We start from the raw sequence: 903,137 nt of genomic DNA, 5'->3' as shown, positions 1-903,137 counted from the left end.
GGGCTCGGGGAAACTGTATCTCGCGGCTTTTTGCAGGGGTCGCAATTGCTGACCCTGAAGTTTTCGCGCAGCCAGGAATTGCAGGCTGACGAGCTTGGCATCCAGTATTTGAATAAGGCCGGCTACGATCCGCGGGCTATGGCAACTGTGCTTCAGAGCCTTGCCGCACAAAATGCCCTTGATTCGTCACTCCAGGGCAACAACGCATCGGTTCCCGAGTGGGCATCGACGCACCCCGATCCCGCAAGCCGTGTGCAATCTGCCTTCGCCAAGGCAGGCCAGGCATCGGGGACCACTAATCGCGACACGTTTCTCACCCGGATCGACGGGATGATGTATGGCGACGACCCGTCGCAAGGTGTGATCGAGGGCCGGCAATACCTGCACCCCGAATTCCGCCTCGCGTTCACCGCGCCGAGCGGCTTCTACATGGTCAACGGCAGCCGCGCGGTTTCGATCAATGGCGAAAGCGGCAGCGGCCAGCTATCGACTGCGCCTTACAGTGGCAATCTCGACAGCTACGTGCGAACGGCTTTCAGCGCGCTTGCAGGTTCTGGTCAGGCGCTTGCTCCGGCAAGCATGCAGCGCAACACTGTCAACGGAATTCCCGCGATGTATGGCACGGCGCGGGTCACCAGCGGCGGAAGCCAGGTGGACGTGACGGTTTTTGCCTATGAATTCTCGCGGAGCCAGGCGTTCCATTTCGCCACCATTGCCCCGGCTGGCCGGGCGGCGACATTCACCCCCATGTACAATTCGATGCGGCGGATTTCGGCGTCGGAAGCCGCGGCCGTAGTGCCGCGCCGCATTGATGTGATCACGGTTCGACCGGGCGACACAGTCCGGACGCTGGCGAACCGCATGGCTTACACCACTGCGCAGGAACAGCGCTTACGTGTGCTGAACGGGCTTGGCTCATCAGATGTTGTGACCGCCGGCCAGAAGGTCAAGCTGGTGGTGAAGTAACCGAATCCCTGGCAGTTCATTCTAGATGAAGACACAAAAAAGGCGGCGGGGAATACCCCGCCGCCTCTCTTTGTTCGTTTGCGAACGGAGGGGATTAGCCCTTCATCTCATCCGAAACTTCGTTGAACGTGGCGCCCAGCTGATCGCCGAGGCCCTGCATTGCGGTGATCGCAGCAACGGCGATCAGAGCGGCGATCAGGCCGTATTCGATTGCGGTAGCGCCGTCTTCGTTGCGGATCAGCTTGTTGATGAACTTCATGTGTATTCTCCTGGTTTGGTCTTCGTTACCCGGCCCGACCGAAACATTCGATACGGACGATTTTGGAGATAAGACGAAGGAATTTACAAATCCCTAATGCCGCACCCTTTTTATGCCGAAGCTTCTATCATCTTTGAGGAAATGTCGTTCCACATCGCGATAGTCACGTCGCCGAAACCCTGAATCGCGCCAAGCATGGCGAGAAAGACCAGGGCCAATATCAGACCGTATTCGACCGCGGTGGCCCCCGAAGCGTCGCACTCCAGTTTATTCAGGAATTGGCCCAACTTCATCATTTCACTTGTCCTACGGTCTTAATTGCCACTAATTCGCCGCCAAACGTTAAGAAAAGGTTTCGAAGGGCCTTGCACATGGAAAATAATCCGACATGGATTCCGGTTGTAGCGCTCGCTTTGCCGGAAACGGATGGGCGCTGGTTGATGCATTATCGTAGCGAAGAAAAACAACATGGGGGCCTATGGGAATTCCCTGGCGGAAAGGTCGAACTTGGCGAGAGGCCCGCGATTGCACTGGTTCGCGAGATCGCCGAGGAATTAGGAATTGGCCTTAATGCCGTGTCGCTCAAACCCGCAGGTTTTGCGGAAAGTTCCAGTGAATGTGACAGCCCGCAGATTGTCATAATGCTTTACACTAGTGCGCCTTGGGACCTTAGCCAGCTCTCGCAACCGCGAGCATTGGAAGGTGGCGCGGTGGGTTGGTTCACCCCATCCGAGATCGAACTGCTTGCTAAGCCCCCGCTCGATGTAGTCCTGGCTCGCCAGCTGTTCGGACGGCCAGCGTGACAGCCAACCGGACAAGTTACCTCATTTAGGCGGATTGGGGGCCGATAGGGGATTGCCAAGCGCCGACGCCCCCCTTATGTGCCGCCCTCCATCAGCGCCCGTAGCTCAGCTGGATAGAGTACTTGACTACGAATCAAGGGGTCGGAGGTTCGAATCCTTCCGGGCGCACCAAAATCTGAAAGGCCATCCTGCAGGGGTGGCCTTTTCGTTTTGAGGTCCCGCGCGGCCTAGTTTCGGAACCGTGCAGGACTTGGGCTGTTGGACGTGTGACACCTTACATGGAGAACCACATTGGCCGATGCAGCGGATATTTTCGATCGCCTTAAGCAGGATCACGACAAGCACAGGGAGTTGCTCGACAAACTTGCGGAAACGCACGGTGAGACGGACGAGCGCAAGGAACTGTTCGAAAAATTCACTCTGGAAGTGAAATCGCACGCCTCAGCCGAAGAACAGGCACTGTATTCGACAATGCTCCGCAAGCCGCCGACTACCGACGAAACCCGTCATTCGGTTGCCGAGCATCACGAACTCGAAGAAGCCATGAACGATCTGGCGGCGACCGACATGTCTTCGAGCGCATGGATGGCCAAGTTCAAACAACTGGACCACGATTACCGGCATCACATTGAAGAAGAGGAAGACGATCACTTTCCAGACTTCGCGAAGCATCTTACAGCCGAAGACACCCGCTACATGCGCGAGGTCTTCGATCGTCGGAAAGAAGACGAATATGACGATGCAGAGGTAACACCCGAAGCAAAAGACGACGCCAAAGAGTAAGTGCCACACGGGGGAGGAAACATGCAGGGAGACGCCGATCAAGCCGATGCGGTCGAGGATACCTCGGTCGAACCGGGTGTGTGGCGCTATGTCCGGGCAAGCCGCGCGACGGTGATTGTCGATGCGGAAAACTATTTCATGCACATGCAGCAGGCAATGCTGGCGGCACGCCAGCGGATTCTGATGGTCGGCTGGGATTTCGACACCCGAATCCACCTAGCAAGAGGTCGGCGGTGGTTCCAAAAGGGGTCGGATCGCACTTACCCCTCGCGGCTCGGCAGTTTCATCCTGTGGTTGAACCGGCATCGCAGCGGACTGGAAATCCGCATCCTGAAATGGAGTTACGGGGCCTTCAAATTCTTTTCCCGCGGATCGATGCTGCTCGATCTCATGCGGTGGTGGCGGCATAAACGGATCGATTTCAAATTCGACACCCATCACCCGGTAGGCGGCAGCCATCACCAGAAGATAGTCGTGATCGACGATCATGTTGCGGTCTGCGGCGGTATCGACATGACTACCGACCGGTGGGACACGCGTGAACACCGCGAGGAAGACCGTCGGCGCAAACGACCGCGCGGCAAGGTTTATGGGCCCTGGCACGATGCCACCATGATGATCGAAGGTGAGGCTGCTGCCGCGCTGGGGGATCTCGCGCGTGACCGCTGGTCGCGAGCGAAGGGGCCCCGGCTCGAACCGATCACGGCGGACGCGAAGAAGGAAAGTGCCTGGCCCGATAAACTCGAGGCACAATTCAAGGACGTGGAACTCGGCATTGCCCGCACCCGCGCCGAATATGACGGTGACCCGGCAATCGACGAAATCGCCGAACTGTTCGAGCGGCAGATCGCTTCGGCCAAGGACTATATCTACGCCGAGAGCCAATATTTCACTTCGCGCCGCATCGGGCAGGCGATTTGCAAGCGCCTGACAGAAGAAAACCCGCCGGAAATACTTATTGTCCATGCCGAACACGCCGAGGGTTGGCTAGAACAGCAGGCCATGGACTATGCCCGCGCGGAGCTGATACGGACCTTAGGTCATCTTGATGAAGCAGGGCGATTTGGACTTTACGTCCCTTATACTGGCGAGACACCGATATACGTCCACGCCAAAATCATGATTATCGATGATCGCATCCTGCGGATCGGGTCCGCGAACATGAACAACCGTTCGATGGGTCTGGATAGCGAATGCGATGTTTTTGTAGATTGCGAACGACCCGGAAACGATCATTGCCGGGACGAGGTTGCACGATTGCGGCATTCGCTTTTGGCGGAGCATTGCGGACTGGAGGTCGATGAAGTGCCAGGTCTGCTTGCCCGGCATGGCAGCATGGGGGCAATGGTCCGGGAATTGGGGACCAGCCGGAACCGCACGTTGCGGCGGTTCGAACTGCCGGAATTGAACGGGGTGCAGGAAACTCTGGCCGAATCTAGTATCCTGGATCCGGAAACACCCGATGAACTGTTCGAACCTTACGCCCATGGCGGAATGTTCCAGCAACACAGCTTGCTCGGCAGGATCCGAGACAAGGTGAAGAAAAGGAAAAAATAAAGTGAGCAGTCTGGTGGGGCCCGATGAAGATGTGGAACGCGGCAAGGCGCCGGTTCCACAAAATGTCCAGGATGCGATCCGCACCCTGATCGAATGGACCGGCGACGATCCGGACCGCGAGGGGCTGCGCGACACCCCCAAGCGGGTCGCGCGGGCGTGGAAGGAATACTGCCAGGGTTACGGGGAAGACCCGGCAATCCACCTCAGCCGGGTGTTTGAGGAAGTCGGCGGGTATGACGAAGTTGTCCTGCTACGCGACATACCCTTCCAGTCGCACTGCGAACACCACATGGCGCCGATCATCGGCAAGGCCGCGATCGCATATCTGCCGCGCAATCACGTAGTTGGAATTTCAAAGCTGGCCCGGGTGCTCCACGGTTTTGCCAGGCGCCTGCAAATCCAGGAACGACTGACCGCCGAAGTGGCACAGTGCATCTGGGATAACCTGCAACCGCACGGCGTCGCGGTGGTGATCGAAGCCAGCCATGCCTGCATGACCGCCCGCGGAGTTCGCACTCCGGGTGTCGGGATGGTCACCAGCCGGCTGATGGGCTGCTTCCTCGAAGACCAGAGAAGCCGCAAGGAAGTGCTAAGCCTGATGGGATACTGACCCCGCCCGCGTCACGAGCGCATAGGGCAAGCAAAAGGGGCGGGCGACTGATGTCGCACCGCCCCTTTTTCTATTCGTCCTGGACTTTACAGCTGGCCGAGCAGGTGTTCCGCGGAACTGACCGAGAAATCACCCGGCGCTTCGACATTGATCTGTTCGACGATACCGTCGTTGACCACCATCGAATAGCGCTGGCTGCGAGTGCCCATGCCAAAACCGTTGAAGTCGGCATCGAGGCCAAGGGCAGAAGCGAACTCTCCATTGCCGTCGGCCAGCATGGAAATGTCGCCGGCATCGTTGGACTTGCTCCAGGCGCCGAGCACAAACGCATCGTTGACCGACGTGCAGGCGACTTCATCGACACCGGCGGCTTTCAACTCGTCCATCTTTTCGATGTAGCCGGGCAGATGCTTGGCTGAACACGTCGGCGTGAAGGCGCCAGGTACTGCGAACAGCGCGACTTTCTTGCCCGCGAAAAACTCGGAGGATTGGACCGCTTCGGGCCCTTCCGGAGTCGCTTTGACCAGCTTGATGTCGGGAAGCTTGTCGCCAACTGAGATTGCCATGGGGTAATATCCTTTCGTGAAAACTGCGTTCTGGCACAGATATAGGGCGCCTCGGTGGCGGAGCAATGACAACATCATATAAAGATCGCTTTATATTTGCTTCAGGGGCCCTTGATCGCTACATGCGCCCCCAGATTGCCGTGCGTCCGCAACGGCGTGAATGGACACTTTCCAGGAGAATCCCCGTGGCCGCCGACAACATCGATTACATCATCAAGGACATCTCGCTTGCCGATTACGGCCGTGCTGAAATCCGCATCGCTGAAACCGAAATGCCCGGCCTGATGGCGCTGCGTGAAGAATTCGGGAACAGCAAGCCGCTGGCCGGCGCGCGGATCACCGGTTCACTGCACATGACCATCCAGACCGCGGTCCTGATCGAGACCCTGACCGCGCTGGGCGCGGAAGTCCGCTGGGCAACCTGCAACATCTTCTCGACGCAGGACCATGCTGCTGCGGCAATCGCAGCTTCGGGTGTTCCGGTGTTTGCCATCAAGGGTGAAAGCCTGGCCGATTACTGGGATTACGTCGGCAAGATCTTCGATTGGTGGACCCATGCCGATCCGGACCAGACCGCCAACATCATTCTCGACGATGGCGGCGATGCCACCATGTTCGCGTTGTGGGGCGCACGCTTGGAAGCGGGTGAAACCATGCCCGATCCGCAGAACGCCGAAGAAATCGAAATGCAGCGCGCGCTCAAGGCTTATGTGGCCAAGAACCCGGGCTACCTGACCAAATCGGTGAACAACATTCGCGGTGTTTCGGAAGAAACCACCACCGGCGTCCACCGTCTTTATCAGATCGCCAAACAGGGCAAACTGCCGTTCCCGGCGATCAACGTGAACGACAGCGTGACCAAATCGAAGTTCGACAATCTGTATGGCTGCCGTGAAAGCCTGGTCGACGCGATCCGCCGCGCCACCGACGTGATGCTGTCCGGCAAGGTCGCCTGCGTTGCCGGTTTCGGCGATGTTGGCAAGGGTTCGGCCGCGTCGCTGCGCCAGGGCGGCGCCCGGGTGATGGTGACCGAAGTCGATCCGATCTGCGCGCTGCAGGCCGCCATGGAAGGCTATGAAGTCGTAACCATGGAAGAAGCAGTGAAGCGCTGCGACATCTTCGTTACCGCGACTGGAAACGAAGACGTGATCACCGCCGAACACATGAAGGCGATGAAGAACATGGCCATCGTCTGCAACATCGGCCACTTCGACAGCGAAATCCAGATTGGCGCGCTCGACAATTACGACTGGACGCAGATCAAGGAAGGGACCGACATGGTCACCTTCCCGGACGGTAAACAGATCTTGATTCTCGCCAAGGGGCGCCTGGTTAATCTTGGCTGTGCGACCGGCCACCCGAGCTTTGTGATGAGCGCCAGCTTCACCAACCAGGTCCTGGCGCAGATCGAACTGTTCCTGCGTAACGACCAGTACGAAAACGACGTCTATGTGCTGCCCAAGCATCTCGACGAAAAGGTTGCCGCGCTCCATCTTGAAAAGCTTGGCGTCAAGCTGACCCAGATGAGCAAGAAGCAGGCCGATTACATCGGTGTACCGCAGGAAGGCCCCTTCAAGCCGGACCACTACCGGTACTAAAACCGGGCCCTGAAAAACAGGCGGCTCCGTCATCCGGCGGGGCCGCCTTTTTCTTGTGTGCTTTTGTTGGTCACTACCCTCTTGCGGCCATTGCATCATGGCCCTGCGCAGCATAGCTGAAACCCCATGGAATTATCCGCCACCGCGCTGGCCCTGATCGGTCTCTTGCTCGCCGCCTGGACTGCGGGCGCGGCATGGGTGATGATTGCCGCAGGGTCCAAATCGAAACAGGCCGAACAAAGCCGAAAAGCCGCACGCCGGATGGCCCGGATGATCGACGAAGCGCCGGCCATCCCGCTGCTGGTCCGCGCTGACGGCCGGATCGAGGGGTCGGAACGTCTCGCGGGCTGGCTCGGCATCGACAAGCTGCCCCAGTATCTCAGCGAACTGTCGGGGGAACGCAAGGATGGCTCACTCGCCGGCCTTTCTCCGGAACAACTGGCTGATCTCACCCAAAAGGTGCGCCACACCCAGCGCACAGCCGCCCCGTTCCGGCTCTCGCTGACCACCGCCGGTTCGCACCGCAGCCTGGCCTTGCGCGGCTACCTTGCCGACCCCCAGATATCGCCGGGTGGGGCAGCGCTCATCTGGGTGTTCGACTTCAGCGAAAGCGAAGGCGAGTTGGCCCAGCTCCGTGAAGACGCTGCGCGCGCGAAGGGCGATTTCTCCGCGTTGGTCGGCCTGATCGAAGCGGCTCCGATCCCGATGTGGTTCCGTGGTCCGGACAGCCGGTTGCGGCTGGTCAACAAGGCCTACGTCAAGGCGGTCGGCGCGCCCAGCGCCGATGTTACGGTCGAAAAGCAGCTCGAGCTGGTCGAACCCGTCGACGGACTTACCGCCGCCCAGATCGCGGCTCAGGCGGCTGAGCAGAACCAGTCGATCGAACGGATCGTCGCCACCACGATTGACGGACAGCGGCGTAGCCTGCGGGTTAGCGACCTGCCGCTTGGCAATGACGGGGTGGCCGGATACGCCGTCGATATCGAGGAAATGGAAGAACAGGCGCGCAGTTTTCGCGCGTTTCGCGACGCCCAGCGCTCCATGCTCGACCAGCTTTCCATCGGTGTCGCCCAGTTCGACGCGGAACGCAAGCTCACCTTCGCCAACCAACCGTTCCGCAGGATTTTCGGAATTGCCCCCAGTACGGTCGTTGTCGGCACCAGTTTTGAGCGCCTGTTGAGCGAGGCGCGCGAGCAGGGCCGGACACCCGAGGTTCGTGATTTCCCTGCGTGGCGCAAGGAACATGTCGAATGGTTCACCAGCGACGAAGCGCAGGAGGAGGCCTGGCCCCTGTCGGGCGGCACCCATGTGCGCATGGTCGCCCAGCCAATGCCCGATGGCGGGCTGGTGCTTATCGCCGAAGACCGCACGGAGCAACTCGCCCTTTCGGCCACTCGCGACACGCTGCTGCGCACCCGAACGGCAATTTTCGACAGTCTGTTCGAAGCGCTGGCAGTTGTCGCGCCCAATGGTACTCTGCAATTGTGGAACCGCAGCTTTGCCGGTGTCTGGGCGCTCGACCCGGAAATGCTCGACGGGCATCCGAATGCGGAAAAGATGCTGGAGGCGATCGCGCCCAACCTCGCCCGGCCAAAGCAGGCAAGGGCGATCGGCGAAGTCATCCGCGCCGCCACGCTCGACCGCAAGCGGACCGCCGGGCGGGTCCTGATGTCCGACGGCCGGACCCTGGAATTTGCCGGTGTTCCGCTGCCCGACGGCAACGGCCTCCTGACCACGCTCGATATTACCGATTCGCAAAAAGCCGAAGACGCGCTGCGCCAGCGGGCGGAAGCGCTGGAGGAAGCCGATGCGGTGAAAACCCGCTTCCTCGCCAATATGTCGTATGAATTCCGCACGCCGCTGACGACCATCGGCGGGTTTGCCGAATTGCTCGAGGCGGGCGTTGCCGGCGCCCTGACCGAACAGGGCCAGGAATATGTCGCCGCTATCCTGAACTCCGTCGAGCGGCTGACAGAGCAAGTCGAAAACGTCCTCGATCTTTCGCAGAGCGAGGCTGGCTTGCTCCCGATCGCGAAGGAACGGATCGAACTGCTCCCGTTCGTGACCAAGATTGTCCGCGAGCGCGAACAAGCGATCACCGATGCCGGCCTGACCCTTGATCTACGCGGAGGCGCCGGGGGCAAGCTGGAAGCGGATGCCCGGCAGCTTGGCAGGGCGATCGGCCATTTGCTCGACAACGCCATCGCTGCCACGCCGAAAGGCGGCCGCATCCTGGTCGATGTCGGCAAACCGAAGGGCATCACGCGCATCGTGGTATCGGACAACGGCCCCGGGATGGCGAAGGATGAATTGTCCCGCGCTCTCGATGGCCTCCGCGCAAGCGCCGACGGTACCGGTCTCGAACGCCGCCAGGGGCTCGGCATTCCGCTCGCCCGGCAGTTGATCGAAGCGCACGGCGGGACGCTCGAAATCATCTCGCGCAAGGGGGCGGGGACCAGCGCCACCATCCTGATCCCGTGACGATCCGGTTGCCCGATCTTGCCGCAATGGAAGAATACGGCGTGCGGATCGCGGCGCAGTTGCGGGCGGGGGACGTGGTTGCCCTGTCCGGAAGCGTTGGCGCGGGCAAGACCACTCTGGCGCGGGCGATCATCTCGGCACTCGGTTACTCCGCGGAAGTGCCCTCGCCAACATTCACGATAATCGAAACTTATGACCCGCCTGCGGTCCGCCTGCCGCTGGTACATGCCGATTTCTACCGGCTGGAGCGGGCCGGGGAAATCGACGAGATAGGCCTCGACGATTACCGCACCGGTGCCGCTTTGCTGGCGGAATGGCCGGAAAACGCCGGCGGCTTCGAATCCGAGCCGGGATGTCTCGCAATTTCGCTCGAAGTTGCGGAGGAAGGCCGGATTGCGATTGCCCGCGGCGGTACCGATTGGCTAGGGCGGATGCCATGAGCGAACTCCTACCCGCCGGTATCGATTCCTTCCTCGAAAATGCGGGTTGGGGCGGCGCTGCGATCGACCCGATTCCAGGCGACGCGTCCTTCCGCCGCTATTTCCGCATCGTCGGCGACGACCGCCGCGCCATGCTGATGTTTGCCCCGCCGCCAGAGGAAGATCCTGCGCCATTCCTTCACGTGGCGGAATGGCTCAACGAAAACGCCATGCGCGCGCCAAAAATTTTCGCCGAAGATGCAGCGCGGGGCTGGGTTCTGATCGAGGATTTCGGCGACGACCGAATGCGTGACTGGCTCGATGCCAACCCGCAGGGCGAAACCGGCGCCTATACCGAGGCGGTCGATGCCTTGGCGCGGCTTCACGCCAAGCCCGCCGGACCGTTCGCGCCGTATGATATGGAAGTCTACTCGCGCGAGGCGGCACTTCTGACCGAATGGTATTGTCCGGCGATGCATATCGACGCCGACGGTGACAGTTTTCTGCAGGCCTGGAACGCGGCGCTCGCACCCCTGCTGGCGAAGCCTGAAGGTCAGGTGACGGTGCTGCGCGATTATCATGCGGAGAACATCATGCTGCTGGACCCTGACGCGTCGGGGCATGGCGCGCAGGGCCTGCTCGATTTCCAGGACGCGCTTGTCGGCCATCCCGCCTACGATCTGGTGTCTCTGCTCCAGGACGCCCGGCGCGATGTCTCTGCCGATCTGGAGCGGCGGATGCTGGACCATTATCTGGCGCAGACCGGCGCGGATGAGGATTTCCTGGCGGATTACGCGCGGCTCGGTGCCCAACGGAACGCCAAGATCGTGGGCATCTTTGCACGCCTATGGAGGCGTGACGGGAAACCGCGTTACCTTTCCTACATTCCGCGGGTGTGGGAAGCGCTTGAGCGTGATCTGCGGCATCCTGCGCTCGCCCCCGTGTCCACATGGTTCGATGCCAATATCCCGCGACCGGTGCGCGACAATTTCGGCGGGGAAATCGCATGAGCGCGGGCCATTCGAACGGTTTGGTCTCGGACACTGCGATGGTCATGGCCGCCGGGCTCGGCAAGCGCATGCGCCCGCTCACTGCGTCGCAGCCCAAGCCGCTCGTCCGTGTCGCGGGGAAGCCGCTGATCGATCACGCGCTGGACCGGATGGCCGATGCCGGAGTGACCAGGGCGATGGTCAATGTCCACTATCTGGCAGACGCTCTTGAAGCGCATCTGGGGGAACGTCGGAGTCCCGCAATCACTATTTCCGACGAACGCGGCCAACTGCTGGAAACCGGCGGCGGAATGGTGAAGGCGCAGGGCCTTCTGCCCGATCCGTTTTTCTGCCTCAACGCCGACAACATCTGGCTCGACGGGCCGCGCGATGCCTTCCACGACCTGTCGAACCGTTGGAACCCGGACGAGATGGATGCGCTGCTGTTGATGGTGCCCCACGCGCGGGCGCTTAATTTCAGGGGCAAGGGCGACTTCCAGATGGACCCGGTCGGGCGTCTCACGCGCCGCCGTTCTGGCCGGATCGCGCCCTTCATTTATACCGGCATCCAGATTGTCTCGCACCGGTTGCTGAGGGAACCGCCGGAAGGGCCGTTTTCGACTAACATCCTGTGGGAACGCGCGATCGAGGAAGGTCGCCTGTTCGGCACCAGTTTCACCGGCCAATGGTTCGAAGTCGGGACGCCGCAGGCAATCCGTCCGACCGAAGAAGCCCTGAAACGTGGCTGACGGCCCCCGGAACCAACCACCTCACGTCTATTCCATCGCGGCGCACCGCGGATTTGCGGATGCCCTGGTCGCCGGACTGGTCCCGCGATATGCGCAGGACGATGTCGGCCTGGTCCGGCTGACACTGCTGCTCCCCAGCACCCGTGCCGTTCGCACTGTCAGCGAGGCGTTCATCCGCCATTTCGGTGCCGCTGGATTGGGCGGAATGCTGATGCCGCGCATGGCCGTGGTGGGTGACCTCGATCTCGACGAGACGCTTGGCAGTTTGCTCGATCCGCTCGGCGCTGCCGATATTCCTCGCAGCGTGGATCCGACGCGCCGCTGGCTGCGGCTGGCTGAATTGCTGCGAGAGGAACTCGGCAAGGACGCACCGCGGGGCAGCGCGCTGCTCCGCATGGCCCGCGATGTTGCCTCCGCGATGGACCGGCTGCTGGTCGAGGATATCGGTCCGGAAGAACTTCTGGGCGAGAACGTCCTTGGTTTGCGGCCCGATCTCGCAGTCCACTGGCAGGACAGCCTGCGCACCTTCGCCCGGGTCCAGCTGCGTTGGCTTGCGGAACTGACGGCGGCCGGGGAACTGGACGCTGCCGCGCGCCGCAACCGCCTGTTCGATTTTGCCGCCCAGCGTTGGAAAGCGCAGCCGCCCGCCACTCCGATCGTCGCGGCCGGGGTCACCAGTGCGGCGCCGGCGCTTGCGCGGCTGCTGCGGGTGGTGTCGGAATTGCCACAAGGCGCGGTGATCCTGCCCGATCTCGACCTGGCGATGGCCGATGCGGTGTGGGCCGAGCTTGGCACCGCCGGCGCACCGGAACAGGCCGGCGATCCGCCGTTCACGCGCGGCGACGCCGTGACCCACCCGCAATATCATCTCAAGCTGTTGCTCAACCGGATGGGCATCGCGCGCGGTGAAGTTCGCCAATGGCACCGCAAGGGGCTGACTGCGGCTTCACCTGACCGGACATACGCGATTTCTTCGCTGTTCCTGCCGCCCGAAGCCAGCAAGGGCTGGGCGGACCTGGAAGCGGACAAGCGCCGCTTGTCCGGCGTCCGCCTGATGGAAACCGCGGGTCCCGAAGAAGAAGCACAGGCCATCGCGCTGCTGGTGCGTGAGGCGGTCGAGGAGCCGGCGAAGCGCGTCAATGTCATCACCCCGGACCGCGGGCTAGCCCGGCGTATCGTCCAGCATTTGCGGCGCTGGAACATCACTGCGGACGATTCCGCTGGCCGCCCGCTTAGTGATACGCCGGCGGGCCGCCTGTTCCTGCTGCTGGCAGAGGCCGCGTCGGAGAATGTTCCGCCAGTGCCGTTGATGGCGCTGCTCCAGCATCCGCTGGTGCATCTCGGGGAAGAACGGCGCGAATGGCTGGCCAATGTCCGCGCTCTGGAGCTTAAACTGCGCGGTCCGCGCCCGGCACCGGGACTTGCACCGCTGGCGCCGATAGCGGCCAAGGCAAAGGTCGAGGAGTGGTGGCACGGCGTCGAGGTGACCCTTGCGCCACTGGTGGCGGACCGGGGCGACCGGCCATTCGCGGACCGGCTCGACGCGCTGTCCGCCGCTGCGGAAAGTTTGTGCGGCGATGCGATCTGGTCGCGCGAAGATGGCCGTGCGCTGGCCTCGCTCATCGAAGAGCTCAGGCTCCATGCCCGCGATGTCGGCACCGTCATCGATCTGCGCGAACTGCACACGGTTCTGCAGGACGCTATGGAACTGGTCGCGGTCCGTCCGCCCTATGGCGGGCATCCACGGGTTGCCATCTACGGCCTGCTCGAATCGCGGATGAGCCGCGCGGACCTGGTGATTTGTGCCGGGCTAAACGAAGGCAGCTGGCCTGCCGCGCCCGCCCCCGACCCCTTGCTGGCTGCGCCCGTGCTGCGCGCGCTGGGCGTACCCGGCGCCGATTTCCGGATTGGCCTGTCAGCGCATGACCTCGCCGGAGCGCTCGGCGCACCGGAAGTCGTGCTAAGTAGGGCGCGGCGCGATACCGCCGGTCCGGCGATCCCTTCGCGCTTCCTGCTGCGGGTGCAGGCTTTGCTCGGCACCGACCTGCTTCCCCGGCACCAACTGACCCACATCAAGGACCTGGCCGCAGCGCTCGATTATGCCGAGCCGCCCAAGCTTTACGAACGCCCGCAGCCGCGGCCCTCGGCAGAGCAGCGGCGGGTGCAGATCAGCGTGACCGCACTCGACCGGCTGCGCTCCGACCCGTATCAGTTCTACGCCGCGAGCATCCTGCGCCTGTCGGAGCTGGAGCCACTCGATGCCGATCCGTCAGCCGCCTGGCGCGGAACTGCGGCGCACGAAATCCTTGAGCAATGGCACAAGAGTGGGCGTCCGATGCAGGAAGTCGCGGCGGAGGTGTTGCAGCAGATGAACGCGCATCCGTTGATGCGCGCGTTGTGGCGGCCCCGCCTGCTGGAGGCGCTTAAATGGGCCGAGCAGACAATCGCCGCATTCGACGGACGGACTCCCGTGCTGTTTGAAAAATCGGGCCGGATGGAAATCAAGGGCATCACCATCAAGGGCAAGGCGGACCGGATCGACGCGCTTGAAGACGGGGGGCTGGCGATAGTCGATTACAAGACCGGCAAATCGCCGAGCGGCCCACAGGTCGCGAAAGGATTTGCGCTGCAACTCGGGACGATCGGCTTGATCGCGGAGCGAGGCGGCTTTGAGGGCATCGAGGGCGAGGCGCGGAAATTCGAATATTGGTCGCTTAGCAGAAGGCCGAGTGGCGAAGAAGGTTTTGGCTACGTTGCAAGTCCGGTGAAGGACGGCGGAAAGCGGAACAAGATCGACCCGCTCGACTTCCTGCCGATGGCCGAGGATATGCTGCACGACGCGCTGGACCGCTGGATATTGGGCGACGAGCCGTTCATCGCTAGGCTCAATCCGGACGCGGTGAGCTACAACACATATGACCAGTTGATGCGGCTCGATGAATGGATGGGACGGGAAGAATGAGCGGCAAGACACTGGTCTATCCGCTCAGCGGCAACCAGGCGCAGGCGGTCGATCCGGCGGACAGTGTGTGGCTGTCTGCGTCCGCGGGCACCGGCAAGACCCAGGTCCTGTCCGCGAGGGTGCTGCGACTGCTGCTGAAGCCCGACGTCGATCCCGCGCAAATCCTGAGCCTGACTTTCACCAAGGCCGGTGCGGCTGAAATGGCCACCCGCGTCAACGAAGTTCTCGCCAGCTGGGTGCGGATGGACAGCACCGCGCTTGCCAGCGATCTCAAGGCGATCGGCGAAGGGGTGGACGAGGCGACCCTGTCGCGCGCACGGACCCTGTTCGCCAGTGTGCTCGACAGCCCCGGCGGGGGGCTCAGGATTGATACGATCCATGCTTTTTCGCAGTGGTTGCTGGCCGCGTTTCCGGCGGAAGCGGGGCTGACCCCCGGCACTCGCCCGATGGAAGACCGCGACCGCGACCTGCTGGCGCATGAAGTGCTGGCCGCGATGCTGGTAGATTGGGAAGAATGCCGCGAAGATGCGCTGATCGGCGCGCTCGAAATGCTGAGCATCCGGCTCGGCCCCGACGGCGTTCGCGCATGGCTGATGCGCTGCGCCGATGCGCGTGAGGCATGGTTCGGGCCTGGTAGCTGGCAGGAACCGTTGGAAGACAACGTGCGGCGAATGCTGGGGCTGGCTGCCGACACAGGTCCGGCCAGTCTGGCGGCGCTGTGCGGCGATAATGTTTTCGATGTCGGTGGACTCAGGCGCTGTTTGGCAACGCTCGAACTTTGGAAAGCAAAAACCGGGCAGGAAGGCGCGGAAGCTATCCGGCTTTGGTTATCCCTCGATCCACATGAGCGAGCGAAGAACGTCGAAGGCTTCTTCGGAACAATCTTGAACAAAGATGGGGTGGACAAAAAGGTCATTGCGAACCGTGATGCCGATTACTCAGAATATATGGAAGGCGTTCGCCAGTCCGTTCTGGCATTCCGAGAACATAAAACCCTTCTTGAGCTCGTCGATTTCCTGACCCCGGCGCTGCTGGTCGGGCGGCGTTTCGCGCTTCGGTGGGAAGAGGCGAAGGCCCGCGAGGGTTTCATCGATTTCGACGATCAGATCCGTCAGGCGGCGGCGCTGCTGTCAAAATCCGACCTTTCGGAATGGATACGCTATAAACTGGACCGGCGTTTCGATCACATCCTGATCGACGAAGCGCAGGACACTAACGAAGCGCAGTGGTCGATCATCACCGCATTGACGGGCGATTTCTTCACGGGGATGGGCCAGCGGGAGAACAAGCTGCGAACCATTTTCGTGGTCGGCGATTACAAGCAGGCGATCTTCGGTTTCCAAGGCACGAGCCCGAAGAATTTTTCGAGCAATCGTGATCGCTTCGCGCGGTTAATGGGGGAGGCGCGGGCCAATGCGTCCGAACTTCGCGAACCCACCAACGTTCGCGAATTGCTGAACATCGGCCTCGGTCGCTCTTACCGGACAGCGCAGCCGGTGCTCGATTTCGTCGACCGTGCGATCCAAGCCATCGGTCATGAGCAGTTCGGACTGTCGGAACAGCCGGAGCCGCACCGCGGTGACGCTCGGCCGGGTGAGGTGGTGTTGTGGAAACCGGTCGATGCGCAGCAAGGCGATGCGGCGGGCGATGACGATCCGGGGGAGGGGCCGGAGACGTGGGTCTCGGAACCCGAGCGCCGGATGGCTGACCGGATTGCTGCGCAAATCCGCCTCTGGCTGAAAGACGGATATCCGCTCGTCAAAGGTCACCCGAAAAATCCGGCGCGAAACGCGGGGCCGGGCGATATCATGGTGCTGGTACGCAAGCGGCGGGAATTGGCGGGGCTGATCGTGGCGCGGCTGTACGCGGCGGGTGTTCCGGTTGCCGGGGTGGACCGGCTGCGGCTCGGGGCGCCGCTGGCGGTCAAGGACCTGATGGCGGGATTACGCTTCGCGGTCCAACCGCTGGACGATCTCAGCCTTGCCAATTGGCTCGTTTCTCCACTGGGCGGATGGAGCCAGGATAATCTTCTCGAACATGGTCACCGGCCTAAAGGTACGAAGCTGTGGGACCATCTGCGCAGCAGCGAAGATCCTCTGGTTGCCGAAACTTGCGAGCGGCTGCGCGATCTGCTGCGGCTGGCGGACTATGAATTGCCGCAGGCATTGCTGCACTGGATGCTGACCGGTCCGTGGCAGGGACGGCGGCGGCTGATTGCGCGTCTGGGCCGCGACGCCAACGATCCGATCGACGAATTGCTCAACGCCGCGGCCAATTACGCCTCAGCGCATACCGCCAGCCTGCAAGGATTCATCCAGTGGTTCGACGCAGGTGAGGGCGAGCTGAAACGCGATGCGGGTGCCAGCGAAGGGCTGGTCCGAGTAATGACCGTTCACGGTTCGAAAGGATTGCAGGCCCCGCTCGTGATTTTGGCCGATGCCACGGGTAATCCCGACACGTCACTGGTTCGCAGCCTTTCGCTAAAGGAGGGTGATCGCGCCATCCCCCTCCCGCCGCTGCGCCGTGCGGAGGAAGTCGGGCCCATCGCAGCGGCCAAGCAATTGGCAGCGTCGAACGAACGGGAAGAACATTGGCGGCTGCTTTATGTCGCGATGACCCGTGCGGAAGAAGCGCTGTTTGTCGGCGGAGCGCTGGGCAAAAGAGAAGACGTCCCGGCGCCGGATAGCTGGTACGCGCGGCTCGAGCCCCTTTGCCTAGGCGACGCGGAACCCGATCCGGTGTGGGGTACCCGCAAGACATGTGGCAAACGGCCCGACCCGGTGTCCACGGACCGGACCGACATCACCGCTGCCCACGCCGAATTGCTGGGCTGGGCGGTGACGCCGATCGGACCGGAACCGCGGCCACCGCGCCCTCTCGCGCCATCGTCTGCCGGCGGTGAACAGGATGCCGACCCGCCGTTGCCGCCGGAGATCGCCCGCGATGCGGCACGGCGCGGGGTGCTGATCCACAGCCTGCTCGAACGGTTGCCCGATGTTGCTGCCGAAAATCGCGAGCAAGCTGCGCGGGCATGGCTGGCGCGCCAAGCCCGCGAATTGGCCGATCCCGTGCGGGAGGAGATGCTCCAGTCCGCGCTCACGGTTCTGGCAACGCCCGAATTTGCGGATATCTTCTCTCCTGCGGCTCTTGCGGAGGTGCCGCTGGCCGCCATTGTCGAGGGGCAGGTCATCGCAGGGACTGCCGACCGATTGCTGGTAACTGACGAAAGCGTGACCGTCATCGATTTCAAGACTGCCCGCCGCCCGCCTGCCGGTATCGATGATGTTCCGCGATCAACCTTGCAGCAGTTGGGCGCCTATGCTGCGGCGTTGGCCGAGATCTACCCGGGCAAGGCCGTCAACGTCGCGGTGCTTTATACCCAGACCCCGCTGCTTGTGCCGATCCCGGCGGACCTACTCGCGCAATACAAACCCCGGTTGGCCCCCGCGCAGGAAAGCTTTTCCGCTTCCCTGCTTGAGTGAAACGGCAGAGCACCTAAGTTACAGATAATCGATAAGGAGATACATCATGGCGACAATCAACGTCACCGACGACAGTTTCAAGGCCGACGTCCTCGAATCCAGCAAGCCCGTGCTGGTCGATTTCTGGGCCGAGTGGTGCGGCCCGTGCAAGATGATCGGACCGGCACTGGAAGAAATCAGCGACGAATTGGCCGACCAGGTGACGATCGCCAAGATGGACATCATGGAAAACACCGGCATTCCGGGTGAAATCGGGGTTCAGTCGATCCCGCTGATGGTGCTGTTCAAGGACGGCAAGGCCGTTGCCCAGAAACTTGGCGCTGCACCTAAGGGCCAACTCAAGAGCTGGCTCGAAGGCGAACTTTAAGCGGGGCTCGGCGGCATCCGGTCCAGCCGGGTTGCCAGTTCATCGAACAATTGCGGCGTGGCTGCACCGATAAGACCGGTGCGGCCATGTTCGTCTACGCGGTAGGGCGAACCGTCCATCCGGGCGACCTTGCCGCCAGCTTCGTTAAGCCACAACGCGCCCGCCGCATGATCCCACGGTAACGTCCGTTCGAAAATTGAAACGTCGTTGGCTCCAAGCGCGAGACGAGGATATTGCTCCGCGGCGCAGCGCGGGATGTCGACCATGGTGTAATGCGGCGCTATGTGGTCCTTAACCGCCTGACGCTTTTCCAGATCCATGAACTGCGTTGAGATGGCGGCCACCGGCATGGCGGCGTCGCTGGCTTGTGTCATGTGCCGTTCGCCATTGATGTACGCACCCTTTCCGCGGTGGGCGGTGCAGAGGCGGTCGGTCAAGGGGTCATAAATCCAGCCGGTATGTGCTTCTCCGTTCGACGCCATTGCAATCAGGACGCCGAACGGCGGCCGGCCATGGGCGAAATTGTTCGTCCCGTCGATCGGATCGACAATCCAGCAATCCCTGGAAAGTCGGTCGAACACCGATGGATCGGCATACGCCGCTTCCTCGCCGACAATCGGCAACCCCGGGATGATCCGTGCTAGCCCTTCCGCGAGCATCTCTTCGGATAAGCGGTCTGCGACCGTGACCAGATCGTCCGGGGACTTTTCCTCCACCTGATCTGAGGTAAGGCTCTGGTAATGCGGCAGGATGACCTTCTGCGACACCTCTCGCAGCAGCGTGTGGAGTTCCCCGTGAAAGGCGGTGATGTCGCTCACGAACGGTAATCCGCATTGATGTCGATGTAGCCGTGGGTCAGGTCGCAGGTCCACACCGTGGCGCGGCCCTGACCTAGGCCGAGATCGACTCCGATGGAGATTTCCTGTCCCTTCAGATGCGCGGCAATCGGGGCTTCGTCGTAGGAATCGACCGCGAGACCGGCCTGCGCGACCCATTTGTCGGCGAAGCGGATCGCCAGTCTGTCCCGGTCGGCCGGTTCCCCGGCCTTGCCGACGGCCATCACGACCCGGCCCCAATTGGCGTCTTCTCCCGCGATGGCCGTTTTGACCAACGGCGAATTGGCGATCGACATCCCGACAGTATGGGCGCTCGCATCGGAGACTGCCCCGGTTACTTCGATTTCGATGAACTTGCGGGCGCCTTCGCCGTCCCGCACGACCAGGTGTGCAAGTTGGCGGCAGACATCGTGGAGCGCGGCGGCAAATGCGTCCGCGCCGGCATCTTCGAAACTGGTCAGCGTTGCGTTGCCAGCCTTGCCCGTCGCGAATGCCAGCACCGTGTCACTGGTGGAGGTGTCGCTATCCACCGTGATGCAGGAAAAAGTCTGCACATTGCTGGCACTCAGCAGCTGCTGCAGGAATTCAGGGGCCACTGCAGCATCGGTGAATATATAGCCGAGCATGGTCGCCATATCGGGCGCGATCATGCCGCTGCCCTTGATGATCGCGGCAAGTTCGACCCGCTTGCCGCCGACCATCGCGGACGCTGTCGCCCCCTTTGCGAAGGTATCGGTCGTGGCGATGGTGTTGGCGGCATCTTCCCAGTTGCACGGTGCGGACTGCAGCGCGGCGGCGATCCCGGCCTGCGCCTTGTCCTTGGGCAGGGGCACCCCGATCACTCCGGTGGAGGAAACGAAAACCTCGCTCGGATCGCAGCCGAGATGGTCCGATACCTGCGCCATGATCTGTTCGACGGCCTCGCGCCCGCGATGTCCGGTAAAGGCGTTGGCGTTGCCCGCATTGACCACTAGCGCCCGCGCTGTGCCGGACTTGACCTGTTCGCGGCCCATTTCCACTTCGGTAGAGGGGCACGCGCTGCGAGTGAACACGCCCGCCACGCTGGTTCCTTCCGCCAGTTCGACATACGTCAGGTCGGCCCTGTCCCAATCCTTGTACCGCGCCCGCGCAGCGCGCAACGTGACGCCATCGATGGCGGGCATATCGGGAAAGGGCAGGGCGAGCGGAGAGCGGCTGAGGTCCATTCCGGTGCGTCTACTGCGGCAACGCTGCGACGTAAATCTGTTTGCGAGTGGACTAATTAACCCGGGCTCACTATGTGTAGCAGTAATGTTTCGCCGTCTTCTCACCTGCCTTGCGCTCATCACCGGCCTCGCGGCTGTGGGTGCGCCTGCCAACGCGGCGGTGTTCGATACACTGAGCGAACAGGTCAGCGGCACCGGAGCACCTTGCCAGCAGGGCAAGGTAACCCAATGCGACTGTGTGGTCCAACCGTCCACCAGTCCGTCCAAGGGTGGCCCGGTCAAAGTGTGCAAGGCACGCAAACCGATCGTGATCTTCATACCCACGATCCATTTCGGTGCCGACCGCGCCTACGAATAGAACCGGCGAATAGAGCCTGGCGAACACCACCAGGACTTCTCTCTGATTCCCGTGTGCCGCGCAGCTTAAACAAGCGCTTGCGGCCAATTTATCCAGACATATCAGGCCCGACAGGACCCATACCCATGCTCAAGACACTCGCGAAATCCGTATTCGGATCCTCGAACGATCGTTACGTCAAATCCATCGGCAAGATCGTCGACCAGGTAAATGCGCTCGAAGACCAGATCACCGCGCTGTCGGACGAGGAGTTGCAGGCGCAGACCGAGAAGTTCCGCGCGCAACTGGCCGACGGCAAGACACTCGCCGATATCATGCCGGAAGCCTTCGCCACCGTCCGGGAGGCATCTGTCCGCGTGCTCGGCATGCGGCACTTCGATGTCCAGCTGATCGGCGGCGTCGTGCTGCACCGCGGTGAGATCGCGGAAATGCGCACGGGTGAGGGCAAGACGCTGGTGGCGACGCTGGCGACCTATCTCAACGCGATCGAGGGCAAGGGCGTCCACGTCGTCACGGTCAACGATTACCTCGCCCGCCGCGACGCCGATTGGATGGGTCAGCTGTACACCTGGCTGGGCCTGACCGTCGGTGTGATCGTGCCCAATCTCGGCGAGTTCGAGCGGCGCGAGGCCTACGCCGCCGACATTACCTACGGCACCAACAACGAATTCGGATTCGATTATCTGCGCGATAACATGAAGCACGAGCGCGGCCAGATGGTCCAACGGCCGTTCAATTTCGCGATTGTCGATGAAGTGGATTCGATCCTGATCGACGAGGCCCGAACCCCGCTGATCATCTCCGGACCGACCGAAGACAAGACCGAGCTGTATGTTCAGATCGACGCCATCGTGAAGCAGATCGACCCCGATTTCTACGACGCGGACGAAAAGACCAAGAACATTTCGTGGACTGAAGACGGGACCGAGAAAGTCGAACAGATGCTGGCCGAGGCGGGCTTGCTCGAAAGCGACAATCTGTACGATGTGGTGAACACCCAGGTGGTCCATCACCTCGACCAGGCGCTCAAAGCGAACATCATGTTCAAGCGCGACACCGATTACATCATCAAGGACGACAAGGTCGTCATCATCGATGAATTTACCGGCCGGATGATGGACGGGCGCCGCTGGTCCAACGGCCTTCACCAGGCCGTCGAAGCCAAGGAAGGCATGAAGATCGAGCCGGAAAACCAGACGATGGCCTCGATCACCTTCCAGAATTATTTCCGCATGTATCCCAAGCTGTCCGGCATGACCGGCACCGCCGCCACCGAAGCAGGCGAGTTCTGGGAAATCTACAAGATGAACGTGGTCACCATCCCGACCAACGTTCCGGTCCTGCGGATCGACGAGGAAGACCAGTTCTTCAAGAACACCGAAGACAAGTTCAGGGCGATTGCCAAGGCGATCGCAGAGAAGGCGGAAATCGGCCAGCCGACCCTGGTGGGCACGGTTTCGATCGAGAAGTCGGAGCTGCTGTCGAAATTCCTCGATGATGAAGGCGTCAAGCACTCCGTCCTCAACGCGCGCTTTCACGAAAGCGAAGCGCATATCGTGGCGCAGGCCGGGCGTCTCGGTGCGGTTACCATCGCCACGAACATGGCGGGCCGCGGTACCGACATCCAGCTCGGCGGTAACGTCGAGTTTCGCGAGAATGACGAACTCGCCGGGATGCCCGAGGGGCCGGAACGCGACGCCGCGCTCGACAAGATAAAGGCCGAAGTGAAGGCTGAACGCCAAAAGGTGCTGGAAGCGGGCGGCCTGTTCGTGCTCGGCACGGAGCGTCACGAAAGCCGCCGGATCGACAACCAGCTGCGCGGCCGTTCGGGCCGTCAGGGCGACCCCGGCCTGTCTCGCTTCTACCTGTGCCTCGAAGACGATCTCCTGCGTATTTTCGGGCCCGACACTCTGTTCAGCCGGATGATGAATTCCAACCTGGAAGACGGCGAGGCAATCGGCTCGAAATGGCTCAGCAAGGCCATCGAGACGGCGCAGAAGAAGGTCGAGGCGCGCAATTACGACGTTCGCAAGCAGGTCGTCGAATACGATGACGTGATGAACGACCAGCGCAAGGTGATCTACGAACAGCGCGCCGAAATCATGGACAGCGAAACGGTTGACGAGGTGGTGGTCGATATGCGCCACGACACGGTCAACTCGATTGTCAGCACCGCATGCCCTCCCGGTTCCTACCCCGAACAGTGGGATATCGCGGGCCTGAAGGAGCGGACTGCCGAAGTGCTGGGGATTTCTCCGCCGATCGACAGCTGGCTCGAAGAAGACCATGTCGAGCCGGAGATGATCGAGGAGCGGCTTCGCACCGAAGTCGATGCGATCATGGAACAGAAGATGGCGGCGTCGGAGCCGGGCATCTGGCGCCGGGTCGAGAAGAGCATCCTGCTGGAACGGCTCGACTATCACTGGAAAGAACACCTCGCTACGCTGGATGCGCTGCGTCAGGTGGTGTTCCTGCGCGCCTATGCGCAGAAACAGCCGATCAACGAATACAAGCAGGAGGCGTTCGGCTTGTTCGAGCACATGCTGGATTCGCTGCGGATCGATATCACCAGTATCCTCCTCAAGAGCCAGCTGCGCATGGCACCTCCGCCGCAGGAGGCTTTGCCCGATCTGCCGGACTTCCTGACCGGGCATGTCGATCCGCTGAGCGGGCTCGACGATTCCGACGACAATGACGGGTCCGCCGGGCGCGAAGCCATGTTCGGATCCTTCGCTGGCTCTCCGCGAGCCGCGGCGGGTCCGGGTGGTTCGAACAAGGCAAATCCCTATGCTGAGAAGGATGTCAGCCGCAACGCGCCGTGCCCATGCGGATCCGGCAACAAATACAAGCATTGCCACGGCGCCGCGGCGTAAAGCCGCAGTCGCCTGCAATACATCAAGGGCCGGTTCAGCGCTGCTGAACCGGCCCTTGGATATTCCGTATCAGGAAAAGAGTGGCTCCCCGAGTTGGATTCGAACCAACGACCAAGTGATTAACAGTCACCTACTCTACCGCTGAGCTATCGGGGAACACGATCTCAGCCGCCCTTGCGGGCAGGAGTGCGCCTATATGCAGGGCGGATTCGTTTGGCAAGTGGATGCGGGCGCGACGGGTGAAAAAGTCTCGCCCGAATTCACACCATGAACTGTTCCGCGACGATCCTTTCGTCAAGCGAATGGCCGGGATCGAACAGTAGGGTGAGCTGGGATTCGCGCGCGATTTCCAGCGACACCTCGGCGATGTCGCGCAATTCTTTCTGGTCGGCGACGGCGGATACGGGTCGTTTGACCGAATCCAGCACCCGAAACGTGATGCGGCTGCGGTCGGGCAGGATCGCTCCACGCCAGCGCCGCGGCCGGAATGCGGAGATCGGTGTCAGGGCAAGCAATTGTGAATCCAGCGGCAGGATCGGCCCGTTGGCGGACAAATTGTAGGCGGTCGATCCGGCCGGCGTCGCCACCAGCACACCGTCGCAGACCAGTTCCCTGATCCGCACCTTGTCGTCGACGGTCACTTCCATCTTCGCGGTCTGTCGGGTTTCGCGCAGCAACGAGACCTCGTTGATGGCGCAGAACGTGTGATGCGCGCCGTCCTGCGTCACCGCTTCCATCCGGAGCGGCGCAATGGCGATCGACCGCGAGCGGTTTACGCGGGCGAGGAAATTGGCGCGGCTGCGCTGCTTGTTCATCAGGAAGCCGACAGTGCCGAGGTTCAGGCCGTAGGCCGGGATAACCCGCTCGTTGTCGAGCATGTGATGCAGGGTCTGCAGCATGAAGCCGTCTCCGCCCAGGACGACCACTGCCTCGGCATCCTCGATCGGGACCCAATCGATCAGGCCGCGCAGTTCCGCTTCTGCTTCGATTGCCCGTTCGGTGTCCGATGCGAGCAGGGCGAGGCGCGTGAAGTTGTGTCTGTCGATCAGAAGTCCGCTCCCCGGCGATCCGGCGCGATTGCCGTTGACGTTCCTATGGTCCGCTGTGCCATTTGGCAACGCATCTCACAATTCGCGGGCGTGCCCGGTGTTTCCGGTTAGGGCCGGAGCATGACCATTTCGCACCCACAGAAGCATACCTCGTCCGCGAGTCCGGTCCACGCTGGCCAGCGCGATCCGCTGACCGGCCTGGCCGACGCAGCAGCGGCACAGGTCCGGCTGAGCGAATGGCACGACCAGGCTGCGAAGGAGGGCTGTGCAGCACCGGTCCATGTCCTGTTGCTCGCGCTCGGCCGGTTCGATGCGGTCAATCTGGCTTACGGCGAGGCTGCGGGAGATGGCGCGCTGGTTACCGTGGCGCAGCGGATCGGCCACTTCGCGAACGATGAATTGGAAGATGGCGACTGGATTGCGGCGCGGATCGGCGGCGGGAAATTCCTGCTGGCGGTGCGCGAGGCGTGCAGCCGGGAACGGTGGCAATGGCTGGGCGAGGCGCTGGCCGACGCCGTGGCGCTGCCGATTGCCGGGCTGGGCGATGCCGGCACCCTGCGCCTGTGGCCGCGGGTCGCGCTGATGCGCGCGATGCCGGGCGAACGGCCGCAGGTGATTTTCGAGCGGGCGGGGGAAGCGCTGGACCGGGCGCAACATAGCCACGGCCAGCGGGTCCTTTGGGCCGATGGTAGCACCGCGCCGCGGGGCCGAACCGGTGCGCAACTTGAGGCCGACTTGCTCGGCGCGCTCGACCGGGAAGAGATCGAACTCGTTTATCAGCCGCAATACCGTCTGTTGCAATCAGCACCGGCCGGCGGCCTGCTGGTCGGGGCAGAGGCGCTGGCCCGCTGGCAGCATCCAATGCTTGGCCGGATTGGCGCCAGCGCGCTGTTCGCCATCGCCGAGCGGGCGGATCACGTTGCGCCTCTGTCGCGCCATATAGCCGAGCGGGCGCTGCGGGATGCTGCGCTTTGGCCGAAGGGAATGCGCCTGTCGCTCAACGTGACGCCAGCTGATCTCGCCGCCGCGAGTTTTGCCGCCGAATTGCAGGCAGTGGTCGCTTCGGCGGGGTTCTCGGCTGATCGGCTGACACTGGAAATCACCGAACATGTCTTGCTGGCCGATCTCGAACGGTCGGCTGCGATGCTCGGAAAATTACGAGCGGGCGGAATGCGGATCGCGCTCGATGATTTCGGCGCAGGGTTCTGCAATTTCCGCTATCTCCAGATACTTCCGCTCGATTACCTGAAGCTGGACCGCGCGATGGTCGAAGGGATTGCCGATGCCCCGCGGGACATGGCAGTGTTCCGCGCAATCGTCGCAATGGCCAAGGCGTTGTCGCTCCAGGTTATTGCCGAAGGGATCGAGACGGATGCTCAACGCGACCTGATCGCGGGCGAGGGCTGCGAATTCTATCAAGGTTTCATAGCTTCCCTGCCGATGCCCGCGGCGGAGTTCGCGGCACTAGCAAGGCGGTCGGCCTGACGCTCAGCGTTTCGCGGCCTTGCGAGCAATGCCGCTCAGACCCTTGGTCAGCTGAAACAGGCCATTGAGGCGCGAAATTGGATCGCTCCATGCGCGGTTGATCACCAGCTTCATGTCGGGCCGCAGCTTCGCGGTCTCGCCCAGTCGGTCGACATAGGACAGTAGGCCCATCGGGTCTGGGAAATCGTCCTTGTGGAACGTCACCAGCGTCCCGCGCGCGCCGACATCGATCTTGGAGATATTCGCGGTGATCGCCTGGTGCTTGATTTCGATCAGGCGGATAAGATTGCTGGTCGGCTGCGGCAGCGCTCCGAACCGGTCGATCATTTCCGCCGCCATCGCCTCGATCTCGGCCTTGTCGGCCGCGTTGTTTAGTCGGCGATACAGCGCCATCCGCACGGTCAGATCGGGCACGTAATCTTCCGGGATCATGATCGGCGCGTCGACGGTAATCTGCGGGCTGAGCTTGGCGGTGTCGCGTTCCAACCCGGTATCCCCGGCCTTTACCGCCATGATCGCGTCTTCCAGCATCGATTGGTACAATTCGAAGCCGACTTCCCGGATATGGCCGGATTGTTCGTCACCCAGCAAATTGCCCGCGCCGCGAATGTCGAGATCGTGGCTGGCGAGCTGGAACCCGGCACCCAGGCTGTCGAGATCGCCCAGCACTTTCAGGCGCTTTTCCGCGACTTCGGACAATTGCTGGTCACGCGGATGGGTCAGGTAAGCGTAGGCGCGCAGCTTCGAACGTCCCACACGGCCCCGTAGCTGGTACAATTGAGCGAGGCCGAAGCGGTCGGCGCGGTGGATGATGATGGTGTTGGCGGTCGGGATGTCTAGCCCGCTTTCCACGATCGTGGTCGACAGCAGAACTTCGTATTTGCGGTCGTAGAACGCGCCCATCCTCTCTTCGACCTCGGTCGGAGACATCTGGCCATGAGCGCTGATCGCCTTAACTTCGGGCACATGTTCGTGCAGCCATTCCTCGACCTGCGCCATATCGGCGATGCGCGGCACCACGATGAAGCTCTGGCCGCCGCGGTGATGTTCGCGCAGCAGGGCTTCGCGCATCACCATGTCGTCCCATTCCATCACATAGGTACGCACCGCCAACCGGTCTACCGGCGGGGTCTGGATCGTCGACAATTCGCGAAGTCCTGCCATCGCCATCTGCAGCGTGCGCGGGATTGGCGTGGCTGTCAGAGTCAGCACGTGGACGTCGGCGCGGAGCTGCTTGAGCTTTTCCTTGTGCGTGACGCCGAAGCGCTGCTCCTCGTCCACGATCACCAGCCCGAGGTCCTTGAACTGCGTCGACTTCGACAGGATCGCGTGCGTGCCGATGACCACGTCCATGGTGCCATCCTCAAGGCCCTTGCGGGTCTCGGTCGCTTCCTTGGTGGGGACGAGGCGGGACAGGCGACCGACCTTCAGCGGGAAACCGGCGAAGCGTTCAGCGAAGTTGGTGTAATGCTGGCGGGCGAGCAGCGTCGTCGGCGCAACTACCGCGACCTGCTGTCCGTTCATTGCGGCCACGAAGGCGGCGCGCAAGGCAACTTCGGTCTTGCCGAAGCCGACATCGCCGCACACCAGCCGGTCCATCGGCTTCCCGCTTTCGAGATCGCCCAGAACATCGGAAATCGCGCGGTCCTGATCGTCGGTTTCCTCCCACGGGAAACGGTCGACGAACTGATTGTAGGTTTGCTCGTCCGCGCTCAGCACCGGCGCCTTGCGGAGGGCGCGGGCGGCGGCGGTTCTCATCAGCTCGCCCGCAATTTCGCGGATCCGCTCCTTCATCCGCGAACTGCGGCGCTGCCATGCCTCGCCGCCGAGTTTGTCAAGCTGGACGAAGTCTTCCGAGGAGCCGTAGCGGGACAGGACCTCGAGGTTTTCGACCGGGATGTAGAGCTTGTCGCCCCCGGCGTATTCCAGCATCACGCAGTCATGCAGGCTCTTGCCCGCCGCGATCGGTTCCAGACCGAGATAGCGGCCGATGCCGTGGTCGCTGTGGACCACCAGGTCACCGGAGTTGAGGGCGGAAAGCTCGGCCAGGAATGCGTCGGCGTCCTTGCGTTTCTTCTTGCGGCGGACCAGCCGGTCACCGAGGATATCCTGCTCGGTCAGCAGTTCCATCTGGTCGTTGGCGAAGCCGCTTTCCAGCGGCAGTACCATAACCGCAGGTTTGCCTTTTGCCGCCAGACCGAGCGCTTCCTGCCAACTGCCGGCGAGCGCAGTTTCGCACCCGGCTTCCGACAGGATCGAGGCGATCCGTGCGCGGCTGCCGGTAGAATAGGTGGCGAGAAGGGGGCGCTTGCCGCCTTTGCCCAAGGCCTGCAGGTGCTGGGCGGCGGCGCTGTAGATGTTATCGCCGCGCGCCCGCTCTGGCGTGAAATCCCGCGCCGAGGTGAATCCGAAATCGACCACCGTCTCGCTTGGCGGTTCGGCAAAGATGCTGGTTTTGTGCACCGGCCACTGCTTGAGAAACGTCTCGTATTCCGGCCGCGTCAGATACAGGGCTTCTTCGGCAATAGGGCGGTAGCTGCCGGCCTTCTGGCCCGCCGCCGCCTGCCGCGACTGATGGTATTCGGTAATGTCAGACAGGCGTTCGTCACCGGCGGAGATCGCCGCGGTATCGATGATGATCTGATCGTCCTGCGACAGATGGTCGAACAGGGTCGCCAACTTCTCCTCGAAGAGGGGCAGCCAATGTTCCATCCCCGCCTGCCGCCGCCCTTCGCTGACGGCCTGGTAAAGCGGGTCGCCCGTCGCCGCCGCGCCGAACATCTCGCGATACCGGCCGCGGAACCGCTTGATCGTGTCATCGTCTAACAGCGCCTCGCTGGCGGGCAGCAGCAAATGTTCCTTGATCGTCCCGGTGCTCATCTGCGTGCCGGGATCGAACAGGCGCAGGCTTTCCAGTTCGTCGCCAAAGAAATCGAGCCGCAGTCCCTGTTCCAGACCGGACGGGAAGATATCGAAGATCGAGCCGCGAACGGCGAATTCGCCCGCGTCGATGACGGTATCGGTGCGGGAATAGCCCTGCCGCATCAGCAGGTGAGTCAGGCTGTCATGGCCGATCTCCGTACCGGGCTTGAACATCCGGACGGACTCACGAATGCGGAACGGTGTCAGCACCCGCTGCAGCACCGCGTTGACCGTGGTTACCAGCAATTGCGAACCGCGCTTGCCGCTTTGTAGGCTGTGCAGCGCGGAAAGTCTCCGCGCGCTGACCGACAGGGCGGGGCTGGCGCGATCGTAGGGCAGGCAGTCCCACGCAGGAAATTCGATGACTTCCAGTTCGGGAGCAAAGAAATGCGCCGTTTCCGCCACGCCGCGCATCGCCGCTTCGTCCGCTGCGATGAACACTGCGCGGCCTTTCGATGCTCGCGCCAGATCGGCCAGTACCAGCGGCTGTGCCCCGCGCGCGACGGAGGACAGGGTCAGCGATGTGTTCGCATCCAGCATGCGGGAAAGGTCTGGCATTACGTGGCTCAATCCGGGAGGTGGAAAAACGGGAAGCGTCAGCGGGGTATTTCGACGTAGTCCAGCCGCATCATCAATTCCATTTGCGGGCCGGCCATGTGCTCGGGTACGTCTTGCGTTTTCAACGCCCAGGCCATGATGTCGACGTCTTCTTCGTCCAACAGGGTCTCGAACCAAACCAGCTCGGTTTCGCCCCAGCCGCCGTGATACCGGTCGAAGAAGCCGCCGATCATGTAATCGGCTTCCCTCGTGCCCCGGTGCCAGCCGCGGAATTTGGCGCGGGCGAAACGGGTCTCAAGGGAGGATTTATCGGGCATGGAGCGCGGTTAGGGCACTCGCCATTATCGCGCAAGCGGCTATAGGAAGGCCATGCGCCCTGAAGCCCTCAATCCCCTGTTTGTCGAGACTGAGGCGCTGGAAGGTGTCGGGCCGAAACTCAGGAAGCCGCTTGAGAAACTCGGGCTGTCCCGGGTGCGCGATATCATCTTCCACCTGCCCGAACGCTTCGTTACCCGGCGCGCAATTGCCGACCTCGATGCGGGAAGCGAGGGCGAGCAGATCATCGTCGCGCTGACCCCGATCGAACATCGCAGTTCCAGTGGCCGCGGGCCGTACCGCGTGCTGGCTCAGGACGAGGCAGGAAATGTCTGCTCGCTGACCTATTTCGGGCGAGCGTCGTTCTCCGCCAAGAAACTGTTGCCAGTGGGGGAGAAGCGCTGGGTGGCTGGCAGGCTCGACCGGTATGGCGACATACTCCAGATCGTCCATCCCGACCATGTGGTCGAGGATGGCGGCGATACATTGGGGCGGCTGAGCGAACCGGTTTACCGCCTGTCCGAAGGGTTGACGCAGCCCAAGGTGGCGGGGCTGGTGGAGCAGGCTCTAGCCCGGTTGCCTGAAATGCCGGAATGGATCGAACGGGCCCAATTGGCGAAGGAAGGCTGGCCGGACTGGGCGGATGCCTTGCGCGCCGCCCACAAATCGGAGGATGCCGGGCCGCGTGACCGGCTCGCCTATGATGAATTGCTGGCCAACAGTCTGGCGCTGATGCTGGTGCGGGCGGACAACCGGGCGCGCAAGGGGCAACCGCTGCGGGGCGACGGATCGTACCGCGGCAAGCTGCAATTGCCATTTCCGCTCACCGGCGCACAGACCCGCTCGATCGCCGAGATCGAAGGCGATCTGCAGCAGGAAGCGCCCATGCTGCGGCTGCTGCAGGGTGATGTCGGCGCGGGGAAAACGGTGGTCGCGCTGGAAGCGATGCTGATCGCGGTGGAGGCGGGTGCGCAGGCGGCAATGCTGGCGCCCACTGAAATCCTGGCGCGGCAGCACTATGAAACGCTCCGCACCATGGCAGCGCCCACCGGAGCGCAAGTTGCACTGCTGACTGGCAGGGACAAAGGCCGCGCTCGGGAATCCATCCTGATGGGGCTGATGGATGGCAGCATCCAGATCGTGGTCGGCACCCATGCGATATTCCAGGACACGGTGAATTACCGCAACCTCGGCCTGGTGGTGATCGACGAGCAGCACCGTTTCGGGGTTGCCCAGCGGTTGATGCTGGCCAGCAAGGGTCGGCGCACACCGCATACGCTGGCGATGACCGCCACGCCGATCCCGCGCACGCTGACACTGGCGCAATATGGTGAGATGGATGTCAGCCGCCTCGACGAGATGCCTCCGGGCAGGCAGGCGATCGATACGCGGGTGGTGGCACAGGAACGGCTGCCCGACGTGGTCGAGGCGGTTGGGCGGCATGTTGCCTCCGGCCAGCAAGCCTATTGGGTTTGCCCGATGGTGCGCGACAACGAAACGGACGATATCGCCGCAGCGGAGGCACGCTACGCTTCCCTGCACGAACGGTTTGGCGAGGATGTCGTGCTGGTCCACGGCCAGCTCAAGCCCGAGATGAAGGACGCCGCGATGGAGCGGTTCGCCAGCGGCGCTGCGAAATTGCTGGTAGCGACAACCGTGATCGAGGTCGGGGTGGATGTTCCCGCATCAACCCTGATGGTAATCGAACAGGCGGAGCGGTTCGGCCTGGCACAATTGCACCAATTGCGCGGCCGGGTAGGGCGCGGATCGGAAAAATCGACCTGCCTGCTGCTGCGCGGTTCCACCATGTCCGAGACTGCGCGCGAACGTCTCGCCCTGATGCGCGAAACGCAGGACGGTTTCCTGTTGGCGGAGGAAGACCTGCGACTGCGCGGCGGAGGCGAACTGCTGGGAACCCGGCAGTCGGGCGACACCCCGTTCCGGGTGGCGACGCTGGAGCAGATTACCCGGCTGCTGCCGCTCGCCCATGACGATGCGCGCCTGCTGATGGAACGGGACGGGGGCCTGTCCGGCCCCCGCGGGGAAGCGGCACGAATGCTGCTGTATCTGTTCGACCGCGACTGGGGTGTCCAGATGCTGCGCGGAGGCTAGTCCCTGCCGGACAGAAATCTTGCCACCAGCGCTTCGGCGGCCGCGCTGACATCGGCCCAGGTGGTTTCGAAATCGTCCTGGTTGCCGTGGTAGGGATCGACAACATCCTGCCCTTCGCGTCCTTCGACCACGTCCAGCAGCAGCGCAATTTCGGCCGTCGTGTTTGCGGGCGCGCGGCGCCTGATGTCGGATAGGTTCGCTGCATCGAGGGCGAAGATGTGGGTGAAGCGGGTGTAATCCTGCCCCGAAATCTGTCGGCCCTGGTAATCCAGTATGTCGATCCCGTACCGCGCGGCAGTTGTGATGCTCCGCGGATCCGGCGCGCTGCCGACATGATAGGACGCGGTCCCGGCGGAATCGGCTACTGCTTCCATCCCGGCATTCGCGGCGGCCTTGCGAAACGCGGCCTCCGCCATGGGTGACCGGCAGATATTGCCGAGGCATACGAACAAAACAGATGGTACCTGCTTCACAAAGCGGCCTCATGTGCGCCGATCGCTTCCAGCAGGATTGCGCGGACGTCGACCTTCGCCTGCAGCCGCGCGCACAGTAGGGCAGTACCGCTGATCTTGCGCTGGATGAACAGGGTTTCGGTAGGCGGCAGATGCCAGCTCGACCGGTCGGCGGCGATGCCCATCCCTTCGTCCCGTAAGACCGGTACGAATGAACGGTCGCCGAAATCAAACGGTCCGGTACGGCGAAATTCTTCGATGATTACCCGGGTCATTGTTTCCACGCTCGGGCGGTGGCGCGTGATTGTCGCCTCGTTGATGAACCCGGCGTCCAGCGAAGCGGCGATTACGGCGTCCGCGTCGTCGTCGATCGCGGCTGTCAGAAGCCTGCGATAGGAGTTTGCCACCTCGGGCGCGACCGCGCGGGTGGCACCGAAATCGAGCAGGACGATCCGCCCGGTGTCCATTTGGTAGCGGTAATTGGCGAAATTGGGATCGGTCTGCATGACCCCGAATTCGAACAGTTCGCGGCAGACCAGAGTGATGATGCGCCGCGCCACATCGTTACGCAGTTCGTGCGATTCGGTTTCGAGGCTTTCGATCGGGACACCCTCCTCGAAGCTCATCGCCAGCACCCGGCCGCGCGTCAGCGCCATGTCGAGTTCCGGAACGACAAAGCCGTCCTCTCCTGCCAGCCGCTCGCGGTACAGTTGCATCTGTTCGCCTTCGCGGTGATAATCGGCTTCCTCGTGAAGCTGAATCTTCGCTTCGGCGAGCAGCGGACCAAGATCGAGCTGCGGCGGGATCATGGTCGACATCCTGAGCAGCGACGCGACATTGTCGACATCGGCATCGATGCTTTCCCGGATGCCCGGATACTGCACCTTGATCGCCAGCGTCCGCCCGTCATGCGTGACCGCGCGGTGTACCTGCCCGATGGAGGCTGCGGCAATCGGGCGGATCTGGAAATGTGCAAATTGCCCCCGCCAATCCGGACCCCATTCCGCCGCCAGCACCTTTTCCAGCTGGCGCGAGGGCATGAACGTCGCGCCGTCCCGCAGCGTCGCCATGATCGCGGCGAGTTCGGGCGGGAGCATATCGCCAGCATCCATCGAGATCATCTGCCCCAGCTTCATCGCCGCACCGCGCAGGTGGGATAGCCGGTCCGCCAGCCGCGCCGCGTTGCCGGGGGTCAGGATCATGTTCTGGAACTTGGGCCGCTCTCCGTTCAGCAGGCGCCGCGTGCCTTCCGCCATCATGCCCCCGGCGATACCGGTCGCGAGACGGCCGAAACCGGATAGGCGGGACAATCGAGAACTGGGAACCGCGGATTGCCGTGGTGATCGGGCGCGCGGGGGTTTGTCTTCATCTGACATAGGCTGCATATGGGCCATGCAGCGATAGGGGCAAGCGAATTGGATAACCAAATTCCGGAGAAGGCGCGCTGGCTGGGCTATGCCGGATTGCTGCCGCAGCTAATCGCGGTGGTCCTTGTCGTGCGCGGCGGGGAATGGGGCTGGATCGCGCTGGCGTGCAGCTTTGCCTATGCGTCGCTGATTTTCAGCTTTCTCGGCGGTGTCTGGTGGGGGCAAGCCCTGTCGGATCCGGCTGCTCCGCTCTGGGCGTTCATCGCCGCTATCCTGCCCAGCCTGCTGGCGCTCGCGTTGTTCATTCCGTGGACGTTGGGGTGGGACTGGCCGGGGCCGTCGCTCCTTTGGCTGGGCGTGTTTATCGGACTGTCGCCGCTGGTAGACCGGAAACTGGGAATGGGCGGCCCGGCGTGGGTGCGGCTGCGCTGGCAACTGTCGCTCGGTTTGGGCGGCCTTACGATGGTGCTGGCGATTCTCGCGCTTCAGCAACGTTGATCCGTGGAGGGAGAAAAATGGTCGGGAAGAGAGGATTCGAACCTCCGGCCCCCGCCTCCCGAAGACGGTGCTCTACCAGGCTGAGCTACTTCCCGACCGGAACCGCCCCGTATGATGTTTTCGGGACAAGGCGGCATGAACGCGGCGCTATAATCGTGCGGCGGCGGGGTGACAAGTCGCCATTTTCACGGCTAGGGATGTGCAGATGCTAGAGACGAAACCGCACCCCGAATGGCAATATCTCGACCTGATGCGGCGCATCTGGACCGAGGGGAGCGAGCGACGGGATCGCACCGGCGTGGGTACGCGGTCGATTTTCGGCGCGACGCTGCGGTACGATCTGTCCTGCGGACGAATGCCGCTGCTGACCACCAAGCGGGTCTATTGGAAAACCGCCACGCGCGAGATGCTGTGGTTCCTGACAGGGGACACGAATATTCGCGTCCTGTGCCAGCAAGGCGTGCAGATATGGACCGACTGGCCGCTCGACAAATATCGCCGGGAGACGGGCGAGGACATCAGCCGCGAGGAATTTTCGGACCGTATCGTCAAGAGCGCAGAATTTGCCAAGAAGTGGGGCGATCTCGGGCCGGTTTACGGCAAGCAATGGGTCGATTGGCCAACGTACGAACCGGTCGGTGAGGGTGCCTACCGTAAGGGTTCGGGGATCAACCAGGTCGCCCAGGTGATCGAATCGCTGCGGACGAACCCGGGCAGCCGGCGGCACATCATCGAAGGATGGAACGTGGCGGAAGTGGACCAGATGGCGCTGCCTCCGTGCCACAAGACATACCAGTTCCATGTCGCGGACGGGCGGCTCAATTGCGTACTTTACCAGCGCAGCTGCGATGTCGCGCTGGGCCTTCCGTTCAACCTGTGGTCGGCCGCGCTGCTGCAACGGATGATCGCCCAGCAGGTCGATCTCGATCCCGGCGAGTTCGTGTGGATGGGCGGTGATACGCATCTCTATCTCAATCACGCGTCCTTGGTGGAAGAACAGTTGTCTCGGGAACCGGCGGGCGCGCCGATACTTGAAATCATCGGACGGCCCGACACGATCTTCGACTACCGGATAGAGAACTTCGAAGTGCAGGATTACGCCCCGCAGGGTGCGCTGAAGGCACCGATCGCGGTATGATCCGGCCATCTTGACGCTCGAACCGTTTTGAAATAAAATAACACACGTCTGTAAGAATGCTTCATAATGTGGGAGAGAGCGATATGGCCGACAGGCCCGCAAATGGAACCGCGCAGGGCAGCAACAAGCCCGCGCTGTCGCTCCACGTTCCCGAACCCAAATACCGTCCCGGGGACGAAGTTGATTTCTCCCATATCGCGATCACCAAGCCCGGCGCGCAGCCCCGGCCCGACGAAGCGTGCGAGGCGTCCGAAACCGCGCCGCTGACGCTCGACCTCATTCGCGTACTCGGCGACGATAATCAGGCGCATGGCCCGTGGGACCCCAAGCTCGACGCCGATACGCTGCGCCAGATGCTCCACCATTTCGCCATGGTCCGTGCCTTCGATGCGCGGATGTATCGCGGCCAGCGGCAGGGCAAGACCAGCTTCTACATGAAGTGCACGGGCGAGGAAGCGACCTCGATTTCGGCGGCGATGGCGCTGGCTTCCGACGACATGGTTTTTCCCAGCTACCGCCAGCAGGGCATCCTGATCGCGCGCGGCTATCCGCTGGTCGAGATGATCAACCAGATCTATTCCAACCGCGGCGACAAGCTGAAGGGTCGCCAGCTCCCGATCATGTATTCCAGCCGCGAAAATTCGTTCTTCTCGATCAGCGGAAATCTGGCCACCCAGACCCCGCAAGCCGTTGGCTGGGCCATGGCCTCGGCGATCAAGGGCGACACCCGCATTGCCGCCACTTGGGTCGGCGAAGGATCGACGGCGGAGGGTGATTTCCATTCCGCCTGCACCTTCGCTGCAGTGTATAATGCACCGGTTATCATCAATGTTGTCAACAACCAGTGGGCCATCTCCAGCTTCTCCGGCTTTGCCGGTGCTGAGCGGACGACCTTCGCCGCCCGCGCGCTGGGTTACGGTATTGCCGGCCTGCGGGTTGACGGTAACGATCCGCTCGCCGTTTACGCCGCGGAGCGCTGGGCCGCCAACCGTGCCCGGTCCAACTCAGGTCCAACCCTGATCGAGCATTTCACGTACCGCGCGGAGGGACATTCGACCTCCGATGATCCCGGCGCGTACCGCTCCGCTCACGAGGGCGAGGAATGGCCGCTGGGCGATCCCGTAAACCGACTCAAGAAGCACCTGATCGAGCTGGGCGAATGGGACGAGGATCGCCACGCCGCAATGGACATCGCTTGCGCGGAAGAAGTCAAAGCCGCCACCAAGGAAGCCGAAAAGAACGGCATCCTGGGCCACGGCCTGCATCATCCGTTCCACACGATGTTCGAGGACGTGTTCGAAACACTGCCGTGGCATCTCGAAGAACAGGCAGCACAGGCGATTCATGAACGCGAAGTCAAATGGCCGGAGGGCAAGAAGCCATGAGCGCGCCCGAAACCACTAACGACGCGCCGGTAGTGACCGAAGATACGCGGCGCCTGAACATGATCGAAGCGATCAACGAAGCGCTTGCGATCATGCTCGAACGTGATCCGGACGTGATCATATTGGGCGAGGACGTCGGTTATTTCGGCGGCGTGTTCCGCGCAACGGCGGGTCTGCAGGAAAAATTCGGCAAGACCCGGGTGTTCGACACACCGATCTCCGAATGCGGCATTATCGGGGTGGCTGTCGGGATGGGCGCTTATGGCCTGCGTCCGGTGCCCGAAATCCAGTTTGCCGACTATATCTATCCCGGACTCGACCAGTTGGTATCCGAGGCGGCACGGCTGCGCTACCGCTCGGCGGGCGAATTCATCGCACCGATGACCGTGCGGTCTCCCTTCGGCGGCGGTATCTTCGGCGGGCAGACGCACAGCCAGAGCCCCGAAGCGTTGTTCACCCACGTGTCCGGCATCAAGACGGTGATCCCGTCGACCCCGCACGACGCCAAAGGCCTGCTGATCTCCGCTATTGAAGACAACGATCCGGTCATCTTCTTCGAACCCAAGCGAATCTACAACGGCCCGTTCACCGGCTTTTACGACAAGCCGGTCGAACCATGGAAGAAACACCGCGATAGCCAGGTGCCCGAAGGGTATTACAAGATACCGCTGGGCAAGGCACGGACCGTGCGCGAGGGCGAGGCGCTGACCGTGCTGGTCTACGGCACGATGGTCCATGTCGCGGAAGCTGTGTGCGAAGCCCGCGGCGTCGATGCAGAAATCATCGATTTGCGCACGCTTGTGCCGCTGGATATCGAGGCGATCGAGACCTCAGTCAAGAAAACCGGCCGCTGCCTGATCATTCACGAAGCGACGCGCACTTCCGGCTTCGGCGCGGAACTTTCCGCCTTGGTGACGGAGCGCTGTTTCTATCACCTCGAAGCGCCGGTCGACCGCGTAACTGGTTTCGACACCCCCTATCCGCACAGCCTCGAATGGGCGTATTTCCCGGGTCCCGTCCGCATCGGCGAGGCCATCGACAAGATCATGAGCGAGTAAGCGCAATGGCCCGTTTCACATTCAACCTGCCTGACATCGGTGAAGGCATTGCCGAGGCCGAGATCGTTGCTTGGCACGTGAAGGTCGGCGACCGGATCGAGGAAGACGACCAGATTGCCGACATGATGACCGACAAGGCGACGGTTGAAATGGAAAGCCCTGTTTCGGGCAAGGTGCTCGAAGTCGCGGGCGAGGCTGGCGATGTGATCGCGATCGGCTCGATGCTGGTGGTAATCGAAACCGATGGCGAAGTTTCCGAAGATGACGTGAGCGAAAACGACGTCGCCGAGCGCATCGAGGTCGAAAATCCCGACGCGTCGGATGCAGATGATGCGATTGCCGCCGTTGAAGGCAAGGAAGAACCGGAACCTGCGCCCGAGCCGGCGAAGGCCCCTAAAGCTGCTGCGAAGCCTACTCCGGCACCTTCCGCGCCACACGGTAGGCAGAAAGTCTTGGCGTCCCCCGCTGTGCGCCAGCGTGCGAAGGACCTCGGCATCGACCTGTCAGAAGTGAAGCCCGCAGCTGATGGCCGGGTTCGCCATGCCGATCTCGATGCGTTCCTGTCCTACAACGGTGCGAACGGCTTTGCTTCGGCTGGAACCCCACGCAAGGATGAGGAAATCAAGGTAATCGGCCTCCGGCGCCGGATTGCCGAGAACATGCAGGCCGCCAAACGCCATATCCCGCATTTCACCTATGTCGAGGAATGTGATGTCACCGAGCTGGAGCGGATGCGCGCGCAGCTGAACGACGGCCGTGGGCAAAAACCGAAACTGACGATGATGCCGCTGCTCATCGCGGCGATCTGCAAGACTATCCCCCAGTTTCCGATGATCAACGCGCGGTATGATGACGAGGCGAACGTCGTCACCCGCCACGGCAGCGTCCATCTCGGCATGGCTGCGCAAACCGATAACGGGCTGATGGTGCCGGTCATCCGCGGTGCCCAGTCGCAGAACCTGTGGCAGCTGGCGCGCGAAATCAGACGCCTCGCGGAAGCGGCGCGGGACGGTACGGCAAAGTCTTCAGAACTGTCCGGTTCGACGCTCACATTGACATCGCTCGGCCCGCTGGGCGGGGTGGCGACGACGCCGGTGATCAACCGGCCCGAGGTTGCGATCATCGGCCCCAACCGGATCGTCGAGCGCCCGATGTTCGTGCCTGATGGCATGGGCGGGGAGCGGCTGGAGAAACGCAAGCTGATGAATATCTCGATCAGCTGCGATCACCGCGTGGTCGATGGTTATGATGCCGCAAGCTTCGTTCAGGAGATCAAGAAACTGCTCGAATCGCCCGCATCGCTGCTGGCCGATTGAGCGGCGTTGCAGGCTATTTCGCGAGATCGAAAAAAGAGCGGTTTTTTGTCACTGTTCTGCGTTGACAGCACCAGCGCTCTCGCCTAGTTGCCCTGCTTCCCAAGCGGTTCAGACCGTTATGCGGGTGTAGCTCAGTTGGTTAGAGCGCCGGCCTGTCACGCCGGAGGTCGCGAGTTCAAGTCTCGTCACTCGCGCCATTGGGGCGCCTCATTTCACAATAGAAATATGGCGGCCAATGGCCATCGGAACGGGGTTTCAGCCCCAGCGGCCGGTTTCCATCCAGATCAGGAAATTCCGAAGCGGGAGCAACCATGCGACCCCGAGCACGAGGTAGATCACCGTCAGGAAGCCCACGTGCAATCCGGCAATCCACTGGCTCGCCCACATCACCGCCAGCGCATAGACCGCCAGTGCTGTCAGCAATCCGAGGATGCCGACCGGGATTCGCCATGTTGGTCTATCGCGCATTGAATGGTCCATAGATACGGGTGGGGGTGACGACCGCGTCCAGCCGCTTGTCGTGGGCTTCGGCAGGAAGATTGCCAATCAGCTGCATATCCCACCCCAGACCAACCGCGATGACGTCCGGTTGGGCCGCCAGCCAGCGGTCGTAATAGCCGCCGCCTTGCCCCAGCCGGTGGCCGTCCTCGGTAAAGGCTATCAGCGGCACGAACACGGTAGCAGGCGTTACGACTGGCGCATCCGCGCGCGGCTGCATCAAATCGTGCGGACCCGGTTCGAGATCGCTTTGCTCGAACGGGTCGGTGTGGGCGCAAAATTCCATTGCGCCTGCTTCGGCGCCGAGGCGGGGCAGGGCGAGCTGGTGGCCCGCCTCGAAGAAAAACCTGGCGTAACCTGCGGCCGGCGCTTCTGCATTTGCCGCGTGGTACAGGCCAACCACCGCATCGGCAGGGATCAGGTCCATCACCGGCTCGGGAGGGCGTTTGAACAACAGCGCCTGAATGCTGGCGGGCAGGCTGGCGACATGGTCGCGCCGCGCCTTGCGGAGTGCGGTTCGCAAGGCTGCTTTATTGGTCAATTTGCGCCTCGCGTGAAATAAAGTAGCGGAACCACCGTGGTCTTGCCTTGAGATCCTCTGACGCGAAAACGTCAGGTGGGCGCCATATGATCCGAAGCCCCGTGCGAAACGGTACTTCGGGCAGGGACAGCTCCCTAGGAATGCTTATAGCCTCAGGGATGTTCGTCGGCTCGTGCCGGGTAGCTCCGCCGAGACCTATTTAGTCCTTCGGAGCCTTGGTCTCAAGCTTATCCGCACAATTTTCGAGCAATTCGGCAAATCTTTCCAGCGCAGGTGCAAGCTCGGCACTGTCGGCGGGCCATCCTGCACCGGCTCCGGCAGGAGACGAGTCGCCCATTTCTTCAACCCGCGCGGCTAGCGAGTCGCGTTCATCCGCCATCTTTTGTCTCGACTTCTCGGCGCTAAGCACGGTCGTGCGCGCCTCGTGAAGTTCATCCGCCAGCAGGAGGGCGGCAAACAGCATGTTCTGCGAATCCGGCCCGGCCGGATTGCCCATCTGGGCGAATTTCTCATCGATCATCCCGCCCAAATTCGCGATGTGCGCTTCCTCGCCGTCCGCGCAGGAAACGGTATGGCGGCGACCGCCGATCATCAGGGTGACCTCGCTCACTGTTCCAACCCTTCGAGAAGATCATCCAGTTCTTTCAAACTGTTGGTCACTGCCTCTCGCAGGTTTTCATGGCGAGCGGCGAGGTCCGAAGTTACCTCCGGAGCATCGCCGATCCGCTCCGCCAGATCGGCAATCCGGCCCAGCGCGGATTCGATCCGCCTGGTTGCCTGTTCGATCCGTTCCTCGCTCATGCTGGTTAATTTACTTCAACTGTTCTTTTAACGCAAAGCTTTGCAACGTCCTGTTGATAAGCATCCTCGGCCAACAGGCCGACGCTTGCGATGAAGTGCAGGTTTGGGGATGCAAGGCGGCGCTGTCCTTGACCTTCAGCCACGTGTCCGCGAAGGGTTCGCGCGCTGGCTCATAGGCCGAATCGAGTGTCCGACTGGTCTGGCGATTGGCCCCTTCATGGGCCGATATCGGCGCGTTTCGCGCTGCTGAATTCAGGAGCCTGTCTATGAGCCTCGATGCATCCCGCCTTGCCCCCATGGCCAATGCCATTCGCGCTCTCTCGATGGACGCGGTGCAAGCCGCGAATTCCGGGCATCCCGGCATGCCGATGGGCATGGCCGACGTCGCGGCGGTGTTGTGGTCCGATTATCTGAAGTTCGATCCGGCTGATCCCCATTGGCCCGACCGCGACCGGTTCGTGCTGTCGGCGGGCCATGGTTCGATGCTGATTTACTCGCTGCTGCACCTGTCCGGCTATGCGCGTCCGACGATGGAAGACATCCGCAATTTCCGCCAGCTGAGCAGCCCTTGCGCGGGTCATCCGGAGAATTTCCTGCTGGACGGTGTCGAATGCACCACGGGTCCCCTTGGCCAGGGTCTCGCGATGGCTGTGGGCATGGCGATCGCGGAGCGTCACCTTAACACGCAGTTCGGCGATCTGGTCGATCATCACACCTGGGTGGTCGCGGGTGATGGCTGCCTGATGGAAGGGATCAACCACGAGGCGATCGGTCTTGCGGGGCACCTGAAGCTTGGCCGCATGATCGTGCTGTGGGACGACAACAACATCACCATCGACGGGGCGGCCGCCCTTTCCACCAGCGAAGATATCCCCGCCCGCTACCGCGCCACCGGATGGCACGTGGTCCACTGCGACGGGCACGATTACGCCGATATCCGCCGAGCGCTGGACGAGGCGGTAGCCGACGAGCGTCCGTCGCTGGTCGCCTGCAAGACGGTGATCGGCAAGGGAGCCCCGACCAAGCAGGGCACTTCCGCCACACATGGCGCACCTTTGGGTGCGGACGAAATCGCCGCCGCCCGCGAAGTATTGGGCTGGGATGCGGCACCGTTCGAGGTGCCGGATGACATTCTGGCGGACTGGCGCGCGACCGGTGACAGCGGCACGGCGTCACATTCGAAGTGGCGTCAGCGCCTTGAGGCGGACCCCGAGCGCAAAGACGCGTTCGAAAACTGGATGGCCGGGATTGCCGACCTCGCGGCGCCAGCCCTTGAAGAGCACATTGCCGAATTGGCGGCAGAGCCGAAGAATATCGCATCGCGCAAGGCGTCGGAAATGGCGCTCGGGGCGCTCACCGCCAAGCTGCCGCAATTGATCGGCGGATCGGCGGATCTGACGGGATCGAACAACACCAAGACACCCTCGACCGGTCCCTTGACGGCGGAGGATTATTCCGGCCGCTATCTGTATTACGGTATTCGCGAGTTTGGCATGGCCGCCGCAATGAACGGGATGATGCTTCACGGCGGAATTGTCCCCTACGGCGGTACCTTCCTGATCTTCAGCGATTATTGCCGCAACGCCATCCGTATGTCGGCGTTGCAGCAGGTCGGGGTGGTGTACGTAATGACCCACGATTCGATCGGCCTTGGCGAAGACGGCCCAACCCATCAGCCGGTCGAGCAGGTCATGAGCCTGCGCCTGATCCCGAACCTCAACGTCTATCGTCCGGCGGATGCCATCGAGACGGCGGAATGTTGGGCGCTGGCGTTGCAATCCCCGAGCACGCCCTCCGTCCTCGCACTATCCCGCCAGAACCTGGCGCCGGTTCGCGGCGAAGGGGACTCGGATTGGACTGCTGCCGCCAACCGCAGCGCGCGCGGCGCCTACCGCCTTCGTGCCGCCACGGAGGAGCGGCGGACGATCCTGATCGCGACCGGTTCGGAAGTGCAGCTGGCGATGGAAGTCGCTGACCAGTTGGAAGCACAAGGCGTGGGTGCTGACGTCATCTCGATGCCGTGCGCGGAATTGTTCGATGCGCAGGACGATGCGTACAAGGCAGACCTGCTGCCTGACGTCAGCCCGTCGGAAATACTGCGCGTGTCGATCGAGGCCGGGGTGACGATGGGCTGGGAACGCTATACCATGCTCAACGGTCTCAACATCGGCCTCGACCGGTTCGGCGCTTCTGCCCCCGCGGAAGATTTGTTCCAGCGTTTCGGTTTCACCGCGGATGCAATCGTTCCGCAGATACTCAACAAGATCAACGGCTAATCAGGAGTAATTGACATGGCGACCAAGGTTGCAATCAACGGTTTCGGACGCATCGGCCGGCTCGTTGCCCGGGCCATCCTCGAACGCAGCGACCATGACCTCGAACTGGTTGCGATCAACGACCTCGCCGATGCGCAGGCCAACGCGCTGCTGTTCCAGTACGATTCCACGCATGGCCGTTTCCCCGGTGAAGTGACGTCGGACGGCTCCAGCATCACCGTCAATGGCAAGCGGATCGCGGTGACCTCCGAACGCGAACCGGGCAAGCTGCCCCATGCCGACATGGGGATCGACCTGGTCCTGGAATGCACCGGCTTCTTCCAGTCGCATGAGGCTGCCCAGCCGCATCTTGATGCCGGTGCCAAGCGGGTGCTGATTTCCGCGCCGGCGAAGAATGTCTCCGCTACAATCGTTTACGGCGTAAACCACGACACATTGACGGCAGAAGACGTGATCGTTTCGAACGCCAGCTGCACCACCAACTGCCTCGCTCCGGTGGCCAAGGTGCTCAACGACACGGTCGGCATCGAGCGCGGCTTCATGACCACGATCCACAGCTACACCAACGACCAGCGGATGCTCGACCAGATGCACAGCGACATGCGCCGGGCCCGCGGCGGTGCGCAGAACATGATCCCGACCACCACCGGTGCCGCGCGCGCGGTCGGGCTGGTCCTGCCCGAACTGAACGGCAAGCTGGACGGCAGCTCCGTCCGTGTGCCGACGCCGAATGTCAGCCTGATCGACCTGGTGTTCACGCCCAAGCGCGATACCTCGGTGGAAGAACTGAACAACGCCCTGAAGGCCGCCTCCGAAGGCGCGATGAAGGGCGTGCTGTGCTATACCGACCAGCCGCTGGTCAGCAGCGACTTCAACCATTTCCCCGCCAGTTCCACAGTCGACAGCCTGGAAACCACGGTGATGGAAGGCAAGCTCGCCCGCGTGGTGTCGTGGTACGACAACGAATGGGGCTTCTCCAACCGCATGATCGACACGGCGGGCGTCATGGCCCGCCTGATCTAGGAACCGAACCCGATGGCAATGTTCAAGACACTCGATGATCTGGGTGACGTCACCGGTAATGTGGCGCTCGTCCGGGTCGACCTGAACATGCCGATGGATGGCGGTTCGGTAACCGACACGACCCGGGTGCAGGCTTCCGCGCCGACCATCCTGGAGCTGGCCGACGCCGGAGCGAAGGTGCTGCTGCTGGCGCATTTCGGCCGGCCCAAGGGCCAGCGCAATTCGACCATGTCGGTCAGCATGACGCTGGACGCGGTGGAGGACGTGCTCGGCCGCGAGGTGATGTTCATTCCCGAAGTGTACGGCCCGGTGGTTGAACAGAGTGTCGGGATCCTGCGCAGCGGCGACATCGCCATGCTCGAAAACACGCGCTTCTGGGCGGGTGAGGAGGCGAACGATGCGGAGTTCTCGGCAGCGATCGCGGCCAATGGCGATTTCTTCGTGAACGACGCATTCTCCGCGGCGCACCGGGCCCACGCCAGCACCGAAGGGCTGGCTCATTTGCTGCCATCCTACGCCGGACGGGCGATGGAGAAGGAACTGAAGGCTCTCGATGCGGCTCTGGGCAATCCGGAACATCCGGTGGCGGCTGTTGTTGGCGGAGCCAAGGTTTCGTCGAAGCTGGCGGTGTTGGAACATCTGGTGGGCCGGGTCGATCACCTGATCATTGGCGGGGGGATGGCCAACACCTTTCTAGCGGCGCGCGGAGTGGATGTCGGAAAATCTCTCTGCGAGCATGATTTGACTGACACCGCCAACGCGATCCTCGACGCAGCGGACCACGCTGGCTGCACGGTGCATCTGCCTTATGACGTCGTGGTCTCAAAGGAATTCGCCGCGGACCCAGCGAGCCTGCGGACATGCAATGTCCATGAAGTCGCCGCTGACGAGATGATCCTTGATGTCGGTCCGCAAGCTGTCGAAGCCTTGGCCGACGTGCTCAAGACCTGCCGCACTCTGGTTTGGAATGGCCCCATGGGTGCGTTCGAGACCCGTCCCTTCGATGAAGCGACTGTGGCGTTGGCCCGCACGGCGGCGGCGCTGACGAGCGAAGGATCGCTGGTCTCGGTCGCCGGGGGCGGCGACACCGTGGCGGCGCTCAATCACGCCGGAGTTGCCGCTGATTTCACTTATGTTTCAACCGCCGGGGGCGCTTTCCTCGAATGGATGGAAGGCAAGGAATTGCCCGGCGTGGCGGCGCTGCGCGCATGAGTGAGAATGAAGCGGTCGGTGCGAGCGGCGGCCTGATTACGGTAACCGAAGGCGAGTGGGCCGGGTGGTCCACCTGGCACAGCGATGCCTTCGAACAGCGCGCAGGACCGTTCTACGAGAAAGTCGACGAGGATGGCGAGGTCGTATGTGCCTTCCGCGCAGAACCTCGTCACATGAATGGAGCAGGGTTCATGCATGGCGGCTGCCTGATGACCTTCGCCGATTCGGCGTTGTTCAGCATCGCGGTCGCGGCGTTGGACGGCGGCCACGGCGTGACCATGCATCTGGCAGGCGACTTCCTCGATCCCGCCCGCGAAGGGCAGTTGATCGAGGCGCGCGGGGAAGTTGTCCGGGGCGGCGGCAAGACGATCTATGTGGTCGGCAAGGTGACCGCCGACGGTATCCCGGTGCTCAGCTTCAACGGGATCATTCGTAAAATCAGCCCGCGATAGGCTGGCAAACCGGTTAGCGGTAGTCGGGGTTGGGTGCGTCGAACCGGCGGCCTTCGCTCCATAGCTCCGTGGAATTGCCGTGCGCTGGTATGCCGCCAGCGTCCTTCAGCATTCGCGCAAAGTGCAGCATGTTCCAGGTTGCGAAGGTAGTGTTCCGCCGGGTGAAATCGTTGTCCATGCCGTGGGGCGGGCCGTCCTCGCGCTCATCGCCGAAGGATGGGCCGGGGCCCGCTTCGCCGATCCATCCTGCATCGGCCTGCGGAGGGATCGTGTAGCCAATATGCTGGAGCGAATAGAGCACACCCATGCCGACATGCTTGATGCCGTCTTCATTGCCAGTGACCATACAGCCGCCAACTTTGCCGTAGAAAATATACTGGCCCTTGTCATTGGTCTGGCCGGAGTGACCGTAAAGCCTTTCGATCACGCGCTGGCAGATCGAGGATTTCTCACCCAACCAGATCGGCGTTGCGAGGATGAGGATATCGGCGGCGTCGACTTTTTCCCAAAGCTTTGGCCAGTCGTCGCGGTCCCAGCCATGTTCGGTCATGTCCGGATAGACACCCGGAGCAAGGTCGAAGTCGGCTACCCGTACACGCTCGGCGTTCACCTTGTTCCGGTGGAGGATTGTTTCAACGATTCCCAGCAACTTGTCCGTATGCGAACCCTGAGGTGTCGGCTTGAGCGTGCAATTAAGGATTAGCGCTTTGAGGTCACTAAAATCGGTAGTGTTTTCATCGCAAAGCTTTTCCTGGGTTTCGTCGAGCATCGGTGTTCCTCCTTCGATCTATCGACGCAACGCACGGAAGGCCGGTTTGTCTCCAAATTGCCGGGCCGTAGGCGGTTGCAGTGCAGCAAACCGGTGGCTAAGGCCCGCGCACGCATTCGTATGCAGAAGATAGGGAATCGAACCGATGCACTCGCAGGAAATGACCGCCAAGATCGCCAACGGACACGGCTTCATCGCCGCTCTCGACCAAAGCGGCGGCTCCACCCCCAAGGCGCTCCGTGGCTACGGCGTCGACGATAGCGAGTGGTCCGGCGAGGACGAGATGTTCGGCAGGATTCATGATATGCGTTGCCGGATCGTCACTTCCCCCAGCTTCAACGGCGAGAAGGTGCTGGGCGCGATCCTGTTCGAGAAGACGATGGATGGCTGTGTTGCCGATGGCACTTCCGTCCCCGACGCCCTCAAATCGCGCGGCATTGTGCCGTTCCTGAAAGTGGACAAAGGCCTGGAAGACGAGGCGGACGGCGTCCAGCTGATGAAACCCAACCCGACGCTCGACGCGCTCCTGGAAAAGGGCAAGGCGGCCGGCATCTTCGGGACCAAGATGCGCTCGGTGATCCAGTCGGCTAATCCCACCGGGATCGCGGCGATCGTCGATCAGCAGTTCGAAGTTGGCCGCCAGATCCTGGGTCACGGTCTGATGCCGATCATCGAACCCGAAGTGAACATCAAGGCGGAAGACCGGGCGCAGTCAGAACAGCTGCTCCTGGCCGAAATCCTCCGCGCGCTGGAGGCGCTGCCCGAAGGAGAGCAAATTATGCTGAAACTTTCGCTGCCGGTCGAAGCCAATCTCTACAAGCCTCTCGTCGACCACCCCAAGGTCCTTCGCCTTGTCGCTCTATCAGGTGGTTTCAGCCGCGAAGAGGCGTGCGCGCATCTGGCCCGGAACAGCGGCATGATCGCCAGCTTCAGCCGCGCCCTGCTGGAAGAATTGCGGGCCGGAATGGACGACGCGGAATTCGATGCGTCGCTGGCATCAGCAATCGATGACATCCAGGCGGCTTCGGTCGCGGGATAACGGGCTTGGCGGCAGCGGCCGCGCGGGGTAAGTGCGCGCGATGTCCAACACCCTGACCCGCTGCCAGCTGTATCTGATTTCCCCGCTCGATGTCGGCGGAGATTTTCCCGCCCGTCTCGAACGCGCATTGTCCGCGCCGGAGGGCAAGAGCCCGATCACCGCGTTCCAGTTTCGCGTGAAGGGCATTGGCCAGCATGAAGCGGCCGATCTTGCGAAGCCGCTGCAGGAAATCTGCGCGGCGCATGAAGTGGCGTTTATCGTCAACGACGATGTGGCGCTCGCCAAGCGCCTCGGTGCCGACGGCGTCCACCTCGGACAGCAGGATGGTTCCGTTCGCGATGCGCGCGAGGAACTGGGGCGCGATGCGCAGATAGGTGTAACCTGTCACGGCAGCCGCCACCTGGCGATGGAAGCGGGTGAAAACGGCGCGGATTACGTCGCTTTCGGTGCGTTCTTCCCGAGCACTACCAAAGACTCCGGCCATACTGCTGACATTGAACTGATCGAATTCTGGAGTGAGTTGTTCGAAATCCCGAGCGTTGCGATTGGCGGGATCACCCCTGAAAATTGCGCGCCGATCATCGCCGCCGGTGTGGATTTCATCGCGGTCTCCGGTGCCGTCTGGAACGGCGACGAAGCGGCTGCGGTACGGGCGTTTACCGAGTGCATCCGGTCGGTCGAGGTTAATCGGCACCGGGACTGATTTCAGCGACTTATCACCATGCAATAGGCCAAGCCGAGGAACCCAATGGCCCGGCGAGGTGTTTCATTCCCTGATGATTGCTTCCGCCCGAGCGGGAGCGCGACACAGGGAAAATTCATGCGGAAAGTTATAATGTCAGCGTCGCTCCTGGCGCTCGCAGCCTGCGGCTTCAACGGAACAGATTCGAACTCGCAGGAAGCCGAGGTTGAAACAGCCGCGACGAACGATACCGATAACCTCGCCGACGAGATGGCTTCCCGTGACGACGCGTCAGGCAAAGAAACCTCCGATGACATGCCTGACAGTACCCAGCGCCCGGTGATGCAGGCGCAAGTAGTGCTCGACCGCCAAGGCTTCGGTCCGGGGGTTATCGACGGCAAGATGGGCATGTCGACCAAGAATGCGCTCAGCGGATTTCAAGAAGCAAGCGGGCTCGAAGTTACCGGCGAGTTGGACGAGGTCACGAAGCAGAAGCTGGCGCAGTGGGACAACATCTCGGCAACCCGCGTCGTTACAATTCCGGACAGCTGGTCCAGCGTTTCGTTCACGCCGGTGCCCGATAACCCTGCCAAGCAGGCCGAGATGGACCGCCTGGGTTATAATTCGCTCGACGAAAAGCTGGCCGAACGGTTCCACACGACGGTGGAGGTTCTGAAAAGCCTGAACCCGGGCGGCAAGCCCGCTGGGGCGGCAAATGCCGGTCCTTCGCCCGAGACTTCGTCATCGCAAAGCGCGGATACGAGTTCGAATGCGCCTACCAAGGCTGTTTTCTCGGTCGGCCAGCAAATCCGTGTGCCAAACATCGGCGCCGACCGTATCGTGCCCGGCGCGATCGAGAACGAGGGTTGGTCGAAGACCCTCGCTTCTCTCGGTGTCGGTAGCGAGCAGCCCGAAGCAAAACGAATTGTCGTCAGCAAATCGGAAGGCACGCTGAAGGTCTACGACGCGCAGGAAAAGCTGATAGGTCTGTTCACCGTGACAACCGGTTCCGAAAACGATCCGCTCCCGCTGGGCGACTGGAAGGTCAAAGGTGTCGCCTACAACCCGCCATTCGCTTACGATCCCGAATTGTTCTGGGACGTGCCCGACGACAACGCCAAGCAACAATTGCCGCCGGGACCCAACGGTCCGGTCGGAGTGGTCTGGATCGATCTGTCGAAGGAACATTACGGAATTCACGGCACGCCCGAACCGCAAACGATCGGCCGAACGCAGAGCCACGGCTGCGTGCGCCTGACCAACTGGGATGCAGCGAGGGTGGCAGGGATGGTCAGTCCGGGCACAACAGTGCTATTTGAAGCCTGACATGGCATCTTCCTGGATCGATCGCACGCTGACTATCGTCATCACGGCCACGATAACGTCTGCCGTCTGGATCGTCGCGGGCGGCACGTTGATGGAAATGTCCGACAGTGCAGGCCAACGCAATTCGACGCGTCCAGCGGACGCAGCTCCTAGTCCTGCAACAGTTCCCGAAGCTATCCTCGCACGTCCCACGGGCGAACCGACAGAGGGCAGTTCCCTGCTTGATCAAGGCGGAATAGTCCGGCCCGGGGCAGGGCGGAACAATGACCTGATGGTCCCGGTACTGAACGTCCGGCCGTCCGACCTGACCGATTCATTTACCGACGCACGCGGCGATACCACCAATTTGCATGAAGCGATCGACATCATGGCGCCGGAAGGGACGACAGTTGTCGCGGCCGCGCCCGGCACGATCGAGAAAATGTTTACATCGAAGGCGGGCGGAAAGACGCTCTACGTCCGCTCGGCTGATCGGCTGACAATCCATTATTATGCGCATCTGTCAGAATACGCACAAGGCCTGAGGGAAGGGCAGCGCATTCGCCGGGGGCAGCGGCTGGGCGGCGTCGGCAGTTCGGGCAACGCGTCGGAAGAAGCTCCGCACCTGCATTTCGCTATTCTGCGGACCACCGCGGATGCCGAATGGTGGGAGCCGGCAAACGCGATTAATCCCTACACGTTGCTTACCAAAAAATAGGAGGCAGACGGGTAAGCGTGGTTACCGCGCGAAACCCGACCTGACGCAGCGCACACGGCCCGGTTCACCCTTGTCGTCGATCCAGCGCAGGGAATCCGATCCGGTCCGTTCGAACTTCAGCCCCTTGAGCGGGCCGCGTGTGAACGTGACCCGCGTGCCGGTCAGCAAGTAAGTCCCGCTTCCCTGGTGGGTGCGATAGGTCGAGCCGTTGCCGATGGTGAAATTCCGGTCTTCCAGCGGGATCCACGCAGCACCGGCGGCATCACCGGGCAACGCGCAGCGGTATTGCCCTTGCGGCAGCGTGTCGAGCTTTCCGCCCGGCGCGGCGATTGCGGCGCTGCCAAGGCCGAGCACGGCAGCAAAAAGGGTCAGGATCAATCCGTTCATGGGCATCTTCATGCCGCCGGTTCCTAACAGTGCGGTACGTGACATGCCAGCTATCCTTGCCGCACAGGCAGACGTGGGTTAAGGGCGCGGCCACAATACGGGCACAGCGCCCGCATTTTACGAAAAACAAGGTTTACTGCTCATGAAAATCAGCGGCGTGGACATTCGTCCCGGCAACATCATCGAATACGAGACGGGTATCTGGAAAGTGGGCAAGATCCAGCATACCCAGCCCGGCAAGGGCGGGGCCTACATGCAGGTCGAAATGAAGAACCTGGTTGATGGCCGCAAGACCAACGTGCGCTATCGCAGCGCCGACACGGTCGAGAAGGTTCATCTGGACACCAAGGATTTCCAGTTCCTCTATGCGGAAGACGACAGCCTGATCTTCATGGACAAGGACAATTACGAGCAGATCACCTTGCCCAAGGACCTGCTTGGTGACGCCGCGGCGTTCCTGACCGACGGCATGGACGTGTCCCTCGAACTGTATGACGAAAAGCCGATCAGCGTTGCGCTGCCAAGCCAGGTCGAAGCAACCATCGTCGAAGCGGATGCCGTGGTGAAGGGGCAGACCGCATCCTCCAGCTATAAGCCCGCCGTGCTCGAAAACGGCGTGCGGGTGATGGTACCGCCGCATATCGAAAGCGGAACCCGCATCGTTGTCGATGTCTATGACCGCACCTATGTCGGCAAGGTTAGCTGAGCCGCCATGCAATTATCCGGTGTAATTCGAGTTATGGAACGTGCCGCCCGCAAGGCCGGCGCGCGTCTCCGACGTGATTTCGGCGAAGTCGAGCATCTGCAGGTAAGCCGCAAGGGACCCGCCGATTTCGTATCCAAGGCAGATCAGCGTTCCGAACGCATCCTGTATGACGAACTGCTGGCGGCGCGGCCTGACTGGGGCTTCGTGCTGGAAGAAGCGGGCGTCATCGAAGGCGATCCGGGCAAGCCGCGGTGGATCATCGATCCGCTCGATGGCACCAGCAATTTTCTCCACGGCATTCCCCATTTCGCGATCTCCATTGCGGCGCAGGAACCCAAGCTGGATGGCAGCGGCTGGGGCGATGTGTTCGCTGGCGTGGTCTATCAGCCGATCACCGACGAAACATTCTGGGCGGAAAAGACTCGCGGTTCCTGGCTGCAGGATGCGCGGCTCCGCGTATCATCCCGCCAGAGCCTGTCGGATTCGCTGATTGCGACCGGGATCCCGTATCAGGGCCATGGCAGTTTTTCCGAGTGGTCGAAGATCTTCGCTGCCGTCGGCCCGCAGGTTGCGGGTATCCGCCGGTTCGGCGCTGCCTCGCTCGATCTCGCGTGGCTGGCTCAGGGCCGGTATGACGGTTTCTGGGAAAGCGGTTTGAGCGACTGGGACACCGCTGCCGGTTGCCTGCTGGTGCGCGAAGCGGGCGGGTTCGTCAGCGACTACCGCGGGCGTAGCCTGCCCATCCATTCCGATCAGGTCGTAGCGGGGAATGACGTAATCCATTCCCGCCTGCACAAACTGGTCGCCGGCGCGCTGAAGGCGTGACGCGGAAAGCTTGAAGTCGCGGCGAAGCGGGGTTAAGCAGCCGCGCAGTCCGCAAAAGAGTGCCCCTGTGGTGGAATCGGTAGACGCGCTCGACTCAAAATCGAGTTCCTAACGGAGTGCCAGTTCGAGTCTGGCCAGGGGCACCATTTTCCTATTCCGATGATAGCATTGTCGGCACCCCGGGCGGGTGGATCGCTTTGCGCCCACCCCCGGTCTGTTTCCAGACTCAAGTACCCAAGTGCTTAATACTTCGAAGCGACAAGTTTTGGAGCGGCGAGTTCGAATGTACAAAACTGAACAGCTCATATTTCACGAATGTATCTCTGCGCGTCTTAATGGTTAATAAGCAAGCTTTCGCTATCGCTCGCGAGGTCTGCGGCAATTTGGTTGCTGCAAGTGCATTCGGGGGGATACGATGGCCAGTGTTGCGATAGCGCCGACAGTGACCGGCAAGCTCAAGAAGTTCCAGTTTGTCGCGGCGATCTTTGCCGGGTCTTTCTTGCTCTTCCTGGTTCAACCGATGATCGCGCGCATGGCTTTGCCGCGTCTCGGCGGAGCGCCTGCGGTCTGGAACTCGGCGATGCTCGTGTACCAGCTGCTACTGCTCGGTGGTTATTCTTACGCGCATTTCATCGGACGATTAGCGCCTCGAACGCAAGGCGCGTTGCAGATCGCCATCCTGGCCTCCGCCTCCCTGCTGCTGCCGATCGGTCTCATCAGCGGCAATCCTCCCGCAAATGCCAACGTCCTGCTGTGGGTGCCGTGGCTCCTGTTTATATCGATCGGACCGCTGTTCCTGGCCGTGTCGGCGCAAGCGCCGCTCATCCAACGATGGTTCGCATTGACAGGCCGTGGCGATCCTTATCCGCTCTATGCAGCGTCCAACCTAGGAAGCTTTGGCGGCCTGATAGCGTATCCACTGGTAGTCGAGCCTTTCCTTTCGGTCGGAGTCCAAAGCGTTATCTGGAGCGTAGGCTACGGCTTCGTCATACTGGTTACGCTCTGGTGCGTTTTCGCGCTACCGGCAAAAGCTCCGGTCGCTGCTACCACGTCCGAGACCTCGGCCCCGCCTCTGTCGGATGTCATTTTCTGGATTGCCTTGGCCGCAATACCTTCTGGCCTGATGCTCTCGACGACGCTTCATATCACGACTGACGTTGTTGCGATGCCGATGCTGTGGGTCATTCCCCTGGGTCTTTACCTGCTCAGCTTTTCGGTTGCTTTCATGTCCCAGCGCGGACCGGCTGGATGGATGGGCAAAGTGGCGCCGTTTGCGCTGCTGGCTGCTGTCGGTGCACTTTGGTTCGAAATCGGTCTCGTCGGCTCGCTAGCCGTGGCAACCCTCAATTTGTTCATTTTGTCGGTCGCTCTTCATGGAACGTTGTATGACCGCAGACCGTCCGTCACTCATCTTACGGCCTTTTATTTATGCATGGCGATCGGCGGAGCCCTTGGAGGAGTATTCAACGCGCTGATTGCGCCGTTGATTTTCGACTGGACCTACGAGCATCTGTTCTGGCTTGCGGCCGCTGCCTTCGCCATCTCCACGCGGAGCCCTTTCGCCCGTTTCGCAAGCATGTGGAAAGGTGATCGGACTGCCGCTTCGCTCACGCGCTGGGGCGTGCCCGTAGTGCTGCTGTTGTCGGTGGCGGGACAAGGGCTTGGCAGCCTGCCATTTCAGGGCGCAGAATGGGGGGGCATGGCGGCTATGACGCTGACGGCGCTCGCAATTGTCGCGATAGGAAATCGCGTTTTGTTCGCGGCAACAATCATCGCCCTGATGCTCAGCCTCGGCGGATGGGGCAAGCTGTCACAATCCGCTGAACCTGGTGCAATGTCGCGCAGCTTCTTTGGCGTGTACACGATAAACTCGAGCGACGATGGTGTTCGCAAGCTTGCTCACGGTACCACATTGCACGGCATACAGTTGCTGGGTTCGGAAGACAGGCAACGAACTCCCACAAGCTATTACGCTGCCGATTCCGGCGTAGGGCTAGCACTCGCCGCTGCGCCGCGCATTTTTGGCGAGAGTGCCCGCTTCGGCATCGTGGGCCTCGGAACCGGGACTGTCGCTTGCTATGCGAAGCCTGGACAGACATGGCAATATTTCGAGATCGACCCGCTCGTGGTGGAGATTGCCAAGGATCCGGATCAGTTTACCTTCCTGTCGAAGTGCAGTCCGGACGCTCAGATCACTGTTGGTGATGCTCGACTAACCCTCGCAGATGCGGCGCCAGCCTCGTTCGACTTCTTGGCAATCGACGCCTTCTCGTCCGATTCGATCCCGATGCACCTGCTCACGGAGGAAGCCTTCGCCACCTATCGGCGTGCGCTCAAATCCGATGGATTGCTGCTGGTGCATATCACCAATCGCCATCTGGACCTGGCTCCGGTCATAGCCTCCGCAGCGCGGGACGGTTGGGTCGCGCGATCCCGTTCATACTCACCCTCGGCCCGCGACACCGCGCTTCTTCAAGCGTTTAAATCTCACTGGATCGCCTTGTCGCCCAGTGCCAAGTCGATAACTTCACTGGAAACTCTCAGCGGGCCAGTGAAGTGGGAAAATCTTCAGGATGAACCGAATTTCACGCCATGGACCGACGATTACGGAAGCATTCTTCCTACGTTGAGAGCGCTGAAGTGAACCGGACGCGAATGATAGAACCGGTAGTCGGGGCATCGGGGATTGGAGAGGATGCAGCGGCGTCTAGCAGATCAGGCGACTAGCCCGTTGGTAGCGGTCCAGATGATGCTCTTCGGCCACTTCAGGCAAATCCAGGTTTTGCCATTTCGCGCCATTTTCCGCGGGCCGGTGCCCAAATCGCGCTTTGCCTCTGATGAAACCTGGCATGCCTGATTTCCAACCCATCATCTATTCTCCGTCCTGTGCTTTCGTCAGGCGGTATGCCATGTCTAAAGGACAACTTCGTGACGTTCGGTGTCAAAACCGGAATGTTTGGGCGAAGAAATCGCGAAAGATTGGTGATCTGCCCAGCCGCCGCATTGTTGGGCCGCTCACTCGGCCTGCGGCATTGTTTCGGGCCTCAGGTAAGTGAACATGTGGGCGATGTAGTCTGCTTTCCCGAGGTCGACGCCGCGGCTGCGCAGGATCGCGTAGGCGGTCATCACATGAAAATAGAATTGGGCGATTGCCCAGTCCCTCGCATATTGTTCGGCGGTCAGATCGAAGATCATCCCGTTCGGGATCGTGTGCGCGATTGTTTGGCGCGCGTCAGTGTCCGGGTCAACGTCAGGTAACGCCTGCAGGAACGTCAAGGCTTCGCCAATCCGCGTCTGCGCGTCTGCGATCGTGCCGGGGTTGTCGCCCGCGCCCCGGCCCTCGTCGAGCAGCACCTGGACGGCAGGAGGAAATTCCTTGTTTCGCAGTCGGGACACCCCCTCCAGCGCTTGTACGCAGGCGAAACGTATCTGGGTGGCCAAGGGGAACATGTCGGGGGCAAGTCGTGCTGCGGGCAGATCCGCGGCATCGCCGCCCTGCAACTGCGCTTCGGCCTTACGAAGCCAGGCGGACAATGCGGTCAGCATTTGGACATAGGTCGGCGCAAGCAGGTTTTCCGGTGACACGGCAGGTCCTTCGAAAAGATGGGGGGCTTGGTGGGCAATCGAGCAATACGGTAACCCGTTCGGCATTTCCAAACGAGCGCAATCGCAGATTCCTCACCAACTTTCCTGTCGCCAAACAATTTTGCCGAATTCGCTTGTGTTTAGTCCCGCGCTTTGGGATTCGGCCCGCCAGACGATGTTGAGCATTCCCTCCTTCCACGCGATTGCGGCCATGGCGGTGACGATTGCGATGTTCGTCGCCTTCGCTCGCGGCCGGATGACCACCGAAATCGTCTCGCTGCTGACCATCGCGGTAATTGCGATCGGGCTATACTTCTTCCCGCTGGAAGGGACCGGGCCGACCGACGGGCTGGCGCTCGCCTTTTCCGGCTTCGGGCATTACGCGCTGATCACGATTTGCGCGCTGATGATCATGGGGCGCGGACTGGTGGTGACCGGAGCGCTGGAACCGGCGGCACGGTTTCTCGAAAAAGTCTTCAAGATCAATCTCCAACTCGGCTTGTTGGTATCGTTGCTGCTGGCGTTCTTCCTGTCGATGATCATCAACGATACGCCGGTTCTGGTGCTGCTGCTGCCGATCTTCGTTGCGCTGGCGGCGAAAGGGGCGCTTCCGGCCTCGAAAACGCTGATTCCGCTCAACGCGGCGGTCCTTATCGGCGGGATGGCGACGACCATTGGCACCTCGACCAACCTGCTGGTGGTGTCCATTGCGGGCGATCTGGGAATGCCTCCGATGAGCGTGTTCCACTTCACGCCGATCGTGCTGACCGCTGCGCTGGTAGCTCTGCCGTACCTATGGCTGGTGATGCCGCGCCTGCTCGGCGATAACCGGGTTGCCAAGGATGGCGGTTTGCGGCGGTTCCATTCCCGCTTGCGGATTGGCGAGAACAGCCCGCTGATCGGGCAGGAGATCTCCGCGATCATCAGCAAATTGCCGGCAGATCTGGAATTCATCGATCCGCCCGCCGGTTCGCTAAAGCCGCAACAGCGGCTGCGCATATCGGGCACGCACGAGGCGCTGGAAGAAGCGATGAGGTCCCTGCAGGGGGAAGCGGCCCCTGCGTGGGTGCTGGCGCGCATCCGGCGTAACTCTTCTTCCGCGAAGGAAGACATCACTGTCGTGGAGATGGCAGTGACAGCCGATTCCCGGCTGATCCGGCGCACGCTCCCCACTTCGGGAATTGCCGACCTTTATGGTGTTGCAGTTCTCGGTATCCACCGCCCGCGCACCATCATGGGTGAAGAACGCGTAGACACCCCCGGGACCGACATCCGCATTGCCGAGGGCGACGTTCTGCTGGTGATGGGTCTCCAGGACGACCTGCAGGAGTTTGCCCGCAGCGACAGTCTGCTGATCCTCGACGGGGCCCGCGAATTGCCGCGCCGCTCGAAAGCGGTCCTGGCGGGAGCAATCATGGTCGGATCGGTCGGTACCGCGTCGATCGGCTTGTTCCCGATTGCGATTTCCGCGCTTGGCGGGGCGATCCTGATGTTCGTGACCGGTTGCGTAAAGTTCGACCGCGTCGGCCGCGCGCTGTCCGCGAAAGTTATCGTCTTGGTCGCCGCAAGTATCGCGGTCGGGCGGATCATCCTCGATAGTGGAGCCGCGGCGTGGCTCGGTGAAACGCTGTCTCTTGGCTTGCAGTTCTTGCCGCCGGCAATGGTGCTCGCAATGATCATGCTGTTCGTGACGCTGCTGACGAATTTCGCCTCCAACGCGACCGCGGCCACTGTGGGCACGCCGATTGCGTTCAACATCGCGCAGCAACTCGGCCTGCCGCCGGAGCCGCTGATCCTGGCGGTGCTGTTCGGCTGCAATTTGTGTTATGCCACGCCGATTGCCTATCAGACCAACATGCTGATCATGGCGGAGGGCAGTTACGAGTTTAAGGACTACATCCGCACCGGTGTGCCGCTGGTCCTGTTGATGACGACGACATTATCGATCCTGCTGGTGATTACATACGGAATGTAGCTCGGCGGGACGCAAGGGAGACTGAAATGCTGAAGAAGTTCCTGCTGCCCGCGATTGCCGCTGCCGCCCTGACCGCGCCGATGAGCGCGCAGGCCGATGAATTAAGCGATGCCGTCGCAGCGGACATGCCGCAGCTTATGGACCTTTACCGCGATCTTCACGCCAATCCGGAACTGAGTTTCGAAGAGGTCAAAACCTCCGCCAAGCTTGCCGAGCGAATGCGCGCCCTTGGTTTCGAAGTGACAGAAGGCGTGGGCAAGACCGGCGTTGTCGCGGTGATGCGCAACGGAGCGGGCCCCACGATCATGCTCCGCGCCGACATGGACGGCTTGCCGGTGACCGAACAGACCGGGCTGCCCTACGCCTCCAAAGCCGTCGCGGTTCCGGCTTCGGGCGTGGAGACCGGCGTGATGCACGCCTGCGGCCATGACACTCACATGGCCGCGTGGATCGGAACTGCGCAATTGCTGGCGGAGCGTAAGGGCGAATGGTCCGGCACGCTGGTGATGATCGGCCAGCCGGCGGAAGAAATCGGGCTCGGCGCGAAGGCGATGCTGGATGACGGGCTGTACACCCGCTTTCCCAAGCCCGAAGTGGTGTTGGCGTTTCACGATGCGGCGCAGTTTCCGGCCGGGATGATCGGCTATTCGCCCGGTTTCGCACTCGCCAATGTCGACAGCGTCGATGTCAGCGTGAAGGGCGTAGGCGGCCACGGTGCCTATCCGCATACCACCAAGGATCCGATCGTGCTTGCCAGCGCCATCGTGATGAAACTGCAGACGCTCGTGAGCCGCGAAAGCAGCCCGCTCGACCCGGCGGTGATCACGGTCGGCAGCTTCCATTCCGGCTTCAAGCACAACATCATTTCCGACGAGGCGAAATTGCAGCTGACCGTGCGGTCCTACAGCGACGAATCGCGCAAGCTGCTGCTCGACGGTATCCGGCGGGTCGCGATGGGTGAAGCCATGGCCGCGGGCATGCCGGAGGACCGGATGCCGGTGGTGACACTGGAGAAAGACTACACCCCCTCGACCTACAATTCGCCCGACTTTACCGAGGAGGTCATGGCCGGCTTCCGCGAACGGTTCGGCGAAGCACGCGTGATGAAAGTGCCCTCCGTCATGGGCGGCGAAGATTTCAGCCAGTACCTGCGCGCATCGCCCGACGATACCAAGTCGCTGATCTTCTGGGTCGGCGGCGTTCCGCAAGCGGAATTCGAGCGGGCGCAGGCTGGCGAAATCGCCTTGCCGTCACTCCACAGCCCCTATTGGGCACCCGACGCGGAAAAGCTGATCGCGACCGCGACCGAAGCCATGACTGCGGCGACGCTTGGTCTGATGGCGCCATCAGCCGGCCAGTAGTCTACCGTCTCGCAAAATAATGATGGCCGCCGGGGCGTTAACCCCGGCAGCCATCATCTCCTCCCCAGGAGAAGGGCCGCTGCCATGTTTGGCTAGCTGGCGCGGTTAACCGCTGTAATAGGTGCCGAGCCGGTGGTGCAGGGCATTGATCCGGGCGAGTTCCTCGCGGTCCTCGGTTGTGCGGGCGTGGCTGGCCAGCGCGGCGCGGAGGAGTTTGAAATCCGCGGTCGAAAACAAGGCGCGGGCGCGGGAGGGTTCCGAACTTGTGGGTTCCGGGCTTTTGGCTTCGGTATCGGACATTGATCTGTTCCTCGATCTCTCGCGATTGCGCTCAGGCAGCCGCGAATTGATTCATCGTATTGTGGGCGCCGCCAGCTTTCAGCGCCGCTTCGCCCGCAAAATACTCCTTGTGATCATCCCCGACGTCGGAGCCGGACATGTTCTGGTGCTTCACGCAGGCAATACCCTCGCGGATTTCCTTGCGCTGGACACCCTTAACATACCCCAGCATTCCCTGGTCACCGAAATATTCCTTCGCCAGATTGTCCGTGCTTAGCGCGGCCGTGTGATAGGTCGGCAGCGTTATCAGGTGGTGGAAGATACCGGCCCGCGCCGCCGCATCGCGCTGGAACGTGCGGATTTTTTCGTCGGCTGCGGCGGCGAGATCGGTCGCATCATAATCCACGCTCATCAACCGGTCCCGGTCATATGCGGACACGTCCTTTCCTTCGTTTTTCCAGGCATCGTAAACCTGCTGGCGGAAGTTGAGGGTCCAGTTGAAGCTGGGCGAGTTGTTGTAAACCAGCTTCGCGTTGGGAACGACTTCGCGGATGCGGTCGACCATGCCGGCGATCTGTTCGATATGCGGCTTCTCGGTTTCGATCCACAGCAGGTCCGCTCCGTTCTGGAGCGAGGTGATGCAATCGAGCACGCAGCGGTCTTCCCCGGTTCCGGCGCGGAACTGGAACAGGTTGGACGGCAGACGCTTGGGCCGTAGCAATTTGCCTTCACGGCTGAGGAAAACGTCGCCGTTCTGGATCGCGGCGGGGTCGATTTCCTCGCAATCGAGGAAGCTGTTGTACTGGTCCCCCAGATCGCCTTCTTCCTTCGTGACGGCGATCTGCTTGGTCAGGCCCGCACCCAACGAGTCGGTCCGGGCGACGATGATGCCGTCCTCGACGCCCATTTCCAGGAAGGCGTAGCGGATCGCGCGGATCTTCTGCAGGAAATCCTCGTGCGGAACAGTGACCTTGCCGTCCTGGTGGCCGCACTGCTTCTCGTCGGAAACCTGGTTTTCGATCTGCAAGGCGCAAGCGCCCGCCTCGATCATCTTCTTGGCCAGCAAGTAGGTTGCTTCCGCGTTGCCGAAACCGGCGTCGATATCGGCGATGATCGGCACGACATGCGTTTCGTAATTGTCGATTGCGAGTTCGATCCGCTTGGCTTCAACTTCGTCACCGGAGGCGCGCGCGGCGTCGAGATCGCGGAACATGCCGCCCAGTTCGCGGGCATCGGCCTGCTTCAGGAAGGTGTACAGTTCCTCGATCAATGCGGGAACGCTGGTCTTTTCGTGCATCGATTGGTCGGGCAGGGGACCGAATTCGCTCCTGAGCGCGGCGATCATCCAGCCTGACAGATACAGGTAACGTTGCTTCGTGCTGCCGAAATGCTTCTTGATCGAAATCATCTTCTGCTGCGCGATGAACCCGTGCCAGCAGCCGAGCGACTGCGTGTATTGCGCGGGATCGGCGTCATAGGCAGCCATATCCCGGCGCATGATCTTGGCGGTATATCGTGCGATGTCGAGGCCTGTGTGGAAGCGGTTCTGCAACTGCATCCGGGCCGCCGATTCGGCACTGATCGCATCCCACGGCGCGCCTGCGGCAGCGATGGTCTGGTTGAGCAGGTTGATTTTGCCCTGATAGGTCATTGGCGTGGCTCCTGAATTATTTTGCCCGGTCCAACCGGACGACATGGCCATCGTTATCTGCCGAGAACCCGCCGAATTACAGGAAAAACACAAATATTCTTGTCAGCGATGCCTTATTGAGCGATACGGCGATGTAAGATTGTAAAGTTATTTACAGGTGTCTCATGGCTGAAGGTCCACTCTTCGCAGGCTCTGCAATGCGCCGCCTCCGCAAGCGCGAAGGGCTGACGCAGGCTGCCATGGCGGCCCGGCTGTCCATTTCACCAAGCTATCTCAACCTGATCGAGCGCAACCAGCGCCCGCTGACGGCGCGCGTCCTGGTGCAACTGGTCGACCGGTTCGATTTCGATTCGGCAGCCTTGCGGGAAAACGAGTCGATTGGCGGGATCGACGGGTTGGCACGCCGACTTTCGGACGAACGCTTCGCCGATCTCGGGATCGATCGGGACGAAGTTGCCGAGTTCCTCGCAGCGGCACCGCAGGCCGCGGCCGCTTTTGCCCGGATGTTCGATAACGCTGGCGATGCCCGGGCCGAGGCGGACGAGCCGCTGCAGGCGACGCGGCGTGAAATCGAGCGGTGGCGCAACCACTTCGCCGATCTGGACAACGCGGCGGAGGCGCTGGCGGATGAGTTGCGAATTTCCCGCGCCGATATCGGCAGCGCGCTGGCGGAGCGTCTGCGCGACAAACATCAATTGTCCCTCCGCATCCTCCCGCAGGAGGTGATGATGACTTCCGTGCGGCGGCTCGACCTGCACGCGCGCCAGCTGCAGATATCGGAAATGCTCGACCCGCCCGCGCGGAATTTCCAGGTTGCGATGCAGGTCGCCCAACTTGAGCAACGCGAAGCAATCGAGAACCTCGCGGCCGCGGGACGGTTTACCGACGATGCCGCGCGGCAATTGTTTCAGCGGCATCTGATCAGCTATTTCGCGGCAGCGTTGGTGATGCCCTATTCGCGTTTCCTGCGGGCGTGCGAAGCTACCGGTTACGATCTGCAAGTCCTGATGCGGCGCTTTGGCGTCAGTCTGGAACAGCTTGCCCACCGGCTGACGACCTTGCAACGCGTCGGCCAGAGGGGGCTACCTTTCTTCATGGCCCGGGTGGACCGCGCGGGGCAGTTCTCGAAGCGGTTCACTGGCGCCAGCGGCACGAGCATACTCGAAGGCAGCGGGACCTGTCCGCTGTGGATCCCGCATTCGGCGTTCGAACGGGCAGGGCAGTATTGCCGCCAGCTTGTGCATTTGCCCGAAGCGGGAGCGGCGCCCGCGAGTTGGCTGACCATCGCCCGCACGGTGGAGGGCAGCTTTTTTGACGGAGTCACGCGCTTCGCAATCGTGCTCGGTTTGGAGGCGCGCCTGGCCGGGAATCTTGCCTTGTCACGCGGGCTGTCGCTGGATGAAGCCAATGCCCAGTTGATCGGACCCGGCTGTGCGTCCTGCCATATCCAGAACTGCCGCCAGCGCTCGCTTCCGCCTAGGGGCGCGAAGCTTTATTTCGAGCAATTGAGCCATACCGACGCCCCCTTCCAATTCGGCTAGGGTTACGGCCGGTAATGTACGAATTTCGGGAACTTAGCGGTGCTTGCTTCATTTGGGTTTCAAGTTGAGGGAGTACTATCATGACCGAAGAACGCACAACCCGTGTTGAAGAACCCGATGGTTCGACCCACACCACTACGACCGTGGTGACCGACCATCCCGGACGAAGCGGCGGTGGCAAAGGATTAATGTTCCTCATCGCGCTGGTAATGCTGACAGCGGTCGCTTTTCTGGTGTTCTCCCAGATGGGTGACGCGGAAATCGCCAAGGACAATGCCGTGGCCGGCGCCGCGAATGACGTTGGTAATGCGGCTCAGCAAGCCGGCGATGCGGTGCAGGATGTCGCCAACGACGTCACCAACGGCGAGTAACCTGAAATTAAGGTTCGTGTCTGGCGGAAATGCGCTGCAAAATTAGCGGTGTAAAGTTTACCGACATTTCATAACTGCGGCCTAATCCGGTGGTTCCAAAGAAGGAACTTCGGACGCAGATGGCATGATCCGCCTGTTCAAACACTATATTCCCAATGCAGTGATGCTGTTGGGACTGTTCGATCTGGGCTTGCTGTTCCTGGCCGGGGAACTGGCGTGGTTACTGCGCGCGTCGCAAATCGGTATTGATCCCGGTTCCATTGCCGAACGCGCCATGCCGCTTGTCGGTTTTGCGCTGATCGTCTGGATCGCGATGATTTCGGTCGGGCTTTATGGGGCCGAGGCTACCCGGTCGATGCGCTATGCCTGTGCCCGGCTGCTGGTCGCGGTCAGCCTCGGCATCATCGCGTTGTCGGTGATCGATTTCATCATGCCCGGTGCCACGTTCTGGCGATCGACGCTGATCTACGCGATGGTCTTGGCGATTGTCCTGGCAATATTGAACCGGCTCATCATCGGCGGTTTTCTGGGCACTTCGGCCTTTCGGCGCCGGGTCATGGTGCTCGGCGCTGGGTCGCGTGCGCAGCGGCTCAAGAAGCTCGCAGAACGGCCTGACAGCGGCTTCGTGATCGTATCCTACATCGGCATGAGCGAAAGCGAGACCGGTGTGCTGGAGGCCATCCCGCGCACTGCAATTCACGATCTCGGACGCTTCGTGGAAAACCTGGGTGCGAGCGAAGTGGTGTTGGCGTTGGAGGAACGCCGCAACGCGGTTCCGATGAAGGACTTGCTCCGGATCAAGACGATGGGCGTCCATGTCAACGATTTCAGCAGTTTCATGGAACGCGAGACGGGCCGGGTCGATCTCGATTCGGTCAACCCGAGCTGGCTGATTTTCTCCGACGGGTTCTCGTCCGGCCGGATGATTTCCAGCGCGGCCAAACGTGTGTTCGATATTGTTGCGAGTTCCATTCTGCTAGCGCTGACCCTGCCGATCATCATCGTGTTTGCAATACTGGTGAAGCTCGATAGCAAGGGTTCAGCCTTTTTCCGCCAGACCCGTGTCGGTCTGTACGGACAAAACTTTCCGGTCATCAAGCTTCGGTCAATGCGCATCGATGCGGAGAAGGACGGGGCGAAATGGGCGCAGCAGGATGACCCGAGGATCACCCGCGTGGGCAGGTTCATCCGCAAGGTCCGGATCGATGAACTGCCGCAAACCTGGAGCGTCCTCAAAGGGCACATGAGCTTCGTCGGCCCGCGGCCCGAGGTGCCCCAGTTCGTTGCCGACCTGGAAGATCACCTGCCATTCTACGCTGAACGGCACATGGTAAAGCCCGGAATCACCGGTTGGGCCCAGATCAATTATCCTTATGGCGCTTCGATCGAGGATTCGCGCCACAAGCTGGAATACGACCTCTATTACGCCAAGAACTACACGCCGTTTCTCGACCTGTTGATCCTGCTACAGACGTTGCGCGTGGTCCTGTGGCCGGAGGGCGCGCGGTGACTGGCGGGGCGTCCGATTTGTGGATGCTGGCAAGCTTCGCGCTGCATCTTGGCGGCGCGATCGTGTGCGCTGTCGCGGCGGCGTGGGTACTTCGCCGCGGGGACATCAAACGGCCGGACCGCCGCGCTACCGTTGCCTCGCTCTGTATCACCGCATTGTCATGCGGCTTGATCGCAGCGCTCGGCCCAGACGCTCCGATGGCGCAGGCATCCGAAAGCTTCCGCAATCTCGCGTGGATATTCGTCCTTTACCAATTGTTTGTCGCCGACGGGCGCGCCCGGAGCGTGGCCCCGATCCGTCCCGTCATCGCTGCTCTTACGTTCGTCGAGATACTCCAGCCGGTATTGTTGGTCCTCCAGTTGCGCTACGCGGTCACGTCCGACCTCGCTGTGCTTGCTTTCGAGGCGAGTGTCAGCTTCCGGATCATGGTTGCGGTCGGCGCGCTGGTGCTGCTGCACAACCTTTACGGCGGCGCATCACCGGCGACACGGCAGGCCTTTCGCTGGACAGCCATCGGCCTGGCGATGCTGTGGCTGTACGAACTGAATTATCAGACTACCGCCTATCTCAGCGGATCCCTGCCGACGGAACTTTCAGCGCTGCGCGGGCTCGTGTTTGCGGCGCTCGGCGCACTTGTCGCGGTGGGAGCCAGTCAGGCTGGCGGATCATTGATGCTGCGCCCGTCACGCAAGGTTACCTTTCAGACATTATCGTTGCTACTCATCGGCGGATACCTTGCGGTGATGGTGCTGATCTCTGAATCGATCGCGCTCCAGCGCGGGGACCTCGCGCGGTTTACCCAGGTCGCGTTCGTATTCGGGGCTTCGGTGTTCGCCGTCCTGTGGCTCCCTTCGAAACGTCTGCGCGGTTGGCTGCGGGTAACCATGGTCAAGCACCTTTTCCAGCATCGCTACGATTACCGGGTGGAGTGGCTGCGCTTTACCCAGACGCTGGGGCAGGGCGGGGAAAACTCACACTCGCTGTATGAACGGGTGATCCAGGCGTTGGCTGATATTACCGACAGCCCCTCGGGCTTGCTGCTGCTGCCGAACGAGCAGGGTTCGTATGAACTCGCGTCGCGCTGGCAATGGCGGAATATCGACGTGCCGGCAGAGGCAATGTCGGGACAGATGGCTTCACTGCTGGAAAGCGGTAGCTTCGTTGTCGATCTCGACGACGTCCGGCAAGGCGGCAACCGTTATGGCGAGGCGCCGCTGTTGCCGGACTGGCTGGCAGCAGAACCGGATGCGTGGGCACTGGTGCCCCTGCTGCATTTCGACCGGCTCACCGGCGTGGTGGTGCTCAGCCGACCGCTGGCACCGCGCAACCTCGACTGGGAGGATTTCGACCTGCTCCGAGTTGTAGGCCAACAACTCGCCAGCTATATTGCCGAACAGGCGGGACATCATGCGCTGATGGAATCCGCCCGGTTCGAAGAGTTCAACCGCCGCATTGCGTTTGTCATGCACGACATCAAGAACCTGGCCAGCCAGCTGACACTGCTAGCGCGCAATGCCGAGCGCCATGCGGAAAACCCCGAATTTCGCGCCGATATGCTGGTTACCTTGCGCAACAGCGCGGAAAAGTTGAACAGCCTTCTGGCCCGTTTGGGGCGTTACGGGGCGCACGGCAGCGACCGGCGCGAGCCGTTCGAACTGGCCAAAGTCGTCAAGACGGTGGCCGACCAGTATTCCAGCTTGCATCCGGTCCAGGTCATCCATGCCGACAGCTGCAAGGTTTTGGCCGATCCGGAGGCGCTGGAACAGGCGTTGATCCATCTCGTCCAGAACGCCGTCGATGCCAGCGATGAGCAGTTTCCGGTGATGCTTGATGTGTCGACCGACGGGGTGATGGGCCGGGTTGAAGTGATTGATTCCGGCTCCGGAATGAGTCCCGAATTCATCCGCAACGGGCTGTTCAAGCCCTTCGTCTCGTCCAAGAACGCCGGCTTCGGGATCGGCGCATTCGAGGCGCGGGAGCTGATCATGGCGATGGGCGGACGGCTCGACGTGGAATCCCGCGAAGGGCTCGGCACTCGCTTTGCCATCCAACTTCCGATCGCCGCTGCTGCGGACCTGCTCGCCCGTACCGAAACGCGTGCTGTAACCAATTCCAGAACCGAGGTTGCCTGATGGCTTTGCCAGACAAGAAGACATTGCCGAAACTGCTCATCGTGGAAGACGACGAAGGCCTGCAGGCACAGCTCAAATGGGCGTATGATGATTTCGACGTGACAATTGTCGGCAACCGGCAGGACGCGCTGGCCGCGCTCCGGGCGGAAGAACCGGCCGTGGTTACGTTGGACCTCGGATTGCCGCCCGATCCCGATGGCACAACCGAAGGGTTCGCGGTGCTCGACGCGATCATGGCCCTCAAACCGGATACGAAAGTCATCGTCGCTTCCGGCCACGGCGCGCGGGAAAGTGCGCTGCGGGCGATCGAGCACGGGGCATATGATTTCTACCAGAAGCCGATCGACATCGAGGCCCTCGGCCTGATCGTGAAGCGGGCCATGAACCTGCATGTGATCGAACAGGAGAACCGGCATCTTGCTTCCCAGGTCGGCGAGGACAAGACCGTGCTCGGCCGCCTGATCACCGCCGCGCCGGAAATGGTCAAGGTTGCCCGGACCATCGAGCGGGTGGCGAAAACCAATGTCTCGGTGATGCTGCTGGGGGCGAGCGGAACCGGCAAGGAATTGCTCGCCAAAGGCCTGCACGACGCGAGCGACCGTAGCGAAGGTTCCTTCGTGGCGATCAATTGCGCCGCAATCCCGGAAAACCTGCTCGAAAGCGAATTGTTCGGGCACGAAAAGGGTGCGTTCACTGGCGCGGTGAAAACCACGGAAGGCAAGATCGAACAGGCGCATGGCGGTACGCTGTTCCTCGACGAAGTGGGCGACATTCCTCTGCCGCTACAGGTCAAGCTGCTGCGGTTCCTGCAGGAACGCACCATCGAACGGATCGGCGGGCGTAAGGCGATCGAGGTCGACACGAGGATCGTGTGCGCGACGCACCAGGACCTGGAAGCGATGATTGGCGAAGCGCAGTTCCGGGAGGACCTGTTTTATCGCCTGGCAGAAATCGTGATCAAGATACCTTCCCTGGCCGAACGCGCGGGTGATCCCACTCTGTTGGCGAAAGCGTTCCTCAAGCGCTTCGCGGCGGAGATGAATCCGCAGGTTACGGGCTTCGCGAAGGACGCGCTGGCGGCGATCGATGGCTGGGGCTGGCCGGGAAATGTCCGCGAGCTTGAAAACCGGGTCAAGCGCGCGGTAATCATGGCGGACAGCAAGCTGGTCGGCGCGGAGGACCTCGATTTGCATGCAAACGGCGAGGAGGAGGGGCTTCCACTGAACCTCAAATCCGCGCGGGAGCAGTCGGACCGCAAGATCATTCGCCACGCGCTCGCCCGCAGCGAGGGCAACATCTCGAGCACTGCCAAAATGCTCGGGATCAGCCGGCCCACGCTGTACGACCTGCTCAAGCAGTATGACCTGCAAACCTGACGCGCGGCGGCTTCTGCGCAGTGCTGGCGGCGGAGTGGGAGCTATCCTGCTGACGTTGGCGGCCTGCGCGGAGCCGCCGCCGCCGGCGCCTCCGGTCGAACAGGCCCGGCAAGCGCTGGCCGCGCGGGATGGGCTGGGTGCGGAGATCATCCTGCGGGAAATGCTCGCCGAAGGGATTACCGAGCCGGAAGTCGCCGCCTACCTGGGCGAAGCGGAACTGCAGCAGGACCAACCCGAGGAAGCGCGCCGCTGGCTCGAACCGGAGGCATTCAGCCCTGACACCAGCGGGCTCGGTTTCCATATGCTCGGCCGTCTCCGGATGCGTGACGGAAACCTGCCGGAAGCGGGAAAAGCGTTCGATCGAGCGCTGGATTTCATCCCGGATAGCCCGGACCTGTGGGTCGATATCGGCCGCCTTCGCTACCTTGGCGGAGAGCAGAAGCAGGCCGTAGAGGCGAGCGTTCGCGCCGCCCAATTGGGGCCGGACAATGTGGCGGCGCTCCAGTTTCGGGCGCAGTTGGTACGTGACTCCGCCGGAATGGAAGCGGCCCTCCCTTGGTTCGAAGCGGCGTTGGCGCGCAATCCCGACAATCTAACATTGCTTGGCGATTACGCGGCGACCCTCGGGGATGCCGGGCAGCCGCGCGAAATGCTGGTGGTCGTCCGCCGGATGATCGAACTCGACGAAAGCAGTGCGCGGGCATTCTACCTTCAGGCGGTGCTCGCCGCGCGGGGCGGGCAATTCGACCTGGCACGCAGCCTCCTCGACCGCGCCGGTAGCCTTCAGCGCGAGACACCGGCCGCTATGCTGCTCTCGGCGATCGTCGATCTGGAAACCGGCAATTACGCCAGCGCCTCCCAAATGCTCGACCGGTTGGAGCGGATGCAGCCCGACAACGCGCGTATCCGCTTGCTGGCGGCGCGGTCGCTTGCACTTGGCGGAAATCACCGCGAACTGGTTTACCGCTTCGAAGATCGCGCGGCGGAGACGGGTGCATCGCCGTATCTGGCCACGCTGGTCGGCCGGTCGTACGAAGTGTTGGGCGAGCGAGGTGAGGCTGCCCGCTTTCTCGACCTTGCTGCGCGCGGCCCGATGACTGGATTGCATCCCCTGCCGTCCGAAACGAACCTCGACGTGGCGCGCACCCGCGGATTCCGGACAGGGCGCGATGCGGTTGCGCTGGTGCGCGGTCTGATCGGGGCCGGGCAATATGTCGCGGCGATTGAGGGTGCGGAAGCGTTCCTCCGAAGGGCTCCCGGATCCGGAGACGCCTTGGCGCTCGCCGGTGACACTTATCTATTGGCTGGACAGGGCGCGAAGGCCGCGGACTATTACGCTCAGGCTGCGGCGATCCGGCAATCCTGGCCGCTGACCCGGCGAATGGTCGCTGCCGAACTTGCCGCTGGGCGCCGACAATCCGGGCTGACATTGTTGGAATACCAGCTGGCGAATAATTCGGCGAACACCGCTGCTGCGCTGATGTTGGCCGAGGCCAAGCTGCTTGCGGGCGATGCGGCCAAGGCGGCCCGACTGCTCGACCTCGCCATTGCCAACGGGGCCCGGCGCGATCCGCAGGCATGGATGTTGCGCGCTCGGGCTGCGGTCGTGTTGGACGATCCGGGGACCGCGCGCGATGCCGCGACGCGTGCCTATTCGCTGCAACGGATGAACCCCGCGGCGACGGCCTTGCTGGCACGTATCCTCAAGGAAACAGGCGGCGATGAGGCGCAGATCCTGGCGCTGGACCAAAAGGCCGTCAAACTGCAAGCGCGCTAAGCGCTCGACAAGGCGCGGAATTCTGGGGCAGGGCGGCGGCGATGTTTTCCCGTATCGATCCGATGGTCCGCCTGCTGGTTCTGGCGACGCTGCTCGCCAGCGTGTTTCCCGCTATCGGGCCGTACCGCGACGGCGCGCAGGCCATCAGCAATGCGGCGGTTTTCCTGCTGTTCTTCCTCAACGGAATGCGCCTGTCACGAAGCGACGTGGCCAAGGGCATGGCGAACTGGCGGTATCTGTCGGTGCTAGCCCTGTGGTCCTTCGGTGCGCTGGCGCTGGTCGGGCTGGGGTTTGCCCGCACGATGGACGGACTGGTGCCGCCACTGGTGGCGCTGGGATTTCTCTATCTTGGGGTGCTGCCATCCACGGTGCAGTCGGCGACGGCGTATACCTCGATGGCGGGCGGCAACGTCGCGATTGCGGTGGTGGCGGCTGCGCTGCTCAATATGCTCGGCGTCTTCGTCAGCGTCCCGATATTTTCGGCACTCGGCGGCGGGGCGGAAGCGGAGCTGGGGACAAGCGGGCTGGTGAAGATATTCCTGGTCCTGATCCTGCCATTCGCGCTGGGCCAGGTCCTGCAATCACGCGGCGGAAGGTTCGTCCACGACCATCCGGTGATGATCCGCTGGATGGACCGCGCCGCCATTTCTATCGCCGTCTACGTCGCGTTTTCAGGCGCGGTCGAGCAAGGCATCTGGGGCCTGCTGGACGCGGCAAGCTGGGGCTGGCTGCTCGGTGGGCTGATCGCCATGCTGACGGTCGCTTACGGCGGCGCATGGCTGGTCGGCGGCGCGATGAGGCTCAACCGCGCAGACCGGACCGCATTCCTGTTCGGCGGCGCGCACAAGAGCGTCGCAATGGGCGCACCGCTTGCGCTGGTGCTGTTCCCGCCCGGAACTGCGGGCCTGATTTTGGTGCCGCTGCTGATTTACCACCTGCTGCAGCTGGTGGTGTCGGCGCCGCTGGCTAATCGTCTGCAAGCGTTACCGAAGTAGCCGTACCCTCGCGCCGGTTGTGGCGAATGGACCACCACAGCGACAGGCCGATCAGGGTTGCGCCGATCAGGCCGGTTATCGTTTCGGGGATATGGACCACCGCGGAAACCAGCATAATCGCGCCGAGTGCGATGATTGCCCAGAATGCGCCGTGTTCCAGATAGCGGTACTGCGCCAACGTGCCGGTGCGGACGAGGTGGATCGTCATGGAACGGACGAACATTGCCCCCACAGACAGGCCCAGCGCGATGATGATCATGTTGTTCGACAGCGCGAACGCACCGATGACCCCGTCAAAACTGAAGGAGGCGTCAAGCACTTCGAGGTACAAAAACCCGCCAAGGCCGGACCGGACCATCTCGCCGGCGGCCTTCTTGCGCGTTTCCCGCGCTTCGATGATCGCGCCAACCGCGTTAACCCCGATGAAGGTTACCAGACCAAGGACACCGGCGGTAAGGAAGGTCAAAGCGTCTTCTTCGGACAGCATGGTCGAAATGCCGTAGATCGCAGCCAACAGCAGACCGATTTCGACCGCCGGGACGCTGGAGAACCGGTTGATGAACCGCTCCACATTGGCGATCCAGTGCACATCCTTGTCGGCATCGAAAAAGAAGCTGAGCCCGACCATCGCAAGGAACGCACCGCCAAAACCGGCAATGCCGATATGCGCGCTGGACACGATCTGCTCGTATTCCTCGGGGTTGTTCAGCGAAAGCGTGACAGCTTCGACCGGGCCGAGATTTGCCGCAATCGCGACAATGGCGATCGGGAAGATGATGCGCATCCCGAAGACGGCGATGGCGATGCCCCAGATCAGGAAACGCTCCTGCCAGACTTCGTCCATCTCGCGCAGGACCGTCGCGTTGACCACCGCGTTGTCGAAGCTGAGCGAAATCTCCAGAATCGAAAGGACAAAAACGATCCACAGGATCTGGGCGGTTGCGGCGAAGCTGCCGGTGCTGCTCCATCCGTACCAACCGGCGGCCAGAAAGCAGGCGGCGGTGAAGACCAGGGAGAATTTGTAATAACGCAGGATCGTGCCCATCAGGGGAGCCTCTTCGATTTCAGGTTTGGGCAGTGCCGCAAATGTGTTCGTGGATGGCGAGGACTTGGTCAGTCCTTCGGTTGATACGTCTGTTCTTCGCCAGGAAAGCTGCGATTGCGCACTTCTTCGGCATACCGGGTCACGGTTTTCTGGATGATACCGGCAATATCCTCATACCGCTTCACGAAACGCGGCACGCGCTCGAACATGCCGAGCATATCCTCGGTGACCAGCACCTGCCCGTCGCAAAGGGCGGACGCGCCGATGCCGATCGTCGGGCAGGCGACCGACTTCGTGACGTCAATTGCAATCGGTTCGACCACGCCTTCGACCACGATAGCGAACGCGCCCGCATTATCGAGCGCCTTCGCATCGGACAGGATCTTTCCGGCTTCGCTATCAGTGCGGCCGCGCGCGCCGTATCCGCCGAGCACATTAACCGCCTGCGGGGTAAGCCCGACGTGGCCCATTACCGGAATTCCGCGTTGGTTGAGGAACGCGACGGTTTCCGCCATCGCTTCCCCGCCTTCCAGCTTTACCGCCGCCGCGCCGGTCTGCTTGAGCAGCAACGCCGCGCTCTCGAACGCTTGCTGCGGCGATGCTTCGTAGTAACCGAAGGGCATATCGATCACCACCACCGCGTGGTAGCTGCCGCGCACGACAGCAGCCCCGTGATTGGCCATCATCTCCATCGTGACCGGAATGGTCGATGGCAGTCCGTAAATGACCTGGCCGAGCGAATCTCCCACCAGCAGCAGGTCGCAGTGTTCGTCCAGCAACTGGGCTTGCCGCGCGGTGTATGCGGTCAGCATCACCAGAGGTTCTGCGGTGACCCCGTCCTGCTTTCGGGCGCGGATTTTCGGCACCGTCAGGCGCCGCATGGGCTGCGGCGTAGGGTTGGCGCGGCTGGTCGAGGTGTCGAGCTGGAAGGTGGTGGACATGGCGGCGGTTTAGCGGCGTCATCGGATAAACGCAAAGTCGATAAATTGGCCCGCCCCCTCGACGCCCGCGGGATTTCTCTGCACAAGCTGAGGCCGGAAAAGCGCACCTTGAAGATGCGTGCTCAGATAAACGGAGAATTTGCACGATGGTTGTCACTACCGGATCCGACGGAATTACCCCGCGCGATGGCTGGTCGTCGCGGACCGCCTTCATCCTCGCAGCGGTTGGTTCTGCGGTCGGGCTCGGCAATCTGGTTCGCTTTCCCGCGGAGGCCGGAGCTAATGGCGGCGGCGCGTTCGTGTTGTTCTACATCTTCTGCATCGTGCTGATCGGCTTGCCGGTGCTGTTGTCCGAAACCCTGATCGGACGCCACGGGCAGTCTTCCGCAACCGAAAGCGTGCGCCGGATGGCGGCGGAATCGAAAGCTTCCCGCTATTGGGAAGGGCTTGCGGGCCTCGGGGTGATATCGGCTTTCATGATCCTGGCGTTCTACTGCGTCATCGGCGGCTGGGTGCTGTACTATATCGGTGTTTTCGTGGGTGACCTGTTCACCAGCGGTGTGACCGGCGGCGCGCTGGCCGGAATGTCGGCGGAAGATATCAGCGCCATCTTCCCGGCGTTGCTGGAAAACGGCCTGCTGATGACCGTCCTGGACCTCGTGTTCGTGGTGATTACGGTCTATTTCGTCGCTCGCGGTGTTTCCGGAGGGATCGAGATTGCCGCGGTGTGGCTGATGCCCGCGTTTTTCATCCTGCTCTTGGGGATCACCATTTACGGCGCGTTCGGCGGGGCCTTTTCCGAAACGCTGACCTATCTGTTCACGGTCGATTTCACGAAGCTCACCCCGGACGTGATGCTTGCGGCGGTGGGACAGGCATTTTTCTCGCTTTCACTCGGCGTGGCCGGAATGATCACATACGGTTCCTACGTCGGGCGTGACGTCAATCTGGCGGGCACATCGGCGATCATTGCCTTTGCCGACACATCGGTCGCCCTGGTCGCGGGACTGTGCATTTTCCCGATCGTGTTCGCGGCGGGGCTTTCGTCGGAAGGCGGCCTTGGCCTGATGTTCGACACCTTGCCCCATGCGTTCCAATCCATGCCCGCTGGTTCGGTAATCGGCCTCGCGTTCTTCATCATGGTCGGTTTCGCGGCCCTGACGAGCTCGGTCGCGCTGATGGAAGTGCCCACCTCCTGGGCGATGGAAAAATTCAAGACACGCCGCATGCCGACGGCGATCGCGATTGCTACCCTTGCGGGGCTGCTTGGCGTAGCCTCGGCCTATTCTATGAATGCGCTGTCCGGTTTCCACCCGCTTGGCTTCATTCCGTTGTTCGAGGGCCTGGGGATCATGGACACGCTCGATTCCGTGACCGCTAAACTGTTCATGCCGATCGGAGCCATACTGACCGCAGTGTTCGTTGGCTGGATCGCCGACAAGCGCCTGATCAATGGGGAGAACGGGCTCGACGGCGGCCTTCACAAATTGTGGCTGTTCCTGGTCCGGTGGCTTTGCCCGGTGGTTTTGACCCTGATCGTGCTGTTCGGAATCTTCGGCTGAAGATTCCGGATTGCGGGCGTAACAAAACTGAATAAAAGCGCTGTGCAGACTGGCGGCGCGGGTAGTTCCCGGACCGAGTCTGGGGAATGCTGCCATCATGTTGATTGATCGCGTCAAACCGCTGAGCGCTATTCTGGCTGCAGCGGAGAAAAAGTCACTTCATCGTAGTCTCGGCTGGTTCCAATTGATGCTGTTCGGCATCGGTTGTGTGATCGGTACGGGCATTTTCGTTCTCACCGCTGCGGGGGCGCAGAAGGCAGGGCCGGGCTTAATGCTCGCCTTCGCCATAGCCGGTGCGATCTGTATCGTCGCGGCGCTGTGCTATGCCGAGATCGCCGCGATGATCCCGGTGTCGGGCTCGGCCTATACCTATACCTACGCCACCATGGGGGAGTTTCTCGCCTGGACCGTGGGTTGGGCGCTAATCCTCGAATACGCCGTGGCTGCCAGCGCGGTATCGGTCGGTTGGTCGGGCTATTTCAGCGGCACCATCCTGAGCGAATTTTTCGGGGTCAATTTGCCGCCGTGGCTGGCGGCCGGGCCGCTTGCACTTGGCGGTGCTCCGGGCGGATTGATCAACCTGCCGGCCTTGGTGATCGCGTTGCTGGTTACATGGCTGCTGATGATCGGGACGCGCGAATCGGCGGTGTTCAACGCGATCCTCGTGGCCATCAAGGTGACCGCGCTGACCGTGTTCATCTTCCTCACCATCCCGCAGGCGGAACTGGCGAACTTTAACCCGTTCCTGCCAGCCGGCGTGTTCGGAGGCCTGGGTTCGGGTGTCGGCGCGGTGGGCGCAGCGGCGACGATCTTCTTCGCCTATGTCGGGTTCGACGCGGTTTCCACCGCAGCGGAAGAAACCAAGGATCCGCAGCGCAACGTGCCGATCGGGCTGGTTGGGTCGCTATTGTTCTGCACCGTGTTCTATATCCTGGTCGCGGCCGGAGCTATCGGCACCATTGGCGGGCAGCCGATCATGGGACCGGGCGGCGTGCCGTTCCCTGCCGGGTCGGAGCAATTGGCGCTGCAATGCGCGATGCCGCAATATGCCCAGATGCTGGTCTGTTCGGACGAGGCGCTGGCCCATGTGCTGCGCGAGATCGGCTTCTCCAAGGTCGGTAACGCGCTTGGTATCGCGGCCTTCCTCGCCCTGCCATCGGTGATTCTGGTGCTGATCTTTGCCCAGACGCGCATCTTCTTCGTCATGAGCCGTGACGGGTTGCTGCCCGACGTCCTCAGCCGCGTGCATCCCAAGTGGAAAACGCCGCACATTGTGACCGCCATTACCGGCGTAGTGGTTGCCGTGGGCGCTGCTTTCTTCCCGGTCGGGCAGTTGGCCGATATCGCCAATGCCGGTACGCTGTATGCCTTCATGATGGTGGCAATTGCGGTGATGTTGCTGCGCAAGTCCGCTCCGGATGCGAAGCGAAGTTTCCGGACCCCGGCGCTGTGGTTTGTCGGACCTGCCACCATTGCGGGCTGTATTTTCCTGTTCGCCAATCTGCCGTTCGAGGCGATGCTGGTGCTGCCGGTGTGGGGCGTGATCGGACTGGTCGTCTATTTTGGTTACAGCCGCAGTCGCAGTCATCTCGGCAAGGGTGTCGTCGAAGTGGTGGACGAAATCGGCGGCGAGGAAACCATGGTTCCGATCGATCCGCGATAGGAACGTTCCGCAATAGTGCGATCATAAAAAAGGCCGCTTCCGTTATGGAAGCGGCCTTTTTGCTGTCGGTGTGCCCGGATCAGAGGGCGGTTTGGGTATGTTTTTCCTCGGCATCGTCATGGACGGTCATGCCCAGCGCCATCTTGGCGGTGTTGAGCAGGCCCATTTCGCCGTTCCACAATTCGGCGGCGCCCAGATCCATTCGCAGGAACAGGATGTCGGGATCGGTTTTTCCGCCGTCGTACCATGCCTCGACAAAATTGTTCCAGAACTGGTCGAAACGCTCCTGGCTGGTTTCCACCGACAGGTTGCCGTGGAATCGGGCGAACATTTCATGGCCCTTGCCTTCGAAGGTCGCGGTAGCCGGGCCCAGCTTGGCGAAACTGCTGTTCTTCTGGGTGTAGAACCAGATCGAACTGTTGGCGTCCTTGTCCAGCTGCGCCGTCATTGGAACCGCGGTCGAGGGTTCACCGTCGAGCTGAAGCATGATGAACGGCGAATCGGCCATGGACGTCCAGAACTTCTTTTTGAGCTCGTCGGCTTTTCCTGCGGAATATTTCATGGGTATCTCCTGATTAGGTGTCTGGTAGCTAGACGTTTCGCGCGCGGGTTTAGTTCCGTTGAAGAGGCCCGATTTCGTCGGAACAGGGACGGAACAGGTCCGGAACAACGATGAATTGCATATTGGGTAAAATGGGAACATAAGCGGAACAGACGAGTCGTTCCCTTATGCAAGCCGATGCCGATTCCCTTCCATGCCCGCCGTTATCCGGTGCGATTGCCGATTTGCCCGCCACGGTGCGCGGGGTGATGTCTGCGCGTGTTTCCGCCAAATGGACCCCGGGGCAGGGCCGGATCTACCACAGCGAAGTGTTTGCTTCAGGCCGCGACAGTAGCGGTGTTTGCGCGGCGCTGGCACTCGCGCAGGATGGGTTGCTCGCGCGAAAGCCGGCGCTGGGTGCTGCCCCGGCGCGGGTGCCCGAAATTTCCGACCAGCGTGCGATATTATGGGTGCAGGACCGCTCCTCGGTGCGGCTGACCGGGCGGCCCTATCGCCCCGGATTGCCAGCCGACCTGCGGCACCGGATCATCCATGTGGTCGCGGAAAAACCGGAAGATGTGCTGTTCGCGCTGGAAGAAGGGGTGCGGTGCCGCGATCTTGCCTGCGTGATCGGCGAAGTCACCGGCAACCCCAAGGCGCTGGGTTTCACCGCTTCGCGCCGGCTCAGTCTTGCAGCGGAACGGCACGGGGTGCCCCTGTGGCTCGTCAGGCTCGATGCTGATCACGACCTGTCCTCCGCCCGGATGCGGTGGGATGTCCGCGCCGCACCGTCCCCGCCGCCGCGGTGGAACGCCGACGCTCCGGGCAATCCTGCATGGCGGGCCCGATTGTTCCGTTCCCGCATGCATCCGCCGGGAGAATGGATCCTGCGCAGCGATCCCGCCGGACTTTCCGCCCAGAAACCAGCCGAAATACATCATGACAGCACCGCCCCCGCAGCCGCTAACGAATGCGACCCGAAACCAGCGCCGAATCCTGTCGATCTGGATCGCCCGACTGTCGGCCGATCGATGGCGGCTCTGTGAAGGGATTGCGCGGGGCGAAGGAGCCGACGCCGACCCGCTCGCGCTGATTACCGAGACCGCGCACGGCCCCCGGATCGACACCGCGAACGATGCCGGCCTTGCCGCCGGTGCGCGGGCGGGAATGATGTTGGCCGATGCCCGGACGCTGTGCCCCGATCTGGCAGTCAGGATATCCGATCCGGCTGGCGATCTCGATTTCCTGGAGAAACTGGCTGTGTGGGCGCAGCGGTGGGGCCCGTGGTCCGCGCTCGATCCGCCCGACGGCCTGCTGGTCGATATCACCGCCGTGGCGCATCTGTTTGGCGGGGAGGCAAGGTTGCTGGCCGATGTGGAGACGTGCTTTGCCCGGCGCGCCCTGGCCGTGCGGGTCGCCGCTGCGCCCACCGCCGGTGCGGCTTGGGCGCTTGCCCATTTCGGCCCCCGTGCGGCAATCCTGACCGGCGAGGATGACGCGCTGGAGCGCCTGTCCGGCCTGCCGGTGGCCGCGCTCCGGCTGGACGGCGATGTCCTTACCGTGCTCCGGCGGCTCGGCCTCAAGCGGCTTGGCGATATGACCGGCCGTTTCGGGGATACCAAGGGACGCGATGCGATCATGCGGCGGTTCCGCAACCGCCGTTCGCCCGCCGCCAATCCTTTGGTGCGGATGGACCAGCTCTTGGGCAAGGTTCCCGAACCGCTGCTGCCGGTCATCCCCCAGCGCATGCCGCTGGTCCAGCGCCGTCTGGCCGAACCGATCCGCCACCGCGAGCTGCTCGACCAGGTGCTGCACGATCTCGCTGCCGACATGGGCCGAGTACTGGAAGGAAGCGCGCAGGGTGCCCGCCGGTTGGAACTGGGGCTGTGGCGGGTGGACGGTGAAGTGGTGACCCGCCCACTTGAACTCAGCGCCGCCACCCGTGATCCGGCGCATATCTGCCGGTTGTTCGCTGCCAAGCTGGACGATGTCGACGCGGGTTTCGGGATCGAGACTATCCGCCTGCGCGCCAGCTGGGCCGAACCGCTCTCGCTTGAACAAAGCGATATCGAAAGCACCGCGGAAACGCACGGTACCTCGCTGTCCGCCTGTATCGACCGGCTGAGCGTTCGGCTCGGCCCGCGCGCGGTCCAGCGCCCTGTATCCCATGCCAGCCATATTCCTGAACGCGCGCAGCGGTGGCAACCTCCGTTGGAACCGGAACCAGCCTCCCAAGGAGAGTTAGCTTTCCATGCAAGACCGTTGAAATTGCTCGACAAGGCGGAATACATTTCCGTACTGTATGCGACCCCGGACGGCTTCCCCCGGCAGTTTCGCTGGCGGGGGAAAGTGCATGAAGTCGTCCGCGTGGAGGGCCCCGAACGTATCGCACCCGAATGGTGGCGCGAACGCTCGACCGTCCGCCTGCGCGATTACTACCGCATCGAAGACGGCGAAGGCCGCCGCTACTGGATCTACCGTCATGGCCTGATCGGCGATGGAAGAGGAGGGCTGCCCGATTGGTACCTGCAAGGCTTATGCGGGTGAGCATCGCTTTGTTCTTGCTGAAATTAGTAGCAGAACATATATAGAACAAATGTCGCAGCTCACCACCATCGAAAAGCTCGAAATCCTGGCCGATGCGGCGAAGTACGATGCGTCCTGCGCGTCGTCTGGCACGGCGAAGAAGAGCAGCCTTGGCGGGCCAAAAGGCAGGGGTGGTATCGGATCGACCGAGGGGATGGGAATCTGCCATGCTTATGCGCCCGATGGCCGGTGCATCTCGCTGCTGAAGGTACTGCTGACCAATCACTGCATTTTCGACTGCCATTACTGCATCAATCGCAAGAGCTCGAATGTGCGCCGCGCGCGGTTTACCCCTCAGGAGGTCGCAGACCTGACGCTCAGCTTCTATCGCCGCAATTATATCGAAGGGCTGTTCCTGTCCTCCGGCATCATCAAGAGTTCCAATCACACCATGGAACAATTGATAGAAGCGGCCCGTATCCTGCGGGAAGAACACGATTTTCGCGGCTACATCCACCTCAAGACCATCCCTGAGGCCGACCCCGAACTGGTTCATCAGGCGGGTCTTTACGCCGACCGGGTGTCGATCAATGTCGAATTGCCGACCGATGCCGGGCTGACTCGCCTCGCGCCGGACAAGAATGCCCGCCAGATCGAAGGCGCGATGAAGGGGGTGAAAAGTTCCATCATCGAGGCGAAGGACGCGAAGAAGCACTTCAAACACGCGCCGCGCTTTGCCCCGGCGGGCCAGTCCACCCAGATGATCGTGGGTGCGGACAGCGCGAACGATGCCGATATCGTGGGCAAAGCGAGCGTGCTGTATGGCAGTTTCGGGCTGCGGCGGGTCTATTATTCCGCTTTCAGCCCGATCCCCGATGCCAGCGCTGTGCTGCCGCTGAAACGCCCGCCGCTGATCCGCGAACACCGCCTGTACCAGTCCGACTGGCTGATGCGCTTCTACGGCTATTCTTCGGGCGAGGTGATGGCGGCCACGGGGGCGGACGGGATGCTGCCGCTCGATATCGATCCCAAGCTGGCCTGGGCGCTGAAATTCCGGGAGACTTTTCCGCTCGACGTCAACCGCGCCCCGCGCGAGATGCTGCTGCGGGTGCCGGGGCTGGGCGTCACGGCGGTGAACCGGATCATCGCCGCCCGCCGTCACCGCGTTCTCAGGCTGGAGGATATCGGCAAGCTGACGGTCTCGATTGCCAAGGTCCGGCCATTTATCTGCGCGCTGGACTGGCGGCCGACCGCGCTGACCGACCGCGCCGACCTGCGCAAGATGCTCGCACCCAAGCAGGAGCAACTGGAGCTGTTCGCCGCGTGAAACCGCTCGATTCTCCTACGCAGACCAGTAGCTATACCGTCATCATGCCCGCGCCGGATGATTTCGACTTCTGGCGGGAGACTGCCCGGGGGCTGGTGCAATGCGGTGTCTCGCCGGACCGGATTGCCTGGTCGGAGCCGGGCGGGGCGGGTGATCTGTTCTCCGGCAGTGGCGGGGATTTTCCGGTACCCCCTGCGAATGCGCCGCCGCCGCGCGCCAGCAAGCGCTTCCTGCAAGTTGCCCGGAATGCCGCGCTGCATTCCGATCCCGGGCGTTTCGCGTTGCTGTACCGCCTGCTGTGGCGGCTCCAGTCCAATCCGCGGCTGATGGAAGACAAGGCCGATGACGACGTCCGCCGGATCGAGGAACTGGACAAGAATGTCCGGCGTGACAGCCACAAGATGCACGCCTTCGTCCGGTTCCGCCTGGTTGAGGTGAATGAGCCCGGTGCCGCGCAAAGTGAAGATCACTACGTCGCCTGGTTTGAGCCCGATCACCATATCGTGCGCGCCAACGCCGGGTTCTTCATGCGCCGGTTCGCCAATATGAAATGGTCGATCCTGACTCCCCGAGGCTGCCTCCATTGGGACGGGGAGATCATGCGGGAAGGTCCCCCGGCGCAGCGCTCGGACGCGCCCGGCGATGACCCGGTCGAGGATTTGTGGCGCAAATATTATGCCTCCACCTTCAACCCCGCACGGCTGAAAATCGGCGCGATGCTGAAAGAAATGCCGCGGCGGTACTGGAAAAACATGCCCGAAACCGCGTTGATCCCCGAACTGATTGCGGGGGCGCAGGCAAGAGAAGCGAAGATGGTCACAGCGGGCGAACAGGATTTCGGTGAACGGCCAGAGACGCTGGCGGCGGTCGACCGTGCAATTCATGCGTGCCGCCGCTGCCCGATTGGCGAACTCGATAATCACGCGGTGATGGGGGAAGGGCCTGCGGACGCGGCGCTGATGATCGTCGGAGAACAGCCGGGGGATCAGGAGGATCTTTCCGGCAAGCCATTCGTGGGGCCGGCGGGGCAATTGCTCGACACGCACCTGCAGCGCGCGGGGATTGATCGCGGCGCGGCCTATGTCACCAACACGGTCAAGCATTTCAAATACGTGATGCGCGGCAAGCGGCGCCTGCACCAATCGCCCACGGCGAAGGAAATCGACATCTGCCGCTGGTGGATCGAAAGCGAACGCGCGCTGGTGAAACCCAAACTGGTGCTGGCGCTCGGGGCCAGCGCCGCGCGCGGGATGCTGGGCAAGACGGTCAGCATCTCCCGCGCGCGCGGCACTCCGCATCCCCTGGAGGATGGCAGCGAATTGTGGATCACCGCCCATCCGTCCTATCTGCTGCGCCTCGAAGGCGATGCGCAGCAGGAACAGACCCGCCTGTTCGAAGCCGATCTTGCAGCCGTGAGGGAGCGGCTCGCGGAGCTGACCGCGTGACATGCCGGAGGCAGCGCTCACCCCCGACAAACGGCGAATCGAACTCGACCCCGACTTGATCGCGCCGCCGCCGCGCGCGGAATTTGTCGAGCTGGGCCTGGTCAGCTGTTTCAGTTTCCTGCGCGGCGCCTCCGATGCGGTCGATCTGGTCTTGGCGGCGCGCAGCCTTGGGTACGATGCGCTGGGCATCGCCGATGCCAACAGCATGGCCGGCGTAGTGCGGCTGCATATGGAGGCGCAAACGCTCAAATTGCGGCCCGTTATCGGCTGCCGGATCGAAACGGTCGAGGGGCTGGCCTTCCTCGCCTATCCGCAGGACCGCGCAGCCTATGGACGGCTGTGCCGGCTGATCTCCGCTGGCCGAATGGCGACGCTGGAAGGCGAATGGCAGGTGAAGGGCGAATGCGACATTTCGCTCGGCATGCTGGCGGAGCACAGTGAGGGCGTGCAGTTGGTGCTGCTGCCACCGCGGGACCTGAGGCAGAATTTTACGATTGAAGTCGAGGACAATGTGATCCCCTTGCGCGGGGCAGAGATTCCCAGGGTGGTGCGGGAATTGCCGTTCGAAGCCACTGTCCCCCACTTGGTACGGCAATTGACCACGCTGCGCCATCTCGCCGCCAGCTACCTGTATGCAGGTGATGATATTGCCCGAATCGACCGCCTGGATGCGTTGGCCAAGGCAAACGGGCTGGCGCTCCTCGCCACCAACGATGTGCATTACGCAGCGCCGGACAAGCGCCCGCTGCAGGATGTGATGACCGCGATCCGGCACAAGACCACGGTTGATCGCGCCGGGCACCACCTGCACGGCAATGGCGAACGCCACCTCAAATCTCCGGGGCAGATGGCGGCGCTGTTTGCCCGCTGGCCGCATGCCATCCGCGCCGCGCGTGAAGTGGCCGATGCGTGCGATTTCAACCTTGAAGAACTGCGCTATGAATATCCGGAGGAGATTTACCCCAGCGGCAAGACCCCGCAGGAATATCTGGAGCAGCTAACCTGGGAGGGCGCAAAATGGCGTTATCCCAATGGCTTGCCCGGCAGTGTTGCTACCACGCTTGAGCGCGAGTTGGCCTTGATCGAGAAGCTCGACCTTGCGCGGTACTTTCTGACCATCAAGGATATTGTCGATTTCGCGCGGCATAAGGTGGATCCGCCGATCCTGTGCCAGGGGCGCGGCAGCGCGGCCAATTCCGCGGTGTGTTACTGCCTCGAGATTACCTCGGTCGATCCGGCCAAGCACGCGCTGCTGTTCGACCGGTTTATCTCCGAAGAACGCAAGGAGCCGCCCGATATCGATGTCGATTTCGAGCATGAGCGGCGCGAGGAAGTGATCCAGTATATCTACGAACGCTATGGCCGCCACCGCGCGGGCCTGTGCGCCACCGTGATCCACTACCGCCCGCGCATGGCGATCCGCGAAGTGGGCAAGGCGATGGGGCTGAGCGAGGATGTAACCAGCGCATTGGCCCGGACGGTGTGGGGCGGGCACGGACGCGAGATCGGCGAGGCACATGTCGCGGAAACCGGCATGAATCTGGACGATCCGCACTTGCGGCGGGTGCTCAAGCTGACCGAGCAAATGATTGGGATGCCGCGCCATTTATCCCAGCATGTCGGCGGTTTTATCCTGACCGAGAGCGCGCTTACCGAGACTGTGCCGATCGGCAACGGCGCGATGCCCGACCGGACCTTCATCGAATGGGACAAGGACGATATCGACGCGCTCGGCATCCTGAAGGTGGATGTGCTCGCGTTGGGAATGCTGACGTGTATCAGGAAATGCCTCGACCTGCTTGAAAAGCATCATGAAAGGCGGCTCGACCTGGCGACTGTGCCGCGGGAAGATCCGGAAACCTACGCGATGCTGCGCAAGGGCGATTCGCTTGGGGTGTTCCAGGTCGAAAGCCGCGCGCAGATGAACATGCTGCCCCGGCTGCGGCCACGGGAATTCTATGACCTGGTGATCCAGGTGGCGATTGTCCGCCCTGGGCCGATTCAGGGCGACATGGTCCATCCCTACCTCAAGCGGCGGCGGGGGGAGGAACGGGTCGAGATACCCGCACCCGGCGCGGCGCATGGCCCCCCGGACGAGCTTTCCAGCATTCTCGAGCGCACGCTGGGGGTGCCGATCTTCCAGGAACAGGCGATGAAGATTGCGCTCGATGCGGCGAAATTCTCCAGCCTCGAAGCGAACCGCCTGCGCAAGGCGATGGCAACCTTTCGCAGCCGGGGCATGGTGGATGAATTGCAGGACATGATGGTCGAGCGGATGGTCGACCGAGGGTACGACCGCGATTTCGCCCAGCGCTGTTTCAACCAGATCCGCGGGTTCGGTGAATACGGTTTCCCCGAAAGTCACGCCGCAAGCTTTGCGCATCTGGTCTATGTGTCGAGCTGGCTGAAATGCCATTTCCCCGCGGCTTTCGGTTGCGCGCTGCTCAATTCGCAGCCGATGGGGTTCTATGCCCCGGCCCAGATCGTGCGCGACGCGGCGGAGCACGGGGTCGAGGTGCTGCCGGTGGATGTGAACCATTCGGAATGGGACTGCACGCTGGAGGAAGTGGGCGCTTTGACCGGATATGAGCGGACGAGCGGCCGCCTCGACAAACACATCGCTCTGCGCCTCGGGCTGCGGCAGGTGGACGGGTTGCCCGAACATGTCGCGGCCAAGCTGGTGGCGGAGCGGGCGGAGGACGGTCCCTTTGCCGACGTTGCTAGCCTGCGGGACCGGGCTCGGCTGACCCCGGCGCATATCGAGCGGCTTGCCTCCGCCGATTGCTTCGGGTCGCTGGGATTGCCGCGGCGGCAAGCGCTGTGGGATGCCCGCAGCCTGGTGGCCGGGCCGGACCTGCCGCTGTTCAAATTCGCCGAAGAACGCGACGAAGGGGCGGAACGCGGGGCGATGCCGTTGCCGCAGATGCCCTTGTCCGAAGAAGTGGTGGCCGATTACCAGACGCAGCGGCTATCCCTGAAAGCGCATCCAATGGCGTTCCTGCGCGCCAGCCTAGGGGAGCGCAGCTTCGTGCGCGCCTGTGACCTGAGGGCCCGCAAGTTCCGCTCCATGGTGCAGGTGGCCGGCGTGGTGCTGATCCGCCAGCGTCCCGGCAGCGCCAAGGGAGTGTGCTTCATCACGCTGGAGGATGAGACCGGGGTGATAAACCTCGTCATCTGGCCGGATCTGATGAAGAAGCAGCGCCGGATCATCATGGGCGCGCGGTTGATGGAGGTGCGCGGGCGGGTGGAATATGACGACGAGGTGATCCATGTGATCGCGGCTCATCTGACGGATGCGACGCAGGATTTGCATGCCCTGTCGGACGACATGCTCAATTCGCCGGTCGCGCGCGGCGATCATGTGAACAATCCGCTTCCGGGTAAATTCAGCCCACGCGAGCATATCGACGCGCTGCCGGAACAGCTGGAACAGCCGCCAACGCGGGGCCATCCGCGTAACGCCCGCATTATTCCCCGGATCATTCCAAAGTCTCGCGACTTTCATTAGGGTGAAGGCTCCCCGCATCTCTCGCACGATTGGCCGGTTCAAGGGCGAACGACGGTTGATCGTGCTGCTGATCCTGGTCGCCATCGCCCTTGCCGGGCGCGGATGGCTGGCGGAAAACCCGCAGCATGATCCGTGGGCTCCGCTCGACCTGAACGATCCGCCAGGGTGGGCCACCGAGCGCAAACTGCTGGCTTTGCGGGACGATCCGCAAACCTGCCGCGATGTGCTGACCCGCAGCGATGTGGCCTTCACTTCGCTGGACCCGGCCGGACAGGACGAGTGCCGCAGGACCGACCGCACGGTCCTCGGCAATTTACCGCTATCGCCCGCTCCGCCGCCAACAACCTGTGCGGTAGGGGCGGGAGTGTATCTATGGCTGCGCGACGTCGCCCAGCCGGCTGCCGAAGAGATACTCGGCAGCCGGATTGCCCGCGTCGAGCATTACGGAGCCTATAGCTGCCGCCGCCTGTATGGCCGGTCGGACGGCCGCTGGAGCGAACATGCGACCGGAAACGCAATCGATATCGGCGGGTTCGTGTTGGAAGACGGGCGCCGGGTCACCGTGCTTGGCGATTGGGATGATAGTGGCGAAGGTCCTGAAGCCCGCTTTCTGAGCCAGGTACGCGACGGTGCGTGCGACCTGTATTCGACGGTGCTGTCACCCGAATACAACGAGGCGCACCGCGACCACTTTCATTTCGACCAGTCGCCGCGATACCGCGGCGTCTGTCGGTAATTCTCAGACCGCTTCCATCGCGTAGCCGGCGGAACGCACGGTGCGGATCGGATCCTTTGCCCCATCGACCTCGATTGCCTTGCGAAGGCGCCGGATATGGACATCCACGGTGCGCAGTTCGATATCGCTACCGGTCCCCCACACCCCGTCGAGCAGCTGGCCGCGGGAAAATACCCGCCCCGGGCTTTCCATAAAGAACTTGAGCAAGCGATACTCGGTCGGGCCAAGCTGCAGCGGGCGACCGCGGCGGCCGACCTTGTGCGCGACCGGGTCAAGGTGGATATCGCCGACTTCGATCGATTCCCCTGCCAATGCCGGTCGGATACGCCGCATGACGGCGGCCACGCGGGCGAGCAGTTCGCGCGGGCTGAACGGCTTGGTCAGGTAATCGTCCGCCCCGGTTTCCAGGCCGCGAATCCGGTCGTCCTCATTCTCGCGCGCGGTAAGCATGATGATCGGGACATGGGCGGTCTTCTTGTCGCGACGCAGGCGGCGACACACTTCGATGCCGCTGGTCCCCTCGATCATCCAGTCCAGGATGATGAGATCGGGAACGTCTTCCTCGGCGAGCAGGAGGGCTTCGTCTCCGTCCGAAGTGGTCCGGACATCGTAGCCTTCGTTCTCAAACCGAAACTCCAGCAATTCGGCCAGGGCCGGGTCGTCTTCTACCAATAAAAGTTTTGCGGCGGACATATTAGCGACTCGCTTCCGTTGACTGGAATACCCACGCACCGGAAATGTTACGTAATCACGACAACACTGTGACGCGCAATCCGCCGATGATGGTTCTAGCGATCGTCCGGTGGGTAATTGCCGGTGGCGGCGAAGTGAACCATTTCGGCGACATTGGTTGCGTGATCGCCGATCCGTTCTAGGTTGCGAGCCACGAACAGGATCTGCGCCGCACTAGAAATAGTCGCAGGATTTTCCATCATGTAACTGACAACGTTACGGAAAATGCTGTTGTAGAAGGCGTCGACCTTGTCGTCTGTGGCGATGACTTCGAGCGCCAGAACAGGGTCCCGCGCAGCATAGGCGGTCAGCACATCATGGACCATCTCGGCCGCGATATCGCCCATTGCGGGCAGCAGCGTGAGCGGTTCGAAATGTTTGCGGGCCTCGATCTTGCCCACGCGCTTCGCAATGTTCTTGGAATAATCGCCAATCCGTTCGACCACTCCGGCGATCTTGAGCGCGGCAATGACTTCACGCAGATCGTCGGCCATCGGCGCGCGCAGGGCGATGATCCGCACGGCCAGCTTGTCGACTTCGGATTCCAGCGCATCAATCTTCTTGTCGCGAACGACTACCCCGTCGGCGAGGTCTTCGTCGCCCTTGATCATCGCCTCGAGCGATTCCTGGATCGACAATTCGGCCAGACCACCCATTTCCGCGATCAGACCGCGCAAGCGGGTGATGTCTTCGTCAAATGCCTTGACCGTATGCTCTGCCATTACCCGTAACGTCCTGTGATGTAATCCTTGGTCCGCTCCTCGAGCGGATTGGTGAATATGTCAGAAGTACGACCATATTCCACCATTTTTCCCAAATGGAAGAATGCGGTGCGCTGGGAGACGCGGGCAGCCTGCTGCATGGAGTGAGTCACGATGACAATGGCATAACTACCGTTGAGTTCGTCGATCAGTTCCTCGATTTTCGCGGTCGCGATCGGATCGAGCGCCGAGCACGGTTCGTCCATCAGGATCACCTCGGGGTCAACGGCGATTGCCCGGGCGATACACAGGCGCTGCTGCTGGCCGCCGGACAGGGCCGTGCCGCTGTCTTCGAGGCGGTCCTTGACCTCGTTCCACAGCCCCGCACGGCGGAGCGATTTCTCGACCACTTCGTCCAGTTCCGTCTTGCCGCTGGCAAGGCCGTGAATCTTGGGGCCGTAAGCGATGTTGTCGTAGATCGATTTGGGGAAAGGGTTCGGTTTCTGGAACACCATGCCGACCCGCGCGCGCAACTGGACCACGTCCATCTTCGAGCGGTAGACATCCTCGCCGTCGAGCGTGATCGATCCTTCCACGCGCGCCGAAGGGATGGTGTCGTTCATCCGGTTGAGCGTGCGCAGGAACGTCGATTTGCCGCACCCGGAGGGGCCGATGAAAGCGGTCACGTATTTCGTCGGAATGTCGATCGACACTTCGTCGATCGCTTTCTTGTCGCCGTAATACACCGACACTTCCCGCGCGCTCATCTTGGCGTCGGTCTTTTCCAGGTTGGGATGGACTACAGTCACCACTTTTTCTCGAAACGGTTGCGCAGATAGATGGCGAGGCCATTCATCAGCAGGAGGAATACCAATAGCACAATAATCGCCGCAGATGTCCGTTCAACGAACCCGCGGTCGATTTCGTCCGACCACAGGAAAATCTGTACTGGCAGGACGGTGGCGGGCGAAGTGAACCCGTCAGGCGGGGTGGCGACGAAGGCGCGCATCCCGATCATCAGCAGCGGCGCCGTTTCCCCCAGCGCGCGGGCCATGCCGATGATCGTGCCTGTCAGAATGCCGGGCAGGGCGAGCGGCAACACGTGATGGAACACCACCTGGACCTTGGATGCGCCGATCGCGAGGGCACCGTCGCGGATCGACGGGGGCACCGCCTTGATCGCGTTCCGTCCGGAAATGACAATGACCGGCATGGTCATCAGGGCGAGGGTCATCCCGCCGATGAGCGGCGCGGACCGCATGTTGGGAAACAGCCAAAGGAACACCGCAAGGCCGAGCAGCCCGAAGATGATCGAGGGCACTGCGGCCAGATTGTTGATCGACACCTCGATCACGTCGGTCCAGCGGTTTTTGGGGGCGTATTCCTCTAGATAGAGTGCGGCCATGACCCCGATGGGAAAAGCCAGCAGCAGCGTCACGATCATCGTCAGCATGGAGCCTTTGAGCGCGCCCCAGATGCCGACTTCCTGCGGATCGGTGGCGTCGGCGCGTTCGAGGAAGCCGAGGTCGAGTTTCGTTTCCAGCTTGCCCTGCGCCGACAATTGCGCCGCGAGGGCCTTCATCTCGTCCGACCCTTCGCCGCTGAGACCTGCGGCGAGGTCTGGGCTGGCGGGGAGGGAGAAGGTCTCCTCCCGCTGCAGGATCGAAGGATCGTCGATAATCTCGTCCGCAACCTGGCGCCATGCGCTGGTGCTGATCTCAGCGCCGCCAGCTTCGCCCAGCTGCTGCTCGGCAAAATATTCGACAGTGGCGGGCAGGCCCTGCGCTTCCAGTACCTGGACCGCGCCGATCTGCGACAATGTGGTTTGATCCCCTGAAAGTCCTGCCTCGGTGAAGTCGATGGCGACGTTCATTTCCGCACGCTGGAAACCGCCAATCCCGTTGATGGTCATGGTGATCAGCAGAAAGGCGAGCACGGCGACCGAAAAAAGGATCGCGCCCAGACCGGCCAGCTTGAACCGCCGCTCCGCTGCGTAACGCTTCTTCAACCGCGCCTCGAAGGCGGGTGTGCGGGTGGGGGCGATACGCTCACTCATAAGCTTCGCGGAACCTCTTCACGACGCGCAGGGCGATGAAATTCAGGCCGAGGGTGACGACAAACAAGACGAATCCCAGGGCGAAGGCGGCGAGCGTGGCAGGATGGTCGAAACTGCCTTCGCCGGTCAGCATGGCGACGATCTGGAAAGTTACCGTTGTCATGGCTTCAAGCGGATTGCCAGTGAGATTGGCGGCAGCGCCTGCCGCCATCACCACGATCATGGTCTCGCCGATGGCGCGGCTGACGGCCAGCATGACGCCCGCGACGATGCCGGGAAGGGCGGCGGGCACCAGCACCCGGCGGATGGTTTCGGACCGGGTCGCGCCCATCGCCAGGCTGCCGTCACGCATGGCTTGCGGCACAGCGGCAATGGAATCGTCTGCCATGGAGGATACGAACGGAATGATCATCACCCCCATAACCAGGCCGGCGGCAAGCGCGCTTTCACTCGATGCATTGCTGATTCCGATCGCCTGCGCCCAGTCCCGGATCGCAGGGGCCACGGTCAGCGCGGCAAAGTAGCCGTAAACGACGGTCGGAACCCCGGCGAGGATTTCCAGCGCCGGCTTGACCCACGAACGCACGCGTGGATCGGCGTACTGCGTCAGGTAGATCGCACTCATCAGGCCCAGCGGTATCGCCACGATCATTGCGATGATCGCACCGATGTAGATGGTACCCCAGAACAGCGGTATGGCCCCGTAGCGCGAACCGTCGGGATTGTCCGGATTGCTCATCGGGTCGGGACCCCACTGGGTACCGAACAGGAAGTCTATCGGGCTGACCATGCCGAAAAAGCGCACAGTCTCGAACACCAGGCTGACCGCGATGCCCAGCGTGGTCAGGATTGCGACCAACGACGCGAGCAGCAGGATTACCATCACTGCCCGTTCGACCCGGGTCCGGGCAGCGAAGTCGGGCTTGACCCTCAGGAAGGACCAGACACCGGTGAGGAAGGCGATCACCAGCGTGCTCAGCACTCCGATGATGTTGTAGCGGGTGATCGCTTGCTTGTACGGCTCCACCAAGGCGGCCGCTTCTTCGTTGAATACGGCCCGCGCGCTGCCGCCGGCAACGGCGCGGGCCTCACTCATAATCGAATCGCGCTGGAAGCCGAACGCCGGCAATTCTGCCGCTGCGGGCGACGACAACACAGTCTGCGTAACCAGTTGCGGAGCGATTGCCGACCATAGCGCGATGAACATGACCACCGGGATCACGATCCACAGCGCCACGTACCACGCGTGATAGTTCGGCAATGCCGCAATTCGGCCGTTCACGGCGTCCCGCTTGAACGTCCACGCCCTGGCGCGGGCGGCAAGCCACCCGGCCAGACCCAGCCCGAAAGCCAATAACAGCAGAATTATCGGGGACATCAGTCAGACCTTATTTCAAGTCCGCGCCGCTCATGGTCCCGAATTCGGTAGCTGCCTTGGCGTTGGCCGCCCGCACGTCATCCGGCGAAGCTACCAAGCCGATCTGGGCTAGCGGGCCGTCTTTCGACCAGCTCTTGACCCATTCCGCCAGATATTCCGGCAGGCCGGGGATGGCTTGCAGATGGGCCTTCTTCACATAGATATACAGCGGCCGTGCGCCGGGATAGGCGAAGCTCGAGATGTTTTCGTAAGTCGGCTCGACGCCGTTCATCGAGAGGCCCTGGACCTTGTCGAGGTTCTTCTCGAGGTAGGAGTAGCCGAATATGCCGACAGCCTTGGGATTGTTCTCGATCTTCTGGACGATCAGATTGTCCTGTTCGCCTTGATCGACATAGGCGCCGTCGGACCGGACTTCGGTGCAGACCTGGGTGTGCAGGTCTTCGTCGCTGTCTTTCAGCGCCTTCATTTCCACGTTGCTGTCACAGCCGGGTTCCAAGACCAGTTCCTTCAGCGCGTCGCGCGTACCGGATGTGGAAGGCGGACCATAAACCAGAATTGGCTCCTGCGGCAGGGACGGGTCGACGTCGGACCACAATTTGGCGGTCTGTTCCTTGCCGTACGGCTTGGCGGCGATCGCTTCATAGATGATTTTCGGGGTCAGGTTCATGTCGATCCCGCCCTGCATGGACGCAAAGGCAATTCCGTCGAGCCCAACCTGAAGTTCGATGATGTCCTCCACGCCGTTGGCAACGCAGGTGTCGAATTCGGATTTCTTCATCCGGCGCGAAGCGTTGGCCATGTCGGGAGTGCTGGCACCAACCCCGGCGCAGAAAAGCTTGATCCCGCCGCCGGTCCCGGTCGATTCGATGATCGGCGAGGTCATGCCCGGGTTCGACTGGGTGAACGTCTCGGCAATTTTCTTCGCGAACGGATAGACGGTGGACGATCCCACCGCGCGGATCGAATCGCGGGTCGTGTCGCTGGTACCGCCGCAGGCGGAAAGCGTGGCGACGAGGGCCAGCGCAGGCAGCGCAAGGATTGTTCTGAATGACATAATTTGTTCCTGTTCCTGATGACCCCGACGGCGGAAAACTACATCAAGCTTCCCCGGCACCGTAGCTGTCTGGTCGCCGCATGTTCAAGTTATGTGACAAATTCATGTCAAATATTCTGCCGGTTCCCGAAACGCCGGAATTCGGACGGTCACTAAAGTCCCCTGACCAACCTCGCTGCTGATGTCGAGGCGGCCGCGGTGACGTTCCACGATATGCTTCACGATGGCGAGGCCGAGGCCGGTTCCGCCCGATGCGCGGCTTCGCCCAGGGTCGGTGCGATAGAACCGACGGGTGAGGTGGGGGATGTGTTCCGGGGCTATGCCGTCGCCGCGGTCCTGAACCGTCAGTTTCGCATCACCGTTGTCATCGTTGAGGAGGGATACAGTCACATTTTTATCTGCGTCGCCATATTTTAGCGCGTTATCGACGAGGTTGCGGACGAGTTGTTCCAATTGTCGCGCGTCCCCAAGCACCGTGACGTCATTCGGCAATTGGGCATCGATTCGGCCCATCCGGGCCTCGCCTGCCGCGTCGCGAGTGGCGGTCTCCACCAGTTTGCGCAGTTCGATCTTTTCTTCCGGTTCGTCGTATTTTTCTGCCTCGACCCTGGAAAGTGACATCAGGTCGCTGACCAGCCCTTGAAGCCGGTTCGCCTCGGAAAGAATCGTGGTGAGGAATTTCTTGCGGGTTGCGGGCGGAACCGCGGCTTCTTCGTCGCTCAGCGTTTCGACATAGCCGATGATCGAGGCCAGCGGGGTGCGCAGTTCGTGGCTGGCGTTGGCAACAAAATCGGTGTGCGCCCGGCTGACCTGCGCTTCGGAGGTCTGGTTGAGCAGTTCGACGACCGCGAACCGATCGTCCATTATCTGCCGGTTCATCTGCCAGATATCCTTGCGGCGGGCGAGGTTCTGGATCAGCGCGCTACCGGGCCGGTCCTGCATCATCAGGGCGATCGCCTCGGGGTGGCGGAACGCGACCCGCACATCCTGGCCGACGATATGCGATCCCAGCACCTTGCGCGCGGCTTCGTTGGCGATGGCCACGCGGTTGAGTTCGGTCATCAGCAGCGGGGTTGCGGAATGTTCGATCAGTTGCGTAATCGTGGCCTGGCTGAACGGGCTCTTCGGCGGCATCGCATTGGGCGGGGGCGGGTGGGACGAGACCAGGAACAGCGACCCGATCCACAGCAACCCGGCGCCGAGCACCAGCCACGGGTTGGTACCCACCAGACCCATCGCCAGACTTACGGCCACCGCGATGAAAATGCCCGGCCAGGGTACGTTGCGACCTTTGTCCATGGGAGGGGGCGTTAGCCTCAAAGGCGCAACGCCGCCACCACCAAATACCCGGAAATTCGGGAATCGGGCCGGAATACCAAGGTTGGAAAAGGGTGCTTCCGGCCATGCTGCCGGAACGATGCCACCAGAAATGGTGACCCCTACGGGAATCGAACCCGTGTTTCAGCCGTGAAAGGGCCGCGTCCTAACCGCTAGACGAAGGGGCCAAACCGATGGTGTGCCAAAGGTCAGGGCGCGCAATTAGGCAGGGTTCGCCTGCACGTCAAGGCGAGTTTTACCGAAATCCTGCTTCTTGCCGGAATTCCGCACAGGATCGGCGCGTTCAGTCTGCCCAGGCAGCGTCTTCGAGATGCAGTTCCGCTTGCGGGCGTGATGCCCAGTCGTCGATCTTGGCACGGCCGGCCAGCCATAACGATCGGCCGCGCGATCCGTGAAGGAGGGCCTGGCCCATATCGCTATCCACCGCCCGGAAAGCAATCGCCTTGAAGCTCTTCCCGTCCTGGCCCGCCGCGATCAACCGGACATGGTCGGTCCCGACGATATCGGCCTTGACCAGTCGCACCGGCCCGACCGCGATCCTCGGCCCCGGCCAGCCGATCCCGAACGGCCCCGCGCTGTCCATGGTTTCAACCAGTAGCGGCGTGAGACCACCGGGGGCGAGCGCCAGATCGAGCTGGATGACCTGTTTCGCCATCGCCAACCCCACCGCGCTGGCCAGCCGCTCGTCCAGCCAGTCGGCCAGTGCTTCCACCTGATCCCGGTCTATCGTCAGCCCGGCCGCCATGGCGTGTCCGCCGCCCGCCACCAGCAGGCCCTGTTCACGCGCCGCTATGATTGCCGCGCCGAGGTCCACCCCGGCGATTGATCGGCCAGAGCCTTTACCTTGCAGCTCTCCGTCACCATTCTCGACATCGAGCGCGATGACGAGCGCCGGTTTGCCGGTCTTTTCCTTGATTCGCCCGGCGACGATCCCGATCACCCCGGGGTGCCAGCCCTGTCCCGCCACCACGATCACCGAGCGGTTGTGCTGGCGGTCCAGTTGCAGTTCGGCCGCGTCTTGCACTTCGGCTTCGATGGCGCGGCGTTCTTCGTTCAGGATCGATAGCTGCGCGGCGATGCTCATGGCTTCGTCCGGGTCTTCGGTAGTCAGCAGCCGCACTCCGAGAGTCGATTCGCCAACCCGCCCGCCGGCGTTGATCCTGGGTCCAAGGGCAAAGCCGAGATCGCCGCAGGCGGGAGCGCGCTTCAGACGGCTTGCATCGATGAGCGCCGCCATCCCGACGTTATCCCGCCGCGCCATGACCTTGAGGCCCTGCGCGACGAATGCGCGGTTGAGCCCGTGAAGCGCCGCCACGTCGGCCACGGTGCCAAGCGCAACAAGGTCGAGCAGCGCCATCAGGTCGGGCTCGGCGCGGGTTTCGAAATAGCCATGCCCGCGCAATGTCCGCACGACCGCGATCGCGAGCAGGAACGCCACGCCGACTGCGGCCAGGTGACCATGCGACGCGCCTAGATCGCTCTCGTCGAGCCGGTTGGGGTTCACCATTGCAGCGACTTTTGGCAAATCAGGCGAACATTTGTGGTGATCGACCACGATCACGTCGACCCCTGCATCGTGTGCCAACGCCAGCGCGTCGTGCGCCATCGCGCCGCAATCGACCGTCACGATCAGGCTGCAGCCCTCCTGCGCCAATTGGACCAGCGCCTTTCCGCTCGGGCCGTAACCTTCGAGAAGCCGGTCGGGAATGTAATAGCGCGCGTCATGGCCGAGCATCCGCAGCAAGCGGATCATCAGCGCTGCGCTGGTCGCGCCGTCGACATCGTAATCGCCGTAGATGGTGGTGGATTCGCGGCCCAGGACCGCCTGCGCGATGCGCTCCGCCGCGGCATCCATGTCCTGGAAAGCGGATGGATCGGGCAGGAACCCGCGAAGCGTCGGCGTCCGCTGGCGTTCGACATCATCCGACTGGACGCCGCGCGATAGCAGCAACTGGGTGACGATGTCGTTTTCGAGCCCGGTTACTTCCTGGCGCACATCCATGTTGCCGCCGCGCCAATGCCACGCCTTGCCCGACAGCGAGCTGGTGACGCCAAAGACGGGGGACCTGGTTCGTGATGACATCTTCGGTCCGTAAAGGAATTGCACCGCTGCGCAAAGGGTCGGTGATTGACAATCGACAGCACGGGGCGACAATCGTCCTCATGGATATCCCGCACAAAACGCTGCTGATCGCCTGGCACAGCCGTACCGGCGCGAGCCGGGCAATGGCGCGCGCGGCGGCGGAAGGCGCGGGGCAACGCTCGCTCATCCTGTATGCGGACGATGTAACGCCAGACCATATCCTGGCCTGCGCGGCGTATCTGTTCGTGTGCCCGGAAAACCTGGCCACCATGAGCGGCCTGATGAAGGAAATGTTCGACCGCTGCTATTATCCGGTATTGGGCAGGATCGAGGGGCGGGCTTACGCGACAATAATCGCCGCCGGATCCGACGGGGAGGGTGCCGAGGCCCAGATCGACCGGATCGCCAAAGGGTGGCGCCTGCGCCGGATTGCAGAGCCGTTGATCGTCAATTTCAACGCGCAGACGCCCGAAACCATCCTTGCCGACAAGACCGTGGAAGCGGATCAGTTGGAACGCTGCCGCGAACTCGGAGCGGGGCTTGCCGAAGGATTGGTGCTTGGCATCTTTTAATTAACTGTACTGGAATGACGCATCCATAACGGATTAAACACTTTTTCGGGGACTCGACGGGCAAGACAAATGGGGCCAAGTAAACCATAGTATTTGCACCAGGGGACTAAAGACCATCGATCGTCGTATGGATATCGACCGGCTCGATCGAATTGGTGGCGTTCTCCTCCTTTTCGAGGGCGGCGAACGCCTTGATGCACAATCCGTGCATGAAATCGTGGACAAATTGGACAACGTCTCAATTAGTCTCGACCCGCGGGACAACCTCGACCGCCCCGAGACTCACGCAGGGTCGGGTCCGGCGCTGGAATGGCTTGAGTTGCTGATCGGCGGAATGACATTCGACCTGGTCGGCCTGGCACCTGGACGGTCGGTAAATGTGCCTGACATCCGGCACTGGGTCGATATGCCGGACGGCACCATCCAGACTGCGTTTGATTCGCTATTCCTGATGCCCGGACCGCATCTTGCCGGCGGCGCCAACACCATACCGGTCGTACGGACGCTGTTCGAGCTGGTCGCCCGGTTCGCCGCCGAAGCGCCGCCGCAACTCCGTACCATTTGCTGGCCGCCCGCAGCCATGGCGACAGCGCCTGATTTCTTCCGTGCCCATGCTGAAAACTGGCAGAATGGCGGGCCATTCCCGTCCCGGCTGCTCGCTGGCTACAAGCAAATGAGCGACGGTGGATTGCAATCCGAAGGGCTAGCCTTTTTCACCGGACAGGAAATTCGCATCGAACCCGATTCTGTGGGCGACTATCCCACCGCTACCCAATTAGCGGGCCGACTGGTGCAGCAACTCGCGCAGCACGGCCCGCTGACGCAGAGCGAGGAAGTGATTGCACCCGACGGCGGGCAAATGCGCCTGGTGCCTTCGGGGAACGGAAAATTCGTCCGAGTCTGGCGGAGCTGAACCGCTGACGCCTCAGGTTTTTGCGGCCAGATCCACGATTGCTTGCCGGTACTCGCGCTCCAGCTGGTCCACCCGGTCTGCCACGCTGTCGACCTTGTCGACCATTCCGACGCCCTGACCCGAACCCCAGATATCCTTCCATGCCTTGGCCTTGCTGTTGCCTCCGGAACCGAAGTTCATCGCACTGGGATCGCTGGTCGGAAGGTTTTCCGGGTCCAGACCGGCTTTTTCGATCGAGCCGCGTAAGTAGTTGCCGTGAACGCCGGTGAACAAATTGGTGTAGACGATGTCCGCCGCGTTGCTGTCGACGATTTCCTGCTTGTAGGCTTCGTCCGCATTGGCTTCCTTGGTCGCGATCCAGGGCGACCCGATGTAGGCGAAGTCGGCGCCCATTGCCTGTGCCGCAAGCACCGAACGGCCATGGGAGATCGAGCCTGATAGCGCCACCAGCCCGTCAAACCAGCTGCGGATTTCCTGCATCAGCGCGAAGGGGGATTGCACCCCTGCATGCCCGCCGGCACCGGCAGCGACGGGGATCAGGCCGTCGGCACCCTTCTCGATCGCCTTGTGAGCGAATTTGTCGTTGATGATGTCGTGCAGCACGATGCCGCCCCAGCTGTGAGCAGCGTCGAAGACTTCCTCCCTCGCGCCGAGCGAGGTGATCATCATCGGCACCTGCCACTTGCCGCACATCGCGATGTCTTCTTCCAAGCGATTGTTGCTGCGGTGGACGATCTGGTTGACCGCATAGGGCGCGGCGGGACGGTCGGGATTGTCGCGATTATGCGCCGCAAGTTCCTCGGTGATCTGATGCAGCCATTCGTCGAGCTGGGAAATCGGCCGGGCGTTGAGCGCGGGGAAGGATCCGACAATCCCCGCTTTGCACTGCGCGATAACCAGCTCCGGGCCGGATACGATGAACAACGGCGAACCGATGATGGGCAGGCGAAGGCGGTCGAAAGGGGCGGGTAACGCCATGGATTTCTCCGTTGCTGAATGAAACTCGTCTGCGGGCTTATGCGGCAAATGGCTGCTTGTCGATATGGCGCGGGAACATGGTGCGGCGGTGCATTTCGCGAGGCTCAGTCGAGCAAGTCCTCGATGCCGTAGAAACTCGCGGCGGTCCCTGCGTAAAGCGCGCGCTTTTCGTCCGCCGATGCGCCCGCGGTGATGCGTTTGAAGGCGTTCCACAAAACCGGATAGCTCGCGCCCCACCGGTCCACGGGATAGTTGCTTTCGAACATCGCCCGGGCAGGACCGAAGGATTCGATGCAGGTTTCGATATAGGGTTGCCACAATTCGGCAAGCGCCTGCGACCCGGTGCCGATGGCTGGTCCCTCTTCCGGCATCCGGCAAAATGCCATCGCGAGACCGCCGAGCTTGACGGAGACGTTGGGACATTCCGAAAGCCGCTCGATCGCCTTTTTCCAACGTTCGAAATGCTGTGGCAATTTGCCGCGGTAGGATGCGATGTTGAGAGGCGTACCGCAGTGATCGAGCACGATCGGCTGGTCGGGAAACTTGCGGGCAAGGGCGATCACATCCACCAGTTGCGGCTCCAGCACCCACGCGTCGAAGCTCAGCCCGTATGCGCCGAGATGCGCGAAGCCTTTCTGGAATTCGTCGCTTGCCAGCAGCCCTTCACGCGCGTGGAATGGCGGTCCGAGCGTCGCGGGATCGCTGTCCCACGCGCCGGAATGGCGGATGCCGCGGAACCGGCCGCCGCCTGCCGCGATCAGGCGTTCCAGCACCGGCGCCGCGGCATCGCCCAGCAGCATATCGGCATGCCCAACAATTGCCGCGCAGGCCCGCAGCGGGCCGTAAAGACCGCTCGCACTTTGCGCGGCCACCCCGTTGACGAATTCGACCTCACCGACCGGCTTGAAGGCTTCCTCCGCATCGGCCCGGTAGAATGCGCCGCATTCCATGAACACCGTGCCGACGATGTTGTGGCCGCTGGTGAGGTCGGCGTGCAATTGGTCGAACGCGTAATAGGGCGCGCCGGCGATTGTCTCGATAAACGCATGCCGGGGTTCCGGAAACATCGGAATCAGCGGCCTCAGGTCCCACAAATGATGATGTGGATCGATGATCGCGAGTTCAGGCTCGAGGATGTCTTCGGTCAATTGCGGTCTCCGTTACAGCGCCCGAACTACACCAAACCAGGCGGGCGCATAGCGAATAGACCAGGGTTCTAACCCGCGACTGCCGTATTCGCTGCGCTCAGCACGGCGCGGACACTGGCAGTGGCAATATCCTCGTCGATGCCGCAGCCCCAGATGGTCCGTCCATCGGCAGTCCGGCATTCGAGATAGGCGGCGGCATTCGCATCGGTGCCCGCGCCGAGCGCGTGCTCGGTGTAATCGGTCACTTCCAGTTCAACCCCGAAACTGTCGCGGATGGTGCTCATCACGCTGGAGATCAGGCCATTGCCGCGTCCACTAACGCTCTGGGCCTTGCCCGCGACCTCGATGGTGCCGGTGAACAAACGTGTGCCGTCAGCCGCGCGGCTTTCCTCGTAGTCGACGAGTTGGAAATGCTTGGCCTTGGTTTGCACATGGTAGGCCGCGCGAAACGCCTGCCAGATATCTGCGGCGTTCAGCTCGCGGCCCAGTTCGTCCGCCATCCGCTGCACATTCGGAGCGAAATCGGCCTGCATCTTCTTGGGCAGCTTGAGGCCCTGATCCTGTTCCAGAACCCACGCAAAGCCGCCTTTGCCGCTTTGTGAATTGACCCGGATAACCGCTTCGTAGCTGCGGCCCAGATCTGCCGGGTCGATTGGCAGGTAGGGCACGCGCCATGCCTCGTCATTCTGCGTTTCGCGTGCGGAAAAGCCCTTCTTGATCGCGTCCTGGTGGCTACCGGAAAAGGCCGTGAACACCAGTTCGCCGCCATAGGGGTGACGCTGGTGCACGGGGAGTTCATTGCAATATTCGACCGTTTCGATCACCCGGTCGATGTCCGAAAAATCAAGGCCGGGGTCGATCCCCTGCGTGTACATATTGAGGGCGACGGTCACGAGACAGCAATTGCCGGTCCGCTCGCCATTGCCGAACAGGCAACCTTCCACCCGGTCTGCGCCGGCCATCAGGCCCAGTTCGGCGGCCGCAACACCGGTGCCGCGGTCGTTATGGGTGTGCAAGCTGATCACCGCCGCGTCGCGGTTCGGCAAGTTACGACAGAAATACTCGATCTGGTCGGCGTAGATATTGGGCGTCGCTGCCTCAACCGTGGCGGGCAGGTTGAGGATGATCGGGCGTTCGCGCGTGGGTTGGAGCACGTCCATCACCGCCTCGCAAACCTCGATACTGAAATCCAGTTCGGCGGTCGAGAAAGTTTCCGGACTATACTGGAAATGCCATTCGGTACCCGGACGCGCGGCGGCTTCGTCGCGCATGATTTTCGCCCCGTCGACCGCGATCTGGCGCACTTCGTCCTTGCTCATGCGGAACACGATATCGCGCCATGCCGGGCTGACCGCGTTGTACATGTGGACCACCGCGGCATGCACTCCCTCGATACTGTCGAAGGACGTGCGGATCAAATCCTGCCGCGACTGGGTGAGGACCTGGACCATGACATCCGCCGGAATGCTGCCGGAATCGACCAGCCCGCGGATGAAGTCGAACTCGGTAGCGCCCGCGCTCGGGAAGCCGACTTCGATCTCCTTGACGCCAATATCCACCAGCAGGTCGAAGAACCGCCGCTTCTTGAGCGCATCCATCGGATCGACGATTGCCTGGTTGCCGTCCCGCAGGTCGGTCGACAGCCAGCGCGGCGGTACGGTAATCGTTCGCGACGGCCACTGCCGGTCGGGCAGGCTGATCGGAGCGAAAGGCGAATATTTACGCGAAGGTTCGCGAAGCATGGACATGGGAAGGTTCTCTGACGAAGGAAAATGTCGGGACGGAGCTACCCTTGGGCGACCCGGCGCGCCGCATCAGGCACCGCCGCACATCACGCCCAAGGGCGGATAAGTCGTAGTAGCAAGTCCCGCTGCATCGTCATGCTGCCGCTATGTGCAATTAAACGTCCGCTGTCCAGTCCGCGCGCGCAATTTTCTTCCCGGTTTGCGCGCGCGGAGTGGTGTCGGCGGATGCGTTACTGTTTTTCAAACGCCGCCGAGATATCGAGTTCGACCTCGTCCCCGACCATCGGAATACCGTAGCCGATACCGAACTCGGACCGCTTGATGGTGGTGCTGCCTTCGAAACCGATGGTTTCCTTGCGGTTCATCGGGTTGGCACCGGCGCCAGTGAATTCCGCGTTGATCGTGACCGGGCGGGTCACACCGTTAAGTGTCAGATCGCCCGTAATATCGGCGGTGGTATCACCGGTCCGGAGAACCTGAGTGGAAACGAACCGCGCCGGGGCCGGATCGGGACCGAAGAAATCCGGCGTGCCGCCCTCCTTGCCCGGGCGCAACAAATGATCGCGCAGACCTTCGCTCGCCACGGTGACCATGCCGATCGGGATCATGATTTCCAATTCGGCCGAAGACACATCGGCCGGATCCAGCTGCAGGGCACCTTCGACCGAACCAAACACTCCGAAATAATCGTTGAAACCGAAGTGGTTAACCCGCCAGCCGACAAGCGTATGTGCGGGATCGACGGCGTAAGTGCCGGCGGACACGCGTGATGCGTCCATGGCGCCGGGAACTTGTGCCGGTGCATTCTGGGCGGACAGGGTGGCCACACCGCCAAGGGCGAGGGCGGCGGCGAAAGCGGTCATCAGTTTTATGGTCTTCATCGGTTACTCCATACCTACTGCGGGGGGGCAAGTAGCGCCGATTGTTACCATAAACCTATCCGCAGCGGAAATCCCGGATGATACCGCCCGCGTCCATCATCACATTCAACCTGTTGTTGTTGAAGTCCTGCGTCTGTGCTTCGCCAGGCCGGATGAACCGGATTCCGCCGCGCGGCTGCGACTTTTCGGCGATCTGCAGACGAAGCGGCGCGCTGTCGGCTTGCCCGAGAAATTCCGCAGCCGCGGTGGCGCCGCAGGAACTGGACGATGGATCGGTCGGGGTGCGCGGCTCGACCGGCCCGGGCGCTGCGCCGGGCAACGGAGCGGCGACGTTGGGGGAGCCTTGCGGCGCGGGGCCTGTGGCCGCGGCGATCGGCGAGGTGCCATTTATTCGCGTAGCATATTCCTCGGCCGTTTCGGTTTGTTCCGCCGAGCCGCCGCAAGCAGCCAGCAGGGCGAAAACAGGGAGGGGGAGCAGGCAGAGGCGAGAAAATTTACGGTAGATTGTCGTCACAACAAAACTCCTCAAGATTCCTGCCCTGTCCGCTCCCCCGATGTCAGTATTATGACAATGGCCGCCAGACTAGTTCTTGGCCTTGTCGACCAGCTGGTTCTTGGCGATCCACGGCATCATGGCCCGCAATTCTGCGCCCACCTGTTCGATCTGGTGCGCAGCGGCAGCCTTGCGGCTCGCCTTGAGTTCCGGTTGCCCGGCGCGGTTGTCGAGTACGAAATCTTTCACGAACCGGCCCGCCTGGATGTCCTGGAGAACGCGCTTCATTTCCGCCTTGGTTTCGGCGGTGATGATCCGGGGGCCGGTCTTGATGTCGCCATATTCGGCGGTGTTGCTGATCGAATAGCGCATGTTGGCGATGCCGCCTTCATACAGCAGGTCGACGATCAGCTTGGTTTCGTGGAGGCATTCGAAATAGGCCATTTCGGGCGCGTACCCGGCTTCGACCAAGGTCTCGAAACCAGCCTGGATCAGATGGGTGATCCCGCCGCACAACACGGCCTGTTCACCGAACAGGTCGGTTTCGCATTCCTCTCGGAAGGTCGTCTCGATGATCCCGCTGCGGCCGCCGCCAACGGCGGAGGCATAGGACAGGGCAAGCGCGTGGGCGTAATTGTTGCCGCTAGTGCCTTCGGCTTCCTGCGCCACCGCGACCAGGCACGGCACGCCGCCGCCCTTTACATATTCGCTGCGAACGGTGTGGCCGGGACCCTTGGGGGCAACCATGAAGACGTCGAGATCGGGACGCGCCTCGATCAGGCCGAAATGCACATTGAGTCCGTGGGCGAAGGCCAGCGCCGCGCCGGATTTCATGTTTGCCGCCAGATCGTCCGCGTAAATCGCGGCCTGGTGTTCGTCCGGCGCGAGGACCATGATCACGTCGGCCCATTTCGCCGCATCGGCGTTGGACATGACCTTGAAGCCGGCCGCTTCCGCCTTCTTCGCGGTAGCCGAACCTTCACGCAGCGCGATGGCGATTTCGCCGACACCGCTGTCGCGCAGGTTCTGGGCATGGGCGTGGCCCTGGCTGCCATAACCGACGATGGCAATTTTCTTGCCCTTGATCAGGTCCTGGTCGGCATCGGCGTCGTAAAAAACTTTCATTATTTTCCCATTCTGGCGTCATCCCGGTCAGGACCGGAATCGTTGAGTGAAGTCCAATCCGGGCGGCTGCCCGAACTTGCGTAGGATATCAGAAAATTCAGGTCCCTTCGGCGCCGCGCATCATTCCGGCGATCCCGGTCCGGCCGACCTCGACCAGGCCGAGTTCGCGCATCAGGGCGATGAAGCTGTCGATCTTGTCCGGCGCGCCGGTCAATTCGAAGATAAAGCTGGAGGTCGTGGTGTCGACCACCTGCGCCCGGAAAACATCCGCCAGCCGCAACGCTTCGACCCGGTGCTCACCGGTTCCTGCGACCTTGATCAGCGCCAGCTCCCGCTCGACATGCTTGCCGGTTTCGGTGAGGTCGACGACGCGGTGTACCGAGACCAGCCGTTCCAGCTGTGCCCGGATCTGGTCGATCACCTGCGGCGGGCCCTGGGTCACGATGGTGATCCGGCTGACCGCATGGTTCTCGGAAATATCGGCGACGGTCAGGCTGTCGATATTATAGCCGCGCGCGGTGAACATGCCGGCGATCCGCGCAAGGATCCCCGCCTCGTTATCGACGGTCACGGTCAGGACGTGCCGCTCGGCTTCTGCCTGCTGGATTTTCATCAGACCAGTGCCTTCGCTTCATCGTCCATCGTGCCGCTGGCCTGATCGCCATGCATCAGCATCTCGGTATGAGCGGAACCGTTGGTGATCATCGGGTAGCAATTGGCGTCTTTCGACACCTGGCAATCGACGATTACCGGGCCGTCATGCGCCAACATCGCCTCGATCCCGGCGTCCAGACCCGCTTGTTCGGTAATGCGGATACCTTTCCAGCCATAGGCTTCGCCGAGCCTGACGAAGTCGGGCAGGCTGTCCGAATAACTGTTGGAATAGCGGCTCTCATAGGTCAGTTCCTGCCATTGGCGGACCATGCCCATATATTCGTTGTTGAGGATGAAAATCTTCACCGGCAAACGGTACTGGCTGGCCGTGCCGAGTTCCTGGATGTTCATCTGGATCGAGGCTTCACCGGCAATGTCGATTACCAGCGCATCCGGATTGCCCAATTGTGCGCCAATCGCAGCCGGCAGGCCGTAACCCATGGTGCCGAGACCGCCGCTGGTGAGCCATTTGTTGGGGCCGAAGAACCCGAAATACTGCGCTGCCCACATCTGGTGCTGGCCGACCTCGGTGGTGATGATCGGGTCACGGTCGCGGGTGAGGGCGAACAGCCGCTCGACCGCAAGTTGCGGCATGATCGTGCTCTTGCTTTCCGGATAGGCGAGACTTTCCCGGGCGCGCCAGCCGGCGATGCGGGCTTTCCATTCGCCAAGGTCGCGTGGCTTCCGGTCTTCCCAAGCCGAAATCAACTGTTCCAGCACCGTGGCGCAATCCCCCACGATGCCGAGTTCGACCGGAACGATCTTGTTGATCGAGGCGCGGTCGATATCGATGTGGATCTTGGTGGAGTTCGGCGAGAACGCATCGAGCCGTCCGGTAACCCGGTCATCGAACCGTGCGCCGACGCAGATCATCACGTCGCAGCGGTTCATTGCCATGTTGGCTTCGAAAGTGCCGTGCATCCCCAGCATGCCCAGCCAGTCGGGATGGTCCGCCGGAAACGCGCCAAGGCCCATGAGGGTGGATGTTACCGGAGCGCCGGTCAGGTCCTGCAACTGGCGCAGCAGCGCACTGGCCCGGGGTCCGGAATTGATGATGCCGCCGCCGGTGTAGAATACCGGTGCTTCGGCCTTGCTCATCAGTTCGATGGCTTGGGCGATCTGGTCGGGCTCGGCTACCGTCTGCGGCTGATAGCGGGAGGAGGCGAGGGCCGCTGGCTTCTCGCCCGACTCGGTCCCGAATTCCGCCTGTGCGATCTGCACGTCCTTGGGAATGTCGATCAGGACCGGACCGGGGCGGCCGGTGGTCGCGATGCGGAACGCCTCGGCAATCGTCGGTGCGAGTGCCGCGGGGTCTTTCACGAGGTAATTGTGCTTGGTGCAATGGCGAGTGATGCCGATCGTGTCGGCTTCCTGGAATGCATCCGTGCCGATCAGCGCGGTCGGCACCTGTCCGGTGATGATAACCAGCGGAATCGAATCCATGAAGGCGTCGGCGATGCCCGTGACCGCGTTGGTCGCGCCGGGACCGGAGGTGACCAGCACCACGCCGGGCTTGCCGGTGGAACGCGCGTACCCTTCCGCCGCATGCGCCGCGCCGGCTTCATGCCGCACGAGAATGTGGCGGATACGCTGATCGGCGAACAACTCGTCATAGATCGGCAGCACGGCTCCGCCGGGATAACCGAAGATAAACTCGACACCCTGCTGGACGAGACACTCGACCAGGATCGCCGCGCCGCTGCGCTCGCTATTTTTACTGTGGCCCGGTGCTGGGCTGGACATGATCTTCTCCAACGAATGTGGTCCGGAAGCACCCCTGACACAGGAGCAGAGACCGGACCAGTGATGGCGCACCTAAGGACACAAAAGTATTGTGTCAACCATAATTAGCGTAATATTCTTGCGAATAGAGCGGCAACTGAGTCATTATCCACTGTTGCCCGAGGCCACTCCGCCGGAGGTTGGTTGCGAAACCAGGTATATTGCCGTTTGGAATATTGGCGCGTTGCGAGTTGTCCGGCCGTGATAATGGCTTCTTCGCTGAGGTCACCCCGAAGCCACGAAGCAATTTCCCGGACCCCGATCGCTCGCATGACCGGCAGTGCCGGATCGAGATTGCGGGCTACCAGGGCCTCGACCTCCTCCGCCGCACCTGCCTCCAACATCGCCGCAAACCTGCTGTCACAGCGATCATACAGCACCGTTCTGTCCGGCAGCAGGATCAGCGGATGGAGGTCGATTGCGTCCCCGATTCCTCCGACTTGCTGCTGTTGCCAGTGATGGAGCGGTTTGCCGGTCGATCGGACCACCTCCAGCGCGCGTGCGGTGCGGCTGTTATCCGCCGGCGCCAGCTTCGCCGCGGCATGCGGGTCCTCGTCCAGCAAGACGCGGCGCGCCTCCGCTTGGGGCAGGGCGCGCACTTCTGCCCGGATATGCGGATCGATCTCAGGGATCGGGGCGATCCCGTCGAGCAGGGTCCGCAGATACAATCCAGTCCCGCCGACCAGGATTGGAACCCCGCCGTCGCGGTGCAGATCGGCAATTTCCCGCTTTGCCGCCTCCGCCCAGTTCCCCGCTGAACATGGCTCCGCGCCGTCCCATGTGCCGAACAGGCGGTGGTCGGTGCCGCGCATTTCCTCCTCGGAAGGGCGCGCGCTGAGTATCTGCAGGTCCCGGTAAACCTGCGCGCTGTCGGCGTTGATCACCGCTGCCTTGCGGCCCCGTTTGCCCAAGGCCAGCGCCAGCTCGACCGCCAGATCGCTCTTGCCGCTGGCGGTCGGCCCTGCAATGAGCGCCACCGGCGGAAGCTCTGCGGAGGTGCCGCCAGCAATATTTGTAGGAGATTCCCTGGTGCTCATCGCCCGCCTGATAGCAGACCCCAGCGCGCTGGAAACTCGCCTCGATGCAGCTGTGGACGCTTTGTCGGCGGCCGACATGCGGGTGGCCGTAGCGCGGATGCTGGATTTCTGCGGCGATGTGCTGGAAATCGCCCTGCCGGACGGTGATCCCGTGATCCTCCGCAAAATCCTTGACCAGCACTTCACGCCTTCCGACTTGCTGGTCTCGCAAGCGGAAATCCAGGTGCCGCATCTGTTCGTATCAGACATGGATTCCACCATGATCGGACAGGAATGCATCGACGAGCTGGCGGACTTCGCCGGCTTGAAGGAGCGCGTCTCCGACATCACCGAGCGCGCGATGCGAGGCGAACTGGATTTCGTGACGGCGCTGAACGAGCGGGTCGGCTTGCTCGACGGTTTGGGCGAGGACACCATCCGGCAATGCCTGGACGAGCGGATCACCGCGGTTCCGGGAGCGCGGACATTGGTGGCGACGTTGCAAGCGCGCGGGTGCCGCACCGTTCTGGTCACGGGGGGCTTTCACCATTTTGCCGATCCTGTGGCGGAGATGCTCGGGTTTGAACGGGTGGTCGGAAACCGGCTAGGCGTGGCGGATGGCAAGCTAACCGGTGGCCTCGACGGCTCGATTGTCGACAGTTCGGTGAAGGAAGCGGTGCTGCGCGGCGAGATGGACGAATTGGGCGACGGCGCGATCAGCCTTGCGACCGGTGACGGCGCGAACGACATCCCGATGCTGCAGGCCGCTAGTTACGGGATGGCCTACCGCGCCAAGCCCAAGGCTCGCGTCGCGGCCAACGGCTGGATCGACCGCGGCGACCTGACGGCGATACTCTCGCTGCTCGGCATCCCGGAAAGCGACTGGGTTAGCTGATCATCCGCTGGCGGACTTTGGTCTGGAAACGTTAATCAAGTGACGCTATATTGACATCATTGTCAGTAAGGGCCCGTGATGAACGCAACCACCTCTATCCAATCCGATGTTTCTGCGCAGCCCAATGACTTGGCGCGGGACGGGACGATTTTCCTCCATCCCGGCCGCGTTCCCCTGCGCACCCGGCCGCTGAAGGCGATCGGACACTGGAACGAGCTGATGAAGAACAAGGAGAATACCGAGGAGGTATTCCACATCTTCGAATGTTTCCCATCGGGCAATTTCTTGCCCCGCGCCCGGGAATTTACCCTGAGCGAAAAGGGGCAGGAAATTCGCGCTTCGGAACCTTACCTGCCCGATATTCTCGACGATCATGTGGCGCTGCGCAAATTGCCGGCGGGCACCGTCGCCCACGCCTATGTCGATTTCATGGAGCGGGAAGGGCTGTCCGCCGCCGGACTGGTCGCGGAACATGACCGCTTTCGCGGTGACCGCCCGCGTTTCGACGATCTGGTCGAATGGTTCTCAAACCGCCAGCGCGACGTCCATGACATGCTGCATGTACTGACCGGCTACGGCCGCGATGCGCTGGGCGAGCAATGCGTTCTCGCGTTCACCTACAGCCAGCAGCCGTCCTTCGCGCATCTGTTTATCGCTTATGCCGGCGGGCTCAATATCAAGAAGCAGGTCAAGACCAGCGCGCCGGTGTTCAAGGCCGTGACCGAGGCCAAGCGGCTCGGCAAGGCATGCCCGCGCGTGGTCGAAATGCCGATCCGCGAATTGCTTGCCACCCCGCTGGAACAGGCGCGGCGGGAAATGAACATCGGTCAGCCGGTCCACTACGCCGCCGCACACCGCGTATGGCAGAGCGAGGCGATCGATCCGTATGATTTGCTAGGGCAGGCGAAAGCGGCCTGAAGGTTACTAAAGCCAGCTGGCGATCTGGCTTAGCGGCTTTTTCCGTACCGCGTGTTCGGGGACGGTGGCATCCGGAGCGGGGTGGCCGACCACCACGATCATCAGCGGTTTTTCCTCCGCCGGGCGTCCGCAGATCTCTCGCAGGAACCCCATCGGTGACGGGGTATGCGTCAGCGTTGCCAAGCCAAGTTCATGAAGCGTCGCAATCAGCATCCCGCAGGCAATCCCGACGCTCTCGCTGACGTAGTAATTCTGCGTCTGCCCGTCGTCCTCGATTCCGCCCTTGCGCTGGGCGAAGCACACGATCAGCCATGGTGCTGTCTCGAGGAACGGCTTGTTTTCGTCGGTTCCAATCGGCGCCAGCGCATCGAGCCAGTCACCCGAAGCCTTGGGCTTTGCGCCTTCCGCACCGTAGAACTGCCGCTCCTCCGCCTCCGCCGCCTCGCGAATGGCGCGCTTGGTTTCGGGGCTGGAAATGGCAGTGAAATGCCACGGTTGGTGATTGGCACCATTGGGCGCAGTTCCGGCAGCAAGGATCGCAGACCCGATGATCTCGCGCGGGACGGGCTGGTCAGTGAAGGATCGGCAGGACCGACGGGTCTTGAGCCGTTCATACGCCGCCGCCGCGCGCGCGATGCGCTCCTCGTCAGTATAATCCGGCATCGCGGGGTAGGGACGATGTGCCTCGGTCATTATCCCTCACCTTTCCGCTGACAATGGATCAGCCTTCCATCCAGTCCCGGAAGAAGCTCTCATGAGCTTCGCGGAGGTCGGTGAGTGAGACGTTCCAGCCATCTGCCGTAATCTCGGCATCGGTCTGCGCGCTTCCAAGATGCTCGCAAGGTATTCCGGCCTGAGCAGCTAGGCTTAGGAGGGAGTTGTCCGCGCAGGCGACGATGTAGCAACCCTGATGTTCCGCGAACCAGTAACCCGCGTCCTGAACCCTGCCGAGTTTGATGCCGGTATCGGACGCCAAGGCCATCTCCGCGAGCGCAACCAATATTCCGCCGTCGCTCACGTCGTGAACCGCGCTGGCTTCACCTTCAGCAATAAGGGTGCGGATGAATTCTCCGGTCTTGCGTGCTTCGGCGAGATCGGTTGCGGGCGGACTGCCTTCCGTCCGGCCATGGACGACTTTTAGCCAGATCGATTGGCCCAGGTTGGAGGTGGCCTTGCCAACGCAGAACAATTCCATGTTCGGGGTCATTCTAGGCCTCATCATCGCGGAATAATCCTCGATGATCCCGACGCCGCCGATCGCGGGCGTAGGGAGAATTGCCGATCCGCCGCCGGTTGCCTTGCTTTCGTTATAGAGGCTGACGTTTCCGCTCACGATCGGGAAATCGAGCGCGCGGCAGGCGTCGCCCATGCCTTCTAGGCAACCGACGAATTGGGCCATGATCTCGGGGCGCTGTGGGTTGGCGAAATTCAGGCAGTTGGTGATCGCCAGCGGCCGCGCACCGACTGCGCAGAGGTTACGGTACGCCTCGGCTACCGCCTGCTTGCCACCTTCGTACGGGTCGGCATAGCAATAGCGCGGCGTGCAATCGGTGGTCATCGCCAGCGCCTTTCGCGTCCCGTGCACCCGCACTACGGCCGCATCGCCGCCGGTCTGCAGCGTGTCCGCGCCGACCTGGCTGTCATACTGCTCCGCAATCCACCTCCGGCTGGCAAGCGCGGGGCTGGCCATCAGCTTGAGCAAATCCGCACCGATGTCGGTGCTCTCGGGGATTTCTCCGAGTGGTTTGACCTGAGCCCACGCCTGGTATTCATCCTTCGTAGCGTAGGGACGCTGATATTCCGGCGCATCTTCGGCGAGCGGGCCGAGCGGGATGTCGCAAACCACTTCGCCGCCGAATTCGAGGACCATATGGCCGCCTTCGGTGACTTCGCCAATCACCGCGAAATCGAGCTCCCATTTGTGGAAGATCGCCTCTGCCATGGCTTCCTTGCCCGGCTTGAGCACCATCAGCATCCGTTCCTGGGATTCCGACAGCATCATCTCGTAAGGTGTCATGCCATCTTCGCGGCAGGGCACCTTGTTCATGTCGAGCCGGATGCCGACCTTGCCGTTGGTGGCCATTTCCACGCTGGAGGATGTCAGGCCGGCCGCGCCCATATCCTGGATCGCGACAATCGCGTCGGTCGCCATCAATTCGAGACACGCCTCGATCAGCAGTTTCTCGGTGAACGGATCGCCGACCTGCACCGTGGGGCGCTTGGCATCGGAATCGTCATCGAAATCGGCGCTTGCCATCGTCGCGCCGTGGATGCCGTCGCGGCCGGTCTTGCTGCCGACATAGACGATCGGATTGCCCACTCCGGTGGCAGCGCTGTAGAAAATCTTGTCCTGGTCCGCGACGCCTACGGTCATTGCGTTGACGAGGATGTTGCCGTCATAGGCGGGATCGAAATTGGTTTCGCCCCCGACGGTAGGCACGCCGACACAATTGCCATATCCGCCTATGCCCGCGACCACACCCTTGACCAGATGCTGCATCTTGGGGTGTTCGGGACGGCCGAATCGCAGCGCGTTGAGGTTCGCAATCGGCCGCGCGCCCATCGTGAATACATCGCGCAGGATACCGCCAACGCCCGTGGCCGCGCCCTGGTAGGGTTCGATGTAGGACGGGTGGTTGTGGCTTTCCATCTTGAAGATTGCCGCTTGGTTGTCGCCAATGTCGATCACGCCGGCGTTCTCGCCTGGGCCGCAGATTACCCACGGCGCTTCGGTCGGCAGCTGCTTCAGGTAGAAGCGCGAGGATTTATAGCTGCAATGTTCCGACCACATCACCGAGAATATGCCGAGTTCCAGCAAGTTGGGCTCGCGGCCCATCGCCGCCAGGACGCGGTCGTATTCTTCCAGGTTGAGGCCGTGAGCCTCGACGATCTCAGGGGTAATTTCCGACATGGCCTGCCCTTAGCGAGGGGGAGCGCGCGCCGCTAGCCCCGCAGGCGCTTGTGACGGCGGGTTGTCCCCACCCAGTAGGCAAAAAAAGTCACCACTCCGAATGTCGCCATGCCCGCTAGCAGAACCGCTGGCCCGATCGATGACGGTTGCGGTCCGAACCAGTTGGAAAATTGCAGGACCAGCAGCAGTCCCAGCAGGATCATCGGCGGCACAATCGGTCCGCGGGTCCGGCGCACATACCATGCGAAGGCGGCGATGGTTATGGCCAGTTCCAGAGGAATCGCGATCAACGGGTAATTCCACAGGCCGAGGCCCACTGGCGGCGGTGCTCCGGTGATCGTGAGGTCAGGGCGGTGGACGAGCAGGTCGACGAACCAGTGTGAAAGCACGACTGCGCCCGCAATCAGCGCTCCGGTGAAATTCTTCTGCCATACGAAGACAATCAGTGCGAAAGCCGCCGCCCAGATCGCGGTGCCCAGCAGGCTGTGGGTATACGGCATATGGTATAAATCCATCGAATTCATCGCCGTGATGCCCGGCACAACGCGCAATTTCTCCACACCTCCCATAGCCAGGATCGCGAACCCCCAATCGACCAACTGACCGGCGACGAACAGCGTGCCCAGCTTTGGCGCCTTGGGCGAGATGGCAGCGGCGGCGAACGCGGGTGCCCAATGCCCGATGAACACGGCCTAGAGCGCCTTCTGCACAACGAACGCGGCGATCGTCGCCGCGACACAGGTGGCGAACGCGCCCCACAGTATATCGGCAATCGTAACCTGCACCGGCCACACCTTCATCGTCGCCTGGTTGGTCAGATCATAGGTCGCATAACAAAGCGCGCCGAGCAGAGCCCCGTTCAGCGCGGTAATCCCCAACCCGCCGGAGAGGCCAGGTCGCACCGCGAACCACACTATTCCCGCGATGTAAGCAGCGTAGAAAACCAGCGCCGGAGCGATGCGGAAATTGTCTGCCAGCAGCTCGCCCAGATTGGGCCGGTAGAAATTGGGCCCCGCCCAGCGCAGCCAGATTGCATCTAGCACGCCGAACGATACGGCCGCTGCGACATAGGCGATAATCCACTTCATATTGGCCCCCCCTCGTGCGCTATTGCTCTGACACAACTTGACCTCGCCACGGGGCGCGGTCAATGCTCCATCGCCATGGCAGACAATACTCCCGATATTTCGGAAATGACCTTCGAAGCCGCGCTTGGTGCGCTGGAGGAGGTAGTACGGCGACTGGAAAGCGGCGAGGTTCCGCTCGACGAATCGATCAGCCTGTATGAACGCGGCGAGACCTTGCGCCAGCATTGCCAGGCGCGGCTAGATGCAGCGCAGGCCCGGATCGAGAAGATCGTGGCGGGTGCGGACGGCAAGCCCAGCGGAACCGCACCGTTCGACCCGGCCTCCTGAGGTGGATCTGGTGGTGACAGGGGGGGATATTCTTGCCGAAGGGCTGAACCGGATCCAGGCCGATGTCGACGAAACGTTCGACGCGTTGTTGCCGGTCCCGGAGGATACCCGCGCACGGCTGGTCGAAGCGATGCGCTATGCCGCGATCGGTGGCGGCAAACGCGTTCGCCCGCTGCTGCTGGCGGCAACCGCCGCCCTGTTCGGGGTTGACCGTCATGCCGCAGTGCGCGCGGGCTGCGCAGTCGAGGCGATCCATGTCTATTCGCTGATCCACGATGACCTTCCGTGCATGGACGATGACGATCTGCGCCACGGCAAGCCGACGCTCCACAAGCAGTTCGACGAGGCGACCGCGGTGCTTGCAGGCGATTCGCTGCATGCCCTCGCGTTCGAGATATTGTCGGATCACGCCACCAGTACCGATCCCTTCACCCGGTCCGAACTGATTGCCACGCTGGCCGGGGCGAGCGGCATGAACGGAATGGCGGGCGGCCAGATGATGGATATGGCTGCCGATCACCAGCAATACGACCTGCGCGCCATAACCCGGCTGCAACAACTCAAGACCGGTGCCTTGCTCGCCGCTTCGGTGGAGATGGGCGCGGTCCTGGGCAAGGTCTCAATCGAGGGGCGGGCGCATCTGCGCGCCTATGCCCGCGATATCGGGCTGGCGTTCCAGATTGCCGACGACCTTCTCGACCAGGAAGGGGACGAGACAAAGGCAGGCAAGGCGCTGCGCAAGGATGACGAGCAAGGCAAGCAAACCTTCGTTACACTGATGGGTGTGGAGGGCGCGCGCGACCAGGCGCATGCGTTGGTCGAGCAGGCTGTCGGACATCTCGCCGGACATGGGAAGGACGCGGCGCTGCTGTCCGCCCTTGCACGCTACATCGTCGAAAGGGACCGGTAATGGCCGCGGAACGGATTGGCATTTATCCCGGGACCTTCGACCCGATTACCCTGGGCCATGCGGATATCATCCGCCGCGGTGCAAAGCTGGTCGACAGGCTTATTATCGGGGTGACGACCAATCCTTCGAAGAACCCGATGTTCTCCCCCGACGAACGTATGGCGATGGTCGCGCGCGAAGTTGCGGACATGGGCATCGACAATGTCGAAGTGGTCGGCTTCAACGCCTTGCTGATGAAGTTCGCGCGCAAGCAGAATGCGGCGGTAATCGTCCGCGGACTGCGCGCGGTCGCCGACTTCGAATATGAGTACCAGATGGCGGGCATGAACCAGCAGATCGACGACGATATCGAAACCGTGTTCCTGATGGCCGATGTCTCCCTGCAACCGATCGCCTCAAAGCTGGTCAAGGAAATCGCCCTGTTCGGCGGTGATATCGCTCCGTTTGTAAGCGCCACGGTGCGCGATGACGTGGTCCGGCGGGTCGAGGGGCTGGGCCAATTGGGCGATTATTGATCATTCATTGAACCGACAGACGATGCCCGCTAGATGGACCCGCTAAACGGGCACCGGATAACGCCCCAGATTGACAGGATTATGATGTTTAAACGCCTGATCGCCGCCGGCGCGCTTGCCTCAATGGCATTTGTTCCGCTCTCCGTTTCCGCGCAGGACGCTCCTGAAGCGGCACCCGCCGAGACGACCGAGCAGGCCGAAGCCGCCGAAGCCGTGCCGGAAGTATTCCTGCCGATCAATTACGACGTGACCGAGGATCCGGAAAACATTCTCGTGCTGGACCTGTCGACAGGCGAGCGGGTAATGATCCGGCTGATGCCGCAGTGGACCCCTAATCATGTCGAGCGGGTCAAGACTTTGGCTCGCCAGGGATTTTACGACGGGGTGATCTTCCACCGCGTAATCGACGGGTTCATGGCGCAGACGGGTGATCCGACCGGTACCGGGCAGGGTGGGTCCGAGCTTCCCGACCTCGAAGAAGAATTCAACCGCATGCCACATCTTCGCGGCACCGTTTCGATGGCCCGTGCGCAAACCGAAGACAGCGCCAACAGCCAGTTCTTCATCACTTTCTACCCGCGGTTTTCGCTTGATCGGCGCTACACCAATTTCGGCCGGGTGATTTCAGGCATGGACGCGGTGGACAAGATCGCGCGCGGCGAACCGCCTGCAAATCCGACCCGCATCCTGCAGGCTTCGATTGCGGCCGACAACAAGGCTCCTCCGGTAGCGGCGCCTCCCGCGCCGGCGGCCGCAATCACGGCCGACATGCTGTCCGCACCGCAAAACTGATCGGCGCGCAATGCGCGTTGACCTGTTCGATTTCGAGCTTCCGCCAGAACGGATAGCCCTGCGTCCGGCGTTGCCGCGGCATTCCGCGAGGATGCTGGTGGCGAAGGGGACTGCCGGAATAGACGATCGGATTGTCAGCGACCTTGCGTCCATGCTCAATCGCGGCGACGTGCTGGTGTTCAACGACACCCGTGTCATTCCGGCCCAGCTGGAGGGAACCCGGGGCGAGGCGAAGATCGGGGCAACACTGCACAAGCGGATCGACTTGCGCCGCTGGCAGGCCTTCATCCGCAACGCCAAACGCCTGCGCGAAGGCGACCGTATCCAGTTCGCCAGCGATGTCGCCGCCATTGCGGAACAGCGCCACCCGGACGGCAGCTTTACCCTTGCTTTCGAAGGTGACGAGCCGGTCGAGACGCTGCTCCAGAGGGCTGGCCGGATGCCGCTCCCACCCTATATCGCGGGCAAGCGCCCGACCGACGAGCGCGACAAAAGCGATTACCAGACCATCTTCGCGCGAGAGGACGGTGCGGTCGCCGCGCCCACCGCTGCGCTGCATTTCACACCGGAATTGCTTGCTGCGCTCGACGATGCCGGAATTGTCCGCGAAATGCTGACGCTTCACGTCGGCGCTGGCACGTTCCTGCCGGTCAAGGCGGACGACACCGCCGACCACGCGATGCACGCCGAATGGGGCCGGATCGATTCCGAAACGGCAGACCGCCTGAACGCCGCGCGAGAATCGGGAAACCGGGTAATCGCAGTCGGTACGACCAGTCTGCGGCTGCTCGAAAGCGCTGCGGGGGAGGACAAGGTCATCCGCCCGTTCGCAGGTGATACCTCGATCTTCATTACACCGGGATACAAGTTCCGCGCGATCGACGGGCTGATGACCAATTTTCACCTTCCCAAATCGACCCTGTTCATGCTCGTCAGCGCGCTGATGGGGCTGGAGCGAATGCAGGAAATTTACGCGCATGCGGTCGCGGACGAATACCGGTTCTACAGTTACGGCGATTCCAGCCTGCTGATCCCGTAAGGCGCTTGCAATTCCGGCGCGCATCACCACTACTGAAGTGGTGAGCGAACCCATCCTTGAAATCGAGAATCTGACCAAGGTCTTTGCCGGCGGCTTCAAAGCCCTGGATTCGGTCGATCTGAAAATCTCCAAGGGCGAGATTTTCGCGCTCCTCGGTCCCAACGGCGCCGGCAAGACCACGCTGATCGGCGCGGTCTGCGGTCTCGTTCGGCCTACTTCAGGTACCATTCGCGCGTTCGGTGACGATCTTTCCGGCAACTGGCGGTCGGCCCGAGCGCGGATCGGGCTGGTGCCTCAAGAATTGTCGACCGACATGTTCGAGCCGGTGCGCCGCGCGGTGGCTTTTTCGCGCGGGCTGTTCGGCCGCCCGTCGGACCCTGCGCGGATCGAGGAAATCCTCAAGTCCCTTAGTCTTTGGGACAAGCGAGACGAGCAGATCCGGCGGCTGTCCGGCGGGATGAAGCGCCGGGTGCTGATTGCCAAGGCGCTGGCGCACGACCCCGAATTGCTCTTCCTCGACGAGCCCACCGCCGGCGTGGACGTGGAACTGCGCCGGGACATGTGGCGACTGATCGGGCGTCTGCGCGATCAGGGCGTGACCGTGATCCTCACCACTCACTACATCGAGGAAGCCGAGGAAATGGCCGACCGGGTGGGAATCATCCGCGGCGGCAAATTGCTGATGGTTGACGACAAGCAGTCCATGATGGCGCGGCTCGGACGGACCGAGGCGCATATCACGCTGGCGGCACCGCTCGCCGAACTGCCGCCTGAGATCGCGCGTTTCCCGGTCCATCTCGACAGCACCGGGCTCGATCTCTGCTACCGCGGCGGGGACGGGACCGGGCTCGGCAAGAAGGAAGTCGCCGACCTGACCAAGGCGCTGACCCGCGCGAATATTGACTATGTCGGTATCGAGATCAGCGATTCCACGCTCGAGGACATTTTTGTTGGCCTGGTGGAGGAACCCTCGTGATCGGCTTCAATATGCGCGCGGCCTGGGCCATTTATGTGCGCGAAGTCATGCGGGCGATGCGCACTGCGATGCAGTCGCTGCTTGCGCCGGTGCTCACCACGTCGCTCTATTTCATCGTGTTCGGCGCCGCGATCGGCGGCCGGATGGATTCGGTTGGCGGGGTGAATTACGGCGCATTTATCGTGCCCGGCCTGCTGCTGCTGACCTTGCTGAGCGAAAGCACCAGCAACGCGAGTTTCGGCATATACATGCCGCGGTTCACCGGCACGATCTACGAATTGCTGTCCGCACCGGTCGGGGTGGCGGAAACACTGGCGGGCTTCGTCGGAGCGGCGGTGACCAAATCGCTGATTCTCGCCTCGATCATCCTGCTTACCGCTACACTGTTCGTCGATTACCGGATCGAACATCCGATACTGGCCATAGGCTATATCATGATGGTCGCCAGCGCGTTCTCGTTGTTCGGGTTCATCCTTGGCATTTGGGCGGACAATTTCGAAAAGTTGAGCGTGGTCCCGCTGCTGTTCCTGATGCCGCTCACCTTCCTTGGCGGCACGTTCTATTCCATCGACATGTTACCCGATCCGTGGCGCAGCATCGCACTGGTCAATCCGATCGTCTATCTGGTGAACGGCCTGCGCTGGACCTTTTACGGCGCGTCCGACGTCAATATCTGGTTGTCGTTCGGGATCACCCTCGGGTTTCTGGCAGCCTGCGTGGCGGTCATCGCGTTCATCTTCAAGACCGGATGGCGGCTCAGGACGTAAACCAGCCCCAGATCAGCCGCCCCGTCAGCCCCAGCGAGGCGATGATCATCAGCGGCCGGATCACTTTCGCACCGTGCCGCATGGCGAAGTGCGATCCGAGATAGCCGCCGAGCATGGCCCCCGCAGCCATCGTCACGCCCAGTAGCCACACCACCTTGCCGCCGAGCGCAAAGACGATCACCGCCGCCCAATTGGTGGCGGCGTTGAACAGCTTGGTGTTGGCGGTCGCGCGGGTCAGCCCGTGCCCGCGCAGGCCGACCAGGCTCGCAGTGAAGAACTGGCCAGTACCGGGTCCGAAGAACCCGTCATACAGGCCGATCCCACCTGCCACCGGCGCGTAGCCCCGCCGGGTCAGGCGCTCATGCGCATCGACATCGGTCATTGCGGGGCTGAAGATCACGTAACCGGCCAGCAACAGCAGGAATACCGGGACGATATAGGTTAGCACGCCGGGTGATATCTGCTGTACCACCAGGGCGCCCCCCGCCGCACCGCCAAAGGCAAGTGCGACCAGCGGCAGATTCTCCCGCACCTGCACCAGACCGCCTCTCCAGTAGTTGCGGCAAGCCATGCTGGTGCCGAACACCGATTGCAGCTTGTTGGTGCCGAGCGCGAGGTGCGGCGGCATTCCAGTTGCGAGCAGCGCCGGCATCATCACCAGCCCGCCGCCGCCCGCGATCGAATCGACAAAGCCGGTGAATACCGCGACCGAAAACATGACCGGGAACAGCCACGCGGCGACTTCAAACGTTTCCAATATCCGCTGCCTTTCGGTGCCCGCCCAATGTTGCCATTTGCCCCCTGTGGCCGCTGCCGCTAAGGGCCGCAAGTCCATGACCGAAACTCGTCCCCCAAGGTTCCAGTTCACCATCGCCGCAACCGATGGCAAGGCGCGCACCGGCACGATCGCCATGCGCCGCGGAGAGATTCGCACGCCTGCCTTCATGCCCGTAGGAACCGCCGCGACGGTGAAGGCGATGAAGCCGGAAACGGTGCGCGCGACCGGCGCGGATATCATCCTCGGCAACACTTATCACCTGATGTTGCGGCCCGGTGCGGAGCGTGTGGCGCGCCTTGGCGGGCTGCACCGGTTCATGAACTGGCAGCGGCCAATCCTGACCGACAGCGGCGGCTATCAGGTGATGAGCCTGTCCGACCTTCGTAAGCTTACCGAGGAAGGGGTGGAGTTCCGCAGCCATCTCGACGGGTCGAAACATATGCTGACGCCGGAGCGCTCGATGGAAATCCAGCGCCTGCTCGGGTCGGACATCGTCATGGCGTTCGACGAATGTCCGCGTGCCGACCAGCCCCGCGAGGTGATCGAAGCGAGCATGGAAATGTCGATGCGGTGGGCGCAGCGCAGCCGCGACGCCTTCGACGCAGGCGGGGACCATGCCGCCGGTGCCGCACTGTTCGGTATCCAACAGGGAGCGCTGGACGAGGATCTGCGCCGCCGCTCTGCCGAGGCGCTGACCGCAATCGGGTTCGATGGCTATGCGATCGGCGGGCTGGCGGTTGGGGAAGGGCAGGAAGCAATGTTCGCCACCCTCGACTTCGCGCCGGGCCAGCTTCCATGCGACCGCCCGCGATACCTGATGGGCGTGGGCAAGCCCGACGACTTGGTCGGCGCGGTGGAGCGCGGGGTCGATATCTTCGACTGTGTGTTGCCGAGCCGGTCCGGCCGCAACGGACAGGCCTTCACCTGGAATGGTCCGATCAACCTGCGCAACGCCCGTTTTGCCGAGGACACCGATCCGCTTGACGACCGCTGTTCCTGCCCGACCTGCGCGACTTACACCCGCGCCTATGTGCACCATTTGGTGAAATCCGGCGAAATCCTCGGCGCGATGTTGATGACAGAGCACAACATTGCGTTCTACCAACAGCTGATGCAGGCCATGCGCGATGCGATCGCCGAAGGGCGATTTGCCGCATTTGCATCATCGTTTCGCAACGAATATCTCAAGAAAGCCGCTTGATGCCCAAATCGCCCGAGAATTGTGAAACCATGGATGACGTCCGCGAGGGGGTCGACCACGTCGACCGCGAGCTGATGGCGCTGTTCGCCCGGCGATTTGGATACATGGAAGCTGCCGCGCGGATCAAGCCGGAACGCGAGGCGGTCCGCGACGAACCACGCAAGGCCAAGGTCATCTCCGCCGCGATGGCTGACGCGAAGGAGCGCGGTCTGCCGGAAACGGTCATCGGCCAGATGTGGGAAGCGCTCGTCGAAGGCTCGATCGCCTACGAATTTGCCCGCTGGGACGATATCGATCGCTAAACCGGGCAGCGCTACCAAAATGCCAAACAAAAAGGGCGACCCCGCGGGACCGCCCTTTTGGTGTAATTTCGAAACCGATCAGCGCGAATAGAATTCGACGACCAGGTTTGGTTCCATCGTTACCGGATAAGGCACTTCATCCAGCTTCGGAATGCGGGTGAAGGTCACTTTGTCGTTGCCGTCGACAGCAACGTAATCGGGAATGTCACGTTCCGGCAGGCTCTGCGCTTCGATGACCAGCGCCATTTCCTTGGCCTTGTCGCCCAGGCTGATGACATCGCCCAGATCGCAGCGACGCGAAGCAACGTTGCACTTCACGCCGTTGACGCGGATGTGGCCGTGGCTGACGATCTGCCGCGCAGCGAAAATCGTCGGCGCGAACTTGGCGCGGTACACGATCATGTCGAGGCGGCGTTCCAGCAGGCCGATCAGGTTCTGGCCGGTATCACCCTTGATCCGGGCAGCTTCCTTGTAGGTGCTGCGGAACTGCTTCTCGGTCACGTCGCCGTAATAGCCCTTCAGCTTCTGCTTGGCGCGCAGCTGCAGGCCGAAGTCGGAGACCTTGCTCTTGCGGCGCTGACCGTGCTGGCCGGGGCCGTAGGAACGCTTGTTGACTGGGGAATTCGGACGACCCCAGATGTTTTCACCCATCCGGCGGTCAAGTTTGTACTTCGATGCCTTACGCTTCGACATGATTCATATCCAATTTGCTATCGCCGCCACCCGAACCGTTCGAGTGGCTGACGCTTGAACCCGGTTTCGCACCACCAGACCGAGTATGCCTGATGCGGCCGCCGCTTCACCGGGATGCGGAGCCAATTTACGAAGCGCGCCCATTAACAGGAATGGGGGTCAGGTCAAGTCCTGTAAGACCAGATCAGCGCGGTTTGCGGGCGAGAGTGGTGAGCACTCCGCGCATGGTTCTGACCTCGAGATGGTTCCAGCCTGCGCCTGTGAGCACGTTGCGCAGGTTGCGCCGGGTCATGTCCGCCCGGCTTTCTGGGAAGAAATAGTCCTTCGGTTCCAGCATCTGCTCGAAATGGGCAATCAACCCTTCCAGGTCTTCCTGCGGGGCGGGTGGCAGCTGATCGGTTACCGTCGGCTGTTCCAGCGTTTCGAATTTCGACCATTCGTAGGCGCACAGGATTACCGCTTGCGCGAGATTGAGCGACGAGAATTCCGGATTGATCGGAACGGTGAGGATCTTACGGGCGAGCGACACATCCTGGATATCCAGCCCGGACCTTTCCGCGCCGAACAGCAATGCACTGCGACCCGTTGCCACATGGATTTCGGCGGCCGCTTCCTCGGGCGAAACCACAGGCTTGGTATCGTTGCGCCGGCGAACTGTGGTGGCATAGACATGCGCGCAGTCCGCCACCGCCTCCGCCGTCGTTTCGAAAACCGCCGCTCGCTCGATCACGATATCCGCCCCGGCGGCCGACGGCCCTGCATCGGGGTTGGGCCAGCCATCCCGCGGCGCCACCAGCCTCAGTTCGGTCAGCCCGAAATTGAGCATCGCCCGCGCTGCCTTGCCGATATTTTCGCCCAATTGCGGGCGGACGAGCACGATGACCGGCGGCTTGGGAGCGCCTTCAGCTGTCTTTGGCATCTGCACCGACATCCTGAACGGCGCTGGCGAATTCCTCGAAATCGCGGGCTTCGCTGAAGTCTCGGTAAACGGAGGCGAAGCGGATGTAGGCGACGCTGTCGATCTGGCGTAGGCCGTCCATCACTAATTCGCCGATGCGGGAGGAAGCGACTTCGCTTTCGCCCGCAGTTTCGACCTGCCGCTGGATACCGGACACCAATTGATCGATACGTTCCTGCGAGACACCGCGTTTACGGCAGGCAAGCGTGACGGACTGTTCCAGCTTGCCGCGATCGAACCCCTGGCGGCGGTCCCCGCTTTTCACGACAGTCACTTCGCGTAATTGCACACGTTCGAAGGTGGTGAACCGCGCACCGCAACTGGCGCATTGGCGCCGCCGCCGGATGGAGGCGTTGTCCTCTGTCGGGCGGCTGTCCTTTACCTGGCTGTCTTCATTCGCGCAGAATGGGCAGCGCACTTACGGTCGCAATCGTTTGTAGAACATGTAACCCGCGCCCGCTGCAAGGCCGAGCGGCAGACTGACGATCGGCAGCAACGCGCCTGCAACCGCGCCGACAGCGGCGCCGGTCAGGACCGGCTTCATGGAGGGATGATGCATCCCTTCCTTGGCCATGCCGCTCAGTTCTGCCTTGGCGTCGGAAATGAAATCGTTTGGTTGGTCAGACATGGTTATCTCCCGGGATAGACTGGGAAGGCAGCGCACAATTCGCTTACCCGGCTGCGGACACTTTCTTCGACCTGGGCGTCACCCTCGGGGCCGTTTTTCGCAAGACCATCGACCACTTCTGCGATTAGTTTGCCGATGGTCCGGAATTCGTCGGTCCCGAAACCGCGCGTGGTGCCCGCTGGTGTGCCGAGGCGGATGCCGCTGGTCACAAACGGGCTTCTGCTATCGTAGGGAATCCCGTTTTTGTTGCAAGTCAGCCAAGCGCGATCGAGACCCTTTTCGGCATCCTTTCCGGTTACGTCCCGGGCGCTCAGGTCCACCAGCATCGAGTGGTTGTCGGTCCCGCCGGACACGATCCGCAGGCCGTTTTCCTCCAGCGAAGCCGCCAGCGCGCGGGCGTTATCGACCACCTGCTGGGCATAGACCTTGAAGTCGGGCCGCAGGGCTTCAAGGAAAGCGGTCGCCTTGGCCGCGACGACATGCATCAGCGGGCCGCCCTGCAGACCGGGGAAGACCGCCATATTGAGCGGCTTCGTTAGCGCCTCGTCGTTCCACAGGATGATCCCGGAACGCGGTCCGCGCAGGCTCTTGTGGGTGGTGCTGGTGACGATATGCGCATGCGGGAAGGGCGAGGGGTGTACGCCGCCCGCGACCAGCCCGGAAATATGCGACATGTCGCAAAGCAGGTAAGCGCCAACCTCGTCCGCGATGCTGCGGAAACGTGGGAAATCCCAGGTACGGGAATAGGCCGTGCCGCCGCAGATGATCAGTTTGGGCTGGCAGTCCTTCGCGATCCGCTCGACCTCGTCCATGTCGATCAGCTCATCGCCCTTGCGCACGCCGTAGGGCACCGGGTTGAACCATTTGCCGGACATGTTGACCGGCGAACCGTGCGTCAGATGACCGCCCGAATTGAGGTCCAGCCCCATGAAGGTATCGCCGGGACTGAGCAGCGCCAGGAACACCGCCTGGTTCATCTGGCTGCCCGAATTGGGCTGCACATTGGCGAAATCGCAGCCGAAGAGCTCCTTCGCCCGGTCGATCGCCAGCGTCTCCACCACGTCCGCATAATCGCAGCCACCGTAGTAACGCTTGCCCGGATAACCCTCGGCGTATTTGTTGGTGAACACCGAACCGGTCGCTTCGAGCACCGCCTTGCTGGCAATATTTTCCGACGCGATCAGCTCGATCTTGTCTTGTTGGCGCGCCAGTTCATGGTCAATTGCCGCGGCAATCTCGGGATCCGCTTGTTCCAGGCTGTCATGCCAGAAACGGCTCATGATCTTGGTTTCCTTGTTCATAGGTCAGTTTCCAGCGGTAAGTTTGGACAGTTTATCGACGCGGCGCCGGTGGCGCCCGGCGGTGTCATGGGCATCGGCGAATTCGGTCTCGAGGAAAGCGGTCACGCATGCCTTGGCCATGTCGATCCCGGTCAGGCGCGCGCCCATGGCGATGCAGTTCGCATCGTTGTGCTCGCGGGCAAGTGCGGCACTGAGAGGTTCGGACACCAGCGCGCAACGGACCGCCGGGTTGCGGTTGGCTGCGATCGAGATGCCTATGCCGGAACCGCACAGCGCGATCCCGCGCTCCGCCGTGCCATCCGCAACAACTTCGCCCAGCTTTCGGCCGTAATCGGGATAATCGACGCTCTCGCCCGGCTCAGGCCCGAGGTCGGCAATCTCATGACCTTCGTCGATCAGCCAGTCACGCAGCTCCGACTTGAGGTCGGTCGCAGCATGATCGGAAGCGATGGCGATTTTCATTGCAGGTCCATTTGGCTCGAGGTGAATCGGACGCGGTCCATATAGGGACTACTGCGCGATTTAGCCACCTAGGCTGGCGCTTATCCCCGCACTGCAAAAAAATGGCCGGACCTCAGTGGTCCGGCCAGAATTTACTGATCAAGGAAGCTGCGCATTTTGCGTGACCGGCTCGGGTGCTTGAGCTTCCTCAGCGCCTTCGCTTCGATCTGGCGAATACGTTCGCGAGTCACGCTGAATTGCTGGCCGACTTCTTCGAGAGTGTGGTCGGTGTTCATGCCGATCCCAAAGCGCATGCGCAGGACGCGTTCTTCGCGCGGGGTCAGAGATGCGAGCACTCGGGTGACGGTTTCCTTCAGGTTCGCCTGGATCGCCGCGTCCACGGGGATGATCGCGTTCTTGTCCTCGATGAAATCGCCCAGATGCGAATCTTCCTCGTCGCCGATCGGCGTTTCGAGGCTGATCGGTTCCTTGGCGATCTTCATCACCTTGCGCACTTTTTCGAGCGGCATGGACAGGCGTTCGGCCATTTCTTCCGGCGTCGGTTCGCGACCCTGTTCGTGCAGGAACTGGCGCGATGTGCGGACCAGCTTGTTGATCGTTTCGATCATGTGGACCGGAATGCGGATGGTCCGCGCCTGATCGGCGATCGAACGGGTGATCGCCTGCCGGATCCACCAGGTTGCATAGGTGCTGAATTTGTACCCGCGGCGGTATTCGAATTTGTCCACCGCCTTCATGAGGCCGATGTTGCCTTCCTGAATAAGATCAAGGAATTGCAGACCGCGGTTGGTATATTTCTTGGCGATCGAAATCACCAGTCGCAGGTTCGCCTCGACCATTTCCTTCTTGGCAATACGCGCTTCGCGCTCGCCCTTCTGGACCATGTTCACGATCCGGCGGAATTCATCCAGGCTCATGCCGGTGTTGGCGGCAATGTCGGCGATTTCCGCGCGGATGCGTTCGACGGCATCGGCTTCGTTTTCCGCGAAGGCCGCCCACTTCTTGTCCTTCTTGGCGTTGTCCTTCAGCCACTGATCGTCGAGCTCGTTGCCGATATAGGCTTTGAGGAAATCGATCCGCTTCACCTTGTGCCGTTCGGCAAGGCGCAGCATCTGGCCGCCCAGCGTGGTCAGCCGGCGGTTGAAGGCATAAAGGTTGTCGACCAGGAATTCGATCTTGGTTGCGTGGAACTGGACGCTTTCGACTTCTGCCGTCAGCTGTTCGCGCAGGTCCTCGTACTTCTTTTCCTTGGCCGCCGGATAATCCTCACCCGCGCCGAGGATGTCCACACGCTCAGCCTGCAGTTTCTCGAACTTCTTGAACAGGCTGGTGATGCGGGCGAAGGTTTCCAGCGCTTCGGGCTTCAGCGCGGCTTCCATCTGGGCGAGCGAGAGTGTGTTGTCCTCTTCTTCGTCGTCTTCGCGCTTCTTGGCGCGCCCTTCGCCGTCTTCATCGTCGTCATTGCCGTCGATGTCTTCTTCGTCCTCGTCCTCGTCATCGTCGCGGATCGTGGGGCCGGCGGTTTCCTCGCTTATTTCGCCGTCGTCATCGTCCTCACCGTCTTCCTGCATCTTGTCGACAGGTGGTTCCTTCGACAGCATGGCGTCGAGGTCGAGAATCTCGCGAAGCTGCATCTCTTCGTTGTTGAGCGCTTCGGACCAGTGAATGATCGCGTGGAAAGTGATCGGACTTTCGCACAGACCGATGATCATCGTGTCGCGGCCGGATTCGATCCGCTTCGCAATCGCGATTTCGCCTTCGCGGCTGAGCAATTCCACTGCGCCCATCTCGCGCAGGTACATCCGGACCGGATCGTCGGTCCGTTCGGTCGGGGCGGCCTTCTTGGCCGCCGCGCCGGTGGGCCGTGACGCCTTGTCGACGGAGCCGGAAATTTCTTCGACTTCGCTTTCAGGCTCGGCTTCGCCCTCGGCTTCTTCGTCGTTTTCGACGACGTTGACGCCCATTTCGGAAATCGCGGACATCACGTCCTCGATCTGCTCGGACGACATCTGGTCCTGCGGCAGGGCCTCGTTCAACTCGTCGTAAGTGACATACCCGCGCTTCCTCGCCTTGCTCAGGAGCTTCTTGATCGATGCCTCGTTGAGGTCGATCAGAGGTGCGTCTTCCTTGTCTGCCATAGAGTACCGTCAGTCCGTTTCTTTTCCATCGGCACTTGCAGGACCGGATGGTATATCTGAATCATGTGCGGCTGCACGCGCAGCCCGTTTGCCCGCCATCTGCCCTAATCGCGACTCGAATTCCAGCTTTCGTTTGAGCAGCCGCTGCTGCTCTGCGAAAGCGCCTTCGGGATCGGTCTCGAACCGCGCGGTTGCTGCCGCCAAGGCAGCTTCCAGCGCAGGCCTTTCGACCAGCAAGGAGATGGCTTCGGCCAGATCTTCACGTGCCGCTGTCGGATCGATGCCTTGTGAAAGAAAGGCGAAACGGGTGTTATCCGGCGGCGCTATTGTTCCGGCAGGAACTGATATGGGCGATTTGTCGCCATGTTCAAGCGTTTCGGCTGCCTCTATCAACATATCTATTGCCGGTGCCGCCCGTGGATCATGGGCCGCGAAGCGCCCGAGAGCCTCGGCATGGCGCATGACCTGATCGGGGAAACGGGCGAGGGCGGTGATGACCGCCGACAGCAATTCGTCCCGCGCGCCGCCTTCGGAAGTGCGCCGAAGTCGGTTCGAAGCATCCGGTGTGATGGTCGGGTTGACCGGTTTGAACGGTACCCCCCGCTTCCATTGCCCCGCAGGCCGGTGCGCACGGTGAGGGCGGGGCGGAAACGCAAAAGTAGAGAATTTCTCGAGCAATTCGCGTTTGTACAAGGCGCGGATATCCGTGTCCTGGACCGTATCGACATGGGCCAGGAGCCGCGCCTTCAGGCCCGCCTTGTCCTCCGGCGAATCCAGCGGCTGCAGGTCGCGCTCATAGGTCCACAACGTTTCAAGCAGGCTGGCGGGATTGGCGAGCAGGTCGTCGAGCGCCTTGCGCCCGTGTTTCTTCAGCAGATCATCGGGATCGAGCCCGGCGGGCAGGGTGACGATCGCCAGCGAATGCGCGGGCCGGAGCATAGGCAGCGCCCGCGTCGCCGCCCGCATCGCCGCGCGCTGTCCGGCGGCATCCCCGTCGAAACACAGGATCGGCCGTTCGACCAATCGCCACAACAATTCGATCTGGCTTTCTGTGAGCGCCGTGCCGAGTGGGGCCACCGCATCCTCAATCCCGGCCGCCGCCAAAGCAATCACGTCCATGTAGCCTTCGACCACCACTACCCTGCCGGTCTGGCGCGAGGCCGGGCCGGCTCGGTGGAGATTGTACAGCGTCCGGCCCTTGTCGAACAACGGCGTGTCGGGTGAGTTGAGATATTTCGGAGCCTTGGTGTCGACTTCGAGGATCCGCCCGCCAAACGCAATGACCCGCCCGCGCGCATCCTGGATCGGCAGCATCAACCGCGCGCGGAACCGGTCGTAGGGATCCTTGTCGTCGACCGAGATCCGCAGGCCGCCTTCGATCAGCATCGGTTCGCCGAACCGCTCCAGCGCCGCTTTCAGCGCCTGCCGCTCCGGCGGAGCGTAACCGAAGCCGAAACGCGTCACCGTGTGCGCGTCGAACCCGCGCGATTTGAGGTAGTCGCGCGCGCCGGTGCCTTCATCCGACTTCAGCCGCGCCTCGAACCATTCCTGCGCCGCCTGCATCACATCATGCAGCCCGGCGCGTTCCTCGGCCCGCTGGGCGGCGCGCGGATCGGCGGCGGGAACTTCCATGCCGGCCTCCGCCGCCAGTTCCTTCACCGCATCCATGAATTCCAGCCCGCGTTGGTCCGTCATCCACCGGATTGCATCGCCATGTGCACCGCAGCCGAAGCAGTGGTAAAACCCCTTCTGGTCTGAGACGGTGAAACTGGGCGATTTCTCGTCATGGAATGGGCAGCACGCCTTCCATTCATGTCCGGCCTTCTGCAACTTGGTCGTGCGCATGATCAGGCTGGACAAGGTTGTCCGCGCGCGCAGTTCGTCCAGCCATTGCGGTGATAGGGCCATCGCCGCCTATTGGGCGGAGATGGCCGCTATGACAAGTATCGCGATACGCACCTCAGGCGAGGTTATCCGCAGGCATTTGATGCGCCTTCCTTCGCCGCAGGATATGGCCCTGCGCCAATGGCTTCGGCGTAGTTGGCTTCGATCGCATATGCCTTTTCTGGGCCGGCAGGGGGCAGGGTGGATTGCCAATAGAATGTCAGCGGTTCCGCCTGGCCCCATTGGTTGCCGCCGTCGCCTGCGCTGACCGTCCAGGACAGTGCACCGTCCTTGCAACTGATCACGACGTCGGCCTTGGCCCCGATGGCCGACATTGCCTCGGCCTTGGAATATCCTGCAGCGCCGGTGAAGCCATGCGCCGGCATCACCATCCTGAACGCCGTCGCGCGTTCGATATCGGATGATGTGTTGCCCGTTCCGCTTCCTGTGCCGGGTTTGTTGTCCTCGCCGGGATATACGACGTGGACATAGGTGTAGAGTGTGCCCTCTGGCGCGGACTTGGGATCGCAGGGATCCATTCCCGCCGGGCAAGCCACGAAAGAGCGGATATCCGCAAAGTTGCCCTCGGCGTTGGACATTGCGCCGGTCACTTCGGGACCTTGCGGGCCAACAATTTTCGCGCCTAGCTGAAGGTCCATGAAATCGCCGGCATCAAGTGCTGCAGCCATCGCCGCCACTTCACCGTCGGTATCGGCAGAGTTGAGATCGGTAACCTCGTTATTGCTCGCGCCGTCAGAACACGCAGCCAGGGCCAGCGCCGATGCGAGGGCGAAAAGACCTACTCTATTGATCATGCAAAACTCTCCTTCACCAGCGCACTGGCCTTGCTCATGTCGAGCTCAGCGCCGTGGCGGGATTTAAGTTCCGCCATAACCCTTCCCATATCCTTAATGCTGGCCGCGCCGAGTTCGGCCTTGATCGCCTCGATCGCGGCGATTGTTTCGGCATCGCTCAGTTGCTGCGGCAGGAATTCCTCGATCACGGCCAGTTCGGACTTTTCCTGATCGGCGAGTTCGGTCCGGCCGCCGTCTTCGAACATGGTGATCGATTCGCGCCGCTGCTTGGCCATTTTCTGCAGCGTTTCGATGACCATCGCATCGTCGTCTGCCACCGGGCCCTTGGTGCGCAATTCGATGTCGCGATCCTTGATCTTGGCCTTGATGGAACGCAGCGCGGCGGTGCGGTCCTTGTCGCCCGCTTTCATGGCGAGAATCTGCTGGGCTTTGATCTGGTCGCGAAGCATGGGGTCATTTCCTGTGGATGATCGGGCATCTGCCCTGAATTTCCCCCATCTAACCGAACATTCGGCGCGGCGATAGCTTGACGCGGGGGCGATCGCGCCATAACGCCTAGGCCTTAGCAACATCGCCGGAAAAACCTTACTCGGAGCGCCCCCTATGGCCGACCCCGCCTTTACGTCTGCGCAACCCACCGGGGCGACGGGCTGTCTCGTTCTGGCAGACGGAACCGTGGTCTGGGGCATGGGCTTCGGCGCGGCGGGCGAGGCGGTGGGCGAAGTGTGCTTCAACACCGCGATGACCGGCTATCAGGAGATCCTGACCGATCCCAGCTACGCCGCGCAGATCGTCACTTTTACCTTCCCCCATATCGGCAATGTCGGCGCGAATACCGAGGACGTCGAAAGCGCGGTCGAAGGCGCGGTGGGCTGCATCGTGCGTGAGGAAATCACCCCGAGCAGCAACTTCCGCAGCACCCAGCAATTCGCCGAGTGGATGGCGGAAATCTGCAAGATCGGCATTTCCGGCGTGGATACCCGCGCCCTGACGCGCCGCATCCGTCTGTCCGGTGCGCCCAACGCTGTGATCGCCCATTCGCCGGACGGGGAGTTCGACCTGCCCGCTTTGCTGGAACGGGCGCGCTCATGGCCCGGGCTGGAGGGGATGGACCTCGCCCAGCGGGTCAGCCGCGAAAAGCAGCAGGCTTGGGAAGGCGGATCCTGGACGCTGGGAAGCGGCTACGGCAGTGCGGAGGGGGACAAGTTGCCCCACGTGGTGGCCATCGATTACGGGTCGAAGGACAACATCTTCCGCAATCTGGTCAAGGCCGGTGCGCGGGTGACGGTGGTTCCGGCCAAGGCCACACAGGATGAGGTCATGGCGCTGAAGCCGGACGGGGTGTTCCTCAGCAACGGCCCCGGCGATCCGGCGGCGACGGGCGTTTACGCGGTGCCGGTGATCAAGGCGCTCCTGGATGCGGACGTGCCGCTGTTCGGCATCTGCCTCGGCCACCAGATGCTTGCGCTCGCAACCGGCGCGAAGACCACCAAGATGCACCAGGGCCACCGCGGCGCGAACCATCCGGTCAAGCGGCTCGACAGCGGCGTGGTGGAGATCACCTCGATGAACCACGGCTTCGCAGTGGACGGCGCGACCCTGCCGGACAGCGTGGAGGAAACCCACGTGTCGTTGTTCGACGGCTCGAACTGCGGAATTTCGATCAAGGGCAAGAAGGCATTCGGGGTGCAGTATCACCCGGAAGCCAGCCCGGGGCCGCAGGATAGCTTCTACCTGTTCGAGCGGTTCGTGGGGATGTTGTCGTGAGCAATTTGCAGCTAATCACCTTAGTTGCCATTCTTGCAGGTCCAGTGTTGGCGGTGTTGGTTCAGCTGCTCGCAGAGCGAAGAAAGATAGTTCGTGAGCATCAAGCTGCGACGTTCCGACTGTTAGTAAGCACCCGGCATTTACCTTCCGACCCTACCTACTCAACCGCGATCAATATGACGCCCGTCGACTTCAATGGTGTCGGCTCCGTGATGGCAGCGCACCAAGGCTATATTGAAACTATAACGTATCAGGCGACACCAGAGAATGTCGTAGCCCATGAAAAGCAGATGATCTCAAAACAAACGAAGCTGATTTTCGAGATGGCTAAACACTTGGGTTACGATCTTTCGGAAACAGACATTCAAACAACTGCCTATGCGGCAGGAGGATTTGTGCAGCGAGACAATTTGATGTTGAGAGCATGGGAGGCTTGGCCAAGAATAGCCGAGGCTTTGGAATCACAGGTCGAACTTTCTGCACCCGAAGAAAAGAAAAAGCTTAGAAAGGGCGCGTCCTAGTATGCCCAAACGTACTGACATCTCCTCGATCCTCGTAATCGGCGCCGGCCCTATCGTTATCGGCCAGGCGTGCGAGTTCGATTATTCCGGCACGCAGGCGATCAAGGCGCTGAAGGAGGAGGGCTACCGCGTGGTCCTCGTAAATTCGAACCCCGCCACGATCATGACCGATCCCGACATGGCGGATGCGACCTATATCGAGCCGATCACGCCCGAAGTCGTCGCCAGGATTATCGAGAAGGAACGCCCCGATGCGGTGCTGCCCACGATGGGCGGGCAGACGGCGCTGAACTGCGCGCTTTCCCTCGAGAAAATGGGCGTGTTCAAGAAATACGGCGTCACCATGATCGGCGCCGATGCCGAAGCGATCGACAAGGCGGAAGACCGGCAGAAATTCCGGCTGGCGATGGACAGGATCGGCCTCGAAAGCGCGCGCAGCGGCATCGCGCATAATCTGGACGAGGCCATCGCGGTTCTCGAAACAACGGGTCTGCCCGCGATCATCCGCCCCAGCTTCACTCTTGGCGGCACCGGCGGCGGCATCGCCTATAACAAGGCGGAATTCGAGCGGATCGTGCGCGAAGGGCTCGACGCATCGCCAACCAGCGAAGTGCTGATCGAAGAATCGCTGCTCGGGTGGAAAGAATTCGAGATGGAAGTCGTGCGAGACCGCGCGGACAATTGCATCATCGTGTGCAGCATCGAAAATGTCGATCCGATGGGCGTCCACACGGGCGACAGCATCACGGTGGCGCCCGCGTTGACGCTGACCGACAAGGAATACCAGATCATGCGTTCGGCCAGCATCGCTGTGCTGCGCGAGATCGGCGTCGAAACGGGCGGGTCGAACGTGCAGTTCGCGGTCAATCCCGCCGATGGCCGGCTGATCGTGATCGAGATGAACCCGCGCGTCTCGCGCTCCTCGGCGCTCGCATCCAAGGCCACCGGTTTCCCCATCGCGCGGATCGCGGCCAAGCTGGCGGTCGGTTACACTTTGGACGAGCTTACCAACGAGATCACCGGCGCGACCCCGGCCAGTTTCGAGCCGACAATCGATTACGTGGTCACCAAGATTCCCCGCTTCGCGTTCGAGAAATTCAAGGGCGCCGAAAACAACCTGTCCACCGCGATGAAATCGGTCGGCGAAGTCATGGCGATTGGCCGCAGCTTCGCGGAATCCATGCAGAAAGCCCTGCGCGGGCTGGAAACCGGTCTCGACGGGTTCAACCGCGTGGTGGAACTGGAAGGCGTTAACCGCGACCTCCTGACCGCCGCGCTGTCCAAGCGCACGCCCGACCGTATCCTGCAGGTCGCGCAGGCGTTCCGCGAGGGCATGACCGTGGAGGAAATCCACGACATCACGTTCTACGATCCGTGGTTCCTGCGCCAGATCGAAGCAATCATCGCGGCGGAACATCAGATTTCGAATGACGGCCTCCCGAACGATGCCGCGGCTCTGCGCAAGCTCAAGGCCATGGGCTTTTCCGACAAGCGCCTGGCAACCCTTGCAGTCCGTTCCGTCGGTGTCGCAGGCGGTTTGGGCGAAACCCAGGCCCGCCGATCCGGTTTGCTCCACGACGCCCTGCGCGCAATGGCCGGGGCCACGTCCGAAGCCGAAGTGCGCGAACTCCGCCGCAAGCTGGGTGTCCATCCGGTGTTCAAGCGAATCGACAGCTGCGCCGCGGAATTCGAGGCGATCACGCCGTATATGTACTCCACCTACGAAGCCCCCAGCTTCGGGGAAGCGGAGAACGAAGCCAATCCGACCGACCGGCGCAAGATCGTCATCCTCGGCGGCGGGCCGAACCGGATCGGACAGGGCATCGAATTCGATTACTGTTGCTGCCACGCCTGTTTCGCGCTCGAGGAAGCCGGCTTCGAAACGATCATGATCAATTGCAATCCGGAAACGGTCTCGACCGATTACGACACCTCCGACCGCCTGTATTTCGAACCGCTGACGGCGGAAGACGTGCTGGAAATCCTCCGCGTCGAAATGTCCAATGGCGAGCTGGTTGGTGTGATCGTCCAATTCGGCGGGCAGACCCCGCTCAGCCTGGCGCAGGCGCTGGAGGACGAGGGCATCCCGATCCTCGGCACTTCGCCCGACGCCATAGATCTGGCCGAAGACCGAGAACGGTTCGCGCGGCTCGTCAACAAGCTGAAGCTGAAACAGCCGGACAACGGCATTGCGCGCAGCCGGGATGAAGCCCGCGCGGTGGCGGCGCGGATCGACTATCCGGTGCTGTTGCGCCCGTCCTATGTGCTCGGCGGGCGGGCGATGGAAATCGTCGACAGCGAAGCGCAGCTCGACAATTACATCGCCACCGCCGTGCTGGTGTCGGGGGACTCCCCGGTGCTGATCGATCAATATCTGCGCGACGCGATCGAATGCGACGTCGACGCCCTGTGTGACGGCGAGCAGGTAGAAGTTGCCGGCGTGATGCAGCATATCGAGGAAGCCGGTGTCCATTCGGGCGACAGCGCCTGCACCCTGCCGCCGTACAGCCTGCCGCCTGAAATCGTCGAAGAGATGGAGCGTCAGGCGAAGGAACTGGCGCTGGCACTAAATGTCGTCGGCCTGATGAACATCCAGTTCGCGGTCAAAGACGGCGAAGTGTATCTGATCGAAGTAAATCCGCGCGCCAGCCGGACCGTCCCCTTTGTCGCGAAGGCGATTGGACAGCCGGTGGCAAAAATCGCCGCGCGGGTGATGGCAGGCGAGAAGCTGGCGACGTTCCCGGCTTTCCGGCGCGATCTCGATTACATGGCGGTCAAGGAAGCGGTGTTCCCGTTTACCAAGTTCCCCGGTTCGGATCCTGTCCTGACTCCGGAAATGAAATCGACCGGTGAAGTCATGGGGATCGACCGCAATTTCGCGGCTGCGTTCTACAAATCGCAACTTGGAGCGGGGGTCGCCTTGCCTGAGAGCGGCGTTTTATTCGTCTCGGTGAAGGACAGCGACAAGCCCGTCATCGTTCCAGCCATCGCCGCGCTGATCGAGCACGGTTTCACGGTGATCGCCACCGGTGGGACCCAGCAGTACCTTGTCGAACAGGGGCTTCCGGTCGAACGCGTCCGGAAAGTCGCCGAGGGTCAGCCGCATATTGTCGATCGGATGATCGACGGGGATGTAGACCTGGTGTTCAACACTACCGAGGGTTGGCAGAGCCATATCGACAGCAAATCGATCCGTGCATCGGCGCTGACCAGCCGCATTCCGTACTATACCACGGCAGCGGCATCACTGGCTGCGGCACAGGCAATCGTCGCGATTAATGCAAGTCAACTTGAAGTCCGGTCATTGCAGGACTATTATAGCTGAAACAACCGCGCGTTTTCTCGACAATCAAGACGGCTTGCTGCCGCCTCAATGGGCCGGCAATCTCGATAATTGTCAGAAAATTCGCCTTAATTATGGAATGAGGTTTTCATGCAAAGTGTTCCGATGCTTGCAGAAGGTTACGAACGGCTGACGGCCGATCTCAAGGCGTACCGGGCCGAACGTCCGACTATTGTCGAAGCGATCGAGACCGCTCGGGCGCATGGCGATCTGTCTGAAAATGCAGAATATCACGCCGCGAAAGAGCGTCAGGGGCAGGTCGAAGCCTATATCGCCGACATCGAGAACAAGGTCAGCCGTGCCCAGATTATCGACCCGACCACGCTGTCGGGTGACCGCATCGTGTTTGGCGCGACCGTGACGCTACTCGACGAGGACGACAAGCCGATCAAGTATCAGATCGTGGGCGAGACCGAAGCCGACGCCAAGCGAGGCCGGATTTCGTACAATTCGCCGCTCGCCAAGGCGTTGATTGGCAAGAATGTCGGCGACGAGATCGAAGTTTCGGTCCCGTCGGGCGACAAGTTCTACCTCGTCGAGAAGATCGAATTCATCTGATATTGTAAGGGCCGGCCTTGCGGCCGGCCCTGATTTGCCCAAACGGCGTCGTTACTTGCCCTCTGCCTCGGGATCGAGCAGCTTGTGCAAGTGGACAATGACGTATTTCATTTCGGCATCGTCGACAGTTCGCTGCGCCTGCGTGCGCCAGGCGTCTTCGGCCTCCCCATAGCTGGGATAGACCCCAACCACGTGGACGCTATGCGGATCCTGGAACTCCAGCGAACGCGGGTCCTTAACGCGCCCTCCCATCACCAGATGCAGAAGCTGCTTGGGCTGGGGGGCGGATTCCGGGGATGGCATGGGATTTTTCTCGTTCTACCGGGGGAGGGACGGCTTGCCAGTTACGGATTTTCCCCGCCGGCGCAAGTCCGTTTCATCCGGTGTTTACGAAATGCGTGCCCGAATGTCGCGAGCTGCACGGCCCGCCTTTCGGCCGACGTTTCGCTTCAGGCTCGCTGCGCTATCGCTCGCTTTGGCGGCCCGGTGTGAAGCTTCGCGGCGGACGTTGCGAGCGCTGTCGCCCAGACTATCGCCGAGGTCTTCAAGCTTATCCTGACCGGTGCGTGCAGCGCTGCTTGCCGCGCCCATCAGGCTCGAGCCGTATGCGATGCCCATTTCCGCGGCGATCGCAGCCAAGGCGGTAGCACGGTCGCTAACCTGATGGCCCACCCGTTTCGTCAATCGGCGGCCCGGCCCGGGAATAATCGCGGCCAGCACCACGCCCAAGGCCAGTGCAGCGCCGACCGTCGCAATCGGATGTTCGCGTACGAACCCGGTTGCGGTGTCGCGGGCTTCGCGCGCGTAGTCGCCTAACGAGCGTTCTTCGAGGCGTGCTTCGCTTGCAGCAATCTTCTCGCGCAATTCTTCGCGCCGCTGCTCGTCCTTCGTGGCGGCTCCGTTTGCGGGGCCTGTGTCAGCGGTATCCATATGAATTCTCCATCAAAAATAAGTTTTTCGAGAACTATAGCGCCTGGGCGTCAGCTTGGTTCCGTGCGCCCATCCGCGCGGTCATTCTCGTCTTCAAGACCGTCATCATCGGTGAACAGGGCCATGATCGGATTGCGGGCGAACCACAGCAGGACCGCGCCGATCAAAGCCGCGAGTACGCCGCGATTGTTATCGGCCAGCTCCACCGCCTCTTCGAATATGTCGACAGCGCCTTCATTGATCCGGTCGACGATCCTCTCGCCAAAGCCCCTACCCGCAAGGTCGGCGCGCAGGTTCGCAACGTCGGCTTTGAGCAGGGCGAAGGCCGCGTTGCGAAGCAGACGGTCTTCCTTCAATTTGAGGCCTAGTTCTGTATTCATTCGCTCGCTTCTTTGTACGCTTCGGCCAACCGCGCGAAGCGGTTCTTCGCCTTGATGCCCAGAATTGCTCCAGCGACAAGCAGTACGCCCGCCACAACGGCCGTCGCGCCCCAAGCAGTGAGCAGAGGCGAGAGCGCGAAAATCAGTCCGACAACCAAAGCTATCAACGCGAGGTGAACCACGGCAAACGCGCAAATTCCGTACATGATACCGGATTTGCCGCGATCCGCGGCAAAGGCCAGCCGGGTCTTCTGAAACGCGAGCTCTGCCTCGATGTAAGTCTTGCCGTCGTCGATCAGGGCGACGATGTCGTCTGATAGTGATGCGTGGGAAGCAACAGTTTCGTCCGCAAAGTCATCCAGCGTTCCAGCCGCATCTTCCCGATGTTCGGGCATAAGATTATCCACCATTCGCTGCCCCTAGAATGCGAGTGGGGCCCGGATTACAACTCAAGCAGTATCCGGGCCGCATCACCATCAAGATCAGCCGCGCTTTCCGCGGAACAGGCGCGCGAACATGAAGCCAACCAGTGCGGCAATCCCGACGGCCGCAGCGGGGCTCTTACGCACGGCTTCGCGGGCGTCTTCGCCAAGTTCGTCAACCGACTTGGCATCGAGCTTTTCGGCGGTTTCCTGCAGGGTGCGCGATGCGCTCCGCGCATAATCACCGTATTTCGCGCCAAGCTTTTCGTCGATCGTACCGGCATTTTCCGACACGATCTTGCTCAGCGACGAGATTGCTTCGCTGGCTTTCGCCTTACCTTCGTAGGCGAGATCGTTCGCCTTGACCTTTGCGTCGGCCGCAAATTCGGATGCCTTGACCTTGGCATCGGCGCCGTATTCCTTTGCCTCGCCAACCAGGTCGGACGACTTGCCCTTGGCTTGGCTCCGGTAGGCCGTAGCACGATTTGCCGCTTCGGCCTTCAGGGCTGCAGCACCGGCCTTCGCTTCTTCCAGCGCGGCGTTGAAACGAGTCTTCGCTTCTGCGGTTCCGCTGGAAGCCGGAGTAGCCGTAGCGGTCATGGCCGCAGGCGCCGCAGGGGACGACTTCTTGGCTGCCGGTTTCGCTTTCGACGCTGGTTTCGGGGATTGCGGCTTTGGTGTGCTGGTCTGTGCCATGGTGTTTTCCTTTACCCTGAGTGGCGTAATTTATATCGTGAATCCAGAGCCAGACGAGTGGTTCGGATCGTTGGTGTTGCAACGCAACTTGCGCGGCTTTGTTCCGACGCATAAAGCGCCGTTGCGCCGTAACATTCAATATTTAAGCGGTGTATTAGTCAATTACAACAGCCCAAGCCGGAGCAATACACCACCATGACCGCAATCATCGATATCCATGGCCGCGAGATCCTCGATAGCCGGGGCAACCCGACGGTAGAAGTCGATGTATTACTTGAAGACGGCAGTTTCGGTCGGGCGGCGGTCCCATCGGGTGCCTCGACTGGTGCGCATGAGGCGGTCGAATTGCGCGACGGCGACGCGGGGCGCTATCTTGGCAAAGGCGTGACCAAGGCCGTGGCGGCAGTCAACGGCGAAATCGCTGACGCCCTGCTCGGTCTCGACGCGGAAGACCAGCGCGATCTCGACATGGTGATGATCGACCTGGACGGCACCGACAACAAGTCGCGCCTCGGGGCGAACGCTATTCTCGGTACCAGCATGGCGCTGGCGAAAGCGGCTGCAAACGCGCGCGGCATGCCGCTGTGGGCGTATGTCGGCGGGGTTTCGGCCCATGTATTGCCAGTGCCGATGATGAACATCATCAATGGCGGTGAACATGCCGACAATCCGATCGACATCCAGGAATTCATGATCATGCCGGTCGGTGCGGACAGCATTGCGGAAGCTGTGCGCTGGGGTTCCGAGATATTCCACACCTTGAAGAAGGGCCTGTCCGCGAAGGGGCTTGCCACCGCGGTCGGAGATGAAGGCGGCTTCGCGCCCGACCTGGCGAGCACTCGCGACGCGCTCGACTTCATTATGGCGTCGGTCGAACAGGCCGGGTTCAAGGCCGGCACCGATGTCGTTCTGGCGCTCGACTGCGCGGCATCCGAGTTCTTCAAGGACGGCAAATACGAGATTTCGGGCGAGGGCAAGTCGCTCTCACCTGATGAAATGGCAGCGTATCTTGCCAAGCTCTGCGAAGATTATCCGATCCGTTCCATCGAAGACGGCATGGACGAAGACGATTTTGCCGGATGGAAAGCGCTGACCGACAGTATTGGCGACAAGGTCCAGCTCGTCGGTGATGATTTGTTTGTCACCAATCCTGTGCGCTTGGCGATGGGAATTGGGCAGGGGCTGGCCAATTCCCTACTGGTCAAGGTCAACCAGATCGGCACGCTGAGCGAAACACTGGCAGCGGTCGATATGGCGCACCGCGCGGGGTACACTTCGGTTATGTCGCACCGTTCGGGCGAAACCGAGGACGCGACGATCGCCGACCTCGCCGTGGCGACCAACTGCGGACAGATCAAGACAGGTTCACTCGCCCGTTCCGACCGGTTGGCGAAGTACAATCAGCTAATCCGGATCGAGGAAGAGCTCGGTGCCAGTGCGCTGTACGCAGGGCAGGGCTGCTTCGGCCGCCTGGCGCGGTAAGAGGCACCGGACGGGGCGACTTAGCCGTATTTCGCCTGCAGGTCGAACATGGCGATAGCGGCCTTCGCCGCTTCGCCGCCCTTGTCCTTGCGCGTCTTGTCGGCGCGGGCGAGGGCTTGCTCCTCGTTTTCGACGGTCAGAATACCGTTCCCGATTGCGATTCCGTCCATCGTCAGCGCCATGATTCCGCGCGCGCTTTCACCCGCGACGATTTCGAAATGATAGGTTTCGCCGCGGATTACGACCCCGATTGCGACAAAGCCGTCATACTGGCTGCTCTCCGCGACGATGGCGATCGCACCGGGTATCTCCAGCGCGCCAGGCACCGTCAGCACTTCGGATTCGTGCCCGGCGGCCGCCAGCGCAGAGCGGGCACCATCGACCAGCATGTCATTGAGATGGTCGTAAAACCTGGCTTCGACGATGAGAAAACGCGCCATTTACTGCTCCTTTTGGTCGCGGGGCGATAGCTCGCCCGGACGCAATAGGAAAGGCCATTGGGCAAGTCCGTCAACCGGACCGCCGCCCAGGCCGCTAGTCTTCGTCTTCGCGGGCGAGTTTGTTGCGGATGAATTCGAACACCGGCCCGTAAATGGGGCGTTCGAACTGGACGCCGACGATATGATCTTTGCTCCACCGGACGGTCGCGATGATCGGTCCGATGGTTTCGATCTTGACGCTCATTTCGGTGCCCGCAGTCAGCCGGCCGAACCGGTCGTAGAACCGGCACCCGGTTTCGGAGATCTCGAAGATCGGGACGTGGCGCGCTACGCCGTTGCCGGTGCGGTAACGGCCCTGGACGGAGATATCGAACCGCGGCGTGCGCCGGGTTTCGTCCAGTACGTCCAACTGGTGCTGGGTGATCTTCTTCTGGATGGTCATCGGTACCCTCGGGAAGTAACGGCCTTTACTTCGCCAACGATAGCACCGCGGGGTTAAGCAATTGAAAAGACCGCTACGTGCCGGGGTGCATTGCCCATCGGGAGAGGTAAGTCGGATACCTAGGAAAAGTGGTGGACGCACTTGGGCTCGAACCAAGGACCCGCTGATTAAGAGAAATTTTGAAAGGGCGCGTTCCGGATGTTTCACCCCCGGAGCGCGCCCTTTTTTCGTCCTGTTTGATCCAGCTTTGTTCCATAGTATTTGGCAATTCCGGATACCTTAGGTATCGGTCGGCATGGCGAGCAAACTGACAGACTCCAAAATCCAAGGATTGAAGGCACCTGCGAAGGGCCAGCTCGAGTATAGTGACGCGGATGTTCCCGGCCTGCGGATCCGTATCGGCACTACGGGCGTAAAGACCTTCATCCTGCGGAAGCGGGTGACTGGTCGAATTCGAAATATAACGCTTGGCCGGTATGGCCCTCGCTTCGGGCTAGCAGATGCGCGTCGAAAGGCGCGGGCAATGATCAGCGATATCGAGGCGGGAAAGGGCGCGCCAATTCCAAAGGCGCGGCTGCAGGACGATGTCGAAACGGTCGCGGCGCTGGTGCCGGTTTATTTGAACAGCAAGGCGCAGCTGCGATCGCTGGACGAAATCAGGCGGATTATGCTCGGCTACGTGCTGCCGGTGCTTGGCGACCGGATGGCCGATACTGTGACGCGTGGCGACGTCACCCGACTAGTTGACGATATCGGCCGCAATTCTCCGGCGATGGCGCGCGCGGTTCATGCACAGCTGTCGGCATTTTATACCTGGGCAATGCCGCGCCTAGATCGCCTGACCGCGAATCCGTGCCGCGATGCCGGTCGACCCGCAAAGGGTAAATCGCGTGACCGGGTGCTGACCGATCTGGAACTGAAAGCGCTATGGAGGGTCGCCAGTTCCGAAGGTTCACCTTGGGGAACCGGTCTGCAACTGCTGATGCTGACTGGCGCGCGACGGGATGAACTATTTTCTGCGGAACGGTCAGAGTTCGATGTAGCTGCAAAGCTCTGGACTATCCCGCCGACCCGATCGAAGAACGGTGCGGCGCACCTGGTGCCGCTGTCGAAGATGTCACTGCAGGTGTTGAAGCAAATTCCGGAGGATGAGGATTCGGCGAAGCTTTATCCAGCTAGGAACAAGGCGACGAAAGCAGATAACGGGCCGAGCGGCTTTTCAAAAATGATGGTGCGAGTACGTTCGTCAGTAGATGCAGAGTTAGGCCGTGATGCTGGCGACCACTGGACCCTACATGACATCCGCAGAACTGTCGCAACCGGCCTGCAGCGACTAGGGGTGCGGTTCGAAGTGACCGAAGCGGTACTTAACCACGTGAGTGGATCCCGTGGCGGCATCGCTGGGGTCTATCAGCGGCATGATTGGAAAGTGGAAAAGACGGAAGCGCTCAATCTATGGGCTGGCCATTTGGCTAGAGTTATCGACAATTAGAAAACGCTTTGTGCACCAATTCAGACGAAAACAGACGCAAATCCAGCGTCACAATCTGTCAATCCTCCTGAGATTTTGTGCAGCAAATAATCGCCTAGGTTTGTGACGGAGTAGCCCCCTAATTCTACTGTCCTAAAAACAACTAAGGACAGCAAACATGAACACGACGATGCTCAAAATGCGGGCTGTGTGCAACAAGACCGGGCTTTCCCGGTCGAAGATTTATGAATTGCTCGGTGAGGGTGAGTTTCCCAAGCCAGTTCAAATTGGAAAGCGCGTGAACTTATGGCCTGACTGGCAGGTCGAGGCTTGGATTCAAGACCGTATCGCGGCCGTTTGATATGGCTTCCGGATTGGAAATAGTTGACCGCCTCTCGGCGGGGTTGGGGGCTCTGTCCATTGGCGCAGCCGGTGGTTAGAGTGGTAATCGATAATGACCTGGTGTTGCTTGTCAGACCGGGATCCTCGTTGGCTGCGAAAAAGCGGGTGTCCCGTCACGAACTTCTGCGACACGCAATCGATCGAATTATCAAAGCAAAGTGCGCGTCCACGCTGGAGTCGGCGGCGATCGCGCCATTCATCACTGAGCTTCATCAAGCGGGTGAGATCGAGGGCGCGCGGCACCGATCCAGCGCGTTGTACCAGCGCTATCGGAGTTGGGCTGATGCAAAGGGTTTGCCTCCCGTCTGCGTCAAAGGCTTCAGCAACGGGATGTTCGGACTAGGCTTCAGCAAGCTCCATTCGAACGGCATTCACTGGATCCCGCCGGGAACTAATGTGGTTCACCGCGCCCGCCGCCGCTCGGCCCGTCCCCGGCCCCCTGAGGTCAATATCGGGACTTCCGCAGTGGATGATCTCTTTGCTTACGTGTGGCGGGTAGAGGGTGGCCGGTGTGAGTAGGCTGAGCGTTGCGCCTTCCACCTTCCATTCAGGATTTAGCTGTTTGGACTGTCGCGCGGAAGGCCGAGAGCCGCAGTATTCTGCGGTTAATAGGTGTGCGCGGAAGGGCGGAAGGGAAATCACAGCTCTTCCGCTAAGGAAAAACAAAAATGTTTTTATGTGCGTAAGTTGGTCGATTTTCCCTTCCATCCTTCCATTCTTAAGCTTTATTCCCATAAATCAAGGGTTTACTTCCTTACGTTGCTACCTCCATTGCCGTTTATTGAAATGGAAGGTGGAAGGGTTTGCAGCGGGAGGGGGGAGGTCGAAAGTCTGTGAACCCGTTTGCCCCCAGACCACTGCCCCTCTCATTCGCGGATTTTTTAGGCACCTGACGAGTTTTCAGAAAAGATCGGTGCTGTGAGCGGGCGCAGGAGCATAGTCTGCGGCGGCGGCAGCGACGATGATATTCGGCTTGCAGATCGCTGCCCTGTGAGGCTGTGCGGAGCAAATGGCGCAGGGTCGCATGATGATCCTGCCTCTCCCGATATAGCCGCCAAAACCTCGGATTATTCGTGCATTGATTTCATTGATCTGCTCGGCGATCCGATTCCTCCCGGCCACGGAAAAAGAGGACGTCCCCGGCACATGCCGACTGTGGCGACCCGCGCCTTGGTAGCGCAGCTGCACGGCGAAGGAATCGCGCAACCGGCCATAGCGGCTGCGCTGCGGATCACGGGTCCGACGCTCCGGCTGAATTATCCCGTCGAATTACAATCGAAATCACAAGTCTGGCGCAGACGCGTCCAGGCAAACAGCGAAGGAGCTAAACGATGAGCAACGGACCTAATCCGGCTGAAGAGCATCAAGCCCACCTGGTGCAAAATGAGTTGATCGAGATGGTCAACCGGCTGCGGGCGGAGGGCATGTCTCGCCAAGTGATTTCAACAGGCCTCGCCATGGGCATCGCCGATACCGTGACCAGCTGGTCAGGCGCGCAGAGCGTGGCGCCCTGGTTCGCCCGACATGCCTGCCTGGTGCGAGACTTGCAGAAACCGGGGGATTGACAACCTCGCCAGATTCACTAATTGTTCCTCTTGCTGACGTCGCCAATATGACGCGCCAGCGACCAATGTTCCCGCGGATGCCGCGCACATTGATTGAGAAACAACTTCCGTTTCACAGTTGATAGGTGCGTCTGATGCATACCCGGGTTCTCCCTTTTGAAATCAAATCCATCGCCGATAGCGGCGCGATCGAGGGCATTATCTCCGCCTTCGGTGGCGTCGATACCTATGGCGATACAATCCAGCCCGGGGCTTACACCAAGTCGATCGCGAGCATAGCTCAAAGCGGGCGCAAGATGCCGGTGCTCTACCAGCATGATGCATCCCGACCGATCGGCGTCTGGACGGAACTGGTCGAACGTCCGCAAGGGTTGTTCGGCAAGGCCGACCTGGCGATGGACGTGGAGCTTGCGCGCGAGGCTCACGCCTTGGCGAAGATCGGCGCCCTGACCGGTATCAGCATCGGGTTCGACGTAGCGCCGGGAGGTTCCAAACAGGACGGAAACTTGCGGCTGCTGACCGAAATCAACCTGTGGGAGGCGTCCCTGGTGACGTTCCCTGCAGATCCCCAAGCGCGGGTGACTTCCATCAAGGAACTGCCCCGGGATGTGGACCAGGTGCGCGAATTCCTGCGCCAGCAGGGTTTTGCAAGTCGTGACGCGGCGGCGATGGCCGGAGCGTGGAAAGCGCGGCGCGAACAATCAAACAATCATGACGCGGCGGAAGCCGTTCTCCGGGGCGCAATCGCGCGTCTCGGCAATCTTTGAAGGGACGTAAAATGCCAGAGAATATTGAAGTTCTGCTGAAGTCGCACACCGATGCGGTCGAACAGAAAATGACCGAAACCGGGGCCCTCGTTACGGGGGTCGACTGCAGACTGAAAGATGTCGAACAGAAACTCGCCCGTGGCAGCTCGGGCGGCGGTAGTGGCGCAGAGCCCAGCTGGGGCCAACAGGTCGCCGAAAGTGAAGAAGTCAGGGGCATGTCGGAGGTCAAGACCAGTCAGCCTGCCCGCGTCCGAATTGAGGTCAAGGCAACCACCAGCGCAGCTGATAGTGGCGGTGCGTTGGCACCGGCGATGCGGGATCCATCGATCAATACGATCGCAGGACGTGTTCCGCGCATTCGCGACCTGTTGAACACGGTGAACACCAACAGCGGGTCGGTCGAATACGTCGAGCAGACTGCCCGCACGAATGCTGCCGCGCCGGTGGCGGAAGCCACGACCAAGCCGGAATCGAACTATACCTGGGAACTGGCAAACCTGCCGATGCGCACGATCGCGCATTGGACCAAGGCGAGCGTCCAGGTGCTGGACGATGCGCCGCAGCTGTCCAGCATCATCGATGGAGAGCTTCGCTACGGTCTGGCACTGGCAGAAGACCTGCAGCTGCTCAACGGCAGCGGTTCGGGTGCAAACCTTAACGGATTGATCACCAACAGCACGACTTACGATCCGGAGTTCGCGCCTTCCGGCGAGAACATGATCGACAAGATCGGACTGGCAATCCTGCAGGTCGGTCTCGCCGAGTTCCTGGCGAACGGCATTGTCATCCATCCTACGGACTGGATGCGGATGCGGATGCTGAAAGACGGGGATGGCAAATACATCCTCGGCGATCCGCAAGCACCAGTTCCGCCGAGCCTGTTCGGGTTGCCGGTGGTGCCGACCACAGCAATGACGGTCGACAAGTTCCTTGTCGGGGACTTCATGCGGGCTGCTACGCTGTACGATCGGCAGGCTCCGACTGTGGCGCTGTCGACCGAGGACGGTGACAATTTCGTCAAGAACATGGTCACGATCCGCTGCGAAAGCCGCCTCGGGCTGGCGATCAAGCAACCTCTCGCTCTCAGCTACGGTGATTTCGGCAACATCACCTGACCCGATAGGTGCCCGGCTTTGGGGTGAGCTGGGTCAAGGCCGCCGACGGTTCTTCATTGCCGTCGGCGGCCAACCTTTCCTCCGAGTGGAGTTTGAGAGATGACAATCAATGTAAATGTTACGAATGGTACGCGAACCTTTTCACTGGGCGAGAACACGCTCGAAGCCACACGGCAGGCTGGTCGGGCTGAACTGGCGGCAAGCGCTTCTGCAGCTGCGGGGAACTACTTCAGCAGCAAATTGCTGGGCGAAATCGGTACAATTGAAACCGAGTTCTTTTCCTACCCAGACGGTTCGGGCGGAGTAATCTATGCTGAGCGCACGGCAGATGGCGCGGGCGATGCAGGCGGGAATTCCCTAGTAATTGGCGCTCAAGCAACCAAGGCTTACGTTGACGCAATCGGAACCTTCTTTCAGGCTGGCGGCGGCGCGGTAGCGCGGAACCTGCAGGCCAAATTGCGCGACAGTGTCCACGTTCTCGACTTTCATGCAACCGGCACGGTCGGAGTTAGTGCAGCTGTTGACACCGCAGCGCTGAACGCGGCGCTAGATACCGGAAAGTCGGTTGAGGTCCCAGACGGAAACCTAAGCTATATTCCTTCCGGTAAAGCACTGGCATTCGGCCAATACATCATAGCCCGAAGTCCTCTGCTCTCCACAATTAACAAAGTGGAAAACGGCGACATGTTCACTGCAGCCGCGGGCTGCGGGATGATCAACGTTGGTCTTCAGGGCAATGGCACCGGCAGCGGAGGGGCTACCGGTCGCGGCTTGGTAATCCCCGCCGGTACCTCCAACATCAACCTGATCAACTGCAACTTCCTTGATATGCTTGGCTACTGTCTGGAAATCACTGCAGCCGGGGGCGGGTCGCAGCTCCGCATTATTGGCGGGCTTTTCAACCGGACCGACAGCAATGAGCCTGCAATGAAGCTCGGTGCCGGCGACGTTGCTGCGTCCCCGCGCTCGCTTATTGGGGTAGATTCAACCGGCGTCCTGGTCGACCTGACCGGCACCGACAATACGCTGGTAACCGGATGCTATACTCGCAACATCATTTTTGGCACCGCCAAGAAGGCGGTTATTTCCGGAACTCGGATTTCGACTATTGGTGAGACGCTTTCCATCACCGGTACGGATAATGCCATTGTCGGCTGTCCCGTCGCTGGGGACGTGGAGTTCGGCGCCGGGGCGTCTAACTGTCACTTCAAGGCTTCGCCAATTGCCAGCGGCTCGAGCTTTGCGGACGATAGCGGGAATTCAACCAACTCCACTGATTATGTATTTCGCGGGAGTGTCACGTATGACCCGCCATCCATCCCGCACGGCGGCGCTGACTCCACCACCGTGGCTTGCCCAGGTGCGAAACTTGGCATGTTCGCATCGGCATCATTCAGCATAAGTCTGGCGGGTGTAATTCTGGATGCATACGTGTCCGCAGCGGACACCGTCACAGTGCGGTTTCAGAACGAATCTGGCGGCACCATCAACCTCGTATCCGGAACATTGAAGGTCAGGGCGATAGCGTAAACTCGCCCAGCTTCGATGACCTTACCTTTCAAAGGAGTTTGAAACATGGCAACTCTATTGGGCAGCTTGCTCGTAAGTTTGGGCTTGGACACCGCGCAATATTCGAACGGCATTCGCAAATCGAAAACTGAGATGACCGGCCTGCAGAAGAATTTTGCAGCGGCTCGAAAGACTATGCAGCAGGTCGGCGCGACACTCAGTGGATTGGCGTTCCTGGGGGTAGCGAACAGGATTAAGGACATGAGCCGCGCTGCAATCGATGCGGCCGGTAACCTTGGCGAGGAAGCGATGGCGCTGGGCGTCACTACGACCGCTTTGCAGGAATTCCGCTACGCGGCCACGCAGGTCAATATCGAACAGAAGCAGATGGACGATGCCCTTGCGCAATTGACCAGGCGCTTGGGGGATGCTGCGCAAGGTGTGAAAGAGCCGCTGCTAGCGCTCGAGAAGCTAGGCATCGCAGTGCGCAACAGCAAAGGCGAAGTCATCGGTGCCGGAGAGGCTATGCCGCTGATCGCTGAGGGTCTTAAGAATGTTGGCAGTGATGCCGAACGCGCGGCCATCACGGTCGACCTGTTCGGGCGTTCGGGCCAGAAGCTCGCCGCTTTGCTTAGCGAAGGCGCGGCAGGCGTTGAACGGCTGACCGGCGCGGCGCATAAGTTGGGGATCGTCCTGTCCAGTGACGATATCGCGAAGGCCGATGAAGTGGCCGACAAGCTGGCCGCTTTGAATTATGTAATCGAAGCGCAGCAGAACAAGAAGCTGCTCGAAAATGCCGATTCGCTGCTGGTGTACGAACAGTCGGTCTCAGATTTGAAACTCTCACTGATCGATGCTTCTAGCACGATGCAGAATTGGGCGGATAATTTTGACGCTTTCAATGCCAAGCAGGCGGCGCAGGCAAGGCAAAACTGGAGCTTCGCCGGCAAGCTATTCGTCCAAGTGGTTGAGAAACTCGGCGAAGTCGTTGGCGGAATTCCGGACATGATGGCGCGCATGGTCAGGGCGTCTGTCGATTGGATGGGGAGACTCTACCAGGGTGTAAAAACGTGGATCGTAGACAAGCTGAGCGCAGTCTGGAACACGGTCAGCGCCAAGATCGAAACTGTAAAGCAAGCCTTCTATGGCCTGTATGATGCCGTGGTGGGCCACAGCTACATTCCGGACATGGTGGATGGCATCGCGGAGCAGATGGGTCGCTTGGACAAGGTGATGGTAGGCGTCGCGGAGAGGACCACGGCGGGCACCAAGGAAGCCTTCGCCAACATGGCGCGGGATGTGCGTTACCTCTTGGCCGACCTGTTTCCAGAAGCGGAGCAAATGCGCGGGTATCGCGATATGATCGCTGCGATCGATGCAATGGAAAAGCGCGGCCCTAATCACCCGGGCGGCGGCATGGACGAGGCAACGGCGATCGAGGCGCGCCGTCGCGCAATGGCGCGGCTGCGCGACGATGGCGGTATGGGCCCGGTAGCTTTGTCCGCTGGCCTTGCAGTCGGCGAAGATCCGCTGCGAACCAGCGAAGATATAGCTAGAAGCATAGATAAGCTCGAGCAGAAGCTTGGCCTGGCTGCGGACAAGACCAAGGCGCACACTGTCCGGATCGCGAAGAGCTTTGCCGACATGGCGCAGGATACCCTCGGAGCCCTGCAGAACATGACCAATTCTATCAAGGGTGGCGGCTTCCTTGATATCCTTGGTTCCGTGCTAGGCGTGTTCACGCAGCTGGGCAGCGTCGGAGCGTTCGGCAAAAGCATCCAGACCAACATCAACAAGGTGCCTGGCTACGCCAACGGCACCAGCTTTCATCCCGGCGGCATGGCCATCGTAGGCGAGCGCGGGCCGGAGCTGCTGAACTTGCCCCGCGGTTCGCAGGTGAGCAGCAATGACAATCTGAAGGCCATGATGGGCGGGGCTACTCGGATACAGGTAGAGGCCAGCCCATATTTCGACGTTCGGGTGAATGGTCAGATCCAGCAAGCCGCGCCATCGATCGCTAGCGCGGGCGCTCAAATGGGTAACAGCATGGCAACGCTACAGCGGAGCAGGAGGCTCGCATGATGAACGCGGTCGAAGTTTCATACGCATCTTTTAAACGCATCAGAGTTCGCTGGCCATGTGTCGGCAAAGTTCACAAATCCCGATATTATCGGCACTTCGCCTCAGCTGCGGGTTGTGCAGCCGGTATGGCGATCGGACTGAAATTGCCGATTGATGATAAAACCGAGCTGCTCACGCCCGAGAACTGGGCCGCCCTGGTCGAAGCGATCCGCGCGACGGATTGATTGACGGGTGAATCGGATTGTGCGAACCGGGTGCAGGCCGATCCGCTGCGCTAACAGCTGACCGGCCCTGACCGATAACCGTCTATTGTGGAGACGACTATGGCTTCCAGTCCATTACAGGCGCATCGCGCCAGCTTCAACCTTTCCAACGCTATCGCCGCCGGCACCTTTCCGAAACTGGAAACGCGCGACCAGGTAGAAGACATGATTGAGCAGCTGCTTGCAGTGCTCGATGCGGCGGACGGCGACCCCGACCACGAAGAAGACAACGTCGATTGCTGTGAAGCTTATGACGATCGGCCTTATTCGTTCGGAACGTTCGGCAACGATTGGTCCGTTGGTGATCCAGATGACGCCGAGAATTCCGACGGATGAGTAAAAGTTAGCCACTTTATCCACGCCGAATCGGGAATGTTTGGCTTCGCTATGCGCGCGTGATTCCCTATACAAGAAAAACCCCACCCAGTCGTGCGGACCGGGTGGGGCAATTGACTGGGGCGGGTAATGCCCACAGCCGAGGTAGAACCGTGCTATGATAATTCGCGCGAAATCGGTCAAGCTTTACCCGCTCCCAATTTTGGGAATACCTAATCATGACCACATTCGTTCTCACTTATGACCTTATAAAAAACAAGGACTACCCCACGCTTTGGGATGAGCTAGAAAAATTGGGAGCGCACCGCGCTCTAGATTCGTTTTGGCTGATCAGTGTGAAGAACTCTGCGAAAGAAGTGCACGCCCACTTTAAAAACTTTATCGATAAAGATGATAAGGTCTGGGTCTCCGAGTTGACCACGAACAACTGGTACACTGGGGCGAATGCCGGAACCAACGCTTGGATAAAGGCGAACGCACCAGCTCGCTAATGTCTCGCGCGCGCCATGGGGAGGGATTTAGAGAGATCACCCTCCTCATGGCCGCAAGAGCGCCCCGATACCTAGCTCGTTACCTTCGCCGTATCAGGTCTTCGAGATACCCGTGTAAGCCATTGAAAAATGGTGGACGCACTTGGGCTCGAACCAAGGACCCGCTGATTAAGAGTCAGCTGCTCTACCAACTGAGCTATGCGTCCATCTGCCGGGAATTGCGGCTTCTCCGAATCGCCGTGCGAGGCGGAGAGGCGCTGCATATAGCGCGTCTTTCCCTGATGAAAAGGACAAAGGTCCCGGCGGCGCTGATTTGATGTCGCGGACCCCGCGATCAGCTGATCAATCCCGACCGCGGGCTTTCGCGGTTCCAGCGGTTTATCATCATCAGGGTGCCGATACAGATCATGTTGGTCATCATCGAAGAACCCCCGTGGCTCATGAATGGCAGGGGGATGCCGACCACCGGTGCGAGGCCCATCACCATCATCAGATTGATCGCGACGTAGAAGAATATCGTCGCCACCATTCCCGACGCGAGCAGTTTGGAGAACCGGTCGTTCGAGCTTCGGGCTACCTTAAGGCCCCAGCGCAGGATCAGGCCGAAAATCACGATCACGACCAGACCGCCCAGCATGCCCCATTCTTCCGCCATGGTCGCAAAGACGAAATCGGTATGCGGTTCGGGCAGGTAGTTGAGGTGGCTCTGCGATCCTTCGTTGAATCCCTTGCCCGAAAGGCCGCCTGAACCGATGGCGATTTTCGACTGCATGATATGATAGCCTGCGCCCAACGGGTCGCTTTCAGGGTCAAGGAAGGTGGTCACCCGGCGTTGCTGGTATTCCTTCAATCCAAAGAAGAATGCGATCGGTGCAAGGACCGCCATGACCGCGCCAGCACCGACGAACCAGCGCATAGGCAGCCCGGCCAGGAACATTACCACCACGCCGCCAAATCCGATCGCGAGGGCCGTGCCGAGATCCGGCTGCATGAGGACCAGTGCCATTGGTACGAGGATCAAACCAGTCGGCGGAATCAGTGCGCGCCAGTCCACTATCATTCCGGCGGGCAGGGTGGAATAAAACCGCGCGATCACCAGCACGATGACGGGTTTCATCAACTCGGATGGCTGCAACACGATCGGCCCGATATTAAGCCACCGCTGGCTTCCACCGCCCATGCCGCCGATAGCCTCCACTGCGACCAGAAGCAGCAATACGAGAGCATAGGCTGGATACGTGACAAGTTGCACGATGTCCCGGCTGAACAGGACCATCACCGAGGCCATCGTGATGAATACGCCAAAGCGGACCAGGTGCGAAGCCGCGAACGGTTGCATTCCGCCGCCGCCGGCTGAGTAAAGTACCGCCGCGCCGAAACCGACAAGCACGAACAGCGGGATCAGCATTCCCCATGGCTGCCGGGCGATGGGCGCCGGGATTACCGAACTCATTCGGTCTGCCCTTGCGCGGAATCGACATTCTCTGACCGGTTGATAGCCGCGTCGGTTGCTTCTGCCGCCGGTTGGAGCGCGGCTGCGCGCGCCTCTGCATCAACCTTGTCGAAGATTTCTTCCTCGCGGCGCGGAACCGGTTCAACAGCTTCGCCGGCTTCCCGCGCGAAGGCGGCGTATTTTTTCTCCAGGCGTTGCTGCGCGGTACCGCCCCATTCCTTTTCCAGCGAGTAAAGCTGGTCGAGCCCCTTCTGGGGATCGAACAGGAACGTCATGACGTCACGCGCGATCGGGTATGCAGAGCCTGATCCGCCGCCGTGTTCGATTACAACCGCGCCAGCGTAGCGCGGATTGTCGAACGGCGCGAAGAAGATGAACAAGCCGTGGTCGCGGTATTTCCACGGACCGGAGCGGCCATCCGACTTGGACAGAGAGACCACCTGCGCGGTACCGGTCTTTCCGGCCATCAGAATATCATCGATCGGCAATTTCGCGCGTCCTGCGGTGCCCGGACCATTGACCACGTCGCTCATCGCCTTGCGGATCATGGCCTCGTGATCTTCCGAAATTCCCATCGACGGGAAGGACGGGGTCTTCGTGTCGTAGATCAGCCGCGGCATGACTTGCTTCGCCGACGCGAGGCGCGCCGCCATCACGGCCAACTGCAGCGGGTTGGCCAGCATGTAACCCTGTCCGATCGTGGCGTTGACGGTGTCGAAGGCTTGCCACGGACGCTCGTACTTCTTCAGCTTCCACTGCGGATCCGGGACTGTGCCATAGAACTGGCTTGCTACCGGCAGCGGGAATTCCTGACCCATGCCGTATCGGCGCGCCATCTCGGAAATCGGATTCATGCCGATCTGTTGGGCGAAGTGGTAGAAGTAGACGTCGCAGCTCTGGTAAATCGCCTTGGCCATGTCGACGCGGCCGTGACCACCCCGTTTCCAGCAGCGGAACACCCGGTTGCCCACCCGAAGCCCGCCGCTGCAATTGACCGAATCCGACGGGTCGAGCCCTTCCTTGAGGAACGCAGTGCTGACCATCGGTTTGACCGTGGAACCCGGAGGATACAGCCCCTTCAGGACCTTGTTGCGCAGCGGCACGCGCTCGTCGCTGCTCAACATGCCGTATTCCACGCGGCCGATGCCGTCAGAAAAGCTGTTGGGATCGAAGCTGGGCATGGACGCCATGCACAGGAGGTCACCGGTCAGGCAGTCCATTACCACGACCGAGCCGGATTCGAGTCCGAGCCGCCGCGCGGCATAATCCTGCAGTGGGCCATCGATAGTTAGCTTGATCGGTTTGCCCTGGACGTCTTCCCGCGTGTCGAGATCACGGACGATCCGGCCAGCGGCGGTTACCTCCACCCGCCGCGCGCCGGGTACCCCGCGCAAGTCCTGCTCGAACTGCTTTTCAAGGCCGTCCTTGCCGATCTTGTACCCGGGTGTGATCAGCAGCGGGTTGCGGTCGCTTTCGTATTCTTCCGCTGACGCCGGTCCGACATAGCCAATGAGATGGCCGACAGCCGGACCGGTCGGGTAGAAGCGAGAAAAACCGCGCTGCGGCACCACCCCCGTCAGTTCGGGCAGGCGCACGCTGACTGCGGCAAACTGCGAGAAGTCGAGGCCGCTCGACACTTCGATGGGCTGGAAACCGCGTGCCTTGGCGATCTTGTCCTTGAGGTCCTGCACCGCCGTCTGATCGAGCGCAAGCAGTTCGCCCAGGACGTTGACCGTACGATCGGGGTTGGCCAGCCGGTCGGGGATCAGGTCGACCCGGAAATCCGCGCGGTTGGATGCGAGGGGCGCCCCGTTCCGGTCCAGCACCCAGCCGCGGCGAGGGGGGATCAGCGACAAATTGACGCGGTTGCTTTCTGATTCCGTCGCGTATTTCTCGTTCTCGGCAATGGCGATGTAACCCATCCGGGCCGCCAGCAGCATGCCGACACCGCCGCCCACTCCGCCCATCACGAAGCTGCGCCGGTCAAAGGCATTCTTGAGTGTGGCCGAGCTGACGACGGGCCCGGAGCGCTTGCGAGCCATCGTCAAAACTTCCTGAAGCGGGTCAGGCGCAATCTGTCGAGACGGGCAATCATACGGGAGATAATGGGGAACAGCAGGACAGACAGCAAGAGCTGCGGCACCAGCGCCAGCAGCATCGGAAACGATCCATGCGCTCCGGACAGCAAGGTTGCAACCAGTAGGTAGACGATGATGATCAGTGCAGCGGTGAGCCAGTCCTGGACAAAGCCGTGCCAGGGGAAGCGGGCCTCCAGCGCTTCGATCGCGACCAGCGTCATCGACCATAGCAGGATCGCGCTACCGAAAGGAAAACCGCTGAACAGGTCGTCCCAGATGCCCAGCGGGAAGCCGGCCCAGATCGGGATAATGCCGGGCCGGATCAGCCGCCAGCCGATCAGGGCCATGAAGCCCATTGGCGGAACCAGGGGGACCGCGCTGGCAATGAACAGCATCGGCAGGACCGAGCCGAGCAGGATGCTGGCCAGCGGAATGCCATAGGCGAGAAGACTGGAATGACGGCGGTCTATGCGGCTGCCGAACTCGTCGCGCCGAACCGCTCCGCGATAGGCTGTCCTCATTCGCTCAGCTCTTCTTCGACCGGGGTCGCCGCGCCGCTGATGGCGTCGGGCTGCCAGATCGGATCGACGGAGACGAAATCGGTAGCCGCCGGATCGCTGATGATCCGTGCCAGGGCACCATCATTTGTCAGTTCGGACACTACTGCCACAGCGACCCCGGGCCGGTAATATCCGCCTGAACCGCTGGTCACGAAGACATCGCCAACCTCGAGCGGGTTGATGCCGAGATTGATCAGCCGGATACGCAGAAGTCCATCTCCGCGTCCTTCGGCGAGCGCGACGACGTTGTCCTGCGCGCGGCGGACCGGCAGCACGCTCTGGCTGTCCGTCAGAAGCAGGATTCGCGAAGAATTCCGCCCGACCTCGAGAACTCGCCCGACAACGCCGCGAGGGCCTCGGACCGGCATACCGGCGGTGACCCCGCGCGAAGAACCGGCACCGAGGTAGGCGAACCGGCGAGTGCTGGCTGCGGTCGAACCGACGATGCGGGACACGACCACCGGCTCCACTTCAGCTTCCTGCAAGGCCAGGAGCGCCTTGAGGCGCTTGTTTTCCTGCTCCACCGCTTCCGCTTCGGCCAGCCGGATGCGGGCGAGCTCCATCTCGCGCTTGAGTTCCGCATTCTGGCTGCCGGCGCGGTAATACCCAGTGATGCTTTCGATGAGGCCCCGACTGGTGGTGCGCGCTTCTGCGGACACTTCCCCGACCGGCGCAACGGCGTCCGCCGCGATCATGCGCGGACCGTTGAAGTTGGCCGGACGCCACAGCGACAGGCCAAGCAGGACCGCACCGACGAGCGCACCGATACCAGCCACTACATAGCCGGTGAAAATTCCGTATTGCGCCCTACGCGAAAAGCCGGGGCGCCGTTTGGAAGGCGGCGCCATGATTGTCCCTTCCTCAGGCGGTCATCAACACGCCGCGATAGATGGGATCTTCCATGGCGCGGCCAGTGCCGATTGCCACGCAAGAAAGCGGATCTTCCGCGATGCTCACCGGCAGGCCGGTTTCTTCGCGTAAATGTGCGTCTAGCCCGCTGATAAGCGCGCCGCCGCCGGTCAGGACGATACCCTGGTCAACGATGTCGGCCGCCAGTTCCGGGGCGGTATTTTCCAGCGCGATCCGGACACCCTCGACGATGGCGCCGATGGGTTCCGCCAGCGCTTCGGCCAGATGGCCCTGGTTGATGGTTATCTCCTTAGGCACGCCGTTGACGAGATCGCGGCCCTTGAGGGTGATGGTCAGACCGATGCCGTCTTCCGGCGGAACTGCGATGCCGTATTCCTTCTTGATGCGTTCTGCGGTGGATTCGCCGATCAGCAGATTATGGTGACGGCGAACATAGGACACGATTGCTTCGTCCATCTTGTCACCGCCGGTGCGGACCGAGGTGGTGTATGCCAAGCCGCGCAGCGATAGAACCGCGACTTCGGTAGTACCGCCGCCGATATCAACAACCATGGAACCGACCGGTTCGGTCACCGGCATGTCCGCGCCGATCGCGGCCGCCATCGGTTCGAGGATCAGGTAAACCTGGCTGGCACCGGCGTTGCTGGCCGCATCGCGGATCGCGCGGCGTTCGACCGAGGTGGAGCCCGAGGGAACGCAGATCACGATTTCCGGGTAACTGAACATGCTTTTCTTGCCGTGAACCTTGCGGATGAAATGCTCGATCATCTTTTCCGCAATTTCGATATCCGCGATAACCCCGTCACGCAGCGGGCGGATCGCTTCGATGCTGTCGGGGGTCTTGCCCATCATCATCTTCGCATCGTCGCCCACGGCCTTGACCTTGGTGATGCCGTTGAGCGTTTCGATCGCCACCACGGACGGCTCGTTCAAAACGATGCCGCGCCCTTCAACATAAACCAGCGTGTTCGCCGTGCCGAGGTCGATCGCCATGTTCTGCGACCCAAATTTGAAGAGGCGGGAGATGAAGCTCATTGCGAGGTTGAATCCATAAAATTTGCGGTGCTTCAGCGCAGCACTTGGCAGCCGTTGCGACCCGCTTATGACAGGGAGTGCGCTCCCCTTAACCAAACGCTAGGGAAAACACCAAAAATTTATGTTAACAGCCCACCGATTTTTTACCATCGGCCTCGAATTAGCGGCGCTTCACCGCTAGGTTCGATTTCTGATGCCGGAAATCCGCCGCCTCCCCGAATCCCTTGTCAATCGTATCGCTGCTGGAGAAGTGGTGGAGCGGCCCGCCGCTGCGCTCAAGGAACTGGTGGAAAACGCCATCGACTCCGGTGCCCGTCGTATCGCGGTTCAATTGGTTGACGGCGGCCTTGCCCGGATCGAGGTGACCGACGATGGCTGCGGGATGAGTCCGGCGGAAATGGCCCTTTCGCTCGAACGCCATGCTACTTCCAAATTGCCTGACGAAGCAATCGAGATGGTCGCGACGCTGGGCTTCCGGGGTGAGGCTTTGCCTTCCATTGCCAGCGTTGCACGTTTCACTTTGGAGAGCCGGCCACAAGGCGGGGAGCAGGGTTGGCGGCGGGTGGTCGACCATGGAGCGCTGGTGGAAGATGGACCCGCCGCACTGCCACCGGGCACCCGCGTCCGGGTCGAACAATTGTTCCACAAAGTACCGGCGCGGCGGAAATTTCTCCGTACCGCCCGTAGCGAATATGCCGCGTGCAAGGATGTGGTGCACCGCCTGGCAATGGCACGTCCCGATGTCGGTTTCACGCTCGATCATGGCGACCGGCGGATCCTCAGCCTGCAACCGGGTGAATCTGTCGCCACGAGGGTGGCAGGGATCATCGCCCGCGAACTGGCCAACAACGGTGTGGCGATCGAACTGGAGCGTCCCACGGCGGCCGGCCCGATGCGATTGACCGGCATCGCCGGCCTGCCGACTTACAACCGCGGGGTAGCCGACCACCAATATTTGTTCGTCAATGGCCGCCCGGTAAAAGACCGGCTGCTGACAGGGGCGGTGCGCGGGGCCTATTCCGATATGTTGGCGCGCGACCGGCATGCGGTGCTGGCGCTGTTTCTCACCCTGCCGCCGGAAGAAGTCGACGTTAACGTGCACCCGGCCAAGACCGAAGTCCGCTTTCGTGACGGGCAAGCGGTCCGCGGCTTTATTGTTTCCGGGCTGCGCCAAGCCTTGGCGACAGGGGACCGGCGCAGCGCACAGTCGCCCGATGTCGCGGCAATGGGCCGGTGGCAGTCGGAACCGCTGGCCGAACCCTCGCCCGCCCTGCGCTCGATGTTCGAAGGGCGCGACTGGTCTCCGCCTTCCACGGGACACCTCGCATCCCCGCGGCCCGAGTGGCGGGGGGCGCAGGGCGAGACACTGGCGGTTCCGATGGGCCGGGCGGAACAGGCAGAAGAACTGTCGCCGCAAGCTGCCGAATACCCGCTCGGCATTGCGCGAGGCCAGGTCGCCAACACCTATATCGTCGCAGAAGCGGCGGACGGGTTGGTGCTGGTCGACCAGCATGCCGCGCACGAACGCCTCGTGCTTGAACGCCTTCGTGCGGCAGGCGGTGAAGACGCCGTCAAACGCAGCCAGGCGTTGTTGCTGCCCGACGTCGTCGAAATGGAGGAAACCGCCTGTGACCGGCTCGAGGATGCGGCGGACAAACTCGCCGCACTGGGCTTGGTGATCGAGCGCTTTGGGCCCGGCGCCATGCTGGTCCGCGCGGTTCCCCAAGCGCTCGGCAAGAGCAATCCAGAAGCGCTGCTGCGCGACATCGACGATGATCTGGCCAAGCATGGCGAGGCGCTGCTGCTGGGCGAAAAACTCGATCTGGTGTTGGCCACGATGGCCTGCCACGGATCGGTCAGGGCAGGGCGCACCCTCTCGGTCGCGGAAATGAACGCTTTGCTCCGCGAGATGGAACGAACGCCCCGTTCGGGCCAGTGCAACCATGGCCGCCCGACCTGGGTCAAACTGTCGATGGGTGACGTCGAAAAACTGTTCGGGAGACACTGATGGAACGGCGTGCCACCTTTTTGGTATTTGTTACTGCGAGCCTCTTCGGGGCCTGCGCGGAGGAAGTGAACCCCGCCGAGCAGGCGCGGATAGATGCCGAGAAAATCGCGGCAGTCGAACGGGCCAACATCGTCCCTCCCGACCCTATTTCGCCGCAGCGGATCGACTTCCCCGATTATGAGGAAAACGATCTCTACGGTTCAGGCTGCGCCTTCGTCCCGAAGGGCACAGCGATGCATCCGATCGCGCTGACGCAGGGCGAAACGGCGTTCATGAAAATCGACGACAAGATGGTCCGCTTCGCCCCGGACAAGGGCAGCAAGCAGGGTCCATTCGGGACGTGGCAGAAATATGACGGCAAGGTCCATTCGGTCCGCCTGCTGGTTGCCCCCGGGGACGGTAAGGCGTCAGGCAGCGAAACTGTCGCCTATCCCGCGACGATCTCTATCCGTAACGGCCGTGACCAGATCGTCTATCAGGCGAGCGGCACCGCCCAGTGTGGGTTCTAGGCCCAGCTAATCCTCACTATCGCCGTGATCCCGGACGCGGATCAGGCCGTTGGAAACCATTTCGAGCACCACTTCGCCGTCTTGGTTGAAAGTCTGGCTTTTCGATTTGAAGATGCCCATTTCCGGGCGTGATTTGCTGCGCCGCTTTTCGAGGATTTCGCTGCGACAGGAGAGCGTATCGCCAGGATAGACCGGCTTCACCCAGCGCAGATGGTCGACGCCGGGCGAACCGAGCCCGGCCTGCTGGTGGATTTTCATGTCTTCGACCATCATCCGCATGGTCATCGCGCAGGTGTGCCACCCACTTGCCGAAAGCCGACCGAAATGAGTTTGTGCGGCGGCTTCGTCATCAAGATGGAACGGCTGCGGATCATAAGCTTCCGCGAATTTCATCACTTCGTCTCGGGTAACTTCGTAGTGCCCGAAGGTCTTGGACGATCCGACCATAATATCTTCGAAATACAGCATGCGAACTCCGCTAACCCGCCAGCGGTCAATAGGCCAGCATCCACAGGGCCATAGCGACCATCGCGAGATTCTCCGACAGGGAAACGAACCCGAGCGGAACGTTTCCGCTACCGCCGACGCACGCGCATTTGATCTCGCGCTTCTGGATCTGGACCGCATAGAATACCGAAACCGCTCCTATGGTCCCGATTGTCAGCGCCACGGGGATCGAAATCCACGGCAATACGCGTCCCGCCATCAGGATCGCAGCCAGCGCCTCAAGGTAGGGATAGGCGTAGGAATAGGGAACAAAGCGCTTGGCCAGCAGATCGTAACCGACGAACATGCTGGAGAATTTCTCGACATCCTGCAGCTTGAGCATCGCCAGCATCGCCATTGAAAACGCGATGAACCATTCCCCAGTCCGGATGGTCAGCGGCATTCCGTAAACGAACTGGCTGATCGACAGCGCCAGCGCTGCCGCGACGGCAAATACGGCCAGCACCGGCCGATAACTCGTGGCGTCCGGATCGGGCAGCGGATTGCCGAAATGACGGCGCAGTTCGGTGTAGCCGCCAATCCTGCGGTCCCCGATAAAGGTCTGCGGCGTCGTCTCAACGCCGTGTTCGCGCTTGAACGCATCTGTCTGTTCACGGGTGGTGAGGTGGTGATCCTCGACCGCGTACCCCTCGCGCTCGAGGAGCCACTTGGACTTCACCCCGTACGGACAGACATGCTTGTCCATCACCATCCGGTAAAGTTTCGCAGTTTCGCGCGTCTTGGAGGATGAAGTGCTCATACCACGTAAATATACCCCCCACGGGTATTTTCAAGGGACGGTCATGCCCGAAACGATGGGATCTTACCGCGTGTGTCCATGTCAGGAATGATCCGGTAACGCGCGAGGATGAAGCTGAAGATCCCGAACACCAGCAGGCCCGCAGCGACGAGGGTGAACACAAAACCTTCGCCCGAAAGCGAAGCCACAGCATCGCCCAGTGTCTTGATCTGATCGGTCCCGCTCGACATGAAGCCCGCCTTGACCAGCGACCAGCCAATGACAATGAACACCGCCGCGCGCGCCAAAAAGCCCGCGCCGCCAAGCCAGCGTGTGGAGTCCGGTGCCTGGGGACTGATACGGTTCATGAAGGAACCCGTGACGCCTTTTTTCGCCTGAGCGAACGCCGCAACAAAGAATAACAGGCCGAGAATGCCGAGCACGGCACCGCCGAGCGTCACCGACAGGATACCGGCCGCGGCGTCCTGCGCTCCATTTCCGCCGCTGCCAGAAGAAGTTGCAAATTTATATGCCGAAAATGCGAGTGCGAAATGACCGATAGCGCTGCCGGCGTGGCCGATACGCGTGCCCCAGCCGACTTTGTCAGAACCATGATTTTCGATGTCGAAGAAAGTCGAGGCTAGTCGGAACAATGCGTAGGCCGAAAGGCCCACCACCATCAGCCACAAGATCGCCATTCCGGCCGGAAACTCCTCGATCGCAATGAAGATGCCATCGGTACCTTGGGCGATCTTTCCAGCACTGGTCAGGGCGATTAGCCCGAGAACCGTATATAGGATTGCGCGGCTGAAATAGCCGACGCGCACGAGGGTTCGGAAATTCTCGGACTTGTCTATCATGTGGTCATTTCTCGCCTGTTGTTTGCCTTGCAACGGGCGTGGCGAGAAAAGGTGCCGAGATTTAGACGTTGAATTTGAAGTTCAGGATGTCTCCGTCCTGGACGAGGTATTCCTTGCCTTCCTGCCGCAGTTTGCCCGCATCGCGCGCACCGCTTTCGCCGCCGAGCGATACGAAATCCTCGAACGCGATGGTTTCCGCCTTGATGAAACCGCGCTCGAAATCGCTGTGGATCTCGCCCGCCGCCTGCGGAGCCTTCGCGCCCTTGGGGAATGTCCACGCGCGGGCTTCTTTCGGACCGGCCGTGAAATAGGTCTGCAGTCCAAGCAATTCGTAGCCCGCGCGGATCACGCGGGCGAGGCCGCTTTCCGACAGACCGAGTTCCGCGAGGAATTCGCCGCGATCTTCGGCGGGCATCGTCACGAGGTCCGCCTCGATGGCGGCGGATACGACCACCGACTGCGCGCCTTCGGTCTTGGCTTTCGCCGCGACTTGCTCGGACATCGCGTTGCCGGTAGCCGCGTCTTCCTCGGCGACGTTGCAAACATACAGCACCGGCTTCGCGGTCAGCAATTGCGCCTGCTCGAACACCCGTTCTTCCTCGATATCGGCGGGAACGGTCAGCCGTGCTGGCTTGCCTTCGCGCAGCAATTCGAGCGCCTGCCCCAGCACGCTGGCGAGGACCTTTGCTTCCTTGTCACCGGCCTTGGCTTTTTTCTCCGCTGCCGGAACGCGCTTTTCGAGGCTTTCGAGGTCCGACAACATCAGTTCCGTCTCGACCACTTCGGCATCGGACAGCGCATCGACCTTGTTCGCGACATGCTGGATATCGTCATCTTCGAAGCAGCGCAGCACGTGTACGATGGCATCGACTTCCCGGATATTGGCGAGGAACTGGTTGCCGAGGCCTTCGCCCTTGCTGGCGCCTTTGACGAGTCCCGCGATGTCGACGAACCCGAGCTGGGTTTCGATGATCTTCGCGCTTCCGGCTATCTTGGCGATCTGGTCAAGGCGCGCGTCAGGCACGGCGACCTGGCCGACGTTCGGCTCGATCGTGCAGAACGGGTAATTGGCCGCCTGCGCAGCCTGCGTCTCTGTGAGCGCATTGAAAAGGGTGGACTTGCCGACATTGGGCAGCCCGACGATCCCGCAACGGAAACCCATCGAAAACTCCGGAAGTAAGAACTGGAGCCGGCGCTTAGACCCGCGCGGCCCGCATTACCAGCCCGCTCGTCCATGGGCTACGTGTTGTGAACCGCCTTGATCCAGGGTCCGTAGGGCGTTTCGCCCAGCCAGCCGACCTGCACCCGCGCGCTGGTCTCGTTGATCGGCAGCTGCGGTTTACCGCCTGGATGGACCGCGCGGCGAAGTGGGCGGGTGCCCGGCGGCATCGAGGCAATCTCGGCGATCGCGTTCGGCACATCCATGGGATCGGCGCTGCGGCCGGAACCATCCTCGGTGCCCATCCGGGCGACCATCTCAGGATAGCCGCTCGTATGGATATCTTTCGCCCGGGTTTTCAAAGCGATGTTGTATGCGTTGCGGTTCTTCCAGACATCGGTCGGATAGCCGCCAGGCTGGATGATGGTGACTTCGATATTGTGGGGTACCAATTCATAGGCGAGCTGTTCGCCCAACGCTTCGACGGCGAATTTGGTCGCGGAATAATGGCCGCCCCCGGGGACGATCACGCGGCCGAGCTGGCTGGAGATCATGAATATCTGTCCCGATTTCTTTGCCCGCATACCGGGCAGCACCGCGCGAACCAGCCGGTGGTAGCCAAGCACGTTGGTGTCGAACGCCAGCTTGGTCGCTTCCATGTCCTGCACCTCGACCGGTCCGGTGATCCCGACCCCGGCGTTGTTGACCAGAATGTCCAGCGCCCCGCCATTGATCCGCTCGGCCTCGGCAACTCCGGCAGTTACCTGCGCATCGTCGGTAACGTCGATTTCGAGGACATGGATGTCGAGGCCATCGCGTTTCGCCAGCGCCTTTAACTCGTCTGCCTCAGGGCGGGGCAGACCGCGCATCGTTGCAAATACCTTCGCGCCAAGCCGCGCGTAATGTTCCGCCCCAAGCCGACCGAAGCCGGACGAACAGCCGGTGATGAGTACCGATTTGCCGGCCATGTCGGGCTTGGCGGATACGATGGTATCCTGCGCGGCGGAACTGGTTGCAGCGAGGGCGGTGGTAGCTGCCGCGCCGGCCAACAGGGTCCGGCGGTTGATCGAAAGAGGCTTGGTTGAAGGCATGAGCGGAATCTCCTTGATGCTTTCCGCAAGCGTACCAGATTATTCCTGCAAACGCAGCGCCACGTCGTTCATGAATCGCGCATCATCGCCTTTCGCCAGCCAGTCAGACTCGGAGCCAATGGCTGCCAGCGTGCTGATCAAATCGTCCTGTTCCGCCTTGGCATAGTTGCCCAGCACATATCCATGCACCCGGTCCTTGTGCCCCGGATGGCCGATCCCGATCCGGACCCTGCGGAAATCACTGCCCAAATGCTGGTCGATCGAACGCAGTCCGTTGTGTCCCGCATTGCCGCCGCCCTGCTTCACCTTGACCTTCATCGGTTCAAGGTCGAGTTCGTCATGGAAGACTGTCAAGGCATCCAGACCAAGCTTGTAGAACCGCATCGCTTCACCCACTGCGCGGCCGCTTTCATTCATGAACGTCGCGGGCTTCAGTAGGATGATCCGCTGCCCGCCGATCCGCCCGTCCTGCATCCAGCCGGAGAATTTCTTCTGCACCGGCCCGAATTCGTGCCTCCCGGCGATCACATCGACCGCCATGAAGCCGACATTGTGCCGGTGCATCGCATATTGCGGACCGGGATTTCCGAGGCCTACCCAAAGCTGCATTGGCTTCTCCTAGCCATGTTGGCTGCAAAACAAAACGCCGACCTTCCCATGGGAAGGCCGGCGTCCTGAAAACTTCGAAACTGGGAAGGTAGCGATTACTCGCCGGTATCTTCCTCACCAGCCTCTTCTTCCGCAGCGGAAACTTCAGCGGCTTCGTCAGCCTCGTCATCGGTGGCGCCATCCTGGCTCTTCAGTGCCGAAGGAGCAACGATGGTGGCAATGGTGAAGTCACGATCGGTGATCGCGCTGACGGAACCTTCCGGCAGTTCGACATTGCTGATGTGGATCGAATCGCCGACTTCCAGACCGGTAACGTCGATATGGATTTCGTCGGGGATCTTGTCGCTTTCGCAGACCAGTTCCAGATCGTGACGGACCACGTTGAGAACGCCGCCCTTCTTGAGGCCGGGGCTGGCTTCTTCGTTGATGAATACGACCGGGATGCTGACTTCGATCTTCGAATCCTTGGACAGGCGGAAGAAGTCGACGTGCAGTGGCTGGTCGTTGACCGGGTGAAAGGCAACATCCTTCGGCAGGGTGCGCACGGACTTGCCGCCGACTTCGATCATCACGATCGAGTTCATGAAGTGGCCGGTGCCGAGCTGACGGTTCAGTTCCTTGGCTTCGACGTGGATCGGGGCAGGATCTTCGCCGCCGCCATAGATGACAGCAGGTACTCGGCCTTCGCGACGCAGTGCACGGGAGGCTCCCTTGCCAGCCCGTTCGCGCGTCTCAGCCGGCAGGGTCAGAGCTTCGCTCATGGTAATTGCCTTTCGAAATGCATTATATGATCTTCCGTCTGCCAAGCCTCCAGGGATGACCTTGGCCGGAAGCGCGCGCCTTTACGGGGAAACCGCGGGATTGACAAGCAGGAATGGGCCTCGCGGCTTCGGACGTGATGAACGGGAGTGGTCGGAAAGCATCCCGGCCCGCCGGTCACTGTACGCGCGTGACGGTGTAACCCCGTTGCTCCATCAGGCTGGGCAGACCCTCGGGGCCGGCCATGTGGGCGGCGCCGACGGCGATCAGGGCGGGCGGTACGGCAGGTAGCAGCGCGTCCAACTGGTCCGCCCAATCCTCGTTCCGGCTGACCAGAAGGGCGGTGCGCAATTGCGGAGAGGACAGGAGGCCTGCGGAATTCTCGCGGGCCAGGCTGTCCATATCGCCGCTGCGCCAGATCTGGGCGAGTCTTGCGCTTTCTTCGGAAGTATCCCGCCCCTGCTTCACCACGGCGGCCAGCAAATCGCGCTGGTCGCTCTCGGGCAGCGTATCGAAAATGCCGAGTTGGCGGACCGCTCCTTCCAACTCGCGGACCGGACGGCCTTCGAACCGCCGCAGCAACGCTCGGTCGACACCGTTTTCCGGGTTTCCGCCGCGAACGCCCTGCGCCAGCATCAGCGCAGCCGCCCAGCTTTCGGTCGCGGTAAAGTCACTGTCGGAATACGAAGTCGCGGCCAGCATATCACGCAGCGCCGCCTGATCCCCGGCGGGCAATCTACGGGACAGTGGCGGCAACCCTTCGGTGCGCGCAAGCCGGGCAAACACATGCGAAATCGCCGCGCTGTCCTCCAGCGCGGCGATCTCTACAATCAACAGATCGGCATCGTCGACGGCGTCCGATATGAGTTCGGTTTCCCACGTCGTGCCGTCCGGAAGCGAATGGATGGTGCCGAACAGCCAGCCTTCCACCGTCCCGTCTGCCGAGGCGAGTTCCCACATGGCGGGAAGGGGGGCTGCCTGTTCGTCGGTTCGCTCACCTTCGCCAGCGGGCTTCTCTCCGCAGGCTGCGAGGCCCAGCGCACAGGCCAATGCCAGCGCAGCGGAGAGAAACGGCCGCATCTTCACTGGACCCGCGCAGTTTCAATTCCGCGCAATTCGAGCGCGTCCTGAACACTTTTGGCACCGGCCAGATGGCCCGCGCCAACCGCGATAAACACGGTACCCGGCGTGTCCAGACGGGTGTCGATCCACTCGGCCCAATTGGCGTTGCGTTGGTAAAGCAGGCGTTCGGCCAGCACCTGGTCGGTCAGCCCTTCGTTCATCAGTTCGGCCAGGCCGTCGGCATCGCCTTCCAGCCATTCGGCGATCATCTTGTCGAGCATGCCCTTGATGGTATCGACACCCTCGGCAGCCTGTACCAGGAATGCGATCTGGCTATCTAGCGGCAGCTGGTCGAACAGGGACATCTGGAATTCGATCGTTTCCAGTTCACCACGCGGCTTCGCTTCGCCGCCCTTGGTGGTCAGCACCGCCTCGACTCCGCTTTCCGGAGAATAGCCTTCCTTCATGATCGGCAGCATCGACAGCATCATGCTGGCATACCACGGTTCGAACCGGTCGAAGGTTTCCACCGGCATCCCGAGCTTGGTCATCGCCGCGTCGTAAGATGCGCGCTGCTTTTCATCCAGCATATCGCGCAGCTTCTGGTCGGCGGGCAGCATACCGGTGTTCATGATGATCGACTGCATGTCGGTGGCGGCGTCTGGCGTCATCATGATCTCGGTAACCAGGATGTCGGACGAAGCGAGCGCATCGGCGACGTTGCCTTTGAACCAATCGACGTCCTTGGGAAGCGCATGAACCGTGCCGAACAGGTAGATCGTGGTGTCCTCGTCGGCCACTTTCCACAGCGCCGGACCGCCCATCTCGACCTGTTCTGCCGGGACCTGCGCGGTCGGAACGGGCGTCGGCTTCTGCTGTTGGGCGAGGGCCGGGCCGGCGAACAAGATGGCGGTTCCGGTCAGCAGACCCGCGAGACGATGTGCGAACATTTTCATAAGATAACCTTTCTGAGAGGGGATATTTAGCGTGTCTGAATAAACCTGCGCGCGGTTCAAAAATATCTGCGGTACAGCCAGACCGCCGACCAGATGGTCGCCACGATCAGCAACACGATTATCGGGTCTTGTTCGGGAAGCACGCCGGCCCGGGTGGCGACCCACCAGCTTGGGACAATGAACAGATAAGCATGGCCAGCGACATTCGCGCCGTCAGTGTAGCTCGCCCGGTCATGCTCGTCCGTGCTACGCCACCACATCAGGGTAACTATCGGCGCGCAAATCACCCACAGGCCGATTGCGACCAGTGCGGGGAAAGCCGGAATCGGTCCGCTCGACAGCAGAGAGATGCCCTCCGGTTCATTATAGCCAAGCAGCAGGCCCAGCACCGCGCCGACCGCGACCAGCACGTAAATCAAGTTGCGTGACCGGCGGCTGCTGCGCGAGATCGGTTCCTTGGCATGTTTCGGCCAAACCCTTGCGGCAAGCACGGCCAGACCCGCGACCACCGACACCCAGGCAATCACTATGCCGAGCAGCACATCAGCCCGGTCGCCCCCGCCGGCATCGAGATAGCCTGACACGACACCGGCACCGAAGACGACCGCGAGCAGCGTCAATGCCATCAGTATGCTGCTGTAGAGCTTGCGGCTTGACAGATGGGCGGAGGTCATCTCGGTGTTGGCGTCCGCAAGTTCGGATTTAGGCTTCGTCATCGAATATCTCCTCGATGGGCATTTCAAAAAGTCGGGCGAGTCTGAAGGCCAGAGGAAGCGAGGGATCATGCCTGCCTGTCTCGATGGCGTTGACCGCCTGACGCGAGACATCCAGATGCATGGCCAGCTCTGCCTGACTCCAGTCGCGCATTGCGCGCAGGACTTTGAGGCGGTTTTTCACGGGCCTCAGGCAAGGCCCATGAGGAAAGCGCTGGCGATAAGGACCCAAAACACCGCGCTATCGTCGATCATGATCGCTTGGCGTCCGGGCTTTTTGCGTTCCATTTGCGCTCTCCTAATGGATGTAAGGTATGCCTGACTTTATGTCGCGATTCGCTGACTATGTCAAGACTACCTGACTAAAAGTCGTAACATCCTGTCATTTCACCGGGAAAGGCCCGCGCGGCATTGACCGGAAAACACCCATCCGCCAAAGCGCGGCGTAATGACACGAGACCCTGCAAACAGCTTTCAGGACATGATCCTCAGCCTCCATGATTTCTGGAGCGCCAACGGCTGCCTGATCCTGCAACCCTATGACATGCGCATGGGCGCGGGGACGTTCCACCCGGCGACCACGCTGCGTGCGCTCGGTCCCGAACCGTGGAACGCCGCCTTTGTCCAGCCCTGCCGCCGCCCGACCGATGGCCGTTACGGTGAAAATCCCAACCGCCTGCAGCATTATTACCAGTACCAGGTAATCCTTAAGCCCAGCCCGCCGGACTTGCAGGAACTTTACCTGAAAAGCCTGGAAGTGATCGGCATCGACCCGCTGAAACACGACATCCGCTTCGTCGAGGATGACTGGGAATCCCCGACCCTCGGCGCGTGGGGGCTGGGTTGGGAAGTCTGGTGCGACGGGATGGAAGTGACCCAGTTCACCTATTTTCAGCAGATGGGCGGCTATGATTGCAAGCCCGTCGCGGGCGAACTGACCTACGGGCTGGAACGGCTCGCGATGTATATCCAGGGTGTCGACAATGTGTACGACCTCGCGTTCAACCAGCACGGTGTTTCGTATGGCGAGGTGTTCCTCGAAAACGAAAAGCAGATGTCGACGTGGAACTTCGAAGTCGCCGAAACCGACGCGCTGTTCGACCTGTTCCGAAAGTCGGTGGCTGAATGCCAGAACTGCCTGACCGCGAAATTGCCGATCCCGGCCTATGAGCAGGCGATCGAAGCCAGTCACATCTTCAACCTGTTGCAGGCGCGCGGCGTAATCTCGGTACAGGAACGCGCCAGTTATATGGGTCAGGTCCGCGATCTCGCGCGCGGCTCATGCGAGGCTTACATGGCAAAGAATGCCGATGCCTGGGCGCAGAAATTCCCGGAGTGGAGCGCATGACCGACTTCCTCCTCGAACTGCGCTGTGAAGAAATTCCCGCGCGGATGCAGAAGGGCGCGCGCGCCGATCTGGAAAAGCTGTTCCGCGCCGAACTGGCAGCCGCCGGTGTGCAAGTGGGTGACGTCACCATCTGGTCCACCCCGCGCCGTCTTGCGCTGATTGCCCGCGGCCTGCCCACGCAGACCGAAGCGGTCAGCGAAGAAGCGAAAGGCCCGCCGGAGGGCGCCCCCGATCAGGCGATCGACGGTTTTTGCCGCAAGAACGGCGTGACCCGCGACCAGCTCGAACTGCGTGACGTCAAGGGCCGGCAGACTTGGTTCGCGGTGATCGAACAGCCCGGTCGCGCGGTTGTGGACGTGCTGGCACAGGCAGTTCCGGCCATTATCCGCGCCTTTCCGTGGCCCAAGTCGATGCGTTGGGGGACTGCCTCGATCAGCACCGAGAGCCTGAAATGGGTCCGCCCGCTGTCCGGCATCGTGGCGATCTTCGGCGACGACCTGGTGGAATGCGAAGTGGACGGCGTGACGTCAGCTTGCGCCACCATGGGTCACCGGTTCCACCACCCGGGGCAGATTACCATCGGCGGCGCGAACGACTATGCGGAAAAGCTGCGCGCTTGCCATGTTATCGTCGACCACGCGGAACGCGAAGCGATGATCCGCACCGGTGCAGCGAATGCCGCGGCCAGCGCCGGTCTCGACCTGGTGGAGGATGAAGGCCTCGTTGTTGAAAACGCTGGTCTGACCGAATGGCCGGTGCCGCTGCTCGGCCGGTTTGCAGAAGAATTTCTCGAGGTCCCGCCCGAAGTCATCCAGCTTACAGCGCGTGTGAACCAGAAATATTTCGTGTGTGAGCAGGATGGCAAGCTCGCTAACGCCTTCATCTGCACCGCCAACATCGAAGCCACCGACGGCGGGGAGGCGATTGTCGACGGTAACCGCAAGGTCCTCGCTGCACGCTTGTCCGACGCGCGGTTCTTCTGGGAAGTGGACCGGAAGAAAACCCTGGCGCAACACGCCGAGGGGCTGGAGCGGATCACTTTCCACGAGAAGCTGGGCACGGTTGCCGACAAGGTCGAACGGGTGGCGAAACTGGCCGAGTGGCTTGCTAGTGAAGGCATCGTGCCGAATTGCGATCCCGCTCTCGCGCGGCAGGCTGCCGAATTGTGCAAGGCCGACCTCGTCACCGAAATGGTCGGGGAATTCCCCGAACTGCAAGGCCTTATGGGCGGCTATTACGCCCGCGCCGAGAGCTTGCCCGATTCCGTAGCAGATGCCATCCGCGACCACTACAAGCCGGTCGGGCAGGGCGATAACGTGCCGACTGCGCCGGTGACTGTCGCTGTGAGCCTTGCGGATAAGTTGGATACGTTGGTCGCGTTTTTCGCGATTGAAGAGCGGCCTACTGGGTCGAAGGATCCGTTTGCGCTCAGACGTCAGACGCTTGCAATTGTTGCCCTCATTTTAGCAAACAACCTTCGTTTTTCGCTTGGTGCAGCAGTTGGCCGCCACGATTTTCTAGTAACACTAGATTCACCGCAAACAGGGACTGCGGCGCTTGATGCGCTTTTCGACTTCTTCGCCGACCGCCTCAAAGTCCAGCAGCGCGAAGCGGGCGTCAGGCACGATTTGATCGATGCGGTGTTTGCTTTGGGCGGCGAGGACGATCTTGTCCGGCTGCTGGCAAGGGTGAACGCATTGCAGAATTACGTCGAAACCGCCGAGGGTGCCAACTTGCTCGCCGCCTACAAGCGCGCGGCGAATATCCTCAAGAAGGAAGACTGGCACGGGATCGAGGGCGAGATCGCACATACCGGTGAGGAAGACCCGCTCGCGCTGGTCGACGATCCGGATATGAAAGCCGTAATCGAGGCCAAGATGGCCGAACGCCACGCCGGTCAGCTCTCCTACACCCCCGAACCCGCCGAACAGGCGTTGATCGACGCGTTGGCCGATGCCGAGCCTAGGGCGGCAGCAGCAATCGAGGCGGAGGATTTCTCCGCCGCGATGGCTGCACTCGCTTCGCTCCGGGCGCCGATTGATGCGTTTTTCGAGGAAGTCACGGTAAACGATCCCCAAGAAAACAAACGCACCGCACGGCTCGACCTGCTTGCGCGGTTCCGTGCTGCAGTGCACAACGTTGCGGATTTCTCCAAGATCGAAGGGTAGCGTTCGCGGACACGGCGGCACTGACAGCTATCCGAAATAGGAATGATGATGGTACAAACGGTCTACAGTTTCGGCGGCACGGATGCCTCGATCGATCCGCGAGCGAAAGACAAGACCATCACCGGGGGCAAGGGCGCAAACCTCGCCGAAATGGCCGAGATTGGCCTGCCGGTGCCGCCCGGTTTTACCATCACCACCGAAGAATGCGTCAAATATCTCGCGGGCGGTTCGGACTTTTCGGACCAGCTCCGCGCCGACGTTGCCTCGGCACTGCGGCAGGTGGAAGCCGCCGTGGGCAAGGATTTCGGCAGCAAGGACGATCCGCTGCTGGTCTCCGTGCGTTCCGGCGCGCGCGTTTCCATGCCCGGAATGATGGATACGGTCCTGAACCTGGGCCTTAACGATGACACCGTCGCGGGTCTCGCAGCGACGTCCGGCGACGAGCGTTTTGCCTGGGATTCCTACCGCCGGTTCATCCAGATGTATTCCGACGTGGTGCTCGGCGTGGATCATGGCCTGTTTGAAGAAGCGTTGGAAATCGCCAAGGAAGACAAGGGCTTCTATGCCGATACGGAGATGGAGGCTGAGGACTGGAAGGTACTCGTCGCGCAATACAAGAACATCGTAGAACAGGAACGCGGGCAGCCTTTCCCGCTAGACGTCCACGAACAATTGTGGGGCGCGATCGCCGCCGTGTTCGACAGCTGGGATGCCGACCGCGCGAAGGTCTATCGCCGGTTGAACGACATCCCTTCCGACTGGGGTACCGCGGTCAATGTGCAGGCCATGGTGTTCGGCAACATGGGCGATACCAGCGCGACCGGCGTCGCGTTTACTCGCAATCCGGCGACGGGCGAGAAAGCCTATTACGGCGAATATCTGATCAACGCGCAGGGTGAAGACGTGGTCGCGGGCATCCGCACGCCGCAGTATCTGACCCGGGACGCCCGCGAAGCCGCCGGGGCCAAGCCACTGAGCATGGAAGAAGCCATGCCCGACGCTTACGCAGAACTGGCGCAAGTGTTCGACCTGCTGGAACGGCATTACCGTGACATGCAGGACATCGAATTTACCGTCCAGCAGGGCAAGCTGTGGATGCTGCAGACCCGCAGCGGCAAGCGGACGGCACGGGCGGCGCTCAAGATGGCGGTCGAAATGGTCGGCGAAGGCCTGATCGACGAGCGCGAAGCGGTCCTGCGGATCGACCCGATGGCGCTGGACCAGTTGCTCCACCCGCGGCTCGATCCCGATGCACCGCGTACGGTGCTGACCACCGGCCTGCCGGCATCACCCGGCGCGGCAAGCGGCAAGATCGTACTCGATGCCGACACCGCGGAACAATTCGCGGCGCGCGGCGAAAAAGTAATCCTGGTGCGGGTGGAAACCAGCCCGGAGGACATTCACGGCATGCACGCCGCGCAGGGCATCCTGACCGCACGCGGCGGGATGACCAGCCACGCCGCCGTGGTGGCCCGCGGCATGGGGCGCCCCTGCGTCTCCGGCGCGTCGCAAGTGTCGATCGAAATGGGCGCGCGGACGCTGCGGATCGGCACCACCGAATTACGCGAAGGCGACCTGATCACGCTCGACGGGGCCAAGGGGCAGGTGATGGAAGGCCTGGTCGCGACGATCGAACCGGAACTCGTGGGCGATTTCGGCACCCTGATGGAATGGGCCGACCGCCACCGCCGGATGCGCGTACGAACCAATGCTGAAACGCCCGACGATTGCCGCATGGCGCGTCAGTTCGGCGCGGAAGGCATCGGACTTTGCCGGACGGAGCATATGTTCTTCGATGCCGGCCGGATCAGTGCCGTGCGCCAGATGATTCTGGCCGAAGACGAGAAGGGCCGCCGCAAGGCGCTCGCCAAGCTGCTGCCCGAACAGCGCGACGATTTCCGCCAGATATTCGAGGTGATGGTCGGGCTGCCATGCACCATCCGGCTGCTCGATCCGCCCTTGCATGAATTCCTGCCGACGGCCGACGCCGATTTCGCGGATCTGGCCGACGTGACAGGGCTCGGGGTCGATCATCTGAAACGGCGCGCGGCGGAACTGCATGAGTTCAACCCGATGCTAGGGCACCGCGGCTGCCGGCTCGGCATCACTTATCCCGAAATTTATGAAATGCAGGCGCGGGCAATTTTCGAGGCGGCGTGCGAAGTGGCGCAGGCTTCCGGCGAGGCTCCGGTGCCCGAAATCATGGTCCCGCTGGTCGCAACCCGCCGCGAGTTGGCGATCCTCAAGACCCTCATCGACCGGATGGCGCAGGAGGTATTCACCGATAAAGGTCGATCGATCGAATATCTGGTCGGCACCATGATCGAACTCCCGCGCGCCGCTCTCATGGCGGGCGAAATTGCGCAGGAGGCGCTGTTCTTTTCCTTCGGAACCAACGATTTGACCCAGACAACGCTCGGAGTTTCCCGCGACGATTCGGCCCGGTTCCTGGCGCCCTATGTGGAGAAGGGCATCTTTGCCCGCGACCCCTTCGTCAGCCTTGATATTGAAGGCGTGGGTCAATTGGTCCGGATGGCGTCGGAGCGCGGCCGCGAAACGAAGCCCGATATCAAGCTGGGCATCTGCGGCGAACATGGCGGGGATCCGGCGAGCATCGCGTTCTGCGAAGAAGTCGGTCTGGATTACGTCAGCGCCTCCCCCTACCGGGTGCCCATCGCCCGGCTGGCTGCCGCTCAGGCATCGCTTCGTTAGGACTTCCAACCAGTTAGGGTGAGTATCTCGAAGTTTTCGAGTACTCGCCCCTGATCGTCGGCACGGTCCATAAACGTCTTGCGGGCTGTCTCAAGCGCCGATTTCGTCAGCGGCGGAGTGTGTGAGGCCAGCACCGAAGTCAGGCCTTGAGTACGAAGATCAGCGATAAACTGATCGAAACTCCGGTAGCTGACACGAAGGGGCCGCGAATCAACTACTTGGCGAGCAAAGCCGCTACGTTGTAGAAGCTCCGCACCGGAACGGTTGTCGACCATCGGATGCATCCGCGATGCCGGCCGGTCACCATCGGCCGCGAACATCGCCTGCCTCAGGATCGGCAAACTGCCCGCGCCCACGAAACTGGCTAGCATCAGACCGCCCGGCGCCAGCGCATTACGCATATGGATCAGCGCTCCGGGCAAATCATTGACGGTGGCGAGGGATGACAGACTCACGATAAGGTCGAGAGGCGCAAACGGTAGCGGGCGTTCCTCGTCCAGTGACCCGGGTTCGGCGGCTATGATTTCCCGCCCGGGTTCGGCCAGACTTCGGGCCAGGATGCCCCGACGGTCGCCGATCAGCAGACAGCGGGCAGGCTCGTGGCGCATGAATGCCAGCCGCTCCAGCACGTCGTCGACCATGTCATCGAGGATGAACCGGGCGGCATCGGGGGCCTGAGACAAATGTTCCGCCCGGCGGGCAAGTGCGGCGCGGCGATCCGGGTCGAAAATACGGGGCGGGCTGCTTGGGGGCATCGCGCCGCTTTGCCGCGCTTGCCAGCAGGGCGCAAGCGCTGCAGAGCCGGTAGGATGTCACTGGGGTCGATCATAGCTGCTAATATCGCACAGACCACGGCGCCGATCGTCGACCTGATATATCCCCCGCGCTGTCCGTTGTGCGGGGGCATTATCGCGGGCCAGCAGGGCTTGTGCGGTGCGTGCTGGTCGGAGCTGCGGATCCCCGGAGAACCAAGTTGCGCGGCCTGCCAGCGCCCATTCGGCGGCGGCAGCGTGGTGATGGGCGCCTTGTGCGCGCCTTGCCTGTCCGACCCGCCGAAGCATGACGGAATCGCCGCCGGTACGCTTTACAATCCCGCCTCGCGCAAGCTGGTGCTGGCGTTCAAGCACGGCCGCCGGATCGCCATGGCCCCGATGCTCGCGCGTTTGATCGCGGCGAGGCTTCCGCCCATGGAAGGCGATGGGCTGATCATCCCCGTGCCTCTCCACCGCTGGCGGTTGTGGCATAGGGGATACAATCAGGCGGCTTTGCTTGGCGCAGAATTGGCGAGGCTGACGGGCGGGACCCTGCTCGTCGACGGTTTGGCCCGGACGAGGGCGACCCCATCGCTCGGCGGGCTGGGCAAAAAGGCGCGTGCGCGAACGCTGGCGGGCGCAATCGCCATACCGTCAGGAAAAGCGGCGCAGGTGAAGGGCGCGCGCATCATCCTGGTCGATGACGTACTGACCAGTGGCGCGACCAGCGATGCGTGCGTCAAGGTGCTGAAGAAGGCCGGCGCGGCGAAAGTGGTGGTCGCGTGCTTTGCGAGAGTGATGGACGAAGCGCTGGATTTGCGGTCCGACAACATAACGCCCGGGACCGATCCGGACCCGGGCGCCACGTGACGAATAATGCTGGATCCGCCTTTCGGTATGGTAATCATCCCCCCAGAAGATTACCCAGACCCAATCCCTCATCGTTTGGAGGCGCCATCGCCGAAGCGGGCTGCTTCTCCGTAGTCCCCTGAACCTGGCGCTCTACCGGCACCGCCGTTCGGTGGGTGGCTCACTCGAACCACGGGCGGTACATTCCATCAGAGCCATTAAGTTCAAAGTGCCTTGTGTGTATCAACTGGATTTTGCGATACGTCTGTTGTTATCCTGCAACATCTGATCGTGACGTCGTGACGCTGATATTTGCCGCCGGAAGGAACTCCCGTGACTGAAGTCAAAATTGAAAACGCAGACCGGGAAGCGGGGAAGGAGTTCATGCCGAAGTTTGATTCCAATGGCTTGCTGACGGCTGTTGTCACCAATGCTGAAACAAACACGGTCCTGATGGTGGCCATGATGGACCAACTTGCGATTGCCCGGACACGAGAAACGGGGATTGCCCATTTCCATTCCCGCTCCCGGGGCCGGCTGTGGATGAAGGGCGAGACCTCGGGGAACACGCTGACCGTCAAGCGCATACTCGTCGATTGTGATCAGGATGCGCTGATTCTCGAATGCGAGCCCGCCGGTCCGACGTGCCACACCGGCGCCTCCGATTGCTTCTACCGCGAGCTGGTCGATGAAGGCTTGAAACCGAAATCCGATTGACCTTTACGTAAAGGTTATGTAGGCGAGCGGCATGTCAAACGCAGCCCAAGCCAAACCAGTCCAGCCTGGTACCAACGAAGCAAGCCCCGCGCGCCATGCGGGTGCCCACCTGGAACGGCCCGACAAACTTTCTCGCGAGCAATTCAGTATTTCGGATCTGACGTCGGAGTTTGATTGCACCGCCCGTGCACTCAGGTTCTACGAGGACGAGGGTCTGGTCGCTCCGGCACGGGTCGGCCTGACCCGAGTTTATTCGAAGCGCGACCGCGCCCGGCTTGCATGGATCATGCGCGCCAAGAACGTCGGTTTTAGCCTGACGGAAATTCGTGAGATGATCGACCTCTACGATCTCGATGATGGCCGGGTGGAGCAGCGCCGCGTGACCATCGACCGGTGCCGCCGCCACGTGGCGAAGCTGAAAGCGCAGCGTGACGATATCGATTCGTCGATCAGCGAACTCACCGACTTCATCAAGCAGATCGAACGGCTCGATCTTGATCCGTCGGCGCCCTGATCCGTCCGATCGCCCTGACAACTTACCTTCGCAAAGGACACATCCATGCCCACCTACACCGCCCCGACGCGCGACACTCGCTTCATCGTCAACGAAATGCTCGACCTTGCCAGCTACGGCGATCTGCCCGGCTTCGAGAACGCGACTGCCGACATGATCGACACGGTCATTAACGAGGCGGGCAAGTTCTGTGCGGAAGTGCTGCACCCGCTTAACCAGGTCGGTGACCGTGAAGGCTGCACCCGCCACGCCGATGGCAGTGTCACCACCCCGACCGGCTTCAAGGAAGCCTTCGCCCAGTACCGCGAATCGGGTTGGGGCACGATTTCACAGCCGGAAACCTTTGGCGGGCAGGGCATGCCGCATGTGCTGGGCTTTGTGGTCGAAGAATTCATGGCGACGTCGAACCAGGCTTTCGCCATGTATCCCGGCCTCACTACCGGCGCGATTTCGGCGATTACCGCCAAAGGCTCGGATGAGCAGAAGGAAATGTACCTTCCCAAGATGATCTCCGGCGAATGGACCGGCACCATGAACCTGACCGAGCCGCATTGCGGCACCGATCTGGGCATGATCCGGACCAAGGCGGAGCCGCAGGCGGACGGGTCTTACGCCATCACCGGCACTAAGATTTTCATCTCCGCCGGTGAGCACGACATGTCGGAAAACATCATCCACCTGGTGCTCGCCAAGACCCCCGGCGCGCCCGACAGCTCCAAAGGCATCTCGCTGTTCATTGTGCCCAAGTTCCTCCCCGATGCGGACGGCAACCCCGGCAAGCGCAACGGCGTGATGTGCGGTTCGATCGAGGAAAAGATGGGCATTCACGGCAACTCGACCTGCCTGATGAACTATGACGGTGCGACTGGCTGGATGGTCGGTGAAGAGAACAAGGGCCTCGCCGCGATGTTCATCATGATGAATGCCGCCCGGCTTGGCGTTGGCATCCAAGGCCTCGCGCAGGCGGAGATTTCCTACCAGAACGCTGTGACGTACGCTCTCGACCGCCGTCAGGGCCGCGCCCTGACCGGCCCTGCGGAACCGCAGGCGCAGGCCGATCCGATCTTTGTCCACCCCGACGTCCGCCGGATGCTGATGGACGCCAAGGCGTTCACCGAAGGTATGCGGGCGCTGGCACTGTGGGGCGCGCTGCAGGTCGATCTGACGCACAAGGCCCTGACCGAGGAAGAACGCGAACAGGCTGACATGATACTCAGCCTGCTGACCCCGGTGATCAAGGGTTACGGAACCGACAAGGGTTATGACGTCGCCAACAACATGCAGCAGGTTTACGGCGGGCATGGTTACGTCGCCGAGTGGGGCATGGAGCAATTCGTCCGCGATTCGCGCATCGCGATGATCTATGAAGGCACCAACGGGGTGCAGGCGATGGATCTGTGCGGGCGCAAGCTGGCGCAGAAAGGCGGCGCGGCAATTCAGGCGTTCTTCAAGACGGTAGACGATGAGATCGCTTCCGCCAAGGAAGACGAAACGCTGAAGCCGATCGCCGAGGCGCTCGACAAGGCCCTGACGGACCAGAAGGCCGCGACGATGTGGTTCATGCAGCACGCGATGCAGAACCCCAATGACCTTGGCGCCGGTGCGCATCATTACATGCACATCATGGGGATCGTCACTCTTGGCTTGATGTGGCTGCGGATGGCGAAGGTCGCGGCTGCCAAACTGGCGCAGGGCACCGATGACGCGGCGTTCTACGAGGCGAAGCTTACCACGGCGCGTTATTATGCCGACCGGTTCATTCCGGATGCCGGTGCGCTCCGCCGGAAGATCGAAAGCGGAGCCGCTTCGATGATGGCGCTTGAAGCCGACGATTTCGCCACTGCGGCCTGAGTTCTGCGGTATTCGAATACAGGAAGGGCGCCCGCTTGCGTGGGCGCCCTTTCTTGTGTGATTGAAGTTGCGGCGTTCTACTCGGTCGGTAGGAAATCCGGCACCGAGAGATAGCGCTCTCCGGTGTCGTAATTGAACCCGAGGATCCGGGTTCCGGCTTCGAGGTCCGGAAGTTTGGCAGCAATCGCCGCCAGCGTGGCTCCGCTCGATATGCCGACCAGCAGACCCTCTTCCGATGCCGAACGCCGCGCCATTTCCTTGGCCTTTTCCGCATCAACCTGGATCGAGCCATCGATAGCCTTTGTGTGCAAGTTGCCCGGAATGAAGCCGGCACCGATACCCTGAATCGGATGCGGGCCGGGTTTGCCGCCGGAAATCACCGGAGAGAGCTCCGGCTCGACCGCATAGGCCTTCATCGATGGCCAGTGGCGCTTGAGTTCCTCCGCGCAGCCGGTCAGGTGACCGCCCGTGCCGACACCGGTGATCATCACATCGATCGGATCTTCGGCAAAATCGCGCAGGATTTCCTGCGAGGTGGTCGACACATGGACAGACACGTTCGCCGGGTTGTCGAATTGCTGGGGCATCCACGCGCCTTCGGTCTGTTCGACCAGCTCCTGTGCGCGTTCGATCGCGCCCTTCATGCCCTTCGCCTTGTCGGTCAGATCGAACTTGGCGCCGTAGGCGAGCATCAGCCGGCGGCGTTCGATCGACATCGATTCCGGCATGACCAACAGTAGGGTATACCCCTTCACGGCCGCGACCATTGCGAGGCCGACACCGGTGTTGCCGGAGGTCGGTTCGATGATCGTGCCGCCCGGTTTCAGGTCACCCGACTTCTCCGCCGCTTCGATCATCGACAGCGCGATACGGTCTTTGATCGATCCTCCGGGGTTGGCCCGCTCCGACTTGATCCAGACCTCGTGGTCCGGGAACATCCGGGACAAGCGGATGTGCGGCGTGTTGCCAATTGTGGCAAGAACGGAGTCGGCTTTCATGATTTCTCTCCCTGCGGCGTTGTCTCGGGTCCTGTATGTAGCAACTCGTCAGGCGGATCAAAGGTCCGGGTTGTTCGCAGTACGGGAAATATCCGGCTCCACAGCCCGACCGTGATGATCGCGCCAACGCCGCCGGTCACCACCGCCAGGACCGGCCCGATAAAGAACGCGAGAGTCCCTGAAAAGAAATCGCCGAACTCGTTCGATGCCGAAATCGTCATCAGCGATACCGAGGAAACCCGCCCGCGCTTGTCGTCGGGGGTGTGCAGCTGGATCAGCGACTGCCGGATATAGACCGAGAACATGTCCGCCGCGCCGACGATGAAAAGCATAGCCAGCGACAGCGGCATTGAAGTCGACACGCCGAAAATAATCGTCGCCACCCCGAATACCGCGACCGCCCACAGCATCTTGGGGCCGACATGCGTCTTGAGTGGGCGGAAGGAGAAATATAACGCTGTCAACGCCGCACCGACTGCCGGTGCGGCAGCAAGCTGGCTCAGGCCGGGGGCGCCGACCCCCAGCACGTCGCGGGCGTAGACGGGGAAAAGGGCGGTAGCGCCAGCGAGGAACACGGCGAACAGATCGAGAGTAATCGCGCCGAGTACCATCTTGTTGCGGACGACATATTGCAGCCCGTCGATGATCTGTCCGACCGGCCGCTGGGCGCCGAGGATGGGGCTCTTGGGGACCTCCCCGATCAAGCTCAGCGCGACAATTGCGACGGCGAACAGGCCGCCCGCGACCGCGTACGGCAAGGCAGGGGCGATGACATAGAAATAGCCGCCGATGGCCGGGCCGACGATCATCCCGACCTGCCAGGCGATCGAGGACAACGCGATCGCGTTGGGCAGGATTGCCTTGGGGACCAGATTTGGGGCGAGGGCGGACAGCGCTGGTCCGGCAAAGGCGCGGGCAATACCGAGCAGGACGGCGATGCCGAACAAACTCGCCAGAGTAATCATCCCGTACCAGGTTAACGCCGCCAGCAGTCCGGCGCAGATCATCTGCAGCCCTACCGTCATCTGGGCGACGGTCTTCCGGTTGAGCCGGTCCGCTGCCAGACCGGAGAAGGGCGTCAGGACAAACAGTGGCAGGAATTGCAGCAGTCCGATCAGGGCAAGCTGGCCAGACGATTCGCCCACGCTCATCCCGCTGTCGCGAGCGATGTTGTACGTCTGCCAGCCAATGATCAGCAGCATGGCATACTGGCCTAGCGTCATCGCCAGGCGAGACACCCAGTAAGCGCGGAAATTGGCAATGCGGAAAGGGGACGTCTGGTCGCTCACGCCGGGGCCATGGCAGGCCCGGACGACGAATCCAAGTGGTCAGTTGATGGGGCTCGATCCGACCCCGAGATTTGCCAGCCTAGCGGTTCTTGCGCAGGCGCGGGTTCGGCTGCAGCGTGTCGATGATCTGCATGAAGTCATCGAACCGGATGATCCGTTCGAACTGGAAACCTGCGCGGGTATCGCGCAGCCAGATCACATAGGCCTCGATCCGTCCGACAACCGGCAGCCGCACGATGACCCGGTCACCGCGTGCAAGCGTCTGCGCGTCGTCAACCATGAACCCATGCGCGGAAACGTTACTGATATGCAGCTTCATATCGCCGTGTTCGCGGTGCTCGGCGATCACCGGAAAGTCTACCGGATGACGCGTGGCCCTGCGCAGATCGGTTACTGATAGTTGTGCTCCGACAGTCAATGGACCTTGCCTTCCTTCGTTACTTCGAGGGACGGTTATGGAGCCAAAAGGCTGATATTTTGTAAAAGCCGATTGTCCTGAATTGGCACATTTTGGCGCATTTCCGCGAATTTCAGGCGGTCAGGATGGCGTGCTTCTTCTTTCCGAGGCTCAGCTTCCGGCTTTCCCCGGCAGGGATCGCCAACTGGAAAGTCGGGTCGGTAATAACCGCGTCGTCGACCTTCACGGCCCCCTCGGCAATCTTGCGCTTCGCCTCACCGTTCGACTGGGTAAACCCGACAGCGGTGCAGATCGCCGTGATCCCCATGCCCCCCGCGCCGAGCGACAGTGTTGGCAGGTCACCGCCAAGGCCGCCGCCGGCAAAGGTCGCCGACGCGGTATCCGCCGCTGCCTTTGCGGCCCCGCTCCCCCGCACCAGTCCGGTAACTTCGTTGGCCAGCACCACCTTGGCGTCGTTGATTGCGCTGCCTTCGAGGCATTCCAATGCGGCGATCTCATCGAGCGGCAGGTCGGTGAACAGTCGCAGGAACTTGCCGACATCGCGGTCGTCGACGTTGCGCCAGAACTGCCAGAAATCGTAATTCGGCAGTTGCGCTTCGTTCAGCCACACCGCGCCGGCTGCGGTCTTGCCCATCTTGGCGCCGTCTGCCGTCGTCAGCAATGGGGTGGTCAGGCCGAAAACCTCGACCCCGTCCATCCGCCGGGTCAGTTCGATCCCGTTGACGATATTGCCCCATTGGTCGCTGCCGCCCATCTGCAACCGGCACGCATAGCGCTGGGCCAATTCACGAAAATCATAGGCCTGCAGAATCATGTAATTGAATTCGAGGAACGTCAGCGGCTGTTCGCGCTCCAGACGCAATTTGACCGAATCGAACGTAAGCATCCGGTTGATAGTGAAATGCGGTCCGACGTCGCGCAGCAATTCCACGTAACCGAGCTTGCTCAACCATTCGTCATTATCCACCACAACCGCGTCGGTCGGGCCGTCACCGAAGAACAGCAGGTTTTCGAAAGCCTTCAGGATCGAGGCGATGTTCTGCTGGATCACGTCGGGCGTCAGCATCTGGCGGCTTTCGTCCTTGCCTGACGGATCTCCGACCTTGGTAGTGCCGCCGCCCATCACCACGATCGGCTTGTGACCGGCCTGCTGAAGGCGGCGTAGCATCATGATCTGCACCAGGCTGCCGACGTGCAGCGAAGGCGCGGTCGCGTCGAAGCCGATATATCCCGGAACGACCTGCTTCACGGCCAAGGAATCGAGGCACTTGGCATCGGTGGTCTGATGGATATAGCCACGCTCGGAAAGCAGGCGCATGAGGTCGGAGCGGAATTCGGTCATGGCCGCGCGGCTAGCACAGGGGATGCGGAATCGAAAAGCACCAACTTCTCCCCCATCCCGCGCATCCGCCACTGTCGGTGAGCGGGGTCACGGTGGGCATCCTGTCGCACGACCGCAACTGGCTCGGTCTGCGGTGGACGATCACCGGCGCGCAGGAGGTTATGGTGCCGCGATTCCGGAAGCGCGGCCGCGCCGACGGACTGTGGCAGACGACATGTTTCGAAATGTTCGTGAAGCCACCGGGCGTCCCGAATTATACCGAGTTCAACCTGTCGCCGTCCCGCCAGTGGGCCGCGTATGATTTCACGGACTACCGTGCCGGACCCATGGACCGTCCGGTTCCCCGGGATATGAGCGCCACCTACCGGCGGGGCGGAAACACAGCGATCTTCGACGGATATATTCCCGCAGCGGCGCTACCTGAATTACCCGCCGCCATGGCCCTGACCGCGGTGATCGAAGAAACCGGCGGCGTCAAAAGCTATTGGTCGCTGCGACATTCGGCCGCCGCGCCCGATTTCCACGATCCCGCTTGCTTCACCGCCCCGCTTACGGCACCGGAGAACCCATGAAATTCGGTATCGATCGCCTGCTCGCATCCCCTGAACTGCTTGCCGAACTATCCGGCCGGCGCGCCGCGCTGGTGGCGCACCCCGCGTCGGTGACGGCGGACCTCACGCACTCGCTGGACGCGCTGATCGGGGTGGGGGTCAATGTCTCCAGCGCGTTTGGTCCTCAGCACGGGCTAAAGGGGGACAAGCAGGATAATATGGTCGAGACCCGGGACGAGACCGACCCGTTTTACGGCATCCCGGTGTTCAGCCTGTATGGCGAGGTTCGCCGCCCGACTGGGCAGATGATGTCGAGTGCGGATGTGTTCCTGTTCGACCTCCAGGATCTCGGCTGCCGCATCTATACCTTTGTCACCACTCTCCTGTACCTGCTTGAAGAAGCAGACAAACATGGAAAGACTGTTTGGGTACTCGACCGCCCCAATCCTGCCGGACGCCCGGTGGAAGGAACCTTGCTGGTGCCGGGGCAGGAAAGTTTCGTCGGCGCGGGTCCGATGCCGATGCGGCACGGACTGACCATGGGCGAAATGGGCCATTGGTTCATCGGCCATCTCGGCCTCGACGTGGATTACCGGGTGATTGAGATGGAGGGCTGGAACCCGGATGGTCCGGGCTTCGGATGGCCGGAAAGCCGTGTTTGGATCAATCCGAGCCCCAACGCGGCTAATGTGAATATGGCCCGCGCTTATGCCGGTACCGTTATGTTGGAGGGCACAACGCTGAGCGAAGGCCGCGGGACCACCCGCCCGCTGGAAGTCCTGTTCGGTGCGCCCGACATAGACGCCGGTGCGGTGCACCGCGAGATGCGCCGGATCGCTCCCGAATGGCTCGTCGGCTGCAAACTGCGTGAGTGCCATTTCGAGCCGACCTTCCACAAACACGCAGGCTCGCTGTGCAACGCCTTGATGATCCACGCCGAAGGGCCGTTCTACGACCATTCCGCATTCCGGCCTTGGCGCCTGCAGGCACTCGCCTTCAAGGCAATTCGCAGCCTTTATCCCGACTATGATCTGTGGCGCGATTTCCCCTATGAATACGAGCTTGAGCGGCTCGCGATGGATGTGATCAACGGCGGTCCGTCGCTGCGCGAATGGGTGGACAACCCGGCGCTGGGGCCTGATGACCTCGAGGCTCTGGCGGGATCAGAAGAGCGAGGATGGCAAAATTCCGTGAGGTCACTGCTGCTCTATTGAAGCATTAGATCTCCGGGGTAGGGGCTACTTCCGTTCTACCCAGCCTTCCGGCTCAGTTCCCTCATGGCATCGTCCAGTCCATCGAGCGTCAGCGGATACATCCGGTCTTCGACCAGTTGCTTCAGCATCTTGGTCGATTGCGAGTAGTTCCACTGGTTTTCCGGTACCGGGTTCAGCCAAACCGTCGCGGGATAGGTGTTAGTCACCCGTTTCATCCATACGGCGCCGGATTCCTCGTTCATGTGTTCGACGCTGCCACCCTGGTGGGTGATTTCGTAAGGGCTCATCGCGGCATCGCCCACGAAGATGATCTTGTAGTCGTGGCCGTACTTGTGAAGGATGTCCCAGGTCTTGGTCCGCTCCGCCCAGCGGCGGCGGTTATCCTTCCACACGCCTTCATACAGGCAGTTGTGGAAATAGAAGAATTCCAGGTTTTTGAATTCGCTATTCGCCGCACTGAACAATTCTTCTACCGTCTTGATGAACGGGTCCATCGATCCGCCGACATCGAGGAACAGCAGCAACTTGACCGCATTGTGCCGTTCGGGGCGCATATGGATATCGAGCCAGCCCTGCTTCGCAGTGCCTTCGATCGTCGCGTCGAGATCCAGCTCATCCGCGGAACCTTCACGGGCGAAACGGCGCAATCGGCGTAGCGCCATCTTGATATTGCGGGTGCCGAGTTCGCGGGTGTTGTCGAGGTTCTTGAAGTCGCGCTTCTCCCACACCTTGATCGCCCGCTTGTGCTTGCTTTCGCCGCCGATCCGCACGCCTTCAGGATTGTAGCCGGAATTGCCGAACGGGCTGGTACCCCCGGTGCCGACCCATTTGTTGCCGCCCTGGTGCCGCTTTTCCTGTTCTTCGAGCCGCTTCTTGAGCGTCTCCATGATCTCATCCCAATCGCCGAGCGCCTTGATCGCTTCCATTTCTTCCGGCGACAGGAATTTTTCGGCAACGGCCTTCAGCCAATCCTCGGGCACGTCGACGGGGTCCTGGCCGTAGTCGCTGATGATGCCCTTGAAGACCTTGTTGAACACCTGATCGAACCGGTCGAGCAGGCCTTCGTCCTTCACGAACGTGGCGCGGCTGAGGTAATAGAACGCTTCGGGCGTCTGCTCGATGACATCCTTGTCCAGCGCTTCCAGCAGCGTCAGGTGTTCCTTGAAGGAAGCCTTGATCCCCGCGGCGCGCAGCTCGTCTACAAAATCGAAAAACATGGCCAGTCCCTAACCCGCCTCCGGCTCCGGCGCCAGAGGGGTGTTGGCGGCCGGCCGGTGTACCCGGTGCCCCGCCGAGACCAATACGAACGATATGTACATCAGCAGGTACCACGCGCCGAGTTTGCCGTAGGACACCATCGCCCAGCCATCGGCCTGGTCGGGATAGGTCCAGGCGCGCGCAAACGTTGCGATGTTCTCCGCCAGCCAGATGAACGCTGCCACCAGGAACCAGCCCAGCAGCAACGGCATCCACCGGTCACTTTGCCAAACACGAAAATAAACCCGCGTGCGCATGTGCAGCGCGCCAAGCACTGCAAACAGGGCCAGGCGAACGTCTACAAGGTAATGATGCGCGAAGAAATTGACGTAGATCGCCGCGGCCAAGGCGTAGGTCATCCATGGCGGCGGATAGGCGGTGTAGCGAAAATCGAAAATCCGCCATACCCGGGCAATGTAGCTGCCGACGGCGGCGTACATGAAGCCGGAAAATAGCGGAACATCGCCGATCCGCAGATAACTGGCCTCTGGATATTCCCACGAACCGGCATAGGTCTTGAACACTTCCATTACCGTGCCGACCACGTGGAATGCCAGGATAACCTTCGCCTCACTCAGGGTCTCCAAGCGGAAAAGCAGCATCGCGGCCTGTATCGCCAGTGCGGCCAAAGTCAGGAAATCGTATCGGGGCAACGCGGCGTCATCGGGGTAAAACAGGTGCGTGGCCATCAGCAGCGCCAGCATCAGCCCGCCAAACAGGCAGGCCCACGCCTGTTTGAAACCGAACAGCAGGAATTCGTAGATCCAGGAGGGCCAGCCGGGCGGGGGCGCAAATGTTTCCAGCCCCACACGAATCCCGGCAAAGCGGGTGGCCGCGGGGATAGTTTGGGAGGCGGTATTTGTCCGGAGCATTGGCATTTCCGCGCAGGTTGGTGGATCGCCGGCATACTAAGCACGAAAGCTCGCCAGGGCGGCAGCACAAAATGTTCGCCCAGATCAATCTTAAGGCGATCGTAACGATGATCCGGTTACTGCCGCTGCACACTGATCAAGGGTCGCAATCAATGAAGCATGACACTTTCGGCAACGTTCTTCCGGGATCGATCGACCTGATACCGGAAAGCTGCGGCGAAGTGACCGTCGGGTGTTCCGACGTGGCCGGGATCGTCCAGTCGGTGATCCAGTCTTCGGAAAAACTGCGGGCCGAACATGGCGCGTTGCAGGGCACCGTCGCCGAACTCGAAGCGGACCAGCGCAAGGTCTCCGAAGCCAGCGACGAAGCACGCCTGCTGTCCGAACGCGCGATCGAGCGGCTGGGGCAGGGGACGGAGATGATCCAGACCTCGCTCGGGCGCATTTCCGACCTGCTCGACCTGGTGGACACGCTGTCCCAGCATGTCACCGGTTTCGCCGCGGCAATGGAACAAGTGCGCCGCTGCGCGCAGGACATCGACCAGATTGCGGAAACGACCAACATTCTTGCGCTTAACGCCACCATCGAAGCCATGCGGGCCGGTGACGCAGGACGGACGTTCGCGGTGGTGGCCAGCGAGGTCAAAGGCCTCGCCAACGACACCCGCAAGGCGACCGAGGAAATCGGACGCACTATCGACGCGCTCGGCGGAGAAGCGGGACGCGTCATCGCCCAGATCGAAAGCGGGGCCGAGGCAAGCCGCGACGCGAAGAACTCGGTCGTCCAGATCGAACAGACGATCAACGGCGTTGCGGAACTGGTCGAGGAAGTGGACCGCCAGAACGATCAGATCGCGCGGTCGACCAGCACCATCAGCGGCCATGTGCACCGGGTGCAGGATGTGCTCGAGAGCTTCGATGCGGCGGCACGGCACAACGAAGACCAGCTGGAAACCGCACACCGACGGATGAACGAACTGGAACTGACTGCCAGCGAAATGTTCGACGGGATCGTGAAGGCCGGGCTCTCGCCCAAGGACAGCGAAATGGTCCTGCGTGCGCAAGCCGTGGCGAAAGAAATCGCCGAGCGGGCCGAATCCGCTCTGGCCGACGGGAAACTGTCGGAAAATGCCTTGTTCGACCAGAATTACCGCAGCGTCGCGGGCAGCAATCCGCTGCGCTATCGTACTGGCCTGAGCGACTGGGCTGACCAGAACTGGCGTCCGGTGCTCGACCGTATCTCAGCGCAAGGCGCACCGATCCGGATGTGTTCGCAGGCCGACATGAAGGGCTACCTGCCCACCCACGTCACCTCCCGATCGCGCCAACCTACCGGCGATCTCGCTCACGATACCGAATTTTGCCGCAACGGCCGGATCCTGTTCGACCCGCTCGACCAGAAGGCGAAGCGGAGCAATGCACCCTACATGATGGCGGTCTACCGGCAGGAAGGTGACGGCCAGCAGTATCAGGTGGTTCGCAACGTCTATGTGCCGCTGGTCATCAACGGACGGCGCTGGGGCGATTTCGAACTGGCCTATTCGTTCGAGGATTGATCCTCTGAGCTTGGTTGGCGCCTAACCGCCCTGACGGCGGGCCATGAAGGCAAGCCGTTCGAACAGCATCACGTCCTGCTCGTTTTTCAGCAGCGCGCCGTGCATCGGCGGGATCGCCTTGGCCGGATCGCGGTCCTGCAGAACTTCCAGCGGCATATCCTCGTTCAGCAGCAGCTTGAGCCAATCGAGCAGCTCCGATGTGCTGGGCTTCTTCTTGAGACCCGGAACTTCGCGGATTTCGTAGAAGATATCCATCGCCTTGGAGACGAGGATTTTCTGGATATCGGGGAAGTGAACGTCGATGATTTCCCGCATCGTGTCGCGGTCAGGAAACTTGATGTAATGGAAGAAACAGCGCCGGAGGAAGGCGTCCGGCAGTTCCTTTTCATTGTTCGAAGTGATGATCATGATCGGGCGATCCTTCGCCTCGATCCGCTCCTTCGTTTCATAAACGTCGAAGCTCATCCGGTCGAGTTCCTGCAGCAAATCGTTCGGAAACTCGATGTCGGCCTTGTCGATCTCGTCGATCAGCAGCACCGGCAGTTCAGGGCTGGTGAACGCCTCCCAAAGCTTGCCCTTTTTGATGTAGTTCGAAATGTCGTGGACCCGCTCTTCGCCGAGCTGGCCATCACGCAACCGCGCGACCGCGTCATATTCGTATAGGCCCTGCTGCGCCTTGGTGGTCGACTTGATATTCCATTCGATCAACGGTGCACCCATCGCCTTCGCGACTTCATGCGCCAGCACCGTCTTGCCGGTGCCGGGTTCACCCTTGACCAGCAGCGGGCGCCGCAGGGTCACCGCCGCGTTGACGGCTACTTTGAGATCTTCGGTCGCGATGTAGGATTGGGTGCCTTCAAAACGCCCTGCGGTCTGGTCAGTCATGAATTTTCCTGTGTCGTATCAAGTTTCGCACGGGTTAGGGCGGGTTTCCGTAAAGGGCAAGGGGAGGGCCGCGCGCAGCGCCGGGGCGGGACCGGGTGTCTGACCAGCGAATACGCTACCAGTCCCCGATACCGTAGCGGCAACCTGTTTTGGCGCATCACCTCCGGAGCGGAAGTATCCGTTGGGCAAGCATTTCGAAGTCGGTCGCCGTCACTTCGGCTGCGGGATTGTTCCAGCTCATCGCCAGGATGTACCATTTGTCGGCATCGTCTTGCAGCAGCCATGTCAGGTTGAGCACGCCGGGTTCCGATCCGCCCTTGTAGCCAACGTATTGCCACTCTTCACGCCGGGTCTTGGGCATTGCCTGGTTGACCGAAATGATCTTGCGGGCGGTGGGATCGGGCAGGTCCGCAATCCGTTGCATGAGCTTTCGCAGATCTTCCCCACTGGCGAACCACTCGACCGTATCGATTGCCGTCGGCTCGGTGAATCGCGGCGGAGATATCCGGTCCGGCCGGCCAACGACGTCATCCTCGAAATCGGCCAGTATCCTGCGTTTTCCATCCTCTCCGGCACCTACGTATTTGGCAAGGTTCTCTGGGCTTCCTTTCAGGCCGAACGTCTCCAGCGTGCTAAGGAAGGGCAGGGCGCGGGCCGGGTCGGAATGGCCGCTCTGGACCAGTTCCGCCTCGACGGCATCGCGCCCGACTGTATGGAGCAGGATGTCAGTCGCCGTGTTGTCGCTGATCGAGATCATCATCGTCGCCAGAGTGTGCAGGGTTACCGGCGATCCCTCGGGCCAGTTCTGCATCTGGCCGCTTGGAAGGGATTTGCGGTCGAGCGTGACCACGTCCGCCCAGCTGCGCTCCCCTGCCGCGACCTGGCGCGCCAACGCGGCGAGGATGTAGAGTTTGAAGGTGGACCCGATGGCCATCTGCCGGTCTGGATCGACCGACAGGATCGGATTGCTACCGCCCTCCAGCGGAGCATAGAGGACCGACACATCACCGGGCAGCGCTTCGATGTCCGCCGTGATTGCCGCGACCGAATCGTTAAGCGGCTGGATGTCGTTGAGCAACAATCCGATCACCTTGTTGTCGGGCGTCGAATCGAGTGTCAGGGGCCCCCGCACCAGTGCCTTTTCGAACCTTAGTGCGATGATGCCGCTGGTGCCGCTTTGCTCCTTTGCTTCCTCGAGGCCCGCCAGCGGCCCGAACTGCGCCTCCATCTGTGTCATCAGCGCCGTCAGCTGTTCGGCAGGCACGGCGGCAAGAAATCCAGCGGCGAACACATCGGCCGCAGGCATTTCGCCGCGCAGTACGGAAATGACGTCCTCCGAACGCTGCTGGAATACGGTCTCCGGCACTTGTACCTCCGTCTCCTGGGCGAATGCGGGCTGAATTGTGATGGCTGCGGCGGAAAGTGCCAGGGCGGTCATCAAGGTACGCATGAAGTAATCTCCCTTTGGGTCAACGAAAAGACTGAACTTTGCGGCTTCGGCAGGGGCTCATTCAAGGGCGTCGAGCCGATCGATTTCAGCTACGAGTTTGCGGGCTGCACGGTGGTTGAGCCAGCGAACTGCGCCAAACACCAGAACGACGAACATTGCAGACGGCGCGGTGCCCGCCAATGCCTTCAGCCAGCCTATTTCGCCGGCCACCTGCGCCGCAGCAGCTCCGAGAACCAGGACCATGCCCGGGACTAACGGCGCCAGATACCACGATGTGACGGAATTGAGCGCCTGCTTCTGACGCACCAGCTGCGCCCGCAGGTGGCTACGGCAGTCGAGTTCGGGCCGACGTTCGAGGTTCGACGCAATCCGCGTCAGGTTTGCAAGCACCACGATCACGCCGATGATCAGCACGATCCAGCCTGCGGACATCAGCAATGCACCGGCCGATGCGGTCAGCCATGCAACCCAGCCAAACGCCGCGATGCAGAACAGGCCGACGCCATATTCCAATGCGTTGCGGCGGCGGACAGTGGTTTCGAGACGCGAGGATTTCGCGGCGAACGTGCCGGGCAGGACAAACTGCGCATCCTGGCTCTGGTCGGTCCACTGCAGGAAGGGAGGGTTAGTCATGGGCAATTCCAACGGTTTGCGGTTCTTCGAAGGCCTTGGCGATCAACGCCTTGGCGCGGTGGGTGCGGACCGCCACGGCGTTGCTGTTCAGTCCGGTGATCTCGGCGATCTCCGCGCCAGTCTGCCCTTCCAGCCACAACAGGATCACTTGGGCATCGAGGGGCGCGACTTGGCGGAGCAATTCGTGCACCCGTGACATTGCGTGATTTTCGGCATGACCGCGCTCGGCGTCATGCGGCGCTGGCAGCGTTTCGATCTGGTCCAGCGGAATGGTTTTTGGCAGCCGGGTTGCGGCGCCGACATGATCGGCGGCGACGTTATGCGCGATCCGGTAAACCCAGGTGCTGAGTGAACACTGCCCTTCGAAGCGGGCGAAACTGCGCCACAGTTCGAAATGGATATCCTGCATCAGATCCGCAGCGCGATCGGGCTGGCGCTCCATCGCGTGGGCAAGCCGCGCGATCGCCGGCGCAAACTGGGCTTCGGCCTGGCGATAGAGGTGTTCCTGCTGTGCGGTCATGCCCCTTTAGTGGACCACGAGCGGAATTTCTTACAACGCGCCCGAAATTCCTCAAGCGTCGATCAAGTCCCGGTCGAGTTCGCCCGCCCGGTTCTGGATGAAATTGAACCGGTGTTCCGGGTTCCGGCCCATGAGTTGATCGACCAGTTCCTTCACCGCCGCACGCTGTTCGAATTCGGGTGGGATGGTAATACGGATCAGGTTGCGCGTAGCCGGGTCCATGGTGGTTTCGCGCAACTGGTTGGGGTTCATCTCCCCGAGCCCCTTGAACCGACCGACCTCGACCTTCTTGCCCTTGAACACGGTGTTTTCCAGCTCCGTCCGGTGAGCATCGTCGCGAGCGTAGCGGCTTTCCTTGCCGGCGGTCAGCCGGTAGAGCGGCGGCTGCGCCAAATACAGGTGCCCCTTGCGCACGAGGTCAGGCATTTCCTGGAAGAAGAACGTCATCAGCAGCGTGGCGATATGTGCGCCGTCGACATCGGCGTCGGTCATGATAACGATCCGGTCGTAGCGCAGGTTGTCTGCGTCGCAATCCTTGCGGGTGCCGCAGCCCAGCGCCAGCGTCAGGTCGGCGATTTCGCTGTTGGCCCGAATCTTGTCCATCGTCGCGCTCGCCACGTTGAGGATCTTCCCGCGGATGGGGAGGATCGCCTGCGTCTTGCGGTTGCGCGCCTGTTTCGCGCTGCCGCCCGCGGAATCGCCTTCGACGATGAACAGCTCGGTCTCGCCCTTGCCGTCGCCCGAACAATCTGTCAGCTTACCGGGCAGGCGCAGCTTCTTGGAATTGGTCGCGGTCTTGCGCTTGATGTCGCGTTCCTGCTTGCGGCGCAAGCGTTCGTCCATCCGTTCCATGACCTCGCCGAGCAGAGCCTTGCCGCGCTCCATGTTGTCGGAAAGGAAGTGATCGAAATGGTCGCGCATGGCGTTTTCCACCAGGCGGGCGGCTTCGGGGCTGGTGAGGCGGTCCTTCGTCTGGCTCTGGAACTGCGGGTCGCGGATGAACACCGACAGCATCATTTCGCCGCCGGTCATGACGTCGTCGGCGGTAATGTCCTTCGCCTTCTTCTGGCCGATCAGCTCGCCAAATGCGCGCAGCCCCTTGGTGAGCGCTCCGCGAAGTCCCTGTTCGTGGGTGCCGCCATCGGGCGTGGGCACGGTGTTGCAGTACCAGCTGAACGATCCGTCGGAATAAAGCGGCCATGCGATCGCCCATTCGGCGCGGCCCATGATGTCGCCCGCTTCGTTCGCAGGAAATTCCTGACTACCTGCGAAAGGCTGCGCTGTTACGCATTCGCGTCCACCAATCTGCTCCGCAAGATGGTCCGACAGCCCGCCGGGAAACTTGAAGGTCGCTTCGGCTGGCACATCGTCGCTGACGAGCGAGCCAGCGCATTTCCAGCGGATTTCGACCCCAGCGAACAAATACGCTTTCGACCGGGCAAGCTTGAACAGCCGCTTGGGCGTAAACTGCCGGTCTCCGAAAATTTCCGTGTCGGGGGTAAAGCTGACAGTGGTGCCCCGGCGGTTCGGTGTCGGCCCCAATTTCTCGATGGGACCAAGCGTCAGCCCGCGCGCGAAATTCTGCGCGTATAGCTGCCGGTCGCGCGCCACTTCCACCCGCGTATCGGACGACAGGGCATTGACGACGCTGACCCCGACGCCGTGCAGCCCGCCGCTGGTAGCATAGGCTTTGCCGGAAAACTTGCCGCCCGAATGGAGCGTCGAAAGGATCACTTCCAGCGTCGACTTGCCGGGGTATTTCGGGTGTTCTTCCACCGGGATACCGCGGCCGTTGTCCGACACGCTCAGCCGGTTGCCCTCCTCCAGCGAGACCTCGATCCGCGTAGCATGGCCGGCAACTGCCTCGTCCATCGCGTTGTCGATGACTTCGGCGGCGAGGTGATGCAGCGCGCGGTCGTCCGTCCCGCCGATATACATGCCCGGGCGGCGGCGAACGGGTTCCAGCCCTTCCAGCACCTCGATCGAGGAGGCGTTGTAATCGCCGCTGGAAGCGGGCGTACCGTCAAAAAGATCGTCAGTCATGGTCGCGGCTATAAGCGCCGCCGAGCGCCGCCGACAAGCAGCGCCTCGCGTTTATCGTCAGCCGCCGAAGGTGGTCGGCGCCGGCGATACCACCACAATATCCCCGTCGCGCACCTCGCGCACCTCCATCGACCGTTCGATCACGCCTGAACGCTGGAAGCGGAACGGACCGTCGAGCCCGAGAAAGCCGCCCGGATCACGCAACGCGGAAACCGGGAAACTGCGCCCAACGCGCCAGTCCTTGGCGACGTTGAGGGTCAGCAGGACCGCGTCGTAACCAAGGGTCGATATCCGGTAGGGCTGCGCCCCGAACCGAGTCTTGTAGCTGTCGGCAAAGCGTTTGAACCGTGCATCGGAAACCGCCGAGAACAGCGAACCCCGCAGCGCTGAAGTGCGCGTCAGTCCGGCATCCCCGCTCCACAATTCGGTGCCGAGCAGTAGCGCTTCGCCCCGGCCGCCGGGCTTGAGTTCGCCCGCTGCCAAGGCTGCGAGCCGCGATCCGTCCGCGATGAGCACGGTGTCGTAGCCGCCGCGCGCCTTCAGCCTCTGGGCCGCGCTGACAATCGAAGTATTGCCGCGGCTGTAACGTTCCGCCGCGACTACCCTGCCGCCGTTCGCCTGCACCGCGCTGTTGAGCGCCAGTTCGGCGCGCTGGCCGTATTCACCCTCGGGAATGATGGCCGCAAAGCTGGAGCGTCCGTTCTGCCGGGCATAATTGACAGTCCGGGTGATCGACTGGCCGGGTACGTGGCCCATCACGAAAGTATCGGCGGACGCCACGCTGACGTCGTTGGAAAAGGTGATCATCGGGACCTTTGCCGGCCGCGCTTCTGCGTTCACGGCGGGAACATTGTCCGCCATCAAGGGGCCGAGGATCAGCTTGTTGCCGTCAGCAACTGCGCGCGCGGCCGCGCTCCGCGCTCCGCTCGCGGTGTCGTAAGTGGTGATCCGCAGGTTCGACGCGTTGGTGTCGAGCAGCGCCATGTTGGCGGCGTTGGCAATCGCCGTGCCGACTGCGCCGTTGTCTCCGCTCATCGGCACCAGCAGTGCGATTCGGTGGCGCGTGTCGTCGCTCGGAAGCGCGGTTTCGCTCGGCATCGGGGTCGGACCGGTATCGGGCGCGGTGCTCGGTCCGGTCGTCTTCGGAACGATCTGGCAACCCGCCAGAACTACCGTTGCTGCCGTTACGATCAGTGCGCGCCGATCCAGTGTGATGCGCTTCATGCTTGCCGCTCCCTGCCATGCTGGTCCATGAGTGCCCGCGTGAACCGCGAACCCCAATCCGAACCCTTATCAGCCGGGCTGTATATAGTCGCAACCCCGATTGGCAATCTTGCAGACATAACAATGCGTGCAGTCGATGTTCTGGCGCGGTGTGACGGGATTGCGTGCGAGGATACGCGGGTTACCGGAAAGCTTCTCAAGCACCTGGGCGTCGCCAAACCCCTGTGGCGGTACAACGACCACAGCGAAGCGCGCGACCGTGCCCGACTGGTGGACCGGATGCGGACGGAGGCGGTGGTGCTGGTCAGCGACGCCGGAACGCCGCTTATTTCGGACCCGGGTTTCCGGCTTGTGCGCGATGCGCGGGACGCCGGGGTTGCCATCACCAGTCTGCCGGGCGCCTGCGCGCTCATTGCCGGGTTGACGCTGTCAGGCCTGCCCAACGACCGGTTTCTGTTCGCCGGCTTCCTGCCGGTCAAGGACAAGGCGCGGCACGATGCGCTAGCCGATGTCGCTAAGGTCGAGGCGACCCTTATATTCTACGAAACGGGTCCGCGTTTGGTGAAGTCCCTTGCCGCGATAGAGGCGATTCTTCCCGGCCGCGAAGTTTCTGTCGCCCGCGAACTGACCAAGCTGTTCGAGGAATGCCGGACCGGTACTCCCGACGAATTGGCCGCGCACTACACGGCGCATCCGCCGAAAGGCGAAATCGTGCTGTTGATCGCTCCGCCTGTGGAGGCAGTTTTCGATACCGTTGATGCCGATGCATTGCTGGTAGACGCGCTGACCACCATGAAAGCCAGCCAGGCGGCGGCGCAGGTCGCGAAGGTGACCGGGCTTGACCGGAAAGCGCTATATGCCCGCGCAATGGAACTGAAGGGGCAGTGAGACGCCAGCGGGCCGAAAGTGCCGGACGGGAGGGCGAGAGGCAGGCTGCGCTTTACCTTCAGCTTAAGGGCTGGCGGATTCTTGAGCGCCGCCGCAAGACCCCGCTTGGCGAGATCGATCTGATCGCAAAGCGGGGCCGCATGATTGCCTTCGTGGAAGTCAAATGGCGCAGAACCGCCGCCGAACTGGATCTGGCAATTGATGAATACCGTTTGCGCCGCGTGGCCGCTGCGGTCGGGGCGGTGGCTCACGAATATGCGACCAGCGGCGAAGATATCAGGATCGACGTGCTGCTCCTTGCGCCGCGGACCTTACCGCGCCACATCGTAAATGCCTGGCAGCCAAGATGTTGACACCCGTCGATCTGCCAACCCGACCCCAACGGCTAGCCAGTCGTTAATTCTCTGTCCGTGTGGAGCCCAGCCTCGACGCATGAATATCGAAGGTAGCGTGCCATGTCCTTGCGTGTAGCGGTCCAGATGGATCCCATCGAAACGATCAACATTACCGGTGATTCCAGTTTTGCCCTGATGCTTGCGGCGCAGGCCCGGGGTTACAGCGTCTGGCATTACGATGTGCGCACGCTCGCATGGGAAAACTCGAAGATCACCGCCTGGGCCGCGCCGGTCACGGTCCACAACGTCCCCGGCGATCACTTCACCAAGGGCGAATTGCGCAAGATCGACCTCGCAACCGATATTGACGTCATCCTCATGCGGCAGGATCCGCCGTTCGACCTCGGCTATATCACCGCCACCCTGATCCTCGAGCGGCTCGAAGGGCAGACGCTGGTGGTCAACGATCCAGCCAGCGTCCGTAACGCACCGGAAAAGATGTTCGTCCTCGATTACGCGCGCTTCATGCCGCCGACGCTGATCGCGCGAAAGATGGAAGATGTGCAGGCGTTCCATCAGGAACACGGAGCAGTGGTGGTCAAGCCGCTGCACGGAAACGGCGGCAAGGCAATTTTCAAGATCGACACCGACGGAACCAATCTTTCCGCGCTGTTCGAAGTGTTCAACCAGACCTGGCCCGAACCGCACATGGTCCAGCCGTTCATCCCCGAGGTCGCACTGGGGGACAAGCGCATTGTGCTGATCGACGGGGAATTTACGGGCGCGATCAACCGGAAGCCCGGCGAGGGCGAGTTCCGGTCCAACCTGGCGCAAGGTGGCTACGCGGAAAAAGCCGAGCTGACCGCCCGGGAAGAGGAAATCTGCGCCGCGATGGGGCCGGAACTGAAGAAGCGCGGGCTCGTTTTTGTCGGCATAGATGTGATCGGCGGAAAATGGCTTACGGAAATCAATGTGACATCGCCGACGGGGATCGTCGCAATCGACAAATTCAACGGGACCGACACTCCCGGACTGATCTGGAACGCAATCGAGCGGCGACTGGCCGCGGCGGGGTGAATTTCGCGCACGCAACCCGCCAATGATATCTTTCATCATCAACGCCATCGAACAGGCAGGCTACCTCGGTATCCTCGTCCTGATGGCGCTCGAGAACATTTTTCCCCCGATGCCCTCCGAAGTGATCATGGGGATCGGGGGCCTGCTGGTATCGCAGGGGAAGATGGAGTTCTGGCCCCTGCTGATTGCCGGGACAATCGGCTCCACGCTGGGAAATTATGCGTGGTATTGGGCCGGGGACACCTGGGGCTACGAACGGCTGCGGCCTTTCGTGGACCGGCGAGGCCGTTGGCTCACGGTGGAATGGCATGATGTGGAGCGCGCCAGCGCATTCTTCCTTCGGCGCGGGCAATGGACGGTGTTCTTCGCGCGCTTCCTGCCGCTTTTCCGCACGCTGATCTCCTTGCCCGCGGGCCTCGCGCATATGAACAAGGGGCGTTTCCTGCTGTATACCTTCTCCGGCGCGGCGATCTGGAACGTGCTCCTGATCAAGGCCGGGTCGATGTTAGCGGGAGCGGAAAATGTGCTCGGCTGGATTGTCGGCGGATTGATCGCGCTCACGCTCGGCGCGTATATCTGGCGAGTTATCCGGTGGAAGCCGCGTGCGGAGCGTTAAATTGCGGCCTAGCGGTCGGGCGTCAATCGCGTTCCCGTGGGTGGGCGCCCCGATAAGTCTCCAGCATCGCGGCGGCATCGACTTTGGTGTAGATCTGCGTGCTGCCGAGACTGGCATGACCGAGCAATTCCTGCAGGCTGCGCAGGTCCGCTCCGGCGCCAAGCAGATGTGTCGCGAAACTGTGCCGCAAGGCGTGCGGTGTCGCGGTAGACGGCAAGCCAAGGATCACGCGTGCCCGCGCCATCGATTTCTGGACCATGCCCTGGCTAAGCGGGCCGCCTTTTGCGCCTCGGAACAACGGTTCTGCCTTGCCGGCGGGCCACGGGGTCAGCCGGACATATTCCGCAACGGCCTCGGCCACCAGTGGGAGGATCGGCACCACCCGCTGCTTGCCGCCCTTGCCGGTGACGGACAGGGTCGGACCCAGAGGAACGTCGCCGCCTGTAAGGGACAGCGCCTCGGCAATTCGCAGGCCGCCGCCGTATAGCAATAGCAGTACCGCCCGGTCACGCGCGCCGATCCAGTCCTCGGCAGAACTGGAAGCCACCATCGCAGCCAGGTTTGTCGCCTCGTCGGGGGTCACCGGGCGGGGTAGGCCTTTCTTGACCCGCGGCCCGCGCAATCGCGGTGCGGCACTACCTTCCATTCCCGCCTGGTCGCGCGCGAACGCGATAAAGGCTTTCAGCGCCGACAATTCCCGCGCCGCCGAAGCATTTCCGAGGCCCTCCGCCCGGCGCGCTGCCAATTGCGAACGTAATCCGGCGCCCTCGATGGCCGCTGCCTGGCCCCAATCGCGAAGTCCTGCGTTCTCGACCAGTCGCTTCGCCGCTGCGACATAAGCACGGACGGTGTGCGGGGAGCGGCGGCGACTCTGCGCAAGATATTCACGCCACGGCTCGATCAAGGCGTCTTCCGGCTTGGGTGCCCCGGTCATGCCGCCACCAGTTCGCCGCTTACCAACTCACCGAGTAGCGCATCGAGCAGCGGCATTCCCGACGGGGTTACGCCAATTCTGTCGCCCCTCTGCCACACCAGCGACAAGTCGGTCAGCAGCCGCAGGCGGTCCGCATCGATCATGCTTGCGGCAGGCAGGCCAAACCGCGCGGACAGTCGGGCCAGGTCGACACCCTCTGCCAATCGCAATCCCATCAACAACGCTTCCGCTGCCTGTTCGCGCGATCCAAGCTCCCGGCTCTCGGATATCCGATTGCCCGCAGCGGAGACCGCGGCAAGGAAGTTTTCCGGTTTCTTGTGCCGCACGGTTGCAACTCCGCCGCGCCGGCCATGCGCGCCCGGTCCGATCCCGCAGTAATCGTGATAGCGCCAATAGGTCAGGTTATGTCGGCTTTGTTCGCCGGGCCGGGCATGGTTGCTGATTTCGTAAGCTGGAATGCCGGCCGCATCGGTGAGTTCACGGGTGAGGGCGAACAGGTCGGCTGCAGGATCGTCCTCCAGCGGCGCAAAAGCTCCGCAGCGGACGTCAGTTGCGAACCGCGTGCCCGGTTCGATAGTCAGCTGGTACAGCGATAAATGATCGGTGCCGAAGCCAAGAGCCCGCTCCAATTCGCCGCGCCAGTTCTCCACCGATTGGCCCGGCAGTGCATAGATCAGGTCGAAGCTGACCCGCCGGAACTGCTTCTGTGCCACTTCCAATGCGGCAAGACCTTCCTCGGCGCTGTGCAGTCGCCCGAGGAATTTGAGGGCTGCATTGTCCAGCGACTGGAGCCCGAGCGATACGCGGCCCACCCCGGCATCGGCCAGGTCGGCAAATTTCGAGGCTTCGACGGAGGAGGGGTTGGCCTCCAAGGTAATCTCTATTCCAGGGGCAAAACCCCATAGACGCTCGGCTTCTTCAAGCAGTGCACCCACCAGTGACGGCGGCATCAGTGACGGGGTGCCGCCGCCGAAAAAGATCGATTCGAGCGCCTCGCCCGATGCGAGTCCTGCCTCGTGACGCATGTCGGCGAGCAGCGCGGCCTGCCATGCTGCAACATCGACTCCGGCCCGGACGTGACTGTTGAAGTCACAATACGGGCACTTCTTGAGGCAGAAGGGCCAATGGATATATAACGCTCGGGCCATGTCTCTTTCAGCGCTTGTTAACAGCCCTGAGTCAAGGTCCCAGTCCATGACCAAGAACCAGATATTTGCGGTGCTGGGGAGCACGATCCTTGCGGCTGCGGCTGTGGCCGCACCGCTCACCGCGCAGTCGACAGGACCCTCGACCCAGTTCGGCGAACGGTTACTGCGTGCGCATAATGCGGAGCGTGTCCGCGTCGGCGCGGTTCCGCTGCAATGGAATGCAAAGCTGGCCGATGACGCGAAGGAATGGGCCGACCTCCTCGCCAAGCGGGGCCGGTTGGAACATGCCAGCTTCGAACAACGCGACAAGGCGGGCGAAAATCTGTGGATGGGAACGGCGGGCTATTATAGCGCCGAAACCATGATCGGCGGCTTCATCGACGAAAAGAAGAATTTCCGTCCGGGCAGGTTCCCAGACGTGTCCCGCACCGGGAAATGGCAGGATGTCGCGCATTATACTCAGATCATCTGGCACGACACCACGGAGGTCGGCTGCGCCGTGTCGCGCGATGCCGTCAACGATTACCTTGTGTGCCGCTATTTTCCGGTCGGAAACTGGATTGGCCAGCAAATTGGCTGACTAACCAAATTGCTCCGTCACCAGCTTGGCGAAAGCGTCCGCGCGGTGGCTGATACGGTGTTTTTCTTCGGGATCGAGTTCGGCGAATGTTATCTCGCTACCCCTCGGCACGAACACGGGATCATAGCCGAAACCCATCGTACCACGAGGGGGCCAGGTGAGGGACCCGTCGACCCGGCCCTCGTACACCGCTGTTTCCCCGTCAGGCCATGCCAGCGCCAGCACGCAGCTGAACCACGCATCGCGCGGAGTTTCGGGGCCGGCTTCGCACAACATCCCCTCGACCTTGCCCATCGCCATGTACCAGTCGCGACCGGGCTTGCCTTCGAACCATTGCCGCTCGGCCCAGTCGGCGGTGTAGACGCCCGGGCGGCCATCCAGCGCCGCAACAGACAGCCCGCTGTCATCGGCTAGCGAGACAATGCCCGATGCTTCCGCCGATGCGCGCGCCTTGATCAATGCGTTCTGGACGAAGGTGGTCCCGGTCTCCGCCGGTTCCGGCAAGCCTAATGAACCCGCCGACAGGCAGTTTACCCCGTACGGCCCAAGCAGGGCGGAGATTTCCTTCAGCTTGCCTGCATTATGGGTGGCGATTACCAAGGAACCGGAACCGAGGCGCTTCATGTTCGTGCCGCCTTACTTCACCGCGTCGAGCTGTGCGGCGAAGATGCCGTCACAACCGATTCGCGCGAGGCGTAGCAGGCGCAAAAGGCCTTCCTCGTCGTAAGTCGCACCTTCTGCCGTTGCCTGTACCTCGGCGATGTGGCCGCCGCTGATCAGGACAAAATTCGCGTCCGCATCGGCGTTGCTGTCTTCGTCGTAATCGAGATCGAGGACGGGCGTCCCCTTGTAGATGCCGCAGCTGATCGCCGCGACCTGCTTCTCGATCGGATCGACCTTGAGGTCGCCGCTCGCGATCAAACCGTTTACGGCCAGCTTCAGGGCGACCCATGCTCCGGAAATCGACGCGGTGCGGGTGCCGCCATCGGCCTGGATGACGTCACAATCGAGCGTGATCTGCCGTTCGCCGAGCTTCCGCAGATCTACCACGGAACGCAAGGAGCGTCCGATAAGTCGTTGGATTTCCTGCGTCCTGCCGCTCTGCTTGCCGCGTGCCGCTTCACGGCTGCCGCGGGTATGCGTGGCGCGGGGCAGCATCGAATATTCGCCCGTCACCCAACCTTCGCCCTTGCCGCGCATCCATGGCGGCACGTTCCGCTCGACACTGGCGGTGCACAGTACGCGGGTATCGCCGAAGCTGACGAGGCAGGAACCTTCGGCGTGCTTGGTAAAACCGGTCTCGATGGTGATGGCGCGCATTTCGTCGGGCGCGCGTCCTGAAGGTCGCATTATTGTTCCTTTGAAGATGATCTTGGGGCCGCGTTAGTCGCAAGAGGCTTGAGGCTGCAAGGGCAGTCGCTACATTGCGTCGATGTCGAACACCCCCGTGACCGAATTGACCGACCGCGCGCGCGAGATTTTCCGTCTCGTAGTGGAGGGGTTTATCTCCAGCGGGCAGCCGATGGGTTCGAAAGCGTTGGCGGGCGCGGGCCGGGTCAATCTGTCTCCGGCTTCGATTCGCTCGGTCCTCGCGGAACTCGAGATGCTCGGATTGCTCGCCGCGCCGCATACCAGTGCCGGGCGAATGCCGACCGAAACGGGGCTCCGCTTGTTCGTTGATGGCATGATGCAGGTTGCCGAGCCAACCCGGCAGGAACGCGCCGCGATCGAGAAGCGCCTCGGCGAACCCGGACCGATCGAGGCAGCGCTGGAACAGGCGAGCACGATCCTCTCGGACATTTCGGGCGCCGCCGGAATGGTCATGGTCCCGACCCGCGAACCACGTCTGGCGCAGATGAGCCTGGTGCCGCTATCGCCGACGCGGGCGTTGGCGGTGATGGTCGGCGAGGACGGCCAGATCGAAAACCGGATACTCGAATTGACCGAGCCCGCCGCCAGCAGTTCGCTGGAGCAGGCGAGCAACTACATCACCGCGCGCCTTGCCGGGCGAACCCTTGCCGAAGCCGCCGCCGCAATGACCGCCGAAATTAACTCGGGCCGTTCAGAACTCGATCTCGTGAGCCGCGACCTGGTTGAGCGGGGGCTAGCGGTATGGAGCGCCGATGCGTCAGCGCGGCCGGTGCTGATCATTCGCGGCCAGGCCAACTTGCTCGACGAGGCCGCGTTGGGCGACATCGAACGGGTTCGCTCATTGCTGGACGATCTTGAAAACAAGCAGTCGGTCGCCGAATTGCTCGAACGGGCAAGGAAAGCCGATGCGACCCGGATATTCATTGGGGCGGAAAACCGCCTGTTCGCACTCTCGGGTTCTTCCGTTATCGCGTCCCCGTACCGCGACCGCGAGGGAAAGGTGGTCGGAGTGCTGGGGGTGATAGGTCCGACGCGGTTGAATTACGCGCGCGTTGTCCCCATGGTTGATTTCACGGCCCAATCATTGGGCAAATTGATCGGTTAGCTGGAAAAACAAACGACATGGACAAGAAGAAACCGGAATCGCACGACGAGGCGGTGGCCGAAGAGTTGAAGGGTGTTCCCTCTGAATTTCTCGACGATGGCGAGAATGACGCAGAAGATGATGGCGCGGCGGGCGACGACGTCAGTCTGTCGGACGCGCTCAAGGAGTTGCGCGCCGATCTCGATGCCGCGAAGCAGGAAGTGCTTTACGCTCGCGCCGACACGCAGAATGTCCGCCGCCGGATGGAGAAGGACATCGCCGATGCCCGGGCCTACGCCGCGACCGGCTTTGCCCGCGATATCCTGTCGGTGTCCGACAATCTCTCGCGAGCCATCGATTCCGTGCCGCAGGAACTGCGCGACGACGACAAGTTCAAAGGCCTGGTTGCCGGGATCGAAGCGACGATGCGCGAACTCGACAAGGTTTTCGGGCAGCACGGGATTACCCGGATCGCATCAAAGGGCCTTCCGCTTGATCCGAACCAGCATCAGGCGATGCTGGAAATCCCGACAAACGAGCATGAGGCTGGTACCGTCGTGCAGGAAATGCAAGCCGGTTACATGATCAAGGACCGCTTGCTTCGTCCTGCGATGGTTGCTGTCGCAAAAAAGCCGGACTGACAATTAATTCGGAACAGCTTCAAGGTCTTGCCGTTAGATACTCCAACAGGGTTCTACGGAGAAAGACCATGAAAAACCGATTGATGATTGCCCCCGCGCTCGCGCTTTCCACACTGTCGCTGGGCGCTTGCGCCGAGAACTACGCCGCTGAAGGCGGGCTCGCCGGAGCGGCGGCTGGCGCTGGTGTTGCAGCAGTCACCGGCGGCGATATCGCAACCTATGCGCTGGCTGGCGCCGCCGCTGGCGGGCTGGCGGGCTACTTCGTCGACAAGAACGATGGCTGTGATGGTTATGGTCGCAACGGTTATCTCGACGATGACTGCTTCGGAACGCGCGGGTATCCAGCGGATCCACGTCGCTAACTCGCAAAATCAAATTTCCCCGGTAGCTCCGGGGAAATCCACTAGCATGGCGTAAGCGGCTTTGTCGGAAATACCGGATATCCGCCTTCCGTTTCGAAGCAGGAACGCGTGCTTGACGATTTCTGCTTGCTGTTCGATGCCATAGCGGTCGAGCGACCAACCGGGCTTCAGACTGTAGTCGTATCTGGACCAGGGCATGCGGTTCATCACGAGATACCATGATCCTTTGACCTGCGTCTGCCAGACATGGGTCATTTCGTGGATGAACAGCCCTTGCCGAATAAGGCTCTGCGCCGAAAAGTCGTCGCAATAGGCTGATCCGCCCGGGTGAAAATGCAGATGCCCGCGCGGTGCCATCACGGTTCGTTTGGGCTGGAACGGAAACCACTTGCGCCGGCGGATCAAGACCGGCGCATAGTCGATTGCATCACCAAAAACTGTTCGGGCAAGCGCAATCTCGCCCGGCGTAAGCGGCCGCTCCCCGCCAGCAGGGCAGGGGGCGACCGCTTGACTCACCGGTCTTCGCCAGCGCCGCGAATTTCAACCGGGAAGCTGATCTTGTCGCCGCCCGCGATGATGAAGGTCGCCTCGGTAGTTCCCCCGGCCTGCAATTCCGGCGAGACTCCCATGACCATGATGTGCTTCGCGCCGGGCTCGAATTTGACAACGTCGCCCTTTTTCATGACGATCGGCAGCATCTCCATCATCTCCATACCGCCATCCCATTCGCCCATCTCATGCATCACAGCGCTTTCCGCTCCGTCCACGGCTACGCGGTTCACGGCGACATTTTTGTCGCCTGCATAGTTCAGGTCGAGATAGATCGCGGCCGGCTGTCCTTCCACGGCATTCAGGACCATCCGTGCGTTCGTTACCGACAGGCCCGGCACCGCATCGGGTGCGGCCGTCTGCTCCGGCGCGCTTTCACCGCATGCACCAAGTGCCAATGTGGCGGTAGTCAGCGCTAGCGCTGCAAAAAACGTTTTCGTCATGCGATGTTCTCCCTGTCAATCGCGGCGGCGCATTGCCGCCGAAACATGGGCGGGGAGTAGCGGTGCCAATCCCTTGTGCCAACAAAAACCGCACCTATATCCCGCCCAGAGTATTCAAGCTTCGAACCTGAATTTCGGGTTTGCAAATCCGAGTTGCCAAGCTGCCTCGCCGTTTACGGGTGGCACACAGGTAACGTCCAAATATTGAACTAGATGGGGAAACCATGGCTAAAGTTATCGGTATCGATCTCGGTACAACCAATTCCTGCGTTGCTGTCATGGACGGCGGCAAACCCAAGGTAATCGAGAATTCCGAAGGTGCGCGCACAACACCTTCGATCGTTGCCTTCACGAAGGACAACGAGCGCCTGATCGGCCAGCCGGCCAAGCGCCAGGCAGTCACCAATCCCGACAACACGCTGTTTGCGATCAAGCGCCTGATCGGGCGCCGGTTCGATGATCCGATGACCAAGAAGGACATGGATCTCGTCCCCTACAACATCGTCAAAGGCAAGAACGGCGACGCATGGGTCGAAGCCTCGGGCGAGAAGTATTCGCCCAGCCAGGTTTCGGCGTTCATCCTGCAGAAAATGAAGGAAACCGCCGAAAGTTATCTAGGCGAGACCGTCACGCAGGCCGTCATCACGGTCCCCGCCTACTTCAACGACGCCCAGCGTCAGGCAACCAAGGACGCCGGCCAGATTGCCGGCTTGGAAGTGCTGCGCATCATCAACGAGCCGACCGCGGCTGCTCTCGCTTACGGAATGGACAAGGACGAAGGCAAGACCATCGCCGTCTATGACCTTGGCGGCGGCACCTTCGACGTGTCGGTGCTCGAAATCGGCGACGGCGTGTTCGAAGTGAAGTCGACCAATGGCGACACCTTCCTCGGCGGTGAAGATTTCGACAACGCGATCGTCGAATACCTGGCCGATGCCTTCAAGAAGAAGGAAAACATGGACCTGCGGACCGACAAGCTCGCCCTGCAGCGCCTGAAGGAAGCCGCGGAAAAGGCGAAGATCGAACTGTCCTCCGCACAGACCACCGAAGTGAACCTGCCGTTCATCACCGCCCGGATGGAAGGCGGATCGTCCACCCCGCTGCACCTGGTCGAAACGATCAGCCGTTCGCAGCTGGAAAAGATGGTTGGCGACCTGATCAAGAAGACCCTCGAACCGTGCAAGAAGGCACTGGCGGATGCCGGTGTCGACAAGGGCGGTATCGATGAAGTGATCCTCGTCGGCGGGATGACCCGCATGCCGCGCGTTCGCGAAATCGTGAAGGAATTCTTCGGCAAGGAACCGCACACCGGTGTAAACCCCGACGAAGTCGTCGCCATGGGTGCAGCGATTCAGGCTGGCGTGTTGCAGGGTGACGTCAAGGACGTGCTGCTGCTCGACGTGACACCATTGTCGCTCGGTATTGAAACGCTTGGCGGCGTGTTTACCCGCATGATCGACCGCAACACCACGATCCCGACCAAGAAGACGCAGACTTACTCGACTGCCGAGGACAATCAGCAGGCCGTGACGATCCGCGTGTTCCAGGGTGAACGCGAAATGGCGGCGGACAACAAGATGCTCGGCCAGTTCGACCTGCTCGGCATTCCGTCCGCACCGCGCGGTGTTCCGCAGATCGAGGTTACTTTCGACATCGATGCCAACGGCATCGTGAACGTCAGCGCCAAGGACAAGGGCACCGGCAAGGAGCAGCAGATCAAGATCCAGGCTTCCGGCGGGCTCACCGATGCGGATATCGACCAGATGGTCCAGGACGCGGAGAAATTCGCCGAAGAGGACAAGAAGCGCCGTGCCGGAGCCGAGGCTCGCAACCAGGCCGACAGCCTGGTGCACGCAACCGAGAAGCAGCTCGAAGAGCATGGCGACAAGATCGACGCCTCGCTCAAGGCTGACGTGGAGGCTGCACTGGCCGAGACCAAGTCTGCTCTCGAAGGCGACGATACGGATGCCATCGGCGCCAAGGCGCAGGCCCTGACCGAACTGGCAATGAAAATGGGCCAGTCGATCTACGAACAGGAACAGGCGAACGCCGGGTCGGAAGCTCCGGCAGGCGGCGAAGATGCCAAGCCTGAAGAAGAAGTGGTCGATGCCGAGTTTTCCGAAGTCGACGAAGACAAGAAAGACTGAGCCAGGTCTGACACAACCTATGCCGCCGTTCCCGCTTAGGCAGGAACGGCGGCCGAGGATGGAGGGGCTCTGAATGCCTTCGAGCACTATGGATTATTACGAACTCCTGGAAGTGAGCCGGGATGCGGACGACAAGGCGATCAAGTCCGCCTATCGCCGGATCGCGATGCAATGCCACCCCGATCGCAACCCGGGCTGCTCCGATTCCGAAGCCAAATTCAAATCCGTCAGCCAGGCCTATGATTGCCTGAAGGACCCGCAAAAACGCGCGGCGTATGACCGCTATGGCCACGAAGCCTTCCAGCAGGGCATGAACGGCGGACATGGCGGAGCCCAGCAGGGCGACTTCGGCGATATCGGCGATATCTTCGAGACGATTTTCGGCAGCGCATTCGGAGGCGGCGGAGGTGGCCGCCAGCAAGCGCGTCGCGGTGCCGACCTGCGTTACGACATGGAAATCGGGTTGGAAGACGCATTTCACGGCAAGAGCCGCGAAATCGAGATCGAGGTTTCTCAGACCTGCGCGACTTGTCAGGGTTCGGGAGCCACCCCCGGCACCGGTACGCGCGGATGTAATTTGTGCAAAGGCCACGGTAAGGTCCGGGCAAAGCAGGGTTTCTTTGTTGTCGAACGGCCATGTCCCAACTGTCACGGCCGCGGTGAAGTGATCGAAGACCCGTGCAAGGACTGCCGCGGCGAAGGTCGGCTCGATCTGCCGCAGTCGCTGCAGGTGGACATCCCTCCCGGGGTGGATACGGGCACCCGCATCCGCTTGTCGGGCAAGGGCGAAGCCGGTCCGCGCGGCGCGCCGCCAGGCGACCTCTACATCTTTCTCCATATCCGTCCGCACGGTGTGTTCCAGCGTGAAGGAACGACGCTGCTGACCCGGGTTCCGATCAGTTTCACCACTGCGGCACTGGGCGGATCGGTCGATATCCCAGATCTCGACGGACAGGTTAACACCATCGACATTCCCGCCGGAATCCAGTCCGGCAAGCAACTGCGCCAGCGCGGCGCCGGGATGCCGGTGCTTCAGGGGCGCGGCCGCGGCGATTTGGTGGTGGAAATCGCAGTTGAAACGCCAACCAAGCTGACCAAGGCGCAGAAGGAAATCCTCGAACAGTTTCGCGATACCGAAACGGGTGACGAGTGTCCTGAAAGCCGGAGCTTTTTCGCCAAGATGAAAGACGTCTTCTCGGGTTAGGATCACCGATTGCTACCCTCGCTGACGATCATCGACGATTTCCTGCTCGACCCCTGGGCCGCCCGGCGAGACGCGCTCTTTCTCGGGTATGATCCCGACCTGCAGAAGGGCAATTTCCCCGGTCTCAATTCCACCAGCGCGTTGCCGACCGCGGCGATCGACGCCAGTGTATCGCGCTTGCTTGGCATGGAAGTGAAGGGTGCGGCGGGCACCAACCACGGTCATTGCCGGGTCACCCGCAAGACCGACAAGGGGCGCAGCGGGGTGCATATAGATCCGGCGGCCTACTCGGGGATACTGTACCTGTCACGGCCCGAGGATTGCTCCGCGCCCAGCAGCGGGGGAACCGACTTTTACCGCCACAAGCGAACCGGATTGGAACGTGTCCCGCAGGACCCGCTAAGGATTGCAGATGCCGGTTACCGCGACATCAATCTGCTGGTCGATGACGTGGTGAACAAGGACACCAACTACCCCGCGAAATGGGAACGGGTGATGCAGGTGCCCCTCCGATTCAACCGGCTTATCCTGTTTTCACCGTGGCAATTCCACGCGGCCGCGCCGGGATTTGGAAAAGGACTGGAAGACGGACGGCTGGTAATGCTGTTGTTCTTTGACCGGGCTTAACGGCTAGATTCCCGCTGCCATCAATCGTCCGCGAAGTTCTGCAGAACTTCGCTGCGCAGGCCATCGACAAGATCCGGGCTCGCGGTAAGGCGGTCCTGTTCCTCGTCCAGCACGGCGAGGAAGGCCCGGCGCTTGAAATCACGGGCTTTGCTTTGGTCGATGGTATTTTCACTGGTCGAACAGATCAGGTCGATCAGCCGCTCCGCACCGTGAAGGCGGCCCCACAGATAATCGTTCTCGCGGTAGGCACGGCTGAAAAACGCCCCGAAATTGTATAGTTCGGTTCCGCGCAAAGTCGCCCGCGTTCCGCCATCGCGGATCGACAAGGCGTCATCTGGAGAAATCCGGTCGACCTTGATCGGGTCGAATTCGGTCAATCCTTCGTTGCGCAGCAGGGGCAGTGTGGCGATGTCGTAATAGGGAAACCCGAGATAGGTCAGCAGCATTCGTCGCCGCAGGTTCTTCGGCATCTGTTCGAGCGCAGCGGCGAGCATTTCTTCGGCCTGGTCGTCGACCTCGGGCAATAATCGGGCCTGACATAACCAGTCCAGCAATGCGCCGGGTTCGTCCATGACCCGCTCCGCCAGTTTCGCGAATCCTTCGCCTAGCTGCTTCGCGCCGCTCCGGGCGAAATACAGCGAGAGTATGTCGAAGATCGCTTTGCGTGCCTGTTCGAGGGCAGCGTCGGAAATATCCGGATCGGCTTCCCAGTCGCGCGCCAGGCGGCGTGATAGCAACCGCAGGCGGCGCACCCGAAAGCCGAGGTCGTGCGCACGAAAGAACGCAATTGCCTCGTCACTGGCGCCGCCGGCGGCGTCGATCAGGCTCGACAATCCGCCTTCTTCCAACGTGACGCGAAGCCGGTGCGCGATCGGCTGGACATCGCCGGACACCGGCCCCGGCGACGCATCGCGCACCAATTGCGCGAGATTGTCCACAATCCCCGCGAATTTTGTCTGTGCGTAGGAATGGAAGGCAAATCCCGCGCCTTCCGCAGCCGATTGCTGCGCCCGGTTTCGCCACGCCTTTAAACGCCGCGGCGTCGGCTTGTCGAAAAACAGCGTCCTGCCGAACAAGCGTTCGACATTGCGCTCGACCTCGGGCCGGAGCGCGTTGACGATGCTGCGCATCCGGTCCGCCTCGCGGGTTTGCTGGCCGAGCACCTCGAGATTGTCGCGGATCGGCTGCTGGCGGGGGATCGTCGACAACGAACCGAAGATCGCCTTGAAGAAACCGATTGGCCGGTCAAGTCGGTCTTCGGGCGTTCCGAACCCGTCGGGACTGGGATCGATATAGACGAACCGCCGGTCGACTTCGCGTTGGGAAGGTCGGCCATGCAAGGCCTGGATCGCCCCGCCGAAGGGCGCGTTGACCAGCACCGAACCATCGATCAACGCGACATGTGCGGTGCTGCCGGCCTTGACGTGGACAGGCATCACCCGGTCGAGAAACGCCTGCCGGCCTGTCCACTCCCGTTCCTTTCGCGCGGCCAGGTTGTCGATTTCTTCGACCTTCAGCGGCGGAAAGGCTCCGGGAAAGCTTGCGGTTGCGCGCGCGGCGAAGATCAATTCCAGTCGTTCCGCCAGATCGTGCCCGTTTTCAAACGGAACGGTGGCGGAAAAGTCGATCGGCATCCGGTGCTCGCTTTCCTGCACCAGCGCAGGACTGTTGAGCCGCAGAAGTTCGAGATAACCGTGGAAATCCGTCGCCGTTACGAACAGGTCGATGGGATGGCCGGGCGGCAGCAGCGGACTTTCAGGAGGAATTTCCGACATCGTTTCGAGCGCTTTGTTCAGCAGCGCCGAAAATCCTGCACCGGAGAACGGCGGTTCGAACCAGCGCCCTCGAATGAACCGCGAAACCTTTCGCCGGACCTCGCTGCGGGTTTCCGGCGCGACACTCTCCGATACCGCGTTGCCGGGTTGCTTAAGCAGCCACCATGCGATCGGTTGCGCCCAGAATTTGGCGAACTTCCACAAAGGGCGGGCGTCCGGGTCGAGCAGCTTCTCGACATCGGCCACGTCCAGCCACAGATCGGTTAGCGGTTCCAGCGACTGGCCCGAATGGATCGCCTGCGCGAGAAAGACTGCGTTGATCCCCCCTGCGCTTGCACCCGAAAGGATATCCGGCAGGACGCGTAGTTTCAGTTCGTGCGCGGTTTCGACATGTTCCAGCAAGTCGCGGTAGACACCCTGGACCCCATCGGCAGGCGGGGCGCCGTCGTGGAATGAACGGCTGGCGCGGGCCAGCTTCCAGATTTCCTTGGTCACGCCGTGCATGTAGATCGCCAGGCTGACGCCGCCATAGCACACCAGCGCAATCCTGAGTTCCTTCTGACGCATCACGTCCTTGTGACCGGCAATTTTGCGGATGGCAATTGCGTTCTATGTATGTTCCTACTATTGCACGACCATGGCCAAGACAAAGAAGCGTTACATCTGCCAGGCTTGCGGCTCCGTCTCGCACCGGTGGCAAGGCCAATGCGCCGATTGCGCGGAATGGAACACGCTTTCGGAAGACGTTCCGGCGACGGTGTTTTCCCTGAAGCACGATTTGTCGAGCGGCGGACGTTCGGTCAAGTTCGTGGCGCTCGACGCCCCGGGTGAGGTGTTGCAGCGCCGCCCGACCGGGCTCGCCGAATTCGACCGCGCGCTGGGCGGTGGGCTGGTTCCGGGTTCCGCAATCCTGATGGGCGGCGATCCGGGTATCGGAAAATCGACCTTGTTGCTGCAGGCGGTGGCGAAGATTGCCCGGGCCGGCGGCGCGACGGTCTATGTCAGCGGGGAAGAAGCTGCAGGCCAGGTCCGCCTCCGCGCATCGCGGCTAGGGCTGGCCGATGCACCGATCAAGTTGGCCGCAGCGACATCGGTGCGCGATATCCTCACCACGCTCAACGACATGGAACCACCGGCGCTGCTGGTAATCGATTCCATTCAGACGATGCATTCGGACACGATCGAGGGAGCGCCGGGGACGGTAAGCCAGGTGCGCGGATGCGCGTTCGAGCTCATCCGGTTTGCGAAGGAGCGCGGCACTGCCCTGGTGCTGGTGGGGCATGTAACGAAGGACGGGTCGATCGCCGGGCCGCGCGTGCTGGAACACATGGTCGATGTGGTGATGAGCTTCGAAGGGGAGCGCAGCCACCAGTACCGGATATTGCGGGCGATCAAGAACCGGTTCGGCGCGGTGGACGAGATTGGCGTATTCGCCATGGCCGGCGCAGGGCTGGAAGAAGTCTCCAACCCCTCGATGCTGTTCCTGTCGGGCAGGGAGGCGCCCCTGGCCGGGAGCTCGGTGTTCCCCGCGCTGGAGGGCACCCGTCCGGTGCTGGTCGAAATACAGGCGCTGATCGTGAGATTGCAGAGCGGGGCAACTCCGCGCCGGGCGGTGGTCGGGTGGGACAGCGGCCGCCTCGCGATGCTGCTGGCGGTGCTTGAATCGCGCTGCGGCCTGAATTTCAGTTCCGCGGAGGTTTACCTCAATGTCGCTGGAGGATACCGCCTGTCGGACCCGGCTGCGGACGTGGCGGTCGCTGCTGCCCTGGTATCGGCGCTCGCCGACAGACCGCTGCCATCCGGCAGCACGTGGTTCGGCGAGATTTCGCTGGCCGGGGAAATCCGCCCGGTAGCACATGCGGGACTCCGGCTGCGCGAATCAGCCAAATTGGGTTTCGACAAGGGATTCGGCCCTGTTGCATCAGGCACACAGGGCGAAAAAGGTAGCGGGGAAGCAGACAAAGTTGCCAAGAATTCACCTAGATTTAACTATCAAACGCTCTATCAACTCAGCAATCTCGTCGATCGAATAGTATCGACCGCATAATTCAGGCCTGAACGTATGACCGGATTTGATATCATCGTTCTGATTATCGTCGGCGTGGCTGCTGCTGGCGGCTTCTTGCGCGGGCTGGTTCAGGAAGTCTTGTCGGTCGCCGCCTGGATGCTCGCGGTGTTCGCGATTCATTATCTCCACACGCCATTGTATAGCTGGTTGGAACCCAAGATCGGGACTCCGTCAGGGGCCGCGGTTCTTGCTTTCGCTCTGCTGCTGTTGATCCCCTATGCCGGGATGAAGCTTATTGCCGGCCGGGCGGGGTCCGCCTCGCGCAATTCTGTCCTCGGGCCGATCGACCGGGTTCTGGGCTTCGGGTTCGGCGCGATCAAGGGCGGGATCATCGTGGTCCTGGCCTTCTCCCTACTGGTCCTGGGGTACGATACGGTCTGGGGTGTGGCCGGCCGGCCGACCTGGATCACCACTGCGCGCTCCTACACGCTGGTCGATGCCGGAGCGGAGGCGCTCGTCGAGATGATCGAAGGCAGGCGCGCCCAATTGCGCAGCGCCAACGATGCCGTGCCCGATTGATGACCGCGCAGACCCCGACAAAGCTTTACACTCCTGAACTTCTGGCACTGGCGGTAACTCTCGCAGGGTACCCACTCGATCCGGCGCTACCGCTAGCTGGCGAAGCGCGTTCACGGACATGCGGTAGCAGCGTAAAAATGGGTGTTTCGACCGACGGTGAAGGACGAATCTCCTCCCTCGGCATGCAGGTCACGGCGTGCGCTGTCGGTCAGGCGGCGGCCGCGACATTCGCTGCAGCCGCCGCGGGCCGTTCCAACGATGGTATTGCTGAGGCCTTAAAGCAGCTCGAACTGTGGCTGGCAGGCGCGGGCGATCTGCCAGGCTGGCCCGGAATGTCGGCTCTTGTGCCGGCCCTCGATCATCCCGGACGGCATGGTGCCATACTTTTGCCGTGGAAGGCCGCCGCTGACGCGCTTTGCAAGGCCGAACAAGCGGGCTAAAGCGGCGGGCTTGCAGGCTCCACGGAAACTGCGGGGCGGTTGGAATTCGGGGGAATGAAAGCACCATGAGCACTATTGCGGCCGAAGGTACCATGCCTGGAACAGACCACACCCCCACGGCCAAGGAAATCCGGCTGGTCATCGCGGCGTCCTCCGCCGGGACCGTGTTCGAATGGTATGACTTCTTCATTTACGGTACCCTGGCCTCGCTGATCGGCGCGGCGTTTTTTCCCTCGGACAACGAAACGCTCGAAATGCTGTTGGTGTGGGCCGGATTTGCGGTCGGCTTCGGGTTCCGTCCGCTCGGTGCGATCCTGTTCGGTTACCTGGGAGACCGGCTGGGACGCAAATACACGTTCCTGGTCACGGTGACGCTGATGGGGATCGCGACGGCGGGCGTCGGGCTCATTCCCAATGCCGCCACCATCGGGATTGCCGCGCCGATCATCGTGATCCTGCTTCGCGTATTGCAGGGTCTGGCCCTAGGCGGCGAATATGGCGGCGCGGCGATCTATGTAGCTGAGCATGCCCCGCCGGAAAAGCGCGGTTTCTACACAAGTTTCATCCAGGCCAGCGTCGCCGGCGGCTTTGTGCTCAGCATCGCGGTCGTCCTGACGTGCCGCTTCCTGATCTCGGAGGATGATTTCGCGGCATGGGGCTGGCGGGTGCCGTTCCTGCTGTCGATCATCCTTCTCGCCCTTTCGCTGTGGATGCGGCTGAAACTGTCGGAAAGTCCGGTTTTCCAGGCGATGAAGGAAGCGGGCGAAACAGCGGAAAACCCGTTTGTTGAAAGTTTCACCTATCCGGGCAATCCGAAGCGCATCTTTGTCGCCCTGTTCGGGGTTGCAGGTGTCCTGACCGTGATCTGGTATACGGCGTTCTTTTCGGGCCTGTCCTTCCTGCGCGGCCCGATGCGGATGAACGAGGGGCTGGTGGAAATCATCATGCTTATCGCGGGCTGTCTCTCGCTCGGCCTCTACCTTGTGGTGGGCAAATGGTCGGACCGGGTGGGCCGCAAGAAACCGATCATGATCGGAGCGGTGCTTACCCTGCTGCTGCTGTTCCCGATCTTCTGGGGCCTCGGCGCGCTCGCCAATCCAGGCCTCCGGGCAAGCGCCAACAGTGCTCCGGTTGTAGTCACCGGCATGGCCTGTGACTACAACCCGTTCGCCAGCGACCAGGCGACGGATTGCGGCAAGCTGCTGCAGGACCTGACCTCCCTGGGCATACCTTACACCGTCCGGCAGTTCGACGCGGTAACATCGGGGCCGAGCAGGACGCCGGTCAACCTGAATGTCGGCGCGGCGGAATATGACCTTTCGGAAGGTGTCGACCTCGGCGCCGCCGAACGTAAACCCTACGTCCAGAGCCTGCTTCAGGAACAGGGTTATAGCTTCGAACGCCAAACCCCGCCGCTACCGAACATCATCGGGATCATCGCATTGCTGATCTGCCTGGGCGGATTGTCGGCGCTGACCTACGGGTCGGTGGCGGCGCTGCTATGTGAGATGTTCCCGGCCCGTATCCGGTACAGCTCCATGTCGATCCCCTACCACATCGGAGCGGGCTATCTCGGCGGATTTCTGCCCCTGATTGCCGGGTATATCATCGCAACGACAGGCAATGCGTATGCCGGGCTCTGGTACACCTGGGCGATCGTGGCGTTCGGCATGCTGGTTGCGTGGTGGGGCGTACAGGGCGGTCCGCCCCGCGATTTCAGCGATAATGCCTGAATATCCGGCGCAGCTTCCCCCGCCATCATTGCGACTGCGGATCGATCATCGGGCGCTCGCCGAAAACTGGCAGGCGCTGAACCAACTTTCCGGTTCGGCGGTAGCGGGCGCAGCGGTCAAGGCCAACGCCTATGGGCTGGGCGTGGCAGAGGTGCTGCCCACCCTGGTCCAAGCTGGCGCGCGCAGTTTTTTCGTAGCGCATTGGAGCGAAGTTCCGGGCGTGATCGCCCACGCGCCGCCGCAATCGGTCTCGGTCCTGCACGGGCCCTTGAGCGAGGCTGACGCGTCTTTCGCGCGGCGGGCCGGTGTGAAGCCGGTGCTAAACAGCCTGCGTCAGGTTCGGCTATGGCGAGACAGCGGCGGCGGGATCTGCGACCTGATGATCGACACGGGCATTAACCGTCTTGGGCTATCGATGTCGGAAATCGGCGACCCGGCACTGCAGAACCTCGAAATCGACGTACTGATGTCGCATCTCGCATCGGCCGACGAGGATAGCGACCTCAACGCCGTGCAACTCGAGCGATTCAGACAAGCCGCCCAATCGATAAATGCAAGGAGGCTGAGCCTGGCGAACAGCGCCGGGATCGCACTCGGGCCGGACTACGCCTTCGACCTGACCCGCCCGGGCCTAGCGCTGTATGGCGGGGTCCCGCGGGCGGAATTGGCGGGAAGGATTGCGCAGGTCGCAGCGCCGCAAGCGGCGATCCTGCAGCGCCGTCTGCTCCAAGCGGGCGACTCGGTGGGCTACAATGCGGTTTTCACTGCACCGCGTCAGATGGAAGTAGGGGTCGTCTCGCTCGGCTATGCCGACGGTTTCCTACGCTGCTGGACTGGTAAGGGCGCGCTCAAATCGGGCAGCGCCAGCCTGCCGCTGCTGGGCAAGGTATCGATGGACATGGTCGTGATCGACCTTTCTGCTGCGCAGCATTTGCGCGAAGGCGACTGGGTCGAAATCCCGTACAACCTCCCAGAAGCCGCTCGAATCAGCGGCCTGTCGCAATACGAATTGTTGACCACTCTGGGGCCCAGATACCGGGCTTGAGAACTTTTCCGGCGAATATGTTGCACTGCACACACTGCAACTGCTATAAGTAGCCTTACAGTCATAAACAGGGTTCCTTCATGGCCAAGCGTGATCATAACGTCGGTGATGCCGTCATTATCAAGAAATACGCCAATCGGCGGCTTTATAATACCAGCTCGTCCAGCTACATAACGTTAGACGATCTGTCGAAAATGACTCGTGAGGGAACGGATTTCATAGTTCTTGATGCGAAAAGCGGCGATGACATTACGCATTCGATACTAACCCAGATCATTATGGAAGAAGAAGCGAGCGGTGAGCACATGCTTCCGGTCAGCTTTTTGCGTGACCTGATCGGGATGTACGGTAATTCGATGCAGTCGATGATGCCGCACTACCTTGAAGCGGCAATGGTCAACTTCCGCGAGAATCAGGCGAAATTGCATGAAGCACTGCGGACAAATATCGGCAACAACCCGCTGACGAAAATGGCGGAAACCAATATGGCGATGATGCGTGCCGCGACAAAGGCGTTCATGCCGGGCGCCTCCGAAGGGAAAGCAGTTGCCGATAGTTCGGCGGACGGAGGCGACAACTCGGAACTGAACGAACTCCGCCAGCAGATGGCTGCCATGCAGAAGAAGCTGGACGAACTCAGCAACTAAGCTGCGCGCTTGACGTTACGCGCTGCCGCATTAACAGTTTTGGCGCACGTTTTTCAGCTTAATCCTGAACGGAACTCCCTTGTCCAATATCCGTCACGCCTTGACCGCGCGCCGCGCAGATGACTTTGCCGCCTGGTATCAGGAGGTCATCTCCGCTGCCGATCTCGCCGAAGAATCCGGCGTTCGGGGCTGCATGGTCATCAAGCCGTGGGGTTACGGCATCTGGGAGCGCATCCAGCGTCTGATGGACGACCGGATCAAGGCGACCGGACACGACAATTGCTATTTCCCCATCTTCATCCCGCTATCCAATTTCGAGCGCGAGGCGGAGCATGTCGAAGGCTTTGCGAAGGAAATGGCGGTGGTCACCCATCACCGCCTTATCGCGGACGAAAATGGCAAGTTGATCCCTGACCCGGCTGCGAAGCTGGAAGAGCCGCTAGTGGTTCGCCCGACGTCGGAAACCATCATCGGTGACGCGATGGCGCGGTGGATCCAGAGCTGGCGCGACCTGCCGCTGCTGACCAACCAATGGGCCAACGTCGTGCGCTGGGAAATGCGCACCCGGATGTTCCTGCGCACCAGCGAATTTCTGTGGCAGGAAGGGCATACCGCGCATGAAAACGCGGCCGATGCCAAGGAACACACATTGCGGATGCTCGAGGTATACCGGGCCTGCGCCGAAGATGATCTGGCGATGCCGGTAATCGCGGGCGAGAAGCCTGAAAACGAGCGCTTTCCCGGTGCCGTCGAAACCTGGTCGATCGAAGCGATGATGCAGGACGGCAAGGCGCTGCAGGCCGGCACTTCGCATTATCTCGGGACCAATTTCGCGCAAGCTTCTGGCATCCAGTACCAAAACCGTGAAGGCGGGCAGCAATATTGCCACACGACCAGCTGGGGCACCTCCACCCGACTCATCGGCGGCGTGATCATGACGCATGGCGACGATGACGGCTTGCGCGTTCCGCCCGCAATCGCGCCCCATCAGGTGGTCATTCTTCCGATGCTGCGCGACAAGCCGGAAGACGAGGCGCTGCTGGCGTATTGCGAAGACCTGCGCGCGGCGATTGCGGGAACCTCGACACTCGGCGAAAAAACGCGGATCCTGCTGGACAAAAAGCCTGGCAAGGCAGCGGCCAAGCGGTGGGACTGGGTGCGTAAAGGTGCGCCAATTATCCTCGAGGTGGGCGGCCGCGACATGGAGAACGGGACTGTCAGCCTGCTCCGGCGGGATCGGTTGTGGGACGCCAATGGCAAGCCCGACTTTTCCGCACCGGCCGCGTCCGATGCAACCGGTTTGATCCCGGGACTGCTCGAAGAAATCCAGCAAGCGCTTTACAACGAGGCCGCGGCGCGGCGCGACGCGAACATTACGCGCGGCATCACCAGCCTGGACGAATTGTCGGCGTTTTACAGCGGCGATGCGAAGTACCCCGGATGGGCTGAGGTCCAATGGTCCAAACCGACCGGGGCGGCGCTCGATGCAGTGGTGGAAAAGCTCAAGGCCCTGAAGCTGACTGTCCGCAATGTGCCGATTGGTGCCGAACCCGTCTCGGGAACCTGCATTTTCACCGGCGAACCTGCGGCCGAACGGATCTATGTCGCCCGCGCCTATTAGGTAATCCTGTCTTGCCAAAGCCTTGGTAACAGGGACATACAGGGTAATGCAGAAAATTACCCTGGCCGGCGCCTCGCTTCTTGCTTCCCTTGCGTTTAGCGGACCAGTCGCGGCGCAGGATGGCGCCGCGAGCGAGGTTTCCGAGACCCGGCTTCGCGCGGATATCGATGCGCTCGTGGGCTTTGGCACCCGGCACACACTGTCGCTGCAGGACCACCCCACGAGAGGGATCGGGGCCGCGCGCAAATGGGGCGAGAGCGAATTCCGCAAGGCAAGCGCCGCTTGTGGGGGCTGCCTCGAGATCGTGTTGCCCGAACGCATGGTGGAAGGGCGGCGAATTCCCACACCGACCCGGCTCGTCAACGTGGTTGCGATCCAGCGGGGAACCGAACGGCCCAACGAAGTCACGATCGTGCAGGGCCATATCGACAGCCGTGTGTCGGACGTCTCCGATTTTGCCAGCGATGCGCCCGGCGCGAACGACGACGGTTCTGGTACCGCCTTGGTCGTCGAAGCTGCGCGGGTCCTGTCGGGCAAAAGCTACCCCACAACGATTGTCTACGCCTTGCTCTCGGGTGAGGAGCAGGGGCTATATGGCGGCCAGCTGCTCGCCGATTATGCCGCAGAACAGGGCTGGACAGTCAAGGCCGTGCTCAACAACGATATCGTCGGCGGAAGTTGCGGTTCGGACGGCTATTGCGATGACGGTCATGTCCGGGTGTTCTCGGAGGGGCCGCGCGCCGATCTGACTGATGAAATCCGGGCAGACCAACGGCGCAACGGCGGTGAGAACGACAGCCCGGGCCGTAATTTGTCGCGCTGGATCGACGCGTTGGCCGAAGAAAGCCCCAGCGGCCTCGATGTCCGCCAGATCTGGCGTACCGACCGGATGGGGAGGGGAGGGGATCAGATCCCGTTCCTCGAAAAGGGTTATCCGGCAATCCGTTTCTCGGTGGCCGTGGAGGATTACGATCACCAGCATCAGGACCTGCGGGTCGAGGACGGGGTTACGTATGGCGACACCGTGGACGAGATGGATTTCCCGTACCTCGCCAAGGTGACCCGCCTGAACATCCGTGCGCTGGACCGGTTGGCCCGCACCCCGATGCCGCCCGCCCCGGTGGCCGAGGCGGCGGTGCAGACCTTCACCTCGCTCAAATGGGAACCGGTGCCCGGCGCGGTCAATTATACGATCTGGAAGCGGCGAACCGACATGCCGAACTGGGAAGCCGAACCGGTGATCGAAAAAGTTGTCGCCACCAGCGCCAATCTGGAAGGCGTTCGCGGCGATGACTGGTTCTTCGGTGTCAGCGCGCATGGTCCCGATGGTTCCATGAGTCCGATTGCTAGCGCCGTTCCCGCAGGCGGATTCGCGCCGATCGCCGAGTAGCGACCGCAGGTTCGGCACGGTGACGCCGCTCGACACGAACCGTGCCAGCGAATAGGACCTTGGGATGAACAAACGCCCCCGCACAAATCAACCGACCGGCATGCCTACGCAGGCACAGGTAATCGAATTCATTCAGACCGCCGACGGAGCAGCCGGCAAGCGGGAGATCGCCAAGGCATTCGGCCTGAAGGGGCAAGAGAAAATCGCGCTCAAGAAATTGCTGCGCGACATGGCGGAAGAGGGCCTGATCGACGGCAAGAAAACGGCCTATCACCGGATGGGAGGCGTCCCGAAGGTCACGGTCCTGCGCGTGGTCGAAATCGAGGACGGCGAGCCGCTGGCCATTCCGGACAGCTGGCAGCCCGATGACGCCACGCCGCCGCCGCGCCTGCGCATAATCGAACCCAAGAAAGGCGGCGCGCGCCAGGCGGCGTTGGGGGTCGGAGACCGTATCCTGGCGCGGACGGAAGAGACCGGCGGCGGGTGGCGCGCACATGTCATGAAGAAACTGCCGGCCAAGACGGAAGGCATGATGGGCGTCGTCGAGATCGATGCCAACGGCAAGGCCTGGCTCGCACCGGTGGACAAGCGCGTGCGGCAATCGAGCCCGATCGCCGACCTTGGCGGTGCGGAGGCAGGCCAGTTGGTGATGACCGAGGCCGCCGGGAAATCGCAGCGCTCCGGCGTCAATGTGATCGAAGTCCTCGGGGACCCGCTGGCGCCGAAGAGCTTCAGCCTGATTGCCATTTCCAAGCATGGCATTCCCAACGTGTTCGGGCAGGACACGCTCGCCGAGGCCGAACTGGCGGCGAAATTGCCGGTCAGTGCCGAGACCCGCGAAGATCTCCGCCACCTGCCGATCGTCGCGATCGATCCCGCCGATGCGCGCGACCACGATGACGCGATCTGGGCAGAACCGGACGGGAAGGGCGGCTTCCGGGCCTTGGTGGCGATTGCCGACGTGTCCTATTACGTTCGCCCCGGCGGCCCACTCGACCGGGAGGCCCGCAAGCGCGGCAATTCGGTCTACTTCCCCGACCGCGTGGTCCCGATGCTGCCCGAAGTGCTCAGTGCCGACGTTTGCTCCCTGCGCCAGGGTGAGGACCGGGCGGCGATGGCTTGCCACATGGAAATCTCCGGTGACGGCAAGATCACCAGCTGGCGCTTTACCCGCGCGATTGTCCGGATCGACGAGGTGATCGCGTATGAAGATGCGCAGGAGCGGATCGACAGCGAAAAGGCCAAGGAAAACCTCGTCAATTTGTGGGAGTGCTGGAAAGTTCTCGCCGATGCCCGCGCCAAGCGCGATCCGCTCGAACTGGACCTGCCGGAACGGCGCGTAATGCTGAACGAGCAGGGCAAGATTACCGAAATCGCCATCCGCGAGCGGCTCGATGCACACCGCGTAGTCGAGGAGTTCATGATTTCTGCCAATGTCGCCGCAGCGAAAGCGCTGGAAAGCAAGACCGCTCCGGTCGTCTACCGGGTGCACGAGACTCCAAGCCGCGAGAAGTTGGTGGCGCTGCGTGAATATCTCGAAACCTTCGGCAAGAAGCTCGCGCTGGGGCAGGTCATCACGCCGTCGCTGTTCAACCGCATGTTGAAGGATGTCACCGACGAATCCGAAAAAGCGCAAGTGATGGAAGCGGTCCTCCGCAGCCAGACGCAGGCCTATTACGGTCCCAGCAACGCAGGCCATTTCGGGCTGTCGCTCGGCTCCTACGCGCATTTCACCTCACCGATCCGCCGTTACGCCGATCTGCTCGTTCACCGTTCGCTGGTCGATGCATTCAAGCTGGAACAGCCCAAGCCGAAAACGTCCCTTCCGCCGCTGTCCGGGCTGGTTGACCGCGACCGGGATGACCTGGCAAAGATCAGCGAAGCCATCAGCGGTACGGAGCGGCGAGCGATGGAGGCCGAGCGCGACACGATCGATCGCTATGTCGCCGCATGGCTCTCCGCCCGGGTGGGCGAGACATTCGAGACGCGCATAACCGGCGTGCAAAGCTTCGGTTTCTTCGCCACCATCGTCGGGCAGGGAGGGGATGGGCTGGTACCGGTTTCGACCCTGGGTTCGGATTACTACAATTACGACGAAGCAGCCCGCGCGCTGATCGGGGAACGGTCCGGTACCCGGTTCGATACCGGACAGAAACTCGAACTGACTCTCGCGGAAGCCAACCCCTTGACGGGTGCCTTGAAATTCCAGCTTCCGGAGACGGACGGCCAGAAGATTGAACCCCGCGGCAATCGTTCGGATTCAAAGCGATCGTTCAAGGGTAGCGGCAAGGGACCGGGCAACGGTTCCGGCGGGAAAGGTTCACAAGCCGGCAAATTCCGCACTGGCCCGCGCGGCCGCCCGGGCAACATCCGGCACCAGGGACGCAAGAAGAAATAACTCAGGCGGAACGCGCGGCGCGGCGCGTGCATTGGTTAGGGGAAGGAGAATTATATTGCTCACCCCAGGCCAGAAAGTACCCGACATCGACTTGCCTCTGACGATCCAGGCGCGGTTCGAACTTTCCAAACAAACACCCCAAAACTTCACCATGCTGGTGTTCTACCGCGGTAGTCACTGCCCGATCTGCCGGAGTTATCTGGAAGAAATCGGCGGGCGACTTGATGACTTTACCTCGCGCGGAATTTCTGTGTTCGCAATCTCGATGGATGACGAGAAGCGTGCACAAAAAGTCGACGAGGATTGGTCAACCGGCGACCTGCCGCTGGTTTACGATTTGTCGGAAGACGCCGCACGCGAATGGGGGCTCTATATCTCGGAGAAACGCGAAGGCAGCGAAGAGCCGGACACGTTTTCCGAACCCGGCCTGTTTATCCTGCGTCCCGACATGACGCTGTTTTTCGCAGTCACCCAGAGTGCGCCGTTTACGCGCCCGCCGCTGGACCAGTTGCTCGACGCGCTCGATTACGCGAAAAAGAACGATTACCCGGCGCGTGGCAGTCTGAGCTGACCTCAAGCAAGCCGGTCGATATCTTCCGCCGAAAACGATCCCGGGACGATGTACAGCGGGCAGGGCAGGGACCCGGCGTGAGCGGAGAAGTGCGTAATAAGCGGGTTGGAACCACCTTCGCTCGATGCGCCCAGAACAAGCGCCGCCACTTCGGGATGTTCGGCGAGATATTCCTTGATCACGGCCTGACCCGCACCAGTCTTGACCGCGATGGTCGGCATCTTGCCGCTTTCGGAAAAGAGACTTCCCGCCGCGCTGCTGGCCATGACTTCCGCCCGGTCGTACGCTTCCTGTTCGATTGTCGCCTGGACCCCGCCAAACGCGTTGAAATTCTGTTTGGCAACCAACGCCAGAATATGCACGGCCGCCCCACTGGCGGCTGCACGGCGAGACGCGAACCGCAGGGCCACCCGCGCCTCCTCCGTCTCGTCCATGATCACCAGATAGACGCGCATGAAACTCTCCCTTGCCGGACTATCCGATGAAAACGTATTCGGCGCAAGAACCTTGCCCGCTGGCGGCAAATTGGCCAGAGGTTGTCTGAAACATTAACAGGACTTGTCGTACACCCATGCCCACGCCCATCAAGATGCCCGCATTGTCCCCGACCATGGAAGAAGGCACGCTCGCGCGCTGGCTGGTGAAGGTGGGTGACAAGGTCAGTTCCGGCGATATCATGGCCGAGATCGAAACCGACAAGGCGACCATGGAATTCGAAGCTGTCGACGAGGGCACGATCGTCAGCATCGATGTCGATGAAGGTTCCGAAGGCGTTAAAGTCGGCACAGTTATCGCGACGCTGGCGGGCGAGGATGAAGATGCCTCGGACGCCCGCGTGCCCGCCAAACCCGCCGACACAGAACAGGACGAGCCCGAAGCGCCTGCACCTGCTCCAGCCTCTTCGGAAGACCAGATCCTGATTTCGCCATCGGCACGGAAAATCGCCGAAGAACGCGGTGTAGACCTATCTGGCGTCACCGGAACCGGCCCGAACGGCCGCATCGTGAAGGCCGATGTGGAAAATGCTCCAGCGGGCAAGCCGGCCGAGCCCGCGCCTGCCAAGTCTGCCGCGCAAACCCCGGCCCCAACTGCCAGCCCGGCCCCATCAGGAGACCGCATCATCGCCTCCCCGCTGGCCAAGCGGATAGCCGAACAGAAGGGCATCGACCTTGCCTCGCTTACCGGATCGGGTCCCAACGGGCGGATCATCAAGGCGGATGTGGACGGTGCCAAGGCGGGTGCCGCCGCTCCGAAATCTGCGTCCGAACCTGCAGCGGCACCGTCGCCAGCGCCGGCTACCGACACGAATGTTCCGGATTACGGCATTCCCTTCGAAGCGGAAAAGCTCAACAACATCCGCAAGACGATTGCGCGCCGCCTGACCGAAGCCAAGCAGACGATCCCGCATATCTACCTCACCCTCGATGTCCGGCTCGACGCTCTGCTCAAGTTGCGGAGCGAACTCAACGCCGCGCTCGAACCGCAGGGAATCAAGCTGTCGGTCAACGATTTACTGATCAAGGGGCTGGCGAAGGCACTGCAGCAGGTGCCATCCTGCAATGTCAGCTTCGCCGGTGACGTGCTGCGCAAATACAGCCGGACTGACATTTCTGTCGCCGTGGCGGCGCCATCCGGTCTGATCACTCCGATCATCGTCGATGCGGCAAACAAGTCGATCTCGGCGATTTCCATCGAGATGAAGGAATTGGCGGGCAAGGCACGCGACGGCAAGTTGCAGCCGCATGAATTCCAGGGCGGGACCGCCAGCCTGTCCAACCTCGGGATGTTCGGGATCAAGCAGTTCGATGCAGTTATCAACCCGCCTCAAGCCATGATCCTTGCGGTCGGTGCGGGGGAGAAGCGTCCGGCTGTTACCGACGGCGCGCTATCCATCGCCACGGTGATGAGTGCCACGGGCAGCTTTGATCACCGCGCCATCGACGGTGCGGACGGCGCGCAACTGATGCAGGCTTTCCAGCAGATCGTGGAGAATCCGCTGGGGCTGGTGGCCTGATACGATGCGAATTTCCGGTTGCTCATCCCTGCTGTTTCTGGCCTTAGCCGCCAGTCTTTCCGGCAGCCTGTCGGCCCACCCCGTCGAGGAACCTGTACGGGCTCCGATGGTCGGTCTTGAAGGCCCGGCGTCGGATGCATGCCCGGGTATCGGCCGCGTCAACGGTCTGGAGCCGCGCAAGGGTGATTTGCTGCGCGTGCGTGCGGAAGCTAACGAAGTCGCCGAAGTCACTGACGAGCTTGCCGTTTCGACGCTGGTTTGGCTGTGTGAAGCCGACGAGGATTGGCAGGGAATTGTCTATCCCAAGGGTGAATTCCAGGAACTGGGCGATTGCCGCGTCAGCAGCTCACTCGCCGAGCCCGAACCGTATGTAGGTCCTTGCCAGTTCGGCTGGGTGCAGGCGAAATACGTCGAACTGGTCGCCGGTTGACCGGCACGGTTTCCAATCGAAATACCAATCGGAGTAGCTATGGCTTCCCAATATGATGTGATCGTTCTTGGTTCGGGCCCCGGCGGGTATGTCGCGGCAATCCGCTGCGCGCAGCTGGGTCTCAAGACCGCCATCGTCGAGCGCGAGAACCTCGGCGGTATCTGCCTTAATTGGGGTTGCATACCGACCAAGGCACTGCTTCGCTCGGCGGAGATTTTTCACTACATGCAGCACGCCAAGGATTACGGGCTGGCGGCGAAAGAGATTACCGCTGATCTCGATGCGGTGGTCAAGCGTTCGCGCGGGGTGGCCAAGCAACTCAGCCAGGGCATCGCGCACCTGATGAAGAAGAACAAGATCACCGTCCACATGGGCGAGGGGACGCTGAAGGATGCGGCCACGCTGGAAGTAAAGGGCGACAAGGGCAGCGAAACACTCTCCGCCAAGCACGTCATCGTCGCGACCGGTGCCCGCGCCCGTGACCTTCCGTTCGCGCCTGCGGACGGCAAGCGTATCTGGACCTACCGCCACGCGATGGTTCCGCCTGAAATGCCGAGCAAGCTGCTGGTCATTGGGTCGGGCGCAATCGGCATCGAGTTTGCCAGCTTTTACAACGATATGGGCGCGGACGTTACCGTGGTCGAAATGCTCGACCGGATTGTCCCGGTGGAAGACGCCGAAGTTTCCGCGTTCCTGCAGAAATCCCTGACCAAGCAGGGCATGGATATCCGCACCGCGACCGGTTTGGAGGACCTCAAGGCATCGGATAAGGGCGTCACAGCCAAGATCAAGGGCAAGGACGGCAAGGTCACGACCGAGGAATTCAGTCACGCGATCGTCGCCATCGGGATCCAGCCCAATACGGAGAATATCGGGCTGGACGGGGCGGGGGTTACAATGGACCGCGGGTTCATCCAGATCGATGATTTTGGCCGTACCGGGACCAAGGGACTGTGGGCGATCGGTGATTGTGTTCCGGGACCTTGGCTGGCGCACAAGGCAAGCCACGAAGGTGTCACCACGGCCGAGGCAATTGCACAGGAATTGGGCAACAAGGACGTCCATCCTCATCCGCTTGACCGGAATTCGATTCCGGGTTGCACCTATTGCCACCCGCAAGTCGCCAGCGTCGGCTTAACGGAAGCCAAGGCGAAAGAAGCCGGTCACGAGGTGAAGGTGGGCAATTTTCCCTTCATCGGTAACGGCAAGGCCATCGCGCTCGGAGAGGCCGAAGGCTTCATCAAAACCGTATTCGACGCGAAAACTGGCGAGTTGCTTGGTGCTCACATGGTCGGCGCGGAAGTCACCGAACTGATCCAGGGGTATACCGTGGGCAAGGTTTTGGAGACGACCGAGATTGAGTTGATGGGTACTATCTTTCCCCACCCCACTCTTAGCGAAATGATGCATGAAAGCGTGCTTTCGGCTTACGGCCGGGCACTGCATATATAATTCATTTAGCACAATGAAAACCGGCCCGGGACAACTTAGTACCGGGCCGGCTAGATTTTGATTTCGTGAACAATCCCGAATTATTCGGGAGGGGTGTCACCCGCATCGGCTTCTTCAACATCGATTGTGGGAACTTCGACAGTTCTTTCTTCCGTCCCAACTTCGACATCTGCCGTATCGACATCATACTCCGGCATGTTTCCGCCCTCGACATTTACCTCGGGCATTTCACCTTCTTCGGTCTGGTCGACATCACAGGCGGCAAGTCCGAGCAGTGCTACGCTGGAAAGGGTCGTTATCAGAATCTTGCGCATAATCGTCTTCTCCATTTCAGCCCCAGAACGGTTGCCGGGATGAATTAGTTCCGAAAAGTAGAAACTCCGCGCTGAGATTGCAGGAGAAAAACGCAGTTCGGCGCAGAAATGCTTAGTCAATCCGCGCAAAATTGGCTGTACCGGGTGAAGCCGAGCGCTTCGGTGGCGAGTGCACATCCGGCTCATCGATGAGTTTCGCCAGAGCAATCGCCAAGCTAGAAAGCCGCTTCTGGTTGAGGCGATAATAAACCAGTTTGGCATCCTTGCGAGTTTCCACCAGATCGGCACTACGTAAAACCGCGAGCTGCTGCGAAAGCGACGGCTGCCCGACTTCCGCAACTTCTTCGATTTCACCGACATTGCGTTCCGCCCCGACCAGCGCTTGCAGGATGCGGTAACGAACCGGATGGCCAATGGCCTTGAATTCCTCGATCGGCGCCATTGTCATATTCGAGTTTCCTTACCCGCTTCCTCGAGGAACCAGGATGTCGCGTCTCCGGCGGAGAAAATTTCATCGATCTCGACCTTGGGTTGTCGCAGCAGCGAAGCGCCCGGCGCCCAGTTTGCCGGGGCAAGTGCACCGTGCTTGTCGACTGCCTTCAAGGCATCAAGCGTTCGCAGCATTTCGGGCACCGACCTTCCGACATTGGCCGGATAGCAGGTCATGGCCCGGATAATACCGTCCGGATCGATGAAGAACGTGGTGCGCACGGCACCGCTGTCATGGTCATCCGCGGAAACCATTCCATAAGCGCGACCGATCACCAGGGTAGGGTCTTCGAGGACGGGAAAGCGGACCTCCACGTCGAACCGGTCGCGGATCAGCCTCAGCCACGCGAAATGCGAAAACAGGCTGTCCACGGACAGGGCCATGAGAGCGCAATCCCGCGCCTCGAACTCGGCCGCGTCCTGCGCGAGCGCGACGAATTCCGTCGTGCAGACCGGCGTGAAATCCGCCGGGTGCGAAAACAGGATGAGCCACCGGCCGCGGTAGGCCGATAGCTGCACATTCCCTGCCGTGCTGCGGGCCGAAAAATTTGGGGCAACGTCACCAATTCGTAAACCGGTATGGGGCGCTAGTCTTGGTTCGGGTTCACTCATGGCGACCCTGTTATCACTTGACTCTAGAAATGCAATACATATACACAATTTATGAAAACGTATATCGGAGAGATGAGATGGCCAGTTTCGAACCGGGTATCAAAGCTGCTACCGGACAGATCGTAAGGGCGCTGGAAGACAAGAGCCTTCGTCCGTCGATCGCGGGCTTTTTCGACGAGGCGACCAACACCATCAGTTACGTGGTCCATGACCCCAAGACCGCAGAAGCCGCGATCATCGATTCGGTGCTCGACTATGAAGCGGCATCGGGCCGGACCTCCAACGGGTCGGCGGACCGTATTGCCGAGTATGTCACTTCAAAAGACCTGAAAGTCATGTGGCTGATAGAAACGCATGCGCATGCCGATCACATCTCGGCCGCACCGTACCTGCAGGAAAAACTTGGCGGAAAGCTGGCGATCGGACGCGAAATCATCCGGGTGCAGGAAGTGTTCGGCAAGCTGTTCAATGCCGGTACCGATTTCGAACGCGACGGATCGCAGTTCGACAAGCTTTTCGACGATGGAGAAACGTTCAATATCGGCCAGCTCGAAGGAATAGCGCTCCACGTCCCCGGGCATACCCCAGCCGATATGGCCTTCATTATCGGTGACGCGGCGTTCGTCGGCGATACGATCTTCATGCCCGATTTCGGCACGGCCCGTGCCGATTTCCCCGGGGGCGACGCACACCAGTTGTTCCAGTCGATCCGGCGCCTGCTGTCCCTGCCGAACGAAACACGGCTCTTCCTGTGCCATGATTACAAGGCGCCGGGACGCGATGACTATGCCTGGGAAACGACTGTGAAGCAGCAGCGGGAAGGCAATGTGCATGTCAAGGACGGCACGACCGAAGACGAATTCGTCGCCATGCGGACTGCCCGCGACAAAGATCTGCCGATGCCTAACCTGATCATGCCGAGTGTGCAGGTTAACATTCGCGGGGGCCGATTGCCGGCACCCGAAGACAACGGCGTCAGCTATATCAAGATACCGGTCAACGCGGTCTGAACGCCAGGCTTCGGGTTATCCGCGAAGGAAGCGGGTGATCGCCATGAACTGAATTCTGGAGAGTGCACTATGGCGATCACCGTCTCTCACGACATTGTTATCATTGGCGGCGGATCAGCAGGGATCGCAACGGCGTCCTCGCTCCTCAAGCGGCGCCCATCGCTCGACATCGCGGTCGTCGAACCGAGCGAGGATCATTATTACCAGCCCGGCTGGACGATGGTGGGCGGCGGCGTTTTCGAGGCGCCGGTGACCCGCCGTTCGACAGCAAGTGTGATGCCGAAGGCGGTGACATGGATCAGGCAGGCGGCGGCGACCTTCCAACCGGAGAACAACCAGGTCACTTTGGGTGACGGAACCAACATCAACTACAAGCTGTTGGTGGTCGCACCCGGTATCCGGCTGGCGTGGGAACAGATCGAGGGGCTCGAAGAGACGCTGGGCAAGAACGGCGTCACTTCGAATTACCGCTACGACCTGGCATCCTATACCTGGGAACTGGTCAGAAATTTGAAGTCCGGCCGCGCGATTTTCAGCCAGCCGCCGATGCCGATCAAATGTGCCGGTGCCCCGCAGAAGGCGATGTACCTGTCCTGCGACGTATGGAAGGACTCCGGCGTCCTTGGCAACATCGAGGTTGAGTTCCGCAACGCGGGCGGGGTTCTTTTCGGGGTCGAGGCCTATGTTCCCGCGCTGATGGAATATGTGGATCGTTACGGAATCCAGCTGAAGCTCGGCTCCCGCCTTGTCGCGGTTGACGGCGCTTCGAGGACTGCAACGTTCGAAACTGCCGAAGGCAAGGTGACGCGCGAATTCGACATGCTGCATGTCGTGCCGCCGCAGGTCGCTCCGCAATTTGTCGCGAACAGCCCGCTGGCCGCCGAGAGCGGCTTCGTCGACGTCGATCAGTTCACGATGCAGCATGTCCGGTATCCGAATATATTCGGCCTGGGCGACGCGGGTTCGATGCCCAACGCCAAGACAATGGCCGCTGTCCGCAAGCAGGCGCCGATCGTAGCGTGCAATGCGCTTGCCGTGCTGGACGGGAAACAACCGATGGCCGATTACGACGGCTACGGTTCCTGCCCTCTGACGGTCGAACGCGGGAAGATCATCCTTGCCGAATTCGGCTACGGGGGCAAATTGCTTCCGAGTTTTCCAACCTGGCTGATCGACGGGAGGCGGCCTGCGCGATTGTCGTGGCTGCTCAAGTCCGAAGTGCTGCCATGGGTATACTGGAACGGCATGCTCAGGGGCCATGAATGGCTGGCAAAGCCGAATGAACGGCGCGCGGCGTAATGCCTGCGGATTTGCCCGCGTCCGGCGCTTCGATCAGCGCCGGGGGCAAGAGCAGCAGCCTGCTCGCGCGATATCTGCCGATTACCGAGTGGGGGCGAACGTATAACCGCGCGGTCCTGGCCAACGATCTGGTGGCGGCGGTGATCGTCACCATCATGCTGATTCCACAGAGCCTGGCCTACGCGCTGCTGGCCGGACTTCCCCCGGTCGTCGGACTGTATGCCTCTATCCTGCCGCTGGTCGCCTACGCCATTTTCGGGACTAGCCGGACGCTGGCCGTCGGGCCGGTGGCTGTCGTGTCGCTGATGACCGCGTCGGCCGCCGGCGCGGTCGCGGCACAGGGTTCGCCGGAATATCTCGAAGCCGCGATTACCCTTGCTGCCCTGTCAGGCATCATGCTTGCCATCCTCGGGTTTCTGCGACTGGGGTTTCTCGCCAACCTGTTGTCACATCCGGTGATCAGCGGTTTCATCACCGCGAGCGGCCTGCTGATCGCGACCAGCCAGCTCAAGCATATCCTCGGCGTCGACGCGGGCGGTGACAACTGGCCGGATATGCTCGGGTCGCTTGCGGGGTCTATCGGGCAGGCTAATGTGGCGACGCTGGCGATCGGCATCCCGGCGACGTTGTTCCTGTTCTGGGTCCGCAAGGGCGCGAAACCGGCGCTGGTAGCCGTAGGCCTGAAGCCGCGCACTGCGGAACTGATCGTGAAGGCCGGACCGGTGGCCGCGGTGGCGCTGACAATCCTTGCGGTGCTGCTGTTCGATCTGGGGGCCAAGGGCGTCAACCTGGTGGGCGCCATTCCTTCGGGGTTGCCGCCGTTCGCTGTGCCCTCGACCGACCTCGCTCTGATCGAGAAGCTGTGGGTCCCGGCGCTGCTGATCTCGATCATCGGCTTCGTTGAGAGCGTATCCGTCGCCCAGACCCTGGCGGCCAAGCGCCGGCAACGGATCGCGCCCGATCAGGAACTGATCGGGCTAGGCGCGTCGAACATCGCGAGCGCCTTGTCGGGCGGTTACCCCGTCACGGGCGGGTTTGCCCGCTCGGTTGTGAATTTCGATGCCGGTGCGGAAACACCGGCGGCGGGCGCATATACTGCGGTAGGCATCGGGCTGGCGTCGCTGTTTCTCACCCCGCTGCTATTCAGCCTGCCGATCGCCACGTTGGCGGCGACCATCATCGTCGCCGTGCTGAGCCTCGTCGACCTCAAGACGCCCGGCCAGTTGTGGCGGTATTCCAAGGCTGACTTCGCGGCGCATATCGCAACGATCGGGATCACCTTGATGGCCGGGGTGGAGATGGGCGTGATCTCCGGGGTCGGGGTAGGGCTCATGCTGTATCTATGGCGCGCATCGCGGCCTCATGCAGCAATTGTCGGGCGCGTCCCCGAGACGGAACATTTCCGCAATGTCGACCGGCACGATGTCTTCACCGTCCCGCATGTCCTGTCGATCCGGATCGACGAAAGCCTGACCTATCTCAACGCGCGCTGGCTCGAAGAATACGTGCTGGAACGGGTGGCCGAACGCCCGGCACTTCGGCACATCATCCTCATGTGCAGCGCCGTGAACGAGATCGACGCGTCGGGCCTCGAAAGTCTCGAAGCTATCAATCACCGGCTTACCGATGCTCGTGTCGGGATGCACCTGTCGGAAGTAAAGGGCCCGGTAATGGACCGGCTCAAGCGCACCCGCTTTATCGATGAACTGAACGGGCGGGTCTTCCTGTCACAAAATCGCGCGTTTGCCGAATTGGCCAAAGACGACGGTCTTGGAACAGCTGCGCCGAACGACATGGCGCGCGGAATGATTTAACACCGTCGATAATGGTTATTCGGTTACTGTAATCGATTAAACGGATTGGACGCTTGGCTATGTTCGCACCTAGGTAAATCGAATCGATCGAAAGGAACCTGCGATGAGTTTGCATATCGGCGATACCGCCCCCGATTTCACCGTCGATACACAAGATGGAGTGATCAGCCTGCATGAATGGGCCGGTAGCAGTTGGGTGTTCTTCTTCAGCCACCCCGCGGATTTTACCCCTGTCTGCACAACAGAAATGGGACGTACGGCGCAACTCGCGGGTGAGTTCGAACGGCGGAACGTCAAGCCACTCGGGCTATCGACCGACATTGCGGAAGAACACCGCAAATGGATCAGGGACGTCAACGAGACCCAGCACACCACACTCGAATTTCCGATCGTGGCCGATGCGGACCTCGCGGTTGCCAGACTTTATGACATGATTCACCCGGATCAGAGTGAAACGGCGGCAGTCCGCTCCGTGTTCATCATTGATCCGGAAAAGAAAATCCGTCTGATGATGACTTATCCGATGAGCGTGGGCCGCAATTTCGACGAGATACTGCGCGTGATCGATGCACTCCAACTGAGCGACCGCAAACGCATCGCTACGCCGGCCGACTGGCAGGTGGGCAAAGCGGTTATTATCCCGCCGTCCATCAGCAACGAGGAAGCCAAGGCGCTTTTCCCCCAAGGCTGGACCGAACATCGACCCTATCTGCGCACCACGATGGTCGCGTGATTTAAGGTTGCGAAACTTTGCGGGGGCAAGGGTGCGTGAAGGAATATCCGGTGCAACGCGTTGCCCCCGTACCGCACCGGTGATACCCCCTCGCAGGTTCGAAAAATGCGGCCAACGCTTAATCTGACTGCTGCGAGCAGATCGGTGGCGGCAAGGCATAGCGGGTTGAATGACGAATAGGGAACGGAGCGCCCAGGCAGCAATTCATGTACTGTGCTTAGTTCATTCATTTCCACCCGCAGCATGCTCCTCGCCATCTTCATGTTGATGGCGGGTAACGGCGTGGTTGCTACTTTGGTCAGCTTCCGGCTGGAAAGCGCGGGAACGCGGGCCGGGATCATCGGGCTGGTCGCGACATGCTATTTCGTTGGCCTCACCATCGGTGCGCTTCGGGCCTTGCCGATCATCCAGCGCGTAGGACATATCCGTACTTTCGCAGCCGCGGTGTCTCTTCTGTCGGCTTCCACGCTGGCATATACCGTCGTTGAGGGCGCTGGGTTCTGGGCAGTGCTGCGCTTCACCGACGGGCTGTGCGTCGCCGCCGTATTCGTCTGCCTTGAAAGCTGGCTCAACGAACGGGCCGAGCCCAGCACGCGCGGTTCGATCCTCGCGTCTTACATGATTTCCCTTTATGCAGGTCAGGCGGTGGGGCAGTTCCTCCTGAACCTCGACAGTTCTGCCGCGGCAGCTTTCGTGGCATCGTCCCTGCTCGTTTCGCTATCCGTCCTTCCCATTGCGCTCACCCGTCTGGAAGAACCGGCAGTAGCGCGTCAGGCACCCCTTTCGATCCGCAGCCTTTACGCGGCATCGCCGCTGGGGGTGGTCGGGTGCGGCATGACCGGGCTGATGCTCGGCGCCTTCTATGGCCTGGGGGCCGTGTATGCACGCCGTATGGGACTGGAAATGTCGGACATCGCATTGTTCATGAGCGTGGTGATCGCCGGAGGCGTTGCGCTGCAGTGGCCGGTCGGGTGGCTTTCCGACCGGTTCGACCGGCGCATGGTCATCGTTGCAACCCTGCTGGGGGCGACGGCTGTCTGCGCCGGATTGGCATGGCTTACAGGCGCAGGCCCCCTGTTGCTGATACTCGGCGCGATCTTTGGCGGTCTTAGCTTTGCGCTCTATCCCCTGTGTGTGGCGCATACCAACGATCACCTGAGTGCGGACCAGCGGGTCAGCGCCAGCGGCGGTCTTGTGCTGACTTATTCGATTGGCGCAGCGGCGGGGCCCACTGCGGGTGCCGGAGTAATGATGGCCGCAGGCGAAGGTGGATTATTCCTGTACATCGGCACCTGCGCCTTGCTTACATTGGTTTTTGCGCTTTGGCGGCAGCTTCGCCGCGAGCCCGTACCGAGTGAATTGCAACAGCCCTACCAGATGCTGCCGCGCACCACGCCCGCCGCCGCAGAGCTCGGCCCGCTCCCCCGTTCGGATAGTTAACCGGCACACTTTCTTGCAACCGATCGCCATCTGCTGCGTTCACAGAGCAATGCCAGAACCACGCAGGAAAATACTTTGACCGATCCCGTCCTGGAGGAAGCCGCTCCTTTGGCGACCACTGCGCGAATTCAGGTCAACCCGCCGGTATTTTATATATCTGCCGGCCTTATCCTTCTGTTCGCTATCTTCGGTGTCGTCTTTGCAGAACCCGCAGCGGCGGTGTTTGCCCGTGTTCAGGCGTTTATCGTCGCGGATTTCGGCTGGTTCTATGTTGCTTCCGTAGCTGGCTTCCTGGTCTTTGTAATTTATCTCATGATCAGCCGGCATGGCGATGTGAAGCTCGGGCCTGACGATAGCGAGCCGGATTACAGTTACCTTTCCTGGTTTGCGATGCTGTTCAGCGCGGGGATGGGCATCGGTCTCGTATTTTTCGGAGTAGCGGAACCCATCCAGCACTACGCTGCGCCCCCAAGCGGTGAGGGCGGCACAATAGAAGCGGCACGGCAGGCAATGGTCCTGACGTTCCTCCATTGGGGCCTCCACGCTTGGGCGATCTACATCGTCGTGGGCCTTGCGCTGGCATATTTCGCGTTTCGCAGGGGGTTGCCCTTGGCACCGCGCTCGCCGCTCTATCCCCTGATCGGAAAGCGCATCTACGGACCAATCGGCCATGCGGTCGACATTTTCGCGGTTATCGGGACGATGTTCGGCGTGGCGACATCGCTAGGCCTGGGGGTCCTGCAGGTGAATGCGGGGTTCAATTATCTTTTAGGCATCCCGGTTTCGATTATTACGCAATTGCTGCTCATAGCGGGGATAACCGCCATCGCGACGCTGTCTGTTTTTCTTGGATTGGACCGGGGGGTGAAGCGACTTTCGGAACTCAACATCATCCTTGCCGTCTTGCTTCTCGGCTTCGTACTGTTCGCAGGCCCGACGATATTCCTGCTCGACGCGTACCTGCAGAACATCGGTGCTTACCTCGACTCGCTCGTCCAGCGCACGTTCCGCCTTTATGCCTACGAACCAAACCCTTGGCTTGGCGATTGGACGCTGTTCTACTGGGGATGGTGGATCGCGTGGTCCCCGTTCGTGGGTATGTTCATCGCCCGGATTTCTCGGGGCCGGACGATCCGCGAGTTCATCAGCGGCGTGCTGCTGGTGCCGGTGCTGTTCAGTTTCCTCTGGATGACCGTATTCGGCAACACCGCGATAGCGCTGGATATGAGCGGGGTAGCGCCGATCGCCAAAACCGCTCTCACCAATCTGCCCGTGGCGCTGTTCGAGACTCTGGCAGCGCTGCCATTCAGCGCTATCACCTCCTTCATCGCGACCCTGCTGGTGATTACCTTCTTTGTAACCTCGGCGGATTCGGGTGCGTTGGTCATGGACACGATCACTTCGGGCGGCGCTGAAAATCCGCCGGTCTGGCAACGGATTTTCTGGGCTGTATGTGCCGGGACCATTGCGGGCGTGCTGCTACTTGCCGGCGGCCTCCAGGCCCTGCAGACAGCCGCGATCGCCAGCGCCTTGCCATTCGCGGTGGTCATGATTTTCATCTGTGTCGGCCTGCTGCGTGCGCTGCAAATGGAAAAAGAGGGTTCGGCGATCGACCTCTCGAAAATCGAGCCTGCCGTTGCCGATCCTGACCTGAGCTGGCAGCAGCGTCTCGCCTCCTTGATGCATCATTTCAACGCTGCGCAGATTGCAAACTTCATCGGTGTCACTGCTCGGCCTGCGCTGGAAGCCGTCGCCGCACAAATGCGCGAGAACGGATTCTCACCGGCCATAACCGAGGGGCCTGACCGCCTCGACTTGAAGATACCCCATGGGGAGAGGGGCGAGTTCAACTACACGGTCCGTTCGAGAAGTTACCTTTCGCCCAGCTTCATGTGGGTAGAGCGGCCCAAGTCCGCTAGCGGGGAGCATCGTCACTTCCGCGCCATGGCGCACAGTTCAGAGGCCGATCAGCCGCATGATGTGACAGGGTTCACGCAAGACCAGCTCATCAACGATCTGCTCAATCGCTACGCCCGGTTCCGCCAGACCCGCCACATCACCGGACCCTCACCGGCATAGCCGTCGGGACCAGGACACGCTGTGAACGGGCTATTTTGCACTCAAGCCGGCTCCTCACGGCGCATCAGGATCGTTCCTGGATCACCTTGGCGAATACCGGCCCGGATAAATCGCTGAAAAGTCGTGGAAAACGGCTTTCTTTTAACTGCCCACCTAGAGCTAATTCTTGTCGGCTCGGACAAGCGGCAGCCGCGCACTTCCGAAATCGCAACCAGCACGGTTTCGCCTGCAACCTTCAAATTGGGTAGTAGACATCGAGTTGCATGGCATCCCCGGAACACTGGCGCCAACTTATGCAGTTGTGGCGTGAATGCGATGCCTCTCGGTCGAGAGCTCCGGCGCTTATCTTTGTTTCGAGCGAGTCCTAATCGGTCGGAAGCTTTTTTACTGGGCGAGGGCGCCATCGCGGCAACTGCGTGCTTGGGCGGCGCCGAGGCTCAACGCCACAGCTTCGGCAATCTTGATCCCATCCACCGCTGCAGAGAGAATGCCTCCGGCATAGCCAGCACCCTCGCCAGCAGGAAACAGCCCGACCGTGTTCAGGCTCTGAAAATCCTTGCCGCGGGTGAAGCGGATCGGTGATGAAGTTCGGGTTTCCACACCGGTCATCAACACATCGGGGTGATCGTAGCCTGGGATCTGCCGACCGAAAACGGGCAGTGCCTCACGCATCGCGGTCACTGCATATTCGGGCAGGCATTGCGCCAGATCCGTCATATGCACCCCGGGTTTGTAGGAAGGTGTTACCGAACCAAGCGCTACGGAGGGGCGTCCTGCGAGGAAGTCACCCAGCCTTTGTGCCGGCGCCTTGTAACTTGATCCGCCGGCAATGTAGGCCAACGATTCCCAATGGCGTTGCAGCGCGATCCCTGCGAGCGGATCGCCGGGAAAATCGCGCGCCGGATCAATCCCGACGACCATGCCGGAGTTAGCGTTGCGCTCATTCCGCGAATACTGGCTCATGCCGTTGGTGGCTACATGGCCTTCCTCCGATGTCGCAGCGACAACAGTGCCGCCAGGGCACATGCAGAAACTATAGACCGTCCGGTCATTCTTGCAGTGGTGCGAGATGTGATATTCGGCAGCACCAAGGATCGGATTGCCAGCTTCGATGTCGAACCGCGATCTGTCGATCCACGATTGCGGGTGTTCGATCCTGACTCCGATCGAAAACGGCTTGGCCTCGACGTGGACCCCGGCGGCATGGAGCATTGCGAATGTGTCGCGCGCGCTATGACCAATTGCGAGCACGACATGGTCCGCCTCAAGATACTCGCCGGTGCTCAAATGGACTCCGCGAACATAGCGATCACCATGGGCATCGGTCGTTATATCGATACCATCGACCCGGTTGGAAAACCGGTATTCGCCGCCGAGTGCCTCGATGCTCTTGCGTATACTCTCGACCATCGTCACCAGTCGGAACGTCCCGATATGAGGATGCGCTTCCGTGAGGATCTCGGGCGGTGCCCCGGCTTTTACGAATTCGGTCAGAACCTTGCGGTCGCGATTGTGTGGATCCTTGATCCGGCTGTAGAGCTTTCCATCGGAGAAAGTGCCGGCGCCGCCCTCGCCGAACTGGGCGTTTGATTCCGGATTGAGAACCCCCTTACGCCACAGCCCCCAGGTGTCCTTGGTCCGTTCGCGAACCACTTTCCCCCGATCGAGTATGATCGGGCGGAACCCCATCTGGGCGAGGATAAGGCCAGCGAAAAGCCCGCAGGGCCCTGCGCCGATGACAACTGGCCTCCTGGACGTGCCACCTTCGGGTACTTTGGCAATCAGGTGATAGCGGGGGTCCTGGGTGGGCCGGACCTTGCTATCCTTGCGAAAGCGCTTGAGCACCCCCGCTTCATCTTTCACATTCACGTCGACCGAATAGACGAGCAAGATGTTTGTTTTGTCGCGCGCATCATGGCCACGGCGCGACACGACATAGCGAACCAGATCGCGCGGGGTAATCTTCAGCCGCTTGCAAATTGCAGCAGGCAACGCCTCGTCCGGATGGTGGAGCGGCAGGGTCAGTTCGGTGATGCGCAACATTGCGCAGCACTAGAGAGTGATAGCGCAGAATGCCAATCGCTCATGTGCAGTCTACTTCGATCTCATCGCAGGACACCGGATCGGGTTCGCTCCAGCCTGAAGGTGAAGCCGGGTTCGGTGCCACACTGCCACCATTGCCAGGAAACAGCATTGAACAAGCTGAGATTTGCGAATCGCTTCATCGGCGGCGCTTCGGGTATACGGGGGCTACAAGATCCTCCGCCGCTAGCTGGCGCCAGCGATTGAACCGTTCCGATGTCAGCTTGCCGTCCGCGATCGAAGCTTGAACGGCGCAGCCAAGTTCGCTGGTATGCGCGCAGTTTGAGAAGCGACAGTCTTCCGCCGCCAAGACAAAGTCGTCGAAAACTTCCGCTATGCCGGCGCCTGCGTCGGACAACTGCAGTTCGCGCATGCCCGGTGTGTCGAGCAGCCAGCCGCCGTGATCGAGCCGGTGCATTTCGCGAACGGTGGTTGTGTGGCGTCCCGTATCGTCGCTTGCACGGATCGCCTGGGTGGCGATGCTATCCGAGCCGCGCAACGTATTGACGAGCGTAGATTTGCCTACGCCTGAGGAGCCCAGAAGCGCAACGGTCTTGCCTTTACCGCAATAGACCGCGAGGCGCGCTGCGCTGGCGGGGTTTCGGCCGTTGACAGTCTCGATACGCAATCCGGGTTCGATCGTGCGTGCCGCCGTCACAAATTTCTCAGGGGTTTCGGTAAGGTCGGCCTTGGTGAGAATTACGACCGGACAAACCCCGCTTCGCGCGCAAGCACCAGATAGCGCTCCAGCCGCGCGACGCTGAAATCCTGGTTGCAGGAGGCGACGAGAAACAGCGTATCGACATTGGCGGCGATCATCTGCTCCTTGCGTGGATCGCCCGGCGCACTTCGTTTGAACAGATTCATCCGTTGAAGAACGCGTATTGGCTGCAACGAGGCGTCATCGACCAGCAGCCAGTCGCCGACAGTCGGATGATTGTCAGAGCTCAAGGCTCCGGGAATATAGGGCGTGATCAAGTGCGTTACGCCAGCGCCAGTAACCGCGATCTTGCCGCGATGGACGGCCATCACCCGGACGGGATGGCATGGTTGCGCTTCCTCGTCTGAGACCTGCTCATGGAAAAAGGCATTCCATCCGAGCTCCTCCAATATTTCATCGGTCGATTTCATAGTGCGGCAGCAGCGTCCTTCTTTTCGTCCGATAAGCGGTTGCTCTAAATCAGACAACTGCTGGCCGTGCGGTAACAGGGTCCTTGGCCAGAACCTCCCGAGATTTATCAGGTTTGGTGCGCTACCAGCCGACCGGGCTCCATCGACGTGCGTCTGGTCGCAGAATGGCGATTGCGAGGGGGACTTGCTGCCTTCCTGCGCCACCATTCTTCAGTCGTCATGAAGAGGCGATATCGCCTGTGCTTTCATCTCAGCATAGGCCGCGTCACGAGCTTGAAGCGCCAGCGACCGGAGATATCGGCTGGCAGCTTTGTAGGTCAGGAACGGCATGCCATCGGCGAAGATCGGGACGGAACGCCCGTTGTAGATCCGGCGCAAGAGGCGAATCTGCGTCCGAGTTAACTTTGGATCGTCTTCGTCCGTTACAGTCATTCTCAACCCTGTAGAAGGCATCGCGCGAACTCACCGCTTCAACCACGCGGGCCGGTCGCACGAATGTCCGGGGCCAAAGGGAATATCACGACTATGAGCGATGTGATAAATTTACGGTGGATTGCGGAAGGCCGCGGAAAGCGGCGGAAAAGCACCTGGCGGAAGGGGTGGGATTCGAACCCACGGATACTTGCGCATCGCCGGTTTTCAAGACCGGTGCATTCGACCACTCTGCCACCCTTCCGCTCGGCAGTTGCCGCTAGCGTGCCGGAATCGATTTGTCATCCCGCCAATTGAGGCTGAAGCCGGCGGACTTGCTCCAAATCGGACGAACGACCGAAAAAACCATGAAAAGTCATTTGCGATTCATATCGTCTGTGACATCAGGTCTCCATGTTATTCAGAAGTATCTTCCTCGCTTGTGCTGCAATTGTCCTGGGCGTTCCTGCGGTGCCGACAGCGGTCCATAGCCAGGAGCTCTCCTTCGATGCCTATCTGCAGCTGCTGATCGCCCGGGCGCGGGCGGAGGGGGTCAGCGAGCCGACTATCCGCCGGATGACTTCCGGATTGACCCCGAACATGAGGGTTATCGAGCTGGATCAGGCCCAGCCCGGTACGCCGAGCGCCAGCGGCTACCCGCCGATCGCGCCTTATCTGGCCCGGCACGTCGACCGCGCGCGGATCAATGGCGGGCGCGACGCATTTGCCAGTTCGCGCTCGCTCACCAGAAGTATCGAGCAGCAATACGGCGTCCCCGGCGAAATCATCATCGCGATCTGGGGCCACGAAACCAATTACGGCAGCTACACCGGCGATTTCGATCTGTCCCGCTCATTGGCAACCCTCGCGTGGGAAGGCCGACGCCGGGACCTCTTCGCCACTGAATGGGTCGACCTGCTCAAGATTGCGGACCGCGGCTTTCCCCGTTCGACGATGGTCGGCAGTTGGGCCGGGGCCTTCGGCAATCCGCAATTCCTCCCAAGCGTTTACTTGCGCCTGGCTGTCGACGGGGACGGTGACGGGAACGCGGACATCTGGAACAGCCGCGCCGATACGCTGCATTCCATCGCCAATTATTTCCGTGACGCCGGCTGGCGCAGCGGACAGCCCTGGGGCGTACGGGCCTCAGTCCCTGCAAATCTCGACCGCGCAGCCATCGAAAGCAAGCTAACCTCGCCGGTCTGCCCGCGGGTGCATGAACGCCATAGCCAGTGGAAAACCGTGGCGGAATGGCGCAGCCTCGGTGTGCAGCCACAAAAATTCCTTGCCGATGACGTCATGGTATCGTTCTTCCAGCCCGATGGACCTGGAAATCCTGCGTGGCTCTTAACCGCAAATTATAGGGTTATCCTCGAATACAATTGCTCGAATTATTACGCCATGAGCGTGGGATTGCTTGCAGATGAGATTAACCCTTGAGACCATTCGTTCGACGATTTTCCGGGCGGCATTTTCGTTAGGCCTGATTGCCGCGCTGGGTGCCTGCGGGTCCGGCGCTGACGGTACATCCGCGCTTGCCTCGACCGGCAATGCCGCTCGCGAAGCAGGTACCGGACCGGCCGCCGATTATCCGGTGATCCTGGGCGAACCGTATTCGGTGGACGGTACGCTTTATACGCCGGTCGATACGATGAGCTATGACGAGGTAGGGTATGCCGCCGCAGATATGTCCGGCGGGACGGGCGTGACGGCCGCCCACAGGACCTTGCCGCTGCCGAGCTATGTTGAAATTACTTCCCTGGTAACGGGCAAGACGATTGTCGCGCGCGTCGAGCGGCGCGGGCCGATGACAAGCGAACGCTTGGTTGCCCTGTCGCCACAGGCGCAAACGCAATTAGGCAGCGAGGAGGGCGCCCCTGTTCGAGTTCGCCGGGTCAATCCGCCAGAAATCGAGCGCGCCAAATTGCGGCGGGGCGAAGCAGCGGCGGAACGGATGGAAACGCCGCAATCGCTGGTCTCGGTGCTCAAACGAAAGCTGCCGGAACGCGGTTCGGTGGACCTTGCGGCGGTGCCGGCGCCTGTGGAAGCCCCGGCAGAGATTCTGGCTGGGCCGGTAGCTGTAGAGATTCCTCCCTCGGTCGCAGCGGATTTGCCTGCAGCGCCAGAGAGCGGAGAAACGCTGCCGGCGGTTGTCGCCCCCGAAGATACCGCCGCCGAAAATGTTTCCCGACCGCAAGTACCAAGCCTCGCCGGCAAATTCGTCGTCCAGGCCGCGACTTTTTCGAGCAAGGCTGGGGCTGAAACCACCGCGTCCTCGCTTGGCGGCTTCGTCGAACCATCGGGCAAGTACTTCCGCGTCCGGGTCGGTCCGTTTCCAAGCCGTGGACAGGCCGATGCAGCGCTCGCCAAGGTGCGCGCGGCAGGGTATAGCGATGCCAGAGTAACAACTGCAGGCTGATCCGCCGGTTCAAACCCGGTGACGGGAACGAATTTGGCAAATTTTCTGAGAATTCTGGCATTGTCCGTGGTGACAGCGGCGGCCCCGCTGCTTGCCGTATCGCCGGCTGTCATGCCCGCGACCGTCGCGGCACCGGACGATCCCGGCGTCCCCGGCGCCGATCTCGCACCGATCGCCATATTGGTCGATCTAAATTCGGGCCAGGAGTTGATGGAACGCGATGCGGACCGGCGGTTCGTACCCGCGTCGATCACCAAGGTGATGACGCTTTTCGTCGCGTTCGAACTGATCGATGAAGGGAAGCTTTCGCCGACCAATATCTACACCGTCCGCCCGGAAACCTTCAAGGAATGGCACAACAAGGGCTCGCGCATGTTCCTGCCGCACGACGCCCGGGTCTCGGTTGACGAGTTGCTGATTGGGATTGCAGCGGTGTCGGCCAACGACGGGTCTATCGTGCTGGCAGAAGGTGCCGCTGGCTCGGTCGACAACTGGCTCGACCTGATGAACGCCAAGGCCCGCGAACTCGGCATGCAATCCAGCCATTTCGGCACCCCCAACGGCTGGATGGACGAGGGCCGAACCTACACCACAGCCCGCGACCTGGTCATTCTCGCAAGGGCGATCGTGACCCGTCATCCTTACAAATATGCCCGGTATTTCGGGCGCAACGGCTTTGTTTACAACGGTATTGCGCAGGACAACCACGATCCGATGATCGGCAGTGTCGAAGGCGCCGACGGGATGAAAACCGGCTTTACCAACGAGGCAGGTTACGGATTTCTCGGTACCGCGGTGCGGGGCGGGCGACGGCTGGTCATGGTCGTGGCGGCCAGCGACACGCACCAGCGCCGCAAACAGGCCGCTTACCAATTGATCGAATGGGGCTTTAGCCGGTTCGAGACCCGTCCGCTGTTCGCCGCGGGGTCGACTGTCGGAATGGCGGAAGTGCAAAACGGCATGGAGTCCGGTGTTCCGCTGGTTGCGCCGGCCAATATCAACGCGACCTTCCCGGTGGGCGGGTTGCAGCGCGACGTGAAGCTCACCATCCATTATGAGGGCCCGCTGCAAGCCCCGGTTCGTCAAGGTGAACGGATCGCCGAACTGGAGATCGAAGTCGCCGGACTTCCGCCTTCCCGAGTTCCACTGGTGACTGCCGTGGCGGTCGAAAAAGCGGGTGTGTGGCAGCGCTTTGTCAACGGGATTAGGGGCATATTCACATGACCCGCGGCCGGTTCATTGCGCTGGAAGGCGGGGAAGGGACGGGCAAATCGACCCAGGCCCGTCTGCTTGCCGACGCGCTGGCGGCGCTTGGACATTCTGTTACCGTGACCCGCGAACCCGGCGGAACCGAGGGTGCAGAAGCGATCCGCGCGCTGCTGCTCGCCCCGCCCGGCCGGGGATGGGGCCCGCGCGCAGAAGCCTTGCTGTTTGCCGCGGCGCGTTCCGATCATGTCGAAAAGCTGATCCGGCCTGCGTTGGATGCGGGGCAGTGGGTTGTCTGCGACCGATTCCTCGATTCGAGCCGCGCCTATCAGGGCGGCGCCGGCGGTTTGGGGGATGACACGATCATGGTGCTGCACGACATCGGCAGTGGGGGCCTGCTACCCGACATGACCGTACTTATCGACGTCGCTCCGGACACGGTAACGATGAGACTGGCCGCGCGAGACAAGGGTGTAGCGGATGCCATCGGCGGGCGCGGCGGCGAATACCATGCCAATGTCGCACATGCATTCCGGCGCTTCGCTGCCGCTGCGCCAGGCCGCTTCGTCACCGTCGACGGGGAGGGGACGCCGGAGGAAGTTCACCACCGGATCCTGGCGGCCCTCGCCCTGTTGCCGGACAATGCGGCATGAACCTGATCGGCCACGAACAGCCGTGGCGCGAATGGCGTGAGGCCATGGCGGGCGAACGGATGCACCACGCATGGCTGCTGACCGGCAAGAGGGGGCTGGGCAAAATGCAGTTCGCCATTGCTGCAGCGCGCGAACTGGTAGCGGAACCAGACGTCCACCAACCTGCCGGCGACCATCCCGATATCCACATCCTGACCCACCTTCCCAAGGACGATAAGGAGGAAAAGAAGAAGGCTGACGGCAAGCCGTTCGAACTCAAACGCAACATCGCCATCGCGCAGATCCGGTCGATGCAGCAGCGCTTGAACACCCGGCCAACTCTTGGCGAGCGGCGCGCGATAATCATCGATCCCGCGGACGATATGGAAAAAAGCGCCTCCAACGCACTGTTGAAAAGCCTTGAGGAGCCGCCGCGGGGTACGTTTTTCCTGCTGGTCGCACACCGTCCGGCACGATTGCTCCCCACGATCCGCTCACGTTGCCGGACGCTTCGTTTCCCGATTGTCGAAGATCCCGAGATGCGGGCGTTGCTGTCCCGCGAGGTACCCGAAGCCGGCCATGACGCGGTCGATGCAGCCATCGCCGCCGCCAACGGTTCACCCGGGGCGGCGCTCAATTTCATCACCGGCAACCTCGGACCGCTTAACACCATAATGCGCCGCATCGCGGTCGAAGGTGACCCCGACTTCATGCTGCGCGGCCAGTTGGCAGAGGCCATCGGCGGCCGGCCCGATCGCGCCCGCATCCAGGCGGCGCTGGACCTCGCGCGAGCAGTGATCGGGGCGCGGGCGCAGGATTGCCGACCCGAAGACATTCCGGTGCTCGCGGACGCGCACAGCCAGCTCGTGACCCTGACCGGGCAAGCGCCGACCTACAATTTCGACGCGGGATTGCTGGTAATGGAAATCGGCACCTTGCTTGCCTCCACCGCCCCCAGTAGGGACCGGGCCAATGCCTGATCCCTTCTACATAACCACCGCAATCTCCTATCCAAACGGCCGGCCGCATATCGGCCATGCTTACGAAGCGATTGCTGCCGACGTGATTGCCCGTTTCCAGCGGCTGCGGGGCCGTGAGGTCCGCTTCCAGACCGGCACCGATGAACATGGCCTCAAGATGCTCCGCAAAGCCGAGGAGCAAGGTCGTACCGCACGCGAACTGGCGGACGAGATGTCCGGTTATTTCAAGGATATGTGCGACGGTCTTGGCATCAGCTATGACCGGTTCATTCGCACCGTCGATGATGATCACCACCGCGCCAGCCAAGCCTTGTGGAAGGCAATGGAAGCCAATGGCGATCTGTACCTGGACCGCTACGAGGGCTGGTATTCCGTCCGCGACGAAGCTTTCTACGACGAAAGTGAGTTGGTCGGGGAAGGGGACGATAAGCTGTCCCCTCAAGGTACTCCGGTGGAATGGACGGTCGAAGAAAGCTGGTTCTTCCCGCTGTCAAACTATCAGGACAAATTGCTGGAATTGTTCGAGAACAACCCCGATTTCCTGCAGCCCGACAGTCGCCGCAATGAAATGATCGGCTTCGTGTCCGGCGGACTGCGCGACCTGTCCGTTTCCCGCACCAGCTTCGATTGGGGCGTGAAAGTACCGCATGCGGATGGCGGTGATGGCGGCCACGTGATGTATGTCTGGGTCGACGCGCTGACGAATTACCTCACCGGTCTCGGCTATCCTGACGATACCGAAATGATGCAGAAATTCTGGCCCGCAGACCTGCATCTCATCGGCAAGGACATCGTCCGGTTCCACGCAGTCTACTGGCCCGCATTCCTGATGAGCGCCGGCCTTCCTCTGCCGAAGCAGGTCTTCGGTCACGGTTTCCTGCTGAACCGCGGTGAGAAGGAATCCAAGTCACTTGGCAATGTGACTGACCCGATGACGCTGGCGGGCACGTTCGGCGTCGATACGCTGCGCTATTTCCTGATGCGCGAAGTCGCTTTCGGGCAGGACGGAAGCTATTCCCCCGAAGCGATCGTCACCCGCGCAAATGCCGAACTGGCTAATAGTTTCGGCAATCTGGCCCAGCGCAGTTTGTCGATGATCTTCAAGAACATGGACGGCGAACTCAAGGACGTTTCGACCAATTCAGCGGATGATGAACTTGAAGAATTGGTTCGCGTCGCCTGCACAGCCGAATTGCCGCGAGAGTTCGAAAAGCTGAATTTCTCGGTCGGTCTTGATGCCTGGATGCGTGCGGTCTTCGCCTGCAACCAGTATGTCGACGAGCAGGCACCGTGGGCGCTCCGCAAGGACGATCCCGCACGGATGCAAGCCGTGCTGATGACGTTGTTCCGCTGCGTCCGATCGCTCGCCATCGCCGTGCGCTGTGTTGTCCCGACATCGGCGGACCGGCTACTCGATCAGATGGGAATCGCCGCCGACGCGCGTGACTTCGCCGCACTCGACGACATTACGTGGTTTGCGGCAATGGCGGCCAGCGGCTTCCGGCTCGAGAAACCCGAAGGCATCTTTCCGAGACTGGACATGCCTGAAAGCGAGCCTGCATAAATGCTGATCGATAGCCATTGTCACCTGCAATACAAAGGTGTGGTCGAGGATCAACAAGGTGTGCTCCAGCGCGCGCGGGATGCGGGTGTCCAGGGCTTCCTCAACATTTCAACCAAGCAGAGCGAGTGGGATGACGTCATTGCCACGGCGGAACGCGAGCCCGATGTCTGGGCCAGCGTGGGTATTCATCCCCACGAAGCCGACGCCCATGCGGATCTGGGCGCGGACGCGTTGCGAGAGGCTACCAAGCACCCCCGCGTCATCGCAATCGGGGAAACCGGGCTCGATTATTATTACGATAAATCCGACCGCACGGTGCAGCAGGCGCTATTCCGGATGCATATCGGCATCGCACGCGAAACGGGGCTCCCGATCATTATCCACACCCGCGACGCGGAAGACGACACCGCCAGCATCCTGACCGAGGAAATGGAGCAGGGCGCATTCCCGGCGCTGATCCATTGTTTCACCGCTTCCGCGGACTTCGGCAAGAAGGTGCTTGATCTTGGTCTGACTATATCGCTTTCGGGCATCGTGACTTTCAAGAACGCCAAGGAACTTCAGGAAATCGCGGCACAAATTCCGCAAGACCGGTTGCTGGTCGAAACCGACAGTCCGTTTCTGGCGCCGGTTCCGCATCGCGGCAGGCCGTGCGAGCCGGCATTCGTCAGGAACACTGCCGAATTTGTTGCGGCCCTGCGCGGGGAAAGCCTGGAAACCTTGGCAGGAAACACGACGCGCAACTTCCATGCGCTGTTCACGAAAGCCGCCGCGTGAAGCTCGTAATGCTCGGTTCCGGTACCTCGACTGGCGTGCCGCGCATTGGCAACGACTGGGGTGATTGCGACCCCGAGGAACCGAAGAACCGCCGCACCCGCGTGTCGATCCTGGTCGAAAGCAATGACGGCAAGCGCCTGCTGGTGGATACCTCCACGGATCTTCGCCAGCAATTGCTCGCAAGCAATATCGACTGGATCGACGCGGTATTCTGGACCCACGACCATGCCGACCATTGCCATGGCATCGACGATCTGCGGCCGTTACGATACGGTCGAAGCGGCGCAATTCCGGGGTTTGCAGGTCAGGAAACCGTGCGCAGGCTTCGCCAGCGCTTCGATTATGTGTTCGCCGGCCAGCATGGTTATCCGACGATCGTAAACCTGGAAAATCTCGACAATGTACGGCTGTGCATGGGGTTCTCGGTGCGCTGGTGCATCATGCCGCATGGTCCGGCGAAGAGTACCGCTTTCCTGTTCGATGCAGACGGCTATTCAATCGGTTACGCGACAGACTTCAGCGAAATCACCTCTGAAATGGTGTCGCTATTCCAGGGATGTGATCTGCTGGTAACCGACTGTCTGAGGCGCGAACCGCATCCAACCCATGCTGATCTCGGGATGGCGCTCGATCTGGTCAAACGGACTGGAGCGAAACGTGCCGTTCTCAGCCATCTCGACAAAAGCATGGATTATGCCACTCTGTCGGCCGAGATCCCCGCCAATGTGCTGGTCGGTTATGACGGATTGGAGATCGAGTTGTGAACGAGTTCGACACAGTCCAGATCATTTCGCTGCTCGGTTTCCTTATCCTGGCCGGCAGCGCACTGGTCGGCCAGCGCCTCAATTGGAAAAAGGGCGCGGTCATGGCGCTGACGTGGGCAGGCATATTCGTGATGTGTTTCCTGTTCATCAGCCTGGTAACGCCGTGAGAGGGCATACCCAGCTCCATACCATCAAGATATTTAACATAATATATATTATCATTCCGACATTGAGGCCGAGATGAGTTCCAGCTTGGACCGCCTCCTCCGCATCATGGCGTCCTTGCGCGATCCCCAGAGCGGCTGCGATTGGGATTTGGCACAAACCTTCGAAACAATCGCGCCCTATACTATTGAAGAAGCCTACGAAGTTGCCGACGCGATCGGCCGCGGCGCGATGGACGAACTCCGTGACGAACTTGGCGATCTGTTGCTTCAAGTCGTGTTCCACGCGAGGATTGCCGAAGAAGCCGGACATTTCGCATTCGACGATGTGGCAGCAGCGATTAGCGACAAGATGGAATCCCGACACCCGCATATTTTTGGCAGTGAAACCGGGACGATGGGCGAAAAGCGCTGGGAATCCTTAAAGGCGGCCGAACGCGAAGCCAAAGGCGCAACAAGTTCGATGGACGGCGTTGCCCGTGCGCTCCCTGCGTTGCTGCGTGCCGAGAAGTTGCAGAAGCGCGCCGCCCGCGACGGTTTCGACTGGCCGGATACCACAGGTCCCGCCGCTAAAGTCGCCGAAGAGGCGCTTGAACTTGCCGAAGCACCTGCTGACAAACAAGCGGAAGAAGCCGGCGACTTGCTGTTCGCCGCGGTCAATCTCGTGCGCGCTTACGGAATTGCCCCGGAGGACGCTTTACGATCGGCTAACGACAAGTTTGAACGGCGCTACCGCGGGATGGAGGCCCTGGCGGATGATTTTGCCGCTCTTTCGCTCGACGAGCAGGAAGCCTTGTGGAACCGGGTCAAACAGTCCGAGCGTTGAGGCACGAAGAAACGGCATTCCCGCTCAAAGCTGGGCAAATCGTCCGAATTCCTTCGGCGACAGGCGGACTTCGAATTCACGAAGGGGGCCGTTGTCGCCCTCGCCCGCATCCTTCTCGGACATCACCTGGCCATGCGCATGGAGCCACGCGAGCTTCTGCCCTTCCCCAACCGGCAGCGTGATATGATAAATCCGCGAACTTGCAGTGAGCAACCGGTCGAGCGCGGCGATCAAATTGTCCATACCAGTGCCGTCAATTGCCGAGATCGGCACGATGTCGTCAGCCGCTGCCGCAATGTCGGCAAGATCGTCAGCCCGTTCGGGGTCCAGCAGGTCCCACTTGTTCCACGCTTCGATAATCGGGATCGGGCTCTCCTCGTCCTCGCCGCCCGTCACCCCGAGTTCGGCAAGCACTTCAAGCACTTGTGACTTCTGCGCCGCGGTGGCCGGGCTCGCGATGTCGCGCACGTGAACGATGACATCGGCCGCAGTTACTTCTTCCAGCGTAGCGCGAAATGCGGCGACCAACTGGGTCGGCAAATCCGAGATGAAGCCCACCGTGTCGGACAGGATGGCTTTTTCCACTCCCGGCAAGCGGATTGCCCGCATTGTCGGATCGAGCGTTGCGAACAGCAGATCTTCGGCCATGACGTCGGCATCGGTTAGCCGATTGAACAGCGTGGATTTGCCCGCGTTGGTATAACCGACAAGCGCAATCACCGGCCACGGCGCGCGATTGCGCCGTTCGCGGTGCAGCGCTCGCGTGCGGCGAACCTGTTCGAGTTCCTTGCGCAGGCGTGCCATCCTTTGGCGGATCATCCGGCGGTCGGCCTCGATCTGGGTTTCCCCGGGGCCGCCGAGGAAACCGAAGCCGCCGCGTTGCCGTTCGAGGTGGGTCCAGCTGCGCACCAACCGGCTTTGCTGGTAATCGAGATGCGCCAGCTCGACTTGCAGACGCCCTTCGGCAGTGGCGGCCCGCTCGCCAAAGATTTCCAGAATCAGCCCGGTCCGGTCGATCACCTTGCGCTTGAGCTTGTCTTCGAGATTGCGTTGCTGGATCGGCGACAGCGCGCCATCGACCACTACCAGCTCGGCCAGCTCAAGCTCGCATTTGTCGGCGATGGTCTGGACCTGTCCGGAACCGAACAGCGTATTGGGTTTGACGTCACGCACCGGTAGCACGAATGCTTCGGCCACCACGATCCCGATGGCGAGCGCCAGTCCGCACGCTTCCTCCAGCCGGGACGCGGCGTCCAGGTCGTGCTTGGCGCCTCGAATGTCGGGGCAGATAACGATCGCCCGCGCTCCGCGGGACACCTCGCCTAACAGGTCATCGGAAAAGCTCAGTCGTTGTCACCTTCCCAATCATCCGACAGATCAACATGCGTCGTCGGCTGAATGGTTGAAACCGCATGCTTGTAAGCCAACTGGACGAAACCGTCCCGCTCGAGCAGCATGCAAAAAAGATCATAAGCGGCAATGCGGCCCTGCAGCATCACCCCGTTTACGAGGAACATCGTAACCTGCGCCTCGGCTTCGCTCACGCGGGACAGGAATACATCCTGTAACAGGCGCTGCTTGCGCTGGTTGTCAGCGCTGTCGAACTGGCCGACGTCGATGGCCTGACCCGGCATCAAGGTTGAAACGGCGTGCTTGTAAACCAGCTGAGATTCGCCGTCGCGCCGGAGCAGGATCGAGAAATTATCAAACCAGGTGATGATGCCCTGCAGCTTGACGCCTTTGACCAAGAACATCGTCACCGGTGTCTTGTTTTTGCGCAGCAGGTTCAGGAACGCATCCTGCAGGCTGGTTTGCTTGCCCTTCTTCGCCGGATCGGTTGCCGCCTTGGGCGCAGGTTCCGGCTTCGGCCGGGCAGATAACGTACGTCCTTCTGACATTTTCTGTCACCTTTTTTTGGCGACCGCTTTCACGGTTCGCGATCTGGTCCACCTGCCTCTTAACGAGGATGGGGGCCGATAGTTTCACCCGATTATAACTCTAACGAGAAAATGTACGCAAATCTATTCGTAATGGCGAACCGAATTATGCAGTTCGAACCGGTTTCAGACCTTCCGTTCATCAGCGTTGCGCTCGCCCATACCCAGCAGCTTCAACTTACGGTGCAGGGCCGAGCGTTCCATGCCGATGAAGCTGGCCGTCTTGGAAATATTGCCCGAAAAACGTCGGATCTGGATGCTTAGATATTCTCGTTCGAAGCTTTCGCGCGCTTCCCTCAAGGGGATGCCCATCAGGGCCGAAATGCCGGTTGTGCCGCCCAGCTTGCTGCCAATCACTTCGCTGGGCAGCATGTCGGGCTCCACCGCGTCGAGCCGTTCGCGCGGGGTCAGGATCACCGTCCGCTCTACCACATTGCGCAGCTGGCGGACATTTCCCGGCCAGTCATAAGCTTGCAGCGCCGCCATCGATTCCTCGGTCAGGTCTGGGGCTACGATGCCCTGTTCCGCCGCATAGCGGGTAAAAAAATGGTCCGCCAGCGCAGGGATGTCGTCTCGCCGTTCAGCCAACGACGGGATCGAAATAGGCACTACATTCAGACGGTAGAACAGGTCTTCGCGGAAGTTCTTCTGTTCCATTTCGAACTGGAGGTCGCGCGAAGTGGATGAAACGACCCGCACGTCCACCCCGATCTGACGACTGCCGCCGACGCGGACGAAGCTCTGTTCCGTCAACACGCGCAGGATCCGCGCCTGGGTCGACAGGGGCATATCGGCTACCTCGTCGAGATACAGCGTCCCGCCATCGGCCAGTTCCAACAGCCCCGGCCGGACCAGCTTGCCATCGGCTTCCTCGCCGAACAATTCCTGTTCGAAGCGTTCCGGCGTTATCCGGGCGGAATTCACGATGACGAAGGCGCTCTCGCTGCGAGTGCTCCAACTATGCAGCAGGCGCGCGGCCACTTCCTTGCCCGCGCCCGCGGGTCCTGTAATCAACACCCGGCTTCCCGTGCCCGCCACCCGCTTCAGGGTTGCCCGGACCTGGTTGATGATGACCGAATTCCCGGTGAATTCCTCGCCGTGGGTAAAGCCCTGGCGCAGCCGGGTGTTCTCACGCCGGAGCCGCTCGGTTTCGGTCGCCCGGTCGACCAGCAGCAGCAAGCGTTCCGCTTCGAACGGCTTTTCGATGAAATCCATCGCCCCGCGGCTGACCGCGGATACAGCGGTGTCGATATTACCGTGTCCGGAGAAGATTATCACCGGCAATTCGGGTTCGCGCGCTTTGATCGCATCGAGCACTTCAAGCCCGTCCATCGCGCTGCCATGCAGCCACACGTCAAGCAGGACCAGACTGGGTCGGCGCTCGTCGATAGCCGCGAGCGCCGCCGTGCTGTCTGCCGCAGTGCGGCATTCGTAACCTTCATCACTGAGCACACCCGAAACGAGGTCGCGAATATCGCGTTCGTCATCAACTACGAGGATATCTAGCGCCATTGCGCATTTGCCTTTCCCTGGGTCATCCGGCGGTACCGCTGCCCAACATGCTTTGTGCCCCCGGATTGTTTCTCACTACCGCGATCGGGTTGCGGGCGAAGCGAAGCGTCACCTTGGTCCCGCCGCCTTCGGCAGCCGCGAAGGTCATGTCCCCGCCATGTTCCTCCACGATTTTGTTGACGATCGCCAGCCCAAGTCCGGTCCCCTTCTCACGAGTGGTGACATAGGGCTCGACAATGCTGTCCTGGTCGTGCGGCAATCCGACGCCGTTATCCTCGACGCTGACCATCAGGCCGCCGTCCGTCGCGGCGATCCTGACACGGATGGCACCGCGGTAGTCGGGTTCGGCGTTGCTGGCGCGCGCTTCCACCGCTTCGACCGCGTTTTTCATGACGTTGGTCATCGCCTGGCCTATCTGGTGACGGTCACAGGCGATCACGATCGGGCCTTCTTCCGCCATGTCGACGCTGAAATTGATGCCGGGATGCGCGACTTCCTGCAGGAACAGAGACTGCCGTACCAGGTCGACCGCGTTTTCTTCGCGGAAAACCGGCTTCGGGAGCCGTGCGAAGGACGAGAATTCATCGACCATGTTACGCAAAGCGCCGACCTGGCGAACGATCGTGTTGGTCAATTCATCGAACAACTCCCCGTCCAGCTCGATCTGCTTGCGGTAGCGCCGCTTGAGGCGCTCCGTTGCCAGCTGGATGGGCGTGAGCGGGTTCTTGATTTCATGCGCAATCCGGCGCGCGACGTCGGACCATGCCGCCTGCCGCTGGTCGAGCAGCTGCCGGGTGATATCCTCGAACGTGATCACCTGGCCTTCGGGCGCGGCGGCCACCTTCACCGCCAGCGTCAGCAGATCGCCGCCCTTGTTGTAATTGACGATCCCGCTTGGCAGGCCGGACGCGGCGAGCGCGGCTATCTGCGGCGACAAGGTTTCCAGCGGCAGTTGCAGCGGGGTCGGGCCGCGCTCCCCGAGCAGCAATTGCTGGGCGAGGCTGTTCATCAGCATAACCTGGCCATCGGGGCTGATCGAGATGATCCCGGCGGTGACCGATTCGAGCACCGTTTCCATGAACGCGCGCCGGGCATCGAGCTGGCTGTTGGCCCGCACCAGCGCATCGGTCTGCTGCTCGATCTGGGCGGTCATCCGGTTGAAGGCCCGGTTGAGCTGCCCGATCTCGTCATTGCCCGTCCGGCCGTCCACCCGGAGCGAGAAATTACCCGCGCCGACCTTTCTCGCGGCGCCGACCAGTTCGGTCAGCGGTTCGACCTGGCGGTCGGCGAAGCGCAGCGCGAACCACACCGCAACCATTACCAGGATGATCGAGACGAAGAACAGCGCAAGGTTGAAACGCAGCTGGAGCGCCCTCGCCCGGTTGGTCAGCAGCTCGTAGGCGGACGCGATGTTCTTGGCATTTTCGAAGGAGATGAACGACTGGGCCTCGGAATTCCGGGCGTTGTAGAGATATATCCCGCTGTCCCGGTCGATCGCGGACACCGCCTCGATCCGGGCAGGCCCGCCAATCACCACGACCGATTCGCCTCCGCGTACCCGTTCGAAAACATCGGACTGCAAGTTCTGCGGCTGGTTGTCAGCGGGAAGGTCGAACAGAGCAGCGGTGCGAAGGGTGCCGTCCGGCAATTCCTGCAAGATCGCCGACTCGTTCAGGTCGCGGCCCTGAGCTTGATATCTGTAAAAGTCCGCAAACCCGCTGTCGGCCAGTGTCCGCTGCTCCAGCCAGTACCGCATGTCACTGGCCATCGCGACCGTCTCGTTAGCGACTTCGAGCTGGTTCTGTTCGTAGTAATTTTCCGCCAGTGCGTTGGCGTTCTGCATCAACCCGCGGGAATCGTCCGAAAACCAGAAATCGACGCCCGACTGGAACAGGAAGGCGGCGAAACCCGCCACCAGCAAGGTCGGGATCGCCGCCACCATGGAAAAGAAGAACACCAGGCGGACGTGCAGCCGCGCGGTGCTGCCGGCGGCGCGCCGGATTGCCAATCGGCGGCCCACCAGCACGACCAGCGCGATTGCGGGGATCAAAGTCCCGATGAGCAACGACGCGACCTGTGCCGAGGGCAGCAATTGCCCGCCCTCCGGCGCGCTGCTGAAGCTGTAGTAGGTCGCGGCAACCATGCCGGCGAACGCAAGGCCGGCGATTATCTCGAGTATCATGTAGAAATTGGCGCGGCGTGACGCCACGACGAAGCGACGCATCCATCGGGGAGTCCGGCGTTGGATGGGAGGGGACGCGCTGTTCATCGTGGTATTGTTACAACGATAGTGTTGCATTTATGCAAGTCATTTTGCGTCCAACGGGGTAATGCATCCGATAAATGCTGGCGCCCCGCGCTCATCTTGCGGAAGAAAACCGCTCCGGATCGATGACCAGTTCCACCAGGCGCTTGCGCAGTGTGTTGCGATTGATCCCGAGAAGTTCCGCAGCGCGCAACTGGTTTCCGGCAGTCTGTCGCAGTGCGTGTTCAAACAGCGGCTTCTCAAAGGCAGCCAGCGATTGCTGGTACAGCTTTCCGCTCGCCTGACCGTGCACCGCCAGCCAATTGTCGAGCGCGGCGGCGAAGCTGTCATCCTCGGTAACGCTTCCCCGAACCCGCAACGCTTCGCCCAGGACAGCAGAAATTGTCTCCGTGTCGATCAATTCATCGCGCGCCATCAGCGCCAGGCGGTAGACGGTGTTCTGCAGTTCGCGAACATTGCCGCGCCATGGCTGACGTTCGAGCATGGCGATCGCGGCATCGTCCAATTGACGCATGGGCAGCCCTTCGTTTGCGGCCAACCGCAGGAAATGCCTTGCCAGTGCGCCGATATCGTCCACCCGGTCGCGCAGCGGCGGAAGCTGGATCGGGACGACGTTGAGCCGGTAAAATAAATCCTCCCGGAAAGTCCCTGCAGCAATCATCGGGTTAAGGTCGCGGTTGGTAGCAGCGATGATCCGCACGTCGACGGATATTTCCTGGCGTCCGCCAACGCGGCGGATCCGTCCCGATTGCAACGCCCTGAGCAGCCGGGTCTGGGCATCGGCGGGCATGTCGCCGATCTCGTCGAGAAACAGAGTGCCGCCGTTGGCTTGCTCGAACTTCCCGATCGCTTGGTTCACCGCACCCGTGAAAGCGCCCTTTTCGTGGCCGAAAAGCTCGCTTTCGATCAGTTCGCCCGGGATCGCGGCGGCGTTCACCGCGATGAAAGGCCCGGTCTTGCGGTGCCCTAGCTGATGGATCGCATCGGCCACCAGTTCCTTGCCGGTGCCGGATTCGCCGAGGATCAGGACCGTCAGGTCGTTGCGCAATACCCGGGTAATCATCCGGAAGACGCCCTGCATCGCCTGGCTTCTCCCGACCAGCGGCAGGCCTTCACCGGGTTCAACCGGCCCGTCGTCGCGGGTCGTGCGTACGCCGGTCGCCTGTTCCACTGCGCGGACCAGTTCGTCCAGATCAAACGGCTTGGGGAAATATTCAAAGGCGCCGGTGTCGCTCGCGCGGATGGCGGTATCGAGGGTATTCTGCGCGGACAAGATGATCACCGGCATCTCCGGATGGCTCGCGCGCACGTCAGCGAGGCCGTCGATCCCGTCGCCATCGGTGAGCATGACATCGGTGAGCATCGCGTCGAAGCGCTGTACCGACAGGTGGCGGTCCCGCCCTACAATGCTGTCGGAGGTGGTAACCTCGAAGCCTTCATCCTCAAGCGCGGCCGTAACCACGGTGGCGATGGCGCTGTCGTCTTCCACCAGAAGGATGTGTCCGCGCACGTTGGCCACCTCTATTTCGATACCGGTAGGTTGATCCGGAAATGGGTCTGCCCTGACCGGTCGTCCCGGCTGTACCCGATGCGGCCATCCATATCGGCGAGCAATTTCTTGACCAGCGCGAGGCCGAGGCCCTGCCCGCCCTTTTTCGCGGTGACGAAGGGTTCGAACATCCGGTCGGCGAGCTTGGGATCGACGCCGGGTCCATTGTCGATCACGGTTATTTCGATCGGCACCCGGACGGAGCGCCCAAGACGGATCGCGCTCATCGCAAGGCCGCTGACGAAGCGGGTCTTGACCGTGATTTCCCCGCTTTCCAGTCCCGAACACGCATCGCAAGCGTTGGACAGCAGGTTGATCATCACCTGTTCCAACGCATCCTGGCTGGCCAGGACTTTGGGCAGCGACGGATCGAATTCCTCGCTCAGGGTCACGTTCTGCGGAGCGCCCGCCCGCACGGTGGCCATGGCGTTTCGCACAGCTTCGTGGAGATTGAACGGTGCGACCGGGTCCGGCGTGTTGCTGCCGAGTTTCTGCATCCGGTCTACGAGCCGTGCGATCCGGTCAACCTCGTCGGAGATCATCGCGGCCAGCGGGCGATCCTTCTCGTCGACTCGCCGGGCCAGCAATTGTCCCGCGCCGCGAATCGCCGCCAGCGGGTTCTTGATTTCATGGGCCAGCACAGCCGGGGCGCCGAGGATGCTTTCCTTCTCGCCCTCACCCGAAACATCGTCCCGGCTGCCGTCCGAAAGTGACATCACCTTCCACCCGGGATGAGTTGGCATCGGCGAGACCGTCATGTTGAAACGCATGCGCTCGCCGCCGACAATTGCCGCGACACCCCGCGCAACCAATTGATGATCCTCGACCACCAACCGTTCCTGGACACCAACCGTCCCGAAATCGACAAGATCGGTAATCTTGATCCCGATCAGCCGCTTGCTGCTACGGCCCAGCAGCGCTTCCGCAGCCGGGTTTGCTTCCGCAATGCACAGGTCCCGGTCGAGCAGCAGGACCGAGAAGATCAGGCCAGCGAGCTGGGTGTGCGCGGGTGGGTGCGGCGCCGATTTGACAGGACGTCCGATGGACACCGGCGGTTCGATCACGCTGCGCGGCGGCGCATGAACGGAGTGTAGAACCGCTCGAGTTCCCCGATCACCTGGTTCGGGTCGTCCACGAAATTCACCTGGTTGCGGAACTCCGCGGACCCGTGCATCCCCTTGGTGTACCACCCCAGGTGCTTGCGCGCGACCTTAACGCCTACGTCCGTGCCGTAGAGGTCGAGCATCCCGCGGTAATGCTCGATCAGCACCGAAAATTGCTCGTCGTAATCGGGGCTTGGCAGCGCCTCTCCGGTCCGGAGCCAATGCATGACTTGCCCCAGCAGCCACGGTTTCCCGTAGGCGCCCCGCCCGATCATCACCCCGTCGGCACCGGACTGCTCCAGCGCAGCGGCAGTATCTTCTATCCCGCAGATGTCGCCGTTGACGATAACCGGGATGGACACCGCATCCTTGACCCTGCGGATAAAGCTCCAGTCGGCGGAACCCTTGTACATCTGGTTGCGCGTGCGGCCGTGGACGGTGATCATCTTGACCCCGATATCTTCGGCAATCCGGGCGAGCTCCGGCGCGTTGAGGCTGTCGTGGTCCCAGCCCATCCGCATCTTGACGGTAACCGGCACCGATACTGCCTTGACCGTGGCTTCCATCAGCTTGGTCGCCAGCGGAACTTCACGCATCAAGGCCGAACCGGCGAGCCCGTTGGTGACCTTGCGCACCGGACAGCCGAAGTTGATGTCGATGATCGCCGCACCACGGTCTGCGTTAAGCTTCGCCGCCTCGCCCATGGAGACTGGATCGCACCCGACCAACTGCATCGAGACCGGTTCCTCGATGCTGTGCCATGCGACCTTCTGCAGCGATTGGCGCGTTTCGCGGATCATCGCCTGGCTGGCGACCATCTCGGTCACGTTGAGGCCTGACCCGTAACGCCGCACCAACGCTCGGAATGGCAAGTCGGTAACTCCGGTCATCGGGGCGAGCACGACCGGACAGTCGATCGCGATCGGACCAATGTGGATCGGCTTGAGCGCCGGTGGGGATGGAAGGTTACTCATCGGAAACATGTGCCTAAAATTTGGGCAGCGCATAGTGCATTGCGGCATCGGGCGCAAGCCGCTAGCGCCCGATGCGATGACTGACGGTCCTATCCCCAACACGGCGGGCAAAGGCGGTTTCGCGGCGGTAATCGTTGCAGCCGGACAGGGCCTACGCGCGGGACAGCCCCTCCCCAAGCAATTCGCTGTCTGGCACGGTAAGCCCGTGCTGCGCCATTCGGTAGAAGCGCTGGCGGCGGCCGGCGCCCGGCTGATTGTCGTGGCGATTCCTGAAGATGCCGACGACGTCGCGGCGGCAGCGCTTTCGGGGATTGCCCATGTGCGGTTGGTGACCGGCGGCGATACACGGCAGGCCTCGGTCGCCAACGCCTTGGCTTCGCTGGAGGGCGAGGCGCCCGAGTTTGTCCTGATCCACGATGCCGCGCGTCCCCATATACCGGTGGATGTCATCGAACGGCTGCTCGGTGCTTTGACCGATTTTTCGGGCGCCATTCCGGTTCTTCCCGTTGTGGACAGTCTTTCGGTCGATGCGAATGGGTTGATGTCGGGCTCTGCAGATCGCGATCAATTGCGCCGCGTGCAGACCCCGCAAGCGTTCCGCTTTGCCGATATCCTGGCAGCCCACCGAGCCTGGAACGCCGATCACGCTGCAGGGGACGATGCGCAAGTCGCTGCGGCTTCGGGCTATGAAGTCGCCCATGTCACCGGGGACGAAGTGCTCAGGAAGCTCACATTTGCGGAGGATTTCATGACCGACCTGCCCGATATCCGTACCGGGATGGGCTACGACGTTCACCGGCTGGCCGCTGGCGAGGAATTGTGGCTCGGCGGATTGTTGATCGCGCATGACCGCGGCCTTGCCGGCCACAGCGATGCCGACGTGGCGCTACACGCCGTCGTCGATGCCCTGCTGGGCGCGATTGGTGAAGGCGATATCGGCCAGCATTTCCCGCCCAGCGATCCGCAGTGGAAGGGAGCCAACTCGGCCCAGTTCGTCGAACATGCGGCGCATCTCGTGGCGGCCGCCGGGTTCCGGATCAGCAATGTCGATTTGACGATTGTCTGCGAAGCGCCGAAGATCGGTCCACACCGCGCCGCCATGCGGCAGAAACTGGCAGAGCTTCTGGGCGTTGATACCAGCCGGGTTAATGTGAAGGCCACCACAACCGAAAAGTTGGGATTCGCCGGGCGTGAAGAAGGTATCGCCGCGCAGGCAATTGCAACTGTAGTGGCAACAGACAGGAAGTTCGAACGATGAAAAGCATGAAAACACTGGCATTCTCCAGCGCGCTGCTGGCGTTGACGGGATCACAGGTTGCGGCGGCGCAAACCACTGCGCCGGCATGTGTCCGCAAAGCCGATCTCGCCGATGCGGTGGTCTATGCCATGCCATCGGCCATCAATGCACTACAGGCCAAATGCGCGGCTTCCCTGCCGGCAAACGGATACCTCAAGAAACAAGGTGCGCAGCTGACGGCATCCTATACAGCCCGGCAGGCATCGGCATGGCCCGGTGCGCGCCGGTTCCTGCTTGGTTACGCCGCGACCGGCGCGAAGTCGGTCGACACCGAAATGCTGAACATGGTTTCATCCCTGCCCGCTGAATCGATGCGGCCATTCGTCGATGCGATGATCCAGCAGGAAATTTCGAAGAAAATTCCGCTCAAGGATTGCCGCAATATCGAACAGGGTGTGTCCATGCTGGCTCCATTGCCACCGGAAAACATGGGCGGGCTGGCGGTATTCCTGGCGCAGATAGTCGGCGTCAAACAACCGCCGATCTGCGAGAGCAGGCAGCCATGAGGCAATCCCTGCTTCCCAAGGAAATCGATGACCTCGCCCGGCGCGTTGTCGAGGAAAACGCCGCTGCGGGGCGAACCGTCACTATCGCCGAAAGCTGCACCGGCGGGTTGGTGGCCGCTGCGCTGACAGAGATTCCCGGCTCTTCGGCCGTCCTCGACCGGGGTTTCGTAACCTATTCCAACGAAGCAAAAACCGAGATGCTTGGCGTTTCAAGCGACATCATCGATACTTTCGGCGCGGTTTCGATCGCCTGTGTTTGGGCGATGGCCAACGGCGCACTCCAGCACAGCAACGCGGATGTCGCGGTCGCCATCAGCGGCGTGGCCGGACCGGGCGGCGGAACGGAAAAGAAGCCAGTCGGCACGGTCGTATTCGCGCGGGCAGTTCGCAACAGTACCGGCGATCCGGAAGGCGAGCTCAGGGTGTTTGACGGCAGTAGCCGCGCCGAAGTACGTTTTCAGGCGACCGTCTGCGCGCTGGAACTGCTGCTGCCGTAAAGCTCCCTCGCACGGTCTTCGAACGCAGCGACCATCTTGCGAAACGCACGGTCGCAATACTGGCCGGCCAGAGCCTCGAACATCCGGTTCTTGAACGTGAAATCAACCGCAAAATCGATCTTGCAACTGCCGTCCGGCAGCGGTTCGAAATGCCAGCGGTTATCGAGATCGCGGAGCGGACCGTCGACATATTGCACATCGATGAATTCGGGCCGCTGCTTGGTGATCCGGGATGTGAAACTCTCGCGTAGGCTCTTGAAACCCACGACCATGTCCGCGGTCATTTCCGTGTCGCTGTTCGACCGGACCCGCGTGGCGATTACCCACGGCAGGAATTCTTCATACCGCCCGACGTCCGCGACGAGGTCGAACATCTGTTCGCGGCTGTAGGGCAGCACTCGGGTTTCACGGATACCGGGCATCAGCCGATCTTCGTTTTTGCCAGCTTCGCCTCGCGCGCCGCGCGCATCTGGGCGAAATCATCGCCAGCGTGATAACTCGACCGGGTCAGCGGAGTGGACGCGACCTGCAGGAAGCCCTTCGCGCGCGCAATCGCGCCGAACGCATCGAAAGCCTTGGGGGTTACGAAATCTTCGACCTTGGCGTGCTTCGGGGTAGGCTGCAGATATTGGCCCATCGTCATGAAGTCGATGTCCGCAGTGCGCATGTCGTCCATCACCTGGTGGACTTCGAGCCGCTGTTCACCGAGCCCCAGCATGATCCCCGATTTTGTGAAGATCATCGGATCATGGTGCTTAACTTCTTCGAGCAGACGGAGCGATGCGTAATAACGCGCGCCGGGCCGGATCGTCGGATACAGGCGCGGTACCGTTTCTAGGTTATGGTTGTAAACATCTGGCCCGGCTTCACAAATCGCCTCGACAGCGGGGCGCATCTTGCCGCGGAAATCCGGCGTCAGGATTTCGATTGTGGTGTTCGGCGTCTCGCGACGCAGGGCCTGGATGACCTTGACGAACTGCCCTGCCCCGCCATCCGGCAGATCGTCGCGGTCGACCGAGGTGATCACGATATGCTCGAGCCCTAACTTCGCCGCGGCGGCGGCAGTATGTTCCGGCTCCAACGGATCGACGATGCGCGGCATGCCGGTCTTCACGTTGCAGAATGCACAAGCCCGCGTGCAGACATCGCCGAGAATCATGACGGTGGCGTGTTTCTTGGTCCAGCATTCACCGATATTCGGGCAGGCCGCTTCCTCGCACACGGTGTTGAGGTTGAGGTCGCGCATCAGCTTGCGGGTTTCGTGATATCCCTTGCTGACCGGTGCCTTCACCCGGATCCAGTCCGGCTTTCGCACGCGCAGCGGACGGTCTTCGGCAGGAGCGGCAACTTCGTTCGGAGCGGGGGAGAGATCGTTCATAGGGGCCATTTAGGCTCCCTGCCACCAAGCCGCAAGACACCGCGCCAATTCCGCGCCGCTACGGTATCCGATCAGCCGGTCCAACGGGATTGCATAGCGATTTGAACGCCGCTAGCAGCCCGACAGTCAGGAGCGCGCAGCCCGCGAATATGATCGGGGCGCGAGGCTCAACAACGGAGACCCATTGCCAATGTCTGATTTCGTCCATTTGCTCGACGGGTATCGCAGGTTCCGCAAGGATGGATATCCGAAGCAGCGCGAACGCTTCGATCATTTGGTCGCGCAGGGACAATCCCCCAAGTTCCTGATTATCGCCTGTTCCGACAGCCGCGTTGATCCCTCGCAGATATTCGACGTCGATCCCGGTGAGATCTTCGTGGTCCGCAATGTCGCCGCGCTGGTTCCCCCGTTCGAGACCACTCCCGGTCTCCACGGCGTATCGGCGGCGCTGGAATTCGCGGTCCAGGTGTTGAAGGTGGAGCACATCATAGTGATGGGCCACGGCATGTGCGGGGGAACGAAAGCGGCTCTGACGCAGGAAATGCTCGGGTCGGCACCCGGAGAAGGCGGGTTTATTTCCAGCTGGATCGGATTGCTGGATGAAGCGCGCGGCCCGGTCGCCGAGAAATACGGAACCGAAACGCGCGAGGCCGAGCGTGCGATGGAGCATGCGGCGGTTCAAGTCAGCCTTGCGAACCTACGGACGTTTCCCTGCGTCCGGCAGAAGGAACGTTCCGGCGAACTGACGCTGCACGGCAGCTTTTTCGCGATTTCGGAAGGCGTTCTTCATGTTCTCGACGAAGTGACCGGGGCGTTCAAACCGGCGGACTGATATCACTTGCGCAACCCGTTTGCCGCTGTATTTCGTTCCCCATGTCACATGAAACTCTGAAGAACATCGCCTTGCTGATCGATGCGGACAACGTCGATCCGCGGGGTATCGATCCCGTGCTGACCGTGATGGCGGAACTCGGCCAGGTCAACGTGCGCCGCGCCTATGGCAACTTTGCCAAGCAGGCCTTGGTAAACTGGGACACCATCACCAACAAGTTCGGCATCCGCCCGCAGCAGCAGTTCGACGTGTCGAAAGGCAAGAACGCGACCGACATGGCGATGACGATCGACGCCATCGACCTGCTCAACCAGGGCAAGGTCGACGGGTTCGGAATCATGACATCGGACAGCGATTTTACGCCATTGGTTACCCGGCTGCGGCAGGATGGAATCATCGTCTATGGCTTCGGCGGCACCAAAACACCGCAGGCGTTCCGTTCTGTCTGCACCCGCTTCATCGAGGTCGAGAAGCTGATTGCCGGAAATGCCCTGGACGAGATACCCAACGGCAAGTCCAAGCGCGAGAAGTCTACGCCGGTCGACAATGACCTGCTCGAGCTGATTGGCGCCGCCTACAAGGAAGCCAAACGGGATGATGCCGGGTTCGCAAAGCTGCAACAGGTTGGCCAGATCGCCGGGAACCGTTCCAGCTTCGATGTCCGCAACCATGGTTTCAAAAGCTTGTCCGAACTGTTCGAAGCGCTCGACAACTTCAAGGTGGAACGGCGCGACGACAAGCAGATCTACGTCAAGCGGCTACGCTGACCTGCATTTCGAGCCGGACGCACGAAAAAGGGGCGCGAACCGAAGTTCGCGCCCCTTTTTCTTTGAAGGTCGATAGGCGTTACATTGCCGCCGCGGTTTCAACCGGTGTCCCCGAAGCCTTCTGTTCGGCGTAGACCGACCAGAGCTTGGCGATGGGTTCACGGTTGCCGGTAACCTTGGCAAATGTCGCCTTGGCTTCCTCGGTCTTGCCCTGGTCGACCTGGGCAATCCCCAGACGGGTCAGGACACGCGGCATATCGGTGCCGGTCTTCCCCAGCGCAATCGTGTACATTTCCTCCGCCTGCGCAGCCTTGCCGTAGCTCAGGAAGGCGTCGCCGGCTGCAGCCGCGGTCACGGCAGTCGAACTGGCCTTGCGAGCATCACGCTCAAGCGCAGGCAGGTCGGCCTGGTCGGCGTTAAGCCGCGACTTGGCGGTGCTCAGGCTTTCGGCAATGAACACGTCGCTGGAATTAACGAGCCCGGCGGACGTACCCTGATCGACGGCTGCCACGACCTCGCCCGGCAGACGGCGGGCATCGGCAACTTCGATATAATCGACATAGTCACGCTCACTGCGCAGACTACCGGTCCGTTTTGCGAGACGCAAAAGATCGAGCGTTTCCTGCGCATCGAATTCATTAAAATTGCGCTGGATCGCGATGGCATCGCCCCAGCTATCCTTCGCCGGGAACATTTTCGCGTTCATGCGGGCAAAGGCACCCGCCGATTCCGCAAAATTGTTGTTGTAGGCGACGGTAATTCCACGCTTCAGCCAAACCGGATCGACTTCTTCGCCCGCGGCTACGCGCTTGTTGATCTCGTCCGCAAGATACTTCAGCCCTTCTTCATACATATCCTGACTGAAGTAGGTTTCGGCGATGATCGCCTGGGGATTGCTCGATGTCAGGCCCGCGTCGACTGCAGCCTGTAGCCGGGTGCGTGCGGTGGCCCAATCCTTTGCCTGGTACGCCAGCTGGCCGGCCGTGAAGTTGTAATCCGCGAGCGATTCGGCGGGCACCTTGCCGCTCTCGATCATCATGTCGAGACCCTTGCGCTGCATCGCCGTGTCGGTGCTGGTCCGGCCGAAGGAATACAGCATGTTCCCCGCTGCGAACTTGTCATCGGGTGTTTCGACCGCGGCCAGGACCGTGGGAATTCCCGCTGCGATGGCCGCGTTGTCTTTCGGTTCAGCCTGCAACAAGTCGTTGACCGGCGAGTAAGCAGCGACAAACGCCTTCGAATAATTGTTTTTCGGTGCCTCGTCCTTCTTGGATTTCTTCTGCGCAAATGCAGGAGCTTCGAGCGCAGTCACGCCGAGAACGCCGCCGCAAGCCAGGGCAATTCCCAATGCGACGGTGGATCCGGTGCGCTTGACGCGCGCGGTTCGATTGCGGGTGTAATTAAGCATCTGGGTATCTCCCGGGGGGTTGGATTAAACGGCGCTGTTGGGCCAGAAAAACGAACGGGGACCGCAGTAGTTCCGGCGTGTCCCCTATTGCAAACCTTTTGCATCCATCGGCCTGAACCGTGATTGAACACGCGATAAGACGCGGTGCCGGACCGCAAACGCGCCCAATACCAGACAAATGTGGAAAACCTGCCCGATTCCGGCCCACCTGGGCCTGTTTTAGTGGCGGTAACGGCTGTGATGGCCTATCTTGTCCACACGCGAAATACACCGCCCACATAGCCCTCTCACCCTCGCCTGATACGAGGATGCGATCGGGGCGGGCCCATAACGAAAAGAGTCCCCTTGAGCGACGATACTGAAACTCTCACCCCGCCGGTTCCCGCAGGCGAATACGCCCGGATCGACATCGTCGATGAAATGAAGACCAGCTATCTCGATTACGCGATGAGCGTGATCGTCAGCCGCGCATTGCCAGATGTGCGCGACGGGTTGAAGCCGGTTCACCGCCGTATCCTGTTCGCCAGCGACGAAGGCGGATTTGTAGCCGGACGTCCCTATCGCAAGAGCGCGAAGATCGTCGGCGACGTCATGGGCAATTATCACCCTCACGGCGACAGCGCGATCTACATGGCACTGGTCCGGATGACGCAGCATTGGTCGATGCGGGTGCCGTTGGTCGACGGACAGGGTAACTTCGGTTCGATGGATCCGGATATGCCGGCCTCCATGCGTTACACCGAAGCGCGACTGGCGAAAGTCGCGAACAGCCTGCTGGACGATCTCGACAAGGATACCGTCGATTTCGTCGAGAACTACGATGGCTCGCGTTCGGAACCGACAGTCCTTCCGGCCCGCTTCCCCAACCTGCTCGTCAACGGCGCCGGCGGTATCGCGGTCGGCATGGCGACCAATATCCCGCCGCATAACCTGGGCGAAGTGATTGACGGCTGTTTCGCCTATATGGACAATCCCGGGATCACCTCGGAAGAATTGTTCGAGATCATTCCGGGTCCGGATTTCCCGACCGCGCCGTTGATTCTCGGAAATGCCGGGGCGCGGGCTGCCTATACCACGGGCCATGGTTCGATCCTGCAGCGCTGTCGGCACGAGATCGAGACCAAGCGCGGCGACCGCGAATCGATCGTGCTCACCTCTATCCCGTATCAGGTCGGCAAGTCCGGGCTGGTCGAAAAACTTGCTGAAGCTGCCAAGGACAAGCGGATCGAAGGCGTTTCCGATATCCGCGACGAATCGAGCCGTATGGGCGTGCGGGTAGTGATCGACCTCAAGCGCGATGCTACCGCCGAGGTGGTGCTGAACCAGATCTGGCGGCATACCCCGGCCCAGTCCAGCTTCCCCGCCAACATGCTCGCCATCCGGGGCGGTCGTCCCGAAACGCTGATGCTGCGGGACTTCATCCAGGCGTTCATCACCTTCCGCGAAGAAGTGATCACCCGCCGGACCAAGTTCGAACTCAACAAGGCGCGCGAACGGGCGCACATCTTGCTTGGCCTGGTCGTGGCGGTGTCCAACCTCGACGAAGTTGTCGCGATCATCCGAGGATCGTCCAACCCGGTCGAAGCGCGCACGAAGTTGAGCGCGCGGGAATGGCCCATTGGCGAGATCGCGCAATACATCCAGTTGATCGAGGCGATCGAACCCGATGCCGACCAGACTGGCGGCACCTACCGCCTGTCCGAACGGCAGGTCCGCGCCATTCTCGAACTGCGCCTCCACCGCCTGACCGCACTGGGCCGTGACGAGATCGGCGACGAATTGAAACTCCTGTCCGATGCGATCGCCGGATATCTCGAGATTCTCGCCGACCGCGTAAAATTGTACCAGATCATGCGTGAGGAACTGCAGGAAATCCGCGATAATTTCGCCACCCCTCGGGTCGCGGAAATCGCTCCGGCATGGGACGGTCTCGACGATGAAGACCTGATCGCGCGCGACGAAATGGTCGTTACCGTAACGCTTGACGGTTATATCAAGCGCACCCCTCTGTCCGCTTTCCGCGCGCAGCATCGCGGCGGCAAGGGCCGCGCCGGGATGGCGACCAAGGATGAGGATGCGGTGAGCGAAATGTTCGTCACCAGCACCCACAACCCGGTGCTGTTCTTCTCGACTGCGGGCAAGGTTTACCGATTGAAGGTCTGGAAACTGCCCGAAGGCGGCCCGACCACGCGCGGCCGTCCGATCGTCAATTTGCTGCCGGCGCTGGCAGAGGGCGAAACGATCCGTACCGTGCTGCCCCTGCCTGAAGACGAAACGACCTGGGGGGCGCTCACGGTGGTGTTCGCGACAGCGCAGGGTAACGTTCGCCGCAACAGCATGGACAGCTTCGCCAACATTCCGAGCAACGGCAAATTCGCCATGCGCTTCGACGATGCAAGCGTCGACAAGCTGATCGGCGTGGCCCTTCTCGAAGCGGGCGACGACGTGCTGCTGGCCACCAAGATGGGCAAGGCCATCCGGTTCAGCGGGGAAGATGTTCGCGAATTCGTCAGCCGCACTTCCACCGGCGTGCGCGGCATGAAGTTCAAGGAGAAAGATGACGAGGTCGTCTCCCTATCCATCCTGCATGCCGGATCCGCCACCCCCGAAGAACGCGACGCCTACCTGCGGGTCGCGCCGTGGAAAGCGGACGAGAACGCGCCCGAACTTTCGCCCGAACACGCGCAGATGGCCGAGGCAGAGCAGTTCATCCTGACGGTCTGCGCCAACGGCTATGGCAAATTGTCGTCCGCCTACGAATACCGCAAGGCAGGCCGCGGCGGCATGGGCATCACCAATATCGACAACATCGCCCGCAACGGTCCGGTCGTCGCCAGCTTCACCGCGACCAAGGCCGACCAGTTGATGCTGGTGACCGACCAGGCCAAGCTCATCCGCATCGGGCTTCACACGTTGCGGGTCATCGGGCGGGCCAGCGCGGGCGTTAGGCTGTTCGACGTGGCGAAGGGCGAGACAATCGTCGGAGCTGTCCGCCTCGACGAAGTTGAAGCGCCGGAGAACGAGGCCGAAGAAGCGATCGTCGAGGAAATGATCGGCCGCGAAACAGAGCAGACCGTTCCGCCAACCACAATCGACCGTGATCAGGACATGGGCGAGGATCCCCCGGAATAATTCCCGGGGGCCTCGTGCCGGTCTCCGTCAGGCTCTGCCCGGATTGTTAACGCGGTCCCGTCGCAGGGCCTGGATAACGCCGGTCGCGATCAGGAACTGGCCGATATAATAGGTCGGCCAGACCAGCAGGCCGGGGACCGGACTCGCGGACCAAACCCCCATGCGCGCGAATATCAGCAGGTCCGAAATGACGAATAGCACCGCGCCAAGACCGACCCGGTAGCGCGGAAAGCTGCTCGTCCACGCCAGCCCTGCCATTCCGCCAACTACCAGCGCGTAGATCGCGATCTGCAGGGCATCGGCATTCCCCGCCACCAGCAGGCAGGCGATGAGCGGTGTCAGCAGCAACAGCGCGGCGGCAAACAGCGTCTGGCTGGGTGTCATCCCGGCCCGGCGGTGACGCAGGTAGAGCACCATCGCGGCGCAGTGGCTGGCGAAGAAGATCGCCCCGCCAACGGTATAATCGAGCTCCATGGCAATATCGCCGAGAGCAGCGAGACCCATCACCAGCGCGAGCAGCCGTCCATCAGTTCCGGCGTGGCGCCGCAACGCATAGACGGCGAGCAGCCCGACCCCCGCCCCCTTGACCAGCATCTGGGTCACCCCGGGTACCGGACCGTCTGCCATCAGATAATAGGCAATGGCCGCGGCGATGCTGAGAAGCAGGAATGGCCGGTGTTCGACTAGCGCGTGTCTGGACATTGAACCTCCTGGGCGTGCTTGGCGCGAGAACCGCCCCATGACAAGAACCGGGCGGCCCTGGCCCGGCGCAATCACCGCGCATTACAGCCAATGTCTTGCCCAGTCTCTAACCGGAAGAGCGCAGGGGCAGGAAATCCGAAATAAACCGCGCATTGGGTTTGCCCGATCGCCGACGAATGCCTACCTGATACGGATGAAGCACGATATCCACATCATCGGCGGCGGACTGGCCGGAAGCGAAGCGGCGTGGCAATTGGCGCAGCGCGGTTTCAAGGTGCGCCTGTCCGAAATGCGCGGCGGCGGCGGCACCACTCCGGCGCACAACACCGATGCACTGGCGGAAATGGTCTGCTCCAATTCGTTCCGATCCGACGATGACGAAAAGAACGCCGTCGGTCTGCTGCACCACGAAATGCGCCGGCTGGATTCGCTGGTGATGCGCGCGGCGGAGACTGCCCGTGTTCCCGCCGGAACCGCGCTGGCGGTGGACCGTGACATCTTTTCCGCCGCCGTCCAGCGCGCGCTCGACGAGCATCCTAATGTCACTGTTATCCGCGAACGGATCGATGCGCTGCCCGAAAGCGGACTGACCATCGTCGCGACGGGTCCCCTCACTGCCGCTTCTCTCGCGCAGAGTATCGGTGCAGCAACCGGACAGGACGCGCTCGCCTTCTTCGATGCAATCGCGCCGATCGTCCATCGCGACAGCATCGACATGGATATCTGCTGGTTTCAGTCGCGGTGGGACAAACCCAGTGCGGGCGGGGACGCGGATAGTGAAGGCAAGGACTACATCAACTGCGCGATGAACCGCGAAGAATATCTCGCGTTTCATCAGGGCCTGATCGACGGCGAGAAAACCACTTTCAAGGAATGGGAGGAGAACACCCCCTATTTCGAAGGCTGCATGCCGATCGAAGTAATGGCGGCGCGCGGGGTCGATACGTTGCGTTATGGCCCAATGAAGCCGGTCGGCCTGGATGACCCGCGCACTGCCTGCGAAGAATTTCCGCAAGGCCGGTGGCCCTATGCGGTGGTCCAGTTGCGGCAGGATAACAAGCTCGGCACCTTATGGAACATGGTCGGCTTCCAGACCAAGCTGAAGCACGCAGCACAAGTGGAACTGTTCCGTACCATTCCCGGCCTGCAGAACGCGGAATTCGCGCGCCTCGGCGGGTTGCACCGCAATACCTTCCTCAACGCACCGATGGTTCTTGACCGGGAACTGCGCCTGAAAGAAGCGCCGCATATCCGCTTCGCCGGACAGATTACCGGCTGCGAAGGTTATGTCGAAAGCGCAGCGGTTGGCCTCATGACCGGACTGATGACCGCAGCGGAAATCACCGGACAGCCGTGGCAAGCCCCTCCGCGCACCGCTGCCATGGGCGCTTTGCTGGCACACATTACGGGCGATGCGGAAGCCGAAACCTATCAGCCGATGAATATCAATTTCGGCCTGTTCCCGCCGCTTCACGATGTGAACAAGAAGTCCCGCAAGGAAGCGTATACTTCGCGCGGAAAAGCCGATTTCGGCGAATGGATGATGGCCAGCGAACTTGTGACCGCCTAACAGCGGCAGACCGGCTTCGCCGCCGGTTTGGGCCTGGTGGTGGCGAATTCTTCCGGAGTAAGTTCGCGGTGGCGATTCCTGTCCGCCCCGTCGAAGCGGGCCGCGGTCGCCACAGCCCACTCCTCGAAAGACAGCAAATTGTTGCCATCCTGGTCCAGCTTGCGGAACGCGTCGGTCGGGCTTGAGAGCATTTCGTTGCGGGAAATGATCCGGTCCCGGTTCTGGTCATAGCGGAAGAAGCGGCGCTGTTCGCGGGTCAGTTCGGTCGCTTCGGGCGGCGCTGGGCCGGTGATGTCACCGGCATCCGAAACGGGGATTTCCGCCTCGGACGGTTCTGCCGGAAGGGCCAGCGGTGGCGGCGCACCTTCTTCGACTTCCGCCCTGCCCTGCCACCAGAACATGCCCACGCCCACCAACACCAGCGCACATAGCGCGCCGAGAAAAATCCGGTTCATCCGCTAAAACCCCCTGCGACCCGGCCAGCATAGCTTACCTGCCCAACAAGCCAAGCCGCATCGCTGCCAGGATGTTGCGCCGGCCCTGCATCAGGGGAGTGCCGCCGGCCGCGAGCGAAGCGCGGGCAAGACCGTCAAGCACCAGCAGCGGCCGCATCGCGCGGGAAAGCCGCACCGGGTCCGTCCCAAGCTCCAGCCCGGTGGCGACAACTTCGGCTTTTTCGTCAAGGTCGGACGTCTTGGAGGCCAGATCGGCCAGCGCCCACCGTTTCGCGGCAAGCGTTACCGCGGTATCGTCGCCCGCACCGCCTGCAATCCGTGCAGCGGCGGCAAACGCAGCGGCGCGTCCGGCAGCGAAATTGTCCGCTGTGGCGGCCGGAAGCGGCGGCTCCGCGAGTAATTCTTCCCAGCCATCGACCAGCGCCCGCAAGCCCTTTTCCTCACCGGCCCAAACCTCGCCGATCGCGGCCAGCAGCGGTTCGCCTTTTGGACGGCTTTCGGGAGATTTCGCCAGCTCGTCGCGCCACCACGCCAACCGCATCTGGGCCAGTAACGGCTCGCGGATCGAACGAACGATATCCGCGAGGCGAAGGTCCAGCGCGAACAGGATCGACAGCGGCGGACGGGACGCGGCGTTGGCATAAGCCCACGCAAGGCGCTGTGCGTCGGGCAGGTCGGCGGGGTCGAAAAGCATCATGCCCGCCTTTCCGGAACCCGCAGGCCCGAAACCCGCAGACGCGCGTCAATCCTGATAGCAGACCTTCTTCGCCGCTTCGACAATCGCACCGCTGTTGAGCAAGGCGATCTTCTCCAGATTGGCGGCATACGGCAGCGGCACATCGACATTGCACACCCGAAGCACGGGCGCGTCGAGATGGTCGAACCCGTCTTCCATGCAAATCGAGATGATTTCCGAGGCGATCGAACAAGTCGGCCAGCCTTCTTCCGCTACGATCACGCGGTTGGTTTTCGCGAGGCTGTCGAGAACCGCCTGTTTATCCAGCGGGCGCAGCGTGCGCAGGTCGAGCACTTCGGCATCGATCCCTTCCTCGGCGAGCTTTTCGGCTGCTTCCAACGCCATGCCGACACCGATCGAATAGGACACGATCGTCACGTCGCTGCCTTCGCGTACGATCCGCGCCTTGCCGATCGGCAGCACGTGATCGTCCAGTTCCGGCAGTTCGAAGGACCGCCCGTAAACCAGTTCGTTCTCGAGGAAAACCACCGGGTCCTCGCAGCGGATTGCCGCCTTCATCAGGCCCTTCGCATCGGAGGAATCATACGGCGCGATCACGATCAAGCCCGGGACGCTCGCATACCACGGCCCGTAGTTCTGGCTGTGCTGCGCACCGACCCGGCTGGCCGCTCCATTCGGCCCGCGGAACACCACCGGACAGCGCATCTGCCCGCCCGACATGTAGTTCGTTTTCGCTGCAGAATTGATGATGTGGTCGATCGCCTGCATCGCGAAATTGAAGGTCATGAATTCGACGATCGGACGAAGGCCGCCCATCGCTGCGCCGGTGCCGATCCCGGCAAAACCGTATTCGGTGATCGGAGTGTCGATGACGCGCTTGGGGCCGAATTCGGCGAGCAGGCCCTGCGTTACCTTGTAGGCGCCCTGGTACTCCGCGACTTCTTCGCCCATCACGAACACGCGTTCGTCGCGGCGCATTTCCTCGGCCATCGCGTCGCGCAGTGCCTCGCGTACCGATACAGTCGCCATATTGGTGCCGCGCGGAACTTCGGGATCGCGCTGGGCCTTGGCTTTCACCGGCTTGGTGATCTCGGCCTCGCTCGGTTCGCGTCCGGCCCCCTTGCCTTCGCCAGCCTCGTCGTCCTTGTCCGATACTGTAGGTGACGGCGCCGGTGCCGCGGTCTCCGCATCATCGTCATCGTCATCGTCATCACCGGAGAGCATGGCAATGACCGTACCAACCGCGACGTTTTCGGTGCCTTCCTCGACGAGTATCTTGCCTACAGTGCCTTCGTCGATGGCTTCGAATTCCATCGTCGCCTTGTCGGTTTCGATTTCCGCCAGGATGTCGCCGGGGCCGACATGGTCGCCTTCCTTGACCAGCCATTTGGCCAGTGTGCCTTCCTCCATCGTCGGGGAAAGCGCGGGCATTTTCAGTTCGACAGCCATCAGTACGACTCCACCAGCACGTCGGTGTAGAGTTCGGCTGGATCCGGTTCGGGTGAGTTCTCGGCGAAGTCGGCGGCTTCGGCGACACGGGCACGAATGGCCTTGTCGATCGCCTTGATCTCGTCTTCGGTCTTGCCGCGTTCGGCGAGCTCTTTCTTGATCCGCTCGATCGGATCGTTGTGTTCGCGCTGGTCCTGCACTTCCTCGCGGGTGCGGTACTTCCCGGGATCGGACATCGAGTGGCCGCGATAGCGATAGGTGTTGAGTTCCATCAGCACCGGCCCCTTCCCTTCGCGCACATGGGCAAAGGCGATTTCGGCAGCGGCGCGCACTTCGAGCACGTCCATGCCGTTCACATCCATTCCGGGAATGCGGAAAGCGGTGCCGCGGCGGTAGAATTCGGTTTCGGCAGAGCTGCGCTTGACCGCAGTGCCCATGGCGTAGCCGTTGTTCTCGATCACGAACACGATCGGCAGGTTCCACAGCGCGGCCATGTTGAAGGTCTCGTAAACCTGACCTTGGTTCGCCGCACCATCGCCGAAATAGGCGAGGCACAACCCGCCGTCTTCGCGGTATTTGTGCGCCAGCGCCAACCCGCCGCCCAGCGGTACCTGCGCACCGACGATGCCGTGGCCACCGTAAAATCTGTGCTCGGTCGAGAACATATGCATCGACCCGCCCTTGCCTTTCGAGATTCCCGCCTGGCGGCCGGTCAACTCGGCCATGATCACATTCGGATCGATCCCATAGGCCAGCATGTGGCCATGATCGCGGTAGCCAGTGATGACGCTGTCGAGCCCTTCGGTAAGCGCGGATTGCAGGCCGACGGCGACGGCTTCCTGGCCGATGTAAAGATGACAGAAGCCGCCGATCAGGCCGAGACCGTAGAGCTGGCCGGCCCGTTCTTCGAACCGCCGGATGAGCAGCATCTGTTCGTAGAAGTGCAGCAATTGCTCGTCGCTCGCGTCGAACCGCTTGTTGTCCTCATGCGCCATCTGCAGGCTACGAAGCGCGAAATCCTCATCACTCTCAACTGACTTGCCGCGCGCCGGTTTGGCCGCGGGCTTCGAAGCCGCTTTGGGCGCGGGCTTTGCTGCGGTCTTCGGAGCGGGCTTTGATGCGGCTTTCGGGGCGGGTTTGGCCAATGCTGGGATCCTCAAACTGACGTGTTCTTGCGCTGCCGGGCGGCGAGCCCGCTACGCTGGATTATGCGGGAAGCTATGGCGCAACCGTGCGAACGGCGCAACGCCTATGCATACGAAATCCCGAAGGCTGGGAAAGGTTTCCCGCATGCCGGCATGCTGGCGGCCGACACACTGCGGGGGTTATTCCTCGTCGAGGATCAGGACCAGTTCGTCCTCGTGCACGACATTGAAATCGCGCCGCAGTCGTTCGCCGACCATGTCCGCATCCGCGTTCTCGGGATTGAGCAGGGCGACCTGGTTTTCCAGCGCGGCATGTTCCTGCTGCAGCTTTGCGATGTGGGACTGACGCTGCTCGAGCAATTGAAGGTTTTCGCTCCACGCCAACAGTCCACTAGGGCCCGCTATAGCCAGTCCGCCGATAAGCAGCAGCAGCGCCAGCGCGAGGCCGTGCGTCCACTTTTCCTTCGGCAAACTGATCTTGTGGGACTGGCGTGTCATTAACTCCCTAGAATCACAGTTGAAGGGCGTATTCAAGTGCTATTTGCACTGCAAGCCGAGGAACAGGTCAAGGTGGTGCTTTGACACGGCACCCGGTGATGGTGTATATAGTTTCCATTGTAACTAGTTTAGGATGATCCCATGGCTGACCTGTTCGAAAATCCCATTGGCCTCGACGGCTTCGAGTTCGTTGAATTCAGCGCGCCCGAGAAGGGCATGCTCGAACCGGTTTTCGAAGCGATGGGCTTCGCCATGGTCGCTCGCCACCGTTCGAAGGACGTACAGCTTTGGCGGCAGGGTGGGATCAACCTGATCGCCAATTACGAACCGAAGAGCCCCGCGGCCTACTTCGCTGCAGAACATGGTCCGTCGGCCTGCGGCATGGGTTTCCGCGTTCGCGACGCTCGCCACGCCTATGAAGCGGCGCTGGAGCGCGGCGCCGAGCCTGCCGAAACGCAGACCGGCCCGATGGAACTGCGCATCCCGGCGATCCGCGGCATCGGCCATTCACTGATCTATCTGATCGACCGCTATGCTGATGAACATCACGAAGGCCTGTCGATCTACGACATCGATTTCATCTACGAAGACGGGGCGGACAAATGGCCGGTCGGTGCCGGGATGAAGGTGATCGATCACCTTACGCACAATGTCTACGGCGGCCGGATGGCGCATTGGGCGAAGTTCTATGAGCGCATCTTCAACTTCCGTGAAATCCGTTATTTCGACATCAAGGGTGAATACACCGGCCTGACATCGAAAGCGATGACAGCCCCCGACGGCAAGATCCGCATTCCCTTGAACGAGGAAGGTGCTGGCGGCGGCGGCCAGATCGAGGAGTATCTCCGCCAGTATAACGGCGAAGGCATCCAGCATATCGCCCTGTCGAGCGAGAACCTTTACGCATCCTGGGACAAGCTGAAAGCCTTCGGCACCCCGTTCGCCAGCGCCCCGCCTGCGACCTATTACGAAATGCTCGAAGACCGCCTGCCGGGCCACGGCGAACCGGTCGAGGAACTGCGCAGCCGCGGTATCCTGCTCGATGGTTCGACCGAAAACAACGATCCGCGCCTGCTGCTGCAGATATTCGGGCAGACCACCATCGGCCCGGTCTTTTTCGAATTCATCCAGCGCAAGAAGGACGAAGGGTTCGGCGAAGGCAATTTCACCGCGCTGTTCAAGTCGATCGAGGCGGACCAGCTGAAGCGCGGCGCGCTCAAGACCGGCGAGAAGGAAACCGCACGATGACATCTAGCCAAAGCAAAATGGGTGAGCAGAACGAAATGAGCCATCCCATCAAACTCGGCGGCGTCCACCACGCTGCCTATCGCTGCAAGGATGCCAAGGAAACGGTCGAATGGTACGACCGGGTTCTGGGGATGGACTACACTTCGGCATTTTCGGAAGACACTGTGCCGTCCACCGGTGAACACGATCCCTACATGCATGTGTTCCTCGATGCGGGGAACGGCAATGTGCTGGCGTTTTTCGAACTTCCGACCCAGCCTGACATGGGCCGCGACGGCAACACGCCGGTGTGGGTCCAGCATCTCGCGTTCAAGGTCGGGTCGGAAGAAGAATTGCTCGCCGCCAAGCAGCATATCGAAAGCGAAGGCGTCGATGTCCTCGGGCCGACGCATCACGGCATCTTCAAATCGATCTATTTCTTCGATCCCAATGGCCACCGGATCGAGCTGGCGGCCGATATCGGAACGCCTGAACAATACGCCGAATTGAAGCGCGTCGCGATGCCGATGCTGGAAGAATGGAGCCGAACCAAGAAGGCTCCGCGTCACGCTGATTGGCTCCATTCCGCGAACGAATAACGCTGCATACCGTTGCCTCGGCTGGCCCGAATTCGGAACCAAAACCGGCGCGGACCCGTTGCGTAGCCAAACGGGGAGACCGGACAGCGTGAATTACGTCGATACCATAGTTGGCCAGCTGAACAGCATGGCCGAGAGTTTCTTTGCATCGCTGCCCAATCTGGCGATCGCGCTGGTCGTCCTCGTTATTACCTGGCTGGTTGCCAAGTTTGCTATCCGGATCGCCGATGCGCTGACGGGCAAGAGTAGCCTTCGCCCCAGCCTGCGGGCGCTGATCGAAACCCTCGTCAAACTCGGCATTTGGCTGGTCGGACTGATGCTGGCGATGGTGATCCTGCTCCCGGGTTTCACGCCCGCGAGTCTGATCGCCGGTCTCGGTATCGGCGCGGTCGCAATCGGTTTTGCATTTCAGGATATCTTCGAGAATTTCTTCGCCGGCGTGCTGATCATGCTGCGCGAGAAAATGCGCATCGGCGACATCATCGAATGCGAAGGCATAACCGGTAAGGTCGAGCACATCACCTTGCGCGAAACCTACGTCCGCAAACTGTCGGGCGAAGTGACGCTGGTTCCCAATTCGATCCTGTTCAAAAACCCGGTCGAAATCCTCACCGACGAAACACAGCGGCGGCATGACGTGGTCACCGGGGTATCGTACGACACCGACCTCGACCATGCTGCCTCCGTCATCCGCCAATCGGTCGAAGCAGTGGAAGGGATCGACGCGGCGAAAGGCATCGACATCTTTGCCAGCGAGTTCAATTCCAGTTCGGTCGATTTCACCGTCCGGTGGTGGGCGGGGTCAAAGCCGCGCGACATGTGGGAAAGCCGCGACGCGGTAATCCGCGCGATCAAGCGCGGCTTCGACGATGCCGGCATCGAAATCCCGTTCCCTTACGTGACCCACACGTTCAAGGAACCCGTGCCGATCAAGGGTTCATCCAGCGGCAGCGATTAAAGAAACTGCCATGCGAACAGGAACGACACTGCAAAGGATACAAGGGTTGCTGCAAACACCGGCACAAGGCCGCGCCAGCCTTCGGACAGCAGTTCCTCCAGCCGCGAGCGCATGGCCGTTGCGATCACCGCGAACAGCAGCAGTCCCTTCGACGCGACGAGGCCGTAATCCCGCACAACCTCCGGAAACGTCACTGCCGAATTGACCGCGACCAGCACGAAGAACGCGATAATAAACCACGGAAACGGCAGCTTTGCCCGGATGCCGCTTCCTGCGCGCTGGGCACTCCCGACCGCAATTCCGATCAGCGCCACCACGGGCGCGAGCAGTGCGACGCGGGTCAGCTTGACGATCGTCGCCACTTCGCCCGCCTCGCTCGAGAAGCTGAATCCTCCGCCAAGGGATTGGGCGACATCGTGGATGGCCGCCCCCATCAGGAACCCGGCCTGCCGGTCGGTGAAATCGAACATCTGCGCCAGCACCGGATAGATCGACATCGCAAGCGCGCTGGCCAGCGAAATCCCCACGAGCGTGAATGTGAATCGGTGCTGTTCGAGCCGGTCGCGCCCAATCACCGCATAGATCGCCAGCGCCGCGGAGGCTCCGCAGATTGCTGTTGCGCCCCCCGCCAGCAAGCCGACATAGCGGTCCTGCCCGACCGCCTTGCCCGCGGCCACACCGGCGAAAATCACGAGCGCCATGATCGAAACAAGGGCGGCAAACGGCAGCAATCCAAGATCGGTGATCTGCATCACCGTGATCTGCGTACCCAGCAGGACAATACCCCACCGTAGGAAACTGGTGCTGCAAACATCGAAGCCCGGCTTCACCCGGTCGTCCGCAGAAACGAAATTGAGCGCCAGACCGATCAACAGGCCGGCCAGGATCACCGGTAGCCCGTAATGTTCCGACATGAAACTGGCGGCCGCGGCGGCAATCGCGACGATGGCGACGCCGGGGAAGTAATCGGCCCACCGCCTTGGCACCGCGTCCGACAGTTCTTCGGCAAGCCAGATTTCGCCGTAGAGGTCGGCGCCTAGCGGGGATGCTGCGTTGGACGCGGAGCGGCGCTTCCGGTCAGCCACCAACCAGCGCCGTAATGTCCACAATCGGAGTCGCGTGCGTTTCGGCGAATTCGGCCATGTCTTCCACCCGCGCCATCGTGCCGTCGGACCGCAGGATGGCGCACAGTACGATGCCCTCGCCCAGACCGAATTGGCGGCACAACGCGGTACCCGCCTCCAGCGTGGACATGCGGGCCTCGACACCTCCAGGATCTGCAATCAGCGGGAATACATGGCCCGGACTGACCATGTCACCCGCGCGCGCGTCACTCGCCATTGCAACTGCGATCGTATGGGCGCGGTCATGGGCGGAGATACCGGTATCCACCCCGTGCTTCGCTTCGATCGAAACCCCGAAGGGCCGTCCGCTGTCCGCTGTTGTTCCACGGTTCTGCGGCGTAATTCCCAGTTCCGAAGCGCGTTCGCGGCTAAGCCCGAGACAGATCAGCCCCCGGCCGTGGCGGGCCATGAAATTGATCGCATCCGCCGTGACGCGGCTTGCCGCCATGGCGAAGTCGAGATCGCCTTCGCGAAGGGCATCGCCCGACAGGATGACGATCCCGCCAGCGGCCAGATGCTCGCCGATTGCGGCAAGCTCCGTCCCGCTGCTCACGTCAGCCTCCCCATTGCTCCGGAAACCTGCTGGCCGACAAGTTCAAGCTGGATCCGCGCCCCGGCATCCAGGATCCCGCCGTGCTCGTCGAAGGTTTCCGGTGTAGTCCGGATCGCCGCGCCAACCGGGGTCGGCCAGCCGCGCAGGGCGTGGGTGATCGTGCGCAGGGTCAGCAGCGTGCTCATCGCGGCTTGGTGGCCGAACGACGTCGCAATCAGGCCAACCGGACGGCCATGAAGATAGGGCCGCACGTCGGTCGACAAATCCTCGATATAATCGAGCGCGTTCTTGACCAGTCCCGAAATACTGCCGTGATAGCCAGGCGACGCGATCAGCACCCCGTCCGCTTCACGCAGGGCAGCGACCATTTCCTGGCCTGCTTCCTTGCTGTGGCCGGGACCGCCGTAGAACGGCAGCGAGCTCATATAGGCGCCGTCGAAATGGGTGATGCTGGCACCCGCTGCTTCCGCTGCGCGGCAGGCGATCGCGAGGACCTTCTCGGTCGAGGAACCGGGCCGCGGTGTTCCGCCCAAGGCTACGATGCTGGTCATGGACGGATCACTTTCTTCTCCAGGTTTTGACGAACGGCACGCTCATCTCGTGTGCCGCCCCTGCGCTCCAGTGGCAACCCGGCGGGGGCGCTTTCCTCAGGGTAAGCGCCCCCTTTTACCATAACTGGCGAGCGATCAGCGGATCTTGGCGCTGAGCGTCACCCCGAAGTAGCGATCCGCATCGCGCGGGATCTGGTAACGCTGGCCAGCGCCGACATTGAGCAAGGCGTAGCTTTTATCGGTGATGTTGCGGGCGTGGAGCGTCAACCGGTACAGATCGTCGGCTGTTCCGACGCCCAGACTGGCGTTCCAGATGCCATAGCTTTCCAGACCCGCACCCGGCGCTGCGCCAAGGTCTGAAAACTGGCTGCCGGTGTACGAATAGATTGTCGAGGCATAGACCTTGAACGCGTCCGAAACTTCCGTTTCGTAATCCGCGCCGATGTTCCAGCTCCATTTGGGAGCCAGCGGCAGACGGGTGCCGTTACGGGCATCCGGATCACCGGTCACCGGATTGGGATTGAATTCTCGCACCTTTGCATCGGCATAGGCGACGCTGCCGCGGAAGGTCAGCCCTTCGACCGGCGCCACGATGGTATCGATTTCGACGCCCTTGGTCCGTACCGTCCCGGCATTGGTCAGGTTGGTGATTGTCGTGCCGTTCAGCAGGATGAAGTTGTTGGCCTGGAACCCGTCATAGGTCGCCTGGTAGATAGCCGTGTTGACCTGGATCCGGCGGTCCCAGAATTGCGATTTCAGACCAATCTCGAACGCATCCGAGATTTCCTCGTCAATCGGTACGGCGTTGTTCGGTGCGGTGTGGTTGAAGAACACGTTGAAGGCCGGACCTTTGTATCCGCGCGTATAGCTGGCGTAGAGCAACAGATCCTCGGTCGGCTCGAACTGGACCGAGGCCTTGCCGGAGATGTTGTTGTTGGTGCTGCTGCCGGCCGACGTGTTGGTCCCGTTTCCTCCGCTGGCGATGGTTCCGCCCGCCGGGCTGCCCGATACGCCGGGACCTGACAACGGCAAGCCGGTCGCCGCGTTGACGCCGGGTGCGCGCGTATGGACGTATTCCAACTCGTCACGTGTCCAACGGAGGCCGCCCGTCAGGCTGAACTGATCGGTGAAGCGATAGGTCGCCTGGCCGAACAAGGCGTAGTTGGTGCTGTTCACATCACTCGCCGACGTAGCGGTCGGATAGGTGGTGTTGACCGGATCGTTGAGGTTGCACGGCGTCGCACCGCTCGGCGCAACCGGCAGGGTCGAGGTTGCGCAGACGATGTCCTCGCGGGTGAAATCCTGCCTGTTGTCGGAATGCCAATAGAACGCACCGACTTGATAGAAGAACGCTGCGGTCTGGTCCGAAGCCAGCCGGACTTCAGCGGAATACTGGCCTGTTTCGACAAAGCCGGTGTCGTGCAGCTCTGCGGTGCCGACGACTGCGCGCGGAAGGAAGTCTCCTTCGCGGATCTCTGTATTCTTCCAGTTCCGGTAACCCAGGATCACGCTCAGCGTGTGCGTGTCGAACACGTCGAGGTCGAGATTGCTGGTCAGGCTCCACTGCTTGTCTCTGGTCTCGGTGATCAGATTGTGATTGACCGTTCGTTGGTCGGTACCAAGCGCTACAGGGAAGCCGAGTTCGGCATCCAGTACCGCGCCGCGCGAGACGCCGGTAACATCGGCGCAGCAATCGTCATCGGCGCGGAAGTAATCGGCGATCAGCCGAAGGCGCGCGGTGTTACCCTCGTAATCGACGATCCCGCGGGCACCGTAATGTTCGTAACCGTTGACGTCTTCATCGAAGAAAATGTTGCGGATATTGCCGTCATAGCTGCCGTAGAAGCCGGTCATGCGGGCCGACCAGTCTTCGGAAAGCGGGCCGGAGACCGAGCCGCGAACGCGGTATTCGTCACCCTCGTAATACTCGGCGCGCAGATCAGCTTGGAGCGTCTCTGTGCCGCCCTTGGAGATGATGCTTACCAAGCCGGCGGAGGCGTTCTTGCCAAACAGCGTGCCCTGCGGTCCGCGCAGTATTTCCAGCCGGTCGATGTCCAGCAGGTCGGAGAACGCCTGACCCGAACGGCTCAGGACCACACCATCGACAACGGTGGACACACTGGGTTCGGCCGCGACCGAGAAGGTGATGGTGCCGACACCGCGCATGATGATCGCGCTGTTGGCGCTGGTGGTGCCCTTGCGGAAAGTTACGGAAGGCACCAGATCGCCTATGTTCTCAAGGCTGATTGTGCCGGTTTCGGCAAGCCGGTCGCCCGAAATTGCGGTTATCGCGATCGGCACGTCCTGAATGTTTTCTTCGACTTTCTGAGCGGTTACGACGATTTCTTCAACTTGCGCCAAGGCAGGTGCTGCCCCGCCGAAAGCCACAGCGGTAACACTCGCACCTAGCATCAAGCGGGCCGATGTGCGCCCGAACGCATTTATCTGAAGCATGATATTCCTCCCCGGTGGTCGGCCCTGCACGATTCGCCGCGCTTAAGCCTTTCAGGTCTAAACCTACCTGTTTGGTGTTATATGGCGATTGATCTGTCAAGCGGTGTCATATAGTCAGGCGGTCATCCGGTGCTAGCTGTTGCCATCGGATTACAGCTTCGAAAGGGCGGGTTGGTGAACGCGAGGTTTGTGGCAGTCGAGGGGGGATTTGACCTGATGTGGTCGGGCCGCGCCCTGCTGGCACATCGCCAAACCGTCGTTGGCGATCCCGCCCGAGCGGTCACTTGTGGAATGGGCGAGCCGACCGTCGAAATGCACCGCGGCAATTTTCGGATCGACGATCACTACACCCCCCTCCCCGTCGGGAACGCAATCGAAGTTTCAACAACCCGCGTCTCGTTAGGGGGCCGACCGGACACATCGCCCGACGTCGAACTTGAGATTCTCCAAACAGCAAGCGGGTTCGCGCTCGAGATCACCACCAACGATCCATCGTGCAACCGCCTCGCGCTCGAGATTTGCGCAGCGACTGATGAATCGATCTGGGGCGGAGGCGAGCAGATGAGCTACCTTCGCCTCAATGGCCGCCGCTATCCGATGTGGACCAGCGAACCGGGTGTAGGACGAGACAAGGCCCGCGAACTCACCCGGATCATGGACGAGGAGGGAATGGCCGGGGGCGATTTCTGGACCACCAACTATCCGCAGCCGACCTATATCTCGTCCGCCCTCTACGCCTGCCATCTCGACAGCACGGCGTGGTCGGCGCTCGATTTCAGCAACCCCGCGCGTCACCGGATCGAAGTCTGGGAAGGCCGCGCGAAACTGGAGTTTTTCTTCGCAGACAGTCTACCATCTTTGGTGGGCGCATTGTCCGATCGTTTCGGGCGCGCTGCCCCGTTGCCAGAATGGGTCGTCGAAGGCGCAATTGTCGGCCTCAAGAACGGCGAACAAAGCCTTACGCGGCTCGAGAAAATACGCGCTGCCGGCGCCGCCGTCTCCGCCTTGTGGTGCGAGGACTGGGTCGGAGTGCGCGAAACGTCTTTCGGGCGCCGGTTGTTCTGGGACTGGCGCTGGCGCAGCGACCGCTATCCAGACTTGCCGAACCAAATCGAGAGCCTGAACCGCGAAGGCATCCGCTTCCTGGGCTACGTTAACCCCTATCTGGCGGTTGATGGTGGCCAGTATGCCGAGGCTGCGGAGCTCGGCTACCTCGCGCTCCAATCCGAAGTGGACGCGCCCTACATCGTCGATTTCGGAGAATTCGACTGCGGCATTGTTGATTTTACCAACCCGCTGGCCGCCGAATGGTTCGCGGACCGGATAATCGGGCGGGAGATGCTCGATTTCGGTCTTTCGGGCTGGATGGCGGATTTCGGAGAATATTTGCCGACCGACCTACGCCTGCATGACGGCAGCGACCCGATGCTGGCCCACAATCTCTGGCCGGTCCTGTGGGCGGAAGTGAACGCGCGCGCGATTGCCTCCCGCGGCAAGACGGGCGACGCGACCTTCTTCATGCGGGCCGGATTTACCGGAGTGCAGGCGTATTGCCCGCTGCTGTGGGCGGGCGATCAATGCGTCGATTTCTCCCGCCATGACGGGATCGGCACGACCATCGTCGCGGCACTCTCGTCCGGGCTGCTCGGCAACTCTGCGAGCCATTCCGATCTTGGCGGCTACACCTCTCTGCACGGGCTGGTGCGGACGGCGGAATTGCTGATGCGCTGGGCCGAGCTGTCCGCGTTCACTCCGGTGATGCGCAGCCACGAAGGCAACCGCCCGGACGACAATCTGCAAGTGGATTCGACGCCGGAAATCCTCGCGCACTTCGCCGCGATGAGCCGCGTCCATGCCGGGTTGGCCCCCTACATGCGGCACCTGATCGCCGAAGCAGCGCGGAGCGGGCTGCCCTTGCAACGCCCGATGTTTCTGCACTACGCCGACCAGGTGGAATTTGCCGATTGCCAGGATCAATACCTACTCGGGCCCGACCTGCTGGTCGCGCCGGTTTTGGAGGAAGGTGCGCGCGAACGCACCGTGCTGATACCGCAGGACAGCGGCGATTGGGTCAACCTCTGGTCCGGCGAGCGCCTGGCCGGCGGCCGGCATGGTGTCGCCGCTCCGCTCGGTTCGCCGCCGGTTTTCATGCGCGCCGACAGCGCGTTCGCCGAGATCTTCGCCGCGCTCGTGCACAAGCGCGGATCCATATCGCCCGAAGGACCTTTGCCATGAGCCAGCGTAGCAATATCCGCGATGTCGCCAGCCTGGCCGGGGTTTCGGTCAAGACAGTCAGCCGCGTGCTCAACAACCATCCCTATGTCAGCGACGCGATGCGCAAGAAGGTTGACGATGCGATCAAGCAGCTGGATTTCCGGCCCAGCGTCGCCGCGCGAATACTGGCCGGGATCAACTCCGCCCAGATCGCGCTGATCTACGATAATCACAGCCCCTATTACATCGACCAGATCCAGTCCGGTTGCTGGCAGCGCTGCCACGAGGCGGGTGTCCGGCTGCTCGGGCAACCGGTCGATGTCGCGGACCCGGAAGTCGGCGATCAGGTGCGCGGGCTGGTTAGCGAAACCCATGTCGACGGGATCATCCTGTCGTCGCCCGTCACCGATTGTGACCCGGTACTGCGCACGCTGGAGCAGCTCGGCATACCCTTCGTCCGCATTTCTCCCGGTACCAACCATGCAATGACGTCGTCCGTTTTCATGGACGACGCGCAGGCGGCGGACGACATGACTACCCACTTGATCAACCTCGGCCATCGGCGGATCGCGTTCATCAAGGGCCACCCGAACCACATGGCGTCCGACGAGCGCCTGTTCGGGTATCGCCGCGCGCTCGACCGGGCCGGATTGCCCTTCGATCCGCAATGGATCGCCGACGGGGAATTCGATTTCGAAAGCGGGTTCGCGGCTTGCCAGATGTTCCTGTCGCTCGCGGACAAGCCGACCGCCATCTTCGCCAGTAACGACGACATGGCGGCAGGCGTGCAGGCCGCGGCGCATCAGGCGGGGCTCGATTTGCCGCGCGACCTGTCGGTTGCCGGGTTTGACGATACCACGCTCGCCCGGATGGTCTGGCCGCCGCTGACCACCATCCGCCAACCCACGTTCGAACTCGCCCGGACGGCCACCGAACTGCTGCTGACCGGGCAGACCCTGGTCCACCTCCGCTTGCAGCACGAGCTGATCGAGCGCGATTCGGTAGCTTCTCTCATTCCCGGCACGACTGCCGCAGACACCAGAACGGATCGACCAGTATCATGACCAACCTGCCCTCCCCGCCGCGCCTGCGCCCGTTGGGCAAGAGCGGTATCGAAGTTTCCGGCCTTGCATGGGGCATGTGGCGGTTCGCTGGTACACCCGATGAAGGCCTGCGTCTGATCGAGGCGGCGCTCGACAGCGGGATCAATTTCTTCGACACGGCCGATATCTACGGTTTCAACGGTACTGACGGTTTCGGCGATGCGGAAACGCTGTTGGGCCGTATCCTTAGCGCGAACCCTTCACTCCGCGGCAAGATGGTGCTGGCGTCCAAAGGCGGGATCATTCCCCCGCGGCCCTATGACAGCAGCGCGGGTTATTTGACCGCGGCCATCGATGCTTCGCTCGCCCGGCTCGGCACGGATGTGCTGGATTTATGGCAGGTTCACCGGCCCGACATCCTGACCCATCCGCACGAACTCGCCGAGACGCTGCACCGCGCCGTCAAGGCGGGCAAGGTCCGCGCGCTGGGTGTTTCGAACTATACCCTCCCCCAGATCAAGGCTCTGCAAAGCTTCCTCGACTTGCCGCTGGCGAGCACCCAACCCGAAATCTCGCCGCTATGCCTCGCCCCGGTCGAGAACGGCGAACTCGACATGGCGATGCAGCATAATCTGACGGTGATGGCATGGTCGCCGCTCGGCGGTGGGCGGATTGCCGATCCAGGCAGCGCTCGGGAACACGCGGTCGCCGCCGCGCTCGACACGGTGGCCGAGGCGCAGGGCGCAACCCGCACCGCTGCCGCCTACAGCTGGCTGATGGCGCATCCCGCCGGGATCATCCCGATTGTCGGAACCCAGAACCCCGGCCGCATCGCTGAAGCGGCAGCGGCCTATGACATCACATGGACGAGGAACGATTGGTACGACGTTCTGGTCGCCTCGCGCGGGGAGAATTTGCCATGACCAATTTTGTAGACAAACCCTGCGAAGTCAGCTGGTTCTCGGCCTTGTGCGACGACGACTACGAATTTCTCGGACAGCCCGACCCGATGCTCCAATCGAGCTGGGAGCACTGCCGCAACATCGCGCTGACCGCTGAAAAGGGCGGGTTCGACAACATCCTGCTTCCGTCCGGCTACCAATTGGGACTCGACACCACCGTCTTCGCCGCCGCAATCGCGCCGTATCTTCAGCGCATGCGGCTGCTGATGGCGGTGCGCATCGGCGAGGACTGGCCGCCGCAGCTGGCGCGGCGGATCGCCACGCTCGACCGGATTTTGGGCGGCCGGCTGACCGTCAACATTATCTCTTCCGACTTGCCGGGGCAGCAACTGGACAGCGAGCCGCGTTATGCCCGCACGGTCGAGGTGATGAAAATCCTCAAGACCATGCTGAACGGCGAGCACCTGTCCCATCACGGTGAATTCTACGACCTAGAACTCGACCCACCACGCATGACGACGCTGTCGGGCAAATGTCCGCCGCTCTATTTCGGCGGCCTCAGCCCCGCGGCCCGCGAAGCCGCCGCCGAGGCCGCCGATGTCTACCTGATGTGGCCGGACACGATGGACAAGGTTCGCGAAGTTGTCAGCGACCTGACCCGCAGGGCAGCGAACCATGGACGTACCCTCAAATTCGGCTACCGCGCCCATGTCATCGTGCGCGAGACCGAGGACGAAGCGAGGGCCTATGCGGCGCGGCTGCTTTCGAAGCTCGATGACCAAACTGGCGCGGCTATCCGCAACAAGTCACTCGACGCAGCCACCGCAGGCGTTGGGCGGCAGACGGAATTGCGCGAGGCAGCGGCCGATGATGGTTTCGTCGAGGACAATCTGTGGACCGGTATCGGCCGTGCACGGTCGGGCTGCGGCGCGGCGATTGTCGGCAATCCCGACCAGGTGCTGGCCAAGCTGCGCGCCTACCAGGCGGAAGGCATGGATGCGTTCATCCTGTCAGGCTATCCGCACGCCGCCGAATGCGACCTGTTCGCGCGGCACGTCCTGCCCCATCTAAATCATGGGCCGCTGGTACTGGATTGACTGAATTGTAAACGCCGCGTGTCGGCAAAAGGGAAGTTACTCTCTCTCCTCGTCACGCGCGATATCATCGCGAACATCCCGTGCGCTTTGCTCAGCCCGCCGATAGCCGGATCGACTGCCGCCGCGGACCCGTATCGTAGTCCAGACAATTGCGACAATCAGTAGTATCGGTCCGAGGATCGTTACGAGGCTCCAAAGCCAGCCCATAATTTTTCTCCTTTTGTTTTCAACCGAGTCCGTCCGAAGAAGTTCCGATTGCCACACGCAGAGTTGGCTGTGTATCGCCTGGGCAGTTCCAACCTGCCCATGCAGCCGAAGGCTGATCAAGATTGAAAATCAGGGCAGATGTTCGAAGTGCACTCCGGCCTTCGCTCGAACAAATGGTGCGCCCGACAGGATTTGAACCTGTGGCCCCCAGATTAGGAATCTGGTGCTCTATCCGGCTGAGCTACGGGCGCACTCGCAGCGTCGTTTAGAGTGGTCGCGGCGCGCTTGCAATCAGTTCACATCTTCCGGCGGTGCGATCGGGAATGGCAGCGGCGCGACAGAAATGCCTTCGTCGGCCAGTTCCTTGGCCTCCTTGATCGTGGCCTGTCCGTGGATCGTTGCGCTGTCGGCCTCGCCGTAATGCATCGCCCGCGATTTCTCGGCGAATTTATCCCCGACCCAAGTGCTGTCCTTGAGCGCCTTGGCCTGCGCTTTCGCGAGCGCCTTCATCGCTTTTACCACCTCGGGAGCCATTTCGGCATTCGACATCGGCCTCGGCGAGCTGGCGCTTGGAGCAGCCTCACTTCGGCGATTGCCCTTGGCCGGCACCGAGGGGGCCATCGGCGCTTTCGTTACATCCGGCGAACCGCATTCGGGACACGTCAGCATACCGTTCGCGCCCTGCGTGTCGAAGTCGGCGGTCGAGCCGAACCAGCCTTCGAATCGGTGTCCGGTTGTGCAGCAAAGGTCGAATACGATCATTGAATACGCGACTTGGACATTTCACGCCGGTTGGCAAGGCTCGGAAGCTGTTTGCGCACCTCACAGACGCGCGACAGGTCGATCTCGGCAAAGCCCAGCCCGGGTTGTTCGCCCATATCGAGCAGCACTTCGCCCCACGGATCGACAACCAGGCTGTGTCCGTACGTCCGGCGCCCATCCTCGTGTTCACCGACCTGGGCGGCGGCAACCACGAACGCGCTCGCTTCAATGGCCCGGGCGCGCTGCAGCACATGCCAATGCGCCCGGCCGGTGGGGACGGTGAAGGCAGCGGGGATGGCGATGATATCGCACGCCGCCTTGCCCAGCGCATCGAACAGCGCGGGAAACCGCAGGTCGTAACAGATGGTCAGGCCAAGCCGGCCGACCGGGGTTTCCGTGGTCACCACCGCGTCTCCGGCCTTGAACGCATTCGATTCCCGCCAACTTTCACCGCTGTCGAGATCAACATCGAACATGTGCATCTTGTCGTAGCGCGCGGCGATATGGCCATCGTCGTCGATCACCAGCGAACGGTTGGCCCAGGCCCCGCCCTCGCCAGCAACGGCGAGCGAACCGAGCGCAACCCACAGTCCATTTTCGCGGGCCGCATCGCGCACAGCGGCAAGCACCGGGTTTTCCGCTTCGGCGACGATCTTCGGACCGGCGCGCACGCGGTTCCGGTCGAGCAATCCGGACATTTCGGGAGTGAACAATATCTCCGCCCCGCCCGACTTTGCTGCGGCCACAGCGGCAACAATTGCCGCAGCATTTCGTGCGGGATCGATCCCGGTAGTCATCTGCAAAATTGCGGCGCGCGGCATCTCTTGAACCTGTCTATCCCAGCAATTCGTCAAGCTTGCCGCTAAGGTCGAGCGCGGTCAGTTCGTCCGATCCGCCAACGTACGTATCGCCTATGAAAATTTGCGGTACAGTCCGTGCATCCGGCGCGCGGGACAGCATCTCGTCTTTCTTCGGGCCGCCGAGGGTCACATCGTGTTCGTTGTACTCGGCGCCCTTGCGGTCGAGTAACTGCTTGGCGCGGAAACAGTATCCGCAGCCGAATTTGGTATAGATATCGATTTTGGGGGGAGTCATTCGGTTTCCTTTTTTGGGCACGCAGATTTTCTATGGAGGAAATCTTGCAAGGCCCGGGTCGGTTCCTATTTTAGTGTCACGCCTCGTGCGCCGCAATGGGTACGGGGTTTCGCCGACATGGTGCCGCATAAGCGGGCTGTGTCCAGTCAAATTGCTCAATGGAGAATTTGTAACGATGTCACGTCTTGATTTTACCCCCTACCGCCGTTCAACCGTAGGCTTCGACCGTTTGTTCGACCTGCTGGAGAGCCAAGCCCGCAACAGCGGCGGCGGTGACAATTACCCGCCCTTCAACATTCAGAAGCAGGGCGAAGACAATTACCGCATCACGCTCGCCGTGGCCGGCTTCAAGCCCGCCGATATCGACATAACCGCGCAGCAGAACCTGCTGGTCGTCCAAGGCAAGAAGCACGACGAAAGCGAAGTCGATGGCGAAATGCTTCATCTCGGGATAGCCAATCGCGGCTTCGAGCGCCGGTTTGAACTGGCCGATTTCGTGCGGGTGGAAAATGCCCGCCTGGAAGACGGCTTGCTCAACATCGACCTGGTACGCGAAGTGCCCGAAGCGATGAAACCCAAGAAGATAGCGGTTAACGGTCACACCAATCTCGAAATCGTCAAGACCGATGACGAAAGTCATGGCGCGATTGCGCAAGGCGATGCCAACGCAGCCTGAATAACGTTTTTTATTCGGGTGTTACGGCTCGCTCCTTAGGGAGCGGGCCGTTTTACTTTGTAAAGCCACGTGGCGTGGATTTGCCGACATGCGTCCGCAGGAATCAAGTGGGGGCGAATCACAAGGAAACGCCCCCGCAGCACCGGAGTGCTGCCATGTCCGGGTCTCATCGTCCGGGTCGCAGAAGACGATGAAGCCCGGGACAAGCTGAAAATTATCCCGCTCAAGCAATTCAACCGCGCCCCCAAGGGAATTACTTGCTGAAAGTATAATGCGGCAAAATAATGAAAAAAGAAAGAACAGAAATAGCTATGGTTAACCTGTGAAGGTTTCGTCCAGCTAGATTAGCCGGTTTGACTGAAAAATGCGCAGTCGTTCAACAGATTGTCTGCGCCCAACCGGGCGCACTGCTACGCTTTAGACAAGGCGTGACTGGTGTACCGCTGCAGCGATGAAACCGCTGAACAGCGGATGCGGATCAAACGGGCGCGACTTTAGTTCCGGGTGGAACTGGACACCAACGAACCATGGATGATCGGGCCGCTCGACAATTTCGGGCAACAATCCGTCCGGGGACATGCCGGAAAACACCAGGCCGTCGGATTCCAGGGCCTCGCGGTACGCGACGTTCACTTCGTAGCGGTGGCGATGGCGTTCGGAAATCTCGGTCGCGCCGCCGTAGATAGCGCTGACATGGCTGTTGCCCGCCAGTTTCGCGGGATAAGCGCCCAGCCGCATCGTGCCGCCAAGGTCACCGCCTGCTTCGCGTTGCTGCAAGCCTTCCTTGCTCATCCATTCGGTGATGATTCCGACCACCGGTTCGTCGGTGATGCCGAATTCGGTGGAGGAAGCGGCGCTGTGCCCTACGGCCCGCGCGCCTTCGATGCAGGCCATCTGCATACCCAGGCAGATCCCGAAGAACGGCACATTGCGTTCCCGGGCGAAGCGGACACTGGCGATCTTGCCCTCCGATCCGCGTTCGCCGAAGCCCCCTGGCACCAGGATCGCGTGAAGCGGTTCAAGCTGTGCGGTAATGTCGCCGTCGGCCTGCTCGAAAATTTCGGCGTCGATCCAGCGGATGTTGACCTTGACCCGATTGGCCAGCCCGCCGTGGATCAGCGCTTCGTTGAGGGATTTGTAGGCGTCCTGCAGACCGACATACTTGCCGACCACGCCGATCGTCACCTCGCCTTCGGGATGGAAATACCGGTCGGTCACATCGAGCCAGCGCGCGAGGTCCGGGTCCGGCGCATCGGTGATCCCGAAACTGCGCAGGACCTGCGTATCGAGGCCTTCCTCGTGATATTGCAGCGGTACCGAGTAAATCGACGGCGCGTCGAGCGCGGGAATGACCGCTTCGGGGCGAACGTTGCAGAACTGAGCAATCTTGTTGCGTTCGGTCTGCGGAATGAAATGCTCGCTGCGGCACAGCAGGATGTCCGGCTTGATCCCGAGACCGGCCAGTTCGCGCACCGAATGCTGCGTCGGCTTGGTCTTCAACTCGCCTGCCGCCGCGATGTAGGGCACCAGCGTGACATGGACGCTCAGTGTCTGCAGCGGCTCCAACTCGTTCCGCAGTTGCCGGATCGCTTCCATAAACGGCAGCGATTCGATGTCGCCCACGGTCCCGCCGATTTCGCAGAGCACGAAATCGAGGTCTTCGGTTTCAGCGAGGGCAAACTGCTTGATGGCGTCGGTGACATGGGGAATCACCTGCACGGTTGCGCCGAGATAATCGCCGCGGCGTTCGCGGGCGATGATCTTCTGGTAAATCCAGCCGCTGGTCACATTGTCCGATTGCCGCGCCGATACGCCGGTGAACCGCTCGTAATGGCCCAGGTCGAGATCGGTTTCGGCCCCGTCATCCGTCACATAGACTTCGCCATGCTGATACGGGCTCATAGTGCCCGGATCGACATTGAGATAAGGGTCGAACTTGCGAATACGGACTTTGTAGCCACGCGCCTGCAGCAACGCCGCGAGGCTTGCTGCCATCAGACCTTTGCCGAGCGAGGAAACCACGCCGCCGGTAATAAAAATGAACCGCGCCATGGGATTTGGGCCTTAAGGTTCCAAATGGAGTCGGGGCAAGCGAATTGCAGCGGCGAATTGCCGCAATCCACAGCTATGAACGAAATCGCGCGTTACTGGGTAACGTCTGCGAGCGGATCGGCGGGTGCCGGTTCGGGCTGACCGGGAGCGGTTTCGCCCGGACCAGTTGCAGTGCCGGTCGCCGCGCCCGGCTGTGCGCCAGCCTGTCCGGCAAGCGGATCGGGCTGGACCGGCACCGTCCGGTCGAGGGTCGAGGTGATGCCGCTACCCGTGGTGGTCTTCACTGCAACCGCGGCCATCACGATCGACAGGACCACGAAGGTGATCGCGAGCCATTTCGTGGCGCGGGTGAGAAAATCCGCTGCACCGCGCGCGCTCATCAGGCCGCCGGGGCTTCCGCCGCCGCCAATGCCGAGGCCGCCGCCTTCGGAGCGCTGCATCAGGATGACGCCGACCAATGCGGCGGCGACTATGGCCTGAAGGACGGTGAGGAATAGAAATAGGGACATGAAAATTGCTTCTCTAGATTGCTTGATTGGCCATGTAGTGCCCAGCGTCCACAAGGGCAAGCCGTGCTGACCCTGTCGCGGTCCTGCAGTTTATGTCAGTCAGGCGTCAGTCGGGCAAATCCGCCGCGGCCAGCACGATGCCGAGGAAACTTTCCGCAGTCAGGCTGGCGCCGCCAACCAGCGCGCCGCCGACTTCGTCGGCACCAAGCAACTCGGTAGCGTTGCCCGGATTGACCGATCCACCATACAGGATGCGCACCGCAGCGCTGGTTTCTTCGCCATAAAGCTCGACCAGCAGCGCACGGATTGCCCGGTGCATCGATCCGATGTCGTCGGCCGTTGGCGTCCGCCCGGTGCCGATTGCCCAGATCGGTTCGTAGGCGACCGTGAGCACTTCGCCGACGTTACCGGATATCTTGGGCATGGAAGCCTTGAGCTGGTCGATGACGAATTGTTCCGCTTCGCCGGCATCGCGGATTTCTTCCGATTCGCCGCAGCACAGGATGATCCTGAGGCCGGCATTCAGCGCAGCCGTGGCCTTTGCTTTCACCAGAGCGTCGTCTTCGCCGTGGGCCTGGCGGCGCTCACTATGGCCGAGGATCACGAATTTCGCGCCGGCATCCAGCACCATCGATGCGGACACGTCACCGGTGAACGCACCGTCTTCACCAGGATGACAATCCTGCGCCCCGACCCCGATCTGCTGGACTTCCTTGTGCACGGCATGGAGCAAGGTGAAAGGCGGCGCCAACGCGACCTCGACCTTCATCAGGCGCTGCGATGCGCGGTCGATGGCGCGCGCTTCGGACAGCATCGAACGCGTACCGTTCATTTTCCAATTACCGACGATATAGGGCCGCTCGGCCATATTGATTTCCTGAAAACTGATCTGGGGGAGTGATTGAAGGCAAGTCTGAGAAGTTTTCCAACCGGTTCAGGCGCCATATGGTGCCACCGGGACCGTCCGCCTAGTGCGAAGTTGCCTTCAGGTCAAAACACTTGCCGCCCTGTTGCGACAACACCGCAGGACGGATAAGGCGGGCCGAGAAATCACCACCTGCACCGGGCGGCGCGCTGCGCAAAGCCCATAATTGGATTCGCCCAGCACCATGATCAGTGTCTTCCGTAAATTTCTTTCGTCCAAAATCGGGATCGCGGTCGCGCTTGCCTTCCTTGCCCTGATTGCCTTCGCCTTTGCCGCGATGGACGTGTCCAGCAGCGGGACGTTCGGCGGCGTTGCCGGCGGTAACCGAGTGGCGGTGGTCGGCGGTGAGAAGATCGATTCGAGCGAGCTCAGCACGTCGGCAACTTCGGCGCTTGATTCGGCCCGGCAACAGAACCCGCTCATTTCGATGCCGGCATTCCTGCAGCAGGGTGGCCTCGAGGAAGTGCTCGATCAGCTGATCGACCGCTCCGCGATTGCAGGCTTCGCCCGGAAATACGGGCTGCGTGCGGGCGATAATCTGGTCAACAGCGAAATCATCGCGATCCCGGCGTTCCGCGGCGCAGACGGTAATTTCGACGAACAGGCCTACCGCCAGGCGCTGTCTACCCAGGGACTGACCGATTCGCTGGTGCGCAACGATCTCGCCGGCAGCCTGCTCGCAAAGCAGGTGCTTGTCCCCGCATCGTTCGGCGCCGTCATGCCGGACAAACTGGTCAGCCGCTACGCCGTGCTGCTCAAGGAAAACCGTCAAGGTTCGATCGGGCTGATCCCCAGCCTCGCTTTCGCTCCCGAAGCCGGACCGACCAACAACCAACTGCAGGCTTTCTATACGGCCAATCGCGGTGATTATATCCGTCCCGAACGGCGCGTGCTTCGTTACGCCACCTTTGACGTGAGTGCGATCGGCGAAGCTGCCGAGCCGACACAGGCCGAGATCGCGGCTCGCTACGAACGCGACCGCCAGAATTACGCCGCGAGCGAAGCGCGTAGCTTCAGTCAGTTGATCGTGCCGACCCAGCAGGCCGCGAACGCGATCCGGGCCCGTGTCCAGGGCGGCGGTTCGCTGGAAACTGCAGCCAGCGAAGCTGGTTTGGCGGTAGCCAAGCTTGGCCCGCTCGCCCGTCCGGCGATGGCCGCGCAGACCTCCTCCGCCGTCGCCGAAGCCGCCTTCGCTGCGGGCCAGGGCACACTTGCCGCCCCCGCCCGCAGCGGCCTTGGCTGGCATGTCATCCGGGTCGACAATGTCGAACGGACTGCTGGCCGAGGCCTGGCGCAGGCAACACCTGAAATCACCGAGACCCTGCGCGCCGAGAAGCGCCGCCTCGCCCTGTCCGATCTGACCGCCGACATCGAAGAACGCCTCGAAAGCGGCGAAGCGCTTGCCGAAGTGGCCCGCGAACTTGAACTGGAGGTGCAGACCACCAAGCCATTGCTTGGTACCGGCCAGGTTTATGGCAGCGAAAATGAAGGCGCCCCGCCAGTCCTCGCCCCCGCACTCAAGACCGCGTTCGCCATGGAAGAAGGCGAACCACAGCTTGCCGAAGTCGAGCGGGGCGAGACATTCCTGATGTTCGAAGTCAGCAATATAACGCCTTCCGCGGCCGCTCCATTAAGCGAAATCCGCGACGCCGTAGTCCAGGCATGGCGGCAGGCAGAAGGTTCCAAGGCGGCCAAAGCCGCTGCCGATCGGGTCCTGAAAAGGCTGGCCGGCGGAGCGACGCTGGCACAGGCGATGAGCCAGGAAGAGCGGCAACTGCCTCCGGTCGATGCCATCGCGATGTCGCGTGAGGAACTGTCGGCCCGCGGCCGGCAGGTGCCCGCACCGCTCGCATTGCTGTTCAGCATGGCGGAAGGCACGTCGAAGAAACTGGAAGGGCCGCAGAACGCTGGCTGGTTCGTGGTCGATCTCGACGATATCGAACCGGGCACAATCGCCAAGGATGATCCCGAATTCCAGCAGACGAAGCAGGAATTGGGCCAGCTGATCGCGCGCGAATATGCTGACCAGCTGCGTGTCGCGATGCGCGAGGAACTTGGTGTCGAACGCAACGCGGCCGCGATCGATGCGGTCCGCAAGCAGCTGTCCGGCGAAAATTGAACAATATCCGTTTGGCCGGAATTTCAACAGGCCATACTCAGACAGGAAACCCGGGATGATCGCGGCCGCCGGACATTTGCCCGAAAACTCGGACGATGCCATTGCCTCGCTCTCGGCGGGGCAACCGGCGCTGGTCTGGCGCAAGGTTGTCGCGGACACCGAAACGCCGGTCGGCGCGGCGCTCAAGCTGATCGAAGCCGGGCGCGGCGACTTCCTGCTCGAATCCGTCGAAGGAGGCGAGGTGCGCGGGCGCTACAGCCTGCTCGGCCTCGACCCGGACCTGGTGTTTCGCGCATCGGGCAATGCCGCTGAAATCAACCGCACATGGCAGACGGATCGTGAACTTTTCGAACCGTCGGCGGATGGCGCAATCGAGGCACTTCGCTCGCTGGTGGCGGAATGCCGCATCGACGTGCCTGCGGGCCTGCCCCCTGCCTTGGCCTGCCTCGTGGGGTATTTCGGCTACGAAACCATCGGTCTGGTCGAAAAACTCCCCCGCGCGCCGGACAATCCGCTCGACCTGCCCGACATGCTGTTCGTGCGCCCGACCTTGATCCTGGTGTTCGACGGGCTGACGCAGGAATTGTTCGCGATCGCCCCGCTGTGGGCCAGCGATTTCGATCCGGCGAAGTCCGTGGAAGCTGGCGGTGAACGCATCGACGAGGCGCTGCGCAGGCTGTCCCGGGCCGCTCCGGTTTCCGCGCCAACAGCCGACCTGCCGGACCTGGCGCTGTCGCCGGTGATGGCGGACGGCCAGTACCGCGAAATGGTCCTGCGGGCGAAAGATTATATCGAGGCGGGCGACATCTTCCAGGTGGTGTTGGCGCAGCGGTTTACCTGCCCGTTCCCGCTGCCTCCGCTGGCGCTCTACCGTGCGCTTCGCCGGGTCAATCCCTCGCCATTCCTCTACTTCCTCGACCTGCCGGGCTTTGCGGTTGTCGGGTCCAGCCCGGAAATCCTGGTTCGTGTCCGCGATGGGGAGGTGACGATCCGCCCGATCGCCGGGACCCGCCCGCGCGGAGCCAATGCGGCGGAAGACGATGCGGCAGAAGCCAGCCTGCTCGCCGATCCGAAGGAACGCGCTGAGCACCTGATGCTTCTCGACCTTGGCCGCAACGATGTCGGCCGGGTGGCGCAGCGCGGCACGGTCGAGGTGACCGCCAGCTACACCGTCGAACGCTACAGCCACGTGATGCACATCGTCAGCAACGTCGTCGGCCAGCTCGATCCCGCGCATGACGCACTCGACGCCATGTTTGCCGGTTTTCCTGCCGGAACCGTCAGCGGCGCGCCGAAAATCCGCGCCTGCGAAGTCATTGCCGAACTGGAACCCGAAACACGCGGAGCCTATGCTGGCGGCGTCGGCTATTTCGCACCGGACGGGTCGGTCGACAGCTGCATCGTCCTGCGTACCGCGGTGGTGAAGGACGGGATCATGCATGTTCAGGCGGGCGCCGGTATCGTCGCCGACAGCGATCCACTTTACGAACAGCGCGAATGCGAGGCCAAGGCCGGTGCGCTGATCGCCGCCGCGCGCGAAGCCGGTCGCATCGCTGCCGAGCCGGGCTTCGGCCAATGAAGCTCGCGGCAATATTGTCACGGGCTGCGATTTTGCCCGTCCTGCTCGCGGGCTGCGGCCCGGAACCCGAAGGCCAGCCGGTCATGCGAACCGAGATCGGCAGCGGAAAGGCGGATGTAGTCGCCGTCCCCATTGCGGAACCGACCGAACCGGCGATCGCTTCCGCTTGCACCAGCGTTACATTCGAAGACGTACCGCTGACGCATTGTATCGCCGATCCCGCGACGCACATGGTGTCGATGGACCTGGCGCCGGCTGGCGGCGCTCCCTACCGGAGCTTTGCGGCGTTGGCGGCGGCTCGATCAGCCGATGCGGCGCCGGTGGCCTTTGCGATGAACGGCGGGATGTATGACGGTGAAGGCAAGCCGATCGGTTATTATGTCGAAAATTCCGAGCGCCTGAAGGAACTCAGCCGCGCCGATGGGCCGGGAAATTTCCACCTAAAGCCCAACGGTGTGTTCTACGGCAGCGGCGGCAAGTGGCAGATCCGCACCGCCGACGATTTCTATGCGCAGGTCGGCGACCGTCCGCAATTCGGTACCCAGTCCGGGCCGATGCTGGTGATTGCCGGCAAACTGCATCCGGAAATCACCGAGGACGGCCCGTCCCGCATGATCCGCAACGGTGTCGGGGTGGGCCCGGATGGCCGCGCACATTTCGTGATTTCGGAAGGACCGCTGTCCTTCGGCAAGCTGGCCCGGTTCTATCGCGATGTGCTCAAGACGCCGAACGCGCTCTATCTCGACGGCAATGTGTCGTCGCTGTGGGATCCGGCGACAGGCCGGATGGACACCAGCGTTCCCATCGGTCCCTTGATCGTGGTGGAAAACAGGCAGAAAGCGCCGTCATGATTCTGGTGATCGACAATTACGACAGCTTCACCTTCAACCTGGTCCATTATCTGATGGAACTGGGCGCGGATGTGCGGGTGGAGCGCAACGACGCCTTGTCTGCGAGCGAAGCAGTGAAATCCGGCGCGCGCGGCATTCTCATCTCGCCCGGTCCCTGCACCCCGAACGAAGCGGGCATCAGCCTAGATCTCGTCGCCGCGTGCGCCGATGCAGGGATGCCGTTGCTGGGCGTGTGCCTGGGTCATCAGGCGATTGGCCAGCATTTCGGCGGCAAAGTCGTTCGCGGCGGCCTGATGCACGGCAAGACCTCCCCCGTCACCCACGACGGCTGCGGCGTATTCGCTGGCCTGCCCTCGCCCTTCATCGCTACCCGTTATCACTCGCTGATTGTCGAAGATGTTCCCGCCGCACTTCAGGTGAACGCCACCAGTGAAACCCCTGGACTGGACGGAACCGCGATCATGGGTTTTCGACATACGGAACTACCGATCCACGGTGTCCAGTTCCATCCAGAAAGCATCGCGACCGAACACGGCCACGCGCTGCTGGCGAATTTCATGGCGCTGTGCGGCCTTGAAGCGAAGGCCCTCGCATGACCGACCTCCCGTCCGCCGACCAACACTTATCCGAAGCTGAAGCCGAGCAGGTTTTCGGTACCATCCTCGACGGCGAAACCAGCGAAGAAGAAATTGCCCGGTTCCTGGTGCTGCTGTCCGAACGCAGTGAAACATCCGAGGAAATCGCCGGCGCCGCGCGCGCGCTAAGGGCCCGACTTATCCCGATAGCCGCACCGGAAAACGCCATCGACGTATGCGGCACCGGCGGTGATGGGCATCACACGCTGAACGTGTCCACTGCGGTCAGCTTGGTGGTTGCGGCGGCAGGGGTGCCGGTTGCCAAGCACGGCAACCGCGCTGCCTCCTCCAAATCCGGCGCAGCCGATACGCTCGAAGCCCTCGGGCTGGACATGGAAGCCGTCGGGCGAACGGCGGAAAGGACCCTTGCCGAAATCGGCATCTGCTTCCTGTTCGCCAAGAACCACCATCCGGCAATGGGCCGAATCCAGCCCATTCGCCAGAAACTGGGCATCCGGACGATTTTCAACCTGATGGGGCCGCTCTCCAACCCCGCCGGGGTCAAGCGCCAGCTCATCGGGATCGCGCGGCCCGCCTATGTGCCGATCTACGCTGCTGCCAAGGCGCGGCTGGGCACCGAACGGACGATGATCGTGTCGGGCGACGAAGGTCTCGATGAACTAAGCCTCGCGGGCGGGAACGAAGTGGCCGACGTGCGCGGCGACAGCTTCGAGATGAAGCGCGTCGACGCGCCTATGGCCGGGTTGGAACATGCCACGGTCCAGGCCATTCGCGGCGGCGACGCGGCGCATAACGCCAAGGCGCTGTTGGCGTTGCTGCAGGGCGTTCCCGGCCCCTACCGCGATGCGGTGATGTTCAACGCCGCCGGTGCGCTCATGGTGGCGGACGCGGCGAACGATTGGGCCGAAGGTGCCGCGATGGCGGCAGAGGCGCTGGATTCTGGCGCCGCGCAGACTTTGCTCGAACGCTGGATCGAGATGGCCCAATGAACAAGCTCGAGGAAATCTGCGGCGTCAAGCGCGGCGAAGTTGCGGTACGCAAGGCGGCGACGTCACTGTCTGCACTGGAAGAGCGCGCCCGTGGGCAGAGCGCGCCGCGCGGTTTTCGCAATGCTCTGGCCGCGAAGTCCGCCGATGGCTTTGGACTGATCGCGGAAATCAAGAAAGCTTCGCCCTCCAAAGGGTTGATACGCGAAGATTTTCGCCCGGCAGACCACGCGGTGGCCTATGAACAGGGCGGCGCGGCGTGCCTCTCGGTGCTTACCGATGCACCGTATTTCCAAGGTCACGAGGATTATCTTGTCGCGGCGCGGGCAGCGTGCACCTTGCCGGTCCTGCGCAAGGATTTCATGGTCGATATCTGGCAGGTCGCGGAAGCGCGCGCCATCGGGGCGGACGCGATCCTGATCATCGTGGCGGCGCTTGACGACATCCAGATGGCGGAGATCGAAGCCGCTGCAATGGAACACGGGATGGATGTACTGGTGGAAGTCCATGACGAAGCCGAAATGGAGCGCGCCGCGCGCCTTCAATCCCGCCTGATCGGGGTCAACAACCGCGATTTGAAGCGCTTCGTCACCGATTTGGGTGTTACCGAGCGGCTGGTCCCCCTTGCCCCCGAAGGCACTCTGCTGGTGGGGGAAAGCGGCATCGCCGACCATGCCGACTGCCTGCGGCTAGCCCGTAGCGGGGTCCGCACCTTCCTTGTCGGCGAAAGCCTGATGCGCGAAGATGACGTCGCGGCGGCAACGCGGAGACTGCTGGAGGGCTGATATGAGCAAGCTGACCCATCTCGACGAACAGGGCAACGCCCGGATGGTCGATGTCGGCGGCAAGCCAGTGACCCGTCGCACGGCAGTCGCTACCGGTCGTATAGCCATGTCCGCAGAGGCGTTATCGGCGATACGGGACGGCGAAGTTCCGAAAGGCGATGTGCTGGCAGCAGCGCGGATCGCGGGGATCATGGCGGCGAAAAAAGTCGGCGAACTGATCCCTCTCTGTCACCCCCTAGCACTGGATTCTGTCAGCATCGAATTCGCGTTCGACGATGGCGGCCTGCGGGCAACCGCCACTGCAACGCTGGACGGCAAGACGGGCGTGGAAATGGAAGCACTTACAGCCACTTCTGTTGCGCTCCTGACAATTTACGACATGGCCAAGGCGATCGACAAGGCCATGACCATCGCGGATATCCGCCTGCTGTCCAAAACCGGCGGGAAATCAGGCGACTGGCGCGCCCCGGCATGAACCCGCCGCTGCCGCTCGAACAAGCCCAGGCGAGGCTGCTGGCGTTGGCGGAACCTCTCGACATTGAAATCGTGCCGGTGGCGGCCAGCCTCGCACGGTACCTTGCCACCCCGCTGATTGCCGGCCGTAGCCAGCCCCCCGCAGATTTGTCAGCGATGGACGGTTACGCGATATCTGGCCAGGGTCCGTGGCGGATAATCGGCGAGAGCCGGGGCGGCGCACCATTTTCCGGCCCGGTTCGCAGCGGCGAGGCTGTCCGCATCTCGACCGGAGCCCTGCTCCCCGAGGGAAGTGACCGCGTGTTGATCCAGGAAAACGCCCTGTCTCAAGACAACGAATTGACGCTGACGTCAGATTTGCCCGCATACGGTCAGCACATCCGCCGCGCGGGTTTCGATTTCTCTTCCGGCGAAACGCTGCTCGGCGAGGGCAACTGGATCGGGGCGGGTCAGGTCGCGCTGATCCTCGCATCGGGCGCCGGCACCGTGCCCGTCCGCCGCAAACCGCGCGTTACCTTCATCGATTGCGGTGACGAACTTGCCGCCAGTCCCGCGCAGTGCCCGCCAGACCGTATTCCTGCCAGCAACGGTGCGATGCTGGCGGCATTGGCAGCGAACATTCCGTGCGAAACCCGATACATAGGCCCTGTCCCTGACAGACTCGATGCGCTTAGCGTTGCGCTCGAAACCGCCTGTGAAAGCGACCTGATCGTAACCAGCGGCGGGGCGTCAGTGGGCGATCATGACCTGATCCGGCCCGCGCTAGAGGCGTATGGAGCCCAAATCGACTTCTGGCGGGTGGCCATCAAACCGGGCAAGCCGCTGCTCGTGGCCCGGAAGGGGCCGCAGATTATTCTCGGCCTGCCGGGCAATCCGGTGTCGAGTTTCGCGACCGGCTTCCTGTTTATGTTACCACTGTTGCGGCATCTTTCCGGCGCTGCCGCCCCCTTGCCCCGCCAACATCTTTTCCACACGGGCACGGACCTTCCGGCGACCGGCCCGCGCCGCGAATTCCTCCGCGGATGTATCGCCGGTTCGACCGTCACCCCGCTCGAGGAACAGGATAGCAGCGCGCTTCTCGCTCTTGCCCGGGCGAACGCCCTGATCGAACGGCCCGAAAACAGCGGTGAGGTTAAAGCGGGAACGGATGTTCCGGTCTATCTGCTACAGAATGGCTGAATTGCTTGACTTGCTGAAATTGGTTGCCTAATTGTTCTGTATTCGTTCACCATAATTCGGAGAGCGGAACATTTCAGGCGGACGAAGGAGTTTTTCGCCATGCTGACTGCGAAACAGCACGAGCTTATCCGGTTCATCCAGGACCGGCTGGAAGAAACGGGGATTTCCCCTTCTTTCGAAGAAATGAAGGACGCGCTCGACCTCAAGAGCAAATCGGGCGTGCACCGCCTGATTTCCGCGCTCGAGGAACGCGGCTTCATCCGCCGCCTGCCCAACCGGGCGCGGGCGCTCGAAGTGTTGAAGCAGCCGGAAAATGCCACATCTGGCGGCGTCCGCTCCGCGTCCCCATCCTCGCTTCCGGACAATGTCGTTTCGCTGCAGCAGGCGTCACCGAAGCCGCGACATGAACCGGCCAATGACGTGATAGAGGTTCCCCTGCACGGTCGCATCGCCGCCGGTGCCCCAATCGAGGCGCTGGAAGGCCAGACCAGCCTGCCAGTTCCCGCCGCGCTGCTCGGCCCGGGCGAGCATTATGCGCTGGAAGTGTCCGGTGACTCAATGGTCGACGCGGGCATTTTCGATGGCGATTTTGCGCTGGTAAAACGTACCAATGTCGCCCGCGACGGCGAAATCGTGGTCGCGCTCGTCAATGACGAGGAAGCGACGCTGAAATATCTGCGCCGGGAAAACGGCATGATCCGCCTCGATCCGGCAAACCCCAGCCACGAACCGCAGATTTACCAACCGGCGCAGGTTCAGGTCCAAGGCAAGCTCGCGGGACTGCTGCGGCGCTACCACTGAGTTATCTACGCATAAATTGGTCGGCCGCATTCGTCGGTAACGGCCGGCTAGTTTGATTTCACCCCGAACGAATGGCGGCGTGCGACACCGTTTCAGCAACAGCGGATATCCCGGACACGGCAATAAATCCGCCGCTGAGCACGCTCCTTACATTGCCGGATACGCGCAATTCGTTGGGCAATTGGCCCGCATGAATGTCCGGCAGCTTTCGGGTACGAGGAATCTGTCTGGGAGCGACTTCTTCGTCGGCGAAATGCATGGCGCTGCCCTTAATCGGACCTGTCGGCTCTTGAGCGGGATCTACAGATACAGATGACGTCTGTGGTTCCGGACACGGCCAATCAGCAGCTATTCAGCAACATCTCCAGTGTCGAGGAGTTCGCGGCGCATGTTGGTGCGGATAGCTGCCATCTGGCTCTTGCCCAAGTTCCACACATTGAGCGCGTAGCGGGTCTTGATATAGGCCAGGTCCCAGTTGGTTAATGAGAGCGGGATCAAATCGCTATCGGCTGCCTCGACCACCCGCAGGACTGTGGGGACCCGGCTGCTCTCCATCTCGCGCGGTTCCGCCTCGGTCAGGCTGCGCATGACCGCATAATCGGCCAGCTGCTGGACGGTGAGGCCGGCAATCGCCTGCGTATCTATAAGCAGAACCGACATCGCAATCACCGGGCGGCTTGATGCCTCGAGCCGCGACATTGCGTAATACGCCGTGATGTACTGAACACCATCGTCAACGCCAACATCGACTGGAACGCCACCGCGGTCGACCCGGGCGAGCAACTTCCATGATCTCGCTGGCCCGTCCCGACCTTGGTGGATGATGGTTTCGCCATTGATCTCGGAGAAATATTCGGGATGCATCCGTCGGAACTGCGCGAGCATCGCATTCGGGTCCGCGGCGAAAAGCACCAGCGCGCTCGTGGCGCAATCACCATCGGCCGGTTCGACTCCCGCCGCGCGAGCAACTTCCATCATCCGGCGTGCGATCGCTGCGTCACGCGCTGGACCGAGGCCAACTACGCGCGGGCAGTAGTCACCCGGTCGGTAAAGCGCCATCGGCGATTGGGCTTCGCTGGTCGAGATCGCGGTCGCGAAATTGTTGATCTCGCGCTCCACCTCACGAAGTCCTGAAATAATGATCGGATCGTTTGCGGCGCTTTCGGATATGGAAGCGGGCTCTGGGACGGAAGATTGCGCCTGCAGCGCTGCCGGAGCGATAGCGAGCGCCGCATAGGCCACCAGAGCCAGTGGTAAGCGCGACAGGTTTGTGGCGGAATAGAGCATCGTAGAATAATTACGAAAACTGGCTGATAATACAACATAATTAAGACCGAGGTATCGGTGCGGCGGCTCAGTTCGGAAATCGCGCAGAAACCATGCAATTTTTTATTCAAAAGACGGTGGCCGATCTGACCGCCATACAAGCGGGCGGTGGGAACTTTGCCGCTGCAGCATAAGCAGACAACAATCAGAGAGGCCCGCCCCCGTCATGTCTTTGGGCCAAACCTCGCGGAACGCTCCGGTGCGGGCTGCCACCAACCATGTTCGCCCTGGCTTTCCGCGACGGTTTCGAACCGCTCATCTTCCAGGTAAATCGTCAGCCCGCCGGTTTGGCTCAACAGGTTCCGGTCGGCCTTGAGCCAGCGCGGGCGGCAACTGGACGGCAGATACCGGTCGGCAATCACGATGTCCGACCGGTCACACGCCGCCGCGAGGGCGCGTTCATCGACCATGTCGCGGCCCCGGGCCATCAGCACGTGCCACAGGCGCCCGCCGCGGGACAGCGTCACCACACAGAATTCCCGGCTGCACTCCGCGCCCGGCCATTCGGTCAGCGGTACGGGAGCGCCGCCCATTCCGGCCATTTCCAGCAAATTATCGCTTGCAAAGCTGCTTCGGCTGTCACGCAGAACGAGCAGCGCGTTGCCCTCCCCCGCGATCCCGACGTGACGCCCATCGCCCGAAATGAGCAGATCGGGTGCCGGCTTCAGCGCCATCAGAACCGCGGCCACCGCGGCGGGCGCCAATCCCAGCAAACGGACCTTGCCAGTCCACAGCGCGAGCCACAGGCCGCCTGTCAGGAACAGGGCGAACAGCGCGCCGCCCATTTCCGGAAGCAACTTGACCGCGCCGGGCCGGTCGGCGGTCCAGTGCGCTATCGCCAGCAGCATCTCGAGCGATTTGCCCGCCAGCCACCATGCGGGGGCGCCAAGCCCCACGCTGTCCATGGCCAGCGCGAGCGCGATCAGCGGCATGGACAGAAACGGGACCAGCGGGATCGCGATGACATTGGCAAAGGCGCCGTAAACGCCCGCCCGGTGGAAATGGAACATCACGATCGGCATCAGGGCAATCTCGATCACCATGCCGGTCACCAGCAGCATAATAGTGCGGCGGCCCATGCGGGACAGCCAGCTTTCCTCCCTCGGGGCGAGAAAGCCGCGCACCGGCGCACAATTGTGCAGCGCGACGATCGCCAGCACGGCGGCGAAGCTCATCTGGAAGCTCGGCCCGATCAGCGATTCCGGCCACAGCAGCAGTACGAACAGCGCTGCGGTCGCAACCATCCTCAGCGACAGTGGCTCGCGCCCGAGCGCCAGCGCAATCAGCACCAGCACCGCGCCGACACAGCTGCGCACGGTTGGGACCTCGGACCCGGTCAGCAACGTATAACCGACGCCCGCCAGCGCCCCGATCCCGGCGGCCAGAACCGGCAGGCGCACCCGCAGGGTCAGCCACGGCCACAGGGCCAGAAGCCGGATTGCCAGCAGGTACGCCGCGGCGATGACCGCACTGACGTGCAAGCCGCTGATCGACAGCAGGTGAGTGAGGCCGGAATCGCGCATGGCCTCCTCGTCCGCTTCGGAGATCCCGCCCCGGTCCCCGCTGGCGAAGGCCGCCGCGATCGACCCCGGCGACCCGCCCAGTTGCGCACGGACATGGCTTGCCAACCGGCGCTGCAACTTGGCTATGCTGCCGCCGGTCAATGCGGGCTCGATCACCTCGATGTCGCCCATCGCGGATCCGGTCGCGGCGTAGCCCTGGAACCATGCGCTGCGGGCGAAATTATACCCGCCGGGCAACATCGGCGGAGCCGGCGGCATCAGGCGGACGCGCAGGCGGATCACTGCCCCCTCGCCGATTTCCGGACCGATCAGGTTGCCGTCCCCCGTCTGCGGGACGTTCACGCGGATTTTCTGGGCAGTCCCGGTTCCGGCATCGCGCATGGCGAGTATCAGCCGCACCCGTTCCTGCGCCGGCTGTTCCTCACGCCCCAGCACCCGCGCTTCGATGCGTATGACCTGCGGGCGGTCCATCGGTTCCGCGCCGACCAGTTCCGAACGCGCCCAGACGACCGCAAGGCCGGCGGCAAAAACCAGCGCAGCCGCAGTCACCGCCAAGCGTAGTTCGGCGCGGTCGTCCCGCCCGCGCCATAGTGCCGTAGCGGCAATCACGGCGAGTATGGCCGCGCCGATCGCCGCGCTCCATTGCCACGGGTGGCCGAGGACAAACCATGATCCGATCCCCGCGGCGAAAAACACCGTCAGCCATGGTCCGCGGTCGAACCCGGCGGTACCCAGAAATCGGTCGAAAATGCCGCTAATACTGGACAAGTCGGCCCGGCTACGCCAAGTGCGCTGCACTGCAACATCATCGACTGGCGGCCCGCCCCCCATGGGTATCTCAGGAATGATCGGGCGGCCCATTAAACCATTGGAAGGAAACGCAACGGGATGGCAAGCACTAGCGACACGGTTGTCACGCGCTTTGCCCCTTCACCGACGGGTTTCCTGCATATCGGCGGCGCCCGCACCGCCTTGTTCAACTGGCTGTTCGCCCGCCATCACGGCGGAAAAGCCCTGCTCCGGATCGAGGATACCGACCAGAAGCGGTCGAACCAGGACGCGATCGATGCGATTTTCGACGGTTTGTCGTGGCTCGGGCTGGATTACGACGAGGAGCCGGTGCTCCAATCCGAACGCGCCGCACGCCATGCCGAAGTCGCCCACACCTTGCTGGCGCATGGGCATGCCTATCGCTGCTACGCCACGACCGAGGAACTGGAGGAAATGCGCGCCGCCCAGCGCGCAGCGAAGCAACCGCTTAGGTACGACGGCCGGTGGCGCGATCGGGATCCCGCCGATGCTCCCGAAGGTGCCCCTTATGTCGTCCGCCTGAAAACACCCGCGACGGGTGAGACTACGATCGAAGACCTTGTCCAAGGGCCTGTGACCGTGCGGAACGAGGAAGTGGACGATTACATCCTGCTGCGCGCGGACGGTACGCCGACCTACATGCTCGCCGTGGTGGTGGACGACCACGATATGGGTGTGACCCATATCATCCGCGGGGACGACCACCTGAACAACGCGTTCCGCCAGCTTCCGGTGCTGCGCGCGATGGACGCGATCGAAGGCGGCTGGCCCGATCCGATCTACGCGCATATTCCGCTGATCCACGGTTCCGACGGGGCAAAGCTGTCCAAGCGGCACGGCGCGCTCGGCGTCGAAAATTACCGCGACGACATGGGCATCCTGCCCGAAGCGATGTTCAATTACCTGCTCCGGCTGGGCTGGGGCCACGGCGACCGCGAGGAAATCACGCGCGATGAAGCGATTGAACTCTTCGACCTCGGCGGTGTCGGCAAGAGCCCGTCGCGGTTCGACATCAAGAAGCTCGACAACCTGAACGGGCATTACATCCGCGAGGCGGATGACGCACGGCTGGCGGAGCTGGTTGCGGCGAGGATCGGCCCTTCTGCGAACATCGCGCTGCTGACCGAGGCGATGCCGGTGCTGAAAACCCGGGCGCGCTCGATCATCGAACTTGCGGAGGGTGCGGCATTCCTGTTCGCTACCCGGCCGCTGGAGATGACGGACAAGGCCGCAGCGCTGCTGAACGACGAATCGCGAGCGCTTCTGGCGCAGATTTCCGCGCGTCTGGCCGCTGAAAATGACTGGACAATCGAGGCCCTGGAGGCCAATCTCAAGCAAATGGCCGAGGAACAGGGATTGGGTCTCGGCAAGCTCGCGCAGCCGATGCGTGCTGCGCTGACGGGGACGACGACATCGCCCGGAATTTTCGATGTGCTGGTCCTGCTTGGCCGGGAGGAGGCTCTTGCGCGGATTGACGCGCAGGCCGCACCCCGGGCCGCAACATAAAATCTGAAGGAGAATGAAATTGTCGGACAAACAGGCGAAACTGGAAATCGGCGGAAAATCCCTGGATTTCCCCGTTCTGGAGGGAAGCACCGGCCCCGATGTGGTCGATATCCGCAAACTCTACGCCCAGACCGGCGCCTTTACCTTCGATCCGGGTTTCACCTCCACCGCATCGTGTGAAAGCGCGCTGACCTTCATTGACGGCGAAGAAGGCGTCTTGCTGCACCGCGGTTATCCCATCGGCCAACTGGCAGAACATTCCAGCTTCATGGAAGTCAGCCACCTGCTCCTGAACGGCGAGCTTCCGACCAAGGACGAGCTGGACGATTTCACCTACACGATCACGCGGCACACCATGCTGCATGACCAGCTGCGCCAGTTCTACCAGGGCTTCCGCCGCGATGCGCACCCGATGGCGATCATGTGCGGTGTGGTTGGCGCGCTGTCCGCGTTCTATCACGACAGCACCGATATCGCCGATCCCGACCACCGGAAGATTTCCTCGCACCGCCTGATCGCCAAGATGCCGACAATCGCGGCCAACGCGTATAAATATTCCATCGGCCAGCCTTTCATGCATCCGGACAACTCGCTGTCCTACACCGGCAATTTCCTGCGCATGACCTTCGGGGTTCCGGCCGAGGAATACGAAGTAATCCCGGCGGTGGAAAAGGCGATGGACCGGATCTTCATCCTCCACGCCGACCACGAACAGAACGCTTCGACCTCGACTGTGCGCCTTGCCGGTTCTTCGGGTGCAAACCCGTTTGCGTGTGTCGCGGCGGGGATCGCGTGCCTGTGGGGACCCGCACATGGCGGCGCCAACGAAGCTGCGCTCAACATGCTGCGCGAAATCGGTACGCCGGACCGGATTCCGCATTACATCGAGCGGGCCAAGGACAAGAACGATCCGTTCCGCCTGATGGGTTTCGGCCACCGCGTGTACAAGAATTACGATCCGCGCGCGACGGTGATGCAGAAGACCGTGCGCGAGGTTTTCGACGCACTCAAGGTCACCGATCCGGTGTTCGAGACCGCCCTGCGGCTCGAGGAAATGGCGCTGAACGACCCGTATTTCGTCGAAAAGAAGCTGTTCCCCAACGTCGATTTCTATTCCGGCGTGATCCTGTCGGCGATCGGCTTCCCGACCACCATGTTCACCGCCTTGTTCGCCCTCGCCCGCACGGTTGGCTGGGTGGCGCAGTGGAACGAGATGATTTCGGATCCCGGCCAGAAAATCGGCCGCCCTCGCCAGCTGTACACCGGTCCGACCGAACGCGATTACATCCCGGTCGAACAGCGCTGAGAATTGCGCCGGGTGCCGTATTCAAGCGGCGCCCGGCAATTCCAGGATAAAGCGGGCGCCTTCGCCGGCGGTGCTCTCCACCGTCAGGTCGCCGCCCATCGCGCGGGCAATTCGCCGCGAGATATAAAGGCCCAGCCCTGACCCGCCGTCACCCGTCCGGCCAAGCCGCTCGAATTTTTCGAACACTACCGCCTGCTGTTCGGGAGTCAGGCCCGGCCCATCATCGGCGACGGTCACCAGGATGCGCTCGTCGGCGTGTGCGAGTTCGATCCGGACCTGCGAACCCGGCTCCGAATAGCGGACTGCATTACCCACCAGATTGAGCAGTATCTGGAGGACCCGGCGAAACTCCGCAGTCGCGATCAGGCCCTCGTCCTTTCCGGGCGCTACCAATTCGATCTCGCGCTCTTTCGCCCGCACGCCGAGGATTCCGACGGCGCGCTGCGCCACATCAGCCAGATCGATCTGGTCCGGAGCGGTGGTGAACTGATCCGACTCAACTATCTCGAGGTCGGAAAGATCGTCGATCAGCGCCAGAAGATGCTGCCCGGCGGACGCGATATCGGCAGCATAGGCGCTGTATTCTTCCGCAAGCGGACCGGCGAGCCGCGTGCGGATAGTTTCCGCATTGGCGATGATCCGTGCGATCGGCTGACGGAGCACCGGCGAAAGTTCGCGCCCGATCGAACTGCCAATGGAAAGCTCCCGCGGTATTGCGGCCACGGCTGGCGGCGGTGAATAGGGTGCTTGCGCGGTAAGGTAGAGCTCGAAACCCGCGCTCGCGACTTCCGGTTTTCCGAGCGGGAGCAAGGTCACATTCCATCGGCGATCCGACCCTTCGACCACACATTCGGCGCCGTCGAGCAGCCGCCAGTGCAAGGTCGCCGCGCCCGGGGGCATCGAACCAAGGCCCGGGAAATCGACGAAATCGCTCCAGGCCTGGGACTTGCTGCCGCGCAGCGCCCGCGCCAGATCGGCGAGATCCGGTGCGACGCTTTCTACCGACAGGATATGCTGCTGCGGGTCCAGCCGGGCAGAGAGTTCTGCCAGCGCGCGGTCGATCGCAAGCTTACGGGCCTCGTTTTCGGCAGCGTCTTCGGGCGGCAGCGGTGCGGACTGCCAATTGGCGATACGGATCAGGCAGCCGCCCTCATCGCCTCCTATGCCCTCAACTTCGCTGCCGAGGGGCGAGACTTCGACCCAGGCCCTGACCAGCTCGTCGCCGTCGATTGCCTGGATCATTCGCGCTAGCCGCAGGCCATATTTGCGCGACTTGCGCACCAGCGACAGCAGCTCGGGAATGGCTATGACCCCCGGTACATCACCCCCGCAGCGGTGCTGCAATTGGGCGAGCGGCTCCTGCGCCTCGACCAGCTTGTCATGCGCGTCGCTGCGGGCCTCAGCGATGAAGGGTTGTCCGGGCTTGTTCACAACCTAACCCGCCGTCCCTCGATAGCGGGCAGCGAGGATCGCAGCGGCACGCTCCGCCCGAAGCAGGCTGAACACGTCGGGCAAGGTCACATCGGGATGGATATGGAAAAACTGCTCTTCGATGGCCTTTGCCTCCATTCCCGCTGCGCGCAAGGTCAGCGCGAGGCGGGCCATCTGCCCTTCGTTGGTCGACAGTGCGGCAATATCCCGGTCCTGATCGGAAGCAAGTGCCAATGCCGAAATGAACGCCGCAGCGCCGGCATGATGGATCGACAGGGCGGCCATCACCCCGCTGCCGATGCCGGAAACCAGCCGCGACAGCAGCCCCAGCCGGCCGCCGCTTTCATCGAACGAGGCGCGCAGTTGCCGCTCAGCCGCCGCCACGGCGGATCCCATCTGGAAATCCTCCATGTGATTCCGCCAGTGCACCAGCACTTCGTGAAACAGTTCGCCCGGCAGTTCGTGGACCGGCAGTTCCATCCGCCGTTGGTGCTGGATGAACCGCGCCTGCGACGCTAACACGGTCATCGCCGATGCTGCGGTGTCTTCGTCGTCGGACGAAACAAGCGCCTGAAGCAAAGGCGACAGGACCGGATCTATCGCTCCCAGCTGCTCCAGCCGCACCGCGAGATCCCACTCCACCGCCAGCGCATGGCAATGGGTCAGCAGTGCCGGATAGCCAGCGAAACTGGCGGCCAGCGCATCGCGGTGTTCGCGGGCGAACGCGTCGGGATCCTCGGCGCCCGCGCTCTCGCCCTGCTTCACGAGCAATTGCCACGCGATATGCAGGACTATGCCCCTGACCCGCGCTACGATGGCGTCGGAAAAGAGCGTATCATCGTCATTCGCAAGCAAATGGCCAAGGATCGGGGCGACGGTATCAAGCACGGCATCGCCCTGCTCCAACGCCTCGCGGAGCAGTGCCTCTACCGGGGCCTCATCGGGCGGGGACACGGGACGATCAATCATGGACCCTGTCCTTAAACCGACATGGTTAAGTCTGCGTTAGCTTAGACCGGCTTACTTCGAACAATATTCCTACCAGGGCAATCAGCGCAAGTATCTGTGTTACAGAGATTATGTTGCCAAAATAGGCCGCGATGGCGAGAATGGCGGCGAGCAGGAATCGGTCTGCCAGAAGTATTTTCCAATTTCCGATAGGGAGCGCGCTGCCGACGCGCAGAACGAGAACGAGCGACGCGGCGGCCAGAACTCCGGTTGAATTGCCGGAAGGCGCGGCAAGCCCCGCCAGCGCAACAAGGATCACGTCGATGCCGGCTACCAAGCCCGCATAGGCCTTGCCAAATCTATCCCCCGCCTGCCTCCCGGCACCTTCCATCGCCTTCAGCGCGCCGCCGGTCCGCCCGGCAAAATATGCCCCGGCGAGCAGCGCCAGTCCCGCCACCGGCTCCCAGAACCAGCCTGAAAGCGCTGCTATCCCCGCCAGCACCGCTGCGCCGCCGAGTATCCCTCTGCCGCTCACCCTTCCATCGTTAGCCCGGCGCATCAAGGCGGTCGCCGCCCGGTCGGCCGCTGCCAGTGCTGGCGCGAAGAAAGGCGCGGGGCGCACGTGGCGGTCGAGCCACGCTTGCTCATACCGCGCCGCCTCATCTTCAGAACGCACCAACCCCCACTGGTGATCGGCCAGCGTACCTTCGGGCATGCTCACCGTGCGGGTCCCGGTTTGCAGGGCAATCCGCAGCAGGCTCGCGGTCGGATCGGCATCCGGCGGCAAATCGGCGAGCCGCTCCACCGCCGGTCCATAGACCATGAACAGGCCCGCCCACGCATGGTCACGGTCGATGCGCTCGAACCCGGCCGCGATGCCTTCTTCCGCTGGCAGGACGAGGACAGCGGTAAGTCCGCCCAAGAGGCTCTCGGCGAGCGTGCAATCGGGCAGCAGGCCGTCAGCGAACACCAGCAATTCGTCCGCCGCCCTGACCATCCCGGACAAGGCGCGAGTGCCGGAGAGGATCTGGAACTGCGCGCCCGATTTTTCCGCCAGATGCTGCAAGTCAATCAGGTCGCGCGAGAGACCCGGCGCGTGGCACGCGATCTTTTCGCAGCCCAGGGCTAGCGCGCATTCCAGCTGCCGCTGGACGACAGTTCGCCCCGCAACCGTTAGAAACGCGCGCGGATCACCGCCAGCGTCAGCCAGTGATTCCATCGTTGAAAGTAAGGCAACCCTCACGCGCAGGCTCCTGAATCGAGGAGCATGGGCTTTACGGCGCGCCCGCGCCGATGCCAACCCGAAGCGGAATTCGTGGGATCAGGCGGGTTGACCGGTAAAATCGGACAGGAATGCTTCCATCTTCCGGATGACTGTCGGCTCTCCGGGGGCGGAGGCCAAGGCTTCGTCCGCTAGAACGATAAGTTCAACCGCATGAAAACTGGCCGCAAGCCCCTTGAGGCGCATCGCCGCGACATCCCAATTCCCGTCACAACGCGAGCGCTTCAGCAGGTCGAGCTGGCGGGCCAGGCTGCCCGCAAACGCACCGCGCAATTCCGCCATCAGCACGGCGTCATCACCGGCCGCAGCCGCCAGATTGGCATCGAGAGCGCCGTTTTCATACAACATCACCAATAAATCTAGCGCAAGCTAAGTTAAGATAGGGTTTCACGCCGCGTCAAAAGTGTTACTTTCCCGCCATGAGCAATGGATCGAACATCCGGGTCGTGGGCCCAGAGCATACGTCAGAATCCCCGGCGGACACTTCCGCACCGGCCCCTGACGCCCCTCTCGAACTGGAGGAAGAAGCGTTCGACGAATGGGAAGAGGAGACACCCTCCCCCCGTTCTACCGCCTGGGTCGTGCCCGCCATCGCCCTCACTGCGATTGCCGGCTGGACCGTGTTTTACGGATGGACCTACCGCGCCGATATCCTATCCGGCGGCACCGCACGGCAATGGAGCGAGTGGATTATCGGATGGTCGGTTCCGGTCCTGCTGATCGTTTCGGTGTGGATACTGGCGCTGCGCAACAGCACCCGCGAGGCTGCCCGCTACGGCGAAATCGCCCGCAGCCTGTCGGGCGAATCGGTCGCGCTCGAACAGCGCCTATCGGTCATCAATCGCGAACTCAGCATCGCCCGGGACTTCCTTGGCTCCCAATCGCGCGAACTTGAATCGCTCGGCCGTTCCGCCGGTGAGCGCCTGTCGGGTCACGCCGACCATTTGCAAAGCCTGATCCATGACAACGGCGCGCAGGTCGTTGCCATCGCCGCGGTAAGCACCACCGCGCTCGAAAACATGGTCCGGCTGCGGGATGATTTGCCGGTAATCGCGAATTCGGCGCGCGATGTAACCAACAACATCGGCAACGCGGGCCGCACTGCCAACAACCAGATCGACGAACTCATCGCCGGCTTCGAACGGCTCAACGAATTCGGCCAGGCCACGCAGCGCGAAGTCGCCACCCTTCAGACCGCCATCAACGGCGCCCTTGCCGACTTCGAGGCGCAGGCTGCACAGATGGAAGCGGTCGCGCTCGGAAAATTCGATGCCTTGCGGTCGACCAACGAAGAATTCCGTGTGGAACTCGACAACAGCGAAGTGGAAGCGCTTTCGGCCTTGCGGCGCCGTGCGACTGCGCTGTCCGCGGAATTGGCCGGCGCCCGCACCGACCTGGAAGAACAGGAAGAAGGTGCGCTGGTTTCGCTCCGCTCGCGCGTTACGTCCCTGCGCGATGAAAGCAAGATCATCGGGCAGTCAGTGCGTGAAGGCGAAGAGCGCGCCATCGGCATCTGGAGCGCCCAGATCGAGGATATCCAGACCCGTCTTACCGATGCCGTCGAACGCATCTCGGCACTGGACGAAGCAGCCCTGACCGCCTCTCGCGCCAAGTTGCAGGAACTTGCCGACGAAGCCGAGCGGGTCGATGCGACGATGGCCGAGCGCAGCGCAGCGCTTCACGACCAGATCGAGCTGCGGCGTGCACAAATGGCGCAGGACGAACAGGAAGCCATCGAAGACCTTGGCACGCGCCTCGCGGGCCTCGACGAGACTATCTCGGCGCGCCGGGCGGAGCAGATCGAACAGTCCGAGCGGCTATCTGCCCACGGCACAGCCATTGCAGACCAACTGGCCGATTTCGAACGCAGGTTGCAGACGATTATCGCGCAAGGTTCCGAAACCGAAGTCGTCATTGGCAGCGGGGCGCAGGTCCTCGCGGAGAAGCTCGGCCAGAACCGCCAGCGGATCGACGAAACCACCGCCGCCATTGCCGGCCTGACCGAGGACACCGTCCGGCTGCTCGAATTGATCCAGGCCAGTTCGGACCACAGCCGCGACATCCTGCCATCTGCCATCGCCGATGCGAGCAGCAAGATCGCTTCGACCGAAGATCAGGTCGGGCGGATCAGCCTGCTGCTGGGAGAAGCGAGCCAGAAGGGCGCGGAACTCTCGGAATATGTCCTGTCAGCCAAGGATCATGGCCACGAGGCGCTCGACCGGATCGAGCGTTCGAGCGCGATGATTACCGAGGTCAACAGCGCCCACCTGGAAGAAATCGAACGCCTCGAGAAATCGCTGGCGGATCTTGGTACGCAGAGCTCCCGGCTGTCCGAAACTGCGCGGACGGAATTGCGGGACGCGATCAGCTTCCTGAAACAATCCGCGCGCGAAGCACTGGGCCAGATCGAAAGCGGGGCGGCTCTCAACGTCAAGCAATTGGCGGAACGTATTGGCGAAGAAAGCTCCGCCGCGATCGACAGCGCACTACGAGGCCGCACAAACGAAGCGGTGGCCGAACTCGAGGCGGCTGTAACCAAGGCGTCCAACGCCGGGCGGCAGGCAGCCACCAACCTGCGCGACCAGCTGGGCAAGGTTGACGAGCTCGCCGGCAATCTGGAAGCCCGCGTCAACCGAGCCCGCGAACGCGCGGAAGAACAGGTCGATCACGATTTCTCCCGCCGCGTTGCGCTGATTACCGAGAGCCTCAATTCCAATTCGATCGACATTTCCAAGGCATTGTCGAACGACGTCACGGACACCGCGTGGGCGTCCTACCTGCGCGGGGATCGGGGCATATTCACCCGCCGCGCCGTGCAGCTTCTCGACAGCACCGAGGCGCGCGATATTGCCGGGCTCTACAGCTCCGACACCGAATTCGCGGAGAACGTCAGCCGGTATATCCATGATTTCGAAGCAATGCTGCGGGTCCTGTTGTCCACCCGCGACGGGCACGCGCTAGGCGTCACCCTGCTAAGTTCGGACATGGGCAAATTGTATGTCGCGCTCGCGCAGGCAATCGAGCGACTGCGGACGTAACCTCGCGGCATGACCGGCCTTGTGGCCGGTCCAATTATGCCGGAGGCTTGAACAGGTTGATGTCGGAAGCTTCGATCCAGCCATAGTCGTAATTCAGGACGTAAATCGCGGTCAGCACCGCCGCGACCAGCGACGCGCGAAACGCCAGCCTTAGTGGCCGGAAATTCGCAGGCGCGCTGTCTGCCTGGCCGGGGATCTTCTCGAGCCCCAGTTCGTCATGCGTGCGGACGCCAAAGGGCAGCATTACAAAGGCGCACATTACCCAGACCAGCAGGTATATCGCGACAATCGAAGTCCACTGCACGGCGTCAGCCTCCCATCAGGATCACTTTGACCTGCGGCTTCTTGCCGCTCCACCGGGTCGCGGCGCGCCGGGTAGCAAGGCGCACTGCCTCGGTCAGCGAGCTACGATCCTTACGCGCTGCGCCCTTGAGGGCCCGCAAGGCCTTGACGATATCGGCGGACGCTTCGGTCACGAAATCCTCCTCGTCTTCGTCCAGCGGCATGCCGAGCAATTCGATATGCGGCTTCAGCTGGCTGTCGATCGCGACCACGATCACGCCGTCGCGGGCCATCCGGCGGCGCATGGCGATAGCCTCGCCATCTGCCGGGACGATGATGTCACCGTCCAGGACCAAACGTCCGGTGCGGACCTGGGCCAGCTTGCCCGGCTTGCCCGGGGCGAGCCGGATGATGTCGCCGTTCTTCTGGAAGATGTTGTGCGGAATGCCTGCAGCCTGCCCGACACGGACCTGTTCCTGCATGTGCTTGATCTCGCCGTGCACCGGCACCAGGATTTCGGGCCTGATCCACGAGTAGAGCGCTTCCAGTTCCGGCCGACCGGGGTGGCCGGAGACGTGGATCTCGCTCTGGCGGTCAGTGACCATCACGACGCCGCGTTCGGCCAGCTTGTTCTGGACTTGCCCGATGGCGACTTCGTTGCCAGGTATCTGGCGGCTGGAAAACAGCACCACATCGCCTTTTTGGAGGCTGATCTGGTGACTGTCATCGGCCACGCGAGCCAGCGCAGCGCGGGGTTCGCCCTGCCCGCCGGTGGCCATGATCAGGATTTCGCCGCGGGGTAGCCCCATCGCAGTCTGGAAATCGACCGTCTTGGGGAAATCCTGCAAGTAGCCGTTGTCCTGTGCGACTTCGATGATCCGGTCGAGCGAGCGGCCGGCGACGCATAATTTGCGCTTCGTTGCCTTCGCCACTTCGCCCAGCGTATGGAGCCGCGCGACATTCGAAGCAAAAGTGGTAACCATCACCCGCTTGCCCGCGTGCCGCTTCACTTCTTCCATCAGGCCGCGGTACACCCCCCCTTCCGAACCACTGGGTTCGGGATTGAAGACATTGGTGGAGTCGCAAACCAGCGCGAGGATACCGTCATCGCCGAGTTCGGTGAGTTCTTCTTCGGTCGTCGGATCGCCGACAATCGGTTCATCGTCCAGCTTCCAGTCGCCGGTATGGAAAATCCGCCCGTACGGGGTATCGATGATCAGGCCGTTGCCCTCTGCGATACTGTGCGCGAGGGGGACGTAGCTGACATCGAACGGTCCGACTGCAAAGCTGTCTGTCCCTTCGATCACATGAATCTTGATTTCACGCAGCAGCCCGGCTTCTTCCAGTTTGCGGCGGATCAAGTCGGCGGTGAACGGAGTAGCGTATAGCGGCACGCCCAGTTCTTCCGCGAAATAGGGGATGGCGCCGATGTGGTCTTCGTGACCGTGGGTCAGCACGATGCCGACCAGGTCCTTGACCCGGTCCTCGATAAATTCAAGGTCGGCAAACACCAGGTCGACGCCGGGATACTGATCGCCGGAGAAGGTCATGCCCAGGTCGACCATCAGCCATTTGCCGTCGCAGCCGTACAAGTTGACGTTCATGCCGATTTCGGCGGAACCGCCAAGCGCAAGGAACAGGAGTTCTTTTTCGGGGGTGAAATCCTTCTTCACTTGGACGCCCGATCTGCCAGGATTGCGAGGCCTTCCAGCGTGAGGTCGAAATCTACGCAGTCGAACACGTCGGTGTGCTTGTCGAACAGGATAGCGAGGCCGCCGGTGGCAACCACCTTCGCGGGTCGGCCGATTTCTTCACGCATTTTGGTAATTAATCCTTCCATCATCGCAACATAGCCCCAGAACACCCCGATGAGCATCTGGTCTTCGGTGTTGCGGCCGATCACACTGGTCGTTCGCGGAGCCTCGATGGCGATCCGCGGCAGTTTGGCGGTGTTGCCCACCAATGCATCGAGCGACAGGTTGATTCCCGGCGCGATGATGCCCCCCTTATACGCTCCGGTGAAATCCACCGCATCAAAAGTGGTCGCGGTACCGAAATCGATGATGATCAGGTCCCCATCGTAGCGCGCGTGGGCCGCAATCGCGTTCAGAGCGCGGTCGGCGCCAAGCGAACGGGGCTCGTCGACATCGACCGTGATGCCCCACGCCGCATCGCCTTCGCCAGCGATCATCGGGGTGACGCCGAAGTATTTTTCCCCCAGCACGGTCAGATTGTGGATCGCACGGGGGACCACCGAACCGATAATGAAGCGGTTCACTGCCTTGCGCTCGACCCCTTCCAGCGCCAGGAGCTGGGTCAGCCAGACCGCATATTCGTCACCCGTACGGCGCGGATCGGTGGCAATCCGCCAACGCGCCCGGACTGACTTGCCATCGAACAAGGCGAAGACCACGTTGGTATTTCCGACATCGGCGACGAGCAGCATGGGTAGTTCCTTCAGGCGAGCATGACATCGCCCGCGTGGATGGCACGGCTGGTGCCATCCGCCAAGCGCAGGCGGAGCGAACCGTCGGGCAGCAGGCCATCGAAAACGCCGCTGATGATCCCCTCGGTCTGTTCGTTTACTGTCAGCGCTGTGCCGGCGGGATGGGCAGCGCTTTCCCAACGGTTGATCAGCGGCTCCGTCCCGTAGGTCCGCCAGCGCTGCAATTCCTCGGCGAAGTACCCGGCCAGCGCCTGCGCGAACAGGTCACGATCGGGCGCAGGCCCGAATTTCGCCAACGCAAGCGTCTCGCGCCCGGGAACCTGCGGCGCCGCGGCGAGATTGACCCCGATACCGACGATGACGCTGTCCCCTTCCCGCTCCAGCAGGATACCGGCGAGCTTGGCTCCGGAAAACATCAGGTCGTTGGGCCATTTGAGGCGCAGCGGGACCGGATCGGGGCAATGCGGCAGGACGGCCTGGTAAACCGCCAGCCCCGCCACCAGTGCCAGGGTTGGCGTGAACGGGTCGCCGGGCTGCACATGCACCGCGGTCGAACCCATGAAGTTCCCGAGACCGTCGAACCATTCGCGGCCTTGCCGCCCGCGTCCGGCGCTCTGCCGGTCCGCCACCAGCCATTGCCCCTCGGCGATCCGTTCGCCCGCTTTCAATCGGGCGGAAAGATCACCGTTGGTCGATCCGGTGCTGGCAACAGTCTCGATCAAGCTGCGCGGGTTCAGACCACGGCGAACAGGGCTGCCGCAGCCCGGTCCGCCAACGCGCCCATGGGAATTGTCAGGAGATAGCCAAGCGGCGAAACGAAGATCGCGGTCACAGCCAGCACCGTCCAATGCGCCAGGTCATTCTTGCCCGTCACCACATTCGCAGGCTCGTCGAAATACATGATCTTGACGATCTTGAGGTAATAGAACGCACCGATCACGCTGGCGGCGATACCGATGGCGGCGAGCACCACCATGTCCGCCTCGACCGCGGCCTGGAAGACCACGAACTTCCCCCAGAAGCCGTAGAGCGGCGGAATGCCGGCAAGGCTGAGCATCATCGCGGCAAGGCACAGCGCGATCATCGGCTTGGCCCGCGAAAGGCCGGCGATATCGGCCATGTTCTCGACCTGGTTGCCGTCCTTGTCCCGCAGCATCAGCACCGCAACGAAACTGCCGAGCGACATGGCGACGTAAATTGCCAGATAGACCAGCATCGCGCTCGCTCCGGCAGCGGTGCCGGTGGCCAGGCCGATCAGGATAAACCCGACATTGTTGATAGAGGAATACGCCAACAGCCGCTTGATGTTGCTCTGCCCGATCGCGCCAAGTGCCCCCACCACGACGGACGCCAGCGCGGCGAAGATGATCACCTGCCGCCACGCATCCGCCTGATTGCCGAACGCGTCCAGCGTGATCCGCGCGGTCATCGCAATCGCGGCCACCTTTGGCGCAGTGGAGAAGAACGTCGTGACCGGGGTCGGCGCGCCTTCGTAAACGTCGGGCGTCCACATGTGGAACGGCACGGCGGAAATCTTGAAGGCAAGACCGGCGAGCACGAAGATCACCCCGAACAGCGCGCCGGTGCCCAGTGTTCCTTCGAACGCTGGCCGGATCGCCAGGTAGCTGGTGCTGCCGGAGAATCCGTAGACCAGGCTCATGCCGTACAGCAGGATGCCGCTGGCAAGTGCGCCGAGGACGAAATATTTGAGGCCGGCTTCGGCGGAACGATCATCGCTGCGGGTGAAGGACGCGAGGACGTAGGACGACAGGCTGCTCAGCTCCAGGCCGATATACAGCGTCATCAGGTCGGTCGCGGACACCATCATCCCCATACCGACAGACGCGAACACGACCAGCAGCGGGTATTCGGGCCGGTACTCGAGCCCCTTGTCGAAGAACCGCGGGGTCACGATCAGGCAGCCGATGCCCGCAAGATAGATGAGCAGTTTCGATACACTGCCGAACGCGTCCATCCGGTAGAGACCGCCGAACGCATCGCCGCCCTGCTCGAACGCCGGATTGATGAGGAAGGCCGCGGTGATGATCGAAGCCCCCACCAGCGCGCCGACGGCAAGAATGGTGCTGAGCCGGGCCGCCTTCTGGCCGCCCCATGCGGCAATCAAGGTCAGGATCAGACCGGATACGGACAGGAATACTTCCGGGCCGGTGAGATAAAGGGAGTTTGCGTAGTCCATCAGTGCGCCCCCTCGGCCGAGGCTCCGTCAGCCGCAGCACCGTGTTCGCCGGCGGCATGCGGCATGGCGTTGGCGGCTTCGCTGCGGGGCGATCCGGCCACCAGCTTTACGTCACCTTCGGGCGCGGAGCGGGCCAGCCTTGCGTCGAGCGCGGCGATGTCCTGCCGCATCGGGGCGAGGAAGCTTTCCGGATAGATACCCATCCACAGCACCGCCGCCGCAATCGGCCCAAGCATCAACCATTCGCGCACGCCAATGTCCTTCATAGCCGCCGCATCGGCGTTTCTCTGCACCCCGAACGCGACCCTGCGGTAGAGATAGAGCATGTAGCCCGCCCCGAGGATGATCCCGGTGGTGCACACCAGCGCGACAAGGCTGGAAACTTCGTAAATGCCGGTGAGCGACAGCAACTCCCCGACGAAACCACTGGTCCCGGGCAGACCGATGCTGGCCATGGTAAACAGCAGGAACAGCACCGCGTATTTCGGCATGTTGATGCTCAGCCCGCCGTAGCGGTCGATCTCGCGGGTGTGGAGCCTGTCGTAGATCACGCCCACGCAGAGGAACAGGGCGGCGGACACCAGGCCGTGGCTCAGCATCACGATCATGGATCCTTCGAGGCCCTGCACGTTGAAGCTGAACAGACCAACCGTCACGATCGCCATATGCGCGACCGAGCTGTAGGCGATCAGTTTCTTCATGTCGTTCTGCACCAGCGCGATCAGGCTGGTGATCACCACCGCCGCCATCGACAGGATGTAGATCAGCCACGCGAACTGCGCGGACGCTTCCGGGAACATCGGCAGGCTGAAGCGGATGAAACCGTAACCGCCCATCTTGAGCAGAACCCCGGCAAGGATCACCGAACCGGCGGTTGGCGCCTGGACGTGCGCGTCGGGCAGCCATGTATGAACCGGCCACATCGGCATCTTGACCGCGAAGCTGGCGAAGAACGCGAGCCACAGCCAGGTTTGCGCCTCTGCCGGGAAATCGTAGTTCATCAGCGTCGGGATGTCGGTGGTCCCGGCTTCGTTCGCCATCCACAGCATGGCGATCAGCATCAGCACCGAACCGAGCAGCGTATAGAGGAAGAACTTGTAGCTGGCGTAGATCCGGTTGGTCCCGCCCCAGATGCCGATGATCAGGTACATCGGGATCAGGCCAGCCTCGAAGAAAATGTAGAACAGGTACAGGTCCTGGGCCGAGAACACGCCGATCATCAGCAGTTCCATGACCAGGAACGCCGCCATGTATTCGCCGACGCGGGTGGTGATCGATTCCCAGCTCGCCAAAATACAGATCGGCATCAGGAAGACGCTCAGCACGATCAGCAGCAAGGCGATCCCGTCGATCCCGAGCGCATAGTTGAAGCCCGCGAACAGCGGCACGCTCTCGGTGAACTGCCACTGCGCCCCGCCGATATCGTAATTGACCCACAGCAGGATACCCAGTGCCAGGTTGATCAGCGTCGCGCCGAGCGCGATGCCGCGTGCGGCCTTCGCCTCGACGAACAGGCAGGCGAAAGCCGCAACCAGCGGAACCAGCAGCATTACGGAAAGGATGGGAAAACCGCCCATTACATCAGAACCCAGGTTACGGCGGCGATCAGGCCAAGCAGCATGATCAGCGCGTAGGATGTCAAATAGCCGGACTGGACGCGCTTCGCTGCGCCGGTGCCCTTGAGCACCAGCCACGCCGCGCCATTCGGGCCGAAGCGGTCGATGATACCTTCGTCGCCGATCTTCCACAGCTTGCGGCCGAACCAGAACGCCGGGCGCACGAAGATCAGGTCATACAGTTCGTCGAAGTACCATTTGTTGTAGACGAAGCGGTGTACGAGCCGGAACTGCTCCACGAACTTGCCCGGGATCGAGGTGTCGCGGATATAGGCCAGCCATGCGCCGAACAGGCCCAGCAGCATGACGATACTGGCGGTCAGCTTCACCCACAGCGGAACCGCGTGCATCGCGTGGATCAGGTTCTCGTTGTAATAGATCGATCCGCCCCAGAATTCCGCGCTGTCGAGGAATTGCGGGTTGAAAATGAAACCGGCGAAGACAGCGCCCAGCGTCAGCACACCGAGCGGTACCAGCATTGAAATCGGGCTTTCGTGCGGATGGTAACCCGCCGTTCCGTCACCCTGGTCTGCTGATGGCACCGCATGAACCGCATCATGTCCGGCATCTTCCTGCACCGGCGGGTTATGCGCTTCGGGATCGTCATGTCCATGATGGACCGCGTGCTGGATGTGCTCGCTCTCGGCCCAGCGCGGCTTGCCCCAGAAGGTGAGGAACATCAGGCGCCAGCTGTAGAAGCTGGTCAGCAGCGCCGCGAAGGCACCCATCCAGAAGGCGAATTGCCCCATTTCCGTCCCGCGCGCGAACGCCACTTCGAGGATCGCATCCTTGGAATGGAAACCCGCGAAACCGGCGTGCAGCCAGTAAATCCCGACCCCGGTAATCGCCAGCGTCCCGGCCAGCATCGCGAAGAAGGTGAGCGGGATACGCTTACGCAGACCGCCATAATACCGCATATCCTGTTCGTGGTGCATCGCATGGATCACGCTGCCCGCTCCGAGGAACAGTAGCGCCTTGAAGAAGGCGTGCGTGAACAGGTGGAACATCGCCGCACCATACGCGCCGACGCCTGCGGCGAAGAACATGTAGCCCAGCTGCGAACAGGTGGAATAGGCGATGACCCGCTTGATATCCCACTGGGTCGTGCCGATCGTGGCCGCGAAGATACAAGTCGCCGCGCCGACGAAGGTCACCATGCCCAGCGCGATTGGCGCGGTTTCGAACATGGGCGACAGGCGGCAGACCATGAACACGCCCGCGGTCACCATCGTGGCCGCGTGGATCAGCGCCGACACGGGCGTCGGGCCTTCCATCGCGTCGGGTAGCCAGGTGTGCAGGCCCAGCTGCGCCGACTTGCCCATCGCGCCGATGAACAGCAGGATGCACAGGATATCCATCGTCTGCATACGGTATCCGAGGAAACCGATGGTCGAACCGCTCATGGCCGGTGCCGCGGCGAGGATTTCCGGGATCGACACGGTACCGAACACCCAGAAAGTGCCGAAGATGCCGAGCATGAAACCGAGGTCGCCCACGCGGTTGACCACGAAGGCCTTGATCGCGGCGGCGTTTGCGCTCGGCTTACGAAACCAGAACCCGATCAGCAGGTAGGATGCGAGACCGACCCCTTCCCAGCCAAAGAACATCTGGACGAGGTTGTCGGCGGTCACCAGCATCAGCATGGCAAATGTGAACAGGCTGAGATAGGCAAAGAACCGCGGCTGGTCCGGGTCTTCGTCCATATAGCCCCAGCTATACAGGTGGACGAGCGCGGAAACGGTGGTGATCACTACCAGCATCACCGCGGTCAGCGTATCGACCCGCAGCGCCCAGTCGAAATCGAGGCTGCCCGATTGTACCCATTGCAGCACGGGCACGACGGTGGCTTGCGCGTCCCCGGCGATGAACCCGAGGAAGATCGGCCAGCTTAGCGCGCAGGATACAAACAGCGCCCCGGTGGTGATCAGCTTGACCGGAAGGTTGCCGAGCGCACGGTTGCCCAGCCCGCCGACGATGGCCGCCAGCAAGGGCAGGAATACGATGAGGAGAATGGAGTTCACTGCGGCCTAACCCTTCATCCGGTTGACATCGTCAACCGCAATCGTGCCGCGCTGGCGGAAATAGATCACCAGGATGGCGAGCCCGATAGCTGCCTCGCCCGCCGCGACGGTCAACACGAACATGGCAAAAATTTGCCCGGTCAAATCGCCGAGGAAGGCGCTGAAGGCGACCAGGTTGATGTTCACCGACAGCAGGATCAGTTCGATCGCCATCAGGATCACGATGATGTTCTTCCGGTTGAGGAAAATCCCCAGCACGCCGAGCACGAACAGCACCGCACTGACAACCAGGTAATGTTCGATGCCGATCACAGCTGGACTCCCTTGCCCACTTCGGGACGGGTATTGACGGTCGCGTCCTCCGGACGGCGGCGGTTCTGCTTGCCGATGTCCTGATGGCCGCGGTGGGCGGTTGCGCGTTCACGGTGGGTCAGCACGATGGCGCCGACCATCGCGACGAGCAGGATCAGGCCGGCCGCCTCGAACAGGAACAGGTAATCGCTGTACAGCAGCGCGCCGATGTTCTCGATATTGCTCCGGCCAAGCAGCGGCGCGGCGCTGCCGTCGGGTGTGCCCAGTTCGAGCACTCCGGCGCCGTAAGCCCCGATGCCGAGGATCAGTTCCGCCAGCAGGACCAACGCAATCGCGATCCCGAGCGGGAAATTCTTCATGAAACCGGCGCGCAGTTCGGCGAAGTCGATGTTCAGCATCATGACGACGAACAGGAACAGCACCGCGACCGCGCCGACATATACGATCACCAGCAGCATCGCGATGAACTCCGCGCCGACCAGCACCATCAGGCCTGCCGCGTTGAAGAAAGACACGATCAGCCACAACACCGAATGCACCGGATTGCGCGACATGATCGTCAGCGTTCCGGCGGCAATCAGCAGGACCGCAAACATGTAAAAGGCGATGGCCTGGATCATATCGTCACGGTCCCGTTAATGCGGCAAAACACGAAATCCCGCTCGCGTGGAGCGGAACCGGAATGCCCGGTGTCCTGTGTCTCGGCTTCGCTCGACACGAACGGATAGAAGATACCCCTGTTGGTCACGCGCGGCCCTTAACGATACGGTGCATCGGCTTCAAGGTTCGCGGCGATCGCCCGCTCCCACTTGTCCCCGTTGGCGAGCAATTTGGTCTTGTCGTAGAGCAATTCCTCGCGCGTTTCGGTCGCGTATTCGAAATTCGGCCCTTCGACGATGGCGTCCACCGGGCAGGCTTCCTGGCAGAATCCGCAGTAGATGCACTTGGTCATGTCGATGTCGTACCGCGTCGTCCGGCGGCTGCCGTCATCGCGCGGTTCGCTCTCGATGGTGATCGCCAGCGCAGGACAGACCGCCTCGCAGAGCTTGCAGGCGATGCAGCGTTCTTCGCCATTGGGATAGCGGCGCAGCGCGTGCTCACCGCGAAACCGCGGCGAGATCGGGTTCTTCTCGAACGGATAGTTGATCGTCACCTTCGGCTTGAAGAAATACTTCAAGGTCAGCGCATGTGCCTTAAGGAATTCCCACAGCGTGTAGGATTTGATGAGGTGCGTGAGGGTACTCATGAGGCCTTCAATTCCGATGCGGTCCGGCAATCGCCCATCAGGGCCTGATTACCGTCTTCGAGAAAAAGGATCGCGGCAGGGCGGCCATCAGTGATGACGTCCGTTACACCCAGACCAAGCTTGGCAGGCCTAGCGCTATTAACCCATTCGAGCTGCCCGCTTCCACCAAAACCGTTACTGCGTTCCGTCCTGAAACGAACCTGGCCAGCCAACTCCGCCGGATATTTGATATCCATCAGGTCCGAGTTCGGCGCGTCCCCTTCTGGCCGGTACAGGTAGACGTTGGTTGCTCGGGTCGATTCATCGGAGTAGCGACCAGGCGCCCGAAGCTGACATACGTCACTGGCTCCCAATGTCACCAAAGCTTCGCGCGTAGGCTCATCGTAAGATAGGTTCGTCTGCTCCCCATACCTCGTCAGCATCAGCCAGCCGCTGATCAGCACCACGAAGGCGAGGCTTAGCGGCAGGAATATCTTCCAGCCCAGACGCATCAGCTGGTCATAGCGGAAGCGCGGGACGGTCGCCCAGATCCAGCTGAACATGAAGAAGAACATGAAGGTCTTGGCGAACAGCCAGATCCAGCCTGGCACCAGGTACAGCGGTTCCCAGTCGAACGGCGGCAGCCACCCGCCGAAGAACAGGATCGCGTTCAGCATGCACATCAGCAGGATGTTGGCGTATTCGCCGAGCCAGAACAGCGCGAAGCTCATCGAGCTGTATTCGGTCTGGTAACCGGCGACGAGTTCGCTTTCCGCTTCCGTCAGATCGAACGGCGCGCGCGCGGTTTCCGCCAGGCTGGAGATGAAGAACAGCACCCACATGGGGAACATAAGCGGGTTGAACACGAAGGCGTTGACGAAGCCGAGCCCGTGGCCGCGCTGTGCTTCGATAATGCCGTTCAAATTGAATGTGCCCGCCCACAGGACCACGCAGATCAGGATGAACCCGATCGAAACTTCGTAGGAAATCATCTGCGCGGCGGCGCGCATGGCGGAAAAGAACGGGTATTTCGAATTGGACGCCCAGCCCGCGATGACCACGCCGTAAACGCTCAGCGAACTGATCGCGAGCACGTACAGCAAGCCGACGTTGATATCCGCCAGCACCGCGCCGGAATTGAACGGGATTACCGCCCACGCCGCCAGCGCGACAGTGAAGGTGAGGATCGGCGCGATCAGGAACAAGCCCTTGTTGGCCGCACTCGGGACGATGGTTTCCTGCAGGAACACCTTCAGACCGTCGGCGAAGCTCTGCAGCAGCCCGAACGGACCGACCACGTTGGGTCCGCGCCGCATCATGATCGCGGCCAAGACCTTGCGATCAACATAGATGACCATCGCGACGGCCAGCATCAGTGGCAGCGCGATCAGCAGGATGCCCGCGAAGGTCGCGACACCCCACGCCCATTCATAGGACATGCCCCAGCTTACGAAAGTATCGGTCATCAGCTGTTACCTCGCTCGAAGAGCCAGATATCCAATCGCCATACGATCGCTGCGCCAACGAATGGCGGGATCGCCATCGTTACGCCACCAATCACCAAGGCCAAAGCCCCGCCGGGGGCGCTTACAGGCCCAAATCCGAACAGCAGGAGCAGCGAAAACAAGAGGCTGCCGATGAAGATAGCTGCCGCAACCAAAAACAGGATCCGAGCAGCGTTGCGCATAATGTTGGGGTAGTTCATTCCGCCGCCTCCGCCAGGTCATCGCCGTGCAGCAGTTCAGCCGAACATTGCTGCATCACCGCACTTGCGCGGGCAATTGGGTTGGTCAGGTAGAAGTCCTTGATTGGATAGGTAATCACGCCGTCAGCCTTGGCCTTCGCGTCGCCCTTCGGCAGTGCACCGAGATCGGCCAGGCCTTCTTCACCCAATGCCGGTACCGCCGCAAACATCGCGCCCTGCAAGTCGGCAAAGCTGTCGAACCCGACCGACACACCCAGCGCATCGGCGAGCGCCCGCAGGATCGTCCAGTCTTCGCGCGCGTCGCCGGGGGCGAACACGGCTTTTTCAGCGTATTGCACGCGGCCTTCCGTGTTGACGTAAGTCCCGTCCTTTTCCGCATAGGACGCCGCGGGCAGGATGATATCCGCCGCATGCGCGCCCTTGTCGCCGTGGTGGCCGATATAGACCTTCAGCACGCCATCGAAGGCGGAATAATCCACCTCGTCCGCGCCGAGCGACAGCAGCACCTTGGGTTTCGCCGCGGCGATATCCGCGATGCCGCCCGCCTGCGCATAACCGAGCATCAACCCGCCCATCCGGCTTGCCGCCATATGGAGCACGTTGAACCCGTTCCAACCGTCGTTCACGAGGCCGAACTTGTCCGCGAACGCCAGCGCCGGGGCTAGCGCGCCCTTCGCCAGAGCCGCTCCGCCGAGGATGATCGCGGGACGTTCCGCACCCTTGAACGCATCGGACACGTCCTTGGGCAATTTGCCGAGCACGCCGACATCCTCGCCGAGGAAGGTCGCGGGATAGGTTGTTTCCCATTCGGGCCCGACCACGAACACCTTGGCCCCGTGCTTGACCGCCTTGCGGAGCCGCGCGTTGACCAGCGCCGCTTCCCAGCGGACGTGGCTGCCGACGATCAGGATGGCGTCGGCGGTCTCGATCCCGGCAAAGGTCGAATTGAACGCGACTGCGGCCATGTTGGACACGTCGTAATCCATGCCGGTCTGGCGGCCTTCGAGCAGTGTGCTGCCCATCGCGCCGAGCAGCGCCTTGGCCGCGAACATCGTCTCGCAATCGACCAGGTCACCGGCGATCGCGGCAATATTCTTGCCGGGCTTCGCGGCGGCGATAGCCTTGAACGCCTGGTCCCAGCTTGCTTCGGCAAGCTTGCCGGACTTGCGGATCCACACCTTGTCGAGACGGCGGCGGGTGAGGCCATCGACCATGTAGCGGCCCTTGTCCGACAGCCATTCCTCGTTCACGTCGTCGTTGATCCGCGGCAAGGCGCGCATCACTTCTCGGCCCCGGCTGTCGAGCCGGATGTTCGCGCCGACCGCGTCGGAGACGTCGATGCTGAGTGTTTTCTTCAGTTCCCACGGACGCGCTTCGAACGCGTAGGGGCGCGAGGTGAGCGCACCGACCGGGCACAGGTCGATTACGTTCGCGCTCAACTCGTGAGTCGCGGCGCGTTCGAGATAGGTGGTGATCTGCATGTCCTCGCCGCGGTACAGCGCGCCGATTTCGTCCACGCCGGCGATCTCTTCGGAGAAGCGCACGCAGCGGGTGCAATGGATGCAGCGGGTCATGATCGTCTTGATCAGCGGGCCCATGTTCTTCTCGGTGACCGCGCGCTTGTTCTCGCGTCCGTAACGCGAACCGCCGCGGCCATAGGCGACCGACTGGTCCTGCAAGTCACATTCGCCGCCCTGGTCGCAGATCGGGCAATCGAGCGGGTGGTTGATCAGCAGGAATTCCATCACCCCTTCACGCGCGGTCTTGACCATCGGCGTGTCGGTGCGGATTTCCTGCCCATCGGCAGCGGGCAGCGCGCACGACGCCTGCGGCTTCGGCGGCCCGGGCTTCACTTCCACCAGGCACATGCGGCAATTGCCGGCGATGCTCAGCCGTTCATGATAGCAGAACCGGGGAATTTCCTTCCCCGCCAGTTCGCACGCCTGCAGCACAGTCGCGCCTGCGGGAACCTCGATTTCCTGACCGTCTACGGTGACTTTAGGCATGGTTCAGCTTTCCTGTGCCGCCAGCAGGCGGTAACTGGCGGTTGCGAGCATAGAGCGCATGCCGAGAGGAGAAGCCTCGAAACCAGCCTCCTCTTTGAGGCAAAGCGATGCGATCGGGGTAAGCACCTTGGTTGCCGCGGTTTCTTCGGCGGAATTGATTTCACTGGCAAACATGCGGGCAACCAGATCGGGTGCCCCACGGATCATGCACATGGCCATCGCGTCCGTCCGCGAGTACGTGATTACATCAGGCTTCAGCGCCGCCATTGCAAGGCGTGCCAGAAGCGGATCCGGGCTCGCTTCAAGCAAGCTTTCGGCCAAAGCACCGGCGAACGGCAAAGTGCCCATGCGCATTTTCGAAAAGCGGGCATCACGGGCGCAACCCTCAGTGAACTTGCTGAGATTGGCCATACCATTACGATAACCGGAGCTCCGGAAATCCTGCTTTAGCAAGCGCGCGGCCTCGTCCGGGCGTTCTCGCGCCACGCAAGCAGCGTACTCCGCCAACTCCGTACGGGCTTCGGGCGTAACAGCCTCGTCGCGGCCCTGAGCGCTTCCTGCAGTTGCTAGCGTCGTCATAGCCGCTAGCGAGATCGCGGTTGAAAAGGAAAATCGCAAAACCGCACTCCCGTATCTGAAATTCTCCAGCATCATCCCGCCCCCTGCAGCGTCAGCGCTGCACGCGTAGCCAGAGCATAGGCGAGCCACAGGCGGAGGCTATCGCGGTCGAACGCCAGGTTCTGCCCCTCGAATGCGCATGGCCCCATCGTGGGTGCGAGCGCTTGCATCGTTTGCTGTTCCTGCTTGCTATCCACCTTGGTACGCAGGACCGCGTCGACTTCCATCGGCGCGGTCGCGGCCACGCAGCGGGCGAACTCGTCCACGATCACGTCGCCCTTGATATTTTCAGGGGCGGCCGCGATCCGGGCAACCACCTCTTCCTCGACGGGCATCGGGTTTGGTCCGGAAACGAACACCGCCGGAGCGCCGTCCTTGAACCGCCGCACATACCATCCTTCGGAGACGGAGCCCCGCATGTCGCGGTCATTGGTCAGCATGTTGCGGATGGCGCACCGGGTCTGGCTGTTCGGAGAGTAGGACACCGCTCTCCACCGCTCGTCGCTGGGATCGACCAGATAAGCCTCGATCTTGTCGCTCTTGAACGTCGCCAGGCAGTGACCGTAATGGTTCAGGGTCTCGCGGACGCCGCGGCCACGGTCATGCTTGGGACGCGTAAAGCGCGATCCGGTTTTCGTTTCCTGATCGTCCACAGCCTGTTCCGGCTCGTCTTCAGCCTGCGCCGCCGCCGGGACCGCTGCGATGGTCATGGTTGCCCCGGCCAGTGCCGAAGCGAGCGCGAAAAAGATCCCCGTTTTCATTCCGCAGCTTCCCGCGTCTCAGGCGCGAATTGCGCGTTGTGTTCGTGGATGCGCCGTTCGAGTTCCGGCCGGAAGTGCTTGATCAGGCCCTGGATCGGCCACGCGGCCGCATCGCCCAAGGCGCAGATTGTGTGGCCTTCGACCTGCTTGGTCACCTGGTACAGCATGTCGATTTCCTCGACCGCCGCATCGCCGGTGCGCAGGCGTTCCATCATCCGCCACATCCACCCGGTGCCTTCGCGGCAGGGGGTGCACTGGCCGCAGCTCTCGTGCTTGTAGAAATAGCTGATCCGGCTGATCGCGCGAACGATGTCGGTGGACTTGTCCATCACGATCACCGCAGCCGTGCCGAGGCCGGATCCGACGGCCTTCAGCCCGTCGAAATCCATCGGCGCGTCCATGATATCGGCTGCCGGGACCAGCGGGACGGACGAACCGCCGGGAATGACCGCCAGCAGATTGTCCCACCCGCCGCGAACGCCGCCGCAATGCTTCTCGATCAGTTCGCGGAAGGGAATGCTCATTTCCTCTTCGACGACGCAGGGCTTGTCCACGTGGCCGCTGATCTGGAACAGCTTGGTACCGTGATTGCCTTCCGCACCGAAGCTGGAGAACCATGACGCACCGCGCCGCAGGATCGTGGGGACCACCGCGATGCTTTCGACGTTGTTGACCGTGGTCGGGCAGCCATACAGGCCCGCGCCCGCCGGGAATGGCGGTTTGAGGCGCGGTTGGCCCTTCTTGCCTTCAAGGCTTTCGATCATCGCGGTTTCTTCGCCGCAAATATAGGCGCCCGCGCCGCGGTGCATGAAGACGTCGAAATCGTATCCGCTGCCGCTGGCGTTCTTGCCAATCAGTCCGGCGGAATACGCCTCGTCAATCGCGGCCTGCAGGGTCTGGGCCTCGCGGATATATTCGCCGCGGATGTAGATGTAGGCAGCGCGCGCGCGCATCGCGAAACCGGCAATCAGCGCGCCTTCGATCAGCTTGTGCGGATCGTGGCGGATGATCTCGCGGTCTTTGCACGAACCCGGCTCGGATTCGTCGGCGTTGATGACCAGGAAGGACGGGCGGCCATCCTTCGATTCCTTGGGCATGAACGACCATTTGAGACCGGTCGGGAAGCCCGCGCCGCCCCGTCCGCGCAGGCCCGATGCCTTCATCTCGTCGATGATGGCGTCGTTACCGCGCGCGATGATGTCTTTGGTGTTGTCCCAGTCACCGCGCTTCTGCGCAGCGGCAAGGTTCCACGGCTGGAAACCGTAGACATTGGTGAAGATGCGGTCCTTGTCCTGTAGGCTCACGACCCTGCTCCCCCCGACCTGCTACGGTTGAAAATTCCGAATCCGCCGAACAGGAAGCCGAGGATAGCCCAGACCACCCAGTCATCCCCGCTAAGGAACTTGAACACGGCCAAAGCCAGGAAAATGATCCCGACGACCGGCAGGCCTTTCTTGATGGGATCGCTCATCACCATTCCCCCCGGTAATCGTGGTTCTCGGTGACCATTTCTTTCAGCGTGGTCGGCCCGCCGGAAGGTTCGGAGGTGTGCCGACCCGGTTCCTGCGTGCCTTCTTCAGGTGTCCCGCCCGCCGCCAGCGCATCCAGCACGGCATCGAGGCGTTCGACCGTCAGATCTTCGTAATTGCCGTCGTTGATCTGGACCATCGGCGCGGTGGCGCAATTGCCCATGCATTCGACCTCGGTGAGGGTCCACAGTCCGTCGGCGGAGACCTTGCCCTTCTCCATGCCGCGGCCCTTGCAGGCGGCGATCAGCTCGTCCGAACCGCGCAGCATGCAGGGCGTGGTGCCGCACACTTGGACGTGGAATTTGCCCACCGGAACAAGGTTGTACATGAAATAGAAGGTCGCGACTTCGAGCACGCGGATCACCGGCATATCGAGATAGGCCGCGACATATTCGATCACCGGCATGGGCAACCAGCCCTGCGTATCGGTTTCCTCGCCCACCTGCCGCTGGGCCAGGTCGAGCAGCGGCATCACCGCCGATTTCTGGCGGCCCTCGGGATAGGACGCGATGAACTTGTCAGCCTTCGCAATGTTGGCTTCCGTGAACACGAAAGACCCCCAGCGCGCGCGCAGTTCCGGCGTATCGGGTGCGGTGTGACGATTAGCCATTATCCAATCCGCCGTTCTGTGCGTACTGTAGACATAAGTATTTGAGAAATTTTCTGATCATGCACATCCACAACTGCAGCAGTCCTCATTGCTGCGTGTGACGATGGACAACGCCATTGGATTCCAAAACGACTTGCAGAAATTTTTTCAACGGATTTAACTTTGCACCCGCTGAGAGCCGCGAGTTCCTTTGAGGTATCGTCATCCAACGGCGCTGCGAGCAGTGGTCCCAAATCTTCGCCGTTGATCACCGTCTTTGCGAACGACCGCGCGACACTTGTGCTGGATGACGGCGCCGCTGCCAGAAGCACGGGAGCAGCAGCAACGATAAACCAATACTTCATCACCGGTCACACTCCCCGAACACCACGTCGATCGCGCCAAGGATCGCGGTTGCATCGGGCAGCATGTGGCCCTTGCTCATGAAATCCATCGCCTGAAGATGGCTGAACGCGGTCGGGCGAATCTTGCAGCGGTAGGGTTTGTTCGACCCGTCCGACACCAGATAGACGCCGAATTCGCCTTTGGGGCTTTCGGTCGCAACGTAAACTTCGCCTGCCGGGACGTGGAAGCCCTCGGTGTAGAGTTTGAAGTGGTGGATCAGCGCTTCCATCGACTGCTTCATCTCGCCGCGCTTGGGCGGGACGATCTTGCGGTCGTCGCTCGCCACCGGGCCTTCCGGCATTTCGGCGAGGCACTGCTTGATGATCTTGGCGCTCTGATACACCTCGTTCACGCGGACCATGAACCGGTCGTAGCAATCGGAATTGGTGCCGACGGGGATCTCGAAATCCATCCGGTCATAGACATCGTAGGGCTGCGATTTGCGCAGGTCCCAAGGGATGCCCGCAGCGCGGATCATCGGGCCGGAGAAGCCCCAGGCAATCGCGTCCTGCTTGGACACCACCGCGATATCGACGTTGCGCTGCTTGAAGATACGGTTGCCGGTCACCAGGCTCATCGCGTCGCCGAACAATTCGGGCAGCCGCGTATCGACCCAGTCGCCGATGTCGGTCAGCAGTTTCAGCGGCACATCCTGATGCACGCCGCCGGGGCGGAACCACGCGGAATGCATCCGCGCACCCGACGCGCGTTCGAAGAAGTTCATGCAGTCTTCGCGCAGTTCGAACACCCAGAGGTTGGGCGTCATCGCGCCGACATCCATCACATGCGCGCCGATGTTGAGCATGTGGTTGGAAATGCGGGTCAGTTCGGCAAACAGCACGCGGAGATATTGCGCGCGGATCGGCACTTCCAGATTGAGCAGCTTCTCGATCGCCAGAACATAGGAATGTTCCATGCACAGCGGGCTGCAGTAATCGAGCCGGTCGAAGTATGGCAGCGCCTGCAGGTAGGTCTTGTGCTCGATCAGTTTTTCGGTGCCGCGGTGGAGCAGACCGACGTGCGGATCGATCCGTTCGATGATCTCGCCGTCGAGCTCCATCACCATCCGCAGCACCCCGTGCGCCGCCGGATGCTGGGGACCGAAATTGATCGTGTAGTTGGAGATCACCTCGTCGCCGGTGGTGGGCGACTGTTCAAGCTGCATGCTCACTTCTTGCCTCCCTTCGGCTCGGTTGCGGATTTGGTGTCGGTAGCCTTGCCCTTGCGCGGTTTGCGCGTCGGGCGGTCCTCGGTCGGCTTGGGCGCGTCAGGCGCCGCTGTTGGCACCGAGTCCTTGGCAGAAGGCTTTGCCGCTTCGATATTGGCTGCTTTTCCGGCGCCGGTGTCCGAGGTCTTTTCGGTGACCTTGGGGTCGTGGATTGGCGGCATGTCCGCCTTCTCGTCACCCGGAAGGACATACTCCGCGCCTTCCCAGGGCGACATGAAATCGAACTGCCGCAATTCCTGCGCCAGCTCGACCGGTTCGTACACCACCCGCTTTTCCTCCTCGGAATAACGCAGTTCGGTATAACCGGTGAGCGGGAAGTCCTTACGGAAAGGATGCCCTTCGAAACCGTAATCGGTGAGGATGCGGCGGAGGTCGGTGTTGCCCGCGAACAGCACCCCGTACATGTCGAACACTTCGCGCTCGAGCCAGCCGGCGTTAGGCCACAGCGTCGTGATCGTCGGCACCGGAGTGGCTTCGTCGGTGGTCACCTTGACCATTACCCGGTGGTTTTTGGTCAGGCTGAGCAGCATGTAAACGACTTCGAAGCGTTCGGCCCGCTGGGGGTAATCGACGCCGGCCATTTCCATCATCTGCTGGTAATCATGCTCGTCCCGGAGCAGCCGGAGCGCGTCTTCGATCCGGTCCCGCTTCACGGTGAACAGGATTTCGCCATGTTCCTCATGCGCGTCGAGCAGCATGTCGCCCAGCGCGGCGGACAGCGCGGCAGCAACGCCTTCGTTCGAGGTGATTTTCGGGGCGGAATGGAGAACAGCCATCTTAACGCTCTATCGTTCCGGACCGGCGGATCTTCCGCTGCAGTTGCATCACGCCGTACAGCAGCGCTTCGGCGGTTGGCGGGCACCCGGGGATATAGATATCCACCGGCACGATCCGGTCACAGCCGCGAACCACGGAATAGCTGTAATGGTAATAGCCGCCGCCATTGGCGCAGCTGCCCATCGAAATGACGTATTTCGGGTCCGACATCTGGTCGTAGACCTTGCGCAGCGCGGGGGCCATCTTGTTGCACAGCGTGCCGGCCACGATCATCACGTCCGACTGGCGCGGGCTGGCGCGCGGGACGACGCCGAAACGTTCCATGTCATAGCGCGGCATGTTGACGTGGATCATCTCCACCGCGCAGCAGGCGAGGCCGAACGTCATCCACCACAGCGAACCCGTGCGGGCCCACTGGAACAGGTCCTCGGTGCTGGTGACCAGGAAACCCTTGTCGTTCACTTCCGATTGCATTGCCCGGAAATAATCGGCGTCCGGCTGGAGCGTCGCACCGGGCTGGGCAGCGGCGGGCAACATTCCGTGCGGAGTGCTGGTATCTACTCCCATTCGAGAGCTCCTGTCTTCCAAGCGTAGGCGAAACCGATGATCAATTCGAACAGGAAGATCATCATCGTGACCCATCCGGCCCATCCGGTAAGGTCGAGGCTGACTGCCCACGGAAACAGGAACGCCGCCTCGAGGTCGAAAATGATAAACAGGATCGCGACGAGATAGAACCGCACGTCGAACTGGCTGCGAGAATCTTCGAACGCGGGAAAGCCGCATTCGTATTCGGTCAGCTTGTTGGCGGTCGGATTATGCGTACCGGTCAGGCGCGACACGCCCATCGGCAGGAATACGAACGCCGCCGACATTGCCAGCGCGATGGCCAGGAAAATCAGGATTGGCAAATATTGGCTTAGGTCGACCACGCTAATGCCTCGTTTGGGTGCCGGACGCCATTAGGGGCTGAATCGGCACGGATTACATGTATGGCGCGCCCTAGTCCCCTGCCCCCGATGGTGCAAGGGGTCGCGCCGGTAAAATCCTCCCCGAATGGACCCGTTCTGTTCAGGCTTTCCTGATCTGGGCCGCCAGCGTCTTGCTGATCTTCTTGCCGTAGGGCGGTTTCAGCCCGGCCAGACCCGCCACGTCGATCTTGCTCTGGCTGTAAACCGAGCGCGCGTGGCTGAATTCCCGAAAGCCTTCCGGCCCATGATAGGAGCCAATGCCCGAGGGGCCAACCCCGCCGAACGGCAAATCTTCCATGGAAATGTGAAAAATCACATCGTTGACGGTAACGCCGCCGGAAATCGTTTTCCGGAGCACCTGCTCGCGCTCGCCGCTGTCCTCACCGAAATAATACAGGCCGAGCGGGCGGTCGTTACGGTTGATGTGGTCGATCGCCTCGTCGATGCCGTGATACGTCATCACCGGCAGGACGGGGCCGAAGATTTCTTCCTGCATGGCGGTCATGTCCGCAGTTACGTTCCGCAGGATCGTCAGCGGCATCTTGCGCGAATTGGTATTGGAGAAATCCTCCTGCGCCGGATTGACCTCGACCACCTCCGCACCCTTGGTCCGGGCGTCTTCGACAAGGGCCTTCAGCCGGTCGAAATGACGGTCGGTCACGATCGAGGTGTAATCGTCGTTATCGAGCAGCGTCGGATACATCGTGCTGGCACTGCTGCGCACCGCGTCGACCGCTTCCTGCTCCTTGTCCTGCGGCACGATCATGTAATCGGGCGCGAGGCAGATCTGCCCGGCGTTCATCATCTTGCCCATCGCGATCCGCTCGCCCGCCTTGGCAAAATCGGCGCTGCGGCCGAGCACGACCGGCGATTTTCCGCCCAGTTCCAGCGTGACCGGCACAAGGTTGCGGCTGGCCGCCTCCATCACCTTGCGCCCGGTGGCGGTCGAACCGGTGAACACCAGATGGTCGAACGGCAGGAAGGAAAACGCCTGCGCCACCTCCGGGCTGCCAGTAATTACGGCGACTTCCTCGGCTGCGAAATATTCGGCAACGAGCTGCGCGGTGAGCTCGGAGGTCGCTTCGGTGAATTCACTCGGCTTGATCATCGCGCGGTTCCCCGCCGCCAGCACCTGCATCAACGGCCCGAGCGACAGATTGACCGGGAAATTCCACGGCGACATGATCCCGATCACGCCCTTTGGTTCGAACCGGAGTTGCGCCTTGGCTCCCAGCAGGCCGAGCGGGAACTGGACCTTGCGCTTTTCAGGCTTCGCCCATTTGTCCATGTGCTTGAGGCAGTATTTGCCGAAATTCACCGTCGAGGCGATATCGGTCAACATACTCATCGGCACGCTGCGGTTGCCGAAATCGGCGCTCATGGCCTTCGCCAGATCGTCGCCGTGATCGACCAACAGGGCAATCGCCCGCTTCACCCGGTCACGGCGCAGCGCCTGCGCTTCGGGCCGCGCGGCGGTGAAGGAAGCTCGCTGCTGGGCAAGAATTTCTTCCATCTCGCTTTGCTTATTATCTGCCACAGTTCACTCCGTCCAATGTTGGCCGCGTGTTTCTGGCCGTTTGATTTTGGTGCGTTGCAGCACTACATGTCTGCACGAATAGCACATGCTTCATCAAGAAAGGCAAGCTTCCCTTATGTCCGTATTCTCCGCCTCCGACCCCGTCGTTATCCTGTCCTATGCGCGCACCCCGATGGGCAGCATGCAAGGCGCCCTGTCCGATGCCTCCGCAACCGAATTGGGCGCGACGGCAGTCAAGGCCGCGGTCGAACGTGCCGGTGTCGCAGGCGAGGATATCGACCGGATCTACATGGGCTGCGTATTGCCGGCCGGACTTGGCCAGGCCCCTGCCCGCCAGGCCGCCTTGAAGGCAGGCCTGCCCAAGTCGGTCCAGGCGACCACGGTCAACAAGGTGTGCGGTTCGGGCATGCAGACGGTGATCATGGGTTCCGAAGCGCTTGCCGCGGGCAGCGTGGACACGGTTATCGCGGGCGGCATGGAAAGCATGACCAACGCGCCGTACTTACTGAAGAAGCACCGCTCCGGCGCGCGGATCGGCCATGACACCGCTTATGACCACATGTTTCTCGACGGCCTGGAAGATGCGTACGAGGAAGGCCGCGCGATGGGCACCTTCGCGCAGGCGACGGCGGACGAGTACCAGCTGACCCGCGAAGCGATGGACGAATATTCGATCGAATCCCTCCGCCGCGCGAACGCCGCCATTTCCAGCGGTGCGTTCGCTGATGAAGTCGTGCCGGTCACGATGTCCACGCGCGGCGGCGACGTGGTGGTCGATACCGACGAAGCGCCCGGGCGCGGCAAGCCGGACAAGATCCCGACGCTGCGCCCCGCCTTCGCCAAGGACGGCACCATTACTGCCGCCACCTCCAGCTCCATTTCCGACGGTGCCGCCGCCATCGTGCTGACGCGCGAGAGCGTTGCGACGGCAAAGGGCTACACCCCGCTAGCCCGGATCGTCGCCAGCGCGGCGCATGCGCAGGAACCTGCCCAATTCACCGTCGCCCCGATCGGCGCGATCAACAAGGTCTTGGAAAAAGCCGGTTGGTCGGTGGACGATGTGGAATTGTGGGAAGTCAACGAGGCCTTCGCTTGCGTCGCAATGTTCGCGATGCGCGACATCGGCATTCCGCATGACCGGATCAACGTGAACGGCGGCGGCACCGCTCTCGGCCATCCCATCGGAGCCAGCGGCACCCGCATCCTGGTGACCCTGCTCAACGCTTTGAAGCAGCAGGGCAAGAAGCGCGGCATCGCCAGCCTGTGCATCGGCGGCGGCGAAGCAACTGCGGTTGCCGTGGAACTGGTCTGATCCGTCTGCCGGGGAGCCTCAGGGTTCCCCGGCGCCCCAGATGCGGTCCTGCTCGATCCATCCGGCATGCCCGGCTACGTCGATCTCGCACCAGCCCGCTTCGCAATCGCCCAGTTTTCCGACAACGCCCGGCTCCGCGTTCCATTTAAGCCTGGCGCTGGCGGTTGCCGCATCGCGGATCGGGGCCAGCCCGTCACCCACCACCACCGCACCGCGTGCGAGGCTGAGCAGATTGCTCGATACCCAGCCGCTGGTGCCTTCCGAATCCTCGATCAGCCGCCACCTGTCGACTACGCGGACGACTTTCACCGGCAAGCCTTCGCGGCGATAGACCCATTCGATGCGGTACTGCATGCTCGGCCCGACCCGCATGTTCAGCTCCTCGGTGTTGATCGAAGCCCAATACGGTACCTCCCGGTCCTGCGCGGAAGCCGGGGCAGCGAAGGTCAGCAGCAGCCCAAGCGCGAGAAATGCGCGGGTGAAGCCAGCGATTTTGAAGGTCGGGATTCGCAAGATCATCGCGGGTCTATACAGCGCGCCGGCGCCGCGCTTCAAGCGGTAAGCCGGAGACAATGTCCGCAATGGGACAGCACCAATTCTGGCGCAAATCCCGTTACGACAGCTTGACCCGCCGCCCTGTCCGGGCCTAGCGCTGCGCCATGTCCAAAACAGTTTCTCCCGGTGCAGGCAAGCCCGCTCGCCGCCGCGACGGCACTCCGCGCGTGATCGTCACCCGCCACCTGATGCCGGCGGTCGAAGCGCGGATGGGCGAATTGTACGACGCGCAGCTGAACTCCGAAGACACGCCCTTCACCCGCGAACAGCTCGCCGCCGCGATGCAGGATTGCGACGTGCTGGTGCCGACCGTCACCGACCGGATCGACGCGGAATTGATCGAGGGCGCGGGGGACCGCCTGGGCCTGATCGCCAGTTTTGGAGCCGGGACGGATCATATCGACCTCGCCGCGGCAAAACGGCGCGGCATCATGGTGACCAACACGCCGGGAGTATTTACCGACGACACCGCCGACCTGGCGATGGCGCTGATCATCGGCGTCCCGCGCCGGGTGCGCGAAGGCGTTGCGTTGGTCCGGCGCGGCGAATGGACCGGCTGGGCTCCGTCGGCCATGCTCGGGCGGCAATTGGGCGGCAAGGTGCTCGGCATCCTCGGCATGGGACGGATCGGGCAAGCCGTGGCCCACCGCGCCAAGGCATTCGGCCTTCACATCGTCTATCACAACCACCACCGGCTGCCGCAGGCACTGGAAACGATGTTCGCCGCGGAATATGTCGACACGCTGGACGAACTGGTGGCCATGTCGGACATCCTGACGCTCCATTGCCCGGCAACCCCGCAAACCATCGGCGCGATCGACGCGGCGCGGATCGGCGCGATGAAGCCCGGCGCCTGCCTGATCAACACCGCGCGCGGTGATCTGGTGGACCAGGAAGCCTTGATCGCGGCGCTGCAATCGGGTGCACTCGCCGGCGCTGGGTTGGACGTCTATCCCGGCGAGCCGGACGTCGACAAACGCCTGCTCGCCCACCCCAACGTGATGACCCTGCCGCACATCGGCAGCGCCACGATGGAAGGCCGCGAGCGTTCGGGCGAGAAGGTGATCGCCAATATCCGCTTCTGGGTCGATGGGCACCGCCCGCCCGACCAGGTGCTGGAAGGGTTGGTTTGAACGCGTCTGGCGGCGCGTTTCCGCCGCCGCCACCCCAACCCGATCAATCCCCGGTCAAAATCCGCTCGACCAGTTCCTTCACCGACGGGGTGTAATTGTTGGAATAGAACGGGTCCTGCTTGAACCGGTACGCAGCATGGCCCGCGAAGGCCAAATTCTCGTCCGTGTCGCCGCCATGGGCGATGTCCTGCAGGGTTTTCTGGATACAGAAGCTGCGCGGATCGGCCAGGCGGCCGGTGGTGTAATCGTCATGGTCTTTCCACGCCGAAAACGCGCAGTGCGACAGGCAGCCCATGCAATCCTTCTGGTCCTTGCGGATGGTGTCGCGGCTGTCGGGCGTCACATAGACGATGGTGTCGTCCGGTGTCTTCAACGCCTCGGTGAAACCTTCCCCGAACCATGCGCGTGCACGGTCCAGGTCCTTGGGCGTGACCCAGAAGTTCTTACCCCGAACGCCGACATCCAGCTGGACGGTATGTTCGCCCGCGGCAACCTTGGAGTAGGGAATCTGCCGCTCCGACCGGTGGATCAGGTCCCACAGGAACGGGTTCTTGACCGCGGAGGAATAGAACCCCGTCGGCGAAAATTTGTGTAGCAGGACATCGCCCGGCTCGACCGTGCGGAGCATGTCCTTCCACCCTTGCGGGATCGGGCTTTCACGGGTCAGCAGCGGACGGGTGCCGAACTGGAATGCGATCTGGCCCAGTTCCGGATTGTCGATCCAGTTTTCCCACTCGCGCAGGAACCACACGCCGCCGGCCATGACGATGGCGGTCTCTTCCGACACGCCTTCCTTGCGCATCGTCTCGCGCAGCGCGGCGACGCGCGGATAGGGGTCTTCCGGCTTGGTCGGATCTTCCGCGTTGGACAGGCCGTTGTGCCCGCCCGCCAGCCACGGATCTTCGTAAACCACCGCCGCCATCAAGTGAGGCACCTTGTGATACGACCGCTTCCACAAGGCGCGGAATGCGCGCGCGGAGCTGACGATCGGGAGATAGTGCACGTTGTAATGCTGGGCGATTTCCGCCAGCTTGTAGGGCATACCTGCGCCGCAGGTGACGCCGGTCACCATGCCCTTGGTCCGTTCCAGCACGCCCTCGAGCACCGCCTGCGCGCCGCCCATTTCCCACAATACGTTGATGTTGATCGCGCCGTTGCCGCCGGACATTTCGTGGGCGCGCTTCACCTGGTCCACCGCGCCGTCGATGGCATACTGGATAAGCTGCAGGTGGCGCTCCTTGCGGGTCAGCGCGTCGTAAACTTGCGGAACGATCTTGCCCTCGGCGTCGTAACTGTCCGCGTTGACCGCGCTGACGGTACCGATGCCGCCCGCTGCGGCCCATGCACCGGAACTCGCGTGATTCGTTGCCGAAACGCCCTTGCCGCCTTCGATCAGCGGCCAGACTTCGCGCCCACCGTAATTGATGGGGCTTAAACCTTTGAAACCCATTACGTCACAGTCCTGTCTCTGCGGTCAATTGCCCGCATTTCCTGCCCCGCTAGGCGACCCCTGGCACGGCTTGATTTCACTCGGTTCCGGTCTCGTAGCCGCTGCCTTGAACTGTGCATAGTACCCCGCGAGTTCGGGGGCATCCCTGAAAGCGACCAGTTCAAAGCCGACCTGCCGGAATTCGCACGACAACAACAACGGGTCGATCCCGTGCTGGTCGGTCGGCCGGTCAACATCCACTACTATCACTTGTCCGCCTTCGCGCAAAGCCGGCCATAGCCGCCAGAGGAACGCGTAAGGCTCGCGAACTTCGTGATACATGTGGACGAGAAATATGCGGTCGAAGCTATCTTCCGGCAAGCGCGGATCGTCACTTTCGCCCGGTTTGATCGAGACATTGTCGAACCGCTGCCGTTCGACCCGGCGGGCCAGTCGCTCCAGCGCCTCGCGGTCGATATCCTGCGCCAGCACGCGGCCGGATTCGCCAACCCGGTCGGCCAGGCGGACGGTGTAATACCCCTCGCCCGCACCGATATCGGCGACCGTCATGCCCGGCTTGATCTCGGCCAAATCCATGACCTTCTGCGCCTCACCCGCCGCGTCGCGCGCGGTTTCGGTCGAGAACTGGTTCGCGCCCAGATCCGACACGGGCCGGTCCGCTTGCGGGAACTCGAGCGAAGTTTCGGGACGGTCGGACCGGTTTTCGGCGGGCTGGCATGCGGATGTGCCGAGTAAAGCCAGCGCCCAGACAGCGCCATGCAGGCTGCTTGTCCAGGCTATCATTCCACGTCCTCCACCTCGACCTTATCGCCTGTAACCCGCTGCGCCAGGGCGGCGGAGATGAATTCGTCAATGCCGCCGTCCAGCACCGTATCCGGGCTTGGGGATGTTACGCCGGTGCGCAGGTCCTTGACCATCTGATAGGGTTGCAGGACGTAGCTGCGGATCTGGTGGCCCCAGCCGATCTCGGTCTTGTCCTGATATTCCCCCGAGGCAACCGCTTCGCGCTCCGCCATTTCTTTCTCGAACAGGCGCGCTTTCAGCATGTTCATCGCGGTCGCACGGTTCTTGTGCTGGCTGCGGTCGTTCTGGCTGGCAACCACGATGCCGCTTGGCTGGTGGGTTATGCGTACGGCGGAGTCGGTGGTGTTGACGTGCTGTCCGCCCGCGCCGCTGGCGCGGTAGGTGTCGATCTTGAGGTCGCTCTCGTTGATCTCGATGTCGATGTCATCGTCGATCACCGGGTAAACCCAGACCGAACTGAAACTGGTATGGCGCTTGGCCGCGCTGTCGTACGGGCTGATGCGGACCAACCGGTGGACGCCGCTTTCGGTCTTGGCATAACCATAGGCGTTCTCGCCCTTGACCAACAGCGTGACGGACTTGATGCCTGCCTGGTCGCCGCCGTGATAGTCGACGATTTCGACCTTGTAGCCGCGGCGGTCGGCCCAGCGGCTATACATCCGCTGCAGCATTTCGGCCCAGTCCTGGCTCTCGGTGCCGCCAGCGCCTGCGTGAATTTCGATATAGGTGTCGTTACCGTCAGCCTCACCCGCCAGCAGCGCCTGCACCTTGTCGGCGTCGGCGCGCTCGGCGAGCTTCTTGAGGCTGGCCATCCCCTCGGCGGCGATATCGTCATCGCCTTCCGCTTCGCCCATTTCGACGAATTCGACCGCGTCGGCCATCTCGGAGGAAATCTCGCGCACGGTCCCGATCGCGGCTTCGAGCCGGCGGCGTTCGCGCATCACGGCTTCGGCGTCCTTGGGATTATCCCACAGCGTCGGGTCTTCCACCCGCGCGTTGAGTTCGTCCAGCCGCCGCAGCGCCCGTTCCCAGTCGAGCGACTGGCGCACCAGCGCCAGCGCCGCTTCGATCCGTTCGATATGGGCCTGCCCTTCGGCACGCATGGTCAAATTCTCCGTTGGATATGGCCCGCCCGCTTAGCGGACATGTCCTGATTGTAAAGGATAGCAAATAGTGTCGCGGGTCGGGGGAGGCTAGTACAGCCCGCCCTGCTCTTCGGCAAAATTGCTCGCTTCCGCAGGTTGCGCGGACTGGCGGCGGGATTCGTCGGCCGCCCTGCTGCCGCGGCGGATGAGCGCGAGGATTTCCTTGCGGCGGTTCTCGACCTCGTCCTGACGGGTCCGGCGCGGAGGCTCGGTGTCGGGCTTGAAGGCTTCCCAGATCACCGCGGCCTTGGGGTCGTCGCTTTCCCCGCCCGCAAATACGCGCTTGCCGGATACGCGGTCGATCCGCACCATCCGGATGCCCTTGGGCGCCGGAAACGGATCGCTGCTCCACCGGTCCTTGGTCGCGAGCACGAAGTTCTTGAAGATCGGCGCAGCGGTGTTCCCGCCCTGGACATAACCGCCCATGTTGCGCGGCTTGTCAAAACCGAGATATGTCCCGGCGACGAATTCCGGCGTTCCGCCCACGAACCAGGCGTTGGTCGGGCCGGTGGTGGTGCCGGTCTTACCGAACACCGGCAGGTCGAGATCGCGCAGCCGGGTAGCGGTTCCGCGGGTCACGACGCCCTGCAGCATATGCACCGTCTGGAACGCGGTGCGCGGGTCCATGACCTGCTTGCCGGCCGGACCAAGTCGCGGCATTCCCTTGCCGTTCCATTCGGGCATGTTGCAGCCGGTGCACTTGCGCTTGTCGGCGCGCCAGATGACTTTCCCGCGCCGGTCCTGCACGTAATCGATCACGCTGGGCGGTTGCTGGCGACCCTGGTTGGCGAGCGCGGAATAGGCGTTGACCATCTTGATAACGGTGGTGTCCCCCGCGCCCAGTGCGAAGGCAGGATACGCGGCATAGCTGCCGATGCCCACGCGTTCGAACGTCTTGATCACGTTGGGCATCCCGGCATCCATCGCAATGTGGACCGTCATCAGGTTGCGCGACTGTTCCAGCCCCCAGCGCATCGTGTGGACCCCGCCGCCGCCGCCGCCGAAATTACGGAAGCATTTCTCGCCAAGGTTCGCGCCCTGGTAGAAACAATAGGTCTGGTCGGGAATTTCGGTCGCCGGAGTCATGCCGTTGTCGAGCCCGGTCGCATAGACGAACGGCTTGATCGTGGAACCCGGTTGGCGTTCCGCCTGCGTGGCGCGGTTGAAGGAACCGAGGCGGCTGTCGAACCCGCCCTGCATCGCCAGCACGCGGCCGGTCTGCGGGTCCTGTGCCACGAAACCGCCCGACACTTCCGGAACGGTCCGAACGTTGTAGGTGCTGCCGCTGGGCGATGCCGCGATCACGTCGCCGGGCTTCAGCGCGTTGGGCATCCCGGATAGCGGCGCAGTCGTACCGTCCGCAAAGCCGATTGTGCCCCTCGAACCGTCGCGCTCGGTCACTACGCCGACGCGCCAGTTCTTGTAATTGATGCCGAGGTAGGAACTGGCAAGCTGCTGGGTGAGGCTGCCGTCTTCTTCCTTCAGCGTCGCCAGCGGCCCGGTCCAGCCGCGGTTGCCGTGAAAGGCGAGCATGCCCGAGCGCAAAGCATCGCGCGCGGCGACTTGCAATTCCGGATCGAGCGACGTCCGCACCCACAGCCCGCCGCCATAGACACTGTTCTTGGATGTTTCCGCGGTTTCGCCGAATTCCTCGATCAGCTGGCGGCGCACTTCCTCGAGGAAATAGCCTGCATCAACCGATCTGGTGTCGTCCTTGGGCGTGACCAGGCCGAGAGGTTTGCTCTTTGCTGCCGAAGCTTCCGCCGCGGTGACGAAGTCGTTTTCCACCATCTGGTCGAGCACGAAATTGCGCCGTGCCATCGCCACGCCGGAATTCTTCTCGCGGCTGTAGGTTTCCGGCGCCTTGGGCAGGATCGCGAGGAAGGCTGCCTCGTGCAATTCCAAGTCGCCGACATCCTTGTCGAAATAGGCCCGCGACGCCGCCTGCACGCCGAAGCTGCGGCGGCCGAGCGGTATCTCGTTAAGGTACAGCTCGAGGATCTGCTGTTTCGTCAACACCCCCTCGATCCGGCGGGCCAGCAGCATTTCCTTCAGCTTGCGGGTGACCGAATATTCGTTGGTCAGCAGGATGTTCTTGGCGACCTGCTGGGTGATGGTGGACCCACCCACCGCGCGTTCATCGGAACCGAGCTTGGTGACATAATCGACCACCGCGCCGGCAAGGCCGCCCGCATCGATACCGCCATGGCTGAAGAAGGTCTTGTCCTCCGCCGCCAGGTACGCCTCGACCAGTTGCACGGGGAAATCAGGATATTGGAGCTGCACCCGGCGTTCACGCGCGTAGGAATGGACAATTCCGCCATCGATCCCGCGGACCACGGTGGGCAGCGGCGGCTCGTAATCCAGCAAGGTGTTCGCGTCGGGCAGGCCGCGCGCGAGCAGCGCCCACGCCAGGATGAGCAGCGCCAGCATTGCACCGCCCGCGATCACCGCCCAGCGGAACAGCCGGCGCTCCCGCCATTTAGCGGCGAACCACGCAGCGGCGCCGCTGGTGTCGCGGCGGATCCTGTAGCGGAAATATTCGGAAGTTGATTGCTGGGCCATGATCGGTCGAAGCCTTTAGCACGGAGATTCTGTCGGAAGCCAGAACGATTGCAGCCAAATCACCGGTGCGCTTACGTCTGGAACTTTTGAAGGAATGATTTTCAGTTGCCCGCTTGTCTGGCGAAATACACCCTCACCGCCCGCGCCATCGTATCGGCAAAACGGCTGCGGCCTTCCGCGGAAGCAAGCCTTTCGGCGTCCATCGGATTGTTGATGTAGCCTGCTTCGTAAAGGATCGAGGGAACATCCGGTGCGCGCAGCACCACCAAAGCGGCAGACCGGCGCGGCTGGGGGTGGAAGGTCAGGACCCCAGCCCCTTCGCGCACGATCAGCCCCGCGAATTCGGAGGAATCCTGCTGCACCCGGCGCTGGGACAGTTCCACCAGGATCGCGTTCACATCGTCGCTCTGTCCGCCCAGCACCACCCCGTTGACCATGTCGGCGCTGTTTTCCCGGGCGGCAAAGCGCGCCGAGGCCTCGCTCGATGCCTCGCTTGACAGCGTATAGATGCTGGCCCCGCTGGCTGCGCTTCCTTCCGCGGTTGAATCGGCGTGAATCGACAGGAACAGGTCCGCATCCAACCGGCGGGCAATCTCGAAGCGTTCTTCCAATACCAGGAACTTGTCGTCGCTCCGGGTCAGGGCGACGCGGATTCCGCCTTGCTGCACAAGCCGGTCACGCAGCGCCGTCGCCAGCGCGAGCACCAGGTCCTTCTCGCGGTATCCACCGTTACTGGCCCCGGGATCCTTGCCGCCATGGCCAGGATCGATCACCAGCAACGGGCGGCTGGTGTCATTCGGTCCGTAAACCTGCGGCAGGTCGACCGGCTTGCCCGCCTCCGGCAGCGCGATCCGCAACACGTAGTCCGGGATCGGCTGCGCGGAGGGGATGATACGGCCCGCGGCATAAAGTCCGCCAACCAGCAAAACCGGCGCGAGGAAGATCAGCCATATCTGTGTGCGACGTGCCATTGCGCTGCGCTGTTACGATGGAGCTGTGTTACTTGGCAACTGATTGGGGCGCCGGGGCGTACGATAGCGCAACCCGAAAGATAAGCCGCGCAATATGGTTGCTCATCGTATGACGCGGTGCTAGCTGCGTCTTACCGGATATTTGCTCATCCAAGCTCGCGACTGTGCCACAGGCACAATATGGGGCGAAGGGGCACCCGGAAACGGCAGCGGGCCAATTGTCCAATGCCTCCACAGGTTGATGCATAGATGAGAAGCCTCCCCCCAATTCCCAGCGAACAGCCACAGCGCTGCGTCGGGGCTTGGGCCAGTCAGGCAGCGCAACACATGCGCATTCCCACATTTGCAGACACATCACCCCGGACCGCGGCGAAGTTTCGCCCGGGCCGGTTACAAATCGCCGCTCGTCCCGTCGGGGCCAGCGGTATTCACACAATAACGCGTATCCCTCTGGCTAGGATGATCCTCGATCACGCCCCGCCCGGACGCGTCTGGAGAAATATCAATGGCAACGCGCATGCTAATCGATGCGCGCCACTCGGAAGAAACCCGGGTGGCGGTCCTCAAGGGCAACCGAATTGAAGAATTCGATTTTGAATCCGCTGAACACAAGCAGATCAAAGGCAACATCTACCTCGCCAAGGTAACCCGGGTCGAACCATCGCTGCAGGCGGCTTTCGTCGACTTCGGCGGCAACCGTCACGGCTTCCTGGCGTTCAGCGAAATCCATCCGGATTATTACCAGATCCCGAAGGAAGACCGCGAGGCGCTGCTGGCTGAAGAAGCCGAAGCCGCCGAGGAAGAAGCGGCCCTGCGTGCAGCGGACGAGGACGAGGGCAACCTGCCCGGTGACGAATACGACGCCGAGGACGAATCCTCCGAATCCCTGATCGAAGACCTTGCCGAAGACGGTCTCGAGGAAATCGACACGTCGGAGAAGGATTCCGTCGCTACCATCGAAGAAGGCCAGATGGATGGCGACGATGAAGACAGCGACGAAGACGACGACAGCGAGGAAGAAAGCGAAGACGACAGCAACCGCCGCGGCGGACGCGGCCGTGGTCGTGCGCGGGGCCAGAAGGGTCGCCGACAGGGCGGCAACGGCAAGCCGAGCCGCGCGAAAGCAGTCGACGAAGCCCGCGCCAAGCGGATGGCACTTCGCCGCCGCTACAAGATCCAGGACGTAATCCAGCGCCGCCAGGTGCTGCTGGTCCAGGTCGTCAAGGAAGAGCGCGGGAACAAGGGCGCCGCCCTGACCACCTATCTCAGCCTCGCTGGCCGTTACACCGTGCTGATGCCCAACAGCAGCCACGGCGGCGGGATCAGCCGCAAGATTTCCAGCTCCGGCGACCGCAAGCGCCTGAAGGAAATCGTTTCCGATCTCACCCTGCCCAAGAACATGGGCCTGATCGTGCGGACCGCCGGACTTTCGCGCACCAAGCCCGAAATCAAACGCGACTTCGATTATCTCGCGCGCGTCTGGGATGAAATCCGCGAACGCACGCTCGGCTCCAGCGCGCCGGCCCTGATCCATTCGGACAGCGACCTGATCAAGCGGGCGATCCGCGACATCTACAACCGCGAAATCGAAGAAGTCGTGGTCGAAGGCGAGCAAGGCTACAAGGCCGCCAAGGAATTCATGAAGCTGCTGATGCCCAGCCACGCGCGCCGGGTAAAAGCCTATTCGGACCCCGTGCCGCTGTTCCAGCGCTACGGCGCGGAAGACCAGCTCAGGGCGATGTACGATCCGGTGGTCCAGCTCAAATCGGGCGGTTACCTGGTTATCAACCCGACCGAAGCGCTGGTGTCGATCGACATCAACTCGGGCCGTTCGACCAAGGAACACGGGATCGAGGCTACCGCGACAGCTACCAATCTCGAGGCAGCCCGCGAAATTGCCCGCCAGCTGCGCCTGCGCGACATGGCCGGCCTGGTGGTGATCGATTTCATCGACATGGAGTACAACCAGAACGTCCGTAAGGTCGAACGCGCCATGAAGGACGCGCTCAAGAACGACCGTGCGCGCATCCAGGTTGGCCGGATATCCAGCTTCGGCCTGATGGAAATGAGCCGCCAGCGCCTGCGCACCGGCGTGCTCGAAGCCACCACCCGCGATTGCCCGCATTGCGACGGCACCGGCCTGGTCCGCACCGCTTCCAGCGCCGGACTGTCAGCCCTGCGCCTGATCGAGGACGAAGCCGCCAAGGGCCGCGGTACGATAATCACCCTGTCCGCCAGCACCGAGGCGGCGATCTATATGCTCAACGCGAAACGTGCCGATCTGAGCGAGATCGAGCACCGTTACGGGGTCACCGTCGAAGTCATGCCGGAAGGCGAGGACGAAGGCGCCAAGATGAGCGTCGCCAGTTCCGGGCCCCGCCCGACCGAAGCGCCGAAATTCGAACCGATCGTGATCGAAGAGGATGACGAGGAAGAAATTCCGGAAGACGATTACGCTGACGAAGACGACAGCGATGATCGCGGACGCGGCGATCGCGGCCGTAATGACCGCGGTGATCGAGGCCGGGGCCGTCCTCAGGCGGACAACGACAGCGACAGTGATGGCAGCGACGAAGATGGCGACGGCCGTCCGCGCCGCCGCCGCCGTGGCGGCCGGGGCCGCAAGCGCGCAGGCGGTGAGAACCAGGGCCAGGACCAGGGTGACAACCAGAACGCCGGCCGCAGCGACAATGACGACGCGGATTCCGACGATCGACCGCAGCAGGGCCAACCGCGCTCCGCTTCGGATGATGACGGCGAGGAAAAGCCCAAGAAGCGTCGCCGCCGTGGTGGCCGTCGTCGGCGCGGTCGTGGCCGCGGCGAAGGTGAAGGCGAAAACGGCGCCGAGAACGGTTCCACCGAGGGTGCTGAAAACCTCGCGGATGTCTCCGAGCAGATGCAGGACGATATTGCGGTCGTAGCGGGCCCCGAAGGAACACCGGAAACTGCGGAAGCGGCTGCGGACGAAAAGCCCAAGCCGAAACGCCGCTCGCGTGCGAAGAAGGCACCCGAGGGCGCTCCCGAAGCGGAAGCGGATGCAACCGTCACAGAGGACAAGCCCAAGCCGGCCCGCCGTTCGCGAGCCAAGAAGGTAGCGGAGGAGGCGCCTTCGGAACCGGCTGCGGACGCACCGGCTACAGAAGCACCAGCCGCTGGCGATGCTCCTGCCGAAAAGCCAAAGCGGCGTCCGCGGGCGAAGAAGGCGGACGTTGCCGCTACCGAAGGCGAAACGGAAGCTCCGGCAGAGGTCAAACCAAAGGCCAAGGCAGCGCCAAGGTCGCGTGCCAAGCCAGCGGTGAAGCCCGAGCAGGCAACCGTTCCGAAGACGGCAGCGCCCAAGACAGCAGCGAAATCCGCTGAACCGGCCCCTGCAGAAGAAAGCGAATCCTCCGGCCCGCGCAAGAGCGGCTGGTGGCAGCGCACCTTCGGGTAAGCTCCGACCCATCCGAGAAAAAGGCCCCCTGTCCAACCGGACAGGGGGCCTTTTTCATGCTGGGGTCAGCAGCGGTTAGCGGCGGGACAGCCGAAGGTGCCCAGCCCCGTGAGACCTACTCGGCAGACGAAGTGGCAGCGGCGGCCTTGAGCCGCATGCGGCGGTTACGCTGCACGATGTTCAGCGCCTCCACCCCGACCGAGAAGCCCATTGCCGCGTAGATGTAGCCCTTGGGTACATGGAAACCGAAGCCGTCGGCGATCAGCACTAGGCCGATCATCACCAGGAACGCCAGCGCCAGCATGACCAGTGTCGGGTTCTTCTCGACGAAGTTTGCCAGCGGATCGGCCGCCACCATCATTATGCCAACGGTGATGATCACCGCCGCGACCATGATCGGCACATGATCCGTCATGCCGACGGCAGTCAGGATCGAATCGACCGAAAACACGATGTCGATGGCGATTATCTGCGCGATGACCGCGCCAAAACTGGCCGTCGCGGCAGCGGCGATACCCGGCGTCTTGTCGAGCAGATCGCCCGATGGGTCTTCCGGTTCCATCGAATGATGGATTTCCTTGGTCGCTTTCCACAACAGGAAGAAGCCGCCGGCCAGCAGGATCAGGTCACGCCCGGAGAAGGCTGTCTCGAAAGTCGCATCGCCATATTCGTTGGGCGTACCCTGCAGGCCAAGATCGAACAGCGGCGTCTGCAACGTCACGATCCAGCCGATCAGCATCAGCAGGCCGATCCGCATCACTAGCGCGAGCGCCAGTCCGATCCGCCGCGCTTTCGAACGCTGGTGCTCCGGAAGCTTGTTCGACAGGATCGCAATGAAGATGAGGTTGTCGATGCCGAGAACGACTTCGAGGGCGATCAGCGTCAGGAGCGCCAGCCACGCGGCCGGGTCACTGAGAAGGGCAAGAATATCCATGCCGCGCCTATTGCCGAACACTAAACCAAAGAACAAGCGCCAGAATGCGCGGCGCCCTTCCCAAGTCTTGCGGGAACCGGCATCATGCGCACCGACGAGAGGATTTGCCATGCCCGAGATTTTCCGCACACCCGACGACAGCTTCGCCGCCCTGCCCGGTTATCCGTTCGCGCCGCACTATTACGAGCTACGCGAAGGCCTGCGGGTCCATTATGTCGACGAGGGACCACGCGATGCGACCCCGGTGCTGATGATGCACGGCGAGCCGAGCTGGAGCTATCTCTACCGCAAGATGATCGGACCCGTGGTCGATGCAGGGTACCGGGTGATCGCGCCCGATCTGATCGGTTTCGGCAAGTCGGACAAGCCGACCGACAAATCGGTTTTCACCTACGCCGGCCATGTCGCGTGGATGCAGGAATGGTTCGAGGCATTGGCGCTCGATAACGTCATCCTCGCCTGCCAGGACTGGGGCTCGCTGATCGGGCTGAGACTGGTGGGCGCCATGCCGCAGAAATTTTCCGGCGTGGTGCTGTCCAACGGCGGCCTTCCCGCCGGGCAGGACCCGCCGAAGGCGTTCGCGGCATGGCGCACCTTTGCCAAAGTCAGCCCGGTATTCCCGATCGGAGGGCTGATCCAGAAGGCGACCAAGACCGAATTGAGCGATGCCGAAGTGGCCGCTTACGACGCGCCCTACCCCTCCCGCGCCAGCAAGGCGGCCGCGCGGGTGTTTCCCGCGCTGGTGCCGTTCGGCACGAACCCCGCGGTGCCCGACCAGTTGGCCGCGTGGGAAGTGCTCGAAACCTTCGAGAAACCCTTCACCTGCTGCTTCAGCGACGGCGATCCGATCACCAAGGGCGGCGACGCGCCGTTCAGGGAACGCGTGCCCGGCGCGAAACACACGCTCCACCGCACGCTGAAAGGTGGGCATTTCATCCAGGAGGACGATCCCGAAGGATTCGTCGCGGCGATCCTCGATACGGCCAGACTTGCAGGGGTTTGATCCGCAGCCCGCCGCGCAGGATTTGGCTATCCCTGACGGCGGACAGGGCGACGGGGCTTTGATCGCCTGCCACTCTTCCTGGCAGAAAAATGCGCAACGGCGCGCTCGATGGCTGCGGCAACCTGTCCAAGGTCGGCGGCGAGCGCATCATACTGCTCAGCCTCCGGCAGCTTCGCATAATCGTGGATCTGCCCCATCGACAGGCCGACCCGAAGGGTTCCCGCCCACTCGCCGCCGGGGTTGCGCACGCTCTTGACCGGCTGCCCGAGACGGACACCGGCCATAGCCAGCGCGCGGTGCAATTCCTCCGCATCGGCAAAGGTCTCGCCGCACGGGATCGCACTGATATCCAGCGTGGCAAGCGTGAGCATTTCGCGGGGGTGCCGCAGCGCTTCCTCCTCCGCTTCGCCGGGATAGGGCGGCACCAGGCTGAAGGCGAAGGGCACCAGCAAGGTGTTCGCCAGCGCCTCCTGAAACAGCAGGATCACCCGCTCCACCGCCTCGCGCCGCAGGGACTGGAACCGCTCGAGTTCGAAAATCGACGCTTCCAGCCGGAGGGCCAGCCCCGGATTGTCGGTCCCTGGCAGGATATTGGTGCCGGGCCAGCGAGCGGGCCACTCCGCCCGGCGGAAGATGGTCGCAAAGCCGGCAGGCAGCGGCGCGGCGGCTTCCATCATGGCAGCTGGCACCAGGGCAAATCCGCTGAACGGCGGGCCGCCCATGAACTTCGAACCGGTGAGGAAGACCATTGCCCCGCGCGCGATATAGTCCCGCACCGCCGCGCTGGAAATGCGCGCTTGGCACGCATCGACCACCACCGTGAAGGCATCGCCGAACTCCGCTTCCAGCCGGTCCAAATCACTCGATTGCGGCAGGATCAGTCCGGTCTTCGAACCGTGCACGACATGGATCAGGGCGTGCTTGCCTTCGGTGCGGGCCCGCTCGATCTCCATTCGGACCGCATCGACGATTTCGCCGCCGGTGCGCGCCCGCCCATCGGCGCAGCGCACCGGGATATCCGCGAGGGTGACCTGTTCAAGTCCCTCGACTACCTTGCCTGCCTCCGCGGCGAAACCGGTCGCGGTTTCGCCCGCAAAATAGCGGCCGTTCGCCGAATGCAGGCAGCCCCGCCCCACTTCATCCGCGCCGAGCAGCACGTTGTGGATGCCGCCGGACTGGCGGTGCAGAACCGCGGCCAGCGCGACATATTCAAGGTCGGTACCAGACGGTGCGAACACGATCCGGCATTCAGCGCCCAGCCCATAAGCTCGGTGGATGCGTTTGTTTAGCGACGCGAGGCGGCGCGCATAATCGCCAACTCCCTGCTCGACGATGGCGGTGACATGGCGAAAGGCCTCGGGACGGATATCGTTCGCGGTGGAAGAAGCAAACGCAAGAGCCCGGCGTGGATACGGCGCCGACATGTAGCGGTTCAGTGCAGTTTTCGAATCGAGCACGATTCGCCCGTCACCGCCGCTCGCCAACAATTCGATGGCCAGCCTTGCCGAAGGCGTAAGTTCGGCGTCAATGTCCCACGGCGTTGCTTTCATGCGTGAATAACTCGTAATTGTACTTTGAATTTACTTCTAGCATTTTTAGATGTCGCGTCGAAGTCACCCGAGGTTACCGAATTGTCGAAAAAAATCGTGCCCCTGAAGATCACCGATGCTGCGAAGCGCAACCTGCGCATCATGTTCATCGCGAAGCACGCGCTGGGGGATGGCTCGCCGCACCCCGAAGACGGTAATCACGCGGTCTATCATCACGAGACGCGGTCGATCCTGGAAGATCTGGGGCTGAACCTGACGTTGGCCAACAGCTTCGACGTGCTGTTCGACAAGCCGGACGTGGATTTCGTCTTTCCGCTGCTCAACCGAGCGGGTTTCTTCAATTCGGAAATGCTCGGTCCGCTGCTGTGCACCCGCCACGGCATCCCGTTCCTCGGCGCGAGCCCGATTTTACGCGGACTGGCGGATGACAAGCACTTGGCGAAGCGCGCCTGCGTGGATGCAGGGGTGCCCACTGCGCCCTGGGCGATATACCGTCGCGGCGCCCCGGTGGACGAAGCGAAATGCCCCCGCGCCGAGCGCTACGTGATCAAGCCGAACGCGTCCTCCGCCAGTTGGGGGGTCCACGACGCGGCCGACTGGTCCGGTGTCCGCGCGGCGATCGAGGATATCCACGAGGACCGTCACGACGCGATCGTGGAACCGTTCCTGACCGGCAGCGATGTCGAGGTGCCGGTGATCACGATCGGCGATCCGGTGATCCTGCCGATGTTGATCTTCCGGCAGGCCGACCCCGATCACTTGCGCACCTATGCGGAAAAGCGCGACCTGGTGGACCGGAGCCAGAAATACTCGCTCGATCCGTTCGTCCAGCCGGAAATGTCCGCCACAATCGAGGAGTACACCCGCAAACTGTGGGGAGAATACCGGCCCTTCGATTATGGCCGCTTCGAATTCCGCGTGAACGAAACCACCGGTGAGGTGACCTTCCTGGAGCTCAACCTCAATTGCAACCTGTGGTCGCAGAAGGTTTATGGCCGCGCCGCCGCACTTGCCGGACTGACCCAGTCGGAACTGATCGAAACCATCCTCGCCGAGAGCCTGCGCCGCCAGGGATTGATGGATTAATCCGGAACCCGGGCACCCGCCCAGTCGAACACGCCGCCGCTATCTTTGGGCTCCAGACCGTCCAGCACCCCGAGCAGGCGTTCCGCCGAATGCTGCGGCGTGAACAGCTGCTGGTCCGGAACATTGCCCTGGAAAGGCTCCGACAGCGCCGTGTCGACGGTCCCCGGATGTAGGCCGGCCACGACCGCCAATTTGTGCGTCCGTGCCAGTTCGATGGCGAAGTTCTTCAGCAGCATGTTGAGCGCCGCTTTCGACGCCCGGTATGAATGCCAGCCGCCCATGCGGTTGTCCCCGATCGATCCGACGCGGGCCGACAGGGCGGCGAACACGGCGCGCTCGTCCCGCGAAAACAGCGGCAGCATGTGCTTGGCGATCATCGCGGGGCCAATGGTGTTCAGCAGCAGGACCTGTTGCATCGCGGCGGGATCGAGCTTGCGGTACGTCCGCTCCGGTCCGGTGCCATCGGGTAAGGTGAGAATACCGGTCGCGGCGATCACCAGGTCGGGCGGGCTGCTGGCCATCATCTCCGCCGCGGCGGCAATCGAGGGTTCGTCCGCCAGGTCGAAGGCGAACGGAGTTACCGCCGCGCCAGCGGGGCCGTTGCCGCTTCGTGATCCGGCGTAAATCCGCTCTACGCCGCGCGCCGCCAACGCCTCGCACATTGCCGCGCCGATGCCCCCGCTGGCGCCGAAGATCGCTGCACATCTGGGGTAGTCGGTTCGGCTGGTCATCGGGCATCCTGTCATTTATCGCACGGGTATGTCCACCCCGGTGAGCCCGCGTTATGGATGATGCTTGATCCGCACCACCGGTTCGACAAAACTCAACCCGCAAACCCGGTCCGGCGCACTTGCCCTCGGCGCAATTGACGCTAGATAGACCCTACCACGTCTGGGCACGCAGTACAGAAAGCATCCAAATGGCCACCTTTACCCTTCCCAAGAATTCAAAGATTACTGGAAAGGGTCGTTCGCATCCGGCGAATGGTGCGAAAAACGTGCAGAAATTCAAGATCTACCGCTACGATCCCGACACCGGCGAGAACCCGCGTTACGACGTGTTCGAAATCGACCTCGACGATTGCGGTCCAATGGTGCTGGACGCGCTGATCAAGATCAAGAACGAGATCGACCCCTCGCTGACTTTCCGCCGCAGCTGCCGCGAAGGTATCTGCGGATCGTGCTCGATGAACCTGAACGGCAAGAACGGTCTCGCCTGCACCACCGCGATGAGCGATCTGAAGGGCGAAATCCGGATTACCCCGCTGCCGCACATGGAAGTGATCAAGGACCTGGTGCCGGACTTCACCCATTTCTACGCGCAATACGCCTCGATCCGGCCTTGGCTGCAGACGGTCAGCACCACCCCTTCGGGCAAGGAACGGCTGCAAACGCCAGAGCAGCGCGAGAAGCTGGACGGGCTTTACGAGTGCATCCTGTGCGCCTGCTGTTCGACCGCCTGCCCATCCTATTGGTGGAATTCGGACAAGTTCCTCGGCCCGGCGATCCTGCTGCAGGCCTACCGCTGGCTGGCGGACAGCCGCGATGAAATGACCGGCGAGCGGCTGGACGATCTGGAAGACCCCTTCCGCCTCTACCGCTGCCACACGATCATGAATTGCGCGAATGTCTGCCCCAAGGGGCTGAGTCCGGCCAAGGCGATTGCCGAAACCAGGAAGATGATGGCCGAACGGCACATCTGATCCGTGGCCGAAAGTGACGTAAGCAAAAACCCGGGGTTCTTCGTCTATCGCGAAGACCCGGATATGCCCGGCTGGTTCACCTGGGACCTGGTCGACAATACGCGCTTCAATGGTGCGGTGATGGGCCGCATGTGGACTCGCCGCGAGACCGGTCCGAATGGCGAGCAATGCCGCCTGCGAATGATCCCGGAACGCAAGCACACCAATCTGCAGGAAATGATCCACGGCGCGGTCACGCTGTCGCTGATCGACATCTCGCTGTTTGCCGCCTTGCGCACCCTCGGCGAAGGAAACGCCGAAATGGCGGTGACGCTTGAGCTTTCGACGCAGTTCATCGGCGCAGGCAAAGTGCACCGGCCGCTGGATTCGGTGGTCGAACTCGTCCGCGAAACGGGCCGCTTGATGTTCCTGCGCGGCATGGTGGTCCAGGAAGACCACACGGTCGCCTCGTTTTCCGGCATCATCCGGAAAGCCCCGAAGAAGTGACATCACGGAAGTGAGCGACACTATCTCGCGCTATGATGAACTGGTCGCGGCGGGCGAATTGCGGCCCGACCCCGAACAGCGCGAAGCCGCCCGGAAACTCGCGCGGCTGCGGGAGGAACTCGTCGCCCAGTCGCGTCAGGGGTTTTTCTCGAAGCTGCTCGGCAAGCGCGAACCGCCGCGCGGGGTCTACCTGTGGGGCGGCGTCGGGCGCGGTAAATCGATGCTGATGGATCTGTTCCACGAAGCACTGGCGATCGAGGAAAAGCGCCGCGTGCACTTCCACGCTTTCATGCTCGAGGTGCATGTTCGGCTGCACAAGGAACGCCAGAACGAAACCGGCGACCCGATCATTCCGGTCGCCGCCCGGATCGCCGAGGGCATCCGCTGCCTCGCGTTCGACGAGATGGTGGTCAACAACAGCGCCGACGCCATGATCATGAGCCGGCTGTTTCGCGCGCTGATCGTCGATCACGGGATCACCATCGTCACCACCTCCAACCGCCCTCCGCAGGACCTCTACAAGGACGGGCTGAACCGCGAACATTTCCTGCCGTTCATCGCTCTGATCCAGCAGCGACTGGACGTCGTGCCGCTGAACGGCCCGACCGATTACCGGCTCGAGCGGCTCGGCGGGATCGACAGCTGGTACACGCCCGCTGACGACGCCGCGACCGCGCAGCTCCGCGAAGTGTTCTTTCGCCTGACCGACTATAATCCCGACGATGCCGAGAACGTCCCCTCGGGCGCGCTCGATCTTGGCGGTGGGCGTACGCTCCACGTGCCAAAATCGCTCAAGGGCGTGGCGGTGTTCAGCTTCAAACGGCTGTGCAAGGAAGCGCGTGGGGCGGCCGATTACCTCGCCATCGCCCAATGCTATCACACCGTCATCATCGTCGGCATTCCGGTGATGGGCGCGGAAGACCGCAACGAGGCCGCCCGGTTCGTGACCCTGATCGATGCGCTTTACGAATACCGGGTCAAGCTGTTCGCTTCAGCCGCGGCGGAGCCTCCGGAACTGTACCAGTCGGGTGACGGCAGCTTCGAATTCGAACGCACAGCCAGCCGCCTGATGGAGATGCAGAGCGCCGAATACATGGCGCTGGGCCACGGCAGCGAGGGTTGAAATCCGGCGCGCGGTCACGAAATAACATCCATTCCAGCGGCAACACCCCGCTGAAGAGGATAATACCATGATCGATATCAGGCCTTTCGCTTCGCTCGGAGCCGCCAATCACGGCTGGCTGGACGCACGGCACCATTTCAGCTTCGCCTCCTACCATGATCCGGACCGGATCAACTGGGGCCAGATCCGCGTCTGGAATGACGACACCATCGCCGCGCAAAGCGGCTTTCCACCGCACCCGCACAGCGACATGGAAATCGTCACGTTCGTACGCAGCGGAGCCATCACCCATAAGGATTCGCTCGGCAACATGGGCCGTACGGCTGCGGGCGATGTGCAGGTGATGAGCGCCGGCAGCGGGATCACCCACGCGGAATACAATGTCGAGGACGAGGCCACCACGCTGTTCCAGATCTGGATCATTCCCGATCAGACCGGCGGTGCGCCATCGTGGGGTCAACGCGAATTTCCTCGCGGGGCCCGCGCCGGGGACTGGGAGGTGCTCGCTAGCGGCAACGCCGAACAGGATGGTGCCCTACCGATCCGGGCCGATGCCAAGGTGGTTGCGGCAACCCTCGCGGCCGGGGCCAGCGCGACCTATTCCGCCGATCCTGCGCGCCATCAATATCTCGTCGCACCCAAGGGCCGGATCAAGGTCAACGGGGTCGAGGCCCAGCCGCGTGACGGGATCGCGATCACCGGGGAAACGGAGATTACCGTCGAGGCGCTCGACGATGCCGAGCTGGTAATGGTCGACGCCCGCTGAAACCTTCTGAAATGTGATGGCCGGGCCGGACCCGTCAGGCGGCGTCGGCGAGGCGTTGCTGCGCGGCGGCCAGCCTGGTCATCACTTTCAAATCCTGTTCGCGCAATTGCAGCGCGGCATCCGCCCACAGCTCGGTAATCCGGTTGAGTTCGGACAATTCCAGTTTCCACACCGCCTTGGTTGCACGGCGCGAATTGACCAGCCCGCCATGCCGACGGTCGGACCGCTTGATGAATTCGCGGGTCGCGTCCAGCCCCTGTCCGTTCTCGGCCAGTTGGTGGACAATGCCGAGATCGTACATCTGCTGCGCGCTGTAGGTCTGGTTCGACATGATCAGCCGGTCCGCCATCGCACTGCCGAGCTTGCGGCTGAGCAGTGCGTGCGCACCCATGCCGGGGAACAGGCCGAACATGACTTCGGGCAGGCCGAAGGTCGCGCCGCGTTCGGCAATGATGTAATCGAACGACAGCAGCGCCTCGAAACCGCCGCCCAGCGCCGCCCCTTCAACCAGTCCGATGGTCAGCATCGGGATTTCCAGCGTCTGGATATTGCGGTGGAGGATTTCGCAGCAACGATGGCCGTAATGCACCAGGCCCGTCCGGTTGCGCTCCGCAATCAGCCGGTGGAACAGTGTCAGGTCGCCGCCGAAGCAGAACACGCCCGGGGCGCGGCTGCCCAGCACCAGATAGCGCAATGGGATTTTTCCGGGACCGAAATCCGCCGAAATCAACCTCTGCCAGTTCTCGAAATCGCGCAGCATCGTGGGGGTGAAGCTCGGCCGTCCGGCGGGCCGCATGTAGCTCCACAATGTCTGGAATTCGCCGTCATAAAGAACGTCGAGTTCGTCCAGCGACAATAATTCGTCGGGAATTCCGGCGTGAAGGGAGCTTTCCGCAACGAGGCTTTCCTCGCTGTTGCCGAAGCTCATGACCGAGTTCGCGCTGCTATCCATTTGCTGTCAGATCCCCCTCAAACGCGGTGCCTAACCGTTCCGCTGCGACGCCTCTGCCCTGTTTTATGTGGCCTTTTTTATTATTGAGGGGAATCTAGGCTTCAGAATACTTGGTTGGCAACCGATTAATTTACCGGTTCCGGCGGCCCGCTGTCCCGGATCAGGCCACCGGCGCGGCGGGGCAAACAGCGTGCCGGTCGGTCAGGCGTGGGGGTCAAGCAGATAAACCAAGTTTGTCCACCGCACGGTCCAGCATCAGCAATTGCCACAATAATCGCGCATGATCGCTGCGGCCTGAAATGTGTTCCTCGGCCAGAGTCGAAAGCCGCTTTGTGTCAAACCATCCGGTCCGCGCCAGTGCAGCGCTCGAACCGATTGCCCGGGCCTCCCCCGCCAGCGGTCCGCGCAGCCACTGCGCCAGCGGAGTCACGAAGCCCTGCTTCTGGCGGTAGAGGATTTCTCGCGGCAGGTGGCGCTCCATGGTGTGCTTGAGCAGCCATTTGCCCTGCCCGCCGCGAATCCGTTCGCGGTGCGGAAGCTGGGCGGCGAATTCGATCAGGCGGTGGTCGAGCAGCGGCTCCCGCGCCTCCAGCCCCACGGCCATGCTGGTCCGGTCGACCTTGGTCAGGATATCGCCGGGCAACCAGAATTTGAGGTCCGCATATTGCGCCCGGTCGAGGCCGGACCGCGCCGGAGCATCCCGCATCATCCGGATCAGCGGGTCTTCGGCGCGGTAATCGCCGCGGACCTTGAGAAAAGCGTCCGAAAACAGTGTCTGGCGCAGTTCGGGCGGGATCACCGACAGGCCGCGCGCATAACCTTCCTCACCACTGGCCGCGAGAGACAACAACGTGGACTTTGCGCGCAAGGGACGCGGCGCCCAATCGGCCTTGGGCCAGGCCGATCCGAGTGCGCCGAACACCGGGCCGCGCAGGAATCCCGGCAGCACAGCCCGCGCCTGTTCTTCGCGCGCGTGGAATATGTGGCGGCGGTAACCCGCAAACGCCTCGTCCGCCCCGTCCCCCGATAGCGCGACGGTGACATTCTCCCGCGCCAACTCGCAGACCCGCAGCGTCGGCAGGGCGGACGCATCGGCGAAGGGTTCGTCGAAGATGCCCGCAATCCGGTCGATGGCGCCGAAATCATCCGGATCGACCCTGCGGCTGCGGTGATCGGTGCCGAACAATTGCGCGACCTGCTGCGCATAGGCGGTCTCGTCCAGCGCGGCGACGTCGAACCCGATGGAGCAGGTGCGCACCGGCTCCCGGCTCGCCTCCGCCATTAACGCGACGACGCTGGAACTGTCCACCCCGCCGGACAGGAACGCGCCCAGCGGCACGTCCGCGATCATCCGCGAGGTCACGCCCGCGCGCAAATGGTGCAGCAGTTCCGCCGACAAATCTGCCGAGGATCCTGTGCGCCGTTCTGCGAAGCTGATGTCCCACCATTGGACCGGAGGCAGCGGCGGCACGCCGTGCCGCAGCAGCCGGTAATGTCCGGCGGGCAGCTTCTCAACGCCCTTGAGGAACGAGCGGTGGTCGGGGACATAGCCCCAGGCGAGGTAATCCTCCACCGCCAGCGGATCGGCTTCGCGCCGCAGCAGCGGATGCGCGAGCAGTCCCTTCATCTCGGAAGCGAACGCCACGCTCCCGTCGCTCAGTCGGGCGGTGAACAGCGGCTTCACCCCCAATCGGTCACGCGCGAGAAACAGCTCCCGAGTGTCCAAATCGTAAAGCGCGAAGGCGAACATGCCGTGGAGGCGGTCGAGGCATTTGACACCCCATTTCTGCCACGCCGCGAGGATGACTTCGGTGTCGCCCCGGGTATTGAACTGCGCGCCCATCGCGGACAACTCGCGCCGCAATTCCTCGAAATTGTAGATTTCCCCGTTGAACACGATGACCGCGCGCCCGTCGGCGGAATGCATCGGTTGCGGCGATCCCTCGAGGTCGATGATCGACAATCGGCGGTGGCCGAGGCCGACGCCAGGTGCGGTCCACACCCCCGCCCCGTCAGGACCGCGGTGGACCAGTGCATCGCACATCCGCTCGACCCGAACGGGGTCGACCGGCTTGGGCGTTTCGAAATGGAAAATACCGGCGATTCCGCACATGGGCGCGCCCTATCGAAGTCCGGCGATGCGGTCCATCCATTCACCTTCGTCACCGAGATCGGCGCGGAAAGCGGCGATGGACTGGGCGGCGTCTTGTCCCTCGTGCTGTTCGGAGGAAAGGATCGCCAGGATGGTCGGGTTGCGGCTCAGCAGCAGGCGGTTTGCCATCGTTGCCAGCTTCAATCGGGCGTTACTGCCGGTGGTCAGTCCGCCGTTGCGGTACGATGTTTCCGCCAGCCGCTTCACCTGCCCGGATGCCAGCAGGTAATCGGCCTGCACCTCGGGCCCGCCATCCCCCGGGGCGAGCCAGCGCCACGCAGTGTCCGGTCTGAGCGCGCCTTCGCCAAACGCGCTGGCCTCGCGCCCGTCGCCCTGCCGCGCATACACCGCGACGAACACATCCACTTCCTGCCCTGCGGCGTTGCGGTATCTGCCGAGCAACCGGTGCTGCGCCCCGGTGGCCCTCGGCTCCCACGCGGCGGTGGGTGCGTAGTCCACCCGTTGCCATCCGGGCACGTCCGGTAGCGCTATTCGCTCGGGCAGACGCGCCTCCCCGCCGGATGCCAAAGCGGCCCACGCCGCGAACAGCAGGCCGAGCGCCAATATGCCAGCGAGTGCGGGGGTGCCGCGCATCGTCATTCCGGACAGCGCCGCAAGCAGCGGCGAGCGGCGGATCGCTTCGATGTCGGGCGCGAGATCCTCCGGTGAGCGATCGAACCAGCGCCACGCCGCGGCGAGCAACACGAACACCACCAGCGCGAAGAAAATCCAGCCGTAGAAAATATGATCGAACCCGGCTGCGAATTCGACGCCCTGGCTTTGCGCGATATAAATCGTGCCCCACGCCCGTACACCGTTGGCGAGGATCGGGAGGGCAATCGCCGCCGCCATGAACACCGCGCGCCGTTTCCAGCTGGTGAAGCAGGTGTGCATCACCAGCACGCCCAGCGCGATCATCGCGACGAGGAATTTTACACCGGAACAGGCCTCCGCCACCTCGAACAGTCCGGCAGGGGTATCGATGAACACTCCGTCGATTACTGCCGGAATGCCGCTCCAATGGGTCAGCTCGATCACCAGTTTGGCGGTGATCATCTGCAGGGCCGGAACCAGTTCGTCTCCGAACGGCACCAGGAACAGCATGAAGCCCAGCGGGAACAGCAGCGCGGCGATGATGCGCGGGCCAAGCAGGGCGGCCACACACGCTTGCAGCATTGCGACCGCGCCGAGCTGGCTTACCGAATTGACCCCGGCGATCGTCCCGAGCAGCCACAGAAACAGCGCTCCGGCAGCGGCGATCACGCCCGGCCACCACGGTACCGGCGCAAGCTGCGCCAGCTCCGCGCGCCGGGTCCAGACCAGCCACCCGACAATGAAGGGGACAAACACCACGTGGTTGTAAGTGGAGATATTCCACCATTTGTCCGCCATGGTCACCCAGTCGCGGGCCGCGAGACCAAGCAGGCCCGCCCATGCAAGCGCCAGATGGACCAGCGGCGCGCGCCAGGCATCCGGCACGCGGCTCACCCACCCCGCCCCGCTCCAGTTTGGGAGGAAATTCTCACGCGACATCGCTGTACCGGCCGGCTTCAGGCGGCGCTATCGGCCTGCCGATGATTGGCCCAAGATAGGCGAGCATTGCCGGCCAGCTCTGGAACTCGGTAACGTACCGCCTTGCCGCCGCGGCCATCGCCGCCGTGCCGGGGGCATCTTCCAGCAGAGCCAAGGCGCGGGACACCAGCGCGTCGTCGGTATCCGCAACCGCGAACTGGACACCGTCCTCCGCATCGATGCCGTTCGCGGCTTCGGGCGTGAGCAGCACCGGCCTTGCCATCGCCATCGCCTCGAGAACCTTGTTCTGTATCCCGCGCGCGATGTCGAGCGGCGCGATCACGAGGTCAGCGCTGCGGAGAAACGGGCGAACATCGGGCACCTCGCCCCATATATGCACCCCGTCTTGCCCGGCGTGCTTCACCAGTTGCGGTACCGGGGCGCGGCCAACCACGTGGAACTGCGCGTAGGCATGGACCTGGCGGATACGCGGCAATAACCGGGCAATCATCCGCAGCGCCGCCGCGACATTCGGCGCATAATCCATCTGCCCGGTGAAGACGAAATGGGGTCCGGCGGTTACCGCCAGATGAGGATGCGGCGCTGCCGCCTGTGGGGCGAAAAACTCGGCATCGATCCCGTTGCCCACCGCCAGCACGGTGTCGCCCAGGTCGCCCGCGATGCGGGAGCGGAACAGCGCCGCCTCTGCCGGGCTGACCAGCAACGTGCGGTCGGCCCTGCGCGCAAGGCGCTCTTCCTCTGCCGACAGCAGCACCGCTTCGCGCGCATCGATCCAGCGCCGCGGCAAGGTTCCCGACGCGGCGTAGGCCTCGAATTTGGCCGAATCGACGTCGCACAGGTCGACCACCACCCGCCCGGCGAATTCCGCCGGAACATACTGGCCCATCTGACCGGAAAAGACGAAGATCGTATCGACCGGGTGTGCTGCCAGCGTCTGCCGGACCCATTCGTGCAAATCCGGATGATCGAACGCCGTCAGGCTGACCGGTTTGCGCGACACTAGCGCCTCGATCCCGGCTCTCGCCATGCTTTTGCTGCGGCGGATCAGGCAATGGCTCGCGGATATTTCAGCGAGCAGCGGTTCATGGGCGAGATCGCCGTGCGTATCGGCAAAGCAGCCGACATGGACCGGCGCGATTCCGGCCAAGGCTTTCAGCATATGATGCGAACGGATCTTGTCGCCCCGGTCCGGCAGGAACGGGATGCGGTGCGCCAGGAACAGGATTTCGCCCATCAGCCCAGCCCTTTGGCGATTAGCGGTCCCAGGCGGTTGGCGACCGGCAGCGGCAGGCGCTTCCACAGCGCGATCTTGGCGGAATAGGCGCCGCTGTTCGGGTTGATGTCGCGCGCATTACCACCCTCAGCGGTCCAGCTTGCGTAAGCCAGCGGCTGCGGTTCGAAGCCCCAGTTCTTCTTGTAATGATACGGCCCGCTACCGGTTTTGGAGCGTCCGAAGTCGAAACGTATGCAGCCGCGCCGCTGCGCTTGACGCATCAGCTCGAAATACATCACTTCGTTGGCGCGCAAGTTCCGCGCGGCAAAGGTCCCGCCGCCCCAATAGGGCATTACCGCCCCGCCGTGATACAGCGACAGCACGCTCGCCACCGGCACACCATTGTGCCGGACGGTGAGGATATCGGCATCGTCCCCGAACGCGTCCAGCACCGCGTCGAACAGCGAACGCGGGAATACCGGAGTGCCGAGGTTGCGCACGCTTTCGGCATAGACGGCGTAATGCGCCGCCCGGTCCGCTTCGGCGCGGCCGGTCTGGACGACGAGTTCCAGTTTGAGGCCGCGTCGTATCTCGGCACGCTGCTTGCGCGGGATCGCCAGCAATTGCGCCTCATCATCCGCAGCCAGGTCGGTCACGAAGCCGCAGTGGCTTTCGGTAGTGATATCCCACTGGGCCGGCAGGTCGCCTCCGCGCAGCTCAACTGTCTGGCAGGACAGACGCGCAGCCAGTTCTTCTGCCCTGCGGCACAGCGCCATCGCGGTTCGCTGACTTCCCGCCAGCACTCCGCCGCCCACCGCAAAGCCGCTCGAGACCAGCGCGCGGCCGAACAACGGCGAATGGACGAGCGTCAGCGGGAGCCAGCCGGTAAGCCGTCCGGCCTTTTCCGCGACCAGGCCCAGCGCCTGCTGGCCAGTCCCGCGCTCAATGGCACACAGCCATGTCGGGCGGTGGAACGGCGTGCCGCCCATGGCCGCGGCAAAGCATTCGATGCGCGCGAATTCGCCCGGATCATTGAGGTCCGCTGCCGCAATAGTCTCGGCTGACAAGGGAAATGGTGCGTTCAAGCGGGCAACCCGGCGGCCGTTTCGATCACGTTCTCAGTCGGATCCTCCAGGACCAGGCCCGGTGCCGTGAGCGCTTCGCGGTAGGCCAGCAGATCCAACCGGCCCCAACTGAATTCATGGACCAATTCGCGCAGTTTGGGCGCCATCCGCTGCAAGTTGGTATAATGCCGCAGCCGCGACCGCATCGAAGCGTTGGGGACACGCGGCTGGTCGGGATCGATCTCCCACGGGTGGAAATAGAACACCGCAGGGCGCGCGTCCCGGCGGTTCACCTGCCGGATCGCCCAGCGAGAAAAACCATAGGGCAGAACCCGGAAAAAGCCGCCACCGCCCGCCGCCAGACGCTTGCCGCCGAGCATTGCGGTGGCCACCGGGATTTCGACCAGGTCGGACCACGGCAGCGGCTTGAAGGCGAACCGCGGCGCTTCCCGCCAGCCGTAATGGTCATGCGTGACCGGGGCCACGCTGGAGGAATAGACATAGCCCTGGTCCGCCAGTTCCATGTAGGCCCACGGTGTCCGGCGATCGATCGAGAAGCTGGGCGCGCGGTAGCCGTGGATCGCCACCCCGCCGGCATCCTCGAGTATTTCGCGAGCCTTGCGCAAATCCTCTCCAAATTCCTTGCGGGTAAAATTGAACACCCGCGCATGGTCGTAACCGTGGCTGGCGAGTTCGTGCCCCGCCTCGACGATCCGGCGCATCAGCGGTCCGTGCCGCCGCGCGACCCAACCCAGCGTGAAAAACGTCGCCTTCACCCCCGCTTCGTCAAACAGGTCGAGAATACGCAGGACATTGTCTTCCACCCGCAGCGACAAGCCGTCCCAATCGCCGCGGTCGATCACATTTTCGAACGCGCCGACCTGGAACCAGTCCTCGACATCGACGGACAGGCCGTTGATGATCGGACCAGTGCTCTCCGGCGCGACGGGCATGTGCGAAAGATCGGCCATTGAAGTGATGTCAGGCCGCTTCGCGCGGCTTCTCGCCGGTCTCGATCCATTCGATCAGCATCGTGAGGACGTGGCGCACGGTACGTTCCTGTTCCTCCAGCCGGGCTTGCATGGTGTCGATCCGGGCGTTCAACCGGGCTTCCAGCTCAGCGGTGTCCGGAACGACGGTTTGCCCCTGATCGGCGCCCGCAAGTTCGACAACCGCCTGCTGCAACTCGGCAATCTGCGCGTCACGCTCGGCAAGCATGTCAGCCAGCATGGCCGCGCTGATTGCCGGAGCAGCATGCGGCAACGGTTCGGAAGCGCGCGCGGCGTGCTTGACCGGGCCGGGCGCCGGAACAGCGAGTTCCTGCATAGCCGCGTCTGCCGCTTCGCCGTGAAACGCGTTGTCGTTCGCCATTTCGTCCAGCACCGATGCCAGCATCGGCTGGTCGAGGATGGTGCTCTGTTCAATCGCGCCGAGCAGCAGCAAACGGGTCACCACCTGGTTCACCCGGCGCGGAATGCCGCCGGTCGCTCCATGGATTTCCCCGAACACCCCCTCGGCGAATTCCGGATTGCCTTCCCAGCCGACACATTCCAGCCGGTGGCGGATGTAGGGCTCGATTTCATACGGCTCCATCGCTTCGAGATGATGGGAAGCGATCACGCGCTGGCGTAGCTGTTCCAGTTCGCCGTGTTCCGCCAGCACCTTGCGGAACTCCGGCTGGCCCAGCAGCAACACCTGCAGCAGCGGATGCGCGCCAAGCTGGAAGTTGGACAACATGCGCAATTCTTCGAGCGCCTCGATCGACAGGTTCTGGGATTCGTCCACCACCAGCAGGCAGCGCCGGCCTTCGCGTGCTTCGCCGTGCAGGAACGCTTCGATCGCGCTGAGCGCCGCGGCCTTGTCATGCCCGGCCACATCCAGGCCGAAACTGTTCGCTGCGACGTGGACCAGTTCCTCCCCGTCGAGATTGCTGGTGACCACCTGGCCCACCGTCATCCGCTCGTGATCGATCTTCTGCATCAGATGCGCGACCAGCGTGCTCTTGCCCGCGCCGACTTCGCCGGTGATGACGATGAATCCTTCGCCCTGCGCCATGCCGTAACCGAGGTAGGACAGCGCCTTGCGGTGGCTGATGCTTTCGAAATAGAAGCTCGGGTCCGGCGTCAGCTGGAACGGGCGCCCCGTCAGGCCGTAGAATTCATCGAACATTCGTCGCTCCCATCAAAAATCGTAACGCAGGCCGAGCAGGGCCGACGCCGCGGTAAAGTCCTGGTCCGCCTGGCTACTGTCCAGGTGATCGAGTGCCAGCGCGGCCCGCGCTGACAGTCCGGCGAGCAGCTGGCGGCGATAGGCCGCCGAAGCGCCGACCGCGAGAACGTCTCCGGTGCTGCTGAAGCCGCTGTCGAGCCAGTTGGCGTAAGTGTTGGCGGCGAAACTGGCGCGGTTGCCCAGCTCGCCGTCCAGATAGAACGCGACCCAATAATTCTCGTCCTGCACGCCGTTCGCAGCCGCCAGGATGGTGCCCGGCGCAGCGATGAACGTGCGGCGGTCATATCCTGCGCCAAAGCCCGCATTGGTCCGCCCGAAATTGACCGAATAGCTCCCTGCAATACCGCGCGAGCGGTAGGTGGCGGAGCGAACCGAGCCAAGCACCCCGGCGAGGCAGTTGTTGCCTTCAGTGCTGGCGACGCACCCACTGAGGTCCCCGGTCACGCCATTGCGCGTCGCGGCAAACTGGGTCGGCAGGTTGGCAAGCGACGTGTTCAGCTGGCTGCCGAAGCCGGAAATCGCGTCATATACCGATACGCTCACCCCGGTGCGGCTGTTCGGCGCCCACGAGAAGGTCCCGTAATAGCTGGTCGAATCGTAACGGCGGCCGACATGCGCCTCCAGCGAGGTGCGGGTGCTGGGGCGCCAGACGACGCCGACATCCCAGATCAGGCCGGATACATCGTAGGCGAGTTGGCGCGGCTGGCTGGTGTCGGTCACGATCCGGCCGTCACTGCCGATTACCGGATTGCCGTTGGTATCGAGCAAGGCATCACGGCTGGAAATCTCGACGTCTTCGTACCCGACGCCGCCAACCACGGCGAGGCTCTGGCTGACCGGGACGGTTACGTCGGCGCGGATATAGGCGTCGCGCAGGCGCTGGTCGAAATTGGAGATATCTTCCTGGTTGTATCCGCCGCCGACACCGAGGCCGACCGGCAAAGGGTCGCCGGGGCGCGTCGCGACGTGGAAAGCCGCCGCTTGCGACAGGCTCTCGTCGAACACGTCGACCGGAACCCCGCCGCCGACGGTCACGAACGCATCGGGCGAATCCACTTTCGTGTAGCCAATGCGGTAATTCGCGTTGATCTCGACATCGCCTGCGCTGGTGTGGAGATTTGGTCCGGCGTAAACGGAATAGACGGTGCTGGTCGCATCGTCGCCCGTCAGCGCGCCGAGCGTGCTGCCGCCATTCGCATCGACCCGCGTGCGGGCCGCGAGGGCGCCCGCTTCGACCGTCACTGCGCGCGGCACGATGGTGGCATAACCGCGAGCGACACCGCTCAGCGTACCGGAATCGGCGGAGTTGTCGTCATAGCCGATGGTCCGCTCGTACCGTACGGAGACCGAGCCGCCGTTATTGCGTCCGGTGACCGACGCATCGACACCAACCGCGACTTGCGAGAAGGTCACTACATCGTCACCCGGCGACAATTCGGCCACGACGATCTGCGAGGCCTCGATGTAGGGGCTGACCACAACGCCGGAACCGCCGCGCCCCGAAGCGTCGCTCCGGTCGCTGGACGCGCTTTCGCCGTCGACGTCGCCGTAACCTGCGTCCTGCGCGAAGACCGCGCCGGGCAAGCCGATACCGGCAATCACGCAGATGCGCAGCAGGATTGGGAATTTCATTTGGGGTTACCCTCCGTAACCGTAATAGGACCCGAATTTCCGCCCGCTCGGGCTGAAATTGGTGGCGTTGAGCAGCAGCTTGATATCGGAGCAGGCGGACAGCAGGTGGACCGCATCCTCCAACGCGCTCTGGCCGGAACTGTCGGCCCGGGCGACCAGCACGGCCTGCCCGACATGTTTCGCGAGCTCCGCCGCTGGCGAAGCGGACAGCGCGGGCGGGCTGTCGAAAATGACGATCCGGTTGGGCGCACCGATGGTCAGGCGGTCCATGACCTCGGCGGTGCGCGCGCTGCTGAGATATTCGCTGTCGTACGCGGTCTGGTTACCGGCAGGCAGCACCCACAGGCCGGGAATATCAGTGCCAAGCACCAGATTTTCCGGCTTCAATTCCGGATCGGCCAGGCAGTCCATCAGGCCCGGTCCCTTGGGCAGGCCGAGCGTGGACAGGATCGAAGGCTTGGCGAAATCGGCATCGACGAGCAGCACTTCGCTGTCGCGTTCGGCCGCCATCGCGATTGCCAGATTGGTCGCGCAGAAAGTCTTGCCCTCGCCCGGATGGGGGGAACAGATCAGCACCCGGCGCGATTTGGCCGTGCCGCGTTCGCGCGCGGCGGACAGGATCTGCCGCTTCACGATACGAAATTCCTCGATCAATGCGGTGACCGCCCCTTCGGGCACAATCATGCCCTGATCGCGCAGGTGATCGCGGTCGATCGGGTGCCGCGTCCCCGCCAGGCGGACCGATCCGCTCTCGCCGGATAGCGTCACTTCGGACGGCAGGACCGCAATTGGCGTCGGGGCCGGTTCCGGCGTGGGTGCGGGAGCAGGCGCCGATGCCACCGATTGCGCTGGCTCCACCGCAGGCGCGACGGGTTGTTGGCGCAGGCGCGCATGCTTCAGCGGCGGATCGTCCAGCTTGCGCGGCACCGGAGGCGCCTTGAACGGGTCCAGCCCGAACGCACCGCTAGCCCGCTCGAACAGCGAAGAGCTGTTTTCGGAGGGTGACTTGGCCGCGCCGGGGACGGGTATTTTTCTGTGTTCTGTCATGCCCTGCCCCTCACGCGACCATGCCGCGCTGGATGAATTCGACTACGATCAGGATGATTGTCAGGCCGCCCAGTGCGGCGAAGCCGGCGCTGAACTTGCGCATCCGCCGCCTCTGCAGATCGCGCGCGGCGTCCGTCAGCGAGGTCGAGATTGCCCCCAGCACCGGAAGGCCCAGCGCGCGCTGCAATTTGGCAGTCGTCGCGAAGGTCGAACGCAGATGGCCGATCACGAACGCGCCGCCGATGCCTGCCGCGATGCCGGCGAACAGGACGCCGATCAGCAGCAGCGGCCGATTAGGCGCCGCGGGAACGCGCGGGGTGGTCGGCGGATCGATCACTTCGAAGCGGAAGGAACTACGTTCGTTCGCTGCGTCGCCGCGCAGCTTCAGCTGCTCGCGGTCCTTCAGCAATTCGTCGTAGCTCTTGCGCAGGACTTCATAATCGCGGCTGATCCGGTTCGCTTCCGCCGCCGCCGCCGGCTCACTTGCCTGGTTGGCGGTCAGGGCCGACAGTTCGGACTGCAAGGCCGCTTTGCGCGCGACCAGCGACTGGACGTTGGCTTCCCGCTCGGCGCGGATCGACACCATCGAACTGTAGGCTGGATTGGGGGTCCCGCCTGAATTTGGTCCTTCGCGGGCCGCCTGCCGTTCGAGCAGCGCGATCTGGCGTTTCAGGGCGATGATGTCGGGATGGCTATCGGTCAGGCCGCGGGCCTGCGCGGAGGCAAGCTGCGACTGGACCTGGCCCAGCGCGCCGCGCGCACCACCCGCCTCGCCCGGCCCGGAGAGCGTACGAGGCGTACCGGCGAGCTGTCCGTTGATTGCCGCCAGCGCGCTCTGCGCCGCCGCAAGATCGGCATCCACCCCGCGCGTTTCGCTGCGCAAATTCTGCAACTTGGCCGACAGCGCGTCGCTGCCACCGATCAATTCGGGGTTCTGCGCTTCGAACGCGAGCCGTTGCTGTTCGGCGGCTTCGAGGTCCCGCTTGCGCGCCTCCAACTGCTGATCGAGGAACACGATGGTCTCGGCCACGTCGCCGCGGTCACCGGCGATGTTTTCTTCGCGGAAAATGTCGATCAGCTTCTGGATGACATCCTGCGCCAGGGCAGCGTTTTCCGCGTCGGACAAGTCGCTGTGGCCAACCTTGGCGGTCAGTTCGAAGAGGTTGTTCTCCTCGCTCTTCACGGTCACGTTCTTGGTCAGCGTGGCGATCGCGTTTTCCATCGCCCGCGGGCTGGTGATACCTTCGCCCAGCTTGGTCGACCGGATCACCTTTTCGAGATTGACCGAGCTCGACAGCGTCTGGCGCACGCGGTTGATGTCGCGTTCGCCGTCGCCCTTGATTCCGATCTGCTCAGAAAACACGTCGTCCAGCTGGACATAGATCCGCGCTTCGGATTCGTAGGAATTGGGAATCATCGCGACCACCAGCCAGCCCAGGATGCACACACCCCAGGCGATGGCGAGTGCCACCCACTTGCGGTGCCAGACCGAATGGGCCGCGCCCCTGAGTTCTTCGAAGACTTCGTTCATTGCCGCTGCCAGTCCCTCAGAACATGCTTTCCGGGATGATGATCACATCGCCCGGCATCAGCATCACATTGGCTTCGCTGGAGCCTTTCTTGAGCAGGTCGCCCAGTCGCAGCGCATATTCCTTCTGGCTGCCGGCCTGTTTGTCGAAGCGGATCAGCTTGGCCCGGTTGCCCGCGGCGAATTCGGACAGGCCACCGACCGCGATCATCGCGTCGAGCACGGTCATGTTGGCGCGGTAGGGAATCGAAGCGGGCTTTTCCGTCGCGCCGACGACGCGGATCTGCTGGCTGAACGTGCCGGCGAATTTGTTGACGATCACGGAGACCAGCGGTTCTTCGATATATTGCGACAATTGCAGGCGGATATCTTGCGCCAGCATCGATGGCGTCTTGCCCACGGCGGGCATGTCGGTGACCAGCGGGGTGGTGATCCGGCCGTCGGGACGGACCTGGATCTTCTCCGCACCGAGTTCCGGATTGCGCCACACGTGGATGGTCAGTTCATCGAGCGGACCGATGATGTATTCTTCCCCCGGCCCTTCCTGCATCGCCACGAACGAGGCGGGCGGCAATTCCGTCCCGCCGCCGGCAGCGCAGCCGGACAGGGCGAGCGAAAGCATGGCACTGCTGGCCAGCAAAGCGGGAAATCTGGTATTCGGCATCGACGCGTATCCTTGCCTTGGGCGCGGGCGTTGGAACGGAAGCGCGGGAGCTACCCGGCATCCGCACCCGCAGGTCAGACACGCTTCCTCGCCAAAAAGGGTGAATATACTGTTAGTATTATCGGGATCGCGCGGGGTTTCGCGCTACCGGTCCCATAGCGGGACAGCGCAGCGGCAAAGGTTAAACCAGCATTTCCGCAGCCGGGCCCTGTCCCAGGAATGCCGAGGGTGACGCCGTTGCGCCGTACGCCCCGGCGCAGAACACCGCCACGATGTCGCCCACATCGGAGCGCGGCAGATGCGCCTTGTCCGCCAGCCGGTCGAGCGGCGTGCACAAGCAGCCGACGACGTTAACCTCTTCGTCCGGTTGCGCCGTAAAGCGGTTCGCGATGGCGAGTGGGTAATTGCGCCGGACGACCGTGCCGAAATTTCCGGATGCGGCCAGCTGGTGATGCAGCCCGCCATCGGTGACTAGGTAAGTCTCGCCGTGGCTGACCTTGCGGTCGAGGATCCGGGTCAGGTAAACGCCCGCCTCCCCCACCAGATAGCGCCCTAGTTCGATGCACAGATCCGTTTCCGCGAGCGACTCGGGCAAATCCGCGAAGCGCTCGTGCAGCGCCGCGCCAATGGCACCGAGGTCCACGGGCGTGTCGTTGGCGAAATACGGCACCCCGAACCCGCCCCCCATGTTCAATTTCGGCACCGCCGCCCCGATCGCCTGCGCCAATTGGTCCGCGAGCGTCAGCACATTGGCCTGCGCTTCGATAATCGCGCCGGTATCGAGCGACTGGCTGCCGGTGAAGATGTGCAGTCCGCGCCACTCTGCCCCCGCTGCGATGAGTTCGGTGGCGAGTGCCGGAATTTCCTGCTGGTCGATCCCGAACGGCTTGGCCCCGCCGCCCATCTTCATGCCCGACCCGCGCAGTTCGAAGTCGGGATTGACCCGCAGCGCCAGCTTCGGGGTGACGCCCAGGCGTTCCCCGATAGCGAAGGCGCGCCGAAGTTCCCCGGCGGATTCGACATTCAGCGTGACGCCCGCGGCAATCGCGGCTTCCAGTTCGGTATCGCGCTTGCCCGGCCCGGCGAAACTGATCCGCGCCGGATCGATTCCAGCAGCCTGCGCGATGGCCAGTTCGCCGCCCGAGGCAATGTCGAACCCGTCGACCAGTCCGGACATGAGCTGCAAGACCGGCGCGAACGGATTGGCCTTGATCGCGTAATTGATCCCGAGGCGCGCGGGCATGGCGGCGCGCAAATCGGCCACGCGTCGTTCCAGCATTGCGCGGGAATAGACGAACAGCGGCGTCGTCCCGGCTTGTTCCGCCAGTGCGATCGCCGTGTGCCCGCCGACCGCCAGCTGCCCGTCAATGGTTTCAAAACCTAGGGGGATCGGACCGAGCGGCTTCATGCGCCGATCTCCGCCAGCAGCGCAGCCCGGTCGATCTTGCCATTGGGGTTGAGCGGCATCGCCTCGCGCCAGTGGATCACCTTGGGCTGCATGAAATTGGGAAGCTCCTTGGCCAGCATCTGTGCCAGTTCATGGGTATTCTCGCCAGCCCCCGCAGGAGCGCGCACCACCAGATGCACCGCCTGCCCCAGCCGTTCGTCCGGCACGCCAAGCGCGGCAGCTTCCGCCACCAGCCCTGTGGCGCGCGCCGCGTCCTCCACTTCCTGCGGGCTGATCCGGTTGCCCGCGCTCTTGATCATCGCGTCGCGCCGACCGACGAAATAAAGGAGGTCGTCCTCTGCCCGCATCACGCGGTCGCCGGACCATACAGCGGTCCCGCCATATTCCGACGCGGCAGGTGCAGGCCTAAAACGCTCGGCCGTTCGCGCCGTGTCCTGCCAATACCCCTGCGCCACCAGCGGCCCGCAATGGACCAGTTCGCCTTCCTCGCCCGGCTCGGCAATCTCGCCAACATCGTTCACCACCAGGATTTCCGCGTGCGGAATTGCCCTTCCCATCGAAGTCGGGTGGCTATCGACCAGCGCGGGGTCGAGATAGGTCGAACGGAACGCTTCGGTCAGCCCGTACATCGGGAACAGCCGGGCATCGGGGAAGATCGTCCTTAGCGCGCGCACCAGGTCCTCCGTCAGCGCACCTCCGCTGTTGGTCAGGCGGCGCATCGCCGAAGTCGCTTCCGACGGCCAGTCCAGTTCCGTCAGCTGAAGCCACAAGGGCGGAACCGCAGCAAGCGTGGTGACCGAATGTTTCGCGCAGGCCTTCATCACATCGCGCGGCAGCAAGTAGTCGAGCGGTACCACCGCCCCGCCCGCGTACCAGGTACTGAAGAGTTGGTTCTGCCCGTAATCGAACGACAGCGGCAGCACCGCCAGCGTCACGTCATCCGCCGCCATCCCCAGATACTCCGCCACGCTCGCCGCCCCGAGCCACAGATTGGCATGGCTGAGCATGACCCCCTTGGGCTGGCCGGTCGATCCGCTGGTGTAGAGAATGGCGCACAGATCGTCCGGATCGGCGCTGGAGGGCGGCAGGCTGCCGCCCTGCGCAGTGACCTCGGCCCACATATCCGCCTCGTCCAGTATCGCGCAATCGGCCGGCAGGTCGCCGTCCTCCAGCGAGGCGAGGCGCGCTGCAGTGCCTAGCAGCATCACCGTCCCGCTATCGGCGAGAATATGCGCTACTTGCGCGCGTTTCAGCAGCGGATTGATCGGTACGTGGACCAGCCCCGCCCTAGGCGCAGCCAGCGGCAACAGGCACGTCAACTCGCCCTTGGCCGCCCAGCTGGCAACCCGCGCACCCGGTTCCGGCACTCGTTCCGCCAGCCACGCCGCCAGCGCTGCGACACGGGTTCTTAATTCCCCGTGGCTAAGCGTTGCACCGCGCAGCACCAGCGCAGGATCCTCCGCCCCGCCGCGCTCGGCAAGGTGGTCAATCGGCCTGGTTTGGGTGTATTGCGCAGGCGGCATTCTTGCTCCGGAAAGGACGTTCATCGTTGGTTGCGGTCAGCTATCACGACACGGTTAAATTTCTGCAAGGGACGATTGTGCCCGATGAATACCGCCTGCCCGGTCCATTCGACCGGATGGAGTGGTTCCAGCTGCTGGCCGCGGGCGGGATTTCGCCCCTGCTGGTCGAGGCGCGCCAGAAGGGTGAGAGTCTCGCACTGCCGCTCACCCGCACCGATAGCGGCCTCGAACCGCTGATCAACTGGTACAGTTTCATCTGGCGGCCGGTGATGCGCTGCGACGATCTGTGCGCGCCGCTGTTGCTCGCCGCGGCGAAAGACCTGCGCCGCCAGTCGCACCGGGTGACGCTGTGGCCGCTGCCCGACGAGGACGGCACCGCTTCCCGGCTGGAACATGCCTTTCGCGACGCCGGATGGCGCGTCGATCGCAGCCAATGCGATCACAACCATATCCTGAAAGTCGGCGGGCGCAGTTTCGCCGATTACTGGGCCGCCCGCCCCGGCCAGATGCGGACCACGCTCAAGCGCAAGGCGAAGAAGGTCGAGGTCGAAATCCTCGAGCGGTTCGAACCCGCCGCATGGGCGGCCTATGAACAGGTCTACGCCAACAGCTGGAAGCCGGAAGAAGGTAATCCCGCGCTGCTGCGCCAGTTCGCGCAGGCCGAGGGCGCGGCTGGCCGCCTCCGCCTCGGGATTGCGCGACATGAGGGCATTTCGGTGGCGGCGCAGTTCTGGACGGTCGAAAACTCCGCCGCCTATATCCACAAACTCGCCCATCTTAAGGATTACAAGGCCTTGTCGGCGGGAACCACGCTGAGCGCGGCAATGTTCGAACATGCGATCGACCGGGACCGGGTTACGCTGGTCGATTTCGGCACCGGCAACGATCCTTACAAGGCCGACTGGATGGAAGAAGACCGCCCGCGTTTCCGGCTCGATTGCCTCGACACCCGCCAGATTCGCGCCTGGCCGGTACTGGCACGACGGATGGCGGGACGGGTTGCGCGGGCTTTACAGCAAAGCTAAGGGCGCACCCTTGTTGCCCGAAACCCGGGATTGGAGAGGGATTTCCACCTGATGACAATCGACCCTGCAAAGGAACCGGTCATCGCCCGCGAGAGCGCGCTGGCGCCAAGCCGCAGCGCGGTGGACGCGCTGCTGCGGGAAATCCTTCGCGATGTGCTGGTGCTCGATGCGGAACTGGTTGGAGGGTTCAGCGGTGAAACCGGACTGTTCGGCCACCTGCCCGAACTCGATTCGATGGCTGTCGCCAGCCTGTTTACCGAAATGGAAGACCGGCTCGACATCATCATCGAAGACGATGACGTCGATGGCGAAATGCTCGAAACCTATGGCGGCCTGCTGGCTTTCGCGGAAGCCAAGGTGGTGACCGCGCCCGCCGGCGGGGACAATTCGATCTGAGCAATCGGGGGTACACCTCGTGGCACTGTCCGCTTCCCGGCGAGGGAACTGCGGAGGAAATGGCGCTCGTCTTCGACCAGGGGCGTGAACCGCGCCTGCTGGTGCTGCCCGCGCTGTTCGGCGAGGCAAACCAGACGCGCCGACAGATCGCCGAGGCGATGCGCCGGCTCGACTTGTCGGGGGTGGACAGCTTCCTGCCCGATCTCCCCGGTTGCAATGAAAGCCGGCAGCCGCTTGAAATGCAGACACTGGAGGGCTGGCGCACTGCTGCGCAGGTGGCCGCGGCGCATTTCGGCGCGACCCATGTGCTGGCGATCCGCGCTGGCTGCCTGCTGGCCCCGCCCACCTTACCCGGTTGGCGTTATGCCCCGACCACCGGCGCGAAGGCGCTGCGCGGCTTGCTGAGGGCCCGCACGATCGCCGCCCGCGAAGCCGGGACCGCAGAAACGATTGAAGGTTTGTCGGTTATCGCCCGCGCACAAGGGCTTGAGCTGGCCGGATGGAGCATCGGGGCGGGCATGTTTTCCGAACTCGAACAGGCCGTCGCCAACGCAGACAGCCAGCAGGCCGTCATCGAGCAGAACGACATTGGCGGAGCAGGCTTGTGGCTGCGCGCCGAACCCGGCTACGATCCCGAACAAGCGGACATGCTGGCGGCCCTCGTCGCCATGGGAATGCTCGAGCCATGACCCGCCTGCACATGACTTTTCCGTGCGGTAGCAAAGCCTTGGCCGGGACACTTGATACAGCGCCAAGCTCCAGCGGCCTGCTGATCGTCACCGGCGGCAGCGAAATCCGCTCGGGCGCCTTCTCCGGGCAGGCCCAGCTGGCCGCGCGGCTTGCGGAGGCCGGATTTCCGGTCTTCCGGTTCGACCGGCGCGGCGTGGGAGACAGCGACGGAGAAGACCGCGGCTTCCGCGCCAGCCAGAACGATATCGCCGCCGCGCTCGCCGCGTTCCGGGCGATGGCCCCCAAGGTCGACCGTGTCGTCGGGTTCGGCAATTGCGATGCCGCCAGCGCGCTGATGCTCGGCGCCGGAACCGGCTGCGACGCGCTGGTCCTCTCCAACCCGTGGGTGATCGAGAACGACAGCGCGGACAGCACGCCGCCGCCCGCCGCGATCCGGTCCCGCTATGCCGAAAAGCTGCGCGATCCCAAGGAATTGGCGCGTCTTCTGTCGGGCGGGGTGAACTTGCGCAAACTGTCGCGTGGATTGCTGCGCGCGGTGAGACCGGCACCTGCTCCGACGTCACTGGCGCAGGGCATGGCTGCAGGCCTGTCCGCTTTCGAGGGGCCGGTAAAAATTCTCCTCGCCGCCAAAGACCGGACAGCCCAAGTGTTCGAGGCCGCCTGGGATGCCAGCGACAGCCGTATCGAGAAGTGCGAAAATGCCGGCCATTCCTACGCCGAACCCCACGCGCGGGAGTGGCTGTACCAGCAGCTATTGGCTGGGCTGAAGGCCTAGGCCGCCTTAACGAACAGGCTGGCGAGTTCCACATGGGTCGACCAGCGAAACTGGCCGACCGCGCGCAGTTTTTCCAGCCGGTATCCGCCCGCGACCATCCTTGCCGCATCGCGCGCCCAGCTGGACGGGTTGCAGCTGATATAAACGACCTTTGCCACCGTACTTTGCGCCAGCAGATCCGCCTGGTCTTTCGCTCCGGCGCGCGGCGGATCGAGCAGCACCGCGTCGAACCGGTTCAGTTCATCCACCTGCAACGGGTTACGGAACAGGTCGCGGTGCACCGGGTGGACCGGCCGCTTGGCCAGCGCAGCCGCCGACTTGCAGGCGAAGTGCATGTCCCGCGCCGCTTCCGCCGCCAGCACCTTGGCCGGGTCGCAAAGCGCAAAAGCGAAGGTGCCGACGCCTGAAAACAAATCGGCGATGAAGGCGCTACCGGACAGCCACTCGCGCGCGTCATCGACCAGCACCGCCTCGCCGTCCGCAGTGGCTTGCAGGAAACTGCCGACCGGAAAGGGGACCGCTACACGGCCCATCATCATGGTGACGGGCTCCGGCTCCCACACGGTTTCGGGCCCGTAGCCCTGGTCCATCGTCAGGCGAGCCAAGGCGTTGTCGCGCGCGAAGTCGAGCATCGCCTCGGTTTGCTGAAGCCCCTCGACGGTCAGATTCTTCAGCGAGCAATCGACGCCCTGATCGGTCAGCGTCAATTCGGCATCGACCGAATACTTGCCCTGCCGGCGCGCCATCATCTGCCGCAGCGGGGCGACCAGCGCGAACAGTTCGGGGCGCAAGATCTCGCATTGGTGCATGTCGATCACCTGGTGCGAACCGGCCTTGCGGAAGCCCACCAGCGGGCGCCCGCCCGCGTTGACGATGTGCAGGCTGGCCCGGCGGCGGCTGCGCGGCGGCGACAGATGCGTCGGCAGCAGTTCGCCAATTTCCAGCCCCTCCTTGAGGGCGGCGTTGGTGACCCGCGCGGTCACGAAACTGAGCAAGGTTTCCTCGTCGAGGTGCTGCAACTGGCACCCGCCGCATTCGGGGAAATGCCGGCACGGAGGCTCGGTGAAATGCGGGCCGCGCTGGACGCTGCCATCGGGCGTAATGATGTCCCCCGGTGCGGTGCCCGCAAAGTGGCTGCCGTCCGCGGAAACACCGTCGCCCTTCGCGGCGACACGCAAAATTACCTTCGATTCGTTCACAGGGTGGCTGCGTAAGCGCCCTTGACGCAGAGCGCCAGTTCCATCGCGGTAAAAGCGGCCCCGGCCTGCCGCGCGGCTTCGGCATGGAGCCAGACTGCCTCGCACGCGGCGGAGAAAGGCGGCGCGCCATTCGCAAGGCGGCTCGCCATGATACCCGCCAGGACGTCGCCGGTGCCGGCGGTGGAAAGCCAACTGGATGATCGGTCCGCAAAGGCGATCCGGCCCTCGGGAGATGCGACCAGCGTGTCAGCGCCCTTGGCGACGACGACCGCACCGGTCGCTTTTGCCAGAGCGGCCGCGCGATCGACCTTGCCGCCTGCTCCATCCAGCCCGAATGCCTTTTCGAGCGCCGCCAATTCGCCTTCATGCGGGGTCAGGACCAGCGGCTTGGTGCGCGCGCCAAGCCACCCGGGCTGGAGTATCGCGAGCCCATCGGCATCCAGGACCGTCGGCAGGTCGCGCCGGAGCGCCTCCTTCAGACGGTCTGTCGCGTCATCATCACGGCCAAGCCCCGGACCGACCAGCAGTGCGTTGATCCGCGCGTCGGACAGCGCCTTGGCCAGATCACGGCTGTCCAGCACCAGGTCCGCAGGGGCACCGGGATGCGAATGTTCCGACAACAGCTTCACATAGCCTGCACCCGAATGCATCGCGCCCTCCGCCGAGAGCAGCGCGGCACCGGGCATCGCGCCGCCGACAATCGCGAGCAATCCGCGCCGGTACTTGTGTGCATCGGCGGCAGGCGCGGAGAGGCGGGGCCGCATGATCCGGTGCGCATGTCCCGCAGACCGGTCGACGCCAATGTCCACCAGCCGCAAGGCTCCCATCCTGCTGGCGGCAGGCATCAGGAAATGCGCCCGCTTCCACGCGCCCAGCGCAAGGGTCAGGTGATATTCAATAGCCGGGCCGAACAACGTGCCCCGGTCACTTTCGATGCCGCTCGGCAGGTCGACGGCGATCCGGTATGCGTGGGTGGAGGCAAGCGCCTTCAAGGGGTTCGCCAAATCGGCGGAAATCTCGCGGCTGAGACCGGACCCGAACAGGCAATCGACCAACACCTGCCCCGAAACACCCTCGGAGGACGCCGTGACGTCACCCACGTAGCCGCCGCGCGCGCGGTGCGCCGCTTCGGTTGCGGGTTCGATCGGAGCGACCACCAGCACCGGCAATCCGCGTGCGCGCAATGTCTCGGCGATAACATAGCCGTCACCGCCGTTGTTGCCCGGTCCGCACAGCACCGTGACCGCCCGGCCCGCGGCTATCCGCCAGACCCATTCCGCAGCGCCGCGTCCCGCTCGCTGCATCAGCTCATGGACGTCGGTGCCGGCATCAATCAACGCTTGTTCCGCGGCGCGCATCTCGCTGACGGTCAGGACCGGATCGGGCAACAGGTCAGTCACCCGAGCCAGCATTTTCCAGACCGCCGCCAGTTGCGGTGGCCGGGAAACGGTAGCGGTCCTTTCCCACGGTGATCTCGAGGACGTCTCCTGCAAGGCTTGTCACCGCATCGTCTGCCCCGTCGGCAATCGTCAGGCCGCGACCGTCATCGACTTGCTCGAACCGGCGGAACCCGCCGTCGGGGTGCCGTACCGTGACTACACGCGTATCCCCGCTGGCCGAGCGTTCCACTAGGCAATCGTCGGCGAATTCCGCCCCCTCACCCAGCGCGCATTCTATGCGCTGCGCCCCAGCGTCGGCCTGCGGCTGCTCCGCGCCTGCGGAACAGGCCGAGGAGGTCAAGACGAGGATCAGGGCGCTAGATATCCGCATAGACATGCGTTTCCGCCGCGCCGCCCGGGTGGGTCAGAGCGCCCTTGCTGGCGGGGCCGACGTTCTGGGCGTAACGCCACAACGCGCCCGACTGGTAATCGTTCTGGCGGGGCTGCCACGCTAGGCGGCGGGCGTCGAGCACTTCGTCTTCCACCAGCAGGTCGATCGTTCCGGCCTCGGCATCGATCGCGATGATGTCGCCATCTTCGACCAGCGCAATCGGGCCGCAATCGCTCGCTTCGGGGCCGACATGGCCGATGCAGAACCCTCGCGTCGCGCCGGAGAACCGACCATCGGTAATTAGGGCAACCTTCTCGCCCATGCCCTGCCCGTAAAGCGCGGCGGTGGTGGACAACATTTCGCGCATCCCCGGGCCGCCCTTGGGCCCTTCGTAGCGGATCACGACGACGCCGCCTTCCTTGATCCGGTGCGCCTTGACCGCGGCGAACGCGTCTTCCTCGCATTCGAACACCTGCGCGGGTCCGGTGAACTGGAGGCGCGCCATCCCGGCGACCTTCACGATTGCCCCATCGGGGGCAAGGCTGCCGCGCAGGCCGACCACGCCGCCGGTCGGAGTGATCGGCGCGGCGACGCTGTAGATGACCTTCTGGTCGGGGTTCCAGGTGATTTCCTCGATATTCTCGCCCAACGTCTTGCCGGTCACGGTCATCGGGCTGGGATCGAGAAATCCGCCTTCGAGCATGGTTTTCATCAGCATATATACGCCGCCTGCATCGTGCATGTCCTTGGCGACATACTGCCCGCCGGGCTTGAGATCGGCGATATAAGGCGTGGACTTGAACATTTCAGCCACATCGAACAGGTCAAATTCGATGCCGCATTCGCTGGCCATTGCGGGCAGATGGAGCGCTGCGTTGGTCGATCCGCCGGTGGCCGCGACGACCCGGGCGGCGTTCTCGAACGCGGCGCGGGTGCAGATGTCTCGTGGGCGGATATTGTGTTCCAGCAGGTACATGACCTGACGGCCCGCGGCGACCGCCACTTCCTCGCGCGATTTATACGGAGCGGGCGCCATATTGCTGTTTGGCAAGGATAATCCTATGGCTTCCCCTACACAGGCCATGGTGTTGGCGGTGAACTGGCCGCCGCACGCGCCGTGGCCCGGGCAGGCGACCTTTTCGAGCGCTGTCAGCTGCGCCAGCGGGCAATTGCCGGCTTCGTACTGGCCGACCGCTTCGAACACATCGACCACGGTCACGTCCTTTTCGTGGAACCGGCCCGGCAGGATCGATCCGCCATAGACGAAGATGCTCGGCACATTCAGGCGCAGCATCGACATCATCATGCCCGGCAGGCTCTTGTCGCATCCCGCGAAGCCTACCAGCGCGTCGTAGCAATGGCCGCGCACCGACAGTTCGACCGAATCCGCGATCACTTCGCGGCTGACCAGCGAGCTTTTCATCCCCTGGTGCCCCATGGCGATGCCATCGGTCACGGTGATGGTGTTGAACCGGCGCGGCGTTCCGCCCGCCTCGATCACCCCGGTGCGGCAGATGTTGGCCTGCGCATCCAGCGCTGTGTTGCACGGCGCGCTGTCGTTCCCGGCGGAAGCGACGGCAACGAAGGGCCGGTTGATCTCTTCCTCGGTCATCCCCATCGCGTAGTAATACGACCGGTGCGGCGCGCGCTCCGGCCCGACCGATACGTGTCGGCTGGGCAGTTTCGACTTGTCGAATTTGGCAGTCACGCTTCAGATACTCCGTCATTTCCCCAAAGCCGGGGCCCCAAAGCCGGGGCCCCGAAAGCCGGGACCGCAGCTTTCGCCGCAACGCCGCCGATTTACAAGCGCAACTGAGGTTTAGCCGCGCCTAGCTGGGCTTCAGACCTTCCCACCCCTCAGCGCCAGCGCGGTGCGCTCCGCCACATCGGCCACCAGAGCCGCCCAGCGTGCCTGCTGCGCCTCTGTGGTGATCTCGTCCTGCCGGATCTCGATCGTCATGTAGGGCCGCCCCTTCGCCTCGGCATGGCGGTCCATCGTGGCGTTGAGGTCGCGGCCGGAGTAGGGCTGGTTGTCGCCCACGGTGAGGCCTTCCGCCTCGAACAGGCGTATCGCGTGGCGGGCGGCGCGGTCATCCTGGTTGTACAGCAGCGCGACCTGCCACGGGCGGTCCTCCTCGCGGCTGGCCAGGCTCGGGGTGAAGCTGTGGAGCGCAAGGATCAACTCCGGTTCGGCCGCATCCAGCCACGCGCCCAGCGCAGTATGGTACGGCCGGTGGAAGCGTTCGATCCGCCCCTCGATATTGGCGCCGATATTGCCCGGGATGGTGTGCCCGTCGCTGGTGACCGGGACGAGGCCGGGCGAATCTTCGGTGCGGTGAAGGTCGCAGACGATACGGCTGACCGCCGCGATATGCGCCGGGATGCCGTGACGGCGAGCGAGGCGGTCGGCGATACCCGCCGTGCCGATATCGACCGCAATGTGGTTGCCCAGCAAGGCTTCCGGGATGCCCAGCGCGATGTCCGCGGGAACGAAATTCGATGCATGATCCGCGACGCAGACGATGCCGTGCTTCCGCGCTTCACCCACCCGGCGGAAGGGCTGTTCGCCAATCATCGCAGCCGCCCCTGCATCTGCCACCAGTCAGGTTGGTTAACGGCCAGCGCTTCGGCGGCTTCCGTCAGGGCTTTCCTGTCGTCATAAAGTGCGAAGCAGGTCGCCCCGCTGCCGGACATGCGCACGAGCGACGCTCCGGTCTCGCGCAGCGCCGCGAGCACGTCCCCAATGGGCGGGCACAAGCTAATCGCCGGCGCTTCAAGATCGTTGCGCCCCTCGCGGGCGATTTCCGAGGCTGAGCCGTCTGGCAGAGCGCCGCGATCTTGCCCGTCCCCAGAACTGGCCCATGCGTCGAACACCGGCCCGGTGGACAGCGGCACACGCGGATTGACCAGCAGCACCGGAGTGCCGGCAAGGTCGTTCTCGACCGGCTCCAGGTCCGTACCCGTCCCGCGCCCGACACAGGTAACGCTCTCGACGCAGGCCGGAACATCCGCACCGAGCGCGGCGGCGCGCTTCATCCAGTCGTCGGGCAACCCGTGCAGTTCGCGCACGATGCGGAAGACCGCCCCGGCGTCGGCAGACCCGCCGCCGAGGCCTGCCGCGACGGGCAGGCGCTTCTCCAGATTGATCAAGATGCCGCCAGTGCGGGGAAGTTTGCTGAGCGCCTTTGCAGCGATATTGCCAAAACTATCCGTCAGTTGCGGGGCAAACTCGCCGCTGACCCTTAACTCGTCGTGTGCGGCGGTTCGGGCCGACAGGATGTCACCGTCGTCAACGAAGGCGAACAGGGTTTCGAGTTCGTGATAGCCATCGTCGCGGCGCCTTCGGACATGCAGTGCTAGGTTGATCTTGGCATAGGCGGTTTCGCGCATGGTTAAGGCCACCACCCCCCGGCCCCCTCCTCTGAAGAGGAGGGGGAGAAGTTTGCAGCCCCCTGCACTTCAGAGGAGGGGGTTTGGGGGTGGTGCCTCACGGGAACCCCATCACATATTCGGGTAGTTCGGGCCCCCGCCGCCTTCGGGCGTGGTCCAGTTGATGTTCTGGTTCGGGTCCTTGATGTCGCAAGTCTTGCAATGGACGCAGTTCTGCGAGTTGATCACGAATTTCGGTTCCGCGCCATCCTCGACCACCCACTCGTAAACCCCGGCGGGGCAATAGCGGGCCGAGGGTCCGGCGAAGATTTCGAACTCGCTGCGTTTCTGCAGCTCCATGTCCTTGACCTGCAGGTGGTTGGGCTGGTCCTCGGCATGGTTGGTGTAGGAAAATGCCACCGACGTCAGCCGGTCGAAGGTCAGCACCCCGTCGGGTTTCGGATACGCAATCGGCCGGAACAGATCGGCGCGCGTGGTCAGCTCGTAATCGGGTTCGTGCTTCATCGAGATCGGCAGGCCGATCTTCAACTGCCGCATCCACATGTCGAGACCGGCCACGATGGTGCCAATCTCGCCGCCGAACTTCGCGACCGCTGGCTGGGCGTTCTTCACCTGTTGCAATTCCTTGGCGATCCAGCTGGACCGTACGGCGGCGTCGTAATCGGCGAGTTCGGTGTGCTCCGCCCCGTTCGCGATGGCCGCTGCGGCGCTTTCGGCCGCCAGCATCCCGCTCTTCATCGCGGTGTGGCTGCCCTTGATGCGCGGCACGTTCACGAAGCCCGCCGCGCATCCGATCAGCGCGCCGCCTGGGAACGCCAGTTTGGGCACCGATTGCCAGCCACCTTCGTTGATCGCGCGCGCACCGTAAGCGACCCGTTTGCCGCCTTCGAGATATTCGCGGATCGCCGGATGAGTCTTCCACCGCTGGAATTCGTGATACGGCGAGACATACGGGTTCTTGTAATCGAGCGCGGTGACGAAGCCGAGCGCGACCTGGCCATTCGCCTGGTGATACAGGAAGCCGCCGCCCCAGCTGTCGGTTTCGGACATTGGCCAACCCTGCGTGTGGATGACCCGGCCGGGCACGTGCAATTCGGGATCGATGTCCCACAGTTCCTTGATGCCGAGCCCGTAAACCTGCGGCTGGCAATCCGCCTCCAGGTTGAACATCGCCTTTATCTGCTTAGTCAGATTGCCGCGCGCGCCTTCTGCGAACATCGTGTATTTCGCGTGGATCTCCATACCCGGCTGATAGTCGGATTTATGCGATCCATCGGCGGCGACGCCCATGTCCTGCGTGACCACCCCGGCCACGGCACCGGCATCGTCGAACATCACTTCGGCGGCGGGGAAGCCGGGGAACACCATCACCCCCAGCCCCTCGGCCTGTTCGGCCAGCCAGCGGGTGAGATTGCCCAGCGAACCGGTGTAACAGCCCTTGTTCGACATGAATGGCGGCATCATCAGATGCGGCAGCGCGTATTTCTTGCCCTTCGACAGCACCCAGTGCCAGTTGTCCGTGACCGGCGTTTCCGCCATCGGGCAATCCATGTCGCGCCAGTCAGGCAGCAGCTCGTCGAGCGACTTGGGATCGATAACTGCGCCGGACAGGATGTGCGCGCCGATCTCGGAGCCTTTTTCCAGGACGACGACTTCCAGTTCCTCGTTGATCTGCTTCAGCCGGATCGCGGCGGACAGGCCAGCCACGCCCCCGCCCACAATCACTACGTCGCATGGCATCGATTCCCGTTCACTCATCCCGGACTGTCCTTCGGTCAATTGCATCCTGAAACTGCTGGAAAGCCTTGATTGCTGGGGCGCGGCAGGTCAAGACCCGGGGCGCATCATGACAGCTCCGAAATCCCGCACCCTGATCGAAGAATTCGCCGCCGCGCAGGCGTGGTGGGCGGACGCCGGGGTCGACCAGGACTTCGATGACGTAGCGACAGACTGGCTTGCGCCGCCGGAACCTGCTGGCGATGCCGGGCCTGCAGACGCGTCGGCCCCGCCGCCGATCGCGTCACAAAGAAATTCTTCGCCCGCTGCAAATGCGGTGCCCGAACCCGCCGAGGTACCGCGTCTTGGCGGCGAGAAGGCAGCATGGCCCACCGATCTGGATACGTTCCGGAGCTGGTGGCTGACCGAGCCCAGCCTCGACGCGGGCGGATCGTTTCCGCGCATCGCCCCGCGCGGCGCGGCTGGCGCGAAACTGATGATCATCGTCGCCGAACCGGAAGAGCAGGACAGCCAGGATCTGCTGTCCGGCCCGCTCGGATCGTTCCTCGGCAATATGCTGGCGGCCATGGGGATTTCCGCGGACGAGGTGTATTTCGCCGCCGTGCTGCCGCGCCACTTGCCGATGCCGGACTGGCAGCAACTGCACGCGGCCGGGATCGGGGAATTGCTTCACCACCACATCGCTCTGGCCGCACCAGACAAGATATGTGCCCTCGGCCGCAACATCTGGCCGTTTTTAGGACACGATTTGGCGCAAGGTCCTGCATTTTTACCTAATTTCAACCATGAGGGTCGCAGCGTGCCGACACTCGGCGCCGAGGGGCTGGCGGAATTGCTTCGCTCCCCCCCGCGCCGCAAACGGTTTTGGCAACGCTGGCTGGATTGGACAGCCTGATATGAACGGATGGCAATGGTGAAACGCACTCTGGGCATCACAGCTTCAGCAAAATCCCTCGGTTTCGCAGCGATCGTCATCGCGGCGCTGGGCGGTTCGGGATCGGCTGCGCTCGCGAGCAGCAGCTCCGCCAATTACTACAGCGCGCGGATGACGACCAGCAACGCACCGGAATTGCTCAGCCGCGCGGACCGCGATTATTACTCGGCGCTGTTCGGCGCGATCGACGCGTCAGACTGGGCGCGGGTCAACGCGATGCTGGCGGAACGTCCGGACGGGCCGCTGCACGCTGTCGCCAAGGCGGAATACTACCTCCATGCCGGGAGCCCGCGCGTGGAAGCCCCGGCCATCGCCGCATGGCTCCAGCAGGGCCGCAACCTGCCCTATGCCGAACAGCTGATCCGGCTTGGCCAGACGCGCGGGCTGGACTATGTGCCCGACCTGCCGCGCGCGCAGCCTTTCGTCCGCCAGCCTTACAGTTCCAAGCGCATCCGTCCGCGCGAGACGTCGGACGGCTCCATGCCTGAAAGCGTCAAATCGGCCATCCTCGACCGGATCAAGTATGACGATCCCGACGGTGCGCGCCAGTTGCTGGACGGCATCGACGCCAGCCTGAGCAGCGAAGCCCGGGCCGAATGGCGCCAGCGGGTCGCGTTCAGCTATTACATCGAGAACAACGATCCGGCCGCCTACGCAATCGCGCAGACGGTCAGCGAGGGCAGCGGGCCGTGGGTTGCCGAGGGTGACTGGGTGGCGGGTCTTGCCGCATGGCGGATGGGCGATTGCAGCAGGTCTGGCGAGCACTTCCAGCGTTCCGCGCAAGGTTCCACCAATGTCGAATTGACCGCCGCCGCCTATTACTGGGCCGCACGGTCCTTCGTGCGGTGCCGCGCCCCCGAAAAGGCGCAGGAATATCTTCGCGGCGCGGCGCGGCTCGACGAGACTTTATACGGCATGCTGGCCGCCGAACTGCTGGGCCAGGAGCTGCCGTCATCGCACGAGACCCCCGATTTCGACATGGCAGACTGGCAGAAGGTCCGCGATGTCGAGAACGTCCGCACAGCCGTGGCTCTGGCAGAGATCGGCCGCGGCGAGCTGGCGGACAATGTCCTGCGGCACCAGGCGACCATCGGCGATCCGGAGCAATATCCGCAGCTGTCCCGCCTCGCGCGCGAACTCGGCCTGCCCTCCACCCAATTGTGGATGGCCCATAACGCCCCCAGCGGTGCCCGCGCCGAACCCGCGCTGCGCTTCCCTGCGCCGAAATGGCAGCCGGTCACGGGCTGGAAAGTCGACCCGGCGCTGGCCTATGCCCACGCTTTGCAGGAATCGAACTTCCGTACCGCTGTGGTCAGTCCGGCGGGCGCAAAGGGCCTGATGCAGATCATGCCGATTGCGGCGCGGGAACATGCGCCCTCGCTCAACATGAACGCCAGCTATGCCAATCTGGCTGATCCGTCGGTCAATCTGGCCTTCGGGCAAAGCGCGCTGGAAAGCCTGCGGGACAGCCGCGCCACCGGCGGGCTGCTGCCCAAGATCATGGCCGCGTATAACGCCGGCCTGACACCGATCACGCGCTGGAACACGGAAATCAACGACCAAGGCGATCCGCTGCTGTACATGGAATCGATCCCCTATTGGGAAACCCGCGGCTATGTCGCCATCGTGATGCGCAATTACTGGATGTACGAACGCCAGGCGGGCGGCGCTTCGGAAAGCCGGGCCGCGTTGGCGCAGGGCATGTGGCCGACCTTCCCCGGCCTTGGCGGCGGCAGCGGAGTGCGCGTGGCCGCAGCCGATTGATGGCGATCGACCCGGAGCGCAGCTTCACCCCGATCAACATCGCGGTCCTGACCGTGTCTGACACGCGGACCTCGCAAGACGACACATCCGGCGACATCCTCGCGGCGCGGATCGAGGGCGCGGGCCACCGTCTCGCCGCCCGCGTGATCCTGCGCGACAGTGCTGACGCAATTGCCGAACAGTTGACGCAATGGGTCGCCGATCCCTCCATCGACGCAGTCATCTCCACCGGCGGCACCGGGCTGACCGGCCGCGACGTCACGCCGGAAGCGTTGTCGCGCCTGCGGGACGAAAGCGGCGGGCGCGACATTCCCGGTTTCGGCGAGCTGTTCCGCTGGCTCAGCTTCAAGACCATCGGCACCAGCACGATCCAGTCCCGCGCCTGCGCCATCGTGACCGGCGGAACCTATATCTTCGCCCTGCCCGGGTCGAACGGCGCGGTGAAGGATGGCTGGGACGGCATATTGGCGGAACAGCTCGACAGCCGGAACCGCCCCTGCAATTTCGTGGAACTGATGCCCCGCCTGCGCGAGGTCTGATTCCCCTAGCCTGATCACAATGTTCCGTTTATGTTCTTATCATGGACGAACGAGTCGCCCCACCCGTTTCAGGACGCGGTGCGCAATCGGCGCAGGTGCCGCAGCGCTTCGGCCTGAACGCGCGGGAGACTGACGGGGACTGGCAGGATGCGGCGGAAGCGCTCGACGGGCCTCCGGTAAAGCTGCGCACCACGGTGACGGAAGAACACCCGAAAACAATCCTCAGCTTCAACCAGTCACCAGACATTCCCTTCGACCGGTCCATCAACGCCTATCGCGGATGCGAGCATGGCTGCGTGTACTGCTTCGCCCGCCCGACCCACGCCTATCACGACCTTTCGCCGGGGCTGGATTTCGAGACCAGGCTGTTCGCCAAGCCGGATGCGGCGCAGCTGCTGCGCGAAACGCTGGCCAAGCCGAAGTACCGCCCTCGGCCAATCGCGATGGGGACCAACACCGATCCCTACCAGCCGATCGAGGCACGCTACCGCATCACCCGCGAGGTGCTGGAGGTGTGCCTGGAAGCGCGCCATCCGGTGACCATCACCACCAAGTCCAGCCGTGTGCTGCGCGATATCGACCTGCTGGCAGAGCTGGCACGGCGCAGGCTGGTGGCGGTGGCGATTTCGGTCACCAGTCTCGACCCGCATCTGTCCGGCCTGCTGGAACCGCGCGCGTCTTCGCCCGCGAAACGGCTGGCCGCGCTCGGCGAGCTGGTCCGCGCTGAAATCCCTGCGCATATCTCCATCGCCCCGGTCATTCCGGCGATCACCGATGAATTCATGGAAGGCCTGATCGCGCAGGCGGGCGCGCTCGGTATCGGGTCCGCCAGCTGGATACCCCTGCGCCTGCCACACGAAGTCGCGCCGCTATTTCGGGAGTGGCTGTCCGTCCACTACCCCGACCGCGCGGGCAAGGTGATGAGCATCGTCCGCCAGATCCGCAGCGGCAAGGACAACGATCCCGGCTTCTTCACCCGAATGCGCCCCACCGGCGTCTGGGCCGACCTCTTCCGCGCCCGCTTCAACCTCGCCTGTAAACGCGCAGGGATCGCCAAGGCGCGGTTCGAACTGGACTGCTCGCAGTTCCGCAAGCCGGAAGTGGGCGGGCAGATGCGGCTGCTGTGAAACCGCACAGTGCTTGGCGGGCGGTTTCGAGCTTGCGGATCGCGGCTGACGGACTGTCCGCATTCGGCGCTGGCTCAATAGGTTGGGAATGTCGGAAATGTCGTGGGAAACTGACGAACCTGCTAGGTCTTCGATATTCGTATCAGCAGTCAACTGGTGGACTAACTTTCGTTGGAAACGTCCCGTCGAGAGTGGGGGCGCACTTCGCACGAATAGGGCTGCCAACATCATCCAACGGGTGATTAAACCAAAGCGTTTGACACCCTTGGTCCATAAACCCCATGACTAGGTCATCCCGCTTCTCCCAAGCTATGCCTGGCTTTAAGTGTCTATTTTCCATTCCCATGTAAGGCGTTGCTAGATGGTATTCTCCGACCAAGTAAGCTTTTCCATCTTGGGTGTTCTGCTCCCTCACGATGGAATACTCGCGCAGGTAACACGAAAGACCTCCGGAACCTTCGGGCAAAACCACTCTAACTTCAGCATCGGCAGCCAATGCCGCACGCTCCTCGACCGTAAGTTCGGCAGAGCATGCCGACAAGAGTAATGCTGCCAGTAAGAAGACGAGAGGCCTCATCAGGATGTTCTGACAGCTTTGTAGAGCGGCCGCAATTGGGTCGTATCCAGACTGGCAGCTTCTATGCCAATGTCGATAATCGTTCATGAAATCTCCTGCAAAGGCCGCAACGCGCATGTCCGCTGACAAACCACCGTGTTCAGCAGGCCGCAATTTGCACTGGCTAAGCTGTGGCCATGTTCAAACAGCTAACTATTGGTTCTGCCATTCTTGCAGCCGCTTTCACCCTTCCGAATACGGCGGTGAACGCCGCGGGTCCTGCTGCATCGGAGTGGTCGATCGGTCCGATCATCCGGGGACGAAACTACTCCGTGAACATGCCGCGAACTATGCAGGAAACGCGTGATGGACCAGCCTTCGACTTCCCCTACCCCGCTGCCGCCAACGGGCATGTCCATTATGTGACCGTCCCGGTGCGATCGCTCGAGGGGGCGAAACGGATCACGTTGACGTATCGCATCGATGCGAAGCCTGGAACGCGCTTTCTCGAGCAAGAGAACCCCGCCGGACCTGCAACCCTGTCGCTGTATATCCAGCGAGCGGGAGACCGGTGGACTGCACGAACTCCGCATCACCGGTGGTATTCGCCAGCCGGTCGGGATCTGCCTCTTTCGCCAGGCACACACACCGTTTCGATATCTTTGACCGAACCCTGGATTGCAATGATGGGCGGCGACGCGAGCAGCCTTCCCCAAGCTTTCGATGCAGCCCTTCGCGAAACGTCGCAAATTGGCTTTACCTTCGGCGGTGCTTCGGGGCGGGGTCACGGAGTATTTGCGACAGCACCCGCGCGCTTCACCGTTCTGGACTATCGGATCGAGTGACCTGATCGGGTTTGGAGTGGACGTCAGGTCACCAAACGGCGGTGTTGGTGTAACCGAACGGATGACCGTTTACCCGTGCCAGCATGTCCCCGGGCCGCGGAGGAACTAGTTGAACCCGCCGCCATTTTCGCCAGGTGCGAAGCGGATCAGGCGGCTGTCGAGGACGGCGGCGCTGCGGTTTTCCACCGCCTTCTGGTATTCCGGATCGGTGATCATTTCCAGGAAGGCGCCGGCGTTCGGATAGGCGGCTACGAAGGCGTCCTCCCACAATTTGTCGTCCGGGCCGGTGACCATCGCTTCCCACGCCCCGCGCCAGATTATCGTGCCGCCGACGCGGCTGAAGATCGGGCCGCTGGTCCGCCCGTATTCCGCGTAGGCCTCACGCCCGGTCCAGCCTTTGGCGGCGCTGGGATGGCCCTCGGGATATTCTGCCCGGTCGCGGTAGCGCAGCAAATTGAGCATGTTGATCGGAGTATCGCGCGGCAGCGACTTGAAGAAATCGAACGCCTCGCGCGTGGGGTTGAGGTAGTTCATTCCGTATCGGCCAGCACGTAATCGGCGAACTGCGCGCGCAGGTCTTTCTTCGAAATCTTGCCGGTCGCGGTGTGGGGGATTTCGTCGACGAATTCGACCGCGTCGGGCATCCACCACTTGGCGATCCGGCCGGACAGGAATTCCAGCACTTCGTCAGCCGATAATTCCGCGCCGCCTTTCTTGACCACGAACAGCACCGGGCGCTCGTCCCATTTCGGGTGCGGCATGCCGATCGCGGCGGCTTCCGCCACGGCGGGATGCGCCACGGCCTCGTTTTCGAGTTCGACCGAGCTGATCCATTCGCCGCCGGACTTGATCACGTCCTTGGTCCGGTCGGTCAGCTGTAATGTGCCGTCCGGATAGAGGATGCCGACATCGCCGGTGTCGAACCAGCCATCAGGCGTCACCGCGTCTTCCTCCGCCTTGAAATAGCGCTTGATTACCCACGGACCGCGGATCTGCAGCGCGCCCGAGGTCTCCCCGTCGCGCGGCAATACGGTGGTCATGTCGTCGAGATCGACACAGCGCAGTTCCACGCCGAACGGGGGCACACCCTGCTTCGCCTTGACCGAGACCTGCTCGTCGAAGGAAAGCTCGTCCCAATTGGCCGGTTCCGCGCCGGTCGTGCCGATCGGCGAGGTTTCGGTCATGCCCCAGGCGTGAGCGACGCGGACCCCGGCTTTCATCAGCCGTTCGATCATGAAACGCGGTGCGGCCGATCCGCCGATGATGGCCTGCTTCAGCGTGGGCAAGGTCTCGCCCGTTGCATCCATGTGCTGGAACATCGCGAGCCAAACGGTCGGCACCCCGGCGGAATGGGTCACGCCCTCGCGCGCCATCAGGTCGCACAGCACTTTCGGGTCGTTGACCGCGGAATAGACGAATTTGATCCCCGCCGCCGCCCCGGCCCATGGCAGGCCCCAGCTGGCGGCATGGAACATCGGCACGACCGGCAGCATCACGCTGCTCGCCTGGAAATCGAACAGCGCGGGCTGCAACCCGCTGATTGCGTGGAGCATGGTCGAACGGTGTTCGTACAGCACGCCCTTGGGATGCCCGGTAGTGCCGCTGGTGTAACACAGCATGCAGGGATCGCGTTCGTCCACTTCGGCCCAATTCGTGTCGCCGTCATACGGGCCAATCCAGTCCTCGAACGCGGGCGAATGTTCGCCGCTGTCGAAGCAGATATAATGTTCGATGGTGGTCCATTTGGACTTCATCTTGTCGACCACGCCCTGGAACGCCGCGTCGTACAGCAGCACCCGGTCCTCGGCATGGTTGGCGATGTATTCCAGCTGATCGTCGAACAGGCGCGGGTTGATCGTGTGCAGGATCCCTCCGACGCCGACCGCGCCGTACCACGTCACCAGGTGGCGCGAATGGTTCATCGCCAGCGTTGCGATACGGTCGCCCTTGCCGATCCCGGCGGCCCGCAACGCCTGCGTCATCTTCAGCGCATCGCGGCGAATGCCCGCCCAATCGGTGCGGGTTTCGCTGCCATCCGCCCAATGGGTCACGATTTCGCGCCTGGTGTGTTCGCGCGCGGCGTGATCGATCAGGTGGCTGACCGTGAGGTCCCAATCCTGCATGGCACCAAGGGCTTGCATGTCCGTCTCCCGTAAATCCTGTTTTGCCACTCATGCCCGCGCTTGCGCGCCAAGGCAATCATGGTCAGAGGGGCGCAATGACCGAATTCGAAGCGTTCAAACTGTTCCTCGTCGACCACACCGGCCTCGCCAAGGATGCGCTGCATATCTATGTTGCGCTGGCGGTGTACCTTGGGTCGTGCCTGATCTTCCGGTGGAAAACACGGCAATGGCAGCCGTGGTGCCTCGTGCTTCTCGCCGCGCTGATGGGCGAAGCATGGGACCTGCTGGGTGCGCTGGAACGGGGCGGGCCTTTGCAATGGGACGCGACCCGGAAGGATTTGTGGAACACCATGCTGGTGCCGACACTGCTGCTGGTGCTCAGCCGGACGACGACGATTTTCGGTGCGCGGGCCGGACGTTCTGCCGCGCGGCGAAAGTCAGGCAACTAGCCGCAAATGCGTCGGTCCGCGCCGCGAGGTAAGCGCGACGTTGGAGATACCGTCGATCTGTTCCAGCCGTTCGGCAAGTTCCCCGTCGAGCTGGAAATCGCGACCCAACCTCACCACCGGTTCTGCGCCGGTGCCGGTGTGTAGCCGCGCCAGCACCTCGCCGCGCCCCTCCGCGCCGGGCACCAGTTCCAGCTTCAGATTGTCGAGCACCTCGGCGCGGTGGATATCGAGCGTCAGGACCATGCGTGATCCGCCCTTTACCTCGTCCAGAGGCCGGCCGCCGCGGATGGTGATGCGGGGCGGTTCGTCCGGGCTCGGCGAATCCAGTTCCACGTTGAGCAGGATGCAGGTGCCTTCGGCGGCCCATTTAACGAAGTTCTCGACCAGCGAATCCTCGAAACAGGCGGCGTCGAACTGGCCGGAGGGATCGGAGAAGCTCGCCCGCACGAAATCCTTGCCGCGCCGGGTCTTGCCGCGCTTCACGCCTTCCACCATGGCCGCCATGACCGCGGGTGCACGGCCGCCGGGGGGAGCGCCGCTTTCCATCAGGCTCGAATAATTGCGCGCGCCGTTGGCCGAGGCGACCGCGCGGTATTGCTCGACCGGGTGGGCGGAGAAATAGAACCCGAAATTCTCGCGTTCCTTCGCCATCCGTTCGGCGCGGGACCATTCGGGGGTATCGGCCAGCCGGATCGGTTCGACCGCGTGGTCCTCGCCGCCGAACAGGCCGCCCTGCCCGCTGCTTCGTTCCCGCTCCGCCGCGTCGGCGACCGCCAGCAGCATTTCGGCGTTTTCGAACACTTTCGCCCGGCTCGGCTCCAGCCTGTCGAGCGCGCCTGCGCAGGCGAGGCCTTCCAGCCCGCGGCGGTTCATCGACCCGGGCGGCACCCGCTCAAACAGGTCCTGCAGGCCGTCGAACCAGCCATGCGCCTCGCGCTCGGCCACTATCGCGGCCATCGCCTTTTCGCCGACGTTGCGGATCCCGGCGAGCGCATAGCGCACCGCGTAGCCATCGTCCGTCCGCTCGACGCTGAATTCCGGTTCGGACCGGTTGATGCACGGCCCCTCCAGCGCGTAGCCCGCGCGGCGCATGTCATCGACGAAGATCGCCAGCTTTTCCGACTGATGCATGTCGAAACACATCGACGCGGCATAGAATTCATGCGGATAATGCGTCTTCAGCCACGCGGTCTGGTACGCCAGCAGCGCATAGGCGGCGGCGTGGGATTTGTTGAAGCCGTAGCCTGCGAACTTGTCGATCAAGTCGAACAATTCGTTCGCTTGTCGCGCGTCGATGGCCGACACTTCCTTGCAGCCGTCGACGAAGCGCTGGCGCTGCGCATCCATTTCCGCCTGGACCTTCTTGCCCATCGCGCGGCGCAGCAAATCGGCATCGCCAAGCGAGTATCCGGCAAGCACCTGCGCGGCCTGCATGACCTGTTCCTGGTACACGAAAATGCCGTAGGTTTCCGCCAGAATGCCTTCCAGCTTCGGGTGCGGATAGGCGATCTCGACTTCGCCGTTCTTGCGTTTGCCGAACAGCGGGATGTTGTCCATCGGCCCCGGGCGGTAGAGCGAAACCAGCGCGATAATGTCGCCGAAATTGGTTGGTTTGACCGCCGCCAGTGTCCGCCGCATCCCTTCGGATTCCAGCTGGAACACCCCGACGGTGCTGCCCGACTGGAGCAGTTTGTAAACCGCCGCATCGTCCCACGCCAGCGTATCGAGATTGACGGTGATCCCGCGCTTCTCCAGCAGCTTGACCGCCTTCTGCAGCACCGAAAGTGTCTTCAGGCCGAGGAAGTCGAACTTCACCAACCCGCTGGTTTCGACATGCTTCATGTCGAACTGGGTCACCGGCATATCGGACCGGGGATCGCGGTACAGCGGCACCAGCTGTGCCAGCGGGCGGTCGCCGATGACCACGCCGGCGGCGTGGGTGGAACTGTTGCGGGGGAAGCCTTCGAGCTGCATCGCGAGGTCGACCAGTCGCTTCACGTCCGGCTCGTTATCGTATTCGCGGCGGAATTCGGCGGCACCATTGAGCGTGCGCGGCAGGGTCCATGGATCGGTCGGATGGTTCGGCACCATCTTGCACAGCCGGTCGACCTGACCATAACTCATCTGAAGGATGCGCCCGCAGTCGCGCAGCACCGCGCGGGCCTTGAGCTTTCCGAAGGTGATGATCTGCGCGACGTGATCGGCGCCGTATTTCTGCTGCACATAGCGGATGACTTCGCCGCGCCGCGTTTCGCAGAAATCGATGTCGAAATCCGGCATCGAGACACGTTCGGGATTGAGAAACCGTTCGAACAGCAGGCCCAGCCGGATCGGATCGAGATCGGTGATGGTCAGCGCCCATGCGACCACCGAACCCGCGCCGGAACCGCGGCCCGGCCCCACCGGAATATCCTGTTCCTTGGCCCATTTGATGAAATCGGCCACGATCAGGAAGTAACCGGGGAAACCCATCCCGGTAATGACGTCGATTTCGAATTGCAGTCGGTCGTCATAGACCTTGCGTTCTTCCGCCGACATCTCGCCGTACAGCGCCAGCCGCGCATCCAGTCCGGCGCGCGCATCGTCGGCCAGCAGCTTGACTTCGCCCTCCAGATCGCCCGCGAGACTGGGCAGGATCGGATCGCGATTGGGCGGTGCGAAGGCGCAGCGCCGGGCGATCGTCAGGGTATTCTGTGTCGCTTCGGGGAGGTCGCCAAACAGCTCCTCCATCATCGGCGAAGATTTGACGAATGCCTGCGGATTGGAGCGGGGCCGGTCCTCCGCCTCGATATGCGTCGAATGGGCAATGCACAGCATCGCGTCATGCGCCGGGTGGATATGCGGATCGGCGAAATTGGCCGGGTTGGTCGCGGCCAAGGGCAGGTCGCGCGCATAGGCGAGGTCGATCAGTGCGGCTTCTGCGGCGTCCTGGACCGGGTCCTTCAGCCGGGCGAGCTCGACATAGAGGCGCCCGGGGAATAGCGCTTCCAGGCGTTCCAGCATCGCTTCGGCATGGCCTTGCTGGCCTTCCGCAAGCAGCCTTGAAACGGCGCCTTCGCCCGCGCCGGTCAGCGCGATCAGCCCATCCGTATGCCCGTTCAGATCAGTGAGGCTGACATGCGGTTCGAATTCCAGCGGTCGGCCCAGATGCGCGTGGCTGACAAGGTGGCAGAGGTTGTCATAACCCGTCTCGTCCTGCGCAAACAGCGGCAGGTAATCGACCTGTTTGCCGTCTGGATCCCGCGCGATGCCGAGCAAGGTGCCGATGATCGGCTGGATGCCTTCCGCAAGACACGCCGAGGCGAACGCGACCACCCCGTACAGGCCGTTGCGGTCGCATATCGCGATTGCGGGAAACCCGCGCTCCTTCGCCAGCTTGGCAATCGCCTTGGGGTCCACCGCCCCTTCGAGCAGCGAATAAGACGACATGACTCGCAGGGGTACAAACGGGGCGAAGGACATGGTTGTTACTATGGTGGAACCGGCGTCCAATTCCAAGCAGCGAACGGGCTATTTCCCCTGCCGCGTCACCCCGGATATCTCATGCGTCAGGCCTCGGCGTCCTCGCTCTTGGCGGCGGCGATTTTCCGCCTCGTGTCGCGGATACTCGACCACGCGCCGTAGACGATCAGCACGGCGAGGAAAATCCACACCCAGACGGGAATATTGCGGCCGGCCACCGCGAGATAGAGGTAGGCCGACACGAAGCAAAAACCCGCACACATCGTCGGCAATAAGGTCGATTTTCCGACCCTTGCGTTGCGCACCAGCCATCCGATCGAGAGGATGAAAAACGGTATCGCCCCGACATAAATCGCGCCGAAGATGTAGGGATTAACCCCGTATTCGGCGCCGAGCGACAGGAACCACTGGTTGAAAGTTTCAAGCATACGGGCCTGTTCGCACGGGACGCGGGAAGGTTACAGCAGTTTTTCGATATCTTTCGCAATCGCTTCGGGCCGGTCCGCCGGGGCATAGCGTTTCACCACATTGCCCTCGCGGTCGATCAGGAACTTCGTGAAGTTCCACTTGATCGCCTTGCTGCCGAGCAACCCGGGCGCTTCCGCTTTCATCCAGTCGAACAGCGGGCTGGCGGCGGGGCCGTTGACATCGACTTTCTGCATCAGCGGAAAAGTGACGCCGAAATTGACCTTGCAGAACTGTTCGATTTCTTCCGCGCCGCCTGGTTCCTGCGCCCCGAACTGGTTGCACGGGAAACCCAGCACTTCGAAGCCTTGGTCGGCATACTTGCGGTACACTTTTTCCAGGCCGTCATACTGCGGGGTGTAGCCGCACTTGCTCGCGGTGTTGACCACCAGCAGCACCGTGCCGAGCTTTTCCGACAAGTCGATCTGCTTGCCGCCGGGCATTTCAGCCGTGAAATCTGCGATTGTGGTCATGCGGTCGGTTCCTGAAGCGGGCTAAAGACCCGACATTTGGCCTCGCCGACAGCGCGGTCAAGGGATAGTTGCGCTGGTCATTCGGGCGGCGGGAAATCCTCCCGCGCGGCCAATGCCTCGATCTCCGCCGTGCCGAGGCGGTGGTCGCCCGCTTTCTGGATGACGTATTTCTGGCGCTCTTCTTCCGGCAGCAATTGCACATGGCGGACCAGTTCGGCCAGGGTGCCGCGGCGGAGGCCCTTGGCGCTATCCAGCACGCCGTGGCCATCGTCCTTGCGGTGGAGGCTGGCGCGGTCGTCCCAGTCGATCCGGCCAACGTTTTCCGGGTCGGCGTGGTAGGTGCTGGGGTGGTCGGTCATGGAAATCTCCTTTCCCATGCCAACGCACCGCCGCAATTTTGGGTCCGATTATTCGAGCAAACCTTCGTGCAGGCGGAAGACGCGGTCCATTTTCGCGGCGAGACGCTCGTTATGCGTTGCTACCAAGGCAGAACTGCCCTCGCCCCGCACCAAAGCGAGAAACTCGGCGAGCACACGGTCGGCGGTTTTCTCGTCGAGGTTGCCGGTCGGCTCGTCTGCCAGCACCAGGTTGGGCCGGTTGGCCAGAGCCCGCGCCACCGCGACGCGCTGCTGCTCGCCGCCAGAAAGCTGGCTTGGCCGGTGGGTCTTGCGCGCGCCGAGACCAAGTGCATCAAGCAGTTCGGCGGCCCGGATATCCGCTTCTTCGCGAGTCTTGCCAGCGACCATCTGCGGCAACACGACATTCTCGAGCGCGTTGAAATCGGGCAGCAGGTGATGGAACTGATAGACGAAGCCGAGATGGTCACGCCGCAAGGTGGTACGCCCGTTGGAGGACAGCGTCGTCGCGTCGATCCCGCTCAGCTCGATCTTGCCGCCAAACCCGCCTTCGAGCAGGCCGACCGCCTGCAGCATGGTCGATTTGCCCGAACCGGACGGGCCGAGCAGCGCCACGATCTCGCCCGGCTGGATCTCCAGGTCGACACCGCGCAGCACGTCGATCCGTTCGCCCCCCTGTTCGAACGAACGGGTCAGGCGGGTCAGTTTCACCACCGGCCGGTTGACGGGATCATTCATAACGCAGCACCTGTACGGGGTCGGTACTCGCCGCCTTCAACGCGGGGTACAGCGTCGCGAGGAAGCTGAGCACCAGCGCGAGCACGCTGATCGTCAGCACCTCCCACGGATCGGTCCGCGAGGGCAGTTCCGACAGGAACCGGATCGAGGGGTCCCACAATTCGATGCCGGTCACGAACTGGATGCCCTGCACGATGGATTGGCGGAAGAACAGGAAGGTGAAGCCGAGCGCGATCCCGGCAACCGTGCCCAGCGCGCCCACCACGAAGCCGGTGGTGACGAATATCTTCATCAGGCTCCGGCGGGTAGCGCCCATTGTCCGCAGGATCGCAATGTCCCGCGTCTTGGCGCGCACCAGCATGATCAGCGAACTGAGAATGTTGAACACCGCGACCAGCACGATGATCGACAGGACGACGAACATCGCCACCCGTTCGACCGCCAGCGCTTCGAACAGCGACGCGTTGATGGTTTTCCAGTCCGAAACCTGCGCCTGCCCCTCCAGGCTCGCCTTCACGGGCGCGAGGATCTCACCCACCTTGTCCGGGTCGGTCGTGGTAACCTCGATCATCCCGATGGTATCGCCGGTCAGCATCAGCGTCTGCGCGTCCTTGATCGGCATGATCACGAACGCCTCGTCGTAATCGAAGACCCCGACCTCGAAAATCGCCGCGACCTCGTACCCGACCTGGCGCGGGACGGTCCCGAACGGTGTCGGGCGGCCCTGGACATTGAAGATGGTGATCACATCGCCCACCCGCGCGCCGAGGTTTTCCGCCAGACGGACGCCGATGGCGACCCGTCCGCTTTCAGGCGTAATCCGCGAAAGGTTGCCGATCAGGACATTGGGCGCGAGTTCGGCGATATCCTGCTGGGTATTCCCGCGCACCTGGACCCCGGCACTGCGCCCGTTGAAGGTCAGGAACGTCGGCGCCTCGATCAGGGGCGATGCGCTGACGACCCCGGGGGTCTCGCGCACTTCCTGCAGCACTTCTTCCCAATTATCGATCCGCCCGCCATACGCCTGGACGATCGCGTGCCCGTTGAGACCCACGATCTTGTCGAACAATTCGGCGCGGAACCCGTTCATTACGCTCATCACGATGATCAGCGCGGCCACACCCAGCATCACCGCGGCCAGGCTGATGCCGGCGACGAGCGCGATAAAGGTCTCTCCGCGCCCCGGCATCATGTACCGCTTGGCGATGGTCCATTCAAAAGGTGTCAGGATCAAGGGCGTTTGCTTCACTGGATTGCCGGGCGGGTTGGCCCGAGGGGACGGTTATTCTGCCAGCCGTTTAGGCAGGCTTTCCTTTCGCTGCAATGAAATCCCTGCCTCATACCTGTATCCTCTCGGTATCCGATTGGCATCAGGGAGCCCGAAATAAGGTTTCTTCATGTTTGCTGCGGGTTGTAATCTGACTGCAACATCGCCATTGAGCGCACCATGCACGGGACAATGTCCCGGCCCTATACCGGAGGCGCTACTTGCGACCCGAATCATGAACTTTACCGACCCGTTCCACGATGAATATGGTGACAAGCTTCGCGAAGAATGCGGGGTGTTCGGCGTTATCAACGCCGCCGACGCGACCGCGATCACCGCGCTGGGCCTCCACGCCCTGCAGCACCGCGGCCAGGAAGCGGCCGGGATCACCAGTTACGACGGGCAGGAATTCTACACCCGGCGCGGCACCGGCCACGTCGCGGAAAATTTCTCGTCGAGCGAAGCGATCGCGGAACTGCCCGGTTTCATGGCGGCGGGCCATGTCCGTTACTCAACCACCGGCGGAGCGGGCCTGCGCAATGTCCAGCCGCTGTATGCAGACCTGGCTTCGGGCGGGTTCGCGGTGGCGCATAACGGCAACATTTCCAACGCCGGCACGCTGCGCGGCGAACTGGTCAGCCGCGGCGCGATCTTCCAATCCACGTCCGACACCGAAGTAATCATCCATCTCGTCGCCACCAGCCGCTATCCGACGATGATCGACCGGCTGGTCGATGCGCTGCGGATGGTTGAGGGCGCCTATTCCCTGATCGTGATGACGCCGGAAGGGATGATCGGCTGCCGCGATCCGCTGGGTATCCGCCCGCTGGTGATGGGCAAGCTGGGGGACAGCATCATCTTCGCCAGCGAAACCGTGGCGTTCGACACCATCGGCGCGGAATTCATCCGCGAAGTCGAAGCCGGCGAACTGGTGCGGGTGGATTTCGAGGGCAAGGTCAAGTCGCTGCGCCCGTTCGGCAACCATTCGCCCCGCCCGTGCATCTTCGAACACGTCTATTTCAGCCGCCCCGATTCGATCTTCGGCGGCCAGTCGGTCTATTCCGTCCGCAAGGCGATCGGCGAACAGCTGGCGATCGAAAGCCCCGCCGATGTCGACCTGGTCATTCCGGTGCCCGACAGCGGCGTCCCTGCCGCCATCGGTTACGCGCAGCAATCGGGCGTACCGTTCGAACTCGGTATCATCCGCAGCCACTATGTCGGGCGGACGTTCATCCAGCCCTCCGATGGCGCGCGCAATTCCAGCGTCAAGCGCAAGCACAACGCCAACCGCGCACTGGTCCAGGGCAAGCGGATCGTGCTGATCGACGATTCGATCGTCCGCGGCACCACCAGTCTCAAGATCGTCGAGATGATGCGCGAAGCGGGCGCCAAGGAAGTCCATTTCCGCGTCGCCAGCCCGCCTACCGCGCACAGCTGCTTCTACGGGGTCGATACGCCGGAACGCTCGAAGCTGCTGGCTGCGCGGATGGAAATCGAACCGATGCGCGAATTCATCAAAGCCGACAGCCTGGCCTTTGTCTCGATCGACGGGCTGTACCGTGCCGTTGGCGCCAAGCAGCGGGACGACAAATGCCCGCAATTCTGCGACGCCTGCTTCACCGGCGATTACCCTACCTCCCTGACCGACCTCGCCCAGCGTGAGACCAGGGACGCCCAGCTTTCCTTCGACAAGGTCGCCTGATGCCTGAAAATTTGCCGGATAACCGCCCGCTGGAGGGCCGCGTCGCACTTGTCACCGGCTCCAGCCGAGGAATTGGCGCGGCCTGCGCGATCGCGCTGGCACAGGCAGGCGCGCATGTGGTGCTGACCGGCCGCGATGTCCGCGCTCTGGAAGGGGTCGAGGACGCGATCCACGCCGCTGGCGGCCAATCGACCATCGCCCCGCTCGACCTGACCGAAGGCGATTCGATCGCACGGCTTGCCTCGGCCATCACGAGCCGGTGGGACAAGCTCGACATCCTCGTCATTTCCGCGGCCTATCTGCCGACCCTGACACCCGTTACGCAGATCGAACCCAAACAGTTCAACACCGCGATCACCACTAACCTGCTGGCAACACAGGCGCTATTGGCTGCATTCGACCCCTTGCTCAAGCGAAGCGGCCAGGGCCGGGTGATCGGGATGACCAGCAGCGTGGGTTCGCAGCCGCGCGCCTATTGGGCGGCTTACGGCGCGACCAAGGCGGCGTTCGAATCGCTGCTCGACAGCTACGGCCAGGAAGTGGAGAAGATCGGCGGGGTGAAAGTCGCCATCGTCGATCCCGGCGCAACGCGCACCGCGATGCGGGCCAAGGCCTATCCCGGCGAAGATCCAAAGACCGTCAAGCCCGCTGAAATCGTTGGAGATCAACTGGTCGAGCTGCTGTCGCAGGACTTCCCGACCGGGCACCGGATGCAAGTAGTAAAAACTTCGTAACCAGTTTCGGCAACTGTTCCGTAAGCAGCATAGGTCACCCTCTGGCCTGGCTGATGGACAATTCCGCCCTTTGGCCAGCTACCCTTGCCCCGAATTTGAGGGAACTCGTCCAATGGTCTTCGAACAAATAACCAAGCGTTACGAAGTTGCCGCACAGGAAGATCGCTGCGGGCCGCGCACCAGGCTCAGGATACCCGGCCAACTCCGGGCATCGGGCGGGCGCGCGTTCCAGTCGGTGGTCAACGATCTGTCGATCTCCGGCTTCTCCGCATCGGCCATCAACAGGATGCATCCGGGACAGATCTGCTGGCTCACCCTGCCTGGCCTCGAATCGCTCCAGGCCGAAGTGATCTGGTGGGACAACAGCCAGGTCGGCTGCGCCTTCGCCGAACTGCTGAACCCGATCGTGCACGATAACATCGTGTCGAAATACCAGGGCACCTCCGTTTACCGCGGCGCCTGCTGAATTCTACCGGGCGGCGGCGATCTCCGCGATCACCGCCTGCCATTTGGCGCGGTAATCCCGGGTTGTGGCGGTCGGCCAGTTGGATACGACCGCCACCACCAGCTCGCGCTGCGGGACGATGGTGATCGCCTGCCCGAAAATTCCCTGAGCGCCGTAGGTTCCAGCCGGATAGGTCCACCACTGGTAGCCATAGCCGAAGCCGGTATCCCCGAATTTCACCTGCGGCGCAGTCGCCTCCGCGAACCAGCCATCGGGCACCGTTTCGCCCCCGCCTTCGAGCACGAATTGGCCCATGCGCGCGTAATCCGCCAGCCGGAGCGACAGGCAGCACCCGCCGATGTTGCGTCCCGATGGCTCGACCATCCAGAACATCGGCGCTTCGAACCCGGCAGGATCGACGATCTTTTCCTTGGCATAGGCGGCGAGGCTCTTCCCCGTCGCGCGTTCGACCAGCACGCCAAGCAAATTGGTTTCGCCAGTCTTGTAGACCCACTTTTCGCCCGCCGGAGCCTCACGCGGTAGCGTTTTGAGCTGGTTGACTATCGCGTCCTGCCCGGGCGCGCCGATATACTCGCTCATCCGCGCGACATCGCTTTTCGGGTCACTGTAATCCTCGTTCCAGCGGATACCGGATGTCATCGTCGCAAGCTGCTCGACCGTGACATCCTGGTACGGGGTCCCCGCCATTTCAGGGATGTATTTCGAAACGCTGTCCTGCAGACTGGCGATATCGCCGTCACGGATTGCGGCACCCAGCAACGTCGAGGTGAAGCTCTTGGCGACGGAAAAGCTTGTCCAGCGCTGGGTGTCGTCGAAGCCGAGGCCGTAGGTTTCGTGCCGCACCTTCCCGCCTTCCAGTACCATCACCCCGGCTGCACCGGTTTCCTTGACAAGCGCGGCGATGCGCGCTTCGAGGGCTGCAGGCAATGGCTCGCCGGCGGGGAGTTCACGCACTTTTGCGGCTGCGGGGACTTCATAGCCGGCAAACCAGTTTTCCATGTCACGGAACCGCTCGCTGCGCTGCTCGGTGTTCCAGAACAGCACGTTCTGGTCTTCCGGGGTCCGTGCAACCGGGGGCATCGTCAATTCGACGTCCGAAGTCGCCGCCGCTGCCGGGGCACTCGCGATCGGTCCCCTAGCATCGGAAGCATACGTCGAGGCACAACCGGACAGCAGGACGGCGGTAAGCGCAGCGATGATCGGCGTTTTCATGGTCTGGGTTCCTCGTTTGAAATGGCTAGGGCTTCACCAGCGTCACCTGATGCACGTCAATGCCGCGGCCGCGAAAGCCGCCTTCGCAATACATCAGGTAATACCGCCACAGCCGGGTAAACCGCTCGTCGAATCCAGCCGGCAGTCGCCCTTCGGATACGGCGGCGTCAAAATTTTTCCGCCAGATCTTGAGCGTTTCGGCATAGTCCAGCCCGAAATCCTGCTGGTCTTCCCACACCAGTCCGCGCTCTGCGGCGAGCCGCTGGAACTCGCTGGTACGGATCAGCAGGCCGCCGGGAAAGATATAGGCCTGGATGAAATCGGCACTGCGGGCGTAATCCTCGAACATCCAGTCCGCCATGGAGATGTACTGGATCGCCGCGCGCCCGCCGGGCTTCAGATTTTTCGCGATGCAATCGAAGTAGCTGGGCCAGTATTCGCGGCCGACCGCTTCGACCATTTCGACGCTGACGATCGCGTCAAACTGGCCCGCCACGTCGCGGTAATCCTGCTTGCGGAAATCGATCGAGGGGGCCTGACGCTGCCGCGCCCACGCCAGTTGTTCGTCCGACAGGCTGATGGCGGTGACCGCCGCGCCGCGCTTTGCGAGGTGATCGGCCAACCCTCCCCAGCCGCAACCGACCTCGAGCACGGTGTCCGGGTTCCCCAGCCGTTCGGCCAACCGCGCCCATTTTCGGCGCTGGGCGTCTTCCAGGCTGTCCCCGTCCGCGAAGATCGCCGAGGAATAATTCATCGCCGGGTCGAGCCACTGGGCATAGAAATCGTTGCCGAGATCGTAATGCGCCTGGATATTGCGCTGCGCCCCGACCCGCGAATTGCGGTTGAGCCAATGACCGAACCGCGCGAGCATCCGGAACGGCCCCTTGGCGCGCCCGGTATCGCCCAGCGAAGCCGCGTTGATATTGAACAGGGCGAACACCGGCACCGGATCGGGGCTGGTCCATTCGCCCGCTTCCCACGCCTGGTACCAGCCGATCGACCCGTTCGTCGCCAATCGCATCAGGCCCCGCCAGTCGTGCAGGTGAATCTCGGTTTCAAACCCCGGTTTGCGCCCGCCCAACAGCCGCGTGGATCCATCGGGCAGGGTGCCGCGGATCGAACCGTATTCGAGGCCGCGGTCGATCCGGTCGAGGATCTTGTGCAGTTGCGGCGCGATCAGGCGCGCAATCACGCCGGACCGGCGCTCGAACCGCGCCGCGCCGGCCAGCAGGGCCTCTCCCCTATCGAACGTCTTGCCCACCATCCAAAGCCCTATGGCGCGGTGGTCTTTGGCGGGCAAGGGTCGATCCGAACTGTCGTGCACAGTCCGCGAGTTATTCGCCTTTCATCGCACGATATGTCGACAGCGCGCGTTCCCGCGCTTCGCGGTGCGCGATGATCTTGGCGGGATAGTCCGCGGGGCGGCAGCCGTGCTCCTCCGGATCGTGGATCACCGCGTCCTTCAAATGCGTCAGTTCCGGCACATATTCACGGATATAGGCAGCGGCGTTGAATTTCTCCGACTGGCCGAGCGGCGCCATGATCCGCACGAACATGTTCGAATCGACTCCGGTGCCGGACGTCCATTGCCAGTTCACCGAATTGTTGCCGTAATCGGCATCCACCAGGCAATCCCAGAACCACCGCTCGCCATAGGTCCAGTCGATCAGCAGGTGCTTGATCATGAAGCTGGCGGTGATCATCCGCACCCGGTTGTGCATCCACCCGGTTTGCCACAATTGCCGCATCCCCGCATCGACGATGGGATAACCCGTGCGGCCCCGCTGCCACGCCTCCAGGTCATCCGCGATCAGGTGACCGCGTTCCGGACTGCGCCAGAAATTCCCGTCGTAACCCTCGCGGTATGGCTCGACCCCGTATTTCGGGAACTGGCAGATGACGTTCTGGGCATAATCGCGCCAGATCAGTTCCTTTTCGTAGGTTGCCCAGCCTTGGCCCCGGCGGCCCTTGAGCGCGTGCCACACCTGTACGGGCGAAATCTCGCCCCAGTGGAGATGCGGGGACAGGCGGCTGGAACCATCCTTGGACGGCAGGTTGCGCGCCTCGTCATAGTCCGAAACGTGGTCTTTCCATTCCTCCAGCCGATCATGCGCTGCCGCCTCGCCCACGTGCCAGAAGTCGGCCAAGCCGCCCGCCCAATCGGGCTTGGTTGGCAGCAAGTTCCAACCGTCCAGATCGTCGCTGTCTGGCCATTTTGGCGGAGCGGAGAGAGTGTCGGGCACCGGCAGGACGTCACGCGGGGGTAGCTGTTCCAGCACGGCTTTCGAAAACGGGGTGTAGATCTTGTACGGCGTGCCTGATCCGGTGGTGACCGCGCCGGGCGGGAGCAGGTAATTGCCATCGTACAGTTGCAGGTCGACCTGCTTCGCCAGCGCGCCCTGCACCTTACGCCACCACGGCTCGTAATGCCGAATGGCGTGCACTGGCGCGCCGCCGAGTTCCTTCGACAGCGCGGCCAATTGCTCCGCCGCATGCCCGCGCCGCAGCACGATCTTCGAATGGTGCTTCGCCAGATCGGCGGCGAACGAGGCCAGCGAATGATGCAGCCACCAGCGCGATGCCCCGCCATAGGCGTGATCCCCCGCCGCCGCGTCATCGAGCACGAACACCGGCACCACCGGCCCCATTTGCGCCGCGGCATAAAGTGCGGGCTGGTCGGCAAGGCGAAGGTCGCGGCGCAACCAGACAATTTGCGGTGTATCCATGCAAACCCCTTTGGCGATGAACGGGCGGCCATGCTAGCCGTTCCGTGATGACCGACCAACCTTCCGCCTCCGTGCTGCACCGGCCCCCTGAAACCAGCCATCGGTCCGCGCATGGCTGGCGGATCAGTCCGGCAAAGGCGCTCACTGCGGGGGCCGTCTGCTGGGCCGGGTTCGCCATCATCGCATGGGCCGTGCTGACCGGCCGGACGGGCAGCCTCGACGAGTTTGGCTTGCTGGCGGCGCACGCCGGATCCGGCAGGGTGCTGGAATTCACCCGAGACACGACGGCGCTGGGCGGCGTGTTCCTGCGCAACCTGTTTGCGCTCGGCGCAGTGGCAGCGCTGTTGTTCCTCAATCTGCGGCGCGAGGCGGTGCTGTTCGCGCTGACCGTGGCGGGCGGCTGGATCGCCAACAGCGCGGTCAAGGGGTTGGTCGGGCGCGAGCGGCCCCAGATCGTCCCGCATCTGATGGAAGCGGGCGGCGAGAGTTTCCCCAGCGGACACAGCTTCAACGCCGCGGTGGTCTATATTGCGATGGCGCTGGCCTTCGCCGCGATCAGCCGGCGGCATTCGGTGCGGTATACAATTATTGCTGCGGCGATGATCATTTCGGCGATGGTGGCGTGGAGCCGGGTGATGCTCGGCGTGCATTTCCCCAGCGACGCGGTTGCAGGCTGGCTCGGCGGTGCAGGCTGGGCGTTCGTCGCCTCGGCGCTGTTTTACCGGCCAGCGAAGGCCGCGGCGGAGACGTGACCCTCCTCGTCATTGCGAGCGCAGCGAAGCAATCCATGGATTGCCGCGTCGCCTTCGGCTCCTCGCAATGACGAATTACTTTTGGGTAAGCGGCAAGCACCTCACATCGGGCAGCGCGACGGAGAACCGGTCCCGCGCCCGCTGATCGTAATAGCGCGCATCGCGGAGGATCACCGAATTGTCCGGCTGCCGTTCGGCAAAGGGCGCGCGCGACCAGAAGAGGAAGGCTTCGATTTGCTTATTGGACCGGCGCAACGACGCCCAATCACAATTACGCCACAGCCCCGCATCACCAACTGCCTTGCCGTCAATTGAAAATGATCCGTCGCGATTATCCTGAATTGCCTCCCTCTCCCAAGACACAAAAGGCTTTGGGCTGAGAATCGGATCGTCAAGCGATGGATCGTGCAGAACGACCATTTGTGTGTTTACCCAGTTCACCCCAATATACCCCAGCGCCACCGCCATCGCGATCCGCGCAGGCTTCATCCACTCCCCGCCCCGCTTCTCCTTCCGGACCGAAAACCACACGGCGAAGCCCATCAGCGCCCAAAGCCACACGTCGATGATGAACAGCGTGTCGCTATAGAACCACTGGCTCGAAAACGGCTCCAGCAGGCGGATGCCGTAGACGTTGAGCCAGTCGAGCGCGGGATGCGTCAGGCAGCCTAGAAAGCTCAGCAGGAACAGCCATTTGAAGCTGACCGGCAGGCGTCCCTCGGGCCGCTTCCCGCGTTTGGCCTGCCAGCGGTCGAAGCCATACAGCAGCCCCGCCAATATCAGCGGCAGCAGCACGAGCGCAGGCGGACCATGCGTGATCCCGCGCCGGAACCCGAGATGCTCCACCCCGTCGAGCCAGAAGAAGCACGCCGCGTCCACATCGGGCAAATTCGCGCCGATAATCAGCGCGGGCATCGCCAGCCCGGTCTTGCGTTTCAGCCCCGCCTGTCCGAGCAGCGCCCCGACGAGCGAATGGGTCAGATTGTCCATCGCCGCACCATGACGGCGCGCGCGGGTGTTGCAACGAAAAAGGGCGGCAGGTTCAGCCCGCCGCCCCATTTCTTCCGAGTTACCGGATCAGGCCGTGTCAGCCGATGTTCGCACCGCTCCGCGCGCTCGAAAATTCGGACTGGGACAGGTAAGTGTTGCCGTCCTGATCGTAATAAAAGAACGAATCCGCCGCCTTGTTCGCCTGTTCGGCGGTCACATATGGCTTGGTTTCGTCGTTCGGTTTGGGATTGTTGGGATCAACCGGAATCGCCCAGATTGCGTATTCGGCGACCGACAGTTGGCCATCGGAATTACGGTCGAGGAACTCCCAGGTCATGGCGCTGCGATCGCGCAGGTCACCGCCCGATCCCGATGGCGCCATGGCACCGGACGCGTCCGAATCGGAACCGCTCGCCATCTGGTCGCCACCCGAAGCCCCGGACGAGCCCGACATATTCATGTTTTCGTCGCGCAATGCAGAATATTCGGTGTTGAACTCGTCCGCGTTGAAGGACGCTCGGCGTTCCTGAGCTTCCGGGGTCAGCGTATAGTCGCGGCCCATCGGATCCGCATCGGCAGTTGTGGCCATTTCCGTTTCCATCGGTTCCGGGGCGACAACTTCGGTCGGCTCCTGCTCGCAGGCTGCAAGCGCGATTGCGAGACCGCTCGCGGCGGCGAATGTCTTGAAATTACGCATGAAAATATCTCCGTGCCTTGGGAGCGAGACTGCCCCGCTCCAAAGTGCCCCAACGCACGAAGTCAGATATTGTTCAAAATAAGGCCAAAAAACCTGCGATGGAAATGTTCCGGCGGGAACCCCGGCCCATCAGTCGACCGGATGCCCTTCGCTCGCTTCGACAGTCCAGGTCTGCCCCTTGGCGAGGAGCCGCGCCAAATTGACGTCCTTGCCCGCTACCGACCGTCCACGTTCCTCGATCACGCCTTCCTCGAAGGTCGGCCGCGGGTCGTCATAAAGGACGCCAAGCGCCATCGGGAACGGGCCGAACGGCATCTCGACCAGCATATGCGCAACCGCGCGGTTGGTGACATCGTGCACCAGGACACCCGCCGATTGCCAATCACCGTCCACCACATCGACGACCTTCAGCGCCAGCGCTTCGGTGTCGAGCGCGATGCCCTTGTCGAGGCCGGTCTTGGGATCGCCGAACAGCATCGGCTGGCCTTGTTCGAGCCACAACTGCCGGTCCCCCGCACCCTTGGGCGCAGCGAAGTCGTCGAACACGTCCTTGTTGTAGACAATGCAGTTCTGGAAAATCTCTATGAACGCCGCACCTTGGTGAGCATGCGCTGCCTTCAGCACGTCAGGCAGGTTCTTCGACACGTCGAAGCCGCGGGCGACAAAACGCGCACCGGCACCGAGCGCAAAGGCGCACGGCCGCGCCGGATGGTCGTACGACCCGAGCGGCGTGGACGGGGACTTGGTCCCTTCCCGGCTGGTCGGCGAAGCCTGTCCCTTGGTCAGGCCGTAAATCTCGTTGTTGAACAGCATGATCTGCATGTTCACGTTCCGCCGCAGCACATGCATCATGTGGTTGCCGCCGATGGAAAGCCCGTCACCATCGCCCGTCACCAGCCAGATATCGAGGTCCGGATTGGCCAGCTTCACGCCCGTCGCCACCGCCGGCGCGCGGCCGTGGATGGTGTGGAAGCCGTAGGTTTCCATGTAATAGGGGAACCGGCTGGAACAGCCGATGCCGCTGATGAACACGGTGTTCGATGGATCGCAGCCGAGCTGCGGCAGCGTGCGCTGCACCGCTTTCAGGATCGCATAATCGCCGCAGCCGGGGCACCAACGGACTTCCTGATCGGTTTCCCAATCCTTCAGCGTGGTTTCAATCTTGGTCATCTCGTTCATACTTCTGCCTCCGGACTGGGGAGCTGCGTCTCGTTTACCGCGACATCCCCGCCTTCATTGCCTTCGATATTGTCGAAGTACTTGCCGATCGCCGCTTCCAGTTCGGTAATCGCGAACGGCTGGCCGCTCGTCTTGGTCAGCGGGGTCGCGTCCACCAGGAACTGATCACGCAATACGGTCTTGAACTGGCCGGTGTTCATTTCCGGCACCAGCACATTTTCGAAACCGCGCAGCAACGGGCCGAGGTTCTTCGGCAGCGGCCAGATGTGGCGCACATGGATATGGCTGACATCCAGCCCCTTGCGGCGCGAATTGTCCACCGCGCGGCGGATCGGGCCGTAGGTGGAGCCCCAGCCGACCACGACCAACTTGCCCGATGTGCCGCCCAGCGCGACTTCCTGATCGGGAACAGCGATGTCCAGCACCTTGTTCACGCGGGCGTCGGTCATCGCCTGATGGTTGTCCGGCGCGTAATCGATATGGCCGGTGTCGACCTGTTTCTCGATCCCGCCGATGCGGTGCATCAGTCCCGGCGTACCCGGCTTGATCCACGGGCGTGCGCCCTTCGCGTCGCGCTTGTAGGGCAGCAACGTCTCGCTGCCGTCGGCATTGAGGGCATTCTTTTCGGTCAGGAACTTTGCCGGGAACGGCGCGAAGCTGTCCGGATCGGGCACCATCCACGGTTCGGCGGCGTTGGCGATATACCCGTCGGTCAGCAGCATGACCGGGGTCATGTACTGGACCGCAATCCGGCACGCCTCGATCGCGCATTCGAACGCGTCGCCCGGGCTGTTGCAGGACACCACCGGCATCGGCGCATCGCCGTTGCGGCCATAGACAGCCTGATACAGGTCGCTTTGTTCGGTCTTGGTCGGCAGGCCGGTAGACGGGCCGCCGCGCTGGCTGTTGACGATCACCAGCGGCAATTCGGTCATGATCGCGAGGCCCATCGCCTCGGTCTTGAGCGCGATACCGGGGCCGGAGGAACTGGTGATCCCCAGCTGCCCGGCATAGCTCGCGCCAATCGCGGCGCAGATCGCGGCGATCTCGTCTTCCGCCTGGAAGGTGGTGACGCCGAATTCCTTCAGCCGCGCCAGATGGTGCAGGATCGCGGAGGCCGGGGTGATCGGATAACCGCCGAAGAACATCTTCAAGCCGGCCAACTGCGCGCCTGCGACCAGCCCGAGCGAAATCGCCTCCGCACCGGTAATCGTCCGATACAGGCCCGGAGCGGTATGGATCGGCGGCATGTGCAGCTGTTTCAGAGGGCCGGACAATTCCGCCGTCTCACCGTAGGCATGACCGGCGTTGAGCGCGGCGATGTTGGCGTTGGCGATGTCGGGCTTGGTCTTGAACTTGGCTTTCAGCCAATCCTCGATCGGCCCGCGCGGACGGTCGAACATCCACAGCGCGAGGCCGAGAGTCCACATGTTCTTGGACCGCAGCGCATCCTTGTTGCCCAGCCCGAACGGCTTGACCGCTTCGATGGTCAGGGCGGAAATGTCGAACGCCAGCACATCCCATTTCGCCAGGCTGCCATCGTCCAGCGGGCTGACGTCGTATTTCGCCTTGTCGAGATTGCGCTTGGTAAACTCGCCGGTGTCGATGATGACCAACCCGCCGGGTTTCAGCGAGGGCAGGTTCACCTTCAGCGCGGCGGGGTTCATCGCCACCAGAACGTCCGGCGCGTCACCCGCGGTGTTGATTTCGCGGCTGCCGAAGTTGATCTGGAACGCTGACACACCGAACAGGGTGCCCTGCGGTGCGCGGATTTCCGCCGGAAAATCGGGGAATGTTGCCAGGTCGTTGCCTGCCAGCGCGGTGGACAGGGTGAACTGCCCGCCGGTCAGCTGCATCCCGTCACCGCTGTCACCCGCAAAGCGAACGACGACGGCATCGGGCGCCGCGGCTGCGGCGTTGTTCGGGGTTTCAGCGGCTAACGTAGCCATGGTAATTCCTTATCGTGCGCCGCGCCGGGCGCTTGTATGTCATGGTTGGCACCTATGCACCCTTGCCGCCACCCGCAATGAAGTTTTTCTCCCACACGGACAAAAAACTCGCAGGAAATACGCGCCATCCGCGCTAGGACCACGCGCTGAGTAACCCGGGAGAGTGCGCCGAAATGACCGACGAAGAACAGTATATCCGACCTGATGTGAAGGCGTTCGTGGCGGCGCTCGCCTCGATCGGCTCCAAACCGATCAGCGAATTGTCGCTGGAAGAAGCCCGCGGCGGATATCTGGCGCTGCACGCGATGGGCGACCGGCCGCCGCGCGAACTGGCGGTTATCCGGGACCTGGCCTGTCCGGGGCCCGGCGGCGAGATCCCGGTGCGGCTGTATGATGCACGGGAAACGCGGCAGGCGGGGCCGGTGATCGTGTTCTATCACGGCGGCGGCTATGTGATCGGCGATCTGGAAAGCCATCACAATCTGTGTACGGAAATCGCGGCACAGATGGACCTGCCGGTGGTGGCGGTGGATTACCGGCGCGCGCCGGAGCACCCCTTCCCCGCCGCGGTCGACGATTGCGAAGCTGCGGCACGGTGGGCGGCATCGTCTCCGCCCGAACTGGCGCGGCCCGCCACCGGTCTGGTCCTGATGGGCGACAGCGCCGGTGGCAACGCCAGCATCGTCACCGCGCAGGCCCTGGCGGAAAATGCCGCAGCGGTGCCGGTGGTGCTGCAAGTGCCGCTGTTCCCGCTTGCGACCGATATCGCCGATTGTGCCAGCCTCGACGTGTTCGCGGAGGGTTTCATCCTCACGAAAGCGGCGGTGGAATTTTTCGACGTCGCCTATGCCGCCGACCGGAGCGATCCGCGCGCGACACCGATCCTGGGCGACATCGCTGCCAGTCCGCCGACCGTGCTGGTCACCGCCGGGCTCGACCCGATCCGCGATTCCGGGCGCGCGTATGGCGGCGCTTTGGCAACAGCGGGCGTAGAAATGGTGTTTCTGGAAATGAAAGGTTTAACCCACAGCTTCACCAATTTAAGACTGGCGATTCCCAGCGCGCAGACCGATCTGGAACGAGTCTTTGCCGCGATGAAACTGATGCTGAACACGAATTCCGGCGGAGCGACCTGAGTGAACACCGACACCGAACAACCCACGGCTTACCGTCCCTGCGTCGGGGTGATGCTGGTCAACGCGGACGGGAAAGTCTTCGTCGGCCGCCGGATCGACACCAAGGAAGGCGACTGGTGGCAGATGCCGCAGGGCGGTGTCGACAAGGGCGAGGATCTCGAACCGGCGCTGTGGCGCGAATTGCACGAGGAAACCGGCGTGACCCGCACATGTGCCACGCTGATCAAGAAGATGGCGGACGATATCGCTTATGACCTGCCCGAGGACTTGATGGGCAAGCTATGGGGCGGGAAATACCGCGGCCAGGTGCAAAGCTGGTACTTGCTGCGCTTCACCGGCAGCGATGCGGACATCGATCTTGAGGCGCATGATCCGCCTGAGTTCTGTGACTGGAAATGGGTCGATCCGGAAGACTTGCCGGGTATGATAATTCCGTTCAAGAAACGCGTCTACCGCACTGTTCTCGAAGCTTTTCGGGACCTGATCTGACCGCCTAGTTCTGGGTTACCTTGGCGTCGGGCAAGACCGCTTCGGCGGTCAGCACGCGGGGCTCAGGGCCGCGCTGGATCGCCATCGCAAGGTCCTGCGTAGACGGGCAACCGGAACCGCACAACGATTGGAGCTTCGCGAGGTTGAGCCGAGCCTTTTCCACCGCGCCCTTTTCGACCAGCGCCTCGCCCTCGCCGGAAATCGCGTCGAAATTGGCCGGTTCGCGCTTCAATGCCTCGCGGTAATAGCGGATCGCCTTGCCCTGGAGCCCTTCGCTGCGGGCGGCGGCTGCCATCTCCAGATACACATCGGTATAGGCCGGATCGACCGCCAGCGCGGCTTCGAACGCATCGAGCGCCTTCTGCGGTTCACCCGCGGTCAGGGCGGAGCGCCCTTCGGCCACCAGCATCACCGCGCGCGGATCGGGTTTGGGCTCTGCACTGAAACCAACACTCGCGGTCACGGCTGCCAGCAGGGACAGGGCGGCGGCGGCGGGTGCAAAGCGCATGATTAGCTCCGTTGGTGAGGCCTTCGGGCCGGATCGTGAATGACGACAAGAATCGGCCATGGATCGTCACGCTAACACGGCGAAGATAGACTCGCGATGAAAAATCCGTCCGTTCCGTCGTGGAACGGTGTCAGCCGGGTTCCCTGGCTGCGGATGCGGCCGAGCGGCAGGTCCAGTTCGCCAGCTGCCCAGCCCGGGTGCGTCGCCATGAAGGATTGCACCCGTCCCCGCCCCTCCTCGTCCAGCAGCGAGCAGGTGATATAGACGATCCGCCCGCCCGGCTTGACCAGTTTTGCAGACAGTTCAAGCAGATAGGACTGCACATTGGCATAGCGTGCGAGCTGCCGGTCATCCAGCCGCCAGCGCGCTTCGGGATTGCGGCGCCAGGTGCCGGTGCCCGAACACGGCGCATCAACCAGCACCGCGTCCACGCCGCCATCTTCCGCCATCACGGGCCATCCGCGGATCATGTCGAGTTCCTTGCCGGGGTTGAGCAGCAGGCTCTCGATGATCCCGGCCCCCGCCCCTTCGGCACGCGGGCGCAGGCGGGACAGGCGCCCGCGGTCGGTGTCGGTCGCGAGCAGCTTGCCCTGGTTTTCCATCGCCGCCGCCAACGCAAGCGTCTTGCCGCCAGCCCCGGCGCAAAGATCGATCACCGTCTCCCCCGGTTTCGCGTTCAAGGCCTGGCAGGCCCATTGGCTGCCGTGGTCCTGGATTTCGACCAGCCCTTCGCGGTAGGCGTCCCATTGCTCGACCGGAGTACCGGCTTCCAGCCGCAGGCCCTGCGGCGCGGCCAGATGTTCACCGGCAATCGGCAGTTCCAGAGTGGCCCGGTCCGCCTTCAGGGTGTTAACCCTCAGATCGAGCGGCGCGCGGCCGAGCAGTGCCTCGGCTTCCTCGCCCCAGATGTCCGACTTGCCGAGCCGTTCGGTCAGCCATTCGGGCGCAATTCCGCCTTCGGCTGCCGTCTCACCGGGCTCGATCGGCGCAGGGCCGTGGCCTTCGCCGTCGAACAGCGGCAGGATCGCGGGGTCGATTTGCGCCAGGCGCAGCATCGCCGCGCGGCCATTTTCCGGCACCGGCCCGCAGGCGCGGATCGCGGAATAGACCAGTTCGCGCACCGCACGCCGGTCCTTGCTGCCGGCATAACGGCGAGCACGGAAATAATCGGCAATCAATCGGTCCGCGGGCGCGCCGTTGCTGCGCGCGGCGTCGATGATCGCATCCAGCAGTTCGATCGCTGCCTGAACCCTTGCGCCCGGAATCACCTAGCGAGTCGGATAGTTCGGCGCTTCGCGGGTAATCGCCACGTCGTGGACGTGACTTTCCTGCAAACCGGCGTTGGTGATACGGACGAATTTCGCGTTTTCCCGCAAATGTTCGATGGTGGCGGAGCCGGTGTAGCCCATTGCCGCCTTCACCCCGCCAACCAGCTGGTGGACGATGTCCTTGGCCGGCCCCTTGTAGGGTACCTGGCCTTCGATGCCCTCGGGCACCAGCTTCATCGAATCCTTGATGTCCTGCTGGAAATAACGGTCCGCACTGCCCCGCGCCATCGCGCCGACACTGCCCATGCCGCGGTAACTCTTGTAGCTGCGGCCCTTGTAGAGGAACGTCTCGCCCGGCGCTTCCTCGGTCCCGGCGAGCAGCGATCCGACCATCACCGTCGATGCGCCTGCCGCCAGCGCCTTGGCCGCATCGCCGGAAGTGCGCAGCCCGCCATCGGCGATGATCGGCACGCCGGACTTCGCCGCTTCCTCGGCGCATTCCATCACTGCGGTCAGCTGCGGCACGCCGACGCCCGCCACGATCCGGGTGGTGCAGATCGAACCGGGACCGATCCCGACCTTCACCGCATCCGCGCCCGCATCGATCAACGCGCGAGTCGCCTCGGCAGTGGCGACGTTGCCGGCCACGATCTGGACCGAATTGCTGAGTTTCTTGGCCCGTTCCACTGCCCGCGCGACGTCCTTGTTATGGCCGTGCGCGGTGTCGATGATGACGACGTCCACTTCCGCGTCGATCAGCGCCTCGGTCCGCTCGAACCCCTTGTCGCCGACCGTCGTCGCCGCAGCCACCCGCAGGCGGCCCGTGCCGTCCTTGGTGGCGTTCGGGTAATTGACCGCTTTTTCGATGTCCTTGACCGTGATCAGGCCGATGCAGTGGAAATTCTCGTCCACCACGATAAGCTTTTCGATCCGCCGCTGGTGCAGCAGGCGGCGCGCTTCTTCCTGCCCGACGCCGAGGCCGACGGTGGCGAGGTTTTCGGTGGTCATCAACTCGCGCACCGGCTGCAGCGGATTCTCCGCAAAGCGCACGTCCCGGTTGGTGAGGATACCCACCAGCTTCCCGTCACGGTCCGCCACGGGAATGCCGCTGATCCGGTGCTGGATCATCAACGCCTGCGCGTCGCCCAGCGTCGCATCGGGGGCGATGGTGATCGGATTGACCACCATGCCGCTTTCGAACCGCTTGACCGCGCGCACCGCAGCGCATTGTTCGGCGATATCGAGATTGCGGTGGAGCACACCGAGTCCGCCAAGCTGCGCCATCACGATCGCCATGTCCGCTTCGGTGACGGTGTCCATCGCAGCGGAGATAACCGGGATGTTGAGCCGGATTTCGCGGGTCAGCCACGTGCTGGTGTCGGCCATGCTCGGCACGATATCGCTTTCAGCCGGACGTAGCAGGACGTCATCGTAAGTAAGGCCGAGAGGGATTTCCATGTGTGCCACTTTCGCTTGGAACGGGGTGCCGTTTACGGCGCCGGGGGTAATCTGTGGCGGCCCATGTAACCGCAGTTCGTTACAATCGCTAGGGGGCTGTGCCGCAATGCAGCGAATTATCCGCCATTACCCCGGCCCTCGACCGGGTCTCAGTTCCCGTCCGGCAGCTTTACCGGAGGCGCGTAGCTATCGCTGTCCGCAAAGAAACGCACCAGATCGAGGTGCAGCAGCAGGTCCTGCGCTGCGCCGCCGAGTTCGATCCCCTCGATCTGGTCGGACGGCAGGTGATAGCGGTCCGCCGTGTACGGTTCCAGCCGTGCGCGGTCGGCGAAGGCGCTGGAAACCATCACGGTCGGCACGTCGCGCTGCAGCAGTACCCAGCCATCCTGGCGGCGCAAGAAATTGGCGGCCAACGCGCCGTCACCCAGTTTCCGCCCTTGCCCGGCGATGATCTGCCGGATCGGCCCGTCCAGCGGCGTCAGTCCCGCGCCGACCACCACCACCGGTGCACCGCGCGGCGCGATGGCGATGGAATCGATGTTGAACGCGGCCACGATCGTCTCCAGCGGGATCGGTGGATCGTCGGCAAACGCACGCGCCCCGAGCAAGCCCCATTCCTCCGCCGTAGTGGCGAGGAAATACACGTCACGTTCCAGCGGCGGTCCGGCGGCGAGGCGGCGGGCGAGTTCGGTCAGCACCGCTACGCCGCTGGCGTTGTCAACCGCGCCGTTGCAAATGAGGTCTTCCATCGGGGCTGCGGCGCAGGTGCCGAAATGGTCCCAATGCGCTGCCAGCAGCACCGCGCCGAGTTCAGGGCGAGTGCCCGGCAGGCGGCCGATCAGATTATGCGTCGCGACCTCACTGGGGGTCGCGGTCGCTTCGATCGAAACGCTAACCGGCAGGGGGACCGGCTTGAACCCCGGAATGTCGCTGCCGTCCCGCAGCCGTTCGAACCGATCCTTGCCAACCAGCGCCCCGGCTGCGGTGGGGGTCAGGTAACCGTCCAGCAGGCTGCCATCACTGTCATCCGCCAGCCGGTAGGAACCCGCGTGCCGTTGCGCGGCAATCCCGGAAAGATCACCGTCGCGCGGCAGGATCGCCAGCACCGCGCTGGCACCGCGGTCGAGCAGGGCTTCGCGCTGTTCGCTATGGTCGGGATGATCCTGCAGCATCACCGCCACCCGCCCGGTCAGTTCGGCGCGGTCGAGTTCGCGGTATTGTTTGCCCACGAACAGCAGCGGAGCCTTGTCCAGCAGGACGCGCCGACCGGAGGAATAGGCGACGACCGAACCGTCCGGCAGGGCAATCGCGCGCCCGCCGCGGTAGAATTGGACGCTGCTTTCCGCCGGGACGCTGCCCGCCACCTCTACCCGGGCGAGCCACGGATTGGCGGGATTGTTGGTTCCCCCTTCCAGTCCGGCAGCCTGCCACGTGTCGACCAGATATTTGAGCGTCTTGGTCTCGCCCGCCGTACCGGGCGCGCGACCTTCGAAATCATCGCTGGCGAGGACCCCGATATGCGCGGCCAGGTCGGCTTCGATATCGGACAATTTGTTCGATGGCCCTGACGCCCCGGGCGGCGGCATGGTCGCACAAGCCGCCAGCGCGAGGACCGCGCCCGCTGCCAGCAGTACCCTGCCCCGAAACCAGACGCCCCCGATTGTCAAAATTGCCCCTTACCCATGATCCCGGCTGGAATATCGCCAGCTGCGTATCTGCACCGATTACTCCGCTGTCCAGCCGCCATCAATAGACCAATTCGCGCCGGTCACATTGCCCATCTCGGGCCGGCACAGGAACGTCGCCAGCGCGCCGACTTCGTCGGGCTGGACGAATTTCTTGGTGGGCTGCTTAGCCAGCAGCACGTCGTTGATAACCTGGTCGCGGGTCAGGCCGCGCGCCTTCATAGTATCGGGGATCTGCCCTTCGATCAGCGGGGTCCAGACATAGCCCGGGCTGATGCAATTGGCGGTCACGCCGGTCTGCGCCAGTTCCAGCGCGATCGTCTTGGTGAACCCGTCCAGCCCGTGCTTGGCCGCGTTGTAAGCGCTCTTGAACGGGGACGCGGTCTTGGAATGGGCGCTGGCGGTGTTGATGATCCGGCCCCAGCCGCTCTCCTTCATATGCGGCACGGCCAGCCGGACAGTGTGGAACGCCGCGGTCAGGTTAAGCGCGATGATCGCGTCCCACTTGCCCACGGGGAACTCCTCCACCGGCGCGACATGCTGCATCCCGGCGTTGTTGATCAGGATATCGACCGGCCCCGCGCCCTGCATCAGTTCCTCGCAGCCCGCCGCGGTGGTCAGGTCCGCGCCGACATGGACCGCGCCCAGTTCCTCGCACAATCCGTCTATCTCGGCCGCGTCGCCAAATCCGTTGAGGACAACCTTCGCCCCTTCCGCCGCAAGCGCTCGCGCCATGGCCAGGCCGATGCCGGACGTTGAACCTGTGACAAGTGCGCGTTTACCGGAAAGGAACATGAAATACCCTCAAGATGTTGGCTTAGGAATGGTTGGGAAAGCTGTTTTCGCGGGGCATGTTCCCCCTGTCCAGTAATAACGCTAAGGCTGCCGATATTGACCTTATTTCCAACCCCTCAGCCGCAAGGGACGACGCAATGAAACTAAACCGGTTCAATCCAGGGAGCATTCGGGTCCGCGGCGGGGGCTCCGGCGGCGGAGGCGGTTTTCCCGGCGGCGGCGGGGGCAAGATCGGCTGCGGCACGATCGTGATCGCGGCGGTCGCCTACTTCGCGTTCGGCGCGGACCCGATGCAGACCATCGGTGCGATCGGCGAGATGCAAGGCGGCGAGCCGACCCAGCAGACGGCTGGGGTTCAAGGCACCGAGGTTTGCGAGAGCGGACCCTACGCGCTTGAGGCGTGCAACGCTCTCGGATCGCTCAACGAAACGTGGCAGCCGCTGTTCAGCCAGTCGAATATCCCGTTCCAGCAGCCTCTCCTGACGCTGTTCAGTGGCAACACCAATTCGGGCTGCGGCGCGGCGTCGAGCGCCATGGGGCCGTTCTATTGCCCCGCCGACCAGGGCATCTACATCGACACCAGCTTTTACGACACGATGGAGCGGCGGCTCGGCGCGGGCGGCGATTTCGCGCGCTATTACGTGATGGCGCACGAATACGGTCATCACATCCAGAACCTGACCGGGATGGCCGACCAGATCCGCAGCGCGCAGTCACAGAGCCCCCGGCGGGCGAACGAATTGCAGGTGCGGATGGAACTGCAGGCCGATTGCTACGCCGGGGTGTGGGCGGGCCGCAACCGCAACCTGATCGAACCCGGTGACATGGAAGAAGGCATGACCGCCGCCTCCGCCATCGGCGACGATGCCTTGCAGCGCAGTTCAGGCCAGCGGGTCAGCCCGGAAAGCTTCACCCACGGCACCAGCGCCCAGCGGATGGAGTGGCTGAAGCGCGGCCTCCAAACGGGTGAGGTGGCCCAGTGCGACACCTTTGCCAGTTTCAACGGCTAGGGCAGGCGGGGCTTACTGCTTCAACTGCGCGATCTTCGCATCAAGCGCCGCGAGGACTTCGGCGAGCATCTGGCCGTTCAGGGCATTGCTCGAGGCGATTTCCCGGCGCGCCTGTTCGATGCCGGCAAGTGCGTGGGCATAAACCTCCGACTTGCACACGGGCCCGGCTTCGGCACCGTCCTCGCAGTCGACTTTGAGCTTGGTCATTTCGCCTTGGGCATTGCGAAGCTCGACCATGGCGATCCGGTGTTCGCGGGCGGCTTCGGCCATCGCGCTGTCGACTTCCGCCATCGCCGCCTTCAATTCGCGGCGGAGCTCCGCGCGTTCCTCGGGTGACATCGTCCGGCCGTCCGACTCGAAGTGCATTTCCTTGCGCCGGGTGACGACCTTGCGGTTCCCGTCTTCGTCAGTGCTGCGTTCGATGACCACCACCCGGGTTTCGCTGTCCGTCTCGCTGTCCACGCTCGGCGGTTCGGGTGGAGCGGGCGGCGTCGGAGCTTCCGGTGCGCCAGGAGCACTGGGAGGTGCGGGCGGAGCCAGCGGTTCGGGCGGAGCGGGCGGCAGCGGGGGCTGCTCCGCCTGCGTGTCACTTCCGCTGCGGGTTTCGGCGTAGGAGATCGACGCGGTCAGCGGCAGTGCCAGCAGGCCGGCACCGATCAACGCGCGTCCGGCAAGGCGGCGGCGAGGCGAAATATCGGACATGGAAATGCTCCTCAAACGGTGGATGATACTTTTTTCGCCCAGCACCGGGCAGGCCATCGGCGCAGCGAGCGCCAGGTGGGGTCCGGCGGCGAAACCGGCGATAGTCTGGGCGTAGGCGGCCTTGTCGCGCGCGCTCCGGCTGGCGATCACGCGCGCATCGCACGCCGCTTCCTGGTCCCGCCGCAAGGCACGCCAGCCCAGCCAGCCGAGCGGGTTGAACCAATGCAGCGCGAACAGCGGCTGCACCGCCATGTTGGCGAGCAGGTCCCGGCCGGAATGGTGCGCCAACTCGTGCGCCAAGGCGAAATCCCGCTGTTCACGGTCGTACAGCGCCATGAAACCGGTCGGCAGGGCGACAACCTTGTCAAGCACCCCGAACGCTAGCGGCGCGGTCGCCTGCGGCGTCTCGATCAACCGCACCGCGCCGGCCTCCCCGACCGGTCGGCCTTGCTCCAGCAAGCTGCGGCGCATCTTGAAATAACCCGAAAACCGCAACGCGAGGAAGATCGCCGCCCCGGTCAGCCATACCGTCAACAGGATAGCGGCAATCGGCAGCGCGGTAGCCGCCGGATCGAGCGGAGGGCTTGCCGCCTGCGCGGCTGCGATCCCCGCAAGATCGGGTGCATATCCGGCCATCTCCGCCGCGGTTGCTTCCGGCGGGGCCACTTCGGTAGCTAGCCATGCAGGCAGGACCAGCGGCGGCATCAGCAAGCGCAGCAAGGGCAGCGCCCACAGGGCATAGGCAGCTTTCGCCCCGAAATAGCGCCCCACCGGGCGGCGAAGCAGGAGGACCAGCGCGATCAGCAATCCGGTCCACACGAGCGTATCGAAAATCCACTGGGTCATTTGCGGAGTTCCTTCAGCAAGGCTTCCATCTCGGCCAGATCGTCGTCGGTCAGCGCCTCGGCTTCGGCCAATTGCGCGAACAGCGGTGCCGCGCGTCCGCCAAACAGCCGGTCCACCAACCGGAGCGACTCGGAGCCGGTATATTCGTCCTTTTCCAGCAGCGGAGTATACAGGAAACGGCGCCCGTCAGGCTCGGTCGCGACGGCGCTCTTGGCCACCAGGCGCGACAACAAAGTCTTGACCGTTGCGAGGCTCCAGTCCCGGCGGGAACACACTACCTCGCAGATTTCGAGCGCTGTCAGCGGGCTGCGTTCCCACAAGGGTTCCATCACCGCATATTCAGCCTCGGATATCCGGTCCGGACCGCTGTCCCTTGTTTCATCACTCGCAACCGGCATGTTCTGCCCTCCCCAGTCCCAGGAATTCACCTGCATGATTACATCTGTAGTTGTCATGACTACAGATGTAATCTGAACGCCAAGTGAATGTTCGCCAAGCTCTCGGGTCGCTTCCTCGCGAAAACGAAAAAGCCGGAGCAATTGCCCCGGCTTATCATCATTCGCGCGTGTGCGGTTCTCCCGAACCGACGGACTTAATACACCCGCTTCTTCGGCTTGATATACTCGACATCGTCGGTGAGCGTGTATTCGTGGACCGGGCGGTAGTCGATCTTGACCTCGCCGCCTTTGCCGCCCCAGCCTTCGAACCACACCGCAGTGTGCTTCATCCAGTTGGCATCGTCACGATCGGGAAAATCCTCATGCGCGTGGGCGCCGCGGCTTTCCTTGCGGTTTGCGGCGCTGGCGATGGTCACGCTGGCCTGCGCCATCAGATTGTCCAGCTCGAGCGTCTCGACGAGGTCCGAATTCCAGATCAGCGAACGGTCGGTGACGTGGACGTCTTCCATCCGCTTGTTGGTCTTCTGCATCATCTCCACGCCTTCTTCGAGCAGCGCGGTGTCGCGGAAGACGGCGCAATGTTTTTGCATCGTCTTCTGCATTTCGGCGCGGATTTCCGAGGTTGGCGAACCGCCCTTGGCGTTGCGGAAATGGTCGAGCCGGCCAAGCGCCATCTCGGTGCTGTTCTTCGGCAGTTCTTCCTGCGAAGAGCCCGGCTTGATCAGTTCGGTCAGGCGGTGACCGGTAGCACGGCCGAAGACCACGAGGTCGATCAGCGAGTTCGAACCGAGGCGGTTTGCCCCATGCACAGACACGCAGGCCGCTTCGCCCACGGCGAACAGCCCTGGCACAACGGTTTCCGGATTGCCATCGGCACCGATGGTCACGACTTCGCCGTGATAATTGCAGGGAATTCCGCCCATGTTGTAATGGACTGTCGGGGTTACCGGCAGCGGCTGGCGGGTCAGGTCGACACCGGCGAAGATCTTGCCGCTTTCGGTGATGCCCGGCAGGCGTTCGGCCAGCACGGCGGGATCGATGTGGTCGAGATGCAGGAAGATGTGGTCGCCTTCCGGCCCCACGCCGCGCCCTTCGCGCATTTCCAGCGCCATGCTGCGCGACACGACATCGCGCGATGCGAGGTCCTTGGCGCTCGGCGCATAGCGTTCCATGAACCGCTCGCCTTCGGAATTGGTCAGGTAACCGCCCTCGCCCCGCGCGCCTTCGGTGATCAGCACGCCCGCGCCGTAAATCCCGGTCGGGTGGAACTGGACGAATTCCATATCCTGCAGCGGCAGGCCCGCACGCAGCACCATTCCGCCGCCGTCACCGGTGCAGGTGTGGGCGGAAGTGGCGGTGTAATAGCAGCGGCCATAACCGCCGGTGGCGAGCACTACCGATTGCGAACGGAAGCGATGGATCGAGCCATCGTCCATGCACAGCGCGATCACGCCGACGCATTTCCCGTCCTTCATGATCAGGTCGATGGCAAAATATTCGATGAAGAAATCCGCGGCGTATTTCAGGCTCTGCTGGTACAGCGCGTGCAGCATCGCGTGGCCGGTACGGTCGGCGGCGGCGCAGGTGCGCTGGACGGGAGGCCCCTCGCCCATGTTCTGCATGTGGCCGCCGAACGGGCGCTGGTAAATCGTGCCGTCTTCGTTGCGCGAGAACGGTACCCCGGCATGTTCCAGCTCGTACACTGCCTGCGGGGCTTCGCGGACCAGATATTCGATCGCGTCCTGATCGCCCAGCCAGTCGGCACCCTTGACGGTGTCGTACATGTGCCAGGACCAATGGTCCGGCGTATTGTTACCCAGCGATGCGGCGATCCCGCCCTGCGCGGCGACCGTGTGCGAACGGGTCGGGAAAACCTTGGAGATGTTGGCCGTGCGCAGGCCGGATTCGGCGGCGCCCATCGTGGCGCGCAGTCCGGAACCGCCAGCGCCCACCACGACGACGTCGTAAGTGTGGTCGATGATCTTGTAAGCGGGTGCGGAATTGGGGGCGGATGCCATTAAAGTGCTCCTCCAAGAGCAAGACGGACAATACAGAAAATGCCGAACGCGCCGCCGCCGATGGCGGCCAGGTTGAGCAGCAGCAGCAAGGCGAACTTGTTGCCAGCATCGTGGACGTAATCTTCGGCGAGGACCTGCAGGCCAAGCCGCGCATGCCAGAACGTGCTGATGATCAGCAGCACCATCGCCGTCGCCGGGACCGGTTTGGCCAGGTAGTCGCTGACGGAAGCAAAGCCGAGGTCCGGCAGCATGATCAGCGAAGCCACGAACCACAGCACGAGCAGCAAATTGCCGACCGCGGTGAAGCGTTGCAGCAGCCAGTGATGCGCGCCTTCGTGAGAGGAGCCGAGGCCGCGCACGCGGCCGATCGATGTTCCGTTACCCATGATTCAGTGTCCTTACTTGAGCAGCAACAGCGCCCAGAATCCGGCGGTCAGCACGATGCCGATGACCGGGCTGGCGACCGACCAGAATTTGTTGGTGTCGAGTTCATACCCGGCGCCGATGTCGAGCACGAAGTGGCGCAGGCCCGAACACATATGCGAGAAGAAAGCCCAGCTGAGGCCGATCAGGACCAGTTTGAGCAGTATCTTGACCAGCGATGCAATGATCGCCGCGCCGCTCCATTCGAGCGCGCCGAGATCGGGCCAGACCCATCCGGCGAAGGAAGCATAGGCTTCCGGCCCGCTGGCCAGTGCGCCCAGCCACCACAGCAGGATGCCGAGACCCGCCAGCGCCATCCCGTCCCCGGTAACCCGGTGGAGGATGGAAACCAGCATGTGCGGACCCCATTTCCAGATCTGCAGATGCGGTGATAGCGGGCGCTGTGCCATGTGACTTTTCCAATGATCCATTCAGTGGCGCCTTCCTTAGCGAAACGCCGTGTATAGGCAAGACGTGCAAATTTGCGGATTGCCAGCCGGTCGCTTCCGTTCGACAAGGCGGACAAGTTTCGGGATTAGGAACACGATGACCAATATCCTCCTCACAGGTTCCAGCCGCGGCATCGGAGCGGCCATTCGGGCGCAATTGCAGGCGCGGGGGGCGAAGGTCGTCGGCCATGCCACGCGCGCGCATGATGCAGATACGGTCGCTGCCGACTTGTCGGATGCAGCCGCCCCGAAAGAATTATGGGACGCGGCGCTGGAACGCAGCGGCGGCACACTCGACGTGCTGGTCAACAACGCCGGAATGTTCGCCGCGAACCCGGTCGAGAACGGCGACCTGCAGTGGCTCGATGCGTGGGAGGAGACGATGCGCGTCAACCTCACCGCCGCGGCGCAGCTATCGCGTTTTGCCGTGCGGCACTGGCAGGAAACCGGCGCGCCGGGCCGGATCGTCCACATTGCCAGCCGCGCCGGACACCGCGGCGATTCGCCCGCGCATTGGCATTACGCCGCCTCGAAAGGCGCGATGCTGGCGATGCACAAGACCATCGCCCGTGCCTATGCCGCCGAGGGGATCTTGAGCTTCGCGATCACCCCCGGGTTTACCGACACCTCGACCGCCAGCGATTACCTTGCCAGCCGCGGCGGCGCAGCGCTGCTGGCGGACATTCCCCTCGCCCGTGTTGCCTTGCCGGATGAAATCGCGCGGATCGCCGTGTTCTGCGCGCTCGATGCGCCGCCCAGCATGACCGGAACCACGATCGACGCGAACGGCGCCAGCTATGTCCGCTAAGACTGCGGCAGCCGCATTGCTGCTGACGGCATCGTGCACCGCGCAAAAGCCGGAAATCGGCGCGCCTCCCGCCTCGGTATGGACCGAAACCTGCGAGGACTGGGCCGATTGGGACAAACCCGGCCCGCCGTTCCGTATCCACGGAGACAGTTACTACGTTGGTACTTGCGGGATCGGGGCGATCCTGATCACGGGCGATCAGGGGCATGTGTTGATCGACGGCGGGACGCAGGACGGCGCGGCTGAAATAATGGCCAACATCGCCGAGCTTGGTTTCGCCATCGAGGATGTGAAGATCATCCTCAACAGCCACGAACATTTCGACCATGTCGGCGGGCTCTCCTCACTGCAACGGGCGAGCGGGGCGGAGGTGCTGACATCGGTGCAGGCCGCAGACGTATTGCGCAGCGGGCGGGAAGGCAGCGACGACCCGCAGGCTGGCTTGCACGCCCCTTTCGAACCTGTCGCCAATGTGCTGGAGGGGCTTGATCCTTCCGCGAAGAACGGATCGCAACGGGTCACTTTGGGCACGACCGAACTTACCGCGATTGCCACGCCGGGGCACACGGCGGGCGCGTTGACGTGGCAGTGGCGAAGCTGCGACCCGTCGGGCGATTGCAGGACGATAGTCTATGCCGACAGCATGTCGCCGATCAGCAACGACACCTACCGTTTTTCAGGCCACCCCGAATATCTCGCTGCCTTTCGCCAAGGCATTGCCCGCGTGGCGGCGCTCGATTGCGATATCCTGCTCACGCCGCACCCCTCGGCCAGCGGACTCCGCGACAAATTGCTCGCCGGTGACTTCACCAGCGGGATGAACTGCCGCCAATATGCCGCATCGATCACCGACCGGCTTGACGCGCGGCTAGCCGAGGAAGCCGCCCGATGACGTGGAAGCTGACCGCCTTCGCCCCGAAGCAAACCGTCCAGGCGGCGCTTCTGGCGCATGACGAGCTGGAGGAATGGGATCCGGAACTGGTCATCTCCGGCAGCGAAGTGGCCGAAGATCGGCCGCAGGATTGGGTCCTGGAAGCATGGTTCCCCCGCCGACCGGGCAAGGCCGAGAAGACCGCGCTGTCGGGCCTGTTTGCCGGCAAGGCGCCCAAATTCACCACCGACAAGGTGGCCGAGACCGACTGGCTTATCCTCAGCCAGCAGGGAATGGAGCCGATCCGTGCGGGCTGCTTCCACGTCCGCTCGCCCGAACACGCAGCATGCACCGAGCCGGGCGTGACCGACCTGGTGATCCCCGCCAGCCAGGCGTTCGGCACCGGGCAGCACGAAACCACCGCTGGCTGTCTCGCCATGCTGACAGCGATGAAGCGCAGCGGCGTCATCGCGCGAAACATCGCGGACATCGGCAGCGGCACCGGCCTGCTCGCCTTCGGGGCGCTGACTTTGTGGCCCCGGGCGCTGGCGCTCGCGACCGATATCGACCCGGTGTGCGCGCCGGTGATGGAGGACAATTGCGCCAGCAACGGCGTTCGCGTTGGCGGACGGGCGGGCGAACTGACGCTGGTGATCGCGGACGGCATGGACCACCCGCTGATAGCCGCGCGCGCGCCGTATGACCTGCTGATCGCCAACATCCTCGCCGGTCCGCTGGTGGAACTCGCGCCCGATTTCGCCGCGCATGTCCCGTCCGGCGGCAACCTCGTGCTGGCCGGCTTGCTCGAGACGCAGGAAGCCTCGGTCCGCCGGGCCTACCGCCTCGCTGGGTTCCGGCTCGCGGCACGGCTGGTCAACGGCGACTGGTCGATCCTGTGGCTGCGCAAAAGAGCGGACCGGTCCGCGCAGTGATCCGCGCCCTGCCCCGACCCGCCGCGATCGCGGCGAAGTGGGCGGGCCGAACTCTGCTGGCGCTAATGGCGGTGGTGATCCTGTTCCTGCTCGCCGCTTGGATCGGCGCGGCCATCCCCCGCAACGCCGACTGGACGGAGCCCGACAGCGGCGTGACGATCATGGTGGAAACCAACGGCATCCACACCGCGCTTGTCCTGCCGCTGGTCACGCCGGAAAAGGACTGGCGCACCGTCTTTCCCGCTACCGACCTGCCCGCATCGAGGCGCGATTACACGCATATCTCGGTCAGCTGGGGCGAGCGGGAGGTCTTTCTGAACACCCCCACATGGTCCGACCTGTCACCGCTGACCGCGCTGCGCGTTGCCACGATCGGCGGGGACAGCCTGCTTCATGTCGCCCATTACGTCCGCCCCGCGCCGAGCGATACCGCCCGGCCCCTGCGGATTACGAGCCGGGAATATGCGGCAATCGTCAAGCAGATCGAAGCGGCCATGCAAGGAACCAAGCGGAGCGCAGTGTACCCGGGCTATACCGATTACGATGTGTTCTACGACGCCGCCGGGCGGTATGACATCACCAACACCTGCAACCAGTGGACCAGCGACACCTTGGCCGCCGCGGGGGTCAAGGCCGGCTGGTGGACGCCGTTCGCCGGCGGGGTAATGAAATGGGTTCCGAAGGTCCGGGAGTAGTCATCCCGCTGCCGCGACGATCCCCGCCCATGCCGCTTCGTCGATCACCTCGATGCCGAGTTCGGCGGCCTTCTTGAGCTTTGATCCGGCCCCTGGCCCGGCGACCACCAGGTCGGTCTTCGCGCTGACCGTTCCCGCGGCCTTCGCGCCCAGCCGTTCGGCCTGTGCTTTCGCCTCGTCGCGGCTCATGGTTTCCAGCTTGCCAGTGAACACCACGGTCTTGCCGGTCACCGGGCTATCGGTGGTTTCGACCACGTAAGGCGGCGGGCTGACCTCATTTAGCAGATCATCCCACACCGCGCGGTTATGCTCTTCGTGGAAGAAGTCGCCGAGCGCCTGGATCACGGCAGGGCCGATGCCGTCAATCCCGCTCAATTCCGCCAGCGCGTCGTCATCTCCGCTGCGCGCCTTCTCCGCCAATCCGCGCAAAGCCGGCAGGGTACCGAACCGCTTCATCAAATCCCGCGCCGTAACCGCCCCGACATGGCGAATCCCGAGGCCGAACAGCAGCCTCGCCGCATCAGGAGTGCGGCGGTTCTCCACAGCTTCCAACAGCTTATCCACAGACTTATCCTGCCACCCGTCGAGCGCGAGAATGTCGTCTCGCCGCTCCTTCAGCCGGAAGATATCTGCCGGGCTTTCAAGCCAGCCGAGCGCAAAGAACTGGTCGATGGTCTTCTCGCCTAGCCCGTCGATATCTAGCGCGCCGCGGCTGACAAAATGCTTCAACCTTTGCGTACGTTGCGCGGGACATATCAGACCGCCTGTGCAGCGCACATCGACCTCGCCCTCCTCCGCTACGGCTTCGCTGCCGCATTCGGGGCAATGGTCCGGAAAGGCATAGGGTCCACGCGGCACATCGCGGGTCAAATTCTCGACCACTTGCGGGATCACGTCACCCGCGCGCTGCACCACCACCCGGTCGCCCGGACGCACGCCGAGCCGGGCAATCTCATCCCGGTTGTGCAGCGTGACATTGGTCACCGTAACCCCGCCCACCAGCAACGGGGCGAGGCGGCCGACGGGCGTCAGCTTGCCCGTCCGCCCGACCTGTATATCGATCTGCTCGAGCGTGGTCTCGGCACGTTCTGCGGGGAATTTGCGCGCTATCGCCCAGCGCGGTGCCTTGGCGACGAAGCCCAGCCGCGCCTGGTAATCGAGCCTGTCCACCTTGTAGACCACCCCGTCGATTTCATAAGGCAGCTCGGGCCGCGCGCCGCCGATCCGGTCGTAAGCAGCGGTCATGCCTTCCATCGAGGTGATACGTTCGAAAAACGGCGATACGGGTACGCCCCACGCCTTTATCTGCTCCATCACCGCGACCTGCGTTTCGCCGGGGACCGCCGAGGCCGCGCCCCAGCCATGCGCCCAGAATTTGAGCGGCCGCGCGGCGGTTACGCTCGCATCCTTCTGGCGCAGCGAACCCGCGGCGGCGTTGCGCGGATTGGCGAACAGCTTTCCGCCCGCCGCCGCCTGCGCTTCGTTCAGGGCGAGGAAGTCCGCGCGGGACATGTAGACTTCACCGCGGATTTCGAAGACGTCCGGGATCGGGAAGCCACCACCCCCACCCCCCTCCTCGGAAGAGGAGGGGGCTTTAGCTTGCTTCCTATTCTCTCCCTCCTCTTCCGAGGAGGGGGCCGGGGGGTGGTGCCTTCCTCCAAGACGCTGCGGAATGTCCGCAATCGTCGCGACATTGGCAGTCACATCCTCGCCCACCTGCCCGTCACCGCGGGTCGCGGCGCGCATCAGAACGCCGTTTTCATACCGCAGTGAACAGGACAGCCCGTCGATCTTGTCCTCGGCAGTAAACGCGACCGGCTCACCTTCCGGCAGCGCCAGGAACCGCCGCACACGCGCCGCGAATTCCGCCAGCTCCGCGTCGGAGAACGCGTTGTCGAGGCTCATCATCCGAACCTCGTGCGGCACCTTGCTCAGCGGCGACGCAGCGATTTCATGGCCGACCGCGCGCGAGGGGCTGTCCTCCCGCACCAGATGAGGAAACGCCTCTTCCAGCTCCGCATTGCGGCGGACCAGCGCGTCGAATTCCGGATCGGTGATCTCCGGCGTATCCTCGGCGTGATACAGCCGGTTATGGTGCGCAATCTGCTTCGCGAGCCTCATCAACTCGTTGGCAGCCTCGGCTTCAGAGATTTCGGCCACTTAAACCCCCTCCTCTTTAGAAGAGGAGACTGGGGGGTAGTGACTTGCGACCGGGGGGTGTTGACTTACTTGTTGGAAGGCCATCACACCCCCTCCAGCAACCGGTCCGCCTGCGCCCTTGCTTCGCTGGTAATCTCCGCACCCGACAGCATCCGGGCAATTTCTTCCTGCCGGCCAGCGGCATCCAGCAACGCGACCGAGGTCTTGGTCACGGTGCCTTCGCTCGATTTCGCAATTACGTAATGCGTTCCGCCGCGCGCCGCGACTTGTGGGCTGTGCGTCACGGCGAGCAATTGTCCGCCGTCGGCGAGCCGCGCCAGACGTTCGCCGATGGCGCTCGCCACCGCCCCGCCCACGCCGCGGTCGATCTCGTCGAAGATCACCGTCGCCGCGCCGCCTTTTTCCGCCAGCGCGACCTTCAGCGCGAGGATGAATCGGCTCAATTCCCCGCCCGAGGCGATCTTGCCCAGCGGCGCAAAATCCGCGCCTGGGTTGGTCGAAATGAGAAATTCGACGCTGTCCATTCCGGCCGCGCCCCAGCGTTCTTCCGGCAAATCCGCCACCGCCGTCTTGAACCGCGCCGCATCGAGTTTCAGCGGCGCAAGTTCGGCGGCCACGGCGTCGTCCAGCCGCATCGCCGCCGCGACCCGGTTGGCGTGCAAAGCCTCGGCCCGGGCACGGTAGATTTCGTGCGCTTCCTTCGCGGCAGCCTCCAGCGAATCCAGTTCCGCATCGCCGGCCTCGATTGCGTCAAGTTGGTCCCGCATACTGCGCATCAATTCCGGCAGTCCGTCCACTTCGCAGCGGTGCTTGCGGGCGAGTGCGCGCAGTTCGAACAGCCGGGTTTCCGCTTGATCAAGTGCCTCTGGGTCGTGATGCAGCGCGTTGCCCGCAGCGATCAGCCGTTCCTCCGCCTCGCTCGCTTCGATCACCGCGCGGTCAAGCGCGGCCAGCGCTTCGGCAAGGATCGGATGTTCGGGCGCAATCCGGTCCAGCTTGCGCGCGGCGACCCGCAGGCTCGCGAGCGGCGAATCCGAACCGTCCCACAAATGCCGCAGTTCTTCGAGGTCGGACGTCAGCCGCTCGCCCTTCTGCATATCGGAGCGCGCCCCGGCAAGCCGGGCTTCCTCGCCCGCCTGCGGCTGGAGTTCGGCCAATTCCGCCAGATGGGCGATCAGCAGGTCCTGATCCTCTTTCGCCTGGTCAATCGCGCTGCGGGCCTGTTCCAGCCGGTCTTCCGCCGTGCGCCAGGTTTTCCACGCGCATCCCACTCCCGCCAAGTCGGCACCTGCAAACAGGTCGAGCAACTGCCGGTGGCCGCGCGGGTTAACGAGACCGCGGTCGTCGTGCTGGCCGTGGAGTTCGACCAGTGCCGGGGCCAGTTCGCGCAGCAGTGCCACACCGACCGGCTGATCGTTGACGAACGCCTTGGACGCGCCGTCCACCTTGATCCGGCGGCGCAGGATCAGCCCTTCGCCCATTTCGATCTCGATATCGGCATCGGCCAGAACGGTCCGGATGGTGTCCGGCAGGCGGGAAAATTCGAAAGTCGCCGACACGCTCGCCTGGTCGGCACCCGCTCGCACCAGCGCAGTTTCGGCGCGGTTGCCCAGCACCAGCCCCAGCGCATCGAGCAGGATCGACTTGCCCGCGCCGGTTTCCCCGGTCAGCACGCCCAGCCCGCCATTGAAGGTCAGGTCGAGCGCCTCGATCAGGACGATGTTGCGGATGGACAGGGCGGTCAGCATGGCTAGGGCTTCGTCTTAACCCAAGCGTAGCTCCACGTCACGACGCGCAATCATTTTGCGAACAATTTCGGCGAACTGGCAGCAGCCCGGCAGGTTTCGCTCAGCTGGCGGTAACGCCGGACGCGTGATCCTGGATCAGGTCATAGGCGCGGTCATACCACTTGCTGCCGGGATAGTTGGTGCCGAGAACGGAGGCGTATTTCACCGCTTCTTCGCGCACGCCCAGCGCCAGGCTGGTTTCCGTCAGGCGGAACAGGGCTTCCGGTGCGTGACTGGTGGTCTGGAAGTTGTCGACCACGTTCTGGAACCGGATCTGCGCCGAAAGCCAGCGGCCCGCACGTTCGTAGGAGCGGCCGATTTCCATTTCCTTGCCCGCGAGGTGGTCGTTCACAAGGTCGAGCTTAAGCCGGGCGTCGGAGGCGTATTCGCTGTTCGGGAACCGGCGGATGACCTCGGTCAGCGCGGCCTTGGCCTGTTCGGTGATCTTCTGGTCGCGGGTGACGTCGCTGATCTGTTCGTAATAGCTGAGCGAGATCAGGTAATAGGCGTAGGGTGCGTCGCGGTTGCCGGGGTGGATCGACAGGAAGCGCTGGGCGCTCTGAATCGACTTGTTGTAATCGCGGGCGACGTAATAGCTGAACGAGCTCATCAGCTGCGCGCGGCGGGCCCACGGCGAATACGGGTGCTGGCGCTCCACCTCGTCGAACAGGGCCGCGGCGAGCAGGGGGTCACCGTTATCGAGCCGGCGCTTGGCCTCGGCATACAGCGTTTCCACGTCGCGCGCGACATAGGCGGTGTCTTCCGGTCCGGAACTGCGGCCGGCGCAGCCCGCGGTCAGCACCGTACTGGCGGCAGCGGCGGCGAGGAATGCGAACTTGAGCGGGGAGCGCGTGTTGGTGGTCATGCCTCGCCTATAACCAGCGCTTCGCTGAACGCCAAGTGAAGTTGTTCGCCCTACTCGCGGGTCCGGCGAAAATCATTCCGCAGCGGCGGCGGTGTCGATGCGGTAGAGGTCGATCAGGTGCCGAGCGGCCTCGTCTGTCAGGACGACCTTGCTGCGTTCGAGGTCGTTGCCCGCGTCCATCAGCACCACGTTGCCGAGCCCAATCTGCCGGTCCAGCTCCTCGATTGTGACGCCGTGAGCGCTCTCGTCCTCGAAAATTTCGCCGGCGTTTGTGGTGCGGCTTTCCAGCCGGGCGATCATCAGGAGCAGGAGCAGGTCCCACCCGCGGTCGGTGGTGAACGCCTTGCCGAAGCGTTTGTCGCGGTGGCGGCGCATGGCCAGCGTCCGGCGGAAATAGTGGACCGCGGCGGCGCGCGGGGTTGCTTCGCCGGGGGAATCGGGGGTCATCTCGCCGCGCTCTCCTGCGGAGCGGGCGGATGTGAGGGCATCGGGGCCGGACATGATCGGTACCTTGAATTCTGAGCGACTCGCGCGGGCCTGTTGGCTCTCACGCAACCGAAGGGTGGTGCATGGTACGGCAACGCATTGGCTGCCGGGTTCGAACTTTCCCTGTTGTCCCAATGCCATGGCCGAACCTGCCCAGGATCCGGCGGCCGAAGCGGCATTTATGGGTTGCGCGCCCCCTAATCGGGGATCGCCGCGACTACAAGGCGTGTGGCCGGCGCGCGCGAAAATTTTCCTGCATGCGAACATTGTGCCAATGCGCTGCCCCTTGACCGCACCTCCTCCTGCAAAGCCTCTCCGCGCACCCGGCACCCTGCCCGCCTTCACCCCGGTTCCCCGGCTGACTGCGCGCCGCGACGGCTGGAACGCGCAGCGCCAGCAGGACTTCATCTAGGCGCTGGCCGATCTCGACAACGTCCGCGCCGCGTGCCGCAAGGTCGGCAGCACCAAGGTCGGGGTTTCCCTACTCCTCCCCCATCCGCAGCGCAGCAATAAACGCCTCCTGCGGAATGCTCACATTGCCATATTCCCGCATCTTGGCCTTGCCCTTCTTCTGCTTGTCGAGAAGCTTCTTCTTGCGGGAAATATCGCCGCCGTAGCATTTGGCGGTCACGTCCTTGCGCATCGCGGCGATGGTCTCGCGGGCGATCACCTTTCCGCCGATGGCCGCTTGCACCGGGATCTTGAACAGGTGGCGCGGGATGAGGTCTTTCAGGCGTTCGCACATGTGGCGGCCGCGCGCTTCCGCCACGCCGCGGTGGACGATCATCGACAGCGCGTCGACCGGTTCGTTGTTGACCAGGATGCTCATCTTCACGAGGTCGCCTTCGCGCAGGCCGATCTGTTCGTAATCGAAGCTGGCGTAGCCGCGGCTGATGCTTTTCAGGCGGTCGTAGAAATCGAACACCACTTCGTTCAGCGGCAATTCGTAGGTGATCTGGGCGCGCCCGCCGACATAGGTCAGGTCGAGCTGGATGCCGCGGCGATCCTGGCACAATTTCAGGATCGAGCCGAGATATTCGTCCGGGGTGTAGATGGTCGCCTTGATCCACGGTTCGTCGATCTGTTCGATCCGGCTGGGGTCGGGGTAATCGGCCGGGTTGTGCAGCATCAGTTCCTGCGCCGGGTCGGTCCGTGATTTGTTGAGCTGGATGCGGTAGACCACGGACGGCGCCGTGGTGATCAAATCCATGTCGTATTCGCGGGTCAGCCGTTCCTGGATGATTTCCAGGTGCAGCAGGCCGAGGAACCCGCAGCGGAAGCCGAAGCCGAGTGCCGCGCTGCTTTCCGTCTCGAAGCTGAAGCTGGCGTCGTTCAGCCGCAGCTTGCCGATGCTGTCACGCAATTTCTCGAATTCCGCCGCGTCGACCGGGAACATGCCGCAGAACACCACCGGCTGGACTTCCTTGAAGCCCGCCAGCGCCTCGGTCGCGCCGTTCTTGACCGTGGTGATGGTGTCGCCGACCTTGGCCTGGGCGACTTCCTTGATCTGGGCGGTGATGAAGCCGATTTCGCCCGCGGCGAGTTCCTTGGTCTGTTCGATCTTGGGGCTCATGAAGCCGACGCGGTCGATCAAATGGTCGGTGCCGCCCTGCATGAATTTCACGTGCAGGCCCTTGCGGATGGTGCCGGCGATGACCCGCACCAGGATGACCACGCCGAGGTAGGGATCGTACCAGCTGTCGACCAGCATGGCCTTCAGCGGGGCGTCGCGGTCGCCTTTCGGTGGGGGGATCTTGGTGACGATCGCCTCGAGGATTTCGGCGATGCCGATGCCGGATTTGGCGCTGGCGAGGACGGCTTCGGATGCGTCGATGCCGATAATGTCCTCGATTTCCTTGCGCACCTGTTCGGGTTCGGCGGCGGGCAGGTCGATCTTGTTGATGACGGGGACGATTTCGTGGTCGTGCTCGATGGACTGGTAGACGTTGGCGAGCGTCTGCGCCTCCACCCCTTGCGCGGCGTCGACGACCAGCAGCGCGCCCTCGCACGCGGCGAGGGAGCGGGAGACCTCATACGCGAAGTCGACGTGGCCGGGGGTGTCCATCAGATTGAGCTGGTAGGTGAGCCCGTCCTTGGCGGTGTAGTTGAGGCGGACGGTCTGGGCCTTGATGGTGATCCCGCGCTCTTTCTCGATGTCCATGTTATCAAGGACTTGCGCCGACATCTCGCGTTCGGTGAGGCCGCCGGTGAACTGGATCAACCGGTCCGCCAGCGTGGATTTGCCATGATCGATATGCGCGATGATAGAAAAGTTGCGAATAAGAGCCAGATCAGTCATCCGCGCCCCTTAGCCCCGCTTGATCGCGCTGTCAGCAAGTAGCTTGCGCCGCGGTGTTTAGAATTTGTGTGGCAGCAGGTTCGCGTGCTGACCCGACGGGGGGCCCTTGATCGCGATGAGGGTGCCGGCGCTGTCGCGTTTAAGCGGAGTGTTGAATTCCGCGCCCATCCGGCCGCTTTCGCTCCAGCGGCAAGTCGCGAGGACAGTGTGGAATTCCGACAAGGCCAGCTGGAACAGCGTGCCGCCGGGCACATCCCACAAGCCCTCGATCATGACCCCGCGTGAGGAGATGTTGCGTATGGTGCCGCTATACACTTCGTTTCCGTGTTCGAGCAGCACCTTGCGGAGCACCGTCTGGCGCGGTTCGCGCGACGATCGCGGCCCGTCGGCGACCGCAGCGACGCCGCTTCGCAGTCGGGTCAGCGCATTCACGCCGCTAAGCGGCTTTTCATAGACATGCCCCTGGACGTGACTGCACCCGTGCATACGGACCAGATTGAGTTCGTCCATCGTCTCCACCCCCTCGGCGGTGGTATCGATCCCGAGATTCTGCGCGAGGGTTGTCATCGCGGCGATCATCGCGCCTTTCCGGCTTCCGGGGACCGCGGCGTTGCGGACAAAACGGCGGTCGATCTTGATCTTGTCGAAGGGCGCATTCTCGAGATAAGCGAAGGACGAATAACCGGTGCCGAAATCATCCAGCGCCAATCGTACGCCGATCGACTTGAGCGCCGCCAGAAGCGTACCTGTACCGGGCCCGTCGTTGAGGAATGCGCTCTCGGTAATTTCCAGCTCCAGTCGATCAGGCGCGATCCCTGAACGCGCGAGCGCTTGCGTAACCACGGCCGGAAATTGCGGATTGGACAGCTGGAGCGACGAGACGTTTACTGCGCAGCGTATGTCATCCGGCCATAGCGCTAGATCCTGACAGGCGGTGCGAATGGCCCAGTCGCCAATCGTCGAAATGAGCCCCGCGTCTTCGGCAATGGGCACGAACTTCGCTGGAGGGATCCAGCCCATTTCAGGGTGATTCCATCTGAGCAGCGCCTCGAAACCAGTGATCCTCTCGGTCGCGGTGTGCACTATGGGTTGGTAATAAAGTTCCAGTCCGCCTTCCGCGATAGCCAAGCGCAAAGCCCGCTCAAGTCCGGCTCGCTCCTCGGAAGCGGAAAGCAGGTTTTCCGAATAGAACTGGTACCGCCCTCGTCCGCCGTTTTTCGATGCGTAAAGTGCGAGATCGGCACTGCGGATCAGGGCATCGCTGGAGTGGCCGTCTGCTGGAGCAATGGCGATCCCGATCGATGCGCCGATAACTACCCGCTGTCCATCAAGCCAGTATGGTTGGGACAGCGCGTAGATAATCTCGTGCGAAAGTTTGCCCAGTTGCGACCGGTCCGGACCACCGGCGACAATCACCGTGAACTCGTCACCTCCGAGCCGCCCGACAACACCGGCATCGCCAACCGTCTTCTCCAACCGCTGGGCAACCTGCTTCAGCAGGGCGTCGCCTGCCGGGTGGCCGAACGTATCATTAACCTGCTTGAAACGGTCCAGGTCGAGCAGAAACAGGCTGCATTCCTGCGGTATTTCCTGGGGCGAACCAAGGATCCTGCCCAATGTTTGCATCGTCTGGAACCGGTTGGCGAGGCCAGTTAGCGAATCGTAAAGTGCGAGCCGCGAAGCACTTTCCTGGGTTCTCCGACGCTCGGTCAGATCGGTACCCGAACCGCGAAAGCCGACGAAATTCTGGAAGTCGTCAAAAACAGGTCGGCCACTGACCGACCACCAGCGCTCGTCGTCACCGGCGGCGGCCGGGAAGGCCAGATCATGGAAAGGCGAACGAGTCGAAATGTGGAAGGCCAACGCGCGCGCGCTTTCGGCGGGTTTGCTGTCCTGATCGAACAGCGCATCAAGCGGTCTTCCGATAAGGTTTTCGTGGTGTTCGCCAACCGCATCACCGACAATGGGCGAAACATAACTGAGGTGCCCCCTCCGGTCCGTCTCCCAGAACCAGCCGTGGCCCATTTCCTCGTAATCACGCAGTATATCCTCGTACCGGTCACAGGCGCGTTCACGGGCTAGCAGCCAGTCGAGATCATCGTGTTCGACATCCCCTTGGATCCGCGCCGATACGAACAGCACAATGCCCACAAGAACGATAGAACCGATCGCCATCAGGCTACCGTCGAGCAGGGCGACCGGCGCCCAAAGTCCGGCCATGCCGATGTATAGCTGCGATGGTCGCCTGATCAGCAAGGTTAGCGACACCGCGTTGATGGCCAGCAACGCGCCCAGACCCAGTCTTGGATCAAGGCCGTAGGCCACTATCCACTGGCCGAATCCAAGACCGGTAAGTGCTTGCGGCAAGCCTATGCAACTTGCCGCGACCCCCGGAACAGCCGTCATTGGCGTCGCCGCCTTGCGTTCGCGCCGCGCAATGTGCGCGCCGATCATAGTCAGCAGGACTGCGCCCCAAGCCAGACCGCCGATGAGCGGCGGCGGGAGGTCGCGGGCAAGGAGCGTGGCGGTCGCGTAGGCCAAGGCGATTATCGCACCCATCCTGGCCCAGTTAGGCGGGATCATCTGCTTTCCGCTGCGGTGCTGGCCGCTTCGCCGCTGGATAGTCGTGCCGACGCGGCTACGCCGATCCGCCCTTCCATCACGGCGCGTATAGTCAGCAGCGAGAGAATTTTCGACCGCGGTCAAGCCGGCGGGAATTGTCTTCGAATGGACCGGTTCGGCATCATTATCGGCGGCTGGCTTCGAGTCCGTTTTCGGGGCCGCACTCGCGCCGGCGACAACGCTTCGCGCCGCGCCGCCTCCTCGCCTGCCCCTGTGCTGTACCCTTAACCCACTCATCATGCGGCTTTGGTGCCCATCCTTTTTACAAAAGGTTAATTGGCAGGTCACGTTTAGCGCCGATTCGGCTCTTTTGCGCGGCCCCTGCCGGCCATAGGCGCCTGCCTTGCCAAGCTGCGGCGTGAAGTGCATGACATCCGCATAAGGGCGGTAAACTGGCCCATGGGGAAGCGGGATGAACAACCGGAAGACGCTGGAGAACGAAGCGGCGCAATCAACCACTGCGCTGGGGCCGATGATCGGCCTGGCGCGGGAAGATTTCATCGGTGCGGTTGCGCTGCTGCTGCGGGAAACAGCCTCCGATCCCGCGCGAAGTCTGAAACATGCCCGCAACATGGGCGAAGACATGATCAAGATCATGACGGGAAAGTCCGACCTGACCCCGGATCCGAAGGACAAGCGTTTCAAGGACCCAGCCTGGCAATACAACCCCTTCTTCCGCGCCGGTGCGCAGTATTACCTCGCGGTGCAAAAAGGGATGAACGACTGGCTCGCCGATCTCGAACTGGACGAATTGGAACGCGACCGCGCGAGTTTCATCTCCAACATTATAATCGACGGGCTGGCGCCGACCAACACGCTTATGGGCAATCCCACAGCGCAGAAACGCCTGATCGACAGCGGCGGGCTCAGCCTGATGAAGGGGCTGAAGAACGCCTATAACGACATGGTCCACAACAAGGGCATGGTCAGTCAGGTGGACAAACGCCCGTTCAAGCTGGGCGAAAATATCGCAATTTCAAAAGGATCGGTGGTCCTGCGCACCGAGATGATGGAACTTGTGCATTACGCGCCCACTACCGACCAGGTTTATGAAATTCCGCAGCTGACCATCCCGCCGCAGATCAACAAGATGTATATCAACGATCTGAGCCCGGATAAATCGGTGGTCAAATGGCAGCTCGATAACGGCATCCAGACGTTCGTCATCAGCTGGCGCAATCCGTCGAAGGAACAAGGCCGCTGGGACATGGCAGATTATATCCATTCGTGCCGCGAAGCGATGGAAGCGGTCGCCGCGATTACCGGCTCGAAAAAAGTTAACGTGTCTGCTGGCTGCTCCGGCGGACAGACAGCTGCGATGCTGGCAAGCAAGATGGCCGCCGACAACGACCCGCTGCTCGGGTCGCTGACGCTGATGGTGTGTGTCCTTCACCCCAAGCAAAACGACATCGAAGCCGGTTCCCTGGTCAGCGAAAACGGCATGCAGCTCGCCCGCCAGCGCGCCGCCAAGCAAGGTGTGATCAAGGGTGACGATCTGGCGCGCGGCTTCGCATGGCTGCGGCCGAACGACCTGATCTGGAATTACGTGATCAACAATTACCTTCTGGGTGACGATCCGCCGGCGTTCGACGTGCTGTTCTGGAATGCCGACGCGACTAACCTGTCCGCCAGCCTGATGGGAGATTTCCTGACGTTATTTGAAACGCTGGCCTTCACCAAAAAGGGCGAGGTGGAGATGGTCGATCACAAGGTCGACCTGAGCAAAGTGACCAGCGACCTGTTTATCCTGGGCGGAGTGACCGATCACATCACCCCGTGGCGCGCCTGCTATCGTTCGACCCAGCTGTTCGGTTCAAAGGATGTGACGTTCGTGCTCAGCCAGGCGGGACACATGCAGGCGATCCTCAACCCGCCGGGCAACCCCAAGGCCAAGTACTTCAAATCGAAGAACCCGGGTGGGCCGCCTAAAAAAGTCGAGGACTGGCTTGCGGGAACCGAAGAAGTGGCCGGGAGTTGGTGGCCGTTCTGGATGGACTGGGTCCAGGCCCGCTCCGGCAAACAGAAAGCCGCGCCGAAAAAGCTGGGCAACGCGGCGTATAAGCCGCTAGAACCGGCCCCCGGGCTGTATGTGCTCGAGGAGCGTTGAGGCACATCAACCAAATCTTCCAAGGAAATCCGCTTGAACGAATCCCCTGCATCCAAGACAGTGTTACCTGGCGCCTTCGGCACTGACCCCATGGCCAGCGCGGAAGTCTCAATGGAAAAAATCGGCGGGCGGACCTTGCGTGTGGCGCGTTGGCGGCTGGATATGCCGAGCGATCATCTCCCTGTCCTGTTCTTCAACGGTATCGGCGCAAATATCGAAGCGGTCGCGCCGCTCGCGGAAGCGCTCTCCGACCGCGGTTTCATCATGTTCGACATGCCAGGCATTGGTAAATCGCCCGATCCCGTGGTCCCTTACAATACGGCCACGATGGCCTGGACGGCGGCCAAGGTGCTCGACCGCTTCGGGCTCGAGGAAGTTGATGTAATGGGAATCAGCTGGGGCGGCGGGTTGGCGCAGCATTTCGCGATCCAGCATCCGCGCCGGACCCGCCGGCTGGTACTGGTCGCGACCAGTGCAGGCATGCTGATGATCCCGGGAAATCCCGCAGCGCTGACCAAGATGGCCAACCCGCGCCGCTATGTCGATGCCGATTACATGGCACAGCATTTCGAGACGCTTTATGGCGGCGCGCTTGGCGATGCCTCCGGCAAGGGCGGTCACATGGCGCGCCTCAGCCCGCCCAGCCCGCGCGGCTATATGTATCAGTTGATCGCGATGCTCGGTTGGACCAGCGCTCCCGCCCTTCCCTTTATGAAGAAGGACACCCTCATTTTGATGGGGGACGAGGACCAGATCGTGCCGCTGCTGAACGGCAAGTTCCTCAACATGCTGATCCCCAACAGCGAATTGGTGGTGATGGAAGGCGGCGGACATTTGTTCCTGCTCAGCCACAAGGACCAGAGTGTCGCCGCGATCCGGAGCTTCCTCGATCCCGAAGAATCGCCTTCCGGCAGAGTGGAGCGCAAACGGGCCGCCTGATGCGTCACATCGCCATCATTGGTTCCGGGCCCGCAGGATATTACACGGCGGAAGGTGCCCAGAAGCAATGGGGCGAGGATGTGCAGGTCGATATCTTCGACCGTTTGCCGGTACCTTACGGGCTTATCCGGACCGGGGTCGCGCCGGACCACCAGTCGATCAAGGGTGTGTCGCGCCGCTACGAGAAAACCGCGCTGTCGGGCAATGTCCGCTTTGTCGGCAATGTCTCGATCGGTACGGATGTGTCGATCGCGGATTTACGCGATCTGTATGATGCCGTGGTATTGGCAACCGGAGCGCCTAATGACCGGCAGCTCGGGTTGCCCGGCGAGGACCTCGACAATTTGTTCGGCAGCGCTGAATTTGTCGGCTGGTACAACGGACACCCGCAATTCGCCGAACTCGCACCGGACCTGTCGGGCAAGCACGCGGTGGTTATCGGGATGGGCAATGTCGCGCTTGACGTCGCGCGGATATTGTCGAAGTCCGAGGAGGAATTCGCCGGCAGCGATATCGTGGGGCATGCGCTCGACGCTTTGCGCGGCTCGGGGATCGAGAAAATCACCATCGTGGCGCGGCGCGGCGCGCATCAAGTGGCGATGACGCCAAAGGAACTTGGCGAACTGGCCCATCTAAGCCGTGCAACGCCCCGCGTCGATCCCGACGATCTGCCCGACGAGGCAGAGGACGCGATCCTCGAGCCGGGCCTGCGCAAGTCCGTCGCCCATTTGCGCAGTTTCGCGGCCATCCCCGAAAGTATCCACGCCGATGCGCAGATCGAGATCTACTTCGACCTGTTCGCCAGTCCGGTCGCCTTTCACGGTGACGGAAAGATCGCCGAGCTGGAGTTGGAGCGCACCGAAGTCGTGACCGGCCGGGCGATCGGAACCGGCGAAACGTACCGCATTCCCGCCGACCTGGTCGTGACCTGCATAGGGTACCGGACATCGCCAATACCCGACGTGCCGTTCGACGAGCGGATGGGCCGCTTCGCCAATAACGAGGGGCGCATCCTGACAGGCCTATATTGCGTCGGATGGGCCCGCCGTGGGCCCAGCGGAACGATCGGCACCAACCGGCCCGATGGCTACAGCGTCATCGAGAAAATCGCCGAAGACATGGACAGCGGCAAGCTCGGCCGCGCCGACAAGAAAGGCCGCGCTGGCATCGACGAGCTTGCCGCGGCCCGAGAGCTCGACGTAGTGACGTTTCGCGACTGGAAGAAGATCGAGGAAGCCGAAACCGCCGCCGCGCGTGACGGCTCGCCCCGAGAGAAGTTCGTGGACGTTGCGGCGATGATCAAGACGCTGCGTTAGATTTCAGGGTTCGATCACGATCCCCTTGGCAGGGTCGACCTCCCCCTTGACCATTGCAATGAAAGTATCGCGCGCCGCAGCGATGCCAGACCGGGTTTCCACTTCCACCGTTCCCTCGACTTCGCCGAGAAACGTGTGCCAGCTTTTTGCCACTGCTTCGCCAAACGCCTTGGGGCCGAGTTCCTTGATCGCGGCGACCGCATAATGGGGCGCGAAAAACAGGATCGGCTGCGGCCCGGGCATGTCTTTCGAACCGCCAACCCGCCCGTCGACATGCGTCGCCCCGACTAGGCAGGAATAGGCGAGGTTGACGCCCAGGTGTTCGTGGATTGCACGCAGGACCTTGCTGTTTCCGGCGAAATCGACCGACACGGTCGGGACCGGTTCGAGATCGACCAATTTGTCGTAAGCCAGTACCTGGTCATACAGGCCGGTCCCTTCGGTAAAGGCGACATTGCCCGCCGAAGTCAGGCCGATCCGCCGCACCCGGGGTGATTTGTCCCTCGCAACGCTCGCCAGCGCCATCGAAGTCTTGGACGAGGCGCTGGTCATCACCATCGCTTCGGCGCCAAACCAATCCTCCGTGCGAAACATCGTTTCGATCAAGTAGCCGGTCTTGAACAGGGGTCCGAAAATCATCCGCTGCGCCTCGCGCGCCGGATCATGCTCGGGATCAGCGGCCAACCGCGAATACTGGTTGTAGATCGGGCTCATCGGCTGACGGTGCTCAGCCCTATCCATGAACCCGCCGACGCTGACCTTGCCCGGTAGCACATCGAGATGGGTCGCCATCGGGAGATAGCCGTACACCCTTTCCCCGATCGCAATTTCCGGTTGGTTCGACGCCTCGACACGCGCGTGGCCCCACATCGGCACGACGCCGCGCGGCCCTTCGCCCGGAAAGAAATTCCAGTAGCCCATCTGGTCACCCGCCACAGCGTAGGTGACGTTGTTCGCGGTTACCGAAAAGCTCTCGATTTTTAGGCGCACCGCCCCTTCGGCCAGCGGACCGAGTTCGGTATCGACCAATTTCGCGTCTGAAATATTGTCTCGCAGGACGTGAACGGCTTGGCTCATGGCAACTCTCTCGGTTTCGGACGGGAGCCTAGCGCGTCAGCAACCGCGATGCGAGCGGCAATCCGGTCCGGATTGCCGCCCCTCATCAAAGGGTCATCAGACCCGCATCGGCATCAGTACATACAGGGCCTGGCTCTTGTCATCCTTGCGGATAAGCGTCGGCGCTCCTGCATCGGCCAAGTGCAATTCGGCGGTATCGCCGTCGATCTGGCCGAGAATGTCTTTGAGGTAATTGGCGTTGAAACCGATTTCGAACCCGTCGGACCCGTAATCCGCCGCCAGTTCTTCCGCAGCAGTGCCATTGTCCGGGCTGCTGACGGACAAGGTGACCTTGTCCGTTTCGAGGCTCATTTTCACTGCGCGTGTCTTCTCGGTCGCGATTGTCGCAACGCGGTCGACCGCTTCGTAGAAACTCCGAGGATCGATCCGGAGCAATTTGTCGTTGCCCGTCGGAATGACCCGGCTGTAGTCCGGGAACGTCCCGTCGATCAGCTTGCTGGTCAGGACCACGCCGCCCTCGCCGCCCATGGTAAAGCGGATCTTGCTCGCCGAAAGGTCGATCTGGACATTGGCGTCGAGCGATTCTTCGAGCAGCTTGCGCAGTTCCGCCACCGCTTTGCGCGGCACGATAACATCGGGCATTCCCTCCGCACCATCGGGACGCGGCAGGGTGAAACGGGCCAGCCGGTGACCATCAGTGGCCGCCGCCCGCAATACAGGCTGGTCCTCATCCGAAACGTGGAGGAAGATACCGTTGAGGTAATAGCGCGTTTCTTCCGTCGAAATCGCGAACCGCGTACGGTCGATCAGTTCGGCCAGCGTCTTGGCCGGCAACTCGAAACTGGTCGGCAAGTCGCCTTCGACGATGACCGGAAAATCATCGCGCGGAAGGGTCGGCAGGCTGAACCGGCTCCGCCCAGCCTTCACCGCCATGCGGTTGTCGGCAGTTTCCAGGCTGACCTGGCTACCCTCCGGCAGTTTGCGCGCGATATCGAACAGCAAATGCGCCGAAACGGTGATTGCGCCGGGCATTTCGACCGAAGCCGCCGCCATGTTCTCGGTCACTTGCAGATCGAGATCGGTGGCCATGACTTTCAGTGACCCGCCGGCATCGGCATCGATCAGCACGTTCGACAGGATTGGTATCGTGTTGCGACGTTCCACCACCGACTGAACATGGGATAGACAGCGTAGCAGTGTGGCACGTTCGATTGTGGCCTTCATCGGTCCTTCTCGATCCCTTTTGCGCACCGGCTGGTTGCCCACAGGATGCAGGCGGATTCGCCTGCGGGCGCCGGAAAATGGTCAAATAACCTTAGCGTTCGCATCTAACGCGGCAAGGCTGCGCCGCGAGTAAGCGAGATTCCTTGGGGATAAATACCCCAAAGGTTACGACATCATGGCCATGCCGCCATTCACATGCAGGGTTTGGCCGGTAACATAGGCGGCTTCCCGTGACGCAAGGTAAGTCACCGCACTGCCGATATCCTCGCCTTCGCCCATCCGCCCCATCGGGATCCGTGCATTCAGCGCATCCTTCTGCGCGTCGGGAAGCTGGTCGGTCATGGCGGTACGGATAAAGCCGGGCGCGACACAGTTCACGGTAATTCCGCGGGTTGCGAGTTCCTGCGCCAGGCTCTTCGACGCGCCGACCAGTCCGGCCTTTGCAGCGGCATAGTTCATCTGGCCCGGGTTGCCCGTCGCGCCGACGACGCTGGTGATGTTGACGATGCGGCCGAACCGGGTCTTCATCATCGGCCGCGCGGCAGCGCGCATCAGGCGGAACGCAGCCTCCAGGTTGACCTGCATCACCTGGTTCCACTCCTCGTCCTTCATCCGCATCGCCAGATTATCACGGGTGATCCCGGCGTTGTTGACCAGGATATCGAGCTGGCCGAGCGTATCGATGGTCGCCGGAACCAGATGCTCGACACTGTCGGTATTGGAAAGATCGCAGGTAATTTCGACATGGTCGTGACCATATTCGTCGTTCAGTTCCTCACGAAATGCCCGCAGCTTGCTGCCGTTGGAGCCAGACAGCGCAAGACGCGCACCCTGCGCCGCGAGCGAGCGGGCAATTGCCGAACCGATCCCGCCACTGGCACCGGTCACGAGGGCGGTCATTCCGGTAAGGTCGAACATAGTCAAATCTCCTTCAGCAGCGCTTCGATATCGTCCATGGTGATGACGCTGGTTACCTGTGCTTCGGGGTCGATGCGGCCGATCATCGGGCCGAGGACCTTGCCGCCGAGTTCAACGAATTTCTCCATCCCGGCAGCGCGCATGGCGAGGACGCTTTCACGCCAGCGGACGCGGCCCGTAACCTGTTCCACCAGCAACCGCTGGATCTCTGCAGGGTCGGAAACTTCCGCGGCTGTCACATTGGCGTACAGCGGGAGCTGAAGCGCCTGGGGGCGGGTTGCTTCCAGCGCTGCCGCCATCGCATCGGCGGCAGGCTGCATCAGCGGGCAGTGGAAGGGGGCGGAAACCGGCAGCAGGATACCGCGCTTGATCCCGTGGTCCTTAACCAGCGCGATTCCGCGCTCGATCGCCTCGCGGTGGCCGGAAATGACCACTTGCGTCGGGTCGTTATCATTGGCGACGGTGCATATTTGCCCTTCCGCTGCTGCATCGGCCAGAGCCTGCGCCTTGTCGATATCGGCACCCAGCAGGGCTGCCATCGCGCCTTCGCCCACCGGAACCGCAGCCTGCATCGCTTGTCCGCGAAGTTTCAGCAGACGCGCTGTGTCCGCCAGCGAGAATGCGCCCACCGCGCATAAGGCGGTGTATTCCCCGAGGCTGTGGCCGGCAACGCAGTCGCCTTTGTCAGCAAGTGAGATACCGCCCTCTTTTTCGATCACCCGCAGCACGGCGATGGCGTTGGCCATGATCGCGGGCTGGGCGTTTTCGGTCAGCAGCAAAGTCTCGTCCGGACCGTTCGACATGACGGCGAACAGTTTCTGGCCGAGCGCGTCGTCGACTTCCTGGAAAACTTCGCGTGCGGCGGAGCTTGCGGCGGCAAGGTCGGCGCCCATGCCGACTTTCTGGCTGCCCTGGCCGGGAAAAACAAACGCTCGCATCCTTGGTCTCCTTTGGGCCCCGCGCTTATTGGCCGAGAGCGCCCGCCGCAAGTCCGAAGGGAACGATCTTGTTGGCCCCGTCATGCCCGATGTCGGCGCGGCCGAGATATTCTATCCCCGCTTTTTCGCACCAGAAACGGGCAATTTCCACTTCGTCCATACCGAACGGGCGATCGTTTTCCGGAACATCGCTGATCCGGCCAAGGCGCAATCCAGCAGTTCCCTTCAAATGCAGGGCGATGTGGAAAAACAGCCGGTCGATGGCGTAAAGGTGCTCTGAAACCTCCTCCACCATCACCACATGGCCGGTGAGGTCGGGCATCAGGTCGGTGCCGCACAGCATTGCCAGCGTCATCAGATTGAAGGCGGCGGTCGGGCGGTCGTCCAGCGCGGGTTCGAGCCCATCGGTGCCGCCGCACAGAAAATCGAGCGACCTGCAAACTGATGCGGCACCGCCAATCCGCCGGATATCCCCCACCATCGGGCCATGCGCAGGCCGGCCGATCCCCGCCTTGTACAAGGCTGCGAGGAGGAAACCTGTGTCGGAATAGCCAACATAACGCTTGCTCCGCGCGGACGCCCCCAATTGCGAGACCGCCTCCGCAGCGATCCGGTTCGATCCGTAACCGCCGTTGGCAAACCATACGGCGTCGAACCCGGGATCGTTGGCACATTCGACCAAAGTACTCGTTCGTTCGGCATCGGTCCCGGCGAAATGCCCGTGGCGCGCAAAACATTGCGGGTGGAATTCAAGCTTGATCGAGGCATAGCCCGCGGCCAGTTCCAGGACCGCGTCGGCATGTTCCTGCTCGAGTCTCTTGCCGGGCGCGCAGATGGCGATGCGTGTTTTTGGCGTGCTCATTCCCGGTTCCTATACGTCATTCCTGCGAATGCGGTAATCCTGCTTGTAATGGACGGACGAGCACCATACCGCTCCCCGCATGACTGACGCACCCGCACCCACCCAGCACGCGAACCGCCCGTGGTTTTTCTGCGGAATCGGCGGATCGGGGATGCTGCCGCTGGCGCAGATTCTCAAGGGCCGCGGCGCCGTGGTGGCGGGGTCCGACCGGAGTTTCGACCAAGGTCGGACACCGGAGAAATTCGCGTGGCTGGAATCGCAGGGGTACGCCCTGTTCCCGCAGGACGGCAGCGGGATCTCCGACCCGGAGCAGATCCTGATCGCCTCCGCGGCAGTCGAGGATACGGTGCCGGAGATGGTCCGCGCCAAGGAACTCGGCTGCACCCGGATGACTCGCGCGCAATTGCTTTCCGGCCTGTTCAACAGCGCACGGACCGGCATCGCGATCGGGGGGACCAGCGGCAAATCGACAGTCACCGGAATGCTCGGATGGATTTTGCACGCAGTTGGCCGTGAACCGACGATCATGAACGGCGCGGTGATGAAGAACTTCGTGTCGGAGGAGGCGCCGTTCGCCAGTGCCGTGGTCGGAAACGGGGACGCGTTCGTCAGCGAAGTCGACGAAAGCGATGGCTCGATCGCGCTGTACCGGCCGGCCGTCGCGGTGCTGCTCAACGTAAGTCTCGACCACAAGAGCATGGATGAGTTGCGCAGCCTGTTCGGCGACTTCCTCGCGGCCAGCCGTGTCGCCGTAATCAACGCCGACAATTCCGAGGCGCTTGCGCTTTTACCGTACGCAAAATCGGCGCTGACCTTCGGCGTCGAGCAGGAACTTGCCCAGATCGGCGTGGTTCCGGGCAGCATCGCCGACAGCCCGGTGCGGCAGGCGGCGCTGATTATCGACCGGCATGACGGGAAGACCTATCCGCTGACCCTCGCCCTGCCCGGCAGGCACAATCTTTCCAACGCGGTTGCCGCCATTGCCGGCGCAGTTGCCGCAGGTGTTCCCGTGGGCCAGGCGGTTGCGGCGCTGGCGGGGTTTGCCGGACTTGCGCGGCGGTTCGATATCCTCGGCACCAGCGCGTCGGGGATTACCGTGATCGACGATTTCGGCCATAATCCGGAGAAATGCGCGGCAACCCTGCGCACGATGAAGCAGCATCCGGGCCGCGTGATCGCGTTCTTCCAGCCGCATGGCTACGGCCCCTTGCGGCAGATGGGCGCGGAACTGGCGGAAACCTTCGCCCGCGAACTCGGACCGGATGATGTCACTTTTATGTGTGACCCCGTATATTTCGGCGGCACGGTTGACCGTAGCCAGGGCAGCGAGCGGGTTATCCAGTTGATAACGGACGCAGGAGGCACTGCGGAACACCTCCCGACGCGCGAAGACTGCGCCAGTCGGATCGCGGAGATTGCCCGTCCCGGCGACCGGATCGTGGTCATGGGCGCACGCGACGACACGCTGACGGAATTCGCCCGCGGAATCCTCAATCGTATCGCGTAACCCGCCTTAGTGGGCGCCAGCCTCGTGGCCGATCTTCAGTACCTTGTGCAGCACGAATACGATCACACCGCCCAGCAGTAACCCGAACACCGCCGAGAACACCGCATAGCCCAGCCACCCCAGTAACCCGGACAGTGCACCGGTTATCGATTCGATGAAATGCTGGAAGCCGTGGCCGAGATCATACAGCAGGTCCCAGCCCAGTTCATGCAGCGAGTGCACAAAGATACCGCCGCCGACCCACAGCATCGCCAGCGTCCCCACCACCGACAGTGTGACCAGCAGTTTCGGCATCGCGAGCAGCAGGAACCGGCCGGTCCGCTGGGCAGTTTGCGATTCGCGTTCCGCCAGATGGAGGCCCACATCGTCCATCTTCACGATCATCGCCACCGCGCCATAGACTATCACGGTGATGGCGATCCCGACGAGCGCCAGCGCGGCGGCGCGAATCCAGAAGCTGTCGGAAATCGTCCCGATCTCGTTCAAGGAAATTGCCATGATCTCGGCGGAAAGAATCAGGTCGGTACGGATTGCACCCCCGATCCGCTCTTTTTCGAACTTGGCCGGATCCTCGATCGGGTCTTCCAGCGTCTTGCCATGCTTCGCCCCCCCCAACTTCTCGACCACCTTCTCCGCGCCTTCATAGCACAGATAGGCCCCGCCCAGCAGCAACAGGAAAGTGATCGCCGACGGTAACAGCCAACTAAGCAGCAAGGCGCCCGGCAACAGGATCAGCAACTTGTTCTTGAGGCTACCCTTGGTGATCGCCCAGATGATCGGCAATTCCCGGTCCGGTGTCAGGCCCGTGACATAAGACGGGGTGACCGCAGCATCGTCGATAACCACACCGGCAGCCTTGCTGCCCGCGCGGCCCGCGGCGACACCGATATCATCGACCGAAGCGGCCGCAACTCTGGCGATGACTGAAATATCGTCGAGCAACGCGACTAAACCACCTGGCACGGCAACTCCTCTAACTATCGCCCTGCCTTTGAAGTCCTGCCGCGTATGTGGCAAGCCTGATCCGTGCTTGCATTCCGCGGTGAAGCCGCTATGTGCCCGCCTTCGCTCCCGCATGGGAGTGAGAACGAAGAAAGTCGGAGGGGCCCCGCAATCCCGCGGATCAGCCAGCGATCGGCATTACAATGTGAAGGAAGCAAAGATGGCTCTGTACGAGCATGTCTTTCTCGCGCGTCAGGATTTGAGCCAGGCTCAAGTCGACGCGCTGGCGGCAACTGCCACCGAAATCGTCGAAGCGAACGAAGGCAAGGTTACCAAGACGGAAACCTGGGGCCTCAAGAACCTCGCTTACAAGATCGACCGTAACCGCAAGGCGCATTTCGTCCTGCTCAACATCGGAGGCCCCGGCGCCGTCGTTGCCGAGCTCGAACGCCAGACGCGGATCAACGAAGATATCATTCGCTACATGACCGTCCGTGTGGACGAGCATGAAGAAGGTCCCTCGGTCATGATGCGCAAGCAGGACCGTGACCGCAAGAAGCGTACCGAGCGTGAGGAGCGTTACTGATGGCCCGTCCGTTTTTCCGCCGCCGCAAAAGCTGCCCGTTCTCGGGCAAGGGTGCCCCCGCCATCGATTACAAAGATGTGCGTCTGCTGCAGGGCTTCATGTCCGAGCGTGGCAAGATCGTGCCCAGCCGCATTACCGCAGTGTCCGCCAAGAAGCAGCGCGAGCTGGCCAAGGCGATCAAGCGCGCACGCCAAATCGGCCTGCTGCCCTACCTCGTCAAGTAAGGAGCGAGCGCCATGGATATCATTCTGCTCGAACGCATCGAGAAACTCGGCACCATTGGTGACGTCGTAACCGTCAAGGACGGTTATGCGCGCAACTACCTGTTGCCCAACAAAAAAGCCCTGCGCGCCAATTCGGCGAACAAGGCCGTTTTCGAAGCCAACCGCGAACGTCTGGAAAAAGAAAACGAAGTGCTTCGCGGCGAAGCCGAGAAGACGGGCGAGAAGGTTGCCGGTGCCGAAGTGGTGCTGATCCGCGCTTCTTCGAACTCGGGTCAGCTGTATGGCTCGGTAACCGTTCGCGACATCGTCGAAGGACTGGCTGCACAGGGCCACGAAGTGACCAAGAAGATGGTCATTCTTGAAAATCCGATCAAGACGCTGGGCGTATTCGAAGTTCGCGTTCGCCTCCACGCCGAAGTCGACGTGATGGTGAAGGCCAACGTAGCGCGTTCGGATGACGAAGCCGAACTGCAGCGCCAGGGCGTCGATGTCATGAAGTCGATGTTCGATGAAGACCAGGCCGAAGGCACCGGCGGCTTCACCGAAGCGGTCGACCCGACGCTCGAGCCCGGCGAAATTCCCGCCGACATGCTCGATGGCGGCGATGACGCCGAAGACGAAGAAGAAACCGAAGCCTGAGCTTCCTGAAACTTTGAATATCGGAGGGCGCTGCTTGAAAAAGCAGCGCCCTTTTCTTTGTAATGCAGTCAATCGCGCGCTATCTGCCGTCGATGGAATCAATCGAAACTATTATCGACGAGCTGGACACGCTCTATACTGCCGCCGTTGACCGCCTCCGTGCCGATGTGATCGCTTTCGGACGCGAAGGCACCTTGCCCCCTCCCGAACGGCGCAAGGATGGCAGTTACGCTTACCCCGAACTGGTGATGCGGTTTACCGGCGGGGAGCAGCCGGAAGACCGCAGCCGCGCGTTCGGCCGACTGAACGCACCGGGCACCTATGCCACCACCGTCACCCGGCCCCGGATGTTCGCGGATTACCTGACCGAGCAGCTCGAACTGATCGGCAGCGATTACGACATCAGTCTCGAAGTGCGCGCCTCGCGGCAGGAAATCCCTTTCCCCTATGTGCTGGACGGTGCTGCCGGGGCTGAACTTGCCGGGATCAGCCCGCAGGAAATCGCCCGCCATTTCCCCGCAACCGAACTTGCCGACATCGGTGACGAGTTGGCCGACGGGATCGAAATCGACGACATCAGCGGGCCGATCCCGCTGTCGCTGTTCGACGGGTTGCGGACCGACTTCAGCCTCGCGAGGCTGGCGCATTACACCGGCACCAGCACCGAACATTTCCAGCGCTTCATCCTGTTCACCAACTATCACCGCTATGTCGATGAATTCGTTGACTGGGCGGGCGAACAAGTGGGCAAGAACGGCTACACCGCGCTGGCTGGTGCCGGCGGAATGCTGCTGGAATCGCCGCTGGAAAATGCGCGCAATCATTTGTCCGACACCGCATGGCGGCGGCATCAGATGCCGGCCTATCACCTGATCGGCGAAGGACGCGCCGGGATTACCCTGGTCAACATTGGCGTGGGCCCATCCAACGCCAAGACCATTACCGACCATCTCGCCGTCCTGCGCCCCGAAGCGTGGCTGATGATCGGCCATTGCGGCGGATTGCGGCCCAGCCAGAAGATCGGAGATTACGTCCTCGCCCACGCCTATCTGCGGGACGACCACGTGCTCGACCATGTCCTGCCGCCAGAAATTCCCCTGCCCGCGATTGCCGAAGTACAGCAGGCGTTGGCCGCTGCGGCGCAGGAAGTCAGCGGTACCCACGGGGCCGACCTAAAAAAGCGGATGCGCACCGGAACGGTCGTCACCACCGACGACCGCAATTGGGAACTGCGCTACACTCACTCGGCGCGCCGCCTCAGCCTCAGCCGGGCGGTCGGAATCGACATGGAAAGCGCCACCATCGCCGCGCAAGGATACCGCTTCCGCGTCCCCTACGGCACGCTGCTATGCGTCAGCGACAAACCGCTCCACGGCGAAATCAAGCTGCCGGGACAGGCCAACCAGTTCTACGAAGAAGCCATCGGCGCACATCTCAAGATAGGCGTAACCGCCTGCCGCCTGCTGAGGGCGGAGGGACCAAGGCTCCATTCCCGGAAGTTACGGGCGTTTAACGAGCCGCCATTTAGGTAGGGCCTGCTTCGTCGTGGAAAGCGTACTTCAAGCTTCGTCAATGAACTGATGGAACTGGGCGAAAGCTGCGTCAGCTTCTACCTTCTTATCTGCCAGCTTATTGTTCCATGTTACCAAACAACTTTCCGGAACATCTAACGAAACAGCCGAGCGAATTTCAGCGTCTGCTCTCTCCATGTCCATATGCAGTGTATCGCGAGCTTGATCGACCATGCGCTTCAGTTCGATCCTTATCTGCTCTTTTGGTATCTTAAGAACCATGCGAAAGCCTACCTAACTGTATTGTGCAAGCAATACAGTTAGCCGGAATTCTGGTCAAGCGTGGATCGAATCTGTTATCCTTAAAAATCCTAGCTTCTTCAGCTTTGGTGTCGCTACCCGACGCTCACTTCACCCCTTGCCCTTCGTCTTCGTCTTGCCTGCCTTCGCATTCGCTTCGATGAATTCGATGATCTGGCCGGCGATATCCTTGCCGGTGGCGGCTTCGATGCCTTCCAGCCCGGGCGAGGAATTGACTTCCATGATCACCGGTCCGTGATTGCTGCGTAGCAAGTCGACCCCGCAGACATTGAGGCCCATGTGCTTGGCCGCGCGCACCGCGGTGGAGCGTTCCTCGGGGGTGATCTTGATCAACGCCGCCGTGCCGCCGCGGTGGAGGTTGGAGCGGAAATCACCTTCCGCACCCTGCCGCTTCATCGACGCTACGACCTTGCCGCCAACTACCAGGCAGCGGATGTCCGCCCCGCCGGCTTCCTTGATAAATTCCTGCACCAGGATGTTCACATTGGCCCCGCGAAACGCCTCGATAACCGAGATGGCGCTCTTTTCGGTTTCGGCCAGCACGACGCCGATACCCTGCGTGCCTTCGAGCAGCTTGATCACCACCGGCGCGCCGCCGACCGCCTTGATCACTTCCGCCGATTGCTTGGGATCATGCGCGAAGGCCGTCAGCGGCAGGCCGAGCCCGTGCTTGGCGAGGATCTGCATCGATCGCAATTTGTCCCGGCTGCGCCCGATCGCGACGCTTTCGTTAAGCGGCCAGACCCCGCCCATTTCGAACTGACGAAGCACCGCAAGGCCATAGGGGGTGATCGACGCCCCGATGCGCGGGATCACTGCGTCGTAACCGGACAGCGTTTCGCCATTGTAAGCCACCGTCGGCCGATGGCTCGCGATGTTCACCGTGCAGCGCAGCGTGTTGAGAATGTCCATCGAATGGCCGCGCAACTCCGCAGCCTCGACCAGGCGCTTGTGCGAATAAAGCCTGGGGTTCCGGGCAAGCATGGCGATTTTCATGTAATCGGGTCCTGTGAACGGAGCGGGTCAGGCAAGAGGAAGGATTTGGCCGAATCGACCAGGAAACGTTTGCGCAGGGAGGTCCGACCGATCAGCATGGGAAACTTCATGTCCGACCGGTCCGCTAGACTGAACTCGGCGCGGAACCGGTGGTTCCCCATCGCCAGCTCAGTCTTGATGATCAGCCGTTCCTGCCGTTCGCCATTGGAACTGGTGATGATCCGGTGGGCCACGCGCGGAGCCTCCACCACCTGGTGGTGATCCTCAAGGGCGTCGATCGTGAACCGCGCCCATTCCTCACCGCCGCGTTCGAACAGTTCGATCCCGGTCGCGTGGAGCGAGGACGTGCGCGCGCCGGTATCCACCTTGGCGCGCAGGTGCAGCACTCCCAGTTCGGGCAGCGACACGATCTCGCGCCAACCGCAGATGTCTTTGGAGAGGGGGTGGGAACTCATCGGGCTGCGATCTAGCACCGCCAAACCGGACTGTCAGGCATCAATGTCGGGCTAGTCGAGAAACCCGACCAGCGCATCACCCAGCGCGCCCTCGGTAACCGAACTCATGTGAGTACCGGGAATTTCCGCATAAATTGCGTCGGGCAAGGCCTCGGCAAGACTTGGCGCGGAGCCGTTGTCCTGATCCTTGTCACCGCACACCACCAGCGCCGGCATCGTGATCACAGCCAAATCTTCCGGTGTAGTGTCGGAAACCGATTGAAGTAGCAGGCGGGCGGCCTCGCGGTCCACGTTCATGGTTTTCATGAAGCTGACCGCCATGAATGCCGGATCCCCGCGCTTGACCTCGTCGAACCGATCGATCGCATCGATGAAGAAATCCGCCCTTCGCGACCATCCGGCCAGCCCTTCCAACCCCATGCCCGAAAGGACCAGCCGGCGCGGTGTCACGCCGGTTATCACTGCGCGGACAGCGGTCCGCGAACCAAGCGAAAAGCCCACGAGATCGAAATCCGCGAGTTCCAACGCATCCACGAGCGCGGCAACATCCTTCGCCAGCACATCGGGCGGATAGGCCGCGCTGTCATGCGGTTTGTCGCTTTCACCATGCGCCCGGAGATCCGGCATGATCACTTCGAAGCCCGCATCAACCAGCTTTTGAGCGTGACCAAACCGGATCCAGTTCATTTCCGCACTGGAAAACAGTCCGTGGAGCAGCAGTACGGACCGCCCTGCCCGTTCTCCCATCCGGTGGACCGCAAGTTTTGCGCCGTCGAAGGAGGGGACGTGTTCGGTCGTCAAATCGCTCATCGTTCTGTCAGTCCTTGTTCGTTCATCCGCCACAGCACCATCTCGATCCGGTCCTGGCCGAAAAAGGGTTCGCCGCCGAAAACCAGCGTGGGAACCCCCCAATGTCCCGCATCCTCCAGCGCCTGCTGGTTCGCGGCCAATTCCTCGTCGAGCGCCGCAACGTCACTGTCCGCCTCGCTTGCCAGCTCCTCCAGATCAAGTCCGGCCCGCGTTGCGGCGGCTGCCAGATGCTCGCCTTCGTTCCAGCCCGGCGTTCCGCCCCATATCAGCCGGGATACCTCATCGGCGAAGGCTAGCCCTTCCCCTCGCCGCGCCGCCGCTTGGCCCATCCGCGTGAGACGAAAGATGTGCGGCTGATCGTCCGCGATCTTGCGGGTCACCAGGTCCTGAACAATCGGATCGGGTTTTGGCGCGGCGAAAGGGATACCATGAAACTGCGCAACACGGACCATATCGCGGAAGGTGTAGCCCAGCCAGTTAGGATGGTTGCGCTCGAAAAAATCAGGCTGCCGGATGGCCAGGGGATATACGGACCGCAAGGCGATATCGACGTCGAACATCTCAGTCAGCGCGCGGTATCGACCGATCGCGAGGTAGGAATACGGCGAACGGAAGCTGAAATACAGCTCGGCGGTCAGGGTCATTCTGGTCCTCTCCAACTCGATATGTCCGGCCGGCGCTTAGCCTGCATCGACCCCGTGCGCGAAACAAAAGCGGCGATTGTGCGTTTCAGACCACCTGCACGACTTAACCCTCACCCTGACCGGAGGATGAAAACCATGCGTACCTTACTCGCCTTGCTCGCCGCAACCGCCTTGGCCGGGTGTGATAATTCTTCGACCGAACCTGTTGACGGCACAGAAGCGGTTCTACCTGCCGAGAATGACGATCCCGCCCTGGTCGAGCGTTCGCTCGAAGGCATGGAACCGCTTGATGGCGAAGCGGCGGGAAGCTCGCCGGCGGATGACATCTCTCTCGATGCGCGCACCCGCTACGCGACCTATTTCCTCGGCGCCTACGGGCGTGATGCGCAATGCGGCGGAGATACAGCTACGCTCGAACTGCAACAAGATACCATTCGTTACGGCGACACGACTTGCCAGATCGGAGAGATCGAGGGATCGGGCAAGGACGTGCGGATCAGCGGTGAAAATTGCACTTCCGAAGATGCGAAGGTCGCGAACCGCAACTACACGATGGCGATGTCCGAAATGCAGGCGCTTCAGTTGCAGACCGGCAATGAAAATGTTTCGTTGAAACGGTGTGCCACCACGTAACTGAGCAAATCCGGCCTGACCGGATTTAGCGGAAAAAGCAGGTTGTACCGGCGTGAAGGCTTTCCACCACCTTGTCTGCTCCGCTACCTGACAGGAAGCCGCCGACACCGCTCGCGGACGTGAACTCGTCCCCCAAAGTGCTGCCATCGACCGAACCAACTTCGTACACTGCCGCGAGATCTGCTTCGCTAGAGCCGATCCCTATATCCTTGTCTGTACGCACGGGACCGTCAGCTTCCTCCCTGCGCAAGGTCCAGCCAACCAGCCGCTCTTCCTGGAAATTCAGCGTCAACCCGCTGACGTAGGAAGTGAACTCCATCGGTCCCGCGCCGCATTCCGCGAGGCTTGACCGGTCCGTTGCCGGCCCCAGCACACGGGCCATTTCCTGCTCGACCGTTTCGCGCGGCGAACCAAAGGCGAGCGTGGTCCCCGACGGTCCGGTCACATTCAAACTGTCGCCGCCAAGTCGTACCAAACCGGGCGCAACAGCGGCCGGTTTCGCGCTGCCGCCTGCGGATTCTGCAGCGGCCGGGACAGTCCCGTCATCTGCGGGCGAGCAGGCCGCCAAAGCAGCGAACGCTCCAAGTCCGATCAAGCGAACAAACATGCTTTATGTCCCTTTTCGATTCGGACTTCAGCCCTTCTTGAGGTGCCTGCGTCCCAGCAATTCAGCTATTTGCACAGCGTTCAGCGCCGCGCCCTTACGGAGGTTGTCGGAGACACACCACAGCGCGATTCCGTGTTCGACCGTCGGGTCGTCGCGTACCCGGCTGATATAGGTAGCGCTGTCGCCGACGGCTTCCACGGGCGTGATATAGCCTTCGTCCTCACGCTTATCGATCAGCATGACGCCGGGAGCCTCACGCAGGATATCCTGCGCCTGCTCGGCGGTCAGCTCGTTCTCGAATTCGATATGGACGGCTTCGGAATGGCCGACAAACACCGGCACCCGCACACAGGTGGCGGTCAGCTTGATCTTGGGGTCGAGGATCTTTTTGGTTTCGACCACCATCTTCCATTCTTCCTTGGTCGAACCATCATCCAGGAAAACGTCGATATGCGGGATCACGTTGAAGGCGATCTGCTTGGTGAAGGCGCGCGGTTCCGGCTTGTCGCCCACGAAGATCGCGCGGCTTTGTTCGAACAATTCGTCCATCCCGGCCTTGCCTGCGCCCGAGACGGATTGATAGGTGCTGACGACGACCCGCTTGATCGTCGCAGCATCGTGCAGCGGCTTGAGCGCCACCACTAGCTGCGCAGTCGAGCAATTCGGGTTGGCGATGATATTGCGCTTGGTATAGCCATCGATCGCATCCGGGTTCACCTCCGGCACGATCAGCGGGACATCGGGGTCCATCCGGTAGAGCGAGCTGTTGTCGATCACCACGCAGCCTGCAGCCGCAGCCTTGGGCGCATATTCTCGGGTGGCGGTGGAACCGGCGGCAAACAGCGCGATATCCCATCCGGTCCAGTCGAAATTCGCGATGTTCTTGCATTTCAGCATCTTGCCGGTGTCGCCGAATTCAACCTCGGAATTATGCGAGCGAGCGCTGGCGACCGCGGCGATTTCCTCGATCGGAAATTCCCGCTCTGCCAGGACAGCCATGATTTCCCGGCCGACATTGCCTGTCGCGCCCACCACAACAACTCGATAACCCATGCTGCAACTCCAAAACTTCAAATTTCGCGCAACGGCGCTGTCGCCGCACTATAGCGCGCGCCACCCCGCGCAATGCAATTCCTCTTGGGGCGGCTAAAAATACCTATTCAGGTGGCACGATCCCATGCTGTTCCAGGAAGCCGAAGATCGTGTTCCACAGATGCGGACTGATCTTTTCGCCCGACACCCGGTGGGTGGAACCGGGATAGAGCATCATCTCGAACGGGCGGTTCGCCCCCTGCAACTTCGCGATCAGTTCGGACGAATTTTCGAACACAACATTGTCATCCGCCATACCGTGAATCAGCAGCAGCGGATCGGTAATCTTCTCCGCATCGGGAATGGCGCTCGCCGCCGCGTAGGCTTCGGGTACTTCCCGCGGATCGCCCATGTAACGCTCGGTGTAATGGGTATCGTAGAGTTCCCAGCGCGTCACCGGCGCACCAGCAATCCCGGCAGCGTAGAGACCGGGGTCGGCCTGCAGCTGCTTCAGCGTCATGTACCCGCCATACGACCAGCCGTAGAGCGCGATCTTTGCCGGATCGACGAAGCCCAGTGACTTCAAATATTCTGCCCCGACTTTCTGGTCCGCGACTTCGACACCTCCCATCGCCCGGTAGATCGGCTGTTCGAATGCGACCCCGCGGTTGGCGCTGCCGCGGTTGTCGAGTTCGAACCAGATGTATCCGGCATCGACCACCGCCTGCTGCAACGCGCCGTCCCAGCCTGCGGTCACGGTCTGCGGGCCGGGGCCGCTGTAATGGTGGTAGAACACGGGATACCGCTTGCCCGGCTCCATTTCGGGCGTGACCATCTTCCAGTACAGGTCAGTGGTCCCGTCTGCCGCCTTGATCGTGCCGAACTCAGCCGGACGATGGCTCGTCAGATATGGGGCATAGGGATGATCGGTAGCGAGCGCATTTTCCTCGACCCACGCAAGTCGTTTGCCACTCTGGTCGGCAAGATATGTCTGCGGCGGCTGGTTATGGCTGGACCGCGTGACCAGCAGGGTCTGCCCGTTCTTGTCCATGGTTGCAGAATGGGTGAAACCCGCCTCTGTCAGCCGTGCGGGGGCTGCAAGACTGTCGAGGCCAAGTGAATAGACATGCTCCTCCAGCGGATTGTCCTCGCTCGTCGCCGTGTAGAAAAGAATTCCGTTCTCTTGGTCGATTCCGACCAGCTTGGTGACAACAAACCCGCCCCGGGTCATCTGCTGGTAGGGCGCGCCCTTCTGGTCGAGACGATAACGGTAAAGGTGTCCGAAACCGTCCCGTTCGCTCCACCAGACCAGACTTCCGTCCTTCTGGAATTTGTAATTGTCGGACAGGTTGATCCAATAGCCCTGATCGGACGAGGCGCCCGCATCCTGCTCCTGCAGCGCGATCTCTGTCGCACCGGTCTGGGGATCGACGCGGAGCACATCCATCCAGGTTTGCGCCCGGTTCTGGCGCTGCACATACAATGTGCCGTCGGGCGCCCAGTCGACCCGCGCCAGATAGAAATCGGTGGGATCTTCGGCGTTGTAATGGGCCGGGTCCTGGATGCCGGTCAGATCGACCTTCACCCGGTTGCCTCCGTCCGGATCCATGACGAACAGTTCCACCACCGCATTGTCGCTGCCGGCCACGGGATAGCGCTGGTCGAAAACCTTGGTCCCGGTCGCGCCGATCGCCGCGCGGGTAACGATCCCGACGCGCGCTTCGTCGGTCCGCTGGACAGCGATGCGGGTGTCATCGGGTGACCACCAGTATCCGGTGAGGCGCCCCATTTCCTCCTGCGCAACGAACTCCGCTTCGCCCCAGCGGATGGTCTCGCCTTCCCGGGGCGTAATCGAGACCGCAGCCGCACCGATGTCGCCCACCCACAATTGCCGGTCGCGGATGAAGGACACCAGTTTACCGGTGTTGCTGAGCGATGGGTTGAGCTCGCTTTCCTCGGTATCGGTCAGCCGGACAATGTCGCCGCCCAGCCGCGCCAGATACAGATCGCCGTCGAGCGGAACGAGCAAGGCCTCGCTGTCCGCCGCCCATTCATAGCTGACAATACCGGTCAGATCGCCGATCCGCTGGCGTTCCCGCTGCATTTTTTCGTCTTCAGACAGTTCTCGCCCCGACGCGAATTTCTCCGAGTCGACCAGCATCGACCAAGTGCCGGTATTCCGGTCATACCCCCACAGATCGTAGCGGTCCTTGTCGGTTTCGCGGTTGCGAAGCACGGTCAGGTACCGCCCGTCGGGCGATAGCTTGACGCCGCGCGGCACGGGGCCGTTGAGGCTCGGGCTGGCGAACACCTGCTCGAACGTCAGGCCGCTCTGCCCGCTCACGTCGCTGTCCTGCGCAATTGCCGGCACAGCGAGGACAAGTGAGGCGGCGGCGGCAAACAGGGGTAGGCGCATGTCAAGGATCGTCCCTTTTCAATCATCGGAGCATTCGGCGGGCAGACACTGGATTGCTTCGCCCGCACCCGCAATGGCGAATGCTGGCCGCCAATGCAAAAAGGGCGGCTCCCGCAGGAACCGCCCTTCTGTAACTTGATCCGCCGATGCTTACGCTTTCGGCGCGTTATCCCGGCGTTCGGCGATACGTGCACGCTTGCCGGTACGGCCGCGCAGGTAATAGAGCTTCGCGCGGCGCACGATACCGCGGCGAACCACGGTGATGCTGTCCACGATCGGCGCATACAGCGGGAACACGCGTTCCACGCCTTCGCCGAAGCTCATCTTGCGAACGGTGAAGTTGCTGCCCATGCCGCGGTTGCTGCGGGCGATGCAGACACCTTCGAACATCTGGATACGCTCACGCGCACCTTCGACGACCTTCACGCCGACGCGGACGGTGTCGCCCGCACGGAAAGCCGGTATTTCTTTCGTGACCTTGGAAATTTCCTCGGCTTCGATCTGCTGGATAAGGTTCACTGACCCTGGTCCTCATTTTCTCGTCGCGCGCCAGAGGCAGAGCGGTCCCGAACGCCACAATGACGTTCCCAAAGGTCCGGCCTGCGTAACCGTGTGTGATCTTCCGACATGGCCTTGCGCCATGCAGCGATCTTCGCATGATCCCCCGATCGCAACACTTCGGGGATCGTGCGCCCTTCCCATTCCTGGGGCCGGGTATAGTGAGGATATTCGAGAAGGCCTTGTTCAAAGCTTTCTTCGGTACCACTCGAAGCCGCGCCCATTACGCCGGGAAGCAGCCGAATGCAAGCATCGAGTAACATCAGCGCAGCGGGTTCGCCGCCCGACAGCACAAGGTCACCGACCGAGACTTCCTCGACATCCCGGCCCTCGAATATTCGTTCGTCGAAACCTTCGAACCGGCCGCACAGGATCGTGACCCCCGGACCCGCCGCAAGCTCGCGAATGCGCGCCTGCGAAATCGGCTTTCCGCGCGGCGTCATCGCCAGCACCGGAGCGTCCGGTTGCGCAGCCCGCGCATGGTCGATCGCGCTCGCCAGCACGTCCGCTTTCAGCACCATCCCCGCCCCGCCGCCAGCGGGCGTATCGTCGACTGTGCGGTGCTTGTCAGCCGCGAAATCGCGGATCTGCACGGTGGCGAGCGACCACCGGTTTTCCTCCAGGGCGCGGCCTGCCAGCGAAATGCCCAGCGGACCGGGAAACATCTCGGGATAAAGGGTCAGGATAGTGGCCGCGAAAGTCATCCGAACACATCCGGATCGATGGGCGGATTGCGCCTTGCTTCGCTGCGGCGGGTGTAGGCGTAAGCCACGGGAAACCCGATCACCGCAGCAAGAAACAGGGCTAAGACGAAAATTGCCGAAAGCGCTATCACCGCTTCACCGGACATATCCGTTTCCAGACCGTTGCGCGCACTGGCGATGACAAAAAATGCAGGCATTGTCGGAATGAACCCTGCGCCCAACGCAGAGATCGCCACGCGTCGTTTCCACCGCACCGTGGGGCGTGCAAAGGCAAGAATGAAGGCGAAGGCGAGCGCAAACAGCGCCGTGATCGCAGCAATGAACAGGATGCCGAAAATCATCATTCGACGCGCCTAATCAATCACAAAAGCAGAGTCGATCACCATGCCCGCGGTGCTCCATTCGAGCACGGCTTCCTTGTTCATCGGAACCATGAAGCGTTTACCGTTTTTGCCGTCAACAGGCGGACGTTCGACTTCGATGACGTCCCCGGCACCGAAATTCAGTACCTGGACCACGGTGCCCAGCGCCTCGCCGGTTTCGGAAGTGGCCAGAAGGCCCAGCAAATCGGCATGATAATACTCGCCCTCGGCCAGTTCCGGGAAATCGGCGCGCGTGATGGTGAGCGCGGTCCCGCGCAGCTTTTCCGCCGTGTTCCGGTCGGTGCATTCGGCGAAGCGGGCGACCGCGCCGCCCTTGTTGTCGTCGCGGATTTTCTGGAGCGTGAAAGCACCGTCGTTGAAGCTCTTGTAGCGCTTCAATTCGGCCCAGCCTTCGCCAAACAGCTTGAGTCGGACTTCGCCCGTCACGCCATGCGCGCCGATAATGGCTGCCAGCGTGACGGGCTTGTCCTGTGACAAAGGGATCAGCCCTCGGTCTTTTCTTCGGAAGCAGCGTCTTCAGCGGGTGCTTCTTCGGTCTTGGTTTCTTCGGCAGGGGTTTCCTCAGCCTTAACTTCTTCGGCCGGGGCTTCTTCAGCGGCCGCTTCTTCCGCAGGCGCTTCAGGCGTAGCTTCTTCAGCCGGAGCTTCTTCAGCCGGAGCTTCTTCTACAGCAGCTTCCTCGGCAGGAGCAGCCTTTGCTTCTTCTTCAGCGGTCTTCGCAGCTTCGTCAGCTGCAGCAGCCTTTTCAGCCTTTTCTTCAGCGCGTTCGGTCGCCTTTTCGCCTGGCTTGCCCTTGTTCGGGTTGACGCGTGCAGCGCGTTCACGGACACCGGCGGCATCGAGGAAACGGGCAACCCGGTCGCTTGGCTGGCCGCCGACGCTCAGCCAATAGCGCGCGCGATCCTCGTTCAGCGTAACGCGCTTTTCGTCGTCCTTTGCGAGCAGGGGGTTGTAGGTGCCGATCTGCTCGAGATATTTGCCGTCGCGCGGCGCGCGTTGGTCAGCCGCCACGATCCGGTAGTAAGGACGCTTCTTGGAGCCACCGCGGGAAAGACGGAGTGCAATTGCCATTGTATTTTACCTTTCGAGTATAAGTATCTGATATTATTTCTTGTTAAGTAATTTCTGAAGATCAGGCGGAAGGTCACCCATGCCGCCGCCGGGGCCACCCATGCCGCCGCCGCCCGGACCGCCAAGCCCGGGCATAGCCGCACCCATACCGCCCTTACCGAACATGGCGCCGAGGCCCTTGAGCCCGCCCATCTTCTTGATCTGCTTCATCGCCTTGGACATTTCCTGATGCATCTTCAGCAGGCGATTGACGTCCTGCACCTGCATCCCGGCGCCCGCCGCAACGCGCTTCTTGCGCTTGGCATTCAGCAAGGCGGGGTTGGCGCGTTCCTTCGGCGTCATCGACCCGATCACTGCATCCATATGGACCAGCACCTTGTCGTCCATGCCGCTCTGCGCCATCGCGGCCTTGGCCTTCTTCATGCCGGGCATCATCCCGGCGAGCATGCCGAGACCGCCCATCGACTGCATCTGGCGCAATTGCGTGCGCAAATCGTTCAGGTCGAACAGGCCTTTCGACATGCGCCGCGCCTGCTCCTCGGCGTCTTCGGCCTTGATGGAGGCCGCAGCGCGTTCCACCAGGCTGACGACGTCGCCCATGCCCAGGATACGGTTGGCAATCCGGCTGGGCTGGAACGGCTCGAGCGCGTCGAGCTTCTCACCCGTACCGGCAAACTTGATCGGCTTGCCGGTGACATGGCGCATGGACAGCGCCGCGCCGCCGCGTGCATCGCCGTCCATCCGGGTGAGGATGACACCGGTCAGGCTGACTTCGCTCGAGAAATTCTGCGCGACGTTTACCGCGTCCTGCCCGGTCAGCGCATCGACCACCAGCAGCACTTCGGTGGGCGTCGCAATACCGGCCACGGCCTTCATTTCGGCCATCAGTGCTTCATCGACATGCAGGCGGCCCGCGGTGTCGAGCAGCAGCACGTCGGAATTCTGGAGCCGCGCCGATTCGAGCGCCCGCCGCGCGATGTCGACCGGCTGCTGGCCCGCCACAATCGGCAGCGTCGCAACGTCGATCTGCGTGCCGAGCACCGCCAGTTGTTCCTGCGCGGCGGGGCGATTGACGTCGAGCGACGCCATCAACGCCTTCTTGCCGTGCTTTTCACGGATGTATTTCGCGAGCTTGGCAGTTGTGGTGGTCTTGCCCGATCCCTGCAGGCCGACCATCATGATCACCACCGGCGGCTTCGCCTCGAGGTTAAGGCCCTCGTGCACTTCCCCGCCAAGCGTTTCGATCAATTCGTCGTTGACGATCTTGACGACCTGCTGGCCGGGGGTGACCGATTTCAGGACTTCGGCGCCGATCGCCTTCTCGGTTACTCGGTCGACAAAGCGGCGGACCACCGGCAGCGCGACGTCGGCCTCCAGCAGCGCCACACGCACTTCGCGCATCGCATCGCGGACATCCTGTTCCGACAGCGCGCCGCGCCCGCGCAGCTTGTCGAACACTCCGCCAAGGCGGTCGGATAGACTGTCAAACATAGTCCTCACTCCTCCGCCGCAGCCCGTGCAGCGCTAAATGCCAAAAACGCCGGCGAACGAAACCTCGTTGGCCAGCGTGCGGTCCGTAGGGACCGGCTTTTTCAATTCTCGGCCATTTTGCCGGATTTTGTTTCAGGTCGGAAGCGAAAATCGTGCTTTGCGGGAACCGGAGCGGAGCGGGCATTAAGCCCGTGAGCACCGGAAGCGCAGCAAAGCGCGATTTGCAGCCCGTCCCGGAACAAAAGACGGTGAAATGGTGGAGCCTAGCGGGATCGAACCGCTGACCTCCTGCATGCCATGCAGGCGCTCTCCCAGCTGAGCTAAGGCCCCGTAACCAATATCGTACCAATTTTCCCTGCCAAATTGGCCGGGAGGCAGCCCTTTATGGATTGCCCCCCGATTTTGCAAGAACCGATTTGGCTAGCCGGTCTTAAATTTCCGGACCTTCGTCGTCGCCCTTGCCCTTGCTTACGCCAAGGTCGTCGTCGCCGCCGAGATCGACATCGTTATCCGGCGAATCTTCGCCGTCGTCGATGTCTTCCAGATCTTCATCATCATCATCGGCAAGGTCGCTATCCGCTTCCTTGTCCTTCTTCTTTTCGTCCTCAAACGGAATCGGCTGCTTCGACTTCAGGACCGGTTCCGGATACCATTCTTCACCGCATTCGATGCAGGTGGCTGGCTCTTCCTTGCCGAGATCGTAGAAGCGGGTGCCGCATTTCGGGCAAGAACGCTTGGTGCCCCATTCTGGCTTGACCATTGTATTTCCTTAACTGTCGCCCGACCGAGGGACCGGGGAGAAAAATTCTTCAAAAAGCTTGATGGAAACCGCCCGTGCATGAGCATCGACGCAGAATCAAGAGCGGGCGCGCCTTGCCATAGGGTGATGGCACTGTCAAAAGCCGCCGCGCCCGGTACCCGCATCCATATAGGACTGACATCGCTTGTCTGAAACCCCCACATCCTGGCCGACACCCCGCAAATTCGCTGGCGCGGGCCCGCTGCGCGGCACGATCCGCGTGCCGGGTGACAAGTCGATCAGCCATCGCACGCTGATGCTGGGTGCGCTCGCCGTGGGCAAAACCACCATTCGCGGGCTGCTCGAAGGCGAAGACGTCCTGGCCACCGCCGCCGCAATGCGGGCGATGGGCGCGATCATCGAGCGATCGGAAGACGGAGTGTGGAGCGTCCGCGGCGTCGGCGTCGGCGGGCTCCTGCAGCCGGTGCAGGCGCTCGACATGGGGAACAGTGGCACGTCCACACGGCTGCTGATGGGGTTGATCGCCAGCCACGGGATTACCGCCACCTTCATCGGGGACGCCAGCCTGTCCGGCCGCCCGATGGGCCGGGTCATCGAACCCCTCTCAGAAATGGGCGCAGAGATCACCGCCAGTCGTCCCGAGATCGGCGGCGGCACCCTGCCCCTGATGGTCCGCGGCTCCCTTCCCGCGGTCCCGATTACCTACCGCCTTCCGGTTGCTAGCGCGCAGGTCAAGAGCGCGGTACTGCTCGCGGGCCTGAACACGCCCGGCATCACTACGGTCATCGAGCCTGTGCCGACCCGCGACCATTCGGAACGGATGCTGAAGGGCTTCGGCGCCGATCTCTCGGTGGAGGAAGCGGACGGCGTACGAACCATCCGCATCCGCGGCGAAGCGGAATTGACTGCACGGGACATCGAAGTCCCGGGCGATCCTTCCTCAGCCGCGTTTTTTATTGTCGCCGCGTTGACCGTACCGGGCAGCGACCTGATCATCGAGAATGTCGGCCTCAATCCGACCCGCGCCGGCATTGTTACCGTGCTGCGCGCGATGGGCGGCAATATCGAGCCGCTGAACCAGCGCGAGGTCGGCGGCGAACCGGTTGCCGACCTGCGGGTGCGACATTCAGCGCTGACCGGGATCGAGGTGGACCCCGCCCTCGCCCCCAGCATGATCGACGAATTTCCCGTGCTGTTCGTAGCTGCATCGGTGGCAAGCGGCCGGACTACTACCAGCGGCCTCGAGGAATTGCGGGTCAAGGAAAGCGACCGCCTGACCGCAATGGCAACGGCGCTCCAAGCCATTGGTGCGAGGGTCACCGAAACCGAAGACGGCTTGCTGATCGATGGCACGGGCGGCGAACTGCTGGCCGGCGGCGGTCCGATTACCACCCATCTCGACCACCGTATTGCCATGAGCATGGCGATTGCCGGCCTCGTCTCCAGAGACGGGGTTGAAGTGGATGACACGCGGCCGATCGCGACCAGCTTCCCGACGTTTGAAACAATGCTCTCCGAAAGGGCTTCATGACCGATTACCTCACTCCCTTTGCTGCCGACCTGATCGGCTTTGCAGGTAGTTTCTGCATCGTCGCCGCCTATGCCTACAGCAATGTCGTGAAAGACATGAACATGGTGCTGTTCAACCTCGCGAACTTCATCGGAGCGGCGCTGCTCACGATCTCCCTGACGGTCAATTTCAACCTACCGACGATGGTGCTGGAAATCGTTTGGATGGGGATCGCCCTGTTCGGGCTAGGGCGGGCATTCCTCGCACGCAGGAAGGCACCCGGCCAAGGAAACGGTGCTGCATGATCATTGCGGTGGACGGCCCGACAGCATCCGGCAAGGGGACCATCGCCAAGGCGCTAGCAGCGCATTATGGCTTGCCGCATCTCGATACCGGATTGCTGTACCGCGCGGTTGGCCGACAGGTTTCGCTGATCGGCGGCGACCCTGACAATGCGGCGGATGCGCTGGCCGGATGCGATTTCCCCGATGCCCTGCTCTCCGATCCGGAATTGCGGTCCGAACACATTGGGGGCCTCGCCAGCCGCGTCTCCATCCATCCGGACGTCCGGCAGGCACTGTACGAACGCCAGCGCAGCTTTGCCACGCAGCCGGGCGGCGCGGTGCTGGACGGGCGCGATATCGGCACTGTCATCGCGCCAGAGGCCGAGGTGAAGCTGTTCGTGACCGCTTCGGTCGCAGCGCGGGCCGAACGGCGGTTTCGGGAAATGCAGGACCGGGGGGGCAGCGCCACCTTGGAAGATATCGCCGCCAACCTGCGCCGCCGCGACGAGCGCGACAGCTCGCGCGCCGCAGCCCCCCTGATACCGGCCCCGAACGCCTATCTGATCGACACGTCCGCGCTTGGCCGGGACGAAGCAATCGCCGCAGTTATCGCCGTAGTGGAGGAAGTGCTGGCGGCGGCAAACGCTTCGTCTCCCCGCGATCCGGATACGCCCCAGCCCAATTAGCTTGCCATTACGGCGTATTTCGCTTAAGCGCGCGTCCGTTCGGCGGACTTGTTTCCGGTCGAAGGCAAGCTTTCTAGCATTGCCGGTATTATCCAAGGGCGCTCCGCGCTCCGATACCGGTTTTCACGCCTTTGACCGCGATCAGATCCAATGGACCTTCATCGCGGCATTCGGCCCGGTGGGGAGTTCGGCCACAAGACCCCGGGAACCAACCTGGCGGCCGGAAAAAATAGTGTAGGAACCTCTAACCCATGGCATCAACAGCCAACCCAACGCGCGACGATTTCGAAGCGCTTCTTAACGAACAATTCGGCGGCGCCGATGATGGCGGCTTTGAAGGCCGCGTCGTAAAAGGCACCGTAACCTCGATCGAAGGCGGTTTCGCCGTGATCGACGTAGGCCTCAAGAGCGAAGGCCGTATCGACCTCAAGGAATTCAACCGCGGCGAAGAAGGCCACGGCCTCAGCGTCGGCGATGAAGTCGAAGTTTATGTCGACCGCGTCGAAAATTCCGACGGCGAAGCAATGCTCAGCCGCGACCGCGCCCGCCGCGAAGCCGCATGGGACAAGCTGGAAAGCGAATTTGGCGAAGGCGTCCGCGTCGAAGGCCGCATATTCGGCCGGGTCAAGGGCGGCTTCACCGTCGACCTCGACGGCGCCGTTGCCTTCCTTCCCGGCAGCCAGGTCGATATCCGCCCCGTGCGCGATGTCACTCCGCTGATGGAAATCCCGCAGCCGTTCCAGATCCTCAAGATGGATCGCCGCCGCGGCAACATCGTCGTTTCGCGCCGTGCCGTTCTCGAAGAAACCCGTGCAGAACAGCGCAGCGAACTGATCGGCGAACTGGTTGAAGGCCAGGTCATCGACGGTGTGGTCAAGAACATCACCGATTACGGCGCATTCGTCGATCTCGGCGGAATCGACGGCCTGCTGCATGTCACCGACATGAGCTACAAGCGCGTCAACCACCCGAGCGAAGTCATCGAAATCGGCCAGACCGTGACGGTGCAGATCGTTCGCATCAACAGCGAAACCCAGCGCATCAGCCTGGGCATGAAGCAGCTTGAAAGCGATCCGTGGGACGGCGTCGCCGCGAAATATCCGGTCGACATGAAGCTCAAGGGCACCGTCACCAACATCACCGAATACGGTGCGTTCGTGGAACTGGAACCCGGCATCGAAGGCCTGGTCCACGTTTCCGAAATGAGCTGGACCAAGAAGAACGTCCACCCCGGCAAGATCGTCTCGACCTCGCAGGAAGTCGACGTGATGGTGCTGGAAGTCGATTCCGACAAGCGCCGTATTTCGCTTGGCCTCAAGCAGGCACAGGGCAACCCGTGGGAAGAATTCGCCGACAAGCATCCGGTTGGTTCGACCGTCACCGGTGAAGTCAAGAACGCGACCGAATTCGGCCTGTTCATTGGCCTCGATGGCGACGTCGACGGCATGGTCCACATGTCCGACATCGCATGGGGCATTTCGGGCGAAGACGCTCTGGCGCTTCACCGCAAGGGTGAAGAAGTCCAGGCCGTGGTGCTCGATGTCGACACCGACAAGGAGCGTATCTCGCTCGGCATGAAGCAGCTCGAAAAGGGCGCACCTTCGGCAGAAGGCGCGGCTGGCGGAAGCTCGCTGAAGCGTAACGACGTAGTCACCGTGACCGTACTCGAAGTTCGCGATGGCGGCCTCGAAGTGCAGGTTGGCGAAGACGGCGCAACCGGCTTCATCAAGCGTTCGGATCTCGGCCGTGACCGCGACGAGCAGCGTCCCGACCGTTTCCAGGCTGGCCAGAAGGTCGACGTCATGGTCATCGGTTTCGACCGGTCCAAGAAGCCGAACTTCTCGATCAAGGCCCGTCAGGTCTCTGAAGAGAAGCAGGCTGTCGAACAGTACGGTTCGTCCGCATCGGGCGCATCGCTGGGCGACATTCTCGGCGAAGCCTTGAAAGGCAAGAGCGAGTAATCGCCACCGCCTTCAAGGTCTTATAAACAACAACCGGCAAGGCCCGCCCGCTCATTCGAGCAGGCGGGCCTTTCCTATGATCGGGATCAACGCTATCCTGCGGCGATGATCCAGATCCACCAGTTTCCCTGCCTGTCCGATAATTACGGCTTCCTCCTGCACGATCCATCCAGCGGCGAGACAGTGTGCGTCGATACACCCGACGCCGCGGAATATTTGCGGCAAGCCAAGTCCAAAGGCTGGACTATCACGCAGATCTGGAACACCCACTGGCACCCCGATCATGCGGGCGGCAATCTCGCCATAAAGGCAGCCTGCCAGGAAGCAGGCGGCAACTGCACCATCACGGCACCGGCGGCAGAAGCAGCGCGAATCGCGGGCATCGACCACGAGGTGGCGCACGGCGACACGGTGTCCCTCGGCGGTTATACAGCGCAGATCATTGATGTCGGCGGGCACACGCTTGGACATATCGCCTATCACCTGCCTGAAGCGGGCATAGCGATGGTTGGCGATGCGGTGTTCGCGCTAGGCTGCGGTCGGATGTTCGAAGGGACACCGGAGCAATTCTGGGCCAGCCTCGAGCGGATTCGTGCCCTGCCACCTGAGACGATGCTCTACTGCGCGCATGAATACACCGCAGCCAATGCAAAGTTTGCGGTCCACGCCGATCCGGACAACGATGCGCTGGCCGAATATGCGGCGGAAATTGCCGACAAGCGCAGCCGGAGCGAATGGACCGTGCCGATGCCACTATCGCGCGAACTGGCCACCAACCCCTTTCTTAGGGCGGATATCGAAGCCATGAAGGCACGATGGGGTGGTGATGGCCCAGTGGGCACCTTTGCCGCACTCAGGGCGGCAAAGGACAGCTTCTAACTGGGCCGGCAATACGCTGCGGCCCTAACCGGACCGAAGCGAAGGGATTCAGATACCCGCGATTACCTGATCTGCGAGCTTGCTGTCCGCAGCCGCATCGTGCTTTTCAGCAATCAAGCCGCGCGCTGCCAAGGTAGCCGCAGTGGCGGCGCGCCGGCGAACCTGGTCCACCGCTTCGCGCTCTGCTGCGGAGATCTTGTCTTCGGCCAACTGCTTGCGTCGGACAACCATCTGCTGGCCGTCCGCTTCGGCCTTGGCCAGGATCGCGTCGGCTTCGGTCTGCGCGCCGGCGATCATCGCTTCGGCGTCTTTTTCCGCGTTGGCAATTTTGGCGGCGTATTCGTTGCGGAGCGCTTCGGCTTCGGCGCGAAGCTGCTTTGCTTCGTCCAGCTGGGTACGGATCGCCGCAATCCTGCTATCCAGCCCACCCATGATCATCCCGGGGACCTTCTTCCAGACCATGATCGCAATCAGGACCAGCATCGATATGGCGACGATCTGGTAAGGTGCCAGACCGAACAATTGCGGTTCGATGTGTTTGCCCGCACCATGCTCCACTTCGGCGGCGACGGTGGCAGCGGTGGTCGAAAAGACCTCCGGGGCGTTCGCCATGAGTTTCAGGTCAAACATGGGAAAGGGCCTTCTTTACCGCGGTCTTGGCCGCAGCAGCGGTCACGGTGACCCCTGCCAGGCGCTGGACGATGTCCTGCGCGGCCTCTGCAGCGACGCCTTCGACTTCCGCCAGGGCAGCATCACGTGCCTCGGAGATTTCCTGCTCGGCCTTTGCCAGCTTGGTGTCGAGACGCTTCTGCGCCGCGGCGAGTTTCTTCTCGTTACGATCCGCTGCCTCGGCTTTGGCCTGGGCAACGATAGCCTGGGCGGCGGCACGATTATCGTTTTCGCGCACCCGCCAGGCTTCTTCTTCCTCATCCGCCTTTGCCCGGGCAGCGGTAGCTGCGGCGAGGTCGGCGGAGATCTGCTGGTCACGCTGGGCAACCGTATCCATTACCTTGGGCACCATTCCGCGTCCGACGAAGACGAAGACGATGCCGAAAAACACCAGCAACCAGAAAATCTGGCTGGAGTATGTCTCGGCAAGCTGGGCAATCTGCGGCATGGGTACGGGTCCCGTTGATCAGACAAACGAAGAAAACATCCGGCCCGGAGCAGCGCCCCGGACCGGTATCGAAAGCAGTGTCAGGCGACGAAGATCAGGATCATCGCGACGACGAAGGCGAGCAGGCCGAGAAGTTCGGCAGCTGCGAAGCCGATGAACAGACGTCCCTGCTGACCATCCGCAGCGCCCGGGTTGCGCAGCGCGCTTTCGAGGAAGGAACCGAACACGTTACCCACACCGATGGCGGCCATGCCGGCACCAATTGCAGCGAGACCGGCACCGATCAGTTTTGCAGCTTCTGCGTCCATAATAATTTCCTTTTTCGTGTAATTCTAAGTGGTTGATTGAAAGTCTTAGTGAAGATTCTCGGCATCGTTGATGTACAGCGACGTCAACAGTGCAAATACGTAGGCCTGAATACCGGCGACCAGGATTTCGAGTGCGCAAATCCCCACCATCAGGATGAAGCTTGGCAGTCCGACCAGCGCGGCAAAACCGATGCCGGCGTTGGTTCCGTCGATCACGAAACTGGACAGGACTTCCAGGAGCACGTGTCCGGCCATCATGGCCACGAACAGTCGCAGGCCGAGGCTGAAAGGACGCACAAGGAACGAGATCAGTTCGATCGGGAAGATGATCGGGATCATCGGCCATGGCGTGCCGCTGGGAACGAACAGCGAGAAGAAGTGGAAACCGTGCTTCCAGAAACCGACCACCAGGACGATTGCGAAGCTGAGTATTGCCAGCATCCCGGTGACGGTGAAGTGGCTGGTGAAGGTAAACGGGTGCAGGCCGATCACGCCCAGCGGCATCAGGCCCAGGATGTTGGCGAACAGGATGAACATGAACAGAGAAAAGATATAAGGCACGTATTTGCGCCCGTTCTTCCCGACGTTTGCTTCGAGCATGTCGTCGATGAACCCGGTGAAAAACTCCACCGACATCTGCCACCGGCCGGGGACCAGTTCGCGCCGCATTCCGCCGGCCACGAAAATCCACAGCACAACCGTGGCGATCAGCATCCACATCGCGCTGTTGGTGAAAGCGATGTTGTAACCCGCCAGTTCCCAGTTCGCCGAACCGAAAATCGGTTCGATCGTGAACTGGTGCATTGGGTCGACTTTGGCCACTTCGGCTGTCACGTTTGAAACGCCCCTAAGTCATTTGAACGAAAGCTTCCCGCTTACTCCGGTGGAGGAGTATCGCCGGGACGCGTGTTCGCCATCCGGAAAATGTTCCTGAAGGCGACGACTATCCCGAGGAACAGTCCCACCAACAGACCCCAGGGCGTGGTCCCGGCAAAGGCGTCTATCACCCAGCCAATCGCCGCACCGCCAAGCAGCCCACCGAGAAGATCCGCCAGCACCCGGTTGCCACTGCGATAATTCGCGTCGGCGCCGGTCGCTTTTGGCTGGTTACGTTGTTCTTCACGCTCGCGTGCGGCTTTCAGCCGCGCTTCGAGCGCGTCGATCCGCGCATCTTCAGCAATGGGTTCCCGTGCGGACTGGTCATCGCTCATACCGTGCTCCTTTGAACAGAATGCAAGGCATGGACAAAACCTGCCCGCCGAGGGCGCCGCCCCCTTAGGCGGGGGGTGTTTTGAAGTCAACCGGTGCAGTGCAGCATAAATGGAAGTTCGCGGACGCGGGCGGGTCCCGGTGGGTTAACTCCGCGTGGGCGATCAAGCGGGGCAGCGGCTATCGCGGAGCGGCGGAGAGGACGTACGTGTCTGCCAACTACCGTCGGGCGCCTGGTATTTTTCCCCAGGCGAGGTCCGCGCGATCGCGAGGCAGCCAGCCGTCAGGGCGTATTCTTCGAGCGTGGCGTTGGCGGCCTGCGCTTTTTCGGCATACACCGCGCGGCGCTTGATATTGATGTCGTTGACCAGCCGCTGGAGATCAGGCGCGGCCGAGCCGACGATCCCGAGGTAGCCGTCCATCTTTTCCCCGACCTTGCCGGACGAACGCGCCTGTTCATACGCCGGATCGCGCTGCGCATAGGCGGCGCCAGCCAACCCGCCAACTGCCAGCGACGCGGCAGCGAAGCCAAGGGCAAAGCGTCGGAGAGCGTTAAAGCGTCGGAGAGGGTTATTGCTGTTCATCATGGGTCCCATCAGAAAATATCGGCATTCTCTTCAATCGTGTTGCCGGCGTCTTCGGCCAGGCGGTAAATCACTTCTTGCCGAATATTGATATTCAGTTCGATCACGATCGGTCCTTCCGGTGCGTTGACGGAAATACATCCCCCCAGCGCTGCGGTAGAAGCGACCATAACCGGCGCCAACCAGCGCTTCCCCAATGTTCCCGAATGTCTGTTCTGCATGAACAGCGGTGTCGCACCCGGGCGCTTTGAGGTCAATTCGGCTTGTCTCATGGCATTTTCTCGCTTTCCGGCCCCTGAACAGGAAGTTGTACAGGAGGTTGTTGAGGCGCGGTTGCAGACGTCATGCTCCCCTCGGCTGAAATCAGGCCAAGGTCGCGCGGATCCTTGATGAAGGCCGGGTCGTACATCGCCTTAACGGAGGTGATCAGCTGATAGAACGGCGCACGGATGTTGACGTTGAAACGGATCGGCAAGTCGTCGATCTGGCGCGTAAAGAAATTGCGTTTCGCATCGGAACCTTGCCTGACCCCGTCGAACCTGACCTTGGTGACCAGTTCGCCCGACAGCGAACCCTCCATGCCGATGCGCATCTCCTTGTAGTCGAGGCTGCGCAGGGCATCGAAGGCAAAATTGACGATCGGGGTCATGTCCTCATAGGTCAGCTCGCCGACATAGGACAGGTTTCCGCCGGGCGGGCGGGCGACCAGCCATCCGCCGCGAATCGAACCGTTGCCCATCGCGTCGAAAACAAGCGGGATTTCACCGTCGAACGTGCCCGTCGCACTCAGATTACCCAGCTCCATCTGACTGATGAACTGCGCCGCATCGAGACCCTGGATGGTCAGTACATAAGCCCGGACTTCCGGCTCACCGAGATTAAGCTCGACCGGTTCCAGCAGCAGGGTTCCCCCCATGAAGGGCCAGCGTCCGCCGAGGACCGATACGATTGTTCCCTCCCGCATGGAAAACAGAACTTCGCCGTCCTTAACTTCGATGCCGGGGTTGATCGACGCGACCTGCAGTATCTGTTTGGGAGCCGTCGTAAGATTAAGCAGGTCGGTGAACCGGACCGTGCCGGATGCCCCCTTCACAGGACCGAAAGCCGCAGCGAAGTCGAACGAATCGCTGGAGAACTGGCCCGAACTGGTCACATCCTCACTGTTCCAGACGATCCGCCCGGTTCCGGTGATCACACCCTCGGCGTTGGCGATCACGCCCTTGGCATATTCGCTAAGCTGCTCTGGCTGCAATACGTCGTCGAACAGCAGCGAATCAACCACGAGATCGGCGAAGCCCGAAGCGTTGCTCAAGTCGTGACGGATCGCCACCCGGACAACTTCCCGCCCGCTCGTCGGTTCGCGCAGCCGAGCGCTCGCAAGCACGATGCTGTCAGCCAGGGTCAGCCTGGCACCACTCGAGAGCAGCGGCTTGAAACGCTGCGCTTCCGAACGGTCGGTGGCGGTGAAGGCGCTGTCCGACAGCGTCAGGACGCCGCCGGTGTAGTCCCAGGCGCCGCTGGTTCCGGTCAGGTCGATCGGCACGGAGAACAGCCGGATGTCGGCGTCCGAGAAGCGTCCGGCGATATTCTCGCCGATCACCGCGTCCAGATTGGCGATGGTAAAGCGGTTCGCGCTGTCCGCTGCGCCAAGTGTGACGTCGAGATCCTTGGCGGACAGCGCTCCGGGATAGGCGGCGCCGACCGGTCCGCTGGCAATCCGGATCGGTGTGTCCGCGAGGGTGCCGACAAGGTCGAGTGAGGGTGTGCCCGCGGCGATCTGCAATCCGCCTGCGCCAGCCCGCAGGATCGCCTGCCCCGCTGCCGGGCACAGCGTCAGCGCTTGCCGTTCAACGACCAGATTGGCCAGTTCCAGCTTGGCGAAACCGACTTTCGTACACTCGCGCCACATGGAAAGGCCGCCGCGCGCTGAATAATTGCCGCTAATCGGGAGCGCCAGCGCTCGAATCGATCCTCCCGGCAAAGGCCCGCTGGCCAGAGCGTTGCCCGAAAATCCGAATGCTCCATTGCTTCCCTGCAGCAGGACCAACTCCGGAATTGCGACCGAACTGTCCCCCTCGGAATATTCCGCCATCCGCATCCGGAAGATCAGATTGCCCCGCGCGCTCCGTTCCATCCGCCCCGAAATACGCGGTAATCCGGTCCCGCCGGTTACCAGATTGCCCGACAATTTGGGAGTCCCTGCGCCAGCGGTGCTGAACTGGAAGCGCGATAGTGACAGCAGGTTACCCCCGCCCCCACCGGTCAGGATGGCCTGGGGAATGACCACTGAAGTAATCTCGCCGCTCTGCCGCAAATTGACTTGCGCCGCCAACCGGCTGCCCCGCGATTCGCGCCGCATCGCCCCGCGCATTTTCGCGATCAGCGGCGCGGCAAAAGTACCCTCCGCGGTGGCCGTGAATTCCGCCAGCGAGCGATCGACCGTGTCGCCAAGGCGCACGCCGTTCCCCTCGACATCCGCGGTGAGTTCAACCTGCTCGAACCCGTCGCGGCCCCGTATGGCGCCCTCCGCGGTCACCAGTGCCGCGCCGAGCTGGGCAGTCCCGAGCGACCGCGCCGCCAGTGAATAAGTGCCGTTAAGCCCACGATCCCGCCAGCTAGCACGGAACGTTCCATTAAGGCCGCCAACCGCATTTCCTGCGATCGAAGCCGCGCCCGTCGCGAGCCGGGCCTCACCATCGAACACTGTGAATCCCGCGTCGCTTCCGCCTTCAATTTGGACAGCTGCGTTTTTCACCGAAACCTGCTGTTCCGGACAGGAAAGTTCAGCGGCTCTCACCGGTCCGGCGAACCGCGGCTTGCCGTCCTGCGAAGTGATCGCGCCATAGAGGGTCGCGCCGCGCGCGCTGCATCCGCCGCCGTCCAGTTCTGGTGCGGTAGCGGCGAGAATTCCGGCGAAACCGTCATCCAGCGGGCCTTTCCCTTCCGCTTTCAGGCCAACAGGCCCGAAATCGGTTTCAACCAGCGCCCGCGCGTCGATCAGTTCCAACTCGATGTCGGGCAGCGCGGGCGGCTCCCCCGTGTCACGGGACAGCACCGGATCAAGCGCGCCGAAGCTGAGGACACCGTCACGGTAGCTACCGAAAGCGCGTGCCTTGTTTAAGGTGATCAGGCCGATAATGGGGCCGCTCAAGCCATAGTCGATATCGACGACGATCCGCTCGATGGTCAGGTCCGGGCGCGCCGGATCGCCGATCACGATGTTGGTCAGGACCTGTTGGTTCGTGCCAACCCGTTCGATGTCGTAAGTGGCGGGCAGGCCAAGCTGTTCGAGCTGGTCGCCGATCAGGTTTTCGGCAATTTGTTCTCGCGAAAACCACGCGGCAGTCACTATGACAACAATCGCCAGAACCAGTGCGATCAGGACGCGCAAAATCCAGCGCGATCGGCGGGGCACCGGGGCGTCAAACGGGTCCGTCTCGGAAATGTCGTCTTCGGCCTGCGCCATGCACCCCACACTTGCGCCAGTCGCCCGGTAAAGGCAATGCAGCAGCTATAACATCGTTGCGAGGTAAAGGTTGCCTGAATCCGAAGATATTCTGTCCGGCAACCCCGGGCAACCGGTGGAGCCTGCGCATTCGGGTGCCGGTCATCGCGGGCGATTGCGAGAGCGGCTGCTCGGCGGAGGTGCGGAGGCGCTGGCTGATTACGAGGTGCTCGAGTACCTGCTGTTCGCCGCGGTCAAACAGGGCGACACGAAGCCGATTGCCAAGGCGTTGATGAAACGGTTCGGTTCCCTCGCCGGTGTACTGAATGCCGACGCGAAAGCACTGCAATCGGTCAAGGGCGTGGGTGAAACGAGCGCTGCGGCGCTGAAGAGCGTGGCGCTCGCTGCCCGGCGGATGGCCCGGGTCGGGGTGCAGAAAAATCCGGTGCTGGGCAGCTGGCAAGCCCTGCTCGATTACCTGACGATCGACATGGCGCATCTTACAGTCGAGCGCGTCCGGGTGCTGTATCTCAACACCCAGAACCGTCTGGTGCTGGACGAGCATGTCGGTGACGGATCGATCGACGAGGCGGCGATCCATCCGCGCGAGATCATCCGCCAGGCGCTTGATATCGGAGCCAGTGCTCTGATCCTGGTGCACAACCATCCCAGCGGCAATCCGGAACCGAGCCGTGCCGACATCCAGATCACCAACCGGATTGCGGAGGCCGGGCGGCTGCTCGGCATCGTGGTGCACGATCACATCATCATCGGGCGCGAAGGCCATACCAGCCTGAAGGCCAAGGGGTTGATCTAAACCTGATGCGCGCCTAGCCGCCACCTCGCAACCAAGCCCATTCGGAGCCCGCCATGATTCCCCGTTATTCCCGCCCGCAAATGTCCGCCATCTGGGAACCGGAATCACGCTACCGAATCTGGTTTGAGATCGAAGCCCATGCGACCGAGAAACTGGGCGAGCTGGGCGTTGTGCCGAAAAGCGCGGCAAAGGCGCTGTGGGACTGGTGGGCGACCGACCCGGTCATCGATGTTCCGGCTATCGACGCGATCGAAGCGGTCACCAAGCATGACGTGATTGCCTTCCTGACGTGGGTGGCGGAACAGGTTGGCGACGAAGCGCGCTTCATGCATCAGGGCATGACCAGTTCCGATGTGCTAGACACCACGCTTGCGGTACAGCTGGCCCGCGCATCCGATATCCTGCTGGAAGATCTCGACCAGCTTCTGGCCGCGATCAAGCGCCGCGCCGAAGAACACAAGTACACCCCGACCATCGGGCGTAGTCACGGGATTCATGCCGAACCGGTCACGTTCGGCCTCAAGCTGGCACAGGCCTATGCCGAGTTCGCCCGGTGCCGCAAACGGCTGGTCGCTGCGCGCGAGGAGATTGCGACCTGTGCCATTTCCGGCGCGGTAGGCACTTTCGCCAATATCGATCCGCAAGTGGAAGCCCATGTCGCCGAGCGCCTCGGCCTCGCCATCGAACCGGTCAGCACGCAGGTAATTCCGCGTGACCGTCATGCGATGTTCTTTGCAGTGCTGGGCGTGATCGCCAGTTCCATCGAACGGGTCGCAGTCGAGGTCCGCCACCTGCAGCGTACGGAAGTGCTGGAGGCGGAGGAATATTTCTCCCCCGGACAGAAGGGTTCGTCGGCCATGCCGCACAAGCGCAACCCGATCCTGACCGAGAATCTGACCGGGCAGGCCCGGATGATCCGGTCCTACGCCCTGCCCGCGATGGAGAATGTCGCGCTGTGGCATGAACGGGATATCTCCCATTCTTCGGTCGAGCGGTTCATCGGCCCCGATGCGACGATCACACTCGATTTCGCGCTCGCCCGGCTGACCGGAGTGATCGACAAATTGCTGATCTATCCCGTGCGGATGAAGAAGAATCTCGACCGCATGGGCGGGCTGGTTCACTCGCAGCGGGTCCTGCTCGCACTGACGCAGGCAGGGGTGAGCCGCGAGGATTCCTATCGCCTCGTCCAGCGCAACGCGATGCAGGTGTGGGAATCGGACGGCGAGAAATCGTTGCTCGAATTGCTCAAGGCCGACAGCGAAGTCACCGCGGCATTGTCGGACGCGGAAATCGAGGACAAGTTTGATCTCGAATACCACTTCAAACAGGTCGATTTCATATTCGACCGGGTGTTCGGATAAGTTCGAAAGGATGCCGCGGGGGCAGCCGCATCGCGCCCTTCCCTTGCGCGGCCAATCCGACTAGCATCGGCTGACACCCGGTTTTGAGCCGCAGCGCAGGAAACACGATGCAGATTGTCCGCACTATCCTCTGGGTCCTGCTGTTCGCAGGCCTGATGTTCTTCTCTTTCTTCAACTGGAAGGAAGTGGAGGTCCAGATTTGGACCAACATGGTGCTGGAAACCAAGGTCCCTGCGCTGGTAATCGTTTCGTTCCTGCTGGGCATGATCCCGACGTGGCTGCTCCACCGCGGCACCAAGTGGCGGCTGACCCGGCGCATCAAGACGCTCGAAGCCGCCGCGCGCATTCCGCAGGTTGCGCCCGCAGAACCCGGTTACGGCGAAACCATGGACTCCGCAGAGACCACGCCCGAACCCGCCCCTACAAGCACCTACTCGCCGAATACTCCCGTATGAGCAATCCCGTCTATCTCGCACTCGACTTGCCCAATCTGGACGCGGCCAAGGCGCTGGCTGAACGTGTCAAATCGCATGTCGGCGGCTTCAAGCTCGGCCTCGAGTTTTTCTGCGCCCACGGGCATCACGGGGTGCACGAGATCGCGCAGATCGGCCTGCCGATCTTCCTCGACCTGAAACTTCACGACATTCCCAACACCGTCGCCGCCGCGATGCACGCGATCCATGTTTCGGAACCCGCGATCGTGACCGTCCATGCCAGCGGCGGTCGGGCAATGATGGAAGACGCCAAGGCGGCAGCGCCCAACGGCACGAAAATCGTCGCAGTGACCATGCTCACCAGCCTTGACGAGCGGGACCTGACGCGCACCGGCGTCGATGGCAACGCGCATGATCAGGTCATGCGGCTGGCGGAACTGGCGCAGGACGCGGGTCTCGACGGGGTCGTCTGTTCCGGACAGGAAGTCCGCGCGGTTCACAAGCGGTGGAAGGACGGGTTCTTCGTCGTGCCGGGCCTGCGCCCTGCGGGGTCCGCTACGGGTGATCAGAAACGCGTCGTGACGCCGCGGCAAGCCCGCGACGACGGCGCCAGCGTGCTGGTGATCGGCCGCCCGATTTCGCGCGCCGACGATCCGGTTCAGGCAGCCCGTGATATCGAAGCCACGCTTTGACATGGCCGACCGCGCGACCCCTAACCTGCCTTCCCGCGATTTCGGCACGACCGAAGCGTTCTACGGCGCGCTCGGTTTCGAATGCGGCTGGCGGGACAATGGCTGGATGATCCTGACCCGCGGGGCGGTCCAGCTGGAATTCTTTCCCTATCCCGATCTCGATCCGGCGAAGAGCTCCTTCGGCTGCTGCATCCGGCTGGACGATATGCCGGCGATGCACCGCCAGGCAGTGGAAGTGGGCGTACCGCAAACGAGCAACGGCTTCCCCCGCATCTCCGATCCAAGGCGCGAATTGAGCGGGCTCGACATCGCCTATCTGGTGGACCCCGATGGCACGCTGGTCCGGCTGGTCCAGAACGACTGAGCCATGGCCGCCAAAGTCAAGATTTGCGGGGTGACCACGCCCGCCGCACTCGACGCGGCCATTACGGCCCGTGCGGAGTATGTCGGCCTCAATTTCTTCCCCCCTTCCCCGCGCCATCTGCCGGTGCGCGACGCTGGCGCCTTGGCCGCCCGTACGGAGGGCCGGATAATATCAGTCGGAGTCTTCGTCGATCCGGACGACAGCCTGCTCACCCAGGCGGTGACGGCGGCGAGACTGGGCGCAATCCAGCTTCACGGCGCGGAAAGCCCCGCCCGCGCCGCGGAAGTCAAGGCGCGCTTCGGAATGCCGGTGTGGAAGGTGCTGCCAGTTTCCTCCGCCTCCGACATCGCGCGCGCCGAGTCCTATGTCGGTGCCGCCGATTTCATCCTGTTCGACGCGAAGACACCCAAAGGATCGGCCATCCCCGGCGGCATGGGCCTGCGGTTCGACTGGCAGTTACTCGCGGCGTATCACGGCGGGCTTCCCTGGGGGCTGGCCGGCGGGTTGACTGCAAGCAATGTCGCCGAAGCCATCCGGGCCACGGGCGCACCGCTGGTCGACACCTCCTCCGGCGTCGAAAGCGCGCCCGGCGTCAAGGACGTGGACAGAATCGCGGCCTTCTGCAAAGCGGCACGGCTATGACAGACGCTACGACAGACACTATGACAGACCGTGCAAATTCCTTCCGCAACCAGCCCGACGAACAGGGGCATTTCGGCGATTACGGCGGGCGTTATGTCGCCGAAACGCTGATGCCGCTGGTGCTGGATCTTGAACGTGAATACCGCGCCGCGCAGGCCGATCCCGCGTTCAAGGCTGAGTTCGACGATCTGCTCGAACATTACGTCGGCCGCCCTTCCCCGCTGTATTTTGCGGAACGGCTGACCGACGCACTCGGCGGGGCGCAAGTCTGGTTCAAACGCGACGAGCTCAACCACACCGGCGCGCACAAGATCAACAATTGCATCGGGCAGATCCTGCTCGCGATCCGCATGGGCAAGACGCGGATCATCGCGGAAACCGGCGCGGGCCAGCACGGCGTGGCGACGGCAACCGTCTGCGCGCGTTTCGGCCTGCCCTGCGTCATCTACATGGGCGCGACTGACGTGGCCCGGCAGCAGCCCAACGTGTTCCGCATGAAATTGCTCGGCGCGGAAGTGATCCCGGTCACCAGCGGCGCGGCAACGCTGAAGGACGCGATGAACGAAGGGCTGCGCGACTGGGTCGCCAATGTCCATGACACTTTCTACATCATCGGCACCGCCGCGGGCCCGCATCCCTATCCGGAGATGGTCCGTGATTTCCAGAGCATCATCGGCATCGAAGCGCGCGCGCAGATGCTGTCCCGAGTTGGCCGCTTGCCCGACCTGCTGGTCGCCTGCATCGGCGGGGGCTCCAACGCGCTGGGCCTGTTCCACCCGTTTCTCGACGATCCCGAAGTAAAGATGCTCGGCGTGGAGGCTGCGGGCCACGGCCTCGACAAGGCCCACGCCGCCAGCCTCACCGGCGGAGCACCCGGCGTGCTCCACGGCAACAAGACCTACCTGCTGCAGGACGAAGATGGTCAGATCACCGAAGGACACTCGATCAGCGCGGGCCTCGACTATCCCGGCATTGGCCCCGAACACGCTTGGCTGAAGGAAAACGGCCGTGTCGAATACACCTCGGTCACCGATGATGAGGCGCTGGAAGGCTTCCAGTTGCTGTGCCGCACCGAGGGGATCATCCCCGCGCTGGAACCGTCGCACGCGATTGCCGCCGTCGCGAAAGTGGCCAAGACCATGCCCAATGATGCAATCATCCTCGCGAATTTGTGCGGACGCGGTGACAAGGACATCTTTACTGTGGCCGAGGCGCTGGGAGTGGAGATTTGACCCGCCTCGCAAATGCCTTCGCCAAACCCGCGCTCGTCTGCTTCGTCACCGCAGGTGACGGCGACACCGCCGCCAATCTCGACGCGCTGGTCGAGGGGGGCGCGGATGTGATTGAGCTGGGCATGCCGTTCACCGATCCGATGGCCGATGGTCCGGCGATCCAGGAAGCGAATATCCGCAGCCTCGCCAAGGGCACGACCACCGCCGACATTTTCGCCATCGCGGCAGCATTTCGCGCGCGCCATCCTGATACTCCGCTCGTGCTGATGGGATACGCCAATCCGATGATCCGTCGCGGTCCGGAATGGTTTGCCAACCAGTGCGAAGCGGCCGGAGTGGACGGCGTGATCTGCGTCGATATCCCGCCGGAAGAAGACGCCGCGCTAGGCCCGGCCCTGCGTGCAAAGGGTGTCGCCCCGATCCGCCTAGCTACGCCCACCACTGACGCGGCGCGCCTGCCGCAAGTGCTCAATGGTTCCGGTGGGTTCCTCTATTACGTCTCCGTCGCCGGAATTACCGGCAAGCAACAGGCGGCCATGGCGTCCATCGAGGATGCCGTTGCCCGCCTGAAGGCCGCGACCGACATACCAGTAGCGGTCGGTTTCGGTGTCCGCACCCCCGAACAGGCTTCAGCTATTGCCAAGGTCGCCGACGGCGTCGTGGTCGGCTCTGCACTGGTGGAATTGGTCGCCGAACATGGCGAAGACGCTCCCGCTGCGCTAAGAGAGCTGACATCAGCGCTCGCGCATGCCGTCCATTCGGCACGATAAGGATTAGATATGAACTGGATTTCCCGGGTCCGTAATTCCCTGCCGTTCCTGCCCAAGCGGGAAACGCCGGACAATCTCTGGATCAAATGCCCCAAGTGCCACGAAATGCTGTTCCAGCAGGATTACGAGGACAATTGGCGCGTGTGCCAGCATTGCGAGCATCACGGGCGGCTGGGCGCCGACCGGCGGCTGCAATTGCTGCTGGATGACGGGTTTTCCATGCTGCCGCAGCCAGAAGTGCGCGAAGACCCGCTCAAGTTCCGGGATTCCAAGAAATATGTCGACCGGTTGAAGGCCGCGCGCGCCGCCAATCCCCACCGGGATGCCTTCAGCGTCGGTTCGGGGAATATCGATAACCGCCCGGCAGTGGTCGGGGTGCAGGATTTCCACTTCATGGGCGGCTCCATGGGCATGGCGGTGGGCCAGGCTTTCTGCGCCGGCGCTCAGGAAGCGCTGGACCGGGGCTGCGCCTATATCGTTGTCACCGCAGCGGGCGGCGCGCGGATGCAGGAAGGCATTCTCAGCCTGATGCAGATGCCCAAGGCGACAGTGATGACCCGCCGCCTGAAGTCCGCCGGACTGCCGTATATCGTGGTACTGACCGATCCGACCACTGGCGGCGTGACCGCCAGCTACGCCATGCTCGGCGATGTCCATATTGCCGAACCCGACGCCCTGATCGGCTTTGCCGGCCAGCGCGTGATCCAGGACACGATCCGCGAAAGCCTGCCCGAAGGGTTCCAGCGGGCGGAATATCTGCACAAGCACGGCATGGTCGACATGGTGGTGCACCGCAACCGGCTGCGCGAAACGCTGGCAACGGTGCTCGATTACCTGCAGCCGGCGAAGGCTGCGTAGCGCGGCCGGAAATCCGCCGATGGATTTCGCACGTTCCGCTGACCCCGCGGTCCAGCGCCAGCTAGACCGGCTGGCGGCATTATTCCTGCCGCAGGGGCGTTTCGGACTGGAAACAATCCACGTCCTGATGGACCGGTTGGGCAATCCCCACCGGCAATTGCCGCCGGTGTTCCATGTCGCCGGTACCAACGGCAAAGGTTCCACCTGCGCCTTCCTGCGCGCCATGCTGGAGGCGCAGGGCCTGAGCGTCCACATGGCCACCAGCCCGCATCTGGTGCGCTACAACGAACGCATCCGCATTGCCGGAAAACTGATTGGCGACGCGTTGCTGGCCGATCTGCTCGCCGAAGTGCTCGACCAGTCGGACGATCTCGCGCCCAGCTTCTTCGAAGTTACCATCGCCGCCACGTTCCTTGCCTTTTCTCGTACTCCCGCCGACGCCTGTGTGGTGGAGGTCGGCCTAGGCGGCCGGTTTGACGCGACCAATGTCATCGAACACCCCGCCGCCTGCGGCATTGCCGCGCTGGGGATTGATCACGAACGTTTCCTGCTGGCCCCCGAGGACGGCGCACCGGAAATTCCCCTCGCCCGGATCGCGTTCGAGAAGGCGGGCATCGCCAAGGCGGACTGCCCGCTGGTGACCTTCAACTACCCGCATGAAGCTCAGGAAGAGATCAAACGCGCCGCCGAAAAAACCGGAGCGGTGCTGGCAATGCGCGGGCGCGATTGGGATGTCAGCGCGATTGCGGGACTGGAATACCGCGACAAGCTCGGTGACCTCACGCTGCCCCTGCCGACGCTGCCCGGCCAGCACCAGATGCAGAACGCCGCCCTCGCGGTGGCGATGCTGCGGCACCAGGATGCGGTCGAGGTTTCATCCGAAGCGATGGCCGAAGGCATCCGCACAGCCGCATGGCCCGCGCGCCTCCAGCGCCTGTCACCCGGGCCGCTGGCGGGCGAGCGCGAAGTATGGCTGGACGGCGGCCATAACCCCAGTGCCGGTGAAGCGCTCCAGCAGCATTTCGCCGGACAGCGGTTGCACCTGATTGTTGGGATGCTGGCGAATAAGGACCCCGCAGCGATCATCGAGCCACTAGCGCGTGAAACTGCTAGCCTGACTGCGGTGCCCGTCCCGCAGCACGATTGCCACAGCCGCGCCGCCTTCGGCCTCCGCGCCGTGCACGCCGCCGATGTTCCGGCAGCCGTCGTGGCCTTACCCGATGACGACCTGCCCGTGCTGATTGCGGGGTCTCTTTATCTGGCCGGCGAAGTCCTCAGGCTGAATCGGGAACTGCCCGACTGACTTCCGGGTCGGGCGGCAGCAGCCGTTCCTTGCGCGCGCTGCGCATCCATTCGATGATCACCAGAACCACTGCCACGCCGCCGATCGCCGTGGTCAGGATGAACACGTCGAAATAGCCGCGCTCCTCGATCATCTGGCCCAACGCACCGCGCCCCAGGGTACCAACCAGCATCGTGAGCGAAGACAGCAAGGCGTACTGCACCGCACTGTAGCCCTTGGCGACGATGGACGAGAGCCAAGCCACGAAGGCCGCGCCAGCAATCCCGATGGCGAGGTTCTCCAGCCCGATCGCCAGCAGCAACTTCGCCATCCGGACGTCGCTGCCCAGCGCTTCGACTGCCCAGCTGAAACCCGTGAACCGGCTCGCAACGGCGAGGCCGTGGCCGCCGACTGACAGATCGGCATACAGCAGGTTGGTCAGAGCGGCGAGGATCGCGCCCAGCAGAAGCGTCTGCATCCGGCCCAGCGCAGTCAGCAGGTATCCGCCCAGCGCGAGCCCCAGAACCACCGCGCCAACCCCGAAGAATTTGGACGCGAACGCGACCTCGTCTTTCGAATATTCCAGCTCGCCGAGGTAGAACGGGTACGCGAAGGTACCCCAGACGGAATCGGTGATCCGGTAAGTCAGCACCAGCGCCAGCACCAGCACCAGCGACCAGCCCATCCGCCCGACAAATTCGGTCAGCGGCAGAACCAGCGCGCGGTACAGATGGTCGAGAATGCGGTCGCCCTTGCTGCGCGCGGGCTGTGATGCGGCTAGCAGGTTCCGCCCCGTCTTCTCCTGCCGGACGAGCCACGCGGCAATAAAGGCAGGAATTACCACCGTCGCGATCACGATCAGCGGACCCATCCGGGTAATGAACTCCACCGAATCGGGACGCGCTTCCGGTGTGCTGCCGAGCGAGCGGACCATGAACACACCGACCACGATCAGGGCCCAGCCCCACAGCGCGCCGACCCCGGCAAGCGCCCAGCCGCGCACCCGAGGGGTTACCTGGCCCGCCTGACGCAAACCGTGCTCGTCATCGTTCTCGCCCTCGATCGCCTCGATTACGCTGGCGTCAGTGTCAGGCGCCCACAGGCCCAGAATGCCGACGACCAGCAGGATCGCGCCCATGGTGAGATAAACCGTCGGCCAGCTGGTCCGCTCCGCCATGACCAGCGCCAATGCGCCGCCCGCCAGCGCTGCCAGCCGGTACCCCATCTGGTAGACGGTCGAGAGGATATCGATGGTCGCGACCTCGTCGGCCACATCCACGCGCCAGGCATCGATCACCACGTCCTGCGTCGCGCTGGCGAAGGCGCCGAGCCCCGCGAGCAACGAGAACCATCCAAGCGCCCCAACGGGATCGAGCTGAGAGAGTGTGACCAAAGACGCACCAAGGAACAACTGCGCGGTGACAATCCACTGCTTCCGCTTGCCCAGCCGCCGCATGAAGGGCAGGTTCACCCGGTCCAGCGCCGGCGACCACAGGAATTTGAACGCGTAAGCGAGCCCGATGAGCGAGAAGACGCCCATGGTTTCCAGGTCTATCTCCGCATCGGACAGCCACGCGTAGAGCGTCCCGAGCAGCAACGCATACGGCAGACCCGCAGCGAAACCGAACAGCAGCATATAGCCCGTCTTCCGGTGACGCAGGGCCGCGAGGACCTCTCGCCAGCCGGGTTTGGAAGGAGAATTTGCCGATGTGGCCATGCAGTCCGGTCCCTCGTTACACGATGCAATATTTTGCACGTCGCGCGTTTCGTGCGACACTAGCGTGCTTGCCGATTTAAGGAAGAGTGGGATGAACGAAGCTGGAACAATCGCGCAGGATAAACGCCCGACATCAGGTCAACTGGCGCTGGCGAAAGCCATCCTGCACGACGAGCCGCGCGAAACGCGGGGCGTCACCCAAGTTCCCGCCAGCGTCTATACAGATCCCGATCATTGGGAGCGTGAGAAGCGCGCGCTGTTCGGACGGCTGCCCCAGGTCATCGCGCCGTCAGCCCTTCTGCCCGACCCCGGCATGGCCATACCGCACGATGCGACCGGGCGTCCGCTGCTGCTGACCCGCGATGCGGACGGAACCGCGCATGTTTTTCTGAATGTCTGCCGGCACCGCGGCACCCGGCTGGTGGAGGGTACGGAAACCGTCTGTGCCAAGCGGCTGGTCTGCCCCTACCACGCGTGGACCTACAAGCTCGACGGTAAGTTGATCGCCCTGCCCCGCCCTGAAACCTTCCCCGGCTTCGACAAGCGCGCGCACGGACTGGTCGAATTGCCAAGTATCGAATCGGGCGGCCTTATCTGGTTCGCGCCGGTCGAAGGCGCGGATTTCACCGATGCGAAGCGGCTGGGCGAGGATTTCAACGCCTTCGGCATGGCGGATCACCACCTGTTCCGCCGCAAGACCCACGACGTGGCCGGCAACTGGAAGCTGATCATGGACGCGTTCCTCGAGAGCTATCACGTAACCCGCCTGCACGCGCAAACCATCGGCCCGTTCTTCAAGGACGGAATCACCTCGGGCGACATGGTCGGCCCCCATGCCCGCTCTGCCGTTGGCCGCGCCGAGGACATGGCCAATGTCGATCTCACCGACATGGTTTCCCTGCGGCGCGCGGTAACCTTCGCCTACCAGTTGCTGCCCGCTACGATCATCATTCCCAGCCCCGATTACGTCAATATCCTGGTCCTGATGCCGCAGGCGCATAATCGCACGCTGGTGGAAGATTTCATGCTGATCCCCGAAGCGCCGCAATCCGACAAGGCACGCGACCATTGGGAACGCAGCTGGAGCTTGCTCGATGGAGGTGTGTTTGCCTCGGAAGATTTCCGCGCTGCCGAGCTAGGTCAACAGGGGCTGTCGAGCGGCGCGGTGGATCACGTAACCCTCGGCACGCTGGAAACCGGCATCCTGCGCTTTCACGAAACGGTGCAGGAGGCGATCCGCGCCGCAAACTGACGGCAACAGTTCGCTTTGCGTGATGCGCGCGAAACGTCTAGAGGCCGCCAATGGCCCAACCCCACAGACCCCGCACCGGCAAACCGGAAAAATCCCCGACGTCCGGCGCATCCGAACACGCGCCCGCCAGCGGCCCTTCGACGGAGCGGTCACCCGACCGTCCGGAAGGCGACCGGATCGCCAAATTGCTCGCCCGCGCCGGCATCGCCAGCCGCCGCGAGATCGAGCGAATGATCGAGGACGGCCGGATCGCACTGGACGGCAAGTTGCTGGATACGCCCGCGACCTTCCTGACCACGCTCACCGGGATCACGGTCGACGGCAAGCCGGTCGGCCGGATCGAACCCGCGCGGCTGTTCATGTTCAACAAACCGACCGGCCTGCTCACCGCAGAACGCGACATGGCGGGACGGCCGACGATCTACGCCGCGCTGACCAACGCATTGCCGAAGGACGCGCCCCGCCTGATGCCGGTTGGCAGACTCGACATGAACACGGAAGGCCTGCTGCTGCTGACCAACGACGGCGAATTGAAGCGTGCGATGGAACTTCCTTCGTCAGGCATACCGCGCACTTACCGAGCGCGCGCCTTCGGTGATATCAGCCAGGCGCAGCTCGAAGAATTGATGATGGGCGTTACTATCGACGGGATGCATTACGGTCGGATCAACGCCAACCTGGAACGGCGCACGGGCCGCAACCAGTGGATCGAAATGACCATCAGCGAAGGCAAGAACCGCGAAGTGCGCAACGTGCTCGAACATCTCGGGCTGGAAGTTTCGCGGCTAATGCGGACCACCTATGGCCCGTTCGAAATGGGCAATTTGCCGCGCGGCACGGCGGTTGAAATTCCCCAGGCCCAGGTGGAAAAATTCCGTAAGGACCTGCTGCGGGATATCAAGAAATGAGGATAGTCGCCGGCGACTGGCGCGGGCGTAAACTGGTAGCGCCCAAGGGCGAGGCGACTCGTCCGACCGCCGACCGGACGCGCGAAACGCTGTTCAACATGTTGGCCAGCCGCCTTGGCAGTTTCAATGATTTGCGGATCGCTGACCTGTTCGCAGGGTCTGGTGCGCTGGGAATAGAGGCGCTGTCGCGCGGTGCGGCCAATTGCCTGTTCGTTGAGCAGGATGATGCTGCGCTGAAGACAATCCGCGATAATGTCACCGCTCTCGATGCCCGTTCCCGTACGGACATCCGTGCCGGTTCGGTCATGAGCCTTGGTCCGGCGCGGCAAGGCTACGATCTTATTCTGCTTGATCCGCCGTATTATTCCGGAGCGGCCACGGTCGCTCTTGAGCGCCTCCAACGGCTCGGCTGGATCGAGGATGGAACCTGGATTGCGGCAGAAACCGCATTCAACGAGGACGTGATTGTGGAGGGCTTGACGGTTGCCGCGGAACGTAAGGTCGGGCGCGCCAAGCTGACATTGCTGCACAGCGCGCCCGACGAGTTGTAAGCCCGACTTTTTTCGCGACCCGGGCTTACTTCATTGGCGGATCTTCTGTTGGATCGCCTTGTGTGGGATCGGGCTCAGCCGGTGGCGGAGCGGTATCGTCGCTTTCGGGAGGCGGCGGCGCTGCTTCGGCCTGTGCAGCTACCTGGCTCTCAACCCGGCTCCATGCCGTTTCACGGTCGGCGTCTGCCATGGCAGCGATGGTTGCACGGTCCGCTTCCGAAAGCCGCCAGTAGATCGACTGGCGCTGCGGCGGCAATGTCCAGAAATATTCCTGATGGTCGGCTGACCAGCCATCATAGGTGCCCTTTTCCTGCGCTGACCAGCTGTCATACTGGGCCTTCTGTGCCGGGGTCATATCCGTAGCCGGCATCGCCGCAGTAGCTGGAGGCATTGCCCCGTCGCTGGCTGGCTGGCTGTCCTGTGCCGCCGCGGGAACCGCGAGGGCCGCCGATCCGGCAGCGAGTGTGAAAACAAATAACTTACGCATGGTGTACTCCTTGAGTGTAACCCTGCGTGACGAACCCTGCGATCTAACTGGACCCTTGAAGCCCAAGCTACAACATGGGGGCTCCCCGCCCATCCCGATTACGGGACATTCGGGCGAGTTCAGTGCACAGGATAAGACGGATTGAAACGGCGGCTGCCAGCCTATTGACCTTGCAACACCCGGCCTTGTTCTCTACCTGTTCACTTACCCATGAACGACACGCCTGCCTCTTCCGCAACCATGCCGAGTGCAGGGACCGATAGCGGATTGCCCCGCTATGCGGCCAATCTCAATTCGCCCCAGCAAGAGGCGGTCCTGACCACCGAGGGGCCGGTACTGATGCTCGCGGGCGCGGGAACGGGCAAGACGGCGGCGCTGACGGCGCGCCTCGCCCACCTCGTTGCCATGCGCAAAGCCTGGCCGAGCGAAATCCTGTGTGTCACCTTCACCAACAAGGCCGCGCGGGAGATGCGCGAACGGGTCGGGCGGCATATCGGCGACGCGGTCGAAGGAATGCCGTGGCTGGGCACGTTCCACTCGATCGGCGCGAAAATGCTGCGCCGGCACGCCGAGCTGGTCGGCCTGCAGAGCAATTACACGATCATCGACACCGACGACCAGTTGCGCCTGCTCAAGCAGTTGATCCGCGACCAGGACCTGGACGAAAAGCGCTGGCCGCCGCGGCAACTGGCCGGCCTGATCGACCGATGGAAGAACCGCGGCCTCAATCCTGCCGATCTCGATGCAGCGGAGAACGAGGCCTTCGCGAACGGACGGGGCCAAGAGTTCTACACGCTCTACCAAGAGCGGCTGAAGGCGTTGAACGCCTGCGATTTCGGTGATTTGCTGCTGCACATGCTCAACATTTTGCGGCGTGAGCCGGAGGTGCTGAAGATGTACCAGCAGCGCTTCAAATATATCCTGGTGGACGAATATCAGGACACCAACCAGGTGCAGTACCTGTGGCTTCGTCTGCTTGCTCAGGAGCGCAAGAATATCTGCGTAGTCGGTGACGACGACCAGTCGATCTACAGCTGGCGCGGCGCCGAAGTTGCCAATATTCTCCGGTTCGAGAAAGATTTCCCCGGGGCGAAGGTAGTGAAGCTGGAGCAGAATTACCGCTCCACGCCGCATATCCTCGCCGCGGCATCCGGCCTGATCGACGCGAACAGCCAGCGGATCGGCAAGACACTGTGGACGCAGTTCGAAGGCGGCGACCAGGTCCGCGTGATCGGAGTGTGGGACGCCCCCGAAGAAGCGCGCCGCGTAGGCGAGGAGGCGGAACGGCTGGAACGCGAAGGCGCCTCGCTCGACCAGGTCGCACTTCTGGTTCGCGCGCAATATCAAACCCGCGAATTCGAAGACCGGTTCATCCAGATCGGTCTCAATTACCGGATCATCGGCGGTTTCCGCTTCTACGAACGCTCGGAAATACGTGACGCGCTGGCGTATTTGCGCGTGATCGCCCAGCCGCGCGACGATCTGGCGTTCGAACGGATTTACAACCAGCCAAAGCGCGGCCTTGGAGCGAAAACGCTGGAGAAGATGTTCCAGCACGCCCGCGCGACGGACATGCCGCTCGCCGCTGCCTCCCTCCAGCTGGCCGATAGCGACGAACTGCCGAAGCGCGCCGCGGGGACCATCGCCGCGTTGATGCGGGATTTCCTGCGCTGGAAAGAACTTGCCGAACAGACGACGCCCGCCGAATTGCTGCGGACGGTAATGGACGAATGCGGGTACACCGCCATGCTGCAAGCCGAAAAATCCGCAGAGAGCGCGGGCCGGCTGGAAAACCTTTCCGAACTCGCTCGTGCGATGGAAGAGTATGAGACGCTTGGCGATTTCCTCGAGCATGTCAGCCTGGTGATGGACAATGAACGGGCCGGCGACGGGGAAAAGCTGACGATCATGACCATGCACGCGGCCAAGGGCCTGGAATTCGACAATGTTTTCCTGCCAGGCTGGGAAGAAGGCGTGTTCCCGTCCCAGCGGTCCCTCGACGAAGGCGGCCTTGCCAGTCTCGAGGAAGAACGCCGCCTGGCCTATGTCGCCATCACCAGGGCGCGTAAACGCTGCACCATCCTGTATGCCGCGAACCGGCGCATCTATGGCCAATGGACCAGCTCAATCCCGTCACGCTTTGTCGCGGAATTGCCGGACGATCACGTCACCCGCGAGACCACGATGACCGGCGGAGCGTCGTTGTGGCAGGCCAACTGGAGCGAGAGCGAGGATCCCTTTGCGCATGTCAGCACCAGCCGCCCGGAACGCTCAAGCCAACGCGGCCCCGGCTGGCAGCGCGCGCTCACCAGCGGCTATGATACCAAGCAATTGCGGCTGAAGGAATCGACGCGCAGCGCGGCCAGTTTCGCTGCCCAGCCCCGCAGCGACATCGCGGTCGGTGCGCGGGTGTTCCACGATAAATTCGGCTATGGCGAAGTGATCGGGCAGGAAGGCAACAAACTGGAGATCGAATTCGATACCAGCGGTACCAAGCGTGTGATCGATAGCTTCGTCAACGTCGCGGACTAAGCCGCAACAGTTGGATGGCCGGCGCTAGCCGGCTTGAAGCTAACTATCAGGTAGCGCTGATATCCAGGAAGCCCGGTACCGGACCGTTCCATTCACCGGGTTCGCTCGGCGGATCACGGTCTTCGCGGTAGTTCCGGCGTGGCTCGGCAGCTTTATCGGACACCTTGCGCGGTGCGCGGGCCGGTTTGGCTTCGGAAGGTTCTGGCCGCGCGTTGTCTTCGTCCCTGTCCGTCCGGGCTTTCGGCTCGGATCTTTCCGAACGCGGTTTTCTCGGCGAGCGTTCGCCGCGGGGCGAACGATCTTCGCGGGATTTCTCGGGTGCTGCGCGGGTTTCCTGCTCCGCTTCGGCACTCGGTGCAGGTTTGGCCGGTGCGTAAAGCGGAATGACCATGCCGGTCAGCTTTTCAACGTTGGCGATTGCTTCGGCATCTTCCGCCGTCACGAAGGTGAACGCGCGCCCCTTGGCACCAGCGCGCCCGGTGCGGCCAATGCGGTGAACGTAATCGTCGGGATGCCACGGCGTGTCGAAATTGAACACGTGGCTGACGCCCTTGATATCGAGCCCGCGAGCCGCGACGTCGGACGCGGCCAGGATGTTGATCTGGCCCGACTTGAAGAGGTCGAGTTCCGCAATGCGGGAAGACTGGTCCATGTCGCCATGGATTTCGCCCACCTTGAAGCCATCCTTCTTGAGCGTCTTCGCAAGATCACGCACGGTGGTTTTCTTGTTCGAAAACACGATCGCGGTGTTCACGTTATCGTTCCGCAGGAACCAGCGCAGCGCTTCTTTCTTCTTGCGCGGCGTCATCATCACCTTGAACTGGGCGATGTTTTCGCTGGTGCTGGCCGCGCGGCTGACTTCGATCTGCTTGGGATTGGTGAGGAACTTGTCCGCCAGCTTCTTGATCACCGGCGGCATCGTCGCGGAAAACAGCATGGTCTGCCGGGTGGCGGGCAGTTTCGAGCAGATGAATTCGATATCGGGAATGAACCCCATGTCGAGCATCCGGTCGGCTTCGTCGATTACCAGCAACTCGCAGCCGTTGAGCATGATCTTGCCGCGTTCGAACAAGTCCATCAGGCGGCCCGGAGTGGCGATGAGCACGTCAACGCCTTCGTTCAGCGCCTTAAGTTGGTCGCCCATCTGCACGCCGCCGATCAGCAGCGCCATCTTGAGATCGTGGTTGGCACCGTATTTCTCGAAATTTTCAGCCACCTGGGCCGCGAGTTCACGGGTCGGTTCCAGAATCAACGATCGCGGCATCAGCGCGCGACGGCGGCCGTTGTCGAGGACGTCGATCATCGGCAGCACGAAGCTGGCGGTCTTGCCGGTACCTGTCTGGGCAATGCCAATCAGGTCCTTCATCATCAGGATGGCGGGAATAGCCTCCGCCTGGATTGGCGTAGGCTCGCTATAGCCCGCGGTTTCCACCGCTTGCAGCAACTTGTCGGATAGGCCGAGATCGGCAAAAGTCATGTAGGTCAGATTGTCCGGTATATGGGGATGGCATCCCCCGTGGGTGCGGACCTTCTGCGCCCGCTAACAACAACGCCGCGCCTTTGCGCGGTGTGGTGGGAAAAGTCAAGGAATTGGGGCCTGCCCCGAAGCTATCGGGCCACCAGTTGCCGCATTCGGTCCACTTCGCAATTCGCGCCGGTTCGCGAATGAAGCTTGTCGCGGCCGGTACACAGCATTCCGTCAGAGTTCTTTTCGACGTAAAACCCAGAGTAGAAATCCCGCGCGCTGCAGGCTTTTTCCAAGCTGGCGCTGATTATCCGCTGGTCGCGAAGGTACAGCATCAGGCGGTTATCCTGCGTAGGTTGCACTCCGGAAATGGAGCTGATCGGCACGCATTTGCCGAACTTGCGCTCGACCATGTTTGCCGGGATAACCCCGCGAGGCAAATCGGCCATGAGGCTTCGCGCGTCGCCCGGTGCGGCAGGAGAAATCCGGATGGTGATCCGGCGTTCGATGCGGATCTGACGGTTGATTGCAACCTGCTCCATCGCCTCGATCATCAACCAGCCGGACCCGGCAAGCTTCGCACGCTGCTGGGCGCTCGCCTCCTGCGGTGTAAGCGCGGCGTCCCACGAGACGTCGGCCGCCGGCCCCGGACCGGGCAGCAACATCGCAATGGGGGCAAGAAAGGCAGACAGACTGGTCATTTAAGGCTTGAATAAAGCTCCTCATGCAGCCTGATCGCAGCGCGGTCTACCGCTTACCGCACCGGGTTGCCCTGCCTGTGTAGCATGGACGGTTGAATGACGGCTTAATCCCGGACCGGGTTCCGCCAACGTCGGTGCGGTCTTGCAGCACGCTAATTCTGGCGGCACCCGCCAGCTTTGTGGCATAGGCGACGCATGACCGATCAAGACGACTTTTGTAGCGCCGCGGAGAACCTGCTTGGCCCGCGCGGCTTCACCACCGATCCCGACCTCGTGCTCCCGTGGCTGACCGATTGGCGCGGCCGTTATCATGGTGCGGCGCTGGCGCTGGCGTCGCCTGCCAACACGGACGAAGTATCCAGATTGATGAAGCTTTGCGGAAAGCATGGCATCGCGGTCGTACCGCAAGGGGGCAACAGCGGGATGTCCGGCGGAGCCACCCCGGATGCCAGCGGCAACGCGGTGGTCCTGTCTCTCCGTAGAATGAACCGGATCGTCGAGCTTGATCCAATCGGCCGGAAGGTCACTTGCGAGGCCGGTGTCGTCCTTCAGGCACTTCACGAGGCCGCTGCGGCCGAGGAATTACGCTTTCCCCTCACGCTCGGCGGCAAGGGCTCCGCCACCATCGGAGGCCTGATTTCGACCAACGCTGGCGGCACGCAGGTGTTGCGGCATGGCACGATGCGCGCGCAGGTCCTCGGTCTCGAAGCCGTGATGGCGGATGGCGCGATCCTCGACACGCTTGTTCCGCTGAAGAAGGACAACCGGGGCTTCGATCTCAAGCAGATGCTGATCGGATCGGAAGGCACGTTGGGCATCGTGACGGGGGCAACCCTGCGCCTGCTGCCCGCGAGCGGGGGAAGGGTCGTGGCGTGGGTGGGCTTGGGTTCCCTGACGGCGGCACGCGAGTTGCTGCTGCGCTGCGAAGCGCAGTCGCCCGATACGCTCGAAGGTTTCGAAGTTCTTCCGCGGCATTGCCTAACTGCAGTTCTCGATCATCTTTCCAACGCGCGGTCCCCGCTGGAGCAGGAGCATGAATGGAACGTGCTGATCGAATGGGTTTCCGCGCCCGGCGCGCAAGAAGCGGTGCGCGAGCAAGCCGAGGAAATTCTGACCAGCGCGCTTGACGATGGCCTGGTTGGCGACGCCGCCCTTGCCGAAAACGAAACCCAGGCCGAGGCGATGTGGTTGCTGCGCGATTCGATATCAGTGGCCGAGCGGGCGCTCGGGCCGGCGATGCAACACGACATTTCCGTGCCGGTGGCAAAAATGGCGGATTTTGTCGAACAGACGGTTCCAGAAGTCGAGACGGCCTTTCCCGGCACAAGGGCGCTGGCGTTCGGGCATCTTGGGGACGGCAATGTCCACTTTCATGTGCTCGCGCCGACCGGTGCAATCGCCGGGCAATGGGAGGACACGGACGGCAAGACGGTCAGCCGATTCGTTCACGACCGGGTGACCGAAGTGGGCGGATCGATCAGTGCGGAACACGGGATCGGGCAAATGAAGCGTGACGAGCTTGCGCGTTTGGGCGATCCGGTCGCGCTCGCGCTGATGCGCAGCGTAAAGCTCGCGCTCGATCCGGCGAACCTGCTCAACCCCGGCAAGTTGGTGCCCGACGTCGATCCGATGCCCCGCAAACCGGTCTAACGCGCCGCACGAGCGCAATTGGTCCGGCCTTGCCTACCGGGCCGCCAGCCCTTAAAGCGCGCGCTTCACGCGATTTCAGCGGCAGGCATCACGGTGCCACCGCCTTGGCAACTGTTCCGCATTTCTAATATTGGAGAAACTTCATGGCCAGCGCGCCGCAACCTACCCTGCCCCTGTTTTACAAAGACCTGATGCCGCTCAACAGCCGCGACCATCTGAACTGGAAGAGCAAGTCGGTCGATGCAGCACTCTGGTTGGTCGGCCAGCATGCCATTCCCCTGACGGTTGACGAATTCGTCCAGGCGCAGCGCGATTTTCCGATCGTCTTCTCCTCGGGCGAAAACCCGCTTCCGTTGGCACTCATGGGCCTGAATGAAGGCGTCAACACCTTCGTGAACGAAGCCGGAAAGATCGATGACCCGATTTATATTCCCGCCTATATCCGCCGTTATCCCTTCATGCTGGCAAAACTGACCGCGGAGACCGACGACCTGTCGCTCTGCTTCGATCCGACCGCCGATTCGATCGGTGAATTCGAAGAAGGCAATCCTCTGTTCGATGAAGAAGGCAAGGCTTCGCCTACGACCAACGACATCCTGCAGTTCTGCGAGCGGTTCGAACAAGCCGGTGCACGTACCAAGTCCTTTGTCGACGAGCTGAAAAAGCACGACCTGTTGATGGACGGCGAAATCTCCATTTCGCAGAACGAAAATCCGGAAAAGCCATTCATTTACCGCGGCTTCCAGATGATCAACCAGGAAAAGCTCCAGGAACTGCGTGGTGACCTGCTGCGGACTTGGAACCAGAACGGGATGATGGCGCTGATTCACGCCCAGATTTTCTCGCTCGACCTGATGCGGGTAATTTTCTCGCGCCAGTTGCAGCAGGGCAAGGGACCGAAGCTGGCAGACGCAGGCTAAGCCCTGCTTATACGACCGCAATGGAAACTGCGGCAGGAAGGGTCAACGAAGCGACAGACCAGTCTTGAACTGGCAATGATCCCGCCCTATCTTGAATTTGTTCGGCGGCGCTACCCTCATGGCCCGCCTGAACCGTGCACTAGGTGCACACCTCCCTGAACCTTGGCCACCTCGTGCGATAAGCACGGGGTGGTTTTTTTTGAAGTTTCGCGAAGTCTATTCTGCGGCGATCGAGAAGCTGCCCGTCCGGCCGAGAGCCGCAGTCGTATCGCCCAGTTCCCGCACGAGTCCGGCAACCAACCGGACTACGCCTGCCATCCGTGCAGAGGGCTCTTGTAGACGCCGGTCCAGATAGGCCGAACGGCACAGCTCGATCTGCATGGCGTGTATGCCGCGCGCCGGTGCGGCGTGCCGGTCAAGCACGTAGCCGCCGGCATACGGCCGGTTATGCGCAACCGCTTTTTCCTGACGCGCTAGGTATGCGAAAGCCCCTGCCACCAGCAGTCCATCGCTCGAAGCTCCGAAGCGGTCACCGATGACGATCTCAGGTGGCCGGTCACCTTCGTGCCGGGGCCTGAGTGGCGGCATCGAATGCAGGTCGATCAGCAGGACAGCGCCCCACCGGTCACGCACGGTCTCGAGCGCCTTGGCCAGTGCTTGGTGGTAAGGCCGGTGAACACCTTCTATTCGCGCATCCAATTCCTCGCGGCTGATTTGCTCCTTCCAGATTTCACCATGGCGGGCCAGCCGCCGCGGAACCAGTCCGAGTCCGGTACGCGAACGCCGGTTGGCCAGCGTGCGTTTCTCGTTCGCTGGCTGGCCGCCGCGAATCATCTCCCAATCGACGTCATCGCTTGCCCGGTTGAGATCGATCATGGCGCGCGGAGCGTGGGCCACCAACAGCCCGGCACCGGTTTGCCGGGCGATTTCCAGCGCAATACGGTCGACATGCCGGTCCTCCAGGCGAATCGCTGAGTATTCCGGATCCCGCATCGCTCGTAGCAAGGCGGGGGAATACGCCCGTCCTGCATGGGGCGCCGCGATCATGACCGGTATCGGACAATCGGAGGGTTGGCGAAGCGAAAACGCCGGTTCGCTTGTGCCGGGAATCGTGCCGCCTGACTGGACTGGGCACTCCTGGTCGATCCTGGCTTCTAGCGGGGTTCGGGTCATCGAAAGAGGATTAGCGCTTACCCGCCCCGTGTCAAAGCGGGGCATGCGAAACAGTTGCAAAGATTTTTTAAGCGAAGTCGTCTATGGGCCGATCATGGAAAAACCCGATACCCTGCGAATCCTGTTGGCTGAAGACGAAGAAGCGATGCGGGGTTACCTCGCGCGTGCGCTCGAGAATGCCGGATATGACGTGGTAGCCGTCGACCGGGGCACCGCCGCCCTGCCCTTCCTCGAACAGGAGCATTTCGATCTGCTTTTGTCGGACATCGTGATGCCGGAGATGGACGGGATCGAACTGGCTCAGCGCTGCAACGAGATTAGCCCGCGCACGAAGGTGATGTTCATCACCGGCTTCGCGGCGGTAACGCTGAAGGCCAGCCGCGAACAGCCCCAGGCCAAGGTGCTGTCGAAGCCGTTCCACTTGCGCGACCTCGTGCTGGAAGTGGAGCGGGCTTTCGAAGACCGCGTTCACGCCAGCCTCTAAGGAACGTATCACCCGGGCGCGCAGGCATTCCGGTACGCCAAGCCAAACACCTACTTGCGCCCGCCGTAGCCAGACGCTAGAGGGCGCGCCTGCTGTTTAGTCAGCGATGAATAATGTGGGCGTATAGCTCAGTGGTAGAGCACTGTGTTGACATCGCAGGGGCCGGGAGTTCAACTCTCTCTACGCCCACCATTCAAAAACCCCTCAAGTCACCGGACTTGAGGGGTTTTTTGTTGCTCGGAGTGTCTTTGCGCGGCGCGTCGTATCACGCCGCAGAACGATTGCCCGAGGTCACCAGCGGATGAGCGCAGGGACGAATATCCGTCCGGCGAGTGCGCTCGCGGCGACCGCGAGGCTATGCCAGATGCCGATGTGATAGAGGTCGTCATAGGGGCAATGCAGCGAGTAGGCGAAGATGCCCACGCTCCCGGCGGCAAGGCCGGTCAGCAGGCCGGCCTGCTGCGGCGATGTCGGGGCGCCGCGGCGTAGCCAAAGGGTCAGCGCGCCGCCGGTTATAAGGCCAAGCAGGCTCCCGTTGACCAGGCAGCCGATCCCCTGCGCCGGCTGGGACTGGAAGAAAGCGCTGCCGTGGTCGGCGACTCCCAGCACACCCGCCGATACTGGCAGCAGCGCCGCCATAGCGGCGGCCCACATCCAGCCGCCGTGGGTGTTGCCGACCTGCGGTCGGCTCATACTGATAACCGCGAACGTGGCCGCCACCCCGAGCATCAGGAACAGGCCGGTCGCGAGCAGGAACACCGGGTTGAAATGTCCGGTCATCACATCGGAGCGGAGGCCGGCGAGCAGGGCCATGATCCCGACCGTCAATGCGGTGCTGCCTACCGCTATCGCCAGCCCGCGCCGCAATGTCAGCGGCTGATGCGGCCGGAGATCGCCTACCAATCCTTCGATAAAATCCTGATTGTCGGTCGGCATGCAGATTACTCTTTCTCGATCATGGCGGCGAGCCTCTTCAGCCCCCGGTGAATATTGACCTTGACCAGCGATTCGCTCTGGCCGCAGGCGTGGGAAGCTTCGGCGATCGACAACCCCTCGATCTTGACCAGCTCGATGGCGCGCGCCTGGGCCGGGGGCAGATAGGAAAACATCCGCTCGAGGCTGATCCGCGCGACGATCGCCGGTTCGGAACTGTCTGCCGCGAAGCTGTCGTCGAAGCCGGTCTCATCCGCCTTGTAAACCTTGCGCAGATGGTCGACCCAGCGATACCGCGCGATCGCCGCGAGCCAGGGCAGGAATGGCCGGGCAGGATCGTAGCTGGCAATCTTGCGGTGGAGCGACAGCAGCGTGTCCTGCACCAGATCGTCGATCTGGTGCGGCACGATCCGCCGCGCATAGAAGCGCTTGAGCCATTTCTGGCATTCGGCCAGCAATGTCGCATAGGCTTGGCGGTCCCCCGCCTGCGACATCGCCATCAGCCGCGCCATCGTGGCATCGTCTGCGATCATCGGCGGACCTTCTCCAGCAAGGGCGCATCGAGCGAGAACATCCCGCCGCCGCGCACGATCAGCACCAGCGCCAGGGCGACCCACAGCGAGTGTACCGGCCACCACGCGTCAGGGTAAACGAATATCTGGATGACCATGGTCATGCCCAGTAGCGCACCCGCCGACAGACGCGTGAAAAAGCCCAGAACTAGCAGGGCCGGAAAGACGTGCTCGGAAACGGTAGCCATCACGGCGGCGAAATCGGACGGCAGCGGCACGTTGGCGTATTCCTCGCCGAACAGATAATAGGTGATGTCGCTGATCGAAAACCAGCTGCCTTCCTCAACCTTGGTCCGGCCAGAGCGCCAGAAAATCCCCGCCAGCGCGATCCGCACGAACAGCAGCATGACCGCCTCCGGGACCTTCGCCGAAAGCCATACCGTCACCCGGTCATACAATGCGATCATGCCTGAAATCCTCGAAGGCCGATAAATGCGCCTGTTCCGATCAGCGAAATCAATGTCGGAAGCAGTTCGGTTCCGTCCTGCAATTCGCCCAGCGACGCCAGAAGGTTACAAATCCTGACAGGCTCGGCGGCATAACCCGTTGCTGCCAGTTGGGCGAAGTCCAGCGGCGACATCAGAACTTGCTCTTGCGGCCGGACGATCATCAAGGCGGCTGCATTTGCCAAACCTGGGGCTTCCGAGACCAACACTTCATGGGGCGGGGCATCGAACCCGATCGTCCGAACCGACGGGTGCAGGACAATCTCCATATCAAGGACTGCAGCGTCGCTCAGGCCGGCAAGGTCGGCAAGCTCCAGCGGCACCGCCTCGGCAGCATGGTAGCTTTCAAGCCAGGCCCATTCAACGCGAACAAGATCACGAATTTCGTCAGCGACGAGGCGGGCATCGAGGAACTCCGCGAATTTCCGGCCGATTTGATCGAGCGAAAAACCGGTCACGCCAGGATAGTCGATGTAATCCCGGCATAGTTCGTTGAATTCCGGATGCCCAAGGCACTCACGGGTCTTGGGAAATGTTTCTTCCAAGGCGACCAGCCGCGCATGCGACACCGTGTTGGCATGGACTTTCAGGCCGCGGAGCATTCTCATCGGCGCCCCCTCGAACAGCCCCGGCTCAAGATAGGTCGGCCCTTTGTCCAGCATCGTCATCATCGACGCCTGCATATCTTCAAGCGACTGCATGGGCTGCCCTCGCCTTGGCGACCCCGGCATCACGCATGATCGCCTCAGCCTTCGCCACCTCCTCCATCAGGATGCCGTATTCCGGAACGCCGGTGTCCCATTCGATCAGGACAGGTTTGGGACCCGAGCGGCCGACAAATCTCTCGAAGAGCGCCCATGTCAGGGGCGATACCGGCGAACCGTGATCGTCGATCAGCAAAGGTCCTTCAGGGTGCTCTTCGCGCGCATGGCCGGCGAGATGGATTTCGCCAACCAGCGCCGGATCGACGTTGTCCACGAAAGTCCACGGATCGAAGCCGAGATTGGTCGCGGAGACTTCGACGTTGTTGATATCGAACAGGATGCCGCAACCTGCGCGCTCACACAGCAAATGGAGAAAATCCACTTCGCCCATTTCGTCTCCCGTAAAGGCGAGATAGCGCGAGGGGTTCTCGACCAGGATTTTTCGGCCGAGCTTTTCCTGCACAATCGAGACCTGCGTAACGAAGTGATCTAGCGCCAACTTGGTATAAGGAACGGGCAGCAAGTCGGGGTAACGATTGCTGGTGTTTCCGCTCCAACTTAAATGGTCGGAAATGGATGCGGGCGAATACCGGGCACTCAGTGCAGCGAGGTGGCCGAGTTCCTCGCGGTCCACCCCCGATGCCGTTCCGAGCGACAGACCCACGGAATGGAAGCTTACCGGAAAATGCTGCGCTATCTCTTCCAGCCAGCGATGAGGCGGGCCGCCATCGCAAAAATAGTTCTGCGGATGGACCTCGACCCAGCCGGGCTTCGCTGATTGGGCCGAACCTGTAGAGCGAATACTGGCTGACACGGACTCCAGCACAACCGCATAATGTTGCGGCTTGAGCCCTATTCCCACCGTGGGGGGCAGTTCGGAAGGAATGTTCATGCCAGCCAGTATCCGCCGCGACCCGAGGGCCTAGGCCCCCAGCGGGAACGGACGCTGCGATGCGCGGTCAGCGACGAGCAAATCGGCAGCGGCAGTGTAGGTCTGAACCATCGGTTTTTCCTCTTTGGCAAAGCCGGACTAACTGCCCGCTCCACCTTGGATTCGCCGTTTCGCGGATCATTGTTACACCCCGCGAAAAATTTTGCTGATACGCGGTGCCGCTTTCTTTTGGACGCCCGGCGGAATTCAAAGCCCCCGCCTTGCGCCTCAAGCCTCCTCTGCTAAAGCCCCTCCAACTCTCGGAAGAACAGGCACAGGAAGACCATGGCGAAGATCAAGGTAGCAAACCCGGTCGTCGAACTCGACGGCGATGAAATGACCAGGATTATCTGGCAGTGGATCCGCGAACGGCTGATCCTGCCCTATCTGGACATCGACCTTAAATATTACGATCTCTCGATCGAAAAGCGCGACGAGACGGACGACCAGATCACGGTCGATTCCGCTAACGCGATCAAGAAATACGGCGTCGGCGTCAAATGCGCCACGATCACCCCGGACGAAGCCCGCGTGGAAGAATTCGGCCTCAAGAAAATGTGGCGTTCGCCCAACGGCACGATCCGCAACATCCTTGGCGGCGTGGTTTTCCGCGAACCGATCGTGATCGACAACGTTCCGCGTCTGGTGCCGGGATGGACCGACCCGATCGTGGTTGGCCGTCATGCCTTCGGTGACCAGTACCGTGCCACCGACACCCTGATCCCCGGCGCGGGCAAGCTCCGCCTGGTGTTTGAAGGTGCCGACGGCAAGAATATCGACCTTGACGTGTTCGAGTTCGAAAGCCCCGGCGTCGCCATGGCGATGTACAACCTCGACGATTCGATCCGCGATTTCGCCCGCGCCTCGATGAATTACGGGCTGGACCGCAAGTGGCCGGTGTACCTCTCGACCAAGAACACGATCCTCAAGGCCTATGACGGCCGCTTCAAGGATCTGTTCGAAGAAATCTTCGAAAGCGAATTCAAGGAAAAGTTCGCCGAAGCCGGCATCTCCTACGAACATCGCCTGATCGATGACATGGTAGCATCGGCGCTCAAATGGAGCGGCAAATTCGTCTGGGCCTGCAAGAATTACGACGGCGACGTGCAGTCAGACACGGTTGCACAGGGTTTCGGCTCGCTCGGCCTGATGACTTCCGTGCTCATGTCACCTGATGGCAAGACCGTGGAAGCGGAAGCCGCGCATGGCACTGTCACCCGCCATTACCGCCAGCACGAACAAGGCAAGGCAACGTCCACCAATCCGATCGCATCCATCTTCGCATGGACGCGGGGCCTGATGTACCGCGGCAAGTTCGATAACACGCCCGACGTGGTCCGGTTTGCTGAAACCATCGAGCGGATCTGCATCGAAACGGTCGAGAAGGGTCACATGACCAAGGACCTGGCGCTGCTCATCGGCCCTGGCCAGAGCTGGCTGACCACGGAACAATTCTTCGAGGCGATCGTAACCAACCTGGATGCAGAAATGCAGAACTGGGCTTAATTCCTCAAATGACGATTGGGGGCCGTGCCGATCCTGTTTGGGGTCTGCGCGGCCTTCTTTCTTGAAAGCGTAACCCATGGCGAACTCGTCCAAACCAGCTTCCTCCGACGCAGAGAGCACTACGGACAAGGAACGCCGAGGCAAGGCCCGCCTCGAAGTCAGACAGGCCCGGCCAGCCGACGTGCGGGCGATCGCGGATCTGGTCCGGCGTGCCTATGCCGACCTCCCCGCCTACACCCACGGCGAAATCCGCGGCCAGATCAACAATTTCCCCGACGGCTGTTTTGTCGCCAAGATGGACGGCGTTCTCGTCGGCTACTGCGCGTCGATGCGGCTCAGCGCCAACACTGCGCTCAAGCCGCATAGCTGGGACGAGATTACCGGCAACGGGTTCGGTTCGCGCCACCTTCCCACCGGCGAGTGGCTTTATGGTTATGAAATGTGTGTCGATCCCAAGTCACGCGGCACACGCATCGGCCGGCGGCTTTACGAGGAACGGCGCGCGCTGGCGGAGCGGCTCGAACTGACCGGCATCGTGTTCGGCGGCCGGATGCCAAACCTCAAACGGTTCTGGCGCAAGGTCGATGGGCCGCAGGATTACCTTGCCCAGGTCATCGAGAACAAGATCCACGATCCGGTGCTGCGCTTTCAACTCGCCAACGGATTCGAACCGATCGGGATCCTTCCGAACTACCTGCCCGAAGACAAGAAATCGAAGGCATTCGCGGTCCACATGATGTGGCGCAACCCCTATGTCGATCATGACAAGCCGCAGAAGCACCGCCTGCCGCGCGGGGTCGAAAGCGTCCGCATCGCCACCTGTCAATTGCAAGCACGCTCGGTCAAGGATTTCGCGGAATTCATCCGCCACATCGAATATTTCGTCGACGTGGCAGCGGATTATGAAGCGGATTTCATTGTCTTTCCTGAATTGTTCACGCTCATGCTGCTGTCTTTCGAAGAGAAGGAATTGACGCCCCTGGAAGCGATCGAGACGTTGTCCCGGTACACCCCGAAAATCCGCCAGACGCTGTCGGACATGGCGCTGAAATACAACATCAACATTATCGGCGGTTCCCACCCGACGCGACTGGAAGACGGCGACATTCACAACGTCGCCTATGTCTGTCTGCGTGACGGATCGATCTATTCGCAGGAAAAAATTCACCCGACCCCGAACGAAGCCTATTGGTGGAACATCAAGGGCGGCGATTCCATCGACGCGATCCCCACGGATTGCGGCCCGATAGGGGTGCTTATCTGCTACGACAGCGAATTCCCGGAACTGGCCCGCCGCCTGGTCGACGAAGGCGCGCGGATAATCTTCGTACCGTTCTGCACCGATAGCAGACAGGGATACATGCGCGTGCGTTACTGTGCGCAGGCCCGGGCGATCGAAAACCAGTGCTTCGTGGTTATGAGCGGCAACGTGGGCAACTTGCCCAATGTGGCCAACATGGACATTCAATATGCCCAGAGCTGCATCCTCACGCCGTGCGATTTCCCCTTCGCGCGGGACGGTATCGCTGCCGAGGCGAGCGAGAATGTTGAGACCCTGACCATCAGCGACGTCAACCTGGCCGACCTCAGTTGGGCGCGCGCCGAGGGGACGGTGCAGAACCTCGCCGATCGCCGGTTCGACTTGTACCGCATCGCGTGGGATAAACGTGCCGCGACAAATCCCGAGCAATACCGGATCGGCGCAGACCAGGATGCATCGGTCTCGGCACCCAAGGGTCCGCACAGTCCCGGCGGCGGCTGAACTTACCCTCCAAAGCGGTCCAAGCCGCGTGACAAGCGCGCCCAGCGTGCCATAGAAGGCCCCTATGGCTGGCGAACTTTCTTCCCCGATGTTGTCCGATGCGCTGGTAATTCTCGGCGCTGCAGGAATCGTGATCCCGGTTTTTACTCGGTTCCGGATCACTCCGGTCATCGGGTTCATCCTGATCGGGCTGCTGGTCGGGCCGTTCGGCCTCGGTAAGCTGGTTTATAATTATCCGCTGCTGGAACACGTTACCATAACCGATCCCGAGGCGCTGGAGCCGTTCGCGGAATTCGGGATCATCTTGCTGCTGTTCACCATCGGCCTCGAACTTTCGTTCAAACGGCTCTGGACCATGCGCAAGCTGGTCTTCGGGCTGGGCGCGCTGGAGCTCATTATCATCGGCGGGATGCTGGCAATATTCCTGTCCATGTTGGGGCAATACTGGACCGGTGCCTTGGGGCTTGGCCTGGCCCTTGCCCTTTCCTCCACGGCCATCGTGCTGCCGATCGCCGGTACCACCAGCCCCGTCGGGCGCGCGGCGCTCTCCATGCTGCTGTTCGAAGACATCGCAATCGTGCCGATCATCTTCATGCTGGGCGCGATGGCGCCCTACGCGCAAAACGAGGGATGGGAAGGCCTGCTCGACACCTTGTGGCTCGGCGGCCTGGTAGTAGTCGCCCTGCTGGTTCTGGGACGGTTGGCCCTCCCCCGCTTATTCGCCCAAGCGGCCCGCACGAAGAGCCCGGAACTGTTCCTTGCCGCCAGCCTGCTCGTCGTTATCGGGTCCAGCCTTGCCACCGCCGCGGTCGGGCTCTCGCCCATCGTGGGCGCGCTGATCGCCGGCCTGCTGATTGCCGAAACCGAATATCACGGCGAAGTTGAATCCATCATGGAGCCGTTCAAAGGTCTCGCGCTGGGTGTGTTCCTGATCACCGTGGGCATGAGTATCGACATTACCACGATCTGGGACAATTTTGGTCCGATCGCCCTGGCGGTAGTCCTCGTGCTTACCTTCAAGGCGCTGGTCACCGGCCTGTTGCTGCGCATGATGGGCGCACGGCGGAGCACCGCGACGGAAACGGGCATCCTGATGGCCAGCCCGTCCGAAACCACCTTGATCGTTCTCGCAGCCGCAAGTTCGGCGCTGCTGATCCAGCCCGGCACCGCTCAGTTCTGGCAGATCGTGACCGCGATTGGATTGACCATCACTCCCGTCCTCGCCCGGCTCGGCCGGATCGTTGCGCGCAAGGTCGAACCGGCGCCGGAATTGCCCCCCGAAGACCGCGGCACTCCGCGCGTCATCATCGTGGGCGCCGGCCGCGTAGGCCGCCTCGTGGCCCAGATGCTGACCGTTCACGGCAAACCCTATGTGGCAATCGATTCCGACGCCGACCTGATCGAGACCGCCAAGCGCGAGGGATACCGCGCAGCCTTCGGCGACGCCGCACGAGGGCATGCGCTACGAAACCTCGGGATCGAGAATGCATTGGCAATCATCCTGACGATGGACGAGCCGGTGCTGGCGCAGCGCCTGACGTCGAAATTACGCAAGGCTTATCCCGATCTGCCAATCATCGCGCGCGCCCGCGACACAAGGCACGCCGCCGAACTCTACCGCAGCGGGGCCAGCCACGCGGTTCCGGAAACACTCGAAAGCTCACTGCAATTGTCCGAGGCAGTGCTGGTCGACCTCGGCGTCGCCATGGGTCCGGTGATCGCATCGATCCACGAAAAGCGCGACGAATTCCGGATCAAGATCCAGCAGGACGCCAAACTCGAGGTGAAACCGAAACTTCGCACGAGCAACGTGGGCGCGGCGGGCTGACTTCCTTACCCGGCCGCAATGGCTGCCCGTAGCGCATCAAGTGCAGCGTCGGCCTGCGACGCATCCGGTCCGCCGCCCTGAGCCATGTCGGGCCGACCGCCGCCGCCCTTGCCGCCAAGCGCTTCCACGCCGATCCGCACGAGCGCAACCGCGTCGAACCGGCTTGTCAGATCGTCGGTTACCGCAACCGCAAAAGCCGCCCGTCCGTCGTTGATCGCGACTGCGGAGGCGATGCCCGAGCCGAGCCGCGTCTTGGTCTGGTCGAGCAGCGGACGTAATTCCTTCGGGTCCAACCCTTCGATCACCTGTCCGGAAAACGTGATGCCGCCAATGTCCTCGTCTTTCGGACCCGCAGCGGCGCTGCCCCCGCCGAGCGCCAACTGCTTGCGGGCTTCAGCCAATTCGCGCTCCAGCACCTTGCGCTCGTCGAGCAGCGCAGTAACGCGCGACGCGACGTCTTCCGGTGCGGTTTTCATGGCGCTGGCTACAGATTTAAGCGCTTCCTCGCGGCCGACAAGCCACCGCCTCGCCGCTTCACCGGTCAACGCTTCTATCCGGCGCACACCGGATGATACCGCGCTTTCGGAGATAATCCGGAACACGCCAATATCGCCTGTCGCGGTCACATGGATGCCGCCGCACAATTCGACCGAATAGCTTTGTCCACTACCGCCCGGGCGGCCCATCGACAGGACGCGCACTTCATCACCGTATTTTTCGCCGAAGAGGGCCATCGCCCCGGCTTCGATCGCATCTTCCGGAGTCATCAGCCGGGTGGAGACGACCTCGTTGCTGCGAATTTCGTCGTTCACTTCACGCTCGATGGCCGCGATATCCTTGTCGGTGAGCGGCTTTGGATGCGAGAAGTCGAACCGCAAGCGGTCTTCCGCAACCAGCGATCCCTTCTGCGTGACGTGCCCGCCCAGGCGGCCGCGCAGCGCCGCGTGGAGCAAATGGGTTGCGGAATGGTTAGCCCGAATCCGGTCCCTCCGTTCGGCATCCACATCGAGGTGGACCGTGTCGCCCACCTTGATCGAACCCGAGTTGACCGTCCCGTGATGTGCGTGAAGGCGGCCCAGAGGCTTGGAAGTGTCGGACACGTCCATCTGCAGCCCGCCAGGGTTTGAGATAGTTCCCACATCGCCGGCCTGCCCGCCGCTCTCGCCGTAGAACGGGGTCTGGTTGGTCAGCACCACCACCGTGTCGCCAATTTCGGCGGACTGGACTTCCCGGGCATCTTTGAGCAACGCGACCACCCGGCCCTCCCCGCTGGTGGAGGTGTAACCGGTAAACTCGCTCGCCCCTTCCCGTTCGGCGATATCGAACCAGACCTCGCCCGAAGCGGCATCGCCCGATCCCTTCCATGCCGCGCGGGCTGCGGCTTTTTGCCGTTCCATGGCAGCCTCGAAACCGGTGCGGTCGACGCCGATGTCGCGCGCCCGCAAGGCGTCTTCGGTCAGGTCGTAGGGAAAGCCGAACGTGTCATAGAGCTTGAAAGCCGTCTCACCGTCGAGGCGGTCGCCTGCGGACATGGAGCCGGTGGCGTCGTCAAGCAAGCGAAGCCCCTTGTCGAGCGTCTGGCGAAAACGGGTTTCTTCCCGCTCCAGCACTTCCTGGATCAAGTCCTGGCCGCGATGCAATTCCGGATAGGCCTGGCCCATTTCCGCGACCAGCGCCGGTACGAGCCGGTGCATAAGGGGATCGCCCGAACCGAGCAGGTGTGCGTGACGCATAGCCCGGCGCATAATCCGCCGCAGCACATATCCGCGCCCTTCGTTGGACGGCAGAACGCCGTCCGCCAGAAGGAAGCTGGTCGATCGCAAATGATCGGCAATAACCCGGTGGCTGGCTTGGTTTTCGCCTTCTGCGGCCACGCCGGTGAGACTCTCGGAAGCCGCAATCAAAGCCTTGAAGGTATCGGTGTCATAATTGTCGTGCACGCCCTGCATGACGGCGGACACCCGTTCGAGGCCCATGCCGGTATCGATCGACGGCTTCGGCAAGGCGGTGCGGCCACCGGAGGCGTCCTGCTGGAACTGCATGAACACCAGGTTCCATATCTCGATGAAGCGGTCACCGTCCTCATCGGGTGACCCGGGCGGGCCGCCGGGAATATGATCGCCGTGGTCGTAGAAAATTTCGCTGCACGGACCGCATGGCCCGGTATCGCCCATCGACCAGAAATTGTCCGACGTCGCGATGCGGATGATGCGGTCTTCCGGCAATCCGGCAATCTTGCGCCACAAATCGAACGCCTCGTCATCGGTGTGATAGACGGTCGCAGTCAGTTTATCCGCGGCGAGGCCCCATTCCCGGGTCAGGAGGTTCCACGCGAGCGTGATCGCCTCTTCCTTGAAATAATCGCCGAAAGAAAAATTCCCGAGCATTTCGAAAAACGTGTGATGCCGCGCCGTATAGCCGACATTGTCGAGGTCGTTGTGCTTGCCCCCCGCCCGAACGCATTTCTGCGAACTCGTGGCGCGCGGCGCTGGCGCAGCCTCAAGACCGGTAAAGACGTTCTTGAACGGGACCATCCCGGCGTTGACGAACATCAGGGTAGGATCGTTATACGGCACCAGCGGTGCGCTGGGCACCGATGCATGATCCTTCGATGCGAAGTAATCCAGGAAGGAACGGCGAATTTCGTTGGTCGATTGCATCGGGGGCAATTAAGCAATCGCGGCCATGCCGACAAGCGCATTAAGCCATTTGATGTGAGCGAGCGGTTCGATCAACGGTTATGGCGTCGGCGACCGGACGCAACAAGGCTCAGCGGGAGGCCGGAGCCCGGGCTGTTACGATCCACGCGCCTGCCAGCAAAGCGACGAGGTCACCGTCAAGGTGGCTTTCCAAGAACTTGTCCAAACGCCGGACAAATGCCGCCTGATCGGCAGGGCCCAGCTCTGCGGCCGCGCGGGCGGCAGGGCCGATGGTCAGCAAATAGGACTTGGCGTCGGCAACGGCGTCTTCGCCCGTTCCGGCAATATAGGCGAAATCGACTGCCGTGAATTCGATATCCTCCCAGCCCGCCGCGCCAAGCATTGCCTCGACCGCATCGCGGTCTGCAAAGGCAAAGGGGCCCGGCACCATCGACTGCGGCGGCTGTGACATGCCCGGGGGCAACAGCTCCGTGAGCCCGGATGCCCAAGGATTATCGTCAACGGACCGGAAACAAGAAAAGATGAGCCGCGCTGATGGTTCGGCGTTCCGGCGCAGATTGGCGAAGGCAGCCGCAGGGTCCGGAAAAAACATCACTCCGTGACGGGACAGAAGAAGATCCGGAGTAAAAGTCTCAGACCGCCAGCTTGCCGCATCCGCAACTTCAAACCGGACATTGGGTGAATTTATTGCGCGTGACTTCGCCGCTTCGATCAGGTCCTGGCTGATGTCTATGCCGAGGAGCTCGGCGTGGGGATGGCTCCGCCCCAGAGCGAGAGACAATTCGCCGGCACCGCAGCCAATATCGACAACCGATGAAATGGGTTCGGCGCGGGCGTAACCGAGCAATCGGTCGGTGAGGCCTGCAAAACTACGGTCGGTCCGGCGCCATTCCTGGGCCCATTTGGTCCCGACCGACCCTTCCCATTCGCTTGGCTCCATCAAGGCCCCCTGCACCGTTGTCTAGAGCGACGCGCATCCGACTGAGAGAGTTAGTAAAAGAGTTCGTCTTTTTCGTAAAGCCACCACTGCAAGCTTGGCGCGGGTGGTAGTTTGGGTTGGTTGTAGTCTGGCTTTCACATTGCGGCGGCGGGTCTGGTTGGTTTAACTTCCCGGATGGTAACGAAGCCGAAGACCGGCAAAGAAAAACCGGCCCGGGTCCTACAAGGACGCGCGAGCCGGCTTTCCGTTTTCCCGGGCACCATTATCGCACCCGCTTGAGAATATGACGATCAGGCGTCCGCGACTGGCCCGCTCATCATCTCCTCGGCAACCTTGTCGGTGCGGCTGCGAATGGCAGCTTCCAACTTGTTGCAAACTTCAGGATTGTCCTTGAGATATTGCTTCGAATTCTCCCGGCCCTGGCCGATCCGGATGCTGTCGTAGCTGAACCACGAGCCCGACTTCTCGACAATTCCGGCCTTCACCCCGAGATCAAGTATCTCGCCCAGCTTGGACACGCCTTCGCCATACATGATGTCGAATTCGACTTGCTTGAACGGCGGCGCAACCTTGTTCTTGACCACTTTGACGCGGGTCGCGTTACCGACAATCTCGTCACCGTTCTTGATCTGGCCGGTGCGGCGAATATCGAGCCGGACCGAAGCATAGAATTTCAACGCGTTGCCGCCGGTGGTCGTTTCGGGGTTGCCGTACATCACGCCGATTTTCATGCGCAGCTGGTTGATGAAAATCACCATCGTCTTCGAACGGGAAATCGAACCGGTCAGCTTGCGCAGGCTCTGCGACATCAGGCGGGCCTGCAGGCCCACATGGCTGTCGCCCATTTCGCCTTCGATTTCGGCGCGCGGAACCAGGGCCGCCACCGAGTCGATCACCAGCACGTCGATCGCGTTGGAGCGGACCAGCGTATCAACGATTTCCAGCGCCTGTTCACCAGTATCCGGCTGGGAGACGATCAACTCGTCGATATCGACGCCGAGCGCCTTGGCGTAAACGGGGTCAAGCGCGTGTTCGGCATCGACAAACGCCGCAGTACCGCCGGCCTTCTGCGCTTCTGCAATGGTATGCAGCGCGAGAGTGGTCTTGCCCGAGCTTTCCGGACCGTAAATTTCAATTACCCGCCCGCGCGGCAGACCGCCTACGCCAAGGGCGATGTCCAGACCGAGCGACCCGGTCGAAATCGTTTCGATCTGCATGGCTTCCTTGGAACCCAGCTTCATCGCCGATCCCTTGCCATATGCGCGGTCAATCTGGGCGAGAGCGGCGTCCAATGCCTTCTGACGATCGGGATTCATTGCATTACCTTCTACAAGCTTCAGATTAGTCGCCATGACATGTGCTCCATCAGTTGCCTAGGGGGCCGTGCATTTTCGTCCCGCTTGTTCCACTGATGCAGTATGTACCGCATCTGTTCCGTTAGAACAAGAGGGGAACGAAACTTTTCGGCGAGGCCACATCAAACGGCGTAATTGTCGGCTTTTCAACGGCTAAGCCCCTGCGGCGGGGCGCAATTTCCACGACAGAACACGAGAAGCGTTGGCTGGTACGGTCATTTCGAGCATGTGCTGGCCATCTTTGACCTTGGCGCCGCGCGTCTTGCGAAGTTCCCATTCGCCCGTCCCGCCGAGGTCTAGACGTATCCGGATGGGAACCGGATTTGCGTTGGTAACCGTAGATTCCATCTGCACCCATTGCCGCGGCGTCATTTCCGCAGGCAAGCCAGTCAGGCGCTTGCAGGCGAGAAATACTTCGCTGCTTGGGCCCAGAGGAATTTCGACGTCCTGCCCGACCGCGTAGTCGCGCAAATTGTCCTCGCCAACCAGCAGGTCGCCGGCAGATGATGGTTCGAATATCGTTATCCCGCCCATCGGCAAGGCGACCCCGAGGCCGTGTTCCTTGTCATTCCTGGTCACTAATTCGATGGTGGCTGCCGCCGGACCAATTGCGTCGTCCCATGCGCTGCAGCTGCCCGTGTACAGCAGGTCAGCCTTCACATCGCCGCGCTGCAGGAACGCGACCTGCTTGAGCCCCTTGGCGGCGACCGTCATCCGTTCGGGGACCCGGTACAGCTTGAGATCGCCCAATTGCTCTTCAACGGCAGTCACGGCCAGTTTGGCTACCTCCAAGGAAGCCCGCATTCCGCTGACTATCATACCTTCATCCATCATAGGCGCCATCATTGCCGGAGGAGGGGGAGGAGGTGGCGGCGGGGGATAGCCGATCGGCGATCCCGCGGCAGTGCTGCCGATTGGATAGCACGTCAGGCGCAGGCCACGCCCCGTCGGCGCGTCCGCGAGATTTTCGAAATCGCTGGTGACATTCAGTGTGCCCGCAACCGCCATCAGTTCCGCGTCGGCAAAGCTTTGACCGTTGTCGTTGAGCACGGTGAGCCATGACAGCAGTCTGATCCGCTGCTTGCCCGCATCCGCGCGGTCATCGAGCGTTGCGACATAATGCGCCCGCCAGTCGAAGCCCCACGCTAGGTAGGTCAGGGTAACCCGGTAAGTGCCGCCGGTTTCATCGCGCGTGTCGATGGAGAACACCGGTTTGGCGGACAGTCCCGCGGGGATCGTCGGAAATGTCAGCCCCTCCGGCAAGCCGGAACAGCGCACCGCTTCATACCCATCGGAAGTTTTCAGCACCAACCCGCCGTCAGCGCGGCTGCTGATGATCGCGGATTGCGAAGCTGCAATCCCCGTGGCCGGATTGGTGCGCGTAATGGTCACACGGTTGCCGAGGGTTCCGTCCACCAAGGCTGCGGGGGAGAGCAAATCCGCGTTGCGGTTCTTCTCGATTGTTCCGCCCGGCAGGCCCGTCACTATCGCGCTGACTGCCACCATGCCCTCGGCAATGCCCTCGAAACGGATAGTGGATTCGCCGGGTGGAAGTGTCACATCGCGTGTTTCGCTGATCATCGCGAAGCCCTTGGGCCAGTTGCGGTCCATCGCTTCCCCCTCGCCGCGGCCGGGATCACGGTAGATGGTCACCGCGAGATCGACTGGGGCGGACGCATCAACCGCGTCGCGCGCTGCCGAGGCTGCCGGTAGCACACCGCCAGCCAGCGCCACAGCCATTGCCAGTACGAATGGCCTGAGCGTCACGCTTAGTAGCGCGCTTCGTAGGTCACGCGAAATTCGCGCGTTCCGTTGGCCGGTACCGGGACAGTCCACTTCCGGCTGCCGAGATTGATCTGTTCGCCGGGCACATCTTCGCTGACAATCCGGAAATCGTGGCTCCACCACCCTCGGTCGAGGCCGGACTGGACTAGGTCGATATTGACCGGCTCCGACTTCGCGTTGGTCATCGTGTAGCGCATGGTCGTACGGTAATATTCAACCGGTCGTTCGGATTCGACCTGCGTTACGACTTCGCCGTCCTGGATCACCCGGTATCGCGACGAGCGTTCCCACTCGGACGAGGTGATCTTCTGACGCGTCTCGACCTCTGCCTGGAGATAGACGTCGAACGCGTTGCCGGTGGTCAGCATCAATTCGCTGCCGGCCGGGGTGTGGCCGATGTTGCTTTCACCGATGAACTGCGGCGTGCCCTTGCTGTCGCGCTGGTAGAACCGGACCGTTCCGGATGGCAACGCATCCCCGAGCCCGGCAGCGCGGGAGGTAGCGAAACTGAGCGAACTCGACACCGGCTGAGGGCCGCCATCGTTCTGCAGCCAGTCGACCGTACGCGTATATACGCGTCTCGCCGGTACGCCTTGCACATCGAGGAAACTGACCTGCTTGGTCTGCGCGTTGGCGATCGTGGTGCGGGCGTTGGTTGGATAGAGATAGAAATCGCCGACCTGTTCGCGCGCCGCGCTTTCAGTGCCGGGGCGCACCATGCCACGCGGCGGCGAACGGCGGCCGCTTCCCTGCCCGGGACTTCCGGCGATCAGCAGCGTGTTCGCATCGTGGAACGTGGTGCCGGTGTTGTTGGTCAGGGTCACCCAGCCCTGCATGTCGATTGCGCCCTTGGGCTCATCGAACAGAGCGACATAGTCCGCCGACCAGCCGAGGCCGGGGGTCAGGTAGCGGATCGAGGCCGGGCGCATTCCACCGCGCGCCGCATCAACCGTTACCGACAAGGTAGGCCGCGCCCGCAAGTTCGGCGGAACGCGGTCGAACACCGCCCGCACTGGCAAGCCGTCATCCCGAAGGACTTCGATCCGGTCGCCGATCTTCACCACCACACCGCCTGCCGTGGACAGGACAGTTGCCCGCTCGCGCGTTTCGGCGCCAGTCGCTGGATTGGTACGGATCAGGGTGATCGTCTGGCCAATGGCCTTTTCCATGAGCTTGCCGGGAGTGAGCAAGTCGAAGTCGAAATTCTGCTCGACAATCCCGGCTCCTTCAGCGTTGAAACTGAGCGTTTCGGGCCGGATCTGTGCCGACACATCCGGGAATTCGATCCGGCTACGCCCCTGCGCTATCGGCAGTTGGCGAATATCCTGCACAAGCGCCTGGCCGTTGTTGTAGATGGTTACCGAGACATCGCCTTGGGACGTAGCATCCGGGTTGGTAAGGTTCTCGCTGGCGGTCTGCGCCGACGCGGCTGCAGCGAAAGCGATTACCGCCCCCACGCCCACAAGGTGTTTTCCAACGGACTTGCGTGTCGCGATCATCCTTCATTCCCCCCTGATGGCACAAACCCGCGCCTGGATTCTACGTCGCTTGTCAGCCGACAAGCCTTTACCGAAGATGAATGTTACATAGTATCATTTATCTTGCGGAAGCCGCTCTTGCAGACCAAGAATACTACCGACCTTGTCGCTGATCTGCTGGACACTGAACGGCTTCGGGATGAAGTACATATTGTCGATATCGATGTCCCGCCGCAATTGCTCTTCGGCATAGCCGGACATGAACAGAACCGGCAACGCACGATTGATTGCACGAATCTCGCGCGCCATCGTGGGTCCGTCCATGCCGGGCATCACCACATCGGACACGATCAGGTCGAACTCCCCGCCCCGGACGATTTCCGCGAGGCCTTCTTCACCGTCGCTCGCAGTGGTCACGGCATAACCGGCACGGGTCAGCGCACGTTCGGCCACTGCACGGACCATCGCCTCGTCCTCCACCAACAACAAGCGGCCTCCGCCGGACCATTTGCTCGCCTTCTGGTCGATCACGGGCTTGGACGTATCGACCGGTTCCCCGTGGTGCACCGGCAGGTAAATCGTGAACCGGGCGCCGTCAGGACGGCCGTGCAGCCCCTTGATATTGTCGGCGAAGATGAACCCGCCCGATTGCTTCACGATACCGTATACCGTCGACAGCCCGAGCCCGGTGCCCTTGCCCTGTTCCTTGGTCGTGAAGAACGGTTCGAAGATCTTGCCCAACAGTTCGGGAGGAATACCACCGCCGCTGTCCTGAACGACCATCACCGTATAATCGGCGACCGGAATAATGTCGGAGCCGGCCTTGCGCACATCGCTGGCGGACACCCGGCGGGTGGACAGGGTCAGCTTGCCGGTCCCGTCTCCATTCGCATTGATCGCATCGCGGGCGTTTACCGCCAGGTTCACGATCACCTGCTCCAATTGCTGCGGATCGGCGCGAACGGGGCCCAAGTCCCGGTCATGACGGATAGTAAAGGTGATCTTCTCGCCCACCAGCCGCTTGAGCAATTGGCTCACTTCGCTGACGATATCGGGCAGTTGGACAACTTCGGGTCGCAGCGTCTGCTGGCGCGAGAAGGCGAGCAACTGCCGGGTCAGCGAGGCCGCGCGATTGGAATTAGCGCGAATCTGCTGGATGTCGTCGTAGTCGCTATCGCCCGGCGTGTGCCGCAACAGCATCAGGTCGCAATAGCCAATGATCGCAGTCAGGACATTGTTGAAATCATGCGCGACGCCTCCGGCCAACTGGCCGACAGCCTGCATTTTCGTGGCTTGGGCAATCTGCCGCTTGAGGCGCGTTTCCTCGGTGGAATCGGCCAGGCTGAGAAGCACTGCAGCCTCGCCCAGACCCCGGACCCCGGCAAGACCCAGCGATACCGGCTCGTCCGGCTGGCTGAGCAGCCTCACCGCCATGTCACCGTTGCTGCCCGGCCCGCGTCCGAACCGGCGGACCGCGTCGGACAGCGCAGCCTTGTCTTCACGCACTACCAGGTCGGAAGGGAACTGCGGCAAGCCCGCATCCTCCAAATCGATGGCACGGAGGAATGCGCTGTTGGCAAACAGGAAACGGCCATCGCGGTCCGTCATGGCCAAGCCCAGCGGCAAGGCGCCGAGGAGAGCTTCCAATTGCGGAGTTGCGGCTTGTCCCGGACCATCCAGATTCCCGCCGAGGCCTACTCCGCCATCGATCAGGAGCATAAGCGAGGGGGCATCTTCCCCGACATTGGCTCTGCCGCCGGCGGCGGAAGGTTTGGCGTCGAACCCGGTTGAAACACCCCGTTTGTCCGGATCGTCCAAGGGAATCTGGATCAGGGTCTGCGGACTGGCGCGCCGCGTATCCCGGGCGAAGAATATCTGGTCGCGTTCGTCTATACGCAATTGGGCCGCGTACTCCTGCCCGGCCATGGTGGCAGATCCGTCGCCGGCGGCTCGCTCGGCGAAACCCTGGTTGGCGGCCCGGATAATCCCGTCCGCGCCGACGAGGGCGGCTTCGATCCCGGCGCGCGACAACAGTGCGCCAAACGGTCCCGCCAAACGCCCCGCGACCGTCAGTGCGATGTCTTCCCCGCGCAGCAGCTCGAACCGCCAGACGAGATAATCGTCACCGCGCCCGGCCCGTTCCGCATGCGCGCGCCAGATATCGTGACCGCCCGCGCTCTCCAGTCGGGCGACCACTCCGCTGCCATCGCGCCATGCTTGCCGGGCCGCAATCGCCAGCGCTTCCAGGCCGGCGCGGTCAACTGCGAGGCTGGGAGGTGCATGGTTCGCGCCAAACCATTCTGCATAGAGAGCGTTCGCACAGGTCAGCCGGTTGGCCCGGTCTGTTATTGCAATGGCTATGCCGGGCTGTTCGATCGCTGTGACAGTGACCGACCAGTCTGGCGCGGCAAATGCGGCGTCGTCCGCGTTGGCGGGCATCCGGCTGACGGCAAAGCCCGCTGCGGCCAGGACGAGCAACCCGCACAGGAAGGCAATCGTGGGTATGACTTGCTGGGTTATGAGCCACAAGACCGCGGCGCTGACCAACAAGGCAACGCCCAGTGCAGCCAGCCTGGCAGGTTGCCCCGCAAGGATTGCTCCCGCATCCGCCCCCCGCAACGTCTGCTTCATGCTTCGGAGGCTTTCGTTTCCGCAGCGTCGCAGGCATCCTTCATCCGCTGCTCTGATCGCGCAGCACCCAGCTTGAGCCTGCGGCTACGGCGGCGGCCGACCATGACGCGCCAGATCATACCTGACACGACATAGCCAATAGCGGCGGTCACTACCGACAGCACGACAAACCCGAACGCGGTAACGCCTGCGGTTTCCAGGAACCAGCCGAATTGCTGCCAGCGGCCACTCGTCAATTCTGCGTTGGCCGCGCCCATTGTGGCGGCATCGATCTTGAGCACGAAGGCGCCGACCTTGTTCGCCACCAGCAGCCAGAACGGCAAAGTGAACGGGTTGGTGACGAAGGTAACCAGCGCCGCCAAGGGGACGTTGGCGCGCGCGGGAAGCGCCAGGAATGCCGCAACGAACACCTGCCCCAGCGGAATGATGAACCCCGCGAACAGGCCTAATGCCACGCCGCGCGGTACCGACCGCCGGGTAAAACGCCACAATTCGGGGCTGAGGAACCGATGGGCGATCGGCTTGAGATATCGGTTCTCCGCCATTTCTTCGCGGGTCGGGACGTATTTGCGATAGACGTCCGCGAGAAACGTCTTCGAACGGAATGAAATCTTCTGATCGCTACGCGCGCGCGGAGCGTTCCCCTGCGAATTGGCAGCTCCCGTTCCGGCCTGCAGCTTGTTAGAATTGTCCGTCATGGTTGCAGCGCCGCATTGCGCGCCTCGTGCGGGTGTTGCAAGCCCTTCGACCAGTGTTGCGCCCCTTCCGGAGATGGCGATACGCAACGGCTGGGAAACGAGTGATCGCAGGGCGTGGTCATGACTGGGATATGGGTAACCGAAAGTTGATGAACAGGGACGAAATCGCGCGACCCTTCATGTCCGCCAATTATGCGACCAATGTGACGATTTTGTCGCTCACCCCTTTTCGCGCATCAACCGGGCCTTGTCCCGTTTCCAATCCCGATCCTTGACGTATTCGCGCTTGTCCTGAGTCTGACGGCCCTTCGCCAGGGCGAGCTCCACCTTGGCGCGCCCACGCCCATTGAAGTAGATCGATAGCGGGACCATCGTCATCCCCTTGCGTTCGACCGCTGCGCGGAGTTTGCCGATCTCGCGTTCGTGGAGCAGCAATTTTCGTGGTCGGGTGGGCACATGGTTGAAGCGGTTGCCATGGCTGAATTCGGGGATGTTGGAATTGACCAGCCAGACGGCGCCGTCGCGCACCTCGGCATAGCTTTCCGCGATCGAGCCAGCGCCAGCGCGCAAGCTTTTCACTTCCGTGCCAGTCAGCGCGATGCCGGCTTCGAATTTGTCGTCAACGGCATAATCGAACCGTGCGCGCCGGTTTTCGGCGACGATCTTCTGCTTGTCGAATTCAGCTGTCTTGGGGCGTGCCATGGTCAGGGGCATGTAGGCAGAAAGTATCGAGAACTAAAGGGGGCAATCGAACCTTACACCAACCCCGCGTGCACCAGCGCCGCATCGACCGCCTGCCGCGCGGCGTCATTGGCGGTGCAAAGCGGCAACCGGACTTCGTCCGTCATCCAGTCTTGCACCCGGCTCAGGGCATACTTCACCGGTGCGGGCGAGGCGTCTTCGAACATCGCGTAATGGAGCGGGTAGAGTTTGTCGTTGAGCCTGCGCGCCAAGGCAAAATCGTTTTCGGCGCAAGCCTGCTGGAATTCCGCGCATAGCGCCGGTGCGACGTTGGCGGTGACCGAGATACAACCCCGCGCGCCCGCCGCGTTGGCAGGTAGCGCGAGTTCGTCGTCACCGGAAAGCTGACAGAATTCGCGGCCGATCCCCATCCGGTGATCGGTGACCCGCGACAGATCGCCGCTGGCGTCCTTGATCGCGACGATCTGGCCAGGATATTTCTCCGCCAGTTCGATCACTGTTTCGGGCAGCAGGTCGGTGACGGTTCGGCCCGGCACGTTGTAGAGCACGATCGGCAGGTCGCAGTTTTCCGCCAGATGGCTGAAGTGAGCCACCAGGCCGCGCTGGCTAGGGCGGTTGTAATACGGCGCAACGCAGAGACCCGCTGCCGCGCCGGCTTTCTTGGAGAAGTTCATGTGGAGCAGCGCGTTCTGCGTATCGTTGCTGCCGCAGCCCGCGATTACGGGAACCCGGCCAGCGGCCTGTTCGATGCAGATTTCGATGACGCGGTGGTGCTCGGCGTTGGACAGGGTCGACGCCTCCCCCGTGGTTCCGCACGGTACCAGCGCGGCGCTGCCGTTGTCGATCTGCCAGTCGACGAGACGGCGAAAAGCGCGCTCGTCAAACGTTCCGTCGCGAAAAGGAGTCACCAGAGCGGGAATCGAGCCGGAAAACATTTACCTGTGTCCTAAGTTGGCCCCATAGCGATCACACAACGGGTGCGCTGGGGGATGTCGTTCAGCGCCTGATAAGGAGCCGACCGCCAATATGTCCAGCATGGACCATATTTCAATTTTTGCCGCCACCCTTTTCGCAACCACCGCACTCGCGGCCTCGGCCCCCATTGCGGCGCAGGATGCCGCTAGTTGGGACCGCGCGCGGGCCGAAATGGTCGCCCGCGCCCCGACCCAGATGGCGCAGGCTATCAGCCGGTGGGAGTTCCTGAGCGGCAACGATCGGATGTCGTTCGACGATTACGCCGGCTTCGTGCTCGCCTATCCCGATTTTCCGCAGGAAGAAAAGTTGCGGCGCTACGCCGAAGCCGCGCTTGAGCGGGAAGCGGTCAGTTCCGAACATCTGGTGTCATTCTTCGACCAGATGCCTCCCCTCACCAACGCGGCCCGCGCTCGCTACGCGCTGGCACTGGCCGCTCTGAACCGCCCGCAGGCTGCCGCGATTGCGCGTGAAGCTTGGCGCGGCGGGGACATGAGCGGTCCGTCCGAAATGTACCTGATCGGCATGTTCGGCGGGCAATTCGGGCCGGAAGACCACGACGCGCGAATGGACGCCCTGCTGTGGCAGGGCAAGACGGAGGCGGCACAGCGGCAGATGATCAATGTCTCGCCCGCATACCGCAATGTTGCTGCGGCCCGCCTGGCGTTGTTGCAGGGAACGGAACCGCAATCGGCCGGAGTTCCGGTACCGCCAGATGCCAACCGCGATCCGGGCTATGTTTATAATCAGGTACGGAAATTGCGCGCCAGCGGCCAAGGGAGCGCAGCGGTCAATCTGCTCGCCACCCGCCCTGCCTTTGCCCGCCCCGCATATAATGCGGAAGGTTTCGTCGGCGAGATGCTGCGCCTCGCGCAGACCGCTGATGCCCGCTCTGCACAGCGCATCGCCGCGTCAGTCGACGACTTGTTCGCTCCGGGTGCGGATATCAGTGGCATGTCGTATCGCCTGCGCGACGATTACACGTCTTTGATGTGGCTTGGCGGGACCAAGGCGCTGTGGAGCTTGGGTGACGGCAACGCCGCTGCTCCTCTGTTCTACCGCTACGGCGCCGCGGCGCGCACCCCGCAGACCCGGTCAAAGGGGTTCTACTGGGCTGGGCACGCAGCGCAGCGGGCGGGCAACATGGCGGAGGCGAACCGGTATTGGGAACTCGCCGCTGAATACCCCGACCGTTTTTACGGAATGCTGGCCTATGAAAAGCTTGGTCGGCCGCTGCCGGATTATTCCGGCCAGCCATCCGCCCGGCCCACGCCGGAACAGCGCGTAGCGTTCCAGAACGCGCCGCTCACCAAGGCGGTCAAGGAAGTATCGCGCGATGCACCGTGGAGCACCGGCATCCAGTTCTACCGCAAGATTGCAGACCAGGCCGAAACCGAAGCTGAACATGTGCTTGTGGCGGAACTGGCGCAGGAAACGGGCCGCCGGGATTTGGCGGTAAACCTCTTTGACGCCGCTGCGGCGGACGGTCACAAGAACTTCACCTCGATCGGTTTTCCGACCCTGCAAACGCCGCCGAGCACCAACTGGACCAACGTCCACGCGATCAGCCGGCAGGAAAGCCAGTTCGCCCAGAATGCGATCAGCCACGCCGGCGCGCGCGGTCTCATGCAACTAATGCCGGGAACCGCGCGAGAGCAGGCCGGGAAGCTGGGCATGAGTTATATGTCCGCCAACCTGATCGATTCCCCCAGCTACAATATCCAGCTTGGCGACGGCTATTTTTCCCGGATGCTGGACTATTACGGCGGCGCATTCCCGCTTGCCGCAGCCGCCTATAACGCCGGCCCCGGGAACGTGAACAAGTGGCTGCGCGCGAATGGCGATCCGCGCACCGGCGCGATTTCCTATGTCGACTGGATCGAGCAGATCCCGATCTACGAAACCAAGAATTATGTCGGACGGGTAATCGAAAACGCGGTGGTGTACGAACACATGCACCCCGATAAAGCGCGCTCCGGGCGGCCTAGAACGGTGAGCGACTTCCTGCAGCGTTGAATCTTTGTGCGGAATGGCTGTAGTGATCCTGCAGCCATGACCCACACCAGTGATCCAAGATTGCCGAAAGGGGCGCTGAACCTGACGGGCACCCCGTCATGAGGCGCTATGTTGCGGCCTTTGCACTATGCGCAACTCTTGTTGGTTCCCCGCTGGCTGCTCGTGACAATCTAGGGGTTTTTTCCGGCTGGGGCGCTTTTCGCGATCCGTCCGTGCCTCGCTGCTATGCCATCGCCAAGCCTCGGCCAAGCACGCGGCCGGGCGATTACGATCCGTATGTAGCTGTCGGGACCTGGCCGACGCGCGGCATTCGCGGACAGTTGCACCTTCGGTTGGCCCGCACGATGCCGGGAGGTGCGCGGGTCAGCCTACGGATCGGCGGAAAAAGCTACGCCCTTACTGGCGGCGGCGGCGATGCCTGGGCCCGGGACCGGGCAATGGACGCTGCAATCGTCGCTGCGATGCGGTCCGCGGCATCGATGACCGTCACTGCCACCGACACGCGCGGCCGCCGTTATTCCAACACTTACGACTTGTCGGGCGCGGCGACCGCCATGGACGCCGCAACGGTCGGCTGCGCCAATCTTGGGTAGTCCCCGGACGTAGACAAACAAAACGGGCCGGGGATCACTCCCCGACCCGTCCGGATACGATTAACCGCTTCGATTAGAACCGGAAGCCGTAGCTCGCCACGACTTGGTGACGATCAAGGTCGACATCGAACCGGTCCGTGTCGGCAAGATCGCCGTCGAAATCGACTTCGGCCTTGCTGTAGTTGGAATACCGGTATTCCAGTTTTACGAAGCTGTTCGTGCTCATTGCATATTCGGCACCGGCGCCAACGCGGAAACCGTCGGTGTCGATGTCCTGGTTGTATTCGGTCGTCCCGTCGTTCGACAGGATATCGAATTTGGCGTTGGTGTAGCCGCCCTTGGCGTAGAGCAGCATGTCAGGGGCAGCCTTGATCCCGGCACGTGCGCCGAAATACAAGTCGCGGCCAGCGCGGACATTGCCGAAACCGAAGCCTTCGAAATCGCCATCAGTGAATTCGGTCTTGGCGGTCGAGTCCGTCAATTCGGCTTCCGCACCGACGACGACACCGCCGAGATCGACATCATAGCCGACAGCAACGCCGTACATCAGGCCGTCGATCGACTGGTCGTTATCCTGATTGATATCATCGTCCACGCTGCTGCCAGCGGTTGCGATGTCATAACCGATAATACCTTCGACGCGGGGGCCGGTGAAAGTGGCATCGCTATCCTGGGCAAACGCCGGCGCGGCGATGGCGGAAAGCGAAATTCCTGCGAGAAATGCGACTGTCTTTTTCATTATAGACTCCAAAGTTTTATTCGCCGCGGCATAAGCACCGCGGACCCTGGAAACGGGTGCTTCGGGAGGTGGTTTCATGAACCTGAAACAACAATACGGCTGTGACATCCGCGCAACATTATTACCGACTAAGCGTGCATTTGAATAGACGAACGACTTAACCTTGCTCGCAGATGAACCGGATTTCGGGTGTTTCGTTGAGCGAGCGGTCCCAGCATTCCTTTGCCATGTGCCGTATGGGAACCTATATGCGGGCGATGGCCGACACTGCATTGATGAGTATTCCGGGACAAGTGGATCCGGTTCCCGTTGCGCGAAGCATCACACCGCGCGCCGACGGACGGACAGATTTGCTCGGACTGCCCAAGGCACGCATCGCGGAACTGTTCGCGGATGCTGGGCTTGATGCGAAGCAGGCAAAGCTGCGGTCGAAGCAGGTTTACCACTGGCTGTACCACCGCGGAGCGACCGATTTCGGCGAGATGACCGATATCTCGAAGACGATGCAACCGTGGCTCACTGAACGTTTCGTCGTCGGCCGCCCCAACATCGTCGAGGCCCAGCATTCAACCGATGGAACTCGCAAATGGTTGCTGCAGACCGATGACGGCCATGATTATGAGATGGTCTTCATTCCCGACGCCGACCGGGGGACCCTCTGCGTATCGAGCCAGGTCGGCTGTACGCTGAATTGCACTTTCTGCCATACCGGTACCATGCGCTTGGTACGGAACCTGACCCCGGGCGAAATCGTCGGGCAGGTGATGCTCGCGCGCGATGCCCTCGGCGAATGGCCGAAAGGCCGTATGGATATCTCCGATGTGGAGGACGAAACCGAGTACCGGGCCGACGGCCGCCTGCTCACCAACATCGTGATGATGGGGATGGGCGAACCGCTGTATAATTTCGACCACGTGCGCGACGCGCTGAAACTGGTGATGGACGGCGAAGGCTTGGCCCTGTCGAAGCGCCGGATTACCCTGTCTACCAGCGGTGTCGTGCCGATGATGGCGCGGTGCGGCGAGGAAATCGGCGTCAATCTGGCCGTGTCGCTTCATGCAGTAACCAAGGAAGTTCGCGACGAAATCGTCCCGATCAACCGGAAATACGGGATCGACGAACTGCTCCGCGCGTGTTCGGATTATCCCGGCGCATCGAACGCCCGCCGGATCACGTTCGAATACGTGATGCTTAAGGACAAGAACGATAGCGACGCGGACGCGCACGAGTTGGTGCGCTTGCTAAAACGCTACGACCTGCCCGCGAAGGTCAATCTGATCCCGTTCAACCCGTGGCCCGGCGCCCCGTATGAATGTTCGACGCCGGAACGAATCCGCAGCTTCTCGAATATCGTGTTCGAAGCCGGGATCAGTGCGCCAGTCCGCACCCCGCGCGGACGCGATATCGACGCAGCCTGCGGCCAGCTGCGGACAAGCGCCGAGAAGAAATCCCGCGCGGAGCGCGATCGCGAAGCGGCCGCCGCTGAAACCTGAGTAATCTCGGGGCGAGAATTTCGCTAGGTATCGCGCTCGCTAACAATCGGTTCGTCGAGCGTGCAGAACGGTTCACGCTATAATTTGTGGGAAATCGTGCCGTTCATCTGAGGTTGTGGAGCGAAAGCCACACAAGGCAGTTGTTGAGCTATTCGCAACATTCCTCGAAAGGGATTTTTCAATGCGCTTTCTTATCCTAGCAGCCGCAGCCGCCTCGCTGGCAGTTCCCGCCGCTCCGGTACTCGCCGACCCGCCCGCCCACGCCAAAGCTTATGGCAAGCGTGCGAAAGATCACGACCGCCGCTATGACGACCGTGGCCGCTATTACGAACCCCGGCGCATTTCGCGCAACGACCGCATGTGGCGCGGTGACGACGGCCGCTACTATTGCAAGCGTGATAACGGCACGACCGGGCTCGTGATCGGTGCCGGTGTCGGCGCGCTTGCAGGTCATGAGATCGCCGGACGCGGTGATCGCACGCTTGGTGCCATTATCGGCGCTGTCGGTGGCGGTCTGATTGGCCGCGAAATCGACCGCGGAAGCCTGAACTGCCGCTAAGGCTTCGGCATTGTAAATTCCGGGCGTGCTGTCCCTTCGGATAGCACGCCCGAATTACATCTGCCGCATTGATGCTTCCCTAGCGCGGCGGACTATGGTCAAAGTAGGGCATGTGTTTGCGCGAGACATCTTCCCCCCTTACTTTGGCTCGGACACCGTGACGCTCCCGGCAGTTCTGGTGACTGGCGCGGCGAAGCGGATCGGGGCGGCTATGGCGCAACAATTCGCACGAGCGGGCTGGCATGTGGTCATTCACTACGGCACATCCTCGGAAGAGGCGAAAGCTCTTGCCGGAACCCTCCCCTCCGCCGAGACTTTCGGATGTGACCTCGGCAATGAAACTGCCGCAATGGCGATGGTGGAGGAACTTGCCGAGCGCTTGGATGACTGGCGGGTGCTGGTTAATTCCGCTTCGGTATTTATTCCCGACGATGTAACTTTCCTCGATCCGGCAACGAACCGCCGGACGATGCAGATCAACGCCCGTACCCCTGTGTTGATGGCGCAGGCCTTTCTCCGCCAAGCACGCGCGGGCGGCGGGCGGCGCGTGATCCAGGTGACGGACCAGAAACTCGCCAACCCCAACCCTGACTTCTTCTCCTACACCATGAGCAAGCACGCGCTGGCCGCCACCATACCGATGATGTCGATGGGCGCGGCGGACACGCTGGACCGCATTTATGGCCTCGCACCCGGAGCAATACTTGCGAGCCATGACCAGACCGAGAGCGAAGCCGAAGTCTCGCACCGGCTCAACCCTCTTCAACGTAAGACGCATGCCACTGAAATGGCGGACGCGGCGCTGTTTCTCGCGCAGGGCTGGCTCGCGAGCGGCGAAACGCTATTCGTTGACAGCGGGCAGCATCTCCTCGCCCAGCCGCGCGACGTGATTTACCTTGCCCGGCAGGAGATCGGCGCATGAAGCGGCATTTCCTGTCCACGAGGATTTGGCACTGGATCAATCTGGTGTGCCTGGTTGTCCTGTTCATGTCGGGCCTCAACATCTCCAACGCGCACCGCTATCTTTACTGGGGCGAATGGGGTTTCTCGCCGGAACAGGCGTGGCTGGCCGTGCCGCGGTTTCCGGGTTGGGCCACCATTCCCGATTACTACAGCCTCGCCGCCGCGCGCGACTGGCACATCCTGATGGCATGGCCTTTCGCCCTCGGGCTGCTTTTCATGTGGGCCGCGATGCTGGTGAACCGCCATTTCTGGCGCGACCTTCGAACCAGCCCGGCGGAGTGGCACCCCCGCTCGGTCGGGGCAGACATCAGGAAGCACCTGAGACTCGATTTTCGCCATGGCCCGGGAAAATACAATTTCCTCCAGAAGGTTTCTTACGGCTTGGTATTCGCGGTTCTGCTGCCGGGAATGATCTTTACCGGCCTCGCTATCAGCCCCGGTTTCGAAGCCGCCGCGCCGTGGCTCGTCGATGCGTTCGGCGGGCGCCAGAGCGCGCGTTCGGTCCACTTCATTTTCGCGTGGGGAATCTTCGCGTTCTTCGTGGTCCACGTCGCGTTAGTCTTGCTGTCAGGACCGGTTCGCCAGATGCGCGACATGATTACCGGGGGCAAGGCATGAAGCGGCGCGCGCTCCTCGCCGGGCTTGGCGCGATGTTTGTCGGGGCCTGCTCGAAGGTCGCCGATTCGTCCGTAGGCTCCTCGCTGCTGTCCGCAGCCGAGGACTGGCACCGCAAGGCACACCGCGCGCTTTCCAGCCGGACGGCGATGGTCCGCGAATACACCAAAGCGGACATTTCGCCGGATTTCCGCGGCAACGGGTCGCTCACTGTCGATACCGAAGCGTACCGCGCGCACATGGCGGAAGGGTTCGTAGACTGGCGGCTGGAGGTCGGCGGATTGGTCGCAAACCCGCTATCCCTCTCGCTCGAACAATTGCGGGCATTTCCCCAGCGCACCCAGATAACCCGCCATGACTGTGTAGAAGGTTGGAGCGCAATCGGCGAATGGACCGGTCCCCAGCTTTCCGCCATCCTGGAGGCCGCCGGCATCAGCTCCGAGGCGAACTTCATCGTCTTCCGCTGCGCCGACACACTGGGCGGTCACAAATATTACGAAAGCGTCGACATGGTCGATGCCCTGCATCCGCAAACGATCATCGCGCACCGCCTGAACGGTGAAAACCTGCCGATCAAGAATGGCGCGCCGCTGCGGATGCGGATCGAAAAGCAGCTCGGCTACAAACATCCCAAGTACCTGACCGCAATCGAGGCGGTTGCCAGTCTGGACGATATCGGCCTTGGCAAGGGCGGTTATTGGGAGGATCAATACGGCTATCAATGGTACGCCGGGATTTGAGCGGTTACTCGGGATAGAGCCGCTGCATGGCCGCCCAATCGTCCGCCACGATTTCTTCCAGTACCACCAGATCGATGTCGGCAAGTCTGTTGATGTACAGACAGCTTTTGCCGAGCGAATACTTCCCCAGCCGTGCCAGTTGCCGCTCCCTTGCCGCGCGGCCAGTCTCGTCGCAGTAGCAGCCCATCAGATACAGCGAATGCTTCGCCTTGCGCGGAGAAAACCCCGTCCGCAGCGACCGGACATCGCGTCCGCTGTCATAGGTAGTGCGGTATTCTCCATAGCCGATTATGGAAGGCCCCCACATCTTCGGCTCTGCGCCGGTCACGCGCCGGAAAATCGCGTCGATGACCTCGGCGTCGCGACGTTTCGCTTCCGGCTCTACCGTCTCGATGAAAGCCGCAACGCTTGCCTGCGCGGGAAGGGTCTTGGGGTCCGCCATGTCCGGATAATATCGCAGCGTTGACACTTGGCAAGTCACTGCGCAATCGTGCAACCCGGCGTAACAGGGGCATCCAGAATCTATGTGGCTACTCGATAAATTCCTGAAGCAGGCGATCCATACCGGCCAGCTGTTGGTGACCGACCATGACGGCAAGGCATATACCTATGGCACTGGAGCGGAGGGAATGGATCCACGCGGTCCGGTCCGCATCCGCTTTACCCACCCCAAGGCGTCCGGCCACATCGCGCGCTACCCCCAACTGGGCGCTGGCGAGGCCTATATGTGGGGCTGGCTAGTCGTTGAGGAGCCGCACGACATCCGCGACATGATCCTGTTGGTGACGATGAACGCCAAACGGCTGGGGGACGACGCAATCAAGGCGAAAGGCGGCGTGCGCAAAGTCCTCGACCGCCTCGTTGCCAAGGCCGACAGCATCAATCTGAAAGCCAAGGCGCGCAGAAACGCTGAACACACCTACAATCTGACCCGTCGACTCTATGAATTGTTCCTCGACGAAGACCGCCAATACACGATGGGCTATTACCGCAATCCGGATGTCAGCCTGGAACAGGCGCAGATGGACAAGAAGGCGCATCTGGCTGCGAAGATGTACATTCAGCCCACGGCGGACGGCAAACCGATGAAGGTGCTCGACATCGGCTGCGGCTGGGGCGGCTTCGCGATGTACCTGCATGAAAAATATGGCTGTGAAGTACTCGGTGTCGCGCTTGCGGAAGACCAGATCGCATTCTGCAAGGAACGCGCGGCGGCCGCCGGTGTGTCCGATATGGTCAAGTTCAAACTGATGGACTACCGCGACGTAGAGGGCGAGTTTGACCGGATATCCTCCGTCGGGCTGCTGGAACACGTCGGCACCCCGCATTATCCGCAATTCTTCGAGCACACTCATAAACTGCTGAAACCCGATGGGATCATGTTCTCCCATTGTTGCGGGCGAGCGGGAGAGCCAGGCCGAACAGACGCCTGGACCCGCAAGTATATCTTCCCTGGCGGATATATCCCGGCCCTGTCCGAACTGGTGATCCAGAGCGAAAAGGCCGGCTGGCAGGTGATGGATGTGGAAGGGATGCGGTTCCATTACAGCCACACGCTGGAGGAATGGTACAACCGCACGGTCATGCACCGGGACGAGATCGTCGCGCTGTATGACGAACAGTTTTTCCGCATGTGGCAATTCTACCTGGTCGGGGCGGAACAAAGCTTCCGCCACGGTACGATGGTCAATTGGCAGATCGTTTATGTGAAAGACCGGGCCGCCCTGCCGATGACGCGCGATTTCATGACCGAGGAAAGCGCCCGGTTGAGAGAGGAAAGCGAGATCCCGCTGTGGAGCCTGGACCCGCATGTCCGGGAGGCTGCCGAATAGGTCCGGAGCCAAATCGCCAAATTTCTGTTGAACTACGTCTTTATAGGATTGCGCGTTTACGCAGACCTTGTCGTAACTATCGCCTCGACAAGAACGAACTTCCGAAGATCTTCAAACGCTGGATAGAACGGGACACGATGAGCAAGGCACTGATCGCGAAGTTTCTGGATCGGGTCGTCAAGCAAGGGAAACTGTCGGTATCCTTTGCGGACGGTGAGACGATGGCGTTCGGCGTTCCTGCGCACGGGTTTCCCGAAGTGGCCATACGCTTCACCGACAACCGGGTTCCGCGCGACATCCTGCTCGATCCCCGTATCGGCGCCGGCGAAGCGTTCATGGACGGCCGCCTGATGATCGAACAGGGCGACGTGATGGCGCTGGTACAACTGCTCCGCGCCAACCAGCCGTGGGACCGCGGCGGCGAACTGAGGCCGCCGAGCATCTTACGAAAGTTGTCCAATCTTGCGGGATTTGCCCGGCAGTCGGTCAACGGACGAATTGGTGCGCGGCGCAATGTCTCGCATCACTATGACATCGGAAATGACCTCTACCGCCTGATGCTCGACGCCGACCATATGCAGTACAGCTGCGCGTACTGGCACCGGGACGGCATGACGCTGGAGGAAGCGCAGGAAGCGAAGCTGGCCCATATCGCCGCCAAGCTCGCCTTGCAGCCGGGTCACCGGGTACTCGACATCGGTTGCGGTTGGGGCGGCATGGCAATCTACCTCGCGCGGAATTTCGACGTCAGCGTGACGGGCATCACCCTGAGCAGGGAACAACTTGCGCTGGCGCAATCACGTGCCGCCGATGCGGGGGTGTCCGACGATGTGAAATTCGAGTTGGCCGACTATCGCGACCTGCCTGCCCGAGGCATTCATTATGACCGGATCGTATCGGTCGGCATGTTCGAACATGTCGGTAGGCCCCAGTTTCCCGTATTTTTTCGCTCCGCAGCCAACCTGCTCACCGATGACGGCGTAATGCTTCTGCACACGATAGGCCGCTTTGGAAGACCGGGGTCGACTGACGCGTTCACCCGCAAATACATCTTCCCCGGCGGTTATATTCCGGCGCTGAGCGAGACCCTTGCCGCCAGCGAGAAAGCGCGGCTAATCGTCTCCGACACGGAAACGCTTCGGCTGCATTACGCGAAAACCTTGCGGCAGTGGTACACGCGCTGCCAGCAGCACCGCGAGGCCATCATCGCGATGCACGACCAGCGCTTCTTCAACATGTGGACCTTCTATCTTGCCGGCGCGACTGCCGCGTTCGAAAGCGGGGGCATGTGCAATTACCAGATCCAGTTCGCCCGCAGCCGCCACGCGTTGCCGCTGACCCGGGATTACATGGCTAGCGCCGAGCAGGATTTGCTGTCCGTCCAGACTCCGGCATTGTGAATAGGCCCCGCGCCTGATAGTCGCGCCGCGAATTCCCCGCAGGAGCAGTCGCCGACCATGTCCGATATCAAGAAAGTCGTTCTCGCATATTCGGGCGGCCTCGACACGAGCGTAATCGCCAAGTGGCTGGAGGTGGAACGCGGCTGCGAAGTGGTGACGTTCACCGCGGATCTCGGACAGGGCGAGGAGATCGAACCGGCCCGGGAAAAGGCGCGGGCGATGGGGATCCCCGACAAGCACATCTTCATCGAGGACGTGCGGGAGGAATTCGCGCGCGACTTCATCTTTCCGATGATGCGCGCCAACGCGCGTTACGAAGGCGACTACCTGCTCGGCACGTCGATCGCCCGACCACTGATTTCCAAGCGGCTGGTCGAAATTGCCCGCGAGACCGGTGCCGATGCCATCGCGCATGGCGCGACCGGCAAGGGGAACGACCAGGTTCGCTTCGAATTGTCGGCCTATGCGCTCGCTCCCGACATCAAGGTTATTGCCCCATGGCGCGAGTGGGACCTGACCAGCCGGACGGCGCTCATCGCATGGGCGGAGAAGCATCAGATCCAGGTGCCAAAGGACAAGCGCGGCGAGAGTCCGTTCTCCACCGACGCCAACATGCTGCACACGTCCAGCGAAGGCAAAGTTCTCGAAGACCCGTGGGAAGAGACGCCCGATTACGTCTATTCGCGGACAGTCGATCCCGAAAATGCACCGGACACTCCCGAATACATCACCATCGATTTCGAACGCGGGGATGGGATCGCCCTGAATGGTTCGGCGATGAGCCCCGCCACTTTGATCGAAGCGCTTAATGAATTGGGCCGCAAACATGGAATCGGCCGACTTGACCTCGTCGAAAACCGCTTCGTCGGCATGAAGAGCCGCGGGATGTACGAAACCCCCGGCGGCGAGATCTACGCCCGGGCCCATCGCGGGATCGAGCAGATCACCCTCGACCGGGGTGCGGCGCATCTCAAGGATGAGTTGATGCCGCGCTATGCCGAGCTCATCTACAACGGCTTCTGGTTCTCGCCGGAGCGCGAGATGCTGCAGGCCGCGATCGACCTCAGCCAAGCCAAGGTCAACGGCACGGTTCGATTGAAGCTGTACAAGGGCAACGCGTCCGTGGTTGGCCGCAAATCGCCCGACAGTCTGTATTCCGAGCGGCACGTCACGTTCGAGGACGATGCGGGAGCCTACGACCAGCAGGACGCCGAGGGCTTCATAAAGCTCAACGCCCTGCGTCTGCGGCTGCTCGCCCAACGCGACCGCTAGGCTTCTGCGACGAAGCGTTGACTTATCCACCCTTGTCCACCGGTGATTCCGCTTGCGGTGGATAACTTGCTTGCCCGACTCGCTGATCGGGAGCAGTCTCAAGTCATCGGAAAGGCCAGAAAGCTTCTCTGAAAGATAGTTTAACGACTTGAAATTAGAAGAGAATTCGAACCGATTCGGCGTAGTGGCGCCTGTCCACGCGGTCCAGGAGGACTTCTCGTAAAGGGTTTCGGCCCGGAACTGAGAAGACCATTGATAGGAACGCGAACGTAGCGCCAGTACGGGCCGGTCAGTCCGGTCAGGTAACGATACGATTGCAGGCGCTTCGGCAAGTGCAGTCGTTTGAAAGGCCTGGCCACCAAGGATTGAACGGTCTCGGAACCGGAAGGCAAAGGCAGCGATCTTCGGATTGGTGCCGGAACCGGAAGGAACCGGATGCCGGCGCGAGCACCGGTGACGACGCCAACGAATGCCCGGATCTTCGGATCCGGTGCTAACGGGACGCGAAACACCGGTCGCCAAGTCCTTTTTCGGAAGGCCACGCGCGGGTAAGAGTGGGGTCGGCAGAGATGCCGGCCCCATTTGCCTTAGGGGGCCCGCTCGATCGCAATTCCGTCGCTGTGTAGCTGCCGACACCCCACATACTTGGTGCCCGGCGTAATCGACCCCCAAAATGTAGCGCGAATCGGCAGATTGCATCCCGGCGACCATGCTGCACATTTGCACCCGTTGGACCGGCACCACGCCAGATCGGTCCCAATATCGTGGTTAATTTCGGTTCATCTACGACCAGTCGAGCCAGTTTCGGGATGAGCACCCCCTACCCGGGTGTCGCTGCAACCAACCGGCGCGTAAATGGTTCCCACCATGAATACGCCAAAATCATCCGCTCGCCACCTTCCCGTCCGGTCCATCCTGATGGCCGCTGCGCTCATCCTTCCGGTCGCTTCGGGCGGTCCCGCGCTGGCTGACGAAAGCGCCGAGATGATCCGCGCCCAGCAGGCCGAATTCGCTGCGTCCTTCGCCGCATTGCCGGCCCCGATCGCCAAGTTCGACACGCCAGCCGGCGCCGTCGACATCACCGAGATCGCCGTCCCGGTGGAGGCGCCCGTCCTTCGCACCCTCGGCAGCGGCGTCGCCAGCTATTACGGCAAGCGCTTCGCCGGACGCCGCACCGCCAGCGGCGAACCGTTCAACCCGCAGCACCTCACCGCCGCGCACAAGACCCTGCCCTTCGGCACCAAGGTCCTGGTCACCAACCCGCGCTCCGGCAAGTCCGTCACCGTGCGGATCAACGACCGCGGTCCCTATGCCCACGGCCGCAGCATCGACCTGTCGCGCGCCGCGGCGGAGCAGATCGGCCTCGTTGCCCGCGGTCACGGCACCGTCGAAATGGCCGTGATCGAGGGCTAAGCCCCCGCCCGCATCTTCCGACTACCTACTTCTGCAACTGACCCCGCACCGCTCCGGCGGGATGCGCGGTGTTGTGCACGTTGACGTAATACTCGCCCGGCTTGTCGGCCATCCGCTCGAGCAGCTTCTTGTCCGCCGCCACGCAGGCTTCGTTCTTCGTGCCGGTGACGGAGATGGTGATTACCGGCGGCCCGTCCGCCCCGGCCTTCCCCCCGTGGATATGCGCCGCGGTGGCCGCGGCGATATTGCCGACCGACAATTCATAGCAGAACTGCCCCTCCGTCAGCTTCAGCGCGGCGGCCAGATCGCCGTAGCCATCCTTGTCCCCGCCCGCGGTTTCCGCCGAACCGCTGAGGTCGGCGAACAGGTAGATCACTTCGGGCGGCGGGATATCCTGCGCCGCCGCGTTCCCTGCCAAGCCCGCCGCCAGCAATCCGGCGAGCGCCCCTGCGCCCAGCACGCCAGCCCCGATCAACCGTAATTTCATCGCATCCTCCACCCTTGTTGCGGAGGCAGCCAGTTTACCGCCCCCTGACCCGCCAAAATTACGCCTCCGCGGGCACGGTGGCAAGCTCTTCCCCCGCCGGGGCAAAGGCGCGGGCAGGGTTACAAAGGTGACATGTCCTACAAACCGTGTCTGCCTGCAGGACCGGCGGATTTCCGCCATTCGAGCCGCTGAAAGTGACACATCGGCCCCACGGCAGAAATAAAATCTTCGCATAGCAGCGCGCACGATAGTTACCCCCCCGCCCCGCCGCGCCCGGAAATCACCGACGCCGCCGCCGATCCTCCCCCTCCACCTGCGAGACGTACCAGCTGCGTTCGCGGGTAAACAGCTTCTCGCATTCGAGCGCTTCCTCGTCCGACGTTCCGGCGGGAGCGCGCGGCCCCGGTACCGCTTCTCCGTCCTCCCAGTCGAAACTGGCCCACTCGATCCGCTCGGCGCGGCCCATCGGGGCCGCTTGGCTTTCCTCGCAGAGGCTCGAGCGGGCGGTCGCCCTTTGGCTGCCGCGACCAAGGTTCAGGAATTTTGCTGCGGGCGTTGCGTTGGGGTTGGCTTCACCCTGCCGCAGCAACCGCCTTCGCCGGGCGGGTCTTCTTCCCCTTCTCCCATCCGGCCCAGCCAGTGGCGGCGCCGGCTAGTACTCCGGCCAGGATCGTAAGCGCGGGCGGGATGCTGGCGTAGGCGGTGAAGGCGTGTTCCAGCAGCGGCCAGCCGCTCGCGGTGAACATGGCGAACGCCTGGAATGTCACGAAGCCCGCGGCAATCAGCCACGGGGCGCCGTTGCGGCGGTCGCGCGCGTACAAGACCAGTGCGAACAGCGCGACCATCCCGTCGCTGATCACGATGGTGTCGAGCACTTCGCGCGGGCCTTCGCTGCCGATGAAGTTCATCCACGGGAAGAATTCGCCCATCACCCGGCTGAACGGGGATTCGAACAGGATCAGCGGCGTCGCCAGCATATAGCCCGCGTGCAGCCGGATGTTCCCGCGGTGCCGCAGCGCCCCATAGAAAAGCGTCAGATACGCGGCGATGGCCACCACCATCCCGACCCCGAAGGACGGGCCGAGCGTCATGACGAACGGGCTTTCCGCCGCCATGTAGCGCTCCACCGTGACGTTGATGATCATCACGAAGCCCGCGATCAGCAGCGGGAACAGCGCGAAGCTGGCGCGGCCCATCAGGCGGTGGACCCCGGGCTGGCGGCTGTGGATCGTCAGGCTCTGAGCGAGCAGCAGCAGCAGCCAGCTCGTCGCCGAGAAAGCATGGACATGGAACGCCGGCGGCACCCCGCCGATGCGGGTGAAGTAACTCGCCCAGAAACCGGCCACGGTGACCAGCAGGACAAAACCGACGAAATAATGTGCGTATCGGTACGGCATGGGTATCCCCCCCCAAGCGCGACCTGGGGAGGGATTTATGCTATATTGCGAATTCGATCAAGCGGACGTCGCGGCGGAGGCCTTGGCAGCGGATTTCCCGGCGGGGGCGCGCTTCTTGGCCGCGGGCTTGCTCGCCGCGGGTTGGGCGGATGCCGGCTGTTTCGCCAGCATGTCCTTCAGGTAGCCGCCGGTGAAGCTGCGCGGTTCCTGCGCGACGTGTTCCGGCGTGCCCGCCGCCACCACTTCGCCGCCGCGCACCCCGCCGCCGGGGCCGAGGTCGATGATCCAGTCGGCCACCTTGATCACATCGAGGTTGTGTTCGATCACCACAACGGAATTGCCCTGGTCGACCAGCCGCTGGAGCACTTCGAGCAATTTGCGGACATCCTCGAAATGGAGGCCGGTGGTCGGTTCGTCGAGGATATACAGCGTTTGCCCGGTGGACCGCTTGCTCAGTTCCTTCGCCAGCTTGACCCGCTGCGCCTCCCCCCCGCTGAGCGTGGTCGCCTGCTGCCCGACCTTGATATAGCCGAGCCCGACCTCGTTCAGCATGTGCATCTTGTCCCGGATGCTGGGGACCGCCTTGAAGAACCCCTCCGCCTCCTCGATCGTCATGTCGAGCACGTCGGCGATGCTGAGGCCCTTGAATTTCACCTCCAGCGTTTCGCGGTTGTAGCGTTTGCCGTGGCATTGCTCGCAGGTGACATAGACATCGGGCAGGAAGTGCATTTCGATCTTGATCAGCCCGTCGCCCTGGCACGCCTCGCACCGGCCGCCCTTGACGTTGAAGCTGAACCGCCCGGGCTTGTAACCGCGCGCCTGGCTTTCCGGGAGGCCCGCGAACCAGTCACGGATCTGGGTGAACGCGCCGGTGTAGGTCGCCGGGTTGGAGCGCGGGGTGCGCCCGATGGGCGACTGGTCGATCTCGATCACCTTGTCGCAGAATTCGAGGCCGGTGATCTTGTCATGCGGCCCCGCGATGACCCGCGCGCCGTTCAGCGCCCGCGCCGCGCCCGCGTGCAGCGTATCGACGGTGAAGCTGGACTTGCCGCTGCCCGATACGCCGGTGATGCAGGTGAAGGTGCCGAGCGGGATGCTGGCCGTGACGTCGCGCAGGTTGTTCGCCCGCGCGCCGTGGACGGTCAGCTGGTGGCCATTACCCTTGCGGCGGGCGGCAGGCACTTCGATCCTGCGGGTGCCGTTGAGATATTGCGCGGTCAGCGACTGCTTGACCTTGAGCACCTGTTTCAGCGTGCCTTCCGCCACCACTTCGCCGCCGTGGATACCCGCGCCGGGCCCGAGATCGACGACATAATCCGCCTGCCGGATCGCGTCCTCGTCATGTTCCACCACGATGACCGTGTTGCCGAGATCGCGCAGCCGCTTGAGCGTTTCGAGCAGCCGGTCGTTATCCTTCTGGTGCAGGCCGATGCTGGGCTCGTCGAGCACATACAGCACGCCCGACAGCCCGCTGCCGATCTGGCTGGCGAGGCGGATGCGCTGGCTTTCCCCTCCCGACAGCGTTCCGGACGTGCGGTTGAGGTTGAGGTAATCCAGCCCGACATTGTCGAGGAAGCCCAGCCGTTCGTTGATTTCCTTGAGGATCGCCGCGGCAATCTGGCTCTGCTGCGGGGTCAGCTGGGAGTCGAGGCCGAGGAACCACTGCTTCGCATCGGCGACGGACATGCGCGTGGGCGCGGCAATATCTGCGCCGACGATCTTGACCGCCAGCGCCTTGGGATTGAGCCGCGCGCCGTTGCACGTTTCGCACGGCTGGCTGGTCTGGTACTTGCTCAGTTCCTCCCGCATCCAGGCGCTGTCGGTTTGCAGCAGCCGGCGGTTGAGATTGCCGATCACCCCTTCGAACGCCTTGTTGACGGTGTAGGTCTTGCGTCCGTCCTTGAAAGTCAGCGGCACCGGCATCCCGCCCGTACCGTGGAGGATGATCGTCTGCTGATCCGGCTGCAGCTGGTTCCACGGGGTCGTCAGGTCGAAGTCATACGCCTTCGCCAACGATCCCAGCACTTGCATATAGTATGGCGACGGCGGGTTGGACTTCGCCCACGGCACCACCGCACCCTGTTTCAGGGTAAGCGCTTCGTTCGGCACCACCAGTTGCGGGTCGAACAGCTGCTTCTCGCCCAGCCCGTCACAGGTCGGGCAGGCCCCTTGCGGCGCGTTGAAGCTGAACAGGCGCGGTTCGATTTCCTCGATGGTGAAGCCGCTGACGGGGCAAGCGAATTTCTCGGAGAAAACGATCCGGTTCGCCGGGAGACCGGTGCCCTTCATCTGGCCGCCTGACGCGTCCTCGTCCTCCCGCCCAGGCACAACGCCGTCGGCGAGATCGACATAGGCCAACCCTTCCGACAGCTTCAGCGCGGTCTCGAAACTGTCGGCGAGCCGCGTTTGGAGACCTTCCTTCACCGCCAGCCGGTCCACCACCACTTCGATGTCGTGCTTCAGTTTCTTGTCCAGCGCGGGCGCTTCCTCGATCGGATACAGTTCACCGTCGATCCGCACACGGGTGAAGCCGGCTTTCTGCCATTCTGCCAGTTCGCGCCGGTATTCACCCTTGCGGCCCCGCACAACAGGGGCGAGCAAGTAGAGCCGTGTGCCTTCGGGCAGGGTCATCACCCGGTCGACCATGGTGCTGACGATCTGCGCTTCGATCGGCTTGCCGGTGGCGGGCGAATAGGGAATGCCCACCCGCGCCCACAGCAGTCGCATGTAGTCATAGATTTCGGTCACGGTCGCCACGGTCGAGCGCGGATTGCGGCTAGTGGTCTTCTGTTCAATGGAGATCGCTGGCGACAGCCCGTCGATATGTTCGACATCGGGCTTCTGCATCATTTCCAGGAACTGGCGCGCATAGGCGCTCAGGCTTTCGACATAACGCCGCTGGCCTTCCGCATAGATCGTGTCGAACGCGAGGCTGGATTTTCCCGAACCGCTGAGGCCGGTAATCACGATCAAACTGTCCCGGGGCAGATCGATATCGATGCCCTTGAGATTATGCTCCCGCGCGCCGCGGACGGAGATTTTAGTCAGTGCCATGAAGTCAGGATGTTCCGCAAATGTTCGCAAAGGTCAAGGGGCGCCGGACCGCGCCCCACAGGGAACCGCCGATGTGGGGCGCTCGGCGGGGATTGCAACACGCCGCGCGCTCAGATTGTCGCATCAAGCGGGCCTGTCCGCCATTGCCTGATGCCCGGCAGTGGATGCCGCGAGGCCTGCAGGCCGGGCGCGTCAAGAATGCCATCAATTGCCGCCGCGCCCCTTGCAATCCCTGTCAATCTGCGGTTCAAGCGAAGTTTGTTACAGATGTAACATTCACCGGTGCGCACGTGTTCGCTCACCGGATTCTTAAGTTTTGGAGAAACCATGAAATCCCATCTTCTGGCCGCAGTCGCGGCGAGCGCCCTGCTTGCAGGTTGCGCCACAACCAATCAGGCCGCAGATATGCCCATGACCGATACCGTCGCCGGAACCGCGATCCCCGAAGGCACCGGTTATTTCGCCCAGCCGAGTGACCTGCCGCTCCACGCACCGGATTTCTCGAAGATTTCCGATTCAGATTACGCTCCGGCGTTCGATCAGGCGATGCAGATCCACAACGCGGAAATCGCAGCCATCGTCGAGAATCCTGAAGCACCCACGTTCGCCAACACGATCGTCGCGCTGGAAACCTCGGGCAAGATGCTGAACCGCGTCGCTACCGTGTTCTATGCCCTCACCGGTTCGAACACCAACGACACGCTGCAGGCCATCGACACCGAAATCAGCCCCAAGCTGTCCGCGCATAGCGACGCTATCACGCTGAACCCGGAACTGTTTGCCCGCGTCAAGGCGGTGTACGACAACCGTGCCGCGATGGCGATGACGCCGGAAGACGCGAAGCTGCTGGAAGAAACCTACAAGGAAATGGTGCACGCCGGCGCGATGCTGACGCCGGACCAGAAGGAACGCGTCAAGGCAATAAACAGCCGTCTTTCCACGCTGACCACCGATTTCTCGCAGCGCCTGATCGAAGCCAACAAGGCGAACGCCTTGGTAGTCGATGACCGGGCGATGCTGGCCGGATTGTCCGAAGCCGAAATTACCGCTGCGGCGAAAACCGCTACGGATCGCGGAATGCCCGGCAAATATGTGATCGCGCTCCAGAACACCACGCAGCAGCCGATCCTGCCGAGCATGGAAAACCGCGAATTGCGCGAAAAACTGTTCCTGCAAAGCATCCACCGCGCCGACCAGGGTGGTGCCAACGATACCCGGGCGCTGATTGCCGAAGTGGCGAAGCTGCGGGCCGAAAAAGCCGCGTTGTTCGGTGCACCCGACTGGGCGACCTATGCGATGTACGACCGCATGGCGCAAAATCCCGAAACCGCGATCAACTTCATGGAAGCGATGGTCCCCGCCCTCGCCGCTACGCAGCGCGCCGAAGCCGCCGCGCTCAACGCGGAAATCAAGAAGTCGGGCGAAAATTTCACGGTCAAGCCGTGGGATTGGGACCGCTATGCCGAACAGGTTCGCCAGGCGAAATACGACCTCGATGAAAGCGCGGTGAAGCCGTATTTCGAAGTCACCCGCACGCTGGAAGACGGCGTGTTCTTCATGGCGGAAAAGCTTTACGGCCTGACCTTCGAAAAGCGTACCGACCTGCCGGTCTATCATCCCGACGTGTCGACCTACACCGTGTACGACAAGGACAAGAGTGTCCTCGGCATCTTCTATTTCGACCCGTTCCAGCGCGATAACAAGCGCGGCGGGGCGTGGATGTCGAACTTCGTCGAGCAGTCCCATCTGTATGGCACCAAGCCGGTGATCTACAACGTGCTGAACATCCCCAAGGCACCCGAGGGCGAACCGCAACTGGTCAGCTTCGACAATGTCGAAACGATGTTCCACGAGTTTGGCCATGCGCTGCACGGTTTCTTCGCGAACCAGAAATACGCCAGCCTGTCGGGCACTGCCACGGCGCGCGACTTTGTCGAATATCCGAGCCAGGTCCATGAAATGTGGGCATCCGATCCCGCGGTGCTGGCGAATTACGCCAAGCATCACGAGACCGGTAAGGTGATCCCGAGCGAGTTGATTGCGAAGATCGAAGCGGCATCGAAATTCAACCAGGGCTATGCGCTGGGCGAAACGATGGAAGCCGCGCTGCTCGACATGAAGTGGCATTCGCTGAGCCCGCAGGAAGCCGCAGCGATCGACACGCCGGAGAAAGTCGACGCCTTCGAACGCAAGTCGCTGACCGAACTCGGCCTCGAAGTCGAACTGGTGCCGCCGCGTTACCGCAGCAGCTATTTCAGCCACATCTTCTCCGACCCGACCGGCTATTCGGCAGGGTATTACTCCTATCTGTGGACGGAGATGCTGGACCGCGACAGCCGCAAATGGTTCCGCGAAAATGGCGGCCTGACCCGCAAGAACGGCGACCATTATCGCAACACCGTGCTGAGCAAGGGCGGGACGATGGATTACTTCGAAATGTTCCGCAACTTCGCCGGACGCGAACCCGACGTGACCCCGATGCTGGAAGCACGCGGGCTGGTTGAACCCGCGAAGTAAGCTGCACTAATGTGGAAATTGCCCCGCCCCTCACCCGAGGGAGCGGGGCTTTTTTCGTTTGGGTTTAAGCTGGTTTACCGCGTGACCAAGGCACGCCCGCTCGGTTCGCCGATCCAGGTGGCGGTGACACCCCAGACCTGCTCGATAATCGGTGCGGATAGGGCTTCGGCGGGTGATCCGCTCGCTGCCAGACGTCCCTTGTCGAGCACGATCACCTCGTCCGCGTGGTTCATCGCGAGGCCAAGATCATGCAGGACCATCACCACGCCCACACCCTCGTCCGCGATCCGCCGCAAGTGCCGCAGCAAGGTCAACTGGTGCCCGATATCGAGCGCGGCGAACGGTTCGTCTGCCAGCAGCCACTGCGGCTCCCCTGCCAGAACCCGGGCGAGCAGTGCGCGTGCCTTCTCGCCGCCGGATAGTTTCGAGATAGGCCGCCCTGCCAGTGTCTCGAGGTCGAGCGTGGCGATCGTCCGCTCAACCGGCTCGGCGGCGGTATCCCCGTGCGGCATCCGGCCCAGCGCCACCAGACTGCGCACCGCGACATCCCATGCCACTTCGCCATCCTGCGGCAGATAGCCAATCGCCCGGGCCCGGCTGCGCGGGTGCATCGTGGTCACGTCCTCGCCGGATAGCAGCACCTGTCCGCTGTCCGGCGGCAGCAATCCCGCGAGGGCGGCCAGCAAGGTGGATTTGCCCGCGCCGTTGGGGCCGCAGATCGCGGTGATCCGGCCCGGCGCGAATGCCGCGTCCACGCCCCGCAAGCGGGTGCCGATGGTTAGCTGGGTCGCCGCGAGGGCAATCATGCCAACCCCCTCCGCATCCGCAGCAGCAGCCACAGGAAGAACGGCGCACCGATCAGGCTGAGCGCGATGCCCAGCCGGAGTTCGGTGACCAGCGGCAAGATCCGCACGGTGCTGTCGGCAACCAGCACCAGCAATGCGCCCGCGAGCGCGCTCGGCAGGATCAGCTGGCTCGGGCGGCGGTCGGTGAACGGGCGCACCAGATGCGGCACGATCAGGCCGACGAAGCCGACAATTCCCGCCACCGCCACACCGCTGCCCACGGTCAGGCCGACACCCGCGATCAGCCACGCCTGCACTATCCCCGGCCGCATGCCCATGGACCGCGCCGCCGCATCGCCGAGGGTCAGCGCGTCGAGCCCGCGCCCGGTCATCAGCAGGCAGCCGATCCCCGCGGCGGTCAGCGGCGCCGCGATCCAGACCTCGCGCCAACTCCGGTCGGTCAGCGCGCCCATCAGCCACGTCACGATTTCGCTCATCGCGAAGGCGTTGGGGGCCATGCTGATTGCCAGGCTGGTAAGGGTTCCCGCCAGGCTCGCGATCATCAGTCCGGCCAGCGTGAACAGCGCAATGCCGCCTGTCCGCCCTGCGATCAGGGCGAGCAGCGCCATTCCCGCCCCCGCTCCGACCAGCGCGAACAGCGGCAGCAGCCAGGCGCTGGCGGAATAGCCGAACCAGAAACTCGCCACCGCGCCCAGCGCGGCCATCGGCGCGATCCCGAATAGCCCCGGATCGGCCAGCGGGTTGCGCAGATACCCCTGCATCGCCGCTCCCGCTGCGCCCAGGCCTGCACCGATCACCAGCGCCAGCAACGATCGCGGCAAGCGAAGTTCGCCAAGGATAATCGCCGCATTCGGGGTCTCCGCGAAATCGAGCCAGACCCGACCAGCGAGCAGCGACAGCGGCAAGGCAAGCGCGATCAGGACGAGCAGGATGGGGACGGGGCGGGTCATGTTCGCGGCTCCGGTGACTTCCCTGCAATCCCCGCCCGCACCTCCTTCAGCCGCTCCATCGCCTTGATGATCGTCGGCCCCCCGCAATACAGCAGGCCAGGATCGTATGTTGCGCGTTGCATGGCAGGCAAGGCGTCGAGCGCCGGATGCAATTGCGACCGCTCCTGTCCCGCCACCAGCAAGACTCGCGGCGGATTGGCGATGACCTGTTCGAGCGACAGGTAATCCGCCTGCCCCATCCCGATCGCGGCGCTGTGGCTGGAAAAACCGGCTCGGCGAAGCAGTTCGCTGACCAGCGCGCCCTCCCCCGGAACGATGCCGGAGGGCTGCCACAACACTGCCGGAACCGTCGCCGCGCTTTCAGGCAGCGCAGCATCTGACAAGGCCGCGGCGATCTTCCCGATCAGCATTTCCCCGCCAGCGGGATTACCCGCGAGCGCCGAAATTTGGCGGATCTGCGCGTCGCTGGCCTTCACTGTGTCCGCAATCCCGAAAGTCTCCACCCGGATGCCGAGGTCCTCCAGCCCGGCGCGGGTGGCGGGCGGCATGTAGGCGCTGGCGATCACCATGTCGGGCTTCAACGCCAGCACTTCTTCCACCGTTCCGCCCGTGACGCCGTATTGCCGGGCACGCGCCGGATCCATCGAACTGGAGGCCGGATCGCGGCTGTAATGCGACAGGGCCAGCACTTGCTCCGGCCCCGCCACTTCCGAGAGGATCGCATCGGTGCAGGGGTTGAGGCTGACGATGGTCGGCGCGCCCATTTTGGCCGGCGTTGCCGCTGGCGGGCTGCAACCCGCCAGCAGGACCACGACCGCGAGGGCGTGCCGGATGGTCACATCGCGGCCCGGACGCCAACGAACACCCCGCGGCCGGCGGCACCGTATCCCGCCGCCGTCTGGTACTGTTCGTCCGACACATTTTCGACGCGGCCGAACAGTTCGAACGCGTCTGTCACCTGCCAGCCGGCACGCAAATCGAGCAGAGCGTAACCCTTCAGCCGCACCGTGTTTGCCGCGTTGTCGAAGCTGCGCGAAACGAGGCGCAAGTCGCTGCCCAACCGGAAATCACCCGGCGTCCAGTCGGCAGAGAGGGTCGCCGCGTGGCGCGGGCGGCGGGCGAGTTCGTTGCCCCGGTTCGTCGAGCCGGAGGAACGGTCCTCGGTATCCACGAAACTGTACGCCAATCGGGCGGAGATGGTTTCGGTCAGACCGTAGCCGCCTTCCACTTCGATCCCCTGCGCGCGGGCGAGGCCGGTGTTCTGGTAGATACCGAATGGAGGCGCAGGTAGCGACACGAACGAGATCAGGTTCTCGCTGTCGCGGCGGAAAACGCTGGCGGCAAAATAATTGGCCAGAATGCGGTCGCCGTACACAATGCCAATGTCCGCGGAAGTGCTGCGTTCCGGTTCCAGCGTCTGGTTACCGTAATCGGAAAACAGCTGGTACAGCGTCGGCGCCTTGAACCCCTCGCCGACACTGGCGCGCAGGCTCCATCCGTCCGCGAGGGTGAAGGCGGCATCGGCGCCGAACGTCACCGCGCTGCCGAACCGGCTGTGATCGTCCAGCCGCGCTCCGGCGTTCACGACCAACCGGCCGGTATCGACACCAAGCTGGCTGTAGACGCCGGTGATGGCTGCCCGCTGCTCGTCATCGAAGGTGGACGTGAAGCGGCTCCATTCCCGCTCCGCCCCGAAGCGCAGCGCGAGCGTGTCGGCGAAATCCCATTTCCCGCGGATTTCGGCCCGCTCGCTGTTGCCCTTGGTGGAATAGGTCGGATCGTCCCCGAAGGCTGGATCGAGTTGGTCGCGTTCTGTTTCCGACAGGGAATAGGCGGCCATCAGGTCGAGCGGGCCGCTGCGGTATTTCAGGCCCGCCATGCCGGAGACTTCGCGCGTGTCCTGGTATTCCGCCGTATCGGCGAAGGAAAATGCGGGCGCCGGAAACCCGTCGATGTCGAGCCGCCCGTCGGCGTAATTCAGCGCCGCAATTGCCTGCAATCCAGCGGCGAGGTTGACGCTGCCGCGTCCCCCGACCTGCCATTGCCGGAAACCGTCCGGTTCCGTGCCGACCGCCGCGGAGGAGAACCCGTCGGTGCGGAAATAACCGCCGTTCAGCGTAACCGCACCGGCATTGCCGCTGATCCCGGCGCTGGCGTTCGCGTAAATTGAATCGCGCGCACCGTATTCAAGCGAACCGCGCACTCCGTCTGTCTCGCGGCTGGTCACCGCCATGACACCGCCGATCGCCTGGCTGCCCCAGATTACGCTGTTGGACCCGCGCAGCAATTCGATCTTGTCGATTGCCCCCGAAAGGAGATTACCGAAGTCGAACCCGCCACCGGGCGAAGCCGGATCGGTCACTCGCACCCCGTCGAGCAACACCAGCAATTGTTCCGCCTCCGCGCCGCGGATTCGCACCCCGGTGAAATTTCCGATCCCGCCGTTACGGGTGATCGTGACGCCGGGGGCGCGTTGGAGAATGCGCGTCAAATCCGCGCCCTGGACCTGCTCGATCTCCTCACGCCCGATTATGGCGATGGCTTGCCCGCTCTGGCCGAGCGCCTCTGACGTGCCACTCGCGACAACCGTGATGACACTGGCACGAACGGGGCTGGCGGTCCCCATATTGTCAAGATCGGCACCGCTGGGTGGCCGTGGCTGTTCCGCTGCAGCGGGCGTGGCGAGAACGATGGAACAACCGAGTAAAAACAGGTATTTGGACATTATTAGCTCCGTAGTAAGCGACATGAATGTCGCTCACAACGGAAGGGACGCAGAACGCGTCTTTCCATTTGCCTCCGACACACCCCGTCCGGCGGCTGAACGACCGAACATGGGCAGGTCTCCTGGCTCCCGGATCAAAATCTGCGCCCCGCCTTCCCGGCATCCGCGAACGGAATCCAGTGGCATAATGGAGCGCAAACTCCCCGGTCACAGTTGCGGGGGCAGCGCGAGGTTCGGGGACACCCCCTCACTCGCTTCCCTCTTAGGCCTGCTTTCACAGACAACCCATGACGTGGCCGGGGGATTAGGCGCACTGCTGCCAGATCGCAAGACCCGTTGATTACGGAAGGGCCGAGGCTCGGAAATGCGCAGGGTCCGCCTTAACCGCATTGCCGATTGTGTACCGCAAAGGGACGCTGCCGAGGCTACCGTCGCAGCCCGGGCCAGCGATTGCTACGTGCTGCGGCACGGCTGGAACTTCCTGCCGAATGACCTAGCAGAAGCGAAATTTCTTGACCCATCTGCCTTCCCTTCCCGACGAACCGGCCCCCGCGGATTTCCGCGCCCGGCTGGTTCGTGATCCGCGTCCCCTGGGGGCTGGGGCGCGGACGGGCGCGGGCGGCGCGGCATCAGGGCGACGCGCAAAGCACCGCGGACGGCGGATTGCAGCGCTGGTCGCAGCGATTGCCGTGCCGGCCGTCGCCGCGCCGGGCGAGTGGAAGTCAGCCGGTAACTTTGCGTTCCAGGACGAAGCCATCGCCGCCGCGGTAACTCCCATGCCGTTCGAGCGGCCGGGCAACAGCTTTCCCGGATCCGCATTCTATTTCCTCGAAGACGCACCGCGCATGGATTTGGCCACCGGCCCTTCCGCTTCCCCGCTGTTCGACATCACCGGCACCGGCAATGCCGACGCCGAACAGCTCGTGGAAACGCGCAACGCCGGACCGGCAGCCCAGTCGTTCCCCGGATCAGGGGACGGCGTCAGCAAGGCGCGGGCGCTGCAATGCCTGACCTCGGCAATCTATTACGAAGCGGCGAGCGAAACCGTCGGCGGGCAGCGCGCCGTGGCGCAAGTGGTGCTCAACCGCGTTGCGCATCCAAGCTATCCCGGCAGCGTTTGCGGTGTGGTTTACCAAGGGTCGGAACGGCGTACCGGCTGCCAGTTCAGCTTCACCTGTGACGGCTCGCTCGCCCGCAAACCCTCCGCCGCGGCGTGGGAACGAGCGCGCAACGTGGCGCAGGACGCCTTGCTTGGCGAGGTGTACCAGCCGGTCGGCCTCGCCACGCATTATCACACCATCTGGATTTACCCTTACTGGGCCCCGAGCCTCCACCCTGTCGGCACCATCGGCGCGCACCGGTTCTATCGCTGGCGCGGCGCGGCAGGCAAGCCGGCCGCGTTCCGGACGAGTTATTCCGGCTATGAACCGGTTGCCGCAGGTTCTGTGCGCAAGGCATCCGCGCTGGCGACAGAGGCCCCGGATCCGGTCGCGCTGGCCCGCGAGTTTACCCGCAGCGCCGGGATAGCCTCCCCGGAGCCTGAAAAAACACAGTCTCCTGCGGGCAAGCATCGGGCGATCGGCGGCGCTTCCTCCGCCCCGGCACCATCCTATTCCGCAGCCGTGACCGACCGCGGCGGCGACCGGCTGTTCAAGGCGGAAAACCTGCCGGAAGCGAGCGGTATCCGACCCGAATACGCCAACAGCGGTCGGTGGATTTCCGAGCCCAAATAACAGCTTGGCTAGACCAAGGTGGGGAAATTAACGATCCCTCAACCGTGTATCGGAACCCCGCCTTAGTGCTGCCGTTCTATTGGATCGCTACGCCATTCAGTGACCAAGGGTATCCACGGCATGACCGTCTATTTCGCCGCCGCACGCACCGTAACCCGTTCTCCGGTAGCGCGTGCGCTGTCCCGCCGGACGCCCGGCCGGGCAGCCAACGACAATGGCGACACGGTTGGCATCCAGGCCAACGACAATGTAATCCATGCCGCCCTGCGCCACTTTGCCGCGCATGGCATGGGTGCCGCACGGCAGGCGCGCTCGCAGGCCGAGGCAGCATTTTTTGCCGGTGACCGTCAGGGGTACGACTGGTGGTTGGGGATCTGCCGTGCGCTCGACAAACGGATCGCCGGACAGCTCGAAGCGGCAGTCCCTGACGCTGAAATTGCTTAACAATTTCGCGGAACGGCGGGTAGGCTGCAGGCCGCGGGAATCTGCGGATTACGCCCGCCGAATCGGGTGATTGGTAAGGCTCAAATTAACCATTCGGTGATATCTCTCGGCTAGGACAATATCCATGGCCAAGGGCGACCCCACTGCGAGGATCAAGACAATCCTGACGCATTTTGGACCGGGGGACAAGCTTTCGGAGCGTGTTCGCAGGACCTTGGTCCGCACCCTTTATAACCAGCCCGCAAGCCTGGCGATCGGCGCCCTTGCGGGCATCTTCTCGGCCGGCGTCGTCGCCCTTGGCAGCGGTGAACCGTCCCTGTGCATCGCCGCCGTCGCGCTGGCGATTGTCGCAATCGTGCGCGTGACCGTCGCCAGCAACATGTCGCCAGACGACGATGGGAACAGCACCTGGAAGCTTGAAATCATTTATGAAATCGGCGCTTTCAGCTACGCCATGCTGCTGGGCACGGTGGCAGCGCTCACCTTGCTGCTGAACATCGGAACCCAGTGGGAAGTGCTGATGACGGCTAACGCCATGTGCTACGGCGTCGGCATCTGCGCCCGCAACGCCGGCCGGCCTGCGATCGCGCTGGGCCAGCTGACGTTGACAGTCGTGCCGGTCATGGTGGTGTGCCTTTACATCGGCACCCTCGCCTACGTTACGCTGGCGGTGACGATCGCGCTTCTGCTCCCCGCGATGGCGTCGATTACGCTCAACGTGTTCAAGATCCTGCGGGATTCGATTTCGGCGGCGGAAACCAGCGCGCTGCTGGCGGACCGGATGCAGACGCTCGCCCGCACCGACGTGGTGACCGGGCTCGCGAACCGTGCCGGGCTCAACCATGCGATGGTCGAAACGCTGATGGACCTACCCGAGGGCCGGATGCTCGCGCTGTTCTGGCTCGACCTCGACCGGTTCAAGGAAGTCAACGATTTGCTCGGCCACCCTGTCGGGGACCGGGTGTTGTCCGAAATCGCCCGCCGCCTGCGCGCGGCATCGTCCGTCGATGCGACAGTCTCGCGGTTCGGCGGCGATGAATTTATCATCCTGTCCGAAGTATCCAGCCGCCTTGAATGCGAGAAGCTGGCCGGGCGCCTGCTCGACGAGATTATCCGCCCGGTCCGGATCGACGGCGACCGATTGGAAGTGCAGGCGTCCATGGGCATCGCCATCCTGCCGGAAGACGGGATCGATTCCGACACCTTGATGCAACGCGCCGACCTTGCCCTGTACCACGCCAAGGTGAACGGCCGGAACCAGCTGTGTTTCTACACCCCCGCAATGAGCCGCGACCTCGTCCGCCGACGCGAGATCGAGGCGGAATTGCGCGCGGCAATCATCAAGAACGAATTATCGATCTTCTTCCAGCCGATCGTCGATCTGGAGACCGGCAAGATCCGCACCTTTGAGGCGCTGGTGCGCTGGTTCCATCCGCAGAAGGGCGAGTTGAAACCCGACGAATTCATCCCGGTGGCGGAAGAAACCGGGGTTATCGTCACGCTCGGCAACTGGATCACCGCACAGGCGGCGAAAGCCTGCGCGGCATGGCCCGAGGATGTCACGCTGGCGGTCAATCTTTCCCCGATGCAGATCAAGGCCCCCGGCGCCGCGCTGGGCATCCTGACCGCGCTGCGCGATGCGGGCCTGGCCCCCTCGCGGCTGGAACTGGAAGTGACCGAAAGCCTGTTCCTCGACGATAACCACGCGACCAACAGCTTCATCGAGGAACTCTCCGCCGCCGGGGTCCGCTTCGCGCTCGACGACTTCGGCACCGGCTATTCCTCGCTCAGCTACATCCACAAATATCCGTTCAAGAAGATCAAGGTCGACCGCAGTTTCGTGTCCGGCCCGAATGTCGGGCGCAAGAGCGATGCGATCATCCGGGCCGTTGCCGAACTCGGCACCACGCTGGAGATGGAAATCGTCGCCGAGGGGCTCGAAACGGTCGAACAGGTCAAGGCCGTGCGCGAGGCTGGCTGCACCCTGGGCCAGGGCTATTACTTCAGCCGTGCGGTTCCGGATTATCTCGCCGCGATGCTGCTCGCCCAGGAGCGTGAAGGCGAGTACTGCAGGGCTGAAGCCCAACGCAAGACCGGATAACCATCACCATTTGCCCGTAAACCGCTACTGGTGGCTGAAAAAGCCCGCTTTATCGCACGCAATCGCTACTGCGAACTAATTGCAAAGATAGTTGCTTATCGGGCTCCTTTGTCAGTTGCAATCGCTAGACCCCCCGCCTAGTCAGGGCTCGTTTTCACGGGCGCGGCCTTGTCGCGGGACTTGGCACGCGCCGACCTTGCTGGTCTTCGTTCTGTCCCGCAACCGTAGAAGGACATCTCGCGCATATGGCCCGTAGTAAAATCGCCCTGATCGGCGCCGGCATGATCGGCGGCACTCTCGCCCACCTCGCCGCGAAGAAGGAAATGGGCGACATCGTCCTGTTCGATATTGCCGAGGGGATGCCGCAGGGCAAGGCGCTCGATCTTAGCCAGTGCGGCCCGATCGAAGGCTTCGACGCCGCGATCAAGGGCACCAACGACTACGCGGATATCGCCGGCGCCGATGTCGTGATCGTAACCGCCGGCGTGCCGCGTAAACCCGGCATGAGCCGCGACGATCTGCTCGGCATCAACCTCAAAGTGATGAAGTCCGTCGGCGAAGGCATCAAGAACAACGCGCCCGACGCGTTCGTGATCTGCATCACCAACCCGCTGGACGCGATGGTCTGGGCACTGCGCGAATTTTCCGGCCTGCCGCACAACAAGGTTGTCGGCATGGCAGGCGTGCTCGACAGCGCGCGGTTCGCGACCTTCCTCGCTTGGGAATTCGGCGTTTCGGTAAAGGACGTGAACGCCTTCGTGCTTGGCGGCCACGGTGACACCATGGTGCCGGTCCTGTCCTACTCCACGATCAACGGTATCCCGGTGAAGGACATGGCCAAGATCAAGGGCATCGACGAAGCGCGCCTCGACGAAATCGTCAAGCGCACCCGCGCGGGCGGCGGTGAAATCGTCCAGCTGCTCGGCAATGGCTCAGCCTATTACGCCCCCGCCACCAGCGCGATCGCGATGGCCGAAGCCTATCTGGGCGACAGCAAGCGCATCCTCCCCTCCGCATCCTATGTCCAAGGCAAATACGGCCTCGACGGGCTGTATGTCGGCGTCCCGACGGTGATCGGAGCAGGCGGTACCGAAGATGTGATCGAAATCGAATTGTCGGACGAAGAACGCGCGAACCTCACGGTCAGCGTCGATGCGGTCAAGGAACTGCTCGAGGCGTGCAAGGCGCTGGATAGCTCGCTGGCGTGATACGTTGCTAACCGCGAATTCTAAAATCGATCAAGACAGTTCGGAGCCCATTTAATGTCCATCCTCGTAAACAAAGACACCAAGGTCATCACGCAAGGGATGACCGGTGAAACCGGAACCTTCCACACCCAGCAGGCGCTCGATTACGGGACGCAGATGGTTGGCGGCGTAACCCCCGGCAAAGGCGGCACGACGCATATCGGCCTGCCCAATTTCAACACCGTGCGCGAGGCGAAGGCCGCGACCGGCGCGACTGCATCGTGCATCTATGTTCCGCCGCCATTTGCTGCGGACGCGATCTGCGAAGCGATCGATGCCGAGATCGAACTGATCATCGCCATCACCGAAGGCATTCCGGTGCTCGACATGGTCAAGGTCAAGGCCGCTCTCGAAGGTTCGAAGTCGCGCCTGATCGGGCCGAACTGCCCCGGGGTGCTGACCCCCGGCGAATGCAAGATCGGGATCATGCCCGGCTCCATCTTCAAGAAGGGTAGCGTCGGCGTGGTCTCGCGTTCCGGCACGCTGACCTACGAAGCGGTGCACCAGACCACAATGGTCGGCCTCGGCCAGACGACCGCGGTCGGCATCGGGGGAGATCCGGTCAACGGCACCAACTTCATCGACGTGCTGGACCTGTTCCTGTCCGACGACGAAACCAAGTCGATCATCATGATCGGCGAGATCGGCGGCAGCGCGGAAGAAGAAGCGGCTGAATTCATCGCCGAACAGGCGAAGCTCGGCCGCAGCAAACCAATGGTCGGCTTTATCGCGGGCCGCACCGCTCCTCCGGGCCGGCGCATGGGCCATGCGGGCGCCATCGTATCGGGCGGCAAGGGCGGCGCGGACGACAAGATCGCGGCGATGGAAGCTGCAGGCATCCGTGTTTCGCCGTCACCATCCGAACTTGGCACCACATTGGACGCCATGCTGAAAGAACTCGTCTGACTCCGGCGCCTGAACGTCCCCTCCCCTGTGTCCGGGGGAATGCTTATCCTCCCCGGGAGCATTGCGATACGTTCCGGCGTTACCATTGAAAGCCGCCAATTCTTCGGCAGTTGAGGTAACTCCACCCATGGGTAATGAAAACCACGATTTCGAGCTGGACGGACCGGCAGAAGGTCCGCAGGCCGGGCCATCATGGGCAAACCCGCGCTGGCCGATGGTGGGCGGCGACAGCGCGGACGACCTGACGCAGGCGCTCGACCCGACGGCAATGAAGATCGCGGTCAAGGCGGCGGCGGAACGCGGCGGCAAGGTCATGGACGATGCGGCCATTGAAAAGGCCGCCGACGCCTCGATCCGGGCGATGCTGCTGATCCGCACCTACCGCGTGCGCGGGCATCTGGCTGCAGACCTCGATCCGCTCGGCCTCAGCCAGCGCGAATTGCCCGACGACATGAAGCTCGATTGGCACGGTTTCACTGGCAAGTCGCTGGACGAGCCGGTCTATCTCGGCGGCAATCTCAATCTCGAATGGGCCACCCCGCTGGAACTGGTCGAGGTTCTCCGGGCCAATTACTGCGGCCAGGTCGGCTTCGATTACATGCACATCGCCGATGTCGAGGAACGCCGGTTCATCCAGGACCGGATCGAAGGGCCGGACAAGGTCATCCAGTTCACTCCGGAAGGCAAGCGCGCCATCCTAGGCGCGGTGATCCGCGGCGAGCAATACGAGAAATTCCTCGGCAAGAAATATGTCGGGACCAAGCGTTTCGGCCTCGACGGCGGGGAATCGATGATCCCCGCGCTCGAAGCAGTGATCAAGTACGGCGGCCAACTGGGCGTGCGGGAAATCATCTACGGCATGGCCCACCGCGGCCGGCTGAACATTCTCGCCAACGTAATGGCCAAGCCGTACAAGGTCATCTTCCACGAATTTTCCGGTGGCAGCGCCAATCCCGACGATGTCGGCGGTTCGGGCGATGTGAAATACCACCTCGGCACCAGCACCGACCGCGAGTTCGACGGGATCGAAGTGCACATGTCGCTGGTTCCCAACCCCAGCCACTTGGAAGCGGTCGACCCGGTCGTGCTCGGCAAGGCCCGCGCGCAGCAGGCAATCCGCGACGATCTTAAGAAGAACGAGCAAGTCCTGCCCGTACTGATCCACGGCGATGCGGCGTTTGCCGGACAGGGCGTAGTGTGGGAATGTTTCGGCCTGTCGGGCGTCCGCGGTTACAACACCGGCGGCTGCCTGCATTTCGTGATCAACAACCAGATCGGGTTCACCACCAGCCCGCAGTTCGCCCGGTCCAGCCCTTATCCCTCCGACGTGGCGAAGGGTGTCCAGGCGCCGATCCTGCACGTCAACGGCGACAATCCCGAAGCGGTGACCTTCGCCTGCAAGCTGGCGATCGAATACCGCCAGCGGTTCCACCGCGACATCGTGATCGACATGTGGTGCTATCGCCGGTTCGGCCATAACGAAGGTGACGAACCGAGTTTCACCCAGCCGCTGATGTACGACAAGATCCGCAAGCACCCCAAGGTCAGCGAAATCTACGAAGCGCGCCTGATCCGCGAAGGCGAGGTCGTGGAAGGTTTCGCCGATAGCCTGGTGGCCGATTTCACCGCCTTGCTGGACGCCGATTTCGAAGCTTCCAAGACCTATGTCCCCAATTCGGCCGACTGGTTTACCGGCCGCTGGAGCGGGCTGCACAAGCCCGCCGATCCCGAAACAGCGCGCCGCAACATCGACACCGGGATCGAGCGCAAGCTGTTCGACAGCCTCGGCCGCACCCTGACCACGGTGCCGGATGATCTCAACATCCACAAGACGCTGGGCCGGGTGATCGACGCGAAGCGGGCGATGTTCGGCGGCAGCGACGGGTTCGATTGGGCAACCGCGGAAGCGCTCGCGTTCGGCAGCCTTGTGACCGAGGGATACGGCGTGCGCCTGTCCGGCCAGGATTCGGGCCGCGGCACTTTCAGCCAGCGCCACGCGGTGTGGACCGACCAGCAGGACGAACGCAAATACATCCCGCTGACCACCCTGCCGCACGGCAAGTTCGAGGTCTATGACAGCACCCTGTCCGAATACGGGGTACTTGGCTTCGAGTACGGCTTCGCGCTCGCGGACCCCAAGACGCTGGTGTTGTGGGAAGCGCAGTTCGGTGATTTCGCCAATGGCGCGCAGATCATCATCGACCAGTTCATTGCCGCCGGCGAAGCCAAGTGGCTGCGGGCCAACGGCCTCGTGATGCTGCTGCCGCATGGTTATGAGGGCCAGGGGCCGGAACATTCCAGCGCCCGGCTCGAGCGGTTCCTGCAATTGTGCGCGAACGACAATATCCAGGTCTGCAACATCACCTCGCCGGCCAACTATTTCCATGTGCTGCGGCGCCAGATGCTACGTCCGTTCCGCAAGCCGCTGATCATCATGACGCCGAAGAGCCTGCTGCGGCACCCGCTGGCCAAGAGTGCGGCGGCGGAATTTACCGGCGACAGCCACTTCCGCCGGATCCTCAGCGACACTACCGAGATCGCGGACGAGAAAATCCGCCGGTTGGTGCTGTGCAGCGGCAAGGTCGCCTACGACCTCATGCAGAAGCGCGACGAGGAAGGGTTGGACGATGTCTCGATCGTCCGGATCGAGCAACTTTATCCCTTCCCTGGCGAACCGCTCAGCGCCCGTATCAAGCGGATGACGAAGCTCGAGCAGATCGTCTGGTGCCAGGAAGAACCGCACAACAACGGTGCGTGGTTCTTCGTGGACCGGTTGATCGAAAAGGCCGCGGCGGAGGCGGGCAAGACCCTCCGGCCGATTTACGCCGGGCGGGATGCATCTGCGTCACCGGCAACGGGCTTTGCCAAGAAGCATGAAGAACAACAGGCTGCGCTGGTTGCAGCGGCTCTCGACATATCCAAGTAACGCGGCACGCAGCGGCAGGACCTCAGGAAACAGGTAATATGGCACACGAAATCAAAGTCCCGGTACTCGGCGAATCCGTCACCGAAGGCACCATCGGCGAATGGCTGAAGCAGCCGGGCGACCGGGTGGAAGTGGATGAACCCATCGCCAGCCTCGAAACGGACAAGGTCGCCATCGAAGTCCCCTCCCCCGTGGCGGGCGTGATCGGCGAACTCAAAGCCGCCGTGGGCGACACCGTTGAAGTCGGCGCCGTGATCGCGACTGTCGAGGAAGGCGGCGCGGCGGCCAGCCCTGCTGCATCCGCAGCATCGACCCCACCAGCTCCCGCTCCCGCAGCAAGCGAAGAAAAAGCTCCTGATTCCGCTGCGCCCTCCGACGCTGCCCAGACGCTGTCCCCGGCCGTGCGCCGCGCGGTGCTGGAACACGGAATTGACCCCTCCGCGGTCAAGGGCACTGGCAAGGATGGCCGCCTGACCAAGGAAGATGTTCTCGCTGCGGCGAAAGCGAAGGGTGATGAACCCGCCGCGCCCGCCCCGGCGCCAAGTACCGCGCCGGCCCCCTCGTCGTCCGGTGCATCGTCGGGCGAACGCAAGGTCGAACGCGTCAAGATGACACGGATGCGCCAGACCATCGCGAAGCGCCTAAAGAGCGCGCAGGACACCGCCGCACTGCTGACGACATTCAACGATGTCGACATGACCGCGGTGATCGAAGCGCGCGAAAAGTACAAGGAACTGTTCGCCAAGAAGCACGACATCAAGCTCGGCTTCATGGGCTTCTTCGCCAAGGCCGCGACATTGGCATTGAAGGATGTTCCCTCCGTCAATGCGCAGATCGACGGCGAAGAGATCGTCTACCACGATTACGTCGATATCTCCGTCGCGGTCAGCGCGCCCGGCGGGCTGGTCGTCCCGGTCGTCCGCGATGTCGACCGGAAGGGCTTTGCCCAGATCGAGAAAGACATCGCCGATTTCGGCAAGCGCGCGAAGGACGGTTCGCTGACCATGGCCGACATGACCGGCGGCACCTTCACCATCTCCAACGGCGGCGTGTTCGGGTCGCTGATGTCGACCCCTATCATCAACCCGCCGCAGAGCGCCGTGCTCGGCCTGCACCGGATCGAAGACCGCGTTGTGGTGGTGGACGGCGAGATGGTGATCCGCCCGATGATGTATATCGCTCTGTCCTATGACCACCGCCTGATCGACGGTCGTGAAGCGGTTACCGCGCTGAAAATAATAAAGGATGCAATCGAAGATCCCACGCGGATGCTGATTGATCTGTGAGGAATTAGACATGGCTGACCAAACCTACGATTACGATGTCCTTGTCATTGGCGCGGGCCCCGGCGGCTATGTCGCGGCGATCCGTGCGGCGCAGCTGGGTTTGAAGACCGCCTGCGTGGAAAGCCGCGAGACGCTGGGCGGGACCTGCCTCAACGTCGGCTGCATCCCGTCCAAGGCGTTGCTCCACGCTTCCGAATTGCTCGACGAAGCGCAGAACGGTCACATGGCGACGTGGGGTATCACCGCCAACGCGACGCTCGATCTGGGCGTGATGATGGCGGAGAAGGTCAAGGCAGTCGGCGAACTTACCGGCGGGATCGAATTCCTGTTCAAGAAGAACAAGGTCACGTGGATCAAGGGCCGCGCGGCGTTCCAGGATGCCCACACCGTCAAGGTCGGTGACGACACCATCACCGCCAAGGATATCGTGATCGCCACCGGTTCCAGCGTTACGCCGCTTCCCGGCGTCGAGGTCGACAACGCAGCGGGCCAGATCGTCGATTCAACCGGCGCGCTCGAATTGTCCGAAGTGCCCGAACATCTGGTGGTGATCGGCGGCGGTGTAATCGGGCTGGAACTGGGATCGGTCTGGCGGCGGCTCGGCGCGAAGGTCACCGTAGTGGAGTTCCTCGACATGCTGCTGCCCGGAATGGACACCGATGTCCGCAAGGAAGCGGGCAAGATCTTCAAGAAGCAGGGCATGGATATCCGGTTGAAAAGCAAGGTCACCGGGGCAACCGTCAACGGCAAGAAGGTCTCGCTGACGGTCGAACCTGCCGCTGGCGGCGATGCGGAAACGATCGAGGCCAGCCATGTGCTGGTGTCGATCGGGCGGCGTCCCAACGTCGACGGGCTGAACCTCGAGGCGATCGGTCTGGAGCTCAACAAGCGCGGTCAGATCGATACCGAACATGATTTCCGCACCAAGGTGGACGGCGTCTGGGCGATCGGCGACGTGATTCCCGGGCCGATGCTGGCCCACAAGGCCGAGGACGAAGGCATTGCCGTGGCGGAAAACATCGCGGGACAGACCGGCATCGTGAACCACGCGGTAATCCCCGGCGTAGTCTATACCATGCCCGAATTCGCCGACGTCGGCATGACCGAGGAAGAAGCGAAGGAAGCCGGGCACCAGGTCAAGGTCGGCAAATTCCCGATGATGGCCAACAGCCGCGCCAAGGCCAACCGCGACACGGACGGTTTCGTGAAAGTCATTGCCGACGCCGAAACGGACCGAGTGCTTGGCGTCCATATTGTCGCCAGCCTGGCGGGGACGATGATTGCCGAAGCCGCGCTTGCGATGGAATTCGGCGCGACATCGGAAGATATCGCCTACACCTGCCATGCGCATCCGACGCATGCCGAAGCGCTAAAAGAAGCCGCGATGGCGGTTCAGGGCAAACCGATTCACATGTAAAGAGGGCGGCAGGCGGAGGGGCACGGCATGGCGCGACAGAAATGGATGACCCGCTTTGCCCGCTGGCATATCTGGCTGGGTTGGCTTGTCGGCGTGCCGATCGTGATGTGGATGGCCACCGGCCTGGTCATGGTCGCGCGTCCGATCGAGGAAGTTCGCGGCAATCATCTGCGGATCGAACAGCCGCAGCAGGCCCTGCCTCCGGACACCGCGATCGCGGTTACACTGCCCGATATTCCGTCACGTCCGGTGAAGGCCGTGAGTACCGCGATGCAATCCGGCCAGGCAGTAACCACCATCGAATATCTCGACGGGTCGCTCGAACGTTTCGGCAGGAGCGGCGCACGGCTGCCACCGCTTAACGAAATCGAAGCCCGGGTGATTTCCGCGGAACAGATAGTCGGCGGGGACAAAATTGAGTCGATCACCGCCTTCAAGGCCAACGACGTACCGTTCGATTTCCGCCGTCCGTTAGCCGTGTGGCAGGTCGAACTGGAAAGTGGTGACCGCGTTTATATCGGGCGTGAGACCGGTCAGATCGAAGCTGTCCGTACCCGTTGGTGGCGCGTGTTCGACTTCATGTGGGGGCTGCACATCATGGACCTGGAAACGCGGGAGGATACCTCGCACCCCGTCCTGATCCTGTTTGCGGCGCTTGGCTTGACGGGTGCGCTTCTCGGCACCGTCCTGATGTTCCGTCGGCGCAAAACCAGGCCGACCTCGTGACCGCTGCGGTGGTTCCGACGGTCCTGCCACCGATCCTCGACCTGGCAGGCACCGCAGTTTTTGCGCTGACCGGTGCACTGCTGGCGGCACGGCTGCGGCAAACTTTCGTGACGATGGCGTTCTTTGCCCTCATCACCGGCGTCGGCGGCGGATCGCTGCGCGACATGCTGATCGGCACGCCCGCGTTCTGGACGCATAACCCGTGGGTCGCCCCGGTGATCTTCGCGACCGCACTGATCGCTTGGTTCACGCCGCGCCGATGGTGGGAGGGGGAGCTACTCGAATGGGCCGACGCCGCCGGCCTCGCCGCTTTCGCTGTGCTTGGCACTGCCAAAGCGATGGCGTTCGGCGTGGCGCCGATCCCCGCAATGGTGATGGGGGTAATAACCGGCTGCGCAGGCGGGGTAATCCGGGACGTGATTGCGGGAGAACCGTCGATCATCATGCGGCCGGAGCTGTATGTCACCGCTGCGGCGCTGGCCGCCGCGGTCACCGTCCTTGGTTCGGCGCTGGCGCTGCCCGATGCACTGGTGTGGAGCGCGGCATGGCTGGCCGGCTTCGTCCTGCGCGGGGCGGCAATCCGTTGGAAACTCGCCCTGCCCGCTTATGACGACGCGTCAGGCGAACAGGGCGGAGATAATGATACGGGCGGCAACCCCAGGGGTTAGTCGCCGTAACGGTCATCCGGGGCACCGGAATATTCCGGGTAATCCTGGTAGTTTTCACCGGGCACCGGACCGCCGGGATAGGCAGGCGCCTGTCCAGCGGCGGAATCTGACTGCGCGGGTTCACTGCGCGAATAATCCGCCGTCGGCGCACCCGTACCAGCATTGCCCCACGCCGCGGCGTAGCGATCATCGCTCCACTGGCGGTCGTCCGGCTGGGTGTAGCTACCCTGAAACCCGCCGGCGCTGCCATAGCTGACATCGTCGATCCGTCCGTCCTGTCCAATCTGGCAGGTAAACCCGTTGCCATCGAACAGCAGCCCCGACACACGCCAGCCACTGCCAGAGCGTTCGACGGAATCGACCGAGCTTACGCGGGCGTCACTTTCGATTTCGCGCACGCACATGTCGGCGGCGTTATCGATGCCGCGCGCGGCGCCTGAACCGGAATTATAACCGCTGCGAACGGGATACGGCGCGGGGTAACGCGGTTCCTTCGGCTTCGAAACCGCGCTGGCGACAGCCGCGATCGCGCCGATGACCAGCAAGCCGCCAATTACGTCGCCCGCGTCTACATTGTCGCGGTGGCCGCGGTAACGGCCCCGGTACCGGTCCCTATACCGATCGCGGTTGACCGTGACACTGCCGGCTTCCCAGGCGTTGTTGGCCGGGGACGCGGCATGCGGCGTACGAACCTGGATATCGGCTGCAGCTGCAGGCGTTGCAGCCAGCGACAAGGCAGCAATCAGCCCTGCGGAAGACGACAAAAGGGAAATGCGCTTCATGTTAAGGTCCCCATCTATTGCTTGCGGCATATGCGGCCCAGGCTTTCCTAAGCCTGAACCGCACAGCCCCTGTTAAGCTCGTGAATTATGCGTCTTAGCGCAGACCGCGGACGCCGCTGTAATCCAGTCCGACAACCCGACCCCGCGAGATATCGCAGGTGAAGCTGCCGCTATCGGCCCGGCGGCCGCGGTCGTAGCGGTCATACCGGTCGCCATAGCCACGCTGGCCCTGGACATCGATCCGGCCCTTCACGCGCCAGCCGTAACGCTTGTCATCCACGTCACGGATGTCGGTCACGTTGGCGAAGCGGTAACCGGCGCGCTGGGCGTTGAGTTCGGCCACGCGTACACATTGTTCCACTGCCGCGCGCGGGTTGCCGCGACCGTAATAGTCGTTGTAACCGCCGCGATTGTCGCGCGCGTTGTAACGGTATCCGTCGTTGTAATTCCGGTCGTAACCGCGATCCTTGCTCGCAGCCGAGGCGATCGCGGCGATCCCGCCGATAATCACGGCACCGGCAATGATCTCGCCTGCGCTGATGCCATCGTCCCGGTCACGGGCGAAGGCGGGTGCTGCAGAGGTCATCGCCATTGCGCCAGCGGCGACGGTTCCGACGAGTGTTTTCGAGATGTTATTCATGGGTCGTTCCTCGCTTGGCGCCAGGGCGGAAGTGCTCCGGCGTCAAACAGGGTTTAGACGATTCGCGATTTTGCCAGCCTGAATTAGGCTGACAGCAGGCGTTCATAAAAGTAGCACCTTTTGTGAACGCCTGCGTTTGCGGGATCAGTCGCCCTTCGCTGGCGGTACTTCCAGTCCGGTCCATCGCGCAAGGAAGCTGAGGACATCCGCCCCTTCCTCGATGACCTTGTCGGTTGGCTTGCCGGAGCCATGGCCGGCGCGCGTTTCGATCCGGATCAGGTGCGGCTTGTCACCTGCATCGGCAGCCTGAAGGGCGGCAGTGTACTTGAAGCTGTGTCCCGGAACCACGCGGTCATCGGTATCGGCCGTAGTCACCAGCACCGGCGGATATTCCACGCCGCTGCGGATGTTGTGATAAGGCGAATAGGTAAGCAGGGTTTCAAAATCCTCCTGCTTCGAAGGATAACCGTAATCGTCCACCCAGTAACGGCCCGCTGTCCAGCGGTCGAACCGGAGCATGTCCATCACGCCCACTGCGGCCTGCGCGGCATCGACCAGGTCGGGCCGCTGGTTGGTCACCGCACCGACCAGCAGGCCGCCGTTGGAGCCGCCGCGAATGGCCAGCCCGTCCGACGTGGTGATGCCTTGAGCCTTCAAATACTCGCCCGCCGCGATAAAATCGTCGAACACGTTCTGCTTGTTCGCAAGACGGCCGCCGTCATGCCATTCCTTGCCATATTCGCCCCCGCCGCGAATGTTGGCCACGGCATAGACGCCGCCGGCCTCCAGCCACGCCATTGCGGTCGCGGAAAAGCCCGGGGTTAGCGAGATGTCGAACCCGCCGTAGCCGTAAAGCATCGTCGGCGCGGCGGTGCCCGTAGCCGCCAGTTCGGCCTTGCGCACGATGAACATCGGTACGCGCGTGCCATCCTTCGAAGTATAGAACTGTTGTTCGACCGCATATTTTTCGGGGTCGAATGTCAGTTCGGGAGAAGCGAATTCGGTTTTCTCGCCAGTCTCGATGTTCAGCCGGTAAATGGCCCCGGGCTGGTTGAAGCTGGTGAAGGTGTAGAAGGTTTCCGGATCACCGTATTCGCCGCCGAAGCCACCCGCCGTTCCCAGCGCGCCCAGTTCGATGTCCGACTGGGGCGTCCCGTCGAGCGCGAACACCGCCGCGCGGGTGGTTGCGTCCTTCAGATAGGTCAGTACCAGTTTCTCGCCGACGATAGACGCGCCGTCGATCGGTTGTTCGGTTTCAGGCACCACCACCTTCCACTCGGCATCCGGCGTGTCGAGATCGATCGACACCAGCTTATAGCGCGGTGCATCTTCGTTGGTAACGAAATACATAGTGCCGTCGACCGAGCCGATCGGCCGCCAGGCATTCTTGAAACCGGGCACCAGCAACCGCGGCTGCCAGCCCTCGGCTTCGCGTGCTGCGAGGTCGATGACGTTGATCTCGTCTTTGGAATCGGTGCCGAAGGAACTGCTGATCACGGCCCAGCGGCCATCGTCGGTCACCCCTGCGCCATTGCCACGCTTCGGCTCGTCCGGGGTAGCGAAAACCAGCTGGTCCTCGCTCTGCGGAGTGCCGATCTTGTGGTAATAGACCGCCTGGTTGTAATTGAGGGCCTGGAAATCCTGGCCTTCCTGCGGTTCGGGGAAGCGCGAATACAGGAAGCCTTCCTCGCCTACCCAGGCGAGGCCGGTGAATTTCGCCCATTTGATTTCATCGCCGAGTTGTTCGCCAGTATCGACGTCCAGTACCCGAAGGATCCGCCAGTCCGTGCCGCCATCCTGAACACTGTAGAGCAGGTATTTGCCGTCCGGCGACGGGGTCCAATCGGACAACGCCGTCGCGCCGTCCTTTGCCCATGCGTTCGGATCCAGCAGCAGGCGGCGTTCGCTGTCGAGGCTGTCCTGAACATACAGCGGTGACTGATTCTGAAGCCCGGAATTACGGGTGTAGAAATAGCGCGAGCCCGCCTTCCGCGGGATGCCGAAGCGTTCGTAATCGAGCAATGCGCCCAATTTCTGCTTGAACCACGCATTGCCCGGAAGCGTTTCCAGATACGCATCCGTTACCAGGTTCTGCGCCGCGACCCATTCGGCCACTTCGGGATCGTTACGCACATCGTTCTCGAGCCAGCGGTAGGGGTCGGCCACTTCCTTGCCGAAAATCGTCTCGACAATGCCATCGCTGCGGGTTTGGGGGTACATCGGCGGCGAGACTTCCTGGGCGGCGAGGGTTGCGGGAAATGCGGTGCCGAGCGGCATCGCGAGCAGACAGGCAGCGCCTGCGAGTAGGCGAGAACGGATCATCTGGTACTCCGGGGGAAATTGCGACTGTTTCCGTTGTAACCAGATGACCGGGCTTTGCAATGCTGCGTCCGGCTACCTTGGCGCAACGAAAAGGGGCCGGAAGTTTCCTTCCGGCCCCACTCGGTGATCCTGTCGGAAAACGCGGATCAGGCGTTTTCGTATTCTTCTTCATCACGGTTCATGACCGGACCGCTGTCCTTGCCGCGCGCTTCCACGTCGCGGTCGACAAATTCGATGATCGCCATCTGCGAGGCATCGCCGGCACGGATACCGGCCCTGATGATCCGCAGGTAACCGCCTTCGCGGTTGGCATAGCGTGCGCCGAGAGTGTCGAACAGCTTCTTGACCTGTACATCGTCGTTCATGCGAGCTGCCGCGAGACGCCGATTGCTGAGACCGCCGCGCTTGGCCAGTGTGACCAGCTTTTCGACATAGGGACGCAGTTCCTTGGCTTTCGGCAAGGTGGTCTGGATCTGCTCATGCTTGACCAGCGCATCCGCCATGTTGCGGAAAAGGGCCTTGCGGTGGCCGGATTTGCGGCTGAGCTTACGCTGTGAAATACCGTGACGCATGATGGTTTACTCCGTTCGATGAGGGCCCGTATGAGGTAGCCCAAAGCTGGCGGCGCTTAAGGTGCGCCGCCGTAACCTGTTCAGCCGAGCAGTTCCTGTTCGAGCTTCTTGGCCATTTCCTCGATATTCTCAGGCGGCCATCCAGGGATGTCCATGCCCAGTCGAAGACCCATGCTCGACAGCACTTCCTTGATTTCATTCAAGGACTTGCGGCCGAAATTCGGGGTCCGAAGCATTTCGGCTTCGGTCTTCTGGACCAGATCGCCGATGTAGATGATGTTGTCGTTCTTGAGGCAGTTCGCCGAACGGACCGACAATTCGAGTTCGTCGACCTTCTTGAGCAGATAACGGTTGAGCTGGTTCGCATCGGATTCTTCCGGTGCGGCCGCCATGCCGATCATCTGGCCTTGCGGCTGCGGAATGCCATCTTCGAAGTGGACGAACAGCGTCAACTGGTCCTGGAGGATGCGCGCGGCATAGGCCACTGCGTCTTCCGGGGTGATCGTACCGTCGGTTTCGACCGTCAGGTTTAGCTTGTCGTAATCCAGTTCCTGGCCGACGCGGGCGTTGTCGACCTTGTAGCTGACCTGGCGCACCGGCGAATAGAGCGAGTCGACCGGGATCAACCCGATCGGCGCATCCACCGGACGGTTGGCGACCGCTGGCACATAGCCGCTGCCGGTATCGGCAGTCAGTTCCATGTTGAAGCTGGCACCATCATCGAGATGGCAGATCACCAGATCCTTGTTCATCACTTCGATGTCGCCGGAAACGGCAATATCGCCGGCCTTGACCGTAGCGGGACCGGTTGCGGACAGCTGCAAGCGCTTGGGGCCTTCGCCTTCCATCTTCAGGGCGATCTGCTTCACATTGAGCACGATGTCGGTCACGTCTTCGCGCACGCCGGCGAGGCTGCTGAATTCATGCAGCACGTTCTCGATCTTGATCGAGGTGATCGCGGCACCTTGCAGCGAGGAGAGCAGCACGCGGCGCAGGGCGTTGCCAAGCGTGAGGCCGTAGCCGCGTTCAAGCGGTTCAGCGACAAAAGTGGTCTTGCGCTTGCCTTCGCCACCATCCTTGATTTCAAGGCTGTTGGGTTTCTTGAGTTCCTGCCAGTTCTTGGTGTTGACGGACATGGATTTCCCCTGGAGTTCGGTTCGGGCGGGATCGGTGCGGTGACGGTCTGGTCAAACCCGCGGCCGATCCGTGAAAACACGGCGGCCTGTGATTTACTCACCGGCCGCCGAGAAGGCGGATTAGACGCGGCGCCGCTTGGACGGGCGAACCCCGTTGTGCGGAATCGGCGTTACGTCACGGATCGATGTGATCGTGAAGCCAACGGCCTGCAGTGCCCGCAGCGCGCTTTCGCGGCCCGAGCCAGGGCCCTTGACTTCAACTTCGAGGGTCCGCACGCCGTGCTCGGCGGCTTTCTTGCCGGCATCATCCGCAGCCACCTGGGCGGCATACGGTGTGGACTTGCGGCTGCCCTTGAAGCCCATCGCGCCTGCACTGGACCAGCTGATAGCATTGCCCTGTGCGTCGGTGATGGTGATCATGGTGTTGTTGAAGCTGGCGTTTACGTGCGCAACGCCGCTGGAAATGTTTTTCCGCTCGCGGCGCCTGATGCGCTGTGGTTCGCGTGCCATGGTATCGTTATCCTGTTCTTGTAAGAAGGTGAGGTAAGGTAGCGCCGGACTGGCGGCTGCTTACTTCTTCTTGCCCGCGATAGCCTTTGCCTTGCCCTTGCGGGTCCGGGCATTGGTGTGGGTGCGCTGTCCGCGGACCGGAAGGCCCTTGCGGTGACGCAGCCCGCGGTATGACGCCAGATCCATCAGGCGCTTGATGTTCATCGCAGTCGTGCGACGAAGATCGCCTTCGACGGGATGTTCCGCATCGATGGTTTCGCGAATCTGAAGGATTTCCGCATCCGAAAGGTCCTGAACGCGGCGGGCATGGTCGATGCCCAGTTTGTCCGCAATCTGGACCGCCGTGGTGCGGCCGATACCGTGAATGTAGGTTAGCGCGATAATCACGCGCTTGTTGGTGGGGATATTTACCCCGGCAATACGAGCCACTTACTTCTCCATGCTCCACAGGGAAACGCGCAAATCCGTGAAACGGAAGGGTGCGTCCCTATCTCATCGCTACAAAATCATTCGAATTACAAAGCATTGAAACGGCAAAAGCCCGGTTGGCGTGCTCAATGGCTAGCGCCTGCCGGACGATTCTCGCCTTCGGATACCGTAATCCTCGAATGAGGACCGCGCTTAAGATGATTCTCGCAGCGCGTCAACCGGTAAGCGCGCAAACACGCCTACGCCCCGCAAAGTAGGGGGCGTGCCGCCGAATTCAAGGGCCGGCTGGAAAGGTTGTAACCCTTTCCAAGGTCCGGTGCAAACCCCAACTTCCCGGCACGCCCTGCCCCGTTTTCAGACTACGCCGAATGCCAGCATCGCGTCGGCCACCTTCTTGAAGCCGGCGATGTTCGCCCCCTTCACGTAATCGACATAGCCGTTGCCCTGGTCGCCATAGGAAATGCAGCGGCGATGGATGCCCTGCATGATGTCGAGGAGCATCTGCTGAAGTTCCTCTTCCTTCCACGAACGACGCTCCGAATTCTGGCTCATCTCAAGGCCGGAAACCGCCACGCCGCCCGCATTCGCCGCCTTGCCCGGGGCGAACATGATCTTTGCATCCTTGAACACATGAGTCGCCTCGAGAGTGGACGGCATGTTGGCGCCTTCCGACACCGCGATGCAGCCATTGGCAACCAGCGCCCTCGCTTCATCGGCGTCGAGTTCGTTCTGCGTAGCGCAGGGCAGCGCGAGGTCGCATTCGACATGCCAAGGGCGCTTGCCTTCATGGAAAGTCGAACCCTTGAATTCGTCCGCATACTCGCTGATCCGCCCGCGCCGGTGAGTCTTGTGCGCCTTGATCCAGTTGATCTTGTCCTGATCGATGCCGTCGGGATCATGGATGAAGCCGCCAGAATCGGACATGGTCACGACCTTGCCGCCGAGCTGGGTAATCTTTTCCGCGGCGTGCGTCGCGACGTTACCGGATCCGGAAATGACCGCCGTCTTGCCCTTCACCTCGTCGCCGCGGTGCTTGAGCATTTCCTGAAGGAAGTAGACCGCGCCGTACCCGGTCGCTTCGGGTCGGATCATCGATCCGCCATATTCCATGCCCTTGCCGGTCAGGACCCCGGTGAACTGGTTGGTGATCCGCTTGTACTGCCCGAACATGTACCCGATCTCGCGCCCGCCGACCCCGATGTCGCCGGCCGGAACATCGACATCCGCGCCGATATGACGGTAGAGTTCGGTCATGAAGCTCTGGCAGAATCGCATGACCTCGCGGTCGGATTTGCCCTTGGGGTTGAAGTTCGAGCCGCCCTTCCCGCCGCCCATCGGCAGGCCTGTCAGCGCATTCTTGAAGGTCTGTTCGAAGGCGAGGAATTTCAGCACGCTTTCGGTCACGCTGGGATGAAAGCGGATTCCGCCCTTGTAGGGACCGATCGCGTTGTTGTTCTGGACGCGCCAGCCCCGCTGGACCCGGATATGGCCCTCATCATCTTCCCAGCACACCCGGAAACTCACCACCCGGTCCGGCTCCGCGATCCGGCGGAGGATTTGCTGCGAGTGGTATTCTTCCTTGTCCTCCATGAACTCGAAGATGTCTTGCGCCACTTCCTGCACGGCCTGGGTAAACTCCGGCTGATGCGGGTTGCGGCGCTTCACGCCGTCCATGAAAGTCTCGAAATCTACATGATCTGTAATTGCCACGATCGCCCCTCCTGAGTGCTGGCGGACATCATGCCTGCCAGTAATGATCCGCGACCAAGCCCCCGGGGTTGTCCCGTCCTGTCCGGACCGGCCCCCTGTCTGTCGTGCGGCACTCTAGCGGTGAATTCCTGCCGTGCAATGGCGCTGCCGGGGTTTACTGGCTGGGACGGGACCGCGGATGGGCTATTCGTCGCCCATCGGACCGAACGCTTCGTCGACTGTGCTTGGTTTCTTCGGCGCGGGCTTGGCATCGGACGCGCCCACACGCGGTTCGTCACCGGGCTCCGCTTCGTCACTTCCGTCTGGCGCCGGATCATCCGCGGGTTTGGCTGCCTTGCCCTTGGCCGAGGCTGCCGTCACCGGTCCGAGAAGTTTGGCAAGCCCGGCCAGTTGCTGGCTCATCACGCCGTCCACCGCTTTGGCAATCTCGGGTGTTTCGAAGCGCATGTAGCCGCCGACGACATATTCAAAAACGATCACCGTGCCTTTGTCGGAAGGCGTCAGGGTGATCGTGAGGACGCCCTGCACTGGCTCGCTTTGCAATGGACCGAGGCCGCCGCGCATCCTCAGCACCCGCCCGGGATCGGCGAGCACGACCACCATGTGCTGCGCGCTGCCCCGGCGAATGGTTTCGGGCGCACCTTTGGGCACCGGAAGCAATTCGCAGAAACATCCGCCACCTTGCGGACTGATGTAAAGATTTTCCGCGTCGGCCGACCATGTATGGCTGCTGTTCCACCATTTCGAAGGAGTGATCAGCGCTTGCCACGCGTCGAACGGAGCCGCTTTCACGACCGCCGCATCGCGAGTGACGAAGCCGCCGTCTCCTTCCTTGATTACTTCGGCCGAAGCATGGCCGGAGGTTAGATACAGCGCCGCACAGGCAGCAATCATGGCAGTGGTCGATTTCAACATCGCGTGGCACCTTTGGACAAGCATTCCGTTCGCGCCGAGTTATTCCACGGCGGAAAGCAAAGTCCAAGCGATGATCCGGCGAAATACCCGGCCGCAAAATCCCGGGAGTCCCCCCATGTCCGCGGGGACTTGTTCGCAGCTTAAGTGAGGATCGCGTCGAGCGCAGCGGTCACCGTGTCGATGCTGGCCATACCGTCAACCCGGCTCACGATGCCGCGCTCTTCATAGACGGGGAGTACGGGCGCGGTCTTGGCGCGGTATTCCTTCATCCGCATGCGAACGGTTTCTTCGTTATCGTCCGGACGGCGCTTGAATTCGGTGCTGCCGCATTTGTCGCATACACCCTCGATCTTGGGCAGCTTGTGGCGGTCGTGATAACCGGCACCGCAATTGGCACAAGTGAAACGTCCGGTGATCCGGTCCACCAGCGCGTCTTCGTTCACTTCCAGTTCGATCACATGGTCGAGCGAGCGGCCGTGGCGGGCGAGGATTTCTTCCAGCGAGCGGGCCTGCTGCTTGGTCCGGGGATAGCCGTCGAAGATCGCCCCGGTGTCAGGGCCCATCTGCGAGAGTTCGTCGTCAATCAGCGCGGACACGATTTCATCGGAAACCAGCTCTCCGCGGTCCATCACGGCCTTGGCCTCAAGACCGACCCGGGTGCCAGCCTTGACCGCTTCGCGCAGCATGTCGCCAGTGGATAGCTGCCGCATTCCATATTGATCGACCAGGCGCGAAGCCTGGGTGCCTTTACCGGCACCCGGGGGTCCCAACAGGATAATATTCACGGCAGAAGCCCCCTCGATCCGGAACCGCCTCGCATCAGCGATTGCGGCCCTTCAATTTCGCTTTCTTGATCAGGTCGCCGTATTGGTGGGCAAGCAGGTGTGACTGCACCTGGCTGATCGTATCGACCGTGACGTTAACCACAATCAACAAGCTGGTCCCGCCAAGGAACAGCGGAATGCCGGTCTGCGCGATCACGTATTCTGGAATGACGCATACCAGCGTCAGGTAGGCCGCCCCGACAACGGTGATCCGGGTCAGCACGTAATCAAGATATTCGGCGGTGCGGTTGCCCGGACGGATGCCGGGAATGAACCCGCCATTCTTTTTCAAATTTTCCGCGGTTTCTTCGGGATTGAACACCACTGCGGTGTAGAAGAAGCAGAAGAAGATGATGCCCGCCGCGTACAGCGCCATATACAGCGGCTGGCCGTGCTGCAGGTATTGCAGCGTCGACTGGAGGATTGCCCCGCCGGTGCTGTCGGTGCTGACCGAAGCCCCGGCAAACTGGGTAATCGTCAGCGGCAGCAGCAGCAGCGAACTGGCGAAGATTGGCGGGATAACGCCGGCGGTGTTGATCTTGAGCGGCAAATGGCTCCGGTCGGCCTGCATCATGCCCTGGGCGCTGGCACGCTTGGGATACTGGATCAGCAACCGCCGCTGCGCCCGCTCCATGAAGCAGATGAACAGGATCAGGATCACGACCATGGCGATGAAGCCGATGATCACTGCCGGGCCAATCGAGCCGGTCCGGCCGCCTTCGAACAGATTGGTCACGAAGGTCGGGAACTGGGCGACAATACCCGCCATGATGATCAGCGAAACGCCGTTGCCGATCCCGCGGCTGGTGATCTGCTCGCCCAGCCACAGCAGGAACATCGTCCCGCCAACAAGGCTGATGACAGCGCCGATGCGGAACATATATCCGGTCTGGACCACCGCCTGCAGGCCGCTCTGGGCGCCGTAGGCTTCAAGTCCGGCGGCCAGGAACCAGCCCTGGATCGCGCACAGGAACACGGTTCCGTAGCGGGTATATTGGTTGAGCTTCTGGCGGCCTGTCTGGCCTTCCTTCTTCAGCGCCGCGAGAGCTGGATGAAGCGAGGACGCCATCTGCACCACGATCGATGCGGTAATATAGGGCATCACGCCAAGCGCGATCAGGCTCATCCGCTCCAGACTGCCGCCGGAGAAGGTGTTGAACAGGTCGAGGATCCCGCCCCGCGTCTGGTCATACAGCGTTTCCAGCACCAGCGGGTTGACCCCTGGCAGCGGCACGAAGCTGAGAAAGCGGAAAACGATAAGCGCACCAATGGTGAACCAGATACGCTTCTTGAGCTCGGTGGCTTTCGAGAAATTGGCGAGACTTAGGTTGCTCGCAATATTATCGGCGCGTGATGCCATGTTCTTGTGTGAGCCTTGACGTGTGTTAGCCGTTAATCGGGCACCGGATGATCCGGCCTTCGATGGTCACATAAGGTGCCGTTGCCCGAATGTCGAACCCTGCACCTGCAAAAACCAACATCCCGGCCATTTCCGGGGCTGCTGTCCACAGGCATTGCGCCCGTTTCGGCAGCCCCGGCCATGGCCGGGACAGCGATTTCTTACTTCTTGTTCTTCTTCTCGAGACGCTTGGCAGTCGCTTCGGCCTTCTTCGCCTTGACTTCCAGGTTGGTCGGCAAGGTCACTTCGACCGATCCGCCAGCCTTTTCAACCGCGGCAACCGCGCCCTTGGAAGCGCCGGCGACGGAGAACTGGACCTTCTTGGTGGTCAGTTCGCCCTTGGCCAGCAGCCGCACGCCGTTCTTGCCGCCGCGACCGAGACCAGCGGCCTTCAGCGCTGCGTGATCGACGAGCTTGCCGGCATCGAGCTTGCCCGCATCGATGAACTTCTGGATCATGCCCAGGTTCACTTCGGCAAAATCCTTGCCGAACGGGTTGTTGAAGCCACGCTTCGGCAGGCGCATGTGGAGCGGCATCTGGCCGCCTTCGAAGCCCTTTACGGCAACGCCGGAACGGCTCTTCTGGCCCTTCTGGCCGCGGCCGGAGGTCTTGCCCTTGCCCGAACCGATACCCCGGCCCACGCGCATGCGTGACTTACGGGCACCATCATTATCGCGGATTTCATTAAGTTTCATGGTTTTGCACTCGCTTTCGCTTTTTTCGCGCTGAATTACCGGAAGGGCCGAACTGCCCCTGCGGTGAATGTGGAAGCGGCCCGGTACATGCCCGGGCCGCCTCAAGTCAATGCGCCGAAATCATTTCGGCTGGCTCAATCGACGATCTGCACCATGTGGGGCAGTTTAGCGATCGTGCCGCGGACTTCGGCGGTATCCTGAAGTGTCACGACCTTGTGCATCTTGTTCAGCCCGAGGCCGATCAGCATCTGGCGCTGGATCTTGGGCCGGCGGATCGGCGAACCGATCTGCTTCAGGGTGATCGTCTTGCCAGTGGTCTTCTTGGTGTCAGCCATCAGTCTTACTCCGTAACCGCAGCGGCTTCGGCTTGCGCCTCTGCATCGCTGGCGCCGCCACGACCAAGCAGGTCGGCGACCTTCTTGCCGCGGCGCTGGGCGACCGACTTCGGCGAAGTCTGGTTTACCAGCGCATCAAACGTGGCGCGGATCATGTTGTAGGGGTTCGACGTTCCGATCGACTTGGTCACCACGTCGGCAACACCAAGGCTTTCGAACACGGCGCGCATCGGGCCACCGGCGATAATGCCGGTACCGGCAGGTGCCGAACGAACGGCAACCTTGCCAGCGCCGAAACGGCCGCGACCGTCATGGTGAAGCGTGCGCCCTTCCTTCAGGGAAACGCGGATCATCTTCTTCTTCGCTGCAGCGGTTGCCTTGGTGATGGCTTCCGGCACTTCGCGTGCCTTGCCCTTGCCGAAGCCGACGCGGCCAGCGCCATCTCCGACTACGACCAGAGCCGCAAAGCCGAAGCGCTTACCGCCCTTGACCGTCTTGGAGACGCGGTTGATGTGCACCAGCTTTTCAACCAGGCCGTCATCCGGCTGATCGTCACGTCCGCCGCGGCGATTGCCATCACGGCCGCCACGTCCACCGCGGCCGCCATCACGGTTGCCGCCCTGGCCGCCGCCTTGACCGCCATGTCCGCCACCACGGTTGTTACCGCCGCCACGGCCGCTACGCGGCTGCGAAGGAGCGCCACCGGCTGCGGACTGGTTGTCCGCCGCTTCGGTGCTTGCCATCGTCGGCGTCGGCGTGGAGCCGGCGTTGTCGATCACAGGTTCCGCAGGCGCGTCGGCAGCAGGAGCCGCTTCTTCCTTGGCTTCGACCGGAGCTTCGGCAGCAGGCGCTGCTTCGGTTTCGGGCTGGACCTTGGTTTCTTCGACCGTCGCTTCGGGAGTTGCTGCGGGTGTTACGTCAGTTTTCTTGTCGTCAGCCATAATCAGAACTCCAGACCGCCTTCGCGCGCGGCGTCGGCCAGCGCCTTGACGCGGCCATGGTAGAGGAAGCCACCGCGATCGAATACGACGGTGGTGACGCCAGCCTTCTTGGCAGCGGCGGCAATATCCTTGCCCACCTTGCCGGCAGCGTCGACATTGGCGCCGGAAACGTCTGTGCCAAGAGTGGATGCAGCAGCGAGCGTACGGCCATCCTTGTCGTCGATGATCTGGGCGTAGATGTGACGTCCGGTGCGGTGCACCGAAAGGCGCGCACGGTCACCGGCACGGGCCCGCAGGGCGGACCGCACACGGCGGCGACGGCGTTCGAACAATGAGAGCTTGGCCATCTTACTTCTTCTTCCCTTCCTTGCGGAAGACGTATTCGCCGCGGTACTTGATACCCTTGCCCTTGTAGGGCTCGGGCTTGCGCCACTGGCGGACTTCGGCAGCGAACTGACCGACTGCCTGTTTGTCATTCCCGCTGATTTCGACCGTAGTCTGATCAGGTGTCTTAACTTCGATGCCTTCGGGCACCACGATATCGACATCGTGGCTGAAGCCGAGTTGCAGCTTCAGGTTCTTGCCCTGCGCCTGCGCACGGTATCCGACGCCGTTGATATCGAGGATCTTCGTGAAACCGTCGGTAACTCCGTCAACCAGGTTGGCGACCAGCGTACGCTGCATTCCCCAGAAGGAACGTGCGCGCGTGGATGCGTTGGCCGGCTTGACGGTGATCTCGCCTTCTTCAACCTTGTATTCGATGTCGTCCAGCAGACCCATCGAGAGAGTGCCCTTGGGGCCCTTCACGCTGAGCGTACCGTTTTCGATATTCGCCGAGACGCCGCTTGGCATCGCCACTGCTTTCTTACCGATGCGGCTCATCAGAATACCTCCGCCAGCACTTCGCCGCCGACGTTCTCGGTGCGTGCTTCCGCGTCGGAAAGCACACCCTTCGGCGTCGAGACGATGGTGATGCCGAGACCGTTGCGGACCACCGGCAGTTCCTGGCTGCCGGAATAGACCCGGCGGCCAGGCTTGGAGACGCGCGCAACATGCTTGATAGCAGGTTCGCCTTCGAAATACTTCAGTTCGATCCGCAGCGCCGGGTGCTTGCCCGTGGCGTCTTCGGAATAGCCACGGATGTAGCCTTCGCGCTGGAGGACTTCGAGAACATTTGCACGCAGCTTGGAAGCTGGCGAAAGGACGGAATCCTTCTTCGCCTGCTGTCCGTTACGAATGCGGGTGAGCATATCACCCAGGGGATCGGTCATAGCCATCTGCTAATCCTTACCAGCTCGACTTGGTCACGCCGGGGATAAGCCCCTTGTTGGCGAGATTGCGCAGTTCAATGCGGTTGAGGCCGAACTTGCGGTAATAGCCGCGTGGGCGGCCGGTGGTGGTGCAACGGTTACGCACACGCGTGGGATTCGCGTTGCGCGGAATTTCCGCCAGCTTGAGACGGGCCATCAGACGCTCGCCCTCGTCGAGGGACTGGTCGTCGGCCACAGCCTTCAGCTTGGCGTATTTCGCCGCATACTTCTTGACGAGCTTCTTGCGACGCTCGTTCTTGTTGATGGAACTCAGTTTCGCCATTGGACTTAAGCTCTCTTCTTCTTACCGCTCATGCGGCCTGCTGTTCTTCGGCTTCTTCAGCCGGGTACGGGAAACCGAAAAGACGGAGCAATTCCTTCGCCTCTTCGTCGGTGTTCGCCGTGGTGGTGACAATGATATCCATCCCGCGGACCTTTTCGATCTGGTCGTAGGAAATTTCGGGAAAGATGATCTGCTCCTTCAGGCCCATGGCATAGTTGCCGCGGCCATCGAAGCTCTTCGGGTTCAGACCACGAAAGTCGCGAATACGCGGCATCGCGATCGTCACCAGACGGTCGACGAATTCATACATGCGTTCGCGGCGCAGGGTAACCTTGCAACCGATCGGCATGCCTTCGCGCAGCTTGAACTGGGCGATCGACTTCTTGGCCTTGGTGATAACCGGCTTCTGACCGGCAATCAGGGCCATTTCTTCGGCAGCGGTCTGGACTTTTTTCTTGTCCTGGCTCGCTTCGCCCACACCCATGTTGAGTGTGATCTTGTCGAGCCGCGGAACCTGAAGACGGTTCGTGTAACCGAACTTTTCCGTCATCGCCTTGACGATTTCATCGTCATAGCGCTGCTTCATACGGGGGGCAGTGGAGTTAGCCATCGATTGTCTCTCCAGACTTGACGGCAACCCGGACCTTCTTGCCATCACGCTCTTCAAAGCGGACGCGGGTCGGCTTGCCATCCTTGGGATCGGCCACGGCAACCTTGCACAGGTGCATCGGCGCTTCGAAGCGATCGATACCGCCTTGCGGGTTTTCCTGGCTCGGCTTGCGGTGACGGGCAGCGATATTCACGCCCTGGACGACGACCTTGCCTTCTTTCGGCATGACCTTCTGGACGGTGCCGGTCTGGCCCTTGTCCTTGCCCGAGAGCACGACGACGTTGTCGCCCTTCTTGATTTTAGCGGCGGCCATTACAGCACCTCCGGCGCGAGACTGATGATCTTCATGAAACCGCGGCCACGCAATTCGCGGACCACGGGGCCAAAGATACGGGTGCCGATCGGCTCCTCGTTCTTGTTGACCAGAACCGCAGCGTTGCCGTCGAAACGGATCACGCTGCCGTCGGCCCGGCGGACTTCCTTGCGGGTACGAACGATCACCGCGCGGTGAACGTCACCCTTCTTGACCTTGGCCCGTGGCTGCGCTTCCTTGATGGAAACGACAATCACGTCACCGACGCTGGCAGTCCGGCGCTTGGAGCCGCCCAGTACCTTGATGCACTGGACGCGCTTCGCGCCGCTGTTGTCAGCGACCTCTAGATTTGATTGCATCTGAATCATCGATGCGGTTCCTTCTTACCCGGCTTGCAGGAACCAGTCCTGCAGTTCCAAAAAATACTCAAAATCAGGTCGTGCTGCCCGCGGCTGCTTCGACGTCGATATCGGCTTCGACGGCAACGCCCTTGCTGGCCTGCACCGTGTCGAGAACACGCCACGTCTTGGTCTTGGAGATCGGCTTGGTCTCTTCGATCCGGACGGTTTCACCCATCTTGTGCGTGTTGTTCTCGTCATGCGCGTGATACTTCTTCGAACGCCGGATGATCTTCCCGTAAAGCGGGTGCTTCACCTTGCGTTCGACCAGAACGGTCACGGATTTGTCCATCTTGTCGGAGGTAATGGTTCCGACCAGGATACGTTTCGGCATCGCCCTGTCCTTACTTCGCTGTCGCTGAGGCCGAAGCGCTCTGGCGTTCGGTTTGCAGCGTCTTGATCTGCGCGATCGCGCGGCGCACTTCCTTGATCCGTGCCGGCCGTTCGAGCTGGCTGGTGGCGGACTGGAAACGCAGATTGAATTGTTCGCGCTTGAGTTCGGTCAGCTGGCTGTCCAGCTGGTCGTCGCTCTTGGTGCGCAGGTCTTCGATCTTGCTCATCTTCAACCCTCCAGATGCGTGGTGTCGCCGAGACGGGCAACAACCTTGGTCTTGATCGGCAGCTTCATGGCGGCGCGCTCGAAAGCGACGGCAGCCAAGGGGCCGGGAACGCCGTCCAGTTCGAAAATGATGCGGCCTGGTTTCACCCGGGCTGCCCAATATTCGACCGAACCCTTGCCCTTGCCCTGACGGACTTCGGCGGGCTTCTTCGACACCGGAACGTCCGGGAAGATGCGGATCCACAAACGTCCCTGACGCTTGATGTGACGGGTGATCGCGCGGCGGGCCGCTTCGATCTGGCGTGCGGTAATCCGCTCAGGCTCAAGCGCCTTTAGACCGTAAGACCCGAAGTTCAGCGTGGTGCCGCCCTTCGCATCGCCCTTGATCCGACCCTTGAAGGTCTTGCGAAATTTCGGTTTCTTGGGTTGTAGCATTGCTCTTACCTAATCTCTACGCGCCGCCTTAGCGGGCGGGCCTTACGCCGGAGGTCTGTGCTTCCATCATCAACCGGTCCTGTGCCGTCGGATCGTGCGCCAGGATCTCGCCCTTGAAGACCCAGACCTTGATACCGATGATGCCATAGGCAGTCAGCGCTTCGGCTTCGGCGTAGTCGACATTGGCCCGCAGCGTGTGCAGCGGAACGCGGCCTTCGCGGTACTGTTCGACACGGGCGATTTCGGCACCGCCGAGACGACCGCCACACTGGATCTTGATGCCTTCGGCACCCAGACGCATGGCGGACTGCATGGCGCGCTTCATCGCACGGCGGAACGCGATACGGCGGATCAGCTGATCGGCAATACCCTGAGCAACGAGCTTGGCATCGACTTCCGGCTTGCGGATTTCGACGATGTTGAGCTTGACGTCGCTGTCCGTCATCGTGGCGAGCTTCGAGCGAAGCTTCTCGATGTCGGCGCCCTTCTTGCCGATGATGACACCGGGCCGCGCAGCGTAGATCGATACCCGGCACAGCTTGGCCGGACGTTCGATCACAACCTTGGAAATCGCTGCCTGCGGCAACGTGTCCACGATGTACTTGCGGATTTCGATGTCTTCCTTGAGCAGCTGCGCATAGTTGCGCCCTTCGGCGTACCAGCGGCTGTCCCAGGTGCGGTTGATCTGCAGACGCAGGCCGATCGGATTACTTTTATGACCCATGGCTTACGCTTCCTCTTCTTCGTGCTCGCGGACGACGATGCGCAGCCGGCTGAACGGTTTCAGGATCCGGGTCGACTTGCCGCGACCACGGGTGTGGAAGCGCTTCATCGTGATCGACTTGCCGACGCTTGCTTCCGCAACGACGAGCGAGTCCACATCGAGATCGTGATTGTTCTCCGCGTTGGCGATGGCAGAAGCCAGCACCTTGGACGCATCACGCGCCATGGCCCGCTTGGAGAACGCCAGGATGTTCAGCGCTTCTTCGACCTTGCGGCCGCGGATCAGCGCAGCAACCAAGTTGAGCTTCTGCGGCGAACCCTTGATCGTGTTGCCAACTGCCAGCGCCTCGTTATCGGCGACGCGGCGGGGGGATTTTGCCTTACCCATTAGCGTTTGCCCTTCTTGTCGGCAGCGTGGCCGGGGAAGGTGCGCGTGGGCGCAAATTCACCAAGCTTGTGACCGACCATGTCCTCGTTGACGGACACCGGAATGAACTTGTGACCATTGTAGACGCTGAACGTCAGGCCAACGAATTGCGGCAGGACGGTGGAGCGACGTGACCAGGTCTTGATCGCGCCACGGGCACCGGAATCCTGTGCGGCTTCTGCTTTTTTCAGCAGGTGGAGGTCGACGAACGGACCTTTCCAGACGGAACGAGCCATCGGGGTTACCTCTTCTTCTTGGCGTGACGCGAACGGATGATCATCTTATCCGTCTGCTTGTTGCTACGGGTACGGGCACCCTTGGTCGGCTTGCCCCACGGAGTAACCGGATGACGACCACCAGAGGTCCGGCCTTCACCACCACCATGCGGGTGATCGACCGGGTTCTTGGCCACACCGCGAGTAAGCGGACGGCGGCCCTTCCAGCGGGTGCGACCAGCCTTGGCGAAATTCTGGTTCGAGTTGTCGGGGTTCGAAACCGCACCAACCGTGCCCATGCAATCACCGCGGACATAGCGCTGTTCGCCGGAATTCAGACGGACGATAACCATTCCGCGGTCACGGCCAACGAGTTGGACATAAGTCCCGGCGGAACGGGCGATCTGCCCACCCTTGCCCGGCTTCATTTCCACGTTGTGGCAGATCGTGCCGACCGGCATTTGCGCCAGCAACATCGCGTTGCCAGGCTTCGTATCGGTTTTTTCGCCAGCTACGATCACATCGCCTTCGGCAAGCCGCTGCGGTGCGATGATGTAGTTCAGTTCGCCGTCTTCATACTTCACCAGCGCAATGAACGCAGTGCGGTTGGGATCGTATTCGATCCGCTCGACCGTAGCGGGCATATCCCACTTGCGGCGCTTGAAATCGATGAAGCGATACTTCTGCTTGTGACCACCGGCGATACCGCGCGAAGTGACATGGCCCTTGTTGTTGCGGCCACCAGTCTTGCGCTTGCCTTCGGTAAGCGACTTGACCGGCTTGCCCTTCCACAGGGCGGACTTGTCAACGAGGATCAGGCCGCGACGTGCGGGGCTGGTCGGTTTGTAATTCTTGAGTGCCATCTGTCCTGCCCTCAGATCGCGCCGGTGACGTCGATCGGGTCTTGCCCGTCAACCAGCGTCACAACCGCTTTTTTGAAATCGGAACGCTTGTAGGGACGACCCTTCCAGCGTTTCGTCTTGCCCTTCTGGACAACCGTGTTGACGCTCTTGACCTTGCGATCGAAGAGAGCCTCGACGGCTTCCTTGATCTGCGGCTTGGTCGCGTCGTTCGAAACCTTGAAGACAACTGCGCCGAATTCGGAAAGCAGCGTCGACTTCTCGGTAATGTGGGGTGACAGGATGACGTCGTAATGACGTGCAGCCACTTCCTGCTTCTTAGCCATTGAAGCGCGCCTCCAGCTTGGCGACAGCGTCCTTGGTCAGGATCAGCGTGTCGTGTTTCAGGATGTCATAGACGTTGGCGCCCATGGCCGGCATCACATTGACGTTCGGAATGTTGCTCGCCGCCAGCTTGAACGTTTCGTTCACGCCTTCGCCGTCGATCACCAGCACTTTACCGGCATAACCGGCTTTGCCGAAGATTTCCGCGAGGAGCTTGGTCTTGTTGTCTTTCAGCTCGAGGCTGTCGACAATTACGAGGCCGTCCTTGGCCTTGCTCGACAAGGCCATCTTCAGGCCGAGCGCGCGGATCTTCTTGTTGAGCGACGGGTTGAAGTCGCGAACACGCGGGCCGTGAGCCTTGCCGCCGCCGATGAAAATCGGAGCTGCGCGGTCACCGTGACGGGCAACGCCGCCACCCTTCTGCTTGCCAAACTTCTTGCCAGTACGCGCCACGTCGGACCGCTCGCGGGCGCCGCGGGCGGTGCCGCGACGGTTTTCGAGCTGCCACGTCACGACGCGGTGCAGGATATCGGCGCGCGGCTCGACACCGAAAACGGTATCGTTGAGCTCGATGTCGCCGGATGCCCCGGTAACCTTGGCGCCGTCGATTTTCTGGACCTTCACCTTCACGGATCAGCCCTCCTTGTTCGTGTCGGATTCCGGAGCCGCGGTTTCTGCGGTTTCGGTTTCGACTGCTACGGGAGTTTCTTGGGCGGCCTCGGCCTTGGGAGCCTTGGTGTCGATGATCGCGCCGGGGAACGGAACGCCCTCGGGCAGCTTCAGCTTCACGGAATCGCGAACGACCAGCCAGCCATTCTTCGAACCAGGGACAGAGCCCTTCACGAACAGCAGGCCGCGGTCGGCGTCGGTGCGCACGATTTCGAGGTTCTGCTGGGTGCGCTGGCGATCACCCATGTGACCGGCCATCTTCTTGCCCTTGAACACGCGGCCCGGATCCTGGCGGTTACCCGTCGAACCGTGCGAACGGTGGGACAGCGACACACCGTGGGTAGCCCGAAGACCCCCGAAGCCCCAACGCTTCATGGCGCCGGCGAAGCCCTTGCCCTGCGTGTGGCCCGTGATGTCGACCTTCTGGCCGGCAATGAAGTGGTCTGCACTGATGGTCGAACCGACCGGCAGGAAACCTTCTTCACTTTCAAGACGGAATTCAGCAACCTTGCGCTTCAGCCCGACTTCCGCCTTGGCGAAATGTTCACGCTGCGGCTTGGCCACGTTCTTCTGCTTTGCTTCGCCCGAACCTACCTGAAGCGCGAAATAGCCATCACGTTCGGCAGTACGGTGCGATACAACTTGGCATTCTTCCAATGCGAGGACTGTGACCGGCACATGGCGGCCATCCTCCTGGAAGAGGCGGGTCATCCCGACTTTTTTAGCGATCACGCCTGTGCGCATCACCAATCTCCTAAAACAGAGGCATCCGGACCATTCCGGATGCTTGCCAACCCAGATTGTAATGCGTCACCCCGTCCGGGCTGAGTGCCTCCGTTCGGCCGGTATGGCCTGGGGAGACGAGACGGGGGACGCTTGCCCGGCAAAAGCCGGAGGTATCCCATTTGTCTTCACCCCCGGCCGAGGCCGGGGCAGATGACCGGACGAGCCGGTCAAAACTTTCCCGATCGTTTAACGTCCGACCGAGAGGACTTGGACCCCGACCTGCGCCGGGACCAGAAAATCAAGCCAGCTTGATTTCCACGTTCACGCCAGCGGCGAGATCGAGCTTCATCAGCGCATCGACCGTCTGGGCGTTGGGCTGCACGATGTCGAGCAGCCGCTTGAAAGTCCGTACCTCGAACTGCTCGCGCGACTTCTTGTCGATGTGCGGGCCGCGGTTCACGGTGAACTTTTCAATATGCGTCGGCAGCGGAATGGGGCCACGAATGAGCGCGCCGGTGCGGCGTGCGGTATCCGCAATTTCGCCGGTTGCCTGATCGAGCACGCGGTGATCGAACGCCTTGAGGCGAATGCGGATATTCTGAGCTTCCATTACCTACTACCGATGCGAAAGAGCCAAGAAACACCCCGTCCGGAGTGTTTCAAAAAATAAGAGACCGCCCCGCCTCACCAAGCCTTCACGGAAGGTCATGGGAAGGGGCGGCCCCCGGATTAACAGCGAAAACTGACCAGCCGAATCACCCGAATTAATCGGGCTCCCCGGCTGGTCCAGCGCCTATATTACTTAGTGATCTTGCTGACAACCCCTGAACCGACCGTACGGCCGCCTTCACGGATTGCGAAACGAAGACCTTCGTCCATGGCAATCGGAGCAATCAGCTTTACGCCGATCGTCACGTTGTCGCCCGGCATGACCATTTCGGTGCCCTCGGGGAGGATCACTTCACCGGTCACGTCGGTGGTGCGGAAGTAGAACTGCGGACGATAGTTCGCAAAGAACGGCGTGTGACGGCCGCCCTCGTCCTTCGACAGGACGTAAACTTCGGCGTTGAAGTCAGTGTGCGGGTTCACGGTGCCGGGCTTCGCCAGGACCTGGCCACGCTCGACATCGTCACGGCCTACGCCGCGAACCAGGGCACCGATATTGTCGCCGGCTTCGCCGCGGTCGAGCAGCTTGCGGAACATTTCGACGCCGGTGACAACCGTCTTGCCGGTGTCCTTGATGCCGACGATTTCGACTTCGTCGCCAACATTGACGATGCCGGTTTCAACGCGGCCGGTCACAACCGTACCACGACCCGAGATCGAGAACACGTCTTCGATCGGCATCAGGAACGGCTTGTCGATCGGACGATCGGGTTGCGGGATAGCTTCGTCGACAGCTTCCATCAGGGCAATGATGGATTCCTTGCCGATGGCGTCATCGCGGCCTTCGAGTGCGGCCAGAGCCGAACCCTTGACGATGGGAATGTTGTCGCCGTCGAAATCATACTTCGAAAGCAGTTCGCGAACTTCCATTTCGACGAGCTCGAGAATTTCCTCATCGTCGACCTGGTCAACCTTGTTAAGGTAGACAACCAGTGCCGGCACGCCAACCTGGCGCGCAAGCAGGATGTGCTCGCGGGTCTGCGGCATCGGACCGTCAGCTGCGTTCACCACCAGAATCGCGCCGTCCATCTGGGCAGCACCGGTGATCATGTTCTTCACATAGTCGGCGTGACCCGGGCAATCGACGTGCGCGTAATGGCGCGCGGCGGTTTCGTACTCGACGTGTGCGGTCGAAATCGTGATACCGCGCTCGCGCTCTTCGGGAGCCTTGTCGATGTTGGCGAAATCGACGGCTGCGCCGCCATGGATTTCAGCCATCACCTTCGTGATCGCCGCAGTCAGCGTGGTCTTGCCGTGGTCGACGTGACCGATGGTGCCGATGTTGCAATGCGGTTTGTTCCGCTCAAACTTAGCTTTCGCCATTGTCTCTAACCTCTACTCATATGAACTAATTGATTGCGGGAATTGGACGGCACCCGCTGAATCAGGCGCCGCCACTAGACGGTAGCTTGCAGTTAGGCAAGCTTCTCCTTGACCTCTTGTGCGACACTCGCGGGCACTTCCTCGTAATGAGAGAACTGCATCGAGTAATTTGCCCGGCCCTGACTGAACGAACGGAGCTCGTTCACGTAACCGAACATGTTGGCCAACGGTACCAGGGCTTCGACGGCCTGGGCGTTACCGCGGGTGTCGGTGCCCTGGATCTGGCCACGACGGGAGTTGAGATCGCCGATAACGTCACCGAGGTAATCTTCCGGCGTAACGACTTCGACCTTCATCACCGGCTCGAGCAGCTTGATGCCGCCGCGTTCCGCTGCTTCACGCATCGCACCGCGGCCGCAGATTTCGAACGCCACCGTCGAGGAGTCGACATCATGGTAGGCGCCGTCTGTCAGGCGGACGGTGAAATCGATGATCGGGAAGCCGATCAGATAGCCACTGGCTGCCTGTTCGCGCATGCCCTTTTCCAGCGACGGAATATATTCACGGGGAATATTGCCGCCCTTGATGGAATCTTCGAACACGATGCCCTGGCCGCGTTCGCCAGGAATGAAGACCGCTTTCGCACGGGCGAACTGGCCCGAACCACCGGACTGTTTCTTGTGGGTGTAATCGACTTCGATTTCACGGCCCAGCGATTCGCGATACGCCACCTGCGGCGCACCAACGTTGGCTTCGACCTTGAATTCACGTTTCATGCGGTCGACCAGGATGTCGAGGTGAAGCTCGCCCATGCCCTTGATGATGGTCTGGCCGGATTCGTGATCGGTCGAAACGCGGAACGAAGGATCCTCCGCCGACAGACGATTGAGCGCGACGCCCATCTTTTCCTGGTCAGCCTTGGTCTTGGGTTCCACCGACAGTTCGATCACCGGCTCGGGGAATTCCATCCGTTCGAGAATGATCGGCTTGGCCGGATCGCACAGGGTATCACCCGTGGTGGTATCCTTCAGGCCGGCGATCGCTACGATGTCGCCAGCGAACGCTTCATCGATGTCTTCACGGTTGTTGGAATGCATCAGCAGCATGCGGCCGATCTTTTCCTTCTTGTCCTTGACCGAGTTCAGCACGCCGCCCTTGACCAGGTGGCCCGAGTAAATGCGGGTGAAGGTCAGCGAGCCCACGAACGGGTCGTTCATGATCTTGAACGCCAGCGCGGAGAACGGAGCTTCGTCGGACGTCGCCCGGGTTTCTTCCTGGTCGGTGTCAGGCAGGATGCCCTTGATTGCAGGAACGTCGAGCGGGCTCGGCAGGTAATCTACCACCGCATCGAGGAGTGGCTGAACGCCCTTGTTCTTGAAGGCGGAACCACACACGATCGGCACGAACACCTGGTCGAGCGTTCCCTTGCGGATCAGCCGCTTCAGGGTCGCCGCATCGGGCATGTTGCCTTCGAAATAGGCTTCCATCACTTCGTCGTCGAGTTCGACAGCGGTTTCGATCAGGGCGTCGCGGTATTCCGCAGCCTTGTCAGCCATGTCTTCCGGAATATCGACATATTCGAATTCCGCGCCGAGGCTTTCGTCTTTCCAGATGATGCCGCGGTTGTTGACCAGGTCGACGAGACCCTTGAGGCCGCCTTCGATCCCGATGGGAAGATACAGGACGAGCGGCTTCGCACCCAGGCGATCGATGATCGACTGGACGCAATAATAGAAATCGGCACCCGTACGGTCGAGCTTGTTGATGAAGCACATCCGCGGCACTTTGTATTTGTCGGCCTGGCGCCACACGGTCTCGGACTGCGGCTCGACGCCGGCAACGCCGTCGAACACGGCAACCGCGCCGTCGAGCACGCGGAGCGAACGTTCGACTTCGATGGTGAAGTCGACGTGCCCGGGGGTGTCGATGATGTTGATCCGGTGCTTTTCGCCCTTGCCGTCTTCGTTGGCCCAGAACGTGGTGGTCGCTGCGGAGGTAATCGTGATCCCGCGCTCCTGCTCCTGCTCCATCCAGTCCATCGTCGCCGCGCCGTCATGCACTTCGCCGATCTTGTAGGATTTGCCGGTGTAATAGAGGATCCGCTCCGTCGTCGTGGTCTTTCCGGCGTCGATATGCGCCATGATGCCAATGTTGCGGTAGCGTTCCAGCGGGTATTCGCGGGCCATGGATAATTCCTGTGGTGCTATAGAGAGGGGATCGCCCGATGCGATCCCTCCCCCATATGGTTACTATTGTGACCGGTTAAAGTCGCCCGGCCGGCTGTGACGAGCGCAGCCGGACAGACTCGGACCAGCTTATTACCAGCGGTAGTGCGAGAATGCACGGTTGGCGTCAGCCATCCGGTGCGCATCTTCGCGCTTCTTCACCGCGTTGCCGCGGTTGTTCGCCGCATCCATCAACTCACCCGACAGACGTGCCGACATTGTGGTTTCGGGACGACCGCGAGCGGAAGAAATGAGCCAGCGGATCGCCAGCGCCTGGGCACGCTCGGGGCGAACCTCGACCGGGACCTGGTACGTGGCACCACCGACGCGGCGGCTGCGGACTTCCACCTGCGGCTTGATGTTGTTCAGCGCATCATGGAACATCTGGATCGGATCGGACTTGGCCTTGGCCTCGACCGTGGCGAGCGCGCCGTAGACAATGCTCTCGGCAGTGGATTTCTTGCCGTCATACATGAGGTTGTTCATGAATTTCGACAGGATCTGATCACCAAACTTGGGATCGGGCAGAATGACCCGTTTTTCGGGACGACGACGACGTGACATCGGATACTTCCTTCTAGTCAGGCGGCGCGGCAGGATGAACTGCGCGCCAGCCGTAAAACCTTACTGAGCCAGTTATTTCGGACGCTTGGCGCCGTACTTGGAGCGGCTCTTGCGGCGATCCTTGACACCCTGCGTATCGAGCACGCCGCGCAGCACGTGGTAACGCACACCGGGAAGGTCGCGCACACGGCCGCCACGGATCAGGACAACACTGTGTTCCTGAAGATTGTGGCCCTCGCCGGGGATGTAGGAAATCACTTCGCGCTGGTTGGTCAGGCGGACCTTGGCAACCTTGCGAAGCGCCGAGTTCGGCTTCTTCGGCGTCGTGGTATAGACGCGCGTGCAAACGCCGCGCTTCTGCGGGTTCTGTTCCATTGCAGGGACCTTGGACTTGGCCTTCTGCGGAACGCGGCCCTTGCGGACCAGCTGGTTAATTGTCGGCATGAAGTACTCTTCACCTGTTACGTGGCGTTACCGCGGTGAAGTGTGATTACGTCCGCAAACGCCGCCATCCCGCAAACACCGGGATCGCCGGCCGCCCGCTGATGGGGGAGCCGCGCGTTATACGAGCCTGAAAACACTCCACCCGGTGAAACACCGGGTTACTTTGACGGCTGCCCCGAGAGAGGGATGTCACCACCCCTTCCAACAGAGAAGGGCCTGTTCGATTGCGCGAAAGGCCCCCGGAACATAACCGGCAATGTTCAGCTCTATCTGTCCTTCCGCGGGTACTCGGTGAGGAGGCTCCCGCTTCGGATGGGGCGCCTTTAGTTGGATTCGCCCGGGGGGTCAAGTGGGGGGGGCGGGTGAATACAGAACCCCAACAAGCTGGCCAACAGTTCCCCGCCCGTATTTCAGTATCAGCGATTGGAAGAAGCGCGGATCAGAGTTCGAACTGAATGAGATCAGACCGTTAAGATATTCTAGTCGATCAATTTCGAGCTTTCCAGTCTTAAACTGGTGAACTAACGCCTTGATCTCCCCTTTCCGCGCCCTTCCAAGCGAAATTTTCTTCGTAGGAGTGATGACAAATCCTCTAACTTCTCGATGAAATCTTCGGGATAGATAACGCGTTTTGAACGGTTGATCGCTAGCTTTGCATGCGGAAATTCGTTCGCTGCAACTCCAATGACAGCGAAAGCTTCGTCGAGCTTCCCATAGGTCCGAGATGAAACAAATCGAGTGAAAACCAGTTCATTCACATGATAGAACTCCGCCATTGCGCGATCGAATGTGTACATCATCGCATTGGTCAAGAATGGTGAAGTGGGCGCTCCAATAGTAAGCACCCCATTTCGCGTTACGATCTGGGAAACAAACAGTGCGTCCCGAGCATTCATTTCTACTTTCAGCACTGGCTGATCTTGCAAAAACCTCATGACTGAAAGCATATCAAAGCTCGGAAAGAAATTTTGAAAGTCGACTCTAAGTGTGTCAATAATTTCCGGATGCTTAAGTGCATGATCACGAAAATTGCGGCCTCAGGGATAGGCCGACGCCGCATTATGGACTGGAAGCTTCTTAATCACGCGCGAATTTCGCTTCATATCGGTAAGTCGCTTAGGCGCTCTACAAATTGCGCCACCGGCCCGGCGCGGAAGAATTTGCGACAGTGTAGCAGGCGACGGTGGATCTGGGGGTGGCGCGGCTGGAAAATTGCGCGCTCGCCCGCGCGATCGAGGGCCAGGAGCGTCCGCTCGTCTCGCGTGGCGAGATCATCGCCACGTGGCGCCAGCATAATGAGGCACTGGTGATGTTCCTGCCGCGCCAGCGCCGCAGCGCGCGTTATCCCGCCGGTTTGCGCGACGGGGGCAACCTCAAACCCGGCAACACTATGTACGAAACGTTGAAGAAGGAAATCCTCGCCGAGGCCTATGGCGAATTCGCCGCGAACGAGGACGAGATCATCGCCTCGATCAACGCCAAGCTGGATTTGATGATCGCACGCAAGATAGCGGCGGGGCAGTTCTTTGACTGAGGGCTCGCCGGGTTACGGAATCGCGTCGTACGTGTCGCAATCGGAAACCGGGCTGGCCGGGTTCGTCTGGAAAATGCCCGTCAGGTCGCGGCTGTTGCGGACGTTGTAGGCGGCCGACGCGCTCATCTCGAAAGGTTCGATGAATCGGCGGGTGAAACCGTTTACCACCAGCGGCTGGTAGGTGTAGCTGATCTCGACGAACATCACGGCGGTGCCGGCCTCTGCGGTAACTTCCTCACCGGACCTTCCCATGCCCGGAAACCCGGTGCCGGATGCGCCGGTGCCGGCGTCGCCGTACTCGCTCACGAAGTTCTTCTTGCCCTTGCAACGCTGCCAGGCGATCCACTGGCCGCCGTCGGCGTTGCGTTCCAAGCTGCTGACGATGATCCGGCCGTGTTCGTAGATGTCGAGCTTGTCGCCCGCCTGCAGGTTCACCCCAATAAACAGGTCGTTGAGGTCGGATTCGAAGATTCTCTGCGCGGCGAGGATGTCCCGGTCGCCAACGCGGGACACGTTATCGGCGATGTGCACCGCGGCCTGCCCCAAACGCAACTTGACGATGGCGAAATTGGCGAGCTCCATGCCCGCCATGCCGAGCAGCAGGAGGATCGGCGCCACGAAGGCGAACTCGACCATCGCGACTGCCGAGGGATCGCGCAGGGCCTGCGCCGCGGCGCGTCGCGCACGTCCGATCGGATTTCCCATGATTTGCGGTTTGCAGGCCATCAGACGCAATTCCCGACGACAGGCGTCCGGTCAGCCTGTTCATTATAGGGCTGGTTCCGCAGCACGGTCGTGCCCGAGACCGAGACCTCTTCATCGAACCCCAGCAGTCCGGCCATGGGGAACAGGCGGTCATAGGTTATCACCGCGGTCAGCAGCACCGCATCGCGCGCGCCGCCAGCGCCGTCGCGGCCCCGGTCAGCATCCCAGCCGCCGTTGAAATTGATGTCCTGGAACGGCTCGCCGTTGTTGCACTCGCCGTCGGCGTCCGTGTCGGTCCACTCCTCGGGCAGGGTGATATCGGTGAAGTTCTGGTAGTTCTTCCGGGTGATCACCACCGTGCCGCCGGGGCTGATATCCTTGAGCCGTTTGGTCAGCTTCGCATCGATGGTGGACGTCTGCGACGCCCCTGTCTCCAGCGTCGAGCTGCGCGAAGCCTGCTGCAGCGACCCCTGCATGACCGAATTCACGTAAAGCTGGTGACCCAGGTCGAACATGCCCATGATCATCAGCACCAGCACCGGCCCGACGATTGCGAACTCGATCACGGTGACCCCGCTGGTATCCCTTGCGAGCCGCGATCCGAGGAGTGATCTGATCATCACCGGCCTCAATTCACCAGCCGCAGTTCGGCGATCGAACTGGCGATCTTGCGGAACGCGTCGGTCAAGGCATCGGAATCTTCCGCCTCGAACGCGCGCTGGGCGCCTGATGCACAATCCCTGATCCGGTCACTCAGATCCAGGCGGAAGGATACCGTCCACACCGTGGTGTTCTGGTTCTTGATCCGCGCGCATATCGCATCGAGCCGGGTTTCGTGGGCATTGCTCAGCTGGGCCTGGGACCAAGTGCCATCAGGTGCGAAGCCACCAAAACGGCCATCCATGTCAGGTGCGCCATAGGCTGTCTGGATGTCTGCGTTCACGACCATCGCGCCATCAGTCATGAAAATGAGATGCCGGACGATCGGATCGCCATTCGGAGCAGTCGAGTTTTCGTCACCAAAAATGCCGGTCTCTGACAACAGCCGTGCCCCCCAGATCATCCCGATGGTATGCATCGTATTACCGGATGCACCCAGATTGTTGACATAGGTCTCGAACGTGGAGTTGCGGGAACCGCCGCTGAGCGGAAACTCGGTCAATTTCATCGAAGCGTTCGGGCAATTGTAGCCCATCGAATTGCGATCGGTCGTGGTCGTCCAGTGCCTAGCGAGGTCACGGTCAAAGGTTATCTGCCGCCATTGCGGACGCCATTGCGTATCCGGATCCGCCGGATCGGGGACGAGGTCAATATCCAGATCGAGCGCCTCGTCTGGAATCGGATAGAATGTATCATCCCAAACCGTGGCGCGTTCCTCGATGCAGCCGTTCCAGGTGCTGGTGATGTTCGCGCCCTTATCGCCTACCCCATATGCGGTTGCGCTTGCGAAGGTCTTAAAAACAGACGTGTCGATGTCTCTAGGGCGATAGGTATAGTTCTTAAAAACGTTCTTATATGTATCGGGCTTCGCGTCCGCAGCCGTCGCATATTTGCGGTAAGTCACGTTTAATAAACACGCTCCTCGTTGATTGCTATTCCCACTACCATAATAACTGGGATACCAATCGTCATTAGATGTGATGTAGGTGTAATCGCCGATAACATAAGTGCCATCATAATCGTTACAGTCGTCTTCGGGATCGCCAATCCGCCTGTCCCAACGATAGTTTACGTTGTTCTTAGGTTGTAAATCGTTCGGGTTCTGTGGAACCGGCCCGCGGAACGATCCCTCGTGGAGGATATCTCCTACATCAATCCCGTCATTGTTGTTGACCAACTCGAAATTTGACTCACGCGACTGGTATTCCCGATTGCTGACTAGGAAATCAGGGTTCTTGGCGTACAGCAGGGCTCCTACATTGACGCTGGCGTTGTAAGGTACGATCCCAAACCTGACACGAGCGCCAGCCGGCTTCACCGCCATGATTTCATCGTAAAAGGACAGGACCGCTTCCTTTAGCTCCGCGATCGGCGTCCCGGCCATAGACCCGGAATTATCGAGCACCAGCATTACGTCGATGTTCGGCAAGTTCAGTTCCGCGCTGCATTCCACCGACAGCGGAATACTCTCGAAATTGAACACCTGCATCAGCGTAGTCGGCACGTTTACCGCAGCTTCGCCGTCCATGCGGGTTTCCGTACCTGCGGTTAGGGTGAAGCTGCGGGCCTGCGTGCCGTAAGTGCCTTCCGCGAAGTTAGCGTTGAAAAAATTGTCGGCAATCTCCTCGATATCGGACGGAATTACTCCGTTCGTCACCTTGTTGCCCGATAGTTTCTTGCGTGCGGCCAGCGTCGCGGCGTCGCACGCCTGCTGAAGCTGGGTCTTGACGAGATAGGCCCGGCTCATGTCGACGCCGCCGCCGATCATCGCCACCAGCGGAACAACCGCGGCAGCGCCGATCGCCAGGGTATTGGCCCGGGTATCACGGAGGAGCCTGCCGAAGAACGTTGACCCGCTCTTTTTGTCGTTTGCCATCATGTGTCCCCATTCGCCGGAAGGAATGACCATTCCGGCAGGTAAGAATTCTTGGTGCTTCCCCTGTATGATGCAGAAATTAACGATTCCCTAAGGGGTGGCCGCTCCGGAACGGGCGCATGGCAACGGTCCGCGCGAAAGCGGGCGGAGCGGGGTAACTGAAGTTCGGGCTGTCAGCGGCGAGCCGCCGAGCGCCGGCTCAGGCGTGATTGCCAGCCAGGAACGCGACCAGTGCCTTGACCTTTTTCTGCCGCCACTGGGGCAGAGGCGCGACCAGCCAATAGGCGCGTCGGCCCTCGTCCGGTCCTTCGAGCGCGGTCAGCCGGCCCTGACCGAGCGCTTCCTCCACCAGCAGGTAGGGCAGGATAGCCTTGCCCATGCCGGCCATCGCGGAACTGAGCGCCTGCCCGGCGTTACCAGCCAGGATAACCGCCTCCGCACCACCGGGGAGCGGGGCACCGGGCCAGTCGATCCAGTCATCCGGCGCATCGGGCGCCGCCACCACCACGCGCCGCGCCGGGGCCAGTTCGACGCCCTCCAGATCACCCGGGCCGTCGACCAGCCGCACCGCGAAATCGAGGTTGGTCTCGGTGAATTCGGCATTCTCGTCCGCCACCAGCTGGAACCGGACGCCGGGATTGTCCCTGCGGAACGCCGCCAGCCGTGGGGCCAGCCACTGGGCATAGAATTCGCGCGGACAAGCAATCGCGTACCGGTCACTCGCCTGCCCGGCCTGCATCGCCTGGACGCTTTCCTCGAAGCGCATGAAACCTTCCCGCAGCGAATCGAGCCCGGCGCTCCCTTCATCGGTCAGTTCGAGCCCCTTGCTGGTCCGGCGGAACAGGACCGTGCCAAGGTGGTCCTCAAGCGCGCGTATCTGCTGGCCGACGGCAGCCGGGGTCACCGCCAACTCGTCCGCTGCGCGGGTGAAGGACAGGTGCCGGGCGGCGGCATCGAACACGCGCAGGGCGTTCAGGGGCAGGTGAGTCCGCTTCATACGGGCCGCATCTAGGCCTACCGGCCCCCTGCCGCAACTGCGGGATTGACCCCTTGCCCCTCCTGCGCCGCCAGGCCTCCCCGACGCGCCGATGCCTCGTCGTATCGTAAAATTCGCACATTCCAGCGCGAATACTGCCGAACCGAAGAAATTGTCGAAAATGCACAATCCGAAATGATCGAACCGTGCTTAAACTAAAGAAAATCGAGTCGCAATACCTTATGATTAATAAACAATAAACCATAATGGAGTTGACGATGACCCAGCATGAACATCATGGAATGAAAACACTCTCGGGATTGTATAAATACTGTAGTAATCGCGAAGGTGCGCCAAGTCGCGAGGACCGTTTCGGAAGAATGTTCCCGAATATTGCCCCCGCCTATGTCCGGCCGGAAGTCCTGCAAACCGTTGGTGCACCAGGCGGGCCGATGGACACCGGCACCCAGAAAAAACGCACCAAGGGCGTGCCGGTCGGAATGATATTCTTCGGCCAGTTCGTCGATCATGACGTGACGCTCGATGCCACGACCAGTTTCAGCCAGGTGGTTGCGGACACCGGGGACATCGCCAATGTGCGCACTCCGACGCTCGACCTGGATTGCATCTACGGCCTCGGGCCGGAAGCCGAACCTTTCCTGTACACAAACGGCGGCACGTTCGGCGGCGCGAAACTTCTCACCGGCGCGGACAGTGGAGCCGGCGGCCTCGCGGACAGCGATCTTGCCCGCGCGGCCAACGGACGGGCGATCATCGGCGACCCGCGCAACGATGAGAACCGTATCATCAGCCAGATGCAACTGGCGATGATCCGTTTCCACAACCATGTGTGCGATACGCTGAATGCCGAGGACGCCAGCCTGACCGGAGCACATCTGTACGAGGAAGCCCGCCGGACCACGACATGGCATTACCAATGGGGCGTCGTGACCGATTTCCTAACCGCGATTTGCGGAGAGGCGGTCGTGGAGGAAATCCTCACCTGCGGCAGGCTCTATTACTGCGGCGGAATTCCCTACATTCCCGTCGAGTTTTCGGTCGCGGCTTACCGCTTCGGGCATTCGATGATTCCGCAGAAGATCCAGACCCAGACCGGCGGGCCCGATCATGACCTGTTCGGCACCGTGCTGGGGGGCGGCTTCAACCCGCTCAGCGATGCGGCGGCGGTAGTGGATTTCCACGAGCTGTTTTTCACCCCGGCCGGCCGCAGCGTCCAGAAGGCGGACCAGCTCGATACCAAGCTCGCGTCCATCCTGCTCGCCCTGCCCTTCATCGCGCCCGCCGATGTCAATTCGCTGGCGGTGCGCAACATGCTGCGCGGCAACACCTTCCGCCTGCCCGGCGGCGACAAGATTGCCGAGTTCATGGAACGCCCCGCTGCGGAACTCGACAAGGTCCGCGACAAGGTCGAGAGCATGGGCGTGTCGCGTTCCGGAGTGCCGCTGTGGCTTTACCTGCTGGCGGAAGCCGAACAAATCGGACGCGGCGAAGCGAATGGCAACCGTACCAAGGGCGAAGGCCTCGGCCCGGTCGGGGCGCGGATCGTGGCCGAAACGATCATCGGCCTGCTGGAGCTCGACGACCGCTCGTTCCTGGGGACAAACCGGAACTGGTCGCCGCGCGCGGACTGGGACACGATCGGAAAAATACTCACCGTCGCGCAGCCCTGATCGCGCCAAGCGGGCGGCTGCCAGGGGGGCGGCCGCCCGCAATCTGTCAGGCGGAAGCCGGCTCCGCCTTTTCGGCGGTCAGCCCGGCCAGTGCATCGCGAAGGTCACGCGCCAGGTCGGCATCGGTGAAGGCCCCGGCATCCGCATCGAAAACGGACCCGAAATTGGCCACGCCCAGGCTGCCCCGGATGTCCGACCCGAAATAGGGGGCCGAGGTCTTTGCCGCAGCGAGGACGCTGGCGGCGCCGCCCGGTCCGGGTGATGCGGACAGGGCCACCATCGGCTTGCCCGCATAGACCTTGCCTTCGATCCGCGATGCCCAGTCGAAGACGTTCTTGTACGCCGCAGTATAATGCCCGTTATGCTCGGCAAAGGAGATCAGGAGCGCATCGGCCTGGGCGATCTTTGCGCGGAACTGTTTCGCCAGTTCGGGAATTCCGTCCGCATGTTCGCGGTCCATCGAATAGATCGGCATCTCGTAATCGTCGATGTCGAGCGTTTCGATCTCGGCGTCGGGCATGATTTCGGACCGCAGGACATCCGCGGCGTGGTGGACCAGCATGCGGTTGATCGACTGGCTTGAATTGCTGGCGGCAAAGGCGAGAATTTTCATGGGCTGGGCTCCTGGAGACTGGTTCACGAACCGATATGGCATGCTGCATGAAATAGGTATAGAGCCCCGATTGCGCAACCAATGCGCGTTTTTACAGCAACGGGGCGTGTGCGATGCAGGATTGGAACGAGATCAGGACGGCGGCCACCGTTGCGCGGCTCGGCACCGTCAGCGCGGCGGCGGATGCGCTCAACGTCCACCGCGCCACCGTCACCCGGCACATCGACACGCTGGAAGGTGTTCTTGGCGCCAAGCTGTTCCAGCGCAACCGGCGGGGGTTCGTGCCGACCGACCTCGGGCTCCGGCTGCTGCAGGTCGCCGAGGCGTGCGAAGAACAGTTCGACCAGCTGTTCCTCCACGCGAAGAGCCAGGCGGAAGTCATCGAGGGCGACCTGGTGCTCACCTCGATCGCGCAGATGGCCGAGCACCTGTTTCCGGTCATCGCCGAATTCGGGCGGCGGCATCCTGCGGTCAAGACCCGCTTCCTTGCCAGCCAGGACCTGGCGAAACTGGAATACGGCGAAGCGCATATCGCGCTGCGGGTCGGCGCGAGGCCGCAGGACCCGGACAACGTGGTGCGCAGCGCCGGAACCATGCACGTCGGCCTCTACGCGCACCGGTCGTACGCCGCCGCTCACGGTCTGCCGGAGGGCGAAGCGGATTTGCCCGGACACCGTTTCGTCGGCAGCGATGCGGCCAATCCCCGCGCGCCGTTCCTCAAATGGATGGCGCAGCACATCGCGCCGCGGGATGTGGTGCTGGTCAGCAACGACATCCCCAGCCATACCGCGGCCGTCCTGGCAGGCGTCGGCATCGGGTTCCTGCCCGAATATCTCGCCGCCGATCATCCGGAACTGGTGGAGGTGCTGCCGCCCCGCGCCGATTGGGCGGTCCCGCTATGGCTGGTGACGCATGTCGACCTCAACCGCACCCCCAAGGTTCGCGCATTCCTCGACCTGATGGCCGATCCTGCAGCGGGCTGGCGGTTCGGCTGATCAGTCCGCCGTGGCGGGCGCGGCCAGCGGAAAATAGGGGATCGCGACTTCGAACGGGGTCCCGTCCGAACGGGTGAAGGTGAAATATCCCTCCATCGAACCCTGCGCCGTCGTCAGCGGGCATCCCGACACGTAGTCATGCGCCTGGCCGGGCTGGAGGACGGGAGTTTCCCCGACCACCCCCTCGCCGTCGACATGGCTGACCAGCCCCCGGCCGTCGGTGATCCGCCAGTGCCGCATCTTGAGCTGAACCTGGTCGTCGGAGCCGTTTTCCAGGCGGATATGGTAGACCCAGAACCACTTTCCGGCATCGGGCTGCGATTGTTCGGGCAAAAAGCTGACCGCCACCCGGACGGTGATATCTTGCGTGATCGCGGCGTGCTGGAATAACTCTTTCATGTCAGCCGTAAAGGTAACGCGGCTGGCGCGGCTTCACAAGGGAGCTTGGCCGATCCTAGGCTGCGACGCGGAGAAGATTTCGTCCGTCGCGCTTGGCGGAGTAAAGCGCCAGGTCCGCAGCCAGCATCAAGGCGCGGTCGTCCAGCCCGCGCGAATGGCCGGCGATCCCGATGCTGACCGTTACCTGGTCGAGACCGGCTTCCGGCCAGTCGAGATCGGCAATCTCGGCGCGGAGCCGCTCGGCCAGCGGGGTTGCCGTATCGGCGGTCATCCCGGGCAACACGAGGACGAACTCTTCACCCCCGACCCGCCCGACACGGTCGGAACTGCGCAAGCTGCGCGTGAATATCTGTCCGAGACGCGTCAGCACCTCGTCCCCCGCAGCGTGACCAAGCGTATCGTTGATGTTCTTGAAGTGGTCGACGTCGAGCACCGCAATCGCCAGCGGTTCGCCAAACGCCTCCGCCCGCGCGATCTCGCCGCGAAGATCCTCGAGGATTTTCCGCCGGTTCGCGAGACCGGTCAATTGGTCGGTTTCGGCCAGGATCGCCGCATTACGCGCTTCGACCTCGGCGGCCTTCCGGGCGAGTTCAAGCTGGCTCAGCGAATTGACCCGGTCGGTCACGTCCATGAACATGCCGACAACTGCGGCAGGTTGGCCGGTGACCGGATTGCGCTCCATTTCACCGCTGCTGCTGATGTGGCGGATCGAGCCGTCCTTGCGGACCAACCGCGCATCGAACTTGAACGGCACGCCGGTGTCAGCCGTTTCCTTCAGGCAGGCGAGCACCCGTTTGCGGTCATCGCGGTGATAGGCCTGGATGGCCGCCGGCACAGTTGGCTGGTAAGCGGAATCGTAGCCGTGAATGCGGTAGACTTCCGCCGACCAGACCAGCTTGTTGGTCCTGAGATCGACGCGCCAATGCCCGACATGGGCCGCGCGTTCGGCCATTTCCAGCATCCGGTTGCTATGCTCCAGATCAGCCAGATTGTTGGCGCGCTGTGCCAGTAGTGCCGCCAGCGGGAAGGATGACAGCAAGGCGACACCGAGGAAGAACTGGAAGAACAGGACGTTGATGTACCGGTCGCCCTCGAGCGCCGGGATCGGCCCGAGCCCGTTGGTTGTCGCGATTGAACCGATAACCGCAATCACGAACACGCTGGCCGCTGCGCCGGGCGGCCCGAACAGGTATGTGACCATGATGACCGCCGCCAACGGTACGAACAGCAGCGGATAAGTCGCCTGCGTGAACACCAGCATCGTCACCGTTCCAACGAGGCCGAGGGCAATCACCGAAGACAGGATCTCCGCACGGCTGACCGGGCGTCGCCGCCGGTTCATGTAATGGGCTGTGGTGACGATGATCGGGGTGACGATAAGCATCCCGAGGATGACCGTGGTGGCCCAGGAAACAAATACCCCGAACGACCAGCCGCCGACGAAGTACGTCGCGATCGCGGCGCTGGTGAGGCCGCCGGCGATTACCGACGCAGCGAACCGGATGATCCGGTGCGGTTCCCCGAAGGCGCCGAATTGCCGTGCTTCCTTGCCCAGCAAGCGGATCACCAGCACACTTTCGATCATGTTGGCGACCGTGAACCCGGCCGTGAGCAGGGGATCGGAATGCGCCATGTAATTGGCTGCTGCACTCGCCGCGGCGCACGCGAGAATTAAGCCCGGCCATCGGTCACGCCGGTTAAGCAGCAACACACCGAGCAAAAGCCCGCTCGGCGGCCACATCGTGGCCATTCCGTGGAGCCCCATCGAAGCGCTGAGCGAAAAATGCGCGAGCAGGAAATACGTCACGCCTGTGACCAAAGGACGGAGCAGTTCCGCCAATATTCCTCTGTCCCGTCCCATAATCCGCTTGCTTAGCGGAATCAGGGTTTACGCTTTGCTAAGGAGAGCAGGTTTTTGACCCGCATAGGGACCTGAAATTAACCATGCGGATCAGCGCATTGCGGCTTACATGCCGGCGGCGGTCAGGGCCCGGTCCATATCCTCGATCAGGTCGTCGATATCTTCCAGTCCGACGTTTATCCGCAGCATTCCTTCGGAAACGCCCATCTCGGCACGCGCTTCCTCGCCCATCGCGGCGTGGGTGGTGCTGGCAGGATGGCACATGAGGCTGCGCGAATCGCCGATATTGTTCGAAATATCAATCAGCTCCAGCGCATCCAGCAAGGCATGCGCCTGCGCCCGGCCGCCGTCCACGACCAGGCTGAAGATCGGGCCGCAGGCGTCCATCTGGCGCATCGCGAGTTCGTGGCGCGGATGACTGGCAAGACCGGGGTGGAGCATCACCGGCACGCGGCCTTCCATGAACTGGCCCAGCTTGAGCGCGTTCTCGCTCTGGCGGTGCGCGCGCAGGGACAAGGTTTCGAGCCCCTTAAGCACGACCCATGCGTTGAACGGCGCCAGATTGGGGCCGGTGTTGCGCTGGAACGGCAGCAGCTTCTCGTTGATGAAGTCCGAGGTTCCGCATACCGCGCCCGCCAGGACCCGGCCCTGTCCGTCCATCAGCTTGGTGGCGGAATAGGCAATGACATCGGCACCGAATTCAAGCGGCCTTTGCAACGCGGCCGAACAGAAAGCGTTGTCGACCACGCTGACGATCCCGTGCGACCGGGCGAGAGCGCAGACATGCGCGATGTCGACGATATCGAGCGTCGGATTGGCAGGCGTTTCGAAAAAGAACACCTTGGTGTTGGGGCGGATCGCCGCTTCCCAGGCCGCATCATCGGCGCTGTCGATTACAGTGGTTTCGATGCCGAAGCGCGGCAGCAGGTGGTCGACCAGCCAGCGGCACGATCCGAACGCCGCCCGGGCCGCGACACAGTGGTCGCCGGCCGACAATTGGCACAGCAACGCCGCAGTCATTGCCGCCATGCCGCTCGCCTGCGCGCGGCAGGCTTCGGCCCCTTCCATCAGAGCGATGCGTTCTTCCAGCATGGCCACGGTCGGGTTCTGCAAGCGCGAATAGGTCATGCCCGGATCATCGCCGGCAAAGCGCGCGGCGACGGTCGCGGCGTCATCGTAGGTGTAGCCCGACGTGAGGAACAACGCCTCGCTCGTTTCGCCGTGTTCGCTCCGCCAGGTGCCGCCGCGAATGGCCTGCGTCGCAGGTCGCCATGTGCGGGTGATTTCGCGGTTCATGCCGGTAGTTTTCTTCATGATGCGGGCTGCTTAGTCGGCGGTGATGGCGCGGGCAAGCGCCGCGTCGGCAATATCGCTGCAGCCGACCGCGTCGAGCATTTGCGCCCCCTCCACCAGGGTCAGGACGTGTTGAGCGGCCCCGGCCGGATCCGCCTCGCCAGCAGGCATGAAATCTTCCACCCAGCCGAGCAGCCTTCGCATGATCTCGCGGGCGCTGGTCCGATAGGTTTCGTTGCCGCGTGATGCTTCGGCCACGATCTGCCACCACAGCGCCAGATAGGGCGCGAATTGCGGCCCGCGGGTCGCTGCCGCAATCGAATAGAGACACTCGCCGCGGCTGTCGGCACGCCCGGTTGGCAGCGCCTCGTCCAGTGCTTCGGAATAGGCGTTCGCCAGATAGCCGAGAAGTTCCGCCATCAGCGCTTCCTTGTTACCGAAATGATAGATCAACATCCGGTCGCTGGTTCCCGCGGCCTTCGCCAGGGGCCGCAAGCTGGCATCCGACAACCCATGCTGCAGCACATGGGCGGCCATCGCGCGGAGCATCGCCTGCCGGTCGAGCGGAACGCGTCCCGAAACGTCGAGATTGTCAGATTGGTTCGTCATCAAAAGACTTGTAGCAAGCGCTACATTCGTGCACAAGTGTAGCGATTGCTACGTCCACCCGAATGAAGGGACCAGTGCCATGACCCCCACGGAGATACTTTTCATTGCCGGCATCGCCGCTGGTGCCGCCGTTTTTCTATACCTGACCTTGTCACGCGACTTGCGCGGATCGGCCACCGCCGCCGCATGGCTTGGCGGGGGCTTCTTCGGCTTCACCGCAGTGACAGCCTGGGCAGAAGGCCCGATCGGCTTCGTCGCCAATCACACCACCAACCTGTGGGGGGCGCAGGTCTGGTACGATCTGATCTTCGCGGTCTCGATCGCGCTGTTCCTGTTGATTCCGCGGGCGCGGGCAGTCGGAATGCGGACGTGGCCATGGATCATCGGGGCTGGACTTACCGCCTCGATCGCGCTGTTACCGATGCTCGCCCGGGTCCTGTGGCTCGAACGCCGCAAAGCCTCCGCCGGCGCAGCGGTAGTTCAGGGATCGGCCCTCTGATCCCGGTCCCGCCGCCAGCCGTTCGACTGCCGAACCAGCGGAGATTCGCATCGGCGGCAATATCCGCGAAATTGTCGGCCGTCGAACTTTACCCGGCTACGGTTGATCTTGTGCCCCGAAAATAAACAAGTTGGTGAAAACCCCATGGAAGTGCCCCCGCATATTAGCAGACCCCTTCCTCTCCCTATTTGCGGATTATTACATCAGTATGCCTTTGTGCAACTGCGAACATACTAACCGATGTGAAGCCACTTGTCGGGTTTAGCCTGCCTCCCTAGACCATGCGCAGATGAGTCAGCCCCCGCCCCACACATCGCCGCGTGATCCGCTAAGGCTGACCGTCCTGCTGAGCCTCGCTTTCGCGGTCCTGTGCTCTGTTCGCCTGACGATCCCGTCCGCACCGTATTTCGACGAAGTACACTACCTCCCCGCCGCCCGCGCCCTGCTCGACCAGTCGGAATGGCTGAACCGGGAACACCCGTTGCTGGGCAAGGAAATCATCGCCGCCGGGATTGCGCTGCTGGGCGATGGGCCGGTCGGCTGGCGCATATTTTCGGTGCTCGCCGGGACGGTTGCGCTGTTCGCCTTCAGCCGGGCGATGTGGTTCGCCAGTTGTTCGCGGTTTGCCTCGCTGGCCTTTGGCATCCTGCTGGCGAGCGGCTTTACCCTGTTCGTCCACTCGCGGATCGCCATGCTCGACATCTTCATGGTGTGCTTTTTCGCCATCGCACTGTGGCAACTCGCGGGCGCAATGCGAGAACCGGAGACGGGCCGGCGCAGACTGGCTGTCGCAGGCACCGCGCTGGGGTTGGCGATGGCGGCGAAATGGAACGCCGTACCGTTGGCGGTGATCCCCGGTGCCGGCTTCCTGGCGCTGCGCGCGTTTGCCGGGCGCAGGCGTTTGCTGATGAGCCGGCGCGGAATGCCGCTGCCGGGCATGACCCTGCTGGAGGCGGGGCTGTGGCTCGGGCTGCTGCCGCTGGCGGTTTACTGGCTGACTTTCCTGCCCGCGTATTTTTTCACCACCGGTGCGCTGCAGCCAGGCGGATTTATCGCGCTGCACCGGGAGATCATGGCGCTGCAATCGAGCGTGATCAAACCGCACCCGTACCAGAGCAACTGGCCCGACTGGGTGCTAAATTTGCGCGCGATCTGGTATCTTTACGAGCCGGTCGACGGGGCACAGCGCGGCATCCTGCTGATCGGCAACCCGTTTACGATGCTGCTTGGCCTGCCCGCGATGGCATGGTGCCTGTGGGCCGGGATCGCGCAAAAACGGTGGGATGCGCTGGCCGTGTTGGTCTTCTTTGCCGCCAGCATGCTGTTCTGGGTGGCGGTCAACAAACCGATCCAGTTCTACTACCATTATTTCCTGCCGAGCTGCTTCCTGCTGGCGGGACTGTCCCTGGCGCTCGACGCCCTGTGGCGGCGCGGCAACCGGTGGGCCGCGGGCGGAGTGGTGGCCGGAAGCGTTGCGATATTCGGGTGGTTTTATCCCATTCTCAGCGCCGCGCCGCTGGCAGGTCCGCAGAGTTTCAACCACTGGATGTGGCTGGATAGCTGGCGCTAGGGCGCGCTGTCAGCCAAAACGCCCCCACACGAACTTGCTCGACAACGCGTAATTCCACACCGAGCCCAGCAGGATTCCCGCCGCCACGGACAGCGCCCAGTGGAATCCGCTGGCCTGCAGGTACGTTGCCGCCGCGATATTCGCGAAAGCCCCGACGGCGCAGGTGGCGCAAAATCCCGCCCAGCCGCGCAGCAAGTTGAGCGGCCCGCGCAACTGGCGGTCCCGGTAGGTGAGGAAATTGTTGAGCCAGAAATTGAACGTCATCGCGGTCAGTGTCGCGGCTGTCTGAGCCACGGCGAAACCGCTGCCGAGCAGCTGGAACAGCAGCGCGACGACGGCGAAATGCACAACAACGCCGACCGCGCCGACAGTGCCGAACAGGGCGAACCGGACCGGGATGAACCGTCCGACGCTGCGTTCATACAGCCCGATCAGGAACTCGAACGCGATCGCGCGATCCAGTTTGCTGGTCCCGGCACGGCGCTCGGCCAGCTGCAGGGGAAACTCGCGGACCCTGAGCGGCGGCCTCGACGCGGCGAGAATGTCGAGCAACACCTTGAACCCGATGCCCGACAGCGCCGGTGCGAGCGAGCGCACTCGCGCCGCGCCGGTCAGGAAGAACCCGCTCATCGGGTCGGTCAGATCCACTCCGGTCAATCTGCGCGCCAATCGGTTGGCGAGGTTCGAACCCGCCTCGCGCCGCTCGCTGGACAGGCCCTGGGCGTTGCCGCCTTCGATGAAGCGAGAGGCCACGGCGATATCGCAGGCCCCGCCCCGAACCGCCTCCAGCATGGCGGGCAGCAGGGCCGGATCATGCTGGTGGTCCGCATCCATCACCGCCACATATGGCGCGGCGGTAGCGCACATTCCCTCGATCGCGGCGGAGGCCAGCCCGCGCCGTCCGATCCGCTGGATCACCCGCAGGCGCGGGTCGGCCAGCGCCAGCCGCCGGATTTCGTCAGCCGTGCCGTCGGCGCTGTTGTCATCGACGAAAATCGCCTCCCACCGGATGCCCGCCAGCGCCGCGTCGATCCGCTCGACCAACGGCGCGAGGTTGTCGCGCTCGTTGAGGGTCGGGAGGACCAGGGCAAGTTCGAGCGTGGTGCCCTCAGACTTCACAGCCGTTCCAGCACGGCGTCCCCGATCGCCGCAGTACCAAGATCGCCGCCAAGATCGGCGCCGCGGATGCCTTCCCCCAGCGCGCGGGCCACGGCGGCTTCGATACGCGCCGCATCATCCTCCCGGCCAAACGAATGGCGCAGCATCATCGCCGCGGACAGGATCGTCGCCAAGGGGTTGGCGATGCCCTGCCCGGCAATGTCGGGCGCGCTGCCGTGGATCGGTTCGTACAATCCGAAGGTGCCGAATTCGGTTGTGCGTTCGCCCATCGAGGCGCTCGCCAGCAGGCCGATGGAACCGACGCACATGCTCGCCTGGTCGGACAGGATATCGCCGAACAAATTGCCCGTCACCACGACATCGAACTGCCCCGGCGCCCTGACCATCTGCATCGCCGCGTTGTCGACGTACAAATGATCGAGCGCGACGTCCGGATAATCCGCCGACACTTCTGTCACCACGTCACGCCACAGCTGGCTGGTTTCCAGCACATTGGCCTTGTCGACGCTGGTCAGGCGGCCTTTTCGGCCCTGCGCCGCGCGGAAGGCGGTATGCGCGATCCGGCGGACCTCGCTTTCGGCATAGGACATCATATCCCACCCTTCACGCTCGCCGTTGTCGGTGGTGCGCATGCCCTTCTCGCCGAAATACACGTCGCCGTTGAGTTCCCGCACGATCAGCAAATCGATCTGGCTGGCGATTTCCGGCCTCAGCGCGGACATATCCTCCAGTCCGGCAAAGGTTTTCGCGGGCCGAAGGTTGGCGAACAGGCCGAGCTCCGCACGCAGGCCCAGCACTGCCTGTTCGGGCCGCAGGTGCCGCACCAGCCCGTCGCACGCCGGATCCCCGACCGCACCGAACAGGATCGCATCGCAGGCCCGCGCCATGCCAAGCGTTTCCGGCGGTAACGGATGACCGTGCCGCCGCCACGCTGCCGCGCCGACATCGCCTTCGAACAGCGTCAGGCCGGGCAAACCGAGCGCTTCGAGCACCCGCACGGCCTGAGCGATGACTTCCACGCCGATCCCGTCACCGGGGAAAATTGCCACTTTCATGCGCTTATCCTTGGTCGCTGATCCGGGCGAGCCGTGCGCCCAGCAATGTGCGGGCCGCCATAACATCGCCTTTGCGGTCGGCAAGCAGGTAGTGTTCGATCGGCTGCGCGAGCCCTTCGAACGCCGCCATCACCGCAGCAAAGTCCGCGCTGTCCGGCCGCGCGCCGCCGCCATAGCCAAGTTCGCGAAGCAGCAGCATTTCGTAGGCAACCAGCGCCCCCGCCCACCCCCGCGCGGACGGCGCGTTACAGATCGCATCAAGTAGCGCGGACAAGGCAGAATAGAGGCCCGGATAGGGATTCCTTTCCGGCATCACCGTGGCGCTGAGCGCACAGACCCACGAAATCGCCGCAGCCGGCAGTGGTTCGGACAGCCACGGGCCGCGGCTCTGGACCAGTTCGAGGCTGGCGAACGGCAATTGGGTATCGGATTTGGAGCGGATGTCTGCGGCGACCAGATTACCCGGAATGACCACCGGACGCAGCACCCGTCCGCGTCCGCCCGCGATATAAGCCGCTACCATCCCTTCCGCTTCGGTCAGCATCCGGGCGATGACCGCGGTTTCGCCGTGCGGTCGGGCGGACAGGAGAATGGCGGGCGCACGCAGTTGCATGGCCCTGCGCTAGCCGATTTGGATGAAAGTGCGAAGGGGCAGGATCAGCCGAGCTTGGCTTCCAGCGCGGCAAGCCGTTCGCTGAGTTTCTCGTTTTCTTCTCGTGCTTTGGCAGCCATATCCTTGACCGCGTCGAATTCTTCGCGGCTGACGAAATCAAGTCCGCCCATCGCTTCCTTCAACCGTTCGCGCGTGCTCTGGCGTGCTTCGCGGGTCATGCCGGCAAAGGTCCCGACCGCGCTGTTGGCGAGTTTCACGAAGTCGGCGATCAGGGGGTTCTGGCTTTGCATGGTGCCTATTTGGGATGATGCGGCGGGTTCGGCAAGATCAAAACTCCATCCGCTGCACCGCGCCGCTGCTCTGGACGCCGTCCGCATCGGGGTTGAGCCGGAGGAATTCGTAATTGAGCACCGTCGCGAACAGGATCCACGCGAGGTAGGGGAGCATCAGCACCGCCGCCAGTTTTCGCGCCCGCCAGAACATCACGGCCGTAACAATCACCAGCACGTCGAGGACCGCGATCAGTATCAATCCCCCGGTGATCTGGTGCTGTCCGAAGAAGATCGGCGACCATGCCAAATTCACCGCCAGCTGGACCAGGAACATCACGATCGCCGCGGTCCGGCCGCGCGCCCCCCAGGCCGAACACACCAGCGCCAGCGCAAAGCCGAGCATCACGTAAAGGATACTCCAGACGATTCCGAACCACATCGGCGGCGGGAAAATGTCCGGCCTGACCAGCGACTGGAACCACGCACTGTCCGCGCTGCCGCCCAACCGGCCTGCCAGCAGCCCTAGCAGCAACACGGCCGGGACGGTCACCAGGGCCCAGCGCACGAAACTTGCGCGTAACTGGCTGCGGGAAGCGATGACGTTCATGAACACATCCTAGATGATTCGCACCGAAGCGATACTGACGACGGGTCCGCCGGTTCGCAACCTGCCCTAAAGGCGCCTCCCATTATGGCACCCTCGATGCTCATGCCCGTCGGCGCGCATGGATCAGGAATTCCACGTTGCCTTCCGGCCCGGTGATCGGACTGGGGACGATGCCGTCCACTTCCCAGCCGATACCGGTCAGCCACGCGCCGACTTCATCGCACACGCGGGCGTGCAGGCGCTCGTCACGGACCACCCCGCCCTTGCCCACTTCTTCGCGGCCGACCTCGAACTGGGGCTTGATCAGTGCCACCAGGTCGCAATCGGGCGCGGCAAGATTTAGCGGGACTTCCAATACCTTGCGCAGCGAAATGAAGGACGCGTCGCATACGACCCAGGTGCAGGGGCGGTCGATCTGGGCGGACGTGAGGATCCGCGCGCTGGTCTGTTCCAGCACCGTGACCCGCGGGTCCTGCCGGATCCTCCACGCCAGCTGGTTCGTGCCGGAATCCACCGCGAACACGTGTTCCGCGCCGCGGGACAGCAGCACATCGGTGAACCCGCCGGTGGAACTGCCGATGTCCATTGCAACCGCGCCTGAGGGGTCGAGCGCGAAATATTCCAGCGCATGGTCCAGCTTGATGCCGCCGCGGCTGACCCACGGATGGTCCCGCCCGCGCACCTCGAGCGGCGCGTCCTCGGGCAATTGCTGGCCCGATTTCTGCAGCTTGGTCTCGCCGGAGAACACGAGCCCCGCCATCACCAGCGCCTGCGCACGGGTACGGCTTTCGGCCAGTCCGCGGTCAGCCAGCAATTGATCGAGACGTCGTTTGGCAGTCACCACCATCTTCTCCATGGACCCAAACGGCGTTAGCGCGCATTGAAGGGAAGAGGAACCGTGATCCACCAGGAGTGAATGTGAAACATCTGCGCGCCGCCAGTACCCTGTCCCCCGCCTTGCTGGCCTGCGCCGCGCTTGCCGCCTGCGTCCCTCGCCCGGTGGAAACGCCGCCGCCGGTATCGCAGCCCGCCCCGACCCCGGCGCCCGCACCGCCGCCCGCCGCTGTGATTACCGCGCCGCAAAACTGGATGGACGCGCCCGCGACGCCGGGCAACTGGACATACCGCGCAACGCCCGGCGGATCGCAGGCGCTGTTCGGACAAATGGAAACCGATGCGCTGCTCACCATCCAGTGCACGCGCGGTGCGGGGCAGGTCCTCATCGTGCGAGCGGGCAATGCAGCCGGGCCGGTGCCGATGCGCATTCTGACGGAAACACAGGCGCGCGCGCTGACCGCATCGCCCAATCCGGGCGCGATGCCGTCGCTGATCGCCGCCCTGCCCGCGCGCGATCCGCTGCTCGATGCGATGGCGTTGAGCAAAGGGCGCATTGCGGTGGAAACCACCGGATTACCGACAGTTTACGCACCAAGCTGGCCGGAAATTTCACGAGTGATCGAGGACTGCCGCTAGCCGGGAGCCGGGCCATTTGGCGAGCGGGCCATTCTGACGTGGAAAAAGATAATTACAAGACTTGCGTTGCGGCGCAAAACGAATCACATTGTACCCAAGATCAGCGGCGAACGCGGTCTTGGGCTACCCGATGACCGGGCGGCTCTGGCTACATAGCGCGAAAGGAGGTGATCCGATGTCTCATGGTTCAGCAAGGGGGTCGGTAAGTTTCCGCACGGAGCATTATTGCCGATAAATCGGCAATAGAGGCTAACCGTGGGCGGCACTTCCGGCCGCTGACCATGCGAAGGGCGGTTCCCGGCTGAGGCCGGGGCCGCCCTTCTCATTTTAGCTCTGGGGCAGGTTCCGGGCTGAGGTCGGGGCCGCCTTCTCATTTTCGGCTCGGAGGCAGCTTCGTGGCTTAGACCGTGGCGGCCCTTCTCATTTCCGGCCATCTCGCGTAAGATGGCCGCCTTACCATTTATTACCAGATTGACGCCTTTCGCTTGCCTGATGTTTCAAACCGCTATAGGCGCGCCGTCGACACTTGAGGACACTGCAATGGCCGACGCTCCGGCAAACCTGTTCATGACGATACCCCACCCGGCTCCGACGTCCGCGGACATGCGGAACGCGGCGATTGCCGATCCCGGCTTCGGGAAGGTGTTTTCCGATCACATGGTTTCGATCGATTATACGGACGGAAAGGGCTGGCATAACGCCTCCGTCGGCCCGCGCGTGCCCATCAGTCTCGATCCCGCGGCATCGGTGCTGCATTACGCACAGGAAATCTTCGAAGGAATGAAGGCATACCGGCAGGCCGACGGCAGCCTGTCGTTGTTCCGCCCCGAAGCGAACGCCGCGCGGTTCAACGCGTCTGCCACCCGCATGGCGATGCCGACCTTGCCGGAAGACTTGTTTGTCGCCGCCGTGCGCGAACAGGTCCGGATCGACCGCGACTGGTTTCCTACTGTCGAAGGCGGCTCGCTCTACCTGCGCCCGTTCATGTTCGCGACAGAGGCGTTCCTCGGCGTGCGTCCCGCGCTCGAATACAAATTCCTCGTGATCGCTAGTCCGGCGGGCAATTATTTCAAGTCCGGTTCGCCTGCCGTTTCGATCTGGATCAGCGATTATTCGCGCGCTGCGCCCGGCGGCACCGGCGCGGCCAAGACCGGCGGCAATTACGCCGCCAGCCTGATCCCCACTGCCGAAGCGTTCTCGCGCGGGCACGACCAGGTGCTGTTCCTCGACGCGGTGGAGCACAAATGGGTCGAGGAACTCGGCGGCATGAACCTGTTCTTCGTGTTCGACGATGGCAGCATGGTCACTCCGCCGCTGACCGGCACGATCCTGCCCGGCATCACCCGCGACAGCCTGCTGCAACTCGCGCGCGAGGAAGGCCTGACCGTGCGCGAAGAACCCTACAGCATCGACCAGTGGCGCGCCGACGCGGCCAGCGGGAAACTCGTCGAAACGATGGCCTGCGGCACCGCCGCGGTGGTCACGGCGGTCGGCCATGTCGCCGGACCGGACGGCGAATTCACGATCGGCTCCGGCGGCCCCGGCCAACTGACCACGCGGCTGCGCGAAAAGCTCGTCGGCATCCAGCGCGGCGCGATTGCCGATACCCACGGCTGGGTGATGCAGGTGGATTGATTGCGGGAGTGCAGGGTTGAGCGCCTGCCCGCTTACGCCGCAATCCTGCTCGCCCGCATCGCCAAATTCGTCAGCCAGGGCGCGAGACCGGCCATCCTGACGAGCGGCTGGCCGAATCGTTCGCTTTCGGCAGTTTCCCAGATCAGTTTTGCCACGGCCACCGGTCGGCGCGCGGCGCGGGCCATGGCGCGCTGGTAATTTTCTGCCGCGCCTCCGCCGCCTTCGAGCCAGAACTTCGCCGCCATCGCGCCGCTGGTGAGCGCGATCGACATCCCCTCCCCCGCCAGCGACGGGATCACTGCTGCCTGATCGCCCAGGCGGAACAGCCCCGGCTGGGTGCCTTGCGCAATGAAGCCATAGGGCACCGCGCCGATGCTATCGATCGTCAGGTCAGACGCGGCAAACGCCATTCGCTGTCCGAAATGGGGGTGCTCGCCAGCCAACCGGTCGAGCAAGGCGCGCGGATCGCCGCCCGCCGCCGCCAGCATACTCTTGCGAAGCGCGAGGCAGATATTCGCGCTGCCATCTTCCTGGCACACGATCCCGGCATAGCCGCCGGGAAACAGGTGCAGTTCGATCTTTCCGCCGAGAAGCCGGGTCAGGCCAGCCTGCGCCGGAATCCGGATGCGCAGCCCTAGCGCCGGGTCGTCCGACTGCCGCGGCCGGGAATGTCCGCGCACGTCGTGCTTGCCCGCGGCGAGGAAGATACTGCCGGAGCGCCATTCCTGCCGCTCCCCCACCGCCGCTCCCGGAGATAGTTGGCGTATCCGGTCGATCTGCAATTCCGCCCCGCTCGACACGGCTAGCGCGCGCATCGCGGTATCGAACCCGCGGCGGGACAGGCCGTAGCCGGTTTCGGGCAATTCGGCATGCGCCTCCGCCTTGCCGGCATACAGGGCCAGGCGGGTGACCGGATGCGCCCCGATGTCCGGCAGGCCAAGTCCGATGCCTCGCAACCGCTCCGCGCTGCGCCAACTGAGGAAACCGCCGCACAGCGCGTCACCCACGATCGCATCGCGGTCGATCAGGATGGGTTCCGCTCCCGCGCGTCCGAGCATGATCGCGGCCATCGCTCCGGCCGGTCCTGCGCCGAGGATCAGCGGACGGCCCTTCACCGCAATCCTTCGACACACAAGCGGAAGGGAAACGCACGGAACACTCGCGCGCCGCGGACACCGGCTGCGTCCAACAATCCCGGCCATTCCTGCGGGCGATAGCTGCGCGCAATCGACAAGTGCCCGTCATGCCTGACGATGCGGTGCCAGCCCATCACCCGCGCCAGCACCGGCCAGCCAAGGTAGGCAAAGCCATGCCGGTGGAGGTCGTTGATCAGCCACCCCGCAGCTGCCTGCCGGTCCATGAAGCGGAGGAATTCGATCAACTGGCCGCGTGTCATGTGGTGCGCGACGAGACTGGAAACGATGCAGTCGAAGCCTTCCCCGGCGAGGTCGGCGTAATCGCCCGCCCGGTAGGTGATCGGCAGGCTGGCGGGCGTCGCTTCCCTCGCGGCGGCGACGCTGTTGGCATTGAGATCGATCCCGACGAGCTCGGCGGCAATCCCGCGCTTCGACGCCCATCGGGCAATCTGGCGCAGCATGTCGCCGTCTCCGAACCCCACATCGAGCAAGCGGAAACTCTTGCGCCCACCAACCGCGCGATCGAGAAATGCCAGCGTCGGGCGGTGCGCCATGGTGATCCGGTTGACCTTCGCCAGATCGTGCAGGACCTTCGTGTAAACCGCCGGGTCGAGCGCCGGATCGTCCATCAGTTCTTCTTCAATGCGGCGGGTCTCAAGCATCGCGCACTAGGCGTCCAGCCAGCCGAAATGCAGGCCCTCCATCGCCAGCCCCGGACCGAAGGCCAACGCAACCCCGCGCGCCGGCTTCTGGCGGATGATCCGTTCCAGCACGAACATCAGGGTGGAGGAGGACATGTTGCCGCAGCTCCGCAGCACCTCGCGGCTATCCTCCAGCGAACCGCGCGCAAGTTCCAGCCCGTTCTCCACCGCATCGAGGATCGACCGGCCCCCGGCATGAACCGCCCAGGCGTCGATTTCCGCCACGGGCGTTCCGCCGGTGATCCGCTGGCGAACCTCCGGCCGCGCGATGGCGGCGGCGATCCGGCCCGGAACTTCGCCCGACAAGCGCATCTTGAAACCGGTGTCGACAATGTCCCAGGTGATCAATTCCGCGCTGTCTTCCAGCGCGGCGGAAATGCCGCCGCGCAGTTCCAGCCCCGCGCCGGACGCCGTCACAATCGCCGCCGCCGCCCCGTCACCGAATTGCGCGCCTGCCAGCAGCGGCTCGATATCGAAATCCTGCTGGTGATGCAGGCTGCTCAGTTCCACGGTCACCACGAGCACCCGCGCGTCCGCTTCGGAACGGACGATATGGCGCGCGGTGCGCAGCGCGGTGATCGCCGCATAACAGCCCATGAAGCCGATCAGTACCCGCTCCACATCGTCGGATAGGCCAAGACGGCGGGCGATGATCTGGTCCACCCCGGGGGCAACAAAGCCGGTGCAGCTCGCGACCACGATATGGGTGACGACACCGAGCGGCGGAAGCTTTTCGATCGCCTTGAGTGCCAGTTCCGGCGCGGCCTGCGCGTATATCTCCATCCGCTTGGCCGTGGTGGGTTCGGCAGGACCGCCATACAGCCCGCGCCCCTGGTCCAGCTTGGCGTCCTCTTCCGACAACACCGACCACCGATGTTCGATGCCCGAACGCCCGGCCATCCGTTCGTACAGCTTCGCCTCGCGCGATTCGCCGAGCTGCGCCATCGCCCAGCGGCGATAATCAGGTTCGAAATCCAGATCGGGGATTGCAGTCGCGATTGCGGCGATGCGGGCCATGGATACTTTCTGCTGTCGGGTTTTAAACTACAACTGGCAGTAGGCCAATTTTATCCCGTCCGCCGCAAGTTTCTCAAACGCTGTTTCCGAGGTGCCTTATCGGCGGAGCGTGTCAGCCAGCCCGTTCAAGCGGCATCACGTTATATTCGCGGGCTTCGTCCTGGCTCAGGCAATAGCGCTGGCCCTTGTTGTTCTCGCCCCCGGTGGCCGCCTGCTGGTACATGATTTCGGTCAGCAACCGCCGGCTGATGCCCATGCGGATGAGGAAGTCGTTGTCCTCGCTCGCGAGCAAGGCGCTCAGCTGTTCGATTTCGCCGATCAGCTGCGTCGTGCCGTCGCTGCCTTCCTTGACCGCGCTGTCGATCACGTCGCGCTGGCCGGTATAGGTGAACATGTGGACCATGAAGATCCCGCCCGGCTCCACAAACCGGCGGTCGCCGCCCATGAACACGAAATTGCACGAAGAAAAACAGGTCCAGCCGGACGGGATGCGGGTGACCATTCCGGGATAGGACCGGATGATCTTGCCTGCGGCATTGCCCGCCTTGGCGTTGCCCCCGCGCGAGCGGAGCCAAACCTCCTCGATCCGTTCATCAGCCGAAAGCGCCGCCGCCAGCCGGGCGGGAAGCGAAGCATCGACCACGCCATCAGCAATAAGGACACGCTTTCCGCCCCGGTCTGTGGGCGTCAGCGACATCGGCGTGGACGGCCCCCAGTCGGGTTTGGCCGGACAGGTGGGATTGACCGGATCCATGCCCTTCGCGCCGCCCAGCAGGACCAGCGCTGCGAGCAGGGTCGTGAGCCGTGCCCCTCTCATGCGGCCAGCGAGTAGCGCGCCGAGCCGGGCGGGCGGCACATGCGCTTGTTGGCAGTGGTTTCCTCGCCGCGCACGATGATCACGTCGGTTACCGTGATGCATTGCAGGCCGGTGGTGCTGTCATCATTGCGGGCGACGACGGTCGAACTGCCCGAGACATCTTCCCGCGTCGCCGATGTCCAGCTGGCGCTTGCGCCAACCTCTGCGGAGCCGGTGGTTTCGCTCCGGGTCGCCGCCAACGTCGCTTCGGCGGCCTGCTTCTGCTCTTCCGGATCGAGCCGGCAGGCGATGGCGTTGGTCAGTTGGTCCGATACCTCGGCCATCGGCACCCAGCGTGACACGCCCGCCCGGTACGCGGCATCGCCCGCCACCTGGCCGATCACCTTCCCCAGTATGGAGGAGCCAGCACCCTTTTTCTTCCCCTTCGGGCAACCATCCGACGAAGTTTCCGTGTCGGCCTTGGTGATCGAGGGCAGTCTCAATCCGCTGAACTGCCCGTAAGCGGGAACGGCAGCCGAAGCAGCAACGGCAGCTATCGCAAGAATGCCAGCGGCACGGCTCAGCTTTGGAATTGCCATCATTTATCCCCCACCGGATTATCGCGGTACTATAGCAGCTTTGACCGAACTACCAATTGCTCCTTAATCAACGGGCACATTGTCCCGCAATTCCTTGAGCCACAGATCGGCCACCGCATCGCTCGGCGCACGCCAGTCACCGCGCGGGCTCAGCGAGCCGCCGCTGCTGACCTTGGGGCCATTGGGCATCGCGCTGCGCTTGAACTGGCTGAACGCGAAGAACCGCTGGAGGAATTTCTCCAGCCAGAAGCGGATTGTCGGGAGATCATAGGCGTTCTTCTTTTCTTCCGGAAACTCCGCCGGCCACAGCCCCTCCTTGGCATCGCGCCATGCGTGCCACGCCATGAACGCGACCTTCGACGGACGCTGTCCGTAGCGAATTACGTGATGGAGGAAAAAGTCGTTCAGCTCATACGGCCCGACTGCCTGTTCGGTGCTCTGCGCGTTACCCTCGGCGCTGGCCGGGACCAGTTCGGGCGAGATTTCCGTGTCGAGGATTGCTTCGAGAACCGCATCGGTTGCGGGATTGAACTGGTTGGTTCGTTCGGCCCACCGGATGAGGTACTGGATCAAGGTCTTGGGCACACCGGAATTGACCCCATAATGGCTCATCTGGTCGCCGACACCGTACGTGCACCAGCCAAGCGCGAGTTCGGACAGGTCGCCCGTCCCCAGCACAAAACCGCCGTGCTGGCCGGACAGGCGGAACAGGTAATCGGTGCGCAGGCCCGCCTGCACATTCTCGAACACGGTATCGTAGACCGGTTCACCATCGCCGAACGGGTGGCCGATATCCTTGAGCATCCTTGTGGCGGCGGGCTTGATGTCGATTTCCTCCGCGGTAATCCCCATCGCCTCCATCAGCTTCCAGGCGTTGGACTTCGTCCCCTCGCTGGTGCCGAAACCGGGCATGGTGAACCCGCGGATGAAGCTGCGCGGTAGGCCCATCCGGTCACACGTCCGCGCGGCCACGATCAGCGCATGGGTGCTGTCGAGACCGCCGGAAATCCCGATCACCAGCGATTTGGCCCGGGTCGCCTCGATCCGGCGCATCAGACCGTCCACCTGGATGTTGAAGGCCTCGTAACAGTCCTCGTCCAGCTTGTGCAGCCGGTCCGGCACGAACGGGAACCGGCGAACCGGGCGGACCAGCCCGATATCGCTGCTGGCGGGCCGGTGCTCGAAACTGACGGTGCGGAACCAGTCCTCCGGCCTGCCGGCGAACTCGGCCGCGTCGTTGAAGGTCTGCATCCGCATCCGTTCACCGAGGATGCGGTCGACATCGACGTCGGCGATGCTGAGTTCCGGATGGAGGCCGAAGCGCTCGCTTTCCGCCAGCAGGTCGCCCATCTCATAGGTCATGCCCTGCCCGTCCCATGCGAGGTCGGTAGTGCTTTCGCCGTGACCGCTGGCGGAATAGACATAGGCGGCGACCGCGCGGGCCGATTGCGCGCGGGCGAGCAGGTGCCGCTCGTCCGATTTGCCGATGGTGACGTTGGATGCGGACAGGTTCGCCAGGATCGTCGCCCCGGCCAGCGCGCCTAATGATGAAGGCGGGATCGGTGCCCAGAAATCTTCGCAAATCTCGAGGTGGAAAACGAAGCCGGGGATGGTGCTGGCCGCGAACAGCAGGTCGGTGCCGAAGGGGACTGTGGTGCCGCCGATCACGATGTCCTGGCCCTTGATCCGGCGGCCATCGGCGAACCAGCGCTTCTCGTAATATTCGCGGTAATTAGGCAGGAAGCTCTTGGGCACCGCACCCAGGATCTTTCCGCCAGCGATCGCCAGCGCGCAATTGTATACCCGGCCATTACGCCTCAGGGGGGCGCCGACCAGCAGGACCGGAACCATGCCGGCAGTCGCTGCAGCGATCTCGATCAGCGCATCCTCGACGGCATCGAGTAGCGCGGATTGCAGGTGCAGGTCGTCGAGCGCGTAAGACGACACGCACAGTTCCGGGTAAACCACCAGATCGACATGCGCGTCATGCGCGGCACGTGCCTGCTCGATCACCGCGGCGGTGTTGTAGGCCACGTCCGCCGTGCGCACGCTGGGGGTACTGGTGGCGACCCGCACAAATCCGTGACGATGGACCGAATGGAAAGGAAATTCGCTGGTTTTCATGCTGTGGTGTTCTGCCTTCATCGAATGGTCGCTCGTCCCGTCGTCGTCTTCCAGCCAGTCCGGTGGCTCGCAAATGCCAAGTTCAGCGAGCCGCTTCTGCACGGCTGGCCGAGGGATCTTGCCCTTGGTCTCCCAGCCATACACGGTCCGGCTCGGCCATGGTTCCGGCGACCCGAAGCGTTGGCCGAATGCAGCGGCAGTCAGCGGCGGAGACTGCGCTTCTCGCCATTCACGGATTTTTCGGCCTGCACGGTGCATCCGTCGCCAGTATCCCAATAGGATACCGGATGGCAAGAACGCGTTTCAATTCGCAAACCAACCCTTCCTTTGGCTTGCAACCATTCGGTCCCACCTTACGAACAACTCACGACATTCCAGAAAGGAACTTCCCTTGGCCGATACCGCTTATACTCCGCCAGCCGTTTGGACTTTTGACAGCGAAAGCGGGGGGCGGTTTGCGAATATCAATCGGCCCACCGCCGGCGCGCAGGTCGAAAAAGACCTCCCGGTTGGCGAGCATCCCTTCCAGCTTTATTCGCTCGCGACCCCCAACGGAGTGAAGGCGAACATCATCCTCGAGGAATTGCTCGAGGCGGGCCATGCCGGGGCGGAATACGACGCATGGCTGATCAACATCGGCGAAGGCGACCAGTTCACCAGCGGGTTTGTCTCCGTGAACCCCAATTCGAAGATCCCGGCCTTGCTCGATCGCAGCGGTCCCGAGCCGGTCCGGGTGTTCGAATCCGGAGCGATCCTGATGCACCTGGCCGAGAAATTCGGCGCGTTCCTGCCCGCCGCCCCCGCTGCGCGTGCCGAGGTACTCAGCTGGCTGTTCTGGCAGATCGGCAGCGCGCCTTTCATCGGCGGCGGCTTTGGCCATTTCTACGCCTACGCTCCGGAAAAATACGAATACCCGATCAACCGCTACGCGATGGAAACCAAGCGCTTGTTCGACGTCGCCAACAACCGGCTGAAGGATAATCAATTCCTCGGCGGCGATGACTACACGGTCGCCGATATGGCCGCGTTCGCGTGGATGGCACCCTTTGTCGAAGGCACCATCTACAACGAAGCGAAGACATTCCTGTCGATCGACGAGTACGAAGCCGTTGGCCGCTGGGCAAAAGCGATTGCAGCGCGCCCCGCAGTCAAACGCGCACGGATGGTCAACCGGACCTGGGGCGATGAAAGCGAACAGGTCCGCGAACGCCATTCCGCCGCCGATTTCGAGGGCAGGGCGGTCTAGACCCGAAATCGCTCCAAAAAAGCGGCCGCACCCCCTTCCCTTACGCGGCGCGAACGCTATAGAGACGTCCGCGCCGCAGGTCGGCGCTGCTGGGGTGTGGCCAAGTGGTAAGGCACCGGTTTTTGGTATCGGCATTCGCAGGTTCGATCCCTGCCACCCCAGCCAATTCTTAAACAATTCCGTAGAATCGCTCATTCATTTGTCATGGTCACTGAGCGGTGAGCAGGCGAGAGCGGTAATGCGCTCCTTGGCGAAGCGCCCCCTTTTCTGCTGGATCAGATCCAAATCGATCGTAACTCTGTCGTCGTGGGCGGCGCTCTCGAGCTGATCGAGCACGTCGGTCAGCGCCCGCGTGCATTGCTTGGCTATTCGCCACTCCCGAAGCATCGAACGGAGCTTCCCGAGCGTTGTTCCCTTCTTCCTGAGACAGGAACAATCCAAGTTGCTGAGGATTGGCCTTATGAATATGAATGACAAAGGATAGTCTGAACATGGCACTTGCCCGATATGTAGTCCTGCCCCTCAGCCTCGCAGCGCTCACCGCTTGTGAGTCCGAAGCCGAACGACAGGCGGACACCGTAGAATATCAGATGGAAGCGCAGGCAGAACAAAGCGCAGCGGCCTCGGGCGACGCGGTAGTGGCGATGGGTCTGACTGAGCGGCAGTTGCTTGACGCCGATCTAGTGGCGGAGGACGGTGCCGAACTGGGCGATATAGAACAAGTTCGTCGCGACGCGTCTGGTGTAGTCACCGGCCTGCTGGTGGAGATAGAAGACAGCGACCCTGATCGCTACGTACAAGTGCCGCTGAGCGGGCTGTCGGCGAAAGAGGGCACCCTTGGCGACATCGATGTGCAAACCAGCATGACCTCGCAAGAGCTTGCCGCTCTGCCCGAGGCTCCAATGAGCAATCCTTAGCTGTTTGGCTGGCCAATACGCTGCGATCAGTCGACGAGCCAGCAAAGTTTGGTTGACGCGCATGGCGTCACAATACGCTTGCCCCGACACGATCCCATGCCGCTATTCAACTCCCGAAACCATTCCGGCATGACTGCCAAAGCTCTCGGGTTCAGCGTCGCATGGCAGCATTGAGCTTCGTTATCGTGTTCCAGTTTCGCGCGGTCCCAATGCCGTTCAGCTTGAGCTTGGCCACGGCCGGCCAAAGTTTGGAGCGCCCCTGACCTGCCGGGAAATCGATATACATCTCACGGCCGCGCACCTCGATCCGCTCGGGCCCGTCATAGAAGGTGGCTAAACGCTGCGGCAGGTCCGCGGGGGCGGCAGTTCGTCCAAAAGCGACAACCAGTTGGTCCGGACGGGAACTTGCGACTTCCGGGAATGGATTGCCGCTCACCAGCGCGGCCAGTTCCTCATCGCTGCGCACCAGGAAGTCTGTCCTCAGCTTTATACGCGCAGCCGCTTCTCGCTCGAGCAAGGCTTCGATCGCCGGTGCCTCCACTCCGTCGACATCGAAAATAGCGTTTCCCGAAGCAAGTAACGTGCGGACATTGCTGAACCCCATATCCGTGAGAAACTCTCTGAGCCGCGCCATCGGGAGGGCGGTATTCCCGCCCACGTTTACACCTCTTAGCAACGCAGCCCACTTCGCCATCGCCTTCTCCCTGCCCCGTTCAAGACAAGTTCTGTCAATTCGACAGATATCGCAAGACGGCACGATTTGATGGCACCTATCTGCGCATTGAGGTATACCACGGTGCCTGAGGCATTCCGCCCCGATAGGAAGAAGTCATGGCGAAAAGCCAGAAGAAATCGAACAAGGAAGTTCGCAAACCCAAAGCGGAAAAGAAGAAGAACAATGCGTCCGAACCGTCGTTGAAAGCCGGTTCGGTGCGCGGCCTCGAGAATATGAAGAACGGTTGATTCCCAGCCCTCTGATTGATGATGGATGCCCAATCTTTTCCACCTGCCCCACCCTTCGCCCTGCGCATTCTGGTCGATGCCGACGCCTGTCCGGTGAAGGAGGAGATCTACCGCGTCGCCGCCCGTCACCGGGTGCCGGTGCATATCGTCAGCAACAGCCCATTCCGCGTACCCTCCAGTCCGCTGATCGACCGGGTGATCGTCTCGGACGCATTCGACGCCGCCGATGACTGGATCGCCGAGCAGTCGGGACCCGGCGCGGTGGTGATCACTTCCGATATCCTGCTTGCCGACCGGGCGATCAAGGCGGGCGCGCAGGTGCTGGCCCCGCATGGCAAGCCGTTCACCGCGGCCTCGATCGGTTCCGCCATTGCAACCCGCGCGATCATGGCCGATCTGCGTGCCGGAGTCAGCGACATCACTGGCGGTCCGGCCCCGTTCAGGAAGAGCGACCGCTCGCACTTCCTTCAAGCGCTCGACTAGATGCTGGTCGGACTGGCGCGTGGGCGCTGAGGTCCGGCTCAGCCAGCCTTCTTGGTCTTGCGCACGGCGATCTGGGCATCGATCCGCGCAATCCGCTCCGCTCGGACGCGTCCTTCGCCAGCCCCTTCAATCGGCGGGTCGAGGGCACATTGTTTGGCTAGGTCCCTGCCCTCCTGGCACTTTCAATATTTTGTCAGCGAACTTCGCCCGACAACTGACCTACAGCGGGGTGTAGGCGTCTTTCGCGAACGCCTCGAGGCCGGCGCGGTTGACGATCGTCACCGAACCGCGGCTTGGTTCGAGAAATCCGGAGCCTTGCAGCGACTGGACCGCGAGGGTGACGCCGGCCCGGCGGACGTTGAGCATGACCGAGAGGAATTCGTGCGTCAGGCAGATTTTGTTATCGCCCAACCGGTCGGCGCACATCAGCAGCCAGCGGGCCAGGCGCCGCTCGACCGAATAGGAAGCGTTGGCCAGGGCGGTTTCGGCTATCTGGCTGAGCAGTTGGAAGGCGAACTGGTTGAATGAAACGCGTATGGTTTCGCTCGCGGCGTAAGCGGCCGACAGTGTGCGCGCCGGCACCCGCAGTCCGTGCCCGGGGATCTGGATAAAGGTCCGCAGAGGGGTGCGGTGGGCCCCCAGCACCGTGGCGACATCGATCATACCCTCGCGCCCGACAATGCCCGCTTCGGTCTCCTGCCCGTCTCGCGACGTGGCGACCATCGAAGCGATCCCGTCCTCGAGGAACCGGCAATGCTTGATTGTCTGCTCGGGCGATGACATCAACGTCCGGCGGCTCAGTTCGACCGGCACCAGATCGGCTGCGAACAACGCAAAATCGGCGGGAGACATGCCCGCCAGCAGCCCATTTCTGATCGAAGATTGTTCGATCGCCACGCAAGCTCGCCCTTTGTCTTAGGGCGGGAGCTTATTTCTCTCAGCCGGTTGCGCCCCAAAAAAACATGGCATCCGATACCATGAAGTTGGTGTCGACCGGCTAGAATACAAGCCATGGCTATGTCTGCACGGTACCGTACATTTTAAGAAAATTACGGAATTTTTGTTGCCGCGCGGCAGCGATCTTGACCACTTTTAGGGTGGCGCGGAGATTTTCCGGGATTTGAATTTGGGCGGTCGGGCCGATTATTTCATGCCCGGACACCGTCCAAAAACTTATTCCTTCACCGCTTCCAGCAGTTTGCCGATCCGCTTCGCATTTTCGCCAAGGTCACTGAGGCCCACCCGCGAGGTCGAGCGGAAGTCGACTTCGCTGCCACCTCCGACCGGGGTGATCCGGGCCACCACGTCATCCTTGAAGCCGTAAAGGAAGGTTTCGGCCACGCCCTCCACGCGTCCGTTGGCACTGCGTACGTCGGTAAAGCCCGCCTCGGTCATGGCATCGGCGACCCTTTGCGCCGCGACTTCCGGACTGACCGGCAACGTCACTGTCTTGAGCTGCGGATATCCTTCGGCAATCAGTTCGGCTGCCGTCTTGTCCCGGACTGCGGAAAAGCGATCGACTTGCCACCGCTCCATCTCGCCGAGCGGGGTCTGGAAATCGATGAGCGGGTTCGCATCGACCGAACTGCGCAAGGCCAGTGTGTCCTCCGAATAGGCCGGCGGATTGGCGGTGTTGGTGGTAATGTCGTAAATCGGCGGAACGCGCTCGCCCGTTGCCTTGGTGGAGGCCAGCGCCGCGAAGAACACCGCAGGAATCGCAAGTGCGATTGCCGCCTTGAACCAACCGTTGCGAGGCGCCTTGAGCGCCGTCCAGACCAGCGCGATCAGCGCAATCACTGCGGTCAGGCCAATCAAATAGAGCCCCCACGTGAAGGTCATCGTCATCAGGCCGGTTTGCCAGTCGATGATCCCGATTTTCGGTCCGAACGCGGCGACCGCGAACCACAGCACCAGCGCGAGCGCGAGCAACAGCGCGAAGCTGGCGAATTTGGCGGACCGGGTCGGTTGTGTTTTCATGCCGCGCCTGATGCACCAGCCGCCGGGTCTCGGCAAGAGGCTGCGTTAGTAGGAGCCTGACCCCTGATCCGCCGGGGGTTGCGGGTTGTTCGGCACCAGGATCAGGACATTGTCCTCCACCCGCCAGGATTTAAGGCGCGAGAGCAGGTTCATCCCGATCACATTGGTCTCACCAAGATTCGGCGCGGTTACCGCATCCAGCCCGCGCGCCGTGACGGTCCCGAACCGCAATTCGTCGATGGAGGTAACCTGCGCCGAGATCGATCCGTTGGCGGTGTTGAGCCGGATGGGAATTCCGCCCCGGCGCGGCTCGAGGCCCGCTGCATCGGCGACCCTGCCCGACACGGCGGTGAGGGTGGCGCCGGTATCGACCATGAAGGAGACCGGCACCCCGTTTACGTCCGCTTGCAGCCAGAAATGCCCGTCGGGGGCCATCGGGATGCGGGTCTCCGCCCCTTCGACCACTTGCTGCGGCATGCCCATCTCGGGGATCGCGAAATCCATCCGGGAATCGAACCGCGACAATTGCAGCACCACGGTGACCAAGATAGCGGCGAGCGCGATGGTGCTGGCGGTGCTGACCAGACGTCCCAGCGGGATCCGGCGCCGGACCATCATTCCCCCGACCCAGCCGCCGACCAGCGCAGCGATTACCGCCACCAGCAGGCCCGAGCGGGGAATTTCGGCGATCACCGCCGCCAGGGCGTTCCAGATTTCAGCTAGGGTCATGAAGGCAATATAGGAACTCTATTCCTGCGGTTCCATGAACCGTGACGACACATCCTGTGCAATCATTTCCGCAAGCGCCCGCCCCGATAGGAACGCGTTCTCGACCCGCGGTCCGGCCAACCAGTCACCGGCCGCGCCCAGGCCGATTTCGTGGTTCCAGATGGCCATATCGCCAAGGTCCTGCCCCGTCAGCGGTTCCGCCACCCCGGGCACCCGGGCATAGCGCCACCGGTGCGCGGCGCAGTGCACCGGTTCAACCGGGGCAATTCCAACCTGGTCGAAGAACTGCGCCAGCATCATTGGGCAGATAGCCTCCGGCGCTCGCTCGAGAATTTCGGTCGAGTATGTCGGAGATCCCTGGATCACCCAGCTTTCCGTCCCGTCCCGTCCCGGCTTTGCACCGTTGCGCGCAGCCCAGGGGATCGGGGCGTCATCATCGCGGACGACGTCGGCGGAAATGTCGATCCGCTGCTCGAACAGCGCCATCACCGCCCAGCAAGGGTCGGAGCGGATTGCCGCCCCACGGCGCGCAATTTCCGGCGCCGCGTCCGCCAGCAGCACCGCGGCTTGCTCGGCGGGTACGGCGGCGACCAGCCGGTCGAACCGGTGGGTGCCGTCATCGGTAAGGACCTGCCACTGCCCGCCCGTCCGCGATATGGCTTCCGCCCGAGAGCCCCACCGGACATTGAGGCCGCCAGCCATATGCCGCAACGGGGCGTTCATTCCCGGCACCCCGACCCACGCTTCACTGCCCACGGAAGGCCACGGCGCGATGACGCCCTCTGCGTGCCATGTCCGGCACATTGCGAGAAACGCAGGATCGCGGGCGGTGAAATATTGCGCGCCGTGATCGAAGCCGATCTCCCGGTTTCCGACAGCAATCCGGCGCGTGGCCATGCGGCCGCCCGGCCCCCGACCCTTGTCGAACACGGTGCTGGTGATACCCCGCTGCGCCAATTCCGCCGCGCAGGTCAGACCTGCCATGCCCCCGCCGATAACCCCGACGCTCAGGTCACCGGTCAAGGTGCACTCCGCGGGATACTGGCTTCGGCGAGTATGAGGGAGAACCGGCCCGCCTCGTCGGTCCACCGGTGAACCGGCGTCCACCCGCCCGCCAGCAACAAGGTGGCAGAACTGCGCCGGTCGAATTTGTGGCTGTTTTCCGTATGGATGGTTTCGTCTTTCGCCATGGCAAAATCCCGCCCGGCAATTTCGAACTCGACATCCTTCTGCGCCACCAAATGCATTTCGATGCGGGCAAAGTCGTCGTTCCACCGCGCTTCGTGGCGCAAATCGTCAACCGGGATCGTCCCGGCCAACTCGCGGTTGATCCGCCGCGCGAGGTTGAGATTGAATTGCGCGGTCACCCCGCCGGCATCGTCATAGGCCGCTTCGAGCACGCCCTGGTCCTTGATCAGGTCCATGCCGATCAGCAGGCGCGCGCTCTCGCCCAAAGTCTCGCGCATGGTCCGCAGCAGGTTGACGGCGGTGCGCGCCACCATGTTGCCGATAGTCGAACCGGGAAAGAAGCCGAGTTTCGGCAGATCCGCCACGTCGTCCGGCAGGGCGACCTTGCGCATGAAATCGGCTTCGACCGGATAGATCGGCAGATGCGGAAACTTGACCGCCAGATCGTCCGCCGCAGCGCGCAGGAAGTCGCCGGAAATATCAAGCGGCACATAGGCCGCCGGCTCGATCGCCCGCAGCAGCAGCGGGGTCTTGACCGAACTGCCCGATCCGAATTCGACGACTGCGCGGCCCGGCCCGATCAATCTGGCAAATTCATCCGAGCGCCGTTCAAGGATCTCGGTTTCCGCACGGGTCGGGTAATATTCGGGGATCCGGGTGATGTCCTCGAACAATTGCGATCCGGCATCGTCGTACAACCAGCGCGCCGGAATGGCTTTCTGGTCTTCCGAAAGGCCGTCCAGCACATCGGCGCGAAACGCCCGGTCCACGCCGTCCTCGTCCCGGTCGACAAGTTTCAATCCGGTATTGCTGGTCATCAGACGTCCTTGGCCAGTCGCAGTCCGGTGAATTGCCACCGTTGATGCGGATAGAAGAAATTACGGTACGATGCCCGGGAATGACCGCGCGCGGTGGCGCAACTGGCTCCCTTGAGCACGAACTGGCCGGACATGAACTTGCCGTTATATTCGCCAACCGCCCCCTCTGCCGGCCGGAAGCGCGGATAGGGCAGATAGGCACTGCGGGTGAATTGCCAGCAATCGCCGAACATCTCCGCGCCGCCGCGCGGCAAAGGCGGGTCGGCACTGTCGAGCTGGTTCCCGCCGACCGGATCGGAACCCTGCGCGGCGACTTCCCATTCGAATTCGGTCGGCAGCCGCGTACCCGCCCAGGTCGCGAAGGCGTCGGCTTCGTAGTAGGAAATGTGGGTCACCGGGGCATCCGGTTCGCGGGGATGCCAGCCGGTGTGGGTAAAGTTTTCGGTGTCCCGCCAGTAAAGCGGCGCCGTGACGCCTTCTGTCTGCACCCAGCACCAACCGTCTGACAGCCAGAGACCGGCGTTACGATAACCGCCATCGGCGATAAATTCGTCCCACTCGCGGTTGGTCACCAGCCTGTTTGCCAGCGCGAAGGGTTCCAGTAACACCCGGTGCTGCGGCCCTTCGTTGTCGAACGCGAAGCCCTCGCCCGCCGGATCGTAGCCGACCATCGCGATCTCGCCGGGGTGTTCATGCCACTCGAGTTCGGCCAACGCCTTACCCCTTGTCGGGATTGCTTCGAACATCGCAGGTCCGAGCGGGTTCTGGAACAGCGCGTGCTTGATATCCGTCAACAGCAATTCCTGATGCTGCTGTTCGTGGGCGATCCCGAGCCGGATCAGTGCGGCGTGTTCCGGATCGCCCAGTAACGGGGTCATCGCATCATCAACATGGCTCCGCCAATCGAGGATTTGGGACACGGTCGGGCGCGACAGCATGCCTCGCGAAAACCTCGCGATACGTTCGCCTTCAGACTCGTAATAGGAATTGAACAGGAACGGCCAGTCCTCATCGAACAGGCGGTAGCCGGACACATTGTCCCGCAGCAGGAACGTCTCGAAGAACCAGTTGGTGTGTGCCAGATGCCATTTGGCGGGGCTGGCATCTTCCATCGACTGCAGGGTCGCATCGGCTTCCGACAGGTGCCAGACCAGATTTCGTGTGAGCGCCCGGGTGTCGCGAAATCGCTGCGCCAGTTCTGCCTGTTCGGCCCGCATGCTGGAACCAGTGTTCGAGACAGCGGCCTCGGGCATGAAATTTCTCCGGGTCTAAACCATTCAAGACGCCGATATGGCGCATGCAATTTATGATTTAAACCCTGTGAACCCGATTTGTTCCAGATGTGTGAACTGCGGCACGCAGGACCGGTGGATTACGCCGCGTTGGCCTGGCGCTCTGCCACTTCGAGATTGAGCATCTCCGCCAACAGGAATGCCAACTCGAGCGATTGCGCCGCGTTGAGGCGTGGGTCGCAATGGGTGTGGTAGCGGTCGCCGAGCCGTGCATCGGTGATCGCAACCGCGCCGCCGGTGCATTCGGTCACATCCTGCCCGGTCATTTCGATATGGATGCCGCCCGCGTGGGTTCCCTCGGCCCGGTGGACCGCGAAGAAGCCCTTCACCTCGGTCAGGATGCGGTCGAACGGACGGGTCTTGTAGCCGCTGTCCGCTTTCACGACGTTGCCGTGCATCGGGTCGCAGGACCACACCACGGTGTGCCCTTCCCGCTCGACAGCGCGGATGAGCGGCGGCAGGCCGGCTTCCACCTTGTCGTGCCCGAAACGGCTGATGAGGGTCATCCGCCCGGCTTCACGCGCGGGGTTCAGGACATCGAGCAAACGCACCAGCGCATCGGGCTCCATGCTCGGGCCGCATTTCATGCCCAGCGGGTTGCCGATGCCGCGCGCGAATTCCACGTGCGCGCTGCCTTCGAAGCGGGTCCGGTCCCCGATCCAGACCATGTGTGCGCTGGTATCGTACCAGTCGCCGGTCAGGGAATCCTGCCGGGCCATCGCTTGTTCGTAAGGCAGCAGCAACGCTTCGTGGCTGGTGTAGAAGCTGGTGCCCTGCAATTGCGGTACGGTCTGCGGGTCGATCCCGCACGCTTCCATGAAATCGAGTGCCTCGCCGATTCTGCCGGATACTTCGGCGAACTTGTCCGCCCACGGGCTACGGCCCATGAAATCGAGCGTCCACTGGTGGACCTGCCGCAAGTTCGCATACCCGCCGCCGGCAAAGGCGCGCAGCAGGTTGAGCGTGGCGGCGGCCTGCGAATAGGCGCGGACCATCCGCTGCGGATCGTTGCGGCGCGTTTCAGGCGTGAACTCGATTCCGTTGACGTTATCGCCGAAGTAGCTCGGCAGGGTCACGCCGCCCTGTGTCTCGGTGTCCGAACTGCGCGGCTTTGCAAACTGGCCGGCCATGCGGCCGACTTTCACCACCGGCAGCTTGCCCGCGAAGGTCAGCACCACGGCCATCTGCAGCAGCACGCGGAACGTGTCCCGGATGTTGTTGGGGTGAAATTCGGCAAAGCTTTCGGCGCAATCCCCGCCCTGGAGCAGGAACGCCTTGCCCGCGGCGACATCCGCCAGATCAGCCTTCAGGGCGCGCGCTTCTCCGGCAAATACCAGCGGCGGATAGTTGGACAGCGTTTCCTCGGCAGCGGCCAGTTCCGCGGCATCCTCATAGGCAGGCAAGTGCCGCGCCTCATGCGATTTCCAGCTATCGGGGGTCCAGTTCTGTGCCACTTCTTCGGTCTTTCATCTGCTTCGCTGCGCTGCGTGCCGAGCGCGCCCATAGGCGCAATCTACCCGCTCGGCTACTCAAAGGCAAAACGCCGCCCCTTGCAACGAAGTTAAGCTTGGGTGCGCGCAACGCCCGGCACCGCCGGGTTCAGCGCCCCGTCATCGCGGCAGTGCTGGCCGCGCTGCTGGTAACCAGTTCCTGACCTTCCGGAATGACCGCGACCCGGTATCCCGCACGGCCGCCGAAATAGCGGCGGGCAAGCTCCTGCATCGCTTCGGGCGTGGTCTGGGTGTAATCGGTCAACAGGCTGCGTACTTGCTGGAGGCGGCTAGGCCGCTGCGAGGCCCCTTCGACCTGGAACATCCAGAAGGTATTGCCGGTAGAGGCGCGGCTGATCAACTGCTTCAGCGGCTCGGTGACCCGCTCCAGTTCGTCCGCGGTGGCGGGGTTTTCCACCAGGTCTCGTGCAATCGCATCCGCAGCGGCAAAGAACACCGGCACGTCTTCCGGGCGAAGCTGCGCCACTGCGGTGATCGCACCGCCGCTGTCCACGTCGACCGGCCACCGCGACGAGACCTGCGGTGCATAACTGGCACCGGCCCGTTCGCGCATCTTGTCCACCAGCCGGTTGTTGAACAGGTCGGTGAGGATTTCCAGCTGGCGCGATTCGCGCAGATTGGCGTCACCGCCGCCGCTTGGCCATGCGACCGCTGCCGCCGCCTGGTTGGCATCGCCGCGGTGCCGCAGCACCACCGGAGTGGCGGTCGGTTCGGGGAAGCTGGAAACCTTCGCCGCGACTGCCGGCGCGATTGGTTCGCGCGGCGCCAGGGCACCAAAAGTCCGCGACAGCGCCGCAACGGTAGCGTCACGGTCGAATTCGCCGAAGATCAACACTTCGACCGGCCCCTGCTGAAGGATCGGCTCCCATACTTCGCGGAAACCCTCGGGCGTGGCGGCCTCGATCGCCGCCGGGTCCGGAGTCTTGAACCGTGGTTCCTGATTGCGGAGCAGGTAATCGAGATCGCGTCCCAACACTCCGCCGGGGCTGGTCGCATAGCTTTCATACGTCAGCCGGGCACCGGCCTTGGCGCGGATCACCGGATTGGCGTCCCACCGCGGCATTCCAAGCTTGGCTGCAAACAGGTACAGCTGGTCCGCGAGGTCGGCAGAACGGGTCTGCGCGCCGAACGTGAACACGCCTTCGCCGATGGTGAAATCGAAACCCATCTTGCGGCCGGTGGAAATCCGGTCGAGCTCTTCCTGGCCAAGTTCGCCCAGTCCCGAGCTAATCAGCGCGGTTTCGCCCAAGGTTATATACGGCGCGTCGTCCGGCCCGAAGGCACGGTAGCCGGCACCGAACCGCACCTTCAGCGCGACCCGTCCGGGTTCGGCGTCGTTCGACCACAGGATCGCGTTGACCCCGTTGGCAAACTGCACCCGCTCGATGCCGAGAAGGCCAAGCGAGCCTTCGGCGACAACGGTGCCGGGCTCCCCGATCGGGGGCAATTCGTCGAAGGAAATCGTCTTCGCTTCCAGGCGGGCGCTGGCGTCCGCGGTTACCGGGGCCAGCAAGGCCGCACGGAGCGCAGCTTCATCGGCCTCGCCCACTGCCGGCGTCACATAGGTTGCGCGGATAACGTCTCCGGTGAACAGGGCGCGGGTATGCTCCAGCACATTGGCCGGAGTGAACTGGTCGCGCATTCCGTTGAAGACCTGCAGGACGGTTTCGGGTGCCGCAACGGCTTCGCGGATATCGACTGCACCCACGATGCTGTCCGCAAGCTGCGATCCGGCCATGACCGATCGCTGCTCCACCGAACTCGCGTAGGCGACTTCCTGTTCGGCCATTTCGCGGTCGATTTCTTCCTGCGTCGGCGGCGCGGACACCGCGTCGGCAATCACCCCGCGAACGTCGGCCAGCGCGGCCTGCCAATCGTCGGTCAGCGGCGCAAAGCTGACAAAGGTCGCGTCCGCCGAACGGCTGACGTCATCCTGCTGGACCTGTGCGTAGAGATAGGAGCCGCCGGCCCGAGCCTTCGATTCCAGCCGCCGGTTGATGATTGCCTGCGACAAATAATCGATCAGCAGGCCTTCGTTATATTCGATCGTATCGTCGACCGGGCGCCACGGCCGCATGATCGAGTAGGTCATCGTGCGCGGCAGGTCGGGCTCGACCATCACGCCCACTTCGCCCACCGGATTGGCAGGAACGGCACCGGACGGCGGCAGGGGATCGCCGAAGTTGGGGGCAGCGGTAGCTTCTCCTGCCACATCCCAATCGGCAAACCAGCGTTCGACCAACGAGGCAAGCTGGGTCGCGTCGACATCACCAGCTACCACGATCACCGTGTTTTCGGGGCGATACCACCGTTCATGGAACGCTTCGACCGCTTCCGCCGTCGCACCGCGCAATGTCTCGTCAGTGCCGATGGGCAGGCGGTCGGCCAGCCGCTGTCCGGCAAACAGGACCTTGCGGGTTTCTTCGGCAACTCTCAGGGCCGCGCCGCCGCGTTCACGCTTTTCGGCGAGGACGATGGGGACTTCGGCATTCAGGTTCTCTGCCGACAGGACGGGCTCGCGGATCATTCCCGACAGCAGCTTGAAACTTTCCGCCAGCGCGGCGGGTGTCGCGTTGGGCAGATCGAGCTTGTAGACCGTGTGCGTCGGGCTGGTCTCCGCGTTGGTGTCGCTGCCGAAGGTTGCCCCCAGCCGCTGCCATGTGGGAATTGCCGCAGCCTGGCCAAGATACTTGCTCTCGCGGAACGTCAGATGCTCGAGCAAATGGGCAAAGCCGCGCTCGGCGTCTTCTTCGTACAGCGAGCCGGCATCGATCCGGATGCGGATGGAAACCTGCCCCGGCGGCACCCGGTTGTTGCGGACGGCATAGCGCAGCCCGTTATCCATCTCTCCGAACAGCCATTCCTTGTCCTGCGGCACGTCGCTGCCGCGGTAGATCCACGGAGTTTCCGTGCCGGTCTGCAAAGCGGACGGGGGCGGCAGGTCCGCGGCGAGGACAGCATCGGCCGGAGCCGCGGCGGTCTGCGCTGCGCTGTTCGGCGCGATCAGGACAAATGGGAGGAGAAGCGCAAGTTGCCGTGCGGCACGCGTAAGATCGATCATTCGCGGAATATAGGAAGCCCCGTGCTGAAGGGATAGTGAATGAGCGAACCTTTTTCGCTCCGGCCCCGCATGCTGCCCCGGCAACACAACGCCGATTGCCCGGCTGAAAGGTTTATTCGCCGCCGCCGCCCTTGCCCCTGCGCGCGCCGCGCCCTACATCCAAGGCATGTTCATAGAGACCGAAACCACACCGAATCCCGCCAGCCTGAAATTCCTGCCCGGTCGGCAGGTAATGCCCAGCGGCACCCGCGAATTTTCCTCGCCGGAAGCTGCCGAGGCTTCGCCGCTCGCGGAGGCGATCTTTGACACTGGCGAGGTGGTCAATGTCTTCTTCGGCGCCGATTTCATCTCGGTGACCATTGCCCCGGGTGCCGACTGGTCGGCGCTCAAGCCGCAAGTGGTCGCGATCCTGCTCGATCATTTCATCAGCGAGGCTCCCCTGTTCGCAGGCGGAAGCGCAATGGGAATTTCAATTCCGGCAGAGGACGAGATGGTGGTGGACGATGATCCCGCCAACGCCGACATCGTCGCCCAGATCAGCGAATTGCTCGAAACCCGCATCCGCCCGGCGGTGGCCGGGGACGGCGGCGACATCGCCTATCGCGGGTTCAAGGACGGGGTAGTCTACCTGACCCTGCAGGGCGCCTGTTCGGGCTGCCCCTCCTCGACCGCCACGCTGAAACACGGGATCGAAGGGCTGCTCAAGCATTATATACCTGAAGTGACCGAAGTTCGGGCCGCTTGAACACGCACCTCGGGAGCATCCACCAATGACGACCCAATATCACGGCAAAGCCTTGTCGGCCGACGCGCTCGACCAGATTTTTCGCGAGGCCCGCAGCTATAACGGCTGGCTCGACAAACCGGTCAGCGACGAACAGCTCCACGCGATCTGGGATGTGCTGAAGATGGGGCCGACATCGGCGAACATGCTGCCCGCGCGGATTGTCTGGGTCAAATCTGCCGAGGCCAAGGCAAAGCTTGTCGACGCCGTATCCGACGGCAACAAGGACAAGGTCAAGACCGCTCCGGTTACCGCGATCATCGGCATGGACATCTATTTTCACGAGGAACTGCCGTGGCTGTTCCCTCATACCGATGCGAAAAGCTGGTTCGATGGTGACGAAAAGGGCCGCAAGGAAGGCGCATTCCGCAATTCTTCGCTGCAGGGCGCGTACCTGATTATTGCGGCACGGGCTCTCGGTCTAGACTGCGGACCGATGTCCGGTTTCGATGCCGGCGCGGTGAAGGCGGCGTTCTTCGCCGACGAACCGAAGGTCGAGGTCAATTTCATCTGCTCGATCGGCTACGGTGATCCCGAGAGCATTTTCGACCGCAGCCCGCGTCCCGAATTCGGTAAATTCAACACCATCGTGTAACCTTCGCGATGTAGTGATTCAATCGAGCGGGACCGGGCAACCTCATGCGAATGCTGGCAATAGAATGCGCCACCGAAGCCTGTTCGGTCGCGCTGTTCGACGATGAGACGCTGATCGCGCACGACCACCGCGTTCTCGGCCGCGGCCATGCCGAACGGCTGGTCCCGATGATCGCCGCACTGCCCGGTTCGGGCAAGGCGGACCGTATTACAGTTTCCCTCGGCCCCGGCAGTTTTACCGGCGTGAGGATCGGCCTCGCGACAGCCCGCGCGCTGGGATTCGCCTGGCAGGCGCAGGTGCTCGGTTATCCGACGCTGGCGCTGGTTGCCGCGATGGCGCGGACGGAACGCGGACCGCAGCCGGTGACCAGCGTGATGACCGGCGGACATGGCGAGTGGTTCGTCCAGGATTTCGCGGCAGACGGCACGGCGGTCTCGGACATGACATCTCTAAGTCCGGCGGATGCCGCGCAGTCGGCGGCAGCAAGCCTGTTGGCCGGGACGCAGGCGGAAGCCCTGCTTGCCGCACGCGGCCACGGAGAAGCCCTGACGCTGCATCCAGACGCAAGGTTTGTGGCCGCTCTCCCCGCACACCTCCTTTCCCCGGACACGGTTCCGATCTACGGGCGCGCTCCGGACGCGAAGCTTCCTGCGTAATGGACCACATCGACCACATGATGACGATCATCGCCGATGCGTTCGATCCCCACTGGGGCGAGGCATGGACCCGCCGACAGCTTTCGGATTCGCTGGTCCTGCCGACAATCTTCTACCGCTTGATCGGTGGCGACGGCGTTGCAGTTCCCTCCGGTCCGGGCGGTCACGTGCCCGATGAGTTTGTACCTGCCGGTTTCATTCTGACGCGCCATGTAAGAGGCGAGGAGGAGTTGCTGCTCATCGCAGTCCGCCCGGGCTATCGAGGCCGCGGATTGGGCTTCGCACTGATGAAGTGCTTCGAAGTCGACGCGCGGAACCGCGGGGCAGTGCACTTGTTTCTCGAAATGCGGATCAACAATCCAGCCGAGAAGCTGTATCGTGCATGCGGGTATTTGCCAGTTGGAAAACGCAGGGATTATTATCGGCTCAAGGACGGTAGTTCACTTGATGCGGTGACCTTCACCCGCGAATTAACATAAGTTTCCCCGCGCTGTTGGAAGAAAAAAATTGTTCGGCACCGTACATTAGGGGCTAGAAACTACGACTTGTCACATTGTCAGTGGGCCCCGAATTCAGTAAGAACTGTTTGGAACGAAATATCGCCCTTATTGGTTTGCAGAACAACTAGGGTCGCGAAAAGAGGATATAATGAATAACATTGAACATGACATGTCGGAAACGCTGATAACCTTGGCATCGGATATTGTTGCCGCGCATGTGAGCAACAATAGCTTGTCGGCTGACGAAGTTCCGGCTTTAATAACAAATGTTTATAACGCTCTCGCGGCGCTCGGCCACGAGGTCGAACAGGCCGAGGAACGTCCGGAACCAGCCGTGTCCGTTCGCGCCTCGGTCAAGCGGGACCATGTCGTCTGCCTCGACTGCGGCAAGAAGATGAAGATGCTCAAACGGCATCTCATGACCGAGCACGACATGACGCCCGACGACTACCGCGCGCGGTGGGACCTGGGAACCGATTACCCGATGGTGGCCCCGGCCTACGCCGAGACCCGCCGTGACCTGGCGAAGAAAATCGGCCTCGGTCGCAAACCCGGCCAGAAGCGCGGGCGGCGCAAAGCTGCTGCCGCTTCCTGAGCGCGTTCGTTACTTCAGGGAAAAGGGGCGGTTTGCTGCAAGGGTGCAGCCAGCCGCCCAGCCGCTTGAGAAATTAGCGTCGGGGGCCTATGGGTCCCCTTCGTATCTCTTGTTAAGGACTTCGGCTTGCAGCAATCGATCGATCTCGAACAACTTTGTGCTGAGCGCGGGCTACGGATTACCGAGCAGCGCCGCGTAATCGCGCGGGTCCTGTCCGAAAGCGAAGACCATCCCGATGTCGAGGCGCTGCACCAACGCGCCTCTGCCATCGATCCGAAGATCTCGATCGCGACGGTTTACCGCACAGTCCGCCTGTTCGAAGAGGCCGGCATTCTCGACCGGCATGATTTCGGCGACGGTCGTGCGCGCTATGAGGCCGCCCCCGAAGCGCATCACGATCATCTGATCGACGTCGAAAGCGGCAAAGTGGTCGAATTCGTCGACCCCGAACTGGAAGCCCTTCAGCGGCAGATCGCCGAGAAACTCGGCTACCGCCTGGTCGATCACCGGATGGAGCTCTACGGTGTCCGTCTCGACCGCGCCGATGGCAGCGACAAGGGACGCGGCAAGCGGTGAACGCAGCGCGGCGGTCGGCGGCGGAACGCGGCGAGCCAAGCGACCTTACCGCCATCGAATGGATTCGGTTCAGCCTGCGCATGCTTGGCCTTGTCGCGCTGCTGATCATCTTCGTGCCGCTTCACTATCTCTACCGCATTTTCAAATACGGCTCCCCCTTCCCCATGCTGTTCCTGCGCTATGCGGGCCGGCTGGCCGGCGCGCGGGTCAGGACCATCGGCACGCCGCTGCGCCGCGATGTGTTCTTCATTTCCAATCACGTTTCGTGGCTCGACATCCTCTCGCTGGCCGGGGCGAGCGGCACCGCTTTCGTCGCCAAGGCCGAACTGGGCGAAGTGCCGGTCATCAGCTGGCTGTGCCGGCTCAACCGGACTGTCTTCGTCAAACGCGAGAACCGGCTCGGCGTAGCGGAGCAGATCAACCTGCTGCGCGAGGCCTTGGCGGACAATTGGTCGGTTACGGTCTTTCCCGAAGGCACCACCACCGACGGTCAGTCCCTGCTGCCGTTCAAGACATCGATGCTCAGCGTGCTGGAACCGCCGCCACCCGGAGTTCTGGTCCAGCCGGTCCTGCTCGATTACGGCGAGGTGGGCGAGGATATCGGCTGGATCGGTGACGAAAGCGGAGTGAACAACGCCAAGCGCGTGCTGTCGCGCCGTGGCAGTTTCGAATTGCGGATGCATTTCCTCGAACCCTTCAGCCCGGAGGAATTCCGCGGACGCAAGGCCATCGGCGCCCGCGCGCGCGCCGCGATCGAGGCAGCGCTGCTGACCGCGCTCGGCAAGCCGTTGCGCCACTTCAAGCACGATGTGGTGCCGGTACGCTACAACGCGCCGAAGGAAAGCGTGCCGATCGAATAGATCACACGGTTTGCTTACCCCCTGCGGGCCGCTATAGGCCCCAGCCATGCGCAAGACTGTTTCCCCCAGGACCTACCGTGTCGAAAGTTTCGGCTGCCAGATGAACGTCTATGATGGCGAGCGGATGGCGGAAATGCTCGACCGCGAAGGGATCGCGCCCGCAGCGGACGGGGAAGACGCCGACCTGGTGGTGCTGAATACCTGCCACATCCGCGAAAAGGCGTCGGAGAAGGTCTATTCCCGCATCGGCCGGCTGACCAAGGGCCGCAGCGACAATCCGCCGCTGATCGCCGTGGCGGGATGCGTCGCCCAGGCCGAAGGCGAGGAAATAATGTCGCGGTCCGATGCCGTGAGCATGGTGGTCGGCCCGCAAGCCTATCACCGCCTCCCGGCAATGCTCGAACGGGCCATCGGGGGGCTTCGTACGACCGATACCGACATGCCCGCCGATGCCAAGTTCGCCGCGCTGCCGGCGCGCCGCAAAAGCGCCCCGAGCGCTTTCCTGACGATCCAGGAAGGCTGCGACAAATTCTGCACCTATTGCGTGGTTCCCTATACGCGCGGCGCCGAAATATCCCGCCCTTTCAGCGCGCTGGTGGACGAAGCAAAGAAACTGGTCGAAGTAGGCGCGAAGGAAATCACCCTGCTGGGCCAGAACGTCAGCGCCTGGAGCGGCGAAGACGCCAAGGGCCGCGCCATCGGCATGGCGGGCCTGATCCGCGCGCTGGCGCAGATCCCCGAGCTCTCGCGAATCCGGTACATGACCAGCCACCCCGCCGACATGGACGATGCGCTGATCGCCGCCCATGGCGAAGTGGCGAAGCTGATGCCCTTCCTGCATCTTCCGGTGCAGAGCGGCAACGACCGGGTGCTCAAGGCCATGAACCGCAGCCACACCGCCGACAGCTATCTGAGGCTGCTCGACCGGTTCCGTGCCGCGCGCCCCGACCTCGCCTTGTCGGGCGACTTCATCGTCGGCTTCCCGCGCGAAACCGACGCCGAGTTCGAGGACACGCTGAAGATCGTCGACGCCGTCGGCTATGCGCAGGCTTACAGCTTCAAATACTCCCCCCGCCCCGGCACTCCTGCGGCCGACATGGACGGGCAAGTCGCGACCGAAGTCATGGACGAGCGGCTGCAACGCCTGCAAGCCGCACTCGGCCGCGACCAGCTGGCGTTCAACGCGGCCAGCGTCGGCAAGACCTGCGACGTGCTGGTCGACCGGACGGGCAAATACCCCGGCCAGATGCTCGGCAAATCGCCATGGCTGCAATCCGTTCACTTCACCGGTGACGCGCAGATCGGCGACCTGGTGCGCGTCGAACTGCTCGAAGCGATGGGCAGCTCACTCGGCGGCAGACTGGTCTGAGGTGCCGGGTTCCTCCTCAGGGGAGGATTTTCAGTGACAGATGCGTGACTTTCCACCGGCATAATCAACGTGCCAGCTTGCTACTGGCAAACGCGCGCCTACATTCCGAATCAGACATGAAAGGAATACATGGCTCGTAAACCTGCCAAGGCCCATCCGGCCATTTCGCCATCCCCCGTCGCAATGCGCGAAAATCGCCGGGCGAAAGTGGATGTGAATTTCGAGGACCAGTCGCTGCTGGTGCCGCTATTCGGCCAATTCGATGCCAACCTTGTGCAAGTCGAGAACCGGCTTGGGGTGTTCATCTCGGCACGCGGCAACGCGGTCCAGATCGAAGGGCCGGAAGACTCCGTCGCCCGCGCGCGCGATATCCTCAACAAGATGTATGACCGGCTGGCGATGGGCCAGGATCTTGGCTCCGGCGAGATCGAGGCGTTGATCGCCATGTCCAACGAGCCGACGCTGGAAGGCATCCTGCGCGGTACGCCCGATTTGCCGCCGGTGATGATCCGCACGCGCAAGAAGACCATTGTCCCGCGGTCCGCCACCCAGATCGATTACATGCGCGCACTGGCGCGGGATGACATCATTTTCGCTCTCGGCCCAGCGGGCACCGGCAAGACCTATGTCGCGGTGGCGCAGGCCGTTTCGCAATTGATCACCGGCAGCGTCCAGCGCCTGATCCTGTCACGCCCTGCCGTCGAAGCGGGCGAGAAGCTGGGCTTCCTGCCCGGTGACATGAAAGACAAGGTCGATCCCTACCTCCGCCCGCTGTACGACGCGCTGTACGACTGCATGCCGCCGGAACAGGTCGAGCGGCGCATTGCCAGCGGCGAAATCGAGATCGCGCCGATCGCCTTCATGCGCGGACGTACTCTGGCCGATGCCTTCGTGATCCTCGACGAAGCGCAGAACACCACGCGCGAGCAGATGAAGATGTTCCTTACCCGTTTCGGCCAGAACAGCCGGATGGTGGTGTGCGGCGACCCCCGGCAGGTGGATATTCCCGGCGGTGACCGGATGTCCGGTCTGATCGACGCGGTCGAAAAGCTGGAAGGAATCGAAGGCATCGCGGTAACCCGCTTCACCCGCGCCGACGTGGTCCGCCACCCGATCGTGGGCCGGATCGTGGAGGCGTATGAAGGACCCGATGCCTAAGATGCATGCCGTAATATTGCTTCTTTGGGGGCAGCCATGATCCTCGACATCGACATCGACGGGTGGCCGCCATCCACCGACTGGCCCGACCTCGCCGAGCGCGCGGTCGAGGCTGCGCAGAAGGTGGCACCGGAACTCACCAACCAGCGGCTTACCGCCAGCCTGCTGTTCACGCTCGACCAGGACGTCCAGTTCCTCAACCGCGAATGGCGCAGCAAGGATACGGCCACGAACGTGCTGTCCTTCCCGATGATGACGCGGGAGGAACTGCTCGCGCTGGCGCCGGACGGCGGACCCGAGATGCTCGGCGATCTCGCGCTGGCGTACGAAACATGCTCGCGCGAAGCGGCGGACAAGGGCATCCCGGTCGCCGACCATGCCGCCCACCTGATCATCCACGGACTGCTGCACCTGGCTGGCCATGACCATGTCCATTCGGATGATGAAGCCGATGCGATGGAAAGATTGGAAATTAATGCACTTGCGATTATGGGGCTCTCTGACCCATATTGAACCCGTCCCTGCGACGGACCAAACGATTCCCAGGAGTAACCACACAGGGCCATGCCCGAGTTAGATCCCCCCGCCGGAGACGCGGACAGTAGAGGCGGGCTGTGGCTCGCACTTCGCAAATTGCTTGGTGCCGATGACGGCGAACGCTCCCTCCGCGCGCAGCTGGAGGAAGTGATCGACGAGCATGAGGACGAAAACCCCTCCGATGGAGAGGCGCCGAAGAATGGCGACCTTTCCGGAGTGGAGCGGCAGATGCTGCGCAACATGCTCCATTTCAGCGAACACGACGCCGACGACGTGGCAATCCCCCGGGGCGAGATCATCGCCGTGCCGGCCCATGCAACGTGGGAAGAGATGGTCGAGGCCTTCGCCGAACACGGTCACTCGCGCTTCCCGGTCTACCGCGAGACGCTCGACGAAGTGATCGGGATGATCCACATCAAGGACGTGTTTCCGTTCCTCGCCCGGAAATTGCCTCCGCCCGCGGACTGGACGATCCTGATGCGCCAGCCGCTGTACGTGCCGCAGTCCCGCAACGCGCTCGACGTGCTGGCCGACATGCGCAGCCGCCGTATCCACCTCGCCGTGGTGGTCGATGAATTTTCCGGCACCGACGGGATTATCACGATCGAAGACCTGGTCGAGGAAATCGTCGGCGACATTGAAGACGAGCATGACGATATCCCCGAAGACCTGATCGTCGCGATCGGAGAGGGAATGTGGGACTGTGATGCCCGCGCCGAACTGGACGATGTCGCCCAGATAATCGACACGCGCCTCGCGGAAGTCGAAGAATCAGTCGACACTCTGGGCGGTCTGGCATTCGTGCTCGCCGAACAAGTCCCGCAAGTCGGCACCATAGTGACGCATCCCAGTGGTTGGCGAATGGAAATAACCGCCGCCGATGAAACACATGTAAAGCGGCTGCGATTACATCCCCCGGCAGGCGAAGAAGACCAGAACGACTAACGCGTCGGCAGTTTTTTTCGCACTTGCGAGGAATCTCTCGACAAATCCGGCGCGGCAACACATTCTGTGTCAATGCCCGTCCGCCGCCTGCCCCCACTTCGCGCATTGGAAGCGTTTGTCCGGACAGTCAGGCTCGGATCCTCGCGCGCGGCTGCGGATGAACTGGGGCTCAGCCCTTCTGCCCTGTCGCGCCGGATCGGCAATCTCGAAGAATTCGTCGGCAAGAAACTGTTCACGCGCGCGCGCCAATCGATGCAGCTGACCATCGAAGGCGACGCGTTCTACCAGGCGGTCGCTCCGCAGCTCGAGGCGCTGGCCCGGGCGGTCGAAAGCCAGTCGGAAAACATGTCGCTCCTACGGCTGCATCTGGGCGTCCTGCCGCTGTTCGGCAGCCAGCGCCTGTTCCCGCGATTGCAGGAACTCCGCAGCATCCATCCCCTGCTCCATATCGATATCGACACCGGCCCGCACCTGGAAGACCGCGTCGGTGATACGCTGGACGCAGCGATCATCCTGTCGCGCCGGCCGGGCAGCGCGCTCCATGCGGTGCGCCTCGATCACAACATGGTCCACGCAATCTGCAGCGAAAAGCTGGCGAAGGAACTCGGCCCCGAACCGGGGATCGAAGTGCTGTCGAAACAGACGTTCCTGCTGCACAACGAACTGCCCGACAGTTTCGAAGCGTGGAAGCGCGCGCTCAAGCTCGATGAGCTGGAACCGGCCGCAATCGACCATTACGATTCCGGCCAGCTGATCCTCGAGGCTGCTGCGCAAGGTCTCGGCATCGCGATCATGCATGATGACCACATCCACCGGGCGTCCGACAACCGGCTCAGGAAAGTTTTCGATGTCGAGATCGAAAGCCCCTACAGCTACTGGTTCGTGTGTCGCCCGAACGCGCTGGAGGAGCGGCCTGTTCGCCAGTTCCACGACTGGCTGGTGCAGGCGGGACTGTAGGCCGGGGCCCTATTTTTCCTTGAGCGGAACCTGGTGAACGCATGGCGCGCCCGGTTCGGAGGTGTTGTTGCTCGCACCCGGATGGCGTTTTTCCGCAGGTCCGCATTCGACTTCCGGCTTGGCGATTGCATTGGACGCCAGCACCTCGAACGCCGCCGGTTCGTCATACGCCGCGATCCATGTCAGGCAATCGGCCAGCTTGCGGATGCTGTGCTTGTTGCCGACATCGGAAGTCGGCGAACAGTTGATCACCACCACATTGGCGGCAGCGGGCTCACGGTACCGGCGCAGCAGCCGAAGAAACTCGCCTCGCTCCGCAATCGCAAGACGGTTGCCGGAGTTTTGCATCGGGTCGCCAGTGAACAACGGCGACGTGTTGAAAACAAAGGCCTTAACGTCAGGATTGTCGATCGAGATCTGGGTTGCCAGAGCGCCACCGAGCGAATGCCCGGTGACCTCGATCGGAACATCCGCCATCCCGTTCGCATCCATGAATGCGCGTTCAAGCGTATAGATTGCGCGGGCGCCGTCGCGCTGACCGTCCCCGAGGCTGCCTGAAAACAGGTCCGCCCGCGATCCGAACTCGGTTCCGCGAAACGCGATTATCCGCGCTACGGGCTTGCCGACGCGGGCTTCCTTCGCAAAGCGGTCGACCACGATGTAAGCGAGGCCGCTGTCGTCATTGCCTTCTTCTTCGCGCTTGGCGAAACCGGCGGGGAGAACCTTGTATTCGTCCTCGTCCTGGTAGGCGTTGGAGCTGAGCATCGCGTAGGGATAGCTTTGCGCCGCCGCCTGCCGGACGAAGGAGCACCAGCCGCCTGGCTCCGTCTGACACGGGCTGCGCGACTGGCTCAGGTCGGGCAGAGGCGTGACGCAGCCGCCCAGCGCCAGAACGCCAAGCAACAATGCGAAATGGCGGATCACCGCCCTGCCCCCGCCCGGATCCCGTTCAGCCTACTACGGCCTTGACGATCTTGCCCGGGCTGCGCGGCGGTTCGCCCTTGGGCAGCGCATCGACATGTTCCATGCCGCTCGTCACTTCGCCCCATGCGGTGTACTGGTTGTCAAGGAAACGCGCATCATCGAAACAGATGAAAAACTGGCTGTTGGCGCTGTCCGGCGCGGACGAGCGGGCCATCGAGCAAACACCGCGGACGTGCGGCACCGCGTTGAATTCCGCCTTCAGGTCGGGCTTCGGGCTACCGCCCATGCCGGTGCCGGTCGGATCGCCGCCCTGCGCCATGAAGCCGGGGATCACGCGGTGGAAAACCACGCCGTCGTAGAAGCCTTCCTTCGCCAGTTCCGTAATCCGTTCCACGTGCCCGGGCGCGACATCGGGACGGAGTTTGATCACGACATCGCCTTCGCCATTTTCGGTTGCGAGCGTAAGAGTAAGCGTCTGGTCGGCCATTTGGTAAGTCTCCAAGCAAGTGCGTCAATAAATACCGGGCCGATATAGGGGGTGAAGCGCAGAAGTCACGCGCGGCTTGCGATTACTCTGGCGCTTGCAATTGAATCCTCCGCCCTTAGAGCGAGGCGATGGCCAAGGATGAGCGCCCCGATCTCGAACAGGATGACCTGCTGGTGGTGGATGCGCCGATGCCGGACGAAGGCGCGCGCCCGGACGACCGCATCGATGACGAGCGTCATGACGAAGAAAACCGCCTGAAACCAAGTTACGTCCGCAGCGTCCGCGATGCGCTGGCGGATGAAGATTACAGCACCGTCTACGATCTGGTGGAACCGCTCCACCCCGCCGACATCGCCGACCTTATCGAACTGTTCGACCCCGACGAACGGCGGGATTTCGCCAGCGCGGTAACCGACCTGATGTCGAGCGACGTGATCGCCGAGCTCAATGATTACGTCCGCGAGGACATGATGGAATCGCTGTCGGCCCGCTCGGTCGCGTCGATTGCGGGGCAGCTGGAAACCGATGACGCGGTCCAGCTGATCGAGGATCTCGACCATGCCGACCAGCAGGCGGTCCTCGCCGAACTGGACGCGGAAGACCGTGCCGCCATCGAAAGCGCGCTGGCCTATCCGGAGGAAACCGCCGGCCGCTTGATGAGCCGCGACTTTGTGGCTGTGCCGGAGCATATGACGGTCGGCAATCTGATCGATTACCTGCGCGAAGATGTCGACCTTGCGACGGATTTCTTCGAAGTTTTCGTGGTCGATTACGCGCATCATCCGGTCGGCACCTGCCAGCTCAGCTGGGTCCTGCGCACCCCGCGGCAGATTGCCCTGACCGATGTGATGAAACGCGACCAGACACTGATCCCGGTGACGATGGACCAAGAAGAAGTCGCGCTGATGTTCCAGAAATACGCGCTGATTTCCGCTGCCGTGGTAGATGACAGCGGCCGGCTCGTCGGCCAGATGACCGTCGACGACGTGGTCCACATCATCTCCGAAGAAGCCAGCGAAGACGCGCTGCTGATGTCCGGTGCGGGCGAAGGCGACATCAACGAACCGATCCGCGATGCCTATGGCGCGCGCGTCCGCTGGCTGGTGGCGAACCTCGGCACGGCGCTAATCGCCAGCCTGATCATCGCGTCGTTCGGCGCGGCGATCGAGCAATTGGTGGCGCTGGCGGTACTGATGCCGATCGTCGCCAGCATCGGCGGCAACGCCGGCACGCAGACGATGGCGGTTTCCGTCCGGGCGATTGCGATGAACCAGCTGACCCGGGCCAACACCGGGCGGATGCTGTGGCGCGAAATGCGCGTCGCATTACTCAACGGGGCGACCATTGCAGTGCTGGTCGGCGCCGCAACCGGAATAGTCTTCTCCCCGATGCTTGGCGCGGTGATCGCGGTGGCCGTGTTGGTCAACATCGTCACTGCCGGCCTCGCGGGCGTGTTGGTGCCGGTGATCTTCGAGCGGTTGAAACAGGATCCGGCGGTCGCCAGTTCGGTCTTCGTGACCATGATTACCGATTCGATGGGCTTCTTCGCGTTTCTCGGCCTGGCGGTTGCGTCTGGCCTGACGGGATAGGCCATGCCTCTGCACATGACCAAGATCGCGTTTCGCAGCGAGAGCGTGGACACGCTCCGCGCATGGCTGGAGGCGCAGGACCCGGTGGCCCGGCTGACCACCAAGAACCGCCCGCTCAAATGGGAAGAGATGATCGGCGGATCGCTGTACTGGATCCACCAGCACGCCATCGTCGGTCGCAGCCCTATCCTCGGTTTCGAAAAAACGCCGGAGGGCAAATGGTGGATCGAGCTGTCACCGCAGCTGATCGGCGTCCACCCCAAGCCAAAGCGCGCCCATCAGGGCTGGCGCTATCTGAAGGGCGACCCGCCGCCCGACCTGGCGGAGGGCGAGGATATCGGTGATGTCCTGCCGGGCAAGCTGATGGGCAAGCTCGCCCGGCTGGGACTGGTTTAAACGCGTAGCGCCCTCAGAACGAGATCGATGCGGACGCCTTGACCGTGTGCGGTGCACCCTGGAGCAACGCCGGGTTGAAGACATCGAAGGCCGAGGCCCAATAGGCTTCGTCGAACACATTATCGACGGTCAGGCGCAGGGTGACGGGATTGTCCCCCGCCGCAAACACATAGCGCGCACCGAGGTCGACAACCGTCCAATCCTCGAGCGTCAGTGTGTTGGCGGCGTTTGCGGCCTGTTCGCCGGTGTGGGTCACCCGGCCGGTCAGGGTGGCACCCGGGATGAACGGAAGGTCCCATTCGGCGTTGGCGTTGAAGGTGAACTCCGGCACGCCGGGCACATCGGACCCGTTGTCGAATTCGGCGTTGTTGAAGGCGAGACCGGAAATCAGCCGTAGCCCCGGGGTAACCTCGCCATTCAGTGTCAGCTCCACGCCTTCATGGCGCTCGTCACCGATATAGCCGAACCGCTGCTCGCCCCCGTCGGTGATCAGGCCTTCGCCGGGCCGCTCGATCCGATACAGCGCCAGCGTGGCGAACACCGGGCCGAGCGCCAGCTTGCCGCCGATCTCGAACTGCTCCGACACCCGCGGGGCAAGGATTTCGCCCGGATTGGCGAGCGCCGGATCGATTGGCGCCGTTGGACCCTGCTGCAGTGCCTCGATGTAGTTGGCGTAGAGCGACAGGCCCTGGGCCGGCTTTATCACCAGGCCGACCGCAGGCGTCCAGCGGTCCTCGTCATAGGTGGTATCCAGCCCGCCGCCGAAATAGCTGAAACTGTTGACATGGATTTTCTGGTAGCGGAGGCCGCCGGTCAGCAGGATCCGTTCGTCCCACAACCCGATGGTGTCGGAGGCGAACAGGCTGGACAGGCGAGATTCGGCAATCGGGAATGGATCGTCCAGATCGCCGCCGACAAGCGTGGAGGACGGGATCGCGACTTGCGGTGTGTCGTACAGGTTGGTGGCGAAACCGGCGAAGCCCGGGCCGTACAGGAAATCATAGGCGTTGCGGTTGGTCTGCCAGTTCATGCTGCCGCCGAGGTTTACCTCGTGGGATATTCCGCCGGTAGCGAAAGTGCCCCGGAAGCCCGCTTCGACGGCCTCGTTATTGTCGGTCCGGGGAACGAACAGCGCATTGCCATTGGCATCGCCCGTCACGGTGTCGAGCACGGTGATACCCCCGTAGATGCCGTCCTCCCGGCCATCACGCGCACCGGCGCGGGCATACAGCATCGCGCCGGGAGACAGATCGTATTCGAGGGACAGGGTGCCGAAGATGTCCCGCAGTTCGGTGAAGGTGTAGTCCTGCGCGTAATTGGCGTCCGCATCGGGCACCGCGGGTATCGCGGTGCCGAAGTTCACCTTGGGCCGAAGCGCATCGACCCGCACTTCCTGATAGGCAAGATCGAGCGCAGCGCGGAACGGGCCGCTGTCGTAATCGAACGCCGCACCCAGCACCTGCGTGCGGCGGTCCTCGCGGTCGACCGAAACTTCACCGTCGCGGTAGGCACCGTTGATACGGACGCCGAACTCACCGCCGCTGCCAAACCGTCGCGAAGTGTCGAAACTTGCGCCGAGATGGCCGTCCCCGACAAAGCCGACCGTGACGCGGTTCAAGTCCTGCGGGGCCGCGCGCTTCAGTTTGAGGTTCACACTGCCGCCAAGGCCCGAACCGCCCGGCGCCGCGCCGTTGAGGAAGGCGCTCGCTCCGTTGAGCACTTGCACCTCACCGAACAATTCGGGGGCGATCAATTGACGCGGCGCTATGCCATACAGGCCATTGACGCCGACATCGTCGCCGAACAGCGCGAAGCCGCGGATGACGAATTGCTCCGCGGCGTTGCCGAACCCGTACGTGGTGCGGACAGTCGGGTCGTTGTCGAGGACGTCGCCGATGGTCAGCGGCTGCTGGTTGTAGATCAGCGTCTCGTCGAAACTGCGGATCGAGAACGGCAGGTCTTCGGCGGGCTTGTTACCGAGCACGCCGGCATCGCCGCCATTGATGATTTCGGTCGCGTTGTCGCGCTGCGCGGTCACCACGATGGTGGCGGCATCCTCGTCCTGCGCGGCGGCGGGCACGGCCAGCGCTGCGAGGATGGCGGACGCGGGAAGATAGGCGAGGCGAAGTTTCATGACGGGTCCTTGGTGGTTTGAAGGCAAAGATCAGCCGCGACGCGCAAAAGCGTAGACCGCTGCGAGAATGGGTATGGAAAGCAGGCCCCACGCGAGGCCATCGGGAAAACCGTCGCCGGTAAGGCCAAGCACGAGCCCGGCGATGCTCGCGACGAGAAGAACTGCGGGAACGGCTAGTACTCGGGCGACGCTGGCGCGGCGCGGCCGGGATTTGATCGCCGCACCGCTCATGCCGCCGCCCCTGCCGCAGCGCCCGTGGCGATCTCGTCGATCCGCCGTTCGATCGCAGCCGGGGACCGGCGGAGCCACAGGATCACACCCGTCCACAGGATCCAGATCGTGGCGGCGGTCAGGACTGCCCAGATCAGCTTGAGCGGAAGACCGCCATAGTCACCGAAATGCAGCGGCTTCGACAGCATCAGCGCCTGGTTTAACGCGGGCATCGCGCGCGCATCGGTCAGTTCCGAAGTGCGTGCATCGACCAGCGCGGGGGTCAGCAGATGCTGGGTCAGCGGGCGGTCGCCCTGAAAGAAAATGGCATAATGGTGCCCGGTGCTCCAGTCGCCGCCGGGAAAACCGATGAACTGGGGCGACCGGCCCGGCAGTGCCGATTGCGCAGACGCCATCGCCGCATCGAGCGAAGCGTAATCGGCAAGTCCAACCGGCGCGTCGCCCGCGTATTGCGCGGTCATTTCAGCCAGCTCGCCGCTGCGCCAATTGTCCACCAGCGGATCGGCAAATGCGTTGATGACCCCGGTGACCCCAACCACCATCATCCAGCCAAGCGCCACGATGCCGAGCAGATTGTGCTGGTCGAGCACTTTCACCCGGCGGCTGCGACGGGTCCGCAGCGTGCCGAAGGGCAGGCGCCGCATGAACGGGGCATACAGCACCGTCCCGGAAACCAGCGCGACGACGAACAGCGCGCCCATCACGCCCAGGAACAGCATGCCGGGAAGGCCGAGAAATAGGTCGGTGTGCAATTGGAGGATGAAATCCATCACTCCGTCCGACGGTGCCGGTCCGAGCGCTTCGCCCGTGCTGCGATCGAAGAACAGCAGCGTCATCCGGTCACCCGGCGCGTCAGGCGTCGGGCCGGTGGTAACGGTCAGCAGCGGGCTGTCCTGGCTGAACGCCATGAACAGCGGGACCTCGCCTGGGCGCTGCGCCAGTGCGGTCTGCAGCATTGCGTCGAGCGGCAAGCCCGCTTCCGCCGAGGCCGGACCAGCCAACGAAGCTTCGTAATCCTGGCCGATCAGCGCGTCGATCTCGTCATGGAAAATCAGTGGCAAGCCGGTGACGCACAGCATCAGCAGGAACAGCGTCGAGACCAGGCTGCTCCACTTGTGTACCAGAAACCAGGCCTTGATCGTCGAACGAGTCACCGAAACTCCGTGCAGGATAATGGACGCTGGAACCCACGGTTCCAACGCACTGCCGCCTAGACCCGGCTGTGCACATCGTCAATGATAATACTTCGCAATAGCGACGGACTTCTCCGCCAGTCGGGACTTATGCTCCGACCTTTACCGCAACCCGCCGCAGCGCGTTCGCGTAAACCTCCGGTTCCTGCGCCCCGGGAATGAGATATTTGCCCTCGATCAGCATCGCCGGCACCCCGGTAATATTCATGTCATAGGCCGCCTGTTCCTCGGCACGGACGTGCGCGGCAAGTTCATTGCTGGCGAGCGCCGCTGCAGCGGCTTCGCGGTCGAGGCCCGCGCCGACGGCGATATCCACCAGTACGTCGTGGTCGCCAAGGTTTCGTCGCTGGCCGAAATGCGCGTCGAACAGGGCCAGCTTCAGCCTGTTCTGCGCCTCGGGTCCGGTGCTCTCCAGCGCCCAGACCAGCAATTTGTGGGCGTCAAAGGTGTTCCACATCATTGCCGGAGGCGGATCGCCATCTCCAGAATAATCGAGCGACACCCCGGCGTCCTGCGCAGCGGTCCGCATCTGGTCCTGCACCCCGCGCGCCTGTTCCAGAGTGCGGCCGTACTTGCGCGCGATATGGGCGCTGCGTTCTTCGCCCTCGGCCGGCATGTCAGGATTGAGTTCGAACGCGTGCCAGCGGATATCCGCCTCGATCTCGCCGTCCAGCAGCGCCAGACCTTTCTGCAACTTGCCGTAACCGACCAGGCACCACGGGCACATGACGTCTGACCAGATGTCGATCGTAAGTCTGCGCGCCATGCCGTTTCTCCAGTTCGCTTTCGTCAGTCCTTCGCCAGCCACCATTTAAGCAGATGGTGGGCGATTGCCACGGGCGGCGGCGGGGCGAAGGGGATGAGTTCATCCATCATCGCGCCGTCGCGGCCTGCTGCCATGGCAGATAGGATGTCCTCGCGGGAAAACCACCGCGCTTCCTCCAACTCGGTGGTGTCGATGGTCAGCGCGTCATCCTCCGCCACCGAATAACAGCCGATCATCAACTGGCTCGGGAACGGCCACGGCTGGGTCGAGACATATTCGACATCGCGAACCCGCACCCCGGCTTCCTCGAAAACTTCGCGCGCGACCGCTTCCTCGATGGTCTCGCCGGGTTCGACGAAGCCGGCCAGTGCCGAGAACGCCTTGGGCGGAAAGCGCGGCTGGCGGCCCAGCAGCAGGCGGCCGGAATGCTCCACCAGCATGATGGTGACCGGGTCCGTGCGCGGGAAGTGCTGCGCGTCACAGGCGCTGCAATCGCGCTGCCAGCCGCCCTTGGTGAGCCGGGTTCCCGCCCCGCAACGGGCACAGAACCGGTGGCGCGCATGCCAATTGACCAGCGCCCGCGCGACGCCGTATGTGGCGAGATCGCCGGGGGCGAGCAGTTGCATCGCCTGCCAGATCGCCGGGTTGGCATAGGCCGGTCCCGACGCGCCTTCGCTTGGCACCGCGGCGAAGCAACCCTTGCCTTCGATCAGTCCGAGGAACACCAGTTCGGCATCCTCCGCCGCGTCGGCAAGCGTGCCCCAGCCCAGTTCGCCCATATCGCCGATAACCGGCATCAGTCCGTCGAGTTTGAGCAACCGGGCGCGCCAATCCATCAGCCCGGCAAGGGCGGCGGGATCTGCGCGGATATGGTCGGCCCGGTCGAGCGGAGACCCTGCGAAAGCGACGATGGGCAGCTTCATCAGCCCTGCATTGCCGAGAGATCCGCCACCACCGCCACCGGGAATGCGCCGTGCACCGGAAATGCGTCGGACGGCATGTACTGGGTGAACAACGAAGCCCGCAGGCCGATCTTCATGTTGACCAGCGCAACGGTTCCAGCCGCCCCGCCCCAACCGTATGTCCCCGCCTGCTCGCGGAGCCCCACGCGGCCGCCAGCGCCGAAACCGGCTCCGTCGGCGAAGGTGCCAGCCGTATCGACCACTTCGGGGAGCAGGTTTGACGTCCCGACCCGGACCGCCAGTTCGCCCATCACCCGCGTGCCGTCGATCTTGCCGTACCCAAGCAGCATCCGCAGGAACCGGTCGTAATCGCGCGGGCTGGAAACCAACCCTGCACCGCCGAAGGGGAAAGCCGGCTTCAGCGTATAGATCGACGCGTTAGCCGGATCGATCGGCAGCAGCGCTCCGCCAACAACGCCGTAATTGGCAGTCAACCGGCCAATCTCGCTTTCAGGTACCTGGAACCACGTACTGGTCATGCCGCAGGGCTTGAAGATGTTTGTCGCCAGATATTCGTCGAAGGGAACACCCGAAACGACTTCGATCACCCGGCCAAGCAGGTCGAGCGAGACCGAGTAACTCCACGTCGTGCCCGGCTGGTAGACCAGCGGCAGAGTGGCCAGCCCGTCGGCGAAGGCTTCTAGGCTGGTGACCGGAACCCCGCGGCCAAGGCCGGGGATCGGAATACGGCTGACCTGGCCCGGGATAAGACCCATTTCCTCGTAAGCGTCCTTGATCGGACCTTTCTGGATGATGCCATATCCAAGGCCGGCGGTGTGCGTCAGCAAGTGGCGAATGGTGATCGGGCGATCGGCGGGAACCGTGTCGGTAATCGAGCCATCCGGCGTCCGCTGCACTTTCATGTTCGCATAGGCAGGCAGGATTTCCGCCAGCGGCTGGTCCAGCCCGAGCTTGCCTTCGTCGATCAGCATCATCGCCGCCATGCCGGTAATCGGCTTGGTCATGGAATAGATGCGGTACAGGCTGTCGATCCCCGCAGACGTGGCACCGCCCAACGCCAGGGTGCCCTTGGCGATGATTTCGGGAGATTGCTGGCCCCAGCCCATCGACGCGACCATGTTGGCGAGCGGACTGCCGGCGTATTTGTTGACCATCGCGGCAACGTTGGTCCAGGTAGCCGAAGCCGTACTGTCCTTCGCAAACGCTGCGGCGCCCATCGGCAGACCCGCCAACGCTGCACCGGCGCCAAGCCATGCCCCGCCGCGCAGCAACGACCGGCGCGAAAAGGCAACATCCTCGAATTCCCTGTAGGCCATCAGACAGTCCTTCTTTGCAATCTGTTGACGCCGTGATGATCGAAGCGAACTGAACGGTCAATTGCCCATCTTGCAATCCCGCGCTGTTTTACCTATGTAACACACATGCTCAATATTCTCTCGATCCTGATCGGTATCGTTGCCCTCCTCCTCGCCATCCCGTCAGCGATCCCACTGCTTGGCTGGGGCAACTGGATCGTGTTGCCGATCGCCATCGTCGGCGCCGGCATCGGTGCGCTGTCCAGTTCCAACACGGGCCGGAATTTCTGTCTCGTGGTGATCGTGATCGCGGCGATCCGCCTGTCGATCGGCGGCGGGATCATTTAAGCCTTACAGCCGCGCCAAGCGCGCGGCCTTGGCGAACAGGGTCGGCAATCCGGCGTCGGCCAGCTGGTCGATCGGCCACCATTCGCCGCCAGCCATCGGGTGGGCCGCCGATCCCGGCGCTCCACTGCGTAAGCGCTGGACGGACAATTCAAGCGCAAAGTGGCTGAAGGTGTGGCGCACCAGCCCTGCCGCTTCCCATTGCCCGGGCATCGGCGGCATGCCCGAACCATCACCCGCAGCCGCCCAGCCATCATCGGGCAGGCTGCGCATTCCCCCCAACATTCCGGAACCCTGCCGCGTGACCAGCCAGACGGCATCGTCCCGTTCGATCCAGAACGCTGTGCCCTGACGGGTCGGCTTGACCGCCTTGGGAGACTTGACCGGAAACGCCGACGGGTTGCCGCTCGCCCGCCCTGCGCAATGACTGGACAAGGGACACAGCAGGCACTTCGGTTCGCGAGTGGTGCAGATGCCAGACCCCAAATCCATCATCGCCTGCGCAAAATCTCCCGCGCGGGTCTGCGGAGTGATACTCCCGGCAAATTCGCCGATCTTCCGCCGCGATCCCGGCAGCGGCTCGGCAATCGCGAACAGCCGCGAGACGACTCGCTCGACATTCGCGTCGACCACCACCGCGCGCTGGTCGAAGGCAATCGCCGCCACCGCCGCCGCGGTGTAGGCACCAAGTCCCGGGAGTTTCCGCAGTTCCGCTTCGGTTGCGGGAAAGCCGCCCAGCGCCGCCACTTCGCGCGCACAGCGGACCAGGTTGCGGGCGCGCGAATAATAGCCCAGCCCCGCCCATGCCGCCATGACGTCAGCCTCGGGCGCGGCGGCCAATGCGTCGATGTCCGGCCAACGCGCGGTGAACTGTTCGAAATAGGGCTTCACCGCCGCGACCGTGGTTTGTTGCAGCATCACTTCGGACAGCCATACCCGGTAGGGATCGGGCGCGGGCGCACCGGGGGCTGCCCGCCACGGCAGGGTGCGCGCATGGCAATCATACCAGCCAAGCAGCGCCGCCGGAACGGCCTCGGAAATGTCACTCGGGGCGGAGGGGGTACTGGCAGTCATGCCGCGCCTATGGCATGGGTTTGCGGGCAATGGAATCAGACAACCAAAAACCGAAGAAAGCCCCGGCCAAGCCGGCAGGCAACAAGGTGCGCCCATACGAGCGAGCGCGCGGCGGGCCGGCCAAGGCGATTGCCGACCTGATGCCCCAGATCGGGCGCACGGCTTTTCGGAGGTTCGGCTTCGTCCAGTCCTCCGTCGTCACACGCTGGCCCGAAATCGTCGGTGAAACGCACGCCCGCGTCTGTGCACCTGAGGCTATCCGCTTCCCGCCGGGGGAAAAGGCCGACGGGATCCTGCAACTGGTGGTCCTGCCGGCGCATGCGCCGTTGATCCAGCATGTGATCCCCGAAATCATGGAGCGGGTGAACCGCTTTTTCGGTTATGCCGCCGTCAGCCGGGTAAAGCTCCGGCAAGGCGTGGTTAAGCCGCCATCTGGTGAAAGACGGTCAAGCGCGCCGCCGTCGCTCAGGCCAATCCCGATGGAACTGGGGGACAGCCTGCGGGATATCGGCGATCCGGAACTGCGCAAGGTGCTGGAATCGCTCGCCCGGTCTATGGGCGGGGCGCAGGACAAAGTGAAAGAGAACAAGAACTGATGGTCAGGAAATCTGTGTTCGCCGGACTGGCAGCCTGCGCGGCAATCGCGGCAAGCGCCGTTGTCGCGGCTCCATCCAGCTTCATCAGCCGGGTCCAGGTGACCGAGGGCGGACACCGGATCGGCAATCCCGACGCCAAGGTCGCGGTGGTGGAATTCGTCAGCTACACCTGCCCGGCCTGCGCGAATTATACCCGCAACGATTCCGGCGCGCTCGAAATGGGCTATGTCGGACCGGGCAAGGTTACGCTGGAGACCCGCCACATCATCCGCGATCCAGTGGACATGACCGCCGCTTTGCTGACCAATTGCGGAGCACCGGGCAAGTTTGCGCAGAACCACAAGGCCTTCATGCTGAGCCAGCCGAAATGGCTGCCGATCACCCAATCGGTCACCGCTGCGCAGCGTAACCGGTGGATGAGCGGCACCAACGCCTCGCGCCGCCGTGCCATTGCCTCGGACCTGGGGTTCTACCCGATCATGGAAAGGCGCGGATACCGCCGGACCGACATCGATCGCTGCCTTGCGGATGAAGTAAAGGCCACCAGCCTTGCGGAAGCGTCGGAAGCAAACGGAGCGAAATATTTCGTTTCCAGCACGCCAAGCTTCGCGATCAACGGCGTCAAACTCGCGGGAACGCACAGCTGGAGCCTGCTCGAACCCCAAATCAAGGCCCGCCTCCCCTGAGCGTGACCAGATTGCGACCGGGCATAAACTGTGGATACTGCGGGCCCGTTCTTCTACCGTCGCGCCAAATCCACTAACCTCCTCCGTCAAGCATCAGGATATTGACCGAAATGACCACGCTTCGCCGCAGCGCACTGCTGACCTTCGCCGCTCCGCTCGCACTCGGCCTCGCCGCTTGCGGGGACAGCGCCACGACCGAGGGCGAAGTCGCCGAGGGCGAGCCAATCGCCGATATCGCGGCACCTGCGGGGCAATCTTGGGCCGATACGGCCACCGTCAGCGAATATGACGGCTATGTGATGGGCAACCCCGACGCGCCGGTCAAACTGGTCGAATACGCCTCGCTCACCTGCGGAGCCTGTGCCGCCTTCTCCACCGACGCGGCCGAACCGCTCCGCGAAGAATACATCAACAGCGGCGTCGTCAGCTACGAAATCCGCAACCAGGTCCACAACCCGATCGACCTGGTGCTTGCCCGCCTCGTGCGCTGCGGACAGCCCGAAAGTTTCCACCCGCTGGCCGAACAGGTATGGTCCAACCTCAGCCAGGTGATGCAGCAGGCGCAGGCCAACGGGCCCGCACTGGAAGCCGCCATGAGCTTGCCGGAAGACCAGCGTTTCGCGGCGATCGGCGAAGCGAGCGGCCTGTTCGATTTCTTCGCGGCGCGCGGGATCAGCCGCGACCAGGCGCGGACCTGCCTGGCAGACAACGCATCGGTCATGGCGATTGCACAGCGTTCCGAAGACCAGTCGACCGAATTCAATGTCACCGGCACGCCGACATTCTTCCTCAACGGATCGCGCGTGGACGGGACCAGCTGGACGGTAGTGGAACCGTTACTTCAACGCGCCGGCGCCCGCTGACGCGGGAACGGAACGACAGGGGTCGGGGGGAACAGCAACCGGAATGCAAATCAAGCGGCTCAAGCTCAGCGGATTTAAAAGCTTTGTAGAGCCTGCGGAATTGCGCATCGAACCCGGACTGACTGGCGTGGTCGGGCCGAATGGCTGCGGCAAGTCCAACCTGCTCGAAGCGATCCGCTGGGTAATGGGTGAAAACTCGCCCAAGTCGATGCGCTCGGGCGGGATGGAGGACGTGATCTTCGCCGGGACCGCCACCCGTCCGCCGCGCGATTTCGCCGAAGTGGTGTTGCAGGGCGAAACCGCCGATGGCGAGGAACTCGACGTCACCCGCCGTATCGAACGCGGCGCCGGTTCCGCCTACCGCGTGAATGGCCGCGACGTGCGCGCGAAGGACGTGTCGCTGACCTTTGCCGACGCGGCCACCGGGGCGCACTCCCCGGCGCTGGTCAGCCAGGGCAAGATTGCCCAGGTCATCGCCGCCAAGCCCGCCGAACGCCGGCAAATGCTGGAAGAAGCGGCCGGGATTGCCGGCTTGCATGTCCGCCGCCGCGATGCCGAGGGCAAATTGCGCCAGACGGAAGCCAATCTGGCGCGGCTGGAAGACCTGATGGCCGGTCTCGACACCCAGATGGCGTCTCTCCGCCGCCAGGCGAAGCAGGCGGAACGCTATACCAGGCTGTCCGAAGAAATCCGCGTGTCCGAAGCCCGGCTGTTGTTCGCCCGCTGGCGCGATGCCGCCGCCGCCGCGACGGCCGCGCGGGAGGAAGCCAAAGCCGCCGACGCCCGCGTCTCCGAAGCGCAACAGGCTACCGGCGCGGCACAAAAGGCCCAACACGCCGCCGCCGCCGCGCTGGCCGAAGCGCGCGAGGAACTGGCCGACCGGCGCGATGACAGCAGCGCGCACGGTCACCGGATGGCCGCGCTCGGAAGCCAGCTCGAAGCCGCCGAACAGCGTCTTGCCGACCTCAACCGGCAGAAAGCCCGGCTGGAGGAAGATCGCGGCGAAGCGGACCGCCTGACAAAGGACGCCGCGGAAGCGCTCGCACGGTTGGAGAAGGACCTCGCCGCCAGCGAAAAATCGCTTGCCGAGGACGAGACCCGCCGCCCCGCGCTGGCAGCGAAGCTGGAAGACCAGGAACGCGCGGGCCGCGCTGCGGAACTCGCCTTTGCCAAGGCCACCGCCGACCATGCCGGGGTCGAGGCGGAATGGCGGGTCGCGCAGGCCGCCATCGACCAGGCACAGGCGCGGATCGACCGGCTGGACAGCGAAGCGCGCCGGCAGGAAGCCGCCCGCGCAGCTTTGTCAGGCGGCAGCGATCCGGATGCCGCGGTAACCGCCGCAAAGGATGCCGCCGCCGAAGCCGCCAAAATGCTCGCCGAATTGCGCGATACTCTCGCCCGGCAGCAGGCGAGCAAACAGGAATTGCAGGAAACCCGCGACGATACCGCCAGCGCCGTTTCCGCCGCCCGCGCCGAACTGGCCGGGATCGAACGCGAATACGGCGCGCTCGCCCGTGACCGGGAGGCGCGGGAGAAACGTGCGGCCGGAAGGTCTGGCTTGCCCGCCGCACTGGACAAGGTGCGGGCGGAAAAGGGTTACGAACGCGCGCTGGCTGCTGTGCTCGGGCGCGACGCGAAATCTCCCTTGGGAACACCGGTAACCGATATTGACGGGCGGTTCTGGACCGGACGCGAAGCCCCCCGCCCCGTCGCGGACAGTCTGGCAGCCCATGTCCGTGATTGTCCGCCCCAACTGGCCGCGCGGCTGGCGCTGGTTCATGTGACGCAGCGGGACGATGGGCGCACGCTGCAACCCGGCGAATGGCTGGTGACGACTGCCGGTGCCCTGCGCCGCTGGGACGGGTTCATCGCACGCGGCGAAGGTGCGGCGGAGGCTGCGCAGCTGGAGGCGGAGAACCGCTTCGCCGAACTCGCGGAACGATTGCCCGCTGTGCGTGAGACCGCCGCGGCAGCCGAAGCAGCGCAGGCGGCGGCGCAGGAGCAACTGTCGGAACTCCAGCGCAATCTCGTCGCCGCAGAACGCGATGTAGGCGAAGCGGCGGAGCGTGAACGTCAGGCCTTGCGGGGCCTCGACCAAGCCGAGGCGGCCCGGGAACGGATTGCAGCCCAACTTGCGCAATTGGCAGCCTCCGCCAACGACCTCGCCGAACAGCGCGAACAGGCCAATTCCGAACTGGCTGCGGCGCGCGAAAAGTTGGCGTCCCTGCCCGATCCCGGCGCGGGGCGGACCTCGCTCGACGCAGCGAGAGCCAGGCACGAGGCGGCCCGTTCCCTGCTGCAATCGGCAACCGCGGAGCTTGCCGCCCACGACCAGGCGCTTGCGGTGGCGCGGGAACGTACAGCGGCGCAGCGGACTGACATGGCAGGCTGGCAGGCACGTTCCGGTGACGCGGCGCGTCGGCTGTCCGACTTCGCCCGGCGGCTGGAGGAAATCGAACAGGACCAGGCGGTCTATGCCGCGAAACCGGCGGGCCTGATGCGGGAGATCGAACAAGGCGACACCGTCCGGGAAAGGCTGGGCAAGGAACTTGGCGAAGCCGAAGCAGCCGTTGCCCGTACCGTCGCCGCCGCACAGCAGGCGGACCAGGCGTTCGCGCAGGCCAACGAAGCGCTCAGCACTGCAAGGGAAACCCGCGCCGGATCGGCCGCGCGGGCGGAGAACGAGGAATCGCGACGCAGCGAAATGGCGCGTATCTCGGGCGAGCGTTTCCAATGCCCTCCCCCGCTGCTGGCGGGCCGGTTTGGCTTCGATGCGGAAACGGTCGGCAATTCGTCCGCCGAGTCGGAGGAAATGGAAAGGCTGACGGCCAGCCGCGAACGGATCGGGCCGGTCAACCTGGTAGCCGCCGAGGAATTGTCGAAGCTCGAGACGGAGGCCGGTTCCAGTGCCGAGGAACAGGCCGAACTGGCGGAAGCGGTCAACCGGCTGCGCGGCTCTATCGGCAATCTCAACCGCGAAGGCCGCGAACGGCTACGCGCCGCATTCGAGCAAGTCGACACGCATTTCCGCCGGTTGTTCACCCGCCTGTTCGAAGGGGGGCAAGCGCATCTGGCGCTGATCGACAGCGACGATCCGCTGGAAGCCGGCCTCGAAATATTCGCCCAGCCGCCTGGCAAGCGCCTGCAATCGCTGACGCTGCTATCGGGCGGCGAGCAGGCACTGACCGCGATCGCGCTGATCTTCGCGTTGTTCCTGACCAACCCCGCACCCATTTGCGTACTGGACGAAGTCGATGCGCCGCTGGACGATGCAAACATCGACCGGTTCTGCGACCTGCTGGAAGCGATGACCCACGAAACCGATACTCGCTATCTTATCGTGACCCACAATGCGGTGACGATGAGCCGGATGCACCGGCTGTTCGGGGTGACCATGGTCGAACAGGGTATATCGCGCCTCGTCAGCGTCGATCTCGGTGCGGCAGAGGAATTACTCGCTGCCGAATAGGCAAAAGCTTCAGGCCTCGAGAGCCTGCGCGAGTGTGGACCGGATCGATTTCAGACGGGTAATTACCTGAGCCGGAACTTCGCCGCCGGGATGCGTTACCGCGTCGTCGACCGACAGTTCCGGCGCGAGTTCCGCGGCAACATGATCGGGATGCTGCCCGGCCAAAGGCGTGTCCCGCCGATCCTTCAGCGCCTGCTGCGCGCCCTTGAGCGTGTAACCGTCGCGATTGACCAACCTGTCGATCGTCTCCAGCAGGGCGATATCTTCGGGCCGGTAATAGCGGCGACCACTGCGTTTCAGCGGCTGCAGGGTGGGGAATTGCTGTTCCCAATACCGCAGCACGTGTGTCTTGATCCCCAGCGCCGCACTGACCTCGCCGATGGTGCGCAGGGCACCCTCGTCCTTTCCGTCGGTAAATTTGGCCCTCATCCGGTCATCCCTTCGCTATTCGGTCCTTGAGCAATTGGCTGGCCCGGAAGGTCATGACGCGGCGCGGGGTGATGGGAACTTCCACGCCGGTCTTGGGATTACGACCGACCCGTTCTTTCTTGTCGCGCAGAACAAAACTGCCAAAGCCCGAGATCTTGACGTTCTCGCCGTGTGTCATGGCAGCACAAATTTTCTCGAGGATCGCTTCGACGAGACCGAGCGACTCGGCCCGGGAAAAACCCAACTTGCGATTTATGGTTTCCGCCAAATCCGCTCGGGTCAACGTGCCCACTGAACGCATCATGCAGGTCCTCCTTGTTCTTCAAAGGCGCGACCCGTTGAATAGATGTATGTTATATAATACATATCTAATCGCCACTTAACAACAGCTAACCGGCTAAAAAACGTGCACACCCGCTTGTTTTTTTGGGGCCTCGATCAACCCTAACCCGCCGACAGGAGCGTCATCCGCTACATGCGGACCAGGCTGGCGCCCCAGGTAAAGCCGCCGCCCATCGCTTCGAACATGACCAGATCACCGCTCTTGATCCGTCCATCCTTGACCGCAACATCGAACGCCAGCGGCACCGACGCTGCCGAAGTGTTGGCATGTTGGTCAACAGTTACAATGACTTTTTGCGGCGGAAGGCCCAATTTCCGCGCCGTAGCATCGAGGATGCGGGCGTTGGCCTGATGCGGCACAACCCAGTCGATGTCGTCCGGCGTCAGTCCAGTATCCGCCAAGGTCTCGCTCAATACGGCAGACAGATTGACCACGGCATGACGGAAAACTTCGCGGCCCTTCATGCGCAGTTTGCCGACGGTGCCGGTGGTCGACGGACCGCCGTCGACGTACAGCAGCTCTCCGTGCGCACCGTCAGCGTGCAATTTGGTGGCGATGATGCCCGGTCCGCCGTCTTCCACTTCGCGCGCTTCGAGCACGATCGCGCCGGCACCGTCACCGAACAGGACGCAGGTGGTCCGGTCTTCCCAGTCGAGGATGCGGCTGAACGTCTCCGCCCCGATCACCAGTGCGCGTTTTGCCATGCCAGTCCGGAGCATGGAATCCGCGGTTGCCATGGCGTAGAGAAAACCCGAACACACCGCCGCGACATCGAACGCGATCGCGCCATTGCAGCCCAGTTCATGCTGGACCTTGGTGGCCGTGGCGGGAAAGGTCTGGTCCGGCGTGGCGGTAGCCAGCACTATCAGATCGATCGAGGACGCTTCCATGCCGGCCGCTGAAAGTGCTTTGCGCGCGGCCTCGATCGCGAGGGTACCGGTCGTCTCACCGTCCGATGCGATGTAGCGCTGCCGAATTCCGGTGCGCTCCACAATCCACTCGTCGCTGGTGTCGACGCGCTCCGCGAGTTCCGCGTTGGTTACCGCCTTGCCGGGCAAGGCCGAACCGCTTCCGCAGATAACCGAACGGATCATTTGGAGTCGCGCAGGCGGTCTTCGCCGAGCGCGGCCATGTCGGCGGCGATGCGTTGCGTCAGGTCTTCTTCGAGCAAGCGCGCTGCCACCATTACCGCGTTGGCCACACCGCCTGCCGTCGCGCTGCCGTGGCTTTTCACCACGACCCCGTTGAGGCCGAGGAAGACCGCGCCGTTGTGGTTGTTGGGATCGAGATGGTGCTTGAGCAATTCGGTGGCGGGCCGCGAAACAAGGAAGCCGATCTTGGAGCGCAGCGAACTGGTGAATGCGTTGCGCAGCAGGTCGGTCACGAAACGGGCGGCGCCCTCGATCGCCTTCAGTGCAATGTTACCGGAAAATCCGTCGGAGACCACGACATCCACTTCGCCGCGGTTGATCTTGTCGGCTTCGATATAGCCATCGAAGCTCATCGCCAGCCCGGTGGCGGCGCGCAACTGGGCCGCGGCGACCTGGAGCTGGTCGGTGCCCTTCATTTCCTCGGTACCGATGTTGAGGAGCCGCACGCGCGGGGCTTCGCGGCCAGTCACGATGCGGGAATAGGCTGCGCCCATGATCGCGAATTGCACCAGATTGCGGGCATCGCATTCGGTGTTTGCCCCAAGGTCGAGCATGATCACGTCATTCTCGCCCAGGGTCGGCAACAGCGCCGCGAGCGCGGGCCGGTCAATGCCCGGCATGGTCCGCAGCGCCAACTTGCTCATCGCCATAAGCGCGCCGGTGTTTCCCGCGCTGACAGCCGCCCCGGCATCGCCACGTTTGACCGCGTTTACCGCGAGACCCATCGATGTCGTCTTGGCCCGGCGCAGAGCCTGGGTCGGCTTTTCGTCACCGCCGACCACATCTTCGCAATGGAGGATTTCGGACGCTTCGCGCAGGTTCGGGTGCGATTCCAGAGCAGTGCTGATCCGCGCTTCATCACCCACGAGCAGGAATTTGAACCGGTCATGATGGCGGCGGGCTTCTGCCGCGCCGTCGATCATCACACGCACGCCTACATCACCGCCCATCGCATCAATCGCGATACGCGGGAGGCTCATCAGCACTTACTCCGGTTACTTCGGGGTTTTTGGGCGGAAATCAGAGTCCGACCGCAACGATCTCACGACCGTTGTAATGACCACAGGCGTTGCACAGATTGTGCGGACGCTTCAATTCGCCACAATTGTTGCATTCATGGAATGCCTCAACCTTCAGCGAATCATGGCTGCGACGGTTGCCGCGGCGGTGCGGGGATACTTTACGTTTAGGGACAGCCATTGGAGAAGCCTGCTTCTATAGGTTAATCAGTTTCACGGGCCGCTCTAGGCGAAGGTCGAAGATCGCACAAGGCCAACGGCCCTGCGCAGTTTCCTGATCCGTCCAAACGGCGAAGGCGCGGCCTATAGCGGATTCGCTGGCAGTTGCAAGCCGCCGAACATATCGGTAGCAGGTTGAAACCAATCACAGGGGAATTTCCATGCTGCTACCCGTCACGCTAACTGCCGCCGCCGCGGCGGCGATCCTTGCCATCTGGCTCAGCATCCGTGTGGGGCAAGTCCGCGGGTCGGAGAAAGTCAGCATCGGCGATGGCGGTAACGACAAGGTGATCCGGCGGATGCGGGCGCATGCGAATTTCGTCGAGAACACCCCCTTCGTGCTTATCCTGATCGCCGGCATCGAGATGACCGGCAAAGGCGGCAACTGGCTCGCCTATGTCGCGGCCATCTATATGCTCGGGCGGATCGCGCACGGATTGGGAATGGACGATGGCCGCTTCGGCAAGGGCCGGATGATCGGCACCCTTGTTACCATGCTGACGCTGCTCGGGCTGGCGATCGTTGCCACGCTGATACCCCTGCAGGTGATGTAATCCCCTCAGCCTAGGGCGTGGTCGCTGACGAACTGGTTGGTCTTGCGTTCCTGGCCGAAGGTGCTGATCGGGCCGTGTCCGGGTATGAAGGTCACATCCCCGCCCAGCGGCCACAGCTTGCCGGTGATCGCGTCGAGCAGGTCCTGGTGGTTGCCCATCGGGAAGTCGGTTCGCCCGATTGATCCCTGGAACAGCACATCTCCGACAATCGCGAACTTGCTCGGCGCGTGGTAGAATACGACGTGTCCGGGCGTATGGCCGGGGCAATGGATCACGTCGAGTGTCAGGTCGCCCACGGTCACCGTGTCCCCGTCCGACAGCCAGCGGTCGGGTTCGAACACTTGGCCGTTGATACCGTATTTCCGGCCGTCTTCATCGAGCCGTGAGATCCAGAACCGGTCCGCTTCATGCGGTCCTTCAATTTTAAGGCCGAGTTCCTTCGCCAGCACACCCGCCTCGCCGCAATGGTCGATATGGCCGTGGGTCACGAGGATTTTCTCCAGCGAGACGCCCGATTTGGCAACCGCTGCCTTCAGCATATCGAGGTCGCCGCCGGGATCGACCAGCGCGCCCTTCATGGTGGCGGTGCACCAGATCAGGCTGCAGTTTTGCTGGAGCGGAGTGACAGGCAGGATTGCCGCGCGCATCGGGGGCTGCCTGGTTTCGGTCGGGTTGGTCTCGGTCATGGCAGCGATCTGGCGTTTCTCCGGCGTGATTGCAACGTCGGCGCCCATCCGGTGATCATAGTCGTCCGCTCTTCCAAACGACCCGGCCTATGATTTCGACCTCGTCCGCACCGACTTCGACCGGCGGATAAGCCATGTTCTGGCTCAGCAGCGACAGCCGCCCCGCCCCGAGGGCCGCCACGCGTTTGACCACCAGCGTATCACCCAACCGGACGACATGGACGCCGTCACGAAACGGACGCGGTGCGCGGTCGACCAGGATCTCATCCCCGGCGCGGAGCAACGGTTCCATCGAATCGCCTTCCACCCGGATGGCCGAAAGTTGGGCCGCTTCCAGCCCCTGTTCCCGCAGCCAGCGGCGGGAAAACCCGAAATTGCCGAACGGAAGCTCGTTGGACGAGACCGAACCCGGCCCGGCAGAAGCACCAAGCGGCAGCCGCGGAACCATGATCCACTCCTGATCCTGCGCCGAAAGAGGCAATTTGACGGATGGATTATAGGAAATTTCCTCCGGCCCGCCAATTTCCGATTCCGCCACGCCGAAGAACTCCGCCAAAGTGCGGCGATCGCTTTCGAGCAGGTGCTTCGGACTGCCTTTACGAATAAACTGCTGTAAATACGTCTCGTTTCTCCCAATGAGGCGTGAAAGTGCCGACAGGCTGGTGCCCCTCTCCTGGGAGAGCGCAAGCAGCCGCTGCCGCGGGTCCGAACTATTTATACCGTGTGGTCGCATCATATTTCCTACTTAGACGATGTATTTTTCCTAGACAAGTAGGATTTGAAGGGCAACGACTGGGGAGTTGGCCGAATCGCCAACTATTCAGCGGGTTGCCCGATCAAACGACAACCCATTTTTGTCGAACCAACATCAAATGAGGGCCGCATGCTCATTCGTACGATCGAAAAATTCCTACGCCAGACCGATATGGCCGCAACCAAATTTGGCCGCCTGGCCACGCATGATCCGCGCTTCGTACTGGATCTCCGCAATGGCCGAACGCCGCGCTCCCGAACAACGCGGCGGGTCGAGCAATTCATCGAGCGCTATCAGGATGGTTCCAACCAGGAGAATGCGCATGTCGGTTGAAAGCGCAATCGACGTTCGTCCGGCGCGCGGTACTCGGCGCGGCCCCGGTGAGAAACTCCGTGAGGCCCTGGCCGCACTCGCCGGGGGTGAAGCGCAAATCTTGCGGCACTCCGAACAGGCGTGGGCCAGCATAACCTTCTCAGGCGCGCGGCATTCGGTCGAAATGGTGTTCGAAGGCATCCGGGCGGCAAAGGCCGGAGAACTTTTCATCGCGGAATTGCCCGACCACGAATTCTCCATTCCCGGCCAATTGGTCGCGGACGCAGAAATCCTGTCGGTGGATCACACGATGCTCCCGGATATCCGTCTGGTGGTGAAGGCCGAACTGCTGCTGCTGCAGGATGCGTGATGCACCGTGCAACAGCCCCTACCCTGCGCTTTCGCGCCGGATGATCAGATTGCGGATCTCGCTCATGTCTTCCATCGCAAAGCGGATGCCCTCCCGACCTAAGCCGGAATCCTTGACCCCGCCGTAAGGCATGTTGTCGACCCGGTAGGACGAGACGTCGTTCACCACCACACCGCCGACATCCAGCACGTCCCACGCATCCAGCACCTGATGGATGTCGCGGGTGAAGATACCCGCCTGCAGGCCGAACCTGCTGTCGTTCACCTGTTCCATGGCGTCCGCGAATTCGGAGAAGCGCGACAAGTTGGCGAGCGGACCGAAAGCTTCTTCGCGGCTTGCGTCGCAATCGCGCGGCACATTTTCCAGCAACGTCGCCTGCAGCATGTTGCCCTCGCACTCGCCGCCGCACAGCAGCGTTGCCCCGGCGGAGACTGCGTCATCGATCCAGCCTTTCAGGCGGCCGGCTTCCTTATCCGAGATCATCGGTCCGATGAATGTTTCGCGGTCCTTGGGATCGCCGGACACCAGCGTCTTGGTCTTGGCGACGAGCATGTCCTTGAAGCGGTCATAGATATCGTCGTGAATGATGATCCGCTGGACGCCAATGCAGCTTTGGCCGGATTGGTAGAACGCGCCGAAGATGATCCGTTCCAGCGCGTGGTCCAGATCGGCATCCTTGTCGACGATCACCGCCGCGTTGCCGCCAAGCTCGAGGATGACCTTCTTCTTCCCGGCCTTCGACTTCAGTTTCCAGCCAACGCCCGGCGATCCGGTAAAACTAAGCAGCTTCAGCCGTTCGTCGGTGGTGAACAGGTCGGCCCCGTCGCGGCTGGCGGGCAGGATGGAAAACGCGCCTTCGGGCAGCGCGTCGCATTCGGCCAGCACCTCGCCCATGATAATCGCGCCCAGCGGCGTCAGGCTGGCCGGCTTCATCACGAACGGACAGCCCATTGCAATTGCCGGGGCGATCTTGTGCGCCGCCAGGTTGAGCGGGAAATTGAACGGGGAAATGAAGCTGCAGGGCCCGATCGGCACCCGTTTCCACATCCCCATATAGCCCTTGGCCCGCGCCGAGATATCCAGCGGCTGGACCTCGCCGTAATTGCGCGTCGCTTCTTCGGCGGCGATGCGGAAGGTGTCGATCAGGCGGGTGACCTCGCCCTCCGCGTCCTTGATCGGCTTGCCCGCCTCGACGCATAGCGAATAGGCGAGCTCGTCGAACCGTTCTCGGAACCGCGAGACGCAGTGGGTCAGCACGTCCTGCTTTTCATAGCTCGCCAGCCGCGCCATCGGTTCCGCCGCCCGCACTGCGCCGGCAATCGCTTCCTCGATCACATCGGGCGTCGCCAGCGCGGTGCGAAAGGCGACCTCGCCGGTGAATTTGTCGCGCACTTCGAGATCGGTGTTGGGCTGCGCCGCCTTGTTGTTGAGGTACAGCGGGTAGACGTCTTTCAATTTGACCATGGTAATCTCCGTTACCCGTACAAGTTCACAGTTTGGCGGAAAGTTCCTTGATGTCGTGGTTCAGGATCTGGTCGTTTTCGATGTAATCCACCGGACAATCGATCAGGTGGACGCCTGGCGTATCGCGGCAATGATCCAGCAGTTCCTTCAGGTGCGCCGCGCTTTCGACCCGGTGACCGTGCGCTCCGTAACTTTCGGCATATTTGACGAAATCCGGGTTTCCGTAAGTCAGGCCCCAATCTTCGAAGCCCATGTTGGCCTGTTTCCAGCGGATCATCCCGTAGCTGTCATCGCGCAGGATCAGTACGGTCATGTTGAGCTTCAGCCGGACGGCGGTTTCCATTTCCTGGCTGTTCATCATGAAGCCGCCATCGCCGCAGATCGCCATCACTTTCCGGTCTGGATAAAGCATGGCGCTCATCATCGCGGAAGGCAGCCCCGCCCCCATGGTGGCGAGCGCATTATCGAGCAGCACGGTGTTTGGAAGATAGGCCGAATACCCGCGCGCATACCAGATTTTGTACACCCCGTTATCGAGGCAGATGATCGCGTCCTCGGGCATCGCGTCCCGCGTCGCGGCGACCAGATGCGGCGGGAAGATGGGAAAGCGGGTGTCGTCCGCCAGCCCCGAAGTGTGCGCCACTTCCGCCTTGCGATATTCCAGCATGTGATCGAATTTCCAGCGGCCGGAACGAACGATGTCTTCCTTGATCTGCCAGATCGCGTTGGCGATATCGCCGATCACCTCGATCTGCGGGAAGTAAACCGGATCGACCTCCGCCGTGCGGGTGGAAAGGTGGATCACCGTCACGCCGTTCGGCTTCATGAAGAACGGCGGTTTTTCGATCACGTCATGGCCGACATTGATGATGCAATCGGCATCTTCGATCGCGCGGTGGCAGAAATCGCCTGCCGACAAGGCCGCGCAGCCAAGGAACAACGGATGCCGCTCGTCGATCACGCCCTTGCCCATCTGGGTGGTCACGAAGGGAATACCGGTCTTGTCGATGAACTGGTTGAGCATCCGCCCGGTCATCTTGCGGTTGGCGCCCGCCCCGATCACCAGCACGGGGGCCTTGGCGTCTTCGATCGCCTTCACGGCTTGGCGGACTGCCTTCACTTCGGCAGAAGGCCGGCGGGCGATGGATTTCGGAATGGGCCGGGAATCGGTCCGTTCCTCCGCGATGTCCTCGGGAAATTCGAGGTGGACCGCGCCGGGTTTTTCTTCCTCGGCCAAACGGAACGCCTCGCGCACGCGGCTCGGGATGTTGTCGCCCGCCGCCAGCTGGTGCGCGTATTTGGTGATCGGCCCCATCATCGCCACAACGTCGAGGATCTGGAACCGGCCCTGCTTGGATTTCTTGATCGGCTTCTGGCCGGTGATCATCATCATCGGCATCCCGCCCAATTGGGCATAAGCCGCGGCGGTCACGAAATTGGTCGCTCCGGGGCCGAGCGTCGCCAGGCACACTCCGGTCCTGCCGGTGTGGCGGCCATAGGTCGCGGCCATGAAGCCCGCCCCCTGTTCGTGGCGCGTCAGGATCAACTTGATGGTCTGGGAACGTGACAGCGAGTCCAGGAAATCGAGATTTTCCTCTCCCGGGACGCCAAAGATATACTCCACGCCCTCGGCTTCCAGGCATTCGATGAACAGGTCCGAAGCTTTGGTCTTGGTATCGGTCAACGCAGTTCCCCCCACAGCAGCATTCCGGAACGGATGCCGAAAGATGTACTTGGCGCGACCGCTGGCGAAACCGAGGCTCCACGGCCCCCTCCGCCTTTAGTGTGGACTGCGTAACAAAGGCGGGGCCGGGTGTCACCGGCCAAACCCGATTTAATTCGGATCAATAGCCCAGCGCGGGATCGAAACGCGGTTCCAGCGCTTCGCCGCGGCGATACCGGCCGAGATTGGCGAGGAAACGCTCGGCAGAACGGGCGAACATCTTGTCCTGCGCGCGTCCCGACAGATGCATCGTGATATGCGCGTTATCGAGCGTCCACAGCACGTGATCGGTGGGCAACGGTTCCGGGTCCGTCACGTCGAGCAACGCGGCGGCAATCGACTTGTCCTGCAGGGCAGCAACCAGCGCCGCCTGATCCACCACCGTGCCGCGCGCGATGTTCACCAGCACGGCGGTGTCCTTCATCGCGGCGAGTTCATCCGCACCGATCATGCCCTCGGTTTCGGGCGTCGCCGGGACCGCCAGTACCACCCAGTCGAATTCGCCCAGCTTTCTGCGCCATTCGTCAGGTCCGAGCGTGCCGTCCGCCCCGCCCGATCGGCGCACGACGGTGACCTCCACGCCGAACGCCTTGAGCCGCGTCTCGATCAGTTTGCCGATCGCGCCGTACCCCAGCAGCAAGGCCGTGCTGCCCGCCAGTTCGATCTTGCCCGGCGAATCCAGCAGCCACTCGCGCCGGTCCTGCGCGCGCACGACATCGCGGTAGCCCTTGGCGTAGGTGAGCATCATCATCAGGGTGTATTCCGCAATCGTGATCGCGTTGATACCCGCGCCGTTGGTCACCGTCACACCGCGCTGCGCCAGCAAGTCGAGCGGCAGGAAATCGAGGCCCGCGTAGATGGAGTTGAACCATTTCAGCTTCTCCGCCCGGCGGACGCCTTCGGCCATCGGGGCGTGATCGTACAAGTCGAACCAGCCGATCTCCGCTTCCGGCACCACTTCCATCAGCTCGTCGGTCGAGGCGAACCAGCGCGGTTCGACCCAGTCCGGCAAGTGCGGTTCGATCGCGGGCCGGATCAGGGCGCTGAGGACGGCGATGGTCTTGTCGGTCATAATTTCCAGTCCCAACCCAGCGGATCACCGTCCATCACCTCGACGCCCTTCGCGGCAAGCTCGTCGCGGATGGCATCGGAGGTGGCGAAATCCTTGGCCGCGCGGGCATCCTTGCGGCGCTCGAGCTCGGCTTCGATTTCAGCTTTGGTGATCGCAGCGGACTTGGGACGGATGCGGAGATCGGTGCGGGTGAGCACCAATAGATTAAGCCCGAGCATTTCGTCGAATTTTCCCACAGCCTCCAATTTCGTCTTGGGGTGATCAGCCTTCGCTAGCACCGCCTCCAAATGCGCAAGCGCGCGTGGGGTATTCAAATCATTGAACAACTCGCGGGCTGCTTGGTCAGGAACGACATTATGAACGTCCTCGACGATGGTCGGGTCGGCTTTCTCTTTTAGCTTCTCCACCCCCATCAACATTCGCTTCAGCCGGGTCAGCGCTGCCTTAAGACCTTCCCACGAAAATTCCAGCTCGCTGCGGTAATGCGCCTGCAGGCACATCATCCGATAGGCGAGCGGGTGGTAGCCCTTGTCGATCAACAATTGCAGCCGGAGGAATTCGCCGGACGACTTGGACATTTTCCCGGTCCGGTCGACCAGGAAGTTGTTGTGCATCCAGATGTTCGCGCCGGTCCCGTTCCCGCCGCATTCGGAGTGGCAGAACGCCTGGTTCTGGGCGATTTCGTTCGGGTGGTGGATTTCCCGGTGGTCGATCCCGCCGGTGTGGATGTCGAACGGGAAGCCGAGCAGTGCCTCGCCCATCACCGAGCATTCGAGGTGCCAGCCCGGCGCGCCCCGGCCCCATGGCGAATCCCATTCCATCTGCCGCGTCTCGCCCGGCGGGGTCTTGCGCCAGATCGCGAAGTCGGCGGCGTTGCGCTTGCCCTCGACCGTGTCAATCCGGCCAATTGCCAAGAATTTTCCAAAGCTCTCTACGATCTGCGGAAACATCTTCTCGAACAGCGCTTCGTCTGCACTAAGCAATGGCGAAGCGGTCGCTAGTATTTTCGCTCCCATTTTTGTGGGAGAGACCGACTCGGATTTCTGAAGGGCAGTTAAAAAGTCTTCCATTACCGAGCGATATTCGCTGTCATGACGGGCTTCTTTCAAACGTCGTGATAAACGACCCAATAGAAGTTGCAGCTCGCCTTCACCCGAGAGCCGCCCGTAGTCAGCAACAGTCGACACATCAAAGTAAAGCCCGCTTTCAAGCAAATAGCAGTGTCGCTCGGCGATGCTCTTGCCCCACTCGATCATCGCCTCGACATATTCTGTAGCGCGCGGGTGTGCCTTGGGCTGGACATTCAGCCGCGCCAGATCGCGCTCGAAGTCCTCCTGGTAGAACCGCGCGATATCCCATGCCGATTTTCCCTCGCGCGCGGCCATGCGCTCCATCTTATCCTCGCCTTCATCGGCGTCCGAGGTCAGGTGTCCGACATCGGTGATGTTAACGACGTGGGTGAGCTTGTAGCCTTTCCACTGCAAGGTGCGCCCAAGCGTGTCGGCGAAAACGTAGGCGCGCATATTGCCGATATGCTGGTAATTATAGACCGTCGGCCCGCAAGTATAAACGCGGGCCTCCCCCGGATGCACCGGCGTGAAGGTTTCGAGCCTGCGGGTCAGCGAATTGAACAGTTGGAGCGGCGTGTCGGTCATGGCTGCGCGCCTTGCACGCAGCGCAAGCCGGCGGTCAAGATTGCAGTGGTCCGGGGCCGGATTATTCCCCTGGCCCCCGGCATGCCTCGCTGTCGGCGTCCACGCCTTCGCAATCGGGTCCGGAGACCCACAGATCCTCGTTGCCTGCACCGGTTACCGGATCGTCCAGCAACGGATCTTCCTGCTGTGACAAGGGTTCGCGCAGGTCGACCAGGATGCCGCCGAGATCATCGCCCGACAAATCTTCACTGCCGGGTTCATCATCGCCTCTCGGGTCGATTTCCTCTTCGATCAGGTCCTGGATCGGAAATCCCGGAACGGTAATGTCGAAACCCGGAGGTGCGCCGCAACTTGCCGGATTGGCAATCAAGCAGCCGTTGATGGTTGACCCCGGATCGAACAGCGAAGGCACACCGGCCGCCGACAATGCGCCCAGCCCGGTCAGCCCGCCCACCGTACCGTTGACCACGATCACCGCCGCTGGATTGGCGGTGTTGATGGTCACGGTGCCCGCCGTAAATCCGCGGCGGTCATCGAATTCGGTACCGGCGCCGCTGTTCTGGATCAGCAGCGCATCGTCCACCGTGAAGGACAATTGCCCGGCGGAGAAATAGCCTGCATCGTTCACCGCGCCGTCGTTCTGGCCGAGCCGGCTGTCGATGTTGGCAATCGAAGCGCCGCTGATATCCTGCGCCGCCGCATCGCTGATCGCGCGGATGACGGGTGCGGCCAGTTCCAACTGTCCGGCAAGTCCGCCGTTGGCATCCTGGACGATCAACGCGCCACTGGCTGTCTCGACGTCAATCGACTGCCCCGCCACTAGCGAGAACAGGTTGCCAGCGCCCGCGTTCGTCATCGTGGCCGCGCCGATAATGTCGATGGCACCGGTCGCATCGAGCGAGAGCGCGCCCGCCGGGCCGATATTGCCGGCTTGCGGGGTGCCCGCTCCGCTCCCCACCAGCACGTCCAGCGTATCGACGGTGATGTTGCCGCCCACACCTTGCGGGCCAATCTGCGCGGAAATAGCCAGATCTCCGCCACTGAAGATGCGCGCGAATTCCCCGCTATCGATCCCCATGACGCCGGTCGTCGGCGAACTGGCGGCCCCGCCGAGCACGATATTCCCGGCGGTGTTGATGGTGATCGAGGTCGTCAGATCACTCCGCCCGAGCGAGCCCGCAGTTCCGATGTTGATGTCGCCAGCGACCACTCCGATGGTCGCGCCGCTCGCAGCAGCCTCCAAATCGATGATCCCGCCGACATTGATCGTCAGCGCGTTGGCGGCGCTGATCGCGGAGTTGACGGTGAAACCATTGGCCGCGTTGATGGCGATGTCGCCGCCGGAAGACGTGATCATCAGCGGCCCCTGCGCGCCGGGCGGCAGAGTGGTGACCCCGCTGGCGACAGTTGCGTTGGCAACGATCGAACCTCCGCTGGTCGTCAGCGAAATATCGCCCGCAGCGCTGACTCCGCGCAAGTCGAGGTCGCCCGCCACCACGATGTCGATATCGCCAGCGGTCGCGGTGGCCCGGACTGTCAGCCCGTTGGTGGACCGGAGCAGCAAGCTGCGGCCAGCCGCCTCCAGCAGGCCCGAAAGGTCGATGTCGCCGGTGACGGATACCGCGCCGGTGGCCGCCTGAAGCAATGCGGTGCCGCCCGTGAGCGTACCGATCGTGATACCGTTCGGCCCGAATATTTCGGTCGTATCGCCCGACACTGCCCCCGCCGAAACGGTGTCCCCGGCGGTCAGGAACACGTCCGTACCCGTCACCGAGCCGGTGGCGGCAATCGAACCGCCAGCCGTGAAGTCCAGCGTGCCCCCAGCGCCGGCCCCGGTGAAGGACATGTCGCCGCCGGAAACGGCAGTAAAATCTCCGCCGCCCGCTGTGAGTGTGCCGAAACCGATGGCTCCCGCCGCATCCAGCATAATCCCGCCAGCCACGCTGATGGCGCCATTACCACTGATATCGCCAGTGGTCGCAGTAAGCGCGAGATCGCCGCCGATGGTGCCGCTGGCCAGGCTCACACCGCTGCCGGTGATGGACGTGTTGCCGCCGCTGACGGCGTTGGTCAGGCTCGGCGTTCCGGCCGCCGTGATGATAATGTCATTCGCCGCATCCACCGTGCCGAAACCGGCATTTCCGGTGCTGGCGCTGGCGATGACCGAAGCGCCCGACGTGACATCACCGATGTCGATTGCCTGCGCCGCCAGGTCGACGTCGCCGCCCGCCGCCAGATTGCCGCCGGTGATGGCATCTGTCGCTGACGCGTTGATCGCGCCGACCGATGACAGGTCTGCAAAGCCGACGTTGTCGCCGCTCAGGGTGATGCTGGCCGCGCCGTTTGCCGTACCGAGGAAAACGTCGCCCGCGCCGGTGTCACCCGCGATCAGGGTAATGTCCTGCGGTCCGGCAAGGCCGATAGCGCCGAAACTGTTGCCCGCACCCGCGACCACGCGCAGTGCGGCGGCCGCACCCTGGTTGTTGGTGCCGACGTTGATCGATCCGGCAACGGTGTATTCCGCTTCAAGCGCGCCGCCGACGCCTGCAACAGTGGTCAGTTGGCCGCCGGTATCGATCAGCAGGGCATTGAGGTCCTGCCCAACGGTGATGCCGATATCGTTCGCACTGGTCAGCGAACCGCTACCGAGCAGGCTGCCCGCGGCGGAGATGCTTATCTGGTTGCTGTTGATCTCCGCATCGAGCAAATTGACGTCACCCGTCAGGCTCTCGGCGAAGAAGGTATTGGCCGCGTCGATGGTGGTCGGAATTCCGGCGCTGCCCATCACGATGTCGTTGCGAATGGTGATCAGGACATCGTTCGCACTGATCGCCGCTTGTTCGACGACCAGCTGGATCACATCGTTATTGCTGTTCTGGCCGATTTCGATGCGGTTGTCCGCCGATACCGAGCCAAGACAGATGTTGCCCTCAACGCACTGCGCGCCAAGCAGTCCGGCGTCATTCCCCTGGGCTGCGCCCGCATTGGGAGCATCCACAATATCCGCCGCAAGCGAGCTGGCGCTGATCGCCCCGCCGCTACCGTCAATGGCGTTCGCGGTGAGGATGATCGCGAAATCGTTTGCATCGATGGTTCCCGCGGAAACGATCGAGGCAAGCGGGGTGAGCGGGCCGGCCAGCAACTCGCCGGAACGCGCGAGTGCACCGGCATCGAGCACCAGATTGTTGAAATTCGCGAACGGATTGGCAGCGCTGGGGGTCGTGGCCGGGTTTGCACCGGCTTCCACCAACGCGCCGCTGGCGATCAGGATGTCGTCACCCGTCCTGACGGTCAGCCCGTTATCCGACACCGTGCTGGAACCAGCGGTAAACAGCGCATTGCCTCCTGCCGTGACGGACACGAATCCGGTCGAGGTTACGTCACCCGTTATCGCCGCGTTGAAATTGGGATCGAACTGCTCGAAGCTGGGGTCGTTGTTTCCGCCCGCGCGAATATCGATGCCGTTGAGGACAATCGTCCCGGCACCCACGTTGACGGTCAGCGGCGGACCGGTGACCGACGCGTTGTTCACCAGCGCGTTGCGCCCGGCAGAGAAATCGATGTTGGACACCGCGCGCAGGTCATTCGCCTCGGCCTCGCCCTCGGCGCGGATGGTGATCGCGCCGCCGCTCCCGATGATCGACTGCCCGTCAGCGATGAAATCCGCTCCCGCCGTAGCGGTGAAATTTCCGCCGCTGGAAAGGGACACCGCCCCGCCAGTGTTGCCGGTGTGCGTGACGAGGATACTGCCGGTCGCGGTCAGGTCGGTCGCGCCGCCAACCAGCAGCTGCCCGTCGCTTGCGAACGTGTACGAAATATCGCCGACCACATTGACCGATTGGTTGCCCACGACGGTGTTCGCTTCGCTGCCGCCGGTCAGGAAAAAGCCGCCGCCCAGGGACGCAGTGTCACCTGATACAGAGGCCACCAACGAACCGAAACTGAATACCCCGCCCGCATCGCTCGACAGGTCGCGAATATCGATCCGTCCGGCGACCGTGGTGCCAGTCACGGTACCGGTTCCGCCCGCTGCCGCACTGACGATCGCGACATCGCCCAGGTTGACGATCCCCGGGCTGCCGTCCAGCAGCTCGATTACCGGGCTGCCTCCCTGCCCTGCTCCGCCATTGCCCGAAGGGCCGGGGACACCGGAACCGAACATTCCCCCGATGCCGCCGTCGCCGCCGATCCCGAGACCGGCCAACACGATGTCGCCGCCGATGATCGTGCCGCCGATTGCGCGGAGGGTCGGCGATCCGCCGGTGCCTATTCCGCCATTGCCGCCGATGCCGCCATCCGAACCGGGCGAAAAGCCACCGTTGCCGCCTTGTCCGCCCGCGCCGCCGATACCCGCGCTGGTCATGACATAGGTACCCGATATATCGAAGATCGTGAGGGTAGTTCCGCTGTTGGCCTCAAGCGTCAGCGCACCGCCCACTGCATCGCCGCCTTGGCCGCCCGCCCCGCCGATGGCATCGAAACTGAAACCTCCCTGGCCGCCCTCGCCGCCGACGGCATCTGCCGACAGCACCGCAAGATCGGGGTCGACGGTCAGGCTCGCTCCCGCACCGCTTACGCCGATGCGCGCGGTGCCGCCGGCGGCGCTTCCGCCGGCTCCCCCGGTGCCGCCATTGGCGAAGACTGCGGCGGGCGCGCCGCCGCCACCTGTGCCGCCAGCCGCGCTAGCGAATATCTGCAACGGATTGGAGGAGGATACCGAAGCGAGCGCGCCGACGATGTCGAGATTGGCGCTGCCGCCGACGGCGTCGCCGCCTGCCCCGGCGAGGCCGCCAATAGTGTCCGTAAAGCCAGCGTTCCCACCAGTTGCGCGGGCCGAGATAGTGGCGGCGTCAAGCGTTATCGCGGAATTGTTGATCGCAAGATTCGCCGTTCCGCCAGAGGCTGAACCGCCATTACCGCTGGCGAGGCCGCCGCCGCCCGCGCCGCCGATCGCGTCGGCGGTGACGAAATACACCGGATCGCTGCCATCGTCCTGATCGAGATTGATTGACGCGATCCCGCCTGCGCCATTGCCGCCTGCGCCGCCGGCGCCGGTCGCATCGCCGGTCGAGAAACCAAAACTTCCGCCGCCGTCTCCGCCAATCCCGCGGGCGCTGGCAGTCAGCGACGTGAAATCGATCGTGCCGCTGACGTGATTGAAGTTGGTGGTACCGCCGGTGCCATTACCCCCAGCACCTGCGTCCTGACCGATGATGTTGGTCCCGGTCTGGGTGACGGTCGCAAAGGAATTGCCGCCACGACCGCCGTACCCGTCGGTGGTGACCAGCACGGTCCCCCCATCAATGACCGCGCTGCCGGTCAGATTGAAGGTCGCGCTACCGCCGGTAGCGTTGCCACCGTCGCCGCCTTCCGACCCGAAAGCGGAACCGCCCGCACCCCCGCCGTTGATCCCGTTACCGCGCGCCGCCACCGTTATCGATCCTGCGGTGAGTGTGCCGGACAGGGCGTTGAAAACAACCGTGCCGCCGACCGCATCGCCGCCGCGCCCGCCGCGCGTGCCGGCTTCGAAATCCCCGAACGCTCCGTTACCTCCCAGCCCGTCGGCAAGAATGTCGAGGCTCCCGACAGTCATGTTGGTGCCGTCGAGGTTGAAGGTGATCGTGCCGCCCTGGCCCAGCCCGCCGTCCCCGGCCGGCGGCAGGCCGGTCGAGAACGGAGCTGTTCCGGGAGGGAGCCCCCCGCCTACACCGCCGAAACCGTTGCTGGTGATCCCGAGGGAATCTGCGGTCAGACTGCCTCCGTCGAGGTTGAACACGATATCTCCGGCCTGTGCGGACCCGCCGTCACCGCTGAACTCGCTGCTGCCGCTTTCGACATCGAACAGGATAGAGGCATCCGCAGCGAGGAAAATGTCCGCCAGGTTCATCGAACCGCCCGCGCCCGAAATCGAGACGGTAATGTCGCCGCCCTGCGCGAAGGCTGCGGTGCCGTCGGCTGGATTCGTGCCCGCACCACCAGCGGCGCGGGCGCTCAGGTTCGCAAAACTCTGGAATGTGATCGTGCCGTCCGCAGCTTCGAGCGTGATCGCGCCGCCTGCGGCATTGCCGGCCGTCTGCAACGCGCCGGTCGCCTCGGTATCGACGAACGCGAAGGCGAAATTCATCTCGCCCCCGGCATTGGCCCGCAAGGTTACATCGCCGCCCTGGAAATCCTGGCCGCTGCCGGCGGAGGAAAAGCTTTGCCCGGCTTCCGATGCACTGGCGTAAATGTCCAGGAAATCGGCAACCAACTGCCCGCCGGACGCCTGCAGCAGCACCGAACCGGCTTCCGTCAGACCGGTCGCCGCGCCGCCGCCTGCAGTCGTATCGATGCCAAGCGTTCCCCCGATGAACAGGCCACCGGACGTTCCAACATTGTCCACGACTACGCTGACGCTGTTGCCGGTTGGCGGCGCAACTACCCCTTCGGTCGAGACATCGATGAAAGCGCTGCCGGACACGTCCATCAACGTATCCGTGTTGGCGACCGTCAAGCTGACCAAGCCGCGTCCGGACTGGCCGGAAATCTCATTGCCCGATGCGTCGAACGATGCCGCTGCGATGCTGCGAGCTGTCAGATTGATATTACCAAACTGGTTAAAACTGCTCATGACATTAACCGCTATGTCACCTGCAGCGGCGTCGTTGCTTTGCGCGATCGCGGAATTGTCGCCCAGGCTCGCCTCGGCGCTGGCATCGACAGACAGGCCCGCCGCGCTGACGCCGTTGCTGGCGAAATTCAGGGTCACGTCTCCGGCGGTGCTGTCGCTGCCAATCCCGCCCTGGCCGTTACCGCCGTCCTTGCCGAGTTGAGCCGACAGGGCCTGCGCGCTGACCAGCACGAACCCGCCGATATCGACCGAGCCAGTCGTTTCGAAGTTCACCAGGATGTCGCCCGCGGTGGCGGACCCGTTGCGAATTTCACCCTTGCCGCCCTGCGCCGCGCTGTTGAGCAGCAGGCTACCCCCGACATCGAGGTTCGTTCCGCCGCCGACGGTCAGGGCAATCGCGCCGGACACTGCGTCCGCGCCGATGCCGGTTCCGCCATTGTCGCGGAAAGTGGCGAAATCGTCCGCACCACGGGTGAGCGTTTCAAGAGTGAAGTTCCCGCCGACGAACATCGCGCCGCCTGCGGATGTCAGGTCGACATTTATGTCCCCGCCTGATCGGAAGGTCAGGTTGCCGAGGATATCGACCACGGCATCGTCCGCCAGCGTCAGGTTGATGTCACCGCCCGCGTTGACGTCGATGTCGTAATCCTCGCGTCCGTCACCGCCGGAAGACAGCAAACCGGTCCCACTGCCGGTAAGGTTGACCGCATCGCTCGCAAAGATTTGGGCCGAGGAAGTGAACGAAGCGCCCTCCACCAATACGCTGCCGCCCGGCACCGCATTCACGGTGTCGACTGCGGCTGCCGGGTTGGCGGCGCCGCCCGTCGCGGCGATGCCCGCCCCTGCGCTCAGGATAATGCTGCCGTTATCGGCAAGCGAGGCGGACTCTGCGGGCTGGTAGCCGATTGTGCCGCCCACCAGCATCGAGATCGCGGCGTTCTTGGGCACGGCAACCATGTAGATCCCGCGCGCGTCGGCGTCGGTGACCTGGCCGAACATATCGACGGTCGGCGTCGCGGCGGACCCGGTCGTGGTTCCTGTATGCACCACTCCGTTGGCGTCGCCGGAACCGACCCCGACCGAAATGTCGAACAGGCCGCCATTGATGGTCAGCTGCGCTTGCTCCGCGCCGACATAGGCCACCGATCCGTTGACGTTGACCGATCCGCCCTGCTGCACGCGCGGCGCGACGACTGCGAAGTAACTGTCCTGCTCCAGGGCGGAAATTTGCGCGCCGGATTCGATTACCACCGCGGTATTCGCTTCCGCGACGCCGGCGAAATTCATGGTGGAACCGATAGCGTCCAGATTGCTGCTGGTCAGCACGAGGCTGCCTACGTTGAAGACCGAGCTGGCCCCGACGATCAGCCCGCCCGGGCTGTAGAACCACACGTTACCGCCGGTCCCGCTGCCGAGAAAAGTACTGCTGGTAACCGTCCCGTCGATGCGCACCGCTGCGTCGATGGCAGGCGTGAAAATGCGGTTGAGCACGGTGTAATCGCCGAGCGCGCTGGTGAAGTTGAGCTGCTGCCCAGAGCCGAGGAAGGTGACTTCGCCGCCAGCCGTCCCGGCAATATTCGTAGTCCAGTTGATGATCGCGCTGGAGGCGAACAATTCCACCACATCCTGTCCGGCACCGGGACGAAAATCGACTTCCGAGGCGAAGTAATTTGCCGATGCGGCAACGTTGATCCCGGCAGTGTTGGTGTCGCCATTGCTCGGCGCCGGGGTGCTCGAGAAGGGTACGGCTGCGGAGATGACGGGTCCGCCGCCGAGCGGGACGGAGGCGCTGGCAACCCCGGTGGGAATTTGCTGCGCAGCGATCGGCCTCGCCACTGGAGTTCTGACCACCGACGCGGGCGGGGTCAGCGACCTTGGCGCCAGAATAGGCGCATCCAGCGTAATCCCGGCAGGCGTGATCCGGGCTGGCTGGCGCACCGCCGGGAGGCTGACCTCCTGCGGCATCGGTATCGACGGCAACTGCCGTAAGTCAGGGGATCGCGGCGACATCACCGGCGGCCGCGGCATCAACGCATCTCGGCTCGGCCCAAGGCTCTGGGCGTAGGCTTGGCCGGGCGCGAAGGCCAGCGCCGCTGCCGCCGCAAGCGAAGATCCGCCGACCAGCCAGCGATTGCGCTGTTGGCGTGTCATCAGATGCCCGTTGGTCTTGATCATATGCCCACCCGTTTGTTCGTCCGGAACTGGAAGTGCCGTGTTTGCTGCGCCGCGCTCATCTCCACGGTAACAGCTGGACCGAAAGGTTGATCAGCAGGCGCACATCGCCGCGCTGGGTCTGGAACGGCGCGCGTTCCAGCGGGACCGCTCCGAATACGTCCAGGCGCATGCGGCCGCCCAATGCGGCCCGCACACCCCCGCCCGCCGAGCTGATCGTATCCAGCCCGCCGGACAGATTGTTGGTGTCCGCCGCCATGAAATCGTAGAAGACATAGGGCTGCCACGCGGCCCCGCCGAAGCTGCCGGGAACCAGCGAACCATAGGCCGCCTCCACCTGCGCGCCGAAACCGCTGTCGCCGATCACCGCGCCGGGATCATAGCCGCGCCCGGCGGTGTAAGTCCCGCCGGACACCTGTTCGTAGCTGAACAACGCGTCAGGCGAATATTGCGCGCGCGGGGCGATCGAGAACTTGATCTTCGGTGTCGGCCTGAAATCCACCCGGCCGCTGGCCCGCACCACCAGCGCGGTCGGGTCCCCGTCCAGCCGGCTCGGCACTTCCGCGCCCGGCACGGTGCACAGGGCAAAGCCCGGTCCGCACCCTTCGCTCGCGCCGAACACGTCAAGGCCTTGCCGGAACTCCAGTCCGCCGGCGACGGCAAAGCGGGGTTCCGCTGCGCTGTAGCCGGCGTTTCCGGAAAGGCTCGGTCGGTCGATCCGGTTGAAATCGATCCGCGCATAAGCCACTCGCAGCCGGTCTTTCGACAGGGGAAGGTCGGTGAAGGTAACGTCCTGGTCGATCAGGTCGAACCCGCCGGTCGCCACCAGATTGCTCGCTTGCGATCGCTGGAGAGGAAATCCGGCATAGGCGCTGACGATCCGGGTTTCGGATTCGAACAGGTCGGGTCCGGGGATATCCGGCTGCCCCCATGCGAAGGTGCCGTTAACCCCCAGCCGCAACCCCTCGCCGCCGATCCGGAAATCGTGGGCCAGTTGCAGGACGCGCTGCTCGTCGAAATCTTCCGCGACATAGACGCTGGCAGTTGTTTCATCGCCCATGCCGGTAATGCCGTTGACCTGCACGCGCACCAGCGCGCCGAACCGGCCGACATCCTTGCTGCCGAAGTTCTGCACTGCGAGATCGGCGAACACCGGGGTGCGCTCGACGTTGAAAATGCCCACCACGTCACCCGGAGACGTGCCAGGTTCGCTGGCCGCCGGTTGCAACGTCAGCCGCACGTCCAGCCCGGGAATATCCCGGGCGAGCAGCAGGTAGCGTTCCGCTTCGTTGATGTTGAAAATCGGCTGGCCGACCAGCTTGTCGATGTATTTCTGCAGCAGTTTCCCCGACGGGCCCGGCTCGCCGCGGACCTGTACCGCGCTCATCCGCGCCAGCACGACATCGAACCGGACCACGCCGCCTTCGATCTGCTGCACGGGAACCTGCACCGCGGCCAGATAGCCCTGCTGCCGCAGCAGCGTGCCCGCACGGTCGCGGATATCGCAGATCGAGGCAACCGACAGTTCCTGCCCGGCCAGACCGGCATAGGCGGGCGCTACGATCGCCGGATCGATTGCTTCCAGACCGCCGAACTGCGCCTGCGTGAAGGTAAAGGTGAGACCGGCAAATTCGGGCGCAGCCAGTGGACACGGCGCGCGTTCGACCGCCCCATCCACGGCCACCGACTGTCCTTCCGTGCGGAGGCTTTCTTCCAGCCGGTCGCGCTGGATTTCCTCGCGCGTCGGCGGCGTTGCCGGCGTGACCGCAGTTTGCGCCAGCGCGCCGCCGGCCATGGCCGTGCCGCCCAGCAGGACCGCTACCGCCGCTGCGAATTTTCCGGTCATGTTCGAAGATATCCCGTTCATAATGCGGCTACCGCAGGGGCGGCAACAAGCGGCGCGTCGGACAGCAGCGGCCGAGTGGCATCACCGATGATTGCGAAGCCGCCCCAGTAAAAGGGATGGGAGGTCCGGGGATCGTCCATCAATTGCTGCTGCGAGGTCCGCAGCGCCAGGCCGATGCCCATATCGCGGCCCGCCGTGAACATTTCGCTGATCAGCCGCTCGGTCGCGCCGAATTCGTCCGGCGCCGGCCAGTGGCTTGCCATCACTGTCCGTCCGCCAGCACCGATGAAGCTGCGCACCAACCCGTCGAGCGAGGTCCCTCCGCCGCTGCCGACGCCGGCTGCACGGGTGGCTTCGATACTGGCGCCGCCCGCGGTGTCGCACGCGGACAGGATGACGATGTCGGCGTCGAGGCCGAGTTCGAAGATTTCGTCGAACGATAGCAGCCCGTCCGAACCTTCGCCGCCGAACGATGTCAGCAGTGCCGGTTTGGCCGGGCAGGCCGCGTTGGGCGGCGTGACGAGGCCGTGGGTGGCGAAATGCAGGATGCGGTAATCGCGCAGGTCGTCCCGACCCATGATCGCGTCATCGGTAAACTCCGCGCCCGTCAGCAGCATCGAACCGCCCCCGCCGACGAGCCTGCGCGCGATGAGCAATTCCTTGTCGTCGATCGGTGAATTCCATGCGGCCGCGTTCCAGCTGCAATCCTCTTCGGCGATGCCCGACCGTGTCGCTGTCGGCCGCATCGCCCCGATCGGTATATTGCGCCCCAGCCCGAGATATTCGCGAGCCGCCCGCGATCGCGGTGCCTTGCGCGCATCGACGAAAGACTGGGCGGAAACCGCGGTGCTGACCATCTTGTCGCGGCCGAGCCAGGCGATGCCGGTGAAATCGAACGGGTCACCGTCCGCCGCGCTGGAACTGGCGAGATATCTTTCGACCGAGGCATCGTCCGCGACCAGTATATCGACCGGCAAACGCAGCAGCGCACCGTCCGGTTCGAACACCAGGTGTTCGGCTGCGGCGAGGCGGTCCGCGACCGGCCCGAACAGCGCCTTGTGCAGGTCGCGCGCCAGGGCGACCTCGAACGGATAGGTGACGTAGCGCCCACCCTCGAGCGCGGAAATCGACGAGCGCAGCATGTCGACCTCGAAATCGAGATCCGCTTCGGATGAGGAGATGCGGTACGCCTTGGCGAAATCGCGGTCGGTGTAAAACATGAACGCATCGCCGCCGACGACGGACATTTTCGCATAGACTTCGCCCGGCTTCAGCGATGCCCTGAAATCGGCCAGCGACAACGAACGCGGCGCCACGACCCGGTATTGCGGGTAGTCGTTGAGCTGCGCCTGCGTGCGCAGCTGCTCGCCTTCGAGCCGTTCGATCTGGAGGCCGAGCTCGCGCTGTTCTGCGGCGACCGCGGCGCTCTGGTCCGTCTTGCCCAGCGCGAGGAACCGGATCCGGAGCCGCTCGATATCGCGGCCAAGGTCGAGCGCTTGCCGAAACAGCCGCGACCCTTCGCTGGAACTGGAACTCAGTTCACGCGAAAGGACCGCCTGCGTTTCCGCCACGCCCGGGCGAACCAGGATCTGGGTCGCCTTGAAGAAATCCTCGGCAAAGGCGGGGTCTGCTTCCACCCGGTAGGCGATCAGCCGGAAATAGGGGCGCAACTGGTTCGAGAAACCGGTGATGGCGTTCCGCTTGCCGACCGACTGGTCGATCACGGCGCGGTAGAGGGTGATCGCTTCTTCCTCGCGCCCCCGGCGCAGGAGGAACGCACCCAGCCGCGCCTTGGCTGCGCTGACAGCCTGACGCTCGGGATATTGCGCCTCGATCAACGCCAGCGCGCTCCGCAAATAGCTTTCCGCCTGCCCCTCGTTACCACGCCCTTCGGACACCAGCGCCAGTTCGCCGAGGATCTGCGACCGCAACCGCGCGATCGAAGTTACCCGGCCATCCCGCACGGCAATTGCCTTGCCGTAGGAATCCAGCATCGCATTCTCCGCCCCCGCCAGGTCGCCGCTGATCCGCAGCACGGTGCCGCGCAATTGCAGCGCCTGCGCGTCGATCAGGGTGGCGCGTTCCTCCGGGGACAGCTTCAGTTCGTCCACAAAGCCGAGCAGCCCGCCAGCCCCATCCCCGTCGTTGAGCCGCTCCGCGATCGGAATGGTGATAGCAAGACCGGCATCGGACGCTTCGATCCCGCCCAGCCCGTCGCTGAGCGGCTGGTCGAGCCGGTCCAGCGCCTCCCCCAGCATGCCCTGGTTGATCAGGTGGATCGCCTCGAAATTGCGCTGCAGGCGCTCCGCCACCATGTCGCCCCGCGTTTCGTCGGCGGCTTCGCCAAACAGTCGGTCGGCAACGCTGAATTCGCCCAGATTGGATTTCTGCAAGGCGCGGTTGACGATGAATTCGCCGATATTGAGCGTGTTGTCACGGTCCGCTTCGAGCCGCTGCTGGAGCGTCTCGAAATAGGCGGCGGCCTCGGCATATTCGCCGCCGAGATTGCGGCGGTATCCCTCCGCCAAGGCGGCTTCGGGCTTGAGGGATTCGGCTTGCGCGCGGGCGAAGGACAGCGGGTCGGACACGGAAGTCGATGCCACGTCGATGGTACCGGCGGCCACCGAATTGTCGATCACGGACCGCAGCGCCAACACCGTGGCCGCGTCATAGGCGGAAAATCCTTCGGCGATGTAGGTGGTCTTGCCCCGCGTCACGCGGATGCTCGACCAGCCGAGGCTGGTACCGGAGATCGTGCAAGGCGATCGCTGCGCGCCGGCAATGGCGGCGAAGGGTGCGGGGGAACCGGCGCTGCAATCGACGCCCTCGCGCCGCAGCGGAATTACAAGGCTGGAGGGGTCTGCATCCGCATCGCGGAAGGTGTAGACATTGGCCACTGCCTGCGCGCTATCGCGGCAGACGATCGCCCAGCTGCGGTCGAAGATGCCCTGCTTTGCGGGGTTTTCGACACTCCGGTCCTGTACCTGGCACAGGATGCCGCCGCCATCTCCGATCGGGAAGCTTTCGCGTAGCAGCACCGGTCGTTCCTGCGCTGCCGCTGGCATGGCGGAGCACAGCGACGCGAACACGCCCGCAGCCGCAAAAATCGAAAATAGGAACTGATTTTTCCGCAAGTCCGGTATCCCCCCAAGGATATTGTTCCGCCGTAGATGGCGAACTAACCGTCACTGCGACCCCGCTTTGTTATTGCTCCGGCATAGACCTGTTTGAGACGATAACGCGAGTCATAATCAGGCAAAAACCCCCATTAAGTGCGTATTTGTGATCAGGTTTTCAGTCGAAACCCTGCCAGGTGACGCTTTCGTACAATTCTGCCCGCTTGACGGGGAAATTGTTCACCGGTGCAGACGCATCGCGGTACCCGATTGCCATTCCGCAGAAGAATATGTGGTCGTCCGGGATGGCCACCGCCCGGCGGACCTGCGCCGAATACATCGCCCACGCTTCCTGCGGGCAACTGTCGAGCCCTTCTTCGCGCAGCAGCAACATGATGGTCTGCAGCCACATGCCAACATCGGACCATTGCGGCGGCCCCATGTATTTCGGCGTGTGGACCAGCATCAGCACCGGAGCCCCGAAGGCGCGGAAATTGTTGGCGAACCACATTAGCCGCCCGGCCTTGTTCTCCCGGGTGATCTCGAGCGCGCTGTACAAATCCTCCCCCACTCCGCGGCGGCGCTGTTCATAGGCGCCGTCCAGGTCCTCGGGGTAGATGTCATATTCCGGTGTATGCGCGGCGCGGCCCTGCGGCAGGACGTCGGCTACCGAACGGAACAGCGCCTGCATGGGCTCGCCGGTCAGCACCGCTGCGTGCCACGGCTGGGTATTCCCACCCGACGGGCTGCGCTGCGCCTTCTCCAGCACCCGCTGCAGGATCGCCTGATCGACGGCCTGATCGGTAAAAGCGCGCACGGACCGACGGGTGGCGACAGCTTCGGATACGTTCATTTGCCCTCTACCTCGAACAGGCCGGCGAGCTGTTCGATGATCGTGCCGCCGAGTTGTTCGACGTCCATGATCGTCACCGCGCGCTTGTAATAGCGGGTCACGTCGTGGCCGATCCCGATGGCGACCAATTGGACAGGCGACAGTTTCTCGATCCATTCGATGGTCTTGCGCAGATGCGTTTCGAGATAACCGGCGTTGTTGACGCTCAGAGTGCTGTCGTCGACCGGCGCGCCGTCCGAAATCACCATCAGGATGCGGCGATCCTCGCGCCGGGCGAGCAGGCGGGAGTGCGCCCATTGCAGCGCCTCCCCGTCGATATTTTCCTTCAGCAGCCCTTCGCGCATCATCAGGCCGAGATTGCGGCGCGCCCGGCGCAGCGGTTCGTCGGCCTTCTTGTAGATGATGTGCCGCAAATCGTTGAGGCGGCCGGGCTGGGCCGGCTTTCCCTCGGCCAGCCAAGCCTCGCGACTTTGCCCGCCTTTCCAGGTGCGCGTGGTGAAACCGAGAATTTCGACCTTTACCCCGCAGCGTTCCAGCGTGCGCGCCATGATGTCGGCGCTGATTGCGGCGATTGAGATCGGCCGCCCGCGCATCGAACCCGAATTGTCGATCAGCAAGGTCACCACCGTGTCCTTGAATTCGATGTCGCGTTCGACCTTATAACTCAGAGCGTGGCCGGGCATGGTGACCACTCGCGCCAGCCGCGCGGCATCGAGAATGCCTTCTTCCTGATCGAAATCCCAGCTGCGGTTCTGCTGCGCCATCAGCCGCCGTTGCAGCCGGTTGGCGAGCCGGGTCACGATACCCTGCAGCCCCTGCAACTGGCTGTCGAGATAGGCGCGCAGCCGGTCCAGCTCTTCCTGGTCGCACAGCTCACTCGCTTCGACTTCCTCGTCGAAGCGGGTGGTATACACCTTGTAATCGAAATGTTCGGGCAAGTCGGTCCACGGGCGGTTGGGGCGGACCGGCATCATGCCTTCCTCGCCCTCGTCACCCGCTTCGCCGTCGTTCATTTCCTCTTCGGAGCTGGTCTCGCTCTCGGAATCGCCCTCGCCGTCTTCGCTTTCCGAAGACTCGCCGGCCATCTCGGTAGTCTGCGGTTCGTTCTGGCCGGAATCCTCGTCGCTATCGTCCTCGCCCTCGTCTTCGCCGCCTTCTTCGTCCTCGCCCTCGTCGTCCTCGCCGCCGTCCTTGCCCTCGTCCTTGGTCAGTTCGAGGTGGCGCAGCATGTCGAGCGCGAGCGACTGGAACGCGGTCTGGTCATCGAGCGACAGCGCAAGCGCCTCGAAATCTGCCCCGGCGCGCTCCTCGATGAAATGGCGAACCATCTCCACACCGGCTTGCGCGCGCGCGGGAATCGGACGCCCGGTCAGCTTCTCGCGCAGCAGCAGCGACAGCGCCGATTGCAGCGGCACATCGTCAGCGGACTGCGCGCGGGAGATCGGATCGGAGGCGGTCCGCAGCTCTGTCGCGGCATCCAAATTGCCCGCGATCCCGCTGAAATTGTTCGCCCCGAGCGCTTCGTAACGGACTTGTTCGACGGTATCGTAACACGCCCGCGCAACCGGTTCGGGCGGCGCGTTGCGGCTGTGAAGCGCGGTGTTGTGGTGGCGCAGCTTGAGCGAGAAGCTGTCGGCGAAACCGCGTGCCTCCCGTGCCTGTTCTGGCGGCAGGTTCCGGCCCGGCAAGGGCACGCGGAAGCTTTTCCCGCTGGCCGCCGGATTGTCCGCGCTCCACGCCACCTCGACCTCCGGCTCACGCGAGAGGGCGCGGCTGGCGCCGGTCAGGGCCTGCTTGAAGCGGTCGAGAGGGGTTTCGTCTGCCACAGTGTTACAGGATGCTCTGGCCCGTCTTCGCCCAATCGGCCAGGAAGCCTTCGATGCCCTTGTCGGTCAGCACGTGGTTGGCCAGCGCCATGATTACCTTGGGCGGCGCGGTCATCACATCGGCACCGATCAGCGCGCTTTCGAGCACATGCGTCGCATGGCGGACGCTGGCGACGAGGATTTCGGTGTCGAACAGGTAATTGTCGTAGATGGTGCGGATATCCCGGATCAGTTCCATCCCGTTGACGCCGTTGTCATCGTGCCGGCCCACAAACGGCGAGACGAATGTCGCGCCCGCCTTGGCCGCCAGCAGCGCCTGGTTGGCGGAGAAACACAGCGTCACGTTGACCATCGTGCCTTCGCCCGTCAGCGCCTTGCAGGTTTTCAACCCGTCGATCGTCAGCGGCACCTTGATGCAGACATTGTCCGCGATCTTGCGCAGGACTTCCGCTTCTTTCAGCATCGTCTCGTGATCCAGCGCGACCACTTCGGCGCTGACCGGTCCGCTGGTCAGTCCGCAGATTTCCTTCGTCACTTCCATGAAATTGCGGCCGGACTTCGCAATCAAGCTGGGGTTGGTGGTGACCCCGTCGAGCAGGCCAGTAGCGGCCAGTTCCTTGATGTCGTCAATCTCGGCAGTGTCGGCGAAGAATTTCATGGTGGGCTCCGGTGTGGGCGAGTTGGATTCGCGAACCGCTATATGCGGGCCAGCCGCCCTTCACCACCCCCACACACCGGCTGGTTTTCTAAAGTCAGGTCTAGAGCCCGGCGCCGAGCACTCCGATCAGCAGCGGATCGCGCGTGGAACGGGGGTCGGCGCGGATGGCGCTTTCCTCCTGGGCGATCTCCCGCCAGATCACATCGTTGACGCGCGACCCGAAACTGTTTGCCACCTGCGCCACATTGACGCCGGTCAGCGCCGACAGCGTCTGACCCACCAAAGGATCCTGTGCCACGCGCAGTGCATCGCCGATTTCGGGCACCAGCACTTCGATCAATTGTCCGCTCATCTCGCTTTGCAGGAAGGACGTTGCCGCGGTCGGCCCGCCCCGCACCAGCGCCACCGCATTTCCGATCCCGATTACTCGCACGGCGTCCGCCACTACCGGCGCCGCGCGGTAGGATCCTTCGATTGCGATCCCGGCAAAGGCATCATTGAGACGTGATTTGAACAGCGACGAGGACAGGATCGAGGACAGGACGTCGCCCCGCGTTCCCAGCAAATCGGAAAACCCGATCTGCGCGACCTGCTGGTCCCAGAACCCGCCATCGGCCGTCATCCGGGCAAAGGCTCTCTCGCTCGACACCATCAAAAGTCGCCGGATCGCTTCGGTAAAGCTGTAACCGCCGGTCGTCGCGCAGGCGGACACTCCGAGCAGCGCGGTGGCCGACAGACCGACCAGGAATCCGCGTCGTGCGGGCCGCAATTCGATTAATTCGTTCATTTCGGGCATCCTCACCTTGCCGCCTGACTGTAGCTGCGCCCATATGGCCGCAGCATTATGAACCGCGCCAGACTCCTCCATTTCAACGCCGCACTCGGGCCCCTCGACTACAAGGTGCCCGGCGACATGAACGTCGAACCCGGCTCGGTCGTGGTCGCGCCGCTGGGTCCGCGCCAGATCATCGGGATCGTCTGGGAAGAAGAGCGGCTGCCGTCAGATTCCGTTCCCGATCACAAATTGCGCGCCCTGATCGAAGTGCTCCCGGTGCCCCCCCTGCGCCCGGAACTGCGGCGGCTGATCGAATGGACGGCGGATTATTACTGCGCCCGGATCGCCTCGGTGGCACGGATGGTGCTGGCGTCTGGCGGTGCGCTGCGCGGACCATCGACAATGATTGAATACCGCCTGACCGGGACGGAGCCTGAGCGGATGACCCCGCAGCGCGCCGTCGCACTCGACGCACTCCAGGGCGAACAGGCAACGATCCGCGAACTGGCCGAATTCGCCAGCGTCAGCGAGGGAGTGCTGCGCGGGCTCGTCAACCAGGGCGCGCTGGAACCGGTCGAAGTCGACATCGACCGGCCCTATCCAAGGCCCGATCCCGATTTCGCGCAGCCGAAATTGAGCGAGGACCAGCAGGACGTCGCCGACCGCTTCACCGAAGCCGTCGAGGCGAAAAAATTCGCGCCCTTCCTGCTCGACGGGGTGACCGGTTCGGGCAAGACCGAAACCTATTTCGAACCGCTCGCCGCGGCGCTGCGGATGGACCGGCAGGTGCTGGTCCTGCTACCCGAAATCGCGCTGACGGAAGCATTCCTGCGCCGGTTCGAGGACCGCTTCGGCACGCCGCCCGTGGTATGGCATTCCAGCCTCAAATCCACGGAACGCCGCCGCGCGTGGCGGGCGATTGCCAGCGGCGAGGCGAAAGTCGTGGTGGGCGCGCGCTCCGCATTGTTCCTGCCCTTCGCCCGGCTTGGCCTGCTGGTAGTGGACGAGGCCCACGAGGTCAGCTTCAAGCAGGACGAAGGGGTCCGCTACAACGCCCGCGACGTGGCGGTGATGCGCGGCCATTTCGAAGGGGTGCCCGTGATCCTCGCCAGCGCGACCCCGGCGCTTGAAAGCCTGCAGATGGCGGAAAGCGGGATCTACGAACGGCTCGAACTGCCCAGCCGGTTCGGCGGCGCGACCATGCCCGATGTCAGCATCATCAATTTGACGGAGGAAAAGCCGGAACGTGGCCGCTGGCTGTCCCCCCGGCTGGTCGAGCAATTGAAGCTGCGGCTGGAACGCGGCGAACAATCGCTGCTGTTCCTCAACCGCCGCGGCTATGCCCCGCTGACCCTGTGCCGCAATTGCGGGTTCCGTTTCCAGTGTCCCAACTGCAGCGCGTGGCTGGTCGAACACCGGCTTTCCAACCGTTTGTCCTGTCACCACTGCGGCCACGAAACCACGCCGCCGCCCGCGTGCCCCGAATGCGGCGAGCTGGACTGCCTGGTCGCTTGCGGACCCGGGGTGGAGCGGATCGCGGACGAAGTGGCGGAGATCCTGCCCGAAGCGCGGGTTGCGCTGGTCACGTCCGACACGCTCAACTCGCCGGAAAAGGCCGCTGCGTTCGTCAGGCAGGCGGAGGAGCGGATGATCGACGTAATCGTCGGCACCCAGCTGGTCACCAAGGGGTTCCATTTCCCAGAACTGACGCTTGTGGGCGTGGTCGATGCCGACCTCGGGCTCGAAGGCGGCGACCTGCGCGCGGCCGAGCGGACCTATCAGCAGATGGCGCAGGTTGCGGGCCGCGCAGGGCGCGGGGCGAAACCGGGCGAAGTGCTGATCCAGACCCGCCACCCCGATGCCCCGGTGATCGCGGCCCTCGCCGCCGGGGACCGCGATGCCTTCTATGCGGCGGAAACCGAGGCCCGCCGCGACGCCGGCGCGCCGCCATTTGGCCGCTGGGCCGCGATCATCGTGTCGTCCGAAGACGAGGCCGAAGCGCGCGAAGCCGCCCGCGCCATCGGCGGCACTCGCCCGAGCCTGCCCGATGTGATGATCCTCGGCCCCGCCCCCGCCCCGATGTCCTTGCTGCGCGGCCGCTACCGTTACCGCCTGCTGATCAACGCGCGCCGCAGCGCCCAGGTACAGAACATCATCCGCGACTGGCTAGGCGAACTGAATTTTCCGCAAGGAGTGCGCGTCGCGGTGGATATCGACCCATATAGTTTCGTTTGAAAGTTTGCCTTTGAAAAGGGCGTATGCTTATTCTGCTGCGACTACGCGTGGCCAGCTAAGGGTGAATTGCATGGCCATGCGATCCGGGATCGCAAACTAGGGACTGTTTTCATGCGCTTTGTACTGGGATTTCTTGCGTCGCTTGCCGTATCCACATCCGCGTTTGCCGCGGAATGGTGGGAAGCCAAGACCGACCACTTCATCGTCAAATCGGAAAGTTCGGAGGCAGAGGCGCGCCAGCTCGCGCTCGATCTGGAGCGGTTCGACGAAGCGATGCGGTATATGTACGGCACCGCAAAGGATACCGAAGTGGTCCCCGACTCGTCGAAGCTGACCATGTATCACTTTGGCGATACGAACGACATTGGCCGCCTTGCGGGTTCACGCGGCGTGGCCGGGTTCTTCATTCCGCGCGCCGGGCAATCGGTCGCGTTCTCCCCGGTCAAGGAACCGCGCCAGCGGACATTGGGGACGCGCAGCGACGAAAACAGCCTGAGCCCGCGCGTGGTCATGTTCCACGAATATTCGCATTACTTCATGTATCAGCACGCCGCGGCTGCCTATCCGGCCTGGTACCGGGAGGGATTTGCCGAGGTTTACGGAACGATCGAGCTTACCGACAAGGGCTTCAAGCTCGGCGCGCCGGCGACCCATCGCGCCCTCGTACTGCAGTACCTCAACAGCTACAGTGTGGAACGCCTGCTCGATCCGCCGGAAAAGATGAACGGCGAAGACGTAGCCCAGATTTACGCGATGGGCTGGATGCTGTCGCATTACCTCACCTTCTCGGGCGAGCGGAAGGGACAGCTTGGCGAATACCTCAGGCTGATCAATGGCGGCGCCAGCAGCCTGGACGCCGGCAAGGGCGCGTTTGGCGATCTCGGTAAACTCAACCGTGATCTCGACCGGTACCGTCGGGGCCGGGCGCCGGGGATGGAAATCACCTACGCCGATTACACCCCGCCGACCGCGACGACCCGCAAGATGACCGACGCGGAATCGGAAATGATGATGCTCCACATCAAATCGACCCGCGGTGTCGACGAAGATGAAGCAAAGCAACTGGTCCAGCCCGCCCGCGATCTCCTTGCCCGTTTCCCGGGCAGCGCTCCCGTCCAGTTGGCGGTGGCGGAAGCGGAATTCGATGCGGAAAACCTGGACCGGGCGGAAACAGCGGCAAAGAAAGCGCTCGAAATCGATAGTTCGCTCGCCCGCGGGCACATCTACCTTGCCCGGATCGCGATGAAGCGGGCGGAGGAAGATCCTTCGCAATTCGTGGTTGCACGCGAGCAATACGCCGCCGCCAACCGGCTCGATCCGCGCAACGCCGATCCGCTCAAGGGCTATTACCTGACGTACCAGCTGGCGGGCGAAACTCCGCCGGAACCCGCGCTGATCGCGCTCGAAACGGCTTATGACCTGGCGCCGTTCGACCCCACGATCCGCACGGCGCTGGCGCATCTGCTGCTGACCGAAGACCGCAACCGGGAATCGATTGCGCTGCTCAGCCCGATTATCAACGATCCCCACGCCAGCAAGCGGGCCAAGAAGCTGCGTGACCTGGTCGCGAAGATCGAAGATGGCGACAAGTCCGCCGCGCTGGTGGAACTGGCGCCCAAGCTCAATCCCGAGGACGAGGAAGAAGACGAGGACGACGCCGTCCGCAATCCGGCCGCCGCCGTGCTCAATTGAGCATGTCGAGGCTGACCGTCCATCACTTGCGCATTTCGCAGTCCGAACGGATTGTCTGGCTGTGCGAGGAACTGGGGCTCGACTATGATCTGAGGCTGTATACCCGGCGCGAGGACAACCGCCTCGCGCCGGATGAATACAAGGCGCTGCACCCGATGGGCATCGCGCCGGTGATCGAGGACGGAGACCTGGTGCTGGGCGAAAGCGGTGCGATCGTCGAATATATCGCGGCGAAGTACGGACGCGGGCAGCTGACACCTTCGCCCGACCACGCCGATTATCCCGATCACCTGTTCTGGTTCCACTTCGCCAACGCCACCTTCATGACCAACGGGATGATGGCGATCGCCGCCCAGCAGGCGGGTGCGAAAGAGATGCCGCCGTTCGTGGCCGACCGCACTCGCAAAGGCTGGGAAATGGTCGAAGCGCGGCTCGGCCAGGCGGATTATTTCGGCGGGTCGGACCTGACCACGGCGGATATCATGATGGGTTTCCAGCTGACCACCAGCCGCGCGTTCAACAACAAGTCGATTGGCGACATGCCGAATTTGCAGGCCTATCTCAAACGGATCGGCGAGCGTCCAGCCTACCAGTCGGCAATGGCGAAGGCGGAACCCGGGATGCCGCCGAAGCTCGATTGATCGGCACCGACCGGAGATTCGATCATTCCAGCCGTATGAGCCAATCCGAAAACCTGTCCGGCGCGGGCCCGGTCCTGGTCCCGATCCTCGGCGACCAGCTGACGCGCGGACTTGCGTCGCTGGCAGGCCGCGCCAAGGATGATACGGTCGTCCTGTTGATGGAGGTGTGGGACGAGGCGACCTACGTCAAACATCACCAGCAGAAGATCGCGCTGATCTTTTCCGCCATGCGCCATTTCGCCGCCGAGCTGGAGCAGGACGGATGGACCGTCGATTACACTCGGCTGACCGACCCTGACAACGCCGGCAGCTTTACCGGCGAAGTCGCCCGCGCGGTGGAGCGGCACGACCCGCGGGAAATCGACATTGTCGAGGCGGGCGAATGGCGGGTGCAGCAGGCCATCGAGGAATGGCCGGACAAGTTCGTCTGCCCGGTCACGATCCATCCTGACGACCGTTTCCTGTGCTCGATCGGAGAGTTCCGCGACTGGGCCGAAGGGCGCAAGACCCTGCAGATGGAGTATTTCTACCGCGAGATGCGCCGCAAGACCGGCATCCTCATGGCGGGCGACCAGCCGGAAGGCGGCCAATGGAATTACGACTACGACAATCGCGGAAAGCCGGACAAGAACCTGAACCCGCCGCCCGCTCCGAAATTTGCGCCTGACGCCGTGACGTCAGAAGTAATGGGCCTCGTCGCGGAACGGTTTGGCGATCACTTCGGCAAACTCGATAACTTCGCCTGGCCGGTCACGCGCGCCCAAGCCGAGCAAGCGCGCGCCGCCTTCCTGACAGAACGCCTGCCCGACTTTGGCACCTATCAGGATGCGATGGTCCACGGGTCGGATGATCTGTACCACTCCCTGCTGTCCACCTCGATCAATCTCGGCCTGCTCGACCCCGTGGAAACCTGCAAACTGGCGGAAGAGGAATATTACGCGGGCCGCGCGCCGATCAACGCGGTCGAAGGCTTCATCCGGCAGATCATCGGCTGGCGCGAATATATCCGCGGGATGTACTGGCTGGAAATGCCCGGCCTGCGCGAAGCGAACGCGCTGGAGGCTGTCCGGCCCCTGCCCGAATTCTACTGGACCGGCGAAACCGACATGCGCTGCATGGCCGACTGTGTCCGCTCCACCCGCGACCACGCCCACGCGCATCACATCCAGCGGCTGATGGTGCTGGGCAATTTCGCGCTGATCGCCGGCATCCGCCCGCAGGAAGTCGAGGACTGGTTCCTGGTGGTCTATGCCGACGCCTATGAATGGGTCGAACTGCCCAATGTAGCGGCGATGGCATTGTGGGCGGACAAGGGACGGCTCGCAACCAAGCCCTACGCTGCCAGCGGAAACTACATCAACTCGATGTCCGATTACTGCGGCAAATGCGTCTACTCACCAGCGAAGAAAAGCGGCGACGGAGCCTGCCCGTTCGGCCCGCTCTACTGGAATTTCTTGATCCGCAACCGCCCGCTGCTGGAACGGAACAACCGCGTTTCGCGGGTGTACTCGAACTGGGACCGGATGGATGAAACCAAGCGCGAGGAGTATCTGGCGAGCGCGGAGAAAATCCTGGCGGGATTAGTCCCGGCCAGTGAGGGTTGGGCGCGGGGCTAGGCGGCGTCGTAAGTCGGTGCCTCGCCTGCAAAAACCCTTGCGGCCTCATCCCCCAGCCACGCCATTGCTGCGGCCCAGGGACGGTGCCCATGGCTGATCCGCGCTACGCCCAGTTCTGCCAGTTCTGCCCGATCTGAAAATCCGCCGGCGCTGGCCGGCGTCCAGATGATATTGACCGGAATGGGCGAAGCCTCACAGATAGATGCAATGCTAGCACGGTTGGTGGTGAAGGGCACGAAAAGTCCGCTTGCCCCGGCATCGGAATAAGCCCGGGCACGTTCGAGAACCTGCTCAACCAGCGCCGGGCCATGATCCTCCGCCGCGCGCCCCCGGAAAGCGTCGCATCTCGCGTTGACGAACACGCCGGTGTCGGCGGCTGCCCTGATCCGGAGTGATTGCCGATCAACCGTCGTCAGGGCATCCATCCCTGGCATCCGGTCCTCAAGATTGATCCCCGCCGCGCCCGAAACAACCGCCCGGGCCACGGACTCGCCGACTTCCGCTGGCGTTTCCCCATACCCCGATTCCATATCGATCGAGACAGGCAGGTCGGTAACGCGCAGGATCCGTTCCAGATTGGCCAGCACTGCGTCCAGTGGGAAGCCTTCCCCATCCTTGAACCCCTGCGATTCGGCCACGCCGTAGCTACCGGTGGCGATAGCCCGTGCACCGGCACCGGTCACCGCCTTAGCGCTTCCGGCATCCCAGATATTGTACAGCATCAGTGGGTCGCCCGGAACGTGCAGCGACCTGAAACGATCGACCTTGGAATTCATTTCGCTTCCCTTTCCAACAACTTCTTCTTGATGTCCGCCCCATAAGCATAGCCGCCCAGCGAGCCGTCGGACCGCACCACGCGGTGGCAGGGGATCAGCACTGCGACGCAGTTCGCGCCGTTGGCGCTGCCTGCTGCGCGGACCGCCCTGGGGTTGCCCGCCGCGGCGGCGATCTCCGCGTAGGAACGGGTTTCGCCCGGGGGAATCCTGCGCAGTTCTGCCCACACCGCTTCCTGGAATGCAGTGCCTTTGACATCGAGCGGGATGTCGTTTGCGCTGCCGGGCTGTTCGACCGCGCCGATTACCCGCTGGAGCAGGTCGGCGAAATCCGCGCCGCCTTCCACCAGCACCGCATTGGGAAACCGAGCGGCCAGTTCCGCTTCTCCCTCGGCGAAGGACAGCCGGCACACGCCCTTATCCGTGGCGGCGACCAGCATCGGGCCGAGCGTCGTCTGCACGACTGCCCAGCGGATCGTCACCCCCGCGCCCCCGCCGCGCCATACCGATGCGGTCATCCCCAGTCTCCCGTCCATTGAATCGTAGAAGCGCGACGCGGCTTCGAACCCGGCATCGTAGATTGCGCCGGTCACACTGTCCCCGCCGCTGAGCGCATCGCGTGCCCGTTCTTCCCGTAGCGCCCGTGCATAGGCCGCAGGCGACAACCCGGTGGCGCGTTTGAACACCCGCTGGAAATGGGACGGCGAATAACCAACCTGCCGCGCCAACTCGCCCAGCAGCGGCCGGCCTCCGCTTGCCTTGATCTCGTCGGTCGCAGCCAGCACCGCCGCTTCGTCGCGCCCGGCATCATCGGGCAGGCACCGCTTGCACGCGCGCAGACCCGCCTCCCTCGCCTCGGCTCCGGAGGCGAAGAAGCGCACGTTGCCGCGTCCGGGATGCCGCGCCGCGCATGACGGGCGGCAATATATCCCGGTGGTGAGGACGCCGGTGACAAAGCGCCCGTCATACGCCCGGTCACGGCGCAGCACCGCGGCCCATGCCTGATCGGCAGCAATTGCGCGCGCGGAGGTCACTCGTCTTCTCCCGTCCTGTCGATCCGCGCCGCAAAACATCCGCGGGCCGCGTTATGGGCATGGATATAGGCGACATCCGGGTTGGCGAACAGGGCGAGAATTTTCGTATCCGCCTCCCCCGGAAGGGCAAGCTGCGCCTGGCACATCATCCCCCGCGCATCGAAACCGCGCAGGGATATCGGACGTCCTTCGAATACTGGCGGCAGTGTGTCCACCAGCGGAGCCGCCTGTTCGGCGTCCTCGCGCAGAAAGATGGCAAACGCGCTGCGATACGGCGTCGCGACATCATGGCTGACATGGTTGAGCAAGATCAGGCTTTCGCCCTTGGCGGCATCGCGCAGGCTGATCCGGCACGGGTATCCCGCGTCCGCCTTCGCCTGCATCCGGACGGCCCCGATGGCGGCAAGCTGTTCCTCGTCCATTTCGAACAACGGCTGGAACTGTTCTTTTTCGAGTGGCGAAATTCGGTAGGTCATGATCTTGGCTCCTTGCTGGTCCAGCCGTGATCGCACCATTTTCCCGTCGCCGCTTCCCGAAGCTTGCGGTCAAAACCCTGCGCGGTCTAAGACGCGGCCATGAAGCGCCAAATTCTTGCCCTGCTGGCAATTTTCGCATTGTTGCTGCCCTCGGGCGCGATGGCCGATCCGGCGGACGTCTCTGCCGCCGCGCGCGGCGTGGTGCGGGTGGTGATCATGGGCACCGATGGCCAGCGGATTTTCCCGGTCAGCCACGGCAGCGGCTTTGCCGTCACCCCGACGCGGATCGTGACCAATTCGCACGTCGTGATGGAAGCGGTGCAGGACAACACCCTGAGGATCGGGATCGTCCCGCCCGACGGGGACGAAGGCGCCTATGCCAAACTGATCGCTGTGAGCCCGGGCAACGACCTGGCTCTGCTGGAAATCGTCGGCAGCAATCTGCGTCTGCCGCCGCTGACCGTTTCAGGCGCCGGTGACCAAGACGGGGCGGAGGTTTCGGCGGTCGGCTATCCAATGAATGTCGACCAGGCGCAGGGCCTGAACATGAGCGACATTTTCGATTCGCAGCCACCGGTGAAAAGTCGCGGCTTCCTGTCCGGATCGCGCCCTTCACGGCAGTTCGATACGATCCTCCACACCGCCCCGATTGCGCGCGGCAACTCGGGCGGCCCGCTGCTCGACAGTTGCGGCCGGGTGCTGGGCGTCAACAGTTTCGGTGCGGATTCGCAAGGCGGCGATGCGGAATTCTATTTCGCCGTCTCGACCCGCGAGTTGCTGCCTTTCCTGCGCGATAATGGCGTGACCGCGCGGACCAACGCCCTGCCCTGCCGCAGCCTGGCCGAAGTGGACGAGAACGAGCGCGAACGGATCGAACGCGAACAACTGGTCGCCCGGCAGGACCTCGCCGAGCGCGCCGAGGCCGACCGCGCCAAGCGGGAGCGCGCCCGGTTGGAAGCGGAGTTGGCAGTAACGGAAACGCGCGAAAACCAGATGGCCATCGCCGCCGTCCTGCTTCTGATCGCGGTCGGCGGCGGGGTAATCGCGTATCAGGCGCGCGGCACCGCGGGGCAGGAACGAAAGTTCGCCATCGCCAGCGGAATTGCCGCGGTGGCGCTCGTCGCCGCGCTGGCGGTGTGGTTCACGCGCCCCGGCCTCGACGAGATCGACCGCCGGGTTGCCGGCGTAATGCAGGCCGGGCCGGACGAAGGCAGCGATGCAGCAGCCTCCGACGATGACGACCCCGGCGCAATCGACATGTCGGCGCAGGCCCGGGGCGACGGCGCGCTCACTTGTGTGTTGCAGGAAGACCGCAGCCGGATCGTAGGTGCGCCGAACGAGGAAGTCGAATTCGCCTGGGCGGACAATGGCTGCGTCAACGAACGCACGCAGTACGGTTTTGCCAGCGGCGTGTGGTCGCGCGTGTTCGTGCCCAACGAAGAAGCCGCCGTGTCGGTCAACCGCTACGACCCCGCGAGCAGGACCTTCCGCACCGACCGCTACCTGCTAGGCCGTGCCGCGATGGACGAAGCGCGCGCCGCCCGCAGCGCCTACACCGCGCCCAAATGCGGCAGCGAAGGCGCGGCATCGCGGCTCGGCGACCTGCAAGGCGCGGTAACCTCCGCCTTGCCCGCCCAGCCGAACGAACGGCTGGTCTATAGCTGCGAGGAAAAGACGCAGCGTTAGATTGGCCCGTTAAGCAGCGAGCGCCTCGCCGCTCAGTGTGATCCGGTGCATTTCGCGGGCGTATCCCGGGTAATCGTTGAGCGCGTTGTGCCAGGTCGCGCGGTTGTCCCAGATGGCGACGGTGCCGGGTTCCCACACGACGCGGCACTGGTTCGCTTCGTCCATCGCGGCATTGTACAGGCGCTGGAGCAGCGGCAGGCTTTCTTCCCGCGTCTGCCCTTCGAAATGGATGGTGAAGGACGGGTTCACATACAGCAGCCTTCGCCCGGTGCGCGGATGGCGGATCACGACCGGATGCGTTGCGCCGGTCTTCATCTCCTGCCCGCGCAGTTCGCTGGCCATGTCGGTCTGGGCGTAGGCCCCGTCCAACGCATAGACATGATCGGCGGTGTGGAACGCGCGCAGCCCCTCCACCGCGTCTTTCAGATCATCGGGCAAGGCATCATAGGCGGCGCCCATATGCGCGAACAGGGTATCCCCGCCAGACGGGGGCAGCACCCGCGCCACCAGGATCGACCCCATCGCCGGGACCTGGTCATAGGAATGGTCGGTGTGCCACGCCCCGCCGATATTGGTCTGCTGGTCGGCACGTTTGCGCACGATCGCGATTTCCGGATATTCCCCGTCGAGCGGAAAGTAGTTGTTGATGTCGATACCGCCCCAGCGTTTTGCGAAGGCGATATGCTCTTCCGGCGACAGGCTCTGGCTGCGCAGCACTGCCACCCCGTGGGTGTACACCGCCCGTTTGAGCGCCTCCAGTTCCGCGTCGTCGAGCGCGGCCAGCTGGATGCCGCTGACGCTCGCGCCCGCATTTGCAGTCATCGGGGTTATCCGCATGGTGTGTCCTCCGCCTTGTTCCGCGCGGCCATCTGTGCAGCCGTAGGCGCCACCAATACGCCAAATCGGGAAAATCGAAAGCGCTTCGCTCCGGGACGGGTTGCATCGCAGCATCCCCGATGATAGGGGCGCGCCAGCCGAACCGGGGCAGTGTTTTGCGCGTCCCATCCTAGGCTACACGACAACATCGCATCTTGCCGACCCAAGAGGACCTCAACGCGTGGAAATTTCCGCCGGTATTCAAGCTAGCCTCGCAGGCCGTTACGCTTCGGCCCTGTTCGATTTGGCGTCGGAGGCTGGAACGGTCACTGCGGTGGAATCGGACCTCGAAAAACTGCGCGCCGCGCTCGGCGAATCGGCCGACCTGCGGGCGCTGACGACCAATCCCGAAGTATCGCGCGATGCCGCCCAGGGCGCTATCGGCGGCGTTGCCGGGCTGCTCGGCCTGTCGCCGCTCACCGGAAATTTCCTCGGCGTGCTGGCGCAGAACCGCCGGCTGTCGCAGCTGCCCGCGATGATTCGCGCCTTCAACACCATTGCCGCTGCACAGCGCGGCGAAGTGACTGCGGAAGTCACCAGCGCCCACGCGCTTACCGACACGCAGCTTGCCTCGCTCAAGGACAAACTGACGGCCCGCGAAGGCCGCACCGTGAAATTACAGACGAGCGTCAATCCCGACCTGCTTGGCGGCCTGGTGGTCACCATCGGGTCCAAGCGGATCGACGGTTCGATTCTCACCCGGCTCAACACCCTCGCTACCAAGATGATGAAGGCTGACGGCGTAACCGCCGATCAGAAAGGCTAACCCATGGAAATCCGTGCCGCAGAAATTTCGAAGGTCATCAAGGACCAGATCGCCAATTTTGGAACCGAAGCCGAAGTAACCGAAGTCGGTTCGGTTCTCTCGGTGGGTGACGGGATCGCCCGTATCCACGGCCTCGACAATGTCCAGGCTGGCGAAATGGTCGAATTCTCCAACGGCGTGCAAGGCATGGCGCTCAACCTCGAAGCGGACAATGTCGGCGTCGTGATTTTCGGCTCCGACGCCGAAATCAAGGAAGGCGATGTCGTCAAGCGGACCGGCACCATCGTGGACGTCCCCGTGGGCAAGGAACTGCTTGGCCGCGTAGTCGACGCGCTCGGCAATCCGATCGACGGCAAGGGCCCGCTAGGCACCACTCTGCGCAGCCGCGTCGAAGTGAAGGCTCCGGGCATCATCCCGCGCCAGTCGGTGAACGAGCCCGTGCAGACCGGCCTCAAGGCCATCGACGCCCTGGTTCCGGTTGGCCGCGGCCAGCGCGAACTGATCATCGGTGACCGCCAGACCGGCAAGTCCGCCGTGGCGATCGATACTTTCATCAACCAGAAGAACGCGCATCAGGGCGATGACGAGAAGCAGAAACTGTACTGCATCTATGTCGCCATCGGCCAGAAGCGTTCCACGGTTGCCCAGATCGTGAAGAGCCTCGAAGAAAACGGCGCGATGGAATATTCGATCGTGGTCGCCGCCACCGCTTCCGAGCCTGCCCCGCTGCAGTATCTCGCACCCTACACCGGCTGCGCGATGGGCGAATATTTCCGCGACAACGGCATGCACGCCGTGATCGTGTATGACGATCTTTCCAAACAGGCCGTGGCCTACCGCCAGATGTCACTGCTGCTGCGCCGTCCTCCGGGCCGTGAAGCCTATCCGGGCGACGTGTTCTATCTCCACTCGCGCCTGCTCGAGCGCGCGGCGAAGATGAACGACGAACATGGCGGCGGCTCGCTGACCGCACTGCCGATCATCGAAACGCAGGCCGGTGACGTGTCCGCCTATATTCCGACCAACGTGATTTCGATCACCGACGGCCAGATCTTCCTCGAAACGGAATTGTTCTACCAGGGCATCCGTCCGGCGATCAACGTCGGTCTGTCGGTATCCCGTGTCGGCGGTGCCGCCCAGACCAAGGCGATGAAGAAGGTGTCCGGCTCGATCAAGCTGGAGCTGGCGCAGTACCGCGAAATGGCGGCATTCGCCCAGTTCGGTTCGGACCTCGACGCGTCCACGCAGAAATTGCTGAACCGCGGTGCGCGGCTGGTGGAACTGCTGAAGCAGCCCCAGTTCTCGCCGCTGCCGTTCGAAGAACAGACGGTGTCGATCTTCGCGGGTACCAATGGCTACCTTGATGCCATCCCGGCGTCGCGCGTGGTGGAATACGAAGCCGCGATGCTCAGCCACATGCGCAGCGAACATGCGGACATCCTCGCAACGATCCGCACTTCGAAGAACTTCGATGACGATGTGAAGAAGCGGACCGTTTCCGCGCTCGACGCATTCGCCAAGATTTTTGCGTAAGCCTGTAGAGAACTAGGGAGCCGAAATGGCCTCGCTCAAAGAACTCAAGGATCGGATCGGGTCGGTAAAATCGACCCAGAAGATCACCAAGGCCAAGCAAATGGTCGCCGCTGCCAAGCTCCGCAAGGCGCAGGCCGCAGCCGAGGCCGCGCGTCCCTATGCCAGCCGGCTTGCCAGCGTCATGGCGGCGCTCGCTTCCAAGGTCAGCGGCGACGATGCCCCGAAACTGCTCAGCGGGACCGGTTCGGACAAGCGCCACCTGCTGGTAGTCGCCAATTCCGACAAAGGCCTGGCCGGTGCGTTCAACGCGAACATCGTCCGCGCCGCCCTCGTCAAGGCGCGTGCCTTGCAGGCCGAGGGCAAGGATGTCGAATTCTACCTGATCGGCAAGAAGGGCCGCGCGCCAATCAAGCGCGCGTTCCCGAACAATGTCGGCACCATGTTCGACACGACGCAGGTCCGCGAGCCGGGTTACGGCGAAGCCGAACGCGTTTCGGAAGAGCTGGTCGAAATGTACGAAGCCGGCAAGTTCGATGTCGCGCATCTTTTCTTCAGCCGCTTCAAATCCGCGCTGACGCAGGAACCGACCGAGCAGCAGATCATCCCCGTTCCGGCACCGGACATTGCTCCGGTAGAAACCGGCGCGGTGGTGGAATACGAACCGGGCGAGGAAGAAATCCTGGAAGCATTGCTGCCGCGCTACCTGAAGACCCAGATCTTCGGCGCGCTGCTCGAAAACAACGCGTCCGAACAGGGCGCATCGATGACCGCAATGGACAACGCCACGCGCAACGCCGGCGAGCTCATCGACAAGCTGACCATCCAGTACAACCGCAGCCGCCAGGCCGCGATTACCACCGAACTTATTGAGATCATCGCTGGCGCTGAAGCGCTCTAAGAATATCAGGCAAGGACGAATATCATGGCCACCGCCCCCGTACTCAACCAGGTTACCGCTGGTACCATCAGCCAGATCATCGGCGCCGTCGTCGACGTTGCGTTCCCCGGTGAACTGCCGTCGATCCTGACCGCGCTGGAAACCGACAACAACGGCAACCGGCTGGTGCTGGAAGTCGCGCAGCATCTGGGTGAAAACACCGTCCGCTGCATCGCGATGGACGCCACCGAAGGCCTCACCCGCGGCCAGAGCGTGACCAGCACCGGTGCACAGATCTCCGTGCCCGTCGGCCCGAAGACACTCGGCCGCATCATGAACGTGATCGGTGAGCCGATTGACGAACGCGGCCCGGTCGGCGCGGAAAAGCGCAACCCGATCCATGCCGAGGCTCCGCTGTTCGTCGACCAGTCGACCGAAGCGGCCATCCTCGTCACCGGGATCAAGGTCATCGACCTGCTCGCACCTTATGCGAAGGGCGGCAAGATCGGCCTGTTCGGCGGCGCCGGCGTGGGCAAGACGGTTCTGATTCAGGAACTGATCAACAACATCGCCAAGGGCCACGGCGGCGTGTCCGTGTTCGCCGGCGTGGGTGAACGTACCCGCGAAGGCAACGACCTTTACCACGAATTCCTCGATGCCGGCGTTATCGCCAAGGATGCGGACGGCAACGCGACCTCCGAAGGTTCGAAGGTGGCGCTGGTCTTCGGCCAGATGAACGAGCCGCCGGGCGCACGTGCCCGCGTCGCCCTGTCCGGTCTGACCATGGCGGAATATTTCCGCGATGAAGAAGGCCAGGACGTGCTGTTCTTCGTCGACAACATCTTCCGCTTCACGCAGGCCGGTTCCGAAGTGTCCGCACTGCTGGGCCGTATCCCTTCGGCGGTGGGTTATCAGCCAACCCTGTCGACCGACATGGGCAATTTGCAGGAACGCATCACCTCCACCAACAAGGGGTCGATCACCTCGGTTCAGGCCATCTACGTTCCCGCAGATGACCTTACCGACCCTGCGCCAGCCGCGTCGTTCGCCCACTTGGACGCGACGACCACGCTGAACCGCGCGATTTCCGAACTCGGCATCTATCCTGCGGTCGATCCGCTCGATTCCACCAGCCGCGTACTCGAACCGCGCGTCGTGGGTGACGAGCATTACCAGACGGCTCGCCGGGTTCAGGAAACCCTGCAGAAGTACAAGAGCCTGCAGGACATCATCGCCATTCTCGGCATGGACGAGCTTTCCGAAGAAGATAAGCTGACCGTCCAGCGCGCGCGTAAGATCCAGAAGTTCCTCAGCCAGCCGTTCCACGTGGCCGAAGTCTTCACCAACATCCCCGGCAAATTCGTGGCGCTGGAAGACACCGTCGCCTCGTTCAAGGCCGTGGTCGAAGGCGAATACGATCACCTTCCCGAGAGCGCCTTCTACATGGTCGGGGGGATCGATGAAGCGGTCGCCAAGGCCAAGAAGATGGCCGAGGACGCCTGATTTCACTTTGCCCCCTCTTCTTCAGAGGAGGGGGTTGGGGGTGGTGGCGAGCGTAGCGAGCGCCAATGCACCACCCGGCTGCGACTAGCCAGCAAGCTGCCAAGTCTCGCTGCCCCTCCTCTGAAGAGGAGGGGGTCTTGAGGAAAACACGATGCCGCTTCACTTCGAACTCGTAACGCCTGCCCGGTTGGTCCGCTCCGAGGATGTCCACATGGTGGTAGTCCCCGGCACCGAAGGCGAATTCGGCGTGCTGGAGGGCCATGCGCCCTTCATGTCCACCATCCGCGATGGTGCGGTGCAGGTCTACAAGACCGAAGGCAGCGCGCCGGAACTGATCGAAGTGCGCGGCGGCTTTGCCGAAGTCGGCGACAGCGGCCTGACGGTGCTGGCGGAGCATGTCGACGGGGACTAGTCTCCGCCACGACAGGAATTCAGGAAGGGCGGCCATCGTGCCGCCCTTTTCTTTGGTGCTTACGGATCCGCGCGTTGGGTTTCGTCGGTGAACAATTCGTTCTCCTGTTTCATGTAGCGTTCCGCAATGTCGTACTGGACCGGCACTGGCTCGGCGTCGTCGCATTCTACCACCAATGGAACTTCCTTCGGCCGAAGGACCATGACCCCGTCGCTGATCGCTGGATTATTCGGCTCTCCAGCCCCGAAATTGGTCCGCACTATCCGACTGAACACCACGTAGCGCGTCCCGGCGTTCTCGAACGCGATCTGCGCTTCGCCGCCGCCGGAATACGGAACCGAGGCGAATCGTCCGCCCGCCACGGCCAGTTCCGGTTCGCTTGCACCATACCGGTATTCGACAGTTCCGCCGGGATCCGCGCATACAGCGATCCGTTTGGCAGACGCGGTCTTGCAGGAGAAAATCGTTTCCTCCCCCGCCTTGCAGCCCCCGCCGCGCGCTGGCGCCGGAAGTTCCGCCGCTACCGAAGGGCCAACTGCGGAAGGGGGCGCCGTCTGCCCCTCCTCTGACCGGGTCTCGACCACTACCTCGTTCTGCTGCTCGGCACTGCAGGCTGCGAGGGTACTGAGTGCGGCCAGGCCCAGATATCGCACTGCTATTTCCCGCCCCCGTCGGGCCCGCCCTCGGCTGGATTTTCACCAGCCTTCTTCTTTTTCATCGTATCGTGGAAGCGGTCTGCCCAGCCCGGCTTGACCAATTGTTCGGCCCGCACCATCCGCAATTCGCCGTCCGCGACATCGCGGCTGACCGCGCTGCCCGCAGCGACGATGGCGTCCGCGCCGATCTTGACCGGAGCGATCAGCGCGCTGTTCGAACCGATGAAGGCGCGCGGTCCGATCACCGTGCGGTGTTTGAAATAGCCATCGTAATTGCAGGTGATGGTGCCCGCGCCGATATTCGCTTCCGCGCCGATCGTCGCATCGCCGAGATAGGTCAGATGGCTTGCCTTGGCGCCCTTGCCCATTACGGCGTTCTTTATCTCGACGAAATTGCCGACCTTGGCGCCTTCTTCCAGCACCGTCCCGGGCCGCAGGCGGGCGTAAGGGCCTACCACCGCATGTTCGCCCACGCTGGCGCCCTCCAGATGGCTGAAGGCACGGATCGTCGCGTGATCGGCCACCGTCACGCCGGGCCCGAAAATGACATTCGGCTCGATGGTCACGTCCCTCCCCAGCCGAGTATCCCAGCTGAAAAAGACGGTCTCGGGTGCTTTGAGAGAGACCCCGTCCGCCATCGCTTCCTCGCGGCGGAAATCCTGCCATTGGCGTTCCGCCTCCGCCAGTTCGGCGCGGCTGTTGATCCCGGCGACTTCGCGCGGATCATCGGTCTTGACCACCGCGCTGGTGCGCCCGTCCCCGTTGGCGACATTGACGACATCGACGAGGTAATATTCGGCCTGCGCGTTGTCGTTGCCGACCCGGGCGAGCAGGTCGAACATATCCGCCGCCCGCGCAGCCATCAGCCCCGAATTGCACAGCCGGCACGCGCGTTCTTCCTCGCTGGCGTCCTTGTATTCGACCATCCGGTCGATCCGCCCGGCATCGTCGGCGATCACCCGGCCATATTGCAGCGCGTCGTCCGGCTCAAAGCCCAGCACCACCACCGCGGGGGCGTCCTCCGCGTGCAGCCGCTCCAGCATCCGGCGCATGGTCGCGGCGCGCACGAACGGCACGTCGCCATACAGGATCAGCACATCGCCTTCGAGATCGCGAAGTGCGCCCTGCGCCTGCTGCACCGCATGGCCGGTGCCAAGCTGCGGTTCCTGCAGACAGGTTTCCGCCCGCTCGCCCAACGCACGCTCCAACTGGTCCCGCCCCGCGCCCACCACCACCACGGTCTGCGCCGGGTTCAATTCCTGCGCGGAGGCCATGAGATGATCGAGCATCGGACGCCCGGCAATCGGGTGCAGCACCTTGTGCAAATCCGATTTCATGCGGGTGCCCTTGCCCGCGGCGAGGATGATGGTGGTGAGTTTGGTCATGCATGCTTCCTGTGTTCGGGTGCGGCAATGCCACCAAACGCTTGCTGTTTGAAGACGCATCCGTCACTCGGCGGGGCATGAATGACATTCCCTTCGACATTGTCGGCTTCGATCTCGACGGTACGCTGCTCGATACCCACCGCGATCTGGGTGAAGCGGTCAACCACGCGCTGGCGCTGGGCGGCTTCGCGCCGGTTCCGGTAGCCGAGGTGGAAGGCCTCATCGGCGGCGGCGCGAAGCTGATGCTGCGGCGGGCGATCGACAATCAGGGCGGCATCGGGGACGAGGAATTCCGCCCGCTCTACAAGGCGCTGCTTGGCTATTACGCGGACAACAACACCGTCCACACGTGCCCCTACCCGGGCGTGGAGGAGGCACTCGAGACCCTTGCCTCGCAGGATATCAGACTGGCCGTGGTGACCAACAAATTCGAAAGTTTTGCCGCCGCGATCCTCACCCAGCTCGGCCTCGCGGACCGGTTCGTGACGATCATCGGCGGGGACACATTGGGCAAAGGACGCGCAAAACCGCAGCCCGACCCCATCCTGGAAGCGATCGGCCGCTGCGGCGGAGGACGTTTCGTGTTCGTGGGTGACAGCAGCTACGACATGGCTTCCGCCCGCGCCGCCAACGTGCCGGTCATCGCGGCTGGCTATGGCTATTGCGACATGCCGCCGCACGAACTGGACGCGGACGCCGTGATCGCCGGCTTCGATGAACTGATCCCGGCAATAAAGGCGCTATAGCTGCCGCTCAGAAATCGACCTGCGCGCGGACACCGAAGCTGTCCACGCTGTAATCCGCCGACGTTCCCGCCAGAATCGCGGCGTCGCGGTATTGGTTACGCCAGTAATTGAGCATGAAACGGGTGTAGTCGGACGGGGTCCAGATCAGCGACACGCCGAACGAATCCTGTATCCCGCCAATGACCCCGGCATCGCTGAGGTCGAGATGATCGTAGCGCGCGTTGACCTGCACCGCGCCGAACCCGCCCTTGCCAACCGGGTTCTTGGGTTTCACCCGGTCGAACTTGTTACCCTTGTACCCGCGGCTGTCACCGGGCGTGAGGAAGTAACCCACTTCCGCGTAGCCGCCGAAAAACGTCGGGTCGGTCAGGGCACCGGGCCGGTCCACCTGCTGCCAGAATGTCTCGCCCGTCAGGTGCAGAGGACCATTGATCGCCGCCAGTTCCAACCCGTAGCCGAGTTCGCTGACCGCGCCGATATTGCCGGTGTTGATGAAGCGGGTATCGGTGAAATGGACTTGCGGCCGCTGGCGGTAACGAACCGTGGTTTGCGCGTCGTTGAGGTCGCGGTAATGCACCGACCCGCCCGCGTGCAGTTGGAAGTTGCCCAGCTTTGGTGCCACTACCGCGCGGGCATCGGCTCCCCAGCTGTTGTTGTCCGCATCGAGATTGTCGATGTTGTCGGTGAACACCCCGCCCTGCAGCAGGACCATGCCTTTGCCGTAAGACGCGGACAGGCCGACCCGCCGTTGGAAGTCGAAGGCATCGGTGAAGGCGGCGCGTTCCATGAAGCTGGTGAAGCGGCTGCTGGTCAGTTCTTCGAGACCCTGGAAATTGTTGTGCTGGCCGACGGAAAGTTTTGTATCTCCCGCTTCGTAACCCAGGATCGCGTCGGTGATTTCGACTGCACCGCCGGTGAACTCCAGCTCCATCTTGTAGTCGAAGCCGCCGGGAATATCCCCCTGCACCCCGATCCGGGCGCGCCGCACCTCGTTGCCGAAGCCAAGCCCGGGATCGCTGATGCTTGCGGGTGCATCGACCGATCCGGCATCGATCATCAGCCGTCCGAACGGCTCGAAGCTCCAGCCGCCGGGCTTCTCCAAGCGGGCGACCGGGGGCGGGGCGGACGCAGGCGTCACTGCCACGGGGCCAGGTTCCTCCGCCGCAGGCTTCTCCTCGAATTCGGAAGCTTGCAGTCGCGATTCCAGCGCTTCGATCTGCTGCGCCATGGCCGCCATCTGTTCGCGCATGGCTGCGATTTCGGCTCGTACGGCCTCGGGCGGCCCCTGTTCAGCCTGCGCGTTCGCTGGTATGGTCCAGCCCAGCGCAGCGGCCAGGGCGACGGTCGAAAAGGTGCGGGTGACTAACATCGGATCCGGGCTCATTTCGGTTTCGTTACGATTCGTTGACGCGTTTATGTCGCTTAAAAGACTGTTCTGTGACAGTGGTCTGCCGCATTGCCGTTACGGCATTGTAAGATCGGCGCAGAACGGTTGAAAGTGGCTGAAAGCCGTGCCATTCCGCCCGGGTCCGTGGCCCCACCACTATGGCAACCGGCCCGTAATTCAAGATGGAGAACACCATGTCGATTTCGTTCAAGGATCGCGTCGCAATCGTAACCGGTGCCGGCGGCGGTCTCGGCAAGGAATATGCACTGGAACTGGCCCGCCGCGGCGCCAAGGTCGTGGTCAACGACCTCGGCGGATCGCGCGATGGCACCGGCACCTCCGACGCAGCGGCGCAAGTCGTGGCCGAAATCGAGGAAATGGGCGGCGAGGCGATGGCCAACGGCGCGTCCGTTACCGAATACGGCCAGATGGAAAAGATGGTTGCCGACGCCAAGCAGAAATGGGGCGGCGTCCATATCCTGATCAACAACGCCGGCGTCCTGCGCGACAAGAGCTTCGCCAAGATGAGCCCGGAAGATTTCGAATTTGTCGTTCGCGTCCACCTGCTCGGCTCCGCCTATGCCACCAAGGCATGCTGGGACCTGTTCCGCGACCAGGCCTATGGCCGCATCCTGATGACCGCCAGTTCAACCGGCCTGTTCGGCAATTTCGGCCAGGCAAACTACGGCGCGGCCAAGCTCGGCCTCGCCGGCCTGACCAAGACGCTCCATCTCGAAGGCGCGAAGTACAACATCCGCTGTAACTCGCTCAGCCCCGTCGCCGGCACGCGGATGACGGAAGACATCTTCCCGGAACAGGCGTTTGAATTGTTCAGCCCGACCAATGTCGTTCCGGCCGCACTGTACCTGGTGAGCGAGGACTCCCCCACCAACGCCATCGTCGGCGCGGGTGCGGGCGGTTTCCATTCCGCCTGGGTCACGATGAACGATGCCGTCTGGCTAAAGGAAGAAGACCGCACGGTCGAAGGCTTTGCCGCGCGGTGGGACGACATCAGCAGCATGACCAACCTGAAGGCGCCGCAATCGGGCAGCGAACAGAGCGCGGAAATCCTCAAGGCCATGCAGAAAGTGCTCGGCCCCGATGGTGCGCCGTCTTCCGCACGGGGATAATGGCTGGCCGTCAATCACTGTATTGACTGACTAACACACTCGGCGTATCCCCCTGGAAATCGAAGGGGGATACGCCGCATGTACAGCCAGGACGAAATCAATTCCGCAGTCAGCGCGGGAGTGCTGCCTCCCGAAATAGCGGACAAGCTCCGCGCTCATGTGGTGAATATCCGCGAACGGCCGGTGTCCGACGAAGAGCATTTCCGCTTCGTCAGCAGCTTCAACGATATCTTCGTGGCGATTGGCGTGGTGATCCTGCTGTTCGCGGTGGCCGCCATCGGGCAAGCCCTGGGACGCGCAGCCTTCCCCGTCGATACAAGTAATTTAGGCGATTATTCGGGTTACGCACGCCGACAGGGCGCGGAAATGATGTTCGGTGCCGCCCTTGTCGCAGCAACCGCCTGGCCGTTGGCAGAATTCTTTACCCGCAAACGCCGCATGGCATTTCCGAGCATCATCCTGCTGCTCGCGTTCGTGTTCGGCACCCTGTTTACCTTTCTCGGGCTGACAATGACCATCGCCGGGAGCGACAACATCAGCACCGAGGGCGAGTACATCCTTGCCGCTTTCGCGTCAGTCTCCGGACTGTTGGCGGCGGGCGGTGCATGGCTGCACTGGCGGCGGTTCGGTGTGCCGATCACGATTGCCGCCGGTGCGGGCGCGCTGGCGATTTTCGCGATCATGCTTGTGGTGGCGGCATTGGCTGGCAGCACCGACCTTGAGGCGGAGGACATCTTCCTGCCGCTGATATTCCTGTCGGGTATCGCCATCTTTGCCTTCGCCATGCGGTGGGACATGACCGACCGTGAGCGTCAGACCCGCCGCAGCGATGTCGCGTTCTGGCTGCACCTTCTGGCCGCGCCGATGATCGCCCACCCGCTGTTCTACTGGATCGGCGTAACCGAGGGACGGGACATCGGGGTCGGTGCGGCAGCGGGAGTGCTCGCGGTTTATGTCGCGATGGGCCTGGTGGCGCTGGCGATCGACCGGCGCGCGCTGCTGGTGTCCGCCCTCGCCTACGTACTGGTAACGCTCGCGTCGCTGTTCGACCGGTTCGGCGCGGTCGAACTCAACGTTGCCCTGACGGCGCTGGTCATCGGATCAGCCCTGCTGACACTGTCGGCGTTCTGGACCCCGATCCGGCAGGTGGTGGTCGGACAACTCCCCGTTACCGTGCGGGGCAGACTTCCGGCTTCCGGTAATTTGCTGGCGGCTTAAACCGCCTTCACCAAACGCCGCTCTACCGGGGCGAGGACGCCGGCTATGTCATGGCCGCGCTTCAGGACCTGGCCGTGTTCGCCGTAGAGTGTCCACATGCCCTGCTTGCCGCGTAGCGCCGGACGTTTCTCGACCCGCATCTGCGGGCGCTCTGCAGCGCGACGAAACGCGTCGAACACCGCGACGTCGCGGGTAAAGTCCATCGCGTAGTCGCGCCATTCCCCGGCAGCGACCATCCGGCCGTACAAATCCATGATCCGCCCGAGTTCGGCGCGCTCGAAGCACACCTGCAGCGGTACGCGGCCCTGTGTTGGACCGCCGGGAAACGGGACGACGGAGCCCGGTGAGCGCGCCGCCATCAGCTATCCGTGCCGCTGCGCTGCGCCGGGGCCTGTTCGCCCGACTTGAGCGCTTCCAGTTCGCTGCGCATTTCCGCCATCTGGCGCTGCAGTTCCTCGATCCGGCGAATACCCGTGCCGACCATTTCCTCGCAAGGTTCGTCGCACGGGGTGCCGTAGGGAATGAATTCGCGAACCCATTCCTCCGCCGAAACCAGCGTGCTGCGGGCCTTCAGGCCGACCATCGTCGCCCCTTCGGGCACATCGTCCAGTACCACGGCGTTGGCGCCGACGCGGGCGCGCTTGCCAACCGTGATCGGGCCGATGATCTGCGCGCCGGACCCGATGATGACATTGTCCTCCAGCGTGGGATGGCGCTTGCCGCCTCGCCCATTGGTCGGGTTGGTCCCGCCCAGGGTGACGCACTGGTAGATCGTGACATTATCGCCGATCTCGGCAGTTTCCCCGATCACGGTAAAGCCGTGGTCGATGAAGAAATTGCGCCCGATGGTCGCGCCGGGGTGGATATCGATGGCGGTGATCATGCGGCTGAAATGGTTGACCAGCCGGGCCAGGAAATACAGTTGCGCGCCGAACAGCCAATGCGCCACGCGGTGCAGGCCGAGCGCCCAGACGCCGGGATACAGCAGCACTTCCCAGCGCGAGCGCGGTGCTGGATCGCGCGCACGGATGGAATCGAGATAGGAAGTCAAACCGTCAAACATCGGAACAATATCCTTTCACGCGCCTTCTGTTCCCGCCTTGAAACGTCAGAAGGCGATTCTTCCACCAAAGCGGCCCTAACGCAAGGTCACAGCAACTTGGGCTGCTCCGCCCCCTGCACCGCTTCCAGCGCATCGCGCCAGATGGACAGCGTGGCGGGCGCCTTGCGTTCCAGGCTCAGACGGTCGATCGTCGCAATCAGCCGTTCGATGTCCGCGAAGCTGCGAACCGCGCGCGGCGCGAGATACGTAAGCGCCCCTTCGCCCAATACAAGCGCGCGCTGCTCCGCCAGGCTTTCCATCAGCCCGGCCACCATCGCATCGTCGGGCGCGGCAATTTCCAGGTGAAGCGCTGCGCCAAGGCGGGAACGCAGGTCCGGCAGCGCGATTTCCCACGGCTGCGCGTCGCTGATCAGCAGCAGCGGACGGCCATCTTCCTGCGCGCGGTTCCAGCGGTGGAACAAATCGGTCTCGTCAAGTGTGTTGGCGCTGTCCACCACATCGCCCTTCCCCTCGAGGGCGAACCAGCGGCCGAGCAGGCTCTTGCCCGAGCGGGCCGACCCGGTCAGTATCGCGGTGCGAAACGGCCACTCCGCAGGCGCACGCAGGGCCTCGATCACGGTCTGGTTGGCGTTACCGACCACGATCCGCTGCGGATCGGCAGCCCGCCGATGCGCCAGAGGCAGGGCGATCTGCGACATGTCCCGCGCCATGGCCCGCGCCCTATCGGCTGATGGCGAGCGCGTTGTTGCCCTGCGTCACGGTGAAGCCGCGCCCACGCAGAGCCGCCGCCAGTTGTTCGAGAGTCCCGCCGAAACTCACCCGCATCACGCTGGTGCCGCCGATCGCCAGGCTGCTGGTCGCCGCGCCCCGGACACCGGGGGCAGCCCTCACCGCAGCCAGCGTCGCATCGACGGAGCCGCCATCGGGGCTGGCAAATTGCACCACATAGCTGGAAACGGCCGCCGCCGGTGTGCTCGGCGCCTCGGGCGGAGCCTCGGTTTCCGCTGCTGCGGAAGCGGACGCCGCATCGCGCCTTGCACGTTCGTTCGCCTCCGCCGCGCGGCCGATTTCGATCAGCCGCTGCAGCGCCGGATCGAGCGTCGGCGCACCCAGGTTCAATGTCGGGTCGGGGCGCAATTTCCCGTCGGCGAGTGCCTGTTCGAAAACATCGTCCATCCGCTCTACCGCCTGGCCGAACATGCGCGGAATATCCGCGTCATTCTCCGCCGTCAGGGTGAAGCTTCCGAGATAGGTATTGTCCGGTCCATAACGGGCGGTGAAGCGCCCCTCGACGGGTCCGCCCGGCCACTGCCGTTCCAGGTGGACGATCGGGATCAGCACGTCCGCGGCGTCGAACTGGTCAAGAACATTGCGCCACCAGATGCGGCTGCGGCGGCTGGTCTGTCCGTAGGTAATCAGCAGCGAATCGCCATTTGCACCCGAAGGGCGAACATAGTCGATCCGGCTGCCGCCCGCCTGGTATTCCGCCCATGCGCGCTGCCACGGATTGACCATTTCATAGACCCGGGCCGTGCCGCCTTCGAAGGTAACCGGGACCAGCAGCATCGGTGCGGAGCGGGCGCGCTGCGCACCGGAACCGAGCATCCGCCCGGCCCGCGCGCGGTCGAAAATCACCCCCAGCGTCGCAATGTAACGGCGCGGTCCGATCCGTTCCTGGTCGATCACTACGGCGGTTACCATCGAATCGAGCTGGGAATCGGACAATTCCGGACCGCCAAGCTTCTTCCACGCCAATCGCTGCGCTTCCGCCCAGCCTTTCTTCTGCGCATCCTCGGCATTGTCGCCGCGCACATCGACCTGGATGCCGCCGACGTCGATATCGCTGCTGCTGACTACGGCGGCGATACCGCGGTCCCCTTCCACCTGCGCGAGCAGTGCCCGGCCCGCGAGAACCGCCAGCACCAGCACCGCGAGCGCGATCAACCCGCTTCGCAGCGTCGGGCGAAAGATGCCGTCGCGCACGGCGGCTGGAAGGGAGGACGAATGAGTCATCGGGGAAAACTTGGGGCCTTTTGCCCAATGACACGTGGAAATCCAAGCGCGAATGCGTAAAGCATGCGCATGCCTGACGATAACCCCGCGAATAACTCCCCGCCAGAGAGCTACACCTATGCGAAAGCCGGTGTCTCGATCGATGCGGGCAACGCCCTCGTCAAGGCGATCGGCCCGCTGGTGAAAGCCACCGCGCGGCCCGGCGCGACGTCCGAACTGGGCGGTTTCGGCGGCTTTTTCGATCCGAAGGCGGCGGGTTATAAAGATCCTCTGCTGGTGGCCGCGAATGACGGGGTGGGCACAAAGCTTAAACTGGCTATCGACCACGACCGGCACGATTCGGTCGGGATCGACCTCGTCGCGATGTGCGTCAACGACCTGATCGTCCAGGGCGCGGAGCCGCTGTTCTTCCTCGACTATTTCGCCACTGGAAAGCTGGAAACCGGCATTGCCGAGCGGGTGGTCGCGGGCATCGCGGAAGGCTGCCTGACCGCCGGCTGCGCGCTGATCGGCGGCGAAACGGCGGAGATGCCCGGCATGTACGCTCCGGGTGATTACGATCTGGCCGGATTTTGCGTCGGCGCAGTCGAGCGCGGCGAGCAATTGACCGGCGACAAGGTTGCCCCGGGGCAGGTGCTGCTCGGCCTCGCCAGTTCCGGCGTCCATTCCAACGGCTATTCGCTTGTCAGGCGCCTGGCGGAGGACAAGGGCTGGAAGCTGAACCGCCCCGCCCTGTTCGATCCCGACCGGCTGCTGATCGACCACCTGATCGAGCCGACCCGAATTTACGTGAAGAGCCTGCTTCCCGCGATCCGCAGCGGCCGGATCGCCGCCTGCGCGCATATCACCGGCGGCGGCCTGCTCGAAAATATCCCGCGCGTTCTGCCGGAAGGGGCGCATGCAGTGGTCGATGCGGACGGTTGGCAGCAGCCGCGGCTGATGGCCTTCCTGCAAGGCCAGGGAAATATCGAACCGGAAGAAATGGCCCGCACCTTCAATTGCGGCGTCGGCATGGTGCTGGTGGTCGAACCCGGCGATGTCGACGCGCTGACCGCCGAACTCACCGCCGCAGGCGAAACCGTGGTCCGGGTCGGTGAGATCGTGGCGGGTGACAAGGGTTGCACCGTCCGCGGATCGGCCGGGACATGGTCGGCGAAAGCGGATTGGGAAGCCAGCCACCTTGGCTGACACGACGCCCGTCGCGGTGTTCATTTCGGGCAGCGGGACCAACATGGCCGCGTTGCTCTATGCCAGCCGGATGGCGGGCGCGCAGTACCGGATCGTGCTGGTCGCCAGCAACGACCCGGCGGCGGAGGGGCTGAAACTGGCTGCGGCGGAAGGGATCGCCACCTTCGCCCTGCCGCACAGGGGCATGACCCGCGCCGCGCATGATGCCGCGATGGAGGCCGCAGCGGTGGATGCTGGGGCAGAGATGATCGTGCTGGCGGGATACATGCGCATCCTGTCGGACGAATTCGTCGACCGCTGGGCGGGCCGGATGCTCAATATCCACCCCTCGCTGCTGCCCAAGTACCGCGGTCTCGACACCTATGCCCGCGCGCTGGAAGCTGGCGACACCGTTGCGGGCGCCAGCGTGCACCTGGTCAGCCGCGAACTCGACGCAGGCGAGGTTCTGGGACAGGCCGAAGTAGCGGTCTTCCCGGACGACACGGCGGAGACACTCGCAGCGCGTGTGCGGCTGGCAGAACACCAGCTCTACCCTCGCGTCCTGAGCGATTATGCCGGGCGCACTGCCCGCCGCTAATTCCCCGGGCGCCTGTTCGAATTTGCAATTGCACAGAATCGGCGTAGCGTCCCCCCGGGGTCGCGGAACGCGGCCATGGCTACCGCCATGCCGCCTTGAACCGATAGGGGACTACATGAGAAAATTCCTGATGATATCCGCACTTGCCGGACTGGCAGCGTGCTCACCCGCAGAAACAACCAACGAAGCCGAAGCGCCGACCGAAGTGGTCGAGGCGCCCGTGGTAACAACCGCAGCGGACGGCGGCCCCAGTACCGGCGCGTTCAAGATCACGGACGCCGACGGGAAGGTGACGATGGAAGATATCCGCGCCGACGGGACCTACACCTCGACCACCGAAGGCGAAGCGGCGAAAACCGGCCGATGGGAACAGAAATCGCCGGAAAGCTACTGCACGACCGAGGACGAAGAAGGCGCGGTCCAGAAATGCCACACCGAAACCATTGACGAAAACGGTGTCTGGACCTCGACCGACCCGGATGGCGAAGTCGTGACCGTGGAACGCGTCGAAGCCTGACGAGAACCGCCACTGCATTCCAATAAAAAACCCGCCGGATCACTCCGGCGGGCTTTTTGTATCGCTAACACGGCAATCAAATCAGCCGACGATTTCTTCCGGCTTGAAGAAATAGGCGATTTCGATTGCGGCGTTTTCGTCCGAATCCGAACCGTGGACGGTGTTGGCTTCGATGCTTTCGGCCAGTTCGCCGCGGATCGTGCCGGCAGCGGCGTCCTTGGGGTTGGTCGCGCCCATGATGTCGCGGTTGCGCTGCATGGCTTCTTCACCTTCGAGGACCTGAACCACGACCGGGCCGCTGATCATGAAATCGACCAGTTCGCCGAAGAATGGGCGTTCCTTGTGCACGGCGTAGAAGCCTTCGGCCTGTTCGCGGCTCATGTGGATGCGCTTGGAAGCGACGACGCGCAGGCCGGCTTCTTCCAGCATCTTGGTTACGGCGCCGGTAATGTTGCGGCGGGTGGCATCGGGTTTGATGATCGAAAAGGTGCGGGTAACCGCCATGGGAAATTCCTGATTTGGTGGGTGATCGAGGGGAAATGTGTTGCGCGCGCCCCTAGCGCCGCCGCGAATTTAGCGCAAGGCCAACGTGCTCAGCCCATCTCGCGCCATTTGCCGCCGTCCTGCTTCCAGAAATGGCGTTCCATCGCTTCCGCCTTGCCCAGCGCGGTCCAGCATTCGCGGGCTTCCTGCCGCCGGTCTTCGCCAAACAACAGGAAGACGCGGTCGAAACCGGCGCTTTCCTCCCGCCATTTGCCATCGGCGAGGATGACGAATCGCGCCTTGTTCGCTGCTGCCGGTTCGGCAGAGATAAGCACCGGTTGGCGATTCTCGTGACCCTCACCCGCGGTCCCGTGCGCCAGAAAGGCTTCGGATGCCGCAGTCCACAGCGCCTGGTCGATCCGCATCCTCTGTTCGGCATCGCCCGACACCACCAGCACGCGTTCCCCTGCCTGTTTCGCGGCGCGCGCCAGCAGCGGAACCACCGCTTCCGCCGGATCGCGGTCGAGCAGGTAGAAATCAACTCGCATCGACATCCGGGGTGAAGATGATCGGGTTTTTCGCGGAGGTTTTCTTCACCGCCGTACTGCTCTTCGACCGGCGGCACCGTTCCGAGCAATAGCGGACGTTGTCCCACTCGCGCGCCCATTTCTTGCGCCAGTTGAACGGCAGGCCGCACGTCAGGCAGATCTTGCTGGGCAATTCAGCCTTGTGGGATGTGCGGGCCATCGGCTTTCCTTCAGGCTTCGAACGTGTCGCGGATGTACTGGTCCATCAGGCGGACACCGAAACCGGTCGCGCCCTTGTCCCATGTGGTCCCGGCCTTGTCGGACCAGGCCATGCCCGCGATGTCGCAATGCGCCCACGGCGTGCCCTTGGCGATGAAGCGCTGGAGGAACTGCGCCGCGGTAATCGAACCTGCGCCGCGCGGTCCGACGTTCTTCATGTCCGCGATCGGACTGTCGATCAGCTTGTCATAGGCCGGTGCCAGCGGCATCCGCCACAGCTTGTCGCCAGTGGTCTTGCCCGCCGCGTCGAGTTTCGCCGCGAGATCGTCGTCGTTCGAGAACAGGCCGGCATATTCGTTGCCGAGCGAGATGATGATCGCGCCGGTCAGCGTGGCGAAATCGACGATGGCCAGCGGGGAAAACTCCTGCTGCGCCCAGTGCAGTGCGTCGCACAGGACCAGCCGGCCTTCCGCGTCGGTGTTGATCACTTCGATGGTCTGGCCGGACATGGAGGTTACCACGTCACCCGGGCGCTGAGCCTTGCCGTCGGGCATATTCTCCACGAGGCCCATCACGCCGACGACGTTCGCCTTCGCCTTGCGGGTTGCCAGCGCCAGCATTGCGCCGGCCACCGCGCCCGCGCCGCCCATGTCCCATTTCATGTCTTCCATGCCCGGGCCGGGTTTCAGCGAGATACCGCCAGTGTCGAAGGTGACGCCCTTGCCGACAAAGCACATCGGCTTCGCGCCCGCATCGCCGCCATTCCAGCGAATCGCCAGGATGCGGCTGGGCTGTTCGGAACCCAGGCCCACGCCGAGCAGCGATCCCATGCCCAGTTCCGCCATCTTGTCGTCATCCAGCACGATCAGTTCCGCGCCGGTGCCTTCGAACATTTTCTGGCATTTTTCGACGAAGCTGACGGGGAAAACCTTGTTGGCCGGTTCCGCCACCAGATGGCGGGTGAACTCGACGCCAGCAGCAACGGCAGCAGCATCCGCCCACGCCGCGTCGGTGCCCTCGGGCGCGCCGACCACAGTCACGGTTTTCAGGCTGATTTTCTGGTCTTCCTTCAGCTTGGTGCGGTATTCGTCATGCCGCCAGCCGCGCAAGCGCACGCCGAGCAGGACGGAGGCCGCGTCTTTCGCGCCAAGTCCGCTGTCCGTCAGGTCGAGCACCATCGACGTTTCACCCGAGGTCAGGAATTTCGCTGTCAGTGCCGCGCCGGCCTTTTCCAGGTTGGTCCGGCGATCGCCTGCTTTGGCACCGCCGCCGTTATTGCCATTGTCGCCGCCCGCAGGATCGCCTGCGCCGGCAATGGCAACACGCAGGATCTCGCCGGAACGCTCGACGAAACCGTCGAAAACCTGGCCCGCGTTGCCCTTGAACCGGGCCGTCTTGGCGCCCTCCACCAGCGATGTTTCGAGACCGGCGGGCATGGCACCCTTGTTTGCGATCAGGGCGACCAGCTTGGTACCGGCGGGGATTGTCTGGCTGAAGTCGATGTTCATGGAAGCTCCGAAAGGCAAAAGATAATGTATGGGCGCGGATCACGGCAGCACAAGGGCAGCGCTTCGCTTGGCGATTGCGATTAGGCGCGGGCAGTGCGATAGGCAACCCATGCCCCCCGCCGACCCCAGCCCGACTGGCTACAGCCAATTGGCAGACCAAGACAAGATCGCGCCGCCCTCCATGAACCATATCCGATCTTCCCGCACCACCGGTTTGCTGGCCTTCGCGCTGGCAGGTTTCACCGCGCCGTGCGCCTATGGTTCGGCGCTGGCGCAGGAGGCGCCGCCCCCACCCGCAACCGCAGAGGCCGTAGCCGAACCCGCGGCCGAGACTACGGCGGAACCGCGCGAAATCGATTTCGAGGCGAACAATCTCGCCTACGATTCGGAAAACGAAGTGGTGACCGCCAGCGGCAACGTGGTGCTGCGCAGCGAAGACCAGTCGGTGCGCGCGCAGGAAGTCAGCTGGAACCGCAAGAGCGGCCAGATTACCGCATCGGGAGATGTCCGATTCGTCGATCAGGATGGCAACCAGCTCTATACCGAGCGGCTGGAGCTGAACGACAAATTCGAAACCGGCGCGATGGAGGACTTGCTGCTAGCCCTGCGCGAAGGGGGCCGCCTCGCCGCCAACAGCGGCAGCCGCGGCGAAGACGGCACCATCACCCTCAACCAGGCGGCTTACAGCGCGTGCGCGGTCGAAGATTCGGACGGATGCCCCAAGAAGCCCAGTTGGCGGGTGACCGCGGACCGGGTGACTTATGATCCGGAAAACCGCCGCGTCCGGTTTCGTGGAGCCTATCTCGAATTGTTCGGCGCGCGGCTGCTGCCGCTACCGGGTCTTGCCCTGCGCACCGACAGCGGCGCCGCATCCGGCTTCATGGTGCCCGATTTCCGCATCGGCCAGTCCAACGGGCTGGAAGTATCGGGCAGTTATTATTGGCGCATGGCGGATAACCGGGACCTGACACTGGTCGGCACGGTGTTCACCGAAGCACCGCCGATGGTGTCCGGCACCTATCGCCACCTGGTCGACAAGGGAGCGTACCAGATTACCGGCTACCTGACCGAAAGCCGCCGGATTTCCAGCTTTACCGGCGATCCGACCTCTGAGCGGGACTTGCGCGGCTATCTGGCGGCGAACGGAAAATTCCAGTTCAACCCGGAATGGAGCGTCAGCGGGTCGGTTCGCCTCGCCACCGACCGGACGTTCCTGCGCCGTTACGATATCAGCAACGACGATCGCCTGCGCTCGACCATCAATGTCGAGCGGATCGACGAGCAGAGTTATTTCTCGTTTGCAGGCTGGGCCACCCAGACGATGCGGCTGGGACAGGATCAGGGACAGGTCCCCATGGTCCTGCCGGTGGTCGATTACCGCCGAAGGCTGGACGATCCGGTGCTGGGCGGCAAGGTGGAACTCCAGCTGAATTCGCTCAACCTGTTCCGCGAGGACGGTCAGGATACCCAGCGCGCCTTCGCCAGCGCGCGGTGGGAACTGCGCGGCATAACCGGCCTGGGCCAGCTCGTTTCGCTGACCGCACTGGCGCGGGGCGATGTCTACCACAGCAGCGACAACGCGCTGACCGACACGGTTACGTATCGCGGTTCGCCTGGCTGGCAGGGCCGCGGCATCGCGGTGGGCGCGGTGGACGTCAAATGGCCGCTCGTCGGCGAATTCCTTGGCGGAACGCAGGTGTTCACCCCGCGTGTGCAGCTGGTGGCCAGCCCCCCGATCCGCAATCTGGCGGTTCCCAACGAGGACAGCCGCGCGATCGACCTCGAGGATTCCAACCTCTTCGCGCTCAACCGCTTCCCCGGCTATGACCGGGTCGAGGACGGGGTCCGGGTTACCTATGGGTTCGACTGGGAAGTGCAGCGCCCCGGCTGGCGCTTCAAAACCACGCTCGGCCAGTCCTACCGGTTCAAGGAAGCATCCGACATCCTGGTGGACGGGACCGGCCTGAGCGAGCGCGTATCCGATTTCGTCGGCCGCACCGAGGTCCGTTTCCGCGACTTCGTCAAGCTGACGCACCGTTACCGGCTGGACAAGGACAGCCTGAAATTGCGCCGTAACGAATTCGACGCCACGGTCGGTTCGCGCCAGACCTATGTCGAGGTCGGCTATCTCAAGCTCAACCGCGACATCGACGAATTCGTCGAGGATTTGCAGGACCGCGAAGAATTGCGCGCCGCGGCCCGCGTGCGCTTTGCCGATTACTGGTCGGTGTTCGGTTCGGGGGTGTTCAACCTGACCGACCGTACCGAGGATCCGACGTTCAATTCCGATGGATTCGAAGCGGTCCGCACCCGGCTGGGCGTCGCCTATGAAGACGATTGCCTGGAACTGGGACTGACCTGGCGGCGCGATTACGTGACCTCGGGCGATGCCGAACGCGGGGACACGTTCCAGTTGTATTTCAACCTGCGCAACCTTGGATTCCGCTAAGCTCTGCGGACCGTCAGGAGCGCGCCAGACTTAGCCACAAGGCGGCAATTGGCAGCGGGCGGCAAACCCGCTATTCAAGCCGCCACTCAGCTACGGTTAAGCCGGATCACGGCAAAACCCGTGCCACGGATCATCGTGCGGGAAGCCCCGCGCCACATATCGGAATTACAGTGTGAGCCAGAATACAATGTCCAAGTTTCTCGCCGGAATCGCCAGCTTCGGTCTGGTCGTGTCCCCTGTTGCCGCGCAGGCGCAGGCCGACGCTACGGTAACCAATACGCTCAACATTCCCGAAAACGCCACTCTGCTGGGCAAGAGCGATCCCAACGTGCGGCGCGCGACTGCGTTGGTGAACGGCGCGGTCATCACCGGCACCGACGTGGACCAGCGCACGGCCTTGCTGGTCGCCGCGTCCGATGGGGAAATTCCCGAGGCGGAATTGCAGCGCGTGCGCGAGCAGGTGCTGCGCAACCTGATCGACGAAACCCTGAAGATCCAGGAAGCGGCGGCACAGGAAATCGTTGTCGAGCGCGAGGAAATCAACCGGCGTTACGCGCAGGTCGCGGCGCAGAATTTCGGGTCCGACACCCCCAAGATGGACGCCTATCTGTCCAGTATCGGTTCTTCTGCCGCATCGCTGAAACGCCAGATCGAGGGCGAAATGGCATGGGAGCGGCTGCAGCGCCGCCAGATTGCGCCGTTCGTGAATGTCTCCGAAGAAGAAGTCCGCGAATTGCTAGAGCGGATGGAAGAATCGCGCGGTACGGAGGAATTCCGGATCGGGGAAATCTTCCTCGCCGCAACCCCCGCCACGCGTGACGCCGTGCTAGAAAATGCGCGCCGGATCGTCCAGCAGCTCCAGCAGGGCGGCAGCTTCGTGGCCTATGCCCGCCAGTTTTCCGACGCTTCGACCGCAGTGGTCGGCGGCGATCTCGGATTTGTCCGGCTCGAAACGCTTCCTGCCGAAATGCAGACCGTGGCCCGCGGGATGCAGGTTGGCCAATTGGTCGGCCCGTTCGAAATTCCCGGCGGTTTCGAGATCATGTATTTGATCGACAAACGCCAGATCCTGATGGCCGATCCGCGCGATGCGGTGCTCAGCCTGAAGCAGATTTCGATCAGTTTCGAACCGGGCGTCACCGAAGCGGTGGCCGCCGGCCGGATCGATGAATTCGGCCAGGTCGTCCAGTCCATGCGCGGCTGCGGGGATGTCGACAACGTCGCTGCGACGGTCAACGCGACCGTAGTAGCGAACGACGCGATCAAGGTCCGCGATCTGCCCGACCGCTTGCAGCCAAGCCTGCTGGAACTGCAAGTGGGGCAATCGACGCCGCCGTTCGGTTCGATCGAAGACGGGGTGAGCGTCCTGATGATGTGCGGACGGGATGATGCCGCGGCTGGCAGTACGCCCGATTTCGAAGAGATGATGGGCCAGATGGAAGGTGACCGGATCGCCAAGCGAGCCCAGCGCTACCTGCGCGACCTGCGCAACGACGCGTATATCGAATATAACTGAGGCTACGATCCTGCCGGACCCCCTTGCTGTGTTGCCCCTCGCGGTATCACTCGGGGATCCGGCGGGGATTGGTCCCGAACTGATCGCCGCCGCCTGGAGAATGCGGCAGGCGGAGCGATTGCCGCCGTTCTTCGTGGTTGGCGGCGCGGATATCCTCGTCGCGGCGGCGGCCTCAGGCGGCCATGACTTGCCGATCATGCGTGTTTCGGGGACCGACGGCGCGGCGGCGGCGTTTGCCGATGCCCTGCCGGTGCTTGAACTGCCGGACGCAGCCAGCCCCGCCTATACCCCCGGACACCCGACCCGCGAAGGTGCCGCGCTGGCGCTGTCCTCGCTTACGCTAGCTACCCGCATGGCTCTGTCCGATGCCGCATCGGGGCTCGTGACCGGGCCGATAGCCAAATCGCTTCTGGCCGAGGTGGGCTTCGACTTTCCCGGCCAGACCGAATTTCTCGCCGCCGCCTGCGATGTGGAGGCGGAAGACGCGGTGATGATGCTCGCCGGGCCGCAGCTGCGCACTGTGCCGCTCACAGTGCATTGCGCGCTGGCCGACGTGCCCGGCCGGCTCACGGCGGAGCTGATCTGCCGCCGCGCGCGGATTACGGCGGCGGCACTGCAGCGCGATTTCGGTATCGACCGCCCCCGCCTCGCCGTAGCCGGATTGAATCCCCATGCGGGCGAGGATGGCAAGTTCGGGGACGAAGAAGCGCGGATCATCGCGCCGGCCATCGCGTCGCTGCGTGCCGAAGGTCTGGAAGTGACCGGTCCCCATCCCGCCGATGCGCTGTTCACCGCCCGTGCACGACCGACCTACGATGCGGCGCTGTGCATGTATCACGACCAGGCGCTGATCCCGCTCAAGACGCTCGATTTCGATTCCGGGGTGAATGTCACGCTGGGCCTTCCGATGATCCGCACCAGTCCTGATCATGGCACCGCCTTCGACATCGCGGGCAAGGGCGTGGCCGATCCCGGCGCAATGATCGCCGCGATCCGCATGGCCGGGGAGATGGCCGCTCGGCGTATGCCAGCGCACCGATAACGCCATCCGGCTCCATTGCCGCCAAGTGGCTCGACTTCGCTCACCGCGAACGGGTAAGGGGCATGGGTGAATAGCCCCTCCCTGCCCCCCTTGCGCGAAGTCATCGCCCGTCACGGCCTCAGCGCATCAAAGGCGCTGGGGCAGAATTTCCTGTTCGATGAACAATTGCTCGCTCGCATCGCCGCCATCCCGGGCGATCTGGCGGGCAAGGCCGTGCTCGAGGTTGGCCCCGGCCCCGGCGGCCTGACCCGCGCATTGCTCCGCGCCGGAGCGCGCGTGACCGCGATCGAGATGGACAGCCGCTGCCTGCCCGCTCTGGCCGAATTGGACGAAGCCTTCCCCGGCCAGCTGCGCGTGATCCAAGGCGACGCACTGAAGATGGACCATGCAGAATTGATGGGCGACGAACCCTTCGCGGTGCTCAGCAATCTGCCCTACAATATCGGGACCGCGCTGTTCGTCCGGTGGCTCGGCGGAGAGAGCTGGCCGCCGCTGTGGACCAGCCTGACGCTGATGTTCCAGCAGGAAGTCGCCCAGCGCATCGTCGCTGCGCCCGGCGGTTCGGCCTTCGGGCGGCTCGCGGTGCTGGCGCAGTGGCGGAGTTCGGCCAGACTGGCGCTGAAGGTTCATCGCAGCGCCTTCACCCCGCCGCCCAAGGTGATGAGCGCAATCGTCCACATCACCCCCGCCGCCATGCCGGAGGGGGTTTCCGCCAGGACCCTGGAAACGGTCACCGCCGCCGCGTTCGGCCAGCGGCGCAAGATGCTCCGGCAAAGCCTCAAAAGTATTCCCGGCGCGCTGGAGGCGCTCGATACGCTGGGTATCGAATCGACCCGCCGGGCCGAGACACTGTCAGTCGAAGAGTTTGTCGCAGTGGCGCGGCGGCTGAGCTGATCCGGATAGATTCTCGGAAAGAATTCAGCCGCCGCACGTTCTACCGGCAAGGAGAACGATTATGGCCAAGGACGGCAACCAACCAAAGAACAAGACCGACAAGAATCCCGCACATCAGACCGGGATGGAAGAAGGCTCGGTCCAGCGTAGCGGTAATTTCCCCAAGGGTACCGATACCCAGCGCGGTAGCGAAGGCGATACGCGCCGCGCCAGCAAGGGTGCCCGCTAGAATAACCTGACCAGGCCCGGGTGTTGAAGGTGGCTCAGCCGGCCTTCTTCACCCGGCGCCATTGGTGGAGCAGCGGCTCGGTATAGCCGCTCGGCTGGTCCACACCCTTGAACAACAGGTCGCACGCGGCCTTGAACGCGATCCCGTCCCAATCGCCCGCCATCGGTTCGTAGGACGGATCACCAGCGTTCTGCGCATCGACCTTTTCCGCCATACGTTTCAGCGAATCCATCACTTGTTCCTCGGTGCACACACCGTGGAGCAGCCAGTTCGCCATGTGCTGGGAGGAAATACGCAGGGTCGCGCGGTCTTCCATCAGGCCGACATCGTGGATGTCCGGCACCTTGGAGCAACCAACCCCCGCATCGATCCAGCGCACGACATATCCGAGCAATCCTTGCGCGTTGTTATCCAGTTCCTCGCGCACTTCCGCCTCGCTCCAGTTGGTGCCCTCCGCCAACGGGATGGTCAGCAGCAGTTCGAGACCCGGGACAACGCCCAGCCCCTTCTGCACCTCGAACACGTCCTTCTGGTGGTAATGCAGCGCGTGCAACGTCGCAGCGGTGGGAGAGGGAACCCAGGCGGTGTTCGCCCCGGCGTTCAGGTGCCCGATCTTCTCCTTCATCATCTGGCCCATCAGGTCGGGCGCCGCCCACATGCCCTTGCCGATCTGTGCCTTGCCCGAAAGCCCGTGGCGCAGGCCGATCCCGACATTGCGGGCCTCGTAAGCGGTCAACCAGGTGCTGGACTTCATCGCCCCCTTGCGGATCATCGGGCCGGCCTGCATCGAGGTGTGTATCTCGTCCCCGGTCCGGTCGAGGAAGCCGGTGTTGATGAACACGATCCGGTCCCGCACGGCATGGATACACGCGCCGAGATTGGCGCTGGTGCGGCGCTCCTCGTCCATCACGCCGACCTTGACCGTGTTGCGCGGCAGTTGGAGCAAATCCTCAACAGCGTCGAACAAGTCGTTGGAAAAGGCGCATTCTTCCGGGCCGTGCATCTTGGGTTTGACGATGTAGATCGAACCCTTGCGGCTGTTCGAATAGAGCCCCAGCCCCTTCACATCCTGCGCGCCGATCGCGCTGGTGATCACCGCGTCCATGATGCCTTCGGGTATCTCGTTGCCATCGGGCAAGCGGATCGCAGGATTGGTCATCAAATGGCCGACATTACGCACGAACAGCAGGCTGCGACCGGGCAGCGTGCGGACGTTGCCGTCATCATCCGTGAAGTTCTTGTCGTCCGCAAGTTTGCGGGTCAGCGTCTTGCCGCCCTTCTCGAAGCTTTCTTCCAGATCGCCGCGATTGACGCCGAGCCAGTTGCGGTAGGCGAGCAATTTATCCTCCGCGTCCACCGCGGCGACCGAATCTTCTAGGTCGCAGATCGTGGTGAGCGCCGATTCGAGGATAATGTCGGAAATTCCCGCCGGATCGGTCTTGCCGATGGCGCTGGTGGAATCGAACACCACTTCGACGTGCAGGCCATTGTTCCGGAACAGCAAACCCCGTTCCGTCTTGCCGGCATACTGGCCCTGGTCCTGCAATTTCCCGTCATGATCGCCGGTGATATCGCTCCAGCTCTGGTCCACGAGAGGTAGCGCCAGATCGAGGAATGCCCGCCCTGCAGCGATCACCGCCGCACCGCGATCCGGATCGTAACCGGCGACCTTGGCCTCGGGAGCGTTCTCCAGCGCGTCGGTGCCGTAAAACGCGTCATACAGGCTACCCCAGCGCGCGTTGGCGGCGTTCAGCAGGAAGCGCGCGTTCAGCACCGGCACCACCAGTTGCGGGCCGGCCATCGTCGCAATCTCGGGATCGACATTCTCGGTCGCAATGGTGAAATCCGCAGGAGCGGCGACCAGATAGCCGATTTCATGCAGGAACGCGCGGTACGCGTCTGCGTCATGCGGCTGGCCGCGCCGTTCGATGTGCCATGCGTCGATCTTCGCCTGCAACTCGTCACGCCTCGCCAGCAACTGCCGATTGCGGGGGGCGAACTTGTCCAGCAAATCGGCAAAGCCCTGCCAGAACTCAGCGGGCTTCCGGCCCAGCGGCGCAAGCACCTCCTGCTCGACGAAGCCGCATAGGGCACCGTCAACCTTAAGACCGGCGCGCGTTTCGAAACTGCTCATAAATCCACCCGTATCGTTCACGCAACCGATGGGCCGCGCGGTATGTCAAAATCTGCTTTGTTTCCCGGGGAGGAAGCCGTCCTATGGCCTGCAGGCCGACCGATTGCAACGGTGCAGGCGGATGTCCACGGGGCAATATTCCGCCGCCGGGGTTGGCCCGGCGCGTGGCCGAGGCTAGGGATCGTTGCAGATGACACGACTGGACCCGAACGGAACCGAATTGATCGAACAAATCGATCAGGCTGCCATGCTCGCGCAGGCGCAGGCGTGGAGCGCGGTCAACACCGGCACCGCGAACCTGCCCGGCCTTGCAACGCAGGCCAACCTGCTCGCTGAGGCCTTTTCGGCGCTGCCCGGCGATGTGCAATTGATCGATCCCGCTCCGGTAACCGGGATCGATGCGGGCGGCGCTGAGTTCGAGAAGCCCCACGGCCAGCATCTTGTGCTGCGGGTGCGCCCGGGCGCAGCGCGGCGGCTGCTGTTTACCGGCCATATGGACACCGTCTTTCCCGCAGACCACCCGTTCCAGGCCCAGGAATGGCTCGACGAGGTGACGCTGAACGGTCCCGGTCTTGCGGACATGAAAGGCGGCATCGCAGTCATGCTCCACGCCTTGCTGGCTCTGGAAACCAGCGGAACCGCTGAAAAAATCGGTTACGACGTGCTGATCAATTCGGACGAGGAAACCGGCTCGCTGTCCTCCTCAGCGCTGATCGAGGAACTGGCACGCGGCAAGTACGCCGCGCTGACCTATGAACCCAGCGCCCTGCCCGACGGTACGCTGGCCCATGCACGCGGCGGCACCGGCAATTATTCGCTGATCGTCAAGGGAAAGTCGGCGCATGCGGGACGCAACCCGCAGGACGGCCGCAACGCGGTTGTCGCCGCGGCGGCGCTGACCGTTGGCCTCAAAGGGCTGGAAACGCCGGATTGTCCGGTCAACCCGGCAAAGATCGAAGGCGGCGCGGCCAATAACGTGGTGCCGGATAACGCTGTACTGCGCTTCAACATCCGGCCCAAGGAACCTTCGGCAGGCGACCGGTTCGAAGCCGGTCTGCAGGCGCTGATGGGCGATATCCGCCAGTCGCACGAAGTTTCCGTCGACCTTCACGGCGGCGTTACCCGGCCGCCCAAGCCGGTGGACCGGCAGGCTCAGAAACTGTTCGATCTGGTGCGGAACTGCGGCGCGGTGCTGGGTCAGGACATCGGCTGGCAATCCACCGGCGGCGTGTGCGACGGCAACAACATCGCCGCCTGCGGGGTGCCGGTGGTCGACACGATGGGAGTGCGCGGCGGCGCTATCCACAGCCCCCAGGAATTCATGATCGTGCCGTCGCTGAAAGAACGCGCGGCCTTGTCTGCGCTGGTGCTGTCGCGCCTCGCTTCGGGAGACGAACTGTGACCTTCCGCATGCGCGCCGCGCGCCTCGAGGATCTTGAGGCGCTGTATGAAATGGCCAAGCTGACCGGCGGCGGGTTTACCAATCTGCCGCCCGATCGCGCCGCGCTCGGCGTCAAGCTGGAACGCGCTGCCGCCGCATTCGCGCGGGAGGGCGATACGCTGGAAGACGAGCAATTCGTGCTGGTCTTGGAAAACTCCGCGACCGGCGATGTGCGCGGCACCTGTCAGATATTCACCCAGGTCGGCCAGCAATGGCCGTTCTATTCCTACCGGATGACCACCCTGACGCAGCATTCGCAGGAACTGGACCGGACCGTCCGCGCCGAAATGCTCAGCCTGACCACCGATCTGGAGGGTTCTTCCGAAGTTGGCGGACTGTTCCTCCATCCGGGCGAACGTGCGGGCGGGCTGGGCCTGCTGCTGGCGCGCAGCCGCTACCTGTTCATCGCCATGCACCGCGCGCGGTTCGCGGACCGGGTGATCGCCGAACTGCGGGGCATTATCGACGACCGCGGCGGATCGCCGTTCTGGGACGGTGTCGCGGGCCGGTTTTTCGGGATGAGTTTCCAGGAAGCGGATTATTTCAACGCGATCAACGGCAACCAGTTCATCGCCGACCTGATGCCAAAGCATCCGGTGTATATCGCCATGCTGCAAGACAGCGCGCGCAGCGTGATCGGCCTGCCCCATCCCACCGGCCGCGCAGCCATGCGGATGCTGGAGAACGAAGGCTTTGCCGCGGAAGGCTACGTCGATATTTTCGACGGCGGCCCGACCATGATCGCACGCACCGACCGGGTCAAAAGCATCAAGGAAGCGAAGCCGGCGAATGTGGCCGCGATCGGTCTTGAAAAGGGTGAGCGGGCCTTGGTTGCCACCGGCACTCTCGCCGATTTCCGTGCCTGTTACGGCGCGCGCCAATTCTCAGAAGACGGCGCCGTATCGATCGATTCCCGGGCAGCCGATGTGCTGGACGTGACCCCCGGCGACACGGTGTGGAGCGTGGAGCGGTGATCCGGGAAATCAATTTCGACGGCATAGTCGGTCCTTCGCACAATTACGCGGGCCTCAGCCTGGGAAATCTGGCGGCAACCAAGCACGCGGGCGAAACCTCCTATCCCCGCGCCGCAGCGCTGCAGGGGTTGGACAAGATGCGCGCCAACATGGCGCTTGGGCTGGCGCAGGGCTTCTTCGTGCCGCTGCGCCGACCCAACAGCGATTGGCTCGCCGCGCTGGGGGCGGACGCGACCATCGACCCGCGCCTGACCGCCGCGGCATGGTCCGCCAGTTCGATGTGGACCGCCAACGCCGCCACCGTCAGCCCGGCGGCGGATACGGCGGACAAACGCTGTCACTTGACTCCGGCCAACCTCGTCACCATGCCGCATCGGGGGATGGAATGGCCCGAGATGAAGGCGCAGCTGGAGGTTGCTTTCGCAGACCCCGCGCATTTCACGGTCCACGATCCCGTCCCGCCAAGCTTCGGCGACGAAGGTGCGGCCAATCACGGGCGGCTGTGCGAGGGGCATGACGCACCCGGCGTCGAATTGTTCGTCTACGGCCGGCCGGGCGGTAAATTCCCCGCGCGCCAGCACGAACAGGCGAGCCGCGCGGTGGCCCGCCTGCACCGGCTCGATCCCGAGCGGACAATCTTCATCGAGCAGAATCCGGAAGCGATCGAGGCGGGCGCGTTTCACAACGATGTTGTATCGGTGGCCAACGAACGGGTGCTGTTCACCCACGCGCAGGCTTTCGCTGACCAGCAGGGCGCTTACGACGCAATCCGTGCTAAGTTTCCGGCGCTTCAAGTGGTCGAAGTGCCCGCCGATGCGGTCAGCCTGGCCGAGACGATCAAGACCTACCTGTTCAACGCGCAGCTGCTGTCCCTGCCCGGCGAGGGAGGCGGCGGTGAGATGGCGCTCGTCATTCCGCTGGAAAGCTGGGAAAGCGCGCCGGTCAGGGCATGGCTGGAAGGAATGCTGGCAAGCAATGGTCCTATCCGCCGGGTGATCCCGGTCGATGTGCGCCAGAGCATGGCGAACGGCGGAGGTCCCGCATGCCTGAGGCTGCGCGTCGCGGCAGACCCGGCAACAGTCGATCCGCGTTTCCTGCTGGACGATGCGAAGGCTGACCGCATGACCGCCGTGATCGCGGCCCATTGGCCCGAAGAAATCGAGACTACCGACCTGGGGCAGGAATCGCTGGCAAAATCGGTAACGGGTGCCCGCGCCGCGTTGCTCGACGCGCTGGATCTTTCGGCGCTGCTGTAGGTTATCTTCACGGGTGCCGAACGAGGCGTCGAACTATCTTACAACGGGCCCCCGCGTTAACCTTCGCCTTGCGCAGTTACCCTGATGTGGCATGATGCTTGCTACTTGAGAGGTTAAAGAAAGGGTTCGCATGTTCGGGATGGTCAAACGACTATTTGTTATCAAGACCAACTGGGAAGCGTATCTGATAATCTATGCTTTGGCGCTCGGCGCGGTCGAGCGCGGCAGCAAATATCTTGTCGAGTATCCCGGATTTGGGGGCAAACTGCTGTTCCTCGCCTGCACCGGTGCGGTGTTTCTGGCAGGCGCCAAGATCCTCGATTGCCTGAAACTGGAACGCGAGAAGCAGGCATTGGCTGCGGAGGCCTGATCGCCAAATTTCCGCTGCGAACACGCGTTCGCAAAAAAATCCGCACCGAGAATGGAATAAGTGGAGGGTTTCTGTTGCTACGTACCCTCCGGACGCCCGGTATCCGTTCTGTTGCCCGGTCGGTCCAACCGCGCTTTAGCTTTGTAAGATCAGGCCGTTAGGCCGTCAGATTACGCAGCGATTGCGAGTGCTTCGTTATCGTTTGCACTTATGTGTTGTGAGCTTTTAACGGGGATTCTCAACCCGGGCAAAAACAATGCTTTTGAACACACGTCGATCCTAGTTCGGCCCCGTCAGAAGTCCCTGACGGATCAGGGGTTTTGGTGGAGCCGCCGGGTACTGCCCCCGGGTCCGCTGCGTCTATTGCACATCGCAATTTATCGCCATATCCGGTCGAAACCGGCAGGACCCATATAGGCGCAATTGGATTAATGTGAAGTGACCCGCGCGCCCCGCCCGTAATAAACCCGCCCGCAATAAGCTCGCCGCGCCCGCGACAGATAAAAGAAAAGGGCAGAGCGCGATATGCGCCCTGCCCTTCTCCGATAACCTTCTGCCGTGGCAGCCGCAGCCGCCAGGCAAAACGTCTGGCCAGATTACTGGGCCAAGACGCCTTCTTCGGCGTCAGCAGCGTCTTCAAGCGCATCAGCCTGGTTTTCGGCGGCTGCGGCCTTGTCTTCCATCATTTCTTCACCGGCTTCGGTGGTGGCGGCATCGGCAGCCGCATCATATTCGTCTGCGGTCTGCTCCATCGCTTCCGCTTCGGCTTCGGTTTCGGTTTCAGGACCGGCACAGGCAGCCAGGGCGAGTGCAGATGTCATCGCGGAAGCAATCAAAAATTTACGCATGTAATATTCCCCTCAAAGGTAGGACAGGCGCCGGTGTCGGCCGCCATGAAGCGTTCAACCCCCGACATCCCTGCCGGTTCCCGCAATGGCACTCGGCCCGTCTCATTTTTTCAGCAGGTCGCGGATTTCGGTCAGCAGGTCCACTTCGCTCGGACCGGCGGGTGGCGCGGCGGCCTCTTCCTTGGCGGTCAGTTTCTTCACGTACCGCACCATCACGAAGATGATGAACGCCAGGATCACGAAGTTGATGATTGCAGTGATGAACGCGCCGTAACCGATCATCGCGGCTCCGGCTTCCTTCAGCGCGGCGTAGTCAGTAGGCGAACCTTCATAACCGTCGGGCGTATTCAGCAGGATGAAATAATTCGAAAAATCCGCCCCGCCGAAAATCGCCCCGACAACCGGCATGATGATCTCGTCAGTTAGCGAACTGACGATAGTGGCAAACGCCGCGCCGATAATCACCGCGACGGCAAGGTCAATCACGTTACCTTTGGCGATGAATTCCTTAAAATCCTTGAGCATTGAAACCGTCCCCTTCGTTCGTTCGCCGGTTTTTGTGCCAGCCAAGGCGGGAAAAGCCAAGATACACCGGGGAGTCTATCCTCTCATTCGTGAATCGCTTGAAACCGCGTGGAGGTGTGCTATCTGTTTAACACAGGTAATCCATGTTACCGAAGGGACGCCGGAAGGCGATTTTCAAGGGGATTTTGCAATGATTTTCACTTCCGTTCACCGTCTTGCCCCGGTGCGGTTCGCGCTGGTAGCCATCGCCGCGCTGGGTCTTGCATCCTGCGGCATCAACTCGGTGCCCGCCGCGGAAGAAAACGCCAAGGCCAAGTGGGCCGATGTGCAGGCCGCGTTCCAGGAACGCGCCAATCTCGTGCCCAATCTTGCCGAAGTAGCGCAAGGCGCTGCCGAGCAGGAACGCGGTATCCTCACCGATGTCATCGAAGCACGCTCCCGTGCAACCAGCATCCAACTCAGCGCCGACGACCTGAATGATCCCGAGAAGATGGCGGAGTTTCAGGCCGCCCAGTCGCAACTTGGCGCTGGTCTCGGCCGTTTGCTGGCCAATTTCGAAGCCTATCCCGACCTCAAGAGCATAGGCAATTACCAGATGCTCCAGAGCCAGTTGGAAGGGCAGGAAAACCGCATCCGGATCACTCTGCGCGATTACAACGAAGCAGTTCGCGTGTATAACACCACCATCAGGACCTTTCCGGACACGATCGGCGCGAACCTGATCCACGGGGCGGAACCGATGGTCCCGTATGAAGCGACCACCCCGGGCGCGGAAGCCGCGCCAACTTTGGACATGACGCCGAACACCGACACCACACCGGGCACTTGAACCGGCTGATGGATAAAGGCTCCCGCGCGATTGCAGGCATCCTCGCGGTGCTGGCGATGCTGTTTGCATCGCCAGCACTTGCGCAGGAATTTCCCGAGCTTACCGGCCGTGTGGTCGATAATGCCAACATCATTCCCGATGCGCAGGAAGCCGCGCTGGCCGCAAAGCTGGAAGCGCTCGAAACCCAGTCCCAGCGGCAATTGGTCGTGGTAACCGTGCCGAGCCTGCAAGGGTACGAAATCTCGGATTATGGCTATCGGCTGGGCCGCGAATGGGGCCTCGGCGATGCCGAGCGCAACGACGGCGCGATCCTGCTGGTCGCACCCGAAGAACGCAAGGTGCGGATCGAGGTCGGTTACGGTCTTGAACCCTATCTGACGGACGGCTTGTCCGCCCTGATCATCCAACAGCAGATCCTGCCGCGTTTTCGCGACGGAGATTATCCGGGCGGGATCGAGGTCGGTACGGACGCGATAATCCAGCAGCTGCAATTGCCCGAAGCGGAGGCGCTCGAAATTGCCAACCAGGCGACAGAAGAGCGCGAAAGCGATGGCGGTTTTCCGGTCGGTGCGCTGATCTGGATCGCTTTCATCGTGTTTTTCTTTATCCTGCCGATGCTCGGCGGTCGCGGCCGGAAACGCCGGTTTGGCGGCGGTGTTGGCGGTGCGGTCGGCGACATCATCCTGTGGGAAGTCGGCAAGGCCGTCATCAGCGGGCTGAATGACGGTGATGGCGGCGGCTGGGGCGGCGGCGGAGGCGGCGGCTTTGGTGGCGGCGGCGGTTTCTCAGGCGGTGGCGGAAGTTTTGGGGGCGGCGGCGCCTCGGGAGGCTGGTAGATCATGGCATATCTCAGCAGCCAGGATGCGGCGATCGTGACCACAGCGGTGACTTCGGCGGAAGAAACCACCTCGGGCGAAATTGTTACCGTGCTCGCGGGCCAGTCGGACGGTTACAGCGATATTGCCTTGGCCTGGGCCGCCGTCGCGGCGTTTACCGCGATGAGCGTGTTCGCCGTGTGGCCGGCGTTTTTCCTCGGCAAGATCGACGCGCTGATGGGCGGCTGGGGGCACCAGTGGACCAATGGCGAGATCATCTCGCTGACGATTGCGCTCGGCTTGCTCAAGTTCCTCGCGGTATGGCTGATCCAGCTATGGCAGCCGCTCAAATTCCTGCTCATCCCCGGCCCCGTGAAAACCGCCCGGGTGCACGCCCGCGCGATCTCCCTTTTCAAGGTCGGCGCGGAGCGGCGCACGCATGGCCGCACCGGGATCATGATCTACCTGTCGATGCACGAACATCGGGCCGAAATCGTCGCCGATGAACCGATTGCAGTGAAGGTACCTGCGGAAGTATGGGGCGAAGCAATGGCCGACATGCTGGCCGAAATCCGGCAGGGCCACATCGCACAGGGCATTGCCGCCGGAATTCGCGATGTCGGCGTGGTGCTGGCACAACACTTCCCGCGCGGCGAGGACGACGTCAACGAACTTCCCGACCGTCTGATCGAGGTCTGATGCCCGCTCCGGATCACGACGCGCCTGAAGAAATCGTCTGGCAGGGTAAATACGTGACCGCGAAAAAGCGCGGCCGGTGGGAATATGTCGGCCGCGCCCGCAACATCCGCGCCGCCGTGATCGCGGCAGTGGAGGATGACCATGTGTTGCTGGTCGAACAATATCGCGTGCCGCTGGGGCGCAATTGCCTCGAACTGCCCGCCGGCCTGATCGGCGACGGCGAAGGCGACGAAGGCGAGGAAACGCTGGTTGCGGCGGGCCGCGAACTGGAAGAAGAAACCGGCTACCGCGCTGCCGAACTGACCGACCTCGGCACCTATTATTCCTCGCCCGGGATGGTCAGCGAGTCTTTTACCCTCGTCCGCGCAAGCGGGCTGACGCGGGTCGGCGATGGAGGCGGCGTGGACAGCGAAGATATCACTGTCCACCGGGTGGCGCTTGCAGGGCTGGCGGATTTCATCGACAGCAAGCGCGCTGCGGATGTCGCGGTGGACGTGCGGCTGCTGATGCTGCTCGGCACGACAATTTTTGGAGAGGAATTACCATGAGCGCCAACCCCACAGGCCGCGTTGCCGGCAAGCTGGCACTGGTTACCGGCGCAGCGCAGGGCCTTGGCCGGGCGCATTGCACCCTGCTGGCGCAGGAAGGCGCGCGGGTGCTGTGCACAGATCTCAACGCGGCCGGCGCGGCGGAAACGGCGGAACTGATCAACGCCGAATGCGGCGCGGGCATGGCGTATTCGATAGGCCACGACGTCACCAGCCAGGCCGACTGGACTGCGGCGGTGGAAGCGGCGCAGGACCATCTCGGCGGGCTGTCGGTGCTGGTCAACAACGCGGGGATCGGGGTGGCCGGGAATATCGAGACCTGCACATTCGAGGACTGGCGGCGCGCCTTCGCGGTCAATGTCGACAGTGCGTTTCTCGGATGCCAGACGGCTCTGCCGCTGATGAGGGACCACCAGCCGGGTTCGATCGTCAACATTTCATCGATTGCGGGACTGATCGCGAGCGATACCATGCCCGCCTATAACGCCTCGAAGGCGGCGATCTGGATGCTGACCAAATCGGTCGCCCTGCATTGCGGCAAGCGCGGGTGGAACATCCGCTGCAACTCGGTCCACCCGACATTCGTCGATACGCCGATCCTCGACGGGATCGGCCGGAATGCGGGGATCGAGAAAGATGTGATCGTGGGCAAACTTGCCCGTCAGATACCCCTTGGCCGGATCGGCGAACCGCGTGAAATCGCGCAAGGGGTGCTGTATCTGGCCAGCGATGAAAGCAGTTTCATGACCGGCGCGGAATTGAAACTGGATGGCGGCATTTCCGCGATGTAATCCGGCTTTTCCGGCGAGTGCGGGGCCGACGGTGTGGGGCCGGCGGTGCGGGGTGATTGAGGGGACCCCATGGCCCCCTCAATCGGCGATCAGTGCGATCGCGATGTAGATCAGCACCAGTGAACCGACGCCGACCAATGCACCCAAGACGAAGGCGATACGCACCAGGGTTGCGTCGATCCCGAAGTAGTTGGCGATCCCGCCGCAGACACCCCAGATCTTGCCATTGGCCTTGTCCAGACGGAAACTCTTGCTGGCCGATCCGCCGACAGGTGTGCGGTCCTCGCTGCGGTCGAGATTGCTCATGCGATCACTCCGATGTGGAAAGCGCTCTGGCTGGCGGGAGCAATCGCGAATGCGAAAATTGCGGCCGACAGGGCGATGGACGAAAGAGCGGCGACTAGGCGGCTGCTGAAATTGCTGACATCGGTCATGGTATTTTCCTCCTTCAAAGAGCTTAGGCGATAAGGCCGGACTGGACGACGTTCTGGCTGGCAGGGGCGATCGCGAATGCCAGGAATGCTGCCGACAGGGCGATGGACGAAAGTGCTGCGACGACACGGTTGCTGAAGTTGGTCACGGTAATTTTTCCCTTTTCTGATCCCCCGAAGACCATCTCCGGGGTTGCAGGATACATTGCACGGGCCGTGCCAGTTTTGGAAAACCCCAGAATTCAGCCACTGTTCAGCAAAGCGGGGACATAGCGATAAACAATAATTCCGCATTAGTGGGATTTTTCACCAACAATTGGAATCTGCCGATTTCGGTTGGCGCTCGCTTGAGGCGCGGGCTAGTGCTGCGCCGCTCATGGCTCTTGATGCGATCACCCTTTCCCACTTCCGCAATCACCGTGAAACGCGTCTCGATGGCGCGCGCCAGTTCAACCTGCTGGTGGGCGAAAACGGTGCGGGGAAGACCAACGTGCTGGAGGCAATCTCGCTGTTCGCCCCGGGTCGTGGGCTTCGGCGAGCCGCTTTGGCGGAGATCGCTGGAGCTGCGGGACCGGGCGGTTTCAGCGTCGGCGCCTCGCTGGCTGGACAGCCCGATGAAGAAGCGCTCCGTCTCGGCACCTATACCAAGGCCGCCCAGCCCGGTCGGCGGCTGGTCCAGGTCAATGGCACCCCCGCCAGCGCAGTCGGTCTGGGAGAATGGCTGGCGATCAGCTGGCTGACCCCGGCGATGGACCGCCTGTTCGCCGACAGTGCCGGTGCGCGGCGGCGGTTCATGGACCGGATGGCGCTGGCGCTCGACCCCGCCCATGCCCGCCACGCCGCGCGCTACGAAAACGCACTTCGCGAACGCAATCGCCTGCTCAGCGACGACCGCCCGCCGGAAGCCGCGTGGCTGGACGGGATCGAGGCGCAGATGGCACAGCACGGTGCGCTGCTGGCGCAGGGACGAGCGCGGACGGTCGCTGCCGTAGGACAGGAAATCGCCGTCTTGCCGGAGCAACCCTTCGCACGACCGGTGCTGGTCTATGCTGCTGGAGGTCCCGCCGGACAGGACGCCTTTGCCGCTGCCCTGAAATCCGGGCGCGGGCGCGACCGCGCAGCCCGCCGCAGCCTGGTTGGCCCTCACCGCGACGAGCTGGAGGTTACCATGGCGGGCAAGAACGTCCCCGCCGCAAGTTGTTCAACCGGCGAACAGAAGGCCATGCTGATCGCGATCACCCTCGCCCACGCGCAGCTTGCCGCACGCGGACGCCCCGGCCTGTTGCTGCTCGACGAAGTTGCCGCGCATCTCGATCCGTTCCGCCGGGCCAGCCTGTTCGAACGCCTGCGCAGCGGACGCGCGCAGGTGTGGCTCACCGGTACCGAACTTGGCCCGTTTGCCGAAATCCGCGCCGAAGCCGCCGTATGGCAGGTCAGCGGCGGGCAGGTCGAACGGGTCTGAGGCTCACTCTGCCGGCGGCAAAGCCTCTGCGACATCATCCACCGTCGCGCGCACGAGCGTTTCGACACCGTCCGCCGTGGGATGGATCCGGTCCGACTGGATCAATTGCGGCTGGTCATAGACGGACTCGATGAAAAACGGCACCAGCGCCGCGCCGTATTCCTTGGCCAGCGCCGGATAGATCCCGTCGAATTCGCGCTGGAATTCCGCGCCCAGGTTGGGCGGAGCGCGCATCCCCATCAGCAGCACCGGAATATCCCGCTTTGCCAATTCGTCCAGCATCGCGGCCAAGTTGGCACGGGTTTCGGCGGGCGGCAGATTGCGCAGCAGGTCGTTCCCGCCAAACTCCACGATGACCAGTTCGGGCGGGCTATCCTGCGCGTCGAGCGTGAAGGTGAGACGTTGGCGCGCGGCGGCGGTGGTGTCGCCTGACACGCCCGCATTGCTGACCCGCGCGTTGATCCCGCGCGCGCGCAGTGCAGCTTCCAGCCTGGCCGGATAGCTTTCGCCCTGGTCGAGGTTGTAGCCCGCGAACAGGCTGTCACCGAACGCCAGTATCCGGCGTTCCGGGCCCATCACCGGCATTTCCGAAGCGGCCTCGGCACCCGGCGTAGCGGTAGCGGCTGGCTCGGGTGCGGGTGCCTCTGCACCGCAGGCGGCGAGCGAACATACCGCGATAATCGACCAATGTCGTTTCAACATCTGCAAGTCTCCTTGTCGCGGCCCCTCCCCTATGCCATCGGACGGGTGTGACAAGTCCAAACAACGCGCCCCTCGCGATCTCCGCCCGAAATCTCACCCTGACACTTGGCGAAGGCGACGCTGCGGTGGAAATCCTGCGCGGGGTCGACCTCGAAGTGGCGGACGGTGAAGTGCTGGCGTTGCTCGGCCCGTCCGGGTCGGGGAAAAGCTCGCTGATGGCGGTGCTGTCCGGCCTCGAACGGGCCACCAGCGGCAGCCTGTGGGTTGCGGGCGAAGATTTCTCGACCATGGACGAAGACGCCCTCGCCCGCGCGCGCCGCGGCCGGATCGGCATCGTGCTCCAGGCTTTCCACCTGCTGCCCACCATGACTGCGACCGAAAACGTCGCTACCCCGATGGAACTGGCGGGCGACAAGGACGCGGGCCCCCGCGCCGCCGCCGAATTGGAAGCGGTCGGCCTCGGCCACCGCCTCACGCATTATCCTACGCAGTTGTCGGGCGGCGAACAGCAACGCGTTGCGCTCGCCCGCGCTATCGCCCCCCGCCCGCGCCTGATCTTCGCGGACGAACCAACCGGCAATCTCGACGTCGCCACCGGCCATGACATCATCGACCTGATGTTCGCCCGCCGCGCCGAAGCCGGGGCGACCCTGATCATCATTACCCACGATCCCGAACTCGCCGCCCGCTGCGATCGGATCGTGACCATGGCGGACGGGGTGATCGCCACGGACAGCTCGGCCTCATGAACGGCGAGCTGGGCTGGGGTGCCGCATGGCGGATTGCCCGGCGTGACCTGAACGCCCGGTTCAAGGGCCTGCGCCTGCTGCTGGTGTGCCTGTTCCTTGGCACCGGCGCACTGGCGGCGATTGGCACGCTGACCGCCGCCATCGAGAGCGAACTGGCCGGGCGCGGACAGGAACTGCTCGGCGGCGATCTGGAAATCGAAGTCTGGCAGCGCGACCTGACGGACGAAGAACGCGGCGCCCTGACCGAAATCGGCGAAATCTCCGGCGGCACACGGCTCCAGGCGATGGCGTCCACCGGCGAAAGCGCTGCACCCGTGGAACTGAAGGCGGTCGACACCGCGTGGCCGCTCTACGGCACCCTGACCCTGAAGGATGGCCGCAGTGTCGGCGCACCCGCAACAGGCGAGGCGTGGGTGGCGCAGGGAGCTGCCGACCGGCTCGGCATTAGCGTAGGCGACCGTTTCACCATCGGCGGTACCCCGCTGGTCGCGGCCGGGATCATCGACAACGAACCCGACCGGCTGAGCGAGGGTTTCCAGCTCGGCCCCACCGTGATCGTGGCCGAAAGCCTGCCCGGAAGTGCCGGCTTGCTCGCGCCCGGCGCGATGTACCAGAGCAAGTACCGCGTCGCGTTCGGGGACAGCCGCGATCCCGATGCGGTGCAGGAATCGCTCGAGACGCGCTTTCCCGACGCCGGTTTCGATTACCGCACCCGTGACCGGGCTTCCCCAGGCGCGGACCGCTTTGTCGGGCGGATGGGCGAATTTTTGACGCTGGTCGGGCTGGCCGCATTGGTCATTGCCGGGATCGGCATCGGCGGCGGCGTATCGTCCTATCTGGAAGCGCGCCGTGCCAGCATCGCGACCCTGAAAGTTCTGGGCGCATCCAGCCGCGACATCGTGCGGATCTACGCATTGCAGATCGGCGCTGCGGCGCTTCTCGGCAGCGTGCTCGGTCTTGCGGCGGGCTTTGCCGTCACTCCGCTGCTGGCGGCGGCGCTGCAGGGGCTGCTGCCGGTGGAAAGCGGGTTCGTGTTCGAACCGGGCGCGCTGCTGATCGCGGCGGCGTACGGCTTGCTGGTCGCGGTGGTTTTCGCGGCAACCCCGTTGGTGCGGGCGCGCACCTTCCCCGCCATGGCGCTGATGCGCGCGCGGATCGTGCCACTGTCCCGCGACGGGCGGGCGCTGGCATGGGTCGGCGGAGGCATGACCGCGATCATCGCGCTCGCGCTCCTCACCGCGCGCCAGCCGCTACTATCCGGCGGGTTCCTCGCCGGGGCGATCGTGGTCCTCGGCCTGCTGGCGCTGCTCGGCTGGGGCATCCGCAAGCTCGCGGCAAGGCTTCCCCGCCCTGCCAATCCGCTATGGCGGGCGGCGCTGGCCAATCTCCACCGCCCCGGCGCAGCTACCGGCGCGCTGGTAACGGCGCTCGGCTTCGGGCTCAGCGCATTCGTGCTTCTCGCCGCGATCCAGAGCAGTATCGACGGCAATATCGAACAGCGGGTCCCGCGCGAGGCGCCGGATTATTTCGTCCTCGACGTGCCGCGCGACCGGGTGACCGCCTTCGAACAGCTGGTCGCGGCCGAGCAACCGGATGCGGCGGTGCGAACGATGCCGTCCATGCGCGGCGCGATCCTCGCGTACGGCCCGCAGGACGCGATGATCCGGGTCGCCGACCTCGAAGAAATTCCCGACGGCGCGTGGCCGCTGCGGGGCGAGCGGGGGCTGACCTATGCCGACAATCTGCCGGTCGGCAACCGGCTGACCGCGGGCGCCTGGTGGGGGCCGTTTTATGACGGCGAGCCGCTGGTGTCGGTCGACGCCGAATTTGCCGAAGCGGTGAACCTCGAAATCGGCGATATGATCACCATCGGCATCCTTGGCGTGGAGCGCAGCGCGCGGGTGGCGAATTTTCGCACCATCGACTGGGAAAGCATGGGCTTCAATTACGTGCTGGTTTTCTCCCCCAACGCGATCCGCGACGCACCGCATAACCTCGCGGCCACCATCGATTTGCCCGACGGCGCGGAAACCGGTCCGCTGCTGCGCCAACTGGTCAGCAATTTTCCGTCCAGTTCGGTGATCGAAATCGGCCAGGTGCTGGCGGAAGCGCGCGTGATCCTGGGCCAGGTCGGCACGGCTACCTTCGCCGCGGCATCGGTGGCGGTACTGGCGGGGCTGGCGGTGCTCATCGGCGCAATTGCGGCCGCGCGGGCGGTGCGGACGTATGACACGGTGATCCTGCGCGTGCTTGGTGCGAGCCGCCGTCAGGTGCTGCTGATGCAGTTGGCCGAATACGGGCTGCTGGCGGCGGTCCTTGCGGTCGTCGCGCTGGCACTCGGCACCGGCCTTGCGTGGCTGGTGGTGGTGCAATTGTTCGAATTCGAGTGGCTGCCCGACTGGACCGAAATCCTCGGAGTGCTCGGCGCGGGGCTGGCGTTCGTACTCGCATTCGCGCTGGCCGGCTCGCTCCCGCTGCTGAGAGCGAAACCGGCGCAGGCGCTAAGGGCACTTTAACGCGCCCTCGGTTTACTCGAACACGCTGGCCTGGGTCGGATCCTTGGGATCTTCACCGAACCGGTTCGGGCCTGGTGTGCCGGGCAGGAACATCAACACCAGATAACCGATGACGACCAGTAACCCTACAAATGGCACGTTCGCCAGCACGATAAACCCGAGATACCACCAGCCGGACATGTCGCGGTCATGCAAGCGCCGGACGTTCAACGCGATCGAAGGGATAATTATGCCCAACGCGAAAATCGAAACCAGGCCGGCGCCAAGGTAGAAAAGCGGCCCCGGGCCCTCGGGAATGGTCTCGTTCTCTATCGCAGCAAGATCAAAGCCCCCGGCGAACATCAGCGCAAAGCACAATATGTATACCGTGATCGTGAACAGCGCGAACATCCAGTATTCCATCCGGCGCGACCGGCCGGAAAAATCCACGTACCGCTTCAGCGGCAAAATCATCCAGTCCATCAAATTCCCCCATTGAGCGCCCGATTGGCAAGGCACCACATCCGCTGTCACAGCGCAACAGAAAAGGGGGCCACCTCGCGGCAGCCCCCTTTCGGAATTCAATTTGGTTCAGTTCAGAATTTGAACCGCACCGTGCCGCCGTAGGTGCGCGGCTGGTTGGGATAACCGGAGATCGTCTGCGACTGCGCCACGCCCGGGAAGATCGTGCTCAGGTTGCGGTCGTCCGTCAGGTTGCGGACCCACGCGCTGACTTCCAGGCCCATGTCGAGCGCCAGCGTCAGCGAAGCGTTCACTTCGTTGACTTCACGCCGGTACTGCTTCGCAATGTCGCGCGCCGGGGCGAACGGATCGGCCAGCGTACGGTCGATGAAGTCCGGCAGTCCATCGAGGAGCTGCGTCTGGCTTTCGTGGTAGTAATCGACCCGTCCGATCAGATTGTTGCCGCTCGATCCCAGTTCGTGGGTGTAAGTTGCCGATGTGGCGATTGTCCATTCGGGAATACCGGCCGGACGCGAACCGCTGAGGTCACCCACCGCCGAGCCGGTGAAGCTGTCGTAATTGGCATCGAGGTAGGTCGTCGCGAAGGTGAACACCAGCGCCGGGATCGGCGTGATGGTCGTGTCGAGTTCGAAACCACGGGTCGACTGTTTACCCGCGTTGGCGAGCGCGAAACCGGTCCCGGTGAAAGCGAACGACTGGAAACCCTCGATCGTCTGGTCGAACACCGCGAGATTGACGGCAAGGCCGGGGAAGCTCGCCTTGATGCCGATTTCCTTGACCGTCGCGTCTTCCGGACCGGCAAACCGCGAACCGGTCGACAGGTTCGGAACGATCAGGCCGGCATCGCGAATTGGCGAGGACGGAGCCAGGATGACACTACCCGACGGGGCACCGTTGCTGAGCAATGCGGGCGTGAAATCTGACGCCGAAGGACGCGAATCGCGCGACAGGTTGACCGAGGACGCCTTGAAGCCCGTGGCATACGTCACATACGCGTTGATCTGGTCGGTCAGTTCCGCCGACGCACGCAGCGTATAGCTCCAGTCGCTATCGCGGGTCCGGCCCGGTTCTACCGAGTTGGGCAGGTTAAGGAACGGCGGCTGGAACTGGAGCGCGGTCAGGCCAAGCAGCGGGTTTACGGCCGTGTTTGTGGCGGCCGATGCGATGGCACCAAAGACTGCGGGATTGCCCGCGGCAAATGCCGCGATCTGCGCCGGGCCGATCTGAGACGGAGGAGTCATCGTCGCCGCCGCGATCTGGCCGACGATGAACGCATCCACCAGGCTGATGTTCGACAATTCATCGAACGACTGCTGCGCAAGCGCGAAGTCCTTCTTGTCCTTGGTGTAGTTGAAGCCGCCGGTCAGCGTCAGCCAGTCGGTGACTTCGAAATCGACCGTGCCGAATGCCGAATAGGATGTGTTGTCGAGCGAGAATTGCTCTGCCGTCAGCGGTCCCTGCGAGAAGATCGAACCCGTGGGGAGGCCAAGCTGGCTTTCCACGAAGCCCAGTGTGCCGGGCTGTGGCGCGCGACCTGCACGAGCTGCGGCGGGAGCGTCTGCCAGCAGGTCGAAGAACAGTCGCGAATTGGCACCGGTTGTCAGCGCCGAATTCTGCTCCACCGCTTCGTCGAAGTAGAAACCGCCGAGGAGGAAGTTCAGCGGACCATCGAAATCGGAGGTGAGGCGGAATTCCTGGGTGAAGGTTTCAACCTTCTGGTCGCGCAGTTCGTTGACGATATCCGCGCTGGTGAAATCGACGTCCTGGTTGCTGAGGTTGCTCAGTTCACGGTAGGCCGTGATGGACGTGAGGGTCAGCGCGCCGAGTTCCAGGTCACCCTGGAGCGAGCCGCCGTAGCTTTCGATCTCGTTGCGCGGCAGAGTGTTCAGGTAACCGCGGTCGGACAGCGCATCTTCGTTGCCGATCGCGCCGCCAACGCCGAACACCAGCGGAGCGGTCGGGCCGAACCGGACGTTGCCGACGTTGCAGCACAATTCGTCGATCTTGTTGTAATCGCCGATGGCGCGCAGGCGGAGTGCGCCGCCATTGTCGAACAACAGCTGTCCGCGCACGCCGTAACGGTCGCGGTCGTTGATCTTCTCGTCGAGGTTGACGATCGTGGCGTAGCCGTCACGCTTGTTGTAACTTCCGTCCACGGCGAAGGCGATGCTGTCGGTCAGCGGACCGGTGACATCGGCCTTGACGACCATCAGGTCATAGTTGCCGTAGGTGGCCGACACGCTGCCGCCGAATTCGAACTGCGGTTCGCGGGTGACGACCGAGATGACCCCGGCAGACGCGTTCTTGCCGAACAATGTCGATTGCGGGCCGTTCAGGACTTCGATGCGGGAAACGTTCGCCAGATCGGCGATCTGGCCGGCGGAGCGCGAACGGAACACGTTGTCGATGAACACGCCGACCGATGGCTCGATGCCGAAGTTGTTGGCGCCGTTACCGAAACCGCGAATGATGAAAGTGGTGCTGGCTGCGTTCTGCAGCTGGCTGACGCGCAGCGACGGCGACACCGTCTGCAGGTCGATGAGGTCGCGGATCTGGGCCCGCTCCAGCGTTTCGCCGGTGGTCACCGAAACGGCGATCGGCGTATCCTGAAGCGTCTGCTCGCGCTTGGACGCGGTGACGATGATGAGGTTACCGGAGGCGGCGAGCTCGGCTTCTTCGGGCTCTTCTTCCTGCGAAGCGACTTCGTCCTGCGCCATCACGGCGGTGGGGGCGACAAAGGCAACAGCCGCAACACCGGCGAGCATTGCGGTGCGTACGGCATGCGTACGCCCAAAAGCATTGAATTTCATGAAGTCTCCATCCTCTACCACGGCAGGCTGTTCTGTTCTCGAGGCCTGTCCTTGCCTTCAGCGCATAGGCCGGTCTGAAGGATCGCTCAAGCATCTGGTTGCAAAATACAACTACTGTTGCAAAGGAACCACAACGCTTTGTCGGGGTTGTGCTTGCCCCGCAGTGCAGCATCCGCTAGGGGCGCGCCCAGATGCACAGATGCGCTGACCGCGTGTCTGCAGCCCTTTCCTGCCTTCCGAATTAGCGAGCCCCTTAGAATGTCCGCATTATTGCGCAATGTGGCGATTATCGCCCACGTCGACCACGGCAAGACCACTCTTGTCGACCAGCTGTTCCGCCAGTCCGGCACATTCCGCGATAACCAGCGCGTGGAAGAACGGGCGATGGATTCCAACGACCTGGAAAAAGAACGCGGGATCACCATTCTCGCCAAGTGCACTTCGGTCGAATGGGGCGAAGGCGACGACGCCACGCGGATCAACATCGTCGACACCCCCGGACACGCCGATTTCGGCGGCGAGGTGGAACGTATCCTGAGCATGGTGGACGGCGTGATCCTGCTGGTGGACAGCAGCGAAGGCGCCATGCCGCAGACCAAGTTCGTCACCGGCAAGGCGCTCGCGCTCGGTCTCAAGCCGATCGTCGTGGTCAACAAGATCGACCGTTCCGACGGCCGCCCGTCCGAAGTTCTGGACGAAGTGTTCGACTTGTTCGTCACCTTGGGTGCGAACGACGAACAGCTCGATTTCCCCGTCCTCTACGCGTCGGGCCGTAACGGCTACGCCAGCGAAGATATCGACGCGCGCGAAGGCACGCTGACCCCGCTGTTCGAAAAAATCATCGAACACGTACCCAGCCCCGAAGCCGATTTCGACGGCCCGTTCAAATTCCTCGTCACCCTGCTCGACCGCGACAACTTCCTCGGCCGCATCCTGACCGGCAAGGTCCAGTCGGGCACGATCAAGGTCAACGGCCCGATCCACGCGCTGGATAATGACGGCAAGATCGTCGAAACCGGCCGCGCCTCCAAGCTGATGGCGTTCCAGGGCCTCGAACGCATCCCCGTGGAAGAAGCCCGCGCGGGTGACATCATCTCGATGGCCGGCCTGACGGTCGCCACGGTGTCCAACACCATCTGCGATCCTTCGGTCACCGAACCGCTCCACGCCCAGCCAATCGATCCGCCCACGCTGTCGATGCGCTTTGCCGTGAACGACAGCCCGTTCGCGGGCCGCGAAGGCACCAAGGTTACCAGCCGCATGATCCGCGACCGCCTGGCGCGCGAAGCGGAAAGCAACGTTGCGATCAAGGTCACCGAATCGGATGACAAGGACAGCTTCGAAGTTGCCGGCCGCGGCGAATTGCAACTCGGCGTGTTGATCGAAACGATGCGCCGCGAAGGCTTCGAGCTCGGCATCAGCCGCCCCCGCGTGCTGTTCACCGAAGACGAAAACGGTAACCGGATGGAACCCTACGAAACCGTCGTGATCGACGTGGACGATGAATTCGCCGGCACCGTGGTGGAAAAAGTCGCCATGCGTAAGGGCGAAATGACCGACATGCGCCCCTCCGGCGGCGGCAAGACCCGGATCACCTTCAGCGCGCCGTCACGCGGGCTGATCGGTTATCACGGCGAATTCCTGTCCGACACGCGCGGCACCGGGATCATGAACCGCCTGTTCGAGAAATACGGTCCCTTCAAGGGCAAGATCGAAGGCCGCGCCAACGGCGTGCTGATTTCCAACGGCACCGGCGAAGCGGTCGGCTATGCGCTCAACATGCTGGAAGATCGCGGTATCCTGTTCGTGAAACCGCAGGAAAAGCTGTATGAAGGCATGATCATCGGCGAAAACGCGAAGCCGGACGACCTCGAAGTCAACCCGATGAAGTCCAAGCAGCTGACCAACTTCCGCTCCACCGGCAAGGATGACGCGATCCGTCTCACCCCGCCCAAGGTCATGACGCTGGAACAGGCCATCGCCTATATCGACAACGACGAAATGGTCGAAGTCACCCCGCTCAACATCCGCCTGCGCAAGGCGATCCTCGACCCGAACGAGCGCAAGAAAGCCAGCCGCAAGAAAACCGACGGCTGAACCGTCAACGCCTCCCTGTTCGCAGGGCGGCCAGGCGCAGTCATTCCCTTCCCCCCTCCTCTTCAGAGGAGGGGCGGGGGTGGTGACTAAAATTGTCGCACGCCCGCGCCGAAGACCCGCGGCCTCCGCAGGGCTCCCCCCTCTACCCTGATGGGGTGAGGCAAGACCGCAGCGCTCGGGACCAAGCGCCATCGAGCACATTTTCCTACACTCCCGGAATCTGCCATTCCCGGCGGGATGACGAACCCTGCATCCCAACTCCGCAGATCGGGTATTGCGCGCAACAATCAGCCGCCCACCCGCGCGAACATTTTATTTGCGCCGCACGGGCAATCTGTCACCTTCGGACAATTTAGCTCGCCCTGTCAGACGCTTACGCGGCGGACACGAAATGTTGGACGTGTCACCTTTGTAACCTTGGGCGGTTTTTTGCTATGCCGTGTCGCTATCAGGAGGAGATGGTGATGGCGCAGGCAAACGGACCGGAGCGGATGGGACCGAAAATCACCGGGATGGGCGGCGTGTTCTACGCCGTGTCCGATCCGGCGGCGACGCGGGCGTGGTACCGCGACGTGCTGGGACTGGACGGAGAATACGGGCCGCAAATGCTGTGGTCCGAAGAAACGTGCGAGCAGCCCTATTCCCTGATCAGCCACTTTGCGGACGACACCTATATCAAGCCTGGGCGCGGCGGGTTCATGATCAACCTGCGGGTGGACGATCTGGACGGATTTGTCGCGCTGCTGAAGGAACGGGGCGTCGAAATCCTCGACAGTGCCGACGAAGGCTACGGCAAATTCGCGTGGCTGCTGGACCCGGATGGGATCAAGATCGAGTTATGGCAGCAATGCGCCCCGCCGGAATAGCGCGTCCTGGCCTGCTCCGCCTCTGCACCACCCCGCCATTAGGGCGTGGTTCATCGCGGTTTGACAATATGCGCGACATGGCACGGCTCCCGATCCTGATCGCACTGGGCGCGGCGCTGGCGGGATGCGGCAGCATGGTGCCGGGCGGAAGCGGGGATCAGGCTGTGCGCGGCCCGTCCAGTTCGGCAATCGCGGTCACCCCGGGCGCAGGGCAATGTCTCGCCAAGCTGGGACAAGCGGGCACGCAATTCACCCCCCTGCCCGACCGGTATTACGGCGCGGGATGTTCCGCGGTGAACGCGGTCAATTTGAGCGCGCTGCAAGGGGACCGGGAGCGGTTTTCGCTCGCCAACATGGGGCCTGTGACCTGCCCCACGGCAGAATTGATGGCCGGGTGGTCACGCTTCGGGGTGGACCGCGCGGCGCGGCAGATCCTCGGCAGCCCCCTCGCCCGGATCGAGACGATGGGCAGCTATGCCTGCCGCAATGTTGCGGGCAGCGGACGCCGCAGCGCGCATGCTTCCGCCGAAGCAGTGGACGTCGCCGCATTCGTGCTGGCGGACGGGCGGCGCATCAGCGTGCTGGCGGACTGGAGCGGCGGCGGACGGGCTGAACGCGAATTCCTGCGGGTAGTCCATGCCAGCGCCTGCAAACGCTTCGGTACGGTGCTTGGACCCGATTACAACGCGGCGCACCGGGACCATCTGCACCTAGAGAAAGGCGACGGGTCGTTCTGCCGGTAATGCGGCTTCGTCAGGCGGCGATACCGATGTCCATATCGGCCTCGATCCTCAGACGTACCGCCTCCGCCGCATGCTTCGCGCCCAGCTTTGCCATCATGTTGGCGCGGTGGATTTCGACAGTGCGCGGGCTGATATCGAGTTCACGGGCGATAGTCTTGTTGCTGCTGCCCTCGGCCAGCCAGTGGAGCACTTCACGTTCGCGGGCGGACAGTCCGGCGATCCGGCTGCGAGCCTCGACCATCCGGCGGCGGGCGTGGCCATGATGGGCCATGTCGCTGGCGATCTGCTCGAGCGAGGCGGCAAAACGGCGGGCGTCGAGCGGGAGAGGCAGATAATCGAGCGCGCCGGCTTTCATCGCGGCAACGATCCGGTGGGGATTGGGTGTGGTATCGGTCGCAATCAGGGGCAACCAGTGGCCGTGCTCCGCCAGCCGGGCAAGCACCGCAGCCACCCCTCCAGCCAGCGGATCGTCGCGCACCACCAGCACCCCGGTCTCGGGCATGTGATCGGTCAATTCGTCGAGGTCGGCATAGACCTCTGCATGGTGCCCGAGTGCGAAGGCGCTGCGGGCAAGTTCGGCCCTGACCCTGCTGGAGGGTTCGACGAAGCGGATGATGAGTTGCTGTTCCATGCTTCGGAACTGCGCCGGAGTTTCCGGCTTGGCACGGCGCATTGGAACCAATGCGGATGGTTAGCGCCGGTTAACCCTACCACCGCCGCGGTGCGCAGGAAGCTCCATTTCGGAGCGGATATAAGGAGATTCACGGTCAGCGGTAATGCCTAGGCACTCTCCGCTATGTAATTCTACTTATTGGATAAACTGTAATCGGGCAGCGAGTGGAACGCGGCCTTGAGCGCATCGCCCCAACTTGAGGAGATCGTCTGGAAGTAAGGATCGCCCTGCGCGATCCGCCGTTCGTGGAGCGGTTCGAACCCGTCCTGTTCGATCACCATCAGGTCGAGCGGCAATCCCACCGAAAGATTGGCCTTGAGCGTGGAATCGAAGGACACCATCAGCAACTTGACCGCTTCCTCGAAACTCATCGACCGGTCGTATCCCCGCAGTATGATCGGGCGGCCGTATTTGGTCTCGCCGATCTGGAAGAACGGAGTGTCGAAACTTGCCTCGATGAAGTTGCCCTCGGGATAGACCATGAACAGCCGCGGTTCCATGCCGGCGATCTGGCCGGCCACGATCATCGACGCGGTGAACTTGCCCTTGCCGGTCATGCCATTGGCGGCCTGCCGTTCGCTGATGGTTTCGCGGACCAGTTCGCCGATCGCGGTGGCGACCTGGAACATGGTGGCGCTCTCGAGCACGGAATTGATCCGGTCGTCCGGCGCCTTGGACCGTTCTTCCAGCTTGCTGATCACGGCCTGCGTGGTGGCAAGATTGCCGGCCGTCATGACCGCGATGATCCGCTCTCCCGGAATGTTCCAGTGGAACATCTTGCGAAACACGGAGATGTTGTCGACACCCGAATTGGTCCGGGTGTCGCTCATCATCACCAGGCCCTTGTCGACCAGCATACCTACACAATACGTCATCTTAATTTCCTGCGGCTGTCACTGCTGTACTTGCTGCTGTTCGACCGCGACTTCGACATGCAGCGTCTGGGTAGCACTGCCGAAACTGATTCCGGTGATCGGCGCCGCATCGCGGTAATCCCGCCCGGTAGCCACCCGGACATAGCGGGGGTCGGGACTGATCCCGTTCGAGACATCGAAGCCGACCCAGCCGAGCCCGTCGACATGCGCTTCCGCCCAAGCGTGGGTCGCCTCCTGGTCGATCCGGTCGTCCATCATCAAGTAGCCGCTGACATAGCGCGCCGGGATGTCCATCGCCCGCGCCGCGCCGATGAAGATATGCGCGTGATCCTGGCATACCCCGCCGCCACGCACCCACGCTTCTTCCGCGGTCGTGCGGACATCCGTCTGGCCGATCTTGTATTCGACATTCTCGAGAATGCGGGACGACAGGGCATGGAGGAACGCCAGCTTGTCTCCGGACGTGTCCGACAGGCTGCGAAGCATCTGGTTGACCTGCGTGCCCGGCTTGGTCAGCGACGTCTGGCTGAGGAAAGACCACAGCGGCAGATGCCCCGAGTGTTGCCCGATGATACCGGAGTTGTCTTCGGTATCTATCAGCCCTTCGCACCGGATTATAACCGCGGTCGCACCGGGATCGATCGAGACCAGCGTAACGTGGTTGAAATGCTCGTCGTCATATTCGAGTTCGCGGGTCGCATGCTCGTAATGCATGTCCCACGACAGGATTCGTTGGCCTTGGGTGGCTTTCGGCGTCAGCCGCAGACGCTGCAAGGCATGCACCACCGGCTCGGTGAAGTTGTATCGGGTCGAATGGCGGATGGATAAGCGCATGGTCAGCCGGTAAACCGATAATCTTCGGCGATTGCAGCGGCAATCGCGGCGTTGCTGTTCATGTATTCGATCAGGAACCGGTGCAGTCCCATTTCGAATACGGCGTCGACGGTCATGTCCGCAATCCTCGTGTCGGCTTCCCGCATCAACAGGTTCGAGCGCGCTTCGACCCCGTGGATCTTGGCCAGCGAGCGGAGATTTTCGCGCACCGACGCATGGCAGAAGGCCAGGCTGCGGGGGAACCTTGTATCGAGCAGCAGAAACTCCACGATCCCGCGCGCATCGATCTGACCCGCGTTGAGAAAACGGTAACCGCGGTCCCCCGAAACGGACCGCAGCACGGTGTCCCACTGGCCGGTATCGTGCGTCGATCCGACGTAGGAGAACGAGGGTAGCAGCAGGTAATATTTGATGTCGAGGATCCGGGCGGTGCTTTCGCCGCGTTCGAGGAACGTGCCGGCGCGGGCGAAATGGTAACCTTCGCTGCGCAACATCGAACCGGCCATCGCGCCGTGCACCAGGGTGCCTCCGCGCCGGACCGCGGTGACGACCTGACCCACGGTCGATTGCGTGACTGGACGCGACAGCATCTCCTTGATCTGCATCCAGGTTTCGTTGATCGCTTCCCACAATTCGCTGCTGATGGCGTTGCGTGAAAGCCGCGCGTTGGTCCGCACCGAATCCAGCATCTGCATCACGCTGGCCGGATTTTCCTTGTCCCGCAGGATGAAGTTCCAAGTCTGGCTGCCGGTATAGGTGTCGAACTTCTTCTCGTAGGAGGTTTTCTGGCCTGCAGTCTGGATGACAGAGCGCCATTCCTCTTGCGAACTGGCCAGATCGCGGGTGAGCGCCATTCGCAGGCCCGCGTCCAGCAAGCGCGCAGTGTTCTCCGCCCGTTCGAGGTACCGGAACATCCAGAACAGCCCGTTCGCTGTACGGCCTAGCATGAGCCAGCCTCCGCAGTTGCCCGGTGCGCCATCAATCCTTCAACACCCATGTGTCCTTGGTCCCGCCGCCCTGGCTTGAATTCACCACCAGCGAACCCTTCTTCATCGCCACGCGCGTCAGGCCGCCGGGGGTAATGTCGATGGCGTCAGGCGAAACGAGCACGAACGGCCGCAGATCGACATGGCGCGGGGCGAGGCCCTTCTTGGTGAAGATCGGGCACGTCGACAGGGCCAAGGTCGGCTGGGCAATGTAGTTTTCCGGATTGGACTGCAACTTCCTGCGGAAATCCGCAATCTCGCGGCGCGAAGCGGTTGGGCCGATCAGCATGCCGTACCCGCCCGAACCATGCACTTCCTTCACCACCAGCTCGGCCAGATTGTCGAGCACATAAGCGAGGCTTTCGGGTTCCGAGCAGCGCCACGTCTGGACATTGGGCAGCAGCGGCTTCTCGCCGGTGTAGAATTCGACGATTTCCGGCATGAAACTGTAGATCGCCTTGTCGTCGCACACCCCGGTTCCGGGCGCGTTGGCTATGGTGACCCCGCCCGCGCGGTAGACGTCCATGATCCCGGGAATACCCAGCACGCTGTTGGGGTTGAAACTGAGCGGGTCGAGGAAATCATCGTCGACACGGCGGTAGATCACATCGACCGGCTGGAAACCGCGCGTCGTGCGCATCCCCACACGGCCGTCGATTACCCGCAAATCCGTGCCTTCGACCAGCTCCGCGCCCATCTGGTCGGCCAGGAATGCGTGTTCGAAATAGGCACTGTTGTAGATGCCGGGGGTGAGCACCGCGACCACCGGCTTGCCCTTGGTCGCCGGGGGCGCGCACGCAGCCAGGCTCTTGGCGAGACGGCGGGGATAGTCCGAGACCGGTTCGACACCCATGCGGGTAAACAGCTCGGGAAACATCGACATCATGGTTTCGCGGTTTTCCAGCATGTAGCTGACGCCGGACGGGGTCCGTGCGTTGTCTTCCAGCACAAACCATTCGTCCGGCCCGGTCCGCACCAGGTCGATCCCGACGATATGCGTGTAGACTCCGCCTGGCGGGGTGAAGCCGACCATGTTGGGCAGCCATGCGGCGTTGTTGCGGAACAGCCGTTCCGGCACCCGCCCGGCGCGGATGATTTCCTGCCGGTGGTAAAGGTCGTACATGAATGCGTTGAGCGCCCGGACGCGCTGCTCGATGCCCTTGGTCAGCTTGCGCCATTCCCCGGCGGCGATAACCCGGGGGACCATGTCGAACGGGATCAGCCGTTCTTCGGCTTCGTTCTCGCCATAAACATTGAAGGTAATGCCGGTGCGGCGGAAACTTCCTTCCGCTTCGAAATGTTTGCGGCGCAGGAGATCGGGCGCCTGTTCTTCGTACCAGCTGTTGTAATCACCGTAGGCGGTACGGATTGAGCCGTCCGGCTTTTGCATTTCGTCAAACTTGTCCGGCGTGTCAGCCATGTACCCCCTGATCGCGAGCTATCCCGCGGTGAGCCACACTGATACCGCAACTGCGAAGATAATAAAGGGCTACCTTCATTCTTCTTCCAATTCCCGCAGGACTGCACGGATAGATTCCTCCGAATAGGCGAAGCCGAGGTGGGTGCAGCGAAGCGCAACTGCCCGGTCGCGTTCACCCGGCTTGCCGCATGCGCTGCGCGGACTGATGATCCCGTCCCGCGGGCTCCACAGGGCCGTGGTGTAGACCGGCGGCTTGGCCCCCGTGTTCCCGGCAATCGGCGGGTAATCGACGCTATGGCCGGTCACGAACTGGTAAATCCGCCATGCGTTGTTGGCGCGCGGATTGCCCGAAAAGGGCGAGCCCATCGTCACCACCCTGGCGACCTTTTCCGGATGGCGCTTGGCCAGTTCCCGGGCGAACAATCCGCCCAGGCTCCAGCCGACCAGATAGACCGGTTCCCGGTTGTAACGCTGGTAAAGATCATCCAGCCGACGCTCGAGGATCACGAAATTTTCCACCGTGGGTCCGAAATTGAAACCAAGGCCCCACCGCTTGACCTTATGACCGGCCTTTTCCAATTGCCGCGCCATATACCGCATGCGGATCGGATGGGTGGCGAAACCCGGCAGCAGCATCACCTTGCGGGGATGGTCTGCCATCTGGATGTCGAGATTGCGGGCGAGCCGCCGGACCGGTTCGATCACCACCTGCGTTTCCGCCAGCAATCGCCGGAGCGGAGGTCCGCCGGCATCGCGCGGTTTCGGTTCCCGCGCCAGTGCGAGCCGGGCGCGAAGGTCGGCGCTGGCAGGGGAACCCTGGATACCGCGAGATGATTTCATCGACTTCCTTCGTCCGTTACAGGGGCTTCGTTCGTCCTAAGCGGGACATTCCCCGATGCGGCGGGACCGGGAATCCATCACCATGGTCATTTCCATCCCCGGCATCATGGTGGAACTGCTGTTCATGGTCATCGTCATTTCGGATTGCTCGGGTTCGACAGTGCCGTCCATCGCCATGCTCATCTTGGTGCCGCCCGGCCCGTCGCAGTTCAACGCCGCGTCCAGCTTGGAACCGGACGTATCGAATTTCGCGAAGGTGCAGGTCACGTTCTCGCCCATTTGCCCCATGGAACGAACCATGTCCTCGAACCCCTTGTCCGCCTGTTCCTTGGTCAGGCAGAAAGTCTCCGTCCTGTCTGTCCCGGCGGCGAATTGCTTCTTCATCATCTCCGCCTGCTGGGCGGGTACCCCGGGCACGGAAAATTCGCGCAGGACGGTCTTGGTTTCGTACTGGCCCGGGCGTGGACCCTCCATTTCCCGCGCTTCGGCGACGACTTCCTCGACGCTTTTTTCTTCGGCATTTTCGCTACCGCAGCCAGCCAGGGCAAACGCCGTTATCGGCAAGATTATCGCAATTCGCATCATGGGCCTCCCGTTGTAATCCACCTATGTCCCCGCCGGTGAATACCAAGTTGCTACCAGTCTGCCAACTTCTTGCAGGTGCAGACCGCATTCCCCATATGTTCGCATATGGCAGAACTCGTGATTCGTCGCGGGCTGGAGGAACCGGATACTTCCGGCGACTTTACCCCGCACAAACCCAAACGCCCCGACAAGTCGATGCCGGGCCGCCGGTTCGAACTCGTCTCCGAATATGAACCGGCCGGAGACCAGCCCACCGCGATCAGGGAACTGGTCGCGGGGACGAAGCAGGACGAACAGACGCAGGTGCTGCTGGGCGTCACCGGCAGCGGGAAGACGTTCACCATGGCCAAGGTGATCGAGGAATTGCAGCGCCCCGCCCTGATCCTGGCTCCGAACAAGATCCTTGCCGCGCAATTATACGGCGAATTCAAGAGCTTCTTCCCGAACAATGCCGTCGAATATTTCGTCAGCTATTACGACTATTACCAGCCGGAAGCCTATGTTCCGCGATCGGATACCTACATCGAGAAGGAATCCAGCGTAAACGAGGCGATCGACCGGATGCGCCATTCGGCGACCCGTGCGCTGCTCGAACGCGACGACGTGATCATCGTCGCCTCGGTGTCCTGTCTCTACGGGATCGGCTCGGTCGAAACCTATTCGGCGATGATCTTCGACATCAAGGCGGGCGATACGGTCGACCAGCGCGAACTGATCCGCAAGCTGGTGGCGCTGCAATACAAGCGCAACGACGCCGCCTTCACCCGCGGCACCTTCCGGGTGCGGGGCGACAATCTGGAGATTTTCCCGAGCCATTACGAAGACATGGCGTGGCGCGTCAGTTTCTTCGGCGATGATATCGAAGCAATCAGCGAGTTCGATCCGCTGACCGGCAAGGCTGGCGCGAGCCTGGAAAAAGTGCGCGTCTACGCCAATTCGCACTACGTGACCCCCGGCCCGACGATGAAACAGGCGGCGGAAGCGATCAAATTCGAACTTGCCGAACGGCTCAAGGAACTGGAGGCCGAAGGCAAGCTGCTGGAACTCCAGCGGCTGGAGCAGCGGACCAATTTCGACCTCGAAATGATCGCGGCCACCGGAAGCTGCGCCGGGATCGAGAATTACAGCCGGTTCCTGACCGGGCGGCTGCCCGGCGAACCGCCGCCGACGTTGTTCGAATATCTGCCTGAGAACGCGCTGCTGTTCGTCGATGAAAGCCATCAGACCGTGCCCCAGATTGGCGCGATGTCCAAGGGCGACCACCGGCGCAAGATCACACTGGCGGAATACGGCTTCCGCCTGCCGAGCTGCATCGACAACCGCCCGCTCCGCTTCAACGAATGGGACGCGATGCGCCCGCAGACGTTCGCCGTGTCCGCCACCCCGGGCAATTGGGAAATGGAACAGACCGGCGGTGTCTTCGCGGAACAGGTCATTCGGCCGACCGGCCTGATCGATCCGCCGGTCGAAATCCGCCCGGTGGAAGACCAGGTGCAGGATTGCATCGACCAGTGCCGCCAGGTCGCCGCGAACGGGTACCGCACGCTCGTCACCACCCTGACCAAGCGGATGGCGGAAGACCTCACCGAATTCATGCACGAGGCGGGCCTGCGGGTCCGCTACATGCACTCCGATGTCGAAACGCTGGAACGTATCGAGCTGATCCGCGACTTGCGGCTGGGCGTCTATGACGTGCTGGTCGGGATCAACCTGCTGCGCGAAGGGCTCGACATTCCCGAGTGCGGGCTGGTGTGTATCCTCGATGCGGACAAGGAGGGTTTCCTCCGCAGCGAAACGTCGCTTATCCAGACCATCGGACGCGCGGCGCGCAATGTCGACGGGCGGGTCATCCTCTATGCCGACCGCATTACCGGTAGCATGGAACGCGCGATGGCCGAAACCGACCGCCGCCGCGAAAAGCAGCACGAGTACAATGTGGAGCACGGGATCACCCCGACCACCATCAAGCGCAATATCCAGGATATCGTCGCCCACACCGCCAGCCGAGACGGCGTTCTGGTGGAAATCGACGCCGAGGGTGCCAACAATCTGGTCGGCCACAATCTGCGGGCCTACATCGAAGACCTGGAAAAGAAGATGCGCGCCGCCGCCGCCGATCTGGAATTCGAAGAAGCGGGCCGCTTGCGCGACGAAATCCGCAAGCTGGAATCCGACGAGCTCGGCATCCCCGACGCCGACAAGAAAGCGCCGATCGTGGGACGCAGCACCGAGGGCAAGCCCGGCACCCGTAAGATGAGCTATGGCCAGACGCAGCGGAAGTGGAAGAAATAGGGCGCGTTCCGGTATTTCCCGGTGCAAACCCGCGCCCCTTAGATAATCCCCCGCCCGCTGCGTGAACTCCTTGAACCCGCAGCGGTTCGGCGCTTATAGAACCCGCCGTGAATGTCCCCCACTTCCAACTTGAACTGTCCTGCTCCGCCCATGCCAAAAGTCAGGATCAAACAGGCTGCGAGCATTCAAACATCCGGCAGCACTGTCACGCAGGGAACCACGCCGCTGGTTGAAGTTCCGCTGGCCTGCCGGCTCCTCCTGTTTTCCGCGCTCCTGACTGTCGCCGCCTGCAAACCGCCGGCGAGCGACGATTATCTCGAGCGGGTCGACCTGGCCGAAGCCAGGGGCGCGGTGGGGGAACCTTTGCCCTCCCCCGACACCGCCAACGCGGTCTGGGCGAACAGCAAGTCCGCTGATCGGATCCTGTACGGCAATCCGGGCGAAACGCCCTTCCTGGCGCTTGAATGCGAACTGGCGGGAGGCGTCGCGCAGATGAAATTCACCCGCTTTGCCGCCGCGAATGCGCAGGCCAAGGCGCTGTTTGCACTGGTCGGCAACGGTCATATCGCGCGCATTCCGGTCGATGCTGAGTGGAACGGACGCGCATGGCTGTGGGAAGGGGCCATGCCGGCTGACGAACCGGACCTGGAAGTCCTGACGGGCAAACGCACCGTGGCGGCCACCCTCCCCGGAGCGGGCCAGCTTGATCTCAACCCCAGTCCCCTGCCCGGCGAATTGATCGAAGCCTGCCGCGCGAAGTCCGAACCAGCGCCGGAATTGCCGGAACCCAGCTAGGTTCCGTTGGCGAGATCGACGAGGCTGTCGGGTGCAAGGACTTGCCCGAGTTGCTGTTGCTGACCGTCGGGACCGTACCAGATATACAGCGGAATCCCGGCTGCGCCCTGCGCGGTCAGGAAACGGGTTATCTCCGGATCGCGTTCGGTCCAGTCGCCCTTGACCGCGATCACCCCCGCCGCCTCGAACGCCTCGCGGGTCGCATCGCGCTCAATCGCGACGCTTTCATTGACTTTGCAGGTTACGCACCAGTCGGCGGTGAACCACAGGAAAACAGGGCGTCCGGTTGACCGTGCCTCGGCCAGATTGGCCGCGGTGAAATCCACCGGATCGAGGATGCTGGTTTCGGCGCGCGCGGAGGACCGCTCGAACGTCCCGGGCATCCCGGCCAGCAACAACGCCCCGACAGCTATTGCAGCAAATCCTGCGTAGCGAAGGGTACGGTCCTGGCGGCCCAGCAGCGCGAACGCGCCGATCAGCGCTGCCGCCAGCGCGAGGGTCATGACCGCGAAAACGTCGCCGCCGATACGCCACACCAACCACATCAGGGCCAACGCGGTCAGGCCCATCGGGATCGCCATGAGCTTGCGGAATGCTTCCATCCACGCGCCCGGCTGCGGCAGCAACCGCCGCAGCGCCGGGACCATGCCGATCAGCAGGAACGGCAGGGCAAGCCCAAGCCCGAGTACGGCAAACAGCACCAGCGCCTGAACCGGAGGTAGCAGCAACGCCGCGCCCAATGCTGCGGCCATGAACGGCCCGGTGCATGGCGTCGCGACCGCCGCCGCTAGCAGGCCGGTGGCAAAGGCGCTTGCCGGTTCGCCCCTCCGGGTGATCGAAATCGAGGGCAATTCGAACAAGCCTGCCAGATTGGCGGTGATGGCTGCGGCGAGCACGGCCAGCGCCACCACGACGCCGGGTTCCTGCAGCTGGAATGCCCAGCCGACCTGTTCTCCCGCAGCGCGCAGCGCCAGCAGCAACCCGCCCAGCGCGGTCGAAGCGAGGATGACTCCCGCGGTATACGCCAGCCCTTCGGCCCGTGCCTCGCGCTGGCCGGTTCCCGCGCGTGCCAGCGTCAGCGCCTTCAGGCTGAGGATCGGGAACACGCAGGGCATGATGTTGAGCATCAATCCGCCCACGAACGCCCCAAGCAGGAGTACGGCGAGCGGCGGCGTTTCGGACGCAGTACCCGCCAGCGGAACTCCGCCCGCAGGAACGGGTCCCGCGGCCGCTTCGAAGCCGACACCCTGCCCGTCCTCAAACGCCAGAATGCCTTTGATGTCTTCTGGAGCTTCGCCGTACAGGGCTAGCGGTATTTCACCGATCAACAGGTCGCCCGTCCGGCTGAAGCGCTGGTCAGCGCCGTAGGCAATCAGGCCGGTATTCTCGAGATAGATGTGCGGATCGGGCAAGGCCTGCGCCGCCGGGAGCGGTATCGCTACACGCAGCAACTCGTCCGTGACCATGAAGGCTGCGGCCCGATCGATCTGCGGAGGGATCGCCGCGCGCCATTCCGTGAACCGCGGGTCGATTTGCCCCGAGGTCGGAACCGTGGCCTGAAGCACCGCGCGTTCCGGCACGCAGATTACGTCGGTACAGGCCAGCCATTGCGCAGTGACGCTGATCGGCACTCTACCGCCATCGGGCACGTCTTGCGCGGCCGTGACGGGGATCAGGACGGTGTACGGCCCCTTGTAAACATGGTTCATGAGGCCGCTGATGAGGAGTTGGTGCGGGACCGGATATTGCGGCTCCCCGGCTTGCCAGCCTGCGGGCAGTTGCCAGTCGAGCGTCATGCCGTACCCGGCGTCACCGGGGTTCTTCCAATAGCCATGCCAACCCGGTTCCGGAGTAAACCGGATCGCCAGCATCGCTCGCTTGCCTGCCGCAACGGGTCCTTCGGCGATTAGCTTTGCCTCAATGTTGTTGTCCGCCGCCTGCGCGCTTGCAGGTGCGGGCGCAGCCGCCAGCGCGGCCAGCAGGAAGGCGAGCAGCAGGACGAAGTTTAGGGGGCGGAAAGCAGACATTGCGGGCATTGTCCTTGCACGACAGTTCGGCGATGGCCAAGTATAGTTACACGCAGCCCACTTTTATCGAGCAGCAGATAAGGCGAATCAATGCAGCCCCAGACCGACAAGCGCGATTTACTGATCCTGGGCGGCGGATTGGTCGGGATGACCCTCGCCCTGGCTGCGGCAAGGAAAGGCATGACCAGCCATGTGGTTGACCGCGCCGATCCGGCAGAGCTGACCGCCGAGGGGTTCGACGGGCGCGCCTCGGCGATTTCCACCGCCAGCTGGAACCTGTTTCGCAACATCGGCCTGTCGGACCGGCTCGAACCGCATGGCAGCGCGATCGCCAGCATCGCCGTGTCCGACCAGATGCGCCCGGGCCGGCTCGATTTCACCCCAGAACCGCACGAGGGATCGCTTGGCCGGATGTTCGCCAATCGCGAATTGCGGCTTGCGCTGTTCGAAGCCGCAGCGGAAGAACCGCTGATTTCCTGGCATTCCCGTGCCGAAGTCACCGCCCGCCATCGTGGCGAATACGGCGTCTCTGCCGTGCTCGGCGATGGCCATGAATTGTCCGCCAGTCTGATGGTCGCTGCGGAAGGGCGTAACTCCCCCACCCGCGACGAGGCGGGGTTGGTGCTGGCGAAATGGGACTATACCCACCGCGCGATCATCGCCGGTCTGACGCACGAATTGCCGCATGACAACGTGGCGTGGGAAATCTTCTACTCCGCCGGGCCGTTTGCGCTGCTGCCGATGCTCGACAATCCCGACGGCACCCACCGCAGCGCGCTGGTATGGACCGTGGCGGAAAAGGATGCCGCCGGGGTCCTGAAACTGTCGGACCGCGCGTTCCTCGCCGAAGTCGAAAAGCGCATGGGCAGCATTTTCGGCGAGATTACGGCCGTCGCGCCGCGGTCATCCTATCCCCTTGGCTTTCACCATACAGCCAAGATCACCGCTCCGCGGCTGGCACTGGTTGGCGATGCGGCGCACGGAATTCACCCGATTGCCGGCCAAGGCCTCAACCTCGGGCTGCGGGATGTCGGCGCCCTGGCGGAAGTGCTCGCCGAAGGGATGCGCCTGGGATTGGAACCGGGCGATGCGCAGCTGCTTGCGCGGTACGAGAAATGGCGCGGGCTCGATGCCTTTACCGTCGCGCTCGCAACCGATGGGCTGACCCGCATCTTCGGAATTCCGGGGCGCACCGCCTCGGCTGTACGGCGGGCGGGAATGGCTGGCATCCAGCGCGTACCGGCGCTCAAGAACTGGTTCATGGACGAAGCCCGCGGGGTTACCGGGGATATGCCCGAATTGCTGAAAGCGTGACCGTCAGACGCCCGCTTCGACTGGGCTGGCCTGCTGCACAAGGTTTCCTTCGCCGTCACGTAGGCGGCGCGGTTCGAGCACGGCGGAGGTTTCGATCAGATCAAGCGCCTGTTGGGCTGCGGCATAGCGCTCGGCGTCCTTGATCCAGACGGAAGCGCGCGAGGCGCCGGGCAGCATCTTCACTTCTTCGATCGCAGCGCTGACCCGGCCGCTTTCTAGGAAATACCGCGCCCGCTCCAGCCGCCGTTCCGGCTGCGGCGAAGGTGAAGATTCGCGGCGGATAATGAAAAGTTCGCTCAATTCCCGGCGGAACCGGTCGAACGAAGGTTCCTCTGTCGAATCGGACAGTTCCGGGCCCAACCCTTCAAGCCGTGCCAACAATTGATCGAGAGTGATCGGATTGCGTGATGTCTCTATGATCGTGCTCACAGCGTTGGGCAACGCATCGCTGAAACGGATCCGCAATTGATCCGCCAGATAACCGAGTTCGGCCCCGCGCTCCATCGTGCGGCGGGTCGCGAAGGCGATCAGCAACCCCTCTGCACGGGCCGCGTTGCCGGTAGCCGCCTGCGTCTGAAGGTCGAGCTGTGCCAGCCGCTGCTCCGCTGCCGCAAGCCGTTGATCGAGGCCGCCCTGCTGCTCGGCAACCCGCTCGACAGCTTGCTCCGCAGCTTCGGCCTTGGCGGTTTCCGTTGGGCTGGGAGTAGGGCCGGGCATTGCCGCTGTATCATCGGCCACGGCAGCGATTTCGGTGGCCGGATCGGATTTGACGACGCTGTCCCAGTTCCCGTCCATCTTGTAAGCGATATAGCCGACCAGCGACGCACCGAGCAGGAACGATCCGCCCGTTGCCCACAATATCGTGCGCAACGGCGTCGTTTTCCGGCTGGCCTGACTCGAATATCTTTCCATCAATTCCTGTTCTGCAACCCGTCCCCCGATTTTACGTGCAGGGGCAAATGTTTCAACGGTCTTGGCACATGTCCTTGGCCAAGGCCAGCAATGCGGCATCGTTCGGAGCTTCGGCATGGCGTATGTCGCCCCACTCGCCTTCAAGCATCTCGGTAATGCGCGGCCCCAGCGCGGCCAGCCGGAGAGCGCTCTTCGGTATGCCCAGCCGGTCGCATTCCCCGGCGAAATGACGCGCAGCCGCAGCGGAATGCAGCAGGACAATCCCTCCGGCGCGGAGCATTCTTTCAAACTCCGGCGGTATGGCGATCGGCGCTGCGTCATAGACGATACGCTCCGCGATCACGACACCGGTTGGCACCTCCAGGGGTACCCGCTCCGCTCCCGACAAACGCAGGTAACGCCTAATTCCGGGAGACGTCCCGCCGCCGGTCTGCAGCAGTGACTGGAGCCCGCTCGAACCGGTTCTCTCGACTGTGAACCCCGCGCTTTCGGCCAGTTCCGCCGTCGTCCGGCCAACGGCGTGCACCGGCGTGCCGCGGAACTTGTCGAGCTGCGGGCCTCCGTGCCGGAAAACATTGGCACTGCCGATCAACAGTGCATCGACTTCGGCGGGATCGGGCGCGCTCCATGCAACCGGCCGAATTTCGAACAAGGGCTCGCCAACTATCTCGAGACTCATGCTGCGCGCGGCCGATATGGTAGCCGCCAGTCCGGGCTCCGGGCGAATGGCAAAAATATTGGCGGTCAAGAAACTGCCCCGGGCGCCCCGTCGAAATAAGCGGTGATGCCAGCCGATGCACGCTGCAGCAGGTCACCCGCAAGGCGTGCGGGCGCATCCGTATCGCCAATGTCGAACGTCAGGCTGCCCTGCACCCGCTCGGCCCCGTCAGGACTGTAAAGCACTGATGTCAGGGTCATGCGGCCGTCCGCCATCTCGCTCAGCACGGCGATGGGGCTGTGGCAATTGCCGCCCAGCGCCGCGAGCAAGGCGCGCTCGGCCATGATCGCGGCATGGCTCGGCGCGTGGTCGATTGCTGCGACCAGGGCGCGTGTTTCCGCATCGTCCGTCCGGCATTCAATGCCGATTGCGCCCTGCGCGGGGGCCGGAAGCCAGTCGTCCACTTCCAGCGGCGTGCCGGTGCCGGTCCGGCCGAGCCGTTCGAGGCCCGCCGCCGCCAGCAGAGTCACATCCGCCTCGCCCGCTGCCAGCTTCGCCAGCCGCGATGCGACGTTGCCGCGGAACATCACGATCTCGCAATCCGGGCGGCGGCTGAGCATCTGCGCTGCCCGGCGCGGCGCGCTCGTCCCAACCCTGGCTCCTTGGGGAATGCCGGTGATGCTGGACGCGCCGATCAGCACGTCGCGCACGTCTGCGCGGGGCAGGATCGCGGTTATAGTCAACTGGGGCGGGCGGATCGTCTCGACGTCCTTCATCGAGTGCACCGCAAGATCGATATGGCCTTCGCCGAGCCACGCATCGAGTTCCTTGGTCCACAAAGCCTTGCCGCCGATATCCGCCAGCGGTACATCGACGTTCTTGTCGCCGCTTGCGCGTACCGGGACCAGTTCCACCGCATTCTCGTCCCACCCGTGCGCAGCGCATAACCGGCTGCGCGTTTCATGGGCCTGGGCCATCGCCAGCGGCGACTGACGGGTGCCCAGCCGAAGCAAGGGTGAGGGGAGCGACGATGCAGGATTGGAGGGTCTGGTCATAGGGTCCAAATCATAGCGTTTGCTTGCCCTAGCCATCCATCTCGTTCAGGGGAAGCCCATGGGGATCGTACTCGGAATAGAATCCAGTTGCGACGAGACTGCTGCGGCCCTGGTCACCACCGACCGCAGGATCGTCGCGCAGGTAATCGCTTCGCAGATCGAGGCGCACGCGCCCTATGGCGGCGTCGTGCCCGAAATCGCCGCGCGCGCGCATGCGGAAATCCTTACTCCGATAATCCGCCAGGTCATGGCCGAAGGCGGCGTCGAGCTACGCGATCTTGATGCCATTGCAGCTACTGCCGGGCCCGGCCTTATCGGAGGAGTGATGGTCGGGCTGGTCAGCGCCAAGGCCCTGGCGATGGCCAGCGGAGTGCCGCTCATCGCGGTCAACCACCTTGAAGGGCACGCGCTCAGCCCCCGCCTCGCCGATCCGACACTCGAATTTCCCTATGCGCTGCTGCTGGTATCGGGCGGGCATTGCCAGATCCTCAGGGTGGAAGGAGTCGGTCAGTACCGCCGTCTCGCCACCACGATCGACGATGCCCTGGGCGAAGCGTTCGACAAGACTGCGAAATTGCTTGGTCTGGGCTATCCGGGCGGTCCGGCGGTCGAGCGGTTGGCACAGTCGGGCGATTCCAAGGCCGTGCCCCTGCCCCGCCCATTGGTCGGTAGCGGCGAACCGCATTTCTCCTTCGCCGGGCTCAAGAGCGCGGTGATGCGCGCCAAGGACAGCGGCAAATACAGCGATGCCGACATCGCCGCCAGTTTCCAGCAAGCTGCGATCGATTGCGTGATCGACCGGCTGCGGGTGTCGCTGGATGCCAGCGAAGCCATGCCGGCTCTTGTGGTTGCAGGCGGGGTGGCCGCCAACACCGCCATCCGCAGCGCGCTGGAAGATTTCGCGGCGCAGCGCAGCATGGCCTTCGTAGCGCCGCCTATGGCACTGTGCACGGACAACGCCGCGATGATCGCATGGGCGGGGGCGGAGCGGCTTGCCACCGGCCAGTCCGATCCGCTCGATTTTGCCGCCCGCCCCCGTTGGCCGCTCGATCCGGATGCTGCGCTGGTGCGCGGCGCGGGGTCGAAAGGATGAGCGCCGGTGCGAAACCGGTCGGCGTCCTCGGTGCGGGCGCGTGGGGCACCGCCCTCGCGCAGATGCTCGCCTCCGACGGGCGCGAAGTGCTGATCTGGGCGCTGGAGCCGGAATTGGTCGAGGAAATCAACAGCCGCCGAACCAACAGCCTGTATCTCCCCTCCGCAAGCCTGTCCGCATCCATCAAAGCAACCGGCAATCTTGCCGATTTCGCGGGTTATGACACTGCGCTGGTGGTGACCCCGGCGCAGCATCTCGGCCGCGTCCTTGGCGGCATGGCTGGCCACCCGCGCGACCTCGTCCTGTGCAGCAAGGGCATCGAAGCGGGCAGCGGACGGCTGATGAACGATGTCGCGAAGGCCGCAGCGCCGGGAAGCGATATCGCAATCCTGTCCGGCCCGACCTTCGCCCACGAAGTCGCTGCCGGAATGCCGACCGCGGTTACGCTCGCGTGCGGCGGCGGGGAAGAGCAATGGGACCGGATCGCCAAGATCATCGCGCGGCCGCAATTCCGGCCCTATTACTCGGACGATGTCGTCGGCGCGGAGATCGGCGGCGCGGTCAAGAACGTGCTGGCGATTGCCTGCGGCGTGGTCGACGGGCTTGGCTTGGGCCAGAACGCCCGCGCGGCGCTAATTGCCCGGGGTTACGCGGAAATGCTGCGGTTCGGTGAAGCCCTTGGGGCGCGGCGGGATACTTTGGCGGGGCTGTGCGGACTGGGCGATCTGGTCCTCACTTGCTCATCCAGCTCCAGCCGTAATTTCTCGCTCGGCAAAGCCTTGGGCGAAGGGAAATCATCGGCTGTGCTGATGGCCGACCGGCGCACCGTGGCCGAGGGCGCCCACACCGCGCCGGTCCTGGTCGAGCTCGCCGCGCAAAGCGGAGTGGCGATGCCGATTGTCGCGGCTGTGGGCCAGTTGCTCGGCGGGGCGGCAGCGGCTGAAGTAGTGACGCGCCTGCTCGCCCGTCCGCTCACGACAGAGCAGGAAACTTCTGCGTGACCGCAACCACTGACCGACCTCCGGACCCCTCTGCGGAGGCTGTCCCCGAACGTACCGACGAGGGGGATATCGCCGCGCTGGCCAAGGGCGGCCGGACCAATTTCATCGGTTTCCTCCTGCGCCTGGCTGCCCGGCTGCCGTTTTTGTTCATCGCGGGTCGCCTGTACGGGGCGGAGGCGCTGGGCCGCTTTGCATCGGCGCTGGTGATCGTCGAACTGATCGCAATGCTGTGCACAATCGGCGAAAAGCGCGGACTCGCGCAGCGACTGTCGGACGGCGGCGACGATGTTGTCCCGGGCCACATCGTTTACGACGGCTTGCTGGCGGCGTTCCTGTTCGGCAGCGCCGCGGCGTTGCTGTTGTACCTGCTACCCGCACCGATGTTTCCCAGCGGCCAGTACACCGAACTCGACCGGCTGATCGTGCTCGCCATTCCGGCGCTGGCGATGACGGAAATCGCGCTGGCGGCGCAGGCCTACAAATTCGATATCGCCGCCACGGTGCGCTCCCGGGCTGTGGTCGAGCCCTGGACGATCTCGATCATGGCCGGAGTGTTTTTCGTGCTGCTGCCTTCCAGCGGTCTGAGCATGGCCTATGTCGCATCGATCCTGGCGGCCGCGTTGACAGCGTTCTGGCCGTTCATTCGCGATTACGGCCTCCCGCGCGGCTGGAAACCCAGCCTAAGCCGCATGAGCCGGCTGACCGTCCGGGGGCTTCCCCTCGCCACCGCCGATGCGATCGAGTGGGGGACGCGGCGGTTAGACCTGTTCATCCTGGGCCTGTTCGCAGCGCCCGCGGCGGTCGGCGTCTATTATGTCGCGCAGCAGGTCGCCAGCCTGCCGCAAAAGTTGAAGACCAGTTTCGAGCCGATCCTGGGCCCCGTCATCACCCGCAATCTCAAGGAAAAGAACTACGCAGGGATTGCCGCGCAGGTGTGCCAGGTCGGCTTCTGGATCATCGCTGCGCAAGCGGGGATCGCATTGGCCTTGGGGGTGCCGGGCGAAGGCGTGATGGGCCTGATCGGACCGGGCTTCGTTGCGGGTACCGGGGCGCTGGCGTTCCTGCTCGCCGCCGAAGTCGTAGCCGCCACAGCCGTGGTTTCGGAGGCTGCGCTCGTGTACATGGCGCGCCTGAGGAACCTGTGGATTTCCATCGCCACCATCCTGCTGCAAGCCGCGTTGACCGTCGGAGCGATGCTGCTGGCGGACCGCTACGAACTCAGCGACTATTACCGTGCGGCGGGGGCCGCCCTTTCGCTGATGCTCGCGCTGGGTATCATGTCTCTCGCCAAGGCGTGGCTGCTGTCGCGGATCCTTGGCTACCCGGTCAACAACTGGCGCTGGGCGCTGGTATGGGCCGCAGCGCCTGCGGTCGTGGTCGGCTATCTGGCGACCCTACTGCCCGAATGGGCCGAGCTTTCGCTGGGCATTCCGGCGATCCTGCTGACCTATGGGTTCGTGATCTGGCACAAGGGTTTCGGACCTGAAGACCGCGTCCTGTTCCGGAAGAATATCGGCGGCGAGCCGACCGAAAGCACCAAACCGTCGCAGCTATAGAACGTTCAGTCGGCATTCACTCCCAGGATACAAGGTATCACGCAGTTAATGGGGAGGGTACGATGCGCGCTACGCGAATAATGGTCACGATTTCCGCTGCCGGTCTGATGGCAAGTTGCTCCACCGCGCCGCGTGACGAGGTCGTGGTTACCGGTCAGCCTGTCAACGAAGCCGCCGGTGCGGCGGATACTGCCCTGCCGCCGCCGCCCCCACCTCCAATGGCGCCCCCTCCCCTTGCCCAGCCCAGTTCGCGGGTAACGCGGGCGGACCTGCTCAATCCTCCCCCGGCAATGCATATGCGCGAGTTCGTGCCGCCGGTCGTCGTGGCGACCGACCCAGGCCGCGAACGGTACGACGGCGAAGAAGTTTCTGCGGTCAAGCTTACTGCTGCGGAACCGGTTTCGACCTTCTCCGTCGATGTCGATACCGGCGCTTATGCCAACACCCGCAGGTTCCTGAGGATGGGCAATCTTCCGCCGCAAGATGCTGTCCGGACCGAAGAGCTGATCAATTATTTTCGCTATGATTACGCCGCGCCGAAGGACCGCACGCAGCCGTTCACCGTGACCACCGATGTCGCAGCGTCACCGTGGAACCCGAACGCCAGGCTTCTCCGCATCGGCCTTCGTGGTTACGATCTGCCGCGCGAGGCCCGGCCCTCGGCGAACCTCGTGTTCCTGCTGGATGTTTCCGGCTCCATGAACAGCCCGGACAAGTTGCCGCTGGTGAAAACCGCACTGGCCGGTCTTGCGAGTGAACTTTCGCCCCGGGACAAGGTTTCGATCGTGGTCTACGCCGGTGCCGCCGGGCTCGTGCTGGAGCCCACCAGTGACACCAGGACCATCCGCAGCGCGCTCGACCGGCTGGAGGCGGGTGGTTCGACAGCCGGCGGCGCAGGGCTGCAGCTCGCCTACCAGATCGCCGAAGACAACCGGATCGACGGCGGGGTGAACCGGGTGATCCTGGCTACCGACGGCGATTTCAACGTCGGCGTATCCAGCCAGGACGCGCTGATCGAGATGATCGAGGCGAAACGCGACAGCGGAATTACCCTCACTACGCTGGGGTTCGGCACCGGCAATTACAACGAAGCGATGATGGAACAGATCGCGGACCACGGAAACGGAAATTATTCCTACATCGACAGCGCAATGGAAGCGAAAAAAGTGCTCGGCGACCAGATGCAGTCGACCCTGTTCACCATTGCCAAGGATGTGAAGATACAGGTCGAATTCAATCCGGCGGTAATCAGCCAGTACCGCCTGATCGGCTATGAGAACCGGGCGTTGCGGGAAGAGGACTTCGACAACGACGCGGTCGATGCCGGTGATATCGGCGCGGGCCACCAGGTCACCGCGATTTACGAAGTCGTGCCGGTCGGTAGCGCCGGCTGGATACCTCCGCGCCGTTATGGCCAAACCGCCGCCGCAACCACTTCGGAACGGACTGCCGAAGCAGCCCATGTCAAGCTGCGGTACAAGCTGCCGGATGGCACGACCTCGCGCCTGATCGATACGGTCGTCCCCGCAGCCGCAATCAGGACCTCGGCGCCACCACGCGGCGATTTCGCCTTTGCCGCGGCGGTGGCCGCATATGGGCAGAAACTGCGCAAGGACCCGCTGCTCGCCGGTTTTTCCTTTGCCGATATCGACCGGCTGGCCGGACCCCAAGGCGATTTCTGGCGGCAGGAATTCCGCCAGCTCGTTGGTGTGGCTGCCGATCTTGATGGCGGAGCGGCCCGGGAATAAGCTTCCGCTGACCTTTTTCTCGGCAACCCCTTTGCGTCGGCGGAGGGGATGTCTAAGGAAGGGGGATGACCATCCGCCCCATTGTTGCTCTTCTCGCAGGCGCGTTGCTGGTCGCCTTGCTGGCCTTTGTCGGCGGCGCGTCCCGGGGCGGACAAATGGCGGCGCAAATGAAAACGGCGGCAAGGGAAGCGATTGCCACTGCGGGCGGCGAGCCGATCACCGTCAGCTTCGAAACCGGCCGCGGCTGGCCCACCCGGCACGCGCTGCTCAGCGGCGGCGAAGATGTCGACGAGGCCATCCGGGCCAAGGTTGCCCAAGGCGTAGCTTCGATCCCCGGCGTCGGCGCGGTCAATTGGGCCGATGGCTCGATCATCGCGGAGAACCAGGTCCTGGCGCTGACCCCGATGCACTGCCAGGAAGACGTCGAAGCGCTGCTGCGTGCGCGGACGATCCGGTTCGAGGAATCCAGCAGCGCGTTCGATCCCGCCAGCGTTGAATTGCTCGACGAAGTTGCCGCAGCCCTGCGCCCGTGTCTCGGCAGCATCATCGCCATAACCGGCCATACCGACGCATCCGGTCCGCCGGCAGGGAATTTGGCGCTATCGCAATTGCGAGCCTTCGCCGTCAAACAGGCGCTGGTCGACCGTGGCATTCCGAACGATGGCCTCCGGGCGCGCGGCCTGGGTTCGACGAAGCCTGTCGAAGGCCTCCTGCCGACCGATCCCGCCAACCGCCGGATCGAATTTTCAGTGATCGCAACGGTGCCGATTGCGCCTACGCCGGTCGATACACCGGGGCCGCGCTGACGCCGGTGCCAACTCGCGGGGCTTGATGAATATGCCGATCTGGTTTGAATTGATGATCCTGCTGCTGGTAACGTACGGCATCGGCATCGGCATTGGCTGGGTGTTCTGGGGCCGCGGAATTGCGCATGACGAAGGGTACGAATGATGGTGGAACTTATTCAGGATAATTGGCTGCTGTTCGTGATCGCGTTGCTGATCGGCATCGCGGTCGCCTACTGGGTATTTGTGGTCACCCGCCGCACCAGCGTGGTCACCACCAGGACCGACGCGCTCGACGAAGGCGCGGCCCCCGCTATCCGCAACCAGGCGCTGATCGACACTCCCCCCGCGTCCGCCGTGAGCCCGGCGACTGCGCCGGTGGTCCCGCCCGGCCTCGCCGGTGCCGGAACTGCCGTGGCCGCTGTGGTCGAAGAACAGAAAGCCGAAGCCCTCAAGGCTACACCTGGCGATCCCGACGAGACTGCAGGCGACGACCTTAGCCGGATCAAGGGCTTAGGCCCAAAGCTGGAAGCAACCCTGATTTCCCTCGGCGTGACCCGCTTCTCACAGATCGCGGCGTGGTCGGAGGACGACATTGACCGGATCGACGCGCAGCTCGGCCGGTTCGAAGGCCGCATCCGCCGCGACAATTGGGTGGCCCAGGCGCAATTCCTCGCGGGCGGCGACATGGCCGGATACGAGGAAAAATTCGGCAGGCTGTAATTTCGGCGATCCGCCAAGCATTCCCCGGGAGACGACAATGAGCGACACCATCCATCCAGTGCCTGACCAATGGGCCAAGAGCGCGCTGATTGACGAAGCCGGATACCACGAAAAATATCGCCAGTCGGTCATCGATCCCGACACTTTCTGGCGCCGAGAAGCGCAGCGGATCGACTGGATCCGCCCATTCGAGACCGTGAAGGACACTTCCTTCGACGAACAGGATTTCCGCATTCGCTGGTTCGAAGGGGGGACGCTGAACCTTGCGGCCAACTGCCTCGACCGACACCTCGAGACGCGCGGTGACCAGGTCGCGATCATCTGGGAACCGGACAATCCATCCAGTCCCGGACGGAGCATCACCTATACCCAGCTTCACCAGGACGTCTGCCGCTTCGCCAACCTTCTCAAGTCGCAAGGCGTTGCCAAAGGCGACCGCGTCACGATCTACCTGCCGATGGTGCCGGAGGCCGCCGTAGCCATGCTGGCCTGCGCCCGGATCGGCGCAATCCATTCCATCGTGTTCGCCGGGTTTTCACCCGACGCACTCGCTGGCCGGATCGAGGATTGCCAGTCGAACATCGTCCTGACCGCCGACCAGGGTCTTCGCGGCGGCAAGACCATTCCGCTCAAGGCCAATGTCGATGCCGCACTGGAGAAGGTGGCGGTCGATACGGTCATCATGCTGCGCCACACGGGGGCCGATGTCCCCATGGTGGACGGCCGCGATATCGACTGGGCCGAGGCAGCATCGGGCCAGTCCGCCGAATGCCCGCCTGAACCGATGGATGCCGAAGACCCGCTGTTCATCCTCTACACCTCCGGTTCTACCGGCAAGCCCAAGGGCGTACTTCACACCACCGGCGGCTACTCGGTGTGGGTCAGCATGACGCACGAATATGTGTTCGATTACCAGCCGAACGCGGACGGTTCGATGCCGGTCTACTGGTGCGCTGCCGATGTCGGTTGGGTCACCGGGCACAGCTATGTCGTTTACGGCCCGCTGATGAACGGCGCGACCACCGTGATGTTCGAAGGGGTGCCGAATTTCCCGGACTTCTCGCGTTTCTGGCAGGTGATCGACAAGCACCGCGTCGAGATTTTCTACGCCGCCCCGACTGCCCTGCGCGCCCTGATGCGCGAGGGCGACGATTATGTCACTCGCACCAGCCGTAAGAGCCTGCGCCTGCTCGGCTCCGTCGGCGAACCGATCAACCCCGAAGCGTGGGAATGGTACCACCGGGTCATCGGCGAGCGGCGGTGCCCGATCGTCGACACCTGGTGGCAGACGGAAACCGGCGGCGCGATGATTTCGCCGCTACCCGGCGCGATTGCTTTGAAACCCGGCAGCGCGACCCTGCCGATGTTCGGCGTCCAACCGGCGCTGGTCGACGGCGAAGGCAAGGAATTGCAGGGCGCCGCCGAGGGGGCATTGGTCATCCTCGACAGCTGGCCGGGCCAGATGCGGACCGTTTACGGTGATCACGAGCGGTTTTTCCAGACTTATTTCAGCACCTTTCCGGGCCATTATTTTACTGGCGACGGGTGCCGCAGGGACGAGGACGGCTATTACTGGATCACCGGCCGGATCGACGACGTGATCAATGTTTCGGGCCACCGGATGGGCACGGCGGAGGTCGAAAGCGCGCTTGTTGCCCACCCGGATGTGGCCGAAGCGGCGGTGGTCGGAATGCCGCACGATGTGAAGGGCCAAGGCATCTACGCCTATGTCACGCCCAACGCCGGAGTTGAGGGCAGCGCCGAACTGCGCGCCGAACTGGTGCAATGGGTGCGCAAGGAAATCGGGCCGATCGCGACGCCGGACGTCGTCCAGTTCGCCCCTGCCCTGCCCAAGACCCGAAGCGGCAAGATCATGCGCCGCATCCTGCGCAAGATTGCGGAAAACGAGCTTGGCAACCTCGGGGATACCTCGACCCTCGCGGACCCCGGCGTGGTGGATGATCTGATCGCCAACCGTCCGGCATGAAATACCGCCCGCTCCGCACGGCGCTGTACCTGCCCGCCAACCGCGCCAGCGCCGTGGCCAAGGCGCGCGAGGCCGATTGCGACGCGGTGATCCTCGACCTCGAGGATGCGGTCGCACCCGATGCCAAGGCGGAAGCGCGTGAAGCGGCGATTTCCGCGGCCCGCGAAGGCGGCCTCGGTCATCGCTTGCTGGTCATCCGCGTCAACGCGCTGGATAGTGAATGGGGCGAGGCGGATTGCAACGCATTGCGAGGCCTTTGGCAAAAATCCGAAATTGCCGCGGTGCTGGTGCCGAAGTTGTCCTCCGCCGGGCAATTGGCGGAGTACCGGGACGCCGTTGGGGATGGACCCGAGTTGTGGGCGATGCTCGAAACCTGCACCGCTTTTCTCGATCTGTCAGACATTGCATCGGCAGCGAAGAGTGCCGGTCTCACCACTTTTGTCCTCGGCACCAACGATCTGGCGCTGGAAATGCGCTGCACGCTGGATACAGGGCGGAGTGCGATGTTGCCGTTGCTAACCCAATCCGTGGTTGCGGCGCGGGCTTATGGCCTCTCTGTGCTCGACGGCGTGTTCAACGCCTTGGATGACGAGGCTGGATTTGCCGCGCAATGCGAACAAGGGGCGATGCTGGGCTTCGACGGCAAGACGGTGATCCATCCCGCGCAGCTGGCAGCGGCCAACGCGGCCTTCGGGCCCTCCGCACACGAAATCGCAAGCGCCGAGAAGATTGCCGCCGCCTTCGCCGCTCCGGAAAACGCCGGCAAGGGCGTCATCCGGCTGGAGGGAAAAATGGTCGAAGTCCTGCATCTGTGGCAAGCGGAGCGGACGCTCGCGATTTCCGCAGCAATCCGCCGCGACAGTGCTTGAAACAGGCGCGCATGGGGGCCACAGTTGGTCCTACAGTTAAATTCGATTTCTATCTTCAGGAGCAAGCATGGCCGGCATGATGCCATTCAATTGGGAAGACCCGTTCGATCTGGAAGGGCAACTGACCGAAGACGAGCGCATGATCCGCGACGCAGCCAAAGGCTTTGCCCAAGGTGAATTGCAGCCCCGCGTCCAGCAGGCCTACCGCGACGAAATTTCCGCACCCGAACTGTTCCCCCTGATGGGCAGAGCTGGTTTGCTCGGCGCGACCATCCCGGAAGAATACGGCGGCGCCGGGGCCGGCTATGTCGCCTACGGCCTGATCGCTCGCGAGATCGAGCGGGTCGATTCCGGCTACCGGTCGATGGCCTCCGTCCAGTCCAGCCTGGTGATGTATCCGATCCACGCCTACGGCAGCGAAGAACAGCGCCGGAAATACCTTCCCGGGCTGGCAAGCGGTGAATTGATCGGCTGTTTCGGCCTGACCGAGCCCGACGCCGGTTCCGACCCCGGATCGATGCGCACCTACGCCAAGAAGGACGGCGACGGCTATTCGTTGTCGGGCGCGAAAACGTGGATTTCCAACTCCCCTTTCGCGGACGTTTTCGTGGTCTGGGCCAAGAGCGAAGCGCATGGCGACGGCATTCGCGGCTTCGTGCTCGAAAAAGGCATGGCCGGCCTGTCCGCCCCCAAGATCGAAGGCAAGCTGAGCCTGCGCGCCTCCACCACCGGCATGATCGTGATGGATGACGTCAAGCTGCCGGCGGATGCGTTGCTGCCCGAAGTGCAAGGCCTGAAGGGTCCGTTCGGCTGCCTCAACCGCGCGCGTTACGGGATCAGTTGGGGCGCGATGGGTGCGGCTGAATTCTGCCTCCACGCCGCGCGGCAATACGGCCTCGACCGCAAGCAGTTCGACCGGCCACTGGCTGCGACACAGCTGTACCAGAAGAAACTCGCCGACATGATGACCGATATCGGTCTCGGCCTGCAGGCTTCCCTGCGGGTCGGCCGATTGATGGACGAAGGCCGGTTCGCCCCGGAGATGATCTCCATCGTGAAGCGGAACAATGTCGGCAAAGCGCTCGACGTTGCCCGGCACGCCCGCGACATGCACGGCGGTAACGGGATTTCCGACGAATACCAGGTCATGCGGCACATGGTGAACCTGGAAACGGTCAACACCTATGAAGGCACGCATGACGTCCATGCGCTGATCCTCGGGCGGGCCATCACCGGCATCGCGGCGTTCTGATGCGGCTCCACGGTTATTTCCGCAGCTCGACGTCCTACCGGCTCCGCATTGCGCTGAATTTGAAGGGGCTGGACTATGACTATGTCCCGGTGAACCTCGTCAAATCGGAGCAGAAATCCGCGGCCTTCACCAGCCGCAATCCCTTTGCCAGTGTTCCCCTGCTGGAAGCAGGCGGGCGCGACCGTGCACAGTCAATGGCACTGCTGGAATGGCTCGACGAGGCTTATCCGAACTCTCCCCTGCTGCCCGCGGGTGTTGAGGACCGCTACACCGTGCGCGAGCTGACCTATGCGATCGCCACCGAAATCCACGCGCCGAACAATCTGCCGGTGCTCCGCTATCTCGCAGATCCTCTAGGCCATTCGCAGGACGAAATTGCCGTGTGGTACCGCCATTGGCTGGCCCGAACGCTCGACCCGGTAGAAGCGCGGCTGGGCCAATTGGGTACGAGAGATTTCCTGCTCGACGCCCCCGGCATGTTCGAGACGGTCCTGCTTCCGCAAGTATACAACGCGCGCCGTTTCGATTTCGATTTTTCACCGATGCCGCATATCGAGCGGATCGAGGCCGCCTGCCTGGCGCTCGAACCGTTCCAGCGTGCGCATCCCGACAACCAACCAGACAATCCGGAGAAGGACCAAACCGTATGAAACTCGCATCGCTCAAATCAGGCCGCGACGGTGTTCTGGTCGTCGTTTCGAAAGACCTCACCCGCTACTGCGCAGCCGGAAACATCGCCCCCACCATGCAGGCCGCGCTCGACAATTGGGACGAGTGCGCACCCCGGCTCGAGGCGCTCTATACCGATGTCGAGCATCAGGCCGTACCCTGCGGCCGGTTCCACGAGCGCGAGGCCGCATCTCCCCTGCCCCGTGCCTATCAATGGGCCGATGGCAGCGCCTACATCAACCACGTCGAACTGGTGCGGAAGGCGCGCAATTCCGAAGTTCCGGACAGTTTCTACCACGATCCACTGATGTATCAGGGCGGTTCCGACGGCTTTCTTGCCCCGCGCGACCCGATCCCGCTGGGTGACCCGGCATGGGGCTGCGACATGGAAGGCGAGATCGCCTGCATCACCGATGACGTTCCGCTGGGGACCACTCCGGAAGATGCCGCCGGTCACATCAAGCTGCTGATGCTGGTCAACGACGTGTCTCTGCGCGGGCTGATCCCCGGCGAACTGGCCAAGGGGTTCGGCTTCTTCCAGTCCAAGCCCGCCAGCGCATTTTCGCCCGTGGCGGTCACACCCGACGAGCTTGGCGATGCGTGGAAGGACAGCCTGATCCACCATCCGCTGATGGTCGATTACAACGGCCAGCCTTTCGGCCGGGCGCAGGCGGCGCAGGACGCTACTTTCAATCTGGCGCAACTGGTTGCCCACGCCGCGAAGACCCGCAATCTCGGCGCGGGAACCGTGATCGGGTCCGGCACCGTGTCCAACAAGGGCGCGGACGGCAGCCCGGGCAAGCCGGTGAGCGAAGGCGGCGCCGGCTACAGCTGTATCGCGGAAATCCGCATGATCGAAACCATTGCCAGCGGTGAGGCGAAAACGCCGTTCATGCGGGCGGGTGACACCGTCGCGGTCGATATGCACGACGAACACGGCCACTCGATCTTCGGGCGCATCGAACAGGAAGTCGTCGCGGCCTAATCTATCGACTTGGCCGAGCAGAATTGACATCTGCAGCCACGCGACCATGATACGAACTCGAAGGCTGGCAGTGGGTGCGCCGATTGCCTTCGAGGGGGAATGGCGACGATGGCGAAGATTTACGCCCTGCTGGTCGGGATCAACGATTACCCAGGCAACGTCGGCAAGCTGCAGGGCTGCCTGAACGACATCGCGAATGTCGAAGATTACCTGTCGGATTTCTACTCCGATGCCGCCGTGGTCGCCTTGCGCGATGGTGATGCGACATACGCCAATGTCATTGCCCAGTTCCGGCAGCATCTCGGGCAAGCAGGCAAGGACGATGTTGCGCTGCTGCATTACTGCGGCCACGGCGCCCGCGCGACATCCTCGCTGGAACTGCGTGAGTTCGACCGGGACAACCGCGACGAAGGGCTGGTCTGCATCGACAGCCGCGAAGGCGACAATTTCGACCTGGCCGACAAGGAACTTGCGCTGCTGCTGCGCGAACTTTCTGCCCGCGAACCGCATATCACAGTGGTCCTCGATTGCTGCAATTCCGGTTCGGGCACCCGCATGGTCGAGGATGGGCCGCAGGCGGGCGTGCGAACCACCGCCAGCACCTATCCCCCTCGTCCGCTGGCATCGTATCTGGAAGGGCAGTTCGCCAGCATGCTGGCGCGCGGAGAGCCGCTGAACATTCCCGCCAGCCGCCACTTGCTGATGGCCGCTTGCGACCGCAGCCAGACGGCGAAGGAAGACCTCGATACTCACCAGGGCTTTTTCACCACCGCGCTTTACGACGTGCTGCGCCGGGGCGGGGAAAGCATCGCCTACGCCGATCTGTTCGTGCGCAGCAGGGCCGCCGTACGCCGCGCCATTCGCGACAAGAACAAGACCCCGCAGGATCCCCAATTCGAAGGCTATGCCGGGTTCGACGCATATTCCGGTTTTCTGGGCGGTGCCGCGAAAAAGGCCCGTCCGACCTACAGCGTCTACCAGTCGGAGGGCCAATGGCTGGCAGAATGCGGCGCGCTGCAGGGAATATCGACCGATCTGGCCACCCCGGTGACCCTGACGCTCCGGGAAGATGCTTCGGACGAACGCGCGGCGGGCACGGCGGTGGCAACCAGGGTCGGTGCGCAGACTTCGGTAATCAAGCCCGACTTCGATCCCAAGCCCGAGGCGCGGTACTGGGCCGAAATCACCAGTATGCCGCCCGCTCCGATGCTGGTCGCGTTCGTCGGACCGGACGATGTGCGGGCGGCGCTGGAAGCGGCTTTGGCCGATACTCCGGGAAGCGCGGCTGTGCTGACCGATGAGGGGGCCGGCGATGGTCCCCTTCTGAGGGTTACCGGCGAGGCCCTCCAGCTCGAAGCGAAAGCCGGCGGCCCGGTGGTGGGCTCAGTGCCGATAAACGGTTTATCGTCGGGTTGGGCGGCAACCATGTTGCCCCGGCTGGAGCACGCCGCGCAGTGGCAGCGGGCTTTGCGACTGGACAATCCAAAGCCCGAACTCGACCGCGAAAAGGTCGAGGTGAGGTTCGTCGAGACCCGTGCCGACGGGACCGAACTGGCCCATGAAGGGCTGGAAATATCGCTTGCCTATCGCCGCAAGGATGACGGCTGGATCAAACCGCGCGGGAAATTGACGATTGCCAACCGCACGGCCCAGGTTCTCAATTATGCGCTCCTCCATTTCTCGGAAGACTTCGGCGTCACCCCGCTGGCGAACGACCAGATTGCGCCGGGCGGCGAATTCCAGACCATCCTGATCGACGCCGCGAAGAATTCGGCGATGATGAACTTCACGCTGGATCACGGGGACGAAGGCCTTGAGCGGCTGAAGATCATAGTCAGCACCGAGCGGATCGACGATTTTCGCCTCGCGATGGCACCGCTAAACAACGATCGCGGGATCCTGAGCGATAGCGAAGTCGCGGAAGCGGAAAAGATCGCGAAGGACGATTGGTTCGCCGTTGATGTGAACATTCATATCACGCGCCAGCTCGATGCAGTTGGCGCCGCGCCGGTATCGCTGGCGGACGGACAGATCGAGATCCTGCCGCATGCCGAGTTTACGGCGCAAGTCGCGCTCGGTACGGCACCCGAGCCTGCCCGTGCGGCGGGGGACTATGCACGGCTGCTCGACCGGCTCGGCGGCACCTCGCTTGCCCCGGCGACCCTCGGCGGAAGCCGCGGCGCGGCGGTCCATTCCATCGAACTGAACGATATCGCGAACCCTGAGGCACTCGCCGACAACCCGCTCCAGATGCGCATCGCGGCGTCCCTCCAAGAAGGCGAAACGCTGGTGCCGCTGGTCCATGACGGCCAGCACGTCCTGCTAGCCGGCGATTTCTGGCGCGACGATACGGGCGCGACGAATATCTCGATCGACCACATTCCCGCGATGGTCGGAGGGCAGGACATCGACCAGCGCAGCGTCGGCAGCGCGCTGAAACTCTACCTGTTCAAGACGTATCTCGGCATTAGTAGCGTCAACAGCCTGCGCCTGGCCGAGTTTGCGCCCGATGGGACCTTCACCTACCGTACGGACCCGATCGCCGAGCAAATTGCCCAAGCACGGAATGTGCTGGTGGTGGTTCACGGAATCATCGGCGACACCAAGGCCCTTCTGGGCGGTGTCCCTGCCGCCGGTTTGCTCGACAAGTTCGATTGCGTGCTTGCGTATGATTACGAGAACCTCGCCACTCCGATCGGTGAAACCGCGCAGGGCCTGAAACTGGATCTGGAAAAGGTCGGCCTCGGTGCCGACAATGGCAAGAACGTCACCATCCTCGCCCATTCGATGGGCGGGTTGGTCAGCCGCCAGTTCATCGAGCGCGAGGGCGGTGACCGCGTGGTCAATCATCTCGTGATGTGCGGAACACCCAATCAAGGCTCGCCATTTGGCCGGATCGACAGTGCGCGCAAGGTGCTTGAGGTGCTTGCAACCATCGGAGTCAATTTCGCCCCGCAATTCTGCGGCCCGGCGCTGATGCTGCTGGGCCGATCCCGCAAATTGACCCCGACGCTCGAACAGATGAACCCCGATTCCGTGTTCCTGTCGGAATTGAACAGCGGTGGCGCACCGAACGTGCGCTACACAATCCTGGCGGGGGATGTTGACCGCTATAAGGATCCGCCCGGAAGCGGTTTTGGCGACCTCGTCACCAAGGTCGGACGCGGCCCCGTGTTCGACGCCTTGTTCGGCAACCGCAGCAACGACATCGCGGTTACCGTCGACAGCATCGTTGCCGGGCTTCCCACGCGAAACGCCGCGACCCTGCGCATCGACGCCGCTTGCCATCACCTCAATTATTTCACCGATCCGGCCGGGATCGCGGCGCTCAAGCAGGTGGCCTGGCAGACATGACCATTCCGGTCGTCCTGATGGGTTTCGCCAACGATCCGGGCAATCACCTTGCAATGCTGACGCGCGAACGCAAGGCGGTGTGCAGCGCGCTGAGCGCATACGAAGACCAACGATTCATTCGCGTGCAGGCGGAGCCGAGCGCGGGACTGGATGATTTGTTCGGCCTTTTCAACCGTTTCGCCGGCCAAATTGCCATCTTCCATTATGGCGGCCATGCCGATGGTACCGCGCTGCAACTGGAAACGCCTGGCGGCAAGGAACTGGCCCATGCCGCTGGCTTGGCGCAACTGATGGGGCAATCAGCCGGGCTCAAGCTGGTATTCCTGAACGGCTGCGCCACGCGGGACCAGGTCAAGGCCTTGCTGGCCAACGGGGTGCCTGCGGTAATCGCGACCGCCGTGCCGATCGACGACAGCATGGCGACCGAATTTGCTGAGCAATTCTACCAGTCGCTCGCCAGTCGCAAGACGATCAAGGAAGCGTTCGATGCTGCCAGCGCCCTGATCGCAAGCCGCTACGGCGAAACGCGCGCGATAGGGGAATTCCGCGGGATCGAATTCGGCGATGGCGAGGCGGACGCACCCGCTCCGCCCGAACTCACATGGGGGCTTTATACCCATCCCGACCACGCCGACGTGAAGCAATGGCAATTGCCCCAGCAGGCCGAAAATCAGGTGATCGTCCGCGGTGCGGCGCTGAGCCATGCAACTACCGTGGCGGTCAACGAGGGCCTGATCCAGACGCTGTTCAACGCGATTTCGCCGTTCAGCGCCGAAGTGGGCGTGTTGTTTGAAATGGCGAAGAGACTCGGCCGGTCGGACCTGCGCACCGTCCGTCAGCAGATTATCGACGCCTACCCCGCGCCGCTGGGCGAACAGCTGCGCAAACTGTTTTCGAGCAACAATGTGGACGAGGCCCGTCTGCGGCAATTGGTCACCACCTATGATATCGGCACGCGGATGTTCGCCTTCATCCTGCTGTCGCAATTGTGGAACGCACGCTTCGAGAAACATGATCTGGTGACGACCCCGGAACAGCGCGCGGCTTTGCTGGAATTTCTCGAGCTTCAGCCGGACAGCGAACCGAATTTCGATTACCTCCAACTCATCACAATTATCGACGGGATACTGTCGGCCAACACGGTGGAACCGTTCATGGAACTTGGCGCGGGTCTCAACGCATCGCTTGCGGTCGACGCGAGCAATGACGCGCACCGGTTCATGACGGAAATGCGCGGTGAACTCGCCAAAGGAGCAGTCAACGCTGCTGAAATCGAGAGCTTCTGTGTGCAGGCCGAACGGCATCTCGGGACCATCCTGACCGACTTCGCCTTCATCGTCAGTTACAAGCTGGCCACCATCAAGGGCATTGCGATCACCAAGACGCGTCACCGCCCGCCCGAATTCAAACACCGGCAGGTGCTGCTGGACCGGGTGACCGCCGGCTATATCGATTCAGACGAGGTGCGCGCGGATTTTACCGACAACGAATCGGTGATCCTCCTGAAAGACCTCGAGGATGTTTCGCAATATCTCAATCTGACGCCCTTCATCATCGACCAGAACGCCTTGACCGGTAACGAAAATACCAAGCTGTTTTTCCTGCGCGGCTATTCTCCCGCCGACCGGACCTGCCACTATTATTCGATCGCCGATCCCTCGGACGTCCTGTTGATCTCCGACACCATGGACCCCAAGGACCAGGCGGCTCACCTGCCCGTGCGTAGCCTGGTCGAGGAATTCCGGGAAGCGGTCCAGGCACCATGAAGTCGCCGTTCAAATTTCTGGATGCCTATACGGCCGCCGATGCAGAGGTCTTTTTCGGACGCTCTGCCGAAACCGAACTGCTCTATCGGCTGCTCGGCGAAACCGACATCGTGCTCGTCTATGGCCAATCCGGTACCGGCAAGACCAGCTTGATCCAATGCGGGCTGGCCAACCGGATCCGGGAAACCGACTGGCACCCTCTGTGGGTCCGCCTCCGGGACAATATCAACGCATCGCTGGCGCAGGAAATAGGCGCCGCCGCGATCACGCCGATCGAGCCGGGGGCTTCCCCGGTCGAAGCCATAAAGTCGCTGTATCTCGATCACTTGCGGCCGATCTACCTCATCTTCGACCAGTTCGAGGAACTGTTCGTATTGGGCACCAGGGAAGAACAGGAAGCGTTCTATTCGACCGCTGCGGAGATCATCGCGTCGGACGTTTCCTGCAAGATCATCGTCAGCCTGCGGGAAGAATACCTCGCCCAGCTCGACCGGTTCGAGCAGATCGTCCCGAACCTGTTCAACAAACGCCTGCGGGTTGAATTCATGAGCCCGGCGCAAATTGAGCGGGTCATCACCGGGACCTGCGAGGCGCATGGGATTGCGCTCGAAAACGGGGCCGACACGGCCCGGCTGATCGTCGACAAATTGAGTGATAGCGGGCGCACCTACGTGCAGTTGGCGTACCTCCAGGTATATCTGGACAGTCTGTATAATCGCGTGGCGACCGGCGCGCACGGCGGTGAAAGCGCCGTCCCCGTGGTTTTCACGGACGATGCGATCGAACGAACCGGCGAGCTGGGCGATGTCATGTCCAACTTTCTCGATCACCGAATACGCGACATCGCCGCCGAAGTGCAGGCGGAGCATCCAAAAGTAAATACCGCGAGCCTGCGCCAGCTTCTCGAAGAATTCGTGTCGGTCGAAGGGACAAAGCAGCCCACCACACCGGACGAACTCGCCCAGCGCATGCCCAACAGCGGCCCCTGGGTCACGCTCGCGCTGGCAAGGTTGCAGGCTAACAGGGTGCTGCGTGAGGTTGATGGCCGATACGAACTTGCGCATGATGCCTTGGCGGCGCGGATCGTGGAGACTCGCAGCAGCGAACGCCAGGCTATGCTGCAGGTTCGCAAGATCGTCCGCGATGGTCTGGCCAGCCACCGGCAAACCAGGAGTTACCTGCAGCGCGAAGAACTCGCCGTAGTTTCGCGCGGGCTCAAGCAGGTCGATCCGGTGACGGACCAGCCGCTGCTGGTCCTTGACGATGCCGAGGCCGATTTCGTCCGCAAGAGCATCAGGAAGCGCCGCCGCGACCGGCTTTACATGGCGGGTATCGGTACCGGGGTGGCAGCGATCCTTCTCGGGCTGTTCACCTTCAGCCAGGCGAGCCAGGCGGACGCGAAAATTGCGCAGGCCGCCGCTCAGGCTGCGGAGAAAGAACGGATGGCAGCGCGCCTCCAGTCCAACGAGTCAACGGATAACATGGCGTATCAGACGTATCTTTTCCTGCTCGGGAATACGGACCCGAACGTCCAGCTGACGCGCCGGCAGCTGATCGACTATGCGATGGCCGAAAATGAAATGCGGGATAATCGGGTGGCGACCGAAGACGGTCCGCGTTCCGTCTGGAAGTCGCTCAATGAGTTCACGGGCGCTTACGAGATCGGAAGCGAAGAATATGCGAGCGTTCTGATCACCGAACTGTCGGTCGAAGCCCGCCGTGCTCTGGTCGCCGATCCGGCAAATTGGGACCACCGAATTGCCTACAAGGCGATCTTGCTGCGGCAATTCTTCCAGCCTCCGGAAGGCCAGGACCGGGCGGTTATCGGGCGCCGGCTGGTCAACACCATGCGCTATGCCGAAAACCTTGCGATGGAAGACTTTCCGCCAGGGGCTGTCACATTCAAGCAGTTTACCCCGCAGGACTTTAAACCGGTCTATTACGATTACGACATCGCAGTCCTGTGTACGATGTTGAAGATGGAAGATATCTACCCGCAGGACAGTTGCCGCGGCATTGACCAACTGGAACCGGAAGACCTGCCATTTGACATGTCCTCCGCTGAAGCGAATCCCGCTCTCGAAGATAAAGGCACGGCTGCAGGCCCAGCCTGACGCGAGGAACCCCGTGTTAAGTTAGACGCAGCATCGGATGGGCTGCATTCCGGTCAACGCTGCCGGTCACCGTTGCCGCGGTCGCCGTTGCCGCGGTCACCATTGCCCCGATCACCATTACCACGGTCGCCATTACCACGGTCGCCGTTGCCGCGGTCACCATTTCCGCGCTCGCCGCCAGGTGCGGGCTTGGTTTTTTCTTCCGGTGATTTTGGATCGTCAGAAATCTTTGCCATCGTTGCTTTCCTCCGCGTACCCTGTGAAAATCAGTCGAACCCGAGCGCTGCCAACAAGGTCTTAAACTGCGCTTCTTCGCGCAACGGGTCAAGAAACGGATCATTGCGCAAATACACCAATCCGGCGTCGCCTTCTTCCTGCGCACGCTGCAAGGCATCGAGAGCCCGTTTGCCCTCGCCCCACTGGGCCAGAACCTGGGCCTGCTGGTATAGCGAATTGTCCCCGCTATCGGCGATAAGTTCGGTTAGCGCAGTCTCCGCTGCGGCTGCGTCCCCTTCGCGGCGGGCGATAATCGCGAGGCCGGTGAGCCGGAACAGGGCGCTGGGCTCGACCAGATAGGCGGCCTTGGCCCCGGCAACATCACCAAGCATCAGCTTGCTGGCGCCGATCGCAGAATGCGCGACCGAAAGCTTCGGGTTGAGTTCCAGGGACCGCTCGATTGGCGGGATCGACGCGGCATACGCTCGCGCCGAATATTCCACTTCCCCCTGCTGGCGAAATATCCGTGCGTTGAGCGGATCGAGTTCAGCCCCGACTGCAATCGCCCGCCGCGCCTCTTCGAACCGGCCGCTACGAGCGGAAAAAAGTGCGTAGCGACTGACCACGTCGGCATCGCCCGATCCCAGCCTGTACGATTTTTCGTAGGGAGCCCGCGCAGCCTTCGCGTCGATCTTCCCGTTGAACAGCGCAAAACCGAGCGCGGACTGGGTCTGAGCGCTTTCCGGTGCCAACTCGACCGCCTTCTGCGCCGCTTCGATTGCAGCGATGTACCGCAGCCGGCGTTGCTCGCCCTGATCGTATTGATTGCCAATCACCGTTAACGAACGGGAGCGCGCCGCGTGGGCGAGCGCGAAGTTCGGGTCTGTCGCCAACGCGGCGTCGAAATTGGCCAGCGCCGCCTGATCGTCCGCGAGATCGACCGCGTTGTCGAATTGGTCACGTCCGCGGAGGTAGGCGTCGTAAGCCGCCAGATCGTTCGTCCCCGCCGCTTCCGGAGCACTCCCGCTGGCGATCTCGCGGGTCAATTCCGCGGTCACCGCCTTGGCGATCTCGTCCTGAACCGCAAACAGGTTTGCCGTCGGGCGGTCGTAGGTTTCGCTCCATTCGCCGAAGCCGGTCCCACCGTTGACGAGTTCCAGACTGATGCGCAGCGTCTCGCCGGCAAGCTGAACCCGGCCCTCGAGCAGGTAATTCACCCGCAAGGCTCGCGATATTTCCCGGGCATCGGTGTCGCTTTCGCGAAATGCGTTCGACGATGTTTGCGCCGCAACCTTCAGCAACGGATTGCGGGAAAGCCGCGTCCTGACTTCCGCCGCCAACCCATCGGTGAAGTAAGCCTTTGCCGCATCGCCACTGAGATTGTCGAATGGCATGATTGCAACGCTGTTTGCTGCCGCCGCGCTGCCGCCGATCAGTCCCGTCCACCATCCGGCAAGAATACCTGTCCCGGCGACTACGGCAGCACCGCCGATCACGGTTCGACGGCCGAATGCCAGCGGCTTCGGCTTGGAGAGGTCAGTGAACCCGCCTGACCTTGGTGCGGGGGGTCCGTCATGCTGGGCAGCGACGGCACGGATCAGCGCAGCGATCGCCGGATCGTCCCGGACAGCGGTTCCATCGGTTATGGTGATCGTCTGGAACTGGCGGAAACCGAGCGGCGGCATCGCGCCGTCCATCGCCAACGGCACGAGACACCCGCGATCACGGCCGCGGGTCGCTTCATCGTGGACCCAATGGGAATTCACCGACGTCGGGGTCCACAGCACCACTACTGCGCGGGCGCTTTCGAGCGCGTTTTCGGTGGTTTCGAGGAACCTCTGGCCGCCTTCCAGCAGACCGTCCCACCAGACCGTATAGCCTGCATCTTCGAGCGCTGCGACGAGCGGGAGAGCGCGCTTCTGGTCTGTGCGCGAGTAGCTGAAGAAGATCGTCGGCTGGTTCGCCGCAGTTCCTTCAGCTTGACTGGTATCGGTCATACTCGCGCCGCCCCCGGACGTGGATAAGCGCAGGAAACCCTGCAAATTCGACCCAGATCATGTCTAGGTCGTCAGGGCGCTGGCGACAAGCGAATTGGAGGAGCAGTCAGATCAGGGGCAGACACGTTGCGAATGATTGCGCTGACGAAGGATTTCCTCGGCAAGCACGAGGTCCGCGGGCTTGTCGACGTCGATCACCGCTTCGGCTTGCGACATCACCACCAGTTCCGCCTTCAAGCCCAGGGTCTCCCCTGCCTTGGCAAGTGCACTCCTGAAAGTGATCGTGCGGGTCAGGGCCCGCAGCAGCAGGACCGGCCCGAATTGCGAGATAATTGCGAGCCCTTTCTTGCGTTGCTGCTCGACGCCCGACCACAGGGCCAGCGCCGGCATCACCCGATCATTACGCAGTGCAAACAGATTGGCCCCCGAAAAATGGCCATCTCTGAATTTGAGCCAGGTGCGTGTCGTCCGTGGATAGCCCGCCTCGACAATGCGGCGCTCTCCGAACGCAATCGCCAAGTCACCACCCCTGGCAGCGCCCTCACAGGCGTCGAGAAACTCGTCGATCATGGCCGGTGTCAGCAGCGCATGGTCTGCGGTCGTGACAAGTACCGGCCACGGCGCGTCTGCCGATCCAGCGATCGCCGCGATGCTCCCGGCTATCCCGTCGGTACTGGTGGCAAAATGGATTTTAGGGTTGTCGAGCAGACTCGTCGTGTCTCCGGACAAGAGGGCATCCGTGTCCTGCGCCACCACGATGATCTGCGCGATCCGGGGGCACGTATCCAACGCTTCGATCACCCGGCTCAGCATCGACCGGCCCGCGACCGGGATCAGCGCCTTCAGCACCTGCCGGTTTTCCATAGCAAGGATATCGATGCCGGGACGCTGCCCCGCCATGACCAGCGCGGTCCACCCGGTGGCGACCATGTCTGTCACGCTTTGGCCTTCATCGAGGGGGTTGTGCCCAGTGCGAACCGCGCTGGCCATTCCCGGGCCAGATAGGCTGCAATAGCATCCGCCGCCCGGCTCGCTGACGGCTTGGCCGGATCGATCGAAAAAGTCTGTTCGAAGGCAGCGGCTTGCCTTTGGCGGTATTCCTCTCCGATGGGAAACGCTTGGTGGAGCGCAGCCGGAAGCTGGTTCACATCCGTTATTACCTGTCCGAAGTGCCAGAAGGTATAGCTTGGATCATCGCGCCAATTCGCATCATGCGAGTTGATGAATATCGCCGGGCGAGGATGCTGGATAAATTCGTAAACCTGGCTGCTGACATCGCCCAGATAGAGGTCCGCATTTCGTGTATAGGACATGTCGACGCTGCGCTCACTGCCTGTATCGATGCGGATATGGGGGAGCCCTTGGTAGCGCTCCGGTATCTCCTGACGAAAGCGAAGTTTGCGGTGCTCCACGGAAGCGAGGACCCGGCGCTGGAACAGCATCACATGCGGCGCGAAGATCAGATTATACGTATCCTGCGCCGCGAAATACTCCAGCACCTGCAGGCCGAAATCGTGCCACGAGGACAACAGCGGGTCGAAATGCGGGTTGTACAGGACGGTTGGCCGGTCGTTGTCGAAGAACTTGGTCCGCGCCGCCAGATGGGGTGCGTCGAACTTTGGATAGCCTACGACTGCGTGATCTTCCGCGCGGATCACGCCGCCCGCCAGCATTCGCTCGCGCGTCTTGTCCCCCGGCAGCAGGACGTAATCGAAATGGGCGATGTCGGGGGACACGCTGATACTGCGGTCTCCGGCTCCGTGCGGGCAGAATATCAGCCGGGGACGCTGCATTCCGAAGCGCGTCTTGAGCAGGGTAGTGGTCGTTTCCGGAACCACCAGCGCGTCATAGGAACCGAGCAGGTCGCGGTTCGCCGCCAGCCCACCGATGCGGGCAAGCGGAACGATTCCGCCGGTCGCCTTCTCGGCGGCCTTGACCAGCCGGCCCGCATTCATCCGGCGGATCGGGGGTAATGTCACCTGCGGATCGAGGTGCGAGATTACCGCCTCGGTCTGGCTGTCGCTCGAAGTCAGGACCTCGACATCTATCTGGGGCGCCAATCCCTGGAGCCGCGAAATAATCGGCGCAGTGTGCGCGACCTGGTGCAATTCCTCATGATTATAAAGGAACCCGATCCGGATCGGCCCTGCAGTATTCGCGGTGGTCATGACGGCCTCATGCCAGCGAAACAGACCATCCGCATCAGAAAAGCTGTATTTTTGTAAGGCGCGTTGCTACCCGCGCAGCGGCGCGACTGTCCCGGAGGGTTCAGACAGCGCTGCCGCCGATAGGAATGCGATTGCCTGATTTGATGTCCAAACGGTCCGAAGTACCATGGCTTCATGGATAGCGAAGGGCATTTGCTGGCCGGCGAGAAGCGCGATTTAAGGCGCGGCGCCTGGCAGATCCTGACCGGTTCGGGTTCGCGAATGTTCGCCCGCGTCCTGCTGATCGCGTTCGTTGCGCGCGTTTACGGGATCGATGATTTTGGCCGATTGGGCGAAGCGGTCGCCATGCTGGAACTGCTCGCCGCGTTTGCGACTTTCGGGCTCACCAAGACGTTGCTCGGCAATCTCGGTGCGATCACTCCGCCGGGCACGACCCCGGTGATCGATCCCGGCAAGCATATCTTCGACGCGCTGGCGCTGGTTACTGCGGTGTCGGCCGTGATCATGGCGATCCTGTGGGCGGTGTGGCCGTACCTGCTGCCGTCCTCGCTGTCCGGATCGCAGTTCCTGATGCTCGGAATTCCGCTGATTGCGCTAACAGAAGTGGCGACCACCGCCACACGCCATTTCCGCACGGTGTTCTGGGACACCCTCGTCAAAGCTTTTGTGAAACCCTGGAGCTTCCTGCTGTTAGGGATCCTGTCCTATTTCGCCGTGCGCGGTTTCACCATGCCGTCGGGGCATGTGATCACTTCCGAACAGGCGCTGCTGATCGCGTATGTCGGTTCGCTGCTGCTGTCGGCGATCATTGCGCTCCTCGCGATGGGAAAGTCCTTCGCGCAGCAATCTCGCAGGCTCGCCACGCTGCCCACAATCGCGGGGGTGTTTGGTCTGGCGCGCAGCAGTTGGCCGATCGCGCTTAACGAAACCGGGGTGTTCGCATTCCGGCGGGCCGACATCCTCCTTCTTGCCGCGGTCGCGGGACCGACCGCTACCGGCATCTATTATCTCGCACAGCAGATCGGAACGGTCGCGGGCAAAGTGCGTCACCTGTACGAGCCGATGCTTGCCCCGATCATCGCGCAAAGCAAATCGCTCGATACGATCGGCGAGCACCTGAGGCGGCTGACCCTGTTCATTTTCACCATCCAGATGGTGGTAATCACCGTTTTCGTGATCTTCGGCGGCAGCGTGCTCGAACTGCTTGGAGCCGGTTTCGCGGCTGGGATCACGGTGGTCATCATCATCCTGATCGGCGAATTGATGGAGGGCAGCTTCGGTCTTGCCGAACTCGTCATGGTCTACCGCAATCCCGCGTTGCCCCCGCGGCAGGTCGTCTTCACCCTCGCGCTCGAGATCGTGCTCGTGTGGTACCTGGCCGCGAGCTACGGTGCGCTGGGCGCCGCGGTCGGATTTGCCGCATCGATGACCGCGTTGGCGGCGATGCGGATATTCATGGTCCGCCGGCTCTATGGTCTGCGCATCCTCGGCTGGAGACATCTGGCCATACTGGCCGCCGCGGTCGTGATTTGGCTGGCAGCAAGCCCGTTCATGCCGGTGTTTGCCAATCTGGGAATGACAAGTCAGTAATCACTTCAGGCCAACAGCCATCCGGCATGCTCGCAAATAGTCATGGGCGGCCGAAGTCATTGAAACCCAAGGAATGTTAAGACGGCCGGGTATTCTATCTCTCCTCGGCACCGCTTCGTCGCATTCTTTCTGACCGCCCCTCCGACCAATGGAACATTTGCGGCTCTCCTCGCCTCTTTAAGGTGAAAGGAGATCTTCATGAGCAACAGAACCACACAAGCCGCCGGCGTGCTTGTCGGCCTTGGCCTGACAGCTGGCGGCGTCGCCCTCGCCAGTCTGGCGCGGCGGCATGCCAACGCCAGCCGTGACAGCGCCCCTGGGTATACCGCCCGCAGCGGTCACGGAGAATTCGATGTCAGCGGTCGGACCGTAACGATCCGCAAACCGAGGACCGAACTTTTCGACTTCTGGCGCGATTTCACGAACCTTGTTCCCGTCATGGAGAACGTCGAGTCGATCGAAATGCTCGACAAGACATCGGGCCGAGCGGCGTGGACGATCAAGGCTCCCCTCGGCCGGACGGTTCGAGTGGAGACAACAATCGTCAGCGAAGAAGCGAATGAACTTATCGCTTGGCGTTCGGTCGAAGGTTCCGAAATCGAGGCCGAGGGCCGGGTGATGTTCAAGGACGCCCCCGGCGATCGCGGCACCCGCGTCACCCTGATCGTGGCTTACAAGCCGCCAGCGGGCGCTGCCGGCAAGGCCGTCGCAAAACTGTTCCTGCGCGAACCCGAGGTGCAGACCCGTCACGATCTCAAGCGGCTGAAAATGCTGATGGAAACAGGCGAAATCGCCACATCCGCAATGCGGAAGGAAAATACGCGTGCAGCGAAGCAGGAGAATGCAGCATGAAGGCTCTTACATGGCACGGCACCAAGGATGTGCGCGTGGAAAATGTCGACGACCCGGAAATCATCAACCCGCGCGATGCGATCATCAAGGTCACCTCGACGGCGATTTGCGGGTCGGACCTGCACCTTTACGACGGGGTAATTCCCGGGATGAAACCGGGCGACGTGCTCGGCCACGAATTCATGGGCGAAGTCATCGAAACCGGCAGCGGCAGCACCCTGAAGAAAGGGCAGCGTGTAGTCGTGCCCTTCACCATCAGTTGCGGCGGGTGCTTCCATTGCCACGTCGAACAGTACTCCGCGTGCGAAAATTCGAACCCCGCTGAAAAGCAGGACATGTCGGCCACCCTTTATGGCCAGCCCATGTCCGCACTGTTCGGCTATTCCCATCTCACCGGCGGCTATTCCGGCGGCCAGGCGGAATATGTTCGTGTACCATTTTCCGACGTGGGGCCGATCGTGGTTCCAGACCACCTCGACGACGACAAGGTCCTGTTCCTTTCGGATATCCTGCCGACCGGATGGATGGCTGCGGAGAACGCCGACATCCAGCCGGACGACACGGTCGCTGTCTGGGGCTGCGGTCCGGTGGGGCTATTCGCGATCCAGTCCGCGATCGTGATGGGCGCCGCCAAGGTGATCGCCATCGACCATTATCCCCACCGGCTCGAACTGGCGAAAAAGCTGGGCGCGGAGGTCATCGACTTCCGCGGTACCGATGTGCGGGAAGCTTTGATGGAAATGTCCGGCGGCCTCGGCGTGGATGCGGTGATCGACGCCGTTGGCATGGAAGCGCACGGCTTCGCCGTCGATAACATGATCGACATCGTGAAACAGAAAGTCGGGGTCGGCGCAGATCGCGCGAGCGCGCTCAAGCAGGCGCTGCTGGCCGTACGGTTCGGCGGCAAGGTCTCCATCCCCGGTGTTTACGGCGGAATGACCGACAAATTCCCGCTCGGTGCGCTGATGGAAAAGGGGCTGCAGATCCGCTCGGGCCAGACCCACGTCCAGAAATACACCAAACCCCTGCTCGAGAAGATCGAAGACGGGACGCTCGATACGACGTTCCTGATCAGCCACCGCCTGCCACTCGGCGAAGCGGTCAAAGGTTACAAGAACTTCAAACAGGAACAGGACACATGGACGAAAGTGGTCCTGAAACCCGGAATGGAAACAATAAGCGAGAACGCATGATGAGTAAGAATTCAATCGATAAGCTATCCGGCTTTTGCGTAGTCACCGGCGCGTCCAGCGGTATCGGACTTGAGCTAGCCAAACTGGCCGCACAGGACGGCTGCTCCCTTCTGCTGGTCGCCGACCGCGACCTGGCCGAAGCCAAGGCGGCAGCCGAAAGTTGCGGTGCCGCCGAAGTTGATACGCTGGAAACGGATTTGGCAACGAAGGAGGGTGTCGACAAGCTGGTCGGCACTGTTGGCAGCCGCGAGGTGGATGCCCTGATGGCAAATGCGGGTCATGGCCTTGGACATGCGTTCTTCGAACAGAAGTGGTCGGACATCAAGCACGTTATCGATACCAACATCGTCGGGACGGTCTCGCTAATCCACCAGCTCGGCGCGCAGATGGTCCTGCGCGACCGGGGCCGGATCCTTGTTACAGGGTCAATCGCGGGGGACCTGCCGGGTGCTTACCAGCTTGTGTATAATTCCACGAAGGCGTTCGTGAACGACTTCTGCGTCGGATTGGCGAACGAATTGAAGGCGACCGACGTGGTCATCTCCTGCCTGATGCCGGGGGTCACCGACACCGATTTCTTTGATCGAGCAAACATGGAAGACACGGCCGCCGGTCAATCCGATAGCAAGGCGGATCCGGCAAAGGTCGCGAAGGACGGTTACAGGGCGTTGCTCGCGGGCGAAACGCAGGAAGTAAGCGGCTTCATGAACAAGGTTCAGGACGTATTCGCCGGCATCTTGCCCGACGAACTCGTCGCGCAGATGCACCGTAAACTGGCCAAGCCGGAGCGTTAACGCTCCGGCTCAGGCGTTGCCGTTCTTGCGGCGGGTTTCCCAGCCCTTCTTCGCGGCTTCGGACCGCTTTGAGGAACTCTGGCTTGACCCGCCCTTTCGCCCGCCTTTGCGCGAGCTTTCCTTGCTATCTTCCTTGCCGCGCCCGGAGCCGGACTTGTTGCCTCCGCCGGATTCCTTGTTAACGGTTGCCCAGGCGCGGCGCTCGGCCTCATCTTGGCCGACGCCGCGATCCTCGTAACTTTCCTCGATATGGGCTGCCTTGCGCTTTTGCTTGTCGGTGTAGCTCGACTTGTCTCCTTGCGGCATTTTCGCTCTCCTCTGTGCAACACGGGTCAGATTAGTGGTTTGCCCCCGGTGACCGCCACGGTAGCGCCGGAAATGTAGCTTGCTTCGTCCGTCGCGAGCATGACGTAAGGCGGCGCGAGTTCTGCTGGCTGCGCTGGCCGGCCAATCGGATAGTTCTTGCCGAAGTTCTCGACCGCTTCCTTGGGCATTGTCGACGGTATCAACGGCGTCCAAACGGGACCCGGCGCGACACAGTTCACCCGGATTTTCTTGTCGGCCAGCAGCTGTGCCAGACCTGCAGTGAAGTTCTGGATCGCACCCTTGGTAGTAGCATACGGCAGCAGGGTCGGGCTCGGCTGGTCCGAATTGATCGAAGCGGTGTTGATGATCGAACCACCCTCGCCCATGTTCGGCAGCGCGGCCTTGGCGAGGTAAAACATCGCGTGAATGTTGGTGGCGAAAGTTTTCTGCCACTCCTCGTCCGGAATGTCCTCGAGATTTTCGAAAGTCATCTGGTGGGCGGCGTTGTTGACCAGGATATCTACTGTCCCGAATTCCGATACCGCCGTTTGCACGATTTCGCGGCAATGCGCCGGGTCACTGATATCACCGGCAACCAGCGTGCATTTCTGCCCGGCCTTCTCGACCCACTTCTTGGTTTCCGCCGCATCGTCATCTTCGTTCAGGTAAGACACGAGAATGTCCGCCCCTTCACGCGCAAAAGCTATCGCAACGGCGCGGCCGATGCCGCTGTCCCCACCAGTGATGATCGCCTTCTTTCCTTCAAGCCGTCCGGAGCCTCGGTAACTTTCCTCGCCGTGGTCGGGCGCCGGGTCCATCTGATCCGTTCGGCCAGGGACATCCTGTTGCTGTTCCGGAAAGGGGGGGGTGGCGGCGTTTGCGGCAGCAGTGTCCGTCATGATGATCTCCAATATTTTCAGCACCGTTTGCTGGCCGCCTGGTATCTTAATGGCAGCCGATTTCTGGCCGGGCCCGGGCAGGTGCAGACAAGCGCTAGGCCGGCAGGGCGATTGCTGAAGAAACGTGCACCCAATCGGGTAGTTCCATGAATACAACAGCTTGATAATTGTTAGCCCATCCGTCTTCGTCACGGCGACGCGGCGGATGTCACTGCGCAAAAGCTGGGCGCGGCCTGAAACCCAAACGGCTGATCCCCGTTAGGAAGACTGGACCCCAAACATATGGAGCAGGCTATGGCCAAGGAATTCAATCTGTCGGACGGCGGCGCAAACCATCAGCTGCCCGAAGGCAAAGATGACGTCATGACGACAGCGCAGGGCCATCCCGTTGCGGATGACCAGAACTGGTTATCGGCCGGGCCGCGCGGGCCGCAGCTGCTCGAAGACCACGTCGCGCGGGAGAAGATTTTTCACTTCGATCATGAACGCATTCCCGAACGCGTTGTCCACGCACGGGGTTACGGAGTGCACGGCCACTTCGAACTGAAGAAAGCAATTCCCCAATATTCGCGCGCGGCGATCTTCAACGATGTCGGGACAAAGACGCCGACTTTTACACGATTTTCGACCGTTGCCGGAAACAAGGGCTCGCCCGATCTCGCGCGCGATGTTCGCGGATTTGCTACTAAGTTTTACACACCGGAAGGAAACTGGGACCTTGTCGGAAACAATATCCCCGTGTTCTTCATCCAGGACGCGATCAAGTTTCCGGATTTGATCCATGCTGCCAAGCCGGCACCCGATCGCGGTTTTCCGCAAGCGCAGACCGCGCACGATAATTTCTGGGACTTCGTTTCGCTAAGCCCGGAGTCGATGCACATGATCATGTGGATTATGTCCGATCGGACAATCCCGCGCAGCTTCCGGTTCATGGAAGGATTCGGCGTGCACACGTTTCGTCTGGTCAACCAGGCGGGGAAATCGCATTTCGTGAAGTTCCACTGGAAACCGCGGCAGGGTCTGCAATCGGTAATCTGGAACGAGGCACTCAAGATCAACGGAGCCGACCCCGATTTCCACCGCCGCGACATGTGGGATGCAATCGACGCGGGCGACTATCCGCAATGGGACCTGGGCATCCAGGTGTTCGACGAGGATTTCGCCGACAGCTTTGAGTTCGACGTGCTCGATGCGACCAAGATCATTCCCGAAGAACAGGTCCCGGTTGAAATCATTGGCACCCTCACGCTCGACGCCAATGTCGACAATTTCTTCGCTGAAACCGAACAGGTTGCGTTCTGCACCCAGAACATCGTGCCGGGCATTGACCATTCGGACGACCCGTTGCTGCAAGGCCGGAACTTCAGCTACCTCGACACGCAGCTGAAGCGCCTCGGCGGCCCCAACTTCACGCATATCCCGATCAATGCCCCGAAATGCCCGGTGCGCCATTTCCAGCAGGACGGGCACATGGCGATGCACAACCCCAAGGGGCGGGCGAATTACGAACCGAACAGTTGGGGCATGGGCGACGGCGCAGAAGAGGACCGCGGTCCGCGTGCGTCACCCGACCGCGGCTTCCAGTCGTACCCGGCGGAAATCTCCGGCCCCAAAGTCCGTGTACGAAGCGAGACGTTCGCCGATCATTACAGCCAGGCCCGGCAGTTTTACGTGTCGCAGACCCCGGTCGAACAGACCCACATGGCAAACGCGCTGACCTTCGAACTTTCAAAGGTCGAACGGATGGATATTCGCAAGCGCATGGTCGGACATCTGAGGCATATCGACGATGGTGTGGCACAGGAAGTAGCCGACGGGATCGGCCTGACCGAAATGCCGGACAAGGTTCCTGCGGCGCGTGACCCGATCACGGACCTGCCGGAAAGCCCCGCCTTGTCGATCCTCAGGAACGGTCCGGACAACTTCAAGGGCCGCAAGTTGGGCATTTATGTTGCCGATGGGGCCGATGCCGGGGTGGTCAAGGCGCTGCAGAAGGCCGCAAAGGAAGCCGGCGCGATGGCGAAGATCGTTGCGCCCCACATCGCCGGGGCAATGCTGTCGGATGGAAATAAATTGCAGGCGGACGAGAAGATCGACGGCGGCCCGTCGGTGGTCTTCGATGCGGTCGCCGTGGTCATGAGCGAAGAATCGGCAATTCGTTACAGCACCGACAAGCCGAGCATCGACTTCGTCAACGATGCGTTCGCCCACGCGAAGTTCGTGGCCTACGTCCCTGCGGTCCAGCCGTTGTTCGAAAATGCCGGTGTCTGGAACCGGATGGATGGCGGGTTTTTCAACCTTTCCTCCGGCACGGACGCAGCGAGCGAATTCCTCGCGCAATGCGGCAAGCTGCGTTTCTGGGACCGCGAGAGCGTTAAACAGGACTGAGCGGTAGAGCGGGGATTGCCGGCAAGCAGGGCGATCCCCGCTGCTCCTGTCAAGTAATCCAGGGACCGGTAATGGCCAGTGTCGCCGTCGGGCTGTAGGAATTGACGAACAACACCTTTCCGTCGGGCGAGAAACACGCACCCGCAGGTTCCGTCTGCTCGCGAAGCAGCGCCAAGGGGTATGCATCCCCTTGCGGCGTGATCCCGCGCAGATGATTGGCAACCGTGTCGGTGTATTGATCTTCGCATACAATCAGGTGCCCGCTCTGGGCGACGGTCAGATTGTCACCGTAGTTGAATTGGTCGGGCGAGGTGGATTCGAAGAACAAGTCCAGCGCATCTGGTCCGCCATTGCGGCCCGGCCGCAGGCGAAACACTTGCCCGAGCTTTGCCGCGCCGCCATTCGTGCAGCAGAAATACAGCTCGCCGTCGCCCATGTGGATGCCTTCGCCCCGGGCAAACAGTACCGCGCCCTTGGCGGCACCGCGCTGGCGAAGATCATCCTCCGGCGCTTCGACATCGTCGAGGTCGATCCAGCGCACCGGATGCATATCGCCGACCTTCATGGAGGCCGCGTCCCAATTGCGGCTGTCCGTCGTGCCGTCCATTAGCGCCAGTGCTTGCAGCTTGCCGCCTTCCGCAAGTTTGCCAGGCACTTTCGGAACAAAGCGGTACAGCAGGCTGTCTCCGCGATCTTCGGTCTCGTAGACATAGCCGGTAGCCGGATCGACCGCGGCGGCTTCGTGGTTGAATCGGCCCATCGCCTTCAACGGTTCAGGGTTGACCAGCTTGCCGGCGTTGGCCGGCACTTCGAACACCCAGCCATGGCTCTTCTCGTTCCGGTCGGAAGCCGGGACGACGGCTTCTTCGCAGGTGAGCCAGCTGCCCCACGGGGTGATCCCGCCTGCGCAGTTGCGAATTGTTCCGGCAAGCGAGCGGTATTCTTGCTCGATCTTCAGGGTCGCGGCGTCGAGCACCAGTGTGGTGGTGCCGCCCGCCATGACCTTGCCGTCCAGCGTATCGTAGCCGAATGGAATGTCTCCGCCCGCATCGTTGGTCGGCATCAATTCGTGGTTGCGGACCAATGCCAGCTTGCCATTTCCAAGATCGAAGCAGCCCATGCCGTCGGCGCGGTCCGGCACGGTCAGCCCGTCGGACATCGCGTCGCCCAGCTTGGAGATTACACGGTAGGAAAAGCCCTGCGGCAAATCAAGAAAGCCGGCAGGGTCGGGAACCAGCGGACCGTAACCCGCGGTTGCGGGAACGCTGGCGAGGGAACCGGTTCGGGCGGTGCATCCGCTCGCCAGCAATGCAGCAAAGGCGGTGCCGGTAGCGGTCAGGAAACGGCGGCGATCGGTGGCGGTAAGCTGGTCCAAGTAACGACTCCGGAAGGGGAAAGTTTGCCCTTCCTATACTAGCCAGATGCAAGCACAATGACAGCCAGTCCCGCACGCGTTACCGCCTCGTCAGAACCGGTAGGGAATTCGCACGCTGACCGCCATGTCAGGGCTGTCGTTGGTCAGGCCCATCCCGACATTGGTTACCAGCGCCATGTTTTCGGCGAGCGAGAACGTGGCGCCGAGATTGACCAGGGCGACGTTGGCCTGACTGCCCACGACAATGCGTTCGTCCCGGTCGCCCGGCGTCAGGGTCGTGCGCTCGACGATCCGCTGTGTGTACGACATCGAAATACTCGATTTATCGTTCAGCGCGAACGCCAGTCCGCCGCCGAACTGGAAAGCATCGCCAAGTTTGACCTTGCCCGGCTGATCGTCAGGAATTTCGTCGATATCATCGAAACTGCGTTCGAAATTGTGGAAGTAGGTCGCGCTGCCGAACACGATCATCGGATCGAGCGTCTTCAACATCGAAAAACCGAGGGACGCGCCATAGACGCCGGTGCCGAACGATAGCCTCTCGGGGATCTGCAGGTTGCCCTCGGTGCCTTCCACTTCGACGAATTCGATCCCGAAGGGGTGGCGACCAGTCGGGAACTTGACCCGTCCGTTCAGCACCACATCGGGCAGGGATACGGTTTCGGGGAAAAGCCGGTAGCTGAGGCCGAGACTTGCGTCCCCGATGCCCGTTCCGTGGACGGTGCGTTCGACCAGCCCGGCGGCCGACCCGCCAGCCCCGCCCGACTGGAAATTCGACGTCCGCGAAAGGAGCGGCAGGCTCGCGTCCACGAACAGGCGGTCACTCAGGCCGATATCGACCGAAGGTTCGAGCGTGAATATGTCGGCGTTGATCTGGTCGATGCTGATCGTCCCGAGGAAAATCGCATCGAGGGCCAGGAACCCGTCCAGATTGATCCGCGCGTTGCTGAAGTGCGTGTAGGTCAGACCCATCTCGACGCCGAAATTACGGCCGAACGCGCCTTGCTGTTGCTCGGTGACGTCTTCCTGTGCCGCGGTCGGTGCGGGCGTCTTGCGGTCGGCTGCGGAAATGGTGTCGCCACCGGGCTGCTCTTCGGGCTGCACCGCCACGAATTCGCTAACACCGCCGAACTGCGGTGTCGGGTAGCGGCGGAACGCCGGATCGGCGGGGCGGGCATGGCTCTGTTCCGCCACGAAGCGGCCGCGGATACTTGCCGCGTCGTCCATCGATATCGGTTCGGCGTCGATCTGTTCCAGACGTGACAGCCGCGCTTCAAGGGCTTCGACCCGCCTGCGGGCCTCGGCCTCGCGTGCCTCGAGATCACTGACCTGACTGCGAAGTGACGCGATCTCGGCGGCTGCCGCCGGGTCCTCCGCGGCGATTTCCCGCGCCTCGCCCGCCTGCGCCGCGGCGTGAGCGGGGATGCCCGCGGCAAGCCCAGCCGCAGCGATCGCGAGGATCGAACCATGTGAAGAATGATGTTTGCGCATTTGAAATGCTCCTATGCATTTGCCCCTGCCATCGTCATGGCCGGCGCATCCGAAGTTCAGGGGTTCAGGAGGAACCACAGTGTTGCAGGGTCGGGGACGCCAGTCGCATCGAGCGACGCCTGACGCTGGAACGCCTTCAGCGCCTCCCGCATTTCCGGACTGAATTTTCCAGTCTCCTCGCCGGAATAAAGTCCGCGTGTCTTGAGCGCGGCCTGCGCACGGCCAAGGATGGTTTCATAGACGTAGGTCTTGTGGGTCTCGTCGCCGACTTCCACCAACGGCGAAAAGGATGCGATCCGGACCGGCCTCAGTCCGGTGACCATGCGCTGGACCACGCTGATAAGCGTATCTTGGCCATGTTCCGCGCAATGCGAATTGAGGATGATGTCGAAGGCCGCTGCATTGTGCCACGGCGTCAGGTCGAACGTGTTGGGTTCATACCGGTTGGCAGCGCTTAGGTACCCCTCCACAAAGCCAATCATCCGCTGGTATTCTGCCGATGATTTGTCCTGGCGAGCCGTGTTAAACGATGCGCAATCAAGCCGCCCTGCCCCTTCCACCGCGAACGCGTTGTCGGGGGTCTGGTTATGCTGGGCATGCGACACCGAAGGCAGCAGCAGGGCGGCCGATATGGCCAGTAGCAGTCTGTTCATTTCATCCTCCCCGGGGATTGCCTGACGAGCTCAGAATCCATGGCCTTTCATGGCGCTCATCGCGCTTTCGACCTGGACCGCGGCCTGCTGGCCGAAATTGTCTGCCGCCAGGACGATGGAAGCGGAATTAAGAACCGAATTGCCGTCTGTGTTGAGCATTGTCTGCTGGAGCATCTGGCCGATATCGCCGCCGAGCGCCTGCATCGAACTGTCGAGACCCTGACCGCCGGTCATGACAATGCCGATCTGGTTGTTTTCCAGCAGGAACTGCAACTGGTCCCCATCCCCAAAACCGAACCCTGACGTACCGTCTGCCGACTGCAATCCAGCCACCGACATAGCCGGCATCGCCGATGCCGGGACGACCGCGATCTGCATGGTGTTGCGTGCAAGATTGCCCGACCCGGTAATGACGTTGGCCTGCGCAGCACCTTCATGGCTGCCGAGACCGCCGATGGTAAGCACGTTGGCGGGCGCGAGGTAGGGGACGTAGCCCGTATGGCTGTCCGTGACGTCCATGGATGGATCACCTTCACGCTCCCACCCGATCATCAATGCCGGAGCCGGCTTGCCATCTTCGCCGAGGTTGAGGAAATCGACACTGAACACCAGCCGTGCGTTGGTGGTTATCCCTTGTGCGTCCTGCCAGCTGGTAAGCAAGGTAATGCCAAAAAAGGATACGCCCTCCTGGCGCACGAACTTGCCGCGCATATCTGCCAGCTCGGCATCCGGTAGCGCGCTGCCGAGATAAATCGTCGGCGGTAAAAGATCCGGGGCCGCGTCGTCCGCGTTTGCGGGGCTCGCTGCCACCAGGCACGCTGCGCCGACCAGGCCCAGCGCCGTGAGGGAACGTGATGAGTTGGAATTGCGCATTTTAACTCTCCATCAAAACGAGAAGCTGAAAGCCGCCTGATTGCCGAATTCGGCCGTTTCCGCCGCCGGCAGCGCGGCATGGAGCGCAAGCAGGCGCCGCGCGGAAAGGGGCGACGGTGGGTTGATCAACGCATTGCCAGGGTCGTAGCCCTCACCGGCGATGACGAAAGCAACATTGTTCCACGATTTTTCGAATTCGGGCCGGCTCATCGTGCGGTTGCCCAGCGCCGGATCACCGATCGCGATACGGTCCGGCCAGGTCTTGCGAATGACCACGAAATGTTTGTAGCCCTTGATGTCCAGCAAGGCGATCGAAGGCAGTTCAAGCTCGATCAGCTTGTCGTATTCGAGCCGGTAACCCTCCGCTTCCATGCCGATCGAAAGCGCATAATTCTTCATATCGAGCAGCGAGAACCCTTTTTCCCGGACAATGTCCGGGTCGGCGATTTTGAGCATGTTGACCAGCACCTGCTGCTCGGTCGTGCTGCGTCCGAAGGCCTCGTTGAAGATAGTGGCCATTACCGCGGCGCCGCAGCTAAAATCGGTGCGCTGGCGCACCAGGCCGACGAACTTGCGGTCCTTCCAGCTGGTCAGCGCAACCGGCGTTATCCGTGCGCCCTCTGCGGTCTGGCCGAGCCACAGCGGCGCATCCTGGGCCGGCGCAGTCATGCAACCGGCAAGCAGAAGCGCCGACACGGGGGCCGCAATACTGAGTTGAAAGGCAGAAGGGGGACTCATCAAAATATGTCTCTTTGCGGAAAACACTGAACCGATAAGGGAGGGCAGAACGACGGGTGCATCTGCCCTCCCCCGAACGGACGGCTTGTTAGCTGCCGTCGGCACCGCCGCCGCCGCCGCCACCGCCGCCTCCGGCGGGAGCACCGCCTTGCGATGCAGCGATTGTCAGCGAATTCAGCTGCTGGTTACCAACGCCGGCTGCCATGTTGACACCGATATTACCGGATGCCCCGGCAATCGTCAGACCGCTGACCGAGTTGATGCTGTCCTGCTGCTCCACGAACGACGATGTCGTGGCCTGGATCAGTCCAGCATTGGCTTCAGCAAGCGTAGCGTCGTTGGCCACGGCCAGCGTCATCAGGTTCGCCTGTTGGTTCAAACTGCCTGCAGCCGCATTGGCGCCGATGTTGCCCGACCCGGTTACGGTCGCACCCATCACGGTGTTGCGGTCACGGAAATTATTGAACCCGCCGCCCTGTTCCGGATCGTCCTCGTTGAGGATTTCACCCGGGGTTGCGAATTGGGCTACTCCGATCAGCGCTTGCAGCGACGTGGTGGAAGCTTCCGCCCACCCGCCGTCAGCTTCGTCGTCGGAATTGCTGGATACCGCAATCGACGCAGCGTTCATCTGGTCATTGAAGTACCCGGCAGCGAGGTTGACCCCGATATTGCCCGAACCATCGACATCGAAGGTTTCGACGGTGTTGATGATCGGCGCGAAGAATCCGGCGCGGATCTGGTCTTCGGGCACACCGTCAATCAGGTCATCATTGGGGTCGTTTCCAGACTCGCTCCAGCCGATACCGAACACCGGATCGACGTAGCCGTTTTCACCGTTCAGTTCGTTTTCTTCACGGTAATTGACTACGGTGCCTTGCTGCAACTGCTTGGCGTCGGTCACCGCGACTGCCGAACTGTCGACACTGATATCGCCATCAAGACTGACTGCGCCTCCCAGCGCGACATTCTTGGTGTAGGTAACGTCGGTGGTCACGCTGGTGTCGATATTGTTGGCGTAACGCAGATCGACTTCGGTCGAGCTTTCGCCGTCGCCGCCGTTGTCCTGCGCGACTGCTGGTGCAGCGAGAATTGCCAATCCGGCAGCCGAAGCCATTAGAAGGCGTTTCATCATACTTCTCCTTAGTTTGTCGTGGTTTGCTTCAGGGTGATCCCTCACTCGCAATGGACAGAGCGAAGGTGTTGGCGGAGGAATTACCCTCGCCGCCGATCAGGTTTACCTGGATGAGGCCGTTGCCATCGCCGAACGCCGTATCGCCGATGGCGATCTGGTCGTTGGCTGGCAGGGATCCATCCGGGGTGCCCCCATTCGGTTCGATGGGCGCCCGCGACTGCTCCAGGAGCTGGTCGGACATGGCACCGCTGTTTCCGATCGCCAGCGCAGCCAAATTAGCCATCTGGTTCTGCGTACCGGCGGTAATGTTGATACTGGTGAGACCGTTGAGGCCCGAGAACGCGCCATCTTCAACGGTAATGCTGGTGGCGTGATCGTCGGGGGCACCGGCAGTCATTCGCTGGTGCGCGGTCTCCGTTATAGCCGCGATATCGCCTATCGCGATGACCGCGCTGCCCAATTGCTGGTTGGTGTCGCCCGCGGCGATATTAACCGCCACCCGCCCGCTACTGCCCGCGGCGGATCCGCCCGGAACAACAACTTCGTCAATAGCCGGGGCGTCCCCGCTTGCGGGTTCGGGCGCTGGAGGAACGTCCTGGGCTGCCAATGCGGTAGACAGGATCGAGGCGAGCGCGCCAAGGGCCGCGCGGCGGACCCCCATTGCCGAGGTTGTTCGAGAGGTCATTGTCCGCCTCCCGGTCCGCCGCCGGGTCCGGCGTTCAGGCCGCCCAAAACACTGCGGAGGGTGCCCATTGCGTTGCCGATGGCGCCGGTCGCCTGGCCGACCGCTCCGCCAACCGCGCTGCTCTGTATATCGCCGACGCTGGCCGCGGAATTGCCCGACCCCGCCATGCTGGACAGCGCGCTTGTGCCAAGCGCAATCTGGTCACCGACTTGCGCGGTCTGGGCGTTCGTGTTCGCGATAACCGCGGCGTTTTCGTCGTCCCCGATCGGTTCGAGGCCGGCGGTCATGCTGCTCAGGATCAATTCGGTCGGGCCGGTCGTGACGGTGTGTTCGCGCGCGGGCGTCCGCGGCCCGATTGCGGAGCCGTACGGTACATCGCGGGCGTAGATAATCTTGCCCTCGGGCGGAGACGCTGTCGCCTCAGGGCCGCTTTGCGCAAAAACTGGCAGCGGTAAGCCCAAAGATGCAGTCGCAGTGACCGCGAGAATTGCCGAAGACGCAAACAACGGACGGATGTAACCCACCTGTTTCATCGCAAAACTCTCTCCCACAGGACACAGCGGTCCCGTCTCTCCGAAACGGTTGGGTTTCGGACAGTTAAGACTGAAATCGAAACGCTTCGATTTCGGTGATGCGACTTGTTGTTATGGGAGCCTTCTAATCCGATTCGCCGGCCGTGAAATCACAACCGTTTGTTAGTCATAGTTTGATAGTCATTGATAACTATATACTATGTGAAGTCGGACTGTTGCCTTGGCGCCTGCATTACAACAGGCGGTATGCGTTCAGCTTGCGCCACAATTCTTCGCGGCAGGTGATCCCCAGCTTGTCGTAACAGCGGCGGATATGGGCGCGGATGGTATGAATGGAATTGTCGTGCGACTTCGCGATTTGCTTCGGCGTATGACCCAAGTAAAGATTGTAGACGATCGAGGATTCTGCTGCGGTCAAGCCGAAAACTTCCGTCAGGTCGGCCAGTTGGGGTTCGACCATTTCCGTCGCGGACTGCAGGCCCAGGCATACCACATCCTTACAGACCGACGTCGCGCGAACGATGACATGACCTTCAATCATCCAGCACGGCAACGCCAGGGTGCTCACGGCCGGATGTCTGGTCTGCAACAGTTCGCGGAACTTTTCATCGTAATCAGGCTGCGATGCCACCACGCGCCCACTGCGCACTCGCAAGCATGTGCCGTGGTCGAGAAGATCCGTTGCCTTGGAACATCCAGCCAATAATGTTCCATCTCGCCGGACCAACATCCGCATTCGGCTATCAAGCAATGCGAGGCTGTCGAGCAGCCCATGTAACGACTGCCGATCTTCGCCGAGCCTGCCGGCCAACAGCCCATCGACTTCGAATTTCGCCCGTTTCTCGGGGCTCTGTCCGCCTGCAACCCTCTCACCGGAATATTGCATGTCTACCGTCCCAAAGTTTGCCTAGCTAACTTTGACTAATATAGATCTGCTAATCTAATAGTTGCGACGCTTATAGCATAAATAGGGATCCGCGAAAACGGGCCATTATGGAGTGTCGGACGCGCTAGTTTAAGTCATCCACTCTGGTTTGACCATGTTGTCCGCGAGAATTAGGCAAGTCGATTCAGAACCGGCACGATGTGCAAATTCTGCGACAAGAAGCAGGACTTGTAAGATTCTGACGCCGCAAAGCGCTGATAATTCGGTCAAAGCTTGTAGGAACCCGTCAGGCCGGGACGTTGGCGTGAATTGCCTCCTACGTCCCCAGTTCCTCAAGACTGAGCGTCAGATTCGCGCTCCGCCCTCACCTCAGCTACCGACCGCTGTCGATCTGAAAATCGATCGGTTTGAAACTCCCGCCATTGGATGCATAAGCCGAACATGCCGTAACGCCGATGATCAGCGGCTTGAGCGCTTCGAATCTTATGTAGTCTCCAGGCTTTGTGGTTGGCGGCAGAACCTCGATCTTTCCGTTTTGCCCGACGGGCACATTCATGAAGATGTTGAACGCGGTGGGTATGCTGTCCGCTTCGATTCCGTAAGGCTCGAGAGCCGCGGCAAGATTGCCGAAACACCCACGGTGGACCGGCTTATCCGGATAGAAATGCTTGAATGTGTCGACAGAACAGGGCGTCAGCAGGAAATCGTGCAGACCGGCGGTGTCCTCGGTAATCGCGAGCATCGGATTGGACCGGTTGGACCACAGCCGGTTGCCTGCGGTGAGATGGATCGTTTCCTCCAGATCGAAAGTCCGCCCATTGGAGATAACTTCGCGCGGATCATCCCGGTCATAGGCGACGAGGTCGCTAACCTGCCCGCCTTCCGGATCGTAGACCGTCAGGATATCGCCTGCGTCCAAGGTGAACGCGATGCCGGACCGGGGCTCGATCCGTGTTGTCATGATCCGCGGGGATCGCTGAAGGGGCACTGCCAGTCTCCCTCGACTTCGCGTCCGCTATATTGCCGGGCCTCGCTCATTTCGCCGTGCCGGGCAAGCATGGGATTCGCCGATCCGGACAACGCGACATCACGCTCGATAATTCGCTCCCGCATCCGTTCGTACCGGTTCTGGTTTCGCAGTGTCTCGAATTGCTCATGCAGGTTGAACACCAACGTGGGATGCGGTGTCCGCCGGGCGGGGCGCGACGCATTGGGATGCAGGCCGACCACGAAATACGCCTGACCGCCGAAACTCAACGAAAAATGCGGGTCTTCCGGGTTCGTACTCACTTTGGGATCGTAGGGCTGTCCGAGCCAGTCGTCCTTATCGGCAAGCGACTGGATACGCTCCCACATGAGCCGCTCGAAATCGCTTTCGGAAACGTCCGTCGGACCTTCGAACACGACGGCCAGGCTGCGCAGACCCGCAGGATCCTTCCTGAATTCTTCGCTCCAGTCCATCAACGCCTCGTGGATCTTCAAATCGTCCCACGCGCTAGTCAATGACCAGCCAGAAATGACCCGCAAAGTTCCCTTTGCAAGCGCCGACTTGGCCCCGACGCAAGGGAAGTCGGGCTCGGCGATGTGGCTTCGCAAGCTTGCTTCCAGCGCGCTATTATCGAGTGTGATCAGGGGTTTGCTTAGGCCCCTGACCGTCTGAGTGACTTCATGTGACATATGAGACCAAACGCGGCAGTAACGGACCGGGTTCCCGCGCACGCCGTGCCATAAATGTTAAGTGCGGCAGAGGCAGCGACACACCTTCGGCTTGTGTCGCCCGCGTCTTTACGCCAACGGAGCATCCATGTTCGAAAAGCAAATCTTCCGCTCCGCATGCATCCTGGCATCTCTCGCTTCCTTTCCCGCGCTGGCGCAGGAAAATGATGGAGCCGAAGAACCGCGCAAAGTTCGGATCGCGTTGGGTGCACAGGCAGTCCCGAGCTATCCGGGTTCGGATAAATTCAGTATCCGTCCGCTCTTCGACGTCGCCACAGCGCGCGGTGATGAGCTTTACGAATTTGAGGCTCCCGATGAGAGCTTCGGCTTTGCGATCCTGCGGTCCGGTGACTTGGCAGTCGGTCCGGCGCTAAATCTGGAGGGCAGCCGGACGGCGAGCGATGTGGGAACCGACCTGCCGAAGGTAGGGTTCACCGTCGAAGCCGGTATTTTCGCGCAATATTCCTTGTCGGACAGTTTCCGGCTTCGCGGCGAAGTCCGGCGCGGTCTTGGCGGGCACGAGGGCTGGATCGGGACTTTCGGCGCAGACTTCGTCGCACGGGAGGGGAACGATTGGCTGTTATCCGCGGGCCCGCGAGTTACCCTTGTCGACAGCAATTACAGCAGCGCCTATTTCTCCGTTGCCCCGGAAGACAGTGCAGCATCCGGATTGCCGGCCTATATGGCAGACGGCGGCGTCCAGGCCGTCGGGGCGACCGTCGGCTATTTGCGGCAGCTTACACCTCGCTGGGGCATCTACAGCTATGCCAAGTATGACAGGCTGGTGGGCGACGCGGCAGATTCGCCCATTGTCCGCCAGTACGGTTCGCGTGACCAGATTTCTGGCGGTCTCGCGCTTACTTACACGTTCGGCGCAGATCGGGACTGATCGCGGGATCGGTAACCGGAGTTAGTCCTCGCCGCGGCGCGGCGCATGGCCCACACGATACCGACGGAAAAGACCGCACCTTCGAAGCCTGCCGTAACGGCCCGTCCGATTGGTCCCAGGCCATCCTCACCGAACGCGCTGCCGATCCCGTCGAGACGGTAGCGAGAGGTGGGAAATGCGCTGACGAGCTCCTGCAGGCTGCCCGCCATCATCCGGCCATCCACAAGCGTGATCAACATGCCAGCAAAAAGGCCCAACAACGCCGCAACGGCAAGACGAGACGCTGCCCCTTTGCCCGCGTAGAGTACCGCCAGACCGATGGTCCCGCCCAAAATCAATCCCTCCAGCGCACCGGCAAAGACGCCCGGAGCCTTACCGAAGAGCAGCCGGAAGAGGTCGTTGCCGAGCAGGTTGGCGAAAGCGCCCATCGCTAGCCCGCCCAGCGCCCCTCCGGTAACTGTCCAATAGATCGTCGCCGGACGAATAAAAGTTGCAGCGGCCGCAATGCCAGCCGCGATCCCGAATCCGGCGACGCCAGCGGAAAACATCGAAACAAGGACCAGGACCAGCAATATCGAAGCTGCACTGCCGCCGCCACCGGTCGGCTGCGCAGAACCGATAAAGCCGTAAAGCAATCCGACCAGCGCCCCCGCGACTAGTGCGCCGGTACAGCCTGCAAGGGTCTGGCGGATGAACGCCGAATGGAGCGCTTCTTCGCGCCCGCCGGTCATTTCCGCGGGATCGGATAATTGTATCCGGTCCGTACTTACCAATGCCCCGACCGGTGCGATGAAACGGTAGCCGTGCTTGGGAACCGTTTCGATGAACCTGGGGGTCGCCGCGCTGTCCCCCAGCGCCCGCCGGAGTGTGCGGATGGCCTGCGTAAGCGCCTCGTCCGTGACGGGAACGCCGCGCCAGACTTCGTCCATGAACCGCTCCTTGGCGACCAGCTTTCCCTCCGCCGCGACCAGCAGGATCAAGGCATCCATATACCGCGCGTTGAGATCGACGGTGTCTCCGCCCCGCGATAGCCGCCGGTCGGCCAGATCGAGCTGGAATGGCCCGAAATACACGGGAGAATGGCTCATTTCAGCAATTGCTCACTTTTCGCTCATGCCGCTCACCTCTTGGTCGGGCATTGATGCGGCGTAATCACAGATGAGGCAAGACAATGAACAACAACTCCGCAAAACCTGCTCGGTCGCAGCTCAATCCTTGGCGGATGCTGGGATGGGGAACAATCGCCGGCCTGATCGCGCTGCCCGCAATCGCGATGCAGTTCACCAGCAAAGTGAACTGGACGGGCGAAGATTTCGTGTTCGCAATACTGATGCTGGGCGGCGTCGGCCTGGCGTTCGAGATGGCGGTCCGCGCCAGTGGAAGCTGGGCCTATCGCGGCGGCGTGGCAGTTGCCCTCGGCGCCGGGCTGGTGATGCTGTGGATCAACGCCGCCGTGGGCATCGTCGGCAACGAAGACCGCCTGATCAACTTGTGGTTCAACCTGATCCCGTTGCTGGCGCTGTTCGGAGCCATTGGTGCCCGCTTCAAGGCGCGCGGCATGGCAGCAGCGATGTTTGCCACCGCGGCCGCGCAAATGATGGTCGGGGTCATCATCCATCTCCAAGGCGAATTCGCCTGGGTCTTCGTCCTGGTCTGGACGGCGGGCTGGCTCCTTTCTGCCTGGCTGTTCCGCAAGGCAGTCAGACAGACGGAAGCCAGCTGAGGGAAACCTTTACCGGGTAAAGCGCCAAGATATCTGAAGCGGCTCAGGGCTTTCGGCGGACGGCCCAGACGAGTGCAGCGCATGCACTAAGAAGCGCGGAAAGGGCGAAAATGGCAGGGGGATCTAGAACAAACATGACAATCTCCGAATCAACGTACTAACAATTGTTCACATTTTGTTCTTTGTAGGAAAGGAGTTTTCGGTCGTCCGGTCACCGGGGCCGATTACCGAGGACGCGCAAGCACGACGAGTGCAGTGCTCCACTGCCGGCTTCGAACCATCGATCTGGAAAACAACTCTGCCCAAGGGGACGCGCTGGCGGAGAGACAGGGAGCCAAAACGTCACTTAAGTCATTGGTTTAATTGATTTTGGCAAATCCCGCTCAACCCGGTTCCTTACCCTAGAAAAGGTGCGACTAGGCTATTGCGCCAGCCTTACCTTTGCCAATCTGGCCAGCCTTACCCCCAATCCAAAGTTGGGCGGAGCAACCGGAATTAGAACCTATAAGCATTCATTGGCGTCAGTGCGGGGCCAGCGGTTGCAATCCCAACTCCGGCGCTCAAAGCCAGTGGCCCGGTTGTGGGCATACTGAAAAGCGAGTTTAGAAACTTCCCGGTCGGTCATTGGGAAAGCCTTCGCCGCGTCAGCTTCAGATAGCCAACCATGCACTTGGCAAAACTCCCTTTGCCCACATTGGTCGCGCGCCGCTGAAGCCAAATCGTCAGCAGTTATGTCAGCCGGGATAATGATGGCGAAAACATCATTGCCGGAAATTGCCTGAAAGGTTGGCGCTGGTTTTGCCGGAACGGAACTAGGTTCGTTGCTGGGTTCAGGTGCGGGTGAGCCGCCGCCGCAACCTGCAAGAGCTACGGAGAGCGCAATGGCGAGAGGTAGGGAGCGCATAGCGTTATTTACCCTCGCGCTTGTCGGTATCGGACGGCTTGGGCTTAGGTGCATCTGCCGGACGTTCGCGGTCACTGCCGGGCTTATCGCGGCCCCTGTCCGGCCCCTCCTGCGTGGTGAACGTTTTCTTTTCGTTATCGTTCATGAAATCACCCTTTATTCGTGCCAGCCTGAAATCTGTATTTAAAGCATCTATCCTGTAAGCCGACGTTGCAATTATCATCAAAGAAAAGCCAGACAGTGCCTTGCCCACATTCTTGATTAGGTTAGTGTGCTTGTTTAGAACGGATTAATTAAACAGGTTCAAGGGCATGGGGATATTAAGCTGGTGGAAAGAGAGCCGGGAAAGGGCCGCTCTAACTCGTCAATCTCTTGCGATAAATGACGATAAAGAATTGCGAGCCTCACAAGTGCCAGAGCTAGTCGGAATGAGTGAAGTTGAAGGTATGGCACATACGCTTCAAGCCATTGACGGTTTTCACCAAGCTTGCGCGCCAGACGAAAGTATTGAATTTCGCCGTCGCCTTTTGGGCTCACAGGAAGCTTTCAAAGCAGACGGTTTGACAATGCCTTATTGGGGTAGCTTGTGGGTTTTGCGAACCTATCAGGCCCAACTTGGCATGGACGCGCCAGCGGTCGCGCCGCCTGTAGAAAATGCCTGAATTTAAGTTTGAGTTGAAAGGCGAAGGTCGCTCTTAGCGATGTTCGGTCAGGGGATAGTTTAATGGCGAGTGCAATTGGTTTTCGTGGTTATTTAATAACTGCGCATAGGCGTGGTGACCCAGCCTTAATTCCCGTTAACTCGTCAGATTTCAGACAGTCACCGGACAGCTTCACGACTAACTTTATCAACCGTTGGTCTAATGTTGTGACCGATGATGAACGGGAACGAAGTTGGTATTTTGAAGAACGCGAGAATGGTGGTGCGGGCGACAGCAAGGGTTTCGTCCATTACGGCACCTTCGGGTTCGAGAGCAACTTGGTCGACAATGCGACAAAGATGCAAAACTACCGTCGTCAAGTTAGTGATGTCGAAGAAATTCCGCTATTTTATGAATTTTGGTTTCCTGAGGGTGGACGCGTAGGGTTTGTCGGATTCCAATCCTTTCAAGGCAGATCTTGTGTCACGATCGTCATGGAGCGTTTCAAAAGCGAGTTTGAAGCCGCAAATCCTGATTTTCTTCTGAGATATCAAAAATTGATGCCAACTGATGTGCGAGGCGGAGCCTACAACCGCGCTCCTGTGAAAAGGCTGCGGCTTATCAAAAGGGGTGCAAGCCCTGACGTTACAGACAGGTATCTGGGAGGAAATGCGCCAGAAAAGGTGGATTTTGAAGTCTCGATTAAAGCTAGGCGAAATGGATCGCTCGGTTCTTTTCGAGACGTATCTAATTCTATCGGCAAAAATGACCGTGGAGTGATTTTGCATGACGGAATAGAATTCAACGAAGCGGTGGCAGATATAAAGGTTGGCAGCAAAACTCGGCCTGTAACTGTGTTTGGCTCCGATACATTCGCCGGAGTAATAGATATCACTGACGACATCGAGCGCGGACGCGATGGGCACCCCACCTTTGACTCCCTTTCGAATATTTCTGATGATATTTTATCAGATTTCAATGAGATGATAGTCGGAAAAAGCGATGAAATTTAATGTCCTATCAATCATCCGCGATCATTTTCGGACGCTTTACGATGCGAGAAGCAAATCCCTATCCATCATCGATATCTTGATTTTTTATCTGCTGCCGGTGGTTCTGGGACTATGCGCGTTTTCGAATGGAATAAAGCTCAATGACAACGCCTACAATGTAGCAATTATTCTTTTCGGAATTTTTGTGGCGTTATTACTTAACATTCAGGTTGCGATATTTTCTGTTTTACATACAAAATGGCATCGCCCCTCGGACCCAAAATTGACGGCCAAATTCGACCAAGATCAAATTGATAAAAATTCGATTTTGAGGGAATTAAACACGAATCTATCTTACATGATTTTGCTATGTAGTTTTGTTTTGTTCATTGCTGCATTTGCTTATATATTTGATAGCTTTGAATATATAATCTCAGCTTTTTTGGTTTTCGCATTCACGCATTTTGTCTTGTCACTTCTAATGGTGATTAAGCGCGCTCACGCCTTATTTCAAAAGGAATATACTGTTTAATTATCTGTCGGGTTTGGCGGATACATAGTCCGCCTGATTTAATCACTAAATTGCTAAATTTACGACAAAATATGTTTTTTCGAGCATCAAGCTCAACCTGCTGCCTTACCCTTTGGGCAATTGGCTTTGGATTTGTCGGGTCCGCGCGACTTGCTGGCTCGCTTGGCATTCCCTAAATGTTCTTCATTGACTGCAACAAGGATGAATAAAATGGCTAAGGCAAAATTCACGCCCGGTGATTTGGTTGAATTGAAATCTGGCGGACCGGTCATGACTGTTGAAAAAGAGGGTTATGAGCAAGATACGTGGGGATGCACTTGGTTTGCTGGCGATAAGCATCAACAGAACACTTTTTCCGGCGTGGCGTTGAAACTGGCGGATATTTAATGATGACGGCAAATGAAATTGCCGAATGGATGAAAGAGGAGTTGGCGGGTAGGCCGTCGCTCTATCAAAGCCGGGTCGCAACGTTCGTATTCAAGGCAAACCCGGAGCTGGTTTACCGAAACAAGAGCGGCAATCGCGCGCTACATAAGTCCATTCTTGACGCTTTCCGCAAACTTACGCCCGGCGATGAAATCGTATGGTCGCGCTCTGGCCAGTATTGGCGTCACCGCAAGCCAAATGACAAACCGGGCCGAATGCAGCGTTAAACAATCCGCTCTGGCGGCATTGCAATAACGCCCATACGAATGAGTTGGTCACGCCCTGCCCGCACTCCGATGCCAGCGAGCGCCCAAGGGTCGCTAGGAGCCGCGACAGGCGAGTTGGCAGGGGTAGTGGCGGCAGGGGCCGTTTCATCGCTCCTAGCGGCTCTGGCGGGCGCATAGCAGATCCGCAGGAACCGGCCCGGCAAGACAAGCGCCCTAGCCTGAAGCTCTGACAGTGTTTCGCCCGGTTTGAAGTTCACGCGCTGGCCATTGTCGCCTTCAATGCCCACAACAGGGCCGGGCTGTTCTTCGCCGTAAATGCCAGTGATGATTTTCGTAAATGGCTTGCGGTGCCGGTTACGTTTTTCCGCGCGTTTGACCCGCGTTCTAAGGCCAGAATACCGCATTACTTGCCTTCAGCTCCGTCCAGCCTGTCAGCCAGCTTTTCAACGTTTTCACGCTCAACTGCGCGGCTCAAAACTTCAAGCGCATAAATAAGCTTCGTGCCCTTCGTTATATCAATCTCGCCAACCTTCATGCCGCGATAGACTTTGACGATTTCGCGGCGAATTTGCGGGCCATTTTCTAGGCGAAGGCGCTTCCCTTCACCCGCCCTAGCCTTGGGCATTAGGGGATAGGGTTTCGCCGCATTCGCCGCAATACCGGCAGGAATACCCCAAGCCGGGGCACCATTGGTTGAGCCTTCACGGCTGATAGAGGGCCAAGCGTTTGCCATAATTTACAGTAATAATGTCTAAAATTTCCAATTGCAATCCACTTCTATTCAATTCCCCAAGGTTTCCGGCACCATCCGAGCATACTGCGATAATAGTTATCATCCCAACCAGTCCTCCAGTTATCAATAGTGGGGTCGCCGCGCTGCTCTAAATGCCAGATTAAGCAATCCATGAGTGGTTTTGCCGCGTTGTATTCGGTTGCCAGCCTATCACGATTAAATCGCCATACTCCAGAATCCTCATATCCTTCAGAAATTAACTTATTATAGTATGGGATAGTCTCCATAATTTCGACTTTGCGGCTTTCTAGCTTCAAGAACCATTCCCACAATTCATCATCGGAATAACGCTGGCGTTCGCGCTCAACGCTAGCAGCACGAATAAGCCGCACCTTTTCCTCGCCAAGAATGCCGGTGATTTCGTTAGTCTCTTGATTGCTTAGCATTTGCCAAATCCAATTCGATATAAAAGCCGGGTATCGCCCGCTACCCGGCTTGTTAGGTTGTCAATTTACTGGCCAGCAAAGCCAGTTGCGATGCTACGGACTTCGTCTGGCGAAGCGGCAGCAACGTCAGGCCCATTGGCGAATTTAGACATTGCCGGGAGCATCGCGAAGCTAGCCGCTTCAATTTTGCCAAGGTTGGATTTAGCCGTGTTCCAAGTCGCATACGTTTGCGGGTCAGCCTTGGAATAGAGCCGGTCTGCGATGGTGCTTTTTACTTCATCGCCGAGGCCAGTGTAAACGCTGCTAACGCTCGCCAGAATTGCTAGAGTTGGGCCGTCACCTTCAGCAATAAGCTTGGCAACAGCAACGCCGCGTTCTTCAGGCTTCATGCTTTGGAAGGTGCCCACAACAAGCGAAGTCATGGCCGTGTCAGGCTTGAAGTTGCTTGCCAGCTTTAGCTTTTCTTCATGCCGTTTGATTTCAGCCTTCGTGTCGGTTCTGGCGTTGTCAAATTCAGCATAGCTATGCTGGCCTAGCGTTTCCTTCAGCTTGGGGTCGCGCCGCATATACATGGCATTGTAGCGCGCCAGATGGTCAGACGTAGCAGCGAAGACTTGGCGAGTGTATTTAGCCGCGTCACTTTCGCCAGCAATCTGATACGGGCTTAGCTGTTCAGGGGTTTGGTGAACCACTTGGCCTTTATCGTTGCGAGCGATTGGGAAAACCGGATTAACGTCACTAATGTTTGTCAGCTTATTCATGGCATTTACCTTTTTGAGAAAGGCGGACATATCATCCGCCAAGTTTTTCATACAAGCCGTTGAGCTTGTTACCTTTTAAAGCCAGCAGATTTGCCAGCGAAACCTTTAACCTTACCTTTGCTTTTCCCCTTTCCTGATTGATTGCCCACATTGACAGTTGTTTTAAGTAATTCAGTGAATACTTCAGCTATTGAGCTACTAATGTTCATCGCTATGGTCCTTGTTGATTTTTGTTCACATTTAAACCTAGTCTAAACGTCACAAACGGCTGATTTCTGCGACTTACTAATACTATTTTTATATTTATAGATATTTAGATATATAGGGTAAGTTCCATTTTTCTCCCTAGAGCTATCTCCTTTTTGTCCATTTCAATCTAAACGTCAAAAAATGCAAAAATCGTTTTTAGTCAGTGGGATACCGTCTGAAAAAAGTCCCAAAGGCGTCTAAATGTTGAGCTTTCTGGCCAATAAGGCTCTAATATATTCGGCTCGACAATGTAGTAAGCGCGAGCCGTGCATTTCTTTTGTAGAAAGTTGGACATTTCGCCAACGTCAGCCGCTTTCAATTCGCCGTTTTCATTCATCGACATAAGCATATCTTTAAGGGCTTTAGTCGCGCCTCTGCGGTCATCTTTAAACGCCGGGAGAGTTGCCAGCTTGGATTGGATATAACTTTGGCGAATAACGCCATTGACGCGCAGGATGCGGTCTGGATTTCCCCAATCCATTTCAAAGGCGAAGTAGTTAGCAACAGCCTTCAGAATGTGGGCACGTTGTTTGCTTTCGTTGCCAGCCACTTCGCCAACGTCACCGCTTTCAAACTTCTTAATGGTCCAACGCGTTTGTTGAGCAACTAGTTCAATACCGTAGTTTGCCGCTTTAAGGTCAATGACAGGTTCGTTTTCATTCACGCCAACAGCAACCAAGCTGGCGAGCTTCACGGCCTTCAGGTAGGCGCGGTTCCAAAGCTCCGCGTGAACATTGCCGTTGCCCAAATTAACTAAGTCAGTTGCTTGGCGCTCGCATTCGATTAGCCGCGCTTTCGCTTCATCGTTCATCTTTACGCGGATTGCGGGCGAAGCCTCTGAATAGCTGGCGCAAGTAGCCGCGATACCCCTAAGGCGCTCCACGAGCGGGTAGGGCGCGGGCGCGCCGACATTAGGGTTTAGATAGGGCCGGGGTTCTTCAGTGGAAAAGACGTTGAAACGGGGCAAGAAACCGTTTGAGACTGCCCGTAGGTCAATCCCATCAAATAGGTCAAAGGTGCTTTCGCCAATGATTGTCAGGGCAGGGCTTAGAACGGGTGCGGTGTTCTTAGCTTCATCGCTGTAAGCCATCCCGTTGAGAAACTTGCCATCGCCAGACTTGTTAAACAGGTCGAGATAGAGCGCCAGCAAAGCGACTTGGCTGGCTTGTGCCTTTAGCGAGTGCATCGCTTTAACCTTCGCGGCAAACTCGCCTTGGATGCTAAAGCCGCGCGATGATTTGTTCGCTAGCCATTTCATCAGACCTTCAGGCGATGCGAAGTGGCCGGGGAGTTGATAATCAACGGCACAAGGCGCGCCGGGCTTACCAGCGTGAACAGCGCCTACAATTGCTTTAAGAAGCTGGCCAGCGCCGTCAGCAATCGCTTCCTTACCCCTACCAGTGTGGGCAAGCACAAGGTTGTATGTATTAAGGCCGTTACCAGTTGGCGTGTTGTATTTCTGGCCAACTATGCCGGAAAAAAAGCCAATAGCACCAGCAAGCGCGATGGTTTTATTTGGGTATGGCGCTTGATTGAAGAAGTAGGCGGCAATCTCGCCTAGTAGTCCTTCCGGCCATGCGTTTTCGTCTTGCGCTATACTGTCAGGGGCGCTATACGGGCTGTCGGTCGTTGAGTTCATCGCGATCATCCTGCCCCCGCCGCGTGCCCGGATAATCCTTCGCGGCGGGGGTTTTACATTTGAGTAATGGGTTAAGCGGTCGCGCTCTGGCGAACCGGCGACGCGTCAATCTTGGCTTCAAGCCATGCGCGAATTTCGGCTTCAACAAACAGGGCCTTGCGCCCGATCTTGACCCGGCGAAGCTCGCCTTCAGCTATCAGGCAATAGATACGCGAGACGCTAAGGCTGGTGATCTGGCATACCGTAGGCACGTCTAACAGACGGGGCATGGGCACGTTGTCGTCAATATTCATGGGCGCTTCCTTTTGTAATATAGGTGCGCCCGGTTGCGGCGCGGCCCTATACATATCACAAAAGGTCTGGCAAGAGTAAAAATGCACAAAGAACAAGAAAAAAGGGGCAGATGCAAACCTGCCCCTCTAAATCTACTTTTTTAAGCCAGTTTATTAGTTGGCTTTAGTTCAACAACGTTATCTTTACCCGCCAGAAAGTCACCCCAAGCTTTCATTAATCCAATTCGTTTATCAAAGTATTTAGTTCTAAGGTAAGCCGCTTCAGTTTGATTTGGGTTCTTATGATTGAGTGCAGCTTCAGCCCATTTGTCAGGAAAGGCTGTGGCATCAGCAACCCAATCGCGGAAAGAGCTACGGCTAATACCGTGGGCAGTAGCGGGACGGTCGCCGCCCGGTTCATGCTTATAGCCAATCGCTGCATCAAGTTGCTTCGTTACGGCAACGTCAGACAGCAAGCCGCCATTAGGGCCGGGGAAAACTCTCTCACCATCGCCAGCCTTCGCCTTGGCCAGCTTCAGCACTTCTAGAGCTTCCTCATGGAGCGGGACGTTATGCGGTTCCTCATTCTTGGCCCGGTCGCTTGGGAGCCGCCAAACTGCTGCTTCAGTGTCGATTTCTGCCCACACCATCGCCCGCACTTCCGTTGAGCGCGCCGCCGTCAGTATTGAGAACCGCAAAGCCAAGGCTGAAGTCACTTCCGGCTTTGCGCGCAGGTTGGTCATGATAGCCGGGACTTCGCGCCAATCGGGCGCGGCATGGGACTTAAGCTTGCCCGCCAGCTTTGCCTTTTTATTGGGCGATATGTCGCCAAAGCTAATTTTGAGATTGCCTTGCCAGCGAGCCGGGTTGCGCCGGTCAATATCTAGGTCGTGATAGGCATAATTCAGGATAGTCTCTATCCGCATACGGACCCGGCTGAAGGTTTCAAATTTGCCAGCTTCCCACAATGGACGAATTGCGCTGTCAATGTCGTCACGCGTTATGTTCGCAGCCAGCTTTTCGCCTAATGTGGGATAAACATAATCCCGCAACGTGTTGCCCCATTGCTGGATATGCTTTTTGTTTTTCCAGCCGCCTTTAGCTTTGGCAATATACTCGCTCGCATAGTGCTTGAAGGTCTTTAGGTTTTCGTCAGTCAGACGGTGGAGTTCGCGCGGGTCGTCTCCCATCGCCAGAGCTTCACGATAGGGCGCAACCTTTTTGCGAGCCGCTGCAATGCCCAAAGCCGGATAAGAGCCAAGGCCAATTTCAATCGGCTTGCCGCGTTTGTCGGGGTCTGCCCATTTAGCTGACTTTGGTATCTTAAACCGGAACACCCAAGAGCGCCCCGAACCGCGAAGCCGCAGATAAAGATTGCCGCCGTCAGAATGAAAGCCATCGCCCTTTAGGGTAAGGGTTTTAATTCCAGTGTCAGTTAGTAGGTTTTGACCCGCCATAAAGCCGCCTTTTCCGCCAGTTTACGTTCAACCCTCACCCTTACCCTTGGGGGTAGAAAAGGGGGCAAAACCGTGGAACGCACTGGAATCTCGGTAAGGCAAAAAGTCAAGGAAATACGCCAGTTTAGGCGGAATTTGGCGGTTTTCAGGGGACGCGCTGGCGGAGAGACAGGGATTCGAACCCTGGGTACGGTTGCCCGCACAGTAGTTTTCGAGACTACCCCGTTCGACCACTCCGGCATCTCTCCGCGGCGCATTCGGGAACTGGCCGGTCGGGCCTGCCCCCAAGTCTATTCGGGAGCGCGCCGGTTAGCGGAAGGTCGGCAGCTTGCCAAGCCCTTAGTCGCGCGGGCAACTATCAATCGCGTCGCCAGCCGGTAGCGCCCCATCGCAAGTGGCTTGTTTCGCATGTGCGAAAGCCTATATTCGTAACCAATGGCACGTACGCAGTTCTTTTCCGCCGCCGCTGGCCGCACTATCGATGTCCCCCAGCGCGCAGTTGCCCGTTTTGGCATCGGCGATGTTGTACGCCACCGGATGTTCGATTTCCGGGGTGTCATCTTCGATATCGACCCGGTGTTCGCAAACAGCGAGGAATGGTACGAATCCATTCCCAAGCACATCCGCCCGAAGCGGGAACAGCCATACTACCACCTCCTGGCCGAAAACGAGGAATCGTCTTACGTCGCTTATGTCAGTCAGCAGAACTTGCTGGCCGATGCGGAAGGAGGGCCGGTGGATCATCCCAGCGTCGCGGAATTGTTCAGTGATTTCGAAAACGGTCGTTACCGGATGCGGCGTTCGCTGACCCATTAATTGCGGCCTGCCTTGGCTGCCCGGTTTGACGTCAATCCAATTGCAAGAATTGCGCGCTAAATTGCGTGTATGGAGCACGTTCCCGCCACCGATGCACTCGATCTCGCGCTGGCGAGGGAATTGCACCGTGCGGAGCGTATCCTGTGGCAAGGCAGGCCGCTTCGGCGCGTGCAATTAGGTCATTTTGGCATCTGGTTTTTTGCGGTACCATGGACCGCCTTCGCTGCAGCATGGATGACCTTCGCAACGGCAGGAGCGCAGGCATCCCAAGAAGGCGAGTTTGCCGTTGTCAGCTGGGTATTTCCTCTTTTCGGAGTGCCCTTCGTACTGGTCGGCCTTGGGCTTATGGCTATCCCGCTGTGGCCGCTTTACGCGGCGCGGCGTACGATCTTCGCCGTTACCGACAGCCGCATGATCCGCCTGCGACTGGGCCGGACATTGAATTCCGAGACGGTGGCCGCCGAACGCGTTGGCACGATCAATCGCGTCGAAAAGAGCGATGGCAGCGGAACCCTCAAGATCGCCACCGGCGTAGGCCGCGACAGCGACGGCGACCCCAAGATCGAAACCTTCAGCATCGGCGAAGTCAGCAATGTGATGGAAGCGGAACAGGCCGTGCGAAAAATGATCGAACGCGCATCCCGACCGGCAGCCGGCTGAAGTCTCAGTCCTTCAGTTTCCAACCGGAGCGAAGGACTTTGTAGCACACAATCGCCAGCACAACGTTCAGCACACCCAGGCCGATAGCCGCACCCAGTACCGCGGTGTTGGTGTCGCCGATATCGCTCTGGCCGAGAAATCCGAAGCGGAAACCGGAGATTACGTAGAAGAACGGGTTGAAGCGGCTGATAGTCTGGAACAGCGGGGAAAGATTGTCGATCACGTAAAACGTGCCTGAAAGCAGCGACAGCGGCGCGATGACGAAATTGGTGACCGCCGCGTTGTGGTCGAATTTCTCCGCCCAGATAGACGCGAGCAGGCCCATCAACGCAAGCATCGCCGCGCCCATCAAGCCGAACCACGCGACCGCCCACGGGTGCGCCATCGCCAGCGACACGCCCGGCCACAGCGACATCGCCAGACCGACAGCCAAACCTACCAAAATAGCCCGGGTGACTGCGGCCATGACGATACCGGCCATGAGTTCGCCTTCCGACAGCGGCGGCATCAGGATGTCGATGATCGTGCCCTGGATCTTGCCCGCGAGCAGCGAGAAGCTGGAATTGGCGAAGGCGTTCTGCATCATGCCCATCACGATCAGGCCCGGCGCAACGAAGGTGGCGAAGGGAACGCCGAGCACTTCACGTCCCGGTCTGCCCCCCGCGCCGCCCAGTGCAACGGTGAATATCACCAGAAACAGCAAGGTTGTAACGGCCGGAGCCCAAATCGTCTGCGTCTGCACCTTGAGAAATCGCCGAACCTCCTTAATATAGAGACTCCACAACCCGATGCGATTGATGCCGTGAATGATCGGCACGCCGCGCGGGCTGAACCGGTTACTACCGTCAGTGAAGCTTCCGGAACCGCGTGCGTCGCTTCCGGTCTTTTCAGTGTTTTGTTGGGTGCGGGCTTGATCGGCCATGACGGCGCGCCTAGTGCGAACAGGTTGTGCTGGCAAGTCCGGCGAACGCTGTTTTATTATTGGAACGTTTTGAATGAGCTGGACTGACGAGCGGATTGGTACCCTGAAGAAGATGTGGGAAGGCGGATCGACCGCCAGCCAGATCGCCGAGGAACTGGGCGGCGTGAGCCGGAACGCCGTGATTGGCAAGGCGCATCGCCTTGGCCTGAAGTCGCGTCCGTCCCCGGTCAAGGCCAATGACAAGAAGGCCGATCCGAAGACCCCTGCCCCCAAGCCCGCTGCGAAGAAGGCGGCCCCGAAACCGGCCGCCCGGCCCGCACCGGTACGTCCGCAGGCCGCCAAGCATCCGCCGCGTCCGGTCCCGCCGGTAGCTTCGCATGCCACGCCGGAAGGCAAGGACATCCCGTCGCAGCCGATGCCGAACCCGTCGAACAACCTGCCGAAAATAGTTTCGGTCGGCCCCGGCGGCTTCCTGCGGCAGGGTCCGGGTGACCAGCAGCCACCAATTCCCCCCGCTCCGCCGCGCCGGCTCGTTCCGGCCAAGCCAAGCCCCTCAATCGCCGGCAAGACCACGTTGCTCGACCTGAACGACAAGGTCTGCCGGTGGCCGATGGGTCATCCCGGAGAGCCCGATTTTCACTTCTGCGGACAGGACGTGAACCCCGGTTTCCCTTATTGCGTCGAGCATTGCGGACGGGCGTTCCAGGCACAGCTGCCCCGCGGTTCACGGCGCCCGCCCCCACCCTTGCCGTTTGGCGGCCCGCGGGTCCGCTAATCCGGGTTCATGAAATACGTTTAGCGGCCCGCCAATTGGCGGGCCGTTTTCGTTTGGCCGCGCGGTTTGGCGTTTTCGCGTCCGTCTTGCCCTTGCTTGCAATGCAAGTCTGCCGCATCGACACGGGATGACCCTGCCCGCACGGCTCCTCGCGATTCTGGCGCTTTTACTCGCGGCATGCAGCGACAACCAAGCTGCGCCGACCGGTCCGGTGATCCTCGGGCCGTCCAGCTTGCAGGAAGCGCTGGGGGAGGTCGCGGATGGCTGGGCAGCGAAGGGGCACAGCCGCCCGCAGCTGTCGTTCGCTGGGTCCCCCGCGACCGCACGGCAGGTCTCGGCTGGTGCTCCGGCGGATGTGATACTGCTCGCGGACGAGCTATGGATGGACCGGTTGGAAATCGAAAACCTGCTTGCTGCCGGCACCCGGCGCGCGCTGCTGGGCAATACGCTGGTGTTGGTCGCTCCCGCGGGATCAAACACCGGGGTAGCGGACGATCTCGCGAACCTGCCCGCCCTGTTGGGCAACGACCGGCTCGCTATGGCAGACCCGGATACGGTTCCAGCCGGCCGGTATGGCCGTATGGCGCTGGAATCGATGGGGCTGTGGGACAAATTGGCCCGGAAAGTCGCCCCAGCGGAGAATGTCCGCGCCGCACTCGCGCTGGTGGAAGCCGGGGAGGCCCCGTTTGGTGTGGTCTATTCGACCGATCTGGCAGCGTCGGACAAGGTCCGGATGGCGGCCGCAATCCCCGAGGGAAGCCAGCCGCCGATCCGCTATCCCGTGGCCATGCTCGCCAGTTCGTCCCACCCCGACGCGTCTGGTTTCCTGGCGTTCATCGCGTCAGCGGAAGCGGAAGTCATCTTTGCCCGCTACGGTTTCACGAGGCTGGCGGAGCGATGATCACGGCCGCCGAGTGGGCGATAATCCAGCTTTCGCTCAAGGTCAGCCTCGTCGCGGTTCTCGGCACCCTGCCGGTTGCCTATGCCTTGGCATGGCTGCTCGCCCGCCGGCAATTTCCCGGCCGCAGCCTGCTGGACGCGCTGGTGCACCTGCCGCTGGTCGTTCCGCCAGTGGTCACCGGCTGGCTGCTCCTTATCCTGCTAGGGCGCAGGGGACCGATCGGTGCCATGCTCGAAGAATATCTGGGCGTCACCCTGGTATTCCAGTGGACCGGTGCGGCAGTGGCTGCAGCGGTCATGGCGTTACCGCTAATGGTTCGTGCCATGCGCCTGTCGATCGACGCGGTCGACCGGCGGCTGGTCGCAGCGGCGCGAACGCTTGGTGCCAGCCGGTGGTACGCCTTCCGGACCATCACCCTGCCCCTGACGCTGCCCGGGATAATGGCTGGCGCCGTCCTTGGCTTCACCCGATCATTGGGCGAATTCGGCGCTACGATAACCTTTGCCGCGAATATACCCGGCGAAACGCGCACCCTGCCGCTGGCAATCTATACCGGACTGCAAGTGCCGGGCGGCGAAGGAGCCGTCACCCGGTTGGCAATCATCTCCATCCTGTTGTCGCTGGCCGCGCTGCTGGTCAGCGAATGGCTTATCAGGCGCAGCACCAATGGGCGTAGCCATGTCGTTTGAGATTGTACTGAACCACACGGTCGGCGATTGCCGCCTGTCGGTGGATTTTGCCAGTCAGGTCCCTCGCATCGCGGTCACCGGCCCTTCCGGAGTGGGCAAGACGACATTGCTCAATTGTATTGCCGGCCTGATCACGCCGGAAACCGGCAAGATCGTGATCGGCGGCCGTGTGCTGTTCGACAGCACAGAGCGCATCTCCATCCGGGTCGAACAGCGGGGCGCGGGATACGTGTTCCAGGATGCGCGGCTGTTCAATCATCTTCGGGTGGCGGCCAATTTGGCCTATGGCGAACGACTGCGCCAGGCCGGTCACTCGGGCGTCGACCGCGAGCGGATCATCGAGACTCTCGGCATCGGCAGCCTGCTGGACCGTTGGCCCGCCAGCCTGTCGGGCGGCGAAATCCGCCGGGTAGCAATTGCCCGCGCGGTGTTTGCCCATCCGCGTTTCCTGCTACTGGACGAGCCGCTCTCGTCGCTCGATCAGGAACGCGCGGCGGAAATCCTGACCATGATCGAACATCTCGGCACCGCGATCGGCATTCCCATGATCTATGTCAGCCACCAGCCGGAAGAAACGGCGCGGCTTACCGATACCATCCTGCAACTCGCCCCTCGTTAGAAAAGCGCGCTTGCCCCGGCACATGCCCCGCCGCTAGGAGATGGGGCAAGAAACCCAGCAAGGACACTCCATGGCGCTTTCACTCCATTCTGCCCTCATCCCCAGCATGCTGCAGATCATCGGATCGGTGCACAAACTGGTCGACAAGGCAGAGGCGCATTGTGACGAAAACTCCATTCCGCATGGCGAAATCATCGGTTCACGGCTGGTGGATAACATGCTGCCTTTCGCTTATCAGGTGAAAAGCTGCTGGTCCCATTCGTCACAGGCCATCGCCGGTGTTCGCGAAGGCGTGTTCATGCCGGACATGAGCCCCTTCCCCGACAGTTTCGACGGCTTGCGGGATACGCTGAGAAAAGCTTCAGGCGAACTGGAAGCGGTTTCGGAAGCGGAACTCGAACAACTCGCCGACAAGGACATGAGGTTTGAGATTCCCGGCAAGTATCGGATCGATTTCTCCGGGCAGGATTTTCTGCTCAGCTTTGCTCAACCGAATTTCTACTTTCACTCCAGCACGGCCTACGACATCCTGCGTATGAAGGGCCTGCCGCTTGGCAAGACCGACTACCTCGGCAGATTGCGCCTGAAGGGCTAGGGTAATGAAATACCGGACTTCCTCACTCGCCGCCGCGTCCGCGCTCCTGTGCATGCATCAGGCGGCCTTGGCACAGTTGCCGCCATCCGTGCGGGCGATGATCGACGCTGCCATCGCTACGGGTGATCCGAAAAAGGTGGCCACGGTGATCGAATTGGCCAAGTTGACCAATCCCGATGCCGTCGACGAAATCGACCAGATCGACAGCGAGTTTGCTTCGCTGAGGGCCGAAATCGTGGCTGCCGAACAGCGCGCGAAAGAAGACGCGATCCGGTCGGCCGGTGTGTTCGAATACTGGAGCGGCAAGGGCGAGATCGGCGCGTTTCGCGCGACGGGCAACAGCAGCTATACCGGGGCGACCGCTGGGCTGGACCTGCAAAGGACCGGAATCGACTGGCGGCACAAATTCCGTGCGCAGCTCAATTACCAGCGCACCAACGGCGTCACCAGCCGGGAACAGTACCTTGCCGCTTACGAGCCGAACTACTCTCTTTCGGATCAGATTTATCTGTATGGACTGACCCAGTATGAGAGTGACCGGTTCCAGGGGTACTCCTCACGCTATTCCTTCTCCGGTGGCGCCGGATACCGGGTGCTCGACCGGGAGGGCGCCTATCTCACGGTGAACGCCGGACCGGCCTATCGCAATACGCAGCTCCTGACCGGAGAAATCGAGAGCGAACTGGCTGCCTTGGCCGCAGTAGACCTCGATTTCAGCCTGACCGACCGGATCAAGATAACCGAAGACGCCAGCGTCTATTACCAGGCGGGGAACAGCACATATATCGCCGCGACCGGGCTGGAGGCAGGCCTGGGCAGCGGACTGGCCGCGCGGTTATCCTACAAAGTGGAACATGATAGCCACCCGCCACTAAACGCCGTCAAGACGGACACCCACAGCCGGTTTACCCTGATCTACGGATTCTGAGCGAAGCTAACGCGGAACCGCGAACCAGATCGTGTGGCGCGGACCCTTGTTGTTCGGCCGGGCACGGACTTCGCGCACTTCGACGTTGAACCCGCACGATTCGATCTTTCTGGTAAACTTGTGATCCGGCGCGGCGGACCAGATCGCCAGGACCCCGCCTTTGGTCAGGGCATGGCGCGCATAACGCAATCCTTCGCGTGAATAGAGGCGGTTGTTCGCTTCCCTAACAAGCCCGTCCGGCCCGTTGTCGACATCCAGCAGGATCGCGTCGACCGGCTCGCCGCCTTCGGCAATCTGTTCGATCGCATCCCCGACATCGCCCATGCGCAAGGTCACACGGGGATCGGACAGGCAATCGCCGGTCATTTCCGCCATCGGACCATGCGCCCATTCGATGATCTGCGGTACCAGTTCGACCACGGTCGCGTGGCCCTTCACCCCGATCCGCTGCAGCGCGGCGCGCAACGTGAAACCCATCCCGTAACCGCCGATCAGGATGTGCGGCGCAGAATTGGTCAGCCGGTCGATGGTAAGGTCGGCCAGCTGTTCCTCCGAAAACTGCATCCGGGTGCTCATCAGTTCGTTACGGCCAAGCCCGATGATGAAATCGCGCCCATGGCTGTAAAGACTGAGCTCCTCGCCGCCGGGAACCTGCGCCGTGCCGATTAATTCGCGGGGGATCATTTGGCTTTCGCCCTCATGCCGGCCGCCGCAATACCGGCTTCGCCGCACGCGATGTCATCGCCGGTTTCCGCTCCGGAGGTCCCGACGCCGCCAAGGGGCGAGCCGTCTTCGGCAAAGAATGGAACTCCGCCGCCCCAGGTCGACATGCCAGGCGCGGGGCCGCCCCAGTTTGCGGTGTTCGCAGAGGCTTCTTGAAAAGTGGCCGCCGATTTCCCCTTCCACTGCGCAATCTCGACAATCGCCGCCGGCACGCCGTCCATCTTCGCAAAGGTTATCAGCGTCCCGTCGGAATTGAAGATCGCGGTTGCCACGTGAAGGTTCCGTTCGGCAGCCCATGCGATGCAGCCATCGCGGATTTTTGCTGCGGTTACGTAATCGAGCGCGGGTTTGAGCGTTTGCGCCTGCGCTGGGTACAGCGCAAGCAACGCTGTCGCTCCAACTGCGGTAACAATTCTCATCGGCGCTCTCCCCTGAATTTCAATTTCGCCCAGTCCCACGTCCCGCCAGAAATGGGAAGAGAGAAGCGAGGCCTTTCAACGCGCGGCGGGTCAAACAATCTCGTCTTCATCGAACAGCGGGTCGGACAGCGCCGCCTCTTCGATCGCGTTCAGGCGCCGGTGAGCCGTGCCGGGAACTTCCACTTCCGCCACATGGATCAGGGCGTCGCCCTGGTTGACCACCGGCAAATTGCTACGCCCGATGATGAGCCCGCCAATCGGCGTGCGAACCTCAATGTCACGGTCGCCAAACGGATCGGACAGATAGCCGAGGATTTCCTCGTCCACCGCGAACGACCCAACTTGCTTCACCGCCCGGAAAATTCCGCCTTCCGGCGCGCGCAGCCACATGGTTCGCTTGCTCTGGATCGACCGGGCGGCCGCTTGGCGCGGTTCCGGCATGCCCATCCCCATTTGCGACATCACGCGCAGGATTCCGCTAACCCCGACGCGGATGCCGAACTCATCGAAGCGCAGCGCCTCCCCCGCTTCGAGCAGCAAAACATCGCACCCGAGGTTGGCGGCGGTTTCCCGCAGCGACCCCTCGCGTAATCGCGACACGATCACGGCCGGGGCTCCGAAAATCTGCGCCATTCTTTCGGCCTCGGGACGGCCTTCGCTGATGCGTATCTGCGGTAAGTTGACCCGGTGCATCCCGGCGGAGTGAACGTCGATACCGAAATCACTGCGGGCGATGATTTCCCGGGTGAAGCGGTCCGCCAACTGCGCCGCCAGTGAACCAGAAGTGGAGCCAGGAAAGCACCGGTTGAGGTCCCGTCGGTCGGGCAAGTAGCGCTGGTGAGCGACAAATCCGTAGGCATTCACGATCGGGATGCACAACAAAGTGCCCGCCAACCGCTTCGGATTGACCGCTTTGAGCAACCGCCGGATGATCTCGACACCCATGATCTCGTCGCCGTGGACACTGCCGCTGACAAACAGGACCGGCCCGGGCCGGCGGCCATGCAGGACGCGCACACGCAGCCCGACATCCGTATCCGTCGATAACCGGCTGACGGGAATATCGATTGTCTCGCTCGTTCCCGGCGCGATGCGGTTACCGGCAAGTTCGAAATGCGCAACGGCGACGCCTCTGGCCACTTCTGCCCCCTTTAGATTACGCGTTGGCACCCCAGTCGATTTGCTGAGGTCGATTGTCTGCACGGCAGCAACGCAAAAGAAAAGGGCCGCGATTTCCCGCGGCCCTTTCCAAATGCATTATCGAGGACGATCAATCGTCCTTGAGGAAGTCCGGCATGTGATCCGGGCTGCTACCTTCGCTCGATGGAGCGCGGTCGCCGTCCGAACGGTTTCCGCCGCCACGTGGGCCGCGATCCCGGCCACCATCGCGGCCGCTGTCACGACCGCCGCCGCCACCACGACGTGGGCCGCGATCGCCGCGGGGTCCGCGGTCACCGCCGCCACCTTCACGCTTTTCGCGCGGAGGACGGGTGTCTTCCAGTTCTTCGCCGGTTTCCTGGTCAACGACCCGCATCGACAGGCGAACCTTGCCGCGCTGGTCGATCTCGAGGACCTTGACCTTTACTTCCTGTCCTTCGGACACGACGTCGGTCGGCTTTTCGACCCGCTCGTTCCTCATTTCGGACACGTGGACGAGACCGTCCTTGCCGCCCATGAAGTTCACGAAAGCGCCGAAATCGACAATGTTGACGACCTTGCCGTCATAGACCTTGCCGACTTCCGCTTCTTCCACGATGCCGGAAATCCATTTCCGCGCCGCTTCGATCTGGCTGAGATCGGACGAGGAAATCTTGATCAGGCCTTCATCGTCGATGTCGACCTTGGCGCCGGTTTCCGCAACGATTTCGCGGATAACCTTGCCGCCGGTACCGATGATGTCGCGGATCTTCGACTTGTCGATCTGCATCGTTTCGATACGCGGAGCGTGGGCCGAAAGTTCGGTCCGTGCGCCGGTCAGTGCCTTCGCCATCTCGCCCAGGATATGCGCGCGGCCAGCCTTGGCCTGCGCCAGTGCCTGGGTCATGATTTCCTGGGTAATCCCGGCAACCTTGATGTCCATCTGCATGGTGGTGATACCTTCTTCGGTACCGGCCACCTTGAAGTCCATGTCGCCGAGGTGATCTTCGTCACCCAGGATGTCGGACAGCACGGTGAAGTCGTCACCTTCGAGGATCAGGCCCATCGCGATACCCGAAACCGGGCGCGTGACGGGAACACCGGCATCCATCATCGACAGACAGCCGCCGCAAATCGTCGCCATCGACGACGAGCCGTTGCTTTCCGTAATGTCTGACAGGACGCGGATGGTGTACGGGAAATCTTCCTTGGACGGCAGCACCGCACGCAAGGCGCGCCATGCCAGCTTGCCGTGGCCGATATCGCGGCGGCTCGGTGCGCCGAAACGGCCCACTTCGCCAACCGAATACGGCGGGAAGTTGTAGTGCAGCATGAAGTTCGAATAGGTCAGGCCTTCCAGACCGTCGATCATCTGCTCGCTGTCCTTGGTGCCCAGCGTGGTAGTGCAGATTGCCTGCGTTTCACCGCGGGTGAACAGCGAAGAACCATGTGCGCGGGGCAGGAAGCCGACGATCGCTTCGATCTGGCGGACTTCGTCGGTCTTGCGGCCATCGATGCGCGTGCCGTCCTTGAGGATTGCGCCGCGAACGATTTCGGCTTCCAGCTTCTTGACAGCCTTGCCGGCTGCCATCTGGGTCTGACCGTCTGCATCGGCGAAGGCTTCCTTGGCCTTGGCGCGGACTGCATTCAGGGCATCCGAACGCTGCGACTTGTCGGTCAGCTTGTAAGCTGCGGCAATATCGCCGCCGACCACACCGGCCAGCTTGTCCTTGATCGCCGAATTGTCCGAAACAGCAACTTCCCAAGGTTCCTTGGCAGCCTGTTCGGCCAAGTCGATGATCAGGTTCACGACCTTCTTGATCTCGTCATGCGCGAACATGACGCCGCCGAGCATGATTTCTTCGGACAGTTCCTTCGCTTCGGATTCGACCATCATCACGGCGTTGCCGGTGGCAGCCACGATCAGGTCGAGCGCGCCGGCAGCCGCTTCGCTCTGCGCGGGATTGAGCGTGTATTCGCCATCAACATAACCGATGCGTGCCGCACCGATCGGGCCCATGAACGGGACGCCGGAAATGGTCAGTGCAGCAGACGCTGCGATCATCGCGACGATATCCGGCTCGGTCTCGCCGTCATACGACAGGACCTGGGCGATCACGTTGATTTCGTTATAGAAACCTTCGGGAAACAGCGGGCGAACCGGACGGTCGATCAGGCGGCTGGTCAGCGTTTCCTTTTCGGTCGCGCCGCGCTCACGCTTGAAGAAGCCACCGGGGATGCGGCCTGCGGAGGAGAATTTTTCCTGGTAGTGGACGGTCAGCGGGAAAAAATCCTGGCCTTCCTTCACACTTTTGGCGGCGGTCACGGCGCACAGCACCACGGTTTCGCCATAGGTTGCCAGCACGGCGCCATCGGCTTGACGGGCAATGCGGCCGGTTTCGAGGGTGAGGGTTTTGCCGCCCCATTCCATCGATACGGTTTTTGTGTCGAACATGTATTTTCCTTCTGAACCCGCGAGCCATATTGCCGCGCGGGGCCTTCTTGTTTCCGGGGATACCGGCCCGGACCGGTGTGGGGCTGTTTGCGCCCCATAGGCTTTCTGCCGAATTGCAGAGGGTGCCCGTTACTTTGCAGCGCTATCGCGGAAGCCGGAAATGGCCGCCAGTTTTTCGTGCGATATTGCCAATATGCAAGGGGCGGTTCCTTGCCGGAACCGCCCCCTGAAACTCTTACTTACGTAGACCCAGTTTCTGGATCAGGGCGTTGTAGCGCTCAACATTGATCTTTTTCAGATATGCCAGCAGGCTGCGACGCTTGTTGACCATCATCAGCAAACCACGGCGGGAATGGTTATCTTTGTGGTTCGCCTTGAAATGCTCGGTCAGGTTGCGGATGCGTTCGGTCAGGATCGCGACCTGGACTTCCGGAGAACCGGTATCGCCCGTGGTCTGTGCGTTGTCCTTGATAATTTCTTGTTTGCGTTCTGCAGATACAGTCATTCAGTTCACTCCGCGACATCGGGAAAGTTGAAACCCCTGACGACTTTCGCCGTCCCGCCGGAAATCTCCATCAGCGCCACTGGCACATTGTTGTGCTTGGCAAGATAGAGCCCGTCGGATTGGGGCAGCCCGGTGAGGACGCGGCCCTGGCGGACCGCTTCTGCCGTGTCGGGCCCGAGGGTAAGAGCCGGGATGTCGTCCAGCCCTGCCTCCAGCGGCAGAATTACGTCTTCAAGTCGCGCGCCCTTACCGATTTCATTCAATCTGTCCAGTGAAATCGCCTGCGTTTCATCAAACGGACCGGCCTTGGTGCGGCGCAAATAGGTCACATGGCCGACGGTCCCGAGCGCATGGGCAATGTCGCGCGCCAGGGACCGTATATAGGTACCCTTGCTGACATGCGCTACCAGTGTCACGGCATCGGCCATCTCGAGGGGGCTGGTGGGGTTGTAGGGATCCGGCCGACCAGCGGTCAGCGAAAAGGTGGAATCGGGTAATTCAGCGGGTTCATAAGTCGAAACCGGCCGGAGCGAATAGATCGTCACCGCCCGCGTCTTCAGTTCCACCTCCTCCCCTGCCCGAGCAAGATCATAGGCGCGCTTCCCGTCCACCTTCAGGGCGGAATAGGCTGGCGGAACCTGCTCGATTTCTCCGGTGAAGTGTTCGAGGATCGCCGCCACCGCCGCCATCGGGGGGCGGCGGTCGCTGGTCCTCACCACTGCGCCTTCGGCATCGAAAGTATCGGTTTCCTCGCCGAACTGCAGCGTAAATTCGTAGGTTTTGCTCGCGTCAAGCATCCGACCGGCCAGCTTCGTCGCTTCGCCCAAGGCGATCGGCAGCACGCCTTCGGCCAACGGATCGAGCGTGCCGCCATGGCCGACCTTGACCTTGCCATAGCCGCCACTGCGCAAGTTGCGCTTCACCGCCGCGACCGCCTGTGTCGAACCAAGCCCGCGGGGCTTGTCGAGGATTATCCAGCCATGCGCCACCATCAGGCCCCCGAAACCGTGTCTGCCAAGCCGAGATATTTACCCAGCATCCAGTTCACCGGCGGCCCGATGGTGTTTTCGAGCACACCCAGCCCCGGTGCGAACCAGGTCAGCGCAATGAGGCCGAAGAACAGCAGCATCCCGAACGGGCGCAGCTTCTCGTAATGATGCACCCAGCGTCGCGGCATCGCCCCTTCGACGATGTGCGAACCGTCGAATGGCGGGATCGGCAGCAGGTTGAACATCCCGATGAAAACGTTGATCAGCAGGAAATAGAACAGCCCGGTGACCAGCGGCAGGACATCGCCCGCAGGTCCGACGATGGTCGACATACCGGTTTCGCCAAAGGAAATCTGGGCGCCAAGCGGAGCAGCAAGGCCGAACGCGACCGCCGCAACGGCCGCCAGCACGAAGTTCGTCCCCGGCCCCGCCGCCGCGACCGCCATCATGCCGAACCGTGGGTTGGACAGCCGCCGCTGCATCACCGGTACGGGTTTCGCCCAGCCGAATATCGGGCCACCGACCAGCGCGAGAAAGCCCGGCACGAGCAAGGTACCCACCGGATCGACATGGCGCAGCGGATTGAGCGTGAGCCGACCCCGTTCCTGCGCGGTCGGATCGCCCAGTGCCAGCGCCGCCCAGCCATGCGCCACTTCATGGAATACAATTGCGATAATGAGCGCCGGGATCAGGATCGCGGCGATCAGGATGGTGTCTGTCATGGCGGGTAGATAGGGGGCGCGATGCCAGTCAGCCAGCCCAATCGTCGCGCAGCAGGCCGAATATCGCCGTATCGCGGACATATCCCGTCCAGGTGACGCGGTTCCGACGAAGCGTGCCTTCGTGCACTGCCCCGAGTTTCGAAACTGCGGCCATCGAACGGAGGTTGCGGGTATCAACCCGAAACTCGATCCGGGTGAAGCCCTTTGCAAAGGCGTGTTCGATCATCAGGGTTTTCATTTGTCGATTGAAGCCGGTGCCGCGGACCGAGGGGGAAATGTAGGTGCCGCCAATTTCGACTACGCCCGATGCATCGGGATTGATGTAGTTAGTCATGCCCACCAGACGGTCGTGCGCAAGGTCGATCACCGCAAAGCGGACCCAACTGATGGTGCTATGGAAGTCCGCAATTGCCTGATCGAACCCGTCTGCCAGCATGTTAACCGGGTAGATTTGCCAGATTTCGGAATCTTCGGCGCAGGCCGCGCGCAGCGGCTCGAGATGATGCGCCTCTAGCGGCTCGAGCCGGACCGAATGGTCTTCGAGAACACCCGAAAGGTTAGCCACCAAGCGCCTCACTGAAATGTTTGCGGCACAGGGCGACATAGCGGTCGTTCCCGCCGATTTCCGTCTGCGCGCCCGCTCTCACCGCTGCGCCGCCTTGGTCGACCCGCAGGTTCATGCTGGCCTTGCGTCCGCAGTGACAAACCGCCTTCAGTTCCACCAGCGTATCGGCAATGCCAAGTAGCGCCGCGGAACCGGGGAACAATTCGCCCTGGAAATCGGTCCGCAGACCGTAGCAGATGACCGGGACTCCAGCTTCGTCCGCAAGCCGTGCCAATTGCCACACCTGTTCCTTGGTCAGGAACTGGGCCTCGTCCACCATCACGCAGGCGAGCGGTTCCACTGCGTGGGCCGCGCTTACCCGTTCGAACAGATTGGTATCCTCGGTGAACCGGTGCGCATCCGCACCAAGGCCGATCCGGCTCTCGATCGCCTGTTCATCGCTGCGATCATCCAATTTCGCGGTCCACAACATGGTCGCCATTCCGCGCTCGCGGTAATTGAAATCCGCCTGCAACAGGGTGGTTGATTTCCCGGCGTTCATCGACGCATAGTAGAAATAGAGTTTGGCCATAATCGGCAAGGCTTAGCGGGTCCGGGAGGGACTGCGAAGCTGCAAGCCGAAATTGCGGGGGATTTCGATGAGCGAAGCAGCAGCGGCAACGGTCGGCAGCCAGAAGGGTATTCTCGGCTGGATCGAACGCACCGGAAACAAGCTGCCCGACCCGGTCTTCCTGTTCTTCTGGCTGATCGCAGGGCTCATGACCGTTTCCATTCTGGCTTCCCTTGCCGGATGGTCTGCCGTTCATCCTACCGAGATCGACGAGACGACCGGTGTTGCAACCGTCATTACCGCAGCCAGCCTGATCTCGGCGGAGAACATCCAGCGACTGTGGGTCGAGATGCCCCAGACTTTCACCCACTTCCACCCGCTCGGTTATGTCCTGGTGGTGATGCTGGGTGCCGGCGTGGCAGAGCGCGCAGGCCTGTTCGGCACCGCCATGCGCGCCGGGGTACGCGGCGCACCGGTCAGCCTGCTGACGCCGATCGTGGTGCTGGTCGGGATGATGGGCAACCTTGCCGCAGACGCTGCATATGTGGTGCTGATCCCGCTTGCCGGAATAATCTTCCACGCCGCCGGACGGCACCCGATCGCCGGGATTGCCGCCAGCTTTGCGGGCGTTTCCGGCGGCTTCTCGGCCAATCTTCTACCGGGCCAGCTCGATGCGTTGCTGTTCGGCATTACCGAGGCTGCGGTCGAGACTGTGTTTGGCGATTTCACTGCGAATATTGCCGGCAACTGGTACTTCATTGCCGCCATGGTCGTCGTGTTCATACCGGTGATCTGGTACGTCACCGACCGGATGATCGAGCCGCGGCTAGGCAAATGGAATCCCGCGATGGCCGGTTCCGCCGCGCCCGAGGAAGCCAGTGACCGCGATCTCACTGCGGAAGAAAGTAAAGGCCTCAAGCTGGCCGGCCTCGCCGCCCTGTTCGTGATCGGCCTGTGGCTCGCATTCACGCTGGGCCCGGGCACGCCGCTGATCAACGAGGACGCGACGCCCGAAGCGCGGCTCACCCCGTTCTACCAGTCACTGGTCGCAGGTTTCTTCCTGCTGTTCCTGCTCACCGGCTGGGCCTACGGCAAGGCGGCGGGCACGATCACCGATCACCGAAGCCTCGTCAAAATGATGAGCGAGAGCATGGCCGACCTCGCCTACTATCTCGTGCTGGCGTTTGCGGCGGCGCACTTCGTGGCGATGTTCGCGTGGTCAAACCTTGGCCTGATCCTGGCGGTCCACGGTGCCGACGCTTTGAGCGCATCGGGCCTGCCCGCGTGGGCGTTGCTGGCGGCGATCATCCTGCTGTCCGGCGTCCTGAATTTGTTCATCGGTTCTGCCAGCGCTAAATGGGCGCTGCTTGCCCCGGTCATGGTGCCGATGCTGATGCTGCTCGGGATCAGCCCGGAAATGAGTACTGCTGCCTACCGCGTTGGCGACAGCGCAACCAATATCATCACGCCGCTGATGGTCTATTTCCCGCTGATCCTGATTTTCTGCCAGCGTTGGCAGAAGGACTTCGGGATCGGCAGCCTGGCCGCGACGATGCTGCCCTACTCGATCGGGCTGATGGTCGTGGGGATTGCACTGGCGATCGGCTGGGTGGTGCTCGATGTCCCGCTCGGGCCCGGCGCATCGGTCTTCATCGAGGTCCCGGGGCAGGTCTCCGCTCCGGTAGCAACGCCGCCAGCCAGCTAGGCGTCGTCGGCGTTCAGATCGCGGACGACTTTCGGGTCGTTCAGCAGCCGTTCGATGCGTTCGGCCTCGTCGAAACTTTCGTCGCCGCGGAAGTTCAGCTTCGGGGCGAATTTCAGGCCGAGACGCTTGGCCACTTCACGCTGGAAATAGGCGGTGTTCACGCGCAGCGCCTTGATGACAACCGCCTCGTCCTCCCCCAGCAGGGGCTTCACATAGACCGCCGCGTTGCGCAGGTCCGGGCTCATACGGACTTCGGTGACCGAGACGGAATGCGCGGTCAGCGTGTCGTCATGAACTTCCTGGCGGCTGAGCAATTCGGACAGGATATGCCGGACCCGCTCGCCCACTTTGAGCACACGAACCGATTGCTGTTCAGGGGTGAATTGCTGTCTAACCATCACTTGCGTCCATCTTGTCCGCGATCCGCTGGAGCGACCGCAAATTACGCGCCGTGCCGCGAGTGCCCAATTTGCGTTCGATAAAAGGTGCGGTCAATTTGCTGTCGGCAACGCCCACACCGTAATCGATATGCAGGGCGCCGGTTCCGGCCGCGAGGCGCTCGCCGCCCCGCCCCGTACCGCTTTGCCCGATGAAACTGGTGATCAAATCGTCAAACTGCTCGGCAGTCGGCTGGTGTTCGAGCCACTGCACATGGACGAATTTGTCGTCATTCTCGCCGCGAAACGGATTTTCCGCAATTGCCGCGAGCACCTCGTCCCGGCTGCGCACAACCACTACGGAATTGATGTCGAATTCTTCCTTCAGGATGAAGGCGATCTTCTGTGACAGACCCGGTGTCGGGCGTTCCTCATGTCGGAACAGCACGTTCCCGCTGGCGATGACGGTTTCGACATCCTCGAAATCCTCGTATTTCAGAGCATTCCGAAGATCTTCCATCATCAGCCGGTTGCCGCCGACATTGATCGATCCGAGAAAGGCGACGTATTGGGTCATGAGTTGCGCAGTTGCTCGATTTTCAATTCCGGTAAACCGATCAGCCTGAAAACCCGGCGGAGCGACCCGATATCCCGGGCCGCTCTCACCGTTTCAAACTGCTTTAACAGCCCTTGCCTGAACAACCACTCGTCGACGGTCATTCCAGAAGGGCCACCTTCTTTGTTCACAGAACCCGTTCGCGCTCCTCGACCTCAAACACTTCGAGCATATCGCCCGGCTTGATGTCGTTGGTGTCTTCGAGAACCACGCCGCATTCGAGACCGGTGCGGACTTCATCCACATCATCCTTGAAGCGCCGCAGGCTGGCAATGGTCGTGGCGGACACGATGACATCGTCGCGCGTGAGGCGTGCGTGCAGCCCCTTGCGAATGACGCCTTCGGTGACCAGCAGACCGGCCGCCTTGTCCTTCTTGCCGGACTTGAAGACTTCCTTGACCTCGGCGCGGCCGACGACGTGCTCGATCTTCTCGGGGCCGAGTTCACCGGCCATTTCTTTCGCGATTTCCTCGGTCAGGTGATAGATCACGTCGAAATATTTCATCTCGACCCGGTCCCGTGCAACCAGCGCGCGGGCCTTGGGGTTGGGACGAACACCGAAACCGATGATCGGCGCGTTGGACGCCGCCGCCAGCGTCACGTCGCTTTCGGTAATGGCCCCGACGCCGGCATGCAGGACGCGCACCTTGATCAGATCGTTCGACAGGGCATGCAGCGCGGTGTTGATCGCCTGCACGGACCCCTGAACATCAGCCTTCACCACAACCGGGAATTCGACCACGTCGTTCTTCATGGAGGAGAACATCGCGTCGAAATTGGTCGGTGCGAGTGCGGTACGGGTTTCGGTCGCCTTCTCGCGGCGATACTGCGCCACTTCGCGGGCACGCTGTTCGTTTTCCACGACCGTCAGCTGCTCACCGGCATCCGGCACACCGCCGAGCCCGAGAACTTCGACCGGCATGGACGGGCCGGCTTCCTTGATCTGCTTGCCTTGATCGTCGACGATCGCACGGACCTTGCCGCTCTCGGTGCCGACCACGAAATTGTCGCCCTTCTTGAGGGTACCGCGAGTAATCAGCACAGTCGCAACCGGGCCGCGGCCCTTGTCGAGCTGGGCTTCGATCACGATGGCTTCTGCCGGACGATCCGGACGGGCCTGCAACTCGAGCAGTTCCGCCTGAAGCGCAATCTTGTCGAGCAAGCCGTCCAGGTTGGTCTTGTTCTTCGCCGAAATTTCGACGTCCTGCACATCGCCTGACATCGCTTCGACCATAACGTCGTGTTCGAGCAGACGTTCGCGGATTTTCTGCGCGTTGGCTTCCGGCTTGTCGATCTTGTTGATCGCGACAATCATCGGGACACCGGCCGCCTGCGTATGTTTGATGGCTTCGATCGTCTGCGGCATGATCCCGTCATCGGCAGCGACCACCAGCACCACGATATCCGTGACGTTGGCACCGCGCTGGCGCATTTCGGTGAAGGCAGCATGGCCCGGCGTATCGAGGAAGGTGATCTTGTCCCCGCCCTTGGTGGTGACCTGATACGATCCGATATGCTGCGTGATGCCGCCGGCTTCGCCGCGCACGACATCGGTGCCGCGCAGGGCATCGAGCAGGCTGGTCTTGCCGTGATCGACGTGTCCCATGATCGTGACCACGGGGGGCCGCGGACGCATGGTTTCGACCGGATCGGAATCGACTTCCTTCTGGATGTCCACGTCGCTGTCCGACACGCGCTGGATGGTGTGGCCGAATTCCTCGACCAGCAGTTCTGCGGTATCCTGGTCGATCGTCTGGTTGACGGTGACCATCATGTCCATGTTGAACAGCGCCTTCACCAGGTCGGCACCCTTTTCGCCCATCCGCTTGGCCAGTTCCTGCACCGTGATAGCTTCCGGCACAACGACGTCGCGGTATTGCTTTTCACGCTGCTTGCGGGCTCCGCCGCCCTGGGTGCGACGTTCCTTCTCCCGCGCACGCTTGAGCGCGGCGAGCGACCGGGCGCGCGCGCCCTCGTCGTCGTTGAGTGCGCGATTGACGGTCAGCTTGCCGCTGCGCCGGCGATCTTCCTCGGCCTTGCTGGTGCGCTTCTCTTCTTTCTTCTTCTTTTCCGGCCGTTTGGTTTCCGGGCGGGCAACCGGCGTGAAGCGGCGCGCGGCAGGTGCCGGAGTCGCTTCGGCGTCCATGATCGCTTCGACTACGGCCTCGGCTTCCGGATCAAGTTCCTTGGCTGGTTCGGCAGCAGGCGCCTTGGCTTCCGGAGCGAGCTTGGCTTCTTCTTCTGCGGGCGCGGCGTCACCGCCCTCGCGGTTGGCTTCAGCGCGTTGCTTTTCCTCGGCGAGCGCCTTGGCTTTTTCTTCTTCTTCGCGGCGGCGCGCTTCCTCGGCTGAGCGCAGGCGATCTTCCTCGGCCTCGCGCTGCATCCGGGCGACCCGTTCCTGCGCAGTTTCGTCAGAGACCGGCGCTTTTTTCGCGACTGGTTTGGGCGCGGGCGCAGGCGCAGGCGGCGGCGTGGGGGCCGGCGTTGGGGCCACGACTTCCTCGACCGGAGGAGCCTCGCCCGGCTTCACCAGTTTGCGGCGACGCTTCACCTCGACCGTGACCTTGTTGGTCCGGCCGTGGCTGAAGGTCTGTTTGACCTCACCGGCATCGACCGCCCGCGAAAGGCCCAGAGGCTTGCGGGTGCGTGTCGGTTTGTCTTCAGTATCGCTCATAAAACCAGTCTATCCTTCAAAATTCTATTCGTCGCCCCGCTGAACCGCGCCGTGCGGACCATCGGACTCATTTTCAGCATCATTTCCGGCATGCTCGGCTTCCGCGGAGCGCCCGATGAAATGCAACAGCCGCGCCAGAACGGGTTCGATCCGTTTCGCCGAAGCATTATCGGCAAGCGCGAGATGGACGACATTGTCGCGGCCCAATGCCACAGACAGAGCCGCCCGGTCCAGTGGCAAGCGTATGCCCTGCTCGCCCGAACCTTCGATATCCTGACCCACGCGCCATGCCTGGTCCAGCTTGCGGCTGCCATCCTGGCTGGCATCGCTGGCGTGCATCAACCGCCCCACACGGCCGCGCCGTGCCTGTTCGGCAATCCTGTCCGAACCCAATATAAGCTTTCCCGCGCGCATTTCGAGACCGAGGCGGTCACTTAATAACCGCCTGAGCCCTGTTTCGATGCGCTCGGGCAGATCACCGGGCACTTCGAGCCGGGCACCCTTGAACGCCCGCGCCAGTGCTCCGCGCAATTTGCCGCCGCCTTTGCCTGCGCCCATCGCTGCTTCAAGTTCGGCCCGCGGTACCCCCAGCCATGCGCCCCGCCCAGGTGCACGCGCCAAAAGGTCCGGCAGCACCTGCGCGGTTCCGTCCGGACCTTCGGGCGAAATCGCCAGGCGGATCAAGCCGCCCTTCGGAGCAACTTCTCCTGTGAGGATGCACTTGCGTTCCGGACACGCTTCCCCGGCCCCGGAAGTGCGGGCCTGGGAAGGATCGACTTTGGCGGAATTTACGCGCTCATTGTGTGGAGTCCGCATCAGCGGCCTCCTGTGTGTCGGAGGCGGCTGCTTCGGCAGCAGGCGCTTCAGCGGCGGGCGTTTCATCTTCGAACCAGTGCGCACGCGCGGCCATGATGATTTCGTTGCCCTGTTCTTCGGTCAGGCCGAACACGCCAAGGACGCCGCCCTTATCTTCGGTGCGCTGCGGACGCTTGAGCGGCGGGCCATCGGCATTCGCACGGCGACGCGGAGCTTCGCGCTTCTTGGCGATCAGTTCGTCGGTGGCCAGATCAGCGAGATCGTCGAGCGTCTTGATGCCCGCCTTGCCGAGCACGACCAGCATCTGTTCGGTCAGATGCGGCATTTCGGCCAGATCGTCCTCGACACCCAGTTCGCGGCGTTCGGCGCGGGCCGTGTCCTCGTGCCGTTCCAGCGCTTCGGTCGCGCGGCTCTGCAGTTCTTCGGCCAGTTCCTCGTCGAAGCCTTCGATGCTGGCGAGTTCCGCCAGTTCGACATAAGCGACTTCTTCCAGCTCGGCGAAGCCTTCGGCAACCAGCAGCTGCGACAGGGTTTCGTCCACGTCGAGCTCTTCTTCGAACATCTTGGAACGTTCGGAGAATTCGCGCTGGCGCTTCTCGCTCGCTTCTTCTTCGGTCATGATGTCGATCTGATGACCGGTCAGCTGACTGGCGAGACGGACGTTCTGGCCGCGGCGACCGATCGCCAGACTGAGCTGGTCGTCAGGCACGACAACTTCGATGCGGCCTTCTTCCTCGTCCAGCACCACGCGGCTGACGGTGGCTGGCTGCAAGCCGTTGACTACGAAGGTCGCGGTGTCTTCCGACCATGGAATGATGTCGATCTTCTCGCCCTGCAATTCCTGCACGACGGCCTGGACGCGGCTGCCCTTCATGCCGACGCAGGCGCCGACCGGATCGATGCTGCTGTCATGGCTGATCACGCCGATCTTGGCGCGGCTACCCGGATCGCGGGCGGCGGCCTTGATTTCGATGATGCCGTCATAGATTTCGGGCACTTCCTGGGCGAACAGCTTCTTCATGAAGTCCGGATGCGCGCGGCTGAGGAAAATCTGCGGACCGCGGTTGTTGCGTTCCACCTTGGTGATCAGCGCGCGGACGCGCTCGCCCACACGGGCGGCTTCGCGGGGGATCTGCTGGTCGCGGCGGATCACGCCTTCGGCGCGTCCGAGGTTGACGATCACATGGCCGAATTCGACCGACTTGATCACGCCGGTGATCACTTCGTTCGCACGGTCCTTGAATTCTTCGTACTGACGTTCCCGCTCGGCATCGCGGACCTTCTGGAAGATCACCTGCTTCGCGCTCTGCGCATCGATCCGGCCAAGGTCGACCGGCGGCAGCGGGTCGACGATGAAATCGCCGACGGCCGCGCCCGGCTCAAGCTTCTCAGCCTGTTTGAGATCGACCTGCTTGAAGTAGTCTTCGACTTCTTCGACCACTTCGACGACGCGCCACAGGCGCAGGTCGCCGGTGACCGGGTCCAACTTGGCGCGGATATCGTTTTCCGCGCCGTAGCGGTTACGCGCGCTCTTCTGGATCGCTTCTTCCATCGCCTCGATGACGATCGACTTGTCGATCATTTTCTCGGTTGCAACGGCGGTCGCAATTGCGAGCAGCTCTGCCTTGTTGGCGGAAATTGCACTGGCCATCAGTCGTCAGCCTTCTCTTCTTCTTCGAAAACCTCGTCGGCACCACTGGTGTCGATCGGTCTGGTTGCAGCTATCAGCGCATCTGTCAGGATCAGTTTCGCCGAATGGATCATTTCGAGCGTCACGGAATGCCGCTTCGCCTGTTTATCTTCCACGGTAACCAGATCGCCTTCGATTCCGATCAGTGTACCACGAATATTACGTTGCCCGTCAATCTTGTCGACCAGCGCCAGCTTGACTTCGTGCCCTGCCCAATTGCCGAAATCCTTCGGCCGGGTCAGCGGGCGGTCGATACCGGGGGAGCTCACTTCGAGGTGATAATTGCCCTCGATCAATTCTTCGCCCGATTCTTCCAGCTCGTCGATCCGGGCGGATACGGCGCGCGACAGGGCGGCGCATTGTTCGATCAGCAGCTGCCCGGTCGCGGGATCTTCTGCCATGATCTGCAAGGCGCGCTCGCCGTCACCGGCTTCGGAACCGGTCATGATCACGCGCACCAGGTCAAACCCGAGCGCAGTCGCTTCGGGTTCGATAATCTGGGTCAGGCGTGCCAAATCGGCCATCGATGCTCCGTATAATGGACATATGCGACAAAGCAGTTTCGCGCCGGCCCCTTTCGGCGCCAGCCCCACTTCATCAAGACAATGTCGGGATTGAGGCCCTTTAAAGCCTCACGGAATTAAATGCAACACGGCATCGCGCGCGGTCGCGGCTTTTTTGCTTGCCGGCGCTTTGTCGGGGCTTCAGCCAAACTTACCGGTTGCAGTGCTGGTCGACCTGCCGGTCAAGTTCGTCGAGCGTATCGGCGTCGCGTTCGTCGGTTCCCTGTTCGATGGCGCGGTCCCAGGCCTGCTCGGCCATTTCGGTGAATTTTGCGCACCGCTCGTCGGCTGCCTTGGTGTACGCTTCCGTCATGTGATCGTTCATGCTGCGCCCACCCAGCGCCGCCATGTCCTGGTTCATCACGGCGTCCACATTGCGCGGCGCTGACACGCCATACGCCACAACCGCCGCGATCGCGACAGTCGCCACCAACCCGATGACGCCCTTTACGGCACTGCTCATGCAAAATCCCCCTGCATCCACGCGAGCGGTGTAGCCGAATGCGGGTTAAAATTCGGTTGCAGCTATCCGCGTAAGCACTCTACTCGCTCAGCCCGTGCTTCTTGATGCAGTGGCGCAGCTGGTCGTAGGTAAGCCCGAGCGCCTTGGCGGTCTGGCGTTGGTTCCACCGGTGCTTGCCGAGAGCGTGCTCGACGATGATCCGCTCATGCGCTTCGACAGCGGACTTCAGGTCATCGATATTCTCGATATCCTGCGGCGCGGCGCTACTGCCGCCGGACTGGCCAGCCGACTGCCCGCCAGACTGATGCGCGTCGTTGGTCCGCTGCAGCTTGCGGGTGGCCGGTTCGAACGGCTTCCACGGACTGTCGAACGGGTCGAACACCAGATGGCTGATCGGCTCCTCCCAATTGTCCCACCGGTATACGCCGCGTTCCACCACGTTGCGCAATTCGCGCACATTTCCCGGCCAGGGATATTCTTCGAGTTGCTGGGCAACATGCTGGGAGAAGCCGGGCCAGCTATCCCACCCGATCTCGGCCGCCATGCGCCTTCCGAAATATTCCGCGAGCACCCCGATATCGCCTTCTCGGACGCGCAACGGCGGCAGGGTGATGACTTCGAAACTCAGGCGGTCCAGCAAGTCCGCACGGAACGTACCCTGCTCCGCCATCAGCGGCAGGTTCTCGTTGGTCGCCGCGACAATCCTGACATCCACGCTGATCGGCCGGGACGATCCGATCCGGGTCACCTCGCCATATTCCACCGCGCGCAGCAGTCTCTCTTGTGCGCCCATCGACAGCGTGCCCAGTTCGTCGAGAAATAACGTGCCCTTGTCGGCTTCTTCGAACCTGCCAGCGCGCGCTTTGGTAGCACCGGTGAAAGCTCCGGCCTCATGGCCGAACAATTCGGCTTCGATCAGCGTTTCAGGGAGCGCGGCACAGTTCATGGTCACCAGAGGCTCACCCCAGCGCAGAGACAAGCGGTGCAGGCGCTCGGCGATCAGTTCCTTGCCCGTTCCGCGCTCGCCCACCACCAGCACCGGACGCCGCATCGGCGCGGCACGGCTGGCCCGCTCCACCGCGTCGAGAAAGGCCCCGGACTGGCCGATAAACTGGTTATCCCGTTCCATACCCCAACCTATAGGAAAAATTCCCGATTGTTGGCAAGTGTTACCATCAGCCCCTGATAACAGTGAAGAAAAAATCTCGGAAATCTGCGGTTTTTCGGGTTTGGCACGCTCCTTGCTCAATGGTGAACAACACAATTCGGGAGCTTCAGACAATGTACAACCGCAGCTTTTTCCAGACCAAACTCGGGCAGGCCGCGACCGCCAGCATCCTCGCCATGGTCGCCTTCGTGGCGATGAGCGGCCAGATGCAGATGGCTCCATCATTCGGGTCCGCACATGCGGCCACGATCAACTGCGATGTGGAACTTGCATGACCGATCAGTCCGATAACAACCCCCTAGGGCCGGAGCGCGTCTCCCCCCCGGATCGATCTCCGGCCCGCCTTTCTTCGTCCAGAAGCGGGGAATCGCGCTTCGAAAGCGAAGTCGAACGTCTCCGCCGCAGCCCTACACCGACGCAAAGCCACCCGAACCAGGGCAATGCCCGGCAGTCGGGTGAGTTCAATTTTTCCGGAGTACCCTTAATGGGAATTTTCAGCCGTACACGCGATATCATTGCCGCCAATTTCAACGACATGCTCGACAAGGCGGATGACCCCGCGAAGATGATCCGCATGATCATCCTCGAAATGGAGGAAACCCTTGTCGAAGTTCGCGCCAGCGCGGCCCGCACGATCGCGGACCAGAAGGAAATGCACCGCCACACGGTCAAGCTGGACAAATTGCAGGCCGATTGGGGCGAGAAAGCCCAACTGGCGCTAAGCAAGGATCGCGAAGATCTCGCCCGCGCCGCCTTGGTCGAAAAGAAGAAAGCCAGCGACATGGCGGAGCAGCTGAACGCGGAAATTACCGTGCTCGACGATGCGCTGCGTGCCTACGAACAGGACATCGGCAAGCTGCAGCACCGCTTGCGCGAAGCCCGTAGCCGCCAGACCGCCATCGCGGCCCGCCTGGAAAGCGCCGAAAACCGCGTCAAGCTGCGCACCCTGCTCAGCACCGAACGGGTCGATGAAGCGCTGTCGCGTTTCGACCAGCTGGAACGCCGGGTCGATTACGCCGAAGGCCGCGCCGACGCGATGAGCATCGCCGATGGCACCGGCAAGCCGTCCCTGTCCGACGAGATCGCCGCGCTGGAAGGCGCCGACAAGGTGGACGAAGAACTCGAAGCAATGAAGCGCGCCATGGGCGACGCTGCGAAAAAGGACTGACCGATGGAAGACGCACTCCCCTTCATCATTATCTTCCTCGGGCTGCCGTGGATCATCTTCCACTACATCACCAAGTGGAAGACCGCCGCAACGATCACCGGCGACGACGAACAGTTGCTGGACGAACTCTATCACCTCGCCAAGCGTCTGGATGACCGGATGGATACCGTGGAGCGCCTTGTCGCTTCCGACAATCCCGAATTCAACTCCGCCCGACTGATCCATGACCGCGAAACCGACAACCAACCTCTCCGCGAACTCGACCGGCTACTTGCCGAGAAGAAAGGAACCCGCCCATGACCAGTGAACGCACAACGCTCTACCGCGACAAGCAAAACGCGAAACTTATGGGCGTCTGTTCCGGGATCGCCGACTACACCGGGGTCAATGCCCTGTGGGTCCGGCTTGGAGCGATCATCCTGGCACTGACAACCGGAGTTGCCATCCCCGCCTATTTCGTGGCCGGCCTGCTCCTGAACAAGAAGCCGCCGCACCTGTATGTCGACAAGGAAGAACAGAAATACTGGCAGCGCGTTCGCCAGTCGCCGACCCGCACGGCCCGCGAAGTTCGCGCCCGGTTCCGCGACATCGATCGCCGCCTGGCCGACGTGGAGACCTTCTACGTCACCAGCAACCCGCGCCTGTCGGCCGAAATCGACCGGCTGCGCTAAAATCCGAATTAAGGGAGGACTGAGAAATGGAATGGTTGGTAGGATTAGCGCCCTTTGCGATGGTGCTCGGCATTGTCTGGATCAGCAGCCAGAAAAAGCTCGAAGAAAAGCGCATCGCCGCAACCGCTGAAAGCAGTGCCGAAAAAGCCGCGCAATATGCCGCCCATACCGCAGAACTGGAAAAGCGGGTCCAGGTCCTCGAACGCATCGTGACCGACCGCGGTTACGACATCGCTACCCAGATCGAAGCACTGCGAGATACGCGCGCCGTCGAGGGTGAAGCGGGCGTGCCCCTGAACTTGTCGAAGAAGGAGAACGTGTGATGGATTGGGGCAGCCCCGAATTCGTGATCGCTATCATCGGCATCAGCACGCTTGGCTGGATCGTGAACAACTGGATCCGCGCGAAGCACGGCTACAGCCTCGAAGACGAATGGGGCGGCAAGACCGAGCATTCGAGCAAGCGGGGCGCCGATGCGGAAGAGGTGACGCAATTGCGCGAAGACAAGCGCGTGCTGAGTAACCAGCTGGACCAGATGACAGACCGTCTGGTGGTGCTTGAAAAGATCGTCACAGACCGCGGCTATGATGTCGCGACTCAGATCGAAGCGCTGCGCGACCAGCGCACATCAGACCTCAAGGATAACGGCGTACCGCTGGACTCCATGAACAGGGAGCGCATCTGATGCCATTCGAATTCACCCCGCAACTTATCGCCATCCTCGGCGTCGCCGGAATGACCGGCTGGGTGCTGACCACCTGGATCCGCGTCAAGAACGGTTACCCGCTGGACGGCGCATGGGGGCAGGCAGTCTATCCCAAATCCGATGCCGAGGCACAGGAACGGGTTGGGCGGCTCACCCAGGAAAATGCGCAGCTCCACGCGGAGATGGGCTCGATCAAGGACCGGCTCGCGGTGATCGAACGCATCGTGACCGACGGCGGATATGGGCTGACTGCGGAAATCGACAAACTGCGCGACGACCGCGCGAACGGCGTCCCGCTGCGACACCGGCAGACCGAGAGGAGCAAGTAATGGGCGAACTAGCGGTAATCTTCGGCTTCATCATCCTGATTTCGATCATCGCGTTCGGATGGGGCGGCGCAATCCATAAGCGGGATCTCGATTTCAAACAGCGCAAGCTGGAACTTGAGGCAAGCAAATCGTCCGGTATCGGACCCGAAGCCGCACGAAAGATCGAGATGCTCGAACAGCGCGTGCGCGTGCTGGAACGGCTCGCCACGGACCGCGGTCAGGACCTTGCGCTGCAGATTGAAAACCTGCGCAACTCGGCCCAGCCGGAAATTGCGCCCGATTACCCGGCCTCGCGTGAGGAAACCCGCGCGTGACCTGGGCTACCGCGATTGTCCTCATTGTCCTGATTTCCGCGGTAGCCGGCATCATGCGGTCGCGCAGCCGGACGGACCGGCCCGGAGAGAGCGAAGGTCGGCCTCCGGAACAGGTCAACTCGCCGGAACGTGAACAGGAATTGCAGCGCGAGGTGACCGAACTTCGCGAGAGGATCAAGGTGCTCGAACGCATAGCGACCGACACCAACAGCACCGAGGCCCGTGAAACCAAGGCAATCGCCGAGGAAATCGAACGGTTGCGCGGGGAATAGGCCGTAAATTTCGATCGAGGGTCAAGAGGAGGACCGGGAGATGAATGATCAGATTATTCTTGCTGCAACCCTGCTGGCCGGACTTGGACTGGTCGCCTTGGTTGCCCTGCGCGGCTGGCAAGGATGGCTGGCGTTGAAAGAACGCGAACTGGACCGGATGACGGCCAGTTTCCGCAGCAACGCCTGTGAAATCGAGGACCGTACAATCGATAGCGGAGCCGGCATCGGCATGGCCCGGATCGAGATCGCCGACCTTAAGGAACGCATCCGCCGCCTCGAAGCCATTGCAAGCGGGGTGGATTTGTAAGCCCGCGTCGCTACATGCAAGCGATGCGAACACTCGACGATATCTCCGAAGAATACGAATTTCTCGAAGGCGATGAACGGTACCGCCTGCTCATCGAACTGGGGCGGGAACTCGACGCGATGCCCGATGCCCTAAAGACCGACGCGACCCTAGTGCGCGGCTGTTCCGCCAGCGTGTGGGTCTATCCCACCGACCAGGACGGCAAGCTTCATTTCCTCGCCGACAGCAATGCCGCGATCACGAAAGGCATAGTCGCGCTGGTGATATCCGCCGTGCAGGACAAACCCGCGAGCGAGGTTGCCGCAATGGATGTAACCGCCGCGCTCGAACCCTTCGATCTCAAGAATCAACTCAGTTCCAACCGCACACAGGGCGTTCCGAACATGATCGCACTGGTGAAGGAACACGCCAGTCGCCTGGCGGCTGCTGCCTGAGGTGCGCCACCTCTATCTCGCCGGCGGCTTGACCGCAGTCGCCCTCGGAGCAATCGGTGCGTTCCTGCCGATCATGCCCACCGTACCGTTCCTGTTGCTGGGGGTTTACTGCTTTGCCCGCAGCAATCCGGAATGGGAGCGAAAAATCCTCGACCATCCGCACTGGGGCCCGCAGGTGCGCAACTGGACCGAGCGGCGGGCTATATCCCGCCGGGCGAAAACGATGGCAATCGGCGCGATGGCCACCGGTGCGGCAGTGACGTGGTATGCGCTCGGCGCGCCGTGGTACTATATCTCCATCGCAATCCTGGTGATTGGCGGCGGCTGGATTGCTACTCGCAACGAATGACGCGAAAAGGCCCTGCGTCCGGCCTTGCGGTCACTTTCGCGGAACACGCCGCCTTCGCTACCGTTGATATGGCAACTTCAACGGAGAAAATTGTGAGCATTCTGATTCTAATCGCCAGCATTCTACTGCCGCCACTCGGCGTGGCCTTGAAACACGGCATCAGCCGCGATTTCTGGATCAATTTGATCCTGACGATCATCCTGTTCGTGCCCGGCGTGATCCACGCGGTCTATGTAAATTTCCTGAGGTAAACGTACGTTCAGGCGCCGGCGCTTTCGCGAACTACCGCAATGCCGGCTTGGCGCTGGCGCTTGAGTTCCGCTTTCAACTTCGCCGGATCGCGGGCGATCACGAAGCCGAAACTGACCCCGCCTTCCTTGCCGATGGTCGCATGGTGCAACTTATGCGCCTGCACCAGCCGCTTGGCGTAGCCGCGCTTGGGTACCCATCGGAAATATCGTTGATGCACTAACCCGTCGTGTACCAGCGTATAAATTATACCGTATCCAAGTATCCCGAGACCGATCCACGTGGCGGGTTCCCACGCGTAGTCGCCTGCGACCAGCGGGCTTCCCAGCGCGAACATGGAAATGCTCATCGCTGCGCCGACGATCCCGTAAAGGTCGTTTTTCTCAAGTGCGTTGTCATGCGGTTCGTGATGATCGCGGTGCCAGCCCCAGCCCCAGCCGTGCATGACATATTTATGCGCCCACCATGCCAGCAGCTCCATCCCTGCGACGGACGCTGTTACGACGGCGATGATGGCCCACAGGTTCATGGTTCGGCTTTCCTGTTACAGTCGCACCCACGCAGCGCGGGCCGCGAAACGACTTTCGTATTATCCGAAGTGGCGATTATAAGCCAAGGTCGCAAGTGATCCGAAGGCCTCTGGTGCCACCCGGATATCCGGGTCAGCCGTTCCCCGGTTCGTCCCGCGGGAAAAAGATCTTCGCTATTTCCTCACCGATTCGCGCAGGGCGCAAGGTCTCGGCATCGATGCAGCACCAGCTGGAACTTATTTCGGCCAGTACTTCTTCGCCGCGCTCAATCACCGTGTGGTAAAATGCGCGGGCACCCTTGGTGCTTTCGAGGACCGTACGGGCAATTACCGTATCCTCCAGAAACGCCGGTTTTCTGTAGGTAATTTCGTGCTTTAGCGCCACCCACGCACGGCTCGCCACCGCTTCGGCCGGGGCGATGTTGCGCCAGTGGGACAGCACCGCATCCTGGACCCAGCCAAGGTAACGGGCATTGTTCACGTGCCCCATGAAGTCGATATCGGCGGGGAGGATATCGATCTGGTGGGTATAGGGTTTCGCTGGCATCGTTCCAATGTAGGCACTCCAACCTTTCCTTTCCATGACAAGGAATTTCCTGCGCGCGAGTTTGCTTGCAACTGTTGCCCATAGGTCGCTAATTCTTGCCGATGGCAAACAAACCGCGCACTTTGTACGAGAAGATCTGGGATGCCCATGTTGTCGAAACGCGGGATGATGGCACCAGCCTCATTTTCATCGACCGGCACCTGGTGCATGAAGTCACCAGCCCCCAGGCGTTCGAAGCGCTCCGGCTTGCCGGACGCAAGGTTCGCCGCCCTGACCTGACGCTGGCTGTGCCGGATCATAATTTGCCAACAACCGCCCGTCTCGATGCGCAAGGCTACCGCATCCCGATTGCCGACGCGCAAAGCGCCGCCCAGCTTGCTGCGCTGGAAGCGAACGCGCCCGCCTTCGGTATCCGTTATATCGACGCCAGCGCTGCGGAGCAGGGGATTGTCCATGTGGTCGGCCCCGAACAGGGGTTCTCCCTGCCCGGTTCGACCATTGTCTGCGGCGATTCCCACACCGCCGCGCACGGCGGGGTCGGCGCGCTCGCCTTCGGCATCGGCACCAGCGAAGTGGAACACGTTCTCGCCACGCAGACGCTGCAACTCAAGCGTTCGAAGACGCTGGAAGTGGTGGTCGACGGCGCGCTGGGGACCGGGATCACCCCCAAGGACCTGATCCTCCACATCATCGGCGAGATCGGCACCGCTGGCGGCACCGGCTACGTGATCGAATACCGCGGCAAGGTGTTCGAGGACATGAGCATCGAAGGCCGCCTCACGGTATGCAACATGTCGATCGAAGCGGGGGCCCGCGCGGGGCTGGTCGCGCCCGATGAAAAGACCTTCGCCTATCTCGCCGGACGCCCGCTTTCGCCCAAGGGAGCGGACTGGGATGCGGCACTGACATGGTGGCGCAGCCTGCCAAGCGATCCCGGCGCAGTGTTCGACAAGAGCGTGGGGATCGACGCGGGCGATATCCAGCCGACGGTAACCTGGGGCACCAGTCCGGAAGACGTGGTCCCCATTGGTGGGGCGGTGCCCGACCCGGCGAGCTTTGCCGACCCATCGAAACAGGCGGCGGCGGCCAAGAGCCTCGACTACATGGGCCTCACACCAGGCCAATTACTGGCCGAGGTTCCGGTTGAAAACATCTTCATCGGCAGCTGCACCAACAGCCGGATCGAAGATTTGCGCTCCGCCGCCGAAGTCCTTCGCGGACGGCATAAGGCAGCGAATGTGAAATGGGCAATCGTCGTGCCGGGTTCCGGCCTCGTCAAGATGCAGGCGGAGGAGGAAGGTCTCGACCGGATTTTCACAGACGCCGGGTTCGAATGGCGCGAACCGGGCTGTTCGGCCTGTCTCGGGATGAACCCGGACAAGGTCCCGCCGGGAGAGCGATGCGCCTCGACCAGCAACCGCAATTTTGTCGGCCGACAGGGCCCCGGTGCGCGAACACACCTGATGTCTCCGGCGATGGCGGCGGCAGCGGCGGTCGCGGGCCATCTGACCGACGTGCGCGACCTCGTGGCTTAGGACACATCGAAACACTCATAGTCGCGCAAACTTGTCGATTACGGGCTTGAAGTGCAGGTTTTACGATCACATAGGTAGCTTATGACCAAGAAACTCCCCTCCTCGCTCCCCGGTTCGCTGGGCGGAAAGGCCGCCATGGCGGGGGCCGCAATCGGCTCCGCCGCGGTCGCTGCCGCGCTCCTGTACGCGTCTAAACGGCGCGAGAAGAAGGAAAGCGAAAACCGGGACCGTCCGCTCGATCCGCCGGAGACCGATTGATGGAGGCTGTCTCGACAATCACGGGCCGGGCGATCCCGTTCGGCCGCAAGAATGTCGACACCGACGTCATCATCGCTGCGGAATGGCTGAAGACAATCAGCCGTGAAGGATTGGGCGAAGGCGCTTTTGCAAGCATCCGTACGGAACCTGGAAACGTGTTCGACGACCCCGCCTTCGAAGGCGCGCCGATCCTGATTGCGGGCGACAATTTCGGCTGTGGTTCAAGCCGGGAACACGCCGCATGGGCGCTGCTCGACATGGGTATAACCGCCGTCATCGCGCCCGGTTTCTCCGACATTTTCGCCAGCAACGCGTTCAAGAACGGAATCCTCACAGTGACCCTGCCGCAGGAACAGGTCGACCGGCTGATGGAAGCCGCGCAGACCGATTCGATCACGCTGGACCTCGAAAACCAGACGGTGACCACCCCTTACCAGGATCGCTTCACCTTCGAAATCGATCCCTTCCGCAAGATGTGCCTGACCGAAGGGCTGGACGAAGTCGGCCTGACCCTCACCCGCGATGCCGCCATCGGCACCTATGAACAACGTCAAGCCGCCCAGATGCCTTGGTTGGCCAAAGGAATTGCTGCATGAAAGCGCAACTATCGAAAGCCGTCGGCGGCCCCGAAACGTTGGTCCTCGAAGAACTGCCCGATCCGGTTCCGGGCAAGGGTGAAGTGCTGGTCAAGGTCGCCGCCTGTGCGATCAACTATCCCGACGCGCTGATCATTCGCGACATGTACCAGGTCAAACCGCCCCGCCCATTTGCTCCGGGCAGCGAGATTTCCGGCACCATCGAAGCGCTTGGCGAAGGGGTCGAGGGTTGGGAAATCGGCGACCGGATTCTCGCCGGTACCGGCTTCGGCGGCTTGCAAGAAAAGCTGGCGCTGTCTGCTGACAAGATTTTCCGGGTGCCGGACAGTGTGTCCCTTCCCGAAGCCTCTGCCTTGCTGATGACTTATGGCACAACCATCCACGGCCTCAAGGACCGCGGGCAGATCAAGGCCGGGGATACCATGCTGGTGCTGGGCGCTGCAGGCGGCGTTGGCCTGTCAGCGGTCGAACTGGGCAAGGCTTACGGCGCGCGCGTTATCGCGGCCGTATCGAGCGAGGAAAAGGCCGAGGCCTGCCGTAAGGCCGGGGCCGACGACGTTGTCATTTACCCCCGCGCCCCGTTCGACAAGGATACGTCCAAGCAACTCGCCAGCGCGTTCAAGGACGCGGTCGGGCCGAACGGCGCTGACATCGTCTACGATATCGTCGGCGGCGATTATTCGGAACCCGCCCTGCGCGCGATCGCGTGGGAGGGCCGCTTCCTGGTGGTCGGCTTCCCGGCCGGGATCGCCAAGATGCCCCTCAACCTCACCCTGCTGAAAAGCTGCGACATTCGCGGTGTTTTCTGGGGTGCCTTCACCATGCGGGAACCGAAGAAAAACGCGGAAAACATCGCCGAACTGTTCCAGCTGTGGGAAGACGGCAAAATCTCGCCGTTGGTCAGCGAGACCTACCCGCTGGAACGCGCCGGTGACGCGATTGCCAAGCTGGAAAGCCGCGGCGCCATCGGGAAACTCGTCGTCACCATGTAATTCGCTGTTGGCGCGGTACCGGCTAAATTCGCGGCGCGCTGCGGCGACGCTTGCGGCTGGCCGTTTGTCAGCCTACTTCCGACATAGAAATTCAATTCGCCCAAACGGAGGCATACATGACCAATTTCAAGGACCGTGAGCGCGGCGAGGAAGCAAAGTTCGCGCATGACGAGGAAAGCGCCTTCAAGATTGCAGCGCGCCGCAACCGCCTGCTCGGCCATTGGGCAGCGGAAAAGATGGGCCTGACACCGGAAGAAACCGAAGCCTACGCCAAGGCCGTAGTCCAAGCCGATTTCGAAGAAGCGGGCGACGAGGACGTGATCCGCAAGCTGCTCGGTGACCTGACCAGCAGCGGGGTCGATATCGACGAAGCCGGCATCCGTGCCGCGCTGGAGGAACGCTCGATCGAAGCGCGCCGCCAGTTGATGAGCGAATCCTGACACGATGCCGATGTCCGGTTCCGAAATCGAAGGAATGATCCTCGCCGCTCTGCCCGACGCGACGGTCGAGATGACCGATCTGGCGGGCGACGGGGACCACTGGGCTGCGAAGGTTACTTCCGCCAGCTTCGCCGGAATGAGCCGCGTCCAGCAGCACAAGCTGGTCTATAACGCGCTCCAGGGGAAAATGGGCGGGGTCCTCCATGCCTTGCAACTGACCACCGCTGTACCCAACTAATCCGGTACGCCAATCGGTCCGGTCCCACTGCCGCGCCGGCACCAACAGCCAGATTTAGGTCCATAATTATGTCCGACACCAACCAACGTATTTCCGAAATCGTCAACGCGAACGATGTTGTCCTGTTCATGAAGGGCACCCCGCTGTTCCCGCAATGCGGATTTTCCAGCAAGGCCATCGCCATCCTCGAGCATTGCGGTGTCGCGTACGACAGCGTCGATGTGCTGCAGGACATGGAAGTCCGGCAGGGCATCAAGGCCTATTCCGACTGGCCGACCATTCCCCAACTCTATGTCAAAGGCGAATTCGTCGGCGGCAGCGACATCATGATGGAAATGTTCGAAGCAGGCGAACTCCAACAGTTGCTGGATGAAAAGAAGGTCACACCGGCTAACTGAAATCCCGCGAAAATGATCGGCTTTCTCGAAAAGCAACTTCGGGGAGGCGGGACCAGGAGACCAGGGGTCCCGCCTCTATCGAAGATCATTTGGGGTACCAACCTATATGCATGGCCCGTGCCAGTTTTATCGCGTGGCTGTTTGCTTAGGTCCTGATGGTTAAGACCGGGTTACCGGCCCGCGGATTGTAAAGCTGGCCGACACCTTCGCGGCATGTTTTTGCCGCTTGGCAATTGCCGCCGACACCGCCACACAGTCGGGCCATGCCCCGACCTGAAGATCCCGCCCTGCCCGACCGGATACCCGCTGCCACGGTGATCGTGTTTCGGAGTGCCGGCGCCGGAAAACCGCCCGAATTGTTGATGGTCACCCGCTCGCGGAACATGGCCTTCGCCGGCGGTGCCGCGGTGTTTCCTGGCGGGCGGGTCGATCCGGCCGATTACGACCTTGCCGCGGCGCTGGCAGGCCCCATACCGGTCGACGAAGCTGCACACCGCGTCGCCGCGATCCGCGAAACATTGGAGGAAACCGGCCTCGCCATCGGCGTCACCGGCCGCGTCGATGCGGATATCGCCCGCGCAGCCCGCGCCTTGCTGCTCGAACATGGGATCCTCGAACCCGTGCTGGCGGCGATGGACTGGCGGCTCGATATCGGCTCCGTGTTGCCATTCGCTCGCTGGTTTCCCAAGAACGAGAAGCTCCCGCGCCTGTTCGATACACGGTTCTACCTGGCCGACCTTGGAACCGGAGCGGTCGATATCACGGTGGACGAAACCGAAAATACCCGCCTTTACTGGATTTCCGCAGCCGACGCCTTGGCCGCGGCCGAGCGCGGAGATCTCAGTGTCATCTTCCCCACCCGCCGCAATCTCGAACGACTGGCGCAATTCCCCGATTTCGCCGCCGCCGCACAGGACTGTAGCCGCTTCCCCGTCCAGACCATCACCCCCCACATCGCGGAAGAACACGGACAGCGCTGGCTGTGCATCCCGGAAGACGCCGGATACCCCGTCACCCGAGAACCCCTGGACGACGTTTTACGGGGCTGAGGGGCCACTCCTCGCATCAAAGCGGCGCTAAGCTCCGTGGGTCCGGATCACGGCACGATTTCCAGGCGGGCAATCTTCCCGCCCTCGATCGTGAACAGATAACGCACGTCGACCGGGCTGCCGGGGAAATTGCCGCTCAGGTGGCTGGTAACGATAGTTCGCCCGCCTTCTTCCGACACCGCGAACGGTTCGGAATTGTAGGTATACTGTGTCGACGCGTTCCCGATCCATTGCCGGATTGCATCGCGGCCGGTGTAGGTCTTGCGTTCATCGATCACGACGGCGTCCTGCGTGAAGCACTCGGCAAATGCCTGGGCATCGCGTGTCTCGTCGGCGGCGAAATAGTCCGCGATTACGCCAGGCAATACGATCGGCATCGTGCGTCTCCTGCTACGGTAATGACAAATTCTGACTGCAATTACCCGCCCCGCCTGACATTCGGGCAGGTGGTCCAAGGCTTCCGCAATGCTGTCAGGAACCCGGTCTTCACGTGGAAGCGACCGTCAGCTCCATGCCCCGCCCGGCGGCATTCCATTGGACCGTCGCGTCCATCGATGCCGCCAGGGACTGGATCACCCGCGTTCCGAGGCCACAAGCCGATGCCGCCCGCTCGGCATCCTCCGCCGTAGCCGTTCCATCATCCCGGCAGCCGATCGACCAGCCGCGGTCGGACGCGCGGATAGCAATCTCGATCACAGCTTCGCCGTTTTTCAGCCCGTGCTTCACCGAATTGGATACGAATTCGTTCACAATCAGCAGGAAGGCGTTGGCAAGTGCGGGGGTGGCGCGATCTTCGCGGACATCGATGACCAGCGTGACGCCGTCCGGCACAAGCTGCAGCAAATCGGCCTCGATCCTTCCGAAAAGCGATTTGAGATCGACCGACTCGCCCCCTTCCAGATCGTGCAATTCCGCATGAAGCGAGGACAGCGAACGGATCCGGCTGCTGGCATCTTCAAGCGCCATGCGGGCCGCCTGGTTGCTTTCGCGGCGGGCCTTCATCGATAGCAGGGCACCGATGGAGGCCAGGGAATTCTTGACCCGGTGGTCCACCTCCCGCCGCATCATCTGTTCCTGTTCCAGCGCGAACCTCAGGTCGAGCTCGCGCATGACGTGCCGGGAAAGGACCCGGAGCACCCTGCGCTGAAGGTCTGTCAGCGTGCGCGGCTTGTGATCGAGGACGCATAACGTGCCAAGCGGCAAGCCGTTCGCACCTTTCAGCACGGCCCCGGCATAGAAGCGGAACCCTGCCTCGCCCGTACACAAGGGATTATCGGCCATCCGGCTGTCATCCAGGGTGTCGGGAATTTCAACGAAATCACCCTGCAGGATGACATGCCCGCACAGGCTGGTATCGAGCGGGGTGGAGCGCACGCCCAGCCCGACCTCTGCCTTGAACCACTGTCTCCCCTCGTCGATGAAATTGACGACGGAAACCGGCACTTCGCAAATCTCTGATGCAAGCTCGACGAGCTCATCGAACTCTCGTTCACGCTCGGTGTCGAGAATTCCATATCGCCGCAACTCCGCGATCCGGGCGGCTTCCATTGGATGCAAGTCAGGCTTCATGCCTGACAAATAGCAACAGTTGTCCCCAAGGAAAGCACGAATAACCCGCGTGGCTCTCACTCTACGAAAATCGTGCTCGGCTCCGGTTCATACGGCTCGCAGCGGTGCTGGTCGGGCTGTCGCCAGCCGCGCATCGGACCAAGCCGGTCAATCGCCGTCTTCGGACCGTACGAGGTGAACTTTCTGGGTCGGATAAGCGATTGACAGCCCCGCTTCTTCCAGCTTCTCGAAAATTGCAAAGAGGAGTTCCTGCCGGATCAAGCGACTTTCGGCAAAATCGGTCACGGTGATGTAGGACCAAACCTCGATATCGAGCGAGCTGTCAGCAAATTCGGCCAGGCGCGCGCGTGCACCTTCATTCTCGACCAAGTCGTGCTCAAGCAGAACCTGCTCGATGATCTTCACGCCTTCCTGCAATTTAGCCGGCGATATCCCGTATTCCACGCCAATCGTGGGATTGAACAAGAACCGGTCACGCGCGGCGTAATTCTCTATTTTTTGTGAAGAGAAATCGCCATTGGGGATCGTGACCAGCGTGCGCTCGTTAGTACGGATGCGGGTCGACCGCATGCCGATATCCTCGACCGTGCCGACCACTTCTCCCACGCGGCAAAAATCGCCAACCTGCACCGGCCGGTCCGCAATGACGGTTACGCTGCCGACCAGGTTTTCTACGGTTTTCTGCGCACCGAGCGCAAGCGCGATGCCGCCGATGCCGAGGGCAGCAATCCCGGTCGTAACGTCGAGTCCGAACGTGTCGAGTATCGCGACCAGCGCGATTGCCAGGAGTATGACCTTCGCAGAGCGCCGAAGGAGGGCAATGATCGAGACCGCCTGCCTGCGCTCGTGCCGCTCCATCCTCGCCGCGGTGACCCGCGCGATGGCATCGACCAGGCGCAGGGCGAACCAGGCCAGCGCGAGCCAGGCGACGATGCCGATATAACGCAGCAAAACCTGCCGCGCCACAATCGACGCATCGATGGTGCCGACCGACATCTGGAACGTCACTACCGCCAGGAACAGGCTGAGCGGCGGCAAGGCCGCGCAAACGAAACGATAGATCGCGCTCCTCTCCGGATCCGCGACAACCCGGCGCAAGAACACCAGGATAACTGACGACATCAGCCACAGCAGCAGAAAGCTGCCGCCAGCGATTCCTACCAGCAATATCCAGTCGACAAGCGGTGCACCCGCGACTGTGATGGGTTGGCTTTCCTGGGCTTCTTCCCGTGTCGCAGCAACCGGCGGAAGTTCACGAAGTTCTTCGATCGTATCTTGAGATATGCCCCAGATCGGCGCGCCTTCCGCCCCCTCGTTCCGGGCGAGCAGGATCGGCGCGGCGCTTTCGTCGCTGCCGAGAGCACCGACCCGTTCACGGTCGGGCGGCAGCGCGTCGTCGACCCGGCCAAACGGGTCGTCCGACAGTGCGGCAAAAGGCAGCAGGGTCCCACCGCTGTCGAGAGCATCCTGCAGTCGCCTTGCCAGTTCAGCCTCGGCTTCGCCATCCTCGCCGGCCGGCAAGTTGAAAAAATGCGCCGCGCGCGCATAATCCTGCGAGGCCAACGCCTGCAGCAACCCGGTCACCGTGCCGCGCGGGGTTTCGCGGCCGTAAACGTCAGCCGGTGCGCTGGCAGGTTCCGCAGGGTCCGGGAGTATTTGGGCTGCGGAAGACGACGCCATGACCAGGCAAATGGCAAGAAGTAAGCTTCGCAAAATCTTCATGGCCGGGTAGCACCTCGCGGAATGTCGCGGTTGTTGATTGCTCGAAAGCCATGTTCGCGAACATGATAGCAGAGGGTCGGTAAATGCTGTCGAGCGGGCCTGATGCCCTCGTGTCCAGAACGAGGCCTTCGAACTGGGGTTCCGACAAAATTCCAGATCGATAGCGGCGCCGCGAACCTACGGGAGCTTGGGAAGCCGTTTTCCGGAGAGCCAAAGCGCCGGAAGAGACACCTTGTAACGAACAGTCCAGTGCCCCGGCGGTGGAAATAATGGTGCGCCCGGCAGGACTCGAACCTGCTGCCTCAAGATTAGAAGTCTCGCGCTCTATCCAGATGAGCTACGGGCGCACTCTAGGTTTCCCGCCTGTTCCGGTAGTTTTTCGCCCTTTGTGCGTCAACGCCTAAACGGAACGGAGCGGAAACAAGCGGCACAGAGAGTCACAGTAGGGGCACATTACCGGGCACACTTTCACTCCGGCACCGCTCCACAATCCACCGGCTCACTGGCAAAGCTGTTCCACAGAACGCACCAGCGATAAGCCAGCAGGTTCTTCCGGTCGCCCCAGTCTAGAGCGTCATCCTGCCATGCCTCGTGCGCAGATTCGCTTGTCAGCGCCTCGACGGGATAGACCGGGCGTAAATCACCGGACTGGCTTTGCGCTATCTCAGCGGGCGCCGGGGGTAAAAACTTCACATCCCCGTCCCTGCCGTTGCAGCTCGGCACAAGCACGAGCACGCTGGCGATCAGTAAGCCCTTGGTCAGGCAGGTTGGCTTTGGCATCGTCAAGTTCCTTCCGTCTGCCTTCAATGGCGGCAGTGCCTTCTTCGTTGATCTTTGTGTCTGTCTTTGTGGCTCGGGCCATCGCAGCGTCACGCTCGGCGCGGATCTCGGCGACTTGCTTTTCCCACTTGGCGCGCTCTTTCGTTTCGCCGGCATCTACGCCTTGGCAGTAGGCTAGGCCGACGATCAGCAACGCGGCGATCCCCGCCCAAACCTGCCAGGGGATGCCTTTGAGGAAGCCAAGGGCTTTGGCTGCGTAGAGGGCGATCATGGTTTTTCTCCAAACTTGGGCTCGGGATAAGGCTCCCGCGCAGCTATCGAATCGGCTTCGTCAGCCGCGGCGTCGGCTGTCTGTTGTGCAGCTTCGGCCACGCCTTCGGGGATTGGCGCAGTGGGCGGGCCAGCGTTTGCCAGCTGGCGGCTCATACCCTCGACCTGCCGGCCGTTCGACAAGGCCACCAATGCCGACAGCACATCGCCCATCTTGATCAGCGCACCGGTCGCTATCGCTACCAGCACGTTCTCCGCCCAATTCGGCAGGCCAGCGGCACGTTCGGTCAGGAACAGCCCGCCGATGATGCCGACGATAATCAGGATGAGCCCGCCGCCAAACAGCGCCAGGACGATCAGCTCGTCACGTTGGGAACGCTGGTTCACGCCCCCATCTCCAGCAAACGCGCCACGATCCGGTTGAACCGCGCAGTTCGATCAGCAAGACCAGTCAGCCCGCCATTGATCTTGCGCGTTTCGTCCGACACGCCCGGCGTATCGGCCAGCACGTTGATCAGGTTCTCGTTCCAGAACCACGCCGCCGCCTCGATCCCGCCTTCGAGCGTCATGATGTAATCGCTGGCATCCTCGACGGTCTTGCCGAGTTCCATCGCGAACGCCTTATGATTATCCTTGCCGGTGAGTTGGGGCGGTCCATTGCCGCGGTATCGCCACCCGTCACCGGATTGCGGCGGGCCGTTGCCCATGCGGTTCGCATAAACGTGGTTCGCGATTTCCTCCGGTTTGCGGTCCAGAGCCTTTGCCAGCGCGTTCGGCTTGCCCTTGACGCCGCCCGCAGCGAACCGCGAAGGCCAGACCTCGGACATGCGCTGCGCACTGTAATTCATGTTCTCGCGCCGGCCGACCTCGAAGCTGCTTTCATGGCCAACGAACACGCCAAGGAAGGACGCAATGCGCCGTACGTTGTCGATGTCGTATTTTTGGCAAGCCTTGCGAAACGGCTCGACCCACGGTGCAAGCTGCGCTTCCGTTTTTTCCGGTGCCGCAGCTTTCAGGACAGACACGTCGATCAGGGCAATCGGGCCTATTGCCTGCACCGGAGCCGTCACCACGATCACGCCGGTAGCGTCGTCAATGGCACGATCGAGCGCGGCCACTTCGCCATCCCGGAAGCCCCGCCCGAGCATGGTTCGCACACAGTCGAAGATGGGCTTGCGGTTCATCGGCTAACCCCACTTCTATGATAGCCTTCGAGCCTCTGCACCCTCGCCTCCAGTGCCGCGGCGGTGCGCTCCTGGTTCTCCATGTATCCGACCATTCGCTCGTCCATGCGCGCGAGGGTCAGGTTCATCTCGCTGACCGATGACACCAGCCATAACAGACCGGCGCTTGCTGATACGGTAATGACGGAACTGGCAATGATTGCCGCCCATTTGAGCGGCGGGGGTATTTCTGCGACCACTGTGCCCCTTCTGACTTCCGGGTGTTTCTCTGCAAATTTGGCAATGGCAGTTTCTGCCACTTGCTCGGCGATTGCGCGGGTCTGGGCCGCATTGGCTGGGCTTCGCTCACTGCTCATGAGTGCCACCTCGTTGCTGTCTGGATGTGCTGCGGGAATACGGATATCGCGGACATGGTATCGCACGGTATTCTAAGGGAAATCGTGCGCGTTAGTTCTTGCGGACTTATAAAGACGGGTGCTATTGTTCGGTGATGGCCGAGCCAATGCATCGCTTCATCGTAGAACGACTTCGCGAACTCGCCCCCGCCGGCGCTCGAGTTCTTGATTTTGGCAGTGGCGATGGCGCGCTCGTTGCTGAACTCCGCGGTGGGGGCTTTGATGCAGTTGGATCTGATGTTTCTGTCGAAGGCATGACTGCTAAACCGGGGCCCGACGTTCATATGATGATCGACTCCCGCCTCCCCTTCGAGAACGCCAGCTTCGATGCCATCTGCGCCAATCAGGTCTTCGAGCACGTGGCTGACCTTACCTTGGCACTTACCGAAATAAGCCGCGTCCTGCGTCCAGGCGGTGTCTTTCTTAATATCTTCCCATCGATCGGCGTCATACGAGAAGGCCACTGCGGGGTGGCGATGGCGCACTGGCTGCAGTCGTGGCCCTCTCTCCAGAGGGTTTATCTTCAGGCCGCTTTCATGCTCGGATTTGGGTTCTTTCGCGATGGCCGAACTTGCGCTGAATGGGCCGCTCACATGGGCGACTACCTCCAGCGATTCACCGTTTATCGTCGGGAACGCGATCTGATGCGCAGTCATCACACCATGTTCCAAACGGTCGCGCGGCAGGAAGAAACGCTTGCGGCATTTCGGTTAAGCCCAAGGCTGGGCTGGCTAGTGTCCGTTATGCTAAGGCCTCTTACCAGGCTAGCGGTACGGCGGCTCGGCGGTATGGTGATCATCGCTAGAACCGCTTGAAGATCTTGGCGTAAAGGGAGCCCGAACCAAGATCTACTGCCGCGCCAGTAAGGTTGCTGAACGTGAAAGCAATCGTATCCGCAGATTTGATAGCGGCAGTCAGCGTTACACCCTGAAGATCGAGACTGAAGGACGGCAGTACGAAATCGCCAAGCGCGACCCCGGTCAAGGTCTGGTTGACGCTGACGCTTGCGCCACTTGCCAACGAGGCTGGATCATAGGTCCAACCGATAACAGGATTGAGGTTGTTCGTGACCGCGCCGCCATCCGCAATCGCTTGGTTGCCCTCCAGATCGAGAGGATACTTTGAACAGCCACTCAGATCGATGAAATCCGTGACTGTGACGCCCGTGATGGAATTCAGACGATTATTGCGGATACGGACTTGGCTAGCCTGCCCTGAAACCCTGATTGCATCGACAACTGTGCATGCGTTCCCCGGTGGGGTGGCATCACCAATTATGTTGTCGGTTATGGAACCTCTAAGGGCTGCAGCAGCACTTCCGTCGATGTCGAAGACTTGCTGAACGGCACCCCCGCCGAACCAACGAAGCACGTTGTCGCGGATGCTCCCTATGTCATTGATGCCGCCGCCCATGACGAGCTTGAGGACGGACCTCGTGCCCCCAGAAGTGGGAGATAGATCGAAGGTGTTGGCGAGAACTCGAAGGCCGCTGTCGATCCCATAAATCTCGTATTCGCCATCCTGATTAAACAGAAACCAGTTGCCCTGAATAAGCGGGTAGGTCGCACCTTTCACCGAGATGCCGGTGTAGCGATGCGACTTGTATTTGGTGCCGAGATAATTCGAGCCGCGCGAGTTGTAATGTACAACCGACCCTGCGCGGATCGATGACGTGTCGTGCAGCGCGATCGCGCCCCCAGAAGAGGAGTCATTATCTAGCGCAACGCCCGAGTAAATATTCAGATTTTCATTCTGATCGTCGACGAGGCCTGAGTTGTAATTTGCATCCAGAACCAAATTATAAAACTTCGGTTCGTAGGACTTATAAACATAGGCACCGATCGTGCAGGACTGGATGAACAGTCCGTCAAAGACTAGGTTAATGCCGTTGGCGACATAAAGGCCGCATGCAGGCATGGCGTTACCCGCATAATCAGTCGCATCCCCGCGGTGATCAGTCACCCACACGCGTCGAACATAGACTGTACCGGGTTTGAAGGTACCGGAATTAAAGTCCGGATCGACCATCGATAGCGCGTGACTATTCCCACTTGCGCCCGTCAGCCCATTACCCTCGACCTTGAAATCAGTCAGCTCGGTGAAATACGTGTTGCCAATATTGAAGGGGGACTTGCCAACGCAATTGTTCACGAAAACCGTGGAGTTCATGCCTTGGCCGCGCATCACTAGAGCGGGGCCGTCCAAGCCATTGAAGATCGTGTCATCAATCAATTCATCGGAAACTACAGTGCGACCCTTTGGAAGAAATAGGGCTTTGCCCTGGACTCGGGCAGCAACGATTGCTTTTTTCCAGCCTGCCGTGTCATCAGTCGCGCCGTCGAGTGAGACGCCGAACTGCTGTGGCCATAGCCACCGGCTTAGCTCTTCCTCAACGGTGGTAGGAGTTGCTCCAGTTCCCAGTTGAAGGAAACCGGACAGATTGGCACCGTCCGGCGCAGCCAACGCTGATAGTGCAATCTTCTGGTCGAGCTGAGCTTGCGTTGCAGCTTCGGCGATGATTACAGAATCGCCGCCAGCGTCGCCGCCTCCATCCACTGTGCGCTCGGCATAGATCAAACCACCAGCGCCATCGGGATACGAAAAGAAATCAGGAGCGGCGGTCCCAGCTTCCCCCTCGGCCTTGCTGCTGAAGTAATTGCCTGCCGCTACCGCCGCGTTGGATGCGTTGCTTGCAATCCCCGCCTGACGCGCCGCTTCCGCGGTGTTCTCGCCCGTCCTAATAATTGGGAGACCGGCTCCAGTCTTGATGACCGCGATTGTCACAGCGTCACCCCCGGCATGATAATGAAGGCCCCGGCGCAGAGAATGAACTTCTTGCCGCCCGAGGGTGCCAGATGAAGGTCGTAATAAAGCGTCACGCTTTGCGAAGGATCAGCTCCATAAGCGAGCCCCTCCAGCGTTGTTTCGTTTATGATAATCCGGACAATGGAGGCACCAACGACATCTCCGGTGTCTGGATCCAGATATCCGGCTTCATACGTGATCGCTATGCCCTCAGACCCAGAGGATGATGCGCCCAATGACACCAGTGCACCGCCCTGGTCCCCCGGCTCTGCACGGATTTCCATGAGCGGTGTAGCGCCGGTGTAATCCAGAACCGTGACCGGAATCGTATCGTCAAACGGCACCCTCTTGGGGGCTATGATGTTGATTTGAGGAATAGCGGCCATGTAGAGTGGGTATTCTGCGGCCGATCGAAGTGTTACCGCCGTCAACCTTAGGTTTAGAACGGCCTCTGCGAAATTATGACTTCTTTACGGCATTTAAGCGTTCGGCGGCGCTTCCCATGTCCCGCCGCCGCCACCCCATCCTCCGGGAGGCGTGGTAGGCGTCGGGTAGACCCCGCCGGTGCTGGTGGTCGACCATCCTAGGAACACGTTCGTATCGTTTCCAAGAGCGGCAGTTGCTGGGGACAGGACGGCCGAATACGTACCGCTGGTCAGGCTGTAGATCACCGCATAGACCTCGCCACTGGTGAGGCCGGTGACAGATCCGATAGGGAAGGAAACGCTTTGGCCATCGTTGAGTACGCCGTCGAACGCAACGATATCAACGCTGTCGTCATCACTGGATACGGGATACGCAATTGAGCGCGTCACCACTGTTTTCGCAGCGGTCTGAAATGATTGGATGATCGGATTAAGCGCCGGATCGTAAGGCGTGCTGGCAATGGGGTCGATCGGGTGAGCGAGAGTCGGCGGTCCATAGATCGCTAAATCCTCTTCGCGCAGAACCAAAGGAACAACCCCGTCCTGCCGAATTTCCATATCGGCCACGCGGAACAGTTTGTTGACGAACCCGCGCGGGGCAAATGTCAGGCGGATGATGCTGTTCTTCTGCACCTTCCACGCGGTCGCCTGAAACTCGGCCGAAAACGTCCCGCCGAACAACTGGCGCTGCAGACGAAGCTGAGCGAGGCGTTGGGCTTGCGATGCGGATTGCACCATCGGCAAGTTAAAGGTCTCGATCCGGTCAATGCCGTCCGGACTGTCGGTTTCTAACTGCGGATAATCGATGGCCTGATACAGTGATGTGTTCGACGGGTCGGTAAAGACACCGCGCACGATGTTGAAGCTGTTGTCGAGGTCCGCCGAGGGGTTCCATTCGAAGCCGCCAAGCACATCGTTCTCGGTGAAGTCAGCAACCGGCGTTGCAAGATCATCGTGGAAGATGGTCAGGCGGAGCTTTCCGTCCACATCGTCCAGGTCGGCATTCATGGACGCCTTGAGCATATCCATGACGGTTGTCGGGCCATCCCCTTCCGACCATACGCCATCGACCCGGTAGCGCGGCTCTGTCCCGCCGCCTTCCTTGGTCACCAGCTCGTCGCAAAGGTTTGCGGCAATGGCGAAACTCTCAAGGTCGATCCTGTTAGGCGGTATGCCCTTGCCCACCGCCAGTTTGCCGTTGATGTCGTAGCCGAGGAGGTAGAACAGCAGGGCCAGGGCTGGATTGCGGCAAGCGTCGTTATCCCAGACCCAAGTCGTTTGATCGTCCGCGCGCTGTGAGCCGCTTCCGCCAGCCACGGTGCTGTCCATGCGCGGATCATAGAGAGCCACACCCTTGCCGCGAATCGTGATGCGGGTGGTGATTGACTGCGCGAACGGGCTGTCCGTTTTCTTGCTGTTGCCGGTCAGCTTGTAGCGCAAATGGACATAGGCGAGGCCAGTATAGCGGCGCGTCGAGCCCATGCGCGCGCTGATGTTGATGGCATTGGCCGCGCTGCCCTCGGTGCGCGTTGCCACGGTCAGATAGCCCACGAACTCGCCCTGCACCCCGCCGACTGCGGACCAGGCAATCTTGTCATCGAACCATATCTCGTCGATGCTTTGCACCTTGTGACTGGCTACCACTATGAAGCGGTGGAAATATGCCTGACTGTCAGTGAATTCCTCGTCGCGGATATCGGTGGCGCCCGCGGTGTTGCCGATCCACGTCTTGCGCGGCGTTCGCGGGTCAATGGACGCTCGGAGGCGTTCAAAGCTTTCGGGGCTGTTCTGCGGTGCCTTGGGCTTAGGTGCGAGCAAGGTTGCCCCGATGGACGCAGCAACGCCAATGCCAGACAGCAGTGCTGCGGATATGCCCAGACTTGCGCCGGCCGTGACAATGGCTGCACCGATCGATGCGACGACAGCGACGACCTTTAAAACCTTTGACATCTAAACCGCCCACGCCTTCACGAAGTCGCGGCGCGGGATCGCAATGAGGCCCTCGCGCATGGTCAGTCCAGCCTTGTCAGCAAGCCGCTCCTCGCCAACGAATAGCCCCTGCGCGCCCATGCAGACGCCGACCGAGCCAGCGAACCACACCAGGTCGCCGCGCTGGGCGAAGGATGGGGGCTTGCGCTTGAACACGGCGTCGACGGTCTTGAGAAGCGTTCCCTCGCCCAGTTCGCGCAGCGCCTTCGCGGACCCCGCGCGGTCGGTGTATTGTCCGCGGTATGCCTTGGCCGCGTCAAATCCGGTCATGGCCTCCACCGCCGCGCAGGCCATCAGGATACAGTCGTGCTGGCCCCACTCGAATGGGCGGGCGCGATTGTCCGCAATGAACCGGCCAAGGCGGGCCTCCCAATCGTCACGCCGGACCATCAGAATTCCACCCGATCAAGCCGATTGCCACCACGCGAGCCGCCTCCACCCGGAGTGCCTCCACCACTTCCCCCACCTCGACTTGCCCCGCCGTAATCACCGTTTGCGATGGCGATGGCTGCGCGGGCGGATTCGTCGCCAGCATCGTAACGTGACTGGTCGAGATAGGTCCGGTTGCTGGCCTCGGAGAACACCGCGAGATAGCTTTCAATCGTGACGCGAAGCTTTTGCTGGGTAGCGTCGCCGGAATGGGTAAGCCCGGTCATCTTGCCGGTGTAATATGCGTGAAACCCTCCTTGCTGGACGTTTGCCGCGTTCCGCACAATCCGCCACAACCGGGCATCCCGAGAGCGCCAGTTGAGCGGATCGCCGATGAGGCCCAGCGTGTCATCGTCCAGGCCTTCGATGCCCGACAGTTCGGCGGTCACGCTATCAGAGCCGCCCTGCCTGTATTTGACCGAGGATATGTCGACGAAATTGCCGGAAATACCGAGGAAGGTGTGGCCGTCCAGATCAGGGTCACCAGTCCCCATAGGTGTGATATCGGCCCCCGAGGTGTTCGCGCGCACCGGATCACCCAGAATATCTAGCCAGGCAAAGAATACCGGCTTGATGATTTCGGCATCGAGCGCGGCAGAATGGACCGAATCGGGAAGGCTCATATCCGGCGCGCCTCCTCGACATCGAAGCTGGACCCGCTGACACCTTCCGACAAAGCGAACCCTTGCCGCGGGTCGGTCAGAGACATCGGAATGAACGGCGCGACGGTTTCAACTGTCGCGCCCAGAACCGGCACCTCGCCGAGCGCTGGAGTGAATTCAGCCGTGGCATTGCCCGAGGCGTCGCCGCGAAGATCGCTCATCAGCATGACGGGCCGGTTGTGTCCGGAAGGGAGAGGCACCGTCATGTATTGCCCAGCCATCAGTATTCGCGCGTTGGGCTGGATGCCGGTGAGCGGCAACGTGTATGCGTCGCCAGCACCCGAGGCCACGGTTGGCTTTGGTCCGATATGAGACGCGCAAGGCAGCGGCCAGCGGAACCAGTTCTGCGGACCCTTGAGGCCGAAGACGAACACGCGCCAAGGGCGCTCCTCCTCTTCGGTGGCCAGATCGTCGATGGATGCGCTGCCTCGCCACAGTTCAGCCCCGGCAAGGCCGACAACCTTGCGCCCACCAGTCCAGATCGAACGGTTCACTTGAGCCGGCGCGTCCAGCGACAGGTTGCTCAGCGTCAGGTCATCGGTGTTTGGGACGGTGATCTCGGTCACAGGCGCGGCCTCCCTGACCTGCGAATGGTTTCGTTCGCCGATGCGTCGATGATGGCCGGTGCTGCCTGGCGGGTGACTTCGATCGCCACGCCTTGCGCCTCGGTGCGGACACGGGCAGCAAAGCCCGGCGCTTCCTCTATGACGACGCGCACGAGCCCGCTGCCCCCTTGACCGCCTTGAGCCGCGTTCATGCGCCCTAGCGGTACGATTTGCCCGCTGCCGGAGGGAATGAAGCCCTCGACGTTGCCGGGGGTTGCTCCTTCGTTGACGCGGTACATCTGTCCGCCTGAGACGGGGCCCCCTGATGCGCGCCCGAATATTGAGCCGAGAATTCCGCCACCACCGCCACCACCGCCGAACAGGGCGTCACCCAAAGGCTTGATAATCGCCTGCTGAATGGCAATCCGCAGTAAGTCCTTGACGATCTGGTTCGCGACGTTCTTGAATACATCACCAAGGGATTTTGCCCCTGTGATCGCGTCAACCAGTCCGTCATTCAGTTCCTCGAGAGCATCGATCTTGATCGCGTCGAGAGCTTCGTAGATTTGCCCGCTGGTTTGATTGAGCCCGCGCACATAGCGTTCGGCCTCGGTTTCATTGCGCTGTGCAGTGGCTTCCTGCCTCGCACCGGCGGTCTGGTTCAGAGAAGCCAGCGCTACCCGCGCCAATTCCTTTCGCGCCTCGGTCTCCGTTTCGCTGGCGATCAGGCCTTCAAGGATAGACCGGCGGTACTGGTCCTCAAGGTCGAGCATCTCAAGGGCGATGCTTTTGCGCTCGGCCTGAGTATCCGCCAATTCGAACTGGAGGCGCATGGCCTCCTCGGTTGCGCGGTAGTTCTCATCGGCGAGGTCGGCGGCTTCGCGTTCAAGGGCAGCACGGCGCTGGAAATCTATCGCAGCCTGCTCTTCGAATGCCAAAGTCTCGACCGCTGCTTTCAGCCGGTCCTTCTGGGCCTGCGAATAATCCGCGTCTGCCTGAATGGAGTTGAGCGTCTGCCTGCGAGCGATCTCCACGCCGCGCGATTCCAGTTCAGCGCGTTCTTCTGCACTGGCGGCAAGGCTGATCTGAGAGGCAAGTGCCTGTTGGGCGTAGCCGATCAGTTCGCTGTTGAACCGGTTCGCGATCTCTTCTGCACTTGGGCCAGTGGGGCCAGAGCGTCCGCTTGTCTTCGGGGTTTTCTTCGGGTCGCCCCCGGTGATGTTCTGGATATTCGTGCCGTTGATGATTGCATCAGCATCGGCAAGGCCCTTGCGCAAACCTTCTAGTGCGGCCTTCTCGGCGGCGGCTGCAATATTCGCATCGCTTAGGTTGTTCGCCGCCGCTCCTGCGCTTGGGCTAAAACCCTGCCCGCCCAATCCGCCTTGGTTAGGGACGAACCCCTGCGATGCCTTTTCCCGCGTGAATGCCGCCCGGGCACGAGCCTGTTCGACCTGCGCCAGTTGCAGGGATGCCTTGGCCGACGCGATCTTTGTTTGAATATTGGCCTTTTCAGCGGCGATTTCTTCGAGGATGCGTTGGCGCGAAACACCCTTGGCTGTCGAAAGCCGGTTGGTGGCGTCGAGCAGCTTTTCAGTGGCTTTTGCGGCGGTTTCCTGCGCTTCGGCTACTGCAAGAGCGGCATCCTCTGCCTCGCTGGACCTTGTAGCCAAATAGCCGAGACCCAAAACGATAGCCGTAATGGCAAGTCCGACCGGCCCACCAAACGCTGCAAGCAAGGCTGTTCCGGCCCCGCGCGCTGCAAGGGCTGTGCCCGCAAGGCTGGTAGTGGCGATGCTGGCGTAGGCTGAGAGGGCGCGAAGTGCGGTTCCTCCCGCCACAGCGCCCGCAACAAATCGGCCGGCAAGGACGGTGGAGATAACCGCCAAGGCCGGAATGAGTATATCCAGATTGTCAGCCAGTTTGCCCAAAGCAAGGCCAAGAGCAGCCGAAACCCCGTTAGCCTTGTCCGCCTCGCCGAAATAGACAGTCAACGCATTGGTTAGGGCCGTGAACCCGCCAGACAGGGTGAGTGTTGCGTTCTCGGCGTCCTTCAGTGTCTGGACGCCGCCTTTCAGGACACCTTGGAAGAATTCCTGCGATGTGATCTGTCCATCAGCAATCGCCGCGCGGAGCTTCGAGACACTACCGCCGAATCCGTCAATGCCGCGAGCCGCCGCCTGCGCCAGAGGCAGCGCGCCTTCCAAGATTGAGTTGAATTCTTCCGCGCGCACGACGCCGGAGCCGAGCGCCTGGCCAAGCTGCAGCAAGGCACCCTGCGCTTCGGCTGCGCTGGAACCAGTGACTTTCAAAGCCGCCGCGGTGATTTCGTTGATCGCGAGGATTTGCTCAGTACTCGCGCCTAGCTCATTCTGGACCAGCGCCGCTTTCTGGAAAACGCTGGTCAGGCTTTCCAGTTCGACGCCGTACCGCTGCGATGTTTCGAACAGCCGCGCCTGGACAGAAGCCAGCGCCTCACCCTCGAGGCCGGTTGTGCGCAAATTGTTCTGCAGCCGGGTGAAACTGTCGAGCAGCCCCACCAGTTCGCGCCCGGTGAAAGCTGCGGCCAAGGTCCCGGCCAATCCCTTCAAGGTGGAGGCAATCGTGCCTGACGAGCGGCGGATGTCCGATTCTAGACGCTTGGCCGATTTGCCTTGCAGGCCGAGCTGCTGCTCAACCGTGCGCTTGGCCCCGCGAACACCGGACAGATACTTGTCCAGATCGGCGCGTAATTGCAGGACTACGGGGTCGATTTCCATGAAAGCGTAATGGGGCGAACAAGCGCCGCCTGTTACCGCCGTTACGCCCCATCCAACTTGCCGTCGGGTCGGGATTCGTCTAAGATGCAAGGCGACGAATAACTGTAATTATTCGCCGCCTCTAATCACAAGCGGAAGGAACCCGCCATGACTGCCAAAAGCGTATCACAGGAAACGCTGCTGCATAAGCAAAAGTGCACAAAGTGCCAACTGGTCCAGCCAATTGGCGACTTCCCCAAAGATAGCCAAAAAAGAACCGGCTACAGTCCTCGGTGCAAGGCATGTAAAAACGTGCAGAGCTCGGCGCATTATCAGGCCAACAGGTTGCGCGTACTGCGGCGGTTGAAGGATAGTTATTCCGCCAGCCCAGAGCGTCAAAAAGCGTACCACAAAGAGTGGTATCAAAAGAACAAAGAGAGGCGGAGTCGGCAGAGCAAGCAATGGAAGGCCGAAAATCATGAGGCCTACTCTGCCCAGCAACGAGAATACGCGTCTAAAAGGACCGAGCAGAACCGCGAGCGATCACAAAGATGGGTGAGGAATAACCCTGAAAAAGCCAGAGCAATCCGCACCCACCATAACTCGAAGCGCCGCAGTAAAATCATAACAGGCGCTTCTAAGAGCGACATCTTCAAATGGACGTCGCGCCAGAGAAAGATATGTTTCTACTGTGGGAAGCGATGCGAGAATAGGTTCGAGGTCGACCACTTCGTGCCGTTGGCGAAGGGTGGCGCGCATGAGATAGACAATCTCAGAATTTCTTGCCGCTCTTGCAACAGGCGAAAGTGCGCGACTGACCCTTGGCAGTTCCTAAACCGCATGGGGAGGCTGCTTTAGGTTTTACCGCCGTCACCATGCGCCGCCATGACCTTTGCCAACTTATCAGCGCGGGCGGGGTCTACATCGGCCTTACCTTCGCTGTGGGCTTCGTTGTTGGCCTCCAGCGCCTCAAGGTAGTCCGACAGATCAATGGTATGATAATCGAGGCCCATGGCCCCGGCGTTCGCGATTATTTGGCCTTTGCGGAACTTCTGCGGCGGGCTGGTTTTACCGGCGGCGCTTTTTTTTTAAGCTCTACGCCGAAGATCGCAGCGGACAAAAGCCGCCATGCAAGCACCACACCTTCAGAGAGTGGGCGCGCGGGGTATGCATAAAGGTCGGTGAGCTGCTTGGCGCGCAATGGTCCTACCTCGACCTCTTCGCCATCCACCAAACCGCAATTGCCCCCAATGAGACCTAGACGGATTGTCTCGCGGATTTCGCGCACGAGACCCGCGCCTCCTCCCACAAACTCAAAGCTGCCGTCCTCCTTGGCGCCGATCGCAGCGCGCAGCTTCTCTTCGATGGCAAGCATGGGAGTGTCGCAGCTACGCTCAAGTTCGAAAACTTGGGGTAGCGGCAACCAGAGTTTGTATTCACCATCCCCGAAAGGCAGGGTGACAGACGTTTCCATTTATCAGGCCGTGACTTCGACCCAGATACCATCCGACGCAAGGCTCACCTCGGCGGAGTTATCATCACCAACGCTAGAGTTGGCGGACAGGAGATTGAACGGGCCGTCGATGGTGTGGACGATGGTACCGGTGTCGGTGTCGTCATACTGGCCGAGTTCGATCTTGTAGTTCGCCGTGACGCCCAAGGCGGTGTTGTAAAGGGCGATGTCAGGAATGTTGATCGCGCCGGACGCCGAAATGTCCATCTGCTTGCCGGTGGTCTTGGAGCGACGAAACGCTGGAACGCCGGGCTTCGTGCAATCGCGGCGGAACCGGTCATTGGTGTTGGCGGTGCGGTTGATGCTGACCTGGTCAAGACCGCAAAGGATCGTGAACACTTCTGGGTCGGCACCATCGCCGCGTTTAACTACTGCGAAATCTGCTTCGACCGGGAGGGACATTTTTATTCCTTTGCAACAAAAGTCGCACAGGAATTAGACCGGCTCAGTCTGGCTTGTTACCGCCGTCAACCAAGTGCATGTGACTCCGGATCCGCTTCGGATCGTCCACCGCATTCGAAAGCGGGATGAACCTCACCCGGTCGCCGATGTCTTCCAGATCAGCCAGATCGAGCCGCCTGCCCATGCTGGTGAGGTTGGCAGTATCGATCGCGCCAGACTTGTGGAGTTCCGCTATCAGGATCAGCAGCGCGTCGAGGGTCGGATTTTCCACGCTCGGGGCATACCCTAAGCCGGTTCCGGTGCCAATACCCGCGCATTGACCTGCGCAAAATAGTGAAACGCATCCGGTTCCTCGTCTTGCAGAAGGCGAATGTCCGTCAGTTTGATGCGGGCAAGGGCTCCATCAGCCAGCGTAAGGCGCGAGCAATCAATCGCCGCCTCTATGGCCGCACCGATGCGCGAAGCATGATCTTCCGCCGTTTCCACCTCTTGCCCTGACACTATGCGCGCCCTGGCAAAGGCGTGGACATCGACACTGATCTGGCTTCCTCGAACGCAGGACGCGCGAAAGGGTATCGTAACCGGGGGGCCGAGCTTTATGAATGGCCAAGCCTTTTCGCCGGGCACCGCTTGGGGATAGACCGATGCGGCCGGAACAAGGGCAATCAGATCCGCATCAGCCTTTAGCTTTGCGAGTAGTGCGCGGCGCAGGTTCCTTTGCATCTTCTTCCTCCTTGGCTATCACGCCCTCCGTTTCAGCCTTGTCGGCGATGCATTGAAAAACCTCGTGTTCGCCCGCGGTGTAGTCAATGGTGACCTCCGGTGTGCGGTAGGTCCACGGCTTCTCAAGTTTGATCGCAACCATTTCGCTCCTATCCGCTGGCCTTCACCAGCTTGTTCATTTTCTCCACGTAATCGGCGCGGATTTCCTTGATCTTCTTGTCTCGGGCAGGGCGCGCGAAGGGGCGCGCTGCCATCTTGCTTGTGCCGAATTCCAAGGGCTTAGAATGGGGCGCCTCTGCACGAAACTCGGCGGTGAGTGCGCCGGTTTTTACAGCCTTCAAGCCAGCCTGCAGGTCGCCAAATTCGCGGTTTGGTGCGTCACCTGGTGCAGACGCCTGATGCCCCGCGCCCGAAATGCTGCCAGCGCTGATCGAACGAAAAGCCTCGGCACGTATCGTGTCCGCGCCCTCGAACACGACAGCACCGGCCAAAGCGACGACTCGCTGACTGGACAGCTTCCTCAGCCGGGCGATGTGCTTATCGGCACCCTTGAAGCCCATTACAGCCTCCGAGCCCGGCACTCATATCCAACGCCCGCGGGATCACGCCCGCAGGACTTGAGTGCCCACGTCCCGGAATACATGCCATCGGAAACGATGATCTTGGCCTCGGTGTCGAGCGGCACGGACAAGGATGCCGACAGGACGAGCACCCTCACATCGGTCTCGAGAAACCCCTCCGAAAGGCGCATGGATTGTGTGGCGGCATCGAATTGAGCGCGGCATGGATACTGGGCTGGCACACCGGGCGTAACAATCGAGCCGCCATCATCGTAGACCGGCACACCCGGCCAATTTGCTGTGGCTTCCGTAAATGGTCCGCCGAACGCATCGGAGAACCCCACCGCGATGCTGGCGAATGCCTGGTCAAACATCACTTCCAACGCTTCTCGGAAACTGTCGTTTTCGGATTCAGAAATGCGTATACGCGACTGACATAGCGGCCCGTCTCGGCATCGCGGAAAACCAGCCAGAACTTTGCCGCGTCTCGCCTCAGCATGGGTACACCGGTGGATTCCATGCAAGACGAGGCCCTGCAAAACTGCGCCGCATCAGTGCGAGATATTCGCGCCCGTATGACGTCGCATTGAATCCGGTCTTTCCTGCAATGTTATCGGAGACGGATGCGGAGAACGTGCCGGATTTGAAACTGGTTATGCCCGCAGGGATGGCTCCAGCGCCAAAGCCTTGCCCGGATAGCTGGTGGGCAGCGTAGAGCATGGAGGCTCGGTCAGTTTCCGCCCAGGTGACCGTTTCAGCCGAACCCTCGTCGAGCCAAATCTGCACGGTGGCATCCGGCACGTCCGCAAACTTGGGGTAACGTGCGCGGAACTGGGTCAGTAGATCAGAGACGGGAACGGTGCCTCCATCTGCGATTACTCCGGTGGCAAGATACAGGGTAAGCATTGCAGGACTATCGGTTCAAAAGTGGGGTTGGGTTACCGCCGTCAAATCGTTCTCCCGCGGTACTTCCCGCGCCGGCTGCACGTTGACATCGATGCCGATCAGGTAGGTGACCCGGTCCGCGGCTAGGCCACGGCCTTTCTTGCCCGCCTTCACCTTGACCGATTCCCGGAGCATCGCCTTGTCGACCGGCACCAGCTGCTGTGCCAGGTCACGGATCGGTAGCGCGCCTTCGCGCAGCGCCTTCAAGCCAGCGCGGCGCAGGTACACAGGGTCGCCGAGCGCAGCCATCGCTTTTTCCAGCGCGGCTGCGCCGTCGAGTTTGACGGTAAGAGACATCAGTTCGACACCAGCACGGCCAGCCCCAGCACCGGAAGGAATCCCCATTTGAGGGGCATCATGCGAGCCAAACCAACAGGGGTGTCACCACTTTGCCATTGGTCATCATGTCTGAATGATCGGGTAGTCATAGCAACGAGAAACGTCGACTGTCCCGCTGATAGGGACTCCATTCAATACCCCTATCGAGAAAATTTGCGTAAATGCACCGGCAACATCGGCGCGCACGAGGCCGTTGGTCAAGTTGCGCAGGAACCAAGTGCCAGAGTGAACCGGCAACGGTCCCGCAGTTCCCCAAACAGACTGCATGGGCGAGGCAAAGTTTGTGTAACCAAGGCCACGAATGCCAGTGAGACTCGCCACCTTTGCAATCGCTTGTTGCTGCCAAGTTGCCGCCGCAGTTTGCAGATAGTTATGGTTGTAGAGTAGTCGGATATCTGTGGCGTCCGTTGGTGTTCCCGACAACACGAGGCGCTGATTCCGATGGCCCTCCTCGTCCACAACAATAGACGGGGTGACGGTGACGCCAGCGCCGTGAGTGATTTGCCAGCGGTTATTCTGACTCGCGGCTGACCCCGCCACACCAGTGTTATCGACTCCATTCAGCTGCCCGCCGGTGCCATGAAAATTGCCCTCGCGGCCTTCGATATTATACCAACGCTCGCTAGTATCGGTGCCTTTAACATAGCGAAAATTGGGTAGTGTGCGCGGACTAACCCGACTCAATAAAGGGGCCAGAAGTTCGGCAATAACCTTACCGCCCCAAAATATCGCCGCGCCGGTTGGGTGTGTGCCATCGGTTGAGTGCCCCGTCCTCCAAGGAGTCGTAGCCGTATCAGTAGACGCAGGGTCCACCGACGCGCTGAACCAGTCAAAGAATACAACTCCCGGAGTCGTATCTGCATAATACTTCATGCGAGTGTTGAACTGTGCCCGACCTTGGGGCGGAGCCGATCCTGATTTGGGCAGTGCTGAACACGCAATTATGAGCGGGACTCCCATAGTGCGCAAAGCTTCGATAAAGTTAATTTGATTGGCCAGCGCGGCGTCTACCCCCGCTGCCGTAATGAAGTCGTTCGAGTGAGTTTGAATAGTGGCGATATCAGGCAGTGGCTTTCCGCCAGCAATCGCCGCTTGAAACAAGGCAAGTTGACTCGACATCAATGCGGTCGCGCTCGTTCCGCCGACCGCATAACTATCGCGCTGTTCAATGTTCATGCCGGGTGCCCAATATGAGGCAGCGACTCCCACGCAAGCACCGATGCCACTAGCGGTGACTCCGCCAATACTATCACCGAAAGCGTCGATAACGGCACGTCTACCGCCCGCGGCGAATTGTGCCGCGCGGCCAATTGAGTTGATCGCGTTGCGGGCTTTCAGGCCGGTGTCAGTGTTGTTAATGGTTTGAATGCTCATGGCGCGTCCTTCCAGTTTTCAGTATCGCTCCAAGTGAGAGCATCGTTCCAAACGCCCGCCCCTAATACCCAAGTAACAAGCTGACGCGCGCGCTTCCAAGCGCTGCCAACCCGTCCGATCCGTCCCGGCTGAACAAACATCAGGCCACCGGCACCACGTTGAGCGTGCCATCGGCGGTGTCGCGGATAACGTGAATCTGTTGTCCAGAATTCAGGCGCAAGTGAAATTTCTCACCGGGCTCAAGCGGGATGCCTGCCGCTGCAGTAGCGGCAGCCGCGACCCGCACAAAGCATCGAGCCGATGCATGAAGCAGGACCTCTGTTGCGGTAAGGCCAACTGATGCCGCATCGCTGGCCCCGATCGCCACCGGCTGGCCAGCACCATAAGCGCGGGTGCCGACGAGCGCCACGGCGGCGGTGTTCGCGTCCTGCTTGGCTTCGGTCGCCGGGGCCGCGATCAACTTCGCGAGGATTGCCGCCAGCGTCGTCTGCGTGCCGAGCGTGGCGAGGACGACTTCAATGCCGTCTACGTGCCCGATCAACGTGTCCTGCTTTGCGGAGGTTGCTGCACCGGTGGGAAGGGGCAAAGACGCCGCATCAACTGTCAGCGTTCCAGCCAGGGTGGAAACAATAGCTCCGAGTCCGGTGTCCGTGGCAATATCGCTCAGGGCCGCAACAACCGCAGCGATATCCGCCCCGGTCGCATTATCAGCCAACGCCGTTGCAATGGCATCGATCGCAGAATTATCCGCAGCCGACAGAGCAACAGGCAAAGGAGCCGCAGCCGAGACATCAACCGCCACGCCATCAGCGCCAACCGAAAGTTTGGTGCGAGGATAGTGAACGCCTCCGATCTCATCCGTTGCCAGAACAGAACCGGTCGCTGGTGCAGTGATATTATCGGCCATTACATTCCCCTATTGAAAAGGCCGCTCCACCCGAAAGCAGAGCGGCCCAATTCCCCCGTGACGATTTGGAGGGTTATTCTGCTTCGCGAGCCAACTCGATCGCCGAAATGATGTCGTCTTTCTTAGTCGCATCGCCGAGATCAATGCCCTCGGATTCAGCCAGCGCTTTGAGATCGGCAACCTTCATGTCGGCTAGTTCGGTGTCGCCGTCGTCTGCGAACCATCCAGTAGCCTTGGCGGAGATAAATTCCGCTTCGGACAGATCGACCTCCTCACTGGCGCCAGCGGCAATGACCACCGTGCCAGTAAGGGAGTTGACCGACTTGGGTCCGTCAGTGGCGTTCGTGAGTGCATGCTTCGCCATGATCAAATCCCATCGAGATAGCGGAACGCGCCTGGACGCGAGACGTCGACACCGCCAGTGCGGAAGATGCCTGGAACCTCGAAGCTAGTCGGGCCGTCCTGATAGACGTTCAGGAAGCGGTGCGGCATCGGCAGATGCAAGCTGACCACGTCCTGCCGATTGGCATAAGCTGCCATCCGGCGGGTCGACGAAGCGCCCGCGGTGTCGAGGCCGAGAACGCCGCGCACGGTGAGCGGGCGACCAGTCTGCTGGGTGTAGAAGTTGTTCCGCAGCACGAACGAGAGGATGGTCTCGCTATTCGTATCGCTCATGGGCGTCGCGCCCAGCCACGCCAGCACATTGAACGGCAACAGTACGGTATCAGCCATCTCGACAGTGTTGCTGCCGGTGAAGATGCCGATGATCGCGTTATTGAAGTCCCGGAGGATTTTCGCCGGGGTCTTGGTGGCTACACCGTTGGCGTCGAACCAGGTGGTGACGCTGCCGGTGCCATCGGCCGGCGCAGTGCCTGCGGTAACGCTGGACTGGTTAACCAGTCCTTTGAGGCCCTTGGTGGTGTCGCCGGTCTGGGTAACGGCCCACATGAACTCGTTGTAGGCGCGGCGAGCGGCGACGGGTTTCCGTGTGCCGAGATTGACGCCCAGAAGCTGTGCCTGGCCAACTTCTTCGAGATCATAGCCATAGCCGATCGAAGCCATGTGAACAGCCTGCTGCGACTTCTCCATGGTCACATCGGCGCGGGCGATATCCTTAGCGCCACCAGCGTACCAGCGCGCGGCACCCACCGTCGACGAAGCGAAGGTGATGATGCCGGGCGTCCATTCCGGCGCACTGGTGTCGACGAATACGAGCTCGTTCCACGGAAGATCCGGGAATTGCGTCTCGTAGACAGTCGGGTTGATCGTGGCCGCCTGGGCGACAACGAAGTTGAAGGCTGCTGCGTCGTTCATATCCATCATTCAGTCCTTAATTACGAGGGGACGCGGCGCAGCCGCACCTTGAAGAGAACACCGGCGCCAGAAGCGCTGGTTTCCGCCTCCGTGTTGGGAACGGCGATGATGGTTCCGGAGGCCGTGGCCGTGGTCCAGCGGCCCGTAGTCACGTTCCACTTGAGGGCAGTGCCTCCGACAATTGCTTCATCAGCAACACCGAAGTAACAACCTTCATCGGCCACAGGCACGTTGTCGCCGATTGCATAAGTCTCGCCGGTTCCATTTGTGATGCGGGTGACGCCCGCGAGGCCCATGAACTCGCCGCCGGAGACGAAAGCGGTTACGCCTTCATCACCTGCGCGCTGGACTGGCCCGCCGAACGCTAGAACCGAAGTGGCCGTGCGGGTGCGCGCGTCCCATTCGGCCATGTCGGCTCGCATGCCAGGAAAGCCAGCGGCCTGGTTGAGGGGGTAAGTCGTCTGAAGTGCAGGCATGGTATTTGCTCCTTATGCCGCCGCGTTGGCGGGGTTGCGCCATGCGTTGAGGTTGTTGATGGAGTCGGCGAGCGCTTTCGTCTCCCGCGCGGCATCATTGATCGGGCGGGCCGGGTCGAGATTGTGGACCAAGCTCTTGGCGTCGGCGGTCAGGGTGGCGAACGAGGCCGCTACCTGTGCGCCAGTCCAGTCCTTGGCGGCATCGCCGATCTTAGCCGAGACAGCAGCCTGCATGATCGCGCCTTCGTCCATCTCGTCCGAGACGGTCACACCTAGCGCCTTCGCCTTGTCGACTGTCTGCGAATAAGCCTTGGCCGCATCACGCAGCTGCGCGGGCGTCAACTTGGCGTCGGCAACCTGCTTTTCGAGCGTGGTCACCTTGGCTTCGAGGTTGGCCTTGTCCGTCACCGCCGTAGCAAGGTCAGTTTCAGCCTTGGATTTGGCGTCGTTGGCGTCGGTGATTTGGCCCTGCAGCTTCGAGAAGGCGGCTGCGACAGCGTCAGCATCCGACAAATCGACCTGCAAGCCGTCGAGCACGATCTTCTTCATTGATTTTTCCTTATTTTGAATAGGGGTGCGTTCGTCCACCACACGCAGCTCCGGCCCGCCCCTGCCTGCAGGAACTAAAGCGATGTGGTTTATTCTGAGATTTGTCTGGTACGCATCGCAGACGGTTCCATCGGGATGCTTGCCGTCAGTCGGAAAGACCAACTCGGTCGCATAGCCCATGCTGAGCTGCTTATGCGTCGTGGTGGCCGCTTTCACAGCGCCAGCATCACGGACGATGATTGGAACGCGGACCCGCTGGCCATCGCGTACAACGTCGCCGTTGATCTCACCAACCCCAAGCCCGCGCCAATTGTCAGCGGTCACGGCTTCGGAGGGGTGGTTGATGGTGACGGGAGCAGCGGCGAAAGTTGCCAGGCTGTCGGCTTTGAAAACTTCGGATTCGGGGCGATAGACCTTGACCATCTGGCCGGGCTTGAAATCCCGAGTGCCTTCCGGATCCACTTCTGAACTGAGGTAATCCTGCAATCCAGTCCGAGCGGCAAAGACTTCAGCCACAAGCGAACCGTCCGCGCAAATGCGGGCCGATTTGTCAAATGTCAGAGTGTCGCATAGCTGGACCATGCCAGCCTGAATACGTATCGGGTGTGCGCCCCGTTACCGCCGTCAAAAACTAATCGATCAGCTCGCGATATTGGCGGCAGGCTTCCAAAACCCCCGCCTCGCAGCCAATGCGGGCATTCTCGAATTCGAGCTGCTCTTGCGCGCGGCTTTCCGCCATGAACTGAGCTGATTGCTGTTCATCGAGCAATGCCTCAGCTTGCTCCTCTGGCGTGGTGGTGCTGCAGTCGACCAACATCAGCACGAGCCCAATGGCAAAGGCTGCGAGCAGGATCAGGCCCAGAATATCCTCGCCGCTCATTGGGGTTGTCTTGGGTTCCGGCATGGGGCCGATTTACGCAGCTTCAGCAGCTTCGGCAAGAATCTTGTCAAGATCCAGATACGCCCTCGACGCACACCCGCAGAATATCGCCTGCCCCGGATGCCCATCAGCCGGCGGATTATCCCAGTCGAACACCTTTCCATCCCTAGCCCGATGGTTCTCGCGGAAGTGAACTTTCCCGCTCGCCACCCATTTGTATTCCTCGATTCCTGATTGGCGGGTGCGCTCCTCGTTCAACTGCCCCGTCAATTTTGAAAGCTGATCACTGGCGATGTTCTTGGCCCGGCGTCGCGACATCTCGACAGCCTCGCGGATTTCCTTGGCCACTTCGCGCGATGGTCGGCGGTCATTCAGTCCGCGAAACACGGCGTCGGCAATTCTGGTCCGCGCTTGATCCGAAACACTGCGCACCAAGGCAACATTGCGCTCAATGACCACCTGCAGCGACATGCGCACATCACCTGGGCCAATCAGTGCCGAGATATCCACACCGGTTGCCGAATTGACTGCGCCCACCCAGCGGCGGCGTTGAAAAGCTTCGACCGTCTGCGCCCACCGCTCCAGCCTGAAACCCAGTGTCGCGAACAGCCCAAACAGATCGCTTTCGACCTTGCCAATCTGGGCGCGCAAATCGGCCGGCGCATCTGTCGTAATGTCGGACAGGGTGCGTTCGTATTCTGCGACGATGCCGGGTAGCGCCGATTCCCATGCTTTGACCACGGGCAGGTACGACGACTGATATAGGTTAGTCGCGAATGCTGATGGTGCTTGGATAGGCCGGAATGTCACCGATGATCGGCGGGGATTTCTGGTGCGGCGGTATAACTGAGCGAGCGAGAATTTCACCGGAGCGGCCTAGCAGGATAGGATGAGCCTGCGGGTCTTGCGGGCGGGACTGGTGGGCGAATATTGCCGAAGCGATCGACGTAGCGCATCACGCCTCCTCGATCTTGGCTTTCCAATCCAGATCAAGTTCCTCGAATATCTCAGGTCCGAAACGCAGTTCACCTTGGAACGGCTCGACCTGGTCAAGATCAACCTCGCCCGGATCATAGGTCAGGGTTATGTGCGGCTGATATTCCGGATGATCCCAAGAGGCACCCGCCCGCTTTATCACTTCGTGGCGGTAGGCCAGCGTCGATGAATTGAACAACAGCACAACCGCGCCGCCGTCGAATTGCTCGATAAGGCGCGCACCTCCTGCGGGCACCTTCAACTCGCCCGCGTCATGGTCCCAGATCGGCTCGACCTTCATCCAGTCTATCGCTTGCCGCGAGAATGCGATGGTGGTGTGCATGTCGCTCGCTGGCAAGGTGACCTTGAAACCCTGTGACTTGGCCCACTTGACCAAATCTGCACCGTTGAGCAGCTTCCGGTGGACGTACAGCGTCCGTGGCTTGGCATCATTACCCACGATGCTCGGGGCGGATTCACGAATGACCTTTAACGCCGCATCATTAGCGGCACGGCGGGGCGGGTCCGCTTCCAAATCAGACCCGCCCATACCGGCAGACGAAAGATCACCTCCCTCCTCTGAACCTTGCTCGATCCCGTAGCGCTCATCGTCGGGCAATGCCTTCAAAGCCGATTCCAGCTCGGGCAGATAACCCTCCTCGACCATCAGCGATTGAACGCCGCGAGCGAATTCACGATCGGGGATGGTGCCGGTCTGCTGAAGCTTGTCGATAGCTTCCATCTGGGTCTTGAACCGCTCGGATTTTTCCTTTTGCCCAGGAAGATCAAGAGGCGCGAACTCATAGGCGGCGGTTGCGACGACAGCCCCGGTTGCGGATGGCACAAGATACCTGTCGAGCCGATCAAGACACGGGGCAAGGTCGAGGGTCTGCATGGCCCTGACGAGCTTACCCCAATCTTGCTGTTGCGACTCCCCGCTGGAATTCATGCCCTCAGGAGCCCTTCCCAAAAGCCGCGTTGCCGGGATGTCCGAAACGGCGCAGACGAACTCGGCAAAGCAGTTCATCACGTCCTTGGCGCCCGCGAAACTGTAGGTCACATCGTCGATCTTCTCGCCGCCCTTGCCATCATCGGCCGAGCCAGCGTCGTAGATCGTCGCGTTGTGGATGGATTCGGCAGTGGCGAGGATGGCGAGGCGGTTCATCACCTGCCCCTCACCGTCTGGCTGGGCGGCAAGGCTGATCAGGTCGGGGATCCCGATACGGAGCAGGCGAGCCTTGTGGATCAGTGCCGCGAACGATGCGCGGGCGGTGTCGCTGTCCTGCACCGCGTCGAGAACCTGTTGGACCTTGCTTTCGCCCCAGAAGCAATCGAGCGGGGAGGAAATGACCGTTGCCAGTGTCGCCGCGGTATCAGCGCGGAACGGGATCACGCGCGATGGATGAATTTTCTGTTGGCCACCGACCGAATTCATGCGCCACATCAGCGGTTCGCCGTATCCCGGTTTGGTCGCGTCGTCCTGCAGCTTATCGAAATGGAGATGCCAGCGGGACACGACATGCACGAATGCGAGCCCGCCCTTTGTGATGGTCGATGGCGCCGGCTGATCAGGAAGACCAGGCAGGCCAAGGATCAACGCACCGCCACCAAGCCCGCGCATGATTTCAACCGTTCGGATTTTCTGGCGCAGCTCGTGGCGCTTTTCCTCGTCGAAAACCTTGGAGGCTTGATCAGCATCGAGCCCAGTCCAGTCGCGCCATTCGCGGACCATATCCAGCGCGGGGATGCCGATGATCTTTTTCATCAGCCCTGATCCGCGATACGCCGCGTCGATCTGTTGCTGGTTCAGGATGGTCGGGACGTAGGCGTTGGCCGAACGTGCGTCGCGGCGGGTACCAGTGCCGGTGAGGGCGTTGGTCAATCGGTCCGAGATGTAGGAAATGGCACCCATGGGCGGGGTGTGGCTTGGTTTGCGGGTGGTGGTTACCGCCGTCAAAGTGTCGAGAGGTCGTAGCTGCGGGATTTGCCGAGCATCAACTCGGTCAGGGCCCATACCAGGGCGTCCATCCGGTCAGGTGATCCGCCACCTTGATACCCCGTTGTCGTGGTCATGGTCATTTGCTCTTCGAGATCGGAGAATGCGCCAATGTGGTGGACGCGCCCCTGCTCATACAGTGCACCAATCGGCTCAGCGCGAATATGCTTTCCTCGAGTGGCGTTCACCAGCTTCACTGGCATGTTCAGATCGGCAGCGCGCAAAACAGATTCCACCATCGCGCCGCCGTAGTTCTTTTCCGCCACCACCTTGTCCGCGCCAAAGTCCTCTCCGGCTTTGGCAACCGTGCGCGCCCATCCCTCGGGGGATAGCCGGCAGGATCGATCGGCAATCACGTAGGCATGATCATCAACACCAAGACCTACAACAACGATGCCTTGGATATCGCCGCCGGTGCCATCTGAGCCGGATGGATCGACGCCAATCACTACCCGTTTGAAAGCTGGCATGACGTGGACGCGCAGCTGGTCAATACCCGGTATCTTGCGCCCATCTTCAGCATCGCGCTCGGTCAGTGACCACAGCGCGCCGGGAACCTCAGATAGATATTTACCATCACGGAACCGCTGCCTCTGCCGGTCTGGCAACTCGTCTAGCTCATCGAGATATTCCTGCGGCAGATGTGGGTTGTCCGCTGGGTTGAGGACGATATGAGCGCGCGACTCTGGATTGATTGCCCTGCCATCCACCGGGTTAACCAGCTCTACAAACTCACGATAACTCCAATGCCCGCGGCCGGTCGGGTTGAGGTCGTAGAGCATTTTGAGAGGTAGGCGATCGCCATGCGCCGTGGTGCAAGATTGGGCTAGGCGGGTGCGCAGGGTCAGGATCGTTTCGTATGCGACCTGGCTGCTTTCGTTGACGTAGATGGTCGCAAATTCTTTACCGAGTATCTTCTCAACCCGGTCCTTGTCATCCAACCCGCCAAACCAGACCTCGCTGCCATTCGGGAATGTGGCAAACTGGTCCGACTTGTTGATCACGCATTCGACGTCGGGAAAAGCCAGCGCCATCATCTTTGGCCATGTGTCCAGCATGACCGATTGACGCACGTCGATGTTGTGGAGCCGGGCTATCAGGTGCCGAGAATTGGGGGCCTGTAACGCCCGCTCGGCAACAATCTCGCAGAAGCCGAACGTCTTGCCCGATCTCGATCCGCCGTATGCCAGGACATGTCGCGCTGAGCCATTTACGGCATCAAATTGGGATTCCTGCTTTTCGGTGCGCTTGAACAGGGCGGAGTGTTGCCCTTTCAGCTGCCTACGCCGGTCCTGTTCCCGAACCAGCGCCAGTCGTTCAAGCAGGACTGTATCAGCCACCTTCGGAATAGGCCGCGATCTTCGCCGCCAATTCCTCATCGGTCAGTTGTTCGAGTGCGATCTTGCCCGAGTGCTCAACCTTGTCAGTGAACAGCTTGAGATGCTTGCCGAGGTTCTCGAACGCCTTGTTCGCTCCCGTCGCATCAAAAGCCCAGACATGGCGCCCCTCCCCGTCTGTGGCTTGGGTCCGCTCCTTCCCATAGCCCTCCATCACTGGCGAGCGCTGGAGGCATCGTTCAGCGATTTCCTGAATGCCGGCCAGCACATAATCAGCAGTGATCTCGGTGCGCTCGGACCTCGCGTCCATCGCTTTTTGGATGATCTGTGCAATTTCAGGTTTGTTCAGGTTTTCCTGCCCAATGCTGTACGAGGTCTTTTCGCTATACCCAGCCCTCAACGCAGCTTGAGTGGCGTTCAGGTCGATCAGATATTCGTCGACGAACCTTTGCTGTTTCGCAGTGAGTGCCATACCGCCCCCTACTCCTTCCGTTTCCTGGCTCTTACCGCCGTCAGTGTCTTGCCGAGCACATATCGCTTGGCACGTTTGTTTGGCCTGGCAAATCCACCAGAAACCTTGTGACGTTTGGCGCGCAGGGCATCCCCGCCAGCCTCTTCGATCCACCGGCAGATGATGCGCCAGTTGGTCCGGTAATGCTCCTCGATCTCCTTGCCTTGGCCGATTTCGATGTAGCGCTCGGCAAAGTCGGGCGGGCATGGTCGATATGGCCGGATGAGACCCGTGTCCCATTTTCTGGTTTCATCATTCAAAGCCGCCCCCTGTGGCATGGCTTGGCCCCTCATTTGATACCGGCGATTTTGAGACAGAAGCGGTCAGATGAGCGAGACCCTGCGGAGCCCCTGAAAAGGGTAAGTGCAAGTTTTGCGGCAAATGATGCGCGCTTATAGCGCACATTTGCGTCAAAACCTTACCCTGTAAGGGCTCCGCCATTATTTCACGCACTCTTTGCGTCAAATCTGCGTCAAATGAAAAACGATTTAGCGCGCTCATTTGGGCTCTCCCGGGCGGGCTTTTTCAGGTGCGAAAAGGCCCTTCTTTTTGCGGCGCGCGACAGGGCAATGGTATTCCTCTTCGACCATCACGCCGTTCGCAATCCATGTGCCCGCGACCTTCTTTGCATGAGGCTCTGTCAGCCCCGCTTCGGCCATGATGAGGCACCCGACCCAGCGGCCCGATTCCTTGGACCCGCCGCGGCCCGAACCAGTGTAGCGTTCGCCGCTGGGAAGCCCTGCCTCCACCTTGTCGAGGATGATCTTGATCGTATTGCCGGTGAGGTTGTCGAACGCGTCAGGCGGTATCCACGGGACCAGCGCGCCCACTTCGTCGGAAGGGTTTTCCTTGTCTCCGTTGCCAATCGTGACGGATACCTTTTCAAACCAGCGAGCCGTGTTCGTCTTAAGCGACTGGTTGGCCTTGGCGTCGTCATATCGGACGTAGAGATGTCGCTCGGCCTGGTCGACGCCGATCATCTCGGCATCCTCGCTTGTCATGGGCATCAGCGTAGCAGAGATGCGGGTGCTGTTGACGATTGCACCTGCCCCGCGGATCACGTTGGCATCACCAGCCCCGCCGCCCGCATGTTTCACGGTATGGTGGACGAGATAGACCGCGCAGCCGGTGCGGCGGGCAATCTCATCGCGCCATATTTTCATGGCCCATTTGACTTCGGAGTTGTCGTTTTCGTCCCCTTCGAAGGTTTCCGCGAAGGGGTCCACGATCAGGACATCGATCTCGCGGCGCTGGATATATTCGACCAGCGTTTCGACTATGGGCATGGTGCGGATGGTGCGGCCATCAGGCGACCGGCCCGCGACCACGATAGTCGCAGCGTCCGGCACGAGATCGATCATGCCGCGCAGTTCATCGCCGCCCTGCATTACCGTGCGCGCGGCCGAGAGACGCCGGCGCTGCTCATCGATATCATCCTCGACATTGATGATGAGGGTGCGGCACTTGCGGCGCGGTACGAATGCGCCCCAAGGAAGCCCGCGAGCGAGCGCAATGGCTATTTGCAGGGTGAACAGCGACTTGCCCGAGCCGCCTGGCGCAGCGAGCATGTGCGTATAGCCCGAGAGGATGACGCCGGGGATGACCCACGGGCGGGTGGGAATGTCCGCTTCATTGAAGTCGAACGCGTCAACTGCGTCGAGCTCGGGCTTTTCTTCCGCCAATTCATCCGGCACACTCGCCATGAAAACATCCTCTGGCTGCGTGTCGTCATCATGCGGAGGCTCGGTCCAACCCGGATCGTCCGCGTCGACAGGGGGCGGCGCAGATACCGGCGCGGACGTGCGGCGCTCGGCATACAAGGCGCGGAACGCGGACTTGTGATCTCCGCCGTGCTCGTAATGAACGAACAAGTCGTAGGCATCGCCGAAGCAGCCAGCCTTGCAGACAGCGCCGAGACGTGCACCAACATCGGACGCCGACAAACTGACCCAAGTATCGCCCATGATGCGGGTGGCGTAACTATCGCTGGTTTGCTTGGGGGAGCGCCAGTCGTCAGGATTGCGCGGCGATTGCTCATAGCCGTACATCTCGAAGAGGGTGGCGATCGAGTTCGACTTGTTGAATTCCTCCATGACCGGCCCGCCCTCGGTCTGGGGCTTGTTGGCGCGGCGCTCCATGGCTTCGGCGCGGATCCGTTCGCGGTCGCGCTCATCAGCAGCCCGCTTCCGAAAGATATCGGCAATGGCGACCGCAATCGGGCCGGTAGTGATATCCAGACCCGGCGCATTGCAGCCCGTAGTAGCGCGGTCATAGTAAAGCGGCTTGCCATCTTCATCGCGCAGCCTAGTGCCGCTCTTGGCGTGGGCAGCAGGAACATTGGGCAGATAGACAGGTTGGCCGGCGCGATCCAAGGCGCGGTCCATCTCGACACCGTGTTCCTCCATGAAATCGAAAAACGCATGTTGCGCGTCGTGCCAGTCATCGAACGAGACCGGCGTTTCCAGCGGCAGGATAATCCGCCACCGCATATCCCCGGCGCGCGCATGAGCGCTGGAATAGATCAGGCAGGCCGACTTGCCCGAGAACCCGCGCATGAGCCCCTTGATGCGTTCAAGGCTATGGTCACCGCTATCGATGTCGCCGCATAGGGCCACGAACGAGCCCTTGGCCCGCTGCGAGGCATGTTTGCGCGCGTCGAAGTCGAAGTAGCTGGACGGGATGAACGCAGGACCGGCACCCTTGGCGTGATCCCCGGGCGGCATGGTGAAGATATCGGCCAGCGTGATCGTGGAATAGTCGTCGCCATCCTCGATATGCGTGTCGTGCATCCCGCTGAACGTCGGCACCTGGCGCGAACACCATGCGGGCCCGAATTGAAGGGCGGTGTTGGAATCTGTTGCCATTACGCGGCCCCTAAGTCGTGCTGGATAATCCACAGCCGGGTTTCGTCATCGCTCAGGAAACCGCACTGGCGGGCGAGCATTATGCGGAACTTCATCTCGCTTTTGTCATCACGGGCGGCGAGTATTCCCGCCTCCACGGTGCGCTTGGCGAAACCGGCGAGGTCGAAGGATTGCGGCGAGCGCTCTGTCGGGATGGGATCATGCTGCACGGCGGATCTCCGCTACCGGGAAACCTTGTTCGCGCAGCCAGTCGGCCGCGTCGTAAGGATCGAAAAAACAGGCGCAGGGGATGCCGAGATCAACGAGACGATTGCCGAAATCTATCTGGTTCGGCGACAACACGCCGGCGCGTCCGCTTTTGTCGTAACCCTTGAACTCCACGTAGGCATGAAGCATCCGCGTCCATTCGATCGAGACATCGAACACACCCCCAAGGATGCCCTCTTTCCTGGCCATGCGGGGGCTGCGCTTCCCGGCGTTGGCATTGGCGAACACCAGCAGCCGCGGTGCAGCCATGCGCAGCGTCGAGAAAAACGTCGCTTGCCGATCAACCTCCGGCCAGTCCTTGCGCTTGTCGGGTGCCTGCACGAAGAATTGCGGCACGGGCTTGAGCGAGGTTTCGAGATCGGCGAAGTTCACGCCGCCCTCCGCTTCCGCTCATCGGCGATCATTTGTTCCGCAACCGGGATCGAAACCCCGTAGGAGCGCGCAATGGAATCCGCCGCGATGCCGTCCAGTGACCGCCGCATGATGAGCATGGACCGAAGCGCGGTCATCATCTCGTTCTTGGTGCGAGCCTTGCGCCCGTGGAAGCCGGTGACGTTCATAGCGGCGGGCACCCCGAAGGCTTGGAAACACCAGCACGGCGCATGACAGCCCTCACATAGCTGTCAGACATGCCGAATTTCGCCGCTACGGTACGCGAGGAAGCATGACGCCGCTGATATGCCGCGATCATGTCGGCTCGACGCTGGCGACGGTCGTTATGGGAAAGGAGCCGGGGGAGAGGCATCAGGCAGCGGCCCTTTTAGAGATATGACGAGGCCGACCTGCGCCGCGGTTGTAGCCATGATCGCGGGCAAGCTGGGTGATGTAGGCGGGGTGCAGGCGGAACACGGCGGACAGGTCGCGCGCGGTTTCGCCGTCGATGTAGCGGGCCACGATTTGCTGGTCCCGCGACTTACGCCGATCACGCTCAATGCAGAGCAATCCCATGCGGCTGAGCTTACCGAGCACCGACGAACGGCTGCGATCGAGCGACTTGCCGATGGTGTTCGCGCTGACATTGGAGCGCCACAGACGTTCCAGTTCTGCACACTCGCGGCGGGTCCAGCGTTGGAAGGCGGGTTTCAAAACACCCTCCCCGCCGCAAACCCGGCACAAAAGACAACGAGGAACAGCGCCACAGTCAGGCAGCAGCCGGCGAGAAGCGCGGTGTTGACGCCTTGGTCTAGGGCGCACTTCATTGGTCGAGACCAAGGCGATAGGTCGGATCCGGCCGTGAGCGGCCTGACTTTTCGTCGCGAGCGAAGGGCCGGTAATCAGCGAAGTCGATCAGGAATTCGCGGGCATAAACCTTGATCGTGTTCGGCTTCATGCACAGCAACCGCGCCGCACGATCAATGGTCGATCCATCCTCGGAAAGCCCGAAAAGGAACGCGGCAGTCTTGGCCTTGTTCGGGGTGCAGCCAGCTTCGGCGGCAATCTGTGAAAACAGCTTGGACGAGTTTTTCATAACGCTTCCACTTCCATGTTTTTCATGATGCGCCGGACATCCGCCACCGGCAGGGCGTAGGATCGAGACAGGCTTTCGGGGTCGGCTGATTTCTTGCCGGAAAGCGTCGCGATGAGTGCTGTGGTCCGCTTGGCAGAAAGGACCTTGGCGGTGCTCATGAGCCCCGCCCAATCGCGGCAATAGTCCGCGCATCGCACCCGAACACGCGGGCCAGTTCGACGTTGCCCTGGTGCTTCCGGCGTTCGCGGATCACGGCCTTTTCAGAGGTCGAGAAGTCGTTGATGGTTTTCATGGCCGCACCTCTTGGATCCGGTCTTTCAGTTTCGCAGTTGCCATGACGAGCGGCTTCAATTCAGCCGGCGCATCGTCATAGGCGAGGGTCTTGCGCCACCGTCCGCCATTCAGGCGGGCGAGGACACTGCGCTTCACCGGCTCCCAATTCGAGGGGGCGCAGTTCAGCCGATTGCCGTCGAGGCACTTGAGAGCGTAGCCATCGGGTATGGGGCCGTTCGCAGCTTCCCATTCTATGCGTTGCACCAGCTGCCAGCGATCCTTGAACGGCAGATCGTCGTTGACCTTACGCTCTCGGTAGCCATCTATGCTGATACGCTCATAACCGACCGGCTTGTAATTCTTCTGGGCGATGCCAGTGCGCTCGCCTTTCTTGAACTGGGTCTTGCGAGCATTCGGGTGCAAGCCACCCGTCCCTGGCGCGCACTTTTTGCCCTTGTTCATCGGAGCTTTGCCCGCTTCGAAGTGGCCGGTGCGTCCGGTTTTCCAGCCCTTCCGTTTGCGGAGACTGTGGAGATTGATCAGGGAAACATCATCACGGGGAAATTTGGCAATGAAGGCGGCGTGATATGCCGATATGACCATGGCGCGGTTTTTCTCCAGCCATGCCATTTCTTCGCTGCTGTAGCGGATCGCCCTACCCTTCATTGGACCGGCTCCCGAGCATAGGCAGATGCGGGCGGACGTATTCGCCATGTTCGACGAACAGCACGGCGGCTTTGAGTTGCAGGGCTGCGTTGGTCACGACACGGTCAGCAACGGAAACCATCGCTTCTGCACGGCGCGCTTCCTGGTCGATTTGCTCGGAGGTCAAATCCTCGTCGCCAAGTCGCTCCAGCTGCATGAACAGATGATCGTTCAGATCGGAAAGTTTGTTCTTCATGGCGAAACTCCTGAATAAAAAATGTGTTTGGGAGGAAGATTACGCTGCGGGTTGAATGGCTGGGAGACAGCCCCCGTCCGGTCAGCGCTCCGAGGATGAACCGCCCCATCGACCTCTCTGACGCCCCCATTCCAGAGCGCCGGAATTACTGATGCGACTTGAGCAATCGCCGCGCCGCAGCCGATGCCTTGCGCGCTTCGGTGGCACGGGCAGCACCGGCACGAACGGCCTCTTTGCGGTCACGTTCGGCGGAGAGCATCGAGCGAACCTTGTCGGTCAGGTGATCGACTTGCGCGATTTCCTTGGCGAGATTGTCCTGCAATGCCTGGTTGATTTGCGACAGGTTGCGGATGCGCTGGCGATCGATCAGCCAGACAATCAAGCCGCCAAGAACGGCAGCGACGAAAAGGGAGAGGAGCATATCAAGAAGCATTGGGATTTCCTTTCTGTTAACTCGAAATTAAGCATAATTTTTAACCGGTTAAGTGTTTCACAGCGGGACTGTGGAAGGTTAACGAGTTGGAATTTACGGGGAGGAAGTCAGGCTGCGGGGATGAGCAGCATCGACTTCACGAACCCCGGCGATCATGCCGCCTTGTCCCGGTCGAGGTCGTCGAGAGCAGCGGAGACGCGGGCGAACGTGTCCAAGGTCAGCGAACTGCCAGCCTCGATCTCGTCAATCCGACTGCCTCCGCCGAACAATTTCCGCGACAATGTGCTGGCCGAGATATTCATCTCAGATGCCTTCGCTCGAATGCGAGCTGCGAGTTGTTCTGCTTGGGTCATGACGCATGGTATGTAGTTTGCTACACGATACGTCAAGGAGTATTCTACATTATGAGGCGGATTGCTTCGGGTGGCATAATGGCGGCATGGATATCCGCGATCGCATCCGACAAGTCATCGACGCAAACCCGACTCTTTCCGTTCGGAAGGTGTCTCTGAAGGCAGGCCTGTCGGACAGTATGCTGCACAAGTTCCTGACCAGCAGCACCAACTCCCTCACCCTCGATACCGTCGATAAACTGGCCGCTGCGCTGGAAGTTGATCCTAGGTGGCTGGCATACGGGGAGGGCGGGCCAGAGATGGCAACCCGCGTCGAGGATATCATAAGCCGCATCGCAGAGGATCGCCTGGAACAGGCGCTTCGGCTGCTAGAGGCGTTTGCCGAGGACGACCGCAAGCGCGCATAAATAAAATGTAGCAAACTACACGATTATGTTTGACGTGTAGCAAACTACATGCAAGAAGGCTCTTAACGACACAGTTAGGAGCCCACCATGATCCATTCCACCTTCGCCCCATCGCAGCAGCAACAGGCCGACCGCGCCATTGCTCGCGACGAGCAGCGCCTTGCCAACCAGCAGGCCGACGCCTTCGAACTGACCGAAGCGCAGTTCTACAATCTCGCAGCATTGCCGGACCCAGAGCGCGCGTATCAGTTGCAGCAGCTCATCAACGCCTATGACTTCGACCGCCGCCCTTTGCTGGGTGTCTATGGTTCGCTGACCGTGCTTGGCATGGGGCGTTGGCAGGAGGCGTGGCTAGCTTCTTTGGCTGAGCACATGGACCGGGCTTGGTTTGCTTACGAGATGGCTGAGCTTCGATTTGTCGAGCAAGCCGCATGAGCGCTAACCTTCCCATTCGCCGCGACAAGTTCGATACGCAGAACTTCCTTGCCTACCTGTCGCAACAGGGTTGCGAGATTGGCGTCCCGACCAATCGATACGAAGTCGTCCGCTACCGTGCCTATTGGCGCGGCACAAACAAGGCGGCGACCCATATCGTCTATGCCAAGGAAAACGGCCTCCTAACGTGGACCGGTGGCAGCAAGGGCCACTACCGCGCCTTCCTCGCCGGAGCGCCGGTTGATGAACTGCTGTCGGTTCCGCAAGCGCCCACACCAGCAAGCAAGGCGGTCAGCAAGTCGGAAAAGACGCGCGCGAAGCTATTGGCGCGCGATGGTGATGAATGCTGGTTTTGTGGCGATGCGATGGGCGCTGATTGCACCATCGAGCACTTGGTCCCGAAGTCGACCGGTGGCCGCAACTCGCTGGCGAATTACGCGCTTGCTCACCGCAAATGCAACAATGACGCCGCCGACCTTCCGCTGATCAAGAAGATCGAAATGCGCGCCTCTATGCGGAGTGTCAAAGCATGAGCCGCCTAGCCCAGCGCGCCCGCATCCTAGCCGGCGCCTACTCCGACATGGCCGACAGCTTCGAGCCGTTCGTGCCGACCCCCGAGCAGATCAATCGCGCCAACGCAGAGTGGGACGCATTGCCCGACCCTGACCCGTTGCGCGCAGCCGAGACGCATTACGCCAGCCTGTCACAGCAGCGGCAGGAACAGCTTAGGCGTGATTGGAATGAAGCATGAGCATTAACTACCACCCCGATCTTATCCAGGGCTCCGACGAATGGCATCAGACCCGTCTCGGCTTGCTGACCGCATCAGAGGTCAAGCTGATCCTGACCCCGACCCTAAAGATCGCGAACAACGAAAAGACCCGCGCGCATGTCTGGGAAATCGCAGCCCAGCGTATCAGCCAATATGTCGAGCCCACGTATATCGGGGACGAGATGTTGCGCGGTCATGTCGACGAGGTTGAGGCGCGCATTGCCTATTCGGACAAGTATGCACCCGTCACCGAATGCGGTTTCGTCACTAACGATCAATGGGGCTTCACGCTCGGCTGCTCACCCGATGGCCTGGTTGGCGATGACGGCCTGATCGAATGCAAGAGCAGGCGCCAAAAATACCAGGTCCAGACCATTGTTGAACATTTCCGCGATGGCACCACTCCGACCGATTACGACTTGCAGGTTCAGACTGCGATGCTCGTCACCGGCCGCAAGTGGTGTGACCTGATTTCTTACTCAGGCGGGCTCCCGATGGCGACCATGCGCATCGAGCCGAACCCTGAAATTCAAGCTGCGATCATATCCGCCGCCTCCGACTTCGAGGCGAAGGTCCAAGAGGCAATGGCTGACTATGCGGCAGCTTTGAAATCCGCCGCACGGTTGATCCCGACCGAGCGGAAAATTGAAACCGAAATGTACGTCTAGGAGAATCCCCATGAACGATATGAGCCCCGCAATTCAGCCAAAGTCAGACCAGATTTCCGCCGACGATCTTTTGGCCGGCCCCATGACGATCCGTGTCGCCAGCGTCGAGATCAATCCCGGCACCGAGCAGCCCGTCATCATCAGCTATGACAATGACAACGGGCGTCCATGGAAGCCGTGCAAGTCGATGAGCCGCGTTCTTGTCGCAGCATGGGGGCCGGACGCCAAGCAGTACGTTGGCCGATCGATCACCCTGTTCCGCGATCCCACCGTGAAGTGGGGCGGCATGGAAGTGGGCGGCATTCGTGTCAGTCACCTTTCCGACATCGAGAAGCCGATGCAACTGGCCCTGACCGCAACTCGTGGAAAGCGCGCGCCCTATTCGGTGCAGCCTTTGAAGGTTCAGACCCAAGAGCCCCAAGAGGACAAGGCGGCAATCGCCGCGGACAAGATCATCGCTACGATTGCCCGGGCTCCCGATGTCGAAAAGCTGGACGCCTACGTGGCCTCGAAGTCCGACATGCTGGCTGACCTGGCAAACGATCGGCCCGACCTTCACGCCAAGTACGAAACGGCATTGCAGGCGCGGCGGTTGGAATTGTCCTCGGATGACGACGCGGATCCGTTCGCTGACCTGGGTGACGGGGAGTGAGTGTCGCCGCAATCCTCGCGCTGTTCACGTTCGATGCTGACCTTGGCCCGATCCCTTCACTAACCACCCTCATAGCCGCGCTCTTTGCGCTTGTTGCCATCGCCGCCGTTGCCGTTGTGATCGACTCCGTAATCGTCGGTTGGCTGGATTACTGTGAAATAATTGAGAGGAATTCGAAGTGAGTGAGCATACGAAAGGGCCTTGGGTTCTTGACCCACCACAGTTCGGCTTTGGCGCAATCCTTGAACGCGAGAACGGCGGCTTGATATTCGGCATTGCCTGCGGAGACGAAGCAGAACGCAAGCCGGAAGCGGAAATTGAAGCCAACGCCCGCCTGATCGCAGCCGCACCTGAATTGCTTGAGGCTCTGGAACGCTGCGTTGACGCGCTCGCATCCCTTCGTGGTGAACTTGAGCCGCCGTTGTCACAGGTCGTCAAGGCCCGCGCCGCAATCGCCAAAGCCACAGGTGACGCATGAACCCCGCCCCTTGGTCCCCACAGCCACCCCGCCGCAGGGATGCAGCTATTCGGAACAATAATTGCCGCCCCATCGTGGGCATGGACCGGCCTTCCTTGTGGGCCAGGTTGCTTGAAAGGAAAGTATCGTGATCGAAGTTACAGATGCGCACCTGAAAGAAGCTTGCGACCGGTTGAATGCGGAAGCGGACGGGCAGTTTTGGAGCGTGTCGCATCATGGAACTGGCACCGATGTTCTAGCCCTCGCCACCCTCATAGCCGAGAAGGAAGCCGCAGCGAAGTATCCGCCGGAGTTGGTCGAGCGGATGGGGTGTGCTTTGCGGCAAATCAAAGACGATTGCACATGCTACAGCGCTAGGAAAAACAACGCCATCATACACATCCTCGCCGCACTGGACGCACTCAAGCCGCCTGTTGATCCGATAGACGAGATTGCCAGCGCGGTGTGGCACCTAGCGTGGCAGTCGAAAGACAAAGCTACCCCCGACATGGCCAAGGAGTTTCGAGAACAACTCAAAGCGCGTGGCCTGCACATCACGGAGATAAACCCCGCCGAAGGAGTGAAGTGATGGATTGGCAACCGATAGAGACAGCGCCGAAGGATGGAACGTGGATCGTGGTTTACGACGACCGCTTCAAGCACTCGGAAGCCTCTTACCTTATAGCGCGCTGGCACAGGGCCTTGAAGGTCTGGTCCGGCACATCGAACAGTCAGGGGCGCTTTGCTCTTTGGCATGACGCTACCCACTGGATGCCACTGCCAGCTCCACCGGAGACAGCAAATGTATAATCCACCCACCAACCGCCCGAGCGGCGAACCACAGCCAGCGCCTTACAACCTCCCCGCTGGCACTCGTGTAGTCTTGCGTGATGAAGGCCACCAGTGGGCCGCATATCCCGAACGGGGCGGTCCTGCGACACGGCTAGAGGCGGACGAATACGAAAGCCGCGCCTTGCTGACGGGCTGGGGCTGGATCGTGGTCAATAGGATCACGGGCGGCGGTCCTGTCACTGCATTGCGCGGGCCAACTGGACATGGAGGATTGTGATGACTTGGCAACCGATAGAAACCGCGCCGAAGGATGGGACAATTGTGCTGCTTTACACGGCAGGCCGTGCAGATCAGGAGTCCGAAAGGTATTGCGCGGGCTACTATGAAGTGGGGCCAGAAGGATATGAAGGCTGGTGGGACCATGCTTTCGAGGATGAACCAACGCTTTGGATGCCGCTAGAACCTGCATTGCGCGGGCCTCGCTCGCATGGGGGCGCGTGATGGAAAAAACGATAGAGGCTGTTGAAGCGCTTTACGAAAGCCTTGCGTCTGCACAAGTCATGGAACCTACTATGACGCTAGGAACATTCTGCAAACACAACCCACATTTCAAGCGGGCTGGCGAAATGCTTTTTGTTCTATCGGAAGATACCCCCGCCGACACCCTCACAGCACTACAGGCCGAACTCACAGATGCGCGGGCAGAGATAGGCTGGCAACCGATTGAGACAGCCCCAAAGGATGGAACGGAAGTGCTGCTCTACTATCCCAAGCAGGGGTTTTGGGCAGAACATTGGGCGGTCAACTCATTCCAGCGTTTCGAAAGAAGGGGCTGGGACATGGGGCGTATTCCAACCCACTGGCAACCGCTTCCCGCTGCACCGAAAGGCCCCACACCATGACCGACACTGATCGAGTTAGACCCATTCGCCCGAATGTAACGCACTCTGAAGGTAAGCAGGCGTTTCTTGATTATCTTGCAACCAGGTACGACGAACTTACGGAAACCTCCAGCGCCCCCGTCGCTGTGGTATTTGCGTTTGTTGACGTAACCGGCAACGCCAGCGCGTCCTATATGACGCAAACGGATATTCAAGACAGGAACACCTTATACATAAGCAGGGGGTGTGCAGCCCTACAATCTGACCTTCTGAATGATTGGGGTGCTTAACCATGACCGACAAGACAGACCTCAAGCCGTGGGCTTATCTAATTGGCCTTATCGCATCAAACGACGCACCAAAGGTGGATAATCCATCGGGGCTATACTGCCCTGATTGTCGCTCTACGGGGCTGTTCCATTGTTCTGCGCCGGAGTGGTGTGGCGGATTGCGCCCAATGAAGCAGGAGCAGTCATGACCGACAAGACAGACAGCGCCGCGCTGATCGCGGGGGATGCCGAGAGGGTTACGCAGGGGGATCGAGATGCTGCCAAGGCGCTTTTGGATATGCTGGCCATTCGATACCATAAAAGTGGCACGTTTCGTTGCTGGGACGATACAACCCGAGCCTTCAAAGCCCACCGCATCGCAGCCGAGCGCAGAGGGATGGAGCGGGAACGGGCTAGAATGTATGCCAAGGCAGGGGATACGGTATGAAGCGCACCACATTCTTCGGACCACCAATCCGCGCCAGCATGGAACAGGCCGATGGGTGAGCGCTGGCCTCGGTTGATGAAGCGGGCGGTAGGATGAGTCCGGCCCTTCTGACAGAGCACGAAGCAGCGGAGGCGTTGCGGGTATGCACACGCACCTTGCGGAAGGCCCGCCAGGAGGGCGCGTTGCCATACGTGCGATTTGGTCGCACCATACGCTACACCGAATCGGACCTGACACAATTCATAGAAAAGGCGCGAGAATGTCACTCTACCAGCGCGAAGGCTCCCCGTTCTGGTGGTACTCGATCACAGTCGACGGTCTGCGATTTCGAGGCAGCACTGAAAAAACGAGCAAGCGCGAAGCCCGCCAAGTAGAGGCGCAGGCCGAACACGACGCCAGGCACCGCGCGATTCCGAAAGATCGCTGGACGATCAATGAATGCTTTGCGTCCTACTGGAGCGAGAAAGCCAAGCACAAGACTTCGCATAAAGCCACGCTGGTAAAGCTGGACGCGCTGCGGCGCATACTCGGCAAGGACACGCCGATAATGCACATCACCAACCCAGGCCTGTTAGATTACCGTGCAAAGCGCCGAGGCGAAGGTTTGCAGGCCCATAGTGTCAATCGGGACTTCGCGTATCTCAAAGCCGCCCTACGCCACGCGCAGCAGATTCACGGCCAGCAAATACCGTCGCTGGCATGGAAGGAACTGCGGGCGAAGGAACCGGACGGACGCACCCGCTTCTTAAGCCGCGATGAATACGACCGCTTGCTGGCAGTGTGCGGCAAGGAACTAAGCCTTATCGTCAAGGTCGCTGTCAGCACCGGATTGCGCAAGAACAACTTGCTGCAACTGGACTGGAAAGAGGTTGACCTATCCAGCGGCATGATAACGGTGACGATTAAGGGCAACAAGCGCCATACGATCCGGATGCCGGCCAATATCAGGGCTGCGCTGTCCACCCGACCAGAGCGCAAAGGGAAGGTGTTCGACACCACCAATTTCAGGAAGGATTGGGAGGCTGCCGTGCGCAAGTCAGCGCTGGCAAACTTTCGGTTCCACGATCTTCGTCATACCTGCGCGACATGGATGCGGATGGCGGGTGTCGACATAGCGGACATCTGTGATGCGCTTGGCCATTCCAGCGTCACGGTCACAATGCGCTATGCACATATCGAGCCGGACGAGCATGTTTCGCCGTTCGATCGCATATCTGAGCGAGTCTGGTCACAATCCGCGGCACACTCACCCGAAGAAGTGCAGACTTCCGCCATAAAGCACTAGATTAGAAGTCTCGCGCTCTATCCAGATGAGCTACGGGCGCGTGCGGGGCTGCCGCGTTCGGGGCCATAGCGTGCTTTTCCGATTGGGCAAATCAGGATACGCATCCGCCCCATGAACAAGCCCGATTCACGCCTGCAATTCCGGTACTTCGATTTTGTGCTGGCGGCCTTCGTCACGATCCTGCTGCTGTCGAACGTGATCGGCGCGGGCAAGGTTGCGGAGATCGACCTGCCGGCCATCGGGATGTGGCCGTTCGGCGCCGGCGTGCTGTTCTTCCCGATCAGCTATGTCATCGGCGATGTCCTGACGGAGGTGTACGGCTATGCCTATGCCCGCCGCTGCATCTGGGCTGGGTTCGCGGCGCTGCTGTTCATGGCTTTCATGTCGTGGGTGGTGGTCGCGCTGCCTCCGGCCGCAGACTGGGGCAACCAAGCCGCCTACGAAGCGGTTTTCGGACAGGTGCCGCGGATTGTGCTGGCATCGATCATCGCGTTCTGGGCGGGGGAATTCGTCAATTCCTATGTGCTCGCCAAGATGAAGATCTGGACCCGGGGCAAACTGCTCTGGACCCGCACCATCGGTTCGACCGTATTCGGCCAGGGCGTCGACAGCGCGCTATTCTACCCCATCGCATTCCTTGGTGTGGCCGGATGGACGAACGAGCTGGTGGTGCAAGTGATCTTTACCCAGTGGGCCATCAAGGTCGCGTGGGAAGCCGCGCTGACGCCAGTGACCTATGCAGTGGTCGGCTGGTTGAAGCGGCGCGAAGGGGTCGAGATATTCGACACCGACACCGACTTCTCGCCTTTTGCGAAGGTGGAGCAGCCTTGAGTCAACCGAAAAGTCAGACGGCCACCGAATGGTCGCCGAACGCGTAATCGGTGATCCGCACGATGGAGGTGTTCGGGACGATTTCAATCCGCGATTCCATACCGAGGCGGCCCGCCAGCAGGCGCAAGTCCTTTTCGGTCAGCGGCCCGACCAAGCGGGCATGACTTTGTTCGAGAGTCAGGGTCAGTACCCCGTCTTCGATCGACAGGTTGCTGGCCCGGAAGGTCCGCCGGGACAGCGCGCCCAAGCGGCGGCACAGGCGGATCGCCAGTCCCCATGCAATGGCGACTTCGAGGCGTTCGGGCGTGGTCAGCTGGGTAATCCTGCCGGGCAGATCGCAATTGTTGCCGTTGGCCGAGACCGCCGCGGCAAGCATCGCGCGGTCGGGCGAATCCAGCGCGATCCAGCGTTTGTGCAGCGCCCAGTCGATAGCGGAGGCGGTGCGCAGGTTCGGCTCCGTCTGCATCGATGCGAGCGAGAGCATGGTCGCCGCCAGCCGGAGCCGCTCAGACCCCTGCCAACCCGGCGGCAGGGCGTCGACCGTC

At 62.2% G+C, this 903,137-nt stretch carries 895 protein-coding genes, 14 tRNA genes, 1 other RNA gene, 3 pseudogenes and 1 riboswitch (2 of these 914 only partly in view); of the genes and pseudogenes, 395 read left to right on the top strand and 518 right to left on the bottom strand.

The window, feature by feature from the left end; translation table 11 throughout:
* A protein-coding gene (locus GRI65_RS05070; RefSeq protein ID WP_160755395.1) for a M48 family metalloprotease crosses the window boundary here: on the top strand, positions 1 to 966 show its 3' portion. Its footprint begins 504 nt before the window's first position; only the last 966 of its 1,470 coding nucleotides appear in the window; its start codon lies off the left edge, out of view; the stop codon is at positions 964 to 966.
* A 94-nt stretch (positions 967 to 1,060) separates the two neighbouring features.
* On the opposite strand, the gene GRI65_RS05065 is transcribed toward GRI65_RS05070, so the two are convergent.
* On the bottom strand, positions 1,061 to 1,225 hold the full coding sequence (locus GRI65_RS05065) for a Flp family type IVb pilin (RefSeq protein WP_160755394.1): 165 nt from the start codon (positions 1,223 to 1,225) through the stop codon (positions 1,061 to 1,063).
* Positions 1,226 to 1,335: 110 nt separating this feature from the next.
* Complete coding sequence (locus tag GRI65_RS05060; RefSeq protein ID WP_160755616.1) at positions 1,336 to 1,518, bottom strand: Flp family type IVb pilin; 183 nt, start codon at positions 1,516 to 1,518, stop codon at positions 1,336 to 1,338.
* 78 nt (positions 1,519 to 1,596) lie between these two features.
* Here GRI65_RS05060 and GRI65_RS05055 point away from each other — a divergent pair, with 78 nt between their 5' ends.
* The 5 genes from GRI65_RS05055 (at position 1,597) to folE (ending at position 4,978) form a co-directional block, all read left to right on the top strand.
* A complete protein-coding gene (locus GRI65_RS05055) occupies positions 1,597 to 2,028 on the top strand; it encodes an NUDIX domain-containing protein (protein WP_160755393.1) in 432 nt (143 codons plus the stop codon).
* Positions 2,029 to 2,122: 94 nt separating this feature from the next.
* Positions 2,123 to 2,199: transfer RNA gene (locus tag GRI65_RS05050), tRNA-Arg, on the top strand.
* A 120-nt stretch (positions 2,200 to 2,319) separates the two neighbouring features.
* Positions 2,320 to 2,811: a hemerythrin domain-containing protein gene (locus GRI65_RS05045; protein WP_160755392.1), complete on the top strand. Its 492-nt coding sequence runs from the start codon at positions 2,320 to 2,322 to the stop codon at positions 2,809 to 2,811.
* A 21-nt stretch (positions 2,812 to 2,832) separates the two neighbouring features.
* Positions 2,833 to 4,368, top strand: coding sequence for a phospholipase D-like domain-containing protein (locus GRI65_RS05040; protein WP_160755391.1), 1,536 nt, complete (start codon positions 2,833 to 2,835; stop codon positions 4,366 to 4,368).
* A 1-nt stretch (position 4,369) separates the two neighbouring features.
* Positions 4,370 to 4,978: a GTP cyclohydrolase I FolE gene (folE, locus tag GRI65_RS05035; RefSeq protein ID WP_160755390.1), complete on the top strand. Its 609-nt coding sequence runs from the start codon at positions 4,370 to 4,372 to the stop codon at positions 4,976 to 4,978.
* 86 nt (positions 4,979 to 5,064) lie between these two features.
* Here the strand turns inward: folE and GRI65_RS05030 are convergent, their stop codons facing one another.
* A complete protein-coding gene (locus GRI65_RS05030; protein WP_160755389.1) occupies positions 5,065 to 5,544 on the bottom strand; it encodes a peroxiredoxin in 480 nt (159 codons plus the stop codon).
* Positions 5,545 to 5,729: 185 nt separating this feature from the next.
* Here GRI65_RS05030 and ahcY point away from each other — a divergent pair, with 185 nt between their 5' ends.
* From ahcY to trxA, 8 genes are all read left to right on the top strand, one after another.
* Complete coding sequence (gene ahcY, locus GRI65_RS05025) at positions 5,730 to 7,142, top strand: adenosylhomocysteinase (protein WP_332872599.1); 1,413 nt, start codon at positions 5,730 to 5,732, stop codon at positions 7,140 to 7,142.
* Between the two features lie 126 nt (positions 7,143 to 7,268).
* Positions 7,269 to 9,623: a PAS domain-containing sensor histidine kinase gene (locus GRI65_RS05020; protein WP_160755387.1), complete on the top strand. Its 2,355-nt coding sequence runs from the start codon at positions 7,269 to 7,271 to the stop codon at positions 9,621 to 9,623.
* Entirely contained in the window at positions 9,620 to 10,063 is a 444-nt protein-coding gene (gene tsaE / locus GRI65_RS05015) for a tRNA (adenosine(37)-N6)-threonylcarbamoyltransferase complex ATPase subunit type 1 TsaE (RefSeq protein ID WP_160755386.1), read from the top strand. The genes GRI65_RS05020 and tsaE overlap by 4 nt, the downstream gene beginning before the upstream one ends.
* Entirely contained in the window at positions 10,060 to 11,052 is a 993-nt protein-coding gene (locus GRI65_RS05010; RefSeq protein ID WP_160755385.1) for an aminoglycoside phosphotransferase family protein, read from the top strand. Before tsaE ends, GRI65_RS05010 begins: the two co-directional genes overlap by 4 nt.
* Positions 11,049 to 11,780: a nucleotidyltransferase family protein gene (locus GRI65_RS05005; RefSeq protein WP_160755384.1), complete on the top strand. Its 732-nt coding sequence runs from the start codon at positions 11,049 to 11,051 to the stop codon at positions 11,778 to 11,780. The genes GRI65_RS05010 and GRI65_RS05005 overlap by 4 nt, the downstream gene beginning before the upstream one ends.
* Complete coding sequence (locus GRI65_RS05000; protein WP_160755383.1) at positions 11,773 to 14,742, top strand: PD-(D/E)XK nuclease family protein; 2,970 nt, start codon at positions 11,773 to 11,775, stop codon at positions 14,740 to 14,742. Before GRI65_RS05005 ends, GRI65_RS05000 begins: the two co-directional genes overlap by 8 nt.
* Positions 14,739 to 18,224, top strand: coding sequence for a double-strand break repair helicase AddA (gene addA / locus GRI65_RS04995; RefSeq protein ID WP_160755382.1), 3,486 nt, complete (start codon positions 14,739 to 14,741; stop codon positions 18,222 to 18,224). Before GRI65_RS05000 ends, addA begins: the two co-directional genes overlap by 4 nt.
* A 46-nt stretch (positions 18,225 to 18,270) precedes the next feature.
* On the top strand, positions 18,271 to 18,591 hold the full coding sequence (gene trxA / locus GRI65_RS04990) for a thioredoxin (protein WP_160755381.1): 321 nt from the start codon (positions 18,271 to 18,273) through the stop codon (positions 18,589 to 18,591).
* Here the strand turns inward: trxA and GRI65_RS04985 are convergent.
* Together GRI65_RS04985 and argJ are read right to left on the bottom strand one after the other, a co-directional pair.
* The gene (locus GRI65_RS04985; protein WP_160755615.1) at positions 18,588 to 19,400 is read right to left on the bottom strand and encodes an inositol monophosphatase family protein; all 813 of its coding nucleotides are present in this window, start codon (positions 19,398 to 19,400) and stop codon (positions 18,588 to 18,590) included. The genes trxA and GRI65_RS04985 overlap by 4 nt on opposite strands.
* Positions 19,401 to 19,405: 5 nt before the next feature.
* Positions 19,406 to 20,632 (bottom strand): bifunctional glutamate N-acetyltransferase/amino-acid acetyltransferase ArgJ, encoded by a 1,227-nt coding sequence (gene argJ, locus GRI65_RS04980; RefSeq protein WP_160755380.1) that lies wholly within the window; start codon positions 20,630 to 20,632, stop codon positions 19,406 to 19,408.
* Positions 20,633 to 20,717: 85 nt separating this feature from the next.
* Here argJ and GRI65_RS04975 point away from each other — a divergent pair, with 85 nt between their 5' ends.
* Positions 20,718 to 20,990 (top strand): hypothetical protein, encoded by a 273-nt coding sequence (locus GRI65_RS04975; protein ID WP_160755379.1) that lies wholly within the window; start codon positions 20,718 to 20,720, stop codon positions 20,988 to 20,990.
* A 125-nt stretch (positions 20,991 to 21,115) separates the two neighbouring features.
* Positions 21,116 to 23,863, top strand: a complete 2,748-nt coding sequence (gene secA / locus GRI65_RS04970) for a preprotein translocase subunit SecA (protein ID WP_160755378.1) — start codon at positions 21,116 to 21,118, stop codon at positions 23,861 to 23,863.
* Between the two features lie 81 nt (positions 23,864 to 23,944).
* Here secA and GRI65_RS04965 read toward each other — a convergent pair.
* A tRNA-Asn gene (locus tag GRI65_RS04965) sits at positions 23,945 to 24,019 on the bottom strand.
* Between the two features lie 104 nt (positions 24,020 to 24,123).
* Complete coding sequence (locus GRI65_RS04960) at positions 24,124 to 24,912, bottom strand: NAD kinase (protein ID WP_160755614.1); 789 nt, start codon at positions 24,910 to 24,912, stop codon at positions 24,124 to 24,126.
* A gap of 120 nt (positions 24,913 to 25,032) precedes the next feature.
* Here GRI65_RS04960 and GRI65_RS04955 point away from each other — a divergent pair, with 120 nt between their 5' ends.
* Positions 25,033 to 26,397: a GGDEF domain-containing phosphodiesterase gene (locus tag GRI65_RS04955; protein ID WP_160755377.1), complete on the top strand. Its 1,365-nt coding sequence runs from the start codon at positions 25,033 to 25,035 to the stop codon at positions 26,395 to 26,397.
* Between the two features lie 3 nt (positions 26,398 to 26,400).
* On the opposite strand, the gene mfd is transcribed toward GRI65_RS04955, so the two are convergent.
* Both mfd and GRI65_RS04945 read right to left on the bottom strand, forming a co-directional pair.
* The gene (mfd, locus tag GRI65_RS04950) at positions 26,401 to 29,877 is read right to left on the bottom strand and encodes a transcription-repair coupling factor (protein WP_160755376.1); all 3,477 of its coding nucleotides are present in this window, start codon (positions 29,875 to 29,877) and stop codon (positions 26,401 to 26,403) included.
* A gap of 38 nt (positions 29,878 to 29,915) precedes the next feature.
* Positions 29,916 to 30,194 carry an FAD assembly factor SdhE gene (locus GRI65_RS04945; protein WP_160755375.1) on the bottom strand — a complete coding sequence of 93 codons (279 nt, stop codon included), beginning with the start codon at positions 30,192 to 30,194 and terminating at the stop codon, positions 29,916 to 29,918.
* Between the two features lie 52 nt (positions 30,195 to 30,246).
* Between GRI65_RS04945 and recG the strand changes: the two genes are divergently transcribed.
* A complete protein-coding gene (recG, locus tag GRI65_RS04940; protein WP_160755374.1) occupies positions 30,247 to 32,304 on the top strand; it encodes an ATP-dependent DNA helicase RecG in 2,058 nt (685 codons plus the stop codon).
* On the opposite strand, the gene GRI65_RS04935 is transcribed toward recG, so the two are convergent.
* Both GRI65_RS04935 and GRI65_RS04930 read right to left on the bottom strand, forming a co-directional pair.
* The gene (locus GRI65_RS04935; protein WP_160755373.1) at positions 32,301 to 32,777 is read right to left on the bottom strand and encodes a low molecular weight protein-tyrosine-phosphatase; all 477 of its coding nucleotides are present in this window, start codon (positions 32,775 to 32,777) and stop codon (positions 32,301 to 32,303) included. The genes recG and GRI65_RS04935 overlap by 4 nt on opposite strands.
* Complete coding sequence (locus tag GRI65_RS04930) at positions 32,774 to 34,132, bottom strand: ABC1 kinase family protein (protein WP_160755372.1); 1,359 nt, start codon at positions 34,130 to 34,132, stop codon at positions 32,774 to 32,776. The genes GRI65_RS04935 and GRI65_RS04930 overlap by 4 nt, the downstream gene beginning before the upstream one ends.
* A gap of 39 nt (positions 34,133 to 34,171) precedes the next feature.
* Between GRI65_RS04930 and GRI65_RS04925 the strand changes: the two genes are divergently transcribed.
* Positions 34,172 to 34,621: a DUF3429 domain-containing protein gene (locus GRI65_RS04925; protein ID WP_232843913.1), complete on the top strand. Its 450-nt coding sequence runs from the start codon at positions 34,172 to 34,174 to the stop codon at positions 34,619 to 34,621.
* Positions 34,622 to 34,639: 18 nt separating this feature from the next.
* Here GRI65_RS04925 and GRI65_RS04920 read toward each other — a convergent pair.
* Positions 34,640 to 34,716, bottom strand: a tRNA-Pro gene (locus tag GRI65_RS04920).
* 110 nt (positions 34,717 to 34,826) lie between these two features.
* On the opposite strand from GRI65_RS04920, the gene thyA reads away from it, so the two are divergent.
* The 5 genes from thyA (at position 34,827) to GRI65_RS04895 (ending at position 39,715) form a co-directional block, all read left to right on the top strand.
* Complete coding sequence (gene thyA / locus GRI65_RS04915) at positions 34,827 to 35,759, top strand: thymidylate synthase (RefSeq protein ID WP_160755370.1); 933 nt, start codon at positions 34,827 to 34,829, stop codon at positions 35,757 to 35,759.
* A gap of 83 nt (positions 35,760 to 35,842) precedes the next feature.
* On the top strand, positions 35,843 to 37,144 hold the full coding sequence (locus GRI65_RS04910; RefSeq protein WP_160755369.1) for a 3-methyl-2-oxobutanoate dehydrogenase (2-methylpropanoyl-transferring) subunit alpha: 1,302 nt from the start codon (positions 35,843 to 35,845) through the stop codon (positions 37,142 to 37,144).
* Complete coding sequence (locus GRI65_RS04905) at positions 37,141 to 38,202, top strand: alpha-ketoacid dehydrogenase subunit beta (protein WP_160755368.1); 1,062 nt, start codon at positions 37,141 to 37,143, stop codon at positions 38,200 to 38,202. Before GRI65_RS04910 ends, GRI65_RS04905 begins: the two co-directional genes overlap by 4 nt.
* A gap of 5 nt (positions 38,203 to 38,207) precedes the next feature.
* On the top strand, positions 38,208 to 39,518 hold the full coding sequence (locus tag GRI65_RS04900; protein ID WP_160755367.1) for a dihydrolipoamide acetyltransferase family protein: 1,311 nt from the start codon (positions 38,208 to 38,210) through the stop codon (positions 39,516 to 39,518).
* Positions 39,519 to 39,638: 120 nt separating this feature from the next.
* A tRNA-Asp gene (locus GRI65_RS04895) sits at positions 39,639 to 39,715 on the top strand.
* Between the two features lie 58 nt (positions 39,716 to 39,773).
* Here GRI65_RS04895 and GRI65_RS04890 read toward each other — a convergent pair.
* The 4 genes from GRI65_RS04890 to GRI65_RS04875 form a co-directional block, all read right to left on the bottom strand.
* Entirely contained in the window at positions 39,774 to 39,986 is a 213-nt protein-coding gene (locus GRI65_RS04890) for a DUF2842 domain-containing protein (protein WP_160755366.1), read from the bottom strand.
* Positions 39,976 to 40,539 carry a 5-formyltetrahydrofolate cyclo-ligase gene (locus GRI65_RS04885; protein ID WP_232843912.1) on the bottom strand — a complete coding sequence of 188 codons (564 nt, stop codon included), beginning with the start codon at positions 40,537 to 40,539 and terminating at the stop codon, positions 39,976 to 39,978. Before GRI65_RS04885 ends, GRI65_RS04890 begins: the two co-directional genes overlap by 11 nt.
* Before the next feature lie 217 nt (positions 40,540 to 40,756).
* Positions 40,757 to 41,167 (bottom strand): cell division protein ZapA, encoded by a 411-nt coding sequence (locus tag GRI65_RS04880; protein ID WP_160755364.1) that lies wholly within the window; start codon positions 41,165 to 41,167, stop codon positions 40,757 to 40,759.
* Positions 41,164 to 41,358 carry a hypothetical protein gene (locus GRI65_RS04875; protein WP_160755363.1) on the bottom strand — a complete coding sequence of 65 codons (195 nt, stop codon included), beginning with the start codon at positions 41,356 to 41,358 and terminating at the stop codon, positions 41,164 to 41,166. Before GRI65_RS04875 ends, GRI65_RS04880 begins: the two co-directional genes overlap by 4 nt.
* Before the next feature lie 266 nt (positions 41,359 to 41,624).
* On the opposite strand from GRI65_RS04875, the gene tkt reads away from it, so the two are divergent.
* The 4 genes from tkt to GRI65_RS04855 are packed head-to-tail and all read left to right on the top strand — an operon-like array spanning position 41,625 to position 46,321.
* The gene (tkt, locus tag GRI65_RS04870; RefSeq protein ID WP_160755362.1) at positions 41,625 to 43,634 is read left to right on the top strand and encodes a transketolase; all 2,010 of its coding nucleotides are present in this window, start codon (positions 41,625 to 41,627) and stop codon (positions 43,632 to 43,634) included.
* A 15-nt stretch (positions 43,635 to 43,649) separates the two neighbouring features.
* Entirely contained in the window at positions 43,650 to 44,657 is a 1,008-nt protein-coding gene (gene gap, locus GRI65_RS04865; protein ID WP_160755361.1) for a type I glyceraldehyde-3-phosphate dehydrogenase, read from the top strand.
* 12 nt (positions 44,658 to 44,669) lie between these two features.
* A complete protein-coding gene (locus tag GRI65_RS04860) occupies positions 44,670 to 45,869 on the top strand; it encodes a phosphoglycerate kinase (RefSeq protein ID WP_160755360.1) in 1,200 nt (399 codons plus the stop codon).
* Positions 45,866 to 46,321, top strand: coding sequence for a PaaI family thioesterase (locus tag GRI65_RS04855; RefSeq protein WP_160755359.1), 456 nt, complete (start codon positions 45,866 to 45,868; stop codon positions 46,319 to 46,321). The genes GRI65_RS04860 and GRI65_RS04855 overlap by 4 nt, the downstream gene beginning before the upstream one ends.
* Before the next feature lie 13 nt (positions 46,322 to 46,334).
* Here GRI65_RS04855 and GRI65_RS04850 read toward each other — a convergent pair whose 3' ends face one another.
* On the bottom strand, positions 46,335 to 47,090 hold the full coding sequence (locus GRI65_RS04850; RefSeq protein ID WP_160755358.1) for a flavodoxin family protein: 756 nt from the start codon (positions 47,088 to 47,090) through the stop codon (positions 46,335 to 46,337).
* Between the two features lie 145 nt (positions 47,091 to 47,235).
* On the opposite strand from GRI65_RS04850, the gene GRI65_RS04845 reads away from it, so the two are divergent.
* From GRI65_RS04845 to GRI65_RS04830, 4 genes are all read left to right on the top strand, one after another.
* Positions 47,236 to 48,129, top strand: a complete 894-nt coding sequence (locus GRI65_RS04845; RefSeq protein WP_160755357.1) for a fructose bisphosphate aldolase — start codon at positions 47,236 to 47,238, stop codon at positions 48,127 to 48,129.
* Between the two features lie 40 nt (positions 48,130 to 48,169).
* Entirely contained in the window at positions 48,170 to 48,832 is a 663-nt protein-coding gene (thiE, locus tag GRI65_RS04840; RefSeq protein WP_160755356.1) for a thiamine phosphate synthase, read from the top strand.
* 132 nt (positions 48,833 to 48,964) lie between these two features.
* On the top strand, positions 48,965 to 50,137 hold the full coding sequence (locus GRI65_RS04835; RefSeq protein WP_232843911.1) for a L,D-transpeptidase family protein: 1,173 nt from the start codon (positions 48,965 to 48,967) through the stop codon (positions 50,135 to 50,137).
* 1 nt (position 50,138) lies between these two features.
* Positions 50,139 to 50,834: a M23 family metallopeptidase gene (locus tag GRI65_RS04830; protein WP_160755354.1), complete on the top strand. Its 696-nt coding sequence runs from the start codon at positions 50,139 to 50,141 to the stop codon at positions 50,832 to 50,834.
* Positions 50,835 to 50,855: 21 nt separating this feature from the next.
* Here GRI65_RS04830 and GRI65_RS04825 read toward each other — a convergent pair whose 3' ends face one another.
* Positions 50,856 to 51,266 carry a hypothetical protein gene (locus GRI65_RS04825; protein WP_232843910.1) on the bottom strand — a complete coding sequence of 137 codons (411 nt, stop codon included), beginning with the start codon at positions 51,264 to 51,266 and terminating at the stop codon, positions 50,856 to 50,858.
* A gap of 97 nt (positions 51,267 to 51,363) precedes the next feature.
* Between GRI65_RS04825 and efp the strand changes: the two genes are divergently transcribed.
* The 4 genes from efp (at position 51,364) to GRI65_RS04805 (ending at position 55,396) form a co-directional block, all read left to right on the top strand.
* A complete protein-coding gene (gene efp / locus GRI65_RS04820; RefSeq protein WP_160755353.1) occupies positions 51,364 to 51,927 on the top strand; it encodes an elongation factor P in 564 nt (187 codons plus the stop codon).
* Between the two features lie 6 nt (positions 51,928 to 51,933).
* Positions 51,934 to 52,752, top strand: coding sequence for an inositol monophosphatase family protein (locus GRI65_RS04815; RefSeq protein ID WP_269816283.1), 819 nt, complete (start codon positions 51,934 to 51,936; stop codon positions 52,750 to 52,752).
* Positions 52,753 to 52,813: 61 nt separating this feature from the next.
* A tRNA-Leu gene (locus GRI65_RS04810) sits at positions 52,814 to 52,898 on the top strand.
* A 296-nt stretch (positions 52,899 to 53,194) separates the two neighbouring features.
* Complete coding sequence (locus tag GRI65_RS04805; protein ID WP_332872598.1) at positions 53,195 to 55,396, top strand: spermidine synthase; 2,202 nt, start codon at positions 53,195 to 53,197, stop codon at positions 55,394 to 55,396.
* 371 nt (positions 55,397 to 55,767) lie between these two features.
* On the opposite strand, the gene GRI65_RS04800 is transcribed toward GRI65_RS04805, so the two are convergent.
* The gene (locus GRI65_RS04800; protein ID WP_160755351.1) at positions 55,768 to 56,337 is read right to left on the bottom strand and encodes a DUF1993 domain-containing protein; all 570 of its coding nucleotides are present in this window, start codon (positions 56,335 to 56,337) and stop codon (positions 55,768 to 55,770) included.
* Between the two features lie 175 nt (positions 56,338 to 56,512).
* On the opposite strand from GRI65_RS04800, the gene GRI65_RS04795 reads away from it, so the two are divergent.
* Both GRI65_RS04795 and GRI65_RS04790 read left to right on the top strand, forming a co-directional pair.
* On the top strand, positions 56,513 to 58,312 hold the full coding sequence (locus tag GRI65_RS04795) for an SLC13 family permease (RefSeq protein ID WP_202391098.1): 1,800 nt from the start codon (positions 56,513 to 56,515) through the stop codon (positions 58,310 to 58,312).
* A gap of 26 nt (positions 58,313 to 58,338) precedes the next feature.
* Positions 58,339 to 59,673 carry an amidohydrolase gene (locus tag GRI65_RS04790; protein WP_160755350.1) on the top strand — a complete coding sequence of 445 codons (1,335 nt, stop codon included), beginning with the start codon at positions 58,339 to 58,341 and terminating at the stop codon, positions 59,671 to 59,673.
* Positions 59,674 to 59,778: 105 nt separating this feature from the next.
* Here GRI65_RS04790 and GRI65_RS04785 read toward each other — a convergent pair whose 3' ends face one another.
* Positions 59,779 to 59,973, bottom strand: a complete 195-nt coding sequence (locus GRI65_RS04785; RefSeq protein ID WP_160755349.1) for a hypothetical protein — start codon at positions 59,971 to 59,973, stop codon at positions 59,779 to 59,781.
* Between the two features lie 31 nt (positions 59,974 to 60,004).
* On the bottom strand, positions 60,005 to 61,603 hold the full coding sequence (locus tag GRI65_RS04780; RefSeq protein ID WP_160755348.1) for an isocitrate lyase: 1,599 nt from the start codon (positions 61,601 to 61,603) through the stop codon (positions 60,005 to 60,007).
* A gap of 164 nt (positions 61,604 to 61,767) precedes the next feature.
* On the opposite strand from GRI65_RS04780, the gene GRI65_RS04775 reads away from it, so the two are divergent.
* The 7 genes from GRI65_RS04775 (at position 61,768) to GRI65_RS04745 (ending at position 71,305) form a co-directional block, all read left to right on the top strand.
* Entirely contained in the window at positions 61,768 to 63,144 is a 1,377-nt protein-coding gene (locus tag GRI65_RS04775) for a helix-turn-helix domain-containing protein (protein WP_160755347.1), read from the top strand.
* Between the two features lie 80 nt (positions 63,145 to 63,224).
* Positions 63,225 to 63,515 carry a hypothetical protein gene (locus GRI65_RS04770; protein WP_160755346.1) on the top strand — a complete coding sequence of 97 codons (291 nt, stop codon included), beginning with the start codon at positions 63,225 to 63,227 and terminating at the stop codon, positions 63,513 to 63,515.
* Positions 63,516 to 63,639: 124 nt separating this feature from the next.
* Entirely contained in the window at positions 63,640 to 65,025 is a 1,386-nt protein-coding gene (locus GRI65_RS04765) for a TIGR03013 family XrtA/PEP-CTERM system glycosyltransferase (RefSeq protein ID WP_160755345.1), read from the top strand.
* The gene (gene prsK / locus GRI65_RS04760) at positions 65,004 to 67,157 is read left to right on the top strand and encodes an XrtA/PEP-CTERM system histidine kinase PrsK (RefSeq protein ID WP_332872596.1); all 2,154 of its coding nucleotides are present in this window, start codon (positions 65,004 to 65,006) and stop codon (positions 67,155 to 67,157) included. Before GRI65_RS04765 ends, prsK begins: the two co-directional genes overlap by 22 nt.
* Positions 67,157 to 68,533, top strand: a complete 1,377-nt coding sequence (gene prsR / locus GRI65_RS04755) for a PEP-CTERM-box response regulator transcription factor (protein WP_160755344.1) — start codon at positions 67,157 to 67,159, stop codon at positions 68,531 to 68,533. Before prsK ends, prsR begins: the two co-directional genes overlap by 1 nt.
* Complete coding sequence (locus GRI65_RS04750; protein ID WP_160755343.1) at positions 68,517 to 70,310, top strand: tetratricopeptide repeat protein; 1,794 nt, start codon at positions 68,517 to 68,519, stop codon at positions 70,308 to 70,310. Before prsR ends, GRI65_RS04750 begins: the two co-directional genes overlap by 17 nt.
* A 41-nt stretch (positions 70,311 to 70,351) precedes the next feature.
* On the top strand, positions 70,352 to 71,305 hold the full coding sequence (locus GRI65_RS04745; RefSeq protein ID WP_160755342.1) for a bile acid:sodium symporter family protein: 954 nt from the start codon (positions 70,352 to 70,354) through the stop codon (positions 71,303 to 71,305).
* Here GRI65_RS04745 and GRI65_RS04740 read toward each other — a convergent pair.
* The gene (locus GRI65_RS04740) at positions 71,277 to 72,350 is read right to left on the bottom strand and encodes a DUF475 domain-containing protein (protein WP_202391097.1); all 1,074 of its coding nucleotides are present in this window, start codon (positions 72,348 to 72,350) and stop codon (positions 71,277 to 71,279) included. The two genes, GRI65_RS04745 and GRI65_RS04740, sit on opposite strands and share 29 nt — an antisense overlap.
* A gap of 68 nt (positions 72,351 to 72,418) precedes the next feature.
* Positions 72,419 to 73,291, bottom strand: a complete 873-nt coding sequence (panB, locus tag GRI65_RS04735; RefSeq protein ID WP_160755341.1) for a 3-methyl-2-oxobutanoate hydroxymethyltransferase — start codon at positions 73,289 to 73,291, stop codon at positions 72,419 to 72,421.
* Positions 73,292 to 73,437: 146 nt separating this feature from the next.
* On the opposite strand from panB, the gene GRI65_RS04730 reads away from it, so the two are divergent.
* Both GRI65_RS04730 and GRI65_RS04725 read left to right on the top strand, forming a co-directional pair.
* Positions 73,438 to 74,853: a sodium-dependent transporter gene (locus GRI65_RS04730; RefSeq protein WP_160755340.1), complete on the top strand. Its 1,416-nt coding sequence runs from the start codon at positions 73,438 to 73,440 to the stop codon at positions 74,851 to 74,853.
* Between the two features lie 97 nt (positions 74,854 to 74,950).
* Entirely contained in the window at positions 74,951 to 76,516 is a 1,566-nt protein-coding gene (locus tag GRI65_RS04725; RefSeq protein ID WP_160755339.1) for an amino acid permease, read from the top strand.
* Between the two features lie 79 nt (positions 76,517 to 76,595).
* Here the strand turns inward: GRI65_RS04725 and GRI65_RS04720 are convergent, their stop codons facing one another.
* Entirely contained in the window at positions 76,596 to 77,078 is a 483-nt protein-coding gene (locus GRI65_RS04720; protein ID WP_160755338.1) for a pyridoxamine 5'-phosphate oxidase family protein, read from the bottom strand.
* Positions 77,079 to 77,245: 167 nt separating this feature from the next.
* Here GRI65_RS04720 and GRI65_RS04715 point away from each other — a divergent pair, with 167 nt between their 5' ends.
* Genes GRI65_RS04715 through GRI65_RS04690 form a run of 6 tightly spaced genes read left to right on the top strand, consistent with a single transcriptional unit; the run spans position 77,246 to position 86,599 of the window.
* Positions 77,246 to 78,103, top strand: a complete 858-nt coding sequence (locus tag GRI65_RS04715) for an ImuA family protein (RefSeq protein WP_408609023.1) — start codon at positions 77,246 to 77,248, stop codon at positions 78,101 to 78,103.
* Positions 77,997 to 79,604 (top strand): DUF6504 family protein, encoded by a 1,608-nt coding sequence (locus GRI65_RS04710; RefSeq protein ID WP_160755337.1) that lies wholly within the window; start codon positions 77,997 to 77,999, stop codon positions 79,602 to 79,604. Before GRI65_RS04715 ends, GRI65_RS04710 begins: the two co-directional genes overlap by 107 nt.
* Before the next feature lie 49 nt (positions 79,605 to 79,653).
* Positions 79,654 to 80,910, top strand: a complete 1,257-nt coding sequence (locus GRI65_RS04705; protein WP_160755336.1) for a putative DNA modification/repair radical SAM protein — start codon at positions 79,654 to 79,656, stop codon at positions 80,908 to 80,910.
* Between the two features lie 44 nt (positions 80,911 to 80,954).
* On the top strand, positions 80,955 to 82,355 hold the full coding sequence (locus GRI65_RS04700) for a UdgX family uracil-DNA binding protein (RefSeq protein WP_160755607.1): 1,401 nt from the start codon (positions 80,955 to 80,957) through the stop codon (positions 82,353 to 82,355).
* 1 nt (position 82,356) lies between these two features.
* A complete protein-coding gene (locus tag GRI65_RS04695; protein ID WP_160755335.1) occupies positions 82,357 to 85,863 on the top strand; it encodes an error-prone DNA polymerase in 3,507 nt (1,168 codons plus the stop codon).
* Position 85,864: 1 nt separating this feature from the next.
* Entirely contained in the window at positions 85,865 to 86,599 is a 735-nt protein-coding gene (locus GRI65_RS04690; protein ID WP_332872595.1) for an extensin-like domain-containing protein, read from the top strand.
* Between the two features lie 3 nt (positions 86,600 to 86,602).
* Here GRI65_RS04690 and phoB read toward each other — a convergent pair whose 3' ends face one another.
* The 9 genes from phoB to recJ all read right to left on the bottom strand — a co-directional run bounded on the left by phoB (position 86,603) and on the right by recJ (position 95,941).
* Entirely contained in the window at positions 86,603 to 87,292 is a 690-nt protein-coding gene (gene phoB / locus GRI65_RS04685) for a phosphate regulon transcriptional regulator PhoB (RefSeq protein WP_160755334.1), read from the bottom strand.
* A 95-nt stretch (positions 87,293 to 87,387) separates the two neighbouring features.
* Positions 87,388 to 88,053, bottom strand: coding sequence for a phosphate signaling complex protein PhoU (phoU, locus tag GRI65_RS04680; protein WP_160755333.1), 666 nt, complete (start codon positions 88,051 to 88,053; stop codon positions 87,388 to 87,390).
* Positions 88,053 to 88,799, bottom strand: coding sequence for a phosphate ABC transporter ATP-binding protein PstB (gene pstB, locus GRI65_RS04675; RefSeq protein WP_232843966.1), 747 nt, complete (start codon positions 88,797 to 88,799; stop codon positions 88,053 to 88,055). The genes phoU and pstB overlap by 1 nt, the downstream gene beginning before the upstream one ends.
* A gap of 38 nt (positions 88,800 to 88,837) precedes the next feature.
* A complete protein-coding gene (gene pstA, locus GRI65_RS04670; protein WP_160755331.1) occupies positions 88,838 to 90,088 on the bottom strand; it encodes a phosphate ABC transporter permease PstA in 1,251 nt (416 codons plus the stop codon).
* Positions 90,081 to 91,466, bottom strand: a complete 1,386-nt coding sequence (gene pstC, locus GRI65_RS04665) for a phosphate ABC transporter permease subunit PstC (RefSeq protein WP_202391095.1) — start codon at positions 91,464 to 91,466, stop codon at positions 90,081 to 90,083. The genes pstA and pstC overlap by 8 nt, the downstream gene beginning before the upstream one ends.
* A 10-nt stretch (positions 91,467 to 91,476) precedes the next feature.
* Positions 91,477 to 92,520 carry a substrate-binding domain-containing protein gene (locus tag GRI65_RS04660; RefSeq protein ID WP_160755330.1) on the bottom strand — a complete coding sequence of 348 codons (1,044 nt, stop codon included), beginning with the start codon at positions 92,518 to 92,520 and terminating at the stop codon, positions 91,477 to 91,479.
* Positions 92,521 to 92,622: 102 nt separating this feature from the next.
* A complete protein-coding gene (locus GRI65_RS04655) occupies positions 92,623 to 93,819 on the bottom strand; it encodes a sensor histidine kinase (RefSeq protein WP_160755329.1) in 1,197 nt (398 codons plus the stop codon).
* A 131-nt stretch (positions 93,820 to 93,950) separates the two neighbouring features.
* Positions 93,951 to 94,025: transfer RNA gene (locus GRI65_RS04650), tRNA-Glu, on the bottom strand.
* A 116-nt stretch (positions 94,026 to 94,141) separates the two neighbouring features.
* Positions 94,142 to 95,941, bottom strand: coding sequence for a single-stranded-DNA-specific exonuclease RecJ (gene recJ, locus GRI65_RS04645; protein ID WP_160755328.1), 1,800 nt, complete (start codon positions 95,939 to 95,941; stop codon positions 94,142 to 94,144).
* An 80-nt stretch (positions 95,942 to 96,021) separates the two neighbouring features.
* Between recJ and GRI65_RS04640 the strand changes: the two genes are divergently transcribed.
* Together GRI65_RS04640 and GRI65_RS04635 are read left to right on the top strand one after the other, a co-directional pair.
* The gene (locus GRI65_RS04640; protein ID WP_160755327.1) at positions 96,022 to 96,513 is read left to right on the top strand and encodes a flavodoxin family protein; all 492 of its coding nucleotides are present in this window, start codon (positions 96,022 to 96,024) and stop codon (positions 96,511 to 96,513) included.
* A 226-nt stretch (positions 96,514 to 96,739) separates the two neighbouring features.
* The gene (locus tag GRI65_RS04635) at positions 96,740 to 97,426 is read left to right on the top strand and encodes a hypothetical protein (protein ID WP_160755326.1); all 687 of its coding nucleotides are present in this window, start codon (positions 96,740 to 96,742) and stop codon (positions 97,424 to 97,426) included.
* A 12-nt stretch (positions 97,427 to 97,438) separates the two neighbouring features.
* Here GRI65_RS04635 and GRI65_RS04630 read toward each other — a convergent pair whose 3' ends face one another.
* From GRI65_RS04630 to miaA, 9 genes are all read right to left on the bottom strand, one after another.
* Positions 97,439 to 98,404: an NAD(P)H-dependent flavin oxidoreductase gene (locus tag GRI65_RS04630; RefSeq protein ID WP_160755325.1), complete on the bottom strand. Its 966-nt coding sequence runs from the start codon at positions 98,402 to 98,404 to the stop codon at positions 97,439 to 97,441.
* A gap of 104 nt (positions 98,405 to 98,508) precedes the next feature.
* A complete protein-coding gene (locus tag GRI65_RS04625) occupies positions 98,509 to 99,552 on the bottom strand; it encodes an amidohydrolase family protein (RefSeq protein WP_160755324.1) in 1,044 nt (347 codons plus the stop codon).
* A 68-nt stretch (positions 99,553 to 99,620) separates the two neighbouring features.
* Complete coding sequence (gene leuA / locus GRI65_RS04620) at positions 99,621 to 101,300, bottom strand: 2-isopropylmalate synthase (protein ID WP_160755323.1); 1,680 nt, start codon at positions 101,298 to 101,300, stop codon at positions 99,621 to 99,623.
* A gap of 227 nt (positions 101,301 to 101,527) precedes the next feature.
* Positions 101,528 to 102,178 carry a YceI family protein gene (locus GRI65_RS04615; protein WP_160755322.1) on the bottom strand — a complete coding sequence of 217 codons (651 nt, stop codon included), beginning with the start codon at positions 102,176 to 102,178 and terminating at the stop codon, positions 101,528 to 101,530.
* Positions 102,179 to 102,233: 55 nt separating this feature from the next.
* Entirely contained in the window at positions 102,234 to 102,692 is a 459-nt protein-coding gene (locus GRI65_RS15430; RefSeq protein WP_160755321.1) for an I78 family peptidase inhibitor, read from the bottom strand.
* Positions 102,693 to 102,761: 69 nt separating this feature from the next.
* The gene (ilvC, locus tag GRI65_RS04605) at positions 102,762 to 103,796 is read right to left on the bottom strand and encodes a ketol-acid reductoisomerase (RefSeq protein WP_160755320.1); all 1,035 of its coding nucleotides are present in this window, start codon (positions 103,794 to 103,796) and stop codon (positions 102,762 to 102,764) included.
* Between the two features lie 97 nt (positions 103,797 to 103,893).
* Positions 103,894 to 104,409: an acetolactate synthase small subunit gene (ilvN, locus tag GRI65_RS04600; RefSeq protein WP_160755319.1), complete on the bottom strand. Its 516-nt coding sequence runs from the start codon at positions 104,407 to 104,409 to the stop codon at positions 103,894 to 103,896.
* On the bottom strand, positions 104,409 to 106,193 hold the full coding sequence (ilvB, locus tag GRI65_RS04595) for a biosynthetic-type acetolactate synthase large subunit (RefSeq protein WP_160755318.1): 1,785 nt from the start codon (positions 106,191 to 106,193) through the stop codon (positions 104,409 to 104,411). The genes ilvN and ilvB overlap by 1 nt, the downstream gene beginning before the upstream one ends.
* A 104-nt stretch (positions 106,194 to 106,297) precedes the next feature.
* The gene (gene miaA, locus GRI65_RS04590) at positions 106,298 to 107,269 is read right to left on the bottom strand and encodes a tRNA (adenosine(37)-N6)-dimethylallyltransferase MiaA (protein ID WP_160755317.1); all 972 of its coding nucleotides are present in this window, start codon (positions 107,267 to 107,269) and stop codon (positions 106,298 to 106,300) included.
* Here miaA and serB point away from each other — a divergent pair.
* Positions 107,262 to 108,143 (top strand): phosphoserine phosphatase SerB, encoded by an 882-nt coding sequence (gene serB / locus GRI65_RS04585; protein WP_160755316.1) that lies wholly within the window; start codon positions 107,262 to 107,264, stop codon positions 108,141 to 108,143. The two genes, miaA and serB, sit on opposite strands and share 8 nt — an antisense overlap.
* Before the next feature lie 78 nt (positions 108,144 to 108,221).
* Entirely contained in the window at positions 108,222 to 109,061 is an 840-nt protein-coding gene (locus GRI65_RS04580; RefSeq protein ID WP_160755315.1) for a Coq4 family protein, read from the top strand.
* A gap of 6 nt (positions 109,062 to 109,067) precedes the next feature.
* On the opposite strand, the gene GRI65_RS04575 is transcribed toward GRI65_RS04580, so the two are convergent.
* The 4 genes from GRI65_RS04575 to GRI65_RS04560 are packed head-to-tail and all read right to left on the bottom strand — an operon-like array spanning position 109,068 to position 113,060.
* The gene (locus tag GRI65_RS04575) at positions 109,068 to 109,754 is read right to left on the bottom strand and encodes a nitroreductase family protein (protein WP_160755314.1); all 687 of its coding nucleotides are present in this window, start codon (positions 109,752 to 109,754) and stop codon (positions 109,068 to 109,070) included.
* Between the two features lie 28 nt (positions 109,755 to 109,782).
* Positions 109,783 to 111,972 (bottom strand): phosphoribosylformylglycinamidine synthase subunit PurL, encoded by a 2,190-nt coding sequence (purL, locus tag GRI65_RS04570; protein ID WP_160755313.1) that lies wholly within the window; start codon positions 111,970 to 111,972, stop codon positions 109,783 to 109,785.
* A gap of 32 nt (positions 111,973 to 112,004) precedes the next feature.
* Positions 112,005 to 112,661: a hypothetical protein gene (locus GRI65_RS04565; protein ID WP_160755312.1), complete on the bottom strand. Its 657-nt coding sequence runs from the start codon at positions 112,659 to 112,661 to the stop codon at positions 112,005 to 112,007.
* Between the two features lie 3 nt (positions 112,662 to 112,664).
* On the bottom strand, positions 112,665 to 113,060 hold the full coding sequence (locus tag GRI65_RS04560) for a DUF2177 family protein (RefSeq protein WP_160755311.1): 396 nt from the start codon (positions 113,058 to 113,060) through the stop codon (positions 112,665 to 112,667).
* Between the two features lie 75 nt (positions 113,061 to 113,135).
* Here GRI65_RS04560 and GRI65_RS04555 point away from each other — a divergent pair, with 75 nt between their 5' ends.
* From GRI65_RS04555 to GRI65_RS04525, 7 genes are all read left to right on the top strand, one after another.
* Positions 113,136 to 113,387, top strand: coding sequence for an exodeoxyribonuclease VII small subunit (locus tag GRI65_RS04555; RefSeq protein ID WP_160755310.1), 252 nt, complete (start codon positions 113,136 to 113,138; stop codon positions 113,385 to 113,387).
* A 10-nt stretch (positions 113,388 to 113,397) separates the two neighbouring features.
* The gene (locus GRI65_RS04550; protein ID WP_332872594.1) at positions 113,398 to 114,297 is read left to right on the top strand and encodes a polyprenyl synthetase family protein; all 900 of its coding nucleotides are present in this window, start codon (positions 113,398 to 113,400) and stop codon (positions 114,295 to 114,297) included.
* Positions 114,297 to 114,812, top strand: a complete 516-nt coding sequence (gene coaD / locus GRI65_RS04545) for a pantetheine-phosphate adenylyltransferase (RefSeq protein ID WP_160755308.1) — start codon at positions 114,297 to 114,299, stop codon at positions 114,810 to 114,812. The genes GRI65_RS04550 and coaD overlap by 1 nt, the downstream gene beginning before the upstream one ends.
* Positions 114,813 to 114,896: 84 nt before the next feature.
* Positions 114,897 to 115,604, top strand: coding sequence for a peptidylprolyl isomerase (locus tag GRI65_RS04540; protein ID WP_160755604.1), 708 nt, complete (start codon positions 114,897 to 114,899; stop codon positions 115,602 to 115,604).
* Positions 115,605 to 115,614: 10 nt separating this feature from the next.
* A complete protein-coding gene (gene queA, locus GRI65_RS04535) occupies positions 115,615 to 116,643 on the top strand; it encodes a tRNA preQ1(34) S-adenosylmethionine ribosyltransferase-isomerase QueA (RefSeq protein ID WP_160755307.1) in 1,029 nt (342 codons plus the stop codon).
* A 40-nt stretch (positions 116,644 to 116,683) separates the two neighbouring features.
* Positions 116,684 to 117,619, top strand: coding sequence for an ABC transporter ATP-binding protein (locus tag GRI65_RS04530; RefSeq protein WP_160755306.1), 936 nt, complete (start codon positions 116,684 to 116,686; stop codon positions 117,617 to 117,619).
* Between the two features lie 11 nt (positions 117,620 to 117,630).
* Complete coding sequence (locus tag GRI65_RS04525) at positions 117,631 to 118,386, top strand: ABC transporter permease (RefSeq protein ID WP_202391170.1); 756 nt, start codon at positions 117,631 to 117,633, stop codon at positions 118,384 to 118,386.
* Here the strand turns inward: GRI65_RS04525 and GRI65_RS04520 are convergent.
* Positions 118,376 to 119,143 (bottom strand): TSUP family transporter, encoded by a 768-nt coding sequence (locus tag GRI65_RS04520; RefSeq protein WP_232843909.1) that lies wholly within the window; start codon positions 119,141 to 119,143, stop codon positions 118,376 to 118,378. The genes GRI65_RS04525 and GRI65_RS04520 overlap by 11 nt on opposite strands.
* A 76-nt stretch (positions 119,144 to 119,219) precedes the next feature.
* On the opposite strand from GRI65_RS04520, the gene tgt reads away from it, so the two are divergent.
* Positions 119,220 to 120,365, top strand: a complete 1,146-nt coding sequence (gene tgt, locus GRI65_RS04515) for a tRNA guanosine(34) transglycosylase Tgt (protein ID WP_160755303.1) — start codon at positions 119,220 to 119,222, stop codon at positions 120,363 to 120,365.
* A complete protein-coding gene (locus GRI65_RS04510) occupies positions 120,365 to 120,667 on the top strand; it encodes a chorismate mutase (protein WP_160755302.1) in 303 nt (100 codons plus the stop codon). Before tgt ends, GRI65_RS04510 begins: the two co-directional genes overlap by 1 nt.
* Before the next feature lie 78 nt (positions 120,668 to 120,745).
* Here GRI65_RS04510 and rpsD read toward each other — a convergent pair whose 3' ends face one another.
* The 10 genes from rpsD to GRI65_RS04460 all read right to left on the bottom strand — a co-directional run bounded on the left by rpsD (position 120,746) and on the right by GRI65_RS04460 (position 129,995).
* A complete protein-coding gene (gene rpsD, locus GRI65_RS04505) occupies positions 120,746 to 121,360 on the bottom strand; it encodes a 30S ribosomal protein S4 (protein WP_160755301.1) in 615 nt (204 codons plus the stop codon).
* Positions 121,361 to 121,544: 184 nt separating this feature from the next.
* The gene (locus tag GRI65_RS04500; protein WP_160755300.1) at positions 121,545 to 122,279 is read right to left on the bottom strand and encodes an RNA methyltransferase; all 735 of its coding nucleotides are present in this window, start codon (positions 122,277 to 122,279) and stop codon (positions 121,545 to 121,547) included.
* Complete coding sequence (nrdR, locus tag GRI65_RS04495) at positions 122,263 to 122,736, bottom strand: transcriptional regulator NrdR (protein WP_160755299.1); 474 nt, start codon at positions 122,734 to 122,736, stop codon at positions 122,263 to 122,265. Before nrdR ends, GRI65_RS04500 begins: the two co-directional genes overlap by 17 nt.
* Positions 122,737 to 122,946, bottom strand: coding sequence for a hypothetical protein (locus tag GRI65_RS04490; protein ID WP_160755298.1), 210 nt, complete (start codon positions 122,944 to 122,946; stop codon positions 122,737 to 122,739).
* A 2-nt stretch (positions 122,947 to 122,948) separates the two neighbouring features.
* On the bottom strand, positions 122,949 to 124,247 hold the full coding sequence (gene glyA / locus GRI65_RS04485; protein WP_160755297.1) for a serine hydroxymethyltransferase: 1,299 nt from the start codon (positions 124,245 to 124,247) through the stop codon (positions 122,949 to 122,951).
* Between the two features lie 3 nt (positions 124,248 to 124,250).
* Positions 124,251 to 124,709, bottom strand: coding sequence for a ribose 5-phosphate isomerase B (rpiB, locus tag GRI65_RS04480; protein WP_160755296.1), 459 nt, complete (start codon positions 124,707 to 124,709; stop codon positions 124,251 to 124,253).
* 131 nt (positions 124,710 to 124,840) lie between these two features.
* Entirely contained in the window at positions 124,841 to 126,847 is a 2,007-nt protein-coding gene (gene rpoD / locus GRI65_RS04475; protein ID WP_160755295.1) for an RNA polymerase sigma factor RpoD, read from the bottom strand.
* A gap of 9 nt (positions 126,848 to 126,856) precedes the next feature.
* Positions 126,857 to 128,755: a DNA primase gene (gene dnaG / locus GRI65_RS04470; RefSeq protein WP_160755294.1), complete on the bottom strand. Its 1,899-nt coding sequence runs from the start codon at positions 128,753 to 128,755 to the stop codon at positions 126,857 to 126,859.
* 62 nt (positions 128,756 to 128,817) lie between these two features.
* Positions 128,818 to 129,546 (bottom strand): hypothetical protein, encoded by a 729-nt coding sequence (locus GRI65_RS04465; protein WP_160755293.1) that lies wholly within the window; start codon positions 129,544 to 129,546, stop codon positions 128,818 to 128,820.
* Positions 129,543 to 129,995, bottom strand: coding sequence for a GatB/YqeY domain-containing protein (locus GRI65_RS04460; RefSeq protein ID WP_160755292.1), 453 nt, complete (start codon positions 129,993 to 129,995; stop codon positions 129,543 to 129,545). Before GRI65_RS04460 ends, GRI65_RS04465 begins: the two co-directional genes overlap by 4 nt.
* A 154-nt stretch (positions 129,996 to 130,149) precedes the next feature.
* Here GRI65_RS04460 and carA point away from each other — a divergent pair, with 154 nt between their 5' ends.
* The 4 genes from carA (at position 130,150) to greA (ending at position 135,735) form a co-directional block, all read left to right on the top strand.
* Positions 130,150 to 131,313, top strand: coding sequence for a glutamine-hydrolyzing carbamoyl-phosphate synthase small subunit (gene carA / locus GRI65_RS04455; RefSeq protein WP_160755291.1), 1,164 nt, complete (start codon positions 130,150 to 130,152; stop codon positions 131,311 to 131,313).
* The gene (locus GRI65_RS04450) at positions 131,310 to 131,834 is read left to right on the top strand and encodes a DUF6680 family protein (RefSeq protein WP_160755290.1); all 525 of its coding nucleotides are present in this window, start codon (positions 131,310 to 131,312) and stop codon (positions 131,832 to 131,834) included. Before carA ends, GRI65_RS04450 begins: the two co-directional genes overlap by 4 nt.
* A gap of 1 nt (position 131,835) precedes the next feature.
* Complete coding sequence (gene carB, locus GRI65_RS04445; protein WP_160755289.1) at positions 131,836 to 135,159, top strand: carbamoyl-phosphate synthase large subunit; 3,324 nt, start codon at positions 131,836 to 131,838, stop codon at positions 135,157 to 135,159.
* Between the two features lie 108 nt (positions 135,160 to 135,267).
* On the top strand, positions 135,268 to 135,735 hold the full coding sequence (gene greA / locus GRI65_RS04440) for a transcription elongation factor GreA (protein ID WP_160755288.1): 468 nt from the start codon (positions 135,268 to 135,270) through the stop codon (positions 135,733 to 135,735).
* Between the two features lie 51 nt (positions 135,736 to 135,786).
* Here the strand turns inward: greA and GRI65_RS04435 are convergent, their stop codons facing one another.
* From GRI65_RS04435 to GRI65_RS04415, 5 genes are all read right to left on the bottom strand, one after another.
* Entirely contained in the window at positions 135,787 to 136,038 is a 252-nt protein-coding gene (locus tag GRI65_RS04435; RefSeq protein ID WP_160755287.1) for a DUF4170 domain-containing protein, read from the bottom strand.
* Between the two features lie 84 nt (positions 136,039 to 136,122).
* Complete coding sequence (locus tag GRI65_RS04430; RefSeq protein ID WP_160755286.1) at positions 136,123 to 136,665, bottom strand: hypothetical protein; 543 nt, start codon at positions 136,663 to 136,665, stop codon at positions 136,123 to 136,125.
* A gap of 50 nt (positions 136,666 to 136,715) precedes the next feature.
* Positions 136,716 to 137,045, bottom strand: coding sequence for a hypothetical protein (locus GRI65_RS04425; RefSeq protein WP_160755285.1), 330 nt, complete (start codon positions 137,043 to 137,045; stop codon positions 136,716 to 136,718).
* Positions 137,042 to 137,455, bottom strand: a complete 414-nt coding sequence (locus GRI65_RS04420; RefSeq protein WP_232843908.1) for a phage holin family protein — start codon at positions 137,453 to 137,455, stop codon at positions 137,042 to 137,044. The genes GRI65_RS04425 and GRI65_RS04420 overlap by 4 nt, the downstream gene beginning before the upstream one ends.
* Before the next feature lie 72 nt (positions 137,456 to 137,527).
* Positions 137,528 to 138,067 (bottom strand): hypothetical protein, encoded by a 540-nt coding sequence (locus GRI65_RS04415; protein WP_160755284.1) that lies wholly within the window; start codon positions 138,065 to 138,067, stop codon positions 137,528 to 137,530.
* Here GRI65_RS04415 and GRI65_RS04410 point away from each other — a divergent pair.
* Together GRI65_RS04410 and eno are read left to right on the top strand one after the other, a co-directional pair.
* Positions 138,066 to 138,362 carry a hypothetical protein gene (locus GRI65_RS04410; protein WP_160755283.1) on the top strand — a complete coding sequence of 99 codons (297 nt, stop codon included), beginning with the start codon at positions 138,066 to 138,068 and terminating at the stop codon, positions 138,360 to 138,362. The genes GRI65_RS04415 and GRI65_RS04410 overlap by 2 nt on opposite strands.
* Positions 138,359 to 139,645, top strand: a complete 1,287-nt coding sequence (gene eno, locus GRI65_RS04405; RefSeq protein ID WP_160755282.1) for a phosphopyruvate hydratase — start codon at positions 138,359 to 138,361, stop codon at positions 139,643 to 139,645. The genes GRI65_RS04410 and eno overlap by 4 nt, the downstream gene beginning before the upstream one ends.
* A 20-nt stretch (positions 139,646 to 139,665) precedes the next feature.
* On the opposite strand, the gene ribH is transcribed toward eno, so the two are convergent.
* Positions 139,666 to 140,085, bottom strand: a complete 420-nt coding sequence (gene ribH, locus GRI65_RS04400; protein ID WP_160755281.1) for a 6,7-dimethyl-8-ribityllumazine synthase — start codon at positions 140,083 to 140,085, stop codon at positions 139,666 to 139,668.
* A 94-nt stretch (positions 140,086 to 140,179) separates the two neighbouring features.
* Positions 140,180 to 140,527 (bottom strand): PilZ domain-containing protein, encoded by a 348-nt coding sequence (locus GRI65_RS04395; protein WP_160755280.1) that lies wholly within the window; start codon positions 140,525 to 140,527, stop codon positions 140,180 to 140,182.
* Positions 140,528 to 140,822: 295 nt separating this feature from the next.
* On the opposite strand from GRI65_RS04395, the gene GRI65_RS04390 reads away from it, so the two are divergent.
* From GRI65_RS04390 to GRI65_RS04350, 10 genes are all read left to right on the top strand, one after another.
* Positions 140,823 to 142,019: a tyrosine-type recombinase/integrase gene (locus tag GRI65_RS04390; protein WP_160755279.1), complete on the top strand. Its 1,197-nt coding sequence runs from the start codon at positions 140,823 to 140,825 to the stop codon at positions 142,017 to 142,019.
* Positions 142,020 to 142,176: 157 nt separating this feature from the next.
* A complete protein-coding gene (locus GRI65_RS04385; protein ID WP_160755278.1) occupies positions 142,177 to 142,359 on the top strand; it encodes a helix-turn-helix transcriptional regulator in 183 nt (60 codons plus the stop codon).
* A 1,372-nt stretch (positions 142,360 to 143,731) separates the two neighbouring features.
* Positions 143,732 to 143,965 carry a hypothetical protein gene (locus GRI65_RS04380; RefSeq protein ID WP_160755277.1) on the top strand — a complete coding sequence of 78 codons (234 nt, stop codon included), beginning with the start codon at positions 143,732 to 143,734 and terminating at the stop codon, positions 143,963 to 143,965.
* 134 nt (positions 143,966 to 144,099) lie between these two features.
* Complete coding sequence (locus GRI65_RS04375) at positions 144,100 to 144,732, top strand: HK97 family phage prohead protease (RefSeq protein WP_160755276.1); 633 nt, start codon at positions 144,100 to 144,102, stop codon at positions 144,730 to 144,732.
* A gap of 11 nt (positions 144,733 to 144,743) precedes the next feature.
* The gene (locus GRI65_RS04370) at positions 144,744 to 145,847 is read left to right on the top strand and encodes a phage major capsid protein (RefSeq protein WP_160755275.1); all 1,104 of its coding nucleotides are present in this window, start codon (positions 144,744 to 144,746) and stop codon (positions 145,845 to 145,847) included.
* Positions 145,848 to 146,087: 240 nt separating this feature from the next.
* Positions 146,088 to 147,377, top strand: a complete 1,290-nt coding sequence (locus tag GRI65_RS04365; protein ID WP_160755274.1) for a hypothetical protein — start codon at positions 146,088 to 146,090, stop codon at positions 147,375 to 147,377.
* A gap of 45 nt (positions 147,378 to 147,422) precedes the next feature.
* On the top strand, positions 147,423 to 149,438 hold the full coding sequence (locus GRI65_RS15095) for a phage tail tape measure protein (protein WP_202391094.1): 2,016 nt from the start codon (positions 147,423 to 147,425) through the stop codon (positions 149,436 to 149,438).
* A complete protein-coding gene (locus GRI65_RS04360; protein ID WP_160755273.1) occupies positions 149,435 to 149,662 on the top strand; it encodes a hypothetical protein in 228 nt (75 codons plus the stop codon). Before GRI65_RS15095 ends, GRI65_RS04360 begins: the two co-directional genes overlap by 4 nt.
* Positions 149,663 to 149,761: 99 nt before the next feature.
* Positions 149,762 to 150,037 carry a hypothetical protein gene (locus GRI65_RS04355; RefSeq protein WP_160755272.1) on the top strand — a complete coding sequence of 92 codons (276 nt, stop codon included), beginning with the start codon at positions 149,762 to 149,764 and terminating at the stop codon, positions 150,035 to 150,037.
* Positions 150,038 to 150,255: 218 nt separating this feature from the next.
* A complete protein-coding gene (locus GRI65_RS04350) occupies positions 150,256 to 150,528 on the top strand; it encodes a CRISPR-associated protein Cas2 (protein WP_160755271.1) in 273 nt (90 codons plus the stop codon).
* 130 nt (positions 150,529 to 150,658) lie between these two features.
* Here the strand turns inward: GRI65_RS04350 and GRI65_RS04345 are convergent.
* From GRI65_RS04345 to GRI65_RS04320, 6 genes are all read right to left on the bottom strand, one after another.
* Positions 150,659 to 150,734: transfer RNA gene (locus tag GRI65_RS04345), tRNA-Lys, on the bottom strand.
* A 128-nt stretch (positions 150,735 to 150,862) separates the two neighbouring features.
* A complete protein-coding gene (gene rodA / locus GRI65_RS04340; protein WP_160755270.1) occupies positions 150,863 to 151,981 on the bottom strand; it encodes a rod shape-determining protein RodA in 1,119 nt (372 codons plus the stop codon).
* Positions 151,978 to 154,023 carry a penicillin-binding protein 2 gene (mrdA, locus tag GRI65_RS04335; protein WP_160755269.1) on the bottom strand — a complete coding sequence of 682 codons (2,046 nt, stop codon included), beginning with the start codon at positions 154,021 to 154,023 and terminating at the stop codon, positions 151,978 to 151,980. Before mrdA ends, rodA begins: the two co-directional genes overlap by 4 nt.
* Before the next feature lie 2 nt (positions 154,024 to 154,025).
* On the bottom strand, positions 154,026 to 154,580 hold the full coding sequence (locus GRI65_RS04330) for a rod shape-determining protein MreD (protein ID WP_160755268.1): 555 nt from the start codon (positions 154,578 to 154,580) through the stop codon (positions 154,026 to 154,028).
* Entirely contained in the window at positions 154,577 to 155,467 is an 891-nt protein-coding gene (gene mreC / locus GRI65_RS04325; protein ID WP_160755267.1) for a rod shape-determining protein MreC, read from the bottom strand. Before mreC ends, GRI65_RS04330 begins: the two co-directional genes overlap by 4 nt.
* A gap of 13 nt (positions 155,468 to 155,480) precedes the next feature.
* Positions 155,481 to 156,524 carry a rod shape-determining protein gene (locus GRI65_RS04320; RefSeq protein ID WP_160755266.1) on the bottom strand — a complete coding sequence of 348 codons (1,044 nt, stop codon included), beginning with the start codon at positions 156,522 to 156,524 and terminating at the stop codon, positions 155,481 to 155,483.
* A 193-nt stretch (positions 156,525 to 156,717) separates the two neighbouring features.
* On the opposite strand from GRI65_RS04320, the gene mutL reads away from it, so the two are divergent.
* Together mutL and GRI65_RS04310 are read left to right on the top strand one after the other, a co-directional pair.
* On the top strand, positions 156,718 to 158,532 hold the full coding sequence (gene mutL / locus GRI65_RS04315; RefSeq protein ID WP_160755265.1) for a DNA mismatch repair endonuclease MutL: 1,815 nt from the start codon (positions 156,718 to 156,720) through the stop codon (positions 158,530 to 158,532).
* The gene (locus GRI65_RS04310; protein WP_160755264.1) at positions 158,532 to 159,041 is read left to right on the top strand and encodes a hypothetical protein; all 510 of its coding nucleotides are present in this window, start codon (positions 158,532 to 158,534) and stop codon (positions 159,039 to 159,041) included. The genes mutL and GRI65_RS04310 overlap by 1 nt, the downstream gene beginning before the upstream one ends.
* Positions 159,042 to 159,047: 6 nt before the next feature.
* Here GRI65_RS04310 and GRI65_RS04305 read toward each other — a convergent pair whose 3' ends face one another.
* The 11 genes from GRI65_RS04305 to GRI65_RS04255 all read right to left on the bottom strand — a co-directional run bounded on the left by GRI65_RS04305 (position 159,048) and on the right by GRI65_RS04255 (position 167,659).
* Complete coding sequence (locus GRI65_RS04305; protein WP_160755263.1) at positions 159,048 to 159,509, bottom strand: MaoC family dehydratase; 462 nt, start codon at positions 159,507 to 159,509, stop codon at positions 159,048 to 159,050.
* A gap of 25 nt (positions 159,510 to 159,534) precedes the next feature.
* Positions 159,535 to 160,287 (bottom strand): MauE/DoxX family redox-associated membrane protein, encoded by a 753-nt coding sequence (locus GRI65_RS04300; RefSeq protein WP_160755262.1) that lies wholly within the window; start codon positions 160,285 to 160,287, stop codon positions 159,535 to 159,537.
* 41 nt (positions 160,288 to 160,328) lie between these two features.
* Entirely contained in the window at positions 160,329 to 161,126 is a 798-nt protein-coding gene (locus GRI65_RS04295) for a DUF1206 domain-containing protein (protein WP_160755261.1), read from the bottom strand.
* 61 nt (positions 161,127 to 161,187) lie between these two features.
* Positions 161,188 to 162,288: a redox-regulated ATPase YchF gene (gene ychF / locus GRI65_RS04290; RefSeq protein WP_160755260.1), complete on the bottom strand. Its 1,101-nt coding sequence runs from the start codon at positions 162,286 to 162,288 to the stop codon at positions 161,188 to 161,190.
* 77 nt (positions 162,289 to 162,365) lie between these two features.
* Entirely contained in the window at positions 162,366 to 163,376 is a 1,011-nt protein-coding gene (locus GRI65_RS04285) for an SDR family oxidoreductase (RefSeq protein WP_160755259.1), read from the bottom strand.
* Positions 163,377 to 163,415: 39 nt separating this feature from the next.
* Positions 163,416 to 163,985, bottom strand: coding sequence for an aminoacyl-tRNA hydrolase (pth, locus tag GRI65_RS04280; RefSeq protein ID WP_160755258.1), 570 nt, complete (start codon positions 163,983 to 163,985; stop codon positions 163,416 to 163,418).
* 95 nt (positions 163,986 to 164,080) lie between these two features.
* Positions 164,081 to 164,746 (bottom strand): 50S ribosomal protein L25/general stress protein Ctc, encoded by a 666-nt coding sequence (locus GRI65_RS04275; RefSeq protein WP_160755257.1) that lies wholly within the window; start codon positions 164,744 to 164,746, stop codon positions 164,081 to 164,083.
* A 175-nt stretch (positions 164,747 to 164,921) separates the two neighbouring features.
* Positions 164,922 to 165,824, bottom strand: coding sequence for a TraB/GumN family protein (locus GRI65_RS04270; protein ID WP_160755256.1), 903 nt, complete (start codon positions 165,822 to 165,824; stop codon positions 164,922 to 164,924).
* Between the two features lie 2 nt (positions 165,825 to 165,826).
* Positions 165,827 to 166,762 (bottom strand): TraB/GumN family protein, encoded by a 936-nt coding sequence (locus GRI65_RS04265; RefSeq protein ID WP_160755255.1) that lies wholly within the window; start codon positions 166,760 to 166,762, stop codon positions 165,827 to 165,829.
* A 56-nt stretch (positions 166,763 to 166,818) separates the two neighbouring features.
* Entirely contained in the window at positions 166,819 to 167,478 is a 660-nt protein-coding gene (locus GRI65_RS04260) for a hypothetical protein (protein WP_160755254.1), read from the bottom strand.
* Complete coding sequence (locus GRI65_RS04255; protein ID WP_160755253.1) at positions 167,465 to 167,659, bottom strand: helix-turn-helix transcriptional regulator; 195 nt, start codon at positions 167,657 to 167,659, stop codon at positions 167,465 to 167,467. Before GRI65_RS04255 ends, GRI65_RS04260 begins: the two co-directional genes overlap by 14 nt.
* 264 nt (positions 167,660 to 167,923) lie before the next feature.
* Between GRI65_RS04255 and GRI65_RS04250 the strand changes: the two genes are divergently transcribed.
* From GRI65_RS04250 to ppdK, 3 genes are read left to right on the top strand one after another with little or no spacing between them, the layout of a single operon-like run.
* Positions 167,924 to 168,823, top strand: coding sequence for a glycine--tRNA ligase subunit alpha (locus GRI65_RS04250; protein ID WP_160755252.1), 900 nt, complete (start codon positions 167,924 to 167,926; stop codon positions 168,821 to 168,823).
* Positions 168,820 to 170,991, top strand: coding sequence for a glycine--tRNA ligase subunit beta (gene glyS, locus GRI65_RS04245; protein WP_160755251.1), 2,172 nt, complete (start codon positions 168,820 to 168,822; stop codon positions 170,989 to 170,991). Before GRI65_RS04250 ends, glyS begins: the two co-directional genes overlap by 4 nt.
* Positions 170,992 to 171,039: 48 nt before the next feature.
* Positions 171,040 to 173,703 carry a pyruvate, phosphate dikinase gene (ppdK, locus tag GRI65_RS04240; protein ID WP_160755250.1) on the top strand — a complete coding sequence of 888 codons (2,664 nt, stop codon included), beginning with the start codon at positions 171,040 to 171,042 and terminating at the stop codon, positions 173,701 to 173,703.
* On the opposite strand, the gene GRI65_RS04235 is transcribed toward ppdK, so the two are convergent.
* A complete protein-coding gene (locus tag GRI65_RS04235; protein ID WP_160755249.1) occupies positions 173,700 to 174,458 on the bottom strand; it encodes a methyltransferase domain-containing protein in 759 nt (252 codons plus the stop codon). The two genes, ppdK and GRI65_RS04235, sit on opposite strands and share 4 nt — an antisense overlap.
* A 54-nt stretch (positions 174,459 to 174,512) precedes the next feature.
* Between GRI65_RS04235 and GRI65_RS04230 the strand changes: the two genes are divergently transcribed.
* From GRI65_RS04230 to GRI65_RS04215, 4 genes are all read left to right on the top strand, one after another.
* Positions 174,513 to 175,325 carry a double zinc ribbon domain-containing protein gene (locus GRI65_RS04230; RefSeq protein WP_160755248.1) on the top strand — a complete coding sequence of 271 codons (813 nt, stop codon included), beginning with the start codon at positions 174,513 to 174,515 and terminating at the stop codon, positions 175,323 to 175,325.
* 312 nt (positions 175,326 to 175,637) lie between these two features.
* Complete coding sequence (gene hisI / locus GRI65_RS04225) at positions 175,638 to 176,021, top strand: phosphoribosyl-AMP cyclohydrolase (protein ID WP_160755247.1); 384 nt, start codon at positions 175,638 to 175,640, stop codon at positions 176,019 to 176,021.
* A 31-nt stretch (positions 176,022 to 176,052) separates the two neighbouring features.
* Positions 176,053 to 176,535, top strand: a complete 483-nt coding sequence (locus GRI65_RS04220) for a MerR family transcriptional regulator (RefSeq protein ID WP_160755246.1) — start codon at positions 176,053 to 176,055, stop codon at positions 176,533 to 176,535.
* A 45-nt stretch (positions 176,536 to 176,580) separates the two neighbouring features.
* The gene (locus tag GRI65_RS04215; RefSeq protein ID WP_160755245.1) at positions 176,581 to 178,386 is read left to right on the top strand and encodes an acyl-CoA dehydrogenase C-terminal domain-containing protein; all 1,806 of its coding nucleotides are present in this window, start codon (positions 176,581 to 176,583) and stop codon (positions 178,384 to 178,386) included.
* A 77-nt stretch (positions 178,387 to 178,463) separates the two neighbouring features.
* Here GRI65_RS04215 and cysK read toward each other — a convergent pair whose 3' ends face one another.
* The 4 genes from cysK to tyrS form a co-directional block, all read right to left on the bottom strand.
* Positions 178,464 to 179,384: a cysteine synthase A gene (cysK, locus tag GRI65_RS04210; protein WP_160755244.1), complete on the bottom strand. Its 921-nt coding sequence runs from the start codon at positions 179,382 to 179,384 to the stop codon at positions 178,464 to 178,466.
* Entirely contained in the window at positions 179,381 to 180,673 is a 1,293-nt protein-coding gene (locus tag GRI65_RS04205) for an MFS transporter (RefSeq protein ID WP_160755243.1), read from the bottom strand. The genes cysK and GRI65_RS04205 overlap by 4 nt, the downstream gene beginning before the upstream one ends.
* Positions 180,674 to 180,752: 79 nt before the next feature.
* The gene (locus GRI65_RS04200) at positions 180,753 to 181,091 is read right to left on the bottom strand and encodes a PilZ domain-containing protein (RefSeq protein WP_160755242.1); all 339 of its coding nucleotides are present in this window, start codon (positions 181,089 to 181,091) and stop codon (positions 180,753 to 180,755) included.
* Between the two features lie 112 nt (positions 181,092 to 181,203).
* Positions 181,204 to 182,433, bottom strand: a complete 1,230-nt coding sequence (tyrS, locus tag GRI65_RS04195) for a tyrosine--tRNA ligase (protein WP_160755241.1) — start codon at positions 182,431 to 182,433, stop codon at positions 181,204 to 181,206.
* 77 nt (positions 182,434 to 182,510) lie between these two features.
* On the opposite strand from tyrS, the gene GRI65_RS04190 reads away from it, so the two are divergent.
* Complete coding sequence (locus GRI65_RS04190; protein ID WP_332872593.1) at positions 182,511 to 183,005, top strand: DOMON-like domain-containing protein; 495 nt, start codon at positions 182,511 to 182,513, stop codon at positions 183,003 to 183,005.
* Positions 183,002 to 184,198: an exo-beta-N-acetylmuramidase NamZ family protein gene (locus tag GRI65_RS04185; RefSeq protein ID WP_160755240.1), complete on the top strand. Its 1,197-nt coding sequence runs from the start codon at positions 183,002 to 183,004 to the stop codon at positions 184,196 to 184,198. Before GRI65_RS04190 ends, GRI65_RS04185 begins: the two co-directional genes overlap by 4 nt.
* A 35-nt stretch (positions 184,199 to 184,233) precedes the next feature.
* On the opposite strand, the gene GRI65_RS04180 is transcribed toward GRI65_RS04185, so the two are convergent.
* Positions 184,234 to 185,415 (bottom strand): vWA domain-containing protein, encoded by a 1,182-nt coding sequence (locus tag GRI65_RS04180; RefSeq protein WP_160755239.1) that lies wholly within the window; start codon positions 185,413 to 185,415, stop codon positions 184,234 to 184,236.
* Positions 185,416 to 185,424: 9 nt separating this feature from the next.
* Positions 185,425 to 186,327: a DUF817 domain-containing protein gene (locus GRI65_RS04175; RefSeq protein WP_160755238.1), complete on the bottom strand. Its 903-nt coding sequence runs from the start codon at positions 186,325 to 186,327 to the stop codon at positions 185,425 to 185,427.
* Between the two features lie 152 nt (positions 186,328 to 186,479).
* Between GRI65_RS04175 and GRI65_RS04170 the strand changes: the two genes are divergently transcribed.
* The gene (locus tag GRI65_RS04170) at positions 186,480 to 187,883 is read left to right on the top strand and encodes a methyl-accepting chemotaxis protein (RefSeq protein WP_160755237.1); all 1,404 of its coding nucleotides are present in this window, start codon (positions 186,480 to 186,482) and stop codon (positions 187,881 to 187,883) included.
* 21 nt (positions 187,884 to 187,904) lie between these two features.
* Here GRI65_RS04170 and GRI65_RS04165 read toward each other — a convergent pair whose 3' ends face one another.
* The 6 genes from GRI65_RS04165 to GRI65_RS04140 all read right to left on the bottom strand — a co-directional run bounded on the left by GRI65_RS04165 (position 187,905) and on the right by GRI65_RS04140 (position 194,638).
* Entirely contained in the window at positions 187,905 to 188,768 is an 864-nt protein-coding gene (locus GRI65_RS04165; RefSeq protein WP_160755236.1) for an AAA family ATPase, read from the bottom strand.
* Between the two features lie 157 nt (positions 188,769 to 188,925).
* The gene (locus GRI65_RS04160) at positions 188,926 to 190,206 is read right to left on the bottom strand and encodes a serine hydrolase (protein ID WP_160755235.1); all 1,281 of its coding nucleotides are present in this window, start codon (positions 190,204 to 190,206) and stop codon (positions 188,926 to 188,928) included.
* 69 nt (positions 190,207 to 190,275) lie between these two features.
* Positions 190,276 to 190,851 (bottom strand): hypothetical protein, encoded by a 576-nt coding sequence (locus tag GRI65_RS04155; protein ID WP_160755234.1) that lies wholly within the window; start codon positions 190,849 to 190,851, stop codon positions 190,276 to 190,278.
* Positions 190,844 to 191,371 (bottom strand): RNA polymerase sigma factor, encoded by a 528-nt coding sequence (locus GRI65_RS04150; protein WP_160755233.1) that lies wholly within the window; start codon positions 191,369 to 191,371, stop codon positions 190,844 to 190,846. The genes GRI65_RS04155 and GRI65_RS04150 overlap by 8 nt, the downstream gene beginning before the upstream one ends.
* A 51-nt stretch (positions 191,372 to 191,422) precedes the next feature.
* A complete protein-coding gene (gene parE / locus GRI65_RS04145) occupies positions 191,423 to 193,414 on the bottom strand; it encodes a DNA topoisomerase IV subunit B (RefSeq protein ID WP_160755232.1) in 1,992 nt (663 codons plus the stop codon).
* A 57-nt stretch (positions 193,415 to 193,471) separates the two neighbouring features.
* Positions 193,472 to 194,638, bottom strand: a complete 1,167-nt coding sequence (locus GRI65_RS04140; RefSeq protein WP_160755231.1) for a penicillin-binding protein activator — start codon at positions 194,636 to 194,638, stop codon at positions 193,472 to 193,474.
* Between the two features lie 27 nt (positions 194,639 to 194,665).
* Between GRI65_RS04140 and rsmI the strand changes: the two genes are divergently transcribed.
* The 4 genes from rsmI to GRI65_RS04120 all read left to right on the top strand — a co-directional run bounded on the left by rsmI (position 194,666) and on the right by GRI65_RS04120 (position 197,554).
* Complete coding sequence (rsmI, locus tag GRI65_RS04135) at positions 194,666 to 195,526, top strand: 16S rRNA (cytidine(1402)-2'-O)-methyltransferase (RefSeq protein WP_160755230.1); 861 nt, start codon at positions 194,666 to 194,668, stop codon at positions 195,524 to 195,526.
* On the top strand, positions 195,523 to 195,879 hold the full coding sequence (locus GRI65_RS04130; RefSeq protein WP_160755229.1) for a YraN family protein: 357 nt from the start codon (positions 195,523 to 195,525) through the stop codon (positions 195,877 to 195,879). Before rsmI ends, GRI65_RS04130 begins: the two co-directional genes overlap by 4 nt.
* A 102-nt stretch (positions 195,880 to 195,981) precedes the next feature.
* Entirely contained in the window at positions 195,982 to 196,938 is a 957-nt protein-coding gene (gene gshB / locus GRI65_RS04125) for a glutathione synthase (protein ID WP_160755228.1), read from the top strand.
* A gap of 22 nt (positions 196,939 to 196,960) precedes the next feature.
* Positions 196,961 to 197,554: a DedA family protein gene (locus GRI65_RS04120; RefSeq protein ID WP_160755227.1), complete on the top strand. Its 594-nt coding sequence runs from the start codon at positions 196,961 to 196,963 to the stop codon at positions 197,552 to 197,554.
* A gap of 22 nt (positions 197,555 to 197,576) precedes the next feature.
* Here GRI65_RS04120 and GRI65_RS04115 read toward each other — a convergent pair whose 3' ends face one another.
* Positions 197,577 to 198,488, bottom strand: a complete 912-nt coding sequence (locus GRI65_RS04115; protein ID WP_160755226.1) for a tyrosine recombinase XerC — start codon at positions 198,486 to 198,488, stop codon at positions 197,577 to 197,579.
* Positions 198,485 to 199,636 (bottom strand): radical SAM family heme chaperone HemW, encoded by a 1,152-nt coding sequence (hemW, locus tag GRI65_RS04110; protein WP_160755225.1) that lies wholly within the window; start codon positions 199,634 to 199,636, stop codon positions 198,485 to 198,487. The genes GRI65_RS04115 and hemW overlap by 4 nt, the downstream gene beginning before the upstream one ends.
* 46 nt (positions 199,637 to 199,682) lie before the next feature.
* On the opposite strand from hemW, the gene GRI65_RS04105 reads away from it, so the two are divergent.
* Positions 199,683 to 200,216, top strand: coding sequence for a CAP domain-containing protein (locus tag GRI65_RS04105; RefSeq protein ID WP_160755224.1), 534 nt, complete (start codon positions 199,683 to 199,685; stop codon positions 200,214 to 200,216).
* Here the strand turns inward: GRI65_RS04105 and rdgB are convergent, their stop codons facing one another.
* Together rdgB and rph are read right to left on the bottom strand one after the other, a co-directional pair.
* Positions 200,217 to 200,840 carry an RdgB/HAM1 family non-canonical purine NTP pyrophosphatase gene (gene rdgB / locus GRI65_RS04100; protein WP_160755223.1) on the bottom strand — a complete coding sequence of 208 codons (624 nt, stop codon included), beginning with the start codon at positions 200,838 to 200,840 and terminating at the stop codon, positions 200,217 to 200,219. It abuts the gene before it with no gap.
* 12 nt (positions 200,841 to 200,852) lie between these two features.
* Positions 200,853 to 201,566 (bottom strand): ribonuclease PH, encoded by a 714-nt coding sequence (rph, locus tag GRI65_RS04095; RefSeq protein WP_160755222.1) that lies wholly within the window; start codon positions 201,564 to 201,566, stop codon positions 200,853 to 200,855.
* Between the two features lie 82 nt (positions 201,567 to 201,648).
* On the opposite strand from rph, the gene hrcA reads away from it, so the two are divergent.
* The 3 genes from hrcA (at position 201,649) to GRI65_RS04080 (ending at position 203,674) form a co-directional block, all read left to right on the top strand.
* On the top strand, positions 201,649 to 202,692 hold the full coding sequence (hrcA, locus tag GRI65_RS04090) for a heat-inducible transcriptional repressor HrcA (protein ID WP_160755221.1): 1,044 nt from the start codon (positions 201,649 to 201,651) through the stop codon (positions 202,690 to 202,692).
* Between the two features lie 17 nt (positions 202,693 to 202,709).
* Positions 202,710 to 203,312, top strand: a complete 603-nt coding sequence (grpE, locus tag GRI65_RS04085) for a nucleotide exchange factor GrpE (RefSeq protein ID WP_160755220.1) — start codon at positions 202,710 to 202,712, stop codon at positions 203,310 to 203,312.
* A 68-nt stretch (positions 203,313 to 203,380) separates the two neighbouring features.
* A complete protein-coding gene (locus GRI65_RS04080) occupies positions 203,381 to 203,674 on the top strand; it encodes a glycine zipper domain-containing protein (protein ID WP_160755219.1) in 294 nt (97 codons plus the stop codon).
* Between the two features lie 9 nt (positions 203,675 to 203,683).
* Here GRI65_RS04080 and GRI65_RS04075 read toward each other — a convergent pair whose 3' ends face one another.
* Positions 203,684 to 204,190 carry a vgr related protein gene (locus tag GRI65_RS04075; RefSeq protein ID WP_160755218.1) on the bottom strand — a complete coding sequence of 169 codons (507 nt, stop codon included), beginning with the start codon at positions 204,188 to 204,190 and terminating at the stop codon, positions 203,684 to 203,686.
* A complete protein-coding gene (locus GRI65_RS04070; protein WP_160755217.1) occupies positions 204,187 to 204,666 on the bottom strand; it encodes a copper chaperone PCu(A)C in 480 nt (159 codons plus the stop codon). Before GRI65_RS04070 ends, GRI65_RS04075 begins: the two co-directional genes overlap by 4 nt.
* A 224-nt stretch (positions 204,667 to 204,890) precedes the next feature.
* Here GRI65_RS04070 and dnaK point away from each other — a divergent pair, with 224 nt between their 5' ends.
* From dnaK to GRI65_RS04055, 3 genes are all read left to right on the top strand, one after another.
* Positions 204,891 to 206,813, top strand: a complete 1,923-nt coding sequence (dnaK, locus tag GRI65_RS04065) for a molecular chaperone DnaK (protein ID WP_160755216.1) — start codon at positions 204,891 to 204,893, stop codon at positions 206,811 to 206,813.
* Positions 206,814 to 206,886: 73 nt separating this feature from the next.
* A complete protein-coding gene (dnaJ, locus tag GRI65_RS04060; RefSeq protein WP_160755215.1) occupies positions 206,887 to 208,017 on the top strand; it encodes a molecular chaperone DnaJ in 1,131 nt (376 codons plus the stop codon).
* A gap of 9 nt (positions 208,018 to 208,026) precedes the next feature.
* Positions 208,027 to 208,644: a DUF6445 family protein gene (locus GRI65_RS04055; RefSeq protein ID WP_160755214.1), complete on the top strand. Its 618-nt coding sequence runs from the start codon at positions 208,027 to 208,029 to the stop codon at positions 208,642 to 208,644.
* A 20-nt stretch (positions 208,645 to 208,664) separates the two neighbouring features.
* Here GRI65_RS04055 and GRI65_RS04050 read toward each other — a convergent pair whose 3' ends face one another.
* Positions 208,665 to 210,986, bottom strand: coding sequence for a patatin-like protein (locus GRI65_RS04050; protein WP_160755213.1), 2,322 nt, complete (start codon positions 210,984 to 210,986; stop codon positions 208,665 to 208,667).
* 70 nt (positions 210,987 to 211,056) lie between these two features.
* Here GRI65_RS04050 and radA point away from each other — a divergent pair, with 70 nt between their 5' ends.
* From radA to GRI65_RS04000, 10 genes are all read left to right on the top strand, one after another.
* Positions 211,057 to 212,466 (top strand): DNA repair protein RadA, encoded by a 1,410-nt coding sequence (gene radA / locus GRI65_RS04045; RefSeq protein WP_160755212.1) that lies wholly within the window; start codon positions 211,057 to 211,059, stop codon positions 212,464 to 212,466.
* Between the two features lie 15 nt (positions 212,467 to 212,481).
* The gene (locus GRI65_RS04040) at positions 212,482 to 213,006 is read left to right on the top strand and encodes a CvpA family protein (protein ID WP_160755211.1); all 525 of its coding nucleotides are present in this window, start codon (positions 212,482 to 212,484) and stop codon (positions 213,004 to 213,006) included.
* Entirely contained in the window at positions 213,006 to 213,446 is a 441-nt protein-coding gene (locus GRI65_RS04035; RefSeq protein WP_160755210.1) for an iron-sulfur cluster assembly scaffold protein, read from the top strand. Before GRI65_RS04040 ends, GRI65_RS04035 begins: the two co-directional genes overlap by 1 nt.
* Positions 213,447 to 213,511: 65 nt before the next feature.
* Positions 213,512 to 215,179 (top strand): MFS transporter, encoded by a 1,668-nt coding sequence (locus tag GRI65_RS04030; RefSeq protein WP_232843907.1) that lies wholly within the window; start codon positions 213,512 to 213,514, stop codon positions 215,177 to 215,179.
* The gene (alr, locus tag GRI65_RS04025) at positions 215,172 to 216,224 is read left to right on the top strand and encodes an alanine racemase (RefSeq protein ID WP_202391092.1); all 1,053 of its coding nucleotides are present in this window, start codon (positions 215,172 to 215,174) and stop codon (positions 216,222 to 216,224) included. The genes GRI65_RS04030 and alr overlap by 8 nt, the downstream gene beginning before the upstream one ends.
* An 80-nt stretch (positions 216,225 to 216,304) precedes the next feature.
* Positions 216,305 to 216,871 (top strand): polyhydroxyalkanoate synthesis repressor PhaR, encoded by a 567-nt coding sequence (gene phaR, locus GRI65_RS04020; protein WP_160755209.1) that lies wholly within the window; start codon positions 216,305 to 216,307, stop codon positions 216,869 to 216,871.
* 79 nt (positions 216,872 to 216,950) lie between these two features.
* Positions 216,951 to 218,492, top strand: coding sequence for an aminoacyl--tRNA ligase-related protein (locus tag GRI65_RS04015; protein WP_160755208.1), 1,542 nt, complete (start codon positions 216,951 to 216,953; stop codon positions 218,490 to 218,492).
* 46 nt (positions 218,493 to 218,538) lie between these two features.
* Positions 218,539 to 219,882, top strand: coding sequence for a M28 family peptidase (locus GRI65_RS04010; protein WP_160755207.1), 1,344 nt, complete (start codon positions 218,539 to 218,541; stop codon positions 219,880 to 219,882).
* A gap of 64 nt (positions 219,883 to 219,946) precedes the next feature.
* Positions 219,947 to 222,280, top strand: coding sequence for a ribonuclease R (gene rnr / locus GRI65_RS04005; protein WP_232843906.1), 2,334 nt, complete (start codon positions 219,947 to 219,949; stop codon positions 222,278 to 222,280).
* 55 nt (positions 222,281 to 222,335) lie between these two features.
* Entirely contained in the window at positions 222,336 to 222,851 is a 516-nt protein-coding gene (locus GRI65_RS04000; protein WP_160755206.1) for a peroxiredoxin-like family protein, read from the top strand.
* Between the two features lie 2 nt (positions 222,852 to 222,853).
* Here GRI65_RS04000 and GRI65_RS03995 read toward each other — a convergent pair whose 3' ends face one another.
* On the bottom strand, positions 222,854 to 223,306 hold the full coding sequence (locus GRI65_RS03995; protein WP_160755205.1) for a universal stress protein: 453 nt from the start codon (positions 223,304 to 223,306) through the stop codon (positions 222,854 to 222,856).
* 116 nt (positions 223,307 to 223,422) lie between these two features.
* Between GRI65_RS03995 and GRI65_RS03990 the strand changes: the two genes are divergently transcribed.
* Genes GRI65_RS03990 through lpdA (GRI65_RS03980) form a run of 3 tightly spaced genes read left to right on the top strand, consistent with a single transcriptional unit; the run spans position 223,423 to position 226,747 of the window.
* Positions 223,423 to 224,865, top strand: coding sequence for a 2-oxo acid dehydrogenase subunit E2 (locus GRI65_RS03990; RefSeq protein WP_160755204.1), 1,443 nt, complete (start codon positions 223,423 to 223,425; stop codon positions 224,863 to 224,865).
* A gap of 4 nt (positions 224,866 to 224,869) precedes the next feature.
* Positions 224,870 to 225,295 carry a hypothetical protein gene (locus GRI65_RS03985; RefSeq protein WP_160755203.1) on the top strand — a complete coding sequence of 142 codons (426 nt, stop codon included), beginning with the start codon at positions 224,870 to 224,872 and terminating at the stop codon, positions 225,293 to 225,295.
* 39 nt (positions 225,296 to 225,334) lie between these two features.
* On the top strand, positions 225,335 to 226,747 hold the full coding sequence (gene lpdA, locus GRI65_RS03980; protein WP_160755202.1) for a dihydrolipoyl dehydrogenase: 1,413 nt from the start codon (positions 225,335 to 225,337) through the stop codon (positions 226,745 to 226,747).
* Between the two features lie 80 nt (positions 226,748 to 226,827).
* Here lpdA (GRI65_RS03980) and GRI65_RS03975 read toward each other — a convergent pair whose 3' ends face one another.
* The 3 genes from GRI65_RS03975 to GRI65_RS03965 form a co-directional block, all read right to left on the bottom strand.
* On the bottom strand, positions 226,828 to 227,061 hold the full coding sequence (locus GRI65_RS03975; RefSeq protein WP_160755201.1) for a hypothetical protein: 234 nt from the start codon (positions 227,059 to 227,061) through the stop codon (positions 226,828 to 226,830).
* Between the two features lie 112 nt (positions 227,062 to 227,173).
* Positions 227,174 to 227,503, bottom strand: coding sequence for an ArsR/SmtB family transcription factor (locus tag GRI65_RS03970; protein ID WP_232843905.1), 330 nt, complete (start codon positions 227,501 to 227,503; stop codon positions 227,174 to 227,176).
* A gap of 2 nt (positions 227,504 to 227,505) precedes the next feature.
* Positions 227,506 to 228,162, bottom strand: a complete 657-nt coding sequence (locus tag GRI65_RS03965) for a peroxiredoxin (protein ID WP_160755199.1) — start codon at positions 228,160 to 228,162, stop codon at positions 227,506 to 227,508.
* 77 nt (positions 228,163 to 228,239) lie between these two features.
* On the opposite strand from GRI65_RS03965, the gene GRI65_RS03960 reads away from it, so the two are divergent.
* The 6 genes from GRI65_RS03960 (at position 228,240) to GRI65_RS03935 (ending at position 236,537) form a co-directional block, all read left to right on the top strand.
* Complete coding sequence (locus tag GRI65_RS03960) at positions 228,240 to 229,172, top strand: MBL fold metallo-hydrolase (RefSeq protein ID WP_160755198.1); 933 nt, start codon at positions 228,240 to 228,242, stop codon at positions 229,170 to 229,172.
* A 69-nt stretch (positions 229,173 to 229,241) separates the two neighbouring features.
* Positions 229,242 to 230,471, top strand: coding sequence for an NAD(P)/FAD-dependent oxidoreductase (locus GRI65_RS03955; protein ID WP_160755197.1), 1,230 nt, complete (start codon positions 229,242 to 229,244; stop codon positions 230,469 to 230,471).
* Entirely contained in the window at positions 230,471 to 232,285 is a 1,815-nt protein-coding gene (locus GRI65_RS03950; RefSeq protein WP_160755196.1) for a SulP family inorganic anion transporter, read from the top strand. The genes GRI65_RS03955 and GRI65_RS03950 overlap by 1 nt, the downstream gene beginning before the upstream one ends.
* 103 nt (positions 232,286 to 232,388) lie before the next feature.
* Positions 232,389 to 233,018 carry a peroxiredoxin gene (locus GRI65_RS03945; protein ID WP_160755195.1) on the top strand — a complete coding sequence of 210 codons (630 nt, stop codon included), beginning with the start codon at positions 232,389 to 232,391 and terminating at the stop codon, positions 233,016 to 233,018.
* A gap of 213 nt (positions 233,019 to 233,231) precedes the next feature.
* Positions 233,232 to 234,458, top strand: coding sequence for an MFS transporter (locus GRI65_RS03940; RefSeq protein ID WP_160755194.1), 1,227 nt, complete (start codon positions 233,232 to 233,234; stop codon positions 234,456 to 234,458).
* Positions 234,459 to 234,533: 75 nt separating this feature from the next.
* Complete coding sequence (locus GRI65_RS03935; protein WP_202391089.1) at positions 234,534 to 236,537, top strand: BCCT family transporter; 2,004 nt, start codon at positions 234,534 to 234,536, stop codon at positions 236,535 to 236,537.
* Positions 236,538 to 236,921: 384 nt separating this feature from the next.
* On the opposite strand, the gene GRI65_RS03930 is transcribed toward GRI65_RS03935, so the two are convergent.
* The 4 genes and pseudogenes from GRI65_RS03930 to GRI65_RS03915 form a co-directional block, all read right to left on the bottom strand.
* Positions 236,922 to 238,580, bottom strand: a complete 1,659-nt coding sequence (locus tag GRI65_RS03930; RefSeq protein ID WP_160755193.1) for an NAD(P)/FAD-dependent oxidoreductase — start codon at positions 238,578 to 238,580, stop codon at positions 236,922 to 236,924.
* Positions 238,581 to 238,758: 178 nt separating this feature from the next.
* Positions 238,759 to 239,438 (bottom strand): annotated as a pseudogene (gene rsgA / locus GRI65_RS15215) (ribosome small subunit-dependent GTPase A).
* Between the two features lie 522 nt (positions 239,439 to 239,960).
* Positions 239,961 to 240,182, bottom strand: coding sequence for a hypothetical protein (locus GRI65_RS03920; protein WP_160755192.1), 222 nt, complete (start codon positions 240,180 to 240,182; stop codon positions 239,961 to 239,963).
* A gap of 156 nt (positions 240,183 to 240,338) precedes the next feature.
* Positions 240,339 to 240,426, bottom strand: a tRNA-Ser gene (locus tag GRI65_RS03915).
* Positions 240,427 to 240,575: 149 nt separating this feature from the next.
* Between GRI65_RS03915 and GRI65_RS03910 the strand changes: the two genes are divergently transcribed.
* The 10 genes from GRI65_RS03910 (at position 240,576) to mazG (ending at position 249,493) form a co-directional block, all read left to right on the top strand.
* The gene (locus GRI65_RS03910; RefSeq protein WP_160755191.1) at positions 240,576 to 241,601 is read left to right on the top strand and encodes a lytic murein transglycosylase; all 1,026 of its coding nucleotides are present in this window, start codon (positions 240,576 to 240,578) and stop codon (positions 241,599 to 241,601) included.
* Entirely contained in the window at positions 241,585 to 242,580 is a 996-nt protein-coding gene (locus GRI65_RS03905; RefSeq protein ID WP_160755190.1) for an SPOR domain-containing protein, read from the top strand. Before GRI65_RS03910 ends, GRI65_RS03905 begins: the two co-directional genes overlap by 17 nt.
* Positions 242,581 to 242,649: 69 nt before the next feature.
* Positions 242,650 to 243,804, top strand: coding sequence for a D-alanyl-D-alanine carboxypeptidase family protein (locus GRI65_RS03900; RefSeq protein ID WP_332872591.1), 1,155 nt, complete (start codon positions 242,650 to 242,652; stop codon positions 243,802 to 243,804).
* The gene (gene tmk / locus GRI65_RS03895; RefSeq protein ID WP_160755189.1) at positions 243,801 to 244,439 is read left to right on the top strand and encodes a dTMP kinase; all 639 of its coding nucleotides are present in this window, start codon (positions 243,801 to 243,803) and stop codon (positions 244,437 to 244,439) included. Before GRI65_RS03900 ends, tmk begins: the two co-directional genes overlap by 4 nt.
* Positions 244,436 to 245,398, top strand: coding sequence for a DNA polymerase III subunit delta' (locus tag GRI65_RS03890; RefSeq protein WP_160755188.1), 963 nt, complete (start codon positions 244,436 to 244,438; stop codon positions 245,396 to 245,398). The genes tmk and GRI65_RS03890 overlap by 4 nt, the downstream gene beginning before the upstream one ends.
* On the top strand, positions 245,391 to 246,962 hold the full coding sequence (gene metG, locus GRI65_RS03885) for a methionine--tRNA ligase (RefSeq protein WP_160755187.1): 1,572 nt from the start codon (positions 245,391 to 245,393) through the stop codon (positions 246,960 to 246,962). The genes GRI65_RS03890 and metG overlap by 8 nt, the downstream gene beginning before the upstream one ends.
* Entirely contained in the window at positions 246,963 to 247,739 is a 777-nt protein-coding gene (locus tag GRI65_RS03880) for a TatD family hydrolase (protein WP_160755186.1), read from the top strand. It begins immediately after the preceding gene.
* Positions 247,736 to 248,503 (top strand): MBL fold metallo-hydrolase, encoded by a 768-nt coding sequence (locus tag GRI65_RS03875; protein ID WP_160755185.1) that lies wholly within the window; start codon positions 247,736 to 247,738, stop codon positions 248,501 to 248,503. Before GRI65_RS03880 ends, GRI65_RS03875 begins: the two co-directional genes overlap by 4 nt.
* Complete coding sequence (locus tag GRI65_RS15090; RefSeq protein ID WP_202391196.1) at positions 248,500 to 248,670, top strand: hypothetical protein; 171 nt, start codon at positions 248,500 to 248,502, stop codon at positions 248,668 to 248,670. The genes GRI65_RS03875 and GRI65_RS15090 overlap by 4 nt, the downstream gene beginning before the upstream one ends.
* Positions 248,671 to 248,743: 73 nt before the next feature.
* Positions 248,744 to 249,493, top strand: a complete 750-nt coding sequence (gene mazG, locus GRI65_RS03870; RefSeq protein ID WP_160755184.1) for a nucleoside triphosphate pyrophosphohydrolase — start codon at positions 248,744 to 248,746, stop codon at positions 249,491 to 249,493.
* A 24-nt stretch (positions 249,494 to 249,517) separates the two neighbouring features.
* Here the strand turns inward: mazG and hflX are convergent, their stop codons facing one another.
* The 7 genes from hflX to dusB form a co-directional block, all read right to left on the bottom strand.
* A complete protein-coding gene (hflX, locus tag GRI65_RS03865; RefSeq protein WP_160755183.1) occupies positions 249,518 to 250,810 on the bottom strand; it encodes a GTPase HflX in 1,293 nt (430 codons plus the stop codon).
* Positions 250,811 to 250,836: 26 nt separating this feature from the next.
* Positions 250,837 to 251,391 carry an RNA chaperone Hfq gene (gene hfq, locus GRI65_RS03860; protein WP_160755182.1) on the bottom strand — a complete coding sequence of 185 codons (555 nt, stop codon included), beginning with the start codon at positions 251,389 to 251,391 and terminating at the stop codon, positions 250,837 to 250,839.
* Positions 251,392 to 251,556: 165 nt separating this feature from the next.
* Positions 251,557 to 252,942 (bottom strand): nitrogen assimilation response regulator NtrX, encoded by a 1,386-nt coding sequence (gene ntrX, locus GRI65_RS03855; protein WP_160755181.1) that lies wholly within the window; start codon positions 252,940 to 252,942, stop codon positions 251,557 to 251,559.
* A 22-nt stretch (positions 252,943 to 252,964) separates the two neighbouring features.
* Positions 252,965 to 255,166 carry a sensor histidine kinase gene (locus GRI65_RS03850; protein ID WP_232843903.1) on the bottom strand — a complete coding sequence of 734 codons (2,202 nt, stop codon included), beginning with the start codon at positions 255,164 to 255,166 and terminating at the stop codon, positions 252,965 to 252,967.
* Positions 255,167 to 255,302: 136 nt separating this feature from the next.
* On the bottom strand, positions 255,303 to 256,718 hold the full coding sequence (locus GRI65_RS03845; protein ID WP_160755179.1) for a sigma 54-interacting transcriptional regulator: 1,416 nt from the start codon (positions 256,716 to 256,718) through the stop codon (positions 255,303 to 255,305).
* 11 nt (positions 256,719 to 256,729) lie between these two features.
* The gene (locus GRI65_RS03840) at positions 256,730 to 257,821 is read right to left on the bottom strand and encodes a two-component system sensor histidine kinase NtrB (RefSeq protein WP_332872590.1); all 1,092 of its coding nucleotides are present in this window, start codon (positions 257,819 to 257,821) and stop codon (positions 256,730 to 256,732) included.
* Positions 257,818 to 258,834: a tRNA dihydrouridine synthase DusB gene (gene dusB / locus GRI65_RS03835; RefSeq protein ID WP_160755178.1), complete on the bottom strand. Its 1,017-nt coding sequence runs from the start codon at positions 258,832 to 258,834 to the stop codon at positions 257,818 to 257,820. The genes GRI65_RS03840 and dusB overlap by 4 nt, the downstream gene beginning before the upstream one ends.
* 76 nt (positions 258,835 to 258,910) lie before the next feature.
* Here dusB and GRI65_RS03830 point away from each other — a divergent pair, with 76 nt between their 5' ends.
* From GRI65_RS03830 to GRI65_RS03820, 3 genes are read left to right on the top strand one after another with little or no spacing between them, the layout of a single operon-like run.
* Complete coding sequence (locus GRI65_RS03830) at positions 258,911 to 260,092, top strand: bifunctional 2-C-methyl-D-erythritol 4-phosphate cytidylyltransferase/2-C-methyl-D-erythritol 2,4-cyclodiphosphate synthase (protein ID WP_160755177.1); 1,182 nt, start codon at positions 258,911 to 258,913, stop codon at positions 260,090 to 260,092.
* Positions 260,089 to 260,637: a hypothetical protein gene (locus tag GRI65_RS03825; RefSeq protein ID WP_160755176.1), complete on the top strand. Its 549-nt coding sequence runs from the start codon at positions 260,089 to 260,091 to the stop codon at positions 260,635 to 260,637. Before GRI65_RS03830 ends, GRI65_RS03825 begins: the two co-directional genes overlap by 4 nt.
* Entirely contained in the window at positions 260,634 to 261,134 is a 501-nt protein-coding gene (locus tag GRI65_RS03820) for a CinA family protein (RefSeq protein WP_160755175.1), read from the top strand. The genes GRI65_RS03825 and GRI65_RS03820 overlap by 4 nt, the downstream gene beginning before the upstream one ends.
* Here the strand turns inward: GRI65_RS03820 and GRI65_RS03815 are convergent.
* Both GRI65_RS03815 and lipA read right to left on the bottom strand, forming a co-directional pair.
* Entirely contained in the window at positions 261,095 to 261,556 is a 462-nt protein-coding gene (locus GRI65_RS03815) for a type II toxin-antitoxin system RatA family toxin (protein WP_160755174.1), read from the bottom strand. The two genes, GRI65_RS03820 and GRI65_RS03815, sit on opposite strands and share 40 nt — an antisense overlap.
* A complete protein-coding gene (lipA, locus tag GRI65_RS03810; RefSeq protein ID WP_160755173.1) occupies positions 261,556 to 262,512 on the bottom strand; it encodes a lipoyl synthase in 957 nt (318 codons plus the stop codon). The genes GRI65_RS03815 and lipA overlap by 1 nt, the downstream gene beginning before the upstream one ends.
* Positions 262,513 to 262,702: 190 nt before the next feature.
* Here lipA and GRI65_RS03805 point away from each other — a divergent pair, with 190 nt between their 5' ends.
* Both GRI65_RS03805 and GRI65_RS03800 read left to right on the top strand, forming a co-directional pair.
* Positions 262,703 to 263,344, top strand: a complete 642-nt coding sequence (locus GRI65_RS03805) for a carbonic anhydrase (protein WP_160755172.1) — start codon at positions 262,703 to 262,705, stop codon at positions 263,342 to 263,344.
* Between the two features lie 41 nt (positions 263,345 to 263,385).
* Positions 263,386 to 264,111: an NYN domain-containing protein gene (locus GRI65_RS03800; RefSeq protein WP_160755171.1), complete on the top strand. Its 726-nt coding sequence runs from the start codon at positions 263,386 to 263,388 to the stop codon at positions 264,109 to 264,111.
* Positions 264,112 to 264,190: 79 nt separating this feature from the next.
* Here the strand turns inward: GRI65_RS03800 and GRI65_RS03795 are convergent, their stop codons facing one another.
* The gene (locus GRI65_RS03795; protein ID WP_160755170.1) at positions 264,191 to 265,519 is read right to left on the bottom strand and encodes a hypothetical protein; all 1,329 of its coding nucleotides are present in this window, start codon (positions 265,517 to 265,519) and stop codon (positions 264,191 to 264,193) included.
* Between the two features lie 345 nt (positions 265,520 to 265,864).
* On the opposite strand from GRI65_RS03795, the gene gyrA reads away from it, so the two are divergent.
* Entirely contained in the window at positions 265,865 to 268,651 is a 2,787-nt protein-coding gene (gene gyrA / locus GRI65_RS03790) for a DNA gyrase subunit A (RefSeq protein ID WP_160755169.1), read from the top strand.
* A 27-nt stretch (positions 268,652 to 268,678) separates the two neighbouring features.
* Here gyrA and GRI65_RS03785 read toward each other — a convergent pair whose 3' ends face one another.
* A complete protein-coding gene (locus GRI65_RS03785; protein ID WP_160755168.1) occupies positions 268,679 to 269,353 on the bottom strand; it encodes a lysoplasmalogenase family protein in 675 nt (224 codons plus the stop codon).
* A gap of 193 nt (positions 269,354 to 269,546) precedes the next feature.
* On the opposite strand from GRI65_RS03785, the gene trmFO reads away from it, so the two are divergent.
* Positions 269,547 to 270,923, top strand: coding sequence for a methylenetetrahydrofolate--tRNA-(uracil(54)-C(5))-methyltransferase (FADH(2)-oxidizing) TrmFO (gene trmFO / locus GRI65_RS03780; RefSeq protein ID WP_160755167.1), 1,377 nt, complete (start codon positions 269,547 to 269,549; stop codon positions 270,921 to 270,923).
* Here trmFO and GRI65_RS03775 read toward each other — a convergent pair.
* The 5 genes from GRI65_RS03775 to GRI65_RS03755 form a co-directional block, all read right to left on the bottom strand.
* Entirely contained in the window at positions 270,920 to 271,378 is a 459-nt protein-coding gene (locus tag GRI65_RS03775) for an EF-hand domain-containing protein (RefSeq protein WP_160755166.1), read from the bottom strand. The two genes, trmFO and GRI65_RS03775, sit on opposite strands and share 4 nt — an antisense overlap.
* A 34-nt stretch (positions 271,379 to 271,412) precedes the next feature.
* A complete protein-coding gene (locus GRI65_RS03770) occupies positions 271,413 to 272,072 on the bottom strand; it encodes a squalene/phytoene synthase family protein (RefSeq protein WP_160755165.1) in 660 nt (219 codons plus the stop codon).
* 48 nt (positions 272,073 to 272,120) lie between these two features.
* Positions 272,121 to 273,524, bottom strand: a complete 1,404-nt coding sequence (locus GRI65_RS03765) for a pyruvate dehydrogenase complex E1 component subunit beta (RefSeq protein ID WP_160755164.1) — start codon at positions 273,522 to 273,524, stop codon at positions 272,121 to 272,123.
* A complete protein-coding gene (gene pdhA / locus GRI65_RS03760) occupies positions 273,524 to 274,669 on the bottom strand; it encodes a pyruvate dehydrogenase (acetyl-transferring) E1 component subunit alpha (RefSeq protein WP_160755163.1) in 1,146 nt (381 codons plus the stop codon). Before pdhA ends, GRI65_RS03765 begins: the two co-directional genes overlap by 1 nt.
* 180 nt (positions 274,670 to 274,849) lie before the next feature.
* Positions 274,850 to 275,167, bottom strand: a complete 318-nt coding sequence (locus GRI65_RS03755; protein ID WP_160755162.1) for an FtsB family cell division protein — start codon at positions 275,165 to 275,167, stop codon at positions 274,850 to 274,852.
* A 141-nt stretch (positions 275,168 to 275,308) separates the two neighbouring features.
* Between GRI65_RS03755 and hppD the strand changes: the two genes are divergently transcribed.
* The 3 genes from hppD to GRI65_RS03740 all read left to right on the top strand — a co-directional run bounded on the left by hppD (position 275,309) and on the right by GRI65_RS03740 (position 277,951).
* Complete coding sequence (gene hppD / locus GRI65_RS03750; protein WP_160755161.1) at positions 275,309 to 276,415, top strand: 4-hydroxyphenylpyruvate dioxygenase; 1,107 nt, start codon at positions 275,309 to 275,311, stop codon at positions 276,413 to 276,415.
* 35 nt (positions 276,416 to 276,450) lie between these two features.
* Complete coding sequence (locus GRI65_RS03745; RefSeq protein ID WP_160755595.1) at positions 276,451 to 276,993, top strand: VOC family protein; 543 nt, start codon at positions 276,451 to 276,453, stop codon at positions 276,991 to 276,993.
* An 88-nt stretch (positions 276,994 to 277,081) separates the two neighbouring features.
* The gene (locus GRI65_RS03740; RefSeq protein ID WP_160755160.1) at positions 277,082 to 277,951 is read left to right on the top strand and encodes a mechanosensitive ion channel family protein; all 870 of its coding nucleotides are present in this window, start codon (positions 277,082 to 277,084) and stop codon (positions 277,949 to 277,951) included.
* On the opposite strand, the gene GRI65_RS03735 is transcribed toward GRI65_RS03740, so the two are convergent.
* From GRI65_RS03735 to GRI65_RS03720, 4 genes are all read right to left on the bottom strand, one after another.
* A complete protein-coding gene (locus GRI65_RS03735; RefSeq protein ID WP_160755159.1) occupies positions 277,948 to 279,036 on the bottom strand; it encodes a YeiH family protein in 1,089 nt (362 codons plus the stop codon). The genes GRI65_RS03740 and GRI65_RS03735 overlap by 4 nt on opposite strands.
* Positions 279,029 to 279,628: a 3,4-dihydroxy-2-butanone-4-phosphate synthase gene (locus GRI65_RS03730; protein ID WP_160755158.1), complete on the bottom strand. Its 600-nt coding sequence runs from the start codon at positions 279,626 to 279,628 to the stop codon at positions 279,029 to 279,031. Before GRI65_RS03730 ends, GRI65_RS03735 begins: the two co-directional genes overlap by 8 nt.
* A complete protein-coding gene (locus tag GRI65_RS03725; RefSeq protein ID WP_160755157.1) occupies positions 279,625 to 280,179 on the bottom strand; it encodes an NADPH-dependent FMN reductase in 555 nt (184 codons plus the stop codon). The genes GRI65_RS03730 and GRI65_RS03725 overlap by 4 nt, the downstream gene beginning before the upstream one ends.
* A gap of 135 nt (positions 280,180 to 280,314) precedes the next feature.
* Positions 280,315 to 282,633, bottom strand: a complete 2,319-nt coding sequence (locus GRI65_RS03720; protein WP_160755156.1) for a TonB-dependent receptor — start codon at positions 282,631 to 282,633, stop codon at positions 280,315 to 280,317.
* Between the two features lie 174 nt (positions 282,634 to 282,807).
* Here GRI65_RS03720 and GRI65_RS03715 point away from each other — a divergent pair, with 174 nt between their 5' ends.
* The 4 genes from GRI65_RS03715 to GRI65_RS03700 are packed head-to-tail and all read left to right on the top strand — an operon-like array spanning position 282,808 to position 287,889.
* Positions 282,808 to 284,868, top strand: a complete 2,061-nt coding sequence (locus GRI65_RS03715) for an alpha-glucosidase (RefSeq protein ID WP_160755155.1) — start codon at positions 282,808 to 282,810, stop codon at positions 284,866 to 284,868.
* A complete protein-coding gene (locus tag GRI65_RS03710; RefSeq protein WP_160755154.1) occupies positions 284,865 to 285,911 on the top strand; it encodes a LacI family DNA-binding transcriptional regulator in 1,047 nt (348 codons plus the stop codon). The genes GRI65_RS03715 and GRI65_RS03710 overlap by 4 nt, the downstream gene beginning before the upstream one ends.
* Positions 285,908 to 286,813, top strand: a complete 906-nt coding sequence (locus tag GRI65_RS03705; RefSeq protein ID WP_160755153.1) for an aldo/keto reductase — start codon at positions 285,908 to 285,910, stop codon at positions 286,811 to 286,813. Before GRI65_RS03710 ends, GRI65_RS03705 begins: the two co-directional genes overlap by 4 nt.
* Positions 286,810 to 287,889 carry an LLM class flavin-dependent oxidoreductase gene (locus GRI65_RS03700; RefSeq protein WP_160755152.1) on the top strand — a complete coding sequence of 360 codons (1,080 nt, stop codon included), beginning with the start codon at positions 286,810 to 286,812 and terminating at the stop codon, positions 287,887 to 287,889. Before GRI65_RS03705 ends, GRI65_RS03700 begins: the two co-directional genes overlap by 4 nt.
* Before the next feature lie 381 nt (positions 287,890 to 288,270).
* Here the strand turns inward: GRI65_RS03700 and GRI65_RS03695 are convergent.
* The 4 genes from GRI65_RS03695 to grxC form a co-directional block, all read right to left on the bottom strand.
* Positions 288,271 to 288,347, bottom strand: a tRNA-Arg gene (locus GRI65_RS03695).
* A gap of 40 nt (positions 288,348 to 288,387) precedes the next feature.
* On the bottom strand, positions 288,388 to 288,858 hold the full coding sequence (locus GRI65_RS03690; protein ID WP_160755151.1) for a DUF1178 family protein: 471 nt from the start codon (positions 288,856 to 288,858) through the stop codon (positions 288,388 to 288,390).
* Complete coding sequence (locus GRI65_RS03685) at positions 288,855 to 289,679, bottom strand: carbon-nitrogen hydrolase family protein (RefSeq protein ID WP_160755150.1); 825 nt, start codon at positions 289,677 to 289,679, stop codon at positions 288,855 to 288,857. Before GRI65_RS03685 ends, GRI65_RS03690 begins: the two co-directional genes overlap by 4 nt.
* 13 nt (positions 289,680 to 289,692) lie before the next feature.
* A complete protein-coding gene (gene grxC, locus GRI65_RS03680) occupies positions 289,693 to 289,953 on the bottom strand; it encodes a glutaredoxin 3 (protein ID WP_160755149.1) in 261 nt (86 codons plus the stop codon).
* Between the two features lie 175 nt (positions 289,954 to 290,128).
* On the opposite strand from grxC, the gene GRI65_RS03675 reads away from it, so the two are divergent.
* Positions 290,129 to 290,629 (top strand): Hsp20 family protein, encoded by a 501-nt coding sequence (locus GRI65_RS03675; protein WP_160755148.1) that lies wholly within the window; start codon positions 290,129 to 290,131, stop codon positions 290,627 to 290,629.
* A 417-nt stretch (positions 290,630 to 291,046) separates the two neighbouring features.
* Here the strand turns inward: GRI65_RS03675 and GRI65_RS03670 are convergent, their stop codons facing one another.
* The 3 genes from GRI65_RS03670 to tpiA all read right to left on the bottom strand — a co-directional run bounded on the left by GRI65_RS03670 (position 291,047) and on the right by tpiA (position 294,058).
* Positions 291,047 to 292,681 carry a CTP synthase gene (locus GRI65_RS03670; RefSeq protein ID WP_160755147.1) on the bottom strand — a complete coding sequence of 545 codons (1,635 nt, stop codon included), beginning with the start codon at positions 292,679 to 292,681 and terminating at the stop codon, positions 291,047 to 291,049.
* A gap of 92 nt (positions 292,682 to 292,773) precedes the next feature.
* Positions 292,774 to 293,190 (bottom strand): preprotein translocase subunit SecG, encoded by a 417-nt coding sequence (gene secG, locus GRI65_RS03665; RefSeq protein WP_160755146.1) that lies wholly within the window; start codon positions 293,188 to 293,190, stop codon positions 292,774 to 292,776.
* 106 nt (positions 293,191 to 293,296) lie between these two features.
* Positions 293,297 to 294,058, bottom strand: a complete 762-nt coding sequence (gene tpiA, locus GRI65_RS03660; protein ID WP_160755145.1) for a triose-phosphate isomerase — start codon at positions 294,056 to 294,058, stop codon at positions 293,297 to 293,299.
* A 241-nt stretch (positions 294,059 to 294,299) separates the two neighbouring features.
* On the opposite strand from tpiA, the gene GRI65_RS03655 reads away from it, so the two are divergent.
* The 9 genes from GRI65_RS03655 to lexA all read left to right on the top strand — a co-directional run bounded on the left by GRI65_RS03655 (position 294,300) and on the right by lexA (position 303,485).
* Positions 294,300 to 296,234, top strand: a complete 1,935-nt coding sequence (locus tag GRI65_RS03655; RefSeq protein WP_160755144.1) for a peptidylprolyl isomerase — start codon at positions 294,300 to 294,302, stop codon at positions 296,232 to 296,234.
* Between the two features lie 55 nt (positions 296,235 to 296,289).
* Positions 296,290 to 297,813: an anthranilate synthase component I gene (trpE, locus tag GRI65_RS03650; protein WP_160755143.1), complete on the top strand. Its 1,524-nt coding sequence runs from the start codon at positions 296,290 to 296,292 to the stop codon at positions 297,811 to 297,813.
* On the top strand, positions 297,810 to 298,664 hold the full coding sequence (locus tag GRI65_RS03645; protein ID WP_232843902.1) for a phosphodiester glycosidase family protein: 855 nt from the start codon (positions 297,810 to 297,812) through the stop codon (positions 298,662 to 298,664). The genes trpE and GRI65_RS03645 overlap by 4 nt, the downstream gene beginning before the upstream one ends.
* The gene (locus tag GRI65_RS03640) at positions 298,661 to 299,260 is read left to right on the top strand and encodes an anthranilate synthase component II (protein ID WP_160755142.1); all 600 of its coding nucleotides are present in this window, start codon (positions 298,661 to 298,663) and stop codon (positions 299,258 to 299,260) included. Before GRI65_RS03645 ends, GRI65_RS03640 begins: the two co-directional genes overlap by 4 nt.
* Positions 299,257 to 300,249, top strand: coding sequence for an anthranilate phosphoribosyltransferase (gene trpD, locus GRI65_RS03635; RefSeq protein ID WP_160755141.1), 993 nt, complete (start codon positions 299,257 to 299,259; stop codon positions 300,247 to 300,249). Before GRI65_RS03640 ends, trpD begins: the two co-directional genes overlap by 4 nt.
* Positions 300,246 to 301,031, top strand: coding sequence for an indole-3-glycerol phosphate synthase TrpC (gene trpC / locus GRI65_RS03630; protein WP_160755140.1), 786 nt, complete (start codon positions 300,246 to 300,248; stop codon positions 301,029 to 301,031). The genes trpD and trpC overlap by 4 nt, the downstream gene beginning before the upstream one ends.
* 1 nt (position 301,032) lies before the next feature.
* Positions 301,033 to 301,506, top strand: coding sequence for a cyclic pyranopterin monophosphate synthase MoaC (moaC, locus tag GRI65_RS03625; RefSeq protein WP_160755139.1), 474 nt, complete (start codon positions 301,033 to 301,035; stop codon positions 301,504 to 301,506).
* A complete protein-coding gene (locus GRI65_RS03620; protein WP_160755138.1) occupies positions 301,503 to 302,684 on the top strand; it encodes a molybdopterin molybdotransferase MoeA in 1,182 nt (393 codons plus the stop codon). Before moaC ends, GRI65_RS03620 begins: the two co-directional genes overlap by 4 nt.
* Positions 302,685 to 302,783: 99 nt before the next feature.
* A complete protein-coding gene (gene lexA / locus GRI65_RS03615) occupies positions 302,784 to 303,485 on the top strand; it encodes a transcriptional repressor LexA (RefSeq protein WP_160755137.1) in 702 nt (233 codons plus the stop codon).
* Positions 303,486 to 303,543: 58 nt separating this feature from the next.
* Here the strand turns inward: lexA and GRI65_RS03610 are convergent, their stop codons facing one another.
* The 3 genes from GRI65_RS03610 to GRI65_RS03600 form a co-directional block, all read right to left on the bottom strand.
* Positions 303,544 to 303,744: a hypothetical protein gene (locus tag GRI65_RS03610; protein WP_160755136.1), complete on the bottom strand. Its 201-nt coding sequence runs from the start codon at positions 303,742 to 303,744 to the stop codon at positions 303,544 to 303,546.
* A gap of 89 nt (positions 303,745 to 303,833) precedes the next feature.
* A complete protein-coding gene (locus GRI65_RS03605; RefSeq protein WP_160755135.1) occupies positions 303,834 to 304,772 on the bottom strand; it encodes a hypothetical protein in 939 nt (312 codons plus the stop codon).
* A gap of 203 nt (positions 304,773 to 304,975) precedes the next feature.
* On the bottom strand, positions 304,976 to 307,102 hold the full coding sequence (locus GRI65_RS03600; protein ID WP_332872589.1) for a ComEC/Rec2 family competence protein: 2,127 nt from the start codon (positions 307,100 to 307,102) through the stop codon (positions 304,976 to 304,978).
* Positions 307,103 to 307,222: 120 nt separating this feature from the next.
* Here GRI65_RS03600 and gltX point away from each other — a divergent pair, with 120 nt between their 5' ends.
* On the top strand, positions 307,223 to 308,650 hold the full coding sequence (gene gltX, locus GRI65_RS03595) for a glutamate--tRNA ligase (protein ID WP_160755133.1): 1,428 nt from the start codon (positions 307,223 to 307,225) through the stop codon (positions 308,648 to 308,650).
* Positions 308,651 to 308,663: 13 nt separating this feature from the next.
* Positions 308,664 to 309,956: a citrate synthase gene (locus GRI65_RS03590; RefSeq protein WP_160755132.1), complete on the top strand. Its 1,293-nt coding sequence runs from the start codon at positions 308,664 to 308,666 to the stop codon at positions 309,954 to 309,956.
* 21 nt (positions 309,957 to 309,977) lie between these two features.
* Here the strand turns inward: GRI65_RS03590 and GRI65_RS03585 are convergent, their stop codons facing one another.
* The 4 genes from GRI65_RS03585 to GRI65_RS03570 all read right to left on the bottom strand — a co-directional run bounded on the left by GRI65_RS03585 (position 309,978) and on the right by GRI65_RS03570 (position 313,965).
* Positions 309,978 to 311,387, bottom strand: coding sequence for a sensor histidine kinase (locus GRI65_RS03585; RefSeq protein WP_160755131.1), 1,410 nt, complete (start codon positions 311,385 to 311,387; stop codon positions 309,978 to 309,980).
* A gap of 3 nt (positions 311,388 to 311,390) precedes the next feature.
* Positions 311,391 to 312,356, bottom strand: coding sequence for a hypothetical protein (locus GRI65_RS03580; RefSeq protein ID WP_160755130.1), 966 nt, complete (start codon positions 312,354 to 312,356; stop codon positions 311,391 to 311,393).
* 25 nt (positions 312,357 to 312,381) lie between these two features.
* A complete protein-coding gene (locus GRI65_RS03575; protein ID WP_160755129.1) occupies positions 312,382 to 313,554 on the bottom strand; it encodes a hypothetical protein in 1,173 nt (390 codons plus the stop codon).
* 102 nt (positions 313,555 to 313,656) lie between these two features.
* A complete protein-coding gene (locus GRI65_RS03570) occupies positions 313,657 to 313,965 on the bottom strand; it encodes an Hpt domain-containing protein (RefSeq protein ID WP_160755128.1) in 309 nt (102 codons plus the stop codon).
* A 71-nt stretch (positions 313,966 to 314,036) separates the two neighbouring features.
* Here GRI65_RS03570 and GRI65_RS03565 point away from each other — a divergent pair, with 71 nt between their 5' ends.
* Positions 314,037 to 316,655: a coiled-coil domain-containing protein gene (locus GRI65_RS03565; RefSeq protein WP_160755127.1), complete on the top strand. Its 2,619-nt coding sequence runs from the start codon at positions 314,037 to 314,039 to the stop codon at positions 316,653 to 316,655.
* Between the two features lie 34 nt (positions 316,656 to 316,689).
* Here GRI65_RS03565 and GRI65_RS03560 read toward each other — a convergent pair whose 3' ends face one another.
* From GRI65_RS03560 to GRI65_RS03450, 25 genes and pseudogenes are all read right to left on the bottom strand, one after another.
* Complete coding sequence (locus GRI65_RS03560; RefSeq protein ID WP_160755126.1) at positions 316,690 to 316,959, bottom strand: DUF1467 family protein; 270 nt, start codon at positions 316,957 to 316,959, stop codon at positions 316,690 to 316,692.
* 4 nt (positions 316,960 to 316,963) lie between these two features.
* Positions 316,964 to 318,610: a ribonuclease J gene (locus GRI65_RS03555; protein ID WP_332872588.1), complete on the bottom strand. Its 1,647-nt coding sequence runs from the start codon at positions 318,608 to 318,610 to the stop codon at positions 316,964 to 316,966.
* Positions 318,607 to 319,383, bottom strand: coding sequence for a type III pantothenate kinase (locus GRI65_RS03550; RefSeq protein ID WP_160755125.1), 777 nt, complete (start codon positions 319,381 to 319,383; stop codon positions 318,607 to 318,609). The genes GRI65_RS03555 and GRI65_RS03550 overlap by 4 nt, the downstream gene beginning before the upstream one ends.
* Before the next feature lie 11 nt (positions 319,384 to 319,394).
* On the bottom strand, positions 319,395 to 320,105 hold the full coding sequence (locus GRI65_RS03545; protein ID WP_160755124.1) for a biotin--[acetyl-CoA-carboxylase] ligase: 711 nt from the start codon (positions 320,103 to 320,105) through the stop codon (positions 319,395 to 319,397).
* Between the two features lie 11 nt (positions 320,106 to 320,116).
* Positions 320,117 to 321,580: an NADH-quinone oxidoreductase subunit NuoN gene (gene nuoN, locus GRI65_RS03540; RefSeq protein ID WP_160755123.1), complete on the bottom strand. Its 1,464-nt coding sequence runs from the start codon at positions 321,578 to 321,580 to the stop codon at positions 320,117 to 320,119.
* Positions 321,580 to 323,157 (bottom strand): NADH-quinone oxidoreductase subunit M, encoded by a 1,578-nt coding sequence (locus GRI65_RS03535; protein WP_160755122.1) that lies wholly within the window; start codon positions 323,155 to 323,157, stop codon positions 321,580 to 321,582. Before GRI65_RS03535 ends, nuoN begins: the two co-directional genes overlap by 1 nt.
* Positions 323,157 to 325,217 carry an NADH-quinone oxidoreductase subunit L gene (gene nuoL, locus GRI65_RS03530; RefSeq protein ID WP_160755121.1) on the bottom strand — a complete coding sequence of 687 codons (2,061 nt, stop codon included), beginning with the start codon at positions 325,215 to 325,217 and terminating at the stop codon, positions 323,157 to 323,159. Before nuoL ends, GRI65_RS03535 begins: the two co-directional genes overlap by 1 nt.
* Before the next feature lie 6 nt (positions 325,218 to 325,223).
* Positions 325,224 to 325,529 carry an NADH-quinone oxidoreductase subunit NuoK gene (gene nuoK / locus GRI65_RS03525; RefSeq protein WP_160755120.1) on the bottom strand — a complete coding sequence of 102 codons (306 nt, stop codon included), beginning with the start codon at positions 325,527 to 325,529 and terminating at the stop codon, positions 325,224 to 325,226.
* Positions 325,526 to 326,149, bottom strand: a complete 624-nt coding sequence (locus tag GRI65_RS03520) for an NADH-quinone oxidoreductase subunit J (RefSeq protein ID WP_160755119.1) — start codon at positions 326,147 to 326,149, stop codon at positions 325,526 to 325,528. The genes nuoK and GRI65_RS03520 overlap by 4 nt, the downstream gene beginning before the upstream one ends.
* Positions 326,146 to 326,277: a hypothetical protein gene (locus GRI65_RS15375; RefSeq protein WP_269816282.1), complete on the bottom strand. Its 132-nt coding sequence runs from the start codon at positions 326,275 to 326,277 to the stop codon at positions 326,146 to 326,148. Before GRI65_RS15375 ends, GRI65_RS03520 begins: the two co-directional genes overlap by 4 nt.
* Before the next feature lie 9 nt (positions 326,278 to 326,286).
* Positions 326,287 to 326,775, bottom strand: a complete 489-nt coding sequence (gene nuoI, locus GRI65_RS03515; protein ID WP_160755118.1) for an NADH-quinone oxidoreductase subunit NuoI — start codon at positions 326,773 to 326,775, stop codon at positions 326,287 to 326,289.
* Between the two features lie 404 nt (positions 326,776 to 327,179).
* Positions 327,180 to 328,220 (bottom strand): annotated as a pseudogene (nuoH, locus tag GRI65_RS03510) (NADH-quinone oxidoreductase subunit NuoH); the annotation flags it as partial.
* On the bottom strand, positions 328,220 to 328,459 hold the full coding sequence (locus GRI65_RS03505) for a hypothetical protein (protein WP_160755117.1): 240 nt from the start codon (positions 328,457 to 328,459) through the stop codon (positions 328,220 to 328,222). The gene GRI65_RS03505 and the pseudogene nuoH, both read right to left, overlap by 1 nt.
* On the bottom strand, positions 328,456 to 330,465 hold the full coding sequence (gene nuoG, locus GRI65_RS03500; protein WP_160755116.1) for an NADH-quinone oxidoreductase subunit NuoG: 2,010 nt from the start codon (positions 330,463 to 330,465) through the stop codon (positions 328,456 to 328,458). Before nuoG ends, GRI65_RS03505 begins: the two co-directional genes overlap by 4 nt.
* Before the next feature lie 3 nt (positions 330,466 to 330,468).
* Complete coding sequence (locus GRI65_RS03495) at positions 330,469 to 331,116, bottom strand: hypothetical protein (RefSeq protein ID WP_160755115.1); 648 nt, start codon at positions 331,114 to 331,116, stop codon at positions 330,469 to 330,471.
* Positions 331,116 to 331,844 (bottom strand): hypothetical protein, encoded by a 729-nt coding sequence (locus GRI65_RS03490; protein ID WP_160755114.1) that lies wholly within the window; start codon positions 331,842 to 331,844, stop codon positions 331,116 to 331,118. Before GRI65_RS03490 ends, GRI65_RS03495 begins: the two co-directional genes overlap by 1 nt.
* Positions 331,841 to 333,148, bottom strand: coding sequence for an NADH-quinone oxidoreductase subunit NuoF (gene nuoF, locus GRI65_RS03485; RefSeq protein ID WP_160755113.1), 1,308 nt, complete (start codon positions 333,146 to 333,148; stop codon positions 331,841 to 331,843). The genes GRI65_RS03490 and nuoF overlap by 4 nt, the downstream gene beginning before the upstream one ends.
* Positions 333,145 to 333,315, bottom strand: a complete 171-nt coding sequence (locus GRI65_RS15085) for a hypothetical protein (protein WP_202391195.1) — start codon at positions 333,313 to 333,315, stop codon at positions 333,145 to 333,147. Before GRI65_RS15085 ends, nuoF begins: the two co-directional genes overlap by 4 nt.
* Positions 333,315 to 333,983, bottom strand: a complete 669-nt coding sequence (nuoE, locus tag GRI65_RS03480; protein ID WP_160755112.1) for an NADH-quinone oxidoreductase subunit NuoE — start codon at positions 333,981 to 333,983, stop codon at positions 333,315 to 333,317. Before nuoE ends, GRI65_RS15085 begins: the two co-directional genes overlap by 1 nt.
* Entirely contained in the window at positions 333,983 to 334,327 is a 345-nt protein-coding gene (locus GRI65_RS03475) for a hypothetical protein (RefSeq protein ID WP_160755111.1), read from the bottom strand. The genes nuoE and GRI65_RS03475 overlap by 1 nt, the downstream gene beginning before the upstream one ends.
* On the bottom strand, positions 334,327 to 335,532 hold the full coding sequence (locus tag GRI65_RS03470; RefSeq protein WP_202391153.1) for an NADH-quinone oxidoreductase subunit D: 1,206 nt from the start codon (positions 335,530 to 335,532) through the stop codon (positions 334,327 to 334,329). Before GRI65_RS03470 ends, GRI65_RS03475 begins: the two co-directional genes overlap by 1 nt.
* A gap of 2 nt (positions 335,533 to 335,534) precedes the next feature.
* Complete coding sequence (locus GRI65_RS03465) at positions 335,535 to 336,371, bottom strand: NADH-quinone oxidoreductase subunit C (RefSeq protein WP_160755109.1); 837 nt, start codon at positions 336,369 to 336,371, stop codon at positions 335,535 to 335,537.
* 1 nt (position 336,372) lies between these two features.
* Positions 336,373 to 336,909: a NuoB/complex I 20 kDa subunit family protein gene (locus tag GRI65_RS03460; protein ID WP_160755592.1), complete on the bottom strand. Its 537-nt coding sequence runs from the start codon at positions 336,907 to 336,909 to the stop codon at positions 336,373 to 336,375.
* 20 nt (positions 336,910 to 336,929) lie between these two features.
* Positions 336,930 to 337,304 (bottom strand): NADH-quinone oxidoreductase subunit A, encoded by a 375-nt coding sequence (ndhC, locus tag GRI65_RS03455; protein WP_160755108.1) that lies wholly within the window; start codon positions 337,302 to 337,304, stop codon positions 336,930 to 336,932.
* Between the two features lie 139 nt (positions 337,305 to 337,443).
* Positions 337,444 to 338,880, bottom strand: a complete 1,437-nt coding sequence (locus GRI65_RS03450; RefSeq protein WP_160755107.1) for a coniferyl aldehyde dehydrogenase — start codon at positions 338,878 to 338,880, stop codon at positions 337,444 to 337,446.
* A 115-nt stretch (positions 338,881 to 338,995) separates the two neighbouring features.
* On the opposite strand from GRI65_RS03450, the gene GRI65_RS03445 reads away from it, so the two are divergent.
* Positions 338,996 to 340,192 (top strand): thiolase family protein, encoded by a 1,197-nt coding sequence (locus GRI65_RS03445; protein ID WP_160755106.1) that lies wholly within the window; start codon positions 338,996 to 338,998, stop codon positions 340,190 to 340,192.
* An 18-nt stretch (positions 340,193 to 340,210) separates the two neighbouring features.
* On the opposite strand, the gene GRI65_RS03440 is transcribed toward GRI65_RS03445, so the two are convergent.
* Entirely contained in the window at positions 340,211 to 340,711 is a 501-nt protein-coding gene (locus tag GRI65_RS03440) for an SH3 domain-containing protein (protein ID WP_160755105.1), read from the bottom strand.
* A 140-nt stretch (positions 340,712 to 340,851) separates the two neighbouring features.
* Between GRI65_RS03440 and GRI65_RS03435 the strand changes: the two genes are divergently transcribed.
* Positions 340,852 to 341,880, top strand: a complete 1,029-nt coding sequence (locus tag GRI65_RS03435) for a 2-hydroxyacid dehydrogenase (protein ID WP_160755104.1) — start codon at positions 340,852 to 340,854, stop codon at positions 341,878 to 341,880.
* 43 nt (positions 341,881 to 341,923) lie between these two features.
* On the opposite strand, the gene GRI65_RS03430 is transcribed toward GRI65_RS03435, so the two are convergent.
* The 5 genes from GRI65_RS03430 to GRI65_RS03410 form a co-directional block, all read right to left on the bottom strand.
* Entirely contained in the window at positions 341,924 to 343,330 is a 1,407-nt protein-coding gene (locus GRI65_RS03430) for an NAD(P)H-dependent flavin oxidoreductase (RefSeq protein ID WP_160755103.1), read from the bottom strand.
* A 24-nt stretch (positions 343,331 to 343,354) separates the two neighbouring features.
* A complete protein-coding gene (locus tag GRI65_RS03425) occupies positions 343,355 to 344,113 on the bottom strand; it encodes a class I SAM-dependent methyltransferase (RefSeq protein WP_160755102.1) in 759 nt (252 codons plus the stop codon).
* On the bottom strand, positions 344,110 to 345,237 hold the full coding sequence (prfB, locus tag GRI65_RS03420) for a peptide chain release factor 2 (RefSeq protein ID WP_160755101.1): 1,128 nt from the start codon (positions 345,235 to 345,237) through the stop codon (positions 344,110 to 344,112). The genes GRI65_RS03425 and prfB overlap by 4 nt, the downstream gene beginning before the upstream one ends.
* A gap of 90 nt (positions 345,238 to 345,327) precedes the next feature.
* The gene (locus tag GRI65_RS03415) at positions 345,328 to 347,844 is read right to left on the bottom strand and encodes a penicillin-binding protein 1A (RefSeq protein ID WP_160755100.1); all 2,517 of its coding nucleotides are present in this window, start codon (positions 347,842 to 347,844) and stop codon (positions 345,328 to 345,330) included.
* 101 nt (positions 347,845 to 347,945) lie between these two features.
* Complete coding sequence (locus tag GRI65_RS03410; RefSeq protein ID WP_160755099.1) at positions 347,946 to 348,815, bottom strand: N-acetylmuramoyl-L-alanine amidase family protein; 870 nt, start codon at positions 348,813 to 348,815, stop codon at positions 347,946 to 347,948.
* A 505-nt stretch (positions 348,816 to 349,320) separates the two neighbouring features.
* On the opposite strand from GRI65_RS03410, the gene GRI65_RS03405 reads away from it, so the two are divergent.
* Complete coding sequence (locus GRI65_RS03405; RefSeq protein WP_160755098.1) at positions 349,321 to 352,248, top strand: Rne/Rng family ribonuclease; 2,928 nt, start codon at positions 349,321 to 349,323, stop codon at positions 352,246 to 352,248.
* A 115-nt stretch (positions 352,249 to 352,363) separates the two neighbouring features.
* On the opposite strand, the gene GRI65_RS03400 is transcribed toward GRI65_RS03405, so the two are convergent.
* Positions 352,364 to 353,182, bottom strand: a complete 819-nt coding sequence (locus GRI65_RS03400; protein WP_160755097.1) for a TerC family protein — start codon at positions 353,180 to 353,182, stop codon at positions 352,364 to 352,366.
* Positions 353,183 to 353,291: 109 nt separating this feature from the next.
* Between GRI65_RS03400 and GRI65_RS03395 the strand changes: the two genes are divergently transcribed.
* On the top strand, positions 353,292 to 354,185 hold the full coding sequence (locus GRI65_RS03395; RefSeq protein WP_160755096.1) for a haloalkane dehalogenase: 894 nt from the start codon (positions 353,292 to 353,294) through the stop codon (positions 354,183 to 354,185).
* A 26-nt stretch (positions 354,186 to 354,211) separates the two neighbouring features.
* Here GRI65_RS03395 and GRI65_RS03390 read toward each other — a convergent pair whose 3' ends face one another.
* On the bottom strand, positions 354,212 to 355,735 hold the full coding sequence (locus GRI65_RS03390; protein ID WP_160755095.1) for a hypothetical protein: 1,524 nt from the start codon (positions 355,733 to 355,735) through the stop codon (positions 354,212 to 354,214).
* A gap of 81 nt (positions 355,736 to 355,816) precedes the next feature.
* Between GRI65_RS03390 and GRI65_RS03385 the strand changes: the two genes are divergently transcribed.
* Positions 355,817 to 356,821: a D-alanine--D-alanine ligase family protein gene (locus GRI65_RS03385; protein ID WP_232843901.1), complete on the top strand. Its 1,005-nt coding sequence runs from the start codon at positions 355,817 to 355,819 to the stop codon at positions 356,819 to 356,821.
* Here the strand turns inward: GRI65_RS03385 and GRI65_RS03380 are convergent.
* Entirely contained in the window at positions 356,818 to 357,552 is a 735-nt protein-coding gene (locus tag GRI65_RS03380; RefSeq protein WP_160755094.1) for an SDR family NAD(P)-dependent oxidoreductase, read from the bottom strand. The genes GRI65_RS03385 and GRI65_RS03380 overlap by 4 nt on opposite strands.
* 188 nt (positions 357,553 to 357,740) lie before the next feature.
* On the opposite strand from GRI65_RS03380, the gene GRI65_RS03375 reads away from it, so the two are divergent.
* The 4 genes from GRI65_RS03375 (at position 357,741) to GRI65_RS03360 (ending at position 360,898) form a co-directional block, all read left to right on the top strand.
* Positions 357,741 to 358,523, top strand: a complete 783-nt coding sequence (locus GRI65_RS03375; protein WP_160755093.1) for a succinate dehydrogenase iron-sulfur subunit — start codon at positions 357,741 to 357,743, stop codon at positions 358,521 to 358,523.
* 63 nt (positions 358,524 to 358,586) lie between these two features.
* Positions 358,587 to 359,009 carry a PaaI family thioesterase gene (locus tag GRI65_RS03370; RefSeq protein ID WP_160755590.1) on the top strand — a complete coding sequence of 141 codons (423 nt, stop codon included), beginning with the start codon at positions 358,587 to 358,589 and terminating at the stop codon, positions 359,007 to 359,009.
* A 10-nt stretch (positions 359,010 to 359,019) separates the two neighbouring features.
* Entirely contained in the window at positions 359,020 to 360,132 is a 1,113-nt protein-coding gene (gene zapE, locus GRI65_RS03365; RefSeq protein WP_160755092.1) for a cell division protein ZapE, read from the top strand.
* A 67-nt stretch (positions 360,133 to 360,199) separates the two neighbouring features.
* Positions 360,200 to 360,898, top strand: coding sequence for a pirin family protein (locus GRI65_RS03360; RefSeq protein ID WP_160755091.1), 699 nt, complete (start codon positions 360,200 to 360,202; stop codon positions 360,896 to 360,898).
* Between the two features lie 34 nt (positions 360,899 to 360,932).
* Here the strand turns inward: GRI65_RS03360 and GRI65_RS03355 are convergent, their stop codons facing one another.
* From GRI65_RS03355 to GRI65_RS03295, 13 genes are all read right to left on the bottom strand, one after another.
* Positions 360,933 to 361,850 carry a crotonase/enoyl-CoA hydratase family protein gene (locus GRI65_RS03355; protein WP_160755090.1) on the bottom strand — a complete coding sequence of 306 codons (918 nt, stop codon included), beginning with the start codon at positions 361,848 to 361,850 and terminating at the stop codon, positions 360,933 to 360,935.
* Between the two features lie 214 nt (positions 361,851 to 362,064).
* The gene (locus GRI65_RS03350) at positions 362,065 to 363,963 is read right to left on the bottom strand and encodes an XrtA/PEP-CTERM system amidotransferase (protein WP_160755089.1); all 1,899 of its coding nucleotides are present in this window, start codon (positions 363,961 to 363,963) and stop codon (positions 362,065 to 362,067) included.
* Positions 363,964 to 363,972: 9 nt separating this feature from the next.
* Positions 363,973 to 365,490 carry an exosortase A gene (xrtA, locus tag GRI65_RS03345; RefSeq protein ID WP_332872586.1) on the bottom strand — a complete coding sequence of 506 codons (1,518 nt, stop codon included), beginning with the start codon at positions 365,488 to 365,490 and terminating at the stop codon, positions 363,973 to 363,975.
* A 34-nt stretch (positions 365,491 to 365,524) separates the two neighbouring features.
* Positions 365,525 to 366,769 carry a TIGR03087 family PEP-CTERM/XrtA system glycosyltransferase gene (locus GRI65_RS03340; protein WP_160755087.1) on the bottom strand — a complete coding sequence of 415 codons (1,245 nt, stop codon included), beginning with the start codon at positions 366,767 to 366,769 and terminating at the stop codon, positions 365,525 to 365,527.
* Positions 366,769 to 367,833 carry a FemAB family XrtA/PEP-CTERM system-associated protein gene (locus GRI65_RS03335; protein WP_160755086.1) on the bottom strand — a complete coding sequence of 355 codons (1,065 nt, stop codon included), beginning with the start codon at positions 367,831 to 367,833 and terminating at the stop codon, positions 366,769 to 366,771. The genes GRI65_RS03340 and GRI65_RS03335 overlap by 1 nt, the downstream gene beginning before the upstream one ends.
* A complete protein-coding gene (locus tag GRI65_RS03330) occupies positions 367,830 to 368,765 on the bottom strand; it encodes an XrtA system polysaccharide deacetylase (protein ID WP_160755589.1) in 936 nt (311 codons plus the stop codon). The genes GRI65_RS03335 and GRI65_RS03330 overlap by 4 nt, the downstream gene beginning before the upstream one ends.
* Before the next feature lie 28 nt (positions 368,766 to 368,793).
* A complete protein-coding gene (locus GRI65_RS03325; protein WP_160755085.1) occupies positions 368,794 to 369,981 on the bottom strand; it encodes an XrtA/PEP-CTERM system-associated ATPase in 1,188 nt (395 codons plus the stop codon).
* 12 nt (positions 369,982 to 369,993) lie between these two features.
* A complete protein-coding gene (locus GRI65_RS03320) occupies positions 369,994 to 371,673 on the bottom strand; it encodes a preprotein translocase subunit YajC (RefSeq protein ID WP_160755084.1) in 1,680 nt (559 codons plus the stop codon).
* 6 nt (positions 371,674 to 371,679) lie between these two features.
* Positions 371,680 to 372,720: a P-loop NTPase family protein gene (locus GRI65_RS03315; RefSeq protein ID WP_160755083.1), complete on the bottom strand. Its 1,041-nt coding sequence runs from the start codon at positions 372,718 to 372,720 to the stop codon at positions 371,680 to 371,682.
* 10 nt (positions 372,721 to 372,730) lie between these two features.
* Positions 372,731 to 374,251, bottom strand: a complete 1,521-nt coding sequence (locus GRI65_RS03310) for an XrtA system polysaccharide chain length determinant (protein ID WP_160755082.1) — start codon at positions 374,249 to 374,251, stop codon at positions 372,731 to 372,733.
* Between the two features lie 16 nt (positions 374,252 to 374,267).
* Complete coding sequence (locus GRI65_RS03305) at positions 374,268 to 374,912, bottom strand: XrtA/PEP-CTERM system exopolysaccharide export protein (protein WP_160755081.1); 645 nt, start codon at positions 374,910 to 374,912, stop codon at positions 374,268 to 374,270.
* Positions 374,913 to 375,093: 181 nt separating this feature from the next.
* The gene (locus GRI65_RS03300; RefSeq protein WP_160755080.1) at positions 375,094 to 376,320 is read right to left on the bottom strand and encodes a pyridoxal-dependent decarboxylase, exosortase A system-associated; all 1,227 of its coding nucleotides are present in this window, start codon (positions 376,318 to 376,320) and stop codon (positions 375,094 to 375,096) included.
* Positions 376,317 to 377,867, bottom strand: a complete 1,551-nt coding sequence (locus GRI65_RS03295) for an acyl-CoA ligase (AMP-forming), exosortase A system-associated (protein ID WP_232843900.1) — start codon at positions 377,865 to 377,867, stop codon at positions 376,317 to 376,319. Before GRI65_RS03295 ends, GRI65_RS03300 begins: the two co-directional genes overlap by 4 nt.
* 2 nt (positions 377,868 to 377,869) lie before the next feature.
* Between GRI65_RS03295 and GRI65_RS03290 the strand changes: the two genes are divergently transcribed.
* From GRI65_RS03290 to GRI65_RS03275, 4 genes are read left to right on the top strand one after another with little or no spacing between them, the layout of a single operon-like run.
* Complete coding sequence (locus GRI65_RS03290) at positions 377,870 to 378,868, top strand: GNAT family N-acetyltransferase (RefSeq protein ID WP_232843899.1); 999 nt, start codon at positions 377,870 to 377,872, stop codon at positions 378,866 to 378,868.
* Between the two features lie 51 nt (positions 378,869 to 378,919).
* Positions 378,920 to 379,264 carry an acyl carrier protein gene (locus tag GRI65_RS03285; RefSeq protein ID WP_160755079.1) on the top strand — a complete coding sequence of 115 codons (345 nt, stop codon included), beginning with the start codon at positions 378,920 to 378,922 and terminating at the stop codon, positions 379,262 to 379,264.
* 59 nt (positions 379,265 to 379,323) lie between these two features.
* On the top strand, positions 379,324 to 379,953 hold the full coding sequence (locus GRI65_RS03280) for an alpha/beta hydrolase family protein (protein ID WP_160755078.1): 630 nt from the start codon (positions 379,324 to 379,326) through the stop codon (positions 379,951 to 379,953).
* Positions 379,950 to 380,729, top strand: a complete 780-nt coding sequence (locus tag GRI65_RS03275; RefSeq protein WP_160755077.1) for a hydrolase 1, exosortase A system-associated — start codon at positions 379,950 to 379,952, stop codon at positions 380,727 to 380,729. The genes GRI65_RS03280 and GRI65_RS03275 overlap by 4 nt, the downstream gene beginning before the upstream one ends.
* Here the strand turns inward: GRI65_RS03275 and GRI65_RS03270 are convergent.
* The 7 genes from GRI65_RS03270 to GRI65_RS03240 all read right to left on the bottom strand — a co-directional run bounded on the left by GRI65_RS03270 (position 380,726) and on the right by GRI65_RS03240 (position 388,846).
* On the bottom strand, positions 380,726 to 381,928 hold the full coding sequence (locus tag GRI65_RS03270) for a class I SAM-dependent RNA methyltransferase (RefSeq protein ID WP_160755076.1): 1,203 nt from the start codon (positions 381,926 to 381,928) through the stop codon (positions 380,726 to 380,728). The genes GRI65_RS03275 and GRI65_RS03270 overlap by 4 nt on opposite strands.
* Entirely contained in the window at positions 381,925 to 383,340 is a 1,416-nt protein-coding gene (locus tag GRI65_RS03265) for an NAD(P)H-hydrate dehydratase (protein ID WP_160755075.1), read from the bottom strand. The genes GRI65_RS03270 and GRI65_RS03265 overlap by 4 nt, the downstream gene beginning before the upstream one ends.
* Positions 383,321 to 383,698, bottom strand: coding sequence for a hypothetical protein (locus tag GRI65_RS03260; protein WP_160755074.1), 378 nt, complete (start codon positions 383,696 to 383,698; stop codon positions 383,321 to 383,323). The genes GRI65_RS03265 and GRI65_RS03260 overlap by 20 nt, the downstream gene beginning before the upstream one ends.
* Positions 383,685 to 385,406, bottom strand: a complete 1,722-nt coding sequence (ilvD, locus tag GRI65_RS03255) for a dihydroxy-acid dehydratase (protein WP_160755073.1) — start codon at positions 385,404 to 385,406, stop codon at positions 383,685 to 383,687. Before ilvD ends, GRI65_RS03260 begins: the two co-directional genes overlap by 14 nt.
* Before the next feature lie 132 nt (positions 385,407 to 385,538).
* Complete coding sequence (locus GRI65_RS03250) at positions 385,539 to 386,273, bottom strand: N-formylglutamate amidohydrolase (protein ID WP_160755586.1); 735 nt, start codon at positions 386,271 to 386,273, stop codon at positions 385,539 to 385,541.
* On the bottom strand, positions 386,270 to 387,088 hold the full coding sequence (locus tag GRI65_RS03245) for a 4-(cytidine 5'-diphospho)-2-C-methyl-D-erythritol kinase (RefSeq protein ID WP_160755585.1): 819 nt from the start codon (positions 387,086 to 387,088) through the stop codon (positions 386,270 to 386,272). The genes GRI65_RS03250 and GRI65_RS03245 overlap by 4 nt, the downstream gene beginning before the upstream one ends.
* 111 nt (positions 387,089 to 387,199) lie before the next feature.
* A complete protein-coding gene (locus GRI65_RS03240) occupies positions 387,200 to 388,846 on the bottom strand; it encodes an electron transfer flavoprotein-ubiquinone oxidoreductase (protein ID WP_160755072.1) in 1,647 nt (548 codons plus the stop codon).
* Positions 388,847 to 388,934: 88 nt separating this feature from the next.
* Here GRI65_RS03240 and GRI65_RS03235 point away from each other — a divergent pair, with 88 nt between their 5' ends.
* From GRI65_RS03235 to GRI65_RS03215, 5 genes are all read left to right on the top strand, one after another.
* Complete coding sequence (locus GRI65_RS03235; RefSeq protein WP_160755071.1) at positions 388,935 to 389,720, top strand: uracil-DNA glycosylase family protein; 786 nt, start codon at positions 388,935 to 388,937, stop codon at positions 389,718 to 389,720.
* Positions 389,721 to 389,735: 15 nt separating this feature from the next.
* Positions 389,736 to 391,523, top strand: coding sequence for a lytic transglycosylase domain-containing protein (locus tag GRI65_RS03230; protein ID WP_160755070.1), 1,788 nt, complete (start codon positions 389,736 to 389,738; stop codon positions 391,521 to 391,523).
* The gene (gene moaB / locus GRI65_RS03225; RefSeq protein WP_160755069.1) at positions 391,523 to 392,062 is read left to right on the top strand and encodes a molybdenum cofactor biosynthesis protein B; all 540 of its coding nucleotides are present in this window, start codon (positions 391,523 to 391,525) and stop codon (positions 392,060 to 392,062) included. The genes GRI65_RS03230 and moaB overlap by 1 nt, the downstream gene beginning before the upstream one ends.
* Before the next feature lie 41 nt (positions 392,063 to 392,103).
* On the top strand, positions 392,104 to 393,189 hold the full coding sequence (locus GRI65_RS03220) for a PA0069 family radical SAM protein (RefSeq protein WP_160755068.1): 1,086 nt from the start codon (positions 392,104 to 392,106) through the stop codon (positions 393,187 to 393,189).
* Positions 393,190 to 393,942: 753 nt separating this feature from the next.
* Positions 393,943 to 394,590: a hypothetical protein gene (locus tag GRI65_RS03215; RefSeq protein ID WP_160755067.1), complete on the top strand. Its 648-nt coding sequence runs from the start codon at positions 393,943 to 393,945 to the stop codon at positions 394,588 to 394,590.
* Positions 394,591 to 394,695: 105 nt separating this feature from the next.
* On the opposite strand, the gene GRI65_RS03210 is transcribed toward GRI65_RS03215, so the two are convergent.
* On the bottom strand, positions 394,696 to 395,124 hold the full coding sequence (locus GRI65_RS03210) for a DUF1330 domain-containing protein (RefSeq protein WP_160755066.1): 429 nt from the start codon (positions 395,122 to 395,124) through the stop codon (positions 394,696 to 394,698).
* Positions 395,121 to 396,731 (bottom strand): long-chain fatty acid--CoA ligase, encoded by a 1,611-nt coding sequence (locus tag GRI65_RS03205; RefSeq protein WP_160755065.1) that lies wholly within the window; start codon positions 396,729 to 396,731, stop codon positions 395,121 to 395,123. Before GRI65_RS03205 ends, GRI65_RS03210 begins: the two co-directional genes overlap by 4 nt.
* Positions 396,732 to 396,808: 77 nt before the next feature.
* Between GRI65_RS03205 and GRI65_RS03200 the strand changes: the two genes are divergently transcribed.
* Positions 396,809 to 397,162: a hypothetical protein gene (locus GRI65_RS03200; RefSeq protein WP_160755064.1), complete on the top strand. Its 354-nt coding sequence runs from the start codon at positions 396,809 to 396,811 to the stop codon at positions 397,160 to 397,162.
* Here the strand turns inward: GRI65_RS03200 and dnaE are convergent.
* The 6 genes from dnaE to GRI65_RS03170 all read right to left on the bottom strand — a co-directional run bounded on the left by dnaE (position 397,151) and on the right by GRI65_RS03170 (position 403,890).
* Complete coding sequence (dnaE, locus tag GRI65_RS03195; protein WP_160755063.1) at positions 397,151 to 400,624, bottom strand: DNA polymerase III subunit alpha; 3,474 nt, start codon at positions 400,622 to 400,624, stop codon at positions 397,151 to 397,153. The genes GRI65_RS03200 and dnaE overlap by 12 nt on opposite strands.
* 86 nt (positions 400,625 to 400,710) lie before the next feature.
* The gene (locus tag GRI65_RS03190) at positions 400,711 to 401,052 is read right to left on the bottom strand and encodes a hypothetical protein (protein WP_160755062.1); all 342 of its coding nucleotides are present in this window, start codon (positions 401,050 to 401,052) and stop codon (positions 400,711 to 400,713) included.
* A gap of 30 nt (positions 401,053 to 401,082) precedes the next feature.
* Positions 401,083 to 401,562, bottom strand: coding sequence for a glutathione peroxidase (locus GRI65_RS03185; protein WP_160755061.1), 480 nt, complete (start codon positions 401,560 to 401,562; stop codon positions 401,083 to 401,085).
* A gap of 77 nt (positions 401,563 to 401,639) precedes the next feature.
* Complete coding sequence (locus GRI65_RS03180) at positions 401,640 to 401,921, bottom strand: hypothetical protein (protein WP_160755060.1); 282 nt, start codon at positions 401,919 to 401,921, stop codon at positions 401,640 to 401,642.
* 48 nt (positions 401,922 to 401,969) lie between these two features.
* Positions 401,970 to 402,656, bottom strand: a complete 687-nt coding sequence (locus tag GRI65_RS03175; RefSeq protein ID WP_160755059.1) for an ABC transporter ATP-binding protein — start codon at positions 402,654 to 402,656, stop codon at positions 401,970 to 401,972.
* Entirely contained in the window at positions 402,649 to 403,890 is a 1,242-nt protein-coding gene (locus GRI65_RS03170; RefSeq protein ID WP_160755058.1) for a lipoprotein-releasing ABC transporter permease subunit, read from the bottom strand. Before GRI65_RS03170 ends, GRI65_RS03175 begins: the two co-directional genes overlap by 8 nt.
* A 268-nt stretch (positions 403,891 to 404,158) precedes the next feature.
* Here GRI65_RS03170 and purF point away from each other — a divergent pair, with 268 nt between their 5' ends.
* From purF to GRI65_RS03155, 3 genes are all read left to right on the top strand, one after another.
* Positions 404,159 to 405,625: an amidophosphoribosyltransferase gene (purF, locus tag GRI65_RS03165; RefSeq protein ID WP_160755057.1), complete on the top strand. Its 1,467-nt coding sequence runs from the start codon at positions 404,159 to 404,161 to the stop codon at positions 405,623 to 405,625.
* On the top strand, positions 405,625 to 406,359 hold the full coding sequence (locus tag GRI65_RS03160; RefSeq protein ID WP_160755056.1) for an SDR family NAD(P)-dependent oxidoreductase: 735 nt from the start codon (positions 405,625 to 405,627) through the stop codon (positions 406,357 to 406,359). The genes purF and GRI65_RS03160 overlap by 1 nt, the downstream gene beginning before the upstream one ends.
* 112 nt (positions 406,360 to 406,471) lie before the next feature.
* Complete coding sequence (locus tag GRI65_RS03155; protein WP_160755055.1) at positions 406,472 to 406,825, top strand: PilZ domain-containing protein; 354 nt, start codon at positions 406,472 to 406,474, stop codon at positions 406,823 to 406,825.
* Positions 406,826 to 406,828: 3 nt separating this feature from the next.
* On the opposite strand, the gene GRI65_RS03150 is transcribed toward GRI65_RS03155, so the two are convergent.
* From GRI65_RS03150 to GRI65_RS03140, 3 genes are all read right to left on the bottom strand, one after another.
* Positions 406,829 to 408,037 carry a serine hydrolase domain-containing protein gene (locus tag GRI65_RS03150; protein ID WP_160755054.1) on the bottom strand — a complete coding sequence of 403 codons (1,209 nt, stop codon included), beginning with the start codon at positions 408,035 to 408,037 and terminating at the stop codon, positions 406,829 to 406,831.
* 25 nt (positions 408,038 to 408,062) lie between these two features.
* Entirely contained in the window at positions 408,063 to 409,301 is a 1,239-nt protein-coding gene (locus tag GRI65_RS03145) for an SAM-dependent methyltransferase (RefSeq protein ID WP_160755053.1), read from the bottom strand.
* A 70-nt stretch (positions 409,302 to 409,371) separates the two neighbouring features.
* Positions 409,372 to 410,763: a cryptochrome/photolyase family protein gene (locus tag GRI65_RS03140; RefSeq protein WP_160755052.1), complete on the bottom strand. Its 1,392-nt coding sequence runs from the start codon at positions 410,761 to 410,763 to the stop codon at positions 409,372 to 409,374.
* Between the two features lie 47 nt (positions 410,764 to 410,810).
* Here GRI65_RS03140 and GRI65_RS03135 point away from each other — a divergent pair, with 47 nt between their 5' ends.
* Positions 410,811 to 411,515 (top strand): phosphatase PAP2 family protein, encoded by a 705-nt coding sequence (locus tag GRI65_RS03135; protein WP_160755051.1) that lies wholly within the window; start codon positions 410,811 to 410,813, stop codon positions 411,513 to 411,515.
* A gap of 75 nt (positions 411,516 to 411,590) precedes the next feature.
* On the opposite strand, the gene GRI65_RS03130 is transcribed toward GRI65_RS03135, so the two are convergent.
* The 4 genes from GRI65_RS03130 to GRI65_RS03115 all read right to left on the bottom strand — a co-directional run bounded on the left by GRI65_RS03130 (position 411,591) and on the right by GRI65_RS03115 (position 416,330).
* A complete protein-coding gene (locus GRI65_RS03130) occupies positions 411,591 to 412,505 on the bottom strand; it encodes a metal-dependent hydrolase (RefSeq protein WP_160755050.1) in 915 nt (304 codons plus the stop codon).
* A 97-nt stretch (positions 412,506 to 412,602) separates the two neighbouring features.
* On the bottom strand, positions 412,603 to 413,202 hold the full coding sequence (locus GRI65_RS03125) for an EF-hand domain-containing protein (protein ID WP_160755049.1): 600 nt from the start codon (positions 413,200 to 413,202) through the stop codon (positions 412,603 to 412,605).
* A 129-nt stretch (positions 413,203 to 413,331) separates the two neighbouring features.
* Entirely contained in the window at positions 413,332 to 414,381 is a 1,050-nt protein-coding gene (locus GRI65_RS03120; RefSeq protein WP_160755048.1) for a 2-oxoacid:ferredoxin oxidoreductase subunit beta, read from the bottom strand.
* Positions 414,378 to 416,330, bottom strand: coding sequence for a 2-oxoacid:acceptor oxidoreductase subunit alpha (locus GRI65_RS03115; protein WP_160755047.1), 1,953 nt, complete (start codon positions 416,328 to 416,330; stop codon positions 414,378 to 414,380). Before GRI65_RS03115 ends, GRI65_RS03120 begins: the two co-directional genes overlap by 4 nt.
* A 173-nt stretch (positions 416,331 to 416,503) precedes the next feature.
* Between GRI65_RS03115 and GRI65_RS03110 the strand changes: the two genes are divergently transcribed.
* A complete protein-coding gene (locus GRI65_RS03110; protein WP_160755046.1) occupies positions 416,504 to 417,466 on the top strand; it encodes an alpha/beta hydrolase in 963 nt (320 codons plus the stop codon).
* Positions 417,467 to 417,955, top strand: coding sequence for an RNA pyrophosphohydrolase (locus GRI65_RS03105; RefSeq protein ID WP_332872585.1), 489 nt, complete (start codon positions 417,467 to 417,469; stop codon positions 417,953 to 417,955).
* A gap of 4 nt (positions 417,956 to 417,959) precedes the next feature.
* Here the strand turns inward: GRI65_RS03105 and GRI65_RS03100 are convergent, their stop codons facing one another.
* From GRI65_RS03100 to GRI65_RS03080, 5 genes are all read right to left on the bottom strand, one after another.
* Entirely contained in the window at positions 417,960 to 418,463 is a 504-nt protein-coding gene (locus GRI65_RS03100) for a tetratricopeptide repeat protein (protein ID WP_160755045.1), read from the bottom strand.
* Positions 418,464 to 418,534: 71 nt separating this feature from the next.
* Positions 418,535 to 419,731 carry an RsmB/NOP family class I SAM-dependent RNA methyltransferase gene (locus GRI65_RS03095; RefSeq protein WP_160755044.1) on the bottom strand — a complete coding sequence of 399 codons (1,197 nt, stop codon included), beginning with the start codon at positions 419,729 to 419,731 and terminating at the stop codon, positions 418,535 to 418,537.
* Positions 419,732 to 421,189 (bottom strand): IMP dehydrogenase, encoded by a 1,458-nt coding sequence (guaB, locus tag GRI65_RS03090; RefSeq protein ID WP_160755043.1) that lies wholly within the window; start codon positions 421,187 to 421,189, stop codon positions 419,732 to 419,734. It lies immediately after the preceding gene.
* 149 nt (positions 421,190 to 421,338) lie between these two features.
* Positions 421,339 to 422,856: a M28 family peptidase gene (locus GRI65_RS03085; protein WP_160755042.1), complete on the bottom strand. Its 1,518-nt coding sequence runs from the start codon at positions 422,854 to 422,856 to the stop codon at positions 421,339 to 421,341.
* A gap of 57 nt (positions 422,857 to 422,913) precedes the next feature.
* Positions 422,914 to 423,669, bottom strand: a complete 756-nt coding sequence (locus GRI65_RS03080) for a 3-hydroxybutyrate dehydrogenase (RefSeq protein ID WP_160755041.1) — start codon at positions 423,667 to 423,669, stop codon at positions 422,914 to 422,916.
* Positions 423,670 to 423,806: 137 nt separating this feature from the next.
* On the opposite strand from GRI65_RS03080, the gene ypfJ reads away from it, so the two are divergent.
* A complete protein-coding gene (gene ypfJ, locus GRI65_RS03075; RefSeq protein WP_160755040.1) occupies positions 423,807 to 424,679 on the top strand; it encodes a KPN_02809 family neutral zinc metallopeptidase in 873 nt (290 codons plus the stop codon).
* A gap of 12 nt (positions 424,680 to 424,691) precedes the next feature.
* Here the strand turns inward: ypfJ and GRI65_RS03070 are convergent, their stop codons facing one another.
* From GRI65_RS03070 to sdhC, 5 genes are all read right to left on the bottom strand, one after another.
* Positions 424,692 to 426,227, bottom strand: a complete 1,536-nt coding sequence (locus GRI65_RS03070) for a M56 family metallopeptidase (protein ID WP_160755039.1) — start codon at positions 426,225 to 426,227, stop codon at positions 424,692 to 424,694.
* Entirely contained in the window at positions 426,224 to 426,625 is a 402-nt protein-coding gene (locus GRI65_RS03065) for a BlaI/MecI/CopY family transcriptional regulator (protein WP_160755583.1), read from the bottom strand. The genes GRI65_RS03070 and GRI65_RS03065 overlap by 4 nt, the downstream gene beginning before the upstream one ends.
* Before the next feature lie 194 nt (positions 426,626 to 426,819).
* Entirely contained in the window at positions 426,820 to 428,643 is a 1,824-nt protein-coding gene (sdhA, locus tag GRI65_RS03060) for a succinate dehydrogenase flavoprotein subunit (protein ID WP_160755038.1), read from the bottom strand.
* Entirely contained in the window at positions 428,643 to 429,029 is a 387-nt protein-coding gene (sdhD, locus tag GRI65_RS03055) for a succinate dehydrogenase, hydrophobic membrane anchor protein (RefSeq protein ID WP_160755037.1), read from the bottom strand. The genes sdhA and sdhD overlap by 1 nt, the downstream gene beginning before the upstream one ends.
* A gap of 12 nt (positions 429,030 to 429,041) precedes the next feature.
* Entirely contained in the window at positions 429,042 to 429,476 is a 435-nt protein-coding gene (gene sdhC, locus GRI65_RS03050; protein ID WP_160755582.1) for a succinate dehydrogenase, cytochrome b556 subunit, read from the bottom strand.
* 136 nt (positions 429,477 to 429,612) lie between these two features.
* Here sdhC and GRI65_RS03045 point away from each other — a divergent pair, with 136 nt between their 5' ends.
* From GRI65_RS03045 to GRI65_RS03030, 4 genes are read left to right on the top strand one after another with little or no spacing between them, the layout of a single operon-like run.
* The gene (locus tag GRI65_RS03045; protein ID WP_160755036.1) at positions 429,613 to 430,323 is read left to right on the top strand and encodes an SDR family NAD(P)-dependent oxidoreductase; all 711 of its coding nucleotides are present in this window, start codon (positions 429,613 to 429,615) and stop codon (positions 430,321 to 430,323) included.
* The gene (gene bla / locus GRI65_RS03040) at positions 430,313 to 431,215 is read left to right on the top strand and encodes a subclass B3 metallo-beta-lactamase (RefSeq protein ID WP_160755035.1); all 903 of its coding nucleotides are present in this window, start codon (positions 430,313 to 430,315) and stop codon (positions 431,213 to 431,215) included. The genes GRI65_RS03045 and bla overlap by 11 nt, the downstream gene beginning before the upstream one ends.
* Positions 431,212 to 432,126: a 50S ribosomal protein L11 methyltransferase gene (locus tag GRI65_RS03035; RefSeq protein ID WP_160755034.1), complete on the top strand. Its 915-nt coding sequence runs from the start codon at positions 431,212 to 431,214 to the stop codon at positions 432,124 to 432,126. Before bla ends, GRI65_RS03035 begins: the two co-directional genes overlap by 4 nt.
* On the top strand, positions 432,090 to 432,821 hold the full coding sequence (locus tag GRI65_RS03030) for a TIGR02117 family protein (RefSeq protein ID WP_332872584.1): 732 nt from the start codon (positions 432,090 to 432,092) through the stop codon (positions 432,819 to 432,821). Before GRI65_RS03035 ends, GRI65_RS03030 begins: the two co-directional genes overlap by 37 nt.
* Here the strand turns inward: GRI65_RS03030 and ligA are convergent, their stop codons facing one another.
* The 4 genes from ligA to GRI65_RS03010 all read right to left on the bottom strand — a co-directional run bounded on the left by ligA (position 432,822) and on the right by GRI65_RS03010 (position 438,134).
* The gene (ligA, locus tag GRI65_RS03025; RefSeq protein WP_160755580.1) at positions 432,822 to 434,942 is read right to left on the bottom strand and encodes an NAD-dependent DNA ligase LigA; all 2,121 of its coding nucleotides are present in this window, start codon (positions 434,940 to 434,942) and stop codon (positions 432,822 to 432,824) included.
* Positions 434,943 to 435,064: 122 nt separating this feature from the next.
* Positions 435,065 to 436,729 carry a DNA repair protein RecN gene (gene recN / locus GRI65_RS03020; RefSeq protein WP_160755033.1) on the bottom strand — a complete coding sequence of 555 codons (1,665 nt, stop codon included), beginning with the start codon at positions 436,727 to 436,729 and terminating at the stop codon, positions 435,065 to 435,067.
* A gap of 100 nt (positions 436,730 to 436,829) precedes the next feature.
* Positions 436,830 to 437,633, bottom strand: a complete 804-nt coding sequence (locus GRI65_RS03015; protein WP_160755032.1) for an outer membrane protein assembly factor BamD — start codon at positions 437,631 to 437,633, stop codon at positions 436,830 to 436,832.
* Between the two features lie 72 nt (positions 437,634 to 437,705).
* Positions 437,706 to 438,134, bottom strand: coding sequence for a hypothetical protein (locus tag GRI65_RS03010; RefSeq protein ID WP_160755031.1), 429 nt, complete (start codon positions 438,132 to 438,134; stop codon positions 437,706 to 437,708).
* A 271-nt stretch (positions 438,135 to 438,405) separates the two neighbouring features.
* Between GRI65_RS03010 and GRI65_RS15370 the strand changes: the two genes are divergently transcribed.
* Positions 438,406 to 438,531 carry a hypothetical protein gene (locus GRI65_RS15370; protein ID WP_269816278.1) on the top strand — a complete coding sequence of 42 codons (126 nt, stop codon included), beginning with the start codon at positions 438,406 to 438,408 and terminating at the stop codon, positions 438,529 to 438,531.
* A 69-nt stretch (positions 438,532 to 438,600) separates the two neighbouring features.
* Here GRI65_RS15370 and lepA read toward each other — a convergent pair whose 3' ends face one another.
* Together lepA and GRI65_RS03000 are read right to left on the bottom strand one after the other, a co-directional pair.
* Positions 438,601 to 440,418 carry a translation elongation factor 4 gene (gene lepA, locus GRI65_RS03005; protein ID WP_160755030.1) on the bottom strand — a complete coding sequence of 606 codons (1,818 nt, stop codon included), beginning with the start codon at positions 440,416 to 440,418 and terminating at the stop codon, positions 438,601 to 438,603.
* Between the two features lie 57 nt (positions 440,419 to 440,475).
* The gene (locus GRI65_RS03000; protein ID WP_232843898.1) at positions 440,476 to 443,124 is read right to left on the bottom strand and encodes an EAL domain-containing protein; all 2,649 of its coding nucleotides are present in this window, start codon (positions 443,122 to 443,124) and stop codon (positions 440,476 to 440,478) included.
* Positions 443,125 to 443,452: 328 nt separating this feature from the next.
* On the opposite strand from GRI65_RS03000, the gene GRI65_RS02995 reads away from it, so the two are divergent.
* The 3 genes from GRI65_RS02995 to GRI65_RS02985 are packed head-to-tail and all read left to right on the top strand — an operon-like array spanning position 443,453 to position 447,402.
* Positions 443,453 to 445,147, top strand: coding sequence for a PHA/PHB synthase family protein (locus GRI65_RS02995; RefSeq protein WP_160755029.1), 1,695 nt, complete (start codon positions 443,453 to 443,455; stop codon positions 445,145 to 445,147).
* 33 nt (positions 445,148 to 445,180) lie between these two features.
* Positions 445,181 to 446,086, top strand: coding sequence for an alpha/beta fold hydrolase (locus GRI65_RS02990; RefSeq protein WP_232843897.1), 906 nt, complete (start codon positions 445,181 to 445,183; stop codon positions 446,084 to 446,086).
* On the top strand, positions 446,086 to 447,402 hold the full coding sequence (locus GRI65_RS02985) for an FAD-dependent oxidoreductase (protein WP_160755028.1): 1,317 nt from the start codon (positions 446,086 to 446,088) through the stop codon (positions 447,400 to 447,402). The genes GRI65_RS02990 and GRI65_RS02985 overlap by 1 nt, the downstream gene beginning before the upstream one ends.
* A 3-nt stretch (positions 447,403 to 447,405) precedes the next feature.
* Here the strand turns inward: GRI65_RS02985 and GRI65_RS02980 are convergent, their stop codons facing one another.
* The 5 genes from GRI65_RS02980 to GRI65_RS02960 form a co-directional block, all read right to left on the bottom strand.
* Entirely contained in the window at positions 447,406 to 448,479 is a 1,074-nt protein-coding gene (locus GRI65_RS02980) for a DUF2855 family protein (protein ID WP_160755027.1), read from the bottom strand.
* A 96-nt stretch (positions 448,480 to 448,575) separates the two neighbouring features.
* Positions 448,576 to 449,703 (bottom strand): DNA polymerase III subunit beta, encoded by a 1,128-nt coding sequence (gene dnaN, locus GRI65_RS02975; RefSeq protein ID WP_160755026.1) that lies wholly within the window; start codon positions 449,701 to 449,703, stop codon positions 448,576 to 448,578.
* Positions 449,704 to 449,868: 165 nt separating this feature from the next.
* Positions 449,869 to 450,621: a 3-oxoacyl-[acyl-carrier-protein] reductase gene (gene fabG / locus GRI65_RS02970; protein WP_160755025.1), complete on the bottom strand. Its 753-nt coding sequence runs from the start codon at positions 450,619 to 450,621 to the stop codon at positions 449,869 to 449,871.
* A 2-nt stretch (positions 450,622 to 450,623) separates the two neighbouring features.
* Complete coding sequence (fabD, locus tag GRI65_RS02965) at positions 450,624 to 451,559, bottom strand: ACP S-malonyltransferase (protein ID WP_160755024.1); 936 nt, start codon at positions 451,557 to 451,559, stop codon at positions 450,624 to 450,626.
* A 25-nt stretch (positions 451,560 to 451,584) separates the two neighbouring features.
* Entirely contained in the window at positions 451,585 to 452,421 is an 837-nt protein-coding gene (locus tag GRI65_RS02960) for an LD-carboxypeptidase (RefSeq protein ID WP_160755023.1), read from the bottom strand.
* Positions 452,422 to 452,500: 79 nt separating this feature from the next.
* Here GRI65_RS02960 and GRI65_RS02955 point away from each other — a divergent pair, with 79 nt between their 5' ends.
* On the top strand, positions 452,501 to 453,928 hold the full coding sequence (locus tag GRI65_RS02955; protein ID WP_160755022.1) for a glutamate ligase domain-containing protein: 1,428 nt from the start codon (positions 452,501 to 452,503) through the stop codon (positions 453,926 to 453,928).
* Between the two features lie 6 nt (positions 453,929 to 453,934).
* Here the strand turns inward: GRI65_RS02955 and GRI65_RS02950 are convergent, their stop codons facing one another.
* Positions 453,935 to 454,891: a DUF808 domain-containing protein gene (locus GRI65_RS02950; protein WP_160755021.1), complete on the bottom strand. Its 957-nt coding sequence runs from the start codon at positions 454,889 to 454,891 to the stop codon at positions 453,935 to 453,937.
* Between the two features lie 199 nt (positions 454,892 to 455,090).
* On the opposite strand from GRI65_RS02950, the gene rpsF reads away from it, so the two are divergent.
* From rpsF to GRI65_RS02930, 4 genes are all read left to right on the top strand, one after another.
* The gene (gene rpsF, locus GRI65_RS02945; protein ID WP_160755020.1) at positions 455,091 to 455,456 is read left to right on the top strand and encodes a 30S ribosomal protein S6; all 366 of its coding nucleotides are present in this window, start codon (positions 455,091 to 455,093) and stop codon (positions 455,454 to 455,456) included.
* Complete coding sequence (gene rpsR, locus GRI65_RS02940; RefSeq protein ID WP_160755019.1) at positions 455,456 to 455,680, top strand: 30S ribosomal protein S18; 225 nt, start codon at positions 455,456 to 455,458, stop codon at positions 455,678 to 455,680. The genes rpsF and rpsR overlap by 1 nt, the downstream gene beginning before the upstream one ends.
* A gap of 12 nt (positions 455,681 to 455,692) precedes the next feature.
* Positions 455,693 to 456,319, top strand: coding sequence for a 50S ribosomal protein L9 (rplI, locus tag GRI65_RS02935; protein WP_160755018.1), 627 nt, complete (start codon positions 455,693 to 455,695; stop codon positions 456,317 to 456,319).
* Between the two features lie 92 nt (positions 456,320 to 456,411).
* The gene (locus GRI65_RS02930; RefSeq protein ID WP_160755577.1) at positions 456,412 to 457,851 is read left to right on the top strand and encodes an AMP nucleosidase; all 1,440 of its coding nucleotides are present in this window, start codon (positions 456,412 to 456,414) and stop codon (positions 457,849 to 457,851) included.
* Between the two features lie 27 nt (positions 457,852 to 457,878).
* Here GRI65_RS02930 and GRI65_RS02925 read toward each other — a convergent pair whose 3' ends face one another.
* The 5 genes from GRI65_RS02925 to GRI65_RS02905 form a co-directional block, all read right to left on the bottom strand.
* Positions 457,879 to 458,112, bottom strand: coding sequence for a hypothetical protein (locus GRI65_RS02925; protein ID WP_160755017.1), 234 nt, complete (start codon positions 458,110 to 458,112; stop codon positions 457,879 to 457,881).
* Between the two features lie 129 nt (positions 458,113 to 458,241).
* Entirely contained in the window at positions 458,242 to 459,147 is a 906-nt protein-coding gene (gene rimK, locus GRI65_RS02920) for a 30S ribosomal protein S6--L-glutamate ligase (protein ID WP_160755016.1), read from the bottom strand.
* On the bottom strand, positions 459,144 to 459,602 hold the full coding sequence (locus tag GRI65_RS02915; RefSeq protein ID WP_160755015.1) for an ATP-dependent zinc protease family protein: 459 nt from the start codon (positions 459,600 to 459,602) through the stop codon (positions 459,144 to 459,146). The genes rimK and GRI65_RS02915 overlap by 4 nt, the downstream gene beginning before the upstream one ends.
* Positions 459,603 to 459,653: 51 nt before the next feature.
* The gene (locus GRI65_RS02910; protein ID WP_160755014.1) at positions 459,654 to 460,412 is read right to left on the bottom strand and encodes an alpha/beta fold hydrolase; all 759 of its coding nucleotides are present in this window, start codon (positions 460,410 to 460,412) and stop codon (positions 459,654 to 459,656) included.
* Positions 460,409 to 461,056, bottom strand: a complete 648-nt coding sequence (locus GRI65_RS02905; RefSeq protein ID WP_160755013.1) for a 2-hydroxychromene-2-carboxylate isomerase — start codon at positions 461,054 to 461,056, stop codon at positions 460,409 to 460,411. The genes GRI65_RS02910 and GRI65_RS02905 overlap by 4 nt, the downstream gene beginning before the upstream one ends.
* A gap of 135 nt (positions 461,057 to 461,191) precedes the next feature.
* Between GRI65_RS02905 and GRI65_RS02900 the strand changes: the two genes are divergently transcribed.
* Positions 461,192 to 461,689 (top strand): hypothetical protein, encoded by a 498-nt coding sequence (locus tag GRI65_RS02900; protein WP_160755012.1) that lies wholly within the window; start codon positions 461,192 to 461,194, stop codon positions 461,687 to 461,689.
* Positions 461,690 to 461,714: 25 nt separating this feature from the next.
* Here the strand turns inward: GRI65_RS02900 and GRI65_RS02895 are convergent, their stop codons facing one another.
* The 11 genes from GRI65_RS02895 to GRI65_RS02845 form a co-directional block, all read right to left on the bottom strand.
* A complete protein-coding gene (locus GRI65_RS02895; protein ID WP_160755011.1) occupies positions 461,715 to 462,296 on the bottom strand; it encodes an aspartate-semialdehyde dehydrogenase in 582 nt (193 codons plus the stop codon).
* Positions 462,297 to 462,323: 27 nt separating this feature from the next.
* On the bottom strand, positions 462,324 to 463,349 hold the full coding sequence (locus GRI65_RS02890; protein WP_160755010.1) for an aspartate-semialdehyde dehydrogenase: 1,026 nt from the start codon (positions 463,347 to 463,349) through the stop codon (positions 462,324 to 462,326).
* A gap of 103 nt (positions 463,350 to 463,452) precedes the next feature.
* The gene (locus tag GRI65_RS02885; protein ID WP_160755009.1) at positions 463,453 to 465,744 is read right to left on the bottom strand and encodes a S9 family peptidase; all 2,292 of its coding nucleotides are present in this window, start codon (positions 465,742 to 465,744) and stop codon (positions 463,453 to 463,455) included.
* A 150-nt stretch (positions 465,745 to 465,894) separates the two neighbouring features.
* Positions 465,895 to 466,263, bottom strand: coding sequence for a 50S ribosomal protein L19 (gene rplS / locus GRI65_RS02880; protein WP_160755008.1), 369 nt, complete (start codon positions 466,261 to 466,263; stop codon positions 465,895 to 465,897).
* A complete protein-coding gene (gene trmD, locus GRI65_RS02875) occupies positions 466,260 to 467,006 on the bottom strand; it encodes a tRNA (guanosine(37)-N1)-methyltransferase TrmD (protein WP_160755007.1) in 747 nt (248 codons plus the stop codon). The genes rplS and trmD overlap by 4 nt, the downstream gene beginning before the upstream one ends.
* Positions 467,003 to 467,350, bottom strand: coding sequence for a hypothetical protein (locus GRI65_RS02870; protein ID WP_160755006.1), 348 nt, complete (start codon positions 467,348 to 467,350; stop codon positions 467,003 to 467,005). Before GRI65_RS02870 ends, trmD begins: the two co-directional genes overlap by 4 nt.
* Before the next feature lie 9 nt (positions 467,351 to 467,359).
* Complete coding sequence (rimM, locus tag GRI65_RS02865; RefSeq protein ID WP_160755005.1) at positions 467,360 to 467,866, bottom strand: ribosome maturation factor RimM; 507 nt, start codon at positions 467,864 to 467,866, stop codon at positions 467,360 to 467,362.
* A 5-nt stretch (positions 467,867 to 467,871) separates the two neighbouring features.
* Complete coding sequence (rpsP, locus tag GRI65_RS02860; RefSeq protein ID WP_160755004.1) at positions 467,872 to 468,459, bottom strand: 30S ribosomal protein S16; 588 nt, start codon at positions 468,457 to 468,459, stop codon at positions 467,872 to 467,874.
* A 33-nt stretch (positions 468,460 to 468,492) separates the two neighbouring features.
* Complete coding sequence (gene ffh / locus GRI65_RS02855) at positions 468,493 to 469,950, bottom strand: signal recognition particle protein (RefSeq protein WP_160755003.1); 1,458 nt, start codon at positions 469,948 to 469,950, stop codon at positions 468,493 to 468,495.
* Positions 469,951 to 470,204: 254 nt separating this feature from the next.
* A tRNA-Ala gene (locus tag GRI65_RS02850) sits at positions 470,205 to 470,280 on the bottom strand.
* A 100-nt stretch (positions 470,281 to 470,380) separates the two neighbouring features.
* Entirely contained in the window at positions 470,381 to 470,710 is a 330-nt protein-coding gene (locus GRI65_RS02845) for an FYDLN acid domain-containing protein (protein ID WP_160755002.1), read from the bottom strand.
* A gap of 184 nt (positions 470,711 to 470,894) precedes the next feature.
* On the opposite strand from GRI65_RS02845, the gene aroA reads away from it, so the two are divergent.
* The 5 genes from aroA (at position 470,895) to gloB (ending at position 476,030) form a co-directional block, all read left to right on the top strand.
* Positions 470,895 to 472,241 (top strand): 3-phosphoshikimate 1-carboxyvinyltransferase, encoded by a 1,347-nt coding sequence (aroA, locus tag GRI65_RS02840; RefSeq protein ID WP_160755001.1) that lies wholly within the window; start codon positions 470,895 to 470,897, stop codon positions 472,239 to 472,241.
* Positions 472,238 to 472,525 (top strand): CBU_0592 family membrane protein, encoded by a 288-nt coding sequence (locus GRI65_RS02835; protein ID WP_160755000.1) that lies wholly within the window; start codon positions 472,238 to 472,240, stop codon positions 472,523 to 472,525. The genes aroA and GRI65_RS02835 overlap by 4 nt, the downstream gene beginning before the upstream one ends.
* Entirely contained in the window at positions 472,522 to 473,190 is a 669-nt protein-coding gene (locus GRI65_RS02830; RefSeq protein WP_160754999.1) for a (d)CMP kinase, read from the top strand. The genes GRI65_RS02835 and GRI65_RS02830 overlap by 4 nt, the downstream gene beginning before the upstream one ends.
* 251 nt (positions 473,191 to 473,441) lie before the next feature.
* Positions 473,442 to 475,151, top strand: a complete 1,710-nt coding sequence (rpsA, locus tag GRI65_RS02825; RefSeq protein ID WP_160754998.1) for a 30S ribosomal protein S1 — start codon at positions 473,442 to 473,444, stop codon at positions 475,149 to 475,151.
* Positions 475,152 to 475,256: 105 nt separating this feature from the next.
* Positions 475,257 to 476,030: a hydroxyacylglutathione hydrolase gene (gloB, locus tag GRI65_RS02820; protein WP_160754997.1), complete on the top strand. Its 774-nt coding sequence runs from the start codon at positions 475,257 to 475,259 to the stop codon at positions 476,028 to 476,030.
* A 48-nt stretch (positions 476,031 to 476,078) separates the two neighbouring features.
* Here the strand turns inward: gloB and GRI65_RS02815 are convergent, their stop codons facing one another.
* The 8 genes from GRI65_RS02815 to GRI65_RS02780 all read right to left on the bottom strand — a co-directional run bounded on the left by GRI65_RS02815 (position 476,079) and on the right by GRI65_RS02780 (position 482,714).
* A complete protein-coding gene (locus GRI65_RS02815; protein WP_232843896.1) occupies positions 476,079 to 476,660 on the bottom strand; it encodes a F0F1 ATP synthase subunit B family protein in 582 nt (193 codons plus the stop codon).
* Positions 476,653 to 477,147 (bottom strand): F0F1 ATP synthase subunit B family protein, encoded by a 495-nt coding sequence (locus GRI65_RS02810; RefSeq protein WP_160754996.1) that lies wholly within the window; start codon positions 477,145 to 477,147, stop codon positions 476,653 to 476,655. The genes GRI65_RS02815 and GRI65_RS02810 overlap by 8 nt, the downstream gene beginning before the upstream one ends.
* An 80-nt stretch (positions 477,148 to 477,227) precedes the next feature.
* On the bottom strand, positions 477,228 to 477,455 hold the full coding sequence (locus GRI65_RS02805; protein ID WP_114520182.1) for a F0F1 ATP synthase subunit C: 228 nt from the start codon (positions 477,453 to 477,455) through the stop codon (positions 477,228 to 477,230).
* Between the two features lie 45 nt (positions 477,456 to 477,500).
* Positions 477,501 to 478,259 (bottom strand): F0F1 ATP synthase subunit A, encoded by a 759-nt coding sequence (locus tag GRI65_RS02800; RefSeq protein WP_160754995.1) that lies wholly within the window; start codon positions 478,257 to 478,259, stop codon positions 477,501 to 477,503.
* Positions 478,260 to 478,330: 71 nt separating this feature from the next.
* Entirely contained in the window at positions 478,331 to 478,666 is a 336-nt protein-coding gene (locus tag GRI65_RS02795; protein ID WP_160754994.1) for an AtpZ/AtpI family protein, read from the bottom strand.
* Positions 478,667 to 478,828: 162 nt separating this feature from the next.
* On the bottom strand, positions 478,829 to 479,248 hold the full coding sequence (locus GRI65_RS02790) for a YdbL family protein (protein WP_160754993.1): 420 nt from the start codon (positions 479,246 to 479,248) through the stop codon (positions 478,829 to 478,831).
* 11 nt (positions 479,249 to 479,259) lie between these two features.
* Positions 479,260 to 479,418 carry a YnbE family lipoprotein gene (locus GRI65_RS02785; RefSeq protein WP_160755575.1) on the bottom strand — a complete coding sequence of 53 codons (159 nt, stop codon included), beginning with the start codon at positions 479,416 to 479,418 and terminating at the stop codon, positions 479,260 to 479,262.
* A 98-nt stretch (positions 479,419 to 479,516) separates the two neighbouring features.
* Positions 479,517 to 482,714 carry an intermembrane phospholipid transport protein YdbH family protein gene (locus GRI65_RS02780; protein WP_160754992.1) on the bottom strand — a complete coding sequence of 1,066 codons (3,198 nt, stop codon included), beginning with the start codon at positions 482,712 to 482,714 and terminating at the stop codon, positions 479,517 to 479,519.
* 88 nt (positions 482,715 to 482,802) lie between these two features.
* Between GRI65_RS02780 and radC the strand changes: the two genes are divergently transcribed.
* The 10 genes from radC to GRI65_RS02730 all read left to right on the top strand — a co-directional run bounded on the left by radC (position 482,803) and on the right by GRI65_RS02730 (position 491,169).
* Positions 482,803 to 483,510, top strand: a complete 708-nt coding sequence (gene radC, locus GRI65_RS02775; protein ID WP_160755574.1) for a RadC family protein — start codon at positions 482,803 to 482,805, stop codon at positions 483,508 to 483,510.
* Between the two features lie 53 nt (positions 483,511 to 483,563).
* On the top strand, positions 483,564 to 484,874 hold the full coding sequence (gene purB / locus GRI65_RS02770; protein WP_160754991.1) for an adenylosuccinate lyase: 1,311 nt from the start codon (positions 483,564 to 483,566) through the stop codon (positions 484,872 to 484,874).
* A 107-nt stretch (positions 484,875 to 484,981) separates the two neighbouring features.
* The gene (locus GRI65_RS02765; RefSeq protein ID WP_160754990.1) at positions 484,982 to 485,329 is read left to right on the top strand and encodes a hypothetical protein; all 348 of its coding nucleotides are present in this window, start codon (positions 484,982 to 484,984) and stop codon (positions 485,327 to 485,329) included.
* The gene (pyrF, locus tag GRI65_RS02760; protein WP_160754989.1) at positions 485,326 to 486,000 is read left to right on the top strand and encodes an orotidine-5'-phosphate decarboxylase; all 675 of its coding nucleotides are present in this window, start codon (positions 485,326 to 485,328) and stop codon (positions 485,998 to 486,000) included. Before GRI65_RS02765 ends, pyrF begins: the two co-directional genes overlap by 4 nt.
* 1 nt (position 486,001) lies before the next feature.
* The gene (locus GRI65_RS02755; RefSeq protein WP_160754988.1) at positions 486,002 to 486,364 is read left to right on the top strand and encodes a bleomycin resistance protein; all 363 of its coding nucleotides are present in this window, start codon (positions 486,002 to 486,004) and stop codon (positions 486,362 to 486,364) included.
* Between the two features lie 3 nt (positions 486,365 to 486,367).
* The gene (locus tag GRI65_RS02750) at positions 486,368 to 487,006 is read left to right on the top strand and encodes a phosphoribosylanthranilate isomerase (protein WP_160754987.1); all 639 of its coding nucleotides are present in this window, start codon (positions 486,368 to 486,370) and stop codon (positions 487,004 to 487,006) included.
* Positions 487,007 to 487,026: 20 nt separating this feature from the next.
* Positions 487,027 to 488,238, top strand: coding sequence for a tryptophan synthase subunit beta (trpB, locus tag GRI65_RS02745; RefSeq protein WP_160754986.1), 1,212 nt, complete (start codon positions 487,027 to 487,029; stop codon positions 488,236 to 488,238).
* Positions 488,235 to 489,008 carry a tryptophan synthase subunit alpha gene (gene trpA / locus GRI65_RS02740; RefSeq protein WP_160754985.1) on the top strand — a complete coding sequence of 258 codons (774 nt, stop codon included), beginning with the start codon at positions 488,235 to 488,237 and terminating at the stop codon, positions 489,006 to 489,008. Before trpB ends, trpA begins: the two co-directional genes overlap by 4 nt.
* 9 nt (positions 489,009 to 489,017) lie before the next feature.
* Positions 489,018 to 489,866 carry an acetyl-CoA carboxylase, carboxyltransferase subunit beta gene (accD, locus tag GRI65_RS02735; protein WP_160754984.1) on the top strand — a complete coding sequence of 283 codons (849 nt, stop codon included), beginning with the start codon at positions 489,018 to 489,020 and terminating at the stop codon, positions 489,864 to 489,866.
* 19 nt (positions 489,867 to 489,885) lie between these two features.
* Entirely contained in the window at positions 489,886 to 491,169 is a 1,284-nt protein-coding gene (locus tag GRI65_RS02730) for a bifunctional folylpolyglutamate synthase/dihydrofolate synthase (protein WP_160754983.1), read from the top strand.
* On the opposite strand, the gene GRI65_RS02725 is transcribed toward GRI65_RS02730, so the two are convergent.
* Positions 491,141 to 492,865: an AmpG family muropeptide MFS transporter gene (locus GRI65_RS02725; protein WP_160754982.1), complete on the bottom strand. Its 1,725-nt coding sequence runs from the start codon at positions 492,863 to 492,865 to the stop codon at positions 491,141 to 491,143. The genes GRI65_RS02730 and GRI65_RS02725 overlap by 29 nt on opposite strands.
* A gap of 91 nt (positions 492,866 to 492,956) precedes the next feature.
* On the opposite strand from GRI65_RS02725, the gene GRI65_RS02720 reads away from it, so the two are divergent.
* The 3 genes from GRI65_RS02720 to rsmD are packed head-to-tail and all read left to right on the top strand — an operon-like array spanning position 492,957 to position 495,576.
* On the top strand, positions 492,957 to 494,117 hold the full coding sequence (locus GRI65_RS02720) for an aromatic ring-hydroxylating oxygenase subunit alpha (protein WP_160754981.1): 1,161 nt from the start codon (positions 492,957 to 492,959) through the stop codon (positions 494,115 to 494,117).
* Between the two features lie 50 nt (positions 494,118 to 494,167).
* Positions 494,168 to 495,025, top strand: a complete 858-nt coding sequence (locus GRI65_RS02715) for a pseudouridine synthase (RefSeq protein ID WP_160754980.1) — start codon at positions 494,168 to 494,170, stop codon at positions 495,023 to 495,025.
* On the top strand, positions 495,022 to 495,576 hold the full coding sequence (gene rsmD / locus GRI65_RS02710) for a 16S rRNA (guanine(966)-N(2))-methyltransferase RsmD (protein WP_160754979.1): 555 nt from the start codon (positions 495,022 to 495,024) through the stop codon (positions 495,574 to 495,576). Before GRI65_RS02715 ends, rsmD begins: the two co-directional genes overlap by 4 nt.
* A gap of 25 nt (positions 495,577 to 495,601) precedes the next feature.
* Here rsmD and GRI65_RS02705 read toward each other — a convergent pair whose 3' ends face one another.
* The gene (locus GRI65_RS02705) at positions 495,602 to 496,063 is read right to left on the bottom strand and encodes a hypothetical protein (protein ID WP_160754978.1); all 462 of its coding nucleotides are present in this window, start codon (positions 496,061 to 496,063) and stop codon (positions 495,602 to 495,604) included.
* A 210-nt stretch (positions 496,064 to 496,273) separates the two neighbouring features.
* On the opposite strand from GRI65_RS02705, the gene GRI65_RS02700 reads away from it, so the two are divergent.
* Positions 496,274 to 498,595 carry an ATP-dependent helicase gene (locus GRI65_RS02700; protein WP_160754977.1) on the top strand — a complete coding sequence of 774 codons (2,322 nt, stop codon included), beginning with the start codon at positions 496,274 to 496,276 and terminating at the stop codon, positions 498,593 to 498,595.
* A gap of 46 nt (positions 498,596 to 498,641) precedes the next feature.
* Here the strand turns inward: GRI65_RS02700 and GRI65_RS02695 are convergent, their stop codons facing one another.
* The gene (locus GRI65_RS02695) at positions 498,642 to 500,072 is read right to left on the bottom strand and encodes a DEAD/DEAH box helicase (protein WP_160754976.1); all 1,431 of its coding nucleotides are present in this window, start codon (positions 500,070 to 500,072) and stop codon (positions 498,642 to 498,644) included.
* A 131-nt stretch (positions 500,073 to 500,203) separates the two neighbouring features.
* Positions 500,204 to 500,761 carry a hypothetical protein gene (locus GRI65_RS02690; protein WP_160754975.1) on the bottom strand — a complete coding sequence of 186 codons (558 nt, stop codon included), beginning with the start codon at positions 500,759 to 500,761 and terminating at the stop codon, positions 500,204 to 500,206.
* Between the two features lie 195 nt (positions 500,762 to 500,956).
* Here GRI65_RS02690 and GRI65_RS02685 point away from each other — a divergent pair, with 195 nt between their 5' ends.
* Both GRI65_RS02685 and GRI65_RS02680 read left to right on the top strand, forming a co-directional pair.
* The gene (locus GRI65_RS02685; RefSeq protein WP_160754974.1) at positions 500,957 to 502,411 is read left to right on the top strand and encodes an FAD-binding oxidoreductase; all 1,455 of its coding nucleotides are present in this window, start codon (positions 500,957 to 500,959) and stop codon (positions 502,409 to 502,411) included.
* Positions 502,412 to 502,554: 143 nt separating this feature from the next.
* Positions 502,555 to 503,331 (top strand): SapC family protein, encoded by a 777-nt coding sequence (locus GRI65_RS02680; protein WP_160754973.1) that lies wholly within the window; start codon positions 502,555 to 502,557, stop codon positions 503,329 to 503,331.
* Positions 503,332 to 503,547: 216 nt separating this feature from the next.
* On the opposite strand, the gene GRI65_RS02675 is transcribed toward GRI65_RS02680, so the two are convergent.
* Positions 503,548 to 504,504 carry an N-formylglutamate amidohydrolase gene (locus GRI65_RS02675; RefSeq protein ID WP_160754972.1) on the bottom strand — a complete coding sequence of 319 codons (957 nt, stop codon included), beginning with the start codon at positions 504,502 to 504,504 and terminating at the stop codon, positions 503,548 to 503,550.
* Positions 504,505 to 504,598: 94 nt separating this feature from the next.
* On the opposite strand from GRI65_RS02675, the gene cpdR reads away from it, so the two are divergent.
* Complete coding sequence (gene cpdR / locus GRI65_RS02670; RefSeq protein WP_160754971.1) at positions 504,599 to 504,988, top strand: cell cycle two-component system response regulator CpdR; 390 nt, start codon at positions 504,599 to 504,601, stop codon at positions 504,986 to 504,988.
* Between the two features lie 117 nt (positions 504,989 to 505,105).
* A tRNA-Val gene (locus GRI65_RS02665) sits at positions 505,106 to 505,180 on the top strand.
* A 99-nt stretch (positions 505,181 to 505,279) separates the two neighbouring features.
* Here GRI65_RS02665 and GRI65_RS02660 read toward each other — a convergent pair.
* From GRI65_RS02660 to bufB, 5 genes are read right to left on the bottom strand one after another with little or no spacing between them, the layout of a single operon-like run.
* A complete protein-coding gene (locus tag GRI65_RS02660) occupies positions 505,280 to 505,924 on the bottom strand; it encodes an NrsF family protein (protein ID WP_160754970.1) in 645 nt (214 codons plus the stop codon).
* Positions 505,925 to 505,929: 5 nt separating this feature from the next.
* On the bottom strand, positions 505,930 to 506,454 hold the full coding sequence (locus GRI65_RS02655; protein ID WP_160754969.1) for a sigma-70 family RNA polymerase sigma factor: 525 nt from the start codon (positions 506,452 to 506,454) through the stop codon (positions 505,930 to 505,932).
* Positions 506,451 to 506,900 (bottom strand): DoxX family protein, encoded by a 450-nt coding sequence (locus GRI65_RS02650; RefSeq protein WP_160754968.1) that lies wholly within the window; start codon positions 506,898 to 506,900, stop codon positions 506,451 to 506,453. The genes GRI65_RS02655 and GRI65_RS02650 overlap by 4 nt, the downstream gene beginning before the upstream one ends.
* Complete coding sequence (locus tag GRI65_RS02645; RefSeq protein WP_160754967.1) at positions 506,897 to 507,607, bottom strand: HvfC/BufC family peptide modification chaperone; 711 nt, start codon at positions 507,605 to 507,607, stop codon at positions 506,897 to 506,899. The genes GRI65_RS02650 and GRI65_RS02645 overlap by 4 nt, the downstream gene beginning before the upstream one ends.
* 19 nt (positions 507,608 to 507,626) lie before the next feature.
* Positions 507,627 to 508,535 (bottom strand): MNIO family bufferin maturase, encoded by a 909-nt coding sequence (bufB, locus tag GRI65_RS02640; RefSeq protein WP_160754966.1) that lies wholly within the window; start codon positions 508,533 to 508,535, stop codon positions 507,627 to 507,629.
* 324 nt (positions 508,536 to 508,859) lie between these two features.
* On the opposite strand from bufB, the gene GRI65_RS02635 reads away from it, so the two are divergent.
* The 3 genes from GRI65_RS02635 to GRI65_RS02625 all read left to right on the top strand — a co-directional run bounded on the left by GRI65_RS02635 (position 508,860) and on the right by GRI65_RS02625 (position 513,670).
* A complete protein-coding gene (locus GRI65_RS02635; protein WP_160754965.1) occupies positions 508,860 to 510,080 on the top strand; it encodes an NADP-dependent isocitrate dehydrogenase in 1,221 nt (406 codons plus the stop codon).
* A 76-nt stretch (positions 510,081 to 510,156) separates the two neighbouring features.
* Complete coding sequence (locus tag GRI65_RS02630; protein ID WP_160754964.1) at positions 510,157 to 511,842, top strand: GNAT family N-acetyltransferase; 1,686 nt, start codon at positions 510,157 to 510,159, stop codon at positions 511,840 to 511,842.
* A gap of 64 nt (positions 511,843 to 511,906) precedes the next feature.
* The gene (locus GRI65_RS02625; protein ID WP_160754963.1) at positions 511,907 to 513,670 is read left to right on the top strand and encodes a cation:proton antiporter domain-containing protein; all 1,764 of its coding nucleotides are present in this window, start codon (positions 511,907 to 511,909) and stop codon (positions 513,668 to 513,670) included.
* A gap of 5 nt (positions 513,671 to 513,675) precedes the next feature.
* On the opposite strand, the gene alaS is transcribed toward GRI65_RS02625, so the two are convergent.
* From alaS to dapA, 9 genes are all read right to left on the bottom strand, one after another.
* A complete protein-coding gene (gene alaS, locus GRI65_RS02620) occupies positions 513,676 to 516,330 on the bottom strand; it encodes an alanine--tRNA ligase (protein ID WP_160754962.1) in 2,655 nt (884 codons plus the stop codon).
* A gap of 109 nt (positions 516,331 to 516,439) precedes the next feature.
* On the bottom strand, positions 516,440 to 517,270 hold the full coding sequence (locus GRI65_RS02615; RefSeq protein WP_232843894.1) for a class I SAM-dependent methyltransferase: 831 nt from the start codon (positions 517,268 to 517,270) through the stop codon (positions 516,440 to 516,442).
* Between the two features lie 290 nt (positions 517,271 to 517,560).
* Entirely contained in the window at positions 517,561 to 518,622 is a 1,062-nt protein-coding gene (gene recA, locus GRI65_RS02610) for a recombinase RecA (protein ID WP_160754960.1), read from the bottom strand.
* Between the two features lie 156 nt (positions 518,623 to 518,778).
* Positions 518,779 to 520,392: a DUF4139 domain-containing protein gene (locus GRI65_RS02605; protein ID WP_160754959.1), complete on the bottom strand. Its 1,614-nt coding sequence runs from the start codon at positions 520,390 to 520,392 to the stop codon at positions 518,779 to 518,781.
* Between the two features lie 2 nt (positions 520,393 to 520,394).
* Entirely contained in the window at positions 520,395 to 521,909 is a 1,515-nt protein-coding gene (locus GRI65_RS02600; protein WP_202391081.1) for a DUF4139 domain-containing protein, read from the bottom strand.
* A 93-nt stretch (positions 521,910 to 522,002) separates the two neighbouring features.
* On the bottom strand, positions 522,003 to 524,519 hold the full coding sequence (locus GRI65_RS02595; RefSeq protein ID WP_160754958.1) for a hybrid sensor histidine kinase/response regulator: 2,517 nt from the start codon (positions 524,517 to 524,519) through the stop codon (positions 522,003 to 522,005).
* Positions 524,516 to 525,217 (bottom strand): DUF2062 domain-containing protein, encoded by a 702-nt coding sequence (locus GRI65_RS02590; protein WP_160754957.1) that lies wholly within the window; start codon positions 525,215 to 525,217, stop codon positions 524,516 to 524,518. The genes GRI65_RS02595 and GRI65_RS02590 overlap by 4 nt, the downstream gene beginning before the upstream one ends.
* A 219-nt stretch (positions 525,218 to 525,436) precedes the next feature.
* A complete protein-coding gene (smpB, locus tag GRI65_RS02585; RefSeq protein WP_160755572.1) occupies positions 525,437 to 525,919 on the bottom strand; it encodes an SsrA-binding protein SmpB in 483 nt (160 codons plus the stop codon).
* Positions 525,920 to 525,972: 53 nt separating this feature from the next.
* A complete protein-coding gene (gene dapA, locus GRI65_RS02580; RefSeq protein WP_160754956.1) occupies positions 525,973 to 526,854 on the bottom strand; it encodes a 4-hydroxy-tetrahydrodipicolinate synthase in 882 nt (293 codons plus the stop codon).
* Positions 526,855 to 526,945: 91 nt separating this feature from the next.
* Here dapA and GRI65_RS02575 point away from each other — a divergent pair, with 91 nt between their 5' ends.
* Together GRI65_RS02575 and GRI65_RS02570 are read left to right on the top strand one after the other, a co-directional pair.
* Entirely contained in the window at positions 526,946 to 528,907 is a 1,962-nt protein-coding gene (locus GRI65_RS02575) for a lytic transglycosylase domain-containing protein (protein ID WP_160754955.1), read from the top strand.
* 98 nt (positions 528,908 to 529,005) lie between these two features.
* A complete protein-coding gene (locus GRI65_RS02570; protein WP_160754954.1) occupies positions 529,006 to 529,500 on the top strand; it encodes an invasion associated locus B family protein in 495 nt (164 codons plus the stop codon).
* A gap of 73 nt (positions 529,501 to 529,573) precedes the next feature.
* Here GRI65_RS02570 and GRI65_RS02565 read toward each other — a convergent pair whose 3' ends face one another.
* Positions 529,574 to 530,239, bottom strand: a complete 666-nt coding sequence (locus GRI65_RS02565) for an outer membrane protein (RefSeq protein ID WP_160754953.1) — start codon at positions 530,237 to 530,239, stop codon at positions 529,574 to 529,576.
* A 257-nt stretch (positions 530,240 to 530,496) separates the two neighbouring features.
* Between GRI65_RS02565 and rlmN the strand changes: the two genes are divergently transcribed.
* The 5 genes from rlmN (at position 530,497) to GRI65_RS02540 (ending at position 534,609) form a co-directional block, all read left to right on the top strand.
* Entirely contained in the window at positions 530,497 to 531,732 is a 1,236-nt protein-coding gene (rlmN, locus tag GRI65_RS02560; protein ID WP_160754952.1) for a 23S rRNA (adenine(2503)-C(2))-methyltransferase RlmN, read from the top strand.
* Positions 531,733 to 531,913: 181 nt separating this feature from the next.
* Positions 531,914 to 532,291 carry a glycine zipper 2TM domain-containing protein gene (locus tag GRI65_RS02555; RefSeq protein ID WP_160754951.1) on the top strand — a complete coding sequence of 126 codons (378 nt, stop codon included), beginning with the start codon at positions 531,914 to 531,916 and terminating at the stop codon, positions 532,289 to 532,291.
* 94 nt (positions 532,292 to 532,385) lie between these two features.
* Complete coding sequence (locus GRI65_RS02550; RefSeq protein ID WP_160754950.1) at positions 532,386 to 533,213, top strand: SDR family oxidoreductase; 828 nt, start codon at positions 532,386 to 532,388, stop codon at positions 533,211 to 533,213.
* Positions 533,210 to 533,872 carry a cytochrome b/b6 domain-containing protein gene (locus tag GRI65_RS02545; RefSeq protein WP_160754949.1) on the top strand — a complete coding sequence of 221 codons (663 nt, stop codon included), beginning with the start codon at positions 533,210 to 533,212 and terminating at the stop codon, positions 533,870 to 533,872. The genes GRI65_RS02550 and GRI65_RS02545 overlap by 4 nt, the downstream gene beginning before the upstream one ends.
* Positions 533,869 to 534,609 (top strand): molybdopterin-binding protein, encoded by a 741-nt coding sequence (locus GRI65_RS02540; protein ID WP_160754948.1) that lies wholly within the window; start codon positions 533,869 to 533,871, stop codon positions 534,607 to 534,609. Before GRI65_RS02545 ends, GRI65_RS02540 begins: the two co-directional genes overlap by 4 nt.
* A gap of 4 nt (positions 534,610 to 534,613) precedes the next feature.
* Here the strand turns inward: GRI65_RS02540 and GRI65_RS02535 are convergent, their stop codons facing one another.
* Positions 534,614 to 535,051, bottom strand: a complete 438-nt coding sequence (locus GRI65_RS02535) for a DUF1801 domain-containing protein (protein ID WP_160754947.1) — start codon at positions 535,049 to 535,051, stop codon at positions 534,614 to 534,616.
* Positions 535,052 to 535,133: 82 nt separating this feature from the next.
* Here GRI65_RS02535 and GRI65_RS02530 point away from each other — a divergent pair, with 82 nt between their 5' ends.
* The 4 genes from GRI65_RS02530 to GRI65_RS02515 all read left to right on the top strand — a co-directional run bounded on the left by GRI65_RS02530 (position 535,134) and on the right by GRI65_RS02515 (position 540,526).
* Entirely contained in the window at positions 535,134 to 536,441 is a 1,308-nt protein-coding gene (locus tag GRI65_RS02530) for an SAM-dependent methyltransferase (RefSeq protein ID WP_160754946.1), read from the top strand.
* Between the two features lie 137 nt (positions 536,442 to 536,578).
* Entirely contained in the window at positions 536,579 to 537,841 is a 1,263-nt protein-coding gene (locus tag GRI65_RS02525; RefSeq protein ID WP_160754945.1) for an SAM-dependent methyltransferase, read from the top strand.
* Positions 537,842 to 537,898: 57 nt separating this feature from the next.
* Positions 537,899 to 539,113 (top strand): argininosuccinate synthase, encoded by a 1,215-nt coding sequence (locus GRI65_RS02520; RefSeq protein WP_160754944.1) that lies wholly within the window; start codon positions 537,899 to 537,901, stop codon positions 539,111 to 539,113.
* Between the two features lie 867 nt (positions 539,114 to 539,980).
* The gene (locus tag GRI65_RS02515; RefSeq protein ID WP_232843893.1) at positions 539,981 to 540,526 is read left to right on the top strand and encodes a septal ring lytic transglycosylase RlpA family protein; all 546 of its coding nucleotides are present in this window, start codon (positions 539,981 to 539,983) and stop codon (positions 540,524 to 540,526) included.
* Positions 540,527 to 540,551: 25 nt separating this feature from the next.
* On the opposite strand, the gene GRI65_RS02510 is transcribed toward GRI65_RS02515, so the two are convergent.
* From GRI65_RS02510 to uvrA, 4 genes are all read right to left on the bottom strand, one after another.
* Positions 540,552 to 541,013 (bottom strand): CHRD domain-containing protein, encoded by a 462-nt coding sequence (locus GRI65_RS02510; RefSeq protein WP_160754943.1) that lies wholly within the window; start codon positions 541,011 to 541,013, stop codon positions 540,552 to 540,554.
* Positions 541,014 to 541,293: 280 nt separating this feature from the next.
* Entirely contained in the window at positions 541,294 to 541,602 is a 309-nt protein-coding gene (locus GRI65_RS02505) for a hypothetical protein (RefSeq protein ID WP_160754942.1), read from the bottom strand.
* A complete protein-coding gene (locus GRI65_RS02500) occupies positions 541,586 to 542,410 on the bottom strand; it encodes a hypothetical protein (RefSeq protein WP_160754941.1) in 825 nt (274 codons plus the stop codon). Before GRI65_RS02500 ends, GRI65_RS02505 begins: the two co-directional genes overlap by 17 nt.
* A gap of 57 nt (positions 542,411 to 542,467) precedes the next feature.
* Complete coding sequence (gene uvrA / locus GRI65_RS02495) at positions 542,468 to 545,464, bottom strand: excinuclease ABC subunit UvrA (RefSeq protein WP_160754940.1); 2,997 nt, start codon at positions 545,462 to 545,464, stop codon at positions 542,468 to 542,470.
* A 327-nt stretch (positions 545,465 to 545,791) separates the two neighbouring features.
* On the opposite strand from uvrA, the gene GRI65_RS02490 reads away from it, so the two are divergent.
* On the top strand, positions 545,792 to 547,981 hold the full coding sequence (locus GRI65_RS02490) for a M3 family metallopeptidase (RefSeq protein ID WP_160754939.1): 2,190 nt from the start codon (positions 545,792 to 545,794) through the stop codon (positions 547,979 to 547,981).
* Positions 547,982 to 548,055: 74 nt separating this feature from the next.
* On the opposite strand, the gene GRI65_RS02485 is transcribed toward GRI65_RS02490, so the two are convergent.
* From GRI65_RS02485 to GRI65_RS02470, 4 genes are read right to left on the bottom strand one after another with little or no spacing between them, the layout of a single operon-like run.
* Positions 548,056 to 548,787, bottom strand: coding sequence for an ABC transporter ATP-binding protein (locus GRI65_RS02485; protein ID WP_160754938.1), 732 nt, complete (start codon positions 548,785 to 548,787; stop codon positions 548,056 to 548,058).
* On the bottom strand, positions 548,784 to 549,737 hold the full coding sequence (locus GRI65_RS02480) for a FecCD family ABC transporter permease (RefSeq protein WP_160754937.1): 954 nt from the start codon (positions 549,735 to 549,737) through the stop codon (positions 548,784 to 548,786). The genes GRI65_RS02485 and GRI65_RS02480 overlap by 4 nt, the downstream gene beginning before the upstream one ends.
* The gene (locus tag GRI65_RS02475; RefSeq protein WP_332872582.1) at positions 549,734 to 550,576 is read right to left on the bottom strand and encodes an ABC transporter substrate-binding protein; all 843 of its coding nucleotides are present in this window, start codon (positions 550,574 to 550,576) and stop codon (positions 549,734 to 549,736) included. Before GRI65_RS02475 ends, GRI65_RS02480 begins: the two co-directional genes overlap by 4 nt.
* A complete protein-coding gene (locus tag GRI65_RS02470; RefSeq protein WP_160754936.1) occupies positions 550,573 to 552,462 on the bottom strand; it encodes a TonB-dependent receptor plug domain-containing protein in 1,890 nt (629 codons plus the stop codon). Before GRI65_RS02470 ends, GRI65_RS02475 begins: the two co-directional genes overlap by 4 nt.
* Before the next feature lie 95 nt (positions 552,463 to 552,557).
* Positions 552,558 to 552,766, bottom strand: a riboswitch (cobalamin riboswitch).
* Between the two features lie 208 nt (positions 552,767 to 552,974).
* Here GRI65_RS02470 and GRI65_RS02465 point away from each other — a divergent pair.
* The 10 genes from GRI65_RS02465 (at position 552,975) to GRI65_RS02420 (ending at position 565,916) form a co-directional block, all read left to right on the top strand.
* On the top strand, positions 552,975 to 554,195 hold the full coding sequence (locus GRI65_RS02465) for a cell wall hydrolase (RefSeq protein ID WP_232843892.1): 1,221 nt from the start codon (positions 552,975 to 552,977) through the stop codon (positions 554,193 to 554,195).
* Positions 554,196 to 554,294: 99 nt separating this feature from the next.
* On the top strand, positions 554,295 to 554,639 hold the full coding sequence (locus GRI65_RS02460; RefSeq protein ID WP_332872581.1) for a hypothetical protein: 345 nt from the start codon (positions 554,295 to 554,297) through the stop codon (positions 554,637 to 554,639).
* Between the two features lie 124 nt (positions 554,640 to 554,763).
* On the top strand, positions 554,764 to 556,740 hold the full coding sequence (locus GRI65_RS02455; protein WP_160754935.1) for a putative bifunctional diguanylate cyclase/phosphodiesterase: 1,977 nt from the start codon (positions 554,764 to 554,766) through the stop codon (positions 556,738 to 556,740).
* 245 nt (positions 556,741 to 556,985) lie between these two features.
* Entirely contained in the window at positions 556,986 to 557,948 is a 963-nt protein-coding gene (gene mdh, locus GRI65_RS02450) for a malate dehydrogenase (protein ID WP_160754934.1), read from the top strand.
* Positions 557,949 to 558,002: 54 nt separating this feature from the next.
* Positions 558,003 to 558,893 (top strand): succinate--CoA ligase subunit alpha, encoded by an 891-nt coding sequence (gene sucD, locus GRI65_RS02445; protein WP_160754933.1) that lies wholly within the window; start codon positions 558,003 to 558,005, stop codon positions 558,891 to 558,893.
* A gap of 127 nt (positions 558,894 to 559,020) precedes the next feature.
* The gene (locus GRI65_RS02440) at positions 559,021 to 561,819 is read left to right on the top strand and encodes a 2-oxoglutarate dehydrogenase E1 component (protein WP_160754932.1); all 2,799 of its coding nucleotides are present in this window, start codon (positions 559,021 to 559,023) and stop codon (positions 561,817 to 561,819) included.
* A gap of 38 nt (positions 561,820 to 561,857) precedes the next feature.
* The gene (gene odhB / locus GRI65_RS02435; RefSeq protein WP_160754931.1) at positions 561,858 to 563,105 is read left to right on the top strand and encodes a 2-oxoglutarate dehydrogenase complex dihydrolipoyllysine-residue succinyltransferase; all 1,248 of its coding nucleotides are present in this window, start codon (positions 561,858 to 561,860) and stop codon (positions 563,103 to 563,105) included.
* Between the two features lie 10 nt (positions 563,106 to 563,115).
* Positions 563,116 to 564,522, top strand: a complete 1,407-nt coding sequence (gene lpdA, locus GRI65_RS02430; RefSeq protein WP_160754930.1) for a dihydrolipoyl dehydrogenase — start codon at positions 563,116 to 563,118, stop codon at positions 564,520 to 564,522.
* A 27-nt stretch (positions 564,523 to 564,549) separates the two neighbouring features.
* Positions 564,550 to 565,248, top strand: a complete 699-nt coding sequence (locus GRI65_RS02425; protein ID WP_160754929.1) for a PepSY domain-containing protein — start codon at positions 564,550 to 564,552, stop codon at positions 565,246 to 565,248.
* Entirely contained in the window at positions 565,245 to 565,916 is a 672-nt protein-coding gene (locus GRI65_RS02420; RefSeq protein ID WP_332872580.1) for a trimeric intracellular cation channel family protein, read from the top strand. Before GRI65_RS02425 ends, GRI65_RS02420 begins: the two co-directional genes overlap by 4 nt.
* On the opposite strand, the gene GRI65_RS02415 is transcribed toward GRI65_RS02420, so the two are convergent.
* The 37 genes from GRI65_RS02415 to GRI65_RS02235 all read right to left on the bottom strand — a co-directional run bounded on the left by GRI65_RS02415 (position 565,913) and on the right by GRI65_RS02235 (position 593,111).
* On the bottom strand, positions 565,913 to 566,698 hold the full coding sequence (locus tag GRI65_RS02415) for a hypothetical protein (protein WP_160754928.1): 786 nt from the start codon (positions 566,696 to 566,698) through the stop codon (positions 565,913 to 565,915). The two genes, GRI65_RS02420 and GRI65_RS02415, sit on opposite strands and share 4 nt — an antisense overlap.
* A gap of 94 nt (positions 566,699 to 566,792) precedes the next feature.
* Positions 566,793 to 567,338 (bottom strand): hypothetical protein, encoded by a 546-nt coding sequence (locus GRI65_RS02410; protein ID WP_160754927.1) that lies wholly within the window; start codon positions 567,336 to 567,338, stop codon positions 566,793 to 566,795.
* Between the two features lie 144 nt (positions 567,339 to 567,482).
* On the bottom strand, positions 567,483 to 569,660 hold the full coding sequence (locus GRI65_RS02405) for a prolyl oligopeptidase family serine peptidase (protein ID WP_160754926.1): 2,178 nt from the start codon (positions 569,658 to 569,660) through the stop codon (positions 567,483 to 567,485).
* A gap of 146 nt (positions 569,661 to 569,806) precedes the next feature.
* A complete protein-coding gene (gene rplQ, locus GRI65_RS02400) occupies positions 569,807 to 570,232 on the bottom strand; it encodes a 50S ribosomal protein L17 (protein ID WP_160754925.1) in 426 nt (141 codons plus the stop codon).
* 80 nt (positions 570,233 to 570,312) lie between these two features.
* Positions 570,313 to 571,368 carry a DNA-directed RNA polymerase subunit alpha gene (locus tag GRI65_RS02395; protein ID WP_160754924.1) on the bottom strand — a complete coding sequence of 352 codons (1,056 nt, stop codon included), beginning with the start codon at positions 571,366 to 571,368 and terminating at the stop codon, positions 570,313 to 570,315.
* 120 nt (positions 571,369 to 571,488) lie between these two features.
* The gene (rpsK, locus tag GRI65_RS02390) at positions 571,489 to 571,878 is read right to left on the bottom strand and encodes a 30S ribosomal protein S11 (RefSeq protein WP_127611065.1); all 390 of its coding nucleotides are present in this window, start codon (positions 571,876 to 571,878) and stop codon (positions 571,489 to 571,491) included.
* 60 nt (positions 571,879 to 571,938) lie between these two features.
* Positions 571,939 to 572,307 (bottom strand): 30S ribosomal protein S13, encoded by a 369-nt coding sequence (rpsM, locus tag GRI65_RS02385; protein ID WP_160754923.1) that lies wholly within the window; start codon positions 572,305 to 572,307, stop codon positions 571,939 to 571,941.
* Positions 572,308 to 572,661: 354 nt separating this feature from the next.
* Positions 572,662 to 574,017 carry an NADP-specific glutamate dehydrogenase gene (gene gdhA, locus GRI65_RS02380; RefSeq protein ID WP_160754922.1) on the bottom strand — a complete coding sequence of 452 codons (1,356 nt, stop codon included), beginning with the start codon at positions 574,015 to 574,017 and terminating at the stop codon, positions 572,662 to 572,664.
* Between the two features lie 183 nt (positions 574,018 to 574,200).
* Entirely contained in the window at positions 574,201 to 574,932 is a 732-nt protein-coding gene (locus GRI65_RS02375) for an SRPBCC family protein (protein ID WP_160754921.1), read from the bottom strand.
* Positions 574,933 to 575,072: 140 nt separating this feature from the next.
* Positions 575,073 to 575,717: an adenylate kinase gene (locus GRI65_RS02370; protein ID WP_160754920.1), complete on the bottom strand. Its 645-nt coding sequence runs from the start codon at positions 575,715 to 575,717 to the stop codon at positions 575,073 to 575,075.
* A gap of 34 nt (positions 575,718 to 575,751) precedes the next feature.
* The gene (gene secY, locus GRI65_RS02365) at positions 575,752 to 577,116 is read right to left on the bottom strand and encodes a preprotein translocase subunit SecY (protein WP_160754919.1); all 1,365 of its coding nucleotides are present in this window, start codon (positions 577,114 to 577,116) and stop codon (positions 575,752 to 575,754) included.
* A 200-nt stretch (positions 577,117 to 577,316) separates the two neighbouring features.
* Positions 577,317 to 577,850: a 50S ribosomal protein L15 gene (rplO, locus tag GRI65_RS02360; protein ID WP_160754918.1), complete on the bottom strand. Its 534-nt coding sequence runs from the start codon at positions 577,848 to 577,850 to the stop codon at positions 577,317 to 577,319.
* A gap of 134 nt (positions 577,851 to 577,984) precedes the next feature.
* On the bottom strand, positions 577,985 to 578,185 hold the full coding sequence (gene rpmD, locus GRI65_RS02355) for a 50S ribosomal protein L30 (RefSeq protein WP_160754917.1): 201 nt from the start codon (positions 578,183 to 578,185) through the stop codon (positions 577,985 to 577,987).
* A gap of 5 nt (positions 578,186 to 578,190) precedes the next feature.
* The gene (rpsE, locus tag GRI65_RS02350) at positions 578,191 to 579,129 is read right to left on the bottom strand and encodes a 30S ribosomal protein S5 (protein ID WP_408609028.1); all 939 of its coding nucleotides are present in this window, start codon (positions 579,127 to 579,129) and stop codon (positions 578,191 to 578,193) included.
* Positions 579,129 to 579,473, bottom strand: coding sequence for a 50S ribosomal protein L18 (gene rplR / locus GRI65_RS02345; protein WP_160754916.1), 345 nt, complete (start codon positions 579,471 to 579,473; stop codon positions 579,129 to 579,131). The genes rpsE and rplR overlap by 1 nt, the downstream gene beginning before the upstream one ends.
* Before the next feature lies 1 nt (position 579,474).
* Positions 579,475 to 580,008 carry a 50S ribosomal protein L6 gene (gene rplF / locus GRI65_RS02340; RefSeq protein WP_160754915.1) on the bottom strand — a complete coding sequence of 178 codons (534 nt, stop codon included), beginning with the start codon at positions 580,006 to 580,008 and terminating at the stop codon, positions 579,475 to 579,477.
* Positions 580,008 to 580,403 carry a 30S ribosomal protein S8 gene (rpsH, locus tag GRI65_RS02335; protein WP_160754914.1) on the bottom strand — a complete coding sequence of 132 codons (396 nt, stop codon included), beginning with the start codon at positions 580,401 to 580,403 and terminating at the stop codon, positions 580,008 to 580,010. The genes rplF and rpsH overlap by 1 nt, the downstream gene beginning before the upstream one ends.
* A gap of 10 nt (positions 580,404 to 580,413) precedes the next feature.
* Positions 580,414 to 580,719 (bottom strand): 30S ribosomal protein S14, encoded by a 306-nt coding sequence (gene rpsN / locus GRI65_RS02330; protein ID WP_160754913.1) that lies wholly within the window; start codon positions 580,717 to 580,719, stop codon positions 580,414 to 580,416.
* Between the two features lie 28 nt (positions 580,720 to 580,747).
* Complete coding sequence (gene rplE, locus GRI65_RS02325) at positions 580,748 to 581,329, bottom strand: 50S ribosomal protein L5 (RefSeq protein ID WP_160754912.1); 582 nt, start codon at positions 581,327 to 581,329, stop codon at positions 580,748 to 580,750.
* The gene (rplX, locus tag GRI65_RS02320; RefSeq protein WP_160754911.1) at positions 581,322 to 581,642 is read right to left on the bottom strand and encodes a 50S ribosomal protein L24; all 321 of its coding nucleotides are present in this window, start codon (positions 581,640 to 581,642) and stop codon (positions 581,322 to 581,324) included. The genes rplE and rplX overlap by 8 nt, the downstream gene beginning before the upstream one ends.
* A complete protein-coding gene (gene rplN / locus GRI65_RS02315) occupies positions 581,642 to 582,010 on the bottom strand; it encodes a 50S ribosomal protein L14 (RefSeq protein WP_160754910.1) in 369 nt (122 codons plus the stop codon). Before rplN ends, rplX begins: the two co-directional genes overlap by 1 nt.
* A 64-nt stretch (positions 582,011 to 582,074) precedes the next feature.
* Positions 582,075 to 582,374, bottom strand: coding sequence for a 30S ribosomal protein S17 (gene rpsQ / locus GRI65_RS02310; RefSeq protein WP_160754909.1), 300 nt, complete (start codon positions 582,372 to 582,374; stop codon positions 582,075 to 582,077).
* Between the two features lie 10 nt (positions 582,375 to 582,384).
* The gene (gene rpmC / locus GRI65_RS02305; RefSeq protein WP_160754908.1) at positions 582,385 to 582,600 is read right to left on the bottom strand and encodes a 50S ribosomal protein L29; all 216 of its coding nucleotides are present in this window, start codon (positions 582,598 to 582,600) and stop codon (positions 582,385 to 582,387) included.
* Between the two features lie 2 nt (positions 582,601 to 582,602).
* Complete coding sequence (gene rplP / locus GRI65_RS02300) at positions 582,603 to 583,034, bottom strand: 50S ribosomal protein L16 (protein ID WP_160754907.1); 432 nt, start codon at positions 583,032 to 583,034, stop codon at positions 582,603 to 582,605.
* Between the two features lie 28 nt (positions 583,035 to 583,062).
* Positions 583,063 to 583,758, bottom strand: coding sequence for a 30S ribosomal protein S3 (gene rpsC, locus GRI65_RS02295; RefSeq protein ID WP_160754906.1), 696 nt, complete (start codon positions 583,756 to 583,758; stop codon positions 583,063 to 583,065).
* 3 nt (positions 583,759 to 583,761) lie between these two features.
* Positions 583,762 to 584,145: a 50S ribosomal protein L22 gene (gene rplV, locus GRI65_RS02290; protein WP_160754905.1), complete on the bottom strand. Its 384-nt coding sequence runs from the start codon at positions 584,143 to 584,145 to the stop codon at positions 583,762 to 583,764.
* Positions 584,145 to 584,420 carry a 30S ribosomal protein S19 gene (gene rpsS / locus GRI65_RS02285; protein WP_160754904.1) on the bottom strand — a complete coding sequence of 92 codons (276 nt, stop codon included), beginning with the start codon at positions 584,418 to 584,420 and terminating at the stop codon, positions 584,145 to 584,147. The genes rplV and rpsS overlap by 1 nt, the downstream gene beginning before the upstream one ends.
* Before the next feature lie 5 nt (positions 584,421 to 584,425).
* Complete coding sequence (rplB, locus tag GRI65_RS02280) at positions 584,426 to 585,262, bottom strand: 50S ribosomal protein L2 (RefSeq protein WP_160754903.1); 837 nt, start codon at positions 585,260 to 585,262, stop codon at positions 584,426 to 584,428.
* Positions 585,263 to 585,273: 11 nt separating this feature from the next.
* Positions 585,274 to 585,585 carry a 50S ribosomal protein L23 gene (locus GRI65_RS02275; protein ID WP_160754902.1) on the bottom strand — a complete coding sequence of 104 codons (312 nt, stop codon included), beginning with the start codon at positions 585,583 to 585,585 and terminating at the stop codon, positions 585,274 to 585,276.
* Positions 585,578 to 586,213, bottom strand: a complete 636-nt coding sequence (gene rplD, locus GRI65_RS02270; protein ID WP_160754901.1) for a 50S ribosomal protein L4 — start codon at positions 586,211 to 586,213, stop codon at positions 585,578 to 585,580. Before rplD ends, GRI65_RS02275 begins: the two co-directional genes overlap by 8 nt.
* Before the next feature lie 3 nt (positions 586,214 to 586,216).
* The gene (gene rplC, locus GRI65_RS02265; RefSeq protein WP_160754900.1) at positions 586,217 to 586,996 is read right to left on the bottom strand and encodes a 50S ribosomal protein L3; all 780 of its coding nucleotides are present in this window, start codon (positions 586,994 to 586,996) and stop codon (positions 586,217 to 586,219) included.
* Between the two features lie 280 nt (positions 586,997 to 587,276).
* Entirely contained in the window at positions 587,277 to 587,588 is a 312-nt protein-coding gene (rpsJ, locus tag GRI65_RS02260; protein ID WP_160754899.1) for a 30S ribosomal protein S10, read from the bottom strand.
* Between the two features lie 188 nt (positions 587,589 to 587,776).
* Positions 587,777 to 588,967 (bottom strand): elongation factor Tu, encoded by a 1,191-nt coding sequence (gene tuf / locus GRI65_RS02255; protein WP_160754898.1) that lies wholly within the window; start codon positions 588,965 to 588,967, stop codon positions 587,777 to 587,779.
* A gap of 92 nt (positions 588,968 to 589,059) precedes the next feature.
* Positions 589,060 to 591,153 carry an elongation factor G gene (gene fusA / locus GRI65_RS02250; protein WP_160754897.1) on the bottom strand — a complete coding sequence of 698 codons (2,094 nt, stop codon included), beginning with the start codon at positions 591,151 to 591,153 and terminating at the stop codon, positions 589,060 to 589,062.
* Positions 591,154 to 591,285: 132 nt separating this feature from the next.
* The gene (gene rpsG, locus GRI65_RS02245) at positions 591,286 to 591,756 is read right to left on the bottom strand and encodes a 30S ribosomal protein S7 (protein ID WP_160754896.1); all 471 of its coding nucleotides are present in this window, start codon (positions 591,754 to 591,756) and stop codon (positions 591,286 to 591,288) included.
* Positions 591,757 to 591,828: 72 nt separating this feature from the next.
* Complete coding sequence (gene rpsL / locus GRI65_RS02240; RefSeq protein WP_054118152.1) at positions 591,829 to 592,200, bottom strand: 30S ribosomal protein S12; 372 nt, start codon at positions 592,198 to 592,200, stop codon at positions 591,829 to 591,831.
* A gap of 521 nt (positions 592,201 to 592,721) precedes the next feature.
* On the bottom strand, positions 592,722 to 593,111 hold the full coding sequence (locus GRI65_RS02235) for a hypothetical protein (protein WP_160754895.1): 390 nt from the start codon (positions 593,109 to 593,111) through the stop codon (positions 592,722 to 592,724).
* A 284-nt stretch (positions 593,112 to 593,395) separates the two neighbouring features.
* Here GRI65_RS02235 and GRI65_RS02230 point away from each other — a divergent pair, with 284 nt between their 5' ends.
* Complete coding sequence (locus GRI65_RS02230) at positions 593,396 to 593,734, top strand: hypothetical protein (protein WP_160754894.1); 339 nt, start codon at positions 593,396 to 593,398, stop codon at positions 593,732 to 593,734.
* 12 nt (positions 593,735 to 593,746) lie between these two features.
* Here the strand turns inward: GRI65_RS02230 and GRI65_RS02225 are convergent, their stop codons facing one another.
* The 4 genes from GRI65_RS02225 to GRI65_RS02210 form a co-directional block, all read right to left on the bottom strand.
* On the bottom strand, positions 593,747 to 594,460 hold the full coding sequence (locus tag GRI65_RS02225; protein ID WP_232843891.1) for a TadE/TadG family type IV pilus assembly protein: 714 nt from the start codon (positions 594,458 to 594,460) through the stop codon (positions 593,747 to 593,749).
* Positions 594,460 to 595,059 (bottom strand): TadE/TadG family type IV pilus assembly protein, encoded by a 600-nt coding sequence (locus tag GRI65_RS02220; protein WP_160754893.1) that lies wholly within the window; start codon positions 595,057 to 595,059, stop codon positions 594,460 to 594,462. The genes GRI65_RS02225 and GRI65_RS02220 overlap by 1 nt, the downstream gene beginning before the upstream one ends.
* Before the next feature lie 8 nt (positions 595,060 to 595,067).
* On the bottom strand, positions 595,068 to 596,975 hold the full coding sequence (locus GRI65_RS02215; RefSeq protein ID WP_160754892.1) for a TadE/TadG family type IV pilus assembly protein: 1,908 nt from the start codon (positions 596,973 to 596,975) through the stop codon (positions 595,068 to 595,070).
* Between the two features lie 199 nt (positions 596,976 to 597,174).
* Positions 597,175 to 597,972: a LysR family transcriptional regulator gene (locus tag GRI65_RS02210; protein WP_160754891.1), complete on the bottom strand. Its 798-nt coding sequence runs from the start codon at positions 597,970 to 597,972 to the stop codon at positions 597,175 to 597,177.
* A 359-nt stretch (positions 597,973 to 598,331) separates the two neighbouring features.
* On the opposite strand from GRI65_RS02210, the gene GRI65_RS02205 reads away from it, so the two are divergent.
* Complete coding sequence (locus tag GRI65_RS02205) at positions 598,332 to 599,642, top strand: peroxidase family protein (protein ID WP_232843890.1); 1,311 nt, start codon at positions 598,332 to 598,334, stop codon at positions 599,640 to 599,642.
* A gap of 46 nt (positions 599,643 to 599,688) precedes the next feature.
* Here the strand turns inward: GRI65_RS02205 and GRI65_RS02200 are convergent, their stop codons facing one another.
* Positions 599,689 to 600,255 carry an NADPH-dependent FMN reductase gene (locus GRI65_RS02200; protein WP_160754890.1) on the bottom strand — a complete coding sequence of 189 codons (567 nt, stop codon included), beginning with the start codon at positions 600,253 to 600,255 and terminating at the stop codon, positions 599,689 to 599,691.
* A gap of 113 nt (positions 600,256 to 600,368) precedes the next feature.
* Here GRI65_RS02200 and GRI65_RS02195 point away from each other — a divergent pair, with 113 nt between their 5' ends.
* Positions 600,369 to 601,250, top strand: a complete 882-nt coding sequence (locus GRI65_RS02195) for a LysR family transcriptional regulator (protein WP_160754889.1) — start codon at positions 600,369 to 600,371, stop codon at positions 601,248 to 601,250.
* On the opposite strand, the gene apaG is transcribed toward GRI65_RS02195, so the two are convergent.
* From apaG to GRI65_RS02175, 4 genes are all read right to left on the bottom strand, one after another.
* A complete protein-coding gene (apaG, locus tag GRI65_RS02190; RefSeq protein ID WP_160754888.1) occupies positions 601,251 to 601,649 on the bottom strand; it encodes a Co2+/Mg2+ efflux protein ApaG in 399 nt (132 codons plus the stop codon).
* A 55-nt stretch (positions 601,650 to 601,704) separates the two neighbouring features.
* Entirely contained in the window at positions 601,705 to 603,510 is a 1,806-nt protein-coding gene (locus GRI65_RS02185) for a sensor domain-containing diguanylate cyclase (RefSeq protein ID WP_160754887.1), read from the bottom strand.
* 105 nt (positions 603,511 to 603,615) lie between these two features.
* Positions 603,616 to 604,824: a trans-sulfuration enzyme family protein gene (locus tag GRI65_RS02180; protein WP_160754886.1), complete on the bottom strand. Its 1,209-nt coding sequence runs from the start codon at positions 604,822 to 604,824 to the stop codon at positions 603,616 to 603,618.
* A 12-nt stretch (positions 604,825 to 604,836) separates the two neighbouring features.
* Positions 604,837 to 605,412 carry a TetR/AcrR family transcriptional regulator gene (locus GRI65_RS02175; RefSeq protein WP_160754885.1) on the bottom strand — a complete coding sequence of 192 codons (576 nt, stop codon included), beginning with the start codon at positions 605,410 to 605,412 and terminating at the stop codon, positions 604,837 to 604,839.
* A gap of 79 nt (positions 605,413 to 605,491) precedes the next feature.
* On the opposite strand from GRI65_RS02175, the gene GRI65_RS02170 reads away from it, so the two are divergent.
* Positions 605,492 to 605,911, top strand: a complete 420-nt coding sequence (locus GRI65_RS02170; RefSeq protein WP_160754884.1) for a hypothetical protein — start codon at positions 605,492 to 605,494, stop codon at positions 605,909 to 605,911.
* Between the two features lie 289 nt (positions 605,912 to 606,200).
* Entirely contained in the window at positions 606,201 to 607,481 is a 1,281-nt protein-coding gene (locus GRI65_RS02165; protein WP_160754883.1) for a glycosyltransferase family 39 protein, read from the top strand.
* Positions 607,482 to 607,490: 9 nt separating this feature from the next.
* Here GRI65_RS02165 and GRI65_RS02160 read toward each other — a convergent pair whose 3' ends face one another.
* The 6 genes from GRI65_RS02160 to GRI65_RS02135 all read right to left on the bottom strand — a co-directional run bounded on the left by GRI65_RS02160 (position 607,491) and on the right by GRI65_RS02135 (position 612,003).
* Positions 607,491 to 608,600, bottom strand: a complete 1,110-nt coding sequence (locus GRI65_RS02160) for a glycosyltransferase family 2 protein (RefSeq protein WP_160754882.1) — start codon at positions 608,598 to 608,600, stop codon at positions 607,491 to 607,493.
* On the bottom strand, positions 608,597 to 609,655 hold the full coding sequence (gene leuB / locus GRI65_RS02155; protein ID WP_160754881.1) for a 3-isopropylmalate dehydrogenase: 1,059 nt from the start codon (positions 609,653 to 609,655) through the stop codon (positions 608,597 to 608,599). Before leuB ends, GRI65_RS02160 begins: the two co-directional genes overlap by 4 nt.
* A gap of 4 nt (positions 609,656 to 609,659) precedes the next feature.
* On the bottom strand, positions 609,660 to 610,268 hold the full coding sequence (recO, locus tag GRI65_RS02150; protein WP_160754880.1) for a DNA repair protein RecO: 609 nt from the start codon (positions 610,266 to 610,268) through the stop codon (positions 609,660 to 609,662).
* A 44-nt stretch (positions 610,269 to 610,312) separates the two neighbouring features.
* Positions 610,313 to 610,558 (bottom strand): accessory factor UbiK family protein, encoded by a 246-nt coding sequence (locus tag GRI65_RS02145; RefSeq protein ID WP_160754879.1) that lies wholly within the window; start codon positions 610,556 to 610,558, stop codon positions 610,313 to 610,315.
* Between the two features lie 37 nt (positions 610,559 to 610,595).
* Positions 610,596 to 611,147, bottom strand: a complete 552-nt coding sequence (locus GRI65_RS02140; RefSeq protein WP_160754878.1) for a TspO/MBR family protein — start codon at positions 611,145 to 611,147, stop codon at positions 610,596 to 610,598.
* 100 nt (positions 611,148 to 611,247) lie between these two features.
* Entirely contained in the window at positions 611,248 to 612,003 is a 756-nt protein-coding gene (locus GRI65_RS02135) for a TlyA family RNA methyltransferase (protein ID WP_408609022.1), read from the bottom strand.
* A gap of 62 nt (positions 612,004 to 612,065) precedes the next feature.
* Between GRI65_RS02135 and GRI65_RS02130 the strand changes: the two genes are divergently transcribed.
* Both GRI65_RS02130 and GRI65_RS02125 read left to right on the top strand, forming a co-directional pair.
* Positions 612,066 to 612,620, top strand: coding sequence for a hypothetical protein (locus GRI65_RS02130; protein ID WP_332872578.1), 555 nt, complete (start codon positions 612,066 to 612,068; stop codon positions 612,618 to 612,620).
* 540 nt (positions 612,621 to 613,160) lie between these two features.
* Complete coding sequence (locus GRI65_RS02125) at positions 613,161 to 614,255, top strand: branched-chain amino acid aminotransferase (protein ID WP_160754877.1); 1,095 nt, start codon at positions 613,161 to 613,163, stop codon at positions 614,253 to 614,255.
* Positions 614,256 to 614,287: 32 nt separating this feature from the next.
* Here GRI65_RS02125 and GRI65_RS02120 read toward each other — a convergent pair whose 3' ends face one another.
* From GRI65_RS02120 to GRI65_RS02095, 6 genes and pseudogenes are all read right to left on the bottom strand, one after another.
* Positions 614,288 to 615,370, bottom strand: coding sequence for an NAD(P)/FAD-dependent oxidoreductase (locus tag GRI65_RS02120; RefSeq protein WP_160754876.1), 1,083 nt, complete (start codon positions 615,368 to 615,370; stop codon positions 614,288 to 614,290).
* Positions 615,367 to 616,053: a methyltransferase domain-containing protein gene (locus GRI65_RS02115; protein WP_160754875.1), complete on the bottom strand. Its 687-nt coding sequence runs from the start codon at positions 616,051 to 616,053 to the stop codon at positions 615,367 to 615,369. Before GRI65_RS02115 ends, GRI65_RS02120 begins: the two co-directional genes overlap by 4 nt.
* A 6-nt stretch (positions 616,054 to 616,059) precedes the next feature.
* Positions 616,060 to 617,115: pseudogene (locus GRI65_RS02110) on the bottom strand (type III polyketide synthase); the annotation flags it as partial.
* Between the two features lie 106 nt (positions 617,116 to 617,221).
* Positions 617,222 to 617,926, bottom strand: coding sequence for a COG3904 family protein (locus tag GRI65_RS02105; RefSeq protein WP_160754873.1), 705 nt, complete (start codon positions 617,924 to 617,926; stop codon positions 617,222 to 617,224).
* The gene (locus tag GRI65_RS02100) at positions 617,923 to 618,507 is read right to left on the bottom strand and encodes a hypothetical protein (RefSeq protein WP_232843889.1); all 585 of its coding nucleotides are present in this window, start codon (positions 618,505 to 618,507) and stop codon (positions 617,923 to 617,925) included. Before GRI65_RS02100 ends, GRI65_RS02105 begins: the two co-directional genes overlap by 4 nt.
* 60 nt (positions 618,508 to 618,567) lie before the next feature.
* Positions 618,568 to 620,886 (bottom strand): NAD(+) synthase, encoded by a 2,319-nt coding sequence (locus GRI65_RS02095; RefSeq protein WP_160754872.1) that lies wholly within the window; start codon positions 620,884 to 620,886, stop codon positions 618,568 to 618,570.
* Positions 620,887 to 621,019: 133 nt separating this feature from the next.
* Between GRI65_RS02095 and yghU the strand changes: the two genes are divergently transcribed.
* Together yghU and GRI65_RS02085 are read left to right on the top strand one after the other, a co-directional pair.
* Complete coding sequence (gene yghU / locus GRI65_RS02090; RefSeq protein ID WP_160754871.1) at positions 621,020 to 621,874, top strand: glutathione-dependent disulfide-bond oxidoreductase; 855 nt, start codon at positions 621,020 to 621,022, stop codon at positions 621,872 to 621,874.
* Positions 621,875 to 621,964: 90 nt separating this feature from the next.
* Positions 621,965 to 622,039: transfer RNA gene (locus tag GRI65_RS02085), tRNA-Gln, on the top strand.
* Between the two features lie 30 nt (positions 622,040 to 622,069).
* Here the strand turns inward: GRI65_RS02085 and GRI65_RS02080 are convergent.
* Positions 622,070 to 622,261: a hypothetical protein gene (locus tag GRI65_RS02080; RefSeq protein WP_160754870.1), complete on the bottom strand. Its 192-nt coding sequence runs from the start codon at positions 622,259 to 622,261 to the stop codon at positions 622,070 to 622,072.
* Between the two features lie 104 nt (positions 622,262 to 622,365).
* Here GRI65_RS02080 and GRI65_RS02075 point away from each other — a divergent pair, with 104 nt between their 5' ends.
* Entirely contained in the window at positions 622,366 to 622,791 is a 426-nt protein-coding gene (locus tag GRI65_RS02075; protein WP_160754869.1) for a PRC-barrel domain containing protein, read from the top strand.
* A gap of 151 nt (positions 622,792 to 622,942) precedes the next feature.
* Here the strand turns inward: GRI65_RS02075 and GRI65_RS02070 are convergent, their stop codons facing one another.
* Positions 622,943 to 623,485: a DUF1697 domain-containing protein gene (locus GRI65_RS02070; RefSeq protein ID WP_160754868.1), complete on the bottom strand. Its 543-nt coding sequence runs from the start codon at positions 623,483 to 623,485 to the stop codon at positions 622,943 to 622,945.
* A 137-nt stretch (positions 623,486 to 623,622) separates the two neighbouring features.
* Here GRI65_RS02070 and GRI65_RS15365 point away from each other — a divergent pair, with 137 nt between their 5' ends.
* Positions 623,623 to 623,754, top strand: a complete 132-nt coding sequence (locus GRI65_RS15365) for a hypothetical protein (RefSeq protein WP_269816272.1) — start codon at positions 623,623 to 623,625, stop codon at positions 623,752 to 623,754.
* Between the two features lie 60 nt (positions 623,755 to 623,814).
* A complete protein-coding gene (locus GRI65_RS02065) occupies positions 623,815 to 624,237 on the top strand; it encodes a YaiI/YqxD family protein (RefSeq protein ID WP_160755560.1) in 423 nt (140 codons plus the stop codon).
* A 219-nt stretch (positions 624,238 to 624,456) separates the two neighbouring features.
* Here the strand turns inward: GRI65_RS02065 and GRI65_RS15360 are convergent, their stop codons facing one another.
* The 8 genes from GRI65_RS15360 to GRI65_RS02025 form a co-directional block, all read right to left on the bottom strand.
* Complete coding sequence (locus tag GRI65_RS15360) at positions 624,457 to 625,134, bottom strand: Crp/Fnr family transcriptional regulator (RefSeq protein WP_160754867.1); 678 nt, start codon at positions 625,132 to 625,134, stop codon at positions 624,457 to 624,459.
* A gap of 276 nt (positions 625,135 to 625,410) precedes the next feature.
* A complete protein-coding gene (locus GRI65_RS02055) occupies positions 625,411 to 626,214 on the bottom strand; it encodes a DUF1499 domain-containing protein (RefSeq protein WP_160754866.1) in 804 nt (267 codons plus the stop codon).
* Between the two features lie 45 nt (positions 626,215 to 626,259).
* The gene (locus tag GRI65_RS02050) at positions 626,260 to 626,943 is read right to left on the bottom strand and encodes a retropepsin-like aspartic protease family protein (RefSeq protein ID WP_160754865.1); all 684 of its coding nucleotides are present in this window, start codon (positions 626,941 to 626,943) and stop codon (positions 626,260 to 626,262) included.
* A gap of 18 nt (positions 626,944 to 626,961) precedes the next feature.
* Entirely contained in the window at positions 626,962 to 627,966 is a 1,005-nt protein-coding gene (locus GRI65_RS02045; protein WP_232843888.1) for an NAD(P)/FAD-dependent oxidoreductase, read from the bottom strand.
* The gene (gene egtD, locus GRI65_RS02040) at positions 627,963 to 628,949 is read right to left on the bottom strand and encodes an L-histidine N(alpha)-methyltransferase (protein ID WP_160754864.1); all 987 of its coding nucleotides are present in this window, start codon (positions 628,947 to 628,949) and stop codon (positions 627,963 to 627,965) included. Before egtD ends, GRI65_RS02045 begins: the two co-directional genes overlap by 4 nt.
* Complete coding sequence (gene egtB / locus GRI65_RS02035) at positions 628,949 to 630,202, bottom strand: ergothioneine biosynthesis protein EgtB (RefSeq protein WP_232843887.1); 1,254 nt, start codon at positions 630,200 to 630,202, stop codon at positions 628,949 to 628,951. Before egtB ends, egtD begins: the two co-directional genes overlap by 1 nt.
* 119 nt (positions 630,203 to 630,321) lie before the next feature.
* Positions 630,322 to 631,695 carry a class II 3-deoxy-7-phosphoheptulonate synthase gene (locus GRI65_RS02030; protein WP_160754863.1) on the bottom strand — a complete coding sequence of 458 codons (1,374 nt, stop codon included), beginning with the start codon at positions 631,693 to 631,695 and terminating at the stop codon, positions 630,322 to 630,324.
* Positions 631,696 to 631,840: 145 nt separating this feature from the next.
* Positions 631,841 to 634,813: a M16 family metallopeptidase gene (locus GRI65_RS02025; protein ID WP_160754862.1), complete on the bottom strand. Its 2,973-nt coding sequence runs from the start codon at positions 634,811 to 634,813 to the stop codon at positions 631,841 to 631,843.
* 166 nt (positions 634,814 to 634,979) lie between these two features.
* Here GRI65_RS02025 and GRI65_RS02020 point away from each other — a divergent pair, with 166 nt between their 5' ends.
* The 12 genes from GRI65_RS02020 to GRI65_RS01965 all read left to right on the top strand — a co-directional run bounded on the left by GRI65_RS02020 (position 634,980) and on the right by GRI65_RS01965 (position 644,345).
* Positions 634,980 to 635,558 (top strand): NifU family protein, encoded by a 579-nt coding sequence (locus tag GRI65_RS02020; RefSeq protein ID WP_160754861.1) that lies wholly within the window; start codon positions 634,980 to 634,982, stop codon positions 635,556 to 635,558.
* Positions 635,559 to 635,583: 25 nt separating this feature from the next.
* A complete protein-coding gene (locus tag GRI65_RS02015) occupies positions 635,584 to 636,192 on the top strand; it encodes a malonic semialdehyde reductase (RefSeq protein WP_160754860.1) in 609 nt (202 codons plus the stop codon).
* A 44-nt stretch (positions 636,193 to 636,236) separates the two neighbouring features.
* Positions 636,237 to 636,848, top strand: a complete 612-nt coding sequence (gene tsaB / locus GRI65_RS02010; RefSeq protein ID WP_160754859.1) for a tRNA (adenosine(37)-N6)-threonylcarbamoyltransferase complex dimerization subunit type 1 TsaB — start codon at positions 636,237 to 636,239, stop codon at positions 636,846 to 636,848.
* Positions 636,848 to 637,327 carry a GNAT family N-acetyltransferase gene (locus tag GRI65_RS02005; RefSeq protein WP_160754858.1) on the top strand — a complete coding sequence of 160 codons (480 nt, stop codon included), beginning with the start codon at positions 636,848 to 636,850 and terminating at the stop codon, positions 637,325 to 637,327. The genes tsaB and GRI65_RS02005 overlap by 1 nt, the downstream gene beginning before the upstream one ends.
* A 169-nt stretch (positions 637,328 to 637,496) precedes the next feature.
* Entirely contained in the window at positions 637,497 to 637,943 is a 447-nt protein-coding gene (locus tag GRI65_RS02000) for a MucR family transcriptional regulator (protein WP_160754857.1), read from the top strand.
* Between the two features lie 126 nt (positions 637,944 to 638,069).
* Entirely contained in the window at positions 638,070 to 638,519 is a 450-nt protein-coding gene (locus tag GRI65_RS01995) for a Fur family transcriptional regulator (RefSeq protein ID WP_160754856.1), read from the top strand.
* Positions 638,516 to 639,379, top strand: a complete 864-nt coding sequence (locus GRI65_RS01990) for a lysophospholipid acyltransferase family protein (RefSeq protein WP_332872577.1) — start codon at positions 638,516 to 638,518, stop codon at positions 639,377 to 639,379. Before GRI65_RS01995 ends, GRI65_RS01990 begins: the two co-directional genes overlap by 4 nt.
* Before the next feature lie 46 nt (positions 639,380 to 639,425).
* Entirely contained in the window at positions 639,426 to 640,748 is a 1,323-nt protein-coding gene (miaB, locus tag GRI65_RS01985) for a tRNA (N6-isopentenyl adenosine(37)-C2)-methylthiotransferase MiaB (protein WP_160754855.1), read from the top strand.
* Between the two features lie 129 nt (positions 640,749 to 640,877).
* Positions 640,878 to 641,906, top strand: coding sequence for a PhoH family protein (locus GRI65_RS01980; RefSeq protein WP_160754854.1), 1,029 nt, complete (start codon positions 640,878 to 640,880; stop codon positions 641,904 to 641,906).
* Positions 641,907 to 641,942: 36 nt separating this feature from the next.
* On the top strand, positions 641,943 to 642,419 hold the full coding sequence (gene ybeY, locus GRI65_RS01975) for an rRNA maturation RNase YbeY (RefSeq protein WP_160754853.1): 477 nt from the start codon (positions 641,943 to 641,945) through the stop codon (positions 642,417 to 642,419).
* A gap of 51 nt (positions 642,420 to 642,470) precedes the next feature.
* Positions 642,471 to 643,388, top strand: a complete 918-nt coding sequence (locus GRI65_RS01970) for a hemolysin family protein (protein WP_160754852.1) — start codon at positions 642,471 to 642,473, stop codon at positions 643,386 to 643,388.
* Positions 643,389 to 643,460: 72 nt separating this feature from the next.
* Positions 643,461 to 644,345 carry a LysR substrate-binding domain-containing protein gene (locus GRI65_RS01965; protein WP_160754851.1) on the top strand — a complete coding sequence of 295 codons (885 nt, stop codon included), beginning with the start codon at positions 643,461 to 643,463 and terminating at the stop codon, positions 644,343 to 644,345.
* Between the two features lie 9 nt (positions 644,346 to 644,354).
* On the opposite strand, the gene GRI65_RS01960 is transcribed toward GRI65_RS01965, so the two are convergent.
* Positions 644,355 to 645,269: an alpha/beta hydrolase family protein gene (locus GRI65_RS01960; RefSeq protein WP_160754850.1), complete on the bottom strand. Its 915-nt coding sequence runs from the start codon at positions 645,267 to 645,269 to the stop codon at positions 644,355 to 644,357.
* A 25-nt stretch (positions 645,270 to 645,294) separates the two neighbouring features.
* Positions 645,295 to 645,756 carry a peptidylprolyl isomerase gene (locus tag GRI65_RS01955; RefSeq protein ID WP_160754849.1) on the bottom strand — a complete coding sequence of 154 codons (462 nt, stop codon included), beginning with the start codon at positions 645,754 to 645,756 and terminating at the stop codon, positions 645,295 to 645,297.
* A gap of 128 nt (positions 645,757 to 645,884) precedes the next feature.
* Between GRI65_RS01955 and mgtE the strand changes: the two genes are divergently transcribed.
* The gene (mgtE, locus tag GRI65_RS01950; protein ID WP_160754848.1) at positions 645,885 to 647,345 is read left to right on the top strand and encodes a magnesium transporter; all 1,461 of its coding nucleotides are present in this window, start codon (positions 645,885 to 645,887) and stop codon (positions 647,343 to 647,345) included.
* Between the two features lie 3 nt (positions 647,346 to 647,348).
* Complete coding sequence (locus GRI65_RS01945; RefSeq protein ID WP_160754847.1) at positions 647,349 to 647,741, top strand: DUF1489 family protein; 393 nt, start codon at positions 647,349 to 647,351, stop codon at positions 647,739 to 647,741.
* A 13-nt stretch (positions 647,742 to 647,754) separates the two neighbouring features.
* On the opposite strand, the gene GRI65_RS01940 is transcribed toward GRI65_RS01945, so the two are convergent.
* From GRI65_RS01940 to GRI65_RS01915, 6 genes are all read right to left on the bottom strand, one after another.
* A complete protein-coding gene (locus tag GRI65_RS01940; RefSeq protein ID WP_160754846.1) occupies positions 647,755 to 649,875 on the bottom strand; it encodes a TonB-dependent receptor in 2,121 nt (706 codons plus the stop codon).
* Between the two features lie 30 nt (positions 649,876 to 649,905).
* The gene (locus tag GRI65_RS01935; protein ID WP_160754845.1) at positions 649,906 to 650,106 is read right to left on the bottom strand and encodes a hypothetical protein; all 201 of its coding nucleotides are present in this window, start codon (positions 650,104 to 650,106) and stop codon (positions 649,906 to 649,908) included.
* Entirely contained in the window at positions 650,103 to 651,260 is a 1,158-nt protein-coding gene (locus tag GRI65_RS01930) for a PepSY-associated TM helix domain-containing protein (protein WP_160754844.1), read from the bottom strand. The genes GRI65_RS01935 and GRI65_RS01930 overlap by 4 nt, the downstream gene beginning before the upstream one ends.
* A gap of 127 nt (positions 651,261 to 651,387) precedes the next feature.
* On the bottom strand, positions 651,388 to 652,065 hold the full coding sequence (locus GRI65_RS01925; RefSeq protein WP_160754843.1) for a DsbA family oxidoreductase: 678 nt from the start codon (positions 652,063 to 652,065) through the stop codon (positions 651,388 to 651,390).
* A gap of 23 nt (positions 652,066 to 652,088) precedes the next feature.
* The gene (nudC, locus tag GRI65_RS01920) at positions 652,089 to 652,988 is read right to left on the bottom strand and encodes an NAD(+) diphosphatase (RefSeq protein ID WP_160754842.1); all 900 of its coding nucleotides are present in this window, start codon (positions 652,986 to 652,988) and stop codon (positions 652,089 to 652,091) included.
* Complete coding sequence (locus tag GRI65_RS01915) at positions 652,988 to 654,304, bottom strand: serine hydrolase domain-containing protein (RefSeq protein ID WP_160754841.1); 1,317 nt, start codon at positions 654,302 to 654,304, stop codon at positions 652,988 to 652,990. Before GRI65_RS01915 ends, nudC begins: the two co-directional genes overlap by 1 nt.
* Positions 654,305 to 654,409: 105 nt before the next feature.
* Here GRI65_RS01915 and GRI65_RS01910 point away from each other — a divergent pair, with 105 nt between their 5' ends.
* On the top strand, positions 654,410 to 654,631 hold the full coding sequence (locus tag GRI65_RS01910; RefSeq protein WP_160754840.1) for a hypothetical protein: 222 nt from the start codon (positions 654,410 to 654,412) through the stop codon (positions 654,629 to 654,631).
* Between the two features lie 3 nt (positions 654,632 to 654,634).
* On the opposite strand, the gene GRI65_RS01905 is transcribed toward GRI65_RS01910, so the two are convergent.
* On the bottom strand, positions 654,635 to 655,702 hold the full coding sequence (locus GRI65_RS01905) for an A/G-specific adenine glycosylase (RefSeq protein WP_160754839.1): 1,068 nt from the start codon (positions 655,700 to 655,702) through the stop codon (positions 654,635 to 654,637).
* Between the two features lie 29 nt (positions 655,703 to 655,731).
* On the opposite strand from GRI65_RS01905, the gene GRI65_RS01900 reads away from it, so the two are divergent.
* The 4 genes from GRI65_RS01900 (at position 655,732) to smc (ending at position 661,316) form a co-directional block, all read left to right on the top strand.
* Positions 655,732 to 656,298, top strand: a complete 567-nt coding sequence (locus GRI65_RS01900) for a DUF721 domain-containing protein (protein ID WP_232843886.1) — start codon at positions 655,732 to 655,734, stop codon at positions 656,296 to 656,298.
* Positions 656,298 to 656,984, top strand: coding sequence for a DsbA family protein (locus GRI65_RS01895; protein ID WP_160754837.1), 687 nt, complete (start codon positions 656,298 to 656,300; stop codon positions 656,982 to 656,984). Before GRI65_RS01900 ends, GRI65_RS01895 begins: the two co-directional genes overlap by 1 nt.
* A 110-nt stretch (positions 656,985 to 657,094) precedes the next feature.
* Positions 657,095 to 657,847 carry a thioredoxin domain-containing protein gene (locus tag GRI65_RS01890; protein WP_160754836.1) on the top strand — a complete coding sequence of 251 codons (753 nt, stop codon included), beginning with the start codon at positions 657,095 to 657,097 and terminating at the stop codon, positions 657,845 to 657,847.
* A 43-nt stretch (positions 657,848 to 657,890) separates the two neighbouring features.
* A complete protein-coding gene (gene smc, locus GRI65_RS01885) occupies positions 657,891 to 661,316 on the top strand; it encodes a chromosome segregation protein SMC (RefSeq protein ID WP_160754835.1) in 3,426 nt (1,141 codons plus the stop codon).
* Between the two features lie 9 nt (positions 661,317 to 661,325).
* On the opposite strand, the gene GRI65_RS01880 is transcribed toward smc, so the two are convergent.
* From GRI65_RS01880 to rpmF, 5 genes are all read right to left on the bottom strand, one after another.
* A complete protein-coding gene (locus tag GRI65_RS01880) occupies positions 661,326 to 661,745 on the bottom strand; it encodes a MerR family transcriptional regulator (protein WP_160754834.1) in 420 nt (139 codons plus the stop codon).
* Between the two features lie 4 nt (positions 661,746 to 661,749).
* Entirely contained in the window at positions 661,750 to 662,049 is a 300-nt protein-coding gene (locus GRI65_RS01875; protein WP_202391080.1) for an integration host factor subunit alpha, read from the bottom strand.
* A gap of 167 nt (positions 662,050 to 662,216) precedes the next feature.
* The gene (locus GRI65_RS01870) at positions 662,217 to 663,182 is read right to left on the bottom strand and encodes a beta-ketoacyl-ACP synthase III (protein WP_160754833.1); all 966 of its coding nucleotides are present in this window, start codon (positions 663,180 to 663,182) and stop codon (positions 662,217 to 662,219) included.
* Positions 663,179 to 664,219, bottom strand: a complete 1,041-nt coding sequence (plsX, locus tag GRI65_RS01865) for a phosphate acyltransferase PlsX (RefSeq protein WP_160754832.1) — start codon at positions 664,217 to 664,219, stop codon at positions 663,179 to 663,181. Before plsX ends, GRI65_RS01870 begins: the two co-directional genes overlap by 4 nt.
* 40 nt (positions 664,220 to 664,259) lie before the next feature.
* The gene (gene rpmF, locus GRI65_RS01860) at positions 664,260 to 664,439 is read right to left on the bottom strand and encodes a 50S ribosomal protein L32 (protein WP_160754831.1); all 180 of its coding nucleotides are present in this window, start codon (positions 664,437 to 664,439) and stop codon (positions 664,260 to 664,262) included.
* A 199-nt stretch (positions 664,440 to 664,638) separates the two neighbouring features.
* On the opposite strand from rpmF, the gene GRI65_RS01855 reads away from it, so the two are divergent.
* Complete coding sequence (locus GRI65_RS01855) at positions 664,639 to 665,031, top strand: MAPEG family protein (RefSeq protein ID WP_160754830.1); 393 nt, start codon at positions 664,639 to 664,641, stop codon at positions 665,029 to 665,031.
* Positions 665,032 to 665,036: 5 nt separating this feature from the next.
* Here the strand turns inward: GRI65_RS01855 and GRI65_RS01850 are convergent, their stop codons facing one another.
* The 3 genes from GRI65_RS01850 to GRI65_RS15485 all read right to left on the bottom strand — a co-directional run bounded on the left by GRI65_RS01850 (position 665,037) and on the right by GRI65_RS15485 (position 666,795).
* On the bottom strand, positions 665,037 to 665,678 hold the full coding sequence (locus tag GRI65_RS01850) for an MBL fold metallo-hydrolase (protein WP_160755555.1): 642 nt from the start codon (positions 665,676 to 665,678) through the stop codon (positions 665,037 to 665,039).
* Positions 665,679 to 665,772: 94 nt separating this feature from the next.
* Positions 665,773 to 666,450, bottom strand: coding sequence for a LexA family transcriptional regulator (locus GRI65_RS01845; protein ID WP_408609027.1), 678 nt, complete (start codon positions 666,448 to 666,450; stop codon positions 665,773 to 665,775).
* Positions 666,451 to 666,627: 177 nt separating this feature from the next.
* Positions 666,628 to 666,795, bottom strand: a complete 168-nt coding sequence (locus GRI65_RS15485; RefSeq protein WP_160754828.1) for a hypothetical protein — start codon at positions 666,793 to 666,795, stop codon at positions 666,628 to 666,630.
* Here GRI65_RS15485 and GRI65_RS01835 point away from each other — a divergent pair.
* Positions 666,794 to 667,153, top strand: a complete 360-nt coding sequence (locus tag GRI65_RS01835; RefSeq protein ID WP_160754827.1) for a hypothetical protein — start codon at positions 666,794 to 666,796, stop codon at positions 667,151 to 667,153. The two genes, GRI65_RS15485 and GRI65_RS01835, sit on opposite strands and share 2 nt — an antisense overlap.
* Before the next feature lie 18 nt (positions 667,154 to 667,171).
* Here GRI65_RS01835 and GRI65_RS01830 read toward each other — a convergent pair whose 3' ends face one another.
* The 11 genes from GRI65_RS01830 to GRI65_RS01775 form a co-directional block, all read right to left on the bottom strand.
* Positions 667,172 to 668,617 (bottom strand): aldehyde dehydrogenase family protein, encoded by a 1,446-nt coding sequence (locus tag GRI65_RS01830; protein WP_202391078.1) that lies wholly within the window; start codon positions 668,615 to 668,617, stop codon positions 667,172 to 667,174.
* A gap of 25 nt (positions 668,618 to 668,642) precedes the next feature.
* Positions 668,643 to 670,301: an acetolactate synthase large subunit gene (locus tag GRI65_RS01825; RefSeq protein WP_160754826.1), complete on the bottom strand. Its 1,659-nt coding sequence runs from the start codon at positions 670,299 to 670,301 to the stop codon at positions 668,643 to 668,645.
* Between the two features lie 160 nt (positions 670,302 to 670,461).
* Complete coding sequence (locus tag GRI65_RS01820; protein ID WP_160754825.1) at positions 670,462 to 671,412, bottom strand: D-2-hydroxyacid dehydrogenase; 951 nt, start codon at positions 671,410 to 671,412, stop codon at positions 670,462 to 670,464.
* A complete protein-coding gene (locus GRI65_RS15195) occupies positions 671,409 to 673,067 on the bottom strand; it encodes a cysteine--tRNA ligase (protein WP_232843885.1) in 1,659 nt (552 codons plus the stop codon). Before GRI65_RS15195 ends, GRI65_RS01820 begins: the two co-directional genes overlap by 4 nt.
* A 61-nt stretch (positions 673,068 to 673,128) precedes the next feature.
* Positions 673,129 to 681,852: a beta strand repeat-containing protein gene (locus GRI65_RS01805; protein ID WP_160754824.1), complete on the bottom strand. Its 8,724-nt coding sequence runs from the start codon at positions 681,850 to 681,852 to the stop codon at positions 673,129 to 673,131.
* Between the two features lie 55 nt (positions 681,853 to 681,907).
* Positions 681,908 to 683,695, bottom strand: a complete 1,788-nt coding sequence (locus tag GRI65_RS01800) for a ShlB/FhaC/HecB family hemolysin secretion/activation protein (RefSeq protein WP_160754823.1) — start codon at positions 683,693 to 683,695, stop codon at positions 681,908 to 681,910.
* A gap of 17 nt (positions 683,696 to 683,712) precedes the next feature.
* A complete protein-coding gene (locus tag GRI65_RS01795) occupies positions 683,713 to 686,760 on the bottom strand; it encodes a CHAT domain-containing protein (protein ID WP_160754822.1) in 3,048 nt (1,015 codons plus the stop codon).
* A 229-nt stretch (positions 686,761 to 686,989) separates the two neighbouring features.
* Positions 686,990 to 687,664 carry a nitroreductase gene (locus GRI65_RS01790; RefSeq protein ID WP_160754821.1) on the bottom strand — a complete coding sequence of 225 codons (675 nt, stop codon included), beginning with the start codon at positions 687,662 to 687,664 and terminating at the stop codon, positions 686,990 to 686,992.
* The gene (cobT, locus tag GRI65_RS01785) at positions 687,661 to 689,490 is read right to left on the bottom strand and encodes a cobaltochelatase subunit CobT (protein ID WP_160754820.1); all 1,830 of its coding nucleotides are present in this window, start codon (positions 689,488 to 689,490) and stop codon (positions 687,661 to 687,663) included. Before cobT ends, GRI65_RS01790 begins: the two co-directional genes overlap by 4 nt.
* A gap of 4 nt (positions 689,491 to 689,494) precedes the next feature.
* Positions 689,495 to 690,148, bottom strand: a complete 654-nt coding sequence (gene fsa, locus GRI65_RS01780) for a fructose-6-phosphate aldolase (RefSeq protein WP_160754819.1) — start codon at positions 690,146 to 690,148, stop codon at positions 689,495 to 689,497.
* Between the two features lie 100 nt (positions 690,149 to 690,248).
* Positions 690,249 to 690,935 carry a DUF4197 domain-containing protein gene (locus GRI65_RS01775; RefSeq protein ID WP_160754818.1) on the bottom strand — a complete coding sequence of 229 codons (687 nt, stop codon included), beginning with the start codon at positions 690,933 to 690,935 and terminating at the stop codon, positions 690,249 to 690,251.
* A gap of 57 nt (positions 690,936 to 690,992) precedes the next feature.
* Here GRI65_RS01775 and GRI65_RS01770 point away from each other — a divergent pair, with 57 nt between their 5' ends.
* The 4 genes from GRI65_RS01770 to GRI65_RS01755 all read left to right on the top strand — a co-directional run bounded on the left by GRI65_RS01770 (position 690,993) and on the right by GRI65_RS01755 (position 697,107).
* Positions 690,993 to 693,158, top strand: coding sequence for a primosomal protein N' (locus tag GRI65_RS01770; RefSeq protein ID WP_160754817.1), 2,166 nt, complete (start codon positions 690,993 to 690,995; stop codon positions 693,156 to 693,158).
* Between the two features lie 111 nt (positions 693,159 to 693,269).
* Positions 693,270 to 694,850, top strand: coding sequence for a tetratricopeptide repeat protein (locus GRI65_RS01765; RefSeq protein ID WP_160754816.1), 1,581 nt, complete (start codon positions 693,270 to 693,272; stop codon positions 694,848 to 694,850).
* A 2-nt stretch (positions 694,851 to 694,852) separates the two neighbouring features.
* Positions 694,853 to 695,491, top strand: coding sequence for a glutathione S-transferase family protein (locus GRI65_RS01760; RefSeq protein WP_160754815.1), 639 nt, complete (start codon positions 694,853 to 694,855; stop codon positions 695,489 to 695,491).
* A 35-nt stretch (positions 695,492 to 695,526) separates the two neighbouring features.
* On the top strand, positions 695,527 to 697,107 hold the full coding sequence (locus GRI65_RS01755) for a cryptochrome/photolyase family protein (RefSeq protein ID WP_202391076.1): 1,581 nt from the start codon (positions 695,527 to 695,529) through the stop codon (positions 697,105 to 697,107).
* Here the strand turns inward: GRI65_RS01755 and GRI65_RS01750 are convergent.
* The 3 genes from GRI65_RS01750 to GRI65_RS01740 are packed head-to-tail and all read right to left on the bottom strand — an operon-like array spanning position 697,104 to position 699,390.
* Positions 697,104 to 697,883, bottom strand: a complete 780-nt coding sequence (locus GRI65_RS01750; protein ID WP_160754814.1) for an isocitrate lyase/PEP mutase family protein — start codon at positions 697,881 to 697,883, stop codon at positions 697,104 to 697,106. The genes GRI65_RS01755 and GRI65_RS01750 overlap by 4 nt on opposite strands.
* Positions 697,880 to 698,914, bottom strand: coding sequence for a bifunctional DNA-binding transcriptional regulator/O6-methylguanine-DNA methyltransferase Ada (ada, locus tag GRI65_RS01745; protein ID WP_332872575.1), 1,035 nt, complete (start codon positions 698,912 to 698,914; stop codon positions 697,880 to 697,882). Before ada ends, GRI65_RS01750 begins: the two co-directional genes overlap by 4 nt.
* Entirely contained in the window at positions 698,911 to 699,390 is a 480-nt protein-coding gene (locus tag GRI65_RS01740; RefSeq protein WP_160754812.1) for a DUF1203 domain-containing protein, read from the bottom strand. Before GRI65_RS01740 ends, ada begins: the two co-directional genes overlap by 4 nt.
* Before the next feature lie 99 nt (positions 699,391 to 699,489).
* Here GRI65_RS01740 and GRI65_RS01735 point away from each other — a divergent pair, with 99 nt between their 5' ends.
* A complete protein-coding gene (locus tag GRI65_RS01735) occupies positions 699,490 to 701,076 on the top strand; it encodes a S1C family serine protease (protein ID WP_160754811.1) in 1,587 nt (528 codons plus the stop codon).
* A gap of 9 nt (positions 701,077 to 701,085) precedes the next feature.
* Here the strand turns inward: GRI65_RS01735 and GRI65_RS01730 are convergent, their stop codons facing one another.
* Positions 701,086 to 701,898, bottom strand: a complete 813-nt coding sequence (locus GRI65_RS01730; protein ID WP_232843884.1) for a TauD/TfdA dioxygenase family protein — start codon at positions 701,896 to 701,898, stop codon at positions 701,086 to 701,088.
* 235 nt (positions 701,899 to 702,133) lie between these two features.
* Between GRI65_RS01730 and GRI65_RS01725 the strand changes: the two genes are divergently transcribed.
* From GRI65_RS01725 to GRI65_RS01705, 5 genes are all read left to right on the top strand, one after another.
* Positions 702,134 to 702,718 (top strand): F0F1 ATP synthase subunit delta, encoded by a 585-nt coding sequence (locus tag GRI65_RS01725; protein WP_160754809.1) that lies wholly within the window; start codon positions 702,134 to 702,136, stop codon positions 702,716 to 702,718.
* Positions 702,719 to 702,721: 3 nt separating this feature from the next.
* A complete protein-coding gene (gene atpA / locus GRI65_RS01720) occupies positions 702,722 to 704,251 on the top strand; it encodes a F0F1 ATP synthase subunit alpha (RefSeq protein WP_160754808.1) in 1,530 nt (509 codons plus the stop codon).
* A gap of 25 nt (positions 704,252 to 704,276) precedes the next feature.
* Entirely contained in the window at positions 704,277 to 705,149 is an 873-nt protein-coding gene (locus GRI65_RS01715; RefSeq protein WP_160754807.1) for a F0F1 ATP synthase subunit gamma, read from the top strand.
* Positions 705,150 to 705,173: 24 nt separating this feature from the next.
* Positions 705,174 to 706,631, top strand: a complete 1,458-nt coding sequence (gene atpD, locus GRI65_RS01710) for a F0F1 ATP synthase subunit beta (protein WP_160754806.1) — start codon at positions 705,174 to 705,176, stop codon at positions 706,629 to 706,631.
* A gap of 151 nt (positions 706,632 to 706,782) precedes the next feature.
* Positions 706,783 to 707,043 (top strand): ATP synthase F1 subunit epsilon, encoded by a 261-nt coding sequence (locus tag GRI65_RS01705; RefSeq protein WP_160754805.1) that lies wholly within the window; start codon positions 706,783 to 706,785, stop codon positions 707,041 to 707,043.
* Positions 707,044 to 707,102: 59 nt separating this feature from the next.
* Here GRI65_RS01705 and GRI65_RS01700 read toward each other — a convergent pair whose 3' ends face one another.
* The gene (locus GRI65_RS01700) at positions 707,103 to 707,696 is read right to left on the bottom strand and encodes a hypothetical protein (RefSeq protein WP_160754804.1); all 594 of its coding nucleotides are present in this window, start codon (positions 707,694 to 707,696) and stop codon (positions 707,103 to 707,105) included.
* 2 nt (positions 707,697 to 707,698) lie between these two features.
* Complete coding sequence (gene glmU / locus GRI65_RS01695) at positions 707,699 to 709,084, bottom strand: bifunctional UDP-N-acetylglucosamine diphosphorylase/glucosamine-1-phosphate N-acetyltransferase GlmU (RefSeq protein WP_160754803.1); 1,386 nt, start codon at positions 709,082 to 709,084, stop codon at positions 707,699 to 707,701.
* A gap of 77 nt (positions 709,085 to 709,161) precedes the next feature.
* Between glmU and GRI65_RS01690 the strand changes: the two genes are divergently transcribed.
* On the top strand, positions 709,162 to 709,830 hold the full coding sequence (locus tag GRI65_RS01690) for an HAD-IA family hydrolase (RefSeq protein ID WP_160754802.1): 669 nt from the start codon (positions 709,162 to 709,164) through the stop codon (positions 709,828 to 709,830).
* A gap of 7 nt (positions 709,831 to 709,837) precedes the next feature.
* Here the strand turns inward: GRI65_RS01690 and GRI65_RS01685 are convergent, their stop codons facing one another.
* Positions 709,838 to 711,214: an OprO/OprP family phosphate-selective porin gene (locus tag GRI65_RS01685; RefSeq protein ID WP_232843883.1), complete on the bottom strand. Its 1,377-nt coding sequence runs from the start codon at positions 711,212 to 711,214 to the stop codon at positions 709,838 to 709,840.
* Positions 711,215 to 711,411: 197 nt separating this feature from the next.
* On the opposite strand from GRI65_RS01685, the gene GRI65_RS01680 reads away from it, so the two are divergent.
* Positions 711,412 to 712,347, top strand: coding sequence for an SDR family NAD(P)-dependent oxidoreductase (locus tag GRI65_RS01680; RefSeq protein WP_160754801.1), 936 nt, complete (start codon positions 711,412 to 711,414; stop codon positions 712,345 to 712,347).
* A 78-nt stretch (positions 712,348 to 712,425) separates the two neighbouring features.
* Positions 712,426 to 713,565, top strand: a complete 1,140-nt coding sequence (locus GRI65_RS01675; RefSeq protein ID WP_160754800.1) for a hypothetical protein — start codon at positions 712,426 to 712,428, stop codon at positions 713,563 to 713,565.
* On the opposite strand, the gene GRI65_RS01670 is transcribed toward GRI65_RS01675, so the two are convergent.
* The 4 genes from GRI65_RS01670 to GRI65_RS01655 all read right to left on the bottom strand — a co-directional run bounded on the left by GRI65_RS01670 (position 713,562) and on the right by GRI65_RS01655 (position 716,641).
* Complete coding sequence (locus GRI65_RS01670) at positions 713,562 to 713,924, bottom strand: DUF2794 domain-containing protein (RefSeq protein ID WP_160754799.1); 363 nt, start codon at positions 713,922 to 713,924, stop codon at positions 713,562 to 713,564. The genes GRI65_RS01675 and GRI65_RS01670 overlap by 4 nt on opposite strands.
* The gene (gene epsC / locus GRI65_RS01665) at positions 713,924 to 714,628 is read right to left on the bottom strand and encodes a serine O-acetyltransferase EpsC (protein ID WP_160754798.1); all 705 of its coding nucleotides are present in this window, start codon (positions 714,626 to 714,628) and stop codon (positions 713,924 to 713,926) included. The genes GRI65_RS01670 and epsC overlap by 1 nt, the downstream gene beginning before the upstream one ends.
* 86 nt (positions 714,629 to 714,714) lie before the next feature.
* Positions 714,715 to 715,326, bottom strand: coding sequence for a P-loop NTPase family protein (locus GRI65_RS01660; RefSeq protein ID WP_160755550.1), 612 nt, complete (start codon positions 715,324 to 715,326; stop codon positions 714,715 to 714,717).
* A gap of 22 nt (positions 715,327 to 715,348) precedes the next feature.
* Positions 715,349 to 716,641: a heavy-metal-associated domain-containing protein gene (locus GRI65_RS01655; RefSeq protein ID WP_160754797.1), complete on the bottom strand. Its 1,293-nt coding sequence runs from the start codon at positions 716,639 to 716,641 to the stop codon at positions 715,349 to 715,351.
* Positions 716,642 to 716,710: 69 nt separating this feature from the next.
* Here GRI65_RS01655 and purM point away from each other — a divergent pair, with 69 nt between their 5' ends.
* The 3 genes from purM (at position 716,711) to GRI65_RS01640 (ending at position 718,923) form a co-directional block, all read left to right on the top strand.
* On the top strand, positions 716,711 to 717,829 hold the full coding sequence (purM, locus tag GRI65_RS01650; protein ID WP_160754796.1) for a phosphoribosylformylglycinamidine cyclo-ligase: 1,119 nt from the start codon (positions 716,711 to 716,713) through the stop codon (positions 717,827 to 717,829).
* Positions 717,822 to 718,406 (top strand): phosphoribosylglycinamide formyltransferase, encoded by a 585-nt coding sequence (gene purN, locus GRI65_RS01645; protein ID WP_160754795.1) that lies wholly within the window; start codon positions 717,822 to 717,824, stop codon positions 718,404 to 718,406. The genes purM and purN overlap by 8 nt, the downstream gene beginning before the upstream one ends.
* A gap of 130 nt (positions 718,407 to 718,536) precedes the next feature.
* Positions 718,537 to 718,923, top strand: a complete 387-nt coding sequence (locus tag GRI65_RS01640) for a hypothetical protein (protein ID WP_160754794.1) — start codon at positions 718,537 to 718,539, stop codon at positions 718,921 to 718,923.
* A gap of 81 nt (positions 718,924 to 719,004) precedes the next feature.
* On the opposite strand, the gene ndk is transcribed toward GRI65_RS01640, so the two are convergent.
* The 4 genes from ndk to GRI65_RS01620 all read right to left on the bottom strand — a co-directional run bounded on the left by ndk (position 719,005) and on the right by GRI65_RS01620 (position 721,660).
* The gene (ndk, locus tag GRI65_RS01635; RefSeq protein WP_160754793.1) at positions 719,005 to 719,427 is read right to left on the bottom strand and encodes a nucleoside-diphosphate kinase; all 423 of its coding nucleotides are present in this window, start codon (positions 719,425 to 719,427) and stop codon (positions 719,005 to 719,007) included.
* Positions 719,428 to 719,516: 89 nt separating this feature from the next.
* Positions 719,517 to 719,954, bottom strand: coding sequence for a DNA polymerase III subunit chi (locus tag GRI65_RS01630; protein WP_160754792.1), 438 nt, complete (start codon positions 719,952 to 719,954; stop codon positions 719,517 to 719,519).
* Positions 719,944 to 720,153: a DUF2256 domain-containing protein gene (locus tag GRI65_RS15425; RefSeq protein ID WP_160754791.1), complete on the bottom strand. Its 210-nt coding sequence runs from the start codon at positions 720,151 to 720,153 to the stop codon at positions 719,944 to 719,946. The genes GRI65_RS01630 and GRI65_RS15425 overlap by 11 nt, the downstream gene beginning before the upstream one ends.
* A 10-nt stretch (positions 720,154 to 720,163) precedes the next feature.
* Positions 720,164 to 721,660: a leucyl aminopeptidase gene (locus tag GRI65_RS01620; RefSeq protein WP_160754790.1), complete on the bottom strand. Its 1,497-nt coding sequence runs from the start codon at positions 721,658 to 721,660 to the stop codon at positions 720,164 to 720,166.
* 109 nt (positions 721,661 to 721,769) lie between these two features.
* On the opposite strand from GRI65_RS01620, the gene GRI65_RS01615 reads away from it, so the two are divergent.
* From GRI65_RS01615 to GRI65_RS01595, 5 genes are all read left to right on the top strand, one after another.
* Positions 721,770 to 724,109 carry an LPS-assembly protein LptD gene (locus GRI65_RS01615; protein ID WP_232843882.1) on the top strand — a complete coding sequence of 780 codons (2,340 nt, stop codon included), beginning with the start codon at positions 721,770 to 721,772 and terminating at the stop codon, positions 724,107 to 724,109.
* A gap of 172 nt (positions 724,110 to 724,281) precedes the next feature.
* Positions 724,282 to 725,625, top strand: coding sequence for a peptidylprolyl isomerase (locus tag GRI65_RS01610; protein WP_332872574.1), 1,344 nt, complete (start codon positions 724,282 to 724,284; stop codon positions 725,623 to 725,625).
* A gap of 31 nt (positions 725,626 to 725,656) precedes the next feature.
* Entirely contained in the window at positions 725,657 to 726,667 is a 1,011-nt protein-coding gene (gene pdxA / locus GRI65_RS01605; protein WP_232843881.1) for a 4-hydroxythreonine-4-phosphate dehydrogenase PdxA, read from the top strand.
* Positions 726,668 to 726,733: 66 nt separating this feature from the next.
* On the top strand, positions 726,734 to 727,561 hold the full coding sequence (gene rsmA, locus GRI65_RS01600; RefSeq protein WP_160754788.1) for a 16S rRNA (adenine(1518)-N(6)/adenine(1519)-N(6))-dimethyltransferase RsmA: 828 nt from the start codon (positions 726,734 to 726,736) through the stop codon (positions 727,559 to 727,561).
* Between the two features lie 61 nt (positions 727,562 to 727,622).
* Positions 727,623 to 727,790 (top strand): hypothetical protein, encoded by a 168-nt coding sequence (locus tag GRI65_RS01595; RefSeq protein WP_160754787.1) that lies wholly within the window; start codon positions 727,623 to 727,625, stop codon positions 727,788 to 727,790.
* 34 nt (positions 727,791 to 727,824) lie between these two features.
* On the opposite strand, the gene GRI65_RS01590 is transcribed toward GRI65_RS01595, so the two are convergent.
* The gene (locus GRI65_RS01590; protein ID WP_160755547.1) at positions 727,825 to 729,924 is read right to left on the bottom strand and encodes a malate synthase G; all 2,100 of its coding nucleotides are present in this window, start codon (positions 729,922 to 729,924) and stop codon (positions 727,825 to 727,827) included.
* Between the two features lie 190 nt (positions 729,925 to 730,114).
* On the opposite strand from GRI65_RS01590, the gene GRI65_RS01585 reads away from it, so the two are divergent.
* The 4 genes from GRI65_RS01585 to GRI65_RS01570 all read left to right on the top strand — a co-directional run bounded on the left by GRI65_RS01585 (position 730,115) and on the right by GRI65_RS01570 (position 733,965).
* On the top strand, positions 730,115 to 731,326 hold the full coding sequence (locus tag GRI65_RS01585) for a hydrolase (protein WP_160754786.1): 1,212 nt from the start codon (positions 730,115 to 730,117) through the stop codon (positions 731,324 to 731,326).
* A complete protein-coding gene (locus GRI65_RS01580) occupies positions 731,323 to 732,339 on the top strand; it encodes an arginine N-succinyltransferase (RefSeq protein WP_160754785.1) in 1,017 nt (338 codons plus the stop codon). The genes GRI65_RS01585 and GRI65_RS01580 overlap by 4 nt, the downstream gene beginning before the upstream one ends.
* Complete coding sequence (locus GRI65_RS01575) at positions 732,336 to 733,595, top strand: N-succinylarginine dihydrolase (RefSeq protein ID WP_160754784.1); 1,260 nt, start codon at positions 732,336 to 732,338, stop codon at positions 733,593 to 733,595. Before GRI65_RS01580 ends, GRI65_RS01575 begins: the two co-directional genes overlap by 4 nt.
* A gap of 130 nt (positions 733,596 to 733,725) precedes the next feature.
* Complete coding sequence (locus tag GRI65_RS01570) at positions 733,726 to 733,965, top strand: hypothetical protein (protein ID WP_160754783.1); 240 nt, start codon at positions 733,726 to 733,728, stop codon at positions 733,963 to 733,965.
* 97 nt (positions 733,966 to 734,062) lie between these two features.
* Here GRI65_RS01570 and ssrA read toward each other — a convergent pair.
* The 3 genes from ssrA to mscL form a co-directional block, all read right to left on the bottom strand.
* Positions 734,063 to 734,407, bottom strand: a transfer-messenger RNA (tmRNA) gene (gene ssrA, locus GRI65_RS01565).
* Positions 734,408 to 734,561: 154 nt separating this feature from the next.
* On the bottom strand, positions 734,562 to 734,813 hold the full coding sequence (locus tag GRI65_RS01560) for a hypothetical protein (protein WP_160754782.1): 252 nt from the start codon (positions 734,811 to 734,813) through the stop codon (positions 734,562 to 734,564).
* A 102-nt stretch (positions 734,814 to 734,915) separates the two neighbouring features.
* A complete protein-coding gene (gene mscL / locus GRI65_RS01555) occupies positions 734,916 to 735,338 on the bottom strand; it encodes a large conductance mechanosensitive channel protein MscL (RefSeq protein WP_160754781.1) in 423 nt (140 codons plus the stop codon).
* 190 nt (positions 735,339 to 735,528) lie between these two features.
* On the opposite strand from mscL, the gene GRI65_RS01550 reads away from it, so the two are divergent.
* The 5 genes from GRI65_RS01550 to GRI65_RS01530 are packed head-to-tail and all read left to right on the top strand — an operon-like array spanning position 735,529 to position 739,020.
* A complete protein-coding gene (locus GRI65_RS01550) occupies positions 735,529 to 736,167 on the top strand; it encodes a LemA family protein (RefSeq protein ID WP_160754780.1) in 639 nt (212 codons plus the stop codon).
* Between the two features lie 8 nt (positions 736,168 to 736,175).
* Complete coding sequence (locus tag GRI65_RS01545) at positions 736,176 to 737,003, top strand: TPM domain-containing protein (protein ID WP_232843880.1); 828 nt, start codon at positions 736,176 to 736,178, stop codon at positions 737,001 to 737,003.
* Positions 737,004 to 737,006: 3 nt separating this feature from the next.
* The gene (locus GRI65_RS01540; RefSeq protein ID WP_160754779.1) at positions 737,007 to 737,681 is read left to right on the top strand and encodes a TPM domain-containing protein; all 675 of its coding nucleotides are present in this window, start codon (positions 737,007 to 737,009) and stop codon (positions 737,679 to 737,681) included.
* Positions 737,681 to 738,229, top strand: a complete 549-nt coding sequence (locus GRI65_RS01535; protein ID WP_160754778.1) for an NUDIX hydrolase — start codon at positions 737,681 to 737,683, stop codon at positions 738,227 to 738,229. The genes GRI65_RS01540 and GRI65_RS01535 overlap by 1 nt, the downstream gene beginning before the upstream one ends.
* The gene (locus tag GRI65_RS01530) at positions 738,226 to 739,020 is read left to right on the top strand and encodes an SDR family oxidoreductase (protein ID WP_160754777.1); all 795 of its coding nucleotides are present in this window, start codon (positions 738,226 to 738,228) and stop codon (positions 739,018 to 739,020) included. The genes GRI65_RS01535 and GRI65_RS01530 overlap by 4 nt, the downstream gene beginning before the upstream one ends.
* A gap of 78 nt (positions 739,021 to 739,098) precedes the next feature.
* Here the strand turns inward: GRI65_RS01530 and GRI65_RS01525 are convergent, their stop codons facing one another.
* From GRI65_RS01525 to GRI65_RS15350, 3 genes are read right to left on the bottom strand one after another with little or no spacing between them, the layout of a single operon-like run.
* Complete coding sequence (locus GRI65_RS01525) at positions 739,099 to 739,326, bottom strand: PspC domain-containing protein (protein WP_160754776.1); 228 nt, start codon at positions 739,324 to 739,326, stop codon at positions 739,099 to 739,101.
* Positions 739,323 to 739,454 carry a hypothetical protein gene (locus GRI65_RS15355; protein ID WP_269816271.1) on the bottom strand — a complete coding sequence of 44 codons (132 nt, stop codon included), beginning with the start codon at positions 739,452 to 739,454 and terminating at the stop codon, positions 739,323 to 739,325. Before GRI65_RS15355 ends, GRI65_RS01525 begins: the two co-directional genes overlap by 4 nt.
* A 23-nt stretch (positions 739,455 to 739,477) precedes the next feature.
* Complete coding sequence (locus GRI65_RS15350) at positions 739,478 to 739,600, bottom strand: hypothetical protein (protein WP_269816270.1); 123 nt, start codon at positions 739,598 to 739,600, stop codon at positions 739,478 to 739,480.
* Positions 739,601 to 739,827: 227 nt separating this feature from the next.
* Between GRI65_RS15350 and recF the strand changes: the two genes are divergently transcribed.
* Positions 739,828 to 740,913 (top strand): DNA replication/repair protein RecF, encoded by a 1,086-nt coding sequence (recF, locus tag GRI65_RS01520; RefSeq protein WP_160754775.1) that lies wholly within the window; start codon positions 739,828 to 739,830, stop codon positions 740,911 to 740,913.
* Between the two features lie 3 nt (positions 740,914 to 740,916).
* Here recF and GRI65_RS01515 read toward each other — a convergent pair whose 3' ends face one another.
* Positions 740,917 to 741,615 carry an arylesterase gene (locus tag GRI65_RS01515; protein ID WP_232843879.1) on the bottom strand — a complete coding sequence of 233 codons (699 nt, stop codon included), beginning with the start codon at positions 741,613 to 741,615 and terminating at the stop codon, positions 740,917 to 740,919.
* 47 nt (positions 741,616 to 741,662) lie between these two features.
* Here GRI65_RS01515 and GRI65_RS01510 point away from each other — a divergent pair, with 47 nt between their 5' ends.
* Positions 741,663 to 742,364: an ABC transporter ATP-binding protein gene (locus GRI65_RS01510; protein ID WP_160754774.1), complete on the top strand. Its 702-nt coding sequence runs from the start codon at positions 741,663 to 741,665 to the stop codon at positions 742,362 to 742,364.
* Complete coding sequence (locus GRI65_RS01505) at positions 742,361 to 744,880, top strand: ABC transporter permease (protein WP_160754773.1); 2,520 nt, start codon at positions 742,361 to 742,363, stop codon at positions 744,878 to 744,880. The genes GRI65_RS01510 and GRI65_RS01505 overlap by 4 nt, the downstream gene beginning before the upstream one ends.
* A gap of 12 nt (positions 744,881 to 744,892) precedes the next feature.
* Here the strand turns inward: GRI65_RS01505 and GRI65_RS01500 are convergent, their stop codons facing one another.
* Both GRI65_RS01500 and GRI65_RS01495 read right to left on the bottom strand, forming a co-directional pair.
* On the bottom strand, positions 744,893 to 745,342 hold the full coding sequence (locus tag GRI65_RS01500; RefSeq protein ID WP_160754772.1) for a DUF805 domain-containing protein: 450 nt from the start codon (positions 745,340 to 745,342) through the stop codon (positions 744,893 to 744,895).
* A 113-nt stretch (positions 745,343 to 745,455) separates the two neighbouring features.
* Entirely contained in the window at positions 745,456 to 748,152 is a 2,697-nt protein-coding gene (locus GRI65_RS01495) for a TonB-dependent receptor (RefSeq protein WP_160754771.1), read from the bottom strand.
* A 258-nt stretch (positions 748,153 to 748,410) separates the two neighbouring features.
* Between GRI65_RS01495 and typA the strand changes: the two genes are divergently transcribed.
* From typA to GRI65_RS01480, 3 genes are all read left to right on the top strand, one after another.
* Positions 748,411 to 750,249 (top strand): translational GTPase TypA, encoded by a 1,839-nt coding sequence (typA, locus tag GRI65_RS01490; protein WP_160754770.1) that lies wholly within the window; start codon positions 748,411 to 748,413, stop codon positions 750,247 to 750,249.
* A gap of 464 nt (positions 750,250 to 750,713) precedes the next feature.
* On the top strand, positions 750,714 to 751,115 hold the full coding sequence (locus GRI65_RS01485) for a VOC family protein (RefSeq protein ID WP_160754769.1): 402 nt from the start codon (positions 750,714 to 750,716) through the stop codon (positions 751,113 to 751,115).
* Between the two features lie 77 nt (positions 751,116 to 751,192).
* Entirely contained in the window at positions 751,193 to 751,858 is a 666-nt protein-coding gene (locus GRI65_RS01480; RefSeq protein WP_160754768.1) for an extensin family protein, read from the top strand.
* A gap of 10 nt (positions 751,859 to 751,868) precedes the next feature.
* Here GRI65_RS01480 and GRI65_RS01475 read toward each other — a convergent pair whose 3' ends face one another.
* The 7 genes from GRI65_RS01475 to GRI65_RS01445 all read right to left on the bottom strand — a co-directional run bounded on the left by GRI65_RS01475 (position 751,869) and on the right by GRI65_RS01445 (position 758,068).
* Positions 751,869 to 752,489 (bottom strand): response regulator transcription factor, encoded by a 621-nt coding sequence (locus tag GRI65_RS01475; RefSeq protein WP_160754767.1) that lies wholly within the window; start codon positions 752,487 to 752,489, stop codon positions 751,869 to 751,871.
* Positions 752,490 to 752,662: 173 nt separating this feature from the next.
* Positions 752,663 to 753,406, bottom strand: coding sequence for a proteasome-type protease (locus GRI65_RS01470; protein ID WP_160754766.1), 744 nt, complete (start codon positions 753,404 to 753,406; stop codon positions 752,663 to 752,665).
* A gap of 18 nt (positions 753,407 to 753,424) precedes the next feature.
* Complete coding sequence (locus GRI65_RS01465; protein ID WP_160754765.1) at positions 753,425 to 754,240, bottom strand: transglutaminase family protein; 816 nt, start codon at positions 754,238 to 754,240, stop codon at positions 753,425 to 753,427.
* A gap of 2 nt (positions 754,241 to 754,242) precedes the next feature.
* Positions 754,243 to 755,187, bottom strand: a complete 945-nt coding sequence (locus GRI65_RS01460) for an alpha-E domain-containing protein (RefSeq protein ID WP_160754764.1) — start codon at positions 755,185 to 755,187, stop codon at positions 754,243 to 754,245.
* A 31-nt stretch (positions 755,188 to 755,218) separates the two neighbouring features.
* Positions 755,219 to 756,646: a circularly permuted type 2 ATP-grasp protein gene (locus GRI65_RS01455; RefSeq protein ID WP_160754763.1), complete on the bottom strand. Its 1,428-nt coding sequence runs from the start codon at positions 756,644 to 756,646 to the stop codon at positions 755,219 to 755,221.
* 75 nt (positions 756,647 to 756,721) lie between these two features.
* Entirely contained in the window at positions 756,722 to 757,486 is a 765-nt protein-coding gene (locus GRI65_RS01450; protein ID WP_160754762.1) for an esterase/lipase family protein, read from the bottom strand.
* A gap of 36 nt (positions 757,487 to 757,522) precedes the next feature.
* Entirely contained in the window at positions 757,523 to 758,068 is a 546-nt protein-coding gene (locus GRI65_RS01445) for a DUF3617 domain-containing protein (protein WP_160754761.1), read from the bottom strand.
* A 108-nt stretch (positions 758,069 to 758,176) separates the two neighbouring features.
* Here GRI65_RS01445 and uvrB point away from each other — a divergent pair, with 108 nt between their 5' ends.
* Positions 758,177 to 760,363: an excinuclease ABC subunit UvrB gene (gene uvrB, locus GRI65_RS01440; RefSeq protein WP_160754760.1), complete on the top strand. Its 2,187-nt coding sequence runs from the start codon at positions 758,177 to 758,179 to the stop codon at positions 760,361 to 760,363.
* Between the two features lie 150 nt (positions 760,364 to 760,513).
* Positions 760,514 to 761,158, top strand: a complete 645-nt coding sequence (locus GRI65_RS01435) for a hypothetical protein (protein WP_160754759.1) — start codon at positions 760,514 to 760,516, stop codon at positions 761,156 to 761,158.
* On the opposite strand, the gene GRI65_RS01430 is transcribed toward GRI65_RS01435, so the two are convergent.
* Positions 761,155 to 763,185, bottom strand: a complete 2,031-nt coding sequence (locus GRI65_RS01430; RefSeq protein ID WP_160754758.1) for a protein-disulfide reductase DsbD family protein — start codon at positions 763,183 to 763,185, stop codon at positions 761,155 to 761,157. The two genes, GRI65_RS01435 and GRI65_RS01430, sit on opposite strands and share 4 nt — an antisense overlap.
* Positions 763,186 to 763,275: 90 nt before the next feature.
* Between GRI65_RS01430 and GRI65_RS01425 the strand changes: the two genes are divergently transcribed.
* Positions 763,276 to 764,499: an FAD-dependent monooxygenase gene (locus tag GRI65_RS01425; protein WP_160754757.1), complete on the top strand. Its 1,224-nt coding sequence runs from the start codon at positions 763,276 to 763,278 to the stop codon at positions 764,497 to 764,499.
* A 3-nt stretch (positions 764,500 to 764,502) separates the two neighbouring features.
* On the opposite strand, the gene GRI65_RS01420 is transcribed toward GRI65_RS01425, so the two are convergent.
* From GRI65_RS01420 to hemC, 3 genes are read right to left on the bottom strand one after another with little or no spacing between them, the layout of a single operon-like run.
* A complete protein-coding gene (locus GRI65_RS01420) occupies positions 764,503 to 765,411 on the bottom strand; it encodes a mitofilin family membrane protein (protein ID WP_160754756.1) in 909 nt (302 codons plus the stop codon).
* Between the two features lie 52 nt (positions 765,412 to 765,463).
* A complete protein-coding gene (locus tag GRI65_RS01415; RefSeq protein ID WP_232843878.1) occupies positions 765,464 to 766,159 on the bottom strand; it encodes a uroporphyrinogen-III synthase in 696 nt (231 codons plus the stop codon).
* A complete protein-coding gene (gene hemC / locus GRI65_RS01410) occupies positions 766,156 to 767,124 on the bottom strand; it encodes a hydroxymethylbilane synthase (protein WP_160754755.1) in 969 nt (322 codons plus the stop codon). Before hemC ends, GRI65_RS01415 begins: the two co-directional genes overlap by 4 nt.
* A gap of 58 nt (positions 767,125 to 767,182) precedes the next feature.
* Between hemC and tsaD the strand changes: the two genes are divergently transcribed.
* The 14 genes from tsaD (at position 767,183) to GRI65_RS01340 (ending at position 787,026) form a co-directional block, all read left to right on the top strand.
* Positions 767,183 to 768,217 (top strand): tRNA (adenosine(37)-N6)-threonylcarbamoyltransferase complex transferase subunit TsaD, encoded by a 1,035-nt coding sequence (tsaD, locus tag GRI65_RS01405; RefSeq protein WP_160754754.1) that lies wholly within the window; start codon positions 767,183 to 767,185, stop codon positions 768,215 to 768,217.
* Positions 768,214 to 769,218, top strand: a complete 1,005-nt coding sequence (locus GRI65_RS01400; protein ID WP_160754753.1) for an NAD(P)H-dependent glycerol-3-phosphate dehydrogenase — start codon at positions 768,214 to 768,216, stop codon at positions 769,216 to 769,218. The genes tsaD and GRI65_RS01400 overlap by 4 nt, the downstream gene beginning before the upstream one ends.
* Positions 769,215 to 770,774: a lipopolysaccharide biosynthesis protein gene (locus tag GRI65_RS01395; protein ID WP_408609021.1), complete on the top strand. Its 1,560-nt coding sequence runs from the start codon at positions 769,215 to 769,217 to the stop codon at positions 770,772 to 770,774. The genes GRI65_RS01400 and GRI65_RS01395 overlap by 4 nt, the downstream gene beginning before the upstream one ends.
* Positions 770,775 to 770,836: 62 nt before the next feature.
* Positions 770,837 to 772,522, top strand: a complete 1,686-nt coding sequence (locus tag GRI65_RS01390; RefSeq protein WP_160754752.1) for a vWA domain-containing protein — start codon at positions 770,837 to 770,839, stop codon at positions 772,520 to 772,522.
* Positions 772,523 to 772,587: 65 nt separating this feature from the next.
* Entirely contained in the window at positions 772,588 to 773,328 is a 741-nt protein-coding gene (locus GRI65_RS01385) for an OmpA family protein (protein ID WP_160754751.1), read from the top strand.
* A gap of 144 nt (positions 773,329 to 773,472) precedes the next feature.
* The gene (locus GRI65_RS01380; RefSeq protein WP_160754750.1) at positions 773,473 to 774,030 is read left to right on the top strand and encodes a hypothetical protein; all 558 of its coding nucleotides are present in this window, start codon (positions 773,473 to 773,475) and stop codon (positions 774,028 to 774,030) included.
* Between the two features lie 37 nt (positions 774,031 to 774,067).
* Positions 774,068 to 776,017 carry an acetate--CoA ligase gene (acs, locus tag GRI65_RS01375; RefSeq protein WP_160754749.1) on the top strand — a complete coding sequence of 650 codons (1,950 nt, stop codon included), beginning with the start codon at positions 774,068 to 774,070 and terminating at the stop codon, positions 776,015 to 776,017.
* Complete coding sequence (locus tag GRI65_RS01370) at positions 776,014 to 776,886, top strand: HpcH/HpaI aldolase/citrate lyase family protein (RefSeq protein ID WP_160754748.1); 873 nt, start codon at positions 776,014 to 776,016, stop codon at positions 776,884 to 776,886. The genes acs and GRI65_RS01370 overlap by 4 nt, the downstream gene beginning before the upstream one ends.
* A gap of 76 nt (positions 776,887 to 776,962) precedes the next feature.
* Positions 776,963 to 778,138, top strand: a complete 1,176-nt coding sequence (locus tag GRI65_RS01365; RefSeq protein ID WP_160755542.1) for an acyl-CoA dehydrogenase — start codon at positions 776,963 to 776,965, stop codon at positions 778,136 to 778,138.
* A complete protein-coding gene (gene maiA, locus GRI65_RS01360; protein WP_160754747.1) occupies positions 778,138 to 778,788 on the top strand; it encodes a maleylacetoacetate isomerase in 651 nt (216 codons plus the stop codon). Before GRI65_RS01365 ends, maiA begins: the two co-directional genes overlap by 1 nt.
* A complete protein-coding gene (locus GRI65_RS01355) occupies positions 778,785 to 779,792 on the top strand; it encodes a fumarylacetoacetate hydrolase family protein (protein ID WP_160754746.1) in 1,008 nt (335 codons plus the stop codon). The genes maiA and GRI65_RS01355 overlap by 4 nt, the downstream gene beginning before the upstream one ends.
* Before the next feature lie 108 nt (positions 779,793 to 779,900).
* Positions 779,901 to 783,146: a caspase family protein gene (locus GRI65_RS01350; RefSeq protein WP_160754745.1), complete on the top strand. Its 3,246-nt coding sequence runs from the start codon at positions 779,901 to 779,903 to the stop codon at positions 783,144 to 783,146.
* A complete protein-coding gene (locus tag GRI65_RS01345; protein ID WP_160754744.1) occupies positions 783,143 to 784,912 on the top strand; it encodes a CHAT domain-containing protein in 1,770 nt (589 codons plus the stop codon). The genes GRI65_RS01350 and GRI65_RS01345 overlap by 4 nt, the downstream gene beginning before the upstream one ends.
* Entirely contained in the window at positions 784,909 to 787,026 is a 2,118-nt protein-coding gene (locus GRI65_RS01340; RefSeq protein WP_160754743.1) for an ATP-binding protein, read from the top strand. The genes GRI65_RS01345 and GRI65_RS01340 overlap by 4 nt, the downstream gene beginning before the upstream one ends.
* 53 nt (positions 787,027 to 787,079) lie before the next feature.
* Here the strand turns inward: GRI65_RS01340 and GRI65_RS15080 are convergent, their stop codons facing one another.
* From GRI65_RS15080 to GRI65_RS01325, 4 genes are all read right to left on the bottom strand, one after another.
* Entirely contained in the window at positions 787,080 to 787,262 is a 183-nt protein-coding gene (locus tag GRI65_RS15080) for a hypothetical protein (protein WP_202391073.1), read from the bottom strand.
* 30 nt (positions 787,263 to 787,292) lie between these two features.
* Positions 787,293 to 789,239, bottom strand: coding sequence for a TIR domain-containing protein (locus GRI65_RS01335; protein ID WP_160754742.1), 1,947 nt, complete (start codon positions 789,237 to 789,239; stop codon positions 787,293 to 787,295).
* Between the two features lie 111 nt (positions 789,240 to 789,350).
* Positions 789,351 to 790,169, bottom strand: a complete 819-nt coding sequence (locus GRI65_RS01330; RefSeq protein WP_160755541.1) for an NTP transferase domain-containing protein — start codon at positions 790,167 to 790,169, stop codon at positions 789,351 to 789,353.
* Between the two features lie 5 nt (positions 790,170 to 790,174).
* Positions 790,175 to 791,407 carry a hypothetical protein gene (locus GRI65_RS01325; RefSeq protein ID WP_160754741.1) on the bottom strand — a complete coding sequence of 411 codons (1,233 nt, stop codon included), beginning with the start codon at positions 791,405 to 791,407 and terminating at the stop codon, positions 790,175 to 790,177.
* 174 nt (positions 791,408 to 791,581) lie between these two features.
* Here GRI65_RS01325 and GRI65_RS01320 point away from each other — a divergent pair, with 174 nt between their 5' ends.
* The 4 genes from GRI65_RS01320 (at position 791,582) to GRI65_RS01305 (ending at position 795,836) form a co-directional block, all read left to right on the top strand.
* Positions 791,582 to 792,997 carry a polysaccharide biosynthesis C-terminal domain-containing protein gene (locus GRI65_RS01320; RefSeq protein WP_160754740.1) on the top strand — a complete coding sequence of 472 codons (1,416 nt, stop codon included), beginning with the start codon at positions 791,582 to 791,584 and terminating at the stop codon, positions 792,995 to 792,997.
* A gap of 198 nt (positions 792,998 to 793,195) precedes the next feature.
* Positions 793,196 to 793,849, top strand: a complete 654-nt coding sequence (locus tag GRI65_RS01315; protein ID WP_160754739.1) for an SRPBCC family protein — start codon at positions 793,196 to 793,198, stop codon at positions 793,847 to 793,849.
* Positions 793,846 to 795,042 (top strand): zinc-dependent alcohol dehydrogenase, encoded by a 1,197-nt coding sequence (locus GRI65_RS01310; protein ID WP_160754738.1) that lies wholly within the window; start codon positions 793,846 to 793,848, stop codon positions 795,040 to 795,042. Before GRI65_RS01315 ends, GRI65_RS01310 begins: the two co-directional genes overlap by 4 nt.
* Positions 795,042 to 795,836, top strand: coding sequence for an SDR family NAD(P)-dependent oxidoreductase (locus GRI65_RS01305; RefSeq protein WP_160754737.1), 795 nt, complete (start codon positions 795,042 to 795,044; stop codon positions 795,834 to 795,836). The genes GRI65_RS01310 and GRI65_RS01305 overlap by 1 nt, the downstream gene beginning before the upstream one ends.
* A 9-nt stretch (positions 795,837 to 795,845) precedes the next feature.
* On the opposite strand, the gene GRI65_RS01300 is transcribed toward GRI65_RS01305, so the two are convergent.
* The gene (locus tag GRI65_RS01300; RefSeq protein WP_160754736.1) at positions 795,846 to 796,142 is read right to left on the bottom strand and encodes a plasmid stabilization protein; all 297 of its coding nucleotides are present in this window, start codon (positions 796,140 to 796,142) and stop codon (positions 795,846 to 795,848) included.
* Between the two features lie 26 nt (positions 796,143 to 796,168).
* Positions 796,169 to 797,041 carry a glucose 1-dehydrogenase gene (locus GRI65_RS01295; RefSeq protein ID WP_160754735.1) on the bottom strand — a complete coding sequence of 291 codons (873 nt, stop codon included), beginning with the start codon at positions 797,039 to 797,041 and terminating at the stop codon, positions 796,169 to 796,171.
* Positions 797,042 to 797,335: 294 nt separating this feature from the next.
* On the opposite strand from GRI65_RS01295, the gene GRI65_RS01290 reads away from it, so the two are divergent.
* Positions 797,336 to 799,429, top strand: a complete 2,094-nt coding sequence (locus GRI65_RS01290; protein ID WP_160754734.1) for a catalase — start codon at positions 797,336 to 797,338, stop codon at positions 799,427 to 799,429.
* Between the two features lie 49 nt (positions 799,430 to 799,478).
* Here GRI65_RS01290 and GRI65_RS01285 read toward each other — a convergent pair whose 3' ends face one another.
* The 11 genes from GRI65_RS01285 to gntA all read right to left on the bottom strand — a co-directional run bounded on the left by GRI65_RS01285 (position 799,479) and on the right by gntA (position 809,472).
* On the bottom strand, positions 799,479 to 800,804 hold the full coding sequence (locus GRI65_RS01285) for an alkaline phosphatase PhoX (RefSeq protein WP_160754733.1): 1,326 nt from the start codon (positions 800,802 to 800,804) through the stop codon (positions 799,479 to 799,481).
* A gap of 90 nt (positions 800,805 to 800,894) precedes the next feature.
* On the bottom strand, positions 800,895 to 802,295 hold the full coding sequence (locus GRI65_RS01280) for a transporter (RefSeq protein WP_160754732.1): 1,401 nt from the start codon (positions 802,293 to 802,295) through the stop codon (positions 800,895 to 800,897).
* Between the two features lie 56 nt (positions 802,296 to 802,351).
* Entirely contained in the window at positions 802,352 to 802,948 is a 597-nt protein-coding gene (locus GRI65_RS01275) for a peptidoglycan-binding domain-containing protein (protein ID WP_160754731.1), read from the bottom strand.
* A gap of 30 nt (positions 802,949 to 802,978) precedes the next feature.
* Entirely contained in the window at positions 802,979 to 803,821 is an 843-nt protein-coding gene (locus tag GRI65_RS01270) for a hypothetical protein (protein WP_160754730.1), read from the bottom strand.
* A gap of 12 nt (positions 803,822 to 803,833) precedes the next feature.
* Positions 803,834 to 804,682, bottom strand: a complete 849-nt coding sequence (locus GRI65_RS15185; protein ID WP_160754729.1) for a C39 family peptidase — start codon at positions 804,680 to 804,682, stop codon at positions 803,834 to 803,836.
* Positions 804,648 to 805,688: a hypothetical protein gene (locus GRI65_RS01260; RefSeq protein WP_160754728.1), complete on the bottom strand. Its 1,041-nt coding sequence runs from the start codon at positions 805,686 to 805,688 to the stop codon at positions 804,648 to 804,650. Before GRI65_RS01260 ends, GRI65_RS15185 begins: the two co-directional genes overlap by 35 nt.
* Positions 805,689 to 805,719: 31 nt before the next feature.
* Positions 805,720 to 806,376 carry a hypothetical protein gene (locus GRI65_RS01255; protein ID WP_160754727.1) on the bottom strand — a complete coding sequence of 219 codons (657 nt, stop codon included), beginning with the start codon at positions 806,374 to 806,376 and terminating at the stop codon, positions 805,720 to 805,722.
* Positions 806,373 to 806,909: a hypothetical protein gene (locus GRI65_RS01250; RefSeq protein ID WP_160754726.1), complete on the bottom strand. Its 537-nt coding sequence runs from the start codon at positions 806,907 to 806,909 to the stop codon at positions 806,373 to 806,375. The genes GRI65_RS01255 and GRI65_RS01250 overlap by 4 nt, the downstream gene beginning before the upstream one ends.
* Positions 806,910 to 807,141: 232 nt before the next feature.
* On the bottom strand, positions 807,142 to 807,795 hold the full coding sequence (locus GRI65_RS01245; RefSeq protein WP_160754725.1) for a helix-turn-helix transcriptional regulator: 654 nt from the start codon (positions 807,793 to 807,795) through the stop codon (positions 807,142 to 807,144).
* 373 nt (positions 807,796 to 808,168) lie between these two features.
* Positions 808,169 to 808,756: a DUF1989 domain-containing protein gene (locus GRI65_RS01240; protein ID WP_160754724.1), complete on the bottom strand. Its 588-nt coding sequence runs from the start codon at positions 808,754 to 808,756 to the stop codon at positions 808,169 to 808,171.
* A complete protein-coding gene (gntA, locus tag GRI65_RS01235; RefSeq protein WP_160754723.1) occupies positions 808,753 to 809,472 on the bottom strand; it encodes a guanitoxin biosynthesis heme-dependent pre-guanitoxin N-hydroxylase GntA in 720 nt (239 codons plus the stop codon). The genes GRI65_RS01240 and gntA overlap by 4 nt, the downstream gene beginning before the upstream one ends.
* Before the next feature lie 127 nt (positions 809,473 to 809,599).
* Between gntA and GRI65_RS01230 the strand changes: the two genes are divergently transcribed.
* Positions 809,600 to 810,400: a MipA/OmpV family protein gene (locus tag GRI65_RS01230; protein ID WP_160754722.1), complete on the top strand. Its 801-nt coding sequence runs from the start codon at positions 809,600 to 809,602 to the stop codon at positions 810,398 to 810,400.
* On the opposite strand, the gene GRI65_RS01225 is transcribed toward GRI65_RS01230, so the two are convergent.
* The gene (locus GRI65_RS01225) at positions 810,373 to 811,488 is read right to left on the bottom strand and encodes a winged helix-turn-helix domain-containing protein (RefSeq protein ID WP_160754721.1); all 1,116 of its coding nucleotides are present in this window, start codon (positions 811,486 to 811,488) and stop codon (positions 810,373 to 810,375) included. The genes GRI65_RS01230 and GRI65_RS01225 overlap by 28 nt on opposite strands.
* An 83-nt stretch (positions 811,489 to 811,571) precedes the next feature.
* On the opposite strand from GRI65_RS01225, the gene GRI65_RS01220 reads away from it, so the two are divergent.
* Positions 811,572 to 812,123: a hypothetical protein gene (locus tag GRI65_RS01220; RefSeq protein WP_160754720.1), complete on the top strand. Its 552-nt coding sequence runs from the start codon at positions 811,572 to 811,574 to the stop codon at positions 812,121 to 812,123.
* A 908-nt stretch (positions 812,124 to 813,031) separates the two neighbouring features.
* Here GRI65_RS01220 and GRI65_RS01215 read toward each other — a convergent pair.
* Positions 813,032 to 813,172, bottom strand: a complete 141-nt coding sequence (locus tag GRI65_RS01215) for a hypothetical protein (RefSeq protein WP_160754719.1) — start codon at positions 813,170 to 813,172, stop codon at positions 813,032 to 813,034.
* Between the two features lie 283 nt (positions 813,173 to 813,455).
* Between GRI65_RS01215 and GRI65_RS01210 the strand changes: the two genes are divergently transcribed.
* The 5 genes from GRI65_RS01210 to GRI65_RS01190 all read left to right on the top strand — a co-directional run bounded on the left by GRI65_RS01210 (position 813,456) and on the right by GRI65_RS01190 (position 815,845).
* The gene (locus GRI65_RS01210; RefSeq protein ID WP_160754718.1) at positions 813,456 to 813,689 is read left to right on the top strand and encodes a hypothetical protein; all 234 of its coding nucleotides are present in this window, start codon (positions 813,456 to 813,458) and stop codon (positions 813,687 to 813,689) included.
* Positions 813,690 to 813,751: 62 nt separating this feature from the next.
* Positions 813,752 to 814,681, top strand: a complete 930-nt coding sequence (locus tag GRI65_RS01205) for a hypothetical protein (protein ID WP_160754717.1) — start codon at positions 813,752 to 813,754, stop codon at positions 814,679 to 814,681.
* Positions 814,671 to 815,192, top strand: a complete 522-nt coding sequence (locus GRI65_RS01200; protein WP_160754716.1) for a hypothetical protein — start codon at positions 814,671 to 814,673, stop codon at positions 815,190 to 815,192. The genes GRI65_RS01205 and GRI65_RS01200 overlap by 11 nt, the downstream gene beginning before the upstream one ends.
* Positions 815,193 to 815,402: 210 nt before the next feature.
* On the top strand, positions 815,403 to 815,579 hold the full coding sequence (locus GRI65_RS01195; protein ID WP_160754715.1) for a YodC family protein: 177 nt from the start codon (positions 815,403 to 815,405) through the stop codon (positions 815,577 to 815,579).
* Positions 815,579 to 815,845, top strand: coding sequence for a DUF6953 family protein (locus GRI65_RS01190; RefSeq protein ID WP_160754714.1), 267 nt, complete (start codon positions 815,579 to 815,581; stop codon positions 815,843 to 815,845). Before GRI65_RS01195 ends, GRI65_RS01190 begins: the two co-directional genes overlap by 1 nt.
* A gap of 403 nt (positions 815,846 to 816,248) precedes the next feature.
* Here GRI65_RS01190 and GRI65_RS01185 read toward each other — a convergent pair whose 3' ends face one another.
* The 8 genes from GRI65_RS01185 to GRI65_RS01150 form a co-directional block, all read right to left on the bottom strand.
* On the bottom strand, positions 816,249 to 816,578 hold the full coding sequence (locus GRI65_RS01185; protein ID WP_160754713.1) for a hypothetical protein: 330 nt from the start codon (positions 816,576 to 816,578) through the stop codon (positions 816,249 to 816,251).
* 44 nt (positions 816,579 to 816,622) lie between these two features.
* Complete coding sequence (locus GRI65_RS01180) at positions 816,623 to 817,024, bottom strand: hypothetical protein (RefSeq protein ID WP_160754712.1); 402 nt, start codon at positions 817,022 to 817,024, stop codon at positions 816,623 to 816,625.
* A 65-nt stretch (positions 817,025 to 817,089) separates the two neighbouring features.
* Positions 817,090 to 817,785, bottom strand: a complete 696-nt coding sequence (locus GRI65_RS01175) for a hypothetical protein (RefSeq protein WP_160754711.1) — start codon at positions 817,783 to 817,785, stop codon at positions 817,090 to 817,092.
* Positions 817,786 to 817,853: 68 nt separating this feature from the next.
* The gene (locus GRI65_RS01170; RefSeq protein ID WP_160754710.1) at positions 817,854 to 817,994 is read right to left on the bottom strand and encodes a hypothetical protein; all 141 of its coding nucleotides are present in this window, start codon (positions 817,992 to 817,994) and stop codon (positions 817,854 to 817,856) included.
* 200 nt (positions 817,995 to 818,194) lie between these two features.
* Positions 818,195 to 819,673 (bottom strand): hypothetical protein, encoded by a 1,479-nt coding sequence (locus GRI65_RS01165; RefSeq protein WP_160754709.1) that lies wholly within the window; start codon positions 819,671 to 819,673, stop codon positions 818,195 to 818,197.
* Between the two features lie 71 nt (positions 819,674 to 819,744).
* A complete protein-coding gene (locus GRI65_RS01160) occupies positions 819,745 to 819,966 on the bottom strand; it encodes a helix-turn-helix transcriptional regulator (protein WP_202391071.1) in 222 nt (73 codons plus the stop codon).
* Positions 819,967 to 820,106: 140 nt separating this feature from the next.
* Positions 820,107 to 821,402, bottom strand: a complete 1,296-nt coding sequence (locus GRI65_RS01155) for a tyrosine-type recombinase/integrase (protein WP_160754708.1) — start codon at positions 821,400 to 821,402, stop codon at positions 820,107 to 820,109.
* 158 nt (positions 821,403 to 821,560) lie between these two features.
* Positions 821,561 to 821,650, bottom strand: a tRNA-Ser gene (locus GRI65_RS01150).
* Positions 821,651 to 821,837: 187 nt separating this feature from the next.
* On the opposite strand from GRI65_RS01150, the gene hspQ reads away from it, so the two are divergent.
* Positions 821,838 to 822,218, top strand: coding sequence for a heat shock protein HspQ (hspQ, locus tag GRI65_RS01145; RefSeq protein ID WP_160754707.1), 381 nt, complete (start codon positions 821,838 to 821,840; stop codon positions 822,216 to 822,218).
* Positions 822,219 to 822,452: 234 nt separating this feature from the next.
* The gene (locus tag GRI65_RS01140) at positions 822,453 to 822,878 is read left to right on the top strand and encodes a hypothetical protein (protein ID WP_160754706.1); all 426 of its coding nucleotides are present in this window, start codon (positions 822,453 to 822,455) and stop codon (positions 822,876 to 822,878) included.
* Between the two features lie 4 nt (positions 822,879 to 822,882).
* On the opposite strand, the gene GRI65_RS01135 is transcribed toward GRI65_RS01140, so the two are convergent.
* On the bottom strand, positions 822,883 to 823,800 hold the full coding sequence (locus GRI65_RS01135) for an ABC transporter permease (RefSeq protein WP_160754705.1): 918 nt from the start codon (positions 823,798 to 823,800) through the stop codon (positions 822,883 to 822,885).
* A 73-nt stretch (positions 823,801 to 823,873) separates the two neighbouring features.
* Here GRI65_RS01135 and GRI65_RS01130 point away from each other — a divergent pair, with 73 nt between their 5' ends.
* The 6 genes from GRI65_RS01130 to GRI65_RS01105 all read left to right on the top strand — a co-directional run bounded on the left by GRI65_RS01130 (position 823,874) and on the right by GRI65_RS01105 (position 828,307).
* Positions 823,874 to 824,575, top strand: coding sequence for a GcrA family cell cycle regulator (locus GRI65_RS01130; RefSeq protein ID WP_160754704.1), 702 nt, complete (start codon positions 823,874 to 823,876; stop codon positions 824,573 to 824,575).
* Positions 824,576 to 824,702: 127 nt separating this feature from the next.
* Positions 824,703 to 825,476 (top strand): molybdate ABC transporter substrate-binding protein, encoded by a 774-nt coding sequence (gene modA, locus GRI65_RS01125; protein WP_160754703.1) that lies wholly within the window; start codon positions 824,703 to 824,705, stop codon positions 825,474 to 825,476.
* Entirely contained in the window at positions 825,473 to 826,165 is a 693-nt protein-coding gene (gene modB / locus GRI65_RS01120; protein WP_160754702.1) for a molybdate ABC transporter permease subunit, read from the top strand. Before modA ends, modB begins: the two co-directional genes overlap by 4 nt.
* Positions 826,155 to 826,784, top strand: a complete 630-nt coding sequence (locus GRI65_RS01115; RefSeq protein ID WP_160754701.1) for an ATP-binding cassette domain-containing protein — start codon at positions 826,155 to 826,157, stop codon at positions 826,782 to 826,784. Before modB ends, GRI65_RS01115 begins: the two co-directional genes overlap by 11 nt.
* Before the next feature lie 70 nt (positions 826,785 to 826,854).
* Complete coding sequence (locus tag GRI65_RS01110; RefSeq protein ID WP_160754700.1) at positions 826,855 to 827,379, top strand: DUF1993 domain-containing protein; 525 nt, start codon at positions 826,855 to 826,857, stop codon at positions 827,377 to 827,379.
* A 4-nt stretch (positions 827,380 to 827,383) separates the two neighbouring features.
* The gene (locus GRI65_RS01105) at positions 827,384 to 828,307 is read left to right on the top strand and encodes a DUF481 domain-containing protein (protein WP_160754699.1); all 924 of its coding nucleotides are present in this window, start codon (positions 827,384 to 827,386) and stop codon (positions 828,305 to 828,307) included.
* Between the two features lie 6 nt (positions 828,308 to 828,313).
* Here GRI65_RS01105 and GRI65_RS01100 read toward each other — a convergent pair whose 3' ends face one another.
* The 9 genes from GRI65_RS01100 to GRI65_RS01060 all read right to left on the bottom strand — a co-directional run bounded on the left by GRI65_RS01100 (position 828,314) and on the right by GRI65_RS01060 (position 836,393).
* Positions 828,314 to 828,991 carry a spermidine synthase family protein gene (locus tag GRI65_RS01100; protein ID WP_160754698.1) on the bottom strand — a complete coding sequence of 226 codons (678 nt, stop codon included), beginning with the start codon at positions 828,989 to 828,991 and terminating at the stop codon, positions 828,314 to 828,316.
* Entirely contained in the window at positions 828,988 to 829,449 is a 462-nt protein-coding gene (locus GRI65_RS01095) for a GlcG/HbpS family heme-binding protein (RefSeq protein ID WP_160754697.1), read from the bottom strand. The genes GRI65_RS01100 and GRI65_RS01095 overlap by 4 nt, the downstream gene beginning before the upstream one ends.
* A 90-nt stretch (positions 829,450 to 829,539) precedes the next feature.
* Positions 829,540 to 830,589, bottom strand: a complete 1,050-nt coding sequence (locus GRI65_RS01090) for a succinylglutamate desuccinylase/aspartoacylase family protein (RefSeq protein ID WP_160754696.1) — start codon at positions 830,587 to 830,589, stop codon at positions 829,540 to 829,542.
* A gap of 130 nt (positions 830,590 to 830,719) precedes the next feature.
* Positions 830,720 to 833,041: a polyribonucleotide nucleotidyltransferase gene (pnp, locus tag GRI65_RS01085; protein WP_160754695.1), complete on the bottom strand. Its 2,322-nt coding sequence runs from the start codon at positions 833,039 to 833,041 to the stop codon at positions 830,720 to 830,722.
* A 235-nt stretch (positions 833,042 to 833,276) separates the two neighbouring features.
* Positions 833,277 to 833,546 carry a 30S ribosomal protein S15 gene (gene rpsO, locus GRI65_RS01080; protein WP_160754694.1) on the bottom strand — a complete coding sequence of 90 codons (270 nt, stop codon included), beginning with the start codon at positions 833,544 to 833,546 and terminating at the stop codon, positions 833,277 to 833,279.
* 5 nt (positions 833,547 to 833,551) lie between these two features.
* Positions 833,552 to 834,538 carry a tRNA pseudouridine(55) synthase TruB gene (gene truB / locus GRI65_RS01075; protein ID WP_160754693.1) on the bottom strand — a complete coding sequence of 329 codons (987 nt, stop codon included), beginning with the start codon at positions 834,536 to 834,538 and terminating at the stop codon, positions 833,552 to 833,554.
* Positions 834,538 to 835,257, bottom strand: coding sequence for a site-2 protease family protein (locus GRI65_RS01070; RefSeq protein ID WP_160754692.1), 720 nt, complete (start codon positions 835,255 to 835,257; stop codon positions 834,538 to 834,540). Before GRI65_RS01070 ends, truB begins: the two co-directional genes overlap by 1 nt.
* A gap of 28 nt (positions 835,258 to 835,285) precedes the next feature.
* Positions 835,286 to 835,822, bottom strand: a complete 537-nt coding sequence (locus GRI65_RS01065; RefSeq protein ID WP_332872573.1) for a GNAT family N-acetyltransferase — start codon at positions 835,820 to 835,822, stop codon at positions 835,286 to 835,288.
* Positions 835,815 to 836,393, bottom strand: a complete 579-nt coding sequence (locus GRI65_RS01060) for a thymidine kinase (RefSeq protein ID WP_160755539.1) — start codon at positions 836,391 to 836,393, stop codon at positions 835,815 to 835,817. The genes GRI65_RS01065 and GRI65_RS01060 overlap by 8 nt, the downstream gene beginning before the upstream one ends.
* A 67-nt stretch (positions 836,394 to 836,460) precedes the next feature.
* Here GRI65_RS01060 and GRI65_RS01055 point away from each other — a divergent pair, with 67 nt between their 5' ends.
* Positions 836,461 to 838,077 (top strand): AbgT family transporter, encoded by a 1,617-nt coding sequence (locus tag GRI65_RS01055; protein ID WP_160754690.1) that lies wholly within the window; start codon positions 836,461 to 836,463, stop codon positions 838,075 to 838,077.
* Here GRI65_RS01055 and rbfA read toward each other — a convergent pair.
* From rbfA to pspF, 9 genes are all read right to left on the bottom strand, one after another.
* Positions 838,074 to 838,475 (bottom strand): 30S ribosome-binding factor RbfA, encoded by a 402-nt coding sequence (gene rbfA, locus GRI65_RS01050; protein WP_160754689.1) that lies wholly within the window; start codon positions 838,473 to 838,475, stop codon positions 838,074 to 838,076. The genes GRI65_RS01055 and rbfA overlap by 4 nt on opposite strands.
* A complete protein-coding gene (locus tag GRI65_RS01045; protein WP_160754688.1) occupies positions 838,468 to 839,031 on the bottom strand; it encodes a DUF1697 domain-containing protein in 564 nt (187 codons plus the stop codon). Before GRI65_RS01045 ends, rbfA begins: the two co-directional genes overlap by 8 nt.
* Complete coding sequence (locus GRI65_RS01040; protein ID WP_160754687.1) at positions 839,028 to 839,201, bottom strand: hypothetical protein; 174 nt, start codon at positions 839,199 to 839,201, stop codon at positions 839,028 to 839,030. Before GRI65_RS01040 ends, GRI65_RS01045 begins: the two co-directional genes overlap by 4 nt.
* Entirely contained in the window at positions 839,198 to 841,744 is a 2,547-nt protein-coding gene (infB, locus tag GRI65_RS01035; protein WP_160754686.1) for a translation initiation factor IF-2, read from the bottom strand. The genes GRI65_RS01040 and infB overlap by 4 nt, the downstream gene beginning before the upstream one ends.
* A 24-nt stretch (positions 841,745 to 841,768) precedes the next feature.
* Positions 841,769 to 842,560, bottom strand: a complete 792-nt coding sequence (locus GRI65_RS01030; protein WP_160754685.1) for a DUF448 domain-containing protein — start codon at positions 842,558 to 842,560, stop codon at positions 841,769 to 841,771.
* Positions 842,541 to 844,211 carry a transcription termination factor NusA gene (gene nusA / locus GRI65_RS01025; RefSeq protein WP_160754684.1) on the bottom strand — a complete coding sequence of 557 codons (1,671 nt, stop codon included), beginning with the start codon at positions 844,209 to 844,211 and terminating at the stop codon, positions 842,541 to 842,543. The genes GRI65_RS01030 and nusA overlap by 20 nt, the downstream gene beginning before the upstream one ends.
* The gene (rimP, locus tag GRI65_RS01020; RefSeq protein ID WP_160754683.1) at positions 844,211 to 844,774 is read right to left on the bottom strand and encodes a ribosome maturation protein RimP; all 564 of its coding nucleotides are present in this window, start codon (positions 844,772 to 844,774) and stop codon (positions 844,211 to 844,213) included. Before rimP ends, nusA begins: the two co-directional genes overlap by 1 nt.
* Positions 844,775 to 844,964: 190 nt before the next feature.
* Positions 844,965 to 845,276 (bottom strand): hypothetical protein, encoded by a 312-nt coding sequence (locus GRI65_RS01015; RefSeq protein ID WP_160754682.1) that lies wholly within the window; start codon positions 845,274 to 845,276, stop codon positions 844,965 to 844,967.
* Between the two features lie 79 nt (positions 845,277 to 845,355).
* Positions 845,356 to 846,405: a phage shock protein operon transcriptional activator gene (gene pspF, locus GRI65_RS01010; protein ID WP_160754681.1), complete on the bottom strand. Its 1,050-nt coding sequence runs from the start codon at positions 846,403 to 846,405 to the stop codon at positions 845,356 to 845,358.
* A 119-nt stretch (positions 846,406 to 846,524) separates the two neighbouring features.
* Here pspF and GRI65_RS15075 point away from each other — a divergent pair, with 119 nt between their 5' ends.
* The 13 genes from GRI65_RS15075 (at position 846,525) to GRI65_RS00950 (ending at position 851,245) form a co-directional block, all read left to right on the top strand.
* Positions 846,525 to 846,719 (top strand): hypothetical protein, encoded by a 195-nt coding sequence (locus GRI65_RS15075; RefSeq protein WP_202391194.1) that lies wholly within the window; start codon positions 846,525 to 846,527, stop codon positions 846,717 to 846,719.
* Complete coding sequence (gene pspA / locus GRI65_RS01005) at positions 846,716 to 847,612, top strand: phage shock protein PspA (RefSeq protein WP_408609020.1); 897 nt, start codon at positions 846,716 to 846,718, stop codon at positions 847,610 to 847,612. Before GRI65_RS15075 ends, pspA begins: the two co-directional genes overlap by 4 nt.
* Before the next feature lie 3 nt (positions 847,613 to 847,615).
* The gene (gene pspB, locus GRI65_RS01000; RefSeq protein ID WP_160754679.1) at positions 847,616 to 847,912 is read left to right on the top strand and encodes an envelope stress response membrane protein PspB; all 297 of its coding nucleotides are present in this window, start codon (positions 847,616 to 847,618) and stop codon (positions 847,910 to 847,912) included.
* Complete coding sequence (gene pspC, locus GRI65_RS00995; protein ID WP_160754678.1) at positions 847,909 to 848,283, top strand: envelope stress response membrane protein PspC; 375 nt, start codon at positions 847,909 to 847,911, stop codon at positions 848,281 to 848,283. The genes pspB and pspC overlap by 4 nt, the downstream gene beginning before the upstream one ends.
* Positions 848,284 to 848,309: 26 nt before the next feature.
* Positions 848,310 to 848,606: a hypothetical protein gene (locus GRI65_RS00990; protein WP_160754677.1), complete on the top strand. Its 297-nt coding sequence runs from the start codon at positions 848,310 to 848,312 to the stop codon at positions 848,604 to 848,606.
* The gene (locus GRI65_RS00985) at positions 848,606 to 848,968 is read left to right on the top strand and encodes a hypothetical protein (RefSeq protein ID WP_160754676.1); all 363 of its coding nucleotides are present in this window, start codon (positions 848,606 to 848,608) and stop codon (positions 848,966 to 848,968) included. The genes GRI65_RS00990 and GRI65_RS00985 overlap by 1 nt, the downstream gene beginning before the upstream one ends.
* Complete coding sequence (locus GRI65_RS00980) at positions 848,968 to 849,318, top strand: hypothetical protein (protein WP_160754675.1); 351 nt, start codon at positions 848,968 to 848,970, stop codon at positions 849,316 to 849,318. The genes GRI65_RS00985 and GRI65_RS00980 overlap by 1 nt, the downstream gene beginning before the upstream one ends.
* Positions 849,318 to 849,632 carry a hypothetical protein gene (locus GRI65_RS00975; protein WP_160754674.1) on the top strand — a complete coding sequence of 105 codons (315 nt, stop codon included), beginning with the start codon at positions 849,318 to 849,320 and terminating at the stop codon, positions 849,630 to 849,632. The genes GRI65_RS00980 and GRI65_RS00975 overlap by 1 nt, the downstream gene beginning before the upstream one ends.
* The gene (locus tag GRI65_RS00970) at positions 849,629 to 849,904 is read left to right on the top strand and encodes a hypothetical protein (RefSeq protein ID WP_160754673.1); all 276 of its coding nucleotides are present in this window, start codon (positions 849,629 to 849,631) and stop codon (positions 849,902 to 849,904) included. Before GRI65_RS00975 ends, GRI65_RS00970 begins: the two co-directional genes overlap by 4 nt.
* 40 nt (positions 849,905 to 849,944) lie before the next feature.
* Positions 849,945 to 850,211, top strand: a complete 267-nt coding sequence (locus GRI65_RS00965; protein WP_160754672.1) for a hypothetical protein — start codon at positions 849,945 to 849,947, stop codon at positions 850,209 to 850,211.
* A 23-nt stretch (positions 850,212 to 850,234) separates the two neighbouring features.
* Positions 850,235 to 850,645, top strand: coding sequence for a SufE family protein (locus tag GRI65_RS00960; protein ID WP_160755537.1), 411 nt, complete (start codon positions 850,235 to 850,237; stop codon positions 850,643 to 850,645).
* Position 850,646: 1 nt separating this feature from the next.
* Positions 850,647 to 850,994 (top strand): YbaN family protein, encoded by a 348-nt coding sequence (locus tag GRI65_RS00955; RefSeq protein ID WP_332872572.1) that lies wholly within the window; start codon positions 850,647 to 850,649, stop codon positions 850,992 to 850,994.
* A 92-nt stretch (positions 850,995 to 851,086) separates the two neighbouring features.
* Positions 851,087 to 851,245 (top strand): YqaE/Pmp3 family membrane protein, encoded by a 159-nt coding sequence (locus tag GRI65_RS00950; protein ID WP_160754671.1) that lies wholly within the window; start codon positions 851,087 to 851,089, stop codon positions 851,243 to 851,245.
* Between the two features lie 8 nt (positions 851,246 to 851,253).
* Here the strand turns inward: GRI65_RS00950 and GRI65_RS00945 are convergent, their stop codons facing one another.
* Together GRI65_RS00945 and GRI65_RS00940 are read right to left on the bottom strand one after the other, a co-directional pair.
* A complete protein-coding gene (locus GRI65_RS00945; RefSeq protein ID WP_202391069.1) occupies positions 851,254 to 851,772 on the bottom strand; it encodes a sterol desaturase family protein in 519 nt (172 codons plus the stop codon).
* Between the two features lie 133 nt (positions 851,773 to 851,905).
* Positions 851,906 to 852,319: an acyl-CoA thioesterase gene (locus tag GRI65_RS00940; protein ID WP_160754670.1), complete on the bottom strand. Its 414-nt coding sequence runs from the start codon at positions 852,317 to 852,319 to the stop codon at positions 851,906 to 851,908.
* A gap of 101 nt (positions 852,320 to 852,420) precedes the next feature.
* Here GRI65_RS00940 and leuC point away from each other — a divergent pair, with 101 nt between their 5' ends.
* From leuC to GRI65_RS00900, 8 genes are all read left to right on the top strand, one after another.
* Positions 852,421 to 853,854 carry a 3-isopropylmalate dehydratase large subunit gene (gene leuC / locus GRI65_RS00935; protein ID WP_160754669.1) on the top strand — a complete coding sequence of 478 codons (1,434 nt, stop codon included), beginning with the start codon at positions 852,421 to 852,423 and terminating at the stop codon, positions 853,852 to 853,854.
* 81 nt (positions 853,855 to 853,935) lie between these two features.
* Positions 853,936 to 854,112 (top strand): isopropylmalate isomerase, encoded by a 177-nt coding sequence (locus GRI65_RS00930; RefSeq protein WP_160754668.1) that lies wholly within the window; start codon positions 853,936 to 853,938, stop codon positions 854,110 to 854,112.
* Positions 854,112 to 854,708 (top strand): 3-isopropylmalate dehydratase small subunit, encoded by a 597-nt coding sequence (gene leuD / locus GRI65_RS00925; RefSeq protein ID WP_160754667.1) that lies wholly within the window; start codon positions 854,112 to 854,114, stop codon positions 854,706 to 854,708. The genes GRI65_RS00930 and leuD overlap by 1 nt, the downstream gene beginning before the upstream one ends.
* Positions 854,705 to 855,700: an NADPH:quinone oxidoreductase family protein gene (locus GRI65_RS00920; RefSeq protein WP_160754666.1), complete on the top strand. Its 996-nt coding sequence runs from the start codon at positions 854,705 to 854,707 to the stop codon at positions 855,698 to 855,700. Before leuD ends, GRI65_RS00920 begins: the two co-directional genes overlap by 4 nt.
* A 116-nt stretch (positions 855,701 to 855,816) precedes the next feature.
* Positions 855,817 to 856,140, top strand: a complete 324-nt coding sequence (locus GRI65_RS00915; protein WP_160754665.1) for a DUF1476 domain-containing protein — start codon at positions 855,817 to 855,819, stop codon at positions 856,138 to 856,140.
* 4 nt (positions 856,141 to 856,144) lie between these two features.
* Positions 856,145 to 856,378: a BolA/IbaG family iron-sulfur metabolism protein gene (locus GRI65_RS00910; protein WP_160754664.1), complete on the top strand. Its 234-nt coding sequence runs from the start codon at positions 856,145 to 856,147 to the stop codon at positions 856,376 to 856,378.
* Between the two features lie 68 nt (positions 856,379 to 856,446).
* Entirely contained in the window at positions 856,447 to 856,776 is a 330-nt protein-coding gene (gene grxD / locus GRI65_RS00905; RefSeq protein WP_160754663.1) for a Grx4 family monothiol glutaredoxin, read from the top strand.
* 263 nt (positions 856,777 to 857,039) lie between these two features.
* A complete protein-coding gene (locus GRI65_RS00900; RefSeq protein ID WP_160754662.1) occupies positions 857,040 to 857,825 on the top strand; it encodes an NUDIX domain-containing protein in 786 nt (261 codons plus the stop codon).
* A gap of 47 nt (positions 857,826 to 857,872) precedes the next feature.
* Here the strand turns inward: GRI65_RS00900 and GRI65_RS00895 are convergent, their stop codons facing one another.
* The 9 genes from GRI65_RS00895 to GRI65_RS00855 form a co-directional block, all read right to left on the bottom strand.
* Entirely contained in the window at positions 857,873 to 858,202 is a 330-nt protein-coding gene (locus GRI65_RS00895; protein ID WP_160754661.1) for a nuclear transport factor 2 family protein, read from the bottom strand.
* A gap of 109 nt (positions 858,203 to 858,311) precedes the next feature.
* Positions 858,312 to 859,394, bottom strand: a complete 1,083-nt coding sequence (locus tag GRI65_RS00890; protein WP_160754660.1) for a sensor histidine kinase — start codon at positions 859,392 to 859,394, stop codon at positions 858,312 to 858,314.
* 147 nt (positions 859,395 to 859,541) lie between these two features.
* Complete coding sequence (locus GRI65_RS00885) at positions 859,542 to 861,074, bottom strand: mechanosensitive ion channel family protein (protein ID WP_232843875.1); 1,533 nt, start codon at positions 861,072 to 861,074, stop codon at positions 859,542 to 859,544.
* Between the two features lie 312 nt (positions 861,075 to 861,386).
* Positions 861,387 to 861,463 (bottom strand) — tRNA-Arg (locus GRI65_RS00880).
* 121 nt (positions 861,464 to 861,584) lie between these two features.
* On the bottom strand, positions 861,585 to 861,809 hold the full coding sequence (locus tag GRI65_RS00875; RefSeq protein ID WP_160754658.1) for a hypothetical protein: 225 nt from the start codon (positions 861,807 to 861,809) through the stop codon (positions 861,585 to 861,587).
* Positions 861,781 to 862,167, bottom strand: a complete 387-nt coding sequence (locus GRI65_RS00870; RefSeq protein WP_160754657.1) for a hypothetical protein — start codon at positions 862,165 to 862,167, stop codon at positions 861,781 to 861,783. The genes GRI65_RS00875 and GRI65_RS00870 overlap by 29 nt, the downstream gene beginning before the upstream one ends.
* Positions 862,164 to 862,553: a hypothetical protein gene (locus GRI65_RS00865; RefSeq protein WP_160754656.1), complete on the bottom strand. Its 390-nt coding sequence runs from the start codon at positions 862,551 to 862,553 to the stop codon at positions 862,164 to 862,166. Before GRI65_RS00865 ends, GRI65_RS00870 begins: the two co-directional genes overlap by 4 nt.
* Positions 862,550 to 863,350, bottom strand: coding sequence for a glycoside hydrolase family 19 protein (locus GRI65_RS00860; protein ID WP_160754655.1), 801 nt, complete (start codon positions 863,348 to 863,350; stop codon positions 862,550 to 862,552). The genes GRI65_RS00865 and GRI65_RS00860 overlap by 4 nt, the downstream gene beginning before the upstream one ends.
* Positions 863,347 to 863,706 (bottom strand): hypothetical protein, encoded by a 360-nt coding sequence (locus GRI65_RS00855; protein ID WP_160754654.1) that lies wholly within the window; start codon positions 863,704 to 863,706, stop codon positions 863,347 to 863,349. Before GRI65_RS00855 ends, GRI65_RS00860 begins: the two co-directional genes overlap by 4 nt.
* A gap of 134 nt (positions 863,707 to 863,840) precedes the next feature.
* On the opposite strand from GRI65_RS00855, the gene GRI65_RS00850 reads away from it, so the two are divergent.
* The gene (locus tag GRI65_RS00850; RefSeq protein WP_160754653.1) at positions 863,841 to 864,560 is read left to right on the top strand and encodes a class I SAM-dependent methyltransferase; all 720 of its coding nucleotides are present in this window, start codon (positions 863,841 to 863,843) and stop codon (positions 864,558 to 864,560) included.
* On the opposite strand, the gene GRI65_RS00845 is transcribed toward GRI65_RS00850, so the two are convergent.
* The 7 genes from GRI65_RS00845 to GRI65_RS00815 all read right to left on the bottom strand — a co-directional run bounded on the left by GRI65_RS00845 (position 864,547) and on the right by GRI65_RS00815 (position 873,356).
* On the bottom strand, positions 864,547 to 866,529 hold the full coding sequence (locus GRI65_RS00845; RefSeq protein WP_160754652.1) for a hypothetical protein: 1,983 nt from the start codon (positions 866,527 to 866,529) through the stop codon (positions 864,547 to 864,549). The genes GRI65_RS00850 and GRI65_RS00845 overlap by 14 nt on opposite strands.
* A complete protein-coding gene (locus GRI65_RS00840; protein ID WP_160754651.1) occupies positions 866,526 to 866,936 on the bottom strand; it encodes a hypothetical protein in 411 nt (136 codons plus the stop codon). Before GRI65_RS00840 ends, GRI65_RS00845 begins: the two co-directional genes overlap by 4 nt.
* Before the next feature lie 93 nt (positions 866,937 to 867,029).
* Positions 867,030 to 868,925: a phage tail protein gene (locus tag GRI65_RS00835; protein WP_160754650.1), complete on the bottom strand. Its 1,896-nt coding sequence runs from the start codon at positions 868,923 to 868,925 to the stop codon at positions 867,030 to 867,032.
* Positions 868,926 to 869,354, bottom strand: coding sequence for a DUF6950 family protein (locus GRI65_RS00830; protein ID WP_160754649.1), 429 nt, complete (start codon positions 869,352 to 869,354; stop codon positions 868,926 to 868,928). It lies immediately after the preceding gene.
* Positions 869,354 to 870,016 (bottom strand): hypothetical protein, encoded by a 663-nt coding sequence (locus tag GRI65_RS00825; protein ID WP_160754648.1) that lies wholly within the window; start codon positions 870,014 to 870,016, stop codon positions 869,354 to 869,356. Before GRI65_RS00825 ends, GRI65_RS00830 begins: the two co-directional genes overlap by 1 nt.
* On the bottom strand, positions 870,013 to 870,621 hold the full coding sequence (locus tag GRI65_RS00820) for a hypothetical protein (protein ID WP_160754647.1): 609 nt from the start codon (positions 870,619 to 870,621) through the stop codon (positions 870,013 to 870,015). The genes GRI65_RS00825 and GRI65_RS00820 overlap by 4 nt, the downstream gene beginning before the upstream one ends.
* Positions 870,618 to 873,356 carry a tape measure protein gene (locus GRI65_RS00815; RefSeq protein WP_160754646.1) on the bottom strand — a complete coding sequence of 913 codons (2,739 nt, stop codon included), beginning with the start codon at positions 873,354 to 873,356 and terminating at the stop codon, positions 870,618 to 870,620. Before GRI65_RS00815 ends, GRI65_RS00820 begins: the two co-directional genes overlap by 4 nt.
* Before the next feature lie 147 nt (positions 873,357 to 873,503).
* Between GRI65_RS00815 and GRI65_RS15480 the strand changes: the two genes are divergently transcribed.
* Entirely contained in the window at positions 873,504 to 874,193 is a 690-nt protein-coding gene (locus tag GRI65_RS15480) for an HNH endonuclease (protein WP_160754645.1), read from the top strand.
* On the opposite strand, the gene GRI65_RS00805 is transcribed toward GRI65_RS15480, so the two are convergent.
* From GRI65_RS00805 to GRI65_RS00640, 34 genes are all read right to left on the bottom strand, one after another.
* Positions 874,190 to 874,348, bottom strand: a complete 159-nt coding sequence (locus GRI65_RS00805) for a hypothetical protein (protein WP_160754644.1) — start codon at positions 874,346 to 874,348, stop codon at positions 874,190 to 874,192. The two genes, GRI65_RS15480 and GRI65_RS00805, sit on opposite strands and share 4 nt — an antisense overlap.
* A gap of 17 nt (positions 874,349 to 874,365) precedes the next feature.
* Entirely contained in the window at positions 874,366 to 874,809 is a 444-nt protein-coding gene (locus GRI65_RS00800) for a GTA-gp10 family protein (RefSeq protein WP_160754643.1), read from the bottom strand.
* Between the two features lie 3 nt (positions 874,810 to 874,812).
* Complete coding sequence (locus tag GRI65_RS00795) at positions 874,813 to 875,250, bottom strand: hypothetical protein (protein ID WP_160754642.1); 438 nt, start codon at positions 875,248 to 875,250, stop codon at positions 874,813 to 874,815.
* A gap of 43 nt (positions 875,251 to 875,293) precedes the next feature.
* Positions 875,294 to 875,521 (bottom strand): hypothetical protein, encoded by a 228-nt coding sequence (locus GRI65_RS00790; protein WP_160754641.1) that lies wholly within the window; start codon positions 875,519 to 875,521, stop codon positions 875,294 to 875,296.
* Positions 875,522 to 875,535: 14 nt separating this feature from the next.
* Positions 875,536 to 875,973, bottom strand: coding sequence for a DUF3168 domain-containing protein (locus tag GRI65_RS00785; protein ID WP_160754640.1), 438 nt, complete (start codon positions 875,971 to 875,973; stop codon positions 875,536 to 875,538).
* Positions 875,927 to 876,115, bottom strand: a complete 189-nt coding sequence (locus tag GRI65_RS00780; RefSeq protein WP_160754639.1) for a hypothetical protein — start codon at positions 876,113 to 876,115, stop codon at positions 875,927 to 875,929. Before GRI65_RS00780 ends, GRI65_RS00785 begins: the two co-directional genes overlap by 47 nt.
* Before the next feature lie 7 nt (positions 876,116 to 876,122).
* Positions 876,123 to 876,533 (bottom strand): HK97-gp10 family putative phage morphogenesis protein, encoded by a 411-nt coding sequence (locus tag GRI65_RS00775; RefSeq protein ID WP_160754638.1) that lies wholly within the window; start codon positions 876,531 to 876,533, stop codon positions 876,123 to 876,125.
* Entirely contained in the window at positions 876,533 to 876,916 is a 384-nt protein-coding gene (locus tag GRI65_RS00770) for a hypothetical protein (protein WP_160754637.1), read from the bottom strand. Before GRI65_RS00770 ends, GRI65_RS00775 begins: the two co-directional genes overlap by 1 nt.
* Positions 876,917 to 877,025: 109 nt before the next feature.
* Positions 877,026 to 877,439, bottom strand: coding sequence for a DUF4054 domain-containing protein (locus GRI65_RS00765; protein WP_160754636.1), 414 nt, complete (start codon positions 877,437 to 877,439; stop codon positions 877,026 to 877,028).
* 15 nt (positions 877,440 to 877,454) lie between these two features.
* Positions 877,455 to 877,823: an HK97 gp10 family phage protein gene (locus GRI65_RS00760; protein ID WP_160754635.1), complete on the bottom strand. Its 369-nt coding sequence runs from the start codon at positions 877,821 to 877,823 to the stop codon at positions 877,455 to 877,457.
* Between the two features lie 57 nt (positions 877,824 to 877,880).
* The gene (locus GRI65_RS00755) at positions 877,881 to 879,191 is read right to left on the bottom strand and encodes an SGNH/GDSL hydrolase family protein (RefSeq protein WP_160754634.1); all 1,311 of its coding nucleotides are present in this window, start codon (positions 879,189 to 879,191) and stop codon (positions 877,881 to 877,883) included.
* A gap of 139 nt (positions 879,192 to 879,330) precedes the next feature.
* Positions 879,331 to 880,098 carry a hypothetical protein gene (locus tag GRI65_RS00750; RefSeq protein ID WP_160754633.1) on the bottom strand — a complete coding sequence of 256 codons (768 nt, stop codon included), beginning with the start codon at positions 880,096 to 880,098 and terminating at the stop codon, positions 879,331 to 879,333.
* Between the two features lie 73 nt (positions 880,099 to 880,171).
* Positions 880,172 to 880,462, bottom strand: coding sequence for a hypothetical protein (locus GRI65_RS00745; RefSeq protein WP_160754632.1), 291 nt, complete (start codon positions 880,460 to 880,462; stop codon positions 880,172 to 880,174).
* A 2-nt stretch (positions 880,463 to 880,464) separates the two neighbouring features.
* On the bottom strand, positions 880,465 to 881,412 hold the full coding sequence (locus GRI65_RS00740) for a DUF2184 domain-containing protein (protein WP_202391067.1): 948 nt from the start codon (positions 881,410 to 881,412) through the stop codon (positions 880,465 to 880,467).
* A 20-nt stretch (positions 881,413 to 881,432) separates the two neighbouring features.
* Positions 881,433 to 881,888: a structural cement protein Gp24 gene (locus tag GRI65_RS00735; RefSeq protein WP_160754630.1), complete on the bottom strand. Its 456-nt coding sequence runs from the start codon at positions 881,886 to 881,888 to the stop codon at positions 881,433 to 881,435.
* Between the two features lie 12 nt (positions 881,889 to 881,900).
* Entirely contained in the window at positions 881,901 to 883,019 is a 1,119-nt protein-coding gene (locus tag GRI65_RS00730; protein WP_160754629.1) for a DUF2213 domain-containing protein, read from the bottom strand.
* Between the two features lie 49 nt (positions 883,020 to 883,068).
* On the bottom strand, positions 883,069 to 883,341 hold the full coding sequence (locus GRI65_RS00725; RefSeq protein WP_160754628.1) for a hypothetical protein: 273 nt from the start codon (positions 883,339 to 883,341) through the stop codon (positions 883,069 to 883,071).
* Positions 883,342 to 883,350: 9 nt separating this feature from the next.
* Entirely contained in the window at positions 883,351 to 884,184 is an 834-nt protein-coding gene (locus GRI65_RS15420) for a phage head morphogenesis protein (protein ID WP_160754627.1), read from the bottom strand.
* An 88-nt stretch (positions 884,185 to 884,272) separates the two neighbouring features.
* Complete coding sequence (locus GRI65_RS00715; protein WP_160754626.1) at positions 884,273 to 886,249, bottom strand: phage portal protein; 1,977 nt, start codon at positions 886,247 to 886,249, stop codon at positions 884,273 to 884,275.
* Positions 886,246 to 887,628: a phage terminase large subunit gene (locus tag GRI65_RS00710; protein ID WP_202391066.1), complete on the bottom strand. Its 1,383-nt coding sequence runs from the start codon at positions 887,626 to 887,628 to the stop codon at positions 886,246 to 886,248. Before GRI65_RS00710 ends, GRI65_RS00715 begins: the two co-directional genes overlap by 4 nt.
* A complete protein-coding gene (locus tag GRI65_RS00705) occupies positions 887,621 to 888,097 on the bottom strand; it encodes a terminase small subunit (protein WP_160754624.1) in 477 nt (158 codons plus the stop codon). The genes GRI65_RS00710 and GRI65_RS00705 overlap by 8 nt, the downstream gene beginning before the upstream one ends.
* An 8-nt stretch (positions 888,098 to 888,105) precedes the next feature.
* Positions 888,106 to 888,396, bottom strand: a complete 291-nt coding sequence (locus GRI65_RS00700; RefSeq protein ID WP_160754623.1) for a hypothetical protein — start codon at positions 888,394 to 888,396, stop codon at positions 888,106 to 888,108.
* Between the two features lie 237 nt (positions 888,397 to 888,633).
* A complete protein-coding gene (locus GRI65_RS00695; RefSeq protein WP_160754622.1) occupies positions 888,634 to 891,000 on the bottom strand; it encodes an AAA family ATPase in 2,367 nt (788 codons plus the stop codon).
* Positions 891,000 to 891,209: a hypothetical protein gene (locus tag GRI65_RS00690; RefSeq protein WP_160754621.1), complete on the bottom strand. Its 210-nt coding sequence runs from the start codon at positions 891,207 to 891,209 to the stop codon at positions 891,000 to 891,002. Before GRI65_RS00690 ends, GRI65_RS00695 begins: the two co-directional genes overlap by 1 nt.
* Positions 891,199 to 891,639 carry a hypothetical protein gene (locus tag GRI65_RS00685; protein ID WP_160754620.1) on the bottom strand — a complete coding sequence of 147 codons (441 nt, stop codon included), beginning with the start codon at positions 891,637 to 891,639 and terminating at the stop codon, positions 891,199 to 891,201. The genes GRI65_RS00690 and GRI65_RS00685 overlap by 11 nt, the downstream gene beginning before the upstream one ends.
* On the bottom strand, positions 891,636 to 891,827 hold the full coding sequence (locus GRI65_RS00680) for a hypothetical protein (RefSeq protein ID WP_160754619.1): 192 nt from the start codon (positions 891,825 to 891,827) through the stop codon (positions 891,636 to 891,638). The genes GRI65_RS00685 and GRI65_RS00680 overlap by 4 nt, the downstream gene beginning before the upstream one ends.
* Positions 891,828 to 892,011: 184 nt before the next feature.
* A complete protein-coding gene (locus GRI65_RS00675; RefSeq protein ID WP_160754618.1) occupies positions 892,012 to 892,353 on the bottom strand; it encodes a GcrA family cell cycle regulator in 342 nt (113 codons plus the stop codon).
* Positions 892,354 to 892,462: 109 nt separating this feature from the next.
* Positions 892,463 to 892,735 (bottom strand): hypothetical protein, encoded by a 273-nt coding sequence (locus tag GRI65_RS00670; RefSeq protein WP_160754617.1) that lies wholly within the window; start codon positions 892,733 to 892,735, stop codon positions 892,463 to 892,465.
* The gene (locus GRI65_RS00665) at positions 892,732 to 892,893 is read right to left on the bottom strand and encodes a hypothetical protein (RefSeq protein ID WP_160754616.1); all 162 of its coding nucleotides are present in this window, start codon (positions 892,891 to 892,893) and stop codon (positions 892,732 to 892,734) included. Before GRI65_RS00665 ends, GRI65_RS00670 begins: the two co-directional genes overlap by 4 nt.
* On the bottom strand, positions 892,890 to 893,027 hold the full coding sequence (locus GRI65_RS00660; protein ID WP_160754615.1) for a hypothetical protein: 138 nt from the start codon (positions 893,025 to 893,027) through the stop codon (positions 892,890 to 892,892). Before GRI65_RS00660 ends, GRI65_RS00665 begins: the two co-directional genes overlap by 4 nt.
* Positions 893,024 to 893,674 carry an HNH endonuclease signature motif containing protein gene (locus GRI65_RS00655; protein WP_160754614.1) on the bottom strand — a complete coding sequence of 217 codons (651 nt, stop codon included), beginning with the start codon at positions 893,672 to 893,674 and terminating at the stop codon, positions 893,024 to 893,026. The genes GRI65_RS00660 and GRI65_RS00655 overlap by 4 nt, the downstream gene beginning before the upstream one ends.
* Entirely contained in the window at positions 893,664 to 893,909 is a 246-nt protein-coding gene (locus GRI65_RS00650; RefSeq protein ID WP_160754613.1) for a hypothetical protein, read from the bottom strand. Before GRI65_RS00650 ends, GRI65_RS00655 begins: the two co-directional genes overlap by 11 nt.
* 145 nt (positions 893,910 to 894,054) lie before the next feature.
* Positions 894,055 to 894,342, bottom strand: coding sequence for a hypothetical protein (locus GRI65_RS00645; RefSeq protein ID WP_160754612.1), 288 nt, complete (start codon positions 894,340 to 894,342; stop codon positions 894,055 to 894,057).
* A 152-nt stretch (positions 894,343 to 894,494) separates the two neighbouring features.
* Positions 894,495 to 894,695: a hypothetical protein gene (locus GRI65_RS00640; RefSeq protein ID WP_160754611.1), complete on the bottom strand. Its 201-nt coding sequence runs from the start codon at positions 894,693 to 894,695 to the stop codon at positions 894,495 to 894,497.
* 86 nt (positions 894,696 to 894,781) lie between these two features.
* Here GRI65_RS00640 and GRI65_RS00635 point away from each other — a divergent pair, with 86 nt between their 5' ends.
* From GRI65_RS00635 to GRI65_RS00560, 16 genes are all read left to right on the top strand, one after another.
* Positions 894,782 to 895,102 carry a helix-turn-helix domain-containing protein gene (locus tag GRI65_RS00635; protein ID WP_160754610.1) on the top strand — a complete coding sequence of 107 codons (321 nt, stop codon included), beginning with the start codon at positions 894,782 to 894,784 and terminating at the stop codon, positions 895,100 to 895,102.
* 87 nt (positions 895,103 to 895,189) lie between these two features.
* Complete coding sequence (locus GRI65_RS00630; RefSeq protein WP_160754609.1) at positions 895,190 to 895,537, top strand: hypothetical protein; 348 nt, start codon at positions 895,190 to 895,192, stop codon at positions 895,535 to 895,537.
* Entirely contained in the window at positions 895,534 to 896,070 is a 537-nt protein-coding gene (locus GRI65_RS00625) for an HNH endonuclease (RefSeq protein WP_160754608.1), read from the top strand. The genes GRI65_RS00630 and GRI65_RS00625 overlap by 4 nt, the downstream gene beginning before the upstream one ends.
* Positions 896,067 to 896,288, top strand: a complete 222-nt coding sequence (locus GRI65_RS00620) for a hypothetical protein (RefSeq protein WP_160754607.1) — start codon at positions 896,067 to 896,069, stop codon at positions 896,286 to 896,288. Before GRI65_RS00625 ends, GRI65_RS00620 begins: the two co-directional genes overlap by 4 nt.
* Entirely contained in the window at positions 896,285 to 896,977 is a 693-nt protein-coding gene (locus GRI65_RS00615) for a lambda exonuclease family protein (RefSeq protein WP_160754606.1), read from the top strand. Before GRI65_RS00620 ends, GRI65_RS00615 begins: the two co-directional genes overlap by 4 nt.
* 10 nt (positions 896,978 to 896,987) lie before the next feature.
* Positions 896,988 to 897,629: a hypothetical protein gene (locus GRI65_RS00610; RefSeq protein WP_160754605.1), complete on the top strand. Its 642-nt coding sequence runs from the start codon at positions 896,988 to 896,990 to the stop codon at positions 897,627 to 897,629.
* On the top strand, positions 897,626 to 897,811 hold the full coding sequence (locus tag GRI65_RS00605) for a hypothetical protein (protein ID WP_160754604.1): 186 nt from the start codon (positions 897,626 to 897,628) through the stop codon (positions 897,809 to 897,811). Before GRI65_RS00610 ends, GRI65_RS00605 begins: the two co-directional genes overlap by 4 nt.
* Positions 897,808 to 898,107: a hypothetical protein gene (locus tag GRI65_RS00600; protein ID WP_160754603.1), complete on the top strand. Its 300-nt coding sequence runs from the start codon at positions 897,808 to 897,810 to the stop codon at positions 898,105 to 898,107. The genes GRI65_RS00605 and GRI65_RS00600 overlap by 4 nt, the downstream gene beginning before the upstream one ends.
* A 127-nt stretch (positions 898,108 to 898,234) precedes the next feature.
* Positions 898,235 to 898,675, top strand: a complete 441-nt coding sequence (locus tag GRI65_RS00595; RefSeq protein ID WP_160754602.1) for a hypothetical protein — start codon at positions 898,235 to 898,237, stop codon at positions 898,673 to 898,675.
* On the top strand, positions 898,675 to 898,896 hold the full coding sequence (locus tag GRI65_RS15475) for a DUF551 domain-containing protein (RefSeq protein ID WP_160754601.1): 222 nt from the start codon (positions 898,675 to 898,677) through the stop codon (positions 898,894 to 898,896). The genes GRI65_RS00595 and GRI65_RS15475 overlap by 1 nt, the downstream gene beginning before the upstream one ends.
* Positions 898,889 to 899,155, top strand: coding sequence for a hypothetical protein (locus tag GRI65_RS00585; RefSeq protein ID WP_160754600.1), 267 nt, complete (start codon positions 898,889 to 898,891; stop codon positions 899,153 to 899,155). The genes GRI65_RS15475 and GRI65_RS00585 overlap by 8 nt, the downstream gene beginning before the upstream one ends.
* A 223-nt stretch (positions 899,156 to 899,378) precedes the next feature.
* On the top strand, positions 899,379 to 899,780 hold the full coding sequence (locus GRI65_RS00580; protein ID WP_160754599.1) for a DUF551 domain-containing protein: 402 nt from the start codon (positions 899,379 to 899,381) through the stop codon (positions 899,778 to 899,780).
* A gap of 453 nt (positions 899,781 to 900,233) precedes the next feature.
* A complete protein-coding gene (locus GRI65_RS00575) occupies positions 900,234 to 900,476 on the top strand; it encodes a hypothetical protein (RefSeq protein WP_160754598.1) in 243 nt (80 codons plus the stop codon).
* 92 nt (positions 900,477 to 900,568) lie between these two features.
* Entirely contained in the window at positions 900,569 to 900,850 is a 282-nt protein-coding gene (locus GRI65_RS15470) for a helix-turn-helix domain-containing protein (RefSeq protein ID WP_160754597.1), read from the top strand.
* Positions 900,736 to 901,761: a tyrosine-type recombinase/integrase gene (locus GRI65_RS00565; RefSeq protein WP_160754596.1), complete on the top strand. Its 1,026-nt coding sequence runs from the start codon at positions 900,736 to 900,738 to the stop codon at positions 901,759 to 901,761. The genes GRI65_RS15470 and GRI65_RS00565 overlap by 115 nt, the downstream gene beginning before the upstream one ends.
* Positions 901,762 to 901,872: 111 nt before the next feature.
* Positions 901,873 to 902,592: a queuosine precursor transporter gene (locus GRI65_RS00560; RefSeq protein ID WP_160754595.1), complete on the top strand. Its 720-nt coding sequence runs from the start codon at positions 901,873 to 901,875 to the stop codon at positions 902,590 to 902,592.
* A gap of 13 nt (positions 902,593 to 902,605) precedes the next feature.
* On the opposite strand, the gene GRI65_RS00555 is transcribed toward GRI65_RS00560, so the two are convergent.
* Positions 902,606 to 903,137, bottom strand: partial view of a Ppx/GppA family phosphatase gene (locus tag GRI65_RS00555; RefSeq protein WP_160754594.1) — the 3' end only. Its footprint extends 1,028 nt past the window's final position; only the last 532 of its 1,560 coding nucleotides appear in the window; the start codon falls outside the window, past its right edge — the gene reads right to left on this strand; it ends in the stop codon at positions 902,606 to 902,608.

This window comes from Allopontixanthobacter sediminis, from assembly GCF_009828115.1.
In the GTDB taxonomy this organism is placed as follows: Bacteria; Pseudomonadota; Alphaproteobacteria; order Sphingomonadales; family Sphingomonadaceae; genus Allopontixanthobacter; species Allopontixanthobacter sediminis.
This window is presented reverse-complemented; position numbering and strand designations above follow the sequence as displayed.

Excerpts from the sequence above, each read along its gene's own strand:
- efp (WP_160755353.1), top strand. The coding sequence starts at position 51,364 with ATGAAAATCAGCGGCGTGGACATTCGTCCCGGCAACATCATCGAATAC.
- rpmF (WP_160754831.1), bottom strand. The coding sequence starts at position 664,439 with ATGGCTGTCCCTAAACGTAAAGTATCCCCGCACCGCCGCGGCAACCGT.
- purF (WP_160755057.1), top strand. The coding sequence starts at position 404,159 with ATGAACTTTACCGACCCGTTCCACGATGAATATGGTGACAAGCTTCGC.
- atpA (WP_160754808.1), top strand. The coding sequence starts at position 702,722 with ATGGAAATCCGTGCCGCAGAAATTTCGAAGGTCATCAAGGACCAGATC.
- GRI65_RS01550 (WP_160754780.1), top strand. The coding sequence starts at position 735,529 with ATGATTTTCACTTCCGTTCACCGTCTTGCCCCGGTGCGGTTCGCGCTG.
- GRI65_RS02000 (WP_160754857.1), top strand. The coding sequence starts at position 637,497 with ATGAATAACATTGAACATGACATGTCGGAAACGCTGATAACCTTGGCA.
- GRI65_RS04580 (WP_160755315.1), top strand. The coding sequence starts at position 108,222 with ATGAACGCAACCACCTCTATCCAATCCGATGTTTCTGCGCAGCCCAAT.
- GRI65_RS01670 (WP_160754799.1), bottom strand. The coding sequence starts at position 713,924 with ATGGCGGCGCGCTCACCGGGCTCCGTCGTCCCGTTTCCCGGCGGTCCA.
- GRI65_RS02440 (WP_160754932.1), top strand. The coding sequence starts at position 559,021 with ATGGGTAATGAAAACCACGATTTCGAGCTGGACGGACCGGCAGAAGGT.
- smpB (WP_160755572.1), bottom strand. The coding sequence starts at position 525,919 with ATGGCACGCCCCAAGACAGCTGAATTCGACAAGCAGAAGATCGTCGCC.
- GRI65_RS04425 (WP_160755285.1), bottom strand. The coding sequence starts at position 137,045 with ATGAATACAGAACTAGGCCTCAAATTGAAGGAAGACCGTCTGCTTCGC.
- GRI65_RS04710 (WP_160755337.1), top strand. The coding sequence starts at position 77,997 with ATGACAGCACCGCCCCCGCAGCCGCTAACGAATGCGACCCGAAACCAG.
- GRI65_RS00760 (WP_160754635.1), bottom strand. The coding sequence starts at position 877,823 with ATGGGGATTCCTTCCGGTGCTGGGGCTGGCCGTGCTGGTGTCGAACTG.
- rpsA (WP_160754998.1), top strand. The coding sequence starts at position 473,442 with ATGGCATCAACAGCCAACCCAACGCGCGACGATTTCGAAGCGCTTCTT.
- rpmC (WP_160754908.1), bottom strand. The coding sequence starts at position 582,600 with ATGAGCAAGATCGAAGACCTGCGCACCAAGAGCGACGACCAGCTGGAC.
- GRI65_RS03015 (WP_160755032.1), bottom strand. The coding sequence starts at position 437,633 with ATGACCACCAACACGCGCTCCCCGCTCAAGTTCGCATTCCTCGCCGCC.
- GRI65_RS03415 (WP_160755100.1), bottom strand. The coding sequence starts at position 347,844 with ATGGCCCAGCAATCAACTTCCGAATATTTCCGCTACAGGATCCGCCGC.
- GRI65_RS01355 (WP_160754746.1), top strand. The coding sequence starts at position 778,785 with ATGAAACTCGCATCGCTCAAATCAGGCCGCGACGGTGTTCTGGTCGTC.
- GRI65_RS00615 (WP_160754606.1), top strand. The coding sequence starts at position 896,285 with ATGAGCATTAACTACCACCCCGATCTTATCCAGGGCTCCGACGAATGG.
- GRI65_RS03360 (WP_160755091.1), top strand. The coding sequence starts at position 360,200 with ATGATCGATATCAGGCCTTTCGCTTCGCTCGGAGCCGCCAATCACGGC.
- GRI65_RS00815 (WP_160754646.1), bottom strand. The coding sequence starts at position 873,356 with ATGGAAATCGACCCCGTAGTCCTGCAATTACGCGCCGATCTGGACAAG.
- GRI65_RS03245 (WP_160755585.1), bottom strand. The coding sequence starts at position 387,088 with ATGCGCGAAACCGCCTATGCCAAGATCAACCTAGCACTGCATGTCCGA.
- purL (WP_160755313.1), bottom strand. The coding sequence starts at position 111,972 with ATGTCGGAAATTACCCCTGAGATCGTCGAGGCTCACGGCCTCAACCTG.
- leuC (WP_160754669.1), top strand. The coding sequence starts at position 852,421 with ATGGCAAACAAACCGCGCACTTTGTACGAGAAGATCTGGGATGCCCAT.
- rplI (WP_160755018.1), top strand. The coding sequence starts at position 455,693 with ATGGATATCATTCTGCTCGAACGCATCGAGAAACTCGGCACCATTGGT.
- GRI65_RS04795 (WP_202391098.1), top strand. The coding sequence starts at position 56,513 with ATGTTGAGCATTCCCTCCTTCCACGCGATTGCGGCCATGGCGGTGACG.
- GRI65_RS04370 (WP_160755275.1), top strand. The coding sequence starts at position 144,744 with ATGCCAGAGAATATTGAAGTTCTGCTGAAGTCGCACACCGATGCGGTC.
- GRI65_RS03645 (WP_232843902.1), top strand. The coding sequence starts at position 297,810 with ATGAAGCTCGCGGCAATATTGTCACGGGCTGCGATTTTGCCCGTCCTG.
- GRI65_RS01620 (WP_160754790.1), bottom strand. The coding sequence starts at position 721,660 with ATGAACATCGACTTCAGCCAGACAATCCCCGCCGGTACCAAGCTGGTC.
- GRI65_RS00585 (WP_160754600.1), top strand. The coding sequence starts at position 898,889 with ATGTATAATCCACCCACCAACCGCCCGAGCGGCGAACCACAGCCAGCG.
- bla (WP_160755035.1), top strand. The coding sequence starts at position 430,313 with ATGTCCGCTAAGACTGCGGCAGCCGCATTGCTGCTGACGGCATCGTGC.
- GRI65_RS04705 (WP_160755336.1), top strand. The coding sequence starts at position 79,654 with ATGTCGCAGCTCACCACCATCGAAAAGCTCGAAATCCTGGCCGATGCG.
- GRI65_RS04430 (WP_160755286.1), bottom strand. The coding sequence starts at position 136,665 with ATGGATACCGCTGACACAGGCCCCGCAAACGGAGCCGCCACGAAGGAC.
- ppdK (WP_160755250.1), top strand. The coding sequence starts at position 171,040 with ATGGTACAAACGGTCTACAGTTTCGGCGGCACGGATGCCTCGATCGAT.
- GRI65_RS03745 (WP_160755595.1), top strand. The coding sequence starts at position 276,451 with ATGAGCCATCCCATCAAACTCGGCGGCGTCCACCACGCTGCCTATCGC.
- GRI65_RS04305 (WP_160755263.1), bottom strand. The coding sequence starts at position 159,509 with ATGCTGTATTTCGAAGATATTATGGTCGGATCGTCCAAGACCTTCGGG.
- phoB (WP_160755334.1), bottom strand. The coding sequence starts at position 87,292 with ATGTCCGCCGCAAAACTTTTATTGGTAGAAGACGACCCGGCCCTGGCC.
- GRI65_RS02525 (WP_160754945.1), top strand. The coding sequence starts at position 536,579 with ATGAGCAAGGCACTGATCGCGAAGTTTCTGGATCGGGTCGTCAAGCAA.
- GRI65_RS04330 (WP_160755268.1), bottom strand. The coding sequence starts at position 154,580 with ATGAGGACAGCCTATCGCGGAGCGGTTCGGCGCGACGAGTTCGGCAGC.
- GRI65_RS00765 (WP_160754636.1), bottom strand. The coding sequence starts at position 877,439 with ATGCTTACCCTGTATCTTGCCACCGGAGTAATCGCAGATGGAGGCACC.
- GRI65_RS04320 (WP_160755266.1), bottom strand. The coding sequence starts at position 156,524 with ATGAGCTTCATCTCCCGCCTCTTCAAATTTGGGTCGCAGAACATGGCG.
- GRI65_RS02545 (WP_160754949.1), top strand. The coding sequence starts at position 533,210 with ATGAAGCGGCATTTCCTGTCCACGAGGATTTGGCACTGGATCAATCTG.
- GRI65_RS03110 (WP_160755046.1), top strand. The coding sequence starts at position 416,504 with ATGACCGACGAAGAACAGTATATCCGACCTGATGTGAAGGCGTTCGTG.
- GRI65_RS04170 (WP_160755237.1), top strand. The coding sequence starts at position 186,480 with ATGAAGCATGACACTTTCGGCAACGTTCTTCCGGGATCGATCGACCTG.
- GRI65_RS03125 (WP_160755049.1), bottom strand. The coding sequence starts at position 413,202 with ATGCGTAATTTCAAGACATTCGCCGCCGCGAGCGGTCTCGCAATCGCG.
- GRI65_RS02530 (WP_160754946.1), top strand. The coding sequence starts at position 535,134 with ATGTGGCTACTCGATAAATTCCTGAAGCAGGCGATCCATACCGGCCAG.
- fusA (WP_160754897.1), bottom strand. The coding sequence starts at position 591,153 with ATGGCCCGCGAATACCCGCTGGAACGCTACCGCAACATTGGCATCATG.
- GRI65_RS01340 (WP_160754743.1), top strand. The coding sequence starts at position 784,909 with ATGAAGTCGCCGTTCAAATTTCTGGATGCCTATACGGCCGCCGATGCA.
- GRI65_RS00655 (WP_160754614.1), bottom strand. The coding sequence starts at position 893,674 with ATGAAGGGTAGGGCGATCCGCTACAGCAGCGAAGAAATGGCATGGCTG.
- GRI65_RS03220 (WP_160755068.1), top strand. The coding sequence starts at position 392,104 with ATGGACGAACGAGTCGCCCCACCCGTTTCAGGACGCGGTGCGCAATCG.
- rpsO (WP_160754694.1), bottom strand. The coding sequence starts at position 833,546 with ATGACTGTATCTGCAGAACGCAAACAAGAAATTATCAAGGACAACGCA.
- GRI65_RS03590 (WP_160755132.1), top strand. The coding sequence starts at position 308,664 with ATGAAATTGTCGGACAAACAGGCGAAACTGGAAATCGGCGGAAAATCC.
- GRI65_RS04155 (WP_160755234.1), bottom strand. The coding sequence starts at position 190,851 with ATGACTAACCCTCCCTTCCTGCAGTGGACCGACCAGAGCCAGGATGCG.
- GRI65_RS01730 (WP_232843884.1), bottom strand. The coding sequence starts at position 701,898 with ATGACTGCAAATGCGGGCGCGAGCGTCAGCGGCATCCAGCTGGCCGCG.
- GRI65_RS00965 (WP_160754672.1), top strand. The coding sequence starts at position 849,945 with ATGAATGATCAGATTATTCTTGCTGCAACCCTGCTGGCCGGACTTGGA.
- GRI65_RS01805 (WP_160754824.1), bottom strand. The coding sequence starts at position 681,852 with ATGATCAAGACCAACGGGCATCTGATGACACGCCAACAGCGCAATCGC.
- GRI65_RS02145 (WP_160754879.1), bottom strand. The coding sequence starts at position 610,558 with ATGCAAAGCCAGAACCCCCTGATCGCCGACTTCGTGAAACTCGCCAAC.
- miaB (WP_160754855.1), top strand. The coding sequence starts at position 639,426 with ATGCGCAAGACTGTTTCCCCCAGGACCTACCGTGTCGAAAGTTTCGGC.
- rpmD (WP_160754917.1), bottom strand. The coding sequence starts at position 578,185 with ATGGCTGACACCAAGAAGACCACTGGCAAGACGATCACCCTGAAGCAG.
- trpE (WP_160755143.1), top strand. The coding sequence starts at position 296,290 with ATGATCGCGGCCGCCGGACATTTGCCCGAAAACTCGGACGATGCCATT.
- GRI65_RS01305 (WP_160754737.1), top strand. The coding sequence starts at position 795,042 with ATGAGTAAGAATTCAATCGATAAGCTATCCGGCTTTTGCGTAGTCACC.
- hemC (WP_160754755.1), bottom strand. The coding sequence starts at position 767,124 with ATGACCAGACCCTCCAATCCTGCATCGTCGCTCCCCTCACCCTTGCTT.
- GRI65_RS01830 (WP_202391078.1), bottom strand. The coding sequence starts at position 668,617 with ATGGTCAAATTGAAAGACGTCTACCCGCTGTACCTCAACAACAAGGCG.
- GRI65_RS03285 (WP_160755079.1), top strand. The coding sequence starts at position 378,920 with ATGACAATCGACCCTGCAAAGGAACCGGTCATCGCCCGCGAGAGCGCG.
- smc (WP_160754835.1), top strand. The coding sequence starts at position 657,891 with ATGCAAATCAAGCGGCTCAAGCTCAGCGGATTTAAAAGCTTTGTAGAG.
- pstC (WP_202391095.1), bottom strand. The coding sequence starts at position 91,466 with ATGTCCCCGATAATTCTGCTGTTATTGGCTTTCGGGCTGGGTCTGGCC.
- GRI65_RS03920 (WP_160755192.1), bottom strand. The coding sequence starts at position 240,182 with ATGACTGTAACGGACGAAGACGATCCAAAGTTAACTCGGACGCAGATT.
- GRI65_RS03565 (WP_160755127.1), top strand. The coding sequence starts at position 314,037 with ATGAGCAATGGATCGAACATCCGGGTCGTGGGCCCAGAGCATACGTCA.
- GRI65_RS03905 (WP_160755190.1), top strand. The coding sequence starts at position 241,585 with ATGAGATTAACCCTTGAGACCATTCGTTCGACGATTTTCCGGGCGGCA.
- GRI65_RS01170 (WP_160754710.1), bottom strand. The coding sequence starts at position 817,994 with ATGAACATTAGTAGCTCAATAGCTGAAGTATTCACTGAATTACTTAAA.
- GRI65_RS03160 (WP_160755056.1), top strand. The coding sequence starts at position 405,625 with ATGCCTGAAAATTTGCCGGATAACCGCCCGCTGGAGGGCCGCGTCGCA.
- GRI65_RS02015 (WP_160754860.1), top strand. The coding sequence starts at position 635,584 with ATGACGACCCAATATCACGGCAAAGCCTTGTCGGCCGACGCGCTCGAC.
- GRI65_RS03495 (WP_160755115.1), bottom strand. The coding sequence starts at position 331,116 with ATGCTGGAGAATTTCAGATACGGGAGTGCGGTTTTGCGATTTTCCTTT.
- GRI65_RS00915 (WP_160754665.1), top strand. The coding sequence starts at position 855,817 with ATGACCAATTTCAAGGACCGTGAGCGCGGCGAGGAAGCAAAGTTCGCG.
- GRI65_RS04745 (WP_160755342.1), top strand. The coding sequence starts at position 70,352 with ATGTTTTCCCGTATCGATCCGATGGTCCGCCTGCTGGTTCTGGCGACG.
- GRI65_RS01460 (WP_160754764.1), bottom strand. The coding sequence starts at position 755,187 with ATGCTAGGCCGTACAGCGAACGGGCTGTTCTGGATGTTCCGGTACCTC.
- GRI65_RS04615 (WP_160755322.1), bottom strand. The coding sequence starts at position 102,178 with ATGAAGACCATAAAACTGATGACCGCTTTCGCCGCCGCCCTCGCCCTT.
- dusB (WP_160755178.1), bottom strand. The coding sequence starts at position 258,834 with ATGAGTAACCTTCCATCCCCACCGGCGCTCAAGCCGATCCACATTGGT.
- GRI65_RS02790 (WP_160754993.1), bottom strand. The coding sequence starts at position 479,248 with ATGAACAGCAATAACCCTCTCCGACGCTTTAACGCTCTCCGACGCTTT.
- purM (WP_160754796.1), top strand. The coding sequence starts at position 716,711 with ATGCCTGACGATAACCCCGCGAATAACTCCCCGCCAGAGAGCTACACC.
- GRI65_RS04420 (WP_232843908.1), bottom strand. The coding sequence starts at position 137,455 with ATGGTGGATAATCTTATGCCCGAACATCGGGAAGATGCGGCTGGAACG.
- leuA (WP_160755323.1), bottom strand. The coding sequence starts at position 101,300 with ATGTCCATGCTTCGCGAACCTTCGCGTAAATATTCGCCTTTCGCTCCG.
- GRI65_RS01790 (WP_160754821.1), bottom strand. The coding sequence starts at position 687,664 with ATGAACGTATCCGAAGCTGTCGCCACCCGTCGGTCCGTGCGCGCTTTT.
- GRI65_RS03675 (WP_160755148.1), top strand. The coding sequence starts at position 290,129 with ATGTCACGTCTTGATTTTACCCCCTACCGCCGTTCAACCGTAGGCTTC.
- GRI65_RS03325 (WP_160755085.1), bottom strand. The coding sequence starts at position 369,981 with ATGTTCGATGAATTCTACGGCCTGACGGGGCGCCCGTTCCAGCTGACG.
- pyrF (WP_160754989.1), top strand. The coding sequence starts at position 485,326 with ATGAGCAATCCCGTCTATCTCGCACTCGACTTGCCCAATCTGGACGCG.
- GRI65_RS03970 (WP_232843905.1), bottom strand. The coding sequence starts at position 227,503 with ATGGCGCCGATCGAGGAATTCAAGGCCATTGGCCATCCGGTTCGTTAC.
- rph (WP_160755222.1), bottom strand. The coding sequence starts at position 201,566 with ATGCGACCTTCAGGACGCGCGCCCGACGAAATGCGCGCCATCACCATC.
- GRI65_RS01970 (WP_160754852.1), top strand. The coding sequence starts at position 642,471 with ATGCCCGAGTTAGATCCCCCCGCCGGAGACGCGGACAGTAGAGGCGGG.
- prsR (WP_160755344.1), top strand. The coding sequence starts at position 67,157 with ATGGCTTTGCCAGACAAGAAGACATTGCCGAAACTGCTCATCGTGGAA.
- GRI65_RS01905 (WP_160754839.1), bottom strand. The coding sequence starts at position 655,702 with ATGACTGCCAGTACCCCCTCCGCCCCGAGTGACATTTCCGAGGCCGTT.
- GRI65_RS04175 (WP_160755238.1), bottom strand. The coding sequence starts at position 186,327 with ATGCTCCGGACAAATACCGCCTCCCAAACTATCCCCGCGGCCACCCGC.
- GRI65_RS01560 (WP_160754782.1), bottom strand. The coding sequence starts at position 734,813 with ATGCGTAAATTTTTGATTGCTTCCGCGATGACATCTGCACTCGCCCTG.
- GRI65_RS00695 (WP_160754622.1), bottom strand. The coding sequence starts at position 891,000 with ATGGCAACAGATTCCAACACCGCCCTTCAATTCGGGCCCGCATGGTGT.
- typA (WP_160754770.1), top strand. The coding sequence starts at position 748,411 with ATGTCCGCATTATTGCGCAATGTGGCGATTATCGCCCACGTCGACCAC.
- GRI65_RS03340 (WP_160755087.1), bottom strand. The coding sequence starts at position 366,769 with ATGGGCGAAATCCTGTTCCTGGCGCACCGCATCCCGTTCCTGCCGGAC.
- GRI65_RS03910 (WP_160755191.1), top strand. The coding sequence starts at position 240,576 with ATGTTATTCAGAAGTATCTTCCTCGCTTGTGCTGCAATTGTCCTGGGC.
- GRI65_RS02410 (WP_160754927.1), bottom strand. The coding sequence starts at position 567,338 with ATGAATAACATCTCGAAAACACTCGTCGGAACCGTCGCCGCTGGCGCA.
- GRI65_RS04355 (WP_160755272.1), top strand. The coding sequence starts at position 149,762 with ATGGCTTCCAGTCCATTACAGGCGCATCGCGCCAGCTTCAACCTTTCC.
- rpsJ (WP_160754899.1), bottom strand. The coding sequence starts at position 587,588 with ATGGAAGCTCAGAATATCCGCATTCGCCTCAAGGCGTTCGATCACCGC.
- GRI65_RS03405 (WP_160755098.1), top strand. The coding sequence starts at position 349,321 with ATGGCAACGCGCATGCTAATCGATGCGCGCCACTCGGAAGAAACCCGG.
- GRI65_RS03580 (WP_160755130.1), bottom strand. The coding sequence starts at position 312,356 with ATGATTGATCGTCCCGTGTCCCCGCCCGATGAGGCCCCGGTAGAGGCA.
- GRI65_RS03010 (WP_160755031.1), bottom strand. The coding sequence starts at position 438,134 with ATGTCCGGCCCCGATGCCCTCACATCCGCCCGCTCCGCAGGAGAGCGC.
- GRI65_RS02625 (WP_160754963.1), top strand. The coding sequence starts at position 511,907 with ATGGCTGGCGAACTTTCTTCCCCGATGTTGTCCGATGCGCTGGTAATT.
- thiE (WP_160755356.1), top strand. The coding sequence starts at position 48,170 with ATGTCCAACACCCTGACCCGCTGCCAGCTGTATCTGATTTCCCCGCTC.
- GRI65_RS01540 (WP_160754779.1), top strand. The coding sequence starts at position 737,007 with ATGGCATATCTCAGCAGCCAGGATGCGGCGATCGTGACCACAGCGGTG.
- thyA (WP_160755370.1), top strand. The coding sequence starts at position 34,827 with ATGCTAGAGACGAAACCGCACCCCGAATGGCAATATCTCGACCTGATG.
- GRI65_RS04040 (WP_160755211.1), top strand. The coding sequence starts at position 212,482 with ATGACCGGATTTGATATCATCGTTCTGATTATCGTCGGCGTGGCTGCT.
- GRI65_RS02680 (WP_160754973.1), top strand. The coding sequence starts at position 502,555 with ATGGCCAGCGCGCCGCAACCTACCCTGCCCCTGTTTTACAAAGACCTG.
- GRI65_RS04900 (WP_160755367.1), top strand. The coding sequence starts at position 38,208 with ATGGCCCGTTTCACATTCAACCTGCCTGACATCGGTGAAGGCATTGCC.
- GRI65_RS01300 (WP_160754736.1), bottom strand. The coding sequence starts at position 796,142 with ATGCCGCAAGGAGACAAGTCGAGCTACACCGACAAGCAAAAGCGCAAG.
- GRI65_RS01130 (WP_160754704.1), top strand. The coding sequence starts at position 823,874 with ATGAGCTGGACTGACGAGCGGATTGGTACCCTGAAGAAGATGTGGGAA.
- GRI65_RS02105 (WP_160754873.1), bottom strand. The coding sequence starts at position 617,926 with ATGAGAGGGGCACGGCTCACGACCCTGCTCGCAGCGCTGGTCCTGCTG.
- GRI65_RS15425 (WP_160754791.1), bottom strand. The coding sequence starts at position 720,153 with ATGGCCCGCACATCCCACAAGGCTGAATTGCCCAGCAAGATCTGCCTG.
- GRI65_RS01450 (WP_160754762.1), bottom strand. The coding sequence starts at position 757,486 with ATGAAATCATCTCGCGGTATCCAGGGTTCCCCTGCCAGCGCCGACCTT.
- GRI65_RS04160 (WP_160755235.1), bottom strand. The coding sequence starts at position 190,206 with ATGACCGCCCTGGCACTTTCCGCCGCAGCCATCACAATTCAGCCCGCA.
- GRI65_RS03775 (WP_160755166.1), bottom strand. The coding sequence starts at position 271,378 with ATGAACCGGATTTTTCTCGGCGCGCTATGTGCGCTGGTGTTGGTGGGC.
- GRI65_RS03215 (WP_160755067.1), top strand. The coding sequence starts at position 393,943 with ATGTTCAAACAGCTAACTATTGGTTCTGCCATTCTTGCAGCCGCTTTC.
- addA (WP_160755382.1), top strand. The coding sequence starts at position 14,739 with ATGAGCGGCAAGACACTGGTCTATCCGCTCAGCGGCAACCAGGCGCAG.
- nuoG (WP_160755116.1), bottom strand. The coding sequence starts at position 330,465 with ATGCCTAAAGTCACCGTAGACGGTCAGGAAATCGAGGTTCCCGCAGGC.
- GRI65_RS01435 (WP_160754759.1), top strand. The coding sequence starts at position 760,514 with ATGCCAAAAGTCAGGATCAAACAGGCTGCGAGCATTCAAACATCCGGC.
- GRI65_RS03795 (WP_160755170.1), bottom strand. The coding sequence starts at position 265,519 with ATGCTTAATTACACCCGCAATCGAACCGCGCGCGTCAAGCGCACCGGA.
- GRI65_RS00670 (WP_160754617.1), bottom strand. The coding sequence starts at position 892,735 with ATGAAAAACTCGTCCAAGCTGTTTTCACAGATTGCCGCCGAAGCTGGC.
- GRI65_RS01795 (WP_160754822.1), bottom strand. The coding sequence starts at position 686,760 with ATGCCAGCGGCAGCGCAGGAACGACCGGTGCTGCTACGCGAAAGCTTC.
- rpsQ (WP_160754909.1), bottom strand. The coding sequence starts at position 582,374 with ATGCCGAAACGTATCCTGGTCGGAACCATTACCTCCGACAAGATGGAC.
- GRI65_RS01210 (WP_160754718.1), top strand. The coding sequence starts at position 813,456 with ATGAGTGAAGTTGAAGGTATGGCACATACGCTTCAAGCCATTGACGGT.
- GRI65_RS03890 (WP_160755188.1), top strand. The coding sequence starts at position 244,436 with ATGAACCTGATCGGCCACGAACAGCCGTGGCGCGAATGGCGTGAGGCC.
- sdhD (WP_160755037.1), bottom strand. The coding sequence starts at position 429,029 with ATGGGTAACGGAACATCGATCGGCCGCGTGCGCGGCCTCGGCTCCTCT.
- GRI65_RS01915 (WP_160754841.1), bottom strand. The coding sequence starts at position 654,304 with ATGGCCTACAGGGAATTCGAGGATGTTGCCTTTTCGCGCCGGTCGTTG.
- GRI65_RS04955 (WP_160755377.1), top strand. The coding sequence starts at position 25,033 with ATGACCATTTCGCACCCACAGAAGCATACCTCGTCCGCGAGTCCGGTC.
- GRI65_RS03930 (WP_160755193.1), bottom strand. The coding sequence starts at position 238,580 with ATGTTGCGCATCACCGAACTGACCCTGCCGCTCCACCATCCGGACGAG.
- GRI65_RS04740 (WP_202391097.1), bottom strand. The coding sequence starts at position 72,350 with ATGGGCACGATCCTGCGTTATTACAAATTCTCCCTGGTCTTCACCGCC.
- grxD (WP_160754663.1), top strand. The coding sequence starts at position 856,447 with ATGTCCGACACCAACCAACGTATTTCCGAAATCGTCAACGCGAACGAT.
- GRI65_RS01225 (WP_160754721.1), bottom strand. The coding sequence starts at position 811,488 with ATGAGCCATTCTCCCGTGTATTTCGGGCCATTCCAGCTCGATCTGGCC.
- GRI65_RS04835 (WP_232843911.1), top strand. The coding sequence starts at position 48,965 with ATGTCAGCGTCGCTCCTGGCGCTCGCAGCCTGCGGCTTCAACGGAACA.
- GRI65_RS04115 (WP_160755226.1), bottom strand. The coding sequence starts at position 198,488 with ATGACCGGGGCACCCAAGCCGGAAGACGCCTTGATCGAGCCGTGGCGT.
- GRI65_RS04030 (WP_232843907.1), top strand. The coding sequence starts at position 213,512 with ATGAGCACTATTGCGGCCGAAGGTACCATGCCTGGAACAGACCACACC.
- GRI65_RS01185 (WP_160754713.1), bottom strand. The coding sequence starts at position 816,578 with ATGGCAAACGCTTGGCCCTCTATCAGCCGTGAAGGCTCAACCAATGGT.
- GRI65_RS03200 (WP_160755064.1), top strand. The coding sequence starts at position 396,809 with ATGACCGAATTCGAAGCGTTCAAACTGTTCCTCGTCGACCACACCGGC.
- rpsL (WP_054118152.1), bottom strand. The coding sequence starts at position 592,200 with ATGCCGACAATTAACCAGCTGGTCCGCAAGGGCCGCGTTCCGCAGAAG.
- uvrB (WP_160754760.1), top strand. The coding sequence starts at position 758,177 with ATGGCAGAACTCGTGATTCGTCGCGGGCTGGAGGAACCGGATACTTCC.
- GRI65_RS01365 (WP_160755542.1), top strand. The coding sequence starts at position 776,963 with ATGATGCCATTCAATTGGGAAGACCCGTTCGATCTGGAAGGGCAACTG.
- pspB (WP_160754679.1), top strand. The coding sequence starts at position 847,616 with ATGGAAGACGCACTCCCCTTCATCATTATCTTCCTCGGGCTGCCGTGG.
- GRI65_RS04310 (WP_160755264.1), top strand. The coding sequence starts at position 158,532 with ATGGAACGGCGTGCCACCTTTTTGGTATTTGTTACTGCGAGCCTCTTC.
- truB (WP_160754693.1), bottom strand. The coding sequence starts at position 834,538 with ATGGTGGCGCATGGCTGGATAATCCTCGACAAGCCCCGCGGGCTTGGT.
- GRI65_RS00890 (WP_160754660.1), bottom strand. The coding sequence starts at position 859,394 with ATGAAGCCTGACTTGCATCCAATGGAAGCCGCCCGGATCGCGGAGTTG.
- GRI65_RS00735 (WP_160754630.1), bottom strand. The coding sequence starts at position 881,888 with ATGCCTGCACTTCAGACGACTTACCCCCTCAACCAGGCCGCTGGCTTT.
- GRI65_RS15355 (WP_269816271.1), bottom strand. The coding sequence starts at position 739,454 with ATGACCGATGTCAGCAATTTCAGCAGCCGCCTAGTCGCCGCTCTTTCG.
- GRI65_RS04860 (WP_160755360.1), top strand. The coding sequence starts at position 44,670 with ATGGCAATGTTCAAGACACTCGATGATCTGGGTGACGTCACCGGTAAT.
- GRI65_RS00725 (WP_160754628.1), bottom strand. The coding sequence starts at position 883,341 with ATGCCGGAACCCAAGACAACCCCAATGAGCGGCGAGGATATTCTGGGC.
- eno (WP_160755282.1), top strand. The coding sequence starts at position 138,359 with ATGACCGCAATCATCGATATCCATGGCCGCGAGATCCTCGATAGCCGG.
- GRI65_RS03275 (WP_160755077.1), top strand. The coding sequence starts at position 379,950 with ATGACCCGCCTGCACATGACTTTTCCGTGCGGTAGCAAAGCCTTGGCC.
- GRI65_RS02870 (WP_160755006.1), bottom strand. The coding sequence starts at position 467,350 with ATGATGATTTTCGGCATCCTGTTCATTGCTGCGATCACGGCGCTGTTT.
- trmD (WP_160755007.1), bottom strand. The coding sequence starts at position 467,006 with ATGACTTTCGCGGCCACTATCCTGACCCTTTATCCCGAGATGTTTCCC.
- GRI65_RS04050 (WP_160755213.1), bottom strand. The coding sequence starts at position 210,986 with ATGCGTCAGAAGGAACTCAGGATTGCGCTGGTGTGCTATGGCGGCGTC.
- GRI65_RS04655 (WP_160755329.1), bottom strand. The coding sequence starts at position 93,819 with ATGGACAAAGGTCGCAACGTACCCTGGCCGGGCATTTTCATCGCGGTG.
- GRI65_RS02070 (WP_160754868.1), bottom strand. The coding sequence starts at position 623,485 with ATGGCGAAGTGGGCTGCGTTGCTAAGAGGTGTAAACGTGGGCGGGAAT.
- GRI65_RS00650 (WP_160754613.1), bottom strand. The coding sequence starts at position 893,909 with ATGAAGAACAAACTTTCCGATCTGAACGATCATCTGTTCATGCAGCTG.
- ribH (WP_160755281.1), bottom strand. The coding sequence starts at position 140,085 with ATGGCGCGTTTTCTCATCGTCGAAGCCAGGTTTTACGACCATCTCAAT.
- phaR (WP_160755209.1), top strand. The coding sequence starts at position 216,305 with ATGGCCAAGCGTGATCATAACGTCGGTGATGCCGTCATTATCAAGAAA.
- GRI65_RS03180 (WP_160755060.1), bottom strand. The coding sequence starts at position 401,921 with ATGACCGACCACCCCAGCACCTACCACGCCGACCCGGAAAACGTTGGC.
- GRI65_RS04560 (WP_160755311.1), bottom strand. The coding sequence starts at position 113,060 with ATGAAGTGGATTATCGCCTATGTCGCAGCGGCCGTATCGTTCGGCGTG.
- GRI65_RS05005 (WP_160755384.1), top strand. The coding sequence starts at position 11,049 with ATGAGCGCGGGCCATTCGAACGGTTTGGTCTCGGACACTGCGATGGTC.
- GRI65_RS03685 (WP_160755150.1), bottom strand. The coding sequence starts at position 289,679 with ATGCCGCGCGCCGCAATTTTGCAGATGACTACCGGGATCGATCCCGCA.
- pth (WP_160755258.1), bottom strand. The coding sequence starts at position 163,985 with ATGCAGCTTTGGGTAGGCCTCGGAAATCCCGGTCCGCAATATGCGATG.
- GRI65_RS03570 (WP_160755128.1), bottom strand. The coding sequence starts at position 313,965 with ATGTTGTATGAAAACGGCGCTCTCGATGCCAATCTGGCGGCTGCGGCC.
- secG (WP_160755146.1), bottom strand. The coding sequence starts at position 293,190 with ATGTCCCTATTTCTATTCCTCACCGTCCTTCAGGCCATAGTCGCCGCC.
- accD (WP_160754984.1), top strand. The coding sequence starts at position 489,018 with ATGAACTGGATTTCCCGGGTCCGTAATTCCCTGCCGTTCCTGCCCAAG.
- GRI65_RS03805 (WP_160755172.1), top strand. The coding sequence starts at position 262,703 with ATGTCTGATTTCGTCCATTTGCTCGACGGGTATCGCAGGTTCCGCAAG.
- GRI65_RS02895 (WP_160755011.1), bottom strand. The coding sequence starts at position 462,296 with ATGTTTGTTCGCTTGATCGGACTTGGAGCGTTCGCTGCTTTGGCGGCC.
- GRI65_RS03150 (WP_160755054.1), bottom strand. The coding sequence starts at position 408,037 with ATGAAAACGCCGATCATCGCTGCGCTTACCGCCGTCCTGCTGTCCGGT.
- GRI65_RS02205 (WP_232843890.1), top strand. The coding sequence starts at position 598,332 with ATGTTCCCGAATATTGCCCCCGCCTATGTCCGGCCGGAAGTCCTGCAA.
- rimP (WP_160754683.1), bottom strand. The coding sequence starts at position 844,774 with ATGGCCGATTTGGCACGCCTGACCCAGATTATCGAACCCGAAGCGACT.
- GRI65_RS03815 (WP_160755174.1), bottom strand. The coding sequence starts at position 261,556 with ATGCCCGGTATCCGTGAAACCCGAGTGCTGCCCTACAGCCGCGAACAG.
- pstB (WP_232843966.1), bottom strand. The coding sequence starts at position 88,799 with ATGAGCGCGCGGGAAGTGTCGGTGTATTACGGCGACAAGAAAGCGATC.
- GRI65_RS03445 (WP_160755106.1), top strand. The coding sequence starts at position 338,996 with ATGTCCGTATTCTCCGCCTCCGACCCCGTCGTTATCCTGTCCTATGCG.
- rpsH (WP_160754914.1), bottom strand. The coding sequence starts at position 580,403 with ATGGCTATGACCGATCCCCTGGGTGATATGCTCACCCGCATTCGTAAC.
- GRI65_RS01945 (WP_160754847.1), top strand. The coding sequence starts at position 647,349 with ATGCCTCTGCACATGACCAAGATCGCGTTTCGCAGCGAGAGCGTGGAC.
- GRI65_RS04265 (WP_160755255.1), bottom strand. The coding sequence starts at position 166,762 with ATGAAAATGTTCGCACATCGTCTCGCGGGTCTGCTGACCGGAACCGCC.
- GRI65_RS00610 (WP_160754605.1), top strand. The coding sequence starts at position 896,988 with ATGAACGATATGAGCCCCGCAATTCAGCCAAAGTCAGACCAGATTTCC.
- coaD (WP_160755308.1), top strand. The coding sequence starts at position 114,297 with ATGGCCGCGGAACGGATTGGCATTTATCCCGGGACCTTCGACCCGATT.
- acs (WP_160754749.1), top strand. The coding sequence starts at position 774,068 with ATGAGCGACACCATCCATCCAGTGCCTGACCAATGGGCCAAGAGCGCG.
- GRI65_RS03505 (WP_160755117.1), bottom strand. The coding sequence starts at position 328,459 with ATGAACTACCCCAACATTATGCGCAACGCTGCTCGGATCCTGTTTTTG.
- GRI65_RS00840 (WP_160754651.1), bottom strand. The coding sequence starts at position 866,936 with ATGGCCGCTATTCCTCAAATCAACATCATAGCCCCCAAGAGGGTGCCG.
- ilvB (WP_160755318.1), bottom strand. The coding sequence starts at position 106,193 with ATGTCCAGCCCAGCACCGGGCCACAGTAAAAATAGCGAGCGCAGCGGC.
- dnaJ (WP_160755215.1), top strand. The coding sequence starts at position 206,887 with ATGCCTTCGAGCACTATGGATTATTACGAACTCCTGGAAGTGAGCCGG.
- GRI65_RS03235 (WP_160755071.1), top strand. The coding sequence starts at position 388,935 with ATGACAGCTCCGAAATCCCGCACCCTGATCGAAGAATTCGCCGCCGCG.
- GRI65_RS02805 (WP_114520182.1), bottom strand. The coding sequence starts at position 477,455 with ATGGACGCAGAAGCTGCAAAACTGATCGGTGCCGGTCTCGCTGCAATT.
- GRI65_RS03610 (WP_160755136.1), bottom strand. The coding sequence starts at position 303,744 with ATGCATTTCGCCGACGAAGAAGTCGCTCCCAGACAGATTCCTCGTACC.
- GRI65_RS02630 (WP_160754964.1), top strand. The coding sequence starts at position 510,157 with ATGGCGAACTCGTCCAAACCAGCTTCCTCCGACGCAGAGAGCACTACG.
- GRI65_RS00975 (WP_160754674.1), top strand. The coding sequence starts at position 849,318 with ATGGGCGAACTAGCGGTAATCTTCGGCTTCATCATCCTGATTTCGATC.
- rbfA (WP_160754689.1), bottom strand. The coding sequence starts at position 838,475 with ATGGTTAGACAGCAATTCACCCCTGAACAGCAATCGGTTCGTGTGCTC.
- GRI65_RS02655 (WP_160754969.1), bottom strand. The coding sequence starts at position 506,454 with ATGATCGCAGACGATGCCACGATGGCGCGGCTGATGGCGATGTCGCAG.
- GRI65_RS02215 (WP_160754892.1), bottom strand. The coding sequence starts at position 596,975 with ATGGCAAACGACAAAAAGAGCGGGTCAACGTTCTTCGGCAGGCTCCTC.
- GRI65_RS04945 (WP_160755375.1), bottom strand. The coding sequence starts at position 30,194 with ATGCCCGATAAATCCTCCCTTGAGACCCGTTTCGCCCGCGCCAAATTC.
- GRI65_RS02095 (WP_160754872.1), bottom strand. The coding sequence starts at position 620,886 with ATGCACCGTGCAGGCCGAAAAATCCGTGAATGGCGAGAAGCGCAGTCT.
- lpdA (WP_160755202.1), top strand. The coding sequence starts at position 225,335 with ATGGCTTCCCAATATGATGTGATCGTTCTTGGTTCGGGCCCCGGCGGG.
- GRI65_RS00910 (WP_160754664.1), top strand. The coding sequence starts at position 856,145 with ATGCCGATGTCCGGTTCCGAAATCGAAGGAATGATCCTCGCCGCTCTG.
- GRI65_RS02700 (WP_160754977.1), top strand. The coding sequence starts at position 496,274 with ATGAACGACACGCCTGCCTCTTCCGCAACCATGCCGAGTGCAGGGACC.
- mazG (WP_160755184.1), top strand. The coding sequence starts at position 248,744 with ATGAGTTCCAGCTTGGACCGCCTCCTCCGCATCATGGCGTCCTTGCGC.
- GRI65_RS04640 (WP_160755327.1), top strand. The coding sequence starts at position 96,022 with ATGGATATCCCGCACAAAACGCTGCTGATCGCCTGGCACAGCCGTACC.
- GRI65_RS05065 (WP_160755394.1), bottom strand. The coding sequence starts at position 1,225 with ATGAAGTTCATCAACAAGCTGATCCGCAACGAAGACGGCGCTACCGCA.
- GRI65_RS01765 (WP_160754816.1), top strand. The coding sequence starts at position 693,270 with ATGCGCTTTGTACTGGGATTTCTTGCGTCGCTTGCCGTATCCACATCC.
- GRI65_RS02785 (WP_160755575.1), bottom strand. The coding sequence starts at position 479,418 with ATGGTCGCTTCTACCGCAGCGCTGGGGGGATGTATTTCCGTCAACGCA.
- GRI65_RS04105 (WP_160755224.1), top strand. The coding sequence starts at position 199,683 with ATGACCAAGAACCAGATATTTGCGGTGCTGGGGAGCACGATCCTTGCG.
- mreC (WP_160755267.1), bottom strand. The coding sequence starts at position 155,467 with ATGGCGCCGCCTTCCAAACGGCGCCCCGGCTTTTCGCGTAGGGCGCAA.
- GRI65_RS05060 (WP_160755616.1), bottom strand. The coding sequence starts at position 1,518 with ATGAAGTTGGGCCAATTCCTGAATAAACTGGAGTGCGACGCTTCGGGG.
- lipA (WP_160755173.1), bottom strand. The coding sequence starts at position 262,512 with ATGAACGATCTCTCCCCCGCTCCGAACGAAGTTGCCGCTCCTGCCGAA.
- GRI65_RS00835 (WP_160754650.1), bottom strand. The coding sequence starts at position 868,925 with ATGTCAAAGGTTTTAAAGGTCGTCGCTGTCGTCGCATCGATCGGTGCA.
- GRI65_RS02075 (WP_160754869.1), top strand. The coding sequence starts at position 622,366 with ATGGCACTTGCCCGATATGTAGTCCTGCCCCTCAGCCTCGCAGCGCTC.
- GRI65_RS03155 (WP_160755055.1), top strand. The coding sequence starts at position 406,472 with ATGGTCTTCGAACAAATAACCAAGCGTTACGAAGTTGCCGCACAGGAA.
- GRI65_RS03965 (WP_160755199.1), bottom strand. The coding sequence starts at position 228,162 with ATGAGTGAACCCGAACCAAGACTAGCGCCCCATACCGGTTTACGAATT.
- ntrX (WP_160755181.1), bottom strand. The coding sequence starts at position 252,942 with ATGGCGCTAGATATCCTCGTAGTTGATGACGAACGCGATATTCGCGAC.
- rpsN (WP_160754913.1), bottom strand. The coding sequence starts at position 580,719 with ATGGCGAAACTGAGTTCCATCAACAAGAACGAGCGTCGCAAGAAGCTC.
- GRI65_RS00750 (WP_160754633.1), bottom strand. The coding sequence starts at position 880,098 with ATGGCCGATAATATCACTGCACCAGCGACCGGTTCTGTTCTGGCAACG.
- GRI65_RS00625 (WP_160754608.1), top strand. The coding sequence starts at position 895,534 with ATGAGCGCTAACCTTCCCATTCGCCGCGACAAGTTCGATACGCAGAAC.
- GRI65_RS01760 (WP_160754815.1), top strand. The coding sequence starts at position 694,853 with ATGTCGAGGCTGACCGTCCATCACTTGCGCATTTCGCAGTCCGAACGG.
- GRI65_RS04185 (WP_160755240.1), top strand. The coding sequence starts at position 183,002 with ATGAAATTCGGTATCGATCGCCTGCTCGCATCCCCTGAACTGCTTGCC.
- gloB (WP_160754997.1), top strand. The coding sequence starts at position 475,257 with ATGATCCAGATCCACCAGTTTCCCTGCCTGTCCGATAATTACGGCTTC.
- GRI65_RS15195 (WP_232843885.1), bottom strand. The coding sequence starts at position 673,067 with ATGACCGACACGCCGCTCCAACTGTTCAATTCGCTGACCCGCAGGCTC.
- GRI65_RS02175 (WP_160754885.1), bottom strand. The coding sequence starts at position 605,412 with ATGACGAACCAATCTGACAATCTCGACGTTTCGGGACGCGTTCCGCTC.
- rpsP (WP_160755004.1), bottom strand. The coding sequence starts at position 468,459 with ATGGCAATTGCACTCCGTCTTTCCCGCGGTGGCTCCAAGAAGCGTCCT.
- GRI65_RS04410 (WP_160755283.1), top strand. The coding sequence starts at position 138,066 with ATGGCCGCAGGCGCCGCAGGGGACGACTTCTTGGCTGCCGGTTTCGCT.
- GRI65_RS03130 (WP_160755050.1), bottom strand. The coding sequence starts at position 412,505 with ATGGACAATCTGACCCATTCGCTCGTCGGGGCGCTGCTCGGACAGGCG.
- GRI65_RS02140 (WP_160754878.1), bottom strand. The coding sequence starts at position 611,147 with ATGAACGTCATCGCTTCCCGCAGCCAGTTACGCGCAAGTTTCGTGCGC.
- GRI65_RS03770 (WP_160755165.1), bottom strand. The coding sequence starts at position 272,072 with ATGCTTTTCGACCCCGCCGACCTGCCCGACGCACAGCGCCTTGCGTGG.
- GRI65_RS02795 (WP_160754994.1), bottom strand. The coding sequence starts at position 478,666 with ATGAGCGATGACCAGTCCGCACGGGAACCCATTGCTGAAGATGCGCGG.
- GRI65_RS04730 (WP_160755340.1), top strand. The coding sequence starts at position 73,438 with ATGGTTGTCACTACCGGATCCGACGGAATTACCCCGCGCGATGGCTGG.
- tuf (WP_160754898.1), bottom strand. The coding sequence starts at position 588,967 with ATGGCGAAAGCTAAGTTTGAGCGGAACAAACCGCATTGCAACATCGGC.
- GRI65_RS01295 (WP_160754735.1), bottom strand. The coding sequence starts at position 797,041 with ATGACGGACACTGCTGCCGCAAACGCCGCCACCCCCCCCTTTCCGGAA.
- GRI65_RS02170 (WP_160754884.1), top strand. The coding sequence starts at position 605,492 with ATGACCCCCACGGAGATACTTTTCATTGCCGGCATCGCCGCTGGTGCC.
- rsmD (WP_160754979.1), top strand. The coding sequence starts at position 495,022 with ATGAGGATAGTCGCCGGCGACTGGCGCGGGCGTAAACTGGTAGCGCCC.
- modB (WP_160754702.1), top strand. The coding sequence starts at position 825,473 with ATGATCACGGCCGCCGAGTGGGCGATAATCCAGCTTTCGCTCAAGGTC.
- GRI65_RS01940 (WP_160754846.1), bottom strand. The coding sequence starts at position 649,875 with ATGAAACTTCGCCTCGCCTATCTTCCCGCGTCCGCCATCCTCGCAGCG.
- miaA (WP_160755317.1), bottom strand. The coding sequence starts at position 107,269 with ATGAGCACCAGGGAATCTCCTACAAATATTGCTGGCGGCACCTCCGCA.
- GRI65_RS04750 (WP_160755343.1), top strand. The coding sequence starts at position 68,517 with ATGACCTGCAAACCTGACGCGCGGCGGCTTCTGCGCAGTGCTGGCGGC.
- trxA (WP_160755381.1), top strand. The coding sequence starts at position 18,271 with ATGGCGACAATCAACGTCACCGACGACAGTTTCAAGGCCGACGTCCTC.
- GRI65_RS00775 (WP_160754638.1), bottom strand. The coding sequence starts at position 876,533 with ATGGGCTTCAAGGGTGCCGATAAGCACATCGCCCGGCTGAGGAAGCTG.
- GRI65_RS04975 (WP_160755379.1), top strand. The coding sequence starts at position 20,718 with ATGTTTCGCCGTCTTCTCACCTGCCTTGCGCTCATCACCGGCCTCGCG.
- rnr (WP_232843906.1), top strand. The coding sequence starts at position 219,947 with ATGAACAAACGCCCCCGCACAAATCAACCGACCGGCATGCCTACGCAG.
- GRI65_RS01105 (WP_160754699.1), top strand. The coding sequence starts at position 827,384 with ATGAAATACCGGACTTCCTCACTCGCCGCCGCGTCCGCGCTCCTGTGC.
- GRI65_RS03945 (WP_160755195.1), top strand. The coding sequence starts at position 232,389 with ATGAGTTTGCATATCGGCGATACCGCCCCCGATTTCACCGTCGATACA.
- recF (WP_160754775.1), top strand. The coding sequence starts at position 739,828 with ATGGCTCTTGATGCGATCACCCTTTCCCACTTCCGCAATCACCGTGAA.
- GRI65_RS02985 (WP_160755028.1), top strand. The coding sequence starts at position 446,086 with ATGCGTCACATCGCCATCATTGGTTCCGGGCCCGCAGGATATTACACG.
- dnaK (WP_160755216.1), top strand. The coding sequence starts at position 204,891 with ATGGCTAAAGTTATCGGTATCGATCTCGGTACAACCAATTCCTGCGTT.
- GRI65_RS03720 (WP_160755156.1), bottom strand. The coding sequence starts at position 282,633 with ATGCTTCAGATAAATGCGTTCGGGCGCACATCGGCCCGCTTGATGCTA.
- GRI65_RS03070 (WP_160755039.1), bottom strand. The coding sequence starts at position 426,227 with ATGACCCAGTGGATTTTCGATACGCTCGTGTGGACCGGATTGCTGATC.
- GRI65_RS01675 (WP_160754800.1), top strand. The coding sequence starts at position 712,426 with ATGTACAGCCAGGACGAAATCAATTCCGCAGTCAGCGCGGGAGTGCTG.
- pspA (WP_408609020.1), top strand. The coding sequence starts at position 846,716 with ATGACCGATCAGTCCGATAACAACCCCCTAGGGCCGGAGCGCGTCTCC.
- lepA (WP_160755030.1), bottom strand. The coding sequence starts at position 440,418 with ATGACTGATCTGGCTCTTATTCGCAACTTTTCTATCATCGCGCATATC.
- GRI65_RS00945 (WP_202391069.1), bottom strand. The coding sequence starts at position 851,772 with ATGAACCTGTGGGCCATCATCGCCGTCGTAACAGCGTCCGTCGCAGGG.
- GRI65_RS03280 (WP_160755078.1), top strand. The coding sequence starts at position 379,324 with ATGGCGCTCGTCTTCGACCAGGGGCGTGAACCGCGCCTGCTGGTGCTG.
- GRI65_RS02810 (WP_160754996.1), bottom strand. The coding sequence starts at position 477,147 with ATGCCGCAGATTGCCCAGCTTGCCGAGACATACTCCAGCCAGATTTTC.
- GRI65_RS00680 (WP_160754619.1), bottom strand. The coding sequence starts at position 891,827 with ATGAACGTCACCGGCTTCCACGGGCGCAAGGCTCGCACCAAGAACGAG.
- GRI65_RS04540 (WP_160755604.1), top strand. The coding sequence starts at position 114,897 with ATGTTTAAACGCCTGATCGCCGCCGGCGCGCTTGCCTCAATGGCATTT.
- GRI65_RS02115 (WP_160754875.1), bottom strand. The coding sequence starts at position 616,053 with ATGCTTGAGACCCGCCGCATTGAAGAAGAACTGATGGACGATCCGGCG.
- GRI65_RS02455 (WP_160754935.1), top strand. The coding sequence starts at position 554,764 with ATGGCCAAGGGCGACCCCACTGCGAGGATCAAGACAATCCTGACGCAT.
- GRI65_RS02490 (WP_160754939.1), top strand. The coding sequence starts at position 545,792 with ATGAAATCCCATCTTCTGGCCGCAGTCGCGGCGAGCGCCCTGCTTGCA.
- GRI65_RS01320 (WP_160754740.1), top strand. The coding sequence starts at position 791,582 with ATGGATAGCGAAGGGCATTTGCTGGCCGGCGAGAAGCGCGATTTAAGG.
- GRI65_RS00645 (WP_160754612.1), bottom strand. The coding sequence starts at position 894,342 with ATGCTTCTTGATATGCTCCTCTCCCTTTTCGTCGCTGCCGTTCTTGGC.
- ndk (WP_160754793.1), bottom strand. The coding sequence starts at position 719,427 with ATGGCGGTTACCCGCACCTTTTCGATCATCAAACCCGATGCCACCCGC.
- GRI65_RS01925 (WP_160754843.1), bottom strand. The coding sequence starts at position 652,065 with ATGGCGCGCAGACTTACGATCGACATCTGGTCAGACGTCATGTGCCCG.
- GRI65_RS03080 (WP_160755041.1), bottom strand. The coding sequence starts at position 423,669 with ATGTTCCTTTCCGGTAAACGCGCACTTGTCACAGGTTCAACGTCCGGC.
- tmk (WP_160755189.1), top strand. The coding sequence starts at position 243,801 with ATGACCCGCGGCCGGTTCATTGCGCTGGAAGGCGGGGAAGGGACGGGC.
- GRI65_RS04435 (WP_160755287.1), bottom strand. The coding sequence starts at position 136,038 with ATGCCATCCCCGGAATCCGCCCCCCAGCCCAAGCAGCTTCTGCATCTG.
- GRI65_RS03230 (WP_160755070.1), top strand. The coding sequence starts at position 389,736 with ATGGTGAAACGCACTCTGGGCATCACAGCTTCAGCAAAATCCCTCGGT.
- GRI65_RS02570 (WP_160754954.1), top strand. The coding sequence starts at position 529,006 with ATGAGGCGCTATGTTGCGGCCTTTGCACTATGCGCAACTCTTGTTGGT.
- GRI65_RS04725 (WP_160755339.1), top strand. The coding sequence starts at position 74,951 with ATGTTGATTGATCGCGTCAAACCGCTGAGCGCTATTCTGGCTGCAGCG.
- GRI65_RS04500 (WP_160755300.1), bottom strand. The coding sequence starts at position 122,279 with ATGCCAAAGACAGCTGAAGGCGCTCCCAAGCCGCCGGTCATCGTGCTC.
- GRI65_RS01850 (WP_160755555.1), bottom strand. The coding sequence starts at position 665,678 with ATGCGCGCGGCAATCCTGCCTGTCACTCCGCTCCAGCAAAACTGCAGC.
- GRI65_RS04695 (WP_160755335.1), top strand. The coding sequence starts at position 82,357 with ATGCCGGAGGCAGCGCTCACCCCCGACAAACGGCGAATCGAACTCGAC.
- GRI65_RS02915 (WP_160755015.1), bottom strand. The coding sequence starts at position 459,602 with ATGAGTTCCCACCCCCTCTCCAAAGACATCTGCGGTTGGCGCGAGATC.
- GRI65_RS01200 (WP_160754716.1), top strand. The coding sequence starts at position 814,671 with ATGAAATTTAATGTCCTATCAATCATCCGCGATCATTTTCGGACGCTT.
- GRI65_RS15080 (WP_202391073.1), bottom strand. The coding sequence starts at position 787,262 with ATGGCAAAGATTTCTGACGATCCAAAATCACCGGAAGAAAAAACCAAG.
- GRI65_RS04230 (WP_160755248.1), top strand. The coding sequence starts at position 174,513 with ATGTCACTGGGGTCGATCATAGCTGCTAATATCGCACAGACCACGGCG.
- GRI65_RS00830 (WP_160754649.1), bottom strand. The coding sequence starts at position 869,354 with ATGGTCCGGCGTGACGATTGGGAGGCCCGCCTTGGCCGGTTCATTGCG.
- GRI65_RS02540 (WP_160754948.1), top strand. The coding sequence starts at position 533,869 with ATGAAGCGGCGCGCGCTCCTCGCCGGGCTTGGCGCGATGTTTGTCGGG.
- GRI65_RS00870 (WP_160754657.1), bottom strand. The coding sequence starts at position 862,167 with ATGATCGCCCTCTACGCAGCCAAAGCCCTTGGCTTCCTCAAAGGCATC.
- rpsK (WP_127611065.1), bottom strand. The coding sequence starts at position 571,878 with ATGGCACGCGAACCACAGCGCATCAGGCGCCGCGAGCGGAAAAACATT.
- grpE (WP_160755220.1), top strand. The coding sequence starts at position 202,710 with ATGGACAAGAAGAAACCGGAATCGCACGACGAGGCGGTGGCCGAAGAG.
- GRI65_RS04525 (WP_202391170.1), top strand. The coding sequence starts at position 117,631 with ATGCGCGCGGCCTGGGCCATTTATGTGCGCGAAGTCATGCGGGCGATG.
- GRI65_RS02510 (WP_160754943.1), bottom strand. The coding sequence starts at position 541,013 with ATGAAATTACGGTTGATCGGGGCTGGCGTGCTGGGCGCAGGGGCGCTC.
- GRI65_RS03120 (WP_160755048.1), bottom strand. The coding sequence starts at position 414,381 with ATGAACGAGATGACCAAGATTGAAACCACGCTGAAGGATTGGGAAACC.
- GRI65_RS02125 (WP_160754877.1), top strand. The coding sequence starts at position 613,161 with ATGGCCGACGCTCCGGCAAACCTGTTCATGACGATACCCCACCCGGCT.
- GRI65_RS01775 (WP_160754818.1), bottom strand. The coding sequence starts at position 690,935 with ATGAACGAATTAATCGAATTGCGGCCCGCACGACGCGGATTCCTGGTC.
- GRI65_RS01330 (WP_160755541.1), bottom strand. The coding sequence starts at position 790,169 with ATGGTCGCCACCGGGTGGACCGCGCTGGTCATGGCGGGGCAGCGTCCC.
- GRI65_RS02555 (WP_160754951.1), top strand. The coding sequence starts at position 531,914 with ATGCGCTTTCTTATCCTAGCAGCCGCAGCCGCCTCGCTGGCAGTTCCC.
- ilvN (WP_160755319.1), bottom strand. The coding sequence starts at position 104,409 with ATGAAAATCCAGCAGGCAGAAGCCGAGCGGCACGTCCTGACCGTGACC.
- GRI65_RS02780 (WP_160754992.1), bottom strand. The coding sequence starts at position 482,714 with ATGGCGCAGGCCGAAGACGACATTTCCGAGACGGACCCGTTTGACGCC.
- GRI65_RS03295 (WP_232843900.1), bottom strand. The coding sequence starts at position 377,867 with ATGAACGTCCTTTCCGGAGCAAGAATGCCGCCTGCGCAATACACCCAA.
- tpiA (WP_160755145.1), bottom strand. The coding sequence starts at position 294,058 with ATGGCCGAGCGGCCCTATATCGTCGGTAATTGGAAAATGAACGGTACG.
- GRI65_RS01615 (WP_232843882.1), top strand. The coding sequence starts at position 721,770 with ATGCCCCCCGCCGACCCCAGCCCGACTGGCTACAGCCAATTGGCAGAC.
- GRI65_RS02595 (WP_160754958.1), bottom strand. The coding sequence starts at position 524,519 with ATGAAGCAGACGTTGCGGGGGGCGGATGCGGGAGCAATCCTTGCGGGG.
- GRI65_RS01630 (WP_160754792.1), bottom strand. The coding sequence starts at position 719,954 with ATGCGAGTTGATTTCTACCTGCTCGACCGCGATCCGGCGGAAGCGGTG.
- GRI65_RS01215 (WP_160754719.1), bottom strand. The coding sequence starts at position 813,172 with ATGAACGATAACGAAAAGAAAACGTTCACCACGCAGGAGGGGCCGGAC.
- GRI65_RS01345 (WP_160754744.1), top strand. The coding sequence starts at position 783,143 with ATGACCATTCCGGTCGTCCTGATGGGTTTCGCCAACGATCCGGGCAAT.
- GRI65_RS03035 (WP_160755034.1), top strand. The coding sequence starts at position 431,212 with ATGACGTGGAAGCTGACCGCCTTCGCCCCGAAGCAAACCGTCCAGGCG.
- GRI65_RS04035 (WP_160755210.1), top strand. The coding sequence starts at position 213,006 with ATGACCGCGCAGACCCCGACAAAGCTTTACACTCCTGAACTTCTGGCA.
- rplC (WP_160754900.1), bottom strand. The coding sequence starts at position 586,996 with ATGCGCACAGGCGTGATCGCTAAAAAAGTCGGGATGACCCGCCTCTTC.
- GRI65_RS03550 (WP_160755125.1), bottom strand. The coding sequence starts at position 319,383 with ATGCTGCTCGTCGCCGATGTCGGAAATACCAACGTGGTCTTCGCCTTG.
- ychF (WP_160755260.1), bottom strand. The coding sequence starts at position 162,288 with ATGGGTTTCCGTTGCGGGATCGTCGGGCTGCCCAATGTCGGCAAGTCC.
- GRI65_RS01895 (WP_160754837.1), top strand. The coding sequence starts at position 656,298 with ATGGTCAGGAAATCTGTGTTCGCCGGACTGGCAGCCTGCGCGGCAATC.
- tgt (WP_160755303.1), top strand. The coding sequence starts at position 119,220 with ATGACCGAAACTCGTCCCCCAAGGTTCCAGTTCACCATCGCCGCAACC.
- GRI65_RS01655 (WP_160754797.1), bottom strand. The coding sequence starts at position 716,641 with ATGACTCATTCGTCCTCCCTTCCAGCCGCCGTGCGCGACGGCATCTTT.
- hrcA (WP_160755221.1), top strand. The coding sequence starts at position 201,649 with ATGTCGAACACCCCCGTGACCGAATTGACCGACCGCGCGCGCGAGATT.
- GRI65_RS03465 (WP_160755109.1), bottom strand. The coding sequence starts at position 336,371 with ATGGCTGTTCTCCATTCCGCCCCGAAAATCACCTCGAACGAAGGCGTT.
- GRI65_RS03315 (WP_160755083.1), bottom strand. The coding sequence starts at position 372,720 with ATGACAGAACACAGAAAAATACCCGTCCCCGGCGCGGCCAAGTCACCC.
- secY (WP_160754919.1), bottom strand. The coding sequence starts at position 577,116 with ATGGCATCACGCGCCGATAATATTGCGAGCAACCTAAGTCTCGCCAAT.
- GRI65_RS01505 (WP_160754773.1), top strand. The coding sequence starts at position 742,361 with ATGAACGGCGAGCTGGGCTGGGGTGCCGCATGGCGGATTGCCCGGCGT.
- GRI65_RS03520 (WP_160755119.1), bottom strand. The coding sequence starts at position 326,149 with ATGATCCAGGCCATCGCCTTTTACATGTTTGCGGTCCTGCTGATTGCC.
- GRI65_RS03065 (WP_160755583.1), bottom strand. The coding sequence starts at position 426,625 with ATGCCGGTTGCGAGTGATGAAACAAGGGACAGCGGTCCGGACCGGATA.
- GRI65_RS01845 (WP_408609027.1), bottom strand. The coding sequence starts at position 666,450 with ATGCGACCACACGGTATAAATAGTTCGGACCCGCGGCAGCGGCTGCTT.
- GRI65_RS04460 (WP_160755292.1), bottom strand. The coding sequence starts at position 129,995 with ATGCTTCGCGACCAGATCAAAGCCCAGCAGATTCTCGCCATGAAAGCG.
- GRI65_RS01590 (WP_160755547.1), bottom strand. The coding sequence starts at position 729,924 with ATGAGCAGTTTCGAAACGCGCGCCGGTCTTAAGGTTGACGGTGCCCTA.
- GRI65_RS03880 (WP_160755186.1), top strand. The coding sequence starts at position 246,963 with ATGCTGATCGATAGCCATTGTCACCTGCAATACAAAGGTGTGGTCGAG.
- GRI65_RS04700 (WP_160755607.1), top strand. The coding sequence starts at position 80,955 with ATGCCCGCGCCGGATGATTTCGACTTCTGGCGGGAGACTGCCCGGGGG.
- GRI65_RS01315 (WP_160754739.1), top strand. The coding sequence starts at position 793,196 with ATGAGCAACAGAACCACACAAGCCGCCGGCGTGCTTGTCGGCCTTGGC.
- GRI65_RS02275 (WP_160754902.1), bottom strand. The coding sequence starts at position 585,585 with ATGGCTAAGAAGCAGGAAGTGGCTGCACGTCATTACGACGTCATCCTG.
- GRI65_RS04390 (WP_160755279.1), top strand. The coding sequence starts at position 140,823 with ATGGCGAGCAAACTGACAGACTCCAAAATCCAAGGATTGAAGGCACCT.
- GRI65_RS03705 (WP_160755153.1), top strand. The coding sequence starts at position 285,908 with ATGACCAACCTGCCCTCCCCGCCGCGCCTGCGCCCGTTGGGCAAGAGC.
- GRI65_RS04510 (WP_160755302.1), top strand. The coding sequence starts at position 120,365 with ATGCCCAAATCGCCCGAGAATTGTGAAACCATGGATGACGTCCGCGAG.
- GRI65_RS03190 (WP_160755062.1), bottom strand. The coding sequence starts at position 401,052 with ATGCTTGAAACTTTCAACCAGTGGTTCCTGTCGCTCGGCGCCGAATAC.
- GRI65_RS03470 (WP_202391153.1), bottom strand. The coding sequence starts at position 335,532 with ATGCAGCTTGAACAGTCGCCCACCACCGGCGACGAGGTGATCTCCAAC.
- GRI65_RS03300 (WP_160755080.1), bottom strand. The coding sequence starts at position 376,320 with ATGAAGCCGCTCGGTCCGATCCCCCTAGGTTTTGAAACCATTGACGGG.
- GRI65_RS02890 (WP_160755010.1), bottom strand. The coding sequence starts at position 463,349 with ATGGGTTATCGAGTTGTTGTGGTGGGCGCGACAGGCAATGTCGGCCGG.
- GRI65_RS15485 (WP_160754828.1), bottom strand. The coding sequence starts at position 666,795 with ATGCGCATTCTCCTGGTTGGAACCATCCTGATAGCGCTCGATGAATTG.
- GRI65_RS01800 (WP_160754823.1), bottom strand. The coding sequence starts at position 683,695 with ATGACCGGAAAATTCGCAGCGGCGGTAGCGGTCCTGCTGGGCGGCACG.
- egtB (WP_232843887.1), bottom strand. The coding sequence starts at position 630,202 with ATGCCCGAGGCCGCTGTCTCGAACACTGGTTCCAGCATGCGGGCCGAA.
- GRI65_RS04385 (WP_160755278.1), top strand. The coding sequence starts at position 142,177 with ATGAACACGACGATGCTCAAAATGCGGGCTGTGTGCAACAAGACCGGG.
- plsX (WP_160754832.1), bottom strand. The coding sequence starts at position 664,219 with ATGAGCCTCCCGCGTATCGCGATTGATGCGATGGGCGGTGATGTAGGC.
- GRI65_RS03785 (WP_160755168.1), bottom strand. The coding sequence starts at position 269,353 with ATGTCCAGACACGCGCTAGTCGAACACCGGCCATTCCTGCTTCTCAGC.
- GRI65_RS01980 (WP_160754854.1), top strand. The coding sequence starts at position 640,878 with ATGGCTCGTAAACCTGCCAAGGCCCATCCGGCCATTTCGCCATCCCCC.
- GRI65_RS04785 (WP_160755349.1), bottom strand. The coding sequence starts at position 59,973 with ATGTCCGATACCGAAGCCAAAAGCCCGGAACCCACAAGTTCGGAACCC.
- rpsR (WP_160755019.1), top strand. The coding sequence starts at position 455,456 with ATGGCCCGTCCGTTTTTCCGCCGCCGCAAAAGCTGCCCGTTCTCGGGC.
- GRI65_RS04790 (WP_160755350.1), top strand. The coding sequence starts at position 58,339 with ATGCTGAAGAAGTTCCTGCTGCCCGCGATTGCCGCTGCCGCCCTGACC.
- GRI65_RS04660 (WP_160755330.1), bottom strand. The coding sequence starts at position 92,520 with ATGTCATTCAGAACAATCCTTGCGCTGCCTGCGCTGGCCCTCGTCGCC.
- GRI65_RS03100 (WP_160755045.1), bottom strand. The coding sequence starts at position 418,463 with ATGCGCTTTGCACCCGCCGCCGCCGCCCTGTCCCTGCTGGCAGCCGTG.
- GRI65_RS04150 (WP_160755233.1), bottom strand. The coding sequence starts at position 191,371 with ATGACCGCACAGCAGGAACACCTCTATCGCCAGGCCGAAGCCCAGTTT.
- GRI65_RS02650 (WP_160754968.1), bottom strand. The coding sequence starts at position 506,900 with ATGATCGCATTGTATGACCGGGTGACGGTATGGCTTTCGGCGAAGGTC.
- GRI65_RS01640 (WP_160754794.1), top strand. The coding sequence starts at position 718,537 with ATGATATCCGCACTTGCCGGACTGGCAGCGTGCTCACCCGCAGAAACA.
- GRI65_RS03185 (WP_160755061.1), bottom strand. The coding sequence starts at position 401,562 with ATGACCACAATCGCAGATTTCACGGCTGAAATGCCCGGCGGCAAGCAG.
- tsaB (WP_160754859.1), top strand. The coding sequence starts at position 636,237 with ATGCGAATGCTGGCAATAGAATGCGCCACCGAAGCCTGTTCGGTCGCG.
- trpB (WP_160754986.1), top strand. The coding sequence starts at position 487,027 with ATGACAGACCGTGCAAATTCCTTCCGCAACCAGCCCGACGAACAGGGG.
- GRI65_RS02405 (WP_160754926.1), bottom strand. The coding sequence starts at position 569,660 with ATGATCCGTTCTCGCCTACTCGCAGGCGCTGCCTGTCTGCTCGCGATG.
- sucD (WP_160754933.1), top strand. The coding sequence starts at position 558,003 with ATGTCCATCCTCGTAAACAAAGACACCAAGGTCATCACGCAAGGGATG.
- GRI65_RS01280 (WP_160754732.1), bottom strand. The coding sequence starts at position 802,295 with ATGCGCAAACATCATTCTTCACATGGTTCGATCCTCGCGATCGCTGCG.
- GRI65_RS03350 (WP_160755089.1), bottom strand. The coding sequence starts at position 363,963 with ATGTGCGGAATCGCCGGTATTTTCCATTTCGAAACGCCCAAGCCGGTC.
- sdhA (WP_160755038.1), bottom strand. The coding sequence starts at position 428,643 with ATGGCATCCGCCCCCAATTCCGCACCCGCTTACAAGATCATCGACCAC.
- GRI65_RS03995 (WP_160755205.1), bottom strand. The coding sequence starts at position 223,306 with ATGCGCGTCTATCTGGTGATCATGGACGAGACGGAGGAGGCGCGGGTG.
- GRI65_RS04235 (WP_160755249.1), bottom strand. The coding sequence starts at position 174,458 with ATGCCCCCAAGCAGCCCGCCCCGTATTTTCGACCCGGATCGCCGCGCC.
- GRI65_RS02485 (WP_160754938.1), bottom strand. The coding sequence starts at position 548,787 with ATGATTGCCCTCGCGGCGACCCAGCTAACCATCGGCACCCGCTTGCGG.
- GRI65_RS01735 (WP_160754811.1), top strand. The coding sequence starts at position 699,490 with ATGAAGCGCCAAATTCTTGCCCTGCTGGCAATTTTCGCATTGTTGCTG.
- GRI65_RS01195 (WP_160754715.1), top strand. The coding sequence starts at position 815,403 with ATGGCTAAGGCAAAATTCACGCCCGGTGATTTGGTTGAATTGAAATCT.
- recN (WP_160755033.1), bottom strand. The coding sequence starts at position 436,729 with ATGCTGACCGCCCTGTCCATCCGCAACATCGTCCTGATCGAGGCGCTC.
- GRI65_RS00620 (WP_160754607.1), top strand. The coding sequence starts at position 896,067 with ATGAGCCGCCTAGCCCAGCGCGCCCGCATCCTAGCCGGCGCCTACTCC.
- GRI65_RS04555 (WP_160755310.1), top strand. The coding sequence starts at position 113,136 with ATGGCAGACAATACTCCCGATATTTCGGAAATGACCTTCGAAGCCGCG.
- GRI65_RS02180 (WP_160754886.1), bottom strand. The coding sequence starts at position 604,824 with ATGAAGAAAACTACCGGCATGAACCGCGAAATCACCCGCACATGGCGA.
- GRI65_RS00940 (WP_160754670.1), bottom strand. The coding sequence starts at position 852,319 with ATGCCAGCGAAACCCTATACCCACCAGATCGATATCCTCCCCGCCGAT.
- GRI65_RS05030 (WP_160755389.1), bottom strand. The coding sequence starts at position 5,544 with ATGGCAATCTCAGTTGGCGACAAGCTTCCCGACATCAAGCTGGTCAAA.
- GRI65_RS00780 (WP_160754639.1), bottom strand. The coding sequence starts at position 876,115 with ATGGTTGCGATCAAACTTGAGAAGCCGTGGACCTACCGCACACCGGAG.
- recO (WP_160754880.1), bottom strand. The coding sequence starts at position 610,268 with ATGCAACTGCGTGCGCCCGCCATTCTCCTGTCCGCCCGACCGCACGGC.
- GRI65_RS01015 (WP_160754682.1), bottom strand. The coding sequence starts at position 845,276 with ATGAGCAGTGCCGTAAAGGGCGTCATCGGGTTGGTGGCGACTGTCGCG.
- GRI65_RS01890 (WP_160754836.1), top strand. The coding sequence starts at position 657,095 with ATGACCACGCTTCGCCGCAGCGCACTGCTGACCTTCGCCGCTCCGCTC.
- hppD (WP_160755161.1), top strand. The coding sequence starts at position 275,309 with ATGGCTGACCTGTTCGAAAATCCCATTGGCCTCGACGGCTTCGAGTTC.
- GRI65_RS01055 (WP_160754690.1), top strand. The coding sequence starts at position 836,461 with ATGAGCGAAGCAGCAGCGGCAACGGTCGGCAGCCAGAAGGGTATTCTC.
- recA (WP_160754960.1), bottom strand. The coding sequence starts at position 518,622 with ATGGCGACTAATCTGAAGCTTGTAGAAGGTAATGCAATGAATCCCGAT.
- ilvC (WP_160755320.1), bottom strand. The coding sequence starts at position 103,796 with ATGAAAGTTTTTTACGACGCCGATGCCGACCAGGACCTGATCAAGGGC.
- queA (WP_160755307.1), top strand. The coding sequence starts at position 115,615 with ATGCGCGTTGACCTGTTCGATTTCGAGCTTCCGCCAGAACGGATAGCC.
- GRI65_RS01470 (WP_160754766.1), bottom strand. The coding sequence starts at position 753,406 with ATGACGTATTGTGTAGGTATGCTGGTCGACAAGGGCCTGGTGATGATG.
- GRI65_RS01030 (WP_160754685.1), bottom strand. The coding sequence starts at position 842,560 with ATGCGGACTCCACACAATGAGCGCGTAAATTCCGCCAAAGTCGATCCT.
- tsaD (WP_160754754.1), top strand. The coding sequence starts at position 767,183 with ATGGGGATCGTACTCGGAATAGAATCCAGTTGCGACGAGACTGCTGCG.
- GRI65_RS15475 (WP_160754601.1), top strand. The coding sequence starts at position 898,675 with ATGGATTGGCAACCGATAGAGACAGCGCCGAAGGATGGAACGTGGATC.
- GRI65_RS00665 (WP_160754616.1), bottom strand. The coding sequence starts at position 892,893 with ATGAGCACCGCCAAGGTCCTTTCTGCCAAGCGGACCACAGCACTCATC.
- GRI65_RS02575 (WP_160754955.1), top strand. The coding sequence starts at position 526,946 with ATGTCCAGCATGGACCATATTTCAATTTTTGCCGCCACCCTTTTCGCA.
- GRI65_RS01100 (WP_160754698.1), bottom strand. The coding sequence starts at position 828,991 with ATGATCCCCCGCGAATTAATCGGCACGGCGCAGGTTCCCGGCGGCGAG.
- phoU (WP_160755333.1), bottom strand. The coding sequence starts at position 88,053 with ATGGCAGAGCATACGGTCAAGGCATTTGACGAAGACATCACCCGCTTG.
- GRI65_RS03135 (WP_160755051.1), top strand. The coding sequence starts at position 410,811 with ATGACCGACCAACCTTCCGCCTCCGTGCTGCACCGGCCCCCTGAAACC.
- GRI65_RS02220 (WP_160754893.1), bottom strand. The coding sequence starts at position 595,059 with ATGATCAGATCACTCCTCGGATCGCGGCTCGCAAGGGATACCAGCGGG.
- GRI65_RS04360 (WP_160755273.1), top strand. The coding sequence starts at position 149,435 with ATGATGAACGCGGTCGAAGTTTCATACGCATCTTTTAAACGCATCAGA.
- GRI65_RS01220 (WP_160754720.1), top strand. The coding sequence starts at position 811,572 with ATGAACAACAACTCCGCAAAACCTGCTCGGTCGCAGCTCAATCCTTGG.
- GRI65_RS04275 (WP_160755257.1), bottom strand. The coding sequence starts at position 164,746 with ATGAGCGAAGCTCTGACCCTGCCGGCTGAGACGCGCGAACGGGCTGGC.
- bufB (WP_160754966.1), bottom strand. The coding sequence starts at position 508,535 with ATGAACATTCCTTCCGAACTGCCCCCCACGGTGGGAATAGGGCTCAAG.
- GRI65_RS03355 (WP_160755090.1), bottom strand. The coding sequence starts at position 361,850 with ATGGATAGCAGCGCGAACTCGGTCATGAGCTTCGGCAACAGCGAGGAA.
- GRI65_RS03305 (WP_160755081.1), bottom strand. The coding sequence starts at position 374,912 with ATGCCGAATACCAGATTTCCCGCTTTGCTGGCCAGCAGTGCCATGCTT.
- rlmN (WP_160754952.1), top strand. The coding sequence starts at position 530,497 with ATGGCCGACACTGCATTGATGAGTATTCCGGGACAAGTGGATCCGGTT.
- carA (WP_160755291.1), top strand. The coding sequence starts at position 130,150 with ATGGCCGACCCCGCCTTTACGTCTGCGCAACCCACCGGGGCGACGGGC.
- ligA (WP_160755580.1), bottom strand. The coding sequence starts at position 434,942 with ATGAGGCTCGCGAAGCAGATTGCGCACCATAACCGGCTGTATCACGCC.
- rpsD (WP_160755301.1), bottom strand. The coding sequence starts at position 121,360 with ATGTCGAAGCGTAAGGCATCGAAGTACAAACTTGACCGCCGGATGGGT.
- GRI65_RS01115 (WP_160754701.1), top strand. The coding sequence starts at position 826,155 with ATGTCGTTTGAGATTGTACTGAACCACACGGTCGGCGATTGCCGCCTG.
- GRI65_RS03390 (WP_160755095.1), bottom strand. The coding sequence starts at position 355,735 with ATGAAAGCAACGCCGTGGGACATTGACGCCGAACTTACGCCTTCGGCA.
- hemW (WP_160755225.1), bottom strand. The coding sequence starts at position 199,636 with ATGGCCCGAGCGTTATATATCCATTGGCCCTTCTGCCTCAAGAAGTGC.
- GRI65_RS02135 (WP_408609022.1), bottom strand. The coding sequence starts at position 612,003 with ATGGAGAAGATGGTGGTGACTGCCAAACGACGTCTCGATCAATTGCTG.
- GRI65_RS02835 (WP_160755000.1), top strand. The coding sequence starts at position 472,238 with ATGACCGATTACCTCACTCCCTTTGCTGCCGACCTGATCGGCTTTGCA.
- GRI65_RS02225 (WP_232843891.1), bottom strand. The coding sequence starts at position 594,460 with ATGGCCTGCAAACCGCAAATCATGGGAAATCCGATCGGACGTGCGCGA.
- GRI65_RS03400 (WP_160755097.1), bottom strand. The coding sequence starts at position 353,182 with ATGGATATTCTTGCCCTTCTCAGTGACCCGGCCGCGTGGCTGGCGCTC.
- GRI65_RS01180 (WP_160754712.1), bottom strand. The coding sequence starts at position 817,024 with ATGCTAAGCAATCAAGAGACTAACGAAATCACCGGCATTCTTGGCGAG.
- GRI65_RS04720 (WP_160755338.1), bottom strand. The coding sequence starts at position 77,078 with ATGAAATATTCCGCAGGAAAAGCCGACGAGCTCAAAAAGAAGTTCTGG.
- GRI65_RS04815 (WP_269816283.1), top strand. The coding sequence starts at position 51,934 with ATGCAATTATCCGGTGTAATTCGAGTTATGGAACGTGCCGCCCGCAAG.
- GRI65_RS01820 (WP_160754825.1), bottom strand. The coding sequence starts at position 671,412 with ATGACCGACAAGACCATCGCCGTCCTCAGCGCCCTGATCCGGCCCGCG.
- GRI65_RS05010 (WP_160755385.1), top strand. The coding sequence starts at position 10,060 with ATGAGCGAACTCCTACCCGCCGGTATCGATTCCTTCCTCGAAAATGCG.
- GRI65_RS02590 (WP_160754957.1), bottom strand. The coding sequence starts at position 525,217 with ATGACGGACAATTCTAACAAGCTGCAGGCCGGAACGGGAGCTGCCAAT.
- GRI65_RS01480 (WP_160754768.1), top strand. The coding sequence starts at position 751,193 with ATGGCACGGCTCCCGATCCTGATCGCACTGGGCGCGGCGCTGGCGGGA.
- ffh (WP_160755003.1), bottom strand. The coding sequence starts at position 469,950 with ATGTTTGACAGTCTATCCGACCGCCTTGGCGGAGTGTTCGACAAGCTG.
- GRI65_RS03440 (WP_160755105.1), bottom strand. The coding sequence starts at position 340,711 with ATGATCTTGCGAATCCCGACCTTCAAAATCGCTGGCTTCACCCGCGCA.
- GRI65_RS02565 (WP_160754953.1), bottom strand. The coding sequence starts at position 530,239 with ATGAAAAAGACAGTCGCATTTCTCGCAGGAATTTCGCTTTCCGCCATC.
- GRI65_RS02635 (WP_160754965.1), top strand. The coding sequence starts at position 508,860 with ATGGCGAAGATCAAGGTAGCAAACCCGGTCGTCGAACTCGACGGCGAT.
- GRI65_RS01965 (WP_160754851.1), top strand. The coding sequence starts at position 643,461 with ATGCCCGTCCGCCGCCTGCCCCCACTTCGCGCATTGGAAGCGTTTGTC.
- GRI65_RS04250 (WP_160755252.1), top strand. The coding sequence starts at position 167,924 with ATGACACGAGACCCTGCAAACAGCTTTCAGGACATGATCCTCAGCCTC.
- rpoD (WP_160755295.1), bottom strand. The coding sequence starts at position 126,847 with ATGGCAGACAAGGAAGACGCACCTCTGATCGACCTCAACGAGGCATCG.
- GRI65_RS01475 (WP_160754767.1), bottom strand. The coding sequence starts at position 752,489 with ATGGAACAGCAACTCATCATCCGCTTCGTCGAACCCTCCAGCAGGGTC.
- GRI65_RS00660 (WP_160754615.1), bottom strand. The coding sequence starts at position 893,027 with ATGAAAACCATCAACGACTTCTCGACCTCTGAAAAGGCCGTGATCCGC.
- GRI65_RS01205 (WP_160754717.1), top strand. The coding sequence starts at position 813,752 with ATGGCGAGTGCAATTGGTTTTCGTGGTTATTTAATAACTGCGCATAGG.
- GRI65_RS02415 (WP_160754928.1), bottom strand. The coding sequence starts at position 566,698 with ATGAAGCGCATTTCCCTTTTGTCGTCTTCCGCAGGGCTGATTGCTGCC.
- rpsS (WP_160754904.1), bottom strand. The coding sequence starts at position 584,420 with ATGGCTCGTTCCGTCTGGAAAGGTCCGTTCGTCGACCTCCACCTGCTG.
- GRI65_RS04875 (WP_160755363.1), bottom strand. The coding sequence starts at position 41,358 with ATGAGCGAGGAACGGATCGAACAGGCAACCAGGCGGATCGAATCCGCG.
- trmFO (WP_160755167.1), top strand. The coding sequence starts at position 269,547 with ATGAAGCACGATATCCACATCATCGGCGGCGGACTGGCCGGAAGCGAA.
- GRI65_RS01585 (WP_160754786.1), top strand. The coding sequence starts at position 730,115 with ATGACACGACTGGACCCGAACGGAACCGAATTGATCGAACAAATCGAT.
- GRI65_RS01190 (WP_160754714.1), top strand. The coding sequence starts at position 815,579 with ATGATGACGGCAAATGAAATTGCCGAATGGATGAAAGAGGAGTTGGCG.
- GRI65_RS01740 (WP_160754812.1), bottom strand. The coding sequence starts at position 699,390 with ATGACCTACCGAATTTCGCCACTCGAAAAAGAACAGTTCCAGCCGTTG.
- GRI65_RS15075 (WP_202391194.1), top strand. The coding sequence starts at position 846,525 with ATGGTGAACAACACAATTCGGGAGCTTCAGACAATGTACAACCGCAGC.
- epsC (WP_160754798.1), bottom strand. The coding sequence starts at position 714,628 with ATGTTTGACGGTTTGACTTCCTATCTCGATTCCATCCGTGCGCGCGAT.
- GRI65_RS01240 (WP_160754724.1), bottom strand. The coding sequence starts at position 808,756 with ATGACAACACGGATCGAGCCCCGGTCCGGCATCGCGTTCACCTTGGAC.
- GRI65_RS01835 (WP_160754827.1), top strand. The coding sequence starts at position 666,794 with ATGTCGGTTGAAAGCGCAATCGACGTTCGTCCGGCGCGCGGTACTCGG.
- GRI65_RS15480 (WP_160754645.1), top strand. The coding sequence starts at position 873,504 with ATGACTGCCAAAAGCGTATCACAGGAAACGCTGCTGCATAAGCAAAAG.
- GRI65_RS02395 (WP_160754924.1), bottom strand. The coding sequence starts at position 571,368 with ATGTCCGTCAACACCAAGAACTGGCAGGAACTCAAGAAACCCAACAGC.
- GRI65_RS03850 (WP_232843903.1), bottom strand. The coding sequence starts at position 255,166 with ATGCGTCGCTTCGTCGTGGCGTCACGCCGCGCCAATTTCTACATGATA.
- GRI65_RS01525 (WP_160754776.1), bottom strand. The coding sequence starts at position 739,326 with ATGAGCAATCTCGACCGCAGCGAGGACCGCACACCTGTCGGCGGATCG.
- GRI65_RS03955 (WP_160755197.1), top strand. The coding sequence starts at position 229,242 with ATGGCGATCACCGTCTCTCACGACATTGTTATCATTGGCGGCGGATCA.
- GRI65_RS01770 (WP_160754817.1), top strand. The coding sequence starts at position 690,993 with ATGAACCGCGCCAGACTCCTCCATTTCAACGCCGCACTCGGGCCCCTC.
- rpsG (WP_160754896.1), bottom strand. The coding sequence starts at position 591,756 with ATGTCACGTCGTCGTCGTCCCGAAAAACGGGTCATTCTGCCCGATCCC.
- cysK (WP_160755244.1), bottom strand. The coding sequence starts at position 179,384 with ATGAAAGCCGACTCCGTTCTTGCCACAATTGGCAACACGCCGCACATC.
- GRI65_RS01230 (WP_160754722.1), top strand. The coding sequence starts at position 809,600 with ATGTTCGAAAAGCAAATCTTCCGCTCCGCATGCATCCTGGCATCTCTC.
- GRI65_RS00900 (WP_160754662.1), top strand. The coding sequence starts at position 857,040 with ATGCCCCGACCTGAAGATCCCGCCCTGCCCGACCGGATACCCGCTGCC.
- GRI65_RS01165 (WP_160754709.1), bottom strand. The coding sequence starts at position 819,673 with ATGAACTCAACGACCGACAGCCCGTATAGCGCCCCTGACAGTATAGCG.
- gntA (WP_160754723.1), bottom strand. The coding sequence starts at position 809,472 with ATGTCACATGAAGTCACTCAGACGGTCAGGGGCCTAAGCAAACCCCTG.
- nuoE (WP_160755112.1), bottom strand. The coding sequence starts at position 333,983 with ATGGCTAATCGTCACACCGCACCCGATACGCCGGAACTGCGCGCGCGC.
- GRI65_RS03640 (WP_160755142.1), top strand. The coding sequence starts at position 298,661 with ATGATTCTGGTGATCGACAATTACGACAGCTTCACCTTCAACCTGGTC.
- GRI65_RS02675 (WP_160754972.1), bottom strand. The coding sequence starts at position 504,504 with ATGACCCGAACCCCGCTAGAAGCCAGGATCGACCAGGAGTGCCCAGTC.
- fsa (WP_160754819.1), bottom strand. The coding sequence starts at position 690,148 with ATGAAATTCTTCGCCGACACTGCCGAGATTGACGACATCAAGGAACTG.
- GRI65_RS03755 (WP_160755162.1), bottom strand. The coding sequence starts at position 275,167 with ATGACACGCCAGTCCCACAAGATCAGTTTGCCGAAGGAAAAGTGGACG.
- GRI65_RS03425 (WP_160755102.1), bottom strand. The coding sequence starts at position 344,113 with ATGATAGCCTGGACAAGCAGCCTGCATGGCGCTGTCTGGGCGCTGGCT.
- GRI65_RS03375 (WP_160755093.1), top strand. The coding sequence starts at position 357,741 with ATGGCCACCTTTACCCTTCCCAAGAATTCAAAGATTACTGGAAAGGGT.
- GRI65_RS00860 (WP_160754655.1), bottom strand. The coding sequence starts at position 863,350 with ATGAACCGCAAGCCCATCTTCGACTGTGTGCGAACCATGCTCGGGCGG.
- nusA (WP_160754684.1), bottom strand. The coding sequence starts at position 844,211 with ATGGCCAGTGCAATTTCCGCCAACAAGGCAGAGCTGCTCGCAATTGCG.
- metG (WP_160755187.1), top strand. The coding sequence starts at position 245,391 with ATGCCTGATCCCTTCTACATAACCACCGCAATCTCCTATCCAAACGGC.
- greA (WP_160755288.1), top strand. The coding sequence starts at position 135,268 with ATGCAAAGTGTTCCGATGCTTGCAGAAGGTTACGAACGGCTGACGGCC.
- GRI65_RS04140 (WP_160755231.1), bottom strand. The coding sequence starts at position 194,638 with ATGAAGCGCATCACACTGGATCGGCGCGCACTGATCGTAACGGCAGCA.
- GRI65_RS00560 (WP_160754595.1), top strand. The coding sequence starts at position 901,873 with ATGAACAAGCCCGATTCACGCCTGCAATTCCGGTACTTCGATTTTGTG.
- panB (WP_160755341.1), bottom strand. The coding sequence starts at position 73,291 with ATGTCCACCACCTTCCAGCTCGACACCTCGACCAGCCGCGCCAACCCT.
- GRI65_RS04295 (WP_160755261.1), bottom strand. The coding sequence starts at position 161,126 with ATGATAGACAAGTCCGAGAATTTCCGAACCCTCGTGCGCGTCGGCTAT.
- GRI65_RS05020 (WP_160755387.1), top strand. The coding sequence starts at position 7,269 with ATGGAATTATCCGCCACCGCGCTGGCCCTGATCGGTCTCTTGCTCGCC.
- GRI65_RS03535 (WP_160755122.1), bottom strand. The coding sequence starts at position 323,157 with ATGGGCGGTTTTCCCATCCTTTCCGTAATGCTGCTGGTTCCGCTGGTT.
- mrdA (WP_160755269.1), bottom strand. The coding sequence starts at position 154,023 with ATGGCTCGCAAGCGCTCCGGGCCCGTCGTCAGCTCGGCCACACTCAAG.
- GRI65_RS01245 (WP_160754725.1), bottom strand. The coding sequence starts at position 807,795 with ATGCAATATTCCGGTGAGAGGGTTGCAGGCGGACAGAGCCCCGAGAAA.
- rplE (WP_160754912.1), bottom strand. The coding sequence starts at position 581,329 with ATGGCTAACTCCACTGCCCCCCGTATGAAGCAGCGCTATGACGATGAA.
- GRI65_RS04930 (WP_160755372.1), bottom strand. The coding sequence starts at position 34,132 with ATGTCAGATGAAGACAAACCCCCGCGCGCCCGATCACCACGGCAATCC.
- apaG (WP_160754888.1), bottom strand. The coding sequence starts at position 601,649 with ATGAAAGAGTTATTCCAGCACGCCGCGATCACGCAAGATATCACCGTC.
- GRI65_RS05040 (WP_160755391.1), top strand. The coding sequence starts at position 2,833 with ATGCAGGGAGACGCCGATCAAGCCGATGCGGTCGAGGATACCTCGGTC.
- GRI65_RS02715 (WP_160754980.1), top strand. The coding sequence starts at position 494,168 with ATGGCCCAACCCCACAGACCCCGCACCGGCAAACCGGAAAAATCCCCG.
- moaC (WP_160755139.1), top strand. The coding sequence starts at position 301,033 with ATGAGCAAGCTGACCCATCTCGACGAACAGGGCAACGCCCGGATGGTC.
- GRI65_RS03410 (WP_160755099.1), bottom strand. The coding sequence starts at position 348,815 with ATGGCACGTCGCACACAGATATGGCTGATCTTCCTCGCGCCGGTTTTG.
- GRI65_RS00795 (WP_160754642.1), bottom strand. The coding sequence starts at position 875,250 with ATGTCCCTCCCGGTCGAAGCAGATTTCGCAGTAGTTAAACGCGGCGAT.
- mscL (WP_160754781.1), bottom strand. The coding sequence starts at position 735,338 with ATGCTCAAGGATTTTAAGGAATTCATCGCCAAAGGTAACGTGATTGAC.
- GRI65_RS03975 (WP_160755201.1), bottom strand. The coding sequence starts at position 227,061 with ATGCGCAAGATTCTGATAACGACCCTTTCCAGCGTAGCACTGCTCGGA.
- grxC (WP_160755149.1), bottom strand. The coding sequence starts at position 289,953 with ATGACTCCCCCCAAAATCGATATCTATACCAAATTCGGCTGCGGATAC.
- GRI65_RS03725 (WP_160755157.1), bottom strand. The coding sequence starts at position 280,179 with ATGACCAGCATCGTAGCCTTGGGCGGAACACCGCGGCCCGGTTCCTCG.
- GRI65_RS03460 (WP_160755592.1), bottom strand. The coding sequence starts at position 336,909 with ATGTTGCCCGCCGCTGCCCAGCCCGGTGCGACGCTCCAGCCGGACGCC.
- GRI65_RS03700 (WP_160755152.1), top strand. The coding sequence starts at position 286,810 with ATGACCAATTTTGTAGACAAACCCTGCGAAGTCAGCTGGTTCTCGGCC.
- GRI65_RS00705 (WP_160754624.1), bottom strand. The coding sequence starts at position 888,097 with ATGGCACTCACTGCGAAACAGCAAAGGTTCGTCGACGAATATCTGATC.
- GRI65_RS01325 (WP_160754741.1), bottom strand. The coding sequence starts at position 791,407 with ATGACCACCGCGAATACTGCAGGGCCGATCCGGATCGGGTTCCTTTAT.
- GRI65_RS03380 (WP_160755094.1), bottom strand. The coding sequence starts at position 357,552 with ATGACCAGCCGAACCGACTACCCCAGATGTGCAGCGATCTTCGGCGCC.
- pstA (WP_160755331.1), bottom strand. The coding sequence starts at position 90,088 with ATGAGTGAGCGTATCGCCCCCACCCGCACACCCGCCTTCGAGGCGCGG.
- GRI65_RS01275 (WP_160754731.1), bottom strand. The coding sequence starts at position 802,948 with ATGAACAGACTGCTACTGGCCATATCGGCCGCCCTGCTGCTGCCTTCG.
- maiA (WP_160754747.1), top strand. The coding sequence starts at position 778,138 with ATGCGGCTCCACGGTTATTTCCGCAGCTCGACGTCCTACCGGCTCCGC.
- GRI65_RS01400 (WP_160754753.1), top strand. The coding sequence starts at position 768,214 with ATGAGCGCCGGTGCGAAACCGGTCGGCGTCCTCGGTGCGGGCGCGTGG.
- GRI65_RS01060 (WP_160755539.1), bottom strand. The coding sequence starts at position 836,393 with ATGGCCAAACTCTATTTCTACTATGCGTCGATGAACGCCGGGAAATCA.
- GRI65_RS02955 (WP_160755022.1), top strand. The coding sequence starts at position 452,501 with ATGACTGACGCACCCGCACCCACCCAGCACGCGAACCGCCCGTGGTTT.
- GRI65_RS04780 (WP_160755348.1), bottom strand. The coding sequence starts at position 61,603 with ATGACCTATCAGGGCAAAATCAACCTGCTCAACCAGACCATCGCTGCC.
- GRI65_RS00755 (WP_160754634.1), bottom strand. The coding sequence starts at position 879,191 with ATGAGCATTCAAACCATTAACAACACTGACACCGGCCTGAAAGCCCGC.
- GRI65_RS01385 (WP_160754751.1), top strand. The coding sequence starts at position 772,588 with ATGACCATCCGCCCCATTGTTGCTCTTCTCGCAGGCGCGTTGCTGGTC.
- GRI65_RS01530 (WP_160754777.1), top strand. The coding sequence starts at position 738,226 with ATGAGCGCCAACCCCACAGGCCGCGTTGCCGGCAAGCTGGCACTGGTT.
- GRI65_RS02720 (WP_160754981.1), top strand. The coding sequence starts at position 492,957 with ATGAACGAAGCTGGAACAATCGCGCAGGATAAACGCCCGACATCAGGT.
- GRI65_RS02845 (WP_160755002.1), bottom strand. The coding sequence starts at position 470,710 with ATGGTCAAGCCAGAATGGGGCACCAAGCGTTCTTGCCCGAAATGCGGC.
- GRI65_RS02020 (WP_160754861.1), top strand. The coding sequence starts at position 634,980 with ATGTTCATAGAGACCGAAACCACACCGAATCCCGCCAGCCTGAAATTC.
- GRI65_RS01705 (WP_160754805.1), top strand. The coding sequence starts at position 706,783 with ATGCCGCTTCACTTCGAACTCGTAACGCCTGCCCGGTTGGTCCGCTCC.
- GRI65_RS02515 (WP_232843893.1), top strand. The coding sequence starts at position 539,981 with ATGAATACGCCAAAATCATCCGCTCGCCACCTTCCCGTCCGGTCCATC.
- GRI65_RS04775 (WP_160755347.1), top strand. The coding sequence starts at position 61,768 with ATGGCTGAAGGTCCACTCTTCGCAGGCTCTGCAATGCGCCGCCTCCGC.
- GRI65_RS01370 (WP_160754748.1), top strand. The coding sequence starts at position 776,014 with ATGAAATACCGCCCGCTCCGCACGGCGCTGTACCTGCCCGCCAACCGC.
- GRI65_RS00855 (WP_160754654.1), bottom strand. The coding sequence starts at position 863,706 with ATGAGCAGTGAGCGAAGCCCAGCCAATGCGGCCCAGACCCGCGCAATC.
- GRI65_RS03115 (WP_160755047.1), bottom strand. The coding sequence starts at position 416,330 with ATGGCTACGTTAGCCGCTGAAACCCCGAACAACGCCGCAGCCGCGGCG.
- dapA (WP_160754956.1), bottom strand. The coding sequence starts at position 526,854 with ATGTTTTCCGGCTCGATTCCCGCTCTGGTGACTCCTTTTCGCGACGGA.
- GRI65_RS03140 (WP_160755052.1), bottom strand. The coding sequence starts at position 410,763 with ATGGATACACCGCAAATTGTCTGGTTGCGCCGCGACCTTCGCCTTGCC.
- GRI65_RS01485 (WP_160754769.1), top strand. The coding sequence starts at position 750,714 with ATGGCGCAGGCAAACGGACCGGAGCGGATGGGACCGAAAATCACCGGG.
- rplB (WP_160754903.1), bottom strand. The coding sequence starts at position 585,262 with ATGGCACTCAAGAATTACAAACCGACCAGCCCCGCACGTCGCGGCCTG.
- GRI65_RS03990 (WP_160755204.1), top strand. The coding sequence starts at position 223,423 with ATGCCCACGCCCATCAAGATGCCCGCATTGTCCCCGACCATGGAAGAA.
- lexA (WP_160755137.1), top strand. The coding sequence starts at position 302,784 with ATGCTGACTGCGAAACAGCACGAGCTTATCCGGTTCATCCAGGACCGG.
- GRI65_RS02055 (WP_160754866.1), bottom strand. The coding sequence starts at position 626,214 with ATGAAAACACAACCGACCCGGTCCGCCAAATTCGCCAGCTTCGCGCTG.
- GRI65_RS02750 (WP_160754987.1), top strand. The coding sequence starts at position 486,368 with ATGGCCGCCAAAGTCAAGATTTGCGGGGTGACCACGCCCGCCGCACTC.
- rplO (WP_160754918.1), bottom strand. The coding sequence starts at position 577,850 with ATGAAACTTAATGAAATCCGCGATAATGATGGTGCCCGTAAGTCACGC.
- GRI65_RS02470 (WP_160754936.1), bottom strand. The coding sequence starts at position 552,462 with ATGTCCAAATACCTGTTTTTACTCGGTTGTTCCATCGTTCTCGCCACG.
- GRI65_RS03985 (WP_160755203.1), top strand. The coding sequence starts at position 224,870 with ATGCGAATTTCCGGTTGCTCATCCCTGCTGTTTCTGGCCTTAGCCGCC.
- GRI65_RS03240 (WP_160755072.1), bottom strand. The coding sequence starts at position 388,846 with ATGAGTGAACGGGAATCGATGCCATGCGACGTAGTGATTGTGGGCGGG.
- GRI65_RS03250 (WP_160755586.1), bottom strand. The coding sequence starts at position 386,273 with ATGATTGGCGAACAGCCCTTCCGCCGGGTGGGTGAAGCGCGGAAGCAC.
- GRI65_RS03490 (WP_160755114.1), bottom strand. The coding sequence starts at position 331,844 with ATGAAAACGGGGATCTTTTTCGCGCTCGCTTCGGCACTGGCCGGGGCA.
- GRI65_RS02025 (WP_160754862.1), bottom strand. The coding sequence starts at position 634,813 with ATGATCGATCTTACGCGTGCCGCACGGCAACTTGCGCTTCTCCTCCCA.
- GRI65_RS01500 (WP_160754772.1), bottom strand. The coding sequence starts at position 745,342 with ATGGACTGGATGATTTTGCCGCTGAAGCGGTACGTGGATTTTTCCGGC.
- GRI65_RS01870 (WP_160754833.1), bottom strand. The coding sequence starts at position 663,182 with ATGATCCGTTCGGTTATCTGCGGAAGCGGTTCGGCCTTGCCCGGCAAG.
- GRI65_RS01350 (WP_160754745.1), top strand. The coding sequence starts at position 779,901 with ATGGCGAAGATTTACGCCCTGCTGGTCGGGATCAACGATTACCCAGGC.
- tyrS (WP_160755241.1), bottom strand. The coding sequence starts at position 182,433 with ATGACCGAATTCCGCTCCGACCTCATGCGCCTGCTTTCCGAGCGTGGC.
- GRI65_RS03800 (WP_160755171.1), top strand. The coding sequence starts at position 263,386 with ATGTCACATGAAACTCTGAAGAACATCGCCTTGCTGATCGATGCGGAC.
- GRI65_RS03320 (WP_160755084.1), bottom strand. The coding sequence starts at position 371,673 with ATGAAATTCCCAATCCTGCTGCGCATCTGCGTGATTGCCGGTATCGGC.
- GRI65_RS03145 (WP_160755053.1), bottom strand. The coding sequence starts at position 409,301 with ATGGTGGGCAAGACGTTCGATAGGGGAGAGGCCCTGCTGGCCGGCGCG.
- GRI65_RS01685 (WP_232843883.1), bottom strand. The coding sequence starts at position 711,214 with ATGAGCCCGGATCCGATGTTAGTCACCCGCACCTTTTCGACCGTCGCC.
- GRI65_RS01545 (WP_232843880.1), top strand. The coding sequence starts at position 736,176 with ATGGATAAAGGCTCCCGCGCGATTGCAGGCATCCTCGCGGTGCTGGCG.
- GRI65_RS01570 (WP_160754783.1), top strand. The coding sequence starts at position 733,726 with ATGTTCGGGATGGTCAAACGACTATTTGTTATCAAGACCAACTGGGAA.
- GRI65_RS00885 (WP_232843875.1), bottom strand. The coding sequence starts at position 861,074 with ATGGCGTCGTCTTCCGCAGCCCAAATACTCCCGGACCCTGCGGAACCT.
- GRI65_RS03395 (WP_160755096.1), top strand. The coding sequence starts at position 353,292 with ATGCCCGAGATTTTCCGCACACCCGACGACAGCTTCGCCGCCCTGCCC.
- GRI65_RS02685 (WP_160754974.1), top strand. The coding sequence starts at position 500,957 with ATGACCGATCAAGACGACTTTTGTAGCGCCGCGGAGAACCTGCTTGGC.
- GRI65_RS02080 (WP_160754870.1), bottom strand. The coding sequence starts at position 622,261 with ATGCTTCGGGAGTGGCGAATAGCCAAGCAATGCACGCGGGCGCTGACC.
- GRI65_RS01955 (WP_160754849.1), bottom strand. The coding sequence starts at position 645,756 with ATGGCCGACCAGACGCTTACTCTTACGCTCGCAACCGAAAATGGCGAA.
- rodA (WP_160755270.1), bottom strand. The coding sequence starts at position 151,981 with ATGAGTTCGGTAATCCCGGCGCCCATCGCCCGGCAGCCATGGGGAATG.
- GRI65_RS00850 (WP_160754653.1), top strand. The coding sequence starts at position 863,841 with ATGGCCGAGCCAATGCATCGCTTCATCGTAGAACGACTTCGCGAACTC.
- GRI65_RS00990 (WP_160754677.1), top strand. The coding sequence starts at position 848,310 with ATGGAATGGTTGGTAGGATTAGCGCCCTTTGCGATGGTGCTCGGCATT.
- GRI65_RS04350 (WP_160755271.1), top strand. The coding sequence starts at position 150,256 with ATGACCACATTCGTTCTCACTTATGACCTTATAAAAAACAAGGACTAC.
- GRI65_RS00630 (WP_160754609.1), top strand. The coding sequence starts at position 895,190 with ATGATCCATTCCACCTTCGCCCCATCGCAGCAGCAACAGGCCGACCGC.
- GRI65_RS01420 (WP_160754756.1), bottom strand. The coding sequence starts at position 765,411 with ATGGAAAGATATTCGAGTCAGGCCAGCCGGAAAACGACGCCGTTGCGC.
- GRI65_RS01900 (WP_232843886.1), top strand. The coding sequence starts at position 655,732 with ATGGAATCAGACAACCAAAAACCGAAGAAAGCCCCGGCCAAGCCGGCA.
- fabD (WP_160755024.1), bottom strand. The coding sequence starts at position 451,559 with ATGCGAGCGTTTGTTTTTCCCGGCCAGGGCAGCCAGAAAGTCGGCATG.
- GRI65_RS04215 (WP_160755245.1), top strand. The coding sequence starts at position 176,581 with ATGCCCACCTACACCGCCCCGACGCGCGACACTCGCTTCATCGTCAAC.
- GRI65_RS01660 (WP_160755550.1), bottom strand. The coding sequence starts at position 715,326 with ATGTCGCAGATCGCCCTGCCTCTGGCGCATCGGCGGGCTGCCGATCCG.
- GRI65_RS04855 (WP_160755359.1), top strand. The coding sequence starts at position 45,866 with ATGAGTGAGAATGAAGCGGTCGGTGCGAGCGGCGGCCTGATTACGGTA.
- GRI65_RS03655 (WP_160755144.1), top strand. The coding sequence starts at position 294,300 with ATGATCAGTGTCTTCCGTAAATTTCTTTCGTCCAAAATCGGGATCGCG.
- GRI65_RS04380 (WP_160755277.1), top strand. The coding sequence starts at position 143,732 with ATGAGCAACGGACCTAATCCGGCTGAAGAGCATCAAGCCCACCTGGTG.
- GRI65_RS04120 (WP_160755227.1), top strand. The coding sequence starts at position 196,961 with ATGATATCTTTCATCATCAACGCCATCGAACAGGCAGGCTACCTCGGT.
- GRI65_RS01875 (WP_202391080.1), bottom strand. The coding sequence starts at position 662,049 with ATGATGCGTTCAGTGGGCACGTTGACCCGAGCGGATTTGGCGGAAACC.
- GRI65_RS01855 (WP_160754830.1), top strand. The coding sequence starts at position 664,639 with ATGCTGCTACCCGTCACGCTAACTGCCGCCGCCGCGGCGGCGATCCTT.
- GRI65_RS04715 (WP_408609023.1), top strand. The coding sequence starts at position 77,246 with ATGCAAGCCGATGCCGATTCCCTTCCATGCCCGCCGTTATCCGGTGCG.
- GRI65_RS02910 (WP_160755014.1), bottom strand. The coding sequence starts at position 460,412 with ATGAGCGATTTGACGACCGAACACGTCCCCTCCTTCGACGGCGCAAAA.
- GRI65_RS03690 (WP_160755151.1), bottom strand. The coding sequence starts at position 288,858 with ATGATCGTATTCGACCTTTGCTGCACAACCGGACACCGATTCGAAGGC.
- GRI65_RS00640 (WP_160754611.1), bottom strand. The coding sequence starts at position 894,695 with ATGACCCAAGCAGAACAACTCGCAGCTCGCATTCGAGCGAAGGCATCT.
- GRI65_RS01755 (WP_202391076.1), top strand. The coding sequence starts at position 695,527 with ATGAGCCAATCCGAAAACCTGTCCGGCGCGGGCCCGGTCCTGGTCCCG.
- GRI65_RS05055 (WP_160755393.1), top strand. The coding sequence starts at position 1,597 with ATGGAAAATAATCCGACATGGATTCCGGTTGTAGCGCTCGCTTTGCCG.
- GRI65_RS01250 (WP_160754726.1), bottom strand. The coding sequence starts at position 806,909 with ATGAAACAGGTGGGTTACATCCGTCCGTTGTTTGCGTCTTCGGCAATT.
- GRI65_RS01935 (WP_160754845.1), bottom strand. The coding sequence starts at position 650,106 with ATGAGCGGTGCGGCGATCAAATCCCGGCCGCGCCGCGCCAGCGTCGCC.
- carB (WP_160755289.1), top strand. The coding sequence starts at position 131,836 with ATGCCCAAACGTACTGACATCTCCTCGATCCTCGTAATCGGCGCCGGC.
- GRI65_RS01595 (WP_160754787.1), top strand. The coding sequence starts at position 727,623 with ATGGCCAAGGACGGCAACCAACCAAAGAACAAGACCGACAAGAATCCC.
- GRI65_RS01680 (WP_160754801.1), top strand. The coding sequence starts at position 711,412 with ATGTCGATTTCGTTCAAGGATCGCGTCGCAATCGTAACCGGTGCCGGC.
- GRI65_RS00920 (WP_160754666.1), top strand. The coding sequence starts at position 854,705 with ATGAAAGCGCAACTATCGAAAGCCGTCGGCGGCCCCGAAACGTTGGTC.
- argJ (WP_160755380.1), bottom strand. The coding sequence starts at position 20,632 with ATGGACCTCAGCCGCTCTCCGCTCGCCCTGCCCTTTCCCGATATGCCC.
- GRI65_RS00800 (WP_160754643.1), bottom strand. The coding sequence starts at position 874,809 with ATGGAAACGTCTGTCACCCTGCCTTTCGGGGATGGTGAATACAAACTC.
- GRI65_RS01335 (WP_160754742.1), bottom strand. The coding sequence starts at position 789,239 with ATGACCGATACCAGTCAAGCTGAAGGAACTGCGGCGAACCAGCCGACG.
- GRI65_RS00740 (WP_202391067.1), bottom strand. The coding sequence starts at position 881,412 with ATGAACGACGCAGCAGCCTTCAACTTCGTTGTCGCCCAGGCGGCCACG.
- GRI65_RS02885 (WP_160755009.1), bottom strand. The coding sequence starts at position 465,744 with ATGCGCCTACCCCTGTTTGCCGCCGCCGCCTCACTTGTCCTCGCTGTG.
- GRI65_RS01380 (WP_160754750.1), top strand. The coding sequence starts at position 773,473 with ATGGTGGAACTTATTCAGGATAATTGGCTGCTGTTCGTGATCGCGTTG.
- glyA (WP_160755297.1), bottom strand. The coding sequence starts at position 124,247 with ATGAACAAGGAAACCAAGATCATGAGCCGTTTCTGGCATGACAGCCTG.
- GRI65_RS01515 (WP_232843879.1), bottom strand. The coding sequence starts at position 741,615 with ATGTTGAAACGACATTGGTCGATTATCGCGGTATGTTCGCTCGCCGCC.
- GRI65_RS00730 (WP_160754629.1), bottom strand. The coding sequence starts at position 883,019 with ATGGTCCAGCTATGCGACACTCTGACATTTGACAAATCGGCCCGCATT.
- GRI65_RS02165 (WP_160754883.1), top strand. The coding sequence starts at position 606,201 with ATGAGTCAGCCCCCGCCCCACACATCGCCGCGTGATCCGCTAAGGCTG.
- GRI65_RS04850 (WP_160755358.1), bottom strand. The coding sequence starts at position 47,090 with ATGCTCGACGAAACCCAGGAAAAGCTTTGCGATGAAAACACTACCGAT.
- alr (WP_202391092.1), top strand. The coding sequence starts at position 215,172 with ATGCCTGAATATCCGGCGCAGCTTCCCCCGCCATCATTGCGACTGCGG.
- GRI65_RS01260 (WP_160754728.1), bottom strand. The coding sequence starts at position 805,688 with ATGAAACGCCTTCTAATGGCTTCGGCTGCCGGATTGGCAATTCTCGCT.
- GRI65_RS02905 (WP_160755013.1), bottom strand. The coding sequence starts at position 461,056 with ATGACCCTGACCGCCGAGCTGTATTTCAGCTTCCGTTCGCCGTATTCC.
- GRI65_RS02755 (WP_160754988.1), top strand. The coding sequence starts at position 486,002 with ATGGCCGACCGCGCGACCCCTAACCTGCCTTCCCGCGATTTCGGCACG.
- purB (WP_160754991.1), top strand. The coding sequence starts at position 483,564 with ATGATTCCCCGTTATTCCCGCCCGCAAATGTCCGCCATCTGGGAACCG.
- leuB (WP_160754881.1), bottom strand. The coding sequence starts at position 609,655 with ATGAAAGTGGCAATTTTCCCCGGTGACGGGATCGGCGTGGAAGTCATC.
- pnp (WP_160754695.1), bottom strand. The coding sequence starts at position 833,041 with ATGTTCGACACAAAAACCGTATCGATGGAATGGGGCGGCAAAACCCTC.
- GRI65_RS03205 (WP_160755065.1), bottom strand. The coding sequence starts at position 396,731 with ATGCAAGCCCTTGGTGCCATGCAGGATTGGGACCTCACGGTCAGCCAC.
- GRI65_RS02185 (WP_160754887.1), bottom strand. The coding sequence starts at position 603,510 with ATGGGACGGGACAGAGGAATATTGGCGGAACTGCTCCGTCCTTTGGTC.
- GRI65_RS01715 (WP_160754807.1), top strand. The coding sequence starts at position 704,277 with ATGGCCTCGCTCAAAGAACTCAAGGATCGGATCGGGTCGGTAAAATCG.
- mutL (WP_160755265.1), top strand. The coding sequence starts at position 156,718 with ATGCCGGAAATCCGCCGCCTCCCCGAATCCCTTGTCAATCGTATCGCT.
- GRI65_RS02100 (WP_232843889.1), bottom strand. The coding sequence starts at position 618,507 with ATGATGGCAATTCCAAAGCTGAGCCGTGCCGCTGGCATTCTTGCGATA.
- rplF (WP_160754915.1), bottom strand. The coding sequence starts at position 580,008 with ATGAGCCGCATCGGTAAGAAAGCAGTGGCGATGCCAAGCGGCGTCTCG.
- GRI65_RS00930 (WP_160754668.1), top strand. The coding sequence starts at position 853,936 with ATGACCAAGAAACTCCCCTCCTCGCTCCCCGGTTCGCTGGGCGGAAAG.
- GRI65_RS03430 (WP_160755103.1), bottom strand. The coding sequence starts at position 343,330 with ATGGGTTTCAAAGGTTTAAGCCCCATCAATTACGGTGGGCGCGAAGTC.
- GRI65_RS03670 (WP_160755147.1), bottom strand. The coding sequence starts at position 292,681 with ATGGCGCGGTTCATTTTTATTACCGGCGGCGTGGTTTCCTCGCTCGGC.
- GRI65_RS01910 (WP_160754840.1), top strand. The coding sequence starts at position 654,410 with ATGCTCAATATTCTCTCGATCCTGATCGGTATCGTTGCCCTCCTCCTC.
- GRI65_RS01140 (WP_160754706.1), top strand. The coding sequence starts at position 822,453 with ATGACCTTCGCAACGGCAGGAGCGCAGGCATCCCAAGAAGGCGAGTTT.
- GRI65_RS01310 (WP_160754738.1), top strand. The coding sequence starts at position 793,846 with ATGAAGGCTCTTACATGGCACGGCACCAAGGATGTGCGCGTGGAAAAT.
- GRI65_RS00565 (WP_160754596.1), top strand. The coding sequence starts at position 900,736 with ATGTCACTCTACCAGCGCGAAGGCTCCCCGTTCTGGTGGTACTCGATC.
- GRI65_RS02500 (WP_160754941.1), bottom strand. The coding sequence starts at position 542,410 with ATGCCGTACCGATACGCACATTATTTCGTCGGTTTTGTCCTGCTGGTC.
- leuD (WP_160754667.1), top strand. The coding sequence starts at position 854,112 with ATGGAGGCTGTCTCGACAATCACGGGCCGGGCGATCCCGTTCGGCCGC.
- GRI65_RS04260 (WP_160755254.1), bottom strand. The coding sequence starts at position 167,478 with ATGACGAAGCCTAAATCCGAACTTGCGGACGCCAACACCGAGATGACC.
- cpdR (WP_160754971.1), top strand. The coding sequence starts at position 504,599 with ATGGAAAAACCCGATACCCTGCGAATCCTGTTGGCTGAAGACGAAGAA.
- GRI65_RS04490 (WP_160755298.1), bottom strand. The coding sequence starts at position 122,946 with ATGTCTGACCAACCAAACGATTTCATTTCCGACGCCAAGGCAGAACTG.
- GRI65_RS01390 (WP_160754752.1), top strand. The coding sequence starts at position 770,837 with ATGCGCGCTACGCGAATAATGGTCACGATTTCCGCTGCCGGTCTGATG.
- rplN (WP_160754910.1), bottom strand. The coding sequence starts at position 582,010 with ATGATTCAGATGCAATCAAATCTAGAGGTCGCTGACAACAGCGGCGCG.
- lpdA (WP_160754930.1), top strand. The coding sequence starts at position 563,116 with ATGGCTGACCAAACCTACGATTACGATGTCCTTGTCATTGGCGCGGGC.
- GRI65_RS02645 (WP_160754967.1), bottom strand. The coding sequence starts at position 507,607 with ATGACGATGCTGGACAAAGGGCCGACCTATCTTGAGCCGGGGCTGTTC.
- GRI65_RS02815 (WP_232843896.1), bottom strand. The coding sequence starts at position 476,660 with ATGTTTGACCTGAAACTCATGGCGAACGCCCCGGAGGTCTTTTCGACC.
- GRI65_RS00745 (WP_160754632.1), bottom strand. The coding sequence starts at position 880,462 with ATGGCGAAGCATGCACTCACGAACGCCACTGACGGACCCAAGTCGGTC.
- dnaE (WP_160755063.1), bottom strand. The coding sequence starts at position 400,624 with ATGTCCTTCGCCCCGTTTGTACCCCTGCGAGTCATGTCGTCTTATTCG.
- GRI65_RS01445 (WP_160754761.1), bottom strand. The coding sequence starts at position 758,068 with ATGCGAATTGCGATAATCTTGCCGATAACGGCGTTTGCCCTGGCTGGC.
- rplV (WP_160754905.1), bottom strand. The coding sequence starts at position 584,145 with ATGGGTAAGGCAAAATCCCCCCGCCGCGTCGCCGATAACGAGGCGCTG.
- GRI65_RS02005 (WP_160754858.1), top strand. The coding sequence starts at position 636,848 with ATGGACCACATCGACCACATGATGACGATCATCGCCGATGCGTTCGAT.
- nuoN (WP_160755123.1), bottom strand. The coding sequence starts at position 321,580 with ATGGACTACGCAAACTCCCTTTATCTCACCGGCCCGGAAGTATTCCTG.
- GRI65_RS01430 (WP_160754758.1), bottom strand. The coding sequence starts at position 763,185 with ATGTCTGCTTTCCGCCCCCTAAACTTCGTCCTGCTGCTCGCCTTCCTG.
- GRI65_RS03605 (WP_160755135.1), bottom strand. The coding sequence starts at position 304,772 with ATGCTCTATTCCGCCACAAACCTGTCGCGCTTACCACTGGCTCTGGTG.
- GRI65_RS02730 (WP_160754983.1), top strand. The coding sequence starts at position 489,886 with ATGGATTTCGCACGTTCCGCTGACCCCGCGGTCCAGCGCCAGCTAGAC.
- GRI65_RS01270 (WP_160754730.1), bottom strand. The coding sequence starts at position 803,821 with ATGCGCAATTCCAACTCATCACGTTCCCTCACGGCGCTGGGCCTGGTC.
- GRI65_RS03620 (WP_160755138.1), top strand. The coding sequence starts at position 301,503 with ATGAACCCGCCGCTGCCGCTCGAACAAGCCCAGGCGAGGCTGCTGGCG.
- guaB (WP_160755043.1), bottom strand. The coding sequence starts at position 421,189 with ATGGAAATCCCTCTCGGCCTTACTTACGATGACGTCCTGCTACGTCCG.
- GRI65_RS04890 (WP_160755366.1), bottom strand. The coding sequence starts at position 39,986 with ATGCGCGATAGACCAACATGGCGAATCCCGGTCGGCATCCTCGGATTG.
- dnaG (WP_160755294.1), bottom strand. The coding sequence starts at position 128,755 with ATGGCCCTATCACCGCAATGGCTGGACGAACTGCGCGCGCGGACAACC.
- rpsC (WP_160754906.1), bottom strand. The coding sequence starts at position 583,758 with ATGGGTCATAAAAGTAATCCGATCGGCCTGCGTCTGCAGATCAACCGC.
- GRI65_RS04300 (WP_160755262.1), bottom strand. The coding sequence starts at position 160,287 with ATGAGCACTTCATCCTCCAAGACGCGCGAAACTGCGAAACTTTACCGG.
- GRI65_RS03765 (WP_160755164.1), bottom strand. The coding sequence starts at position 273,524 with ATGGCTGTCGAACTGAAAATGCCCGCGCTTTCCCCGACGATGGAGGAA.
- GRI65_RS01095 (WP_160754697.1), bottom strand. The coding sequence starts at position 829,449 with ATGAGAATTGTTACCGCAGTTGGAGCGACAGCGTTGCTTGCGCTGTAC.
- mfd (WP_160755376.1), bottom strand. The coding sequence starts at position 29,877 with ATGCCAGACCTTTCCCGCATGCTGGATGCGAACACATCGCTGACCCTG.
- GRI65_RS03575 (WP_160755129.1), bottom strand. The coding sequence starts at position 313,554 with ATGGAATCACTGGCTGACGCTGGCGGTGATCCGCGCGCGTTTCTAACG.
- odhB (WP_160754931.1), top strand. The coding sequence starts at position 561,858 with ATGGCACACGAAATCAAAGTCCCGGTACTCGGCGAATCCGTCACCGAA.
- alaS (WP_160754962.1), bottom strand. The coding sequence starts at position 516,330 with ATGCAATCGACCAACGAAATTCGCCGTTCCTTCCTGGATTACTTCGCA.
- GRI65_RS00635 (WP_160754610.1), top strand. The coding sequence starts at position 894,782 with ATGGATATCCGCGATCGCATCCGACAAGTCATCGACGCAAACCCGACT.
- GRI65_RS04220 (WP_160755246.1), top strand. The coding sequence starts at position 176,053 with ATGTCAAACGCAGCCCAAGCCAAACCAGTCCAGCCTGGTACCAACGAA.
- GRI65_RS01465 (WP_160754765.1), bottom strand. The coding sequence starts at position 754,240 with ATGCGCTTATCCATCCGCCATTCGACCCGATACAACTTCACCGAGCCG.
- nudC (WP_160754842.1), bottom strand. The coding sequence starts at position 652,988 with ATGAAGCTGCCCATCGTCGCTTTCGCAGGGTCTCCGCTCGACCGGGCC.
- GRI65_RS03310 (WP_160755082.1), bottom strand. The coding sequence starts at position 374,251 with ATGAACGAAGTCTTCGAAGAACTCAGGGGCGCGGCCCATTCGGTCTGG.
- GRI65_RS03960 (WP_160755198.1), top strand. The coding sequence starts at position 228,240 with ATGGCCAGTTTCGAACCGGGTATCAAAGCTGCTACCGGACAGATCGTA.
- GRI65_RS01255 (WP_160754727.1), bottom strand. The coding sequence starts at position 806,376 with ATGACCTCTCGAACAACCTCGGCAATGGGGGTCCGCCGCGCGGCCCTT.
- mgtE (WP_160754848.1), top strand. The coding sequence starts at position 645,885 with ATGGCCAAGGATGAGCGCCCCGATCTCGAACAGGATGACCTGCTGGTG.
- atpD (WP_160754806.1), top strand. The coding sequence starts at position 705,174 with ATGGCCACCGCCCCCGTACTCAACCAGGTTACCGCTGGTACCATCAGC.
- GRI65_RS04630 (WP_160755325.1), bottom strand. The coding sequence starts at position 98,404 with ATGGCGTTACCCGCCCCTTTCGACCGCCTTCGCCTGCCCATCATCGGT.
- GRI65_RS02535 (WP_160754947.1), bottom strand. The coding sequence starts at position 535,051 with ATGGCGGACCCCAAGACCCTTCCCGCGCAGGCAAGCGTTGCGGCTTTC.
- GRI65_RS01135 (WP_160754705.1), bottom strand. The coding sequence starts at position 823,800 with ATGGCCGATCAAGCCCGCACCCAACAAAACACTGAAAAGACCGGAAGC.
- GRI65_RS15085 (WP_202391195.1), bottom strand. The coding sequence starts at position 333,315 with ATGAGCGATCCCATCAAGAAAGGCCTGCCGGTCGTCGGGATCATTTTC.
- tkt (WP_160755362.1), top strand. The coding sequence starts at position 41,625 with ATGAGCCTCGATGCATCCCGCCTTGCCCCCATGGCCAATGCCATTCGC.
- GRI65_RS02520 (WP_160754944.1), top strand. The coding sequence starts at position 537,899 with ATGTCCGATATCAAGAAAGTCGTTCTCGCATATTCGGGCGGCCTCGAC.
- GRI65_RS01160 (WP_202391071.1), bottom strand. The coding sequence starts at position 819,966 with ATGAATATTGACGACAACGTGCCCATGCCCCGTCTGTTAGACGTGCCT.
- GRI65_RS01690 (WP_160754802.1), top strand. The coding sequence starts at position 709,162 with ATGAATGACATTCCCTTCGACATTGTCGGCTTCGATCTCGACGGTACG.
- GRI65_RS04165 (WP_160755236.1), bottom strand. The coding sequence starts at position 188,768 with ATGACTGACCAGACCGCAGGGCGTTTTGAAGGCACCCAATCCTACATC.
- GRI65_RS04080 (WP_160755219.1), top strand. The coding sequence starts at position 203,381 with ATGAAAAACCGATTGATGATTGCCCCCGCGCTCGCGCTTTCCACACTG.
- trpD (WP_160755141.1), top strand. The coding sequence starts at position 299,257 with ATGACCGACCTCCCGTCCGCCGACCAACACTTATCCGAAGCTGAAGCC.
- GRI65_RS04285 (WP_160755259.1), bottom strand. The coding sequence starts at position 163,376 with ATGCCTTCAACCAAGCCTCTTTCGATCAACCGCCGGACCCTGTTGGCC.
- GRI65_RS04270 (WP_160755256.1), bottom strand. The coding sequence starts at position 165,824 with ATGCGGCCGTTTCTCTCCGCTGCGCTGGCATTGGCCTGTGCGCTGGGC.
- GRI65_RS01175 (WP_160754711.1), bottom strand. The coding sequence starts at position 817,785 with ATGAATAAGCTGACAAACATTAGTGACGTTAATCCGGTTTTCCCAATC.
- GRI65_RS03825 (WP_160755176.1), top strand. The coding sequence starts at position 260,089 with ATGAAAAGCATGAAAACACTGGCATTCTCCAGCGCGCTGCTGGCGTTG.
- rpiB (WP_160755296.1), bottom strand. The coding sequence starts at position 124,709 with ATGAAAATCGCCATCGCTTCCGATCATGCTGCGACCGACCTCAAGTCG.
- GRI65_RS01750 (WP_160754814.1), bottom strand. The coding sequence starts at position 697,883 with ATGAATTCCAAGGTCGATCGTTTCAGGTCGCTGCACGTTCCGGGCGAC.
- GRI65_RS04180 (WP_160755239.1), bottom strand. The coding sequence starts at position 185,415 with ATGTTTTTCGATTTTGTAGACGAGCTGCGCGCCGCGGGGATCAAGGCT.
- GRI65_RS00960 (WP_160755537.1), top strand. The coding sequence starts at position 850,235 with ATGCGAACACTCGACGATATCTCCGAAGAATACGAATTTCTCGAAGGC.
- GRI65_RS02195 (WP_160754889.1), top strand. The coding sequence starts at position 600,369 with ATGCAGGATTGGAACGAGATCAGGACGGCGGCCACCGTTGCGCGGCTC.
- nuoI (WP_160755118.1), bottom strand. The coding sequence starts at position 326,775 with ATGAGTACCCTCACGCACCTCATCAAATCCTACACGCTGTGGGAATTC.
- hfq (WP_160755182.1), bottom strand. The coding sequence starts at position 251,391 with ATGTCAGAAGGACGTACGTTATCTGCCCGGCCGAAGCCGGAACCTGCG.
- GRI65_RS04010 (WP_160755207.1), top strand. The coding sequence starts at position 218,539 with ATGCAGAAAATTACCCTGGCCGGCGCCTCGCTTCTTGCTTCCCTTGCG.
- uvrA (WP_160754940.1), bottom strand. The coding sequence starts at position 545,464 with ATGGCACTGACTAAAATCTCCGTCCGCGGCGCGCGGGAGCATAATCTC.
- GRI65_RS01110 (WP_160754700.1), top strand. The coding sequence starts at position 826,855 with ATGGCGCTTTCACTCCATTCTGCCCTCATCCCCAGCATGCTGCAGATC.
- rimK (WP_160755016.1), bottom strand. The coding sequence starts at position 459,147 with ATGAAAATCGCCATGCTTGCCCGGAACCCCAGGCTTTATTCGCACAAG.
- GRI65_RS01045 (WP_160754688.1), bottom strand. The coding sequence starts at position 839,031 with ATGACCCAATACGTCGCCTTTCTCGGATCGATCAATGTCGGCGGCAAC.
- GRI65_RS02660 (WP_160754970.1), bottom strand. The coding sequence starts at position 505,924 with ATGCCGACCGACAATCAGGATTTTATCGAAGGATTGGTAGGCGATCTC.
- GRI65_RS01070 (WP_160754692.1), bottom strand. The coding sequence starts at position 835,257 with ATGACAGACACCATCCTGATCGCCGCGATCCTGATCCCGGCGCTCATT.
- GRI65_RS00980 (WP_160754675.1), top strand. The coding sequence starts at position 848,968 with ATGCCATTCGAATTCACCCCGCAACTTATCGCCATCCTCGGCGTCGCC.
- GRI65_RS04845 (WP_160755357.1), top strand. The coding sequence starts at position 47,236 with ATGCACTCGCAGGAAATGACCGCCAAGATCGCCAACGGACACGGCTTC.
- mdh (WP_160754934.1), top strand. The coding sequence starts at position 556,986 with ATGGCCCGTAGTAAAATCGCCCTGATCGGCGCCGGCATGATCGGCGGC.
- secA (WP_160755378.1), top strand. The coding sequence starts at position 21,116 with ATGCTCAAGACACTCGCGAAATCCGTATTCGGATCCTCGAACGATCGT.
- GRI65_RS02550 (WP_160754950.1), top strand. The coding sequence starts at position 532,386 with ATGGTCAAAGTAGGGCATGTGTTTGCGCGAGACATCTTCCCCCCTTAC.
- GRI65_RS04415 (WP_160755284.1), bottom strand. The coding sequence starts at position 138,067 with ATGACCGCTACGGCTACTCCGGCTTCCAGCGGAACCGCAGAAGCGAAG.
- rplX (WP_160754911.1), bottom strand. The coding sequence starts at position 581,642 with ATGGCCGCCGCTAAAATCAAGAAGGGCGACAACGTCGTCGTGCTCTCG.
- GRI65_RS02995 (WP_160755029.1), top strand. The coding sequence starts at position 443,453 with ATGAACAACCGGAAGACGCTGGAGAACGAAGCGGCGCAATCAACCACT.
- recG (WP_160755374.1), top strand. The coding sequence starts at position 30,247 with ATGCGCCCTGAAGCCCTCAATCCCCTGTTTGTCGAGACTGAGGCGCTG.
- GRI65_RS03710 (WP_160755154.1), top strand. The coding sequence starts at position 284,865 with ATGAGCCAGCGTAGCAATATCCGCGATGTCGCCAGCCTGGCCGGGGTT.
- GRI65_RS03435 (WP_160755104.1), top strand. The coding sequence starts at position 340,852 with ATGTCCAAAACAGTTTCTCCCGGTGCAGGCAAGCCCGCTCGCCGCCGC.
- trpC (WP_160755140.1), top strand. The coding sequence starts at position 300,246 with ATGAACAAGCTCGAGGAAATCTGCGGCGTCAAGCGCGGCGAAGTTGCG.
- sdhC (WP_160755582.1), bottom strand. The coding sequence starts at position 429,476 with ATGGCACAGCGCCCGCTATCACCGCATCTGCAGATCTGGAAATGGGGT.
- hspQ (WP_160754707.1), top strand. The coding sequence starts at position 821,838 with ATGGCACGTACGCAGTTCTTTTCCGCCGCCGCTGGCCGCACTATCGAT.
- recJ (WP_160755328.1), bottom strand. The coding sequence starts at position 95,941 with ATGTCATCACGAACCAGGTCCCCCGTCTTTGGCGTCACCAGCTCGCTG.
- GRI65_RS02690 (WP_160754975.1), bottom strand. The coding sequence starts at position 500,761 with ATGACCAGTCTGTCTGCCTTTCTTGCCCCCATTGCGATGTTGCTGCCC.
- GRI65_RS02375 (WP_160754921.1), bottom strand. The coding sequence starts at position 574,932 with ATGTTGAAATCGACCACTGCCATGATTGCTGCCTGTGCGGCGCTGTAT.
- GRI65_RS04825 (WP_232843910.1), bottom strand. The coding sequence starts at position 51,266 with ATGTCACGTACCGCACTGTTAGGAACCGGCGGCATGAAGATGCCCATG.
- GRI65_RS02765 (WP_160754990.1), top strand. The coding sequence starts at position 484,982 with ATGCAGATTGTCCGCACTATCCTCTGGGTCCTGCTGTTCGCAGGCCTG.
- GRI65_RS03830 (WP_160755177.1), top strand. The coding sequence starts at position 258,911 with ATGACTGACGGTCCTATCCCCAACACGGCGGGCAAAGGCGGTTTCGCG.
- GRI65_RS04465 (WP_160755293.1), bottom strand. The coding sequence starts at position 129,546 with ATGATCAATAGAGTAGGTCTTTTCGCCCTCGCATCGGCGCTGGCCCTG.
- rsmI (WP_160755230.1), top strand. The coding sequence starts at position 194,666 with ATGAGTGCCCGCGTGAACCGCGAACCCCAATCCGAACCCTTATCAGCC.
- GRI65_RS02705 (WP_160754978.1), bottom strand. The coding sequence starts at position 496,063 with ATGCGTAAGTTATTTGTTTTCACACTCGCTGCCGGATCGGCGGCCCTC.
- rplQ (WP_160754925.1), bottom strand. The coding sequence starts at position 570,232 with ATGCGTCACGGTATTTCACAGCGTAAGCTCAGCCGCAAATCCGGCCAC.
- GRI65_RS01880 (WP_160754834.1), bottom strand. The coding sequence starts at position 661,745 with ATGAGGGCCAAATTTACCGACGGAAAGGACGAGGGTGCCCTGCGCACC.
- GRI65_RS01290 (WP_160754734.1), top strand. The coding sequence starts at position 797,336 with ATGGCCAAGGAATTCAATCTGTCGGACGGCGGCGCAAACCATCAGCTG.
- GRI65_RS01495 (WP_160754771.1), bottom strand. The coding sequence starts at position 748,152 with ATGAAATTCAATGCTTTTGGGCGTACGCATGCCGTACGCACCGCAATG.
- GRI65_RS04770 (WP_160755346.1), top strand. The coding sequence starts at position 63,225 with ATGACCGAAGAACGCACAACCCGTGTTGAAGAACCCGATGGTTCGACC.
- GRI65_RS02050 (WP_160754865.1), bottom strand. The coding sequence starts at position 626,943 with ATGACCCTAGCTGAAATCTGGAACGCCCTGGCGGCGGTGATCGCCGAA.
- fabG (WP_160755025.1), bottom strand. The coding sequence starts at position 450,621 with ATGTTCGACCTTACCGGAATGACCGCCCTCGTGACCGGTGCCAGTGGC.
- gshB (WP_160755228.1), top strand. The coding sequence starts at position 195,982 with ATGTCCTTGCGTGTAGCGGTCCAGATGGATCCCATCGAAACGATCAAC.
- rplP (WP_160754907.1), bottom strand. The coding sequence starts at position 583,034 with ATGCTACAACCCAAGAAACCGAAATTTCGCAAGACCTTCAAGGGTCGG.
- GRI65_RS02925 (WP_160755017.1), bottom strand. The coding sequence starts at position 458,112 with ATGGTTCTTAAGATACCAAAAGAGCAGATAAGGATCGAACTGAAGCGC.
- GRI65_RS02615 (WP_232843894.1), bottom strand. The coding sequence starts at position 517,270 with ATGGAGCCAAGCGAATGGGAAGGGTCGGTCGGGACCAAATGGGCCCAG.
- GRI65_RS00825 (WP_160754648.1), bottom strand. The coding sequence starts at position 870,016 with ATGAGCCTTCCCGATTCGGTCCATTCTGCCGCGCTCGATGCCGAAATC.
- GRI65_RS03475 (WP_160755111.1), bottom strand. The coding sequence starts at position 334,327 with ATGAAGTATTGGTTTATCGTTGCTGCTGCTCCCGTGCTTCTGGCAGCG.
- GRI65_RS02425 (WP_160754929.1), top strand. The coding sequence starts at position 564,550 with ATGGCGCGACAGAAATGGATGACCCGCTTTGCCCGCTGGCATATCTGG.
- GRI65_RS00895 (WP_160754661.1), bottom strand. The coding sequence starts at position 858,202 with ATGCCGATCGTATTGCCTGGCGTAATCGCGGACTATTTCGCCGCCGAC.
- GRI65_RS03175 (WP_160755059.1), bottom strand. The coding sequence starts at position 402,656 with ATGAATGATCCCGTCAACCGGCCGGTGGTGAAACTGACCCGCCTGACC.
- GRI65_RS03950 (WP_160755196.1), top strand. The coding sequence starts at position 230,471 with ATGCCTGCGGATTTGCCCGCGTCCGGCGCTTCGATCAGCGCCGGGGGC.
- GRI65_RS04575 (WP_160755314.1), bottom strand. The coding sequence starts at position 109,754 with ATGACCGAGGCACATCGTCCCTACCCCGCGATGCCGGATTATACTGAC.
- pspF (WP_160754681.1), bottom strand. The coding sequence starts at position 846,405 with ATGGAACGGGATAACCAGTTTATCGGCCAGTCCGGGGCCTTTCTCGAC.
- GRI65_RS04070 (WP_160755217.1), bottom strand. The coding sequence starts at position 204,666 with ATGACGAAAACGTTTTTTGCAGCGCTAGCGCTGACTACCGCCACATTG.
- GRI65_RS04830 (WP_160755354.1), top strand. The coding sequence starts at position 50,139 with ATGGCATCTTCCTGGATCGATCGCACGCTGACTATCGTCATCACGGCC.
- GRI65_RS04765 (WP_160755345.1), top strand. The coding sequence starts at position 63,640 with ATGATCCGCCTGTTCAAACACTATATTCCCAATGCAGTGATGCTGTTG.
- GRI65_RS00580 (WP_160754599.1), top strand. The coding sequence starts at position 899,379 with ATGGAAAAAACGATAGAGGCTGTTGAAGCGCTTTACGAAAGCCTTGCG.
- prfB (WP_160755101.1), bottom strand. The coding sequence starts at position 345,237 with ATGCGTGCCGAAGGGCAGGCCCATATCGAACGGATCGAAGCGGCGCTG.
- GRI65_RS15095 (WP_202391094.1), top strand. The coding sequence starts at position 147,423 with ATGGCAACTCTATTGGGCAGCTTGCTCGTAAGTTTGGGCTTGGACACC.
- GRI65_RS15470 (WP_160754597.1), top strand. The coding sequence starts at position 900,569 with ATGAGTCCGGCCCTTCTGACAGAGCACGAAGCAGCGGAGGCGTTGCGG.
- GRI65_RS02900 (WP_160755012.1), top strand. The coding sequence starts at position 461,192 with ATGCGTACCTTACTCGCCTTGCTCGCCGCAACCGCCTTGGCCGGGTGT.
- GRI65_RS00785 (WP_160754640.1), bottom strand. The coding sequence starts at position 875,973 with ATGCAAAGGAACCTGCGCCGCGCACTACTCGCAAAGCTAAAGGCTGAT.
- GRI65_RS00805 (WP_160754644.1), bottom strand. The coding sequence starts at position 874,348 with ATGGGCCTCGATTATCATACCATTGATCTGTCGGACTACCTTGAGGCG.
- rdgB (WP_160755223.1), bottom strand. The coding sequence starts at position 200,840 with ATGAAGCGCCTCGGTTCCGGTTCCTTGGTAATCGCCACCCATAATGCA.
- parE (WP_160755232.1), bottom strand. The coding sequence starts at position 193,414 with ATGACTGACGATCTTTTTGACGGTACGCCCGCTTCCAGCGGCGATTAC.
- GRI65_RS03330 (WP_160755589.1), bottom strand. The coding sequence starts at position 368,765 with ATGCCCGTCGCGCCGGAGAGCACTGGTCCGATCATCAACGGCCTGTCC.
- GRI65_RS03260 (WP_160755074.1), bottom strand. The coding sequence starts at position 383,698 with ATGCGGATATCTAGCGCCCTGATCCTCGTCTTGACCTCCTCGGCCTGT.
- glmU (WP_160754803.1), bottom strand. The coding sequence starts at position 709,084 with ATGACCAAACTCACCACCATCATCCTCGCCGCGGGCAAGGGCACCCGC.
- GRI65_RS01155 (WP_160754708.1), bottom strand. The coding sequence starts at position 821,402 with ATGGCGGGTCAAAACCTACTAACTGACACTGGAATTAAAACCCTTACC.
- GRI65_RS02930 (WP_160755577.1), top strand. The coding sequence starts at position 456,412 with ATGGAATCAATCGAAACTATTATCGACGAGCTGGACACGCTCTATACT.
- GRI65_RS01535 (WP_160754778.1), top strand. The coding sequence starts at position 737,681 with ATGCCCGCTCCGGATCACGACGCGCCTGAAGAAATCGTCTGGCAGGGT.
- pspC (WP_160754678.1), top strand. The coding sequence starts at position 847,909 with ATGACCAGTGAACGCACAACGCTCTACCGCGACAAGCAAAACGCGAAA.
- GRI65_RS00985 (WP_160754676.1), top strand. The coding sequence starts at position 848,606 with ATGGATTGGGGCAGCCCCGAATTCGTGATCGCTATCATCGGCATCAGC.
- GRI65_RS02725 (WP_160754982.1), bottom strand. The coding sequence starts at position 492,865 with ATGGCCACATCGGCAAATTCTCCTTCCAAACCCGGCTGGCGAGAGGTC.
- rpsF (WP_160755020.1), top strand. The coding sequence starts at position 455,091 with ATGGCTCTGTACGAGCATGTCTTTCTCGCGCGTCAGGATTTGAGCCAG.
- GRI65_RS04395 (WP_160755280.1), bottom strand. The coding sequence starts at position 140,527 with ATGACCATCCAGAAGAAGATCACCCAGCACCAGTTGGACGTACTGGAC.
- gap (WP_160755361.1), top strand. The coding sequence starts at position 43,650 with ATGGCGACCAAGGTTGCAATCAACGGTTTCGGACGCATCGGCCGGCTC.
- gltX (WP_160755133.1), top strand. The coding sequence starts at position 307,223 with ATGGCAAGCACTAGCGACACGGTTGTCACGCGCTTTGCCCCTTCACCG.
- GRI65_RS01455 (WP_160754763.1), bottom strand. The coding sequence starts at position 756,646 with ATGGCTGACACGCCGGACAAGTTTGACGAAATGCAAAAGCCGGACGGC.
- GRI65_RS02600 (WP_202391081.1), bottom strand. The coding sequence starts at position 521,909 with ATGATCGCGACACGCAAGTCCGTTGGAAAACACCTTGTGGGCGTGGGG.
- GRI65_RS02980 (WP_160755027.1), bottom strand. The coding sequence starts at position 448,479 with ATGAGCCAAGCCGTTCACGTCCTGCGAGACAATATTTCAGACGCGAAA.
- GRI65_RS02800 (WP_160754995.1), bottom strand. The coding sequence starts at position 478,259 with ATGCACCAGTTCACGATCGAACCGATTTTCGGTTCGGCGAACTGGGAA.
- GRI65_RS03265 (WP_160755075.1), bottom strand. The coding sequence starts at position 383,340 with ATGCTGGCTCGGGTGACTGACCTGTTGCCCGATCCGGTCCTGACCGTC.
- radA (WP_160755212.1), top strand. The coding sequence starts at position 211,057 with ATGGCCAAGACAAAGAAGCGTTACATCTGCCAGGCTTGCGGCTCCGTC.
- moaB (WP_160755069.1), top strand. The coding sequence starts at position 391,523 with ATGGCGATCGACCCGGAGCGCAGCTTCACCCCGATCAACATCGCGGTC.
- modA (WP_160754703.1), top strand. The coding sequence starts at position 824,703 with ATGACCCTGCCCGCACGGCTCCTCGCGATTCTGGCGCTTTTACTCGCG.
- ybeY (WP_160754853.1), top strand. The coding sequence starts at position 641,943 with ATGATCCTCGACATCGACATCGACGGGTGGCCGCCATCCACCGACTGG.
- GRI65_RS01425 (WP_160754757.1), top strand. The coding sequence starts at position 763,276 with ATGCAGCCCCAGACCGACAAGCGCGATTTACTGATCCTGGGCGGCGGA.
- glyS (WP_160755251.1), top strand. The coding sequence starts at position 168,820 with ATGACCGACTTCCTCCTCGAACTGCGCTGTGAAGAAATTCCCGCGCGG.
- GRI65_RS02695 (WP_160754976.1), bottom strand. The coding sequence starts at position 500,072 with ATGACTTTTGCCGATCTCGGCCTATCCGACAAGTTGCTGCAAGCGGTG.
- dnaN (WP_160755026.1), bottom strand. The coding sequence starts at position 449,703 with ATGAAGGCCACAATCGAACGTGCCACACTGCTACGCTGTCTATCCCAT.
- GRI65_RS04905 (WP_160755368.1), top strand. The coding sequence starts at position 37,141 with ATGAGCGCGCCCGAAACCACTAACGACGCGCCGGTAGTGACCGAAGAT.
- GRI65_RS03370 (WP_160755590.1), top strand. The coding sequence starts at position 358,587 with ATGCCCGGCTGGTTCACCTGGGACCTGGTCGACAATACGCGCTTCAAT.
- GRI65_RS04910 (WP_160755369.1), top strand. The coding sequence starts at position 35,843 with ATGGCCGACAGGCCCGCAAATGGAACCGCGCAGGGCAGCAACAAGCCC.
- GRI65_RS02210 (WP_160754891.1), bottom strand. The coding sequence starts at position 597,972 with ATGAAGCGGACTCACCTGCCCCTGAACGCCCTGCGCGTGTTCGATGCC.
- GRI65_RS00575 (WP_160754598.1), top strand. The coding sequence starts at position 900,234 with ATGACCGACAAGACAGACAGCGCCGCGCTGATCGCGGGGGATGCCGAG.
- GRI65_RS03210 (WP_160755066.1), bottom strand. The coding sequence starts at position 395,124 with ATGAACTACCTCAACCCCACGCGCGAGGCGTTCGATTTCTTCAAGTCG.
- GRI65_RS03045 (WP_160755036.1), top strand. The coding sequence starts at position 429,613 with ATGACCAATATCCTCCTCACAGGTTCCAGCCGCGGCATCGGAGCGGCC.
- infB (WP_160754686.1), bottom strand. The coding sequence starts at position 841,744 with ATGAGCGATACTGAAGACAAACCGACACGCACCCGCAAGCCTCTGGGC.
- ypfJ (WP_160755040.1), top strand. The coding sequence starts at position 423,807 with ATGAAACTAAACCGGTTCAATCCAGGGAGCATTCGGGTCCGCGGCGGG.
- GRI65_RS02480 (WP_160754937.1), bottom strand. The coding sequence starts at position 549,737 with ATGACCCGCCCCGTCCCCATCCTGCTCGTCCTGATCGCGCTTGCCTTG.
- GRI65_RS04375 (WP_160755276.1), top strand. The coding sequence starts at position 144,100 with ATGCATACCCGGGTTCTCCCTTTTGAAATCAAATCCATCGCCGATAGC.
- GRI65_RS02830 (WP_160754999.1), top strand. The coding sequence starts at position 472,522 with ATGATCATTGCGGTGGACGGCCCGACAGCATCCGGCAAGGGGACCATC.
- rplR (WP_160754916.1), bottom strand. The coding sequence starts at position 579,473 with ATGGCCAAGCTCTCATTGTTCGAACGCCGTCGCCGCCGTGTGCGGTCC.
- GRI65_RS02960 (WP_160755023.1), bottom strand. The coding sequence starts at position 452,421 with ATGAGCACGCCAAAAACACGCATCGCCATCTGCGCGCCCGGCAAGAGA.
- egtD (WP_160754864.1), bottom strand. The coding sequence starts at position 628,949 with ATGACCAGCAATACCGGATTGAAACTTGTCGACCGGGACGAGGACGGC.
- GRI65_RS15365 (WP_269816272.1), top strand. The coding sequence starts at position 623,623 with ATGGCGAAAAGCCAGAAGAAATCGAACAAGGAAGTTCGCAAACCCAAA.
- GRI65_RS02200 (WP_160754890.1), bottom strand. The coding sequence starts at position 600,255 with ATGAAAATTCTCGCCTTTGCCGCCAGCAATTCAAGCCAGTCGATCAAC.
- GRI65_RS03820 (WP_160755175.1), top strand. The coding sequence starts at position 260,634 with ATGAGGCAATCCCTGCTTCCCAAGGAAATCGATGACCTCGCCCGGCGC.